This is a genomic window from Streptomyces sp. BB1-1-1 (genome assembly GCF_031597775.1).
GTDB classification, from domain to species: Bacteria; Actinomycetota; Actinomycetes; order Streptomycetales; family Streptomycetaceae; genus Streptomyces; species Streptomyces thinghirensis.
Genome location: NZ_CP134203.1, coordinates 4,956,324 through 5,876,997, shown reverse-complemented (window position 1 = coordinate 5,876,997; position 920,674 = coordinate 4,956,324). Strand labels below are relative to the sequence as shown.

Below are 920,674 nucleotides of genomic sequence, written 5' to 3'. Positions count from 1 at the left end.
CCGAAGGGGCATCGGCGCAGCCGACGCGACCGCAGGGAGCGCCCTTTACTCGGGTCGCGGAGGCACGACACTGGCCAAGAAGCGGGCGGCCCCACGGCCACCTCACCAGCACGCGGTCCCAACAACTCCCCCGTACGCAAGACTTGCCCCACAAAGTCGCAACGAACAAAGGGGGCACCCATGTCGTACCCGGAGCCGCGCTACCTCGGCGACAAGGGCGAGATCAACGCCGTGTTCAGGGGGGCCGACACCCCGCCGGACATCGTCTCCCCCGGCGGCACGACCACCCACTACCTCGCGAGCCACGCCTCCACCGGAGGTGAGTTCGGGCTGTACAAGGTCGACATGGGCCCCAAGGCGCCCGGCGCCAGGACGCACTTCCACCGGAGCATCTCCGAGTCCTTCTATGTCCTGTCGGGCGAGGTGGAGCTCTACAACGGCGAGCGCTGGGTCACCGGACGCCAGGGAGACTTCCTGTACGTCCCGGTCGGCGGACTGCACGCCTTCAAGAACGACAGCGACGACCCCGTGTCGATGCTGATGCTGTTCTCGCCGGGCGCCCCGCGCGAGGAGTACTTCGAGCGCGTCGCCGAGTTCGCGCAGCGCGGCGGCGAGGAGCTGCGGGAGTTCCAGGTGAAGCACGACAGCTTCTTCGTGTGACGGGTCAGGGAGAACCCCGAGGGCCCACCCTGGGGTAATCCCCCCTGTATTTCAGGTTGTTGCCCGGATGGGGAGGGCCCTGGACATCCGCGAGGCTCGTCGCATGACGCAGCGCACGCGAACCATCCGCAACGCCGCCATCGTCGGCGTATCCACGGCCCTCCTCGGCATCACCGCACCCGTGACCGCCTCCGCCACGGCGGACGCGGCCGAGCCCCTCGCCTGGACCGCCTGCGAGGGCACCGGCGTCGCCCCCCGTCAGCAGTGCGCCACCCTCCAGGTCCCCATGGACTACGCCGACCCCGACAGCCCGCTCATCGACATCGCCGTCTCGCGCATCCCGAGCGAGAACCTGGACGCCCGGCGCGGGGCGCTGCTGCTCATCGCCGGAGGGCCGGGCGGCTCAAGTCTCAACGACCCGTCGGGGAAGGGACAGAAGCTCCCGCAGGAGGTACGGGACACCCACGACCTGATCGGGTTCGCGCCGCGCGGCCTCGCCCCGTCCACCTCCGTCGACTGCGGGCTGGAGTACGGCGACCTCGCCACCTCCAAGCTCCGCCCCTGGCCCGCCCCCGACGGCTCGGTGGACGGGAACATGGACACCGCCCGGCGCACGGCCGACGCCTGCGCCCGCAACGGCGGTGAGCTGATGCGGCACCTCAGCACCGCCAACGAGGCTCGCGACATCGATCGCCTCCGGGCCGCGCTCGGCGAGCGGAAGATCTCCGCGTGGGGCGTCTCGTACGGGACGTACGTCGGCGCGGTGTACGCGCAGCTCTTCCCGCACCGCACCGACCGCGTCGTGCTGGACAGCCTCGACGACCCCGACCCCACCCGCGTCAACCGCGCCTGGCTGGCCGGGCATGAGCAGGGCGTGGAGGACACCTTCCCGCACTTCGCGGCCTGGGCCTCGGAGCCCGGCAACCCCGACCGCGTGGCGCGCAGGGCCTCCGACGTGCGGCCGATGTTCCTGCGGCTCGCCGCCCGGCTCGACCGCGAGCCGATCCCGTGGCCCGGTGCCAACCCGGAGGAGCTGAACGGCAACGTGCTGCGCCAGACGATGCTGGACAGTTTCGCAGCCCCCGGCCGCTATCCCACGCTCGCGAAGCTGATGGTGGCCGCGCGGCAGGGCACCGTGCCGCCCGCGCCCGCGGGGCCGCCCGAGGCCGTGCTGCAGAACGTCACCGCGGTAGGCGCCGGCGTGCTGTGCAACGACGTCGCCTGGCCGAAGTCGGCCGCCGGGTACCAGAAGGACGTCACCGAGAGCCGCGCCAAGTACCCGCTCACCGCCGGGATGCCCCGCAACGCGATGCTGTGCGCCGCCTGGCCGTACCCGCCGCGCGAGGAGCCGGTGCGGATCACCGACCGGGGGCCGTCCAACATCCTGCTCGTCCAGAACGAGCGCGATGTCAACACCCCGCTCAGCGGCGCCCTGAAGATGCGGGAGGCTCTCGGCCGGCGCGCGGTCATGGTCACCGTGGACTCCACCGGCCACGACGCATACCTCGCCGAGGGCAACGCCTGCGGCGACCGCACCGTCTCCCACTTCCTCGCGACCGGGCAGCGGCCGGCCACGGACACCTACTGCGACTAGGGCCCGGCCGGTGCCCTGACGGTGGCAGGCGGTCAGCCTTCGCCCGCCTGCCCCCGCTCCGCCAGGTCCCGTACCGCCCGCTCCAGCCGCGTCCGCCGGGTCTCCGGTGTCGCGGCCTGGAGCAGCGGGAGCATCACGAGGTAGCGGGCGGTCCGGTCGAGCGCGTCGAAGGCCGCCCGCGCCGCCGGGTCCGCGGCGAGCGCCGCGGCAAGGTCGTCCGGGACGACGGCCGACGCCTGCGACGCGTACGCCCGGTCCCAGCGGCCGTCCTCCTGGGCCCGGCGGACCTCGGCGAGGCCGGGCTCCCGCATCCGGCCCGCCCCCGCCAGCGCCGCGACCTTCTCGACGTTCACCCGCGACCACATGCTCCTCGGGCGCCGCGGCCCGTACTTCTGCAGGTAGTACCGGTCGTCCAGGCCCCGGCGCTGCCCGGAGATCCAGCCCCAGCACAGCCCCACGTCGACCAGTTCGTCATCCGTGACCGACGCGATCCCCGACGCCTTCTTCGCGACCTTGACCCACACGCCCTCACGGCGGGTGTGGTGCTCGGCCAGCCACTCCTCGAAGGCCGACGCGTCCGGGAACGCGACGACCTCCACCCCGTTGAACGTCTCCATGCGGGCCAGGCTAGCCCGGCCCTACCGGGCGCCCGGCGTCACCAGCCCCGACTCGTAGCCCACGATGACCAGCTGCGCCCGGTCCCGCGCGCCCAGCTTGCCCATGATGCGGCTGACGTGGGTCTTCGCGGTCAGTGGGCTCAGCCCCAGGGAGTCGGCGATCTCCGTGTTGTTGAGGCCGCGGGCGACCAGGGTGAGCACCTGGCGCTCTCGGTCCGAGAGGCAGCCGGGGCCGCCGCCGCCCGCCACCGGCGTCGAGGGGCTGCGCAGGAAGCGCTCGATCAGCCGCGCCGTCGGGCCGGGCGACAGGAGGGCGTCGCCCGCCGTCACCGTGCGGATGGCGTCGAGGAGTTCGGCGGGCCTGGTGTCCTTGACCAGGAATCCGGAGGCGCCCGCGCGGAGCGCTTCCACGATGTTCTCGTCGGTGTCGTAGGTGGTCAGCACCAGCACCCTCACGCCCGCGAGTTCCTCGTCGGCCGCGATGAGCCGGGTCGCCTCGATGCCGTCCAGGTCGGGCATGCGGACGTCCATGACGACGAGGTCGGCGCGTTCGGTACGGGCCAGTTCCACGGCCTGGCGGCCGGTGCCCGCCTCGCCGACCACCTCCATGTCGGGGGCCGACGCGACGAGCAGGGCGAACGCGGCACGGACGAGGTTCTGGTCGTCCGCGAGCAGCACTCGTATGGTCATCCGTCAGCCGTCTCTCTCCGGGGTCGCGGTCGTCAGGGGCACGGCCGGCACCGAAGGTGTCGACGGCGCCACGGGGGTCGGCAGCAGGGCCGTCACCTCGAAGCCGCCGGCGCCCCCGTCCCGCGGCCCGGCGTCGAGTGTGCCACCCACGCTGCGGGCCCTCTCCCGCATGCCGACGAGACCGAAGCCGGGGGTGCCGTCGGGGTCGGGCCCGGTGCCGTCGTCGGTCACGGCCAGGCGCAGGGCGCCCCGCTCGGCGTGCACCTCGACGCGCACGGACGGTTCCGGCCCCGCGTGCCGTACGGCGTTGGTCAGCGCCTCCTGCACGATGCGGTAGGCGGCGGCGCCGACCGCGGGCGGCACGTCGTCGGCGCGTACCGACAGGTCCACCCGCGCTCCGGCGAGCCGGGCGGCCTCGGCCAGGTCGGGCACGCCGTGCAGTCCGGGCAGTGGGCCGCGGGCGTCGGGCGCGTCCTGTTCCCGGAGTACCTCCAGCGTGGTCCGCAGTTCGCCGCGCGCGCTCCGGCAGGTCTCGGCGATGTCGTCGAGGGCCTTGGCGACGGCGGCCCGGTCCAGGCGCTCGGGGTCGGCGGTCAGGACGTGGGCGGCGACCGAGGTCTGCACGCCGATGAGGGTGATGCTGTGCGCGAGCAGGTCGTGCAGGTCCCGGGCGACGCGCAGGCGCTCCTCGGCGACGCGGCGCCGGGCCTCCTCCTCGCGGGTGCGTTCGGCGCGCTCGGCGCGTTCGACGATGGAGGCGACGTACTGGCGGTAGTAGCGGACGTCGACGCCGGCGAAGAGGATGGCGATCACCCAGCCGGAGATGCGGATCAGCTCGACGGCCTGGTGGGTGTTGACGGTGAGCATGATGCTCACGGACACCGTGAGGACCGCGATGCCGGTCAGGATCGTGCGCAGCGGGCGGCCGGTGACGGCGAGCGTGTAGAGCGCCACGTACGAGGCGGGACCGGCCGCGGCGTGGTTGTTGTCCATCGCGTGGTACGGCCCGACGAGGGCCACCACCGTCGCGAGCACCAGCAGCGGACGGCGGCGCCGCCACACGATCGGGACGTGCGCGGCGACCAGCAGCGCCCAGCCCAACGCGTCCGGGCGGCGGCCCTCGTCGGTGAAGAGGGCCAGGCAGGCGGCACCGGCGAGGAGGACCGCGGCGAGTACGGCGTCGTTGCGGGCGCCGTGCGGGGCGGTGAGCGGATCGCGGTTGATGGCGGCCATGATCCGCTCCCCGAGGCGGGGCCAGGACGACGCCGGAGTGGTTGCCTGCACGCGCCCATCCTGCGCGACGGACGCGCCCCTCCGGGAGGGGAGGGGCGCACTCCGGTCGTCGGGGACCTCAGACACCGACGGGCTCCCGCTCGCCGGCCGGCACCGGCTCCTCGGGTGCCCGGGACAGCCGGCCCGGCCACCACACCCGGCGGCGCAGGGCGACGCTCGCGCTGGTGACGAGGTAGGTGCGGACGAGGAAGGTGTCGAGGAGGACGCCGACGGCGATGACGAAGCCCAGCTCGACGAGTTGCACCATCGGCATGTTGGTGAGCACCGCGAAGGTGGCCGCGAGGACGAGTCCGGCGGAGGCGATGACGCCGCCGGTGGTGCGCAGCGCGGTGAGCGCGGCCTGCGTGGGCTCGGCACCGTGCAGGGACTCCTCGCGCATGCGGTGCATGAGGAAGATGCCGTAGTCGACGCCCAGTGCCACCAGGAAGACGAAGGACAGCAGGCCCAGGCCCGGGTCGGTGCCCTCGAAGCCGAAGAGGGGCCCGAAGACGAGTCCGCCGATTCCCAGGGCCGCGCCCCACACGGCGACGACGGCGGCGACCAGGATCAGCGGCGCGACCAGCGACCGCAGGAGGCCGACGAGGATCAGCAGCACCGACAGCAGCACGATCGGTACGACGATGGTGGTGTCCCGGGCACTGGTGTCCTCCAGGTCGATCTGCTGGGCGCTGGGGCCGCCGACGTAGGAGCCGTCGAGTGTGTCGCGCAGGGACTCGATGGTGGCGGTCTCGGCCGCCGACTGGGGCGGGGCGGAGGCGAGTACGGTCAGTTCGGTCCAGCCGTCACCGCTGCGGCCCTTCTCGGCGCTCGTGACGCCGCGGGTGTCGCGGGCCTCGGCGAGGGCCGCGTCGGCGCGGTCGGTGGGGGCGATGACGGTGATGGGCTGGGTGCCGCGCTCCGGGTAGGCGGCGGCGAGGGTCTCCATCGCGGCGATCGCCTCGGGCCTGGTGGTGAAGGAGTCCTCCTGCTTGAGGGAGCCGGGCAGGTTGAACGACCCGAGCGCCAGCGCGCCCAGCAGCAGGGCACCTCCGACGAGGACGGTTCGCGGGCGGCGTTCGGCGGAGCTGCCCATCGCGGTGAACAGCGACCGGCGGGTCTTGGGCGTGCTGCCGTAGCGGGGTACGAGCGGCCAGAAGACGCGGCGGCCGAGCAGGACCAGGAGTGCGGGCAGCAGGGTCAGCATGGCGGCCAGCGCGCACAGCACGCCGACGGTGCCGAGCGGGCCCATGCCCCGGCTGGAGTTGAGGTCGGCGGCGAGCAGGCACAGCAGCCCGGCGGCGACCGTGCCGGAGGAGGCCAGCACGGCGGGGCCGCAGCCGCGCAGGGCGGCGAGCATGGCGTCGTGGGGGCGCTCGATACGGCGCAGTTCCTCGCGGTAGCGGGAGATCAGCAGCAGGGCGTAGTCGGTGCCGACGCCGAAGACCAGGATGGTCATGATGCCGGAGCTCTGGCCGGAGACCGAGGTGCCGAACCCCTGGTTGAGGCCGTAGGCGACGCCCATGGAGAGGTAGTCGGCGATTCCGGCGACGGCGAGCGGCACCAGCCACAGGAACGGGCTGCGGTAGATGAGGATCAGCAGCAGCGCGACGACGGCCGCGGTGGTGTAGAGCAGGGGGCCGCCGAGCGAGTTGTACACCTCGGCGGCATCGGTGGCGAGCGCGCCCGCGCCGCCGACCTCGGCGCTCAGCCCGTCGCCGCCCCGCGCGACGTCCCGTACGGCGTTGACCAGTTCGTCGCGGGCCTCCTCGTCCTGGCCGGGCTCGGTGCTGGCGACCGGGTACATGAGGGTGGTGCCGTCCTCGGACGGGATGCCGGCCGGGCGGTCGGCCAGCCGGTGCGCGCCCGCGATCTTCGCGATCTGGTCGGTGGCGGTGGCCCTGTCGGTCGCGGTCAGTCCGGCGTCTCGGTGGTAGACGACGACCATCTCGGTGGCCTCGCCGCCCGGCAGCCGGTCCTGGATCTTCGCGACCTGGGTCGAGTCGGCGCTCGCCGGCAGGTAGTCGACGGCGCGGTCGCGCTGCACGTCCGACAGTTTCGACGCGAACGGTGAGGCGATGGCCAGTACGGCGATCCACAGCCCGAGCACCAGCCAGGGCACGGCCCGCCGTCGCCCCCCACTTGTCCTTACGGCCCCCATCTGGCGGGCCTCCCTCCGGTGGAAGTCTGGGTAGGTCTCCAGACTTCCGGCGGCGGGCCGCCGATACGTCGGACGCGAGGGCGAGTCGGCGGCTACTGCCCGGGGTGACACGGGACTGTCGTTACTCCCCGGGGAGTAATCGGGGACCGGCGGTCAGGCCCGGTCGACCATCCAGTTGCCGTCCTCCTCCGCGTCGACCCGCACCTCCAGCTCCCGCAGGCCCATGCCCGCGTCCCAGAGTTCCCGGAAGCGCTTCAGCCGGTCCCGTACGTAGTCCTGGCGCGCGGTGAGCCGGGTCCGGACGTTGACGTCGCGCAGGTCCTGCTCGATCTCGAACGACACCTCCTCGTCGTAGAGGATGAAGTCGTTGGTGGTGCCGCGCTGGAGGTGCGGGGGCAGTTCGGGCAGGACGGCCGCGCGTACGTCGATGCGCCGCAGTTCCTGCTCCTCGCACAGCCGCAGCAGCCGGTCGTCCAGCTCGCGCGCGCTCTCCAGCAGGAACAGCCGGCGCACCGACACGCCCTGCTCGTCGATCGCCTCCTGCTGGGCGTCGAGGTAGCGGCCGGCGGGCTCGCTGTTCCAGAACTCCCGGTCGACGGAGGTGCTGGTGGCGCAGATGGACTGCTCGGCGGCGCGGGTGAGGGTGAGCATCCAGTCGTGGTTCTCGCCGGGGCACTCGGCGCTCTGGTTGGTGAGGTCGGCCATGTGGCCCACCACCCGCGCCATCTCCAGGTGGACGAAGGTGTGCAGGATCGAGGGTTCCGGCAGCAGTACGTCGGCGAAGCCCTTGGCCAGGTCGGGCACGCTGTCGATGCGGGCGCGGTCCAGCTGGGGGTAGGGCTCGGAGGGCCGGTGGTCCACCTGGGTGACGTGGGTCTCGACGAGCTGCTTCACGTCCTCGGTGTGCCGGGTCAGGCCGGTCTTCAGCTCGTCGTCGTACCGGTTCAGGCCCTCTCGTACGGCGGCGGTGTTCTCGGCGAGGGCGCTCTCCACCCGGCGGGTGTGCTCCTCCAGACGGATGTGACCGGGCCGCGGGGCCAGGCCGAGGACGTACTGGACCAGCATCGCGGCGCCGGCGCAGAGGACCGCGGCCACGAACTGCCGCAGCGTGCCGTCCTCGGGGCTCAGCAGCGCGACGACGCTCCAGAAGAGGGCACCGACGACCAGGGCGACCAGCAGCATGCGCGCCCATGGGGACTCCCCCCTCATCAGGTCGGCCGGGCCCGGTGTGCGGGCCGTGTCGTCGGGCTGGGGTGACTGTGCCGTGCTCATCTCGCTTCTCCCCCCGTTGGGATACGCGTCGGATCGGGGTGCGGGGATGTGCGTGGGAGGTGCCGGCGCCCGGTCAGGGCACCGATTCCACCTCCCGGTGGGGCGCGGGAATGGCCTGGAGGGTGAGCTGGTCGCGGATGCGCTGCACCAGGGCCTGCCACTGCCTGCTGAAACCCGGCCGCTCCTCCAGCGGGTCCCACAGCGGGGCCAGTTCCCTGGCCACCCTGGCCCGGGGCATCCACAGGTGCAGCAGGTGGTCGACGGCCGGACGCAGCGCCCTGACCACGGCGGTGGCGTCCTGCGCGGCCGAGCCGCCGAGGCGGACGCCGTCGAGCATGCGGACGACGGTGGTGAGCAGCCAGTCGTGCAGGGCGAGGTCGTCGCAGAGCGCGGCGAGGTCGGCGCCGGTGGTGCCCTCGGGCACGCGCAGGCGCACGGTGCGCAGTTCGTCCTCGGCGAGGGTGAACCGTTCGATGGACGGGCCGTCGCCCGGGGCAGCGGGCAGGGCCACCCAGCGCAGCCGGGTGGGCCGGGACCTGAAGGGCGGGCACTGGTCGAGCAGGGCGTGGCGCAGCAGCCGGGTGAGCAGGCCGTCGGCGATCAGCCCGACGTCGAGGTCGCCGTGGCGCCCGCCGCCGAGGACGCCCTGCGCGACGGCCTCGTGGGGCAGCTTGCCGAGGGGTTCGACCACGCCGGGGCGTACCAGGTACTCGCCCCACGGCCGCCGCTGGTCGGGTCCGGTGGCGGGGAGCCGGAAGTGCGCTGAGGTCTGCAGGACGCGCCCCTCGGTGAGCGCGGCGTGGGCGGCGACGGTACCGACCGCGCGGATCCGGGCGCCGTTGGCGCTGGGCAGCGGGCAGTCGACGCCGGTGAGGGTGTCGGGGGAACGCGCGTAGAGGCCCGGGCGCTCGGAGAGCAGGACCCGTTCGTCGGCGCGCAGGGCGAGGAGCTGGGCGGCGGAGCGGATGTCGAGGGCCTGCCGGGCGGGCAGCAGGCAGGTGCGGACCTCGCCGCAGGCGAGTACGGCGCGCGGTGTGCTCTCCCGCGGCGGCATGTCAGGGCCCCGAGTAGTAGACGTAGGAGACACGGTCGGCGACCGAGTCGGGGACGGCCGTGCGCTCCCGTCCGGAGCGTTCGGCGACCTGCTCCAGTGCGCCGGGATCCACCTCGATCTGGTCGAGGATCACGCGGACGGCGTGCTCGACGGGGAGGAAGCGGGTGGGCAGGACCGAGCAGGTCCGGTAGGCGGCGAAGGGGTCGGCGCCGGCGTTGAGTCGCAGCAGGGAGGGCAGTTCGTCCCAGGAGTCGGGGAAGCCGGTGGCGGTGTGCGGCTGGGGGACGAGGACGGCCTCGCCCTCGTTGCGCAGCAGTCCGAGGCGGGCGAGCTGCCACACGGCGGCGAGGAAGGGGCAGGACCAGGTGCGGTGCCCGTCGGCGTCGTCGCTCCACAGCTCGACGTCGAGGAAGACGGAGTGGCGGCGGGCGGCGGTCTCCCGGGGCGGCTGCCAGGCGGCGGCGCGCTTCATGGCCTGCGGGGCGCGGGCGGCGGGGCTGCGTTCGCCGTTGGCCAGCCAGCCGGTCTGCGCGGCGGGCGGGCGCAGGCCGTAGCTGCCGGGCGGCGGCGACTCGACGATGCGGCCGGCCACCGCCTCGGCGACGGGCACCTTGCCGGTGGTGGCGCAGCCGGACTCGCGGGCCAGGTAGTCGACGCTCAGCCCGGCCCGCTCGGCCTCCGCGAGGAGCATGGGGACGACTTCGGCGGGGGTGGAGAAGCGGGTGAAGTAGTCGTCGACGAGGAAGCAGGTGCTGATCCGGGCGCGTCTGCCGCCGGCCCGGGCGGTGGCGGCGGTGCGGGCCGCGTCGACCCAGGGGCGTACTTCGGTGAAGTGCCGGCGCAGGCGCTCGGGACCGGCCTCGAAGTCCTCCATGTAGAGGTGGCCCAGCTCCAGGGAGAGGTGGGCCAGCGGCACCGACTGGGTGCGCGGCTCGGCGGCGGTCTCCCGGAACACCGCGTCCGTCATGGCCGCCCCCAGTGCGAGTCGTCCGTCAGACGCCGGGCGATCTCCTCCAGCGCTTCCAGGGTCTCCTTGTTGGCGATCTGGGTGGAGAGCACGTCCTCTTCGGTGATCAGCTGCTCGCGCCACTGGAGTATGGGTTCCAGCGGTACGACGCCGAGGACGACGCTGTCGCCGATGCGGTGCTCGGCGGCGAGCCTGCGCAGCGCCTCGTCGCAGGCCTGCATCCAGGCGGCCTGGGCGGGCGAGCCCTGGGACCACAGCGGCGACTCGGGGTCGGGCACGGCGGCCCGCACGAAGCGGACGGCGGCCTGAAGCGCCTCCTTGTCGTGGCCGCGTTCGACGCCGCCGCCGATGATGCCGTGGTCGGCGTGGACGAGTCCGGAGGCGGCGATGACGTGCTGGCGGGTCCAGCGGTGGAAGACCAGCCAGCGGAAGGGGACGTTGCGCATCCGGGGGTGGGCGGTGGCCGCGAGGACCATGTCGACGGCGTAGCTGCGGCCGGCGCTGAGGTCGACGACGGTGACGTCGAACTCGCCGTTGAGCCGCAGCAGCAGGTCGATGCACCGCTCCAGGGTCTCCTCGCCGGTGGCGAACTCGCCGCCGCCCGCGTCGCCGGGGAGCAGGACGAGGCGGCCGGACTGGTTGGGGCGGGCGCGCAGCAGGGGGTGCTCGGTCTGCCGCCAGACGTCGATCCTGGCCGGTTCGGCGACCTCGCCCTCCAGGTAGGAGTGGAGGCCGCGTTCCTCGGTGCCGCGCATCGCGCCGGGCACGTCGAAGACGGCGGCGGCGGTGGGCGAGCCGAAGTCGAAGTCCACGTAGGCCACGTGGTCGCCGGTGAGGGCGCGCTGGTACGCCAGGTTGGCGCTGGTCACCGAGCGCCCCGTGCCTCCTTTGTCGGAGGCGGCGAAGACGAGCACGCTCACACCTCCTGTGCGGCGGCGCCCCTGGCCTGGGCCAGGGTGTCGAGTTCCTGGAGCACGGGCAGGGCGAGGGCGAAGGCGGTGGCGGGCCGGTCGTCGACGAGGCCGCGGGCGTGGTCGAGGCGGCTCTCGATGCTGCGCATGGCGCGGGCTCTGCTGCCGTCGGCGGCCGCGGAGGCCTCCAGCTGCTCCTTGCCGAACAGGTGGGTGGCCTCGCTCAGCAGTTCCCGGGCCAGCTCGGCGAGTTCGGGACTGCGGATGGGCTGCTGCTCGTACAGGTTGCGGGCAGCGACGAGGCATTCGGTGACGCGCTCGGTGATGCTCCAGGACATGCGCAGTCCGACGTCGCGCGCGTCGGGGTAGACGGCCCGGACGTTGTCCCAGAGGCCCGCGCCGTCCTCGTCGTCGATCCGCCGGGCCCAAAGGTGCTCGAAGGACTGCTCGGCGAGGCGCAGCAGCCGGTCCTGCGCGCCGATGTTCCGGGAGAGTTCGGCGAGTTGGATGATCCGCTTGAGGAGCTGGGCCGAGAAGTCGGTCATCCGCCACAGGAGGAGCCCGCCGGAGCGCTCGGACCCGGCGAGCGGCATGGTGACGCCGGGGTTGTGCAGCCGGATGGTGGGGTCGTCCTTGGTCATCCGGCTGGTGACCCGGCCGCGGTCGGCGAGCCGCTCCATGATGGCGACGGTGCGGGTGAGGTCGTCGTCGGTCGCCTTCCGGCGTACCAGGTCGTGGACGAGGATGGCCGCGACGGTCAGGGAGAAGTACTCGGACTCCAGGCGCAGGCCGGTGGTCTGCCAGGGCAGGTCCTCCAGGGGCCAGCGTTCGGTGCCGAAGCGGGCGATCGCGGACCAGTACTGCTGGCTGAGTTCCCAGCGCAGGCGCAGTGCCTCGGCGAGTTTCTGCTGGTCGGCGTCGAGCAGGCCGAGGGTGAGGGTGCGGTCGGAGAAGAGGTCCTGGATGCCGTCGAGGGCGACGACGGTGAAGTACACGTAGGGCAGCCGGTCGGCGATGCCGGCGGGCTGGCCGGGGACCGGGACGCTCAGGTCGCTGATCTCCGGGGCGTCCTGGACGACGCCCCAGGCCCAGCCGCACTCGAAGAGCTGGCTCTCGTCGCGGATGCCCTCATCGACCTCGATGCCGCGGCTGAGGCTCTCGATGATGGTGGCGCGCAGGGGGCGTAACTTGCGGGAGAACTGCTGGAGGACGGCCCGGTCGGACTGTCTGCCCTGTCCGACGACCTGGATCAGCCGCTTGCCCTGCTCGGACTCGGCGTCGAAGACGTTGACGGTGAAGGAGCGCAGCAGGCTGACCATGGCGGCGGTCAGCCGGGCGTTCGTGGCCTCGCGCAGCTCGCCGATCGCCTTGCGCACCTCGGGACGGGTCGTGGTGCCCTCGTAGACCTTGAGGAATCCGAGGGTGGCGAGGCAGAGGGTGACGGACATGGAGTAGGAGTCGACCACGCCCAACTGGCCCTGCTCGTGCGTGATCCGCCCGTCGGGCTCGGCGGGGCGGAAGTAGTGGCCGCCGGAGAAGGTGGGGCTGTCGTCCGTCCCGGTGTGGGTGCGCATGAACTGGGTCAGCGCGGCGATCAGGTTGGGCGGGATCTCCAGCCGGCTGCCGATCCGGTCGAGGGCGCGCAGGACGTCACGTTCGGTGGTGTCCGGCTGGTCGAGACGGAAGGCGGGGACCTCGGTGGCCGGATAGAGCAGGCACAGCAGGCGTTCGGCGTCCGCGACGCTGCTCAGCCCGTCCGTGTCGCCCCACAGCAGTTTCCCGTCGTCGAACGAATGACGGGCCATGGCCTGCCAGATCTCCAGCATGTGCTGGCGTGGCTTGATCTGCATCCCCGCACCCCTCGTACAGATCTCGTTGCCCTGTGTTCAGCATGGTCCCCGTTCCTAGGGGGCGGCAACCTCCGAATTGCGCCGCCCCAGGGCGAGGATCATTCCCTCGTGTCCCGGCCGCACCATGTGGTGCAGATCGTGGGTCTCCAGCTCTCCGGTGAACGGTTCCAGGCTCTCCCTGACCCGGCTCTCGTTCACCCGGTAGGCCGGGTAGTCGTGTTCGCCGACGCGGTAGCCGACCGACTCCTTCATGAACGCGGCGGCGAACGGCGCGCCTTCGCTGAGCGCGTTCATGAAGCACCGCACTCCCCGCCGGAACTCCTCGGGGCACTCGGACATCGAGTCGGCGACGAAGAACATCGTCCCGATGTCCCAGCGCCGGTGTCCGTGCTCCAGGTCGAACAGGTTGCCGCGCTCCACCCGGACGATCTCGCTGACGCGGCTTCTCGGTTCGACGGCGGCGTAGGAGGGAGACTCGCGCAGCACCTCCCAGAACGCGTCCCACGCGGTGTCGTACCCGCCCGGGGAGACCTGCTTCTCCAGGTATTCGACGTTCGGGCGCGCGTATTCCAGCAGCAGCGTCTTCTCGCACCACGGCAGCATGGAGAGCGCGGGGTAGAGATTCGCACCGGCCCCGACGTCGACGCCCCGCACCGAATCCGGAACGCCTCCGGAGAAACAGCGGCTGAAATAGTCACGCATCAACCGGACGATCAGCAGATCGACTTCGAGTGGTGTCCGGTAGTTGTTGTCGACATACACCTCTGGATCGAACTTCGACCAAGGTGCGTCGGCATTGCGATCCATAGTCACCCTGCCGCGTTCCATTCGATTCCGGACAAGCCCCAGTGTCGTGCACGGTAAGCCACCAGGACATGTCGAGACAGCCGGGAACACGCCAGTCCTCTTCCGCCGGGCGCACGTCCGGCGCATCGTCGCACACCCGAACTCGCCCTTGCACGCGGGAAGTTGGAAGCTCACTCTAGCCAGAAGGGGTCACCGGCCGCCACATGGAGGCTCATTCCTTCGTGAGCGTTTCCGGTGTCGTCGAGTTGACGTCCGCACGTCCTGACTGGGGGTGGCATGACCGCCGAACCGCTGGAACGCTCCTTGGACCGCCACGAGCAGCTCACGAGGCCGGATCCGTACCAGGAGACACTGCCCCTGGTCCTGCGGACGGCGCGGGAGTCCGACCTGCCCGAACTGCGGCGGCTCGACGAGGAGGTCTTCCAGGAGGTCGCCTATCCCGGCTTCCTCCTGCGCCAGCTCTTCGACATGTACGAGGAACACTTCCTGGTACTCGACGACGGCACGGGCCGGTTGCGCGGTTACGTACTGGCCGCCACCCGGGCGCTCGGCGGGGACAGCTGGATACTCGGCCTGTGCGTCACCGAGGACCGGCGCCGGCACGGGCTGGGCCGGGAGCTGATGACGGAGGTCCTGACCCGGCTGCGCCGGGACGGCATAGGGGTGGTCCGGCTCACCGTGGAGCCGGCCAATCTCGCCGCCATCCTGCTCTACCGCTCCCTGGGCTTCCACCCGGAGGAACCCGACGCGGGCCTGCGCCGGGACTACTTCGGCCCGGGGATGGACCGCCAGATCCTGCGCCTGGACCTTCCGGGCGGCCTGGAGGCCCAGGAGGTCTAGGAAGCCTAGGAGGGCGTGCCCGCCGCCTCCAGGAGGCGGGTCACGTCGTCGGAGCAGATGGTCAGGGCCGCGCCGACCGTCGCCAGGGCGTCGCGTTCGGCGGGGGTGTAGGGGCCGTCGGCCAGGGCGATGCGGGCGCCCTGGAGGAGGATCGACTCGCGGCCGACGGCGGCGAGGTGCGGGGCAAGCGGGTCCAGCGCCTCGTGCAGCTCTATGGCCAGGCCGGGTACGCAGGGCTCCCCGTGGACCCGGCCGGTGTCCGCCTCCAGCGCTTCGACGAGCGCGTTCAGCTGGTCCTCGGTGCAGTCCTCGAAGCCGGCCGCGCGCACCGCGACGGCCGCCGTCTCCAGCGACGTACGGGAGCAGGTGCCGCCCGCGGCCAGGACCGCCAGGGCGACGGTGTGGACGGCGTCGCGGAGCATCGCGGAGAAGCGGGTGGTGGTCGGGTGGTCGAGGACGTCGGTGCCGTAGTGGCGGCGGCAGGCCGCGCACTCCACGGTCGGCGCCGACTCGCCGCGCGGCAGCACGGGCACGCCGAGCATGGTGAAGCGGCGGCGGCCGGTGAGCCGCTGGTAGTTGCGGTCGCCTCCGCAGCCGGGGCAGAAGAACTCGCCGTCGCCGACGGGTGTCCACGCGGTGCGTGTGCCCAGGATGCGCGGCAGCCGGGCAGCTCGGCCGTTTCGTCCCCGTTCAGGCAGCACGTCGCACCTCCGTAACCGCGCGACAGCATCGTCGCGCTGGCGTGATGTTAGCCACATCGCGGACGTGGAGTCAGTACCCAGGAAGAGACCTTTCCGTGACCTGCACACGGAGATGGCCGGTATACGACGGGGCCCCGCCCGCCGTTTTCCGGCGAGCGGGGCCTCAAACCGCCGATTCGGCTGGTCAGCGAGTTGCGCGGTTGACGGCGGAGACGACCGCCTTCAGCGAGGCGCGCGTGGTGTTCGCGTCGATTCCGATGCCCCACAGCACCTTGTCGCCGATGGCGCACTCGATGTAGGACGCGGCCTGCGCGGAGGCGCCCTCGCTCATCGTGTGCTCCTGGTAGTCCAGCAGGCGTACGTCGATGCCGACGCCCTGCAGCGCGTGGAAGAACGCCGAGATCGGGCCGTTGCCGGTGCCGACCAGGGTGGTCTCCGCGCCGTCGACCGTGGCGTCGACGGTGAGGGTGTCGATGCCGTCGACGTCGGTCGTGGTCTGGCCGTTGGCGACCTGGATGCGGCCCCAGGGGTTGTCCGGGTTGGGCAGGTACTCGTCCTGGAAGACGTCCCAGATGGCCGTCGGCGTGATCTCGCCGCCCTCGGCGTCCGTCTTGGCCTGGATCAGCTTGGAGAACTCGATCTGCATCCGGCGCGGCAGGTCCAGCTTGTGGTCGTTCTTCAGGACGTAGGCGATGCCGCCCTTGCCGGACTGCGAGTTGACACGGATGACCGCCTCGTAGGAGCGGCCGACGTCCTTGGGGTCGATCGGCAGGTAGGGGACGGCCCACTCGATGTCGTCGACGGTGACGCCCTTGGCCTTCGCGTCGGCCTCCATGGCGTCGAAGCCCTTCTTGATGGCGTCCTGGTGGGAGCCGGAGAAGGACGTGTAGACCAGGTCGCCCACGTACGGGTGGCGCGCGTGGACCTTCATCTGGTTGCAGTACTCCCACGTGCGACGGATCTCGTCGATGTCGGAGAAGTCGATCTGCGGGTCGACGCCCTGGGAGAACAGGTTCATGCCCAGGGTGACCAGGTCGACGTTGCCGGTGCGCTCGCCCTGGCCGAACAGGCAGCCCTCGACGCGGTCGGCACCGGCCATCACGGCCAGCTCGGCCGCGGCCACGGCCGTACCGCGGTCGTTGTGCGGGTGGACGGACAGGCAGACGTACTCGCGGCGGGAGAGCCGGCGGCCCATCCACTCGAAGCGGTCCGCGTGGGTGGAGGGGGTGGAACGCTCCACGGTGGCCGGCAGGTTGAGGATGATCTCGCGGCCGGGGCCGGGCTGGTAGGTGTCCATCACCGCCTCGCAGACCTCCAGGGCGAAGTCCAGCTCGGTGTCGGTGAAGATCTCGGGGCTGTACTGGTAGCCGAACTCCGTCTCGGGGCCCAGCAGCTTCTCGGCGTACTCCATGACCAGGCGGGTGCCGTCGACCGCGATCTGCTTGATGTCGTCCCGGGAGCCGCGGAAGACGACGCGGCGGAAGACGGGGGCGGTGGCGTTGTACAGGTGGACGGTGGCCCGCTTGGCGCCCTTCAGGGACTCCACCGTGCGCTCGATCAGGTCCTCGCGGGCCTGGGTCAGTACGGAGATCGTCACGTCGTCCGGGATGGCGTCCGGGTCCTCGATGATCGACCGTACGAAGTCGAAGTCGGTCTGGCCGGAGGCCGGGAAGCCGACCTCGATCTCCTTGTAGCCCATCTTGACCAGCAGGTCGAACATCGCGCGCTTACGGGCGGGCGACATGGGGTCGATCAGCGCCTGGTTGCCGTCGCGCAGGTCGGTGGAGAGCCAGCGGGGGGCGGTGGTGATGCGCCGGCCCGGCCAGGTGCGGTCGGGGATGTCGACCTGCTCGTACCCGCGGTACTTGGCGGTCGGCATGGAAGTGGGCTGCTGGCGGTTGGCCATGATGGCGTGGGCTCCTCGTGATGTCCGCGGTGTGCGCGACGTCCGCGACGTCCGCGTGTTCCGGAAGGACGGCCGACGGCACCACCAAGCTCCGCGGGGAGGGAGTCGGCCTCTACAGGCCCTCGCCGCGGCAGCTAAGGAGAAGCAGCCCGAAACGCATGATGCCCAGCACCATAGCCGAGTCACGCCGGTCACGCGGGTCCGTATCAGTATGCGGGACCATGGAGGGAACCGGGACAAAAAGTGCCGTATACCACTCGCGGCCCGCCGCGGGGCCGTCTTGGCGTTGCTTTTCATCAATCGTGGTTGCGGGTGGTGACAGTAACATCACGCAGTGCAAGGGTGCCGGACATGACGACATACGGGGGCTTCGAGCCCGTCTTCTGCACCATCGTGCCGCCCCACGTCCTCGACAAGCTCGCCCAGCACGAGGACCCCGTGCTCGCCGGCCCCGCCCGCCGGACCCTCCAGCGCGACGCCTTCGAGCGCACCCACCGCCAGCTGACCACGGTGATCGGCGCCCCCACCGTCGCCCCGCGCGCCGGCGCCGAGACCGGGAAGCCGCAGCGCACGATCTTCGACGCCCGGCACGGCACCGACCTGCCGGGCAAGAAGGTGCGCGGGGAGGGCGAGGAGCCCGGCAAGGACGCCACCGTGAACCGCGCCTACGCGGCCCTGGGAGCGACTTTCGAGCACTTCCTGAAAGTGTACGGGCGCGACTCCATCGACGGCGGCGGACTGCCGCTGGACGCCACCGTGCACTACGACCGCGAGTACAACAACGCCTTCTGGAACGGCGAGCAGATGGTCTTCGGCGACGGGGACGGGGAGATCTTCCTCGACTTCACCATTCCCCTCGACGTGATCGGCCACGAGCTGACCCACGGCGTCACCCAGCACACCGCCAACCTGACCTACTACGGCCAGCCGGGCGCCCTCAACGAGTCGGTCTCTGACGTGTTCGGCGCGCTCATCAAGCAGTACTCGCTCGGCCAGACCGCCGCCGAGGCCGACTGGCTGATCGGCGCCGGGCTGCTCGCCCCGCGCGTGACGGGAGTGGCGCTGCGCTCCATGAAGGCGCCGGGCACGGCGTACGACGACGACGTCCTCGGCAAGGACCCGCAGCCCGCGACGATGGACGACTTCGTGCGCACCGGCCGCGACAACGGCGGCGTGCACATCAACTCCGGCATCCCCAACCACGCCTTCTACCTGGTCGCCACCGCGCTCGGCGGGCACGCCTGGGAGCGGGCGGGACTGATCTGGTACGACGTGCTGACCGGCGGCGAGCTGGCGCAGGACGCACTGTTCGCGGACTTCGCGACACTGACGGTGAAGGCCGCCCGGGAGCGCTACGGCGACGCGGACGAGCTGGAGGCGGTGCGCAAGGCCTGGGAGCAGGTCGGGGTGCGCACGCTCTAGTTCCGTACTAGACACGGACCCATGCGGATTCAGGTGAGGCGCACAGGAGGCTTCGCGGGCATCGAACGCCACGCGGAGGTCGACACCGCGGGACGCCCCGACGCGGCCGAGTGGCACGCCCTGGCGGAGCGGGCGGCCGCCGACGGCCGGGGCACGCCGCCCGTCGGGGTGCCGGACGGGTTCAGCTACCAGATCACCGTGGACGGGAAGACGGTGTACGCCGCCGATCCCCGGCTGACGGACGAGCAGCGGAGGCTGATCTCGCGGGTGCTGAAGGAGGGCGCGTAACGCCGTTGCCGGGCAAGGGCGTTGACTTCCCGCACCGGCCCTGCGGATGATCCGCGCATGGCGACGAACCCGGTACCCCGGTTCCCGGACGGCTTCCTGTGGGGCGTGTCGACCTCGGCGCACCAGATCGAGGGCGCGGCCGAGCTGCGGGGACCGTCCGTGTGGGACGTCTTCACGTCCGAGCCGGGGCGGGTGAAGGACGGCTCGACGGCGGCGGTGGCCTGCGACCACTACCACCGCTACCGCGAGGACGTGGCGCTGCTGGCGGACCTGGGCGTGGACGCGTACCGCTTCTCGGTCTCCTGGCCTCGGGTGGACTCCCCCGGCGGCCTCGGCTTCTACGACCGGCTGGTCGACGAGCTGTGCGCGGCGGGCGTCCGGCCGGTGCCGACGCTCTTCCACTGGGACCTGCCGGCGGGCCTGGACTGGCTGGAGCGGGACACGGCGTCGCGTTTCGCCCAGTACGTGTCGGTGGTCGCGGACCGGCTCGGCGACCGCGTCGACAAGTGGATCACTCTGAACGAGCCCGCCGAGCACACCCTGCTGGGCCACGCCCTCGGCGCGCACGCCCCCGGCCGGAAGCTGCTGTTCGACGCCCTGCCGGTGGCCCACCACCAGCTGCTCGCGCACGGCCTCGCGGTACGGGCCCTGCGCGCGTCCGGCGCCGCCGACATCGGGATCGCCAACTCGCACGGTCCGACCTGGCCGGCGTCGGACGAGACGGCCGACCGGGAGGCGGCGGACTTCTACGACGTCCTCCTGAACCGGATGTTCGCCGACCCCGTGCTGACCGGGCGGTACCCGGACGGCATCGCGGAGCTGATGCCGGGCGACGTGCGGGCGGACCTGGAGATCATCGCCGAGCCGCTGGACTGGTACGGCGTGAACTACTACGCGCCGACGAGGGTGGGCGCCCCGCAGGGCGCGGAGACCGAGTCCGGGGGCCTGACGTTCCCCGCGGAACTGCCCTTCTCGGTGCGCGGGATCGAGGGGCGGCCGCTGACCGACTTCGGCTGGCCCGTCGTCCCCGAGGGGCTCACCGAGCTGCTCACCGGCTTCCGCGACCGCTACGGCGACCGGCTCCCGCCCGTCGTCATCACGGAGAACGGCTGCTCCTACGAAGGGCTCGACGACCAGGACCGCATCACCTACCTCGACGGGCACGTCCGCGCCCTGCACCGGGCACTGGAGGCGGGCGTGGACGTGCGCGGCTACTTCGTGTGGTCGCTGCTGGACAACTTCGAGTGGGCCGAGGGGTACGCGCGCCGGTTCGGGCTGGTGCACGTGGACTTCGCGACGCGGAAACGCACGCCCAAGGCGTCGTACGGCTGGTTCCGGGAGATGGTCCGCGCCCAGCGGTGAGCGCCGGTCGGATAAAAGCCTCGGTGCTGTCGGCGGGGAGTCGTACGCTGGAGGAAGCAGAGCACACCCGTCACGCGGCTCACGCCGCAGAGGAGGACGAGCAGGCCTAGAGCGCCGGCCCATGACTCAGACACCCACAGCTCACACCCCCGCGCAGGGGCAGGCGAGAGCACAGTTCACCGTCCCCGCCCAGCACCCCATGGTGACCGTGCTGGGATCCGGCGACTCCCTCCTGCGCGTGATCGAGAAGGCCTTCCCGGCGGCCGACATCCACGTCCGGGGAAACGAGATCAGCGCGGTCGGCGACACCCATGACGTCGCCCTCATCCAGCGCGTGTTCGACGAGATGATGCTGGTGCTCCGCACCGGGCAGCCGATGACGGAGGACGCAGTGGAACGCTCGATCGCCATGCTCAAGGCGAGCGAGAACGGGGAGAGCGACGGCCAGGAGACCCCGGCCGAGGTGCTCACGCAGAACATCCTGTCCTCTCGCGGCCGCACGATCCGCCCCAAGACGCTGAACCAGAAGCGGTACGTCGACGCGATCGACAAGCACACCATCGTCTTCGGCATCGGCCCCGCGGGCACCGGCAAGACCTACCTGGCGATGGCCAAGGCGGTGCAGGCCCTGCAGTCCAAGCAGGTCAACCGCATCATCCTGACCCGCCCGGCGGTCGAGGCCGGCGAGCGGCTCGGCTTCCTGCCGGGCACGCTCTACGAGAAGATCGACCCGTATCTGCGCCCGCTGTACGACGCGCTGCACGACATGCTCGACCCGGACTCGATCCCGCGGCTGATGGCGGCGGGGACGATCGAGGTCGCGCCGCTGGCGTACATGCGCGGCCGGACGCTGAACGACGCCTTCATCATCCTGGACGAGGCCCAGAACACCAGCCCCGAGCAGATGAAGATGTTCCTCACCCGCCTCGGCTTCGAGTCGAAGATCGTGATCACGGGTGACGTGACGCAGGTCGACCTGCCCGGCGGCACGAAGTCCGGTCTGCGGCAGGTGCAGGACATCCTGGAGGGCGTCGACGACGTCCACTTCTCCCGGCTGTCGTCCCAGGACGTCGTCCGGCACAAGCTGGTGGGCCGTATCGTCGACGCGTACGAGCAGTACGACAGCAGGAACGGCACCGAGAACGGCGGCCACAACGGCGGTCGCGCACCCAAGCACGGTGCCAAGGCCAAGGGGAAGTAGACCAGCACGACCATGTCGATCGACGTCAACAACGAGTCCGGAACCGAGGTCGACGAGCAGGCGATCCTCGACATCGCCCGCTACGCGCTCGCGCGGATGCGCATCCACCCGCTCTCCGAACTCTCGGTGATCGTCGTGGACACCGACGCCATGGAGCAGCTCCACATCCAGTGGATGGACCTGCCGGGTCCGACGGATGTCATGTCCTTCCCGATGGACGAGCTGCGTCCGCCGGCGAAGGACGAGGACGAGCCGCCGCAGGGGCTGCTCGGCGACATCGTGCTCTGCCCGGAGGTCGCCACCAGGCAGGGCACCGAGGCACCCACGCAGCACTCCATGGACGAGGAGCTCCAGTTGCTCACCGTCCACGGCGTGCTGCACCTGCTCGGGTACGACCACGAGGAGCCCGACGAGAAGGCCGAGATGTTCGGTCTGCAGGCCGCCATCGTGGACGGCTGGCGTGCGGAGAAGGGCCTGACCGGCCCGTCCCCGGCCCCGACCGTCTCATGAGCCTCCCGCTGATCGCGGGCGCGGTCGCCCTGGTCGTGATCGCCTGGCTCGCCGCGTGCGCGGAGGCGGGGCTCGCCCGGGTCTCCAGCTTCCGCGCCGAGGAGGCCGTACGGTCCGGGCGGCGCGGCGGCGAGAAGCTCGCCAAGGTCGCCGCCGACCCGACGCGCTACCTCAACGTGGCGCTGCTGGTCCGCGTGGCCTGCGAGATGGCGGCCGCCGCACTGGTCACGTACGCCTGTCTGAAGCAGTTCGACGGCACCGGCGAGGCGCTGGTGATCGCCATCGCGGTCATGGTGCTCGTCTCGTACGTCGCCGTCGGGGTCTCCCCGCGCACCATCGGACGCCAGCACCCGCTGAACACGGCGACCGCGGCGGCGTACGTCCTGGTGCCGCTGGCCCGGATCATGGGCCCGATCCCGTCGCTGCTCATCCTCATCGGCAACGCCCTCACCCCCGGCAAGGGCTTCCGCCGCGGTCCCTTCGCCTCCGAGGCGGAGCTGCGCGCGCTGGTCGACTACGCCGAGAAGGAGTCGCTGATCGAGGCCGAGGAGCGCCGCATGGTGCACTCGGTGTTCGAGCTGGGCGACACGCTGGTGCGGGAGGTCATGGTCCCGCGGACCGACCTCGTCGTCATCGAGCGTTACAAGACCATCCGGCAGGCGCTCACCCTCGCCCTGCGCTCCGGTTTCTCGCGGATACCGGTCACCGGTGACAGCGAGGACGACATCGTCGGCATCGTCTACCTGAAGGACCTGGTCCGCAGGACGCACATCAGCCGGGACGCGGAGAGCGACCTGGTCTCCACCGCGATGCGCCCGGCGTTCTTCGTGCCCGACACCAAGAACGCCGGTGACCTGCTGCGCGAGATGCAGAAGGAGCGCAACCACGTCGCCGTCGTCATCGACGAGTACGGCGGCACGGCGGGCATCGTCACCATCGAGGACATCCTGGAGGAGATCGTCGGCGAGATCACCGACGAGTACGACCGGGAGCTGCCTCCGATCGAGGAGCTGGGCGAGGACCGCTTCCGGGTCACCGCCCGCCTCGACATCGGCGACCTGGGCGAGCTGTACGGCCTGGAGGAGTTCGACGACGAGGACGTGGAGACGGTGGGCGGTCTGCTGGCGAAGGCGCTGGGCCGGGTGCCGATCGCCGGTGCCTCGTCGATCGTGGAGCTGCCGGACGGCCGCGAGGTGCGGCTGACGGCGGAGGCCGCGGCGGGCCGCCGGAACAAGATCGTGACGGTGCTGGTGGAGCCGGTGGGCGCGGTGAAGCGCGCCGAGGAGGCCGTGTCGGAATGATCCCCGGGGAACTGCGCGACTTCTGTCTGTCCTTCAACGCCGCGGCGGAGGACTTCCCCTTCAGCCCTGAGATCTCGGTCTTCAAGGTGCTGGGCAAGATGTTCGCGCTGTCCTTCCTGGACGCGCGCCCTCTCACCGTCAACCTGAAGTGCGACCCGGACGACGCGATCCGGCTGCGCGCCGACCACCCGGGCCTGATCGTCCCGGGCTGGCACATGAACAAGCGGCACTGGAACACGGTCACGGTGGACGGCGGGCTCCCGGACCGTGTCGTCCGGGAGCTGATCGAGGACTCGTACGACCTGGTGGTCGCCGGCCTACCGCGCGCGGACAGGCTCCGCCTCGACCGTCCCTGAGCGCCCGGCCCGCAGTCCGGCCGCGACCAGCACGGCCGCCGCCAGCACGATCACCGCGTCCAGGATCAGCACCGTGTGGACGCCGGACGTCAGGTCCGTGGACGTGGTGGCCAGGACGCCCAGCAGCGGGATGCCGACGGTGAGGCCGACCTGCTGGGTGGAGGTGACCAGGCCGGTCGCCAGGCCCTGCTCCTCGTCGGGGACGCCGGAGGTGACGGTCAGGCCGTAGGAGATGATCGCGCCCAGGTGGCACATGCTGGCCAGCGAGACCGCGGCCGTGGCGAGCGCCACCGACCAGCCGCCCTCCCCCAGTGCCAGCAGGGACAGGCCGAGCACGCCCTGCCCGGCGAGCGAGCCGACCAGGGTGCGGCGGGTGCCGAAGCGGCCGATGACCCGGGGGGCGTACGAACCGGCCACCACCGACAGCGCGCCCTGCACGCCGAAGACCAGGCCGGTCTGGAAGGCGGACAGGTGCAGGACCTCCTGGAGGTACAGGGTGAGGACGAAGACCACCGTCGACATCATCGAGAAGGTGATCAGCCCGCCCAGGTTGCCCCACGCCACCGTGCGGCGCCGCAGCATCGGCAGCGAGACGAGCGGGGCCGCGGTGCGGGACTCGACGAGGACGAAGGCGGCCAGGAGCAGCAGGCCCGCGACGAGGGCGACGAGGACGTCGGTGCGGCCGAAGCCGTGTTCGGCGGCCGTCGACAGGGCGTAGATCAGGGAGAGCAGGCCGCCGGTGACGGTGACCGCGCCGGGGACGTCGAGGCGGGGGCGCTCGGGGGTGCGGGACTCGGGCAGCAGGCGGGGGGCGAGGGGCAGCACGATCAGGGCGAACAGCGCCAGCAGGCCCATGGTGGACCGCCAGCTCAGCAGGTCGGTCAGCACCCCGCCGGCCACCATGCCGACGGTGAAGCCGAGCGAGAGCAGGGTGCCGGAGATGCCGAGGGCGCGGTCGCGGGCCGGGCCCTCCGGGAAGGTCGTCGTCAGCAGGGACATGCCGGTCGGGACGATGGCCGCCGCGCCGAGGCCCTGGAGGGCGCGTCCGGCGAGGAAGGACGCCGGGTCCCAGGCGAAGGTGGCCAGCAGCGAGGCGGCGCCGAAGACCGCGAGGCCGGTGAGGAACAGCCGGCGGCGCCCGTACAGGTCGCCCATGCGCCCGAAGAGCAGCAGGAACCCGCCGGACGGCAGCGCGAACGCGGTGACCGCCCACTGGAGGGCGGAGGTGCTCATGCCGAGGTCCGCGCCGAGGACGGGCAGGGCGACGTTCAGGACGGAGAAGTCGAGCGCGACCATGAACTGGGCCGCGCAGAGCACGAACAGGACCAGCCGGTCGCGGGGCGAGAGCCGGGGAGCCGCCTGCTCCGCGGGCGGTGGGGTGGCCTTCGCCGGGGTGGTTGAGGTGGTGTCGATCGCCATGGGGAGGAGCCTGACGGCCCCGGAATAGGCGTGGGGAGCGGCAAGTTGTCCTGGTGGTGGCACCACCAGCCACCACCAGCATGGCTACGGGGGGGGGAGTGCATACGTGCCGGACGTGATCGCGCGGACCGAGGTGGCGTCGTCGGGCAGGGACCGGCGCCGCAGTGAGCTGCGGGAGTTCCTGATGAGCCGGCGGGCCCGGGTCTCCCCTGCCGAGGTCGGCCTGCCGGACGGCGGGGCACGGCGCCGGACGCCGGGTCTGCGGCGCGAGGAGGTGGCCGTGCTCGCCGGGGTGGGCGCCTCCTGGTACCAGTGGCTGGAGCAGGGCCGCGACATCTCCGTATCCCCGCAGGTCCTGGACGCCGTGGCCCGGGTGCTGCGGCTCAGCAACGCCGAACGCCGTCATCTGTACGTGCTGGCCGGGCTGAACCCGCCCGCGCCCGAGGTGGAGCCGGCGAAGCGGGACATGTGCGAGGGGCTGCGGCGGCTGATCGACACGTGGATGCCGTATCCGGCGCACATCATGGACCGGTACTACAACTGCGTGATGTACAACGACGCGGCGGCGATGGTGCTGGGCATGCGGCCCGGGACGACGTGGAACTGCATCGTCGACTTCTTCACCGACCCCCTGTACCGCGCCCGGGCCCGCAGCTGGGGGGAGAACGCGCGCACGGTCGTCGCCCAGTTCCGTGCCACCTGCGCGGCCAACCCCGACGACGAGGGTTTCCAGCAGGTGCTGGCGGATCTGAGGGAAGCCAGCGGCGAGTTCGCGGCGCTGTGGGACGAGCGGGACATCGAGGACGCCGGGCAGATCCGCAAGGAGCTGGACCATCCGCTGGTCGGGCTGCTCAGCCTGGAGTCGACGGCGCTGAAGGTACCGGCGCGGCCCGATCTGACGATCGTGCTGCACACGCCGCTGGACGAGGCGAACAGCGCGGCGAAGCTGGAGTGGCTGGCCTCGCCGGAGGGCCGGCGCGGGGCGATGTACCCGGTGGCGGGGTGACCGGGCCGGGGGCAGGCGGTGCTACGTATGCTCGCCTCATGACCGAGACTCCCGACCTCGACCCCGAGGACCGCAAGATCGTGACCCTGGCCCGTTCCGCGCGGGCCCGCAACGGTGTGCCCGAGGGCGCGGCCGTACGCGACGAGACCGGCCGTACCTACGTCGCCGGGACCGTCGGCCTGGACTCGCTGAAGCTGAGCGCGCTGCGGACGGCGGTGGCGATGGCGGTGGCGTCCGGCGCGAAGTCGCTGGAGGCGGCGGCCGTGGTGACGGAGGCGGAGTCGGCGTCGGAGGAGGACCGGGCGGCGGTGCGGGACCTGGGGGGCCCCGGGACGCCGGTTCTCGTCGCCGGTCCGGACGGCACGGTGCGCGACACGGTGCGCGCGGGCTGACCCGGCCGTCGCGGGCCGGGTGGGCGACCGTGGTACGGCGGGGCTCCGGGGATCAGGGACAATGGGCGCCATGAGCGTTCGTACCCAGTCATCCGAAGAGCCGGCCGAAGCTGTCCACAGGGCCGGTTTCGCCTGCTTCGTGGGCCGCCCCAACGCGGGCAAGTCCACCCTCACGAACGCTCTGGTCGGGCAGAAGGTGGCGATCACCTCGAACCGTCCGCAGACGACCCGGCACACCGTGCGGGGCATCGTGCACCGCCCGGAGGCGCAGCTGATCCTGGTGGACACCCCGGGGCTGCACAAGCCGCGCACGCTGCTGGGCGAGCGGCTCAACGACGTCGTGCGGACGACGTGGGCCGAGGTGGACGTCATCGGTTTCTGCCTGCCGGCCAACGAGAAGCTGGGCCCGGGCGACCGCTTCATCGCCAAGGAACTGGCGGGGATCAAGAAGACCCCGAAGGTCGCGATCGTCACCAAGACCGACCTGGTGGACTCCAAGACCCTGGCCGAGCAGCTGATCGCGATCGATCAGCTCGGCCAGGAGCTGGGGATCACCTGGGCGGAGATCGTCCCGGTGTCGGCCACCGGGAACCAGCAGGTGGACCTGCTCGCGGACCTGCTGACCCCGCTGCTGCCCGAGGGTCCCGCGCTCTACCCCGAGGGCGACCTGACCGACGAGCCCGAGCAGGTCATGGTCGCCGAGCTGATCCGGGAGGCCGCGCTGGAGGGCGTGCGGGACGAGCTGCCGCACTCCATCGCGGTGGTCGTGGAGGAGATGCTCCCGCGCGAGGACCGCCCGGCCGACAAGCCCCTGCTGGACATCCACGCCAACGTCTTCATCGAGCGCCCCAGCCAGAAGGGCATCATCATCGGCCCCAAGGGCAAGCGCCTGAAGGATGTCGGCATCAAGTCCCGCAAGCAGATCGAGGCGCTGCTCGGCACCCCGGTCTTCCTCGATCTGCACGTGAAGGTCGCGAAGGACTGGCAGCGCGACCCGAAGCAGCTGCGGCGGCTCGGGTTCTGAGGCTCACTGGTAGCGGGGCCGGTCAGGCCGGGGGGCGGAAGCCGATGGTCGGGACGGCGCGGCGCAGGGGCCACGGTGCCACCAGGTCGGCCGGGACCAGGTCCGCGAGGAACGCGTAGCGGCGCAGGGCCGTCGGGTCCTGGCTCTCGACGGACTGGACCTTGCGCCACCAGGTGGCGATCTCGCACCAGCCGGGCGCCGACAGTGAGCCGCCGAACTCCTGGACGGAGAGGGCGGCGGTCAGACCGGCGAAGGCCAGGCGGTCGGCCAGCGGCCAGCCGGCCAGGGTGCCGGTGACGAATCCGGCGACGAAGACGTCCCCGGCGCCGGTCGGGTCCAGGGCCTCGACCTCGATGGCCGGGACCTCGGCGCTCTCCCCCGTACGCCGGTCCACCGCGTACGCGCCGTCCGCGCCGAGGGTGACCACGGCGAGCGGCACGTGCTCGGTCAGGGCGTGCGCGGCGGCGCGCGGGCAGGTGGCGCCGGTGTAGCGCATGGCCTCCTCCGCGTTCGGCAGGAAGGCCTCGCAGTGCGCGAGGTCGGGCAGCCCGGCCAGGTCCCAGGCGCCGGTGTCGTCCCAGCCGACGTCGGCGAAGACGCGGGTGCCGCGCGCGGCGGCCTGGGCGATCCAGGGGGCGCGGACGCCGGGTGTGAGGGAGGCGACGGCGGCACGCGCGCGGGGCGGGCAGTCGGGGGACGGTTCCTCCGGCGGCGGCTCGTGGCCGTGGGAGACCATCGTGCGCTCGCCCTCGTACGCCATCGAGACCGTCACCGGCGAGTGCCAGCCGGGCACGGTGCGCGAGGGGGTCAGGTCGATGCCCTCGCCCTGTGCGAGGGCGTCCCAGCAGTAGTCGCCGTAGTGGTCGTCGCCGAAGGCCGCGGCCAGCGAGGTGCGCAGCCCGAGGCGGGCCAGCGCGGTCGCCATGTTCGCCACGCCGCCCGGGCTCGACCCCATTCCGCGCGCCCAGGACTCGGTCCCGCGCACCGGTGCGGAGTCCAGCCCGGTGAAGACGACGTCGAGGAAGACGGTGCCGGTCAGATACACGTCCCAGGGCGGGTCCTGCGGTGTGCGCAGGGCGGCGAGGGGATCGACCTGGGGACGGTGGTGCGCTCCCTGGTCCGGGACGTGGCGGTGTGTTCTCTCGGCGGCCGGCATGACGGGCATGGCGGGCACGCCGGACGCGGTGGACACGGTGGACGCTGTCACGGTGCGCTCCCTGGCATGGTGCGGACCCCGCCAGTGTGCACCACGCCACTGACAACCCGGCGGCGTCGGGGCCGGTGGCACCGAAGCGCGGCCGCCGCCTCCCCCGCGGCGGTGCGGCCGGTTACCAGCGCGGGACGGGAGGCGTCACCCACTCCGGGTCGGCGACCCGCATGGCGGCCGCGTCGTCGCGGTCCCGGAGCGCGCCGTCGTCGTCGAGCCAGCGGCGGTGGAGGAACTCCAGCCGGTCACGGTCGAGTTCGACGCCGAGACCGGGCGCGTCGGGAACGGCGACCCTGCCGCCGTCGAAGGTGAGCCGCTCGGTGAGCACGTCCTCCGACTGCCAGGGGTAGTGGGAGTCGCAGGCGTGGTGGAGGTCCGGGACGGTGGCCGCCACGTGGGTCATCGCGGCGAGGCTGATGCCCAGGTGGGTGTTGGAGTGCATGGAGATCCCGACGCCGAAGGCGCGGCAGACGGCGGCGAGTTGCTGGGTGTTGCGCAGCCCGCCCCAGTAGTGGTGGTCCGAGAGCACGACCTGCACGGCGCCCGTCGTGAACGCCTCCTGGATCTCGGCGAACGTCGTCACACACATGTTGGTCGCGAGCGGCACCCCGGTCCTCGCGGCGACCTCCGCCATGGCCGGGGTGCCGAGCGCGGGGTCCTCCAGGTACTCCAGGACGTCGGCGAGTTCCGCGGCGACCTTCAGGGAGGTCTCCACGGACCAGGCGCCGTTGGGGTCCAGCCGCAGCGGGTGGCCGGGGAAGGCCTCGGCGAGCGCCCTGATCGCGGCGATCTCCTCCTCGGGCGGGAAGACGCCGCCCTTGAGCTTGAAGGAGGCGAAGCCGTACCGCTCGGCGAAGGTGCGGGCCTGTGCGACGACCCCGGCCGGGTCGACGGCGGCGCCCCAGTCGTCCCGCTCGCTCGCCACGCCCGCCGGGTGGCCGGCCCACTTGTAGAAGAGGTACGCGCTGTACTCGACGGCGTCGCGCACCTTGCCGCCCAGCAGCGCGTGCACGGGCAGCCCGAGCGCCTTGCCGAGGGCGTCGAGGCAGGCGACCTCGAAGCCGGAGACGACGGACAGGCGGAGCTTGTCGGCGGTCTGGACACCGCGCAGTCCGCCGACGTCCACCCGTCCGGAGACCCGGGTGGCGTCGACGGCCACCTCGTCCACGGTCGTGAACAGGCCATTGAGGTCGGAGACCTGCCGGCCGACCAACCTCGCGGCCAAGGGACGGGCCAGTTCCAGGTACTTGGCGTCGCCGTAGGTCTCGCCGACCCCGGTGATCCCGGCCGCGGTCTCCACCTCGATGATCAGGCGGGGGGTGTACGGCTGGTGGACGCCCTGCGTGTTGAGCAGGGGCGGGTCGGCGACCAGGATCGGCGTGAGGCGGACGTCGGCGATGGCGAGAGCGGGGGTCACAGGGCTGCTCCTACGAGGTCGGTCCGGCACCGTCTCTGTATGTAAATGGCATCCACGTATGGGGATGGAGATTAGGCAGGCGGACGGGAGCCGTCAATGGGGCGGGGAGATCCTCACGAGACGCGAGCGCTCGCTGCTACCCAGGCCTGAAACCCTGAAACACACCTGTGCTTCAGATCACACCCCCTCGCCTGTTTCTCGCCTCCCCGCGCTTGATACAAATTGCCCGCGCGTTCCTGTCCGTCGACGGTCGTCGCTCCCTCCCCCTCCCCCCTTCCTTTCGCATGCCCTGGGAACGCCCGTGTTCGCCCCCCGCACCACTGCCTGGCCCCTCGTCGCCCTCTTCACGGCCGGGTACCTGCCTCCGTATCTGCTGCCCACCACCGTCGGCAGACTCGACACCGGCCTTCCGCTGACCACCACTCAGGCCGGCGCCGTCGGCAGCGCGCTGCTGCTGAGTTCGGCGACCGCGGGCTTCCTGCTGGCCTCCCGGGTGCAGCGGATCGGCGCCCGGGCCCTGGCCCGTTTCGGGCTCGCGCTGGCCGTCCTCGGCTACGGCGCCGCCTCGCTCACCACCGCCGTCCCGGCCGTCGTCGCCGGCGCGGTCATCGGCGGCTTCGGGTCGGGTACGGCCATGACGGTCGCCGCCACCCGGATCGCCGCCGAGCGCGACCCGCACCGCGCCTCCACCCTGGGTCTGCTGAGCGTCTCCGCGCTGGCCGGCGCGGTGTATCTGACGGTGCCGCACCTCGGCCGGGCGCACGGTCTGCCGCTGGCCGCGATCGCGCTGACCGCCTTCGCCGTGTGGCCGCTGACCGGCCGGCTGCCGGGCGGGACGGCCACGTCGTCGGCCGCGCCCGACGCCGACACCACCGCCCCGCTCCCCCGCCGCCGTTCGGGTCTGGTCCTCGCCGCCACCGTGCTCTGCTGGTCCCTCGCGCAGAACTCCCTGTGGGGCGTCAGCGGGCGGATCGGGCTGACGCAGGCCGGTCTGGGCGACGCCGCCCTCGGGGTCGTCTTCGCCGTCGCGCTGGGCGCGGGCCTGGTCGGCGTACTCGTGGCCGGTGCGCTCGGGCCGCGGCTGGGGCGGGCGATGCCCGTCGGGGCCGGGACGGTCGCCATCGCCGTCTGCATCGCCCTGACCGCGTCCGCGACCACGCCCACGGCCTTCGCGGCCGGGGAGATCGCCTGGAACACGCTGTACCCGGTCGTGCTGTCGTACCTGATCGGCCTCGCCGCCTCGCTCGACCCGCGCGGCCGCTGGGCGGTGCTCGTCGGGTCGGCGTCCTCGCTGGGCACGGCGGCCGGGCCGCTGGCCGGCAGTGTGCTGTCGGCGCAGGCCGGCTATCCGGTCATGGGCCTGGTCCTCGGCGCCGGTCTGCTGCTGGTCGCCGTCCCGATGACCGCCGTCGCCCTGTACACCGGCGGGCGTCCACTGGTGCCCGGCGCGATCCGCCGCCGGGGCGGCACCCCGGCCGCCCTGGTCGCCGCCGCCACCGGCACGCCGAGCGGTGCGGTACCGGAGCTCGGTGCCACGGAGCAGCCGGTCGTGGAGATCGACATGGACGCCCCCGCCGTCCCGGTCCAGCGCGACTACGACACGGCGGGACCCCGGGCGGCCGCGGCCGCGCCGGGGTCCGGGACGGGCTGAGCCGGGCTATCCGAACTCGTACGCCTCCACCTCGGCCAGGTAGCGCGCCCGCAGTTCCTCCTCGTCCTCCAGGAAGGAAGCGAGGAAGGAGTTGCGGGCGAGCTCCCGCAGCCGCTCCTCGGTGAGGCCCAGGGCCTCGCGTACGGCGTCGAAGTTGTCGCCCGCGTAGCCGCCGAAGTAGGCGGGGTCGTCGGAGTTGACCGTGCACATGAGGCCCGCGTCGAGCATCGCGGGCAGCGGGTGGTCGGCGAGGGTGTCGACCGTGCGCAGCCGGACGTTGGACAGCGGGCACAGGGTGAGCGGGACGCGCTCGCGCACCAGCCGCTCGACCAGCGCCGGGTCCTCGACCGAGCGCAGGCCGTGGTCGATCCGCTCGACGCCGAGGACGTCCAGGGCCTCGGCGACGTACTGAGGCGGCCCCTCCTCGCCCGCGTGCGCGACCCGGCGCAGTCCGAGGGCGGCGGCGGCCTCGTACACCTCGCGGAACTTGACCGGCGGGTGGCCGACCTCGGCGGAGTCCAGGCCGACGCCCGTGATGCGGTCGAGGTACGGCTTCGCGGCGTCGAGGGTCGCCAGCGCCGACTCGGCGGACTCGTCGCGCAGGAAGCACATGATGAGGCGGGTGGAGACGCCGTGGTTGGCGCGGCTGGTGCGCAGCGCCCGCCACAGGCCCTCCACGACCGTGCCCATCTCCACGCCCCGGGCGAGGTGCGCCTGCGGGTCGAAGAAGATCTCCGCGTGCCGCACGCCCTGCGCGGCGGCGCGGGCGAGGTAGGCGTTCGCGAGGTCCTCGAAGTCCCGCTCGGTGCGCAGGACGGCCATGAGCTCGTAGTACAGGTTCAGGAAGGACTGGAGGTCCTCGAACCGGTACGCCTCTCTCAGCGCGTCCTCGTCCGCGTACGGCAGGGGCACGCCGTTGCGGGCGGCCAGCTCGAAAGCCAGCTCGGGCTCCAGGGTGCCTTCGATGTGGAGGTGCAGTTCAGCTTTGGGCAAGGGCATCAGAGCATCGTACGACCGGTTTACCGACGTTTCGGAACCGGGACTCTGAGGAGGTCGTGGGCCACGGTCAGCTCCCCCTCGTAGCCGGCCGCCCGTGCCTGCCGTTCGAACTCCTCCGGGTCCGAGTAGCGCTGGCTGAAGTGGGTGAGGACCAGGTGCCGTACGCCCGCGTCCCGGGCGACCCGCGCCGCCTGGCCGGCGGTGAGGTGGCCGTGGTCGGTGGCGAGGCGCTCGTCCTCGTCGAGGAACGTGGACTCGATGACCAGCAGGTCGCAGCCCTCGGCGAGCGCGTGCACGCCCTCGCACAGCCGGGTGTCCATGACGAATGCGAACCGCTGGCCGCGCCGGACCTCGCTGACGTCGTCGAGCGGGACGCCGTTCAGCGAGCCGTCGCGCTGGACGCGGCCCACGTCGGGGCCCTTGATGCCGTGCGCGGCGAGGCGTTCGGGCAGCATGCGGCGGCCGTCGGGCTCGGTGAGGCGGTAGCCGTAGGACTCGACGGGGTGGGAGAGCTTGCGGGCGTCGAGGGTGTAGGCGGGGGTGACCGCGAGGACGCCGTCGGTGGCGACCGGGGCCTCGGTGAGGGCGACCGTCTCGCGGTAGGCGGTGGCGTACCGCAGGCGGTCGAAGAAGCGCTGCCCGGAGCGCGGGTAGTGGGCGGTGACCTCGTGCGGGACCTGGTCGAGGTTGATCCGCTGGATGACGCCGGCGAGGCCGAGGCTGTGGTCGCCGTGGAAGTGCGTGACGCAGATCCGGTTCAGGTCGTGGGCGGCGACCCCGGCGCGCAGCATCTGGCGCTGCGTGCCCTCGCCGGGGTCGAACAGGATGCCCTCGCCGTCCCAGCGCAGCAGGTAGCCGTTGTGGTTGCGGTGCCGGGTCGGGACCTGGCTGGCGGTGCCGAGGACGACGAGTTCACGTACGGACATCGTGGGTTATCCGGGTCGTCCGGGTTATCCGGGGGGCCATTCGAGGCCGCGGCCGCCGAGGACGTGGGCGTGCGTGTGCCAGACGGTCTGGCCCGCGCCGGTCCCGGTGTTGAAGATCGTGCGGTAGCTGTCGAGCTTCTCCTGGTCCGCGATCGCCTGGGTCTCGCGCAGGACGTCCGCGGCGAGTTCCGGGGCACCGGCGGCGAGGGCCGCGGCGTCCCGGTAGTGGGCCTTGGGGATCACCAGGACGTGGGTGGGCGCCTGGGGGTTGATGTCCCGGAAGGCGACGGTCGTCTCGGTCTCACGGACGATGGTCGCCGGAATCGTCCCCGCGACGATCTTGCAGAACAGACAGTCGTCCTGCGGTTCCCCGGCCATGGGGCCTCCTCACGCTGGTGATCTTGTACAGGGGCATCGTATCGACCGGGCACTCAGTCCGAGGCCGGCAGGCTCGGCGGGGTCTTCGCCGGGGTCTCCTCCAGCGCCTCCAGCGCCAGCCGGATCGCCTCGTCCAGTTGCGGATCGCGGCCCGCCGCGTGATCCTGCGGGCGCTGCGGGACCTCCACGTCCGGATCGACGCCGTGGTTCTCCACGCCCCAGCCGTAGCCCTCCAGCCAGAACGCGTACTTCGGCTGGGTGATCAGCGTGCCGTCGACCAGGCGGTAGCGGCTGTCGATGCCGATGACGCCGCCCCAGGTGCGGACACCGACGACCGGGCCGATGCCGAGTGCCTTGATCGCGGCGTTGACGATGTCGCCGTCGGAGCCGGAGAACTCGTTGGCGACGGCGACGACCGGGCCGCGGGGCGCGTCCAGCGGATAGCTGGCCGGCCGCATGCCGCGCGGCAGGTCCCAGCCGACGATGCGCCGGGCGAGCTTCTCGACGACCAGTTGGGAGGTGTGGCCGCCGCGGTTCTCGCGGACGTCGACGACCAGGCCCTCCCGGGCCACCTCGACGCGCAGGTCGCGGTGGATCTGGGCCCAGCCGGGGGCCTGCATGTCGGGGACGTGGAGGTAGCCGAGCCGGCCGCCGGACTTCTCGTGGACGTAGGCGCGGCGGTCGGTGACCCAGGCGTGGTAGCGCAGGGGCTCCTCGTCGGCGAGGGGGACGACGACGGCGTGCCGCGGCTCGCCGCCGCCGGACGGGGAGATGGTCAGCTCGACGGGCTTGCCCGCCGTGCCGACCAGCAGCGGGCCGGGCCCGGTGACCGGGTCCACGGGCTGCCCGGCGACCGCGACGATCGCGTCCCCGGCGCGTACGGCGACGCCGGGCGCGGCGAGCGGGGAACGGGCGTCGGGGTCGGAGGTCTCCGAGGGCAGGACGCGGTCGATGCGCCAGGCGCCGTCCTCGTGCCGGGACAGGTCGGCGCCGAGCAGGCCCTGCCGGGCGCCGCCGCCGTGGCCGCCGCGCGGGGTGACGTAGGCGTGCGAGGTGCCCAGTTCGCCGTGCACCTCCCACAGGAGGTCGACCAGGTCGTCATGGGTGGCGAGGCGGTCGAGGACGGGCCGGTAGCGGTCGAGTACGCCGTCCCAGTCGACGCCGTTCATGTCGGGGCGCCAGAAGTGGTCCCGCATGATGCGGCCGGTCTCGTCGTACATCTGCCGCCACTCGGCGGCCGGGTCGACGGTCTGCCGCACGCGGCTCAGGTCGACGGTGATGTTGGTGTCGCTGTCCTCGTCGCCGGAGGCCCGCCGGTCGCTGGGGACGACCTTGAGGCGTCCGTCGGTCCACAGCAGCACCCGCTTGCCGTCGCCGCTGACCTCGAAGTGGTCGGCGTCGGCGGCGAGGTGCTCGACGCGCTGCTGGGCCAGGTCGTAGCGTTCCAGCTCGGTGTGCGGGTCGGGGGCGTCCGGGGTGGCGCGGGAGGCGCCGAGCACGCCGGTGACCGGATGACGCAGCCACAGGACGCCGTCCTTGGCGGCGCGCAGCCGGGAGTAGCGGGCGGCCTCGACGGGGAACGGCACGATGCGGTCGGCGAGGCCCTCGATGTCGATCCGGGTGGTCGGGGTGCCCTCGCTGTCGGGGGTCTCGTCCCGGTCCGGGGTCTCGAAGGGGCGGCCGTGGCGCTGCGGGCCGAAGGGCGACGGGGTGGTCGCGGCCAGCGTGATCAGGTACGGGCGGGCGCCCTCGACGAAGGCCAGGTCGAAGACGTGCTCGTCGTAGACCGGGTCGAAGGAGCGGGTGGAGAGGAAGGCGAGGTGCTTGCCGTCCAGGGTGAAGGTCGGCGAGTAGTCCTTGAAGCGCAGCGGGGTCGCCTCGCTCACCGACAGGTCGGTGGTGTTGGCGAGCTTGAGCTGGCGCAGCGGTTCGGGGCCGGGGTGGGACCAGGCGAGCCAGGCGGAGTCGGGCGAGAAGACCAGCCCGGACGCGTCGCCGTTGTCGCTGCGGTCGACCTCGCGGACCTCGCCGGTCTCGCGCTCGACGAGCAGGATCCGTCCGTCGTGCGAGGCGACGGCGGCACGGCTGCCGTCCGGTGCCATGGCGAGGGCGAGCACCCGGCCGAGCTGCCCGGCGGCGAGGCGCCGCGCGGTGGCGCCGGGGGCGAGCCCGGTGGCGGGCGCGAACTCCAGGGCGTCGTCGCCCTCGGCGTCCGTCACCCACACCACCCACTCCTCGCCGTCGGCGCGGAAGGTGCGCGGCAGCCGGGTGCGTACGCCGGGCCGCGCGGTCAGCGCGCGGGCCGGTCCGGCGCGGTGGGTGACCCAGTGCACGCCGCCGCGTACGGCGACGGCGCTGCCGCGCGCGGTGTGGTCGGGGGACGCGGAGCCGAACCAGCGGGCGGCGTTCACCGGGTACGCCTGGAGGTCGACGCGCGAGCCGCCGAGCCGGATGTCGAGCCGGCGCGGTTCGGCCGCGTCCAGGTCGTCCAGCACCCAGAGTTCACCGGCGCAGGAGTAGACGACGCGGGTGCCGTCGGTGGCGGCGTGCCGGGCGTAGAAGCCGTCGAGAGGGGTGTGCCGGCGCAGGTCGGAGCCGTCGGCGAGGGAGGAGTAGAGCGCGCCGGTGCCTTCGTGGTCGGAGAGGAACGCGATCCGGTCGCCGACCCAGAAGGGGTACTCGATGTTGCCGTCGAGGTCGCTGTGCAGCCGGGTGAACTCGCCGTCGCCTTCGGCGTCGTCGATCCACAACTTGCCCGCGGTGCCGCCCCGGTAGCGCTTCCACCAGGCGGCCTCGCGGCCCATCGGCGCGGACAGCAGCACGGTGCGCGGGCCGTACGCGACATCGCCGACGGGCCCGTACGGCAGCGTGGTGGCCGGTCCGCCGTCGAGCGGGACGGCGCGGGCCCAACTGCGCCGCAGGCTGGCCTGCCCGTAGGTGCTGAGGGCGAGGACCTCCCCTTCCGGGGTCCAGCCGCGCACCTGGGTCTTCAGGCTGCCCCAGTACGTGAGGCGCTTGGCGGGGCCGCCGTCGGCGGAGGCGATGTGCACCTCGGGTGCGCCGTCGCGGGTGGAGGTCCAGGCGACCGTGGTGCCGTCGGGCGAGACGCGCGGGTGGTTGACGGGCACGTTGTCGGCGCTGACCCGCCAGGCCCGGCCGCCGTCGAGCGGGGCGAGCCACACGTCGTCCTCGGCGGTGAAGGCGACCAACTCGCCGTGCGGGTGCGGAAAGCGGAGGTAGGCAGGCGCTGCGGGCTGTGTCACCCCCTCACCCTATGCAGGGGCGGGGCCCGCCGACAGAGGTTTGGATCACTTACCGGCCACCGGCCCGCCGGGCTATTTGCCCTCCACCGGGCGGCAGTGGGGGTCGTCCGGGCACCAGATGGTCCGGGTCACGGTCACCGTGGGCCCCGGCTGGTGCTGGGTGGGCCGATTCGCGGGCGGGGCGCTCGTGGCGTCGCAGTTCCCCAGCCCCTTGACGCGGAACCACTCCTTGCCGTCCACCTTCGCGGTCAGATCGCCGCGTACACAGGCGCCGTTGACGACCCGGGTCACCTCGCCGTCGACGGTGATGTCCTGTCCGCCGTCGGTCTTCCCCTCGCAGTCGACGGAGGCGACGGTGTCCTCGCCCGCCGACGCGGTGGCGCCGTCGTCCCCGAAGGAGGCGGTGCAGGTGAGCCACCGCACCTCCGCCTTCTGCCGCTCCAGTTCGCGCGTCACGGTCTGGTCGGTCGTGTACGCCACGGACGCCGAGCTGAGCCCGCCCGGGTCGCACGCGCCGACACCGCCGACGGCGACGACCGCGCCGACGACCACCGAAGCCGCACGCCGAATCCGCCTCAATGCCCCCATGAGGGGCAGCCTGCCACCGGTGCGGGGCGGACGGTAGGGCGCATACGGCCACTCCTCACTACCGTGAGCGGATGCACAGCGGACGCCGGCGCAGAAGGCTCGTCGTGGACGAGACGGCCACCTACATATGGTCGGTGCGTCACCGGCACAGCGTCACGGGGCCCTGCCAGGAGGTGCTCGCCCTCTCCGGGGAGGGGACGAGGACGAGGGTTCTTCTGCTCTTCCCGGGCGGGGAGGGACGGTTCGTCCCCGACGGCTGGCTGCCCTCGGGCTGCGTGGCCATGGGGGACGCGTCGCTCAACCTGCACGAACCCGGTGTCGTACGGGGCTTCGTCGACGAGGCGGCCCGGCGCGGGCTGCTCGACCGGTCGGCGGACCTGGACGGCTGGGACCTGTTCCGGGCGGTGGCGTCGGCGCTCGGCCGGCCGGCGTCCTGACGCGTCAGGACCAGCGGCCGGTGCGGGCCAGGAGTACCGCCGTCGCCGCGGTACCGGCCGTGGAGGTGCGCAGGACACTGCGCCCCAGACGGTAGGGCTTCGCGCCGGCCTCGGCGAACAGGGCCAACTCCTCCGGGGAGACCCCGCCTTCGGGGCCGACGACCAGCACGATGTCCCCGGCGGTGGGGAGTTCGGTGGCGGCCAGCGGCTCGTCACCGCTCTCGTGGAGTACGGCCGCGAAGTCGGCGTCGGCCAGAAGTGACGCGACCTGCTTGCTCGTCGCCGCGTCCGCGACGTCGGGGAAGCGGACCCGGCGGGACTGCTTGCCGGCCTCCCGGGCCGTCGCCCGCCACTTGCCGAGCGCCTTCAGGCCGCGGTCGCCCTTCCACTGCGTGATGCAGCGGGACGCCGCCCAGGGCACGATCGCGTCGACGCCGACCTCGGTCATCGTCTCGACGGCCAGCTCGCCGCGGTCACCCTTGGGCAGGGCCTGGACGACGGTGATCCGGGGCCGCTCCGGCGGTTCCTCGTGGACCGTCCCCAGTCCCGTGACGACCAGGCGGTCCTTTCCCTCGGCGGACTTCACCACGCCCTCGGCCCAGCGTCCGCGCCCGTCGGTGAGGACGACGTCCTCGCCGGCCCGCAGCCGCTTCACGGAGACGGCGTGCCGTCCCTCGGGGCCGTCCAGGACGTACTCCCCTCCGGGCAGGTCGCCCGGCTGGAGGGAGTCGACCACGAACACCGGCGCCGTCATCGGCCCGTACCTCCCGTCACGAACGCTGACAACGCTGTCCCCGCGGCGGCGAGTTCGGCCACCAGCACCTCCACCAGCTGCCCGGCGGGCAGCTCCCGGGCCATCCGGTGACCCTGCCCCGCCCAGAGCGCCATGCCCTGCGCGTCGCCCGCCTTCGCCGCCGCCTTGCGCAGCGGGGCGGTGAGGTGGTGCACCTCCGGGTAGGCGGCGGGGGCGTAGGGGCCGTGCTCGCGCAGGAAGCGGTTGACCAGGCCGCGGGCGGGGCGGCCGGAGAAGGCGCGGGTGAGTTCGGTGCGGACGAAGAGCGGGTTGGTCAGCGCCTGCTTGTGCAGGGCGTGCGCGCCGGACTCGGGGGTGGCGAGGAAGGCGGTGCCGAGCTGGGCTGCGCTCGCGCCGGCCGCGAGGACCGCGGCGATCTGGCCGCCGCGCATGATGCCGCCGGCGGCGACGATCGGCAGGCTCACCGCCTCCCGGACCTGGGCGACCAGCGACAGCAGCCCGGTGCCGGCGGTGCCGCCCGTCTCGGGGTGGTCCCGGTGGGTGCCCTGGTGTCCGCCGGCCTCGACGCCCTGCGCGATCACCGCGTCGGCGCCGGACAGCTCCACGGCCCGGGCCTCCTCCGCGGTGGTCGCGGCGACCAGGGCGAAGGTGCCCACGCGGTGCAGCGAGTCGACGACCTCACGGCTGGGGACGCCGAAGTGGAACGACACCACCGGCACCGGGTTGTCCAGCAGCACCGCGATCTTGGTGTCGTAGCCGTCGTCCCGGCCGCACTCGGGGTCGCCGAGTTCCGTCTCGTACCAGGCGGCCTCGCCGGCCAGCTGGTGGGCGTAGACGCCGACGGCGGCGGGGTCGGCCGTCTCGGGCTGCGGCATGAAGAGGTTGACGCCGAAGGGGCGGTTCGTCAGTCCCCGCAACTGCTTGATCTCCTGGTACATCCCGTCCGCGGTCTTGTACCCGGCGGCGAGGAATCCCAGCCCGCCCGCCTCGCAGACCGCGGCGGCGAGCTGCGGCACGGAGACGCCGCCCGCCATGGGCGCCTGCACGATCGGGTAGGGGAAAAGATCGGTCAGTGCGGAGGACATGACGGCATGTTGTCACGTCCTCCGAGCAAGTCCGAATCCAGGCTTCCGTTGGCATACGCCAGGAGCATCCGCATCGGAAAGCCCCTGGCGGCACGCCGTGACCGGTGCCCGTCAGCGCCCGTTGAAGGCATCCTTCAGCCGCGAGAACAGCCCCTGCTGCCCAGGCTGACAGTGCCCGCCCGGGGGACAACCCCCGGACCCCCGGCAGACCCCCGAGCGCCACGCCGACAAGCAGGCACAGCCCTCGGGACCACCACGTCAGCGCCCGTTGAAGGCATCCTTCAGCCGCGAGAAAAGCCCCTGCTGCCCAGGCTGGAACTGCCCCGTCGGGCGCTCCTCGCCACGCAGCGCGGCCAGCTCGCGCAGCAGGCGTTCCTGCTCGGGGTCGAGCTTGCTCGGGGTCATGACCTCGACGTGGACGATGAGGTCGCCCCGGCCGCCGCCGCGCAGGTGGGTGACGCCCCGACCGTGCAGCGGGATCGACTGACCGGACTGCGTGCCCGGGCGGATGTCGACCTCCTCCATGCCGTCGAGCGTCTCCAGCGGCACCTTCGTGCCGAGGGCCGCCGCCGTCATCGGGATGGTGACCGTGCAGTGCAGGTCGTCGCCGCGCCGCTGGAAGGTCGAATGGGGCAGCTCGTGGATCTCGACGTACAGGTCACCGGCGGGACCGCCGCCGGGGCCCACCTCGCCCTCGCCCGCGAGCTGGATCCGGGTGCCGTTGTCGACACCGGCCGGGATCTTCACGGTCAGCGTGCGCCGGGAGCGGACCCGGCCGTCGCCCGCGCACTCGGGGCACGGGGTCGGGACCACGGTGCCGAAGCCCTGGCACTGCGGGCAGGGGCGCGAGGTCATGACCTGGCCCAGGAAGGACCGGGTGACCTGCGAGACCTCGCCGCGGCCGCGGCACATGTCACACGTCTGGGCCGACGTGCCGGGCGCCGCGCCCTCGCCGTTGCAGGTGTTGCAGACGACCGCGGTGTCGACCTGGATGTCCTTGGTCGTGCCGAAGGCCGCCTCGTCCAGCTCGACCTCGATGCGGATCATCGCGTCCTGGCCCCGGCGGGTGCGCGAGCGCGGCCCGCGCTGCGACGCCGTACCGAAGAACGCGTCCATGATGTCCGAGAAGTTCCCGAAGCCACCCGCGCCGAAGCCGCCCGCGCCACCGCCGGCGGCCTGCGAGAGGGGGTCGCCGCCGAGGTCGTAGACCTGCTTCTTCTGCGGGTCCGACAGCACCTCGTAGGCGGCGTTGATCTCCTTGAACCGCTCCTGGGTCTTCGGATCGGGGTTGACGTCCGGGTGCAGCTCGCGGGCGAGCCTCCGGAACGCCTTCTTGATCTCGTCCTGGGAAGCGTCGCGGCGCACGCCGAGTACGGCGTAGTAGTCCGTGGCCACCTACGACTCCGCCAGGATCTGTCCGACGTACCGTGCCACTGCGCGTACCGCTCCCATCGTTCCCGGGTAGTCCATGCGGGTCGGTCCGACCACGCCGAGCTTGGCAACCGCCTCGCCGCCCGAACCGTAGCCCACCGACACGACGGACGTGGAGTTGAGTCCTTCGTGGGCGTTCTCATGACCGATACGGACGGTCACGCCCGGATCCTTCGCCTCGCCGAGCAGCTTGAGGAGCACGACCTGCTCCTCCAGCGCCTCGAGGACGGGTCGGATCACCAAGGGGAAGTCGTGCCCGAAACGGGTCAGATTGGCGGTGCCGCCGATCATCAACCGCTCCTCGTTCTCCTCGACCAGCGTCTCCAGGAGAGTGGAGAGCACGGTGGAGACCGTACCGCGATCCTCGGCCCCGAAGGCCTCCGCCAGATCTTCCACCAGGCTCGGCACGTCCGAGAAACGACGCCCGGCCACCCGGCTGTTGAGCCGCGCGCGCAGGTCCGCCAGGGACGCCTCGCCGAACGGCGCCGGGCAGTCGACCATCCGCTGCTCGACCCGGCCGGTGTCCGTGATCAGCACGAGCATCAGCCGCGCGGGCGCCAGGGAGAGCAACTCCACGTGCCGCACGGTCGAGCGGGTCAGCGACGGATACTGCACGACCGCGACCTGCCGGGTCAGCTGCGCGAGCAGCCGCACCGTGCGAGCCACCACGTCGTCGAGGTCGACGGCGCCCTCCAGGAAGTTCTGGATGGCGCGCCGCTCGGGCGGGGTCATCGGCTTGACGCCGGCCAGCTTGTCGACGAAGAGCCGGTAGCCCTTGTCGGTCGGGATGCGCCCGGCGCTGGTGTGCGGCTGGGCGATGAACCCCTCGTCCTCCAGGGCCGCCATGTCATTGCGCACGGTGGCCGGCGAGACGCCGAGGTTGTGCCGCTCGGTGAGGGCCTTGGAGCCGACCGGCTCCTCGGTGCCGACGTAGTCCTGGACGATGGCGCGCAGCACCTGGAGCCTGCGTTCACTGAGCACTCGCGCACACCTCCCGAAGTCGTCAGCCCGGCGATTTGCCTGTCTTCGCCTGTCTCACTGTCTGTCCCTGGCACTCACAGCGTGCGAGTGCCAGACTTCCCCGGCCCAGTGTACGGCCGTGGGGTACGCCCCCGGCAAGGCCGGGGCCGCGCCGCCGTGAACGGAGGCGTCGCACCGCTAGCGTCGTCGTCGTGACGGTGACTTGGGAAGACCTGGGATGGGAGCGGCTGGCGGCCGGGGTGGGGCGGCGCCGGCTGCCGGTGTGGGACTGCACCGCGGGGCTGGTCGTCGGCGCCGGCGCGGCCCTGGTGGTGGACGCGGGGTCGAGCCTCGGCGAGGGCGCCCGGTTGCGCGCGGGGGCGCAGCAGCTCGCCGGTCACCGTGTGACACATCTCGCGCTGACCCACCCGCACTTCGACCACGTCTTCGGCGCCGCCGCGTTCGCGGGCGCGGAGGTCTACGGCGCGGTGGGCACGGACGCGGTGTTCGCGCGGGGCGGACACGGACGGGAGGCGCTGCGCTCGGACGCGGTGGCCGAAGGACTGGACACGCGGCGGGCGGAGGAGGCGGCCGACGCGCTCGTCCGCGTCCGCCACGAGGTCTGCGGCGAGTGGACGCTCGACCTGGGCGGCGGCCGGCAGGTACTGCTCGCCAACGTGGGCCCGGGGCACACCGGCCACGACCTCGCGGTGCTGGTGCCGGGCGACCCGGAGGTCGTCTTCTGCGGCGACCTGGTCGAGGAGTCCGGTGAGCCGCAGGCGGGCCCCGACGCCGTACCGTCGCACTGGCCCGCCGCCCTGGACCGGTTGCTCGACCTGGGCGGCGAGGACGCGCTGTACGTCCCCGGTCACGGTGCGGTGGTGGACGCGGCGTTCGTCAGGGCCCAACGGGACGCGCTGGCCGCCCGCTTCGGCGTGTCGCGCTGATCACGGCGCGACCGCTCCTCGTATCGTCATCAGAATGCGCCAGTACTCCGCCGACCTGACCCCTTCGTGGAAGAAGCCGCAGCCGGTACCGGAGGTCCCGGCCGACCCCGGCCTGGTGGTCGAGGAGCCCGGCACCGGTTTCTGCGGCGCGGTGATCGGCTGCGAGGCGGGCACGGTGACCCTGGAGGACCGCTTCGGCAAGCACCGGGTGTTCCCGATGGAGCCGCGCGGCTTCCTGCTGGAGGGACGGGTGGTGACGCTGGTCCGGCCGTCGTCCGGCCCGGTACGCCCCACCCGTACGGCGTCGGGCTCGGTGGCGGTCCCGGGGGCACGGGCGCGCGTGGCCCGCGCCGGGCGCATCTACGTCGAGGGCCGGCACGACGCCGAGCTGGTCGAGAAGGTGTGGGGCGACGACCTGCGCGTCGAGGGCGTGGTCGTGGAGTACCTGGGAGGCGTGGACGACCTGCCGTCGATCGTCGCCGACTTCGCCCCGGGCCCGGACGCGCGGCTGGGCGTCCTGGTGGACCACCTGGTGCCGGGTTCGAAGGAGTGGCGGATCGCGGAGGCGGTGACGAGCGAGCACGCGCTGGTCGTCGGCCATCCCTACATCGACATCTGGGAGGCGGTGAAGCCGTCGGCGCTGGGGATCGACGGCTGGCCCCGGGTGCCGCGCGGGCAGGACTGGAAGACGGGGGTGTGCCGGGCGCTGGGGTGGCCGTCCGAGAACACCGGGGCGGTGTGGCAGGCGATCCTGGCGCGGGTGGGGTCCTACAGGGACCTGGAGCCGGAGCTGCTGGGGCGGGTGGAGGAGCTGATCGACTTCGTGACCGCGTAGGTCACCTTTCTCAGCCCCTCCGGCGTTTGAGGAGCGGGGGTCCGGGGGCGGAGCCCCCGGGTCGGGACGGGTAGGGGCGGCGGGGGCGAAACAGGCTGGTCAGTCCACCAGGTCCCGGACCACCGCGTCCGCCAGCAACCGCCCGCGCAGCGTGAGCACCGCGTGCCCGTCCTCGTACGGCCCCTCTTGGAGGAGTCCGTCGGACAGCGCCCGGCGCGACGCCGCGAGCCCCGCCTCCCGCAGCAGCGACAGCGGCACCCCCTCCCGCAGGCGCAGCTCCAGCAGGACGCGCTCCACCCGCCGGTCCTCGTCCGTCAGGACCTCCCGCCCGGCCCCCGGCGACTTCCCGGCCGCCAGCGCCCCCGCGTACGCCCCCGGGTGCTTCACGTTCCACCACCGCACGCCGCCCACGTGGGAGTGCGCGCCCGGCCCCGCGCCCCACCAGTCGGCGCCCCGCCAGTACAGCTCGTTGTGCAGGCAGCGCCCCGCGTCCGAGGTGGCCCAGTTCGACACCTCGTACCAGTCGAAGCCCGCCGCCGACAGCGTCTCCTCCGCGATCAGGTAGCGGTCGGCGTGGACGTCGTCGTCGGTCATGGGGACCTCGCCGCGCCGGATGCGGCGGGCCAGCTGGGTGCCCTCCTCGACGATCAGCGCGTACGCCGAGACGTGGTCCGGGCCCGCCCCGAGCGCCGCGTCCAGCGAGGCGCGCCAGTCGTCGTCGGTCTCACCGGGGGTGCCGTAGATCAGGTCCAGGTTGACGTGGTCGAAGCCGGCCGCGCGGGCCTCGGCGACGCAGGCCTCCGGGCGGCCCGGGGTGTGGGTGCGGTCCAGCACCTTCAGGACGTGCTGCTTCGCGCTCTGCATGCCGAAGGAGATCCGGTTGAAGCCGCCCTCGCGGAGCGCGGCGAGGTAGGCCGGGTCGACCGACTCGGGGTTGGCCTCCGTCGTCACCTCCGCGTCCGCCGCGAGGCCGAACTCGTCGCGGATCGCGTGCAGCATCCGCACCAGGTCGCCGGCGGCCAGCAGGGTGGGCGTACCGCCACCGACGAAGACCGTGCGGACCTCGCGGGGGTCGTCGCCGAGCACCTTGCGGGCCAGGCGGACCTCGTCGACGAGCGTCTCGGCGTAGTTGTCGCGGGAGGCGAGGACGCCGCCGGTGCCGCGCAGCTCGGTCGCGGTGTAGGTGTTGAAGTCGCAGTAGCCGCAGCGGGTCGCGCAGTACGGCACGTGCAGGTAGAAGCCGAGGGGGCGGTCGGCGGCGCCGGCGAGCGCGGACGCCGGGAGGGCGCCGTCGGCGGGGACGGGCTCGCCGTCGGGGAGTGCGGAGGGCATGCGTTCCATTGTCCCGCACCCGCGTGTGTCTCCCGCCCGCGCGCTCAATCCGCCTGGAGCACCAGCAGCGCCAGATCGTCCTCGGGGGGCCGGGGCCCGAACTCGTGCACCAGCCGCCTGATCCGCTCGGCGACCAGCCCGGCGTCCAGCCCCGCGCAACCGGCGAGCGCGACGGCGAGACCGTCCCCGTCGTCGAACTGCCGGGAGCCGCTGCGCCGCTCGGTGACCCCGTCCGTGACGCAGAGCAGGGTGTCGCCGGACCGCAGCTCGAAGGTCTCGCTGGTGTACGTGGCGTCCTCGACGACGCCGAGCAGGGTCTGCGGCTGCGCGACCGTGCGCACCGTGCCGTCGGGGTCGAGGAGCAGCGGCAGCGGGTGCCCGGCGGAGGCGAGGGTGCAGCGGACGCCGCCGTCGAACGGGACCAGTTCGCCGTAGAGCAGGGACAGGAAGCGGGTCTGCGGTCCGTCGCCCGGGGCAACCGCAGGGCCTGCGGCGACGAGGGCGCGGGCGGCGGCGTCCGCGGCCTCGGTGGCGTCGTCGAGGAGGAGCTGGTTGAGGCGGTCGAGGACGTCGGGGACGCCGTACTCCTCGCGGGCCAGCAGCCGCAGCCAGGGCCGGGCGAGGCCGATGACGACGGCGGCCTCGGGGCCCTTGCCCTGGACGTCGCCGACGGCGAAGCACCAGCGGCCGTCGCCGGCCGGGAAGAGGTCGTAGAAGTCGCCGCTGGGGCCGCCCTTGTCGCACGGTTCGTAGACGAGGGCACTGCGCACGCCGGGGATCTCGGCGACCGCGCCGGGCAGCAGGCCGCGCTGGAGGACGGCGCTGATGGTGGCCTGCCGGGCGTACTGGCGGGCGGCGCCGATGGCGAGCGCCACCCGGCGGCTGAGGTCCTCGACCAGGCCGGTGATCTCGTCGGGGAAACCGGGGGAGCCGGGGGTGCCGGTGCGCCCGATGACCAGGGTGCCCAGGGGCCGGCCGCCGGCGACCAGGCGGTAGGCGAGCGCGTCACCGTGCGTGCCGTCCGGGCCCAGCGCCTCGCCGGGCCAGGGGTGGGCGACGGGGCCGGAGCGCCACGGGTCACGCGGGCGGGGCGGGTCCTTCTCCAGGGCTCGGCGCAGCTCCTCGATGTGGCTCTCGCTGCCGTGCCAGACGCGGGCCAGCCGCGCTCCCACGGCCGCCCCGGGGTCGTCGCTCCAGGCTCCCCGGCCCAGGGACTCGTCCTCCAGCCACACGGCGCACCAGTCGGCGAGCCGCGGCACGATCAGCTGGCCGGTGAGGGAGGCGACCAGGTCCTCGTCGAGCTGCCCCGCCAGGAGGTCGGAGGCCTCGGCGAGGAAGGACAGGGCACCACGGCCCAGCCACTCCCGGTCGCGCACACCGCGCCGAACGGTCCTGGCCGTTCCGTCCCGCCAGTCACCGCCGCCGCTCTGGCTCTCCGAGCCGTACAGGACCGTCGGCCCCTCCAGAACCACTGGTCCCTCCGGGACCGGCCGGCCCTCCAGGACCGGGGGGCCGTCCAGGACCGTCTGGCCCTCCAGGACCATGCGCCCGTCCAGGGGCGTTTCACCACCCGGGCCGCCCGGGCCGCCCGAGACACCCGAAGCCCCCAGAACCCCTGGGCCGCCCAGACCCGTCGAACCCCCGGCCCCCTCCCCCAACGGCTCCGTGCCCGCCGGCGCGGGGCGCCGCGCCCCGCGCCCCCCGGCATACGCCTCGGTCTGCTCGGCGGTCTCGGCGGTCTCGGCGGTCTCGGCGCCCGCGGCCGGGAGGCGTGCCCACACCGTCTTGGTGCCCGGGCGGTAGGTGATGCCCCAGGCCTCCGAGAGCGCGGCGACGAGCCGCAGGCCGCGCCCGTACTCGGGGATCTCGTGCGGCGTCTCGTGGTCGCCGTTCCTCGGGGCGCGGGAGGGGTGGTGGTCCGTGGCCTCGACGACGAGGGTGCCCGTCTCCTCCAGGCGGCAGCCCACCTCGACGTCCGTGCCGGCGTGCACGACGGCGTTGGTGACCAGCTCGCTGACGACGACCAGGGCGTCGGCGGCGAGGTGCTCGGTCAGCTGTTCCGTGCCGGGCAGGCCGAGCTCGGCCCAGTCGGCGAGCGCGGCCCGCACCATCTCCCGGGCCGCGCCCGGCGCCAGCGAGCTTCCGAGCAGGGTCACGTGCGCCCGCGCGCACTCCTGGGCGTATGCCTCAGCAGTGTGCGCGGGCGCCCCGCTGGCGCGGGAGACGGTCTCCCGTTGCGTCGGAATGGCCCCCATGGACGGCTCCCCGGGCAGTTCGTGCGAATACTTCGCAGTCGATGCCGACAGAGTGACAGACCGACCCCGTCCATAAGCGCGGAGTTACCGAAGTGGGCCGCCACGGGTGAGAACCGTGCTAGGCGAACGTTCGAAGACAGCCGGAAGACGGACAGTTTCGGGCATCAGCCGTGCGGACCGCGACGCCCGCCCGCGCTACGCCTCGCGCGAGCCGTCGTACATCTCCTCGATCAGGTGCTTGTACTCCCGCTCCACCACCGGTCGCTTCAGCTTCAGGCTCGGCGTGATCTCGCCGTGCTCGATGTCGAGGTCGCGGGGCAGCAGGCGGAACTTCTTGATGGTCTGCCAGCGCTGGAGACCCTCGTTGAGCTGCTTGACGTAGCCGTCGACCATCTCGACGGTCACGGGCGCCGCGACGATCTCCGCGTACGGCTTGCCCTCCAGGCCGTTCTCCTTGGCCCACTCGGTGATCGCGATCTCGTCGAGGGCGATGAGCGCGGTGCAGAAGTTCCGGTCGGCGCCGTGCACCAGGATGTTGGAGACGTAGGGGCAGACCGCTTTGAACTGGCCCTCCACCTCGGCGGGCGCGATGTACTTGCCGCCCGAGGTCTTGATGAGGTCCTTCTTGCGGTCGGTGATCCGCAGGTAGCCGTCGGGCGAGAGCTCGCCGATGTCGCCGGTGTGGAACCAGCCGTCGGCCTCCAGCACCTCGGCGGTCTTCTCGGGCAGCTTGTGGTAGCCCTCCATGATGCCGGGGCCGCGCAGCAGGATCTCGCCGTCGTCCGCGATGCGCACCTCGGTGCCGGGCAGCGGCTTGCCGACCGTGCCGGTGCGGTAGGCCTCGCCGGGGTTGACGAAGGACGCGGCGGAGGACTCGGTGAGGCCGTAGCCCTCCAGGATGTGGATGCCGGCGCCGGCGAAGAAGTAGCCGATGTCGGGGGCGAGGGCGGCCGAGCCGGACACGCAGGCGCGCAGACGGCCGCCGAAGGCCTCGCGGATCTTGGCGTAGACGAGCTTGTCGGCGATGCCGTGCTTGGTGGACAGGCCGAAGGGGGCGCTCGCGGTGCCGGTGCGCTTGAAGTTGTCCTGGGTGACCTTGGCGTACTCGCGGGCGACGCCGGCGGCCCACTGGAAGATCTTGTACTTGGCTCCGCCGCCCGCCCGGGCCTTGGCGGCGACCCCGTTGTAGACCTTCTCGAAGATGCGCGGTACGGCCGCCATGTAGGTCGGCTGGACGACCGGCAGGTTCTCGATGATCTTGTCGACGCGGCCGTCGACGGCGGTGACGTGACCGACCTCGATCTGGCCGGAGGTCAGCACCTTGCCGAAGACGTGCGCGAGCGGCAGCCACAGGTACTGCACGTCGCCGCCGGTGACCAGGCCGGTCGCGGCGATCGCCTTCGCCATGTACGACCAGTTGTCGTGCGGGAGGCGGACGCCCTTGGGCCGGCCGGTGGTGCCGGAGGTGTAGATGAGGGTGGCGAGGTGGTCCTTGGTGAGGGCGCCGACCCGCTTCGTGACCAGCTCCGGGTCCTTCTCCAGGCGGGCCGCGCCGAGGGCCTCCAGCGCGCCGAGGGTGAGGATCCAGTCCTCGTCGGTGTCGGCGCCGGCCGCGTCGATCACGACGACGTGGGTGAGGTCGGGCAGCTCCGCCTTCTTCTCCCGGGCCTTGGCCAGCTGCGCGGCGTCCTCCGCGATCAGCACCCGGCTCTCGGAGTCGGAGAGGATGTACGCCGACTCGTCGGCGTTGGTCTGCGGATAGACGGTGGTCGTAGCCGCGCCCGCGCACATGATGCCGAGGTCGGCCAGGATCCACTCCAGCCGCGTGGCGGAGGCCAGTGCCACGCGCTGCTGCGGCTGGATGCCCAGCTCGATCAGGCCGGCCGCGATCGCGTAGACCCGTTCGGCCGCCTGTCCCCAGGTCAGCGACTTCCAGTCGTCCGGGCCCTCGCCCGAGGCCGACGGGACCGGGTAGCGGTAGGCCTCGGCGTCCGGCGTGGCCGCCACCCGCTCCAGGAAGAGTCCCGCCACGGAGGGCGGACGGTTCTCGATCAGTGTCTGTGTGTCGCTCACGACATCCTCCGTGGGCCCGCGACGGTGCGGCCGGGTCGGTGCGGCCGACTCAGGTGCGGCTGGTTCAGGTGCGGCTGGTTCACTCTCGGGCGGTGGTTCAGGCGTTGTTTAACTCGCGAGTAACTAGCGAGCAGGCATCAGAGTAAAGGGCGACCGGCCCGTGCGTAAGTCTCCGCGCCCTGTCACTTCGTACAGACGCACTCCCGTGACATGCGAAGGGGCCCGCCGCGCTTTCGCACGGCGGGCCCCTTCGTGTCCGTTTTGCCGGGGTGGGCGGGGCGTACCGCGAGGACGGTCGCGGTTACTTCTTGCCCTTGCCCGACCCCGCGCTGTCATCGCTGGACAGGACCGCGATGAAGGCCTCCTGCGGAACCTCCACGGAACCCACCATCTTCATCCGCTTCTTGCCTTCCTTCTGCTTCTCCAGCAGCTTCCGCTTACGGGAGATGTCACCGCCGTAGCACTTGGCGAGGACGTCCTTGCGGATGGCGCGGATGGTCTCGCGGGCGATCACCCGGGAGCCGATGGCGGCCTGGATGGGCACCTCGAAGGCCTGGCGCGGGATCAGCTCGCGCAGCTTGGCGACGAGCCGCACGCCGTACGCGTACGCCGCGTCCTTGTGGGTGATCGCCGAGAAGGCGTCGACCTTGTCGCCGTGCAGCAGGATGTCGACCTTGACCAGGCTGGAGGTCTGCTCGCCGGTGGGCTCGTAGTCGAGGGAGGCGTAGCCGCGCGTCTTGGACTTCAGCTGGTCGAAGAAGTCGAAGACGATCTCCGCGAGCGGGAGGGTGTAGCGGATCTCGACCCGGTCCTCCGAGAGGTAGTCCATGCCGAGGAGGGTGCCGCGCCGGGTCTGGCACAGCTCCATGATCGCGCCGATGAACTCGGTGGGCGCGAGGATCGTGGCGCGCACGACCGGCTCGTACACCTCGTTGATCTTGCCCTCGGGGAACTCGCTCGGGTTGGTGACGGTGTGCTCGACGCCGTCCTCCATGATCACGCGGTAGACCACGTTGGGCGCGGTGGCGATCAGGTCGAGGCCGAACTCGCGCTCCAGCCGCTCGCGGATCACGTCGAGGTGCAGCAGACCCAGGAAGCCGACGCGGAAGCCGAAGCCGAGGGCCGCGGACGTCTCCGGCTCGTAGACCAGGGCGGCGTCGTTGAGCAGGAGCTTGTCCAGGGCCTCGCGCAGCAGGGGGTAGTCCGAGCCGTCCAGCGGATACAGACCGGAGAAGACCATGGGCCTCGGGTCCTTGTAGCCGCCGAGCGCCTCCTCGGCGCCCTTGTGCATGCTGGTGACGGTGTCACCGACCTTGGACTGGCGGACGTCCTTCACGCCGGTGATCAGGTACCCCACCTCGCCGACGCCGAGGCCGTCGGCGGCGAGCATCTCGGGCGAGTTGGTGCCGATCTCCAGCAGCTCGTGCGTGGCGCCGGTGGACATCATCCGGATCCGCTCGCGCCTGTTGAGCTGGCCGTCGATGACACGGACGTACGTCACGACACCGCGGTAGGAGTCGTAGACGGAGTCGAAGATCATCGCGCGGGCGGGGGCGTCCTTGACGCCGACCGGGGGCGGGACGTCGGCGACGACCTTGTCCAGCAGCGCCTCGACCCCGAGGCCGGTCTTGGCGGAGACCTTGAGCACGTCGTCGGGGTCGCAGCCGATCAGGTTGGCGAGTTCCTCGGCGAACTTCTCGGGCTGCGCGGCCGGCAGGTCGATCTTGTTCAGCACGGGGATGATCGTGAGGTCGTTCTCCATCGCCAGGTAGAGGTTGGCGAGGGTCTGGGCCTCGATGCCCTGAGCGGCGTCGACGAGGAGGATGGTGCCCTCGCACGCGGCCAGCGACCGCGAGACCTCGTAGGTGAAGTCGACGTGCCCCGGCGTGTCGATCATGTTGAGGATGTGCGTACTGCTCTTGTCGTGGGTGGGGGCCCACGGCAATCGCACCGCCTGGGACTTGATCGTGATGCCGCGCTCGCGCTCGATGTCCATGCGGTCGAGGTACTGGGCGCGCATCTGCCGCTGCTCCACCACACCGGTCAGCTGGAGCATCCGGTCGGCGAGCGTGGACTTGCCGTGGTCGATGTGCGCGATGATGCAGAAGTTGCGGATCAGCGCCGGGTCGGTACGGCTCGGCTCGGGCACATGGCTGGGGATCGCGGGCACGCAGGGTCCTGATTCTTGAGGCGTCCGCAGTGTCTGCGGTCTCGGGTCGGATCGATACGTAGCTTCCATCGTCCCACGGGTGGGGAGCTGGGATGGGTTTGGGACGGGTCGAGGACGGGGGCGGGGCCGGATCGGGGGCGGGCCAGGGCCGGATCGGGTCCGGACCGAGGCCGGGTTTGGGTGGCTCGGCGGGCCGCTGGTAGTGTGGGGGGCTGTGTCTCTTGCCCTCTCAGCGCGAGGCACTCCTTCAAGAAATCATCGGCACGGGACCCTCGCGGCCTCGTGCCTGAACCTGCAAAGGCTCATTCGTGGCGAACATCAAGTCCCAGATCAAGCGGAACAAGACCAACGAGAAGGCCCGGCTGCGCAACAAGGCCGTCAAGTCCTCTCTGAAGACCGCGATCCGCAAGGCCCGTGAGGCTGCTGCCGCGGGTGACGTCGAGAAGGCCACCGAGTACCAGCGCGTCGCTTCGCGCCAGCTCGACAAGGCCGTCTCCAAGGGCGTCATCCACAAGAACCAGGCCGCCAACAAGAAGTCGGCGCTGTCGCAGAAGGTCGGCGCCCTCAAGGGCTGAACCCCTCATCTGGTCTGATCGCCGGAAGGACCCAGAGCGGGCCCTCTCTCATCCGCTCCCGTCCGGCACACCGGATCCGTGCGCGGCCTGCGTTCGCCACGCGGGCATGGATCCACGAGCTTGATCCGAAGGCCCCGGTGGCCGTCCTTCCCCAGGACGGACGCCGGGGCCTTCGGTCTGTGCGAGGCCCTACGCCCTTACGCCCGTCCCCGCGAACGCGCCGCGTGCGCGATCGTCACCACGGCCTTCTCCAGGGCGTACTCGGGATCGTCCCCGCCGCCCTTCACCCCCGCGTCCGCCTCGGCCACCGCGCGCAGGGCCACGGAGACTCCGTCCGGGGTCCAGCCGCGCATCTGCTGCCGGACGCGGTCGATCTTCCACGGCGGCATCCCCAGCTCACGGGCGAGGTCGGCGGGGCGCCCGCCGCGGGCGGAGGACAGCTTTCCGATCGCCCGCACGCCCTGCGCCAACGCGCTGGTGATCAGCACCGGTGCCACTCCGGTCGCCAGCGACCAGCGCAGCGCCTCCAGCGCCTCCGCCGCCCGTCCCTCGACCGCCCGGTCGGCGACCGTGAAGCTGGAGGCCTCGGCCCGTCCCGTGTAGTACCGCCCGACGATCGCCTCGTCGATCGTGCCCTCGACGTCCGCGGTCAGCTGGGACACCGCCGAGGCCAGCTCCCGCAGGTCGCTGCCGATGGCGTCGACCAGTGTCTGGCACGCCTCGGGGGTGGCCGAGCGCCCGGCGGTACGGAACTCCGTCCGTACGAAGGCCAGCCGGTCGGCGGGCTTCGTCATCTTCGGGCACGCCACCTCGCGCGCCCCCGCCTTGCGGGCGGCGTCCAGCAGGCCCTTGCCCTTCGCGCCGCCCGCGTGCAGCAGGACGAGGGTGATCTCCTCGGCGGGGGCGCCGAGGTAGGCCTTCACGTCCTTGACCGTGTCGGCGGACAGGTCCTGCGCATTGCGTACGACCACGACCTTGCGCTCGGCGAAGAGCGAGGGGCTGGTGAGCTCGGCGAGTGTGCCGGGCTGCAGCTGGTCGGGGGTCAGGTCGCGTACGTCCGTGTCGGCGTCGGCGGCCTTCGCGGCGGCCACCACCTCCCGCACGGCACGGTCGAGCAGGAGGTCCTCCTGGCCCACGGCAAGGGTCACCGGGGCGAGAGGGTCGTCATTCGCAGTCTTCCTGGCCATCGCGACAAGCATCGCACGCACCACTGACAACGGACTTCGCCGCCGACGCCCTAGGGTTCCTCGCGCCAGCCCTCCCACTCCCCCGCGAACTCGTCGAGCTCGCGGGGGTCCAGCCGCTCCCGCTCGTCGCGCAGGACGACGAGCCACTGGGCGTCCTCGGCGTCGTCCTCGCCGGCCAGGGCGTCCCGGAGCAGTCGGGGTTCCTCGTCGAGTCCGAAGCGCTCCCCGAGCGCCTGGGCCACCTCCTCCGCGGCGTCGCGGTCGGGCAGCACCAGCACATGTCTCACATCGCTCACGGGTGCCATTGTCGGACACCGCGCGGCAGGGCGGACGGTCAGGTCGGTGCCGCGTCAGCCCTTGGGCACGATCTGGATGTCGAGGCCGATCCTGATGCTGGGCCCGACCACGGCGATGCCGCGCGCCAGCATGGTCTGCCAGCTCACGGTGAAGTCGTCGCGGTGCAGCTCGGTGGTGGCGCGGCAGGCCGCCCGCGCCTCGCCCTCCATGCCGTTGCCCAGGCCGAGATACTCGGCGTCCAGGGTGACCGTGCGCGTCACGCCGTGCAGGGACAGCGCTCCCGTGACGGCCCACCGGTTGCCGCCCCGGTGCGTGAACCGGTCGCTGTAGAACTCCAGGGTCGGGAACCGCTGCACGTCCAGGAAGTCCCCCGACCGCAGATGGTCGTCGCGCATCTTCACGTTGGTGTCGATGGACGCCGCGTCGATGACCACGTGCATCGCCGACTGCTCCATGTCGTCGCCGATCCGCACCGCGCCCGCGAAGGAGTTGAACCGGCCGTGGATCCGGGCCAGCCCGATGTGCCGGGCGGTGAACGCGATCGACGAGTGCGCCGGCTCGATCTCCCAGTCGCCCGGCGCGGGCAGCTCCGGAGGCTGGGCCACTTGCAGGGTCACGTCGCCGAGCGAGGCCAGCGTGTCCTCGGTGACGGTCGCGGACGCCCGGTACGGCGTGTAGCCCTCGGCGGACACCGCGAGTCTGTACTCCCCCGTGGGCACCGTCGCCACGAACGACCCGAAGGGATCCGTCCCGCCGCTGACCACCTTGCGCCCCATGGTGTCGCTGACCGTGAACTCCGCGTGCGGAATCGGCTCGTTGACGGGGTCGAGGACCCGGCAGCTCAGCACCCCCGCGTTCGGCGGGGTCCGCACCGCCGCCAGGGGACCCGTCCGTTGCATCCGCTTCGTTCGGCTTCCCAGCCAGCGGCCGATCATCTGCGACACCCTCTGCACGACGTGAGAAAACTAGTTGACGAAGAAACATTCGATCACCGATGGGGGTTTCGAGGCAACACGGGGCCACTTCAAGGGAAACCGGCGCATGTGCTGGGAGTGCGCGTGAGTGGCACGAGTAGCCCTGTGTGGCCCGATATCGCCGCACCGGACGCCGTGAATCCTCACAGTCGGGGCGCGGGCGGCACCTCGTCGAGGTGGATGCCGAAGTGCTCCCGGTAGGCCGCGAGTACCTCCTCCTCCGTGGCCGGCTCATGCTCCTCCCGGCGGCCGTCGGCGGCCGTCGACACGAGCCTGCGGCCGCTCAGCGTGATCCTCCCTCCGTCCTCCGTGACCCGCGAGCAGACCGGTGACTGGAGGAAGTGCGACCGGGGCGAGGTGCTGTGCCACCACGCGCCGGACTCGAAGTCGCCGAGCACCCGCGGGCGCGGTTCCACCCGGTACACGGGCTTCCCGTCCCGCAGCACGTCCAGGTCGGCCGCCCGGGCCGAGTCGTGCCCGCCGCGCACCCCGGCCGCGTCCGGACCCGCCTCGACGACCTGGAACGTGCCGCCCGGATCCTTCTGCTCACCCCGCTCCGCGAACGCCAGCGGACCGTGGCTGTGCGCCCCGAACCCGACGTCCGCCAGCAGATCGCCCCCGTCCACCGTCCGCACCCGCAGCGCCAGATGGTCGAACGGGATCCCGAGCCGGTTCCCGTCCCCGTACACCCGCGCGGCGAGCAGCGTGACCTCATACCCGAGCGCCGCGAGCAACGCGCCGAAGAGACCGTTGAGTTCGTAGCAGAACCCGCCCCGTCGCGCGCCCACCACCTTGTCCAGCAGCCGCCCCTCCTCCAGCACGATCTCCTCGCCCAGATGGACGGACAGGTTCTCGAACGGCACCGTCAGCAGATGACGAAGGTGCAGCTCGCGCAGGGCGTCGGCGGTGGGCCACGCCGGGTACTCGGCTCCCAGACGGCGGAGGTAGGCGTCGACCTGTGTTGCATCCATGCCCTCAGTCTCGCGCCACCCGCAACGCCCTGCCCGTGCCGGCGACCGCCAGCGCCCCGTCCCGGTCCGTCCGCAGCACCGTCGCGCCCTGGGCGCGCAGCGCCTCGACGGTGCCGGGGGCCGGGTGCCCGTAGGTGTTGTCCTCTCCGCAGCTGATGAGCGCCAGCCGTGGAGCCACCTTCCGTATGAGGCCGGCATCCTGGTGAGCGGAGCCGTGATGGGCAACCTTCAGCACGTCGACCCCTTCCAGCGCCGCTCCCGCCGGTGATCTCGCCAGCTCCCGCTGTGCCGGGGGCTCCAGGTCCCCGAGCAGCAGCAGACGCAGTCCCGCCGTCCGCACCAGGAGGGTGACGCTGGCGTCGTTGGGTCCTTCCGTGCTCGTCGGGATGACCGGCGCCGCGGTCGTCGTCGGCGGGGTAGGTGGTGGGCCCTTCGGCTGGGGCGGTGGCGGCCACACCACCTGCCAGGACAGGGGGCCGGACCGCCGCTCTTCCCCGGCGGAGGCGTGCCGCAGGGGAATCCGCCGTGCCGCCGCCTGCCTGCGGACGGACTCGGCCTGGTCCGCGGGCTCTTCGAGGGCGGTCGTCTCGATCGCGCCCACCGAACGCCCCCGCAACACCCCGGGCAGGCCCGCCACATGGTCGGCGTGGAAGTGGGTCAGCACCACGAGCGGGACGCGGGTGATGCCGAGGGAGCGCAGACAGTGGTCGACCAGCGCCGGGTCGGGTCCGGTGTCCACCACGACGCCCGCGCCCTCACCCGCCGCGAGCACCATGGCGTCGCCCTGTCCCACGTCGCACATCACCATCCGCCAGCCCGGCGGAGGCCACCCCGTGATCACCCGGGCCAGTGGCGGTGGCCGCACCACCGCCAGCACCAGCAGCACCGCGCACACACCGCACCACCACGGATGCCTCGGCAACCTTCGGCCGACGAGCAGTACGCCCACCGTGACGAGGGCGAGCAGCGCCGCCCCGGCCCAGCTGCCCGGCCAGTCCACTCCCGCGCCGGGCAGCGCGGCCCCGGTACGGGCGATCCCCGCGATCCACTCGGCCGGCCAACCTCCGCACCAGGCCAGCCCTTCGGCCACCGGCATCGCCACCGGTGCCGTCGCCAGCGCCGCGAACCCCAGCACCGTGGCCGGCGCGACCGCGAACTCCACGAGCAGATTGCACGGCACCCCCACCAGGCTCACCCGCGCCGACAGCACGGCGACGACCGGCGCGCACAGGGCCTGGGCCGCGCCCGCGGCGGCCAGCGCCTCGGCGAGCCGAGGAGGAACCCGACGCCGGCGCAACGCCGCGCTCCAGCGCGGGGCCAGCGTGAGCAGCGCCCCGGTGGCCAGCACGGAGAGCAGGTAGCCGTAACTGCGGGCCAGCTCCGGGTCGTACAGCACCAGGAGGAGCACGGCCGTCGCCAGCGCCGGGAGCAGAGATCTGCGGCGTCCGGTGGCCAGGGCGAGCAGGGCGACGGCCCCGCAGGCGGCGGCCCGCAGCACGCTCGGGTCGGGCCGGCACACTACGACGAAGGCGAGTGCCAGCACCCCGCCGAGCAGCGCGGTCGTCCGCAGGGAGATACCGAGACGGGGCGCCAGCCCCCGGCGCTCGCTGCGCTGGGCCAGTCCCGGCGGCCCGAGCAACAGGGCCAGCACGATCGTGAAGTTGGCCCCGGACACGGCCAGCGTGTGCGCGAGGTCGGTCTCCTTGAACGCCTCCTCCAGCTCCGGCGTGATACGCGAGGTGTCACCGACGACCAGACCCGGCAGCAGCGCCCGCGCGTCCGCCGGCAGCCCCTCGGTGGCCTCCCGCAGCCCGGCCCGCAGTCGTCCCGCCAGCCGCTGCGCCCCCGACGGCCCTGCCACCACCTCCGGCGCCTCCCGACCGCCCCGTACCCGCAGCACGGCGGCGATCCGGTCCCCGCTCGCCCTCGGGGGCGCCGACCGGGCGGTGACGAGGAGCCGCGTCGTCGGCAGCAGCCCCAGCCAGCGCGAGGTGCCGGGCCCGGCACGGGTGAGCCGCGCGTCGTCCGCGGCACCCGCGGGGGCCCGGCCCGGTGCCTCCTCGCCCTTGCCCTTGCCCTCGCGGTCGCCGTCGCCGTCACTCTCGGCCACGTCCACGAGCAGCAGCACAGGCGTCCGTGTCGTCACCTCCCTCCCGCCCGCCTCCGTCACCCGTCGTACGTCGGCTTCGATCAGCACGGTGGGCGGCACGGCCCGGTTTCCCCGGACGCGGGGCCGGGTGAGGCGGGGGTCGGCGGTGATCTCCAACTCGGCGGTGACGGTGGCGTACTGCCGTGCCAGCGCCGGCACGGGTCCCCGGCGCAGGTCCGCGCCGTGCAGCGCGGCCGAGGTGGCGGACGCGGCGACGCAGAGGAGCACGGCGGCGACCGTCGCGCGGTGCCGTCCGCGCGTCGTGCGCTGCCTCCTCGCCCCCAGCAGCAGCACGCCGGACAGGGCCAGCGCGCCGATCAGGAGGCCCACGGCCCACCCGGCCGGCACGTCCGGCATCAGCGCCGCCGTCGCCCAGGCCGCGAGCGCGGGCGGCACCAGCCGCAGGTCCGTGGGCCCGTCCTGCCGGGGATGCGCCGCACCGAGCCGATGCCCGGAGGCGACGTGCACGGCTGCGCGCGGGGGCGCGGTCAGGTGGTCGGCGGGCTCCGCCGACCCGCCCGGCGGCCTCGTCCGCACACTCATGGCCGTGCTCACGTCCGTGCTCACGTCCGTGCTCGCGTCCGTGCTCATGGCCGCACGAGGTTGCGCAGGTCGGCGAAGCGGCGTTCGCCGATGCCGTTCACCTCGCGCAGTTCGTCCACCGAGCGGAAACCGCCGTGCTGGGTGCGGTAGTCGATGATGTGCTGGGCCAGCACGGGGCCGACGCCCGGCAGGGTGTCGAGCTGGTCGGCGGTCGCCGTGTTGAGGGAGACCGGTGCCGCGGGTGCGGCCCCCGCTGCCGGGGCGCCCGGCCCGCCGGGGGCGGTGCCGCCCGGGCCGGCCGGCGCGGAAGCGCCGACGATCACCTGCTCGCCGTCCACCAGGAAGCGCGCCCGGTTCAGCCCGTCGGTCTTGGTACCGGATCGCACGCCTCCCGCGGCACGCAGGGCGTCCGCGACCCGTGATCCTGCCGGAAGGCGGTGGACTCCGGGCTTGCGGACCTTGCCGCCGACGTCCACCACGATCTCGGCCCCGACCGTGGCCGTGGCCGTGCCCTCGGCCGGGCCCCTGGGCGGGCCGGCCGTGGGGCCCGCTCCCGCCGCCTCGTCCTCTCCCCCCGCGCCGAACGCCGCCGCCTCCCGCACCATCTCGGGCGCCGACACCGGCTGGGTGCGACCGGTCCAGAAGTGCTGTGCGGCGAAGACCGCCGCGACGACGAGCAGCACCGTGAGCGCGGCCACGCTGCGGCGCTCCAGTCCGCACCGCGTCTGGAGCCACACCGGCATCCGCTCCCGCAGCGCCTGCCCGGCCCGCTCCCGCCAGGTCGCCGCGGCACCGTCGAAGGCGTCCGGTGACGCTCCCCCTTCCCGCGCACTCCCCCGGTGCGCGTCTTCTCCGTGCCCGTCCGCGTCCCCTCCTTGCGCACCCCCTCCTCGCGCCCCCGCTACGTCCTTCCGTGCCCTGCCACCGTCTCCGGCTCCCTGCGGGCGCCCGGCATCGCGGCTCCAGGTCGGCGGCGGCCCTGTCCCCGGCTCGCTCCCCTGCCCGACGGACCCGGTGTATCCGTCGTATCCGTCGTATCCGTCGGGCCCGACGGACCCGACGAAGAGCGCCTCCGCACGTCGGCGGAGCTCCTCCGCCGGCGCGGGACGACGCCTGTGCCGTGCTCGGCCGGCGGAGCGGGGCGAGCGGCGGTTGCGGAGCCGGCCGTCGGAGGCCGGGCCACGACCCGGGCCGCTGGTGGCGGTAGCTGTGCGTGAGCGTGGTCGAAGAGCCATGCGACGAGGATCGGACACCTCGGCACACCCGCGATGATCATGCTCAATTCCCGGGGACTACCCCCAGGTTGTGGAAAACCCCGACCCCCGCACGGGTGACGCGAAACCTCGACGCGAAACCCTGACCCGCGACCGTGACGCCCGACCGCCCCTCACCGCGACGAGACCACGACCCCCAGCAGCCCGGGCCCCGTGTGCGCCCCGATCACCGCGCCGACCTCGCTCACATGCAGGTCGGCCAGCCCGGACACCCGGTCCCGCAGGCGGTCCGCCAGGGCCGACGCCCGGTCGGGGGCGGCGAGATGGTGGACGGCGATGTCGACGGGTGCGCTGCCCGCCCGGTCGGCGACGATCTCCTCCAGCCGGGCGATGGCCTTGGACGCCGTCCGGACCTTCTCCAGGGGCTCGATGCGGCCGCCGCCCAGCTGCAGCAGGGGCTTCACCGCGAGAGCGGAACCGAACAGTGCCTGGGCCGCCCCGATGCGGCCGCCGCGACGCAGATAGTCGAGGGTGTCGACGTAGAAGTAGGCGGAGGTCCCCGCGGCCCGCTTCTCCGCGGCCGTGACCGCTTCGTCCACCGTGCCCCCCGCCTCCGCCGCCTCCGCCGCGGCGAGCGCGCAGAATCCGAGGGCCATCGCGATCATCCCGGTGTCCACTACACGCACTGGAACGGCCGCCTCCCGCGCGGCGACGACGGCCGCGTCGTGCGTGCCGGAGAGTTCGGCGGAGAGGTGGAGGGAGACGATGCCGTCCGCGCCGGACTCGGCGATCTTGCGGTAGGTCTCGGCGAAGAGTTCGGGGCTGGGGCGGGAGGTGGTGACCGGCCGCCGTTTCTGCAGGGCCTGGGCCAGCGAGCGGGTCGAGATCTCGGTGCCCTCCTCCAGCGCCCGGTCGCCCAGGACGACGGTCAGGGGTACCGCGGTGATGCCGTGCCGCTCCATCGTCCGGGCCGGGAGGTAGGCCGTTGAATCCGTGACGATCGCGACATGGCGGGACATGAGCTGGAGGTTACCTGCCGTAGCGCCCATACGGCAGCCCGGCCCCGACGACCGGGCGTTCACGGGGCCGCGGTCAGGTCGTGTTCTCCGGACGGGCCTTCTTCTGCCAGGGGTACACGGGCCTCGGGCCGGGCGGTGTGATGGCGGGCCGCGCGGGTTCCTCCGCCGGTTCCCGCCCCGGGTGCTGCGGGGTCTGAGGCCAACTCTGCCGGGCGGCCGGAGCGTCGGTGCCCGGCGCCTCGGGCCAGGGCGGCGGCGCGGCGGCGGGCTCCGTCTCCGTCCAGTGCCGCAGGGCACCGGCCTCGACGTCGATCTGTGCGCTCAGGGAGTCCAGGTCGTCGTCGGCGAAACGGTGGGCCCGGTCGCGGGCCGCCCAGCGCAGGGACTCCGCCGAATGGATGATGCGCTCGGTGCGCTCGCGCAGCGTGGGAAGGCGCTCGGCGAGCGTGGCGCGGTCCGGTTCGGACTCCAGCCGCCTGAGCTCGCCGTCCAGTTCGAACCCGTGCGCGCTGAGCCGCTCGAAGAGGGCGAGGGACTCCTTGAGGGACTCGTCCTCGGCCACGCCCGCGTGCAGCGCGTCCTGCGTGGCCCGCATCGACGTGCGCAGGGCCAGCCGCAGCTGTGCGAGCTCGCCCGCCGGACCCAGCTGGACGAGGGACTTGGCCCGCAGTGTGTGGTCCTCGACCGTGCGGCGGGCCTGGGTGATGCCGCGGTCCACGCTGCGTTTGGCCGCGCCGACGGCCTTCACCGTGGCGTAGGCACCCAGCACGAGGGCGAGCACGAAAAGCAGACCGAAGACTGCGATCACCGCTTCCACGAAGCTCCTCCTCCGAGCGTCCGGCCCGCGGACCGGCGGGCCGCGGCACGGCACCCGCCGTGCCGCTCTTCCACGGTAAACGCAACGGGCAGGCCCAGGGTTCCAGCGGAACCCCGAACCTGCCCGTACCGAACCCCGAATCTGCCCGTACCGGGCCCGAGCCTCCCCGTAGGGGACTGCCCCGAGCCCAGCGGTACCGCGGCGCCGGCCTTACGCCGGGACGATGTTCACCAGCTTCGGCGCACGCACGATCACCTTGCGGATCCCGGCCCCGCCCAGCGCGGCCACGACCTTCTCGTCGGCCAGCGCCGCCTTCTCCAGGTCCTCCTCGGAGATGGACGGGGCGACCTCCAGCCGCGCCTTGACCTTGCCCTTGATCTGCACGACGCAGGTCACGGCCTCGTCGACGACGTAGGCCGGGTCGGCCACCGGGAAGTCCTGGTGGACGACCGAGTCCGGGTGCCCCAGCTTGCGCCACAGCTCCTCGGCGACGTGCGGGGCCAGCGGCGCGACCAGCAGCACCAGGCGCTCGGCGACCGTGCGCGGGACCACGCCGCCCACCTTCGTCAGGTGGTTGTTCAGCTCGGTGACCTTGGCGATGGCGGTGTTGAAGCGCATGCCCTCCAGGTCCTGCCGCACGCCGTCGATGGCCTTGTGCAGGGCGCGCAGGGTGTCCGCGTCGATGTCGGACTCCGCGACGTCCGCGACCGTCACCTCGCCGGTGTTCTCGTCGACGATGTTGCGCCACAGCCGCTGCAGCAGCCGGAACTGGCCCACCACCGCGCGCGTGTCCCACGGCCGGGAGACGTCCAGCGGGCCCATCGCCATCTCGTACAGGCGCAGGGTGTCGGCGCCGTACTCGGCGCAGATCTCGTCGGGAGTGACCGCGTTCTTCAGGGACTTGCCCATCTTGCCCAGCAGCCGGGAGACCTTCTCGCCCTGGTAGTAGTACGCGCCGTCGCGCTCCTCCACCTCGGCGGCCGGCACCGCGATGCCGCGGCTGTCCCGGTAGACGTAGGCCTGGATCATGCCCTGGTTGAACAGCTTGTGGAACGGCTCGGCCGAGGAGACGTGCCCCAGGTCGAACAGGACCTTGGACCAGAAGCGCGCGTACAGCAGGTGCAGCACGGCGTGCTCGGCGCCGCCGACGTACAGGTCGACGCCGCCGTGCGGCAGGCCCTCGCGCGGGCCCATCCAGTACTGCTCGATCTCGGGGTCGACCAGCTGCTCGCTGTTGTGCGGGTCCAGGTAGCGCAGCTCGTACCAGCAGGAGCCGGCCCAGTTGGGCATGGTGTTGGTCTCGCGGCGGAACCGGCGCGGGCCGCGGCCGTCGCCCAGGTCCAGGGTGACGTTCACCCAGTCCTCGTTGCGCGACAGCGGGGTCTCGGGCCGGGTGTCGGCGTCGTCCGGGTCGAAGGTGCGCGGGGAGTAGTCCTCGACCTCGGGCAGCTCCAGCGGCAGCATCGACTCGGGCAGGGAGTGGGCGATGCCGTCCTCGTCGTAGACGATCGGGAAGGGCTCGCCCCAGTAGCGCTGGCGGCTGAACAGCCAGTCGCGCAGGCGGAAGTTGACGGTGCCCTCGCCGGCACCGGTCCGCACCAGCCACTCGGTGATGCGCTCCTTGGCCTCGACGACGCCCAGGCCGTCCAGGCTGATCTCGTCGTTCGACGAGTTCATGATCTTCGCGTCGTACGACCCGAAGGCGTCCTCCCACGTGGCCGGGTCGGTGCCCCGGCCGTCGGTGGGCTCGACGATGCAGCGGATCGGCAGCTCGAAGGCGCGGGCGAACTCGAAGTCGCGCTGGTCGCCCGCCGGGACGGCCATGATCGCGCCGGTGCCGTAGCCCATCAGCACGTAGTCGGCGATGAAGACGGGGACCTGCTCGCCGTTGACCGGGTTGGTCGCGTAGGCGCCGATGAAGACGCCGGTCTTGTCCTTGGCCTCGGCCTGCCGCTCGACGTCGGACTTGGACGCGGCCTGCGCGCGGTACGCCGCGACGGCCTCGGTCGGGGTGGCGTGACCGCCGGTCCACACGTCGTGCGTGCCCTCGGGCCAGGCGGCCGGGGTGAACTTCTCGACCAGCGGGTGCTCGGGCGCCAGCACCATGTAGGTCGCGCCGAACAGGGTGTCCTGGCGGGTGGTGAAGACGGTGATGCGCTCGCCGTCGACGGGGAAGTCGACGCGGGCGCCCTCGGAGCGGCCGATCCAGTTGCGCTGCTGCAGCTTGATGGCCTCGGGCCAGTCCAGCTCGTCCAGGTCGTCCAGCAGCCGGTCGGCGTAGGCGGTGATGCGCATGTTCCACTGGCGCAGCTTGGACTTGAAGACGGGGAAGTTGCCGCGCTCGGAGCGGCCGTCGGCGGTGACCTCCTCGTTGGCCAGCACGGTGCCCAGGCCGGGGCACCAGTTGACGGGCGCGTCGGAGGCGTAGGCCAGCCGGAAGCCGCCCAGCACGTCGGCGCGCTCGGCGTCGCTCAGGGCGCTCCACGCGCGGCCGGGGTGGCCGGGGACGGCACGCTCACCGGACTCGAACCGGGCGACCAGCTCGGCGATCGGGCGGGCCTTGCGCGCCTCCTCGTCGTACCAGGAGTTGAAGATCTGCAGGAAGATCCACTGGGTCCACTTGTAGTACTCGGGGTCGATCGTGGCGAACGACCGGCGCTTGTCGTGGCCCAGGCCCAGCCGGCGCAGCTGGCTCTGCATGTTCTTCATGTTGGCCTCGGTGGACACGCGCGGGTGCGTGCCGGTCTGCACGGCGTACTGCTCCGCGGGCAGGCCGAAGGCGTCGAAGCCCAGGGTGTGCAGGACGTTGTGGCCGGTCATCCGCTGGAAGCGGGCGAAGACGTCGGTGGCGATGTAGCCCAGGGGGTGGCCGACGTGCAGGCCCGCGCCGGAGGGGTACGGGAACATGTCCATGATGAACTTCTTGGGCTTGGCGACCAGCTCCGGGTCGCCCGCCAGGTCACCCTTGGGGTTCGGCGCGGCGTACGTCCCCTCGGCGTCCCAGAAGTCCTGCCAGCGTGCCTCGATCTCGGCGGCCATGGCAGCCGTGTAGCGGTGCGGCGCGGCGTCCGCCGACACAGGGGCGGTCGCCGCGGGGTTCGTCTCGCTCATGATCCTCAAAGCTCCATCGATCGTCTCTGCCGGCGGCTGCGACATTCAAGACCAGCGGCTGCGAATGCCGGGAAATGAAAAATCCCCTCGCACAGGAGGGGACGCCGCGCTGATTCCGGCCACCGGACTACGACCGGGGTCGGACTGATCAGCGCGGCTCGCTAAGCAGAAGGCGTACGGCACGCATGGCGTCAGGGTACCGCAGTCGCCGAGCGGGCCGCGACGGGCTTCCGGCCGCCCGCACGGGCCTCCCGCACCACCCCTCACGGCCGCCAAACCTGAACCAAGGTCAAAGGTTACTTCGCGTAACGACCGCTAAGGGACATCAGTACGAACGCATTGTCGTTTGATAACAACGCAATAACTCAAACCTCGTACTCACGGGTATGGCGCCACTTAGAGTGCGGCACCGGGACCGCTACCCCGAACCGCTCCGGAGTTGCCCCATGAACCCCTCGAACCCTCCCTCGATCCACCCCCGCAGCAACAGCTCACCCTCCCCCCTCGCGTCCGCGACGTGGGGAGGTCTGCCGTGGTGACGAACGACAGCACGGCGGACGACACCTTCGCGGAGTTCCTCAACTTCGGTGCCGGCGTCCTCTCCCTCGTCCTCCTCAGCTGCTCGGTGATCTGGGGACTCGTCGCCCAGGACCGGATCGTCCTCGACACCCGCCAGCGGATCCTGGCCCAGGCGGTGCACCGGATCACCGCGGTCGCCGCGGTCGTGTTCCTGCTGGTGCACATCGGGGTCAAGCTGGCTCTGGACCACACCACCTGGGTGGCCGCGGTGGTCCCGTTCGGGCTCCTGGCCACGGACGACGAGTCGTTCGGCGGCCGGAGCGTCCTGATCGGCTTCGGCACCCTGGCCAGCATGCTCATGATCTTCGTGGGCGTCACCGGCGCCCTGCGCAACCGCTTCGCCTCCGCGTCCCCCGTGGCCGCCCGCTGGCGGGCCATGCACATGCTGGCCTACCCGGCGTGGTGCCTGGCCCTGCTGCACGGGCTCTACGCGGGTCGCGCGGCGAAACCGGTCTTCCTGATCCTGTACGGCCTGTCCGTGCTCGGCGTCATGGCCGCCCTGGCGCTGCGCGCGGCGCCCCGCCCGGTCAAGCGCAGGGTCGCCGACAAGATCGCCGGGTTCCTCGGGACCGGGGAACGGATGGCCCGCGAGGAGCTGGAGGAGCGGCGGGCCCGGACCACGGCGACGTCCGCGCTGCCGGGCTACGAGAGCGCCGGGGCGTCGCAGCCGCGCGCGGCGTCCCCGTCCGCGCCCCTGTACGAGCCCGCGGAGCGCCTCGCGCCCCCGGAGCCCGCGGGCGGCTTCGCGGCGGCCTACCGTGCCGTGTCCGGCTCCTCCGGCACGCGCCGGCGGCCGCTGACGGCCGAGAGGACCGCGTCCGCCCAGCTGCCGACGGACATGCGTCCCACCGAGGCGATGCCCCTCGTGGACGGCGGCGGCAGCACCTCGGGCAGCTGGCCCATCCCGTCGCCGCCCCCGGTCGGCGAGGCGCCCCGCTCGGCCTACGACCCGCTCAACGACACCGGACACACCATTCCGGTCTACGGCAATACGGACGCGTCGGGCTACGGCTCGAGTGACGTGTACGACACCAATGAGACGAACACCGTCTACGACACGTACTACCCCAACGACACGTACAACAGCGGTCCCGCCACTGAACAAACCCCCGGTGCGTCCCCCGGTGCGTCGCCCTACGACGCGTCCTACGACTTCGACGCACCGGGTTCGGGCGAACCTTGGAACACGCCTTCCGGAGGCTTTTAAGTGAACGAGGCCCTGCCCGACGTCCCCGAAGTCCGCGTGGTCGGTCTTCCCCAGCTCACGTCGGGCTTCGACCTTGTCGAGCGCCTGGATCTGCCGATGCACCTCAAGGTGCACGGTCCGCTCGAACCGCTGGGCGGTGAGCAGCTCGCGCAGCTCTCCGAACGCATCGGCCTGAAGGGACGCGGCGGCGCGGGCTTCCCCTTCCACAAGAAGCTGCGCTCGGTCGCCGAAGCGGCGATCAAGCGCGGCGTACGGCCCGTCGTGGTCGTCAACGGCAGCGAGGACGAGCCGGCCTGCCGCAAGGACACGGTGCTCATCAACCGCGCCCCGCACCTGATCCTGGACGGCGCGCTGCTGTGCGCCGAGGCCATGGGCGCCCGCACGCTCGTCATCGGCGTCACCCGCGAGTCCACACAGCGTTCCATGGAGGCCGCCCTCGCCGAACGCGGACTGAGCAACGGACGCCGATCCGCCCTCCGCGCGCGCGTGCAGCGCAATCCGGTCCGCATGGTCACCGGCGCGGCGGCCTCGCTGGTCCGCTCCATCGACGGCGGCCCGGCGATCCCGCCCGGCCGCAAGGTCAGCGCTTCGAAGAGCGGCGTCGGCGGCGCGCCGACCCTGCTGTCCAACGCCGAGACGTTCGCCCAGCTGGCGATCGCCGCCCGCATCGGCCCGGAGCGCTACGGCAACACCGGCCTGTACGACGAGCCGGGCACCGTCATGCTCACCGTCTCCGGCGCCGTGGCCCGCCCCATGGTCATCGAGGTGCCGACGGGCGTGCCGCTGCGCTACGTCCTCCAGCTCGCCGGCGCCCCGCCGGTGCCGCAGGGCGTGCTGACCGGCGGCTACCACGGCAAGTGGATCGACGCGGCTGCCGTCGACGAGGCGATCGTCTCCCGCAACTCCCTGCAGCAGGTGGGCGGCTCGCTGGGCGCGGGCGCGATCCTGCCGATCAGTCAGGACACCTGCCCACTGGGCGAGTCGCTGCGGGTGGCGCAGTGGCTGGCGGAGGAGAGCGCGGGCCAGTGCGGCCCCTGCTACCTGGGCCTGCCGGCCGCCGCGCGCGGCCTGGCGGACATCCTGAACGGCGGCGGCCCGGCCGCCCTGGAGGCGGTCAAGCAGGTCGCGCGGAACGTGAAGCGGCGCGGCGCCTGCTCGCACCCGGACGGCTCGGCGATGTTCCTGGAGTCGACCCTCACGGCGTTCACGGACGACCTCGCCGCCCATGTCCTCGGCAACGGCTGCGGACGGCCCGTGGAGGGCGTACTGCCGCTCCTGGAGGGCGGCGGGACCCCTACGGGCATCCCGGGCGGCGGCGGAGACGCGAACGGGCCCAGCCGCCAGAAGATCTACGTCGACTGGACGCTGTGCCGGGGCCACGGCCTGTGCGCGGACATCCTCCCGGAGGTCTTCCAGCTCGGCGCCGACGGCTTCCCGACCGTGGCGCAGGCCGACATACCGCGCTTCGCGGAGGCCAAGGCGGTCCGCGCGGTGCGCCGCTGCCCGGCGCTCGCCCTGCGCATCGAGGAGGACACCCGCGGGCAGGCGCCGTCCTCGCGCACCAACCTGCCGGTCCTGTCCCAGGGCCGCGGCCGCCGCGCGCTCGGCCGCTGAGCAGACACCCGCCGAGCACGAGGAAACCCCCGGATCGATGATCCGGGGGTTTCCCGTGTTCCTGTGGAGCTAAGGAGAATTGAACTCCTGACCTCCTGCATGCCATGCAGGCGCTCTACCAACTGAGCTATAGCCCCTTGCTGTCTGCCGCCCGGTTTCCCCGGCGGCGACGCCAACATTACACGGTCGACCGGGGACAACACCAAATCGTTTCCAGTTTGCCCGCTTTGCCCCTTGCGCAAGCTGTCAGGCCATGACGAGCAGGCCCGCTACGCCGTGACGAACGAGTAGAACCGCTTGAGCGTGCAGTGCTCCTCGAGGAGCCGGCCGTAGATCGGCTCACCCTCGAGTTCGCGGTACGTCTCGATCGGGTCGCCCTTTATGATCAGCGCCCGCGCGCACTCCTCGCACCAGTACTGGTAGTCCGGATTGACCGGCTCCATGTCCCGCACGATCGGGGTGCCGCTGCCGCACCAGTCGCACTTTCGCCTGTGTGCACCCATCGATCAGCTCCAGCTGTGGCCGCAGGCCGTGCACACGTACGAGATTCCGCCGTTGTCGCCGAGGACTTGGGCCACGTGCCCGGAACCGCAGGAAGGGCAGCTGAGGCGGGTGACCGTGTTCCGTGTCACCGCTCCGCCGAGGAGGTGACCGACCTCCTCGAGGATGCTCGCAGGCATCGCCACTCCCTCCCGTCGGGTCGCGGTCCCCTTCCGGCCGTTTGATTCTGCCACGACCGGGCCAATACGGTCAGCGACGCCTCAGTACCAGTCCGGACACGGAGCCTCACAGGGGTATACGCCTGTGGGACTCCCGTTGCTCAAGCGGGCGCAAACGAAAAATCCCGCCCCCCGAGGGGGACGGGATTCGTCCGTGGGCTGTGGAGCTAAGGAGAATTGAACTCCTGACCTCCTGCATGCCATGCAGGCGCTCTACCAACTGAGCTATAGCCCCTGGTGCCACGCGGCTGGGCCACATGGTCTTTCGCTCCGCTCGGCGGGGCGAACAAGAAGAACTTTAGCCTGCGACCTGCCGGAAAGTGAAATCCGGGTACCGGACCCGTCGGCCGCGCCTCAGTCGTCGTCGCCGAGCACCGGTTCCGGCAGCGTGCCGGCGTTGTGCTCGAGCAGACGCCAGCCGCGGGCGCCCTCGCCCAGGACGGACCAGCAGCAGTTGGTGAGGCCGCCGAGGCTCTCCCAGGTGTGCGGTTCCAGCCCGAGCAGCCGGCCGATGGTGGTGCGGATCGTGCCGCCGTGGCTGACCACGACGAGGGTGCCGTCCTCGGCGAGCTTCTCGGCGTGCCGGAGCACCACGGGGGCGGCGCGGTCGGCCACCTCGGTCTCCAGCTCGCCACCGCCGCGGCGGACCGGCTCGCCGCGCTTCCACGCCGCGTACTCCTCGCCGTGCCGGGCGATGATCTCGTCGTGGGTCAGCCCCTGCCAGACGCCCGCGTAGGTCTCCCGCAGGCCCTCCTCCAGGGTCACGTCCAGGCCGGTGAGCGCGGCCAGCTCGGCGGCCGTGTTCGCGGCGCGCGCGAGGTCGGAGGCGACGATGGCGTCGGGCTTCAGGTGCACCAGCAGCTGGGCGGCACGGCGGGCCTGGGCGACGCCGGTCCCGGTGAGCTCGACGTCCGTGGTGCCCTGGAAGCGGCGCTCCACGTTCCACGAGGTCTGGCCGTGCCGCCAGAGGATGACCCGCCGGCCGCGGCCGGGCTGCCCGGCCGTCACCTCGCCGGTGGCGCTCATCGCCAGTCCCCGTCGGTCTCCGTCGCCTCCTCGGCGGCCCGGAGCCTGGCGTGCTCCTCCGCCTTGCCGCGGGTCTCCTTGGCGTCGGCGGGCAGCTCCAGCTCGGGGCAGTCCTTCCACAGGCGCTCCAGGGCGTAGAAGACGCGCTCCTCGCTGTGCTGGACGTGGACGACGATGTCGACGTAGTCGAGCAGGACCCAGCGGGCCTCGCGGTCGCCCTCGCGGCGTACCGGCTTGGTGCCGAGTTCCTTGCTGAGCCGCTCCTCGATCTCGTCGACGATCGACTTGACCTGGCGGTCGTTGGGCGCGGAGGCCAGCAGGAAGGCGTCCGTGATCGACAGCACGTCGCTGACGTCGTAGGCGATGATGTCGTGCGCGAGCTTGTCGGCCGCCGCCTGCGCGGCGGTGTTGATGAGTTCGATGGAGCGGTCGGTCGCGGTCACTGCCTGGCTTTCGGGTCGGCGGTCGGTTGACCTCAAGGGTCTCACGACCGCCGACGGCGGCCCACGTGATAATCACCCGCCCGCCGGAGGCCGGTCTCCAGGAAGCCGCTCTCCAGGAGCCCGGCCTCTAGGAGGCCGGTTCGTAGTCCTGGCCGAGCACCACCGAGACCCTCGCGTTCGCGGAGACCTCGCCCTGGGTGACGGAGCCGGTGGGCAGGCCCAGGGTCTTGGCGACCTGGACGGCGTTCTCCTTGTCGGCGGCCTCGGCGTAGACGACCTTCGACGTCGCCTCGGTGCCGGACCCGGTGCCGCCCTCCAGGAAGGTGAAGCCGCCGTTGAGGAGGACGACGCGGGCCTTGCCGGTGCGGTCCTCGACGCCGGTGGCGTTGCGGACGGAGACGCTGACGGCCGCGTCCTTGTCGGGGCTCTTGGCGGTGCCGCCGAGGACCTCCTTGACGATGCCGTCACCGGCCTCGGCGCTGAGCCTGCCGTCGTCCTGGACGGGCAGCAGCGCGGTCTCGAAGTCGCCGCCCTTGGCGAGGTCGGAGAGCCCGGCGAGGAAGGAGCCGAGGTCCTTCTCGGTCAGCGGCGGGTCGAGGATCAGCCCGAGGGTCTGGACGGTGGTCGTCGCGGCCGCGGGGTCCGAGGACAGCTTGCGCAGCACTCCCTGCATGACCTGCCCGAAGCGCCGCAGCTGGGCGCCCGCCTCCTCGCCGGAGCCGCGGTGGGTGGCGTAGGCGACGGCCATCTTGCCGCTGAGGGTCTGGCCCTCGCCCTCGCGCACGAGGGGGTTGGCGCCCTTGTCCTTGGCCGCCGGGTCGGGGACGTCGGTGTCGGTGTCGACCTCGATGTTGCCGACCAGGTCGACGAGGATCTGGAGGTAGGGCGTGTCCAGGCGCCAGGTGCCCTCGATGTCGGTGCCGAGGGCCGAGTCGAGCGCGGTCCTGGTGGCGTCGGGACCGTCGTCGTCGACGGACTTGGCGAGCGTGGTGGTGCTGCCGTCGTCGCCGGTCAGGGAGAGGGAGTTGGGCACCAGGACGGCGGTGCCCCGCTTGGTGGTGGTGTTGTCGACGAGCAGGGCGGTGGAGGTGCCGCCGCCGGTGGTGTCGTGCAGGTGGACGGCGATCACGTCGCGCTTCTGGGCGCCCGCCGCCGTCGTACCGCCCGTCTTGTCGTCCGAGGAGGACAGCCCGGGGAGTTTTCCGGCGGACCAGAGGTAGCCGACGCCGCCGACCACGACCAGCGCCAGGACGACGACCAGGGCGACGACACGCGCGCGTGCGCGCCGCCGGGCCTCCTCCCGGCGCTCGGTGCGGTTCTCCGTGAACTTCATCCAGTCGATGACGTCCTCGGAGTCGTCGGCCGGCTCCTCGACGAAGGCGAACTGCTCGGTGCGGTACTCCCGGTCGGGTTCCGGCGTCTCTTCCGGGGCTTCCGGTTCACCGGGCGGGCCCGCCTGCTGCGGGATGTAGGCGGTCTGCTCGGCGACCCGGGGCTGCCGGCCGCTGGTGGCCGCCTGCCCGTACGGGTCGTACGAGGGCTGCGGCTGCGTGCCGGAGGCGTAGCCGTCGTAGGCGTCGTAGCCGGGGGTGGGCGGCTGCCGGCCGGTGTCGTAGCCGACCTGCGAGCCGGTCTGGGAGCCGTAGCCGTCATAGGTCTCGTACGGCTGCGGGGCGGGCTGCTGTCCGCCCGTGGTGTACGGGTCATAGCCGTAGCCCTGCTGCCCGTACTGCTGACCCTGCTGGTCGTGCTGACCCTGCTGCGCGTACGGGTCGTACGCCTGCTGCCCGCCGGGCTGGGCCGGGGCCTGGCCCTGGGCCGGGCGGTACACCGGCCGGCCGTACTCGTCGTAGCCCACGAGTTCGTACTGGTCGCCGCCGTAGCCCGTGTCGTATCCGTCGTTCACCGGTGCCCCTCTCGGCTCACTCGCCGCGGTACAGCTGGCGCTTGTCGATATAGCGCACGACCCCGTCCGGCACCAGATACCAGACGGGATCGCCCTTGGCGACTCTCGCACGGCAGTCCGTGGAGGAGATGGCGAGGGCGGGGACCTCGACGAGTGAGACGCCGCCCTTGGGGAGTCCGGCGTCCGTCAGCGTGTGGCCGGGCCGGGTGACGCCGATGAAGTGCGCCAGGGAGAACAGTTCCTCGCTGTCGCGCCAGGTGAGGATCTGGGCGAGGGCGTCGGCGCCGGTGATGAAGAACAGGTCGGCGTCCGGGTTGAGCTCGCGCAGGTCGCGAAGGGTGTCCACGGTGTAGGTGGGACCGCCGCGGTCGATGTCGATGCGGCTCACCGAGAACTGCGGGTTCTCGACGGTCGCCACGACCGTCATCAGATAGCGGTCCTCGGCCGCGGAGACCGTGCGGTGGCTCTTCTGCCACGGCTGCCCGGTGGGCACGAACACCACTTCGTCGAGGTGGAACTGCGCGGCGACCTCACTGGCCGCCACGAGGTGCCCGTGGTGGATCGGGTCGAAGGTGCCGCCCATGACGCCGAGGCGGCGCTTGCCCGACGACCGCGGGCCGTTGCCCCGGCCGGTGGCGCGGGCGGGCACCGCGCGGTTCTGCGTGCCACGCGCCGGCGCGTGCGCCGTTTCGTGCGCCGGACCGGTAGGCATGTCCTGCTCTCCCATGCGTGCAGACCCTACCGGCCCGGCCCGAGGGCTCCTGCCGGGCCCACTGCCCCCGCGCTCAGCGGTCGCGGTTGAACCGGGTGGTGATCCACAGCAGGAGCATCAGGATGACGAACGCGCCGATGCCGGTGACGTAGGGGCTGAGGCTCTCGTGGTTGCCGCTGTGCTCCTCGCCGCCCTCGGAGGCGAGAGTGACAAACTGGGCAGCGGTGCTGTGGAAGCTCATCTTCGGCAGGACCTATCCGGTGTGGGCGGGATAAAGACGTCCGCTCATCGTATGCGGGCGCCTCTCGGGCGATCACGCCGACTCCGCCGTTGGTGACCGGCCGATGACCGGTCGGAGGGGTCCGGGGAACCTTCGGATCTCCTCAGTCGTCCTTCCGCTTGTACCCCCGCAGCAGGAACCACGCGGTCAGCACACAGCCCACCACCATCACGATCAGCACGACCCGGAGCAGATTCCCCGCCCCTTGCTGCTCGGCCGCCGTCGCCGCGGTGGCGAGCCAGTCGGTGTGGGGGGTGTGCGCCATGACGTGGACTCCTTCGTTGCACTGCCCGTCCACGGTATCTCCGCCTAGGCTGGGCTCGGCTTCGGGGGCGCAAAGGGCCGCACAAGGGTTCGTAAAGGGCCGGGCACACGCACAGGCCACACACACGCACATGGGGGAAGACATGTCCGACGGCCACCAGCACAACGGGCACGAGAACGTGCCGAGCAGGCAGCGCAGGCGCTTCCCCGGGATCTCCTCGCGTGCGTACGAGCATCCGGCCGACCGTTCCGCCCTGGTGGCGCTGCGCAAGCTGAGCGGCTTCGACACGGTCTTCAAGGCGCTGAGCGGCCTGTTGCCCGAGCGGAGTCTGAGGCTGCTGTTCCTGTCCGACTCGGTGCGGGTCTCGGACCGGCAGTTCGCCCATCTGAACGTGATGCTGCGCGACGCCTGCTACATCCTGGACCTGGAGAAGGTCCCCCCGATGTACGTCAACCAGGACCCGACCCCGAACGCGATGTGCATCGGCCTGGACGAACCGATCATCGTCGTCACCACGGGCCTCGTCGAGCTGCTGGACGAGGAGGAGATGCGGGCGGTCGTCGGGCACGAGGTCGGGCACGCGCTGTCCGGGCACTCGGTCTACCGGACCGTCCTGCTGTTCCTCACGTCCCTCGCGGTCCGGGTCGCCTGGATCCCGCTGGGCAACCTGGCGATCATGGCGATCGTGACCGCGCTGCGCGAGTGGTTCCGCAAGTCGGAGCTGTCCGCCGACCGCGCGGGTCTGCTGGTCGGCCAGGACCTCCAGGCCTCCATGCGGGGCCTGATGAAGATCGCGGGCGGCAACCACCTGCACGAGATGAACGTGGACGCGTTCCTGGAGCAGGCCGACGAGTACGAGGCCGGGGGCGACCTGCGCGACTCCGTGCTGAAGATCCTGAACGTGCTGCCCCGCTCCCACCCCTTCACGACGGTGCGGGCGGCCGAGCTGAAGAAGTGGGCGGCGTCCCGGGACTACCAGCGGATCATGGACGGCCACTACCCGCGGCGCGACGAGGACAAGGACACCTCGGTCCGGGACTCCTTCCGCGAGTCGGCGTCCAGCTACGCCACGCATGTGCGCGGCTCCAAGGACCCCCTGATGAAGCTGGTCAACGACATCGCGGGCGGCGCCGGTGACCTCGGCGACCGGATGCGGCGGGGCTTCGGCGGCTTCACGGCCTCCCAGCCGCGGCCGCCCAAGGACGGGGACGGGACCGAGGGGCCCGGTGGCGGGGCCGGCGGACCGGGCGCTCCGGACGACCGCCCGCCGCGCGACGGCGCCTGAGCGGACGTACGGGCGGCGCCCCGGCCCTCACACTCTCGGCTGGGCGCCTGCCGCGAGGGTGCCGCACAGGGCCGTGGCGTTGTCCGTGGTGTACGGGTCGGTGCCGGCGGGGGCGCCGGTCCCGGCCGTCTGGCCCGCGAGCAGCGGGCGGAGGTGGCTCGCCGAGTCCTCGGCGCAGGAGAGCGGCCCGGCCTGGACGTAGGCGGCGACGAGCTGTGTCTGGTGCAGCCGCAGGTCGTCCCGGTCGAAGCGGAAGTGCAGCTCGCGCCGGACCGTGAACAGCGACGCCTCGGCCCCCTCGTCGCCGGCGGACCGCAGCGGGTACACCATGGTGTGGTCGGCGGTGACCTTCAGCGTGGACGCGTCGCTCTCCACGGCCCGCAGGCTGCCGTTCACCCTGATCTCGGCGTCGGCCAGCTCGGCGCGGGCCGGGTCGAAGCGCACCAGCCATCCGGTGGGCGCGTGCCGGCCGTCCGCGACGGGCTTCTCGAAGCTCTTGTCGAACTGGTCGAGCTGGTCCGGGTCCAGCAACACCCGCACCGAGCGGACCTCTCCGCCGCCGAGCACGTCCGGGTCGAGCGCCGAGCGGACGATGTAGTTCTTGGCGGTGGTCAGCGCGTTGAGCACCTGGTCGTCCGAGAAGTGCGCGGTGCGCCGGGCCCCCGGCAGCGGGACGCCCTCGGCCGCGGACCGGAAGTGCGCCGCGGGACTGTGTTCGTACAGCTGCGCGACGTCGTCGGCGCCGGGCACCCTGCCCTCGGGGGCGAGCGGGACGACGGTCATCCGCACCGGCTCCGCCGCCCGCTGCGCGTCGGGGCTCTGGTACGGGTGCCGTACGCCCATGTAGATGGCGGTGCCGAAGGCGACGGCGATCAGCACGACCAGGACCAGCGCCTGACGGGACAGTCCGGCCCGGCGCAACGGTGTGCGGCGGCGTACGGCGGGCGCGTGGTCGGTCAGGCGCTCCTGGGCGGAGAACTCCTGGAGGCGGGCAGCGCGGACGAACGACTCGTCGAAGACGACGGATCGGTACTCTTCGTCGCCGCCTCCGGGCGCGCCCTCGGGCGTCCCTCCGGGCGGATCGCCAAGCCCTGCCATACCTTCAGGGTAGGTCTGCGGAAGGTCGCGTAAACGCGCCGGTGCAGGTCAAGTTGGGCCAGGTTCCCGGCGGCAGGACGGCAGGTCAGGGGCTGCGCGGAATGACCGGGACGGCGGGCTGCGAGTAGTCGGCGGAGGCCGAGGGGGTCACGGTGCCGCCCTGTTCGGGGCCGGTCGAGGCGGGTGGCGGCACCGGCCGCGTGCCGCCACCCGAGGACGCGCCCCGGTAGACGGCCACGAAGGCCAGCGCGACCATGCCGACGCCCATCACCAGGGCGAGCGCCCAGGCGACGGGCCGGTGCCAGCGGACCTGCTTGCCGTACGCCGCGGGAGCGCCGTACGGGCGGTCGAGGGGGTCGCGGTCGTCGTCCGGGTCGTCGAGGTCGGGATCATGGCCGAAATCGCCGTACCCGTCGTCGAAGCGCTCGGCTCTTCCGCGGCCGCGGCGGGCCGCTTCCGCCTCGGTGGCCTCGGCTCTGGCCTGGGCGGCGGCCAGGAGGCGTTCGACGGCGGTCGGCTCGTGCACCGCGGCCGCCTGTACGAAGGCCTCGTCGAAGACCACGGAGGCGAACTCTTCGTCCGACACCCCATGGTCGTGATCGTCGTCGGGCTCCCAGCCGTCAGGGAACGGCCTACCCCCCACGTCCTCCGGCACGAGTCCAGAGTAGACCTGGTAGGTCGTTTTGGGCAGACGGCGGGGAAATTCATCCGGTGGGTGAGATGCCCCGATCGGTTCAGGGGCGCGGCCGAGGGCGCGTGCCGTCCACATATGCCCCCGGCGTGCACCGCGGCGCGCGGACCGCCCGTCGGCGAGCGACCCGCACGTCGGCGCCGTACGCGCCCGTCAGCGCCGTACGTGCCCGTCACCGGTGACGATGTACTTGGTGCTGGTCAGCTCCGGCAGCCCCATCGGGCCGCGGGCGTGCAGCTTCTGCGTGGAGATGCCGATCTCGGCGCCGAAACCGAACTGACCGCCGTCCGTGAAACGGGTGGACGTGTTCACCGCCACCGTCGTGGAGTCGACCAGCTGGGTGAAGCGACGGGCCGCCTGCTGCGAGGTCGTCACGATGGCCTCGGTATGGCCGGAGGTCCACAGCCGGATGTGCTCGACGGCCTTGTCGAGCGAGTCGACGACCGCCGCGGCGATGTCGTACGACAGGTACTCCGTCTCCCAGTCCTCCGGCGTCGCCTCGACGGCCGTCACCTTGGAGTCCTCGGCGTACGCCATCACCCGCTCGTCGGCGTGCACGGTGACCCCGGCCGCCGCGAGGGCGTCCAGCGCGCGGGGCAGGAAGTCGGCGGCGATGTCCTGGTGGACCAGGAGGGTCTCGGCGGCGTTGCAGACGCTCACGCGCTGCGCCTTGGAGTTGATCAGGATGTCGACGGCCATGTCGAGGTCGGCCTGCGCGTCGACGTAGACGTGGCAGTTGCCGGTGCCGGTCTCGATGACGGGGACGGTGGACTCCTGGACGACCGTGTTGATCAGCGAGGCGCCGCCGCGCGGGATGAGCACGTCGACCAGGCCGCGGGCGCGCATCAGCTCGCGCACGCTCTCACGGCTCTCGCCGGGCACCAGCTGCACGGCGTCGGCGGGCAGCCCGGCCCCGCCCACGGCGTCGCGGACGACCCGGACGAGGGCGGTGTTGGACTGGTAGGCCGAGGAGGAGCCGCGCAGCAGGACGGCGTTGCCGGACTTCAGGCACAGGGCCGCGGCGTCGACGGTGACGTTGGGCCGGCCCTCGTAGATGATGCCGACCACGCCGAGCGGCACGCGGACCTGGCGCAGGTCGATGCCGTTGGGGAGGGTGGAGCCGCGCACGACCTCGCCGACCGGGTCGGGCAGCGCGACGACGTCACGCACGTCGGAGGCGATGGCGCGGACCCGCTCCGGGGTCAGGGTGAGCCGGTCGATGATGGCCTCGCTGGTCCCGGCGGCGCGGGCCTTGGCCACGTCCTGGGCGTTGGCCTCGACGATCTCGCTGGTACGGACCTCCAGCGCGTCCGCGACGGCGAGCAGCGCGTCGTCCTTCGCGGCCCGCGGCAACGGCGCGAGGTCGGCCGCGGCGGACTTGGCCCGGTAGGCGGCCCGGGTGACCGGGGACATCGAGTCGTACGGCGAGAGCGTGGTCATGGGGGAAGCGTAGTAGGCGGCGCGGCGCCCTCCACCGGTCGTCCCAAACCCCGAGACACGGCCCGGACGGCAACAAAGGGGGCCAACCCCGGACCAAAAGGTGACTAGAAGGGGTGGACTCCGACCGGGGTCGCCGGGGCCGGCCCGTATCCGGCGGCGATGCGCTGGTGGTAGGTCGCGCGGTCGATGACCTCCAGGCCGACGATCTCCCAGGGCGGCAGCCCCGCGGTCTGCCGGTGCTCGCCCCACAGGCGCAGGGCGACGGCGGCGGCGTCGTGCAGGTCGCGGGCCTCCTCCCAGTACCGGATCTCCGCGTGGTCGTCGGCGTAGCGGCTGGTCAGCAGGAAGGGATGGTCGTGGGCGAGTTGCTCCAGGGCGCGCCGGACCTCGGTGATCGGGGCCCGGGCGCCGGAGACGCTGAGGGTGACGTGCCACAGGCGGGGGGTGTGCTCGGGCTCCTCGCCCCGGAACCGGTCGCCGGCCGCGACGCTGGTCAGGGCGCGCTCCTCGCCGGCCGGGCGGGACGCGTTGCGGGAGCCGCTGCCGGGGCGGCCGCGGGACGCCGCCGTTCCAGGGCGCACTCCGCTCACGACGGCCTCCTTCACGCACACGGCTCGGCCCGGTGGTCGGCCGGGCTTGTCCCTGAAGGAAAGTTGAGCAGGCCGCGCAAGATCGCGGGGCGGTTTTGCGGAACGTCCACCGCCGATTCGGGGACGTTTCGACCCATTACGGGTGCAGGATCACCAGGTCGTCCCTGTGTACGACCTCGCGTTCGTACGCCGGTCCGAGTTCACGCGCGAGTTCCCGGGTGGAGCGGCCGAGCAGCCGGGGCAGTTCCTTCGCGTCGAAGCTGACGAGCCCCCGGGCCACCGCGCGCCCCGCGCCGTCCCGCAGCTCGACCGGGTCGCCCGCGGCGAACTCGCCCTCGACGCCGGCGATCCCGGCCGGCAGCAGCGACTTGCGGCCCTCGACGACCGCGCGCACCGCCCCGTCGTCGAGGACGAGCGCCCCCTGCGGGGTGGAGGCGTGCTGGAGCCACAGCAGCCGGTCGGCGGAGCGCTTGCCGGTGGTGTGGAAGTAGGTGCCGGTGTCCTTGCCGGCCAGGGCGTCGGCCGCGTGGACCGCGCTGGTCAGCACCACGGAGATGCCGGCGGCGGCGGCGATCCGGGCCGCCTCGACCTTGGTGACCATGCCGCCGGTGCCGACGCCCGCCTTGCCCGCGCTGCCCATGTCGACGCCCGCGAGGTCGGCCGTCTCCCGCACCTCCGCCAGCCGCGAGGTGCCCGGCCTGCTCGGGTCGCCGTCGTACACGCCGTCCACGTCGGACAGCAGCACCAGCAGGTCGGCGCGGACCAGGTGGGCGACGAGGGCGGCGAGCCGGTCGTTGTCGCCGAAGCGGATCTCGTCGGTGGCGACGGTGTCGTTCTCGTTGACGATGGGGAACGCGCCCATCGCCAGCAGCTTGTCGAGGGTGCGGGAGGCGTTGCGGTGGTGGGCGCGGCGGCTCATGTCGTCGCTGGTCAGCAGCACCTGGCCGACGCGGACCCCGTAGCGGGCGAAGGACGCGGTGTAGCGGGCGACCAGCAGGCCCTGGCCGACGCTGGCGGCGGCCTGCTGGCGGGCCAGGTCCCTGGGTCGGCGGCGCAGGCCCAGCGGGGCGAGCCCGGCGGCGATGGCGCCGGAGGAGACGAGGACGACCTCCTTGTCCGCGCCCCGCACCTTGGCCAGGACGTCGACGAGCGCGTCGACCCGGTCGGCGTCCAGGCCGCCCGCCGCGGTGGTCAGCGAGGAGGAACCGACCTTGACGACGATCCTGCGGGCCTCGCCCACGGCCTGCCTTGCCCCAGCCACTGTTGCCGCCCGCCCTCTCCCGTCGACGCGCGCCGATCCGGGCGCTCGCCAGGCAATCTACGCGAACGGGGTCGCGTCCCGCGCCGCGGTCCAGGCTGCGGACAGGGGGCTGGACAGGGGCCGCGGCGCCCACCGGGTCGAGGGGGCCGTCAACACGCGCGTGTCGTCCGGAGGTCGGCCGCCGTTAACCCGGATGTCCGATGCGCGACGAGCAAGCCTGGAGCGACCGCAGTGCCCCTATCCCTGCCCCGCCGCAGTCTTCCCCGCCGCCCTGCCCCCCGCCGGGGCCCCTTCCGGTCCGCCCTCCCCCGCCTGCGTCTCCTCCGACTCGCGCTCCCCCTCCGGCGGACCGCCGTGAAGCTGCTCGTCCTCGGCGTGCTGGCGGCCGCCTTCGCCGCGCAGGCCGTGGGGGCGCTGCTGCCGCACGTGCCGCTGCTGCTGGCGGCGACCGCCGGTTCGCTGGCCGCCGAGGCGGTGCTGTACCGCTGGCAGCGGGGCATGGTGTCGCTGTTCGCCAAGTCGCACGCCGACGTCACGGTGCGGCACGTGCTGCGGGACCTGCTGCTCGTGGTGGGCCTGCTGCGGCTCGGCGAGCAGCACCGGGAGACGGTGTACGCCCCCCTCGTCGCCGGGCTGCTCGCCTTCTACGGGCTGCACTGGGCGATCCAGGCGGTGTCCGTCCTGGTCCGGCGCACCCGGACGCTGCCCGTGGTGACCCGGAACATCGACACCTCGGCGCTGCGGCTGACCCCGGCGCCTTTGCTGCTGCTGCGCCGCCCCGGGCACCGGCTGGCGGCGTTCGGGCTGCCGGCGACGGCCGGGCTGCTGGCGACGGCGGCCACCGACGCGCCGGTGTACGGCGCGGCGGGCCTCGCGCTGTCCCTGTCGGTGGCGCTGACGGGCCTCGGCGCGCTGCTCCTGCGGCTGCTGCCGGGGCGCCGGCCGGCGGGCGAGCAGGAGGTGCTCGACTGGTTCGAGGCGTGGCTGGCGGAGTACCGGCCCACCGTCGGCCTGTACTTCTCGGGCGGGGCGTCCTCGGCCTACCAGGCCAACATGTGGCTGGAGCCCCTCGCGCGGCTGGAGGGACGGCCGGTGATCGTGCTGCGGGAGCGGTTCATGGTGCAGCGGATCGCGGCGACCGACATCCCGGTCGTGTGCCTGCCGAAGGTGTCCACGCTGATGCGCCTGGAGCACTCCACGCTCCGGGTCCTCCTGCACCCCTCCAACTCCGGAAAGACCTCGCAGGTCCTGCGCATCCCCACGATCAAGCACGCCTTCGTCAACCACGGGGAGAGCGACAAGCTGTCCTCGTGCAACCCGTACGCGAAGGCGTACGACGAGGTGTGGGTGGCCGGTCCTGCGGCGCGCGAGCGGTACGCGCTGGCGGAGGTCGGCGTCGAGGACAAGGACGTGGTGGAGATCGGCCGCCCGCAGCTGGACGCCGTACGGCCGTACGCGGGGCCGCCCGCCCCGGGGGCGTTCACGACCGTCCTGTACGCGCCCACGTGGGAGGGCTGGGACGGCAACCCCGGCAACACGTCGGTGGTCGAGGCCGGCGAGAACCTCGTACGGGCGCTGCTCGCGGACCCGGGGGTACGGCTGCTGTACAAGCCGCATCCGCTGACGGGGTCGGTGGATCCGCGGGCCGGGGCCGCCGATCTGCGCATCCGGGAGCTGGTGCGGGCGGCGAACCGGGCGCGGAGCGGGCCCCGGCCGGGGGCGTCGGCGGCCGCTGAGCTGGCCCGGCGGACGGCGGAGCTGGACCGGCTCACCGCTGCCGGTTTCCGGTCGGCCGCCGACCAGGCGGAGCGGATGCTGCGCCGGTCCGCGCCGGAGCCCGGGCGGGCCGGGGCCGTGACGCGGGCGACGGCCGCCTGGGAGGAGGCGTACTGGGCCTCGCTGCCCGAGTGGGAGCACCAGGTCGTCACGGACGCCCGGCCGCCGCTGTACGCCTGCTTCAACCGGGCCGACCTGCTGATCAGTGACGTGTCGAGCGTGATCAGCGACTTCCTGGCGAGCGGCAAGCCGTACGCGGTGGCCAACACCAGCGGGCTGGCCGAGGACGGGTTCCGCAAGTCGTTCCCGACGGTGGCGGCGGCGACCGTGCTGACGCCGGACGCGGCCGGGGTGCCGGAGCTGCTGGACGCGGTCCGGCACCCGGAGCGCGACGAACTGGCCGAGGAGCGCGCCGCGTTGGCCCTGCGCCTGCTGGGCCCGGCCGAGCCGCCGTCCCAGGAGCGCTTCGCCGGGGCGGTGGGGGCGCTGTGCGCGGCGGCCGGGGAACACCGGGCGCGGATGGCGGAGCGGCTCACCACGGAACTCGCGCTCCCCGGCCCACGACAGCAGCCGGCACCGCTGCCCGCGGGCAGCGGCGGCGGGCGGCGCGCCGGGGCCTGATCCGCCGGGGGCGGCCCCCGTTCACCACCCGGCGGTCAGCCTCGTCGGCCAGCCGTGGTGGTCAGCCGTGGTGGTGGCGCCAGCCCTGCCAGGCGGAGTCGATCATGTCGTCCAGGTCGTGGCGTGCCGACCAGCCGAGTTCCTCGTGGGCGCGGTCGGCGGAGGCGACCACGCGGGCCGGGTCGCCGGGGCGGCGTTCGGTCACCTGCGGGGCGATGTCCTGCCTGCCGGTGACCTTGAGGATGCGGTCCACCATCTCCCGGACGGAACTGCCCTCACCGCGTCCGATGTTGAGGGTGAGCGACGTGCCCTCGGGGGCGTCCGTCAGGCGCCGGGCCGCCGCGAGGTGGGCGGAGGCGATGTCCTCGACGTGGATGTAGTCCCGTACGCAGGTGCCGTCCGGCGTGGCGTAGTCGTCGCCGAAGACGCGCGGGGCGTCACCCGCCTCCAGGCGCTCGAAGACCATGGGGATGAGGTTGAAGACGCCGGAGTCGGCCAGCTCGGGGGCGGCCGCGCCCGCGACGTTGAAGTAGCGCAGGGACGCCGCGCGGATGCCGTGGGCCCGGGCGGCGGCGTTGATCAGCCACTCGCCGATCAGCTTGGTCTCGCCGTAGGGGCTCATCGGCAGGCAGGGGGTGTCCTCCGTGACGAGGTCCACATCGGGCATGCCGTAGACGGCCGCGGAGGAGGAGAAGACGAGGCGGCCGACGCCGGTCGACGTCATGGCCTCCAGGAGGGTCGCCAGGCCCGTCACGTTCTGCCGGTAGTAGTGGAGCGGCCGCTCCACCGACTCCCCGACCTGTTTCTTGGCCGCGATGTGCACCACACCTGTCACAGCATGGTCACGAATCGCGTCCTCCAGCGCCGCCCGGTCCAGCACGCTGCCGACGACCAGCGGCACCCCGTCGGGCACGCGGTCGGTGCTGCCGGTGGACAGGTCGTCGTACACGACCACGCGTTCACCGCCGTCGGCCAGGGCGCGCACCACATGCGCTCCGATGTACCCGGCTCCGCCCGTGACCAGCCAGCTCATCCTCATGCCTCCCAGATCTCTGTCTCTGGGTGCAGACTCGTCCGTGCGCCCCGGAAAATCGAGTCGGGCACATGGGGCGGAAGGCGACGGAAGTCAATAAAGAGGACAGGGGGGCCGAATGTGAGGAAGTTCTCCAGCCGCTTCGAAGCGATGGATTCGGGCCTCCCGCCCCGGCCATTTCCCGCTGTGACAGGGCACAGACGGTCCGACTACCGTGCCAGCGGAAACTCCGCGTGAATCCTTTACGCTGATGCGGCGGCGCGCTCCAGGCCCCAACGGCGCCCGGAACGCGTTCCGGTCCCAGCCCGCGGTCCCGTGGTCAGTTCTCGGAACAGGTTGTAAGGATGCCCAAACTCTCTCTCGTCGTCCCCGTGTACAAGGTGCAGGGCTATCTGCCCGAGTGCCTTGACTCCGTACTCGGACAGGACTGCACGGACTTCGAGATCATCGCGGTCGACGACTGTTCGCCGGACGGGTCAGGGGCCATTCTCGACGAGTACGCGAAACGGGACTCCCGGATTCATGTGATTCACCTCACGGAAAACGTGGGCCTGGGGCGTGCGCGCAACGCGGGACTGGAAAAGGCCACGGGCGATTACGTGTTGTTCCTAGACAGTGACGACACGTTGTCCGACGGTGCCTTGTCCGCCATTCGCGACCGGCTCGACGCCACGGACAATCCCGAGATTCTGGTCTTCGACTACGCCCGCACCTACTGGGACGGCAGGGTCCGCCCGAACCTGCGGGCCGATCTCCTCAAGCAGGACGGCCCGGACGTCTTCTCCCTCGCCGAGCGCCCCAAGCTGCTCGACCTGCTGCAGATCGTCTGGAACAAGGCCTACCGGCGCGACTTCGTCACCCGGACCGGGCTCACCTTCCCGCCCGGGTACTACGAGGACGCCCCCTGGACGTTCTGCTCCCTGATCAGCGCCGAGCGGATCGCCGTACTGGACCGCGTCTGCGTGCGCTACCGGCAGCGCCGCGAGGGCGGCAACATCCTCAAGACGGTCAGCCGCAAGCACTTCGACGTCTTCGACCAGTACCAGCGGGTCTTCGACTTCCTCGACGCGCACGAGGAACTCGCCGAGTGGCGCGGCCCGTTGTTCCGCAAGATGGCCGACCACTACCTGACCGTCCTGGAGCGCCCGGGCCGCCTGCCGCAGGACGCGCGGGCGGAGTTCTTCCACCGCGCCTCGGCCGACTACCGCGCCCGCCTGCCCAAGGGCTTCACCCGGCCCGCCGGGGGCCGCGGTCACAAGTACGGGATGCTGGAGCGCGACGCGTACACGACCATGGTGAGCGCGCTCGCGGCGGTGAAGTTCCGCCAGCGGGTCAAGACCCGCACCCGTACCGCGCTCAACCGGTCCAAGCGCAGTGCCATGGGCGCGTTCTACCAGTCCCAGCTCAGGCTGCCGCTGGACGACAACCTGGTGCTGTTCTCCGCCTACTGGAGCCGCAGCGTCTCCTGCAACCCCGCCGCCATCGACGCCGAACTGGCCCGGCTGGCCCCGCACATGCGCCGCGTGTGGGCGGTCCGCGCGGAGAACGCGGCGCAGGTGCCCAAGGGCGTGCGGGCCGTGCGGGTGGGCTCGCGCGAGTACTGGGCGGCCCTGGCCCGCGCCAAGTACCTCGTGAACAACGTGAACTTCGCGGACTCCGTGGTGAAGCGGGAGGGCCAGGTCCATGTGCAGACCCACCACGGCACCCCGCTGAAGACCATGGGCCTGGACCAGCAGAAGTTCCCGGCCTCCACCGACATGGACTTCGAGAAGCTCCTGGAGCGGTGCGACCGCTGGGACTTCAGCATCAGTGCCAACCAGTTCTCGACCGTGATCTGGGAGCGGGTCTACCCCTGCTCGTACACGACGCTGGAGACCGGCTACCCGCGCAACGACGCCCTCGTCAACGCCACGTCCGAGGACGTGCGCGCGGCGCGCGCGGCGCTGGGACTGGCCGACGGCGCCAAGGCGTTCCTCTACATGCCGACGCACCGCGAGTACCAGCCGGGCTTCACCCCGCCGCTGGACCTGGCCCGGATCGCCGACGAGCTCGGGCCGGACGTGACCCTGCTGGTGCGCGGCCACTACTTCTACGGCAGCTCCCCGCACGTCGCCGAACTGCGCCGCACCGGCCGCATCGTCGACGTCTCCGGGCACGCCCGGGTGGAGGAGCTGTACCTCGCCGCGGACGCCCTGATCACGGACTACTCCTCGGCGATGTTCGACTACGCCGTACTGGACCGCCCGATCATCAGCTACGTCCCCGACTGGGACGTCTACTCCGCGGTGCGCGGCACCTACTTCGACCTGCTCCAGGAACCGCCCGGCGCGGTGGCCACGACCCAGGCGGAGCTGCTGCGGCTGCTCGCCTCGGGCGAGTACGACAGCCGGGACACGACCGAGCGCCGGGACGCCTTCCGCCGGCGTTTCTGCGAATTCGACGACGGACACGCAGCCGAACGCGTCGTGCGACGCGTCTTCCTCGGTGAAGAGAGCCTGCTGCCCGTCGTCCCGTTCGACGAACGCCCTCACGCCCCGACCCCCGCCCAGTCGCTCGAACTGGTCGAGCGGGCCTGACCCCGAAAGGAGATCACCAAGCCATGGCCCCTCGGCTCAGTGTCATCGTCCCCATCTACGACGTGGAGCGTTACCTCCCCGCCTGTCTGGACTCGCTCGCGGCACAGACCTTCCGCGACTTCGAGGTCCTGATGGTGGACGACGGTTCACCGGACGGCTCCGCCGCCATCGCCGAGGAGTACGCCTCCCGCGACGCGCGCTTCAAGCTCATACGCAAGGAGAACGGCGGCCTCGGCGCCGCCCGCAACACCGGCATGGCGCACCTGGCGCCGGACGCGGAGTTCCTGACCTTCGTCGACAGCGACGACCTGATACCGCCGGACGCCTACCGGCTCATGGTCGGCAGCCTCGACGAGAGCGGCTCGGACTTCGCCACGGGCAACGTGTTCCATCTCAGGGGCGAGAAGTCCTGGCAGGTCCCGCTGATGCGGATGCTGGCCGGCGAGGCCCGGGTGGGCACCCACATATCCCGCTACGCCAAGCTCGTCGCCGACCGCATCGCGTGCAACAAGGTCTTCCGCCGCACCTTCTGGGAGAAGAACGGCTTCGCCTTCCCCGAGGGCCGGCTGTACGAGGACACCCCGGTCACGATGCGGGCCCACTACCTGGCCGAGAGCGTCGACGTCATCTCGGAGCCCTGCTACTACTGGCGGCTGCGCGAGGGCGAGTCCGCCCCGTCGATCACGCAGCGCCGCACCGACCCGGCGGGTGTGCGCGACCGCGTCACCTCCGTGATGGAGATCAGCGCCTTCCTCGCCGAGCAGCCCGGTGAGACGTACGCCCGCCTCAAGCGCGAGTACGACACCCGTGTCCTCCGCGACGACCTGCGGCTGTTCCTCAACGTGGTGCCGGACGGCGACGAGGAGTACCGGGCCGAGTTCCTGCGCTCGGCGAACCGATTCCTCGACAGCATCGACCCCAAGGTCGTCATGGACCTCCCGGCCGAGCTGCGCGTGCAGTGGCTGCTGGTGCGCAAGCACCAGATGGAGGAGCTGATCGCCCTGCTGGCCGGCCAGCGCCGCCGCGAGACGCCCGAGGTCAGCGGCCTGGTCCGCAAGTACGCCTCGTGGCCCTCCCTGGAAGGTGCCGACCTGCACCTGCCCAAGGAGGCGCTGCGCATCGACCAGCACCTGAACATGCGCGCGCCGCTGCAGGACGTGAGCTGGTCCGGGGGCAAGCTCCTGCTGTCCGGCAACGCCTGGATCGACAAGATCGACCAGCCGTCGCGCAAGGCCTCGGTCAAGGTGCTCCAGCTCCGCAAGGACCGCTCCCGCCGCCGCATCCTGCTGCCGGCCCGCAACGTGCCGCGCCCCGAGGTCACCACCGACTCCGGCCAGGACCGCTACAACTACGACTGGGCCGGCTGGGAGGTCACCATCGACCCCGCCCGGCTCCGCAAGGGCGGCGAGTGGCAGGAGGCCGTGTGGCACGTGGGCCTCGGCATCTTCTCCTCCGGCCTGGTGCGGCGCCACGCCGTCCACTCCAGCGGCGGCGCGTCCTGCAACTTCCCGCCGTATCACTGGCTGAGCCCCGACTTCCGGCTGCTGCCGTCCGTCGAGCGCGGCGCCCTGAAGCTGCGCATCGAGAAGGTCCGCGCCCTGATCACCGGCCGCGCCCTGGAGGGCGACCGGATCAAGGTCACCGGTGAGATCCGCGAGCCGCTCGCCTCGGACGAGCAGGTGGCCCTGCGGGTCAAGAACCAGAAGGGCGCCGAGACCCTCGAGTACCCCGTCACCGTGACCCGCGAGGGCGGCGGACAGGCGTTCTCGGTCGAGGTGCCGGTGGCCGACGTGGCGCTCGTCTTCCACGAGGGCGTCGACGAGAAGGCCCAGCCGGAGAAGCGCACCTGGTCCACGGTGCTGGTCGCGACCGACCCGCAGGGCAAGGAGCGCCGGTTCGGCACCGTGATGCAGGAGGGGCTGTCCGACGCCGAGTTCCCGCTGCCCGCGTCGCTCGGCAGCCAGGCGCACTTGGTCGAGCTGGCCGTGGTGGCCGGCCACACCGGCTTCCTGAAGTTCTCCGGCCGCACCCGCCGTGCCCTGATCGACACCGCCACCGTGCGCGACGGCCGGATCGCCCTCACCGGGCACGCCGACCCGCGGCTGACCGGCTCCCGCTTCCTGCTCAAGCCGCGCAACCGCTACGAGGAGCGGTTCGTCGAGACCCGTTGGCTGGAGGACGGCCGCTTCGAGGTGGCCTTCGACCCCTCCCGGCTCGGCGGCAACGGCGACGTCCCGCTGCGCGCCGGCCGCTGGAACCTCTTCCTGCGGCCCGAGGACGAGAGCGCGCCCGACGTGCCCTTCGTGGTCGACCGCCTGGCCGCGGACTCCTTCCCGGTCCAGGCCGAACTCGGTGGCCGCCGCTACTGGCTGGAGAACCGCTGGGGCGACTTCCCGCAGCTCAACGCGCGCTCCGAGCTGAGCGACCTGGAGCGCGGCTCGTACCGCCAGCGGGAGCTGCGCAGCGAGGTGTACGAGCCGCTGTTCCAGCAGCCGCTGAAGGACCAGGTCTTCTACCTGAGCTACAACGGCAAGCAGTTCTCGGACAGCCCGCGCGCGATGTACGAGGAGCTGAAGCGCCGCGACTCGGGCCTGAAGCACCTGTGGGCGGTCCGCGACGGCCAGGTCAACCTGCCGGACGGGATCGAGAAGGTCCGCATGTGGGGCAAGGAGTGGTACGAGGCGCTGGCCTCCAGCCGCTACATCGTCACCAACGGCCACCTTCCCGACTGGATCGTGCGCCGGCCGGGCCAGTCGATCGTGCAGACCTGGCACGGCACGATGCTGAAGAAGATCGGGCACGACATCGACACGCTGCACTTCGACCGGCGCTACCAGGAGAAGCTGGCGCTGGAGGCCAAGCAGTGGAGCCTGCTCGTCTCCTCCAACCGCTTCAGCACGCCGATCCTCAAGCGGGCGTTCTCCTACGACGGTGAGATCCAGGAGGCGGGCTACCCCCGCAACGACTACCTGTACTCGCCGGACAAGGACGCGATCGCGGCGCGGGTCAGGAAGGCGCTCGGTCTGCCCGAGGGCAAGAAGGTCGTCCTGTACGCGCCGACCTGGCGCGACGACCAGTCGCACAGCGCCGGCCAGTACCTGTTCGACCTGCGCATCGACCTGGAGGACGCCCAGCGCCGCCTGGGTGACGACCACGTGCTGCTGATCCGCCGCCACTCCAACGTGGTGGACGCGGTACCGGGCGCGGGCAACGGGTTCGTGTGGGACGCCTCGGAGTACCCGGACATCGCCGACCTCTACCTCGCGGCGGACATCATGATCACGGACTACTCGTCGGTGATGTTCGACTACGCGCACCTGAAGCGGCCGATGCTGTTCTTCACGTACGACCTGGAGCACTACCGGGACACGCTGCGCGGGTTCTACTTCGACTTCGAGCAGGACTCCCCCGGCCCGCTGATCGACAACTCCAAGGAGCTGGTCGACGCGATCCGGGACATCGACCAGGTCCAGGCGGAGTACCAGGACCGGTTCGACCGCTTCCACCACCTGTTCTGCGACCTGGACGACGGCAACGCGTCCGCGCGGGTCGTCGACCGGATGCTGGAGCAGGCCCGGGAGGGCTGAGCGGCGCACAGCGCGAGAGGGCGGGGCCCGGAGGAACTTCTCCTCCGGGCCCCGCCCTCTTGTGTCGCGCGGTACGGGGTCAGAGCCGCACGGTCTTGACCGCGAACTGGCAGGCGGCGGTGAAGTAGGGCCGCAGTTCCGTACGCCGGCGGGTGGGCGGCAGCGGCGCGGGGGTCCGGCCGAGTGCCCGGCGGGACTTGCGCACCGCCCGGGTCAGTACCGTCGGTCCCGCCGCCACGGCCTCGCTGATCACCGGGCGCGGGAAGGTGAACACGTTGATCGGCGCCAGTACGTCGGTCGCGAGCTTGGCCAGCTGCACCCGGGGCGCGTCGGGCGCCGGGCGCAGCGAGAAGTCCCAGATGACTTCCTTCTCGTCGGCGTCGGTGTGTTCGCCGACCAGCGTCGCGCAGTCGATGTCCACCGCCACCCGGCCGTCGCCCTCGTCGCGCAGCGGGAAGGTCAGCACCCGCTCCTTGTCCCGGCGGTGCACGGCCTCCACGACGGCCCCCGCGGCCGGCCGGGCGCCCCACAGCTCGGCGCTCAGGGCGATGGTCCGCTCGTCGACCCTGACCGGGCCGACCTCGGCGTGGACGTCGCGCAGCGCGCTGCGCAGCCGTAGCCCGCCGTCCTCGTGCAGGTGCGGCAGCAGCACCGCCAGGGCCGGCCCCTGCGGGCGCGGCAGCTCCACGGCGAGCAGGTCCCGGGTGTCGCAGCCGTAGCCGTCGGTGCCGAGTGCCACCTCGCGGTCGCCCTCGCGGGTGGCCAGGGTCAGTTCCCAGGTGCCGTGCGGCAGCCCGGCGTCCCAGGGCACGACGGCGTCGCCCTCGGCGGAGAACGGGAAGCGGTGCTCGCCGGCCGCGGCGGCGCCCTTGCGCAGCACGAGGTCGGCCTGCCCGGCGCTCGGCGGCAGCGTGCCCACGGCGACGTGGACGGAGCCCTGCCGGTCCACGCGGGCCGTGGCGTGGCGGGGCAGCTCCTTGCGGGCGAGGGCCTCCTCGATGATGGCCTCGAAGCGTTCGCGGCTGGCCCGCTCGTGGAAGCGCTCGGCGTTGCGGACGGCGGCGGCGGCCATCTTCTGCCGCAGCCCGTCGTCCTGGACGAGGCTCCGGATCGCCTCCGCCATCGCGTCCACGTCATCGCGCGGGACGAGCAGCCCGTCCTCGCCGTCGGTGAGGATGTTGCGCGGCCCGTGGTCGGCGTCCGTGGCGACGACCGGGAGCCCGGCGGCCATCGCCTCGACGACGACGTTGCCGAACGCCTCGCGCTTGGAGGGCAGGACGAAGATCGAGCCCTTGCCGAACTCCGGGGTGACCGGCGAGGTCTGGCCCATCAGCAGGATGCTGTTGGAGAGCCCCAGTTCCTCGATACGGGCGCGCAGCTTGTTCTTCTCGGCGCCGTGGCCGTAGATGCGCAGCGTCCAGTCCGGCGCGACGGCGTGGACCTTGGCGAAGGCCTCGATCAGGAGGGCGTGGTTCTTGTTGCCGGTCAGGTGCCCGGCGGAGACCACGACCTTGTTGGTGCCGGTGGCCCTGATGGTGGAGGCGGGTACGCAGTTGGGCATCACCGCGAGGCGGTTGGCGACCGCGGGCACCTGCTTGCCGATGGCGGCGACCTCTTCCGGGGTGAGCGCCGTGAGGACGTCCAGGGACCGGTAGGCGGGGAAGAGGCGTTCCTTGATGTCCGTGGCGTAGATGGCGGGCATCGAGTGTTCCTGAGTGACCTTCAGGTAGTCACCGCGCGCCTGCGCCAGCATGATCGTGTTCCGCGGGCTGGAGCTGACGACGACGTCGGCGTCGGTGGTCTCCAGGTACTCCAGGAGCCTGAGTTCCGCGAGCCTGCTCACCACGGGTGTCTTGGCACCGGCGTTGAGCGGGTAGATCAGCGGGAACTTGTCGGACAGCGGGTCGTCCACGTCGGAGACCGGCGAGTGCGGACGCATGTCGCTGAGCACCCGGACGGACACCCGCGGGTCCAGTGGGAAGTACGACTCGTCGCGCACCTTGCGCAGGGCCACGATCTCGACGTCGTGCCGCTCGGCGAGCGCCCCCGCGAGGTTCTGCGTCGCGCTGACCACGCCCCCCATGTGGCACAGGTCCCGGACGAGAAATGCGATCTTCACTTGGCGGCTTCTCTCTGCTTTCGGGAAACGGCTGGTCAGTCCGTTCACCCACCCCTGGCCACACAGCTGTGACCACATCCTCCTCACAACGTACACATCGATGTTCGACAGCAGATCACGGCCTCGACACACCTGTGTAACCCTGCGGGCGGCGTGCTGCCGCCCGCAGGGTCGGGCCGTGTCCCAGAGAGCCGGGTACCGAGCCTAGAAGGGCTCGAAACCGTCGAACTCGCGCTCCGCCTCGTCGCGTTCGGCGTCGCGTTCCCGGCGGCGCTGGGCGGCCGGGCGGGGCGCCTCGAAGCGGTGGTCCTCGCCTCGGCGGCCGAGCATCTCGGCGCCGGCCGTCACCGACGGCTCCCAGTCGAAGACGACCGCGTTGTCCTCGGGGCCGATGGCCACGCCGTCGCCGTTGCGGGCGCCCGCCTTCATCAACTTGTCCTCGACACCGAGGCGGTTGAGCCGGTCGGCGAGGTAGCCGACGGCCTCGTCGTTGTTGAAGTCGGTCTGGCGCACCCAGCGTTCGGGCTTCTCGCCGCGCACCCGGAACAGGCCGTCCTCCTCGCGGGTGACGGAGAAGCCCGCGTCGTCCACGGCCTTGGGCCGGATGACGATCCGCGTGGCCTCGTCCTTGGGCCGGGCGGCGCGCGCGTTGCCCACCAGCTCGGCCAGCGCGAAGGACAGCTCCTTCAGGCCCATGTGGGCCACCGCGGACACCTCGAAGACGCGGTAGCCGCGCGCCTCCAGGTCCGGCCGGACCATCTCGGCGAGGTCCTTGCCGTCGGGCACGTCGATCTTGTTGAGGACGACGATCCGGGGCCGGTTGTCCAGGCCGCCGTACTCGCGCAGCTCCGCCTCGATGATGTCCAGGTCGGAGACCGGGTCGCGCTCGGACTCCAGCGTCGCCGTGTCCAGCACGTGCACGAGCACGCTGCACCGCTCCACGTGCCGCAGGAACTCCAGGCCGAGGCCCTTGCCCTGGCTGGCGCCGGGGATCAGGCCGGGGACGTCGGCGACGGTGTAGACGGTCGAGCCCGCCGTCACCACGCCCAGGTTCGGGACGAGCGTCGTGAAGGGGTAGTCGGCGATCTTCGGCTTGGCCGCGCTCAGCACCGAGATCAGCGAGGACTTGCCGGCGCTCGGGTAGCCGACCAGCGCCACGTCGGCGACGGTCTTCAGCTCCAGCTGGATGTCCTGGAGGTCGCCGGGCACGCCGAGCAGCGCGAAGCCGGGCGCCTTGCGCCGCGCGGAGGCCAGCGCCGCGTTGCCGAGGCCGCCCCGGCCGCCCTGCGCGGCGACGTAGGAGGTGCCCTGGCCCACCAGGTCGGCGAGGACGTTGCCCGCCCTGTCGAGGACCACGGTGCCGTCGGGCACGGGCAGGACCAGGTCCTGACCGTCCTTGCCGGAGCGGTTGCCGCCCTCGCCGGGCTTGCCGTTGGTGGCCTTGCGGTGCGGCGAGTGGTGGTAGTCGAGGAGCGTGGTCACCGACTGGTCGACGGTGAGGATCACGTCGCCGCCACGGCCGCCGTTGCCGCCGTCCGGGCCGCCGAGCGGCTTGAACTTCTCACGGTGGACGGAGGCACAGCCGTGGCCTCCGCTACCCGCGGCGACGTGCAGCTCGACGCGGTCCACGAAGGTGGTCATGGGATGTGCCTCCAGTTACCGGTTACTACTTGATGCGGAAATGTCTCGTGGGTGTCTCTTGGGTAACACGCGAAAGGCGGACCCGCTTCCCCGGAAGGGAAGTGAGGTCCGCCTCGCGAAAGTTTCCGATCAGGCGACCGGAACGATGTTCACGACCTTGCGGCCACGGTGGGTGCCGAACTGCACCGCACCGGCCTGCAGGGCGAACAGCGTGTCGTCGCCGCCACGGCCGACGCCGGCGCCCGGGTGGAAGTGGGTGCCGCGCTGGCGGACCAGGATCTCACCCGCGTTGACGGCCTGACCGCCGAAGCGCTTCACGCCGAGCCGCTGGGCATTGGAGTCGCGACCGTTCCGAGTGGACGATGCGCCCTTCTTGTGTGCCATCTGTTCTCAGTCCCTTACTTCGCAGCCGCGGGGATCTCAGTGACCTTGATCGCCGTGTACTGCTGGCGGTGGCCCTGACGACGGCGGTAGCCGGTCTTGTTCTTGTAGCGCAGAATGTCGATCTTCTGGCCCTTGTGGTGGTCCACGACCTCGGCCTGGACCTTGATGCCGGCCAGCACCCACGGGTCGCTGGTCACAGCGTCGCCGTCGACCACGAGCAGGGTCGAGAGCTCGACCGTGTCGCCGACCTGGGCGGTGGAAATCTTGTCAACCTCAACGATGTCGCCGACAGCAACCTTGTGCTGGCGACCACCGCTGCGCACGATGGCGTACACGCGGATCTCACTCTCTCGCTCTGGAACGGCACCCCCGCAGTCCAGCCGCCCGGTGAACACGCGGGCAGCCTCTCCCGGCCGGGGCCCGTCGGGGCCCGCACCCGGAAGGAAGAAAGGTTTACGGGGATGTGACGCGTCAGTCGACACGCCGACGGTCAAGATTACGGGGCCGCACGACAGGGGTCAAACCGGGCCCCGGAGCCTCACTCCGTGACCGCCGCGACGTACTCGGCGTACGCCTCCTCGGCCCGCGCGGGCGACAGGTCTAGGTGCTCCAGGACCGTGTACCGGCCGGGCCGGGTCCGCGGCGCGAACTCCACGGCCCGCACGAACTCCTCGTCGTCGAACCCGATCTCCTGGGCCACCACGGGCAGCCCGTGCCGGCGCAGCGTCCCGGCCATCAGCAGGGAGCCCTCGTGGTCGCCGCGCAGATACGTCGCGAAGGCCGCGCCGATGCCCACCTGCTCGCCGTGGCTCGCCGCCCGCCTCGGATACAGCAGGTCGAGCGCGTGGCTGATCTCGTGGCAGGCGCCGGACGAGGGACGGGTGTGCCCGGCGATCGACATGGCGATGCCGGACAGCACCAGGCCCTCGGTCAGCACGGTCAGGAACCCGTCGTCGCCGCAGCCGCCGGGGTGGCGCAGCACGGCCTCGCCGGCCTGCCGGGCCAGGGCGGCGGCGAGGCCGTCGACCTTCTCGCCGTTGACCCGGTGGGCCAGCTCCCAGTCGGCGACCGCGGAGATGTTGGAGACGGCGTCGCCGATCCCTGAGCGCACGAAGCGGATCGGCGCCTCGCGGATCACCGCGAGGTCGACGACGAGCGCGATGGGCGTCGGCACGCCGTACGAACCGCGGCCGGCGTCGTTGTCGAGTATCGACACCGGCGAGCAGATGCCGTCGTGGGAGAGGTTGGTGGCCACGGCGACCATGGGCAGGCCGACGCGGGCCGCGGCGAACTTGGCGCAGTCGATGACCTTGCCGCCGCCGAGCCCGACGATCGCGTCGTAGCGGCTCGCCTTCATGCCGTCGGCCAGCCGCACCGCGTCGTCGATGGTGCCGCCGCCGACCTCGAACCAGTCGGCGCCGGGCAGGGACGGCTCCAGTCTCCGGCGCAGGCGGGCTCCCGAGCCGTCGCTGATCGCCACGGCGAGCTTTCCGGACTGGGAGATCCGCTGGTCCGCGAGGACACTCGCCAGGTCGTCGAGCGCGCCCGGACGGATGTCCACTACGAGCGGCGAGGGGATGAGCCTCGTCAGTACCGGCACGTGATCTTCTCTCCTCGCGGGGGCGGTTCGGCGGGGCAGGTCGGCGGGGCGGTTCGGTGGCACGGCTGCCCGGTGATGATGCGCCCGGGAACGTCCGGGGAAACGTGTGGTCCTGCCCGAACGGAATCCGAGCGGATTCCGGGCCGGACAGGACCACACATTCTGCGACAGGCGGCCGGATCAGCCCTCGTCGGTGGCGGCCGTGACCGAGGACGGCGTCTGCTGGGCAGCCGCCGCGGTCTTCTTCGACGCCGTCTTCTTGGCCGTGGCCTTCTTGGCGGTCGTCGTCTTGGCCGCCTTCTTGGCCGTGGCCTTCTTCGCGGTCGTCGTCTTCTTGGTCGCGGTCTTCTTGGTGGCGGCCTTCTTCGCCGTCGCCTTCTTGGCCGTCTTGCGGGCCGCCGCCTTCTTGGCCGGAGCGGTCTCCTCGGCGGTGTCCGCCTCGGTTCCCGCCACGGCCGCGGTCTCGCCCGCGTCCTCCGCCGGGGCCGACGGGACGACCATGACGGCCGCCTCCTCGGACGCGGTGGACGTGGTGGGCTTGCGCACGGCCCGGCGCCGCGGACGCGCCGGGGCGGCGCCCTCGGCGGCCGTACCGGACGGCTCCGCGGGGGCCTCGGCAGCCGCCGGTGCCTCCTCCGTCGCCTGCTCGGCCTGCGGGGCCTGGGCGGCCTGCTCCGGGACCGTCAGCACGGCGGCCTCGGCACCCGCGGGCGAGCCGGCCGGTGCGGACACCTTCCGGGTGGCCCGACGGCGGGTACGGCCCTTGGGCGCGGCCTCCTCGGCAGCCGGCGTCTCGACGGCGGCCGGAGCCTCCTCGGCGGCCGGGGCCGGGGCACCGGAGACGGCGTCCTCGACGGCGGCGGGCTCGGCGAGCACCTCGGCGGCGGGCTCCTGCCGTACCGGACGCTCGACCTCTTCCTGGACGGTGACGTCCTGAGCGGTCGGGACCTCGGCGCGCCGGGCCTCGCCCTTCGCCGCCTTGGGAGCGCCCGCCGGGGCCGACGCCCGCCGGCTCGTGCGGCGCCGGCCACGACCGCGCGTGGCGGCGGCCTCGGCCTCGGCGGCGCTGCTGTACAGCTCCTCGTCCGCGCTGAAGTCGGGCGCCGGGAGGGCGACCGGCTCGGCCACCTCGGCGGCGACCTCGGACTCGGACTCGGTGTCCGCCTCCTGCTCCGCCGTCACACCGGTCTCGACGCCGGCCACGGCCTCGTGCTCGTGCGGCTGCTCTCCGCCGCCGGCCCGCGCCCGCTTGCGGCGCTTGCCACCGCCGCCACCACCGGCGGCGGCGGTCGGCTGGTCCAGGTGGACGATGACGCCGCGGCCGTTGCAGTGGACGCAGGTCTCGGAGAACGACTCCAGCAGCCCCTGCCCGACCCGCTTACGGGTCATCTGCACGAGCCCCAGCGAGGTCACCTCGGCGACCTGGTGCTTCGTACGGTCCCGGCCCAGGCACTCCAGCAGACGCCGCAGCACCAGGTCCCGGTTGGACTCCAGCACCATGTCGATGAAGTCGATGACGATGATGCCGCCGAGGTCGCGCAGCCGCAGCTGGCGCACGATCTCCTCGGCCGCCTCCAGGTTGTTCCTGGTGACCGTCTCCTCGAGGTTGCCGCCCTGACCGGTGAACTTGCCGGTGTTGACGTCGACGACGACCATCGCCTCGGTCCGGTCGATCACCAGCGAACCGCCGCTGGGCAGCCAGACCTTGCGGTCCAGCGCCTTGGCGAGCTGCTCGTCGATCCGGTACGTGGCGAAGACGTCGACCTCGCTGGTCCACCGGGACAGCCGGTCGGCGAGGTCCGGCGCCACGTGGGACACGTAGCCGTGGATGGTCTGCCAGGCGTCGTCACCGCTGACGACGACCTTGGTGAAGTCCTCGTTGAAGATGTCGCGCACGACCCGGACGGTCATGTCCGGCTCGCCGTAGAGCAGCGTGGGCGCGTTCGAGCTGCCGCCGCTCTTCGCCTTCTTCTGGATCTCCTCCCACTGCCCCTGGAGCCGCTCGACGTCGCGGCGCAGCTCGTCCTCGCTCGCGCCCTCGGCGGCGGTGCGCACGATGACGCCCGCGTCCTCGGGGACGATCTTCTTGAGGATGGTCTTCAGCCGGGACCGCTCGGTGTCGGGCAGCTTGCGGCTGATACCGGTCATCGAGCCCTCGGGCACGTAGACCAGGTAGCGGCCGGGCAGCGAGATCTGGCTGGTCAGGCGGGCACCCTTGTGGCCGATCGGGTCCTTGGTGACCTGTACCAGGACCGACTGGCCGGACTTGAGGGCGGACTCGATACGGCGCGGCCCGCCGGACATGCCGAGGGCCTCGAAGTTGACCTCACCGGCGTACAGGACGGCGTTGCGGCCCTTGCCGATGTCGATGAAGGCGGCCTCCATCGACGGGAGCACGTTCTGCACCTTGCCGAGGTAGACGTTGCCGACGTACGAGGTGGCCTGCTCCTTGTTGACGTAGTGCTCGACGAGCACGCCGTCCTCCAGGACGCCGATCTGGGTGCGCTCGCCGTGCTGGCGGACGACCATGACGCGCTCGACGGCCTCGCGGCGGGCCAGGAACTCGGCCTCGGTGATGATCGGAACGCGCCGGCGTCCCTGCTCACGGCCTTCCCGGCGGCGCTGCTTCTTGGCCTCCAGGCGGGTCGAGCCCTTGATGGACTGCACCTCGTCGGACGGCTCGCCCTTCTCCCGCGGGGGACGGGGCTCGCGGACCTTGACGACGGTGCGCTCGGGGTCGTCGGCGGACGACGGCTCGGCGTCACCGGAGCCGTCCCCGGCACGGCGACGACGGCGCCGGCGGCGACGGCTGCTGCTGGAGCCGCCGCCCTCGCCCGAGGCGTCCTCGTTCTCCTCGGCGTCCTCCTCGGCCTGCTCGGCGGTGTCCTCGGCGTCCTGATCGGCCTGCGCGGCCTGCTCGGCGGCGTACTCGTCGCCGTCGGCGGAGTCGCCCTCGGCGGCGTCGCCCCGGCGACGGCGGCGGCCACCCCTGCGACGGCGACGGCGCGAACCGGACTCCTCGGAGCCCTCGGCGTCGTCGTGGTCCTCGCCGACCTCGTCGGCGTCGGAGTCGGCGTCCGTCTCGGCCTCGGCCTTCGGCTCGTCCTGCTTCACGACGGCGGCGGCCCGCTCCTCGGTGACCTCCTCGGCGGCGGCGCCCCGGCGCTTGCGACGCCGACGCGACCCGGCGGACTGCTCCTCCGGGAGCTCCTCGGTCTCCTGCGGCGCCTTCTCCGGCTCGGCCCCGGCCGCCTCGGCGGCGGCCTCGGCGGCGGCCCGCTCGGGCGTCTGGAACTGCGGCTCGGCGAACACGGGCGCCTGGAACACCGCGACGGCGGGACGCGACGGGCGCTTGGGAGCGTCCGCCTCGTCGGAGGCGGTCTGCGCCGGCGCGGCGAAACCGGTGGCGGCCTTACGGGTGGACCGGCGGCGCGCACGACGCGGAGCGGCGTCCTCGACGGGCGCGGCGGTCTCTTCCGGCGTCTCGGGGGCCGCCTGCGCGGCCTCGGGGGCCGGGGCGGGCTCGCTCACCTCGACGCCGGCACCGGCGGGCGCGCCGGTCGGGGCGGTCACACTGCGCGTGGCGCGACGCCGGTTACGGCGCGGAGCGGCGTCCTCGGCCTCGGCGGCAGCGGGCGTCTCGGCGGGCGCGGCCTCCGACACCGAAGCGGCGGACGCCTCCTCGGCGACCGACTCGGTCGGCGCGGTCGGGGCGGTCACACTGCGCGTGGCACGACGCCGGGCGCGGCGCGGAGCGGCGTCCTCGGACTCGGCGGCAGCGGGCGTCTCGGCGGGCGCGGCCTCCGACACCGAAGCGGCGGACACCTCCTCGGCGACCGACTCGGTCGGCGCGGTCGGGGCGGTCACACTGCGCGTGGCACGACGCCGGGCGCGGCGCGGAGCGGCGTCCTCGGACTCGGCGGCAGCGGGCGTCTCGGCGGGCGCGGCGTCCGACACCGGAGCGGCGGACGCCTCCTCGGCGGCCGACTCGGTCGGCGCGGTCGGCGCGGTCACACTGCGCGTGGCGCGACGCCGGGCACGGCGCGGGGCGGCGTCCTCGGCCTCGGCGGGCGCGGGCGTCTCAGCGGCAGCGGGCGCCTCTGCGGCGGTGGACGCCGGCACGACGGTCTCGGCCGTCTCCGCCGACGTCGGGGCCCCGGCGGGCGCGGAGGCGCGGCGCACCGCACGGCGCCGCGGCCGACCCGCGGACGCGGGCTCCGGAATCGCCTCGGGCACCTCGGCGGCGGCCTCGGCCTCCGCCTCTTCCGCCTCGTCGGTCACCTCGGCCGGCGCGACGGTCTCCGCCGGCGCCTCGGGAGCACCGGACGGCGGGCCAGCCGGGCGGGACGCGGCCCTGCGCCGACGGCGCGGCGGCAGGGTGTCGCTGGGGGTGTTCGATTCGGAGCCCGTCGAGGTGGTCGAGGACTCTGTGGGTTCGGTCGGTTCGAGCATGCGGGGGTTTCTCCCGTCAGGCTCCCGGGCGCCGCGCCTGGTCCGGCATCGACCATGTCGACCGCCGGTGACGTCCGCGGCTCGCGCGATGCGCGGTCGCCGCCGTCCGGGGCGCGGGCGCCGCTCGGAAGCTCTCCGTGTCTTGTCTCGCCGGTTCCGTACCCCTTGTCGTGCACGGCCTGGCGAAAGTCTTGTGGTCGGTGCGCTGCCCGACCCAGGTGGCTCCCGAGTTCGAGGGCGGCGCTGCGACGTCCGTCCCTGAGCGGAACCTTCCTTACGCCGACGCCTTCGCGGCGGCGGAAGCGGCGGCCGGTTGCGGCTCGGGCGCTTCTGCCTCGCGGTCGGGCGCGAGCGGGTCGGTCACCGCACCGGTCTCTTCATCGAACAGCCCCTGCGCCAGCCTGGTCACCGCTGCGGGGACCGGCGGCGCCAGGTCGGCCACGGCGCGAAGACCGGACAGGACGTCGTCGGGTCGTACGGCAGGCGTCACGTGCCGAACAACCAGCCGCAGTATCGCACAGGGCTGGTCGGTCGGCCTATCAGCCGGCGAACCGTACGTGGTGACGCTCTCGAGATGCGCGACCGCGGAGCGGGCGTCGAAGGTACGGACGCCGTTCTTGGTCCTGCGCTGGACCTCCACGGCCGGGGCCGCGTTGAAGGCCGCCACGGCGTGTTCGGCCTCCGCGGGATCCACACCGGTCAGCCGCAGCTCCCACACGGAAGCCGTCAGCCGGTCGGCGAGTCCGGAGGTCCGGGCCTCGGCCGCCTCCACGATGTCGAGCCCGGTGGGCAGCGACTCGTCGAGGAGCAGCCTGAGCCGCTCCGGGTCGCGCGCTTCGGTGAGCGCGATCTCCAGGTACTCCGCCTCACTGCCCGTGCCGGTGGGTGCGGCATTGGCATACGACACCTTCGGATGCGGCGTGAACCCCGCCGAGTACGCCATGGGCACCTCGGCGCGGCGCAGGGCACGCTCGAAGGCGCGCTGGAAGTCACGGTGGCTGGTGAACCGGAGGCGGCCGCGCTTGGTGTAACGCAGTCGGATGCGCTGCACCGCGGGTACGGGCGGCGGGCCTTCGGGCTGTCGCTTGCCCAGTGTCGTTCAGTCCTTCGTGAGAGCGGTCGTACTGCTACCAAGAGTACGTGCCTCGGCCGCGGATGGTTCCCGCCGTACCGCCGTCCGCTGCTTCGCCGGCTCTCCGAAGAGCGTCCGGCGCACATCGGCGCGGGCCTGCCGCACGGACAACCGGGCGGAGCCGAGCGCCTGCCGGGCCGCCCGCCCCACGCCGCGCGCGCCCTCGGCGAGCGGCCGCAGGACGGCGTCCCGCACGGCGTGCCCCACCGGCGTCAGGACGCTCCGGTACGCCCATCGCGCCGGCTCGGCGACGGTCCACCGGAAGAGGGTGCCGAGGAACCGCCCGACGGCGCGCGAGATGTGCCCCGCGATCCGCCAGGCGTGCCCGAGGGCGTCCAGGACCTCCCTCCCGATGACGGCGAGCACCCGGCCTATCGGCGTGAGCACCCACCGCCACAGCGCCAGGGCGGGCAGCACCAGCAGCACCCGGACGATCCAGTACAGGGCCGTGCCCGCACCGGTGACGACCATGCCCAGGCACCAGAGCAGTCCCCTGCCGCACCAGGCCAGCCCTCTGCCGCACCAGGCGAGCGCGTGCCCGACCGGAGTGAGCACCCAGGCGTAGAGCCACGCCGCCGGTACGACGACGAGATACCGCGCCAGCCAGGCGAGACCGGCGTACAGCCCCCGCCCGACGGCCGCGAACGCGGCCCCCACACCCATGAAGAACCAGGCGAGCCCATGCCCGACCGGCGTCAGCAGCCACCGGTACACCCACACCGCCGGCACGACGAGCAGCACGTTCCCGAGCCAGGCGACCCCCTTGGCCAGCGGCACGAGGACATAACGCCACACCCCGACCAGCGGCCACACGAAGACGGCCCGCCCGAGCCACGCCAGCGCCCGCCCGAACGGCCGCAGCACCGTGTCCCGCAGCACCCTCCCGGCGACGACCAGGGCGTCCCACACCATCCGCACCGGCAGGACCAGCACCAGGACCACGATCCGCACCGGAATCCGGATCGCCACGACCAGACACCCCTCGGCATCCGACCGCCGCACCGCTTCCTCCCGCGGACCCACCCCGGGCGCCTTCTCCAGATCCACCATGCCCATGAAGACGCCGCGCGACCCGATTCGGATCCTGCGGCGTCGTGCCGTGCGGTCCTACTTGACCACGGACAACGGCAGCAGCTTCTTGCCGGTCGGGCCGATCTGGATCTCCGTGTCCATCGCCGGGCACACCCCGCAGTCGAAGCACGGCGTCCAGCGGCAGTCGTCGACCTCGGTCTCGTCGAGGGCGTCCTGCCAGTCCTCCCAGAGCCATTCCTTGTCGAGGCCGGAGTCGAGGTGGTCCCAGGGGAGGACCTCCTCGTAGCCGCGCTCGCGGGTGGTGTACCAGTCGACGTCGACGCCGAAGGGCTCCAGGGCCTTGTCGGCGCAGGCCATCCAGCGGTCGTACGAGAAGTGCTCGCGCCAGCCGTCGAAGCGGCCGCCGTCCTCGTAGACGGCGCGGATGACGGCGCCGATGCGGCGGTCGCCGCGGGAGAGGAGGCCCTCGACGATGCCGGGCTTGCCGTCGTGGTAGCGGAAGCCGATGGAGCGGCCGTACTTCTTGTCGCCGCGGATCTTGTCGCGGAGCTTCTGCAGGCGGGCGTCCGTCTCCTCGGCGGAGAGCTGCGGCGACCACTGGAAGGGGGTGTGGGGCTTGGGGACGAAGCCGCCGATCGAGACCGTGCAGCGGATGTCGCCGGAGCCGGAGACCTCGCGGCCCTTCTGGATGACGCGAGTGGCCATGTCGGCGATCTGGAGGACGTCGTCGTCGGTCTCGGTGGGCAGGCCGCACATGAAGTACAGCTTCACCTGGCGCCAGCCGTTGCCGTAGGCCGTGGCGACGGTCCGGATGAGGTCGTCCTCCGAGACCATCTTGTTGATGACCTTGCGGATGCGCTCGGAGCCGCCCTCGGGGGCGAAGGTGAGGCCCGAGCGGCGGCCGTTGCGGGTCAGCTCGTTGGCCAGGTCGATGTTGAAGGCGTCGACGCGGGTGGAGGGGAGGGACAGGCCGATCTTGTCCTCCTCGTACCGGTCCGCGAGGCCCTTGGCGACGTCGGCGATCTCCGAGTGGTCGGCCGAGGAGAGGGACAGGAGGCCGACCTCTTCGAAGCCGGTGGCCTTCAGGCCCTTCTCGACCATGTCGCCGATGCCGGTGATGGAGCGCTCGCGCACCGGGCGGGTGATCATGCCGGCCTGGCAGAAGCGGCAGCCGCGGGTGCAGCCGCGGAAGATCTCCACCGACATGCGCTCGTGGACGGTCTCGGCGAGGGGGACGAGGGGCTGCTTGGGGTAGGGCCACTCGTCGAGGTCCATGACCGTGTGCTTGCTCACCCGCCACGGAACACCGCTGCGGTTCGGTACGACGCGGGCGATACGGCCGTCGGGGAGGTACTCGACGTCGTAGAAGCCGGGGACGTACACGCCGCCGGTCCTCGCCAGGCGGAGGAGGAGTTCCTCGCGGCCGCCGGGGCGGCCCTCGGCCTTCCAGGCGCGGATGATCGCGGTGATCTCCAGGACGGCCTGCTCGCCGTCGCCGATGACCGCGCAGTCGATGAAGTCGGCGATCGGCTCGGGGTTGAAGGCCGCGTGTCCGCCGGCCAGGACGACCGGGTCGTCCATGCCGCGGTCCTTGGCCTCCAGCGGGATGCCGGCCAGGTCCAGGGCGGTCAGCATGTTGGTGTAGCCCAGCTCCGTGGAGAAGGAGAGGCCGAAGACGTCGAAGGCCTGCACCGGGCGGTGGCTGTCGACGGTGAACTGCGGGACGGAGTGCTCCCGCATCAGCTCCTCAAGGTCCGGCCACACGCTGTAGGTGCGCTCGGCGAGGACGCCCTGCTGCTCGTTGAGCACCTCGTAGAGGATCATGACGCCCTGGTTGGGCAGACCGACCTCGTACGCGTCGGGGTACATCAGGGCCCAGCGGACGTCGCAGGATTCCCACTCCTTGACCGTGGAGTTGAGCTCTCCGCCGACATACTGGATCGGCTTCTGCACATGCGGGAGCAGAGCTTCGAGCTGCGGAAACACAGACTTCACAGGCTCGGCGGCTTCGGCAGGCATCTCAGGGAACCTTTGTGTGCTGACAAGGGGGACCATCCAGCCTAACCCGGCGAAGGAGGTCCCCCGTACCGCCCGTGGCCCGCAGCCCGGCCGGGCCCGTGCTCAGGCGGACATCGGTCTCTGCACCGTGATCGACTGGAGCAGCCCGACCGCGAGCCACACGGCGAACATCGACGAGCCGCCGTACGACACGAAGGGCAGCGGCAGGCCGGTGACCGGCATGATGCCGAGCGTCATGCCGATGTTCTCGAAGGTCTGGAAGGCGAACCAGGCGACGATTCCGGCGGCGACGATCGTGCCGTACAGGTCGGTGGTCTCGCGGGCGATCTTGCAGGCGCGCCAGAGCACCACGCCGAGCAGGGCGATGATGAGGCCCGCGCCGAGGAAGCCGAGTTCCTCTCCGGCGACCGTGAAGACGAAGTCGGTCTGCTGTTCGGGGACGAAGCGGCCGGTGGTCTGTGAGCCGTGGAAGAGGCCGGAGCCGGTGAGGCCGCCGGAGCCGATGGCGATGCGCGCCTGGTTGGTGTTGTAGCCGACGCCCGCGGGGTCGAGTTCCGGGTTGGCGAAGGCGGCGAATCGGGCGATCTGGTAGTCGTCGAGGATGCCGAGCTGCCAGACGGCGAGCGCGCCGGCGGTTCCGGCGCCGATCAGGCCGAACACCCAGCGGTTGGTGGCGCCGGAGGCGAGCAGCACGCCCAGCACGATGATGACCATGACCATGACCGAGCCGAGGTCGGGCATGAGCATCACGATCAGCATCGGCACGGTGGCCAGGCCCAGGGCCTGGAGCACGGTCCGGTGGTCCGGGTTCGGCCGGTCCCCCGCGTCGACGCGGGCGGCCAGCAGCATCGCCATGCCCAGGATGATCGTGATCTTCACGAACTCCGAGGGCTGGAGGGAGAAGCCGCCGGGGAGTTTGATCCAGGAGTGGGCGCCGTTGATGGTCGAGCCGAGCGGGGTGAGCACCAGCAGGATCAGGAAGACGGACGCGCCGTAGAGGACCGGCACGGCGGTGCGCAGGGCGCGGTGGCCGAGCCAGACGACGCCGACCATCAGGGCGAGCCCGATGCCGGTGTTCAGGAGGTGCCGGGTCAGGAAGTAGTACGGGTCGCCCTGGTTGAGTTCGGTGCGGTTGCGGGTCGCGGAGTAGACGAGCAGCGAGCCCATCAGCGAGAGCGCTACGGCGGCCAGCAGTATCGGCCAGTCGAGCCGGCGCGCCATCGAGTCCCGGGCGAGCAGTCGGGTCCACCCGGCCTTCTCGGGCCCGTATCCGGAGACCTGGAAGCTGTTGGAACCGGTCATGCGCGCGCCCTCCGGCTTCCGCTTCTGCCCGCACTGCGCTGTCCGCCGCCGCGCCGGCCCGCGCCGCCGCGTCGTCGGTGACGGCGCGTGTCGCGGTTGTCGCCGTTCTGCGTCGGCGTCGTCGCTCCCTGTTCCTGTCCGTCGATGGGGGCGTACTCCTCCTCCGGGGAGGCCTTCTCCTTCGGCAGCAGGTCCTTGACTGCGTCCTTGGGCATCTTCGGGGCGGGGATGGTGCCGTCCGCCTTGATCGTCGGGAGCTTCGCCTGCGGCTTGGGCAGCAGTCCCTTCTTGCTGTCGACCTCGCCGTCGTCCGAGACGCCGTACAGGGCGTCGTAGATGTTGCGGACGGCGGGGCCGGAGGCGCCGGAGCCGGTACCGCCCTGGGAGATCGTCATGACGATCGAGTACTCGTCGGTGTACGTGGCGAACCAGGAGGTGGTCTGCTTGCCGTGGACCTCGGCCGTACCGGTCTTGGCGTGCATCGGGATCTTGTCCTGCGGCCAGCCGTCCTGTGCGAACCGCCAGGCGGCGGTGCCGCGGGTGGCGACGCCTTCGAGGGCGTCGTCCATCTTGGCCAGCGTGGTCTTGCTTATCGGCAGCTTGCCGTGGGCCTCGGGCTCGATCGGGCGGATCTCCTTGCCGTCGGGGCTGATGACCGCCTTGCCGATGCTCGGGTCGTACATGGTGCCGCCGTTGGAGATGGCCGCGTAGATGGTGGCCATCTGGATGGGGGTGGTGAGGGTGTCGCCCTGGCCGATGGAGTAGTTGATGGCGTCACCGGCGCGCATCTTGTTGCCTTCGAGGCAGCCCTCGTACGCGAGCTTCTCGACGTAGGTGCCGTCCTTCTTGCCGGACTTGCACCAGGCGTCCTTGTTGGCCTCCCAGTAGTCCTGCTTCCACTGGCGGTCGGGGACGCGGCCGGTGACCTCGTTGGGGAGGTCGATGCCGGTCTTCTTGCCGAGGCCGAACTCGTGGGCGGCCTTGTAGAAGTAGTCGTTGGGGTTCTTCGGGTTGTTGCCGCCGTCCTTCTTCCACTCCTGGTGGGCCAGGCGGTAGTAGACGGTGTCGCAGGAGAGTTCCAGGGCGCGGCCGAGGTCGATCGAGCCGTAGCTGGCGGACTCGTAGTTCTTGAAGACCTGGCCGCCGACGGAGTAGGAGCTGGAGCAGTCGTAGCCGCCGTCGAAGTCGTAGCCGGCCTCGACGGCGGCGGACGTGGAGATCACCTTGAAGATCGAGCCGGGGGCCGCCTGGCCCTGGGTGGCCCGGTTGAGCAGCGGGTAGTTGGAGTCCTTGCCGGTGAGCTTCTTGTAGTCGGCGGCGTCGATGCCGCCGACCCAGGCGTTCGGGTCGTACGTCGGGTTGGAGGCCATGGCGACGACGCGGCCGGTCTTGGCCTCCATCACCACGACGGCGCCGGCGTCGGCCTTGTAGTTCTCGCCGGTGTTGTCGTCGTACTGCTTGCGGGCTTCCTTCATCGCCTCGTTCAGCTCGTACTCGGCGACCCGCTGGACGCGGGCGTCGATGCTGGTGACGAGGTTGGAGCCGGGCACGCCGGGGTCGGACTCGGCCTCGCCGATGACGCGGCCGAGGTTGTCGACCTCGTAGCGGGTGACGCCGGCCTTGCCGCGCAGCGCCTTGTCGTACTGGCGTTCCAGGCCGGAGCGGCCGACCTGGTCGGAGCGCAGGAAGGGCGAGTCGGTGTCCTGGGCCTTCTGGATCTCCTCGTCGGTGACGGGCGAGAGGTAGCCGAGGACCTGCGCGGTGTTGGACTGGCCGGGGGCGGCGTAGCGGCGCATCGCCTCGGGCTCGGCGGTGATGCCGGGGAAGTCCTCGGCCCGTTCGCGGATCTGGAGGGCCTGCTTGGGGGTGGCCTCGTCGGTGACGGGGATCGGCTGGTAGGGCGAGCCGTTCCAGCAGGGCTGGGGGGTCTCGGCGTCGCACAGCCGGACCTTGTCCATGACCTCCTTGGGCGTCATGCCCAGGACCCCGGCGAGCTTGGTGAGGACGGCCTTGCCGTCGTCCTTCATCTTGAGCAGGTCGGTGCGGGAGGCGGAGACGACGAGCCGGGTCTCGTTGTCGGCGAGCGCCACGCCGCGGGCGTCCAGGATCGAGCCGCGGGGGGCGGGCTGGACGACCTGCTGGACGTGGTTGCCGGAGGCCTCCTTGGCGTACTCGTCGCCCTGGCGGATCTGGAGGTACCAGAGCCGGCCGCCGAGGGTGCCGAGAAGGGAGAGGACGAGGATCTGGATGACGACGAGCCGGGTCTGGACGCGTGTGCTGCGGCCGGTCTCGGGGATGTTGGTCACCGCGGCTGCCTCCCCCTCGTGAGGTGCGTGGTCCTTGGGTACGGCCGCGTCGCGCACGGCCGCGTCGTGTGCTGCCGCGTCGTCACAGCCGCTTGACCCCCTTGATGCGTCCGGCCCGGGCGACCCGCGCCCGCGCCGCCTTCACCCGCAGTCCGTTGCGCTGGTTGCCGATGCGCAGCCCGGTGCCGCCGGAGAGCCAGCCGGAGGCGATGTCGGTCTTCTGGCCGGCGGAGTTGGTCTCGGCCAGCGGGTCGTTCTCGGCGCGTCTGGCCAGGGCCATGATGCCGGGGACGACGAAGGGCGCGAGCAGCAGGTCGTACAGGGCGGCCGTGAACAGCAGGCTGGGCAGGCCGACATGGCGGGCGGCGGTGTCGCCGACGAGGGCGCCGACGCCGGCGTACAGCAGGGTGGTGCCGAGGGCGGCGACGACCACGACGGCCATGGGGCCGGTGGCCGTCCTGAGCCGGCCGTTCTCCGGTTTGGCGAGGCCGGCGAGGTAGCCGATGACGCAGAGCACCAGGGCGTAGCGGCCGGCGGCGTGGTCGGCGGGCGGGGCGAGGTCGGCGAGCAGTCCGGCGCCGAAGCCGACGAGGGCGCCGCCGACGTGGCCGTAGACCAGGGCGAGGCCGAGGACGGTGAGGAGCAGCAGGTCGGGGACGGCGCCGGGCAGGTGGAGGCGGGCGAGGACGCTCACCTGGAGCACCAGGGCGACGACGACGAGGGAGACGGACAGCAGGATCCGGTTGACGCGCATGGGGTGAGAACTCCTACTGCTCGTTCTGCTGGTTCTGCTCGGTCTGCTCGTTCTCTTCGCCTTGCGTCCCCCCGTCGGTGCCGGCCCCGGCGGACGGGGTCGCGGTCACCGTGACGGTCGGCGTGGGTTTCGGCTTCGGCTTGTCCGGGAGCACCGTGTCGCGCGGGTCCTTCTGCGGGGCCTGGACGACGACGCCGATGATGTCGAGCTTGGTGAAGCTGACGTACGGCGTTACGTCGAGGGTGCGGGTCAGGTCGCCGCCGGAGGGGTCGATGCGGGAGACGACGCCTACGGGCACGCCGGGCACGAACGGCTTGTCGGCCTGGGAGCCGAAGGTGACCAGGCGGTCGCCCTTCTTGACGTCGGCCTTGCCGTTGAGGAGTTCGACGCGCAGGGGCCGGCCGCCCTGGCCGGAGGCGAAGCCGAGTTCGTCACTGGCCTCCATCCGGGTGCCGACGGTGAAGTCGGGGTCGTTGGCGAGCAGCACGGTGGCGGTGCCCGGGCCGACGGTGGTCACGCGGCCCACGAGGCCGTCGCCGTTGAGGACGGTCATGTCGCGCTTGATGCCGTCGTCGGCGCCGGCGTCGATGGTGATGGTCCAGGAGAAGCCCTGCGCGGCTCCTATGGCGATGACCTGGGCGCCCTTGATGCCGTACTGGCCGGCGCCGGCCAGCCCGAGCATCTTGTCGAGCTGCTTCAGGCGGCTGCGGCCGCGCTCGTCGCTGCCGAGCTTCGCCTTCAGGGCCGCGTTCTGCGTCTCCAGCTCGGCGAGCCGGTCGTGCCGGTCGCCGGAGTCGCGGATGGCGGAGACCGCGTTGCCGACCGGGTCGACCGCGGACGACACCCCGTTCTCGATCGGACCGAAGACGCCCGCCGCGGCCTGCCGGGCACCGTCGACCGGGGAGTCCTCCCCACCGCGGATGTCCACCGTGATCAGTGCGAACGCGATGGCGATCAGCAGCACCAGGAGCAGCCGGCTCTCTTTCGTGTCCCTCACGTGCGGCGGCCGTGCCTTCCTCGTCGAATTCGGGAATCTCGGAATGTACGTGGCGGTGTTCAGGAATTCAGCTGATTCGGTACGACGGGCGCTTCACGCGCATCCGGTACCGCAACCCTCTATATCAACGATCCGCCGCACGAGAGGAGATCGTCTCGTACGGCGGAACCGAAGTGTTACGTCATCTGCGGGGCGAGGCGTCCAGCACCTGCTGGAGTGCCTCGAACTCCTCGACGCACTTGCCGCTGCCGAGCGCCACGCTGTCCAGCGGGTCCTCGGCGATGTGGATCGGCATTCCGGTCTCCCGGCGCAGCCGTTCGTCGAGCCCGCGCAGCAGCGCGCCGCCGCCGGTCAGGACGATGCCCCTGTCCATGATGTCGCCGGACAGCTCAGGCGGACACTTGTCGAGGGTGGTCTTGACGGCGTCGACGATCGCGTTGACCGGCTCCTCGATGGCCTTGCGTACTTCGGCGGCCGAGATGACGACGGTCTTGGGCAGCCCGGAGACGAGGTCCCGGCCACGGATTTCGGTGTGCTCGTCAGCGTCGAGGTCGTACGCCGAACCGATCGTGATCTTGATCTGTTCGGCCGTGCGCTCACCCAGCAGAAGGCTGTACTCCTTCTTCACGTGCTGGATGATGGCGTTGTCCAGCTCGTCACCCGCGACGCGGATGGACTGGGCGGTGACGATGCCGCCGAGCGAGATGACCGCGACCTCCGTGGTGCCGCCGCCGATGTCCACCACCATGTTGCCCGTGGCCTCGTGGACCGGCAGGCCGGAGCCGATGGCCGCGGCCATGGGCTCCTCGATGATGTGCACCTGTCGGGCGCCGGCCTGGGACGACGCCTCGATGACGGCGCGGCGCTCGACGCCCGTGATGCCCGAGGGCACACAGACGACGACCCGCGGGCGAGCCAGATAACGCCGCTTGTGGATCTTCAGGATGAAGTAGCGGAGCATCCGCTCGGTGATCTCGAAGTCGGCGATGACGCCGTCCTTCAGCGGGCGCACGGCAACGATGTTGCCGGGCGTGCGCCCGATCATCTTCTTCGCTTCGGCGCCGACCGCGAGGATGCCACCGGTGTTGGTGTTGATCGCGACGACGGACGGCTCGTTGAGTACGATCCCGCGACCCCTGACGTACACCAGCGTGTTGGCGGTCCCGAGGTCGACAGCCATGTCACGGCCGATGAACGACATTGAGTTCCCCATCAGGATTCGACTGGCCTTCCCAGGAGCTTTTGAGGGCTTTTCAGGTAGGCGAAGTGGGTGCAGTGACGCGTGGAGGCTTCCATCGTAGACGCGCTTTCGCGAACACTGCGCGAGGGTCTTCGCCATTGTCAGCAGATGGCGCGGCGCCTCGCTTGTGGAGACGGGCCAACGGGGGCATCCGTTCCCCCGATCAGGCGCGCATATGCCACGGGGCGGTCGCTTTTACGCGACCGCCCCGGCTCCGCCTCGGCCATTCGACTGACGGCCTGTCAGAAAAAAGAGCCGTCCGGCGTGTCCCGAAGAAGGTTCAGACCCGACCCGGGAAGAAGATCTTCAGCTCGCGCTCGGCGGACTCCTCGGAGTCGGAGGCGTGGATCAGGTTCTCCCGGACGATCACGCCGAAGTCCCCGCGGATGGAGCCGGGGGCGGCGGCGATCGGGTCGGTGGGGCCGGCCAGCGCGCGCACGCCCTCGATGACCCGCTCACCCTCGACGACCATGGCGACGACCGGGCCGGACGCCATGAACTCGACCAGCGGCTCGTAGAAGGGCTTGCCCTTGTGCTCGCCGTAGTGCTGCTCCAGCGTCTCGGCGTCCAGGGTGCGCAGTTCCAGCGCGGTGATCTGCCAGCCGGCCTTGCGCTCGATACGGCTGATGATCTCGCCGGTCAGGCCACGACGGACGGCGTCGGGCTTGAGGAGGACGAGGCTGCGCTGGGTCACGACGGGCTCCCTTGGGGGTGTGCGGTTGTGCGAGGTGATGACTGAGGTTACCGGGCGTGTCGCGGCGCCTGTCACGCAGCGTCAGGCGGCGTCGGGCGCGGAGACCTCGGCCTGGGCCGCGAACCTCGCCTTCGCCTCGTCGATCTTCCGCCCGTAGTGCACGGAGGCCCACCACAGGGCGGCGAAGATCGCGCCCAGGAAGAACATGGACGGCACGACGAAGCCGGAGGCGATCAGCGCGATCTGCAGGGCCCAGCCGAAGGCGACGCCGCCGGGCCGGGTGACCACGCCGCACAGCGCGACGCACAGGAACATCGCGATGCCGCTGACCGTCCACACCGTCCCGACGGACAGGTCCGGGTCCTTCATGGCGACCAGTCCGGCGAAGCCGATCACCAAGAACTCGCTGATCAGAGTCGAAGCACAGAGCGTACGCACGGTTTCTCAGCCCCTCCCGAGGAGCAGTCGGGCCTCGCCGACGGTGATGACGGAACCGGTGACGAGCACACCGCCGCCCGCGAACTCGCCCTCCTCCTCGGCCAGCGTGATCGCGGCCTCCAGGGCGTCCGGCAGCCGCGGTTCGACCTGGACGCGGTCCTCGCCGAACACCTCGACGGCGATCCCGGCCAGCTCGTCGGCGTCCATCGCGCGGTGGCTGGAGTTCTGGGTGACGACGACCTCGGCGAAGACCGGCTCGAAGGCCTCCAGCAGCCCCCGCACGTTCTTGTCGCCGCTCGCGCCGACCACACCGATGAGCCGGCTGAACTGGAACGCCTCCCCGACCGCCTCCGCGGTGACCCGGGCGCCGGCCGGATTGTGCGCGGCGTCCAGCACCACGGTCGGCGAACGCCGCACGACCTCCATCCGTCCCGGTGAGGCGACGGCGGCGAAGGCCTTGCGCACGGTGTCGATGTCCAGCGGCTCGGGACGCTGCGCGCCGACGCCGAAGAACGCCTCGACGGCGGCCAGCGCCACGGCCGCGTTGTGCGCCTGGTGGGCGCCGTGCAGCGGCAGGTAGACCTCGGTGTACTCGCCGCCGAGCCCGCGCAGGGTCATCAACTGCCCGCCGACGGCGACCTGCCGGGCCACGACGCCGAACTCCAGCCCTTCGCGCGCCACGGTGGCGTTGACGTCCACGGCCTTCTTCAGCAGCACCTGCGCCGCGTCCACCGGCTGCTGGGCCAGGATCACGGTGGCGTCCTGCTTGACGATGCCGGCCTTCTCGGTCGCGATCGCGCCGGGCGTCTCGCCGAGCCGGTCGGTGTGGTCCAGGTCGATGGGGGTGACGACGGCGACGTCCCCGTCGATGACGTTGGTGGCGTCCCAGGAGCCGCCCATCCCGACCTCGACGACGGCCACGTCCACGGGCGCGTCGGCGAAGGCGGCGTACGCCATGCCGGTCAGCACCTCGAAGAAGGACAGCCGGTGCTCCTGGCGGCCATCCACCATCTCGACGTACGGCTTGATGTCCTCGTACGTCTCGACGAACCGCTCCCCGGAGATCGGCGCCCCGTCCAGGCTGATGCGCTCGGTGACCGACTGCACGTGCGGCGAGGTGTACCGCCCGGTGCGCAGCTCGAAGGCGCCGAGCAGGGCCTCGATCATGCGGGCGGTGGTGGTCTTGCCGTTGGTCCCCGTGATGTGGATGGACGGGTACGACCGCTGCGGGTCCCCCAGTACGTCCATCAGCGCGGCGATCCGGGTGACGGACGGCTCCAGCTTGGTCTCGCCCCAGCGGGTCGCGAGCTCCGTCTCCACCTCGCGCAGGGCCTTGTCCACCTCGGGATCCTCCGGCCGCGCGGGCACGTCGGCCTGCGGGGGGCCGCCCTGGGTACGGAGGGTGCGGCTGCCGGCCTCGATGACGGCGAGGTCGGGGTCGCGGGTGGTCTCCGCGTCGATGATCTCGTCGAAGGAGTCGAGGGGGTCCTGGGGGTCGGGCTGGTCGTTCTCGCCGGGGATGTCGCTCACGGGGACCAGTCTACGTACCCGCCGCTGCGGGCAGTCGTGCCGCTGGGGCGGCACGGGTGGGCGCGGCGGCACCCCGTTCAGCGCCGGGCCGCGCGACCCACCGCAACGCGAGCAAAGGCCCCCGAGCCGATCGGGCTCCGGGGGCCTTCACCGACGCACAACCGGCGGGCTACGCCTCCGGCAGCTTCTCCAGCTGGGACTGGATGCGGGCGATGTCCTCGTCCGCCTTGGCCAGCCGGCCCCGGATCTTGTCCACGACCTGATCCGGCGCCTTGGCGAGGAACGCCTCGTTGCTGAGCTTGGCGTTCGCCTGGGCCTTCTCCTTCTCGGCGGCGGCGAGGTCCTTGGCGAGGCGCTTGCGCTCCGCCGCGAAGTCGATGACACCGGAGAGGTCGAGGGCGACCTCGACGCCCGCCACCGGCAGGGTGGCCGTCGCCGTGAAGGCATCGCCCTCCGGCTGGAGCCGCAGCAGCTGCCGGACGGCCGCCTCGTGGGCCGCGAGCGGGCTGCCCGCGAGCGTCAGCCGCGCCGGAACCCGCTGGCCGGGCTGGAGGCCCTGGTCGGCGCGGAACCGGCGGACCTCGGTGATCACCGACTGGACGGTCTCGATCTCCCGCTCGGCGTCGGCGTCCCGGAAGCCGGAGTCCGACGGCCACTCGGCGATGACGACCGACTCGCCGCCCGTGAGCGTCGTCCACAGCGTCTCGGTGACGAAGGGGACGACCGGGTGCAGCAGCCGCAGCGTGACGTCGAGGACCTCACCGAGGACGCGCTTGCTGACCTCGGCGGCCTCGCCGCCCGCCTGGAACGTCGTCTTGGACAGCTCGACGTACCAGTCGAAGACCTCGTCCCAGGCGAAGTGGAACAGCGCGTCGGACAGCTTCGCGAACTGGTAGTCCTCGTAGTACGCGTCGACCTCGGCGACCACCGAGTTGAGCCGGGAGAGGATCCAGCGGTCGGTCGACGACATCTTCGAGGCGTCCGGCAGCGGGCCGTCGACCGTCGCGCCGTTCATCAGCGCGAAGCGGGTGGCGTTCCAGATCTTGTTGGCGAAGTTCCGGGAGCCCTGGACCCAGTCCTCGCCGATCGGGACGTCGACGCCCGGGTTGGCGCCGCGCGCGAGGGTGAAGCGGAGCGCGTCGGAGCCGTACTTGTCCATCCAGTCCAGCGGGTTCACGACGTTCCCGAAGGACTTGGACATCTTCTTGCCGTTCTGGTCACGGACCATGCCGTGCAGGGCGATGGTGTGGAACGGCGGGGTGCCGTCCATCGCGTACAGGCCGAACATCATCATCCGGGCGACCCAGAAGAAGAGGATGTCGTAGCCGGTGACCAGGACGGAGTTCGGGTAGAACTTCGCGAGCGAGTCGGTCTGCTCGGGCCAGCCCAGCGTGGAGAACGGCCACAGGCCGGAGGAGAACCAGGTGTCCAGGACGTCGGAGTCCTGGTGCCAGCCCTCGCCGCTCGGCGGCTCCTCGTCGGGTCCGACGCAGACGACCTCACCCTCCGGGCCGTACCAGACCGGGATGCGGTGGCCCCACCACAGCTGGCGCGAGATGCACCAGTCGTGGAGGTTGTCGACCCAGTCGAAGTACCGCTTCTCCATCTCCTGCGGGTGGATCCTGACCTTGCCGTCGCGGACGGCGTCACCGGCGGCCTTCGCCAGCGGGCCGACCTTGACCCACCACTGCATGGACAGGCGCGGCTCGACGGTGGTCTTGCAGCGCGAGCAGTGGCCGACGCTGTGGACGTACGGCCGCTTCTCGGCGACGATCCGGCCCTCGGCGCGCAGCGCGGCGACGATGGCGGAGCGGGCCTCGAGACGGTCCAGGCCCTGGAAGGGGCCGTGGGCGGTGATGACGGCGTGCTCGTCCATGACCGCGATGGCGGGCAGGTCGTGGCGCCGGCCGATCTCGAAGTCGTTCGGGTCGTGGGCGGGCGTCACCTTGACGGCGCCGGTGCCGAACTCGGGGTCGACGTGCTCGTCGGCGACGACCGGGATGGAGCGGTCGGTGAGCGGCAGCTTGATGAGCTTGCCGATCAGGTGCTTGTACCGCTCGTCCTCGGGGTGGACGGCGACGGCCGTGTCACCGAGCATCGTCTCGGCACGGGTGGTGGCGACGACGATGGTGTCGTCCCCGTCCCCGTACTTCATCGAGACCAGCTCGCCGTCGTCGTCCTGGTACTCGACCTCGATGTCCGAGATGGCCGTCAGACACCTGGGGCACCAGTTGATGATGCGCTCGGCGCGGTAGATCAGCTCGTCGTCGTAGAGCCGCTTGAAGATGGTCTGGACGGCCTGGGACAGGCCCTCGTCCATGGTGAACCGCTCACGCGACCACGCGACGCCGTCTCCCAGGCGCCGCATCTGCCCGCTGATCTGCCCGCCGGACTCGCCCTTCCACTGCCAGACCCGCTCGACGAACGCCTCACGGCCGAGGTCGTGCCGGGACTTGCCCTCCTTGGCCAGCTCCCGCTCGACGACGTTCTGCGTGGCGATACCGGCGTGGTCCATGCCGGGCTGCCACAGCGTCTCGTACCCCTGCATCCGCTTGCGGCGGGTCAGGGCGTCGATGAGCGTGTGCTCGAAGGCGTGCCCGAGGTGCAGGCTGCCCGTGACGTTCGGCGGGGGGATGACGACGGTGTACGGAGGCTTGTCGCTGTCCGCGTCCGCCTCGAAGTAACCCCGTTCCACCCAGCGCTCGTACAGCTTCCCCTCTACCTCGGCCGGCGCGTACTGGGTCGGCAGTTCGGTGGTGGGTGCGGGCTGCGGCTGCTGAGAGTTCTCGGTCACGGGGGTCAGTTTAAGGGCGTCACGACCCTGTCCCGAAACGCGTTTCTCTGTAACGGTGTGGCCCCCAGTGACCTGCGCACGCCATGCCTGCGTCAGGATGTCAGCACCACGTAAGCATCTGGAGGGGAACCCAGAAATGAGTCACAACCAGCCGGGCCCGTACGGCGGGCAGCCCCAGCAGCCCGGACCGTACGGCCAGCCGGGGCCGTACGGCCAGCAGCCGCCGCAGGCCCCCCAGCCCGGCTACGGCTACCCCCAGCAGACGCCGCCGCCCGCGCAGCCGGGCTACGGCTACCCGCAGCAGCCCCAGCAGGGCGGCGTCCCGCCTCAGCAGCCGCCGTACGGCCAGCAGGCCCCGTACGGCCAGCAGCCTCCCTACGGCCAGCAGCCGTACGGCATGCCCCAGCCCCCGGCGCCGGGCGGCGGCAAGAAGAAGACGGGCCTGATCATCGGCGCGGTCGCCGTCGTGGCGGCGATCGGCGTGGGGGCGTACTTCGTGTTCGGCGGGGGCGGGGGTGCCGGCGGCTCGGACATCGCCGACGACGGCCCGCACAAGCTGACGACTCCGGCGACGGTGCTCGGCGATTACACGAAGGAGAAGAGCGACAGCGGCACCATGGACGCCGGCGACATGAAGGACGCCGAGCAGTGGGGGGTGAAGGACCCCAAGGACGTGAGCGCCTCGTACACGGCGAAGAACGAGGAGAACCCGCTGGCCAGCAAGCAGCTCATGTTCGGCGGCGTCTACGGCACGATCGACGACCCGGAGAAGGCCGTCGACGCGATGTTCGCCAACATGAAGAAGGAGAGCCAGGAGGGCGGCAGTGACCAGGACGTCACGCTGCAGGGCGACCCGAAGGAGTACAAGCCCGAGTCCCTCGACGGTGCCATCCTGAAGTGCCAGGAGGCCAAGGTCGACAACTCGAGCGGCGGCCCGAACGAGCCGAAGTCGATGACGATGACGTACTGCGTCTGGGGCGACCACAGCACGCTCGGCTTCGCCATGCCGATGAGCATCCTGGACATCGCGGCCGGCAAGAAGGCCGACCCCGCCGAGGCGGCCGAGATCACCGCCAAGCTCCGCAAGGAAGTCCGCGTCAAGGCCTGACGCCGGAACGGCAACGCGGAAGGGGCCCGGTCGGTCGACCGGGCCCCTTCCGCGTTCGTTCGTACGGCGACGGCTACGCCGTCTTCTGCTCCCCCGGCCCCCGCCCCCGCGAATCCCGCGGGATCAGCGTCGGGTTGACGTTGGAGAGGACCACGTCGGCGGTGATGACGACGCGGGCGACGTCCTTGCGGGAGGGGACCTCGTACATGACGCCCTGGAGGACTTCCTCCATGATGGCGCGCAGGCCTCGGGCGCCGGTCTGGCGGAGGATGGCCTGGTCGGCGATGGCCTCCAGGGCCTCGCGCTCGAAGTCCAGCTCGACGCCGTCGAGTTCGAAGAGGCGCTCGTACTGCTTGACGAGTGCGTTGCGCGGCTCGACCAGGATCTGGAGCAGGGCCTCGCGGTCGAGGTTGTGGACCGAGGTGATGACCGGGAGCCGGCCGATGAACTCGGGGATCATGCCGAACTTGACCAGGTCCTCGGGCATGACGGCCTCGAACTGGTCCTTGGACTCCAGCTCCCGCTTGGAGCGGATCGTCGCGCCGAAGCCGATGCCCTTGGCGCCGGCCCGGCCCTCGATGATCTTCTCCAGGCCCGAGAAGGCGCCGCCCACGATGAACAGGACGTTCGTCGTGTCGATCTGGATGAACTCCTGGTGCGGGTGCTTGCGTCCGCCCTGCGGCGGGACGGAGGCCGTGGTGCCCTCGAGGATCTTCAGCAGCGCCTGCTGGACGCCTTCGCCGCTGACGTCGCGCGTGATCGACGGGTTTTCACTCTTCCGCGCGACCTTGTCGATCTCGTCGATGTAGATGATCCCGGTCTCGGCCTTCTTGACGTCGTAGTCCGCCGCCTGGATCAGCTTGAGCAGGATGTTCTCGACGTCCTCGCCGACGTAACCGGCCTCGGTGAGCGCCGTGGCGTCGGCGATCGCGAAGGGGACGTTCAGCATGCGCGCCAGGGTCTGGGCGAGGAGGGTCTTGCCGGAGCCCGTGGGGCCCAGCAGCAGGATGTTGGACTTCGCCAACTCGATGGCGTCCTCGCGGCCTTGGGCGCCGCCGTTCTCGCCGGCCTGGACGCGCTTGTAGTGGTTGTACACCGCTACGGAGAGCGCCTTCTTGGCGGCCTCCTGGCCGACGACGTACCCGTCGAGGAACTCGTAGATCTCGCGGGGCTTGGGGAGCTCCTCCCAGCGCACCTCGCTGGTCTCCGCCAGCTCCTCCTCGATGATCTCGTTGCAGAGGTCGATGCACTCGTCGCAGATGTAGACACCGGGCCCTGCGATGAGCTTCTTGACCTGCTTCTGGCTCTTGCCGCAGAACGAGCACTTGAGCAGATCGCCGCCGTCACCGATGCGTGCCACGGTGTGCTTCCCCTTCGCCTGGGAGACTCCCCGCCGTCGACGTCACGTCAACGGCCGGCGGACTCCTGGTGCTGCCTTATGTCCGACGGTACCTTGCCGGGCCCCCCGTCCGGGCCCCCCTTGGCACGGTTCACTTTGACGTGGACCGTGCCAAGGAGCAGCAGACGATACCCGCTCCGTGTCAGCGAACCGACTCGTTGTTCATCTTCCGGGTGGAGATGATCTGGTCGACCAGGCCGTAGGCCAGGGCGTCCTCGGCCGTGAGGATCTTGTCGCGCTCGATGTCCTCGCGGATCTTCTCGACCGGCGTGGTGGAGTGCTTGGCCAGCATCTCCTCCAGCTGGGCGCGCATCCGGAGGATCTCGTTGGCGGCGATCTCCAGGTCGGAGACCTGGCCGCGGCCGGTCTCGCTGTAGGGCTGGTGGATCAGCACCCGGGCGTTGGGCAGCGCCATGCGCTTGCCCGGCGTGCCGGCGGCCAGCAGGATCGCGGCGGCGGAGGCCGCCTGGCCCATGCAGACCGTCTGGATGTCGGGCTTCACGAACTGCATCGTGTCGTAGATGGCCGTGAGCGCCGTGAAGGAGCCGCCGGGGCTGTTGATGTAGATCGAGATGTCCCGGTCGGGGTCCATCGACTCCAGGCACAGCAGCTGCGCCATGACGTCGTTGGCGGAGGCGTCGTCGATCTGGACGCCGAGGAAGATCACCCGCTCCTCGAAGAGCTTCGCGTACGGGTCGTACTCGCGAACGCCCTGGGAGGTGCGCTCGACGAAGCGCGGGATCACGTAGCGGGACTCGGCGGACGGGCCGGTGTACTCGGCACGCATGCGGTCGTGCAGGCCGCTGCCGGGGAAGTCGTTCACAGTTTCTCCTGGGAAGGGGCTGAGGCGGTCGGCTCGGGGCCGGCTGGACGGGCGCACTGGGCCCGCGGAGGGCTGGGCTCGGCTCCGCGGGGCCCGGGTGGACCCGGGGCCCGCGGGGAGCGGCTCAGGCCCCCGTGCCGCCGCCGCCCGGCATGCCGGCGGCCGTGGGGATGACGTCGTCGATGAGGCCGTACTCCTTGGCCTCGAAGGCGTCGAACCAGCGGTCGCGGTCCGAGTCGCGCGTGATCTGCTCGATCGTCTGACCGGTGTGCTGGGACGTCAGCTCCGCCATGCGCTTCTTGGTGTGCAGCAGCCGCTCGGCGTGGATCTTGATGTCCGAGGCGGAGCCGGCCAGACCGGCGGAGGGCTGGTGGATCAGGATCTCGGCGTTCGGGAGCGCGAAGCGCTTGCCCGGGGTGCCCGCGCTGAGCAGGAACTGCCCCATCGAGGCCGCCAGCCCCATCGCGATCGTCACCACGTCGTTCTTGATGAACTGCATGGTGTCGTAGATCGCCATGCCGGCCGTGATCGAGCCGCCGGGGCTGTTGATGTACAGGAAGATGTCCTTGTCCGGGTCGGCGGCAAGGAGCAGCAGCTGTGCGGTGATCTTGTTGGCGATGTCGTCGTCGACCGGCTGGCCGAGGAAGATGATCCGCTCGCCGAGCAGCCGGTTGTAGACCTGGTCGCCGAGGCCACCACCGATGGAGGGCTCGCCGGCGGCGGAGGGCATCAGATTCGTCACGTATCCACCTGCTCGTCTTACGACGGCGCCGGGCCGTCTCACGTGTTCTGCCGGGGCTCGGGGCCGTCCGGCCGGTTTCGGGGACTCCCCTGCCCTCGTATTCATGGACCCTAACGCGCAGGCCCCGCGGTGCCATCCCGGTTCCGCGGGTGTTCGCTGTGAGCGCATGTCGCTCCGCTGGGTGAGCAGGGGGCTCGCCCGCGCCGATACGGCCCCGCGCGCCTCGGCGCGCTGCCGCGCCGTACGCCGACGGGCTCCGGGGCGCTGTCGCCCCGGAGCCCGTCACACGTCTTTCGCGAGGAGCCGTGGGGCTCAGCCCTCGGTCTTCTCCTCGGACTTCTCCTCGGCCTTGTCGTCACCGGACTCGGCGGACTCGGCGGCGGCCTCCGCGGCCTCCGTCTCCTCCTCCTCGTCCTCCAGGTCGACGACCTCGCCGTTGGTGTCCTTGACCGTGGCCTTCTCGACCACGACGGCCAGGGCCTTGCCGCGGGCGACCTCGCCGACGAGGAGCGGGACCTGGCCCTGCTCGACGACGGCCTGGGCGAACTGGTCGGGGGACATGCCGGAGGAGGCGGCGCGGCGCATGAGGTGCTCGGTGAGCTCCTCCTGGCTGACGTTGAGCTTCTCCTGCTTGACCAGCTCGTCGAGGACGAACTGGGTCTTGATGCCCTTGACCGCGGCCTCGCGGGTCTCGGCCTCGAACTCCTCGACGGTCTTGCCCTGGAGCTCCAGGTACTTCTCGAGGTCCAGGCCCATCTGGCCCAGCTGGTGGTGCTCCAGGTTGTGCTTGCGGGTGTTGACCTCGTCCTCGAGGAGCTTCTCGGGGACGGGGACCTCGACCAGCTCGAGGAGCTTGTCGAGCACGCGCTCCTGGGCCTGCGTGGCCTGGTCGTACTGCTTGGTGTTGGCCAGGCGCTTGCGGCTGTCGGCCTTCAGCTCCTCGAGCGTGTCGAACTCCGACGCGAGCTGCGCGAAGTCGTCGTCCAGCTCGGGCAGCTCGCGCGCGGCGACCTGGGTGACCTTGACGGTGACCTCGGCCTCCTTGCCGGCCGCCGAGCCGCCCTTGAGCTCGGAGGTGAAGGTGGCCTCGCCACCGGCCTCCACGCCCTTCACGGCGTCGTCGATGCCTTCCAGCAGCTCGCCGGAGCCGATGGTGTAGGAGACGCCGTCGGCGACGCCGTCCTCCAGGACCTCGCCGTCGACCTTGGCCTGCAGGTCGAGGGTGACGACGTCGCCGTCCTCGGCGGCACGCTCGACGGGGGAGGTGGAGGCGAAGCGCTCGCGCAGCTGCTCCACCGCCTTCTCGACGTCCTCGTCGCTGACCTCGACGGCGTCGACCTCGACCTCGATACCGGAGTAGTCCGGGATCTCGATGGCCGGGCGGATGTCGACCTCGGCGGTGAAGTTCAGCGTCTCGCCGTCCTTCAGCTCCGTGATGTCGACCTCGGGCTGGCCGAGCGGGTTCAGCTCGGCCTCGTTGACCGCGTCGGTGTAGAACTTCGGAAGCGCGTCGTTGACCGCCTCCTCCAGAACCGCACCGCGGCCGAACCGCTGGTCGATGACTCGGGCCGGGATCTTGCCCTTGCGGAAGCCCTTCACCGTGACCTGCTGGTTGATCTTCTTGTACGCCGCGTCGAGGCTGTCCTTGAGCTCCTCGAAGGGCACCTCGACAGTGAGCCGAACCCGGGTCGGGTTCAGGGTCTCCACGGCGCTCTTCACGGTTCGGTCTCCTTGGTGGCTGACTTCTTGGGTTCTGCCGGAGCCAGAGCGGCATCCGGCAAATTTCGCCGCCCGGAGACTTCAGACGCTGAGACACACGGGCGTGCAGCTTGCATAGTAACGGCAGCGACTACACGGCCCAAAAGGCGATCATCATCAGCGACCGCGGTCTCGGTGGTTGGTCGGGGTGGCGGGATTTGAACCCACGGCCTTCCGCTCCCAAAGCGGACGCGCTACCAAGCTGCGCCACACCCCGTCTGGTGCGAGACGTAGGGTACATGCCGCCAGGCGTCGGGGACCGCCGAGTTTCCCGAGCGTCCGTGAAGGTCCGGCGCGGACCGGAAGGGGTGTGCGGCGAGGGGGGACGACCCGCTACGATGCCTTCAGTGCCGCGGTCAGCGATCCGCGGCGCGCGCTGTGCGGGCGTAGCTCAATGGTAGAGCCCTAGTCTTCCAAACTAGCTACGCGGGTTCGATTCCCGTCGCCCGCTCCGAGAGGCCTCCGCCCGGTTCCCCCAGGGGATCGGGCCGGAGGCCTTTGTGCGGCCCCGGGCTAGGGGGTGTCGTTTGGATCAGGCCGGCTCCAGGCAAGGGTGCCTTGCAACCGGCCGACCCCGGCAAGATCCAATCGACACTCCCTAGAACTGGATGGAGTTGAGGGTCTCCGCTATCGAGTCCAGGAAGCGCTGGATGTCGTCGGCCATGCCCGTCGAGGCCAGGAAGAAGCCGAAGAGGACCGCGACGATCGCCGGGCCCGCCTTGATGGAGCCTCCTCGCAGCAGCACCACCAGGATGATTGCCAACAGCAGCACCACTGACAGCGAAATGGCCACAACTGATCACACCCTAGGTCGGTCCGCTCTCCCGGCCCGGAGGTGCAGCCCAGCACACCCCCGCCAGAACCATCGTGCCACCAACCGGGCCCCGCTATGCGGCGGGTGACACATCGTCCGGCCGGTTCTCGGGGCGGCGCGCCTCCCCCGCGCGCGGACGTACCCAGCCATCGCACCCCGTACAGAAATTCGACAGGGCACTCGTGTGGGGAATTCCGGTCACTTCGTTTCGATGCCCACACAATGCGTTCGCAGATATTTCGAATTGTCGCGGGACGCACATCGACGAGCACTTCACAGAGAGTTCACAGAGTCGTCGACGGCCCACGTAAGCGCATTGAAGGGGACATTCCAGCGGAGTCGCCCTCCGGTCTTATGCACTGTTTAGTCACGACGAGTCATGACAAGTGGGGTGCCCAGGGCACCACTTCCGTGCCCGGCGACGCAGCGCGGTGTGGGAGCCGTCACGCGACCGTAGAGGTCGAGTTCCCCGAAATGCCGGGTACTCGCGAGGTACTCAGGAGACGAATGCAGGAATGACGTCGAGGGTTTTACGGAAACACAGGGAGAACGCTAGGGTGCCTCAGATGTTCTACGCTGCCTCGTCCCCCACCAGAGCAGCGAGGTCCTGCTACGACCCGCCGATTTTTTGGCGGGGGGTTGCATGACGAGCTCGCTGCGACCGCACGGCGACCGGAAGTCGCCGTATCGCTCGGACCAGCAGGCGCCGAACCCGCAGGCACCGAACCAGCAGGCACAGCCGAGTCGGCAGCGCGACGCGTTCTTCGACAACGCCAAGTACCTGGCGATCGTGCTGGTCGGTGTGGGTCACGCCTGGGGACAGATCCTGGACGGGAACCGGACCGTCGAGACCCTGTACCGGGTCCTGTACACGTTCCACATGCCGGCGTTCATCATCATCTCCGGCTACTTCTCGCGCAGTTTCGATCTGAGCCCCAAGCGCGTCAAACGGCTGATCACCGGTGTCGCCGTCCCGTACCTGGTCTTCGAGATCGCCTACGCGCTGCACCGCCGCGTCAGCGAGGACCCGGCCAACGACATCAGCCTGCTGGACCCCACGTACCTGCTGTGGTTCCTGTGCGCGCTGTTCGTCTGGCGGCTGACCACCCCCATCTGGCAGACGGTCCGCTGGCCGCTGCCGATCGCGTTGGGCATCGCCGCGCTGGCCTCCGTGACGCCCACGGTCGGCAACGACCTGAACATGCAGCGGGTGCTGCAGTTCCTGCCGTGCTTCGTGCTGGGCCTGGTGCTGCGCCCCGAGCACTTCCAGCTGGTACGGCGCCGCTCGGTGCGGATCGCGTCCGTGCCGGTGGTCGCGGCCGCCGTGGCCGTCGCCTGGTGGTCGGTGCCGCGCATGGAGACCGGCTGGTTCTACCGCAACGCCGCCGTGCAGGACACGGGCGCCCCCTGGTGGACCGGGCCCGTGCTGACGCTCGCCCTCTTCGGCTGCTCGCTGGTGCTGTCCGCGTGCTTCTTCGCCTGGGTGCCGGGCCGGCGCATGTGGTTCACGGCACTCGGCGCGGGCACGATCTACGGCTACCTGGTGCACGGCTTCCTGGTGAAGGAGGGCAGCTACGCCGGCTGGTTCTCCCACCCCGTGCTGGACTCGCCGCTCGGGGAGATCGGGCTCACCGTCCTCGGAGCCGCGGTCATCACCCTGCTGTGCACCAAGCCCGTCCAGCGGGTCCTGCGGTGCGTGGTGGAGCCGAGAATGGAGTGGCTCTTCAAGCGGGATCCGGGCGAGGCCGCCCGGGGCCGCGAGAAGCGGGAGAAGGCGGAGAAGACAGAGGTGCGCGAGGCTCGTGCGCCGAGCGAGGCCGGCGAGAAGGTCTCCGTCTGAAGGTCTCAGTCTGAGGTCTCCGTCTGAAGGCGGCTTTCCGCTTCAGGCGCCCTCGTCCGGATCGACCAGACCGAGAAGTGCGCGCATCCGCGCGTACTTCTCGGTCAGTCGTGTGCGGGTGGCCGTGTCCAGGACCGCGAGCCGCGCCGGGTCGGCGTTGTGCGCCAGGTCCGCCTCCTTGACCAGCGGGGCGCCGGGCGTGGCGAGGATGCGCGCGGCGTACGCCTCGGGCGGCTCCCCGGCCCGCTTGGTGAGGGCGAGGACGATGTCCTTGGTGCGGCGGCTCAGCGCGGCCTCGCGCAGCCATCGCTCGGACAGCGCGTCGTCCTCGACGGCGTCGTGCAGCCAGGCCGCCGCGATCTGCTCGTCGTCCCCGCCGCGCCGCCGCACGCCCTCGGCGACGGCCCGCAGGTGTTCGGCGTACGGTCGCTCCGCCTTGTCGGTCTGTCCGGCGTGGGCGGCGCGGGCGGTGGCCTCGACGTCGGCCAGGGAGAGCGGCTCAGCAGAGGGTGAGGGTGGTGACGGGGTGTGGGACACGCGGCCCAGTGTGTCAGTCCGCCACCGTTGAGGACTGGGCCGTCGGGGTCTGGGCCGTGGCGCCCTCCCGGCAGATCAGCAGGAGCGCCCGGTCGTCGTTGACGTCCTTGGCGACCGCCTCGATCAGGTGCCAGGCGGCGCCGTGGAAGCCGCCCGCGACATAGCGGTCGGCCTCGCCGGTGAGGCGGTCGATGCCCTCGGCGATGTCGCGGTCCGAGGTCTCCACCAGGCCGTCCGTGAACAGCATCAGCACGTCTCCAGGGCGCAGTGCCCCCTTCACCGGGTCGAACTGCGCACCGTCGTACACACCCAGCAGCGGCCCCTCGGCCGTCTTCTCCTCCCAGCGGCCGGTGCCCGCGCTGAGCTGGAGGCCCGGCGGATGTCCGGCGGAGTACAGCTCGTAGTCGCCGGAGTCGAGGTCCAGTACGAGGTGGATGGAGGTGGCGAAGCCCTCGTCCCAGTCCTGGCGGAGCAGGTAGCCGTTGGCGGCCGGCAGGAAGGCGTGCGGGGGCAGGCTGCCCAGCAGTCCGCCGAACGCGCCCGACAGGAGCAGGGCGCGCGAGCCCGCGTCCATGCCCTTGCCGGACACGTCGGTGAGGACCACCTCGAGCGTCCGGCCGCCGTTCGTGCGGGCCGCGACGACGAAGTCGCCGGAGAAGGACTGGCCGCCGGCCGGGCGCAGCGCCATCTCCCGGTGCCAGCCCGGCGGCAGCTTGGGCAGCTTGCTCTGGACCCGGATGCGTTCGCGCAGGTCGAAGAGCATGGTGCCGCCGCGCCGCCAGGGCACGCCGACCCGGCTGCGGAACTGGGCGACCAGCAGTCCGAAGAAGCCGCAGGCCGCGACGACCAGGACCACGCCGGGGGTGACCCGGGAGGGGCCCTCGGTGTACGGGCCCAGTTGCACGGACTCCACGATCAGCGCCGTGGCCGCCGCCGCGTACAGGCCGAGCAGGCTCGCCGGGCGCAGCAGCAGGCCGCCCGCGACGATCGGCAGGACCAGCGCGGCCGGTGAGCACCACACGGAGTTCGCCATCGTGGTGGCGGCGATGACGGGGATCATCAGCAGCAGTCCGGCCAGGGCGATCCAGTCCGAGCCGTCGCCGCGGAAGTAGTCGACGGCGGATCTGCGCATGCCGACGCGGGCCCGGTGCCACTGCTTCTTCCACCGGGCCGTGAACGTGTCGGCTTCCGCGCGCCGCTGTCGTCCTGCTGCCATTAGTTCGGGACCCTATCCATCGGACCGGGCGCTTGGCACGGGAGGTCCTACTTGTCCCCCGTCCGAGGCCCGACTTCACAGTGAACTTCACGAACGGCCGTCGCGCCGCAACCTGGCGGAAATTGTCTCGCCCGGCCCGCGCGGCCCTGGTACGCATGGTCCATGGAACGTTCCAGGGGAAACGGCGACGACGACCTGACGACCGAGCTGCGGGTGCTGCGGCGGGACGAGTGGGACAAGTGGTACGGGACGCTGGTCCGTGCCTTCAGCGGGGTCCCGGAGTCGGCCGAGGAGTTGGCGCTGTTCAACGCCCTGACCGAGGTCGACCGCTCGCTCGGCGTCTGGGAGGGCGACGACTGCGTCGGGACGGCGGGGGCGTTCAGCTTCCGGATGACCGTGCCGGGCGGTGCGGAGGTGGCCGCGGCGGGCGTGACGATGGTGAGCGTCGCCGCCACGCACCGGCGCCGGGGTGTGCTGACGTCGATGATGCGGCGGCAGTTGGACGACGTACGGTCCTGGGGCGAGCCGCTGGCCGTGCTGACGGCCTCCGAGCCGGCGATCTACGGCAGGTTCGGGTACGGCGCCGCGACCTTCCAGATCAACGCGGAGATCGACACGAACCGGGTCCGGCTGTCCGTGCCGGACGGCACGGACGACGTACGGCTTCGGTACGCGGCGCCCGCGGACGTACTCGACGCGTGCGAGGCGGTGTACGCGCGGCTGGTGCCCACGCGGCCCGGGATGCTGGCCCGGCGGCCCGGCTGGGAGCGGCTGGGGCTGCTGGACCCGGAGAGCGAGCGGGAGGGCGCGTCACCGCTGCAGTGCGTCATCGCCCGGCGGGACGGCGAGGTCACGGGGTACGCGCGGTTCCGGGTGCGGCCGGCCTGGGGGAACGAGGGGCCGGGCGGCACGGTGGTCGTGGAGGACCTGGCCGGGCTGGATCCGGCGACCGATGCGGCGCTGTGGCGGTTCCTGTTCGGCATCGATCTGACGTCGGTGCTGACCGCGCGCGGGCGGCCGGTCGACGAGGCGTGGCAGCACCAGGTGTCGGACATCCGGCGGTGCCGGCCGGTGCTGCGGGACGCCTTGTACGTGCGGCTGGTGGACGTGGGGGCCGCGCTGACGGCGCGGACGTATCAGACGCCGGTGGACGTGGTGTTCGAGGTCGAGGACGCCTTCTGCCCGTGGAACGCGGGGCGTTGGCGGCTGACCGGGGACGCGAAGGGGGCGTCCTGCGAGCGGACGTCCGACGCGGCGGATCTGGCGCTGACGGTACGGGAGTTGGGGGCGGCGTACCTCGGCGGCGTGAGTCTGGCCTCGCTGGGCGCGGCCGGGCGGGTGCGGGAGGTGCGGCGGGGCGCGCTGGCGGAGGCGTCGGCGGGGTTCGGGTCGGACGTCGCGCCGTGGTTGCCGCACGGGTTCTGACGGCGGTCGCGTACCAGGGGGTGTCGTTCGGATCAGGCCGGCTCCGGGCAACGGTGCGTTGCGACTGACCCGAGCGGGGTCTGGTGCGTGCAGCTGCAAGACGGAGGAGGGCGACAGGGCGGAGCCCTGGCAACCGACGACAACGCCGCAGATGGGCGTGCCAGACCCCGCGACCCCGGCAGGATCCAAACGACACCCCCTAGGGCTTCCGCTGGCAGGTGGGGCACCAGAAGAGGTTGCGGGCGGCGAGGTCCGCGGTGCGGATCGCGTCGCCGCAGAGGTGGCAGGACTGGTTGGCCCGGCGGTAGACGTAGACCTCGCCGCCGTGGTCGTCGACGCGGGGCGGGCGGCCCATGGCCTCGGGGGTGTGCTCCGGGCGGACGGTGTCGATGCGGTTGTTCCTGACGCCCTCGCGCATGAGGTCGGTGAGGTCGTGCCAGATCGCGTCCCACTCGGTGGGGGTGAGGTCCCGGCCGGGGCGGTACGGGTCGATGCCGTGGCGGAAGAGGACCTCGGCGCGGTAGACGTTGCCGACGCCGGCGATGACCTTCTGGTCCATGAGCAGCGCGGCGATGGTGGAGCGGCTGCGGGAGACCCGGCGGTAGGCCGCCCGCGGGTCGGCGTCCGGGCGCAGGGGGTCGGGGCCGAGGCGGTCGTGTATCGCCTGCTTCTCCGGGTCCGTGATCAGGGCGCAGGTGGTGGGGCCGCGGAGGTCGACGTACGCGGTGTCGTTCGCCAGGCGGAGGCGGACGGTGTCCGTGGGCGGGGGCGCGGGGGTCTTCCCGAAGGTGACCTTGCCGAAGAGGCCGAGGTGGATGTGGACCCACTCGGCGGGCTCGGCGGCGCCGAAGCCGAGGAAGAGGTGTTTGCCGTGGGCCTCGGTGCGGGTGAGGGGGGTGCCGGTGAGCAGGGCGGCGGCGTCGGCGAACTTGCCCTGGGGGCTGGTGACGTGGACTGCCGTCCGGGCGAAGGCGGCGGCGTAGTCCTGGGCCAGCCGGTGGATGGTGTGCCCCTCTGGCACGTTGTAGTCCTTTCCTTGCCCCGGCCCACCGCCCACCCGACTCGGTCGGTCGAGAGGCGGAGAGGCGGGAGGCGGGGCTCCACCCCGGCGCCGCGCGTCACCCTGGCCCCGGGCCGTGCCTTCCCCCGACGCACACGCACCGGGGAAAGGCACCGCCGGAGGCGCCCCGCGCTACTGCTGCGGGTGGTGCGGCGGGACGGGGGGCAGGTCGCCCGTCGTCTCGTAGGACGAGAGCATGTCGATGCGCCGGATGTGGCGCTCGTCGCCGGAGAACGGGGTGGCGAGGAAGGTCTCGACGAACTTCGTCGCCTCCTCCCGCGTGTGCATGCGGGCGCCGACCGCGACGACGTTGGCGTCGTTGTGCTGGCGGCCGAGGGAGGCCGTCTCCTCGCTCCAGGCCAGCGCCGCGCGCACGCCCTTCACCTTGTTCGCCGCGATCTGCTCGCCGTTGCCGGAACCGCCGATCACGATGCCGAGGGCGTCGGGGTCGGCGGCCGTCCGCTCCGCGGCGCGGAGGCAGAAGGGCGGGTAGTCGTCCTGGGCGTCGTAGATGTGCGGGCCGCAGTCGACGGGGTCGTGGCCCGCCGCCTTGAGCCACTCGACGAGGTGGTTCTTGAGTTCGTAGCCCGCATGGTCGGAGCCGAGATACACGCGCATGGGTCGAGTGTGACACGGGGGTCACGGGGCGGCAGCGTCGGGTGTCGGGTCTGAAAAGGGTGAGTGGATCTATGGAAGCTCAGGGAAAGTTCGAGTAAAGATCCGGAATCAAAGGTTCCCGATTTCGTTCACCTCCGTTTCACTGGTCCGGCTCGTACACCGCTCGTACGGGACCTGCTCGACCGGCGCAAAGGAAAACCACCCCATGACTTCGCAGCCGACCCTGACGAAGCCCGAGAACGGGCCCGAACGCCCCGGAGAACCCGGGTCCGGGCTCCAGGCCGGGCTCAAGAACCGCCACCTTTCGATGATCGCCATTGGTGGTGTCATCGGGGCCGGGCTGTTCGTGGGATCGAGTTCGGGAATCGCCACCGCCGGGCCCGGCATCCTTCTCTCGTACGCCCTCGTCGGCACCCTCGTGGTGCTGGTGATGCGGATGCTCGGGGAGATGTCCGCGGCCAACCCGACCTCGGGTTCCTTCTCCGCACACGCCGACCGGGCGCTCGGGCCCTGGGCCGGGTTCTCCATCGGCTGGCTGTACTGGTTCTTCTGGGTCGTGGTGCTGGCGGTGGAGGCGACCGCCGGGGCCAAGATCCTCGAAGGGTGGATACCGGCCGTACCGCAGTGGGGGTGGGCGCTGATCGTGATGGTCGTGCTGACCGCCACCAACCTCGCCTCGGTCGGCTCCTACGGCGAGTTCGAGTTCTGGTTCGCCGGGATCAAGGTCGTCGCGATCGCCGCGTTCATCGTCGTCGGCGGGCTGGCCGTCTTCGGGTTGCTGCCCGGCGTCGACAGCCAGCAGGCGGGGCTGGCCAATCTGACGGAGCACGACGGATTCCTGCCGAACGGGGCGGGGGCGATCCTGACCGGTGTGCTGCTCGTCGTGTTCTCGTTCATGGGCAGTGAGATCCCCACCCTGGCCGCCGGCGAGTCCGAGGACCCGCAGCGGGCCGTCACCAAGGCGACCAACAGCATCATCTGGCGTATCGCCGTCTTCTACCTCGGCTCGATCTTCGTCGTCATCGCGCTGCTGCCCTGGGACTCGCAGTCGATCATCGACCAGGGCTCCTACGTGGCCGCCCTCGACTCGCTCGGCATCGCGAACGCCGGTCAGATCATGAACTTCATCGTCCTGACGTCCGTGCTGTCCTGCCTCAACTCCGGGCTGTACACGGCCTCCCGGATGGCCTTCTCGCTCGGTGAGCGCGGTGACGCGCCGAAGGCGTTCGCCCGGACCACCCGGCGCGGTGTGCCGCGGACGGCGATCCTCGTGTCCGTGGTGTTCGGCTTCGTCGCCGTGTTCTTCAACTACGAGTTCCCCGACTCCGTCTTCCTCTTCCTCGTCAACTCCTCCGGCGCCGTGGCCCTTTTCGTGTGGCTGGTGATCTGCTTCTCGCAGCTGCGGATGCGGAAGATCATCCAGGCGGAGGCGCCGGAGAAGCTGGTGGTGCGGATGTGGCTCTTCCCGTACCTGACCTGGGCGGCGGCCGGCGTCATCGTCTTCGTGCTGGGCTACATGCTGACCGACACCGAGCACAACGGGCGGACGACCGTGCTGCTGTCGCTGCTCGTCGCGGCGCTCGTGCTCGCCGTCGCCTTCGTCAAGCAGAAGGTCGTCGCGCGGAAGGCCGCCGAGGAGAAGGCCGCCGCGCGGTAGTCCTGGCGTACCAGGCCGTCGCCGGGGAGAAAAGCTGACGGCCACTGTCAGGTAATGCGTTCACGATGCCGTTCATGGACTTCGTGAACGAGCACAAGAGCACCGACGGCCCGCTCGTCCTCCGTCCCGGTGACCCGGGACGGAGGACGAGCTCGCCGGTTTCCAGACCGGGTTCGCTCCGCGTCCCGACGCCGTGTTCGCCGCGTCCTCGGCCGCCGACGTGGTCGCCGCCGTGCGGTACGCGGCGCGGCGGGGCCTGCCGGTCCGCGTCCAGGCCACCGGGCACGGGCTGCCCGGGCCGTCCGAGGGCGGGGTCCTGGTCACCACGCGGCGCATGGACGCGGTGAGCGTCGACCCCGTCGCCCGTACCGCCCGGCTCGAGGCCGGCGTGCGCTGGGGGCAGGTGGTCACGGCCGCCGCGCCGCACGGGCTGGCGCCCGTCAACGGTTCCGCGCCGTCGGTCGGCGCCGTGGGTTACGTCCTGGGCGGCGGCCTCGGCATCCTGGCCCGGGAGTTCGGCTACGCGGCCGACCACGTCCGCTCCCTCGACGTCGTCACCGCCGACGGACGGCTCCGGCACGTCACACCGGAGTCGGAGCCCGACCTGTACTGGGCGCTGCTCGGCGGCGGGGGCGGCCTCGGGGTCGTCACCGGGCTGGAGACCGGCCTGGTGCCCGTCGCCTCGCTGTACGGCGGCTCGGTGTCCTTCGACGGGCGCCGGGTCGGCGCGGCGGCCGTACTGCGGGCCTGGGAGGAGTGGACGCGAACCGTTCCCGAGGGGCTGACCTCGTCCTTCGCGGCCGTACCGTACCCGGACCTGCCGGCGCTGCCCGAGGCGTTGCGGGGGCGGTACGTGGTCTCCGTGCGGGTCGCCCACACCGGTGCCGACGGTGACCGGGTCGCCGCCCCGCTGCGGCGGATCGGGCCGACGCTCACCGACTCGCTGCGCCGGATGCCGTACACCGAGAGCCACACCGTCCACAGCGATCCGGACGTCCCGCACGCCTACTACGGGGAGGGCGCGGTGCTGCGCGAGCTGGACCTCGCCGGGGCCGGGGAGCTGCTCGCCCGTACCGGGCCGGACGCGGGCGGCGCCATGTGCGTCGTGCAGGTCAACCAGCTGGGCGGGGCGCTCGCCGCGAGCGGCGCGCCGAACTCGGTGCCGCACCGCGACGGGCGGTTCCTGGTGCGCCTGCTGGCCGTGGGAGACCGGGCGGCGGCCCGGGAGCGGCTGGACTCCGCCTTCGCGCCGCTCGGCCCGGTGACGATCGGGCGCGCGCACAACTTCGCCTTCGGCGCGGGAGACCGCACGGACGGCCTGTGGGACGCGGAGACGCGAAAGAGGCTCGCCCTGATCAGGTCGCGGTACGACCCGGCGAGCCTCTTCGGCGGGAACTGAGGCGGTACTGCGGTACTGCGGTACTGCGGTACTACCGCTTGTCGGCCAGCTTCCAGGCGGTGGGCAGCACGCCCATCGCCAGGGCGGCCTTCAGCGCGTCCCCGATCAGGAACGGGGTGAGTCCGGCCGCGATCGCCGCGGTGAGGGACATGTCGGCGGCGAGGGCCAGGTACGGGACGCCGACGGCGTAGATGATCGCCTCGCCGAGCAGCATCGTGCCGGCCGTGCGGAGCATCGAGCGGTCGGCGCCGCGGCGGGCCAGGGCACCCACGACGGTGGCGGCGAGCAGCATGCCGAAGACGTAGCCGAGGGACGGGGCGCCGGTGCCGGAGCCGCCCTCCGCGAACCACGGCACACCCGCCATGCCGACCAGCGCGTACAGCGCGAGCGAGAGCAGGCCGCGGCGGGCGCCGAGCGAGGTGCCGACGAGCAGCGCCGCGAAGGTCTGGCCGGTCACCGGCACCGGGGAGCCCGGCACGGGCACCGCGATCTGGGCCGCGACGCCGGTGAGCACGGCACCGCCGGCGACGAGCGCGACGTCCCGGACACGGGAGGAGGGGAGGAGGTCGGCGAGGACCTGCCCGGATCGGGCGGGGACGGCAGCGGTGCTCATGGGGACTCCGCGGTGGTGTGGACATGTCGGGACACCGCGACGCTATCCCAGCGGATCGGGCCCGATCACCAGCAGCGCTCGACAAAGGCCTGATCGGCAGCTTGGTGGGCTCCCGACAAAGACGGCGGGATACACGTGATTCCGCGTGACACCGGTCACCGAGGAGGGGAGGTGAGCATCACCCGGAAGCGGAACGGCGCATTCGGACGATCACGTTCCGTATCGGCATCGTCCGCATCGTGGGCAACCGCTGTCGCCGACCGGCGCGAGACCGGAGACTGTGGGCGTTTTTGCCCTGCCCCCGCCCCCCACGCATTGGACGAGCCGCCCCCATGTCCAACAGCACCACCACCGAGGCGCCGCCCGAGTCGGACGACGCCGCCCTCTCCCACGGCCTCAAGCAGCGCCATCTGTCGATGATCGCCCTCGGCGGGGTGATCGGCGCCGGGCTGTTCGTCGGCTCCGGGGCCGGCATCGCCGCCGCCGGGCCGTCGATCGTCGTCGCCTACACCCTCTCCGGCCTCCTCGTGATGCTGGTGATGCGGATGCTGGGCGAGATGTCGGCCGCGTATCCGTCGTCGGGTTCCTTCTCCGCGCACGCCGAGCGGGCGATCGGCCCCTGGGCCGGCTTCACCGCGGGCTGGGCGTTCTGGGTGCTGCTGTGCACGGCCGTCGGCCTGGAGGGCATCGGCGCGGCGGCGATCGTGCACGGCTGGCTGCCGGGCACGCCCGAGTGGGTGTGGGTCGCGCTGTTCATGGTGGTGTTCTGCGGGACGAACCTGGCCGCCGTGAAGAACTTCGGCGAGTTCGAGTTCTGGTTCGCCGCCCTCAAGGTCGGCGCCATCTCGCTGTTCCTGGTGCTGGGCGGGCTGGCGATCGCCGGGGTCCTGCCGGGCACCGACTCCCCCGGCACCTCGCACCTGAGCGACTTCCTGCCGAACGGCGGCAACGGCCTGATCATCGGCCTGCTCGCGTCGGTGTTCGCCTACGGCGGCCTGGAGACGGTGACCATCGCGGCGGCCGAGTCGGAGAACCCGGTCAAGGGCGTGGCGAGCGCCGTGCGGACGGCGATGTGGCGGATCGCGCTGTTCTACATCGGCTCGATGGCGGTCATCGTCACCCTGGTGCCGTGGGACTCCAAGGAGGTCGTGGAGAAGGGCCCGTACGTCGCCGCCCTCGACGAACTCGGCATTCCCGGCGCCGGTCAGCTCATGAACGTCGTCGTGCTCGTCGCGCTCCTGAGCGCGATGAACGCCAACATCTACGGCGCCTCCCGCATCGGCTACTCGCTGGTCGAGCGCGGCCAGGGACCGAAGGCGCTGGGCCGGGTGTCGGGCGGGGTGCCGCGGATCGCGGTGCTCGTCTCCTCCCTCTTCGGCTTCGGCTGCGTGCTGCTCAGCTACTGGCGGCCGGACGACGTCTTCTCCTGGCTGCTGAACATGATCGGCGCCGTCATCCTGGTCGTCTGGATCTTCATCGCCGCCTCCCAGTTGCGGCTGCGCCGCCGGCTGGAGCGGGAGGCGCCCGAGAAGCTGGTCGTGCGCATGTGGGGCTTCCCGTACCTGACCTGGGTGGCGCTGGCGGGCATGGGCACGGTGTTCGTGCTGATGGCCCGGGAGCCGGACACGCGGGTGCAGCTGTACTCGACGGGCGCGATGACGCTGGTCCTGGCGGCCGTCGGCTACGCGTGGCAGCGGCGACGGGTGCGCGGCTAGCCACCGCCCCTCAGCTCTTCGAGGGCCCCCGCACGGAGACGGATCCGTGCGGGGGCCCTTTCGCGTGCCACGGCACGCCCGACCCTCCCTCGCACCCGAGAGTGCCTCTTGCTGCTAGCGTGCACTTGCAAGCCTTTTGCAATAAGAGGTCGGAGGGGATCCGCCATGTCCGTCTACACACTTCCTGAACTGCCGTACGACTACTCCGCGCTGGCCCCCGTGATCAGCCCCGAGATCATCGAGCTGCACCACGACAAGCACCACGCGGCCTATGTGAAGGGCGCCAACGACACGCTGGAGCAGCTCGCCGAGGCGCGCGACAAGGAGACGTGGGGATCGATCAACGGCCTGGAGAAGAACCTGGCCTTCCACCTCTCCGGGCACATCCTGCACTCGATCTACTGGCACAACATGACCGGTGACGGGGGCGGCGAGCCGCTGGAGGCGGACGGCGTGGGCGAGCTGGCCGACGCGATCGCCGAGTCGTTCGGCTCTTTCGCGGGCTTCAAGGCGCAGCTCACCAAGGCCGCCGCGACCACGCAGGGCTCCGGCTGGGGCGTGCTGGCGTACGAGCCGCTGAGCGGTCGCCTCATCGTCGAGCAGGTCTACGACCACCAGGGCAACGTCGGCCAGGGCGCCACGCCGATCCTGGTCTTCGACGCCTGGGAGCACGCCTTCTACCTCCAGTACAAGAACCAGAAGGTCGACTTCATCGACGCCATGTGGGCCGTCGTCAACTGGCAGGACGTGGCGAAGCGCTACGAGGCCGCGAAGTCCCGCGCGGACGTGCTGCTGCTGGCGCCCTGACGCGCCCGTGAGACGTCCTGCCTCGTGATCGTCTTCTCACCCTTCACGGCGGCAGGCGGAATGAGGGAGGCCCCCGCGAGGACGTGACTCGCGGGGGCTTTCTGTGTGCGGGCCGGTCAGGGTTTGCGGGCGAGGCCGCCGTGCTGCCCGATCGGCTGCGGCGTCCCCTCGCCGTCCGGGCGCCACAGCGGCACCGACACCACGCCCGGCTCCACCGGTTCGAGCCCCTCGAAGTACGCCTCGATCTGCTCGACCGGCCGCAGGAAGTACGGGACCGCGCCGGTCTCGTTGTAGGCGTCCTGGGCCGCCTCGTAGGCCGGGTCCGTGCCGCGCGAGCCGTCGTTGACGCACAGGTGGCTGCCCGAGGGCAGGCCCGCCATCAGTCGGCCGACCAGGTCGCGGGCCACGGCGTGGTCGGCGACGTGGCCGAGGATGCCGCTGAGGACGAGCGCCGTGGGTCGGCTCAGGTCGAGGGTCCGGCTCGCCGCCTCGAGGATCCGCTCGGGCTCGTACAGGCTCATGTCCTCGTACGCCGTCGCGCCCTCGGCGCTGGAGGTGAGCAGGGCGCGGGCGTGGGCGAGGACCAGCGGGTCGTTGTCGACGTAGACGATCCGCGCCTCGGGGGCGTGCCGCTGGGCGACCTCGTGGGTGTTGTCGACGGTCGGCAGCCCGGTGCCGACGTCCAGGAACTGGCGTACCCCCGCCTCCAGCACCAGGTACCGGATGCCGCGGCCGAGGAAGGCGCGGCTGCTGCGGGCGATGGTGACGATGCCGGGGAAGACGGCGGTGTAGGCGTCGCCGGCCGCCTCGTCCACGGGGTAGTTGTCCTTGCCGCCCAGCCAGTAGTTCCAGATCCGGGCCGAGTGCGGCACAGAGGTGTCGATCTCCGTCATGGGGTGGGACTCGCCTCCAGGGTCGGTGTTCGACACATGGTCCTATGCCGGGACGGGCGGGCGCGGCACGACGGCGACGACGGCGGCCTCCCGCCGGGAGATCCGGCAGGAGGCCGCCGCGGTGCTCCCTACAGGTTGCTGAAGTCCGGGCCCTTGGTGCGGGTGCGCTTGATCTCGTAGAAGCCGGGGACCGAGGCGACCGCGAGGGTGCCGTCCCAGAGCCTGGCGGCGTCCTCGCCCTTGGGGGCCGGGGTGACGACCGGGCCGAAGAAGGCGAGCTGCTCGCCGTCGGCGCCGGGGACGGCGATGACCGGGGTGCCGACCTCCTGGCCGACCTTGTCGATGCCCTCCTTGTGGGAGGCGCGCAGCTGGGGCTCGTACGGGGTGGAGTCCCAGTGGTCCATGAGGGACTCGGGCAGGCCCACGTCCTTCAGGGCGGCGGCGACCGTCTCCTTCTCCGGGCCCTCGCCCTGGTTGTGGAAGCGGGTGCCGAGCGCCGTGTAGAGGTCGCCGAGCACCTCGGTGCCGTGCTCCTCCTGGGCGGCGATGACGATCCGGACCGGCCCCCAGGCCTTGGTCTCCAGCAGCTCGCGGTACTCCTCGGGCAGCTCGTCCAGCTTGTCCTCGTTGAGGACGGCGAGGCTCATCAGATGCCAGCGGACCTCGATGTCCCGGACCTTCTCCACCTCCAGGACCCAGCGGGAGGTCATCCAGGCCCAGGGGCACAGCGGGTCGAACCAGAAGTCGACGGGCGTCTTCTCCGACATGTCTCTCCTCATGAGGCGCAACCGAGCGTTTCTCCAGGCAACCCGCCCACCGCTCCGGCCATTCCCGGCCCGCCCGGCCATTCCCGGCTGCCGCGCGTCAGGGCCGCATGGCAGGATCGGTGCTGTCCGCATACTGAACACCACCCGAGGGAGTGCCGCCCGTGCCCGGTGAGAATCTGTCCCGCGACGAGGCCCGGGAGCGGGCCGCCCTGCTCTCCGTAGACGGGTACGAGGTGTCCCTCGACGTGCGCTCGGCCACCGGCGCGGCGCAGGGGGACGGTCCGCGCACCTTCCGGTCCGTCACCACGGTCCGCTTCCGCTGCAACGAGCCCGGCGCGAGCAGCTTCGCCGACCTGATCGCACCGAGCGTCACCGCGGTCTCCCTCAACGGCCGCGACCTCGACCCGAGCGAGGTCTTCGACGGCTCCCGGATCGCCCTGGAGGACCTGGCCGCCGACAACGAGCTGGTCGTCGACGCCCAGTGCGCCTACTCCCGCACCGGTGAGGGCCTGCACCGCTTCGTCGACCCCGAGGACGGCGAGGTCTACCTCTACACCCAGTACGAGCCGGCCGACTCCCGCCGGGTCTTCGCCAACTTCGAGCAGCCGGACCTGAAGGCGCCCTTCCGCTTCGAGGTGCGGGCGCCCGAGGAGTGGACGGTGTGGAGCAACGGCGCCGGCGAACGCGCCGACGGCGTCTGGCGGTTCGCGGAGACGAAGCCGATCTCGACGTACATCACGTGCGTCGTCGCCGGCCCCTACCACTACGTGACGGACTCCTACGAGCGCGTCTTCGAGGACGGTACGCGGCTGGAGATCCCGCTCGGCGCCCTGTGCCGCAAGGGCCTGGCACCGCACTTCGACGCCGACGACGTCTTCCTGGTCACCAAGCAGGGCCTGGACTTCTTCCACGACCACTTCGACTACCCGTACCCCTTCGGGAAGTACGACCAGGCGTTCGTGCCCGAGTACAACCTCGGCGCGATGGAGAACCCGGGACTGGTCACCTTCCGGGAGGAGTTCATCTTCCGGGGCAAGGTGACGCGGGCGTCCTACGAGGGCCGCGCCAACGTCGTCCTGCACGAGATGGCGCACATGTGGTTCGGCGACCTGGTCACCATGGAGTGGTGGGACGACCTGTGGCTGAAGGAGTCGTTCGCCGACTTCATGGGCACGTTCGGGAACGTCGGCGCGACCCGCTTCAAGGACGCCTGGATCACGTTCGCCAACCGCCGCAAGGCCTGGGCGTACCGCGCGGACCAGCTGCCGTCCACCCACCCGATCACGGCCGACATCCGTGACCTGGAGGACGCCAAGCTCAACTTCGACGGCATCACCTATGCCAAGGGCGCCTCCGTGCTCAAGCAGCTCGTGGCGTACGTCGGCCAGGACGCGTTCCTGGAGGGCGCCCGGCGCTACTTCAAGCGGCACGCGTACGGCAACACGCGCCTCGGTGACCTGCTGTCGGTGCTGGAGGAGACCAGCGGACGGGACATGAGCGCCTGGGCGCGGTCCTGGCTCCAGACGGCCGGCGTCAACTCCCTCACCCCGCAGGTGCTGCTGAGCGCCGAGGGCCGCGTCGACGAGCTGGCCGTGCTGCAGGAGGCAGCGGAGTCGCACCCCGAGCTGCGCCCGCACCGCGTCGCGGTGGGCCTGTACCGGCGTACGGGCGAGGGCGCCCTGGAGCGGTACGCGCGCGCCGAGGTGGACGTGGAGGGGCCGCGCACGGTGGTGGCGGAGCTGGCCGGCGCGGAGGCGCCCGAGCTGGTGCTCGTCAACGACGACGACCTGACGTACTGCAAGACGCGCTTCGACGCGACCTCGCTGGCGACGCTGCGCGACCATCTGGGCGCCCTGACCGACCCGCTGGCCCGTGCCCTGTGCTGGTCGGCGCTGTGGAACATGACCCGGGACGCGCTGCTCCCGGCGCGGGACTTCGTCGGCCTGGTGCTGCGCTTCGCGGGACGCGAGTCCGACATCGGCGTCCTCCAGATGCTGCACGCCTGGGCGAACTCGGCGCTGACGCACTACGCGGCCCCCGACTGGCGTCAGACCGGCGCCCGGCTGCTCGGCGAGGGCGCGCTGCGGGAGCTGCGGGACGCGGCGCCGGGCGGCGAGCCGCAGCTGGCGTGGGCGCGTTTCCTCGCGGCGGTGGCGTCCGGCGAGAGCGAACTGCGGCTGCTGCGCGGGCTGCTGGAGGGTACGGAGAAGATCGAGGGCCTGGACGTGGACCAGGAGCTGCGCTGGGCGTTCCTGGCGCCGCTCGCCGCGCACGGCGACGCCGACGAGGGCGTGCTGGCCGCGGAACTGGCCCGCGACGACACGGCCTCCGGCAAGCGCCACCAGGTCCGCTGCCTGGCGGCCCGTCCGTCGGCGGCGGTGAAGGCGCAGGCCTGGGCGCAGGTCGTGGAGTCGGACGCGCTGTCGAACGCCCTGGTGGAGGCGACCATCGCGGGCTTCGCGCAGGCCTCGCAGCGGGAGCTGATCGCGCCGTACGCGGAGAAGTACTTCGCGGCGATCGAGCGGGTGTGGGCCGAGCGGTCCATCCAGATCGGGATGGACGTGGTCCGGGGCCTGTTCCCGTCCCTGCGGGACTCCCAGGACACCCTCGACGCGACGGACGCGTGGCTGTCCGCGCACGAGGGCGCCGCGCCCGCGCTGCGCCGGCTGGTGCTGGAGGCGCGGGACGACCTGGCGCGGGCGCTGCGGGGCCAGGCGTGCGACGCGGCGGCGGGCCGCTGATCACACTGACCTCTGGCCAATGATTGGGCGTTCCGTCATCGTTACGGAATTCAGTCAACAGCAGCCGTAACCCCTGGGCCGCACTGCGACGGACCAGGGGTTTTCGGCATCCGAACACCCGTCCTTTAGGGCGGGCTTGTCCGGATTCGGCGATGAGCGTGTAACAGCGGTTAAGGGGCGGTTCGGGCGCGGGAAACCCCCGGTCATGACGCACAACACCCCGCTCTCCCCCCGCCCGCTCCACCACCTGGCCAACGGCCGGTGCCGGCTGATGACGGCCGCCCAGCTGCGGGCGCACGGTGTCTCCGCCGCCGAGACCAACGAGCAGTGCCGGCCCGGCGGGCCCTGGCAGCAGCTTCTCCCCAACGTCGTCCTGCTCCACCCGGGCCCGCCGACCAGCGAGGAGCGCCTGCACGCGGTGCTGCTGTACGCGGCGCGGGAGCGGACCGCCGGCGCGAACGGCGGTGCGCCCGCCGGTGTCACCGCCTCCGTGCCGGTCCAGCCGGGCGGGGAGGAGACCCCCGCGCCCGCCTACGCCGAGGCGATGATCACGGGGCTGGCCGCGCTGACGCTGCACGGCTTGTCCGCCGCTCCCCCGCTGCCGTCCCTCGACGCCATCGACGTCCTGGTCCCGAGGCTGCGCCGGCTGCGTACGACGGGCTGCGCGCGGATCGTCCGCACGACCGCGCTGCCCACCCCCATGCAGGTCACCGGGGTTCCGGTGGCGCCGGTGGCGCGGGCCCTGGCCGACGCGGTGGCGGAGCTGACGGACGCGGGCGTCGTCCGCCGGCTGCTGACGGAGGCGGTGCGCGGCGGGCACTGCGAACCGGCCTCGGTGGTGCGGGAGCTGAACCGGGCCCGGCTGCTCAGCCGCCCGCACGTGGTGGACGCGGTGGACTCGCTGGTCGCGGAGGGACGGGCGCTGGCCGAGCAGCGCCTGTACCGGATGGTGCGCGAACACGGCCTGCCGGAACCGCTCTGGAACGTCGACCTGCGCCTGCCCGGCGGCCCCCACCTCGGCGGCGTCGACGCCTTCTGGCCCGAGCACTCGGTGGCGCTGGAGCTGGACACCCGCGCCCACCGGCAGCAGGAGGACGACGCGGTCTGGGCGGAATACGCCCGCAAGCGCGAGCACTTGGAACGACTGGGCATCACGGTCGTGCACCTCACGCCGCGCAAGCTGCGGGACAGCCCGGAACACCAGGCGGCCGTCGTCCGTACGGCGTTGATGGCGGCCGGGGACCGGGAACCCGCTGCCTATGTCGTGGTGCTGCCCCAGTAGTGACGGACCGGGGCGGTCACCAGGAGGGGAGAGGAGGGGCCACCGGGGCCACCGCTGCGCCGGTGGCCCCTCCTCGTGCGTGGCGTGCCTCGTGCGTGGCGCGCTACTCGGCGCAGAACTCCGCCTCGATCACCGCCTCGCTGTCGCCCGCCCAGTCGCCGTTGAAGTTGAAGGCGAGCGCGTGCCGGCCGTCCTTCGTCACCACCGCCTCCGACGAGGAGCCGTGGATGCCACCGCCGTGGCCCCAGACGGTCACCCCGCAGCCGAGTTCCCGCTTCATCAGGCCGAGGCCGTAGGCGGCGCCCTTCTCCACCGGGACCGTGGTCGTCATCTCGGCCAGCTGCTCCGCGGGCAGCAGCCTGCCGCGGAGCAGGGCGGTGTAGAAGCGGTTCAGGTCGGTGGAGCTGGAGATCATCTCGCCCGCCGAACCGGCGATGGACGGGTTGAGCCGTGTGACGTCGTAGGTCGGGCCCGTGGCCGTCGGGGCCAGCTTGGAGTACGCGCGGCTGCTGGGCCGCGGCATGCCGGCCCGGGTGCCCGGGACCGACGTGGCGCGCAGCTTCAGCGGCTCGATGACGCGACGCCGCACCTCGTCGCCGTACGGGCGGCCGGTGGCCTCCTCGATCACCATGCCGGCCAGGACGTAGTTGGTGTTGGAGTAGTTCCAGGAGGCGCCCGGCGCGAAGTCCGGCTCGTGGGCCATGGCGACCCCGACCAGTTCCCGCGGTGTCACCGTGTCGTAGCGGTGCTCGAGGAAGCCGTCCTTGGCGAAGTGGGTGCGGGCGAACTCCTCGTCGGCCGTGTAGTTGTAGACGCCGCTGGTGTGGTTGAGGAGTTGGCGCAATGTGATGCGGCCGCCGTCGTGGCCGTTGCCCTCGACCACGCCCGGCAGCCACTCGTCCACCGTGTCGTCCAGCGAGAGCCGGCCCTCGGCCTCCAACTGGAGCAGGACGGTGGCCACGAAGGTCTTGGTGATGCTGCCGACCCGGTAGCGGTCCCGCTCCGAACGCGGCTCGCCGGTCTTGAGGTCGCCCACCCCGGCGGTCTCGGACCACGTCCGGTGTCCGTTCCGGGCGGTCGCGGTCACGCCGGGCACGCCGTCCTCGACCGCGGCCTCCACGGCGCGGCGGGTCGCGTCGTGGCCGCCGGTGGCGGGCGCCGCCACGGCGGGACCCGCCACGGCCAGCGACAGTGCCACGGCGGTGGCCGCCACCAGGGTGGTTCGTACGCGTGCGGTCATGTCTTCCCCCATCGATCTGCGTCCTCTGTGTGTGCTCTGCGTTCTCTGCCCTGCTCGGTCGGGGGGAGGGACCGGACGGGCGGTACGAAGGTTGCCGCGCCCCGGGGTGGTTGAGCGCGATTCAGCCCTCCTCGGCCCGTGGGCGTTCCGCCCGTCCCGACGGCGGCCTCTCCCGCCACAGCCGCAGGCCGATGTCGACCATCGGCACCCGGGTCAGCCCCGGGACGGCGGTCAGGTCCTGCCAGGCCGCCAGGTCCGTGGAGCCACCGACCTCGAACCGCAGGTCACCGCCGGTGACCCGGACCTCGTAGACGAGCTGTACGGCGTGGTGGTCGACGGTTCGCCGCAGGAGCCCTCCGAGTCCGGCGCGGCTCGGGCGGGTGACGCGGTGGGAGCCGACGCCGAGCAGGGCGGTGGGCTCGACGCGGTAGCCGGTCTCCTCCTCGACCTCGCGCACGACGGTGTCGTGGGGGTCCTCGCCGTGTTCCGTGCCGCCGCCCGGCAGCACCCACTCGGGGATCCCGCCGGGGCCCGGTGACCGGGCGAGCAGGACCTGTCCGTCGCGAACACATATGGCGTAGGCCGCCACCCTCAGCTTTCGGCGCACTCCGAGACGTTAGCCCGCCGGGCGCGGGGTGCGGCGCGGCTCACAGGATTGTCACAGGGCGCCCCTTGTGTCCCCGATGGCGTATGGCGGAAGTACGCCATGGCTCCATCCCGTCCCGGACAACTCTCCCCAAACAGTGAACGCTTACGTAAGGCTGAGCGGTCGTCCGGGATCGGATTCCGGACTGCCGCGGCCAGGACCGATCGGCCCCGGTCGTTCACGCACGTTCCTTTACCTACAAGGGATGCCGATGACCCACACCCCCCAGCGCGAACCGATACCGGGCGCGAGACGCGCGGCCCGCATCGCCGTGGCCACGGGCCTCGTCGCCGCGCTCTGCGCCGTCGGACCGATACCCATGGCGCTGGCCGCCGACGGTCCGGGTACCACTCCCCCCGTCGACGCACCCGCCGACGCCTCCGTCAAGTCCGCCCACGACAAGCTCGGTTCGGACGACGCGGACCTGCTCGCCGAGGCGAAGGCCGACGGCACGAAGAACGTCACGATGATGGTCGCCACCGCGCCGGGCCAGACCGAGCAGGTGGCGAAGAAGCTGGACGCGGTCGGCGGCGGCTCCGTCGGCCGGACGTACGACGAGCTCGGTTACGTCCGCGCCACCGTGCCCACCGCCGAGGCGGACTCGGCCATCGCCGCCGCCACGAAGCTCTCCTCCGTGCACGGCATCGACCTGCGCGACGAGATCCCGCTGGACGACCCGACGCCGGGCGCCGACCGGGCGAAGGGCGGCGAACACCACAAGGGCCGCTCCTACCCCGCGCCGGACCGCCGGACCCCCGCCGAGAACCCGTACAACCCGTCCTTCGAGACGGGCGCCGTCGACTTCGTGAAGAAGTACCCGAAGGCGGACGGCCGCGGCGTCACCATCGGCATCCTCGACTCGGGCGTCGACCTCGCCCACCCGGCGCTGCAGAAGACCACCACCGGCGAGCGCAAGATCGTCGACTGGGTCACCGCGACCGACCCCGTCGTCGACGGCGACCGGACCTGGCGCCCGATGCTCACCTCGGTCTCCGGGCCGACCTTCACCTTCGGCGGCGAGACCTGGACGGCGCCCGCGGGCTCCTACCAGGTGAGCACCTTCCTGGAGTCGTACACCACCGGTGGTGACGCCGGCGGCGACGCCAACCGGGACGGCGACACCACCGACTCCTGGGGCGTCCTCTACGACGCGCAGGCCGGCACGGTCCGCGTCGACCTGAACGACAACCACGACTTCGCCGACGACACCCCGATGAAGCCCTACAAGGACGGCTTCCAGATCGGGTACTTCGGCACCGACGACCCGAAGACGGACGTGGCCGAGCGCCAGCCGTTCGTCGTCGAGATCCGCGAGGACGTCGTCCACAACGCGGCCGGCGCGAAGGCCGACTTCGTCAACATCGGCGTCATCGAGGGTTCGCACGGCTCGCACGTGGCCGGACTCGCCGCCGCCAACGGCCTGTTCGGCGGCCGGATGGACGGTGCCGCGCCCGGCGCGAAGATCGTCTCGTCCCGCGCCTGCACCTGGAGCGGCGGCTGCACCAACGTCGCGCTCACCGAGGGCATGATCGACCTCGTCGTCAACCGGGGCGTCGACATCGTCAACATGTCGATCGGCGGCCTCCCCGCGCTCAACGACGGCAACAACGCCCGCGCCGAGCTGTACACGCGGCTCATCGACACCTACGGCGTCCAGCTGGTGATCTCCGCGGGCAACTCCGGCCCCGGCGCCAACACCATCGGCGACCCGTCGCTCGCCGACAAGGTGATCTCGGTCGGCGCGTCCATCTCCCGCGAGACCTGGGCCGCCAACTACGGCTCCGCGGTGAGGACCAGGTACGCGATGATGCCGTTCTCCTCGCGCGGCCCGCGTGAGGACGGCGGCTTCACGCCGACGCTGACCGCGCCCGGCGCGGCGGTCAACACCATCCAGACCTGGGCGCCCGGCGCCCCGGTCCCGGAGGCGGGCTACGACCTCCCGGCCGGTTACGGCATGCTCCAGGGCACCTCGATGGCCTCCCCGCAGGCCGCCGGCGCCTCGGCGCTGCTGCTGTCGGCCGCGAAGCAGGCGGACATCGACCTGCCCCCGGCGAAGCTGCGCACGGCGCTGACCTCCACCGCCGACCACATCAAGGGCGTGCAGGCGTACGAGGAGGGCGCGGGCCTGATCAACATCCCCGACGCCTGGCGGTCGATCCGCAAGGGCGCCACCGCCCACGAGTACTCGGTCAAGGCGCCGGTCGACACCGCGATCGACCAGTTCCTGAAGACCCCGGGCCACGGCACCGGCCTCTACGACCGCGAGGGCGGACTGAAGGCCGGGGAGAAGAAGACGTACGAGATCACGCTCACCCGCACCTCCGGCGCGGACCGTGCGATCCGGCACGAGCTGCACTTCGAGAACAACGCCGGGCGCACCTTCCGCATCGTCGGCTCCGACGAGGTGCGGCTGCCGCTGAACGAGCCGGTGACCGTCAAGGTGCAGGCCAAGCCGCGCTCCGAGGGCATCAAGAGCGCGATCCTGGAGGTCGACGACCCGCGCACCGAGGGCACCGACAAGCTGGTCCTGACCACGGTCGTGGCCTCGGCCCCGCTGGAGTACGACTTCTCCGCGAAGGACTCCGTGCAGCGCAACGACACCGAGTCGTACTTCGTGACCGTCCCCGAGGGCGCGAAGGCGCTGGAGGTGGCGATGAGCGGGCTGAAGGACGGGAGCCAGACCCGGTTCATCGCCATCCACCCGTACGGCGTCCCGGTCGACAACACCTCCACGCCGTACTGCTACAACAACTACCTCGAGGGCAACGGCTGCCGGCCCGACGTGCGCGCGTACGCCGACCCGCAGCCCGGCGTCTGGGAGATCGAGGTCGAGTCGCGGCGCACGTCGCCGCTGCTGGACAACCCGTACAAGCTGGACGTCACCGTGCTCGGCGCCACCTTCGACCCGGAGGTCGTGACGGTGCCCGAGGCGAAGGTGGGCACCCCGGCCGACGCCTCCTGGAAGGTGACGAACCAGTACGGCCCGATCGAGGGCAAGCTGGTCGGCGGCCCGCTCGGCTCGGCCGAGACGTCCCGCCCGTCGATCGAGCAGGGTGAGACCAGGACCTCCACGGTGGAGGTGCCCGAGGGCGCCGAGTCGCTGGACGTGGCCATCGGGGGCGTCTCCGACGCGGCCTCCGACCTGGACCTGACGGTCTACGACAAGGACGGCAACGTCGTCGGCCAGTCCGCCGACGGCGACTCGGAGGAGTCGGTCTCCGTGCCGAAGCCGGCCGCCGGTGCCTACACCGTCGAGGTCGTGGGCTACGCGGTGCCGTCGGGCAGCACGGAGTACGACTACCGGGACGTGTACTTCGCCGCGTCCCTCGGCTCGGTCACCGTGGACGGCTCGGCGCCGGTGAAGCTCGGCACGGGCGACTCGGCGACGGTCTCCGGCAGCGTCACGGCGCTGGCCGCCGCTCCGGAGGGCCGTGAGTTCTTCGGGCAGGTCCAGCTGGTGAACGCCCACGGCACGGCCGCGGGCCTCGGCAGCGTACGGATCGGGAAGGTCGTGCCGTAGTCCGGTGCGGCACAGGGGAGGGCGGGCGCTCTGCGGGGCGCCCGCCCTTTCCGCATGTCGTAGGTCAGTCGCAGGTGAGGGTGCGGGATTCCGGCAGCGACGCGGTGATCCAGGCGCGTTCGGCGGCGACGGCCTCCGCGCCGGTGATCACGACGTCCGGGCTGTCGCCGTGCACGGGGATGCCGATCAGCGCGCGGTCGCCCACGGCGAGCCGGGCGGTGGTGTCGTCCAGGACGAACGTGATCCGCTCGCCCGCCTTCCCCGGCCGTTCCTGCGGCTTGTAGGAGCGGGTCACCTCCAGGGTGATCCGGTGCTGCCCGGTCCCCGGCACCGGTTCAGCGCCGGTCACCGTGCCCTCGGCCACCAGACGGGCGCAGGCGAGGTAGCGGGGGCTGCCGAAGGCGACGCCACCGGACTCGGCGGAGTCCGCCCGCCCGTCGCTCGCGGCGGCCTTGCCGCTCGCCGCGTCCTCGGCTCCGTTCCCGCCCTGCACCACCAGCCAGCCGAGCCCGGCCACCGCCACGCCGGCGCACGCCACCGCGAGGGCGCCGAAGGCGACGGCGAGCGGACGGCGCCGGGGGCGGCGGGACGGTGCCACCACCGGGGACGCCTCGGGGCCGGGAAGCGGCTCGCTCAGCGACCGCCCGACGATCCCCAGCTGTTCGCGCAGCAGCGCCACGTCGGCCGCCGCCGACCGGTACTCGGCGTCGGCGTCCGCGCCCGCCCCGGGCGGCAGCGGTTCGCCCGTGATCGCGGCCATCAGCGCGTCGTGCCCACCGGGATGCTGTTCGGCGGCCATCTCACACCACCTCGTCCTCGTGCAAGCGGGCCCGCATCGCCCGTACCGCCGTGTGCAGCCTGCTCTTGACCGTGCCCTCGGGGATGCCCAGCTCCTCGGCGATGCCGCGCACCGGCAGGTCGGCGTAGAAACGCAGGACGAGGACCTGGCGCTGGGCGTCGGGCAGCTCGTCCAGGCCCTGGGCGACGGCGAGGGAGAGCAGGCTGGTGTCCTCCCCGGAGGGGTGCTCCACCTGGCGGAGCGCGGCCAGGCGCTCCCCGAGCCGGTTCTGGCGGTGCCTGGCCCGGTGCCAGTCCATGGCCAGGTTGGAGGCGACGACCGCCGCCCACGCGGACACGTCGCGCGGCGCCTCGCGTCCACTCGCCGTCCGCTCCAGCAACCGCAGGCGGACCTGCTGCACCCCGTCCGGCAGATCCGCCTGCGGCACGCCGCCCAGCGCGAGCACCGCCCGCACCCGGCGTTCCTGGGCCGCGTCCAGAGGATCGTCGAGTACGCCGTCCCCCTGGCCGCGGCGGGCCTTCCTGCGCAGCACAGCCACCCCTCCCCCAGCCACGTTTCCCCTATGACGCCGGCGGGGCCCGAAACGTTCGCCCGGTCGGCGGCGACTTGCCGCGAGGCGTACGTCACATCGTCGTGTGGGGCGGGAAGGGATGGGCAGGGGCGGAACAGCACAGCTTGCGGCGCGGGGCCCGGTGGAGGTGAATTCCTGCAGCTCAGTAGGGGTTTCCAGCGAAGGACCGCGCCCGCTGTACGAGCCGCCGCGTCCCAGGGTGCGGGCATCCCGCGCAAAGAATTGGACAGGTGGGCCGGGCTTCGCCCCATGATGGAAAAGTCTCGGCCGAGCAAAGCGCGCGTGAAGACACGCGCACAAACGGAGAAGGAGTCACCGTGAGGGTCGGAATCGTCGGAGCCACCGGTCAGGTCGGCACGGTCATGCGCAGGATCCTCACCGAGCGGAACTTCCCGGTCACCGAGCTGCGTCTGTTCGCCTCGGCCCGCAGCGCCGGCAAGGAGCTGGACGGCGTGACGGTGGAGGACGCGGCCACCGCCGACTACTCCGACCTGGACATCGTGCTGTTCTCGGCGGGCGGCGCCACCTCCAAGGCGCTGGCCGAGAAGGTCGCCTCCCAGGGCCCGGTCGTGATCGACAACTCCTCCGCCTGGCGCCGTGACCCCGAGGTCCCGCTGGTGGTGTCCGAGGTGAACCCGCACGCGATCACCGACCGCCCCAAGGGCATCATCGCCAACCCGAACTGCACCACGATGGCCGCGATGCCGGTCCTGCGTCCGCTGCACACCGAGGCGGGCCTCGAAGCGCTGGTCGTCGCCACCTACCAGGCTGTGTCCGGTTCCGGCCTGGCCGGCGTGGACGAGCTGTTCGAGCAGGTCAAGAAGGTCGGCGACGACGCCCCCAAGCTCACCCACGACGGCTCGGCGGTGGAGTTCCCGAAGCCGGACAAGTACGTGGCGCCGATCGCGTACAACGTGCTGCCGCTGGCCGGCTCCATCGTGGACGACGGCCTGCACGAGACGGACGAGGAGCAGAAGCTCCGCAACGAGTCCCGCAAGATCCTGGAGATCCCGGAGCTGAAGGTCTCCGGCACCTGCGTGCGCGTGCCCGTCTTCAGCGGCCACTCCCTCCAGATCAACGCCCGCTTCGCCCGCCCGATCAGCGTGGAGCGCGCCAAGGAGCTGCTGGCCGGCGCCCCCGGCGTCGCGCTCACCGAGGTGCCGACCCCGCTGGAGGCGGCCGGTCAGGACCCCTCGTACGTCGGCCGCATCCGCCAGGACGAGACCGTGGACAACGGCCTCGCCCTGTTCGTCTCCAACGACAACCTGCGCAAGGGCGCGGCCCTGAACGCGGTGCAGATCGCGGAGCTGGTGGCGGCGGAGCTGAAGGGCTAGGCCCCTGGGGCCTGGCCCCGCCTCACCTCGTAGAGGAAGCAGCCGTACTCGACGGCCCGGACGTGGACGAACGCCACGGACGGGTCGTCGAGCGCTTCCCGGAGGGCGGGTGCGAAGGCGTCGGCGCCCTCGACCAGCCGCCCGCCCAGGATCCGCCCGTCGGCCGAGTAGCGGCGCAGGACGCGGTGCGAGTTCGTGAAGGGCAGGCCGTCCGTCTCCGGTCCCGCGCACTCCTCGGCGTGGACGAAGACCGGCCCCTGCTCGTCGTACGCGCCCGGTTCCGCGCCCGTCCCGGCCGCCCAGCGCCGCAGCGGGGCGTAGGAGACCAGGGCGATCCTCTCCCCCGGCGTGCTGCGGCGCAGGCAGCAGCGCAGGGGTGCGCCGCCCTCGTCGTCGGTGAACGGGGCGGGCGCGCGGCCCGCGTCGTCGGCGGTGCGCAGTTCCTTCAGGGCGGCCGGCGGAATGGGCCGTGCGGTGTAGTGCTGCATGGCCCCAGGCTCGCGCCCGCCCGGCCCGCGCACCGGCGGGAAATGGACATCGCGTTGGGTACGGGCCACGTGGAAGGATGGCGCAACCCACACATAACGAGGAGATGACCGCGTGCCTGGCACAAACCTGACTCGCGAAGAGGCGCGGCAGCGGGCGACGCTGCTGACCGTTGACTCGTACGAGATCGATCTCGACCTCACCGGCGCGCAGGAGGGCGGCACCTACCGGTCCGTGACCACGGTGCGCTTCGACGTCGCGGAGGGCGGCGGCGAGTCCTTCATCGACCTGGTCGCGCCGACGGTCCACGAGGTGACGCTGAACGGCGACTCCCTCGACGCCGCCGAGGTGTTCCAGGACTCCCGCATCGCCCTGCCGGGGCTGCTGCCGGGGCGCAACATCCTGCGCGTGGTCGCCGACTGCGCGTACACCAACACCGGCGAGGGCCTGCACCGGTTCGTCGACCCGGTCGACGACCAGGCCTACCTGTACACGCAGTTCGAGGTGCCGGACGCGCGCCGGGTCTTCGCGAGCTTCGAGCAGCCGGACCTGAAGGCGACCTTCCAGTTCACCGTGAAGGCGCCCGAGGGCTGGACGGTCATCTCCAACTCGCCGACGCCGGAGCCCCAGGAGAACGTCTGGGTCTTCGAGCCGACCCCGCGCATCTCGTCGTACATCACGGCGCTGATCGTCGGCCCGTACCACTCGGTGCACAGCGTGTACGAGAAGGACGGCCAGTCCGTCCCGCTCGGCATCTACTGCCGCCCCTCGCTCGCCGAGCACCTCGACGCGGACGCCATCTTCGAGGTCACCCGGCAGGGCTTCGAGTGGTTCCAGGAGAAGTTCGACTACCAGTACCCGTTCAAGAAGTACGACCAGCTGTTCGTGCCCGAGTTCAACGCGGGCGCGATGGAGAACGCGGGCGCGGTGACCATCCGCGACCAGTACGTGTTCCGCTCGAAGGTGACGGACGCCGCGTACGAGGTGCGCGCCGCGACGATCCTCCACGAGCTGGCGCACATGTGGTTCGGCGACCTGGTCACCATGGAGTGGTGGAACGACCTGTGGCTGAACGAGTCGTTCGCCACCTACGCCGAGGCCGCCTGCCAGGCGGACGCGCCCGGCTCGAAGTGGCCGCACTCGTGGACGACGTTCGCCAACCAGATGAAGACCTGGGCGTACCGGCAGGACCAGCTGCCGTCCACGCACCCGATCATGGCGGACATCAGCGACCTGGACGACGTGCTCGTCAACTTCGACGGCATCACGTACGCCAAGGGCGCGAGCGTGCTCAAGCAGCTCGTCGCGTACGTCGGTGAGGACGCGTTCTTCCAGGGCGTGCAGGCGTACTTCAAGCGGCACGCGTTCGGCAACACGCGCCTGTCCGACCTGCTGGGCGCGCTGGAGGAGACCTCCGGGCGCGACCTGAAGACCTGGTCGAAGGCGTGGCTGGAGACGGCCGGCATCAACGTGCTGCGCCCGGAGATCGAGACGGACGCCGAGGGTGTCATCACGTCCTTCGCGATCCGCCAGGAGGCTCCCGCGCTGCCCGCCGGCGCCAAGGGCGAGCCCACCCTGCGCCCGCACCGCATCGCGATCGGCGCCTACGACCTCGACGCCGGCGGCAAGCTGGTGCGCGGCGACCGCGTGGAGCTGGACGTGGACGGCGAGCTGACGCCCGTACCGCAGCTGGTGGGCAAGCCCCGTCCGGCGGTCGTCCTCCTCAACGACGACGACCTGTCGTACGCCAAGGTCCGCCTCGACGAGCAGTCCCTCGCCGTCGTCACCGAGCACCTCGGCGACTTCACCGAGTCGCTGCCGCGCGCCCTGTGCTGGGCGTCGGCCTGGGACATGACCCGGGACGCGGAGCTGGCGACCCGGGACTACCTCTCCCTGGTGCTGTCCGGCATCGGCAAGGAGTCCGACATCGGCGTGGTGCAGTCGCTGCACCGCCAGGTGAAGCTGGCCATCGACCAGTACGCCGCCCCGACCGCCCGCGAGGCGCTGCTCACCCGCTGGACCGAGGCCACGCTGGCCCACCTGCGGGCCGCCGAGGCGGGCAGCGACCACCAGCTGGCGTGGGCGCGGGCGTTCGCGGCGACGGCGAGGACGCCGGAGCAGCTGGACCTGCTCGACGCGCTGCTCGACGGCACGCAGACCATCGAGGGCCTGGCCGTCGACACCGAGCTGCGGTGGGCGTTCGTGCAGCGGCTGGCGGCCGTGGGCCGGTTCGGCGGTTCGGAGATCCAGAGCGAGTACGAGCGGGACAGGACGGCCGCCGGTGAGCGGCACGCGGCCACCGCGCGTGCCGCCCGTCCGACCGAGGCGGCCAAGGCGGAGGCCTGGGAGTCGGTCGTGGAGTCCGACAAGCTGCCGAACGCCGTGCAGGAGGCGGTCATCGCCGGCTTCGTGCAGACCGACCAGCGTGAGCTGCTGGCTCCGTACACGGAGCGGTACTTCGAGGCGCTCAAGGGTGCCTGGGAGTCCCGTTCGCACGAGATGGCCCAGCAGATCGCGGTCGGCCTGTACCCGGCGGTGCAGGTGTCCCAGGAGACCCTGGACCGCACGGACGCCTGGCTGTCCTCCGCCGAGCCGAACGCGGCCCTGCGCCGGCTGGTCTCGGAGTCCCGTTCGGGCGTCGAGCGCGCGCTGAGGGCGCAGGCGGCGGACGCGGCGGCGACCGAGTAGGCGACGCCACGCCACCAGCACGCCCTCGGGGGCGCCCGGCACTGCGCCGGGCGCCCCCGTTGCGGTTGGGGCGGGCGCGGTGGGGTGCGGGATGCGGGGTGCTTGCTCGCGTACCCGAAGGCGCGCCCCTGTGTGTGTTCAGCGGCCGGTCCCGGGGGCGTTCAGAGGCGGGTCCCGGGGGCGTGCGTACAGGGCCGTGCCCCCGTAGCGTTCAAGGCCGGGCGTCCGCCGCTGTGCGCAAGGCCGTGAGGACGGTTCCGACGGCGGCGCCCTCGCCCGCGCCCTTGCGCACCGCCGCGACGACGTGCCGGACGGGGCGGTCGGCGTGCAGTTCGCGCATCACCACGCCGTCCCGCGGCACGGCCGCCATGCGCGGCACCAGGGCGACGCCCATGCCCGCCTCGACCATCGCGAGGATCGCCGTCCAGCCGGCCGCCGCGTGGGCCTGGTCGGGCCGGAACCCGGCCGCCTCGCAGGCGCCGCGTGTGATCTCGGACCAGGGCCCGCTGCCGCCGAAGATCCACGGCTCGGCGGCGAGGTCGGCCAGCCGCAGCCCGTCCGCGCGCGCCAGCGGATGGTCGCCGGGCAGCGCGACGTCCAGCGGGTCGGCGAGGAGCGGGACGCGGGTGAAGCGCGGGTCGGCGGCGCTCGGCGCCTGGGCGGCCAGCGACAACGCGAGGTCCACCGCACCGGCGGCCAGCAGCTCGTACGCCTCCTGCGCCTCGGCCTCCCGCACCCGCACCGCGACCCCCGGGTGCGTCGCCCGCAACGCGGTGACGGCCGGTACGACGAGGGCGGGTACGGCGGTGGAGAAGGCGCCGACCCGTACCTCGCCGGCCTCCCCGTGGACGTAGGCCGCCAACTCGGCGTCGGCGCGTTCCAGTTGCTCGAACACCGCCTCGGCGTGCCGCAGCACCAGCCGGGCCGCGTCCGTCAGCCGGACCCGTCTGCCCTGGGCCTGGAGCAGCTCCACGCCGAGCTGTCTGGAGAGGTTCGTCAGCTGCTGGGAGACGGCGGACGGTGTCATGCGCAGCGCCTCGGCCGTCGCGGTCACCGTGCCCCGTTCCCGCAGCGTCCGCAGGATCTGCAGCTTGCGGATGTCCCAGTCGGCCATGGCGGCAACCTATCCGCGGGCGGCCCCGGTCACCGACGCGGCCCGGCCCCCGAGGCCGCGCCGAGGACGACGCCGCCGAGGATCAGCGCCATGCAGCCCGCCTGCGCCCAGCCGGTCGGCTCGGCGAGCAGCGCCCAGGACAGCAGGGCGACGCACACCGGCTGGAGGTAGTAGACGACGCCGGCACGGGACGGGCCGATCAGGGAGATCGCCTTGTTCCAGGCGAAGAAGGCGACCGCGGAGGAGGCGACACCGACGTAGAGGAGGGGCAGGACGGTGTCCGGGGTCGGGCTGAAGCCGCCCTGGACGGCGAGGCTGACGCCCTGGGCGGGCAGCAGCAGGACCGTGCCGAACAGGAACGTGGTGAAGAGGAACCCCGCTCCGTCCAGACCGGCGGGCCTGCGGCGCAGCAGCGCGCTGTACGACCCGAAGCAGCAGGCGGCGGCGATCATCCACAGGTCGCCGGCCGAGAAGGACGCCCCGCCCGAGACGAGCAGGAGCACGCCCGTGCAGGCGACGAGCAGCCCGGCGACCCGGCGGGCGCCGAGCCGTACGCCGCCCGCCCGCTCGAAGACCGCCATCAGAACGGGGGACGCCGCCATGATCATGCCCATGTTGGCGGCGGGGGTGGTGACGCCGGCCTGGTTGACGAGGGTGTTGTAGACGGTCACGCCGAGCAGGGAGGCGAGGAGCACGAAGCCGAGGTGACGCCGGATCAGCGCGCGCTGCCGCCAGGCCCGCCGGGCGCCGAAGGGGGCGACGACCGCGAGGGCCACCACCCAGCGCCAGAACGCGTGCTGGACGGGCGGCACGCTGTCGCCGAGGGCCCGGGAGGTGACGAAGCTCCCGGACCAGACGAGGGTGGCGAGCACGGCGAGCCCGATGCCGAGGGCGACGGGGGCGACGGGAGCGGCGGCGGGGGTGTGAGCGGGGGTGGTGCTGGTCCGGGGGTCGGCTACGGCCACGGAGGTCCTTTCGGCAGGGCGACGATTGCGGTGTACCTACCGTCGCAGCGCCGGACCTGTCAGGTCCATCGAATCTTTTCGATCGTTCTTTGAAGGAGAACTGAAAGATGCGGCGGGTGCGGCGCCCTTCGCGCGCGGCGCGAGCTGCCCCGCGGCCGTCGCCCCGAACGCCAGCGCCATGCCCGCCAGTTGCACCGTCGTCAGCGCCTGGCCGAGCGCCGCCCAGCCGACGACGGCGGCGGTCAGCGGCGAGAGCGGGCCGAGGAAGGTGGCCTGGGTGGCGGTGAGCCGGCCGATGCCGCGGAACCAGAGCCAGTACGCCACCGCCGTGTTGGCCAGCGCCAGGTAGAGGTAGCCGCCGACCGCAGGGCCGTCCAGCGCGGGCGGGGCGCCCTCGGCCAGGAACGCGAGCGGTGCGATGAGCAGGCCGCCCGCGGTCAGCTGCCAGCCGGTGAGCGCGAGCGGACCGACACCGTCCGGGCGGCCCCACCGCTTGGTGAGCACGGTGCCGGCCGACATGGAGGCGGTGGCCCCGAGGGCCGCCAGCACGCCGATCGCGTCCAGCGCCCCGGCCGCCTTCAGCACCACCAGGCTGACGCCGAACGCGGCGGCGACGCCGGTGAGCACGGACCGGGCGGTGGGCCGCTGCCCGAGCAGCAGCGCCGAGAGCCCGACCACGATCAGCGGGCCGACCGAGCCGACCGCGGCCGCCATGCCGCCCGGCAGCCGGTACGCGGAGAGGAACAGCAGCGGAAAGAAGGCCCCGATGTTCAGCGCGCCCAGCACCGCCGCCTTCCACCACCAGGCGCCGCGCGGCAGCACCCGGGCGATGGCGAGCAGCAGCAGACCGGCGGGCAGGGCCCGCATCAGCCCGGTGAACAGGGGTCGGTCGGCCGGCAGGAACTCCGTGGTCACGGCGTAGGTGGTGCCCCAGGAGACGGGGGCGAGGGCGGTGAGCGCGATGACGGTGGGGCGGCCGGCGACCATGAAGCACCCTTCGGGAGATGGGCAAGCGCGAAAAGCTCGATGGAAAGTAGCTTAGTGCTAAGCAAGATGTCGTCAAGCTACTTTCTTGCGGCCGAGCGGAGTTGTCCCGATACTCGTGGCATGACTGAACGCCCCGAGCCGCGCAAGGACCCCGTCGACGCGATCATCGACCAGTGGGCGACGGTGCGGCCCGACCTGGACACGGCCGCCATGGAGGTGTTCGGCCGCGTCTTCCGGCTCGCCCGCGCGATGGGCGACCGGATGGAGAAGGCGTACTCGCGCTTCGGCATCTCCCGCGGGGAGTTCGACGCCCTGGCCACGCTGCGCCGCTCCGGCGAGCCCTACACGCTCTCCCCCCGGCAGCTCTCGGCCACGCTGATGCTCACCACCGGCGGCATGACCGGCCGCCTCGACAAACTCGAACGGGCCGGACTGCTGCGCCGCTCCCCCGACCCGCACGACCGCCGGGGACTGCAGGTCACGCTCACCGACCGGGGGCTGGAGCTGATCGACGAGGCGGTCGGCGCGGGCCTCGCCGCCCAGACGGAGGCCCTGTCCGCCCTCGACGACGGACGGGCCGCCCAACTGGCCGACCTGCTGCGGGACCTGCTCGCCGGCACCGAGAAGTAGGCGGCCCGCGAACCGGCGCCGCCCGCTGCTCACTCCCGCCCGGCCGACGTGAGGGTCACACGCACGCCGAGGGCGCCGGTCCCGCCCGCACACTGTGTGCGGTGGGACCGGCGCCCTCGGTGAAGTCGAGGTGAGCCGTCAGACCTTGGCGTCGGCCTTGGGCCGGGTCTTGATGTTGCGGGAGGTCACGCGGTGCTCTTCCTTGGACCTGTCCAGGACCATGACCAGGACCGCGATGATCACGAACAGCGCGATCGGGGCCACGACGTAGAGACCCAGCGTCTCGACGACGCTCAGGCCCGTGCCGGGGTCGTCGCCGTCGTCGCGGGTCAGCGCGAGCGCGGGGGACGACATGAGCAGCATCATCAGCGTCGTACCGGCTGCCAGGGCGCCGGCGCGCAGGGCGTTCTTCTTGTCCACGGTGCAAAGTTAGCGAACGGCCGGAAGGGCCGCGCGCCCGGGGTGCCGTACGGGGGCCGTGAGCGGCCTGGGGGCGGACCGCTCAGTCGCCGGCGCGGTCCCGTACGACGTCGATCAGGGCGTGCAGCCGGGCCGAGGCGGCCAGGTCCTCCAGGGTCACGGGGCGGCCCTCGGCATCGGCGACCGGCAGGCGCCAGTTCGGGTACTGGTCCCAGGTGCCGGGGAGGTTCTGCGGGCGGCGGTCGCCGACGGCGTCCGGGAGCCAGATGCCGGCCATGCGGGCGGGGGTGCGCAGCAGGAAGCGGTGGACGGCCTGGATTCCGGCCTCCTCGGAAGGGGTGCCGGTGTCGCCGCCGGTACCGTGCAGCAGGCCGAGCCGGGCCAGTACGTCCAGCCACTCGGCCGTGTCCGCCGACGCCTCGGCCCGCTCCTCCTCCAGCGGGCGGGTGAGCAGGCCCAGGCGGTCGCGCAGCTCGACGTGTTCGCCGGTGAGGCGGGCGGCGGTGGACGGCAGGTCGTGGGTGGTGGCGGTGGCCAGGCAGTCGGCGCGCCACCGCTCGGGGGGCAGGGGGCGGCCGTCGCCCGCCCAGTCGCGCTCGAACCACAGCACGGAGGTGCCGAGCACCCCGCGTTCGCGCAGCGCCTCGCGCACGCCGGGTTCCACGGTGCCCAGGTCCTCGCCGATGACCACGGCGCCGGCCCGGGCCGCCTCCAGGACCAGGACGGCGAGCATCGCCTCGGCGTCGTAGCGGACGTAGGTGCCCTCGGTGGGCGGGTGGCCCTCGGGGACCCACCAGAGCCGGAACAGGCCCATGACGTGGTCGATGCGCAGGGCTCCGGCGTAGCGGAACAGGCCCCGCAGCAGGCTCCGGAACGGTGCGTAGCCGGACTCGGCGAGGCGGTCGGGGCGCCAGGGCGGCAGGCCCCAGTCCTGGCCCCGGGCGTTGAAGGCGTCCGGGGGCGCGCCCACCGACATGCCGGCGGCGAAGTACTCCTGCTGCGCCCAGGAGTCGGCGCCCCGCGGGTGCACGCCCACGGCGAGGTCGTGGACGATCCCGACCGGCATCCCGGCCTCGCGGGCGGTGCGCTGGGCGGCGGTGAGCTGGGTGTCGGTGAGCCAGGTGAGGCGAGTGTGGAAGTCGACGCGGTCCATCAGCTCGGTGCGGGCGCGGTCGGTCTCGGCCGAGCGGGGGTCGCGCAGGCCCTCGGGCCACCGGTGCCAGTCGGAGCCGTGGACCTCGGCGAGCGCGCACCAGGTCGCGTGGTCCTCCAGGGCCGTGCCCTGTTCGGCGAGGTAGTCGCAGTAGGCGGCGCGGCGGCCGGGTCCCAGGGGGACCTCGCGGAGCAGTTCGAGGGCCTCGCGCTTCAGCTCCCACACGGCGTCCCGGTCGATCAGGGCGTCCTTCTCCAGCACGGCCTCGCGCAGCCGTCCGGCCCGCTCCTGGAGGGCCCGGGCGCGCTCGCGGTCGGTGACGTACGCGAACTCGGGCACGTCCTCGATCCGCAGGTGGACCGGGTCGGGGAAGCGGCGCGAGGAGGGCCGGTACGGGGAGGGGTCGGTGGGGGCGCCGGGCACGGCCGCGTGCAGCGGGTTGACCTGGACGAACCCGGCGCCGAGGGCGCGTCCGGCCCAGGCGGCCAGTTCGCCGAGGTCGCCGAGGTCGCCCATGCCCCAGGAGCGGCGGGAGAGGAGGGAGTAGAGCTGGACGAGGAGTCCGTAGGAGCGGGTGGCGGGGGCGGGCAGCCGGGCGGGCGCGACGATCAGGTGGGCCAGGGCGGTTCGGCCGTCGGGCGCGGTGGCGGCCAGGCGGTGGACGCCGGCCGGAAGCCCCCCGGCGCCGTCGCGGGTCTCGCCCTGCTCGGTGTCGACGCGCAGCCGGGTGCCCTCGGGCAGGGCGGCCAGGGCGGCGGGGGTGCCGCCGTCGCTCCAGGCGACCACGGTGGGCGGCAGCAGGCGTTCGCCCAGCACCGACTCGCGGGCGGCGAGCGCGGCGCGTACGGCCTCCGGTGTGCTCGTGTCCACGCCGAGGGCGGCCAGCGCGAGGGTGACGGCGGTGGCCGAGGCAGCGACGGTGCGGTCCGGGGACGGGCTGTAGGAGGTGGCGACGCCGTGCAGGGCGGCGAGCCGGGTCAGATCCTCGGGAAGGTCCTCGGTGGGGGGCTCGGCCGGCCGGGCTGCTGGCATCTGTGACCTCTACGACCTCGTGGGTTCCGGGACGGCGAAGGAGGGGCCGCCCTGCTCCGGCACGTCCGCCGTGAGTTCGGGCGAGGACTCGCTGGTCAGTGGTACGGCGTCGGCGAACGGCGACTCGCTGGTGAGGGGCTCGGCGTCGGGCAGCGGCGGTTCGCTGGTGAGCGGTGCCTCGGCGCAGCTGCCGGTGGCGCCGAAGACGCAGTAGTGCGGGGTGTCGGAGGCGGCGGAGGGCTCCGCCCAGGGGGTGGACGGCTCCGCCACGGGTTTGGACGGGGCCGGGAGCAGAAGCGGTGCCAGTGCAGCCACGGGGGTCTCCTTCGTCGAGCGTTGTTTCGGGCACGCTTTTGGCGCGTTACGGCAGCCCTACCCAGTCCGCGCGAGGTCAGGCGCCCCAGCACCGACAACGTGCTCCTGGTCACACTCCATTCTCGCGAACTCTCCCCCAACCCGGACAAAACAGTCACGTAACCCGTCCGAAGATCATGCAAACCGGCCGGTTCCGGCACACCCGGCACTTCCCCGTCAGCTATTCACTCAGTACATGTACTCAGTGAATAATGCTCCTCATGAGCACCCGTCACATCCTGCTGGGGCTGCTCGCCTCGGGGCCGAGTCATGGCTACGACCTGAAGCGACGCCACGACGAACGCTTCCCCGAGGCCCGTCCGCTGGCCTACGGGCAGGTCTACACGACCCTGCAACGCCTGGTCCGGGACGGTCTCGCGGAGGTCGACGGCACCGCGTCGGACGGCGGCCCGGAGCGGACCGCGTACCGCGCGACGGACGACGGCGCCCGCGAACTGGCGCGGTGGGCGGGCGAGATCGCGCCGCCCGTCCCGTTCGTGACGAACGAGATCTTCGCCAAGGTCGTCGTATCGATCCTCACCGGCGGCGACGCGGGCGCCTATCTGCTGGCCCAGCGCGCCGCCCACATGGGCCGGATGCGGGAGCTCACGGCGGTCAAGACGGCCCCGGGCACGGACCTGACGACCGTGCTCTCGGCCGACTACGCCCTCAACCACCTGGACGCCGACCTCCGTTGGATGACCACCACGGCGGCCCGGCTCACCACTCTGACCGCGGAGGTCCGCACAGCATGACGAACGGGGACACGAACGGGACCACGGCGGGGCCGCTGCTCGCGGCCCGCGGCCTGGTGAAGTCCCACGGCAGGACGGAGGCCCTGCGCGGCGCCTCGGTCGACCTGCGGGCCGGCGAGATCCTCGCCGTCACCGGGGCCAGCGGCAGCGGGAAGTCGACGCTGCTGCACTGCCTGGCCGGGATCGTCCGCCCGGACGCGGGTTCGGTGACGTACGCCGGCCGGCGCCTGGCGGAGCTGCCGGAGAAGCGGCTGAGCGAGCTGCGCCGTACCGACTTCGGGGTGGTCTTCCAGTTCGGGCAGCTGATTCCGGAGCTGACGGCGCTGGACAACGTGGCGCTGCCGCTGATGCTGGCCGGCACCGGCCGCACTGAGGCGCGGGCGCGGGCCGGTCAGTGGCTGGAGCGGTTCGGGGTGCGCGGGCAGGAGGAGTCGCGTCCCGGCGAGATGAGCGGCGGGCAGGCGCAGCGGGCGGCGCTGGCCCGCGCGCTGGTCACCGGGCCGAAGGCGGTCTTCGCGGACGAGCCGACCGGGGCGCTGGACTCGTTGGCGAGCGAGCAGGTGATGGCGGCGCTGGCGCACACGGCCCGGGAGTCGGGCACGGCGGTGCTGCTGGTCACGCACGACGCCCAGGTGGCGGCGTACGCGGACCGCGAGGTGCGGCTGCGGGACGGTGCCGTGGCGCCGCTGGAGGTGACGGCGTGAGCACGGTGGCCTCGGACGTCCGGCTGGCCCGGCAGCTGGTACGCGGGTCGGACCGGCGGGAGTGGTGGCGGATCATGCTGACGGCGACGGGCGCGGCCCTCGCGACGGGCTTCGCACTGGCGGCCGTCACGCTCGCGTCCCTTCAGGGCGGCCTGACCGTCTCGGTCGGCCACGGCCTGCTGAACGAGCCCGGCACCCGGGCCGGAGTGATCGTCAGTCTGCTGATGCTGCTGGTTCCGGTGCTGGGCTTCCTCGGCCAGTGCGCCCGCATCGGTGCCGTCCACCGCGACCGGCGGCTGGCCGGGCTGCGGCTGGCCGGAGCGACGCCCTGGCAGGTGCGGCGGATCGCGGCGCTGGAGACCGGGCTCGCGTGTCTGGCGGGCTCGGCGGTGGTGACCGTCTTCTCCGTCCTGCTCCTGCTGCGCCTGTGGAGCCGCCCGACCGCCCTGACCTGGGCGGGTATCGCGCTGGTCGCCGTCGGGGTGCCGGTGCTGGGCGCGGTGGCGGGGGCGCTGGCGCTGCGCCGGGTGGTGGCGTCACCGCTGGGCTGGGTGCGCCGGACGGGGCCGACGACGGGCCGCGGCCCGGGGCGGCTCTTCCTGGCCGCGCTGCTGCTGGTGGCGGTGCTGGCGCCGCTCGCCGTGACCACGACCGGCTCCGGTTCGGGCGGACGGGACTACCGGCAGGGCCCACTGACCGTGTTCGCCCTGGTCATCGCGGTCGGTGCCGGCGCGGTGTGGCTGTCGGGGGCGACGGCGCGGCTCACCGGGCGGCAGCTCGCCCACCGGGCCCGGACCGCCGCCCCGCTGATCGCGGCGGAACGGCTCCGCGCCGACCCGTGGGCCCCGGCCCGCACCCACGCCGCGGTCCTGCTGGTGACGGTCGCCGGTACGGCGTTCCTGTGCGTCCGGCACGCGATGCTCACCGAGCTGCGCTCCCGGGAGTGGCACCTCGGCGCCGACCTGGACTACTACTCCACCGGCCTCGACCTGACCGGCGCCGCCGTCCTCGTCGCCCTCGCGATCACCCTCTCCGGCCTCGCCGTGGGCACCGCCGAGTCCCTGACCACCCGCCGCCGTGCCCTGGCCGCCCAGGTCGCGGCGGGAGTGCCGCGTACGGTCCTGAACCGGGCCCTGCTGCTGGAAACCGCCGTCCCGCTCGCGCCCGCCCTGCTGCTGGCCGGTGCCGGGGGCCTGGCGGTCGGCGTCTGGTACTCCACGGCGACCGGCGTCGGCTCGGTACCGTGGACCGCCCTGCTGGTCGCGCCCGCGGTGTACGCGTCCTGCCTCCTGTCGGCGGCGACGGCGCTGCCACTGCTGGGCCGCTCGGTCCGACCGGGGGAGCTGCGGTACGCGTGACGAACCCGAGACGGGCAGAGGGGCACCTCCGTCCTGGCGAGGGCGGGGGCCGTACCGAAAGACGTGAACATTCGGCGGGTAACTGTCATTTGGGCGCTCAAATGAGTGGCTTGAGGACAGTCGGGGCGTGAGTGTTCACGGGTGAGGAATGACGTGGCGTCACTGGCTCATCGGCTCCTCCAGGCGCTCGACCGCTTCAACGCCGCTCACCCCTGGGACCACAACGCCCACTACCACCGTTGGATCCTGCGGCAACTTCCCCACCGGTTCGGCAGCGCGCTGGACGTCGGTTCCGGCAGCGGTGACCTGGCCCGGCTTCTCGCCACCCGCGCCGACGAAGTCCACGGCGTCGACTCCGACCCTGTGATCACCTCGCAGGCGCGCGCGCTGACCCCGGAGGCGACGGCGGCGTCCTTCACCGTCGCGGACGCCCTGACGGGACTCCCCGCCGGACCGCACGACGTCATCACCTGCGTCGCCACCATCCACCATCTGCCGTTCACCGAGGCCCTCGACACCTTCCGCCGGCACCTGGCTCCCGGCGGCACCCTGGTGGTCGTCGGCCTCTTCCGGCCGCGGACCGCCTCGGACCACCTCCTCGGCGCGGCCGCCGTCCCGCTGAACGCGGCCACCGGGTGGCTCAAGAACAGGGGCCGGGCTGCGGCCCCGCCCACCTCGATGACCGCCCGGACCCGACCGGCCGACATGCCCTTCTCCGACATCACCGAAGCGACCCGCACGACTCTGCCCGGCGCCCGGCTGCGCCGCCGGCTCTTCTGGCGCTACACACTCACCTGGAGCCGCCCTTGAGCGGACACGACCCCAACTCCCCCGCGAACCGAACCCAGGCCTGCGGCGCGACGCGAAGTATCGGCCCGCCGGCGGGCCTCTTGGAGTCGCGGACGGCCACCACCCCGGGAACGTTGAGGGCGACCTCGACGCATTCGCCGCTTCCACTGCTGTAGCTGGACTTCCCGAAATCGAAGCTGTTCATCAATGCATGTCCTCGCTGATGCTCTCGATCAGTCTGAGCGAGTCCCTGGGAGCCAGGCTCAGTCGTGCGGTGCGGTCGAAGAACGAGCTGTACGTGGCGCTTTCGACCCCGTCCTCGACCCACACGGTAGCCGCGATGGTGTCGACGTGAACAACGTCCACAGCCTCGGGTTCGACGAACGAGACGATGCTGAAGGCTCCAGCCATACACGCGTGCCCGCCCGCACGGAACGGCAGTGCCTGAAGGCGCACGTTGGGGAGTTGGGCAAGCTCCAGGATTCGGTTGAGCTGCGCGCGCATCACGTCGGGCCCACCGACCTGCTGCCGTAGGGCCGCTTCCCAGACGACCGCGTACAGCTGGAGGGGTTCGCTCCCCTCAAGACGTTCCTGCCGCTTCATCCGGACGTCGACGACGCCTTCGATCTCGTCCGGGTCCGTCCAGACACCCTCGCTTACCACCAGCGCCCTTGTGTACTCCGGCGTCTGAAGCAGGCCGGGTACGAAGGACTGCTGCCAGATGCGGACCCGACTGGCCACGTCTTCCATGGAGATGTACTCCGCCACCGCCTCTGCCTGCGGCGACTGCCTCCACCACCCCTTCGCCTTACGGCGTTCCCGGTCCAGCCGCGCGAGGCCGAGCAGCCGGTTGACGGTGCGGTCCTCGCGCACCCCGTAGAACTCGCAGAGCGCGCGGATGTCCGGGTCCCGCATGGGAACCCAGCCCCGCTCCATCTTCACGACCTTCGTCGCGGTCGCGGAGATGGCACCGGCGGCCTGCTGCTGCGTCCTGCCCGATGCGTCACGCAGACGTAGCAGTTCGGCGCCCAGCTTGCGCCCCAGAACTGTCGAGACCCGGTTTCCTGCGCCTTGCGTTGATCGCGTCACCGCCACAGTGTGGCGCCGATCCACGACCGAGTCGAAGTCCGGGGAATTAATTCCCCGTATAAATTGCTCCCGAATGTCTCGGACCGCTACGTTGGGCACCCGGGCACTCACTCAACGGCGTCGCCCGGCGGAAGTGCACCGTCCTGCCGACACGGAGGCACGGCAGAGCCACCGCCCCCACACAAGAAGGCACCTCTCCATGACAGAACCCGTGCCCTTGCCCCTACCACTCCTCCACGAGGACCGCCTCGACTACACCCCCACCCAGCGCAGCGTCCCCCTCGCCCGGCGCCGGGCCGCGCGGCCCGTGGCCGAGTGGGGACAGCCGGACCTCGCCGGAGACGTGCCCCTCGTCGTCTCGGAGTTGATGACCAACGCCCTGCTGCACGGCAGCCTCCGGGGACGGCTCATCCGCGTGCACCTCACACGCGATCACCGGATCCTCCGGGTAGAGGTGAGCGATCCTCGGGGTGAGCGGCTGCCCCGCCCGCGCCCGGTCGGGGCAGTCGACGAGCAGTTCGGGCGAGGACTTCAGCTGGTCGGGGCGCTGGCCGACCGATGGGGATGGGAGCCGCGGACCGTCGGCAAGACGGTGTACGCCGAGTGGGATGCCCCGCCCGGCAGGCCGGATCTCCCCTACGCTGAGCGTGTGGACCCCCGCAGATCCGGAGGAGCCTTGTGACCGTGACCGCTGACAGGCCGCAGATGCTCGTCACCGAGTTCGAGGAACTCGCCCGCCACGCCGACCGGAGCATAGAAGGCGCGCGGCTCGAGTTCATCAACGGACATCTTGGGGGGAAGGCCGTGCCCGACGGCGACCACGGACGCGTCATCCAGTGGCTGACGCGCATTTGCATGCAACACCGACCCGACCTGTGGCTGGATCCGACACAGGGACTGGTGATCGAGGCATACCGTGGCGGTCGCGCCCGACCGGACGGCTCACTGGCCCCGGCGGAGGCCTTCGTCGGCCAGGGCGAATGGGCCGACGCCGCCCCCGTCCTCATGGTCGTCGAGGTCACCTCGTACGACTCGGACACCGACCGGCGCGACCGTGTCGAGAAGCCCCGGGCCTACGCCGAGACCGGTATCCCGGTCTACCTCCTGATCGATCGGGACGCCTTCGAGGTGAAGGTGCACAGCCGGCCGGACGGGGGACTGTACGAGACCGTGCAGACGCTGCCCTTCGGCAAGGAGGTCGCGCTCCCCGAGCCGGTCGGGATCGCCCTGGACACCGAGTCGCTGAAGAACTGGGTGCGCTGAGCGAACCCGGCCCGGCGTACGCGAAGGCCCGGATCGTCAGGCGGAAATGCCGTCGATCCGGGCCATGGCGTCCTCCGCGCCGTACGGCTGCAAGTACGGCAGCCAGCGCGGGTCCCTATGGCCCGTGCCGATGATGCGCCAGGCCAGGCCGGTGGGCGGGGCGGGTTTGTGGCGCAGGCGCCAGCCGATCTCGCCGAGGTGCCGGTCGGCCTTGACGTGGTTGCAGCGGCGGCAGGACGCCACGACGTTGTCCCACGCGTGCAGGCCCCCGCGACTGCGCGGGATGACGTGGTCGACGCTGGTGGCGACGGCGCCGCAGTACATGCAGCGGCCCCCGTCGCGTGCGAAGAGCGCCCGCCTGGTGAGCGGGACGGGCCCCCGGTAGGGCACCCGCACGAATCGCTTGAGCCGGACCACGCTGGGTGCGGGCACGGTGACGGTCGCGCTGTGCAGATAGGCGCCGGACTCCTCAAGGCATACGGCCTTGTTCTCGAGGACGAGGACGAGCGCGCGGCGGAGCGGTACGACGCCGAGTGGCTCGTACGACGCGTTGAGAACCAGGACATGCGGCACGGATGCCTCCTTGTACGCCGGCGGCGCGTGGCTCGCGCCGGGACGATCCGTAGTCAGTCTCCCCTCATGGCTGGTGGAAGCGCCACCATGTCCCGGTAACGGGCTGGGAGTGTTTTCGACCACACGGAATGCATCCCCACGACCGTGACCAGTTCAAGCGCGGGTGAGTACCGTCTCTCCCGACCGTTTCGGGCCGATCCGCGCCCGGTGCCCCGTTAGTGTGGTGCTTCTGCCCGTCCGGTGACCTTTCCGTGACCTTGGAGCGGACCTCGGACCCGACCTTGGCCCCGCCCGGTGAGGACGGGTCGCCGCATCTGGAGGTACCCGCCGTGTCCCTGTCCGCCGCCGTCCTGTCGGCCGCCGGTTCGTCGCCGTCCCCGTCGCCGTCCCCGACGGCCCCGGCGGTGCCCTCGCTCCAGGACGCCCAGAAGAGCGCGACGAACGCCGCCGGCTGGGTCGAGGAGAACTGGTCGACGTGGCTCGCGATCGGGCTGCGGGTGCTGCTGATCATGGTGATAGCGGCGGTGCTCAGGGTGGTGGTGCGGCGGGCGATCACCAAGCTGATAGACCGGATGAACCGCAGGGCCGGGACGGGCGCCAGCACCGCGCTGAGCGGCCTGCTGGTCAACGCCGAGCGGCGCCGCCAGCGCTCGGAGGCCATCGGCTCCGTACTGCGCTCGGTGGCCAGCTTCCTCATCCTCGGCACCGCGGCCCTGATGGTCCTCGGCACCTTCCAGATCAACCTCGCGCCGCTGCTCGCGTCCGCCGGTGTCGCCGGCGTGGCGATCGGCTTCGGCGCCCGCAACCTGGTCACCGACTTCCTCTCCGGCGTCTTCATGATCCTGGAGGACCAGTACGGGGTCGGCGACAGCATCGACGCGGGCGTGGCCTCCGGCGAGGTCATCGAGGTCGGGCTGCGGGTGACCAAGCTGCGCGGCGACAACGGCGAGATCTGGTACGTCCGCAACGGCGAGGTCAAGCGGATCGGCAACCTCTCCCAGGGCTGGTCGACGGCCGGTGTGGACGTGACCGTCCGCTCCGCCGAGGACCTGGACAAGGTGAAGGAGACCATCGCCGCCGTCGGCGAGCGGATGGGCAAGGAAGAGCCCTGGAACGAGATGCTCTGGGGCCCGATCGAGGTGCTCGGCCTGGACTCCGTACTGCTCGACTCGATGGTGGTGCGGGTCTCCGCGAAGGTCATGCCCGGCAAGTCCCTCACCGTCGAGCGCGAGCTGCGCTGGCGCATCAAGCGGGCCTTCGACGCGGCCGACATCCAGATCGTCGGCGGTCCCGAGATCCCGGGGCAGCCGGCCGCGGCCGCCGACCCGACGGCCGGCGTCGCGGCGCCGTCGGCGTACGCGAGCACGGTGTCGCCGCAGTCCGTCGCGGCGTCCCCGATCCCTCCGACGAGCACCACAAAGTAGTTCCGGCCCGCGCTCCCCTTCCGCCCCCGAGGTGACGACCGCGTCGTCTCGGGGGCGCTCTCTTGACGCCCCCTCCGCGGCGGCTCTACGTTTCTGAGTCAACAGGAAACTTTCCTAACAGACAAACTTTCCCAACAGACTCGGATCCCGCTCACCTCCGGACGGAGGGCGGCCGGTGGACTTCCTCCACCGGGCACTGAAAAGCTGAGCGGTCGAGAGGCAGGGGTGGACACGCATGGCAGAAATCGCCGGCACGCCGGGCACCCCGCGCGTCCTGCGCGCCATGAACGACCGGGCCGCCCTGGACCTCCTGCTGGAGCACGGCCCGCTGTCCCGCACCCGGATCGGCAAGCTCACCGGCCTGTCGAAGCCGACCGCCTCCCAACTGCTGGCCCGCCTGGAGGCGGCGGGGCTCGTGCTGGCCGGCGGAACGACCGAGGGACGCCCCGGACCCGGCGCCCAGCTCTACGAGGTCAACCCGGCCGCCGCGTACGCCGCCGGGCTCGACGTCACCCCGGACCGCATCCTCGCCGCGGTCGCCGACGTCACGGGGCGCACGGTCGGCCGGCACGAGCTGCCCGCCCCGGGCCGGCGTGCCGCCACTCCCGTCGTCCAGCAGGTCACCGACGCGCTCGACGGCGCGGTGAAGGCCGCCGGACTCGCCCGGGACGACGTCCGCCGCCTCGTCATCGGCACCCCGGGCGCCTTCGACCCGGGCACCGGGCGGCTGCGTTACGCCTCCCACCTGCCCGGCTGGCACTCCCCGACCCTGCTCGGCGAACTCGCCGCCGCCCTGCCGATGCCGGTCGAGTACGAGAACGACGTGAACCTCGCCGCCGTGGCCGAGCAGCGCCTCGGCGCGGCCCGGGGCCACGAGGACTTCGTCCTGCTGTGGAACCAGGAGGGCCTGGGCGCCGCCCTGGTGCTCGGCGGCCGGCTGCACCGCGGCTGGACCGGCGGCGCGGGCGAGGTCGGGTTCCTGCCGGTGCCGGGCGCCCCGCTGGCCCGCAAGGTCAGCCGTACGGGCAGCGGCGGCTTCCAGGAGCTGGCCGGTTCCCAGGCCCTGGCCGGCCTGGCCCGGGAGCTCGGCGTCACTTCCGTGCCCTCCGGGTCGTACTACGAGGTCGCCGCCGCCCTCGTCGCCCGGGCGGCGCGGGCCGCCGCCGCCACCGACGACGACAACGACCCGCACCGCCGCCTGCTCCGGACGTACGCCACCCGACTGGCCACCGGTCTCGCCTCCCTCGTCTCCGTCCTGGACCCCGAACTGGTGGTCCTGAGCGGCACCTCGCTCACCGCGGGCGGTGAGGCGCTGCGCGCCCTGGTCCAGGACGAGCTGGAGGAGCTGGCCGCGTCCAGGCCCCGGCTCGTCGTCGGTGACGTGACCGAGCATCCCGTCCTGCGCGGCGCGCTGGAGAGCGCGCTGGCCACCACCCGCGACGAGGTCTTCGACACCTCGCGCTGAAGCACCCCGCTCACGCTCACGCCCTCTCCGCCACGCCCTTCCCGCCCTGCCCCTCCCACCTCTGCCCCAGGGAGATCCGTCATGACCGGAATATCCAGAAAAGCGGTCCTCGCGGTCGCCGCCTCCGCCTCCCTCACCCTCCTCGCCACCGCCTGCACCGGTCAGTCCGGCACCGGCGCCACGGACGACCCGAACGCCGAGACCACCATCACCTTCTGGCACGGCTGGAGCGCGCCCGCCGAGGTGAAGGCCGTACAGGCGAACGTGGACCGTTTCGAGAGGGCGCACCCCAACATCAAGGTGAAGGTCGTCGGCAACATCAACGACGACAAGCTCAACCAGGCCCTGCGCGCGGGTGGTTCCAGCGGCCCGGACGTGGTGTCGTCGTTCACCACCTCCAACATCGGCAAGTTCTGCTCCTCGGGCGCGTTCCTCGACCTGAAGCCCTTCGTCGAGAAGTCGAAGCTCGACCTGGAGGCGCTCATCCCGAAGCCGATGCTGGACTACACGCAGTTCGAGGGCACGCGCTGCGCCCTGCCGCTGCTCGGCGACGCCTACGGCCTCTACTACAACAAGGACGCCTTCGAGGCGGCCGGGATCGAACAGCCGCCGAAGACCTGGTCGGAGTTCGCCGAGGTGGCGAAGAAGCTCACCAAACCCGAGGGTGACGGCTACGAGCAGCTCGGCTTCATGCCGAACTACCACGGCTACGAGACCGTGGTCGACCACTACATGTCCCAGTGGGACCACGCGTACTTCGACGAGAACGGCAAGTCCAACGTCGCCGAGGACCCGGCCTTCGCGGAGATGTTCAGGTACCAGAAGAAGCTCGTCGACGACCTCGGCGGCTTCGGGAAGCTGGAGAAGTACCGCAACACCTTCGGCGACGAGTGGGGCGCGAAGCACCCCTTCCACACCGGTCAGGTGGCCATGCAGCTCGACGGCGAGTGGCGGCTCGGCATGGCGAAGGACGCGCTGCGGGGAGCTGCGCACCCTGCTCAAGGTCGTCCTGCCGATGGCGAAGCCGGGCATCGCGGCCGTGGCCCTCTTCCAGTTCTTCTACGCCTGGAACGACTACTTCGGCCCGCAGATCTACGCCTCCGAGAACCCCGGCGCCTGGACCCTCTCCTACGGCCTGGAGTCCTTCAAGGGCGCCCACCACACCGACTGGAACCTCACCATGGCCGCGACCGTGCTGGTCATGGCCCCCGTGATCCTCGTGTTCTTCTTCGCGCAGAAGGCGTTCGTCGAGGGCATCACGCTGACCGGAGTCAAGGGATGAGCAAGGGAATGAGCAAAGGACTGATGACCGCATGAAACTCACCGTGGTCGGCGGCGGTTCGACCTACACGCCCGAACTCGTCGACGGCTTCGCCCGGTTGCGGGACACGCTGCCGGTCGAAGAACTCGTCCTCGTCGATCCGGCGGCGGACCGGCTGGAGCTGGTAGGGGGCCTCGCCCGCCGCATCTTCGCCAAGCAGGGCCATGACGGCCGCATCGTCACCACCTCCGACCTGGACGCGGCCGTGGACGGCGCCGACGCCGTACTGCTCCAGCTCCGCGTCGGCGGCCAGGCCGCCCGTGAGCGGGACGAGACCTGGCCCCTGGAGTGCGGCTGCGTCGGCCAGGAGACGACCGGCGCGGGCGGCCTGGCCAAGGCGCTGCGCACCGTGCCGGTGGTGCTGGACATCGCCGAGCGGGTCCGCCGGGCCAACCCGGACGCCTGGATCATCGACTTCACCAACCCGGTCGGCATCGTGACCCGCGCCCTGCTCCAGGCCGGGCACCGGGCGGTCGGCCTGTGCAACGTGGCGATCGGGCTGCAGCGCAAGTTCGCCGCGCTCCTCGGGGTGGCACCCGCCGACGTCCACCTGGACCACGTGGGCCTCAACCACCTCACCTGGGAGACCGGCGTCCGCCTCGGCGGCCCCGAGGGCGAGGACGTCCTGCCCCGGCTGCTGGCCGAGCACGGGGACGCGGTCGCCGCCGACCTCCGCCTGCCCCGGCCCCTCCTGGACCGCCTGGGCGTCGTCCCCTCCTACTACCTGCGCTACTACTACGCGCACGACGAGGTCGTCGACGAGCTGCGCACCAAGCCCTCCCGGGCCGCCGAGGTGGCGGAGATGGAGCGGCGGCTGCTGGAGATGTACGGCGATCCGGCCCTGGACGAGAAGCCCGCCCTGCTCGCGAAGCGGGGCGGCGCCTACTACTCGGAGGCGGCCGTGGACCTGGCCGCGGCCCTGCTCGGCGGCGCCGGCTCCCCGTACCAGGTGGTGAACACGTACAACCGGGGCACGCTGCCCTTCCTCCCCGACGACGCGGTGATCGAGGTGCCGGCCGCGGTGGGCGGCAAGGGCGCCGCTCCCCTGCCGGTACCGGCCGTGGACCCGCTGTACGCGGGCCTGATGGCGAACGTGACGGCGTACGAGGACCTGGCCCTGGACGCGGCCCTGCGCGGCGGCCGGGACCGGGTGCTGCGGGCGCTGCTCGCCCACCCCCTCGTCGGCCAGTACGCGTACGCCGAGCAGCTCACCGACCGGCTGATCGCACACAACCGGGAGCACCTGGCGTGGGCCTGACCGCAAGCCTGCTCGCCGTCGACGCGGGCAACAGCAAGACCGACGTGGCCGTGGTGACGGCCGACGGGGAGGTCCTCGCCACGGCCCGCGGCGGCGCCTTCCGGCCGCCCGCCGTGGGCGTGGAGCGGGCCGTGGACACACTGGCGGAGGCGGTGGCGCGGGCCTTCGCCGCGGCCGGCGTCACCTCCGTCGAGCACGTCTCGGCGTGCCTGGCCAACGCCGACCTGCCCGTGGAGGAGGAGCAGCTGGCCGCCGCGCTGGACGCGCGCGCGTGGGGCACGAGCGTGGACGTACGCAACGACACGTTCGCCCTCCTGCGGGCGGGCGTCGACGAGCCGCTCGGCGTCGCCGTCGTGTGCGGCGCCGGCGTCAACTGCGTGGGCATGCGCCCCGACGGCCGCACCGCCCGCTTCCCGGCCATCGGGCGGCTCTCCGGCGACTGGGGCGGCGGCTGGGGGCTGGCCGAGGAGGCGCTGTGGCACGCGGCCCGGGCGGCGGACGGGCGCGGAGAGCCCACGGAACTGGCCCGCACCCTGCCGGCCCACTTCGGGCTCGGCTCGATGTACGCCCTCATCGAGGCCCTGCACCTGCGGCACATCGAGCCGGTCCGGCGCCACGAGCTGACCCCCGTGCTCTTCGCCACGGCGGCGGACGGCGACCCGCTCGCCCGGGCGGTCGTCGACCGGCAGGCCGACGAGGTGGTGGCCATGGCCACGGTCGCGCTGACCCGGCTGGACCTGCTCGCGGAGGAGACGCCGGTCCTCCTGGGCGGCAGCGTACTGGCGGCACGGCACCCGCAACTCGACGACCGCATACGACACCTGCTGACGTCCCGCGCCCCCAAGGCCGTACCCCGAGTGGTGACGGCACGCCCCGTCCTGGGCGCGGCCCTCCTCGGACTCGACCGAGCGGGGGCACCCCCCGGGGCCCACGCACGGGTCCGGGCCCACTTCGCCACCTGAGACGTCACCACCCGACGCCCACTCCGGGGCCCGGGCCGGGGAACCGAACCGGTTCCCCTGGCGTATTCATGGGCAGGGGTGGTGCGTTGCACCTGGATCGAATCAAGATCGGGTGAAGGCCGGTGCGAATGTCGGTGCGGGCAGGGATACTTGCGGCGACGGATGACCATGGGGGAGGTCAGCAGTGACTCGACCGCCGAAGGGCAGCGCGGCGCCACCGCCGGGCACCGGCGCGCCCGCCCTGCCCGCCGTACCGCCGCAGCCCCGGCCACTGCCCCCGCAGCGCACGGGCGGCGCACCCGCCGGGCCCCCGCCCTCGGAGCCCCGCCGCACCGCGTTCGCCGAGGGCGTGGACCGGCTGCGCGCGGCGGCCGTCACCGAGCCGGGGCGGCTGCGGATCATCGGCGCGCTGCTCGCCGCGCTCGTCGTCGCCTTCGGCGCCGTCACCGCCTGGCAGATGAACGCCCGGTCCCAGGCCGCCGACGACGTGCTCACCCGCAGCCAGCCGCTCACCTCCGACGCGGCCGACATCTACCGCTCCCTCGCCGACGCCAACACCGCCGCCTCCAGTGGTTTCCTGGCCGGCGGACAGGAGACCAAGGCGTCCCGGGACCGGTACGAGAAGGGCATCCGCACGGCCGCCGAAGGGCTCGTGACGGCCGCCGCCAACTCCGACCCCGACTCCCCCTCCGCGGCGACCATCACCGAGCTCAACCGCCTCCTGCCCGAGTACAAGGGCCTCATCGAGCGCGCCCGCACCTACAACCGCCAGGGCTTCCCGGTCGGCGGCGCCTATCTGCGCTACGCCAACGAGAAGATGCAGCAGGACATGCTCCCGGCGGCGGAGGACCTCTACAAGAAGGAGAACCAGCGGCTGCGCGCCGACTACGCGGACGCCAGGCCCTACCCCTGGGCCGCGCTGACCCTCGGCGTCCTCGCGCTCGCCGCCCTGGCCTGGGCGCAGCACCGCAACTACCGGCGTACCAACCGGGTGCTGAACCACGGCATGGTCGCCGCGACGGCCACCGCCACGATCGTCATGCTCTGGCTGGTCGTCGGCCACAGCGTCGCGCGGTCGAACCTGGGCGACTCCTACGACCACGGCGTACGCTCCCTGGACGTGCTGCACGACGCCCGCATCGCCTCCCTCAAGGCCCGGGGCAACGAGAACCTCACGCTGGTGGCACGCGGCGCGGAGACGAAGAAGGTGGGCGACGAGACGTTCGACGCCTACGACTTCGACTTCGGGAAGAACATGGACACCCTCGGCAAGGGCCTGGCCGAGGCGGAGCGGCTCGCCGACGACGAAGCGGGCGAGCGGCCGGTCGCGGCGGCCAACGGCGACATGGCGGAGTGGAAGAAGCGCCACGCCTCGGCCCGTGAGCAGGACGAGAGCGGCAACTACCAGCAGGCGCTGGACCTGGTCATCGGCGGCAAGGGCGCCACGGTCGAGTGCTTCGACGGCGTCGACACCTCGCTGGCCGCCGCCATCGAGCACGAGGAGCGGGAGTTCGAGCAGGCGGCGGGGGACGGGCTGGACGCGATGGGCTATCTGCCGCAGGGCGCCGGCGTCCTGGCCGGGCTCGGCGCGGCCGGCGCGCTGCTGGGTATCGGCCGCAGGCTCTCGGAGTACCGGTGAAGCGGGGCGCGGGCCCGGCGGACGGGCGGGGAGGGACACCCGTGGAAGGAGGCACGAGGATGCGTGCACGACGACTGCGGGCCGGACTGAGGGGTTGGGGCGGTGTGGGGGCGATGGCCTTCGCCTGCGCCCTCGCCGTGCTCTTCGCCCTGCTCCTGCCGGTGGTCCGCTCGCACGGCGAGACCGGCGGCGCGGGCACCGGCACCGCCGGCCACGGGGTGGCCCACGGCAGCCAGGCGCGCGCGGCCGAGGAGTGCACGGACCCGGAGCAGCAGACGCTGTCCCCGGACGACGCCGACGGCCCCACCATCGACGAGATCCAGAGCCGCGAGGGCGAGAAGCGCAAGCTGATCGTCGGCGTCGACCAGAACAGCTACCGCTGGGGCTACCGCGACCCGAACAGCGGCGGGGACGCCGAGCTGGAGGGCTTCGACATCGACCTGGTGCACCGCATCGCGGAGGACATCCTCGGCGACCCGGACGCCGTGCAGTTCAAGGCGATCCCCACCGACCAGCGCATACCCGCGATCCAGGACGGCCGGGTCGACATGGTGGTCCGCACGATGACCATCAACTGCGACCGCATACAGGACGTCGCCTTCTCCGCGCCCTACTTCGAGACCGGCCAGCAGGTTCTCGCGCCCAAGTCCTCGGACATCACCGGGTACAACGACACGCTCGCCGGCAAGAGGATCTGCTCGGCGGCGGGTTCGACGGCGTTCAGCACGCTGGAGCAGGACCAGCAGGACGGCAAGCTGTCCGCCGACGCCGACCTGAGCACCACCGTGCCCAACCAACTCGACTGCCTGGTACGGCTCCAGCTCGGCGAGGCCGACGCGGTGGTCACCGACGGCGCGCTCGCCGCGAGCCAGGCCGCGCAGGACCCGACGGTCGAACTGCAGGGCGACGCCTTCACCACCGAGTACTACGGCGTGGCGATGAAGAAGGATGCCGACGATCTGGTACGCCGGGTCAACCAGATCCTGGTGGAGTGGCGCGCGGACAAGGCCGAGGGCTGGCAGCACTCGTACGACGAATGGCTGTCGGAGACCATGGGGGACGACTCGAGGAAGTCGGAGCCGCCGCCCCCGCAGTATCTGCGCGAGAACTGAACGACCGCCGCAGCGCAGGGAAAGAGCACGCACAAGTCCGCGACAGCGAGGGGTGATCGATGGGCGACACGGGACCCACCGGGCCGGTGATGGACCGGGACGAGGTGGACCGTGCGCTGGCGCGGCTCGGCGCGGAGCACGAGGCGGTCGAGACCTCGCTCCTCTCCCTCCAGGACCACGCGGGCCGCAGACTCCTCGAAGGCGCCGAGCTCACCGGGGTGACCGGCGAGCGCTGGGCCGCCGCGGAGGCCTCGATCACGCTGCTGTGGACCTACTTCGACGCGTACACGGGCGCGCTGCGCACGGCACGGGAGATCCGCTCCCGGCGCCGCTGGTCCAGCCGCGAGGACCTGGCCGAGCTGACCGAACTGCTGCGCGGCGAGGCCGTCACGGTGGCCGGCGGCGCCACCGCCACGGCCGCCGCGCCCACCCTGGACGGCGGTCCGGGACGGCTCAGCGAGCGCTACTCGCTGGCGACCCTGGTCGATCGGATGAACCAGCTCTACGCGACCTCCCTCGACATGGTGGTCGCCGCCGACGCGGTGTGGTCGGCGCTGCCCGCGCGGATCGATTTACTCGCCGCCGAGCTCCAGCGCACCCGCCGCCTCGCGCACTCCGTGGGCGTCCGCCCCGGCGAGCACCCGGCCGGCGACGACCTGGAGCGGATCACCCGCACCCTGACGAAGTTGCGCGAGCGGGTGGTGTCCGACCCGCTCGCCTTCTGGCTGCCCGCCGAGGGCAGTTCCGCGCCGGGCGGCGGCCGGCCCGACACCACGGTGTACGACCGGGAGGCGCGCGCCCTGGAGGACGTGCGCCGCGAGATCGACGCCGTGCTGACGGTGCGCCAGGACGCGGAGCGCCGGATCGTGTCCCTGCGGGACATACTCTCCCGCGCGGACCGCACACTCGCCGAGGCCCGCACCGCGCGCGGCGAGGTGCTGGCGAAGATCGCCGCGACGGAGGTGCCGGTCGTCAGCGGGCCGCCGACGGTGCTGCAGGAGCAGCTGGCGGCGGCCGCCGAGTACCGCAGACACGCGCAGTGGCACCGCCTGTCCCCGCTCCTGGAGTCCCTGGAGGAGAAGGCGGAGGACGAGCTGCTGCGCGCCCGCGAGTCGCTGACGGCGGTCACCGCGCCGCTGGCGGTCCGCGCGGAGCTGCGCGGCCGGCTCGACGCGTACAAGGCGAAGGTGGCCCGGCTCGGCCACGCCGAGGATCCCGAGCTGGCCGAGAAGTACGAGAAGGCGCGCCGCATGCTGTGGAGCGCGCCCTGCGACCTGCGCGTCGCCGAGCAGGCCGTGCTGCGCTACCAGCACGCGGCGGCCGACCTGCTCGGCTCCGCCCCGCGCGTGCCCGGTCAGGGCGGGCCGGTGGACCGGACGGGGCCCGGCGCGTGAGCGACAGGGCAGGCCCCGCGACCTCGGCAGGATCCGAACGACACTCCGTAGGGGGGAGGCAGTGTCATGAGTGAGGCACAGCGGACGTGTCAGCGTCCCGGCTGCGGCGGGGCCTACGAGGACATGGGCGGCGGCGAGCTGTACTGCGACACGTGCGGTCTCGCGCCGGTCGTCGCCGCCAACGGCATGGTGGGCTCGACGCCGACCGGGGTCACCGGTGGCGGCGGCCGGGGCTCACGCGGATCGCGCGGTTCGGCGGGCAGCGGCAGTTCGCGGTCCAGCGGCCGCAGTTCGCGTACGTCGTCGCAGTCGTCGCGCTCATCGAGGTCTCGGCGTTCGGTGTCGGGACGGCTGTCGCGGTCGGTGTCGGGACGCTCGACGGGCCGGTCGGTGTCGGTGCGCAGCTCGGGTTCCCCCGCCGGTTCCTCCGCGCGCGGACGCCTCGGCGCCGGCCTCGTCGAGGTCCCGGCGATCCCGCGGCCCGACCCGCGCGCGATGGTCCTGGACAACCCGGAGGTGCCCGAGCGGAAGCGATTCTGCTCGCGCTCGGACTGCGGGGCGCAGGTCGGGCGGGCGCGCGGGGAGCGGCCCGGGCGCACGGAGGGCTTCTGCACCAAGTGCGGCCACCCGTACTCGTTCGTGCCCAAGCTGAAGGCCGGGGACGTCGTGCACGGCCAGTACGAGGTGGTGGGCTGCCTCGCGCACGGCGGGCTCGGCTGGATCTACCTCGCCGTGGACAAGGCGGTCTCCGACCGCTGGGTGGTCCTCAAGGGCCTGCTGGACACCGGCGACCAGGACGCGATGGCGGCGGCCATCTCCGAGCGCCGGTTCCTCGCCGAGATCGAGCACGCCAACATCGTGCGGATCTACAACTTCGTCGAGCACCTCGACCAGCGGACGGGTTCGCTGGACGGCTACATCGTCATGGAGTACGTCGGCGGCAAGTCGCTGAAGGAGATCGCCAACGCGCGGCGCTCCCCCGAGGGCAGGCGCGACCCGCTGCCGGTCGAGCAGGCCTGCGCGTACGGCATCGAGGCGCTGGAGGCGCTGGGCCACCTGCACAGCCGCAACCTGCTCTACTGCGACTTCAAGGTCGACAACGCCATCCAGACCGAGGACCAGCTCAAGCTGATCGACATGGGCGCGGTGCGCCGGATGGACGACGAGGAGTCGGCCATCTACGGCACGGTGGGCTACCAGGCGCCGGAGGTCGCCGACGTCGGCCCGTCGGTGGCGTCCGACCTGTACACCGTCGGCCGCACCCTCGCCGTGCTGACGTTCGACTTCCAGGGCTACACCAACGTCTACGCCGACTCCCTGCCGGACCCGGACACCATCGACGTCTTCAGGCGGTACGAGTCGTTCTACCGGCTGCTGGTGCGCGCCACCGACCCCGATCCGGCCCGCCGGTTCGCCTCCGCGCAGGAGATGGCCGAGCAGCTGACGGGCGTGCTGCGCGAGGTGGTCTCGCTCCAGACGGGCCGCGCCCGGCCCGCCGTGTCCACGCTGTTCGGCCCGGAAATCAGGGTGACGGACACGGAGTTGTTCCCGCGGCTGGACGGCGACGTGTCGCGACTGGGGGCCCGGGTGCCGGGCACGAGGAGGCGCGGCTCCGCCTCGGCTCCGGCGCTGGGGCCGGGCGGCGCGGGCAACGGCCCCGCGCTGCCGGGCGGGACGAGCGCGGCGGTCGGGGCGCCGGGCGGGACGGGCACGGGCTACGGCGGGCCCGGCGGGCCCGGCACGAGTACCGGACCGGCCGGCGGAGCGGGCGCGAGCGCCGGGCTGCCGGGTGCGGTGAGCTCGGTCGGCGAGGTCGGCGGACCTGGCGAGGTCGGCGGACCTGGCGGTGTCGGCGCTGTCGGCGGACCCGGCGCCGTCGGCGGACCTGGCGCCGTCGGCGGGCCCGGCGGAGCCGGCGCTGTCGACGGGCCCGGTGGGCTCGACGTCCGTGCCTCCGGCCTGGTCAAGTCGGCCGACGCGCCCACCGCCGCCCTCGCCCTGCCGGTGCCCCGGGTCGACGCGGGCGACCCCAACGCGGGCTTCCTGGCGGGCCTCATGGCGTCCGCGCCGGCTGAGCTGCTGACCGCGCTGGCCGCCGCGCCGGCGCCGTCGACCGAGACCCGGCTGCGGCAGATCCGGGCGCGGCTGGAGAACGGCGACGCGCCCGGCGCGCTGACGGCCCTGGAGACGCTGGAGGGCGAGCGGCCGGACGACTGGCGGGTGGTCTGGTACCGGGGACTGGCCGCACTGGTGACCGGGGATCACGAGGTCGCCGCGCTGGCCTTCGACGCCATCTACGACGCCTTCCCGGGCGAGATCGCGCCCAAGCTCGCGCTCGGCCTGTGTGCGGAGGTGCTGGGGCAGCTCGACAACGCCGCCGAGTACTACCGCCTGGTGTGGTCGTCCGACCCGAGCCATGTGAGCGCGGCGTTCGGGCTGGCCCGCGTGCAGCTCGCCGGCGGCGACCGGACCGGTGCCGTACGGACGCTGGAGTCGGTACCGGAGTCGTCCATACACTGCACGGCCGCGCGCGTCGCGGCCGTACGGGCACGGCTGCGGCAGCGCACCGCGGGCGCGGGCGACGTGGCGTTCCTGGACGATCTGGTCGCCGCCGCGCGGCAGGTCGAGGCGCTGGACGTGTACGGTCTGGATCCGGCGCGGCGCGAGCAGCTGTCGGCCGAGGTCCTCGGCTGCGCGCTGGACTGGGTACTCTCCGGAGGTCAGGGTTCCGTCCCGCCCGCCGCCGGGGGACGGACGCTGCTCGGCAGCGGCCTGGACGAACGCGGCCTGCGCTTCGGCCTGGAGCGTTCGTACCGCACGCTGGCTCGGCTGGCGCGGGGCGGCGAGGAGAGGATCGACCTGGTGGAACGTGCCAATCGTTACCGCCCCCGGACGTGGGTGTAGTTGATGTCGCAGATGCCCCAGCAGGCCGCCGTGTCGAAGTGCCCGAGCTGCGAGGAACCCCTCGAGTCGGGCGACCGCTTCTGCGGTGCGTGCGGATACGACCTGTCCGCAGTGCCCGCGCGGCCCGACGACAGCCCGACGATCGCCATGAGCGGCTCGGTGCCCGCGCCGTCCTCGCCGCCGGACGGCGTGGACTGGCCCGTGGCCCGGGACTCGGACGGCTCCGGCCGGCCCGCCCCGGTGCACGCGGCGGCCGAGGTGCCGGGCACCGACTCGGGCGGCTCCCCGCTGCCGCCGACCCCACCGGCCGCACCGCCGATGCCGGCGGCGCCGCCGGAGTCACCCGCGCCCGGCGTGCGGTTCGACCGTCCCGACCGGCCGGGGGAGCCCGAGGAGTACCCGCTCCAGGCGCCCGACCCGCGACTGGCGACCGAGCCGCAGGCCCCCGCCGGACCGGCGGGACCGGCACCGGCCGCGGGCGCCAAGGTGTGCGTGGCCTGCCGCGCGGGCCGGGTCGACGACGACGGCTACTGCGAGAACTGCGGGCACGCCCAGCCCCGCGAACGCGACCACATGGAGCAGGAGTCCGGCCCCGTCGCCGCGGTCAGCGACCGCGGTCTGCGCCATCACCGCAACGAGGACGCGTTCTCCGTCGGCTGCACCGCGCTGCCCGACGGCACGCCCGCGACCGTGGCGATCGTCTGCGACGGCGTGTCCTCCGCGACCCGCCCCGACGACGCCTCGCTCGCCGCGTCCCGGGCGGCCGGCGAGTCGCTGCTCACCGCCCTGCCGCGGGGCACGCACCCGCAGCAGGCCATGCACGACGCCATCCTCGCCGCCTCGCACGCCGTCAACGCGCTGGCGGACGAACCCGCCACCGCCCGCGAGCAGGCCCCGCACCAGAACGCGCCCGCCTGCACCCTGGTCGGCGCCGTGGTGGCCTCGGGCCTGCTGGTCGTCGGCTGGGTCGGCGACAGCCGCGTCTACTGGGTGCCGGTCGACCGGAGCACCCCGCCCGCCCGGCTCACCGAGGACGACTCGTGGGCCGCGCAGATGGTCGCGGCCGGCCTGATGAGCGAGGCCGAGGCGTACGCCGACGAGCGCGCCCACGCGATCACCGGCTGGCTCGGCGCCGACGCCTACGAACTGGAGCCGCACACCGCGTCCTTCAAGCCGGACCGCCCGGGTGTGGTCGTGGTCTGCACGGACGGCCTGTGGAACTACGCCGAGTCGGCGGAGGAGATGGCCGAGGCCATGCCCCTCGACGCCGCCGCGCGCCCGCTGCACAGCGCCCGCGTCCTGGTCGGTCACGCCCTGGACGGCGGGGGCCACGACAACGTAACAGTGGCCCTCCTGCCGTTCCCGGCCCCGCCGCAGGGGGCAGGATCGGCCTGAGAGCCATCGCGCGGGTACAGGTACGGGTACGGGCGCGGGGTGGTCTCGCGGGTCGCAGGGGGCGGCCCGCGCCGGCAGCCAGACACCCCACCACCGTGGGGACGTAGAGGGGGATGCGATCCGGCATGGCCAATTTCTCGAAGTCGAACGTGCCGCAGTTCTCGGTGGACGTCTACCAGAACGAGTACCTGCCCGAGGGCGGCCGTGAGGTCAACGCCATCGTGACGGTCACCGCGACCGGCGGCGGCACGATCGGGAGCGCGGTCGCCGCGCCCCACCTGTACTCACCGGGCCAGGGTCCGTCCGCGGCCGTGGCGGTGATGGTCGACTGCTCGGGCTCGATGGACTACCCGCCGACCAAGATGCGCAACGCCCGCGACGCGACGTCCGCCGCGATCGACACCCTGCGCGACGGCGTGCACTTCGCGGTGGTCGGCGGCACGCACGTCGCCAAGGAGGTCTACCCGGGCGGCGGCCGGCTCGCGGTCGCCGACGCCACCACCCGGGAGCAGGCCAAGCAGGCACTGCGCAAGCTGAGCGCGGGCGGCGGCACCGCCATCGGCACCTGGCTCCGGCTGGCCGACCGGCTGCTGTCCACCGCGGACGTCGCCATCCGGCACGGCATCCTGCTCACCGACGGCCGCAACGAGCACGAGTCGCCGGAAGACCTCAAGGCGGCACTCGACTCCTGCGCCGGGCGGTTCACCTGCGACGCCCGGGGCGTGGGCACCGACTGGGAAGTGAAAGAAGTCACAGGCATCGCCTCCGCCATGCTCGGCACCGCCGACATCGTCGCCGACCCGGCCGGCCTCGCCGCCGACTTCACGCGGATGATGGAGACGGCCATGGGCAAGGAGGTCGCGGACGTCGCCCTGCGCCTGTGGACCCCGGTCGGCACCACGGTGAAGTTCGTCAAGCAGGTCGCCCCCACGGTCGAGGAACTGACCGGCCGCCGCACCGAGGCGGGCCCGCGTGCCGGGGACTACCCCACCGGTTCCTGGGGCGACGAGTCCCGTGACTACCACGTCTGCGTGGAAGTACCGGCCGCGAACCTCGGCCAGGAGATGCTGGCCGCCCGCGTCTCCCTGGTCATCCCGGAGCCCGACGGAAGCGTCCAGAACCTCGGCGCGCAGGGTCTCGTACGGGCCGTGTGGACGGACGACATGGCCGCCTCCACGTCGATCAACCCGCAAGTGGCCCACTACACCGGGCAGGCCGAACTGGCACAGGTCATCCAACAAGGGCTTGATCTGCGCAAAGCGGGAGACTTCGACGGAGCAACGGCCAAACTGGGCCGTGCGGTTCAGCTCGCCGGAGCCTCCGGAAACGCGGATACCGCGAAACTGCTCGCGAAGGTGGTGGACGTCGTCGACGCGGCGGAAGGTACTGTGCGACTGAAAGCGAAGGTCGAGGAGGCCGACGAGATGACTCTCGAGACTCGGTCGACAAAGACTGTTCGTGTAAAGAAGTGACGCAGGACAACACACTCCACAAGCCCGCAAGAGGGGGAAGCTCCGACATGCCGACCTGCCCGAACGGACACCAGTCGGGTTCCGACGACTGGTGCGAGGTCTGCGGTCACCGCATGGCCGGTGCCGTGCCGCCCCCTCCCCCGCCTCCGCCCCCGGGCGGCGGCTACGGCTTCCCGCCGCCCGGCGGTCCCGGTGGCCCCGGCGGTCCCGGTGGCCCCGGTGCCGAACCGCAGCTGTGCCCGCAGTGCCGCACGCCGCGTGAGGGCGCGGCGCCGTTCTGCGAGGAGTGCCGGTGGAACTTCCTCACCAACACCGCCACCTCGTACACCCCGGCCGCGCCGCGCCCGCCGGCGCCCGGTGGTCCGGCGCCGCACTTCCAGCAGCCGCCGGCGGGGCCGTCGTACGGCGGCGGTGACTCGTACGACTACCAGGGCTCCCGCCCGTCCCAGATGAACCGCCCCGCCGAGCCGATCCCGCCGGGACCGCCCTTCGGCGGCGGCCCGTCGGGGCCGGGTGGTCCGGGCGGCCCGGGCAGTGGTCCCGGTGGTCCGGGCGGCCCGGGCAGTGGTCCCGGTGGTCCGGGCGGGCCCGGCAGTGGTCCCGGTGGTCCGGGTCCCGGTGGTCCGGGCGGCCCGAATGGTCCCTCCGGACCCTTCAACCCCGGCGGCCCTGGTGGTCCTGGTGGCCCCGGTGGTCCTGGTGGCCCGCAAGGCCCCGGCGGCCCCGTTGGTCCCAGTGGCCCGCAAGGCCCCGGCGGCCCGCAGGGTCCCGGTGGCCCTGGTGGTCCCGGTGGTCCCGGTGGCCCGCACCGTCCTGGCGGTCCCGGCGGTCCTGGTGGCCCCGGCGGCCCGCCGCCCCCGCCCGGTTTCGGTGCCGACCCGTCGCGGCCGGTTCCGCCGCCGCCCGGCCCCGGTGGGCCGGGGGGTGCCCCGCAGGCGTACCAGCAGTCCGGCCCGCCGGCCCCGCCCGCCTTCCCGCAGGAGACCAACCGCCCGCAGCAGGGCGGCCCGTCCTTCGGCGGCGGTGACGACGACTGGGTGCTCTCCCCGCCGTCGTCCACCGGACAGGGCGGACCGGGCGGACCGGGCGGACCGAGCCCGGCCCAGGGCAACGGCTACGGCTATCCGCCGCCCGGCGCGACCCAGGCCCCGCCGCCCCCGCCGGGCGGCGGCTACGGGTTCCCCCAGCAGCCCCAGCAGCCGCAGCGGCCCCAGCAGCCGACGACCTGGACGGCGACGATCGGGCCGGACCGCGACTACTTCATGGCGATGATGCAGCGTTCCGGTCCCGAGGCCGCGGGCCTGAACCTGCCCGCGTACTCGCCCGAGCAGCAGCGCACGCTCACCGGCAACCAGTTCACGATCGGCCGCCGCCGGCACTCCACCGGCGACACCCCGGACATCGACCTGGCGGTGCCGCCGGAGGACCCCGGCGTCTCGCACCAGCACGCGGTGTTGGTGCAGCAGCCGGACGGCAGCTGGGCGGTCGTCGACCAGAACTCGACGAACGGCACGACGGTCAACGGCGGCGACGAGCCGATCCAGCCCTTCGTGCCGGTGCCGCTCCAGGACGGCGACCGGGTGCACGTCGGCGCCTGGACGACGATCACGATCCGCCGGGGCTGACGGGACAGGGCCCCGCCGTGCCCGTCAGGTGAAGGGCCAGGCGTACGGGCCCTCCGGGTCGTCCAGCCAGGCCCAGGCCCGTTCGCCGCTGACGGTGATCCCGTAGCGCTCGCGCTGCGGCGCGCCCTCGCGGTCCCACAGGGCGTACGCCTCCTGCGGGTCGAGGCTGCCCCGGCCGAGCGCCAGCAGGAAGCGGAACAGGTCGTCCTCCCGGGCCCGGCGCGGCACCCCGCCGAGGCCCGGCGTGTCCGGCTCGGACCGGTCCGCGCCGCGCAGCGGCACGAAGTACGCGGGCGTGTGCAGGAAGCGGCCCTCGGCGTGCCCGGCGTCGCGGACCGTGAGGACGACCAGGCCGGTGGCGAGCGGGGTCAGGATCCGGCCGCCGGGGCGGCACTGGGCGAGCCAGGCGCGCGGGATCGAGGGCAGCGCGCAGGTGGCGAGGATCCGGTCGTAGGGAGCGCGTTCGGGCACCCCGCGGGCGCCGTCGCCGGTGACGACGGCCGGGTGGTACCCGGCGGCAGCCAGGTGCCGGCGGGCCGACTCGGTGATGTCGGTGTCCAGATCGACGGTGGTGACCAGGTCGTCGTCGCCGAGCCGGTGGGCGAGCAGGGCGGCGTTGTAACCGGTGCCGGCGCCGATCTCCAGGACCCGGTCGCCGTCTCTCACGCCCAGCTCCACCAGCATCATCGCCATCAGCGACGGCTGGCTGCTGGAGGAGAGCAGTTCGCCGTCGCGCAGCCGGGTGGCCAGCGGGGTGTCGGCGTAGGCGCCGTGCACCCAGCGCTCGCGGGCGTGCCGGTCGGGGTGTTCGCCCCACCGGCGTTCGTAGCCGCCCCGGACGCCGACGTAGTAGTAGGGAACGAAGAGGTGGCGCGGAACCGTCGCAAAGGCCTCCCGCCACACCGGCTCGGCCGCCCAGGCGCCGCTCAGCTCGATCTCCCGCACCAGCTCCGCCCGCGCGGAGGCGGCGAGGCCGTCCAGATCCCGGTGCCCGCCCATGCCTCCACAGTACGGGGGTCCTAGGACTCAAGTCCTATGTCCCGGCGTCTGAGACCATGGACGACGTGAACGAGATTCGGCGCGGCACGCTTCAGGAGCAGACCTTCTACGAGCAGGTCGGCGGGGAGGAGACCTTCCGCCGGCTCGTCCACCGTTTCTACCAGGGGGTCGCCGAGGACCCGATCCTGCGGCCGATGTACCCGGAGGAGGACCTGGGCCCGGCCGAGGAGCGTTTCGCGCTCTTCCTCATGCAGTACTGGGGCGGCCCGACGACGTACAGCGACAACCGCGGCCACCCGCGGCTGCGGATGCGTCACGCCCCCTTCGCCGTCGACCGGGCGGCGCACGACGCCTGGCTGAAGCACATGCGGGTCGCCGTCGACGAGCTGGGGCTCTCCGAGGAGCACGAGCAGACGCTCTGGAAGTACCTGACGTACGCGGCGGCCTCGATGATCAACACTGCCGGCTGACCCCGTGACTTGGCGCCGGAATCCGGTCGTCCGGCGCCGGAATCCGGTCACGGCCGCCGTACGGCCGGACGTCAGCGAGCAGGACTGAGCGGGCAGGACCGATCAGGCGTGACTGATCGGGCCGGAGCGACGCAGGACGAGTGACGCCGGACGAGCGGCGTCTGGGTCAGCGCACGCTGATGCCCAGCGCCCCGGTCCCCGCCCGGCGCAGGGCGACCGACCCGAAGGGCGTGCGCAGCCGCAGCCACGCGCCCGAGGAGAACAGCTGCGGTGCGTCCTCACCGGACGCCCCAGGGGGCCGCAGGAACCCCAGTGACTGGGCCGCGTGCACGGCCCGGACCGGCAGCCCGGTGTCGCCGACCGTCCGGGACCATATCTCCCGCCCGATCCGGTCCAGCTCGGCCCGCGTACGGCCCTCGGGCGCCAGCTCCCCGGTTCGGGTGCGGAACTCCGCCACCGCGGCGGCGACCAGCGCGCGCAGGGCGTCCGGGGCGGGCAGCCCCGGCTCGGGGCGCCAGCCGCCGCGCGGGGGCAGTACGCCGGCCCACGGCGGCCCGGTCACCGCCCCCGGTACTCCGGCGGTGGCCGCAGCCTCGTCCACCGTCTCCAGCAGCTCACCGGCGGACACGGTCACGTCCAGCGTGGCGTCGAGGCCGTTCTCGTACGGCTTGGCCAGCCGCACCGCGCGCACGGCCAGCACCTCGAAGGAGGGCGGCCGGCCGAAGACGGCGAGGGCGGTGCCGGCCGCCTGGAGGCGCACCGCCGCCGAACGGTCGTAGTGGAGCAGGCGGGAGAGGAAGGCGGCGAGATCCGCGGCCTCCCCCTCGTCGGCCAGATGGAGGACCGTCATGCGGCGACGGCCTCCTCCTTGTCGTCCGTGTACTCGCGAAGGAACTCCCGTTCCTCCGCGGTGATCCGGCGCGGCATCTGCGTCTCGAAGTCGAACGGCACGATCACCGTCGAGGCGCGGACGTAGACCTGGTCGCCGTCCTTGACCTCGTAGGTGAGCGTGAAGGAGGCGGCCCTTATCTCCGTGACCCACAGCTCGATGTCGACCGGGTGGTGCCGGTGGACGAGCTGCCGCTTGTAGTCGATCTCATGGCGTGCCACCACGGACCCCTGCTTGAAGTCCTTCTCCGGGCGGAACAGGAAGTCGATACGGGCCTCCTCCAGGTAGCGGAGGAAGACCACGTTGTTGACGTGGCCGTACGCGTCCATGTCCGCCCAGCGCAGTGGGCAGCGGTAGATGTGCCGCAAGATCAGCCCCGGGTCAGCTTCTTGTAGGTGGCACGGTGCGGACGCGCGGCGTCGGCGCCGAGCCGCTCGACCTTGTTCTTCTCGTACGAGTCGAAGTTGCCCTCGAACCAGAACCACTTGGAGTCACCCTCGTAGGCGAGGATGTGGGTGGCGACGCGGTCCAGGAACCACCGGTCGTGGGAGACGACCACGGCGCACCCGGGGAACTCCAGCAGGGCGTTCTCGAGGCTGCCGAGGGTCTCGACGTCGAGGTCGTTGGTCGGCTCGTCGAGGAGGAGCAGGTTGCCGCCCTGCTTGAGGGTGAGCGCGAGGTTGAGCCGGTTGCGCTCACCGCCGGAGAGCACGCCGGCCGGCTTCTGCTGGTCCGGTCCCTTGAACCCGAAGGCGGAGACGTACGCCCGCGAGGGCATCTCGACCTGGCCGACGTTGATGTAGTCCATCTCGTCCGAGACGACCGCCCAGAGCGTCTTCTTCGGGTCGATGTTCTCGCGGCTCTGGTCGACGTAGGAGATCTTGACCGTGTCGCCGACCTTGATGCTGCCGGAGTCCGGCTCCTCGAAGCCCTGGATCATCTTGAAGAGGGTGGTCTTGCCGGCGCCGTTCGGGCCGATGACACCGACGATGCCGTTGCGCGGCAGCGTGAAGCTCAGGTCGTCGATGAGGACCTTGTCCCCGAAGCCCTTGGTGAGGTTGTTGACCTCGACGACGACGTTGCCCAGGCGCGGGCCCGGCGGGATCTGGATCTCCTCGAAGTCCAGCTTCCGCATCTTGTCGGCCTCGGCCGCCATTTCCTCGTACCGCGCGAGACGCGCCTTGGACTTGGCCTGCCGCCCCTTGGCGTTGGACCGCACCCACTCCAGCTCGTCCTTGAGCCGCTTGGCGCGCTTGGCGTCCTTCTGGCCCTCGACCTTGAGGCGGGTCTGCTTGGTCTCCAGGTACTTGGAGTAGTTGCCCTCGTAGCCGTGCAGCCGGCCGCGGTCGACCTCGCAGATCCAGCCGGCGACGTTGTCCAGGAAGTACCGGTCGTGGGTCACGGCCACGACGGTGCCCTCGTACTTGGCGAGGTGCTGCTCCAGCCAGTTGACGGACTCGGCGTCGAGGTGGTTCGTCGGCTCGTCGAGCAGCAGCAGGTCGGGCGCCTCCAGCAGCAGCTTGCACAGCGCCACACGCCGCTTCTCACCACCGGAGAGGTTCACGACGGGCCAGTCACCGGGCGGGCACCCCAGCGCGTCCATGGCCTGCTCCAGCTGGGCGTCCAGATCCCAGGCGTTGGCGTGGTCCAGCTCCTCCTGGAGCTTGCCCATCTCCTCCAGCAGGGCGTCCGAGTAGTCGGTCGCCATCTGCTCGGCGATCTCGTTGAACCGGTCGAGCTTGCCCTTGACCTCGGCGACACCCTCCTGGACGTTCTCCAGGACGGTCTTCTCCTCGTTCAGCGGGGGCTCCTGGAGCAGGATGCCGACCGTGTAGCCCGGCGACAGGAACGCGTCGCCGTTCGACGGCTGCTCCAGCCCCGCCATGATCTTCAGAACGGTCGACTTACCGGCGCCGTTCGGTCCGACCACACCGATCTTCGCGCCGGGCAGGAAGCTCAGGGTGACATCATCGAGGATCACCTTGTCGCCGTGCGCCTTGCGCGCCTTGCGCATGGTGTAAATGTACTCAGCCAAGAGAAACCGTCCGGCAGCTTGATCAGGCAGTGGGCAGATACACCCCATCTTGCCGCACCGCCACCCCTGCGAGGAAACGCGTTCCGCTCGACCCCTCTGACCTGGGCTTTCGCGAGACCTCGACGCCCGTCGATCAGGAGGACCCGTTGCCGGCCCGGCTCGATGCCGGGGTCGAGGCGCGGGGGCGGGTGGTCACCGTTCGTTCTTTCGGCGGAGGAACAGCAGGACCGCGCCGCCGATCATGACCAGGCCGATGGCCGCGCCGCCGATCAGGGGTGTCACTCCGGAGCTGCCGGTGTCGGCGAGGTTGGGGTTGGGGGTGGGGGTGACGACCTTGGTGGGGGCCGGTTCGCCGAGGGGGCGGGTGGTGTCGGCCAGTGCGGCGCTTCGGGTGCGGCAGTCGAGTACGCCCGTGAAGCGCTGCTCGAAGCCGGCCGGGCCGCGGACCGTGAAGTCGTAGGCGCGGTCCTCCGGCAGCGGGACCGTCAGCGTGCGGGTCTCGCCGGGCGCGACCGTGTAATCGGTGTCCAGGAGCTCGAAGGTGAAGGGTTCGTCGCCCTTGTTGAGCGCGGTGATGTCCAGGGCGCCCTCGGCGCAGTTCTTCGTCGCGGACAGGGCGGGTATCGCGCCCTGGTCGGCCCAGGTGGCGGTGGCCGTCGCCGCGACCGTGGACTCGCTGGAGCCGGCCAGGATCTGGGTCTGGCTGCGGCTCTCGGAGGCGAAGGCGCGGCCGACCGGCACGGTGGTCGAGGCCTGGACCGCCAGCTCGGCGGTGCCCGCCGCCGCGTCCTCGGGCACGTCGAAGAAGATCTGGGTGCCGTCGGTGACGGAGGTGACCGGCTCACCCTTCTTGTCGACGATCCGCACCCCGCCCGCGGTGGCGTCCACCGGCGGTGTCACCGTCGCCCCGCCGGCGTTGGTACGCACCGTGACCGGGCCGAGCCGCTCACCGGGGCGGCCCGAGACCGCGGGCGGGTCCAGGGTGAGCGACGCCGCGGGCTCCGCGAGGTCGCGGGCGTTCTTCTCCAGGTAGTCGGCGAGCCGCTCGGCCTGGGGGTCGACGGCGTCGACGTCGGTGTCGTCCGAGTAGCGCCAGATGGCGACCTGCGTGCCGGCCGCCGCGTCCTGCTCGGTAAGCCCGCCGCGGACGCCCGCCTTCTTCGCGAGCGCGGCGAGGTCGTTGACCTGGGGGTAGGAGTTCCGCAGGATCCAGCGGATGCGGCCGGCGTCCTTGTTGGTGCCCAGTGACGTGCCGCTCCACGGGGTCTCGTGGTACTTGGCGTCCTTCTGCGTCGGGTTCTGGATGTCGACGCAGTACGTCTGCAGCATGCCGCCGCCCTCGACGGACATCTCGAACAGGCCGGCCGGCACCTCCTGGTCGCCGCCCTCGCCGTGGATGACCGCGGTGCCGTGCGTCTTGAGGCCGCCTATGGTGGCCGTCGCCCCGCCCTGCCCCTGCGCCGCCGCGTCCTGGGCGGCGGCCGCCGGGCCGGCACCGGTCACCACGCCCGCGACGGCGAACGCGGACACCAGTGCCGCGGTGGCGCGGCGCGCCGCACCTCGGCCGGGCAGAGACAGCGCGGTGAGCGAAGAAAACACCAAACTCCCCTTCGAGCAGGACACGTTGACGTGGGGGGCACGGTCCTACCAGCAGAATCACCAGCCCCACAGGGCTCGTTCGGCATCCTAAGTACCTGACACTCCGTGCTTGCCGGTGATGTTCGTCCACGCGGTGATCCGAATCGGAATCGTTATCGCCGACAGGGCAGGTGAGCAGGGCCTATCGACAAATCCACCCGGGGCCGCGCGGGGCGGATTCGCCGATAAGCCGTACTTCGGTCAGTTCCGGCGGGCCCGTCGGTGTCAGGCCACCGCGGCGGCGGGCTCCGGCCGCTGTCCGGTGGTGTCCGCGTCGTCCGACTCCCCCGCCGGCGTCTCCCAGTTGGGCTCCGGCTGCGGTGGGGAGGCCGCCGTCTCCGCCCTCCCGGTGCGACGGAACGCCGCCGTGCCGCGCGCCAGGTCGTGACCGATCGCCACCGCGTCGATGTCCGCAGAGGTCCAGTTCTGTCCCTCGCGGACGTCCGTGCGCACCTTCAAGCGGCCCTGCACGATGACGGGTTCGCCCACCGCCAGGGACGCCGAAGCGTTGGCGGCGAGCTGCCGGTTGGCCCACACCGTGAAGAAGTTGGTGTGGCCGTCGGTCCACGCGCTCTTCTCGCGGTCCCAGTAGCGCGCGGTGACCGCCAGCCGGAACCGCGCCGACGGTCCGTTCGCCAGGTTCCGGAACACTGGCTGCGTGGCCACGTTGCCCACGGCGCAGATCATCGTCTCGTTCATCGCGAGTCCTCCCTCCCGTACGGGCGCGTCCCGTACGGCTGTGTCCGGCGCGGGCGGCGTCGCGTTCCCGTACGCCGCCGCTGCCGTGACGACCGCGTCCGTCGCGATCGCCGCGAGGTCAGACTGCCTCCGTCCGGACCGGGCCCGCTGCGGGCTGTGGACCGCCCCGGCGCCTGTGGAGAACTCCGTCACCCCAGCGAGTGGGGGTCCAGGCCGGCGATGGCAACCGGCCCTGCCTCGTCCGCCTCGCCTACCTCGCCGCGGCGCCCGCCCCCGTGACCCGCCCGTACTGCTCCCGTACCTCCCGGTACCGCAGCAGCTCCGCCGCCAGCGGATCCAGCACCCTGGCCCGGCCGCACCCCGCGGCCGCCTCCCGCAACAGGCGTTCCGCCTCGTGGCCGTAGCGCCGTGCCGGTCCGCGGGCCGCGATGCGGCAGCTCCACTCGATGAGGGGGCCGCCGATGATCCCGGCCAGCATCAGCAGCACCGGCACCCCCAGGTTGGGCGGCACGAAGCCGATGATCTGGCCCAGCAGCCACAGGCCGCCGACCACCTGCAGCAGGGTCATGGCCGCCTGGGCCAGCACGGCCACCGGCCACCAGCCCGGCCGCGGCGGACGCCCCGGCGGCAGCCCCGTGCGCACCGCCAGCTCGTCGAGGGCCTCGGGCAGCCCCTGGGCGCCGCGGACGGCCGCCTCGCGCACCGCCTGCGCCCACGGCGTCGGCAGCCCGGCCGACGCCCGTTCCGAGACCGTACGCACCGCCTGTTCGACGCGCTGACGGGCCGTGGCCTCCTCGTCGGCCTGGGCGCGCAGCGGGAGCCGACCCGTGGGGGGTTCGCGCCGGTCGTGGTACCAGCGCCACAGCCGCAGCCAGGGCGTGCCGCACGCGCGGTTGGCGTTGCGCAGCCAGGAGCGTTCGGCCGCCTCGCCCGCCGCGGTGGCGCCCACCGCGTCCGCGAGCCGGTCCGCGAACTCCTCCCGCGCCTCCTCGCTGAGCCCGGTCCGCCGCCCGGTGACGTACACGGGACGCAGGCGCCAGGCGGCGGCGTCCACGTCGGCCGCGATGCGGCGCGCCGGGGCCTGCCGCTCGGCGACGAACTGGCCGAGCACTTCGCGCAGTTCGCCGATGCCGTCCCCGGTGAGGGCGGACAGGGCGAGCACGGTGGCGCCGGGTTCGCCGTACTCCCCCAGCGCGATGCCGTCCTCGTCGAGCAGCCGCCGCAGGTCGTCGAGGACCTGTTCGGCCGCCTCCCCGGGCAGCCGGTCGACCTGGTTGAGGACGACGAGGGTGACCTCCGCGTGGCCCGCCATCGGCCGCAGATAGCGCTCGTGGAGCACGGCGTCGGCGTACTTCTCCGGGTCCACGACCCAGATGACGGCGTCGACGAGCGCCAGGATGCGGTCCACCTGCTCGCGGTGCTGCACGGCCGCCGAGTCGTGGTCGGGCAGGTCGATCAGGACCAGCCCGCGCAGCGGCGAGTCGGCGTCCGGGTGCTGGAGCGGGCGGCGCCGCAGCCGGCCGGGGATGCCGAGCCGGTCCAGGAGGCTGGCCGCGCCGTCGCTCCAACTGCACGCGATGGGTGCCGCGGTGGTCGGCCGGCGGACGCCCGTCTCGGAGATCGTGACACCGGCGAGCGTGTTGAACAGCTGCGACTTGCCGCTGCCGGTTGCGCCCGCGATGGCCACCACGGTGTGCTGCCCGGAGAGCCTGCGCCGCGCGGCGGCCTCGTCGAGGACCCGGCCCGCCTCGGCCAGCGTCCCGCTGTCGAGCCGAGTGCGGGAGAGCCCCACCAGCTCGCGCAGCGCGTCCAGCCGCGACCTGAGCTGCCCGTCGTACGCCAGCGGCATCAGGGCGGCCGAGGAATTGGCGGGCCTGCTCGGCACGAGGGTGAACTGCTCCGCGCCGCTGTTCTCGTCCACCCGCCGCGCGATCAGCCCGTCGCCCCAGGCGCCTTCCTCTCCGCTTCCGCCCCCGGACCCGGACCCCGACCCGGTTGCGGATCCGGACCCGGACCCGGACGGACCGCCGGCCGCGGCCTCCGTACGCTCGCCGCCTTCCGTACGCTCCGCGCGCCCGTCCCCGCGGTCCCGGTCCCGTTCCCGGTCCCGTTCCCGGTCTCGGTTCCGATCCCGGTCCGTACGGCGGGACGCCCCGCCGTCCCGCACGCGCGCGTGGGAGCCGTGTCCGCGTTCGCTCTCGTCCTTGTCGGTTCCCCGCTCCGGACCCCGGCCGTCCCCGGAGCCCCTCCGGCCCGACCGGCCCGTCCTGTCCGTCCTGTCCGTCCTGTCCGTCCGGTCTGCCTGGCCCTTCTGGCCTGCTTCCTCCGTCGTGTGGTCGGTGTGCTCGGTGGGGTCCTGGTCAGTGACGGCGGTCACCGGTCACCTCTCCTTCTGCAGTACGGACAGCGCGGCGATGAGTTCGGCCTGCGGCTCGGGATGCACCTCCAGCCCGTCGAGCGGCGCCAGTCGGCGTTCGCGCTCGACGTGCACGACCCGGTCCACGTGCTCGTCGAGCAGCCGCCCGCCCCGGTCGCGCAGCCGCAGCGCGCCGTGGGCGCCGATCCGCTCGGCGAGCCGCTCCCCGGCGATGCGCGCCCGCCGCCCGCCCAGCAGCACGGTGGCGACCAGGGCGGCGACCACCCCCGGGTCCGGCGCCATGCTCCGGTCCAGCTCGCGCACTTCCTCCTCGGCGTACTCCTCCAGCTCCCGCCGCCACCGCCGTACGGCCATCCCGATGCGGTGCTCGGCGCTCTCCGGCGCCGGGTCGCGGTCCGCGAGTTCCGGAGCGGCGGCCGCCGGTTCGCGCTGCCAGGCCTCGTCGACGCGTTCGTCGGCGGCGGTGACGGCGCACAGCAGCAGGGCGCTCAGGCTCTCCACCAGCGAGTCGAGGAGTTCCTCGGGGGAGCAGTCGAGGGGGAAGGCCCGCCACCGCTTCAGCGCGTCCCCGGCGAGCACGGCGCCCGCCTGCAACCGCCCCCGCACGCGCGCGTGCTCGCCGTCGTACGCGCCGTCGACGGCGGCGGTGAGCCGCAGTGCGGCGGCGTACTGGGCGGCGGCGGCGCCGGCCAGTTCGGGCATCCGGGACTTGAGGGAGTCCAGGATGCCGTGCGCCGTGCGGGCCATGGCGTGGTGCCGGGCCTCGAGATCCTGTGCCCGGTGGACGAGCCAGGCCCGCAGCGGCGCCACCGCGCTGGCCGGCAGCAGCCCACCGCCCCAGGCGGACTCGGGCAGCTCGGGCACGGTGAAGCGCGGCACCTCGCCGAGCCCGGCCTTGGTGAGCAGCGCCCCGTACTGCCGCGACACCTCGGACACCACCTGGTGGGGCACCCGGTCGAGCACGGTGACCAGGGTGGCGTCGTACTCCTTGGCGGTACGCAGCAGATGCCAGGGCACGGCGTCGGCGTACCGGGCGGCCGTGGTGACCATCACCCAGATGTCGGCGGCGCAGATCAGTTCGGCCGCCAGTACGCGGTTGTCGGCGACGAGGGAGTCGATGTCGGGCGCGTCCAGGAGGGCGATGCCGGGCGGCAGGGTGTCGGCGGTCTCGACGCGCAGTACGCGCGCGGGGTTCTCGCCCGGCAGGAGCAGGTCGTCGTCCGGTTCCCGGTGGGGCACCCACACGCGCGTGAGGTCGGGCAGCACCCGCATGCCGCTGAACCAGTGGTGATCCTCCGGATGGCACACCAGCACCGGCGTCCGGGTCGTGGGCCGCAGCACACCCGCCTCGCTGACCCGCCGCCCCACGAGGGAGTTCACCAGCGTGGACTTCCCGGCGCCGGTGGATCCGCCCACCACGGCCAGCAGGGGCGCTTCGGGCTCCTTCAACCGGGGCACCAAGTAGTCGTCGAGCTGTGCGAGCAGTTCGTCGCGGTTGGCACGCGCGCGTGGGGCCCCCGCCAGGGGCAGCGGGAAGCGTGCGGCCGCGACACGGTCGCGCAGGGCGGAGAGTGCGTCGAGCAACTGAGGCCGTACGTCCAAGGTCACCACATGTGAAGAATGCCCAATTTTAGGGGAATTCTGAAGCATATGAGTATGTCTGCGCGCCGACCAGACACTCCGGACGGAAGGGACTACTGGGACGTGAGGGCAGTCCAGGCATAACGAGTGCACAACACCCGATGCGCGAGACGCCAAAAGCGATGCACGATTCGTACCTGCCTGCGATTATCAGGACCGCTTCACCGAACCTCCACATCGAGCCACGGAGGCGAAGCATCAGGGACATGGAGCCGGGAGCCCTATCCTTGTCCCCGGCACCGTCACGGATCAGCCCACACCCGGGCACCACGACCGAGGCCACCACACCAGGCCCCCGTAGCTCAGTGGATAGAGCAGGCGCCTTCTAAGCGCTTGGCCGCAGGTTCGAGTCCTGCCGGGGGCGCCACTGCCCGTTTGGCGGGAGGGACCGGACGACGTGCGACTGCGCTGCGCGGTGCTCGACGACTTCCAGCAGGTGGCGACCGAGATCGCCGACTGGTCCCCGGTCGCGGACGACGTGGACGTCGTGACCTTCGACACTCATTTCGGCGAAGAGGACGCCCTCGCCGAGGCGCTCGCCGACGTGGACATCGTGGTCACGCTGCGGGAGCGGGTGTCCTTCCCCGAGTCACTGATCGCCCGGCTGCCCCGGCTGAAACTGATCGTCGCCTCGGGCATGCGCAACAGCGTGATCGACTACGCCGCCGCAGACGCCCACGGCGTCACCGTGTGCGGTACGGCGTCCTCCTCGACCCCGCCCGTCGAACTGACCTGGGCCCTGCTGCTGGGCCTGGCCCGCGGCATCGTCCAGGAGGGCAACGCGCTGCGCGAGGGCGGCCCCTGGCAGCAGACGGTGGGCGCCGACCTGCACGGGCGCCGCCTCGGACTGCTGGGCCTCGGCAGGATCGGCGGCCGGGTGGCGCGGGTCGGCCTCGCCTTCGGCATGCGGGTGGGCGCGTGGAGCCAGAACCTCACCGCCGAGCGCGCCGACGAGGTCGGCGTCGAACTCGCCCCCTCCAAGGAGGAGCTGCTCGCGACGGCCGACTTCGTCTCCGTCCACCTGGCCCTCGGCGACCGCACCCGCGGCCTGCTCGGCCCCGCCGAACTGGCCCTGCTCAAGCCGACGGCCTACCTGGTCAACACGTCGCGCGCGGCCATCGTCGACCAGGACGCCCTGCTCGCCGCGCTGCACGAGGGCCGGATCGCGGGTGCGGGCGTGGACGTCTTCGACACCGAGCCGCTGCCCTCCGGCCACCCGATGCGCACCGCCCCGCGCCTGCTCGCGACGCCGCACCTGGGCTACGTCTCACGCGCCAACTACGCCACGTACTACGGGCAGGCGGTCGAGGCGATCCGGGCCTACCTCGCGGGCTCCCCCGTGCGCCGCCTGCCCGTGCCCCCGGAGCCGGCTCCGACCCCGGCTCCCGCTCCGCCCCCCGCTCCCGCTCCGGCTCCGGCTCCGACCGCCGCCCCGACTCTGCCCCCGGCGTCGGACGCTCAGGCGATCCCCTCCCGGGCGGACTCCGCCGGACGCCAGTAGGTTCCGCCGCTCCGGCGCAGGTGGTCGAGGTCCACCAGATGGCGCCGGAGCGTCACATGGTCGACGTCGCCGTCCTCGCACCACGGCCGGAGCATCGCGTCGACGGTGCGCTCCGGGCACTCCACGCCGGGCTCGAAGGTGTGCTCGGCGATGTGCCGCAGCACCACCTTCTTGCGTGTCCAGCGCGCGGGGAGGCGGACCAGCCGCCCGTCCTTGACGAAGGTCCGCACGATCATGCCGGCCGCGCGGTCGTCGTCACCCGCCCCTGGATTCCCGCTAGCCGCCGTCGGCCGCCCCGCGCGGGCCAGGTCCCTGAAGCGGTCGTGGGCGACGACGAGTTCACCGCCGCCCCCGTACGTCACCACGCCCTGCTCCCGCAGCCGGCGCAACGCGGCGGCCGTGTCCTTGGAGGACAGGCCGGCCGTCTCCGCCACCTGCGCGGGGCTGCCCGCCCCCAGGGCGACGGCCGCGAAGGCCCGCACCCGGCCCTCCTCGGCGAACAGGCCGGGCAGTGCGGACAGCGCGGACTGCGTCGACGGGTCGGACGGCGCGGACGGCTCCGGCGTTTCCATGGACCGGTCGGATGGGTCGTTAGCCATGCCCGGAGGCTAGTGGACACCCCGGTGCGGATCGGAGCCATTTTCCGCCCCCGGACGGCCCTGCTCCACCCTTCTGTTCAAAAAGGGTGATCCTCACATTCCTCCCGTGACCCCTTCGCGACCTGCTGCGTTGGACCGGCAGTGCGGTGGCGCGTCCTGCTGCCGTGCTCCCCGAGTCAGAAGGAGAACGTGATGTCTCGCATCGCGAAGGCCGCCGGCGTCGTACTCGGCGCCGGCGCTGTGGTGCTCAGCGGCACCGGCCTGGCCATGGCGGACGCGGGCGCCGAGGGCGCGGCCGTCGGCTCGCCCGGTGTCCTGTCCGGCAACGTCGTCCAGGTCCCGGTGCACGTGCCGGTCAACGTCTGCGGCAACACCATCAACGTCATCGGCCTGCTCAACCCGGCCTTCGGCAACGCCTGCGAAAACGGCGACGACGACAAGAAGGACGAGAGCGACAAGCACGGCGAGGACGGCAAGAACGAGGACGGCAAGAACGGCGGCTACGGCGGCTGAGTCCCGTAGGCACCAGGAGAGCCCCGGCCGTCCCGGCCGGGGCTCTCCCCATGTCCGCGCCGACCGCTCGGGGCCGGTCGCTAGCCGTACCGGTAGATCCGGCTGTGGTCCTCCAGCTCGTCCGGAGTCACGTCCCACGGCGGCAGCCTCTCGTGCCGTGCGACGATCCGACCGCGCTGTGCGCTGCCCCGGCCCGGCGGCTCGGCGGGCTGGTAGCGGGCGCCGCGGTGCCGGGCCTGCCAGCGGGACCACTGGAGGTCGACGAAGGCGTGGTGCAGCCAGAACACCGGGTCGTTGACGGACGCGCCGCCGACCATGGCCCCGCCGACCCAGCGGTGCACACGGTTGTGGTTGCGCCAGGAGACGCTGCCCCGGCCGGTCCCCCAGCCCTCCAGCTTGTTCCGGAAACCCTTGCGGACCGTGGAGTCCCAGGGCGCGGTGTCGTACGCCGGGTCGTCGAGCGCCCATTCCAGGTCGCTCTTGGTGGGCAGCGCGATGGGGTCCTCGGCCCGGCCGAGGTCCCGGGTGAGGTACTCGGTGTCGGTGACGTTCTCCTTGAGGGTCCAGTTGCCCTCCGCGTGGGCGAACGGCCCGGTGGTGACCCGGTGGTCGGAGCGCCGCCCGGTGCCGCCGAGGAGGTCGGCGGTCCAGGGCGCGGAGGTGGTGGTGCGGTTCTTCGTCCAGTCCCAGTACGGCACGGTGACCGACGAGTCGACCCGGCGCAGCGCCTCCTCCAGGTCCAGCAGGAACCTGCGGTGCCAGGGCAGGAAGGACGGCGCCATGTGCGCCGTACGCAGTCCGTCCTCGCCGTCGGAGACGTAGTACTCGATGTGGGTGCGCACGAACTCGTCGTACTCGCCGCGCCGTTTGATCTCCAGCAGCGCCTTGACGAACCGTCGCTTCTCGGCGCGGGTCAGGGTGCTGACGTCCTTACGCGTGTACGCCATGGCTCCCCCCGGAGTGGTCCTGGCCGGCGGCGGCCGGCGTGTCGCGCAGGTGCTCGCCGGGGCCGAGTTCGTCGACGGCGCCGCGGGCGGCGGCGAGGGGGGTGGGGTACGACCGGTAGTGGTCGATCATGCTCAGCCAGCTGCCGTCGGCCCGGCGCATCAGGTGCAGCGGGCGGCCGTCCACGGTGACGTGCCAGGTGCCGGCACCGACGGCCCGGCCCGCGGCGGACCGGATGCCGCGGATGCGGCGGCCCCGGTAGGTCTCGTCGAACGAGGTGCTCTCGGCCGGCTCGACGTCGTGCGGCTCGGGACGCGCGGGCCCAGTGCCGTGCCCGGTGGTGGCCTGGGAGGGCCGGGAGGCGGCGACCAGGGGGGCGAGCGTCACGGCGAGGGCCGGGGCGAGCAGCCCTCTCATCAGCTGCCGCCGGGTGCCGAACGCCGGCCCGACTCTCGCCGGGCCCTCCCCCTGGTGATCACGCTGGTGATCCCGCTGCTGCTCCGCGTCGCTCGCTGCTCCGCCCGCGTTGACGACCATGGCTCGCTCCTCGTCCGGTTCCGGTGGTCCGCACCGCTAACCGGTCGGCGGGCTCCGCGGTCACCGCTCCCAGGGCCAGTCGGAGCACGGGCCGCACCTGTGCCGCGAGGCGCGGCGGGCCAGGGGGTGTCGTTCGGATCAGGCCGACTCCGGGCAATGGTGCCCCGCGACCCCGGCAAGATCCAAACGACACCCCCTAGAGCCCCGGCCCGACGCCCAGGTCGGCCACGGGAACCGTCTGGACGGCCGGGGCCAGCAGCCCGGCCTGCGGGAGCTTGGCCGTCGGCAGGCCGAGGGCGTCGGGGTTCGGCGCGGTGAGCGGGGCGTCCAGGGACAGGCCCGGCGCCAGCGTCCGCAACCCGGCGGCGGGGGCGTCGACGGCGGCGTGGTCGAAGTCGTCACCGAGGACGCGCGGCAGCGGCTGGCGCAGGTCGACGCCGGGCAGCCCGCCGTGCACCGGCAACTGCGGAAGCGTCCGCTCGGGCAGCAGCCGGCCCTCGACGTACCGCGGGCCCTCCGGCGCGCCGGCCGTCGGCACGGGCAGCTCGCCGGCCACCTCGGGCAGCTCCATGCCGAGGGCCGTCTCCGCGCCGTCCAGCGGCACCGGCACGGGGATCGCGCCGGCCGCGGCGGCGGGGGTCGCGGCTACGCCCACGGCGGCCGCCACACCGGTGACGACAGCGGCCAGGGTTCGTCTGGTGGTCGACTTCATTTCAGGCACGGTCCCTTTCGAGAATGCGAGAAGAACGGTGAAAAGGCGGGGCGGGGTGGTTCAGCCGCCCAGCGGGAGGCCACCGAGCAGGCCGCCCTCGGAGTTCAGGTCGGTGGTCGCGCCCTTCACGGTGTGCAGCACGGAGTCCTTGTTCTCGGTGTCGAGCGCGTCCGACTGGTGCTTGAGCGGCATCACGTCGATGGGCTCCGCGGTGAGCGCGTTCACGGCGCCGTTGAGGCTGGTGGGCGTGATGTCGGCGGCGTCGTAGGCGAACGCGGGCGCGGCGGAGCCGGCGGCGACCAGGGACCCGGCGACGACAGCGGCGGCCTTGAGGGACTTCATCGTGTTCCTTTCTTCGGCAACTCGTGTCACCAAACGAAATGCTGACGCCGTGCCTAACGACCTGCACCGGGCACGGAAACCCCGCGTCCGGAAGACATATGAGATCTCCGGAGGCCCGAATGGAAGGAAAGGAAAGGGAATGGAATATGGCGAAGGGCCGTCGCGCCACCCCGTGCGGGATGGCGCGACGGCCCGGAACGCGGACGCCGTGGGCGTCAGGAGGGGTTGGCCGGCAGCGGGCTCGCCGGTACCGCGGCTTCCGGCGCGGCGACCTCCGGCGTGGTGGCTTCCGGCGCGGCCGGCAGTGCGGGCAGACCGGCCAGGTCGGCGGCGGGCAGACCGCTGCCGACCAGGGTGGCGGCGACGACGTTGACGACGCCGGTCACCACGTCCTCGACGGCCGGGCTCACCTGTTCGGCGGTGCCGGAGGTGGTGGCCTCGACCAGGGCGTCGATCTGCTTCTGCAGGGCGGCGTACGACAGGGCGGCCAGGTCGGCCGCCGCCGCGGTCTCGTCGCTGCCCTGTGCCACGACGGGTGCCGGCAGCGTGACCGGCGTCTCGGCGTCCGGCGCGGTCACGACCGGCGGCTGGGCCGGGGTGCTCGTGCCGGGGGTGGTGGTGCCGGGCGTGGTCGTGCCCGGGGTGGTCGCCGCGTCGTCGGTGTCGGCGTCCGCCGCGTCGGCCTTGGCGAGGGCGTCCTTGACGGCGGCGGCGAGCTTGTCCGCGTCCGTGGCGGAGAGCTGGCCGTTGTCGGCCTTGAGGACGGCGTTGAGCAGGTCGGTGACCGGCGTGAGCACTCCGCCCAGACCGGCCAGGCTGCCGACCTGGCTCTGCAGTTCGGCCACGTCGGGGAGGGGTGCGTGGGACGCCGCGTGGGTGCGTTCCCGGACCGATTCGCCATCCGCCGCCATCACCACCGGTCCGGAGAGACCGATCAGAAGGCCGGCGGTGAGAGCGGTGGTGGCGATTCGCCGAGCGGGCAGACGCATGGGGGTTCCTTTCGGTGGTGCGTCGGATCTTGTGCCCACCGTGGAAGCGCCCGTGGCGCTCTGCAACCGAGCGGCGACCGTACGCACTCGGCCGCCTCTCCCCGTTCCGGCGTCCTGCCTGGTGAGACGCCCTGTCAAGGTCTTCCGGCCGTGTCGGCGCCCGCACCCCCCATTCGGGGCAGCACACCGCCGTCCGTGCGGCAACGCGAACCGGCCGCCCGCTCGCGGATGAACCGCGGTACGGACGGCCGGCGCAAGGGTTTCGAGCCGACGATCAGTCGTTCTCGCACTCGTTGCCGAACGCCGGGTTCAGCAGGCCGATGATGTCGACGGTGTTGCCGCAGACGTTGACCGGGATGTGGACCGGAACCTGCAGCACGTTGCCGGACAGGACACCCGGGGAGTGAGCGGCGGCGGCCTGCGCGCCGGCGTCGGCAGCGGCGACACCGGCGGTGCCCGCCACCGCGGCGGCGGCGACGGAGGTCAGGGCCAGGCCCTTCGCGATACGCGACATGGAGAAGTGCTCCTTGGGGTTGACACAAACATCCGGGCGGGTGCCCGGCGCAGTGTCAACGCGTGGCGCGCACGTGAGTTGTGCCGCCAAAGGAGTGATCTCGCCGGAGAGCGGCGTTCACGAATCCAACACACTTACCCGGTTTCACCGTATTAGTACGGATAGCGGCTAGAGTCGCACACCATCCGACGCATCCCGGTTGCACCACTGCGGGACATCGGCCGAGGGCACTCTCCGAGAGCTCCGAACGTGGCGGTGACCAGCCGGCCTGCCGGCTCGTTTCCCAGCAGGACGCGGCGTGCGCCGGCGTACGCCGCGTCGCGGCCGACGCCCTGCGGTGAGACGCGTTCACGCCCGTCCCGAGCATTTTCCGTGAGCGAGGAAACGCGTATGCACCTGCCACCGACCGACTCCCGGCCACGGGTTCTGCATGTCACCCAGCCGGTGGACGGCGGGGTCGCCCGTGTCGTGTCGGACCTGACGCGGGCTCAGCTCGCCGCCGGGCTGCGTGTCGCGGTCGCCTGTCCCGAGGGGGGCCTCGCGGCCGGGCTCCGCGCGCTGGGCGCCGACGTGCGGCACTGGCCGGCGACACGGTCGCCGGGTCCGGCGCTGGTGTCGGAGGTACGGCGGCTCGCCCGTGTGATCGAGGACGTGCGGCCCGACCTGGTGCACGCGCACAGCGCGAAGGCCGGTCTCGCGGCCCGGCTCGCCGTACGCGGTCGGGTCCCGACCGTTTTCCAGCCGCACGCCTGGTCGTTCGAGGCGGTCGGCGGGGCCGCGGCGGCGCTCGCGCTCGGCTGGGAGCGGTGGGGTGCGCGGTGGGCGGCGCGGACGGTGTGCGTGAGCGAGGCGGAGCGGCTGCGGGGGGTGCGGAGCCGGATCCGCGGGCGGTGGGCGGTGATCCCGAACGGCATCGACCTCGACCGCTTCGGCTCGGATGCTGTGGAGCGTTTGAGCGACGTGGGTGACATGAGTGACGCGGGTGACGTGGGGGTCGGTGGCGTGGAGGCCGTCGACGGCGTACGGCTCCCGCCCGGCGCCGGCGGGCACGGCCCGCTGGTGGTCTGTGTGGGGCGGCTGTGCCGGCAGAAGGGGCAGGACGTCCTGCTGACCGCGTGGAAGTCGGTCCTCGCGCGGGTCCCGGACGCCCGGCTGGTGCTGGTCGGCGAAGGCCCGGACCACGCGCGGCTCGCCGATCACGCCTCGGCGTACGGATTTCTCGAGGACGGCCCGTCCCGGGCCCGCCCCGGCGGCCACGCGACGCACCCGGCCCAGCCCAACGCGACGGACCAGGCCCGCCCCGGTGAACGCACCCCCGCGTCCGTGCTGTTCGCGGGCGCCGTCGCCGATGTCCGGCCCTGGTACCGGGCCGCCGACCTGGTCGTCCTGCCGTCCCGGTGGGAGGGCATGGCGCTGGCGCCGCTGGAGGCGATGGCCTGTGGGCGGGCCGTTGTGGTGACCGACGTGGACGGTGCCCGCGAGGGCCTGCCGCCCGCTCTCGTGCCGCACTGCCTGGTGCCGCCCATGGACCCGGCGGCACTGGCCGACGCGGTCAGCGGGCTGCTGCTCGACGCTCCGCTGCGCGCGTCGCTCGGCCGCCGGGGACGCGCGCACGTCCTGTCCACGCACGACGTACGGCACACCGCCGGGGCGATCACGGCGGTGTACGACGACCTCCTCGGCGACGGGCGGACGCCCGGGGCACACACGGCCCCCGGCGACAGGCCCGCGCTCGTGGGGCGGTCGGCCGTCGTGCCCATCGAGTACAGGGAGTCCACGCACCCGTGACCGCGGAAAGCACCGTCCCCACCCCCGCCGGCCAGCCGCGCGACCTCGGCTCCTCCGCACCCGTCTCGGTGCTGCCGCAGCGTGCCGGCGCCGCGGGTTTCCGGTTCCCCGACCGGCTTCCCGCACCGCGGCCGGAGTCCCCCCTGCCGCTGCTCGTCGCGGACGGCACGGCGGCGGCGGTGCCGGGCTCACTGATGCTCACCGGCACCCCTCACCAACCGCTGCTCGCGGCCCTGCTGGTCGCCGCCTCGCTGCTGCTGCGCCCGCGCGCGCCCCGGCGACTGCCGGGTGTCCTGGACGACCTGCCCGCCCTGTGCGGCCGGATCACGGTGGTCTGGCTGGCGCTGGCGGCGCTCGTCGCGGCGTACGCCCCGCCGCACGCCCTGTCCGCCCGCACACTGCTCCTCGGCTTCCTGCTGCACGCCGCGACGGGCTGCGCCGGCCGGGGCGTGGTGCACCGGTGGCGCCGCACCGCGCTGCTGAACCGCCCGCGCGCCGCCCTGGTCGTCGGCCCCGCCGCGACCGCGCAGCGCGTGGCCTCGGCGGTGCTGCGCCACCCGCGCTGCGGGGTGCGCCCGGTCGGGATCGTCGCCGACGAGCCGGGCGGCGGCACGGGCCTGCCCGTGCTGACCACGGGCGAGGAGGTGCAGCGGGCGGTCGTGCAGAACGGCGTACGGGAGGTACTGGCCGTGCACCCTTCCGTACGGACGCGGCAGGCGCCGCTGCTGCGGGCGCTGGCCGAGTCCGGCTGCGTGGTGTGGGAGGTCGACGCGGACGCCCCCGCGTACGCGGGCGGCCGGGACCGGCTCGCCGGGTTCTCCTGCCGGCGTCCGGAGGCGGGGGAACGGCGGCCGGGTGGCGCCGGCAAGCGGGTGCTGGACGTGACGGTGTCCGGGGCGCTGTTGCTGCTGCTGAGCCCGTTGCTGCTGACCTGCGCGACGCTGCTGCGGGTCATCGGCGGGCCGGGCGTGCTGTTCCGGCAGGAGCGCGTCGGCAAGGACGGCAGGCCGTTCACGCTGCTGAAGTTCCGCACCCACCGTCCGGCCGACGAGCACGAGTCGGCGACCCGGTGGAGCGTGGCGGACGAGCGCCGGATGCCCTGGTTCTGCCGCTTCCTGCGCCGTACGTCGCTCGACGAGCTGCTCCAGCTGTGGAACGTCTTCCGGGGCGACATGAGCCTGGTCGGGCCGCGTCCCGAACGGCCGTACTTCGTGGCGCAGTTCAGCCAGACCTACCCCGGTTACGCCGCCCGCCACCGGGTGCCGGCCGGCATCACGGGCCTGGCCCAGATCAACGGGCTGCGCGGCGACACCTCCATCGAGGACCGGGCCCGCTTCGACAACGCCTACATCGACGACTGGTCGCTGTGGCAGGACGTCTGCATCCTGCTGCGCACGGCCGTCGCGCTCGTACGCCCCAGCGGGAGCTGAGCGAGGTGGCCCAGACCCTGCCCCTGTGGTCCACCGCGCGTGTACGGCGCCTGCCGCCCGTGCTGGCCGTGGTCGCGGTCGTCGCGCTGCTCGCCCTGCCGGCCGCGGGGGACGGTGCGGGCGGTGCGCATCCGGCCGACGCGGCCTCCGCGCTGGTGGTGCTGTACTGCGCCCTGCGCCTGGTGCGGGACCGGCGGCGCCCCCTGACCCGTACGGCGGCCGTGGTGCTGGGCCTGCCCGTGCTCCCGCTGGCCGTCGCCGCCATGGGCGCGGTGTCGCCGGGGGCCGGGCTCGCCGGGCTCGGCCGCTACCTCCAGGTCTTCGTCCTCGTCCCCGCCGCCGTACTGCTGCTGATCCGCGGCCGGGACGACGTACGGCTGCTCACCTGGTCGATGACGGGGCTGGCGGTGTGGCAGGGGGCGGTCGGGGTGCACCAGTACGTCACCGGGACCGGTGCCTCCTACCAGGGCGAGCAGATCCGGGCCGTGGGCACCTTCGGGCCGCAGGACGTGATGGGGATGGCGACCGTCGTCTCCCTCGGGCTGGTCTGCGCGGTCGGGCTGGCGCTGGGACATGCCCCTGCCCGGCAGCGTGCTCTCGCGGCCGGCTGCGCGATCGCCCTGCTGCTGCCGCTCGCCCTGTCGTTCAGCCGTGGCGCGTGGATCGCCACGGCCGTGACGTGCGCGGCCCAACTGCTGCTCGCCGGGGCGCGCAGGGCGCTGACGGTGGGGGCGGCCGTGGTCGCGGCGGGCGTGGTGCTGGTCGGCGGTTTCGGGGCGGGTACGGCGATGCTCCAGGAGCGGGTGGGCAGCATCACGCAGGTCACCGACTCGCCCGACCAGTCGGTGACCGACCGCTACACGATGTGGGCGGCGGCGGCCGGCATGTGGCGCGAGCGGCCGCTGACCGGCGTGGGCCTGAAGGGCTTCCCCGAACACCGGGACGGGCACGCCTCGCTGGCCCTGTCCTCGGGCAGCGAGACCGACGGCGCGGGCGCGGGGTACCGCAAGCAGCCGCTGCTGTCCCCGCACAACATGTACCTGCTGATCCTGGCCGAGCAGGGACTGATCGGGCTGCTCGCGCTGGCGGGGAGCTGGCTGGCGCTGCTCGTCCTGGGGCTGCGCAGGCTCCGCGCGGTACGGCGCTCCGGTGCGGCGTCCGGGGCGGACTGCGCGCTGGTCGCCTGCGGGCTGCTGGTGTGGCAGTTGACCGACTTCGCGTACGCCGACATCGGCGGGCCCTCGACCGTACTGACGGCGGTGTGCTTCGGGCTGGCGGGCTGGTGGGCGCTCGGGGACGGGGGCAGGGACGGGGGCAGGGACGGGGGCAGGGACGGGGCCAGGTCTGAAGCCGAGGCCAGGTCTGGGGCCGGGGCCAGCTCTGGAGCCGGGACCGAGTCCGGGCCCGGTGCGGAGGAGGTGTCGGCGCGATGAAGGTGACACCCTTCCGGGCCGCACGGTCTCCGTCCGTCCCGCCGGCCCGGTCCGCCGCGCCGGACGCGGACACCCGGGCGGCGGCCGAGGGCCGGTCCTCCGGGGGCTTCCTCGCCCGGGCCGCGCTGCTCACGGCCGTGCTGTCGGTGGCCGGGTCGGTGCTCGGGCTGGCCCGGGACCAGGCGCTCGCCCGGCTGTTCGGGGCCGGCCGCGAGACGGACGCCTTCCTGGTGGCGTGGACCGTGCCGGAGTTCGCGGCGACGCTGCTGATCGAGGACGGGCTGGCCTTCGCGCTGGTCCCGATGTTCAGCCTGGCCCTGGCCCGCCGCGCGCAGGGCGCTCCCGGCGACCCGGTCCGCGCGCTGGTCGCCTCGACCCTGCCCCGGCTGGCACCGGCCTTCGTCGCGGTCGGCGCGCTGGTCGTCGTCTGCGCACCCCAGCTGGTCCGGGCCCTGGCGCCGGGACTGCCCGACCACGCCCTCGCCGTGGACTGCACCCGGCTCACCGCCACCTGCGTCGTCAGCTTCGGACTCGCCGGGTACTGCAGCGCCGCCCTGCGCGCGCACCGCCGGTTCCTGGCACCGGCGGCGATCTACGTCGCCTACAACACCGGCATCATCTCCGCGATGTTCGTGCTCGGCGGGCGCTGGGGGGTGCGCTCGGCGGCGGTCGGGGTCGCGGCGGGCGGCTTCCTGATGGTGGCGGCGCAGCTGCCGTCGCTGCTGCGGCAGTTGCGGCGCCGGGACGACGACGGCGTCGAGCGGCCGGCGGGCACCGGGGACCAGGCGCGTCCGCTGGCCCTCGCCCTGTTCGGCACCGTGCTGCTCTTCGCCCTGTGCCGTCAGTCGCAGGTCCTCATCGAACGTTTCCTCGCCTCCGGGCTCCCCTCCGGCGCCATCTCGCACCTGAACTACGCGCAGAAGGTGGCCCAGATCCCGATGACGCTGTCGCTGATGCTGTGCACGGTCACCTTCCCGGTGGTGGCCCGGGCGATGGCCGACGGCGACACCGAACGGGCCCGCGACCGGGTCGAGCGGGACGTGGCGCTGGCGGCCTGTCTGGTGCTGCTGGGCGCGGCCACGGTCGTCGCCTGCGCGCCGCAGATGATCGGACTGCTCTTCCAGCGCGGCGCCTTCACGGCGGCCGACACGGCGGCGACCGCGGACGTCATGCGCGTGTACGCCCTCGGACTGCTCGGCCAGACCGTGGTGGGCGCGCTGGCCCGCTCCTACTTCTCGGCGGGCCGCGCCAGCTGGTACCCGCTCGCCGCGATGACCGCGGGCATCGCCGCCACGGCGGGCATCGGCGCCTGGGCGGTCGCCCCCTGGGGAGTGACCGGCATCGCCGCCGCCAACGCCGCCGGCATCACCGTCACCGCCGCCCTGCTGCTCGCCGGGATGGGCCCGCGCAGCGTCCCGGTCCGCGTCCGGCGCGTCCTGGGCGACCTGGTCAGGCCGGTGCTGGCGGCGGCCGGGGCGACCGTCGTGGGCGCGCCGGTCGCGGACCTGTTCACCGTGCCGGCCGTCTCCCTCGCCGCCGGCGTGGTGACCGTCGTCGGCGTCTTCGTCCTGCTCGGCCGGGTCCTGCGCGTCCAAGGCGTCGTGCCGGCCCTCGATTTCGTCCGCTCCGTCACACGAAGGCTCCCGCATGGCCGCTTCGGCTTCCGTTCCCGCGTCCTCGTCCGCTTCCGCGACCGTTTCCCCTTCCGCAGGCCCCGTTGACGCCCGCACCCGTCCCGGCGTTCGCACGAGTCCCGACACCCGCCCCCGTCCCGACACCCGCAGCCGTCCCGACACCCGCAGCCGCACCCGCACCCGCACCGACGCCCGCACGCGCGCCGGCACCGTCCCCTGGGTGGCGATGTACCACTCCGTCGGCGACTGCTCGGACGACCCGTACCGCATCACGGTCACGCCCGACCGGCTGGACGCGCAGCTCGGCTGGCTGCGGCGGCGCGGGCTGCGCGGGGTGCCGGTCGCCGAGCTGCTGGCCGCCCGGGCCCGGGGCGGTGGCCGCGACCTGGTGGGGCTGACGTTCGACGACGGGTACGCCGACTTCGTCGAGCACGCGCTGCCGTGCCTGCGCCGCTGGGACTGCGGGGCCACCCTCTTCGTGCTGCCGGGCCGGCTCGGCGGCGACAACGCGTGGGACCCGCTCGGCCCGCGCAAGCCGCTGCTCACGGCCGACGGCATCCGGCACGCCGCCGCCGAGGGCGTCGAGATCGGCTCGCACGGCCTCACCCACGTGGACCTGACCAAGGCGGACGACGCCACGCTGAAGGCCGAGACCGCCGAAAGCAGAGCACTGCTCTCGGATTTGATCGGTGCTCCGGTCACCGGCTTCTGCTACCCGTACGGCGCCGTCGACGCCCGCGCCGCCGACGCCGTACGCGCCGCCGGTCACACCTACGCCTGCGCCATCGACCCCGGCCCGCTGACCGGCCCGCACGCGCTGCCCCGCGTTCACATCGGGCAGCGGGACACGGCCGTACGCCTGCTGCTGAAGACCCGGCTGCACCGCCTGCGCCGCCGCGCCGCGGCCGGAGTCTGACAGGGAGGGGCACGATGGACATGAAGGACATGAAGGCCCTGCACATCATCACCGGCCTCGGCGTCGGCGGCGCCGAACAGCAACTGCGGCTGCTCCTGCGCCACCTCCCCGTCGACTGCGACGTCGTGACGCTCACCAATCCGGGCGCGGTCGCCGACGGACTGCTGGCCGACGGCGTGAACGTCGTCCACCTCGGCATGACCGGCAACCGCGACCTGGCCGCGCTGCCCCGCCTGACCCGCCTCATCCGCACCGGCGGCTACGACCTCGTCCACACCCACCTCTACCGCGCCTGCCTCTACGGCCGCATCGCCGCCCGCCTGGCCGGCGTCCGCGCCGTCGTCGCCACCGAACACTCCCTCGGCGACTCCCAGATGGAGGGCCGCCCGCTCACCCCCGGCATCCGCGCCCTCTACCTGGCCGGGGAGCGGCTGGGCAGCGCCACGGTCGCCGTCTCCCCCACCGTCGCCGACCGGCTGCGGCGCTGGGGCGTGCCCGCGCCCCGCATCGAGGTCGTCCCCAACGGCGTCGACCTGGCCCGTTTCCGCTTCGACCCCGTCGCGCGACTGCGCACCCGCCGCCGTCTCGGCCTGCCCCAGGACGCGTACGTCGTCGGCGGCGTGGGCCGGCTGACCACGGCCAAGCGGTTCGACGTCCTGGTCCGCGCCCTGGCCCGGCTCCCGGAGGACTGCTGGCTGCTGCTGGTCGGCGGCGGACCCGAGGAGCACGTCCTGCGCCGCACCGCCCGCGAGGCCGGGGTCGCCGACCGCGTCCTGCTCACCGGCGAACGCCCCTACGTGACCGACGGCTCCCCCGGCCCCGACCTGCCGTCCCTGGCCTCCGCGATGGACGTGCTCGCCTCGCCGTCGCCGGAGGAGGCCTTCGGCCTGGCGGTGGTGGAGGGCCTCGCGTCCGGACTGCCGGTGCTCTACGCCTCCTGCCCGGCGATCGAGGACCTGCCCCCGGCCGCCGCGCTCACCGCCCGGCGTGTCACCGGCGGCGAGGAGGAGTTCGCCCGCGCCCTCGCCGAGGTCCGCGCGTCCGCCGGCCCGGGCCCCGGCCCGCGCACCGCCCCCGAGGCCGCCCGCCACTACTGCGTCACCCGCAGCGCCGCCCAGCTGATGGACGTGTACGCGACCACCCTCACGCACCCGTTGTCCCCGGCACCCCAGGGAGTCAGTTCCGCATGACCGAGCCCCTCACCCAGTCCCCGGCCGAGCCCGCGGAGCGGACCGAGGCCGAGCAGCCCGCCCGCCCCCGCCGCGCACGCACCGCCCTGCACGGCGTCCTGCGCCGCTTCCGGTCCCTGCCGCCCTGGTCCCCGCTCGCGGCCGGCGTCCTCGCCGGCGGACTGCTCGGCGCCGGCTACGGCCTGGTCGCCACCCCGCGGTACACGGCCACCAGTTACGTGGTCGCCGTCCCCACCGACAAGTCCGACCCGGCGTCCGCGCTGGGCTTCGCACAGGCCTACGGCCGGGTCGCCACCCAGCTCGCGGTGCTCGGGGACGCCCAGATGCTGGCGGGCGTACCGGTGGCGACGCTGGAGGAGAGTGTCCGCACGGCGACCTCGCCGGACGCGCCGATGGTCTCGGTGACGGCCACCTCCGCGCACCCGGACGAGGCCGCCGACATGGCCAACGCGGTCGCCGGCGCGCTCACGAAGCACGCGGACGCCGCCGCCGACGACACCCACGTGGAGCTGCGGCGGTTCGCGCGCGCCACCGAGCCCACCGAGGCGTCCTCGGCCTCGGCCGCCGTGACGGGGCTGGTGGGCGCGAGCGCGGGCGGTCTGCTCGGCGGTCTGGCGCTGCTGGTCCGTCCGCGCCTGGCCGCGCGGGAGCCCGGCCGCACGTCGGCGGCCGTGCCCGGGCCCGCCTCGGCGGCGGACGTCCGCGGACAGCTGTGACGTACCCGGCGACGAGTACGAGGGCGTACACGACCGAACTGGTCACCGATGAGCGCGCCTTCGCGGAGCTGTCCGCGGACTGGGGGCGGCTGTACGGCCGGTGCGCCGCCGCGACCCCGTTCCAGAGCCATGCCTGGCTGCACTCGTGGTGGCGGTCGTACGGCGGGCGCGGCCGGCTGCGGGTGCTGCTGGCCCGCGACGGCCGCGAACTGGTCGCCGCCGCGCCGCTGACGCTCGTACGGCGTCCGGTGCCGTCGCTGGTGCCGCTGGGCGGGGCGATCTCCGACTACGGGGACGTCCTGCTGGACGACGAGCGCGGGGAGGACGCGGTGGCCGCGCTCACCGAGGGGCTTTCCGCGGTGGCCCGCACCGCGCTGATCGACCTGCGCGAGGTACGGCCGGGCGCCGCCGCCGAACGGGTCTACGACCGCTGGCGCGGGCCCCGGCGCCGGGTGGCCGACTCGCTCTGCCTGGAGCTGCCCGCCCTCCCCATGGACGAACTGGCCGCCCGGCTGCCATCGGCCAAGGGCCGCCAGCGGGTGCGCGCCCAGCTGCGCAGGCTGGACGCGCTCGGCGTCAAGAGCCGGACCGTCCTTGCGGACGAGGTGGACGCCGCGCTGCGGCGGCTGCTGGAGCTGCACCGGCTGCAGTGGCAGGGGCGGAAGGTGACCGGCGAGCATCTGCGGACGCGGTTCCGCGACCACCTGGTGCGGGCGGTGGGCCCGATGGTGCGCTCCGGGGACGCGGTGGTCACCGAGTTCCGGATGGACGACGAGGTGGTGGCCGTGGACGTCACCTTGCTGTCGCGGCGGCTGGCGGGCGGCTATCTGTACGGCGCCCATCCGCGGCTGCGGGAGCGGAAGGCGGACGTGGCGGTGATGCTGCTGGACGCGTGCGCCGAGCACGCCCGCGCCCCGGGGCGCGGCACGCTGAGCCTGCTGCGGGGCGACGAGCCGTACAAACACCACTGGCGCCCGGAACCGGTGCCGAACCAGCGGCTGCTGCTGGCCCGCCGGCACACGGCCCCGCTGCTGTCGGCGGCCCTGTGCGACGTCGCCGCACGCCGGCGGGGCAAGGAACTGCTGCACCAGCGGCAGGTGCGCAAGGAGCGGAAGGAGCGCGACGGTGGCGGCAGGACCTGACCGCCCCCGCCGCCGCCTCCGTCGGCGGCTACTTGTTGCGCGAGTACCAGTCGAGGCGCATGCAGAGCTTCCCGCCGAGCCAGTACTCGACCCAGTCGCCGAGCTCAAGCGGCGAGCAGTCGGCCGACGGCCGGGGCGCGGTGGGCGGCACCGCGGGCACGGGCGGTGCGGTGGGCACGGTGGGCGTGGCCGGCTCCGGCACCGTGGTGTCCGGCTCGTCGGTGCGGCCGAAGAGCACGGACCGGTAGACCGCGGTGGACCGGGGGTTGTCGTCGCACTGCCACACACCGTGCGGGCAGTAGTCGGTGAGCGTGTTGTACACGGGTTTGTGCTCGTCCATCCACGCGAGCATGCGCCGCATGTACTCGGCGTTGTCACCGTTGCGGAAGAGCCCCCATTCGGGATAGGAGATGGGCTTCCCGTGGGCCTTGGCGAAATCGACGTGCGCCTGAAGTCCGTACGGTTCCTTCACCTGTTCGTCGAACGCCATTCCGCGTGGCTGGTCGTACGAATCCATGCCGATGATGTCGACCGTGGCGTCCCCCGGATAACACCGGGTCCAGGGAATGGCGTCCCGGCCGCGGCTCGGGGTGAAGTCGAACCGGAACTTCTGGCCCGGCACCGAACGCATGGTGGTGACGATCCTGTTCCAGTACGTCTTCCAGGCCTCCGGGTCCGGTCCGCACCGATGGGTGTACGTGGTGCCGTTCATCTCCCAGCCGAGCACGAGGACCGTGTCCGGGACGTTCAGTTCGACCAGCCGTTCGGCGAGGGCCCTGAAGTGGTGGTCGAAGCGTCCGGCGGCGCCCTGGCGCAGCAGTTCGCGGACCTCGTCGTCGTCGACGCCCTCCTCGTTGCGCTCCATCATGGGCACGTTGAGGACGAACATCCGGTCGGCCTCGCGGGTGCGCCAGTCGGCCCACACGTCGAGGAAGCCGGGGGCGCCCTCGATGTTGCTCCACAGGTCGCCGGGCAGGTAGGTGTGGCCGACGCGCAGTTCGGCGCCGCCCAGCCAGTGGCTGAGCTGCGCCATCCGGGCCACGCCGCGCGGGCCGTAGTCCAGGTACGCGCCGAACGCGGGAGCGGCACCGGGCTTCCGGTCGGGAACCGCGGGGGCCGGTGCGGGTGGGGCCGGCGCGGGCGGGACCGGTTCGCCGACGGCGACTTGGGGGATCGCGGCCAGGAGCGCCGCCGCCGCGACCACCGCCGCGGCGCGCGCCGACCGCCTGGACCGGGTCCGTGACTGCCGTACGGCCATTACCGGCTCCTTTCGTCGCCCCGAATTTCTCACTGCTTACTGACACTCAGTCATATGAAATGCCATCACGCCACCGCCGCTACGGCTTTCGAGTGCGCCGATCGCCCGCACCGGTGACCCGAATCGAATGCGAAGGAAGAATCCCGTGTCGCTGTTCGACACCCGCGTCCCCGCCGTTCTGCTGCGGACCGACCGGAATCCCTTTCACCACGGAACGCTGGGTGCCGTGCGTTCGCTCGGCCGCGCGGGGGTGGACGTGCACGTGGTCGCCGACTGCGCGCAGAGCCCGGTCCGCGCCTCCCGCTATGTGAGCGGGCTGCACACTCCCCCGCCGCCCGGCGCGTCGCCCGCCGACATCGCGGTGGTCCTGCGCCGCGTCGCCGCGCGGATCGCGCGTCCCGCCGTGCTGATCCCGATGGACGACGCGTGTGCCGTCGCGGTGGGGCGGCTGCGGGCGGAGCTGGCGCCCGCGTACCTGCTGCCCGACCTGCCGGGCGCGCTGCCCGAACGCGTGGCCGACAAGGCGGAGCTGGCCGGCGTGTGCGCGTCCCTGGACGTGCCGCACCCCGAGACCCTGGTCCCGGACGGCCCGGCCGAGGCCGCCCGTGCCGCCTGGCGGCTGGGACTGCCGGTGGTGGCGAAGTGGAGCCGGCCCTGGCTGGTGCCTCCGGGCGGCGGGCTGCGCAGCACCGTGCTGGTGCGTTCGGCGCGGGAGGCCGGGGAGCTGTACCGGCGGGCCGAGGAGGCGGGCAGCCGGCTGCTGCTCCAGGCGTTCCTGCCGCCGGGGCCGGACCGCGACTGGTTCTTCCACGGGTACGCCGACCGCACCGGCGCGGTGCGGGCGGGCGGCCCCGGCCGCAAGACGCGCGCCAGGCCGCGTGGCGCCGGACTGACGGCGGTCGGCCGCTGGACGCCGAACCCGCAGGTGCAGGCCCTGGCCGAGCGGATCACCGGCGAGCTGGGCTACCGGGGCATCCTCGACCTCGACTTCCGTCGCTGCGGTACGACGGGCCGCTATCACCTGCTCGACTTCAACCCGCGTCCCGGCGCCCAGTTCCGGCTGTTCACCGACACCGCCGGGCTGGACGTCGTACGCGCCCTGCACCTGGACCTGACCCACCGCGCGCTGCCGGACGGGGCGCCGCAGCCGGGGCGGGCTTTCGTGGTGGAGAACTACGCGCCGCTGAGCGCCCTGCGCCCGGCCCCCGGCGGACGCGAGCTGGCCTGGCACGCCCCGGACGACCGGGCGCCCGGCCGGGCCCTGTGGACCCTGTGGGGGCGCCACGTGAGCGCACGCCTGCTGGACCGCCTGCGCCGCAAGGACGGCCGCCCGCGCAGGGGGGCACCGGCCCGCGCCCGCGTGGTGCGCCAGGCGACCTCCCCCTCCCCGGACCGCTCCGACCGCTCCGACCGCCCGGACGACGACAGGGCGGGCAGCCGCTGACCGGCTGCCGCGCGGGCACCACAACGCCCCCGGCGGACCGTGCGGGGTCGGCCGGGGGCGTGGGGGCGGCGGGAGCCGGGGTCAGCGGCGGGAGGCGACGCGGGCCCGTCGGTACAGGATCGCGCCGCCGGCGATCAGCGCGGCACCGGCGGCCGCGGCGGCCGGCATCGCGGCCTCGCTGCCGGTCTCCGCGAGGACGGGCGGCTGCTCCACCTGGGGGGCCGGCGGGGTCTCCTTCTCGCCGGCGGGCGGCGGGGGCTCCTCCTCGCCGGACGGCGGGGGCTCCTCTTCCTCGGCGGGCGGCGGCTTCTCCTCGTCGGTCGGCGGCGTCGTGGGCGGCGGCGGCTCCTCCTCGCCGTAGCCCGGGGGCTCCTCCGCCTGGTTGTCGCAGGAGTTGCCGAAGACCGGGTTGAGCGCGGCGATCACGTCGACGGTGTTGCCGCAGAGGTTCACCGGCACGTCGACCGGCACCTGCGCGTCGTTGCCGGAGCCGACACCGGGCGAGCCCACGGCCGCGCCGTCCGCGGAGGCGCCGGACGGGACGCGGACGTCCTCGCCGTACTCACCGCCGTACCCGCCGTCCGGGGCCGAACCGTCGTCACCGTGGGGCGCCCCGTGCTTCACGGAGCCGCCGGTCTGCTCGTCCGAGCTGTTCTCGCACTCGTTGCCGAAGGCGGGGTTCAGCGCGGCGACCACGTCGACGGTGTTGCCGCAGGCGTTCACCGGCACGTCGACCGGCACCTGGACGGCGTTGCCGGACGCGACGCCCGGCGAGTTCTTGGCGGCCCCGTCCGCATGCGAGTCGGCAAGGGCGGGGCTGCCGCACAGGGAAAGGATGCCCGTCGCGGCGGCTGCCGCGACCATCCCCCTGCTCAGGGTCTGTCGCACTCTAGTTGTCTTCCTGCTGGTAGAGGTGGCTGGAGAACGGCTGCGGAAAGGGAAAAAGCCGGCCCTGAACCAAACGAGTTGGCCAAGGCCGGCCGTGACGCAGCCGAACGGCTGGTACGGAACGACGTCAGTCGTTCACGCACACGTTGCCGAACGCCGGGTTCAGCAGACCAACGACGTTCACGGTGTTGCCGCACACGTTGACGGGAACGTGCACGGGGACCTGGACGACGTTGCCGGACAGGACACCCGGGGAGCCTACGGCGGCACCCTCGGCGCCCGCGTCGGCGAAGGCCGGGGCGGCCATGCCGAGGGCCATGATCGCGCCCGCGACGACAGCAGCGCTCTTCTTCATGAACTTTCCCTTCTCTGCGGTCATGCCTGAATGACGGCCGAAACCGCGCGAGCACAGCATTGACGGCTCGCACCATGACCTGCAGCCTGCAAACGAGGAATTGACGGCCGGAGAAACTACCGAACGTGGGACCCCGAGAAATTCACTCGTATGCCCCACAAGCCGTTACGGCCGTACCTTCAGGAGAGCGACGACGTCGTTCCGCTCGCCCGGCGAAAACCCCGGACCGGATGTGACCGGGCGGCCCACGGGGAAGTCAGCGGGCCGCCCGGGCTGGGCGGGATGGGGCTCAGCCCTCGCCGTTCGCCGACAGCACCGCCAGGTCCTCCAGGACGTGCGAGATCGCACCGTCCCGCTTGGCCTGCGTGGAGTTGTCCGCGCACTGCTGGGCCAGGTCGTCCGACAGGATCGGCACGTCCTGGATCGGCACGATGTTGATGACGGCGACGTTGATGTCCTCGAGGCCGACGCACGGCTTGTTCAGCGTGCCCTCGACCAGCGACAGCTGCGGGCTCATGTCGCCGTCGGTCGCCGAGTTGCCGAATGACGACGAGGCGCCGTTGCCGTTGGCCACGGCCGGCCCGTTGTCGTCCCCGATGGCCAGGGCCTGGGGCGCGGCAGCAGCGGACATGCCGATCACAGAAGCGGCAGCCGCCGCGGCGACCATTGCCTTCTTGAGCACTTCGCGTTCCTTTCGTCGTAGCGACGCACTGTCCTACGGCCTCATCAACCCGGTGCGGAGTGATTGGTTGCGGGCGTTCACCCGGTTGGCCCGCACGGGATCTCAAAACTCCTGAAAAAGCCGCAGGAATCCGCAGGGAAACGCCGGCCCGCACACATTTCCCGTTGTCCGCCGTCGGAGTGAACGGGAGAAACCCGACTGCACCCATGGAGTTGACCAGAGCGCTCCGGTCGACGGGGTTTCCTCAGAAAGGACTGGCCAGTGATCAAGAAGGTAGTTGCCTACGCGGCGATCGCCGCCTCCGTCATGGGCGCCTCCGCTGCCGCGGCTCCGCAGGCGATGGCGATCGGCGACGACAGCGGGCCCGTCTCGGCCAACGGAAACGGCGCCTCGCAGTACTTCGGCAACTCGGCGACCCACGGCAACATGAGCCCGCAGATGGCGCTCATCCAGGGGTCGTTCAACAAGCCGTGCATCGCGGTCAGCGACATCCCGGTCAGCGTCATCGGCCTGGTGCCGATCCAGGACGTTCCGATCCTGTCGGACGAACTGACCCAGCAGTGCGCCGAGAACTCCACGCAGAGCAAGCGTGACGGTGCGCTGGCGCACCTCCTGGAGGACGTCTCGATCCTGTCCTCCAACGGCGAGGGCTGACATCGGCCGGGGGCGGGCCGCCGAGCGCATCGGCGGCCCGCCCCTTTCGCATGCCCTCGCCGTCCCGCTCAGCTCCCCGGCGCCGCGTAGAGCGCCTCGATCTCGTCCGCGTACGCCGCCACCGCCGCGTGCCGTTTCACCTTCAGCGACGGGGTCAGCAGCCCGTTCTCCTCGGTGAACTCGCCCTCGACGAGCCGGAAGGCGCGGATCGACTCGGCCCGGGAGACGGCCGCGTTGGCGTGGTCGACGGCCTTCTGGACGTCGGCGCGGATCCGCTCGTCCCGTACGACCTCGGACATCGGGGTGTCGGCGGGCAGCCCCCGGACCGACAGCCAGTGGGCGACGGCGTCCGGGTCGAGGGTGACCAGGGCGGCGACGAAGGGGCGGTTGTCGCCGACGACGAGGCACTGGGCGACGGGCGGGCGGCTGCGCAGGCGGTCCTCCAGGACGGCCGGGGAGACGTTCTTGCCGCCGGAGGTGACCAGGAGGTCCTTCTTGCGGCCGGTGATGGTGAGGTAGCCGTCGGCGTCGAGGGAGCCGAGGTCGCCGGTGGCGAACCAGCCGTCGGTGAGGGCGGCGGCGGTGGCCTCCGGGTTGTTCCGGTAGGCGCCGAAGACGATGCCGCCCTTGATGAGCACCTCGCCGTCGTCGGCGATGCGGACGGATGTGCCGGGGATCGGCGGGCCGACGGTCCCGGGGCGGGGGCCGAGCGGCGGGATGACGGTGGCGGCGGCGGTGGTCTCGGTCAGGCCGTAGCCCTCGTAGACCATGATTCCGGCGGCGTAGAAGAACAGGTTGAGGTCGTGGTCGAGCGGGGAGCCGCCGCTGATGGCGTAGCGCATCCGGCCGCCCAGTTCCGCCCGGACCCTGCGGTAGACCAGCAGGTCGTACAGGGCCCAGCCGGCCCACAGGGCGGGGCCGGGGCCCTTGCCGCCGCCGAGGAAACGCTCCAGGTGGGCGGCGCCGAAGCGGACGGCGAGGTGGTGGGCGCGGTCGAAGGAGGCGCCGCGGCCGATCTTCTCGGCGGTCGCGCGGCCCGTGTCGTGGATCTTCTCGAAGAGGTACGGGACGCCGACCAGGAAGGTCGGGCGGAACGTCTTCAGCGCGGGGCGCAGCTCGTCGGGCTTGATGCTCGGGAAGTGGCCGATCTCGATGCGGGCCAGCAGACAGGCGATCTGGATGGTGCGGCCGAGGATGTGGGCGAGGGGCAGGAAGAGGAGGGTCGAGGCGGTCTGGCCGGTGACCTCCTTGAAGATCGGGTGCAGCAGCTCGACCGTGTTGGCGGCCTCGGCGTGCAGGTTGGCGTGGGTGAGGACGCAGCCCTTGGGGCGTCCGGTGGTGCCGGAGGTGTAGCAGAGGGTCGCCACCGTGTCCGGGGTCAGGGCGGTGCGGCGCTTGGTGACCTCCTCGTCGCTCACGCCCCTGCCGAGGGCGGTGAGGTCGGCGAGCGCGCCGGCGTCGAGTTCCCAGGCGCGCGGGCCCTCGGGGTGGTCGGCGGTGCCGGTCAGGACGGTGGCGGTGTTGGCGGCGGTCTCGGTGACGACGTGGCGGGCGCCGGAGTCGCGGACGATCCATTCGACCTGGTCGGCGGAGGAGGTGGCGTAGACGGGGACGGTCTGGCCGCCGGCCGCCCAGATCGCGAAGTCCAGGACCGTCCACTCGTAGCGGGTGCGGGACATGACGGCGACCCGCCCGCCGGGTTCCAGGCCGGCGGCGATCAGGCCCTTGGCCACGGCGGTCACCTCGTGGGCGAACTCCGCCGCCGTGACGGGCCGCCAGACGCCGTTCACCTCGCGGCGCAGGACCACCGCGTCGGGGGCCTCGGCCGCGTTGGTGAACGGGATGTCTGCGGTGCTGCCGGTGGTGGGCCGGGGCGCGAGGGGCGCGGTGCGGGCCTCGCGGACGGTGCCGTCCGCGTCCCGGACCGTTTCGGTCCGGGTGCGGGACGCCAGGCCGCCGCGCTGTTTCGCCCGTTTCAGGTCCCTGCGTACGCCCATGTCGGCTCCCGGTCGCGGATCGGAGTGGTGTTGCGCTGCCTCTTCCCGTTACTTACTTGAGAGTAAACTTACTTGTGCGTAAGGGGTCAACGGGTGCGGCTCAGGTCAGCCGGTCGGCCTGCCGCACCGCCTCGGCGAGCTGCCCGACGTCCGGGTCCTCCGTGCGGTCGGCCAGCGCGCCGGCACGTTCGGCGAGTTCGCCGAGGCGCGGTGCGCCGGGCAGGGCGCCGCCGTCGCCGTCGTACGGGGCGCGCAGCGCGTCGGCGAAGTAGGCGGCCGTCGCCGTGACCCGCAGGCCGCGGTCCGCGCCCCAGACCGAGTCGGCGAGGGCGCCGGTCTCCACGTCGCCGGACTCCTCGTGCGGGGCGCGGGTGCGGGGGTCGAGCCAGCGGACGGTGGCCGTGGCGAGGTGGCCGTCGGCGCCGGGCCGGACGCGGACGGCGTACAGGGCGGTGACCGTGTGGCCGGGGCCGACCTCGCCGCCGTCGACGCGGTCGTCGCGGAAGTCCTCGTCGGCGACCTGTCGGTTGTCGTAGCCGACGAGACGGAACTCGGCGACCGTCTCGGGGTCGAAGGCGACCTGGGCCTTGGCGTCGCGGGCGGTCAGCTCGATGTGGCGCGGGAGTTGCTCACTGAAGACCTCGCGGGCGTCCTCGGTGTCCGACACGTACGCGGTGTGGCCGTCGCCCTTGTCGGCGAGGCGTTCCATCAGGGCGTCGCCGTAGTCGCTGCCGACGCCGACGCCGAAGAGGGTGATGCCGTGCTCGCGGCGCTCGTCCGCGATGCGTTCGAGGATGGCGTCCGCGTCGGTGTCGCCGGTGTTGGCCAGGGCGTCGGAGACGAGGACGACGCGGTTGGTGGCGCCCTCGCGGCGGCCCTCGACGGCGGTGTCGTAGCCGGTCTCGACGCCCGCGCCGAGGTTGGTGGAGTCGGTCGGCTCCAGGCTGTCGATGGCGTCGTGGACCCGGCCGCGGCGGTCGCCGAGCCGGGTCATCGGCAGCACGGTCTCGGCCTCGTCGCTGAAGGTGACGATCGCGACCGAGTCGTCGTCGCGCAGGCGGTCGGTCATCGTGCCGAGGGACTCCTTGGCGAGGTCGAGCCGGCCGGGTTCGGCCATGGAGCCGGAGATGTCGATGACGAACGTCAGGGCGGCGGGCGGGCGTTCGCCCTCCTGCTCGGCGCTCCGGGTGGCCAGGCCCACGCGGACCAGTGACCAGTCCTCCTCGTCGGTGCGGGCGCCGTCCACGGTCACCGTGAAGCCGTCGCCGTCGGGGCGGTCGTAGTCCTGGCGGAAGCTGTTGACGAACTCCTCGGGCCGGACCGTCGACGGGTCGGGCAGCCGGCCCTCGGAGAGGGTGCGGCGGGCGTAGCCGTAGGAGGCGGTGTCGACGTCCAGCGCGAAGGTGGAGAGGTGGTCGGGGTCCGGGGCGATCTCGGGGGAGCCCCCGGTGTCCCCGGCTTCCCCGGTCGCCGTGCCGCCGTCGTAGCGCTGTTCGCCCTCGCCCCTGGGGCGGTCGGGCGCGGGCATCGGGGCCGAGTCGCCCCGGGAGTCGGCCGCGGACTCCTTCGTCCCCTGATCCGCGTCGCCCCCGCCCGTGCAGCCGGTGAGCAGCAGGCCGCCCGCCGCCGTGAGCGCGAGCAGCGCGCCGATCGGCCTTCGTGTCCGGTACCGCTTCATCTTCCGTGCCCCCTGGTCCCGTTGACGCCGGTGTACGTGACTGTGACGGCGCGGCGGGGCGGAACGTGCGGCACGGGGCGTTACGGGTGCGTCTCGAAGTGGGCACGGCGGCGGGCCGTCGAGACCGGTGGGTGATCCTCCGGTGACCCGGGCGAGGTCTCGGGGCCCAAGTCCCCGCTCTCCGGGCCCGGTCGCTAGGGCCTGTCTGACAATTCCCGTCGTCGCCCGGAGGGCGGCCTCGCGGCGTCAGGTGCGTGCTCTCGGCGTGCCGGGCGTAGAGCCTCGTACTGGATGTACTCGGCTCTGCGCCCGGTGCGGCGAGAGTGCGTGCATGGCGTCGCGAGGCAGGCGGGAATTGTCAGACAGGCCCTAGGACACGATGTCCTTGCGGGCGAACCCCCGGAAGGCCAGGGCGAACAGCACGAGCGCGTACGTCACCGACAGCGACGTGCCCTGGATCAGGCGGGTCCAGTCCAGCTCGGGGCGGACCGTGTCGAGCCAGGCGTACTGCCAGTGCGCGGGCAGGAAGTCGCGCCAGTCGCCGAGGGCGGTCACCTCGTCCAGGACGTTGCCGATGATGGTCAGGCCGACCGCGCCGCCGACCGCGCCGAGCGGCGCGTCCGTCTTGGTGGAGAGCCAGAACGCCAGGGCGGCGGTGACCAGTTGCGAGACGAAGACGTACGCCACCGTGATGGCCAGGCGCTCGGCCGCGGTGCCGGTGGGCAGGCTGCCGCCGGTGGGCAGCTCCAGCGGCCCCCAGCCGTAGGCGACCGAGCCGACGGCGAGCGCGACCAGCGGCAGCAGGACGATCGCGGCCAGGCTGAGGGTGAGGGCGACGACCAGCTTGGACCACAGCAGGCGGGCGCGGGGTACCGGCGCCGCGAGCAGATAGCGCAGGGACGACCAGCCCGCCTCCGAGGCGACCGTGTCCCCGAAGAACAGGGCGACGGGCACGACGAGGAGGAAGCCCGCGGAGGCGAAGAGGTTCACCGCGGCGAAGTTGGCCCCGGACGCGGTGGCCGAGTCCATCAGGCTGATCTGGTTGTTCGCGCCGCCCGGCTCGCCGCCGATCCGGAAGGCGACGAGCAGGACGAACGGCAGGGCGAACAGGATGCCGCCCATGACGAGCGTGCGGCGCCGCTTCAGCTGCCGGACCAGCTCGACCCGCACGGGCAGCGTGCGGCCCGCGCGGTAGCCGTCGGCGACCTCCTGGGGGCCGGCGGGCGCGGCGCCTTCGGCGAGCGTGCTCATGCCGGGTCTCCGATCAGGGTGAGGAAGGCGTCCTCGAGGCGCCGGTGGGGGCCCACCGACTCCACGGGCACGTCCAGGCGTACGAGTTCGGCGATCAGGTCCCGGGCCGCTCCCCCGCTGTCGAGCCGGACCAGCAGACCGCCGTCGGTGGCGGCCGCGGAGGCCACGCCCGGCAGGGCGGCGACCTTCTCGACGAGGGGCGCGTCCACGCGCGCGGAGGTGCCCACGAGCAGCGTGTCGCCGGAGCCGACGATCTCGCCGACCGGGCCGGCCTGGACGAGCCTGCCGTGGTCCATGACGACCAGGTGGGTGCAGGTCTGCTCGACCTCGGCCAGCAGGTGGCTGGAGATGATCACCGTGCGGCCGGCCGCCGCGTAGCGGATCATCACCTCGCGCATCTCGCGGATCTGCGGCGGGTCCAGTCCGTTGGTCGGCTCGTCCAGGATCAGCAGGTCGGGCAGGCCCAGCATGGCCTGGGCGATGGCGAGGCGCTGGCGCATGCCCTGGGAGTAGGTGCGCACCGCGCGGGCGAGCGCGTCGCCGAGGCCGGCGATCTCCAGGGCCTCGTCGAGGTGGGCGTCCTCGGGCGGGCGGCCGGTGGCCCGCCAGTACAGCTCCAGGTTCTCGCGGCCGGACAGGTGCGGCAGGAAGCCCGCGCCCTCGACGAAGGCGCCGACGCGGGAGAGCACGGGGGCGCCGGGCGCGATGGCGTGGCCGAAGACGCGGATGTCGCCGCCGTCCGGCGCGATCAGGCCCATCAGCATGCGCAGGGTCGTCGTCTTGCCCGCGCCGTTCGGCCCGAGCAGGCCCAGTACCTGGCCCTTCTCCACCCGGAACGACAGGTCCCGGACGGCGTACCGGTCGGTGGACTTGGCGTACCGCTTGCTGAGGTCCGTGATCTGGAGCGGTACCTCGGCCAGCGCGGGGTCGGGCGGCGGGGCCGTGGTGCGGCGGCGGGCGGTCAGCAGCAGGGCCGCGGCGACGGCGGCTCCCGCGAGGGGCGCCCACCAGACCCAGGCGGGCAGCCCGGCCACCTGTCCGGTCCCGCCGAGTGCCGTCGGCACCTTCAGGTCGCCCTTGAGGGAGACGGTATACGTGGCGGGGGCGGCCGGTGAGGCGTAGCCGAGGTCGGTGGAGGACAGGACCAGGCGCAGCCGGTGGCCGCTCTCGATCTCGTGGTCGACGGCCGGCAGGGTGATCCTCACGTCCTTGCCCGCTCCGGCGTCCGCCACCCTGATGGGTGTGACCAGTTGGGAGGGGAGCACCTGCTGGGCGCCGCCGGGGGCGACGTCGTAGACCTTGGCGAAGAGCACGGCCTCGTCGCGGGTGGACTTCACGTGGACGGTCGCGGTCGGGGAGCCGGTGATCTGCAGGTCCTCCCGGACCGGCGCCGACTCGAAGGCGGCGAACTGGCCGGGGAAGTCCAGGGAGACGCCGAGTCCGAGCGAGGAGAGCTGGGACAGACCGCCGGAGCCTCCAATTCCGGGCAGTGCGGAGACGGCGGGCGGGCTGGCGCCGGCCGGGTTGTCGAAGCTCTGCTCGCGTCCGCGCAGTTCGATCGCGCGGGGCTCGCCGCCCAGGCCGGGGTAGGAGTCGGCGCTCACGCCCTCCAGTCGGGGTTCGCCGTCACCGCTGCCGGAGCCGAGGGTGCGGCTGACGCGGAAGCCGGGGCCGGTGCCGGCCGACTCGTCGCCCTTCAGATAGCGGTCGAACCACGCCCCGACGCGGGCCTGGACCCGGTCCGTCTCCAGGTCGCCGCCGTCGTGGCCGCCCGAGATCCAGTCGACGGCCACCGGGGCGCCGTTGGCACGGATCGCCTGCGCGGCCCGGTCGGCCTGGCCGAGCGGGAACAGGGAGTCGGTCTGGCCCTGCATCAGCAGCGTGGGCACGTCGATGCGGTCGCCGACGGCCTGCGGGCTGCGTCGGTCGAGGAGTTCCACGGCCTCCGGGTCCGGCTGCCCGGACTCGGCGACTCGCTGGTACATGCGGCAGAGCTGGTCCTCGAACCGGTCGCAGCCGCCGCCCAGGTTGACGAAGAGGCCGGCCCACAGTTTCTTGAAGACGCCGTTCGGGAAGAGGGCGTCCGAGAGGTTCCAGTACGTTATGGCGGGGGCGATGGCGTCGACCCGCTGGTCGTGTCCGGCGGCCAGCAGCGCGACCGCGCCGCCGTAGGAGCCGCCGGCGACGCCCACCCGCGGGTCGCCCTTCTCGTCCAGCCGGATCTGCGGCTGCTTCGCCAGCCAGTCGATCAGCCGGGACACGTCGGCGACCTCGCCGTCCGGCGAGTTCAGTCCGATCTTCCCCGTGGACTTCCCGAAGCCGCGCGCCGACCAGGTCAGGACCGCGTACCCGTCCCGTGCGAGGCTCTCCGCCTGCTCCCGTACGTCGGCCTTGCTGCCGCCGAAGCCGTGCGCGAGCAGGACGGCCGGGCGGTCGCCGCCGGGGCCCGCGGTGAAGTAGGAGGTGTCCAGGCGAACCCCCTCGCCCACGGCCATGACCCGGTCGGTGCGTCGCACCGAGGGCGCGTCGTCGCCGGCGACGGCCGTCCATGTCCCGGCACCGGCGAGTACGACGACGGCGGCCGCGGCGGCGAGCATCCGCCGCGGCCCCCGTAGCAGCCCTCGCACGCGGGGCAGTCGAAGATCCATGCGTCAACGGTACGGGCCGCCGCCGACAACGGGGGCAGCCCGGGGGCTGAACCGCCGCCCCTCCCACGGAAGTACGGCGCCGGTGCGGCGTACCACGGGCGCGGTAGGGCCGGTTGCGCGCCGAACGGGCTCCGGGACCGCCGGTCACGGCCGATCGCCGGTTTACGGCCCGGCGGGCTCCCGGACGTCCTCCGGGACGGTGACCAGCCAGCGTGTGTCGCGATGCGGGCGCAGGTACAGGGCCCAGTACAGGGTGGCGACGGCGGTGATGCCGCCGGTCCACAGCAGGTGGCTCGTCTCCTGCTGGGTCAGGACGTAGGCGAGGACGGCGATCAGCAGGACCGGCAGCACGGGCCACAGCGGCATCCGCCACGCGCGGGCGTGCCGGTGGGAGCCCCGGCGGGCGAGCAGCGCGGCGACCGCGACGAGCAGGTACATGCCGGTGACGGAGACGCCCGTGACGCCGTACAGGGTGTCCAGGTCGACGAAGCACAGCACGGCGCCGGGCACGCCGACGGCGAGGGTGGCGACCCACGGGGAGCCGAACCGGCCGAGCTTGGCGAAGAGGGTGTTCACCGGCGCGGGCCAGGCCTTGTCGCGGGCCGAGGCGAACAGGACGCGCGAGTTCTGGATGACCATCACGATGCCGGCGTTGACGATGGCGAGGGCCACGCAGAGGCTGACGAAGGTGCCGACGGCGGAGTTGGACCAGGCGGTGACCATGGCGCCGATGTCGCCGCCGGTCAGCTCCGCGAGGTCGGAGGCGCCGAGGGTGATGGCGACGACCGGGACCAGGATGATCACGGCGGAGATGCCGAGGGTGGCGAGCACCGTGCGGGCGACGTTGCGGCGCGGGTTCTCCAGTTCCTCGGAGAGGTAGACGGCGGTGGAGAAGCCCTGGGTGACGAACAGGGCGATGGCGAGGCCGGAGACGACCAGCACGGCGGTCACGGGGTCGGTGCCGCCGTCCGCGCCGGCCACCTCCATGGAGGCGAGGCTGCCCGGCCCGCGCTCGGCGTGGGCGAAGCCCAGCACCGCGACGACGGCCGCGGCGATGACCTCCAGGACCAGGAAGACGCCGGTGATCCAGGCGTTGGCGCGCAGGTCGAGCAGGCCGGCGAGGGTCGCGAGCACCATGACACCGGCGCCCGCCAGGGACGGGTCGAGGTGCACGACCGGTTCGAGGTAGTCGGCGGTGCCCATGGCGATCACCGGCGGCACGATCATGACAACCAGCAGGGAGAGCACGAAGACCAGCCAGCCCGCCAGTCGTCCGGCCATCGTCGAGACCATGGCGTACTCGCCGCCCGCGCTGGGGATGAGGGTGCCCAGCTCCGAGTAGCAGAACGCCACGGCGATACAGATCAGGGAGCCGATGGCGATGGTCAGGGCGGTGGCGGTGCCGAGCGAGCCGAACAGGTCGGGGACGACCACGAAGAGCGTGGAGGCGGGGGTCACGCACGAGAGCGTCAGGAGAGTGCCGCCGACGACCCCGATGGAACGTTTGAGCGTCCGGGACTCCGGCGGGGCCGGGAGGTCCGGGGGCGCCGCGGCGACGGTCTCGCCGGTCTCGACGGGGCGGAGCGTGTCGGTCATGGAGCGGTTCCGATCGACTCGTGCGACGTGATTCGGGCGGGAGCGCTATCGCCTCCGGAGGCTTGGTCGTACGTCGTTTCTCGTCCGCTCCCGACGCATGATGGAATCCCGACGAAAACCGATGCGTCAATGGCTGTTTACCTACGGAATTCGTCGATCGAAGTCGCAGGAGCACTCGAAAACGGCATCAGGCCCCTTCCCGCTAGGGCCCCTTGAGGCGTACGGGAACCGTAGGGAACGGGGCAAAAAAACGTTCCGTCGTCCGGTATCCGGACGGTGTCGGTGGGGGCCGGTAGAGTCCTCGGCACAGGTGAATCACAGGAACACAGCAACGGGTGGGGACTCATGAAGCTGACATACACCGCTGCCTGGGTGGGGCTCACGGCGGCGGCGATGGTCGCGGCGACCGCGTGCGGCTCGGAGGGCGCCAAGACGGCCGCCGAGAGCGCCGACAAGGCGGCCGACACGGCCGTGAGCAAGGCCGACACGATCATGGCCGCGCTCTCGCGGGCCACCGACCGGACCGAGGAGCTGGGCTCCGCCGAGGTCAGGACGACGACCGACCTGGGCACCGGTGAGCCGGTCTCCATGGACGGCACCTACTCCTGGGGCGACGGCTACGCGCTCGACGTCGAGATGGACACCGAGGCCGCGCAGATGCAGGAGCTCACGGACTCCCCGACGGTGCGCACCCTGTTCGTGGACGGCGCCTACTACTACGACATCGACCCCCAGCCCGCCGGCCCGCTCGCGGGCAAGGAGTGGATGAAGATCGACGGGTCGGCCGTGTTCGGCGAGTCGGGTGCCGCCGCGATGAGCGGGGGCGGCGGCGGTGCCAGCCCGGCGGACTCCATGAAGGGCCTCAAGTACGCGAGCGACGTCGACGACCTCGGCAAGGAGACCGTCAACGGCAAGTCCACGACCCACTACCGGGCCGTGCTCGACCAGGAGGACATGGGCAAGTTCAAGGAGGCCTTCAGCGGCGCCGACAGCCTGCTCAACTCCGCCACTGGCGGCAGCTCGATCACCATGGACATCTGGGTGGGCGACAAGGACCTGCCGGTGCGCCTGAAGCAGGAGTTCGGCGCCATGGAGGTCACCATGGACTTCGACAAGTTCGGCGCCACCAAGGAGATCGTGGCCCCGCCCGCCGAGCAGACCGGCGACCTCACGGAGGAAGTGAAGAACTCCGGAGTGCAGCAGGGCTGAGACACGCACGGTGCCTCCGTCCCACCGGGTGGGACGGAGGCACCGTGCGTCGCGGGCGGCCGCGTCTCAGTGGTTGCGCGGGAAGCCCAGGTCCACGCCGGCCGGGCCGTCGGCCGGGTCCGGCCAGCGGGTGGTGACGACCTTGCCGCGGGTGTAGAAGTGCGTGCCGTCGTTGCCGTAGATGTGGTGGTCGCCGAAGAGCGAGTCCTTCCAGCCGCCGAAGGAGTGGTAGCCCACGGGGACCGGGATCGGGACGTTCACTCCGACCATGCCGGCCTCGACCTCCAGCTGGAAGCGGCGGGCCGCGCCGCCGTCCCGGGTGAAGATCGCGGTGCCGTTGCCGAAGGGGGAGGCGTTGATCAGCGCGATGCCCTCCTCGTAGGTCTCGGCGCGCAGCACGCACAGGACCGGGCCGAAGATCTCGTCCTGGTAGGCCTTCGCCGTGGTCGGCACCCGGTCCAGCAGGGAGATGCCGATCCAGTGGCCGTCCTCGTGGCCGTCGACCGTGTGTCCGGTGCCGTCCAGGACGACCTCGCAGCCCTCGGCCGCCGCGCCCTCGACGTAGGACGCCACCTTGTCGCGGTGCGCCGCGGTGATGAGGGGACCCATCTCCGACGCCGGGTCGTCGCCGGGACCGATCTTGATCTTCTCGGCGCGCTCGCGGATCTTCTCCACCAGCTCGTCGCCGACGGCGCCGACGGCGACGACCGCGGAGATCGCCATGCAGCGCTCGCCGGCCGAGCCGTAGGCCGCGCTCACCGCGGCGTCGGCCGCCGCGTCGAGGTCGGCGTCCGGCAGCACCAGCATGTGGTTCTTGGCGCCGCCGAGCGCCTGCACGCGCTTGCCGTTCGCGGAGGCGGTGGTGTGGATGTAGCGGGCGATCGGCGTCGAGCCGACGAACGAGACCGCCTTGACGTCCGGGTGCTCAAGGAGGCGGTCCACGGCCACCTTGTCACCGTGCACGACGTTGAAGACGCCGTCCGGCAGACCGGCCTCGGAGAACAGCTCGGCGATCTTCATCGCGGCCGACGGGTCCTTCTCGCTCGGCTTGAGCACGAAGGTGTTGCCGCAGGCGATGGCGATGGGGAACATCCACATCGGCACCATCGCCGGGAAGTTGAACGGCGTGATGCCGGCGACCACGCCGAGCGGCTGCCGGATCGAGGACACGTCGACGCGGGTGGCGACCTGCGTCGACAGCTCGCCCTTGAGCTGCACGGTGATGCCGCAGGCCAGGTCGACGATCTCCAAGCCGCGCGCGACCTCGCCGAGCGCGTCGGAGTGCACCTTGCCGTGCTCGGCGGTGATCAGCTCGGCGATCTCGTCGCGGTGCGCGTCCAGCAGCGCCCGGAACTTGAAGAGGATCGAGGTGCGCTGCGCCAGCGAGGACTGCCCCCAGGTCAGGTACGCGTCCTTGGCGGCGGCGACGGCGGCGTCCACCTCGTCGACGGAGGCGAAGGCGACCTTCGTGGTGACCGCGCCGGTGGCCGGGTTGGTCACCGGCCCGTACGTGCCCGAGGCGCCTTCGGCGGTCTTGCCGCCGATCCAGTGGTTGACGATGTTCGTCATGACCGAGAACTCCTTCACAGATGGCGGCGACGGGTCGAGACGTGCCGTTGGTCCAGCTCACGGGCCGTGACCGGCGACGATCGGGTCGCGGTCTGCGACGTTCGGGTCGCGGTCACTGCCATGGGTCCATCCCAGCAGCCGGGCGCTCCGGGCGCGCCCGACACTCTGTATGCGGTTTGGGTGTCCGCGTAGACACGTGGGGCAGTGTCGGGCGATTCGCACGGCGACGGGACGCGGAGACCTCCGGCGCGGGGCCGGTGCGAGCGGGGAGTCGGCGCTCGGACTTCGCTCCTGCCAGGGCGAAGCGGCCTTCCCGCGCCGGAGGCGTTGGGGGGGAGAACCGGCGACGGCGGGACGGGACTTGGGCCCCGGCGATCGGGTCGTGCGCCATCGCGTTCCCCTTCGTGCCCGTCGTTGCCTGCCCGCCGTTGCGTCTCCCCCCGGTTTCTAGCCCCGCGCGTGCGGCCTGTCAATGTTTTGTCCGGACATTCGGACGACATGGCCGACGACATGGTCCGGGTGGCGGCGCGCCCGCGCGCAGGGGACTCCCCGGGCCCCCGAAGTCAACGCGCCGCGCCTGGGATCCGGCGTATCCCTTTGCGGCACTCCTGTCACAAAGACGCCCTTCGTGTCACACATGTCACGGGCGGGCGGGCCTTCCGTCACACCCGGGAACGGCCCCTGACCGTCCACCGCTCCACGTCGTTCACCCCGCACAGGCTTGGTGATCGCCAGCGCAGCGCCCGGCTCCCCCCGGCGGCCGTCCCCGGTCGCCGCCGCGGCGCGCGCAGGGAGGTGCAACTAGTGACCGACCGAAGGCTCTGGTCCTACAAGGACATCGCGGCCCACATCCGGGTCCAGCCGGACACCGTGCGGTCGTACCGCAAGCACGGGCTGCTCCCCCCGCCCGACCACGTGGAGGGCGGGAAGCCCTACTGGTACGCGGACACGGTCCGGGCCTGGGTGGCGTCCCGGCCCCGCAACCGGAAGCGATAGGCCGGAAAATCGTTCTGTGCCCCGCTGAAGGGTGGGGCACAGTGCAGTCCATGGACTTCTCCGTCAAACCCGTCCTGACCGGCGACAGGACCGTACTGCGACCGTTCACCGAGGCCGACGCCGAGCAGATGTGGGAGATCATCAACGACCCCGAGGTCGAGCGCTTCACCGGCCCGCCGGGACACGAACTCACCCCGGAGCTGCTCCGCACCTGGTACGGCTCCCGCGGCAAGCAGCCCGACCGGCTCGACCTGGCGGTCACCGATCCCGTCGACGGCGGACTCCTCGGCGAGGTCGTACTCAACGAGTGGGAGCCCGAGAGCCGCACCTGCACCTTCCGCACCCTGATCGGCCCGCGGGGCCGTGGCCGCGGGATCGGCACCGAGGCGACCCGGCTGATCGTCGGGTACGGCTTCGAGGAACTCGGGCTGCACCGGATCCAGTTGGACGCCTACGCCTACAACCACCGGGCCCTGCGGGTCTACGAGAAGGTCGGGTTCGTGACGGAGGGGGTCCGGCGCGAGGTGGAGTGGCGCGACGGCGCGTGGGTGGACGAGGTGCTGATGGCCGTCCTCGACCACCAGTGGGCCGCCCACCGCGGGCACCCCCGCACCGGCAGCTCACGCCCCGGGGCCGGCGTCACGGCTCGATGACCGTCACCCCGGCGCCGGGCGCCGTCCCCATCGCGGCCAGTGCGGCCGGGACCTCGTCCAGCCCGATGGTGGACGTCACCAGCAGGTCGGGCCGGAGCGCTCCCGTGCGGACCAGTTCCAGCATCGGCGGGTAGGTGTGCGCGGCCATCCCGTGGCTGCCGAGGAGTTCCAGCTCCAGGGCGACGGCTCGGGCCATCGGCACCGGTGTGGTGCCGTCCGGCGAGGGCAGCAGCCCGACCTGGACGTGCCGGCCGCGGCGGCGCAGGCCGTTCACGGACGCGGCGCAGGTGACGGGCGAGCCGAGGGCGTCGAGGGAGAGGTGGGCGCCGCCGCCGGTGAGGTCGCGGACCGCCGCCGCCGTGTCCGGCGTCCGGGCCGCGTCCACGCACTCCGCCGCGCCGAACGCGCGCGCCAGCTCCAGCGCCCGGGGCGACACGTCCACGGCGACGACCCGCGCGCCCGCGGCCGCCGCGATCATCACGGCCGACAGGCCGACGCCGCCGCAGCCGTGCACCGCGACCCACTCCCCCGCCGCGAGGCGCCCCTGCTGCACCACGGCCCGGAACGCCGTGGCGAACCGGCAGCCGAGGGAGGCGGCCGTCGCGTACGCCATGCCCTCGGGTACGGCGACGAGGTTGACGTCGGCGTGGTCGAGGGCCACGTACTCGGCGAACGAGCCCCAGTGGGTGAAGCCGGGCTGGCTCTGCCGTTCGCACACCTGCTGGTCGCCCGCCGCACACGCCCCGCAGCTCCCGCAGGCGCAGACGAACGGCACGGTCACGCGGTCGCCGGGCCGCCACCCGCCCACCCGGTCGCCGACCGCTTCCACGACACCGGCGAGTTCGTGACCGGGCACGTGCGGCAGCTCGATGTCCGGGTCGTGGCCCTGCCAGCCGTGCCAGTCGCTGCGGCACAGCCCGGTCGCCTCGACGCGCACCACGACGCCGTGCGGCGCGGGCTCCGGGTCGGGCGCCTCCCGTACCTCGGCGGGCTCCCCGAACCGCTCGAACACGACCGCGCGCATCCGTCACCCTCACTTCCGTACCGGCGTTCCCGCTTCCGGTCCCCCATCTCACGGCAGACGGTGCGGGGCTCATACCCCCTAGGGGTACAGTGGGAGGTGAGTGGTCCACGCTGGACCACGGGTACCCGCCCATGAACGCCCCGACGAGGAGTAACGACATGACCGCCCAGACCGACACCCAGGGCTCCGTCACCACCGTCTACAAGGTGAGCGGAATGAGCTGCGGACACTGCGAGGGCGCCGTCTCCGGCGAGATCTCCGAGATCGCCGGCGTCGGCTCGGTGCAGGCCGTCGCCTCGACCGGCGAGGTCACCGTCGTCTCCGGGGCGCCCCTGGACGACGCGGACGTGCGCGCCGCCGTGGACGAGGCGGGCTTCGAGCTCGTCGGCCGGGCCTGAGTCACGGCGCCACGAGCGCGCCCCAACTACCGCCCCAGCGCTCCCAGCGCTCTCAGCAATCCCCGCAGCATCCACAGCCCCTCCGGCCGGGCCCGCGCACGGCCCGGCCGGCCGTCTGGAGTCCGGCCCATGACCAGCACCACCGCGTCCAGCACCACGGCCTCCACCACCACCCCGGAGACCGCCCCGGCCGCCGAGCCGGACCTCGCCGAGGTCGAGCTGCTCATCGGCGGGATGACCTGCGCCTCGTGCGCGGCCCGCGTGGAGAAGAAGCTCAACCGCATGGACGGCGTCACCGCCACGGTGAACTACGCGACGGAGAAGGCCCGGATCTCCTACCCGGCGGCCACCGGGGTCGCCGACCTGATCGCCACCGTCGTCAAGACCGGGTACACCGCCGAGGAGCCCGCGCCGCCGCCGGAGCCCACCGACGAGGCGGAGCCCCCGGAGGGCACCGGCGCCGACCCCGAGCTGACCGCCCTGCGCGGGCGCCTCGTCGTCTCCGTCCTCCTCGCCGCCCCCGTCGTGCTGCTCGCGATGGTCCCGGCGCTCCAGTTCGACAACTGGCAGTGGCTCTCGCTCACCCTGGCCGCGCCCGTCGTCGTCTGGGGCGGTCTGCCCTTCCACCGCGCCGCCTGGACGAACGTCCGGCACGGCGCGGCCACCATGGACACGCTGGTCTCGCTCGGCACCCTCGCGGCGTTCGGCTGGTCGCTGTGGGCGCTGTTCTTCGGGGACGCCGGCATGCCGGGCATGCGGCACGGCTTCGACCTCACCGTATCCCGCACCGACGGGGCCTCCGCGATCTATCTGGAGGCCGCCGCCGGGGTCACCGCCTTCCTTCTCCTCGGCCGCTGGCTGGAGGCGCGCTCCAAGCGCAGCGCCGGCGCCGCGCTGCGGGCGCTGATGGAGCTGGGCGCCAAGGACGTCGCCGTGCTGCGGGACGGGCGCGAGGTGCGGATTCCGGTGGCCCGGCTGGCGGTCGGCGACCGGTTCGTCGTACGGCCCGGCGAGAAGATCGCCACCGACGGGACGGTGACCGAGGGCGCCTCCGCCGTGGACGCCTCGATGCTGACCGGCGAGTCGGTGCCGGTGGACGTGACGGCCGGGGACGCCGTCACCGGCGCCACGGTCAACGCCGGCGGCCGCCTGGTCGTCGAGGCCACCCGGGTCGGCGCGGACACCCAGCTGGCGCGGATGGCGAAGCTGGTCGAGGACGCGCAGAGCGGCAAGGCCGAGGTGCAGCGGCTCGCCGACCGGATCTCCGGCGTCTTCGTGCCGGTCGTGCTGCTGATCGCGGTCGCCACCTTCGGCGGGTGGCTGGGTGCCACCGGTGACACGGTCGCCGCGTTCACGGCCGCCGTGGCCGTACTGATCATCGCCTGCCCGTGCGCACTGGGCCTGGCCACGCCGACCGCGCTGATGGTCGGCACGGGCCGCGGCGCCCAGCTCGGCATCCTCATCAAGGGACCGGAAGTACTGGAGTCCACGCGGCGCGTCGACACGGTCGTCCTCGACAAGACCGGCACCGTCACCACCGGCCGCATGACCCTCCACGACGTGCACGCCGCCGAGGGCACCGACGAGGCGGAGGTGCTGCGGCTCGCGGGCGCCGTCGAGCACGCCTCCGAGCACCCCGTGGCCCGCGCGATCGCGGCCGGTGCCGAGATGGGGGTCCCCCCGCTCGAGCGAAGCCGAGAGTGGGGGAGGGTCGGCGCGCTGCCGGACGCCGAGAACTTCGAGAACGTCCCCGGGCGCGGCGTACGCGCACGCGTCGAGGGCCGCGAGGTGGCCGTGGGGCGCCTCTACGACGCTCTCCCGCCCGGGGTCGCCCGCGCCAGGGAAGAGGCCGAGAGGGACGGTCGTACGGCCGTCGTGGTCGGCTGGGACGGCGTGGCGCGCGGGGTCGTCTCCGTGGCGGACGCGGTGAAGGAGACCAGCGCCGAGGCGGTGGCCGAGCTGCGCCGGCTGGGCCTCACCCCCGTGTTGCTGACCGGCGACAACAGGCGCGTCGCCGAGGCGGTCGCCGGAGCGGTCGGCATCGACGAGGTGATCGCCGAGGTGCTGCCCGAGGACAAGGTCGCCGTGGTGGAACGGCTGCGGGCCGAGGGCCGTACGGTCGCCATGGTCGGGGACGGCGTCAACGACGCGGCCGCGCTCGCCGTCGCCGATCTGGGTCTGGCGATGGGCACGGGGACGGACGCGGCGATCGAGGCGGGCGACCTGACGCTGGTGCGCGGTGACCTGCGGGTGGCCGCGGACGCGATCCGGCTCTCCCGGCGCACCCTCTCCACGATCAAGGGCAACCTCGTGTGGGCCTTCGGCTACAACGTGGCCGCGCTGCCGCTGGCCGCCGCCGGGATGCTCAACCCGATGATCGCGGGGGCGGCGATGGCCTTCTCCTCGGTGTTCGTGGTCACCAACAGCCTGCGGCTCCGGGCCTTTCACTGAGCGCGCATTTCCCGCAGGTCGAGGGCCGGCGCCTCTGGAGTCCGGCACTCGCCTCACATAAGCTCTTCACAAGGCTCGCGCATCTTCCTTACGCTTGGGTCCCGTTCGACGTAACGGGGCTCTTGCGCACCTAACGGACATATGCAAGAGACGCAGATCACAGTGATGCGAACGTAACCATCGAAGGGGTTCGAAGGTCTAAGTTGGCGATGTCAGGCAGCGTCTTGGGGGGCGCCACCTGGCATCTGGGGATGTCTTGGGGGACTTTCCCAGAGCTGCGTTGCCGGGACACGTACACCGGGAAGCTTTGAGCGGCCCTCCCGGGCGTGCGCTGTCCCGGCAGACCGCACGACGAGCACGACCGCATGACGAGTACGACCGCACGACAAGCACCACAGGCGCGACGGGTTTTGCTCGTTGTGCTCAGTACAGCGATTCAGGCGCTGTCCTCACATACGCCCGGCCGGATCCCGTGGGGGGAATCCGCACCGGGGCATGGGAAGGCGCCCTGGTTCGTCGGCCCGTGGGGGGACCGGCGCCAGGGCGCCTTCTGCTGTCCGGGCCGCCGCCGCCCGGCCCGCCGGCTCCGCCCACAGAAAAATCCCGTACCGCTCGGGGCGGCACGGGACTCTCTGTACGCGCTGCGGGGGTGCCTGGCGGCTCAGCGCTCCTCGACGGGCACGAAGTCGCGCTCGACGACGCCCGTGTAGATCTGGCGCGGGCGGCCGATGCGGGAGCCCGGCTCCTTGATCATCTCGTGCCACTGGGCGATCCAGCCCGGCAGCCGGCCCAGCGCGAACAGGACCGTGAACATCTCGGTCGGGAAGCCCATGGCCCGGTAGATCAGACCGGTGTAGAAGTCGACGTTCGGGTAGAGGCTGCGCGAGACGAAGTAGTCGTCGGAGAGCGCGTGCTCCTCCAGCTTCAGGGCGATGTCCAGCAGCTCGTCGGACTTGCCGAGGGCGGAGAGCACGTCGTGCGCGGCGGCCTTGATGATCTTGGCGCGCGGGTCGAAGTTCTTGTAGACCCGGTGGCCGAAGCCCATCAGGCGGACGCCGTCCTCCTTGTTCTTCACCTTGCGGATGAAGGAGTCGACGTCGCCGCCCGCGTCGCGGATGCCCTCCAGCATTTCCAGCACCGACTGGTTGGCGCCGCCGTGCAGCGGGCCCCAGAGCGCGTTGATGCCGGCGGAGATCGAGGCGAACATGTTCGCCTGCGAGGAGCCGACCAGGCGGACCGTGGAGGTCGAGCAGTTCTGCTCGTGGTCCGCGTGCAGGATCAGCAGCTTGTCCAGGGCGGCCACGACCGTCGGGTCGAGCTCGTACTCCTGCGCCGGCACCGAGAACGTCATGCGCAGGAAGTTCTCGACGTAGCCGAGGTCGTTGCGCGGGTAGACGAACGGGTGGCCGATCGACTTCTTGTACGCGTAGGCCGCGATCGTCGGAAGCTTGGCGAGCAGCCGGATCGTGGAAAGGTTGCGCTGGCGCTCGTCGAACGGGTTGTGGCTGTCCTGGTAGAACGTCGACAGCGCCGAGACGACCGACGACAGCATGGCCATCGGGTGGGCGTCGCGCGGGAAGCCCTTGTAGAAGTTCTTGACGTCCTCGTGCAGCAGGGTGTGCTGCGTGATCTCGTTCTTGAACGCGGTGAGCTCGTCGACGGTCGGCAGCTCGCCGTTGATCAGCAGGTAGGCGACCTCCACGAAGGAGGAGCGCTCGGCCAGCTGCTCGATCGGGTAGCCGCGGTACCGGAGGATGCCCGCCTCGCCGTCCAGATACGTGATGGCGGATTTATAGGCGGCGGTGTTGCCGTAACCGCTGTCCAGCGTCACCAGACCGGTCTGGGCGCGGAGCTTCCCGATGTCGAAGCCCTTGTCACCGACGGTGCTGTCGATCACCGGGTAGGTGTACTCGCCGTCGCCGTACCGCAGTACTACTGAGTTGTCGCTCACGTCTTCCCTCACCGACGTAGTGCCTCATCTTCGAGGTGCCCTGACTGTCTCTACCATCCCCCACTTGGCTCAGGAGAGTGCACTCGGGGTCGACCATCGGGCCTATCGGCGGCACTCAGTGCCGCCAACTAGCTCATCCTGCCCCCTCTCCTCCCCATCCGGAAGTGCTCTGTGACCTTCCCGACTCATTTGATCGATCATTTTTTTCACACAGGTCGAGAGGTTTCACCGGAAGGTCTTCGGGTCAGGAGCCCGCCAGCCGGAAGTCGAGCGCCGTGCAGCGCCGGCCGGCCGACACCGTGCGGACCGCCTGTCCGATCGCCTTGCGGGAACCGACGAGGACGACCAGCTTCTTGGCCCGGGTGACCGCCGTGTACAGCAGGTTCCGCTGGAGCATCATCCAGGCGCCGGTCGTCACCGGGATCACCACCGCCGGGTACTCACTCCCCTGCGAGCGGTGGATGGTCACCGCGTAGGCGTGGGCCAGTTCGTCCAGTTCGTCGAATTCGTACGGAACCTCCTCGTCCTCGTCCGTCAGCACGGTGAGGCGCTGGTCCACCGGGTCGAGCGAGGTGACCACGCCGACGGTGCCGTTGAAGACGCCGTTCTCACCCTTCTCGTAATTGTTGCGAATCTGGGTGACCTTGTCGCCGACCCGGAAGACACGACCGCCGAACCGCTTCTCCGGCACGTCCGGGCGCCCCGGGGTGACGGCCTGCTGGAGCAGCCCGTTCAGCGCGCCGGCGCCGGCGGGTCCCCGGTGCATGGGGGCGAGCACCTGCACGTCCCGGCGCGGGTCGAGCCCGAACTTCGCCGGGATGCGGCGCGCGGCGACGTCCACCGTGAGCCGCCCGGTCTCCTCGGTGTCGTCCTCGACGAAGAGGAAGAAGTCCTTCATGCCGTCGGTGAGCGGGTGCTGCCCGGCGTTGATCCGGTGCGCGTTCGTCACCACCCCCGACTGCTGGGCCTGGCGGAAGACACGGGTGAGGCGGACGGCGGGAACGGGGCTGCCGGGGGCGAGCAGATCCCGCAGCACTTCCCCCGCGCCCACGCTGGGCAGCTGGTCGACGTCCCCGACGAAGAGCAGGTGGGCGCCCGGGGGCACCGCCTTGACCAGCTTGTTGGCGAGGAGCAGGTCCAGCATCGACGCCTCGTCCACCACGACGAGGTCGGCGTCCAGCGGCCGGTCCCGGTCGTAGGCGGCGTCACCGCCCGGCTTGAGCTCCAGCAGGCGGTGCACGGTGGACGCCTCGGCGCCGGTCAGCTCGGCGAGACGCTTGGCGGCCCGGCCGGTCGGCGCGGCGAGCACCACCTTGGCCTTCTTCGCGCGGGCCAGCTCGACGATGGAGCGGACGGTGAAGGACTTGCCGCAGCCCGGCCCGCCGGTGAGGACGGCGACCTTCTCGGTGAGCGCGAGTCTGACGGCGGCCTCCTGCTCGGGGGCGAGGTCGGCGCCGGTGCGGCTCTTGAGCCAGCTGAGCGCCTTGTCCCACGGCGCGTCCGTGAAGGCCGGCATCCGGTCCTCGTCGGCACGCAGGAGCCGCCGCAGCTGGGCGGAGAGGGCCAGCTCGGCGCGGTGGAAGGGGACGAGGTAGACGGCGGTGACGGGGTCGCCGCCCTCCGGGTCGGGGACCTTCTCGCGTACGACGCCGGGGTCCTCTCCGTCCTGGGGGTCGGCGGCCAGCTCGGCCAGGCACTCGATGACCAGGCCGGTGTCCACCTGGAGCAGCTTCACCGCGTCGGCGATCAGCTTCTCCTCGGGGAGATAGCAGTGCCCCTGGTCGGTGGCCTGCGACAGGGCGTACTGCAGGCCCGCCTTCACCCGGTCCGGGCTGTCGTGCGGGATGCCCACGGACTGGGCGATCTTGTCGGCGGTGAGGAAGCCGATGCCCCAGACGTCGGACGCCAGCCGGTAGGGCTGGTTCTTCACGACGGAGATCGACGCGTCGCCGTACTTCTTGTAGATCCGCACCGCGATCGACGTCGACACCTCGACGGTCTGGAGGAAGAGCATGACCTCCTTGATCGCCTTCTGCTCGTCCCACGCGTCGGCGATCTTCTTGGTCCGCTTGGGGCCGAGGCCGGGCACCTCGATGAGCCGCTTGGGCTCCTCCTCGATGACGGTGAGGGTGTCGATGCCGAAGTGCCGCGTGATGCGGTCGGCGAAGACCGGGCCGATGCCCTTGACCAGGCCGGAGCCGAGGTAGCGCCGGATGCCCTGGACCGTGGCCGGGAGCACGGTCGTGTAGTTCTCCACGTGGAACTGCTTGCCGTACTGGGGGTGCGACCCCCAGCGCCCCTCCATCCGCAGCGACTCCCCGGCCTGCGCGCCGAGCAGCGCGCCGACGACGGTCAGCAGGTCGCCGGCGCCTCTGCCGGTGTCGACGCGGGCGACCGTGTAGCCGTTCTCCTCATTGGCGTACGTGATGCGCTCCAGGACGCCTTCGAGGGTGGCGAGTCGCCGTTCACCGGGAGCGGCATCGGGCTGGTTCGGCATGGTCCGACGGTACCGGTGGGGTGTGACAGGGGTGGCCGGTCCGGCAAGATCATGCGGACGGGCGAATCGCCCCGGCCGACGGAGGGAAGACATGGGGCTGATCTACGGCTACGACATCTATCTGCGCCCCCGGAACGTCGCGAGGGCGCTGGCCGCCGTGGCCGAGCTGGCGCCCCCGTCCCGTGACGTGCCGCCGCTCGACGTCACACTGCCCGGCGGTGAGCGGATCGCCCTCCCGTTCACGTCCGACTTCGGCAGCGATCCGGTCGACTGCTCCGCGAGCGGTGAGTTCCGCCTGGACACGTCGCTCATGTTCGGCGTGGACGAGGCGGTGCGCGCGTACGGGGAGTCGTCCGGCCTGCCGGCCGAGGTGAACGGGCGGGTTCGGATCGGGTACGTCTACCTGGCGGTCCGGTTCGAGTCCTTCCTGCACCCCCGTTACGCGTCGCTGGAGTTCTGGGCCGCGACGTCGGGGATGAGCCGCCTGTTCGCACGTTCGGCGAGCATCAGGGAGACGTTCACCGACCTCACCGCCGCCGTCGGCGGTGTGTGCTGCCTGTTCGACACCGGTGACGGGGGCCCCGAGGAAGTGTGCTGGCTCGACGGGGAGGCGACGCGCGTGCGGATCGGCGGCGCCCGGTTCCCGGATCAGCGGGCGCTGGTGGCGACTTGGCCCGACCCCGACGTCACGGATTGCCCGTCGGCTCCTTCAACGCCTGGAGGAAGCGGGTGAAGGCGGTGCGGGGGAAGGCCAGGGTCGCCCGGGTGGGGGCCTTGGTGTCGCGGACGGCTACGTGGGTGGGTGAGTTCGCGATCTCCACGCACTCGTTGCCGTCGCCCGGGCCCGAGTAGGACGACTTCCGCCAGTTGTCCATGGGATTCCTACAGCTCCTTCGCCAGGCTGTGGATGAGATCACGTGACTGACCAGGGTCGAGTGACGCCTCCTCCACCTTACGGAAGCCCGTTCGGTACGTGTTGAGCTGAGCCTCGGAATCAATGAACACCGAGCCGTGCAGCGCGTCACGGACGACGGTGTCCAGCTTGGGCAGGGGGCCGCCAACATAGGTCATCGTGCTGGAGGCGCTGGCGAAACCGTCCAGGTCGAAGGGGACGACGCGCACGGTGATGTGATCCGCTTCGGAGAGCTCCAGGAGCCGCGCCAGCTGAGCCCTTGAAGTGGCACGGTCACTGACCCGAATCCGGAGTGCCGCCTCATGGATCACCGCTTCGTAGGCAATGGTGAAGCGCTGACGCGCCCTGCGGTGCTGAATGCGCACTTCCAGTTCCTCGGCGGTCAGTTCCGGCAGTCTGGACGAGAAGACGGCCCGCGAGTAGTCCTCGGTCTGGAGCAGGCCCGGCACATACAGGATTGCCACGTGGCGGAGGAACCGAGCATGGTGCTCCAGCTCGGACAGATCGAGGAACGACGTGGGCAGGAAGCCCCGAAACTCCTCCCACCAGCCGTTTGCCCGTTCAGTGGCCATCGCTACGAGAGCGTCGATGAAGTCCTCGTCGGTACAGGCGTAGTGGGACGCGAGGCGGCGGACCCGCTGCTCACTCACGCCCGCGAGAGCGGACTCGATGTGGGTGATCTGCGCAGGGGCGACGCCGAGCAGCGCGGCCGCCTGGCGGGAGTTGAGACCAGCAGCCTCACGGAGTCTCCGCAGTTCGGTCGCCAGTCGAACCTGACGTGCCGTTGGTTCACGCCTCTTCACCATCGACTGGCCCTCCGATCACGTCCGTTGGTGCAACTCGTTCGGCGTCAGATTACGCGATCGGCTTGCCGCGTCCCTAAATATAGATCTACCGTCGGTGACGCAACACACACCGTGCGAAACCGGGGCCCGGAAGCGCACCGCCCCGTCCTGCCATGACGGCTGCGGCATTGACACCTGGCCCGCCACGACCACCACCCCCGACTTGGAGTCCCGCATGCCCGAAAACGAGCCCTGGGAGTACTCCCTCTACATCCCCAACGACCTCCGCGCCGTCACCGTCAGCCGCCGCACTCTCCGCCTGGTCCTCACCATGCACGGACTGATCCGCCTCGTCGACGTCGCCGAACTGCTCGCCACGGAGCTGGTCTCCAACGCCGTACGGCACACCAAGGGCCCCGCCGCCCTCCGTATCCGCTGGTCGCCGCCGGGCACGCTGCGGATCGGGGCGTGGGACGCGGACCCCGAACCGCCGGAGCCCCCGGCCGCGTTCGCGAGGGTGGAGGAGTTGGAGGAAGGACGAGGACTGGCGCTGGTGCGGGCCTGCGCCGATGTGTGGGGGTGGCATCCGCTGGCCAGGCGCGGCAACCGGGGCAAGTACGTGTGGTGCGAGCTGACCGCCGCCTGACCGCACCACCAGCACCCAGCACCCCGACAACACGAGGACACTCACCAGCCGCCTGTCCCCAAAGCGCTCATCCGAGCACCCCAAGTACAACATCAGCCCAACTGCTCACGGTTGAGCGACAGAGCCGACGCCGGGCCCCTCAGAGTCCCGCGAACAGCCCCGCGAGGGGGCTCGGGGTGCGCGCGAGGTCCAGGGCCTCGACGAGGACACGGCCGTAGTGGATCTTCCGGCCCTTCTTGGTGCCGAAGAACCGGCGGAGCTGCTGCTGCGCGGTGCGGTCCTGCTGGGCGGGCTGGCGAAGGAAGGTCCGGAGGGGGCGCAGGTCGCCCTCCGCCTCGACCAGTTCCTTCACCCGCGTCACACCCAGCGCGCGGATCAGCTCGTCCTCCAGGTCGGCCGCGCAGACGAAGAGACCGTCGGGCGCCGCCTCCGCCCGCTCCAGGGCGCGGACGTAGTAGCCCTGCTCCCGCTCGTCACACAGTCCCGTGAGACGGAGGCCCAGGCCGGACGGTCCGAGGAGGGATGCGAAGCGGCCGACGCTCATCGCGCCGCCCATCGGGAGGACGCAGACCCCCTCCGCCGCGAGGTCGCGGCCGTGACGCGCGGCCAGCGCGTCGACCGCCGCCGAGTCGCTCGGCCCCTCCAGGAGGACAGCGGTACGTACCGACAGTCGCGTCGCCAACTCGTGCGCGGGGCCGCCGGGGCCGCCGGCCGCCCACGCGGTGACCGCGACCCGGAACGCCCCCATGTCCGCCATGGCACGAGTCTCCGCCCTGAGCGGCCGCGCCGGTAGTGATTTTCGGCAGAGCCCGGCCGGCTCGTCGGCGGCGCCCTCCCACGCCTCCGATTGACATGCAACCTTGCGGCTGCCTAACGTGAAAGGCAGCCAATGGGCTGCATTTAGAGGGGCGGAGATGGACGAGGTCTTCAAGGCGCTGGCCGACGGCAGCCGGCGCCGGTTGCTGGACAGCCTGAACGCCCGCAACGGGCAGAGCCTGCGCGAGCTGTGCGCCGGGCTGGACATGGCCCGGCAGTCGGTCAGCAAACACCTGGCGCTGCTGGAGGCGGCCAACCTGGTCACCACCGTCCGGCGGGGCCGCGAGAAGCTGCACTACCTCAACGCCGAACCGATCAACGCCATCACCGAACGCTGGATCAGCCGCTACGACCGCGAGCGGGTGCGCGCACTCGCCGATCTCAAGCACGCGCTGGAGGACACCACCATGGACAGCAACGCGTTCGTGTACACGACCTATGTCAGGACCACGCCCGAGCGGCTCTGGCAAGGTCTGACCGACCCGGCCTTCACCAGCCGCTACTGGGGTCTGGAGTTCGCCACCGACTGGAAGGCGGGGTCGACCATGGTCTGGCAGCAGGGCGGCGCGGACACCGCCGACCCCGGACAGGTCGTACTCGAGTCCGACCCGTTCCGGCGTCTGTCCTACACCTGGCACACCTTCACGCCCGGGTGGGCGAAGGCCAACGGGATCGACGACGAGACGCTCGCCAAGCTCGCCGCCGAACAGCGGTCGAAGGTCACCTTCGAGATCGAGGACCTCGGCGGTTCGGTGAAACTGACCGTCGTCCACGACGGGTTCGAGCCCGGCAGCACCGCCCGCGAGATGATCCAGCACGGCTGGCCGGCCCTCCTCTCCAGCCTCAAGACACTGCTGGAGACCGGCGACACCCTTCCGGACCCCGCGTAGGCGACCGTGGGGCCGCTCGCTCAGCGGCGCAGGGTGGTCTCCCTGGCCATGTGGGACAGCTTCTCGGGGTTGCGCACCGCGTAGAGCCCGGTGATGAGGCCGTCGTCGAAGCGCACCGCCAGTACGGTGTCGAGCTCGCCGTCGAGCCGGAGGATCAGCGCCGGATAGCCATTGACCTGGGCCGGTTCCAGCGAGACCCCGGCCGCCTGCTTGACCAGTCCGCCGATCATGAGGCGGGCCACCTTCCCGGCCCCCGTGACGGGCCGCAGCACGGCCCGCTTGATGCCACCGCCGTCGCCCACGAGGACCACGTCCGGGGCGAGGACGTCGAGCAGGCCCTGCAGGTCACCCGTCACGAGGGCCCGCCGGAAGGCGGTGAGCACGTCCCGTGTCTCGGTCGGGGAGACAGCCCCGCGCGGCCGCCGTGCCGCGACGTGTGCGCGTGCCCGGTGCGCGGTCTGCCGGACCGCGGCCTGACTCTTGCCGACGGCGTCGGCGATCTCGTCGTAGCCGAGGTCGAACACCTCGCGCAGCACGAACACCGCCCGCTCGGTCGGCGCGAGCGTCTCCAGGACCAGCATCATCGCCATCGAGACGCTGTGGGCCAGCTCGACGTCCTCGGCCACGTCGGGCGTGGTGAGCAGCGGCTCGGGCAGCCAGGCGCCGACGTAGGACTCCTTGCGGCGGCCGAGCGTACGCAGCCGGCTCAGGGCCTGGCGCGTGGTGATCCGCACCAGGTAGGCACGCCGGTCGCGCACCGTCGCGAGGTCCACGCCCGACCATCGCAGCCAGGTCTCCTGGAGGACGTCCTCCGCGTCGGCGGCCGAGCCGAGCATCTCGTACGCGACGGTGAAGAGCAGGTTGCGGTGCGCGACGAAGGCCTCGGTGGCGGGGTCCGTGCGCCCGCCTTCGCCGACGGTCCACCCGGTCGTGCCGTCCGGCTCGCGTCCACTGTTTTCGCTCGTCACCAGCTGCTCCCGCTTCTTCGCCTCCGAGGGTGCCATGCGCACAGGACGCCGGCCGCCGCCGCTTTGTGACACCCGCCGACGGTGGCTCACATCACACCGGAGGCCAGTCACAGGGACCGGGTCGTCGGCATCTTGTGTTCGTCAGTGAGGCACCCACAGTGAGGACGAGGTCATGGAAGCCCGATTCAATCTGTTCGAGAACGAGCTCGGCAGCAGGTTCGCCAAGCGGTTCGCCGGCGCCGGCATGCTGGTCCACGAGTCGTCGCTGCCGAAGTCGACGCAGGAGCTGATGTCACTGCGCGCCAGCCAGATCAACGGCTGCGGTCACTGCATCGACATGCACACCAAGGAGGCCGCGGCCGCCGGCGAGAGCGCGGTCCGGCTCCACCTGGTCGCCGCCTGGCGCGAGTCCACGGTGTTCACCGAGGCCGAGCAGGCCGCGCTGGCGCTCACCGAGGAGGGCACCCGGCTCGCCGACGCCCACCAGGGCGTGTCCGACGAGACATGGGCCCAGGTGCGCAAGCACTACGACGACGACCAGATCGCCGCGCTGGTCTGCCTGGTCGCCCTGATCAACGCGGCCAACCGGCTCGCCGTGATCACACATCAGCGGGGAGGCTCGTACGAGGCGGGCATGTTCGCCGCCGCGTTGGGCTGACCATCGGACGCGCCCGAACCGCACACGCCGTGCGCGGTTCGGGCGCGGGTCGGGCGCGGTTCGGTTCCGCCGCGTCACGCAGGACACCCGTCCTACCGGCCCGAACTCGTCACGGTGAACGGTCCGGCAGCGCGGGCGACACACGCGAACATGTCCGTTTCCATTCCCGCCGCCAAGCCCTCCTCACAGAGACGGCCGCCCTTCTCGCGCAGATCCAGGTAGAAGCGCGTGATCTTGCCGTCCTGCTTGAGACCGTGGATGCGTTCGTCGATGTAACCCAGGTCGTTCAGGGTCTTCCTGACCTTGGCGGGAGTGGGCTCCTCGACCCGCTGCAGCGCCTGGACGACGCGCTGTTCGTGCTGGACGCTCGCGCACCACTCACGGTCGTTCAACTCCGCTGCGGGGCCGGTGGGGACGCCGGGTTCGACCGGTTCGGCCGGAGGGGTCTCACCGGGGGCGAGGCCCTCCTTGCCGTTCCCCTTCCCCGCCGGGCCGGTCGGTCGCTCGTCGGACGGGCGGTGTCCGGTCTCGGTCTCGTTCCCGGTCCCGGCCGGCGAAGTACATGGCCGCGTGACCTTGTCGAGCATCGCCGTGAACCCCGCCTGCCCCGGATCCGAAGATGCGGAGCTCTCCGCGGCGACGCCGCTGCCCGGCTTGCCCTGAGCCCCACCCTCACTCGGGTGCTCGCTCCCGCAGCCGGCAAGTGCCAGGGCAGCGAGCACGGTTGCGGTTAGGGCACGCCGGGGGCGCGCGAACGCGCTGATGGATGCGGAGGTCCGTCTCATGAACGCAGTCTCCGGCCGATGCCGCGCGCTCCGCATGAGTAGGCGTACTCAGGTACCCGGACACTCACGGGCCGTAGCCGTGAGGTTTTCCCCGCGGCTCATCTGTCGCACCATCCCTTCAGCGGGCGGTCGCCCGACCGGCCCGTGCGGCGCCCGCCCGGCTCCGGTCACGATTGGGTTTCGGCCGACTCTCACCCCTTGATTCCGCCTCGTGTAATCGTTTCCAATCCTCCGTGTAATCGATTCCACGAGGAGGTGGAACGGCGATGGCGAGTATCGGCATCAAGGACGTCGCCGCCGAGGCGGGCGTCTCCGTCGCGACGGTCTCGCGCGTGCTCAACGGCCACCCGTCGGTCAGCCCCGCCGCACGCGAGCGTGTGCTGGCCGCCGTCGAGACGCTGAGTTACCGCCCGAACGCCGTCGCCCGGTCGCTGCGCACCGACCAGACCCGCACCCTCGGCCTGGTCATCAGCGACGTGATGAACCCGTACTTCACCGAACTGGCCCGCTCCGTCGAGGAGGAGGCCCGCGCGCTCGGCTACAGCGTCATCATCGGCAACGCCGACGAGCGGCCCGATCTCCAGGACCACCACGTCACGACGCTGCTGGACCGGCGTATCGACGGGCTGCTCGTCTCCCCCACCGACGGCGGCTCCCCGCGGATGCTGGACGCCGCGCGGGCCGGGACGCCGATGGTCTTCGTCGACCGGTGGATCCCGGGCGTGGACGTGCCCGTCGTCCGGTCGGACGGGCGGGCCGCCGTACGGGACCTCGTGGCGCATCTGTACGGCCTCGGGCACCGGCGGCTCGCCATCATCGCCGGGCCCGCCGCCACCACGACCGGACGCGAGCGCGTCGACGCCTTCCGCGAGGCGCTGGCCGACTACGGGCTTCCCCTGCCCGACGTCTATATCGGCCAGGGCGACTTCCAGGCCGACAGCGGGCGCCGGGTCACCGAGGGCTTCCTCGACCTGCCCGAGCCGCCCGAGGTCGTCTTCGCCGCCGACAACCTGATGGCGCTCGGCGCCCTGGACGCCGTACGCGCGCGCGGGCTGCGGGTCCCCGAGGACATCGCGCTCGCCGCGTTCGACGACATCCGCTGGTTCGTGCACACCGATCCGCCCGTCACCGCGATCGCCCAGCCCACGGGCGACCTCGGGCGGGCCGCCGTGCGCGCGCTGGTCGACCGCATCGGGGGCCGGCCCGGCGAGTCCGTCACCCTCCCGGCGCGGCTGGTCGTCCGCCGCTCCTGCGGGGAGACGGCCCCCCAGGAAACCCCGTCCCCGTCCCCCGTACGAAGGAGTACGCCGTGAGCAGCCGCAGTCCGGACGAGTTGCTGCGCATCGAGGGCATCCGCAAGACCTTCCCCGGCGTGGTCGCGCTCGACAGCGTCGACTTCGACCTGCGCCGGGGCGAGGTGCACGTGCTCCTCGGTGAGAACGGCGCGGGCAAGAGCACGCTCATCAAGATGCTCTCCGGCGCCTACACGCCCGACGCCGGGCGGATCCTGGCCGGTGGCGAGGAGGTGCGCATCCACGGTGCGCAGGACTCCGAGCGCCTCGGGATCGCCACCATCTACCAGGAGTTCAACCTCGTCCCCGATCTGACGGTCGCCGAGAACATCTTCCTGGGGCGCCAGCCGCGCCGCCTGGGGATGATCGACCGGAAGAAGATGGACGCCGACGCGGAAGTGCTGCTGAGGCGGGTCGGTCTGAGCGTGTCGCCTCGCGCCCGGGTGCGTGAACTCGGTATCGCCCGGCTCCAGATGGTCGAGATCGCCAAGGCGCTCAGCTTGGACGCGCGCGTGCTCATCATGGACGAGCCGACCGCCGTGCTGACCTCCGGGGAGGTCGACAAGCTGTTCGCCATCGTGCGGCGGCTGCGCGAGGACGGCGTCGGGATCGTCTTCATCACCCACCATTTGGAGGAGATCGCCGCCCTCGGCGACCGGGTCACCGTCATCCGGGACGGACGCAGTGTCGGGCAGGTGCCCGCCGCCACGCCCGAGGACGAGCTGGTACGCCTCATGGTCGGGCGGTCGATCGAGCAGCAGTATCCGCGCGAGCGCACCGACGCCGGTGACGCGCTGCTCCGGGTCGAAGGGCTCACGCGCGACGGGGTCTTCCACGACGTCGGCTTCGAGGTGCGCGCCGGTGAGGTCGTCGGCATCGCCGGACTCGTCGGCGCCGGGCGGACCGAGGTCGTGCGTGCCGTGTTCGGCGCCGATCCGTACGACGCGGGGACCGTGCACGTCGCGGGTGCGCCCCTGCGGCGGCACGACGTCAACGCCGCCATGGCCGCCGGGATCGGGCTCGTGCCCGAGGACCGCAAGGGGCAGGGGCTCGTGCTCGACGCCTCCGTCGAGGAGAACCTCGGGTTGGTGACGCTGAAGTCGTCCGCACGCGCGGGGCTCGTCGACCTCAAGGCGCAGCACGCGGCGGCCGAGCGGATCGCCGGACAGCTCGGTGTGCGGATGGCCGGACTCGGGCAGCACGTGCGGACCCTGTCCGGCGGCAACCAGCAGAAGGTCGTCATCGGCAAGTGGCTGCTGGCCAACACCAAGGTGCTCATTCTCGACGAGCCGACGCGCGGCATCGACGTCGGCGCCAAGGTCGAGATCTACCAGCTGATCAACGAACTGACGGCCGCCGGTGCCGCCGTACTCATGATCTCCAGCGACCTGCCCGAGGTGCTCGGCATGAGCGACCGGGTGGTCGTCATGGCCCAGGGACGGGTCGCCGGTGAACTCCCCGCCGAGCGGGCCACCCAGGATGCCGTCATGGCGCTGGCCGTCAGCACTCCCCACAGCAATGGAACCGGAACGGAGGCCTCCCGTGGCCACTGACACGCTCAAGAGCAAGCCGGGCGCGCAGGGCGGCGCCACGGGCGGCCTGCGCCGCCTGCTGCTCGACAACGGCGCGCTGACCGCGCTGATCGTCCTCGTCGTCGCCATGTCGGCGCTGTCCGGGGACTTCCTGACGGCCGACAACCTGCTGAACGTCGGCGTCCAGGCCGCCGTCACCGCGATCCTCGCCTTCGGCGTCACCTTCGTCATCGTCTCCGCGGGCATCGACCTGTCGGTCGGCTCGGTCGCCGCGCTGTCGGCCACCGTGCTGGCGTGGAGCGCCACCGAGGCCGGGATGCCGGTCGTGCTCGCGGTCCTGCTGTCCGTCGCGACGGGCATCGCGTGCGGCCTGGTGAACGGCTTCCTCATCTCGTACGGGAAGCTGCCGCCGTTCATCGCGACGCTCGCCATGCTGTCGGTGGGGCGCGGTCTGTCGCTCGTCATCTCGCAGGGCTCGCCGATCGCCTTCCCGGACTCCGTCTCCCACCTCGGTGACACGCTCGGCGGGTGGCTGCCGGTGCCGGTGCTCGTGATGATCGTGATGGGGCTGATCACGGCGTTCGTCCTCGGGCGTACCTACATCGGCCGCTCCATGTACGCCATCGGCGGCAACGAGGAGGCCGCGCGCCTGTCCGGCCTGCGGGTGAAGCGGCAGAAGCTCGCCATCTACGCCTTCTCCGGCCTGTTCGCCGCCGCCGCGGGCATCGTGCTCGCCTCCCGGCTCTCCTCCGCGCAGCCGCAGGCCGCGCAGGGCTACGAGCTGGACGCCATCGCGGCCGTCGTCATCGGCGGTGCCTCGCTCGCGGGCGGCACCGGCAAGGCGTCGGGCACGCTGATCGGCGCGCTGATCCTCGCGGTGCTGCGCAACGGCCTCAACCTGCTGTCCGTCTCCGCGTTCTGGCAGCAGGTCGTCATCGGTGTGGTCATCGCGCTGGCGGTGCTGCTGGACACCCTGCGGCGCAAGGCGGGGGCGACCACGCCCGCGGCCGGGGCCGGCGGGGGCGGCAAGGGCAAGCAAGCACTGACGTACGTGATCGCGGCGGTCGTGGCCGTGGCCGTCGTGGGCGCCACCTCGCTGCTGCACAACGACTCCTCGGCCGGCAAGACGCAGAAGATCGGTCTGTCGCTGTCCACGCTCAACAACCCGTTCTTCGTGCAGATCAGGGACGGTGCGGAGGAGCAGGCGAAGAAGCTGGGCGTGGACCTGACGGTCACGGACGCGCAGAACGACGCCTCCCAGCAGGCCAACCAGCTGCAGAACTTCACCAGCGAGGGCCTGTCCTCGATCATCGTCAACCCGGTGGACTCCGACGCGGCGAGCCCTTCGGTGCGCTCGGCGAACAAGGACGACATCCCCGTCATCGCCGTGGACCGCGGCGTCAACGACGCGAAGACGGCCGCGCTGGTCGCCTCCGACAACGTCGAGGGCGGTGAGCTGGGCGCCAAGGCGCTCGCCGAGAAGCTCGGCGGCAAGGGCACGATCGTCATCCTCCAAGGCCAGGCCGGCACCTCCGCCAGCCGGGAGCGCGGGGCGGGCTTCGCGGCCGGTCTGAAGGAGTACCCGGGTATCAAGGTCGTCGCCAAGCAGCCCGCGGACTTCGACCGCACCAAGGGCCTGGACGTGATGACCAACCTGCTCCAGGCGCACCCCGACATCGACGGCGTGTTCGCGGAGAACGACGAGATGGCGCTCGGCGCGATCAAGGCGCTGGGTTCCAAGGCCGGCAAGTCCGTGCAGGTCGTCGGCTTCGACGGCACCCCGGACGGGCTGAAGGCGGTGCGGGAGGGCACGTTGTTCGCCTCTGTCGCGCAGCAGCCGAGGGAACTGGGCAGGATCGCGGTCGAGAACGCGTTGCGCGCCGCCGACGGCAAGAAGGTGGAGAAGATGGTGAAGGTGCCGGTGAAGGTGGTCACCAAGGAGAACGTGGCCGGCTTCGAGGGCTGACGCGGGATCACGGGCCCACGGAGACACGGGCGGGCGGTCACGTCGACCGCCCGCCCGCCTCACTCGGATTCATTCGGATCGGGGAGCGATTCATGTACGACTACGACCTCCTGGTCGTGGGGTCGGCCAACGCCGACCTCGTGATCGGCGTCGAGCGGCGGCCGGGTGCCGGCGAGACGGTGCTCGGCACCGACCTGGCCGTCCACCCGGGCGGCAAGGGCGCGAACCAGGCGGTCGCCGCCGCCCGGCTCGGCGCCCGTACGGCGCTGCTGGCCCGGGTCGGCGACGACGACTACGGCAGGCTGCTGCTGGACTCGCAGCGGGCGGCCGGCGTCGACACGGTGGGCGTGCTGGTGGGCGGGGCGCCGACCGGCGTCGCGCTGATCACCGTCGACCCGTCCGGGGACAACAGCATCGTGGTGTCGCCGGGCGCGAACGGCCGGCTGGCACCGGGGGACGTCCGGGCCGCGGCGAGCCTCTTCCACGCGTCCCGGGTCGTCTCCGCGCAGTTGGAGATCCCGCTGGAGACGGTCGTCGAGGTGGTCCGGAGTCTGGCGCCGGACAGCCGTTTCGTGCTGAACCCGTCGCCGCCGCGCCCGCTCCCGGCGGAGGTGCTGGCGGCCTGCGATCCGCTGATCGTCAACGAGCACGAGGCGAAGGTGATCCTCGGCGACGCCTGCGTGAGCGAGCGTCCCGAGGACTGGGCCCGCATCCTGCTGGCCAAGGGGCCGCGTTCGGTGGTCGTGACCCTGGGCGCCGAGGGCGCGCTGGTGGCGTCGGGCGCGGGCGTCTCCCGTGTCCCGTCCGTGAAGGTGGACGCCGTGGACACGACGGGCGCGGGCGACGCGTTCACCGCGGCGCTGGCCTGGCGGCTCGGCACGGGTGCGTCGCTCGCCGAGGCGGCGGCGTACGCGGCCCGGGTCGGCGCGGCGGCCGTCACGAAGGCGGGCGCGCAGGCGTCGTACCCGACGGCGGCGGAGGCGGAGGCACTGTGAGCAAGGAAGCCGTGCAGAGGGACGTGTTGTGAAGAAGGCCGGGATACTCAACCGCCACCTGTCCGCCGCCCTGGCCGAACTCGGCCACGGCGACGGCGTCCTGGTGTGCGACGTCGGCATGCCGGTCCCGGCCGGTCCACGCGTCGTCGACCTGGCCTTCCGCGCCGGCGTGCCGTCCTTCGCGGAGGTGGTGGACGGCCTGCTCGACGAGCTGGTGGTCGAGGGGGCGACGGCGGCGACGGAGGTACGGGAGGCCAATGCGGAGGCCGCCGCGCTGCTCGACGGGCACTTCCCCGCCCTCGCCCTCGTCCCGCACGAGCGGTTGAAGCAACTCTCGGCGGGGGCACGGCTGGTGGTGCGGACCGGGGAGGCCCGGCCGTACGCGAACGTGCTGCTGCGGTGCGGGGTCTTCTTCTGACCGGTACCGTCCGCCGCCGAAAGCTTCGAAGGGGCCCGGTCGACGACCGGACCCCCTCGGGCTTCCCTCCCCTTTTCCTCCCCCTCAGAACCCCCGCGATCCCCCCGGATCCCCCACCGGGGTGTCCTGATGCCAAGTACGACCCGCGAAGCGACGAAACGGTTGCACGGCTCTCGCGGGAACTTTCCGGCCGTCCGCCGCCGGCACGGGACCGAGGCCGCGTCGGTGTCGTCCCGCCCGAGTCGACGGACGTGGCCGGCCGGGCCGTGTCCGGATCGCGTCACGTCCGGATCTACAGCGTTGCCGTCGCAACGCAATGTGCGACAGCATGTTCGAGTAGATTGTGATGCGCACGGGACACACGGGGGTGACACACGTGAAGTTCGACATGGGGTCCACGACCCTGTCGGATCTGGGCAAGAACACGGTCGGTTCGAGCACCGACCTGGGCACACTGATCCGCATGCTCATCCAGGCGGCCGAGCCGCTGGAGGGCAAGTTCAACGGATCCGGAAAGATCGCGTTCGACTCGTTCAAGACGCGCGCGGACGAGATCACCGCCGCGCTCAACGGGTCACTCAACGCGATCCTCGAAGGCCAGGGCGGAATGGACACCGCGTTCGCCACCGGTGACACCGAACAGCAGGACAACGCACAGCGGAACATGGGCGCGGCCAACTTCGACGCGGCCCGCTTCGGCGCGCGCTAGACCACCGGCCAGGGCAGAGATCGTGAATCACAGGGGGTTTTGACGATGGGCCAGAATCTGGACCGCCGTTCCTACGACACCGGCGCGTCGACCGAGGTGCAGGGCGGCTTGCAGGGGATCGTCGGGCAGTTGGAGCGGGTGCTGACCGACCGCGACAAGGCCGTGAAGGCCGCCATGGCCGACTTCCAGGCCGATGGCGTCTCCGATGAGTACCACGGCAAGGAAGTGCGCTGGAACCGCGCGGCCGACGAGGTGCGCAGCATCATCCAACTGGTGCGCACGACCCTCGAGGACAACGACGGGACGGCCCAGTCGACGCTGGCGAAGGCGCAGGCGGCGGTCGACAACATCGGCTGACGCGGAGCGCGTCGACGGACGACGGCGCACGGGGACACGTGGGGAACGGGGAATCCACATGACGGGGTGGGACATCTCGCCATCGGGCGTGCAAGGCGTCCTCAAGGAGACGGCGAAGGCGGCCGAAGGCCTCTCGAACACGGGGAAGGCCCTGCAGGAGACGCTGCCGAGCGCGGCCGGGTCGGCCGGCACGATCCAGCAGGGCGGCGTGGAGCGCAGCGGGGTCCAGGGCCCGGTCGCGGCGGCGCTGGGCGAGTTCTTCACCGCCTACCAGGAGAAGCTGATGTACGTCGCGATGCGCACGTCGAACTCCCTCAACGGGGCGGCCGATGCGACCAACGCGTACGTCAAGGGTGACCTGGACATGGCCGCGCGGGCGCAGGCGAACGCGCTGAAGGAACCGGAGATCGACCTGCCGGGGGCGGACGGGCAGCAGGGGGGCAAGTGAGCGCGGACCTGATCGACCCGCAGAACATCCCGCAGTTCACCGGTGACCTGGAGCAACTGGGCACGGACCACATGCTGCTGACGGGGGAGGCTCTGGTCTTCCGCCAGTCGGGCGCGGACGTCCACACCCGGTTCCAGGGCCTGTCCGCGTGCTACACGGCGCCGGAGGCGGAGCAGTTGTTCGCCACGACGGCGCCGGTGGCGGCCAAGGCGGACGAGTTCGCGGACGATCTGGAGAAGGCCGCGGCGGCCCTCAGCTCGTACGAGACGGAGATCCAGCCGCTCGTGGCCAGGCTGAAGAGCCTCAAACGGCGTGCGGAAACCTTCCGGCAGCAGATAGCGGGGGACGACGACTGGCGCGAGGACGACGACAACGTCCAGCTCAACAACGACCTGGTGCACGACGTCAACGCCACCACGGCCGCCTTCTGGCTGGCGGAGATCACCTGCCACAACACCATCACCGCGCTGGTGGGCGGCTCGACGCTGATCCTCGAGGACGGTGCGCAGAAGCGCCTCATGGAGCGCGGCACCAGCACCTACGGCTTCACTGCCGACCTGCTGAACCAGTCCGGGGAACTGCCGTGGGGCTCGACCGTGGAGAAGGAGCGGCACGGGCTCGACTGGCTGGGCCACCAGGTGTGGGAGTTCGGCAAGGGCTTCGTCGTCGACGGGGTGTGGGGCACGATCCGGGGCCTCGGCACCCTCGTCGGCGTCGACGGCTGGGACGCGGCGGGCGAGGCGTGGAAAGGGCTCGGCAAGCTCGCGACCGGTGTGCTCATCACCGCGGTCCCCGTCGTCGGCGTCGCCTACTGGGCGATGCCGGAGGACAAGCTGCCCTCCTACCTGCGCGACTCCCGCAACACGGTCAAGGAGGCGGGCAAGGCGCTGGTGGCGTGGGACCAGTGGGGCGAGAACCCCGCACGCGCGGGCGGCGCGGTCACCTTCAACGTCCTGACCACGGTGTTCACCGGAGGCGCCGGAGCCGCGGCGAAGAGCGGCACGGTGGCCCGCACGGTCGGCGCGCTCGGTAAGACCGCCCGACTGGTCGACCCCATGACGTATCTGGGCAAGGCCGCGACGTTCGGCACGGCCAAGGTCGCCGACCTCTTCGCCGGCCTGCGGGGCGTACACGCGGGCGCCTACGACGACATCCTCTCCGGCGCGGGACGCGTCCAGCCCGACGGCAGCGTGGTGCGGGTCGCCGACGACATGCCGGTCATCCGCGACAACGTGGTGGAGTGGCCGGACGGCACCCGCCTGAACCTGGACGACGGCTCGGTCGTCCGCGCGGACGGCACAACGGCCCCGGCGAAGGTGGAACTGTCAGCGGCCGACCGGGACCTGCTGGAGCGGAGCCTGCCGCACGAGGAGGGGGCGCTCGTCGGGGCGGGCGACCGGGCGGGTGCGCATGCCGCCGGGGGCACAGCGGCCCACGTCGGCGGCGACGCGACCGGGCGCGCCGGCGGGAACACTCCGGCCTCCGCCCACGTCGGCGAAAACACCGGGGCACGCGGAACGGGCACCGTGCCCGCCCGCGACACGGGCGGGCACGCGACGGGAGGCGACGGACCTTCCGGCGGCGGTGGGAACGACGGTGGCGCGATTCCCGGCCAACACTCGGGGACCGGCGGCGGTCGCACGGGTGGGGACGGCTCCGGCGGATCACCGTCCGGCAGCCGCGATTCGCTGGACGTCGAACGCGAGGTCATGCGCCGGCAGGTCGAACGGGCCAACAACGACCCCCAGTGGTTCAAGGACCACTACCGCGAGAACGGATACCGGCGCAACAGGAAGGCCGAGGGTGGTTACGGCCAGGCCGTACCGCAGCTGGCACGCAACCCGTTCGCTCCGCCCCAGTGGATCGCGGCCAGTGACATGCCCCCGGCCATCAGGGAGAGCTACGTGCGCCTGGACCCCATCGAGGGCAAGGCAGCGGACCTCCCCGACAGCACTCGGGACTACCTGGACGGACAGGCCGCCAAACGGGACGCGGCGGTCACGGCCGACAAGGCGGCGGAGGACGTCCTCAAGGACGCGGAGAAGGCCTACGCCGCCAACCCCACGGACGAACTGTCCGCCGCGAGGGATCTCGCCGACGAGACCCACTCACCGCTCCACGGCGACGCCAACCGGCAGGCCGAACTGCTCGGTGAGTACGCGGCCGAGCGCCACGCGATACCGGAGCACTACGAGGGCGCGGTACGCCTGGACGACGGAGCGTTCGGCAACAATCGGTTCGACCAGGCGTACCGGACGACTGACGGCCGGTACGTCGTGGTCGAGGCGAAGGGGTCTACGACGGCCTCCCTCGGAACGCGTAAGGGGCACAGTGGACGGTTGGTGACACAGGGAACGCGGGAGTACTTTCAAACCATTCTCGATCAAATGGAACTCCGGGCCGAAAGACATGAGAAGAGGGCAGAGAAGACCGGCGACCAGGACCTGCTCAAATCCGCCGAGGCCGAACGTAAACTGGCAGAAAACCTGAGCACGGCGCTCAAACAAGGCGAAGTGGACTATGTGCTCGTGAAAGCAAAGCCCGATGGGGCTGCGTACGCCGGCTACGAGATGCTGCAGTTCAATATCACGAAATGAGGAAACCGTTCATGTCAACGAGGGTTTCGCGGCCACCGGAAGAAGGAAGTCACCCGGATCCGGACGGACTTCGGCAGAAAACCAATGCGCGCACCCTCAAAGACATCGAAAGTCTGGAGGAGTACCCGGACAGCCTCGGCATGACGTTCAACCGCGCGCTTCACAGGGCCGCGTTCCTGTGTACCGAGGACCCCACCGCCAGCGAGCTGGAGACCTGGGAAGCCTGGGTCATGGCCATGCAGGTCGGGTCTGCCCTGTTCGCCTCGGCGACCGCTCCCGAGGGTTCCACCGTCGAGTGCATGATCGGTCATGAGGTGCGGACGATCCCCGCCGTGGGGGTCACGCACTTCGTCGACGCGGGGACCTGGCTGGAAGCGTTCTGGCTCGCGGTCGTGTGCCGGGACCAGGCACGGATGACACAGTTGTGCCAGGTACCGATCGAGACGCTGCGCGCCTCCGGCGCCGTCTTCGAGGAGTACATCTACCACTGGGTGGACGTACTCCAGACGTACTGGCTGGAGCGGCCTGGCATCGGGGACAAGCTCGTCGCCACATTCGACGCCACCGACCCGGACCGGCTGCGGTTCATGGACCGCGAGATGATGCTCAAGGTCCTTTACCCGCCGGTCAATCTGTTCTACCGCTTCGTCAGCCAGGACACCGACAAGTTCAACGAGGCCCTCGTCCAAGGGCTCGAACTCCACAAGGAGTACTGGAATGCGAGCGAGGAGCGCCAGGAGACGGGTGACGGCGATATCCCTCTCGCGATCCTCGCCCTCACCTGCCTCGCCCATGACGCCGGGCGGCCCATCGAGGTCGAATCGGAGTATCTGCCCGAGGACCTGCTTAAGCGCGCCTGGCTGGGCGAATTCCCCACGTGACACGAGGTAGATGATCAGCATGACCGCCCAGGACTACGACAGCCAGCTCCTCGAATCCGTCTCCGTACGGCGGCGGCGGTTGCGGGACGCCCTGCTGTTCGGGGCGCAGCGGCAACGGCGTGCCGTGGACGAGCGGTTGGGGAAAGTGGTCGCCGGGATGGTGATCGCGGCCGTGCTGTGCGCGGGGTGTGTGGGGTGGTCGTTCGTGTCGCACCGGCTGATCGGGCAGAGCAGCCCGTACTCTCCCGGTGTTTCCACGCCGTCCAGTAGTCCTACAAGCCGGTGATAGGTTCGCGAACGTGATGTCTACGGGGGCCCTGAGCAGGGAAACGGCGGGTGGGTCGGCGCTGTTGAGCCGGGTCACGCTCCTCGGTGAACGGCGGCGCGTCGACCTCGTGCTTCCGGCGCGCGAGCCGGTCGGGCTGCTGCTGCCCGAGATCATGCGGTTGTTGGACGACCGCGCGGAGGGACGGCCCGCCTCACGCCACCTCGTCACGGTGGACGGCTCCGCGCTCGATCACGACAGCACACTGGAGACCTCGGGCATCCGCGACGGCGCCGTCCTGCGTCTCGTCCGTGCGGAGGACGCCCCGCCCGCCCCCGTCGTGCACGACGTCGCCGACGAGGCGGCCGAGGACCTCGGTCACCGAAGAGGGCTGTGGGGACCCGCCGCCCGGCGGGTCACGGCGGGCGGCGCGAGCGTGGGCTGGGTGATCGGCGCCGCCCTGTTCGCACGTGCGCAGTACGACGACAAGGCCGCGGTCGCCGCCGCACTGCTCACCGCCGCCGGTACGGTCACGGTCGCGGGGGCGGTCCTGGGGCGGGTACGCAGGCACGGGCTCGCCGCGACCCTCCTGTGTGCCGCCGGCGCGCTCGGTGTGCTGGGCGTGTGGAGCCTCGTCGACGACCTCGGCGGCTCCTCGGCGGGCGCCCTGCGGCTCGCCGGGGTGGCCGCCGTGAGCGTGCTGGTGCTCGCCCTCCTCGGGCTGTGCACGCCGCTGGGGCGGGGCGGGATCGTGGGCGCCGGTGCCGTGGCCGTGACCGCCGTCGGCTGGGAGACCGTCGTCGCCCTGCAGGCCGGCGCCGGGACGGCGGAACAGCAGGCGCGTGCCGGGGCCGTTCTCGGCGTCGTCAGTGTGGTCGTACTCGGGGTGCTGCCGCGGCTCGCGCTGATGGCGTCCGGGCTCTCGGGGCTCGACGACCGCCGGGCCGGGGGGATCTCCGTCAGCCGCTACCAGGTGACCGCCGCGCTGGCCGCCGCCCATCGTGGCCTGGTACTCGCCACCGTCACCGTGGCCGGGTCGGCAGCCGTGGCCGCCGTACTGGCGCTGCGGGACCCCTCCGTGTGGACGGTGCCGCTGGCCGCGGTCGTCGCGGTGGTGCTGGCCCTGCGGGCCCGGGCGTTTCCGCTGGTCGCCGAGGTGGTCGTGCTGCTGACCGCCGCGGCGGCCGTCGTCGTACGGTTGCTGACGGTGTGGGGGGAACGGTCCTCGGCCGCGGCTCCGCTGGCCGTCCTCGTCGTGCTGGCGGTCCTGCCGCTCGTCGTGCTCGCCGTGCAGCCTGCCGAGCACGTACGGGTCCGGCTGCGGCGCGTCGGTGACCTGCTCGAATCGGTGGGGGTCATCACGCTGCTTCCGCTGCTCGCCGGGGCGTTCGGTGTGTACGGGCGACTGCTCGACACCTTCGCTTAGGGGGCACGGCGGCATGACACAGGGACAGGGCGATCAGTGGCGGGAGCAGCCGTCGGCACCCGGCGGGGGCGGCGACTGGCAGCGGGACGTGCTGCGGGAGCTGGGCGGGGGTTCCGGGAGCAGCCACCCGGATGCGGCTGCCCGGCCCGGCGAGCCCGCGCTGCGGCTCGTGCACCCCGCACCCGACCAGCCCGCGGCCACGGCTGCTGCGACAGAGGCGGAAGCGGGTGCGGACACCGGCGGTGACGCGTCCCCGGACCCCAGATCCCGTGCCCGGGCCGCCGACGAGCCGGGCCCGGAGCGGCCCGCGGCACCGGCCGCCCCCGTCCCCGCCCGCGACCCCGGTCCCGGCCTCCCCGTCGCCCCCGCCCCCGAGTCCTCCCCCACCCTCGATCCCCGCCTCCTCCTCGCCCTGGGACGCCCCCTGCACGGCGACTCCGTGACCCGGCGTACGGGGCGGACGCTGCGCAAGCTCACCTCGTCCGTGGCGCAGGACGTAGCCGAACAGACCCGGATCGCACGGCAGTTGCAGCAGCCCGTCACCACGGGCCGGGTGGTGGCCGTCACCTCCATCCGTGGCGGTGTCGGCAAGTCCACCGTCTCCGCGCTGCTCGGGCGCACCCTCAACCACTACCGGCACGACCCGGTGCTGACCCTGGAGGCGGACACCGCGCTGGGCACCCTGCCGGTGCGCATGGGTGCCGAGGCGGTGCGCTGGACGTGCGCCGATCTCGCACCGATCCTCCACCCCTCCATGCGGCTGACGGACGTGACCGGCTACTTGGTGCCGGTGTCCGACGGCGGCTGGCTGCTGCCCGCGAGCCGGGGCCAGGTCGGTCCGCCGCTCGACATGACGGCGTACCGCAAGGTGACACTGGCGCTGCGCCGCTACTTCGCGGTGACCGTGGCCGACTGTGAGACGCTCCCCGGCGAGGTGGCCCGTACGGCGATGGACACCGCGCACGCCCGGGTCGTGGTCGCGCCGACCACGGCGGAGGGTGTCGGCGCCACCCGCCAGGTGCTGGACTGGCTGGCACGGTTGCCGCACTCGGCCCTGGCCACGACGGTCGTGGCGCTGGTGGCGAACACCCCCGACACCGTCCTCGACGACAAGACGGCCGCGGGGCATCTCAGGGAGTCCGGCGTCACCGTAGTCACCGTGCCGTACGACCGTCATCTGGCCGGCGGCGGCCCCATCCGCACCGACCTCCTGGCACACGCCACGCAACAGGCCGTGCTGCGGCTGGCCGCCGAGGTGATGGGGCGCGCGGTGAGGGTGCGGTGAGTGTCCGGCCGGGACGCCCCGGCTCGTACCCGCCCCGACCCGGCTCGTGCCCGCCCCGCCCCTCCTCCGCCACGACCCGCTCCGGAGAAGTACGCCCGTGACCCTGCAGATCGTCCACCGGCCCGCCCGCAGCACCCGTCCCGTCGAGCCCGCCCGGCCTCGTACGGTCGAGGCGCCGCCCAACCTGCCCGAAGGGAAGATCGGCAACGCGGCCACCGCCCTGCTGCCGATGGCCGGCGTCCTGGGCTCCGTGGTGATGATGACCGTGGTCCGCAACAGCCGGTTCGCGGTGGTGGGCGCGGTCGTGCTGGTCTTCGCGCTGCTGGGGGCGGTGGCGCTGTTCCTGTCGCAGCGCGGCAAGGCGCAGCGCACCCGGCGAACCCAACGTGAGCGCTACCTGGAGTACCTGGAGGAACTCCGGGAGGAACTCGGCGCCGCGGAGCGCCGGCTGCGGGACGCGGAGCGGGAGCTGAATCCGCCGCCGGGGGCCCTGTACGACCTGGTGCGGGACCCCGCCCGGCTGTGGGAACGGCGCCGCCGGGACGCCGACTTCCTGCGGGTGCGGGTCGGCCTCGGTGACGTACCGGCCCAGGAGCCGACGATCCAGCAGAGCGGCGCCGGCGGGGTGCTGACGCCACCGGACCCGTTCATGCTCAACGAGGCGCGCGCCCTGCAGCGCCGGTTCGCGACGGCCGCCGACGTGCCCTTGACGGTGCCGTTGGACCGGGCGGGGAACGTCAGCGTCGTCGGCGACCGGGAGGACGTCCTGCGGGTCGTCCGGGCGCTGCTGGCGCAGACGGCGGTGACGCACGCTCCCGATGACGTCGCGCTCGCCCTGGCCGTACCCTGCGAGCGGATCGCCGAGTGGCAGTGGGCGAAGTGGCTGCCCCATGTGCTGGATCCGCAGGCGCACGACGGTCCGGTGGCCGCCCGCCGGATCGCGCCGGACCTCGGGCAGCTGGCCGGAGTGCTGCGGCACGAGCTGGGCCGACGGTCCGCGTACGCGGCGGAGGTGCGGCGCGGTCTGGCCGATCGGAACGCGCTGCGACTGGCGGGCCGGCTGCTGGTGGTCGTCGACGCCCACGGCGAGCCGGCCGCCGAACTGCCCCGCCCGGACTCGGCGGTCGGGCTGCCGGACATGGGGGTCACCGTGGTGCATCTCCTGCAGGAGCAGGTCCACGAGCCGGACGAGGTGAGCGTGCGCATCACCGTCCAGGGCGAGCGGGTGACCGTCGAGGACCTGGGCGGTTCCGCCGCCGAGGGCGCCGCCGCGCCGGTCACCGCCGAGGGCACCGCCGACCCGGTCACCGCGGCCGGGGCGGAGGGCATCGCCCGGCTGCTGGCCCCGCTGCGGCTGTCACCGGAGTCCGTCGCCGAAGGAAGCCCCGTCACCGGCCCGGTCGACTTCCCCGCCCTCCTCGGCATCGCCGACCCCGCCGGCCTCGACCTGCCCACCCTGTGGAAGCCCCGCAGCGAACGCGACTTCCTCCGCGTCCCCATCGGCCTCACGGACCGTCATGAACCGGTCCTGCTGGACCTGAAGGAGTCCTCCCAGCTCGGCATGGGCCCGCACGGGCTGTGCGTGGGCGCGACCGGTTCGGGCAAGAGCGAGCTGCTGCGCACCCTCGTCCTCGCCCTGGCCGCCACCCACTCCCCGGAAGACCTGGCGCTCGTCCTGGTCGACTACAAGGGCGGCGCCACGTTCGCCCCCTTCGCCGAATTGCCGCACACCGCCGGAATGATCACCAACCTGGAGAACCAGGCCGGGCTCGTCGAACGTGTCCACACCAGCCTCGCCGGTGAGGTCAAACGCCGCCAGCAGGTCCTGAAGGACGCCGGCAACGTCGCCGACATCGGCCACCACGCGGTGCTGCGCGCGACGGAGCGGCCGGACCTCGAGCCGCTCCCGCACCTGTTCGTCGTCATCGACGAGTTCGGCGAACTCCTCACCGCGAAACCGGACTTCATCGACCTGTTCCTGTCCATCGGCCGCATCGGCCGCTCCATCGGCGTCCACCTGCTGCTGTCCAGCCAGCGCATCGAGGGCGGCAAGCTCAAGGGCCTGGACACCTACCTGTCGTACCGGCTGGGCCTGCGCACCTTCTCCGCCGACGAGTCCCGCACGGTCCTCGACACCACCGACGCCTTCCATCTCCCGCCCCTGCCCGGATTCGGCTACCTCAAGGTCGACACCTCCACCTACGAACGGTTCAAGGCCGGCTACGTCTCCGGCGCCCACCGCGGCCCGGCCTCCCGCGAGCAGCGGGACGAGGAGCCGCTCGCCCTGCCCTACCCGGCGTACAACACCGCGGAGCGGGACGAGGAGCCGGCGGCGCAACCCTCCGCCACCCGGCGGGAGACCGGCCCGACCGTCCTGTCCCTCATGGTCGGCCGGCTCACCGGCGCCGCGCCCGCGGTGCGCCGTGTCTGGCTGCCCCCGCTGCCGGACGCCGTCGCCCTCGACACGGCCGCCGGACCGGTCCGGGTCTCCGAGCACGGACTGCACCTGGCACGCGCCACGGGCGGGATGCGGGTGCCGCTCGGCGTGCTCGACGACCCGGCCCGCCAGTGGCAGGGCCAGTGGGTGCTGGACCTGACCACGGCCGGCGGTCACGTGGCCGTGATCGGCGGCCCCCAGTCCGGCAAGACCACGCTCCTGCGGACCCTCGTACTGTCCCTGGCGGTCACCCACACCCCCCGCGACGTCGCCGTGTACGGCCTGGACCTGGTCGGCGGCGGCCTGTCGGCACTGGCCGCCCTGCCGCACGTCGGCGGGATCGCCGGACGGGCCGACCGGGAGCGCGCGGCCCGCACGGTCGCCGAGGTGCGCACCATGCTCGCCGAGCGCGAGGTACTGTTCCGCGAGCACGGCATCGACTCCGTCGACCAACTGCGCCGGCTCCGCTCCCAGGGCCGACTGCCGCGGCTCGGTTCCACCGACGTCGTGCTCGTGGTCGACGGTTTCGGCGCGCTGCGCGACGGCTTCGCCGACCTCGACGAGCCGGTCGCCGACCTGCTGAAGCGGGGCGGCGGCTACGGCATCCACGTGGTGGCGGGCATGCTGCGCTGGAACGACGTCCGCATCGCCACCCAGTCGCTCTTCGGTACCCGCGCCGAACTGCGCCTGAACGACCCCGCCGACTCCTCCGTCGACCGCAAGCTCTCCCAGACCCTCTCACCGGACGTGCCCGGCCGGGTGCTCACCGACGGCAAGCTGTTCGCGCAGGCCGCCCTGCCCCGCGTCGACGGCTCCGCCACGACCGGTGACCTGGGCCCCGCCCTGGACGAGGCGGCCCGGACCGTCCGCGCCACCTGGCACGGCGAACCCGCCGCCCCGGTGCGGGTGCTGCCGGCCCGGCTGCCGACGACCCGGCTGCCCTCGGCGTCCGCCGAGCCGCGGCGGATACCGGTCGGCCTCGACCAGGACGCCCTCGCCCCCGTGCTGCTCGACCTCTTCGGCGGCGACCAGCACCTGCTGGTCCTCGGCGACAACGAGTGCGGCAAGACGAACCTGCTGAAGCTGATCGTCGCAGGGCTCGTCGAGCGGTACTCCGACGACGAACTGGTCTTCGGTGTCTTCGACCCCCGCCGCGGTCTGCGCGGCGTCGTCCCAGAACCGTACCGGGGCGGCTACGCCCACAACGCCACGCTCGCCGCCGCCCTCTCCACGGGCATCGCCGCCGAACTCGACAAGCGGCTGCCGGAGACCGCCGACCCGGACGGGCCCGAGACCGGCGAACCCGCCTTCCGGGGCCCGCGCATCGTCATCCTCGTCGACGACTACGACATCCTCACCACCGCCGGACAGCAGCCCCTCGCTCCCTTCCTGCCGTACATCTCCTCCGCGCAGGACATCGGCCTGCACGTCGTCCTGGCACGCCGCGCCGCGGGAGCCTCCCGCGCGCTCTACGAGCCGCTCCTGACCACCCTGCGCGAGACGGGCACCACCGCCCTGGTGATGACCGGCGACCGCACCGAAGGGCAGCTCTTTCCCGGCCTGTACGCCTCCCAGCAGCCGCCGGGCCGGGGCACCCTGGTCCGCCGCGGCCGACGCCATCAACTCGTGCAGACCGCGCTGACCGGGGCCGGAGAAGGAGAGTCGTGACCAAGGACGTCATCGCCCTCACCCCGAAGATGCCCGACACCTGGGCCCTGCTGGCCGGCCTGTACGCGGGCGGCCCCGAGGCGGCCCTGACCGCCGGGTCCCAGGGCGCCGTGCTGCGGCTGTGCGCCCCGGACGGCAGACCCCTCGTGTCCGTGGAGGCCCCGCTGCTCGTCCAGGTCCCCGGCGAGGCCGAACGGCTGCTCGGGCGGGACATGCCCGTGCCGTTCTGGTGGACCGAGGCCCGGGCCTCCGGCGCCGTCCCCGGGGCCGAGCGACTGGCGGCATCGGTGTGCGGGCGGCTCGCCCTGCTGCTGGGCGGCGGCACCTGGCCCGAGCCGGCGGCGAGCACCGAGGTCGTGGACGTGCCCGCGGCCGTCGCGCCGGACGACGGACAGCCGGTCGTCGACGTCCTCACCGACACCACGTCCGTCGTCCTGGCCGACCGTCCCGTCCTGGCCCTGACCACCTGGCTGTCGGAGGTGCTGCGCGGCACCTCCGAGACGGACCGCGCCCTGCAGATCGTCACCCCGCCGCACGTCCGGCTCAGTGCCCCCGCCCGCGCCACCCTCCTCCAGGTGCCCAACCGCTGGGTCGTCCAGGACCCGGCACAGGGCTACTACGACGGGCTGTCCGGGACGGTGCTGCGCTGGCAGAGCGGGACGTTCACCCCCGTGCTCGGGGCGGGCGGCACCGCCTCGGTCGCCGAGGCGTTCGGCCGGACGTGCCCCACAGGGGACCGGCAGCTCGTCGTGGCGTTCCGCACGACTCTCCCCGCGCGCGAGGACGTCGTCCTGGGCGAAGCGCTCGAGGCGGCCTGGCGCGCGCTCACCGGTTCGGCCCCGGCCGGCTGGGGCACCGCGGAACCCGTCAACCTGCCCTGGTCACCGCGCCGGCTGACCGATCTGGCCCGTGACCGGGCCCCCGAGCCGACCCATCTGCTCGTGACGGGGCATCCCGGCCGACCGGCGCTGGCCTGGATCCGGGTCACGCGGACCACCGCGGGCGTCGAGCAGGACATGACGCTCACCCTCGGGTACGGGGAGGGTGAGGAACCGCCCCTGGAGGCGATCGCGCCCCTCGCCGAGACCCTCGTCGTCGAACACGGCCTGACGACGATGCTGGCCTCGGTGCGGCGGGCCTCCCGCGATCTCACCACTCCTCCCGTGCTTCAGGCACCGCCCGTCCCGGTCTCCTTCACCCTGGGCGCGCGGGACGTGCGGGGCATCGGGCTCACCCATGCCCGGCGCCCGCCCGTCGAGGTGCGGCCCGTCGCCCTGGGGCCCGCCACCGGACCCGCCCTGCACTACCCACTGGGCGACGGGTCGGACGTCGGTGCCCTCGTCGGGCTGCGCCGTCTGGCGGCGCATCTGCGGGCGGGTGTGCCGGCGGCGGAGGCGGGGCCGGAGTCGGGGTCGGAGCCCTGACGCTGTGTTCCGGGGCGACTACCGGCCCACGTGTTCCACGAACCGTGCCGCCGTCTCGGCGAGCACCTCCCGCCCGTCCCGCGCCCACAGCCCCTCGTTGAACAGCTCGACCTCGATGGCACCGGTGTACCCGGCCGCCTCCACGTACCCCTTCCACTCCCGCATGTCGATCGCGCCGTCCCCGATCTGGCCGCGGCCGTTGAGGACGCCCTCGGGCAGCGGAGTGGTCCAGTCGGCGAGCTGGAAGGTGTGGATGCGTCCGCCCGCCCCGGCCCGGGCGATCTGCTCGGGCGCCCGGTCGTCCCACCAGATGTGGTACGTGTCGACGGTGACGCCGACCTGGTGCGCCGGGAAGCGTTCGGCGAGGTCCAGGGCCTGGGTGAGGGTGGAGACCACGCAGCGGTCGGAGGCGTACATGGGGTGCAGGGGCTCGATGGCGAGCCGTACGCCGTGCCGCTCGGCGTAGGGGCCCAGTTCCGTCAGGGCGTCGGCGATGCGTTCCCGGGCGGCGCGCAGGTCCGTGTCGCCGGCCGGGAGACCGCCCGAGACCAGGACGAGGGTGTCGGTGCCGAGGGTGGCGGCCTCGTCGACGGCACGGCGGTTGTCCGCCAGGGCCTTCGCGCGTTCGTCCGCGTCGGTCGCCGTGAGGAAGCCGCCGCGGCACAGGGTGGTGACGGTCAGGCCCGCGTCGCGGACCAGCTTGGCCGCCGCCTCGACGCCGTACGCCTGGACGGGTTCACGCCACAGGCCTACGTTGCCGACGCCGAGTTCGCGGCAGGCGGCGGTCAGTTCGGGCAGCGACAGCTGCTTGACCGTCATCTGGTTGATGCTGAAACGCGTCAGGTCGTGATCGGGGCCGAGGTCGCTCACTGGTCCACTCCGTACAGGTTCAGCAGGGTGCGCATGCGTTCCTCCGCGCGCTTCGGGTCGGGGAACAGGCCGAGGCCGTCCGCCAGTTCGTAGGCGCGGGCGAGGTGCGGCAGGGAGCGGGCCGACTGGAGGCCGCCGACCATCGTGAAGTGGCTCTGGTGACCGGCCAGCCAGGCCAGGAGGACCACTCCCGTCTTGTAGTAGCGGGTGGGGGCCCGGAAGAGGTGGCGGGAGAGTTCCACGGTGGGGTCGAGGAGGGCGCGGAAGCCTTCCGTGTTCCCCGTGTCCAGGACGCGGACCGCCTCGGCCGCCAGCGGGCCCAGCGGGTCGAAGATGCCGAGCAGCGCGTGGCTGAAGCCCTGCTCGTCGCCGGCGATCAGCTCGGGGTAGTTGAAGTCGTCGCCGGTGTAGCAGCGCACGCCCTGCGGGAGGCGGCGGCGCACGTCGATCTCGCGCTGGGCGTCCAACAGGGAGACCTTGATGCCGTCGACCTTGTCGGGGTGGGCGGCGATGACGTCCAGGAAGGTGCCGGTGGCCGCGTCGAGGTCGGACGAACCCCAGTAGCCCTCCAGGGCCGGGTCGAACATCGGGCCGAGCCAGTGCAGGATCACCGGTTCGGCGGCCTGGCGGAGCAGGTGGCCGTAGACCTCCAGGTAGTCCTCGGGGCTCCGCGCCGACGCGGCCAGGGCGCGGGAGGCCATCAGGATGGCCTGGGCGCCCGACTCCTCGACGACGGCGAGCTGTTCCTCGTAGGCCGCCCGGACCTCGGCGAGGGTGCCGCCCGTGATCTGGTCGGTGCCGACGCCGCAGGCGATGCGGCCGCCGGTCGCCTTCGCCTCGGCGGCGGACCGGCGGATGAGTTCGGCCGCGCCGGCCCAGTCCAGGCCCATGCCGCGCTGGGCGGTGTCCATGGCCTCGGCGACACCGAGCCCGTGGGACCACAGGTGGCGGCGGAAGGCGAGGGTGGCGTCCCAGTCGACGGCGGCGGGGCCGTCGGGCGTGGTGTCCGCGTACGGGTCGGCGACGACGTGCGCGGCCGAGAAGACCGTACGGGAGGTGAAAGCGCTTCCTGGGGCTTCCCGGGTGACGGCGAGGGGCTCGGTGCGGGGCTCGTAGGTGCGCAGGGCGCCGCCCGCGTCCGGCAGGTGGAGGGTCACAGCGCGATCTCCGGTACGTCCAGGCGGCGGCCCTCGGCCGAGGACTTCAGGCCCAGTTCGGCGAGCTGCACGCCGCGGGCGCCGGCCAGCAGGTCCCAGTGGTAGGGGGCGTCGGCGTAGACGTGGCGCAGGAACAGTTCCCACTGGGCCTTGAAGCCGTTGTCGAAGTCCCCGTTGTCCGGGACCTCCTGCCACTGGTCGCGGAAGACCTCGGTGGCGGGGATGTCCGGGTTCCACACCGGCTTGGGGGTGGCGGAGCGGTGCTGGACGCGGCAGTCGCGCAGGCCGGCGACGGCGGAGCCCTCGGTGCCGTCGACCTGGAACTCGACGAGTTCGTCGCGGTTGACGCGCACGGTCCAGGAGGAGTTGATCTGGGCGATCGTGCCGCCGTCGAGCTCGAAGACGCCGTACGCCGCGTCGTCGGCGGTGGCGTCGTAGGGCTTGCCGTTCTCGTCCCAGCGCTGCGGGACGTGGGTGGTGGCGAGGGCCTGGACGGACTTCACGCGGCCGAACAGCTCGTGCAGGACGTACTCCCAGTGCGGGAACATGTCGACGACGATGCCGCCGCCGTCCTCGGCGCGGTAGTTCCAGGAGGGGCGCTGTGCGTCCTGCCAGTCGCCCTCGAAGACCCAGTAGCCGAACTCGCCGCGCACGGACAGGATGCGGCCGAAGAAGCCGCCGTCGATGAGGCGCTTGAGCTTGAGCAGGCCGGGGAGGAAGAGCTTGTCCTGGACGACGCCGTGCTTGATGCCGGCGGCGTTGGCCAGGCGGGCGAGTTCCAGGGCGCCGTCCAGGCCGGTGGCGGTGGGCTTCTCGGTGTAGACGTGCTTGCCCGCGGCGATCGCCTTCTTGATCGCCTCCTCGCGGGCCGAGGTCACCTGGGCGTCGAAGTAGATGTCCACGGTGGGGTCGGCGAGGACCGCGTCCACGTCCGTGGAGACGTGCTCCAGGCCGTGCCGTTCGGCCAGCGTCCGCAGCGCGTGCTCACGGCGGCCGACCAGGATCGGTTCCGGCCACAGCACGGTGCCGTCGCCGAGGTCGAGGCCGCCCTGTTCGCGGAGGGCCAGGATGGAGCGGACGAGGTGCTGGCGGTAGCCCATGCGCCCGGTCACACCGTTCATGGCGATTCGCACCGTCTTGCGTGTCACGTCGTTCCCTTCGTACGGGCGGTGAGGTGGAGGTAGTGCGGTACAGCAAGCGCTTTCTATGCAGTACGAAGCTAGCCTGTGGACGGTGGTCTGGACAAGACCGGGACCCGGGCGAGTTGTTCGAGGGGACGAACAGCGGCGGGCCGTGGCCGTAAGGTCGCCTGAGACGGCGGCGACGGCTGAGACGGCGTACGGCACACGCGCGATGCGGAGGACGAGGACATGACGGTGACACTGGCGGACGTGGCGGCCCGCGCCCAGGTCTCCCCCGCGACGGTGTCGCGCGTGCTGAACGGGAACTATCCCGTGGCCGCCTCCACCCGGGAACGGGTGCTGAAGGCGGTCGACGACCTCGACTACGTGCTCAACGGCCCCGCGAGCGCGCTGGCGGCGGCCACGTCCGACCTGGTGGGCATCCTGGTCAACGACATCGCCGATCCCTTCTTCGGCATCATGGCCGGTGCGATCCAGTCCGAGATCGGCGGGCCGGGCGGCAGAGCGGGCGGCGAGAGACTCGCCGTGGTCTGCAACACCGGCGGCTCCCCGGAGCGCGAACTGACCTACCTCACCCTGCTGCAACGGCAGCGGGCGGCGGCCGTCGTGCTGACCGGCGGGGCGATGGAGGACGCGGCGCACCAGGCGGCCGTGGCGGCGAAGCTGCGCAAGCTGGCGGAGGCCGGCACGCGGGTGGTGCTGTGCGGGCGGCCGCCGGCGCCGGGCACCGGGGCGATCGCGCTGACCTTCGACAACCGCGGGGGCGGCCGGGAGCTGACCGACCACCTGATCGGGCTCGGGCACCGGCGGCTCGGCTACATCGCGGGCCCGGAGGAGCGCACCACGACCCGGCACCGGCTGGAGGGCCACCGCGCCGCGCTCGCCGCGCACGGCATCGAGGAGGACCCCCGCTGGGCGGTCCACGGCCGCTACGACCGGCAGTCCGGCTACGAGGCCACGCTCGAACTCCTGCGCAGGGACCCCTCGCTGACCGCCGTCGTCGCCGCGAACGACTCCGTCGCGCTGGGTGCGTGCGCGGCGCTGCGCGACTCGGGGCTGCGCATCCCGGACGACGTGTCCGTGGCCGGCTTCGACGATCTGCCCTTCAGCATCGACGCGGTACCCGCGCTGACGACGGTCCGGCTGCCGCTCGCGGAAGCGGGGGCACGGGCGGGACGCATCGCGATGGGGCGGGAGGAGGCGCCGCCCGGGGGGATCGCCACGGTGCGGGGGGAGTTGATGGTGCGGGGGTCCTCCGGAGGGCCGCGGGGGTAGGTGCCGTTGGCTTCTCCGCGCCCCGCGTTGGTGTGGGCCTGGTGGGGGCTGCCGCCCCCACGCCCCCGCTTCGGCCTGGACGGCCTCGTCCTCAAACGCCGGACGGGCTGGGTCGGCCTGCTGCCGGGCATTGGAGTGTGCGGCCGGGCGGCGACACCCGGCTGACGGGGAGGAGTGCGGGAGGCGGCGGCGGGTACGCTCCGTGGTCATGAAGCTGGCGTTCTCCACCCTCGGTGTCCCCGGCCTGCCCCTGACCGACGTGCTGGGGCTCGCGACCGCGCACGGCTACCACGGTGTCGAGTTGCGCGCGCACCCGGAGGAACCGGTGCACCCCGGCCTGGCCCCCGGCGAACGGGCCGCGGTGGCGGCCGGGTTCAAGGAGGCGGGCGTGGAACTGCTGGGCCTCGCGGGGTACCCGCGGGTCGCCGCGCCGGGTGACGACGACGCCGTGATCGCCGAGATCCGCGCCCTGCTCGACCTGGCTCGCGACCTGGGCGCCCCGTACGTCCGGGTCTTCCCCGGCGGCGGCGCCGACCAGAGCCCCGAGGAGGCCGACGCGACGGCGGCCCGCCGGCTGGGCACGGCCGCCGAGTACGCCACCGAAGTGGACGTACGCATCCTGCTGGAGACCCACGACTCGCACCGCACCGGCGCCGACGCGATGCGCGTCCTCGGTCTGGTCGGGCACCGCCAGGTCGGCGCCCTGTGGGACGTGATGCACACCTGGCTGGGCGGCGAGCAGCCCTCGGAGAGCTACCTGGCCCTCGCCCCGCACCTCGGCTACGTCCAGGTCAAGGACATCGCCTCCGCCGAGGACACCGCCCCGCTGCCGCTGGGCGCCGGCGTGCTGCCGCTCACCGAGGTGGTGGACGTCCTCTCCCGCCACGGCTGGGACGGCTGGCTGTGCTGGGAGTACGAGAAGCGGTGGTACGAGTCGGCCGCACCGTTGCCGGAACTGCTGGTCGCGGGGCGCGAGCACCTCGCCCGGCTGCTCAGCGACGCGGCGTGAACGCGGGCTGCGCGGGCCGCACCCGGCGCTCCAGCCGCTCGCGGCACTCGGGCCACTCCGCCGCCGTGATCGAGTAGATCGCGGAGTCGCGCAGCCGGCCCTCCTCACCCGGCGCCCAGGAGCGGGACCAGTTGCGCAGCACGCCCTCGAAGCGGGCGCCGGCCGACTCGATCGCGGCGCGGGAGCGAGCGTTGCGGGCGTCGGTCTTCAGGTCGACCCGGGACACCCGCCAGACCTCGAAGGCGTGGCGGAACAGCAGCAGCTTGGCCTCGGCGTTGACGCCCGTTCCCTGTGCCGACCGGGCCAGCCAGGTGAAACCGACCTCGATCGCGTCGAGGGCGTCGTCCGTCAGCCAGGAGCGGGGTTCCCAGTAGGAGGTGGCGCCGACCGCCCGGCCGGTGGCGAGGGAGACCTGCGCGTAGGGCGCGAGCCGCCCCGTGGCCGCCCTGGCCAACTGGGCGTCGATGTAGGCGCCGACCTCGTCGGCCCTGGGCACCCATGTGAACGCGTAGGTGCCGCGGTCCTCCTCGGCGGCCACGGCCAGGTCCGCCGCGTGGTGCGGGCCCAGCGGTTCCAGCCGTACCAGCGTGCCTTCGAGGGGTGGGCCCTTCAGGGTGAATGTCACCGGACGGATTCTTCCGCCCGCGCCGGCGGCCGTCCAACGCTTTCCGGGCGGGCCACGACCACCTCCGGCCGCCGCCGGTCCCGGCCGCGCCGGGCGGGCGTGAGCGTCGTCAGCGCCACCCCGCCCACCAGCAGCGCCGCCGCGCACCACCGCAGCGGGGTCACCGACTCGCCGAGGAAGAGCGCCGCCGACGACATGCCGAAGACGGGCACCAGGAGGGAGAACGGCGCGACCGTGGAGGCGGGGTGACGGTGCAGGAGCCAGCCCCAGGCACCGAAGCCGAAGACGGTCGAGACCCAGGCGACGAAGAGGATCGTGCCGGCGCCCTGCCAGTCGAGCCCCCGCAGGGCCGCGAGGTCCTGGGACGGGCCCTCCGTCGCGAGGGAGAGGGCCAGCAGGGGGAGCACCGGGACGGTGGACACCCACACCATGAAGTTCAGCGCGTCGGGCGGGGAGGCCTTGCGGGTCAGGACGTTGGACAGGCCCCACGCGGCCGCCGCCCCGACGACCAGCACGAAAGCGCCCAGCGGTCCGGAGGCGCCCTCGTCGAGGGCCGCCACGCCTATGCCGGCCAGCGCCACCACCATGCCCAGCACCTTCACGCCGGTGGGGCGTTCGCCCAGTACCGCCGCCGCGATCACCGCCGTGAACACCGCCTGGATCTGCAGGACGAGGGAGGACAGGCCGGCCGGCATGCCCGTGTCCATGCCCACGAAGACCAGCCCGAACTTCGCGACGCCGAGCACCAGTCCCACGGCCACGATCCACTTCCAGGCCACCTTCGGCCGGCCCACGAGGAAGACGGCGGGCAGTGCCGCCACGAGGAAGCGCAGGGCGGAGAAGAGCAGCGGCGGGAAGTGGTCGAGGCCGATCTCGATGACCGTGAAGTTCACGCCCCAGACGGCGGCGACGAGCACGGCGAGGAGCAGGTGGGAAGGTCGCATGCGTCGAGAATCACGCCCATCCACCGTGAAGCACCAGCGATGATTTCTGCATGGTTGGATGAAGCACTGCTAACTGTTCGCATCAGGGACATCAGCGATTCGCATCAGGGGGCTGCCTCGTGCTCGATCTTCAGCGTCTGCGTGCCCTGCACGCCGTGTCCGTGCACGGCACCGTCGGCGCGGCCGCCGCCGCGCTCGGCTTCACGCCGTCCGCCGTGTCCCAGCAGATCGCCAAGCTGGAGCGGGAGACCAGGACGGTGCTTCTGGAGCGGGAGGGGCGCGGGGTGCGGCTCACCGACGAGGCGTGGCAACTGGCCGCCACCGCCGTCGAGTTGCTGGCCGTCGTGGAGCGGGCGGAGACCCGGCTGGAGGAGCGGCGCGGGGTGCCGGCGGGGCGGCTGACGGTGGCCGCGTTCGCGTCGGCGGCGCGTGGTCTGATGCCGGCCGTGCTGGCCGACCTGGCGGCACGGCATCCCGCGCTCGACGCCCGGCTCACCGAGGTGGACCCGCATCTGTCCGTGGACCTGGTGGCGAAGGGCGCCGTCGACCTGGTCGTGGCGCACGACTGGGACATCGCGCCGCTGCCCGCCCCGGCCGGGGTGGAGCAGGCGTCCGTCGGGGAGGACCTGTGCGATCTGCTCGTGCCCGAGGGGCACCGGTTCGCGGGGCGGGCGGGCGTACGGCGGGAGGAGCTGGGCGGGGAGCGGTGGATCTGCCAGCCGCCCGGGCGGGTCTGCCACGACTGGCTGCTGCGGACCCTGCGGGGCGCGGGGCACGAGCCGGACATCGTCCACCAGGCCGACGAGAACCCGACCCTCGTGGCACTGGTCGCGGCCGGGCTGGGCATCGCCCTGATCCCCCGCCTGGGGCGCGGCCCGCTGCCCGCCGGGGTGGTGGAGGTGCCGCTCGTCCCGACGCCCGTACGGCGGCTGTACGCACTGTGGCGCACGGGCGCGGCTCGCCGCCCGGCCATCGCGGAGACGGTACGCACGCTACGCGCCCACTGGCCGGAAGCCTCGGCCCGCACCGCCTCGCCCGCACGGGCGGACTGACCGGAGCGCCGGCGCCGGAGGCCGGGGGCGGAGGCGGCGCGGCGCGGCGTCGGGGCTTTCGCCCGCGTCGGTGGGCCCGCCGGGCGGCGCGGGCGTGGGCGGCCCCCGCCCGCCCGCGCTCTCCGCACCTCGGCCCGGCTCGTCCCGTCCGTTGCCGTGCGGCCCCTCGCCCCACCGGCCCCGCCTGTACCGACCTGAGAAAAGCGGCCCGGCCGGGAACCCCTGCCCGGTCCATGTCGTCCAATCCGCACGCTGCCGGACGAGTCCGCGCGGTGCGGTGTCGGCCTCGCCGCTGGCTGCGATCGCTGACCACCCTCTCCGCCGTACCGCGACCCGGCAGCGCGCCGCCGTCGGCGCGCCCCTCCCTGGCGCCGGCGGCGGCCCCCTCCGGCTCGCTCTCCGCGGCTTCGGGTGACTCCTGTGCGCTCCCTTGACTGGCAGAAACTTCCCGGATATTGGTGACTCCTTGGAAGTTTCCTTCAGCACCTCTCCAGCGATTCCCCAGCGGATCACTCCGGAAGGAGCGCACGTGCACCACAGCAGCACGGCCGGCACGGGAAGCACCGCACACCCCTCGAGACGTACCGTCCTCGCCGCCACCGCGGTCGTCACCGCGGCCCTGGCGGCCGGCGGCGGCACCGCGTACGCCGATGCCCGCAGGCCCGACGACGACAAGCTCCGGGCGCTCATCTCCCGCATGACGCTGGAGGAGAAGGTCGGCCAGCTCTTCGTCATGCGGGTCTACGGCCACTCCGCCACCGACCCCGACCAGGCCGACATCGACGCCAACCTCAAGGAGATCGGCGTCCGCACCGCGGCCGAACTGGTCGCCAAGTACCGGGTCGGCGGCGTCATCTACTTCGCCTGGGCGCACAACACCCGCGACCCGCACCAGATCGCCGACCTGTCCAACGGCATCCAGAAGGCGTCCCTGGATCTGCCGCGCGGCCTCCCGGTGCTCGTCTCCACCGACCAGGAGTACGGAATAGTGGCCCGCGTGGGCGAGCCGGCGACCCTCTTCCCGGGCGCGATGGCCATCGGCGCCGGCGGATCGCGCTCCGACGCCCGTACCCTCGGCCGGGTCGCGGGCGCCGAACTGCACGCGATGGGCATCCGCCAGGACTACTCCCCCGTCGCCGACGTGAACGTCAACCCCGCCAACCCGGTGATCGGCGTGCGGTCCTTCGGCGCCGATCCCGAGGCGGTGGCGGAACTGGTGGCCGCCGAGGTGACGGGGTATCAGCGTTCCGGCGTCGCCGCGTGCGCCAAGCACTTCCCCGGGCACGGCGACACCGCCACCGACAGCCACACCGGCCTCCCGGTGATCACGCACAGCCGCGAGCAGTGGGCGGAGCTGGACGCCCCGCCCTTCCGCGCGGCGATCGACGCCGGCATCGACGCGATCATGACCGCCCACCTCGTGGTCCCGGCGCTCGACGACTCCGGCGACCCGGCCACCCTCTCCCGCCCCATCCTCACCGGCATCCTGCGCGAGGAGCTGGGCTACGACGGGGTCGTGGTCACCGACTCCCTCGGCATGGAGGGCGTACGGACCAAGTACGGCGACGAACGGGTGCCGGTGCTGGCGCTGAAGGCCGGCGTCGACCAGCTGCTCAACCCGCCGCACCTGGACCTCGCCTGGAACGCCGTCCTGAACGCCGTACGCGACGGTGAACTCACCGAGGCGCGGCTCGACGAATCGATCCTGCGGGTGCTGCGGCTCAAGGCGAAGCTGGGACTGTTCCGGGACGCCTACACCAGCCGGCGGGACGTCGACCGCACCGTCGGCACCCGGGGGCACCTGGCCGCGGCCGACCGGATCGCCGAGCGGACCACCACACTGCTCGTCAACGAGGGGCGGCTGCTGCCCCTGTCGCGCAGGGAGCATCCGAAGGTGCTCGTCGTGGGCGCCGACCCCGCCTCCCCCTCGGGCACCACCGGGCCGCCCACCGGCGTCCTCGCGGGCGAGCTGACGGAGCTGGGCTTCACGGCCACCGCCCTGTCCACGGGCACCGCGCCCTCCGCCGCCGTCATCGACCGCGCGGTCGCGGCGGCCGGGGACGCGGACGCGGTCGTGGTCGCCACGTACAACGTCACCGCGGCCAGCAGCCAGCGCACGCTGGTCGCACGGCTGCTGGAGACGGGCAAGCCGGTCGTCGCGGTCGCCATCCGCAACCCGTACGACGTGGCCCGCCTCCCGGACGTCCGCGCCTACCTCGCCGCGTACTCCTGGACCGACGTCGAGGTACGGGCGGCGGCCCGGGTGATCGCCGGGCGGGTACGGCCGCGCGGCAAGCTGCCGGTGCCGGTGGTGCGGGCGGACGATCCGACCAAGGTGCTGTACCCCCTCGGGCACGGGCTGTCGTACCGGTCGTAGGGCGTAGCGCGGCCTACGCCACGCGCCGGGGGCGCCCCCGGCCGCCGTGCGCAAAGCACCCCGCGCGTCTGGCGTGCGCCCGCTGCGGCGGGTCACGCTGGACCGGGGATCCGGGGGGATGGCGATGCGTGAGAGATGGGCTGCGGGGGCGCTCTGCGCCCTGTCGGCGCTGTGCGCCGTGCTGCTGACGGGCTGCCAGAGCCCGTCGGGCCTGACGGGCGGGGAGGGCGGCGGCAAGGACGCGAGCGGGGACGGGCGGCTCGGCGGGGGGACCCCGTCGGGCTCGGCCCCGGCCGTCGTCCGGCCCTCCGGGTACGGGGCGGTGTTCCTCGCGATCGACGAGTGCAGCTCGTTCGGGACGGTCTCGTTCACCGAGGTGCCGTGCGACAGCGAGCGGGCGGCGGCGCGGGTCGTGGCCCGGGAGGACGGCCGTGCGGGCGACGGGCCTCCGTGCCCCGCCACCACCGACTTCGTCCTGCACATCAGCGAGCAGCGCCCCTCGGCCGACGAGGACGGCGACGGGGCCGTGTCGCGGGGCTACGCCTGTATGCGGGGGCTCCAGCCGCCGCACCCCGGCGATCCGGGCGGCGGGGGCGGCCCGCGCACCATCGTCGGCGACTGCGTCTACGACGCCGGGGACGGCAAGGTCCGCGAGACCGCGTGCGACGGCAAGGGCAAGAGGAAACCGCAGTTCAAGGTGGTCGAGGCGGTCGCCGTACGGGCCGACTGCCCCGCCTCGACCGGCCTCTACGTCCGCCTCGGCGGCGAACGGCCGGTGGGCTGCGCCCGGCCGCTGTGAGCGTCCGTACATCGGAGCGTCTCAGCGGCGGCCGGGCGCGGTCACCGTCCTAGGGGCGCAGCGCCGGTTCGCGCTGCACGTCCCGCTTGTCCAGCTTGGCGTCGAACGTCGCCAGCGGCTCGGCCGCCGACGGGTTCTCCCGGACCTCGGCGGAGGCGACGCCCGCCCAGTCGAGGATGCGGGCCGTGGCGAGGGCCTTCTCCTCGGGCACCAGGCCGGCGACGTTGGCGCCGTGGTTCATGCCGGGCGCGGTGAGGACGTAGGAGTCGTGCGCGCCGCGCCCGAGACGGAAGGGCTCGGCTCCCCACGGGTCGTTCTCGCCGTACACGAACAGCATCTGGTCGGCGTTGTGCCGCACCCAGCGGTCGACGTCCCGCATCACCCACGGCTCGAACCTCATCGGGATCGACCGGGGCACGAAGTTGCGCGGCGGCTGGTAGCCGTAGCGGATGTACTTCTTCTCGATGTGCGGGAAGTGGATCGTCGGCGCGCCCAGCTGCGTGCCCGCCTGGTAGTAGTACGGCGTGTACGGGGCGAGGCCCTGGTCCGTGTAGAAGGAGAAGCCGGAGATCGTGTCGACGGAGTTCCAGATCTCGTCGTCCGTCGCGTTCTTCGCGTCGGCCGGGATGTCGGCGCAGTCCTTCAGGGTGCTGTACTGCCAGAAGCCCCACACGTAGTCGAGGACGACCGCCTCGTACGCGCGGTCCAGGCTGCCGATGGTGTCGAAGGTGTAGCCGTTCTCGGCGGCGTACGCCTCGTACTTCTCCTTGAGCGGTGCCCGGCGCACCAGCGCCTCGCGCTGCACGCCGTTCAGCCGGTCGCGGCACTCCTCGGTGCCGACGCGGGCGAAGAAGCGGTCGTAGGCCCTGTCCTCGCGGTTCACCACGTCGTTGGGGGCGACGTAGGCGACGACACCGTCCATGTCGCGCGGGTAGAAGCGCTCGTAGTAGGTGGCGGTCATGCCGCCCTTGGAGCCGCCGGTGGAGAGCCAGTTCTCGGCGTAGAGCGGCTTGAGTGCCTTGAAGATGCGGTGCTGGTCGGTGGCCGCCTGCCAGATGTCCAGCTTGGACCAGTCGGCCGGTTCGGGCCGGGACGGCGTGAAGTAGCGGTACTCCATGGAGACCTGGTTGCCGTCCACGATCTGGGTCGGCTCGCGGCGGCTCGGGTTCGTGGAGACGCTGTAGCCGCCGGTGTAGAAGACCGTCGGGCGGTTCACGTCCTTGTGCAGCACGGTGATCCGCTGCTGGAACGTGCCCTTGGACGGGCGCCGGTGGTCGACCGGCTGGGTGTAGTTGAGGACGAAGAAGCGGTAGCCGGTGTACGGCTTCTCCTCGATCAGGCTCATGCCCGGTATGGACAGCAGCCGGTCCTTGATGTCGACGGCCTTCGGCTCGGCGGCGGTGGCCGCGCCCGCCGTGCTGACGGTGCCTATGAGCACCACGAGCGCCAGCAGCCATCTGAGCGCCTTGCGCATGCACCCTCCCTGTGAAACAGATGTGCGCCGGAAGCTATCGGAGCAAGTCACCCGCACACCAGGGGAGATCGAGGATTGGCCGCCGGGAGCCGGCTTCAGCAGAGGATCCAGCCGGAGCTGACCGAGCCCCGGGACACCTTGCCCTTCACCCACACGCAGCGCTTCCCGGCGTGCACGGTCACCGGCCCCGCCCGGTAGGCGTACCGCCCCGAGTCCACGACCGGCCGGCCGCCGCGCGCCTGCACGCTGACGGACATCTGCCGCTTGGTGCCGGGCTTCTTGGGGACGGTGACGGCGCAGACGTAACCGCCGCGCTTGTAGACCAGGACGGACCCGGTGGAGAACGGCAGCGTGCGGACCTTGCGGCCCGGGCACGCCGCGGCGGCCTGCGCGTCCTGCGGCACCGCGACGGCGAGCAGCCCGGCCGCCATCAGCACGGCCGTGCCGAGCGCCAGCCGCCGGCGTGTTCCAGCACCACCCTTGCCCACAGCGGTCCCCCTCCCTCTCCGCCCCGCCGTACGGCGGCACCGGCGTACGGCTGTACGGACGCAGGCGGTGTGTCGAATGGTTGCGCGGGTGTCACCGCAGCGCGCCGACCGGCTCCTCCGGTTCGGCCGCCCCGACGAAGCTCCGCCACAGTCGCGCGTACCGTCCGTCGAGCGCCAGCAGCTCGTCGTGCGTACCGTCCTCGGCGACCCGCCCGTCGTCCATGACGACGACGCGGTCCGCGCGGGCGGCCGTGGTCAGCCGGTGCGCGACGACCAGCGTCGTACGGCGGCCCGCGATGCGGTCGGTGGCCTGGTTGACCTGCGCCTCGGTGGCCAGGTCCAGGGCCGCCGTCGCCTCGTCGAGGAGCAGTACGTCGGGGTCGACCAGCTCGGCGCGGGCCAGCGCGATCAGCTGCCGCTGCCCGGCCGAGAGGTTGCGGCCCCGCTCGGCGACCTCGTGGAGGTAGCCGCCCTCCAGCGTGGCGATCATCTCGTGGGCGCCGACCGCCCGCGCCGCCGCCTCCACCTGGGCGTCGGTGGCGTCCGGGCGGCCGTAGGCGATGGCGTCCCGGACGGTTCCCGGGAAGAGGTACGCCTCCTGCGGGACGACGCCCAGCCGGTGCCGGTAGGCGGTGAGGTCGAGGTCGCGCAGGTCCTGCCCGTCGGCGGTCACCCGCCCGCCCGTCGGGTCGTAGAACCGGGCCACCAGCTTGACCAGCGTCGACTTGCCCGCGCCGGTCTCGCCGACGAAGGCGACGGTCTGCCCGGCCGGAATGCGCAGGTCGATGCCGGTGAGGGCTTCCTCATCGTCCCCGTACTTGAAGTGCACGTCCTCGAAGGTGATCTCGCCGCGCAGGGACGCCACGTCGAGCGGCTTTACGGGGGCCTTGGTCGAGGTCGGCTCCCGCAGCAGTTCCTGGATGCGGCCGAGGGAGACGGACGCCTGCTGGTAGCCGTCGAAGACCTGGGAGAGCTGCTGGACGGGCGCGAAGAACAGGTCGATGTAGAGCAGGTACGCCACCAGCGCGCCGGTCGTCAGCGTCGCCTCGTCGATCCGCCCGCCGCCGACGATCAGCACGGCCGCGGCCGCCCCGGAGGCCAGCAGCTGCACGAACGGGAAGTAGATCGAGATGAGCCACTGCCCCCGGATGCGGGCCTGCCGGTAGCTGTCGCTGCGCTCGGCGAACCGTCGCCCGCCGTCGTGCTCGCGCCGGAAGGCCTGCACGATCCGCAGCCCGGCCACCGACTCCTGGAGGTCGGCGTTGACCGAGGAGACCCGCTCCCGGGCCAGTTCGTACGCCTTCACGCTGGCCCTGCGGAAGAAGTAGGTGGCGATGATCAGCGGCGGCAGGGTCGCGAAGACGACGAGCGCGAGCTGCACGTCGATCACCAGCAGGGCGACCAGGATGCCGAAGAAGGTGACGACCGAGACGAAGGCGGTGACGAGCCCCGTCTGCAGGAACGTCGACAGCGCGTCCACGTCCGTCGTCATCCGCGTCATGATCCGGCCGGTCAGCTCGCGCTCGTAGTAGTCGAGGCCGAGCCGCTGGAGCTGCGCGAAGATCTTCAGCCGGAGCGAGTACAGAATCCGCTCCCCCGTCCGGCCGGTCATGCGGATCTCACCGGTCTGCGCCGTCCACTGGGCGACCACCGCGAGCAGACCCAGCAGCGAGGCCGCCCAGACCGCGCCGAGGGCGGCCTGCGTGACGCCCTCGTCGATGCCGTGCCGGATCAGCACCGGCAGCAGCAGACCCATGCCGGCGTCCACGGCGACCAGGGCGAGGCTGATCAGCAGCGGCGCGCGGAAGCCCCGCAGCAGGCGGCGCAGGCCGTACGACTCCTCCGGCTCCACGGCCCGCGCCTCGTCCACGTCCGGGGTCCCGTCGGCCGGGGGCAGCGCGTCGACCTGGGCGAGCAGCTCCGGGGTGGCCGGGGTACCGGCGAGGGCGGTGTCCTTCGGCGCGCGATCGCCGGTCCACAGCCGTGGCGTGACCCCCCGCTCGGCGTCGAACTCGGCGTCCAGCTCGTCCCGTACGGAGGTGTCCTCGGCGGGTGCGGCGGGCCGGGCGTGTCCGGGTGACACCCCGCCCAGCTCGTCGGGGTCGGTCAGCAGGCGCCGGTAGAGGGCGGAACGCTCCTGGAGCTCCTCGTGGGTGCCGAGGTCGGCGAGGCGGCCGCGGTCGAGGACGGCGATGCGGTCGGCGAGGTTCAGGGTGGAACGGCGGTGGGCGATGAGGAGCGTGGTGCGGCCCCGCATGACCTCCTTCAGCGCCTCGTGGATCTCGTGCTCGACGCGGGCGTCCACGGCGGACGTGGCGTCGTCGAGGACCAGCAGCCGGGGGTCGGTGAGGATCGCGCGGGCGAGGGCCACACGCTGGCGCTGGCCGCCGGAGAGGGTCAGACCGTGCTCGCCGACGGTGGTGTCGTAGCCGTCGGGCAGCTCGGTGATGAACCGGTGGGCCTGCGCGGCCCGGGCCGCGGTCTCGATCTCCTCGTCGGTGGCGTCGGGGCGGCCGTACGCGATGTTGGCGCGCACGGTGTCCGAGAAGAGGAAGGAGTCCTCGGGCACGAGCCCGATGGCGGCCCGCAGCGAGTCGAGGGTCAGCTCGCGCACGTCGTGGCCGCCGATGAGGACGGCGCCGCGCGTCACGTCGTAGAAGCGCGGCAGGAGCAGGGAGACCGTGGACTTCCCGGAGCCGGAGGAGCCGACGACGGCGAGGGTCTCGCCGGAGCGGATCTCGAAGGAGAGACCGTCGAGGACGGGGCGGCTCTTTCCCGAGGCCGAGTCGTAGCCGAAGGCCACGTCGTCGAACTCGACGGTCGCGGGCGCGTCGGCGGGCAGGTCCCTGGTGCCGTCCTCGATCGCGGGCTCGGTGTCGACCAGTTCCAGCACGCGTTCGGTGCCGGCGCGGGCCTGCTGGCCGACGGTGAGGACCATCGCGAGCATCCGGACCGGGCCGACGAGCTGGGCGAGGTAGGTGGAGAAGGCGACGAAGGTGCCGAGCGTGATGTTCCCGCGTACGGCCAGCCAGCCGCCGAGGGCGAGCATGGCGACCTGGCCGAGGGCGGGGACGGCCTGGAGGGCGGGGGTGTAGGTGGCGTTCAGCCGGATGGTCCGCAGCCGCCCGGCGAAGAGCCTGCGCCCGACCTCCCTGAGCTTCCCGGTCTCCTGGTCCTCCTGGCCGAACCCCTTCACCACGCGTACGCCGCTCACCGACCCGTCGACCACGCCGGCGACGGCGGCGGCCTGGGCCTGGGCGTACCAGGTGGCGGGGTGCAGGCGGGTGCGGCTGCGGCGGGCGATGAACCACAGCGCGGGGGCGACGGCGAGTGCGACCAGCGTGAGCGGCAGGGAGAGCCACGCCATGATCACCAGGGAGATCAGGAAGAGCAGGACGTTCCCGATGGTCATCGGGAGCATGAACAGCAGGCTCTGGATCAGCTGGAGGTCACTGGTGGCACGCCCTACGACCTGCCCCGTGGACAGCTCGTCCTGCCGCCGCCCGTCGAGCCGGGTGATCGTCCCGTACATGTCGGTGCGCAGGTCGTGCTGGACGTCGAGGGCGAGCCGGCCGCCGTAGTAGCGGCGGATGTAGGTCAGGACGTAGACCACGACGGCGGCGCCGATCAGCAGTCCGGCCCAGACGGCCATGTCCCTGGTCTTGTCGCCGATCACGTCGTCGATGATCACCTTGGTGATCAACGGGACCAGGGCCATGACGGCCATACCGCCCAGCGAGGCGCCGAGAGCGAGGACGACGTCCTTGGGATAGCGCCAGGCGTAGCCCGCCAGTCGTCGTGCCCATCCCCGTTGCGCGTCCACGCCGTGCCCTCCGGTCGGTCGTCCTGCTCACCTGATCTACCGGAAGGCACCAACACGGGCGAGCGGGGATTTCATCCCGCCGCGATGATTCAGGCGCGCACGCGGAGCCGGAGGAAGCGGGTCGTCTGTACGGCGTTCTGGTTGTCGTCGCTGACGAGGAGGACGTCCAGGCGGCCCTTGCTCCGGCCGGTGACGGCCATGCCCTCGAAGTTGTCGAGGAGCGGGTTGGGCTGGGGCTGCTTGGCGATGGCGCCGAGGGAGGGGCAGTCGGCGAGGTCGGCGAGGAGGGTCTTGCCGAGTGCGGTGCCGCCGCGGGGCCGGTCGGTCAGGTACAGGCGGACCGTGTTGCCGACGCCGGAGGTGAAGCCGCGTTCCAGGACGAGCAGGCGCCCGTCCGGGGTCGCGGTGGTCTCGGAGACGCCGAGGCCGGTGTCAGCGCGGTACGTGTACTGCGCGCCGGCCCGGAAGTCGCCGCGACCCGTCCGCTGCCAGCTCTGGAAGCGCACGAGGTCGGCGGGGTCGCCGGCGAGCGGGTACTCCATGGACGCGATCAGGGTCCGGCCGCCGGGCAGGAGGGTCAGCCCCTCGAAGCTGCCGTTGGCCCGGGCGCGGCCCTCCGGGGCGGTGCGCAGGGCGTCCGGCACGGGGAGGCGGCCGAGTATCTCGCCGGTACGGGAGTAGCGGCGGACGGACGGCTCGGTCTCGGAGGAGACGAGGTAGGTGCCGTCCCTGTCGGCGACCAGTCCCTCGGCGTCGAGGGCGGCGCCGTTCTCGTCGGCGAGCGGGATCACGTCCCGTGGCTGGAGGGAGCGGGCGTCCAGCCGGAAGAGGGCGGACCGGTCGGAGAGAGCGGCGACCGTGCCCCGCCCGTCGCGGGCGAGTGCGGAGAGGTTGCCGACGTAGGTGCCGTCGTGGGTGGTCTTGTCGAGGGCGTCGGAGTAGCCGGTGAGGGAGACGGCGGGCGAGCAGGCGTTCCTCTGCGGACGTTCCTGTGCGACGGCCGGTCCGGCGGCGATGAGACAGCCGGCCGCCGCGAGGCTCGCGGTGAGGGTGGCCAGGGAGGTGCGGAGCGTTCTCGGGCGCATGGCCGAAACCCTAGGTCGGAGGAATGGCCAAGAGTTGACCGCTTTCCGAAGGACAGGGTTCGGCGCGGTACCGGTGGCAAGTAATGAGCCATGCCAGACCAGAACGAGAGCGGCCACAGACTGGCCGGTCGGCTGTACGCGACGATGCGGGTACTGAAGTTCCTCACCAAGCCCTCCGGGGCCAAACCGGTCGCCGATGAGGAACTCGAAGGCCAGGACAGTCCGAGCGAACGCATCCGGGCCCTGGAGCTGGACCTCTTCAAGGACCTGGTGGCCGCCGTCCAGAAGGGCCGGCACGCGAAGGCGGCGGGCGAAGTGTTCCGCGCGATACCCGCCCTGGTGCCCAGGCAGAGCGTCGCCTTCGAGAAGAACCTCGGCGTGCACGGACTGGCCGAATTCAACGCCGGTTATCGCGCTCAGCTCGCCGACTTCAAGGAGGCCTTTCCCGAACTGGTCGAGTGACGGCTCGCCTTCAGCGCAACCGCATGCCCCGGCTCTCCGCGACGCGGTGCACCTCGGTGAGTGCCTCGCGCATGCGGTGCAGCATGAAGCGGAGCTGTTCGGGCGTCGCCCGAGCGTCCGCGAGCAGGGCGGCGGCGTGGTCCAACAGGTCCTCCGCCATGTCGAGGTGGGTGGTCTCGACGACGTCGGCGATTCGGGACAGCGGGCCGTCGCCGTCGGTCAGCAGGTAGCAGGGTTTGCCCTCGGAGCCGGCCCAGGGCAGCAGCCGGGCCGGGCGCGCGCCGGGCCTCACCGCGCCACCTCCACGTCGTGCGGTACCCGGGGCCCGAGGTCGATGCCGTGCACCGCGAACCGGAGCGCGCGGCGCCGGGCCTGGCGCCGTCGGGTCTCCTCCTGCCGTTCGTGGGCGAGCAGGTAGGGGCGTACGAGCACGTTGTCCTCTCCGCGCAGGGCCGGCATGCCGGTGCGGCGGACGGTCACGTCCGGGGTGTACGGGGATTCGGCGGGTTCCGTCGCGGGAGGACGTCGGCGGCGGCGCCCTGAGCCGGGTAGCAGGAGGGCGAGCAGCGGAAGCAGGGGCAGCCCGGCGAGGCGGGCGATACGGTGACGCATGTCGTCGGCTCCGTGGAGATCGGTGACCAAGCCCCCGGACCGGTGCGACGGTCGCGGGGGTCTCGCTTTCCGTAGCGATGCGCATACAGAGTGAAACGGGCGGAGCTAGGCTCGCCAGGGGTGCGGATGTGACGGCGCCTTTGTCACACGGGAGTCGAACGGATGAGCAACATCTACGGCGACTGGCTCAAGCAGCAGCGCGAAGCGGCCGACCTGACGCAGCAGCGGCTGGCCGACATGGCCATCATGACGCGGTCGCACATCGCGCACATCGAGGCGGGGCGCCGGGTGCCGTCGAAGGAGGACGCGCGACGGCTGGACCGCGCCCTGAACACGGGGAATGTGCTGAGCAGCTTCCTTCCGGAGGAGGACGCGGCGGTCGCGGACTACTTCGAGGCGGCGCGGCAGCTGGAGTCGCAGGCGGTGATGATTCGTGAGTTCGCGCTGTCCTTCGTGCCGGGCATCCTTCAGACGGAGGGGTACGCACGTGCGGTTCTGAGTACGACGTTCCCTCGCATCAGTGAGGAGGAATGTGACAGGCGCCTTGTCACACGCCTGGAGCGCGCGAAGGTTCTGGACGATCCCGTCACGCCCGTAGTGTGGGTGCTGCTCGACGAAGCCGTGCTCCATCGCCGGATCGGCGGGCGGCGCGTCATGGCAGAGCAGCTGAGGCATCTCGCGAGCCTCGCCCAAGGCGGCCGGATCCAAGTGCACGTGCTGCCGTTCGCGCTGGGAACCCACCCTCTTCTGAGCAACATGCTCACCCTGATGTGGTTCGAGGACCAGCCGCCCGTGGCGTACGCCGAGGGCTTGCACATGGGCATGCTCCACGACACCCCGTCCGTGGTCCAGGAACTGCAGCATCGCTACGATTTCGCCCTGGGCAACGCCCTGCCACTCGAGGAGACGCTGGCTCTGCTCGAAGCGACAGCAAGGGGCTATGAAGGCGATGACTGACCGGACCATACGCAACGCCGCGACTCTGAAGGGCTGGCGCAAGTCCTCTCACAGCAATGACCAAGGGGGGAGTTGCCTGGAAGTGGTGGACGGTCACCCTGGTGGGATACCGGTGCGGGATTCGAAGATTCCCACCGGGCCGGCGCTGCTCCTCTCAACTCCCGGCTGGACGTCGTTCATCACGTCCCTCAAGCAAGACCCCCCTCCCTCCAAAGCGTGAACACTCCGCCCCCGACTGTCCTCCAGTCGCTCATCCGAGTGCCCAGATGACATTCACCCCTCACATGCTCACGCTTTTCCCGACCATGGGGCCATGAGCCCCGCCTCTTGGCCGTACCGCAACCCCCTCGGCACCGCGAACGTGATCAGCACGGTGCGCACCCTCATGCGCACCGACGGCCTGAACGTGTCCGTGACCGCCATCGCCCGCGCCTCCGGGACCTCGCGCAACTACCTCTACGAGAACTGGAAGACCGCCTCCGGGCTTCATCTGCGCGCGCTCCAGACGGAACTCGGCCGCGCCTTCGACGAGGCGGACCGCACTCACCCGAGCGACGGCACCGTTGACGGAATCGTGCGGCACCTGACACAGGTCGTACGCATCGTCCGGCGCCATCCGACGACGGCGGCCATCGCCCGGACCTCGCACACGGCGCTCCCTCGGGCGCATGCCGCGACCGACGGCCCCTTGGTGCAGATGGTCACCGGACACGTCAGCGATCTGCTGCACCCCCTGGCCCCGCGCGGCGGCGTGTGGAGCGATGCCGCCCTGTTCTCCATGCCTTGGAAGGTCCTGTGGATCGCCCGTCCCGCCGCTCTCTGTCCCGAGGCCGTCGGTGACCAGGAGCGGGAGGACACCTTGGACGGGGCCTTCGCCGAGTTGCTGCGCGATCTGCTCGCCCCTTGGGCCCCGGCGGACTGAGCACGGCCCGGGCTTCACAGCTCGCCCCAAGTCGGAGCACGACCCCCGCCCAACGCCGAGTGACACGGTGGCGTGGTGACATCTGCCTCCGCTCCCCTGCAAGCGGCCCCCGAGCCGCCCGCGCCGACCCTCACACCCGGCACCCGGCACGCCGCGCTGGTCCCTGCCGGCTTTGCTCGCCGTCCTCGCCCCGGCGGCGGGGCACCAGGGACGGCGCCAAGTAGCTGCTGACGGTCTCCAGTTCGCAGAGCGCCGCCCAGTTCATCCTCAGCAGTGGCGAACCGGTCATCTCCAGGGGCTGGTCGGGCGGCGACAACGCGATGACCCTCGCCCGGCTCAAGGAGCTGGTGCGGGCGGCCGAGTTGCGCTACGTCCAGGTCGGCGGTGGAGGCATGGGCGGCGGCTCGGGGCTCAGCTCCGAGGTGGCCCAGTGGGTTCACGAGCACGGCACAGCCGTCGAGGAGGCGGAGAGCACGCCGGCTGTCTACCGGCTGGACCCCTCGGACGTGGACTGACCCAGCCGCATCCGGCACGACGGGCCCCCGACCATCACGGTCGGGGGCCCGTCGTCACGCAATCGCCACGCTCCATACACCCCGCCTACAACATGTCCATGCCACGCTCAGTTCACCGTTCCACTACTCGCGTAGATCGGACACCCCACATGCTCGCGATACGCATACGGCGCCGGAAAACCGCGGTCCTCGCCACAGCCGCCGCGCTCGCCGGCCTCGCCGCCCCCTCCCTGGCCGCCACCCCGGCCACCGCAACGGCAACGGCAACGGCAACGGCAACGGCAACCGACTACGACTCGACGTACTACGAGGACGCGATCGGCAAGACCGGTACAAGCCTCAAGTCGTCCCTCCACGCGATCATCAGCGACCAGACCAAGCTCTCGTATTCGGCGGTCTGGGACGCGCTGAAGAACACCGACCAGGACCCGGCCGACAGCGGCAACGTCATCCTGCTCTACTCGGGCATCTCCCGCAGCAAGTCGCTGAACGGCGGGGACACCGGCGACTGGAACCGCGAGCACGTGTGGGCCAAGTCCCACGGCGACTTCGGCACCTCGACCGGGCCCGGCACGGACATCCACCACCTGCGTCCCGAGGACGTCCGGGTCAACGGCGTCCGGGGCAACAAGGACTTCGACAACGGCGGCAGCGGCTTCACCGACAGCGGTGGCAGCCTCACCGACTCCGACTCCTTCGAGCCCCGCGACGCCGTCAAGGGCGACGTGGCCCGCATGATCTTCTACATGGCGGTCCGCTACGAGGGCGGCGACGGCTGGGCCGACCTGGAGGTCAACGGCAGCGTCGACAACGGCAGCAGTCCGTACATCGGCAGGCTCGACGTGCTGAAGCAGTGGAACGACGAGGACCCGCCGGACGCCTTCGAGGAGCGGCGCAACCAGGTCATCCACGACTCCTACCAGCACAACCGCAACCCGTTCATCGACCACCCGGAGTGGGTCGAGGCGATCTGGTAGGGCCGGCCGTCCTCAGTCCAGGTGCGTCGGCGCGAACATCCGCAGAACGGCGGGGAGGACGACCACCGAGGGCCCCGGTGCGGCGAGGGCCTTCGCGAGGTCGGCCTCCAGCGCCTCCGGCGACGTACGCACGCCCGGCACGCCGAACGACTCGGCGAGGGCCACGTAGTCGGGGCGGGTCAGTTCCGTCGCCGTCGGCTGTCCGAAGGCGTCGGTCATGTACTCGCGCAGGATGCCGTAGCCGCCGTCGTCGACGATCAGCCAGGTGACGTTCAGGTCGTACTGGCGGGCGGTGGCGAGCTCGGCGATGGAGTACAGGGCGCCGCCGTCGCCGGACACCGCCAGCACCGGGTGGGTCGGGTCGGCCGCCGCTGCTCCGAGGGCCGCCGGGAAGCCGTAGCCGAGGCCGCCCGCGCCCTGGGCGGAGTGCATGGTGTTGGGGGCCTTGGCGTCGAAGGCCGACCACGCCCAGTAGGCCAGGATGGTCATGTCCCAGAAGGACGGGGCACCGGCCGGGAGGGCCCGGCGGACGGCCGCCAGCACGTCCTGCTCCAGGGTGAGTTCCTGGGACGCGATGCGCTCGCGGACCTTGTCCAGTACCGCCCGTACGCGCTCCGGGGCCGCCGGGTCGGTGCGTTCGTCCACCGTCTCCAGCAGGGCCTGGACGGCGAGGCGGGCGTCGGCGTGGATACCGAGCGCCGGGTGGTTGGATTCGAGTTTGCCGAGGTCGGCCTCGATCTGGACGACCCGGCCGCGCGGCTTGAACGTGTGGTAGTTCGAAGAGAGTTCGCCGAGGCCCGAGCCGACGACCAGGAGTACGTCGGCGTCCTCCAGGAAGTCCGTCGTGTGACGGTCCTCCAGCCAGGACTGGAGGGACAGGGGGTGCGTCCACGGGAACGCGCCCTTGCCGCCGAAGGTCGTGACGACCGGGGCCTGGAGCCGCTCCGCCAGTTGCCGCAGCTTCTTCGAGGCGTCCGCCCGGACGACGCCCCCGCCCGCGATGATCGCGGGGCGCTTCGCGCGGGAGAGCAGGTCGGCCGCGAGCGCCGTCAGTTCGGGGCGCGGGGGCAGTTCCTCGGGGAAGGTGTCACCGCCGGTCACGACCGGGATCGGCGTCTCGGCCAGGAGGACGTCCTGGGGGATCTCCACCCAGACCGGTCCGTGCGGGGCGGTCAGCGCCGACGTCCACGCCTCCGCGATCGCGGACGGGATCTGGGACTGGGTGCGGACCGTGTGGACGGACTTCACAACGCCCCGGAACGACGCCGCCTGGTCGGGGAGTTCGTGCAGGTAGCCGTGGCGGCCGCCGCCCAGGCCCGCCGTCGGGACCTGACTGCTGATCGCCAGCACGGGGGCGGAGGCCGCCCGTGCCTCCTGGAGCGCGGCGAGGGAGGTGAGGGCTCCCGGGCCGGTGGACAGCAGCAGCGGGGCCGCCTCGCCCGTGATCCGGCCGTACGCGTCCGCCGCGAAACCGGCGTTGTTCTCCACCCGCAGGCCGATGTAGCGCAGGTCCGAGCGGCGCAGCGCGTCGAACATGCCGAGGGCGTGCTGGCCGGGCAGGCCGAAGACGGTGGTCGCGCCGAGCCCGGCCAGGGTCTCCACGACCAGGTCTCCGCCGTTGCGGCCGGGGGGAGGGTTGAGCGCGGCCTCCGTCTGTGCGGCGGTCGGACGGAGCACCAGGTCGTGGTCGTGGGTCACTTGGTCTCGGTCTCCTGGTCCGTCGCGCGCGCCTGGGCGATCTGGCGGCTCATGATCGTGGTCAGTTCGTACGCGGTGTGGGACGCCGCGACCGAGGTGATCTCCGCGTGGTCGTACGCGGGGGCCACCTCGACGACGTCGGCCGACACCAGGTTGCAGGATGCCAGGCCGCGCAGGATCTCCAGCAGTTCGCGGGAGGTCATGCCGCCGGCCTCGGGGGTGCCGGTGCCGGGGGCGTGGGCGGGGTCCAGGCAGTCGATGTCGATGGAGATGTAGAGGGGACGGTCGCCGATGCGCTGGCGGAGCTGGTCGGCGACCTCGTCGGCGCCGCGGCGGTAGACGTCGGCGGAGGTGACGATGCCGAAGCCCATCTTCTCGTCGTCGGTGAGGTCCTGCTTGCCGTACAGGGGGCCGCGGGTGCCGACGTGGGAGAGGGCGGAGGTGTCGAGGATGCCCTCCTCGACGGCGCGGCGGAACGGGGTGCCGTGCGTGTACTCGGCGCCGAAGTAGGTGTCCCAGGTGTCGAGGTGGGCGTCGAAGTGGAGCAGGGCGACCGGGCCGTGCTTCTTGGCGACCGAGCGGAGCAGCGGGAGGGCGATGGTGTGGTCGCCGCCCAGGGTCATCAGCCGGGCGCCGGTGCCGAGGAGGTCGTCGGCGGCGGCCTCGACGGTCTCGACGGCCTCGTTGATGTTGAAGGGGTTGACCGCGATGTCGCCGCCGTCCGCGACCTGGGCGAGGGCGAAGGGGGAGGCGTCCTGGGCCGGGTTGTACGGGCGCAGCAGGCGGGAGGCCTCGCGGATGGCGTTGCCGCCGAAGCGGGCTCCCGGCCGGTAGGAGACGCCCGAGTCGAACGGCACGCCGACCACGGCGACGTCGGCGGTCCCGACCTCGTCGAGGCGGGGCAGCCGGGCGAAGGTCGCGGGACCCGCGTACCGCGGGACGCGGGAGGAGTCGACGGGGCCGCGGGGCGTCTCGTTGCTGCTCATGTACTGCCTTCCTTCTTACGCTTCGTCGCGTATGTACTACTGCGGTCCGACTCTACTGGTGAGCCGGGACCGCCGGTTCGGACCGGGGTTCGGGAGCCCGTCCGGCGAGGCGTTCGCGCCAGGCGGTGAGGATCGCCTCGTCGGTGGGGCGGGTCGCCAGGGAGACGGCGACGTAGACGGTGAGGGAGGCGAGCAGGCCGTAGTAGACGGGCTCGTTGGCGAGGATGCCGTAGGTCGCCATCAGGCCGACGACCGCGAGGCCGCCGACGGCTACGGCGGCGAGGGCGCCCTGTGCGGTGCCGCGCTTCCACAGCAGCCCGCCGAGGATGGGGACGAGGAGGCCGCCGACGAGGAGGTTGTAGGCGACGGTGAGGGCCTCGACGACGTCGTTGAGGGCGATGGCGATGAGGATCACGGCCACGCCCATGGCGAGGATGAAGGCGCGGTTGCCCTTCACCTCGTCGCGCACCTCGTCGGGCTCGCCGTCCTTGCGGATCACGCCGCGCAGCCGGGACCAGATGTCGTTGTTGGCGACGGTGGCGCAGGCGATGAGGGCGCCGGAGGACGTGGACATCACCGCGGCCAGGGCGGCGGCCAGCACGAGTCCGCGGACACCCATGGGCAGTTCGTCCTTGACGATGGTGGCGAACGCGTCGTCGGGGCTGCCCAGCTTGGGGTAGAGCACCTTGGCGGCCGTGCCGATGACGGCACCGGCGACGGCGTAGACGAGGCAGTAGGTGCCGGCGATGGTGCCGCCCCACTTGGCGGTCCGGTCGCTGCCCGCGGTGAAGACGCGCTGCCAGATGTCCTGCCCGATGAGCATGCCGAAGGTGTAGATCAGCACGTAGGTGAAGATGGTCTCGCCGCCGACGCCCAGCGGGTCGAAGTACGAGGTCGGCAGCTGGGCCTTCATCTCGCTGAAGCCGCCGGCCTTGACGACCGCGATGGGCAGCAGCAGGAGCAGTACGCCGATGGTCTTCACCACGAACTGCACCATGTCGGTGAGCGTGATGGACCACATGCCGCCGAGCGTGGAGTAGGCGACGACGATCGAGCCGCCGAGGATGATCGCGAGGGTGCGGTTCACGTCGAAGAGGACGTCGAAGATCGTGGCGTAGGCGATGGTGGAGGTGACGGCCAGCATCAGGGGTGTACGCCCACATGACGACGCCGGAGATGACGCCGGCCCTGCCGCCGTAGCGGAGGTCGAGCATCTCGGAGACGGTGTAGACCTTCAGGCGGGCGATGCGCGCGGAGAAGAAGACCGACAGCGCGAGCAGGCCGAGGCCGATGGTGACGACCATCCAGGCGCCGGACAGTCCGTACTGGTAGCCGAGGCCGACACCGCCGATCGTGGACGCGCCGCCGAGGACGATCGCCGCCATGGTGCCGGAGTACATCGCGGGACCGAGACGGCGTCCGGCGACGAGGAACTCGCTCTTGGACTTGGCGCGGCGCATGCCCCACCAGCCCATGGCCAGCATCCCGGCGAGATAGACGACGATCACTACGTAGTCGACGGCCATGGGGGCCTCCTTCGCCTGTGTCGGTGGCGTGTCGTGCGGTGGGGAGTTGTCCGGTGGCTGGTCGCGGGGACATCCGCCCGTACCCGCGGCCGCCGGTCGAGGTTGACACTAGGTGGCTGAAAAGCGACTGCGAAGTGTACGTTTCATCCATTCGGGCTCGCTTCGATGGAGGAAACGTCCACCATGCAGGAATCGGCCGTTCTGCCCGCGCCTCCCACGCCTCCCACTCCCCCGGTGTCCCTCGCGGCCCTGCTGTCCCGCGAGGACCTGGCCCTGCGGCAGCTCGCGGGGCCCCCGGCCACGGAGGTGACGGTCCACTGGGCGCACACCTCGGAGATGTCCGATCCCTTCCCGTACCTGCTGGGCGGCGAGCTGCTGCTGACGGCGGGCGTGCACATCCCGGAGGGGGCGGAGTCGGGGACGTACTTCGACGACTACGTCTCGCGGATCGTGGCGGCCGGCGGCGCCGCGCTCGGCTTCGGGGTGGCGCCGGTGCACGACACCGTGCCCAGGGCGCTGGTCGCGGCCTGCGAGGCGTACGGGCTGCCGCTGGTGGAGGTGCCGCCGAGGACGACGTTCTCGGGTGTGGCCCGCGCGGTGTGGCGGCTGATGGCGCGGGCCCGGCTCGCCGAGCTGCGCCGGGTCTCCGAGGCCCAGCAGGGTCTGGCGGCCGCGGCCTCCCGTCCGGATCCGGTGCCGTCGGTACTGCGCCGGCTGGCGACCCGGCTGGACGGGCGGGCGGTGCTGTACGGGCCGGAGGGCGCGGAGATCGCGGCGGCGGGGCGGGAGCCCGGGGGTGAGGTGGGACGGGCGCTGGCGGAGCTGGCCCGGTTCGTCACCGGCCACGCCTCCAGCACCGCCACGGACACGGTCGCGGGCACCCGTCTCGCCGCGTACGCCCTCGGCACCGGGCAGGGCTTCGTCCTCGGGGTGGCGGCCCCGCACCGGGAGTCCGGGGACCACACCATCGCGTCGGTCGCCGCCGTCCTGCTCTCCCTCCTCACCGGCGAGCACCAGAGCGGCACGGGCGCGGCCCGCTCCTCGGCCCTCGTACGGCTGCTGCTGGGCGCCCGCCCCGAGGAGGTCGCGCCGCTGCTGGGCGGAGGGGGCGGCGAGGGCGTCACCCACTGGCACGTCGTGCACGCCCGCCCCGCCACCGGGGCCCCCGACCCGGTCTCCGCCTCCGCGCTGGGCACGGCCCTCGGCTCCCCACTGGTCGACACGGACGGGGACGTCGTACGGGTGCTCGTACCGGCCGCCCGGCACGCCGACGCGGAGGGAGGCACCGGTGCCGGCGCGGGCTCCGCGCCCGCGACCGACCCGGGAACCGGAACCGGCCCCGCACCCGCACCCGCACCCGACCCGGCAACCGGGTCCGGAGGGTCGGTGGCCGTCGCCGGTCCGGCCGCTCAGCCCGGATGGACCCTTGGCGTCAGCGCCCCCGTCGCCCCCGCCGAGTGGCCGGCCGCCGATGCCCAGGCGGCCCGCGCGCTGGCCCGGGCCGGGGCCACCCGGGTGCCGCTGGTCCGGCACGGCGCGCGGCCGGCGCTGGCCGACCTCGTGCCGGACGGCGAGGCCGAGGCGCACGCGCGTGCGCTGCTCGCGCCGGTCGCGTCGGTTCCGGCGCTCACCGAGACGCTGCGCGCCTGGCTCTCCCTGCACGGCAGTTGGGACCGCACCGCCGTCGCCCTGTCCGTGCACCGCAACACCGTCCGGCAGCGCATCGCCCGCTGCGCGGCCCTGCTGGACGCCGACCTCGACGACCCGGACGTACGGATGGAGTTGTGGTTCGCGCTGCGAAGGTGACCCGCGTCCCAGCGTGCGATATGGCCAAGACGCCGACTGGCGGCTGCCTCACAATGGAGCCATGCCGATACCCGGGACACCCAGCCGCGCCGAACTCGCCGAACACCTCGTCAGAACCCGTATCGCGGGCGACGTCGCCACGCCCCGCGAGAACAACCTCTCCCACTACCGGAAGCTGGCGAACGGCGACCGCAACTTCTGGCTCGGCCTGGAGCTGGGCGACCGCTGGAGTGACGAGCAGGACGTGCTGGCGGTGATGGCGGAGCGGGTCGGCGTCAACGACGACCCGGAATACCGGTACGGCCAGGACACCATCGACCCCGAGCTGACCGTGGCCGCGCTGGAGCGCATGGCGGGCCGGCTGCGCAAGGCGGCCGACGGCGGGCAGCGCGTGCTGTTCGCGACCGGCCACCCCGGCGGTCTGCTCGACGTGCACCGCGCCACGGCCGACGCGCTGCGCACCGCCGGATGCGAGATCGTCGTGATCCCGGAGGGGCTGACGACGGAGGAGGGGTACGTCCAGCAGTTCGCGGACGTGGCCGTGCTGGAGCACGGTGCCTCGCTGTGGCACACCCATTCCGGTGAACCGATGAAGGCCATCCTGACCGGCCTGGAGCGCGCGGGCCGTCCGCTGCCCGACCTGGTCGTCGCCGACCACGGCTGGGCCGGTTACGCCGCTCAGCACGGCGTCGACTCCGTCGGTTACGCCGACTGCAACGACCCGGCGCTCTTCCTCGCCGAGTCCGAGGGCACCCTCCAGGTCGCGGTGCCGCTGGACGACCACGTGGTCAGCCCGCGCTACTACGACCCGATGACGGCGTACCTGCTGACGGAGGCGGGACTCAAGGCCAGGGGTTGAGCCCCTCCGAGCGGCGCTGCGCGAATCCGGGCGTCGGGTCCAGGTAGACCCGGCGGACCATCGGGAACTCCTCGCGCAGCCGCTGCTCGGCCCGCTCGCACGCCCACTCGATCTGCGCCGCCGTCGCCATGTCCCGGAAGTCGACCTTGGCGGCGACCAGCGCCTCCCGCGGACCCTGCACGAGGGTGGTCAGCTCCAGTACGGCCTCGATGTGTTCGACGGCCACGAGTTCCGCCCGGATCCGGTCCCGCACGGTGCGGGGCAGCGGGCGGCCGATGAGGAACTCGGCGTTGGAGCGGCCCAGCACCCAGGCGACGTACAGCAGCAGGGTGCCGATGCAGAGGGAGGCGACGCCGTCCCAGACGCCGGAGCCGGTGAGCTGCCCGCCGAGCAGGCCGCCCGCGGCCAGCAGCAGGCCGGCGAGGGCGGCGGAGTCCTCCATGACGACGGCCTTCACGGCGGTGTCGGGGGTGCGGCGCAGATAGCGCCCGAAGGGCACCTTGTAGTGGCGGGCCTCGCCGTGCGCCTGTTTCAGGCCGGTGCGCAGGGAGTAGCCCTCCAGGAGGAAGGCGACGGCCAGCACGAGGTACGCCACCAGCGGGTCGCCGGGTTCCTCACCGTGGGTGAGGGAGTGGACGCCGTCGTAGAGGGCGAAGACCGCGCCGCCGACGAAGGTGGCGACGGCGGCGAGCAGGGCCCAGATGTAGCGCTCGGGGCCGTGGCCGAGGGGGTGGTCCTCGTCGGCGGGGTGGGTGCTGCGTTTGAGTGAGGTCAGCAGCAGGACCTCGGTGACGGTGTCGGCGACCGAGTGCGCGGCCTCCGACAGCATCGCGCTGGACCCGCTGAGCACGCCGGCCGCCGCCTTGGCGATGGCGATGCCCAGATTGGCGAGGGCGGCGACGATCACCGTGAAGGTGCTGTCGCCGCCGCCGTTCGCCGCATGCCGCTCGTGTGGGGGTTCGGCCATGCCCCTCAGTGTTCCCGAGGGACGCGCACCACGCCTTCCTGGATGACCGAGATGGCGAGCCGCCCGTCCTCGGTGTAGATCCGGGCCTGGCCGAGGCCGCGGCCGCCGGACGCGGACGGCGACTGCTGGTCGTACAGCAGCCACTCGTCGGCACGGAAGGGCCGGTGGAACCACATCGCGTGGTCCAGCGAGGCCCCGACGACGTCACCGACGGCCCAGCCGCCGCGGCCGTGCGCGAGCAGGACCGAGTCGAGGAGGGTCATGTCGGAGACGTAGGTGGCGAGGACGACGTGCAGGAGGGGGTCGTCCGAGAGCTTGCCGTTGGTGCGGAACCAGACCTGGGAGTGCGGCTCGCGGGGCGTGCCGAAGTCACCGAAGGGCGGGTCGTCGACGTAGCGGAGGTCGACGGCGGCGCGGGCCTCCACGAAGCGTTCGACGGTCTCGGCGGGCAGGTGCGGGTAGCTCCGCAGCCGTTCCTCGCCGGTGGGGAGGGTCGCCGGGTCCGGTGCGGACGGCATCGGGGCCTGGTGGTCGAGGCCCTCCTCGTACGTCTGGAAGGACGCCGACAGACCGAAGATCGGCTTGCCGTGCTGGACGGCGACCACGCGGCGGGTGGTGAAGGAGCGGCCGTCGCGCAGGCGGTCGACGTTGTAGACGATGGGGGCGCCCGGGTCGCCGGGGCGCAGGAAGTACGCGTGCAGGGAGTGCGCGTGCCGGTCCTCGGGGACCGTGCGGCCGGCGGCGACCAGCGCCTGGGCGGCCACCTGCCCGCCGAAGACCCGGGGGACGACGGCGGAGCGCGAGTGGCCGCGGTAGATGTCCTCCTCGATCCGCTCGAGGTCGAGCAGATCGAGGAGGGACTGGAGTGCTTCGCTCATGCCCCTGGGGTCACAGGCCCATGTTCTTCGCGATGATCATCTTCATGACCTCGCTGGTGCCGCCGTAGATGCGGTTGACGCGGTTGTCCGCGTACAGGCGGGCGATCGGGTACTCGTTCATGTAGCCGTAGCCGCCGTGCAGCTGGAGGCAGCGGTCGATGACGCGGTGCGCGACCTCGGTGCAGAACAGCTTGGCGCTGGCGGCCTCGGCGGGGGTGAGTTCACCGGCGTCCAGGGCCTCGGTCGCGCGGTCGGCGACGGCCTCGGCGGCGTCCACCTCGGCCTGGCAGGCGGCCAGCTCGAACTTGGTGTTCTGGAAGTGGGCGACCGGCTTGCCGAAGACGGTGCGGTCCTGCACGTACTGCTTGGCGAAGCGGACGGCGGCGGCGGCCTGCGCGTAGGCGCCGAAGGCGATGCCCCAGCGCTCGGAGGCCAGGTTGTGGCCGAGGTAGGAGAAGCCCTTGTTCTCCTCGCCGAGCAGGTCCTCGACGGGCACCTTGACGTCGACGAAGGCCAGCTCGGCGGTGTCGGAGGTGCGCAGGCCCAGCTTGTCCAGCTTGCGGCCGACCGAGTAGCCCTCGGACTTGGTGTCCACGGCGAACAGGGAGATGCCGTGGCGACGGTCCTCGGCCGTGGGCGCGGCGGTGCGGGCGCAGACGATCACCTTGTCGGCGTGCACGCCGCCGGTGATGAAGGTCTTGGCGCCGTTGAGGACGTAGTGGGTGCCGTCCTCGGAGAGCTTGGCGGTGGACTTCATGCCCGCGAGGTCGGAACCGGTGCCCGGCTCCGTCATCGCGATGGCCCACATCTCCTCGCCGCTGACGAACTTCGGCAGGAAGCGCTTCTTCTGCTCGTCGGTGGCCAGCATCTTGATGTACGGCAGGGCGAGCAGCACGTGCACGCCGGAGCCGCCGAACTGGACGCCCGCGCGGGCGGTCTCCTCGTAGAGGACGGCCTCGAACTTGTGGCTGTCCATGCCGGCGCCGCCGAACTCCTCGGGCACGTTGATGCCGAAGATGCCCAGCTCACCGAGCTTGTAGTAGAAGTCGCGCGGCGCCTGGCCCGCGGCGAACCACTCGTCGTAGACGGGGACGACCTCGGCCTCGATGAAGGCGCGGATGGTCTCCCGGAACGCCTCGTGGTCCTCGTTGAACACCGTACGGCGCACCGCGCCACCTCCAGGGTACGTATCTAAGCGCTTGCTCAGACTTCACCGTACCGGCGGGTAGGGAAGGCGTCCAGGGTGGGACGTGGGTAACCCTCGTCACTCCCCGGCACCTCCCAGCCCCCTTCAGTCGGCGGCCACCGCCGCGAACGCACCCCGTGCCATCCGGTGCAGCAGCGTCGCCGTCACCGCGCGGCCCGGCAGGGAGCCGGGGCGGCCCAGGTGCGGGGTGGAGTTCAGCAGGCCGAAGACCGAGTGCACGGCCGAGCGGGCGCTCGGTTCGGACACCGCCGGGTAGACCTCGCGCACCACCCCGACCCACAGCTCGACGTACTGCCGCTGGAGCTGCCGCACCATCTTGCGGTCGGCGTCCCGGAGGCGGTCCAGCTCGCGGTCGTGCAGGGTGATGAGCGGGCGGTCGTCGAGTGCGAAATCGATGTGCCCCTCGATGAACGAGTCGAGGACCGCCTCGGGACCCGCCTCGGGGCCGGTCATCCCGTCCGCCTCCGCCAGCCGCCGCTTCGCGCCGGTCAGCAGCGAGTCGCTGATCCCGACGAGCAGCTCGGCGAGCATGGCGTCCTTGCCCGCGAAGTGCCGGTAGAGGCCGGGGCCGCTGATCCCGACGGCGGCTCCTATCTCGTCGACGCCGACACCGTGGAAGCCGCGCTCGGCGAAGAGCCGGGCGGCCTCCTTGAGGATCTGCTCGCGGCGGGTGGGGGCGTCGGTTCTCGTGGCCATGGAGTCAATTCTAGACAGGGAGGTTAGCGGTCGTTAACCTGGAGGAAATGCGTTAACGCTCATTAACTGATCGACCATCGGTGAGGGGACCGCAGGATGCACGAGGCACCGGAGCTGACGACGGCGGCAGATCCCGCCTCCGAGGCCTTTCGGGCCAACGAGGAGGCGCACCGCGTCCTCGTGGAGGAGCTGCGCGCCAAGCTCGCGGCGGCCCGGCTCGGCGGCGGCGAGCGGGCGCGGGCCCGGCACACCGCGCGCGGCAAGCTGCTGCCGCGCGACCGCGTGGACACGCTGCTCGATCCGGGCTCGCCGTTCCTGGAGCTGGCGCCGCTCGCGGCCGACGGGCTCTACGACGGACAGGCCCCGGCCGCCGGCGTCATCGCCGGTATCGGGCGGGTGAGCGGCCGGGAGTGCGTGATCGTCGCCAACGACGCCACCGTCAAGGGCGGCACGTACTACCCGATGACCGTGAAGAAGCACCTGCGGGCACAGGAGGTGGCGCTGGAGAACCGGCTGCCGTGCCTGTACCTCGTCGACTCGGGCGGCGCCTTCCTGCCGATGCAGGACGAGGTGTTCCCGGACCGCGAGCACTTCGGGCGGATCTTCTACAACCAGGCCCGGATGTCCGGCGCCGGCGTCCCGCAGATCGCGGCCGTCCTCGGCTCCTGCACGGCGGGCGGCGCGTACGTCCCCGCGATGAGCGACGAGGCGGTGATCGTCCGCAATCAGGGGACGATCTTCCTGGGCGGCCCGCCGCTGGTGAAGGCGGCCACCGGTGAGGTGGTCACGGCGGAGGAGCTGGGCGGCGGCGAGGTCCACTCGCGCGTGTCCGGCGTGACCGACCACCTGGCCGAGGACGACGCGCACGCGCTGCGGATCGTGCGGCAGATCGTCGACACCCTGCCCCGGCGCGGAACACTCCCCTGGGGCGTGGAGCCGGCGGTCGAACCCAAGGTGGACCCGCACGGCATGTCCGGCGCGGTCCCGGTCGACTCCCGCACCCCCTACGACGTACGCGAGATCATCGCGCGCGTGGTGGACGGCTCCAGGTTCGCCGAGTTCAAGTCCGAGTACGGGCAGACCCTCGTCACCGGCTTCGCCCGCGTCCACGGCCACCCGGTGGGGATCGTCGCCAACAACGGCATCCTCTTCGCCGAGTCGGCCCAGAAGGGCGCCCACTTCATCGAGCTGTGCGACCAGCGCGGCATCCCGCTGGTGTTCCTGCAGAACATCTCCGGGTTCATGGTCGGCAGGGACTACGAGGCCGGTGGCATCGCCAAGCACGGCGCCAAGATGGTGACGGCGGTGGCGTGCACGCGCGTGCCGAAGCTGACGGTCGTGGTCGGCGGGTCGTACGGCGCGGGGAACTACTCGATGTGCGGGCGGGCGTACTCGCCGCGCTTCCTGTGGATGTGGCCCAACGCCAAGATCTCCGTCATGGGCGGCGAGCAGGCCGCGTCCGTGCTGGCCACGGTCAAGCGGGACCAGCTGGAGGCGCGCGGGGAGGACTGGCCGGCCGAGGAGGAGGAGACCTTCAAGGCGCCGATCCGTGCGCAGTACGAGCATCAGGGGAACGCTTACTACGCGACCGCCCGCCTGTGGGACGACGGGGTGATCGAGCCCGCCGACACCCGGCAGGTGCTGGGTCTGGCCCTGACCGCGTGTGCCAACGCGCCACTGGGCGACCCCCAGTTCGGCGTCTTCCGGATGTGAGGAGGGGCTTCGATGGGAAGCGCGATGGGGAGCTCGATGTTCGACACGGTACTGGTGGCCAACCGCGGTGAGATCGCGGTGCGTGTCATCCGGACTCTGCGCTCGATGGGCGTGCGATCGGTAGCGGTCTTCTCCGACGCCGACGCGGACGCGAGGCACGTGCGGGAGGCCGACGAGGCGGTACGGATCGGTCCGGCGCCGGCGGCGGAGAGCTATCTGTCCGTCGAGCGGCTGCTTCAGGCGGCGGCCCGGACGGGGGCGCGGGCCGTCCACCCGGGGTACGGCTTCCTCGCCGAGAACGCCGGTTTCGCGCGGGCCTGCGAGGAGGCGGGGCTGGTCTTCATCGGGCCGTCCGCCGACGCCATCGCCCTGATGGGCGACAAGATCCGCGCCAAGGAGACGGTGCAGGCCGCCGGGGTGCCGGTGGTGCCCGGCTCCAGTGGCAGCGGACTGACGGACGCGCAGCTCGCCGACGCCGCCCGCGAGATCGGCACGCCGGTGCTGCTGAAGCCGTCGGCCGGTGGTGGCGGCAAGGGCATGCGGCTGGTGCGGGACGCCGCCGTGCTCGCCGACGAGATCGCCGCCGCCCGCCGCGAGGCCCGCGCCTCCTTCGGCGACGACACGCTGCTCGTGGAGCGGTGGATCGACCGGCCCCGGCACATCGAGATCCAGGTCCTGGCCGACGGTCACGGGAACGTGGTGCACCTGGGCGAGCGCGAGTGCTCGCTGCAACGCCGGCACCAGAAGATCATCGAGGAGGCGCCGAGTGTGCTCCTCGACGAGGCGACCCGTGCCGCGATGGGCGAGGCGGCCGTGCAGGCGGCGCGCTCCTGCGGCTACCGGGGCGCGGGCACGGTGGAGTTCATCGTGCCGGGCAGCGACCCCTCCCAGTACTACTTCATGGAGATGAACACCCGCCTGCAGGTCGAGCACCCGGTGACCGAGCTGGTCACGGGAGTGGACCTGGTGGAGTGGCAGCTGCGGGTGGCGGCGGGCGAGGAGCTGGGCTTCGCGCAGGCGGACGTCCGGCTGACCGGGCACGCGGTCGAGGCCCGGCTGTGCGCCGAAACTGTGTCCATCAAAGAGGGGGCCCGCGGCTTCCTCCCCTCCGGCGGCACGGTGCTGCGCCTGCACGAGCCGGACGGCGACGGGGTGCGCACCGACTCCGGGCTCAGCGAGGGCGGCGAGGTCGGCAGTCTCTACGACCCGATGCTGTCCAAGGTGATCGCGTACGGTCCCGACCGCGCCACCGCCCTGCGCAAGCTGCGCGCGGCCCTGGCCCGGACGGTGACGCTGGGCGTGCAGACCAACGCCGGGTTCCTGCGCCGGCTCCTCGCGCACCCGGCGGTGGTGGCGGGCGAGCTGGACACCGGGCTGGTGGAGCGCGAGGTCGACGGTCTCGTCACCACCGACGTGCCGGAGGAGGTGTACGAGGCGGCGGCGGCCGTACGCCTGGACGCGCTGCGTCCGCGCGGGGACGGCTGGACGGACCCGTTCTCGGTGCCGAGCGGCTGGCGGATGGGCGGCGAGCCGAAGCCGGTCGCCTTCCACCTGCGGATCACCAACCCGGTGGAGCACACCCCGCGCGGCACCCACACCGTCACCGAGGACCGGGTGTCGGTGACGCTGGACGGCGTCCGGCACACCTTCCACCGCGCCGCCGACTGGCTCGGCCGCGACGGCGACGCCTGGCACGTGCGCGACCACGACCCGGTCGCCGCCTCCCTCACCGGCGCCGCCCACGCGGGCGCCGACTCGCTGACCGCGCCCATGCCGGGCACGGTGACGGTGGTGAAGGTCGCCGTCGGCGACGAGGTGGCCGCCGGACAGAGTCTGCTGGTGGTGGAGGCGATGAAGATGGAGCACGTCATCTCCGCCCCGCACGCGGGCACGGTCGCCGAGCTGGACGTGGCGCCGGGCACGACGGTCGCCATGGACCAGGTACTGGCGGTCATCACGCCGGCGGAGGACACGGAGGAGACGGCATGAACGCCCCCGAACCGGGCCTGCCCATGGTCGTACCGGCGGACGGCCTGCCCGCCCGCGTCCGCATCCACGAGGTCGGCGCCCGCGACGGCCTGCAGAACGAGAAGGCGACCGTCCCGGCGGCGGTGAAGGCGGAGTTCATCCGCCGCCTGGCCGCCACGGGCCTGACCACCATCGAGGCGACGAGCTTCGTGCACCCCAAGTGGGTGCCCCAACTGGCGGACGCGGAGCAGCTCTTCCCGGCGGTCGCGGACCTGCCGGTCGACCTGCCCGTCCTGGTGCCGAACGAACGCGGCCTCGACCGCGCGCTCGCGCTCGGCGCCCGCCGCGTCGCGGTCTTCGCCAGCGCCACGGAGTCCTTCGCCAAGGCCAACCTCAACCGGACGGTGGACGAGGCGCTGGCCATGTTCGAGCCGGTGGTGGCGCGGGCGAAGGACGCGGACGGCGTTCACGTACGGGGCTACCTGTCGATGTGCTTCGGCGACCCCTGGGAGGGCGCCGTGCCCGTCGAGCAGGTGGTGAAGGTGTGCCGGGCCCTGCTGGACATGGGCTGCGACGAACTGAGCCTGGGCGACACGATCGGGGTGGCGACCCCGGGGCACGTGAGCGCCCTGCTCACCGCGCTCGCGCAGGCCGGTGTGCCGGTGAGCGCCCTGGGCGTGCACTTCCACGACACCTACGGCCAGGCCCTGTCGAACACCTACGCCGCCCTGCGGCACGGCGTGACCACCGTCGACGCCTCCGCCGGCGGACTGGGCGGCTGCCCCTACGCGAAGTCCGCCACCGGCAACCTCGCCACCGAAGACCTCGTGTGGATGCTGCGCGGCCTCGGCATCGACACCGGGGTCGACCTCGGCTCTCTCGTCGCCACCAGCGTCTGGATGGCCGCCCACCTGGGCCGACCCAGCCCGTCCCGCACCGTACGAGCCCTCGCGGGCTCGGGCGCCGACTCCCACCAGGAGCAGTGACACCCATGGACCACAAGCTCTCCCCCGAACTCGAGGACCTCCGCCGCACGGTGGAGGCGTTCGCCCACGACGTCGTGGCGCCCAAGATCGGTGATTTCTACGAGCGGCACGAGTTCCCGTACGAGATCGTCCGGGAGATGGGCCGCATGGGCCTGTTCGGCCTGCCGTTCCCGGAGGAGTACGGCGGCATGGGCGGCGACTACCTCGCCCTCGGTATCGCCCTGGAGGAACTGGCCCGGGTCGACTCGTCGGTGGCCATCACACTGGAGGCGGGCGTCTCGCTGGGCGCGATGCCGATCCACCTGTTCGGCACCGAGGAGCAGAAGCAGACGTGGCTGCCCCGGCTGTGCTCGGGCGAGATCCTCGGCGCCTTCGGCCTGACCGAGCCGGACGGCGGCTCGGACGCGGGCGCGACGCGGACGACGGCCCGCCTCGACGAGGCGACGAACGAGTGGGTCATCAACGGCACCAAGTGCTTCATCACCAACTCGGGTACCGACATCACGGGCCTGGTGACGGTCACGGCGGTCACCGGCCGCAAGCCGGACGGCCGTCCGCTCATCTCGGCGATCATCGTGCCGTCCGGCACCCCGGGCTTCACGGTCGCCGCCCCGTACTCGAAGGTCGGCTGGAACGCGTCGGACACCCGTGAGCTGTCCTTCTCCGACGTCCGGGTCCCGGCGGCGAACCTGCTGGGCGAGGAGGGCCGCGGGTACGCCCAGTTCCTGCGCATCCTCGACGAGGGGCGCGTCGCCATCGCGGCGCTGGGCACGGGGCTCGCGCAGGGCTGTGTGGACGAGTCGGTCAAGTACGCGAAGGAACGTCACGCCTTCGGCAAGCCCATCGGCGCCAACCAGGCGATCCAGTTCAAGATCGCCGACATGGAGATGAAGGCCCACACGGCCCGCCTCGCGTGGCGCGACGCGGCCTCCCGGCTGGTGACCGGCGACCCCTTCAAGAAGGAGGCGGCGCTGGCGAAGCTGTACTCGTCGACGGTGGCCGTGGACAACGCCCGCGAGGCCACCCAGATCCACGGCGGCTACGGCTTCATGAACGAGTACCCGGTGGCCCGCATGTGGCGGGACGCGAAGATCCTGGAGATCGGCGAGGGCACCAGCGAGGTCCAGCGGATGCTGATCGCAAGGGAGTTGGGCCTGGTGAGCTGAGGCACGGGCCGTCCGGGCGGGGTTGGTCCGGGGCTGGTCGCAGCCCCGCCCTATGGACAAGATCTGAGGTTAGGCTAACCTACCTTGAACTTGTCCCGCGGACGCTCCGCACCGTTCGAAAGCAGCCACGCCATGTTCAACGCCAGAGCTACCCACCTGACCCGTCGCGGAATCCTCGCCGCGGGCGGCGCACTCGGCCTCGGTGCCGTGCTCACGGCCTGCGGTGACGAGGACGCGAAAAGCGGTGGCTCGGACGACGGGACGGCCGCCAAGTCCGGCCCCTGGTCCTTCAAGGACGACCGCGGCACGACCGTGAAGCTGGACAAGGTCCCGACGAACATCGTCGCCTTCACCGGTGTCGCCGCCGCTCTCCACGACTACGGCGTCCAGGTCAAGGGCGTGTTCGGGCCGACCACGACCAAGGACGGCAAGCCCGACGTCCAGGCCGGCGACCTCGACGTCAGCAAGGTCACCGTCCTCGGCAACGAGTGGGGCAAGCTCAACGTCGAGAAGTACGCCACCCTCGCCCCCGAGGTGCTCATCACCACGACGTTCGACACCGCGGGCACCCTCTGGTCCGTCCCGGAGGACTCCAAGGACAAGGTCGCCAAGCTCGCCCCGAGCGTCGCGATCTCCGTCTTCGACCGTCAGCTCACCCAGCCGCTCCAGCGCATGTGGGAGCTGGCCGAGTCGCTCGGCGCGGACATGAAGGCCAAGAAGGTCACCGACGCCAAGGCCGCCTTCGAGAAGGCCGCGGCCCGGCTGCGCGCCGCCGCCAAGGCCAAGCCCGAGATCAGGGTGCTGGCCGGCTCCGCGAGCGCCGAGCTCTTCTACGTCTCCGGCACCAACCTCTCCGTCGACCTGGAGTACTTCAAGGCCCTCGGCGTCAACTTCGTCGAGCCCTCCGAGGCGGCCAAGAAGGCGACCGGCGGCTGGTTCGAGAGCCTGAGCTGGGAGAACGTCGACAAGTACCCGGCGGACGTCATCATCATGGACGACCGCGCCTCGACCATCCAGCCCGCCGACATCACCGAGGGCACCTGGAAGCAGCTGCCCGCGGTCAAGGCCGGCCAGGTCATCTCCCGCTCCCCCGAGCCGATCCTGTCCTACGACAAGTGCACGCCGCTCCTCGACAACCTGGCCGAGGCGATCGAGAACGCCAAGAAGGTCGGCTGACCTTCCCCCCTTCTCCCCCGGAGCCCTTCATGACGACGGCCGTGGCCGCCCCGTTCCGTTTCTTCTCCCTCCAGGTCGTACGGACGAGGCGGCTCGGTCCGTCTCTGACCCGGGTCACCTTCGCCGGGCCCGACCTGGGCGCCTTCCACTCCGGCGGACAGGACCAGTCCCTGTCGCTGTTCCTGCCGCACCCGGGGCAGTCGGAGCCCGCTGTGCCCATCGAGCTGGGGGACGGCTGGTGGCAGGGGTGGCGGGAACTGCCCGACGACGTACGGGCGGTGATGCGCTCCTACACGCTGCGCGCCCTGCGCCGGGACGCCCACGGGGACACCGCGGAGATAGACATCGACTTCGTGCTGCACGGCGTCGAACCCGGGGCCGCCTTCCAGGCGGGCCCCGCCTCCCGCTGGGCCGCCGACGCCGCCCCCGGCGACCGGGTCGTGCTGCTCGGCCCGGCGGTCGCCGACAACCGGGCGATCCGTTTCCGGCCGCCCGAGGACGCCGACCTGGTGGTCGTCTGGGGCGACGAGACCGCCGTACCGGCCGCCTGCGCCATCGTCGAGTCACTCCCGCCCGGCACCCGCGCCCGGGTCTGGCTGGAGGTGCCGCACGCCGAGGACGTGCAGAAGCTGACGACGGCGGCCGACGCCGAGGTCAACTGGCTGGTCAGGGACGTCACCAGCGGCCCCGAGGCCACCCTCACCACCCTGCGCGCGGCCCAGCTGCCGCCCGCCGAGCGCCCGTACGTCTGGATCGCCGGCGAGTCCGGCCGCGTCAAGCAACTGCGCCGGCACTTCGTGGGCGAACGCGGCATCGACCGCCGCCGCGTCACCTTCGTCGGCTACTGGCGCCAGGGTCTGACGGAGGAGCAACTCCGCGAGCAGGGCTGACGACCGGCACCCCCAAGCCTCAACTCACCGTCCGTAACGCGCCGATGATGCGCAAGTGACGACAGTCACGTAGAGGCATGCGCTTGATCGAAGACACTTAGGTTAGGCTAACCTAAGTCGACCCAGGGCTCCGCCCTCTCCCCGTCCCCCTCTCGGCCCGTCCCCAACCGGAGGACCCCCACATGCGCTCGCACCTGCTCAACGACACCACCGCGGAGCAGTACCGCCGCTCCGTGACCGAAGGAGTCGAGCGGGTGGCCGCCAAAATCGCCACCACCGACCGCCCGTTCACCGGCGTCACGGTCGACGCCCTCTCCCCCCGCATCGACGAGATCGACCTCGACAAGCCGCTGCACGACACGGCCGCGGTCCTCGACGAGCTGGAGGACGTCTACCTCCGCGACGCCGTCTACTTCCACCACCCCCGCTACCTCGCCCACCTCAACTGCCCGGTCGTCATCCCGGCCGTGCTCGGCGAGGCGGTGCTGTCCGCCGTCAACTCCTCCCTGGACACCTGGGACCAGTCGGCCGGCGGCACGCTCATCGAGCGGAAACTGATCGACTGGACCACCGCCCGCATCGGCCTCGGCCCGGCGGCCGACGGCGTGTTCACCTCCGGCGGCACCCAGTCCAACCTCCAGGCGCTGCTGCTGGCCCGCGAGGAGGCGAAGACGGAGAACTTCGCCGACCTGCGGGTCTTCGCCTCCGAGGTCAGCCACTTCAGCGTCAAGAAGTCGGCGAAACTCCTCGGCCTCGGCCCCGACGCCGTCGTGTCGATCCCCGTCGACCACGACAAGCGCATGCAGACCGTCGCCCTCGCCCGCGAACTGGAGCGCTGCAAGGAGAACGGCCTCGTCCCGATGGCCGTCGTCGCCACCGGCGGCACCACCGACTTCGGCTCCATCGACCCGCTGCCCGAGATCGCCGAACTGTGCGAGCAGTACGGCGTGTGGATGCACGTGGACGCGGCCTACGGCTGCGGGCTGCTCGCCTCCCTGAAGTACCGGGACCGCATCGAGGGCATCGAGCGCGCCGACTCGGTCACCGTGGACTACCACAAGTCCTTCTTCCAGCCGGTGAGTTCGTCGGCCGTGCTGGTCCGGGACGCGGCCACGCTGCGCCACGCCACCTACCACGCGGAGTACCTCAACCCGCGCCGCATGGTGGAGGAACGTATCCCCAACCAGGTGGACAAGTCCCTCCAGACCACCCGCCGCTTCGACGCGCTCAAGCTGTGGATGACCCTGCGCGTGATGGGCGCCGACGGCATCGGCGCGCTGTTCGACGAGGTGTGCGACCTGGCCGCCGAGGGCTGGAAACTGCTCGCCGCCGACCCGCGCTTCGACGTCGTGGTCCAGCCGTCGCTCTCCACGCTGGTCTTCCGCTACATACCGGCGGCCGTCACCGACCCCGCCGAGATCGACCGCGCCAACCTGTACGCGCGCAAGGCCCTGTTCGCCTCCGGCGACGCCGTGGTCGCGGGCACCAAGGTGGCCGGGCGCCACTACCTGAAGTTCACCCTGCTCAACCCCGAGACGACCACGGCCGACATCGCCGCCGTCCTCGACCTGATCGCCGGCCACGCCGAGCAGTACCTGGGAGAGTCCCTTGACCGCGCTTCCTGAAGCCAGTGCCCCGTACGACTTCGTGGGGATCGGCCTCGGCCCCTTCAACCTCGGCCTGGCCTGCCTCACCGAGCCCATCGGCGAGCTGAACGGCGTCTTCCTGGAGTCCAAGCCGGACTTCGAGTGGCACGCCGGCATGTTCCTGGACGGCGCCCACCTCCAGACCCCGTTCATGTCGGACCTGGTCACCCTCGCCGACCCGACGTCCCCCTACTCCTTCCTGAACTACCTGAAGGAGAAGGGCCGGCTGTACTCGTTCTACATACGGGAGAACTTCTACCCGCTGCGCGTCGAGTACGACGACTACTGCCGCTGGGCCGCGAACAAACTGAGCTGCGTCCGCTTCAGCACGACGGTCACCGAGGTGACGTACGACGAGCGGGACGAGCTGTACGCCGTCGCGACCACGGGCGGCGACACGTACCGCGCCCGCCGCCTGGTCCTCGGCACCGGCACCCCGCCGCACATCCCGGACGCCTGCCGGGGCCTGGCCGGCGACTTCATCCACAACTCCCGCTACGTGCAGCACCGGACGGAGCTGGTGAAGAAGAAGTCGATCACCCTGGTCGGCAGCGGCCAGTCCGCCGCCGAGATCTACCAGGACCTGCTCGGCGAGATCGACGTCCACGGCTACCAGCTCAACTGGGTCACCCGCTCCCCGCGCTTCTTCCCCCTCGAATACACCAAACTCACCCTGGAGATGACCTCGCCGGAGTACGTGGACTACTACCACGCGCTCCCGGAGCCGACCCGCTACCGCCTCACCAGCGAGCAGAAGGGCCTGTTCAAGGGCATCGACGGCGACCTGATCAACGAGATCTTCGACCTGCTCTACCAGAAGAAGCTCGGCGGTCCCGTCCCCACCCGCCTGCTCACCAACTCGGCGCTGACCGACGCCCGGTACGCGGACGGCACGTACACGCTCGGCTTCCGCCAGGAGGAGCAGGGCAAGGACTTCGAGATCGACACCGAGGGGCTGATCCTGGCCACCGGTTACCGGTACGCCGAGCCGGAGTTCCTCAAGCCCGTCCGGGACCGGCTCCGCTACGACTCCCGGGGCAACTTCGACGTCGCCCGCAACTACGCCGTCGACGTCACGGGCGGCGGCGTGTTCCTCCAGAACGCGGGTGTCCACACGCACAGCATCACCAGCCCCGATCTGGGCATGGGTGCCTATCGCAACAGCTACATCGTCCGAGAGCTGCTCGGCACCGAGTACTACCCGGTCGAGAAGTCGATCGCGTTCCAGGAGTTCAGCGCATGAGCACCACCACCCCCACGGCCGCCGGCATCGGCGCGCTCACCCTCCGCCCCCTCGACCCGCTGAGGGACGCCGAGCTGCTGCACGGCTGGGTCACGCACCCCAAGTCCGCGTTCTGGATGATGCGGGACGCGAAACTGGTCGACGTCGAGCGCGCCTACATGGAGATAGCCGCCGACGAGCACCACCACGCCTACGTCGGCCTGCACGACGGCGCCCCCGCCTTCCTGATGGAGAAGTACGACCCGGCCCACCGCGAGCTGGTCGGCCTGTACGAGCCCGAGCCGGGCGACGTCGGCATGCACTTCCTGGTCGCCCCCACCGACCGGCCCGTGCACGGCTTCACCCGCGCCGTCATCACCGCCGTCATGGCCGAACTGTTCGCCGACCCGGCGACCGCCCGCGTCGTCGTCGAACCGGACCTCGACAACAAGGCCGTCCACGCCCTGAACGCAGCCGTCGGATTCGTGCCCGAGCGCGAGATCCAGAAGCCGGAGAAGAAGGCGTTGCTGAGCTTCTGCACCCGCGAGCAGTTCGAGAAGGCGGTGTCCGCATGAGCCTCGCCGACGCCGTCGCCCACCTCTCCCCCGAGCGCTGGGACCAGGCCAACCGCCTCCTGATCCGCAAGGCCCTCGCCGAGTTCACGCACGAGCGGCTGATCACGCCGGAGCAGTCCGCGGGGGACGCGTACGTCGTCCGCTCCGACGACGGCAAGACCGAGTACCGGTTCACCGCCACCGTCCGCGCTCTGGACCACTGGCAGGTGGACGCGGACTCGATCACCCGCCACCGTGACGGCACCGAGCTCCCGCTCGCCGCGCTGGACTTCTTCATCGAGCTGAAGGAGTCCCTGGGCCTGAGCGACGCGATCCTGCCCGTCTATCTGGAGGAGATCTCCTCCACCCTCTCCGGCACCTGCTACAAGCTGACCAAGCCGAAGCTCACCTCCGCCGAGCTGGTGAACAGCGGCTTCCAGGCCGTCGAGACCGGCATGACCGAGGGCCACCCCTGCTTCGTCGCCAACAACGGGCGGCTCGGCTTCGGCATCCACGAGTACCTGTCGTACGCCCCGGAGACCGCGAGCCCGGTCCGGCTGGTGTGGCTGGCCGCGCACCGCTCCCGAGCGGCGTTCACGGCCGGTGTCGGGATCGAGTACGAGTCCTTCGTACGGGACGAGCTGGGCGAGGCGACCGTCGACCGCTTCCACGGCGTGCTGCGCGAGCGGGGCCTGGACCCGGCCGACTACCTGTTCATCCCGGTCCACCCCTGGCAGTGGTGGAACAAGCTCACCGTCACCTTCGCCGCCGAGGTCGCCCGCGGGCACCTGGTCTGCCTGGGCGAGGGCGACGACGAGTACCTGGCGCAGCAGTCCATCCGCACCTTCTTCAACACCTCGCACCCCGAGAAGCACTACGTGAAGACGGCCCTGTCCGTCATCAACATGGGCTTCATGCGCGGCCTGTCGGCGGCGTACATGGAGGCGACGCCGGCCATCAACGACTGGCTGGCCCAGCTCATCGAGGGCGACCCGGTGCTCAAGTCGACGGGCCTGTCGATCATCCGGGAGCGGGCGGCCGTCGGCTACCGGCACCTGGAGTACGAGCAGGCCACCGACCGCTACTCGCCGTACCGCAAGATGCTGGCCGCGCTGTGGCGCGAGAGCCCCGTACCGACCCTCCAGGACGGCGAGACCCTGGCCACCATGGCCTCCCTCGTGCACGTCGACCACGAGGGCGCCTCCTTCGCGGGCGCGCTGATCGAGCGGTCGGGTCTCGCGCCCGCCGAATGGCTGCGGCACTACCTGCGGGCCTACTTCGTCCCGCTGCTGCACAGCTTCTACGCCTACGACCTGGTCTACATGCCGCACGGCGAGAACGTGATCCTGGTCCTGAAGGACGGGGTCGTGCAGCGGGCGGTCTACAAGGACATCGCCGAGGAGATCGCGGTGATGGACCCGGACGCGGTGCTGCCCCCGGAGGTCTCCCGGATCGCGGTCGAGGTCCCGGAGGACAAGAAGCTCCTGTCGATCTTCACGGACGTCTTCGACTGCTTCTTCCGCTTCCTCGCCGCGAACCTCGCCGGCGAGGGGATCGTGGAGGAGGACGACTTCTGGCGGACGGTCGCGGAGGTCACCCGCGAGTACCAGGAGTCGGTGCCGGAACTGGCCGAGAAGTTCGACCGGTACGACATGTTCGCGCCCGAGTTCGCGCTGTCCTGCCTCAACCGGCTCCAGCTGCGCAACAACGAGCAGATGGTGGACCTCGCGGACCCGTCCGGCGCGCTCCAGCTCATCGGGAACCTGAAGAACCCCCTCGCGGGCCGGTAGGCGAAGGCCCCGCGCAGACGGGCGGGCACCCCGGAGACGGTCCTCCGGGGTGCCCGTCGGGCGTTGCGTCGCGGGTCAGTCGGCCGGCCAGGGCACCTGCGGCGACCGGTAGTAGTCGATGCCCAGCGCCTCCCAGCGCGGTGCCTGCTCGGCGAGGCGCACCTTGTAGGTGTCCCAGTCGTGCGTCTTCGCCGGGGACCAGCCCAGCTCGGCGACGCCCGGCAGCCTCGGGAAGGCCATGAAGTCGAGCTGGTCCGGGGTCTCCAGGGTCTCCGTCCACATCGGCGCCTCGACCCCGCGGATCGCGGAGGCGGGGGCGCCCGGCAGATAGGCGGCCGGGTCCCAGTCGTAGGACCGCTGCACCTCCACGTAACCCGCCCAGGACAGGCCCAGCGGAGTGTCCTTGTTGTACTTCATGTCCAGGTACGTCCGGTCGGCCGGGGACAGGATCAGTCCGGTCCCGTTCTGGGCGGCCTTCGCGACCTGCGCCTTCTCCGCGTCGCTGGTGCGGTCCAGGCCCCAGTACTGGACGAGGGCGCCCTCGGCGGGGGTGGCGCCGGCCAGCTGGTGCCAGCCGATGACCGTCTTGCCGTACTTCGCGACGACCGGCTGCACCCGGTCCATGAACCGCACGAAGTCCTCGTGCGGGGTGGAGTGCGCCTCGTCGCCGCCGATGTGGAGGTAGCGGCCCGGGGTGAGCGCGGCGATCTCGCGCACGACGTCGTCCACGAAGTCGTACGTGACCTCCTTGTCCACGCACAGCGAGCTGAAGCCGACCTTGATGCCGGTGTACAGCGGGGGTGCCACGCCGTCGCAGTTCAGCTCGGCGTAGGAGGCGAGGGCCGCGTTGGTGTGGCCCGGCATGTCGATCTCGGGGATCACCTCCAGGTGGCGGGAGGCGGCGTAGCGGAGGATCTCCTTGTAGTCGGCCTTGGTGTAGTAGCCGCCGGGGCCGCCGCCGACCTCCGTGGAGCCGCCGTACGTCGCCAGGCGCGGCCAGGAGTCGATGGCGATGCGCCAGCCCTGGTCGTCGCTGAGGTGCAGGTGGAGCTTGTTGTACTTGTAGAGGGCGACCCGGTCGATGTAGCGCTTGACCTCGTCGACGGTGAAGAAGTGCCGGGAGACGTCCAGCATGGCGCCGCGCCAGCCGTAGCGCGGGGTGTCCTCGATGGTGCCGCCCGCGACCAGCCAGGGTCCGGGCTGCGCGGAGTCCTTCTCGACGGCGGCGGGCAGGAGCTGACGGAGGGTCTGGACGCCGTGGAAGAGACCGGCGGCCTTGCGGGCGGTGATGGTGACGCCGCCGCGGCCGCTGTCCAGGCGGTAACCCTCGTCGCCGTACGGGCCCTTGTCCAGGCGGAGCTGTATGCCGCCGTGGCCGTGGGAGGTGACGGGCAGTCGGTAGCCGGTGGAGGGCCGCAGAAGGTCCGCGAGGTAGTCGCCGACGCGGCGGGCCTCGCGCGAGTCGTCGACGCGGATGTGGGTGCCGCGGGTGATGCGGTACGGGGAGCCGCCCGGGTCGACCGACGCGGGAGCCGGAATCACCCGGTCCAGGGGGGTGGTCGCCGGCGTCCTCCGGTCCGGCGCCGCGCCGGTGGTCATGGCGCCGACCGCGGCGACCAGCAGCAGCGAGCCCAGGATCCGGGTCAGTCGGGGAGTCGTTCTGTGGTGCCGTCGAAGAGGTCTCACGTGCGCTCCCTTCACGATGGTGCACAGATGGGGGTGTAGACCACTCTCCCTCACAACCGCCGTACGCAGAAGCGGTGAAACAATCCGCGCATGGCGGAAATCATCCAGAAGGACGGAACGTGGGTCTTCGACGGCGACACCCTGCGGCTGACTCCCGGGCGGGACAAGAACGTCGGCCTGCTCCGCAGGGAACTGGGTGAACTACTCGTCCCGCTGGCGGCGTTGGCGGGCGTTTCGTTCGAGCAGGGCAAGAAGTCGGGGCGGTTGCGGCTGCGCCTGCGGGACGGCGCCGACCCGTTGCTGCACGCGACCGGCGGCCGGCTGGCCGAGCCGCACGACCCGTACCAGCTGATCGTGGAGTCCGACCGGTACGGCGTCGCCGAGTACTTCGTGGACGAGGTGCGCAACGCCCTGCTCCTCGACCAGGTTCCGTCCGGCCCGGTGGACGCCTACCTGCTGCCCGGCCCCTCCGTACCGCTGTCGGTGTCCGCCGGGGACGGCATCGCGAGCTTCGACGGCGAACGCGTGCGCCTGGAGTGGAAGTGGCAGGCGGAGGACGCCAAGTCGGCCGCCGGAGCGCGCACCCTGCCCCTCGCGGACATCACCGCGGTGGAGTGGCAGCCGACGGTCGGCCTGGAGAACGGCCACCTCCGCTTCACCGTGCGGGCGGCGCCGACCAAGGCGCCGCCCAAGTACGACCCCAACGCGGTGGAGCTGTGGGGCTTCAAGAGGGACCCGCTGATGGCGCTGGTGGCCGCGGCCGTGCAGGCCCGCCTCCCGCACCCGGCCACATCGGCGGCCCGTGCCGCCCTGGAGGACGCCCGGCCGGCCGAGGACACGCCCGCCCCGGCCCCCACCACCACCGAGGACGACCACGACGCGCTGCTGCGCCGACTGCGGGAACTGGGCGAACTGCACCGCTCCGGGGTGCTGACGGACGAGGAGTTCACCCTGGCGAAGCAGGCAGTGCTGAAACGGATGTAGTCACGCACATGCGGCAGGCTTGCCCGAAATCGGGCAGGATTCTTGCGAAACCCTCACTCGTACCCCAGGATCTACCGGGTGCACGACGAACTCGTTGATCATCTGACGCGGTCCACCCCCCTGAGCCGGGGCGAGGCGCTGCGCGTGATCCAGGACGTGCTCGCCTACTTCGAGGAGACGACCGAGGAGTACGTCCGTCGCCGCCACCGCGAGCTCCAGGCCCAGGGCCTGGTGAACGCGACGATCTTCGAGCGGATCGAGGCGGACCTGAAATACCGGGCGGTCGCACCGCCGGAGCTGTCGCTCCGCCAGTTGCGCCGCATCGTCTACGGCTGAGAAGCCGAAGAGGGACACGAGGTTTACGTATACATGTGCGGAATCGTCGGATACATCGGCAAGCGTGATGTCGCCCCCCTGCTGCTTGAGGGCCTCCAGCGCCTGGAGTACCGCGGCTACGACTCGGCGGGCATCGTCGTCACCTCGCCCAAGGCGGCCGGCCTGAAGATGGTCAAGGCCAAGGGCCGGGTCCGCGACCTGGAGGCCAAGGTCCCGGCGCGCTTCAAGGGCACCACCGGCATCGCCCACACCCGCTGGGCCACCCACGGCGCCCCGTCCGACCTGAACGCCCACCCGCACATGTCGGCCGACCACAAGGTCGCCGTCGTGCACAACGGCATCATCGACAACGCCGCCGACCTGCGCCGCAAACTGGAGGCGGACGGCGTCGAGTTCCTCTCCGAGACCGACACCGAGGTCCTCGTCCACCTCATCGCCCGCTCCGAGGCGGAGAAGCTGGAGGACAAGGTCCGCGAGACCCTCCGGCTGATCGAGGGCACCTACGGCATCGCCGTGATGCACGCCGACTTCCCCGAGCGCATCGTCGTCGCCCGCAACGGCTCGCCGGTCGTCCTCGGCATCGGCGAGAAGGAGATGTTCGTCGCCTCGGACATCGCCGCGCTGGTCGCCCACACCCGCCAGATAGTCACCCTCGACGACGGCGAGATGGCCACCCTCAAGGCCGACGACTTCCGCACGTACACCACCGAGGGCACCCGCACCACCGCCGAGCCGACCACCGTGGAGTGGGAGGCCGCCTCCTACGACATGGGCGGCCACGACACGTACATGCACAAGGAGATCCACGAGCAGGCCGAGGCCGTGGACCGCGTGCTGCGCGGCCGGATCGACGACCGCTTCTCCACCGTGCACCTCGGCGGCCTGAACCTGGACGCCCGCGACGCGCGCGCCGTGCGCCGCGTGAAGATCCTCGGCTGCGGCACCTCGTACCACGCGGGCCAGATCGGCGCCCAGATGATCGAGGAGCTGGCCCGCATCCCCGCCGACGCCGAGCCCGCCTCCGAGTTCCGCTACCGCAACGCGGTCGTCGACCCCGACACCCTGTACATCGCCGTCTCCCAGTCCGGTGAGACGTACGACGTGCTGGCCGCCGTGCAGGAGCTGAAGCGCAAGGGCGCCCGTGTCCTCGGCATCGTCAACGTGGTCGGCTCGGCGATCGCCCGCGAGGCCGACGGCGGCATGTACGTGCACGCCGGGCCCGAGGTCTGCGTCGTCTCCACCAAGTGCTTCACCAACACCTGCGTCGCCTTCGCGCTGCTCGCCCTGCACCTGGGCCGCACCCGCGACCTCTCGGTGCGCGACGGCAAGCGGATCATCGAGGGCCTGCGCAAGCTGCCCGCGCAGATCGCCGAGATGCTGGAGCGGGAGGAGGACATCAAGAAGCTGGCCGCGCAGTACGCCGACGCCCGCTCGATGCTCTTCATCGGCCGCGTGCGGGGCTACCCGGTCGCGCGCGAGGCCTCCCTGAAGCTCAAGGAGGTCTCCTACATCCACGCCGAGGCCTACCCGGCCTCCGAGCTGAAGCACGGCCCGCTCGCGCTGATCGAGCCGGCCCTGCCGACGGTCGCGATCGTGCCGGACGACGACCTGCTGGAGAAGAACCGCGCGGCCATGGAGGAGATCAAGGCCCGCAGCGGCCAGATCCTCGCCGTCGCCCACCAGGAGCAGGAGAAGGCCGACCACACCATCGTCGTCCCGAAGAACGAGGACGAACTGGACCCCATCCTGATGGGCATCCCGCTCCAACTCCTCGCCTACCACACGGCCCTGTCCCTGGGCCGGGACATCGACAAGCCGCGCAACCTCGCCAAGTCGGTGACGGTGGAGTAGAGGCTTTTAGGGGCGCGGGGAACTGCGCGAGCAACCCTCCACGCACCCGCGCGGGCAACACAACCGAACGGCCCCCCACGTGTGCCACCAACACGTGGGGGGCCGTTCGGTCGCCGGGGAGCCGCCCAACCCCCCGGCCCGCGGCAGCTAACCGGTGGCCGTCACACCCCGGCCCGCAGCGCGTCGCGAGACACCCGTGGGCCAGTGCGCCAGAACCGCCGTCGCCGCGTACCAGGCGACCACGCCCGCGGCGACGGCGAACCATCCGCCCGCCTTCCCCAGCGCCCCGGCGTCCGCGAAGGCGGCGATCGAGAGCAGCAGCAGGGACACGCAGAGCAGGCCGTACATCCCCTGCCCGAGCAGATCGCCGCCGGCGAACGTCAGGGAGAGGGCGACGAGGGCGAACAGGAGCAGGAAGAGTCCCGCCGCGTTGGCGGAGACCTGGCCGCCGACCGAGACGGCCCAGGTGAACCACAGCGCGCCGAGCACGGTGAAGGCCGTACCGGAGGCGGTGTCCCGGTCGCGCAGGGCGAGCAGACCGGCGACGAAGAGGGCGACGCCGCCGACGTACTGGGCGACGGTCACGGCGTCGGCGGCCGTCACGCCGTCGACCACGCCGGTGTGGCCGACGCCGAAGGCCAGCAGGGTGACGCCGAGCGCGAGTCGGCCGACGATCGTGGTGGTGCTTCCCGCAGAGACGTCGTTGTCCACGGCGGGCTCCCTTCATGCATGTGCGGTTGTACGGTGACCCGTATATGCCCTTCACAAAGGCACAAACACCTCTACGCGTCGGTAGCTTCACGCTGCATGACAGGGAGGGGCCCCGGAGCGGCCGGAACCGCCGCCCGGGCCGTTACGGAATGACCACCACGGGCCGCTTCGCCCGCTTGGCGAGCCGGCCGGCGACGGAGCCGAAGAGGCGGCCCACCAGGCCGTGGCTGGAGCCGACGACGATGGCGTCCGCCTCATACTCCCGGCCCACCTCCTCGAGTTCGTGGCAGATGTCGCCGCCGCGCTCGACCAGGATCCAGGGCACCTCGGCGAGATAGTCCGCGCACGCCAGCTCCAGCCCCAGCACCTCGGTGCGGTGGTCCGGTACGTCGACGAAGACGGGGGGCTCGCAGCCGGCCCACACCGTGGTGGGCAGCCGGTTGGCCACGTGCACGATGACCAGGCCCGAGCCGAGCCGGCGTGCCATGCCGATGGCGTACGCGAGGGCGCGCTCACTGGACGTGGAGCCGTCGAAGCCGACGACGACGCCGTGCTTGAAGGCTGGGTCGCACGACTGGCGTGGATCTTCGGCCGCCAGGGGCTCGGCCGCCGTAGGTTCGGCGACGGGCCGCTTGCGGTCCGCGGGTTCGAAGAATTCGTGACCGGCCATGGCTGTCTCGGCGTTTTTATCCTCTATGGGGGACAACAGTGTGCGGCGGAGCTGTGTGTCCGGGAATGGTCTTCCCAAGCCCATACCCCCAAGGGTACGGCGCCACGCCTCCTTCGCCCAGATCCCGCGTACGGTCCGCCGCGGGTTCCCCGGAGCATGCCCGAGGGGGCGCCCGTAACGCAATGGTTGCTGCGCTGTACAGGCGGTTTGCACAGGATTCAACTGTCGGTGATCGGTCGTGACCGGCGCTTCGCACAAACGTTGATCTCCATGCCGCCAGCCCCAGGGAGCACGCATGTCCGGACCGCACCAACCCTCCGAGCCGCCGCCCGGTGCACCCGACGCCCCCGATCCGGCCGCGCCGTCCCGGGACGGCGTCACCGATCTCGTCCGCTGGGCGGCCTTCAGCTGCTTCCTCGTCCCGGTCGTACTCCTCTGGTACGGCACCTCATTCGCCGGCACCGCAGGCACGGCCCTGGGTCTGGCCGCCGTCACCGGCGCCTGCCGCCTGCTGCTGCGCCGATCCGAGCGCGTCGCGGCGCGGCCGGCCGGCGAGGATGGCGCCGTGCGGGCCGGTCGCCGGCACCGGGCCGGGCCGCCGGCCCGCAGGGGCGGACGGCACGCCGGGGAAAACACACCGGTCGACTGACCGGTTTCCGCGCACGCGTCCGCTTCTTTTCAGCCAACTTCTGAGGGTGGCTCATCACTGCCCCCCACCACCCCCCAACCCCCGTTCCACCTGCACGGAAAGGGTCTCCGGGACCCTGCGCACCCTACGGGGATTGGCCACTGCGACAAGGCGCACTTCCCTGGGGCGCCCCGGAGTGCCACGCTTCGTGATCGACTGCTTCACGCCAAGTTGCCATGTCGACAATGTCCCAAGTGCCGAACCGGCCACCTCGGCGCGATGGGACACAGTAGATTCGATCTTGACTGTCTACGGCGGGGGACTCGTGCAGGACCGAGGGGAAACGTGTTGGAGCGACAGACCCGAAAGGATCAGGGCGCCGCGACCACCGAGGGGGGCTTAGCAATTATGAGCCACGACTCCACTGCCGCGCCGGAAACCGCGGCCCGGAAGCTCTCCGGGCGACGCCGCAAGGAGATCGTCGCGGTGCTGCTGTTCAGCGGCGGCCCCATCTTCGAGAGTTCCATACCGCTGTCGGTGTTCGGGATCGACCGCCAGGACGCAGGCGTGCCGCGCTACCGGCTGCTGGTGTGCGCCGGCGAGGAGGGCCCGCTGCGGACCACGGGGGGCCTGGAACTCACCGCGCCCCAGGGCCTGGAGGCGATCTCCCGGGCCGGCACCGTCGTGGTGCCCGCCTGGCGGTCGATCACCTCTCCGCCACCGGAGGACGCGCTCGACGCCCTGCGCCGCGCGCACGAGGAGGGCGCCCGCATAGTCGGGCTGTGCACCGGCGCCTTCGTACTCGCGGCGGCGGGCCTGCTCGACGGCCGCCCCGCGACCACCCACTGGATGTACGCGCCGACGCTGGCCAAGCGCTATCCGTCGGTGCACGTCGATCCGCGCGAGCTGTTCGTGGACGACGGCGACGTGCTGACGTCGGCGGGCACCGCGGCCGGCATCGACCTGTGCCTGCACATAGTGCGCACGGACCACGGCAACGAGGCGGCCGGCGCGCTGGCCCGCCGCCTGGTGGTCCCGCCGCGCCGCTCGGGCGGCCAGGAGCGCTACCTCGACAGGTCTTTACCGGAGGAGATCGGCGCCGACCCGCTCGCCGAGGTCGTCGCCTGGGCGCTGGAGCACCTCCACGAGCAGTTCGACGTGGAGACGCTGGCGGCCCGCGCGTACATGAGCCGCCGCACCTTCGACCGCCGTTTCCGCTCGCTCACCGGCAGCGCCCCGCTGCAGTGGCTGATCACCCAGCGGGTGCTCCAGGCGCAGCGCCTGCTGGAGACGTCCGACTACTCGGTGGACGAGGTCGCGGGCCGCTGCGGCTTCCGCTCCCCGGTGGCACTGCGCGGCCACTTCCGCCGCCAGCTCGGTTCGTCCCCGGCCGCCTACCGGGCCGCCTACCGGGCCCGCCGACCGCAGGGCGACCGGACGGTGGTCACGGAGGCCGGCACCGAGGGAGCCCCCCGGGTTCCCGTCCCGCCCGAGGCCGCCGCCCTGCCACCGGAGAGCGCCGTCCCGTACCAGACCCGCCGCAGCGCACCGCCGATGCCGACGGCGGCGAGCCTGCCGGGGCAGCGCAGCGCGCCGTGAACCTGTGAACGCCGGACGGGCGGTTCCGTCCGTCCGGCCGCACCCTCCGATGCCGGTCGGGCCGACCCACTCAGCCCGTCCGGCGTTTGAGGACGAGGCCGTCCAGGCCGATGCCGGGGCCCGGGGGCGGCAGCCCCCGGCGAGGCCCACACCGATGCCGGGGGCCCATCCCACGGAGGTCAGCCGTAGGGTGTCCGCATGAACGATCGCATGGTGTGGATCGACTGCGAGATGACCGGCCTCTCGCTGTCCGACGACGCTCTCATCGAGGTGGCCGCCCTCGTCACCGACTCCGAGCTGAACATCCTCGGCGAAGGTGTCGACATCGTCATCCGTCCGCCGGAGCGGGCCCTGGAGACGATGCCGGAGGTGGTGCGTCAGATGCACACCGCGTCCGGCCTGCTCGCCGAGCTCGACGGCGGCACGACGCTGGCGGACGCCGAGGCGCAGGTCCTGGCCTACGTCCGGGAGCACGTGAAGGAGCCCGGCAGGGCGCCGCTGTGCGGCAACTCGGTCGGCACCGACCGCGGCTTCCTGCTGAGGGACATGGCGACGCTGGAGGACTACCTCCACTACCGGATCGTCGACGTCTCCTCGATCAAGGAGCTGGCCCGCCGCTGGTACCCGAGGGCGTACTTCAACAGCCCCGAGAAGAACGGCAACCACCGGGCGCTCGCCGACATCCGCGAATCCATCGCCGAACTGCGCTACTACCGGGAAGCCGTCTTCGTCCCGCAGCCCGGTCCCGACTCCGAAACCGCCAAGGCGATCGCCGCGAAGCACGTCGTGCGGGCCCGGTAACAGCACGCCGTGCGGGCCCGGTAAAGGCGTGCGCGAGCACCCCTTCGGACCCTGTACACTTTTTCTCAGCCGGTCGGGGACACCCACCACGGGTTCCGAAGACCGGCCATGGTGGGTGTAGCTCAGTTGGTAGAGCACCTGGTTGTGGTCCAGGTGGCCGCGGGTTCAAGTCCCGTCACTCACCCTGATCCGTCAGCCGGTGACCTTCGCGAGAAGGTCACCGGCTGACTGCGTTCCCTCGCAGACCGGACCGGCGACGAGGCCGCGCAGCGGCCGATGGCCCCGGGGAGAGGTCACCGGCCGACGCCCCGCCGGGGCACGTCACGACGACGCCCGCTCCACCAGCTCCGTCGGCAGCACCACCTGGTGCCGCTCCAGCCCCCGCGAGGCCGCCGGGCGGCGGTCCGCGATCTCGGTGAGCAGCAGGTCTATCATCGCGCGGCCCATCTCCTCGATGGGCTGCCGCACACTGGTCAGCGGCGGCTCCATGTGGCGGGCGATGGCCGAGTCGTCGTAGCCGACCAGCGCCACGTCGTCCGGGATGCGCCGGCCCGCCTCGCGCAGGGCCTGGCGGGCGCCGGCCGCGGTGACGTCCGAGCCGGCGAAGACGGCGTCCAGGTCGGGGCGGCGGCGCAGCAGCTCCACCATGGCGCTGCGCCCGCCCTCCTCCGTGAAGTCCCCCGCCTCGATCAGCCGCTCGTCCGCGTCGTGGCCCGCGTCGCGCAGGGCCTCGCGGTAGCCGTCGACGCGCCGCTGGGCACCGTAGACGTCGAGGCGGCCGGTGATGTGCGCGATGTGGCGGCGGCCTCGGGACAGCAGGTGTTCGACGGCCGAGCGGGCGCCGCCGTAGTTGTCCGAGTCCACCGACGCCAGCGACTCCCGGGCCGAGCGCGGGCCGCTGATCACCGCGGGGATCTCCAGCTGGGACAGCAGGTCGGGCAGCGGGTCGTCGGCGTGCACCGAGACCAGCAGGACGCCGTCCACGCGGTGCGCGGCCAGGTACTGGGCGAGCCGCTGCCGCTCCCGGTCGCTGCCCGCGAAGATCAGCAGCAGTTGCATCTCGGTGTCGGACAGTTCGGAGCCGACACCCTTCAGCATGTCCGAGAAGTACGGTTCCGCGAAGAAACGGGTCTCCGGCTCGGGCACCACCAGCGCGATGGCGTCCGTGCGGTTGGCGGCCAGGGCGCGGGCCGCCGTGTTCGGAACGTAGCCGAGTTCCGCGACCGCCGCCTCCACCGCCGCCCGGGTCGCGTCGCTGACCCGGGGCGAGCCGTTGATCACCCGGGAGACCGTTCCTCTGCCGACGCCCGCCCGTGCCGCCACCTCTTCGAGGGTGGGCCGGCCACCGCTCCGCCCACGCGCTCCGTGGCTTGCCATCGGCTCCGCCTCCCGTCGACACCCCGCACTCTGCGGCTGGCCTGGAATTTAACAGGCCGGTCGGGTGTAATGACCGGCTCCGGGCCGCCGCCCGCCGTGGGGAGGTGCCTCGACGCCGCTCGCGACGTCCAGTTAACAGGCCGATAACTGAACGCATTTCGTCGCGTCCGCGCCCTTGACACCCCCGCCCGGACCGACGACTCTTCAACACATCACTTGTGGGAGCGCTCCCACACTACCTGGCACATACACATCCCGCACGTTCCCCGCCCGAGCCGCAGCGTCGAACGAACCACATGAAGCAGCGGGCCCAACCATGTAGTTGGCCGGGGGGTCGGCACGTCAGGGCAACAGGAGGACGCAATGCGAGCAGCACGTAATCGATCCGCCCGCAAGGCGGTGGTCGTCGCGGCCATCGCGTCGCTGGGCGCCGGGCTGCTGGCCGGCTGCGCCGACGACGGCAACGACGAGGACAGCTCGTCGTCGGGCGACAGCAGCGGCAAGACCACCATCACCCTCGGCCTGTTCGGCACCATGGGCTTCAAGGAGGCGGGCCTCTACGAGGAGTACGAGAAGCTCAACCCCGACATCAACGTCGAGGAGACCGTCACCGAGCGGAACGAGAACTACTACCCCGCTCTGGTCAACCACCTCACCACCGAGAGCGGCCTCCAGGACGTCCAGGCCATCGAGGTCGGCAACATAGCCGAGGTCGTCGCGACCCAGGCGGACAAGTTCGCCGACATGGCCAAGGTCGAGGGCGTCCAGCCGAGCAGCTGGCTGGACTGGAAGTGGAAGCAGGGCGTCACCAAGGACGGCCAGGCGGTCGGCCTCGGCACCGACATCGGCCCGATGGCCATCTGCTACCGCAAGGACCTCTTCGAGAAGGCGGGCCTGCCGACCGACCGCGACGAGGTCAGCGCGCTGTGGGCCGGGGACTGGAAGAAGTTCGTCGAGACCGGCGAGAAGTACAAGAAGGGTGCCGGCAAGGACACCTACTTCATGGACTCGCCCGGCGGTCTGATCAACGCCATCCTCAGCAGCGAGGAGGAGAAGTTCTACGACTCCTCCGGCGAGGTCATCTACAAGACCAACCCGGCCGTCAAGGACGCCTTCGACCTGACCGCGGAGGCCGCGGAGAAGGGCCTGGTCCAGGCGCAGACCCAGTTCCAGCCGGCCTGGGAACAGACCATCTCCAACAACCTGTTCGCCACCGTCGCCTGCCCGCCGTGGATGATCGGCACCATCAAGGGCAAGTCCCAGCCCGATGCGGCCGGCAAGTGGGACGTGGCCGTGGCTCCGAAGTCCGGCAACTGGGGCGGCTCCTTCCTGGGCGTGCCCAAGAGCGGCAAGAACGTGAAGGAGGCGCAGAAGCTGGTCGCCTGGCTGACCGCGCCGGAGCAGCAGGCCAAGCTGTTCGCCGTGCAGGGCAGCTTCCCGAGCGCCCCGGCCGCCTACAAGCTTCCCCAGGTGACGGACGCGAAGAACGAGATGACCGGTGCCGCGCCGATCGGTGACATCTTCGCCAAGGCCGCCGAGGCCATCCCGGCCCAGGTGATCGGCCCGAAGGACCAGATCATCCAGCAGGGTCTGACCGACAACGGCGTCATCCTCGTCACCCAGGGCAAGTCGCCCGAGGAGGCCTGGGAGAACGCCACCAAGACCATCGACAACAACCTGGAGAAGTGACCGGAATGACCACCCGGCACGACACCGCCGCGCCCCCCGCCAAGGGGGGCGCGGCCCCGGGCGGACCGCCCGGTGACGCGGTCCCCGACGAGGTGGCCAGGAAACGGGCCCGGCTCTCCCGCCGCTGGCAGCGGGACATGCGCTGGAGCCCGTACGCGTTCGTCGCACCGTTCTTCGTGTTCTTCGCCGCGTTCGGCCTGTTCCCGCTGATCTACACCGGCTGGGCCTCGCTGCACACGGTGGAGCTGACGGCGCCCACCGACATGGCGTGGACGGGCCTGGACAACTACACCAGGATCTTCGACGACGACTTCTTCTGGAACGCCGCGAAGAACACACTGACCATCGGCATCATCTCCACGGTGCCGCAGCTGATGATGGCGATGGGCCTGGCGCACATCCTCAACTACAAGCTGCGCGGCTCCACCTTCTACCGCGTCATCATGCTCGCGCCGTACGCCACGTCGATCGCCGCCGCCGCGCTGGTCTTCGTACTGCTCTTCGGCCGCGACTACGGCATGATCAACTGGGTGCTCGACTCGGTGGGCCTGGGCAAGGTCGACTGGCAGAACGACAAGTGGGCGTCCCAGTTCGCCGTCTCGTCGATCGTCATCTGGCGCTGGACCGGCTACAACGCGCTGATCTACCTGGCGGCGATGCAGGCGATCCCGCAGGACCTGTACGAGTCGGCGGCGCTGGACGGTGCCAGCCGGTGGCGGCAGTTCATCCACGTCACGCTGCCCGCGCTGCGCCCGACGATCCTGTTCACGGTCGTCGTGTCGACCATCGGCGCCTCGCAGCTGTTCGGTGAGCCGCTGCTGTTCGACGCCAACAAGGGCGCCTCGGGCGGCGGCCAGCACCAGTTCCAGACGCTCGGCCTGTACCTGTACGAGCAGGGCTGGGTCAACCAGCACCTGGGCCGCGCCTCCGCGATCGCCTGGACGATGTTCCTGATCCTCATCGTGATCGGGCTCGTCAACTACGTCATCTCGCGCCGGCTGCGCGCCAGTAGTTAAGGAGAACCGGCCGTGACGACGACCCTGACGAAACCCCCGGCCGAGCCGGTGTCCGAGCCTCCGCGGCGGCGCCGCCGGTCCAAGGCGTCCCGGGCCGGCGGGCAACTGCACGCCGGGCCGATCGCGTACATCATCCTCGCCCTGTTCACGCTCGGCTCGCTGTTCCCGCTGGTGTGGACGGCGATCGCCGCCTCCCGCGACAACCAGCGCCTGGCCCAGACCCCGCCGCCGCTCTGGTTCGGCTCCAACCTCTTCGACAAGCTGGAGATCGCCTGGACCGACGCCAATATGGGCGAGGCGATCCTCAACACCACGATCGTCGCGGGGATCTCCTCGGCCACCGTCGTCTTCATGGCGACGATCGCCGGCTTCGCCTTCGCCAAGCTGAGATTCCGGGGGCGCAACGCGCTGATGCTGGTCGTGGTCGGCACGATGATGGTGCCGCCGCAGCTCAGCGTCATCCCGCTGTACATGATGGTCGCCAAGCTGGACTGGTCCGACCAGCTCCAGGCGGTGATCTTCCCGTCCCTGGTCAGCGCGTTCGGCGTGTTCTTCATGCGGCAGTACCTGCTCCAGGCGCTGCCGGACGAGATCATCGAGGCCGCCCGGGTGGACGGTGCCAGCAGCTGGCGGGTGATCTGGCACGTGGTGTTCCCGACGGCGCGGCCCGCGATGGCCGTGCTCGGCATGCTGACGTTCGTGCAGGTGTGGAACGACTTCCTGTGGCCGTTCCTGGTGCTGACGCAGAACGGCAACCCGACCGTGCAGGTCGCGGTGGCGGGCCTCGGCCGCGGCTTCACCCCCGACCAGGCCCTGATCATGGCCGGCGCGCTGCTCGGCACGCTGCCCCTGCTGCTGGTCTTCGCGATCTTCGGCAAGCAGATCGTGGGCGGCATCATGCAGGGCGCCGTCAAGGGCTGACGCCTCACCTCGGGGGCCGGGTCACCGCCGCCCCGGCCCCGACCTCCCCCCTCGCCATCACTACACGTCGGTCTCTCACGACCCGTCACGACCTGCTATGGGAGCGCTTCCATGCTTGAGTCCGCAACGCCGGTGACCCCGGTGACCTTCCCCCCTGCCTTCCTGTGGGGCGCCGCGACCTCGGCGTACCAGATCGAGGGCGCGGTGCGGGAGGACGGCCGTACCCCCTCGATCTGGGACACCTTCAGCCATACGCCGGGGAAGACGGCCGGTGGCGAGACCGGTGACATCGCTGTCGACCACTACCACCGCTACCGCGACGACGTGGCGCTGATGTCCGAGCTGGGTCTGGGCGCCTACCGCTTCTCCATCTCCTGGCCCCGGGTGCAGCCGACCGGCCGCGGCCCCGCCGTCCAGCGCGGCCTGGACTTCTACCGACGTCTGGTGGACGAGCTGCTGGCCGCCGGGATCAAGCCGGCCGTCACCCTCTACCACTGGGACCTGCCGCAGGAGCTGGAGGACGCGGGCGGCTGGCCCGAGCGGGACACGGCGTACCGGTTCGCCGAGTACGCGCAGATCGTCGGCGAGGCGCTCGGCGACCGGGTCGAGCAGTGGATCACGCTCAACGAGCCGTGGTGCGCCGCCTTCCTGGGCTACGCCTCCGGGGTGCACGCCCCCGGCCGTACCGATCCGGCGGCCTCGCTGCGCGCCGCGCACCACCTGAACCTGGCGCACGGCCTGGGCACGGTGGCCCTGCGTTCGGTGATGCCGGCCCGCAACTCGGTGGCGATCAGCCTCAACACCTCCGTGGTCCGGCCGCTGTCGCAGCGGCCCGCGGACCTGGCGGCGGCGCGGAAGATCGACGACCTGTCCGGCGGGATCTTCCACGGCCCGATCCTGCACGGCGCCTATCCGGCCACCCTGCTGGAGGCGACGGCGTCGGTGACCGACTGGTCGCACGTCGAGGACGGCGACCTGGGCCTGATCCGCCAGCCGCTGGACGCGATCTGCCTCAACTACTACACGCCCACGGTGGTGTCGGCGGCGGACGCGGACTCGCGCGCGCCGCGCGCCGACGGTCACGGCGCGAGTGACCACTCGCCGTGGCCGGCCGCGGAGGACGTGGCGTTCCACCAGCCGCCGGGCGAGCGTACGGAGATGGGCTGGAGCGTCGACCCGACCGGCCTGCACGAGCTGATCATGCGCTACGACCGCGAGGCTCCCGGCCTGCCGCTGTACATCAGCGAGAACGGCGCCGCCTACGACGACAAGCCCGGCGCGGACGGCACGGTGCACGACCCCGAGCGGGTCGCCTACCTGGACGGCCACCTCCGGGCGGTGCGCCGGGCCATCGCCGACGGCGCCGACGTCCGCGGCTACTACCTGTGGTCCCTGATGGACAACTTCGAGTGGGCCTACGGCTACGAGAAGCGGTTCGGCGCGGTCTACGTCGACTACGTCTCCCAGCAGCGCACCCCGAAGTCGAGCGCCCTCTGGTACGGCCGCGCGGCCCGCACGGCGACGCTGCCGCCGGTGGACTCGGCCGGGTAGACCGCTGATCCCGGGGCCGGGGCCCGGGGGGGGGAGGGGCGGGGCGGGGGCGCGGCATTCCACGGGGGGTGCCGCGCCCCGGCTTGTGGGGTGCGCGCCGGGTCGGTCGTAGGTCGGGTCACTTGATGGTCGCGGTCGGCCGGGACTGCCGACGGCGTCGAACGGCTCCCCGGTGCCCGCGCTGCCGGGCCGGCGCCGTCCGCCCGTCCAGCTGGATCCAGATCCGCACCTCGGTGCCGCCGAGCACGGAGGAGCCGATCCGTACGTCCCCGCCCGTCGACTCCGCCAGCCGGCGCACGATGTCCAGGCCGAGCCCGGTCGACCCGTCGTTGCCCGAGCCCCGGCCCCGGGCCATCGCCGCGGCGGGGTCGGGTATGCCGGGACCCGCGTCCGAGACGAGCACGATCACCGCGTCCTCGCCGTTGTGCAGGTCGACGGCGAAGGCCGTGCCCTCGGCGGTGTGCCGGAAGACGTTGCCGAGCAGGGCGTCGAGGGAGGCGGCCAGGTCCGCGCGGGCCACGGGTATGCGCACCGGCCGGTCGGCGCCGGCCACCCGCCACTTGCGGCCCTCGTCCTCGGCGAGCGCGGACCAGAAACCCATCCGCTCCCGCACCACCTCGGCCGCGTCGCACCCGGCGCCGGGGCCGGCCGCGGCCGTCTGCGGTTTGGCGTCCCGGGCGGTGCGGATGATCGTGTCGACCTCGCGCTCCAACTGCTCGACGGCGGCCCGGGTCTGGTCGGCGGCCGGCCCGTCGCCGAGCGAGGCCGCGTTGAGCCGCAGCACGGTCAGCGGGGTACGCAGCCGGTGGGACAGGTCGGCGGCCAGCTCCCGTTCGTTGGCCAGCAGTTGGACGACCTGGTCGGCCATGGAGTTGAACGCGACTGCCGCGAGGCGCAGTTCGTTCGGTCCCTCCTCCGGCACCCGCGCACCGAGCTTCCCCTCCCCCAGTTCGTGCGCGCCCTCGACCAGGCGTTGCGCGGGCTGCACCATCCGGATGCCCAGCCGGTCGGCGACCGCGACCGAGCCGACGATCAGGGCGGCGCCGACCGCGGCGAGCACCGCCCAGGCCGTGCCGACGCCGTTGGTGACCTCGGACTCGGGGACGTAGACCTCGACGACGGCGATCTCGCCGGAGCTGAGCGCGACCGGCTGGAGCAGCGTGGAGCCGCCGGTCACCTCCGTGGTGGAGGCGCGGCCCATCTCGCGTACGGCGGCGATGTCCTCGTCGGTGGCGCGCTGCCGGCCGATGTCGGTGCCGCCGTTCTCCTGGCCGGACGCCGGTATGTGCACGGCCATGCCGGCGTCCGAGCCCGCGGAGGCGACGACGCGCTCGAGCTGCTCGCGTTCGGTGGTGATGGACAGTGCCGGGGCGACGGCGGCGGCCTCCCGCTCCGCGTTGGAGAAGGCGCGGTCCCGGGCCATCTCCCGGATGACCAGTCCGAGCGGTACCGCGAAGGCGACCACCACCATCGCGGTGACCGCCAGCGACACCTTGACCAGGGCCCACCTCATCGCGGCGGCTCCACTCCGGGAAGCCCCGCGGCCGGCCCGGCGGACGGCTCCGTGGGCGGCTCCAGCTTCACGCCGACACCGCGCAGGGTGTGCAGGTAGCGCGGCCGGGCCGCGGTCTCGCCGAGCTTGCGCCGCAGCCAGGACAGATGGACGTCGATGGTCTGGTCGTCGCCGTAGGACTGCTGCCAGACCTCGGCGAGCAGTTCCTTGCGGGGGACGACGACTCCCGGCCGGCCGGCCAGGAAGGCGAGCAGGTCGAACTCGCGGCGGGTCAGGTCGAGCCGGGCGCCGTCCAGTTCGGCCTGGCGGCGCAGCGGGTCGACGGTGAGGCCGCCGACCCGGATGACGGTCGACGGGGCCGCCTCCGCGGGGCCGGTCCGGGCGCGGCGCAGTACGGCCGCCATCCGGGCCGACAGGTGCTCGACGGAGAACGGCTTGGTGAGGTAGTCGTCCGCGCCCGCGTTCAACAGCCGTACGACCTCCGCCTCGTCGTCCCGGGCGGTGGCGACGATCACCGGTACGTCGGTGATGCCGCGCAGCATCTTCAGCGCCTCGGAGCCGTCCAGGTCGGGCAGGCCGAGGTCGAGGATCACCACGTCGAAACGGAAATGGGCGACCTCGCGCAGCGCCTCCAGTGCCGTACCGACGCTGCGCACGGTGTGCGAGGCGTCGGTCAGATGCCGGATGAGCGCCGAGCGTACGAACTGGTCGTCCTCGACCACGAGCACACTTGCCATGGGCGGCACCGTACGCCATGCGGACCAACCCGGCGCGGGCCTGTGGACAACTCCCGCCCGCCCCGGCTCCGCCCTCGTTCCGCCGTCGTTCCGTCTCCGTTCGGGCGACACGCGTGTGGCTCGTGAGGCAGTATGGCCGCGATGCGCAGAGGACTCGTACACGTACTCGCCTGGCTGCTCGCCACCGGCGCGGCGGTCACGCTGTCCTGGTGGGGCGTCCACACGGTGATGGCGGGCACGGCCTACGACCGCCCCCGCGCCCTGCCCATCACGGCGGCCGACGCCTCCGTGCGGGAGGCGCGGGAGTCGGAGGACGCCGGGGGTTCGGGGTCGTTGGCCTCGTCCACCAGGCGGCCGTCGCCGTCGGGCAGCCCCTCGCCGGAGCCGAGCGGGACCCCCGACGAGCCGTCCCCCACTCCGTCGCGGACCGCGCCGTCCGCCTCCGCCGAGCCTCCGGCGAGTCCCTCGCCGACCACGTCCGGCCGGGTCAGGAGTTACGACACCGACGGCGGCCGGGCGGTCTTCGACCTCGGTACGTCGTCCGCGTCCCTGGTGTCGGCGACGCCGGGCGCGGGCTGGTCGATGCAGGTGTGGAAGACGGAGTCGTGGATCCGGGTGGAGTTCACCTCGGGCGCGGACCGGGTGTCGGTGTTCTGCACCTGGCACGACGGGCCGCCGCGGGTGGAGATCGGCAGCTACTGAGTCACTTGAAGACGGACGGGGGCGGCGCCGGGGAGGCCACCGCCGCCGCGTCCGTCACGGGCACCGCGCCGCCGGTGAAGTCGGTCAGCGCGCGGCCGTGCTCCACGCGCGCGGGGTGCGGGTCGGAGGCGGCGCGGCGGGTGAGTTCGGCGACCGGCAGCGGGTGGTCGGAGGCGACGAGGACCGCGTTGCCGAAGCGTTTGCCGCGCAGTACGGCCGGGTCGGCGACGAGGGCGAGCTCCGGGAAGCGGTCGGCGGCGGTGGCGATCTGGCCGCGCAGATGGGCGAGCGGCGGACCGTCGGCGAGGTTGGCGGCGTAGACCCCGCCGGGCGCGAGCGCGCGCCGGACCTCGTCCAGGAACTCGGTGGACGTCAGATGGGCGGGGGTACGGGCCCCGCTGAAGACGTCCGCGACGACCAGCTGTGCCCAGCCGTCGGGCACCTTGGCCAGCCCGGCGCGGGCGTCTGCGGAGCGCACCCGGATCCGCGCGCCGGGGTCCAGGGGAAGCTCCCGGCGGACCAGCTGGACGAGGCCGGCGTCCTTCTCGACGACCTGCTGGGTGGAGCGGGGGCGGGTGGCGGCGACGTAGCGGGCGAGGGTGAGGGCGCCGCCGCCGAGGTGCACGGCCTGCACGGGCTTGCCCGGCGGAACGGCCAGGTCGATGACGTGCCCGAGGCGGCGCTGGTACTCGAAGGACAGGTACGCCGGGTCGTCGAGGTCGACGTGCGACTGCGGGGCACCGTCGATCAGCAGCGTCCAGGCCCGGCTCCGCTCCCGGTCCGGGATCAGCTCGGCGAGCCCGCCGTCGACGTTCTCGGCGACGGCTTCGGCGGCAGCGCGCCCGCGGCGGGCGTTCCTGGACTTTCCCATCGGGCCATTATCGGCGCACCGGGGCAACGCCGTACGGCTGGTCCGGGCACCTCGGCTGCGGCTGTCCGCGGCCTCGATCAGCCGGGCGTCTCAGCTGCAGCCGTCCGCGGCCTCGATCAGTCGGGCCGCCTCGCCCAGCGCGGCCCGCAGTACCGCGGGGTCGGTCGCCAGGTCCGCCTCGCCGGGCGGCAGCAGCCAGTCGGAGCCCTCCACGGGCGGCTCGGGGGCCAGGTCGAGGCTGAGTCCGCGGCCGTCCGTCTCCGTGCAGGTGCTTCCGGGCACGTCCCAGGCGGCGGCCGTGCCCGGGGGTACCAGGAACCCCAGGGTGTCGCAGCCGTCGTCGTGGATCACGGGGCCGACCCCGTCACCGGCGCCCCTTCTGAGGATGTCGACCGCCTCCAGACCCTGTCGGGTCGGCACGGTGACGACGTCGCAGGCGTCGCAGGGGGGATCGCTGATCCGTCTGGTATCCATCCCGGCCTCCACCACGGAACTCCTCCTTGGACGAGCGGGTCGGGAGTCGGGGGCCTCCCGGTCCACCGGGTTCAACGCGTCGGACCGTCAACGGCTACGGCACAAGTCAGCCGCAAAGGATGGCACTTCATGGCAGATCGTGGATGAGATATCCGGTTTGTAGCCAAACACCGCGTGGTCACTCCGTCACAGCGGGTACGTTCTTGCTCGCCGGAAACAGGGCTGCCAAACGCAGAAATCCCTACAACTCACTCCTGTCCCGGCATGGTTCGTCGGTTCGCACGAGAGGACCCGGCCATGGCGTCGTCAACGGTGACCTCCGCCCAGCCCGATCGGCCACCGCGGCCGAACCTCGCCTTCCGGCGGTTGCGCGGAAGGCGCTCGCCGGCCGAGTTCGCGGCGGCGGTGCGCCGGGCCGCGCGTGAGATCGGCGAGCGGGTCAGCTGTGACGCGCGCTACATCGGCCGGGTCGAGGCGGGCGAGATCCGCTGCCCCAACTACGCGTACGAGCGGGTGTTCCTGCACATGTTCCCCGGTCGCACGCTCACCGACCTGGGGTTCGCGCCCCGCTCGTCGGTACGCGGACGCCGGGCGCGCACCGGGGAGGACGCGCGGAACACGCACGACCCGCACAACACGCAGTACCCGCAGTACCCGCAGTACCCGCAGAACAAGCAGTACCTGTACGACACGCACGACAACAACGAGGAGAGCGACGTGCTGCGTCGCGCATTCATGACGAGCGGTGCCACGGTGGCCGCCGCCTCGCTGGGGCCCCTGGGGCCCGCTCTCGACGCCGCGGCGGCTCAGCGCCCCGTGCGCCGGGCAGGGGCGGGCGACGCGGGCGCCCTCGAAGAAGCCGTCCGCCGGATCCGGCTGCTCGACGACCGGCACGGCGCCGACGGTCTCTACCGGCGCGCGGCGGCCCCGCTGCGTACCGCGTACGCGCTGCTGGACGCCGGCGCGACCCGGCAGGCGACGGCGGACCGGCTCTACTCGGGCGCCGGGGAACTGGCGATCTCCGTGGGCTGGCTGGCGCACGACTCCGGGCGCTTCGACGACGCGCGCTCCCACTACGCCGAGGCACTCGCCACGTCCCGGATGACCGGCGACGCGGGTCTGGAGGCGCACGCCTTCTGCAACATGGCGTTCCTGGCCCGCGACGCCGGGCGCCCGCGCGAGGCGGTACGGGCGGCCCAGGCCGCGCAGCGTGCCGCCCGCCCGCTGGGGTCGGCCCGACTGATGTCCCTGCTGGCGCTGCGCGAGGCGGGCGGGTGGGCCGGGCTGGCCGACCGCGTCGGCTGCGAGCAGGCGCTGGCCCGCGCGCAGGCCTTCTTCGGGCGGGGCCCCTCGGACGCCGACCCCGAGTGGATGAGCTTCTACGGCGCGGCCGAGCTGGAAGGGCTGGAGGCCCAGTGCTGGTCCACCCTGGGCGACTGGCCCCGGGCGGCCCGGCACGCGCGCCGGGCGGCCGAACTGCAGGACCCGCACTTCACCCGGAACCTCGCGCTGTACTCGGCGGAACTGGCGGACGACCTGGCGCGCGGCGGCCGGCCCGACGAGGCGGCGGGGGCGGGCATGCGGGTTCTGGACCTGCTGGGCGAGGTCCAGTCGTCACGCGTCCACACGATGCTGTCCGCGACGGCGCGGGTGCTTCTTCCGCACCGGCGGGCATCGGACGTCTCGGCCTTCCTGGACCGCCACGCGGCGCTGCCGCGCACGGCGTGAACCACGGTTCACCACTCCCCCCCCCAGCTGCGGGCAGTCGTGCCGCTGGGGCGGCACGGGTGGGCGCAGCGGCACCCCGCACCGCCGGGCAGCGCACCCACCTGCACCCGCACCGGCACCGGCACCGGCGTCAGCCCGCCAGATGCCCCAGGTCGTTCCAGCTCTCCACCGCCGGCTCCCCGTACGCCCACCCCAGCACCGACAGCGACGTCGGGTTCAGCCGTATCCGTGCCGCGAAGTCCAGCGGCAGCCCCAGCCACCGCGCCCCGATCGACCGGAGAATGTGCCCGTGGGCGAAGACGAGGACGTCGCGGTCCGCCTCACGCGCCCACGCGACGACCTCGTCCGCGCGCGCGGTGACGTCCGCCAGGCTCTCCCCCTCGGGCACGCCGTCCCGCCAGATCAGCCAGCCGGGCCGGACGGCCTGGATCTCGTCCGGCGTCATGCCCTCGTACGCCCCGTAGTCCCACTCCATCAGCGTGTCCCAGGCCCGGGCCCGCTCACCGAAGCCGGCCAGCTCGCAGGTCTCGCGCGCGCGGGCCAGCGGGCTGGTGCGCACCTCGACGCCGGGCAACCCCTCCAGCGGCGCCCGGTGCAGCCGCTCGCCGAGCAGCTTGGCGCCGCGCCTGCCCTCCTCCAGGAGCGGCACGTCGGTCCTGCCGGTGTGTCTGCCGGACAGCGACCACTCCGTCTGTCCGTGCCGGGCCAGCAGGATGCGCGGTGCCATGAAGGGGCCTTTCCGGGAGAAATGTCTGAGGGGACCACCCCATCATCGCGCACGCCGCGCGCGGGCAACCCGGCGGGCGATCCCGGCGTCTATCAGGGCCGAGGGCGCCCAGTGAAGCGGGGCGCACCAAGGCCGTAGAGTGTCACGTCCGTGTCGGTCCAGGCGCGCGCGAGAACGAAGGGGGAGGGCGATCGGATTGCCGCACACCGAGACACCGGGCACCGAGGCGGCCCCCAAGACTCGACTGCGCTGGTGGACCGAACTGCCGCTCATCCTCCTCGTCTACGCCTTCTACTCCGCGGGCCGGCTCATGGTCCGGGGTGACGTCGCCGACGCCGTCGACCACGGCCTGGCCATCCTGCGCATAGAGAAGGTGCTGTTCCTCAACGCGGAGCACCCGCTCAACCGCCTCTTCACCCGCGAACCGTGGATCGGCATACCGGCCGACTTCTGGTACGCGTCGCTGCACTACCTGGTCACCCCCGCGCTCCTGATCTGGATCTTCCGCTCGCGCGCCGTGCGCTACCGGGCCGCCCGTACCTGGCTGATGACGTCCACGTTCATCGGTCTCATCGGCTTCACCCTGCTGCCGACCTGCCCGCCGCGGCTGCTGGACGCGAGCCACGGCTTCGTCGACACGATGGCGCAGTACAGCTCGTACGGCTGGTGGGGCGGCGAGGCGAGCGCGCCGCGCGGCCTGGGCGGGATGACCAACCAGTACGCGGCCATGCCGAGCCTGCACGTCGGCTGGGCGCTGTGGTGCGGGGTGATGCTGTGGCGCTACGGCGGCACGCGCACGACGAAGGTGGCCGGCGTCGTCTATCCGCTGGTGACCACGATCGTGGTGATGGGCACCGCCAACCACTACTTCCTCGACGCCGTCGCGGGTGCCGCGGTGATGGGCGCGGGACTGCTGCTGACGCCGTACGTGCTGCGGACGGCGGACCGGGTGCGAAGCCGGATCGCGGCCCGTTTCGCACCGGCCGCACCGGCCCCGGCCGACGCGGGTTCCACGATTGTCAGTGGTGGATGCCAGACTTCCGCGGGTGAGCGATTCCCACGGCAGCGCGAGCAGCGGTTCGGACCAGGAGCCGAGCCGGACCCCTCCCCAGCGGACGCGGGGGACGAGACTCCGGCACCGGCTCGCTGAGCTGCGCGGTCCCGACGTACCGGCCAAGGCGCTGGACGCGCGGGCCCTGGCCGCCCTCGCCGCCAACCCCGGCTGCCGCCGGCGCGCGATCCTCGACGGTGCCGGAGTGGACAAGGCCTCGCTCGCGAGCGCGCTGGGCTCGCCGTCGGTCTTCGGGCAGTCGCAGTTCGCGTTCATGCGGGGCAACGCCTTCGAGGCGCGGGTCAAGGCGGACGGCGGCGCCGAGCTGCTGCGGCTCGTGCACGAGAAGCTGGACCGGGGCGCCGAACCGCCCGCCGGCGCGCAGGTGCCCGACCTGTCCGCGACCGGCCCCGAGGGCCGCGCGGCGCGGACGGCGCTGGCCCTGCGGGAGGCCACCGGCACGCCCGGGACCTGGACGCTGCTCGACCACCCGATGCTCGCCCTCGACGTCGCCGGTTCCCCCGCTTTCCTGGAGCCGGACGCCGTGGTGGTGCACCCGGACGGCAGCTGGACGGTCGTCGAGATCAAGTCCTTCCCCATGCTGGACGGCTCCGCCGACCCGGCGAAGGTCGGCGCCGCCGCGCGGCAGGCCGCGGTGTACGTGCTGGCCCTGGAGCGGGTCGCCGCCCGGCTGGACCCCGCCCCGCGCGTGCGCCACCGCGTGCTCCTGGCCTGTCCCAAGGACTTCTCCAACCTGCCCACCGCCTCCGCCGTCGACGTGCGCAAGCAGCGCGCGGTCACCGACCGCCAGCTGGCCCGGCTGACCCGCGTCGAGGACATCGCCGACGCACTCCCCGACGGCGTCTGCTTCTCCCCCGAGCTGCCGGCCGAGGAGCTGACGGCCGCGGTCGAGGCGGTCCCGGCGACGTACGCGCCCGAGTGCCTGTCCGCCTGCGAGCTGGCCTTCCACTGCCGCGCCCGGTCCCGCGAGGCCGACGCGGTGACCTCGCTGGGCCGCCCGGTCCGGGCCGAGCTCGGCGGCCTGTCGACGGTGGAGGAGGTGCTGGCCGCGGCCCGCGGGGAGACCGGCGATCCCGACGACCCGGCGGTGGCCGCCCTGCGCAGGGCGGCGCGGCTGCGCGCGGAGGCACTCGCGACGGCCGGCATCGGGGCCGACGGGAGCGGACTACATGGGACCGGCGGGGTCGGCGGGAGCGGGGTGGCCGGGTGTCACTGATCACGACGCTCGCCCGCCTGGAGGCCGTGCGCACCGGACACGCCCAGCCCGCCGCCACCGTCCGGCACCGGCACCTGTCCGACCGTCCGCTCGTCTTCGTGCCGCTGATCACCGCGGGTGAGGCCGGTGCTCCGCTGGGCGCCCTGGTCGGCACCGACCGGGACGCGCCGCACCTGCTGGTCGTGCCGCAGCCCCGCGACCGCGACCTGCGCTTCGCGTTCCTGGCCGAGCTGGCCGGCATCGTGCTGCCGCACGTCGAGGCGTACGCCGACAGCGTCGAGGCCGCCGAGCGCACCGAGACCGATCCGGAGACGGGCAAGCGGGTCAAGGTCGAGGTCGACCTGTGCGCGGACGCGGCGCAGCTGATCGTGCCGAGCCGGGCCGGTATCGACTTCGTACGGCTGCTTGGCCGGTCGATGCGCTTCCGGCGCACGGCGGAGGAGGACCCGGAGACACCGCACCCCGCGCCGCCGAGGGTGCCGCTGCTCGGCCGGTGGCTGACCCACTACGGCGAGCGGGCCCGGGTCCCCGGCTCCTCCCTCCTCCTCGCCATGACCGACCTGCTGGGCCGGCACTGGGCGACCGGGCAGTCCACGCTGGAGGACCAGCACCTGGGGGCGCTGCTGGCCTGGATCGCCCCGGCGGCCGACGGCGAGGGGCTGACCGGCGCACAGGCCGCCCGGCGGGCCGAACTGGCCCGCGACGCCGATGGCCAGCTGCTGTGCCCGCCCGCGGGCCCGGCCACCGACCCGGCCTTCGACAACAAGCTGCTCGCGCCCGCGATCGAGCGCTACGACCGCGCCCGCACCGCGCTCGCCGCCGCCGAGGACGGCCTGGAGGCCGACGAACGGCTCGGCGCGCTCACCGCCGCCGAGCGGGAGATCCGCACCCTGGTCGAGAGCCGTACGCGGCCCACCTGGGACACGGTGTGGCGGGGCCTGGACCTGCTGCGGGAGCTGCCGGCCGGGGCGCATGTCGAGGACCGCTGGACCCGCGACCGCTGGTCGTTCACGTCCCACCGCGACCGCATCCTGTCCGGCGAGCCCCCGCAGCCGCGCCGGGACGACGCGGTGACCGCGGCGAACAAGCTCGCCACGCGCGAGCGGGAACAGGCCCGGCTGGAGGCCCAGGAGGCGCTGGACGATCCGCTGGTGATGGCCGGGCGGCGACTGGCCGGCGAGGCGTTCGCCGGGGAGGTCACCGACGTGGTCATGGCGTACAGCGAGAGCAAACGGCCCAGTCCGCGCCCGCTGGTCACCATCCGCACGGACGACCGCCCGCACCTGGGCGAGCGCGTGAAGGTCTACCGGTCGCTGGGCGGCAAGCCGCAGGCGGCGGAGTACGTCGGACCGGCCGGTGCGGACGGGGACGGTGCCGAGGGCGGGGGCGGACTGGTCCTGCGGATCGTCGACAAGATGGGCCGCGGCAAGGAGCCCGAGGCCGGGTCGGTGCCCGAGAAGGGCGACCTGGTCTGCTTCACCCTCTTCGAACACGAGCAGCGGGGCGGGGCGAAGCTGCCCGACCCGGACCAGACCCCGTGGACGCACGGCGGACCGCCCGGCGAGACGGCCGCCGTACCGGAGGCCGCCGACGCCCGGACGGAAGAGGACATCCTGTGACCGCCGAGGCCACCACCGCCCCCGTCGAGGCCGGCTTCGACCCGGGCGCCGAAGCCGCCCGCGCCACCGCCGCGATCCTCCACGACACCCTGCACGGCACCGAGCGCGGTGTCGTCGTCGACTCCCCGCCCGGCGCGGGCAAGTCCACGCTGGTCGTTCGGGCGGCGCTGGAGCTGGCCGAGGCGGGCCGGACCCTGATGGTCGTGGCGCAGACCAACGCCCAGGTCGACGACCTGGTCCTGCGCCTCGCCGAGAAGAACCCCGACCTGCCGGTGGGCCGCCTGCACAGCAGTGACGCCGACCCGTACGACAAGGCGCTCGACGACCTGGCGAACGTACGCAAGTCGGCGAAGGCCGCCGATCTCGCCGGGCAGGCCGTCGTCCTGTCGACCGCCGCGAAGTGGGCGCACGTCAAGGTGGACGAGCCGTGGCGGCACGCGATCGTCGACGAGGCGTACCAGATGCGCTCGGACGCGCTGCTGGCGGTCGCCGGGCTGTTCGAGCGGGCGCTGTTCGTGGGCGACCCGGGTCAGCTGGACCCGTTCGCGACGGTGGGCAGCGAGCAGTGGGCGGGTCTGTCGTACGACCCGTCGGCCTCCGCGGTGACGACACTCCTCGCCCACAATCCCGCCCTCCCCCAGCACCGGCTGCCGGTGTCGTGGCGGCTCCCGGCGTCGGCGGCACGGCTGGTCTCCGACGCGTTCTACCCGTACACGCCGTTCCGCAGCGGCACGGACCACGGCGACCGTGGTCTGTCCTTCACGGTGGCGTCGGACGGCTCGGGCCCCGACCGGGTGATCGACGAGGCCGCCCGCTCGGGCTGGGGTCTGCTGGAGCTGCCCGCCGGTCACACGCCGCGCACCGACCCGGAGGCCGTACGGGCGGTGGCGGCGGTGGTCCGGCGGCTCCTCGACCGGGAGGGCGTGGCGACGTCCGAGCGCTCCCCCGACCCCGCTCCCCTGACGTCCGCCCGCATCGCCGTCGGCACCGCGCACCGGGACCAGGCGGCGGCGGTCCGGGCCGCGCTGGCCGACCTCGGGGTGACCGAGGTGACGGTGGACACGGCGAACCGGCTCCAGGGCCGCGAGTACGACGTCACCGTCGTCCTCCACCCGCTCTCCGGCCGCCCCGACGCCACCGCCTTCCACCTGGAGACGGGCCGCCTGTGCGTCCTGGCCTCCCGGCACCGGCACGCGTGCATCGTGGTCTGCCGGGAGGGCGTGAGCGAGCTGCTGGACGACTATCCGTCCACGGAGCCGGTCCAGTTGGGAACGCCGGTCAAGTTCCCGGACGGCTGGGAGGCGAACCACGCGGTGCTCGCGCACCTAGCGAAGCACCGGGTGGCGTGGCGACCCTGAGCGTCCCTCCGGCGCCGGTCCGGCGTTTCCTTTAGCGCTAAGGTTTCTGTACCGAACACATGCCGCGAGGGGAAGACATGGCTCAGGGCAGGGCGGCGAAGCGGCCGGACGCTGTGGCGGGGATCGTCGAGGACTGGGCGCGGGAGCGGCCCGAGCTGGACACGTCGCCGCTGGAGGTGCTGGCCCGGCTGCACCGGTCGTATCTGCAGTACCAGTCGCGGATGACCTCGCGGCTCGACGAGCACGGAGTGTCCGTCGCCGGGTTCGACGTGCTCACCGCGCTGCGCCGGTCCGGGGCCCCGTACCGGCTGACCGCCGGGCAGCTCGCGGACTCCGGGCTGATCTCGTCGGCTGGGGTGACCCTGCGGCTCGACCGGCTGGAGAAGGACGGTCTGCTGGTGCGCGAACGCGACGCCGGTGACCGGCGCGTGGTGTACTCACGGCTCACCGAGGCCGGACTGGCGAAGGTGGACGAGGTGTTCGCCGAGCACCTGGAGAACGAACGCCGGATGCTCGGCGGGATCTCGCCCGCCGAGCGTCGTCAACTGGGCCGTCTGCTGTCGAAGCTGGAGCGGTCCATCGTGGATTCCGACGACATCCCCCCTCAGCGCGCCGAGACCGGCTGAGCCTTCGACTGCCGCCCGGCCTGCGCCTGGTAGAGGCGGCGCAGGCGGACCACGCCCAGGTCGTGCTGGTAGAGGTTCTCCCGCTGGTCGGCGTCCGCGGGCATGGCTTCGAGGATGATCCGGTCCTGCTCCAGAACCTCCCAGTGGCGGGCCTCGATGAGGGTCTTGTAGAGGAACCGCCAGGTGTCGCGCTGCCAGTCGCTCACCTTGCGGTAGCGCCAGAAGAAGACGCCGGTGCGTCCGGCGTCCACCGGGCAGGCCATGCCGACGATGCCGAACGGGCCGCCGGGGCCCGCCGACGGCGGGTAGGGGATGGACAGGTCCACCCAGTCGACGCCGGTGTGGCACAGCTCGACCCAGTCGAAGTTGACGCCGCGCTGGTCGGTCTTCTCGAAGAAGTAGCCGCGCTCGGTCTCCCGGATGCGGAACTTGGCGGTCGTGTCGCCGGCGAACATGGTGTGTGACTCGGAGTGCAGGAACGCGCCGTGCATCGGGTCGAGCAGGTTCTCCATGGCGAACCGCCACGGCACGTCCCACTCGGCGTAGCAGAGGAAGGCGGAGATGTCGTCGTCGGCGAGCGGTTCTGGGAGGGTGAGTCGCACCGGCTCCGGGTGCTCCTCGTCGCCGAAGTAGGCGAGGATCGCGCCGCCGACCTCGCGGACGGGCAGCGAGGTGACGAGGGTCTTGCCCTCCAGGTTGCAGCCGGGCAGGCCGGGGACGCTGGTGACTGTGCCGGTGCCGTCGATCTCGACGCCGTGGTACCAGCAGGCGACCCGGTCGCCGAGGTGCTTGCCGAGGGAGAGGGGCGCCCCGCGGTGCGGGCAGCGGTCGGCGAGCATGGAGAGGCCGCCGTCGGACTTGCGGAAGAGCAGCCAGTTCTCGCCGAGGGCGGTCACCCTGCGCATGCCGCCGGGCTCGACGAAGTGGGACGGTACGACGGGGTGCCACTGGTTGCGCAGGCCGTGAGAGTAGATGTGGTCGGCGGTGTCGTGGGTCGAGAGGGTCATGTCAGGCTCCCAGGCGGTGCATCTCGGCGCGGAAGGACTCCTCGGTCCAGGGCTCTCCCGTGGGTGTGCGCAGTTGGCGGGAGTTGAGGCCGTCGATCACGTCGGACAGCTCGTGACCGTCCTTGGTGAAGATGTCTTCCAGGGTGCGCGCGAGTTTCGTCTCGTACGGGGTGGGCTCGTGGTCTCGGGTCTGGTGGGGGTCCAGGAAGGGCCAAGTGGTCTCGGGCACAGCGTTCTCCGTAGGTGGTCAGAGGTTCAGGACGAGGCGGTCCGAGGCGCAGCGCGAGACGCAGATCATCATCGTCTCGCCGGTGGCGCGTTCGGTGTCGCTGAGCAGGAAGTCGCGGTGGTCGGGGGTGCCGGCCAGGACGCGGGTCTCGCAGGAGCCGCAGATGCCGTCGCGGCAGGAGGAGGCGACGCTCAGCCCGGCGTTCTCGGCGGCCTCCAGGATGGAGGTGCCGGGGCCGACGTGCAGGGTCACTCCCGAGGTCCGGCACTCGACCTCGAAGGCGCTGTCGTCGCCGCCGTCGCGTGCCACGGCCGGCGCGGCGAAGCGCTCGGTGCGCAGCCGCCCTTCGGGCGCCGCGTCCTCGACGGCCTTCAGCAGCGGCTCGGGGCCGCAGCAGTACACCAGCGCGTCGGCCGGGAGATCCGCGAGCGTGCCCGCCACGTCGATGTGCCCCTGCTCGTCCTGCGGCACGAGGGTCACCTCGCCGCCGAGTGCGGCGAGTTCGCTACCGAACGCCATGGAGGCGCGCGTACGGCCGCCGTGCACCAGCCGGTACGGGATGCCGTCCCGGTCGGCGCGGCGGGCCATCGCCAGGATCGGCGTGATACCGATGCCGCCGGCGATGAAGACGTAGGAGGCGGCCGGTTCGAGGGCGAAGTGGTTGCGCGGCCCGGCCACCCGGACAGTCTGGCCGGGCCGCACCTTCGTGTGCACGTGACGTGAACCGCCCCGTGACGCCGGCTCGTTGAGGATGCCGAGCCGGTACACACCCGTCTCCTCCGGGACGCCGCACAGGCTGTACTGGCGTACGTGGCCGCCCACGTGCAGGTCCAGGTGGGCGCCCGGCGTCCAGGCGGGCAGCGGCTTGCCGTCCGGGTGGACCAGTTCGACGGAGAGGACTCCGTCCGCCTCCCAGGTCGTGCGGTGGACGAGGAGGTCCAGTTCCTGCTCTTCGGTGGCGCTCATGTCGGCGGGGCCTCCCTACCGGGTGGGGATCTTGACGGGCGGGGTGAACGGGTTCTTCATCGGGCCGAGCGCGGCCAGGTCGACCTCGACGAGGGTCGGGCCGTCGGCGGCCACGGCCGCCTCGATCACCTTCGCGGCCTCGCTGGCGTCGCCGATCCGCGCGTACGGGAGTGAGCAGGCGGCGGCGAGCTGGGCGAAGTCGGGGGTGAACAGGTCGACGCCGGAGCGGCGTTCGGTGTAAGTGGCCTGCATGTTGCGCAGTACGCCGTATCCGCCGTCGTTGAAGACGACCAGGGTCAGCCGGGGCCGTTCCTGGGCGAGGGTGAGCAGTTCGCCGAGGTGGACGGCGAGTCCGCCGTCCCCGGCGATGACCACGGTGGGCTCGTCGGGGCGGGCGAGGGCGGCGCCGATGCCCATGCCGAGGCCCTGGCCGATGCCGCCGCCGCGCGGGAAGACGTTGGCCCGCGGGTCGTGGATGGGCAGCAGGCGGTTGCCCCAGGCCGACGAGGGGATGGTCACGTCCCGAGCGACGACCGCGCCGCGCGGCAGGGCGGCGGCGAGCGCGTCGCAGATCGCGGCCTGGGGACCGATGCCGTCGTGCAGGGCGGCCCGCACCTCCTCGCGCACCCGCCGCACCCGGTCCGTCCACTCCGCGTCCGCCCGTACGGCGGCCTCGGTGAGCCTCGGCAGTACCGCCGCCGCGTCACCGTGGAGAGCGTGCGACGCGGGGTACACCCGGCCGAGAGCGGCGGCGTCGACGTCGATCTGGATGTGTGCTTCGGGGAGGCGGAGTCCGTAGTCAGCGGTCTCGTTGGAGCGGAAGTGGGTGCCGACGGTGACGAGGGCGTCAGCGTCCGCGAGGAGGGCGCGGGCGGCGGGCGTGGTGGCGAAGTTGCCGATGACCTGGTCGTGGTCCTCGGGAACGGAGCCCCGGCCGGAGTTGGAGGTGAGCAGCCCGGCACCGGTCGCCTCCAGCAGGGCGAGGAGCTGGTCGCGGGCGGTGTTGGCGCCGCCACCGGCCCAGATCAGCGGGCGGCGCGCGGAGGCGAGCAGGTCGCGTGCCGCGGCCAGCCGGGACGGGTCCGGCATCGGCACGTCGGCAACGGGTGTGCTGGAGCCGTCGTCCTCCTGGACCGCGTACTGCAAGTCGATCGGCCACTCCACGCTCGCCGGTCCGCCCGGCGCGGTGAGTGCGGCGGCGGACGCCTCGCGCAGGACGCGGCCCGCGTCCCGCGCGGAGGTGACGGTCGCGGCGTACTTGGACACCGCGGCGAGCATGCCGGGCTGGTCCTTGGTCTCGTGGATGAAGCCGCGCCCGCTGCCGAGGTACGCCGACTCGACCTGACCCGTGATGTGCAGCACCGACGTCCCTGACGCGAGCGCCTCGATCAGGGACCCGGCGGCGTTGCCCGCGCCGGTGCCGGTGGAGGTGAGCGCGCAGCCGATGGAGCCGCGGGCGCGGCCGTACGCGTCGGCGGCGTTGACGGCGCTCGCCTCGTGCCGCACCGGCACGAACCGCAGCTCCGGGTCGGCCTCGACGGCCTCCACCAGCGGCAGGTTGTGCACGGACACGATGCCGAACACGGTGTCGACGCCGAGGGACTTGAGATGGGCGGCCAGGAGTCCGCCACCGTGGTCGTAACGCATGCGAGCTCCTCAGAGGATGCCGCGGCCGACTCCGCCGCAGACGTCGATGCTGGTTCCGGTGATGTAGGAGGCGCGCGGCGAGAGCAGCGAGACGATCGCGTAGGCGACCTCCTCGGCGCGGCCGAGCCGCCCCAGCGCGATGCCCCGGTCGGCGGCGATCTCCGCCTGCCACTCCTCGTAGCCGAGCCCGCTGTCCGCGGCCGCGTGGCGGCGGGTCCACTGGCCGGTGTCGACCAGGCCGAGGCAGACGGAATTGACGCGGATGCCCTCGGGGGCGAGTTCGCGGGCCAGGGAGGCGGAGAGGTTGAGGATGCCGGCGCGGGCGGCGCTCGTCGTGATCAGCCGGGTCTCGGGCTGCTTGGCGAGGACGGCGTTGACGTTGACGATCGCGGCGGCGTCGGAGGCGCGGAGGTGGTCGCGGGCGGCGGCCAGGGGATGGAGGACGCCCGCGAACTTCAGTTCCAGCTCGTCGCGCCAGTCGTCGCCGGTCGTCTCGTCGAGGGACTTCATGCGGGACTGACCGGCGTTGTTGACGAGCCCGTCGAGACGTCCGCCGAGGCGGTCGGCGGCGCGCTCGGTGAAGTCCCGTACGGCGTCGGCGTCCCGGACGTCGCAGACGCCGGTGTAGAGGCGGTCCGTACCGGCGCCGAGGCCGGCGGCGGCCTTGGCGAGCCGGTCGGCGTCGCGCCCGCAGGTCGCGACACGGGCGCCTTCCGCGAGCAGGGCGCGGACCGTGGCCAGGCCGACGCCGGAGCTGCCGCCGGTGACCAGGACGGTGCGGTCGGCGAGGCCGAGATCCATGGGTACTCCTAGGCGGTGGGGAGGATGGTTCAGTGCATGGTGAAGCCGCCGTTGACGGCGATCACCTGGCCGGTCAGGTAGCGGGACTCCTCGCCCAGCAGGTACGAGACGAGCCCCACCAGATCGTCGGGCCGCTGCGGGCGGGGGATCGCGCGGTTGGCCGCGTACAGGGCGTGCCGCTCGGCCGGGACGGTGTCGGTCGCCTCGATCTCCGTCAGGCCCGGCGCCACCGCGTTGACGGTGATGTCCCGCTCGCCCAGCTCGCGGGCCATCGCCCGGGTCAGGGCGACGACCGCGCCCTTGGAGGCGATGTAGTGGGCGAGGCGCGGGGAGCCGTAGAGGGCCGCGTCGGAGGCGATGTTGACGATGCGTCCCGGGGCGGACATCAGCGGCAGCAGGTGCTTGGCGACGAGCCAGGGGCCGCGCGCGTTGACGGTCATCAGCCGGTCCCAGGCCGCTACGTCGATGTCCTGGAACTCCAGGCCGCCGACGCCGTTGGCGAGCGCCGCGTTGTTGACCAGCCCGTACACGGGGCCGGCGGGTGCGAGGCGGGCGGCCAGTGCCTCGACCGAGGCGGGGTCGGCGACGTCCAGCGGCACGAACTCCGCCGCGCCGCCCGCCTCACGGATGGCCGCCGCCGTACGGGAGCCCCATTCCTCGTTCAGCTCGGCGACGACGACCCGGTACCCGTCGGCCGCCGCCCGGCGGGCCATGGCCTCCCCCAGGCCACGGCCCGCACCGGTCACGACGACCGTACGGCGCCCGGTGGCCGGGTCAGTCACGGGTGACGCCGTACAGCGGGGAGTACTCGGGGTAGGTCGGCACCTGCGGCTTCCGGGTGCCGATGATCACGCAGAACAGCGCGTCCGTGTCGCCCTCGTTCTTCAGCGAGCGGGTCACCCCGGCCGGCACCACGATCATGTCGCGGTAGCCGAGGGTGCGGTACTCGGTCTCGTCCGGGCCGCGGTGGATGCCGACGCGGACCTCGCCCTCCAGGACGAAGAAGGCCTCCTCGACGTCGTGGTGGGTGTGGGCGGGGCCCTCGGCGCCGGGCGGCAGCAGCATGTTGGAGAAGGTGAAGCCGCCGGAGGGCAGGATGCGGCCGTCGTTCTCGTGGTTGCCGGTCGCGCCGGAACCGACGTAGCGGATCTGCGCCCGCTTGTACTGCGGGCCCGCCTTCTCCTGGAAGGACAGGGTGCCCCAGTCCGGCTCGCGGGAGGCCCTGGAGGCGATCAGGGAGTCGGTGTACTTGGCGAGGTCCCCGTTGTTGTCGTACTCGTCGGTGGTCAGCGGCATGGTGGTCAGCCCTTCGTGGTGCGGGTGTTGGTGACGATGTGCAGGTGGGAGAGCAGCCAGGCGTTGAAGTGCTCGGGCTGTTCCTGGTTGGCCAGGTGACCGGCGTCCTTGACGATCACGTAGGCGGTCCGGTGCAGACCGCCTGCCAGGACCTGTGAGGCGTCGGGGCCGGTGATCCGGTCCTTCTCCCCGCACAGGACGAGGGTGGGCGCGGTGACCCGGTCGAGTTCGCCGCGCAGGTCGGTGCGGGCCATGGACTCGGCCGCCGACCGGTAGCCGGGGGGCCGGACCGAGTCGGCCATGGTGTCGACGACGCGCCGCACCAGCTCGGGTGGCGCGCCCTCGGACAGCAGTCGGGGGCCGCGCTTCTCCGCGAAGGCGCGCGGGCCGTGGCGCTCCAGCTCCGGGACCCGGGCGCGCATCGCGGCGGCCTTCTCCGGGCTCGTCCCGGAGCCGGGCGTGGAGTCGGCGACGGTGAGGGAGGCGACGAGGTCCGGGTGCCGGGTGGCGAGCCGCAGCGCGATCACGCCGCCCCAGGAGACGCCGACGACGTGCGCATCGGTCCCGCGCGCCCGGATGACCTCGGCGGCGGTGTCGGCGTAGTCGTCGAGGGTGAGGTCGTGGTCCGGGTCGGCGGATTTCGCGTATCCGGGGGCGTCCCAGGCCACCACCCGGTGGTCGGCGGCGAGGGCGTCGGTCTGCGGGGCGAAGGCGGCGGACGAGGAGCCGATGCCGTGCAGGCACAGCACCAGCGGCCCTTCGCGGCCGGCTTCCTCCAGGTGCAGCCCGGCGAGGTCGTGGGCGGTCACAGGATCTGCCCCCGGCGTCCGGCCAGGGCGGCGAGCGAGCGCAGCACGGCGTAGGGGACGACCCTGCTGGTGGCCGGGTTGGCGGCGTCGGGGACGTGGCGCACCTCGAAGCGGTACGAGCCCTGCGGTCCGCTCGCCTCGATCACGTGGGAGGTGTGCGAGGCCGCCGGATCGGCGACGACGCGTACCTGTACGGCGTCGAGGTCGCCGACCGCGAGCGCCACCGAGGCGGCGACGTTCGTGGACTTGGGGAACTTGACCGGTACGTCGCGCGCGCTGCCGCGCATGACCTCGACGGGGCCGGTCGTGGCCCGCAGCCGGGCGAGCGTCTCCTCGTCCATCCAGGGCTGTTCGAGCGTGGACGGCAGCTTGGTGGTGGTCAGCGTGACCTCGCCGAGCGGTCCCATGGCGCGTACGGCCTGGAGCAGGTCGAGTCCGCCGACGGCGCCGCCGGTGAAGTACACCCGGCCGGGCCCGGCCGCCAGGAGCCGCTTCGACAGGTCCTCGTCGGTCAGCGCTCCGGTGGACGCCACGAGCAGGTCGGTGCCGGAGGCGAGGACCGTCTCGCCCCATTCGCGTACGACGCCCTGTCCCGCGGCCTCGACGATCAGGTCGCAGGAGGCGAGGGCCTGTTCCACGGTGAGCTGCGGGGCGGGGACGGCGTCGCCCAGGGGCCGGTTGTCGACGATGCCGACAAGCTCGGCCCCCGGCACCTCGCCCGCGGCGAGCGCGCCGCCGACGGTCCGGCCGATGGCGCCCCAGCCGATGAGGCCGACCTTGCGCGTGTGGGCTTTCGTGGCGCTGCTCATGCCGCTGCTCCTTCCGGGCCGGTGGTGGCGTCCACGGGCGCGGCGACCGGGCTGCCGTCGGGCGTGCCCGTCATGTGGGCGCGGATCCGCGGCGACGGCGGGCCCGCGGTCCCCCACAGGTCGGACAGCTCGGGGGTGCGCCGCCACACCTTGCAGATCCAGGTGTCCTCGACGATCTGGGCGACCTCGGTGGTGTACTCGCACACCAGGCCGGTGGGGTCGGTGAAGTAGGAGAAGGTGTTGTTGCCGGGGCCGTGCCGGCCGGGGCCCCACTCGGGGGTGATCCCGTGGTGCCGGAGCCGGCCGAGGCCGCGCATGAAGTGGTCGATCGAGGTCATCTCGTAGGCCACGTGGTTGAGGGAGACCCACGGCGCCTGGTTGAAGGCGACGCAGTGGTGGTCGGAGCCGCAGCGCAGGAACGCCATCTGGTGCTCGGACCAGTCCGAGACGCGCATGCCGAGCACGTCGCGGTAGAAGGCGACGGAGGCGTCGATGTCGGGGGTGTTGAGGACGGCGTGGGTGACGCCCACCGGCAGGGACGCGTCCCGGCTGCGTTCGGTGACCGCCCAGGTGTCGGCGGACAGTTCGATCAGCCGCCCGTCGAGGTCGTGGAAGCGCAGCCCGTAGCCGCCGCCGACCTGGTCGAGGGGGCCGGGCTCGGTGACGAGGGTGATGCCGCGCGCGTGGAGGCGGCGTGCGGCCTCGTCGACCTCGGCCGGCGTGCCGAGTGCGAAGACGAGACGGCCCAGGCCGATCGTCTCGGAGCGGGTCAGGTGCAGGGCGTGGTGCTCCTCGCCGGTGCCGCGCAGCCAGCTCGCGCTGTGCTCGGCCTCGACGACCTGGAGGCCCCACACCTCCTCGTAGAAGTCGACGGCGTCGGCGAAGTTCGGGGTGAGCAGCTCGACCGAGCGCAGAGCGCGGAGCCGGCCGATCGGGGGGTGGGTCATAGCGGAATCTCCCGAGGGGTGGGTCAGTTGGCCCAGGGCAGGGGCGTGGCGTCGGTGCCCCAGTACAGGGACTTCTGCCGCTGGTAGGCGCGGATCAGGTCGCGGCCCTTCTCGATGCCGAGCCCGGAGTCCTTCATCCCGCCGAAGGGAGTGGAGATGGAGAACTGCTTGTAGGTGTTGATCCAGACGGTGCCCGCCTCGATCCGCCGGCCCAGCCGCCAGGCGGCCCGCGCGTCGCGGGTCCAGATGCCGCAGGCGAGTCCGTAGACGGAGTCGTTGGCCTGGGCGACGAGTTCGTCCTCGTCGTCGTAGGGAAGCGCGACGAGCACCGGGCCGAAGATCTCCTCCTGACAGACGCGGGCCGAGTTCGGCAGGGAGTCGATGACGGTCGGCAGGTAGTAGGCGCCCTTCGCGTATCGCTCGCCCTCGGGTGCGGCGCCGCCGCACAGCACCCGGCCGCCCTCTTCCCGGGCGAGGTCGACGGCCGCGGCGACGGCGTCGCGGTGCGCGTGGTGCACGAGCGGCGCGACCTGTGTGTCGGGGGACGTTCCCGGACCGACCCGCAGCTTGCGGACCCGCTCGACGAGTTCGCCGACGAAGGAGTCGTGGCGCGAGGCGTGGACGAACAGCCGTGAACCGGCGATGCAGGACTGGCCACTGGAGGAGAAGATCCCGTACAGCACGCCGGCGAGGGCCTGTTCGGTGTCGGCGTCCTCGCGCACGATCGTCGGTGACTTCCCGCCCAGTTCGAGCGAGGCGGGGACGAGTTTGTCGGCGGCGGCGCGGGCGATGGCGCGCCCGGTGGTGGTGCCGCCGGTGAAGCCGATCCGGCCGACGAGCGGGTGTCTGACGATCGCGTCGCCCACGACGCGGCCCTTGCCCGGAAGCACCGCGAGCAGCGCGGTGGGCAACCGCTCCTCGGTGAGGACCTGGTGGACCAGGCGCCCGAAGGCGAGGGAGACCAGCGGGGTCCACTCGGCGGGCTTGAGCAGGACCGCGTTGCCGCCGCCCAGCGCGGGGGCGACCTTCTGCGCGTCGGAGGCGATCGGCGAGTTCCAGGGGTTGATCGCGCCGACGACGCCGATCGGCTCGTACGTGCTCATCGTGACGTACGGGCCGCGCGAGGGCGTGAGCGCGTCCTCGGCCGTCTCCAGTGCGGCGGCCGTGTACCGGAAGGTGCCGGCGGCGCTCAGCGCGAGGGCGCGGGTCTCGCCGAGGGTCTTGCCGGTGTCGGCGGTCTGGAGGACGGACAGTTGGTCGGCGTGGTCCTCGATCAGGTCGCCGATCCGGTACAGGACGCGGGCCCGCCGGTGGGGCGGGAGGTCCCGCCACTCGGGTGCGGCGGCGGCCTCGGCGGCGGCGCGCGCGGCCTCGTCCACGTCGTCCGGCGAGGCGGCGTGGACGGTGGTGATGACGTTGCCGTCGGCGGGGTCCACGGTCCGGATCGGCAGCCCGCCGCCGCGTCGCCAGTGCCCGGCGATGAGGATCTCGTCGGCTGGGATGCGCGGCATGGGGGCCTCCGGGAAGGGACGGTGCGGGAACTCGCGGACACGGCGGGGGCGTTGTCCGAGCCGCTGTGCCTAAGCACTGGAAATCTAAGGGCTTAACTAATTGGCCCGCAAGAGACCGGGGCCGATGAATTTTTTACGACGTCAGGAGTAAGGCTTGCCTAACCTCGGCGGACTACCGGTAGAACTTAAGCCCTGAGACATTCAGCGCCTACATAAGTGGGCGTGCGGCACCCTCCGCACGACCCGCCCGTCTCGTCCTCGCCGCACCTCTCCAGCCCTCATCGCCGCCCGGCACGCGGTCGCTCCGCCGTGCCGTACGGCCCGAACCCTCCCGTGCGGGCTCGCGCGTTTCTCGCCCTACGGGAACCGGAGACCACACTCATGACGATCGACGCAACCCGCGCCGGCACCGGCGGAAAGGGCGACTCCGCCGAGCTCGCGGCCGCCATCGGCGCCCGCTTCGAACGCCTGCCGCTGTGCCGCTGGCAGGTGATGGTCCGGCTCGTCGTCGGCGCCGTCACCTTCTTCGAGGCGTTCGACCAGCTCCTGATCGCGTACGCGCTCCCTGACCTGCGCGACGAGTGGAGCCTCGGCACCACGCAGGTCACCGCCCTGATGACCGTCGGCTCGATCGGCATGCTGATCGGCGCGCTGGCCTCGGGCCGACTCGCGGACCGGATCGGCCGGGTGAAGGTCATCGCCGGCTGCATCGCGCTGTCCGGCGTCTGCAACCTGGCCCTGACGCTCTGCACCTCCCCCGAGCCCTTCATGGCGATCCGCTTCGTCCAGGGCATGGCCATCGGTGGCGAGGTGCCGATCGCTGCCACGTTCATCGCGGAGATCACTCGCGCCCACCAGCGCGGCCGCTTCGTCCTCCTCTACGAACTGGTCTTCCCGGCCGGCCTGACCGCGGGCGCGCTGCTCGCCGCCTGGCTGGTGCCGGTACTCGGCTGGCGCTGGGTCTTCGCCCTGGCCGCCGTCCCCGGCCTGCTCTGCTTCGCCCTCGCCCGCTGGGTGCCGGAGTCCCCGCGCTGGCTCGCCGACCACGGCAGGCACGACGAGGCCCTGGCGACGATGGCCTCGATCGAGGAGAAGGTCGAGCGGATCACCGGCGCCCCGCTGCCCGATCCCGCCCCCGCGCGCCCCATCCCACCCGCACCGAACAAGAGCGGCCTGCGCGAACTGCTGAGTGGCCGGTACGGCAAGCGCACCCTGGTCATCGGCATCCTCTGGTTCACGGGCTACTTCGCCAACTACGGCATCACGTCCTGGCTGCCGACCATCTACGAGGACCACTTCGGCCTCGACCTGTCCACGGCGCTCCTCTACTCCACCGTGACGAGCTGCGCGGGTCTGGCCGGCTGTCTGATCGTCGCCCTCACCGTCGACCGCGTCGGCCGCCGCAACACGGTGATCTGGTGCCTGTCGGCGGCGGCACTGTGCCTGCTGCTCCTCGGCCTGACGGGCGGCGACTCGGCGACGGGCATCCTCGCCTGGACGTCCCTGGCCGCGGTCTTCCTCTTCGGCTCCAACATCTGCCTCTACCTGTACACGCCGGAGCTCTTCCCCACCCGGATCAGGGCGCTGGGCTCCAGCGTGGGCGGCGCGATGAACCGCCTGGGCGTCATCCTCGGCCCGATCGTCGTGGGCGCGATCTACGCGGGAGGCGCCATCGGCACGGTGTTCGTGACCCTGGCGGCCGTCGCCCTCGTCGGCTCGCTGTCGGCGGCGGCCGGGGCGGAGGAGACGAGCGGTCGGACGCTGGAGGACGTCGCGCCGTAGGGTGCCGTCACCGACGGCCGCGGGGGGTGGGTGGGCTCCCGCCATGACGTGAACACTCGCGGTGATTCTGTCCTCGGGCTGCTCATATGAGAGGTGGGTGAACAGTTTCAGCGGAAGTGTTCACGGTTGCAGGACGGTGAGTGTGAGCGGTGCGGGCCGCGAGCCGGTGGATCAGCCGACGGGCCGGTTCCGGATCGACGACCTCGATGTGGTCGCTGAACTGGAGCAGTTGCCGCACTCCGTCCAGTCCGCCGTACGCCACGGTGATCTCGACCCGCCCGTCGCCGCCCTGCCGGTCACTCACCGTCCGGAGCCGGGCACCCAGGATGCGGCGGGCCAGGTCGATGCTCCCGACGTCGACGCGCGCCGTCACGACGACGTCCTGTCTGCCCTCCAACACCTCGCCCAGCTCCCGCGCCGTGCCCACGAGGTCGGCGCCGGGCCGGAGCCGCCGGTCGGTGTCCAGCACCTTCCAGCCCCCCAGGCGGGTGAGGGCGAACATACGCGGACGCCCGTCACGATCACCCACGAGATACCACCGCCCGGCCCGCTCCACCAGCCCGTAGGGGTCGACGACGAAGTCCTCGGCGGCCGCCGCACCGCTGCGCCGGTAGCCGATCCGCAGCCGCCGCCCCGTACGCAGGTCCCGAACCAGCGCCGCGACGTCCGGCAGGGGCGCGGCCTCCCCGAACCAGGGCCGGTTGTCGATGGCGATCACCTCAGCCAGCGACAGCGGCAGGTCGTCCCGAGCGGGCGGCGGTGGCGACCGGCGCGGCGTGAGCTTGCGCAGCGCCGACCGGGCGGCCGCCTCGCCGCCCACCCGGCGGGCCCGGTCGGGATCGAGCCCGACGGCCCGCAGCAGATCCGCCTCACCGGTCGTCAGCTTCGACAGATCGACCTGGTCACCGGGCAGCAGACTGATCCCGCCGTACTTGCCCCGCTCGGTGAAGACGGGAATGCCCGCGTCGACCAGCGCCCGCACGTCACGCAGCACCGTTCTGGTCGAGACCCCCAGCTCGCCGGCCAGCGACTCGGCGGTGGTCCGCGGACGCGCCTGCAGCGCGGCGAGGAGCTCGATCAGACGTTGCGGTCGGCTCATGCGCTGGGCTTCCTCACCTGAATACGACAGACCGTGTCATGTTCTCAGGCGAGGCTGACACCGACGGCCGGAACCGGCCCACTCGGAAGGAGCCCGACACCCATGTCCACACCCAACCTCTTCCTCGTCTACGTCAACGACGTCGAGCGCGCGACCGCGTTCTACGCCGACCTGTTCGACATGAAGCCGATCATGGTCACGCCGCGCTACGTCCCGTTCGAGGTCGCGCCCGGAGTGGTCTTCGCGCTCTGGAGCGGCAAGTCGGACCAGGTCGCCCCGAACACGCCGCGCACCTCTGAGATCGGCCTGATGCTCCCGGGCCCCTCGTCCGCCATCGACGACGTCCACGCCGCGTGGACCGCCAAGGGCGCCACCGTGGTCGAGCCGCCGCACGACGAGGTCTTCGGCCGCACCTTCGCGGTCGCGGACCCGGACGGCAACCTGATCCGGGTCGCGCCCGTCGACTAGCCGGCGCGTCTCGCGGGCCCCGCGGCCGGGGCCGTACCCAGCTCGCACCACACGTACTTGCCCCGGTTGCCCTCGCGGGCCAGCGGCTGCCACCCCCACACGTCGGCACAGGCCAGGACCATCGCCAACCCTCGCCCGTCCTCCCGGTCCACGCCCCGGTCGAACGGCTGCGGCGGCTCGGGCGGTGACGGGTCCGCGTCCCAGGCCCCGATCCGCAACACGCCCGCCGCCCAGCGCACCCGCAGGGCGGCGGGCCCCTTGGTGTGCCGCACGGCGTTGGAGACCAACTCCGCCGCCAGCAGCTCAGCGACGTCGACCAGCCGGATCAGCCCGTGCATCGTCAGGATCAGCCGGAGGGTACGTCGGCAGACGGTGACGGCGCGGGGGTCGTTCGGGATGTAGAGGGAGTACTCCCACGGATCGTTTTCGGGCACGCGGACTCCTTCGAAGACGTGGAGGGGGATTGGGGTGCGGTGGCATTGCCGCAGCCGTCATGGCAGGACAGAGCGGCGCGCTTCCGACACCCATTGGTCACGAAGAGCTTTCGTCGCATCACCGACGGTAGACCTATCTTTTTAAGTCTTGCAAGCCGGTCACGTAATCTGGCCCCGAACGAGGCGCACACAGTGGCGCGTTGATGAGGAGCTGAGATGGCACTGAGGCGTGATCCGACGGCACGTCAACTGCGCTTGGCGGTCGAGTTGCGCCGACTCCGAGACGCAGCCGGCCTCCCGGCACGTGAGGCGGCGGCGTTGCTGGGCGTGAGCCCCGCTCAGATCAGCCAGATCGAAGCGGGACTGGCCGGCGTGAGCGAGAAGCGCCTGCGCCGCCTTGCGGGCCATTACGTATGCACGGACGAGGCACTGATCGGCTCTCTGGTCGCCATGGCGACCGACCGGACGCGCGGCTGGTGGGAGCAGTACCGCGGAGTGCTGCCCACGCCCTTCCTCGACCTCGCCGAGTTGGAGCATCACGCGGTCTCACTGAGTGAGGTTCAGTTCCTGTACATCCCCGGCCCTCTCCAGACGGAGGACTACGCTCGCGCCGTCTACTCCTACAGGGTCCCCGAACTTCCCCGCGAAGAAGTCGAGTTGCGCGTCCGGCATCGCATGCAACGCAAGGTGATCCTCGAACGCCCCGACCCCACTCCCTACCGGGCCGTCATCCACGAAGCGGCCCTGCGCGTCATGGTCGGCAACCGCGCTGCCGCACGCGCCCAACTCACCCGTCTCGCCGAGCTGTCCGAAGAAGAGCACATCAGCGTGCGGGTCATCCCCTTCGAACTGGAAGGGTTCGCCGGCGCCGGGAGCGCCATGACCTACGCGGAGGGCGCCGTCCCCAAGCTGGACACCGTGGTCCGCGACGCACCCCACGGCGCCGCCTTCATCGACTCGGAAGCACAGCTCAGTGCCTTTCGAACGCTATTCCGTAAAGTGGAGGCCGCATCGATCGACCCCGAACATTCGCGCGACTTCGTTCACAAGCTGGCGAAAGGGCTGTGAGGCACCCCGTGGAGAGCACCCTCGGCAAATGGCGGAAGTCCAGCTACTCGGGCCCCGGCGACGGTGACTCCTGCGTGGAAATCGCGAGCGAGCCAGACCGGGTGGCGATACGCGACTCCAAGGACCGCACCTACGGCGCCCTCACCTTCCCCGCCCCCGCCTTCACCGCATTCCTCGACACCCTCAAGGCCGAGCGATGACGGCGCCCGCCGACTGGCACAGGTCCTCCTATTCCGGCAGCGGCGACGGCAACGCCTGCGTAGAGGTCGCCCACCGCCACCCCCACATAGCCGTCCGCGACTCCAAGGCCCCGGACCGGGCCACGCTCACCTTCGCCGCCCCCGCCTTCACGACCTTCCTCCGCACCCTGCGAACCACCACCGGGGAATAACCGGAGACACCCTCCTGTTACGCCGCGCAGCGACCCGCGCGATTGTCACGACACAGGAGGCACCCCACCATGGCCGCAGACGCCGCAGAGGAGATCCGGGGCACGGCCCACGGCACCGCACCCGTCCCCCTCTCCGTACTGGACCTGGTGACCGTCGGCGCCGGCCGGACGGCCACCGACGCCCTGCGGACCAGCGTGGACATCGCACGCCTCGCGGAGAACCGCGGCTTCCACCGGTACTGGGTCGCCGAGCACCACTCGATGCCCGGCGTCGCCTCCTCCTCCCCCGCGGTGATCCTCGCCCACCTGGCCGCCCACACCGACCGCGTGCGGCTCGGCTCGGGCGGCGTCATGCTGCCCAACCACGCGCCGCTCGTCATCGCGGAGCAGTTCGGCACCCTGGAAGCCATGGCCCCCGGCCGCGTCGACCTCGGCCTCGGCCGCGCCCCCGGCACGGACGGGGCCACCGCCGCCGCCCTGCGCCGCACCGACCGGCTCAACGAGGGCGCCGACGACTTCCCGCAGCAGCTCGCGGAGCTGATCCGGTTCCTGGACGACGACTTCCCCGACGGGCACCCGTACCGCAGGATCCACGCCGTGCCGGGCCCCGTGCAGGCGACCTCGCCCGGCGGCGTCCAGTCCCCGCACCGGCCGCCGGTCTGGCTGCTCGGCTCCTCCGGTTTCAGCGCCCGGCTGGCCGGCACTCTCGGGCTGCCCTTCGCCTTCGCGCACCACTTCTCGGCGCAGAACACCGTCCCGGCGCTGGACCTGTACCGGGAGTCCTTCCGGCCGTCCGCCGTCCTCGACGCCCCCTACGCCCTGATCGGCGTCTCCGCGCTCGCGACCGACGACGAGAAGGAGGCCCGCCGGCAGGTGCTGGCCGCCGCGCTGAACATGGTCCGGCTGCGCACCGGGCGCCCCGGGCTGGTGCCGACGCCGGAAGAGGCCGAGGCGTACGACTTCAGCCCGATGGAGGAGGAGTTCGTGGCGTCCTGGAACTCCAACGTCATCCACGGCACCGCCGACGAGGTCCGGTCCGGCCTCGACGATCTCCAGAAGCGCACCGGCGCCGACGAGCTGATGCTCACCGCCAACGCCCACGGCGGCGACGTACGGCTGCGCTCCTACGAGCTGATCGCCGACGCCTACGGGTTGCCGACGCCTGCCTGAACCCCGGCCGCTCCGGGCCCGGCGGGGCCCAGCAGCGCGGAGATACGATCCGGCGCCACCGGTCGGGAGTACAGCCAGCCCTGACCGGTGTCGCAGCCGATGCGGCGCAGCCGGGTCGCCTGGTCGGACGTCTCCACGCACTCGGCGGTGACGGTGAGGCCCAGCCGGTGGGCGAGCTGGACCATCGCCTCGACGATGACCTCGTCGGCCGGGTTCGCCCCGGACGCGTCCACCCCGGCACCCGCGTCGACCTTGTCGTACTGGAAGCCCCGTACGAAGGCGCCGTCCAGCTTCAGGACCGAGACGGGCAGCCGGCTCAGGTAGGCCAGGTTCGAGTAGCCGGTGCCGAAGTCGTCGATGGCGATGTGGACGCCCATGTCGCTGAGCGCCTTGAGGGCCTGGAGGGGGCGGCCCGCCGAGCCCATCACCGCCGACTCGGTCAGTTCCAGCTGGAGCAGGTGCGGGGCGAGGCCGGTCTCCTCCAGAGTGGCCGCGACGTCCGCGACCAGGTCGGAGTCCCAGACCTGGCGGACCGCCACGTTGACGCTGACGAAGATCGGCGGGTCGTCCGGGTGGGCCAGCTGCCAGCGGCGGGCCTGGTGGCAGGCCGTGCGCAGGATCCAGCGGCCGAGGGGAACGATCGAACCGTCCTCCTCCGCCAGTGCGATGAACCGATTCGGCGCCAGTACGCCGAACTGAGGATGATTCCAGCGGATGAGCGCCTCGACGCCCCGCACCCGGCCGTCCTCCATGCCGACCAGCGGCTGGTACTCCAGGGCGAACTCGCCGCGCTCGATGGCGGGGCGGAGCGTGGCGGCGAGGGCCTGGCGGGTCATGCGGTTGGCGTTGCGCTCGGGGTCGAAGAGCGTCCAGCGGGCCCGGCCGTCGGCCTTGGCCCAGTAGAGGGTGGTGTCGGCGGCCTGCATCAGGGCGGTGGGGGTGGTGCCGGCGGTGTGGCGTTCGACGACGCCGACCGACGCGGTGACCGAGAGGCGGCGGTCGCACAGCTCGAAGGGCGCCTGGAGCGCCGTGAGGACCGATTCGGCCAGGTCGGCGAGCTGGTCGGTGCCGGTGGAGTCCTCCACGAGCAGGGCGAACTCGTCGCCGCCGAGCCGGGCCACCAGCGGGGCGCCGGACCGCGCGTGGGCGGCCTCCTCCGCGCAGCGTGTGAGGCGTTCGGCGACGGCGGCCAGCAGCCGGTCGCCGACGCGGTGGCCGAGGGTGTCGTTGACGGCCTTGAAGCCGTCCAGGTCCAGGTAGCACACGCCGATCCGGCCGGTGCCGCCGTGCTCGTACGACTCCGCCTCCAGCGCGGCCGTCAGGCGCTCGAAGAACAGCGCGCGGTTGGGCAGCCGGGTCACCGGGTCGTGCATCTGGAGGTGGCGCAGCCGGGCCTGGAGTTCGCGCCGGGCGCTGATGTCGGCGACCGACAGCAGCAGGCCGCCCGGCACCTGGCCCGGCTCGGCCAGGGGCGCGACCGTCACCTGCACCCACAGGGAGTGCCCGTCGGCTCCCTTGAGGCGCCGGGTGCAGCGCAGCCGGGGCTGCCGGCCCCGCAGCACCTCGCGGTACGCGTGCCAGGTCCCGGCGTCGGAGACGAGGTCGACGAGGTCGGCGGCCGCGCAGCCGGCCAGCGCGGCCGGGTCGGTGCCGAGCAGGGTGCCCAGCGTGTCGTTGGCGCTGACGACCAGGCCCTCGGCGTCGACGACGGCCATGGCGAGGGGGGCGGCCGCGAACGCCGAGTGGTAGGTCGGGGGCCCCGTACACGGCGTACGAGGAGCCAGGTAGTTGTCACTCTCTGTGACGGCTGACCGGTCGAGGTCTGCCGCGGGCGCCGGCCCTTCGGAGGTTCCGTTCACCGCTCGCTCCCGCAGTGCCTCGATCTCTGTTCGTGCTCTGTTCGTGCAGGAAAGTGTGCCGATCATAGAGGCTGCCACCGAGCCCTTCCAGCCGCCGTCCCGCGGTCCGGACCGAGTGACCCCTCTGCCAGATCGTTTCTGCCCACACCTGGACGGGTTCTACATGCCCCCGACCAGTTGTGACGTTCCGTGAGTGTCCTCGGGGTGTCGACCAGAGGGCCTCCCGTGAAATCACCGGCGGCTCACCCATCCGGTGCAGGCGAACAGGGCGTAATACGACAATCATGCACAAGCTGGGTGCGGTGTCCCGTCAACCGCACCCGGAGGTCCATGTGCCGCGCCAGCTCCCTCTGAGGCGACTTCCCCGGGAGACCCTCAAGGGGCTCGGCGCGGTCCGCCGGGCGGCGGGGGCGCCCCGGTCCAGACTGCGCAGTACGGCGGCGGTGTGCACCACGATGTCGGCACTCGCCGCCACCTCCCTGATCACCGCCCCCTCGGTCGCCGAGCCCTTCTCCCCCGAGCCCTGTGCGCTCCAGCGCACCGACGTGCACCACTCCGAGGGCCTGGACACCTGGAACGCCGCCTACCCGCGGCCCGCCCGCGCCCTGGACGCGGTGATGGTGTTCCTGTCCTTCCCCGACTCCCAGCCGCTGACCGCGCCCGCCGAACTCGCCGCCGACCACTTCCCGGCCACCACGCGCTTCTTCCAGCGCGCCTCCTACGGCACGTTCACGCTCCGCCCGCACCCGCTGCCGAGCTGGATCTCCATGCCACGGCCGTCGACGGCGTACGACATACAGCGTGACTGGAGCCCCGAGCACCGGGCCGCCTACCTGCGCGACGCGATGGACGCCGCCGACCGGCACGTCGACTTCTCCCGCTACGACATCGTCTACTTCGTCGCGGACCCGGACGCGCCCGGCGTGGACTCCGACGCGACGAAGGTCGTCAACCTGGACACCCCGATGCGGGCCGACGGCACCGACATCCGGCGGGTCGTCACGGTCTTCGAGAACCATCCGCCGGACCGGCTGGTGCTGGCCCACGAGACCGGGCACGTCTTCGACCTGCCCGACCTGTATCACCGGCCCGTCGACGGCAAGGGCGACTGGGACACCCACGTCGGCGACTGGGACCTGATGGGCAGCCAGTTCGGGCTCGCTCCGGATCTCTTCGGCTGGCACAAGTGGAAGCTGGGCTGGCTGGAGCCCCGGCAGGTGGCGTGCGTGCGGGGCAGCGGGCCCACCCGGCTGACGCTGGAGCCGCTGGGGGCCGGGCCGGGAGTGGTGGTGGCCGGCGCCGCCGGGACGCCGGCCTTCGGCCTCGGGCGCGGTACGAAGCTGGCCGTGGTGCGCACGGGTGCGGACAGCGTGCTCGCCTTCGAGGCGCGGGGGCCGGTCGGCAACGACGTCGCCGCCTGCCGGGCGGGGGTGCTGGTGTACCGGGTGCGGAGCGGCGCGGAGTCCGGGGGCGGGCCGATCGAGGTGATCGACGCCCATCCGGACACCGAGGCCTGCTGGGAGGACTCGGTCTACCCACCGCTCGCCGACGCTCCGGTGAGTCTCGGCGAGAGTTTCACGGTGCCGGAGGAGGGCGTACGGGTGGAGGTGGAGGGGCGGACGGTGTCGGGGGCGTGGACGGTACAGGTCACGCCGGGGTGAGCGGTCTGCCGGGGCACGATGGCCGAGGGGGGTGCGGGTGGCGGAGCCCCCGCCACGCGCGGCGAAGCCGCGCGGGAACAACGATGGCGAGGCCGGTTCGCGCTTCCGCGAACATGCCTCGCCATCGACAACGTGCGCCGCCAGGGACTCGAACCCCGGACCCGCTGATTAAGAGTCAGCTGCTCTAACCAACTGAGCTAGCGGCGCCTGCTGACGTCGTAGACCTTAGCATCCTGGTCGGCGGGAGGAAAAATCGAAATCCGCACCGCCGCGCGGGCCGCCCGTACGGCCGCCCAGAGCAGGATCTCGGGGCCCGGCAGCCACGGCAGGCGCGTGTCCGGCGCCACCAGCCAGCGGGAACCGGAACGCGCGGGTCCGCCCACGGGGGCCGGCACCGTCACCGCGTCCCCGGCGCCGTGGCACAGCAGCGGGGGCACCTCGCCCGTACGGCCGCCCGCCCGGCCACGCGCGCCCCACTCCTCCCACTCCAGCAGCGACGGCAGCCGCTGGGCCGTGCCCGGCGCGGCGAACAGCAGCATCCGTCCCCGGAACTCGGCCACCGGGCCGGACCCCGGCCCCTCGCCCCACAGCCGGTCCAGCATCCGGCGCCCGAAGATCGCGGGGGCGGTCACCACGTCGAAGACGGAACCGCAGGGCAGGACGACGGGGGCCTGGGGCCGCTCCTCCCAGAAGGCGAGCGTGCTGCGCGGGTAGGGGCCCGCCGAGGCCAGCCAGGCGGCACCGTCGGAGGTGGCGTCCGAGACGTGGGACGTGGCGTCGAGGATGACATCGCGTGTGCTGCTCATGACGCATACATCTACCGGGCGTGAGGGGACCGCTCCGCTGGGTTGCGGGAAACCGGGACAGGAGAGAAGGGAAGGGAGTATCTTGCCCACTCGCCTGGCATATGCGGACCAGCTGGTCGGGCTGGCGCCGGTCGGGCTAGTCGGGGTGCACGCCGCCCTCGCCGCCGCGCATCAGGTCGCGCCCGAACTCCACCATCTTCTTGGCGTAGTCCTCGGTCCACTCGGCCCGCTCGGCGATGTCCGCTGTCGTCAGCCGGTCGAAGCGGCGCGGATCGGCGAGCTGCGCCGCCGCCATCGCCTGGAACTCCATCGCCCGGTCCGCCGCCGCGCGGAAGGCCTGCGTCAGCTCGGTCGCCCGGTCGAGCAGTGCCCGGGGGTCGTCGATCGACTCGAGGTCGAAGAAGTGCTCGGGGTCGGCGGACGCCTCCGCCGGCTCGAAGAGCAGGGGCGCGGGGCGTAGCCGCGGTTCGTTCCGACGCGGCGTGGGCTCCGCCATGTCTTCTCCTCCTCGTACGTACGGCGGCCCTCCCCCGCGGGCGGGGGCACTCCCGGTGGAGTGGGCCACCGTCCATTGTCCCGCGCCCACGCAAGAGGGCGAGGCCGTGCCGGTACGCGCATACCGGACACTCCCCGCCCACTCCCGCGCGACCGGGCCGCCCGCTACCCGGCGTAGGTCTCGAACTCGGCGACCTTCGGCGTGCCACTGGAGCCGGTGATCTCGAAGGTGACCTTCTTCAGCGAGGTCGCGGCGAAGTCGATGACGCCCGCTCCGCTGCCGGAGGCCAGGACGGAGCCCGTGTCGTGGTTGACCACCCGCCAGGACCCGATGGCGCCCTCGGAACCCGACGCCTCCCGGATGACGACCTTGGAGACCGTGGTGGCGGAGCCCCACTTCACGGAGACGGAACCGGTCGAGCCGGACGGGGACCAGTAGGTGCCCATGTCGCCGTCGCGGACGTTGCCGTAGCTCGTTCCGTCGGCCTTGGAGGAGCCGTCGGAGCCCGCCCCGATGCTGAGGTTGGTGCCGGTGGGCGGGTCAGTGGGGTCGGGGTCGGTCGGGTCCGGGTCCGGGTCGGTGGGGCCGGGGTCGGTCGGACCCGGGTCGGTCGGGTCCGGGTTCTGCGGCGTACAGCTGCCGTCCGAGACCTTCAGCCCCTTGCCGGCGCCCGCCGTCTGGCTCACGACGCCCGGCACGCAGTCGGCCGCGTCGAGGCTGTAGGAGTACGGGATGCTGACGCTGGTGTTGGACTGCGGGTCCGGCCCGGCGGGGTTGTTGTCGCCCTCGCGCTCGGACCAGGTGACGTTGTCGAAGATGTTGCCGCTGACCTGCCAGGAGCCGGCCTGGTCGGTGTAGAAGGTGCCGAGGACGTCCTTGGAGTCCTCGAAGTAGTTGTTGTCCACCTTGGCCTTGGCACCGGCCCGGGAGTTGATGCCGGACTCGTTGAGGCTCACGTAGTGGTTGTTGTAGATGTGCGCCGTGCCGCCGCGCAGCAGGGGCGCGCGGGAGTCGATGTTCTCGTACTTGTTGTGGTGGAAGGTGACGTAGCCGTTGGAGCGGTCGCTCTCGCTGGAGCCGATCAGGCCGCCGCGGCCGGAGTTGCGCAGGACGCTGTAGGACAGGGTCACGTACTGGGTGTTGTCCTTCATGTCGAAGAGACCGTCGTAGCCCTCCGACTCCCCGCCCGACGCCTCCAGGGTGGTGTGGTCGACCCAGACGTTGCGGACGTCGCTCTCCATCCCGATGGCGTCGCCGCCGTTGGACGTGGGCGAGCCCGACTTCTTGACGTTCCGGACCGTCACGTTCTGGATGATGATGTTGCTGGACTCCCGGATGTGGATGCCCAGTTGGTCGAAGACGGCGCCGCCGCCGACCCCGACGATCGTGACGTTGCTGATCTGCTTCAGCTCGATCTTGTCCGCGGCGGTGCTGCAGCTGTCACCCGACACCTTGGTGGTGTTGCCGTGGTTGATGGTGCCCTCGACCTCGATGGTGATCGGGGTGCTGCTGCTGGCCCGGCCGCACAGGGCCTGGTGGATCGCGGTTCCGGTGGTGGCCCGGACCGTCTGTCCGCCCGCACCACCGGTCGTGCCGCCGTTCTGGGTCGCGTAGCCGGTGGCGCCACTGGCCGCTGCCGCCGCCTCGGGCATCGACAGCACCACACCGGTCGCGGCGGCGACAGCCAATGTGGCCAGCGCCGCGTGGAGTCGCAGCGTGACTGGTCGTCTCATCCTCGGTCTCCCCATTCGCCTTCACATGACGGAACGAGCATCCTGTCGTGATCATGTCAACACGACAGTCGGGAAAGCGCTTTCCCGCCGTGAGAATAGGGGCGCCTTCAGGGGCTGGCAAGAGATTGGACACGTTCAGGAAGTGGACCAGCGTCCAGGTAGGTGAACCGGGCTTCTTCTGCGCCATGGAGCCGATGTGCACCCCGAGCAGAGCTGCGGTACGATCATCCTGCCAGCTCGCGGGGCTCAACCCCCAACGGTCGGCAGTGCGTTGGTGGTCCAAGGAAAGACGCCCCACTTCCCGTGGGGAAATGCAGGTGCAAGGCCTGCCCAGCGCTCCGGTCGAAGAACCCCGGCCCGCCTCGGCGGACCGGGGTTCTTTCTTGTCGGTTCGCGTCCGGGTCAGCCGAGCTTGGCGGCCTGCGCGTCGATCACGGCGGTCGGCTGCTCGAACGCCTCGCCCCGGCTGATCGCCGCGATGTTGAAGGACGAGAACCCGGCGAGCGTGGTGCCCTGCCGGAAGACGACCACCTTCGTCTCGACGGCTTCGCCGTCCGTCTTCGTCCCCACCGTCCAGGCCACGGCGTCGTCGCCGACGGCGGCGAGCTTCTCCTCAGTGACCTTGGTGACCTGCTGCTTCTCCCCGTCGATGGTCATGGCGAAGCCCCCGGCGCACTTCTCGCCGGACTGCCGCAGCGTGCCGAGGGTGCGCTCCGCGCCGTCGGCGTCGTAGGACCAGAGGGAGGTCATCGTCTTGGTGATGTCGAGGGAGTCGATGGTCGCCTCCTTCGCCTCCTCCTCCGTCATGTCCGCGAGCTCCTCCATCGAGGGCATGCCCTTCTTGGCCGCCGCGGACTCCTGGACGGCGAGCCGCTGGGCGCTCGCCGCCGGATCGCCCGCCGGCAGGGCGGACAGCACCCGGGCGACGGGCTCGCACTCGGCCCGCTCGACGGAGAGGGCCTCGGCCTCGAAGACGTCGTCCTTCCCCGGCTTCTGGACCTTGTGGTCCTTGAGGTCGTCCGTGGTGACGACCAGCTTCTCCAGTTCGGCGGCGGTCAGCGCCTTCGCCGCCGGCTTGTCGGACCCGCCGCCGCCCTTCGCCTTGGCGTCGCCGCCGTCTCCACCGTCCTGGTCACCACTGCCGCAGGCGGTGACCGCCAGGGCGAGGGTGACCGCGGAGGCGGTCAGGACGGTGCGGCGGACAGTGGTGCGCATGGTGCTCTCCCTGGGATCAAGCGCCCCGCGCCCAGGTACAGCGCGGGGTCGACAAGATCAAGACCCACGCGACCGGCTCGGGGTTGTACCCACCCCACCAGGCATGCTCCTGCCGGAACTCCGCTCAGTCCCCGAAGATCGCCGGAGCGCCGACCTCCGCCGACCTCCGCCGGCCTCCGGCGACCTCCGGCGGCCCCGCACGGCCCACCCGGTTCAGGCCTGCACCACCGGCTCGCGGATGAACAGCGCTCCCAGTTCGGGTGCGTTGACCCGGCGGTCCGCCAGGCGCAGGCCCTCCCAGACGGTGACCTGGTTGGCGGTGAGGACCGGCTTGCCCAGTTCCTTCTCCAGGGCCGGGATGTGCGCCGCCGTGTGCAGGGCGGTGTCCGGGAGGAGGACCGCCTCCGCGTCCGGATGGTCGGCGGCGCGGGCCAGGGCCAGTACCTCCGACTCGGTCCAGGTGCCGACCTCCGCGGCCGTGATGATGCCGGAGCTGACGACGCCGACCGTCTCGATGCCGGCGGCGCGCAGGAACTCCGCGAAGAGCCGCGCGACGTCATCCGGGTAGGTCGCCCCGATCGCGACCCGGCGCGCCCCGATCTCCTTCGCCGCGTGCACGAAGGCGAAGGAGGTGGAGGAGGCCGGGAGGCCCGCCGCCTGGGCCAGGGCGCGCACCTGTTCCTGGGCGCCCTCCCAGCCGTGCACGAAGCTTCCGCTGGTGCAGGCCCACACCACGGCGTCGGCGCCGGCGAGCCGCAGCTCCTCCACACCCGCCGCGAGCCGCTGCGCCGAGCCCATCTCCAGCAGCGCGTCGACCCGGTGCGCGTCCTCGCCGATGTCCGTGTGCACCAGGTCCACCCGGATGTCGCTGCCCAGGAGCTGCTCGATGCGTGGATAGTCGTCCTCGCCGGAGTGGCCCGGGTACAGGAATCCCAGTGCTGTCATGTCCACCCTTCCTGCTGCTGTTCCGTGTCCGGAGCGTCACCGACGCCCGGCATGTCCGCGACCGCGGGGCCGACCGGACCCGCCACCGCCGGACCCACCGGCCCCGGCACCGTGGGGCCGACGCGCGCGGACGGATCGGTCAGCGCCTGATACGGCCCCACCGCAGGGGTACCCAATCGGCGCAGTGCCGCCCACATCGTCACTTGGTTGGCCGAGATCACCGGGATCCGCAGCTCGGCCTCCAGCTGCGGGATGACGTCGTAGGTGGGGAGGTTGGTGCAGGAGATGAACAGCGCGTCCGCCGACCCCGGACTGGGTACCGCCTGGCGTGCCATGTCGGCCACGTCGCGGTACGGGACCTTCCAGATGTGCCGGGTCAGGCCCATGAAGGCGCAGCCGGTGACGGTCACGCCGGCCTCGGCGACGTACGCCTCCAGCGATCGGGTCACGGAGACGGTGTACGGGGTCACCAGCGCGACCCGGCGTACGCCCAGTTCGGCCAGCGCGTCCAGCAGCGCGCCGGAGGTGGTCACGGACGGGACGGCGCCCGCCCAGGTCATCGCCTCGCACATCGCGCGTTCCCCGGCGATGCCGCCGACGAAGCTGCCCGAGGTGCAGGCGTAGGCGATGACCTCGGGCGCGATGGCGTTCAGGGTGCGCACGGCCTCACCGAGCGTCTCGTGTTCGCTGACCATCCGGGCGAGGTCCAGACTGACCTCGACCGGTACAAAAGGGGTTCGCGTCATGTGCAGCGACACGTCGTCGGGCACCCAACGCCACAGCTCGCGATCGAGCGCGAAGTCGAACGGGGCGACCACGCCGACCCCGCGTTGCGGAGCTGGTCCGCCGAGAAAGGAGATGTCCATGGCACGCACCGGCCTCACACTGAGAAAGGGGAGGACAACGCACCGTTACGCACGGCCGTGTTGACGAAGGTAGGTTCCGGTGCGAGCGTGGTCAATCCGCCCGCGTCACTCCCAGGTCAACAGCCGGTTAACTTCCCCGTCAACTCCTGAATCGCACCCGCTTCCGCCGACCGGAGACAGACCTGCCGATGACCACGTCCACGCCCACGCCTACGCCCCCGCCCACGCTCCTCGTCCTGGACGCCGAGCCGCTCCCCCGTCTGGGCCGGCTGACCGGCCGGGCCCGGATCGAGCACGCCGACGAGAAGAGTCTCGCCGAGCGGCTGCCGCACGCGGACGTCCTGCTCGTGTGGGACTTCGCCTCGCACGCCGTACGGAAGGCGTGGCCGGGTGACGGTCCCCGGCCGCGCTGGGTGCACACGGCGAGCGCCGGCGTGGACCATCTGATGTGCCCGGAGCTGGCCGCGTCGGACACGGTGGTGACCAACGCGCGCGGTGTCTTCGACCAGCCGATCGCCGAGTACGTCGCCGCGCTCGTCCTGGCGATGGCGAAGGACCTGCCCACGACACTGCGGTTGCAGGGCGAGCGGACCTGGCGGCACCGCGAGTCGATGCGGGTGGCCGGAACTCGCGCCTGCGTGGTCGGCTCCGGGCCGATCGGGCGGGCGATCGCGCAGACCCTCAAGGCGCTGGGGATCACGACCGCGCTGGTCGGCCGGACCGCCCGCACCGGCGTCCACGGGCCCGGCGAGCTGGACCGGCTGCTGGCCCGCGCCGACTGGGTGGTGGCGGCGGCGCCGCTCACCGACGACACGCGCGGCATGTTCGACGCCCGGCGGTTCGGGGTGATGCAGCCCTCCGCCCGGTTCGTGAACGTGGGGCGGGGTCAGCTGGTCGTCGAGGACGATCTCGCCGAGGCGCTGACCAGGCGCTGGATCGCGGGCGCCGCCCTGGACGTGCTGAGCCACGAGCCCCTCGCGCCCGACAGCCCGCTGTGGCGGGTCCCGGATCTGATCATCTCGCCGCACATGAGCGGGGACACGATCGGGTGGCGGGACGAATTGGGAGCGCAGTTCGTGGAGTTGTACGAGAGCTGGGCGGCCGGCGAGCCGCTGGCGAACGTGGTCGACAAGAAGCGCGGATACGTGCCCGGACACTGACGTCCCACATACGCGGGAGGGTGCTGCATGACCGACCTCACCGAGCTGACCGCTGTACAGCTCGTCGACGGTTACCGCAAGGGCGACTTCAGCCCCGTGGAGGTGACCCGGGCCGCCCTGGAGCGGGCCGAGCGGATCCAGCCGGAGCTGAACGCGTTCGTCCGGCTGACCGGCGAGGAGGCGCTCGACCAGGCGCGGCGGTCCGAGGAGCGGTGGCGGCGCGGCGAGCCGGGCGGTCGGCTGGACGGGGTGCCGGTCACGGTCAAGGACATCCTCCTGATGCGCGGTCACCCGACCCTGCGCGGCTCCCGCGCCGTCTCGCCGGACGGGCCCTGGGACGAGGACGCGCCCTCGGTGGCCCGGCTGCGCGAGCACGGCGCCGTGTTCCTCGGCAAGACGACGACGCCCGAGTACGGCTGGAAGGGCGTCACGGACTCGCCGCTGTCCGGCGTCACCCGCAACCCGCACGATCCGACCCGCACCGCGGGCGGCTCCAGCGGGGGCGCGGCGGCGGCCGTCGCGCGCGGAGCGGGGCCGCTGGCGCTGGGCACGGACGGCGGCGGCAGCGTGCGCATCCCGGCGTCCTTCTGCGGCATCTTCGGCCTGAAACCGACGTACGGCAGGGTGCCGCTCTACCCGGCGAGCGCGTTCGGCACGCTCGCGCACGTCGGCCCGATGACCCGGGACGCGGCGGACGCGGCGCTGATGCTGGACGTCATCGGCACCCCGGACGCCCGGGACTGGTCGGCGCTGGGCCCGGCGCCCGGGTCGTACACGGAGGCGCTGTCCGGCGGGGTGCGGGGGCTGCGGGTGGCGTACTCGCCCTCGCTGGGCGGACAGGTGGCGGTGCGCCCGGCGGTGGCGACGGCGGTCCGGCGGGCGGTGGAGCGGCTGGCGGAGCTGGGCGCGTACGTGACGGAGGCCGACCCGGACTTCGCGGACCCGGTGGACGCCTTCCACGCGCTGTGGTTCAGCGGGGCGGCGCGCGTGGTGCAGCACCTCCGGGCGGGGCAGCGGGAGCTGCTCGACCCCGGGCTGCGGGAGATCGTCGGCGCGGGGGCGCGGTACTCGGCACTGGAGTACCTGGCCGCGGTGGATGTGCGGATGGAACTGGGCCGGCGGATGGGCCGCTTCCACGACGCGTACGACCTGCTCGTCACGCCGACGCTGCCGATCACGGCGTTCGAGGCGGGGGTCGAGGTGCCGAAGGGGTCGGGGCTTCGGCGGTGGACGGGGTGGACGCCGTTCACCTACCCGTTCAATTTGACCCAGCAGCCGGCGGCGACGGTGCCGGTGGGGGTCGACGGGGACGGGCTGCCCGTCGGGCTTCAGCTTGTCGCGGCGCGGCATCGGGATGATCTGGTGTTGCGGGCGGCGCATGCGCTGTACGGGGCGGGGGCGGGTAGTCCTGCGTCGGCCGAGTAGTGGCCGACGTGCGGGTGGGCGCCGGGTGGGTGGCGCTGCCCGGCGCTAACGGGGGTGCCGCTGCGCCCACCCGTGCCGCCCCTGGGGGTACCTCCCAGGCCGTTCAGGCACTGGGGGAGGCACGACTGCCCGCAGCGGCGGGCGCCGACCGCCCTACGCTCGGCGGAAGCTGAGGGTCTCTCCCTCCGCTCCCGTCCGCCACAGGTCATTGCAGGCCTCGGCCATTTCGGGCAGGCCGTCGACGATCTGGCCCCAGACGGTGCCGGGGACCCAGCCGACGTCGCCGTTGAGGAGCAGGTTGTTGCGCTCGTAGAAGAGGGCCAGGTCGACGAGGGTGGTGCCCGCGCGGACCTCGCGGTCGTAGCCGTACGCCTTGGTGCCCAACTCGGCACCCGCGAAAGCGAAATAGCACAGATCGCCCGGAATGGGCGTCACGGTCGGGTTCTCCAGTGGTGGTTCGGATGCCGCGAAGGGTGGAAAGAGGGCATAGATCTCGTTGCGGGCGTATTTGGCGTGGTATACGTCGCCGCCGAGCGGGAGCGCGTCCCAGACCGCCGCGCAGGTGATCGGGGCCCGGTCGTCCAGCAGTTGGGCCGTGCAGGTGATTCCGCGCTTGACCAGCGAGACTTCGATGAAGCGATCAGCCATGCCCTCCATGGCAGTGCCCGGCGGCCCCGTGGTCAAGGGTGCGGGGCCGAGGTATCGGACTGAAAAAGATCGGCATAACCTGCCCGGCTTCGGGTAGCTGCGCGCCCATGGCTCCACCACACAGAACCCCTCCATGGGGTATATCCGACCAAAGGTCCAGCACAGCCGGGCCCACCCGCCGGTCGCTGCTCGCGGGGGTCGCGGCGCTCGGTGCGCTGGGGGCCGCCGGCTGCTCGCGGGTGGCCACCGCGTCAGACGTGGAAGGCGGCGATCTCCTCGACCGGCTCAAGGCGCAGGGCGTGGCCCGGCTCGGCATCGCGGGCGAGATCCCCTTCGGGTACATCGACAAGAACGGTGAGCTGACCGGCGAGGCGCCGGAACTGGCGAAGGTCATCTTCAAGCGGCTCGGAGTGGACCGGGTGCAGCCGGTGCCGACGGAGTTCGGTTCCCTCATCCCGGGGCTGGCGTCGCAGCAGTTCGACGTCGTGGCGGCCGGTATGTACATCAACCCCGAACGCTGCCAGCAGGTCATCTTCTCCGACCCCGACTACCAGATGCTCGACGCGTACATCGTGCGCAAGGGCAACCCGCTCGGGCTGCACAACTACAAGGACGTCTTCAAGAAGAAGGCCAAGTTCGCGACCGGCACCGGCTACGCCGAGATCGCCTACGCGGTGGAGCACGGCATCAAGGAGGACGACATCCTGATCGTCCCCGACCAGGTGGCCGGACTCAACGCCGTCGAGTCCGGGCGCGTGGACGTCTTCGCGGGTACGGCGCTGACCGTCCGCGAAGTGGTGAAGAAGTCCAACAAGGCCGAGGCGACCGAGCCCTTCTCGCCGATCATCGACGGCAAGCCGAAGGTCGACGGCGGCGGTTTCGCCTTCCGGCCCAACGAGACGAACCTGCGGGACGCCTTCAACGTCGAGCTGCAAAAGCTCAAGAAGAGCGGCGAACTGCTGCGCATCCTCAAGCCCTTCGGTTTCACCAAGAACGAGATGACCGATCTGACCGCGAAGGAGCTCTGCGGCGGATGACCTCGGGACTGTGGGAACTCGTACTCCAGGGTGTCTGGGTCACCATCCAGCTGCTCTTCTTCAGCTCGCTGGTGGCGGCGGCCGTCTCCTTCGTGATCGGTGTCGCGCGCACCCACCGGCTGTGGGTCGTCCGCTTCCTCGCGGGCGTCTACACCGAGGTGTTCCGCGGGACCTCGGCGCTGGTGATGATCTTCTGGGTGTTCTTCGTGCTGCCGCCGGCCTTCGGCTGGCAGCTGGTGCCGATGTGGGCGGGCACGCTGGCGCTGGGCCTGACCTACGGGGCGTACGGCTCCGAGATCGTGCGCGGCGCGCTCGGCGCGGTCGACCCGGCGCAGAAGGAGGGCGGCATCGCGCTCAGCTTCACGCCCTGGCAGCGGATGAAGCTGATCCTGCTGCCGCAGGCGGTGCCGGAGATGATCCCGCCGTTCTCCAACCTGCTGATCGAGCTGCTCAAGGGCACCGCGCTGGTGTCGATCATGGGCATGGGCGATCTGGCGTTCAGCGGCAACCTGGTGCGCCTGGCGCTGCAGGAGAGCGCGGAGATCTACACGTACATCCTGCTGATCTACTTCGTGATCGCGTTCCTGCTCACCCGGGTGATGCGCGGTCTGGAGAAGAAGCTGAAGGCGGGCGTCGGGAAGGCTCCCACGCGCGATCCCGACGCGGAGCTGAAGCGTCCTGAGACGACCAACGTTGGGGGTGCCGCCTGATGAACTGGGACTGGAGCGCGGTCTCCGACTTCATGCCGCACTTCTGGGACGGTCTGCTGGTCACCCTGCAGATCCTGGTCCTGGGGTCGCTGGTCTCGTTCGTTCTCGGACTGGTGTGGGCGATGCTGATGCGGGTGCCCTCCCGCTGGGTGACCTGGCCCGTCGGCGTGGTCACCGAATTCGTCCGGAACACCCCGCTGCTGGTGCAGCTGTTCTTCCTCTTCTACGTGCTGCCCGAGTGGGGAGTGACCGCCTCGGCGCTCACCACCGGCGTGATCGCCATCGGTCTGCACTACTCGACGTACACGATGCAGGTCTACCGGGCCGGCATCGAGGCGGTGCCGGTCGGCCAGTGGGAGGCCGCGACGGCGCTGAACCTGCCGATGGGACGGACCTGGTCGGCCGTGATCCTGCCGCAGGCGATCCGCCGGGTGGTCCCCGCCCTCGGCAACTACGTGATCTCCATGCTGAAGGACACACCGCTGCTGATGGCGATCACGGTGCTGGAGATGCTCGGCGAGGCACGGCTGTACTCGCAGCAGAACTTCCAGTTCACCGAGCCCCTGACGGTGATCGGCGTGGCCTTCATCGTCATCTCCTACCTGGCCTCCCTTGCCCTGCGAGCCCTGGAGCGACGCCTTGCCCACTGACACTCTCCCCAATCCCGAGAAGAGCCCCGAGCGCAGCTCCGGCGAGCTGATACGCCTGGAGCAGGTCACCAAGCGGTTCGGTGAGAACACCGTCCTCGACCACCTCGACTTCTCCGTCGACGCCGGCAAGCACGTCACCCTGATCGGCCCGTCCGGGTCGGGCAAGACGACGATCCTGCGGCTGCTGATGACGCTCCTCAAGCCCGACGAGGGCACGATCACCGTGGACGGGCAGAAGCTCTTCCCGGCGACCGAGAAGGAGCGGCGCGAGGTCCGCAAGCAGATCGGGATGGTGTTCCAGCAGTTCAACCTGTTCCCGAACATGAGCGTCCTGCGCAACATCACCGAGGCGCCGGTCACGGTCCTCGGCATGTCCAAGGACGAGGCGGTGGAGCGCGCCAAGGGCCTGCTCGACATGGTGGGCCTGGCCGACAAGTGCGACGCCCGCCCCGCCCAGCTCTCCGGCGGGCAGCAGCAGCGCGTGGCGATCGCCCGGGCGCTGGCGATGCGGCCGAAGGTGCTCCTGCTCGACGAGGTGACCTCGGCGCTCGACCCGGAGCTGGTCGCGGGCGTCCTCGACCTGCTGCGGGACATCGCCCGCACCACGGACATCACCATGCTCTGCGTGACCCACGAGATGAACTTCGCCCGGGACATCTCGGACCAGGTCCTGATGTTCGACTCGGGCCGGGTCATCGAGACCGGTCCGCCGGAGAAGATCTTCAGCGAGCCGGAGCACGACCGGACCCGGGAATTTCTCAGCGCGGTGCTGTAAATACGCGGCGGCGTGCCCCAACGCCCGAGGTCGGGGCGTTGGGGCACGCCGCTGGCATATGCCAGCGGGCCAGCGTCGCAGTTGGGGGCACTGAAATCTCGCCGACACCCCCTCACTCCGGGCCGCTCGGCGGCTATCGTGAAGGGGATCCGCTGTCCGGATCGGGGGCACAGGCAGGGACAGGGGCAGGGGCCTACCAGCGAGCGCAGGGGGAGACCACCGTGGCGCTGCAGCACAAGCCGACCGCGCCGCACCACTCGGCCCAGGACGCCCTGCGCGTCCTGGAGACGGTGACGCGGCACAGCACCGGAGTCACGGACACCGAACTCGCCCGGCGGACCGGCCTCGACCGGGAGCGGCTGACCACGCTCCTGCGCATGCTGCGCCGCGAGGGCTACGTCGAGCAGACCACCGACGGCACGTACGTCACCGGCGAGGCCCTGGCCCGCCTGGGCTCGGCCCACGGCCGCGAGGAGGCCGTGCGCGACAAGCTCCAGCGCACCCTGGACCGGCTGCGCGACTCGGTGGGCGCCGCCGTCTACATCAGCCGGTACGTCGACGGCGAGGTCAGCGTCACCCAGTACGCCGACAGCCCGGCCACGCCCAAGGTGAACGAGTGGGTGGACTTCCGCGTCTCGGCGCACGCCACCGCGGTCGGCAAGAGCCTGCTCACCCAGCTGGACCACGCGGGCCGCCGCGACCACCTCGCCCGGCACAAGATGGCCCGCCTGACCTCGCGCACCATCACCAGCGACAAGCTGCTGCTGTCCCGGCTGGAGTCCCAGCCGCCCACCGTCCCGGTCCTCGACCTCCAGGAGTACGCGGTGGGCACGGTCTGCGCGGCCGTCCCGATCACGGCCGGTTCCGCCGTGGGCTGCCTCGCCCTGTCCCTCCCGGTCGAGCACGCCCACCGGCTCCGCCGGGCCGCCGACGAGCTGAACCGGAACGCCGCCGGGGTGCTGCTCTCACTGGCGATCTAGCCGCGGTGCCGGCCGGGCGAATGGTCGGAAGCACTCCTGGAGACCAGGTAGTATTTTCGTCGTCGCCGACCGCGGAAAGCGGACGGCGGGAGTCATGCGCCGCTAGCTCAGTTGGTTAGAGCAGCTGACTCTTAATCAGCGGGTCCGGGGTTCGAGTCCCTGGCGGCGCACAGCAAGAGGGCCCCCTCGCTCAGGCGAGGGGGCCCTCCGCTCGTTCAGAAGGTCACGTCCGAGCACGCGTAGAACGCGTTGGCCGTGTCGGCGACCGTCCACACCGCGACGATCACGTGGCGCCCGCTCAGCCCGGACGGCAGCGTGCCGCTGTGGGAGAGCGTGGCCGGCGGCTGCTTACCGCCGTAGGGCACCGTGAAGAACGGCGTCAGGTTGAGGTCGGACCGGGCCAGGTTGTGGTTCTGGTTCCAGCCCTGCTTGGTGACGTAGTACCGGAAGTCGGTCGTGGCGTGCCGGGCGGTGAACTGCCAGCGGAAGTTGTAGCTCTGTCCGCCGTTCACCTTGGTGGCCGGCCACGCCTGGCCGCCCGGAGCCTTCGGGCTGTCGAGCGGGGCGAACGGGGTGTTGTTCGCGGAACATATCCGCCCGTCGGCCGGTCCGCCCGCCGGGAAGCCCTTGGGCCCCTCGACGCTCTGCGGCTCCCACTGGATGGCGCCGCAGCCGCTGACGGTGCCGTTCTGGCACACCTTCTGACGGCTGACCGGCAGGTCGGTGTAGCCGTGGCCGCTGGCGCCGCCGGACGAGAGCACGAGGGCTCCGGTGGTCGCCATGCCCACCGCGGCGGCATACAACTTGGTCCTTGTACGCATACTGCTGCTCCTGTGACGTGGGGGAGGTTCAGTGAGCCGTGCAGGTCTAGACCAAGTCTCAGGTTATTGCGGTTAGTTGAACATGTCCATACCAATCGAGGAACCCGGGGCACCCGGGGAACGGCTCACGGGGCCGTGTCCCCCCGCCCCGCGCAGAACGCCACCGTCAGGTCCTTCACCAGCACCTTGCGCTCGTAGTCGTCGAGCTCGACCAGCCCGCGCATGGTCAGCCGGGTCACCGTGTCCTCCACCGAGTCCACCACCGAGGTGAGCACGCTGGCCCGCTGCGCCGCGTCCAGCGCGGCGATCCGCCGCCGGTGCATCGCGGCGGCGACCTCGGGGGCGTACTCCACCCGGACCGGCCGCACCGAGAACACCTCCAGGCCGACCGGCGCCGCGTCCGCCGCCACCAGCCGGGTCAGCGTCTCGCCGGCCACGTCCGCGGAGCTGCGGACCGTGCCGAGGGGCTCCACCGGGACCCGGGCCAGCGCCGCCTCCACGCACTCGCGCAGATACGTCTCGTGGTCCTCGACGCCCAGCGTGGCCTTGGCGGTGTCCCGCACCCGCCACACCACCAGCGTCACCGCCCTGAGCGCGACCCCGTTGCCGTCGGCCGCGAGCATCGGCTCGCTGCGCCAGTGCCGCAACCGGACGTCGACCCGGCGGCGCAGCAGCAGCGGGTTGACCCACATCAGGCCGGTGCGCCGCACGGTCCCCCGGTAGCGGCCGAACAGGCCGAGCACCCAGGCCCGCCCGGTCCGGCCCCGGGCCAGCCCGCCGAACCCGAACAGCCCCAGCGCCCCCGCGGCCGCGTACGCCGCCCACTGCGCGGGGCCGAGCCCGGCCCCCGCGTACGCCGGCAGCCCGAGCGCCTCGGCCGCGAGCGGCGGTACGAGCCCGGCCCACCAGGAGGTGACCGCGCAGCCCGCCGCGCCGCAGGCACCGGCGGCCACGCCCGCGGCGCCGGGCAGCACCCGGGCCGGACGCTCCGTCAGCTCCGGGTCGACGCTCGGCGCGGGGCGCGGGCGCGCGGCGACGGGGCGCCGCGTCCGGGGCTGCTCCCCCGTGCCCTGCCGACGGCCGACGACCGCGGACCGCAGCGCCACCGGCGCCGGATGGGGGTCGTCGCGGAACAGCAGGTGGACGGGGATCTCGGTGGTGGCCTCGTTGTGGATGAGCCGGGCGGGCCGGTGGCCCGCCTCCGCCGCCCCTTCGGGCGCTCCGGGCCCGGGCGGGGCCGGCGGCTTGGTGTCCGGGTTCGTGGAAGAGGTCGTACTCATGCGTGCTCCAGCCTCCGCGCCAGATGCGTCATGAACGGGTGGTCACCGCTGGGCGGACGGTCAGGAGAAGAGCCGCCGCCAGGTCTCCGGGCCCGGGTGGCCGTCCGCCGCGCCACCGCGCCAGCCCTGGGCGCGCTGGAAGGCCTCGACGCCCCGCCGGTCCGCCTCGCCCCAGCGCGGGCCCGGCCCGGTCGTGTAGTGCTTGCCGAATCCCTTCCTCACCAGCTGCCTGCCGAGCCTGGTGACGTACGGGTTGTCCGCGCCCGGCCGGAACATCGCCCGTCCGGGGTAGCCGGCCACCCCGTGCGAGGCGGGGGCCGGGGCCGATGCGGGGTCCGGGGCGGCCGGCGCCCCGGCCGCCGTGCTCGCGCCCGCCGTGACGCCCTTGTAGCGGTAGGGCAGGTACTTGGCCGAGTCGCTCCAGTAGGCGTAGGGCGTGGCCTGCGTGCGGGTGTGCGGCGGGGTCTGTTCGTAGGCCGTGTAGGCGGTGCGGGTGGCGTCCGTCCAGCCGCCGAAGATCACCACATGGGAGCCTTTCTGAGGGTCGGCCGCATTGTGGAACAGCAGGATGTCGCCGGGCTGGAGCTCCTCCTTGGTGATGCGGTCGGCGAACGTGCCGAGGCTGCCCGTCCATTCGTTCGTGGGGAGCTTCCAGGCCATCGACACATAACCCGAGCAGTCCTGCCGGTAACCGTCCGACCAGTAGGCGGTCATGCTGTAGGGCACCTTGGCGGTGACCCAGGTCCTGGCCCGGTCGATGATCTCCGTACGAGTGATCGCGGCCGGTTCCGCACCGGCGGGGGGTGCCGCCGGCGTCCCGGTCGGGCCGTGCAGCGGGGCCCTGGGGCCCTGCGGGGTGTCGGGCTCGTCAGCCGCGGGATCGCCCGGCCGGTGGGACGCGTGAACGGTGGTCGGCGCCGCTGCCGCCTGTCCCGCGCCCAGGGCACCGGTGACGGCGGCGGTGGCGGTCGCGGTGGCCACGATCAGCGCGCGGTGGGCCGCCGGATGGGCGGGGGCGCGGCCGGCCGGGGAATGCGGCAGGACGCGGCGCCAGTGACGGCAACCGGGGCAGTCGCAGTCGCTCGCGGGGTCGATTTCCTCGAATACGGGAGCCTCCATGCGATTCCCCTCACACTCCCGGTGAAAATGTCCGCAGTGGTGCACTTCGGTACATGTCGGTCAGTTTCTCAACTGTCGTCTTCGCGCGCATGCTGACGGTCCGAATGATGTACACGGCGGCGGGCGCGATCCCCCGGAGGTTCCCCGCGGCCCCCGGGCGCGGTCCGGAGCAGCGTCCGGCATCCGGTAGAGTTGTGCAGGTCAGCAGGCGCCGCTAGCTCAGTTGGTTAGAGCAGCTGACTCTTAATCAGCGGGTCCGGGGTTCGAGTCCCTGGCGGCGCACCGACGGTCGAAGGCCCCTCGTAGCACACGAGGGGCCTTCGGCGTACCCGGCCTCCGGACATCTTGCGATCATGGCGAACACCGTAGAACCCTGGTCCGGTTGGGGGGCCGGATGCCGAGGGGATGCCGAGGGGGGCATCATGCAACCGGGGGTCGCCATTCCATGTCTATATAAGGTGTGGATGCCGTGGTGACAGCAACCCACCACTGTTACGTCCGTGAAGGTCGAGGGGGACCGGAGCGGACGATGGAAGCGACGAAACACGCGTGACCCGCGTGTGGGGGGATGACTCATGACGTCGACGCCGACGGGCGCCGGGCAGGACCACGACCCGTCCCAGACCACCCAGCTCAGGGTGCCCGCGCATCGGACCTGGAACACCGGCTCGTTCCGCCGGATACAGAAGACCCTGCCGAGGTACGACTACGAGCACTACAGCCGGCTCGCGGGCCCCCTCACCCAGCCCGACCCGCACAAGCCGTACAAGGTCCAGTACCGCTCGCTGATATCGCAGGAGCCGCACCGCATCCGGGTCGCCCTGATGCTGGCCGCCGCCCCGCTGCTGTCGGTGGTGCTGCTGGTCTGGCTGCTCCAGCCCACGCACTGGACCGAGCGCGACTACGTGGCCTTCGACTGGCTGCCCGCGCTCGACATCGTGATGCTCGTCTCGATCGGCCTGATCGAGCTGTTCCGCTGCCTGAACGTGCTGTCGAACGCGCACGCCACCCTGGTCGCCCGCGACCCGATCCCGGTGGTGCCCGAGACCGGCACCCGGGTCGCCTTCCTCACCTCCTTCGTGCCCGGCAAGGAGCCGCTGGAGATGGTGACGAAGACCCTGGAGGCGGCCGTGAAGATCCGCCACCGCGGTCTGATGCACGTCTGGCTCCTCGACGAGGGCGACGACCCCGAGGTGAAGGCGGTCTGCGAGCGCCTCGGCGTGCACCACTTCTCCCGCAAGGGCGTCGCGAAGTGGAACATGCCCAAGGGCCCGCACCGCGCCAAGACCAAGCACGGCAACTACAACGCCTGGCTGGACGCGCACGGCGGCGACTACGACTTCTTCGCCTCGGTCGACACCGACCACGTGCCGCTGCCCAACTACCTGGAGCGGATGCTCGGCTTCTTCCGCGACCCGGACGTCGGCTTCGTCATCGGCCCGCAGGTCTACGGCAACTACGACAACCCGATCACCAAGGCCGCCGAGTCGCAGCAGTTCCTCTTCCACGCGCTGATCCAGCGCGCGGGCAACCGGTACGGCTCGCCGATGTTCGTGGGCACCTCCAACGCGGTGCGCATCAGCGCCCTGAAGCAGATCGGCGGTCTGTACGACTCGATCACCGAGGACATGGCGACCGGCTTCGAGATCCACCGCCACAAGAACCCGGCCACGGGCCGCAAGTGGCGCTCGGTCTACACCCCGGACGTGCTCGCGGTCGGCGAGGGCCCGAACGCCTGGACGGACTTCTTCACCCAGCAGATGCGCTGGTCGCGAGGGACGTACGAGACGATCCTCAAGCAGTACTGGAAGGGCTGGTACTCGCTCCCGCCGAGCAAGCTCTTCAACTACACGATGATGATCATCTTCTATCCGATGTCGGCCCTGAACTGGATCCTGGCGGCGCTGAGCTGCTGCCTGTTCCTGGGCCTGGGCGCCTCGGGTGTCAACATCGACCCGGCGGTCTGGCTGATGCTCTACGGCAACGCCTCCGCCCTCCAGATCGGCCTGTACGTCTGGAACCGCCGCCACAACGTCTCGCCGCACGAGCCGGAGGGCTCCGGCGGTGTGGCCGGCATGGTCATGTCCGCGCTGTCGGCGCCGCTCTACGCGAAGGCGCTCATCGACTCCGTGCTGCGCCGCAAGAGCAAGTTCGTGGTCACGCCCAAGGGCGACTCGGCCAGCCCGGACACCCTCTTCGGGACCTTCCGGTACCACTGGTACTTCATCCTGATCTTCGGCGGCTCGATCGCCGCCGGCTTCGTCTACGGTCACTCGCACCCCGCGATGATCATCTGGGCGACGTTCGCGCTGCTGATCACCGCGTCGCCGATGTTCGCCTGGCGCCACGAACTGCGGAAGGCGAAGAAGCAACCGCCGGCCGTGGCGGCGGAGCCCGATACGCGGGTCCCGTCACAGCAGCAGGCACCCGCGGACGCGGCGCCCGCGCAGGCCTACGCGCCACACGCGCCGCAGCAGAAGCCCAGCTGGGCGGCCTCCGACGGAGGCAACGACCAGACCATGCAGATCGCCCTTGGTGGACTTGGGGGACGTAAGGAATGAAGGACCGTGCCGGCCGCCGCCGCGCCCGTCGCTTCGCGATAGGTACGGCGGTGGTAGTCGCGCTGGCCGGGATGAACGGGCCGTGGCTCTACCGCTTCGGAACCGAGAAATACCACCAGTACAAGATCAACAAGCCGGAGTACAAGGCCGCCAACGGCAAATGGGAGATCATCGAGTTTCCCGAGAAGTACCGGCAGAACACCATCCACGCGGCGCTGCTGCGCACCGGCAAGGTGCTGCTCGTCGCGGGGTCGGGCAACAACCAGGACAACTTCGACGCGAAGCAGTTCGACACCCGTATCTGGGACCCGGTCAAGGGGACCATCAAGAAGGTGCCGACGCCCACCGACCTGTTCTGCACCGGCCACACCCAGCTCGCCAACGGCAACCTGCTGATCGCCGGCGGCACCAAGCGGTACGAGAAGCTCAAGGGTGACGTCACCAAGGCCGGCGGCCTGATGATCGTCCACAACGAGAACCCGGACAAGCCGATCACCCTGCCGGCGGGCACCAAGTTCACCGGCAAGGAGAACAAGAAGACCTTCGTCTCCAAGGACCCGGTGCTGGTGCCCCGCGCCGAGAAGGTCTTCGACAAGGCGACCGGCAGGTTCCTGCGCAACGACCCGGGCATCGGCCGGATCTACGTCGAGGCGCAGAAGAGCGGCCGGCAGTACGAGACGGGCACCCAGGACAACTACCGCGTCCATGGCCTGTCGGGCGCGGACGCGCAGAACACGTACGGCATCGCGCAGAAGCTCGCCCTCGACAAGAAGGACTTCCAGGGCATCCGGGACGCCTTCGAGTTCGACCCGGTCGCCGAGAAGTACATCAAGGTCGACCCGATGCACGAGGCCCGCTGGTACCCGACGCTCACCACCCTGAGCGACGGCAAGATCCTCAGCGTCTCCGGCCTCGACGACATCGGCCAGCTGGTCCCGGGCAAGAACGAGATCTACGACCCGAAGACCAAGGAGTGGACCTACACCGAGGAGACCCGCCAGTTCCCGACGTACCCGGCGCTGTTCCTGATGCAGAACGGCAAGATCTTCTACTCGGGTGCGAACGCCGGCTACGGCCCCGACGACGTGGGCCGCGACCCGGGCATCTGGGACGTGGAGACCAACAAGTTCACCAAGGTCCCCGGCCTGAGCGACGCCAACATGCTGGAGACCGCCAACTCGGTGCTGCTGCCGCCCGCGCAGGACGAGAAGTACATGGTGATCGGCGGCGGCGGGGTCGGCGAGTCCAAGCTGTCCAGCGAGAAGACCCGGATCGTCGACCTCAAGGCGGACGACCCGAAGTTCGTGGACGGGCCGTCACTGGACAAGGGCACGCGCTATCCGCAGGCCTCGATCCTGCCGGACGACAGCGTGCTGGTCTCCGGCGGTTCGGAGGACTACCGGGGCCGCAGCGACTCCAACATCCTTCAGGCCCGGCTGTACCACCCGGACACCAACGAGTTCGAGCGGGTCGCCGATCCGCTGGTCGGCAGGAACTACCACTCCGGTTCGATCCTGCTGCCCGACGGCCGCATGATGTTCTTCGGGTCGGACTCGCTCTACGCCGACAAGGCCAACACCAAGCCGGGCAAGTTCGAACAGCGCATCGAGATCTACACGCCGCCGTATCTGTACCGGGATTCCCGGCCGGATCTCTCCGGGGGGCCGCAGGCCATCGAGCGTGGTGAGTCGGGGACGTTCACGTCCCGGGCGGCGGAGTCGGTCAAGAAGGTGCGGCTGATCCGGCCGAGCGCGTCTACGCATGTCACCGACGTGGATCAGCGGTCGATCGCGTTGGACTTCGAGGCGGACGGGGACAAGTTGACGGTGACGGTGCCTGAGAACAAGAACCTCGTTCAGTCCGGCTGGTACATGATGTTCGTGACTGACGGGGAAGGGACGCCTTCCAAGGCGGAGTGGGTGCACGTTCCGTAGCGCTCCCGCAGGTTGTGACTATGGGTTGCGGGAGCGCTGTGGCTGGTCGCGCTCCCGCGGCGGAGCCGCATATGTCACAGCCCCGCGCCCCTGGGTTCTTTACCCTTGCGCCAACTTCAAGGCGTACTCGGGCCACCACTCGCCGGCCTTCGGGCCGCCCTTGCATTCGCCGTCCGACTCCCCGGGGCGCTTGACCCACAGGTAGGCGTCCACGAGGGGGTCGGCGGTTTTGGTCGTCGGGGTTTCGCCGAGGGCTCGGCCGGGGGGGTTGCACCAGCGTTCGCCCGGGTCGCCCTCGGTGTAGGGGCCGTTGCCGTTGCGGCTGGTGTCGATGACGAAGTGCTTGCCGCCCACCTTGGCGGAGAGCTGCTTGCCGTAGGCGATGGAGTCCTCGGTGGTGTAGAAGTTCGAGACGTTGACCGCGAAGCCGTCGGCCTGGTCGATGCCCGCCCACTTCAGCGGCTCGAAGATCTGGTCGGGGTGGCCCCAGCCGGCGTTGCCCGCGTCCAGGTAGACCTTGGTGTTCTCCAGCGCGGTGAGCTTGGCGATGGCGCCCTTGAGGAGGTCGTAGCGCTCCTCGTGGAACTGCTCCGGGGTGCAGCCGTCCACCAGGTGGAGCACCGCGTCCGGTTCCAGGATGACCGTGGCGGAGCGGTCGCCGATGCCCTTGGCCACGCCGTCGATGAAGTCACGGTAGGCGTTGCCGTCGGCGGCGCCGCCGCCCGAGTACTGGCCGCAGTCGCGGTGCGGGATGTTGTAGAGGACGAGCAGCGCGGTGCGGCCGGCCTCGTCGGCGGCCTCGGTGAAACCGCGGGCCTGCTCCTCCGGGTTCTCCGGGCTGATCCACTCGCCGGTCGGCTGCTGGGCGATCTTGCGGATCTGCTCGGCCTGGTCCTTCTTGTCGGACTTCTGCAAGGCCGCCAGCTGCTGGGCCGCGTTGCCGTCCGGATTGACCCAGAACGGGTCGGCCTCCTTGGGCTGCTGGGTTATCCCGGCGCCCGCGTTCTTGTCCTTGCCCTTGTCCTCGCCGCCGTCGGACGAGGAGCAGCCCGCGAGCAGCAGTGCCGCCCCCAGCGCTACCGCGGACGCTCGCCTCGTGGACAAGTTTCCGGCCCCCCTGCTGCCGTACATCCAACCCCCCTGGGTGCACTGTTCCAAGGCTCAATCCTGACATACGCCTGTGGCACCCAGGAGGTTCCCGGATACCGGCCCGAAGGTTCCTAGGAGCCGGTACCCGTGAGGTACGCCGATACGACCACGTTGGCCGTGTAGCTGTTGGTGGCGCGGTCGAAGGTGCCGCCGCAGGTGATCAGGCGGAGTTCGGCGCGGCCCGTGCTGTGCGGCCCGTAGGCCTGCTGGGCGTCGAAGCCGTCGCGGGTGAGGACCTGGACGTCGTCGACGGTGAACTCGGCGACCTCGGCGTCGTCGCGGAGCACCCGGATCGTCTCGCCGGGCTCCAGGGTGCTGATCTGGTAGAAGACGGCGGGCTCGGTCTCGGTGTCGACGTGGCCCACCATCAGCGCGGTCCCGGCCTCTCCCGGGCTCACGCCGTCCGCGTACCAGCCGACGGAGCCGGGCCGGTCGAAGGGCGGTGGTTCGATGGCGCCCTCGGTGTCGAGGCCGCGGGACACGACGGGGGCCTGGATGCCGAGTCCGGGGACGTCGAGCCGCTGGGGCAGGGCGTCGCCGAGGGGCGCGTGGGCGGGGGGCAGCGGTACGTCGGGGGGCCGGCCGGCCGCCGCCATGTCGCCGGTGGCCGGCCGGGATATGCCCTCGCGCACGTCGGTGGCCTCGCGGCCCCACAGCCACAGCCCGAGGAGCAGCACCACCCAGGCGATGCCGGTCACCAGGCGGCCAGAGCCGACGGTGCGTCGCTGGTCCTGTTCGGACATGGTCGGTCAGTCCGTCCCGCGGCTCCGGCTGCGGACGCTGCGCAGCGCGACGGCGACGGCGGCGATGCCCGCGAGGACCAGGCCGGTCACGGTGTGCGCCGTGCCGGGAGGTTCGGGGCGGGCCTCTTCCCGGGCGTCGGCGGCGGCCAGCCGCGCGGTGCCGCCGCCGCCCGCGTCGACGGGGGCGACGGGAGAGGCGGGGGCGGCCGGGCGGCGCTGCTCGGCGACGGTGACGGTGCCCTTGCGGGCGTGGTCGCCGCACTTGACCCGCACGGCGTACGCGCCGGCCTCCATGGTGGAGCGGACCGTGCCGGCCCCGACGAGGACGCCGTCCTTCGCGGCCAGGGTGAGCCGTACGTCCGAGGCGAAGGCCGCCGACACGGCGACGGCCGTCTTCTCGGTGCAGTCCGCCACGCGGAGCTCGACGTCGCTGCCGGGCGCGGGTGTGGACGGTGACACCGAGACGCCTGAGCCGTCCACCGCGTACGCGGCCGGTGCGAGTGCCGCGATCGGTGCGAGCGCCGCGGCCACCGCGACTCCGGCACAGAGAGTGACTTTCAGTGAGCCCATCGTGCACCTCCAGTTACCTGGAGACTCCCCCGCGGGACGGGCCCCCGCATCCTGCGCGGGGGCCCGGCTGCTCCGAACGGGTTACAGCGGCGGCGGGCGGGTTTACCGCCGCTCCACGGGTCTCAGACCCGTTCGACCAGGTCGGCGATCGAGTCGACCACCTTGGACGGCCGGTACGGGAAGTTCTCCACCTGCTCGGGCCGGGTCAGGCCGGTCAGGACGAGGAAGGTCTGCATCCCGGCCTCCATGCCGGCCAGCACGTCGGTGTCCATGCGGTCGCCGATCATCGCGCTGGTCTCGGAGTGGGCGCCGATCGCGTTGAGCCCGGTGCGCATCATCAGCGGGTTGGGCTTGCCCGCGAAGTACGGCTGCTTGCCGGTCGCCTTGGTGATCAGCGCGGCCACCGCGCCGGTCGCCGGGAGCGGGCCCTCGGTGGAGGGGCCGGTCTCGTCGGGGTTGGTGCAGATGAACCGGGCGCCGGCGTTGATCAGCCGTACCGCCTTCGTCATGGCCTCGAAGGAGTACGTGCGGGTCTCGCCGAGGACGACGTAGTCGGGGTCGTGGTCGGTGAGGATGTAGCCGATGTCGTGCAGGGCGGTGGTCAGGCCGGCCTCGCCGATGACGTACGCCGAGCCGCCGGGCCGCTGGTCCTGGAGGAACTGGGCGGTGGCCAGCGCCGAGGTCCAGATGGACTCGATCGGCACCTCAAGGCCCATGCGGCGCAGCCGGGCGTGCAGGTCGCGCGGGGTGTAGATCGAGTTGTTGGTGAGGACCAGGAAGGGCTTGCCGGACTCGCGGAGCCTCTTGATGAAGGCGTCGGCGCCGGGGATCGGCACGCCCTCGTGGATGAGAACGCCGTCCATGTCGGTGAGCCACGACTCGATGGGCTTGCGGTCTGCCATGTGCAACGAACTCCTGGCGTGCGGTGGGGCGGGGGCGGGGGGCGCCGGAACCACGGCGTACCGACGCCCCACAGCCTAGGGCCTGCCTTTCGGATCAGGCCGGCTCCGATCTGCGGCACCTTGTGACCGACCCGAGCGGGGTCTGGTGCGTGCAGCTGCAAGGCGGAGGAGGGCGCCAGGGCGGAGCCCTGGCAACCGACGACAACGCCGCAGATGTGCGTGCCAGACCCCGCGACCCCGGCATGATCCGAAAGGCAGGCCCTGGTCAGGAGTGCGCCACACGGAGCCCGTCGATCACCCAGTACCAGTTGTTGGCCCCGGTGTAGCGGAAGCGGAAGCTCACGCTGGAGGCTCCGGAGGGGACCCGGACGGTGAGTGACTGGGGCTGTGAGATCACGTCGGCGGTGTAGCTCTTGACGACGGTGGGGGTGCCGCCGTTGAAGGAGGCGAGGACCTGGGCGGTCTGACCGCCGTCCTGCCGGTAGAGGGTGGTGAAGTCCAGGCGGACGGCCGACTTGCCGGTGACGTCGTACACCGGGGTGACCAGGGTCGAGTCGTAGGCGCCGGAGAAGGACTTGTCCGCCCACTCGTCGGAGTCGGCGACCGCGAACACGCCGCGCGAGCGGACGTTCAGCTCGCGGGACTGGTCGCGCTGGGTGCGGGACCAGAACTCGTCGGTGGCGAAGGACCAGCCGCGCCACTCGGTCATGCCGCCGGTGCCCATGGCGTTGTTGATGACGGACCAGCCGCGGGGCGGGGTGCGGGTGAAGCCGAGGACGCCGGCGGGGATGCCGGTTTCGTCGACGCGTGGCGTCAGGGAGCCGTGGAGCGCGTCGAACGGGTCGGTGGACCGCTCCTGGATCGGCTTGCCGTCCAGGCCCCAGGCGGGATCGACGGGGATGCCGAGCTGCTTGAGGACGGTCGGGACGACGTCGACGAGCCGGGTGTCGGCCGGGCGGGCGCCGGCTGCGATGCCGGGGCCGGTGGCGAGGACGAAGGTGCGGCGCTCCTCGATCGCGGAACCGCCGTGGCCGCCCGCGTCCAGGTGGCCGTGGTCGGTGGTGACGATGACGGTCCAGCGTTCGGAGGCGTACGTGGACCGGGCCCGGATCGCGGCGCGCAGGCGGCCGACGTAGGCGTCCTGCCGGGCGATCACGTCGAGGTACGCCTGGCTTGCCGCGCCCTTGTTGTGGCCGACGATGTCGGAGTCGCCGAAATAGACGAAGAGCACGTCCGGGTTCCGGTCCCGGATGACCGCCTCGGCCTCGGCGGCGATGGTGGCGTCGTGCGCGGTGTAGCCGTCGGCGTCACCGTCGAGGACGAGTTTGGCGTCGGCGCCGGGGGTGACGGTGCCCTGGGTGTCGAGGGGCTTCCAGTCGACGGCGGCGTACGTGGACAGTCCGGGCCGGACCTGGGCCAGGCGGGCCAGCAGGCCGGGGTACTCGGCGTAGTCCTTGCCCGCGAAGGAGTTGTCCTTGACTCCGTGCTTGTCGGGCCAGACGCCGGTGGAGACGGTGGACCAGCCGGGGCCGGAGGAGGTGGCGGCCATCGGGTTCGCGTAGAGCAGGGACAGGCCGTACGTCCCTTCGCGCATCATGGCCTTCAGGTGCGGGGCGTCGGCCGCGTCGATGCGGTCGTGGCGCAGGCCGTCCATGCCGATGAGCAGGACCTTGTCCTTGCTGGTGCCGCTCGGGAGGGTGGGGGCGGCGTGTGCCTTGGGGGCGCCCAGGGCGGTGAGGGCGGCGGTGCCTGCCGTGGCGGCCAGGACGGTGCGGCGGGAGAGGGCTGACGACACGTGTTCCTCCTGGTGAGGGGTGAGTGAAGGGGTCAGCTGCCGGTGGCCGACTTCCAGGCGTCGATGTAGGACGTGAGGTTCTTCTCGATGTCGTCCCAGTCGGGCTCGAAGACCTCCACGCCGTCCATCAGCTTGGTGAGCGCGATGGCGTTGGCGTCGGTGGCCTCGACGTCCTGGCGGGCCGCGAAGCCGCCGCCGATCTCGCTGACCTGCTGCTGGGCCTTCTGGCTCAGCATGTAGTCGAGGAGCTTCTTGCCGTTCTCGCTGTGCGGGGCGTCGGTCACGAGTCCGGCGGCGTAGGGCAGGGCGAAGGTGGTGGGCTTGCCGCCCTCGCGGGCCGGGAACCAGATGCCGAGGTTCGGCATGGACTTGGACTGGGCGTAGTTCATCTGGACGTCGCCGTTGGCGACCAGGAGTTCGCCCTTGTCGACCTTGGGGGCGAGCTTGCCGGTGGAGGCGGACGGGCCGACGTTGTTGGCCTGGAGCTTCTCCAGGTACTCCATGGCGGGCTTCTCGCCGCCGAAGTCGTGCATGGCCTTGATGAGGACGGCGGTGCCGTCGCCGGCGACGCCGGGGGTGGAGTACTGGAGCTTGTTCTTGTACTTGCCGTCGAGCAGGTCCTCCCAGGTGGTGGGGGCCTGCTTCAGCTCCTTCTTGTTGTGGATGAAGCCGAAGTAGTTGTTGACGACGGCGGTCCAGGTGCCGTTCGCGGCCTTGTCGGCGCCGCTGACCTGGTCGACGCCCTTGGGGGCGTACTTCTGGAGCAGGCCCTTGGTGTCGGCCTGCTGGATGAAGGGCGGGAGGGTGACGAGCACGTCGGCCTGCGGGTTGCGCTTCTCGCGGGTGGTGCGCTGCACCATCTCGCCGGAGCCGCCCTCCACGTACTCGACCTTGATGCCGGTCTCCTTCTCGAAGTCCTCGAAGACCTGGTCGTACCAGCCGTCGCCGTTCTCGCCCTTGAGGCCGTCGGCGCTGTAGACGGTGACGACGTTCTCGTCGGAGGCGGCGGAGGTGCCGCCGCAGGCGGTCAGGGGGAGGACGAGGAGGCAGAGGGCGGCGAGCGGCTTGGCGGGGTTCCTGGGCATGGCGAGGTGGACTCCTTGCGAGGCGGTGGGGTGTTGGCTAGGGGGTGTTGTTTGGATCAGGTCGGCTCCAAGTGACGGCGCCTTGCAGCGGGGCCGAGCGGGGTCTGGTGCGTGCAGCTGCAAGGCGGAGGAGGGCGCCAGGGCGGAGCCCTGGCAACCGACGACAACGCCGCAGATGTGCGTGCCAGACCCCGCGACCCCGGCAAGATCCAAACGACACCCCCTAGCGATACGAGGCTTTGGTGCGGATCCGGGAGACCGCGAGCAGCACCAGCAGGGTCGCCGCCATCAGGACCACGGCGATGGCGGAGCCGGTGAACAGGGCACCGCGGTCGGTGGAGGCGTAGATCAGGACCGGCAGCGGGGTCCAGTCCGGCGGGTAGAGCATCATCGTGGCGCTCAGCTCGCCCATGGACAGGGCGAAGCAGAGGCCGGCGGCGGCGGTCAGGGACGGCAGCAGCAGCGGCAGCCTGACCCGCCACAGGACGCGGGCCGGGGAGGCGCCGAGGGAGGCGGCGGCCTGCTCGTACGCCGGGTCGAGGCGGGTGATCGCCGCCGACACCGACTGGTACGCGAAGGCGGTGACCAGGACGGAGTGGGCGATGATCACGATCCAGCGGGTGCCGTTGAGCAGCATCGGCGGCTGGGAGAAGGCGACGAGTGTCGCGAGGCCGACGACGACGGAGGGCACGGCGACCGGCAGTACGAACAGGGCGTCGACCACCTTGCGGTGCCGCTTCTTCAGCGCCGCCGCCGCGAGCGCGGCCCAGGTGCCGGTCGCGAGCGCGAGCAGGCTGGCGGTGACCGCGGTGACCAGGCTGGTGGTGAGCGCCTGGAGGGCCTCGCCGCGGGTGGCCGCCTCGTAGTTGGCGGTGGTGAAGCCGGAGGGCAGGACGCTGGACCAGTTGGTGGCGAAGGAGGCGCCGAGGACCACGAGCAGCGGGAGGGCGAACAGGGGCAGGAAGAGGAGGAGGAAGACCGTCCACACGGCCCACCTCGCCCCGCGGTTATGCACCAGCACGGCGGCTCACCACCCGGTAGAGGCTGTAGAGGCCCACGGAGATCAGGACGTTGACGACGGCGACCACGCAGGCGCCCGGGTAGTCGGACTCCAGCATCGCCTTGCTGTACACGAGCGTCGGCAGGGTGGTGACGCCCTTGGCGCCGGTGAAGAGCACGATGCCGAACTCGTTCAGGCACAGGACGAGGACCAGGCTGCCGCCGGCCGCGAGGGCGGGCAGCGCCTCCGGCAGGATGATCTGCCGGACGATGCGCGACGTACGGGCGCCCAGCGAACTGGCGGCCTCCAGCTGGCCGGTGTCCAGCTGCGAGAAGGCGGCGAGCAGCGGCCGCATCACGAACGGCGTGAAGTACGTGATCTCCGCGAGCAGCACGCCCCAGGGCGTGGTCAGGAACTGGAACGGCCCCTCGGCGGCCCCCGTGACGTCGGTCCACGCGCCGTTGGCCATGCCGACCGTGCCGTAGATGAAGAGCAGCGCGAGCGTGATCAGGAAGGACGGGAAGGACAGGAAGACGTCGATGAACCGGGCCACCGCCCTCGCCCCCGGGAACGGCACGAAGGCGATGACCAGCGCCAGCACGAACCCGAGCACCAGGCAGCCGACGGTGGCGGCCACCGCCAGCCACACGGTGGTCCACAGCGCCTCGCGGAACGCCCCCGAGGCGAAGACGTCGGCGTACGGCTGCAGCGAGGTGCCGCCGGTGTCGGGCTGGAAGGACTGCTGGACGACGAGGGCGAGGGGGTAGAGGAAGACGAGGGCGAGGAGGGCGACGGGAGGAAGCGCCCACAGAAGCGGCCCATAGGGGCGCGGGGCTGTGCTCGATTTCCGGCTGCCGCCGGGCGGGCGCGCCGAGCCCACGACGGGCCGCGGCTCCGCAACGGCCTCAGCCATGGTTCACCCCTGCGGGCAGCAACACCGCGTCCTCGGGCGCGAAGTGCAGGCTCACCGGCTCCCCGTGAACCGGCGGCGTCTTCAGCTCGCGCAGGTCAGCCATGACGCGGTGCCCGGCGACATCGACGTACAGCCGGTGCGTGGCACCCCGCCACTGGATCTCCCCCACCGTGCCGGTGAGCCGGTTGGGCCCGTCGCCGAGCCCGACGAGGTGCGGCCGTACGCACAAGGTCGCCGTCGCCCCTGGGGCGACACCCCCCGTGTCGACCTTGATGTCCGCGTCTCCGAAGGACACTCCCCCGGCGCCGACGGTCACCGGCAGCAGGTTCGCGCCACCCACGAAGGACGCCGTGAACTCGTCGGCCGGCGCCCGGTACAGCTCCCTCGGCGTCCCGCACGCGCGCAGCTTCGCCTTGTCCATGACCGCGATCCGGTCGGCGAGGGTCAGCGCCTCCACCTGGTCGTGGGTGACGTAGAGGATCGACACGTCGGGCAGTTCGCGGTGCAGGCGGGCCAGTTCGGCGAGCATGCCGGAGCGCAGCTGGGCGTCGAGGGCGGACAGCGGCTCGTCGAGGAGGAGGACGTCCGGGCGGATGGCGAGGGCGCGGGCGATGGCGACGCGCTGCTGCTGGCCGCCGGACAGCTCGCGGGGGTAGCGGCGGGCGTAGGCGCCCATGCCGGTCATCTCCAGGGCCTCGGCGACCCGCTCCCGTGTCTCGGCCCGGGCGGCCTTGCGGGCCCGGAGCCCGAAGGCGACGTTGTCCGCCACCCGCATGTGCGGGAACAGGGCGTACTGCTGGACGACCATGCCGATGCCGCGTCGGTGCGGAGGCAGGTCGGTGACGTCGCGGTCGCCGAGGAAGACCCGCCCCGAGGCGGGCCGTACGAACCCGGCGACCGCCCGCAGCGCGGTGGTCTTGCCGGATCCGGACGGCCCGAGGAGCGCCATGACCTCGCCGGGTTCGACGGTGAGGTCCAGGGCGTCGAGGACCACGTTGCCGTCGTAGGCGACGGTGACCTTGTCGAAGCGGATGCCGCTGGTGGTGGTGGGGGCACTGGTGGTGGTCGGGGCGCTGGTGGCCATCAGCCGGCTCCTCGCAGGAGGGCGGGCAGGTCGGCGACGGAGTCCAGCACGTGGGTCGCGCCCGCCTCGCGGAAGGCGTCGTCGCCGTGGGCCCCGGTGCGCACGCCGGCGACCAGGCCCGCGCCGGCCCGTACACCGCTCAGCACGTCGTACGAGGTGTCGCCGACGACGGCGACCTGGCGTACGGCGTCGGCGGCCTTGGTGCGCAGGAAGGCCTCCAGCACCATGTCCGGGTAGGGCCGTCCGCGCCCGCCCGCGTCGGCGGGGCACAGGGTGAGCGGCACCAGGCCGCGCCAGCCGAGGGCGCCGAGGATGGCGTCCTGGGTGACGCGGGCGAAGCCGGTGCTCAGGACGACGGTGCGGCCGTCGGCGGCCAGTTCCTCGACGGCCTCGCGGGCGCCGGGAATCGGGGCGATCAGGCCGCCGTCGACGAGTTCGCCGTACGCCTTCTCGAAGGCGGCGTTGGCGTGCTGGGCGCGGTCCTCGTCGCCGAACAGGTGCCGGAAGACGGAGATCTTGGACTCGCCCATGGTGGCGCGGACGTAGTCGAGCTTCTCGGCGTGGTCGTCCGTGCCGGGCTCGACGCCCAGTTCGCGGGCGGCGGCGTCGAAGGCGCGCTCGACGAGGCCGCCGTCGGCGACGGTGGTGCCGGCCATGTCGAGGACGACGAGGCGGATGTCTGTCGTGGTCATGGTGGTCATGGCGGTCGTGGCGGTCATAGGTGCTTTCACCAGCCCAGTTCGTTCGCGGTGGTCTCGGCTATCGCGGGTGAGCAGGTCATGCCGCGCCCGCCGGGCCCGGTGACCAGCCACACCCCGTCGCGGACCTGCTGCCGGTGCACGACCCGGCTCTTGTCGGTGCACTGCGCGTACACCCCGGCCCAGCGGCGGCGGATCCTCGGCAGCGGGCGGCCGAGGAGGGACTCGACGACGCCGGTGAGGTGCTCGTAGGGGTCCTCGACGGTGTCGAAGGCGAAGGGGTGCTCGTACTCGTGGGTGTCGCCGATGGTCAGGCCGCCGTCGGCGCGCTGCACCATCAGCAGCTGCATCTTGTGCTCCGCGGCCGTGGCCGGCTGCGGCTGCCGCGCGTTCAGCTCGTCCAGGGCGGGCGAGCCGTACGCGGGGTAGTAGCGGAAGCTGTCGGCGTCGGCGACCGAGGTGGTCAGCGTTTCGCCGAGGGGGTCGGTCTGCATCATCTGGAGGCGGACCCTGCGCACGGGCAGGTCGGGCCCGGCCAGCTCGCGGACGAGGCCGCCGAGCCAGGCGCCGGTGCACAGGACGACGACATCGCCGGTGTGTACGTCGCCGTGGTCGTCGCGGACGGCGTTCTCGCCGATGACGTCGCGGACCTCGCGGCCGGGCAGGAAGGTGTAGCCCGGGGACTTGAGCAGTTCGGCGCGCAGGGCGAGCTGGGCGGTGCGCGGTTCGACGGCGGCGTCGCGCTCGCAGTACAGCGCGGCGTCGAACTCGCCGCGCAGGGCCGGGTTCAGGGCGCGGGCCTCACCGGGAGTGAGGAGCTTGTGGCCGCGGGCGGCGGCGTCCGGACGGGCCACGGCCGCCTCGGCGACCGCGCGTTCCAGGTCGCCGCGGACCGGGGTCAGGGAGCCGTTCGGGCGGAAGCCCAGCGCCGGGATCCGGCCGCCGATCTCCTCCCACAGCTCCCGCGCCCGAAGCGCGGTCTCCAACTCCTCTCCACCCGCACGGCCACTGACCCAGATCTGGCCGAAATTGCGCAGCGAGGCGCCGCGGGCCTCGGTCTCGCGCTCGATCTGTACGACCTCGTGGCCGCGGTTCACTGCGTGCCAGGCGTGCATGGTGCCCACCACGCCGGCTCCGACGACTATCACTCTCACGACCGCCACGCTCCTTGGCATTGGGGAACCGGAGGAATCCGGCTGACAACGAGAGCGTGAACTGGTCTCCAAGTTTGGGCTAGACCCGTTATCTTTCCGTTACCAAGAGGCGGGGTTCGACGGGATGTGGGACGGCGTTTTTCAGCCGCGCAGATGGGTCGTGAAGGAGAAGCGGTCGCCCCGGTACAGCGTCCGGACGCGTTCCAGCGGGCGGCCCCCCGTGTCCCGGGAGACGCGGTGGATGAGCAGCATCGGAAGGGCCGGCGGGGTGCCGATCAGCAGGGCCTCGCGCGGGGTGGCGAGCACGGTCTCGATGCGTTCGTCGGCGTCACCGAAGGCGATGCCCTGCTCGGCCAGGTGGGCGTAGAAGGACGAGTCCGGGTCGAAGGCCGTCGCCAGGTCGGGGATGCGGGACACGGCGACGTAGGTGCTCTCCAGGCCGACCCGCTCGTCGTCCGCGAGCAGCACGCGCTCCAGGTGCCAGACGGGCTCCCCGCGCGTGAGGCCGGTCTCGGCGGCGAGCGCGTCCGGGCAGGGGAAGCGGTCGAGGGTGACGAGCGCGCGGCCGGGGGTACGGCCCTGGCGCCGGACGCCCTCGGTGTAGCTGGCCAGGGACAGCGGCTGCTCCAGCTTGGGGCCCGCGACCACCGTGCCGCGTCCCTGCCGGCGCAGCTTGCCCTCCAGCACGAGTTCGCGCAGGGCCTGCCGGACGGTCTCGCGGGCGACCTCGTACCGCTCGGAGAGGTCCCGCTCGGTGGGGATGGCGCTGCCCTCCCCCAGTTCGCCGACCAGACGGTCGATCCGCGCCTTGACGGCGTAGTACTTCGGCACGCGGCCGTGCTCCGGGATCCCGGAGCGGACGGGGGCGCCCGGGGCCTGGTCGTTCGGGTAGTCCACGGAGGGATGGTCGCAGATGGGGTGGTGGGGGTGCGGGGGTGGTGGGGGTGCGGGGGTGCGGGGGTGGGGGTGCGGGGGTGGCGGGGGTGCGGGGGTGCGGGGGTGGGGGTGCGGGGGTGGCGGGGGTGCGGGGGTGGCGGGGATGCGGGGGTGCGGGGGGGGTGGGCGCCCGCGGCCCCGGCGCCCCGGCGACCCGGCCCGGTGCGTCTCAGCGGCGTCTGCGGGCCAGCAGTACGGCCGCGGCGCCGGCGGCGACGAGCAGGGCGGTGGCGCCCAGTGCCGCGTCCACCCGGCCCAGTCCGGTGCCGGCGAGTTCGTCGGCGAACGGGATGCCGGTGCCCTGGTCGTCCGGGGTGGCGGCGACGGAGGGGGCGGCGGGGTCGGCGGAGTCGGACGGGGCCGCGGGGTCGGTGCCCTGCTCGGCGGCCGGCTCACGGGCGCCGACGCGGAAGCGGTAGTCGTTCGACTGGCCGATCCACTCCCCGTCCCCGCCGCGGCGCTGGACGACGGCCGCGTTGGCGGTGACCTCGCCCGGCGCGGTGTCCGAGGTGAACGCGAGCCGCACCTTGACGGTGAGGGTCCTGCCGGGGCCGACGGTGAAGCCGGGGAACCCGGAACCCGCGTCGGCGGCGTCCTCGCCGAACGCGCCGATCAGCTCGTCCCGGTCGGTCGCCTCGAAGGCGACGGGCTGCGGCCGGGAGCCGTCGTAGAACTCCAGGCGGGGCTGCGACGGCTCCAGGGCCCGCTCCTCGTCGACGAGGACGACGACAGGGTGGATGCCGTCGCAGCTGCGGGAGGTGGTGTTGGTGAGGTCCAGGTACCAGGTGCCGTAGCCGCCGCCCGCCTCGTAGCCGGCGGGGCCGCCGTGGATGCGGGTGGTGAGGGGGAAGGTGTGGTCGTCCGGGGCCGTACAGGCGGGCAGCGGGGCCCGGGGGTCCGCGTGCGCGGGGGTGGCGGGCGCGAGGACGGCGGACGCGGAGGCGGAGGCGGCGAGGAGGGCGGCTGCCGCCACCAGGCAGGGGGACGCGGGCGTGAACAGTCGCATAAACACATGAGCGTGCCGATGGATCGCGGATGCGGGCACCGCCATTCGGGCCATGACGCCCGGACGGAGGGCGGGGACCACTCGATCGGCGGCCCGCCGCTGCCGACATCGCACTGTTCGCGCCACACGGCGTGAAAGTGGCGCAATCACGCGTTGCCGCTCCGCTTCGGGGGCCGCAGCCTGGGTGCGGGAGCGCCACGGGAGCGCTCCCACGCCACCGACGCCCGACGCCCGACGCCTACGGAAGAAGGACGAGAAGGTCCCATGGATTGTCATATACATGCCCATCGCGTGCGGCGCCGCCTGACGCTCGTCCTGAGCACCCTCGCCACGGCGCTGCTGCCGGCCCTCCTGCTGACCACGCTGACCCCCGCGCCCGCCGCAGCCGCACCCGCAGCCGAGTCGGCACCGGCACCGGCACCGGCACCGGCACCGGCACCGGCACCGGCACCTTCCGTCCCCCTCCCCTCGCTCAGCGCCACCACCACCCAGGTCGCCTCCGGTCTGAGACGGCCCACCGCCCTCGCCGCCCCCGACGACGGCACGGACCGCATGTTCATCACCGAGAAGCGCGGCACCGTCCGCGTCTACCACCCGGACACCGGCCTGGCCGGGCCCCCGCTGCTCGACATCACCTCGGCCGTGGACGAGTCGGGCAACGAGCGCGGCCTGCTCGGCATCGCCCTCCCGCCCGACTTCGCCGACAGCCAGGACCTGTACCTGGCGTACACGGCACTCCCCGACGGCGCGGTCACCCTGGCCCGTTACCGGCTCGACGAGGCCCGCCTCGAACCCCTGCTCTCCCAGGAGCACGCCGAGTACAGCAACCACAACGGCGGCCAGCTCGCGTTCGGCCCCGACGGCAACCTGTACTGGAGCATCGGCGACGGCGGCGGCTCCGGCGACCCCTTCGACGCCGGGCAGCGGCTGGACACCCTGCTGGGCAAGATCATGCGCGTCGACGTGAGCCGCGCCTGCGCCCCGCTCGCCTACTGCGTCCCCGCCGACAACCCCTTCGTCGGCACCGAGGGCGCCCGCGCGGAGATCTGGCAGTACGGGCTGCGCAACCCCTGGCGGTTCTCCTTCGACCGCGCCGACGGCTCGCTGTGGATCGGCGACGTCGGCCAGGGCCGCTGGGAGGAGATCAACCATCTCGCCCCCGGACAGGGCGGACTCAACCTGGGCTGGTCCTGCTACGAGGGGCTGGAGAAGTTCACCGGCGGAGACTGCGCGCCGGGCGAGGAGTACACCGAGCCGGTCTTCACCTACTCCCCCTACACCGGCGGCTGTTCGGTGATCGGCGGGCACGTCTACCGGGGCGAGCAGTACGCCGACCTGGTCGGCGGCACCTACATCGCCACCGACTACTGCTCGTCCACCGTGTGGGCGCTGCGCCCCGACGGCCGAGGTGGCTACGAGCAGGCCGAGATCGGGGAGATGCCGACCCAGGTGACGTCGATCGGCACGACCGTCGACGGGGAGTTCTACGTCGTGAACGACCTGCCCGGCGGCCTCCACCGCGTGTCGTTCACGCGCGAGGAACCCACCTGCCGGGTGGACCGTACGGTCACGGCCTGGGGCACCGGTACGACGGTCGACCTCACCGTCACCAACACCGGCGACGCCCCGGTGAACGGCTGGACGCTCGAGTTCCCGCTGGCCCTCGGGCAGACGGTCGTCTCCGACTGGAACACGGAGCTGACGCAGGGCAGCAACACGATCTCGGCGGGCAGCGCCCCGCACAACGCCGCCATCGCGCCGGGCGCGAGCGTGACGCTGGGCTATCTCGCCGACCACACCGGTGACGCGTCGCCACCGCCGCGGTTCATGCTCAACGGGGACGCGTGCGCGGTGGGCCGCTGAGCGGCGGCGCAGGCCCGCACGGGGGCTCGTCCGGCACGGGGGCTCGTCCGGCACGGGGGCTCGCCCGGCACAGGGGCTCGCCCGGCACAGGGGCTCGCCCGGCACAGGGGCTCGCCCGGCAGGGGGGCTCACCCTCGGCAGGGGGCTCGCCCGGCACCGGGACGCCGGCCGGGCCCCCGTCAGGCGTCGCCGCGCCCGAACAGCGGCGCGAGCAGCAGCTGGGCGGCGCCCTCCGCGACCCCGCGCGTCCCGCCGGGCGCGATCCGCACCGGTACGGCGCCGTCGCGTCCGCCCTCGCGCCGGGCGCGGGCGTCGAGGACGGCGCCGACCCCGTGGACGAAGGCCTCGGGCGCGGCGGCGACGGTACGGCCACCCAGCAGGACCAGGTCGATGTCGAGCAGCCCGACGAGGTTCGCGGCGCCCGCGCCCAGCACCCGCGCCGCCTCCGCGAGGTCGCCGCGGGCCACGGCACCGAGGCACAGGGCCTCTATGCAGCCGCGGGCACCACAGGTGCAGGGCGGCCCGTCCAGCTGGACGACCTGGTGCCCGAACTCCCCGGCGCCGGTCCGGGCGCCCCGGTGCACGCCGCCACCGAAGACGAGGCCGGCGCCGAGTCCCGTACCGAGGTGAAGGTAGGCGAAGGAGCCGCCCGCGCCGGCGCCCTGACCGCCGCCCGCGCTGCCCCCCGCGCCACCACCCTGTTCGCCGCCCGCGCCGCCACTCTCTGCGCCGCCCACGCCGCCACCGCCTCCGCGACCGCCCGCGCCGCCACCCTCGCGACCGCCCTCGCCCTCACGACCACCTTCACCGCCGCCGTCGCGGCCACCCGCACCGCCCCGCTCACCGCCCTCACCGCCGGCCGCGAGACCGACCGCGAGGCCCAGCGCCGCCGCGTTGGTGTCCTTGTCGACGACGACCGGCACGCCGAGCCGCCGCGCCAGCGCGTCCCGCAACGGGAACCCGTCCCACTCCGGGAACCCCGTGACCCGGTGCAACACGCCCCGCACATGGTCGAGCGGGCCCGGCAGGGCGACGCCCAGGCCGAGGAGGGTGGGCGCGGCGGCGAGGGTCCCTCCCGGCGGGTTCAGCGTGTCGGCGACCAGCTCCCGGGCCACCCCCGCCACCGCCTCCACCACGTCCGCCGCGCCCGCGCCCAGGTCCAGCGGGGAGCGCCGCTCCCCCACCACGGCACCGTCGAGGTCGGCCAGCACCGCCCGCAGCTCGTCCCGGTCCAGGTGGACGCCGAGCGCGTGGCCCGCCTCCGGCACCAGGCGCAGTACCGTGCGGGGCTTGCCGCCCGTGGACGCCCGGCGTCCGGCCTCGGCGGCGAGACCGTCCTCCCGGAGCCGGGCGGTGATCTTGCTGACCGCCTGCGGGGTGAGCCCGGTCCGCTCGGCCAGCTCAAGCCGGCTGATGCCCTCGGCACCGGCGGAGCGCAGCAGGTCGAGCACCAGAGCGGTGTTGTGGCTGCGCAGGGCGAGCAGGTTGGCACCGCCCGCCGCGAGGCCCACACCCGTACCCGCACCGGTACCCGCACCCGCACTGCCGCCGTACGCGCCGCGCCCGTCGTACCCGCCGACCTCATCGTTCGCCCTGTTCACGCCTCCATTGTCCCCGGCGCTTGCACTTTGGCAACAGCGTTGCGAAAGTGGGAGGCATGACTGGTACTCCTCCCGGCAGCCCCCTGCGCGTCGGTCTCGTCGGCTACGGCCTCGCGGGCTCCGTGTTCCACGCCCCGCTGATCGCCGCCACCGAGGGCCTGGCCCTGGACACGGTGGTCACCTCGAACCCCGACCGGCAGCGGCAGGCCCGCGCCGAGTTCCCGGACGTGCGGACCGTCGCCGCTCCGGACGAGCTGTTCGAGCGGGCCGCCGAGCTGGACCTGATCGTCATCGCGTCCCCGAACAAGACGCACGTACCGCTCGCGACGACGGCCCTGAAGGCCGGCCTGCCGGTCGTGGTGGACAAGCCGGTCGCGGGCACGGCGGCCGAGGCGCGCGAGCTGGCGACGCTGGCGGAGGAGCGCGGCCTGCTGCTCTCCGTCTTCCAGAACCGCCGCTGGGACAACGACTTCCTCACCCTCCGCAAGCTGCTGGCCGAGGACGCGCTGGGCGACGTATGGCGGTTCGAGTCGCGCTTCGAGCGCTGGCGGCCGAAGCCGAAGGGCGGCTGGCGCGAGTCCGGCGACCCGGCAGAGATCGGAGGTCTCCTGTACGACCTCGGCAGCCACGTCGTCGACCAGGCACTCGTCCTCTTCGGCCCGGCCACGCAGGTGTACGCCGAGTCGCTCGTCCGGCGCGCCGGCGCGGAGGCGGACGACGACACGTTCATCGCGATCACGCACGCGAACGGCGTCCGCTCCCATCTCTACGCCTCCTCCACAGCCGCCCAACTCGGCCCCCGTTTCCGCGTCCTGGGCTCGAAGGCCGGTTACGTCAAGCACGGCCTGGACCCGCAGGAGGCGGCGCTGCGCGAGGGCAAGCGGCCGGGCCCCGGCTGGGGCGAGGAGGACGAGTCGCTGTGGGGCCGCGTGGGCTCCGGGGAGTCCCCGCTCACCGGCGGCGGACGCGTTGAGGCGACCGTGGCGGGCGACTACCCCGCCTACTACGCGGCGGTGGCGAAGGCCCTGCTGGACGGCGGCCCGAACCCGGTCGGTGCCCTGGAGGCGGCCGCCGCCCTGGACGTACTGGAGGCGGCCCGCCGGTCCGCCCGCGACGGAATGGTGGTCACCCTGTGAGCCCGTCCCCCGACACCGCTGTCCCGACCGTGGAGGAACTGGAGGCGCAGGAGCGCCGCCTGGTCTTCCGCCGGTTCACGAACGACGACGCGTGGGCGCTCGGCTCCCTCCTGGTCGAGCTGGCCCGGGAGCGCCAGGCGCCGGTGGCCGTCGACATCCACCGCGCCGGCCAGCAGCTCTTCCACGCGGCCCTGCCCGGCTCGACCCCCGACAACGACGCCTGGATCGCCCGCAAGCGCCGGGTGGTGGAGCGGTACGGCTCCGCGTCGTACCTGGTCGGCTCGCGCTTCCGCGCCAAGGGCACGACGTTCGAGGAGTCCTCGCGGCTCGACGCCGACACGTACGCGGCGCACGGCGGCTCGTTCCCGATCACCGTGGCCGACGTCGGTGTGATCGGCTCGGTGACCGTGTCCGGGCTGCCGCAGGTCGAGGACCACCGGCTCGTGGTGGAGGCGCTGGAGCGGTTCCTGGGCGAGTAGCCCGAACGGCCCCGGACGGCGCGCTCGGGGAATCACCGGTGGGTACCTGTGGTTGGCAGGCAGGTACGCAGGATGATCACGGTGCCCACCGGAGGGATCGCAACCGATGAACGACGCGACGGCTTCTCTGAAGGAATCGGTCGGACGGTACGGCGTCTGGAGCGCGCGACTGCGCGCCGAGGACCCTGACCAGGCCGGCGAACGCGCCGAGGCCGCCGCCGAGTTGGAGCAGCTCGGCTACGGCGCCCTGTGGCTGGGCGGCAACACGGCGGCCCGGGACGCCGCCCCGCTGATCGAGGCGACCTCGCGGATCGTCGTCGGCACCAGCATCCAGAGCATCTGGGAGCACGAGGCGTCCTCGGCGGCGGCGAGCTTCGCCGAGCTGGAGGTGTCCCACCCCGGCCGCTTCGTACTCGGCCTCGGCGTGAGCCACGGCCCGCGGGTCGAGGGGTACAGCCGCCCGTACTCGACGATGGTCGGCTACCTCGACGACCTGGACAAGGCGGGCATGCGGGCCGGCCACCGGCTGCTCGCGGCGCTCGGCCCCAAGATGCTGGAGCTGTCCCGGGACCGGGCGGCCGGCGCGATCCCGTACCTGGTCACCCCCGAGCACACGGCGCAGGCCCGCGAGCGCCTCGGCGAGGGCCCGCTGCTGGCGCCGGAGTTCAAGGTCGTACTCGACTCCGACCCGGCCCGCGCCCGCGCGACGGCCCGCGCCTACCTCGCCATGTACCTGCGGCTGCCGAACTACACCAAGAACTTCCTCAACCTCGGCTTCACCGAAGCCGACGTCACCGGCGGCGGCAGCGACCGCCTCATCGACGCCGTCTTCGCCTGGGGCAACGAGTCCACGATCCGCGCCCGCATCGACGCCTTCCACACCGCGGGCGCCGACCACGTGGCCCTCCAACTGGTGCAGGACGACATGACGTCCCTGCCCAGGGAGGGCTGGCGCCGACTGGCTTCACTGCTGGCGTAAGGAGAAGCGCCCCGTAGGGGCGCGGGGCTGTGACATGTGCGGCTCCGCCGCGCGGGCGCGCCCAGCCACACACAACCCGCGGCCGACAACGCACCCCATTCCCCGCGCCCCCAGCGGAGCGCTACGCGTTCTTCAGTTCCTGCCGCTGCCGCCCCAGCCCCTCGACCTCCAGCTCGACCACGTCACCGGCCCGCAGATACGGCTTCGGCTCGGGCTGCCCCATCGCCACCCCCGCCGGCGTCCCGGTGTTGATGACGTCACCGGGGCGCAGCACCATGAACTGGCTGACATACCGCACGACCTCCCCCACCGGGAAGATCTGGTCCGCCGTCGTCCCGTCCTGCTTCAGCTCCCCGTTGACCCACAGCCGCAGCGACAGCCGCTGCGGGTCGGGTACCTCGTCGGCGGTCACCAGCCACGGGCCCAGCGGGTTGAACGTCTCGCAGTTCTTGCCCTTGTCCCAGGTCCCGCCCCGCTCGATCTGGAACTCCCGCTCGGACACGTCGTGCGAGACGGTGTACCCGGCGACGCAGGCAAGCCCGTCCTCGGCCGACTCCAGGTAGCGGGCCGTACGCCCGATCACGACCGCCAGCTCCACCTCCCAGTCGGTCTTGACGGAGCCGCGCGGTACGAGCACGGTGTCGTCCGGCCCGACCACCGTGTCCGGCGCCTTGAAGAAGACGACGGGCTCGGCGGGCGGCTCGGCCCCGGTCTCGCGGGCGTGGTCGTGGTAGTTCAGCCCGATGCACACGATTTTGCCGATGTGCGCCACGGGCGGTCCGACGCGCAGCCCCGTGCCGTCCAGGGCGGGCAGCTCACCGGCCTCGGCGGCGGCCCGTATCCGGCCGAGCGCGGCGTCGTCGCCGAGCAGCGCTCCGTCGATGTCCGACACCACGCCCGACAGGTCTCGCAGGGTCCCGTCGGCGTCGAGCAGCGCGGGTCGCTCCGACCCCGCCGTACCGACTCGCAACAGCTTCATGATCCCCAACTCCTCGGTCTCGGGCAGCCCGCCCGATGAGGTGCGACCTGGGTGCGGCAGTAACGCGACAACCATCGGAGGACTGGTCGATCCTCCAAGGTCGGGGTCCACTCCGCAATACCCCGTTCACGTACTGGACCGTAGCCACGCGCCGGGCGGCCCGCTCATCGGTGTCAGCGGTAGAGGACGGCCCGCTCCACGGCACTCCACGTCGCACTGGTGACGACGTACAGCGCGGCGGCCAGCGGCACCACCGCCACCGTGACGAGCGTGAAGAAGGACATGAACGGCATGACCTTGGTGATCGCGCCGAGCCCCGGCACCTGCTCCCCGTCACCACCACCGCGGCCGCCACCGCCACCGCCACCACCACCGGCACCGCCCCCGCGGCCGACACCGGCCGGCAGCATCGGCTGCTCGGCCATCGTCCGCTTGGTGAGCCGGTAGCTGAAGACGGCGACCCCGGCGACGAACGCGAACAGCGCGACGTACACGAGCCCCGCGCCCCCGACCGGCCCGCCGTCACCGAGCGCGTCCGCCCACCGTCCGCCGAGCGGGGCGGCGAGGAGCTGGTGCGAGAGCAGCTCGTTGGCCCGCCCGCCGATCGTGGAGCTGGAGAACAGGTGGTAGAGGAGGAAGAACGCCGGGAGCTGGCACAGGCTGGGCAGGCACCCCGACAGCGGCGACACCTTCTCCTCGGCGTGCAGTTCGAGCACGGCCCGCTGGAGTTTCTCGGGGTTCTTGGCGTGCTTGCGGCGCAGTTCGGCGATCCTCGGCTGCAACCGGGTGCGCGCCTTCTGCCCGCGCGCGGCGGCCCGGGACATCGGGTGGACGAGGAGCCGCACGAGGGCGGTGAACAGGACGATGGCGGCGGCCGCGGCGGACGCGCCGAACAGCGGCTGGAGCAGGTCGGCGAGGTGCTCGACCAGGCTGGCGAAAACGGACATGGGTGGGTGAGCCCTCCGGGGGTCTCGTCGTGCGTGCCGGGTGAAGGTGATGGCGGCATGACGACACGACCGGCGCGGGGCCAGGTACGGAAGTAGTAGTACGTGCCCTACGCGGTGGTCGCCGGGAGGGCGTACCCGGGTGCTCGGGGCCGGCGGCGGCCGCGGGCGTCGGGATCGCGCTGGGGCAGGAAGGCGGTACGCAGGTCCCGGTCCCTGATGGCCGTACGCACCCGGGTGGGCGGCACGGCGGGCGCGCAGCGGGCGGCGATGACGGCGCAGAGGGCGAGCGCGGAACCGACCGCGGCGGTCGCGGCGAGCGCGACGGTGGCGGAGAGGCTGCCGACGTCGACGAGCGCGACGGGGAGGAGCACGAGCAGCAGCACGAGAAGGGGGCGCAGGACGGCCCGTCCTCGGGTCATCGGCCACTCCCCCTCTCGTACGCGCGTTTGCCCCAGTTATACAGGACTTGGCTTCTACGGGACCCGGCGCGGTTCTCGGCCCTGTGCTCGACCGGCAGCCGACGGCTGCTGCTCGGTCCCGATCGGCTGGAGCAGCCGCCGGGGCCCCAGCAGCGCCCGGCTGACCGGATCCGCCGGGTCCGGATCGAGTCCGGGGCCCGGCTTCATGTCGATGTCGCGGACGGCGACGACGGTTCCGCAGGCGGGGCAGGCACCGTACGGGCTGAGTTCGGTATCGCAGCCAGCGTGCCAGAAGGTACGCATCGGCTCCCCGCCGAGTTGCTCGCGCCCCCAGATTCCGAGCGCGCGCAGGGCGGGCCACAGGGCGATACCGCGGTCGGTGATGACGTACTCGTCCCGCGGTGGCGACTCCTGGTACCGGCGCTTGTCCAGGATCCCTTCGGCGGTGAGCGCCTGGAGCCGGTTCGCCAGGACGGCGCGCGGGATGCCGAGGTGGACGAGGAAGTCGTTGTAGCGCCGGACGCCGTAGAGCGCGTCGCGGATCACCAGCAGCGTCCACCGCTCGCCGACGACCTCCAGCGCGCGGGCGATCGAGCACTCCTGCGTCGCGTAGTCCTTGCCCAGTGCCATGTCGTCCACTGTAGCCACTTTCCGACAGCTGGGTTCATTCACCGAACTGGCAATGCTACGTTGGCCGCCAAAAGTGAGTTCATTGACCGAACCATCCCCTCCTGGACCGAGAGAGCGGACAGCCATGACCGACATCGGCACGGACCCCACCGCCACCGCCGGCACTCCGGCAGCCGAGGCCACCCCCGCCCCTGCCCCCGCCTCCGTACAACGGCGAGGCGGCAGCCCCGACCGGAACCCGGATCAGGACGCGGACGCGGACCGGACCTCGCCTCCGCACCCCGGCCGCACCCTCGCCCTGACCAGCGCCGCGACCGCCGTGGCCCTGATGACGTACACCGCGCCGATGGTCACGCTCCCCCAGACGGCCGCCGACCTGCACACTCCGCTGTCCGCCCAGGCCTGGCTGCTGAACGGCACCCCGCTGGGCCTGGCCGCCCTGCTCCTGGTGGCCGGCAGCCTGGCCGACGACTACGGGCGCCGCCGGATCTTCGTCTCCGGCACGCTGGCCCTCGGTGTCACCACCGTCCTGGGCGCCTTCGCGTCCACGACCTGGCTGTTCACGCTGGCCCGCATCGCGCAGGGCGCGGCGAGCGCGGCACTGCTGGCCAGCAGCCTCGGGCTGCTCGTCCACGCCTTCCCGACGCCCGGCGGCCGGCTGCGCGCGACCGGCGTGTGGGGTGCCTTCGTGAGCGGCGGGATAGCGGTGGGCCCGCTGCTCGTCGGGGCGATCCCGGACTGGCGGGTGTCGTACGGCGTTCTGGGCGCCGCCGCGCTGGTGGTGGCGGGGCTGGGCGCGCGGGCCCTGTCGGAGTCGCGCTCACCGCGGGCTGGCCGGCCGGATCTCGCCGGGGCGGTGACGTTCGGGCTGGCGCTGGTCGCGCTGGTGGCGGCGCTGACGCTGGGCCGGGACGGGTGGCTGCGGGCGCCGGTGGGTCTCCTGCTGGCGGCGGCCGTCCTCCTGGGCGTCCTGTTCGCGCTGCTGGAGCGCCGCGCGAGCACTCCCATGATCGACCTTTCGCTGCTGCGCAGCCCGCGCTTCCTGGCCTCCTCGGCGGGCGGCCTGTTCACGGGCCTCGCGGTGATCGGCCTCTTCAGCTACCTGCCGGCCATGCTCCAGCGGGCGCTCGGCCTGTCCCCCATGGACACGGCCTGGCTCTTCCTCCTCTGGTCCGGCCTCTCCTTCGCGGTGGCCCTCCAGGCCCGCCGGCTCGCCCACCGCGTCTCCCCGCGCCACCAACTGGCCGTCGGCTTCGCCCTGCACGCCGCCGGCGCCCTGGCCATGCTCGGCGCGGTCGGCGCGGGCTCCTGGCCCCGTCTCCTCCCCGGCCTGGTCCTGGCCGGTGTCGGCACCGGCCTGCTGAACGCCGCGCTGCCCCTGCTCGCGGTGGAGTCGGTACCGGCGGCCCGGGCGGCGATGGGCTCGGGCGCTCAGCAGACGTTCCGCTACATCGGCTCGTGCGCCGGGGTCGCCCTGACGATCGCGATCGCGACGTCGGCGGGTGGACCGGGCCGGGGCGCGGACGTGGCGCTGTGGGTGTCGGCGGGGCTGGGGACGGCGGCGGGAATCCTGGTGGCGCTGCTGAGGGAACGAAACTGACCCGCACGTCCCCCTCGCCCGCCCGTCTCCCCTCCCCCCCGGGGACGAGGTACCCGCGTGGCCTGGGCCGCCCCTGGCCTGCGGGTACCTCACCTTCGTCACCTCTCGGCAGTACGGTGTCCCCCATGCGCCCCGACACGCCCGCCGAAAACGTCGACCACACCGCCGAAGCGGCACGCCTGGAGCGGACCGCCGGCCTCTACCCCGAGGATGCCGAGGCCCTGCTCCTGCGCGCCGCGGCCCACCTGGAACTGTCCGGCGACCGCCCCGCCGCGACCAAGCTCTACGACCGCCTGCTGGCGCCCTCCGACACGGGCCCCTCCGGTCTGGAGAACCCGTCCCTGGTCCGTGCCCTCAAGGCCTCGAACCTGTGGGAGTACGACCACGAGGCGGAGGCCAGGGCGATCATCGACGGCGTCCGCGCGGCGTCACCGCGCGACCCGGCCCCCTGGGTGATCGTCGCCGAGGCCCTGGAGGCGCACGACGAGCTGGAGGCGGCGCACGAGACCTTCACGGAGGGCGCCCGCCTGCTCCTGACGGACGTGGCGGAACCCCCGTACTCGACCCACCCCCTCCTCTACGGCCGCCACCGCGTCCGCAGGATGCTGGGCCTGTCCCACGACGAGTGGGACGCCCTGGCCGACACCCTCCACACCATGCCGGTCTCCCTGGACGAGCTGCACGACCCGAAGCGCGTCTGGTCCCTCGGCTCGGACAACCCGGCGGACCTGGAGGCGGAGATCTCCCGCCTCCGCGCCGAACTGGGCGCCTACCGCGAGGCCCTGTCCCGCCCCTTCCCGGTGGCCATGCTCCACTGGCCGACCGACGAACTGACGGAACTGCTCGACGCGTACCCGCCCCTCGCCGCCGAGTACCCGTCCTACGACGACCACCTGGCGACCATAGAGTCCGCACTGCGCGAGCTGGCGTCGTCCGGCACCCCGAACCTGGGCGTGGTCCGGGGCACGGTCCCGTCGTACGAGGCCTTCGCGGCCTCGGAGGGCGCCTCCCCGGCCGACCCGTCCCTCCTCCCCCAGTACGCGACGACGCTGGCGGCAAGGGGTCGCGCGGTGGCGTGGCCGCCGCAGCGCGGAGCGGCGTGCTGGTGCGGCTCGGAACAGCCGTACGCACAGTGCCACGGCCTCGGAGGTCCCGCCGCAACGGACCGATGAGTTTCCGCCCCGCCGGGCGTCTACAGGTGCAAGAGCCTTACGAACTCACGAAGAGCGCAGGGCGTCGAGCCAAGTCACCCCAAGGAGACAGGACGACATGACCACCGAGCGGACAACCCCGGCGAACGGCTTCTCCTACACCCTGACCCGCACCCTGGACGCCCCCGCGGCGCGGATCTGGCAGGCCTGGACCACCCCCGACCAGTACGCCCAGTGGGCCCACGCCGCCCCCGGCTCCGTCGAACTGGACGTCCGCCCGGGCGGCGCCTGGAAGGCCACGATGGTCACCCCCGACGGCGCCGAGTTCCCCCTGACCGGCACCTACGTGGAGGTGGACGAGCCCACCCACCTGGTCCTCGGCATGGACATCCCCGGCCGCCCCACCCCCGAGACGATGACCATCGAACTCACCGACCAGGGCCCCCGCAACACCGTGATCACCCTCCACCAGACCTGCGACACGGCAGAGGCCCGCGACATGGCGGAACAGGGCAGCGGCATGCTGCTGGACGGCCTGGAGGGCTTCCTGGCGGACGGGGCGAAGGACTGAGCGGGGGCGGCCACCGTCCGCGCCTCCTGCCCTCCGCCGGGTACCGGCCACGCAGAGCGTGAACACTCACCGGGTGAGTGTTCACGCTCTGCTCGTTTGAGGCGATCCACACCACGGTCGCCTCGCCTTTCTACGGGCATGGCCGCCCGGTGTCAGTGGCTCCTGTTAGAACTGAGCCACAGTGCTTCAGGGATCGAGGGGGTCGTGGTGGGAGAAGCGGGGGGATCGGCGCAGCCGGTCGCGGGGGTCTACGAGCAGCTGATCACGAATCAGGTGCATGGCGAGCTGGAGCGACTCGAGGCCGCGGGGTGGAAGGCGGTCGACGCAGAGGTCAGCACAGAGTCCTCGCCCCATGTGTTGGCTCGGCACATCGGTGACATGGTGGCCCGTCGCCTCAACCAGCTACCGGCCGACCAGCAGGTCCCGTTCGCCAACCGCATCCTGGAGTCCCTGGCCGCCGATGTTGGCGGGCAGAGCGATACCGAACCTGTCGGCACCATCGTCGAGGGGCCTCGACAGCTGTTGGCCCTGGCAGAGCAAGAAGCTCCCGGGGCTTACGCGATTCGCCCGCTCACCCCGCTCTCCGAGACGTCGCTGCTCACCAACTCGCCGGAGGACCTCAGCCTGGGCTCTGAGTTGAGGGCCGAGTTGGCCACCGCGGACCGTATCGACCTGCTCTGCGCGTTCGTGAAGTGGTACGGAATCCGCGTACTGGAGGACTCCCTGCGCGCCGCAAAGGAGCGCGGGGTACCGATCCGGGTCATCACCACCACCTACATGGGTGCCACGGACCGTCACGCGCTCGACAGGCTCGTGCGCGACTTTGGCGCCACCGTGAAGGTCAACTACGAGATCCGCTCGACGCGGTTGCACGCCAAGGCGTGGCTCTTCCGTCGCCGTACCGGGTTCGACACGGCGTACGTCGGCAGCTCGAACCTGTCTCGTGCCGCGCTGCTCGACGGCTTGGAGTGGAACGTACGCCTGTCGTCGGTGGCCACGCCCGCGGTGCTGGACAAGTTCGAGGCGACCTTCGACGCGTACTGGAACGACACTGCCTTCGAGACGTACGACCCCGATCTCGACGGCGAGCGCCTCGACGGAGCCCTCGCACAGGCAGGTGGGACCACGTCACCCACCGATCTGAAGATCAACCTCTCCGGCCTGGAGGTACGTCCCTTTCCACACCAGCGGGACATGCTGGAACGGTTGAGCGTCGAGCGCGACATACGCGGACGGCATCGCAACCTGCTGGTCGCGGCTACTGGCACCGGGAAGACCGTCATGGCCGCCCTCGACTACCGCAACCTGTGCAAGGAGTCGACCCGCGGGCGGCCGAGGCTGCTGTTCGTGGCCCATCGCAAGGAGATCCTCAAGCAGTCATTGCGCACCTACCGGGAGGTGCTGGACGACGCCTCGTTCGGTGAGCTGCTGTATGGCGGCGCGGATCCGCGCGAGTGGAACCACGTCTTCGCCAGCGTCCAGTCGCTCAACGTGCAAAGGCTGGAGCAATTGGCTCCGGACCACTTCGACGTCATCGTCATCGACGAGTTCCACCACGCCACGGCATCCACCTACCGGCGGGTGATCGACCACTTCGCGCCCAAGGAGTTGCTGGGCCTCACCGCCACTCCAGAGCGGATGGACGGGCTCAATGTCCAGGATGAGTTCTTCGAGGGCCGCATCGCCGCCGAGATGAGGCTTTGGGAGGCCCTGGAAAACGACCTGCTGTGCCCCTTCCACTACTTCGGCATCCCAGACGGCACGGACCTGACGAACCTCAACTGGCAGAAGGGCTCCTACGCCGATCAAGAGCTCGGCAATCTCTTCACGGGCAATGACGCCCGGGCCCGCATCGTCCTCAAGCAAATCCGGGACAAGGTCTCCGATCCGGGCGCGATGCGTGCGCTCGGTTTCTGCGTCACGAAGGCGCACGCTCACTTCATGGCGGACTACTTCCGCAACGCCAACATCCGGGCCGTGGCACTCGACAGCGACTCGCCTGCGGACGTACGCGCCCGCGCCTTGTCCGACCTGCGGGAAGGCGAACTCCAGGTCATCTTCTCGGTGGACCTGTTCAACGAAGGGCTCGACATCCCGGACGTCGACACCCTCCTCCTTCTGCGGCCCACCAACAGTGCCACCGTCTTCCTCCAGCAGCTTGGGCGGGGGCTGCGGCGTACCGAGACGAAGCCGGTGCTCACGGTCCTCGACTTCATCGGCCAGCACCGGGCGGAGTTCCGCTTCGAAGAGCAGTTCCGGGCCCTCACCAACCTGTCTCGGAATCGGCTGGTCGAGCACATCGAGCGCGACTTCCCGCAGTTGCCGTCCGGCTGCCAGATCATTCTGGAGGGCAAGGCGAAGGACCTCGTCCTCGACAACATCCGGACCCAACTGGGCGCCACCGTCAAGACGCTGGTGAAGGAGGTCAAGGAGTACAGCACCCCGCGCCTCGCCGACTACCTCTGGGAAAGCCGCCGGGAGATCAAGGAGCTGTACAAGAGTGACAACTCATGGACGACCGTCCTCCGTCGAGCCGGCCTGATCACCGACACCGCCCCGCTGGGAGAGACGGCACTGCTCAAGCGGGTGCACGCCTTCCTGCACGTGGACGACCCCGAGCGCACGCAGGCATACCTACGTCTCCTGGAGGACGACGCCCCGCCGTACGAGGCTCTCGGAACGACCGACCAGGCATACGCCCGCATGCTGTTCTTCAACCTGTGGGACAACGCGGGCGGGTTCGCAAGCTTCCAGGAGGGCCTGGCGTCCCTGCGCCCGCAGCGCGCGCTGCGGGATGAACTCCGCCAGGTACTGACGTACGTCATCGACCAGGCCGATCACTTCCCGATCGCGCTGACCGGCCGCCTCAGCCAGGTCCCGCTAAAGGTCCACAGCGCGTACAACCGGTCGGAGATCCTGGCCGCGCTCGGCGTCGCACGCCTCGGCGGGCAGATGCCGCGGTCCTTCGCGCAAGGCGTGCAGTGGGTGGAGGATCTCCAGACGGATGCGCTCCTCATCACGCTCGAGAAGAACGAGAAGGACTTCTCTCCGACGGTCCGCTACAAGGACTACGCGCTGAACCCGACACTCTTCCACTGGGAGTCCCAGAACTCGACGGCGGCCAGTTCCCGCACTGGCCTGCGCTACCAGCAGCATGCGCGTCAGGGCAGCCACGTCCTGCTGTTCATGCGCCGCTACAAGAACACGGACATAGGCAAGTCCCAGCCGTGGATGCTCCTCGGCCCGGCGACCTACGTGGAGCACTCGGGCAGCAAGCCGATGGCAATCACCTGGCGCCTGAAGCACGACCTCCCGGCCGACGTGTGGACGTACTCGGCCATCCAGGCGAGCTGATCCCTGCACGTCGGCCGCGGCGCGTAGATCGTCAGGAGAGTCGGACTCTGCTCTCCGCCTCGAAGTGCGCTTGGGCCTGGTCCAGAACATCGTCTGCGTCCCGCCCCTGCACGCGGAACCAGTAGAGGAGGTCGGTGATGATGTTGATCGCCGCCTCCTCTGCCACGGCCGCACCCAACCGGCCATGACCGACCGGCTGCGGCGCCGAGCCCGAACCGCCGTACAGACTCAGCACATCTGCAGCTCGGGCCAACCGAGGAACCGGAGCGTGACGATCGGCCTTGGTGGCGCTCATCCGGAACTCACACCAGGTCACCTTGCGGTCACCGGTCAACGCGACGCCCCAGCGGTCGCTGATGGCGTCGACCAGCACCATTCCCCGTCCGTCCTCCGCACCAGGTCCCGTGCAGGCGAGGGTCGGCAGCGCGCGAGCATCGGGGTCGTGGATCTCGATGCGCAGATGAGGGCCGTTCAGCGAGGCGACGAGCGTGGACGGCGTGCCAGCCCCGACATGCCGGATGACATTGGCGACGAGTTCGCTCGCACATAGCTCGGCGGCGTCTCTCAGTTCGTGCAGCCCCCAGTACTCCAGTTGCATCCGCAGAGCCCGCCGCAAGGACGACACCTGCTCGGCGTCCGCCAGAAACGGCAGGCTCCATGGCCGCGTTGGCATCCATAGAGAGCTGTCCATGTGTTGCCCACTCCCCTTTTCCCCGGCACCTTTCGTGGCGCCCCGTAGCTTGGTCACAACTCAGAGTTGCATTGGAACTCTCAAAATGGAACTCTCACCCTGAGCGGCTGGAGGCACGACTCTCCATCGCGCGCCCCCAGCGCACGCCGTCTTGCCGTCGCCGATGACCGAGCACGACGATCTACTGGACCGACACGAAGGGCCGTGCACATGGCAGCTGGACCCACCACTCGCAGGCGCCAACTCGGCGCCGACCTGCGACGACTCAGGGAGCTCAAAGGGCTGACACTTGAGGAGGCGGGCTCACGCGTCGGCATCTCGAAGGCGACGCTCAGTCGCTACGAAACTAAGGAGGGCACGGTCAAGTGGCCGGCTGTAGACGCCCTCTGCCGCGAATACGGGGCGACGGACGAGGAGCGCCAAGCACTGGTCGAACTCGCGAAGGGCGCCAAGATTCAGGGCTGGTGGCGCTCCCTGGCAGACTCCATCCCCGAGTCCATGAACCTCATGCTCACCCTGGAAGACGAGGTCGTACGCGAGGACCACTACGCCTGCATGTACGTACCCGGGCTCCTCCAGACGCGCGCCTACGCCGAAGCCGTGCACCGGGCTTCCGAAGTGGAATGCGAGGAGCGCGAGGTGCAGCACATGGTGGACATCCGCATGAAACGCCAAGAACTGCTGGAGCGAGACGAACCACCGCACATCTGGTGCGTGATCGACGAAGCTGCAATCCGACGACAGGTCGGCGGTCGCGAGATCATGCGTGGACAACTCGCACACCTGCTGACGATGGCTCAACGCCCCCATATCACCGTCCAAGTGCTGCCGTTCGCGCGCGGCGCCCATGCAGCCGCCGTCGGGAGCTTCGCCACACTTCGCGGCCAGACTCCTGAACTGGACGTGGTGTACGTCGATCTCCTCGGCGGCGGGTTGTTCATGGAGAAGCCGGAGGAACTGGCGCGCTATAGGTTGGCGTTCCAGTACCTCAGCGCCCAGGCACTCGACTTCGAGTCCTCCGCCGAACTCATCGACAGGGTCAGCAAGGAGTGAGTCTTGATGACGGCAACTTCAGAGCACCACTGGTTCAAGTCCTCGCACAGCGGAGGCAGCGGGACCGAGTGCGTCGAATGCGCCTACGCCCCGCACCGAACACTGATACGTGACTCGAAGCGCAGCAGCGGCCCCGTTCTCTCCGTGGGAACCGAGGCCTGGCAGCATTTCGTCGACGCGGCGCGCCAGAACTCGGCGGCAGGCGACAGAGGCGGAGAGGCATGACCGTTCGACGCCATCACGCGGCTGTGCCAGAGACCGAGGAGCAGGTGATTGTGAGCGCACAGCATGCGGCGATCGACGTTCCCGCGCCGCTGCCTTTGAAGACCATCGGCGACATAAGAGGCGCTCTGCTCTCTGGGCAAGGGTTTCCCGGCGCCCAGGAGGCCTTCGAAGCCGATCTCCAGCGCGCGCTGGAGGCGTCGTCGGAGAGTGACCTCAAGGCCGTAGCCGCGGTGATCGTGGACTACCGGGGGAGGCTCCGCCTGTACCAGGATCCCGACTTCGGCGTCGCGGTCCAGGAAGGCATCGACCTCACGACACGGCTGAAGCAGGAGGCGCGAGGCGAGTGGGCGGCGGCATCTCTGCCGTAACAGCCCGCGCGACCCAACGGGCGAAGCAGCTCGGCGCTGAGCAGATCTTGGAAGGTCCATGCACGGCGGAGACGAGGCGGGCATGTGCAGAGCGGCGGCCATGTGCGCTGCCACTACCTCCAGGATGACCGGGGAGCGTACCGGACATCGACGATGACGGCTCGGCCAACAGGGGTGACATCGACGGACCGCCCGGTCGCATGCCGGGTGTCGGGACCGTCAGTCGCTCCGGGGCTTGCCGAACTCCTCAGACGTACCCACTGCGGGTGGACGGCGACGGACAGCGGTTGCCGCACTCACGGGTCCCTCAGCTCCGACCGCCCCTGGGTACTGATCAACCGGCACACTGAGCCTCTGTGGGCCCGCCCGCGCTCCCCCAAAACCGGTGACGTCCGGAAGGACTGGGCATACACAGTGACGTGAGGTGCCGCAGGCGGCGGGGGGATTGAGATGTTCGGTCGGCGGATCGGTCCGTTGGCCCTGTGGCCGTGGATCAGGCCGGGCGCGGGGCTGGTCTCCGCGGACCTGCGTGGCGCCTGGCTGTACTGGGCGCGGTTGCGCGGGGCCAACCTGCGGCTGGCCCGCATGCGAAGGGTCCACCTGTCCCGGGCGGACCTGTCGGGTGCGAAGCTGGACGGCGCCCACATGTACGAGGCAAGGCTCCGGCGCGCGAAGTTGCGGGGCGCGTCCCTCACCGGCGCGTTCCTGAAAAGCGCGGATCTCACGAACGCGCGGTTGTCGGGCGCCGACCTGACGGGCGCCGATCTCTCGGGTGCGAGGCTGGTGGGTGCGGACCTGCGGGGTGCGAACCTCTCGCGGGCGAACCTGTTCCAGGCGGACCTGACCGGAGCCGACCTCTCCCGTGCCGGCCTGCGCGGCGCGACCCTGTTCAGCACGCACATCCAGGTCGCGGACATGAGGGGCGCGGACCTGAGCGGCGCCTCCCTGGACTACCTGGGGTCGCGCATCGTGGCTCTCTTCGAGACACACGCCCGCACGGGCATCCTCATGTCGCTGCGCTGGTCGTCCAGCACACGCTGGCCGGGACGGTGGAGCGCCGAGAGGATTCGCGAGTACTCGGAAGAGACCGCGCCGGGCGAGTGGCAGGTGACGCGCAGGAGCGGCGAGCCGCCCGGTCCCCGCGGCTGACGGGGCCGGTGCGTGGGTCGGCCGCACATCGAGTACGGCGACTCGGTCATCGGCCATCGGAAGCATTGGCCCATTGACCCATCGGGCCATCGGGCCATCGGGCCATCGGGCCAACGGGCCATCGGGCCAACGGGCCATCGGGCCAGGGCACGGCGACTGACCGGCCTATCAGCGTGGCATCCGTTCCGCCAACGCCCTTTCCAGCCAAAGGGCTTCGGCTGCCATCCGGGCATTTTTCGCGTCAAACCTCCGGTGGTTCCGGCTCGTAGTCACGGGGCTGACACGACGTGTGAGCGCAAGCGGTATGGTCCCTTCCCGTACGTCGAACGCCGGTCGTGGGTGCAGGAGTTCGAGGCGGTACGGGTGCGCGGTCCTGTGCCGTTCCGAGTCCGCGTCGTCGTCGGCCCCCCTGCTCGTACCGGCCCTTGCATGTCCTTGGAGGTCCATGTCGTGCGCCTCGCCGCCCGCCGGGCCGTTCCGGCCTGCCGCGGTCCGCACGCGTCGCCGCACACATCGCCGCCCGCGGCCCCACCGCCTCCCCGGCCCCTCTGCGCCCTCGGCCCACTTCCCCACACCGACGGCTTCCGATCCGTGAGGACCTGATGACTGAACTGATAGTGACCGCCACCGCCGTGCTGGCGGTGGCCGGAGTCGGGGCCGCGTGGTACTTCCGGCGCAAAAGCGTCCAGGCCCGGCACCGGGCCGAGCTGCTGCGCGAGCACGCCGACCGGCTGACCCTGCAACTCGTCGCGGCCGAGCAGTGCGTGGGGCACCTCGCGGCCACCGTGATTCCGGCGGCGGCGAGGGAGGGGCACGGCGGTGAGGGGCCCGAGGGCGGGCGGCTGCTCGTACCGGCGCCGCTCGACGGGACGCCGCTCGCCGAGCGGCTGCGTGCCGTACCGGGCGCGGTGACCTCGGTGGTGGGGGACGTACGGACGCGGGAGCGGGCGGCCGCCGAACGGGCCGCGGCCCACGCCGCCGACCAGGTACGGCAGGACGCCGAGCGGCAGATCGCACAGGTGCGGCGCGAGTCCGTCGGCGTGGCCCGGGCCGCCGTGCGCGGCTTCGCCAACAACGTCGTGGCCCGGTCGGCGAGGCTGGGCCGGGCCGTCAGCCAGGGCGTACGGCGGCACATCTCGGACGAGGCGTACGCGACGCTGGTAGAGATCGACCACCTCGCGCAGCAGATGCTGCTCACGGCCTCGGGGTACTCCGTACTCGCCGGGGACAAGCTGTCCCGGCGCTGGCCCGCCACCCCGCTGACCGACATCGTGCGCGCGGCCATGGGCCGGATCGAGGGGTACGAGCGGATCAAGCACCCCGAGATGGGGTCCGTGGTGGTCGAGGGCCGCGCCGTGGAGGCGGTCGTGCACGCGCTCGCCGTACTGCTGGACAACGCGCTGCGTTACTCGCCGCCCGCCGCCAGTGTCCACGTCTCGCTGGAACAGGGGCACCACGCCTGCTTCCTGATCGTGGACGACGCCGGACTGCGCATGGACGACGAACGGCTGCTGTGGGCCAGCGACGTGATGTCCGGGGAGCAGCGCGACGACATCACCCGCCTGGGCGCCCACCCCCAGACCGGGCTGCGCGTGGCGTCCCTGCTGGCGGAGAACTACGGCTTCCGCGTCGAGCTGACCGCGCCGAACATCTACCAGGGAACCCGGGCCATGGTCGTCCTGCCGAAGAACCTGCTCGTCGACCCGGCGGCGGCCCAGCCGACGCCCCGGCCGGCCACCACGCCCTCCGCCGCGCCCCTCGCTCCACCGGTGACCACACCGTCCGCCACGCCCCTCGCTCCGCCGGTGGCCGCGCCATCCGCTACGCCCGACCTCGCGGCCGGCGCCGCCTCCGCGCCGACGGCCCCCGTCGCCGACCGCGTGACGACGACCCCGGCGACCACCCCGGCGACCGCTCCCGCCGCGGCTCTCGCCGCGGAGCCCCCCGTACCCGAGCCCGAGCCGGCCGCTCCTCCCTCGGCCGCCGCGACCACAGGCGCGTCCACAGCCGCCGCGGCCACACCCTCCACCACCACCGCCAGCGGTCTGACCGTCCGCCGACGCACCACCACCGCGCCCGCCGCCGCGCGGCGCCCCGCCGCCCCCGACGACACCGGGCCCGGCCGCCCCGCCGTCGCCGCGGCCTGGGCGGCCGGCACCCGCCGCGGCCGGGAGGGGGAGCCCGCACCGGCCTCCACCGGCCCCGGCCCGGGACGGACGACCGGGCCCACCGCCGACGCCACCCACGACGCCGCCGACGACGAAGGACACTGATCGTGCAAGACACACACACCAACAGCCTGGGCTGGCTGCTGGACCAGGAACTCGGCAGCGTCGAAGGCGTCCGGTACGCCGTGCTGATGAGCAGTGACGGGCTGCTCAAGGCCCGCACCGCGACGATCGGCCAGGACGACGGGGAGAAGTTCGCCGCGCTGACGGCGGCACTGCGCGCGGCGGGCAAGGCCTGGGACGAGTTCACCGGCGGTGCGGGGATGCGCCAGCTGCTGATCGAGTCGGTCGGCTGCATCGGCCTGACGACCACCGCCGCGAAGAACACCATGCTGTCGGTGTGCACGACCGGTCCTGACGCGGACGTCGGGCTGATCTCCCACCACATGGTGCGGCTCGCCACCCGGGTGGGGCACGAACTGGTCACCGAGGAGCGCGTGCCGGTCGCGGAAGGCGGCTCGCCGGCATGACGGGGCCGCGGCGTGACCCCGACATGGTCAGGCCCTACGTCCGCACCGGGGGCCAGGTCCACGCGCGCGAGGACGTGCGCCTGGAGAGCGTGGTCATCGCCGCGACCGGTCCCACGGACACCCTCCCCCCGGACGCCCGCCGGGTGATGCGGCTGTTCGCCGGTGCCCAGGGCGGCCTGGCCGTCGCCGACATCGCCGCCGCGCTGGAGCTGCCGCCCTCCACGGTGCGCATCCTCGTCTCCTCGCTGATGGACTCCGGCCACCTGTCCAGCCCGGTCGCCGCCGCCGACGACCAGCCCGACTTCGATCTGCTGCAGGAGGTGCTCCGTGGACTTCGCTCCATGGTCTGACCGGTCCGACCCGTCCGTCACCTACGTCCCGGCCACGGTGACGCGGTCGGCCAAGATCGTGGTCGCGGGGGGCTTCGGCGTCGGCAAGACGACGTACATCGGCAGCGTCTCGGAAGTACGGCCGCTGCGGATGGAGGAGCCGATCACCCAGGCCAGCGACGGTGTGGACGACCTGCGCGGCACTCCGCACAAGACGACGACCACGGTGGCGATGGACTTCGGCCGCATCCACATGGCCGACGGCCGGATCGCGCTGTATCTGTTCGGGCTGCCGGGGCAGTCCCGTTTCCAGCCGCTGTGGGAGGACCTGGCCCAGGGCGCCCTCGGCTGTCTCGTCCTGGCCGACACCCGCGATCTCGACGCCTCCCACGACGCCCTCGGTCTGCTGGACGGCGCGGGCATTCCGTACGCCGTCGCCATCAACACCTTCCCCGGCGCCCCCGGTTACCCCGAGGCCGAGCTGCGCGAGGCGCTGGCCCTCGAACCCGCCACGCCTCTGACGTACTGCGACGCCCGCGACCGCACGTCCTCCCTGCACGCCCTGATCACGCTCACGGAGTACCTCTCCGCGCACCGCTCAGCCGCCCTCCTGGAGTCCCGCCGATGACGTTGCCTTCCGCCGAGCCCGCGCCGGCCGGCCCGCCGGGCCGTGTCGCCCTGTACGCACCGGAGTTCGCCGCCGACCCGCACGCCGCCTACCGGCGCATGCGGCGCGTCCACGGTCCGCTCGTCCCGGTCGAGCTGGCGCCCGGGGTGCCCGCGACCCTGGTGATCGGCTACTACCAGGCCCGCCGCATCCTCAACGACCCGCTGCACTTCCCGGCCGACCCCCGAGCCTGGGAGAAGCTGATCCCGGCGACCTGCCCGGTGCGGCCGATGATGGAGTGGCGGCCCAACGCGCTGCGCTCGGGCGGTGCCGAGCACGCCCGCTACCGTTCCGCGAACACGCACGCCATCGACAAGGTCGACCAGCACGGGCTGCGGGCCCTGGTCGAGCAGGTCGCCTCCGGCGCCATCGACGAGTTCCGCACCGCGGGCTCGGCGGACCTGCTCACCCAGTACTCGTTCCCCATCGCCTTCCGCGTGCTGAGCGCGCTGCTCGGCTGCCCCGACGAGATCGGGCAGCGCATCGCCGACGGCATGGCGAAGATCTTCGACACCACCCACGCCGAGCAGGGCAACCTGATCCTCGCCCAGGCCGTGTCCGACCTCGTGACCCTGCGCCGGCTCCACCCCGGCGACGACATCACGTCCCGCCTGACCCTCCACCCCGCCGAACTGAGCGACGAGGAGATGGGCCACCAGCTCGTCACGCTCTACGGCGCCGGGATCGAGCCGCTGACCAACCTGATCAGCAACACGATCCTGAAGATCCTCACCGACGAGGAGTTCTCCGCGGACCTGCACGCCGGGCTGTCCACGGTGCGCGACGCGCTCGACGCCGTCCTCTACACCGACCCGCCGATGGCGAACTACTGCATCTCGTACCCCCCTTACCCCATCGACGTGGAAGGGGTGCTGCTCCCGGCCGACCAGCCTGTCGTGATCTCGATGGCGGCGGCGAACAACGACCCGGCCCTCACGGACGGTGTGCCCGAGGGCCGCCACACCGGCAACCGCGCCCACCTGGCCTGGAGCATCGGCCCGCACGCCTGCCCCGCCCGCTCGCACGCCTACCTCATCGCCGAGACCGCGGTCACCCACCTCCTGGACGCGCTGCCGGAGACCGACCTCGCCCGCCCCCTCGCCGAGCTGACGTGGCGCCCCGGCCCGTTCCACCGCGCCCTGGAATCCCTGCCCGTCACCTTCCCCGCCGCACAGCAAGCCGCTCACCACGCCGCTCAGCAATCCGCACACTAAGGAGCCAGGCCATGGCGACCCAGCAGCCCGCCCTCGTCCTCGACCCCACCGGCGCCGATCACCACGCCGAGCACCGCGCCCTACGGGAGGGCGGCCCGGCCACGCGGGTGGACGTCCTCGGCGTCCAGGCCTGGTCGGTCAGCGACCCGGCCCTCCTCAAACAGCTGCTCACCAGCCCCGACGTCTCCAAGGACGCCCGGGCGCACTGGCCGGCCTTCGGCGAGGTGGTCGGCACCTGGCCGCTCGCCCTGTGGGTGGCGGTGGAGAACATGTTCACCGCGTACGGGCCCGACCACCGCAAGCTGCGCCGGCTGGTGGCGCCCGCCTTCAGCGCCCGGCGCATCGCCGAGATGCGGCCGGCCGTCGAGGAGATGGTGACCCGGCTCGTCGACCGGCTCGCGGGCCTCCCCGCCGGCGAACCGGTCGATCTGCGGCAGGAGTTGGCCTACCCGCTGCCCATCGCGGTGATCGGTCACCTCATGGGCGTGCCCGAGGACCGGCGAGAGGGCTTCCGGGCCCTCGTGGACGGCGTCTTCGACACCACCCTGGACCAGGCCGAGGCACAGGCCAACACCATGCGCCTGTACGAGGTCCTGGACCAGCTCATCGCCACCAAGCGCGCCACCCCGGGCGACGACATGACGTCCCTGCTCATCACCGCGCGGGACGACGAGGAGGACGGCGCCCGCCTCTCCCCGGAGGAACTGCGCGACACCCTGCTGCTGATGATCAGCGCCGGGTACGAGACCACCGTCAACGTCATCGACCAGGCCACGCACACCCTGCTGACCCGTCCCGACCAGCTCGAACTGGTCCGCAAGGGCGAGGTCACCTGGGCGGACGTCGTCGAGGAGACGCTGCGCCACGAACCGGCGGTCAAGCATCTGCCGCTCCGGTTCGCGGTCACGGACATCCCCCTGCCGGACGGGCGGACCATCGCCCGCGGGGAGGCCATCCTCGCCTCGTACGCCGCCGCCAACCGCCACCCGGACTGGCACGAGGACGCCGACACCTTCGACGCGACACGCACGGTCAAGGAGCACCTCGCCTTCGGCCACGGCGTCCACTTCTGCCTGGGCGCGCCGCTGGCCCGCATGGAGGTGACCCTCGCGCTGGAGAGCCTGTTCGACCGCTTCCCCGACATCCGCCTCGCCGACCCGGCGGAGCAACTGCCGCCCGTGCCCTCCCTGATCAGCAACGGTCACCAGCGACTCCCGGTCCTGCTGCACGCCGACTGAACGGCGGACCGGCTCGCCCGCCGCCCGGGCGAGCCGTCAGGGCGGCGTGGGTTATGGCTTGCGTGCCACCCCGCAGTAGGCGTCGACGGAGGCGGCGGACGGGTCGGCCGGGGCGTCCGGGCGCCAGGCGGGGACCTGGGTGATGCCGGGGGCGACCAGTTCCAGCCCTTCGAAGAACCCGGCGATCTCCTCGACGCTGCGCACGTAGTACGGCGTCGCGCCACTGGCGTTGTACGCGTTCGAGGCGGCGATCATGCCCTCGCTCGTGGCGGTGCTGTCGCTGATCACCAGGAAGCTGCCCGCCGGGAGGCCTGCCATCAGGCGGCGCACCAGGTCGCGTGCCTGGTCGTGGTCGGCGACGTGGCCGAGGGTGTTGAGGATGATCAGGGCGATCGGCCGGGAGAAGTCGAGGGTGCCGGCGGCGGCTTCCAGGACCGTGTCGGGGTCGTAGAGGTCGGCGTCCAGGTAGGCGGTGCTGCCCTCGGGGGTGCTGGTGAGCAGCGCGTTGGCGTGCGCGAGCACGATCGGGTCGTTGTCGACGTACACGATGCGGGCGTCGGGAGCCACGCGCTGGGCCACTTCGTGGGTGTTGTCGGCGGTGGGGAGGCCGGTGCCGATGTCCAGGAACTGCTGGATCCCCTCCTCCCGGATCAGGTGGCGTACGGCGCGGCCCAGGAAGAGCCGGCTGGTGAGGGCCACGTCGACGAGGCCGGGGAAGATCTCCTTGATCTGGTCCCCGATCTCCCGGTCGACCTCGTAGTTGTCCTTGCCGCCGACGAAGTAGTTCCAGAAGCGGGCCGAGTGCGGTGTGGCGGTGTCGATCCGGGCCCGTATCTCCGCGCTGGCGGCGAGCTGGGAGTTGGTGTCCGACACGGCGGAGTCTCCTAGGGGTTGGCGTGGGTGATCAGGAGACCAACCTAGCGCCGACTCCGCCGGTGGGGCGTGAAAAGGGCTTCGCGGGTGAGGAGTTGGGGGCGGTGATTGAGCGGTACGGGTGGGCGGCTCACCCCATCTCGGGAGCGGGCCGCCCGACCGTATTCCGTGCGGGGTCAGCCGAACATGCCCGGCACGTAGTCGCCCGCCGGCTGGCGGGTGATGACGTTCATGCGGTTGTACATGTTGATCACGGCGATCAGGCCGATCAGCGCGGTGAGCTGGTCCTCGTCGTAGTGCTGCGCCGCGTTCGCCCAGGCCTCGTCGGAGACGCCGCCGCCGTCGGCGATGCGGGTGCCCTGCTCGGTCAGTTCCAGGGCGGCGCGCTCGGCGTCGGTGAAGACGTTGGCCTCCCGCCAGGCCGCGAGCAGGTTCAGGCGCAGCGCGGTCTCGCCCGCCTTCTCGGCGTCCTTGGTGTGCATGTCGAGGCAGAAGCCGCAGCCGTTGATCTGGCTGGCGCGGATCTTCACCAGCTCCTGGGTCGCGTGCGGCAGCCCCGCGTCCGCCAGGAGCTTGCCCGCCGAGTTGATGTGCCGCAGGAACTTACCGGCGAGCGGGCTGCCGAACATGTCGAGTCGGGCTTCCATGATGGGTTCCTCCATCGTCGTTCATCGGGCTGGGCCGTCTGTCGTGCGCCCTTGGGCGTACACAGCTACGACGGAGCGCGGCGACCGGATGTGACAGACCCGGGGCGGCGGCGGATGTGACCTGCGTCTCAGCCGACAAGGAACTTCCGGGCAGACCTGGAGTGCCGGGAAGCACCGGAAGGTGCCCCCGGGTGATGTGCGGCTATGACGTGGCGTCCGGGGCGGGGCGTGCCAGCAGTCGGCTCAGTGCCGCCGTCACCTCGGCCGGGCTCTCGTCCATCACCCAGTGGCCGGTGCCGTCCAGCATCGTCAGTTCGGCGTCGGGGATGGACCCGGCCAGGTGGGTCGCGATCGACGGGCTCAGGTACGGGTCCGCGCGGCCCCAGATGACCGCCGTGGGGCAGGCGATGTCGCGGAGGTGCCGGCGCAGTTCGGGGCGGGGCGGGGTGCGGTAGTCACCGAAGTAGTGGAGGAGCCAGCGGCGGCCCTCCGGCGTGTCCATCCAGTCGACGTAGTCGGCCAGTACGCCCGTGTCCAGGTGGCCCGCGCGGACCAGCGGTGCGAAGGACCGGCGGTGGATGGCGGCGTAGGGCAGGCGCATCGCCGCCGGTCGGAGGGCGGGGGTGCGGCCGACGAGGCTGATCAGGCTGAAGACGGCGTACCAGGGGCGGGTGAAGGTGGCGTGGGCGCGGCTGTTGAGGACGGCCAGCCGGCGGACGCGGCCGGGGTGGGTCTCGGTGAGGCCGAGGGCGAGGAAGCCGCCGTAGTCGTGGCCGACCAGGTTCACCGAGTCCAGGCCCAGCGCGTCCAGCAGCCGGGCGAGGCGGGTGACCTCGGTGTCGTAGTCGAAGGACAGGTGCAGGGGGCGGTCGGACTCGCCCCAGCCGAGGAGGTCCGGGGTGATGACCCGGTACCGGTCCGCCAGGGGTGGGATCTGGTGGCGCCAGCAGTGGTGGTTGGCGGGGTAGCCGTGCAGGAGGAGGACCGGTTCGGCGTCGGGGGGCCCGGACTCCCAGCAGGCCACGCTGGCGCCGCCGTCCGCCATGACCGACCGGGCGCGGGGCCGGTCGGCGCCTGTGCCTGCTCCGACGCCGGTGCCTGTGCCCGTGCTCCTGCTCTGCGTACTCATCGGCTTCCTGTTCCTCGTCTCGACCGCTTCGGCCCCCGCACCCCCGCTCCCCTCGCTCTAACTCAGCGGGTACCCGGAAGTGTCGCGGGCCGCGCCCGCTGTTCGGCCGGTGGAGGGACACGCCGTCCTTCGCGGGGAGCGGAGCGGCGCTCACCCCGGCGCGTGCGCCGTGCACGCCGCGGATTAGCCTCGGCTGCGGTAGCCGGCACGGCAGGAGACAGAGGAGACGGACATGGCGAAGGTTCCCAGCGCGGTGGTCGCCGCAGGTGGTCTCGTCGGCGGGTACGGCGTGGCCCGCTGGACGAAGAAGCGGCAGCTCGGCGGTGCCGTGCTCGCCGTCGCCGGGGCCGCTGCCGCGCAGCAGTGGCGGGAGCGGGCCGGCGGGAAGGCGGCGGGGGCGCTGACGGCCGCGTACGTCGCGGGCTTCGCCGGGTCCCACCCGCTGGCCAAGAAGGTGGGCGCCTGGCCGGCCGTCCTCGGTGTCGCCGGTGCGGTGGCGCTGGCCTCGTGGGCGGTCGCCGACCGGCGGGGATGAGCCGCCGGCCTACGTCAGGTGGGTGAGTACGTTCACCACCCGCCCGTTCGGGTCCCGTACGAAGAAGCGCCGTACGCCCCACTCCTCGTCCCGCAACTCCCGTACGATCTCCGCGCCCGACGCGGACAGCTGTGCGTACACCGCGTCCACGTCCTCGACCTCCACGCTCAGGTCGGGTACGAGGGGCGCGGTGCGTTCCTCGGTGAAGAGGCTGATCTGGGCGGTGGGGTTGGACGGGGAGGCCAGGGTCGTCACCCAGCCCATGTCCATGACCTCCTCGAAGCCCAGCAGGCCGTAGAAGTCACGGCTCGTGCGCATCCGCTCCTCGCGCTCGACCTGGATGTTGGGGACGATCCGGCGGACGGTCATCGGGCGGCTCCTCGCGGTCGGCCGGTCGAATGGTCGGGTGGCGGGACGGGACGGGACGGGAGTACTGAACCACGCTAGGCGCTCGCCGAGTCCGCCGAGTCCGCCCGCACCGTCGACAGCGGCTCCGCGATGTCCTCCAGCGAGCGGCGCTCCGCCTTCACCGCCAGGAACACCGCCACCAGGCCGGCCGCGCACATCAGCCCGGCGCCGATCTGGAAGGCCAGGACCGTGTCGCCGACCACGCCGGACTCGGTGAGGTTGGCGAAGAGCAGCGGGCCGCTGATACCGCCGGCGGCGGTGCCGAGGGCGTAGAAGAAGGCGATGGCCATGGCGCGGGTCTCCATCGGGAAGACCTCGGAGACGGTCAGGTACGCGCTGGAGGCGCCCGCCGACGCGAAGAACAGCACCACGCACCAGCACGCCGTCATCGTCGAGGCCGTGAGCGATCCCCGGTCGAAGAGGTACGCCGTGCCGAAGAGCAGGATGCCGGACAGCAGGTACGTGCTGGAGATCATGATGCGGCGGCCGACCGTGTCGAAGAGCGGGCCGAGGAGCAGCGGCCCCATGAAGTTGCCCGCGGCGATGACGGCGAAGTAGTAGCCGGTGGAGCCGGTCGGCACGTCGAAGAAGGTGATGAGGATGGTGCCGAAGCCGAAGGTGATGGCGTTGTAGAGGAAGGCCTGGCCGATGAAGAGGGAGAGGCCGAGGACCGCGCGGCGCGGGTAGCGGCGGAAGACGGTCTTGGCGATCAGGCCGAAGCCGATGCTCTTGCGCTGGTGGATGGTGATCTCACGGGCCGGCGGCGGCAGCTTCTCGCCCTTCTCCGCCTCGATCTCCCGTTCGACGGACGACACGAGGGTGTCGGCCTTCTCGCCGTGGCCGTGGATGAACTGCCAGCGTGGGCTCTCCGGGACGTGCCGGCGTACGAGCAGGATGACCAGGCCGAGGACCACGCCCATGGCGAAGCTGAGCCGCCAGCCGAGGTCCTTGGGGAAGATGTCGGTGTCCAGCATCACGATGGACAGCAGGGCGCCGCCGATCGCGCCGAGCCAGTAGCTGCCGTTGATGATGAGGTCGACCCGGCCCCGGTACCGGGACGGGATCAGCTCGTCGATCGCGGAGTTGATGGCCGCGTACTCGCCGCCGATGCCGAAGCCGGTGAGGAAGCGGAAGAGGAAGAACCACCAGGACTCGAAGGAGAGCGCGGTCAGCGCGGTCGCCGCCAGATAGACCATCAGGGTCACCATGAACAGCTTCTTGCGGCCGTAACGGTCGGTCAGCCAGCCGAAGAACAGGGCCCCTGAGCAGGCACCCGCGACATACAGGGCGGCGGCGAGGCCGGTGATCTGGGCGGCGCTGATGTCCAGGCCGCTGCCTTCCTCGGCGATGCGGCCGGCCACGTTGCCGACGATCGTGACTTCCAGGCCGTCCAGGATCCAGACGGTGCCCAGGCCGATCACGATCATCCAGTGCCATCGTGACCAGGGCAGCCGGTCCAGGCGGGCGGGGACGGCCGTGGTGACGGCGCCGGTGGAGGCGGGCGTCGAGCCCGGCGACGACGATTCTGCTGTCATGGCTCCCTCTCCGTCGAGCGAACGCCTCCCGTGTGCCCGGAGCCGGGAGGGACACGCCCGCCGCCCCGGGAGGGACACGCCCACCACTACGGAGGGCCACGCCCGCCGAACCCGCCGCGCCGGGAGGGCAGGCCTGCCCTACGCCCCCAGCACGCGGGAGACCGTGTAGATCAGCAGCCCGGCCAGCGAGCCGACCACCGTGCCGTTGATACGGATGAACTGCAGGTCGCGGCCGATGTTCGCCTCGATCTTCTTCGTGGTGTGCTCGGCGTCCCAGCTCGCCACCGTGTCGGTGATCAGGGAGGTGATCTCCTTGCGGTAGGTGGTGACGACGTACACCGCGGCGCCCTCGACCCACCCGTCGACCTTGCCCTGCACCTTGGGGTCGGAGGCCATCCGCGCCCCCAGCGACAGCAGCGAGGCCCGTACCCGCATACGCAGTTCGCTGCGCTCGTCCTCCGCCGCCGAGACGATCATGGATCGCACGGCCGTCCAGGCGGAGGCGATGAGGTCCTGGACCTCGCCGCGGCCCAGCACCTCGGTCTTCAGCCGCTCCACGCGCGCGCGGGTGTCCGTGTCGGACTGGAGGTCGGAGGCGAAGTCGGTGAGAAAGCGGTCCAGGGCGCCTCGTGCGGGGTGTGCGGGCATGTCGCGCATCTCGGTGACGAAGCGCAGCAGTTCCTTGTAGACGCGCTCGCCGACCCGCTTGTCCACGAACCGGGGCGTCCATCCGGGTGCCCCGCCCTGTACGGCGTCCATGACGGAGTCGCCGTGCAGGATCAGCCAGTCGTGGGCACGGGAGACGATCAGGTCGACGGCGCGCTTGTGGCCGCCGTCGGCGACGATCCGGTCCAGCAGTTTGCCGATGCCGGGGGCGATCTCCTGCGCGTCGGCGCGGCGCGTGATCGCCTCCCCCACCACCGCCTGCACGTCGGAGTCCCGCAGCACGGTGAGGGCACCGCGCAGGGCGGCGGACAGCTCCGCCGTCACCCGGTCGGCGTGTTCGGGCACGGCGAGCCAGGCGCCGAGCCGGCTGCCGATGCCGACGGCGCGCAGCCGCTGCCGTACGACGTCCTCGGAGAGGAAGTTCTCCCCGACGAACTCGCCCAGCGAGACGCCCAGCTGGTCCTTCTTCTTGGGAATGATCGCGGTGTGCGGGATGGGGATGCCGAGCGGGTGGCGGAAGAGGGCGGTGACCGCGAACCAGTCGGCGAGCGCGCCGACCATGCCCGCCTCGGCGGCTGCGGCCACGTAGCCCGCCCAGGCGCCCGCGCCCCGGTGGGAGGCCCATTCGGCAAGGACGTAGACCACGGCGACGAACAGCAGCAGGCCCGTGGCGGTGAGCTTCATGCGGCGCACGCCGCGGCGCTTCTCCTCGTCGGCCGGGCTGAAGGACGTCATCGCGCGGTCGCGGACGGTGCGCCCGGTCCCCGCGGCGGGCCGCCCTTCGCCCGCCGCTCCACCCGCCCCGGCGTCCTCCCCGATATCTCCCGGACCATCAGGAAGTTCCGACTTCGTGCGTTCCATCCACTCCACCGTTCGCTGATCCGTCCCGCACACATTGTCCCTTCCTGACCGACTCCTGGAACGGAACACAAGTTCCCGGCGTCTGTCCGGGAGGGGGAACGCCCGGGGGTCGTACGGCCTTTCCTCCGCCCATGACGCATCATGGGTTCATCCCACCGGAGCCTCGGGCTCCCTCGCCCGAGGAGAACAGCACAGCATGACCCGGGGTCGTGACGGGGGCGCGGGGGCGCCTCCCACCAAGCACCGTGCCCTGCTCGCGGCGATCGTCACCCTGATAGTGGCGATTTCCGCGGCCATATACGCCGGAGTGTCCGCCGACGGCGGCGCGAAGGACCGCACCCCGCTCGCCGGCGGCCGTTTCCCGCGCGGCGACGCCGCTCCCGCCTCGACCGGCACGTGGGTCGGCGCCTGGTCCACTTCACCGGCCGCCGCCGAACCGGGCACCGAGACGACGGGCATGGCGGGCCGTTCGGTGCGCAACGTCGTGCACACGAGCATCGGCGGCACCAGCGCGCGGATCACCCTGTCGAACCTCTACGGGCAGTCCCCGCTGACCATCACGCACGCCTCCATCGCCCTGGCCGCCGGCCCCGACACCGCCGCCGCGCTCGCCGACACCATGCGCCGGCTCACCTTCCGGGGCAGCCCCCGGGTCGTGATCCCGGCGGGCGGACAGGTGATGAGCGACATCGCGCGCATCGCCGTCCCCTACGGCGCGGACGTCCTGGTCACCACGTACTCCCCCGTGCCGTCCGGCCCGGTCACCTACCACCCGCGCGCGCAGCAGATCAGTTACCTCGCCGACGGCGACCGCGCCGCGGACGTCACCGGCGTCGCCTACACCACTCAGACGCGGTACTGGCGCTACCTGACCGCGCTGGACGTGCTGAGCCACGAGGCCGACGGCACCGTCGTCGCCATCGGCGACTCGATCACCGACGGCTTCGGCTCCGAGACGGGCGCCAACAACCGCTGGACCGACGTCCTCGCCGAGCGGCTGCACGAGGCGGCCGAGGCCGGGCGGGACGCGCCCCGCTACAGCGTCGTCAACCAGGGCATCAGCGGCAACCGGATCCTGACCGGCCGGGCGGGCCGGCCCGCCGACAACCCCAGCGCGCTGAGCCGGTTCGAGCGGGACGTACTGGGCCGTACCAACGTCAAGGTCGTCGTCATCGTCCTCGGCGTCAACGACATCCTGCACAGCCCGGAACTCGCCGACCGGGACGCCATCCTCGACGGCCTGCGCACACTGACCGACCAGGCGCACGCCCGGGGGCTGAAGGTCGTCGGCGCGACGATCACGCCGTTCGGCGGCTACGGCGGGTACACGCAGGCCCGCGAGACGATGCGGCAGCAGATCAACGAGGAGATCCGCTCGGGCCGGGTGTTCGACGAGGTCGTCGACTTCGACAAGGCCCTGCGCGACCCCTACGACCCGCGCCGGATGCGCTCCGACTACGACAGCGGCGACCACCTGCACCCCAGCGACAAGGGGTACGCCCGCATGGGCGGCGTCCTCGACCTGGACGACCTGAAGGGCGCGGCACCGATCCAGCTCTGAGAGCCGGACACCGGCCCGGACGGTGCACCGCTGGGCCGGTCAGCGGTCCCGGCGGCGGTCGCGCTCCTCCTCGCGGTGCAGGTCGTGGAGGCCGTGACGCGAGCCGTCCAGTTCCTTGCGGCCCTTGCGCTCCAGCTTCTCCTGCCGGCGCTCTTCCTTGATCCGCAGCTTCTCCGCCCGCGTCAGCTTGCGCTCGATACCGACCCCGCCCCAGAAGGCGAAGCCCGTCACGACGACGCGCGGGGCGCCCGGGTCGCCGGGAACGCCCTCCTCGCGGTGGTCGAAGCCGCCCATGATCCCGATGCCGCGCACGATCACCTCGACACCGGGCGGCACGACCACGTTCATCCCGCCCATGATCGCGACGCAGTTGATCACGACCTCGTCGTGCGCGAAGTCCGCCTCGCGCAGGTCGATGTCCCCGCCGCCCCAGAACGCGAAGGAGTTGAACCGCCTCGGCACCGTCCAGCGCCCCTTGCGCTGGAACCCGGACATCACGGCGACCGCCCACGTCGACGACGGCTCACCCCCGGTGATCCGGCCCGCCCAGCCCCCGGAACGCTCGGGCTCCTTGGTCATCGACACCCGGGGCGGCCCGTCCACGGGGCCGACCGGCAGGTCCCGGGTGATCGGCGTCAGGTCCCCGTACGTCCGCGCGCTGTACGTGGCGTCCAGCCGCTCCTCGAACTCGGTCATGTCCAGGCGCCCCTCCGCGAGGGCGTCCCGCAGGACCTCGGCGACTCGTTCACGGTCGGCGTCGGATGCGCGGAGTTCCGGGGCGTCGTCGGTCATGTACAGCAGCCTACGAGGTCGCCGGGCCGGACACTACGCGCCCGCGCGTTCCGCGTACATCTTGGCGATCACCGACTCGATGTCCGGCTCCCGCACCGACAGGTCCACCAGCGGATACTCCGCCGCGATCCGCGCCACCAGCCCCGCCGCCGACGCCGAGGACGGGAACGCCAGCCACTGCCGGGGCCCCTCCACCCGCACCACCCGCGCGGGCGCCGGCGCCTCGATCGGCGGCAACTCCCGCTCCAGGTCCACCACCAGCGTCCGCTCGCTCTCCCCCGCCTCGTGCAGCCCGTCCAGCGGACCGTCGTACATCAGCCGCCCGTGGTCGATGACCATCACGCGCGAGCAGAGCTGCTCGATGTCCTGGAGGTCGTGCGTGGTCAGCAGCACCGTCGTGCCGCGCTCCGCGTTCAAGTCCCGCAGGAAACCCCGCACCTTGGCCTTCGACACCACGTCCAGGCCGATCGTCGGCTCGTCCAGGTACAGCACCTCCGGGTCGTGCAGCAGCGCCGCCGCGATGTCGCCCCGCATCCGCTGGCCCAGCGACAACTGCCGCACCGGCACGTCCAGCAGCTCCTGGAGCTGGAGGAGTTCCACGCAGCGGTCCAGGTTCTCCCGGTAACGGACGTCCGGGATGCGGTACATGCGGTGCATCAGCCGGTAGGAGTCGATCAGCGGCAGGTCCCACCACAGCGTCGTCCGCTGCCCGAACACCACCCCGATGCGGTGCGCCAGCCGGATCCGCTCCCGCGACGGATCGATGCCCGCCACCCGCAGCCGTCCGCCGCTCGGCGTCAGGATGCCGGTGAGCATCTTGATCGTCGTCGACTTGCCGGCGCCGTTCGGACCGATGTAGCCGACCATCTCGCCGCGCGCCACGGTGAACGACAGCCCGTCCACCGCCCGCACCTCCCGCCGCTCCCGCTTGAGGAAGCCCGTCTTCCTGCGCACGTCGAAGACCTTCTCGACGCCGTCGAGCTCGATGAAGACCTCCGCACCCGGCCCCACGGTGTCCGCCTCGGCCAACGCCCTCAACTCCCTCAACTCCCCGTACTCCGATACGTGCGCAGCCCCGCCCGCCAGGCCAGCCCCGCCAGCGCGCAGCAGGCCACCGCCACCAGCGGCGGCGCGAACGCCACCCACTGGGGCAGGTCCAGCGGATAGGGCCGGTCCAGCACATAGCTCGCCGGCAGCCAGTTGACGAAGGCCAGTGGCATCACGAACGTCACCCCGCGCACCAGGTCCAGCGCGAACACCGTCGGCGGGTACTGCAGCATCGTCGTACCGCCGTAGGTGAAGGCGTTCGACACCTCCGAGGCGTCCTGCGCCACGAACTGGAACGCCGCCGCGGCCACGAACACCGCACAGAAGATCCCCGCCCCGCTGAGCAGCATCACCGGCATCAGCAGCAGCTTCGCCACCGTCCAGTCGACGTCCACGACCGTCAGCGCGTACCCCAGCACCAGCACCCCCTGCGCCACCCGGCCCAGCCGGCGCAGCGCGAACCGGTCCGCCGCCACCTGCGCCAGCACCGGCGCCGGACGCACCAGCAGCGTGTCCAGCGTGCCGTCGCGCACCCGCCGGCCCAGCCGCTCCATCGAGCCGATCGCCAGGTCGGCCAGCCCGAAGCAGACACCGGACACCCCGTACAGGAACGCCACCTCGGCCAGCGACCAGCCGCCCAGCGCGTCGACGCGGGAGAACATCAGCAGGATCGCCACGAAGTCCAGTGCCGTCGCCGCGAAGTTCCCGAACGTCGTCAGCGCGAAGGACGTCCGGTACGCCATCGTCGACCGGATCCACATCGCCGCGATCAGCCGGTACGTGCGCAGCCCCTCGGCGACCCGGCCGGGTGGCTCCGTCCTCCCGTCCGCGTGAGCCGTCTCAGCCACCCTGGACCACCACCCGTCGCGTAGCCGCCGACTGCACCAGCCGCCCCACCGCCAGCAGCGCCACCGCCCACCCCGCCTGGAAGACGAAGGCCCCCAGCGGATCGGCCTCGCCCAGCAGCACGTCCGCCGGTGCCTGGAGCAGCGACGACCACGGCAGCATCCGTACGACTTCGCCGAGCGCACCGGGGAACACGTTCAGCGGCAGCAGCATCCCCGAGCAGAAGAACCCCGCGAGCCACGCCATCTGCGTCACCCCCATGCCGTCCATCAACCAGAACGCGGAGAGGGCCACCAGGTACCGCAGTGCGAAACTCACCACCGCCGCCAGCACCACCGCCACCAGGAACGCGCCCCACACGGACACCTCCCGCGGCAGCGCCACCGGAAAGAACAGCGATCCGAAAGCGAACGGCACCACCCCGCGCCCCAGCAACTGGAACAGCGCCCGCCCCACATCCGCCGCCAGCCACCACAGCTGAAGATCCACCGGCCGGTACAGATCGACGGCGATGTCACCCGTACGGATGCGCTCCATCAGCTCGTCCTCGAACCCGCCGCCCCCGATCGCCAGCGCCGCCAGCAACGCCTGCCCCAGCCACACAAAAGTGACGGCCTGCGCCTGGTCGTAGCCCCCGAGCTGCGGTTTCTCGTCCCACAGGGCCAGATAGGTGTATACCAGGATCAATCCGAAGACCGTGTTGGTGAACACCCCGGCGGCGGTGGCCGCCCGATACGTCGCGTACCGTCGGAATCCCCCCGCCGCGACGGCCGCGTACAACCGCCCCGAGCCCACTCCCACGACTCCCACCCTCCGACCGGCACCGAAGCGCAGGAGCCTAGTGCGAACGCGACCCCACGTGCCACGGAATTTCACGGGTGTGCCGACGAGTGGGAACGGAACGCCCGGTGCGAGAGTCTTCTTCGGAGGGCGCCAGAAGGCATGAGAGGCGCCGGAGGACGCAGAGGCGTACAAGGCCGTACGAGACCAGACCGTACGACGCGAAACAGGAGTCCGTGCACGAGATGAGCGACGAGCCGCAGCCGCAGCAGCCGAACCAGGGCTGGGCGCCGAGAGAGCCCCAGGCGGCCGGCGAGGGGGCGGCCGGCGACGGGAAGGCCAAGAAGCCCAAGCGGCCGGCGCGCACCGGGTGGCGCCGGTTCGTCCCGACCTGGCGCATCGTACTGAGCACCTGCCTCATCGGCGTCCTGCTGCTGATCGGCGGCTTCTTCCTCGGCTACCACCTGGTGCAGATCCCGGCCGCCAACGCGCTCGCCACCAAGCAGTCCAACGTCTACCTGTACGCCGACGGCAGCGTCCTGGCCCGCGACGGCGAGGTCAACCGGGAGAGCGTCGGCCTCGCCCGCATCTCCAAGGACGCCCAGCACGCCGTCCTGGCCGCCGAGGACCGCGACTTCTACACCGAGTCCGCCATCGACCCGGGGGCCATGGTCCGCGCCGGCTGGAACACCGCCACCGGCAAGGGCAAGCAGTCCGGCTCCACCATCACCCAGCAGTACGTCAAGAACTACTACCTGGCGCAGGAACAGACCATCACCCGCAAGGTGAAGGAGTTCTTCATCTCGATCAAGCTCGACCGCGAGAAGAGCAAGAGCGAGATCCTCGAGGGCTACCTCAACACCAGCTTCTTCGGCCGCGGCGCCTACGGCATCCAGGCCGCCGCCCAGGCCTACTACGGCATCGATGCCAAGGACCTCACCGCGGCCCAGGGCGCCTACCTCGCCTCGCTGCTCAACGCGCCCAGCCAGTACGACGTCGTCGCCCACCCGGAGAACAAGCCCGCGGCCGAGGCCCGCTGGAACTACGTCCTGGACGGCATGGTCGAGAAGGGCTGGCTGAGCCCGTCCGAACGCGCGAGCCAGAAGTTCCCCGCGCCCAAGGAGAGCACCATCTCCACCAACATGTCCGGGCAGCGCGGCTACGTCGTCAACATCGTCAGGGACTACCTGATCCAGAACGAGATCGTCGACGAGGAGGAGCTCGACCGCGGCGGCTACCGCATCACCACGACCCTGCAGAAGGACAAGCAGAACGCCTTCGTCAAGGCCGTCGACGACAAGCTCATGTCCAAACTGGACAAGAAGGAACGCAAGGTCGACACCTACGTCCGCGCGGGCGGCGCCTCCGTCGACCCGGAGACCGGCAAGGTCGTCGCGATGTACAACGGCATCGACTACGTCAAGCAGTACACACCCAACGCCACCCGCCGCGACTTCCAGGTCGGCTCCACCTTCAAGCCCTTCGTGTTCACGTCCGCCGTCGAGAACCACTCCGAGACGCAGGACGGCCGCACGATCAACCCGAACACGATCTACGACGGCACCAGCGAACGCCCCGTCCAGGGCTGGAGCGGCGGCCGCTACGCCCCGGAGAACGAGGACCACCGCGACTACGGGGACGTCACCGTCCGCGAGGCCACCGACAAGTCCGTCAACGCGGTGTACGCCCAGATGGCCGTGGACGTCGGCTCCGACAAGGTCCAGCAGACCGCGATCGACCTCGGCCTCTCCAAGAACACCCCCGAGCTGACGCCCTCCCCCTCCATCGCCCTCGGCGTGGCCACCGCCAGCCCCCTCGACATGGCCGAGGCGTACGCCACCCTCGCCAACCACGGCAGGCACGGCACGTACACGCTGGTCGAGAAGGTCATGAAGGACGGCAAGCAGGAGGTCGAGCTGCCCGAGCGGCGCGAGCGCCAGGCCGTCAGCCGCGAGGCCGCCGACACCACCACCTCCGTCCTGCGCAGCGTCGTCCAGAACGGCACCGCCACCGCCGCCCAGGCCGCAGGCCGCCCCGCCGCCGGCAAGACCGGCACCGCCGAGGAGGACACCGCCGCCTGGTTCGCCGGCTACACCCCCGAGCTGGCCACCGTCATCGCCGTCATGGGCCAGGACCCGGAAACCGCCGCCCACAAGTCGCTCTACGGCGCGATGGGCCTGCCCCGCGTCAACGGCGGCGGCGCGCCCGCCGAGATCTGGGGCCAGTACACCCGCAACGCCCTCAAGGGCGAACCGGTCACCGACTTCGACCTCCGGCTCCAGGCCGGCGCCGACGTCACCGCGTCCCCGTCCGACGACTCCTCGGACGAACCGGGCACCGGCGACGAGAGCGGCAGCGGCGACCCCGACGACGAGTCGACCGGCGACGAGGACGAGTCCGGCACCGAGACCCCCGGCGGGACCGGCGGCGGCAGCACCCCGCCGGGCGGCGAGACCGGCACCGGCGACCCGACGACCGGCGGCCCCACCACGGGCGGCGCCACCACCGAACCGGGCCCCACGGGCGGCGGTGACGGAGGCGGCGACGACTCGACGAACGGCGGCGGCAGCACAGAAGGAGGCGGCGGCGACACGACCGGCGCGGGCGGCGGAGGCGACTCGGACACCGGAACGGTCGCCGGCATCCCCGTCACACCCCGCCGCCAGTGACGGCGGACCGGCCCTGCCGGGTCAGTGCCCGGAGGTCGCCTTCAGACCCACCACGGCGACCAGCAGCAGACAGATGAAGAAGATCCGGGCGGCGGTCACCGGCTCACCCAGCACCACCATGCCGAGCACCGCCGCACCGGCCGCGCCGATCCCCACCCACACGCCGTAGGCGGTACCGATGGGCAGCGTCCGGGCCGCGTACGACAGCAGCACCATGCTGGCGACGATCCCCGCACCGGTGAACAGACTCGGGACGAGACGGGTGAACCCGTCCGTGTACTTCATCCCGATCGACCAGCCGACCTCGAGCAGACCGGCGACGAGCAACAGAACCCAGGCCATGACGGCACCTCCGTGAACGAACTGAACGGTGGTGCGTCGTCTTTTCCTTGGCCCGGTACGGCGCGTCTCGTCGGGGTACTTTCCAAGCTAGCAAACTCAGCGGAAAGGGGCTGGTGACCTTGATCACCAGCCCCTGAGATCCGATATGAACCCCTGTTCAGAGGTACAGCCCGGTCGAATCCTCCGACCCCTCGAACCGGTCCGCGGCCACCGCGTGCAGATCACGCTCGCGCATGAGCACGTACGCCGTGCCCCGCACCTCGACCTCCGCGCGGTCCTCCGGGTCGTACAGCACCCGGTCGCCCGGCTCCACGGTCCGTACGTTCTGACCCACCGCGACGACCTCGGCCCAGGCCAGCCGCCGGCCGACCGCCGCCGTGGCGGGAATCAGGATCCCGCCCCCGGAACGCCGCTCGCCCTCACCGGTGTCCTGCCGCACGAGTACGCGGTCGTGCAGCATCCGGATGGGCAGCTTGTCGTCCGGGGAACTGTGCTCGTTTCTCTTGGCGCTCACGCCCTGAACCTACCTGCCCCGGCTCAGCGCCGGCGCCGCCGGGTACCGCCCAGGGCGAGCAGCCCGACGACCCCGACGACGACGAGCGCGACGGGCACGACGCGCTCCATCCGGGGCGCGCCCTCCTCGTCCACGAACTGCGACTTCACATCGCTGACCACCCGATTGACCTCGACGTACGCACGTCCGAGGGTGTGATCGACGCTGGAAGCGACCTTGGCCTTCGCATCGCCCACGATCGTCTTCGGGTGCACCCGCATCCCGATCTCGTCGAGCGTCTCGGCCAGCACCTCGCGGCGGCGCTTGATGTCCGCCTCGATCTGCGCCGGGGTTCTGATGTCCGACGTGTCCGCCACCGTACGGCCTCCGAAGTCTGCTGACGCTGTTCCGGACAGTCTGTCAGCTACTCGCCCCGCTGCACTGTCAGGACCCCCGGTTACGCTGGTTCGATGAGCGAGCGACTCCAGCCCGGGGACGTGGCCCCCGCCTTCACCCTCCCGGACGCCGACGGCAACGAGGTGTCCCTGTCCGACCACAAGGGCCGCAAGGTCATCGTGTACTTCTACCCTGCTGCCCTTACCCCCGGCTGCACGAAGCAGGCGTGCGACTTCACGGACAACCTGGAGCTGCTGACCGGCGCCGGCTACGACGTGATCGGCATCTCCCCGGACAAGCCGGAGAAGCTGGCCAAGTTCCGCGACACCGAGTCCCTGAAGGTCACCCTCCTCGCCGACCCGGACAAGAAGGTCCTGGACGCGTACGCGGCCTTCGGCGAGAAGAAGAACTACGGCAAGACCTACATGGGCGTCATCCGCTCCACGATCGTCGTCGACGAGGACGGCACGGTGGAACGCGCCCTGTACAACGTCCGCGCGACGGGCCACGTGGCCAAGATCATCAAGGATCTGGGGATCTGACGGCGCTGCCCGACCAGTAGCATGGCCGGGCAGCAGCGCCGGGCGGCCGTGGTGGAATTGGCAGTCACGCTGGGTTTAGGTCCCAGTGGGGTAACTCCCGTGAGGGTTCGAGTCCCTCCGGCCGCACCAGTACGTTCTTCGGCTGCTCAGCCGAGCAGCTCCCGCACCACCGGCACCAGTGCCCGGAAGGCCTTCCCCCGGTGGCTGATCGCGTTCTTCTCGTCCGCCGTCAGTTCCGCGCAGGTGCGGGTCTCGCCCTCCGGCTGGAGGATCGGGTCGTAGCCGAAGCCGCCCGTGCCGGCGGGGGCGTGGCGCAGCGTGCCCCGGAGTTGGCCCTCGACGACGCGTTCCGTGCCGTCGGGCAGGGCCAGGGCCGCCGCGCACGCGAAGTACGCGCCCCGGTGTTCGTCGGCGATGTCGCCGATCTGGGCGAGGAGGAGGTCGAGGTTGGCCTTGTCGTCGCCGTGGGTGCCGGACCAGCGGGCGGAGAAGATGCCGGGCGCGCCGTTCAGGACGTCGACGCAGAGGCCGGAGTCGTCGGCGACGGCGGGGAGGCCGGTGGCCCGGGCCAGGGCGTGGGCCTTGAGGAGGGCGTTCTCGGCGAAGGTGACGCCGGTTTCCCTGACGTCGGGGATCTCCGGGTAGGCGTCCGCGCCGACGAGGTCGTGGGGCAGGCCTGCGTCGGCGAGGATGGCCCTCAGTTCGGTGATCTTTCCGGCGTTGCGGGTGGCGAGGATCAGGCGGGTCATGGGGTCCAGTATCCCGGCCCTCGCCGTCCCGCTCGCACCGCCCTTACGGCGTGCAGACCTTCGTCAGTTCGCCGGCCGCGTCGGTGACGGGGCTCAGGTCCGGGGTGTTGTCACCGTTCTCGACGGAGGTGCGGACGTTGTCGACGGCCTTGCCGAGGTCGTCGACCGCCTTGTCGACGTCGGCGTTGTCGGTCTTGTCGCCGATCTTGTCGAGGTTCTTGTCTATGGAGTTGAGGGATTCCTCGAGCTGCGTCGGGTCGTTGGACGCGTTCTCCACGGCCTGCTGGAGTGCGGTGACGCTGTCGGCGATGGCGTCGGCGGTCTGGACGCAGTCGAGGGCCTTGTCGACGGCGTCGCATCCGGTGGTGAGTCCGGCCGTCAGGGCGATGGCCGCCACGGTGGCGGCGGTGACGGTGGTACGGCGAAGGCGGCGGTGGCGGCTCGCGGCCATGGGTCTCGGTCCTCCCCTTGGGACAGGGCCGGGCGGCCCGTCTGCGGTGCGGCGTCGGACGTACGGCGGTGAACCGTACGTCCGTACTGCTAGTGACGCGGCGGTGGGCGGCGGAGTTGCGTGTCCGGGCCGCCTTTTCTTGATGTGCCCTTGGTCTTCTCTTTACCTTTCGAGGACCGTGTCAAGGGCCTTGCGCTGGAGTTCGGCCAGTTCGGCGCAGCCGCCGGCGGCGAGGTCGAGGAGGGCGTTGAGTTCGTCGCGGTCGAAGGGCTCGGCCTCGGCGGTGCCCTGGACCTCGACGAAGCGGCCGTCGCCGGTGCAGACGACGTTCATGTCGGTGTCGGCGCGGACGTCTTCCTCGTAGCGGAGGTCGAGGAGGGGGGTGCCGTCGACGATGCCGACGGAGACGGCGGAGACGGTGCCGGTGAGGGGCTTGCGGCTGGGCCTGATGAGCTTCTTGGTGGTCTGGGCCCAGGTGATGGCGTCGGCGAGGGCGACGTAGGCGCCGGTGACGGCGGCGGTGCGGGTGCCTCCGTCGGCCTGGAGGACGTCGCAGTCGAGGACGATGGTGTTCTCGCCGAGTGCCTTGTAGTCGATGACCGCGCGCAGGGAGCGGCCGATGAGGCGGCTGATCTCGTGGGTGCGGCCGCCGATGCGGCCCTTGACGGACTCGCGGTCGCCGCGGGTGTTGGTGGCGCGGGGAAGCATGGCGTATTCGGCGGTGACCCAGCCTTCGCCGCTGCCCTTGCGCCAGCGGGGGACGCCTTCGGTGACGGAGGCGTTGCAGAGGACTTTGGTGTCGCCGAAGGAGACGAGGACGGAGCCTTCGGCGTGCTTGCTCCAGCCGCGTTCGATGGTGACGGGGCGGAGCTGCTGGGGGGTGCGGCCGTCGATTCGTGACATGCGGGTGAGCCTAGCGGGCGCACGGACAGGGGCCCGTCCCGTGGTGGGAGGGGCCCCTGGGTGCGCTCGGCGTCTTTACATCATGTCTTCGATCTCGGCGGCGATCGGGTCGGCGTCGGTGCCGATGACGACCTGGATGGCGGTGCCCATCTTGACGACGCCGTGGGCGCCGGCGGCCTTGAGGGCGGCTTCGTTGACCAGCGCGGGGTCGTTGACCTCGGTGCGGAGGCGGGTGATGCAGCCTTCGATCTCGTCGATGTTGTCGATGCCGCCGAGGCCGGCGACGATCTTCTCAGCCTTGCTGGCCATGTTCTGTCTCCCTGATCCGAACCGCTTTGTGGCAGTAACCCACAGTTGGCCCATCTTCGCGAGCCATCGTGGGGCCTGTATCGAATGATGGCGTCACGGCGGCGGAGCCGTCTGTCAACTGGTCTACACCAGTGTACCGGCGACCGGATGGAGACCGGATGAGTGCCGAGAGCGGGGTCAGCCCTGCCCGCGCCCGCTGGAACAAGGCGTTCCAGGGGCTGCAGAAGATGGGTCGCAGTCTTCAGTTGCCCATCGCGGTCCTGCCCGCCGCGGGCATTCTCAACCGGCTGGGGCAGCCGGATGTCTTCGGGGACGACGGTCTTGGCTGGTCGAACGTCTCGAAGGTGATGATCGGCGCGGGCGGTGCGCTGCTGGACGGTTCGCTGGGGCTGCCGCTGCTGTTCTGTGTGGGCGTGGCCATCGGGATGGCGAAGAAGGCGGACGGTTCGACGGCGCTGGCGGCGGTGGCGGGGTTCCTCGTCTACTTCAATGTGCTGCGGCAGTTTCCGGAGGACTGTCCGGAGGGTTCGGAGGCGATCCCACAGATCGGGTGCCGGCTGACCGACGGGTCGGAGACGGTGACGGCGTTCACCTTCCAGAATCCGGGGGTCTTCGGCGGCATCGTGATGGGGTTGCTGACGGCCTATTTCTGGCAGCGGTTCCATCGGACGAAGCTGGTCGACTGGCTCGGGTTCTTCAACGGGCGCCGGCTGGTGCCGATCATCATGGCGTTCGTGGCGATCGCCTTCGCGGCGCTGTGCCTGTGGGTGTGGCCGCCGATCGGTGACGCGCTGGAGAGTTTCAGCGACTGGCTGACGGGGCTGGGCGCCTGGGGCGCGGGTGTGTTCGGGCTGGCGAACCGGGCGTTGCTGGTGATCGGTCTGCATCAGTTCCTGAACGTGCCGATGTGGTTCCAGTTCGGCTCGTACACGAAGCCGGACGGCACGGTGGTGCACGGCGACATCAACATGTTCCTGGCGGGCGATCCGAACGCGGGCCAGTTCACCTCGGGCTTCTTCCCGATCATGATGTTCGCGCTGCCCGCGGCGGCGCTGGCGATCACCCACTGCGCGAAGCCGCACCGGCGCAAGGAGGTCGGCGGTCTGATGCTGTCGGTGGCGCTGACGTCGTTCGTGACGGGGATCACGGAGCCGCTGGAGTACTCGTTCCTGTTCATCGCCCCGGTGCTGTACGCGGTGCACGCGGTGCTGACGGGTGTGTCGATGGCCGTGACGTGGGCCCTGGGTGTGAAGGACGGGTTCAGTTTCTCGGCGGGACTGATCGACTACGTCATCAACTGGAACCTGGCGACCAGACCGTGGCTGATCATTCCGATCGGTCTGTGTTTCGCGGTGGTGTATTACGTGGTCTTCCGGTTCGCGATCACGAAGTTCGACCTGAAGACGCCGGGCCGGGAGCCGGAGGACGAGGTGGAGGACGTCACGAAGGTGTAGACCTCACGCAGTAGACCTCACGCACCCTCACGTACCCTTTGACCGTGGTCTCACGAAGGCCCTCGGACCGACCGTCCGGGGGCCTTCGGCACGCCCTCGGGGGCTCTGACCTGGCGGCTTGATCGGACACTGCGCGTAGTTCCGCCGTCGCGGAATCACGGGTTCCTTACGCGGCCTTCATCGTGCTACAACAGGTCTACACCACTGAGTGGTGTAGACCACCACCCGATGGAGGAAGTATGAGCACCGCCACCGACAAGGCGGCCCCCGCAAAGAAGCGGGGATCTGGTCTTTTCCAGGGTTTGCAGAAGGTCGGCCGCAGCCTGCAGCTCCCGATCGCCGTGCTTCCGGCGGCCGGCATCATGGTCCGGCTCGGCCAGGACGACATCTTCGGCAAGGACGGCCTGGGCTGGGACCGCGTCGCCGCCGTCTTCAACAACGCGGGCGGTGCTCTGACCGGCTCGCTGCCGATCCTGTTCTGCATAGGCGTGGCCATCGGCTTCGCCAAGAAGGCGGACGGCTCGACCGCTCTGGCCGCGGTGGTCGGCTTCCTCGTGTACAGCAAGGTCCTGGAGGCCTTCCCGGTCACCGAGGCGGTGGTCAAGAAGGGCGAGGACGTCGCCGCGACGTACAACGACCCGGGTGTCCTCGGCGGCATCATCATGGGTCTGCTCGCCGCGGTGCTGTGGCAGCGGTTCCACCGCACCAGGCTGGTGGACTGGCTCGGCTTCTTCAACGGCCGTCGGCTGGTGCCGATCATCATGGCTTTCGTCGGCATCGTGGTCGGTGTCTTCTTCGGTCTGGTCTGGGAGCCCATCGGTACCGGCATCTCCAACTTCGGCGAGTGGATGACCGGCCTCGGCGCCGGTGGCGCGGCCCTGTTCGGCGGCGTGAACCGCGCGCTGATCCCGGTCGGCATGCACCAGTTCGTCAACACCGTGGCCTGGTTCCAGCTGGGCGACTTCACGAACGCCGCCGGTGAGGTCGTGCACGGCGACATCACCCGCTTCCTGGCCGGTGACCCGTCCGCCGGTATCTTCCAGTCCGGCTTCTTCCCGATCATGATGTTCGGTCTGCCGGCCGCCGCGATCGCCATCGCGCACTGCGCCCGCCCGGAGCGCCGCAAGGCCGTGATGGGCATGATGGTCTCGCTCGCGCTGACCTCGTTCGTCACCGGTGTGACCGAGCCGATCGAGTTCTCGTTCATGTTCATCGCGCCGGTCCTGTACGTGCTGCACGCGGTGCTCACCGCCGCCTCGATGGCGATCACCTGGGGCCTGGGTGTGCACGCCGGCTTCAACTTCTCGGCCGGTGCCATCGACTACGCCCTGAACTGGCATCTCGCCACCAAGCCATGGCTGATCATTCCGATCGGTCTGGTGTTCGCGGTGATTTACTACGTGACGTTCCGCTTCGCGATCATCAAGTTCAACCTGAAGACCCCGGGCCGCGAGCCCGAGGAGGAGGTCGAGGACCTCACGAAGGCGTGAGTCCCCGCCGCGGACAGGCATGACGAGGGCCCCGGAACCGGGAAGGTTCCGGGGCCCTTCGTCGTGTCTGTGCGGGGGCTAGACCTCGTACACCGCGCCCGCCGCGGCGACGTCCACCGGTCCGTCGTAGACCTCGCGCGCGTCGGCGAGGTTGACCTGGGGGTCGGTCCACGGGGGGATGTGGGTGAGGACCAGGCGGCGGGCGCCGGCGCGGGTGGCGCTCTCGCCCGCCTCGCGGCCGTTGAGGTGGAGGTCGGGGATGTTCTCCTTGCCGTGCGTGAAGGCGGCCTCGCACAGGAACAGGTCGGTGTCGCGGGCGAGTTCGTCCAGCGTGGCGGTGACGCCCGTGTCGCCGGAGTAGGTCAGCGACCTGCCGCCGTGCTCGACGCGGATGGCGTAGGCCTCCACGGGGTGGGCGACGCGTTCGGTGTGCACGGTGAAGGGTCCGACCTCGAAGGTGGACGGCTTGACCGTGTGGAAGTCGAAGACCTCACTCATGGACGAGGCGGAGGGGGTGTCGGCGTAGGCGGTGGTGAGCCGGTGCTCGGTGCCCTCGGGTCCGTAGACCGGGAGGGGGTCGCAGCGGCCGCCCTCGTGCCGGTAGTAGCGCGCCACGAAGTAGGCGCACATGTCGATGCAGTGGTCGGCGTGCAGGTGGCTGAGGAAGATCGCGTCGAGGTCGTAGAGACCGCAGTGGCGCTGCAACTCGCCGAGGGCGCCGTTGCCCATGTCGAGGAGCAGCCGGAAGCCGTCGGCCTCGACGAGGTAGCTCGAGCAGGCCGATTCCGCGGACGGGAACGACCCCGAGCAGCCGACGACGGTGAGCTTCATGAAGCAGAAACCTCCGCTGGCGCGTGTGGAGAGACGGGGGTCGTGCGGTTTGTCGAGCGTAAGGCGCAAAACCTCGGGTCGCTCCTCCGCCAGGGGCCGTTGTGGGCGAACTCACCTGCGGTGTCACCGGTTCGGCTGGAAGTAGAGCGCGCGGGGCCATGGAGGGGGCGCGCGGGGGCAGTGCGCGCCGGTACGGTCGTCGGCATGAACACGTCCTGGTGGCTCGCCCTCGCGGCGGTGGTACTGCTCGCGCTCGTCGCCACGGTCGTCGACGGCTGGGGGCGGGGGCGGCGGCCTCCGCGGCCGGGCGGCAGCCGGCGTCCGCCGGGTCGGCCCACGGGGCCGAGAGGGCGGGCGGACCGGCCGCGGCCCGCGGAGATCTGGTGGGCGAACGTGCCGTACGAGGACTCCGGCGGTGCGAAGGACCGGCCGTGTCTCGTGGTCCAGGTGCGCGGGCGGCGGGTGCTGGTGGCGAAGATCACCAGCCGGCACCGGGCCGGGCGGGCCGGGGTGATCACCTTGCCGCCGGGCTCGGTCGGGGACGCGCGGGGGCGGACGAGCTTCCTGGAGACCGACGAGTTGCGGGAGGTGCCCGTGCGGGACTTCCGGCGGCGGGTGGGTGTGGTGGACCCGGTCCTGTGGGACCAGGTCCGTCACCTCGCCGAGTGAGCGGTCAGGCCCAGAGCTGGCCCTGGAGGGTGTCGATGGCCTCCTCGGTGGTGGCCGCCGTGTAGACGCCGGTGGAGAGGTACTTCCAGCCGCCGTCGGCGACGACGAACACGATGTCCGCGCTCTCGCCGGCCTTCACCGCCTTGTTCCCGACGCCGATCGCGGCGTGCAGGGCGGCGCCGGTGGAGACGCCCGCGAAGATGCCCTCCTGTTGGAGGAGCTCACGGGTGCGGGTCACGGCGTCCGCCGAACCCACCGAGAAGCGGGTGGTGAGGACGGAGGCGTCGTACAGCTCGGGTACGAAGCCCTCGTCGAGGTTGCGCAGGCCGTACACCAGGTCGTCGTAGCGCGGTTCGGCGGCGACGATCTTCACGTCGGGCTTGTTCTCGCGCAGGAAGCGGCCGACGCCCATCAGGGTGCCCGTGGTGCCGAGGCCGGCCACGAAGTGGGTGATGGACGGCAGGTCGGCGAGGATCTCCGGGCCGGTGCCGGCGTAGTGGGCGCCGGCGTTGTCCGGGTTGCCGTACTGGTAGAGCATCACCCAGTCCGGGTGCTCGGCGGAGAGCTCCTTGGCGACCCGTACGGCGGTGTTGGAGCCGCCCGCGGCCGGGGAGGAGATGATCTCCGCGCCCCACATGGCGAGCAGGTCCCGGCGCTCCTGGGAGGTGTTCTCGGGCATCACGCAGACGATGCGGTAGCCCTTGAGCTTGGCGGCCATGGCGAGCGAGATGCCGGTGTTGCCGCTGGTCGGCTCCAGGATCGTGCAGCCCGGGGTGAGGCGGCCGTCCTTCTCCGCCTGCTCGATCATGTGGAGCGCGGGGCGGTCCTTGATCGAGCCGGTCGGGTTGCGGTCCTCCAGCTTGGCCCAGATACGGACGTCGTCGGACGGCGAGAGCCGCGGCAGGCGCACCAGAGGGGTGTTGCCCACCGCGGCCAGCGGGGAGTCGTAACGCATCGCCGATCAGGCCATACCGCCGGCGACGGCCGGCAGGATCGTGATGCTGTCGCCGTCCGCGAGCTTGGTGTTGATGCCGTCCAGGAAGCGGACGTCCTCGTCGTTCAGGTAGACGTTGACGAAGCGGCGCAGCTGGTCGCCGTTCGCCTCGTCGACGAGTCGGGCCCGGACGCCCGCGTGCCTGGTCTCGAGGTCGGTGAAGAGCTCGGCGAGGGTGTCCCCGGTGCCCTCCACCGCCTTCTGGCCGTCGGTGTACTGGCGGAGGATGGTCGGGATGCGGACCTCGATGGCCATGGCTGAGGGCTCCTGTCGGAAGGTGTCGTGGGTTCGGTGAGGCGCGCGGCGGCACGCGGCAGCCCGCCGCGGCGCACGGCCGTACGGCGGCAGCGGAAGATCAACAGATGGCGCTGTTCAGCCTGCACAGGTCGACGTGCAGCCGCGCCACGAGCAGCGTGCCCGGCGCCTTTTCGCTCACGTCGAGAAGAACCATGGGCTCATCGTATCGATTCCCGGTCCGGCATCCGGAGTGTGATCTCATCTACTGGACGTTTCCCGTCCGTCCTGTGATATCAGTACGCCTCCACGACCTTGACCTCCTCCTCGGTCACCTCTCCATCCACGATCCGGAACGATCGGAACTGGAAGTCGCCGGCGCCGTCGGTGTCCGCCGTGGAGACCAGGACGTAGTGGGCGCCGGGCTCGTTGGCGTAGGTGAGGTCGGTGCGGGAGGGGTACGCCTCGGTGGCCGTGTGGGAGTGGTAGATGACCGCCGGCTCCTCGTCGCGGTCGTCCATCTCCCGGTAGAGCTTGAGCAGGTCCTGCGAGTCGAACTCGTAGAAGGTCGGCGAGCGGGCGGCGTTCAGCATCGGGATGAACCGCTCGGGGCGGCCCTCGCCCACGGGGCCGGCCACCACGCCGCACGCCTCGTCGGGGTGGTCCTCGCGCGCGTGGGCGACGATCTGGTCGTACAGGGCCTGGGTGATGGTCAGCATGCGGCCAGGATAAGCAGAGGGGCCGCCCCGTACCGGTGGGTGGTACGAGGCGGCCCGCATGCTGGACGCCCTGAGCGGTGGCCGGTGGGGACGCCACGAGCATCCCCGGTGACCGGACGTCCCGAACGCGCGAGAACGCGCAGGTCAGACGATCTTCTCCAGCTCCGGTTCGCCGTGCCGCTCGGTGATGTCCGGGTTGCGGCTCTTGAGCACGGCCCAGCCGATGCCGAGGGCGGCGGCCCAGCCGGCCATCACGTACAGGCAGACGCGGGCGTCGGCGTCGTAGGCGATCAGGCAGGTGACGAAGAGCAGGAAGGCGATGGCGATGTAGGAGCACACCGAGCCGCCCGGCGCCGGGAAGGAGGAGGCGGGCAGCCGGCCCGCGACGACCTTGCGGCGGTAGCGGACGTGACTGATCAGGATCATCAGCCAGGTCCAGATGCCGGCGGCAGTGGCGATGGAGGTGACGTAGCCGAAGGCCTTCTCCGGGACGACGTAGTTCAGGACCACGCCGATGCCCATGAAGATCACCGAGATGCCGATGCCGATGGCCGGGGTCTTGGTCGACGACAGCCGGCTGAAGACCCTGGGGGCCTCGCCGTTGTCCGCGAGGGTGCGCAGCATCCGGCCCGTGGAGTACATGCCGGAGTTGCAGGACGACAGGGCGGCGGTGAGCACGACGAAGTTGACGATGCCGGCGCCGGCCGGGATGCCGATGACGGTGAAGGCCTCCACGAAGGGGCTGACGCCCTCGGCGAATTCCGTCCACTTCACCACGGCCAGGATGACGGTGAGGGCGCCGACGTAGAAGAGGGCGATGCGCCAGGGCAGGGTGTTGATCGCCTTGGGGAGGGTCTTCTCCGGATTCTCCGACTCGCCGGCCGTGACGCCGACCAGCTCGACGGCGAGGTAGGCGAACATGACGCCCTGGAGGGTCATCAGGGACGAGCCGATGCCCTTGGGGAAGAAGCCGTCGAAGGCCCACAGGTTGGAGACGGCGGCGGTGTCGCCGGCCTGGCTGAAGCCGAGGGTGAGCACGCCGATGCCGATCACGATCATGCCGATGATGGCGGTGACCTTGACCATCGAGAACCAGAACTCGATCTCGCCGAACAGCTTCACCGAGATCAGGTTGGCCACGAACAGCAGGACCAGGAAGACCAGGGCCGACACCCACTGCGGGATGTCCGGGAACCAGTAGTGGATGTAGATGGCGGCGGCGGTGAGTTCCGCCATGCCGGTGACCACCCACATCAGCCAGTACGTCCAGCCGGTGAAGTAGCCGAAGAAGGGGCCGAGGAACTCGCGCGAGTACTCGGCGAAGGAGCCGGAGACCGGTCGGTAGAGCAGGAGTTCGCCGAGCGCCCGCATGATGAAGAAGATGATCACGCCCGCGAGGGCGTACATGAGGATGATGCTGGGGCCGGCCTTGGCGATGTTGGCCCCGGCGCCCAGGAAGAGACCGACGCCGATGGCGCCGCCGATCGCGATCATCTGGACCTGGCGGCTGTTGAGCCCGCGCTCGTAGCCCTCTTCGGGGGCCTTGTCCGTGTCGACCTGCGCAGAGGTCATGTGTGGTGCGCCTTTCTCCATGCCGACCCGGGCCTCGACTCGGCCTCGGATCGGGTCTCGATCCCCCCGGATGATGGAGTTGAGCGGGCCTCACGTCCCGCTCGGTGCCTGGCCGGCGGTCCGCCGGCTCGGTGGCGCACCCGGCCGAACATTCGGGTGGTGTTCGCCGGGCGGTCGTGAAGATTTACCACGACCGGGATGTCGATCACAGGAGAGCCATGTGACGCACAGCACATACATATAGGGACAGAAGGCGCCCGAGATGGGCGAAGAGGGGTAATTCTTTGACGAGATCATTACCCGGATTTGAGGAACCGCTGAGCGGACAGCCTTCCCGGCAATCAGGGCATAAGGGTCGCGACGAGCGACTCCTGGAGTCCGCCGAGCCACAGGTACGCCATCACCATCGGCTTGCGCGGGTCCTCGTCCGGGAGCCGGTAGAGCAGGTCGGTGTCGTCCTCGTCGGCGATCTCCAGCCGGGAACCGATCGCCAGGCGCAGGTCGTTCAGGGCGCGCAGCCACTCCTGGGACTCCTGGGGCGACAGCTTCAGCACCGCCCCCTCCTCACCCGCGGACGCCGAGGCGAGGGTGTCCAGGGTGCGGATGACCGCGAGCGCGTTGTCGCGCTTGCCGGCCCGCAGGTCGTTCTCGGTGTAGCGGCGGAACTCGGCGGAGTACGCCCGCTGCTCCTCGGCCTCCTTGGCCTGCGGGGCGCCCTCGGGGTCGCCGTAGGCGTCCGGGAACAGGCGCCGCAGCACGGGATCGGAGGGCGGTTCGCTCGGGCCGTCGGCGAAGAGCTCGGCGAGCGGGTCGTCGGAGGCGTCCTCGGCGGGGCCGGGGCCGATCAGCTCCAGGAGCTGCACGGCCAGGGACCGGATGATGGAGATCTCGACGTCGTCGAGGGCGACGGCCGCGCCGCCGCCGGGAAGCGGTTCGAACTGTCCTGGCATGGAGGCGATTCAGCTACTTCCGTCCTGCGGGCGGGCGTGGGTCATTTCCGGTCCTGCTGGAGGGTGGCCCACAGACCGTAGCCGTGCATGGCCTGGACGTCCCGTTCCATCTCCTCGCGCGAGCCGGTGGAGACGACCGCGCGGCCCTTGTGATGGACGTCCATCATGAGCTTGGTGGCCTTTTCCTTGGAGTAGCCGAAGTACGACTGGAAGACGTACGTCACGTAGCTCATGAGGTTGACGGGGTCGTTGTGGACGATCGTCAGCCAGGGCACGTCGGGCTCGGGTACGGCGAAGACCTCCTCCGCCGATTCGGTCTTCTCGATCTCCATGGGTGCGGCTGCCGTCACATGGCCCATGCTGCCACCACAGGGGGGCACTCGCACAAACGGGCCTGTGGCCGGCGCCACGCCACCACAAATCGTCAGACTGACGAAATGGGGGTAGCATCCTCGTCATGAACACAGCGGACCTTGGGCTGCCGGTGGACGTTCCCTCGACGGCGCTCTTCACGGACCAGTACGAGCTGACCATGCTCCGAGCCGCCCTGAAGGCGGGCACGGCCGGGCGGCGGAGCGTGTTCGAGGTCTTCACGCGCCGACTGCCGGACGGGCGCCGCTACGGCGTCGTCGCGGGCACCGGACGGGTACTGGACGCGGTGGAGAACTTCCGCTTCGACGCGGACGTCCTGCGCTTCCTGCGCGAGAAGGGCATCGTCGACGAGGAGACCCTGGACTGGCTCGCCGAGTACCGCTTCGGCGGCGACATCTGGGGCTACGCCGAGGGCGAGGTGTACTTCCCGGGCTCGCCGATCATGCGGGTCGAGGGGACCTTCGGCGAGTGCGTGCTGCTGGAGACGGTGATCCTCTCCATCCTCAACCACGACTCGGCGATCGCCGCCGCCGCCTCCCGGATGGCCTCCGCCGCCGGGGAGCGTCCGCTGATCGAGATGGGCGCCCGCCGCACCCACGAGCTGGCCGCCGTCGCCGCCGCCCGCTCCGCCTACGTCGGCGGCTTCACGACCACCTCCGACCTGGCCGCCGGCTTCCGCTACAACATCCCCACCGTGGGCACCTCCGCCCACGCCTTCACCCTGCTCCACGACAACGAGCGGGACGCCTTCCGGGCCCAGGTGGACGCGCTCGGCCGGGACACCACGCTCCTCGTGGACACCTACGACGTCGCCGAGGCCGTCCGTACGGCCGTGGAGATCGCCGGTCCCGAGCTGGGCGCCGTGCGCATCGACTCCGGCGACCTGCTGCTGGTCGCCCACCGGGTGCGGCAGCAGCTGGACGAGCTGGGCGCCACGGAGACGAAGATCGTCGTGACCTCGGACCTGGACGAGTACGCCATCGCCTCGCTGGCGGCGGCGCCCGTGGACGCGTACGGCGTCGGCACCCAGCTGGTGACCGGGTCCGGGCACCCGACGGCCTCGATGGTCTACAAGCTGGTCGCCCGCGCGGAGTCCGGTGCGGACGGGGCACCGCTGGTGCCGGTGGCGAAGAAGTCCAGCGGCGGCAAGACCTCGATCGGCGGCCGCAAGTGGGCGGCCCGGCGGCTGGACGACTACGGCTACGCCGAGGCCGAGGTGGTCGGCACCGGGCCGGTGCCCGAGGACCTCGCCGACCGGCAGCTCCTGGTCGAGCTGGTCAAGGGCGGCACGGTCGTCGCCCGCGAGCCGCTGGACGCCGCCCGGGACCGCCACGCGGCCGCCCGCGCCAACCTCCCGCTGTCCGCCACCCAGCTCTCCCGAGGGGAACCCGTCATTCCGACGGAGTACGTGCACGGGGGCTCGGGTAGCTAAAGCTGGTGCCCCTCAACCTCACATCCGATCCAGTCGAAGGACACCGACCATGCGCCGCGCCCTGATCGTCGTAGACGTGCAGAACGACTTCTGCGAGGGGGGCAGCCTCGCGGTGTCCGGCGGTGCGGACGTGGCCGCCGCCATCACCGAGCTGATCGGGCAGGCGCCCGCCGGCTACCGCCACGTCGTGGCCACCCGCGACCACCATGTCGCACCGGGCGGCCACTTCGCCGACAACCCCGACTACGTCCACTCCTGGCCCGCGCACTGCGTCGCCGGCACGGAGGGCGTCGGCTTCCACCCGAACTTCGCCCCCGTCGTCGCGTCCGGCGCGATAGACGCCGTCTTCGACAAGGGTGCCTACGCGGCGGCCTACAGCGGCTTCGAGGGCGCCGACGAGAACGGCACGGCCCTCGCCGACTGGCTGCGGGCCCGGGAGATCGACGAGGTCGACGTCGTGGGCATCGCGACCGACCACTGCGTACGGGCCACCGCCCTGGACGCCGCGCGCGAGGGCTTCCGTACGCAGGTGCTGCTCGACCTGACCGCCGGGGTGGCCGCGGCGACCACCGAGCGGGCGCTGGAGGAGCTGCGGGAGGCGGGCGTGGAGCTGTCCGGGAAGCCGGTCGTCCAGTAGCGCCCGGAGCCGGTCACGTCTGTGCCGTCGGGCGTCTGAGCAGCGCCCGGATCGGATGCCACAGCTCCTGGACGAGGTCCGGGCCGCCCACGGCTCCGGCCACCGGCGCCGTGCGCCATATGAGGCCGTCCGGGTGGTGCAGGACCGCCGTGATCTCGTCCGGGGTCGGCGGGGCGGCGTTGCCCCGCAGGTAGACCGCGCGCAGTCCCAGGTTGCGCAGCCTGGTCAGGGCGCGCGCCCGGTTCTGGGCGTGGACGAGAAAGCGCACGCTGCCCTCCGGAGCGGCGGGGCTGGGCAGGTTCAGTGCCACCACCACCGTGCCGTTCGGCAGCTTGCAGAAGCCTCCTGCGGCCATGCGGTCATACCCCCGAGTCAGCCTGGGTCGGTCCGGGCCTCGGACCCGGTGTCAATAAGAGAACCACAGGACGCACCTAAACACGGATCGGCGGCGACCCGCCAGGGGGTCACCGCCGATCATGCTCTGACCTGGGCAGATGCTAATTACCTGCCCGCGGGGCCGACCTCGAGCTCGATCGTCGAGCCGTTCTTGGCCTCCTTGAGAATCTTGATCTTCGTGTTGGTGTCAGTGATCTTGACGCCGCCGGTCGGGTTCGACTCGTCGTAGTAGTCGCTCTTGCGGTCGTTGAAGACCGAGACACCCTTCGAGCCCGGGAAGTACTTCGCCACGTCCGCCTTGTGCAGCGTGACGGCGTCCGTGCGGTAGAGGCTGAACGGCGAGTCGTACGACTGGACGCGGTTGCGCAGCAGGGTGCCGTCCTTCCACTTCATCGCGGTCGGGTGCGAGTCGATCGGCAGGACGAGACCGGTGCCCGGGTGCTGGCTGGTGTTGTTGTCCGCCTGGGAGGTGTCCCACTTCCAGATCAGCAGGCCGTTCTGGTACGCGTAGTGCTCCACCCAGTTCGGGCGCTCCGTGAAGCCGAAGTTGTACGGGCCGGTCTTCAGCGTCTTGTCGTACGACACGTACTGCCGGTTCTCGGCGATGTAGTACTGCGCGTAGTCCTTGGTGAAGGACGCGCCGACGCGGGAGAAGCCGGTGGCCGTCCAAGCGGCGTCCGCGGTCTCGGCGTTGTCGGTGAAGAGCGCCTCGCCGTCCGCGGTGACCTTGATGGCGTCGGCCGTGAAGCCCTTCTGGGCCACGCCGCCGTCGGTCTGGTAGCGGAAGCGGAGGTCGATCTTCTTGCCCGTGTAGGCGTCGAGGGAGTACGCGAACTTCGTGTACGCGTCGAGCGTGCCGTGCAGGGCCGGCTTGTCGGCGGCGTCGCGCGGGATCGGCTGACCGTCCACCGTGCCGTCGACGGCGGTCCAGTTGGCGCCGCCGTCGGTCGAGACCTCGGTGTAGAGGTAGTCGTAGTTGGCCTCGATGTCGTACCAGCCGTCGAAGGTCAGCTCGGCCTTCGACTTGCCGGTGAGGTCGACCGAACGGCTCAGCGTGTTCTTGAGGTTGTCACCGCTGCCGCTCCACCACTGGGTCTTGCCCTCGGCCGGGGTGGTGATCTCGGTGGTGACCGCCTTCTTCGGCAGCTCGACGACCAGGCCCTGCTTGTGCTTGGTGTTGTACTCCGCCACCCCCAGCTTGTGCCAGGAGTTGACCCCGGCCTTGGCGGTGTCGTAGTTCAGCCAGCCGAGCTGGAGCTTGTCCCAGGCGGTCATGTCGCCGGGCAGGTCGCCGATCTCGTTGCGACCGGTGCCGAGCCAGGAGCCGGACGACATCAGCGTCCAGAAGCCGGTGGAGTTGTCGCCGCCGGCGGTGTCGTAGTGGTCCGGCAGACCGAGGTCGTGGCCGTACTCGTGGGCGTAGACGCCGAGGCCGCCGTTCTCCGGCTGGATGGTGTAGTCGCCGACCCAGACACCGGTGGAGCCGATCTGCGAGCCGCCGAGCTTGTTCTGCTCGGGGCCGGTGGCGCCGGCGTCGGTGCCGAAGGCGTACCAGCGGTGGGCCCAGATCGCGTCGGTGCCCTGGGCGCCGCCGCCCGCGGACTCGTCCTCGCCGGCGTGCACGATCTGGAAGTGGTCGATGTAGCCGTCGGGCTCGTTGAAGTCGCCGTCGCCGTCGAAGTCGTAGCGGTCCCACTCGTCGAAGCGGGCGGCGTCGGCCTTGATCTGGGCGTCGGTGCGGCCGGCCGCCTTCTGCTGCTCGACCCAGGCGTTCAGGCCGTCGCTGACGACGTTCCACACGCTCGGGCAGTTGGTGTCGCCGCAGTCGTTGTTGCCGTAGCGGGCCTCGTTGTAGGGCACCTTGACCCAGTCGGAGACCTCGCCCTCGACCGAGTAGCGGCCGGAGGACTGCTTCTCGTAGTAGGTCTTGACCGAGTTGACGCCCTTGCCGGAACCGAAGTACAGGTCCTGGAAGTGCTGCTGGTCGTAGTCGGCCTTCCAGGCCGTGGAGTTGTCCGTCCTGCGGTCGGGCTTGGCTATCTGGTTGTGCAGCGGCCCGGGGTCGCCGCCGTAGCGGCTGTCGACCTCGTCCCCGAACTCGACCAGGATGGTGAAGATCTTGTCGGTCTTCTCCCGGCCCAGCTCGACGTACTTGGCGTCGCCCTTCTTGCTCTTGAGCTGGACGACGTTGGAGCCGTCCTTCTTCTTCACCGAGGCCTTGCCGGATATGACCTGCTTCAGGGCCTCCTCGCGCTGAGCCTCCTGAGTTTCGCTCATCGGGCCCTTGAGGTCATGGGAGTCCATGCCCTTCGCGGGGTGCGGGTCGTGGCGGTCCACGGCTTCCGGCCGGGCCGGCGAGTCCGCCTGTGCCACGCCGGCCGCGGAGAGCGTGGCGGTGGCTGCGGCGAGTGCGACGGTGGTCGCCGCCGTTCTGAACTTCCAGGATCTGCTGGTCACTTGAGTTCCTCCCCCGCGTCCACGCGCGCGGATGGGGGGACAAGGACATGGCAGAGTCCGCGCACACGTGTTCAACGCGTGTAGTCAAGTGACGACATTTGACTAGAGGTTCACCGGAAAAGACAGACCTTGACTTGAGCAGAACAAGTGCACTATGCGGAGCCGAGGTTCGCTTTGCGGACACCGAATCGTGACCGTTGTGGCCGCCGGGGCCGCCGTGGCGCCCCCCGACGGGCGCGCGGGACCGTCCACTTCCCGGACGTCATGAATCCGTGCGCCCCCCGTGCATCGGTCCTGTCGGTTAGGTCATGCTTACTGCTGGTTCCACTCGGGCACACAGCGGGTTAGAGTCGCTTGGCGGAACGCCCGGAAGCCGGCGGAAAGCCAGGTCGACAGCACGTCTCACCCCCAGATTGTCTTCACGAGGACACGATGGCCATGCCCCGTCCGACTGCCGCACAGTTCGCCTACGGTTCGTGCACCGTGATCTTCTCGACGCTCGCCATGCTGCTGCTGTCACAGACGAGTTCGGGCTCCGGAATCACCGTCATCGTCGTCGCGGCGCTCGCTCTCGGGCTGCTGGTCGCCATGACGGTCCCCCTGCCCAGGACGCGCACGGTGACCGCCGTGCCGGCCCGCAGGCCGGCCGCGGCCCAGGAGCCGGTGCCGGCGGCCCGGGTCTCCGCGGGGGCGCGCGAACCGGCCCGCGGCCGCGCCGCCTGACACTCGCCTTCCAGGGTCTCAGCGGTCTCAGCGGGCGCTGACCACCACCGTCTTGGCCGCCTTGTCGTGCAGGCCCTGCTTGTAGGGCCGGTCGAAGAAGCTCCAGCCGCCCGCGATGATCGTCCAGACACACGCGCAGCAGAAGGCGAACGGGATCCACAGCACCAGGGCGCGGATCAGCGACGTCTGCACGGACGGCGTGGCGCCGTTGTCCAGGTTGGCCACGCGCAGGCCGAGCCACTTCTTGCCCAGGGTCTGGCCCGTCTTGCTGGTCATGTAGGTGTCGTAGGCGATGTAGAGCACGGCGGCGATCAGCGACTGCCCGAACGACTTGCCGATCTCGACCTCGTCGCCGTCCACTTGGTACTCCTGGACGTTGAAGGCCCAGCTGAGCAGCCAGACCACGATGCCCACGAGGATCATGTCGATGATCCTCGCGAGCGTGCGCCGTCCGCTGTCGGCGAGCGGCGGCATGCCGGCGAGCGGATCGGATCCGCCACCGTACGGATCACCGCCGTAGGGTCCGCCGCCACCGGGGGGTGGGGCGCCGTACGGTCCGCCGCCACCGGGGGGCGGAGCCCCGTAGGGCCCGCCGCCACCAGGGGGCGGAGCGCCGTAGGGCCCGCCGCCACCGGGAGGCGGCGCGCCGTGGGAGCCTCCGCCGCTGGGAGGCGGGGGCGGGTTGTTGTACGGCGAGCCCGCGTCGCCCTCGCCGGGGCCGGGTTCCGGACCCGGCCCGGGGGACGAGGGGCGCTTCCTGAACGGGTCGTCTTCCGGCGGCTGCCCGCCGGAGCCGGGGGGCGGTTCACTGCTCATGGCCCGAGTCGACCGCGAACCCCCCGACGGCGCATCCGGCGAGCCGCCGTCCGGAGTACGGGTGCCTCCGGCGGCGGGGCCGAGGGCTCATCGCGGTCGGCTGCGGGTGGGTGGGGGCTGGTCGCGCAGTTCCCCGCGCCCCTTATGGGGCGCGTCCACTGCACGTGCCTCAAGGGGCGCGGGGAACTGCGCGAGCAACCACAACCCACCCGCAGCCGACCGCGAGACAGACGCCCCCCGCCTCTCGCCCAGCTAGCCCGCGACAAACGTGCGGGATGCCTTGTCGTGCCAGCACTGGTGCCACGGGCGGTCGAACAGGCACCACGCGACGCCGACCACGCCCACGACCAACAGGCCGGGGACGCTGTACACCAGCCAGCGGCGCAGGGCCGCGCCGAAGGACGGGGGCTCGTGGGCCTCGATGTCCCGTACCTCCAGGCCGAGCAGCTTCTTGCCCAGGGTGCGGCCCCACTTGGCGGTGGGCAGCGCCTCGTAGACGACGCCGAAGAGCAGCAGGACGGCCAGGACGATGCCCAGGTACATGGACGTCGTGCCGTCGAGCAGCCATACCGTGACCGTCTCGCCGGAGAGCTTGGCCTCGTCGATCTTGCCGTTGACGTGGTCGACCGCCTTCATGCCGAGGGGCACGGCGGCCACGCCCGTGACGCCCGCCAGGACCACGGTGTCGATCAGCCGGGCGGCCAGCCGCTTGCCGAGCCCGGCGGGGCGGGCCTCCGCCTGGCGCCGGGCGGCGGCCTGGAACACGTCCTCGACCGGCGGCTTCCAGGGCGTGACGGGCTGCTCGTCCCCGCCGGCGCCGGCGAGCCGGTGCACCTGCTGTGCCCACGAGGACTGGCCGCCGCCGGGGCCGGCCGCGAGCGGCGCCGAGGCGGCGGGCTGCTGCGGCGAGGCGCCAGGCTGCGGGGCGGCAGGCTGTGACGGGGCGGGCTGTGCGGCGGCAGGCTGCGGGGCGGCGGCTTGGTGGGGGACGGACGGGCCGGTGGGGCCGCCTGTCTGCTGAGGGCCGGAAGGGGCTGTGGGAGCGGGGGCCTGTGCTGCCGCCGCTCGGGCGGCCGCGGCCTTCCCGGCGTTGAAGCCGGGGCCGCCCGAGGCCGCGTGCGGGGAGATCGCGCGGAAGGTCATGGTGCCCTCGTCGGTGGCGGCACCCCCGTCCGAGGCGCCCGGGGCCTGGGCGCCCTGGGACCCGGCCGTCGGCCGCCGGAAGACGAAGGTGTTGCCCGACCCGGCCTCCGCCTCGCCGGAGGACGCGGTCCCCGCCGAGGCGTCCGACCGCCTGGAACGGGCGTCGTCGCCCTGCGCGGACCGGGCGTCGGCGGACCGCCCGCCGCCCGCGGGCCCTCCGGGTACGGCGCCGCCACCGGCGGCCCCGGCCGGGGCTCCACTCGCCGCCCCCGCACCGGCACCGGCACCGGCGGGTCCGCCAGAAGCATGCCCGGCCTGGGCACCGCCCACCGCGCCCGCACCGGGACCAGCACCGGCTCCAGCGGGACCGCCAGAGGCATGCCCGGCGTGAGCACCACCCACCGCGTCCGCGCCGGCACCGGCACCGGCGGGACCGCCAGACGCATGCCCGGCGTGAGCACCACCCACCGCGCCCGCACCAGCACCAGCACCAGCACCAGCACCAGCACCAGCGTGACCGCCAGACGCATGCCCGGCCTGGGCACCGCCGCCCGCCGCGCCCGCGCCGGAGCCCGGACGGGCCGAGCCGCTGCCCGCGTCGGCGGGGCCGGGCTCGGCCGTCGCTCCGCCGGCCGGTCCCGCGCCCCGGGCGTGCGGGACCCTCGGGTCCGCGCCCTGGGCGGTGCCCGGCCAGGCGACGCGGTGGTTCGGATCGTCGGCGAAGCCGGACTGGCGGGAGCGGTCGGCGCCCCAGGCCGTCGCGGGTTCCGGGCGGCTGCCGTGCTGGGACGCGGCGCCGGGCGGCTCGTCGACCGGGTCCTCGTCGAAGAAGTGCGGGCCGGTCTCCTCGACGGAGGGCCGCGCGCCGGGCGGCGGCGCGAGCGACTCGCCGTCCTTGGGGGCGGGGCGGCTGGTGCCCGGCACCCAGGAGGCGCCGTTCCAGTACCGGACGTATCCAGGAATGGACGGGTCCGGGTAATACCCTTCGCGGGGCCTGTCGTCGCCGGGGGCCGGGGTTGGGGCGCTCATGTCCGTCGTCCCGTATCTGCTCGGGGGTTGATATGGGGGCTCAACATCTATCAGACGGGCGCAATCCGCACCGCCGGTCCCGCCGGACCCACCCCTTTCCGGGCAACCTCTGCATGGACCTTCACACCGGGGACAGAGGTTGGAAAAAAAGTTCCGCGAACCCGCGTAACGCTCGCGGCCCCGGCCGCTCTCACTCGTGCGGGCCCGTTCCAGGCGGCCCGTGCGGACCCGTACGAGAGAGGACAACCCCGCCATGCACCCCAACCCCACCGTCGTGGAACGCGAACTGGAGCTGCGGCTCATCCTGTCGCCCGAGCGCGGCATCCCGGTACCGGCCCTGCTCGGCTACCACACCGACGACCCGTACGCCGTCCACATCACCTTCCACATCGACTCCGGCCACCCGGTGCACTGGACGTTCGCCCGCGATCTGCTGGTGGAGGGGGTGTTCCGGCCGTGCGGGCACGGGGACGTGCGGGTGTGGCCGTCGAAGGCGGACGGCCGCAGCGTGGTGCTGATGGGGCTGAGCAGCCCGGACGGCGACGCCCTTCTGGAGGCGCCGACGGCGCAGGTGTCGGCCTGGCTGGAGCGGACCCTGCGAGCGGTGCCGCCCGGCACGGAGGGCGGACAGCTCGGTATCGACGACGGGCTGGCCGAGCTGCTCGCCCGGTGACGGGGAGGAACGGTCAGAAGAGCTTGCCCGGGTTGAGGATGTCCAGCGGGTCGAAGGCCTGCTTGACCGCCCGCTGCATCTCCAGGCCCACCGGGCCGATCTCCCGCGCCAGCCACTCCTTCTTCAGGACGCCCACGCCGTGCTCGCCGGTGATGGTGCCGCCCAGTTCCAGGCCGAGGGCCATGATCTCGTCGAAGGACTCGCGGGCGCGCCGGGACTCGTCGGGGTCCTGGGCGTCGAAGCAGACGGTGGGGTGGGTGTTGCCGTCGCCCGCGTGGGCGCAGACGCCGATGGTGAGGTCGTACTTGGCGGCGACGCGCTCGATGCCCTCCAGCATGTCGCCGAGCCGGGACCGGGGCACGCACACGTCGTCGATCATCGTCGTGCCCTTGACGGCCTCGAGGGCGGTGAGGGACAGGCGGCGGGCCTGGAGGAGGAGTTCGGACTCGGCCGCGTCGTCGGCGGGGACCACCTGCGTGGCGCCCGCGGCCTCGCACAGCGCGCCGACGGCGGCGAGGTCGGCGGCCGGGTCGGCGGTGTCGAAGGCGGCGAGCAGCAGGGCCTCGGTGGTCTCCGGCAGCCCCATGTGGGCGAGGTCGTTGACCGCCTTGACGGTCGTACGGTCCATCAGTTCGAGGAGGGACGGCACGTGCCCGCCCTCCATGATCCGGCAGATCGCGTCGCAGGCGGCGGTCGCGGAGGCGAACTCGGCGGCCAGCACGAGCTGCTCGGGCGGCTTGGGGCGCAGGGCGAGGACGGCCCGTACGACGATGCCGAGGGAGCCCTCGGAGCCGACGAACAGGCGGGTGAGGTCGTACCCGGCGACGCCCTTCGCGGTGCGGCGGCCGGTGGACATCAGGCGGCCGTCGGCGAGGACGACGTCCAGGCCGAGGACGTACTCGGCGGTCACCCCGTACTTGACGCAGCACAGGCCGCCGGAGGCGGTGCCGATGTTGCCGCCGATGGTGCACATCTCCCAGCTGGAGGGGTCGGGCGGGTAGTACAGGCCGTGTTCGTTCACCGCGCGGGAGAGCGTGGCGTTGACGACGCCCGGTTCGACGACGGCGACGCGGTCGACCGGGTTGATCTCCAGGATGCGGTCCATCCTGGTCAGCGAGAGCACGATGCAGCCGTCGCTGGCGTTGGCCGCGCCGGACAGGCCGGTGCGGGCGCCCTGCGGGACGACGGGGACGCGCAGCGCGGTGGCGGTGCGCATCACGTGCTGGACCTCCTCCACGGTGCGCGGCAGGACCACCGCCGCGGGGGCGCCGGCCGGGCAGAAGCTCGCCATGTCGTTGGCGTAGGAGGCGGTGACGTCGGGGTCGGTGAGGACGGACTCGGCCGGCAGGCCGGCGAGCAGCCGGTCGACGAGGGTGCCGGAGGCCGCCGTGACCGCTCCGGCTTCGTGGGCTGCGTCGTCTTTGTCGCGAGGCGCTTCGATACGGCTCATGATCGGAGGTTCGCACCCGGGGGCCATCGGTGTGAACCCCGTCGACGGCACCCGGCGCAAGTCCCGGTGTGATCGTCGCATTGGCGCACAGTAAGCGCCATGGAGGTCATGAAGAGGGAGACCGAACACGGGTGGCGCGCACGCCGCCGGAGCCGGGTGCTGATCGCCTCCGTCGCCGGGGCGGTCGTACTCGGCGGGGTGCTGGTGCTGCTCCCCTGGGGCGGCGGCGACGCTCCCCCGCCCGCGCCGGGGCCGGCCGCGCTGGCGCGCGGGGCGGTCACCACGGGCGTGCCGGCCGCGCTGCCCGACCTGGCCGTGCTGATCGGCGACCGGGAGACCCATCTGCGGGCGCATCCGCTGGACGGCGTGTCGTGGGCGGTGCTGGGGGCGGCGTACGTCGAGCAGGGCCGGCGTACGGCGGACACCGCGAACTGGCCGAAGGCCGAGAAGGCGCTGCGCACCTCGCTGAAGGTCGGGGCGGAGCGCAATCCGCAGGCCCTGGAGGGGCTGGCGGCGCTGGCGGTGGCGCGGCGGGACTTCCCCGCGGCGAAGAAGTGGGGCGAGAGCGCGGTCGAGGCGGCGCCGAAGCGGTGGACGGCGCACGCGGTGCTGATCGACGCCTACACCGGTCTCGGCGATCACAAGGGCGTGGGGCGGGCCCTGGACAAGGTGATGGAGCTGCGCCCGGGGACCCCGGCGGTCAGGGCGCGGGCCGCGGCCGTCTACCGGGACCGGGGCTGGCGGGAGGACGCGGCGGCGCAGATCTCCGACGCGGCGGCGGCCGCCGAGGCGCCGGCCGAGCGGGCGGCGTATCTGGAGCAGGCCGGGCGGCTGGCGTTCGAGCGGGGGGACCGTCAGGAGGCGCTGCGGTTCTTCCAGGAGGCGCTGCGCACGGACCCCGACCAGCGGGCCGCGCAGGCCGGGCAGGCGCGGGCGCTGGCGGCGCTGGGCCGGACGACGGACGCGCTGTCGGCGTACCAGGCGGCGCTGGCCAAGCTGCCGAGCCCGGAGTACGCGCTGGAGCTGGGCGAGTTGTACGAGTCGCTGGGGCTGGACCAGGCCGCGCGGGTGCAGTACGACCTGCTGCGGGCGCGGGTGCGGGGCGCCGAGGCGGCCGGGGTCGACGAGGAGCTGGTGCTGGGGCGGTTCGAGGCGGACCACGGGGACCCGGCGGCGGCGGTGCGGCGGCTGCGGACCGAGTGGGGGCGGCAGCCGGGGATCGCGGTGGCCGACGCGCTGGGCTGGGCGCTGCACCGGGCCGGTGCGGACGAGGAGGCGCTGGAGTTCGCGACGATCGCGACGGACGGCGACCAGGGCGGCGGGGTGCGCAGCGCGCTGCACGTGTTCCACCGGGGTGTGATCGAGAAGGAACTGGGGCGGTACGGGCCCGCGCGGCGGCATCTGCGGGAGGCGCTGATGATCAACCCGTACTTCTCGCCGCTGCGGGCGCCGGATGCGGAGCGGGAGCTGGCGGAGCTGGGCGAGCCCTCCGTGGAAGACCCGCCCACCTGATGATCTGCCTTTGCGGACCTGATGTCAGAGGTTGCCGCGCCTCTCCTGCTCGCGCTCGATCGCCTCGAACAGGGCCTTGAAGTTGCCCTTGCCGAAGCCCATCGAGCCGTGCCGTTCGATCATCTCGAAGAAGACGGTCGGGCGGTCCTGGACCGGCTTGGTGAAGATCTGCAGCAGGTAGCCGTCCTCGTCGCGGTCGACGAGGATCTTCAGTTCGCGCAGCGTCTCCACGGGCACCCGGGTCTCGCCCGCCCACTCGCCGAGCGTGTCGTAGTACGAGTCGGGCGTGTCCAGGAACTGGACGCCGGCCGCCTTCATCGTGCGTACGGTGGCCACGATGTCGTTGGTGTTCAGCGCGATGTGCTGGACGCCGGCGCCGCCGTAGAACTCCAGGTACTCGTCGATCTGCGACTTCTTCTTGGCGACCGCGGGCTCGTTGATCGGGAACTTGACCTTGAGGGTGCCGTCGGCGACCACCTTGGACATCAGCGCGGAGTACTCGGTGGCGATGTCGTCGCCCACGAACTCCTTCATGTTCGTGAAGCCCATGACCTTGTTGTAGAAGCCGACCCACTCGTTCATGCGGCCGAGTTCGACGTTGCCGACGCAGTGGTCGACGGCCTGGAAGGTGCGCTTGGCGGGCGGCTCGACCATAGGCTGGGCGGCGGTGTAGCCGGGCAGGTAGGGGCCGTCGTAGCCGGTGCGCTCGACGAGGGTGTGCCGGGTCTCGCCGTAGGTGGCGATGGCGGCGAGGACGACGGTGCCGTGCTCGTCCTTGACCTCGTACGGCTCGGCGATCGAGCGGGCGCCGTGCTCGACGGCGTAGGCGTGGGCGGCGCGCGCGTCCGGGACCTCGATGGCGAGGTCGACGACGCCGTCGCCGTGCTCGGCCACGTGCCGGGTGAGGAAGTTCCCCCACTCGGTGGCGGGCTTGATCACCGAGGTGAACACGAAGCGGGCGGAGCCGTTCTCCAGGACGTAGCTCGCGGTCTCCCGGCTGCCGTTCTCCGGTCCGGAGTAGGCGACCAGCTGCATGCCGAAGGCGGTGGAGTAGTAGTGCGCCGCCTGCTTGGCGTTGCCCACGGCGAAGACGACCGCGTCCATTCCCTTGACCGGGAAGGGGTCGGCCTGCCGGGCGGTGTCGGGAGTGTGGTGTGTGGTCTGCGTCATAGCCGCAGGGTCTCCCGCGTCTGCAAGGTGCGCAATAGTTTGCGTCTTCACTGGGCAACCTGACCAGTGATACAGCGATCGGGCCGGGCGATCTGTACAGGATGACCAGGGTTACCGGCCGGGAGGGCGCGGGCATGGCGATCGATCGACTGGACGGGCGGATCATCGGGCTGCTGGCCCGGGAGCCGCGGATCGGGGTGCTGGAGATGTCCCGGCGCCTGGGCGTGGCGCGCGGCACCGTGCAGGCGCGGCTGGACCGGCTTCAGTCGAACGGAGTCATCCGCGGCTTCGGCCCCGAGGTGGATCCGGCGGCGCTCGGCTACCCGGTCACCGCGTTCGCCACGCTCCAGATCCGGCAGGGCCAAGGCGCCGACGTACGGGCCCACTTGGCCACCGTGCCGGAGGTGCTGGAGCTGCACACCACGACCGGCACCGGGGACATGCTGTGCCGGCTGGTGGCCCGCTCGAACGCCGATCTCCAGCGTGTGATCGACCTGGTTGTCGGTTTTGATGGCATCGTCCGGGCCTCCACGGCGATCGTCATGGAGAACCCCGTTCCGCTGCGGATCATCCCGCTGGTGGAGCAGGCGGCCGAGGACAGCGGCAGACGCGACTGAGACCGGCTCCCCGGCCGGCCCGAATCCCGGAGGTGAGCGGCGGTGAACTTCTGGGAGTTCCTGGGCAGCCGCCACCAGCAGCTGCTCACCGACGCCTACCAGCACGCCAGCGCCGTCTTCCAGTGCATGGTCGTGGCGACGCTGCTCGGGGTCCTGATCGGCGTAGCGACCTACCGCAGCGACTGGGCGGGGAACCTGGCGACCCTGACCACGTCGACGATCCTGACCATCCCGTCGCTGGCCATGATCGGTCTGCTCATCCCGATCGTGGGGCTCGGCGTGCCGCCGACGGTGACCGCGCTGGTCCTGTACGGGCTGCTGCCGATCGTGCGCAACGCGATCGTCGGCCTGCGCGGGGTGGACCCGGCGCTGGTGGACGCCGCTACGGGCATCGGGATGTCGCGCGTGGCCCGGCTGCTGCGGGTGGAGCTGCCGCTGGCCTGGCCGCCGATCCTCACCGGCATCCGGGTCTCGACGCAGATGCTGATGGGCATCGCCGCGATCGCCGCCTACGCCTCCGGTCCGGGGCTCGGGAACGAGATCTTCCGCGGGATCGCCTCGCTGGGCAGCAAGAACGCGCTGAACCAGGTCCTCGCGGGCACGCTCGGCATCATCATCCTGGCACTGCTGTTCGACGCCGCGTACGTCCTGCTCGGACGGCTGACCATTCCCAGGGGGATCCGTGTCTGAGACCACCGGGACGACCGGTCACAGTGCCGCCACCGGGGCGACCATCGAACTGGACTGCCTCACCAAGCGCTACCCCGGCAACCCGCAGCCGGCCGTCGAGAACGTGTCGATGGAGATCAAGGCCGGCGAGACGGTCATCTTCGTCGGCCCCTCGGGCTGCGGGAAGTCGACCACCCTGAAGATGATCAACCGGCTGATCGAGCCCACCGGCGGACGCATCCGCATCGACGGCGAGGACGTCACCGACATCGACCCGGTGAAGCTGCGCCGCAAGGTCGGCTACGCCATCCAGGCCTCCGGTCTCTTCCCGCACATGACCGTCGCCCAGAACATCGCGCTGGTACCGAAGATGATCGGCTGGTCGAAGGCGCGGATCCGGTCGCGGGTGGAGGAGATGCTCGACCTGGTCGGTCTTGACGCCGGGGAGTTCCACGGCCGGTATCCGCGCCAGCTGTCCGGCGGCCAGCAGCAGCGGGTGGGCGTGGCGCGGGCGCTGGCCGCCGACCCTCCCGTACTCCTGATGGACGAGCCGTTCGGCGCGGTCGACCCGATCACCCGGGACCACCTCCAGGACGAGCTGATCCGGCTCCAGCACGAGCTGCACAAGACGATCGTCTTCGTCACCCACGACTTCGACGAGGCGATCAAGCTGGGCGACCGCATCGCCGTGCTGCGCGAGCGCTCCCACATCGCGCAGTTCGACACCCCGGAGGCCATCCTCACCAACCCGGCGGACGACTTCGTCTCCGGTTTCGTGGGCGCCGGGGCGGCACTGAAACGACTGAACCTGACCCGCGTACGGGACGTGGGGATCACCGACTACCCGACGGTGACCGTGGAGGACCCGCTCCAGCACATCTTCAACGCGCTGCGGGCGGCCGGCACCAACGAGATCCTGCTCCTCGACCGGCGCCGCCGCCCCTACAAGTGGCTCAGGCGCGGCGACCTGATGCGGGCCAAGGGCTCGCTGGCCCGGGCCGGGACGCTGGTCCACGACACGGTGACCCGGGACGCGACCCTGCGGGACGCGCTGGAGGCGGTGCTCACCGACAACACGGGCCGGGTCGCGGTCACCGGGCGGCGCGGCGAGTACGAGGGCGTCGTCGACATGGAGACGCTGCTGAACTCCGTGCACGAGCTGCTGGAGGCCGACCGGCTGGACGCGCTGGAGCACCAGCACGACCTGGAGGAGGCCCGGGCGGAGCAGACCCATGCCGAGCAGGAGGGCTTCGGAGGGGAGGCGAAGGCGTGAGCAGCACTTCCGGCCCTTCGTCCGGCTCCTCGTCCGGTCGGCAGCCCGAGAGCGAGCGCGAGACCGGGGGGATCGCCTACGACGACGAGGACGAGGTGGAGCAGGAGCCGCGCCCGCCGTCCCCGGCGGCGACGGAGCGGCGGGTCGGCTGGCGGAAGCTGACCTTCCTGCCCGCGGTCCTGATCGCCGTACTGCTGGCGACCTGGCTGTGGTTCCGGCAGGCCGACCTGGACGCGCTGAGCCGGAACGCCCTGTCGGACGGGCAGGTCACCAAGGCGCTGTGGCAGCACGTGCAGCTGACCGTGATCTCCACCTTCTTCGTGCTGATCATCGCGATCCCGCTGGGCATCCTGCTCACCCGCGGGTTGTTCCGGAAGGCCACGCCGGTGGCGATGGCGTTCGCCAACATGGGCCAGGCGACCCCGGCGATCGGCCTGCTGGCGCTGCTGGTGATCTGGCTGGGCATCGGCCGCCGGGCCGCCCTGATCGGCATCATCATCTACGCCGTCCTGCCGGTGCTCTCCAACACCATCGCCGGCCTGAAGGCGAACGACCCGACCCTGCTGGAGGCGGCCCGCGGCATCGGCATGTCCCCGCTGGGCGTGCTCACGCGCGTGGAGCTGCCGCTGGCCGTCCCGCTGATCCTGGCCGGCGTGCGCACGGCCCTCGTGCTGAACGTCGGTACGGCGACGCTGGCCGTCTTCGGCGGGGGCGGCGGGCTGGGCGTGCTGATCACCACCGGGATCACCAGCCAGCGGATGCCGGTGCTGGTGCTCGGCTCGATCCTCACCGTGGCCCTCGCGCTGCTGGTGGACTGGCTGGCCTCGCTCGCGGAACTGCTGCTGCGGCCTCGTGGCCTGGAGGTGCGGACATGAGCAGGCGGTTCACGGCACGGCCCCGGGGCCTGCGACGCCGTACGTGGCTGGTGACGGCGGCGCTGCTGGTGGCGGCCTCCGGCTGCGGGCTGACCAGCGGCTCCCCGATGGTCGACGACGTCGGGCCCGGCACGATCGGGAAGGGCCGGCCGCTGGAGGGCGCCGACCTCACCGTCGTGTCCAAGCAGTTCACGGAGCAGCTGATCCTCGGCGCGATCATGGGCATCGCCTTCCAGGCGGCCGGCGCGGAGGTGCTCGACCGCACCGGCATCCAGGGCTCCGTCGGCACCCGGGCGGCGGTGGAGAACGGCGACGCGGACGCCACGTACGAGTACACGGGCACCGCCTGGATCACGTACCTGGGGCACGCCGAGCCGATCGCGGACCCGCGCGAGCAGTGGGAGGCCGTGCGCGAGGAGGACCTGAAGAAGGGGCTGACCTGGCTGCCGCCGGCCGAGCTGAACAACACGTACGCGCTCGCGATGAACCAGGCGAACTACAAGAGGTACCGCACGAAGACCCTGTCGGAGGTGGCCGAGCTGTCCAAGTCCGACCCGGCCGCGGTGACGCTGTGCGTGGAGGTCGAGTTCGCCAACCGGGCGGACGGGCTGCCGGGCATGGAGAAGGCGTACGGGATGGACATCCCGGCCGGGAACGTCACGGACATGGACACCGGGATCATCTACACGCAGACGGCCGACGGCGCCTGCACCTACGGCGAGGTGTACACCACCGACGGGCGGATCAAGTCGATGAACCTGGTGGTGATGGAGGACGACAGGAACTTCTTCCCGAACTACAACGCGGCGCCGATGGTCCGCACGGACGTCCTGAAGAAGTGGCCGGCGATCGCCGACGTCCTCGCTCCGGTCACCGAGGCGCTCGACAACGACGTGGCGCGGACGCTGAACGCGAAGGTCGACGTCGACGGCGAGGACCCGCACCAGGTGGCGCTGGACTGGATGGTCGAGAAGGGTTTCGTGACGGAGGGCTGAGCGAGGGTGAGCGGGGAGCCCCGCCCCCCTCAGCAGGTGGGGACCTCGCCCTTGCCGGTCGCCAGGGCCTCGAGCGAGTCGACGGCCCCGTCGAGGGTGGTGACCGGGATCAGCCTGAGCCCCTTCGGCAGCTCCGCCCGCGCGTCCGAACACTCCGCCTTCGGCACCAGGAAGACCGTGGCCCCGTCCCGTCGCGCGGCCTGCGTCTTCAACGGCACACCGCCCACGGCGCCGACCTTGCCGCCGGTGCTGATGGTGCCGGTACCGGCGATGACCCGGCCGCCGGTGAGGTCGCCGGCGCCCAGCTTGTCGACGATGCCGAGGGAGAAGAGCAGTCCGGCGCTGGGGCCGCCGACGTCCTCCAGGCGCAGCTCGACGTCGACGTCCGCCTCGTCGAGGTCCAGGTGGGCCAGCGCGGCGGTGGTCGCCGCGTCCTGGGACTCCCGCATCTGCTCCTCGTTGTACTCCTCGATCTCCTTGACGTCGTCGCCGCTCGGGTAGACGGCGTCGCGCGGCATGACCGCCCGGTCGGTGTCGAACCAGCTGCCGAGCACGTCGCCGAGCTGCACGCTCGCGTCGGGGCCGGTCGCCTCGATGGTCGTCATCCGCAGCTGACCGCTCGTCTCGTGCGTGGGCGCGCCCTTGATCGTGATCACCGGGGCGCCCTGGTTCCGCCCCAGCACGTCGGCCGTCAGGCCCGGCCGCGCCACGGAGAACGGCAGCGGCGCGAACACGGCGGTGGCGAGCAGCGCCACGACGGGGAGACCGCAAACGGCGAGGGCCTGGGGGCGCGTGAGACGAGAGAGCACGGGGTCAATCTAACGCGCCGCCCCCACCGCTCCGGTTGCGGGCAGACATGCGACTCCCTGAGAGCACGCTGCTCAATGCCATTCCGCAGGATCGAGGGAGGCAGCGACGAAGCCGTCCCCCTGGGAAACGATCAGGTCCGGCTGCTCCACGAGCCGCACCACCCTGCCGGGATCGAATTCACGGAATTCGAACACGAAATGTTCCGAAACGGCGGGCCGATCCAGCGGGAAGCCGTCGAGGTCGACCGACGAGTTCGCCCGGTCGGCACCCTGACAAAGAACCGACACAAAGAGGGGAAAATAATCCACCTCCAGGAGCCGATCCGCCTCCTGGATCACGCCCGCGATTCCAATGCCGCCCGTGACCTCTTCACACAGGTCGTCCAGACAGTCGACCAAGGCATCCCAGTTGTTCCCGTAGTAACCGGGGAAGCGGAGAGTCTTCGCAAAGGAGTGATGGATCCCTCGCTCATCCAGAAGCTGATGGGAGTCGAAGTAGTAGCAGCGCCCCCCTTTACTCTCCAACCGGGCAAGTTGCTCTCGAACCACAGCGGACCCGTGGGGAGCAAAGACAACCCAGGGTTCCGAGGTGCTCGTAATGTCAAAATCGGTCATGTGCCGCATCACCCTGTGAACTCACCGACGTAGTAGAAGGTCCCGTAGTGGTCTGGCGTGTAATAGGCGGGCCCGGGGCCGTCCTTTGGGGTCAGTAGACGTTCAGGACCTCTGATTTCCTTTCCACAGCCCGGCGCACTGCACTGCGGAAGGTCAACCTTGGCGTTGACGTCCCATTCCTTGTACTTTCCGCCTGGCAGGGCGGACTTGTTGTTACCCCAGTTCGCGTTGCCATGATAGCCGTCGACCTTTCCGATGCCACCGGGCCTGGCATTGACCTTGTTCAACATGTCCAGGGCGTGTTGAGGTGCCGGGCCGGGCAGAAGGCCGAGCCCGTCAGGACTGCCCGTGTCTCCGCCATGCTGATGACACAAAGGCGCGAGCCCCAGTGGGTCGGACCAACTGTGCGGGTTGTGCACGTAGGTCATCGGGTTGGGTGCCGGTAGGAGACCGAGGGGGTCAGGACTGGTGTAGCGAGCGGTCTCAGGGTCGTAGTGACGGTGATGGTTGTAATGGAGACCGGTCTCCGGGTCGTGATACTGGCCGGGAAACCGCAAGGGGGTGTACGCGGTCGCGTCCCGGTTCCACGCCGTCGTTCCCCAGAGAGTGGACCGTTTGTGCCACGCGATCTCTCCGTCCGGTGAGACCAGCTCTGTCGGCGTGCCGACCAGGTCGGTGACAATGGCGAAAAAGCGCTCGTCGACGCTTTCCTGGGGTGCGTCGACAGCCCAGAGTCGCTCGGCCTGGCTCACAGGAGAGAGCCCGTCGTGGTTCCAGGTGAGCGTGGTCTTCCTGCCGGTATCACCTTGCTCGGTGGTCTGTTCGCAGAGAGAGTTGCCGTCCCAGGTGAAAACCGTCCGTTCCTCGACGGTTTCACCATCGGCACCGAGACGGAGTTTGGCGGTCCGTCTGCCCAGAGGGTCGTAGGTGTACCGCCAACGACTGCCATCCGGCGTGACAACCGCTGTGAGACGGTCCTCGGCATCCCATTCGTACCGCCAGACATCGGGCTTACGCGAGAGACGCGTCTTGCGGCGCACGATGACGCGCCCCAGGGCGTCATGCTCGTAATGGACCCCTCCGGCCCGCGTCAACCTCGTACCTGTGTACGCGCGCGGTCCGACGGCCTCATGATCAGGGTCCCGCACCGGCCATTCTGCCTCGCTCTGGTTCCCCGCGGAGTCATAGGCGTAGCGCTCACTCCGACCGGCCGCGTGCACGGCCGTGACGCGGCCATGGAGGTCCAGGTCGAACTGTCGACTGCCTCCGCGGGAGTCCTGCACGGCCGTGAGGTAACCGTCGGATCGGTAGGTATAGGAACGCTCTGCCACGAGGCGGTCGCCCGGAGCCGTGCAGCCCAGCGCGGTCAGCCGGTCAAGACTGTCGTAGCTGCGGGTAAGGGCGAGCGCGCCGTTCACTCGGCGGACGACTTCGCGGTTCGCGGCATCGTGTGAGAAGTCGACGGTGTGCCCGGCCGTCGTCAATTGGGTGACGCGCCCTGCGGCGTCGTACTCCCATCCGCTGCGGGCGCCCGAGGGGGTGATGCGCAGTGTTCGATTGCCGGCGGCGTCATAGGCGAAGCTGGTGGTCCGGCCGTCGACGGTTTCGCTGATCCGCCGACCCATGGCGTCGAGCTCGACGTGCAGGCTGCTGTCCGCGCCGACGGCCCTGGTCAGGGAGCCGTTCGACGTGTACGTGTATGCGGTGGTCACTCCCTCCACGTGCTTGGCACTGATCTGCCCCAGGCTGTCCCGCTCGTAGCGCGTGCTCTGCCCGAGAGCGTTGGTTCGGCCGGCGAGGCGGCCCGCCGCATCGTAGGCGTAGCGAGTGGTGCGGCCGTCGAAGTCGGTTTCCGCGAGAAGTCGGCCGGCGGCGTCGTACGTGTAGTCCCAGGTCAGTTCCTGCGGATTGGTAACTCGTGTCAAACGGAGCTCGGCGTCGTGCGTGAAGGCGTAACGCTCGCCTCCTGGAGCGGTGCGGGCGCTGAGCCGGTCGAAGTGGGTGTACTCGAACATGCTCACCCGACCGGTGGCGTCGATGTGACGGACACAGTTGCCTTCGCCGTCGTACTCCCAGTGTTCCTGCGTCCCGTCCGGGTAGGTCCGCCGGGCGAGTTGGCCCTCGACGGTCCACTCGAGGCGGGTCACATGTCCCAGCGGGTCGGTCACCGCGCTGATCCGGCCGAAGGGAGTGTACGCGTAGTGAGTCGGGTGGCCGAGGTCGTCGGTCACCGACAACGGAAGCCCGGCGGCGTTGTTCTCGCAGCGGGACCCTCGGCCCGATGAGTCCCGGGCCTCGACAATGGCTCCATCCCGCCCGCGTACGAAGTGGGCGGTCGTGCCGAGCGGGTCGGTGACGGCTGTGACGTTGCCGCGTTCGTCATGGGTGTACTGCCAGAACGTACCGTCCGGCAGGGTGATCGCGGTTGGGGGTCCATCGTCTTCGTAGGCAACGTGGACGACTGAACCGTCCGGTCGCGTCACAGCGATCGGCTGCCCCAACTCGTTGTTCACGAAGGTCGTGGTGAAGCCGAGTTGATCCGTGGTCGATGTGACGTGCTGGTGCGGGTCATAACTGGTGGCGACCATGCCACCCATCGGGTCGATCTCAGCCACCACCAGGCATCTGTCATCCACGATGAACCGAGAGACAGCTCCGCCGGCGGTGTTGAGAGTGGTGACTCGGCAGTCGGGCCAGGCAGGGTCAAAACCGTCGTAGTCAAGGCTGATCGTGACATGTCCGGCCTCGCCACCCTCCATGACACAGCGATCACGGTCGTCGTAGCTGTACAGGTAGCTGCGGTCGTTGGTGTCGGTCCAAGAAGTGACGCGCGCTCGTTCGTCGTAGGCAAACCGGAGCGGCCTGCCGGAGGAGTTGCTGACGGCGGCGAGGTTGCCGTCGGCGTAGTCATAGCGCTTGATGACGATGTCCGTGCCATCCTCCGCTGCCCCCGCAAGGCTGAGGGCGGTGACACGCCCTTCCTCGGTGGTGAGCTTCAGGTGATAGCCGCCGGAATGCCGGATCGCGAGGGGCGTGCCGTAGTCGTCATAGGCGAAGGTGATCGTGTGCTGGTTGCGGTCGGTGATCCGAGCCACCAGTGCGATGCCGTCGGAGGTGGGACGGGCGAAATGACGGGTGTGCCCGGTGAGCGGGTCGTCGATGCGGTAGCCACCGTCGTCCGTGCGGGTCAGTGACAGACGAGGCCCGGCGTCGGGCGCCACGGCTACGCCCGGGCCTGCGGAGTGGGGGTAGGTGAGGAGCAGACCGTCCTCAGTGACGAAGACGACGCCTTCCTCATCGACTTCCAGGCGCTGGTCGACGGTGGACGCCCAGGTCGATCCGAACCACCAGCCACACCGGTAGTCGGAAGCGACCCGGCGGCTGAACGCCAGGGGCAGTAGCCCTGGCAGGTCCACGTCGGTCTGCGGCAGGTACATGGCGCCCGTGGCCATGTCGATGGGGTCGCTGCCCTTCGAACGCACCAGGTTCCTGGCCCGGTCGTAAGCCCCCTTGGCGCCGTCGGCAACCATCCCGCGGGCGTTCTTGCCCAGTCCGCGCAGGGCCAGGCCCGTGCCCTTCAGCCCGCCCTTGATCCCCTTCATCGCCGCCATGCCACCCTTGAGCCCCTTGGCGAGGCCACCGAGGGTCGTCAAGCCCTTCATGCCGGGTATGCACTCCAGCGCGGCCAGCCCCACGTCCCATAGGGACGCCTGGCCCTTGCTGTATTTGTAGAGTGTGTCCGCCAGCACCACGAGCGCGGCAACGAGCACGATCGCACCGAGGATCGGTCCGCCGATGATCATCGCGACGATGCCGACGACGGCGACGACGACCTTGCAGACCGCGACGATGGTGTCCCAGTTGTCGGTGAACCAGTCGCCGACGTCCTCCCACCACGAACGGTTCTGGATACCCGCGTCCGACGCCTCGTCGATCCTGTTCTTCGCGTCGCGAGCGGCGTCGTCGCGCATCTTGCGCGCGTCCGCGGCCATCTTCTTCGCGGCGTCCAGCGCGCTCTGCGCGGAGTCCACGGCCGACTGCGCGTTGGTCTGCGCCGTCTTGGCATGCTGGACGTCCCGCGTGGCGGCACGGACCTTGCCCTCGTCCGGCTTGTCCGCGTCCGACTTGCTGCCCGTCGGATCGTCCTTGTACTTGTCGGCCTCCTTCGACGCCCGCGTCACCCACGAGTCCGCCGAGGACAGCTTCGACTGGGCGGAAGTGAGGTCGTCGCGGGCTTCCCGCGCCTTGCGCAACGCCTTGTCCGCCAGTGCCTGCGCCCGCTCCAGCTTCGGCCAGAAGTCGGCGAGGGCGTCGCCGCACATCCCGTACGACTTCTCGAGCTTGGTGAGGTTCTTCGGTACGCCCGAGAACTCCTCCTTGAAGACCGTCGCGGACTTGCCCGCCCACTCCGCGAGGGTGCCCTCCCCCGCCATGCCCTTGACCAGACGCAGCGCGTCGGACACGTCGTCGGCGAAGTCGTGCAGCGTCTTGGCGAGCGTGCGCACCCGCTGCGGATCACCCGGGGTCGGGTCCTTGTCCAGGTCCAGGACATGCCAGTCACTCGGCCTGTGGCCCACCATTCCGCTACCCCCGTCGACGCACGCGCCTCATCAACAACCGTAGGCACACGTGAACTTACAAGGCACGGGCATTCGAGAAGAAGCTGGGCCGCATCAGTGGACCGGCGGGATGCCCAGTTCGGCTCCGACTGTCTTGCCGGCACGGCGATGCCCTGCGAGACGCGGTCCGGGGATTCCAAGGACGCGCGCGGCCCGCAGGTCGCCCTTCCCCCCCGCCTTGAGCGTCTTCGTCGCCTACGCGGCACACGGCTGGAGCAGGGGACGTCACCGCAACGCCTCCGCCACCTCCCGGGCCGCCTCCATCACCCGCGTCCCCACCCGTTCCGGGACCACGTCGGCCAGCATCACCACGCCGACGCTGCCCTCCACCCCCGTCACTCCGAGCAGCGGCGCGGCCGCCCCGCAGGCTCCGGCCTCCAGCTCGCCGTGGGTCAGGGTGTACCCGGGCCCTTCCACCGCGTCACCGACAGGCTGCGGCTGTGCCTGCTGTCGCGCGGAGAGGATCGCCTTGCCCGCGGCCCCCCGCTCCAGCGGATGCCGGAACCCCGCCCGGTAGGCCACGTGGTAGTCCGTCCAGGTCGGCTCGACGACGGCCACGGCGAGCGCCTCCGCCCCGTCCACCAGGGTCAGGTGTGCCGTCGCCCCGATGTCCTCGGCCAGCGAGCGCAGGGCCGGCATGGCCGCCTCGCGGACGAGTGGGTGCACCTGACGGCCCAGGCCCAGTACCCCGAGTCCGACCCGGGCGCGGCCGCCCAGGTCACGGCGTACGAGTGCGTGCTGTTCCAGCGTGGCGAGCAACCGGTAGACGACGGTCCGGTTGACGCCCAGTTTGTGGGATAGCTCGGTGACGGTCAGCCCGTGGTCCGTATCGGCCAGCAGTTTGAGGACGCGCAGTCCCCGGTCGAGCGTCTGAGAGGTCTCCGCGGTCACGACGCCCACTCCTTAGTGGTGAGGTCGGCGGCCCTCCAAGCGGGATTGCGTCACCGAGTCCCGTCAGTGACGCGCTTCAGAGGCCGCCGATCGGCTGACGGCCCGGCCTTGTGCCCGGGCCCAGTCGCTTCACGGCTGCGCTCCGCGGCGGCGCTGCCACGGGGCGTGTGCGTAGCGGGACAGTAGCGAGCCGGTTCGCTCAGCGGAAGGCTCCGTCCAGAATCCGGGCGATGGCCGGTGTGGACTACCTGTGTTTGTCCTGATACGTACAGCGCACGCGGGCGGCACCCACGCCCCGCATGTCACTTCATGCGGGTGGCCCACTCCTGCACCTTGGCGATGCGCTGGCGCAGTTGTCCGCCGGTGGCCTCGGCGCTGGGCGGGCCGCCGCACACGCGGCGCAGTTCGGTGTGGATCACGCCGTGCGGTTTGCCGCTCTGGTGGACGTAGGCGCCGACCATCGTGTTGAGCTGCTTGCGCAGCTCCATCAGCTCCTTGTGCGAGACCACCGGGCGCCGTTCGGCGGGCAGTTCGAGCAGATCGGCCTCGTCGTCGGGCTTCTTGCGGCTGTGCGCGATCTGCCGGGCCTGCCGCTTCTGGAGCAGGAGCTGGACCTGGTCGGGCTCCAGCAGTCCCGGGATGCCGAGGTAGTCCTGCTCCTCCTCGCTCCCCGGGTGGGCCTGCATGCCGAACTCGGCGCCGTTGTACATGACCCGGTCGAAGGTGGCCTCGGACTCCAGGGCCTCGAAGGAGAACTGCTCCTGCTCACCGGTGTCCTCGTCCTGCTCCCGGTTCGCCTCGTCCATCTCCTTCTCGGACTCGGCGTAGGGGTCCTCCTCGCCCTCCTTCTTGGGCTTGTCGAGGACGTGGTCGCGCTCGCGCTCCATCTCGTTGGCGAAGGTGAGCAGGTCGGGCACGGTGGGGAGGAAGACGGAGGCGGTCTCGCCGCGGCGCCGCGATCGCACGAAGCGGCCTACGGCCTGGGCGAAGAAGAGGGGGGTGGAGATGGTGGTGGCGTAGACCCCGACCGCGAGGCGGGGGACGTCGACGCCCTCGGACACCATGCGGACGGCGACCATCCACCGGTCGGTGCTGCCGCTGAAGTCGTCGATGTTCTTCGAGGCGCCGGTGTCGTCGGACAGGACGACGGTGGCCCTGCTGCCGGTGATCTCGCGGATCAGCTTGGCGTAGGCGCGGGCGGAGTCCTGGTCGGCGGCGATCACGAGAGCGCCCGCGTCCGGGATGGCCTTCCTGACCTCGGTCAGCCGCTGGTCGGCGGCGCGCAGCACGGCGGGCATCCACTCGCCGCGCGGATCGAGCGCGGTGCGCCAGGCCTGGCTGACCGCGTCCTTGGTCATCGGCTCGCCCAGCCGCGCGGCGATCTCGTCGCCCGCCTTCGTCCGCCAGCGCATGTTGCCGCTGTAGCTCATGAAGATGACCGGGCGGACGACGCCGTCGGCGAGCGCGGAGCCGTATCCGTAGGTGTAGTCGGCGGCGGAGCGCCGGATGCCGTCGTTGCCCTCCTCGTACGTGACGAAGGGGATCGGGTTGGTGTCGGAGCGGAACGGCGTACCGGTCAGCGCGAGGCGGCGGGTGGCCGGCTCGAACGCCTCCAGGCAGGCCTCGCCCCAGGACTTGGAGTCACCGGCGTGGTGGATCTCGTCGAGGATGACGAGGGTCTTGCGCTGCTCGACGCGGTTGCGGTGCAGCATGGGGCGGACGCCGACGCCCGCGTAGGTGATGGCGATGCCGTGGTACTCGCGGCTGAGCGGCCCCGCGCTGTACTCGGGGTCGAGCCTGATCCCTATCCGGGCCGCGGCCTCCGCCCACTGCTTCTTCAGGTGCTCGGTCGGCGCGACGACGGTCACCTGCTGCACGACGTGGTGGTGCAGCAGCCAGGACGCGAGCGTCAGGGCGAAGGTGGTCTTGCCGGCGCCGGGGGTGGCGACCGCCAGGAAGTCCCGGGGCTGCTCCTGGAGGTACTTCTCCATCGCCCCTTCCTGCCAGGCCCGCAGCTTGCTGGCGGTGCCCCACGGGGCGCGGCCGGGGAAGGCCGGGGACAGGTGGTGCGAGGTGCTGGAGCTGGCGGTGGTAGTCACGGTCTCCGAAGGGGGTAGATCGGCTCGGCCACGTATGACAACCGGGCCACCCTACCGGCGCCCCGACGCGATCAACGCGCGCACCGGGGCGGGTCACCCCCGGGTGGGACGGAGGTCACAGCCGTCGCGGCCGCCCCGCCGACCGCATGGCCGGGTTCACCCGCTCACCGCTCCCGCACCCGCGTGGCCACCCACGCCCCCACCAGCGCCACCCCCGCCATCGGCAGGAACACCGCCGCGAAGGCCGCCGGGTGGGAGCCGGTCGCCTCCGTAGCCGCGTGGCTGACCGTGCCGCCGCCGAGAGCGGTGAAGGCGGCGCCGCCGACCGACAGCAGGATGACGTTGGAGAGGCCGTCGGAGATCTGGAGGGCGGCGGAGTTGGTACCGGCCTCCTCTGGGGCGGAGAGCTTGAGCAGGAGCACGCTGGTGGAGGAGATCACCAGGCCCATGCCGAAGCAGCCGAAGCCCCAGGCGACGGCCACCGTCCAGGCGGGCACGGCGTCGATCAGCACGCTCGGCGCCGTGGCGATGGCCGCCGCCACCAGGACCATGCCGAGGGCCATCAGGCGCTCGCGGTGGGGTTCGAGGCGCGGCCGGGACTGGAACCAGGAGCCCAGGGCCCAGGTGGCCCCGCCCGCGGCCAGCGAGAACCCGGCCATCGTGGGGCTGAGCCCGCGCTGCGTGACCAGCATCAGCGGGACGAAGGACTCCGCGGCGATGAAGGCGCCCGCGGCGAGGCCGCGCAGCAGCACGACGGAGGGCAGCCCGCGCATCGCCCGGTAGGTGCCGCGCGGCAGCAGCCCGAGGACGGCCGGGACGAGCAGCGCCACGCCCACCGCGCCGGGCAGCAGCGAGGCCGGGCGCAGGTCCTGGGCGGCGTACTGGAGCAGGCCGGCGCCGAGCGAGATGGCGAGGGCGAGGCGGATGCGGCGGCGGTCGAAGGAGGCCGGTGCCTCCGCCCCGCCCACCGGCCCGGCCGCCCGGCTGCGTATCTGCGGCAGCGCGAGCGCCAGCGGGAGCACGACCAGCACCGGGATGCCGACGAACACCCAGCGCCAGCCGAGGTGCTCGGTCACCGCGCCGGAGGCGAGCGGGCCGACGATCGACGGGACTACCCAGCCGGCCGCGAACGCCGCCATGATCGCGGGCCGCAGCCGCTCGGGGTAGGCCCGCCCGACGACGACGTACAGCGCGACGATCACCAGCCCGCCGCCGAGCCCCTGCACGGCCCGCCCGAGGATGAACAGCCACATCGCGCCGGCCGTCCCGGACAGCACCAGCCCGGCCGCGAAGGCGGTGATGCCGGCGGTCAGCGGCGCCAGCGGCCCCCGCCGGTCCGACCACTGACCCGAGAGCACCATCCCGAACAGGCTCGTCGTGAAGTACCCCGAGAACGCGAACGCGTACAGCGACACCCCGTCCAGCTCCCGCGCCGCCACCGGCATCGCCGTCCCCACCGCCGTCGCCTCGAAGGCGATCAGGACGATGACGGAGACGATGCCGACGCTCAGCGCCCGGTAGGCGCGGCTCAGCACGGTCTCGGCGGCGGGCGCGGTGCGGCCGGTCTTCGGGCCGGGGACGGGGGTGTCGGCGACCTCGGTGTCGCGCGGTTCAGGGGCGGTCATGGTCGCCAGAGTAAGGTCCGCAGACCGCTTTGACCCCTGTCGGGAGGCGGTACGGGACCGGGACCTTGGTCGTACGACCGGCCTCGTGTCAGCCAGCTCCGCCGCGGGGTTGCGCGGGTGCGGATCCCGCCCCGGCCTCCGGTGCTGCCGCGCGGCGCAGCAGACACAGCGTGAGGACGAGGGTCGAGACGTCCGGGGTGAGGGGGCGCAGGCCGGCGTCGGCCGGGTGCCACGTCAGGACCGTACCCGTCGGGCCGTCCACGACCACGTCGCTGCCGTCGGGCAGTCGGCCGAGCCGGACCAGCCGGCCCGCCGCCTCGGCCGGGACCGCGTGCCCGTAGTGCTCCGCCAGGGTCGGCAGCGGTATCCCGTCGTCGTCCGTCCCGAGCGGGAACGCGTTCTCCGGCAGGCCCGTCTCGCGCAGGAAGCGGCGGGTGGGCTCGTGGGTGAGGGCCGGCGGGAAGTCGATGTCCTCGAAGCGGGCCACGCGGCCCCGGCCGAACTCACGGGCCAGCAGACGGTAGGACAGGTCCAGGGCGAGACCGGAGACCGTGCGGCGGCCCGCGGACAGGAGCAGGCAGCCGATCACCGCCGCCGACGTCCACAACAGCGGCGTCTCGCGCCCCGACGGCACCCGGGCCGGCGCCCGCTTCGTCATGTCCGTGGTGACCCCGTGCATCGTCTCCCCCGAGTGTGTGCGCGACCGAGCCGTAGCCGGTGGGAGCGGCAGTCGTCCCCACCGCTTCGCAGCCTACGTGCCACCACTGACAACGCCCCCGCCCGCGAGGGCCACCACCGGGTCAGGCGGTGACCACCGCGGCCTGCGGGCGGATCGGGAGGCGGTTCACCGGGCGTCCCGTGGCCGCGCGCACGGCGGAGGCGACGGCCGCCGGGGACGCCACCACCGGTGCCGCGCTGACCGCCTTGGCGCCGAAGGGGGCGACCACGTCGCGTTCCTCGACGAGCTTCACGATCCGGATGTCCGGGGTGTCGAGCGCGGTGGGGAGGGCGTAGCCGGTGAGGTCCGGGTGGCGGATCAGGCCGCGCGGGGTGCGGAGGTTCTCCGTCAGCGCGATGCCCACGCCCTGGGTCACGCCCGCCTCGATCCGGGCGGTCAGCTGGGCCGGGTTCAGCACGCGGCCCACGTCCTGGGCGACGGCCAGTTCCACGACCCGTACCGAGCCGATCTCGATGTCGACGTCCACCACCGCGCGGATCGCGCAGAAGGCCATGCCGACGAAGGCGTCGCCCTGGCCCGCCTCGTCCAGCGGCTCGGTCGGGTGCGGGCGGCACTGGGCGGTGGCCCACAGTTCCTTGCCCTCCAGCGCCTCGGCGACCGTCGTCGACAGCACGCCGTCGTAGGAGGTGATCTTGCCGTCGGCGATCTGGAGCAGCTCGGTCGACATCCCGAACTGGTGCGCGAGGGGCTGGAGGAGCTGGGTGCGGACCATCTTGGCCGCCCGTTCCACCGCGCCGCCCGACACCCAGGTGTGGCGGCCCCGGCAGCCCGCGCCGGCCGGGGGCTGGTCGGTGTCGACGGGCGCCACCTGCACCTCGTCGACGCCGAGGGTGTCCTGGACGATCTGCCGGGCCAGGGTGGTGAAGCCCTGGCCGGTCTCGACCGCCGCGCACAGCACCGTCGCCACGCCGTCCTGGACCTTCACGGTGGCCGTGGAGACCTCGTCGGCGCCCTCGGCGCCCAGCATGTGCACCATGCCGATGCCGTAGCCCACGCCCCGGCGCACCGCGGCCGGCTCACCCGCGCCCTCGGGGCCGCCGGGCAGCAGCCACTCGTCCTCGGGCGTGTCCTTGGGCAGCGCGGGGAGCGGGAAGTCGCGGACCGCCTGGAGGAGTTCGGCGACGGGGGCGGGACACGTGACCGTCTGGCCGGTGGGGAGCACGTCGCCCGTGGCCAGGACGTTGCGCAGCCGCACCTCGGCCGGGTCCAGGCCGAGCTTCTTGGCGACCTTGTCCATCTGCGCCTCGTACGCGGCGCACACCTGCATGGCGCCCTCGCCGCGCACATGGCCGGAGGGCGGGTTGTTGGTGCGTACGGCCCAGCCCTCGATGAAGGCGTTGGGGACGACATAGGGGCCGCAGGCGAAGGCCACCGCGGCGGCCAGGGCGTCCGAGGAGGTGTCGGCGTAGGCGCCCGCGTCGAGCAGGATCTGCGCCTCGACCTTCACCACCCGGCCCTCGGCGTCCGCGTGGTGGCGGTAGCGCAGGAGGGTGGGGTGCCGGTGGACATGGCCGAGGAAGGACTCCTCGCGCGTGGCGGTCAGTTTCACCGGGCAGCCGGTCTTCAGCGCCAGCAGGCCGAGCGGCAGCTGGAAGCCCTGGTCCTCGCGGTCGGCGGTGGCACCGGGCACCCCGGTGACGACGATCTTCACCTGGTCGGGTGACAGGCCGTAGCAGGACGCGGCCGTGTCGCGGTCGGCGTGCGGATCGGTGGAGGCCAGGTACAGCTCCACGCCGCCGTCCGGGCGCGGCACCGCGAGGCCCGCCTCGGCGCCGATGGGCGCCGGGTCCTGGCGGCCGATGCGGTACAGGCCCTCGACGACGACCTCGCCGGTCGCGTCCGGGTCGCCGTGGCGCAGCGGGATGTGCCGGATCAGGTTGCCGTCGGGATGCAGCGGTTCGGCCTCGAAGGCCTGCTCCGGGTCGGTCACCGGGTCGAGCACCTCGTACTCGACGATGACGGCGGCGGCGGCCATCCGCGCGGTGTCCGGGTGGTCGGCGGCGACGGCGGCGATGGGCTCGCCGTGGTGGCGTACGGCCTCGGAGGCGAACACGGGGCGGTCGGCCCGGCCGCCGCGTCCGTGCAGCGGGGCGCCGGGTACGTCCTCGTGCGTGACGACCGCCCGCACGCCGGGCATCTCGCGCGCGTGGGTGGTGTCGATGGACACGATGCGCGCGTGCGGGTGCGGCGAGCGCAGGACGGCCGCCCACAGCAGGCCCTCGGCCCACAGGTCGGCGGCGTACGGGAACGTGCCCTCCGTCTTGGCGCGGGCGTCGGAAGGCGGCAGGGACGCGCCGAGGCCGTGCGGGATCGGCTCGGGGACGGGGGTCGCCTCATCGGTTCCCGCGGCCTCCGCAGTCGCGGCGTCGTTGCTCACGCGTGGCCTCCGTCCTGGCCGTTCTCACCGTAGGGCTGGTCGTGCGGTCCCGGTGCGTCCGGTGTCCCCGGTGGTCCCTGGGACTCGAACGCCGACGGGTTGACGCCGCCCGCGCCCGGACCCGCCTGGTGCGGGATGCGGGGCTCGTCGGCGTCCGTCCCGGCCGCGTCGGCGGTGGCGTGCGCCTCGCGCTCGGCGACGACCTCCTTGACCGCCTCCAGGACGCCTCGGTAGCCGGAGCAGCGGCAGAGGTTGCCGCACAGGGCCTGCCGGGCCTCCAGTTCGGTCGGCGCCGGGTTGCCCTCGAGGAGGTTGTGCAGGGTCATCGCCATGCCGGGCACGCAGAACCCGCACTGCACCGCGCCGCGCCGCGCGAGCGCCCGCTGCACGTCCGACGGCCGTCCGTCGGCGGCGAGGCCCTCGACCGTACGCACCTCGCTGCCGGCACTGGTGACGGCCGGGACCAGGCAGGAGGCGACCAGCCGGCCGTCGACCTGCACGTTGCAGGCGCCGCACTCGCCCTGCGAGCAGCCGTCCTTGGCGCCCGCGAGGCCGAGCCGCTCACGCAGCACGTACAGCAGCGACTCGCCGATCCAGGCGTCGGTGACGGGCCGGTCGGCGCCGTTGACGCGCAGCACGTACGAGGCGAGGGGGTGTTCCTCGTGCGGACCGGCGGGGGCCCGCTCCTGAGAGGCGGCCGGGTCGGCCGCGGAGGCGGGGACGGCCGGGACGGTCTCGGAGGCGGCCGGGTCGGTCTCGGTCCGGGGGGCGATGCGGGGCTCCGCCTCCGGGTCCCGCTCACGCTCCTGCCCGGGCACATGCTCCTGCCCGGACTCATGCTCCTGCCCGGGCTCATGCTCCCGCCCGGACTCATGCTCCCGCCCCGGCTCGCGCTCCTGCCCGGGCTCCGGCTCGCGTTCCTGCGCGGCGGCCGGCGCCGGGCCCGTCACGGGCTCCTCGGCGGCCTCCGGGCCGGATTCCGCCGCCACGTCCTCGCCGGTGTCCGCGGATGGCTCCGCGGGCCCCTCGAAGGCCTCCTCGGCCCCCTGCAACTCGTCGGTCACCGGCTCGCCGGTCAGCGTCCCGTCGGCCGCCGATGCCGAGGGCCCGGTCTCCGCGGCGCGTTCCGCGGGCGCTTCGACGTACGGACCGGCCGCAGGCTCGGGCGCCGGGGGTGCGGACGTGGCCGCTTCGGACGGCCGTTCCGGGCCGCCCGGTGCGGCCTCGGCCGCGCGGTCGCCCCAGGGCTGTCCGGCCGGCTGGGTCGCCCAGGGCGCGGGGGCGCCGCCGGGCAGGGTGGCCGGTGCGGTGCCACCCCACTGCTCGGCCAGGGACGACTGGGTGAACTCGCCCGACTCGTCCGGCAGGTCGCCGTCGGCCACGGGAATGGACCACTGCCCGGTCACGTCCTGCCCGGTCACGTCCTGGCCGGACGCGGCATCGGGCTCGGGCGCGGTGCCGTCGGAGGCCGCGGCCTCGGAGAAGTCCCACTGGCCGGTGGCCCCGGGCCGGTACGTGAACCGGTCGCCCTGCCCGGCGTGCACGTCGTACGGCGCGTTCGTGTCGTACGGCGCGCTCCCGCCGTACGGGTCCTGCCGCGGGTACTCGGCGTACCCCTGGTGAGCGGCGGGCTCCTGCCCCGCGTCCGGGACGTGCCACTGCGTGCCGTCCACGGGTGCGGTCGGCATCGCCCAGGTGCCGGTGGCCGCCGGGTCGGTGCCGGCGGTGGTGGCGGGCGCGACCGTGATCTGCGGCGGCACATAGCCGTGCCCGGGTGCGGCGAGCGGGCTGTCGGCGGAGGCGAGGAGCGCGTCCACGCCGCCCTCGGGGAGCTTCACGAAGGCGGTGGCGCCGTCGTCGTAGTCGCCCTGGGGCAGCGGGTCCCAGCGTCCGCCGCTCGGGGGCGTGCCCCCTCCGTGCTGATCGCCGTGCCGTTCGTCGTGCTGGTCGTCGGTCACGACAGCGCCCTCCCCAGTGCTCGTCGGGCCAGCGCGGCGACGGTGCGCCGCAGGTGCAGTACGGCCGGCGGGAGCTGCGGTACGGAGCCGTCCTCGGCCGGGGCCGCGTCGGGGATGCAGGCGGCGGCGACGTACTCGCCGAAGGCGCTCAGCGCCTCCGGGACGATCGCGCGGCCGTTGTCCCAGTCGATGAGGGAGGCCACCCACTGCTCGGCCTCCAGGGGGCGCAGCGGCATCGGCGCGATGGCGCCGACGGCGCACCGCACCCCGCGCCGGGCGGGGTCGAGGACCAGCGCCACGGAGGCCATCGCGCGGCCCGGGCCGGTCCGGCCGGTCGCCTTCAGGAAGACCTGCGGCGCGTGCAGCAGCGGCATGCGCACGTAGCCGATGAGTTCGCCCGCGCGGAGCATCTCCATGCCGGCCAGCAGGTGCGACACCGGCATTTCCCGGCGGGCCCCGTCCGGGCCCGCGATGATCAGCGTCGCCTCCAGCGCGGCCAGCACCGGCAGCGCGTCGCCGGTGGGGGCGGCCGAGGCGATGTTGCCGCCCAGGGTGCCCGCGTTGCGGATCTGCGGGGGCCCGGCGGCGCGCGCGGCGGCGGCGAGCGCCGGGATGAGCGCGGCGAAGTCGGGGCGTCCCATGCGGGCGTGGGTGAGTCCCGCGCCCAGCAGCGCGTGACCGTCCTGGTACTGCCAGCCGCGGATCTCGCTGATCCGGCCGAGGCCGACCAGCGCGGCGGGCCTGAGCTGGCCGGAGTTGACGGCGGTCATCAGGTCGGTACCGCCCGCGACCGGAACGGCGGCGGGCATGGCGGCCAGTGCCGCCACGGCCTCGTCCAGTGTCGTGGGCAGCGTGACGGCCTGCGCCGCCTGCGGTGCGTGCGTGGTCAAACCGACTGCCCCTTCCCGCTGTCCCACCTGGTCCCGCCCATGTGGCCGTACGGTACGACCTCACAGGGCGGACGTGGCAACTCTGGCACATCTTTGCAGGGCCCGAACGCGGGGGTCCGCTAGGAGGCATTCGCCCACCCCGTCGGGGAGATGGTCCGATTTCACACGGGATCTCCGGCCATCAACCGACAATCAGAGGTGAGCACGATGAGCGCGAGTTGCCACTCCTCTGTGGCGTTTCGGGGCTTTCTCCTTACTTGTGCGCCTTACTTGTGCGCCTTACTTGTTCGGCGGCGGTCCGTCGATCGGCCGGCCGAGCACACCGGGCCGCCGCTGCCAGGGCAGCGGACCGCCGGGCGGCCGGTAGCCGACGCCCAGGGCGTCAAGTCGCCGGTAGTGGGCGGCCATCCGGCGCTCGAAGCCGGCGAAGTCCCGGTCGGCCGGGGCGGGCAGGGCGCTCCAGGCGACCTCGGCGAACGCGGCGAGCCTCGGGAACGTCTGGTAGTCAACGCGCGCCTGGTTCTCCATCACCTCGGTCCACACGTTCGCCTGGGTGCCGAGCACGTGTCCGCCCTCGTCCGGCGTCAGCTCCGCCGGAACCGGCTCGAACCGGTAGACGTCCTCCAGGGTGCGCACGAAGCCGATCGGCACGGGTTCGTCCTCGCCCGCGTGCTGCCGGTGGTCCAGGTACACCTGCTGCTCGGGGCACATGACGACGTCGTGTCCCGCGCGCGCGGCGGCGACCCCGCCGGCGTACCCGCGCCAGGAGGACACGGCCGCGCCCTTGGCCAGTCCGCCCTCCAGGATCTCGTCCCAGCCGATGAGCCGCCGTCCGCGTTCGGCGAGCCAGGTGTCGAAGTGCTGGATGAACCAGGCCTGGAGTTCGTCCTCGTCGGCGAGGGCGAGTTCCTCGATGCGTGCCTGCGCGGTGGCCGAGCGCCGCCACTGGTCCTTGGGGCATTCGTCGCCGCCGATGTGGATGAACTCCGAGGGGAAAAGCTCCAGGAGTTCCTCGAACACGCCCTCGTAGAAGCGCAGTGTGTTCTCGGTGGGGGCGAGTACGTTCGGGGAGACCCCCCAGGTGTCCCACACGGAGAGGGCGGTGGTGTCGATCACATCGGTGTTGCCGAGTTCCGGATACGCGGCGATGGCGGCCTGCGAATGTCCGGGTACGTCGATTTCGGGGACGACGGTGATGTGCCGTTCGGCGGCGTAGGCGACGATCTCCCGGATGTCGTCCTGGGTGTAGAAACCGCCGTGGGGTTTGTCCTCCCAGAGCGGCGAGGCACGGTGGCCGTATTTGGTGCGCGCCCGCCAGGAGCCGGTCTCGGTGAGCTTCGGGTGGCGTTTGATCTCCACGCGCCAGCCCTGGTCGTCCGTCAGGTGGAAGTGCAGGACGTTGAGTTTGTGGGCGGCCATCAGGTCCAGGTAGCGCAGGACGCCTTCCTTGGGCATGAAGTGCCGGGCGACGTCCAGCATCAGGCCGCGCCAGCGGAAGCGGGGCGCGTCCTCGATGCGGACCAGCGGCAGCCGCCACCGGCGGTCGGGCAGCGGGGCGCGCCGGAAGGCGTCCGGGCCGAGCAGTTGCCGGAGCGTCTGAGCGCCCCAGAAGAGGCCGTCCGGGCCACCGCCCGTCAGGTGCACGCCCGTCGGTTCGACGACGAGGCGGTATCCCTCGGCGCCCAGCTCACCGTCGAGGGACAGGCGGACGACGTCGTCGCCCCCCGACCCGGGCGCGAGCGGCAGGCCGGTCGCGGCGCCCAGCGTGGCGCGCAGCCAGCGCTCGGTGTGCTCCGTACCGTCGTCCGCCACCACCTCGGTGTCCGGGCCGAGCCAGAAGAAGTCACGCTCGTGGCACGTCACTTGCTGCGGCTGGGGAATTACGTCTGTCACGTCAGTCACCTGTTCCTTGCGAGGAGACCCCAGCGCCCGCGCCGGGGGAGGGAATCGCATCCGGGTGTCGCGGCGCGGAGCGTCGCCGTATCCGGTTCGGGCGCGGAGCGCCCGTACCGCTGCGCTTTTGCTGAGGTGATGCGAACGCGTGTGCCTGTGGTCGCTGGTCGAAGTGGCGGCTGGGCATTCGGGGGGTGTTTGTACGGCTGTCGTACGTATGGTCCTTCGGGTCCGGGACAGCACAGTGTCCTGGTCGGGGCCGAGAGGGGCGAGATGGCACTGGTGGGGGCGGGTGTGGGGACCGGACGTGCCCGGTACACGTGCCGGTCGCGTGTGTCGTCCGCCGCCCGCACCACTCTGACGGCGGAGTGGGACCGGTGCCGCTGGGTGTGGAACGAGTGCGTCGCCAAGTCCAGGGCCGCGCACCTGCACAACACGTCCACCGGCGAGAAGACCACGTGCGGCCCGGCGCAGCTCGACAGGATGCTCACCGAGGCCCGCGCCCGCACGCCATGGCTGCGTGAGGGCTTGTCGGTTCCCCAGCAGCAGGTCATCCGCGACTTCGGCCGCTCCCGCGCCAAGGCGCACAAGGACATCACAGAGCGCCTGCCGATGGCGCGCCGGGCCGGGAAGCCGAAGTGGAAGACCAAGCGTGAAGCACTGCCGACTCCCAACTACACCCGGCGCGGTTTCCGGCTGAAGGACGGCCGGCTGCACCTGACGGGGCCGCGACCACGACACGATCGCGGTCGAGGACTTCCGTCCGAAGTTCCTGGCCAAGTCCACCATGGCCCGCAAGGCCGCTGACGCCGCCATCGGCGCCACCAAGGCCGCCCTGACCGAGATGGGCCGCAAACACGGGCGGGACATCCGCCTCGTACACCCCGCGCACACCACCAAGGACTGCGCCCAGTGCGGAGCGAGAACCAAGCACGCACTCCCCCTCTCGGAACGTACCTACACCTGCACCGCCTGCGGGACCGTCTCCCCCAGAGACAAGAACTCCGCACGCGTCATGCTCCTCCGGGCTGGTCTCAACCCGGCTGGTGCCGACGGCGGAAGACCTCCTGGAGCGCTGCTCCAGGAGACGGCCTGAGCCGGAAATCCCCTCCCCCTTCAGGGAGGGGAGGATTCAAGTCAGTCCTTTACCGCTCCGCCGAGGCCGGAGACGAGTCGTCGTTGCACGAGTACGAAGAAGACCAGCACCGGAATCGTCATCACCGTGGACGCGGCCATCACACCGCCCCAGTCCGGATCGTCCGGCTTGTAGAAGACCAGCAGCGCCATCGGCAGCGTCGACTGGGAGGTGTCGCTGATGATGAACGACTTGGCGAACAGGAAGTCGTTCCAGGTCGAGATGAAGGAGAAGACGCTGGTGGCCACCAGCCCCGGGAAGACCAGCGGGAAAAGGATCTGCCACAGGAATCGCGCCCGGCTCGCCCCGTCGATGTAGGCGGCCTCCTCCAGGGCCTCCGGCACGGCTTTCACAAACCCTCGCAGCATCCAGATCGCGAACGGCAGCGAGAAGGCGATGTGGGGCAGGATCAGCGACCCCAGCGTGTTCAGCTGGCCGAAGTCCCGCATGAGGAAGAACAGCGGGATGGTGAGCGCCTCCACGGGCACCATCTGGGCCACCAGGAACATGATCAGCAGGGTGGTCCGGAAACGGAACCGGAAACGCGTCACCGCGGTCGCCGCGAGGAACGCGATCAGCGCCGAGGCGATCACGACGGTGCCCGCCACGAGCAGACTGTTGAGAAAGTAACGACCGAATTCCTGCTGTCCGAAGACCCGCCGGAAGGAATCGAGCGAAGGCGCCAGGGTCCACGGACGCGGCTCGGTCGACTCGATCTCCCCGGCCGGTTTGAAGGCGCTCAGCACCATCCAGTACAGCGGGAAGGCCACCACGACCGAGATCAGCAGCGCCGAGGCCTCGGCCGCCAGCCGCCACGGACGGCGCACACGCGCGCGCGGAAGATTCACAGCTCCTCCCCCTGGCGGCGCAGCAGCCGCAGGTAGACCAGCGTCACGGCGAGCAGGATCAGCAGCATCACGACGCCGATCGCCGAGCCGAGGCTGTACTGCGAGGACGCGAACGCCTTCTGGTAGGCGTAGACGTTGAGGACGAGGTTCTGGCCGGCGATGCCGCCTCCGTTGGTCATGACGTAGATCTGGGTGAAGACCTTGAAGTCCCAGATGACCGACTGGATGGTGACGACGACCAGGATCGGCCGGAGCATCGGGGCGAGCACCGACCGCCAGATGCGCCACTGCGAGGCGCCGTCCAGGGCGGCGGCCTCCAGCACCTCGGCCGGCACGGCGCGGATCCCGGCGTAGACGGTGACCATGACGAACGGGAAGGAGCACCAGACCACTTCGAGCAGGACGAGCGCGAAGGCGCTGAAGCGCCCGTACGTCCAGGAGTGGTCGCCGAGGCCCAGCATCCGGTTGACCGGCCCGAAGTCCGGGTCGAACAGCAGCAGCCACACCGTCGACCCGGTGACCGCCGGGGTCGCCCATGCTCCGAGGGCCGCCATCATCAGCGCGAGCCGGGGCAGGGCACGCACCCGAGTGAGCAGCACGGCGAGCGCACACCCGACGGCCAGCGTCGACACCACACAGGCCGCCGCGAACACGACGGTGGCGAGCAGCACCCGCCAGAACTCACCGTCCCCGAACAACTCGGCGTAGTTCCCGAACCCCTGGAAGGTGGTCGGTTCACCACCGGACACCTGGGCCTGCGTGTACTCCAGAAAGGAAATCAGCCCGAGCTGATAGACGGGGTAGACGAGCAGCCCACCGAGGACGACAAGAGCAGGGGCGAGATACAACCAGGGGGTACGGGCTGCGCCCCGAAAGGGGCGCGGGGCTGTGTTGGATTTGCGGCTACCGCCGCGTGGGCGCGACAAGCCACGACGAACCCGCGGCCGCGAACGCACCGCACCCCCCGAGCCACTAGGCACCCCCCTCACCCGGCGGAGCCAAACGCGTCGTCCATCTTCCGAGCCGCGTCCCCCGCCGCAGCGCCCACGTCCTTCTTGCCGCTGACCACCTCCTGGAACATCGTCGACAGCACCTGCGACGAGTCGATCGTCGCCCACGCGGGCGAGGCCGGCACGAACTTCGTGCCCGCGGCGAGGGTGTCGACGAACGGCTTCACGAACGGCTCCTCGGCCGCGACCCGCTGCCGTACGTCCGTGAAGGTCGGCAGGAAGCTCATCGCGTCGAACATCTCGCCCTGCGCCTGCTTCGACGCGAGCCGCTTCATCAGGTCGACGGCGAGGGTGCGGTGCGAGGTGCTCTTCAGGACGCCGATGTTGTTGCCGCCCGCGAAGGCCGGGGCGATCGAGCCCGGCTTCACGCCCGGCAGCGGCACGACCGCGTACTTGCCCTTCACCTTCCCGGCTTCCACGGCCTGGCGGCTGAAGTCGCCGCCGATCGCCATGGCGGCCTTGCCGGAGGCGAACGCGGTGACGGTGTCGTTGCCGCCCATGCCGGCGCACTTCGCGGCGGGGCAGTTGTCGTCGCCGAAGAGGGACGTGTACGCCTCGATGCCCTTCCGGGCGGCGGCGCTGTCGATCGCCGAGGCGTACGAGCCGCCCTTGCCGGTGGCGAGTTCGCCGCCGTTCGCCCAGATGAAGGGCATCGCGCCGTAGGTGTAGGCGCCGCCGACCGCGATGCCGTAGAGGTCGGGCTTCGCGGCGCGGACCTTCCTCGCGGTGGACGCCAGCTCGTCCAGCGACTTGGGGGCTTCGAGGCCGAGTTCGTCGAAGACGTCGGTCCGGTAGTACAGGGCGCGGACGCCGACGAAGTAGGGGGCGCCGTAGATCTTGCCGTCCACGGTGACGGACTGCCGGGCGGTGGGGTCGGCGTCCTTGGCCTCGTCCCAGGCCCCGAAGTCCTCGGTGACGTCCATCAGCCCGCCGTCCTTGACGTAGCCGGCGGTGTCGGTGTTGCCGTACTCGATGACGTCGGGGGCGCTGTCGGGGTCGTTGAAGGCGGCCTTGATGCGCTGGGCGCGGGTCTCGACGGGGATGTACTCGACGTCGACCTTCGTGCCCTCGTGCGCCTTCTCGAAGTCGGCGAGGACCGCGTCGACGACCTTTTCCTTCGGCTTGGTGTTGACCTCCTGGAAGAGCCAGACCCGTAGCGTGCCGCTCTTCTCGTCCTTGCCGGAGGAGGAGTTGTCGGACGTCTGGGGGGCGCAGGCGGTCGCGGTGACGACGGCGGCGGCCAGCGATACGGCCAGGCGGGGGGCGAGCTTCATGGAGTGTTCCTCCGGGCGTGCGTTGCAACATATGCAATGACGGTTTCGCTCTGCACAACACCCAGGAGGTTATGGAGTACATGAACATGTCCACAAGAGGTCTCAACCACTTCGTGACAACGCGAAGGCCCCCGGAGTGCGCGCGGGCACACTCCGGGGGCCTTCGAAGAACTCGGTCGGGAAGGCGGCTACTTCTTGTCGCCGCCCTTGCCCTCGTCTCCGCCGCCGCTCATGGACTCGTAGATCTCCTTGCACATGGGGCAGACCGGGTACTTCTTCGGGTCGCGGCCCGGTACCCAGACCTTGCCGCACAGCGCCACGACGGGGGTGCCGTCGAGGGCGCTCGCCATGATCTTGTCCTTCTGGACGTAATGGGCGAAGCGCTCGTGGTCACCGTCACCGTGGGAGGTCTGCGGTGTCGGCTCTACGAGGGTCCCCGTACCAGTCCCGCGCTCGGGCTCGAGAGTGCTCATGCATGCCAGGGTACTTAAAGCCCGGGTATCGAAGCTCACACGCTCCGGCCGGGAGATCAGTTGAGCGAGGGGTCGTCCGGATACGTCGCCACCATCGCCAGGTCGCCCCGCTGGCGGCGCAGCACCTCGCGCCAGAGCCTCTCGGGCACCGGGCAGGACACGTCGCCGGGCTCGGACTCCACCACGTACCAGGCGCCCTCCGTCAGCTCGTCCTCCAGCTGACCGGGGCCCCAGCCCGCGTACCCGGCGAAGATCCGCAGGGCGCCCACGGCGGGGGCCAGCAGCTCCGGCGGCGCCTCCAGGTCCACCAGTCCGATCGCGCCGTGCACCCGGCGCCAGCCCAGCGGCGCCCGCTCGCCGGACGCCCCGCCGGGGACGACGGCCACGCCGAGGGCCGAGTCGAGCGACACCGGGCCGCCCTGGAAGACGACGCCGGGTTCGCCGGTCAGGTCCGCCCAGCCCTCCAGGATGTCGCCCACGTCGACCGGCGTGGGACGGTTGAGGACGACGCCGAGGGAACCCTCCTCGTCGTGGTCGAGGAGGAGCACCACCGCACGCTCGAAGTTCGGGTCCGCCAGGGCGGGCGTTGCCACGAGCAGCCGCCCCGTGAGCGAGGACACCTCGGTCATGCCTGACATGATCCCGCATGTTCCCCTCCCGTGGGGAGGCAATCGGGGGCACGGGGGTGAACACGTGCGCCGTGCGCGCGCCGCAGCCGTGACCGCCCGTGCCCGGCGGTGAACGGTTCGTGTTGTGACAAACCCATGACATCGCCGGACCGTGCACAGGCTTACTGAAGGGGGGTACAAGGCGATTACCCTTTCCCTTCTGGCCCCTGCCCAACCCCCACGGAACGCGAGATTCATGACCGTCAACGGCGCTGATGACGTACTGCTTGTCCACGGCGGAACCCCGCTGGAGGGCGAGCTCCGGGTCCGCGGTGCGAAGAACCTCGTGCCGAAGGCCATGGTGGCCGCCCTGCTGGGCAGTGCGCCGAGCCGGCTGCGCAACGTGCCGGACATCCGCGACGTGCGGGTCGTACGCGGACTGCTGCAACTGCACGGGGTGACCGTCCGCCCGGGCGAGGAGCCCGGCGAGCTGGTGCTCGACCCCTCCCACGTGGAGAGCGCGAACGTCGCCGACATCGACGCCCACGCGGGCTCGTCGCGCATCCCGATCCTGTTCTGCGGCCCCCTGCTGCACCGCCTCGGCCACGCGTTCATCCCGGGCCTGGGCGGCTGCGACATCGGCGGCCGGCCCATCGACTTCCACTTCGAGGTGCTGCGGCAGTTCGGCGCGAAGATCGAGAAGCGTGCGGACGGCCAGTACCTGGAGGCCCCGCAGCGGCTGCGCGGTACGAAGATCAACCTGCCGTACCCGTCCGTCGGCGCGACCGAGCAGGTGCTGCTGACGGCCGTGCTGGCCGAGGGCGTCACAGAGCTGTCCAACGCCGCCGTGGAGCCGGAGATCGAGGACCTGATCTGCGTACTGCAGAAAATGGGCGCGATCATCGCGATGGACACCGACCGCACGATCCGCATCACCGGTGTGGACGAGCTGGGCGGCTACACCCACCGTGCCCTCTCGGACCGCCTGGAAGCCGCCTCCTGGGCCTCGGCGGCGCTGGCGACCGAGGGGAACGTCTACGTCCGCGGCGCCCAGCAGCGGTCGATGATGACGTTCCTGAACACCTACCGGAAGGTGGGCGGCGCCTTCGAGATCGACGACGAGGGCATCCGCTTCTGGCACCCGGGCGGTCAGCTGAAGTCCATCGCCCTGGAAACGGACGTCCACCCCGGCTTCCAGACGGACTGGCAGCAGCCCCTGGTGGTCGCCCTGACGCAGGCCACGGGCCTGTCCATCGTCCACGAGACGGTCTACGAGTCGCGGCTCGGCTTCACCTCCGCGCTCAACCAGATGGGCGCCCACATCCAGCTCTACCGCGAGTGCCTGGGCGGCTCCCACTGCCGTTTCGGCCAGCGCAACTTCCTGCACTCGGCCGTGGTGTCGGGACCGACCAAGCTGGAGGGCGCCGACCTGGTCATCCCCGACCTGCGCGGCGGCTTCTCCTACCTCATCGCCGCCCTCGCGGCCCAGGGCACCTCCCGGGTCCACGGCATCGACCTGATCAACCGGGGCTACGAGAACTTCATGGAGAAGCTCGTGGAACTGGGCGCGAAGGTGGAACTGCCGGGCAAGGCACTCGGCTAGACACCCCCGAACACGCCGGTGGGGCGGTCACCCGATCCCGGGTGACCGCCCCACCGGCGTTGAGACGAGCGCCCCTGCAAGGGGCGCGGGGAACTGCGCGACCAGCCACACACGGCCCGCAGCCGCGAAACGACCGCATCCCGAACGAACGATCCGCACAGTCCCCGGCGCTCCAAGCGGAGCGGTTACTTGCCCTTGGCGGCTTCCTTGAGCTTCGAGCCCGCCGAGACCTTGACGCTGTAGCCGGCCGGGATCTGGATCGGCTCGCCGGTCTGCGGGTTGCGGGCGGTGCGAGCGGCACGGTGGGTGCGCTCGAAGGTCAGGAAGCCGGGGATGGTGACCTTCTCGTCGCCCTTGGAGACGATGTCGCCGACAACCTCGGCGAACGCGGCCAGCACGGCGTCGGCGTCCTTGCGGGTCACCTCGGCGCGGTCGGCCAGCGCGGCCACCAGCTCACTGCGGTTCATGTTGTTACTCCCGTGTTCTTCTTGCCGTTGAGGCGTGCCACGCGGCGGAGCCGCATGTTGGGCACAGCGATGCCGATGCTGCCAGGGTCCTCGGACACTCCCCGGACCCGGGTCGGTCGTCAGACCCTCGCGCCCAGGGAGGCATCCTGCCTCCACCTGCGGCGGTAAAGCCAATCCGGCACCCCCAGGAGTCGTGAGAACACCCTTGGGAGTCACACGCCGAGAGGGCCTGAGCCTTGCGCAACCCTAGAGGGCGATCCGAGGCCCGACATCCCGCGACGCGCCGGAGGGGCGGCCCGCCGTGGTGATCCTCACCACCACGCCACCGGCCGCCTTCCCCCGCCGGGGGAACCTACGCCACCACTCCGGCGGCCTTCGCCGCGTCCCGCACGGCGCCCGCTACGGCACCGGCGACCTTGTCGTTGAAGACGCTGGGGATGATGTAGTTCGGGTTGATCTCGTCCTCGGTCACCACGTCCGCGAGGGCGTGCGCGGCGGCCAGCATCATCTCGGTGTTGACCGTGCGGGACTGCGCGTCCAGCAGGCCCCGGAACACGCCCGGGAAGACCAGCACGTTGTTGATCTGGTTCGGGAAGTCGGAGCGGCCGGTGGCGACGACCGCCGCGGTCTGGCGGGCGATCGCCGGGTCGACCTCGGGGTCGGGGTTCGCGAGCGCGAACACGATCGCGCCGTCGGCCATGGCGGCCACGTCGTCGCCGTCCAGGACGTTCGGGGCCGAGACGCCGATGAAGACGTCGGCGCCGTGCACGGCCTCCTTCAGGGTGCCGGTGAGGCCCTCGGGGTTGGTGTTGTCGGCGATCCAGCGCAGCGCCGACTCCGGGGCGGCGTCGACCAGGTCCGCGCGGCCCGCGTGCACCACGCCGTGGATGTCGGCGACGACGGCGTTCTTCACACCCGCGGCGATCAGCAGCTTGAGGATGGCCGTACCCGCCGCGCCGGCGCCGGACATGACGACCCGTACGTTCTCGATGGGCTTGTCGACGACGCGCAGGGCGTTGGTCAGGGCGGCGAGGACGACGATGGCGGTGCCGTGCTGGTCGTCGTGGAAGACGGGGATGTCGAGGGCCTCGCGCAGCCGGGCCTCGATCTCGAAGCAGCGGGGGGCGGAGATGTCCTCCAGGTTGATGCCGGCGAAGCCCGGGGCGATGGCCTTGACGATCTCGACGATCGCGTCGGTGTCCTGGGTGTCGAGGCAGAGCGGCCAGGCGTCGATACCGGCGAAGCGCTTGAACAGGGCCGCCTTGCCCTCCATCACCGGCAGCGCGGCCTTGGGGCCGATGTTGCCGAGGCCCAGCACCGCCGAACCGTCCGTCACGACCGCAACGGAGTTGCGCTTGATGGTCAGGCGGCGGGCGTCCTCGGGGTTCTCGGCGATCGCCATGCAGACGCGGGCCACACCCGGCGTGTAGATCATGGACAGGTCGTCGCGGTTGCGGATGGGGTGCTTCGACGCCATCTCGATCTTGCCGCCGAGGTGCATGAGGAAGGTACGGTCGGAGACCTTGCCCAGGCTGACGCCCTCGATGCCGCGCAGCTGCTCCACGATCTCGTCGGCGTGGGAGGTCGAGCCGGCGGCGATGGTGACGTCGATACGGAGCTTGTCGTGGCCGGAGGCCGTGACGTCGAGACCGGTGACGGAGCCACCGGCGGACTCCACCGCGGTGGTGAGCTGCGAGACCGCTGTCCCGCCCGCGGGCACCTCCAGTCGGACCGTCATCGAGTAGGAGACGCTGGGCGCCGTTGCCATGGCCGACTTCCTCTGCTTTCACCGTGTAACTGCGTTTGTGCCGTCCGATCGTCGCACCTACCACTGAGTACGTGGTAGCCACCCCGGGTTGCGAACTTTGTGTTCGCGCACCGTCCCACCGGGCCCCGAGCACTTTCGGAAAACGACTTCCACCATACGAGAAGTTGCGGGTCGACGGAAGAGGGGGACCGGCCCGGGAAAGAACCCGCGGGACGGGAATTGTCTTGCGGGGATCGTTTGTTACCTTGGACGTGGCACCGGCTCGATCCAAGCCCCCGGGCCCAACCTTCGTCGCTACGAGCGACCACTTGCCGCGAGGCGAGCATGGCGGGTCGGTGCCACCTAATCGAAGAAAGTGAAGACGAGAGGCCCGCGCCGTCCCACGGCGCGGGCCTCTCGCATGTCCCGGTGTCTCTCCTGAGCCGCTCAGTCGCGCAGCAGGTCCGGCACCCCCGCGGCGTCCGGTTCGTCCCGCTGGCAGGAGACGACCGTCAGCTGCTGGGTGGCCCGGGTCAGGGCGACGTACAGCACGCGCAGCCCGGCGGGCGACTCGTCGGCGATCTCGGCGGGCGAGACGACGACCGTGGCGTCGTACTCCAGACCCTTGGCCTCCAGGCTGCCGAGCGCCACCACGCGGTCGCCGAGCCCGGCCAGCCAGCGCCGGGCCTCCTCGCGGCGGTTCATGGCGACCACGACGCCGACGGTGCCGTCGACGAGGTCCAGCAGCCGGGCCGCCTCCGCCCGGACCGCCCCCGCGAGGGTGTCTTCCACCACCGCGAAGCGCGGTTCCACGCCCGTCGAGCGCACCGCCGTCGGGGACTCGGAGCCCGGCATGGCGAGGGCGAGCACCTTGGCCGCCAGCTCGGCGATCTCCGCCGGGTTGCGGTAGTTGACGGTCAGCTCGAAGCGGCGGCGCGGGCGGGTGCCCAGGGCCTCGTCGCGGGCCGCGGCCGCCTCCTCGGGGTCGGACCAGGAGGACTGGGCCGGGTCGCCGACGACCGTCCACGTGGCGTGCCGGCCGCGGCGGCCCACCATCCGCCACTGCATGGGGGTGAGGTCCTGGGCCTCGTCGACGATGACGTGCGCGTACTCGGTGCGCTCCTGCGCCAGCCGCTCGGCGCGCTCCCACTGGGTCTCCTCGCGCTGCGGCATCAACTCGTCCAGGCCGGTGAGCTGGTCCAGCGGGTCCAGCTCGCGCCGCTTGCGGGGGCGGGCCGGGGTGCCGACGATCGCCTGGAGTTCGTCGAGCAGGGCGATGTCGTGCACGGAGTGGCCCTCGCGGCGCAGCGAACGGGCCACCTTGCGGACCTCGCCCGGGTTGAGGACGCGCCGGGCCCAGCGGCCGAGGCGCCGTTCGTCCGCCATGGCCGCCAGCACGGCGCCCGGGGTCAGCTCCGGCCACCAGGCGTCGAGGAAGGCGGTGAAGGAGTCCTCGGAGCTGACGTCCTCGTCGAAGGAGGAGCGCAGCTCGGCGGCCAGCTCGGGGTCGCTGTGCCGGGTCCCGGCGCCCGACTTGGCCCACAGGGCGTCCAGGAGCAGCCGGCGGGCGCGGGGGCGCAGCAGGTTGACGGGCGCGGTGCCACCGAGGACGGTGCGGCGGATGCCGGCCAGCTCCTCCGCCTCCAGTTCGAGGCGGCGGCCGAAGGCGACGACCCGCAGCAGGGTCGGCGAGTCGCTCGGCTCCAGCGCTCCGCGCGCGGCCCGGCGCAGCACCCTGAGCATGCGGGAGGAGCCCTTGGCGCGGGCGGTCGCCGGGGAGTCGTACAGCGTGGCCTCGGCGCCTTCGGTCAGCGAGCCGATCGCGCGGATGGCGACCTGGCCCTCCTCGCCGAGGGAGGGCAGCACGCCCTCGGTGTACGCCACCAGGAGCGGGGTCGGCGAGACGATGAGGATGCCGCCCGCGTACCGGCGCCGGTCCTGGTAGAGCAGGTACGCCGCCCGGTGCAGGGCGACGGCGGTCTTGCCGGTGCCGGGGCCGCCCTCGACGTACGTCACGGAGGCGGCGGGGGCGCGGATCACCAGGTCCTGCTCGGCCTGGATGGAGGCCACGATGTCCCGCATGGAGTGCGTGCGGGCCTGTCCCAGGGCGGCCATCAGGGCGCCGTCGCCGACCACGGCCAGCTCCTCGCCGTCCAGGCGGGCCCTGATCTCGGGCCGCATGAGGTCGTCCTCGACACCGAGGACGCGCCGCCCCTTGGAGCGGATCACCCGGCGGCGCACGACCCGGCCCGGATCGACCGGCGTGGACCGGTAGAAGGGGGCCGCGGCGGGCGCCCGCCAGTCGATGACCAGCGGGGCGTAGTCCTCGTCCAGGACGCCGATGCGGCCGATGTGCAGGGTCTCGGCGATGTCGGCGGTGTTGTCGGGCCGCAGAGCGCCCTCGGCGGGCTCGACGGCCGTGTACGCGCCGTCCGGGCCCTTCTTGCCGTCCTTGCCGAGGAGCAGGTCGATACGGCCGAAGAGGAAGTCCTCGAACTCGTTGTTCAGGCGGCTGAGGTGGATGCCGGCCCGGAAGACCTGCGCGTCGCGCTCGGCGAGCGCGCCGGGCGTGCCGACGTGGCCGCGCTGCGCGGCGTCCTGCATGAGGAACTCGGCCTCGTGGATCTTCTCCTCGAGGCGGCGGTACACCCGGTCCAGGTGTGCCTGTTCCACGCTGATCTCTCGGTCTCGTACGGAGTCCTCTCGTACGGAGTCCTCCCGTACGGAGTCGTGAACCGAGTCGACCGCTGAGTCCTGTTGCGCCTGTGCGGCCACCGGGCCCCCTTCTGACGTGCTGGGCAGCCGTCAAAGGTACGCGAAGGGGGCCCCGGAAGCCACGGCCCGTCCGGTGACGGGCCTACGCGTCCACCTCCACCAGCCGCTCGCCGTCGAAGGTCATGACCTCGAAGCGGTCGATCTGGTTGGGTTCGAAGGCGGCGCCGCCCTGCACGTAGAGAGGCTTCTTGCCCTTGTCGGTGGTGGCGTCCGGGATGCCGTATCCCCAGTCCGGGACCGACCAGGAGGTGACCGTCTCGCGTTCGCCGTTCTTGCCGACGGCGATCAGGGAGCACTTCTCGGGGCCCTTGAGGTTCTTCAGTTCCAGGACCGCGTCGGTGCCCCAGGCCTTCTTCTGCAGGGCCACGGTCGCGCTGACCTCGGTGGTCGGGTCGGTCGCCGTGACCCGGTCGGGCATGGCGGCGAAGGCGGACTCGGCGGGGCTCGCGGCCTGCCGGGTGGCCTCGGTCTTCTTCCCGCCGCCGTCGTCACCGCCGCCGTCCGTCGTCGCCACGGCGGCGAACGGGCCGCCGATGATCAGCGCGGCGGCGGTGCCCACCAGGTAGAAGTTGCGGCGGCGTTTGCTCGCGCGGCGCTCGGCGACCTCGTCGACGAGCTTCTCCGCCAGCCGCGGGCTCGGCTTCACCGTCAGCGACTCGGCGATCGCGGGCGTGCCGGTACCCGGCAGGTCCGCGAGCGCGGCCATCATGGGCTCCATCCCGGCCAGCTCGTCGAGTTGCTGGGCGCACCATTCGCAGCCGGCGAGGTGCGCCTCGAAGGCGGTCGCCTCCGCGTCGTCGAGAATGCCGAGGGCGTAGGCGCCGACGGTCTCGTGCTCGTTCGGCGCCGGTGATCCCTGCATGGGGACAGAATTACCCGTATCACCCGGGCCGAATCCCCCGCCGAATCCCTGAACTCCCCCGTACCCGCTCATCACGCCGTCACCCCCCGCTCCTCCAGAGCCAGCTTCATCGAACGCAGGGCGTAGAACACCCGGGAGCGAACGGTGCCGCTGGGTATGCCCAGTGTCTGCGCCGCCTCATTGACGGTACGCCCCTTGAAGTACGTCTCGACGAGGACCTCCCGGTGAGCCGGGGTCAGGTCGTCGAGCGCGTCCGACAGCGTCATCAGCCACAGCGCCTTGTCGATCTCGTCCTCCGCGGGGATGACCTCCAGCGGCGACGGATCGACCTCCTGCGGCCGGGCCTGCCGGCTGCGGTGGCCGTCGATGACGATGCGCCGGGCGACCGTCACCAGCCAGGGGCGTACCGATCCGGTCGCACGGTTGAGCTGACCGGCGTTCTTCCAGGCACGGATGAGCGTCTCCTGGACGACGTCCTCGGCGCGCTGCCGGTCCCCCGCCACCAGCCGCAGCACGTAGGCCAGCAAGGGGCCGGCGTGCTCCCGGTACAGCGCGCGCATCAGCTCCTCGTCGGGTTCCGAGGGTGCCTGGGACATGCGATGTCGGGCCCTCGCACCACGTTCATTGGCCACGACGGAATCCTTGCGCACGCCCACCTCCGATGTCCGGGGGTTCCCCCAGTCGGTCGCTCGCCCATTCGGTACGGACGCGAAGTGCGGGGTGTTCAAAGCGAGATGACAGTTTCTCGAAGCCGGCGCGACGAAGGGGACACAGTCGTACTTACCGGCGTACTCACCGCCGCGCTTATCGGGCGAGGGCGGCGCGGCGGCGGTGCCGGGCGACGCGCTCGCGGTTGCCGCAGATCTCACTGGAGCACCAGCGCCGGCGGCGTCCGCGGGAGGTGTCCACGTACACGATCGGGCAGTTGTCGCCCTCGCACTGCCTCAGACTCGCCCGCGCGACGGGGTCGGTGAGCAGTTCCACGGCGTCCCGCGCGAGGGCGCCGAGCAGCGCCGCGCACTCGGGGGGCCCGGTCAGCTCCCGGACCAGCGCGCCGTCCTCGCCGTGGACCGCGCGCGGGGCCGGGGGCGCGGTGACGGCGAGGTCGTTGACGCGGGCCAGCGCGAGGTCGTACGGGTGGGTGCCGGGCGCGGACCTGGAGCGGACCAGGCGGGTGGTCTGGCCGCGCAGTTCGCGGAAACCGGTCAGCCAGAGCGCGTCGGCGTGGGCCAGTGGGGTGCCGGGCGGGACGAGTCCGGAGCCGGTGATCCAGGCGCGCAGCGCCTCGACGCGGTCGAGCCGTTCCATGGGATGGGTGGTGGCGATGAGATCCAGGCAGATCCGCCCGGTGTCGAAGCGCAGCTCGTACGGGTCGGTGGCCGTACCCAGTGCCATGTTCCTGTCACCGCCTAGGGGTTGCCCGGTGGGGCGGGCCGAGAAGGGGAGCAGGTGGAACGCTCCCTCTACAGTGCCTGCCCGCTCCCGCCCCCGGAACCCCTCGTACCGCCTCACCCGTCCGTGTACTTGGCGTCCGTCGCCGGGTCCAGGGCCAGGCGGTAGCCGCGTTTCACCACCGTCTGGATCAGCTTGGGGGTGCCGAGGGACGTACGCAGGCGGGCCATCGCCGTCTCGACGGCGTGTTCGTCGCGGCCGGTGCCCGGCAGCGCCCGCAGCAGCTCGGCCCGGGGCACCACCCAGCCCGGCTGCCGGGACAGTGCCCGCAGCAGGGACATGCCGGCGGGCGGCACGGTCCTGAGCGCCCCGTCGATCAGCACCGCGTGCCCGCGGATCTCCAGCCGGTGCCCGGCGACGGGCAGGGCACGGGCGCGGGCCGGCAGCTCCTGGCAGAGCAGCTGTACGAGGGGGCCCAGCCGGAAGCGTTCGGGCTGGACCGTGTCGACGCCGTGCGCCTGGAGCGGCACCGCGGTGACCGGTCCGACGCAGGCGGGCAGCACCTCGTGTCCGAGGGCGGCGAGCAGCTCGGGCAGCATGCCGCGCTCCTCGGCGCGGGCGAGGAGGGACACGGCGGCCGGCGCGCTGGTGAACGTCACGGCGTCCAGGCCACGGGAGACGGCGGCGTCCAGCAGCCGGTCCACGGGCCCGAGGTCCTCCGGCGGCAGCCACCGGTAGACGGGTACCCCGACGACCTCCGCCCCGCCCGCCCGCAGCGCCTCCACGAACCCGGGCAGCGGCTCACCGTGCAGCTGTACGGCGATCCGGCGGCCGTCGACGCCCTCCTCCAGCAGCCGGTCCAGTACCTCGGCCATGGACTCGGAGGCCGGCGACCACTCCTCCGTCAGCCCGGCGGCCCGGACCGCGCCCTTGACCTTGGGTCCGCGCGCGAGCAGTTCCACCGCCCGCAGCCGCTCCAGCAGGGCTTCGCCCAGCCCCCAGCCGTCGGCGGCCTCGACCCACCCCCGGAAGCCGATGGCGGTGGTGGCCACGACGACGTCCGGTGCCTGGTCGATGAGCTGCTTGGTCGCGGCCAGCAACTCGCTGTCGTCGGCGAGCGGCACGATCCTGAGCGCCGGGGCGTGCAGGACGGCGGCACCGCGCCGCTGGAGCAGCGCGCCCAGTTCGTCGGCCCGGCGGGCGGCGGTCACGCCCACGGTGAATCCGGCCAGGGGACCGTGGTCAGGCCGCTGCTGTTCGTCGTCCATGGCTCGCCGCGCTCCGATCGTTCACACCCACGTGCATACTCACGTGCCGACCGAGCCTGTCAACGGTGCGTGACGGGCTCGGTTCGGCTTCATGTCACCAGTGTTACGTCATACCTGGGCGTAGCTGAGCCGGTCCTTCGTCTCCGCCGGGCCCGCCGGTCCGTCCGGCGGCCGTACGGCCGGGCGGCGAAGGTATACCGCCCACGTGACGGCGAAGCAGACGGCGTAGTAGGCGAGGAAGGCCACGAAGGCGCCGGTGCCCGAGCCGAGGGAGAGGAAGGACTGCCGGAAGGCGAGGTTGATGGCGACGCCGCCGAGCGCGCCCACCGCGCCGATCAGCCCCATGGAGGCACCGGAGAGCCGCCGCCCGTACGCCACGGCATCCTCCCCCCTCAGTCCCTTGGCGAGCGCCTTGTTCTGGAAGATGCCGGGGATCATCTTGAACGTCGAACCGTTGCCGAGCCCGCTGAGCACGAACAGCACCACGAACACGGCGACGAACAGCCCGAGCGACTTCGCCATGCTGGCCGCGACGAGTACGGCGGTGGCGGCGGCCATGGCGACGAAGTTCCACAGCGTGATCCGCGCGCCGCCGTACCGGTCGGCGAGCCTGCCCCCCAGCGGCCGGATCAGGGAGCCGAGCAGCGGGCCGATGAAGGTGAGGTACGCCGCCTGGAGCGGGGTCCGCCCGAACTGGGTCTGGAGCACCTGCCCGAAGGCGAAGCTGTACCCGATGAACGACCCGAACGTGCCGATGTACAGCACGGCCATGATCCAGGTGTGGGCGTCCCGGGCGGCGTCCTTGGCGGCCCCGGTGTCGTTCTTCACGGAGGCGAGGTTGTCCATGAAGCAGGCGGCGAGGACGGCGGCCACCAGGATCAGCGGGATGTAGATGCCGAGCAGCACCCGCGGCCCGCCGCTCGCCCCGATGATCGCGAGCGCGGCCAGCTGGATGACCGGCACGCCGATGTTCCCGCCCCCGGCGTTGAGGCCGAGCGCCCAGCCCTTCCTCCTGAGCGGGAAGAAGGCGTTGATGTTGGTCATGGAGGAGGCGAAGTTGCCGCCGCCGATGCCGGCCAGCAGCCCGACGAGGAGGAAGGTCGAGAAGGACGTGCCGGGCTCCATGACCGTGAACGCGGCCACGGTCGGCACGAGCAGCAACCCGGCGGAGACGATCGTCCAGTTCCGCCCGCCGAAGATCGCGACCGCGAAGGTGTAGGGCACCCGCACGACGGCCCCGACGAGCGTGACCACGGACGTCAGCAGGAATTTGTCGGCCGGCGTCAGCCCGTACTCCGGCCCCATGAAGAGCACCAGCACGGACCACAGGGTCCAGACCGAGAACCCGATGTGTTCGGAGAGGACGGAGAAGAACAGGTTCCGCCGTGCGACCCGCTCCCCCGTCTCCTTCCAGAAGGTCTCGTCCTCCGGATCCCAGTGCTGGATCCAGCGGCCGCCAGGGACTCTCATGACGCCTCCACGGTGCTCCACATCTCGGTCGCTCGGTTGCACCGAAGCTAGTAAGGACGCGTTTCGGGCCGGTGGGGCTGTGGATGACCGGAAGGGAACGTTGCTCTCACCCGGCGCCGGGGCGGGATGAGAGGTCGCCGAGGATCCGCCGTCAGCCCTGCGGGGGCTGGGGCTGCCAGTGAGGAGGCTGCTGCTGGGGGTAGGGCTGGGGCGGGTAGGGCTGCTGCGCCTGCGGCGGCGCGTACGGCTGGGGCTGCGGCTGCCCGTACGAGGGCTGAGCGGCCTGGGCCGGGTACGGCGGCTGCTGCGGGGCGTACGGGCCGGGCGCGGGCTGTCCGTAGCCACCGGGTGCGGCGGGCGCGGCGGGCGCCTGCGGATAGCCGTACGGGGCGCCGCCGGCCACGGGCCCGCCGACACCGCCGAACGGATTCCCGTGCCCCGGCGGCTGCGCCCCCGGCGCCAGGTACCGCACCCGCCCCGTCTCGTCGGCCACCGGCACGAACCCGGCGGCCCGCAGCCGCGCCGCGAACTTGGCGTTGCGCTTGCGGTTGACGAGGAAGCCGACGCCCAGGAGCGCCAGGACGCACAGCCAGATGATCGCGGCCACGACGAAGTCGCCGGACGCACCGCCGAAGCGGTAGGCGAGGACCACGCAGCCGACGGTGACGCCGAGTGCGCCGTAGCCCATCCGCTTCTCGGCGCTCTTGCCGGTGAGGTCGAAGTTGATCCGCGCCTTGAGGAGTTCGAAGGCGTCCGGCACGAGCGGCGGCACCGACACCCCGTCGCCGGCGTTCGGGTACTGCGCCCAGTTCTGTGCGGCCCGGCTCCGGGCCTGCGGGCTGGGGTCGGGGACCAGCAGCATCCGGAGCGAGCTGTTGCTCCCGCCGCCCTGCCGCACGTCGGCGTACTCGTACCCGAACTGCTGGGCGATGAAGGCGAGCTTGGCGAGCTTCTTCACGGACGCCATCGGACTGGTGAGCTCGACCGGCTCCCCGCTCGCCATCAGCTGCAGCATCTTCTGCGTCTGGCGCTTACTCATCCCGCCTGTCCCCCTGACCGGCTCACGCCGCCCTGTTCACTTCCGCAACCGGGGCAGTCTCGCACGGGACGCGGCGGCACGGTACCCGGGGCCGACCGGCGTCAACCCCGGTGGGCCGCCCGCGCCCTGGGCCGGCTCCCGGCGGAGCGCTTGGTGCCGTTCGGCCACAGCCGCGGCTTGCGCTTCGCCGCCAGGTCCTCGACCCAGCCCACGGCGAGGACCATCAGGCCGATGAGCGGCCAGACGAGGGCGAACATCCAGATCGTGTACGCGCCGTCGAGGGCGGCCACCGCGCGCTCGCTCTGCATGAAGGGAAGTTGGTAGGCCAGGTCGATGATCGGGACCGTCGCCATGATCAGCAGGTTGTGCCACAGGTAGATGGTGACCGCGCGGTTGTTGGAGAGGGTCACCAGCTTGTCCCACTTGGCCAGCCGGCCCGGCAGTTCCCGCCACGACGGGGAGTACTGGAGCAGGATCACGACGAACCCGAACGACCAGGTGGCCTGGGCCAGCGGGATGTCGTTGAGGTCCCACCCGTCGGGGCCCAGATGGTTCGAGGCCCACCACAGGCCGAAGGCCATGATCAGGGACGCGCAGGAGACGGAGACGTACCGCGGGATCTGCTTCAGCAGGCCCTCGTGGTGGGCGAAGCCCAGGACCCAGCAGCCGCCGTAGACGGCGAAGTCGGTGACGGCGTTGCCCGTCTCGCCGGGAATGGTCACCACGCCCGTGCCGACGATCGCCGTGAGGCCGAGCGGCGCGAGCAGCGTCGGCCAGGGGGCCTTGCGGAACAGCCACAGCAGCAGCGGGGAGGCGATGACGAACCACAGGTAGGCGCGCAGGTACCACAGCGGCCCCGCGGCCTGCACCGCCCAGGTGTCCTCCAGCAGGCCGGACTGGGAGCCGATGTGCCAAGGGTAGGGCGGCGCGCCGATCGGCACGATGTAGTTGAACAGCTCGATCAGACCCCAGGTGCCCCCGCGGTCCGGGTCGTCCGTAGGGTTCCAGCCGTTCATGAACATCATCGCGAGCACGACCGCGGCGAACGCCCACATCGGCGGCAGGAGGCGGCGCACGCGCCCGCGGATCACGCCCATCGCCGGACGCTTCAGCGAACGCGCCATCAGCGAACCCGCCAGCGCGAACATGACGCCCATCGACGGGAACACCACCGTCAGCCAGGCCCAGCCGAACAGGTGGTACACCACGACGCGGACCAGCGCGATGGAGCGCAGCAGGTCCAGGTACCGGTCACGGCCCGGTTTCTTGGCGGCCGGGGCGGGATCGGGCGCGGTGCCGGGCTCGGGTGCGGGCTCCGTCGTGCGCTGCTGCGGGACGGCGTACGGCATCCCCGCGGCACCGTACGGGCCTCCCCCGTCCGGGGCCCCCGCGTACGGGGTTCCGTACGGGCCGGCCGGCTCCGGGTTCGTACCCGTACCGGTCGTGTATCCGTGGGTCATGCCACGGGCCTCCGATCATCGCTGCCCCGCGAGCCCTGGCGCGGCACCGAGCCGCCGGGCGCCCCGACCACGCCGGTGCGCCGGAGCTTCTGCCAGCGCAGGCGGCCGCCGGTGAGCGCGGTGATCCAGGACTGGAGCAGCACTACGTACATGAGCTGGCGGTAGAGGATCTGCTGCAGCGGCAGCGAGATCAGGTGGGTCATGCGTTCGCGGTCGAGGCGGAAGGCGTACGCCGCGCAGACCGCCTGGATGGCCAGGACGCCCAGCCACGCCGTGATCGTCTTCTGGGTCGGGCCGAAGACGATGCCGTAGAGCAGGAAGACGTCGATCAGCGGGGCCAGGAGCGGGGCCAGGACCATGAACAGGGAGACGAAGGGCAGGCCCACGCGGCCGAAGCGGCCCGAGGGGCCCTTCTCGATCACCGCGCGGCGGTGCTTCCAGATGGCCTGCATGGTGCCGTACGACCAGCGGTAGCGCTGGGACCACAGCTGCTGGACGGTCTCGGGGGCCTCGGTCCAGGCGCGGGCGTTCTCGGCGTAGACCACGCGCCAGCCGGCGCGGTGCAGCGCCATGGTGACGTCGGTGTCCTCGGCGAGCGTGTCGTCGCTCATGCCGCCGATCGGTGCCAGCGCCGAGCGCCGGAAGGCGCCCACCGCGCCGGGGATGGTCGGCATGCAGCCGAGGATGTCGTACATCCGGCGGTCCAGGTTGAAGCCCATCACGTACTCGATGTGCTGCCAGGCGCCGATGAGGCTGTCCTTGTTGCCGACCTTCGCGTTGCCGGCCACGGCGCCCACCTTCGGGTCGCCGAAGGGCTGGACGAGTTCACGGACGGTGGACGGTTCGAAGACGGTGTCGCCGTCCATCATCACGACGATGTCGTGACTGGCGTTCGCCAGACCGCGGTTCAGCGCCGCCGGCTTGCCCGCGTTGAGCTGGCGGATCACCCGGACGTTCGGCAGGCCCATCGCCTCGACGATCCGGGCCGTGCCGTCGCTGGAGCCGTCGTCGACGACGATGACCTCGACGGGATGGTCACTGGCCATCAGGGAGAGGACGGTGTTCTCGATGCACTTGGCCTCGTTGTACGCCGGCACCAGCACCGTCACCGGTTCGGTCACCGGCGGGCCCCAGCGGAAGCCCTTGCGGCGGACCCGGCGGGCGTGGACGCCGGAGAGGAGCAGCATCAGCACGAAGCGGCTGATGACCAGGGTCCCGATGATCGCCAGGCCCACCACCAGGCCGTCGGTGATCTTCTCCGAGGCCTGGACGAGGAAGACCCAGGCCTTGCCCTTCCACAGTTCGGCGCCGGTCACCGGGCTCATCGCGCTGGGCGCGTCGAGGGCCTCGGTGAGGTTGTCGAACTCGTAGCCCTTCCTCTGCAGGTCGGGCAGGAACCTGTCCAGCGCCGCGACGGTCTGGCTCCGGTCGCCGCCCGAGTCGTGCATCAGGACGATGGCGCCCTCGCCGTTCTTCGGCGTGGCGCGGCGGATGATCTCGTCGACGCCGGGCCGCTGCCAGTCCTCGCTGTCGGTGTTGTTGACGACGGTGATGTAGCCGCGGCTGCCGATGTACTCGGTGACCGGCCAGGACTTGTTGTCCATGGCGTCGGAGAAGGAGGAGTACGGCGGGCGGAAGAGCGAGGTGCGGATGCCCGCGGCGCCGGTGATCGCCAGCTGGTTCTGCGACAGCTCCCAGTCGATGCGCTTCTTGGACTGGAAGGAGAGGTCGGGGTGGTTGAAGGTGTGCAGGCCCACCTCGTGGCCCTCGTCGACCATGCGCTCGACGAGGTCGGGGTAGCGGGAGGCCATGGTGCCGGTGACGAAGAAGACCGCGTGCGCGTCGTGCTTCTTCAGCACGTCCAGCACCTTCGGCGTCCAGGTCGGGTCCGGGCCGTCGTCGAAGGTGAGGACCAGGCGGTGGTCGGGCACGCTCAGGCTCTCGGTGCGGCCGCCGCGGGCGTCGATGACCGGGCCGCCCTCCAGGATCTTCTCCGGCACCTGGTCGGTGGCGGCGGGCGGCTGGACGCGGTGGTCGGCCAGGATCTCGCTGTGCACGTACCCGCGCAGCATGAGCATCGCCGACAGGGCGACCAGGACGAGCAGCGGAAGCAGCAGACGCAGGGGCAGGCGGCGGCGCCGGACGCCCGCACGGGCGCTGCGCGCGGCCCCGTGACGGCGGGTGCGTGATGCCATCAGAGGGTGTTCTCCGGGGACAGGGAAGGGGACGTGAGGGTGGTGTCCGGGCCGGCGACGACGGGCTCGTCGGCGGGCCCGGCGGCGGAGAGGGGATCGCTCGCGCCGTTGGCGGCCGTGTCGCCGCCCGGGTCGGTGCCCGTGGTGGGGTCGACGGTGGGCGCGGTCGGGTCGACCGTGGGATCGCCGCCGCCCCCGGCCGGGGTCGACGGGTCCGTGGTCGCGGGCGGCGGAACCTGCGTCGACTGCGTCGGGTCCGGGTCGGTCGCGCCGCCGCCGCCCGGCTGCGTGCCGGCGCCGGTCTCCGAGGGCTCGGGGTCGGCACCGGTGCCGGGCTGCCGCGCGGTACCCGACGTACCGGGCGCGGGGGCGTCGGCGCCCGGCGCCGTGGTCACGCCGGTGCCGGCGGAGGGGCTGACCTGCGGAGCGGCGCTGCCGGTGTTCGAGGGCCGCGCGGACTGCGAGGGCAGCGGGGTGGTGTCGACCTGACCGGCCGGCTTGCCCTCCTGCTGGCCCTCCACGGGCAGCCAGGGCGCGTTGGAGTTGCCGGACAGCAGCGTGGAGACGATGACGACGGCGTAGACCGCGCAGGCGACGCCGACGGCGATGCCGAGACGGCGGTACAGGCGGCTGCGGCGTCCGGACGCGTCGACGAACACCGGTCCGTCGGACTCGCGTTCCGGGCGGCTCTTGCGGTGCCCGCTGTCGGCCCGGCGGATCACGCCGTCACCGAGCTGGACGGCGTCGAGCTGGACCGTGACCTCGTGCGGGTCGTGGGTGTGATCACCGGCGTCCGGGGCGGCGTCGGCGTCCGGGGTGTCCTGCCAGGGGTCACGGAGGGCGGCGGTGGCGGGGCCGGGCGCGGTCGTGGGGAAGGCGCGGGTCGGGGTGGGCGCGGGGGCCACAGGGGCCGCGGGGAGGATGTCCGTCCTGTCGGCGTCCGGGCCGGTGCCGTTCCGGCCGGTGCCGTTCTGGCCGATTCCGGTCGGGGCGGTGCCTTCGGTGCCCTTGCCGGACGGGGGCGTCGTGGTCGGGTTCGCCCTGTTCGGGGCTGGGGTCCCCTCGTTCGGGTTCGCCCCGGCCTGGTTGGTTCCGCCCCAAGTTATCCGCCCCTGGCCGAACGGATCACCGACCCGGCCCCGGTCCGTACGGCCCGCGCCCACCGGACTTCCGCCTATTCGGTCCCTTCGGTCCCTCCCTATTCGGGAACCGAGGATCTCCGTCTCGTCGGTACCGGCGCCCGCAGGACCGGAGGCCCCGAACCATCCCGTGCCGGACCCGCCGGACGCGCTGGGCTCAGTGGACCCGCCGGACGGCGTTCCGGCCGTCGGGAACTCCCCGGTCACCGGGAAGGCCCGGGTCGCCGGGAACACCTCGGTGGCGTCGGCATCCTGTCTCGCCTCCGGGAGATCACGCATCCCGGACGCGGCCTGGGGCCACTCCGGTTGGGCGTCTTTTTGCCATTTCTTCACGCGCACGCACTTCCCCCCGAGGGACAGTTCCGGGTGCGCGTACGACTCTGAGCACCCGTCGGCCGAACCGGCCCCCACCAGGTTCGAGCGCCCCCTGTACCACACCGTGCTCAGGCCAAGAATGTAGCGCACGCGGAGGATGTGTGGTTCCCACGTGTCAGTTGTGGACGGACATCACAGCGGCGTCGACGGCGGGAATCCACCCTCCGGCGGGCCTGCGGAGCCAGCCCTCCTCGGCCGCGACCTGGGCGGCGGCCCGGCGCAGCGCGTCGAACGCGGGGTGTGCCAGTCCCTTTCGCCAGACAAGTGACACCGGCGACAGCGGCACGGGATCGACGAGCGGGCGCACCACGGTCGACGCCATGGCCGGAAAGCTCACCACGGCGAGGATCGGATTGCGCGTCTTGTCCATGATCCGCTGAAACTCCTCCTCCCCGACGGCCAGCGGAGCGGGTGCCGCCACTTCGATGCCGCGCCCCTCGAACAGGCGGTGCGCGAGGTCGGTCCACTCCACCGTCCGCGGGTTTCCGGCCCCGGCGTACACGGTTTCGCCGGCGAGGGCGTCGAGCGGCACCTGGGGCAGCCCGGCCAGCGGGTGGTCCTCGGGCAGGACGACCGCCATGGGCTCGTAGCGGACGGGCTGGTGGCCGAGCCCGGACCGCAGTGCCGGGGCGAGGCCCGCGTACCGGCCGAAGGAGACGTCGAGGCGGCCCGCGAGCAGTTCGGCGGCGGCGTGGGTCAGCCCGCTCTCGTAACGCGCCATCAACTCCTCCCCGGGCGCGAGCCCGCGGGCCCGTTCCAGGACCAGGCGGCCGGTGACCAGCCCCGGGGAGTTGAGGTCGACCAGCAGCGGGCGGGCCTGTCCGAAGGCGGCCAGGAGGTCGTCCTGCGCCTGGAGGGCGCGGCGGGCGTACGGCAGCAGCCGCTCGCCGTCGGCCGTCAGGGTCACCTGCCGGGTGGTCCGGACGAACAGTTCGGTGCCCAACTCCCGCTCCAGGCGCCGTACGTCCCTGCTGAGCGCCTGCTGGGCGACGTACAGGCGGGCGGCGGCCCGGGTGAAGTGCAGGTCCTCGGCGACGGTGACGAAAGCGCGCAGGAGGCGGGGGTCGACGTGTGCGGGTGCGGGCATCCGGCGAATTTACAACGCGCGTGCGTGAATGGGTGCGGAGAAGGTGTTGGACCCCTTGGTCATCCCCGGGCGACGGTAAGCCCATGCCGCAACCGACCTACGAACGCCCGTCCTCCCGGACCACCTTCCTCGCCGTCACCGCCGACACTCTGGTCGCCGCCGACTTCGGCCCGCGGACCCGGCGCCGGCCGCCCGGCCCCTACCGGCGCCTCCTCGCCATACCCGGCGCCCGAGCGTTCACGATCGGAAATCTCATGGCGCGGCTACCCATGGGCATGTTCAGCGTGAGCGCGGTCGTGATGATCGCCGGCACCCGCGGTTCGTACGCCCTCGCCGGCGCCGTGACCGCGACGGGACTCGCGGCGACGGCGCTGGTCGCCCCGTGGACGGCGCGGCTGGTGGACCGGCACGGCCAGGCCCGGGTGGCACTGCCCGCCACCCTGATCGCCGCCCTGGGCTCGCTCGCCCTGCTGCTGTGCGTCCGGTACGGCGCGCCCGCCTGGACGCTGTTCGCCGGGTACGCCGCCACCGCCACGACGCCCAACACCGGCGGCATGGCCCGCGCCCGCTGGGCCCATCTGCTGAAGGGCAGGAAGGACGCCGCCGACGCCCTGCACACCGCGAACTCCTTCGAGCAGGCCGCGGACGAGCTGTGCTTCATGCTCGGGCCGGTCCTCGCCGCGTTCCTGTGCACGGCGCTGTTCCCGGAGGCGGGCACGCTGGTCGGCGTGGTGCTGCTGGTCAGCGGCATGCTGCTGTTCACCGCCCAGCGCTCGACCGAACCGCTGGCCCGGCCGCGCCCGACGGCGAAGGCCCCCTTCCGCGTCCCGGGAATCCCGCCGCTGCTAGTGGTGTGCCTGGCGATGGGCGGGGTCTTCGGGGCCATGGAGGTCGTCACGATCGCGTTCGCGGACGCACAGGGACACCGTGCGGCGGCCGGGGTGGTCCTCGCGCTTCAGGCGGCCGGTTCCTGCGCGGCGGGCCTGCTGTACGGCGCGATGAAGCCGGCCGGCCCCGCCGAGCACCGCCTGCCGTGGTGTGTCGCGGCGATGACGGCCCTGCTGACGCTGCCGCTGCTCGCGGCGTCCCTCACCGGCTCGCTGCCGCTGCTGGCGCTCACGCTGCTGATCGCCGGGATGGCCACCGCCCCGACGATGGTCACCACCATGACGCTGGTCCAGCACCGCACCCCGGAGGGCCGCCTGAACGAGGGCATGACCCTCGCGGTGACCGGCCTGCTCGGCGGCATCGCCTGCGGCAGCGCGGCGGGCGGCTGGACGGTGGAGCACCTCTCCCCCACGGCCGCCTACGGCGTGCCGGTCACGGCGGCCGCGGTGGCCCTGCTGCTGGCCCTGGCCCTGGCACCGGCTCGGGGCTCGGCGGGGCGGCCGCGGGCATGACGGGGCATGACGAAGGCCCCGCCGCGCTGGAGCGGCGGGGCCTAGGCCCACATGGGAACTGTGGAGATGGCGGGAATCGAACCCGCGTCCAACGGTGCGGAACCAGGGCTTCTCCGTGTGCAGTCCGCTTCGATTTTCTCAGCCCCGGAGATCACGCGGACAAGTCTCCGACGGGCTCAGTCACTGTTTGGTTTCCCTCTTCACCCCGTGACCGGGATCAAGGTTTAGTCCCCTAGCTGATGCCAGGATCCGGGTCGGGAACAGCCCCGGGCTGACACTCCCTTAGTAGGAGGCTCGCTTCGCTACCTGAGATCAGGCAGCGAGGGCGAAGGCCTGCTGGGAGGAATCGCGCTTGGTGTTGGCGATTATTTTTTTCGGCCTGTGGTTTACGAGATCATGGCCGCTTCCTCGACACGCTTCCCCTGCTTCGACATCCGCTGTCGAAACCGATCATCCCCATGTTGATTTTTCAAGCCCTCCGAGGAGGGGGGCACGCACCCTCTGTGGGGTGCAGATGCCATCGTACGTGACCAACGCACGCACGTGCCAGCCTATTCCCCGGGGGGTCAGGCCCGCTGCTTGCGCCGGATCGCCGAGATCGTCCGCTCCGCCTCGCGGCGGTCCTGCTTCTCCCGGAGGGTCTGGCGCTTGTCGTACTCCTTCTTGCCGCGCGCCAGCGCGATCTCGACCTTGGCCCGGCCGTCCTTGAAGTACAGCGCCAGGGGAACGATCGTGTGACCGGTCTCCTGGGACTTCGCCTCCAGCTTGTCGATCTCCACGCGGTGCAGCAGCAGCTTCCGCTTGCGGCGGGCGCTGTGGTTGGTCCAGGTGCCCTGGCTGTACTCGGGCACGTGCACGTTGTGCAGCCACGCCTCGTGTCCGTCCAGCTGCACGAAGCCGTCGGCCAGCGAGGCCCGTCCCTGGCGCAGCGACTTCACCTCGGTCCCGGACAGGACCAGGCCGGCCTCGTAGGTGTCGAGGATCTGGTAGTCGTGCCGCGCCTTCTTGTTCTGCGCGATCAGCTTGCGCCCTTTTTCCTTAGCCATAGTGCCGCCCATTTTCGCACTACGGAGGGGGTCCGCGGAAAGCCGATTACGCGGCCGGTCCCAGCCCGCTCAGCACCGTCCGGGCCCGTTCCAGGGCGGCCGGGCCGGTCGGGTCGGTCTCCAGGTCGGGCGTGATGCCCGTGCCGTCGACGCCGCGGCCCGAGGGAGTGCGGTAGTGCCCGACGGTCAGCTCGGCCACCGAGCCGCCGGGCAGTCGGCTCGGCATCTGCACCGAGCCCTTGCCGAAGGTGCGCGAGCCCAGGACGACCGCCCGTCCGCGGTCCTGGAGGGCTCCGGTGAGGAGCTCGGCAGCGCTCATGGTGCCGCCGTCGACGAGCGCCACCAGGGGTCTGGTGGTGTCCCCGCCGGGTTCGGCGTGCAGGGCCCGCTGATCGCCGTCGACGTCGTACGTGGCGACCAGGCCGCCGTCGAGGAAGGCGGAGGCGGCGGTGACGGCCTCGGCGACCAGGCCGCCGGAGTTGCCGCGCAGGTCGAGGACGACCCCGGCGCCGGACGGCAGCCGCTCCACGGCGCCGCGCACCTGTTCGCCGACGCCCTTGGTGAAGGAGAGGACCTTGACGACCGTGACGCCCCCGGCGAGTGTGCCCACGGTCACGGGGTCCGTGGAGAGCCTGGCCCGGCGTACGGTCTCGGTCCACGCGCGCGTGCCGCGTTCCAGGCCGAGCCGGACGGCGGTGCCGGCGGGCTCCTGCTCGGCGTCGCCGCGCAGTATGGAGACGACCTCCGTGACGGGGCGCCCGTCGACCCGCTCACCGTCGACGCTGCGCAGCCGGTCGCCCTCGCGGATCCCGGCGCCGGCGGCGGGCGAGCCGGAGCGCACCTCGGTGACCTCGATGCGGCCGTCGCGCTCGCGGCGGGCGGAGAGTCCGACGCCGGTGTACCGGCCGTCGAGGGCGTCCTCCAACTCCTCGTACTCGCCCCGGGAGTAGACGGCGCCCCAGCGGTCCCCGCTGCGGCTGACGGCGCGCTCGGCGGCCTCCTCGGGGGACTTGCCGTCGGCCATCGCCTCGGCGGCCGCCCGCGCGACGTCGGCGTGTTGAGGGGGCCGACCCTGCTGGCCGGCCACCGGCGTCGTGTCGGGCGCCGGCTTCCGGTCGGCCTCGGGGAACGAGCCGGTGGCCGCGCCGGCGACGAGCACGCTCGCGAACACCAAGGTCAGGGCGGCCCCGTGGCGTGCGCGACGGGGCTGACAGAACAGGTCACGACCTGACATGCCGGTGAGTCTAGGACAACGCAAGAGGGCCGCACGGTCGCTTGACCGTTCGGCCCTCTTGGTATGTGTCACACCTTCAGGTACTTGCGCAGCGCGAAGAACGCGGCCAACGCGGGCATCAGCAGGCTGGTGGCCAGGATGAGCGGAAGCTTCGTCAGCAGGGCGTCCCAGCCGATGAAGTCGATCAGGGCCAGCTTGTCGGCCAGGGCGAGTCCGTGGTCGATGATGAAGTACCGCGCGGTCACCAGGAAGCCGCAGGCGACCGCGCCGCCGATGAGACCGGCGACCGCCGCCTCCATGATGAACGGCGCCTGGATGTAGAAGCCCGAGGCGCCGACCAGCCGCATGATGCCGGTCTCGCGCCGCCGGCTGAACGCCGAGACGCGCACCGTGTTGACGATCAGCATGAGCGCGACGACCAGCATGAGCGCCATCACCGCGCGTGCCGCCCAGTTCATGCCGTTGAGGAGCTCGAAGAGGTTGTCCAGGGTCGCGCGCTGGTCCGCGACGGACTGCACGCCGTCCCGGCCGTCGAAGGCGGTCGCGATGACCTGGTACTTCTCCGGGTCCTTCAGCTTGATCCGGTACGACTCCTGCATCTGGTCCGGCGTGAGCGAACTGGCCAGCGGCGAGTCGCCGAACTGGTCCTTGTAGTGCTTGTACGCCTCGTCCTGCGACTCGTACGTCACCTTCTCCACGACCGACAGCTCTTCGAGGTCGGCGAGGATCTGCTTCTTCTGGTCCTCGGTCACCGCGCCCTTGGCACAGGCGGGATCGGACTTCGCGTCGCTCTTGTTGCAGAGGTAGACGGTGACGTTGACCTTGTCGTACCAGTAGCCCTTCATGGTGTTGACCTGGTCGCTCATCAGCAGCGAACCGCCGAACAGGGCCAGGGACAGGGCGACGGAGACGATGACTGCGAAGGTCATCGTCAGATTGCGGCGAAGACCGACACCGATCTCCGAGAGCACGAACTGGGCGCGCATGGCGTCTCGTTAAGCCTTTCCGTTCCTCGTCGTCAGTGCTGGTAGCCGTAGACGCCGCGCGCCTGGTCGCGGACGAGGCGGCCCTTCTCCAGCTCGATGACGCGCTTGCGCATCTGGTCCACGATGTTCTGGTCGTGGGTGGCCATGATCACGGTGGTGCCCGTCCGGTTGATGCGGTCGAGCAGCTTCATGATGCCGACGGAGGTCTGCGGGTCGAGGTTGCCGGTGGGCTCGTCCGCGATCAGCAGCTTGGGCCGGTTGACGAACGCGCGCGCGATGGCGACGCGCTGCTGCTCACCGCCGGACAGCTCACCGGGCCTGCGGTCCTCCTTGCCGCCGAGCCCGACGAGGTCGAGCACCTGCGGCACGGACTTGCGGATCTCGCCGCGGGACTTGCCGATGACCTCCTGGGCGAAGGCGACGTTCTCGCCGACCGTCTTGTTCGGCAGCAGGCGGAAGTCCTGGAACACCGTCCCCAGCTGGCGCCGCATCTGCGGCACCTTCCAGTTGGACAGGCGGGCGAGGTCCTTGCCCAGAACGTGCACCTGTCCGTGGCTGCACCGCTCCTCGCGGAGGACCAGCCGCAGGAAGGTGGACTTTCCGGAGCCGGAGGACCCCACGAGGAAGACGAACTCACCCTTCTCGACCTCCAGGGAGACATCCCTGAGAGCTGGGTGGTTCTGTTTGGGGTAGACCTTGGAGACGTTGTCGAATCGGATCACGGATGCACCACGGGTCGCCGGGGGTAGATGTGCGTGACCATACGCGAACCGGGGAGCCGACCGCAGTCACCGGTCGGGGTTGTATCAGTTGCGCGTTTTGTCCCTGGAGCGAGGGCGCGCGGGGTCCCGAGGAACCTGGCACAGTGGAAGGGGGAACGTTCGCGTCGGTGCGGGCGTTGTCCTGACGGAGCCGGCGGCAAGGAGGGTGAGCGCATGACGTACGACCGGTTGGTGTGCGCTAACTGCGCGGCGCCCGTGAGCGAGGGCAGGTGCCCGGTGTGCCGGGCGAACCGCGAGCGGCTGCAGCAGGGGAACTTCTTCGCGGGGCTGAATCCGATGACGCTGATCGCCCTGCTGGCGGTGCTGGTCGCGGCGGTGGCCCTGCTGGCCCACCAGACCGCCTGACACCCGCGGAGGGCCCTGCGGGCTCCCGGGACACGGCCACGGAAGGGGCCCGGAGCGCACATCGCGCTCCGGGCCCCTTCGTGTGCGTGCGGGCCGCGTACGCGGGGCGTACGCGTACGGCTACCGTCAGGCAGCCGCGCCGCGGTTGTTCATCAGTCGCGGCAGGAAGCGGAAGCCGATACCGCCGGCGATCATCGTAGCGGCGCCGACCAGCAGGAACGTGGTCTCCGCGGCGCCGGTCTCGGCCAGCTCGTCACCGCTGCCCTGGGCGGCGGTGTCGGAGGCCTGGGCCTCTTCGCCGGTGTCGGTCAGGGCCGAGGAACCCTCTTCCTGGGCGACGTTGTCGTTGCTGCCGCCGTCGGGGTCGGTGTTGTTGCCACCGTTGCCGCCGTTGTCCCCGCCGTTACCGCCGTTGTCCCCGCCGTTACCGGGGTCCGTGGGGTCGGTCGGGTCCGTCGGGTCGGTCGGGTCCGTCGGGTCCGTGGGGTCCGTCGGGTCGGTCGGGTCCGTGGGATCCGTCGGGTCCGTGGGATCCGTCGGGTCCGTGGGGTCCGTGGGGTCCGTCGGGTCGGTCGGGTCCGTGGGATCCGTCGGGTCCGTGGGATCCGTCGGATCGGTCGGGTCCGTGGGATCCGTCGGGTCCGTGGGATCCGTCGGGTCCGTGGGGTCGGTCGGGTTCGGGTCCGTCGGGATGTCGGTGGGCGGGTCCGTCGGCTCCTCGTCGTCGCCGCCGACGCTCACGCCGAGGTCGACGTTGGTGTCGCCGACACCCGCGCTCACGCCGATGTCGAGCGCCGAAGCGGCGCCCGCGGCGGTCAGGGAGGCGCCGGCCGCGATCACTGCGCCGGCCGCTATGCGCGCGACACGGATGCGCGTCTTCTTCGTCATGTAGTTGCTACCCCCAGTAGCCGATTAGTCAGTGAGGCCGCACTCGGGGGCCGTGATCAACGGGAGGTAGCTGTGTACTGAAGTCCCCCGGTTCACATGCGCCCCAGAAATACGCATGCCGCGCCTCACCCTTGCGAATGTTCAAAGCAACGTCAAGGCCGTTGCGTACGCGATGTCCAGGTAAGGGACGTATGCCGGACACAAAGGGTGTGAGTGTGATGTAAAACCCAGACATCACCGGCGAACAAGGGGCCAGACAAAAGGCAACCGCCGCCCGAAGGACGGCAGTTGCCTTGTCGACAAAGCGGCGTTCCCGCTTTCGCGCTACTTCTCCTGCTGCTTGCGCCAGCGAATGCCGGCCTCCAGGAAACCGTCGATCTCGCCGTTGAACACGGCCTCGGGGTTGCCCACTTCGTGCTCGGTGCGCAGGTCCTTGACCATCTGGTACGGGTGCAGCACGTACGAACGCATCTGGTTGCCCCAGGAATTGCCACCGTCGCCCTTGAGGGCGTCCATCTTGGCCTGCTCCTCCTGGCGGCGCCGCTCCAGGAGCTTGGCCTGGAGGACGTTCATGGCGGTGGCCTTGTTCTGGATCTGGGAGCGCTCGTTCTGGCAGGAGACCACGATGCCGGTGGGGAGGTGGGTGAGCCGCACCGCGGAGTCGGTGGTGTTCACGCCCTGGCCGCCGGGACCGGACGAGCGGTACACGTCCACCCGCAGCTCGGACTCGTCGATCTCGATGTGGTCGGTCTGCTCGACCACGGGGAGGATCTCGACGCCCGCGAAGGAGGTCTGGCGGCGCCCCTGGTTGTCGAACGGCGAGATGCGCACCAGACGGTGCGTGCCCTGCTCGACGGAGAGGGTGCCGTAGGCGTACGGCGACTGCACGGCGAAGGTGGTCGACTTGATGCCGGCCTCCTCCGCGTACGACGTCTCGTAGATCTCGGTCTTGTAGCCGCGCTGCTCGGCCCAGCGCAGGTACATGCGCTGAAGCTTCTCGGCGAAGTCGGCGGCGTCCACGCCACCGGCCTCGGCGCGGATGTTGACGAGCGCCTCACGGGCGTCGTACTCACCCGAGAGCAGCGTGCGGACCTCCATCTCGTCCAGCGCCTTCTTGACGGCCGTGAGCTCGGACTCGGCCTCGGCGCGGGTGTCCGGGTCGTCCTCCTCCTCGGCCATCTCGAAGAGCACGGCGAGATCGTCGATCCGGCCGCGCAGCGCCTCGGCCTTCCGCACCTCGGCCTGGAGGTGGGAGAGCTTGCTGGTGATCTTCTGCGCCGCTTCCGGGTCGTCCCAGAGGGACGGCGCGGCCGCCTGCTCCTCGAGCACGGCGATGTCTGCCCTCAGCCTGTCGAGGTCCAGGACGGCCTCGATCGACTCCATGGTCGAGGAGAGGGACTTCAGCTCTTCGGATACATCGACGACTGCCACGCGTCCAGCGTAACGGCTCCGTCCACCGGTATTCGCCGGGCCGTAACGGGCGACGGCGGCCACGGCGCTCCCGGCCCGGCGGAGAGCCTCACGGAGAGGCCGGCGCCGAGTTCCGCGTGTCCTGCGGGCCCGCGCCGCCCTCGTCACCGCCCGTGGCCAGCCATGTACCGACGCCGATCGCCGCCACCAGGGCGACCGCGCCCGCGCCCAGCGCCAGCCGGCGGCGCCGCGCGGCGGCGCGGTTGCGGGCCGAGCCGGGGCGCGGGGCCCCGGACGCGCGCGGGGCCCGGGCGGTGCCGCGGGCGCCGCCCGCCAGCTCGTCGGGGGCCGGTACGCGCATGGAGGTGTGCGTGTCGCGGTTGGAGTCGGCCGGCTTCGCCCCCGGCACCAGGGGCACCGCTCCCCGGCGTCGTACCGGCTCCCCCGCGGGCGCGGCCGACGCCGGCGGCTCCTCGGGCGCGTCGTCCTCCTGCTCCGCGTCGGGCTCGTCCACGTCCAGCGGGCCCATCCCGGCCAGCATCGGCAGCAGCTCGCGCAGCCGGGCGCCCAGCTCGGAGGCGCGCAGCCGGGAGGCCGGCGCCTTGGCCAGGCACTGCACGAGCAGCTGCCACAGCTCGTCCGGGATGCCGGGGAGGGGGACGACGCGCTCGGTCACATGGCGGCGCAGCACCGCGCCGGGATGGCCGCCGCCGAACGGCGTGAAGCCCGCCAGCAGCTCGTACAGGACCGTGGCCAGCGCGTAGATGTCCACCGCCGCGCGCGGGGGCAGGCCCTCGACGATCTCCGGCGCCAGGTAGTCCGGCGTGCCGATGATCTTCGTGGCGCGGGTGCGCCGCGGGGTGTCGATGAGCTTGGCCACCCCGAAGTCCGTCAGGAGGGCCGGGTGCGAGCCGCCGGGGCCGAGCGGGCCCTGCATGTCGAGCAGCACGTTCTCGGGCTTGACGTCGCGGTGCACGACCCCGGCGGCGTGCGCGGCGGCCAGGCCGTCGGCGACGTCGGCGACGACCGCCACCGCGGCCTCGGGCGCCAGCCGCCGCTCCCGGTCGAGGCGGGTGCGCAGATCCGTACCGCGGACCAGGTCCATGACCAGGGCGAGGTCGTTGCCGTCGACCACCAGGTCGCGCACGGAGACGACGTGGGGGTGCTCCAGGCCGAGCAGGGCGGTGCGCTCCTGCACGAAGCGCGAGACGAGCTCCTGGTCGGACGCCAGGTCCTCCCGCAGCAGCTTGATCGCGACGGGTCCCTCGGGACCCTCGCCCAGCCACACCGTGCCGGCACTGCCCCGACCGAGGATCTGGTGGGCGGTGTACCGGCTGCCGATCTTCCGTGCCAAGGCTGCTCCTACCGACGCGTGTTGCGCTAAAAGTACGCGTCCGGGGAGCCAACCTTCACAGCGGAGGCGGAAATCACCCGCCGGATGTCGACAAATCTCCAGACTCGTCGTCGGATTCGGCGAGAACGCGCTCCGCCGGCGGCTAGTCGCCGGTCGAGGTCCCGCCGCCCGAGCCGCTGCCGCCGCCCAGGTCGCCGATCCAGTCCGTCACGGTGGTGAACCAGTCGCTGAGCTGCTCCCAGTAGCCCTTGCCCGTGCCGATCCAGTCCTGCAGGGGGCTCAGCTCCCAGATGAGCCAGCCCGCCACGAACATGATGACGAGCGTGAACAGGCATCCCTTGAGGCAGCCGAGCCCGGGGATCCGCATCGGGTTGGCGCTGCGCTGCCGCGGCGGCCTGGGCTCGCGCCGGGGCGGCTGGGGCTCGGGCGTGGGCGGCGGGGCGTACCGCTGCGGCTGGGGCCGGGGCGGCTGCTGGGGCTGCGGGGTGGCGTACCGCTGCGGCTGTTGCTGCTGCTGCGGATAGCCGTAGCCGGGCTGCTGGGGCGGCGGGCCCTGGGGAGCCTGGCGGGGCTGCTGCTGCGGGTGGGAGACCTGCCGCTGGGGGCGGCGGCGCAGCGGGTCCTGGTTCGGGTCGAGGTACTGGACCTGCGTCTGCTCGTTGCGGTCGCGGGCGGCGCGCAGCTGGTTCTGCCAGGGGTGCGGGTCGTCGGGCCCGCCGGGCTGCCCGCCCTGGCCCTGCCCCGGTCCGCCCGGCTGTCCCGGCGGCACCGGCGGCATCACGGCGGTCGGGTCGGCCGCGCCGCGGTTCGGGAGTACGGCGGTGGGGTCGGCGGCGCCCGAGGCGTTGCCGGTGTGCGGCAGGACGCTGGTCGCGCCGTTCGGGTCGTAGGCGCCGTTCGGGTTCTGCGGGAGGACCTGCGTCGGGTCCGCGCCGCCGGGGGCGCCCGGTACCTGCGCGGGCGCGGGGTCGGGCGCGAGGAGCACGCCGACGTTCTCGGCGGCGCCGATCTGCGCGCTGCTGGAATGCACGCCGACGCCCTCGGCGACGACGCGCAGGCCGCGGGCGAGGTTCTCGGCACTGGGGCGCTCGTCGGGGTTCTTGCGCAGGCAGCGCTCGATGACCGTCCACAGCGGGTCGGGGACGGTGGAGGGGCGGCGCGGTTCGGCGCTCAGGTGCTGGTGCAGGACCTCCAGCGCGGAACCCCCGCCGAACGGGGGCCGGCCGGTGACCAGCTCGTACAGCAGAATGCCGGCGCCGTACACGTCGACGGCGGAGGTCTGCGGGCGGCCCTCGGCGGACTCGGGCGCCACGTACGCGGGCGTGCCGACGAACTCGTGGGTGCGGGTGAGGCCGGGCGAGTCGGCGAGGCGGGCGATGCCGAAGTCGGTGAGCATCGGGTGCATCTCGCCGCCGGTCTGCTTCAGCAGGACGTTGGCCGGCTTCAGGTCGCGGTGGACGACGCCGTCGGCGTGGCTGGCGGCGAGCGCGTCGGCGACCTGAGCGGTGAGCAGGGCGGCGGCAACCGGGGTGAGCGGCCCGTTCTCGCGCAGGTAGCGGTGCAGGTCCGGACCGTCGATGAGATCCATGACGAGCGCCAGCAGCTCGCCCTCGACGACCAGGTCGCGGACCCGGACGATGTTGGGGTGGGTCAGCCGGAGCAGGACGGAGCGCTCCCGCAGGAAGCGCATCACGATGTCGGGATCGCTCGCGAGCTCCTCCTTGAGGACCTTGATCGCGACGGTCTCGCCGGGCTGTCCGGCCACGGCCGCCTCGGCGCCCGCGGTCTCCCGCTGACGGGCCCGCCAGACGGTGCCCGTGGCGCCGCGGCCGAGGGGCTCCTCGAGGAGGTACTTGCTGCCTACCGGCCGCACGTCATGCGCTCCCTGTTGCTTGCTGGCTGTTCCGACCCACTGTAGTGCCGTGGTCCCGGCACCGGGCCGCCGTCGTTCTGTGGGTTCCCATTGGTCCGCAGGTACGTCTTACGTTCCGTGTCCGGTACCCGTTCAGGTGCATGTTCGAGGGAAAGACGCTCGACCCGGTCCCTTGGTTGCCGGGCCCGGACGTGACCGATCTCAAGCGGACGCCATTCGATCATCGGGACGCCACCTGTCAGGCACTTTTGCGGGCAGAGGCGACCAATCAAGATCATTTGATGGCGGGCGGCGGGCGTGTTGTCAGTGGCAGGTGCGAGGATGCGTGCAGTACTGGCCGACGTGCTCGTGTGGCGGTGGGGGAAGTCCGCGGTGGGGGACCGTGGTAGACGGCTTCTGTCCCCGGCGCGCGGGCGCCCGCGCGAAGGGACCGCTGACGGCGATGCAGATCCGGCTGACCGTCGTAGACCCGCTGGGCCCGCATGCTTCGGTGGGGGGCCGCGCCGCGAGCTGCGACGTGCTGGTCACCGCACCGGCCGGCACGGCACTGGCCGCGGTCGCCTCCGCGCTGGCCGCGGCGCTCCCCGGTGGTGAGGGCACGGGCTCCGGCCAGGTGGTGCTCTACGCCGGCGCGCAGCGGCTCGACGCCCAGCGCAGCACCCTGGGCGAGCCCCCGCTGACCGACGGCGCCGTGCTCTGCCTGGGCGCCCCCGGCGAGCCCGACCCGCACACCGAGCCGGCCGACGTCCCGGCCCAGCTCCACGTGGTCGCCGGCCCCGACGCCGGCGGCGTCCACCTGCTGCACGGCGGCCAGATCCAGCTCGGCCGCTCCGCCGACGCCGACGTCGCGCTCGACGACCCGGACGTCTCCCGGATGCACTGCGCCGTGACCGTCGCCTCCGACGGCCACGTCTCGGTCGCCGACCTCGGCTCCACCAACGGCACCACTCTGGACGGCGCCCGCGTGGGCACCCGCCCGGTCCGCCTCGTGCCGGGCGCGCTGCTGCGGATCGGCGAGTCGGCCCTGCGGCTCGTGCCGGCCCCCGAGGGGGCGCAGGCGCGGGTGGCGACGACCCCGGACGGCGAGGGGCACGTACGGCTGTCCGGTGCACGGGCACTCCCGTCCGCCACCGGGACGGGTGCCGGCGACGAGATGGCCCACGCGCGCGTGGCGGACGGGGAGCAGGGACACGCGCCCTTGGGGGGCGCGGGCAAGGCGGCCGGTTCCCCGCGCACGGCGGGCGGCACGGACGATCCCCCGCACCCGACCGGTGCGACGGACGCCCCCGCACGCACGACCGGGAGGGCGGGCACGCACCCACGCACGATGGGCGGGACGGACGGGGCCCCGCACCCCACCCCCACGACGGACGCCCCCGCACACACGACCGGGAGGGCGGGCACGCACCCACGCACGGCGGGCGGGACGGACGGGCCTCCGCACACGGCGGGCGCGCCGGACGGCTTCGCGAGCGGGTCCGGCAGGCCGGACGGCCCGGCACGCGGAGCCGGGACCGACGGGTGGGACGGCCCCGCCGCGCGGACGCACCATGCCTACGGCACGGCGGACCAGGGCACCGGCGCGGCGCCGGCCGAGCCGCGCCAGGTGCCCGGCCAGGGCGGCGCGCCCCGCATCGAGAGCCACGGCACCGGCCCCACGGCGGGCCCGCCCCGACCGGCCCCCGCCGGAGGCGACACGCACGGCGGCGCGTACGGAGCGGGCACGCACGGCGGGGCGTATGGAACGGGCATTCACGGCGGCGCTGACGGAAGCGACGACGCCCCCGGCCCGCACACCGGTGCCGGCACCGGCACCGGCACCGGCACCGTCACCGGGCGCAAGGGAACGCCCCTGCGGGGCACCGACGTACCCCAGGGCGTGCGTAGGCGCGGCGGGCTCGGCGCGTGGGCGCGACGGCTGGCCGGCGGGCGCGGCTCCACCCAGGACACCACCGGTTCCGGCACGTACGCGTACGACGAGCAGCCCGCCGGACCGGCACCGACGGTCCCCGCGGGCACCTCCCGCGCGCCGGAGACCTGGCCGGACCCCGCCTCCTTGCTGCTGACGGCGCTCGGACCGGGGCCGCGGCTGTGGGAGCGCGGCCCGGGCCACCCGGAGGCGCTCACCGTGCGGCTCGGCACGGCCGACCGGGTGGCGCCCGGCGGCGACGCGCCGCTGCCCGCGGTCCCGGTGACCGCCGGGCTGCGCGAGGTCGGGGCGCTCGGGCTGGCGGGCCCGCGCGCGCGGCTCTCCGGGCTGGCCCGCGCGGTGCTGGCCCAGCTCGCCGCGCTGCACTCCCCCGACGTCCTGGAGATCGTCCTGATCAGCGCGGACCGCTCCCGTCCGCTCGACGAACGAGCCGCCGAGTGGTCCTGGCTGGGCTGGTTGCCGCAGCTGCGCCCGGGGCACGGCCAGGACTGCCGCCTGCTGCTCGCCTACGACCGCGAACAGGCCACGGCCCGCGCCCACGAACTCCTCCGCCGCCTGGAGGACCACCTGACGGACACCCGGACCGGAACCCGGCCGACGGCCCCCACCGGCACGATCCCGGCCCAGCCGGCCGCTCCCTCGCAGGGCGCCCACGGGGCCGGTCCCGCAGCCGGGCCCGCTGCGGGGCGGACAGCCGCCACGGGCACCACCCCGACGGCGGCTCCTACCCAGGCCGCACACCGGGCCGATCCCGCGGCCGACCCCGCAACCGGGCCCACTGCCGGGCGGACAGCAGCCACAGGCGCCCCGACGGCGGAACCCACGCAAGCCGCCCACCCGGCCGATCCCGCAACCGGCCCCGCCGCCGGACGGGCAGCCGGGCGGCCAGCAGCCGCGGGCACCACCCCGACGGCAGCTCCCACACAAGCCGCCCACCGGGCCGACCGCCCCGCAGCCGACCCCGCAACCGGGCGGACAGCAGCCACAGGCGCCCCAACGGCGGATCCCACGCAAGCCGCCCACCGGGCCGGCCCTGCAGTCGGTCCCGCAGCCGCCCCGGCAGCAGCGGCAGCAGCAGTCGGCGCCGCCGCCCGGCAGCCCTCCTGGGCGCGGCCCGACGACGGGACCGGCCCGGCCGGCGGCTTCGCCGGGCCGTACACCGTGGTCGTCGTGGACGGGGACCCCGGCGGTGCCGACGTGCGCGAGGCGATGGCTCGGCTGGCCCTGGAGGGTCCGCGGGCCGGCATCCACGTCGTGTGCCTCGCCGAGACCGCCGCGGCCTCGCCGACCTCCCCGGTGACGGAGACCTACGAGGCGGCCTGCGCGGTGTCGCCGGTGTTCCGGCAGTGCGGTGCCGTGGCGCTGCTCAGCGGCGACGTGGCGACGGCACTGCGGCTGCTGCGCATCGCGCGCACGGGCGCCTCCCCGGGCGGCCTGGGTACCCAGGGCGCTCAGGGCACCCAGGCCGCTCCAACCGCCCCCGCCGGCCCGGTCGGGCACGGCACCCTCGGCACGGTCGACGCCGTCTCCCTCGCCTGGGCCGAGCGGTTCGCGCGCGCACTGGCGCCGCTGCGCACCGACGGCGCGACCGGCGAGCGCCACGCGCGCGTGTCCGCGCCGCTGCCCCAGGCGGCCCGGCTCCTCGACGAGCTGGGCCTCGCCCGGGCCACCCCCGCCTCCCTGATGGCCAGGTGGGCGGCCGCGGCCGACGACACGGAGGCCCTCGGCGGACGAGCGCAGGCCGTGCTGGGCGCCGGGCCGCGCGGCCCGGTCACCGTCGACCTCGCGGCCGAGGGACCGCACCTGCTGATCGAGGGCCCGCCCGGCAGCGGACGCACCGAGCTGCTGCGGGCACTGGTCGCCTCGCTCGCCTCCGCCGAACGCCCCGACCGCCTCGGGATCGTCCTGATCGACGGCCGGGACAGCGTCAGCTCGGGCGGCGGGCACGGCGAAGGGCTCCGTGTCTGCACGGACGTACCGCACGTCACCACCCACCTCACCGCCAACGACCCCGTCCGCATGCGGGAGTTCGCCCAGTCCCTGAGCGCCGAGCTGAAGCGGCGCGCCGAGCTGCTCGGACGGTCGGACTTCGCCGAGTGGCACACCGGGCGGGAGGTGTCGGGCCGGATGGTCACCCAGCGCACGGCGGCGGGCGCGGCCGGCCCCGGGGTGATATCGGACGCCGGGGACGTCGACTCCCCGCCCAGCTCCACCCTGCGGCTGCGTCCCGGTGGCGCCCGGCGCCGGGCGGAGGCCGTGCCGCCACTGCCGCGCCTTGTCGTGGTCGTGGACGATCTCGACGCGCTCGTCACTCCCCCGCTCGGCTCGCCCGGGCGGCCCGCGGCGGGGTCGGTGATGCGGGCGCTGGAGGCCGTCGCGCGGGAGGGCGAGCGGCTCGGCGTGCACCTGGTGGCCGCCACCGGTCCCGGGGGCCGTACGGAACAGACGGAACCGGCCCGCCGGGCGGCGCTGCGGGTCACCCTGGAGGCGCCGGTACCGGGACCGGACGAACCGGCGCCGGGGCGCGGGCGGTTGGCCTCCGCCGAGGGGCGGTCCCTGGTGTTCCAGGGCGGCCGGGTCACCGGGCGCATCCCGCGGACGGCGACCCTGCGGCCCACCGTCGTCCCCCTGGAGTGGCACCGCATGGGCGACCCGCCCACCCGGCGCCCGGTACGCGAGCTGGGCAACGGTCCGACGGATCTGGCGCTGCTCGCCAGCGCGTTGGAGCGGACCGCGCGCGAGGTGTCGGCGGCGGAGGTGCCGTCGCTGCTGTGACGCCCGGCGCGACACCGCCCCTTCGACGCGCGCTCCCGCCGCGCCCCTTCGACGCGCCCTCCCGCCGCGCCCCCTTCGACGCGCCATCCCGCCGCGCCCCGCCCGGCATGCCCACCTGGTCACGACGCGGTCACGATCCCCCGCTTGACAGCGGACGCGCTCTTGCCGCCCTCACCCCCCTGGCGTACACCAGAGCGCACGGGACAGCGCCGAACGTTCGACGAGGAACGAAGAACGGGGCAGTGATGCGCACGAGCAGCACCATCCGATCAGGCAGGACCGTCAAGAGGACCACTCGGGCCGCCGCCGCCTTCGCCGCGGGAGCGCTCGCGCTCTCGCTCACCGCGTGCGGTGGCGACGACGACAACGGCGGCGGCGACAACGGCGGTCAGGGGGGCGGCGACAAGGAGCCGGCCGCCACCGTCACCCTCCCCAGGCTGGACGGCGAGAGCCTGGAGGTCGCCGCCGTCTGGACCGGCGCCGAGCAGGAGAACTTCAAGAAGGTCCTCGCCGAGTTCGAGAAGCGCACCGGCGCCAAGGTGACCTTCGTGCCCGCCCAGGATCCGATCATCAACTTCCTCGGCTCGAAGATCGCGGGCGGCGCCCCGCCGGACGTGGCGATGCTCCCGCAGCCCGGCGCCATCAAGCAGGCCGTCGAGAAGAGCTGGGCCAAGCCCCTGGGCGCCGAGGCCACCAAGGAGCTGGCGGAGAACTACTCGCAGGGCTGGCAGGACATCGGCAAGGTCGCCGGCAAGCAGTTCGGCGTCTACTACAAGGCCGCCAACAAGTCCCTGATCTGGTACAACGCCCAGGTCTTCGAGAACGCGGGCGCGGCCGAGCCGAAGACCTGGGACGAACTCCTCACCACCGCACAGACGATCTACGACTCGGGCGTCACGCCGTTCTCCGTCGGCGGCGCGGACGGCTGGACCCTCACCGACTGGTTCGAGAACGTCTACCTCTCGCAGGCGGGCCCGGAGAAGTACGACCAGCTGGCCGCGCACGAGATCAAGTGGACGGACCCGTCCGTCAAGGAGGCGCTGACCACCCTCGCCGAGATCTGGGGCAAGAAGGACTACGTCGCGGGCGGCGCGTCCGGCGCGCTGCAGACCGAGTTCCCGGCCTCGGTGACGCAGACCTTCACCGGCGGCGACCAGCCCAAGGCGGGCATGGTCTACGAGGGCGACTTCGTGCAGGTCAACATCGCCGAGACGGACGCGAAGGTCGGCACGGACGCGAAGGTGTTCCCGTTCCCGGCCGTCGGTGACACCGCGCCGGTGGTCTCCGGCGGCGACGCGGCCGTGATCCTGGAGGACTCGAAGGCGGCGCAGGCACTGGCCACCTGGCTGGCGTCCCCGGACGCGGCGACGATCCAGGCGAAGCTCGGCGGCTACCTCTCGCCGAACAAGAACGTGGACGCGTCGGCGTACCCGAACGACGTGCAGCGGAAGATCGCCGAGGCGCTGGTCGCGGCCGGCGACGACTTCCGCTTCGACATGTCGGACCAGGCCCCGCAGGCCTTCGGCGGCACGCCCGGCAAGGGCGAGTGGAAGGCGCTCCAGGACTTCCTGAAGAACCCGAAGGACGTCGCCGGCGCCCAGGCGAAGCTGGAGGCGGACGCGGCCGCCGCCTACGGAGGCTGACGCGATGACGTCGGCCACGGCGGCAGGAGCCTCACGGGGCCCTGCCGCCCCCAAGTCGCGCAAGAGCGTGACCGGCACCCGCAGAACCGTGGCGGCCCTGTTCCTGCTGCCCGCCCTGGTGCTGCTCGGCGCGCTCGTGGTCTACCCGATCGGGTACTCGCTGATCCGCAGCTTCTACGACCAGTCCGGCGACGGCTTCGCCGGATTCGACAACTACCAGGCGCTGTTCACCGACGACGGCATCCGCACCGCGCTGAAGAACAACATCATCTGGGTGGTGTTCGCGCCCACGGTCGCCACCGCGCTCGGACTGATCTTCGCGGTGCTGACCGAACGGGTGCGCTGGGGAACGGCGTTCAAGCTGGTCGTCTTCATGCCGATGGCGATCTCGATGCTGGCGGCCGGCATCATCTTCCGCCTGGTGTACGACCAGGACCCGGACAAGGGCGTCGCGAACGCGGTGTGGGTCGGGGTGCACGACACGTTCGCCGAGTCGTCGGCGTTCCCGAAGGCGCACCCGGGCCGCGAGTCGCCGCTGGAGCCGGCCGGCGGCGGCGCGTTCATCACCAAGGAGCCGGTGAGCGCGGGTCAGACCGTCGTCCTTCCCCTCGTCGGCGTCGCCCCCGACCTGATGCCGGACGGCGCGGAGAAGGCCGTACCCGCGGAGCCCGAGGACGGGAAGATCACCGGCACCACCTGGCAGGACTTCACCCGCGGCAAGGGCGTCGGGAAACTCAACGGCGTCGACGCGGCCGAGCTGGGCTACGCCGGAATGAAGATCGAGGCCGTCAAGGACGGCGAGGTCGTCGCGGAGACCACGGCGTCCGGCGACGGCACCTTCACCCTGCCCGCCGCGGCCGACGGGGCGCTGCTCAGACTCCCCGCCGACAACTTCAAGGAGCCGTACAACGGCCTGAACTGGCTCGGCCCCTCCCTCGTCACCCCGGCCATCATCGGGTCGTACGTGTGGATGTGGGCGGGCTTCGCGATGGTGCTGATCGCGGCGGGGCTGGCCGGGGTCCCGCGCGAGCTGCTCGAAGCGGCCCGGGTCGACGGTGCCAACGAGTGGCAGGTCTTCAGACGGGTCACGGTGCCCCTCCTGGCGCCGGTCCTGGCGGTCGTGGCCGTCACCCTCATGATCAACGTCCTGAAGGTCTTCGACCTGGTGTTCATCATCGCCCCCGGCTCCTCCCAGGACGACGCGAACGTGCTCGCCCTGGAGCTGTACCGCAAGGGCTTCGCCTCGGACCAGCCGGGCATCGCCAGCGCCATCGCGGTGTTCCTGCTGCTCCTGGTCATCCCGGTGATGTGGTTCAACGTACGGCGGCTGCGGCGGGAGGTGCGGCGATGACCACGGACGCGGGCTCCCTCACGAAGACGGCGCCGACGCCGCCCGGGACGGCCCGCAAGGCGAAGCAGTCGCTGGGGTCGCGGCTCGCCGAGGGCGTCAGCGGCGGGCTGGTCCGGGTGTTCCTGATCGTCGTGGGCCTGTTCTGGCTGGTCCCGACGATCGGCCTGCTGCTGTCCTCGCTGCGCACGCCCCGGGACATGGCGGCGAGCGGCTGGTGGGAGGTCTTCACCAAACCGTCCCAGCTCACCTTCCAGAGCTACGAGGAGCTGCTGAAGAACGGCGACATCACCTCCTCCCTCCTCAACACCGTGATGATCACGGTCCCGGCGACGGTCCTGGTCGTGGTCATCGGGTCGCTGGCGGGCTACGCCTTCGCGTGGATGGACTTCCCGGGCCGCGACTGGTGGTTCCTGGCCGTGGTCGGGCTGCTCGTCGTCCCCGTCCAGGTCGCCCTGATCCCGATCGCCGAACTCTTCGGCAAGGTCGGCCTGTTCGGGTCGGTGGTCGGCGTGATCCTGTTCCACGTCGGCTTCGGCCTGCCCTTCGCCGTCTTCCTGTTGCGGAACTTCTTCGCGGAGATCCCGAGGGAGCTGCTGGAGGCGGCCCGGCTGGACGGCGCGGGTGAACTGCGCTTGTTCCTCCGGGTCGTGATGCCACTGGGCGGGCCCGCGATCGCGAGCCTCGGCATCTTCCAGTTCCTGTGGGTGTGGAACGACATGCTGGTCGCGCTGATCTTCTCGGACTCCGGGAGCCAGCCGATCACGGTCGCCCTGCAGACGCAGGTACGGCAGTTCGGCAACAACATCGACGTACTGGCGCCGGGAGCGTTCATCTCCATGGTGATCCCGCTGGCCGTGTTCTTCGCGTTCCAGCGGCAGTTCGTCTCCGGCGTGATGGCGGGCGCCGTCAAGTAAGCGCCGCAGCAGCACCCTTGAGGGGGCGGGCCGAACACCGGCCCGCCCCCTCCTTCGTACGGGGGCTTCCCATGGGCACGGGGTCCCCCGAATGCCGCAGGGGCCGTAACCAAGTCACTCCATTGGCCGTTCCCGGGCCGAACGCCCGCGCCGACCCCGCCGACCCATGGATGTTCCCGTGCCCAGGTTCAGTGTCATCGTCCCCGCGTACCAGGTTCAGGCGTATCTGCACGAGTGCCTGGAGTCGGTGCTGTCCCAGTCGTATCCGGACCTCGAACTGATCGCGGTCGACGACTGCTCGCCGGACGCCTGCGGCGCGATCGTCGACGAGTTCGCGGCCCGCGACCCGCGCGTACGCGCCGTGCACCTGCCCGAGAACCAGGGCCTCGGCCCGGCCCGCAACGCCGGGATGGAGCGGGCGAGCGGCGACTACCTGGTCTTCCTCGACGGCGACGACACCCTCGCCCCAAACGCGCTGCGGGCCATCGCCGACCGGGTGAAGGAGACCGGGGAGCCGGACGTCCTGGTCTACGACTACGCGCGCACGTTCTGGTCGGGCGACGCGGTCCGCAACCAGGCGGCCCGGCACCTCACCGAACAGGGCCCGGCGCCGTTCCGGCTCACCGACCGGCCGGGGCTGCTGAAGCTGCTGATGGTGGCCTGGAACAAGACGGTGCGGCGGGAGTTCGCCGAGCGCGAGGGCTTCACCTTCCCGCCCGGCTACTACGAGGACACGCCGTGGACCTACCCGGTCCTGCTGACGGCGGACTCCATCGCCACCCTGGACCGGGTCTGCGTCCGCTACCGGCAGCGTCGGCGGGGCAGCATCCTGGGCACGCCGAGCGAGCGCCACCTGGACGTCTTCGAGCAGTACGACCGCGTCTTCGCGTTCCTGGAGACGCACCCGGAGCCGGCCCGCTGGCGGCCGGTGCTCTACCGCCGCATGGCCGACCACCTGACGACGGTGTTCACCCGTCCCGACCGCCTCCCGCGCTCCCTGCGCGGCGAGTTCCTGCGCCGGGCCCGCGTCCACTGCCGCCGCTACCGGGTCCCCGGCGCCCCCGCCCCGCTGCCGGTGCGCCTGCGCCACGCCCTGCTCCGGCTGGGCCTGCGCCGCACCTACGAGGCCCTGCGGCTGGCGTCGGCCCTGCGCCGCCGGACGGTGAAGGGCGCCGCCAGGCTGCTGCGCACCGCGCGGACCGCCGCCCTGCGCCTGCACTACCGCGTCCAGCGCCGCCTCCCGCTGCGCGCCGACCGTGCCGTCTTCGCCGCCGACGGGGACCGGGGGCACGGCTGCAACCCGGGGGCGCTGGAGGAGGCGTTCCGCGACCTCGCGCCGCACATCCGCACGGCGTGGGCCGCCGACCCCGCGCACCACCACACCGTCCCGACCGGCACCCGGCGCCTGACGCCCGGCACGGCCGCCTACTGGACGGCGCTGGCCCGCTCCCGCTACCTGGTGCACAACGCCTCCTTCGACGCCGGCCTGGTCAAGCGGAAGGGCCAGGTGCTGATCCAGACACAGGCCGGGACGCCCCTCAAGCACATGGGCCTGGACCTCCAGGAACGCCCGGCCGCCGCCGGCGGCACCGACTTCGCCCGGCTGCTGCGCGACGTCGACTCCTGGGACTACGTCGTCTCCGCCAACCGCCACTCCACCCTGACCTGGGAACGCGTCCACCCCGGCGGCTACACCACGCTGGAGTACGGCCAGCCCCGCACCGACGTCCTCCAGCGGGCGACGCCCGCGGACGTGGCCCGGCTGCGCGAGACGCTGGGCATCCCCGAGGGCACGGTCGCGATCCTCTACGCGCCCACCCACCGCGACTACCGGCGCACCCAGCGCGCCGCCCTGGACCTGGAGCGCGTCCTCACCCGCCTCGGCCCCCGCTTCATGGTGCTGGCCCGCGCCCACCCCCGGCACGGCGGTCCGCTCGCCGAGCCCCGGGGCCGGGTCCTCGACGTCAGCGGCCACCCGAGCGTGGAGTCGCTCTGCCTGGCCTCGGACGCCCTCGTCACCGACTACTCGGCACTGATGTTCGACTACGCGGGCCTGGACCGGCCGATCGTGATCCACGCCGACGAGCCGGAGGCCTACGAGGCGGCCCGCGGCACCTACTTCGACCTGCGCGCCTTCCCGCCGGGCGCGATCGCGCGGGACGAGGACGAGCTGATCGACATCTTCGCCGGCGGCCACTGGCGCGGCTCCCGGCCCGACCGGCTCAGGGCCGCTTTCCGGGAGCGGTTCTGCCCGCACGACGACGGCCGCGCCGCGGAACGCGTCGTACGCCGCGTGGTGCTGGGCGAGACGGACCTCCCGCGGGTCGTGCCGCTCGCCGAACGGCACCCCGCGCCCTCGGCCGCCGCGGCCCTGGCCCGCACCCCGCTGGCCACGGTGCCGCAACCCGCCGGCCCCCGCACCGTCACCGACAGCCTCTGATCGCCGTTTGCCCACTGGGAGTTCGCATGCCCCGCAGTTCGTCGCGGCCCACTCCGACCCGGCCGCCCACCTGGCGGCCGACGGGACGACCGGGCCGCCGGACGGCACGAGCGGCGGGGGTGGCCTCCGTCGGGCGGGGGCTCCCGTCCGGCGGGTGACTTCCGTAGGACCAGTGGAACGAGAGAAAGAGCAGTATGCCCCGCTTCAGCATCATCGTCCCGTCCCATGGGGTCGCGGGGCGGCTGTCCCAGTCGCTGGACTCGGTCCTCGCCCAGTCCTTCGGCGACTTCGAGCTGATCCCGGTCCACGACGCCCCGGACCGCGTCGCGGCGGACGTCGCCGTGGAGCGCGCCGAGCGGGACTGCCGGGTGGCGCCCGTGCACTCGCCGCCGTCGGCCGGGCTGGCCGGGGCGCGCAACGCCGGGATGCGGGCGGCGACCGGCGCGTACCTGCTGTTCCTCGACGGCGACGACGTCCTCGCGCCGGGCGCGCTGGCCGCGTTGGACGCGCGGCTGGCGGACACCGGCGGCGTGGACGTGCTGCACTTCGAGCACGAGCGGGTGCCCTGGTGGGAGGGCGAGCCGACCAACCCGGCCGCCCCGCTGCTGGCGAAGGCCCCGGACGGCGCCTTCACCCCCGACCGCGCCCCGCACCTCACCGGCGTGCGGCTGCCCGCCTGGAGCGCGGTGTACCGCCGTACCTTCCTCACCGAGCGGCGGCTGGACTTCCCCGACGGGCACTTCACCGACGTCGGCTTCGGCGCACTGGCCGCGGCGCGCGCCGAGCGCGTGGCCGTGCTGCGCTCCGTCGTCGTGCGGCATCTGGTGCGGCGGCAGGGCAACCGGCTGAACCTGCCCGGTGAGCACCACGCGGACCTCCTCGACCAGGCCGAACTGGCGCTCGCGCACGCCGCCGAGCGGGGGCTGCCGGACGAGCGGCGCGGACCGCTGTTCGAGCAGCTCTTCGCCGCGATCCTGAAGACGGCCACCCATCCGCGGCGCCTGACCCGCCGGGAGCGCCGCACCTTCTTCCGCCGGGCGAGCCGCCTCTACCGGCGCCACCGCCCCGCCGGTTTCCGGCCCCCGGGCGGCCGGCTCGGCGTGCAGCACCGCCTGCTGGCGTCCGGCTCGTACGCGGGCTTCCGCGCCCTGCGCGCCGCCAACCGGGCGGCGACCGGCGTCCTGCGGCGCCTGCCGCGCCCGCACGGACTGCGCACCCGCCTGCGCTACCGGCGCGCGCTGCGCCGCCCGCTGGACGCGGGCCTCGTCGTGTACTGCGCGTACTGGGGCCGCGGCTACGCCTGCAACCCGGCCGCGATCCACGCCAAGGCCCGGGAACTCGCCCCGCACCTGCGCTCGGTGTTCCTGGTCGAGGCCGACCAGGCGCACACGGTCCCCGACGACGTCGACCACGCCGTCATCGGCAGCCGGCGCTACTGGGAGGTGCTGGCCCGCGCCAAGTACCTGGTCAACAACGCCAACTTCGCCGAGGACGTCGTCAAGCGCCCCGGCAGCGTGCACGTGCAGACGCAGCACGGCACCCCGCTGAAGACCATGGGCGTCGACCAGTCGACGTACCCGGTGGTGGCCGCGGCGAGCGGCAGCTTCGCCAAGCTGCTGGGCCGCGTGGACCGCTGGGACCACAACATCTCGTCCAACCGCCACTCCACCCAGATGTGGGAGCGCGCCTTCCCGGGTTCCTACGAACACCTGGAGTACGGCTATCCGCGCAACGACGTCTACTGCACGGCGACCGCCGACGACGTCGCCCGCGTCCGGCGCGAACTCGGCGTCCCGGAGGGGAAGACGGCCGTCCTGTACGCGCCCACGCACCGGGACTACGAGAGCGGCTTCGGCGCGGGCGGCCTGGACCTGGAGGCCTTCTGCGAGGCGGCGGGCAAGGACGTGGTGGTGCTGCTGCGCGCCCACTACTTCTACGACCGGGGCGGCAGGCGGGGCAGCGGCCGGATCATCGACGTGACCTCGCACCGCTCCTCCGAGGACGTGTGCCTGGCCGCCGACGCGCTGGTCACCGACTACTCGTCGATCATGTTCGACTACGCCAACCTGGACCGGCCGATCGTCGTGTACGCCGACGACTGGGACGTCTACCGGGAGACCCGCGGCGTCTACTTCGACCTGATGGCGGCGCCGCCCGGACCGGTGGCGCGGACGCCGGAGGAGCTGGCCCGCGTCTTTCGCGACGGCTCGTACGCGGGTCCGGAGTCGGCGGCGCTGCGGGCGGCCTTCCGGGAGCGGTTCTGCGAGTTCGACGACGGCCGGGCCGCCGAGCGCGTCGTGCGCCGGGTGCTGCTCGGCGAGCCGCCCGAGGCGCTGCCGCCGGTGATCCCGCTCGCGGAGCGCGTCCCGGCCCCCGCCGCCGCCACCCTCGTAAGGAGCTGACCCCGCCGTGCCCCGCTTCAGCGTCATCATCCCCTGCTTCAAGGTGCAGGGCTTCCTGCGCGAGTGCCTCGACTCCGTTCTGGACCAGTCCTACCGGGACATCGAGGTCATCGCCGTGAACGACTGCTCGCCGGACGGCTGCGGCGCGATCCTCGACGAGTACGCCGTCCGCGACGAGCGGGTGCGGGTGCTGCACCTGGAGGAGAACGTGGGCCTCGGCCGGGCCCGCAACGCCGGGCTGCCGCACGCCACCGGCGACTACCTCTTCTTCCTCGACAGCGACGACACCCTCACCCCGGGCGCCCTGCGCGCGATGGCCGACCGGCTCGCGGAGACGGACGACCCGGACGTGCTGGTATTCGACTACGCGCGCACCTACTGGTGGGGCGGCACGCGGCGCAACGTCCTGGCCGAGGTGCTGGCGGAGGCGGGCGACGGTACCTTCACGGCCGCCGAGCACCCCGGCATCCTCGACCTGCTGATGGTGGTCTGGAACAAGGTCTACCGGCGCGACTTCGTGGAACGGGAGGGGTTCACCTTCCCGCCGGGCTACTACGAGGACACGCCCTGGACCTTCCCGGTCATGTTCGGCGCCGGGCGGATCGCCACGCTGGACCGCATCTGCCTGAACTACCGGCAGCGCCGCCAGGGCAACATCCTGTCCACCACCAGCCGCAAGCACTTCGACGTCCACGCGCAGTACGAGCGGGTCTTCGCCTTCCTCGACGCCCGCCCGGAGCTGGCCCGCTGGCGGCCGTTCCTGCACGCCAAGATGGGTGAGCACTGCCTGGACATCCTGTCCAAGCCGGACCGGCTGCCGCCCGCCGACAAGGCCGAGTTCTTCCGCCGCACCGCCGAGATGTTCCGCGCGTACCGGCCGGAGGGCGCCGAGATCCCGGCCGAGCTGCGGGTGCTGAACGGCGGATACGCCACCTACCTGGTGCGGCGCCAGTCCGGGCGGGCCGGCCGGGAGCTGGAGCGGCGGGCACGGCAGGCGCGCGGGGTGGTCGCCGGACGTGCGGGGCGGGTGCGGACCGCGGTGAACCGCCGCCGCCCGCTGGACGCCGGCCTCGCCGTGTACTCGGCGTTCTCCCACCGGGGCGTGCTGGGCGACCCCGCGGCGGTCTACCGCAAGGCCCGCGAGATCGCCCCGGACCTGCGCGGGGTGTGGGTGGTGCGCGACGAGGAGTGCGCGGCGGACACGGCCGCGCTGCCGCCGGACACGGAGCACGTGGTCCTGGGCAGCGCCGCCTACCGCCGGGTGACCGAGCGGGCCACGTTCTTCGTCAACAACGTCAACTGGCCCGGTGGCGTGGCCAAGCGCCCGGGCAGCGTCCACATCCACACCCACCAGGGCACCCCGCTCAAGTACATGGGCGCCGACCTGCTGGGGCGGCCCGGCGCCCGGCACGGCGTCGACGTGCCGCAGATGCTGCGCCGGGCCGACCGCTGGGACTACAGCCTGGTCGCGGGCCGGTACGCGGAGCGGGTGTGGGAGCGGGCGTACCCGTGCCACTTCACGTCCGTGCACACCGGCAGCCCGCGCAACGACGTGCTGGTGGGCGCCGCCCCGGAGGACGGCCGCCGGATCCGCGAGCGGCTCGGCGTCCCCGACGGGCACACCGTCGTGCTGTACGCGCCGACCCGCCGCGAGTACCGGCGGGGCGGGTACGTGGAGCGGATCGACCTGGCCCGGCTCGCCGCCGACCTCGGCGACGGCCACACCCTGGTGGTCCGCCTGCACCCGTCCCTCGCCACCGGCCCGGCGCGCGGCATGGGCCTCACCGAACTGCACCGGCGGGGCGTGCTGATCGACGCGACGGACGAGCCGCACGTGGAGGACCTGATGGTCGCCTCCGACCTGCTGATCACCGACTACTCCGCCCTGATGTTCGACTACGCCGTCCTGGACCGGCCGATCGTGATCCACGCCGACGACTGGGGCGCCTACACGGCGAGCCGCGGCGCCTACTTCGACATCACCGCCGAGGCACCGGGCCATGTGTCGCGCTCCTACCGGGAGCTGGCGTGGCTGCTGGCGTCGGGCGCGTGGCGGGACGAGGAGGCGGCGCGGCTGCGGTCCGCCTTCCGAGCCCGGTTCTGCGAGTACGACGACGGGCTGGCCGCCGAGCGGGTCGTCCGGACCCTGATGCTGGGCGAGCCGATGCCGGAGCCCGTCGGCGTCCCCGGTGCCCGGGCCGTCCCGTCCGCCGGCCGCGACCTGCTGACCTCGTCGTGAGGCCGCGCACCTGGGTGCTGCTCCTCGCCGCGGTCTTCGCCCTGCTCCAGCTCGCGAACGTCACCGGCCGGGACACCCCCGACACCAAGAACTACCTGTCGTACGCCCTGAGCCTCGGCGGCGGGAGCAAGCGCGGGGTGGCGGCGGCCACCATCGACTACGTGTGCACGAGCCAGGCGTCGACGGCCCGGCGCAACCAGAGCGTGCACGTGGTCCACTTCCACCGCCCCGACCCCACCGACCGGGTCATGGACGAGTGCCGGGAGCGGGAGTGGCGGCACGTGGAGCCGCGGCTGGAGGCGGGGCAGACCGGTGGGCACACCGTGCCGTACATGGAGGAACGCTTCATGCGGATCTTCGAGGCGCGGCCCGGCTACCCGGTGTTCCTGGTGCCGTTCGTCCTGGCCTTCGGGGCGACGTGGGGGTTGTGGGCGGCGAGCGTCGTCATCGCGTGCGCGGGCGGCGTCCTCGCCTTCCTGATCCTGCGCACCCTGTCCGTGTCGGTGCCGCTCGCCCTGGCCGGGCAGGGGCTGTACTACGTGCTGCCGTGCGGGACGACCGCCATGCGCCCGATGACCGAGGGGCTGCTGATGGCGCTGACCCTCGCGGCGGTGTGGGGCTGTGCGCTGGTGCTGCGGGCGGGGCGCGCGCGGGCCGGGTACGCGCTGGTCGCCGGGTCGTTGCTCGCGCTCTTCACGGTCAAGCACTCCCAGGCGCTGTTCCTCGGGGCATGCCTGGCGGCGGCGGGCGCGCTGATCGCCCTGCGGCGGCACCGGCGGGGCCGGCCGCCCGGCCGGGACGTGCCGGCGCTCGCGGCGGTGGGTCTGGCAGGCGCCGTCGTCACGATGGCCCTGGCCCGGCTGCTGCACTACCCGTCGGTGTCCGACAGCCTCCAGGACCTGCTGACCGGCCACTTCGCCCGGCCCGACCGGGCGGATCCGTGGCCGGAGTTCTGGCAGTTGCAGGGCAACTTCTGGGTGGAGTGGCTGCGCCGGCAGGCGTGGGAGCCGCTGTTCGTCGCGGCCCTGGCCGCCGGAGCGTGGGGCGCGCTGCGGCGCGGCGGCGCGGTCGGCGGTTTCGTGGTCGCGGCGGCGTTCACCGGGATCCTCACCCAGGCCGGGCATCCGGACATCGACATCTGGGGCGGGCGGCTGATCGTGCTGGCGTGGCTGCTGCCGGTGGTGGGGGTGCCGCTGCTGCTGGAGCCGGTGGTGCGGGGGCGGGTGGCGCTGCCGTCGCAGGGGCAGGCGGACCGGGCGCGCGCGACCAGCTGACCCACACTCGATGGGGTGACGTGAGGTCATCTCGTTGACCCCGGCGGGATCATCGGGAACATACGCCAAATGTCCCGAATGCCCCACCCTTCGACCGTCCCGTGAGCGCCGGCGTCCTCATCCGGCGTTCCGTGCGCGGAGCGACGGCGCTGCGCGGCGGCCGCGTCTGGCGTCCCACCCCGTACCAGAGTGCGGGTTTCCTCTTCTTCCTCCTGATGACGCTGGCGTACTGGGCGGTGCCGCTGTGCTGTGACGCCGGCCAGCACGCGGCCGTCGTCGAGCGCCTGAAGGCCGACCTCCTCCACCCCCGCCACCCGATGGCCGACCTGCCGGGTGCGGGAAGCGCGTACTACTCGCCGTACGCGCTGGCGCAGGGCCTGCTCGCCCGGCTGACCGGGCTGGGCGGCTGGGAGGTGGTGCGGCTCGCCGGGCCGGTGAACCTGCTGGTGCTGCTGACGGGCCTCGGCCGCTTCGTGCGGGTGCTGTCCCCGCGCCCGTGGGCACCGGTGCTGGCGCTGGGCGCGATGACGCTGCTGTGGGGGACCGAGCGCGCCTGGTGGAGCGGCTATCTCGGGCTGATGTCGATGACGGGCAACCTGGGCTACCCGTCGGCTTTCGCGATCGGGCTCACCTTCTGGGCCTGGTCGCTGACCGGGGCGCGGGCACGGGATCCGCGCCGGGTGCGGTACGTGGGCCCGAGCGGCCTGCGCGGCCTGCCCGGATACGCGGGACTCGGCCTCCTCTACGGCCTGATCCTCCTCGTCCACCCGATCACGGCGGTGGCGGCGGCGCTCGGCGCGGTGGCGCTGGTGGCCGGATGGCAGCGCGGGTGGCGCGGAGCGGTCGCCGGACGGTGGGCGCTGACGGGCGGCGTCGCGGGGGCGTCGGCGGCGGTGTGGCCGTACTTCGACGTGTTCGCGCTGGCCGGCGACGACAGCGTGGACGGGATGCACCGGATCCTGTACCTGGACCTGCCCGGGGAGTTCTGGCTGGCGCTGCTCGGACTCCCGGCGCTCTGGCTGCGCGGACGCCGGTCGGCGCGGGATCCGCTGGTGCTGATGTTCGCGCTGGACTGCGCGGTGGTGGCGTACGGCTGGTTCAGCGGCCACTACACCTACGGCCGGATCCTCGGCCTCACGCTGGTGCCGTTGCAGTTCGCCCTGGCGGTGGAGCTGGCGGCGCCCCGGCCGTGGGGGCGGTGGCGCAGGGCGCTGGGGTGGGCCGCCACGACGGGGGCCCTGCTGGGGTTCCTCACGGTCCACGCCGGGGCCGTGGTGCCGCGCCCGCTCGACCCGGTCGGCTTCGAGCAGCCGCCGAACTGGCCGACGTACGAGTGGGCGGCCCGGCACATCGCCCCCGGCGAGGTCGTGATCACCGACGGCTACTACGCCGGGCACGCCATCGCCGGGTACGGGCCGAACCTCGCGGCGCCCGCCTGGCCGGACCCGTCGCTGGACGAGCGGGAGCGCGGGCGGCGGGTGGCCGACGTCGAGGCGTATCTCGCGCCCGGCTCGACCCGCGCCGAGCGCGCCACCGTCGTCCGCCGCTACCACGTCCGCTGGCTGCTGCTGACCCGCTGGCGGCCGGTGCCCGAGGAGGCGGTGGTGGTGGCGTGGAGCGAGCGGACCGGGGAGGTGCTGGCGCGGGTCGGGTGAGCGCCGGCTCGGCCGCGACTACTCGATGACGAGGTCGACCGGGATGTTGCCGCGGGTCGCGTTGGAGTAGGGGCAGACCTGGTGGGCCTGCTCGACCAGCTTGCGGCCGGTCTCCGCGTCCACGCCCTCGGGCAGTTCGACCCGGAGCGTGACGGCGAGCGCGAAGCCCTCGCCCTGCTTGCCTATGCCGACCTCGGCGGTCACCGCGGCGTCGCTGACGTCGACCTTCGCCTGCCGGCCGACGAGGCCGAGGGCGCTGCCGAAGCAGGCGGCGTACCCGGCGGCGAACAGCTGCTCGGGGTTGGTGCCCTGGCCGTTCCCGCCCATCTCGACGGGGACGCCGAGCGCGAGGTCGAGCGTGCCGTCGGAGCTGACGGTGCGGCCGTCGCGGCCGTGGGTGGCGGTGGCGGCGGCGGTGTAGAGCGCGTCCATGGGAAACCGTCCCTCTCTGGGTTCTGCGGAGGAGTGTCGTGGTGACTTCCGACGCCACCCAGTAGAGCACGCAATTCAATTGCGCACAACTAAATTGCCCGCAAAGGCCGTCGGCTACCCTGGGAACCATGACCACGCCCGCAACGGACTGGCTCCGCCTGGACCAGCAGATCTGCTTCTCCCTGAACGCCGCCTCGCGCGCCTTCAACGGCGTCTACCGCGTGGTCCTCAAGGACCTCGGCCTCACCTACCCGCAGTACCTGGTGATGCTGGTGCTGTGGGAGCACGGCGAGCTGCCGGTCAAGAGGCTCGGCGAGCACCTGCGCCTCGACTCCGGCACGCTCTCGCCCCTGCTCAAGCGGCTGGAGGCGGCCGGTCTGGTCCACCGGGAGCGCAGCGCGCGCGACGAGCGGTCGGTGGAGGTGCGGCTGACCGGGGAGGGCGTGGCGCTGCGCGAGCGGGCCGTGGAGGTGCCGCGCCGGATCGCCGCGGCGACCGGCCTGGACCTGGCGGAGGTCCAGGACCTGCGGGCCCGTCTCGACCGGCTCACGGCGGCCGTCGACGCGTACGGCACCGAACCGGCCTCCGCCTCGTCCTGAAGGGTGCGGTGCCCGCCCGGCACCGGAATGACGGATCATGACTACCCAGCACCGAGGACCACTGACGAGGGGACGGCCGCACATGACCTGGCTGATCACCGGCGGCGCCGGATACATCGGGGCGCACGTCGTACGGGCGATGACCGAGGCGGGCGAGAAGGCGGTCGTGTACGACGACCTGTCCACCGGAATCGCCGAGCGCGTGCCCGACGGCGTTCCCCTGGTCGTGGGCTCGGTCCTGGACGGCGAACGCGTCGCGCGCGCCCTGGCCGACCACTCGGTCACCGGTGTCGTGCACCTGGCCGCCAAGAAGCAGGTCGGCGAGTCGGTGGACCTGCCGCTGCACTACTACCGGGAGAACGTCGAGGGCCTGCGCGTCCTGCTGGAGGCGGTCACGGCGGCCGGCGTCCCGTCCTTCGTCTTCTCCTCCTCCGCGGCCGTGTACGGCATGCCCGACGTCGACCTGGTGACGGAGGAGACGCCGTGCCTGCCCATGTCGCCGTACGGCGAGACCAAGCTGGCCGGCGAGTGGCTGGTCCGCGCCGCCGGCCGGGCGTCCGGCCTGTCCACCGCCTCCCTCCGCTACTTCAACGTGGCGGGCGCGGCGAGCCCGGAGCTCGCCGACACGGGCGTGTACAACCTCGTCCCGATGGTCTTCGAGAAGCTGACGGAGGGCGCCGCCCCGCGCGTCTTCGGCGACGACTACGCGACGCCGGACGGCACCTGCGTCCGCGACTACATCCACGTCGTCGACCTGGCCGAGGCCCACGTCGCCGCGGCCCGCGCCCTCCAGGCCTCCCCAGGGAGCACCCTCACCCTCAACATCGGCCGGGGCGAGGGCGTCTCCGTCCGCGAGATGATCGACCGCATCAACTCCCTCACCGGCCACGACCACCCCCCGACGGTCACCCCCCGCCGCCCCGGCGACCCGGCCCGCGTGGTCGCCTCGGCCGACCGCGCCGCCGTGGAACTGGACTGGAAGGCCAAGTACGACGTCGAGGACATGATCACCTCGGCCTGGGCGGGATGGGTACGACTGCATCCGGGAGCGGCACGCGACTAGGTCCTGTCGTCGAACTCCCGTCGTCCGCCCGGAGGGCGGGCAGTGCGTGCATGGCGTCGCGAGGCAGACGGGAGTTTGACGACAGGGCCTAGGGCGGGCCCTCCGTTGAACGATCGCCGAAGGTGTCAGCCGCGTCCTGGCAGGAGCCGCTGACGAGAACCGGCCAGTATCAGAGGGCCTTGAGCCCCGCCGCCGTCGCCCGGGCCAGCGCCGCCAGGTAGCCCTTCGGCAGCTTCGGGCTGCGGATGACCACCGAGCGCCAGTACAGCGGGCCCGAGATCAGGTCGAGGGCCAGGTCGGTGTCGACGGCGGGGCCCAGCTCGCCGCGTTCCGTCGCCGCCGCGAGGATCCTGCTGGCGACGCCGTCCTGGCCCTCCCGCAGGGTCTTCCGCATGGCCTCGGCGATGTCGGGATTGCGGGCCGCCTCCGCCTGGAGGTCGGGGATGATCTGCGAGGCCACCGGGTGCCGCAGGGCACGGGACGTCACCTCGTACAACAGCCGCAGGTCGCCCTCCAGGGAGCCGGTGTCGGGCGCGGGCAGGCCCTGCACGGCGAGCGCGGAGACGATGTCGAGCACCAGGTGCAGCTTGGAGCGCCAGCGCCGGTAGACGGCCGTCTTGCCGACCCCCGCGCGGCGCGCGATCCCCTCGATGGACATCCGCGCGTAGCCGACCGCCGCGAGCTCCTCGAAGACCGCCGCCCGGATGGCTTCCGTCACGTCCTCGCGGAGCACGGCCGCCCCGGCGGGGGCCCGGCGGCGCGGGCGCGGCTGCGGCTCGTCGGCGTTGGTCGTCATGCGAGCCAAGCATAGGGGCGTTACGACGAAACGGTTGCGTTCCGACGCGGCCAAGCCCTACGCTCGCGTTACGACGATACGGTCCCGTCCCGACGTAGGTGAACGCTCCGGGTCACCTCGGTGAACGACGGGCGTCGCCCCCACCCCCGAGCGAAAGCAGCGGATGTGAGCCAGGTCCTCCACACACCGCCCCCGACACCGGACGCGGTCGCCCCCGCCCCCGCCGACCACGACCTGGCGGCCCTCGCCGCCCGGCACGGTCTGTCGGTCAGCGGCGCCCGCCCCTCCCTGCCCGAGTACGTCCGTCAGCTGTGGGCGCGCCGGCACTTCATCACCGCCTTCGCCACCGCCAAGCTCACCGCCCAGTACAGCCAGGCCAAGCTGGGCCAGGTCTGGCAGGTGATGACGCCCCTGCTCAACGCGGCGGTGTACTACTTCATCTTCGGCATGCTGATGAACACCAGCCGGGGCGTGGAGGACTTCGTCCCGTTCCTGGTCACCGGCGTGTTCGTGTGGACCTTCACGCAGAGCTCGATCATGGCGGGCACCAAGGCCGTCTCCGGCAACCTCGGCCTCGTGCGCGCCCTGCACTTCCCGCGGGCCGCGCTGCCGGTGTCGTTCTGCCTCCAGCAGTTGCAGCAGCTGATGTTCTCGATGGGCGCCCTGGTCGTCATCCTGCTCGCCTTCGGCGTGCCGCCCGCCGCGTCCTGGGTGCTGGCGGTCCCGGCACTGGTGCTGCAGTTCGTGTTCAACGCGGGCCTGGCGCTGATCATGGCCCGGGTGGGCTCCAAGATCCCCGACATGGCCCAGCTGATGCCGTTCCTGCTGCGGACCTGGATGTACGGCTCGGGCGTCATGTTCAGCATCCATCACATGACCGGCCCGGACAGCGGCCTGCCCTCGTGGGTCGGCCCTCTCCTCCAGGTCAACCCGGCCGTCGTCTACATCGACCTGATGCGCTTCGCGCTGATCGACAGCTTCGGGGGCGGCATGCTGCCGGACCACGTGTGGGCGATGGCCGTGGGCTGGGCCCTGGTCGCCGGGATCGGCGGCTTCATCTACTTCTGGAAGGCCGAGGAGACGTACGGACGTGGCTGACAACAACGGCAACGACATGGGCAAGCAGGCGGACGAGCGCGTCCCCACCGTCGTCGCCGACGGCGTCGACATCGTCTACCGGGTCAACGGCACCGGCGCGGGCCGGGGCTCGGCGACCGCCGCCCTCAACCGCATCCTGCGCGGCAGGAAGGCCGAGAAGGCGGCGGGCGTGCGCCGGGTGCACGCCGTCAGGAACGTGTCCTTCGTGGCGTACCGGGGCGAGGCGATCGGGCTGATCGGCACCAACGGCTCCGGCAAGTCGACGCTGCTCAAAGCGGTCGCCGGCCTGCTCCCGGTGGAGAACGGACGCATCTACACGGACGGCCAGCCCTCCCTCCTCGGCGTCAACGCGGCCCTGATGAACGACCTCACCGGCGAGCGCAACGTCCACCTCGGCGGCCTGGCGATGGGCATGTCCCGCGCGCAGATCAAGGAGCGCTACCAGGAGATCGTCGACTTCTCCGGCATCAACGACAAGGGCGACTTCATCACCCTGCCGATGCGCACCTACTCCTCCGGCATGGCGGCCCGGCTGCGCTTCTCCATCGCCGCCGCCAAGGACCACGACGTCCTCCTCGTCGACGAGGCCCTGGCCACCGGCGACCGCTCCTTCCAGAAGCGCTCCGAGGAACGTATCCGGGAGCTGCGCCGGCACGCCGGCACGGTGTTCCTGGTCAGCCACAGCAACAAGTCCATCCGCGACACCTGCGACCGGGTGCTGTGGCTGGAACGCGGCGAGCTGCGCATGGACGGGCCGACGGACGAGGTCCTGAAGGAGTACGAGAAGTTCACCGGCGGCCCGGACAGGGCGGCGAAGCCCAAGCCGGCGGCCAAGCCCGCCCCGAAGACGAAGACGGCCGCCTGACCTCGTCCCGAGCGCGCCCCCTCCCCCGGGAGGCGTACGCACGGTTAACCCTTTTGCCCGATTAGTGCCACTATGGCCGAACGACCGAACAGGAGAGCGCCGGGAGCGACGACGACGGCGAAGGAGTCCCCGCGATGCCCGAGACCCCCGACCTCAGCGTCATCGTCCACGGCCCCAACGTCCAGGACCACCTGCCCGCCCTCCTCGACACCCTCGACGCCCACCCCCTCACCGGCGTCGAGGTGATCGTCGCCGCCGTCGGGGACTGGGCACGGGAGGCGGCCGAGCGGCACACCCCCGCGTTCACCGTCCTGCCGCTGCCGGGCGGGGCGGGCGACGCCGCGGCCCGCGCGGCGGGGGCGGCGCGGGCGTCGGGCCGGTGGCTGCACTTCGTCCACGCCAAGGACGGGCTTCCCCCCGGCGCCCCGCGCACCATCGCCGAGCACGCCGCGACCCTCCCCGGCACCGGCGACGGCACCGTGGACGTCCTGCTCTTCGACCACGTCCGCAGCACCTGGCGAGCCTGCGGCCGGCCCTCCCCGGACGGCCCCCGCCTCGCCCGCGCGGGCAGCGCCGACCTCGCCCTCGACGACCGCGCGGCGCTGCTCGGACTGACCCCGCTGCTCGGCAACCGCGCCGTGCGCGCCGGCTTCTGGCGGGCCCACGAGCGCCTCCTCACCACCGACGACGAGCCCTTCGCCGCGTACGCCGCCCTGCTGCTCGCCGACCGCGTCGCCTGTCTGCCCCACCCCGCGTACGAGGAGCGCCGGCTGCGCCCCGAGAGCCTGCCGCCGGTCACGCCGAAGCAGCGCTACGCCCTGGTCGAGCGCTACGAGACGCTCCTCGACCTGGCCGCCGGCCGCCCGGCCGTCCACACCGTCCTGTACGACCTGATGGTCCGCGACTGCCTGCGCACCTTCACCCGCGCCGGGATGCCGGACGACGTGGCGCGGGAGTTCTTCCACCGGGCGTCCCTGGCCGCCCGGCGCCACCGCCCCGAAGGTCACCGGCGCCCGGCCGGCCTCGAAGGCGTACGCCGGTCGCTGCTGGAGCAGGATGCCCGCGCCGAGTACCGCGTCCTCCAGGCCGCCAACCGCACGCGGCGCGGGGTGCGGTCGGCGGCGCGCGCCGGCAGGCACCGGGCCGGGACGCGGCTGCGCGCCCTCCAGTACCGTCGGGCGCTCGCCGAGCCGGTCGATCCGCACCTCGCCGTCTTCTCGGCGTACTGGGCCCGCGGCGTGGCCTGCAACCCGGCCGCCATCGCCGCCAAGCTCGCGGAACTCGCGCCGAGCGTCCACCCGGTGTGGGTGGTCACCGCCCCGGGCGCCGCCCTGCTGCCACCCGGCACCGACCACGTCGTGCCCGGCACCCGCCGCTACTGGGAGGTGCTGGCGCGCGCCAAGTACCTCGTCAACAACGTCAACTTCCCGGACGCGGTCGTCAAACGCCCCGGCACCGTGCACGTCCAGACCCACCACGGCACTCCGCTCAAGCGCATGGGCCTGGACCAGATGCCGTACCCCGCCGCCGCCCGGGGCCTGGACTTCCAGGCGCTGCTGGAGCGCGTCGACAAGTGGGACTACAGCGTCTCGGCCAACAGCCACTCCACCCGCATGTGGCAACGGGCGTACCCGTCCCGGCACGCCTCCCTCGACCACGGCTATCCGCGCAACGACGTCTACTACACCGCCGGCGCCGCCGAGGTCCGCGCGGTCCGCGAACGCCTGGGCATCGCGCCCGGCCACCGGGCGGTCCTCTACGCGCCCACCCACCGCGACTACGAGGCCGGCTGGACCCCGCGCCTGGACCTCGCCGCCCTCGCCGACCGACTCGGTGAGGAAACGGTCCTGCTGGTGCGCGCCCACTACTTCTACGAGACCGCCACCTCTCCACTGGCGGGCCTGCGCCGCACCGGCCGGATCATCGACGTCTCCTCCTACGACCCCGTCGAGGAGCTGTGCCTGGCCGCCGACGCGCTGGTCACGGACTACTCGTCGATCATGTTCGACTACGCCAACCTCGACCGCCCGATCGTGATCCACGCCGACGACTGGGAGACGTACCGCACCACCCGGGGCGTCTACTTCGACCTGATGGCCGAGGCCCCGGGCCCGGTCGCCCGCGACCAGGCGGAGCTGACGGACATCCTCACCACGGACGCCTGGCGCGACGAACGCGCGGCGAAGGCGCGGGCCGCCTTCCGGCGCCGGTTCTGCGAGTACGACGACGGCCGCGCCGCCGAACGCGTCGTACGCCGGGTCTTCCTCGGCGAGGACGAACGGACCCTGCCCCCCGTACTGCCGGTCGAGGAGCGCACCCCGGCCCCGAGCCCCGAGGAGGCGACCGCGTCATGAGCACGTCCACGGCCCCATCCACTTCGGTGGACACCCCCGACGTCACCGTCACGGTCATCGTCTACAACGACGCCGAACGCCTCCCCCGCGCGGTCGCGTCCGCCCTGCGCCAGACCCACGCCAACATCGAGGTCGTCATCAGCGACGACCACTCGACGGACGCGACCGAGGAGGTGGCCCGGGGGCTGGCGGCGCGCGACGCCCGGGTCGGGTACCTGCGCCTGCCGGAGAACAGCGGCGGGTGCAGCGCCCCGCGCAACCGCGCCCTGGAGATCGCGCGGGCGCCGTACCTGATGTTCCTGGACAGCGACGACGAACTCCCCGAGCGCGCCGTCGAGGTCCTGCTCGCCGCCCACCGCGAACGCGACATCGACTTCGCGATGGGCGCGGTGCACCGCATACGCGTGGACGGCGGACGCCGTACGACGTGGATGCCGCACCTGGTGGCCGAGCGCCGCACCCTCGACGGCATCGAGGCCGACCCGCGCCTGTTCTTCGAGCACCTGTCGACCAGCAAGATGTACGCCCGCGCCTTCCTGGACCGGCACGACCTGCGCTTCCCCGAGGGCATCCACTACGAGGACCAGCTCTTCTCGGCGCAGGCGTACTGCCTGGCCAAGACGTTCACCGTCGTCCCCGAGCCGGTCTACCGCTGGTACGTCGCCCCCTACGCCGCCTCCGAGACGGCCTCCATATCCAACCAGCGGCACAAGCTGACCAACGTCCGCGACCGCGTCCACGTGCAGCGTCTGATCGACGCGTTCCTGGCCGAGAGCGGGCACGTGTCGTTGCGGGAGGACAAGGACTTCAAGTTCCTCAAGCACGACTTCCGCATGTACGCCGGTGACCTGCCGTACCGGGACGACGCGTGGCTCGCGTCCTTCGCGGACATCGTGACCCCGTACCTCGACACGCTGACCCCGGGCGCCTACGCCCGACTCCCCCGCGCCGAACGGATCGTCGTCCAACTGGTCCGCGACCGCCGCCTGTCCGACGTACGCCTCGCCGCCCGGGGCCTCGGCCACGACGTCGCCCCGCGCCGCACCACACCGGACCCGGCGGACGGCCGCACCTACTGGGGCGAGGAGATCCCGCACTCCGCACAGGCCCGCCACGAACTCGACCTGACCGACCTGGACCTGGACACCCGCCCGTTCTTCACCGCCCAACTCCGCCACGAGGTGACGGAGATCGAGCAGGGGCCCGGCGCCTCGGTAGACCTGACCGTCCGCACCTACGACCCGGCCCTGCGCCTACCGGTCGGCCCCCAGCGCGCCACCCTCCACCTCTCACCCGGCCGTCGCCGCCTCACGGTCCCCTTCCGCCTCTGCCCCGTCCGCCCCGGCGTCTTCGAGGGCCACGTGCGCCTGGACCTGGCCTCGGCCCGCCTCCCCCTCCAGGGCTTCGAGGGCATCCGCCACCCCGTACTCCGCCTCCGCCACCAGGGCCAGACCCACACCGGCATCCTCCTGGCCCCGCTCACCTTCACCCCCTTCACCGCCCGGGTCCCCTACCACTCGGGTGCCCTGCCCCACCGGGTCACGGTGGAACCGGAGGGCCACAACCCGGGCCGGCTTCAGATCCGCTGGCAGCCGGTGGGCCCGGCGGCGGCGCTCATCCACCCGGCGGTACGCCGCCTGGCCACGCCACGTGTGAAGCGGGCGGTCCGCCTGGCGGCGAGCGTCCTGCGCTGAGCCCGCCCGCGGCGCCCCGGCCCCGCCCGGCGCTCACCCCACCACCTCGTACAGGATCTGCCCGTCCGGCCCCCGCGTCACCGCCCGCAACCCCTCGGCCCCCCGGAGCCCGTCCCCCCGGTCCACCACCCACCGCACCCCGTACTCCCGCACGATCGCGCGCCGCACACCGCCGGCCGCCCCCTTGGAGAAGTAGGTCCGCGCCGCCGCCACCCGCTCACCCTCGTCCCGCAGGAAGAAGTCGGGGTACCCGGGAGCCACGGTGTACGACCCGTAGGCCGGAATCTGCCGCGACGGGAACTTCCTCGCCATGACCACGTCCCCGTACCCCACCCACGGCGTGATCCAGTGGTATCCCGTCCAGGGCTCCCGGTACTTCGCCTCGACCACCCCCGGCAGCAGCCCCCGGTCCACCACGTACCCGAGCGTCCCCGCCTGCGCCCACACCCCCACGACCAGCGCCGCGCCCAGCACGCACGCCCACCCGGCCCGCACCGCCCGCCGCCCGGCCTCCACCACCTCCAGCGCCACCGCGAGCTGCGCCGGAATCAGCGCGGCGGGCAGCACGCGCCCCCACGACCAGTGACCGCTCACCCCGCCCGCCGCGAACACCACCGCCCCCAGGACGAAGAACAGCACCAGCACGTCCCGCCGGTCCCGCCACCACCGCACGCCCAGCGCCGCCACCCCCACCAGCACCAGCCAGTACCGCCCGGGCAGGTCCCGGTACAGCGACCGGTGCACCGCGTTCATCCCGTCGCCGGCGCCGAGCAGCGCGAAGAAGTCGTAGTACGGCCAGACCCACAGCACCACCGTCCCCAGCGCCAGGCCCACGGCGAGTCGCCCGGGCGCCCGCCACCCGGTCCGCGCCGAGCACGCGACGGCGAGCGCGCCCAGCGACGCCACGACGCCGGAGAACTGGTGGACGAGGAGGATCACCGCCCACAGCACTCCGCACCCGAGCCGGGCGCCCCACCCCTGGGCCCACGACAGCCACGCCCACAGGTGGAAGGCGAGACCGAGCGCGAGCACGCTGGGATAGGCCACCGTCAGCGCGAGGGAGTGGAGCCCGAGGAAGCCGCTCCAGCTGAACTGCGCCGTGCCCCACAGCAGGACCAGGCTGAGGAGCGCGAGCGGGGGCGCCGCCGGGCGCGCGCTCAGCACCCGCACGTACCGCCACACCCCCGTCACCAGCACCCCGAGCCCCACCAGCGCCCCGAGCCGCAGCACGACGAAGACGGAGAACCCGGTCGCCTTGGCCACGTAGCCGAGCAGCACCGTCCACGGCGAGTAGTACGGGCTGGGCGTGTCCGCGTCGACCAGCGGATTGCCGGGGTCGAGCAGGCTGTGCCGCAGACGTTCGACGGTGGCCGCGTGGATGCCGAGGTCACCGGCCCAGGGCAGCCGGACGACGGCCAGGAGCAGGAGGAGCAGGAGGACGAGCGCGGCGACGCGTGCGGTCCAGAGACGCCCAGTCACCCCGTCACCTTATGCGGAGTTTCCAGACTTTCCGGACTTTCCAGACAGAGCGGGCATGAAGGCGCCCCGGGTCGAGTGACCCGGGGCACCTCACACGGCTGTGCGGCTACGGCATCACGCCGTCACGCATGCGTACGCAGCAGCGTCCGCATCGTCCGCATCGCCACCGACAGGTTCGACAGGTCGAAGTCCTCCGAGTTGTGGATCTCCTCCAGCGTGGTGCGGGCCCGGCCGAGGATCGCCGCGTTCTTCTGCTCCCACGCCTTGAACCGCTGCTCCGGCGTCGACGTGCCGTTGCCCACCGCCAGGATGTCGGCGGTGAGCGACGCGTGCGCCGCGTACAGGTCCTCGCGAATCGCCGCGCGGGCCATGGACTGCCAGCGGTCGTTGCGGGGCAGATCGCTGATCCGGTCCATCAGCTGGGTGACACTCAGCCGGTCGGCGAGGTCGTAGTACACCTCGGCGACGTCCAGCGGCTCCTTGCCCATGCGGTCGGCCACCGACACGATGTCCAGCGTCGGGAAGGCCGAGGAGAACCCGGCCACCCGCGTGGCCGGCTCGTCCGGGACACCGGCGGCGGTCAGCTCGTCGTAGATGTGCTGGTACCACTCCGCGTCCGCGCCGCGCAGCAGCTTCGGCAGCTGCGACCAGACCTGCTCGACGCGCTCGGCGAAGAACTCCACCGTCTCGGCGAGCTCCAGCGGCTGCGGCCGGTTGTTGAGCAGCCAGCGCGTGCCGCGCTCGACCAGGCGGCGCGAGTGCAGCCGGATGCGGGTCTGCACATCGGCCTCGACCTTGGTGTCCAGCGCCTCCACCGCGTCCCACACCGGGGAGGAGCGGAAGATCGCCCGGGCCGCGGTCTGCGCCCGCACGATCTCCTCGAGCGAGGCGCCGGTCTCCTCGCGCATCCGGTGCAGGTACGTCGTACCGCCCGTGTTGACCGTGTCGTTGACCAGGACGGTCGTCGTGATCTCCCGGCGCAGCGGGTGGCCGTCGATCCGGTCGAGGAACTGCTCGCGCAGCGCCGTCGGGAAGTACGCGTGCAGCAGGCCCTTGAGGTACGGGTCGTCGGGCAGCGAGGTGTGCAGCAGCTCCTCGGCGACCGTGATCTTCGTGTACGCCAGCAGCACGGCGGTCTCCGGGCCGGTCAGGCCCTGCCCGGTGCCGAGGCGTTCGCGGATCTGGCGGTCGGTGGGCAGGAACTCCAGGGCCCGGTTGAGGTGGCCCTCCCTGACCAGGTGGCGCATGAAGCGCTGCTGGGCGTGGAGCATGTCCTTGGACTGGGCCAGCGCGTTGGCGATCGCCGTGTTCTGCGCGTAGTTGTTGCGCAGGACCAGCGCGCCGACCTCGTCGGTCATCTGGGCGAGCAGCTTGTTGCGCTGCTTGACGGTCATGTCGCCGTCCTTGACGAGACCGTTGAGCAGGATCTTGATGTTCACCTCGTGGTCGGAGGTGTCCACGCCCGCGCTGTTGTCGATGGCGTCGGTGTTGATCCGGCCGCCGTGCAGCGCGAACTCGATCCGGCCCAGCTGGGTCAGGCCGAGGTTGCCGCCCTCGCCGACGACCTGGACCCGCAGGTCCTTGCCGTCGACGCGGATGGCGTCGTTGCCCTTGTCGCCGACGTCGCCGTTGGACTCGGTGGACGCCTTGACGTACGTACCGATGCCGCCGTTCCACAGCAGGTCCACCGGCGCCGACAGGATCGCCTTCATCAGGTCGGCCGGGGTCATCTTGGTGACGCCGGCCTCGATGCCGAGGGCCTCGCGGATGTGCGCGTTGACCGGGATCGACTTGGCCGTGCGCGGGAAGACCCCGCCGCCCGCCGAGAGCAGCTCGGTGTTGTAGTCCTCCCAGGAGGAGCGCGGCAGCTCGAACAGGCGGCGCCGCTCGGCGTACGAGGTGGCCGCGTCCGGGTTCGGGTCGATGACGATGTGCCGGTGGTCGAAGGCGGCGACCAGGCGGATGTGCTCGCTGAGGAGCATGCCGTTGCCGAACACGTCGCCGGACATGTCACCGATGCCGACGACCGTGAAGTCCTGGGTCTGGGTGTCGACACCCAGCTCCCGGAAGTGCCGCTTGACGGACTCCCAGGCGCCGCGGGCGGTGATGCCCATGCCCTTGTGGTCGTAGCCCGCGCTTCCGCCGGAGGCGAAGGCGTCGCCGAGCCAGAAGTTGTAGGACTCGGCGACCTCGTTGGCGATGTCCGAGAACTTCGCGGTGCCCTTGTCGGCGGCGACGACGAGGTAGGTGTCGTCCTCGTCGTGGCGGACGACGTCGGCGGGGTGCACGACCTCGCCGGCCACCATGTTGTCGGTGATGTCGAGCAGCGCCGAGATGAACGTCTTGTAGCTGGCGATGCCCTCGGCCATCCAGGCGTCGCGGTCGACGTTCGGGTCGGGCAGCTGCTTGGCGACGAAGCCGCCCTTGGCGCCGACCGGCACGATGACGGTGTTCTTCACCATCTGCGCCTTGACCAGGCCGAGGATCTCGGTACGGAAGTCCTCCCTCCGGTCCGACCAGCGCAGACCACCGCGCGCGACCTTGCCGAAGCGCAGGTGCACGCCCTCGACGCGCGGCGAGTACACCCAGATCTCGAACGCCGGGCGCGGCGCGGGCAGGTCGGGGATGGCCTGCGGGTCGAACTTCATGGAGACGTAGTCGTGCGGCTTGCCGCCCGCCGCCTCCTGGAAGAAGTTCGTCCGCAGCGTCGCCTTGATGACGGTGAGGAAGGACCGCAGGATCCGGTCCTCGTCGAGGCTCGCGACCTGGTCGAGGGCCGCGTCGACCTCTTCGAGCAGGGCGTCGACGATCTCGCGCCCGGCCCGCTGGCGCTCGGGGGCCATCCGCGCCTCGAACAGCGAGATGAGCAGCCGCGTGGTGTGGACGTTGTTGCGGAGGGTGTCCTCCATGTAGTCCTGGCTGAACGTCGACCCGGCCTGCCGCAGGTACTTGGCGTACGCGCGCAGCACCATGGCCTGCCGCCAGGTCAGCCCGGCGCTGAGCACGAGGGAGTTGAAGCCGTCGTTCTCCGCCTGGCCGTTCCAGGTGGCGGCGAAGGCCTCCTGGAAGCGCTCGCGGGCGTCGTCACCGAGGTAGTCGGCGCCGCCGGCCACCGACTTCGGCATGCGCAGGCCGAAGTCGTAGATCCAGGCCGTGGTGCGGTCCGCGCAGCGCAGGTCGTACGGCCGCTCGTCGGTGACCTCCACGCCGAGCCGGCTGAGCACCGGCAGCACGGCGGACAGGGAGACCGTGCCGCCCTTCTGGTAGATCTTGAAACGCCGCTCCTCGGGCGCGGCGCCGACCGGCTCGTACAGGCTCAGCGCGAAGGTCCTGTCCTGGTCGAGCCGCTCCAGGTGACCGAGGTCGGCGACCGCGGAGCGCGGGCCGTGGTCGGCCTTGTAGCCCTCAGGGAAGGCGCTCCCGTAGCGGCGCATCAGCTCCGCGGAGCGCTCCTCGCCGACCTCGGCGGTCAGCGCCTCGGCGAACCCGTCGGCCCAGGAACGGGCGGCCTCGACGAGACGGGCCTCGATGCGCTCCTTGTCCGCGTCGGACAGCTGCGGCAGCTCGGTGCCCTGCGGCACGCGGACCACGAAGTGCAGCCGGGACAGGATCGACTCGGTGTTCCAGGCCGTGAAGTCGACGCTGGTGCCGCCGAGCTCCTCCTTGAGGATGTCGATGATCCGCAGCCGGACCCCGGTGGTGTAGCGGTCGCGGGGGAGGTAGACCAGGGCCGAGTAGTAGCGCCCGTACTCGTCCTGCCGCAGGTAGAGCCGGAGACGGCGCCGCTCCTGGAGGTAGAGCACGGAGGTGACGATCGGCTCCAGCTCCTCGACCGGCATCTGGAACATCTCGTCGCGCGGGTACGTCTCCAGGATCTGCAGCAGATCCCGCCCGTCGTGGCTGTTGGGCGAGAAGCCGGCCCGCTCCAGCACCTCCTCCACCTTGCGCCGGACGACCGGCACCCGGCGGACGGACTCGGTGTAGGCGGCGGAGGAGAACAGGCCGAGGAAGCGGCGCTCCCCGACGACGTTGCCCTGCTCGTCGAACTTCTTGACGCCGACGTAGTCCAGGTACGACGGCCGGTGCACGGTGGCCCGGCTGTTGGCCTTGGTCAGCACCAGCAGCCGGTGCTCGCGGGCCTTGGCCCGGGCGTCGGCGGGCAGCCGCTCGAAGGACGGGCTGACGGGGTGGCTCTCGTCGGCCGCGTGGTGCGGGTCGGAGCGCAGGATGCCGAGGCCGGTGCCGGCGACGGCGGCGAGCGAGTCGTCGCCGCGCAGCTGGTACTCGCGGTAGCCGAGGAAGGTGAAGTGGTCGTCGGCCAGCCAGCGCAGCAGCTCGCGGGCCTCCTCCAGCTCCCGCGGGGGGAGGTCGTCGGGGGCGGGCTCGGTCGGCAGCTGTTCCGCGATGCGGACGGCCGCGTCCCGCATCTTGCCCCAGTCCTCGACCGTCTCGCGGACGTCGTTCAGGACGCGCAGCAGGTCGGCGGTGATCTGCTTCAGGTCGCCGCGGTCGGTCTCGCGGTCGAACTCGACGTGGATCCAGGACTCGACGTGCGCGTCGTGCGGGAGGTCGTCGGAGGGCCCGCGGGTGAGCACCTCGACGAGCTTGCCGGTCACGTCGCGCCGCACCACGATCAGCGGGTGGACGACGACGTGGATGCCGCGCCCCTGCCGGGTCAGCTCGTTGGTGACGGAGTCGACGAGGAAGGGCATGTCGTCCGTGACCACCTCGACGACGGAGTGGCTGCACGTCCAGCCGTTCTCCTCGACCGTCGGGGTGTGCACCCGCACATTCGCCGTGCCCTGCGGGCGGTTCTCGGCCAGCCGGTAGTGCGAGACGGCGGCTCCGAAGACGTCGACCGGGTCGCGGTCGGCCAGGTCCTCCGGGGCGGTGTGCCGGTAGTAGCGCCGGAGGAACGCGAACACGGATGCGTGGTCCGGGGTGCCCGGGGTGTCCGACGTGCCCTCGTCCGTCGTCCCAGTCGGTAGGTGCCCCCCGACCGGGCTGTTCTCAGCTACCCGCGCAGCCCTTTCGAGCAGCTCGGCCTTGGCTTCGTCCAGCTTGGTCTGCATTGTCCTCTGGCTCCTGTCGCGCGCCGTTGCGTGACGTAGAAGGAAGTACGGTCTCCTGCCTTCCGGCATGACGTCGAGACGCGGGGTGTCCGGTCTGTTCCGACGCTATGCCGCAAGGTGAGAGGAGCGGGGGCATATCAGCCAATGTCGCCGCGCTCGCCGGGTGTGACGTCGCTCTCGCCGCCATCGTCCGGGGGGTGCGCGGCGCCGTACCGGGGGCCTTCGATGCCCCGTCCCGCCCGCGAAGACCAGCGACCGCCGCCCGGACACGGATGTCGTCCGTGCGTACCGGGCGCAGAGCGGGGGCGCCGGTGCCCCCGCGAGCTATCGCGCTGATCACGCCACAAGGCTATCGCTCCTTGCGGGGCCCCCGTCACGAGCCGTATGTGTACAAAACCGGGACCGAAACTTTGACGTTTTGCACAGATCCCCCGCCACCCCACCGCCCCCGCCCGCCCAGCTGCGGGCACTCGCCACCGCCCCACCCCCGCCCAGCTGCGGGCACTCGCCACCGCCCCCTCCCCGCCCAGCTGCGGGCAGTCGTGCCGCTGGGGCGGCACGGGTGGGCGCAGCGGCACCCCGCAACGCCGGGCCGCGACACCCACCCCCGGCCCCCACCAGCACGGGCCACCGTCCCACCACAGGTCGCCGCCCCCGCACAGGGCACCGTCCCCGCACAGCCGCCCTCACGCCGCCAACCGCGCCGCCTCCGCCACGGCCTCCCCCAACGTGTCCACCACCGGCACCCCGACCCCCTCCAGACTGGCCCGACTGTGCGACCCCCCGGTGTACAGCACCGCCCCCGCCCCCACATGCCGCGCGGCCACCGCGTCATCCGCGGCGTCCCCGATCACCACCGTACGAGCGGGGTCCACCCCGGCCAGCGCCAGCTCCGCGAGATGCCGCACCATGTGCTCGGCCTTGCTGCCCCCGGACGGCCCGATCCGCCCGTCGACGCGTATGAAGTGCGCCTCGATCCCGAACCCCTTGACCAGCGGAACCAGCTCGTCATGGCCGTACATGCTGAGGATCGACTGACTGCGCCCCGCCGAACCCCAGCCGGCGAGCAGCTCCGCCACGCCCTCGGCGAGCCCGCACCGCACCCGGTGCTCGGTGTAGTGGCGGTGGAAGGTCGCGTCCATGACCTCCCACTCGGCGTCGGTGGGCAGCCGCCCCATCAGCCGCTCGTAGAACTTCGGCACCGGCACGCAGTACAGCGACCGGTACTGCTCCAGCGTGATCGACGCCAGTCCCAGCTCGGCGAAGGCCGCGTTCGTCGCCCCGATGATCGCGTCATTGTCGTGGAACAGCGTCCCGTTCCAGTCCCAGACGATGTGCGCCCCTGTCTGCATCCCCATGCCCGAAAACGTACCCGCCGCCACTGACAATCAAGACGAGGGCCGCGACGATCGACCGGGGACGGCCGGCCGGCGGGACGTCAGTGACCGGGCTCCACCAGGTTCGGGATCTCCTGCGTCGCGTACCACAGCAGCTCGTGGTCCTCGGCCCCGTCCACGACGGACCGGGCGTCGTCGTCCCCGCCGTTCGCCGCCACGAGGGCCTCGGCCGCGGCGGTCACGTCCGCCTCCGCGTCGGCGGAGTCGACGTGCACCGAGGCCGCCTTGGCCAGCCGCAGCGGCCCGGTGAGCCGCACCTCGCCCAGCTCCGCCGGTTCGGGCCCCCGGTCCGGGGCGGCCGAGGCCGCGCCGTCGGACACGTCGGCGGCGACCACGACCCGGCGCCGCGGCGCGCCGGCGTCGGCCGCCAGCAGCCGCAGCGAGGCCAGCGCGGCCCGGTTCAGGGCGGCGTACTCCAGCTCCTCGATGTCGTCCGAGAGGTACCACTCGCGCAGCGCCGGTGTGACGGCGTAGGCGACGAGTGGTCCCGTCCCCAGCTCTCCCGTCCTGTGCGCCTCGGCGAGGCCGGAGAGGGTCACGGGGACGTAGACGCGCATGAGACTTCCGCTTTCCTGGTCGGGAGCGCCACCGAAGGCCCGGGACGGCCGGGATGGCCTGGGAGAGCCTTCAGGATACGTGCGGGTGTCCCCTTTCGGGTTGCCACCCGTGACGCCCGACGCGTCCACATACGGCCCCGGAACTCACCCGGTACAACCGCTCCACCCCGGGCTTTCCGACCGTCCCGACCACTCTGATAGGTGAACCCTCCGACCCCCTCGGCCCGGCCACCGCCCTCCTTGCCGTCCCGCCCGCCGGCCCGTACAAGATCCTCAACCGCTAAGTTACTGCCCGGTATCACCCGGGCCGCCGAACGGGGAGCCCCCATGCGCAAGGTCATGACCAGGTCTCAGCTCAGCCCGACCAGCACACCGCTCCACACACCGGACCGCCCCCTCACACCCACCCCGCCCCGCGGCCCCAACAGCGACCCCACACCCCAGCCGCCCGGCACCGCAGCCCTGTACACCCCGACCGCCGCCGCCCCATCCCGCGTCCCCGGCGGCGTACCGCCCCGCGGACCCAACAGCGACCCCACACCCCAGCCGCCCGGCACCGCACCGCTGTACACCCCGACCGCCGCCCCTGCCCCCGTAACCGAGAGCGCCCCTGCCCGCGTACCCGGGACCTCCCCGTCCCGTGTACCCGGCGGCGTGCCGCCCCGCAGGCCCGGCGGACGTGTCGTGCGGGCCGGGGCGCCCGGTGGCCGCCCGCCGGGCTCCCCGGGCAGGTCTCCGCGGGCCCGTACGAGGCCGGCTGACACCCGGCCGCCCACGGCCGGCCCGGGCGGGGCCACCGGGACGGTCCCGCGCGCGGCGGCGGGTGCCCTCGTGACGGCCGCCGCCGTCCCGGCCGTACGCCCGGCCGCCCCGGCCCCGGCAGCGCCTCTCGTCCCCGCCCAGACCCCTCGCCGTCCCGTCCCGCAGCTCCGCCCCACCGACCGCTTCGCCGAGCTCCTCCTCAACGTGCTCAGCGGCCGGCGCCCCGTCCATTCGATGCTCCGCCACACCGCCGGCCGCGCCTACGACGATCTGGCCCACCTCGCCGAACGCGGCCCCCTGCGCACGCGCGGCACCTCGCCCGTCGTCCGCGACATCGGCTACTTCGAGCCCCGGCCGGGAGCACTGGAGGTCTTCGCCAGGATCGGCGCGGGCGACCAGCTGCGCGCCATGGCCTTCCGGCTGGAGCAGGGCCGCGACCTGCGCTGGCGCTGCACGGCGGTGGAACTGGGCGGCCCCCGCCGACCGCACACCGACGACGACTGAGACCGACGGCGGCCGGCGCCGCACGCCGGGACAGGCCGAAGGGCCGGGCACCCAGAGGTGCCCGGCCCTTCCACCACTACGGCGCCGGTGCCTGAAGGCACCGCGCCGTCACTTCTTGCGGCGACGTCCGCCCTTGGCCTGCTTGCGGCGCTCCGCGCGCGTGAGTCCGTCGGACTGGGGCTGCGCGGGCTCGCCGTCGGTGGTGAAGTCGCCCTCGACGACACCGCCCTCGCCGTCCACGGTCGGGGCGGAGAAGTGCAGTCCCCGGCGCTGCGGGGCGTCGAGCCCCTTGGCGCGGATCTCCGGACGGGCGCCCGCCTGGGCCGGGACGGCGTCCTGCTTGCCCTTGGCCAGGGACGGCCCCGCGTCCTCGACCGGGACCTCCTCGACCTGCTGCTCGACCTGGACCTCCAGGTTGAACAGGTAGCCGACGGACTCCTCCTTGATGCCGTCCATCATGGCCTGGAACATGTCGAAGCCCTCGCGCTGGTACTCGACCAGCGGGTCCTTCTGCGCCATGGCGCGCAGGCCGATGCCCTCCTGGAGGTAGTCCATCTCGTAGAGGTGCTCGCGCCACTTGCGGTCCAGGACCGAGAGCACGACCCGGCGCTCCAGCTCGCGCATGATCTCGGAGCCGAGCTGCGTCTCACGCGCCTCGTACTGCTCCTGGACGTCGTCCTTGATGGACTCACTGATGTAGTCGGCGGTCAGCCCGGCCCGGTCGCCGGCCGCGTCCTCCAGCTCCTCCACGGTGACCTTCACCGGGTAGAGCTGCTTGAAGGCGCCCCACAGACGGTCGAGGTCCCAGTCCTCCGGGAAGCCCTCGGCGGTCTCGGCCTGCACGTACGCGTCGATCGTGTCGTTCATGAAGTGCTGGATCTGCTCCTGCAGGTCCTCGCCCTCCAGAACGCGGCGCCGCTCGCCGTAGATGACCTCGCGCTGCCGGTTGAGGACCTCGTCGTACTTCAGGACGTTCTTACGGGTCTCGAAGTTCTGCGTCTCCACCTGCGACTGGGCGGACGCGATCGCGCGCGTGACCATCTTGTTCTCGATCGGCACGTCGTCCGGGACGTTCGCCATCGACATCACGCGCTCGACCATCTGGGCCTTGAACAGCCGCATCAGGTCGTCGCCCAGCGAGAGGTAGAAACGGGACTCGCCGGGGTCGCCCTGACGGCCGGAACGGCCGCGCAGCTGGTTGTCGATACGCCGCGACTCGTGCCGCTCGGTACCCAGCACGTAGAGGCCGCCGAGGTCCTTGACCTCTTCGAACTCCGCCTTGACCGCCTGCTCGGCCCGCTCCAGCGCCGCGGGCAGGGCCGCGGCCCACTCCTCGATGTGCTCCTCGGGGTCGAGGCCGCGCTGGCGCAGCTCCGCCTCGGCGAGGTCCTCGGGGTTGCCGCCGAGCTTGATGTCCGTACCACGGCCGGCCATGTTCGTGGCCACGGTCACGGAACCCTTGCGGCCCGCCTGGGCGACGATCGTCGCCTCCCGGTCGTGCTGCTTGGCGTTCAGCACCTCGTGCTGGACACCGCGCTTGCTGAGCTGCTGCGAGAGGTACTCGGACTTCTCGACCGAGGTGGTGCCGACGAGGATCGGCTGGCCCTTGCGGTGCTTCTCCTCGATGTCGTCGACGACCGCCTCGAACTTCGCGACCTCGGTGCGGTAGATCAGGTCCGACTGGTCCTTGCGGACCATCGGCCGGTTGGTCGGGATGGGCACCACGCCGAGCTTGTAGATCTGGTGGAACTCGGCGGCCTCGGTCATCGCCGTACCGGTCATGCCGGACAGGCCGGGCAGTTCCTTGCCGTTGTGGTCGTGGCGCTTGTAGAGGCGGAAGAAGTTCTGGAGGGTGATCGTGGCGAGCGTCTGGTTCTCGTCCTTGATGTCCACCCCTTCCTTCGCCTCGATCGCCTGGTGCATGCCCTCGTTGTAGCGGCGGCCGGCGAGGATACGGCCGGTGTGCTCGTCGACGATCATGACTTCGCCGTCGATGACGACGTAGTCCTTGTCGTTCTTGAAGAGTTCCTTGGCCTTGATGGCGTTGTTCAGGTAACCGACGAGCGGGGTGTTCACCGACTCGTAGAGGTTGTCGATGCCCAGCCAGTCCTCGACCTTGGCGACGCCGGACTCGTGGATGGCGACCGTGCGCTTCTTCTCGTCGACCTCGTAGTCGCCGGTCTCCTCGATGCCCTTGAGGGTGTTGCCCGCCTCACCCTTCTTCAGGCGGGTGACCAGCTTGGCGAAGTCGCCGTACCACTTGGTGGCCTGGTCGGCCGGACCGGAGATGATCAGCGGCGTACGGGCCTCGTCGACGAGGATGGAGTCGACCTCGTCGACGATGGCGAAGTTGTGACCGCGCTGGACGAGTTCGTCCTTGGACCACGCCATGTTGTCGCGCAGGTAGTCGAAGCCGAACTCGTTGTTCGTGCCGTAGGTGATGTCGCAGCCGTACATCTCGCGGCGCTGGGCCGGCGTCTGGTTGGCGAGGATGCAGCCGACGTTCAGCCCGAGGAACTTGTGGACGCGGCCCATCATCTCGGAGTCGCGCTCGGCGAGGTAGTCGTTGACCGTGACGATGTGCACGCCTTCGCCGGACAGGGCGTTGAGATAGGCGGGCAGCGTGCCGACGAGGGTCTTGCCCTCACCGGTCTTCATCTCGGCCACGTACCCCATGTGCAGGGCCGCGCCGCCCATCATCTGCACGTCGTAGTGCCGCTGTCCCAGGACGCGCTTGGCGGCCTCACGGACGGTGGCGAAGGCTTCCGGAAGCAGGTCGTCCAGGCTCTCACCATCGGCGTAGCGCTGCTTGTACTCATCGGTGAGGGCCCGCAGCTCGGCGTCGGAGAGGTCGACGAAGTCCTCTTCGATGGAGTTGACCTGGTCCGCGATGCGGTGCAGCTTGCGCAGGATCTTGCCTTCGCCTGCACGCATGATCTTCGAGAGGACGGACACGGGGGTTGGTCTCCTTGCCGGTCGGGCCTGGGACGGTCGTTTTCCTGTGACGGACTGAGCAACGGCCATCGTATGCGAGGACCCCGCCGCCCCGGGAGCCTGCTGTAACGGGGACCGTGTGCTCCTTCATCCAGCTTCCGGTCTGCTGTCATCGAGTTCAACGTCCGGGCCCCGCGGATGGTGCCGTGCCCGCCGACGAATCACGCGAAAAGTGACCGTCTGTTCACGCACGGCAAAAAGATGGCGTCCGCCGCGGACCGCCGCGCAGAATCGGCCGATGGAACCCCTCACGCTCACCACCGACCGCCTCGTCCTGCGCGCGGCCGGCCCCCGGGACACCGATTCCGTGTACGCCGCCTGCCAGGATCCCGACATCCAGCGCTGGACCACGATCCCCTCGCCCTACCTCCAGGAGCACGCGCGGGGCTTCACTGAGCAGATGGTCCCCGACGGCTGGGCGAACGCCTCGATGTTCACCTTCGGCCTCTTCCTCCCCACCGGGGACCTGGTGGGGATGCTCGGCATCACGATGATCTCCCTGGGCGTCGGCGAGATCGGTTTCTGGGGCGCCAAGGAACACCGCGGCCAGGGCTACGTCACCGAGGCCGCCGTCGCCGTCTCCCGCTGGGCCTTCACCGACCGGGCGATCGACCGCCTGGAGTGGCGCGCCGAGGTCGGCAACACGGCCTCCCGCGCGGTGGCCCGGCGCGCGGGCTTCACCATGGAGGGCACGTTGCGCTCCGCGATCAACAACAAGGGCGTCCGCCGCGACTCCTGGATCGGCTCCCTCCTCCCCTCAGACCTCTCCCTCCCCTCAACGTCCCCGTACTTGCCGGCCCCATAGCTCTCCCAGCTGCGGGCAGTCGTGCCGCTGGGGCGGCACGGGTGGGCGCAGCGGCACCCCGCAACGCCGGGCCGCGACACCCACCCCCGGCCGGCACCGACGCAGAGCGCCCTGCAAACCGGCCCACGCGACCACGCCCACACCCACACCCCCGCCCACACCCCCCGCAAGCCACCCCCACTGTCAGACCCACCCCTTATCGTGCGGACGTATGACGACCCTCCCGCCCCCCACCACGGAACTGTCCGCGCAAGAGGCCCGCCGCCTCACCCTCCGCGCACAGGGCTTCCTCGGCGCCCCCGACCGCCGCGCAGGCGTCCGCGGCGTCCTCCGTCACCTGGGCGCGGTGCAGCTCGACACCATCTCGGTCCTCGCCCGCTCCCACGAACTCATCCCGTACGCCCGCCTCGGCGCACTGGGCCGCAAAGCGGTCGAAGACGCCTACTGGCAGGAGACGCACGCCTTCGAGTACTGGTCCCACGCCGCCTGCATCCTCCCCATCGAGGAGTGGCCGCACTTCGCCTTCCGCCGCCGCGCCTACCGCAACCGCCCGCACTGGAACCACTCCCTCCCCGACGGCACCTACGACCAGGTCGTCAAGCAGCTCCGCACCGAGGGCCCGCTCACCGCGACGGACCTGGGCGGCGCGAAGAGGACCAGCGAGTGGTGGGACTGGTCGGGCACGAAGGTCGCCGTCGAGCGCGCGCTCATGTACGGCGAGGTGGTGTGCGTCGAGCGCCGCGGTTGGAAGCGGGTGTACGACCTGGCCGAGCGCGCGGTCCCGGCCGCGCTGCTGCACGACGAGCTGGACGACGCCGAGTGCCTGCGCCGCCTGGTCCGCCTGGCCGGCCAGTCCCTGGGCGTCGGCACGCGCGCGGACATCGCGGACTACCACCGTCTCAAGGGTGAGCAGGTCGACGCCGTGATCGCCGACTCGGGCCTGGTCCCGGTCACCGTGGAGGGCTGGTCCAAGCCGGCCTGGGCGGACCCCGCGGCCCTGGAGACGCCCCCGCGCGGCCGGCACCGCACGACGCTGCTCTCGCCCTTCGACTCCCTGATCTGGGACCGTGCGCGCACGGAACGGATCTTCGGCTTCACCCACCGCCTGGAGGCCTACGTGCCCAAGCAGAAGCGGGTGCACGGCTACTTCGCGATGCCCGTCCTGGCAGGCGGCCGGCTCGTCGGCCGGGTGGACCCGGCGCGCGAGGGGCGCACCCTGGTCGCCAAGCAGGTCACGCTGGACGGCCCCAAGGCGGCCCCGGCGGTCGCTCAGGCCCTGGTCGAGGCGGCGGGCTGGGTGGGCTGCACGGACGTACGCGTGGAACGGGTCGACGCACCGGACCTGCGCGAGCCCCTCACGAGGGAACTGACCCGCCTGCTCGCCTGACCCGCGCAAGGCCGTCGGCGTCGGCCGTCAGCGGATCTCGAGGATCTTCTCCCGCATCGCGTACACCACGGCCTCCATCCTGGAGTGCAGCTGCAGTTTCTCCAGGATGTTGCGCACGTGGTTCTTCACGGTGTTCTCGGAAATGAACAGTTCCTTGGCGATGTCCCGGTTGTTCATTCCCGTGGCGACCAGCTTGAGGACTTCCAGTTCACGGTCCGTGAGCCGCGGCGCGGGAACGAGCCGGCGTTCGTCGGTCCGCTGGATCATCGACTTGAACTCGGTGAGCAGTTTCGACGCCATGGACGGACTGATCTGCGACTGTCCGTCGGCCACGGCGCGAATCGCGGTGGCCACCTCGTCCGTCGAGATCTCCTTGAGGAGATAACCGGTCGCGCCCGCCTTGATCGCGTCGTAGAGGTCGGCCTCCTCGTCGCTGATCGTCAGCATGATGATCTTCGCGCTGGGGGCCACCTCCTTGATGGAGGTGCAGGCCTCGATCCCGCCCCGCTTGGGCATCCGCACGTCCATCAGGACGATGTCCGGCAGCAGGTCGGCGGCCTTCTCCACGGCCTCGGCGCCGTCACCGGCCTCCCCGACGACCTGGATGTCCTCCTCGGCCGCGAGCACGATCTCCAGTCCGCGGCGGAACAGGGCGTGGTCGTCCACGACCAGGACCCTGATCGGCTCCTTGCGCGCGGAGCCCGCGTCCGAGCCCATGCCGGCGACTCCGTCGTCGATCCCCCCGTCGACGCCCGCGCCCCGCATCGGTCCGAAACTGTCCGCCATCGTTCCTCCCCCTGAAGGCTGTGGCCCGTCGTCCTGAGCCATCGCCAACCCAGAGCAACGACCCACCGGTTGGGCCGTTGCCGCCATGATTCCATGCCCGGCCGACGCGGGGGTGGCCGAGCGGGCCACGAAGGGGTCGCACACCCTCGCGCACCGTCGCACGACGGTGCCCCTGGGGGCGCACTCGCGCTCCAGGGGCACCGGTTCCGCTGTCACCCGGCATGGTCAGCCGCCGAGCGCGTCACCCGCCTCGTTGGCGTGCACCTGGGTGACCATCGTGTCCGTCGTGAGGTGGATCACGCCGTAGTCGTAGGCGTGCCGCCGGTAGACGACGCTGGGCTCCTTGGTCTCGGAGTCGACGAACAGGTAGAAGTCGTGCCCGACCAGTTCCATCTCGTAGAGCGCCTGGTCGAGGGTCATCGGCGCGGCCACGTGGGTCTTCTCGCGGACGACGAGCGGACCGTCGCCCTGGACCTCCAGCGAGCCGATCTTCTTGGTGGGTACGCCGTCCTGCTTCTCCTGCGGGACGACGTCGCCGTTCCCGTTGAGCGTCGCCGCGCCGGGGACGTGGTCGGCGACCTCGGCCGCCGAGATCCGGCGCGCACCGCGGCGCGAGAAGCGCTTGTCGTGCTGCTTGCGCAGCCGGGCACCGAGCTTCTCCGCCGCCAGGTCGAGCGCCGCGTACGGGTCGCTCGCCGCTGCCTCCGCCCGGATCACCGGACCGCGGGAGCGGAGCGTGATCTCCACTCGGTCACAGCGGTCGGCCTGCCGGGGGTTCGGCTCCTTGGACACCTCGACGTCGAGGCTGATCACCTTGCCATCGAGCTTCTGGATCTTCTCCAGCTTCAGCTTCTCGGCCACGTGCTTCCGGAACCGCTCGGGCACCTCGGTCTTGCGGCCCTTGACGACGATGTCCACGCAGAACTCCGTTCCCGGATCGCTCCGCTTCGATGGCGGAGCATCTCCCTTTTGCACCAGGTTCCGGTCTATCCCGGAACCTCGGACTCGGTGACTTCCACCTCCTCCCCCGCGGGCGAGATCTCCACTCCACCGGTGCGGGTGATGACGGTGAAACCCGCAGTACGGCATTCGGATCTGGGAGGTGTGGCCTGCGGCTTTGCCTCACAACCGAACATATCTCGCCCGGACGGATGTCGTCACCCTCTACCGCGACGTACCTCCGTTCCGGTGAATTGAGCCTCTCATTACCTGCAACGAAGCAAGTTCCTAGTCAGTTCCGGTTTATTTCGAAAGAATCTGGTGAAGCCGCGACCACTGCCGCGCAGATCGCTTCACGGATCACGCCACCGCCTTCGTTCGGACCCGCCATTCGGGGCCCGGCCTTCCGTTCCTCTCTGCCTTCCCCTGCCGACGACGGATACACAGCGGATTTCGCCCCGGCCCGCGCCGCGCGCAGGGCACGCGCCGCCTCCGTGAGGGATGCCCCCGTCGTCATGAGGTCGTCGACGAGGACGAGCGGCCCGCCCCCGCACAGCAGCCGGCCACCGCCGGGAACCACCGCCAGCGCGCCGGCGAGATTGCGCAGCCGCTGCCGGGCGCCGAGCTCGGACTGGTCGGCCACGGCGTGCCGTTGCCGCAGCACGGCCAGCACCCGGGCGGACGTCCCGGTCCGCCGCAGCTCCCCCGCGGCCGCGAGGGCGATCCGCCGCGCCGGGTCGTGCCCGCGTGTGCGCACCGCCCGGGGCGCGGACGGCACGGGCACGAGCAGCACCGGCCCCCGCGCGCGTACGGCCCCCGCGTCACCGGGCCCCCTCCGTGCCTCCCGGAGCCCGGCCCGTACCGCCCCTGCCAGCGCCACGCCGAGCGGTGCCGTGAGGGCCAGCACGCCGCGCTCCTTGTGTGCCAGCAGGACGGCCCGTACCTCGTCCGCGTACCGGGCGGCCGCGTGCACCACCGGCAGCCCCGGCGGTTCCGGCACCGGCCGCACCCGGCACGGTGCGGCGCCGCTCAGCGCCGTACGGCACCGGGGGCACAACACCGTGCGGCCCCTGCCGCAGCCTCCGCACTCGGCCGGCAGCACCAGGTCGGTCAGGTCCCGCCACCATTCCCGCAATCCCCGCATGGCCACCACTGTGCCAAGGCCCGCGGGGCCCGAACAGGCCTGTGGAAAACGCTGGAGAGCTCCTTGTGGAAAACTCCGAGCCCTGCTCGCCACCCGTCCCCCACACGAGTGAACGCCCACGGCGGCGATGTCGGAAGCCTCACCCCGGATAGACCGGCGCCGTCCCCTCCGTCACCTTCTGCCACTGCAGCCCCGACGGCAGCCGCACGATCACGTCCTCCGAATACGCCACCAGCGGCAACCGCTCGTCCTCGGTCGCGGCGATCTCCTTCACGCCGGTCAGCGCGGCGGGCACCGAGGCCTCCGGCGTGGAGCCGTCGACCTGGACGTATCCGATCTGCTGGACGCCCCCGCGCTCGCGCCCGACCACCACGAGCCGGCTGTCCCCGGCCCACGACATGGCCGTGACCTCCTCCAGCTCCGGCGTCGCGGAGCGCAGTTCGAGGACGGTGACCGAGGACGGTTCGCCGGCCTTCACGTCCCGTTCGATCCGTCCGATGAGCAGGGACCGCTCGCCGTCCTTCTCCACGATGAGCGCGATCCGCACGCCGTCGGCCGCCACCCGCACGGCCTGGATCCGCCCGTCCAGCCCCGGCGTCCGCACCTCCAGCGGCTCGCCCTTGCCATCCTCGAGCAGCAGCAGGCGGGGATCGGCCGGGTCACGGTCGGCGATCCACAGGTCGCCCTGCGCGTCCCAGCTGGGCGGCGTCAGCCGGTTCTCCTCCGTCTTGCCCTTGCTGACCAGCACGGGGTCACCGAGCGAACCGCCCGACACCAGCGAGCCGACGTACAGCGACTTGTTGTCGAGACGGATGCCGGCCGCGCTGCGCTCGTCCCGCGACACCGCCACCGACCGCAGGGCCGCCACGCCCTCGCCCAGCGCACCGGGGACCGGTTCCGGCCGGGTCCCGCTGCTGCCGGCGGCGATACGCACCAGGCGTTCCTCGTCGTCGATGAAGTACAGGTAGTCGGGCCGCTGGGCCGAACCGCGCGTCGCGACCGTCTCGGCCCGGTCCTCGGTGAGGGAGCACAGTCGCTCATCGCCCGACCGCAGCTCGACCTCGTCCACCACCGGAGTGAGGTTCTGCAGCGTGAAGAGGAGCTGGGCCGCCATCTCGTCGCACTTGTCGTCGCCGACGCCGGCCGCCCGCTCGTTCAGCCGCACCGTCAGCTTGTTGCGGTCGTCGGGCGTCAGCGAGTCGACGGTCTTCGCCAGCGCCGTACCGGTCGGGAAGCTCGACCTGACCACGGGCCCGAGCAGGCTCGTCGGCCCGCTGATCAGGGAACGCACCACCTGGGTCATGGGGTCCACGAGCCGGCGCACGTACACCGGATCGGCGACGGCCGCCGGCTGCGAGCTCGTGCCGGCCTGCGTGGCGGGAGCGGTGTTCGAGGCGAAGTAGTACTTGTTGACGGACATATAGGTGCGCTGGAAGTCCGACTTGCCCATGATGACGCCCTGCGGCAGCGCGTCGATGCGCCACTGCCCGCTCTTGCCGTCCCGGCTGAGGTGGACCGGTTCGCGGTACTGGCCTTCCGACGGCGAGTACGACTGCTGCCCGTCCACCGTGGCGACCCTGGTGCCGGTCAGCGTGACCGAGTAGTCGTCGGCGTCCTCGCGGCTGCCCGAGTGGTCGGACTCGGTTCCCGGCCCGCCCGTGAGCACCGTGGTGGACCGCTCCGGCCGCCAGGTCTTCGCGGCCTCGCCCGTCAGGTACTTGCGCGCGGTCTCGTACTCCGGCTCGTTGCTGGTCAGCGCCTCCAGGAAGCCCTGCACGATCTCCGTGGGCGAGTCGTCCTCGCGCGGCGGCATCGCGAACACCCGCACCTGCGGGTCCTGCCGCGGCGTGGACTCCACGCCCCGCAGGTCCCCGCTGTCGGGCATCGACGCACACCCCGCCAGCAGTACGACGCCACAGACGGCGTACGCCACCACGCGTGCCGGCCCCCGCCGACCGCTCCCCTCGCGGTCAGCGCCCACGAGATGCCTCCCCTTGCCTGCTCGAGTCCTCCGGCTGCCCCGGTCCGGCGTCCGGGCGGCTCGCCGCCTCCGGCGCGGGCCCGCCGTCCTGTCTCCGGGCGCCCGACACGGGCCGCGGCACCACGCGCGCGCCGTTGCCGGGCAGTGCCGTCGGATCGGCCGTGGGGGCCACCGTGGCCGACCGCGACGGGATCGGGCCCCGGGCGGGCCCTGGGGGCACCTGCCCGAGCGGCGCCTGCGCCGGAACGGTGGCCGTCCTTCCGTTGCCGTGCGGCGCACCGGCGTCATTGAGGCCGGCCTCGCCCAGCCCGCGGTTGCGCCGCGAGTCCGTCGGCTCCAGCGGTATCGGTGAGCCCCGCAGCGGCTCGTCCGCCGTCCTGGGCAGCGTCAGCCGGAACTGCGATCCGCCGCCCGGCTCGCCCCAGGCCTGCAGCCAGCCTCCGTGCAGCCGCGCGTCCTCCAGGGCGATGGACAGCCCCAGTCCCGTACCGCCGGTGGTACGCGCGCGTGCCGGGTCGGCCCGCCAGAAGCGGCTGAAGACCCGGGTCGCCTCGCCCGGCTTGAGGCCCACGCCGTAGTCGCGCACCGCGACGGCGACCGCGCCGCCGGCCGCGGCGAGCTTGACGACGACGTCATTGCCCTCGCCGTGCTCGACGGCGTTGACGACGAGGTTGCGCAGCACCCGCTCCACGCGCCGCGCGTCCGCCTCGGCGACGACGGGCTGCTGATCGCCGGCGACGCGTATCCGCGTGCCCTTGCGCTCGGCGAGCGGTTCGGCCCCGCCCACGACCCGCCGTACGACCTCCCTGAGATCTATCGGCTCCGCCTCCAGCGCCGCCGCGCCGGCGTCGAATCGGCTGATCTCCAGCAGGTCCGCGAGCAGCGTCTCGAACCGATCCAGCTGATCGGCGAGCAACTCGGCCGACCGCGCGGTCACCGGATCGAAGTCCACGCGCGCGTCGTGGATGACGTCGGCGGCCATGCGCACGGTCGTCAGCGGCGTCCGCAGCTCGTGCGACACGTCGGAGACGAACCGCCGCTGCATCCGCGACAGGTCCTCCAGCTGGCTGATCTTCAACTGCAGGTTCTGCGCCATCTTGTTGAAGGCCTCGCCGAGCCGCGCGATGTCGTCCTCGCCGGTGACCTTCATCCGTTCCTGCAACCGCCCGGCGGACAGCCGCTCGGCGATGCTCGCCGCCATCCGTACCGGCGTGACGACCTGGCGCACCACGAGCCAGGCGATGGCCCCGAGGAGTACGACGACGAACAGTCCGGCCGTCGCCAGCGTGCCTCTGACCAGGCCGAGCGACTCCTCCTCCTGCGTGAGCGGGAAGAGGTAGTACAGCTGGTACGGCTCACCGTTCGGGTCGTTGACCTGCTTGCCGATGACCAGACCGGGCTGCGAGGCCTGGCCGGAGTCGTAGACGACCCGGGTGTAGCTCTGCGCCGCCGCCGTACTGCCGTCGATCCGCTCCCGCAGGTCCTCGGGCACGCTGGCCGACCAGTTGACGAAGCCCGAGGCGCGCGGGCCGCGCCCGCTGCCGCTGTCCCCGCCCATGGGGAGCGTGACCACGTCGAAAGCGCCCTGGCCGCCGCTGGAGAGCGACTTGACCAGTTCACTCATCCACTGGATGACGTTCTGCGGAGGACGGCCGTCGACGGGCACGCCCTCGTCACCGGTCACGCTGGCCGACTCCTCGGCCTTCTGCTTGGCCACCGCGAACCCACCGGTGGCCTGGCTCTGGGAGGCCTTCACCTTGGCGTCCAGCAGCCCGTTGCGGACCTGCCCGATCACCACGAAGCCGAGCAGCAGCACCACGCCCAGCGACATCAGCAGCGTGGTGACGACGACCTTGAGCTGGATGTTGCGCCGCCACAGCCGCATGACGGGCAGCAGCGGACGGCGCACCCAGCGCATGAACAGACGGAGCACCGGGCTGCCCTGCACCCCGCCGCGCAGCAGCCCGCCCTCCAGCAGACGGCTCCAGCGGGAGCCGGCGGGCGGGGGGCCGACAGGCCGTCCGGCGCGGGCCCCGGACCGGCCGGGCGCCGAAGCGGCACTGTCCCTGCTCATGTCAGCTCGGTCCCGCCTTGTAACCGACGCCACGGACGGTCACCACGATCTCCGGCTTCTCCGGGTCCTTCTCGACCTTGGAGCGCAGCCGCTGTACATGCACGTTGACCAACCGGGTGTCGGCCGCGTGCCGGTAACCCCAGACCTGCTCGAGGAGCACCTCACGCGTGAACACCTGCCACGGCTTGCGGGCCAGCGCCACCAGCAGGTCGAACTCCAGCGGCGTCAGCGCGATCGACTGACCCTCCCGCTTCACGGAGTGACCGGCCACGTCGATGACCAGGTCGCCTATGGCGAGCTGCTCCGGCGCCGGTTCCTCGGACCTCCTCAGACGCGCCCTGATACGGGCCACCAGCTCCTTCGGCTTGAACGGCTTCACGATGTAGTCGTCGGCGCCCGACTCCAGACCCACCACGACGTCGACGGTGTCACTCTTCGCCGTCAGCATCACGATCGGCACACCCGACTCCGCCCTGATCAGGCGGCACACCTCGATGCCGTCCCGACCGGGCAGCATGAGGTCGAGCAGCACCAGGTCCGGCTTGGTCTCCCGGAAGGCGGCCAGCGCCTTGTCGCCGTCGGCTACGAAAGATGGCTCAAAACCCTCACCACGCAGCACAATGCCGAGCATCTCGGCCAGTGCGGTGTCGTCGTCGACGACAAGGACTCGTCCCTTCATAAACGACATCATCCCATTAGCTAATCGTTACCTGGCGTGACCTGGCACACAGCTCAGCGAGAGCCTCCGCCGTCACGGGCGAAACCACGCCCTCCTCGGTGACGATCGCCGTCACCAGCTCGGGCGGAGTCACGTCGAACGCCGGGTTGTACGCCTGAGTCCCCAGGGGTGCCACCGGAATCCCGCCTCCCGCTCCGGTCACCGGCACCTGTGGTGCTGTGACCTCGGTCACTTCGTATCCGGGACGCTGTTCCACCTCGATGGACGCCCCGTCCGGCGTGTCCGGATCCACCGTCGTGACCGGTGCCACCACGATGAACGGCACATGGTGGTACCTCGCGAGCACGGCGAGCGGATAGCTCCCCACCTTGTTCGCCACCGAACCGTCGGCCGCGATGCGGTCCGCGCCGACGAGTACCGCGTCCACCTCACCCGCCGCGAACAGCGAACCGGCCGCGTTGTCGGTGAGCAAGGTGTACGCCATGTCGTTGCGGGCCGCCTCGTATGCCGTCAGGCGAGCACCTTGCAGCAACGGACGCGTTTCGTCCACCCAGAGGCGCCGCAGCCGACCCGACCGGTGCGCCGCGAGCGCCACCGCGAAGGCCGTCCCCTCACCGCCCGACACCAGCGCCCCGCTGTTGCAGTGCGTCAGGACCCGGTGCCCGCCGGCGGGCAGCAGCTCGTCCAGCAGCGCCAGCCCGTGCGCGGCCATCCGGGCGCTGGCCTCGGCGTCCTGCCGGTGCAGCGTCCGCGCCGCGGCCAGCGCGGCCGCGGCGGCCTGGCGGGTGTCGCCGGTCCTGGCGAGCGCCTCCTGGTGAGCCGCCTGGGCCCGGCGCACACCGACGGCGAGGTTCACCGCGGTGGGGCGGGCCCCCGCCAGCGCGGCCGCGGCCTCCTCCACCTCGAAGCCGCGGACGGCGGCGAGCGCGACGCCGTAGGCGCCCGCGATGCCGAGCAGCGGCGCCCCGCGCACGGCGAGCGAGCGGATCGCCTCCACGAGCGCGGACGCGTCCGTGCAGACCAGTTCGACCTCCTCGGCCGGCAGCCTGGTCTGGTCCAGCAGGACCAGCACCGGGCCCTCGGGTGGTTCCTCCCAGCGCAGTGCCGGGATCTCGGTCGGCCGCTTGTCCTCGCCGCTTCGCGCGTCCTGATCAGCCATGCGGTCAGTCTGCCCCCTACCGGGCGGACAATTGAAGGTGCGCAGGCCATACCGCGCCCGGTCCGCACCCGACCACGCCATGGCACGATGGCTGCCAACCTGCCGCCGCGACCGCGGACGGGCACCGTGAAGGAGCGACGATGAACGACACTCCGGGCTGGGCCTCGCCCGGATCCGCCCCGTCCGACGGGCGGGAGCCCGGCGCGTCCGGCCCCGCCGAGCCCGCCGACCGCCCCAACGGCCCCGACCAGCCCGCGCCCCCCGCGGACCAGCCGGGCGCGGACCAGCCGGGCGCGGACCAGCCGGGCGCGGAACCGACGAGCCCCGGCACGAAGTGGTCCAAGGAGCAGCCGCCACCCGGCCAGTGGCCCGCGCCCACCGGCCCCGGCCAGGCACCGCCTCCCCCGCCGCCGCAGCAGGGCTGGGGTGCCCCGCCGCCCCCCGGCCACCCCGGCGGCGGCTACGGCGGCCCGGGCCCCTACGGAGGCCCCGGCGGCCAGGGCGGAGGCTACGGCGGCTACGGCCCGCCTGGCGGGCACGGCGGCTGGGGAGGCGGCTGGGGCGGCCCCCCGCCCGCGGCCAAGCCCGGCGTGATCCCGCTCCGCCCGCTCGGCGTCGGCGAGATCCTCGACGGCGCGGTCTCCACCATGCGCACCTACTGGCGCACGGTCCTCGGCATCTCGCTGACCGTCGCGGTCTTCACGGAGATCATCGTCGTACTGCTCCAGGGCCTCGTCCTGGACAACACCAGCACCGAGGCCCTCAACGACCCCGACGCCACCCTGAGCGAACTCGGCGACGCCCTGACCGACACCACGATCAACTCGGGTGTCATCTTCCTGATCTCCCTGATCGGCACCGTCCTGGCCACCGCCCTGCTGACCACCGTCACCAGCCGCGCGGTACTCGGCAGGCCGGTGACCACCGGTGAGGCCTGGCGGGATGCCCGCCCCCAGGTGTTGAAGCTGTTCGGCCTGATCGTGCTGCTGCTGCTCATCGTCTTCGGCATCGTCATGGTCGGCATGGCACCCGGTCTCCTCGTCACAGCCGCGGGAGGCGGCGACGCGGGCGTGGCCCTTACCGTCCTGGGCTTCCTGGCGGCCGGTGTCGTCGCGGTGTGGCTCATGGTCCGCTTCTCGCTGGCGTCCCCCGCGCTGATGCTGGAGAAGCAGGGCATCAAGAAGGCGATGGGCCGCTCCGTGAAGCTGGTGCGCGGCTCCTGGTGGCGGGTCTTCGGCATCCAGCTGCTCGCCACGATCATCGCGAACGTCGTCGCGTCGATCATCGTCATCCCCTTCGCCTTTCTCGCCGCGACCCTCGGCGGCGACGGCGTCGGCGGCTTCCTGGAGGGCACCGGGGACCTCGGCTGGACGTTCCTCGTCGTCAGCGGGATCGGCTCGGTGATCGGCTCGATGATCACCTTCCCGATCACGGCCGGCGTCGCCGTCCTGCTCTACATCGATCAGCGCATCCGCCGCGAGGCCCTCGACCTCGAACTGGCCCGTGCCGCCGGCCTTCCGGGCACCGGCGCTCCCGGCACCACCCCGGGGAGCTGATGCGGCGGTGAGCCCGGCGGGGGGAGTTCTCACGGACGCGCTGTCACGCACCGCCGTACGGACGTTGTCGCGCACCGGCGACACCTCGGTGCTGTCGCTGCCGCGCTCCGGCGACGAACCGCCGGTGACGATCCCGCGCGACCCCGCGCGGGAGGCCGCCCGGCGCGAGCTGTCCAAGCGGATGTACCACGAGAACGACCCCGGCTGGTTCCAGCGGGCCCTGAACGCCTTCTGGGACTGGATCGACGAACTGTTCAGCAGCGCGTCCACCGCGACTCCCGGAGGGACGTTCGGCCTGATCGTCATCATCGTGACCGTAGTGGCCGCGCTGGGCGCCCTCTGGTGGCGCCTGGGCACCCCGCGCCGCCAACCGGCTTCGGCCCCCGCCCTGTTCGACGACCGCCCCCGCAGCGCCGCCGACCACCGCGCCGCCGCCGAGGCACACGCCGCCCAGGGCCACTGGAACCAGGCCGTCCAGGAACGCATGCGGGCCGTCGTCCGCGCCCTGGAGGAACGCGCCCTCCTCGACATCCGCCCCGGCCGCACCGCCGACGAGGCGGCGACCGAAGCGGGCCGCGCCATGCCCGCCCACGGTGCCCCGCTGCGCGCCGCGGCCCGCGACTTCGACGACGTCACATACGGCGGCCGCCCCGGCACCGAGCAGTCGTACCGGCGCCTCACCGAACTCGACCACGACCTGGAACGCAGCAAACCGCGACTGGCAAACAGCACGACCGCCGGTACCACCGACAGCGCGGACCCGAACGCCCGCCCGGGAGCCGCCGAATGACCACCGAGGCCACGCTCCCCACCACCTCGGCCTCGCCCACCGCACGCCAGGTGTGGACACGCGCGCGGGGCATCACGCTCGCGCTCGTCGCGCTGCTCGTCGCCGCCGTCGCGATCGCCGCCATCCGCTCCGACGCCCGGCACGGCGAACTCGACCCGCGCTCCGCCGACCCCTACGGCAGCCGGGCCGTCGCCGAACTCCTCGCCGACCGGGGCGTGTCCACGCGCGTGGTCGACACCCTGGACGACGCACGCGCCGCGGCCGGCCCGGACACCACCCTGCTGGTCGCCGTCCCCGACCTCCTGACCGAACGCCAGCAGACGCAGCTGCGCTCCGCGACCGAGGGCTCCGGCGGCCGTACCGTCCTCGTGGCCCCGGGCGGCCCCGCCGTCGAACGGCTCGCCCCCAGCGTCACCGCCGACCCCGCGCTCAGCATCGACTCGACGCTGGCCCCCGACTGCGACCTGCCCGCCGCCCGCCGCGCGGGCAGCGCCGACACCGGCGGCATCCGCTACAGCAGCGCCCACGTCGAAGCCGACGCCTGCTACCCCAGCCGTCGCCTGGCCACTCTGCTCCGCATCCCCGAAACACCCGGAGAGGCGGCCCAGGAAGGAACCACCCCGGGCGACACAGTGGTCCTCGGCGCCCCCGACATCTTCTACAACAACCACCTCGACGAGCACGGCAACGCCTCGCTCGCCCTCCAACTCCTCGGCTCCCGCGACCACCTGGTCTGGTACCTCCCCTCGCTCACCGACGCCACCACCCCGGACGACGAGCGCAGCTTCTTCGACCTGCTCCCCTCCGGCTGGCTCTGGGGCACGCTGCAGCTCTTCGTCGCCGCCGCCCTCGCGGCCCTGTGGCGGGCACGCCGACTCGGCCCCCTGGTGCCCGAGAAACTCCCCGTCGCGATCCGCGCCTCCGAAACCGCCGAGGGCCGCGCCCGCCTCTACCGCAAGGTCAACGCCCGCGACCGCGCGGCCGCCGCTCTTCGCTCCGCCACCCGCACCCGTCTCGCCCCCCTCGTAGGCGTCCCCGTCACCCAGGCGCACACGCCCGAGGCCCTGCTTCCCGCCCTGTCCGCCCACCTCCACGGCGAACACGGCGACGCACAATCCCTGCACACCCTCCTCTTCGGCCCGCCGCCCGGCGACGACGCGGCCCTCATCGCCCTCGCCGACCAACTCGACGCCCTCGAAAGAGAGGTACGCCGTCCATGATGGACCCGACCACTGACAACGCCGGGCAGACCGGGGACCCGGGCAACGCCCGCGCCGCCCTGGAGGCCCTGCGCGCCGAGATCGCCAAGGCCGTGGTCGGCCAGGACGCCGCCGTCACCGGTCTCGTCGTGGCGCTCCTGTGCCGCGGCCACGTCCTCCTCGAAGGGGTCCCCGGCGTCGCCAAGACGCTCCTGGTCCGCGCCCTGGCCGCAGCCACCGAACTCGACACCAAGCGCGTCCAGTTCACCCCGGACCTGATGCCGAGCGACGTCACCGGCTCCCTGGTCTACGACGCCCGCACCGCCGAGTTCTCCTTCCAGCCCGGCCCGGCCTTCACCAACCTGCTCCTCGCCGACGAGATCAACCGCACGCCCCCGAAGACCCAGTCGTCCCTCCTCGAAGCCATGGAGGAACGCCAGGTCACGGTCGACGGCACGCCCCGCCCCCTCCCCGAGCCCTTCCTGGTCGCGGCGACCCAGAACCCGGTCGAGTACGAGGGCACCTACCCCCTTCCGGAAGCCCAGCTGGACCGCTTCCTCCTCAAGCTCACCGTCCCCCTCCCCTCCCGGCAGGACGAGATCGACGTCCTCACCCGCCACGCCTCGGGCTTCAACCCGCGCGACCTGCACGCCGCCGGCGTACGCCCCGTGGCGAACGCCGCCGACCTGGAGGCGGCCCGCGCGGAGGTGGCCAAGACGACGATCACCCCCGAGATCACGGCCTACGTCGTCGACATCTGCCGGGCCACCCGCGAGTCGCCCTCCCTCACTCTCGGCGTCTCCCCACGCGGAGCCACGGCACTGCTCTCGACGGCCCGCGCGTGGGCCTGGCTGACGGGCCGCGACTACGTCACCCCCGACGACGTGAAGGCCCTCGCCCTCCCCACCCTGCGGCACCGCGTCCAGCTCCGTCCGGAGGCGGAGATGGAGGGCGTGACCACGGACTCCGTCATCAACGCGATCCTCGCCCACGTCCCCGTGCCCCGCTGATGGCTCTCACCGGACGCACCGCACTCCTCGCGGCCCTGGGCTCCGTGCCCATCGGCATCTGGGACCCCAGCTGGACGGGCATCCTCGCGGTCAACGCGCCGCTGGCCGTGGCCTGCGCCTGCGACTTCGCCCTGGCCGCCCCGGTACGGCGCCTGCGCCTGACCCGCTCCGGCGACACCTCCACGCGCCTGGGCGACACCGCCGACGTCACCCTGACGGTCACCAACCCGTCCAACCGCCCGCTCCGCGCCCACGTCCGCGACGCCTGGCCGCCCAGCAGCTGGCAACCCGGTACGGAGACGACGGCCTCCCGCCACCGCGTGACGGTCCCCGCCGGTGAACGCCGCAGAGTGATCACCCGTCTACGGCCGACCCGCCGCGGCGACCGCCAGTCGGACCGCGTCACGATCCGCTCGTACGGCCCCCTGGGCCTCTTCACCCGGCAGGGCACCCACCGGGCCCCCTGGACGGTACGCGTCCTGCCCCCGTTCGCAAGCCGCAAGCACCTGCCGTCCAAGCTGTCCCGCCTGCGCGAACTCGACGGCCGCACCAGCGTGCTCACCCGCGGAGAGGGCACGGAATTCGACAGCCTCCGCGAATACGTCCCCGGCGACGACACCCGTTCCATCGACTGGCGCGCGACAGCCCGCCAGTCCGCCGTCGCCGTACGCACCTGGCGTCCGGAGCGCGACCGGCACATCCTGCTCGTCCTCGACACCGGCCGCACCTCGGCCGGCCGAGTGGGCGACGCGCCCCGCCTCGACGCCTCCATGGACGCCGCCCTGCTCCTGGCCGCGCTGGCCTCACGCGCGGGCGACCGCGTCGATCTCCTCGCGTACGACCGCCGAGTACGCGCCCTCGTCCAGGGCCGCACGGCGGGCGACGTACTCCCTTCCCTGGTCAACACGATGGCGACCCTGGAACCGGAGCTCGTGGAAACAGACGCCCGCGGCCTCACCGCCACAGCCCTCCGGTCGGCCCCTCGCCGCTCCCTGATCGTGCTCCTGACGACACTCGACTCGGCCCCGATCGAAGAGGGACTGCTCCCCGTCCTGCCACGACTGACACAGCGCCACACGGTCGTCCTGGCATCGGTGGCGGACCCGCACATCTCCCGGATGGCCAAGGCCCGCGGAAACACGGACGCCGTCTACGAAGCCGCGGCGGCGGCACAAGCCCAGGCGGAACGGGACCGCACCGCGGACCAGCTCCGCCGGCACGGCGTCACAATCGTCGACGCGATCCCTGACGAACTCGCCCCGGCGCTGGCAGACGCCTATTTGGAACTGAAGGCGGCAGGCCGCCTGTAAGAGGAAAGGCGGCGGGGCCGAAGGCGCCCCGCCGTCATATCGACTGCCCCAGAAACGCAGAAAACCCCGCACCGTTCCCGGTACGGGGTTTCCTCGCAATGATTGTTCGGCGGCGTCCTACTCTCCCACAGGGTCCCCCCTGCAGTACCATCGGCGCTGTAAGGCTTAGCTTCCGGGTTCGAAATGTAACCGGGCGTTTCCCCTACGCTATGACCACCGAAACACTATGAAACAGACAACCAGCACACCCCTGTGGCATAGGGGCGGGTTGTTCGTGGTTTCAGAACCAACACAGTGGACGCGAGCAACTGAGGACAAGCCCTCGGCCTATTAGTACCGGTCACCTCCACACCTTGCGGTGCTTCCAGATCCGGCCTATCAACCCAGTCGTCTACTGGGAGCCTTAACCCCTCAAGGGGGTGGGAGTCCTCATCTCGAAGCAGGCTTCCCGCTTAGATGCTTTCAGCGGTTATCCCTCCCGAACGTAGCCAACCAGCCATGCCCTTGGCAGGACAACTGGCACACCAGAGGTTCGTCCGTCCCGGTCCTCTCGTACTAGGGACAGCCCTTCTCAAGACTCCTACGCGCACAGCGGATAGGGACCGAACTGTCTCACGACGTTCTAAACCCAGCTCGCGTACCGCTTTAATGGGCGAACAGCCCAACCCTTGGGACCGACTCCAGCCCCAGGATGCGACGAGCCGACATCGAGGTGCCAAACCATCCCGTCGATATGGACTCTTGGGGAAGATCAGCCTGTTATCCCCGGGGTACCTTTTATCCGTTGAGCGACGGCGCTTCCACAAGCCACCGCCGGATCACTAGTCCCGACTTTCGTCCCTGCTCGACCCGTCGGTCTCACAGTCAAGCTCCCTTGTGCACTTACACTCAACACCTGATTGCCAACCAGGCTGAGGGAACCTTTGGGCGCCTCCGTTACTCTTTAGGAGGCAACCGCCCCAGTTAAACTACCCATCAGACACTGTCCCTGATCCGGATCACGGACCCAGGTTAGACATCCAGCACGACCAGACTGGTATTTCAACGACGACTCCCCCTGAACTGGCGTCCAGAGTTCACAGTCTCCCAGCTATCCTACACAAGCCGAACCGAACACCAATATCAAACTGTAGTAAAGGTCCCGGGGTCTTTCCGTCCTGCTGCGCGAAACGAGCATCTTTACTCGTAGTGCAATTTCACCGGGCCTATGGTTGAGACAGTCGAGAAGTCGTTACGCCATTCGTGCAGGTCGGAACTTACCCGACAAGGAATTTCGCTACCTTAGGATGGTTATAGTTACCACCGCCGTTTACTGGCGCTTAAGTTCTCAGCTTCGCCCCACCGAAATGGAGCTAACCGGTCCCCTTAACGTTCCAGCACCGGGCAGGCGTCAGTCCGTATACATCGCCTTACGGCTTCGCACGGACCTGTGTTTTTAGTAAACAGTCGCTTCTCGCTGGTCTCTGCGGCCACCCCCAGCTCAGGAAGTAAATCCCATCACCAGGAATGGCCCCCCTTCTCCCGAAGTTACGGGGGCATTTTGCCGAGTTCCTTAACCATAGTTCACCCGAACGCCTCGGTATTCTCTACCTGACCACCTGAGTCGGTTTAGGGTACGGGCCGCCATGAAACTCGCTAGAGGCTTTTCTCGACAGCATAGGATCATCCACTTCACCACAATCGGCTCGGCATCAGGTCTCAGCCACAAGTGCGACGGATTTACCTATCGCACGGCCTACACCCTTACCCCGGGACAACCACCGCCCGGGATGGACTACCTTCCTGCGTCACCCCATCACTCACCTACTAACCGCTTGGTCCGGCGGCTCCACCACTTTCCTTTCCCCGAAGGGTCCGGAACGGCTTCACGGCCTTAGCATCACGATGCTCGATGTTTGACGCTTCACAGCGGGTACCGGAATATCAACCGGTTATCCATCGACTACGCCTGTCGGCCTCGCCTTAGGTCCCGACTTACCCTGGGCAGATCAGCTTGACCCAGGAACCCTTAGTCAATCGGCGCAAACGTTTCTCACGTTTGTATCGCTACTCATGCCTGCATTCTCACTCGTGAACCGTCCACAACTCGCTTCCGCGGCTGCTTCACCCGGCACACGACGCTCCCCTACCCATCACAGCCGGCGTTGGCCGTATTGCTGCAATGACACGACTTCGGCGGTACGCTTGAGCCCCGCTACATTGTCGGCGCGGAATCACTAGACCAGTGAGCTATTACGCACTCTTTCAAGGGTGGCTGCTTCTAAGCCAACCTCCTGGTTGTCTGTGCGACTCCACATCCTTTCCCACTTAGCGTACGCTTAGGGGCCTTAGTCGATGCTCTGGGCTGTTTCCCTCTCGACCATGGAGCTTATCCCCCACAGTCTCACTGCCGCGCTCTCACTTACCGGCATTCGGAGTTTGGCTAAGGTCAGTAACCCGGTAGGGCCCATCGCCTATCCAGTGCTCTACCTCCGGCAAGAAACACACGACGCTGCACCTAAATGCATTTCGGGGAGAACCAGCTATCACGGAGTTTGATTGGCCTTTCACCCCTAACCACAGGTCATCCCCCAGGTTTTCAACCCTGGTGGGTTCGGTCCTCCACGAAGTCTTACCTCCGCTTCAACCTGCCCATGGCTAGATCACTCCGCTTCGGGTCTTGAGCGTGCTACTGAATCGCCCTGTTCGGACTCGCTTTCGCTACGGCTTCCCCACCCGGGTTAACCTCGCAACACACCGCAAACTCGCAGGCTCATTCTTCAAAAGGCACGCAGTCACGAGACACCAAGCAAGCTTGATGTCCGACGCTCCCACGGCTTGTAGGCACACGGTTTCAGGTACTATTTCACTCCGCTCCCGCGGTACTTTTCACCATTCCCTCACGGTACTATCCGCTATCGGTCACCAGGGAATATTTAGGCTTAGCGGGTGGTCCCGCCAGATTCACACGGGATTTCTCGGGCCCCGTGCTACTTGGGTGTCTCTCAAACGAGCCGCTGATGTTTCGACTACGGGGGTCTTACCCTCTACGCCGGACCTTTCGCATGTCCTTCGCCTACATCAACGGTTTCTGACTCGTCCTACGGCCGGCAGACCGTAGAAGAGAGATCCCACAACCCCGCACACGCAACCCCTGCCGGGTCTCACACGTATACGGTTTGGCCTCATCCGGTTTCGCTCGCCACTACTCCCGGAATCACGGTTGTTTTCTCTTCCTGCGGGTACTGAGATGTTTCACTTCCCCGCGTTCCCTCCACACTGCCTATGTGTTCAGCAGCGGGTGACAGCCCATGACGACTGCCGGGTTTCCCCATTCGGAAACCCCCGGATCAAAGCCTGGTTGACGGCTCCCCGGGGACTATCGTGGCCTCCCACGTCCTTCATCGGTTCCTGGTGCCAAGGCATCCACCGTGCGCCCTTAAAAACTTGGCCACAGATGCTCGCGTCCACTGTGCAGTTCTCAAACAACGACCAACCACCCGTCACAACCCGCTCACGCGGATCTTTACCGGGGCCGGCAACTGAAGGCGACCTCACGGCCGTACCCTCAGATACCCAACAGCGTGCCCGACACGAATCTCTCTCCAGAGTCACGTTCCACGCCGAAGCAGTACTAGTGATCCATCAAGTCGATCGTGCCGAGTAGTCAACGTTCCACCCATGAGCAACCAGCATCAGACATTCGCTGATGTACTGGCCTCTGACCGACCGAAGTCGGTAAGAAGTGCTCCTTAGAAAGGAGGTGATCCAGCCGCACCTTCCGGTACGGCTACCTTGTTACGACTTCGTCCCAATCGCCAGTCCCACCTTCGACAGCTCCCTCCCACAAGGGGTTGGGCCACCGGCTTCGGGTGTTACCGACTTTCGTGACGTGACGGGCGGTGTGTACAAGGCCCGGGAACGTATTCACCGCAGCAATGCTGATCTGCGATTACTAGCGACTCCGACTTCATGGGGTCGAGTTGCAGACCCCAATCCGAACTGAGACCGGCTTTTTGAGATTCGCTCCACCTCGCGGTATCGCAGCTCATTGTACCGGCCATTGTAGCACGTGTGCAGCCCAAGACATAAGGGGCATGATGACTTGACGTCGTCCCCACCTTCCTCCGAGTTGACCCCGGCGGTCTCCCGTGAGTCCCCAACACCCCGAAGGGCTTGCTGGCAACACGGGACAAGGGTTGCGCTCGTTGCGGGACTTAACCCAACATCTCACGACACGAGCTGACGACAGCCATGCACCACCTGTACACCGACCACAAGGGGGGCACCATCTCTGATGCTTTCCGGTGTATGTCAAGCCTTGGTAAGGTTCTTCGCGTTGCGTCGAATTAAGCCACATGCTCCGCCGCTTGTGCGGGCCCCCGTCAATTCCTTTGAGTTTTAGCCTTGCGGCCGTACTCCCCAGGCGGGGCACTTAATGCGTTAGCTGCGGCACGGACAACGTGGAATGTTGCCCACACCTAGTGCCCACCGTTTACGGCGTGGACTACCAGGGTATCTAATCCTGTTCGCTCCCCACGCTTTCGCTCCTCAGCGTCAGTATCGGCCCAGAGATCCGCCTTCGCCACCGGTGTTCCTCCTGATATCTGCGCATTTCACCGCTACACCAGGAATTCCGATCTCCCCTACCGAACTCTAGCCTGCCCGTATCGACTGCAGACCCGGGGTTAAGCCCCGGGCTTTCACAACCGACGTGACAAGCCGCCTACGAGCTCTTTACGCCCAATAATTCCGGACAACGCTTGCGCCCTACGTATTACCGCGGCTGCTGGCACGTAGTTAGCCGGCGCTTCTTCTGCAGGTACCGTCACTTTCGCTTCTTCCCTGCTGAAAGAGGTTTACAACCCGAAGGCCGTCATCCCTCACGCGGCGTCGCTGCATCAGGCTTTCGCCCATTGTGCAATATTCCCCACTGCTGCCTCCCGTAGGAGTCTGGGCCGTGTCTCAGTCCCAGTGTGGCCGGTCGCCCTCTCAGGCCGGCTACCCGTCGTCGCCTTGGTGAGCCATTACCTCACCAACTAGCTGATAGGCCGCGGGCTCATCCTGCACCGCCGGAGCTTTCGACCATCAAAGATGCCCAAGATGGTCAGTATCCGGTATTAGACCCCGTTTCCAGGGCTTGTCCCAGAGTGCAGGGCAGATTGCCCACGTGTTACTCACCCGTTCGCCACTAATCCCCACCGAAGTGGTTCATCGTTCGACTTGCATGTGTTAAGCACGCCGCCAGCGTTCGTCCTGAGCCAGGATCAAACTCTCCGTGAATGCTTTACATCACGGGAGCGGAACAGTCGGAGGAATAATCCGACCGTTCACAGCGTCCTCGCTGTATTTTTCTTCAAAGGAACCTCAACCCGATCGAAGAACCGATCAGGTCGGGGTATCAACATATCTGGCGTTGACTTTTGGCACGCTGTTGAGTTCTCAAGGAACGGACGCTTCCTTTGTACTCACCCGAGAGACTCTCTCAGGCTTTCCTCCGGGCGCTTCCCTTCGGTCTTGCGTTTCCGACTCTATCAGATCTTTCCGATCCGATTTCCTCGGTGCTTTCCAGGTTCCCGCTTTCGCGTTTCCCTTTCCGGCGGTTCCGACTTTATCAGAAGTTCCGAGCCGGTCTGACCGGCCGTTCATTTCCGATTCATCGGGAGAGTGCTTCGCCGAATTCAATGATCCGGGAGGAAGCAAATAGACTCTATCGGTTGCCCTCTGGGGTGAACCCATCTCCAGGCAACTGTTCGAATCTACCTCCCCGCTCGCTCCGTGTCAACGGCTCTTGCGGGAACGAAGAGGACACTAGCAGCTCACCGGGGGCGGACGCACATCAGGCGGCGGTCGGCACGGTGGCGCTGCGCTCGGTCGCTTCGACGTCGCCCGTGTCGCCGGCGCGCACGGCACGTCCGCCCAGGACATAGACGTAGGCGAGGAAGGCCAGCTCGGCGACGACTCCGATGGTGATGCGGGCCCAGGTGGGCAGGCCGGACGGGGTGACGAAGCCTTCGATGGCACCGGAGACAAACAGGACCAGGGCGAGGCCGATCGCCATGCCGATGGCGGCTCGGCCCTCTTCGGCGAGGGCGACGCGCCGGGTGCGCGGGCCCGGGTCGATGAGGGTCCAGCCGAGACGCAGGCCGGTGCCCGCGGCCACGAAGACCGCGGTCAGTTCGAGCAGACCGTGGGGCAGGACGAGGCCGAGGAAGGTGTCGAGGCGGCCGGCCGACGACATCAGGCCGAAGCCGACGCCCAGGTTGAGCATGTTCTGGAACAGGATCCAGATGACCGGCAGCCCAAGGAAGACGCCCAGGATGAGACAGAGCGCGGCGGCCCAGGCGTTGTTCGTCCAGACCTGTGCGGCGAAGGAGGCCGCGGGGTGGCTCGAGTAGTACGTCTCGTACTGGCCGCCGGGGCGGGTGAGCTCCCGTAGTTCGCTGGGTGCCGCGATGGTGGACTGGACTTCCGGATGGGTGCCGATCCACCAGCCGAGGAGCGCCGCGACGGCCGTCGACAGGAGCGCGGTGGGGACCCACCAGTGGCGTGCCCGGTAGACGGCCGCCGGGAACTGTTGGGTCAGGAAGCGGGTGACGTCGCGCCAGGAGGCTCGGCGCGTTCCTGTCACGGCACTGCGCGCGCGTGCCACCAGTTGGCTGAGCCGTCCGGTCAGCTGGGGGTCGGGGGCGCTGGACTGGACCAGGGAGAGGTGCGTGGCCGTGCGCTGGTAGAGGGTGACGAGTTCGTCGGTCTCGGCGCCGGTCAGTCGGCGCTGGCGCCGGAGCAGGTCGTCGAGGCGGTCCCACTCCGCGCGGTGGGCGGAGACGAAGACGTCGAGGTCCATCGGTGTGCCTGCTCCTCGGCTATCGTCGGCGGCTCGTCGTGGATCAGCTTGTCGTACTGCGGCGCGGTGTGTCCTCAGCTTGGCAGACTGGCGGGGACGGGGGCAGTCAGGGGAAGGGCGGCAGGCGTGAGTGAGCTGGTGACGGGCGAGGCGGTGGCGTTGGAGCTGCGCCCCGCGAGGCTGCCCAGCAGGGCGCTGGCCGTCCTGCTCGACCTGGCGGTGGCCGTGGCGGTCTATGTGGCGGTGACCGTCGCGCTGGTGGCTTCCACGGCCTCCCTGGACATGGCGGCGCAGACCGCGCTGTCGATCGCGGCCTTCGTCCTCGTGCTGGTGGGCGGTCCCATCGCGGTGGAGACGCTCAGCCATGGGCGGTCGCTCGGGAAGATGGCGTGCGGTCTGCGGGTGGTGCGGGACGACGGTGGGCCGATCCGGTTCCGGCACTCGCTGGTGCGGGGCTTGATCGGAGTGATCGAGATCCTCATGACGTTCGGCGTCGTCGCCTGTATCGCCTCGCTCGTGTCGGCGCGGGGGCGGCGGCTCGGTGACGTGTTCGCGGGGACCCTGGTCGTGCGGGAACGGGTGCCGGTCTCGCCGGCGGGCTTCGTGCCGCCGCCTCCGCCGTGGCTGGCGGGGCGGTTCTCGGGGCTCGATCTGTCCGCGGTGCCCGACGATCTGTGGCTTGCCGTCCGTCAGTACCTGACGCGGATGGGACAGCTGGATCCCCGGGTCGGCTGGGCCATGGCCGAACGGCTCGCCGCCGATGTGGCGGCTCGTACGGGTGCTCCGGCGCCGCAGGAGGTTCCGCCGGCCGCGTATCTGGCGGCGGTCATGCAGGAGCGGCAGGCCCGGGAGGCCCGGCGGGCGTTCGGGGGAACGTACGCGGCTGGGGGGCCTGCGGTGGAAGCGCCGCCCATGGCTCCTCCCGCGCCGGCTTCCTCGGTGACACCGCCGGTGCAGCCGACGGTACGAACGCCGGAGGTGCGTCCCGTGGTGCCGCCGGCCGCGCCTTCGCGGGAAGCCCGGCCCGAGGCGTCGCGGGAGGCGCCGCCGGACGGCCGCGCCGGCACCGGTTTCGTACCGCCGGCGTAGGCCGGACGGGCTGCGCCCGGGCGGTCCCGCGGCGTTTGTCGCCCGATGCCGCTCACGGGAACACGGACGGCGGTGACTCCAGGTCCTCCAGCTCGATGCCGGGGGCCGCGAGCACGACGTCGCCGGCGATGTGCACGGTGTGCTGCTCGCCCGTGTCCAGGGCTGTGACCTGGTATTCGTCCACGGTGAGCGGGCCGTTGTCAGTGGCGTGTGCTTCTCTTCCCAGCAAGGCCCAGGACTGGTCCACGGTGCGCGGGGCGAGGACCGGGTCCGTGAGGGCGACGAGGCGTACGCGGGTGGCCGATCCGGAGGGGGTGAGGCGCAGGAGACGGGTGGTGGCGACGAGGAAGGCCGGGGACGTGCCGGTGAAGGCGTGGGCGCGCGCATTGCCTTCGGTGGCGTGGACTCCGGTGGGGTCGGTACGGACCCAGGTGACGCCGTCGACGGCCGCACCTCGCACTTGCCAGCTCGCGGCATGGAGTTCGAGGCGGATGGGGCGGCCGAGTTCGTCGAGGGCGAGGTCGACGGAGCCGTGGTGGTCTCCGGCGGGCGTGGTCAGCCGGGAGACGTAGCGCCAGCCGGAGGGTCCGGGGGCGCACTGGAAGTGTTCTTCTGCGAGGGGGGTGTGGTCGTGCGGATCGTGGAGCGAATAACGGCCGCGGGGCATGGTGGTCCTGGGTGGTGACGGGCTGCTGGTTCGCCGCTGAGGCGCCGGTTCGCCGCTGAGGCACCAACGGGGCAGGCCCCCGGCACGGGGGTGCGGGGGCCTGTCTCGGAGGAGCCGGCAGCCGGCCGAGGGGCGCGTCTGTGCATGGACGCGCCCCCCGCCGGCTGCGACGCGGGCTTGCTCAGTAGCGGTAGTGGTCCGCCTTGTACGGGCCCTCGACCTTGACGCCGATGTAGTCGGCCTGCTCCTGGCGGAGCGTGGTCAGTTTGACGCCGAGGGAGTCGAGGTGGAGCCGGGCGACCTTCTCGTCCAGGTGCTTGGGCAGCACGTAGACGTCGGTCGGGTACTCGTCGGGCTTGGTGAACAGCTCGATCTGGGCCAGGGTCTGGTCCGCGAAGGAGTTGGACATCACGAACGACGGGTGTCCGGTGGCGTTGCCCAGGTTCAGCAGGCGGCCCTCGGACAGGACGATGAGGACCTTGCCGTCGGGGTAGGTCCAGGTGTGGACCTGCGGCTTGACCTCGTCCTTGACGATGCCGGGGGTCTTGGCGAGGCCGGCCATGTCGATCTCGTTGTCGAAGTGGCCGATGTTGCCGACGATGGCCTGGTGCTTCATCCTGGCCATGTCCGCGGCCATGATGATGTCCTTGTTGCCGGTCGTGGTGACGAAGATGTCGGCCTTGTCGACGACCTCGTCCAGCGTGGTGACCTGGTAGCCGTCCATCGCCGCCTGGAGCGCGCAGATCGGGTCGATCTCGGTGATGATCACTCGGGCGCCCTGACCGCGCAGGGACTCCGCGCAGCCCTTGCCCACATCGCCGTAGCCGCACACGACGGCGGTCTTGCCACCGATCAGGACGTCCGTGGCGCGGTTGATGCCGTCGATCAGGGAGTGGCGGCAGCCGTACTTGTTGTCGAACTTCGACTTGGTGACCGCGTCGTTGACGTTGATCGCCGGGAACAGCAGGGTGCCGTCGCGGTGCATCTCGTACAGACGGTGGACGCCGGTCGTCGTCTCCTCGGTCACGCCGCGGATCTCGGACGCCAGCTGGGTCCACTTCTGCGGGCTCTCGCTCACCGTGCGGGTGAGGAGTTCGAGGATGACGCGGTGCTCGTCGGACTCGGCGGTGTCGACCGAGGGGACCTTGCCGTCCTTCTCGTACTCGACGCCCTTGTGGACGAGGAGGGTGGCGTCACCGCCGTCGTCCAGGATCATGTTCGGGCCGCCGGTGGGGGTGTTCGGCCAGGTCAGGGCCTGCTCCGTGCACCACCAGTACTCCTCCAGGGTCTCGCCCTTCCAGGCGAAGACGGGGACGCCCTGCGGGTTGTCGGGCGTGCCGTTCGGGCCGACGGCGATGGCGGCCGCCGCGTGGTCCTGGGTGGAGAAGATGTTGCAGGACGCCCAGCGGACCTCGGCGCCCAGGGCGACCAGGGTCTCGATGAGGACGGCGGTCTGCACGGTCATGTGCAGGGAACCGGTGACGCGGGCGCCGGCGAGCGGCTGGGCCTCGGCGTACTCCTTGCGGATCGCCATGAGGCCGGGCATCTCGTGCTCGGCGAGGGTGATCTCCTTGCGGCCGAAGGCGGCCAGGGAGAGGTCGGCGACCTTGAAGTCCTGTCGGTTGTCGACAGTCGTCATTGCGAGCTGCTCCTCGGGTTGGGTCGAGGGTGGGTACGGCTGACACCTGCGCGGCGGCGGACACAGGGGTGCCCCGAAGAGGACACAGGCATGCCCGCGTGCGCGCAGCGCAGTCCGTCGGAGGCCCTCTCTCCCTCGGCCGGTCCGTACTGGACCGCCCGACCGCCATCAGCAGCGACGTCTGGCTCCGTCCCAAGCTACACCGGTGGCGCCCGCCGTCCCCAGTCCGCCTCCGAACACTTCCGGACGTTCACGAAGCGTTACGGGATTGGCCGTGGGTGCGGCGGGCGCGGGTGTCAGTGGGCGGCGGGCGGCGTGCTCGGGCCGCCGGGGCTCGCCTCGCGGTCGGGGCCCTTGGTCGCCTCGGACTCGCTGTAGATGTCCGGTTCCAGGTAGATGACGCGGGCGATCGGGACGGCCTCGCGGATACGGGCCTCGGCGGCGTCGATGGCGGAGGCGACCTCGGTGGCCGTGCCGTCGTGGCGGACGGCGATCTTGGCGGCGACGAGGAGTTCCTCCGGGCCGAGGTGGAGGGTACGCATGTGGATGACGCCGGTGACCGTGTCGCCGGCGACGATCGCGGCCTCGATCTGCTGGACCGCCTCGGTGCCCGCGGCCTCGCCGAGCAGCAGGGACTTGGTCTCGACGGCCAGGACCAGCGCGATCACGATGAGCAGTACGCCGATGCACAGGGTGCCGATGCCGTCCCAGACGCCGTCACCGGTGAGCAGGGCCATGCCGACGCCGCCGAGGGCGAGGATCAGGCCGACCAGGGCACCGAGGTCCTCCAGGAGGACGACCGGCAGTTCGGGGGCCTTGGCGTGGCGGACGAACTCCTTCCAGGACTTCTTCCCGCGCAGGACGTTGGACTCCTGGATGGCGGTCCGGAAGGAGAACGTCTCGGCGATGATCGCGAAGACCAGGACGCCCACCGGCCAGTACCAGTGCTCGATCTCGTGCGGGTGCTTGATCTTCTCGTAGCCCTCGTAGAGCGCGAACATGCCGCCGACCGAGAAGAGCACGATGGAGACGAGGAAGGCGTAGATGTAGCGCTCGCGGCCGTAGCCGAACGGGTGTTGGGGGGTGGCCGCACGCTGGGCGCGCTTGCCGCCGAGGAGCAGGAGTCCCTGGTTGCCGGAGTCGGCGAGGGAGTGCACGGACTCCGCGAGCATCGATGACGATCCACTGAAGAGGAACGCCACGAATTTCGCTACCGCGATCGAGAGGTTGGCGAGCAGTGCCGCCACGATCGCCTTGGTTCCGCCTGACGCGCTCATGTGTCGCGTTGTCCCTTCGCCTGCATCTGCTTCGTCTGCGTCCGTACGCCGGTGGGGGCTCGGCCGGTCGCCCGGCTTCGCCCCTTCTTGGCGGTGCGTCATTGTTGCAGCCCGCGCGGGCCTCGAAGTGCCGGATGCCCCGTCGTACGTCTCTCAGACCCGCGTCACACGCGGACGGTGGCCCGGAAGACCGTGCCGCTCCCGGAGACTTCGGTCGTTTCGTCCGCCGGGACGAAGACGGACCGGCCGGGGGCCAGTTCGTGCTCGCCCGCCCGTACGGTGCCGGCCGTGCAGAGCAGGATCTGCGGGGTGGGCAGGGTGAGGTCGTGGACGCCGGAGCCCTCGGGGAGGACGTACCGGGACAGCCGGAACTCGTCGATCGGGGTGTCGTAGACCTCTTCGCCGTCGGGGGACGCCTCCGGGCGGAGGATGCCGGGGTCGCCGGCCTCGAAGCGGACGATGCGCAGGAGTTCGGGGACGTCGACGTGCTTGGGGGTCAGGCCGCAGCGCAGGACGTTGTCGGAGTTGGCCATGATCTCGACGCCGAGGCCGTCGAGGTAGGCGTGCGGGATGCCGGCGCCGAGGAACAGGGCCTCGCCGGGCTGGAGCCGGACGTGGTTGAGGAGCATGGCGGCGAGGACGCCGGGGTCGCCGGGGTAGTGGTGGGCGATGTCGGCGTAGGGCGCGTAGGCGCCGCCGAGGCGGTCGCAGGCGGCCGCGGTCTCGGTGACCGTGCGGGACATCTCCTCGGGGTCGGCGGTGAGGATCGCGGTGAGGACCTCGCGCAGGGCGGCGTCCTCGGGGTGCGCGCGCAGCAGGTCGACGTAGGGCTTGAGGGAGGCGACGCCGAGGCCGTCGAGGAGGTCGGCCGTCTCGGCGGGGGCCCGGAAGCCGCACAGGCCGTCGAACTCGGTGAGGGCGCAGATCAGTTCGGGCTTGTGGTTGGCGTCCTTGTAGTTGCGGTGCGGGGCGTCCAGGGGGACGCTCCGGCGCTCCTCGTCCTCGTAGCCCTGCCTGGCCTGGGACAGGTCGGGGTGGACCTGGAGGGAGAGCGGGGCGCCGGCGGCGAGGAGTTTGAGGAGGAAGGGCAGCCGGGGGCCGAACTTGGCCGCGGAGGCCGCGCCCAGTTCCTTCTCGGGGTCGGCGTCGACGACTTCGGCGAGGGTGCCCCGCCCGGTGCGGGAGGGGGCGCCGGGGTGGGCACCCATCCACATCTCCGCCTGCGGTTCGCCGGTCGGCTCGGTCCCGAGCAGGGCCGGGATCGCGGTGGTGGAACCCCAGGCGTAGGGGCGGACGGTGTTGTCGAGGCGGTCCATGGGCTCTCTCTGCCGGGTGCGTGCGCGGTGCGTTTCCTGGTACGTGGCGCCGGTGCGTGGCGCTGGTACGTACGAGATGGTGCGTACGAGATCAGGCGCCCGAGGCGAGCGCCAGGTAAACGGCGGCGAAATCCGTGATGGCGATCAGTTCCGCGAGGGTCTCCAGTTCGCCGCCCGCTTCGGGCTCCAGCTCGCTGATCGGCGTGTCGTGGCCGAGGGCCAGGTCACGGGCGCCCGGGGCAGCGGTGAGGCCGCCGCTGGGGCGGTCGCGGAGGAGCACCACGCGCGCGTGCAGGGCGGGTGCCTCCTCTACGCGGTCGCGGAAGAAGTCGTCGGGGTCGGCTCCGGCGGCGAGTCGACCGGCGAGCAGGGCGCTGTGCGCGGCGAGCGCCTCGGGCAGTTCGGCGACGACGGCCGGGGTGCCGGACAGTTCGGCGAGCGCGGCGGCGAAGCGGCGGCCCGCCGGTCCGGCCGAGGTGCCCTCGGTCCAGACGACCGGCAGGGAGTCGGCCAGCTCGGAAGCCAGGGTCTTGGCCGGGTTGCTGTAGGTCACGATGGCCGGCCCGCAGCGTTCGGCGATGCGGTCGAGGCGGTCGGCGACCTTCTCGATGGCCTCGGGCGGCGCGTCGAGCAGGGCGGTGCGGTCGAGCAGCGCGAGGAGCGGGGTGAGCAGCGCCCACAGGACGCCGGGGGCGGCACCGGCGAGGGGCTCGTCGTGGTCGTAGGGGGCGGTCGCCATCGGGATGAACAGGCCGTGAGAGGCGTTCACGGACTCGCTGAGCGGGGAACGGGCGGGCGCTACGGCGACGACTGTGCAGCCCCGGCGGTAGGCCTGTTCGGCGAGCAGGGCGAGGCCCGGTTCGGTGCCGTCGGGGGTGGCGATCAGCAGGAGGTCCACCGAGCCGGCCCAGCCGGGCAGTTCCCAGCGCAGGGCGCCCGCGGCGGGGGCGACGCCGGTGGGGGCGAGGCGGGTGACGGGGCTGCCGGCGCCCGCGAGGGTGCCGAGGAGGTCGGCGGCTTGGGTCGCGGCGGCGCCGGGGCCGGCGATCAGGACGGCGCGGGGGCGCCCGTCCGGCTTGAGGTTGCCGACTCCGGCCTCGGCCGCGTGCCGGGCGGCGGTGCGCACACGGGCGCCGGCCTCGGCGGCACCGCGGAGCAGGCCGCGGCGGTCGGCCGCGGTGAGACGCTCCGGGGCGTCCAGCAGCGATTCGTCGAGCATGGCGGCAGTCTCCGATCGCCGGATGCGTTCGTTCGGGTGCGTGCGCGGGGTCGCCCGGTTACTCGGGGCGGCGGGCCTCGTCCACGAGGAGGACGGGGATGTCGTCGCGGATCGGGTACACCAGGCCGCAGTCCTGGCCGGTGCAGATCAGCTCGGTGTCCTGCTCCTTGAGGGGGGAGTGGCAGGCCGGGCAGGCGAGGATCTCCAGGAGGCCGGCTTCGAGCGGCATGGGGGTTCCCTTCGGGGGTGGGGCGGCTTGTGCGGATGTGCTGGTCAGGGTACCGCCGGACAAGGACGGGTGTCGGGCTGTACGGCGGGCGGGCGCCCGGCGTCGGTGCTGGGGGGTGAGTCGCGCAGCCCGGCGCTTGCGGGGTGCCGCCGCGCCCACCCGTGCCGCCCTGCGGCACGCCTGCCCGCGGCTAGGCCCGGATGATCGCCAGCGCCTCGTCCCGCACCTTCGTCATCGTTGCCTCGTCACGGGCCTCCGCGTTCAGGCGCAGCAGGGGTTCCGTGTTGGAGGGGCGGACGTTGAACCACCAGTCGGTGGCCGTGACGGTGAGGCCGTCCAGGTCGTCCAGGGTGATGTCGTCGCGGTCCTCGTACGCGGCCCTGATCGCGGCGAGGCGGGCCGTCTGGTCGGTGACGGTGGAGTTGATCTCGCCGGAGCCGGCGTAGCGGTCGTACTGGGCGACCAGGCCGGACAGCGGGCCCTGCTGACCGCCGAGGGCGGCGAGGACGTGGAGGGCGGCCAGCATGCCGGTGTCGGCGTTCCAGAAGTCGCGGAAGTAGTAGTGCGCGGAGTGCTCGCCGCCGAAGATCGCGCCGGTCCTGGCCATCTCGGCCTTGATGAAGGAGTGGCCCACGCGCGTGCGTTCCGGTGTGCCGCCGTTCTCCTTCACGACCTCCGGCACGGACCAGGAGGTGATCAGGTTGTGGATGACCGTGCCCTTGCCGCCGTTGCGGGCGAGTTCGCGGGCGGCGACGAGGGCGGTGACGGCGGACGGGGAGACCGGGTCGCCGTTCTGGTCGACGACGAAGCAGCGGTCGGCGTCGCCGTCGAAGGCGAGGCCGAGGTCGGCGCCCTCCTCGCGGACCCGCTTCTGGAGGTCGACGAGGTTGGCCGGGTCGAGGGGGTTGGCCTCGTGGTTGGGGAAGGTGCCGTCGAGTTCGAAGTACATCGGCACGAGGTCGAGGGGCAGGCCGGTGAAGACCGAGGGGACGGTGTGGCCGCCCATGCCGTTGCCCGCGTCGACGACGACCTTGAGGGGGCGGATGGTGGTGAGGTCGACGAGGGAGCGCAGGTGGGCCGCGTAGTCGGCGAGTGTGTCGCGCCGGGTGACGGTGCCGGGGCGGGACGCCGGTTCCGGGGCGCCGGAGGTGCTCCACCGCTCCACGGAGGCGCGGATCTCGGCGAGGCCGGTGTCCTGGCCGACGGGGGCGGCGCCCGCGCGGCACAGCTTGATGCCGTTGTACTGGGCCGGGTTGTGCGAGGCCGTGAACATGGCGCCCGGCAGGTTCAGCGCGCCGGAGGCGTAGTACAGCTGGTCGGTGGAGCACAGGCCGATCTCGGTGACGTCGGCGCCGCGGGCCGCCGCCCCGCGCGCGAAGGCGCCGGACAGCCCGGGGGACGAGGGCCGCATGTCGTGGCCGACCACGATGGAGCTCGCGCCGGTCAGCTCGACGAACGCAGCGCCGAACAGCTCGGCCAGCGACTCGTCCCACTGGTCCGGCACCACACCGCGTACGTCGTACGCCTTCACGATCTGCGACAGATCAGCAGCCACGGCCAACCTTCCTGAAAGTCCTGTCGGAGCCCACAAACTACCCGTAACCGCCGTCGGGGCGCCGTGGGGTTCCGGAAGGTCAGGGCAGCATCCAGCCCAGGACCGGGGTGGACTGCCCGACCACGATCAGGCACATCACCAGCAGCAGGCCCAGGCTCCAGGGCAGCACCTTGCGCAGCAGGTCGCCCTCGCGGCCCGCGAGGCCGACGGCCGCGCAGGCGATGGTGAGGTTCTGCGGGGAGATCATCTTGCCGAGGACACCGCCCGAGCTGTTGGCGGCGGCGAGCAGTTCGGGCGACAGGCCGGACTCCCGCGCGGCGGTCACCTGGAGGGCGCCGAAGAGCGCGTTGGCCGAGGTGTCGGAGCCGGAGACGGCGACGCCGAACCAGCCGAGTACGGGTGACAGGAAGGCGAGTCCGGCGCCGGCCGCCGCGACGAAGTGGCCGATGGTGGCGGCCTGGCCGGAGAGGTTCATGACGTAGGCGAGGGCGAGGACGGAGGTCACGGTGAGGATCGCGAACCGCAGTTCGTGCACGGTCGCGAGCCACTCCTTGACCGCCACGCGCGCGTGCACGCCGAGGACGACGGCCGTGGCCAGGCCGGCGAGGAGTACGAGCGTGCCGCCGGTGGAGACGATCGGCAGGGAGAAGACGTTGCCGCCGACCGGGTTTCCCTCGGGGTCGGCGACGTCCAGGAACGGCCAGTCGTACGTCTGGGTCGCCTTCGCCAGCCAGTCCTTGACCGCCGGGATCTGCGCGACGGAGAAGATCGCGACGATCAGCGCGTACGGCGCGTACGCCCGCACGACCTCCCGGCGGGGGTCGCGCTCGTCCAGTTCCTCGCTGCGTACGCCGGTCAGGACGGACGCGCGTACGGGTTCGGCGGCGGGCCTGCGGGCCTGGGGCACGGCGACCAGGGCGGCCGCGCCCAGCAGGGCGGCGCCGATGTCGGCGAGCTGGGCGGAGACGTAGTTGGAGGCGACGAACTGGGCGACGGCGAAGGCGACGCCGCAGGCCATCGCGGGCACCCAGGTCTCGCGCAGCCCGCGCCGTCCGTCGACCAGCCAGACCAGCAGCAGCGGGACGACGAGGGCCAGCAGGGGCGTCTGGCGGCCCACCACGGAGGCGACGTCGTCCAGCGGCAGCCCGGTGACCTGGGCCAGCGTCACCACGGGGGTGCCCATCGCGCCGAAGGCGACCGGCGCGGTGTTGGCGACCAGCGCCACGACCGCCGCGCGCACGGGGTCGAAGCCGAGGGCCACGAGCATGACCGAGCAGATCGCGACGGGCGCCCCGAACCCGGCGAGGGCCTCCAGCAGGGCGCCGAAGCAGAAGGCGACGACCAGGGCCTGGACGCGCGGGTCGTCGGAGAGCCGGCCGAAGGAGCGGCGCAGGATGTCGAAGTGCCGGGTGCGGACGGTCATCCGGTAGACCCACAGGGCGTTCACGACGATCCACAGGATGGGAAAGATCCCGAACAGGGCGCCCTGGACGGCGCTGGAGGCCGTCTGGTCCAGCGGCATGCCGTAGGCGAGCCAGGCGACGAGTACGGCCGCCAGGAGGCCCGTGAGACCCGCCAGGTGCGCCTTCATGCGGACGCCGCCCAGCAGGACGAGGACGATCACCAGGGGCAGGGCCGCCACCAGGGCGGACAGGCCGAGCGAACCGGCGACTGGTTCCAGTTCCTGGACATGCACGGGCGCCTCCCCGGATTCCGCCATGCGAAAGCGGTTTCTCGCTGCTTCCGGAATGGTCGTGTCCGCGACAAGGGGGCGTCAATGGGTGTGCGGCAACGGATGACGACGGAAGTGGCTGAGGTGGCTGAGGTGGCTGAGGTGACTCAGTTGTCCGGCGAGCGCAGGACGCGCAGGTGGCCGCGGCGCGCGACCTCCATCGGATCCGCCGACCGCCGACCGCCACCCGCCTCCGCCGCCCGCTCCTGGGGGCGGGCCGCCTCGCGCACCGCGTTGGCGAGCGCTTCCAGGTCGTCGCCGCTGGGACGGGCCGGGGCCGAGCCGTCGAGAAGGCGGACGACCTCCCAGCCGCGCGGGGCGGTGAGGCGCTCGGAGTGCTCGGCGCACAGGTCGTAGCAGTGGGGTTCGGCGTAGGTGGCGAGCGGGCCGAGGACCGCGGTCGAGTCGGCGTAGACGTACGTCAGCGTCGCGACGGCGGGACGGCCGCAGGCGGTGCGCGAACAGCGACGTACAGGGCTCACGATGTTGGACGGTACCGCACTCTTGAGCGGGCCGCGAAGACTCTCCACCAGGTCACACCACCGTGTCGTGGTGTGAAACGCCCCACAGGGCCCTCTGTTCACACCTCGTTGACCTGCACGGACGCCGGTTTCCGGGATGCCGGGCGGCTCCCGAAGCGGTCGCGAACTGATACGAACAGCGACATTTGCCTTGAGTTCGGCGGTCGCGGAGAGATACGGAATCGAGCCCAACCTTGGCTGGAATGGTCATCCGGCGACATGCCGTACGAGGTGGCCCGGCGCTGTCCGGTGTGCGTGTGCGGTCCGGCGCGGGGCACCGGCGGGGACTACCCTTCACCAGTGATGGACAACCCCCTGACACCCCGTGAGGCAGGCCGCCCGGGGCCCCGCCGTCGTGATCGCCACGGTCGGGGCATGCGCGGCCCGATCGCGCCCCCGCAGGTACCGCTCGCCGCGAGCCGCGGCGAGGTGTTCGCGGATCTGGTGCAGGACTCCGTGGAGCGCCTGGAGCGGCGGTGGCCGCAGCTCGCCGACGTCGATTTCCTCGTCCTCGACGTGCCGCGGCCGGCCGCGGACGCCGGGGATGCCTGGCACGACGAGGCGGTTCCGCTCGGGGGGACGGTGCCCTCGCGGGACGGGCGACGGGGGCGCGTGGTCGTGTACCGGCGGCCGGTCGAGATCCGGACCAAGGGCCGGGACGAGCGGGCGGCACTCGTGCACGAGGTCGTCGTCGAGCAGGTCGCGGAGTTGCTGGGGCTGACGCCGGAGACGGTGGATCCCCGGTACGGGGAGGACTGAGCGGGCCCCGCGGGTGCGTGGCGCAGTGGTGCGGTGCTGGCCCTGTGCCCGGCGCCGGTGCGGGGTGGGGTGCACCACCCCGGGCGGCGCGTATGCCCGCGGCCGCGGAGGGGAGCGACGGCCGGGTGCCCGTAGGGCCTACTTCTGCAGTACCGACAGGTCCTCGTCCGCGTTCGGCACCGAGACCGTTCCCCGGTCGTCGGGGAGGGTCTGGACGGTGAAGGACGCCACGTCGTCGTCCTCTCCGGTCAGGGTGCGGGACGCGTACACCGGGCCGCCCGAGACGGTCTCGACCGTCAGTGCGTAGGCGCCCTCGAGGCCGGCGGGGACCGGTGCCTCGACGTTCTGGGTCGTGCCGCCCTTGATCGTGTACGTCTTGGTCGCCGTCGTACCGCCCTCGGTGCCCGCCGAGGCCGTGACCTTGACCTTCGCGGCCTCTCCGATGGCGGCCAGGGACAGTGTCGTGCGCTTGGCGCGGTTGTCCGCGGACGTCGCGCGCGCACCGACCGGGTCGGCGGCCGGGATGAACGCCGACTCCTGCTCGCCGCCCTCGCCCCGCACGACCCGGACCGCCGCCACGACCGGCACGGACCCGCCGGTCGGCGTCAGCACCAGCGATCCCGCCTCGCCGCGCGTGACCTCGCCGAGGTCGACGCCCGTCGTCATGCCCGCCTTCACGTGCACCGTCTCGTGCCCGGCGGGCGTGATCGACCCGGACGGCGAGGCGAGGCGCACCTTCAGGTCGGCGTCGGTGCCACCGGGTGTGAACAGCACCAGGCGTACGGCTGTGGCGTCCTTGGGGATGCCCGGCAGTACGAGTTCGCCCGCCGGGTCCGCGGCCGCGGTCAGCCAGTCGCCGCCGGTCTTGTCGTCCAGGGCCTGCACCGCGGCGCCGACCCGTCCGCTGCGCACGCCGACGTGCACGGTGACGTCGGTCTGCTCCACGTCGCTGAGCGTGGAGAGCAGGAGGGACTCACTGGCGTGCGGCGGCACGGTGATCCCCTCCCCCACCGTGGACTTCAGGGCTCCGTCCTTGCCGTAGAGCTCGATGTCGACGACGGCCGCCGAGTCGTCGGGGTTCGTCAGGTGCACGTAGTCGGTGCGGTCGGTCGCCGTGCTGGCGCCCGGGAACCAGAACTCCGTGTCCGGAGCGGTGCAGTTGACGCCCTGCAGTCCCCGGCCCGTCCCGGCGGCGACCTCGGTGGTCTGCTGGACCGTCCAGCCGGGCGCGTGACCGCCCTCGGCGGTGCCGACCAGCGCGGGGGCGTCGGCACCGGAGGTGCTGCCGGTGACCGGCGTGCCGGGCGCCTTGGGCTGCACGACGGGCTTCTCGGTCTTCTTCCCGTCCTCGGGGGCACCGGCCGCGAGTGCGGCCCTGCCCTTCTCGTCGGCGCCCTTGGTGACGGGCGTGAAGGACGTGTACGTCGTCTCGGCGAGGTCGGAGGTGCTGGGCGCCGGGCACAGCAGGCTGGTGCGCTCCACGGGCAGCCGGGCGGCCGGCCGGGCGGTGTCCACGCCGGTGGCGTCCGGTGTGGACACCGCCGCGAAGCCGGTGATCGCGGCGAGCGCGGTCGCGCCGGCGAACAGGGACAGGGTGGTGCGCTTCACTGCTGGCTCCCGTCGGGACGCTCACTGCCCGTGCCGTGGGGGTGGTGGGGCTGGGAAGGGTCGTACGGCGTGTCGTAGCCGGTCTGACCGTACGCCTGGTCGTAGGCGGGGTCGTACGTGCCCGCCTGGGACGGGTCGCCGTAGGCGTAGGGGTCGTACTGGCCGTGTTGGCCGGCTTCGTGCCGGCCGGCCTCGTACTGATCCGCCTCGTACTGACCGGCCTGGCCGCCCTGATAGGCGTCCGCCGGGTACTGCTGCTGTCCGTACGCGCCCGGGTCGTACTGCTGGGCGCCCTGGTACTGCTCGCCGCCGTACGTGCCGTAGGAGTTGTACTGGGCACCGGCGTACCCCGCCGAGTCCCACTCGCCGTACGCCGGCTGCTGCGGAACCGCCACGGGTGCCTCCGCGGGCGGGCCGGCCTGCGCGGAGGCGTCCGCGGCCTCGGTCACCGGCTCGCCTCCCGCCCCGGCCTCGGCCTCCGCCTCGGCCTGGGCGCGCAGTCGCCTGGCCCGGCGGCCTTCGCCCTCGACGGCCTCGGCGGCGACGAGCGGCTCTTCGGGCAGGTCGTCGTCGACGTCGCGGCGCCTGCCGGGCAGGGCGAGGACGACCAGGACGACGGCGAGGAGACCCTGGGCCCACAGCCAGGCGGTGTGGGTGAACGGGGAGTCGTAGGTGACGTCCAGCCTTCCGCCGGAGGCGGGGAGTTCGAAGCCCTGGGCCCAGCCGTCGACCGTGGTGCGGGTGAGCGGCTTGCCGTCCAGGGTGGCCGTCCAGCCCTCGGCGGCGGTGTCGGCGAGGCGCAGCACGCGGCCGTCGGAGCCGGACGGGATGTCCGTGTGGATCTCCACGGGCCCGGCCGCGACGGGCTGCGGGTCACTGGCACCGGAGCCGGAGTCCGCGCCCGAGTCCTCGCCGGACACGATGGTCGCGCGCGCGACCTCCTGGTCCACCCGCCACAGTCCGCTGCCGTCCTGCTGGCTCAGCCGGCTCAGACCGGGCGTGGCGTCCAGGACGCGGGTGACCTCGCGGGGCGCGCCCTTGTGCACGAGGACGTAGCGCACGGCGAAGCCGCCGAGCTGGTCGGCCTGGTCGGCGCCGGAACCGGCCACGAGGTTGGCGACGATCTTGTCGAGTCCGCTGTTCCCGCCGTCTCCGGCGGCCAGTTCGCCGTCGCCGAGGCGGGCTCCGGAGCCGCGGACCAGCATGTAGCTGACGTGGGCCGGGGAGTCGCTGTCGAGGACGAGGGTGCGGGCCTGGTCGCGGGTGTGGCTCTCCTCGGCGACGAACGCGGGCACCTGGACGGGATCGCGTCGCTCCACGGGGCCGTCGGCGCCCCCGATCATCCAGCCGGTGGCGGCGATCAGCGGGCCGACGGCCGAGGCGAGGGCGATCAGGGCGGCGACGGGCTGGCGCCAGCCGAAGCTCTGCTCGGCCACCCGCGAGCGCGCCCCGTCGGCGCCGAGGGTGGCGGCGGACAGCAGGGCGATGCCGTAGACGAGGGTGGCGGGCCCGGCCCAGGCGGAGCGGTTGGAGAGGACCGCGAAGACCAGGGCGACCAGGGCGACGGCCCAGGCCGTACGGATGCCCAACTGCCGTTCCGAGCGCAGCAGGGCGGCCAGCGCGGCCAGCACGATGCCGATGAGGATCAGCCCGCCGACCGTGCCGGGGCCGCCGGGGCTCGCCCCGAGCAGGTCGAGGGCGGAGGCGGCCGAGGAGCCGTACTCCAGTCCGGCCTCGTCGAGGAAGCCGAACGGGAGCAGCGTCAGCGACCAGGGGGCGAGAAGCAGCAGAGGGGTGCCCAGTTGGGCGAGGAAGCGCGGTCCGTACGCCGTGATGTCGCCCCGGCGCAGGGCCAGGACGCCGACGCCGAGGAGCAGCGCGATGGGCCACACGACGGGCGTGAAGGCGGTGGTGATCGTCAGCAGCAGCGCGTACGCCCAGGTGGCGCGCCAGCTGCCGCGGGTGCCGGACGAACTCGTCAGGCCGGCCGCGGCGGCGCCCGCGCGCGCGATGAGCGGCAGCAGTACGGCGAGGACGGCGGTGCCGATGCGGCCGCCGGCGAGCGCGCCGGTGGCGGCGGGCAGGAAGGCGTAGGCGACGGCCGCCCACGCGCGCAGCAGCCGGGAGGTGACGAGCGGGCGGGAGGCGAAGTACGCGGTGACGCCGGCCAGGGGCACCGAGCAGACCAGCAGCAGGGTGACGGCCAGGCCGGTGGAGCCGAGCAGCACGGAGGCCAGCGTGGCGACGATCGCGAGGTAGGGCGGTGCGGAGGCGGTGCCGCCGGTGCCGACGGTGTGCCAGGCGTCCGTGTAACGCGCCCACAGCTCTCCGGCGCCGGCCGGGGCGGGCAGCAGCGCGCCGCCCGCCAGGGCGCCGCCGCCGAGCAGCGCGCGGCAGGCGGCCAGGGAGACGAACAGCAGCACCAGGAAGAGCACCGGGCCGGGCTTGCGGGCGATGCGCTTGAGGCGGGCGAACTGCTCGATCTCCAGGAAGTCGGCGTCGTCGCCGCCGGGTCCGGACTCGATGCCGCCGCCGTGCCGCCCGGCGCCGGTGGTCGTCTCGGCGTCGGAGCTGCCGACCAGGCTGCCCGCGACCTGTTCGACGGTGACGCGGATGGTCGCGCCGGGGGGCGGGAACAGGGGGCGCAGTTCGTCCTTCTCGACCTGCGGGCGGCCGCGTTCGCGCCGCCCGGCGAGGATGCGTTCGGGGCGCAGCAGGACGCCGAGCAGGCCGCGGATCTCGTCGACGGCCTGTCCGGGGACCTTGCCGACGAGGTAGGCGAGGGTGCGCAGCAGGGTGCCCACGACGATGCGCAGCAGCACCCAGGGCAGGGCGGCCGTACGGGCGTTGACGAGGAGGGTGTGGACGGCGCCTGCCTTGTCCACCTTGTGGGGGGAGGCGGTGGTGCGGCCCGCGCAGTCGACGGCGCGGCGTTCGCGGGAGGCGGCCTCCGCGTGGCGTACGACCGCCTCGGGGGCGACGAGGACGCGGAGTCCGGCGGCGTGCGCGCGCCAGCACAGGTCGACGTCGTCGCGCATCAGGGGCAGTCGGCGGTCGAAGCCGCCGAGCCGCTCGAAGACGTCACGCCGGATCAGCATGCCCGCGGTGGACACCGACAGGACGGACCGGACGTGGTCGTGCTGGCCCTGGTCCTGTTCGCGGCGGTCCAGGCCGGTCCAGCGGCGGCCGGAGTTGGCGATGGAGACGCCGACCTCCAGCAGTTGCCGGCGGTCGTACCAGCCGCGGAGCTTGGGGCCCACCACGGCGACGTCGTCGCGGCCGAGTTCGTACTCGTTGTCCACGACGCGCAGCAGCTGGGCCAGGGCGTCGGGTTCGGGGGCGCAGTCGTCGTGCAGCAGCCACAGCCACTGCACCGGCTCTCCGTGGGGAAGCTCCGGCAGGTCGTAGGTGTCGTCGCGCCAGGTGCGCGTGACGGGGTCCCAGCCGCTGGGCCGCCTCAGATACGGCAGGTCGTCCGGGGTGAGGACCGGGGCGGTGCGGGCGGCCTCCTCGACGGCCTGGCCGAAGCCGGTGCGCCGGGCGAGGTGGAGCACGCGGTCGTCGCCGAGGGCGTCGGTGACCAGCCGGGCGGAGTCGTCGGCGCTGCCGGTGTCGGCGGCCACGGCGTACTGGACGGGGCGCTCCTGGCCGAGCAGCCCGGCGAGCGCGTCGGGCAGCCAGCGGGCTCCGTCGTGGGCGACGAGGACCGCCGTCACCACGTGACGCGGGAACTCAGGTGTGGCAGCGAGGTCTTGCTGGGCTGCCGTGTGGCTGTGCACGGACATCGAGGTACGGGCCCCGGTTCGGTGGACTGCGGTGGACGCCCGTGCCTGTTGGGGGTGGCGGGGCGTCTCGGACGAGCGCCCACACTATCGGCTGGGCAGGGCGACGGCCCGCCGCCTGTGGACAACCCACCTGCGAGGGGCCGTTCCTGCCGTTATGTACGCGGGGTGGTGCGGTTGGTGCGGTACGCGCGGAGAGTGCGCCGCCCGTCGGACCTCGGGTCGACGGCGGGTCAGACGGCGGCCTTCTTCAGGCGGCGGCGCTCCCGCTCGGACAGGCCGCCCCAGATGCCGAAACGCTCGTCGTTGGCAAGGGCGTACTCGAGGCACTCGGAGCGGACCTCACAGGCGAGGCAGACCTTCTTGGCCTCCCTGGTGGAGCCGCCCTTCTCGGGGAAGAAGGACTCGGGGTCGGTCTGGGCGCACAGTGCGCGCTCCTGCCAGCCGAGTTCCTCGTCCGCGTCGTCGACCAGCAGTTGCTGCACCAGCTCGGTCATGTGCGCCCCTCGTCTGTCTTTCGCGTCCCCGTGATCTAGCCGTTACCGATTCCGGCTGAACGACACGAGTGAAATTACAAGTGTGCTGCTCCGGGCGAGTCAAGCCGAGATCTGCTATTGGGCCCCTTATTCACTCTGCGGAACCAAGGCCAAGCGGAAAGTGTTCAAATCGGCATAAACCTCGACATACCAATGAGGGACCCGAGGGCAGCCGACCCGCGTGGAGCCCGCACCAGGAAGGACGCCCGAGCGTTCGATCCCGTTCCGATACACACGCCGAAGCGAACCTGATCACATTCGGATCACGGGATCGCAACGGGGGTTGTGCGCCCGGCTTGTGCGCCATGTGTCCCGGAAGCCGCCTGAGCAAACCTTTCACCTGTGAGATGAACCGGATGAGGTGAAACATGTCCCACATAACGGGCACCGAGTTGACAGTGCTGGTGTGAGCCGCTGTCCTTGTGGGCATGCTCGCGAACTTGGCGCTCACCTCGACCCGCACCGCCGGGTCCCACGGTGCTGCCCGCGCTCGCTGTAGCTGTTGTTGCTGTTCCAGCTGTTGAGCCAACCGCGCTCCGGCTGTCCCGAGTCCACGCGACTCGTGTCTTCGCTGCCCGCCCCACCAGGGCGTTCTCCGTCTTCCTGCTTCGCCTCCCGCACTCTTCCGCCGAGGACCCACCGCACCCATGAACAGCGACAGCGACCTCCAGATCGCCGGCGACATCCTCGAAGTCCCCCACCTCCTGCAGGCACCGCGCGAGCACCCGGCCACCGTCGCCGAGTTCGCCGGACTTGCCCGGTCCGTCGCCGCCGACCGGTCCGAGTGGGAGCACCTCGTCCGGTACGACGCGACGACGCGCTGGTACCACCGGCTGCGCACCGGCCCCGGCTACGAGGTCTGGCTGCTGTCCTGGCTGCCCGGCCAGGGCAGCGGACGCCATGACCACGGGCCCTCCTCCGGAGTGCTGACCGTCCTGGACGGCACCCTGACCGAGCGCACCGAGCGCGGCACGCGTGCGCTGCGGCCGGGGGCGCAGCGCGTTTTCGCGCCGGGGTACGTGCACGAGGTGGTCAACGACGCGCTGGAGCCGGCGGTCAGCCTGCACATCTACTACCCGGGGCTGACGGACATGCCGATGCACTCCGCGCGGTGCTCGGGTGCCGACGCGGGAGCCGGTGCCGGTGCCGGTGCGGTGACGACTGCCTGACGCGGTGTCGTACCCGCCTGCAAGACTGGGGCCATGCGCATTGTGGTTCTGGCAGGCGGCATCGGCGGTGCCCGGTTCCTGCGTGGTCTGAAGCAGGCCGCGCCGGACGCGGACATCACGGTCATCGGCAACACCGGGGACGACATCCACCTCTTCGGGCTGAAGGTCTGCCCGGACCTCGACACGGTGATGTACACGCTCGGCGGCGGCATCAACGAGGAGCAGGGCTGGGGACGGGCCGACGAGACCTTCCATCTCAAGGAGGAACTCGCGGCGTACGGCGTCGGACCCGAGTGGTTCGGGCTCGGCGACCGCGACTTCGCCACGCACATCGTGCGGACGCAGATGATCGCCGCCGGCTTTCCGCTCAGCGCGGTGACGCAGGCCCTGTGCGACCGCTGGAAGCCCGGCGTGCACCTCGTTCCGATGACCGACGACCGCGTGGAGACCCACGTCGCCGTCGAGCTGGACGGGGAGCGCAAGGCGGTCCACTTCCAGGAGTACTGGGTACGGCTGCGGGCCTCGGTCCCCGCCGAGGCGGTCGTACCGGTCGGCGCCGAGCAGGCCAAGCCGGCACCCGGTGTCCTGGAGGCCATCGCGGAGGCGGACGTGATCCTGTTCCCGCCGTCCAACCCGGTCGTCTCGGTCGGCACGATCCTCGCCGTGCCCGGCATCAGGGAGGCGATCGCCGACGCCGGGGTGCCGGTGGTGGGCCTGTCCCCGATCGTCGGGGACGCGCCCGTACGCGGGATGGCCGACAAGGTGCTCGCGGCGGTGGGCGTGGAGTCCACGGCGGCCGCGGTCGCCGAGCACTACGGCTCGGGACTGCTCGACGGCTGGCTGGTCGACACGGTCGACGCGGAGTCCGTCACGCGCGTGAAGGCGGCCGGCATCCTCTGCCGCGCCGTTCCGCTGATGATGACCGACCTCGACGCAACGGCGCAGATGGCCCGGGAGGCGCTGACGCTGGCCGAGGAGGTGCGGGAGGCGTGAGCGACGGGGTGAGCGATGGCGTGCGTGACGGCGCGTCCGGTCTCGGGGAGGGCTACCGGGTGTGGGCCGTCCCCGGTCTGCCGGAGGTGCAGCCGGGCGACGACCTGGCCAAGCTGATCGCGGCGGCCGAGCCCGCCCTCGCCGACGGGGACGTGCTGCTCGTCACGTCCAAGATCGTGTCCAAGGCCGAGGGCCGGGTCGTGGAGGCCGCCGACCGGGAGGCCGCGATCGACGCGGAGACCGTGCGGGTGGTGGCCCGGCGCGGCGCTCTGCGCATCGTCGAGAACCGCCAGGGCCTGGTCATGGCGGCGGCCGGGGTCGACGCCTCGAACACGCCTTCCGGGACGGTGCTGCTGCTCCCCGAGGACCCGGACGCCTCCGCGCGCGGCATCCGCGACGGACTGCGCGACGCGCTGGGCGTCGACGTCGGCGTGGTCGTCACCGACACGTTCGGGCGGCCCTGGCGGGCCGGGCTCACGGACGTGGCCATCGGCGCCGCCGGTGTGCGGGTCCTCGACGACCTGCGCGGGGGCACGGACGCGCACGGCAATCCGCTGGGCGCCACCGTCGTCGCCACCGCCGACGAGCTGGCCGCCGCGGGCGACCTGGTCAAGGGGAAGGCAGCCGGGCTGCCCGTCGCCGTCGTGCGCGGGCTCCCGCAGGTGGTGGCGGAGGACGACGGCGAGGGCGCGCGGGCGATGGTGCGCGGCGCGCGCGACGACATGTTCCGGCTGGGCACGTCGGAGGCGGTACGGCAGGCGGTCACCCAGCGCCGTACGGTACGGGCCTTCACGGACGAGCCGGTCGACCCCGGCGCCGTACGCCGCGCGGTGGCGGCGGCGGTGACCGCACCGGCGCCGCACCACACGACGCCGTGGCGGTTCGTGCTGCTGGAGTCGGCCGAATCCCGCACCCGGCTGCTGGACGCGATGCGGGACGCCTGGATCGCGGACCTGCGGCGGGACGGCAAGAGCGAGGAGTCGATCGCCAAGCGGGTCCGGCGCGGGGACGTCCTGCGGAACGCGCCGTATCTGGTCGTCCCCTGCCTCGTGATGGACGGCTCGCACACGTACGGGGACGCGCGGCGCGACGGGGCCGAGCGGGAGATGTTCGTGGTCGCCACCGGCGCCGGCGTGCAGAACCTGCTCGTCGCGCTCGCCGGGGAGCGGCTGGGTTCGGCGTGGGTGTCCTCGACGATGTTCTGCCGGGATGTCGTACGGGAGGTGCTGGGGCTGCCGGGCGACTGGGACCCGATGGGGGCCGTCGCGGTCGGTCATGCGGCGGAGGAACCGCGGGCGCGGGCGGAGCGGGACGCGGGGGCGTTCATCGAGGTGCGGTGAGCCTGTCCGGGCGAGCCTTTACTCTCGTAGGGGCTTCCGCTTTCCCGGCATCCCCTCCCATCCCTTTCCCCGCATCCCCTCACATCCCTTTCCCCGCATTCCCTCGCGCCAAGGACCTCTCTCGTGGCAGGACGTTTCGCTCCCCGGCCCACGCGTGCTTCGGTGCGCGGCGGGGAGGGCGTCGTGCCCGCGGGCGGTGCGCCCGCGGCCGGTTTGCCCCGGCAGGCCGTCGCGCCGGGGAAGGTACGGGTGTGGGTGCCGGACGGGCCGCTGGAGCTGGGGCTGGTGCTCGGTCCGCTGCGGCGCGGGCCGGGCGATCCGACGTTCCGCACGATGCCGGACGGGTCGGTGTGGCGGGCCAGCCGGACGCCCGCCGGGCCGGGCACGCTGCGGGTCACCGCGCGCGGCGGTGAGCTGCGGGGCGAGGCCTGGGGGCCGGGAGCGGACTGGCTGCTGGAGCAGTTGCCTCGGATGCTGGGCGCCGACGACGACCCGGCCGCGTTCGTGCCGCGGCACCGGCTGCTGGCGTTCACGGCACACCGGCGGCCGGGGTTGCGGCTGGCCCGGACCGGGCTGGTGATGGAGTCGCTGATCCCGTCGATCCTGGAGCAGAAGGTCACGACGCTGGAGGCGTACCAGGCGTGGCGGCTGCTCGTGCGGAAGCACGGGGAACCGGCGCCGGGGCCCGCGCCCGGCCGGATGTGTGTCATGCCGTCGGCGCGGACGTGGGCGATGATCCCGTCCTGGGAGTGGCACCTGGCCGGGGTGGACAACAAGCGGGCGTCGACGATCCTGCGGGCCGTGCGGGTCGCCGCGCGGCTGGAGGAGGCGGCCGGGATGGAACCGGCGGCGGCGCAGGAGCGGCTGGAGGTCGTGTCCGGCATCGGGCCGTGGACGTCCGCGGAGACCGTGCAGCGCAGTCATGGGGCGCCGGACGCGGTGACGGTGGGGGATCTGCATCTGCCGGGGATCGTGGGGTTCGCGCTGGGCGGGGACCGGGACGCGGACGACTCCGTGATGCTGCGGCTGCTGGAGCCGTATGCCGGGCAGCGGCATCGGGCGGCTCGGTTGGTGTTGTTGAGTGGGCGGGTGCCGGGGCGGCGGGCGCCGCGGATGGCTCCGCGGGGGATTGAGCGGCTCTGACGCTGCTCCGCCGGTTTGCTGGTCCGGTGTTCCCGGTTGCCCGGCGTGGGTGTGGGGCGGGGGTGGGTGGCGCGACCCGGCGTTGCGGGGTGCCGCTGCGCCCACCCGTGCCGCCCCAGCGGCACGACTGCCCGCAGTTGCGCGGCGCGGCTGTCTGTAGGTGCGCGGCACGACTGCCCGTAGGCACGCGGCACGACTGCCCGTAGGTACGCGGCGCGGCTGTCCGCAGCTGCGCGGCACGACTGCCGCAGCTGCGCGGTGCGGCTGACCGTAGGTACGCGGCGCGACTGCCGTAGCTGCGCGGCGCGGTTGTCCGCGGTTTCGGGTGGTTGCGGCAGTTGCCGCCGCAGGCACCCGCACCCCGTGCAACCGCCGGAGGCCTACGCGTCGGACGAGAAGCGGAGTGCTGCCGGGGGGATGTGGGCGTCGCACCAGATTCGGGCGCCGGAGCGGAGTTCGTTGTCGGCGCCGATGACGGCGCCGTCGCCGATGACCGTGTCGGTGAGGATCGAGCGGGTGCCGACGCGGGCGCGGGTGCCGATGAGGGAGTCGGTGATGACGGCGCCCGGTTCGATGACGGCGCCGGGCAGGATCGTGCTGCCGAAGACGCGCGCGCCCTCCGCCACGAAGGCGCCCTCGCCGACCACCGTGCCGCCGGCCAGCTTGGCGTCGGGCGCGACCCGTGCCGTGGGAAGGACGAGGCGGTCGCCGCAGCGGCCCGGTATCGCGGGGGACGGGGCACGGCCGAGGACCAGGTCGGCGGAGCCGCGTACGAAGGCCGCCGGGGTGCCCAGGTCCAGCCAGTACGTGGAGTCGACCATGCCCTGGAGGTGGGCTCCGGTGGCGAGGAGTTCCGGGAAGGTCTCGCGTTCGACCGAGACGGGGCGGCCGTGCGGGATCGTGTCGATGACCGAGCGGCGGAAGACGTACGCCCCCGCGTTGATCTGGTCGGTGACGATCTCCTCGGGGGTCTGGGGCTTCTCCAGGAAGGCCAGCACCCGGCCCGTTTCGTCCGTCGGGACCAGGCCGTACGCCCTCGGGTCGGTCACCTTCGTCAGGTGCAGGGAGACGTCCGCGCCCGTCGTCCCGTGGGTGCGGACCAGTGCGCCGATGTCCAGGCCCGTCAGGATGTCCCCGTTGAAGATGAGGACCGGGTCGTCGGGGCCCGAGTGCAGCCGGGACGCCACGTTGCGGATCGCGCCGCCGGTGCCGAGCGGCTCCTCCTCGGTGACGTACTCGAGGTGGAGGCCCAGGGACGAGCCGTCGCCGAAGTGCGGTTCGAAGACCTCCGCCAGGTAGCTCGTCGCGAGCACGATGTGGTCGACGCCCGCCGCCTTCGCCCGCGCCAGCTGGTGCGTGAGGAACGGCACCCCCGCCGCCCTGACCATGGGCTTGGGCGTGTGCACCGTGAGCGGCCGCAGCCGCGTGCCCTTGCCGCCGACCAGGAGGATCGCTTCTGTCACCGTCGTCTCTGCTTCCTGCCGGGACCGGCCGAACTGTCTTTCGGCCGGCCAGTGTATGCAGACCGTTCCATGGCGCCTTCGGTGGTCGTGCGGTGCGCCGCCCTCAGCGGCCCTGGTACTTGGCCGCCGTCGAGCGGGTGGTGCCGAGCTTGCCGTAGAGCTTCTTGCCGGGGCAGCTCGTGGCGAAGCCGTCGCGGTGACCGGAGATGACGTTCAGTCGTACGTTCTTACCTTTTCGGTAGAGATTGCCACCACCGGACTTCAGGTATGTCTTTCCGCGCGGATTCATGCCGTACAGGCCGACCTTCCATGCGGTGAGCCGGGCGACCGCCTTGACGGCGGCGGACGACGGCTTCTTGGAGCTGTATGTGCCGAGTACGGCGATGCCCATGCTGTTGGAGTTGAACCCCAGGGTGTGGGCGCCCAGTACCGCCTTGGACACGCCCCCGGCGCGTCCCTCGTAGATCTTTCCGCACTTGTCGACGAGGAAGTTGTAGCCGAGGTCACGCCAGCCCATGCTGTTGACGTGGTAGCGGTAGATACTGCGAATGACTGACGGCGCCTGCTTGCAGCTGTAGTTGTTGCCGGTGGCCGAGTGGTGCACGAAGGCCGCCTTGACCTTCTTCGTGTACACGAACTTCTTGTCGCGCAGCTTCTCGTTGGCGCCCCAGCCGCGGCGCGTGGTGATCTTCGGGCGGGGGCCGACGTACGGCTTGGCCTGCTGCTGGGTGGCGAGTTGGGCCTGGGTCTGCGCCCGGCTCAGGGCCGGGATCTCGGTGGCGCCGAGCGGGGCGAGGCCGGCGTTGGCGGCGGAGGCGGCGACGGCTTCCGCGGACTCGGCGGTCATGCCGGTGGTACGGGGGGCCTCGTCCGGGCCGGGAGCTGGCTCGGGCAGGGCTCCCTCGCCCGGGTTGACGAGTTCGAGGCGCATGCCGGTGGGGAGGGGGGAGGCGGCGGCCGGAGCGGCTGTGGTCGCCCTGGCGGCCTCCGGGATGCTCTCCGCTCGTACCCGTACCTCCACGCCGTCGGACTCGCCCACCCACAGCGGGGCGGTGGCGCCGCGGACGCGGCCCGAAGTGCTCTCGGGGGTGCCGGGGTCGGCCGCGTGGTCGGCGTTGTGGGCCTCCAACTCCTGCCAGCCGGACCAGTTGCCGGTGGCGGTGGCGCGGGTGCGGACCTGGACGTGGCCGTGCAGTTCGGTGTCCGGGTCGTCCCAGACGAGACCGACCAGTGAGAAGTGCCGTACGTCCCGGCGGGGTACGCCCTGTTCGGCGGCGCCGGGGGCTCGGTCGCGGGTGAGGGGGGCGAGGGGCAGCGACTGGGTGCCGCCGGGGACGTACGCCTCGGAGTGCGCCGTTCCTCCGCTCGTGGGCGGAGCGGCGGAGGGGGCTGCCGCCGCCGCGGGCGGGGCGAGCGGAAGGGCCAGGGCGGCCGCGCACGTGACACCGATCGAGGAAGCAAGGAATCCACGCATGCCCCCGATCGTGGACATCGTCGTACAAATCTGTCCATCCGTGACCTGACGGGCTGTAGGGCGTTTTCGTCCGAACCGGTGGCGGTGCGGTACGCCGTACGCTCGGTGTCCGCCCGTGGGCCCGCGTACGCTTGCGCGGGTGAACGCGACCGATCGCACCCCTGCCGACCTGCTGAGTTCCGCGCTCGCCGCGGACCCGGGACGCCCCCTGGTGACCTTCTACGACGACGCCACCGGCGAACGCGTCGAACTGTCCGTGGCCACCTTCGCCAATTGGGTGGCCAAGACCGCGAATCTGCTCCAGGACGAACTGTCCGTCGAACCCGGCGACCGGGTCGCGCTGCTGCTGCCCGCGCACTGGCAGACGGCCGTGTGGCTACTGGCGTGCGCGTCGGTGGGTGTCATCGCCGACGTGGCGGGTGATCCGGCGGCGGCCGACGTGGTCGTGAGCGGGCCGGAACCGGAGTCGCTGGACGCGGCGCGGGCGTGCTCCGGGGCGCGGATGGCACTGGCCCTGCGGCCGCTCGGGGGGCGCTTCGTGCCGCGCCCACCGGAGGGCTTCGCCGATTACGCGGTGGAGGTGCCGGGGCAGGGCGACCGGTTCGTGCCGTACGCGCCGGTGGATCCGGAGGAGCCCGCGCTGATCGTCGCCGGGCGGGAGTTCAGCGGGGCGGAGGTCGTGGAACGGGCCCGGGCGGAGGCGTCGGGCCTCGGGCTCACGGGGCCGGGGGCGCGGATTCTGTCGGGGTTGCCGTACGACACCTGGGCGGGGCTGAGCGCGGGGTTGTACGGGCCGCTGGCCAGCGGGGGGTCGGTGGTGCTGTGCCGGCACCTGGAGCTGGCGGAGCCGGGGGTCGTGGACCAGCGCATCGAGTCGGAGAAGGTCTCGGCGACGGCGCGGTGAGGTGTCTGCCGGGGGTTGTGACTCGGCGTTGGGTGAGGTGGCGGGGCGGGTGTTGACCCGGGGGTGACGGGTTGTCCGGCGTGGGTGTCGGGCGGGGGCGGGCGCGCGCCCGCGAGGGGCGGGGCGGGCCCGCCCGCGTGGGCGTCGGAGCGGGCCCGCGCCCATCGGCGTGGAGCCGCACCGCCCATCGGCGTGGAGCCGCACCGTCCGTAGGCGTCGAAGCCGCACCGTCCGTAGGCGTCGAAGCCGCAACGCCCGGGGACGCCGGGACGGCCGCGCCCCTGGGGAGCCAGGGCGGGGCCGCCGCGCGCCCGTGAGGGCATCGGAGGGGCCTCGCCCGTGAGGGCAACAGCGCGGGCCCCCGCCCGTGAGGGCATCGGAGCAGTCCCGTGCCCGCGAGGGCATCGGAGCAGTCCCGTGCCCGTGAGGACAACAGCGCGAGCCCCCGCCCGCGAGGGCAACGGCGCGGGCCCCCGCCCGCGAGGGCAACGGCGCGGGCCCCCGCCCGCGAGGGCATCGGAGCAGTCCCATGCCCGCGAGGAAAACAGCGCGAGCCCCCGCCCGCGAGGGCATCGGAGCAGTCCCATGCCCGCGAGGAAAACAGCGCGAGCCCCCGCCCGCGAGGGCATCGGAGCAGTCCCATGCCCGCGAGGAAAACAGCGCGAGCCCCCGCCCGTGAGGGCATCGGCGCGACCCCACACCCCGTTCGGCTCAGCCCCGTTCCCCTTCCAGCGCTCGCTCGGGTCATGGTCGTAGGAGCGCACGTGTGCGGGACGGAGGGAGACGTGAGCGATGACGACGCAGGCGCGCCCTTCGGCGGGGGCGGTGGCAAGGGGGGTCCGACGTCCGGGGCGGGGGCGTCCGCGAGCGGGGACGGGCTGAGGCGGCGGCGTCGCAGGCGGCGGCTGGGGCGTTCCGGGATCGTGGTCGCCGTGCTGGCCGTCGGTGCCGTGGGGGCCGGATGGGCGGTGTACGCCAAGCTGGACGGCAACATCACGTCGGACGAGGCGGCGGCGGCCGAACTGGCCCGGTACGAGAAGGAGCGGCCCACCTCGCTGGTTCGCGGCGCCCAGAACGTGTTGCTGATCGGGTCGGACTCGCGCTCCGGTGACGGCAACGCGCGCTACGGCCGGGACTCCGGTACCGAGCGGTCGGACACCACGATCCTGCTGCACCTGGCCGCGGGCCGGGACAGCGCCACCGCCGTCTCCCTCCCCCGCGACCTGATGGTGGACGTGCCCGACTGCCGCCGCCCCGACGGGACACGCACCGAGCCCGTCCTCGCGCAGTTCAACCACGCCTACGAGGTGGGCGGTTCGGCGTGCTCGATCCGTACGGTCGAGAAGCTGACCGGCGTCCGGATCGACCACCACGTGGTCGTCGACTTCCAGGGCTTCAAGGAGCTGGTCGACGCGCTCGACGGCGTCGAGGTGTGCCTGCGGAAACCGGTCGACGACAAGGACGCCGAGCTGAAACTGCCCGCGGGCCGGGTCACCCTCGACGGGGAGCAGGCGCTCGGCTACGTCCGCGCCCGCAAGTCGCTCGGTGACGGCAGCGACACCGACCGGATGGACCGGCAGCAGCGTTTCCTGGGGGCGCTCGTCAACAAGGTGCAGAGCAATGACGTACTGCTGAATCCGGTGAAGTTGTATCCCGTTCTGGACGCGGCCACGTCGTCCCTCACGACGGATCCGGATCTGGCGAGTCTGCGTGGTCTGTACGACCTCGTACGGGGGCTGCGCGGCATTCCCACCGAACGCGTGCAATTCCTGACCGTTCCCCGGGAGTCGTACGCGGGCGACGCCAATCGCGACCAACTCGTGGAGCCCGACGCCGAGAAGCTGTTCACCCGCCTGCGGACGGACGAACCCGTGGCGATCGCGGCGGCGGCCGAGCCGGACGCGCCGGCCGGTTCCGGGGACCGCCGGGAACCCGGCGACGGTGATTCCCCGGCACCGACGTTCAGCGGGAACACCGCCGCGGAGGACGTCTGCGAGTAAAGCGCATTCCAAGACGACGCATGGCGGGCGTGAGGCGGGCGCGGAAGGGCGGACAATTGTCCAAGGAATGCGCCGTATTGCCCAGTTGTAAGGTTCGTGGAATGTGTCACTGCCGTCGCCCCGTACCGAACAGGGCGGTTAATGTGAGCGCTCCGGTGTGCCCGGTCACGGGGTTCTGCCCGAGGCCGCGCACCGAGTGAGCGAGACCGGGCGCCTTGAGGGGAAGGCGCCGCGTGGCCCCGACGGAGGATTCGGACAACCGTGGACGCGCAAAGCCGTGGGCGGGCGGAGAACATCGACCCCGCAGACCAGTGGGTACTCAATCCGGACACCGGCGAATACGAACTGCGACTGACCCCTTCCGCACCGCAGTCGACCGTCCCGGGCCCCCGCGGTGCACGCCGCCGCGGCGCACAGGCGTCGGCCCCCTCGACCGCCCCGGAACGTGAGGTCCCCCCTCCCCGCCGACGCCGTACCGCACCCGAGGAGCCGCCGCCCGGACGGCGCGGTCGCCGGCGGCCGGCGAAGAAGAAGTCGAAGGGCAAGAAGGTCCTGCTGTGGACCGGCGGCACCATGGCGTTCGTCGTCCTCGCCGTCGGCACGGCCGGATACCTCTATCTGGAGCACCTCAACGACAACATCAAGTCCGTCGCCGACGACGGCGCGAGCACCGGTGGCTTCCAGAAGGACAAGGCGATCAACATCCTGCTGATCGGCACCGACAAGCGCACCGGAGCCGGCAACGAGGGCTACGGCGACACGGGCAGCGCGGGCCACGCCGACACCACGATCCTGCTGCACGTCTCCAAGGACCGCTCCAACGCGACCGCGCTCAGCATCCCCCGCGACCTGATCGTCGACATCCCCGACTGCCCGACCACGCAGGAGGACGGGTCCAAGAAGGTCATCCCCGGCTCCACCGGCGTCCGCTTCAACACCAGCCTCGGCCAGAGCGGCCGTACGCCCAGCTGCACCATGCGGACCGTGACCGAGCTGACCGGGGTCACGCCCGACAACTTCATGGTGGCCGACTTCAACGCGGTCAAGACGCTCACCACGGCGGTCGACGGAGTCGAGGTGTGCCTGGCGAAGGCCATCGACGACCCGGACTCGCACCTGGACCTGCCGAAGGGCAAGCACACGATCGAGGGCGAGGACGCCCTCGCCTTCGTGCGCACCCGGCACTCCGTGGGCTTCGGCGGCGACCTGAGCCGCATCGAGATCCAGCAGCAGTTCCTCAGCGCGCTGATGCGCAAGCTCAAGTCCAACGACACGCTCACCAGCCCGTCGAAGATGGTGAAACTGGCCGAGGCGGCGACCGAGGCGCTGACCGTCGACTCCAAGCTGGACAGCATCGGCAAGCTGAAGGACCTCGGGCTGGAGCTGGGCAAGCTCAACACCAAGAACCTGACCTTCGCCACGGTGCCGGTGCGCGACAACCCGGCCGAGAAGGTCAAGGCGACCGTCGTGCTCCAGGAGGAGCCGGCCCAGCAGGTCTTCGACATGATCAGGAACGACGTCTCCTTCACCGAGGTCAAGAAGAAGGAGTCGGAGAAGGAGAAGAAGGAGAAGGCCGCCGTCGCCGCCCGGCTGGAGGGCGAGAAGTCCGAACCCTCCGAGATCCGCGTCCGCGTCCTCAACGGCGGCGCCTCCGGCGGCAGCGCCCAGCGGGAGCTGGCCTACCTCCAGACGGAGGCGGGCGTCACCAAGTCGGAGAACGCGGGCAACGCCGACGCGGAGGTCGCCAAGACCACCCTCGAGTACGCCCCCGACCAGGCCGCCCAGGCCCGCGCCCTCGCCGAGATCCTCGGTCTGTCCGGCGCGGCGATGAAGCCCGGCGAGAGCGTCACCAACGCCCAGGGCCTGCCCACCATGACCCTCACCCTCGGCAAGGACTTCAAGGGCGCCGGCGTCAAACTCGACGCCGCCTCCGCCAAGGCTCCCGAAGAGGTCCAAAAGTCCACGGCGGACAAGGTCGAGTGCGCGAAGTGACCTGACGGGCTCCACGTGCGTCTGACAGTACGACAGTCCATCGGCGCGCCCGGGAGACGGCTGGGACGGGAGTAGCCCTCCGGGACGCGAGCAATTCGTCGGGACCGCCGTACAGCCAACGAGGGAGCCCGTACGTCCAACTGTGCGAACGGGCAGTGCGCAGAGGGGCGTTCGCGGGTCCGCGGGTGGGGAGAGGCATGACGCAGAGCAGTGTGCACGGGGAGGGAACACGACCCGGCACCGTCCGGCGCGCCCGGGATGCCCGGGGCGGGGATGACGCGGGTGGCGCGGGTGGCGCGAGCACGGGCGGCCAAGGGGTCCCGGGCGGCGGGAACGGCAGGCGGCCCGGGCGGCGGCGGGCCGGGCGCCGGCATCGCGCGCTCCGATGGTCCGCGACGACCCTCGCGGTGCTGATACTCGGCACGGCCGGCGCCGGATACCTCTATTACGAGCACCTGAACGGCAACATCGAGAAGGGCGAGCGCAGCAGCGGCGACTCCAAGGCGCACAAGGCCGAGCCGAACGCGGCCGGACAGACGCCCCTGAACATCCTGCTGGTCGGCTCCGACAGCCGCGCCTCCGACGCCAACGTGTCGCTGGGCGGCGGCAGGAACCACCGCGACAACCCGCCGCTGGGCGACGTGCAGATGCTCATCCACCTGGCCGCGGACCGCAAGAGCGCCGCGGTCGTGAGCATCCCCCGCGACACCCGGGTCGACATCCCCGAGTGCACCGACCCGGACAGCGGCGAGAAGTACCCGGCGACCAACACGATCATCAACGAGTCGCTGGGCCGCGGCGGCGCCGGCTGCACCCTGGCCACCTGGGAGAACCTCACCGGCGTCTACATCGACCACTGGATGACGATCGACTTCGCGGGCGTGGTGTCGATGGCGGACGCCGTCGGCGGGGTCGAGGTCTGTGTGAACCAGAACGTGTGGGACCGCCCGCTGCCCGGCGTGCCCGGCGGCTCGGGACTGAAGATGGAGACCGGCCGCAAGAAGGTGCAGGGCGAGCAGGCGCTGCAATGGCTGCGTACCCGGCACGCCTGGGGCAGCGACCTGCTGCGGGCCCGGGCCCAGCACATGTACATGAACTCGATGATCCGCACCCTGAAGGGGCAGAACGTCTTCACCGACACGGGCAGGCTGATGGACCTGGCCGAGGCGGCCACGAAGTCCCTGACGGTCTCCGAGGAGATCGGCACGGTCAAGAAGCTCTACGACCTGGGCATGCAGCTCAAGACGGTGCCGACGGACCGCATCACCATGACGACGATGCCCACCGTCCAGGACTCGCAGAACGCGAACCACCTGCTCCCGGCCGGCGACGACGCGGAGCGGATGTGGGCGATGCTCCGCGACGACGTGTCCTTCGACGACAAGGGCGCCAAGGGCGGCGGCAAGGACACCGGCACCGGCACCAGCACCGGGGAGGACGCCGGAAAGGACGGCGGGCAGGGCTCCGGCGAGAAGCCCTCCGAGGACGCCGCCGCCCCCGACTCCGAGATCGGCGTCACCGTCCAGAACGCCACCCGCTCCGCCACCCTCGGCCCGGTCACCGGCCGTGCGGGCGCGGTCGCCCAGGCCCTCGTGCAGAAGGGCTTCGGCGAGGCGACCAAGGACACCTCGGCCGCGCTGTCCGAGGAAAGGACCGTGGTCCGTTATCCGAGCGCCGAGTTGGCGGGCGACGCCCGGCGCGTCGCCGAGGCACTGGGAATTCCGGCGAGCGCGGTGCGGAAGTCGGCCGACGTGTCCGGGATCACGCTGGTCGTGGGAGCGGACTGGCGCTCCGGCACGTCATACCCGGAACAGAAGACGCCCGAGGCCGGAGACCTGCCGGACAACAGCGACGCCATCAACGGCTCGGACACCGGCAAGTGCATGGACGTGTACAAGCCGTACCGATGGTAGGAGTTCCGGAAAATAGGAGGGATTGCCCTGTTGTAGGGGCGTCGAATGTGGCGCCGGTGTCGTTCGACGCTGAACTGGACGGATAGTGTGAGCGCTCCGGTGCCCCCGCCGCGAGGTCCGCCCTGGCGTCGTGCACATGTTGAACCTTTATCGTGCGCCTTCCGGCAGAAGGTGCCGCGTGGCCCCGACGGAGGATTGGGAGACCGTGGACGCGCAAGGACGTGGGCGGGCAGATGACGTCGATCCCGCAGATCAGTGGGTACTGAATCCGCGCACCGGTGAATACGAACTGCGACTGCCCCCTTCCGCACCGCAGTCACCCGTGCCGGGCCCCCGCAGGCCCGCCCCCCGTGGCGCCGGTGCCCCCTCCCCCGCCGACGGCGGCACCACCGGTTCGGCACGGCGTACGACCGCGCCCGGCCGGGAGGTCCCGCCCCAGCGGCGGCGCCGTCCGGCGCCCGAGGAGCAGGCGCCGGGGCGGCGCGGACGCCGGCCGGCGAAGAAGAAGTCGAAGGGCAAGAAGGCCCTGCTGTGGGTCGGCGGCTCCACCGCGTTCGTCGTCCTCGTGGCCGGCCTCGGCGGCTACGTCTACCTCAAGCACCTCGAGGGCAACGTCGCGACGACGGACGTCGGCAGCGCCGGAAGCAGCAGCTTCAGCAAGGACGAGGCCTTCAACATCCTCATCATCGGCACCGACAAGCGCACCGGAGCCGGCAACGAGGGCTACGGCGACGCCGGCAGCGTCGGCCACGCGGACACCACGATCCTGCTGCACGTGGCCAAGGACCGCTCGAACGCGACCGCGCTCAGCATCCCCCGCGACCTGATCGTCGACATCCCCGACTGCGAGACCAAGCAGGAGGACGGCTCGACGGAGATCGTCCCCGGGGAGCAGGACGTCCGCTTCAACCGGAGCCTCGGCGAGGGCGGCCGGAACGCGGGCTGCACCATGCTCGCCGTGAAGGAGGCGACCGGCATCCAGCCGAACCACTTCATGATGGCCGACTTCAACGCGGTCAAGACGCTGACCACCGCCGTCGACGGCGTCGACGTCTGTGTGGAGAACGCCGTCGACGACCCGAAGTCCCACCTCAAGCTGCCCGCGGGCGAGTCGACGGTCGAGGGCGAGCAGGCCCTCGCCTTCGTCCGTACCCGGCACGCCTTCGGCAACGAGGGCGACCTGGACCGCATCAAGGTGCAGCAGCAGTTCCTGGGATCGCTCATGCGGAAGATGTCCTCCAGCGACACCCTCACCAGCCCCACCAAGCTGGTGAAGCTGGCCGAGGCCGCCACCAAGGCGCTGACCGTGGACAAGCCCATCGGCAACGTGGGCACGCTGAAGGACATCGCCCTGGAGCTGAAGAAGGTGCCGACGAAGAACATCACGTTCCTGACGGTGCCGGTGATCGACAATCCCGCCGAGAAGGTCAAGGCGACGGTCGTACCCAATCCGTCGGAGGCACCCCAGATCTTCGACATGATCAAGAACGACATCTCCTTCACCGAGGTCAAGAAGAAGGAGAAGAAGGAGAAGGCCGCCGTCGCCGCCCGCCTCAAGGGCGAGAAGTCCGACCCCGCCGAGGTGCGCGTCCGCGTCATGAACGGCGGCGCCCCGGCCGGCAGCGCCCAGCAGGAGCTCCAGTACCTCCAGACGGAGGCGGGCGTCACCAAGTCGGAGAACGCGGGCAACGCCGACGCGGAGGTCGCCAAGACCACCCTGGAGTACGCCCCCGACCAGGCCGCCCAGGCCCGTGCCCTCGCCGAGATCCTCGGCCTGTCCGGCGCCGCGATGAAGCCCGGCGAGAGCGTCACCAACGCCCAGGGCCTGCCCACCATGACCCTCACCCTCGGCAAGGACTTCAAGGGCGCCGGCGTCAAACTCGACGCCGCCTCCGTCAAGACGCCGGACGTGGAGAAGTCCACGGCCGACCAGAAGCTGTGCGCCAGTTGACCTGACGGGCCTGTCGTACGTCTCACAGGACGGCGACGGGCCCGCGCGGTGGCGCGGGGGTGGGAAGGACGCGGACATGACGCGGAGCAGTGTGCAGGGGGAGGACACGCGACAGGGCGCACCGGACGCCCCCGAGCGTGCCGAGGCGGACGGGAAGACGGAGAGCGAGGAGGGCGACGGCGGCGCCGAGGCGGGCAGACGCCGGCCGCGCAGGGGTCGCCGTGCGCTCCGCTGGACGGCGGTGACGCTCGCCGTGCTCATAGCCGGTACGGCCGGCGCCGGTTACCTCTACTACGAGCACCTCAACGACAACATCAAGAAGGACGCCCTGAACCTGGGCGACAACAAGGTCGCGGCGCCGACGCCGAACGCGGCCGGGCAGACCCCGCTGAACATCCTCGTCATCGGCTCGGACGCGCGGGACAGCGAGGCCAACCAGCAACTCGGCGGCGCCCGCGAGACGTTCGGCTCCACGCCGCTGGCGGACGTGCAGATGCTGGTGCACCTGTCCGCCGACCGCAGCAACATGTCGGTCGTGAGCATGCCGCGCGACACCCTCGTGAAGATCCCCAAGTGCACCGACCCGGACGACGGGAAGGTCTACCCGGCGAGCGAGGGCCGGGTGATGACGAACCGGAGCCTCGGCCATGGCGGCCCCGGCTGCACGGTGGCCACCTGGCAGGAGCTGACCGGCATCCACATCGACCACTTCGTGATGGTCGACTTCGCGGGCGTGGTGTCGATGGCGGACGCCGTCGGCGGCGTCCCGGTCTGCGTGGACGCCAACATCCACTCGCGCGACAGCGAGGGCCACGGCTCCGGCCTGAAGCTGGAGAAGGGCACGCACCCGGTCAAGGGCGAGCAGGCATTGCAGTGGCTGCGCACCCGCTACGGCTTCGAGGACGGCAGCGACCTCGCGCGGGCCAAGGCCCAGCACATGTACCTGAACTCGATGGTCCGGACGCTGCGCGAGAACGCGACCCTGAACAGCCCGAACAAGCTGCGCAGGCTCGCCGAGGAGGCCACCCGGGCGCTCACGGTCGACCCGGGCCTGGACACCGTCAAGAAGCTGTACGACCTCAGCGACGAGCTGCGCAAGGTGAAGCCGGAGCGCATCACCATGACCACCATGCCCAACCGGTACGTGGGCGCCCGCGTGGAGCCGACCGAGGACGCGGAGCAGCTGTTCCGGCTGGTGCGCGAGGACATCGCGCTGGACGGCGAGGACGCGAAGAAGAAGGCGGCCGACGAGGAGGCGGCGGACGTCTCGGACGACCCGGCCGCCGCCGACGACGAGATCGCGGTCCAGGTGCGCAACGGCACCCAAACGGACCGACTCGGCGCGGCCCGCGGACGCGCGAACACGGTCACGGGGCTGCTGGTGGAGCAGGGCTTCGCCAAGGCCGTCGCCGACCCGTCGGTGCTGCCGAGCGAGGACCGTACGGTCGTCCGCTACCCGAGCGCCGACCTGGAGGGCGACGCGCAGCGGGTCGCCAAGTCCCTGGGCATTCCCGCGAGTTCGGTGCAGCGGTCGACCGACGTCTCGGGTGTCACGCTCACCGTGGGCGCCGACTGGCGCGAGGGGACGACGTACGAGGCGCCCGCGTCCGACGACCGGACCCCGGAGTCGGCCGAGGCCCTCAACGGCGCGGACGAGAGCGCCTGCATGCACGTGAACCCGGCGTTCACCTGGTCCTGAGCCCGATCCGGCCCGGCGTCACCTGGTCCCGGCGGCGTCGGTGTCGGCGGCCGGCCGCACCGCCGGGCGCCGCGAGGCGATGACCTTCCTGGCCAGCGACTTCGGGCTGGTCAGGAAGCCCCAGCCCCAGGACATGTGCATGGTCGCCAGCGCCACCGGGATCTGCGCCCGCGCCTTCAGCCCCAGCCCCTTGCCCGCCGGGACCGAGCCGGCGGCGATCGCGGCCAGGTAGCCGCCGGGCACGACGAAGCCCCACGGGGTCAGCGCGACGCCCACCACGACGCCGGCCGCGATGGCGCACACGGCCGTCGGCGGGGCGAGGTAGCGCAGGTTGATGGAGCCGGAGTGGTAGCGGGCGACGACGTGCCGCCAGCGGCCGTAGTCCTTGTACTGCTTGGCCAGCGCCCGCACGGACGGCCGCGGGCGGTACGACACCTTCAGCTCCGGCGAGAACCAGATCAGGCCGCCGGCCTCGCGGATGCGGAAGTTCAGCTCCCAGTCCTGGGCGCGGATGAACTCCTCGTTGTAGCCGCCCTGCCGCTCCAGCGCCTCGCGGCGGAAGACCCCCAGGAACACGGTCTCGGCGGGACCCGCCTGCCCACCCGTGTGGAAGGCGGCGTTGCCCACGCCGATCTTCGACGTCATCGCGGCGGCGACGGCGTCCTCCCAGGCGTTCTCCCCCTCGGCGTGCATGATGCCGCCGACGTTCTGCGCGCCGGTCTCCTCGAGGAGCCGTACGGCCGTGGCGATGTAGTTCGGCGAGAGCATGCCGTGGCCGTCGACGCGGACGACGACCGGGTGGCGGGAGGCCTTGATGGCGGCGTTCAGCGCGGCGGGCGTACGGCCGGTGGGATTCGGCACGGTGTGTACGCGCGGATCCTCGGCGACGAGTTCTGCGGCGATCTCGTCCGTGCGGTCCGCGGAGGGACCGAGGGCGATCACGACCTCCATCTCGCCGGCGTACTCCTGGGCGAGGATGGCGCGGACTGAGCCGCGCAGGTGCCGCTCCTCGTTGAGGACGGGCATGATCACGGAAACGGCGGGCGGCCGCACGTCGGACTTGGCGTTCATCGGTGCTCACGTTACCGCGAACGGGGGACACGGGTGCGCGCCGCGGGGGTCACAGCGCCGGGCAGCAGATCGTATGGGCCTACGGTGCTCACGGATCCCACGTCCGGCCGCACGGCCCGTCCCCGCGGAGGTGTCACCTTGCCCACGCCGCCCCGCTCCCCCCGGGTCCCGGCCGCGTCCCCCCGTGGCGGCCCGCCACCGCAGCGCGGTGGCCCGCGTCCCTCCCGCCGCCCGCCGAGGCCCCCCGTACGGCGGAAGAAGCCGCGCTGGGCCATGCGGGCGGTGACCGCCCTGTCGGTGGTGGTGCTCGCCTCCGCCGGGATCGGGCACGCGGTGCTCTCCAGCCTGGACTCGGACATCTCGCGGGTCGACGCCTTCAAGGACATGAAGAACCGGCCGCGGGCCGGCGACGGCATGAACGTCCTGCTGGTCGGCACCGACGGCCGCGACCGGATCAGCGAGGAGGAACGGCGGAAGTACCGCCTCGGCGGCGCGCCCTGCCACTGCACCGACACGATCATGATCGTGCACATCTCGGAGGACCGGGAGCGCGCGAGCGTGGTCAGCCTGCCGCGCGACTCCTACGCCGAGACGCCCGACCACACCGACCGCACCACCGGAGAGCACCACAAGGGGCACCCCCTCAAGCTGAACGCGGCCTACGCGGAGGGCGGCCCGCAGCTGACCATCCGCACCGTGGAGAAGATGACCCGCGTGAAGATCGACCACTACCTGGAGGTCGATTTCACCAGCTTCATGAAGACGGTGGACGTCCTCGGCGGTGTGCAGATCTGCACCGTCCAGCCGCTCAAGGACAGCTACACCGGGCTCGACCTGCCGGCCGGCACCCACGAGCTGACGGGCGGGCAGGCGCTGCAGTACGTCCGCGCCCGCCACCTCGACGGGGCCTCGGACCTGAGCCGGATGAAGCGCCAGCAGCGCTTCCTGGCCGCCCTGATCGACCGGGCGACCTCCTCGGGGCTCCTGCTGAACCCGCTGAAGTTCCGCGACGTCACCCAGGCGGTGCTGGGCTCGGTGCGGGCCGACGAGGGCTTCGGCACCGACGAGCTGCTGGCGCTCGGGCGGGCGATGCGGAACTTCTCGCCGTCCTCGTCCGAGTTCACCACCGTGCCGATCGGGCAGATGGGCTACGCCGTCAAGGGCGTCGGTTCGACCCTGAAGTGGGACCCGGCCAAGTCCGAGCGGATCTTCGACGCCCTGCGCGAGGACGAGCCGCTGGCCGCCCCCAAGCCGAAGCCGAAGGGTCCGGCGCCGGTCCGGGTCCCGGTGGACCCGAAGCAGATCCGGGTCCAGGTGGAGAACGGCACGCACACGCGGGGGCTCGGCAAGCGGGTCGACGACGCGCTGGCCGCGACCGGGTTCCGCACCACCCGCGTCCCCAGGAACGCCACCGACCGCGCGGTCCAGCGGACCGTCGTCGCCTTCGACCCCCGCTGGGACCGTTCGGCGAAGTCGCTGGCCGCCGCCCTGCCCGGCAGCGAGCTGCGGCCGGTCAAGGGCCAGGGCCCGACGCTGAAGGTGGTGGCGGGCGCCGACTTCAAGCAGGTCGTGAAGGTGAAGCCGGCGGACCCGCCGCAGGAGTCGGGCACGGTGGTGCGCGGCGACGAGGTGGTGTGCGGGAAGAAGTGACCCGCCGGGGCCCCGCCGGGGCCCCGCGGCCTCAGTTGCCGGAGACGGTGACCTTCTCGTCGTTCTTCAGCTGCTCGACCAGCTTCTTCACCTTGGCGTCGTCCCACTTGAGGTTTCCGCCGACGCTGCCCGAGACCGGCATGTTCATCGACGTGCCCTCGCCGCCGCTGACGCTCTTCATCGCCCAGAACATGCTCGCCAGGTCGAACAGGCCCATGTCCTTGTCGACGATGAGGGAGTCCAGGCCGGCGCCCATGGTCGGGTACAGCTTGAACGGGTTGAGGACGGTGGACGGGGTGGCCACCTGGCTCGCCAGCGCCGACAGGAACTTCTGCTGGTTCTTGGTGCGGTCCAGGTCGGATCCGGCCAGCGCGTACCGGGTGCGGACGAAGGCGAGGGCGTCCTGGCCGTCCAGGGTCTGCTTGCCCTTCTTGAAGTCGGCGCCGGACTTCGGGTCCTTGATGTCCTGCGGGATGTCCATCTCGACGCCGCCGACCGAGTCCACGATGTTCGCGAAGCCGGCGAAGCCGATCTCCACGTAGTGGTCCAGGCGCAGCCCGGTGTTGTGCTCGATGGTGCGCACCAGCAGCTCGGGGCCGTCCTCCGCGTACGCGGCGTTCAGCTTCACGTGCCGGCCCGTGCCCTCGTACTTCTTCCCGGACTCGGAGCCGACGAAGCTCGGGATCTCCACGTCCGAGTCACGGGGCAGCGAGATCAGCGTCGAGCCGTTGTCTCCGGTGTGCAGGATCATCATCGAGTCGGTGCGCTTGCCCTCGGCGGAGCCGGTGTGCAGGTCCTTCTTCTGCTCGTCGGTCATGCCCTCGCGGCTGTCGGAGCCGACGATCAGGTAGTTCGTGCCCTCGCCGGCGCCGGGCCGCTCGATGACCTTGGAGAGGTCGACCTCGCGGTTGAGCTTGGAGTCGGCCCAGAAGTACGTGCCGACGGTGGTGACGACCAGCGCGGTCACCAGCGTGATCGCCGTCCACTTGATCCGGCGGCGCCAGTCCGGCGCGGGCCGGCCCGGGCCGGGACCACCGGGCCCACCGGGACCGTGGCCCCGGCCGCCCGGGCTGCCGTAGACCTGGCCGGTGTTGTAGCCGCTGTCGTAGCCGTCGCCGCCGTGGCCCCGGCCGTCGACGTACGACGGCTGCTGCGGCACCCCGGCACCGTACGGCGGGGCCGACTGACCCGGGCCGGGCGGCGGCGCCTGGCCGCGGCGGACCTGCCGCATCACGCGCGCGCTCTCGGGCCGTGCGCTCGCGCTGCCGCGTCCGTACCGGCCGGCGCGGTTGTCACCGGACCATCCCTCGGGCCAATCATTCATGCGCACCAGTGTGCAGGTCCGCGGCACGGGCCATACAAGGGTCGTCGGAAAATCAGGTCAGTGCTGTTGCGAAGCTGACACAAATTACTCGGATGTCGTCCCGGCATAAGGTGGAGGCCATGACAGACCAGGCAGAACAGGCCTCGGCCGCGCAGTCGGCGACTCCGGAGATCCCGGGCAAGCCGACCTCGGCGTCCCGCACCACCCTCAGCCACATCATGACCCACAGCGACACCAACCTGCTGGGCACGGTGCACGGCGGAGTGATCATGAAGCTCGTCGACGACGCGGCGGGCGCCGTGGCCGGCCGGCACTCCGGCGGCCCCGCCGTCACCGCGTCGATGGACGAGATGGCGTTCCTCGAACCGGTCCGCGTCGGCGACCTCGTCCATGTGAAGGCCCAGGTCAACTGGACCGGCCGCTCGTCCATGGAGGTCGGCGTCCGGGTCCTGGCCGAACGCTGGAACGAGTCCACCCCCGCCAGCCAGGTCGGCTCGGCGTACCTGGTCTTCGCCGCGGTCGACGCGGACGGCAAGCCGCGCACGGTCCCGCCGGTCCTCCCGGAGACCGAGAAGGACAAGCGCCGCTACCAGGAGGCCCAGATCCGCCGCACCCACCGCCTGGCCCGCCGCCGCGCGATCATGGAGCTGCGCGAGCGGCGGGTGGCGGAGGGCTTCGACGACTGAGGCCGGGGCCGGCCGCGTGAGCCGTACGACGCCGGTTACGGCAGGTTGCGCGCCATCACGATGCGCTGGACCTGGTTCGTGCCCTCGTAGATCTGCGTGATCTTGGCGTCGCGCATCATGCGCTCCACCGGGTAGTCGCGGGTGTAGCCGTAGCCGCCGAGGAGCTGGACCGCGTCCGTGGTGACCTCCATCGCCACGTCGGAGGCGAAGCACTTGGCGGCGGCGCCCTGGAAGGTGAGGTCGCCATCGCCGCGCTGGGACTTGGCGGCCGCGGCGTACGTCAGCTGGCGGGCGGCCTCGATCTTCATGGCCATGTCGGCGAGCATGAACTGGATGCCCTGGAAGTCGGCGATCGGCTTGCCGAACTGCTTGCGCTCCTTGACGTAGCCATTGGCGTAGTCGAGGGCGCCCTGGGCGATGCCGAGGGCCTGGGCGGCGATGGTGATGCGGGTGTGGTCCAGCGTCTTCATCGCGGTGGCGAAGCCGGTGCCCTCCTCGCCGATCATGCGGTCGGCGGGGATGCGGACGTTGTCCAGGTAGACCTCGCGGGTCGGCGAGCCCTTGATGCCGAGCTTCTTCTCCGGGGCGCCGAAGGAGACGCCCTCGTCGGACTTCTCGACGACGAAGGCGGAGATGCCCTTGGAGCGCTTGGCGGGGTCGGTGACGGCCATCACCGTGTAGTACTCGGACTCGCCCGCGTTGGTGATCCAGCGCTTGACGCCGTTGAGCACCCAGAAGTCGCCGTCGCGGACGGCCTTGGTCTTCATGCCGGCCGCGTCGGAGCCCGCGTCGGGCTCGGAGAGGCAGTAGGAGAACATGCCGTCGCCCTTGGCGAGCGGGGTCATGTACTTCTTCTTCAGCTCCTCCGAGCCGGAGAGGATCACCGGGAGGGAGCCGAGCTTGTTCACGGCCGGGATGAGGGAGGACGACGCGCAGACGCGGGCGACCTCCTCGATGACGATCACCGTGGCGAGGGCGTCGGCGCCCGCGCCGCCGTACTCCTCGGGGACGTGCACCGCGTGCAGGTCGTTCGCGGTCAGGGCGTCGAGGGCCTCCCGCGGGAAGCGGGCCTCCTCGTCCACCGCCGCGGCGTGCGGCGCGATCTTCGCCTCGGCCAGCGCGCGGACGGCGTCCCGGAGCATGTCGTGCTCCTCGGACGGGCGGTACAGGTCGAAGTCAGCCGATCCGGCCAAGGTCTCTCACGCTCCAAAACGCTGTGATGCTGGGCACGCTAACTACCGTTAAGTAACCCAAATTTTAGAGCCCCCTCCGCGTCCGTGGATAGGTGAGCTTGACGACAGCCGACCGGGAGGCCTGCCCGGTGTCCCGGATATGCTCGGGCGCGCACCTCCGCCGTACACCTCTGGAGCACCCATGGCCCTCAAGATCACCGTGATCGGCACCGGCTATCTCGGCGCGACCCATGCGGCGGCCATGGCCGAGCTCGGTTTCGAGGTGCTGGGCCTGGACGTGGTTCCCGAGAAGATCGAGATGCTCCAGCGGGGCCAAGTCCCGATGTACGAGCCGGGGCTTGAGGAACTGCTCCGCGAGCATGTCGCCGGGATCGAGGGGTCCAGCGGGCGGCTGCGCTTCACCACCGACTTCGCCGAGGTCGCCGCCTTCGGCGACGTGCACTTCCTGTGCGTGAACACGCCGCAGAAGCATGGCGAGTACGCCTGTGACATGTCGTACGTCGAGTCGGCGCTGGCCTCGCTCGCGCCGCATCTGACCGGTCCCGCGCTCGTCGTCGGCAAGTCGACGGTGCCCGTGGGCTCCGCCGACCGGCTGGCCGCCTACCTCGCCGCGCACGCGCCGGCCGGTGACGGCGCCGAGCTGGCCTGGAACCCGGAGTTCCTGCGCGAGGGCTTCGCCGTGCAGGACACGCTGCACCCCGACCGGATCGTGGTGGGCGTGCGCAGCGAGCGGGCGGAGAAGCTGCTGCGCGAGGTGTACGCGACGCCGGTGTCGGAGGGCTCGCCCTTCGTCGTCACCGACTTCCCGACGGCCGAACTGGTGAAGACCTCCGCGAACTCCTTCCTCGCCACCAAGATCTCCTTCATCAACGCGATGGCGGAGGTGTGCGAGGCGGCGGACGGCGACGTGGCCAAGCTGGCCGAGGCGATCGGGTACGACGACCGGATCGGGAAGAAGTTCCTGCGGGCCGGGATCGGGTTCGGCGGCGGCTGTCTGCCGAAGGACATCCGGGCGTTCATGGCGCGCGCCGGTGAGCTGGGCGCCGACCAGGCGCTCACCTTCCTGCGCGAGATCGACTCGATCAACATGCGCCAGCGCGGCCAGATGGTGGAGCTGACCCGGCAGGCGCTGGGCGGCGGCCCCTTCCTCGGCAAGCGGGTCGCGGTGCTGGGCGCCACCTTCAAGCCCGACTCGGACGACGTGCGGGACTCGCCCGCGTTGAACGTCGCCGGCCAGGTGCACCTCCAGGGCGCGCAGGTGACGGTGTACGACCCCAAGGGCATGGAGAACGCCCGGCGGCTGTTCCCGACGCTCGGGTACGCCGACTCCGCGCTGGAGGCGGTGCGAGGCGCCGACGTCGTCCTGCACCTGACGGAGTGGCGGGAGTTCCGCGAGCTGGACCCGGGCGCGCTGGGCGAGGCCGTGACGGCCCGGGTGATCCTGGACGGGCGCAACGCCCTGGACCCGCAGGCCTGGCGGAAGGCCGGCTGGACGTACCGGGCGATGGGCCGTCCGACGGCGTAGCCCGTACCCGGTGAACGGGTGACGCCGGTTCGGCCGAGGCTCAGTCGGCCGAACCGGCGCCATCCGCATTCTGCCCCACGGGGCGGCCCGGCGGCCGGTGAACTCCCTGTGGATCACGCCTCCTTGGCCCGGTACCGGCGCATCTTGGCGCGTGCCCCGCACACCTGCATGGAGCACCAGCGGCCGCGCCCGGCCGGGCTGCGGTCGTAGTACGCCCAGTGGCAGTCGGCGGCCTCGCACGCCTTGAGCCGGATCCAGGTGCCCGCGACCAGTGCCTCGGCGACGGCGGCGGCGACACGGGCGGTCAGCGAGCCGTCCCGGGCCGGAGCCAGGGCGGCGGAGCCGTCGGCCACGTCGACCGTCACCACCAGCGGGGCTCCGGCGAGCAGCTCGCCGAGCGGGGTCACCGTGCGGTGCGGCGGGTGGCCGGCGTGGGCGAGCAGGGTCGCGCGCAGGGACTCGCGCAGTTCGCGGGCCCCGGGGACGTCGTCCTCCGTCAGGCCGAACCGCACCCGGCCCTCCGGTGTGTCCAGGGAGTCGGCGCCCGTCTCGACGTCCAGCGTGTTCACCAGGGTCTCGACCAGGTCCAGGCCTCCCGGTGCGGGCGATCTCTCACTCATGCTTGCGACGTTACCGCCAATAGGGCAGCATGCAGTAACCGTTACTGGTTACCCGCGCCTTGCCGGTAACCGCAGTACGCGGACTTCAAGGAGGAAGTCATGGCTGTCGCCGAACTGGGCGTCGTCGTTCTGGACTGCCCCGACCCCCACTCACTGGCCCGCTTCTACGCCGACGTCCTCGGCGGCACCGTCGAGGACAAGAGCGACGACCAGTACGAGTGGGTCGACCTGAACCTGCCCGGCGGGCAGACGCTGGCCTTCCAGGGCTCCCCCGGCTACGTACCGCCGAAGTGGCCCGGGCCCGACGGCGCGCAGCAGTTCCACCTCGACCTCGACGTGAAGGACCTGGACGCGGCGGAGAAGGCCGTGCTGGAGCTGGGCGCGAGGCCGCTGGACGCCGAGGACCGGGCCCGGACCTTCCGGGTTTACGCGGACCCGGCCGGGCACCCGTTCTGCCTCTGCGCCTGCTGAGCGACGCCCGCAGACCGCCAACTCCGGAAGGTATCCCCATGGCACCCGTGGCACGTTTCCGTTCCGTCGTCGTCGACTGTCCCGAGCCCCGTGAACTGGCCCGCTTCTACGCGCAGGTGGGCGGCGGCAACCCCGAGGAGCAGGACCCCGACTGGGTGGTCCTCCAGGTGCCCGGCGGGCCGCGGCTGTCCTTCCAGCGGGCGCCTGGGCTGACCCCGCCGGAGTGGCCGCGCGCCGACCGCAACGCCCAGCAGTTCCACCTCGACTTCGACGGCGGGGCGACCTGGGAGGAGATGGACGCGGCGCACGAGAAGGTGCTCGCGCTGGGCGCCCGGCCGATGGACCTGGAGGACCGGGAGAAGAAGGACTTCATGGTGTACGCCGATCCGGCGGGGCATCCGTTCTGCCTGTGCCGGATCGAGCACGCGTGACGGTCGCACGTGACGGTTATCCGTCGAGTTCGGCGATCGTCGCCGTCGAAGGCTCCCGGCGTAGCTGTGCCGCGCGGGCGGTGAAGGCCGCTCCCCGCAGTACGCGCTGAACGTTGCCCCAGGTCAGCAGGGCCACGTCCGCCTCCGCCCAGCCGCGTCGCAGCAGCTCGGCGATGAGCCGGGGGTAGCAGGAGGCGTCACCGAGCTCCAGCGGATGGGCCGTGCCGGCGTCGTAGGTGCCGGACAGGCCGACGCTCTCCGGGCCGGCCACCGTGCGGACGTGGTCGAGGTGGTCGGCGACGTCCCGGACGGTCGGGCCGGTCTGCTCGGCGGTCAGCGGCACCATGCACAGGCCCCCGGCCGCGCCCAGCTCGACGAGCAGGTCGTCGGGGAGGTTGGCGGGGTGCGGGCGCAGGGCGCGGGCGGCGGAGCGGGTGCACAGCGCCGGCGCCTTGGAGACGGCGAAGGTACGGCGGATGGTCTCGGCGGAGGCGCCCGAGAGGTCGGCGACGACGCCGAGGCGGTTCATCTCGCGGACGACCTCCTCACCGAACCGGGTCAGCCCCGTCTCGCTCGCCCAGGTCGCCCCGGTCAGCGTGATCACGCGCAGGCCGAGGGCGTACAGGGAACGCAGGATGCCGAGACAGTCCCCGAGGGCGGCGGCGCCGGCCGGGCCGGGCAGCACGGCGACCCGGCCGCAGTTGCGGGCGTCGATGGCCTGCCCGGCGTCGTACGCCAGGCGCAGCCCCTCCGGATGGGCCCGGACGACCATCTTGACCAGGTCCAGCTGCTCCATGGTGGCGCCGACGGCCCGGTCCCCGTCGATGGCGTCGGGCAGGTGCAGCGACCAGAACAACGCCCCCACATGGCCCTCGCGAAGCCGGGGCACGTCGGTGTCGACGGCGCTCTCGCCCAGCTCCAGGTCGTACCAGGGCAGGTGCTTGAGCGCCCAGGGCAGGCCGCTGTAGCCGTCGGCGACGGGGTGCGCGGCCAGTACCGCGTGCGCCCGGGTGAGCGGCTCGTCATCGGGGTCGGACACGGGCGCGTAGGGCTCCGGCGGGAAGGCCTCCGCGGCAGGCGGCACGGGCAGGTCGACGAGCCCGCCGACCTCGGTGCTGGTGTGCAGGTCGTCCTGGAGGTCTGCCATGGCGGGCTCCGTACGGTCGTCGTGCGTTACCGTCACCGTCGCACGGAGCGGAAAGGGCTTCCTGGTGGGTGGGGCGTTCGGGGGTACACCGCTCAGCCCCGGGCCGCCGCCTCGATCACCTCGTCCAGGGTGTCCCGGGAGCGGAGCAGGTCGGCGATCATCCGGTCGATGCGGGCGCGCTCGGCGGTGAGGTCGGCGACCAGCTTCGGCGACGCGGCTGCCGAGGGGCCGCCGTCCCCGTCCCGCATGCAGGGCAGAAGCTGCGCGATCTTCGCGCTGCACAGGCCGGCCGCGTACAGCTCCTGGATCCGGATGACCCGGTCGACGGCCGTCTCGGCGTACTCGCGGTGGCCGCCGGGCGTGCGCTCGGCCGCGAGCAGCGCCTGCTTCTCGTAGTAGCGCAGCGAGCGTTCGCTGACGCCCGTGCGCCGGGCGAGTTCACCGATCCGCATCCGTACGTCTCCTCGGCTGGTCTACGGAGCTTGATTCTGACATCAGTGTCAGGTTCTAGCGTACGGGCATGTCGAATACAACAGCGCTCTTCGCGTCCGCCCCGCTCGGCCCGCTCACCCTTCCCAACCGTCTGGTGATGGCCCCCCTGACCCGCAACCGTGCCGAGGCCGACGGCACCCCGACCCCGCTCATGGCCACCTACTACGCCCAGCGCGCCGCCGCCGGGCTGATCGTCGCCGAGGCCGCGACACCGAACGCGGTCGGGCAGACGTACCCGAACATCACCGCCGTCCACAGCGCGCGGCACGTGGCGGGCTGGCGGCAGGTCACCGACGCGGTACGGGAGGCGGGCGGGCGGATGTTCCTCCAGCTCCAGCACGGCGGCCGGGTCGGCCATCCCGCGACCAGCGGGCTGACGCCGGTCGCACCCTCGCCGGTGCCGCTGCCCGAGACGATCTTCACGCCACAGGGGCACCGTCCGGCCGTCGTCCCGAGGGAGATGAGCGAGGAGGACCTCCGCACCACCGTCGCCGACTTCGCGCGTGCCGCCCGCAACGCGCTCGACGCCGGGTTCGAGGGCGTGGAGGTGCACTCCGCCAACGGCCACCTCCTGCACCAGTTCCTGGCCGCCAACACCAACCGCCGCACCGACGGCTACGGCGGCTCCGTCGCCGCGCGGATCCGGTTCACGGCCGAGGTGGTCGAGGCCGTGGCCGCCGAGATCGGCGCCGAGCGGGTGGGCCTGCGGGTCTCCCCCGGCAACACCGTCAACGGCATCGCGGAGGGCGAGACCGAGGAGATCTACCCGGCGCTCACCGAGCGGCTCGGCGGACTCGGGCTCGCGTATCTGCACCTGGTGTACGCCGACCCGGACGCGCCGGTGTTCCGGAAGATCCGCGCCGGCTGGCCCGGGGTGCTGATCGCCAACCCGGTGCTGGGCGAGGACCTCTCCACAGGCGCCGTGCGCCGCGCCTCCGAGCGGCTGCTGGCCGCCGGAGCCGATCTGATCGCCCTGGGCCGGCCCTTCCTCGCCAATCCCGACCTGGTGGAGCGGCTGCGGCTCGGCGCGCCGCTGAATCCGGTGCGGGACCGGTACTTCATGTACGTGGGCGGGGCGGCCGGCTACACCGACTACCCCACCCTCGGAGAGGAGTCCGCTCAGCCGTCCAGTGCTTCGAGCGTGGCGTGGGACGGTCCCCGCGTCGCCTGAAGCCCTCGGGCGACGTCCTCCGCGGCGCCCAGTACCCGGACGGCGTTCTTCCAGGTCAGCTTGGCCAGGTCGGCCTGGGACCAGCCGCGGTCGAGCAGTTCGGCGATCAGGTTCGGGTAGCCGGACACGTCGCTGAGGCCGTCGGGTGTGAAGGCCGTGCCGTCGTAGTCGCCGCCGATGCCGAGGTGGTCGACGCCGGCGACCTCGCGCATGTGGTCGAGGTGGTCGGCGACCGTGGACACCGTGGCGACGGGGCGCGGGGTGCGCTCCTCGAAGGCGCGGTGGATCTTCATCGCCTCGGGGCCGGAGTCGAGGTGGTGGAAGCCGTGCGCGCGCATGTTGTCGTCGGCGGCGGCCGTCCAGTCCACGGCCGCCTGGAGCACGAACTTCGGCACGAAGGTCACCATCGCCATGCCGCCGCCCGCCGCCATCCGCTCCAGCACGTCGTCCGGGATGTTGCGCGGGTGGTCGCAGACGGCACGCGCGGAGGAGTGGGAGAAGATCACCGGCGCGGTGGAGGTGTCCAGCGCGTCGCGCATCGTCGTCGCCGCCACGTGCGAGAGGTCGACCAGCATGCCCTCGCGGTTCATCTCCCGCACGACCTCGCGGCCGAAGGCCGTCAGGCCGCCGGCGGCGGGCTCGTCGGTCGCCGAGTCCGCCCACGCCACGTTGTCGTTGTGGGTGAGGGTCAGGTAGCGCACGCCGAGCGCGTACAGCGCGCGGAGCGTGGCGAGGGAGTCGTCGATGGAGTGGCCGCCCTCGGCGCCCATGAGGGAGGCGATACGGCCTTCCGCGCGGGCGGCCTCCATGTCGGCGGCGGTCAGCGCGGCGCGCAGCTCCTCGGGGTGCCGGTCGATCAGCCGCCGTACGCAGTCGATCTGCTCCAGCGTCGCGGTCACCGCGCCCGGCAGGTCCGAGCGGACGTACACCGACCAGTACTGCGCGCCGACGCCGCCGGCGCGCAGCCGGGCGAGGTCGGTGTGCAGGTGGGCGGACTGGTCGGCGGCGATGTCGCGGGCGTCGAGGTCATAGCGGACCTGCTCGCGCAGCGCCCAGGGCAGGTCGTTGTGGCCGTCGACGACGGGGAACTCCCGCAGCAGCTCCCGGGCCTGGTCGAGGGAGGTCACCGGCCTCACTTCCCGAAGCCGAAGGCCGCGGAGCCCTCGACCTTGGTGCGCAGCCGCTTGCCCTTCTCGGTGGCCTGGTCGTTGAGGTCCTGCTGGAACTCGCGCATGCGGCCCAGCAGCTCCTCGTCGTGGGCGGCGAGCATCCGCGCGGCCAGGAGACCCGCGTTGCGGGCGCCGCCGACCGAGACGGTGGCGACGGGGACGCCCGCCGGCATCTGCACGATGGACAGGAGGCTGTCCATGCCGTCCAGGTACTTCAGCGGCACCGGCACGCCGATGACGGGCAGCGGGGTGACCGAGGCGAGCATGCCGGGCAGGTGGGCGGCGCCGCCGGCCCCGGCGATGATCGCCTTCAGCCCGCGTCCGGCTGCCTGCTCGCCGTAGGCGATCATCTCGTGCGGCATGCGGTGCGCGGAGACGACGTCGACCTCGTAGGGGATCTCGAACTCGTCGAGTGCCTTGGCGGCGGCCTCCATCACGGGCCAGTCGGAGTCCGACCCCATGACGATGCCCACGACCGGACTGACCGGGCTGGCCTGGCTCATTCGGTGATCGTCCCTCTCAGGTAGCCGGCAGCGTGACGGGCGCGCTCCAGCACGTCGTCCAGGTCGTCGCCGTAGGTGTTGACGTGCCCCACCTTGCGGCCGGGCTTCACGTCCTTGCCGTACATGTGGATCTTGAGCTGCGGGTCGCGGGCCATGCAGTGCAGGTACGCGGAGTACATGTCCGGGTAGTCGCCGCCGAGGACGTTGACCATGACCGTCCACTTGGCGCGCGGGCGCGGGTCGCCGAGGGGGAGGTCGAGGACCGCGCGGACGTGGTTGGCGAACTGCGACGTGATCGCGCCGTCCATCGTCCAGTGGCCGGAGTTGTGCGGGCGCATCGCCAGTTCGTTGACGAGGACGCGGCCGTCGCGGGTCTGGAACAGCTCGACGGCGAGGTGGCCGACGACGTCCAGTTCCTTGGCGATGCTGAGCGCCATCTCCTCGGCCCTGAGCGCCAGCGCCCCGTCGAGGTCGGGGGCGGGCGCGATCACCGTGTCGCAGACGCCCTTCACCTGCTGGGACTCGACGACGGGGTACGCCACCGCCTGGCCGTGCGGGGAGCGGACCACGTTGGCGGCCAGCTCGCGGACGAAGTCGACCTTCTCCTCCGCCAGCACGGGCACACCGGCGCGGAAGGGCTCGGCGGCCTCCTCGACGGAGTCCACCACCCACACGCCCTTGCCGTCGTAACCGCCGCGCACGGTCTTGAGGACGACGGGGAATCCGTCTCCCTCGTCCGCGAAGGCGGCCACGTCGGCCGGATCGCGCACGATCCGGTGCCGCGGGCAGGGCACGCCGATCGCGTCGAGTTTCGCGCGCATCACGCCCTTGTCCTGGGCGTGCACGAGCGCGTCAGGGCCGGGGCGCACGGGGATGCCGTCCGCCTCCAGGGCCCTGAGATGCTCGGTCGGCACGTGCTCGTGATCGAAGGTGATCACGTCACAGCCGCGCGCGAACTCGCGCAGCGTGTCCAGATCGCGATAGTCGCCGATGACGACTTCGTTCACGACCTGCGCCGCGGAGTCCTGGGGAGTGTCACTGAGGAGCTTGAACCTGATGCCCAACGGGATGCCAGACTCGTGTGTCATACGAGCGAGCTGGCCACCGCCGACCATGCCGACTACGGGGAACGTCACACCCCTAGCGTATCGGCCGCGCGAGGCCCACCTGTTTACCGGCCGTTTCCACGGCGGTACGGCCCCCCTTTCCCGTCGCCCGGCGTCCGTCCGCAGGAAGATCGCACGTCCGGGTGGTTAGCATGAACGGATTGACGCCAACCGATGGACGGGGGCCTGCACGACCATGGGACATGGTTCCTCGGGTGCTCATACGGCTCCCCCCACATCCCCGGTACCCCCCGCGCCGCGCGGGGCGGTGCGGGAGCGGATCGAGCGGCTGGCCCGTGAGGTCGTGAAGTTCGGCGCGGTGGGCGGCGCGGGGGTCCTGGTCAACCTTCTCGTCTTCAACCTGGTGCGGCACGCGACCGACCTCGCGGTGGTGCGGGCGAGCATCATCGCGACCGTCGTCGCGATCGTCTTCAACTACCTGGGCTTCCGCTACTTCACCTACCGGGACCGCGACAAGGGCCGCCGGACCCGCGAGATGTCGCTGTTCCTGCTGTTCAGCGCGGTCGGGCTGGTGATCGAGAACGGCGTGCTCTACACCGCGACGTACGGCTTCGGCTGGGACAGCCCGCTGCAGAGCAACATCTTCAAGTTCCTCGGCATCGGCATCGGCACGCTGTTCCGCTTCTGGTCGTACCGCACCTGGGTCTTCCGGACGCTGCCGGCCCGCGAGCCGGTGACGCGGGCGGAGACCTTCCTGGAGCACGAGCAGCCAACGGCGGTGCGCACCACGGACGGCACCCCCGCGGCCCACCGCTGACGGCGGCCGGGGCCTGCCCGCGCGGTACGCCTAGCGCACCGTCTCGCCCGAGGCCCCGGACGACTTCTTCGACGGCGGTGTGCGCGACAGGAACAGGCCGAACACCGGAGGACGGCCCTGGAGGAGCTCCAGCCGGCCGCCGTCCGCCTCGGCCAGGTCGCGGGCGACGGCCAGGCCGATACCCGTCGAGTTCCGCCCGCTGATCGCGCGCTCGAAGATCCGCGCCCCCAGGTCGCCCGGGACGCCGGCCCCCTCGTCGGTGACCTCGACCACCGCCTGGTTGCCGGTCACCCGGGTCCGCAGGGCCACCGTGCCGCCGCCGTGCATCAGTGAGTTCTCGATCAGCGCGGCCAGCACCTGCGCCACCGCGCCCGGGGTGCCCACGGCCGTCAGATGCCGTTTGCCGGAACTGACGATCGCCCGCCCCTCGCTGCGGTAGGCGGGGCGCCACTCCGCGATCTGCTGCTGGATGATGTCGTCCAGCTCGAAGGTGACGGCGGAGCCGCTGCGCGGGTCGCGGGAGTTCGTCAGCAGCCGGTCCACCACGTCCGTCAGCCGTTCCACCTGCGACAGCGCGATCGCCGCCTCGTCCTTCACCGTCTCCAGTTCGTCGGTGAGGGTGATCTCCTCCAGCCGCATGGACAGCGCGGTCAGCGGTGTGCGCAGTTGGTGGGAGGCGTCGGCGGCCAGGCGGCGCTCGGCGGTGAGCATCCGGGCGATGCGCTCGGCGGAGGAGTCCAGCACGTCCGCGACCCGGTCCAGCTCGGGGACGCCGTAGCGCTTGTGCCGCGGGCGCGGGTCGCCGGAGCCGAGGCGTTCGGCGGTCTCGGCGAGGTCGGTGAGCGGGGAGGCGAGGCGGTTGGCCTGCCTGATCGCCAGCAGCACCGCGGCGATCACCGCGAGCAGCGCCACCAGACCGATGATCAGCAGGGTCCGGCCGACCTCGCGGGTCACCGAGGAACTCGGCTCCTCGACGAGGACCGTCTCGCCCTCCTCGCCGGTGGCCCTGCCCCGGATGACCTCACCGGTCGGCCGGCTGCCGACCTCGATGACCGGCTTGCCGGGGATGCGGATCTCGGCGTACCGGGCGTCCCGCACCTGCTCCCGGAGGAACTTGGCGTCGACGGACCCGGCGCCGAGCAGCCGGCTGTCCACGATGCTGGCCAGCCGCACCGCCTCCAGGTCGACCCGCTCCTGGGCGGAGCTGCTGATCGTCCGGGTCTCGACGATCACGAGCGAGACGCCGAACACGGCGATCACGACGAGCACCACGGCGAGCGTGGACTGGATCAGTCGACGGCGCATGTCCTCTTACCCGGGCAGGCCCTGAGAGCTTCTCGGTGGCTCAGTTCTTCTCGAAACGGAATCCGACGCCGCGCACGGTGGCGATGTAGCGGGGGTTCGCCGCGTCGTCCCCCAGCTTCTTGCGGAGCCAGGAGATGTGCATGTCGAGGGTCTTGGTCGACGACCACCAGGTGGTGTCCCAGACCTCGCGCATCAGCTGGTCCCGGGTGACGACCCGGCCGGCGTCGCGCACCAGCACCCGCAGCAGGTCGAACTCCTTGGCGGTGAGCTGGAGCTCCTCCTCGCCCATCCAGGCCCGGTGCGACTCGACGTCGATGCGCACACCGTGCGTGGCGGCCGGCTGCGGGGGCTCGACGGCACCGCGCCGCAGCAGGGCGCGTACCCGGGCGAGCAGCTCGGCGAGGCGGAAGGGCTTGGTGACGTAGTCGTCGGCACCCGCGTCCAGACCGACGACGGTGTCCACCTCGTCGGCGCGCGCGGTCAGGATCAGGATCGGCACGGCGTGGCCCTCGGACCGCAGCCGGCGGGCGACCTCCAGCCCGTCCATGCCCGGCAGGCCCAGGTCCAGCACGACCAGATCGATGGCGCCCTGCAGCCCGGCGTCGAGTGCGGTGGGTCCGTCCTCACGCACCTCGACCTCGTACCCTTCCCGGCGCAGTGCGCGGGCCAGCGGCTCCGAGATGGACGCGTCGTCCTCGGCGAGCAGTACACGGGTCATGAGCTGATGGTAGTCCGCTCGGAGCAGCGCCCGGGGCGTGATCGCCCCGAGGGTCTCTTACCTACGGACAAGCCGGGCACCCGCCGCGCGACCTGCCCGTCCGACCCCCCGCCGACCCGCCACCGGCCCACTGTGCGAACCTGCGCCTGTGGGGTGTCATCCTGAGATGGACCTTCGAAAGATCGTTCGCGGTTCCTTTATTACCTGTGATCCGCGTCTCAAGTCCTTCCATACCGGGCGGTGTCCTGCCGTATGGTGAATCAGCGCCTGTAGCACCCAGAGGACCTTTGGCGACAGTTCGATGCTGAGGGTCTCTTTTGTGTGCGGGCCGGCCCCCACGGCCGGCCTCGAAAGGAATGACCTGTGGCCGGGCCTCACCGCGCGCACTGACGTGCGCAGAGGCGTGGATCCCGGTGGCCGCCGTCCACCGCTTCGCAATCCGGAGCGGAATCCCCCTCAAGGCGTGGGGCGGGCGGGTGACGGCCGCCGGTGCCGGCCGCCCCCCCACCGGGCGCGCATCGCCTCATGAGCGCGTCCCGACCAGCAAGGATCGACCATGGCGTCCAGCCTGACGAAGGACTCGGTCTCCCCGGGCACCCCCGGATCCGAGAAGACCTTCTTCGGCCACCCCCGCGGACTGGCCACTCTCTTCATGACCGAGATGTGGGAGCGTTTCTCCTACTACGGCATGAGGGCTCTGCTCCCGCTGTACCTGGTGGCCCCCGGCGGTCTCGGCATGAACGCCGGCACCGCGACCGCGATCTACTCGGTGTACCTCTCGCTGGTGTACCTGCTCACGATGCCGGGCGGCTGGTTCGGCGACCGGGTCTGGGGTCCCCGCAAGACCGTCGCCGTCGCCGGCGGTGTGATCATGCTCGGCCACCTCACGCTGGCGCTGCCGTCCTCCGGCACGTTCTTCGCGGGCCTCGGTCTGGTCGCCATCGGCTCGGGTCTGCTGAAGGCCAACATCTCCACGATGGTCGGCCAGCTCTACAGCGGCCCCGACGACCCGCGCCGCGACGGTGGCTTCACCGTCTTCTACATGGGCATCAACCTGGGTGCCTTCGCGGCGCCGCTGATCATCGGCACCATCGGTGAGAACGTCAACTGGCACCTCGGCTTCGCGCTCGCCGCGGTCGGCATGGGCCTGGGCGTGATCCAGTTCCTGCTCGGCAGCCGCCACCTGGCCCCGCACTCCAGCGTGGTGCCGAAGCCGCTGTCGGTGGAGGAGAAGACCTCCACGCTGCGCAAGGCCGCGTTCTGGGCCGCGCTCGCCCTCGTCTTCTACGCGATCGTCGGCTTCTCCGGCAACTACACGCTGAACTGGATCCTGGTCCCGCTGACCCTGCTCGGCGTGATCATCCCGGTGCTGGTGCTGACGCGCATCAAGCGCGACAAGGAGCTGGACCGCGCCGAGCAGTCGAAGATGTCGGCGTACATCTGGTTCTTCGTCGCCGCGGCCGTCTTCTGGATGATCTACGACCAGGGCGGTTCGACCCTGGCGATCTTCGCCGACTCCTCGACGGACACCAGTGTCTTGGGCTGGGAGTTCCCGGTCTCCTGGTTCCAGTCGGTCAACCCGGTCATCATCATGGCCCTCGCCCCGGTCTTCGCCACGGTGTGGCTGGCGCTCGCCCGGCGCGGCAAGGAACCGAGCACGATCGTCAAGTTCTCGTTCGGCCTGGTCCTGGTCGGCGCGTCCTTCTTCCTCTTCCTGGCCCCGCTGGCCATCGCGGACGGCGGTCACAAGGCGGCCGCGCTGTGGCTGGTGGCGATCTACTTCGTCCAGACCTGCGGTGAGCTGATGCTCTCCCCGGTCGGCCTCTCGGTCACGACGAAGATGGCGCCCGTGAAGTACGCCTCGCAGATGATGGGCGTCTGGTTCCTGGCCGTCACCGCCGGTGACGCCACGACCGGCCTGCTCTCCATCGCCGGCGTCGACCTCAACAAGACGGGCATCGTCGCCGCGGAGGCCGCCCTGGCCGTCCTCGCCGGTGTCGCGATCTGGATGTACCGCAAGCGCGTGAAGGAACTCATGGGCGACGTCCGCTGAGACCTGCCGACCTGGCGGTTCTTGCTTACGGAGGGTCATCGCATCCCGGTGGATGCGGTGGCCCTCCGGGCGTTTTTTGGGGGGTGGGTGCGGGGCGTGGGGTGGGGCGGGCGGGGTGCGCGCGTGTGCGGGGCGTGAGGGCGTGCGGGACGCGGGGGTGGTGCGGGGGTGCGGATGAGGCGCGGGGCCTCTGAGGGGCGCACGTGGAGGTGTTCTGGGACGGGCCTGGGCACGGGGCGGGGGCGGGAGCCGACTCCTCGCCCGGCGGATGCTGGGTGCGCACCGGCGACCGCCCGCGAAGCTCGGGGCTGCGCGGGGCGCGGGACAGAGGGCGACGGGCGCCTGATGCAGCGCGGGGCGGCAGCGGCGGGCGCTTGCGGCTGTACGGGGTGCGGGCCGCAGGGCGACGGGCGCGCTAGAGAGAAAGCGCGGGCACAGGGCGGCGAGCGGCGAGCGCAGAAACTTGCGGCTGTACGAGGCGCGAGCCACAGGGCGACGACGGGCGCTAGAGAGACAGCGCGGGCACAGGGCGGCGAGCGCAGAAGCTTGCGGCTGTACGGGGCGGGCCGCAGGGCGACGGGCCCTTGAGGCTGCGCGGGGCACAGGGCGGCGGCAGGGGCCGCTTGAGGCAGCGCGAGGCGCGAGCCGCAGAACGGCGGGCGGCGGGCGCTTGGGTGCAGGGCGACGCAGGAACTCAGGGCTGCGCGGTGCACAGGGCGACGCAGGAACTCAAGGCTGCGCTGGGCGCAGGGCCACAGGGCGCCGAGCCCGGCACGCGCAGGGGTGCAGCAGGGGTGCAGGGGACGCAGTCCCCGCCGGGGTCTGGGGCGGAGCCCCAGGGGCGTCGGTCTCCTGGCCAACCGAGTCGGGCGGGCGGGTGGGAAAAGGCCGGCAAGAGCGCCGCAGGCCTACGCCGGCGCCCCCAGCTCGGCCCACACCCGCTTGCCCGCGACCCCCGGCGTACGCACCACGCCCCAGTCCAGGCACAGCCGCTGCACGATGAACATGCCGTGGCCGCCAGGACGCCCCGCCCGGTGCGGGGTCCGCGGCGCCGGCTGACCCGTACCCCGGTCGGAGACCTCCAGCCGGATCACCTTCTTCTCACAGGTGATCCACAGCTCGTCCGGCCCCTCGGCATGCAGACACGCGTTGGTGACCAGCTCGGACACCACGAGGAGCACGTCCTCGGCGGCGGCCCGCTGGTCCGCGGTGGCGGAGGGCAGCCAGCCCCAGGCGTACAGCGCCTGGCGGGTGAAGTCACGAGCGAGCGGGACCACCCCGCTCTGGTCGTCGAAGATCAGCCTGCGTCCCTGCCGCCCACCGCCCCCCGCAGGCGCGGCCCCTTCCCCGACCGGAGACGGAGACGAGGAGGAAGAGGACGGGGCCGAGGCCGCGGACGGGGACGACGGCGCGGACGTCCCGATCACGGCGGCCTGCCCCGCGGACACGCCCCCCTCGGACTCCCCGGTCCCGGGCACGCCCCCCTCGGACGCCCCGGAAGCGCCGCTGGGCTCCGGACCGCGGTCGCCCGGCGAGTAGGGCCGGGTGGTGCTCATCAGCGCTTCACCTCACCGATTCACCAGTTCACGTTTCAAAGTCGTACGTCGTACACAGTCAGCTCAGGGTGTCTCCTGCCCGACCGGCCCGTCCGAACACCCCTGTATTCGGCACGAAACACAGGACGGGGCGAAAACGCCTGCCCCAGACAGCGCACGAGACCCGCCGCCGGCCGGACAAGGGCCGGTTCAGTCGGATTCGTCGGCCAGGGCGGCCTCAAGGGTGTCATGGAGGGTGAAGACCGCTTCGGCCCCCGTGATCTCGAACACGCGAGCCACCACGGGCTGCATGGCCACCAGATGTACACCGCCCCCCGCGGCCTCCGCCTTCAACCGCGCGCCGAGCAGGACGTTGAGTCCCGTGGAGTCGCAGAACTCCAGGCGCGAGCAGTCGACGACGAGCCGGTTGAATCCCTTGGCGAGACAGTCCTCCAGTGGCTCGCGCAACAGTTCGGCGGTGTGGTGATCCAACTCACCCGCCGGTGTCACGACGGCACTGGGGCCCTCTTCCCGTACTTCGACCAGAAGCCGGCCCGACTGGGCACTGCCGACCGTCCCGCGGTCCATGCCGTTTCTCTCTCCCGAGGTCGTGACTGCTTGCTGACGCCCTCGAACACTACGCCTTCCCACCGCACTCCGACACCCGAACAACCGCACACAAACGGACATACCCACACAGAACACACTTGCGGTGGGCTCGGTAAACCCGGTAGGGCTAGTAAGGACACGTAAACCGACACGGCCGGCTTTGGAGGCGCCGCACACCGCAGTGCACGTAATTGGCTTCGGCAGCCGTATGCCGAGAACGATGGAGGACATCATGTCACCCCGGCTCGACGGATCGCGTACCCAAGAAGCGACGTCGACACTCCCTCCGGAACATCTGGATCCCATCGAGCACCATGACGCGGTCGTCGACCACGACGGCGCACTCGCCGGGCTTCCGGACATCCCCGCTTACGACGAGGTTGCTCCGGCGGACGCCCGGGCCCTGTCCAAGACCCTCTTCGAGCGGCTCGAGTCGCTGGAGGAAGGCACCCACGAGCACGCGTACGTACGCAACACGCTCGTCGAGCTCAACCTCGCGCTGGTCAAGTTCGCGGCCTCCCGCTTCCGCTCCCGCAGCGAGCCGATGGAGGACATCATCCAGGTCGGCACGATCGGCCTGATCAAGGCGATCGACCGCTTCGAGATGTCCCGCGGTGTGGAGTTCCCCACGTTCGCGATGCCGACCATCATCGGCGAGATCAAGCGCTTCTTCCGCGACACCTCGTGGTCCGTGCGCGTCCCGCGCCGCCTCCAGGAGCTGCGGCTCGACCTGGCCAAGGCCGGCGACGAGCTGGCCCAGCGCCTCGACCGCGCCCCCACGGTGAGCGAGCTGGCCGAGCACCTCGGCCTGTCCAAGGACGAGGTCGTCGAGGGCATGGCGGCCTCCAACGCCTACACCGCCTCCTCGCTGGACGCCCAGCCGGAGGAGGACGACGCGGAGGGCGCGCTGGCCGACCGCATCGGCTACGAGGACCACGGACTCGAAGGCATCGAGTACGTCGAGTCACTGAAGCCGCTGATCGCCGAACTCCCGCCCCGGGACCGCAAGATCCTCTCGCTCCGCTTCGTCGCGGGCATGACCCAGTCGGAGATCGGCGAGGAGCTCGGCATCTCCCAGATGCACGTCTCGCGCCTGCTCTCGCGCACACTCGTACGGCTGCGCAAGGGGCTCACGGTCGAGGAGTAGTCCTCACCGGGTGACGCTTGCCCTCCAGGGGGGTGGTCCGAAATCGGGCCGCCCCCCTTCGGGTTGGGTGCGCCGCCTGCGGTACGGACCATCGCGCGCGTCCGGAGCCGCCGCCGAAACAGCCGCCGGTTACCCACGGAAACCTCTTTCCTCACGGGCCCCGTTCCACCACTATGAGGCACCCCACAAACTGGCCGGTACGTCAGGACCGGCACCGTGGAGTCGCGGGGTACGAGGAGGCGGACGGATGGCTCGGGGCGACGGGACCGACGGTGGTGCCCAGGCCGGGGACGAGACGTACGCCGGCGCGTCCGACGCGCGGCTGACCGAACTGCTGCGCGCCGACACCCCCACCGCCTATCCGGCGCTCCAGGAACTCCGCGCACGGCACCAGCCTGCGGTACTCGCCTACGCCCGTCTGTGCACGGCCGGCGAGTCCACGGCACGGCAACTGGCCGCGCGCACCTTCGCGCTGGCGGCCCGTCGGGCTGCCCGCGGCACCGACGCCGGCGGGCCGTGGCGGCACCAACTGCTGCTCCTGGCCGGTGAGACCGCTGCCGAGTGGGCGGCCGACGAACGCTCCGCCGGGCTCGACGCCGGTCTGCTCCTCGTGGTGAACACGGCGGGCACGGGCTGCCCGGTCCCGCCCATGCTCGCGGCCTTCCGCTCCCTGCCGCCCCGTGCCCAGGGCATGATCTGGTACGGGGTGGTGGACCGGGAGCCCGCCGACCGGACGGCCGAGCTGCTCGGCCTCGGCCGCCAGGACGTCACGTACGGCACACAGCCCGCGCTCCAGGCACTGGCGCAGGCCTGTCTGCGGTCCCGGCTGGCCGCCTCCGAGGACCCGCGCTGTGTGGACTTCCGGCGCCTCATCGAGGAGTCGGTACGGCCCGACACCCCGCGGGACAGCGCCGACCTGCACGCCCACATGGCGCACTGCCCGCACTGCACGGCGGCGCACGAGGAGCTGTGCACCCTGCGGGACACCCCGCGCACGGCCCTGGCCGAGGGACTGCTGCCGTGGGCGGGCACGGCGTACGCGGCGCGGGAGACGGACGAGCCGGACGGCGTCACCTCGCTCGCGATGCCCGGGACCTGGCCGCCGTCGCGCCGTTTCGCGCTGGCCTCGGCGGCCCTGGGCGTGGCCCTGGTGCCGCTGCTCTTCCTGGTGCTGTCGCCGGACGACACGCCGTCCCGGCCGGCGGCGAACGCGTCGACACGTCCCCCCGCCGGACCACCCCCGGTGACGGTGACGGCGACCGTCCCGGCGACGCCGTCCTCCCCCACGCCGTCGCCGTCGCCCTCCGCGTCGTCGAAGTCCCCCTCGCCGAGGCCGAGTCCGACGCCCTCGCGCACCGTCCGGCCGTCGCCGACGCCGTCCACGCCGTCGTACCGGGCGCCGGGCGGCACGTACTCCCAGGTGGTGAACGTCGCCTCGGACCGGTGCCTGGACATCGACGGCGGCCTGGAGAAGGGCACGGACGTCGTCACGGCGCCCTGCACCTCGTCCCACACCCAGCTGTGGCGGGTCGACGCCGGGCGCGGGGTGGTCCAGTCGTACGCCGACGAGGACTACTGCCTGGACAGCCGCGGCTCCATGGACGAGGGCGTCGGCATCTGGGAGTGCGACTCGGTCGACGGACGCAACGGCCAGAACCTCCGCTTCTCGGTGAACACGCGCGGTGTGATCCGCCCCGGCATCGCCCCGGACCGCGCGGTGACCCCGGGCGGGGGCGACGCGGTGGTCCTCGTCGGGACGGCGTCGGGGCGGACGGACCAGCGGTGGCGCGCCGGGGCGGCCTCCTGAGCGATCCGGGCGGGAAACCGGGCGCGGACCCGGGCGGGAAACCGGACGCGAGCCCGGGCGGGAAACCGGACGCGAGCCGGGGCGGGAAACCGGACGCGAGCCGGGCGGATTTCCGGGCGGGAATCAGACCACGCGTGCGCCGCGCCGCCACACCCCGCTGACCAGTGGGACGCCGGGCCGGTAGGCCAGGTGCACGTGGCTCGGGGCGTCGAGGAGGGTCAGGTCGGCGTACGCGCCCGGGGTGAGGCGGCCGATGTCGTCGCGGCGCAGGGCGGCCGCGCCGCCCGCGGTGGCCGACCAGACCGCCTCGTCGGGGGTCATCCCCATGTCCCGTACGGCGAGGGCTACGCAGAAGGGCACGGAGGACGTGAAGGACGAGCCGGGGTTGCAGTCGGTGGACAGCGCGACCGTCACACCGGCGTCGATGAGGCGCCGGGCGTCCGGCCATTCGGCGCGGGTGGAGAACTCGGCGCCGGGGAGCAGGGTGGCGACCGTGCGGCTGTTCGCGAGGGCGTCCACGTCGGCGTCGGTGAGGTGGGTGCAGTGGTCGGCGCTGGCGGCGTCGAGTTCGACCGCGAGCTGGACGCCGGGGCCGTAGGAGAGCTGGTTGGCGTGGACGCGCGGGTGCAGGCCCTTGGCCTTGCCGGCGGTGAGGACGGCGCGGGCCTGGTCGCCGTCGAAGGCGCCCTTCTCGCAGAACACGTCGATCCACCGGGCGTGCGGGGCGCAGGCGTCGAGCATCTCGCCGGTGACGAGGGCGACGTAGGCGGCCGGGTCGTCGGCGAGTTCGGGGGCGACGATGTGGGCGCCGAGGAAGGTGACCTCGTCGGTGTGGCGGGCGGCGATGCGCAGGGCGCGGGACTCGTCGACGGTGGTCAGGCCGTACCCGGACTTGGTCTCGAAGGTGGTGGTGCCCTGGCGCAGGGCCTCTTCGAGGTAGCGGGTGAGGCCCGCCTCCAGTTCCGCGTCGCTCGCGGCGCGGGTCGCGGCGACGGTGGTGCGGATGCCGCCGGCGCTGTAGGGGCGGCCGGACATGCGGGCGTTGAACTCCTCGGTGCGGTCGCCGCCGAAGAGGAGGTGGGAGTGGGAGTCGACGAAGCCGGGGAGGACCGCCCGGCCGCCGGCGTCGACCCGATTGTCAGTGGCGGGTGCTTTGCTTGATTCACCGGTCCACGCGACGCGGTCGCCGTCGATGACGACGGCCGCGTCCCGGACCAGTCCGAGGGGGGAGTTGTCACCGAGGGAGGGGTCGTTGGTGACCAGTGCGGCGATGTTGGTGATGACGGTGCTGCTGCTCATGATGTCCGTGACGTCCTCGTGGGGGCGGGAGCGGGCGTTCGTTACTGGGCGCGCAGGGCTGCCACGGCCCGCGCGAGGGCCTCGGGCACATCGGGTACGAGGGTGTGCGCCCCGTCGCGTACGACGTGCCGTCCGCCCACGATCGTGTGCCGTACGTCCGCTGCCGTCGCGGCGAATACGGCCGTCTCGGCGCCGAGCCTGGGCAGCGGCCCCGCCGTTCTGACCGAGTCGAGGGCGAGAGTGGTGAGGTCGGCGCGGGCGCCGGCCTCGATGGTCCCGGTGTCGTCCCAGCCGAGGGCGGCGTGGCCGTCGGCGGTGGCGGCGCGCAGCAGGGCGGCGGCGGTCCAGTGGCCGCGGGTGCGGGTGCGCAGGCGCTCGTTCAGCTCCATGGCGCGCGCCTCTTCGAGCAGGTCGACGACGGCGTGGCTGTCGGAGCCGAGGGAGAGCGGGGAGCCCGCCCGCTGGAGGGCGGCGGCGGGACCGATGCCATCGGCGAGGTCGCGTTCCGTGGTGGGGCACACGCAGGTGCCGGTGCGGCTGCCGCCGAGCAGGGCGATGTCCTCGTCGGTGAGGTGGGTGTTGTGGACGCCGGTGGTGCGGGGTCCGAGCACGCCGTGGTCGGCGAGGAGCCGGGTGGGGGTGCGGCCGTGGGCGTCGCGGCAGGCGTCGTTCTCGGCGGTCTGCTCGGACAGGTGCACATGCAGCGGGGCCCGCCGTTCCTCGGCCCAGCGCGCCACGGTCGCCAACTGGTCGGCGGGCACGGCCCGTACGGAGTGGATCGCCGCCCCGATCCGTGCGTGATCCCGTTCCTTGAGAACTGAACAGCGTTCCGCCCAGGCGTCCGCCGTCCCGTCGGAGAAGCGGCGCTGGTGGTTGTTCGGGGGCTGCCCGAAGCCGGCGGACAGGTAGCAGGTGTCGAGGAGGGTGATGCGGATGCCGGCTTCGGCGGCGGCCTCGATCAGGGCCTCGCCCATCGCGTTGGGGTCGGCGTAGGGGGTGCCGCCGGGGGCGTGGTGGACGTAGTGGAACTCGCCGACGGTGGTGATGCCGGCGAGCGCCATCTCGGCGTACACCGCGCGGGCGAGGTCGTGGTAGGTCTCCGGGGTCAGCCGGTCGGCGACGGAGTACATGACCTCGCGCCAGGTCCAGAAGGTGCCGGAGCCGACCTGGACGGTGCCGCGCAGGGCGCGGTGGAAGGCGTGCGAGTGGGCGTTCGCCAGGCCCGGGAGGGTCAGTCCGCGCAGCGGCTCCGCGCCCGGGGGCGGGGCGGGGACGTCCGTGCGGACGGCGGTGACGCGGCCGTCGCGCACGTCCACGGCGACGCCCGGCTCGACGTGGGTGCCGAGCCAGGCGTGCTCCAGCCAGTACGTCCGCTTGGTGGGGGTCACGTGCGGGCCAGCCCTTCCAGTACGTCGGCGAGTGCGCTCACCCCGGCCACGCAGTCGTCCTCGGCGGCGTACTCGGCCGGGGAGTGCGAGACGCCGGTGGGGTTGCGCACGAACAGCATGGCGGTCGGGACGCGTCCGGAGAGGATTCCGGCGTCGTGTCCGGCGCCGGTGCCGAGGACGGGCACCTTGAGATCCGTTTCCGTGTCGCCGCCGAGGATGCGGGCCAGTTCGTCGCGCAGGGCGTGGTCGAACTCGACGACGGGGGTGAAGGACTCGCGTACGACGTCGAGATCGGCGCCGTGGGCGGCGGCGTACTCACGAGCGGCCTTCTCCACCCCGCCGACCACGGCGTCCAGGCTTTCCTGGTCGGCGGCGCGGGAGTCGAGCCAGCCGCGTACGAGGGACGGGATGGCGTTGACGCCGTTGGGCTCGACGGCGATCTTGCCGAAGGTGGCGACGGCACCGGCGAGTTCCGCCTCGCGGCGGGCGGCGAGCACGGTCTCGGCGTAGGACAGCATGGGGTCGCGCCGGTCGGCGAGGCGGGTGGTGCCGGCGTGGTTGGCCTCGCCCCGGAAGTCGAACCGCCAGCGTCCGTGCGGCCAGATGGCGGACGCGATGCCGATCCGGTCGCCGGACAGGTCGAGGGCGCGGCCCTGTTCGACGTGGAGTTCGACGAAGGCGCCGATGCGGGCCAGCCGCTCGGGATCGGGGCCGATGGTGTCCGGGTCGTGTCCGGCGGCCTCCATGGCCTGCGGGAGCGTGATGCCGTCGCCGTCGGTGAGGCGGTGGGCCTGCTCGGCGGTCAGGGCGCCCGCGGTGAGCCGGGAGCCGACGCAGGCGAGGCCGAAGCGGGCGCCCTCCTCGTCGCCGAAGTTGACGATGCCCAGCGGCCTGGTGAGCCGCGCTCCCCTGTCGCGCAGTTCGTCCAGGGCGGCGAAGGCGGAGACGACGCCGAGGGGCCCGTCGAAGGCGCCGCCGTCGGGCACGGAGTCGAGGTGGGAGCCGGTGACGACGGCGTTCCCGGCGGCGGGGTCACCGAGCCAGGCCCACTGGTTGCCGTTGCGGTCGGTCTCGTAGGTCAGCCCGCGTGCCTCGGCCTGCTCCCGGAACCAGGCCCGGCAGTCGGTGTCGGCACCGGTCCAGGCGTAGCGGCGGTAGCCGCCGGAGGCGGAGCTGCGGCCGACCGGCAGCAGCTCCGCCCACATGCTGTGGAAGCTCACGCGTCGTCACCCTCGCGGGTCTCGGCACCCTCGCGCATCGGCACCCGCACGTCCCGCTCCCCGGCGACCGACTCGGCGATGTCGTACCCGGCGTCGACGTGCCGGATGACACCCATGCCGGGGTCGTTGGTGAGGACCCGACGGATCTTCTCGCCGGCCAGCGCGGTGCCGTCGGCGACCGTGACCTGCCCGGCGTGGATGGAGCGGCCCATGCCGACGCCGCCGCCGTGGTGGAGGGAGACCCAGGAGGCGCCGGAGGCCACGTTGACCATGGCGTTGAGCAGCGGCCAGTCGGCGATGGCGTCGGAGCCGTCGAGCATGGCCTCGGTCTCGCGGTACGGGGAGGCGACGGAGCCGCAGTCGAGGTGGTCGCGGCCGATGACGATCGGGGCGGACAGTTCACCGCTCGCGACCATGTCGTTGAACCGCTCACCGGCCTTGTCGCGCTCGCCGTAGCCGAGCCAGCAGATCCGGGCGGGCAGGCCCTGGAAGTGGACCCGCTCCCCCGCCATCTTGATCCAGCGGGCGAGGGACTCGTTCTCGGGGAAGAGGTCGAGGATCGCCTTGTCGGTCCTGGCGATGTCGGCGGGGTCGCCGGACAGGGCGGCCCAGCGGAAGGGGCCCTTGCCCTCGCAGAAGAGGGGGCGGATGTAGGCGGGGACGAAGCCGGGGAAGGCGAAGGCCCGGTCGTATCCGGCGAGCTGGGCCTCGCCGCGGATGGAGTTGCCGTAGTCGAAGACCTCGGCGCCGGCGTCCTGGAAGCCGACCATGGCCTCGACGTGCCGGGCCATGGACTCGCGGGCGCGGGTGGTGAAGCCGGCCGGGTCCTTGGCGGCGGCGTCGGCCATGTCCTCGAAGGCGATCCCGGTGGGCAGGTAGGCCAGGGGGTCGTGGGCCGAGGTCTGGTCGGTGACGATGTCGATCGGGGCGCCCATGGCGAGCAGCTGCGGGACCAGCTCGGCGGCGTTGCCGAGGACGCCGATGGACAGCGGCTTGCGCCGGTCCCGGGCCTCGGTGGCGAGCTGGAGGGCGTGGTCGAGGGAGTCGGCCTTCACGTCGAGGTAGCGGTGCTCGATGCGGCGGTCGATGGCGCGCGGGTCGCAGTCGACGCAGATCACCACGCCGTCGTTCATGGTGACGGCGAGCGGCTGGGCGCCGCCCATGCCGCCGAGGCCGGCGGTGAGGGTGATGGTCCCGGCGAGGGTGCCGCCGAACTTCTTGGCGGCGACGGCGGCGAAGGTCTCGTAGGTGCCCTGGAGGATGCCCTGGGTGCCGATGTAGATCCAGGAACCGGCCGTCATCTGCCCGTACATGGTGAGGCCGAGGGCCTCCAGGCGGCGGAACTCCTCCCAGTTCGCCCAGTCGCCGACCAGGTTGGAGTTGGCGATGAGGACGCGCGGAGCCCACTCGTGGGTCTGCATGACACCGACCGGACGGCCCGACTGGACGAGCATCGTCTCGTCCTGCTTGAGGGTCCGCAGCGTACGGACCATGGCGTCGAAGGACCGCCAGTCGCGTGCCGCCTTGCCCGTCCCGCCGTAGACGACGAGCTTGTCGGGATGCTCGGCGACCTCGGGGTCGAGGTTGTTCTGCAGCATCCGCAGGGCGGCCTCCTGCTGCCAGCCCAGGGCACTCGGCGTCGTACCGCGTGGCGCTCGGACAGGGCGGGGTCCGGACATGGTCTGCCTCCTGGTGGCTTGCTCCCGGCGGATTGTTACTGCGGATATTCATATCCTCGCTTCGTGAATAGAACTAGTCAATACGTCCGTGTCCCGGCACGAACGCGTCGCGGGTGTTTGGCTGGATACGTGGGGCAGGCGGCGGGACGGGTCGGCGGGCAACGAGCGGACGGAGGATCGCGTGAGTGACGGCACGGGCATGAGCGGTGGTCTCGGCGGCAGCGACGCGGAGCGGGCGGCGCGGCGGGACGAGGCGGTGCGGGCGGCCGTGGAGCAGGGGCTGCTCGGAGCGGACGCCCCGATCATCGGGCTGCTGGACGTCGCCGGGATACGGGGGTCGGCGGCGGCGCTGCGGGCCGCGTTCGAGGCGGTGACGGCGCCCGGGACGCCCGTGCTGCACGCCTTCGCGGTGAAGGCGACCCCGCTGGTCCCGGTGGTGCGGCTGCTGCACGAGGAGGGCATCGGCGCGGAGGTCGCGAGCCCGGGTGAACTGGCGCTGGCACGGGCGGCGGGTGTGCCGCCGGAGCGGACCGTGCTGGACTCGCCCGCCAAGACGCCGAGCGAGCTGCGCGAGGCGCTCGCGCTGGGCATCGCGGTCAACGCGGACAATCCGCAGGAGCTGGAGCGCCTGGACGGCCTGATGGCCGAGGGGGCGAGCCGCTCCACGAGCCGCTCCCCGCTCGGCATCCGGGTCAACCCGCAGGTCGGCGGGGGTTCCATCGAGGCGCTGTCGACGGCGACGGCGACCTCGAAGTTCGGGGTGGCGCTGCGCGACGAGGGGGCGCGCGAGTGGGTGGTGCGGGCGTATCTGGACCGGCCGTGGCTGACCCGGCTGCACGCCCACACCGGGTCACAGGGCATCCCGTTGGCGCTGATGACCGAGGGCGCGGCCGAGACGTACGCGCTCGCCGAGGAGATCAACGAGCGGGCCGGGCGCCGCCAGGTCGACACGCTCGACATCGGCGGCGGGCTGCCGGTGAACTTCGCGTCGGACGAGACGACACCGACGTACGCCGAGTACGCGCGCGTGCTGCGCGAGGCCGTACCTGGGCTGTTCGACGGACGGTACGGGCTGGTCACCGAGTTCGGGCGGTCGCTGCTGGCCAAGCACGGCACGGTGGTGGCGCGCGTGGAGTACGCCAAGAGCGCCGGGGGACGGCCGGTCGCGGTGACACACGCAGGCGTGCAGGTCGCGACCCGGACGGTGTACTCGCCGGGGGCGTGGCCGCTGCGGATCGCCGCGTACGACGGCAAGGGGCTGCCGAAGGAGGGGCCCGCCGTGGTGCAGGACGTGGCCGGGCCGGCGTGCTTCGCGGGGGACCTGCTGGCGACGGGGCGTGCGCTGCCGCTGCTGGAGCAGGGGGACTACGCGGCCGCGCTGGACACGGGGGCGTATTACTTCGCGCATCACTACGCGTACAACTCGCTCGCGCGTCCGGGGGTGTACGGGTTCGGGCCGGACGGTTCCGGGGGTGTCGCCTTCGCGACCGTGCGAGAGGCCCAGTCGGTGGCGGAGATCGTGGTGGAGGCGGGCGGGGCGCACGCGGACGCGCTGACGTACCCGTCCGGGTCATGACACGGCCGAGGTGACGCCCTGGGGGCGCGGGGAACTGCGCGACCAGCCACGACGCACCGGCACCGGCACCGGCACCGGCACCGATGACCTCCGCATCACACCAGCTCCGCCGTCTTGCGGCGTGCACCGCCCGGGGCCGCGTCGCCCGCCGCGATGCCTGTGCTGCGGTACCCACGAACGGCCTTGCCCGCCGGGCGGCCACCGCCGCGGGCGAGCCAGTCCACGCGGACCCACAGCAGGGCCTCGCCGGCCTGTTCGCGGCGGCCGATCCAGCCGGACTTCAGCCACAGTCCGACGCCGCAGCCGGCCATCAGCAGTCCGGCGGCGGCGGGGACGGCGAAGGCGCTGCCCAGGGCGGCGAGGAAGGCGAGGAGCAGCCACCAGCGGTGGCCCCGGCGCCAGTTGCGCAGTGTCACCGCGCGGTCCTGGAGCACGTCGTGCTTGCCCGCGCGGTCGGCCGAGCGGGCCAGGGCGGTGTACCGCCTTCGGCGCACGGACGCGACGACCGCCGCCGCGACGATGAACAGCGCGGCGCCCGCCAGGACGCCGATCCGGCGTCCGGTCAGCCCGGGCACCAGCACCCCGATGCCCGCCGCGAGTACGCCCAGCCACCACAGCGGTGCCGCTCCCGCCCGTACGACGACGGCGACCCGAGCCAGCCCCTGTCCTCCGCGCGCCACGTCCGGCCTCCTCTTCCGTTCTGCTTCCTGCGATGCGTCTGAAGGGTGTGAGGCGAGGCAGGTTAACGGGAGAAGGTGAGACGAGTCTGAGAAACGGGCCGCCGGTGCCGGCGCCCCGTGTCAGTCCACGAAGAGGCCCCGCACCGCCGCCTTCGTGTCGAACTCCTCCAGCCGGGCCTGGGCGTCCGGCAGGTCGTCGCACATCGCCTCCAGCAGCACCCGGCCGAGCAGCATCGGCGCGCAGGCGGTGTCGAAGGCGAGGCCGGTACCGACGGCGGCGGGCAGCAGCAGGTCGGAGACCTTGGCGACCGGTGCGAAGGCGGAGTCGGCGACGGTCACCACCGTGAGCCCCGCCTCCTTGGCGTGGGCGAGCGTGTCGACGACCTCGCGCGGATGGCGGGGCAGGGCGAAGCAGAGCAGGGCCGTCGCGCCGGCCCGGACGGCGGCGTCGATGCGGTCGTGCAGCATCGTGCCCCCCTCGTTCAGCAGCCGCACGTCCGGATGGACCTTGGCGGCGAAGTAGGCGAAGCCGTGCGCCTGGGCCGCCGCCGCCCGCAGTCCGAGGACGGGCAGGGGCCGGCTCCCGGCGAGCAGGCGGCCCGCCTCCCGCACCGGCCCCGGGTCGGCGAGCGCCTCCGCCAGATGGCGCAGGTTCTCGATCTCGGCCTCCACGGCCTGCTGGTACTCGTTGCAGGAGCCGGTGTCCGCCACCGGCTCCGCGGGCGCGACCTCGCGCAGATGGCGGCGCAGCGCCGGGTAGCCGTCGAAGCCGAGGGCGACGGCGAAGCGGGTCACGGACGGCTGACTGACCCCGGCCAGTTCGGCGAGCTCCACACTGGACAGGAAGGGCACCTCGGAGGCGCGCCGCACCATGCTGTGCGCGATGCGCCGCTGGGTCGGCGTCAGCCGGTGCCCCTCGAAGAGCGCCTGCAGCCGCACGGCCGGGCTGTCGGTCCCGTTGTTCCCGCTCATGACGTGCTCCCCCTCGCCGCTATTCACTGTCCCCGATTCCTGCATACCGTTATACAGCGAGGCGGCGGCCCGCACGACGCCGAGCGTCCCCCTCCCGGCCGCCCCAGTCACAAGACGGGGGCTAACCCCAGTGCCGCCGGCGCTCCGGCTGCCTACCGTGGGAGCCATGACGGGAATGGACGGGCGGGACACCGACCTCAAGAAGGAACTCGACGCCACCCTGCAGACCCGCAGGGAACTCGGCGAGGAGTACGAGTCCGCGCTGGTCGACTCGTTCCTGGAGAAGGTCGACCAGCGCATCGACGGAACGGTCGAGCGCCGGGTGCGCCGGCAGCTCGCCGAGCAGCAGATGGCGACGGCCCGGGACAGCCGGTCGCCGAGGCCCACGGACTCCTTCGGCGAGCGCTTCGGCTTCGGCATCGTCTCGCTGGTCCTCGCGGTCCCGCTGTCCGCGATCGGCGGCGGCGTCGCCGACCTCCCCGGGCTGCTGGTCGCCTGGGCCGGCATCGTCGGGGTGAACGTCGTCCAGGCCGCCCGGACCACTCCCGGTCTCTTCGGACGGCGCCGGCGCGCCGACAAGGACGACGCCTGGCAGGACTGAGAAAGGACTGCGCGGGGACCGCCGCACCCCCATCACTGGGGGGCGGGACGACGGCGGTCCCCGCGGGGACGCGCGATGCCCGGGCCTCACGGCCGGGGCGGCGCGTCCGTGGCGTCCATGGAGGTCCGGGAGCCGCTCCGGAAGGTCCTTGACGCCGTTCGGTGCCGGCCGGGGCGGGGAGCCGCTCCCGCCCTGCCGACAACCACCACTGTGCCGGGCGCGTGTTAAGCGTGTGCTGCGCGAACGTGACGTGCGCGTACCACTTCCGCTAAGTCCGCGGAGATCATCGGGCGCTCCAAATCCGGCCGCACGGCCGCTGGTTCACCCGGCGTTCACCGCGACCTCCCACACCCCTCCGCGACGTCCCGCTACGTCCCGCTACTTCCCGCTCTTCGCGAGGAAGGACAGCAGGTCCTGACGGCTCACCACACCGGTCGGCTTGCCCTCGACGAGGACGATCGCCGCGTCCGCGACGCCGAGCACCGACATCAGGTCCGCGACCGGCTCGCCGGAGCCGACCTGCGGCAGCGGGGCCGACACATGCTTCTCCAGCGGGTCCTCCAGCGAGGCGCGCTTGGCGAACAGGGCGTCCAGCAGCTCGCGTTCCACGACCGAGCCGACGACCTCGGCGGCCATCACGTCCGGGTGACCGGCGCCGGGCTTGACGATCGGCATCTGCGAGACGCCGTACTCGCGCAGTACGTCGATGGCCTGACCGACCGTCTCGTCCGGGTGCATGTGAACGAGGGAGGGGATGTGGCCGCCCTCCTTGTGGTTCAGGACGTCGGCGACGCGCGCGCTGGGACCGGCGTCCTCCAGGAAGCCGTAGTCGGCCATCCACTCGTCGTTGAAGATCTTGCTGAGGTATCCGCGCCCGCTGTCCGGGAGGAGTACGACGACCACGTCGTCCTCACCGAGCCGCTCGGCCACCTCCAGCGCCGCGACGACCGCCATGCCGCAGGAGCCGCCCACCAGCAGGCCCTCCTCCTTGGCGAGGCGGCGGGTCATCTGGAAGGAGTCCTTGTCGGAGACGGCGACGATCTCGTCGGCGACGTTCCGGTCGTACGCCGTCGGCCAGAAGTCCTCGCCGACGCCCTCGACGAGGTAGGGGCGCCCCGAGCCGCCGGAGTACACCGAGCCCTCGGGGTCGGCGCCGATCACCTTGACCGCGCCGTCGCTGACCTCCTTCAGGTACCGGCCGGTGCCGGAGATGGTGCCTCCGGTGCCGACGCCGGTGACGAAGTGGGTGATCTTCCCCTCCGTCTGCTCCCACAGCTCGGGGCCGGTCGAGTGGTAGTGGGAGAGCGGGTTGTGCGGGTTGGAGTACTGGTCCGGCTTCCAGGCGCCCGGCGTCTCGCGGACCAGCCGGTCGGAGACGTTGTAGTAGGAGTCCGGGTGCTCGGGGTCGACCGCCGTGGGGCAGACGACCACCTCGGCGCCGTACGCGCGCAGCACGTTGATCTTGTCGGTGGACACCTTGTCAGGGCAGACGAAGATGCACTTGTAGCCCTTCTGCTGGGCCACGATGGCGAGTCCCACGCCCGTGTTGCCGCTGGTCGGCTCGACGATCGTGCCGCCCGGCTGGAGGGCTCCGCTCTGCTCTGCGGCCTCGATCATGCGCAGGGCGATGCGGTCCTTCACCGAGCCGCCCGGGTTGAAGTACTCCACCTTGGCCAGGACGGTCGCCCTGATGCCCTTGGTCACGCTGTTGAGCCGCACCAGCGGGGTGTTGCCGACGAGGCTGATCATCGAGTCGTGGAAATGCACCGTGGTCTCCGGATGCCGCAAAGGATGTGGTCGTTATCGGTCCGGCCAGCCTATGGCCTGCCGATGCCCCGTGACGGTCGTTCACTCCCCGTTGAGATTGGGCGACCGTCCGTACGGGGCAAGCACTGGGTGTACGGGTTGGAGGAGGTGGCGGCGACGTATGACGAGCATGTCGAGGGCGAGGGTGGCCCGGCGGATCGCGGCCGGCGCGGCGTACGGCGGCGGCGGCATCGGGCTGGCCGGTGCTGCCACGGTCGGACTGCTGCTGGCGGAGGTGCAGCTGGCCAGGCGCCGGGTGGGCATCGGCACACCGGACCGGGTGCCGAACGCACAGGGGCTGTACGGCGGCATCTCACCGATGGCGGGTGAGCCGCCTCTGCGGCTGATGATGCTGGGCGACTCCACGGCCGCCGGGCAGGGCGTGCACCGGGCCGGGCAGACGCCGGGCGCGCTGCTGGCGTCGGGGCTGGCGGCGGTGGCGGAGCGGCCGGTGGAACTGGGGTCGGTCGCGGCACCCGGGGCCTGCTCGGACGACCTGGACCGGCAGGTGGCGCTGGTGCTCGCGGATCCGGGCCGGGTGCCCGACATCTGCGTGATCATGATCGGCGCGAACGACGTCACGCACCGCATGCCCGCGACCCGCTCGGTCCGGCACCTGTCGGGGGCGGTACGGCGGCTGCGTACGGCCGGTGCGGAGGTGGTGGTCGGCACCTGCCCGGATCTGGGCACGATCGAGCGGGTGCGGCAGCCGCTGCGCTGGCTGGCCCGGCGGACCTCGCGGCAGTTGGCGGCGGCGCAGACGATCGGTGTGGTGGAGCAGGGCGGGCGCACGGTTTCACTGGGTGATCTGCTGGGCCCGGAGTTCGCGCAGAACCCGCGGGAGCTGTTCGGCCCCGACAACTACCACCCCTCCGCCGAGGGGTACGCCACGGCCGCGATGGCGGTACTGCCGTCGGTGTGCGCCGCGCTCGGCCTGTGGCCGGCCGAGGAGGAGCGTCCCGACGCGCTGCGCCGCGAGGGCTTCCTGCCGGTGGCGCGTGCGGCGGCGGAGGCCGCGTCGGAGGCGGGTACGGAGGTCGCCGCGGCGATGCCCACGGGGCCGCGGGGGCCCTGGGCGCTGCTCAAGCGCCGGCGGCGGCGCCGGGTGGCGGAGGCGGAGCCCACCAGCCCGTCCGGCGTTTGAGGACGAGGCCGTTCAGGCCGAAGCGGGGTCTGGGGGCGCAGCCCCCAGGGGCGCCCGCCCTGGGTTGCAGCACGCGGGGCCGCTCAACCGCCGGAGGCAAAAGCAAGCGCTTAGAAAGTTGCGGTCCATGTCACACGCCCAGACCCGTGACCCAGGCCATACGTCCGGGTAACTTCCCAACCAGCCGCCTCATCCCCGCGACGCCACTGGAGCCGTGATGCCCGAAGCCGTGATCGTCTCAGCCACCCGCTCCCCCATCGGCCGCGCCTTCAAGGGCTCCCTCAAGGACCTGCGCCCCGACGACCTCGCCGCCACGATCATCCAGGCCGCGCTCGCCAAGGTCCCCGAGCTGGACCCCAGGGACATCGACGACCTGATGCTCGGCTGCGGCCTGCCCGGCGGCGAGCAGGGCAACAACCTCGGCCGGATCGTCGCCGTCGAGATGGGCATGGACCACCTGCCCGGCTGCACCGTCACCCGGTACTGCTCCTCGTCCCTGCAGACCTCCCGCATGGCCCTGCACGCCATCAAGGCCGGCGAGGGCGACGTCTTCATCTCGGCCGGTGTCGAGATGGTCTCCCGGTTCGCCAAGGGCAACTCCGACAGCCTGCCGGACACCCGGAACCCGCTGTTCGCCGAGGCCGAGGCCCGTACCGCGGAGGTCGCCCAGCAGGAGGGCACCACCTGGCACGACCCGCGCGAGGACGGCCTCGTCCCCGACCCGTACATCGCGATGGGGCAGACCGCCGAGAACCTGGCGCGCGCCAAGGGGATCACGCGGCAGGACATGGACGAGTTCGGCGTCCGCTCGCAGAACCTCGCCGAGGAAGCCATCAAGAACGGCTTCTGGGAGCGCGAGATCACCCCGGTGACCCTCCCCGACGGCACGGTCGTCTCCAAGGACGACGGCCCCCGCGCCGGCGTCACCCTGGAGGGCGTCCAGGGCCTCAAGCCCGTCTTCCGCCCCGACGGCCTGGTCACCGCCGGCAACTGCTGCCCGCTCAACGACGGCGCCGCCGCCCTCGTGATCATGAGCGACACCAAGGCCCGCGAGCTGGGCCTGACCCCGCTCGCCCGCATCGTCTCCACCGGTGTCTCCGGCCTCTCCCCCGAGATCATGGGCCTGGGTCCGGTCGAGGCGAGCAAGCAGGCGCTGTCCCGCGCCGGGCTGACCATCGACGACATCGACCTGGTCGAGATCAACGAGGCGTTCGCCGCGCAGGTCATCCCCTCCTACCGCGACCTCGGCATCCCGCTGGAGAAGCTGAACGTCAACGGCGGCGCCATCGCCGTCGGCCACCCCTTCGGCATGACCGGCGCCCGCATCACCGGCACCCTGATCAACTCCCTCCAGACGCACGACAAGCAGTTCGGCCTGGAGACCATGTGCGTCGGCGGCGGCCAGGGCATGGCCATGGTCATCGAGCGCCTGAGCTGACCGACACGCCGCTGCTGAAAGACGGTCAGTGGCGCCTGGGAGACCCAGCGTGACACCGCGGCCCGGAACCCCGCTCACCCCAGGGTTCTGGGCCGTTTTGTGACTCAATCTCCCCCAGGATGTGACCTACCTCTCCCTGCACCTAGATTTACGCAGGTCAGACCAGCCCCACCCCTACCTTCCGGGCCCAAAGTCCTGTCCGTTTCGTGACGTTACGCACTGACAGGCGGTTAGTCCTCCCTTCAAGCTGATGTAGGAAGTCGGGGGTCGACTTTGAACCGGGAGTACGTCAGTGAGCGCCATGCCGATCGCCCTGCTGCTCACCACGGCCGCCACCGGCGCCGTGGGCGTCGCCGTCCTGCGCAGCATTCTGGTGCTGCGCCGGCAGGTGGCGGCGCTGCGCACCGAGCTGGCCGAGAGCCGGGCCGCCGCCACGCGTGGCCGCGTGCCCGCGGCACGCACCACCGCCGACGCCGAGGAGATACGCGCCGCCGTCGCGGAGGCACTCGCCGAGGAGCGTGAGCGCGAGCTCGCCGAGGCGCGGGCCTTCTGGGCCGCCCAGGAGTCCCGGGACGCCTCCGACGCGCCCCTGCTGCTCGGCCTGTCCGACAGTGAGCTGTTCCTGCCCCGCCAGGCCGATTTCGTGGGCTTGGAGGCCGTGGTCGAGCCGGGCGCGGACGCCGACGAACCGACCGCGAAGGACGCGGGCCCCAGGGAGTCCGCCGAGCTGGCCGCCGCCCGCCGCCGGCACCCCTCGCACCCGGACTTCGTGCCGAACCCGTCGCCCGCCGTGGGCGATCACGAGCGCACCGTCGCCACTCTCGAGGAGCTGGCCGAGTCGAGCGTGGCGCTGGCGGACGTCCGCCCGGGCCCGCTGGGCACGCTCGACGTGTACGTCTTCGCGGACGGCACCACGCTGTGCATGACCCCGGGCCACCGCGAGACCGCGGAGCGCCTGGCCGCCGCGCTGGGCGCGGGCAAGACGCCCTACCTCCTCGGCGGCTCGGGGATCTCCGGCGCCTACACGCTGACCTTCGCCTGCGGCGAGGAGAACGTGTACATCCTGGCGGACCGCGTCATCGCGTCCCTCTAATACCCCGCGCCCCCACGTGGCCCGCCCGGGGCGTCAGACCCCGGCCCGCTTGCGGGCCTCCTCCACCAGCCCCACCGCCTCCTCCACCTGGCCCTCGTCGCTCAGCACGAGGGCCAAGTCGTGGGCGGCGACGGCGATCTGGTCGGCGGCGGCGAACATCCCCGCGTCCGGCATCACCCGCGGCTCCGTCCCCGGTTCCTCCACGAGCTGGGCGCGCCGGGCCAGCTCCCTGGCCAGCTCCAGCGCCTCGGCGGCGGCCCCGCGTTGCAGTCTGCTCTGCGGGGCGGCCCGCAACCGGTCGGCGAAGTCGTCCACGGCACGGGTCAAAGGCGTCGTATCAACCACGGCGCGAGCGTACGCGCCCCTCCGGGACTGTTGCCAACGGGCGAACGCTCAGGCACGGTGACCTGAAGGACCGGCTTACAACCCCTTTCGTCCGGAGGCGCCGATGTCCCAAGTCTTCTCCGAGGAGACCCATCGCAACATGCTCGCCCGCATCCCCCACTGCACCGGTCGTGAGATCTCCGACTGGCTGCGCACCGTCGAGGACGGCCCCTCCCTCTTCCGCTTCGAGGAGAAGGTCAGCTGGCTCCGTCACGAACACGACCTCGCGTACGGCCACGCGAAGGCGATCATCCACGAGTACGACCTGAGAAGGGCCGCGCGCAAGCTGCGCTGAGCGCGCGCCGCCGTCACGACGACGAAGGGCCCCGGGCACAAGCCCGGGGCCCTTCCTCACCAGCGGCTACGCGTTCTCGCCGCTAATCGCTGCTGTTCAGGATCGCGATCAGCCGCAGGAACTCCAGGTACAGCCACACCAGCGTCAGCGTGAGGCCGAAGGCGGCGAGCCAGGCCTCCTCGCGCGGGGCGCCGTAGGCCAGGCCGTCCTCGACCTGCTTGAAGTCCATGGCCAGGAAGCACGCGCCGAGGATGATGCCGACGATGCCGAAGACGACACCGAGCGTGCCGCTGCGGAAGCCGAGGCCGTCACCGCCACCGAAGACGGCGAACATCAGGTTCACCATCATCAGGAAGACGAAGCCGAGCGCGGCCGCCATCACGAAGCCGTAGAAGCGGCGGTTGACGCGGATCCAGCCGGCCTTGTACGCGATCAGCACACCGGCGAAGACCGCCATCGTGCCGATCACGGCCTGCATGGCCGCGCCGTCCGCGATGCGGTTGTCGACGACGCTGGAGATGACGCCGAGGAAGACACCCTCGAACGCCGCGTAGGTCAGGATCAGCGCCGGCGAGGCCTTGCGCTTGAAGGACTGCACGAGCGCCAGGACCATGCCGATCACCGCGGCACCGATACCGAAGCCGATGGAACGGCCGATGTTGGCGTCGTCCACGGGCAGCAGCGCCCACGCGAGCGCGGCCGTCACCACGAGCACACCGAGCGTGCTCGCCGTCCGGATGACGACGTCGTCCATCGTCATCCGGCCGGCGGTGACCGGCGCCTGCGGCGGCGCGCCGTACTGCTGGTCCTGCTGGGCGTACGGGTTCTGCGCGTAGGGGTTGCCGGCGGGCTGGGCGTACGGGGTGCCCTGCGTGCCCTGCGCGTACGGGTTGCCCTGGGTGGCGACGGCGGGGCCCCCGGCCTGCGGCGCGGCGTTGAAGCCCGCGTAGCCGTTGTCGCGGCTGAACCCCCGTCGCGAGAAGACCGGGTTTCTGCTCCTCATTTCACTCCTCCATGGCCACACGACGCAGCCTTGGCTCAAGAGTAATGGAACGGCAAAGGAATGACCCTACTGCTTGGGGAGGATCTTTCCCTGCTCCTGGCGGACAACACGCTACGCGGATCGGTGATTCCCCTCACCAGCGGGGGCGTGGCGCGCGGCCGGGTGCCCGTTCACCCGATCGGGAAACCGGTGTACGCCTCGGCGAGGTCGGTCTCGGCGGCGCGGGAGGAGGCGATCCGGTCGAGGCGGGCCAGCTGGAGCCGGTTCTCGAAGGGGGTCGCGTCGGGGGCGGGGTGCAGGAGGGTCGTCATGTCGTACGAGAACCGCTCGGCCTGCCAGACGCGGCGCAGGCAGGTCGCGGAGTAGGCGTCGAGGAGTTCGTCGGAGCCGGTCCCGGTCCGGTGGGCCAGCGCCCGCGCGAAGGTGACGACGTCCCCGACGGCGAGGTTGAGGCCCTTGGCGCCGGTGGGCGGCACGATGTGCGCGGCGTCACCGGCCAGGAAGAGGCGGCCGTGCCGCATGGGCTCGTGGACGTAGGAGCGCATGGGGGTGACCGACTTCTGGGTGATCGGGCCCCGGTTCAGGACCCAGTCGTCGTCGGTCTCGAAGCGGCGTTCCAGCTCGGCCCAGATATCCTCGTCGCTCCAGCTCTCGGCGTCCGTGTCCGCGGGCACCTGGAGGTAGAGCCGGGAGACGGACGGGGAGCGCATGGAGAGCAGGGCGAAGCCGCGGTCGTGGCGGGCGTAGACCAGCTCGTCGTGCGAGGGGGCGACGTCGGCGAGGATGCCGAGCCAGCCGAAGGGGTACGTCCGTTCGAAGGTGCGGCCCAGGCCGGCCGGGACCGCCGCCCGGGCCACGCCCCAGAAGCCGTCGCAGCCGACGACGTAGTCGCACTCCAGGACGTCCTCGGCGCCCCCCTGGCGGAAGCGGATGCGCGGACGGTCGGTCTCGGCGCCCTCCACGGCCAGCGCCTCGGCCTCGAACAGCAGTGGGCCGCCCTCCTTGAGCTGGAGGGCGATGAGGTCCTTGCAGACCTCGGTCTGCGCGTAGACCATGACGGACCTGCCGCCGGTGAGCGCGGGGAAGTCCACGCGGTGGCGCCGTTTCGCGAACCGCAGCTCGATGCCGTCGTGGGGCAGCCCCTCGCGGTCCATCCGCTCCCCCGCCCCGGCCGCGCGCAGGACGTCCACGGTGCCCTGCTCCAGGATTCCGGCGCGCTGCCGCCGCTCGACGTAGGCGCGGTCGCGGCTCTCCAGGACGACCGAGTCGATACCGGCGTTGTGGAGCAGCCGGGCGAGGAGGAGTCCGGCGGGGCCGGCCCCGATGATGCCGACGGTCGTGCGCATCGGTCGTTCCCTTCGATTGGCGTCGTTGCCGCGAGGATGTTCGCTGGTGTTCACACAGGGCGAGTGTTCGCGTAGTGAAAAATCCTTCACCGATTGCTGGGAGGAGTTTCCGGCCGTGCGCACGCCGCTGTCAACGGTTCGAGGGGAAGTTCCGGAGGATCGACGGCGTCGGAAGTGCCCGGAGCCGGACTTGAACCGGCACGCCCCCGAGGGGGCAGCGAGGTTTAAGCTCGCCGTGTCTGCATTCCACCATCCGGGCAGGCCATGGGCTCCGCGTCGAGTGCCCCGAGCCTATCGGGACGCGCCCCTCGAACAGCGGGCGGGCGGACCGATGTTGTCTTATTTTATTGACGCCTGATAGGGCATCAGCTCCGGGGGCAGGCCGTCCACACCCGCCAACACCCTTGCGTGCGTCGGTCGGCCACGCATGCGGAATGACGGAATTTCACCGTCTCTACAAGGACGCCCGCCCCGTTCTCGCGCCGACGGCGCCGCGGCGGGCCCGTCGGGGTCGCCCGTCATCCGCAGGTATGACACCGGCCCGCGCCGTCCGACCGAAGTCGCCCCTCGAAACCGGAACAGCGGCTGACTACACGGCGCCGCGCGGCCGGAAGGATGGAGAACGTCCCCGAGCACACGCCGTACCGACAGGAGCGCCCTTCCCGTGACCACCGCACCCATCGCCGACCGGTCCACCGCCGTGGCCGCACGCGCCACGGAGCTTTCCAAGATCTACGGCCAGGGCGAGACCCAGGTGGTCGCCCTGGACCGGGTCTCCGTCGACTTCCGGCAGGCCGAGTTCACCGCGATCATGGGCCCCTCCGGCTCCGGCAAGTCCACGCTGATGCACTGCGTCGCCGGCCTGGACACCTTCTCCTCCGGCTCGGTGCGCATCGGCGACACGGAACTGGGCTCCCTGAAGGACAAGCAGCTGACCAAGCTGCGCCGGGACAAGATCGGCTTCATCTTCCAGGCGTTCAACCTGCTGCCGACGCTGACCGCGCTGGAGAACATCACCCTCCCGATGGACATCGCGGGCCGCAAGCCGGACAAGCAGTGGCTGGACTCCGTGATCCGGATGATCGGGCTGTCCGACCGGCTCGGCCACCGTCCCTCCCAGCTCTCCGGCGGCCAGCAGCAGCGGGTTGCCGTGGCCCGGGCGCTGGCCTCGCGGCCGGAGATCATCTTCGGTGACGAGCCGACCGGAAACCTCGACTCCCGCTCGGGCGCCGAGGTGCTGGGCTTCCTGCGCAACTCGGTGCGGGAGCTGGGGCAGACCGTGGTGATGGTGACCCACGACCCGGTGGCCGCCGCCTACGCGGACCGGGTGGTCTTCCTCGCGGACGGACGCATCGTCGACGAGGTGTACGGGCCTACGGCCGACTCGGTGCTGGACCGCATGAAGCAGTTCGACGCCAAGGGCCGCACCAGCTGACCCGACCCCAGGCCGCCCGGCCCCCGGCCCGCCCTCGCCCCTGACTCGCCCGTAACCTCCGACAGAGAAGACCCATGTTCCGTACCGCCTTGCGCAACGTATTCGCGCACAAGGCCAGGCTGTTGATGACCGTGCTCGCCGTGATGCTCGGCGTGGCGTTCGTGTCGGGCACCCTGGTCTTCACCAACACCATCTCCGACGCCCTGCAGAACAGCTCCGCCAAGGGCTTCGACCAGGTCGACGTCGCCGTGACCACCGAGTACCAGGAGGCGAGGGGCGACAAGGTCGGCGAGGCCCCCGAGCTGACCGACGCCCTCCTCGACGACAGCGCGAAGGTGCCCGGCGCGGCCTCCGCCATCGGCGTGGTGACCGGGTTCACCGCCGTCGCCGACAAGGACGGCGACCTGATCGGCGACGGCTGGAGCACGCAGGGCGGCAACTACTGGGGCGCGAAGGACCCCCGGTACCCGCTGACCGACGGACACGCCCCGAAGGGCGCGGGCGAGATCCTCATCGACTCCAAGACCGCCGAGCGCACCGGCTACGGCGTCGGTGACACCGTGCGGATGTCCGTGGACGGCCCGGTCATCACCCCGAAGGTCGTCGGCGTCTTCACCACCGACGACGGCAACGTCGCGGCCGGCGGCAGCCTCACCCTGTTCGACACGGCGACCGCGCAGCAGCTGTTCGGCAAGGCGGGCACGTACGACGAGATCGACGTCAAGGCGAAGGCCGGCGTCACCCAGGCCGCGCTGAAGGCGGAGCTGGACAAGGCGCTGCCGAAGGACCTCGTCGAGACCACCACCGGCAAGGAACTGGCCGACGACCAGGCGGAGATGATCGCCTCGTCGATGAGCGGCATGAAGCAGGGTCTGCTGGTCTTCGCCGGCATCGCGCTGTTCGTCGGTACGTTCATCATCGCCAACACCTTCACGATGCTGGTCGCCCAGCGCACCAAGGAGCTGGCCCTGATGCGGGCGGTCGGCGCCTCCCGCCGGCAGGTCACGCGGTCGGTGCTGATCGAGGCGTTCGTGGTCGGCGTCGTCGCCGCGGTGACCGGCCTGCTCGCGGGCATCGGCATCGGGGCCGGGATGCGCTCCCTGATGGGCTCGATGGGCGCGGTCGTGCCCGACGGCCCGCTGGTGGTCTCGCCCGGCACGATCGTCGCGGCCCTCGCGGTCGGCGTCCTGGTCACCATGCTGGCGGCGTGGCTGCCCGGCCGCCGGGCGGCGAAGATCCCGCCGGTCGCGGCGATGAGCAGCGTGCACGCCAAGGCCACGACGAAGTCGCTGGTGCTGCGCAACACGCTGGGCGCGCTGGTCTCGGCCGCCGGTGTCGCGGTCGTCCTCGCGGCGACGACGATGAGCGGCTCCGACGGGCAGGCCCCGATGGGCCTGGGCGCGGTGCTGCTGATCATCGGCGTGTTCATCCTGACGCCGCTGCTCTCCCGCCCGCTGATCGCCGCCGCGGCTCCGGTGCTGCGCGTGTTCGGCGTCTCGGGCAAGCTCGCCCGGCAGAACTCGGTGCGCAACCCGCGCCGCACCGCCGCCACCGCCTCCGCGCTGATGATCGGCCTCACCCTGATCACCGGCATGACGGTGATGGCCGGCAGCCTGCAGAAGTCGATCGACAAGATGGCGTCGGCGTCCATCGAGGCCGACTACGTGGTCTCCATGGCCAACGGCAACCACCTCGACCCGGACGTCGCCGAGAAGCTCGGCAGGGCCGACGGGATCACCGCCATCAGCCCGCTGCGCAACGCGGAGTCCCGCATCGACGGGGAGACCGAGTACCTCACCGGCGTCAACGGCTCCACGATCGGCGAGCTGACCGACCTGAAGGTCGAGCAGGGCGCCTTCGAGGTCGGCGGCACCAAGGTCGTCGTGGACGCCGACACCGCCGAGGACCACGGCTGGAAGGCCGGCTCCGCCTTCACCGCCGCCTACGAGGACGGCGAGAAGCAGCGGCTGGAGGTCGCCGGGGTCTACGAGGGCAACGAGATGATCCGCGGCATCATGGTCGACCTGCCCACCGTCGCCCCGCACCAGTCCGACCCGGTCGACATGCAGGTGATGGTGAAGATGTCCGACGGGGCCTCGTCGGCCGCGAAGGACAGTCTGACGCAGGCGTTGGACACCAACCCGGCGATCAAGATCCAGGACAAGAAGGACATCTCCAACGAGATCGCGAAGATGTTCACGCTGATGCTGAACATGCTCTACGGCCTGCTGGCCATGGCGGTGATCGTGGCCGTCCTCGGTGTCATCAACACCCTGGCCATGTCGGTCTTCGAGCGCTCCCAGGAGATCGGGATGCTGCGGGCGATCGGCCTGGACCGCAAGGGCATCAAGCGGATGGTCCGCCTGGAGTCCCTGGTGATCTCCCTGTTCGGCGGGGTGCTCGGCATCGGCCTGGGCGTGTTCTTCGGCTGGGCCGCCGGTGAGCTGATGGGCACGACGATGGCGACGTACGAACTGGTCCTGCCGTGGGGCCGGATGGGCGTCTTCCTGCTGCTGGCCGCCGTGGTGGGCGTTCTGGCCGCGCTGTGGCCGGCCCGCAGGGCGGCCCGCCTGAACATGCTCGACGCCATCAAGGCCGAGTAGCCGGTACGTGTGGACAGGGCCCCGTTCCGTAAGGAGCGGGGCCCTTCGCCGTGTGCTCGGAGGTCAGTTCCAGGTGCGGGCGCGCAGCGGCATCCCGGAGCCGCCCGGCTCGGGGGTCTTCACGGCGAGGACCTGGTTGACGCCGATGCGGTTGCGCTCGAAGGCGAGCGCCGAGGCGGCCATGTACAGCTGCCAGACCCGGGCGCGGCCGGGACTGACCAGCCGTGTGGCCGCCGCCCAGTCGGACTCCAGGTTGGCGACCCAGCGGCGCAGGGTGAGGGCGTAGTGCTCCCGGATCGACTCCACGTCGCGCACCTCGAACCCGGCGCGCTCCAGCTGGGTGACGGTGGTGCCGACCGGGGCCAGTTCGCCGTCGGGGAAGACGTAGGCGTCGATGAACTCGTCCACGTTGTAGGCGGACTCGTCGCGCCGGGGGCGGCGGGCGATCTGGTGGTTCAGCAGCCGTCCGCCCGGCTTGAGGAGCCTGAACAGGTCGGCGGCGTACTCCAGATACCGCTCGGCGCCGACGTGCTCGGCCATACCGATGGACGAGATGGCGTCGTACGGCCCGTCCGCGACGTCCCGGTAGTCCTGGACGCGGATCTCCACCCGGTCGGTGAGCCCCTCGTCGGCGACGCGCTTGCGGGCGAACGCGGCCTGCTCCTGGGAGAGCGTGACGCCGACGACGCTCACGCCGTGCTCGCGGGCCGCGTGGATCGCCATGGAACCCCAGCCGCAGCCGACGTCGAGAAGGCGCTGACCGGGGGTCAGCCCGAGCTTGCGGCTGACCAGTTCGAGCTTGTCGCGCTGGGCGTCCTCCAGGGTGCCGCCCTCGGCGGGAGGGGCCGGCCAGTAGGCGCAGGAGTAGACCATGGACGGGCCGAGGACCAGCTCGTAGAAGTCGTTGCCGACGTCGTAGTGGTGGCTGATGGCGCGTCTGTCGCTGCGCTTGGTGTGCAGGTGGCCGCGGGCCCGGCGGACCTCCTCCGGCGGCGGGGCGGGCGGCAGCGGCGGCCCGGCGAGCCTGACCAGGCCGCGTACGGCGACCCGGACCTCGGGGTCGCGGAGCGCCTCGGCGAGGCCGCGGGCGTCCTCGTCGCGCTCCCAGAGCAGACCGGCGAGGAGTCCGAGGGCGGTGTAGAGGTCGCCGTCCACGTCGAGGTCCCCGGCCACCCAGGCCCGGGCCAGGCCCAGTTCGCCCGGCTTGAACAGCAGGCGGCGCAGGGCCCTGCGGTTGCGGACGACGAGGGTCGGCGCGCCCGGCGGACCCGCCTGCGAACCGTCCCAGGCGCGGATGCGCACCGGGAGTGGTGCTCCCAGCAACTGTTCGAAGAGGTTCTGCAGCCGCAGCGCGGCGTCAGCCATGGCGTACCTCCGTGACGAGCGATCCCGGAATGTCCAACACCACGTAAACACCTGGGAGCCCGCCGTACAGTCCCCGGCGCGCGTTACGACTGAGCAAAATGCCTGTACACACCACGAGGTTTTTTCGCCCTGTCGGCGCAGCGCGAAGGGGCCGCCCGCACCACGGATGGCGGACGGCCCACTTCGACGAGCTACTGCGCTACTGCGGGAGGCGGCCGGAGGTCAGGAGGCCTTGGCCTTCTCCTCGGTCTTCTCCGACTTCGCGTTCCGCCCGCCCTTGTCGGCGGACTTCGGCGCGGCGGCCGGCGCCGGCTTGGCGGCCTCGTAGAACTCCTCGCGCGGGGTCTCCATCGCGCCGAGGGAGACGACCTCGCGCTTGAGGAACATGCCGAGCGTCCAGTCCGCGAAGACGCGGATCTTCCGGTTGAAGGTCGGCATCGCCATGCCGTGGTAGCCCCGGTGCATGTACCAGGCGAGGCGACCCTTGAGCTTGATCTTCATCTTGCCCATGACGATCATCGCCACGCCCTTGTGCAGGCCGAGGCCCGCCACCGCGCCCTTGTTGGCGTGGCTGTAGTCCTTCTGCGGGAAACCCCGCATACCGGAGATCACGTTGTCGCCGAGGACCTTGGCCTGGCGCAGCGCGTGCTGGGCGTTCGGCGGGCACCAGGCGTTCTCGTTGCCCGCCTTGCGGCCGACGAGGTCCGGCACCTGGGCGTTGTCGCCCGCGGCCCAGATGTAGTCGGTGCCCTTGACCTGGAGGGTCGGCTCGCAGTCGACGTGACCGCGGGGACCCAGCGGCAGGCCGAAGCGGGACAGCGCCGGGTTCGGCTTGACGCCGGCCGTCCAGACGATCGTGCTGGAGTCGACCTCGAGGCCGTTCTTCAGCACCACGTGGCCGTCGACGCAGGAGTCCATGGAGGTGGACAGGTAGACCTCGACGCCGCGGCCCTCGAGGTGCTCCTTGCCGTACTGGCCGAGCTTCGGACCGACCTCGGGGAGGATCTTGTCGGCGGCGTCCACGAGGACGAAACGCATGTCCTCGCGGGAGACGTTCTTGTAGTACTTGGCCGCGTCGCGCGCCATGTCCTCGACCTCACCGATGGTCTCCGCGCCGGCGAAACCGCCGCCGATGAAGACGAAGGTGAGCGCCTTGCGGCGGATCTCCTCGTCGGTGGTGGAGTCGGCCTTGTCGAGCTGCTCCAGGACGTGGTTGCGCAGGCCGATGGACTCCTCGATGCCCTTCATGCCGATGCCCTGCTCGGCGAGGCCGGGGATCGGGAAGGTGCGGGAGACCGCGCCCATGGCGATGACCAGGTAGTCGAAGGGCAGCTCGTACGCCTCGCCCACGAGGGGGGCGATCGTGGCGACCTTGCGGTCCTGGTCGATGGTGGTGACCCGGCCGGTGAGGACCTCCGCCTTCGGAAGCACGCGCCGCAGGGGGACGACGACGTGCCGCGGGGAGATGTTGCCGGCGGCGGCTTCGGGGAGGAAGGGCTGGTAGGTCATGTACGACCGCGGGTCGACGACGGTGACGGTCGCCTCGCCGTAACGCATCTTCTTCTGGATGCGTCGAGCTGCGTACAGGCCTACGTACCCACCGCCTACTACGAGGATCCTGGGACGCTCCGTGGTGCTCATGCCATCGAGTATCCACCCGCCCGAGGGGGGTGGTTCGTGCGCCCCTTCACAAGCTTCGGTGGAGGCTGTGCTACCATCCGCGACCCACGTGACGGAGATCATGGCGGAGAGTGGAACCAGCGTGTAGTGCACCCCGTTGTCAATGCCGCGTGAGCTGCTCCTCCGTACCTCCGGGGACGGTGGACCACCCTCCTGGAGCGCCTCCCCGGGACCCCTTCGAAGCACCGTCCTGAACACGTTCAAAGGGCAGTTGAACCCCCAAAAGGGTCAACCGACGCGCTTTCGTCGTCCGACAGGGCCCAATTCCTTGTGAAGAACTTCACGAAGTTTCCCGACGGGATGTCACCGAGGGGCCCCGAAGGACCCCTCGACGCGCGCTCAACCGTCGTCCGTCCTGCTCAGACCGCGACCGCGGACGCCTCCGCCCGCCCGCTACGCCACCGACCACGCGATGCCGTCGAGGATGTCGTGCTCGCTCACGACGACCTCCTCCGCGCCCGTCCGCTCCATGATCGAGAGCAGGACCAGCGCTCCCGCTCCGATCACGTCGACGCGGCCCGGATGCATGGAGGGAACGGCCGCGCGCTCGGCGTGGGTGGAGCGCAGCAGCCAGTCGGTGATCTCCCGGACCCGGTCGCGCGAGACCCGGGAGTGGTGGATGGCGGCCGAGTCGTACTCCGGCAGCTCCTGCGCGATCGCCGACACCGTGGTCACCGAGCCGGCCAGCCCGACCAGCGTCCGCGCCTCGCGCAGCGGCACCGTCTCCTCGGCGAGGTCCAGCGCCGCCTCGATGTCCGCCCGCATCGCCGCGACCTGCGCCTCGGTGGGCGGGTCGGTCACGGCGCCGTCGCGCACCAGGTGCCGCTCGGTCAGCCGCACACAGCCGACGTCCACCGAGCGGGCCGCGCGCACGTGGTCGTCCCCGACGACGAACTCGGTCGAGCCGCCGCCGATGTCGACGACCAGGTAGGGCTTGTCGAGGTGGTCGCGGCCCGCCAGCTCCTTGGTGGCGCCGGTGAAGGAGAACTCCGCCTCCTGGTCGCCCGAGATGACCTCCGGCTCCACGCCGAGGATGTCCAGCACCCCGCGCACGAAGACGTCCCGGTTCTCCGCGTCCCGGGAGGCGGAGGTCGCCACGAAGCGCAGCCGCTCGGCGCCGTGCTCCTTGATCACCTCGGCGTACTCGCGGCAGGCGGCGAAGGTCCGCTCCAGCGCCTCGGGCGCCAGCCGCCCGGTGCGGTCGACGCCCTGGCCGAGCCGCACGATGGTCATGCGGCGGTCGAGGTCGGTCAGCTCGCCGGTCGAGCCCGCGCCGGAGGCGCTGTCGGACACAGTGGCGTCGGCGACGAGCAGCCGGATGGAGTTCGTACCGCAGTCGACGGCGGCGACACGGGTCACTTGGCGTCCTCCCCACAGGTCCCGCCGAGCGTCACGCACGGCCCCTTGCGCCACCACTCGGGCAGCATCGCGATCGCCTCGTCGCCCAGCGGGTTGACGCCGGGACCGGCCGCCAGCGAGTGGGCGACCAGGACGTGCAGGCACTTCACGCGGTCCGGCATGCCGCCCGCGCTCGGGAAGCCGGCCAGCTCCTCGATCTCGTCCCGCCGCCGGATGTAGTCCTCGTGCGCGGCGCGGTAGGCGGCGGCCAGCTCCGGGTCGGTGGCCAGGCGCTCGGTCATCTCCTTCATCACGCCGTTCGCCTCCAGCGTGCCGATCGCGGAGGCCGCCTTCGGGCACGTCAGGTAGTACAGCGTGGGGAAGGGCGTGCCGTCGGGCAGCCGGGGCGCCGTCTCCACGACGTCCGGGTGTCCGCACGGACAGCGGTGCGCGATGGCGCGCAGGCCGCGCGGAGGGCGGCCGAGCTGCTGCTTGAAGGCCTCGACGTCCGCGTCGGTGGGCTCGGTGCGCGGGGTGGTCGGCGGGGGAGTCTGCATGACTGTCTTCTGCTGGTCTTCCTGTTGAGTCACTGCCGGCACTGGTGGCTCACTGCCGGGGTGGCCGGTTCACGGCCGGCGGGCGGCGGCGTCGGCCTTGTCGACCCCGTCCCAGACGTTCCGGTACCAGGGGCGGTCGGCGGCGCCGCCCTCGGCGCGGGCCTGCTCGGCCGCGTCCGGGTCGACGACGACGAACCCCGTCTCCCCCGGCATCACGTAGTGCAGCCGCAGCCGGATCTGCTGCTCGGCGTAGGCGTCGTCCTGCCAGCGTGCCTTCAGGTCGCGCAGGTCCTCGACCCGGTCGCGGGTCTCCTGCCGCTCCCGCTGGAGATCGGCGATCTCGGCGCGCTGGGCGACGTACTGCCGTATCGGGTAGGCGAGCGCCACGACGAGCGAGCAGAGCACCATCGCCAGCAGCGCGGCCCGGCCGGTCAGCCGGGAGCGACGGGCCTGGCGCTTGGTCTGCGAGCGGTAGACCCGGGCCGCGGTCTGCTCCCCGATGATCCGGATCCTGGTCGCGGTGGAGAAACGGTCCCGGTCCTTCACCGCCATGTCTGTCCCCGCCTTCAGTCCACACGTGCGTACGTCCCCGCACACGGTACGGGACCGAGTACGGGGACGTACGTACGACGCTGCCTACCGAGGGGTGGCGCTCAGCCCTTGAAGCGCGGGAAAGCGCTGCGGCCGGCGTACACCGCGGCGTCGTCGAGGATCTCCTCGATGCGCAGCAGCTGGTTGTACTTGGCGACGCGCTCGGAGCGGGCCGGGGCGCCGGTCTTGATCTGGCCGCAGTTGGTGGCGACGGCCAGGTCGGCGATGGTGACGTCCTCGGTCTCGCCGGAGCGGTGGGACATCATGCACTTGAAGCCGTTGCGCTGGGCCAGCTCCACGGCGTCCAGGGTCTCGGTCAGCGAGCCGATCTGGTTGACCTTGACCAGCAGGGCGTTGGCGGCGTTCTCGTCGATACCGCGGGCCAGGCGCTCCGGGTTGGTGACGAACAGGTCGTCGCCGACGATCTGGACCTTGTCGCCGAGCTTGTCGGTGAGGACCTTCCAGCCGTCCCAGTCGTCCTCGAACAGCGGGTCCTCGATGGAGACCAGCGGGTACGCCTCGACCAGCTCGGCGTAGTACTCGGTCATCTCGGCGGCGGAGCGGGTCTTGCCCTCGAAGGTGTAGGAGCCGTCCTTGTAGAACTCGGACGCGGCCACGTCGAGCGCGAGGGCGATCTGCTCGCCGGGGGTGTAGCCGGCTTCCTTGATGGCCTCGAGGATGAGGTCGAGGGCCTCCCGGTTGGAGCCGAGGTTCGGGGCGAAGCCGCCCTCGTCGCCGAGGCCGGTGGCCAGGCCCTTGCTCTTCAGGACCTTCTTCAGCGTGTGGTAGACCTCGGCGCCCCAGCGCAGGGCCTCGGAGAAGGACTCCGCGCCGATCGGGGCGATCATGAACTCCTGGATGTCCACGTTCGAGTCGGCGTGCGACCCGCCGTTCAGGATGTTCATCATCGGCACCGGCAGCAGGTGCGCGTTCGGGCCGCCCAGGTAGCGGAAGAGCGGCAGGTCGCTGGCCTCGGAGGCGGCGTGCGCGACGGCCAGCGAGACACCGAGGATGGCGTTGGCGCCCAGCGAGCCCTTGTTGTCGGTGGCGTCCAGGTCGAACATGGCCTGGTCGATCAGGCGCTGCTCGGTGGCGTCGTAGCCGACCAGCTCCGGGCCGATCTGCTCGATGACGGCGAGGACGGCCTTCTCGACGCCCTTGCCCAGGTAACGGCCCGCATCGCCGTCACGGAGTTCGATGGCCTCGAAGGCACCGGTGGAGGCGCCGGACGGGACGGCGGCACGACCCGTGCTGCCGTCGTCGAGGCCGACCTCGACCTCGACCGTGGGGTTGCCTCGGGAGTCCAGGATTTCCCGGGCTACGACGACGTCGATGGACGGCACGAGCATCTCCTTCTTCAATGTGACGCTTCGGTGTGACGCGCGGGTCCACAGGACCGCAGCGGCTCTGCGGGACCGAGCCTAACCGGCTCCGGGCGATCGGCCAGCCGATCGCCCACCCGCTGGACAGAACCGAGAGTAAATTGTTTCCGAACGGAACAAAGACGTTCCCGGAAACCGGGGCGGGATCGGGGCGTGAAAAACCCGTCCCGGTGCGTACGGGGGAACACGCACCGGGACGGGAGCAGGGGGCCGCTGCTTACTTCAGGTGCAGCTGCTGGCCCGGGTAGATCAGGTCGGCGTCGTCGACGATGTCGTCGTTCAGCTTGAACACCTTGGCCCAGCCGCCCTTGACGTCGTGCTCCTCGGCGATCGAGCTGAGGGTGTCGCCCTTGACGACCTTGTACTCGCCGTCGCCCTTCTCGACCTTCTTGCCGGTCGGGGTGGTGACGGTCTTCTTCTCGGCCGGCTTCTCGGCCTTCGGCTCGGCGGCCGGGCGCTCGTCGGAGCGGGAGGCCTTCTGCTCGGCGGAACGGTCGGCGGTGGAGCCGCCGCTCTCGCTCTGCGAGGAGCCGCTGTCCTGGCTCTCGGCGCCGCCACCGGTGTACGCGGCGCTCGACAGGCCGGTGCCGCAGACCGGCCAGGCACCCTTGCCCTGGCCCGCGAGCACCTTCTCGGCGATCTCGATCTGCTGCGCCTTGCTGGCCTGGTCGGCGGTGGCGGCGTACTGCGTGCCGCCGTAGCCGGCCCAGGTGGAGGCGGAGAACTGCAGACCGCCGTAGTAACCGTTGCCGGTGTTGATGGACCAGTTGCCGCCGGACTCGCACTGGGCGACGGTGTCCCACTCGGACGCGGTGGCGGCGGAGGCGTTGCCGGCCGCCATCAGCGGGGCGGCGACGGCGGCACCGGTGACGCCGGCGACGGCGATGACACGGGTGGCCTTGGACGGACGGCGGTGCTTGCCCTTGCCGGAAAACAGCATGGTTGATCCCCTCACCGACGCCTGCGAGGTGAGCTGTCGGGTTCGGGCCGGTTGAGTTGCCCGGCCGGGTTCCTCGCGGAACTCGGCTCCACCCCTAGCCGCTCCGGCTCAACTGCCCGGTGCGGCACTTACCTTGGGTCCCCCGCTCCTGCCTTCGGCGCTTGCGCGACGACTGTTCCCGGACGGCCGCTGGCAGGATTCGGCGTTGCGGCAGCCGGGGCCCGCGATGGCGAGCGGTCATGACCGTAGACACGCGCTCCGCGGATTTTCAAAGACGATCACGGCTTCTGAGACCTATCTCTCACGTGATCCAAAACGGACATACAGTCTCGAACCATGACGCGAACTGCCCCTACTTTTCGCCCGATTCGCCCGTGACCGTGAGCGTCTGACCGGGCAGGATGTGGTCCGGGTCGGTGCCGACGACCTGCTTGTTGCCGACGTAGAGCGAGCGCCACCCGCCGTCGAGCCCAAGGGAGTCGGCGATGCCCCAGAGGCTGTCGCCGGAACGGACGGTGTACGAGCCGTCCGCGACCTCTCGCACCTCGTCCTCACCGCGCGAGGCGTGCCGCCCCGACGACTCGCCCGCACGACCGTCCGCCGCGCCCTCGTCGGCGCTGTCGCCGCGATGCTTGCCCGCGCCGGAGTCCCCGGTGTCGGTGAGCGCCGAATCCCCGCCAGTCTGCCCCGCCTTGTCCCTTTCGCCGGTCTCCGGAGAGGCCGTGGGCGAAGCGTCGGCACCCTGGGAGCCGGCGCTGCCCGTGGGCTCGGCTTCAGGGGAAGTGTCGGACTTGGTCGAATCGTCCCCACTGTCCGACGTGGCGTCAGGGGTGGAGGGCGAAGACGGCGAAGGGGACGAAGAGGACGTCTCGGAGGTGGGCTCCGGCGACTCGGTCGTGCCGGACGGCTCGGGAGTGTCCGACGTCTCCGGCGCCGTCGGCTCCTCCGACGTGCCGTCACCCGTCGAACCGGTTCCGCTGTCCGTGGGCGCCGGGCCGTTGCCCATGCCCGCGAGCAGGGCGCAGGTCGGCCAGGCGGCGATCCCCTGGTCCGCGTGCAGCTTCTCGGCGACTCTTATCTGCTGGGAGCGACTGGCCTGGTCGGCGCTCGGCGCGTACTCGGTGCCGCCGTACCGCTCCCAGACGTCCTGGGAGAGCTGCAGGCCGCCGTAGTACCCGTTGCCGCTGTTCTGGCTCCAGGCGCCGCCTGTCTCGCACTCGGCGACGCGGTCCCAGTTCGCCCCGTCGGCCGCGTGGGCGCCGGTGGCGCCGAGAAGCGGGATCGCGATGGCGGAGCCGGTCACTCCGGCTGCGACGACCAGGGCGGGAGCCTGGCGGGGGCGGCGGTGACGACCGTTCCCGGAGAGCATGCGACGACCTTTCACGAGACAGCGGGGACCGCGCGGCGGGTGATGCTCGGCGCCACGCTGATTCGTGAACGTATAGGCAGATGATCGCTTGTCACAAGTTCATGCCGCGCAGATCACGTGAAGATCACAGAGTTGAGCGCGTGTCACTTTTGCGTCGGCGACGAACCGTTGCCCGCCGACGACGGGACGGGTGTGAACGACACGGGCAAGGTGCGCAGACCTCGCATGATGAGCCCGCCGCGCCAGCGCAGTTCGGCCGGGTCCGCGGCCAGGCGCAGGTCCGGGAAGCGGGTGAGCAGTGTGGCGAGGGCGGTCTGCCCCTCCAGGCGGGCGAGCGGGGCGCCGAGGCAGTAGTGGATGCCGTGGCCGTACCCGAGGTGCTGGCTGTCGCGGCGGGAGAGATCCAGGGTGTCCGGGTCCGCGAACCGCTCCGGGTCCCGGTCGGCGGCGGCGAGGACGACGAGGACGGGGTCGCCGGCCGCGATGTCCTGCCCGCCGATGGCGAGCGGCCGGGTGGCGAAGCGCCAGGTGGCCATCTCCACCGGGCCGTCGTAGCGCAGGAGTTCCTCGACGCCGGTCTCCAGCAGGGCGCGCTCGCCGGCGGCGAGGGACGTCTGCAGGCGGTCCCGTTGTCCGGGGTGGGTGAGCAGGGCGTACGCACCGTTGCCGATGAGGTTCACCGTGGTCTCGAAACCCGCGAAGAGCAGGATGAAGGCCATCGCCGCCGCCTCGTTCTCGGTGAGGTGCTCGCCGTGGTCGGAGGCGCGGATGAGCCCGGAGATGAGGTCCTCGCCGGGGCCGGGTTCGGGCGGCAGTGCCGCGCGCTTGCGGTGGATGAGGTCGGCGAGATAGCCCCGCATCTTCTTCACCGACCGCGCGACCCCGCCCCGGGGCCCGCCACCGTGACGGATCATCATGCCCGCCCAGTCCCGGAAGTCGTCCTGGTCCTCCCGGGGTACGCCGAGCAGGTCGCAGATGGCGTAGATGGGCAGCGGGAACGCGAACTCGTGGATCAGGTCGGCGCTGCCGGTGCCGGCGAAGCGGCCGATGAGGTCGTCGGCCAGCTCCTGCACCCGGGGCGCGAACTCGGCGACCCGGCGGGGTGTGAACGCCTTGCTGACCAGCCGCCGCAGCCTCGTGTGGTCCGGCGGGTCGATGTTCAGCAGGTGGGTCATCAGCTCGGCCTTCCGCTCCCCCGGAATGCCGGTCTTGCCCTTGGCGTGCGCGGGCTCGTCGTGGTGCGCCGGGTTCTTGGACAGCCGGGGGTCGGCGAGGGCCTGCTTGGCGTCGGCGTACCGGGTGACCAGCCAGGCCTCCACACCGCTGGGCAACCGCGTGCGGTGCACCGGGGCGTGCTCGCGCAGCCAGGCGTAGGCGGGGTAGGGGTCGCTCGCGAACTCCCAGGTGAAGAGCTCGGGGGCGGGACGGTCGGGCGTGGAGTGGTCGGTCACCCCTTGACCGTATCCGGGGAGCCGGCGGTGACCGGGACGGTGGCGGCCCTCCCCCCCCGGCGGTGATCAGGGCGGTGGTGGCCCTCCCCCTCGGCGGTGACCAGGACAGTGGCGGCCTTCCCCCGGCGGCGCCGGACGGCACCGGTCTCAGCCCCGGGCGGCCTCGACCTCCCTGATCGCGTCCCGGTACGCCCGGGCCGCCGCTCTCAGCGCGGCCTCCGGGTCCGTGCCCTCGGCCTCGGCGCGGGCCGCCAGGGACAGCAGTTCGTAGCCGATGCCCTCGCCGGCGGGCAGCGGGACGGACAGGTCCGCCGTGCGCACCCGGGAGGCGAGCTTGGCGGCGAGGGCGAGTCCCGGCTGGCCGAGGGGGACGCCTTCGGTGACCGAGGTGCGCTGCTTCTCGTCCGCCTTGGTGCGCAGCCAGTGCTCCCTGACCTCTTCGGGGGTGGACGCGGTCTCGTCGCCGAAGACGTGCGGGTGGCGGTGGATCAGTTTGGCGACGATGGTGCCGGCCACGTCGTCGACGGAGAACGGCGCGTCGGGGTCCTCCTCCGCGATGCGGGCGTGGAAGACGACCTGGAGGAGTACGTCGCCCAGTTCCTCGCGGAGTTCGTCGCGGTCGCCGTCCTCGATCGCCTCGACGAGTTCGTACGCCTCCTCGATGGCGTACTTGGCCAGGCCCTCGTGGGTGCGCTGCGAGGACCAGGGGCATTCGACGCGGATGCGGTCCATGACCTGGACGAGGTCGAGCAGGCGGGCGCCCGGCAGGTCGTAGGAGGCGGGGAGCAGCTCCAGGTCCGGCATGTGGACGCGGCCGGACCCGGCGAGGCGGGCCAGTCCGTCGGTGAGGGCGGGGTCGCCCTCACCGGTCGCCACGACCACCACGGTGCGGCCGCCGGCGCAGGCGGCGACCAGTTCCTCGGCGGTCGGGGCCGTCTCGTCGACCCGTATGCCCGCCTCGCGCAGGTACGGCAGCTGCGGGTGGGCGCCGTCGGCGCACAGGACGCGGTCGGCGGTGCGCAGGGCCTGCCAGGCGGGCCAGGACAGCAGGCCGGGGGCGACGCGGTGGCTGGTGGTGAGCAGGACGACGCGGCCGGGGTCGGGGGCGGTGCCGGGGGTGGTGTCGGCGGTGGTTGCGTTCACGATCAGAACGTAACGCACGCGGCCGACAGCCCCGTGAGTTGTCCACAGGGGCGGCGGAGCGCCCCCGCAGGACCGTTACGCCGTCTGTTGTGTCCGCGCCGCGGTGATCTCCCGCACCCACGGCACCTTGGTGTCGACGCGGCTGCTCTTCTGTACGTCCCAGGCGCCGTAGCGCGGGTTGAGGTCGACGTCGAGCTTCTCGGAGGCCTTGGCGAGGGCCTGCCAGAACTCGGGGCGGCTGGTGTCGGTGCCGAGGCTCTCGGCGAGCTTCTGGGCCTCCAGCTGGAGGCGGAGGTTGTCGTCGAGGCGCTCGGGCGGGACGCCGTACTGCTGCAGCCAGACGCTCTCCAGCTCCTTGGCGCCGCCCGCCTGCTCCTCCAGGCCGCCGCGCATCTCCTGCACTTCTCGGCGGCTGACGGTCACGTCCGCGTCCTGGGCGGCGCGGTGCAGGACCCGGTCGAGGACCATGCCGTGCAGGGTGTCGCGGGTGAGGGTGCCGGTGCGGGCGACGACCTGCTCGTACTGGGCGTCGTCGGGGACGGCGGCCCGCTGGGCGTCGCGCACCTCGTCGACGCGGTTCTCCAGCTGGGAGACGGTGATCCGCTGGTCGCCGACGACGGCCGCCGCTCCCGGATGCGCGTCGTTGCCGCAGGCGGTGAGCAGGGGCGCCGCCGCGGCGATCGCGGCGGTGAACAGGAGCGCGGTGCGACGGCGGCGGTGCAAGTGAACCTCCCGTTGGAGATTGTGCGACGGTGCACAAAGTCTTGCGATGATCGATGGTAGGCAGTGGCCCGGCTCTGGCCAACCCATTCGACCAACGATTCACCAGGACTTCGGGCACCGCCGCGCCCCGGCCGGGGTGGTGGCCGTCAGCCGCGTACCTGGCCGAGCCACTGGAGGGTGCGCCGGATCTCGGCCGCGAGCGGGTGGCCGGGGCCGTGCAGGCGTTCCACGTCGTGCAGCAGCCGGGCCAGCGTCTCGTGGGCGGCGGCGCGGTCGCCGAGGGCGAGGAGCAGGTGGCCGATGCGGCGGCGGACGTCGTGGGCGAGGTCGGGGTCGCCGGCGACGTACTGGTTCTCGTAGTACGGCAGCAGCGCGCGGTACTCAGTGAGGGCGGCCGCCGGTTCGCCGAGCTGTTCCAGGCACTGGGCGGCGTCGTAGCGGTGGCGCAGGGACTGCGGGTCGGCCTGGCCCGCCTCGGCGGCGCGTTCGTCGGCGAGGCGGCGCAGCTCGGGCAGGGCGCGCCGGTACTGGCCGTCGTCCATGAGGGTGGCGGCGTACTGCTTGCGCAGGGTGCGGACGACCGGGGAGCGTTCGCCGTGCTGTTCGGCGGCGGCGGGCAGGATCGCGCCGAGGATGTCGACGGCCTGGGTGATGCGGCCCTCGCCGAGGAGGCGCTTGACGTCGTCGACGGCGCGGGCGACGTCCGGCTTCTCGGCCTCGGCGGCGGGCGCCACGGGGGCCGGCTGGGGCGCGGGGGTGCGTGCGCGGTCGGGCCAGGGGGCGTGCGGGCGTACGAAGGGGCGGGTGGGGTCGAGGGGCCCGCCGGTGGGCATGCCGCGCGCGGGCAGCAGCAGCGCCAGGTGTTCGTAGACCTCCTGGGCGGAGGCGGGCCGGTGCTGCGGGTCCTTGGCGAGCAGGCGCAGGACCAGGGCTTCGAGCGCCTCGGGGACCTCGGGACGGATGCGGCGCACGGGCAGCGGCGGTTCGTACAGGTGCCGGTGGAGGACGCCGAGGGCGGTGGAGCCGGCGAACGGGACGTCGCCGCTGAGCAGTTCGTGCAGGAGTACGCCGAGTGCGTAGAGGTCGGTGTACGGGCCGACCGCGCCGCCCATCGCCTGCTCCGGCGCCATGTAGGCGGGCGAGCCTATGGGGGTGCCGGTGTGGGTGAGGCGGGTGGTGTCGGCGTCCATGACGGAGGCGACGCCGAGGTCGAGGACGGTGACGGTGCCGTCCTGCTTGACCATCACGTTGCGCGGCTTGAGGTCGCGGTGGACGATCGGCACGGCGTGCACGGCGCTCAGTACGGCGCACAGCTGTGCGGCGACGGCGACCGCCCACTGCCAGGGGTACGGGTCGTGTTCGGCGAGGTGGTCGGAGAGGTCGGCGCCGTCGACGTACTGCATGACGAGGAACAGCTCCTCGCCCTCGCTGCCCGCGTCGTGCACGGTGACGAGGCCTGGGTGGTCGACCTGTGCGGTCACCCGGCACTCGCGCACGAACCGGCGGCGCAGTTCGTCGGCCTCCTGGCCGGCCACCTTGTCGGGGCGCAGCAGCTTCACGGCCACGCGCCGGTCGAGCCGCCGGTCGTACGCCGTCCAGACCTGGCCCATGCCGCCCTGGCCGATGAGGGTGGACAGCTCGTACCGGTCGGCGACGACACGTCCTGTCGCCACGGTCACCGTCCGCCCTCGTGGTTGCCGTTGCCGGTGCCGTTGCCGTCGTGCTTGCGCAGGTAGTCGCTGAGTTCGTCGAGCTCGGCGCGGACCTGGTCGATGCGGGCGGGGGCGGGGTGCTGGGGCGGCGGGGTGGGCGCGGGGCCCTGGGGCACGGGCGTCCGGGTCACCGGGGCCGGGGAGGCCGGGGCTTGCGGTATCGGCGTCCGGGGCGCCTGGAAGCCGGGGTGCGCGGGCCGCGGGGCCGGGGCGTGCGGGGGCTGCGGCGCCGGGGTGTGCGGGGGCTGCGGTACGAGCGTGGGCGCGTACGGTCCCGCGGGGTGCGTCTGACCGTAGTGCGCGGCGGGGGCCCCCGGCGGCGGCGCGTAGCCGGTGAACTGCCGCGGTGCGGCGTGCAGGCGTATGTCGACCACCAGGAAGTAGGCGCTGGCCGCCGCCCCGATCAGTATGAGCGCGGCCATGGCGACGTCCGTCCGGCGGTCGCCCTCCGGCAGCGAACCGACCACGGCGAGGCAGCCGATGGACGCCGGCAGGCTCAGCCAGGCCACGGCCCAGTCGAGCCCTCGGCCGCGCAGCACGGCGATCCGGAACAGCGGGACGCAGGCGAGCAGACCGCACGTCAGAAAGCCCGCGGCGGCGAACAGCACGCGCAGGGTGATGACGGTGGCCGCCCCGCGGGAGGGCGGCGGCCCGGCGGCGCTGTTGCCGTACATGACTGCTCCTGGACGATGATGCCGACGTGCCGGACGGGCGAACGGGCCGTTCGGCGTGAAAGTCCGAGCGTATAGGCCGGGGCCGACAGTGGTCCCCGGTTGTACCGAACCGTTGCCGTACCGATCACCACCTGGTCGTCGACCGGGTCATCGACCTGGTGCCACCGTGCCGTGAGCGAGAACGGCCTCGTCACCATCTACGACGCCGAGGGAGAGCTGCTCGGCAACGGCGAGTTCTGACCACCCGAGCCCCCACCACAGGCGCCCGCCACCGGCGCCCGTGCCCGGGTGACTCACACCGGGTGCCGCATCCACACGTTCGGCTCGACGTACACCGCGTATCCGCGCTCCGGCTCGCAGCGCACGGGCACCAGGGCGCCGGGGACCTCGACGTCCCCGGCGGTGTCGAAGGGCAGTCCCGTCCAGCGCCGCCACTCGTCCAGCGAGCCGGAGACGGTCATGGAGGCCGGAGCCACGGAGTCGAGGGTGGCGCCGGCCCGGGCGTGGACGCGCAGCCAGGGGTCGTGGGGCAGACCGTCGGGACGCAGCCGCCGGGCGTACTCCTCGATGGGGGCGTGCGGTTCGAGGTGCTTGGCGCTGGGGCGCACGGGGGCGACGACCTCGCGGAAGCCGCGGGCGCGGGCGTTGTCGCGCATGGCGGCGAGCATCCGGCCGGACAGGCCGAGCCCCTGGGCGTGCGGGGCGACGGTGACGGAGATGGCGCTGACGGTGTCGGCGCGGACACCGCGGCGCAGGTCGCCGAAGGCCCAGACGAGCACCTCGCCCCAGCCCCGCGCGGGCAGCGTGCCGCGTCCCTCGGTGTGCAGGGCGAACGGCACGCTGTGGGCGTGGGCGACGACCTCGCCGTGCTCGTCCTCGGCGAACTGCACGTACTCGGGCAGTTCGACGGCGATGCGCGGGTAGTGGGCGTTGCCCGACAGATCCTCGACGGCGAACGCGGGCCAGCTGTCCGCCATTTCGCGGACCCGGTCCAGCATCTCCGGGCGCTCGGCGAGGCTCGATACCGTCAGCTTCATGGGGTCACCGTAGTCAGGAGGCCCGAGGGGCCGAAAGCGGATTTCGCCGGCGCTCCCCGGGCCCGTTTCAGCCGCCGCACTGCCGCAGCATCGCCTGCCGGTCCGGTGCGGTCACCGCCAGTTCGTACTTGACGGCGACCTGCGCGAAGCGGACGGCGTACGCGCACCGGATCGACTTGGCGGGCGGAAGCCAGGAGGCCGGACCCGAATCTCGCTTGGCGGAGTTGGCGCGGCCCTGGACGGGGAGCAGGTTGAGCGGGTCGTTCGCCAGCTGTTCGCGTTTGCTCTCCGCCCACCGCGAGGAGCCCATCTGCCAGCTGTACGACAGCGGGACGACATGGTCGATCTGGACCTCGCTCGCCTCTTGCTTGCGCCACTCGATGGTCGTGCCGGTGTACGGGTCGTCCAGCGTCATGGCGACGACCACGCAGTCGGAGCCGGAGCGGAAGCGCAGGTCCTGGCCGTCGCGTCGCAGGAGGTCGTTGCGCGTGTCGCAGCCGTTCCGGGCGAGCGGCACGCCGTCGGCCGAGTCCATCCAGGCGTAGCCGAACTCGTCGCGGTCGTACCCCGTCCGGGGGCCGCGTCCCTTGGTCTTCAGGCCCTCGATGAGCCGCCGGGCCGTCGCCTCGTGGATGTCGCCCGTGACCGGGGCGAGGCCGGGGTCGGTCCCGTCCGGGTTGCGCAGAGGGCTGACGGCCTGTCCCGCGGCCGGCGCCTCGGCGCCGCCGCCCGAGGACGAGGTGCCGTCGCCCTCGCCCCCGAGGCCCTCGCATCCGGTGACCAGGGCCAGGGCAAGGACCGCGACCGCGGCCCAACCGGTACGGATCCTGCTGTGCCGCCTCATGCGTGCCCTCCCCTTGCCGTTCGCCGGTATCACCGTAGCGACGCAGAGGTCCAGACCATAGTGGGCTTTATTGGGCATGTGGGGCATATCTGTCGTACGGTCGACAGTGAGTCACGCCTCGGAAGGAGCTCCTGCATGGGCATCCTCGACAAGATGAAGAGCATGGCCGGCAAGGACAAGGACAGGTCAAGGAAGATGTCCGACGCCGCCGAGCAACAGGTCAACAAGAGGACCGGTGGCAAGCACGAGAAGCAGGTCGACGCCGCGCAGCAGCAGGCCGAGGGCAAACTCGGCTTCGGGCGCGAGCGGGGCGGCCCCGACCAGCAGTAGCGCGTTCCCGCACCTCGAACACATCGAAGCCGTCCACGGGCCTGTCCCCGTGGACGGCTTCTTCAGCGGGCGAGCGCCTAGGCGCCCGGGATCGAGGTCAGAAACTCCCCGACCCAGCCGAGCAGCTCGCGCCCGACCAGCGGCTTGCCGCCCACCTTCGCGGTCTTCGGACGGGGTACGAGGACCTGGTGGGCGCCCGCCTTGATGACGCTTCCGGGGTAGAGCCGCTTGAGCCTCAGCTCCTGGGACTCGCGCAACTCCACGGGCGCGAAGCGGATGTTGTTGCCCTGGAGCACGATGTCGCCGACGGCGCACGCCCGCGCGAGCATGCGCAGGCCCGCGACCAGCAGCAGGTTCTCCACCGGTTCCGGCAACTTGCCGTAGCGGTCGACGAGTTCCTCGCGTACGGCCTTGATGTCCTCCTCGCTGTTGGCGGAGGCGATGGACCGGTACGCCTGGAGCCGCAGCCGCTCGCCGGGGGCGTAGTCGTGCGGGACGTGCGCGTCGACGGGCAGCTCGATCTTGACCTCGAGCGGCGGCTCCTCCTCCACGCCGCCCTCCAGGGAGGCCCGGTAGTCGGCGACGGCCTCGCCGACCATCCGCACGTACAGGTCGAAGCCGACGCCCGCGATGTGGCCGGACTGCTCGCCGCCGAGCAGGTTGCCGGCGCCGCGGATCTCCAGGTCCTTCATCGCCACGTACATGCCCGCGCCCATCTCGGTGTGCTGGGCGATGGTGGCGAGCCGCTCGTGCGCGGTCTCGGTCAGCGGCTTCTCCGGCGGGTAGAGGAAGTACGCGTAGCCGCGTTCCCGGCCTCGGCCGACCCGGCCGCGCAGCTGGTGGAGCTGGCTGAGGCCGAAGTTGTCGCCGCGCTCGACGATGAGGGTGTTGGCGTTGGAGATGTCGATGCCGGACTCGACGATGGTCGTGGAGACCAGCACGTCGAACTTCTTCTCCCAGAAGTCGACGACGACCTGCTCCAGCGCCTGTTCCGACATCTGGCCGTGGGCGGTGGCGATGCGCGCCTCGGGGACGATCTCGCGGAGACGAGCGGCCGCGCGGTCGATGGACTCGACACGGTTGTGGATGTAGAAGACCTGGCCCTCGCGCAGCAGCTCGCGGCGGATCGCGGCGCCGATCTGCTTCTGCTCGTAGGGGCCGACGAAGGTCAGCACCGGGTGGCGCTCCTCCGGCGGGGTGGTGATCGTCGACATCTCGCGGATGCCGGTGACCGCCATCTCCAGGGTGCGCGGGATGGGGGTGGCGGACATGGTCAGGACGTCGACGTTGGCGCGGAGCTTCTTCAGCTGCTCCTTGTGCTCGACGCCGAAACGCTGCTCCTCGTCGACGATGACCAGGCCGAGGTCCTTGAACTTGGTCTCGGAGGAGAACAGGCGGTGGGTGCCGATGACGATGTCCACCGAGCCCTCGCGCAGGCCCTCCAGGGTCGCCTTCGACTCGGTGTCGGTCTGGAAGCGGGACAGCGCCCGCACGTTCACCGGGAACTGGGCGTACCGCTCGCCGAACGTCCCGAAGTGCTGCTGCACCAGCAGGGTCGTCGGCACGAGTACGGCCACCTGCTTGCCGTCCTGGACCGCCTTGAAGGCGGCGCGGACCGCGATCTCCGTCTTGCCGTAGCCGACGTCGCCGCAGATCAGGCGGTCCATGGGGACCGTCTTCTCCATGTCCTCCTTGACCTCGGCGATGGTGGTGAGCTGGTCCGGGGTCTCCGCGTACGGGAAGGCGTCCTCCAGCTCGCGCTGCCAGGGGGTGTCCGCGCCGAACGCGTGCCCGGGCGCCGCCATCCGCGCGCTGTAGAGCTTGATCAGGTCGGCGGCGATCTCCTTGACCGCCTTCTTCGCGCGGGCCTTGGTCTTGGTCCAGTCGGCGCCGCCCAGGCGGTGCAGGGTGGGGGCCTCGCCGCCGACGTACTTGGTGATCTGCTCCAGCTGGTCGGTGGGGATGTAGAGGCGGTCGCCGGGCTGGCCGCGCTTGGCGGGGGCGTACTCCACGACCAGGTACTCGCGGGTGGCGCCCTGCACGGTGCGCTGGACCATCTCGATGTAGCGGCCCACGCCGTGCTGCTCGTGGACGATGTAGTCGCCCGTCTCCAGGGTGAGCGGGTCGATGGTCTTGCGGCGCCGGGCGGGCATCCGGGCGCCCTCGCGGCCGGCGGCCTTCTGCCCGGTCAGGTCCGTCTCGGTGAGCACGGCGAGCTTGAGGGCCTGGTCGACGAAGCCGTAGTCGATCGAGCCGCAGGAGACGTGTACGACGGAAGGGCTGAGGGTGCCGAGGTCATTGTCGAGGCGGGCCGCGATGCCCTCGCCGCCGAGGACCTCGACGGTGCGGGCGGCCGGGCCGTGGCCCTCGGTGACGTAGACCGCGCGCCAGCCGTCGGCGAGCCAGCCCTTGGTGTCGGCCAGCGCCTTGGCGGTGTCGCCGCGGTAGGTCTCGGGAGCGTGCATGCCGAGCTTGAGGGTGTCGGCGTCCTCCAGCGCGTCGTCGGCGGCGAAGGGCGAGACCGACCACCACATCATGTCCAGCTCGCGGGCGTGCTCCCGGACGTCCGCGATGGACCACAGGGAGGCCGCGTCGACGTCGATCGGCGCCTCGCCGCCGCCCGCGGTGGCCGCCCAGGACGCCTGGAGGAACTCCTGGCTCGTCGCCACGAGGTCGGCGGCGCGGGTCCGCACCCGCTCCGGGTCGCAGACGAGCGCCATCGAGCCCTTGGGCAGCACGTCCAGGAGCAGTTCCATGTCGTCGACGAGGACCGGGGCCAGGGACTCCATGCCCTCGACGGCGATGCCCTCGGCGATCTTGCCGAGCAGTTCGCCCAGCTCGGGGTGGTCCTCGGCGAGGACGCGGGCACGCTCCCGTACGTCGTCCGTGAGCAGCAGCTCGCGGCAGGGCGGGGCCCACAGGCCGTGTTCGGCGACCTCCAGGGAGCGCTGGTCGGCGACCTTGAAGTAGCGGATCTCCTCGACGTCGTCGCCCCAGAACTCGACGCGGAGGGGGTGCTCCTCGGTCGGCGGGAAGACGTCCAGGATGCCGCCGCGCACGGCGAACTCGCCGCGCTTCTCGACCAGCTCCACGCGCGCGTACGCTGCCGCCGCGAGGGCTTCGACGATCTCTTCCAGGTCGGCGCTCTGCCCGCTGCGCAGCGCGACCGGCTCCAGGTCGCCGAGGCCCTTGACCTGCGGCTGGAGCACGGAGCGTACGGGCGCGACGACGACGGAGACCGGGCCGGTCTCGGGGTCGTCGGGGCGGGGATGGGCCAGGCGGCGCAGGACGGCCAGGCGGCGGCCGACGGTGTCGCTGCGGGGGCTGAGGCGCTCGTGCGGGAGGGTCTCCCAGGAGGGGTACTCGACGACGCCCTCCTCGGGCAGCAGCGAGCGCAGGGCCGCCGCCAGGTCCTCCGCCTCGCGCCCCGTCGCGGTCACCGCCAGCACCGGGCGGCCCGTCTCGCGGGCCAGCGCGGCGACCGAGAAGGCGCGGGCCGCGGGAGGGCCGACCAGGTCGACGTGCATGCGGTTGCCGTCTGCGGCCGCGGAGATCGCTTCCGCGAGGGCGGTGTCCTTGACGACGGCGTCGAGCAGACCGTGCAGGCTCATGGAGGGGGCGCTTCCGTCCTGGGGTGCTGGGTGCCGGTGCTGGGGTGGACAACACGAGTAACCCGGCGGTGTGAGGGCCGGGGGTGTCCAGCGTACGACGCCGCGCTCGCCTGCGCCGGTGGCTGTGGATGACGCCGGGTGTGTGGCGGCCGGCGCCAGGGTGGCCGTACCAGGGGGCTCCGCCCCCTGGACCTCCGGCCTGCGCCCACCCACCACCCGACTCGGTGGGCTGAAAGGTGGGCCACCATAAGGAGCCCGGCACCGGGAGTCCCCCTTGGGACTTCCGGTGCCGGGCGTTCCCCCGCAACCCCCGTGTGCGGTGGCTTTGGGTGGCTATTCCGTCGCGATGGCGTTCAGGACGTTCATCCGGCCCGCCCGGAACGCCGGGACCAGGGCGGCGAACAGGCCCACGAAGGCCGAGCCGATGAAGACGCCGATGATCGTCGGCCAGGGGATGTCGAGGACGTTCAGTCCCTCCAGGGCGAGCAGCCTCTGCGCCGTGGCGCCCCAGCCCATGCCCAGCCCCAGGCCGAGCAGGGCACCGAAGAGGGCGATGACGACGGACTCCATGCGGATCATGCGGCGCAGCTGGCGGCGGGAGAGACCGATCGCCCGCATCAGGCCGATCTCGCGGGTCCGCTCGACCACCGACAGCGCCAGCGTGTTCACCACACCGAGGACCGCGACGATGATCGCCAGGGCGAGCAGGCCGTAGACCATGTTCAGCAGCTGGCCGACCTGGTCCTTCAGCTCCTGCTTGTAGTCGGTCTGGTCGGCCACCTGGTACTGCGGGTAGGCGTCCAGCGACTTCTTCAGCGCGGCGTACGCCTGCTCCGCCCGGCCGTCCTCCGCCTTGGCGAACATGATCGTGTTCGGCGGGACGCTGTCGGCCGGCAGGTACTTCCGCATCGTCTCGATGCTGATGTACCGCGCGCCCTGGTCGATGGCCACGTCGTCGTCCGTGATCGCGGCGACCTTGAGCTTGGCGGTCTCACCGCCCTTGAAGGCGACGGAGACCGTGTCGCCGACGTGCACGCCGTGCTTCTTCGCGTAGTCCGCGCCGACCGACATGGCGTCGATGCCGTAGGCGGCGGAGAGCTTGCCCTCGGTCGTCGCGCGGTTCACGTCCTGGGCGTACGTCGGGTCGGCGGCCGTGACACCGTCGTCGTCCGTCTTGCCGTCGGGCGAGGTCAGCGTGGCGTCCAGCATCTTGTAGCGGGTGACGTGCTCCAGGCCGGGCGTGTCCTGCATCGCCTTCTCGGCCTGCGGCACGATCCGCTGGTTGCCCTGGACGATGAAGTCCGCGCCGACGGTCTTGTCCAGCTCGCTGGTGGCCGAGGCGACCATGGAGGAGCCGACCACCGAGAGGCAGGCGACCAGCGCGAGGCCGATCATCAGGGCGGCGCCCGTGGCGCCGGTGCGGCGCGGGTTGCGCAGAGCGTTGCGCTCGGCCAGGCGGCCGACCGGGCCGAAGGCCCGCAGCAGCACCGCGCTGATCACCCGGACCACGAAGCCCGCGAGCAGTGGGCCGATGACGACGAAGCCGATGAGGGACAGCACGATGCCCGCGCCGAGCATCATCGAACCCTCGCTCGCCTTGTCGGCGGCGGCGGCCGTGAGCAGGGCCGCGGCACCGGCGCCGGTGAGGACCAGGCCGATCAGGCCGCGTATCCAGCCGGCCTTGCCGTCGGCCGGCGTACCGGCGTCGCGCAGGGCGGCCATCGGGGAGATCTTGCCGGCGCGGCGGGCCGGCAGGTAGGCGGCCAGGACGGTGACCACGATGCCGAGGACCAGGCCGACCACGGGTGTCGCCGTCTTGATGGTCAGGTCGTCGGTGGAGAGGTTCATCCCCGCCGCCGACATCAGCTTCATCAGGCCGACCGCGATTCCGACACCGGCCGCGACGCCGAGGATCGAGCCGACGATGCCGAGGAGCAGCGCCTCGACCAGCACCGAGCGGTTGACCTGCCGACGGGAGGAGCCGATGGCCCGCATGAGGCCGATCTCGCGGGTGCGCTGGGCGACCAGCATGGAGAAGGTGTTGATGATCAGGAAGATGCCGACCAGGAACGCGATCCCGGCGAAGCCGAGCATGGCGTACTTGATGACGTTCATGAACTCGCCGAGTTCCTTGCGGTTCTCGTCGGAGTTCTCCTTGGCCGTCTGCACCTTGTAGGTGCCGTCCATGACCTGGGTGACGCTCTGCTTGAGCTGGGCGTCGGAGACACCGGCCGCGGCGGCGACGTTGAGCTGCGTGAACCTGCCGGTGGCGCCGAGCAGTTCGCGCTGGGCGGTGGGCGTGTCGAAGTAGACGACGGCGGCACCGGGGTTGGTCACCGTGAAGGACGCGATGCCGACGATCTCGGCCTTGAAGTCGCCGGTCTGCGAGATGGTGCGCAGTTCGTCACCGAGCTTCAGGTCGTGCTTGTCGGCGGTGTCGGCGTCGACCATGAGCTCGGTGGGCCCGCGCGGGGCGTGCCCGGAGGTGATCTCCATCGACCGGAGGTCGTTCTTAGTCCAGTTGCCGGCGATCGTCGGGGCGCCGCTGGTGGCGCCCACGTTGTCGTTGTCACTGTCGACGACGGTCACGTTCATCGAGCTGACCATGCCTTCGGCCGACTTGACCCCGTCGGCCGCGCGGACCTGCTCCAGCGCGGAAGCCGGCAGCGACTCGGGCACGCCGTTCTGCGGGGCGTCGTCGCTCTTGGCCTCCTTCGGCATGACCGTCACGTCCGAGGACGTGACCGCGAAGAGCTTGTCGAAGGTGGTGTTCATCGTGTCCGTGAACACCAGGGTGCCGCACACGAACGCCACCGACAGCAGCACCGCCACCGCCGAGAGCGCCATACGGCCCTTGTGCGCGAGGAAGTTGCGCATCGAGGTCTTGACGACGGTCATGACGTGCGCCCCCGGGCGTCGAAGTCCTTCATGCGGTCGAGGACGGCGTCCGCGGTCGGCTTGTACATCTCGTCCACGATCCGGCCGTCGGCGAGGTACAGCACCCGGTCCGCGTAACTGGCGGCCACCGGGTCGTGGGTGACCATCACGATGGTCTGGCCCAGTTCGGTGACCGACCGGCGCAGGAAGCCGAGGACCTCGGCGCCGGCGCGCGAGTCGAGGTTTCCGGTCGGCTCGTCACCGAAGATGATCTCGGGCCGCGCGGCCAGTGCCCGCGCCACCGCGACCCGCTGCTGCTGGCCGCCGGAGAGCTGGGTCGGCCGGTGCTTCAGCCGCCCGGCGAGCCCCACGGTCTCCACGACGCGGTCCAGCCACGCGCGGTCGTACTTGCGCCCGGCGATGTCCATGGGCAGCGTGATGTTCTCCAGCGCGTTCAGCGTCGGGAGCAGGTTGAACGCCTGGAAGATGAAGCCGATCCGGTCCCGGCGCAGCTGGGTGAGCTTCTTGTCCTTCAGGCCGGTGATCTCGGTCTCGTCGAGGTATATCTGCCCGCCGGAGACGGTGTCCAGGCCGGCCAGGCAGTGCATCAGCGTGGACTTGCCGGACCCCGACGGTCCCATGATCGCGGTGAACTGGCCGCGGGCGATGTCCACGTCCACGTGGTCGAGGGCGACCACCCGGGTCTCGCCCGATCCGTACGCCTTCACGACCTGACGCGCTCGCGCCGCAACGGCCGTACGCCCTCCGGTGCTCCCATGCGTGGGAATACTTACGGCCGATGTCATGTCAAGTCTCCTATGTCGGTCATCAGGTGAGCCACCGGTGCCGTCGGCGGGCGCTGAGCGGTACCGGTGGACTGGGTGAACGAGGTGCTGCCGTGCTGCGACCCGCCGCGGTGTGCGCGTCGCCGTGCGTGTGCCGTCGTGTGCCGTCGTGCGTAAGCCGTCGTGCGTAGGCCGTCGTGCGTGTGCCGTCGTGCGTGTGCCGTCGTGCGTGTCGTCGTGCGTGCGTCGTCCTGCTACGTCGAAGAGTCTGGCCGGAACCGGGGGCCGAGCGCGCTGGTGTTCAGCGCACTCTTCTACTGGGGAAAACCCCACCCCCGCGGGTCCGGTTCACCGCCCCCCAGCGGCGTAAAGCCAGATTAAGGACGCGACCGGGCCCGTCTCGTCCTCCGTCGGTACGAACCCTCCCCGGGCCGTAGTACGGAGGTACCCCTAGGGGCTGTCCACCCTTCGGTGGAGCGGACCTCGGGGTTGTCCTCCTCCCCGGGACGCATCGAGCCTCCACCCTCCCGCGGCGTCAGGGTCAAGTGCGAAGCTGACCCCGGCAGATGGATGCAAGGGGAACGCAAGGACGGAGGCACCGGGTGGACGGCGTGGACAGCACCCGACCCGCGGTGGGCGAGGCCGGAGCGGGCACGGGGCCGGACCGGCGCGGCGCCGTCGTGGCCGCCCTGATGCTCGCGATGGCGCTGTCGGCGCTCGACGCCACGATCGTCTCCACCGCCGTCCCGCAGATCGTCGGCGACCTCGGTGGCTTCTCCCTCTTCTCCTGGCTCTTCTCCGGCTATCTGCTGGCCGTCACCGTCACGCTCCCCGTCTACGGCAAGCTCTCCGACACCTACGGCCGCAAACCGGTCCTGGTGGCGGGGGCGGCGCTGTTCCTCCTCGGCTCCCTGCTGTGCGCGCTCGCCTGGAACATGGGCGCCCTGATCGCCTTCCGCGTCCTGCAGGGCCTGGGCGGCGGCGCCCTCCAGGGCACCGTGCAGACGCTCGCCGCCGACCTGTACCCGCTCAAGGACCGGCCCAGGATCCAGGCCAGGCTGTCCACGGTGTGGGCGGTGTCCGCGATCGCGGGCCCCGGACTGGGCGGTGTGCTGGCCGCGTACGCCGACTGGCGCTGGATCTTCCTCATCAACCTGCCGATCGGTGCCCTCGCCCTGTGGCTGATCGTCCGTCACCTGCACGAGCCCGCACGCGAGGCGTCCGGCACGCGCGCGCGTGTCGACTGGGCGGGCGCGCTGGCCGTGTTCGCCTGCGGCGGCGCCCTGCTCACCGCACTGGTGCAGGGCGGGGTGGCGTGGCCGTGGCTGTCGGCGCCCTCGCTCGCCCTGTTCGGGGCGGGCCTCGCCCTGCTGGTGGCCGTGGTGGTGATCGAACGCCGGGCGGCGGAGCCGATCATCCCCGGCTGGGTGTGGCGCCGCCGCACGATCGCGGCGGTGAACCTCGCGCTCGGCGCGCTGGGGCTGCTGATGGTGGCGCCGACCGTGTTCCTGCCCACCTACGCCCAGTCGGTGCTGGGCCTGGCACCGGTGGCCGCCGGTTTCGTGCTGTCCGTGTGGACGCTGAGCTGGCCGGTGTCCGCGGCCCTGAGCCAGCATGTGTACCGCAGGATCGGTTTCCGGAACACGGCCATGCTCGGTATCGGCACCGCGTCCCTGATCCTGTTCGCCTTCCCGTTCCTGCCCTATCCCGGCGAGGCCTGGCAGCCGACGCTGCTGATGCTGCTGCTCGGCGCCGCGCTGGGCCTGTTCCAGCTTCCGCTCATCGTCGGCGTCCAGTCCACGGTCGGCTGGTCGGAGCGGGGCACGGCGACCGCGTCCGTCCTCTTCTGCCGCCAGACCGGGCAGACGATCGGCGCGGCGGTCTTCGGCGCGATCGCCAACGGGGTGCTGGCCGCGCGTCTCGGCGGGACGGGCGAACTCGGCGCCGGAGGCCTCGACTCCGTGACGGGGGCACTGGATTCGGGCACCGCGGACGAGTCCGTGCGGCGGGCGATCGCCGACGCCGTGCACGCCGTCTACCTGGGCGCGGCGGGTGCGGCGGCGCTGGCGTTCCTGGTGCTGCTGGTGGTGGCGCCGCGCCGGTTTCCGGTTCTCCCGGACTGAACACGCGGGCGGGCGCGCCCCCGAAGCGCCTGGTTAACGCGGGTAACACCCGTGGCCGGAGCCGCGCGAGCATACCGACCGATCAGTTTGGCCAAAACGCAGCGCATGGCCGAACCGGCGAGTAGCGTGCGTGGCCCGCCGCCCCCACCTCCCTGCGGTCCGCCCCATCGGACCCGAGCCGCGCAAGGAGCACCGGGATGTCCTACGACCCGTCCCCGTCGTACCCGCACCGGCGGCCACCACCCCCGCCCCCACGCCGACCCGGTCCCCGAGCCCGCCGCCCACCGGGCACCGCGCCGGGACGCGCTCGGGCACCACAGCGACCTGCGGGTCCTGCGCAGCGCCTACCGCTGGCAGCGACGCACCGCCACGCTCACCGCGCTCGGCTACTTCACCCTGTTCCTGATCCTGTCCGCGTACGCGCCCGGGGTTCATGACCGGCACCCTCGCCGACGGCCTGCCCACCGGACTGGCGCTCGCCCTGCTCCAACTCCCCGTCACCTGGCTGGCGATCGCGCTGTACGAGCACACCGCGCGCCGCCACGTCGACCCGCTCGCGGACCGCATCCGCAAGGAGTCCGAACTGGACGCCCGGCGGGAGGCGGGACGGTGACGGAGTTCGCGACGACCGAGTTCGCGACGAACGAGTTCAGCGGCAACGCCCAGACGATGTCCCTGGTCGGCTTCACCGCCGTCGCCACCGTCACGCTGCTGCTGTGCGTGATGACCGGCCCCGACCGCGACGACCTCGACGAGTTCTACACCGGGTACAGCTCCCTGTCCCCCATGCGCAACGGCCTCGCGATCGCCGGCGACTACATCTCGGCGGCGACCGTGCTCGGCACGTGCGGCGTGGTCGCCCTCTTCGGCTACGACGGCATCGTGCTGGCGCTCAGCACCGCCCTGTCACTGATGCTGCTGATGTTCCTGCTGGCCGAACCGTTCCTCATCAGTGAGCAGGAGTGAGTTTTGGACCCATACCTGCTTACTGCGGACACCCCGAACGGTTTTGGATGTCCTGGTCGCCCGCGTACTCGCCGCGTCCGGCGACACGGATCGTGTCCGTGGTCCGGGAATGCGGGGGCGGGTTCCCTCACACTCCGGGGCCCCCGGTCGGGCCTGGACGGTCCGATGCCCCTGCTCATCACTCCGGTGAGCAGGGGGCGGTGTCGTCCGTCGCCGGACCGGGTGCCCCAGGGCGCGCCTTCCGATCGCCACGGCAGCTGCGTCGTGGCGCGTGGTCTTGCGGGTCTTGCTCGTCAGTGGCTTCCGCCAGTGCTGGGCGCCCCACCGGCTGGTGTAGGCGGGGTCGACCGCGATGACCGGGATGCCGAGTTCGGCCGCCATCGACACCAGGCGGGCCCGCAGCCTGGAGGTCGGCAACCCGGAGATCAGCTTGCGGAACCGCTTCTTGCGGCCGTGCTTCTCCCGGGTCTTCTCCGCGGCGAAGTCAAGGCCCTCGACTGCGATCGCCAAGCCGTGACGCTTGGCCCAGCGTAGGAGACGGATCAGGGCGTGGCGGATCTGAGCGTCCCGGTGCTGGGTGGTGCCGGTGAGGTCGTAGCCGAATCGGAGGGGTGCGCCGACGGGGTTGCCGTGGACGTCGAGGCGCCAGGCGGCCAGGTGATCGGCATTGGTGTCCACCCCGACCAGACCACCTGCGCGGGCCGCCTCCAGCGGCACGGTCTGGACTGGGGGGATGGTCCAGGAGGCGGTCCTTCTGCCTGGGCGCCTCGGCCATCGCACCCGCCCTGGTCTACGGCCTCTTCTGGCGCCGCTACACCCGCGCCGGACTGCTCAGCACCCTCATCGGCGGCTCGCTGGGCGTGCTGCTGCTGATGCCGGGCACCAACCTGGTATCCGGCTCGCCCGTCTCCGCCTTCCCCGAGGCCGACTTCAACTGGTTCCCGTTCACCACGACGGGCCTGGTCTCCATTCCCCTGGGCTTCGCCTGCGGCTGGCTGGGCACGATGCTCTCCGGCCGGCACAAGGCGGAGGAGCAACGCCGCCAGTACGAGGCCGTGGAGGGCTCGATCCTGGCGGGGGCGGTGCGCAGGGGCGGCTGACGGCGACCGGACCCGCGGCCACCGGACCCGCGGGCGCGGGGTGCGGGGTGCGGGGTGCGGGCCGGTGCCCCGGTGTCACTCCACGGCGCGCCCCGTCAGCGAACTGAGGTTGCTGCGTACGGAGGCCATGTGGGCCTGGAGTTCGTCCCACCGCTCCCCGTGCTCGCGCAGCACGCGCTCCGTGTCGCGGGCGATCCGCTCCTGGCGCACCCGGGCCTCGGCGACCACCTCGGCCGCCCGGGCCCGGGCCTCCTCCTGCCACCGCCCGGCCGCCTCTTCGGCGTCGGCCAGCGCCTCCGCCGCCGCACCCGCCTCCTGCTCGGCGCGGGCCACCAACTCCGCGTGATGCGCCTCCAGGGCGCGCGCCCGCTCGTCCTCCGCCCGCTCCTCCGCGGCGCGCCGTTCGGCCAGCTCCCTGCCCTGCTCGGCGAGCATCCCGGTGGTCCGCTTGCGCATCTCGCGCAGCGCGGCCAGCGCCTCTCCGCGCCCGGCCTTCACCTCGCGCCGGGCCTCGATCCGCGTCTCGTCGGCCTCCGCGCGCGCCGCCAGCAGCCGGTGCCGGGCCCGTTCGTCGGCCTCGGCGCGTACGGCGTCGGCGTGCGCCTGTGCCGCCTCACGCACGCCGGCCGCGTGCGCCCGCGCGTCCTCCGTCAGACCCTCCGCCGCCCTGCGCGCCCTCTCCCGTACGGCCTCGGCCTCCTCCTGGGCGAGCTGGAACAGGCGCCGGGCGCTCTCCCCGAGCGCCTCGTAGTCCTGCGAGGTGAGCTGTGCGACCACATCCCGCAGGTCCTCCAGCTCCTCCTCCATCTCCCGGGCGAGCACGGTGAGCCGGGCGGCCCGTTCCCAGGCCGCGTCACGCTCCCGAGAGATCGCCTCGGCACACGCCTCCACCTGTTCGGGACGGTAACCGCGCTCGCGCCCGCGTACGGTCACGAAGCCGTGGGGAGGCGCCGATGCGCTGCTCATGCTCATCACCCCTGTGGTGAACCTGCCGCACTAAATGGACTTAACCGACTTTATGGATCGTTCGTAAGCCCTCATAATGCGACACACCGCACGCGAACGGGCGGGGCCCGGTCGCCTCACAGGTCGACCGGGCCCCGCCCGTCGGGTACGTCAGGGAGACGTCAGGGATACGTCAGCGGCGCGGGCGCCTCACAGCAGTCCGTCCCACATCTGCTCCAGCAGCACCGACCACCAGCTCTCCGGCGAGCCGAGCGCCGCCGGGTCCAGCGCGGCCAGCTGTGCCTGGAAGTCCACCGTCCAGCGGCCCGCCTGCTCCTGGTTCAGACCGAACCTGAGCCGCCACATCCGGCCCAGCAGCGCCAGGCAGCGCGCGAACTCCGGCAGCCCCGAGTTCACGAACTGGGGCGGCACGGGCGCACCGCCCGGCCCCGCCTCCACCGGCACCGCCACGATGGCCGCCGTGCCGTACTGCACACAGATCGCCCGGCCGAAGTCACTGCCCACGACGAGGTACGAACCCGCGTCCGAGGCCGGCTGCACCCCGCGCTCGGCCGCCAGCTCCGCCAGCGTCGGCACCGGGCGCCCCGGCTGGGCCTGCGCCCAGAAGAACGGGCCCATGTCCATCGGCAGCCCCGCCGCCACCAGCGTGTGCGCCACGACCGGCGGCACGCCCTGCCGGGACACCGCGGCCTGCTCGAACCGGAAGACACCCGGGCCGAACGCGCCGCCCAGCTCCTGCCCGATGGCCTCCGGCGGAACCGGCGGCACCGGCTGCACGTGCGGCAGCGGCGCGCGCACCGGCGCCGGACGGGCCGGCCCGTCGGCCACCTGGTGCAGCTCGCCCTGGTGCTCCAGCAGCTGCTGCATGCCCTGCTGCCGGCTCGCGTGGTCCGTGCCGTACGGCGCGATGGAGGTGATCCGCGCCTGCGGCCACTGCTCCCGGATCATCCGCGCGCAGTACGCGCCCGGCAGCACGCACGACTCCAGCTCCGTGTGCAGCTCCAGCACCTGGTCCGGCGGCACGTTCATGGCCCGCAGCTCGTGGAAGATCTGCCACTCCGGGTGCGGCGTACCCGGCGCCGAACGCCGGATCAGCTGCTGCTCGGAGCCGTCCTGCGCGCGGTAGCGCAGCACGGCCTGGTAGCCGGGACCGACGGTCGGCAGACCGGCGGGCTGCTGCGGATAGCCGTACGCCGGCGGCTGACCGGGTACGGGCCCGCCGGGCGGCGGCATGGCACCGGGCGCACCGGGCGGACCGGGCGGCATGGACTGTGCGGCACCCGGGCCACCGGGGACGCCAGGACCACCAGGACCAGGACCAGCAGCACCCGGGACGCCCGGGGCGCCCGGAGGCGGCGGAGGCGTGCCGGGGCCGCCCACCGGGGGCGCAGCCAGCACGGTCTGCGCGTGGTGCACGGCACCACCCGCGCCACCCGAGGAACCCTGCGGGCCGGGCGCACCGGCACCCGGAACACCGGGAGCGGCAGGGGGCGGCGGCGTACCCGGACCGCCGGGCGCACCCGGGACGCCGGGCGCACCCGGGACGCCGGGCGCACCGGGAGGGGCCGGAGGACCGGGCGGACCGGGCGGCTGGGGCGCGCCGCCGCCCGTCCGGCCCGGGTCGGCCAGCATCGTGGCGGCATGGTGCATCCCGCCCGGGGGCGTCCCGCCGGGGGCGCTCGGCGGAGGCGGCGTACCCGGACCACCGGGAGCACCCTGCCCGGCCGGAGGCTGCGGCGCGCTCGGCGGAGGCGGCGTACCCGGACCACCCGGGCCACCCGGGCCCTCGGGACCGAGCGACGAAACCAGCTGCGTCGGCACGTAACCGCCCGCCGGCGCACCCGGCGCACCCGGCGCGGACGGCGGAGGCGGCGTGGGCGAACCACCGCCACGGCGCGGCGGCGCCGCCTTGCTGGTCGCGGCGTCGGCGATCTCCCCGGCGTTCGGCGCGAGCGGCCGGGCCGGTGTGGCGTGCGCACCGGGACCGGTGGGCGGCTGCGGCGCGGCCGGTGTCGGCGGCGCGGTCGGCGGTGTGCCGGCCCCCGCGGACGCGGCCGGCCCGCTCGGGTCGTCGATCGCCGGCGCGAGCGCGGTCGGCGGAAGCCCGCTGCCGCCCGACATCAGCGCCGTCTTGGCGTCCGGCGTCGCCGCGGGCGGCGGCGTGTCGTCGTCGGCACCGCTCAGCGGCGGCGCGAACACGGTCTCGGGCAGCGGTACGGAACGGTCGTCACCGGCGTCCGCGTTGGTGTCCGTCCCCGCCCAGGGCGTCGCCCCGGCAGGCGCACCCGGCACACCGGACGCGCCCGCGCCGGAGCCACCGGCACCGCTCGCCCCGGCGGCCGGCCACGCCGTACCGCTCCCCCGCGCGTCCGCGGCAGCCGCCGGTGCCGACGGGGTCCCGGCCTGCGTCTCGGGAAGCGCCCCGGCCGGAGCCCCGGCCCCGATACCGGCGCCGGCGCCACCGGTGTCACGGCCGCCGTCGTGGTCCCCCCGCCGGCGGTCCGGGATACCCAGCTTGTCCGCCGCCTCCTGCAACCACTCCGGTGGGCTCAGCAGGAACGACGTCTGATTCAGGTCCACCCGCGCCGCGGGCGCCGGCGCCGGCGCCGCGGCCTCGTCGGGACGGCCGTACTCCTCCTCGTACCGGCGGATCACCTCACCCACCGGCAGCGAGGGCCACAACGTCGCCTCACCGCTGTCCCGGGCGATCACCAGCCGCTGCGCGCCCCCGTCCGAGCGCGGCCCGTCCGCACGGTCCTCGGCCCACACCACGAACCCGAGGTCGAACTCCCGCACCCGCACCTCACGGTGCTGGTACGCCGGCAGCTCGCCGTTGACCCATTCCTCCGCGCGCTCCTGCGCCTGCGCGAACGTCACCATCGTCAGCTCACTCCCCTACAGACGCCGACGTCACGGGCACCGCACGCGCGAAACCGCCGTCCACCATCAGGTTCGCCACCGTCTCCAGCTCCGGCGGGGACCCCGCCAGCCGCGACAGGAACACGTCGAAGTCCTCACCGCACGGCAGCAGCAACCGCTCCACACGATCCGCCGGCGGCGTCGAGGGGTCCACGTCCCGCACATCGTCGTAGGCGCAGAACCACACCGAACCGATCCGGTCGCCCTTCACCTTCACGGCGAGCAGACCGCCCTGCACGAACGCGACGCCCAGGTAGTCCTTGGTCAGGTGGTCCCGCAGACACTTGTTGACGTAGACGAGGTCGTTGACCGCCGCCTCCTCACGCACCGTGAAGAACGGCTGGTCGACCAGCAGCCCCAACTCGGCGTCGAGCGCCGTGCCCACCGGCGCGCAGCCGCCCGCCGCCTTCAGGAACGAGCGGTAGGCACCCGGGAGCCGGTACCCGAGGTCCTCCTCGACGCCCAGCACCTGCTGCTCCGACACGGCGACACCCGACTTCGGCAGACCGAAGTGCGCCGGACGCGTCTCCTGCAACGGCCGCGTCCCGCGCTTGCCCTGGTCCACCGCCGCCGTGGCGATCCCGCCGTGGTGGCGCAGCAGCGCCTTCACCTCGACCGGGACCAGCTCCATCCGCCGCGACCCGGCCACGTGGTGCCACGTCCAGCCGTGCGGCGTCGCCACCGCCGGCACCGTGTCCCACAGCTCGTGTCCCGACGCCGACAGCGCGGCGTTCGCCGACACGTAGTCCGTCAGCCGCAGCTCGTCGACCCCGAAACCCTCCGGCGGGTCCGCGATCTCCGCGATCGCGCGGGCGTACGGCGAGAAGACGGGGTAACCGCCCTCGTCGACCCGTACCCCTCTCGGGTGACGTGCCGCCCGCACCGGATCCGGGAAATGTACGACCTGCCCGGCATAGGCCGCGTTCGGCGGCGCGGCGTGTCCCCCGTCCTGGCGGCCGGGAGGTGCCCCCAGCCCGAGCCGACCTGTCGTCATGGCGGTTGCCCCCTGCGGCGTCTGTCTGATCTGTGTCTGTCTGATCTGTCTGCACTGTCCGGTCACCGCACGCGATCGCGGTGCCGACAGCCTATGCGGTACGACGAGACCGGTCACCGGCGCCGGACCCCGCACCCGACACCCGCCCCTCCGCTTCCGTGACCTGCCGTCACCCTCCCGTGACGGAACGCCCATACCCGGGCGTGTCACCACGCCCCAGCTTCCGCAGCAGCCACGGGATTTGGCAGTCTGTGACCTTCGGGGGGATGCTCAGGAGGGGAAGATGATCATGAGTGCGACACAGACGGGACCTCACACCGGGCGGTCCGACGACCCCCGGGGCGGCGACCCCCGCATCGGCTGGAGCGCCACCGAAGCCCGCCACGCCCCCGCCCTCCAGCACCGCCGCGACGGCATACTCCCCACCGTCGCCGCCGCACTCTCGGTGCGCGGCACCACGCTCACGGGCACCGCCACCCGCGCCGACACGCCGCCCGCCCTGCACCACCTCGTACAGGACTTCCTCGACACCCTCACCAGTGGCCAACGCGACCGTTACACCGGCCGCTGCGCCGAGACCATCCTCATCTCGCGGCACCTGGCCACCGCGGACGCCACCCGCAGCAAACGCGCGGCACGAAAACCCATGACCAACGGCGAAGCCCGCAAGGCGCTCAAGCACGCCAAGCTCACCACCCGCCGCATCCGCGAGGACGGCGACCCCCTGCACGGCAGCTTCGCCGCACCGTGCCGCGCCTGCACGGCCCTCAGCGCGCACTTCGGCGTCCGCATCGTCGACCCCACCGCGAGCGACGACTGACCCACCGGCGACCGACGCCGACGCCCCACCAGACGACGTAGACCTAGAGCCGGACCCAAACGAACCAAGGGCAGATGCAAGCCGACCGCACCTCCACCACCCGCTTCCCCGTCCCCGTCGACGCCGCCCTGCGCGACGCCGGCTGGCAGCCCGGACGCTGGGACATCAAGCAGGCCGAAATCTGGGCCGACGCCCTGCGCGAGCACACCTCACCCGCCGGACACCGGCACACCGTCTTCCCCGCCGCGGTCGAGGCCTGGGCCGAATTCGGCGGCCTGCACATCGCCCCCACCGGCCCCGGCCGCCAGATCGCCCCCGCCACCCTGCACCTGGACCCCCTGCACGGCCTCCACATGGCCCGCACCCTCGGTGACCTCGGCCGCGCCCTCGACACCCGGACCTGCCCCCTCGGCACCGAGACCGACAGCCAGGCCCTCATCGCCATCGACACCGAAGGCCGCGTCTACGCCCTCGACCACACCGGCGACTGGTACCTCGGCCCCGACATCGACCAGGCCCTCGCCACCCTCGTCTCCGGCGCCCAGCCGACCCGCCTCACCACGGGCTGACAGGCCACCGCGAGCCGACAGGTCACCACGGGCCGGCAGGCCACCACGGGCCGACAGGCGTCGCGGCCGGTCTCGCGGCTACGACGCCGGAATCACCGCCGACACCCGGAAACCCCCCGCGTCGGTCGGCCCCGACACGAACACGCCGCCCAGGGCGGTCACCCGCTCCTTCATCCCGACCAGCCCGTTGCCCCCCGACGGCAACCGCGCCGAGGACGACTCCTCCGGCGGCGGCTCGTTCTCCACCTGCATCGCGATCTCCGACGCCCGGTGCGCCAGCCGCACATACGTCTTCGCGCCCGCCGCGTGCTTGTGGACGTTGGTCAACGCCTCCTGCACCACCCGGAACGCCGTCGACTCCACCTCCGCCGCGTACGAACGCCCCTCCCCCTCCACGGACAGGTTCACGACCATCCCGGCCGCCTCCGACTGCCCGATCAACTCGTCCAGCTCGGACAGAGCCGGCCCGTCGACGGACCCCTCACCGCCGTCCGCGGCCCGCGAGGCCGCCGCCGCCGCGGCCACCCCCACCGCCGCCAACGGCACCGAAGCCCGCTCCGCACGCCCACCGTCCCCACCGCTGCGCAGCACCCCGAGCATCTCCCGCAGCTCCGTCAGCGCCTGCCGCCCCATGTCCCCCACCAGCGCGGCGTTCTTCACCGTCTTCTCGGGGTCCTTCCGGGCCACGGCCTGAAGCGCGGCGGCATGCACCACCATCAGACTCACCCGGTGCGCGACCACGTCGTGCATCTCCCGCGCGATCCGCGTGCGCTCCTCGTTGCGCGCCCACTGCGCGCGCTCCTCCGCACGCTCGGCGAGCAGCTGAAGCTCCCGCTCCAGGCTGTCCGCCCGCTCCCGCAGGCTCTCCATCAACCGCCGCCGCGCCCCCACGTACATGCCCAGCAGCAGCGGCGGCGCGGTCATCCCCAGGGACGTTCCGATCGACGCGAACGGGAGGAACCAGTCCCCGAAGTCGATGCCGTCCCGCGCCATGTCCTGCCGCAGGCGCACGAACGTCACGATCAGCGTGCCCAGGAACGACATTCCGGCCAGCGACGCGATGATCCGCCGCGGCAACTCCGACGCCGCCAGCGTGTACAGGCCGACGACGCCCAGCAGGAAGCCCATCTCGGCCGGCGTGATGGCGATCCCCACCAGCACGACCGCGAGCGGCCACTTCCTCCGCACCACCAGCACCGAACCGGCCAGCAACCCGAAGACGACCCCCGCCGCCATCGGAATCCCGGCTTCCCGCGCGAACGGAATCCCCTCCACCGCGCACTCCAGCGCGGACACGGCACCGAGGCTCACATCGAGCACCGCACCGCGCCGCCTGTCCCACCACCAAGGCCCACCCCGGGCCGGTACGTGGTCTTCCCCCGTCGTGGTCATGCCCTCCAGCCTACGGGCGGGGGGCGCCCCATTTCCGGTGACTTTCGACAAACGATAGGACGCGATATCCCTCGAATACCTGAACGGCCCACCCGGCACCCTCGGAAGCGGGGATCAGGTGCCGAGTTGTACCGTCGCACGGAAGGCACCTGGTACGGCATAGTGTTGGGTGCCGACTCGGCGACCTGACGGAATGTCCGGATCGGTCGAGTTCCATCCCCCATGGTGTAATCAGGCAGCACTGAGGGTTTTGGTCCCTTAAGTTCAGGTTCAAATCCTGATGGGGGAGCTGCCTCTTCCGGGCCCTGGCGCGTCTGCCAGGGCCCGCACTCATGTCCCCCACAAACCACCCCGGTATCCTGCGGACGTCCACCCCCACCCCCAAAAGCCGAAGGGCATCCCGTGAGCGCCATTCGCCCGGCAGCCGTCGTCGTTCTCGCAGCGGGTGAGGGCACCCGTATGAAGTCGGCCACCCCCAAGGTCCTGCACGAGCTGTGCGGCCGGTCCCTCGTCGGACACGTGCTCGCCGCCGCCGGTGAGCTGGACCCCGAGAACCTGGTCGCCGTCGTCGGGCACGCCCGCGAGAAGGTCACCGCGCACCTCGCCGAGGTCGCCCCCGACGTACGCACCGCCGTGCAGGAGCAGCAGAACGGCACCGGGCACGCGGTGCGGATGGGCCTGGAGGCGCTGGGCGGTGCCGTCGACGGGACCGTGGTCGTGGTCTGCGGCGACACCCCCCTCCTCACCGGCGAGACGCTCCGGGACCTCGCCGCCACCCACACCGCCGACGGGAACGCCGTCACCGTGCTGACGGCCGAGGTGCCGGACGCGACGGGGTACGGCCGGATCGTGCGGGACGGGGCCTCCGGTGCCGTCACGGCGATCGTGGAGCACAAGGACGCGTCGGAGTCGCAGCGGGCGATCCGCGAGATCAACTCGGGCGTCTTCGCCTTCGACGGGCAGCTGCTCGCCGACGCGCTCGGCAAGGTGCGGACGGACAACAGCCAGGGCGAGGAGTACCTCACCGACGTCCTCGGCATCCTGCGTGAGGCCGGTCACCGGGTCGGCGCGTCCGTGGCCGGTGACCACCGGGAGATCGCGGGGATCAACAACCGCGTGCAGCTCGCCGAGGCCCGCCGGGCCCTGAACGACCGGCTGCTGACGCGGGCCATGCTGGCCGGCGTGACCGTCGTCGACCCGGCGACGACGTGGGTCGACGTGACGGTGACGTTCGAGCAGGACGTCGTCGTCCACCCGGGTACGCAGCTGGAGGGCTCCACGCACCTCGCCGAGGGCTGCGAGGTCGGGCCGAACTCCCGCCTCACGGACACCCGTGTCGGTGCGGGCGCCCGCGTGGACAACACGGTCTCCCTGGGCGCCGTGGTCGGCCCGGAGGCGACGGTGGGTCCGTACGCGTATCTGCGGCCCGGCACCCGGCTCGGCCTGAAGGCCAAGATCGGTACGTACGTGGAGACGAAGAACTCCTCGATCGGCGAGGGCACCAAGGTCCCGCACCTCTCCTACGTGGGTGACGCGACGATCGGCGAGTACACGAACATCGGCGCGGCGAGCGTCTTCGTGAACTACGACGGGGAGAGCAAGCACCACACGACCGTCGGCTCGCACTGCAAGACGGGCTCGGACAACATGTTTGTGGCTCCTGTCACGGTCGGGGACGGTGCCTACACCGCCGCCGGCTCGGTGATCACGAAGGACGTGCCGCCCGGTTCGCTGGCCGTGGCCCGCGGCCAGCAGCGGAATATCGAGGGTTGGGTGGCTCGTAAGCGTCCGGGGAGCGCGGCGGCGAAGGCGGCCGAGGCGGTGTCCCGGGAGGCCGGCGGCGAAGGCTGACCGGAAACCGGCGCGCCGAACACGGCGTACCGTGATAAGTGCATACCCGCACCCCACCAGCTGAGACGCCCCCCGCGGCCAGTCGGGAGAGCGCCCGTGACGCTCAGCTGCGAAACCTCTGAGGAGACAGTGCTGTGACCGGGATCAAGACGACCGGCGAGAAGAAGCTGATGTTCTTCTCCGGCCGCGCCCACCCCGAGCTTGCCGAGGAGATCGCCCACCAGCTGGGTATCGGGGTCGTCCCGACGAAGGCCTTCGACTTCGCCAACGGCGAGATCTACGTGCGTTATCAGGAGTCGGCGCGTGGTGCGGACTGTTTCCTGATCCAGAGCCACACGGCCCCGATCAACAAGTGGGTCATGGAGCAGCTGATCATGATCGACGCGTTGAAGCGCGCGTCGGCCCGCTCCATCACCGTCATCGTGCCGTTCTACGGTTACGCGCGGCAGGACAAGAAGCACCGGGGACGTGAACCGATCTCGGCGCGTCTGATCGCGGATCTGATGAAGACCGCGGGTGCGGACCGGATCCTGGCCGTGGATCTGCACACGGACCAGATCCAGGGCTTCTTCGACGGCCCGGTGGACCACCTGTTCGCGCTGCCGCTGCTGGCGGACTACGTGGGCGCGAAGGTGGACCGCTCGAAGCTGACGGTGGTCTCCCCGGACGCCGGCCGGGTGCGGGTGGCGGACCGCTGGTGCGACCGTCTGGGCGCGCCGCTGGCGATCGTGCACAAGCGGCGGGACAAGGACGTGGCGAACCAGGTCACGGTGCACGAGGTCGTCGGTGACGTGAAGGGCCGGATCTGTGTCCTGGTCGACGACATGATCGACACCGGTGGCACGATCTGCGCCGCGGCGGACGCCCTGTTCGCACACGGTGCGGAGGACGTCATCGTGACGGCGACGCACGGTGTGCTGTCGGGTCCGGCGGCGGACCGGCTGAAGAACTCGAAGGTGAGCGAGTTCGTGTTCACGGACACGCTGCCGACGCCGCACGAGCTGGAGCTGGACAAGATCACGGTGCTGTCGATCGCGCCGACGATCGCGCGTGCGGTGCGTGAGGTGTTCGAGGACGGTTCGGTGACGAGCCTGTTCGACGAGCAGTGAGCGTCGTGCAGTAACCGTTCTGCAGGGCGTCACCCCTGATCGTTTTGGGTACGGCCTTCCTCTCCGAGTAGACTGCACAAGTTGCTCGGCGAGGGAGGCCGTACTCGTCTTTTCGAAGGCGTGGGTACGGCGGTCCGTAATCGACGCGCTCTTCGTAGCAGGCCGTTCGTGGCCGGGTGACCACGTCCGTTCTGATTTCTACGAGGAGTGATCATGTCTGAGGTAAAGCTCACCGCCACGACGCGCAGCGAGTTCGGCAAGGGTGCCGCGCGCCGCATCCGCCGTGACGACAAGGTTCCGGGTGTTCTGTACGGTCACGGTTCGGACCCGCTGCACCTGACGCTTCCGGGTCACGACCTGCTGATGGCGCTGCGCACGCCGAACGTCCTGATCGCGCTGGACATCGACGGCAAGACCAACGAGCTGGCGATCCCGAAGTCCGTGCAGCGTGACCCGATCAAGGGCTTCCTGGAGCACGTCGACCTGCAGCTGGTGAAGCGCGGCGAGACGGTCAGCGTCGAGATCTACGTGCAGACCGAGGGCGAGCTGGCCCCGGGCGGCAACCTGCTGGAGCACGTCCTGAACGCGCTGCCGGTCGAGGCCGAGGCCACGCACATTCCGGAGTCGGTCACCGTCTCCGTCGAGGGTCTGGAGGCCGGCGCCTCCATCCTGGCCAAGGACATCCCGCTCCCGGCCGGCACCAAGCTGGCCGTCGAGGAGGACACGGTCGTCCTCCAGGTCCTGGCCGCGCAGGCCGAGGAGGCCCCCGCCGAGGGTGAGGGCGACGAGGCCGCCGAGGCCTGATCCTCGCTACGGTCTTCTGTCGTCGGCCGCTGTTCCCGTGCGGGGCAGCGGCCGACGCGCATGTGTGGACGGGGTGGACTGGTATGAGGGATACGAAGGAGACAGGGACGTGACGACGGACGCGAGTGCGCCCTGGCTGGTGGCCGGTCTCGGCAATCCGGGCCCCGAGTACGCCTCGAACCGGCACAACGTCGGTTTCATGGTGGCGGATCTGCTGGCGGAGCGGATCGGGGCACGGTTCAAGCGGCACGGCAAGGCGCAGGCGCAGGTGGTCGAGGGGCGGATCGGGCCGCCCGGGCCGGCGGGCCGGCGGGTGATCCTGGCGAAGCCGATGTCGTTCATGAACGTGTCGGGCGGGCCGGTGACGACGCTGCGGGACTTCTACAAGGTGCCGGTCGGCAACATCGTGGCGATCCACGACGAGTTGGACATCGACTACGGCGTACTGCGGCTGAAGCTGGGCGGCGGCGACAACGGCCACAACGGGCTGAAGTCGATCACCAAGGCGCTCGGGTCCGACTACCACCGGGTGCGGTTCGGGATCGGACGGCCGCCGGGGCGGATGCCGGTGGCGGACTTCGTGCTGCGGGACTTCTCGTCGACGGAGCGCAAGGAGCTGGACTACTTCGTGGACCGGGCGACGGACGCGGTCGAGGCTCTGGTGATCGAGGGGCTGGAGCGGGCGCAGAGCGCGTACAACTCCTAGGACTTTCTGCCTGGCAGGCCCGTGAATCAGAGGAGCAGGGTCAGCCTGGTGGGCTCCTCGAGGACCGATGCGGCCCTGTCCGGATCCGCCAGACGAGCGGCCAGCGTGGCCGTCGCGAGACGCTCCGGCAGGGCGGCGCTGAACTTCAGTCCCCGCGACGCTCGCGGGTCCACAGAAGGCAGACTGAGCTGTTCTGCCGCTCGGGTCCTGGCCTGCTGCCATTCGGCGGCTGTCAGGTCCTCTCGGAGGCGGATGCAGGCGTCCGTGGGGTACTGAAGGGGGTCGGCGATCTCACTGAGGGTGGCCGCGAGTGTGGCGTTCGCTCTCTGCCCGGCCCACGTCCACCAGCGCACGCCGGTATCGCGACCTCCACGGACGACGACGGTTCCGCCCGGGTGCACGCGTTCGACGGCGTTCTCGCGGGCGGCGGCCAGGGCGTCCTGGGCGCGCCGTGTCAGCGACACGGACGGATCGGTACCCATCAGGACTTCGCGTACGCCGCGCGTGATTTCGTACGAGGCTCCCCGGGCCAAGCCCGCTCCGGCCCACCGTGCCTTCCCGCCGCTCTCCACAGGCTCGACGAAGCACCGGCGCCTGGACCAGTCGACGTAGGTGACCTGCCAGCTGCGTCCCGCCAGCAGGAGGCGTCGTGGGCCGGCCACTTTCTCGGTCAACAGGGCGGGATCGGTCGATCCGATCTCCTTGCGGCCGAAGAGCACGGTGAACTCCGGCGCGGCGGTGAACACCGCCGTCAGGTCCATGAAGTGGCGGTAGCCGAAGCGCTGCTCCGCTTCGGGGCCGATGAACAGCATGCCGCCGTCGCGTTCGAGGTAGCCCTCGTCGACCAGGTGTTTCACGATCGGTTCGGCCGGGGGTCCGAAGGGGCCCAGCCCGCCCCACCATTCCTGCCAGAGGTGTTCCCCGACGGTGTTCTCCTGCAGGCAGAGGGCGAGTACCTGCTGCGCGGCGATGTGGCGGGGCTCGGGTGGGGCCACCACTGGCTCGACCCAGCCTCGTGACCACTGCAGGAGCAGGGCCGCGGCGGCGAGCAGGCCGTCTTCGTCGAGGGTGAGGAAGAGGCAGTTGCGGGTGGTTCCCGGCCGTCTGCCGGTTCGGCCCAGACGCTGGAGGAAGGACGCCACGGTGGGCGGTGCGTCGATCTGAACGACTCGATCGAGGTCACCCACGTCGATGCCGAGTTCGAGGGTGCTGGTGGAGACGATGACGCAGTCGCGCGCCTCACTGAACGCTTCCTCGGCGCGTCGGCGCTCGTCGACCGCGAGGGAGGCGTGCGAGAGAAACGTGGTCACGCCTTTGGCGCGCAGGCACTCGCCGAGCTTCTCGACGTGCCGCCGGGTCTCACAGAAGACCAGGCGCTTCTCTCCTCGGTGGAGTGAGGCGATAACGGTGGCGGCGTTCTCCAGGGAACCCACGTAGTCGAGCTGGATGTCTCCGGACGGCGGAAGGCCGGCCGTCGGTGCGGGGCTGCTGACATCGACCACCTGTGAGGGTCGTTTCCCGGCACCGGAGCCCTGCAGCCAGGACAGGAGCTGCGGAGGATTACCCACGGTCGCGGAGAGGCCGATCCGCTGCACCGGACGGCCGGCGACCCGTTCCAGGCGTTCCAGCACGGCAAGGAGGTGCCAACCCCGGTCATCGCCTGCGAAGGCGTGGACCTCGTCCACGACGACCGCCCGAAGCCCCGAGAAGAAGGCGCGGTGATCGACGTTTGCGCTGACCAGCATTGCTTCCAGCGACTCCGGCGTGGTCAGCAGGATGTCGGGCCGCTCCCACAGAATGCGTTTGCGCCGGGTCTGTGAGACGTCGCCGTGCCAGAGGGCCGTAGAACGTCCGAGCCATGAGGTGTAGCTCTCCAGGCGCGGCAGCAGGTTGTTGAGCAGTGCTTTGAGCGGACACACGTAGAGGATCGAGGTCCCCGTCCACCGTGCCTGGGCCATTTTCGACAGCAGCGGGAAGGCCGCGGCTTCGGTTTTGCCGCCGGCGGTGGGCGCGAGGAGCAGCGCGTCCGTGCCGTCCATGAGCGGATGGATCGCGGCTTTCTGAAGAGGGCGCAGATCGGGCCAGCCGAGGGTGTTGGCGATGTGGTGCAGGACGACGGAATGGAGCCGGTCGACCGCGTCCGGGGTGTAGCCGGAGTTCACGGGCGCCTCACAGAGGGAGTTCGATGTCGTCGGCCGAGCCTGCCGCGGCGTTCCTCTCGGTCCCGGTGAGCTCGGAATCAGTGACTGTGAGCGCGTAGTGCTTGCGCGGATCGAAGTCCTCGAACTGCTCCACACGGTCCAGTACGTCACCCACGAGCTTCTTGAGGAAGAGCCTCGGTGCGACGCCGACTCTGCCACCGAGATTTCCCGCCACGGCGCGCGCGAGGTCGGCCACGTAGGAGTCGTCGACGACGCCCAGTACTCGTTCTGCGGCTTCGCGTTCGGCGCCCGAGGCATAGATGTCCCGGACCCTGCCACCGAGGTCGGTCAGGGATTCCACGGTGAAACCGGGGAGCCTGAGCTGCACGGCGCGCGGGTTGTCGAACCGTGCGTCGGTGGTGAAGTCGGTGGCCAGGCGCTGGGCGAGCGGTGCCAGCCGCTGGACGCCCTGCGGCCCTTCGAAGAAGGCGGGCGTGCCGGTGATGAGGAGGTAGAGGCCCGGGAACCGCCCGGAGTGCACCTCGTCGATGAGTTGACGCAGTGCGTTGAGTGCCTTGTCCCGGGCGTCCGAGCGGACTCGCTGCAGCGTCTCCACCTCGTCGAGGACGAGAAGCAGCCCGGGGTGGCCGGAGTCCTTGAGGACGGTCAGCAGGCCCTGGAGGAAGCCGAGGGCCCCGAAGTGGTCCAGGTCGCCGCGGACGCCTGCGCTTCGGCGGGCCGCCGCGGCGACGTGGGGCTGCCCGCCGAGCCAGGCCAGGACGGATTCGGCGGTGGCGTCGTCGCCCGCGTCCTGGGCGCGCCGGTAGCCGCGCAGGGCGGTGGCGAACGCCGGTGCGACGCGGGAGACCTCGGCAAGGCGTGCGGTGAGGAGGCCGTCCACGGCTTGCGGCAGTTCGTCGTCGGTGGCGTCGGCGGCGAGTGCGTCCTCCTCCAGGGCGTAGAACCAGGCGTCTACGACGGGCCGGAAGGCGCTGGGCGGGAAGGTGTTGGTGGCGAGGCGCTCGGTGAGTCGCCGGTAGACCGTCTCCAGTTTGTGGAGTGGGGTTTCGTTCTCGGAGACCTGTACTTCGGCGACGGCGAAGTTGCGGTGCTTGGCGCGTTCGGCGAGCCAGCGGGTGAAGAAGGTCTTGCCCGAGCCGTATTCGCCCCGTACGGCTTTGAAGACGGCTGATCCGGTGGCGACCGCGTCGAGTTCCGCGTCGACGGCTGCCTCGAACCGGCCGAGGCCGACCGCGAGGACCCCAAGTCCGGTCTCGGGTACGGCGCCCCGCCGCAGTGCGTCGATCAGTCGCATGCGGCGTTCGGGGCTGATGCCCTGGGCTGTCACGTCCGTGCTCCGTCTGTCGTGCCGATGCGGAACTGCCGTCTTAGCAGCGGTACGTCGAGCCGGAGGGAGCGTCCGTTGTCGGTGAGGGTGAGGACCTCCGCCTGGTCGTAGTTGAGTACGCGTTGCAGTGTGGCGGCGAAGCCCGCGGCGCGCGTGGCGCGTTTCCCGGCCCGTTCCGCGACCGCGGTGACCGGGAGGATTCCGTGGGCGTCGACGAGTGCCTGGACGGCCTTTGCGACGGTGTCGAATTCCTCGGGGCGTGGCAGTGAGCCGAGCTGCGCGCTCATGATGTCGGACGTGCGCAGCTCCTCGATGAGCTGTTCGGCGGCCGAGGCCGGGGCGGGCTGGGGGGAAGTGCGGCCGGCCCGGTCGGCTCGGTCGTGCTGATGTCGTCGAAGGACAGCAGCGCTCCCTGGCCGGTCTCATGCTCGGCGGCCTGCTGCTCTTCCGCCCTCTTCCGCAGATCGGCGGCCGAGGGCGTGCGCCTGGCCGGCGGTGTGATGGCCGGTGCCGGTGCGGACGGGACCGGTACGCCGGGAACGGTGTCCTCTGTCAGGGACCACCAGAAGGGCCGCTGGGGGCCGAGCTCCCGCCAGCCCTTGGGTACGAGGGCGCCGTGGGGGGCGAAGGCCAGCACGGGGATGGCAGCTTCGGCGAGGGCGACACCGCCGTGGTATCCGGCCTGCCGGTTTCCGTAACGCAGCCCGGTGTCCCACAGGGCGGTGATGCGCTGCCCTTCGGCGACGACGCGCCGTCCGGCGAGGACGGTCTCGCCACGGCCCGCTGGTGTGGTGCCTCGGCGGTGCCGTGCGGAGAGCGCGTCGGGGACGTTCTCCTTGTCGGTGCCGTGGTCGATGACGTGTCCGTGGTCGGCGGTGATGACCAGGGCGCGGCCGGTGGTGCGGGCCTGGGTCAGCAGTGGTTCCATGCCGAGGAGTTCGTTCAGCTGCCAGTGGGACATGGCCCGGTCCTCGCCGAGGCGGTCATCGATGGTGTTGACGACGACGGCCACGTGGGTGTCAGGGTCGGCGAGTGCCTCGGCGAGTTCGCCGCCGAGGGCGTGTCCCGCGCCTCCCCGCAGGTCGGCCTTGTGGAAGAGCTGGACTTTTGCTCCGCCCCAAAAGCGGTGTGCCGCGAAACGCCTGCGTTCTTCCTGCTGGTCGATCTCGGTGAGCTCGCCGGCGAAGAGCGAGCCGCGGGAGGCCCGGGTGATCGTGGGCAGCGCGGCAAGCATTCCGCGCCGCTGACGGTCTCCCGCGGTGTCGGCCACCGGGTCATATTCGGCCCAGGACCGAGCGCGCAGTTGCTCGGCGAGGGCCGCGGCCACGGCGGCGCTCGCTCCGTCGAGTACGACGAGGAGGAGCGGCGGGCTTCCGGCGCTCGACGGGCGGGCGGGTTTGACCACCGGTGCCAGGACGCGGCGGGCGAAGTCCTCGACGACAAGGGCGTCGCGCGGTGCGGCACCGCTGCGGGTCTCCTCGGCGAGGCAGTGGGCGAAAGCCTCGTCGAGAGCCTGCCGCCGGGCCCGTACGGCGGTGCTCAGTGTGGCGAGCGCGCCGGGCAGTTCCGGGTGGGCGTGGTCGCCGTCGGTGATCCAGCCGTGGGCGAGGTCGACCCACCCGTAGGTGGCGATGTGCTGCTGCACCGCCTCGGCCGCGGTGATGAATCCGGTGGCCGGGGGCTGGGCGAGCCAGTGCACGAGCCGCTGCGCCATACGGATCCGGGTCATGGTCGCGCGGTGGCTCGCGAGCCGGGACAGCTCGTGCCCGGTCAGGCGTTCGACGGCGTGTTTCAGGTCGCGGATGCGTCGCTCGGCCGGGGACTTGCCCGGGTCGGTGGGAACACAGGCGGCCAGTGCGCGGGCGACGGCTCCGTAGCGTGCCCGTTGTCCGGTTTCGAGCAGGTCGCTGGCGGCGGCGGCGTCCTCTGCTCCCATGTCGCGGATGAGGACGTCCGCGCGGGCCATGAGAGCGCGGGGGTCGGGTCCCGGCAGCACCGGCTCGTCCTCGGTCACGTCCGCGGAGCGGGCGGTCAGCAGAACCCGGACGTAGTCCTCGGTCTCGGCACCGAAGGCGGCGAAGCTGTCGTCGTCGAGTCGCCGGCCGCCGAACTTCAGCTCCGCGCGGCCACGGGCACGGTCCACTCCCGCGGGTACTTTCCCGCCCCACAGGGCGGCGCACACCAGCCCCATGGGCACAGCGTCGGCGCCGTTGCCCGCCTCGAAGAGCGCGAACAGCGCGGTGAGCGCCTGGTGCGCCCGGAGGCCCACCCGGTCGGAGTCGGCGAGCCAGGCCGCGAGTCCGCGCCGTTCCTGGTCGCGCAGCGAGGCGACGCGTTCGACCGCGCCGGGAGCGAGGGACCAGGCCATCAGGGCGTGCAGGTCGAGCCGGCCGGGGTCGAGGCGGTGAGCGGCGGTGGACAACCGCCCGGCGGCGAGCCGGGACAGGGCGGTGTCGCGGGAGAGGACCGTGCCGGGGGTCTTGGGCCAGCTCTCTTGGCCAGCCGCGTCGATGAGGGCTTCCGCCGCCCAGCCCTCGGCGGTCAGGCGGGGATCGAGGCCCACGGCGCCGAAGAGGCGACGGACGACGGCCCAGGGCTCTATGGGGTAGACGCGGTTGCGGTAGACCCGGGCGAGCAGGCCGGGGCCGAGGTCGGCGTCCTCGACATCGGTGATGACGGCGAGCACGTCCTGTTCGCCGGCGTCGGTCCGTTCCCATGCGACGAGTGTGTCCAGCACGGCGAGCGGTGAGACGGCGGTGGTGATGTGCGCGCTTCGGCCGCCGCCGAGTGGCAGCCGACGGGGCCCGTTCCAGTGCGGCTCCGCACGGATGAGGACGATGCGGGGCTCGCCCTCGGTGAAGGAACGGGCTTCCAGTACCTGGACGACCGCGGCGGGGTGGGCGGGCCTGGGGCGGGACTGCCCGGCGCCGTGTCCGGGCGGCGGAGCGGTGGTGCTGTTCGCGCTCACGGCTGGTCGATCACCTGCCAGGTGATCTGGACGCGGACGTGCGGGTGAGCCTCGGTCACTTCGGCGAGTTCTGCCCGCAGCCGGTCGATGGCGTCGGCGGCCTCCGTCTCGTACTGCCCGTGCGACTGTTCCGGTACGGCGACGGACGTGCCGTTGCCGTTCGGAGCCGGAGCGCCGTTGCTGGGCAGGGGGAACCGGGCGGGCGCGGGAACCGGCGCGGGGCCGGGCTGCGGGCCGGCGGGGGGCGCGGGCGGCGGGGTCTGTGCGGCGTTGGCGCGGCGCAGGATCGCGGTGAGTTCCCGGGTCGCTTTCTCCAGCGCGGTGTCGAGGACGGCGGTGTTCTCGTCCGCCCGTGCCGTGCCGTGCAGGGAGTCGAGGACGACGCGGGCCTCGGTGGCGTACGGTTCGCGCACGTCGCGGGCCATGTCGTAAACGCTGGACCAGGGCACGCCCGTCAGAGCGCCGAGGACGGCGGGCGCACTGATCAGGGACGTCCCGATTCGCTCCTGGCCGGCCCGGTCACCGGTGTCGGCACTGGCGAGCAGGGTGACGACGGCAAGCGGGTCGTGCCGGTCGGCGTCGGTCAGGTCGTCCGCGAGGACGGCTGCGCGGCGGGCGGTGCCGAGGCGCCCCTCGTCGTTCTCGGTGTCCAGACCGAGGTAGCCGGCGTGCTCCTCCAGCTCGTCGACGAGTTTCCTCGCCGCGGGGCGCAGCTGCGCGGCCCGGGCCCTGATCCGGTCGCTGAACTCGGCGATGATGCGGGCCCGGCGCATCGGCGACAGCGGGGCTTCGCCGAATATGCGTGCCGCGCGCTCGACGGCCTCGTTCCACACATCCTCGGTGGGGCGTTCCTGCGCCCGCAGGCTGTAGACCGTCTTGAGGGCGGCCGGGTCGGCGACCTCGACAGGTCCGTTGTGGTAGGTCCACACCCGGTCGGTGCGCTCGGCGTAGGCGCAGAGCACCAGGTTGGCGAGGACCGGGTCGAGGCCGTGCGGCAGGGGCTCGTCGATCCAGTCGAGGAGGGTGCGGACGGGGATGTCCTGGTCGTCGTAGACGGTGCCGGCCTTCTGCCCGAAGTGCTCCTCCCAGTGCCGGCCGAGCTGGAAGCGGGCCTCGAACATGGTGCCCAGTTTCAGGCCCTTCTGACCGGCGATGCGGGCCATCAGCGGGCGGTCCTTCGGGCGGATCTCGACGACGTCGGTGCCTTCGTCGGAGGCGGTGCGCAGGTACCCGAAGACGGTCTTGACGTCGGCCGTCCGCACCGACAGCTGCTCGTTCTGCGGGTCGAAGTCGGGATGGGCCGGGTACTGGTGGGCGAGGGCGTTGGAGATGATGCGCCGCGCCGCGTCGTACAGCGACTGGTTGTACTCCAGCACGATCCCCTGCATGTCGGGGACGGGCAGGATGTGCTCGTCGTAGGCGCCGACGACCGCCGGGTCCTTCGGCAGGAGGCCGTAGGCCTGCTTGAGTGCGGTCCGTACGGTGCTGGACAGGCGGCGGTGCTGGTTGCGCAGGGCGTCCTTGGCGCGTTCCCGGTCGTTGGGGCTGAGGTGTCCGGCGTAGGACTCGAAGCGCTGCCCGTTGAGGACGTAGTCGATGATGACCAGCCGCTGGAACTTCGTGTACATGGCGTGCGTGAAGTGCGCGGGGATCCAGCCGATGGTGCGGATCTCGTCGTGGTCGGGGAGGTTCTTGAGCCGCATGATGCGGTCGCGGTCCTCGGCCTCGCCGTAGACGTCGTCGAAGGGCATGTCGACGATGAGCCGCCAGTTGCCGGGCTGGCGCGGCTTGACCTTGTCGTCGTCCAGGGTGTTGGCGTCGGCGAGGTTGCCGAAGAGGACCTCGGCGGTCCGCCGGGAGCCGCGCCACGACAGGTTGAGCTGGTCGTCGAGCTGGCCCTCGGTCACCCCCAGCTCCTCCCACAGCATGCGCTTGAGGAGGCCGCGGCGGTTGGACGGGTTGTTGTTGGTCTGGGCGCGGGTGACGACGGACTCGTAGTCGACCCCTACGAGCTCCAGCGAGATCCCCGCGTCGGGTCCTTCGGTGTACTTGATCTCACCGAACTCGTCGGCCCATTCCTTGGCCTTCTTCGCGACTTCCTTGGCCTCGAAGCCGCGCACCCGAGAGGTGACGATGCCGTGGTTGAGGGCGGTGAGCCGCTTGACGGTCAGGTTCTGGAAGGCGGGCACGGACGGCACGAGGGCGGACAGCAGCAGGGTGCCGATGAGCCGGTTGTCGACGATGAAAGACTCCACCCGGGCGCGTACGGCGGGGTCCAGTGCGTCGGGGTCGCGGCGGTACACCTCGGTGTCGTCGTGGGTGAGCTCGTACCGGCCGAACAGGTAGGGCTGGAGCTTGTTCTTGTACAGCTCCTGCGCGGAATGGAACTGCTCCCGCAGGGTCTGGGTGAACGGGTCGCTGCCGCCCCGGTACAGCACCTCGTACAGGTCACCGAGGGGCACGAGCTGGCCCAGGCGGAGGGTGTCGCGCTGGTCGAACAGCATCTGGCCCATGAGCTTCAGGCCGGTGCGGGAGCGGGACAGCGCCTCGGCGACCCGCACCAGGGTGTCCATGAAGGCCGGCGAGAACGGGAAGGCCCGGCGGAAGGCCTCCTCGTCCGCGGTCGTGATGTCCTTGCTGTCGCCCAGCAGCGCGTCCCACACGTCGGGCTTGACGCGCTTGATGTTGGTGAAGGCCTGGTCGATGCGGGCCTTCGCGTCAGGCACGTCCTCGCGGGGCTGCAGCAGCCGCGCGTGTGCGATCGCCGGCAGGTCGCTGTCGGGCAGCGGGATCGTACGGAACCGGTCGTCGGCCAGGGAGAGGGTGTCCTGGATGGACACCTCGGCCGAGCCGAGCACGGCCTCGTCGCCGACCAGTTCCCGCAGGTCGCGCTGGCGGGCGATGAAGGAGACCACCGGGATGGCCCGGCGGGCGTCGCTGCCCTCCACGAAGTTGGTGATCTTGGCGGCCTGCTCGGAGACGAACTCCTCGTCCCGGATGCGGTTGGCGAGCCACAGGATCAGCTCGTCGAGGAAGAGGACGAGCGCGTCGTAGTTGAGGGACTTCGCGTGCGCCGCGATGATGCCGAGCCCCCGGTCGAGGGAGACGAACGCCTGCCGGTCCTCGGCGGCGTCCCGGAAGAGCCCCTTGAACCAGGTGGTGAGCGCGTCGGAGACCAGTTTGGCGCGCAGCCCGCCGGGGGTGACGGGCTCACGGTGCCACTGCGGGTCCACCTCGTTGAGAGTGTCCTCGTCCACCTGCTCTGCGGCGAGCGCGGTGTCCAGCTTCTCGGAGGTCCAGAAGACCGAGTCACCCCACTTGTCCTCGGCGTCCCCGCCCGGAAGTCCGTCGATGAACGCCTCGTCGCCCATCCGCTCCCGGTGGCTGCGGACGTTCTCGAACAGCGCGTCCGTGCGGTAGACCTGCGGGATCGGAGCCTCGGGGTGGAGGCGACGGATGTGCTCCACGTAGCCGCCGAGCACCTTCTGTTCGAGGGACTTGCCGTCGAGCATGTGGAAGGGCAGGAGCAGGAACTTCGTGTGGTGCAGCCAGGGGTGCATACGCATGGCCCCGGCGAAGCTCTCGTGACCGCGCATCCTGAGCGACGCCCGCTCCTGGATGCCCAGCAGCGCGGCCAGCACCGCCATGAAGTGCGACTTGCCGGAACCGAAGGAGCCGTGGAGGTAGGCGGCCTTGGAGCTGCCGCTGGTCAGGGCGGCCTCGATGAGGGACAGGGCGTCCCCGAACCGCTCCACGAGGTTGTCGGTGAGGACGTAGGCGTCCAGCGCCTTCGCAAGCTCCTCGTCGCTGCCCAGCGCCTCGGTGAGCTTCAGAACGAAACTCTCGTGACTGACGGTGGGGATGTCGATGACCTCACGCAGCAGGGGCTGGGTGGGGTGTGCCATCGCGTACTCCTCGTGTGTCCCGTTTGTGGCCCGCTCGGCCGCCCGGTCCGGCCTGAACGGCAGCCGCCGCTCGCCGGGCCGTCCGCCCCTGTCTCCGGGTGCCGCCGCGCAGGTCCGCCGGACCGGTGCCCCGCCCGCCGCACGACTCGCGTACGGCAGGCCCGACCGCCTGACCCGGACGGCCCACGTCACCCGAATACCTCAGCGTAACGTGCGGGGAGCACGGATCTGCCGGGTTTGCACGGGTGAGCGGGGCGCGGGCGGGGTGGTGGGTCGGGCGGGGCCCCTCGCAGGGGTCCCTGCGAGGGGCCGACTACACCTGCCGTCTCTGTCCCGGACTCCGCCGGGGCGGCGAGAGTCTCCTCTGTCAGTCCTTCGCCTTCCGGCTCTTCCCGCCGGCGGGCTTGGCCGCGGCCTTCTTCGCCGTCTTGCGGGCGGGGCGCCAGGCGCGCAGCTCCTCGTCGGTGACCGCGAACTCCTCCTCCCGCTGCCAGTCCAGCAGCGCCTCCTCGAACATGCCGGCGTCTTCCGGGTGCCACTGCCTCAGCCACGGCAGCAGCTCCAGCAGACCGGCGAGGTAGGGGATGAAGTCCTCCCGCTCCCAGTTTCCAGAGGTCGTACGGGCCTCGATGGTCTCGGTGAGGGCCGCGGCCTGCTCCAGGTGATCCCATCCGCCCCAGCCCAGGACCTCGATCGCCGGGTTGAGGGTGCGGCTGTAGGAAATGAACCGCTCCTTGGGGACGTCGAGGCCGCCGCGCTGGGCGGCGTAGGAGGCCTTGCGGTAGTCCGCCGTCGTGTACTTCGGCGGCACAGGCGTGCCGTCACGGATTTCCATCGCCTTCAGATGGTCACCGTCGGCAGTGGCCGCATCTTCCTGCCGTTGCCGCTCCCAGACCTGCTCCCAGACCTCGCGCTTCTTCTTGTGGGCCGTCTCCGTGTAGCGCAGGGCCGCCAGGAACGGCACGTGCTGATCCTCGACCAGCTTGGGGATGATCACGGACAGCTCCTCGCCGGGCGCGTAGAGCTCCGCGACAGCCACGAAGTCGTGGTCACGGGTGAGGTCGTCGACCAGCTCGGGGAGGGAGCGGGTGCGAGGGCGCTCCGTCCCGTCGTAGTCCGTCTCGTACCAGAGCTCCCGGCTCTCCATGCGCGCGAGCAGCCACTCCTTGAGCGCCGCCTGCTGCTGGACGTCCCACTCGTCGGTGAGCCAGCGCCGCTTGTACTCGGGGCGCTCGATGAGCCCGATCACGGACGAGTTCTTCATGGCTTCGAGCCGGCGGCGGACGGTCTCCTTGTACGCCTCGGGCCAATCGGCCGGGATCTCGGTGATCATCTGCGACTTGTGACGCCGGAACCATTCCGTCTTGACACTCTGATCCTTTACGCGCCTACCAAGATCGATCTCGAAAGCACGCTGCCCGAGGACCAGACCCTCAACGGGCAGTGAGCCTTCAGGCGCCGTGAGGTCGGCATGCAACCCATAGATGCCGTACACCTCCCAGTCCAGCTCCTCCTGGACGGCAATCATCCGGGCACGGATGCGGTTCCATTCCACCTTCGCCCCAGCAAGGACGTCGGCCGTGGGCAGCTTTTCCGGGTCTGCAGCGACACTCAATGGGGTTACGGCAGCCAACTGCTGGGCTAGATTGTCAAGTTCCGTTGCCCGAGCTAGAGGGAACACCTCAGGAAGCGGGAACTCTCGAACATTAGTCGAGTTGAACTGTGACCACACTGTCCATTTTTCTGATTCAAGACCACGTCCGACCCCATTACTAGGCTTAATGTGGCACATCTGCTTAAGCCAGAAGCAGGCGGCAGAGGAATTGAGGACGCCAAGCAGCTGAACGTAATCTCGTTCGACCAAATTCTCCGCAAGCTTGATAACGGGGGCAGTCTGCTTAAAAACCTTATCGCCACGATCGAGGGCGAAGTGATTATGAGTGGCCACTTCTGCGTAGACGATCGACAACGGGTTCTCAAGCTTTGACGAGTAGAGTTCCTGCCACTCATACCATGCTAGGCCACGCTGCACCATTGGCGTGCCAAAACGTCGCCTGTGCCGGATTACACTCTTGCCAGCCGAGAGGATTTTTTCGGAGTCATCAAGCCCGGAGAATGGAATGGTCTTGAAATTTTCATCATAGGTCCAGATTGCGTCGAACTCCGAACGGGCCTGGAAATCCCGCACGGCATCACCGGAAACCAGAGATCGATAGCTCTCGATCCCCAACCTTCGTACAGCACCGTTCCTCGGCAAAAGATAAAGGTCATCTTCTCCGGTAACCGATGTGATGCCAACCGTAGCACGCCACGATTTTTTGAGAGTTCCGACGGAATTTCTATCGATCTCATCAATCGTTTCCACCCCGCCATCAGCCAGAATCCAGGGATGCCTGCCGAAATACTTTTCACGATCAAGGTTGTCAACGGAGACCCAGTCACCGACACTCTTCCCAGGATCATCAATTCGCTCAACGATGTCCCGCCAGACGTGCCCCTGAGCGGCCTCATCCGGAATTCCCGGCTCACCCTGCACTCCACGTACCGTACGCACGGTCTTTGCTCCGCTGGCAGCAGGGCGATTCCTCCCTACAACGATTACCGTCGGAGTGCCATGGTGAGGAATATAGGCTCCAGAAGAGTCGATTACCTCAGTCAGGTCTACGGCACTATTCAGATACCCTTCGACCAACTTCTCGCCGAACTCGCGCTTCATGAAAGCACTGGAAGTGATCTGTCCGACATAACCAGCCTCAGCGCCGCTTTCATCACGCTTTGCAAGCTCAAAGAATCTTTGCATGAACGGAACTGAGAGCGTATACCGCCCGTGGCAAACATGCCTATATAGACTGCGGTAAGTGTCCCTCAACTTCGAATCTTTGACCGCGATGTACGGTGGATTCCCTACTACTACATGATAACGCCCCGGTGTGAGAATTTCCAAATGTTCGGCAAGATCTTCTACGCCGAACCAAAAATCATAATCCTCGCTATCCCTAACCTCTCCCCCACTCGCATCAAATAGTTTGCCTTGCTGAGACTTGAAGAGAGCATCGCCCGTCGCGACATGAAGCGGCCATTTATAGCGGGCCGTCTCCCGCAAATTTGTTACGCCCGCCGCTTTCAGCGCAGCGATTATTAGACGAAATCTAGCAATAGCTACCGCAAACGGATTCAGGTCAACTCCGTGAATGGCGTCAAGGGCACCCGCCACGCGTGTATGTACGTCATCGTTAGGGGCTCTGCGCTCCCATTCGCCTAGAATCTGATGGAAAGCTCCCAGAAGGAAGTGCCCCGAACCGCAGGTCGGGTCGATCATTTTGACGACGTCATACCCAATCTGAGCAAGCGCCTTCTTCAGGGTGCGATCAAGAATAAATTGCTCAACGAACTCCGGTGTCTGAAATAGAGCATACTTTTCTTGCGCGTCCTGCGATAGATCTTGGTAGATGTCACCGAGGAAACGCGTATCCCACTCATCGCTGCCGAAATCGTGCACGAGACCTGTGCCGCCCTCTTCAGTCTCTTCGTGAAGGCGCCAGAAATCAAGCAACTTTTTGGCGCCCTCATTCGAAAGAGGGATTTGATAGAGGGGGTTATGGCGTTTATCGAAGAGAAGTCGTCCAGCTGGCGAATCTCCGATCTCCTCAAAGGCCGAATATAGCCAGTCACGGTGAGTGTGTGCCGGATTTTCTGCCATGAAATGGCCGTGGCGCTCCTGCGCCTGTGTCTCACGCGTGGTTGTTGTTCCAGCAAGGAAGGGGAGGTGAAGGAGATGGTTATCTTCGCAGAAACGCACGAAAACCGTTCCAAGTACCCATGCCACGGCGGACTGGGTCACCCGTTCCTCGATCCAGCGAGGAAGCGCTGCCGACGTCTTGCCCACTTTGAAAGCTTTGTCGTACTCGGCGCGCAGACGCTTCGCGACCTCAGGTAGCCTCCCAAGTTGAGCCTGGAGGTCCGTCTCGGCTTCGGCCACCTGCTTCTGCAGATCCTCGAGTAGACGCACGCTGTCAATCACTGAGCCCACCAACAGTTGAGGTGTTTGGTCACGGATGGCGCCTTGCGGCGCACAAGCATCCATTGGACCACGACTCAGCCCCGTCTCTCAGGTGAGTGACGGGGCTGACACAGATCGTGAGGGTGTGCTCAGTGCGTACCAACCACACCCTCCTTGACCGCTGACACAAAGGACGCCCATCCCTCAGTCCCGACGACGATGACTGGGCCCTCGGGGCGCTTGCTGTCGCGGACAGGCATCACTGCGGGGAAGCCCTCTGCGATCTCGACGCAGTTCCCCCCTTCACCATTGGTGTATGACGACTTGCGCCATACCGCGTTACTCAGGTCGCGCGGGGTGATCATTATTTCAGCAAGTCCTCCGCCACCGATTCGATCAGGGTGAGGGACGCCTCCGGCGGCAGTGCGGCGGCCCTGGCCAGATCGTATGACGTTTGGTACCGCTCAACCAGTGCCGGATCCTCGATGAGTTGGCCACTGTGTGGGCCTTCGACGTAGGCAACGGGCGGTGCGTCTCTGAACGTCATGAGGGAGACCACCCCCATCATGAAGGTGTGAGGCCCAGCCCCGTATGGATGGACCTGGATCAACACTCCGCGGGTACGCGCCAGCTCCCCGAGCCACGCCAGTTGCTCAGCCATGACGTCCGCCCCTCCAACTGGCACACGCAAGGCTGCCTCGTGAACGATCTGCCACAACAGCGGCCCTGTCGGATCGCTGAGGATCCTTTGACGTTCAACTCGGGCGCGAACGTACCTCTCCACCTCATCTGCTGCCCCATAGGGCAACGTGGCCTTCGTCAACGCCCGCGCATACGCCTCCGTCTGCAGCAACCCCGGCACCAGCATCGGCGCGTACTCGCTGATCGTCTTGGCGCGGGTCTCCAGCTCCGCCGCGTCCGCGAAGTAGTCGGCGTGCTTGGACTTGCGGGCCAGTTCGCACAGGCGCTGGAAGTGCTCGCCGGTGTCGAGGACGTCGTCGAGGAGCTTGGACAGGTCCGGCTGTGGTCGCCTCGTCGCAGACTCGAACTGGCCGATGTACGTGCCGGAGCAGAAGACCCGCTCGCCGAGCTGGTCCTGGGAAAGGCCGGCGGCCTCGCGGGCCCGGCGGAGCTCGCTGCCGAAGAAGGTCCTCGGCGAGGTGAACGGGTCCAGGTCCTGGTTACGGTTCTGTCGGCCGGCCATCGGCTGTGCCCCCTTGCGGTGTCCATGTGCGCACCCGCCGATTCCGCGGGGCCAAGTGCCGCATGCTGCCCGCAACTCCGTTGCTGGCACGCGGCCTCTACTGAGCGTAGCTTTACGCAGGCACGCTGTGAGCATGAACAGTGACAATCACTCCACCGGCACCCGAACCGCAGCTGCCCTCCCGACCGCCTCGTTCGCCTACCCCTTCCCGGACAACCCCCTCGCCTCCGCGCTCGCCGTATCCGACGAGCTCAGCGCCGCCCTCGCACGGCACGGCGTCACCCTGCCCTCCCTCAGGCCTGACCTGGCGTCCTGCACGACGACCACCCTCCACCGCCCGCTCCTGGAGCTGGGACGGGTGAACCTGTCCACGGCCCACCATCTGACCGCCGTGCTCACCGACGCGGCGGACGCACGTGAAGCAGCCGCCCACCCGAGCACCAGCAACGGAACCGGCACCGGCGGGAACACGTGACCGCACCACCACCCAGCCCCCCACCTCCGCGCCCGCTCGCAGCGTCCCCGTGCCTACTGGCCACCGGAACGGTCGTCGTCGACGAGCGCACGAGCCGGACCGGGGTCGTCATGGATCAGGTCGGCCCGTACCTCCAGTTGCGGCCGGTCGGCGGCGGCCGGGAGTGGGACGCGGACCCGGCGCACGTCCGCGTCGCCTCCTCCAGCGAACGGTTGCGCGCCTCCGTAGCTGCCGTGAACGCCCGGAGCCGGGCCCTTCCGCCGGACCCGGCGGGGCGGAACTGAACCGAGGCGAGCCGGCCGAGTCGGGCAAGAGAAGCGGAAGCGGGCGTTACGCCGCCCGCTCCTCCCCCGGGTCGTTGACCACCCAGGCGTGGTTGAGGCTGATCCACTCCTCGCGGTCCTCGATCGGCACGGTCACGGAGTCCAGCCGAGGTCCTGCCGTCTGGTCCGTGAGCGGGCTGAGCAACCAGAGGCCGCGCCCGTCCGAGCCGCCGCGGCGGGCCAGGTCGGCGAGCCGCTGAAGGACGCCCATGCCTCCGTAACGGGCCATGACGGAGGCGTCGTGCAGGAGCACCGGGCGGCGGCCGACACCTGCGTCGGCCTCCCCCGCCGTCGCGTCGGAGCCGGTTCCGGAATCCGCCGGGGCCTCCAGGACGGCCAGGATGTCCTTCTCCACGTCACGCCACGCGGCGGCCGTGTACTCGCCGAATTTCAGCGCGTCCCGCGATCCCGGTTCCGCGTTGTCCGCCTCCAGGATGGTCTCCCAGGTGGGCCGGGGCCGGGCCTCGACCATGCGGCGCAGGGACGCGAGGAAGAGGCCGCTGACGTCGACGGGTTCGGCCCGCCACTCGCGTCCCTGCTCGGTGAGGGTCCGCAGGGCGAGGCGCTGGTCGTCGAAGCGGACCGTGAGGAGCCGGAAGCCGGGACGGCCGCCGGACTCCTGCAGCTGGGCCCTGGCCTTCAAACGGGCCCGCTGTTCCGGGTCGCGCGCCGTCCAGTGGTCGGTGCGGGTGATCCGGCTGGGGCGGCGCTGCGTGACGACAGAGGTGACGTCACCACCGGCGGACTCCCGCTTCGGTACGAACCAGCCGCGCGGACGCCTCCGGCTCGTACGCCACTCCAGCTCGAAACCAGCCTGCCGCAACAGGCGGCCGAGCAGGACCCGGTCGTCCGGAAGGCTGGACAGGTCGGGGAAGCGGGCGTGGACCCGGTCGCGGATCTGCTCGACAGTCAGCCCGTCCTGCTCGTCGTCGGACCTGCCCGCCAATGGCAGCAGCAGACCGGCCTGGGCCAGACGGAGGGCACGTACAGGCTCCAGGGAACGGGCGTAGATCTCCAGCCGGGCGTTGGCGGCCGCGTCCTGGGAGGCCGCCGCCGCCAGGGTGACCATGCGGGCCTCGTCCATGGTGATCTGTGCCTCGGGCCAGCGGGCCCGGAACGCCGCGTCCGCGGCGACGACCTGTTCCAGTACGGTGCCGGGGCCTGCGAGGGTGTCGCGGGCGGCCAGGGCGTCGGCCGCCTTGCCGAGCCGGTCGGCGTAGTTGAGGAGGGCGGGGGCCGAGGGGGTGTCCGGGGCGTCCTTGTCCTCGTCGACCTCCAGGGCCAGCAGTAGCCGGTTGTCGCCGGTCTCGCCGTGGCGGCGGCTGCGCAGGCGGCGCGGGGTCATCCCCCAGTCGACCTCGCACGCGGCCCGTACGGCGGCCATGCCGAGGGCGCGCCGCACCCCGGGGTCGGACTGGGAGGTGCCGCGGCGCCCGATGAGGGCTTCGGCGAGTTCGGTCGCCGAGGCGACCCGGCCCATGGTGGCGAGTATGTCGAGAAGCTCGTCGCGCAGGGCTACGAGTGCCGGGTCCCGGCCCCAGCGTTTGCGCTGGGCGCCGACGATCTGGGCGATGCGGCCCTCGGTGACCTGGTCGCTGGTCAGCGGGGCGACGGACTTGTTCAGGGGCCAGCTGGGCAGCTCGTCGGGCAGGTTCCCCTCTTCGCTGGGGAGTCGCAGCAGCAGCCGCACCGCCTCCACTTCGGTGGCGTTGCGTCCCCGGGGGGCAGGCTTGGGCACCAGGAGGGTGACCAGGGCGTCCAGGGAGATGCGGCGCAGTGGCAGGTCGCTGCCCTCCTCGCGCTGCTCCGAGCGTGCCTCCGCGATCTCCTCCGCGGAGTCGCCGCGCTCGGCCGGGGAGAGCGGGGAGGGCTGACGGACGTCGAGGGCGAGGCGCCACTGCTTGATGCGGCGGTTGATCTCCTCGCGGGTGCGAGCACCGAGGCCGGGGCGGTTGACGAGTCGGCGGGTCGAGTAGTCGAGGAGGTCGCCGACGGTGTGGACGTCCAGGCCGTTGAGGAAGGAGACCGCTCTGAGGGACAGGCCCGCCACGAGGAGTGCGGTGTCGCGGCCGGCCTTGGCCGCAGCTTCCTCCCGGGCGTTCTCGTCCGCCGCGGGGTCGACGGGCGGAAGCTCACCGACGGGCAGCGCGCCGGCCGACGCGGCGGTGTCCTCGGGGTGGCCGCCTGTGCGGCCCTGGACGGGGAGGTCGGCGAGGGCGAAGACGCGCTGCCAGGCGCGCTGCATCTCCTTCAGGTCGGGGAACCGCTTGCGGTGGTCGCGATGCAGGGCGCGTGCGAAGAACTCGGTGAGCCCGTCGCGGAGGGCCGAGTCGAAGGCCTCGGAGGCGATCTTGGGGTGGGGCCACTTCTTGGGGTCGGTCTGGCGTGCGAGGACGGAGCCGTCGCCCCACTGGGGCAGCTCTCCGGAGGCCATCTCGTGAAGGGTTACAGCCAGGGCGTACCACTCGGCGTGGGCGTCGTAGCGGCCCCGGGTGATGTTTTCGACGAACGGGTCGAGATAGCCCTCGGTGCCGGCCCTGACGGTGTCCACGTCGAGGCCGGCGAGGGAGAAGTCGAAGAGCACCAGTTGCCGGGTGCCGTTGGGGCGTACCCGGATGGCGATGTTGTCGGGCTTGAGGTCGCGGTGCCACACCCCTTCGCCGTCGAGGAAGTCGACGGCGGCGAAGAGGTAGGTGGAGTAGGTCTCCAGCTGGTCGGTGAGGAGCGGGCCGCGCTCGCGCAGCTGGCGGGCAACGGTCCGGTCGCCCGCGTGGTCGAGTACGAGGACGGTGCGCGGGCCGATCCGGATCGGCTCGGGCAGGGCCGGGTGGATGACCTTGGAGTCGTTGCGCAGCCTGGACAGGACCTCGGCTTCGCGACGCAGTGCCTCGGCGTACTTGTCCTTGCGGGCGATCTTGAGGACGACGGGTGCGTTCTCGCGTTCGAGATCCTCAGCGAGAAGGGCTCGGGAGGTGGAGCCCTGGCCCAGGCTCCGCCTGATGCGGAAGCGGCCGCCGACGACGTCGTCCGGGGCGGCTTCCAGCGGGTCGCCCTCTTCGACATGGGCTTCGGGGACCGGCTGGGTCCCGGGCTTCGTGGGTTTGAGCCCGTGTTCGACGACGTCGAGCCACTCGAGGAATTCCGCGGCGGTGCGGATGCGGGCGTACGGGTCGAAGGCCGTGGCGTCCTGGACGATCTGGTCGACGTCCTTGGTGAGTCCGTCGGCCACGGCGGATGGCACCAGTCCGCGGCCCTGTTCGAGTCTGGCGCCCAGTTCGGCCTGGCTGCTCGCGGGCGGCCTGCCGGTGAAGATCAGGTAGCCGAGCACGCCGAGGCCGAAGACGTCTAGGGCGGTGGGGTCCGGGGACTTCGCGGTCACCTCGGGGGCGAGGTAGGGATCGGCGGCCTCGGAGACGTACGCGGCGAGGTTGTTCGACGGGATTATCTCGTGGCCGCTGCTCAGCGTCCCGCCGGAGCCGCCCGGGGCGCCCTGGGGGCGGGGGTGGCGGACCGCCGTCTGCCATTCGGCGATCTGGACGACCGGATTGAGCCAGCGGTCCTCCTCGCTGCCGGTCCCGGTACGCGGACCGGGCAGGACGTGGACGGCCCGGGCGTGCAGGGCGCGGTGGAAGAGGAGGTGCCGGTGCGCGTAGTGGACCGTTTCGGCCAGGCGGCGCAGGAGGGCGGCACGTGCCTGGGCGTCGAGCTTCGCGCCGTACTGGAGGAGGTAGTCGTCCAGGCGGAGCGTGCGCGGGTGGTAGGCGTAAAGGAGGGCGGGGCCGGCGCTGTGGCCGTTCTCGTCGAAGTTCTCCAGGGCGACCAGGCCCGGGTGCCTGAGGCCCTCCAGCGCGCGCGCCTCGCGCTCGGCGGTGTGGCTGATGGACTCGCGGGCCTGTCGATCCGCTCCTCGTTCGCGCAGGTAGATGCGTACGCGGCGGGTCTTGCTCAGGGAGTCGTGGCGGCCGAGGTAGTCGGCCCAGTTCGGTCCGGTGTCGAAGGGGGTGCGGTCCAGTCGGTAGGTGCCGACGTGGTACTCGGCGTCGGAACGGCCGATGCCCACCTCGGCCAGAAGCTTGCCGAGCCCGCGGGAGAACTGGCGGTCGATGCCCGACTTGATGTCGCGAGCGGGGCGCTGGAGCTCGGTGAGGACGTCGTCCAGCCCGCTGTGCCCGGCCTTGCCGAAGACGCCCGCCAGGTCGTTCGGCGCGAGGCGGATGCGCAGTCCGGGGTCGGTGAAAAAGATCAGTTCCTGAATGTACGGGACATGGCGTCGGGGATCGGTCTTCTGCAGGGCATCCCTGAGCAGGCCCTTGAGTTCCTTCGCCTTCTGGTTGGCGAGGTGGCGGGGGTTGCGATGAATGCGGGTACGGCCGTCGGAAAGTGTCTGTACCCAGCTCGCCCCCGAGGAGCTGACGGTGCCCTGCCAGTTCTTCAGCTCGACCAGAAAAAGACCGGCCGGGGCGGCGACCAGCAGGTCGACCTCGCGGACATGGCCGCTGTGCGCGGTGAAGGTGAAGTTCGACCAGGCACGGTAGGGCTCGTTGTCCGGGAGCCGCTCCTTGAGATACAGCAGTCCGTTGCGCTCGTGCTGGAACTGCGACTCGGTGACAGTGGTCCACCTGCCGTCTCGCATGACCGCGACGCCCCTTTCCGTATCTCGTCCGTATCTCGCCGGTTTCCTGCCGGTGGCCGGATCACAGCAGGTGGTCCAGCCTATCGAGCAGGTCCGGCGTACCTGAACCGCGCACCGGCATCCTGTGGACAAGCGATCACAACAGATGATCTGTTGTGGCTCTGCTCCCCCACGGCCCGAAGCCCTGACCTAGGGTTGGGGCATGCCGTCGTACAAGCTCTCAGAGGTGACCGTCGAGGGGTACACCTCCCTTCGATCCAGCACGCTGGAGCTGGGTGACGGCGTGACCGTCCTGGTGGGTGCCAACGGAGCAGGCAAGAGCAACGTCGTCGGCGCGCTCGAGCTGCTCGGGTGGATGGCTGACGGTGATCTGGCGCTCCAGGTGGGTATCCATGGTGGGGCCCAAGCCCTTCAGTTCGCAGGGCGCGGCACCGAGAAAGGTATCCGGCTCAAGGTCGGCGCTCCCCCTTACCGCTATGAGGCGCATCTCGTTCCCGCGGCGAACGACAGCTTCGTCTTCGCCGAGGAGAAGGGGCATTTCCACGAGCCGGGTCCCGGTCTCCCGATGGAGGAGAGTTTCGGTCGCGGACATCGTGAATCGCTGCTGCGGCAGAAGGAGGAGGAGCAGCTCTCGCGTCTGGCGGGTCCTGTGCGGAACATCCTCGCCGGCTGCCGGGTCTTCCACTTCCAGGACACCAGCCGTGAGGCGCCGGTCAAACAGTTCGGATACGCGGCGGACAACGAGGCGCTGCGGCCGGATGCGGCGAACCTCGCGGCGTTCCTGTTGCGGCTGCGTGAGGGTGAACCGAAGTCGTACCGGCGCATCGTGCGGGCCATCAAATCAGTGGCGCCGTTCTTCCGGGACTTCCTGCTGAACGAGGAGCCGGGCGGGAGGATCCGCCTGCGCTGGATGCAGGAGGGCGTCGACGCGGTGTTTCCTGCGGAAGCGCTTTCGGACGGCACTCTGCGGTACGTCTGCCTGTGCGTTCTGCTGCTCCAGCCCGATCCGCCGGCTCTCTTCACACTTGACGAGCCGGAGCTCGGGCTGCACCCGTACGCAATCGTCCAGCTGTCGGACATGCTCCGATCGGCCGCCGTGCGCAGCCAGATCGTGCTCGCCACGCAGTCCGTGACGCTGCTGAACCAGTTCTCGCTCGACGACATCGTGGTGGTGGAACGCGAGGAAGGAGCGACGGAGCTGAGACGCCCGGCTCCAGAGGAGCTCCAGGGGTGGCTGGAGGACTACTCCCTCGGGGAGCTGTGGGAGAAGAACGTGCTGGGGGGCAGGCCCTCACCGGAGCTGCCGGTGCGGAGCCGCTCGGAATGATCATGGTGGGGGTGCTGTGCGAGGGGCAGACCGAGGAGAACATGGTCAACGACTTCCTTGCACCCGAGCTGTCGGAGCACGGCATCTGCCTGGTGCCGACCATCCTGATGACCCGGATGCCGGCGGGTGGTCCCGCGAGCAAGGGCGGGGTCAGCAAGTGGGCGAAGATCGAGAAGGACCTGCACAAGTTGTTGGCCTCCACCCACTGGGCGGCGGTCACCACTCTTCTCGATTACTACGGCCTTCCTCAGGACAGCCCGGGGATGGCGGACCGGCCGTCCGGCTCGGCCGTGGACAAGGTGACGCATGTCGAGCGGCGCCTCGCTGAACACATGGGCCATCCGCGCTTTCTTCCTCATGTCGTCCTGCACGAGACGGAGAGTTGGGTCTTCGCTGCCGCGGAGCAGCTCGGAGACTGGGCCGACGACCCGGCGCTGGCCCACGAACTCAAGCGGCAGGCCGACCAAGCCGGGGGGCCCGAGAGCGTCAACGACGGGCCCGAGACGGCTCCCTCCAAGCGGATTCTCAAGCTGCACCCGCGGTATGTGAAAACACAGGACGGCCCGGTGGCGGTGATGGACCTGGGTCTGGCCGCTCTGCGAGCCGCCTGTCCCCACTTCGACGAGTGGATCGCGAAGCTGCTGGCCCTCACGCCGCGCTGATTCTCGACCGCCCGCCTTCATGGTCGGCGATGTTTACCGGCTTGGGCCGACTCGTCCTCCACTACGGTTGACCGCGTGTGCAGGTATGGCCAATGATCCCGGCCATGCCTGCCTCAGCCGCCGCCGCTGCCCGTCCCCGTCAGGCCTCACGCGCCGTGCTGCGGTTCGGCCGGGTCGCGGCCATGGGCACGGTGACGGCGCTGATCCTGATCGCGGGGGTGTGGGCGTCCTGGGGTACGGCGCAGCACGTGCTGCTGACCAAGGGGCGGGAGCAGGGCACGGTCGAGGTGACGCGGTGCGGCGGGGGGACGTGCAGTGGGCCGTACGCTCCGGTGTCGGCGGGGTCGCAGGCGCGGGAGCGGGTCGTCATCGAGGATTCGGTCGCCGTGGCGAAGGGGCGGACGTACTCCGTGGTGATGAAGCCCGGCAGTGACGACGTGGTGCGTTCGGGCCCGGCGGGGGTGCTGTACGCGTGGGTGCCGCTGGGCGGGGCGCTGCTGCTGGCGTCGGTGGTGGTGGCGGGCGGTCTGCGGCGGACCCGGGCGGGGTGGGTGATGGCCGGCGCGGGTGTGGCCCTGCTGACGGCGGCGTTCGTGGCGGTCTGAAGCGTCTGTACGTACGTGACGGTGCCCCCGTGCTCTGGGTGGGCGCGGGGGCACCGTCGTGCGTGCGGGGTGCGGGTCAGCCGGTGTTGCGCAGGCCCGCGGCGACGCCGTTGACCGTGAGGAGCAGGGCCCGGGCGAGCAGCGGGTCGGCTTCCTCGCCCGCGGCGGCGGCTTCGCGCTGGCGGCCGAGGAGGGCGACCTGGAGGTAGGAGATCGGGTCCAGGTAGGCGTCGCGGATGGTGAACGTCTGCTTGAGGACCGGGTCGGCGTCCAGCAGTTCGTCCTCGCCGGTGACGCGCAGGACCTCGGCGACGGTGAGCTCGTGCTCGGCCTTGATCCGGTCGAAGACGTGCTTGAGGTCGTCCGGGACCAGGGTGTCGACGTAGTGCTGGGCGATGCGCAGGTCGGTCTTGGCGAGGGTCATCTCGACGTTGGAGATGAAGTTGCGGAAGAAGTGCCACTGCTGGTGCATCTCGTCCAGGACGGTGTCCAGGCCGGCCTCGCGCAGCGCCTTCAGGCCCGAGCCGACGCCGTACCAGCCGGGGACGATCTGCCGGGACTGGGTCCAGCCGAAGACCCACGGGATGGCGCGCAGTCCGTCGAGCGAGACACCCGAGCCGGGGCGGCGGGAGGGCCGTGATCCCAGGTGCAGGTCGGCGAGCTGGTCGACCGGCGTGGAGGCCAGGAAGTACGTGGGCAGGTCGGGGTCCTCGACCAGCTTGCGGTAGGCCGTGTGGGCCGCGTCGGAGGCGACGTCCATGGCGGCGTCCCAGCGGGCGAGGGCCTCGTCGGACTGGCGCGGGGCGGTGTGCAGGGCGGAGGCCTGGAGGGTGGCCGCGACGGTCAGCTCCAGGTTCTCCCTGGCCAGGGCCGGGATGAGGTACTTGTCGGAGATGACCTCGCCCTGCTCGGTCACCTTGATCTCGCCCTCCAGGGTGCCCCAGGGCTGGGCGAGGATCGCGTCGTGGGTGGGGCCGCCGCCGCGGCCGACGGTGCCGCCGCGGCCGTGGAAGAGGCGCAGGCGGACGCCGTAGCGGTGGGCGACGTCGCGCAGGCGGCGCTGGGCGCGGTGGATCTCCCACTGCGAGGTGGTGATGCCGCCGAACTTGGAGGAGTCCGAGTAGCCGAGCATGACCTCCTGGACGTCGCCGCGCAGGGCGACCAGGCGCCGGTAGGAGGGGTCGGCGAGCAGGTCCTCCAGGATGGTGTCCGCGGCCTTCAGCTCGTCCGTGGTTTCCAGGAGCGGCACGATGCCGATCTTGGCCCAGCCGGCGTGCAGGTCGATGAGACCGGCCTCCCGCGCCAGCACCGCCGCCGCGAAGACGTCGTCGGCGCCCTGGCACATGGAGATGATGTAGGACTCGATGACCTCGGGGCCGAACACCTCCAGGGCGCGCTTGACGGTCTGGAAGACGCCGAGGGTCTTCTCGCCTGCCGCGTCGACGGGCGCCGGGCTGGGCGCCAGCGGACGCCGGGACCGCAGCTCCTTGGCGAGGAGCTTGGCGCGGTACTCGCGGGGCATGTCGGCGTAGCGCCAGGACTCCTCGCCGAGCCGGTCGAAGAGCTGGCCGAGGGCGTGGTGGTGGGCGTCGGCGTGTTCGCGGACGTCCATGGTGGCGAGCTGGAGGCCGAAGGCGGCCAGCGTGCGGATGGTGCGGGCGAGGCGGCCGTCGGCGAAGAGGCTGCCGCGGTGCTCGCGCAGGGAGGTCTGGACGAGCCGCAGGTCGTCCAGGAGCTGCGCGGTGCCGAGGTAGTCGCGGCCCTCCTCGTGGGGGGTGCCCTTGGCGAGGCGCAGCTTGGTGTTCTCCAGCTTCTGCCGGATGCAGGTCGCCTTGAGCCGGTAGGGCTCCTCGGCGTTGAGCCGCTTGTAGCGGGGGCTGATCTCGGGCAGCCGCTCCAGGTCGGCCTGGAGGGACTCCAGGAGCTCCTCGGTGGCGCCGGCGTAGCGGATGGAGTTGGAGAGGAAGCCGCGCAGCTCGTCGATCATCTCCAGGGCGTCGTTGATGCCGTGCTCGTGCTGGAGGATGAGGACGTCCCAGGTCACCTGGGGGGTGACGTTGGGGTTGCCGTCGCGGTCGCCGCCGATCCAGGTGCCGAAGGTGAGCGGGCGGGTGTCGTCGGGGAGCTTGACGCCGGCCCGCTCCAGCTCCGCCGTCAGGTCCTCCAGGACGTCGCCGACGGCGCCCGCGTGCAGCTCGTCCAGGTAGTAGATGGCGTTGCGGGCCTCGTCGGCGGGCTCCGGGCGGACCACGCGCAGCTCGTCGGTCTGCCACACCAGGTCGATGTTCTCGGCGAGGCGGATGTCGAGGCGGCGCCGGTCGGACTCGATGACCGGGGTGTCCAGGAGAGCGGCGATGCGGCGCAGCTTGTTGAGGACGGAGCGGCGGGCGGCCTCGGTGGGGTGCGCGGTGAAGACGGGCCGGACGTTGAGGTTGCGGACGGTGTCGCGCAGGTGCTCGGGGTCGGCGTCCTTCAGCCGGTCGGCCGTACGGGCGAGCAGTCCGCCCTCGGCGGCGCGCTTGGCACCCAGCTCGCGGCCTCGGTGCACCTGCTCGGTGACGTTGGCGAGATGGAAGTAGGTGGAGAAGGCGCGGACCAGCTTGGCCGCGGTCTCCAGTTCGGTGCCGCGCAGCAGCTCGGCGGCGGCCTCGCCGTCCTCTCGGGTGAGTCGGCGAACCTTCTCGACGAGTTCCAGCAGCTCGGGGCCTTCCTGCCGGACGAGGGTCTCTCCGAGGAGATCACCCAGCCGGCGGATGTCGGCGCGCAACTCGCTGCTGGTCGTCGTGGTGGTCTGGTCGTCGGCACTGCTCACAGGTGCGGCTCCTTGCAGTGTTGAAGCTCGTCTGGGAGGGAACCCGAACGGCGTCTCGCGCGGCGGGCGCCGCTTACGGGCCGGACGTCCGGGAAGAATTCAGAGCGGACCGCGCTGTCCGACCGACTCCAGGATAGGTGTCGACCAGGACGCGCAGGCCCTCGGGCTCTTGCCGCGGGACGACGCGCTGCCATACTTACGTCGCCGTAGGTTACGGAACCGTAGGAAACCGTGCATGGTTCCCGAGACCCGGCACCGGACACAACCCTCGACCCCACAGGGGACGCGCATGACCACGAGTTCCGATGTGATCCCAGACGCTCCGAAGCCCTCCGACGGCACCGCCGCGCCCTCCGCCACGCTGGGCGGTGAGCAGAAGCGGTCCCTCGAGCAGATCACGCTGCTGCTGTTCATCACCGTCCCGTTCCTCGCGCTGGTGGCGGCGGTGCCGCTGGCGTGGGGCTGGGGCGTGAGCTGGCTGGACCTGGGCCTGCTGGTCTTCTTCTACTTCCTGGGCTGCCACGGCATCACCATCGGCTTCCACCGTCACTTCACCCACGGCTCCTTCAAGGCCAAGCGGCCGCTGAAGATCGCGCTGGCGATCGCCGGCTCGATGGCCGTGGAGGGGCCGCTGGTCCGCTGGGTGGCCGACCACCGCAAGCACCACAAGTTCTCCGACGACGAGGGCGACCCGCACTCGCCGTGGCGCTACGGCGAGACGGTGCCGGCCCTGATGAAGGGCCTGTGGTGGGCCCACATCGCATGGATGTTCGACGAGGAGCAGACCTCGCAGGAGAAGTACGCCCCGGACCTGATCAAGGACCCGGCGCTGCGCGCGATCTCCCGCCAGTTCGTCCTGTGGACGCTGGTGTCGCTCGCCCTCCCGGCGCTGATCGGCGGGCTGGTCACGATGTCCTGGTGGGGCGCGTTCACCGGGTTCTTCTGGGGTTCACTCGTCCGGGTGGCGTTGCTGCACCACGTGACGTGGTCGATCAACTCGATCTGCCACGCGGTCGGCAAGCGCCCGTTCAAGTCGCGGGACCGTTCGGGCAACGTGTGGTGGCTGGCGATCCTGTCCTGCGGTGAGTCCTGGCACAACCTGCACCACGCCGACCCGACCTCGGCGCGGCACGGGGTGATGCGCGGGCAGCTGGACTCCTCGGCCCGGCTGATCCGCTGGTTCGAGCGGTTCGGGTGGGCGTACGACGTGCGGTGGCCGTCACGCTCGCGTATCGATTCCCGCCGCAACACGGACCAAGACGGCTCCCGCCGCCGGAAGGAAACCGTCGAAGCGGCATGATGGTCGGCGTGGCGACCGACTCCAGCAGCACCCCGAGCAATGAGAAGCCGCGGCGCGCGCGTCGTACCCGGATGACCGGTGCCGAGCGCCGCCAGCAGTTGCTGGAGATCGGTCGCACCCTCTTCGCGGCGAAGGGTTTCGAGGGCACGTCGGTGGAGGAGATCGCGGCGAAGGCCGGGGTGTCCAAACCCGTGGTGTACGAGCACTTCGGCGGCAAGGAGGGGCTGTACGCGGTGGTGGTGGACCGTGAGATGCGGCGGCTGCTGGACATGGTGACCAGCTCCCTGACCGCCGGCCACCCCCGCGAGCTGTGCGAGCAGGCGGCCTTCGCGCTCCTCGACTACATCGAGGAGTACACGGACGGCTTCCGCATCCTGGTCCGGGACTCCCCCATCCCGCAGTCCACGGGTTCCTTCGCCTCCCTCATCTCGGACATCGCCACCCAGGTGGAGGACATCCTGGGCCGCGAGTTCAAGAACCGCGGCTTCGACGCCAAGCTGGCCCCGCTGTACGCGCAGGCGCTGGTCGGCATGGTCGCGCTGACCGGGCAGTGGTGGCTGGACGTGCGCAAGCCGAAGAAGGCGGAGGTGGCGGCGCACCTGGTGAACCTGGCGTGGCACGGGCTGGACGGCCTGGAGCCGAAGCCGCGGCTGATAGGGCACCGCAAGAGCTGAGCGCCGGCCGGCGGGGCGGCACGTCTCGTCGTCCGACGTCCGTCACCGCTCACCGCTCACCGCTCACCGCACCGGGGAGAACACTGATGCAGCCGCTGCGCGGAGTCACCGTCGTCTCGCTCGAACAGGCGGTCGCCGCGCCGTACGCCAGCCGCCAGCTCGCCGACCTCGGCGCCCGGGTGATCAAGGTGGAACGCCCAGGGACGGGGGACTTCGCCCGCGCCTACGACACCCGTGTACGCGGCCTGAGCTCGCACTTCGTCTGGGTGAACCGCAACAAGGAGTCCCTCACCCTGGACTTCAAGGACCCGCGCGGCATGGACGTACTGCACCGCCTGATCGCGAAGGCCGACGTCTTCCTGCAGAACCTGGCGCCGGGGGCGGCGGCCCGGGCCGGGCTCGGCGCCGAGGAACTGCGCGCGCTCCACCCGCGCCTCATCGTGTGCGACATCTCCGGCTACGGCGGCCCCGGCCCGTACGAGGGCCGCAAGGCGTACGACCTGATGGTGCAGTCCGAGGCGGGGCTGCTGTCCGTCACGGGCACGCCGGACGACATGGCCAAGGTGGGCGTCTCGGTGTCGGACATCGCAGCCGGGATGTACGCGTACAGCTCGATCCTCGGCGCGCTGCTGGAGCGCGGGCGGACGGGCCGGGGCACGCATCTGGACGTGTCGATGCTGGAGGCCACCGTGGAGTGGATGGGCTTCCCCCTCTACTACGCCTTCGACGGGGCCGAGCCGCCCCCGCGGGCGGGCGCCGCGCACGCGACGATCCACCCGTACGGGCCCTTCACGGCGGGCGACGGCAAGGTCGTCATGATGGCGATCCAGAACGACCGCGAGTGGCGCGGTTTCTGCACGGGCTTCCTGGACCGCCCGGAGCTGGCCGAGCACCCGGACTACGCCACCAACGCGGACCGCAACGCCCACCGGGAGGCGCTGGGCGCGCTGATCGCGGCCCGTTTCGCGGAGCTGACCAGCGCCGAGGCGATGGAACGGCTCAGTGCGGTGCCGGTCGCGAGCGCCCGGGTGAACACGCTCGCCGAGGTGTGGGGCCACCCCCAGCTGGCGGCGCGCGGCCGCTGGCACCAGGTGCCCACGCCGGCCGGTCCGGTACCGGCGCTCGCCCCGCCGGGCCCGACCGGGGACGCGCCCCGCATGGACGCGGTACCGGCACCGGGCGAGCACACCCGCGCCGTACTCGGCGAGCTGGGGCTGTCCGAGGAGGCCGTGGACGCGCTCGTCGCGGACGGGGTGGCGTGAGCGGGGACCCGACCGACCGCGCCGGTCAGCGGGTGCCCTCCTTCCGGGCGACGGCGAAGACGCGGCGGAAGGGGAACGGGGTGCCGTGCGCCCCGGCGGGGTAGGCGGCGCGCAGGACGTTCCGGTACTCCTCGACGAACGCGTCGCGCGCCTCCGGGTCGTCGTCGAGCGCGGTGAGTACGGGCCGCAGCCCCGTCCCCTTCACCCAGTCCAGTACGGCGTCCTCGCCGGGCAGCAGATGGACGTACGTCGTCTCCCAGACGTCGGCGGTGCAGCCGGCGGCGGTCAGGTGGGCGAGGTAGGCCTCGGGCGTGAGGACGGCACCGTCGTGGCGCAGGGTGCCGGCGAGGCGGCCCCGCCAGCGCCGGGAGTGGGCGAGTTCGCGCATCAGGCGGTGGCTGGGGGCGTCGAAGTTGCCGGGCACCTGGAAGGCGAGGACGCCGCCGGGGGCGAGAGCGCCGATCCAGTCGGCGAAGCGCTCGACGTGACCGGGGACCCACTGGAGGGTGGCGTTGCTGATGAGGAGGTCGTACGGCTCGGCGGGGGTCCAGGTGCGGGCGTCGGCGGGGGCGAAGTCGATGCGGCCGCCCCGCGGTGTGGGCCCGGCGTGTTCCCGGGCCCGTTCGAGCATCCGGGGTGAGTTGTCGTAGCCGGTGACGCGGGCGGTGGGCCAGCGGTCGGCGAGCAGGACGGTGACGTTGCCGGGGCCGCAGCCGAGGTCGGCGATGCGGGGCGGTTCGCCGGGCAGATCCGGGACGCGGGCGAGGAGGTCGGTGAAAGGGCGGGCGCGGGGCCCGGCGTGGCGCAGATACTGGGCGGGATCCCACGTGGGCGCGGTGGCGGGCATGGAGCCTCCAGGAGCTGGACCGGGCCGGCTGTCCGGGCCGGGTACCCAGCGTGGCGCCCAAACTATCTCGACGTCAAGACAGTCAACATCAAGAGACTTCACGTCGACACAACCACTACACTGATCGTCATGGAGGACGAGGTCGATCGGCTGGTCGCAGCGTGGCGCCGGGAGCGCCCGGACCTCGACGTGGAACCGCTCGAGGTACTGAGCCGGGTCAGCAGGCTCGCCCGGCACCTGGACCGCGCACGCCGCCTGGCCTTCTCCGAACACGAACTGGAGCCCTGGGAGTTCGACGTCCTGACGGCCCTGCGCCGCGCGGGCACCCCCTACCAGCTCTCGCCGGGACAGCTCCTCACCCAGACCCTGGTCACCTCGGGCACGATGACCAACCGTATCGACCGCCTGGCCAAGAAGGGCCTGGTGGAGCGCCTGCCCGACCCCAGCGACCGGCGCGGCGTACTGGTCCGGCTCACGGACGAGGGCCGCGACCGCGCCGACCAGTCGCTCGCCGGCCTCCTGGCGCAGGAGCGCGCCATCCTGGCCGAACTCTCCCGGGCTCAGCGCAGCGAACTGGCGGCGCTGCTACGCCAGCTGACCGCCCCGTTCGACAACATCCCCGGTTAGGTCGGCGGGCCCGACCCCTGCTCTGCGCGCCAGTGCCACGGCGGCGAGGGTGGAGTGGACGCCCAGCTTGCCCAGCACGTTCTGCATGTGCGTCCGCACGGTGTGCGGGGACAGGTACAGCCGCTCGGCGACCGCCTTGCGCCCCAGCCCGGCCACCATGCAGCGCAGCACCTCCCGCTCCCGCGGGGTCAGCGACTCCACCAGCCGTTCGCTCTCGGTGCGGTGCTTGCGGGCGGCGGTCAGTTCGCGCAGGACGCCGGTGAGCAGCGCGGGCGGCAGATGCGTCTCGTCGCGCAGGACGCCCCGGATGACGCTGAGCAGCCGCGACAGCGAGCAGTCCTTCGCCACCCAGCCGGAGGCACCGGCCCCCAGGGCGAGGGCGGCCCGCCGGGGGTCGTCCTTCTCGGCGAGGACGACGATCCGTACGCCCGGCTGCCCCGACCGCACCCCGGCGACCAGCGAGATCCCGTCCACCAGCCCGTCCTCGTTGCCGTCCCGCACGGGCACGGCCGGGCGCGCGCCGGGCACGTGACCCCCCAGATCGGCGTCGACGAGCAGCACGTCGAACCGCCGCCCCTCGGACGCGGCCCGCTCCAGGCAGCGCAGCGCGGCCGGGCCGCTGCCGGCCGCGGAGACGTCGACGTCCGGCTCGGCGGCCAGGGCGGCGGCGAGCGACTCGGCGAAGATGCGATGGTCGTCGACGACCAGGACTCGGATACGAACCACGAAACCCCCTCCCCCAAGCTCCTGGAGGAGCAGGGGATACCCATCGTCTGTCCATCCACGGAACACGGGACCCGGAACCCGGAACCCGGAACCCGGAAGACGACACCGGCACGGGTACGACGCCCGAAGCCCCGTATCCAACTGCGCACTCGGTACTCCGGGACGGGTCGCCGCAGCCGCACGGCCGCCGCCGTGCAGTAACCGCTACCCCCGCCCCGGGCGCCGTACCCGGCTGTCTCGCCCCCTGAACGGCACCGGCCCCCACCGGTGCTGCTCATCAGAGTACGGGCGGGCGCCGGGAGCGGAAGGTTATTTGCAGAACTGACAGCCCGGCACGTTTATGGTGAGCCGCATGTTTCGTCTAGTGACAGAAGTGGACAGGGAACGACGCGATCTGCTGCGCACCCGCCTGCGGGAGACGAACACGGCGGCCTCCTCGATCCTCCGCTCCCTGCGCGGAACCCCTCACGAACGCGAATTCCCGCTGCACGTCTGGGTGCTGGACGAGACCGGCGGCCTGGCGGGCGGCCTCGTGGGCCACACCTGGGCGAGCTGGCTCCACGTGACATACCTGTGGGTGGACGACCGGCACCGCGGCGCGGGACTGGGCTCGGCCCTGCTGACGGAGGCGGAACGAACGTCCCGCGAGGAACGCGGCTGCACGGCGTCCCGCGTGGAGACCTGGGACTTCCAGGCACCGGACTTCTACACACGGCACGGCTACGACGTGATGTGCGTGATCCCCGACTATCCACCGGGGATCACGGAGTACACGCTGGTGAAGCGGCTGAGCTAGCAGCTGGGCCGAGGTGATGTCGATGTCGTGCGGCACACCGAGCGTGACGAGCTTCCCGGTGCTGGTCTCCAAGTCACCGCTCCCGCCTTTCACCCGGCAATTGTGGGCTCGGCGTCGGCGTCGGTCTGCCCGTCCTCAGAGAAGCGGAGGCTCCGCAGGACGCTCACCATGATCGGGGCGTAGCACTTCTCCCAGTGATCGATGTTCGGGGTGGAGAACGAAAGCAGGCACATGCGTTGACCATCCACACCTGCCTGGGCGGGAACAGGGACAATGGCCTGGAATTGAGCGGTAAGCACGTCGATTGGCTCACCGTGGGGCGTGAACGCCAACGGTACGCTGTAAGCCTGGCCGCCCGTGAATACGGCTGATGGGCCGCATGGTGCCTCAATTACGGAGCCTGTCCACTCCGGCCCCCGCGCCTCCAGGATGCCGCGCACGGCTCCCCGGACGGCGGTACCTGGATTTCTTCCGTACGGAAAGTCCACTACCGCGACTGCGAGTGACCCTGTGGAAGGGACTCCCTGAAAGGAGTGGGTGCAGTCGGCCGCATAGACCACACCGACTTCATCGAGGAGACACGACACTTGATGTAGCGTCCGGGCCAGCTCGGCGAGCTTCTCCTGTCCGACGTCGAACGACGTGGACGCTCTCAGCAGGCGTCTGTTCATCTCCGCCCACGCAGCATCGAAGTCCGCACCCAGTGGTATTTCTTCGAACTCGACTGGCACAGAGAAACTGACCTGTGTCATTGACCGCTTCCCTCGCCAGGACGCCGATCGGCAGCATTGCGGGGGTACGGAGGCGGGGGTGGAGGCGGGCCCACATGCCCGTGCCGCTCTCGATCATGGAGCCGTATCAGTTGCCGGTTCTTCTCATACCAACGCGCCAGCCACCTTGGAACCAGGGCTGCCGCCACTGCCAAGCCGACAGCCACCACCAACAGGGCGATCACTCCACCCAGTGAGCCACGCGCCGCCCAGGCGAGAGCGAGGAATCCGAGGCTGAGCAAAGCCGCCAGGACGACAAGGCCCTTGGCCCCACTGGCCTCGTAAGCGACGAGCCGTCGACGTATCGCCGCTATCTCGATACCCGACATGACCCTGGTCGTACCCGGCTGGGACCCTGGAGCCACCCATGGCGGCAGAAGCGGACCACCCCCGCGCAGCCGGTCCGCGGTCTGCTGTGCACGCAGGCGGGCCGTCGCCGAATCATTGCGCATATAAACCATACGCATCGTGCTCTTGCTAGGCATCTCGGACACATGGAGGTCATAACCGAACTCGAAAGCAAAGGCCGTGATCTTGTTTGAAGCCATGGCCTCGAAACCGCCGAGCAAAAACTCAACGCGGCCACGACCGTCGAAGCGCGCCAAAATCGCTGCATCATTCACGTGAACTTCACCCTTCCTTTCGAGCGGCCTGATCCTTCTCGCTCCCGGCCTTCCAGGCATTCTCGAACGCGACAAGCATAGGACCCGCTCCGCCCGGAAGTGCGAGTTCCCATTTCTGCCGAGTGTCCTTCGGAGCGAAGTAGCCAAGCGCTGTCGGATCGGCGATGAATGCGGCGACAGTGTCCACCAGGCCGAAGTTGGCTGCAGAATCCGCCGCACGGCTCCCCGCGGCCACCCTGGTGACTCCCTTGAAAGCGGCGCCGAACGGAAGGGCACCGAGCACGTCTTGGGCCAGGGTCCGATTGGAGACAACGGACTCACCACCGACAGCCCGGGCTGTGCCATGAAGCATCAAGCCACCAAATGCCAACCCTCCGGAGGTAGTTCCGGCAGCGACGGCAAGGGCTCCGAACACCGGGGCGAACGGGCCGGACAACGGAGCAGCCAGAAGAAGTGCCAGTGACACCGCGCCAAGTGCCGCGCTCGCGGCCGCGAGCACGTCCCCGAGTGCAGCGATCGCGTAGGCGTGTTCCGCAAGCCACTTGACCGCATCGGCCACGGCCGCACTGACGACCTCGGCGACGAGGTCGTCGAGTTTTCCGAGGGCCTTCCCGATGTCGACGATGGTGTCGCCCAGTTTGTCCAGTACGCCCGGCTCGTTCGGCGCGATGTTCATCGCCTTGTCGAGGCGCCGCGCGACGGATCGGCCTTCCAGGTCGTAGTCGGTGGCCAGCTTGCGGGCCTGTGCGCGGATCCGGTCGAGGTCGGACTCAGCCGTACTGGCTGCCAGTCGCGCCGCGGAGCGGTCCTTCTCGGCCTTCTCCTGCTTGCTTGCCTCGGCGTCGTCCTTCGGCGGCAGGTCGAGCAGCGGTTTGGACGGAAGGCCGGACAGCTTGTCCTTCGCCGCGCGAAGCGCGTCCTTCGCGTCCTGTGCCTGGCTTTCCAGGGCCTCGGCCTTGCGCTGCCAGGCCGGCATCTCGTCGGCCCAGCCCGTCAGTGCCGTCGCGGCTTTACCGAAGGATCGTTTCGCCTTGTCGACCTTGGGCCGGAAGTCGTCGTCGAACTGCTCCCGGAACGCGTCGGCGTGACGCCCTTTCCAGTCGGCGTCGTCCGTGCCGTGCAGGGCGTCGGCTATCTCGTCCAGCGCTTTGGCGGTGCGCTGGACGATGCTCGCGACGTGCCTCGCGGTCTGCGGATCCCCGGGGCAGGGGACGAACTCAAGGGCCGGGAACCGGTCCCTCAAGGGAGAAGTCTGCGTGGGTGACAACCAGGAGAACGGATCGCTCACGCCCGCTGCTCCCGTGCTTTCCGCAGTTCTTTGGCCAGCGTGTCGTCGATGTCCTCGAACGCCTTCTTCATCTTGTCGAGCGTTTTGACCGCGGCACCCGAGTACTTCCTGATCTGCTCGATGCCGTAGGACCACTCGTCACCGAAGTCGTTCATGCGCGAGGCGAGCGTGCTCACGCCCATGGACGCGCGCGACCTCGTCCATCTCCTTGCCGGGTCGCTCCATGATCTCGCCGATGTGCTCGATGTTGCTGCGCACACGGTTCAGCACACCGAAGTCGATGTGTATGTCGCTCATCGTTCCCCCGTTTTCCTGGTCTAGCGGTTCACGGCCTGGATCTCCTGGACCACGACATCCTGGTCAGCTCCGAACTCCCCGTTGGGAAGGTCGCCACCCGCACCAGTCGTGCTCGTCCAGCTGATCTTCCAGGTGACGGTGGCTTGGAGCTTGTACGAGCCGTCGCCGGAGGAGCGCAGGTACTTCACCCCGCACGGCGGGGTCTCGTCGGCCTTGCCATCGGCATAGGGATCACCGATCTGCCCGTCATGGATCTCGCACTGGCCGGCGGCGGGGTACGTGACCGCGTCTTCCGTCCCCGGGGTGATCTTCAGGGAGACGGGCTCGGCCGTGGTCGTGGCGCTGAGACCGAGCAGCGGAACGGACGCGGTGACGGAGATCGGCTTGAACTCGGCGGTGTCCAGCCAGGCCCACGTCGGAAGGTTCACCTTCGTGGCGTTCGCCGGGGCGAGTTCGACCTCAGTGGAGGGCACGCGGATCTCGGCGTACGCGAGCTGGGCGAGCATGTCGGGTGTGATGGCCTGCGGAACATCGGCCGGCGGAGCGTCGCCCTCGTCAACCCAGAAGGGCAGCTCGTCACAGTCCTGGGCCGCCGGATCCGACTCCCGCCCCTCAGTGACGTACGAGTCCCACCAGTACCCCTCGCCCTCCTTGTCCTTGTTGAAGTCCTTGTAGGGCTTGCCGTTGACGAAGTGGTTCTGCGTCTTCAGGGACCACTCGGGGCTGGGGGCGCTACTCATCCACACCTGACGCATCTGCGAATCAAGCTGCTTGGGCGTGTACTTCGGCGCGTAATAGCAGGCCGGAGGCGTCCAGGACGTGGTCGACGTGACGGCACCGGCTGACTCTCCGCTGCCGTTCTTCGAGCGTTCGAAGACGATCACGCCTGCCGCGGACGCCGAGACGGTGTCGCCGTCGACCTTGGCCGACGTGCCGGAGTCGACTTCGGTCACGGAAGGAGCGGGCCCTGGTGTCGCCCATGCGGCATTCGGCATGAGAACCGGCAAAAAAGCCAGGAGGGCAACCGTGCCGGTCCGCGTTGGCGTAATCAGCCTCCGCACCGCTCGTGCCCCCTCTTGGTGAGCAGGCCGGTGGTCACCCACACACCTTCGCCGTTTCTCTCCAAGCGAGTGTTGTAAAGGACGTAAGGACTGTCGCTGGCCGGCGCCTTGTCCACCTTGCCGGTCTTTCGGTTCTTGTTGTACGCCTTGCTGTCGTCCGCGCAGTAAACGACAACAGCCGTCTTCTTGTCGCGAAGCGTCACTTGCGGATCGAAATAGCGGATGGTTCCCGTCCAGGAGATGTTGGCGTCGAGCCACGCCTGGACCCACTTGACTTCACTGACGAGCGCGTCCTCCTGGTAGTAGAAGGCCAGCGCGTCCGACTTCGTGTCGCCCCGGGCGATCGCATCGTCGACAGACCCGAGCGCCCGCTCCGCATCGGCCAGAGCAGCATCCTTCGCGGCGTCCCCGGTCTTCCAGCCTTCAAAAACACTCTTCATGTCCTTGGGTAGCGTGATGTCTGGCCGGTCGGCGGCGTCCGACGCACTCGCACTCGCACTCGGCGAAGCCGAGGTCGACGAGTCGGCTTCCGTGTCGGCGCCCGCGATCTTGTCGTTGTCCTTGGAGCTGTCCTCACCGCTCCCGCAGGCGGACAGTGACAGAGCCGCAACAGCAGCCAGCGCGATGGCTGCGAGCGGGGTGGGGCGGCGGTTCACGGATGGCTCCCGGTGGGGCGAGGGTTCTCACGAGTGTGCCAACGCTATCGGTTGGGACTTGGGTGACAACAGCCGCCTTTACGTCAACCCCGACTGCCTGAGCAGGTAGGCCCTGGCAGAAGCCGCCGTGACGGCAGGGCTGCAGATGCGCTGTTCCGTAACGCAAGCTGTGAACAGCGTGAGTGCCTCCACGCCTCGCAGGGTGAAATCCAACCACGGGGCCCCCGCCTCACCCCACCCGTCGAGCCCCCGCCGCAGGTACCGCCTCGAACACGCGTGGGGCCGTGAAGCCCGACGCCGCGAAGGCCTCTTCCACCGCCTTGGTGATGGCGTCGACGTCGGACTCCTCCGCCAGGACGATCGCCGAGCCGCCGAAGCCGCCGCCGGTCATGCGGGCGCCGAGGGCGCCGGAGGTGAGGGCCGTGTCGACGACCAGGTCGAGTTCCGGGCAGGAGATGCGGAAGTCGTCGCGCAGGGAGGCGTGGCCCTCGATCAGAACGGGGCCGATGGCGCGGGTGTCGCCGGATTCCAGGAGGGACACGACGCGTTCGACGCGCTCGTCCTCCGTGACGACGTGCCGGACCAGGCGGCGCACCTCCTCGTCGTCGGCCAGGCGCTCCAGGGCCGAGTCGAGCTCCGCGTACGGCACGTCCCGCAGCGCGTCCACGCCCAGCAGTGCGGCGCCCTTCTCGCAGCCCGCGCGGCGCTTGCCGTACTCGCCCTCGCTGTGGGAGTGCTTGACCTGCGTGTCGACGACGAGCAGGCGCATGCCCTCGGCCGCGAGGTCGAAGGGGATCTGGCGCTGGGAGAGGTCGCGGGTGTCGAGGAAGAGGGCGTGGCCCGCTTCGCAGCAGGCCGACGCGGTCTGGTCCATGATGCCGACCGGGGCGCCCACGTAGACGTTCTCCGCACGCTGGCACAGGCGGGCCAGTTGCCAGCCGCGCAGGCCGAGGGAGTAGAGGTCGTTCAGGGCGAGGGCGACCACCACCTCGAGGGCCGCCGAGGAGGAGAGGCCCGCGCCCGACGGGACCGTCGAGGCCAGGTGGATGTCGGCACCGGTCAGCTCGTGGCCGGCCTCGCGCAGCGCCCAGACGACGCCCGAGGGGTACGCGGTCCAGGACTTGTCCGACTCGGGGGTGAGGTCCGCGACGCGCAGCTCGACCGGGTCGGCCGCGATGTCCGCCGAGTGCAGGCGCAGGACGCCGTCGTCGCGCCGGGAGACCGCCGCGACCGCGGTGTGCGGCAGGGCGAACGGCATGACGAAGCCGTCGTTGTAGTCGGTGTGCTCGCCGATGAGGTTCACCCGGCCCGGCGCCGCCCACACCCCCTCGGGGTCCGCCCCGTACAGCTCCCGGAACCGCTCGCCGACAGCCCCTGCGACAGCCTCGCTCATGCCCTGACCCCTCGCCCTTCCTACGGTCTACTTCGCGCGCCGCTGCGCGAACTGCCACGCGTCCGCCACGATCCCCGCGAGGTCCGCGCGCGACGGGTTCCAGCCCAGTTTCTCGCGGGCCGTGCCGGCCGACGCCACCAGGACCGCCGGGTCGCCGCCCCGCCGGGGGGCCAGGACCTCGGGGATCGGGTGGCCCGTCACCCGCCGGACGGTCTCGACGACCTCGCGGACGGAGAAGCCGTTGCCGTTGCCCAGGTTGCAGATGAGGTGCTCGCCGGGGGCGGCCGCGTCCAGGGCCAGCAGGTGGGCCTCGGCCAGGTCGGCGACGTGGATGTAGTCGCGGACGCAGGTGCCGTCCGGCGTCGGGTAGTCGTCGCCGAAGACGGAGATCGCGTCGCGCCTGCCCTGCGCCACCTGGAGGACCAGGGGGATCAGGTGGGACTCGGGGTCGTGGCGCTCGCCGTACTCCCCGTACGCGCCCGCGACGTTGAAGTAGCGCAGCGAGACCGCGCCCAGGCCGTGGGCCGCCGCCTCGCCGGTGATCATGTGGTCCACGGCCAGCTTCGAGGCGCCGTAGGGGTTCGTGGGCTTGGTCGGCGCGGACTCGACGATCGGGACCTGGTCCGGTTCGCCGTACGTGGCCGCCGTGGAGGAGAAGACGAGACGGCGGACGCCCGCCGTGCGCATCGCCTCCAGCAGGGCCATGGTGCCGCCGACGTTGTTGTCCCAGTACTTCTCGGGCTTCACGACCGACTCGCCGACCTGGGAGAAGGCGGCGAAGTGGAGTACACCGTCGAACGACGCGTCCAGCCACTTGGCGGCGTCGCGGATGTCGCCCTCGATGAACGAGGCGCCCGCGGGCACGCCCTCCCGGAAGCCCGTCGAGAGGTTGTCGAGGACGACGACCTCGTGGCCGGCCTCCAGCAGGTGCTGGGCGACCACGCTGCCGACGTAGCCCGCCCCGCCCGTCACCAGGTACTTCCCGCTCATCAACTCGCTACCTCTCGCAGTCGCTGGGCCGCGCGCTCCGGGGGCACGTCGTTGATGAACACGTTCATGCCGGACTCGGAGCCCGCGAGGAACTTCAGCTTGCCGGACGTACGGCGGATGGTGAAAAGCTCGAGGTGCAGCGCGAAGTCGTCCCGCACCACGCCCTCGAAGTCCTCCAGCTGCCCGAAGGGGGCCTGGTGCCAGGCCGCGATGTACGGCGTCGGAGGCTCACCGATCCCGAAGATCCGGTCGAAGCGCCTCAAGAGTTCCAGATACACCTGGGGGAATTCTGTGCGCGCCGCCTCGTCGAGTCCGAGCAGGTCGGGCACCCGCCGCTTGGGGTAGAGGTGCACCTCGTACGGCCAGTGCGCGGCGTACGGCACGAAGGCCGCCCAGTGTTCACCCTCCAGGACGACCCGCTCACCGGCCAATTCCTCCGCCAGGACGGCGTCGAACAGGTTCTCCCCGCCCGTCGCCTCCTTGTGCGCGGCCACCTGGCGCAGCATCAGGGCGGTGCGGGGCGTGGTGAAGGGGTAGGCGTAGATCTGCCCGTGCGGGTGACCCAGCGTCACTCCGATCTCGGCGCCCCGGTTCTCGAAGCAGAAGACCTGTTCGACGGAGGGCAGATGGGACAGCTCCGAGGTGCGGTCGGTCCAGGCGTCGAGCACGAGCCCGGCCTGCTCCTCGCTCAGGTCGGCGAAGGAGGCGTTGTGGTCGGAGGTGAAGCAGACGACCTCGCAGCGGCCGGAATCGCCGGCCAGCGAGGGGAAGCGGTTCTCGAAGACCACCACGTCGTACGACGAGTCCGGGATCTCGCTCAGCCGCTCGCCCGCGGACGGGCACAGGGGGCACTCGTCGGCCGGCGGGTGGTAGGTCCGGCCCTGGCGGTGCGAGGCCACGGCGACCGAGTCGCCGAGCAGCGGGTCGCGGCGGACCTCGGAGGTGGTGACGGTCCGCTCCAGCGGACGGCGGTCGACGGCGTCCCGCACGGTGTCGTCGCGCAGGTCGTAGTGGACGAGCTCGCGACCGTCGGCCAGCCGGGTCGAGGTCTTCTTCACTGCCGGACTCCTCTACACCTGCATCCGCACCCAATCACTCAACAGAAACAAACATAACACATCACAACCAACCAGCAACCAAACAGCGATCCCGTCGGCCCATCGATCATCACAATCAAACAAAGAACGTCACCAGAAGTGTTCAATAACTGAACGCGGAGGCGTAAGTTCCGCTCGGATCAGTTCGCGCAACGAAGCGAGTTCGTATGCATACCCCCACACATCTAGCCGCGGAGCTTCGACTCCCCACCAACTGGCTCGACTACTCGATCCTCGGGATCTACTTCGTCGTCGTGCTCGGCATCGGCTTCGCCGCCCGCCGTTCGGTCAAGACCAGCCTGGACTTCTTCCTGTCCGGCCGCTCACTGCCCGCCTGGGTGACCGGTCTCGCCTTCGTCGCGGCCAACCTGGGCGCCACCGAGATCCTCGGCATGGCCGCCAACAGCGCCCAGTACGGCGTCTACACGACCCACTGGTACTGGATCGGCGCCATCCCGGCGATGGTCTTCCTCGGCCTGGTGATGATGCCGTTCTACTACGGCTCCAAGGTCCGCTCGGTGCCGGAGTTCCTGCTCCTGCGCTTCGACAAGGCCTCGCACCTGCTGAGTTCGATCCTGTTCGCCGTCGCCGCCATCCTGATCGCCGGGGTCAACCTCTACGCCCTCGCGATCGTCGTCGAGGCACTGCTCGGCTGGCCGCAGTGGGTGGCCATCGTGGTCGCCGGCTTCTTCGTCCTGGCCTACATCACGCTCGGCGGCCTGTCCTCGGCGATCTACAACGAGGTCCTCCAGTTCTTCGTGATCCTGGCCGGCCTCATCCCGATCACCGTCCTGGGCCTGAAGAAGGTCGGCGGCTGGGACGGCCTGTCCGACTCCCTCACCCAGTCCCGCGGCGCCGACTTCATGACGTCATGGGGCGGCACGGGCATCGGCAGCGACAACCCGCTCGGCGCCAACTGGCTGACCATCGTCCTCGGCCTCGGTTTCGTGCTCTCCTTCGGCTACTGGACGACGAACTTCGCCGAGGTGCAGCGCGCCCTGTCCGCGAAGAACCTCTCGGCGGCCCAGCGCACCCCCCTCATCGCCGCCTTCCCGAAGATCTTCATCGTCTTCGTGGTGATGATCCCGGGCCTGGTCGCCGCCGTCCTCGTCCCGAAGATCGGCACGCCCGGCTCGGACCTCCAGTACAACGACGCGATCCCCTACCTGATGCAGCAGTTGCTGCCCAACGGCGTCCTCGGCATCGCGGTCACCGGCCTGCTGGCCGCCTTCATGGCCGGCATGGCGGCGAACATCTCGTCCTTCAACACCGTCTTCACCAACGACGTCTGGGCGAGGTACGTCGTGCGGGGCCGCGAGGACGGCTACTACGTGCGGTTCGGCCGCCTGATCACCGTGATCGGCGTCCTCGCCTCCATCGGCACGGCCTTCCTGGCGTCGTCGTTCTCGAACATCATGAGCTACCTCCAGACGCTCTTCTCCTTCTTCAACGTGCCGATGTTCGTGGTCTTCATCATCGGCATGTTCTGGAAGCGCGCGTCCATGAAGTCCGGCTTCTGGGGTCTGATCGCGGGCACCACCGCGGCGATGGTGAACTACTTCGTCATCTACAAGCAGGGCATCATCGACATCCCCTCCGACCAGGGCGCCAACTTCGTCTCCGCGATCGCGGGCTTCGTGGCCGGTGCGGTCGTCATGGTCGCCGTGTCCCTGTTCACCGCGCCGAAGCCCGCCGCCGAGCTCCAGGGCCTGGTCTACGGCACCACCTCCCCCGGCATGTCCGAGGCACCCGCCAAGGGCGACGACGCGTGGTACCGCAAGCCGGCTCTCCTGGGCTGGGGCGCGGTCGTACTGGCCGCCGCCTGCTACATCCCGTTCTCGTTCTGATCGCGGGAGGATAGAGAGAGCATGTCTGATTCCAACTCCTACTCCGACAAGAACGTGCAGGACGAGGTCTCCGAGCTGGAGACCAAGTCCGTCACGGCCGCGCGGCTGTTCGACATCCGGCGGATCATCGGCGGGCTGTTCGTGGTCTACGGCGTGATCGTGACGATCGCGGGCCTCGTGGCGTCCGACGACGAGATCGACAAGGCGCAGGGGGTGAACATCAACCTGTGGACCGGGCTGGGGATGCTGGTGCTGGGGTTGTTCTTCCTGGCTTGGCTGAAGGTGAGGCCTACGGCGCCGCCTACGCCGCCGATCTCTGCCGAGGAGGCGCCGGAGAAGTAGCGCGGGTACTGGTGCCGGGTGCCCTGCGTTTGGGGCACCCGGTGTTGGTGCGGGACGGGGGTGGGTGTCGCGGGCCGGCGCTGGCCGGGTGCCGCTGCGCCCACCCGTGCCGCCCCAGCGGCACGACTGCCCGCAGCTATGCGGCAGGTCCGCAGCTACGCGGGCGGGGAAAACCGGTAGCCGCGTACGGCGCGAAGGGGACGTGTCGGGGGGTGTTCGCCCGCAGCGGTTGGCGCGTCAACGGACGGCACTTCTGCGGCCGACCGATTCCGCGCCGTTCCGAGGACGGACACCCCCCGGCGCGGCCCCGACCCACAACGAAACAAACCGCGCTACGCGCACCCCACCAAAGCCGCACAGGCCGCCGCAGGCATCGCGCGCCGCTCAACCGCCGGCGGTGCCGGCGCCCGCCCGGTCCAGTAGGCCCGTGCGTGCGGCCAGGGCCGCCGCCTCCAGTCGTGATCCGACGCCCAGTTTCATCAGCACCCGCTGGACGTGCGTACGCGCCGTGGACGGGGCGATGCCCATGCCCGCCGCGATCAGCCTGGTGTCCTCGCCGTCGGCGACCCGGACCAGGACCTCCACCTCCCTCGGCGTGAGCATCTGCAACAGCCGCTGCCCCTCGTCGTCGGGTTGGGCCGCCGGATTCAGCAGCTCACCGAACGCCCCCTGCAACAGCGACGGCGCCACCGCCGCCTCCCCGGCCCGCGCCTTCATGATCGCCCGCTCGACGCCCTCTATCCGCTCGTCGTGCCGGACGTACCCCGACGCCCCGGCCGCGAACGCCGCCGCGATCCCGCGTGGGCTCGGCACTGGCCCCAGCACCAGCACCGCCACCTGCGGACGCTCCCGCTTGATCCGCAGCACCGGATCGAAGATGCCCGGCTCGGCCGGGGTCGCCGTCCCCAGCAGGCACACCTCCGGCGCCCGGCTGATCACCAGCTCCGCCGCACCCGCGGCCGGCGCCGCCGCCGCGAGCACCCGGTGCCCGCGCAGCTTCAGCGCCGAAGCCAGCGCCTCGGCGAGCAATCGGTGGTCGTCGACCACCATGAGCCGTACTCCCATAGAGCAACCCCCCAGTCACCCAGCCCCCGGCACGGACGGAAACGACCCCGGGCTCCCCCGCCCGCGCGCTCCCGGCCCCACCCCGCCCTTCATGCCCCGGAAGCTACACGCTGGCTCGACGTCGCGCTGCCCCTACCGGCGAGAACCGCCCCGGATCGCCGAAATCCCCCGCAATACGGCCCCGCCCCTGAACAGGGACGGGGCCACAAGAAGGACCGTGGAGTCGGCCGGCGGTGCGCCGAGCGGCGTCAGCCGCTGGTGCCGAACCCGATCGCCAGGTACTCCTTCTCGTCCGCGCTGGACGGCTCGCTGGCGTACACCTGCGACATGTACAGGTGCCCCTGCGAGTAGAGGATCTCGGAGTACTCCGGCAGCATGCTCGACTCGACGTCCCGCACCGCCTCCGTCGCCGGGTTCTCCAGCAGCGTGGTCTGCTTGAACGACCCGCCGTCGATGCTCACGATCTGGCCGCCCTTGTCGTACGGCGGACGCTTGTAGGCGATCACGTTGCCGCCGTCCATGCGCAGCGGGGTGATCGTGTAGCCGTCGCCGGCGTCGGCGCGCTGACCGGTCTGCTTGCCGGTGGCCAGGTCGAAGGCGACGACCTCGTTGGTCCGGCTGTACGACTCGCCGCTGCCCTCGTGCTCCTCGGTCGGGATGTAGAGCCGGTCGTTGCCGACCGCGAGCCCCGAGCAGTGCTCGATCTTGGTGATGGTGTCGCAGCGGGCCGCGAACTGCTCGCCCGGCGCGGAGATGCGGGTGAGCAGCTTGCCGGTCTTGTTGTCGATCGAGAAGAAGTCCGAGATACCGCTGCCGTCACCGGCGGAGTCGCCGACGTCGGCGGCCACGACCAGCGGGTTCGTCGACACGATGCCCGCGTACTCGATGCCCTTGGCCATCTTGTACTCGGAGATCACCTTCCCGCTCTTCGGGTCGATGGTCTGGATGTTCAGCTGCCGTGCGTCGTACGAACCGCACTTGCGCACCGCGACCAGCTTCTCGCCGCCGCCGTAGCCGGCGTCGTAGCAGGTGTCGGTGGTCTTCGGGGACCACAGGAGGTCGCCCTTGGCGATGTTCCAGGCGACGCCGCCGTCGGTGCTGCCGGCCGCGACGGTGTCGCCGCTGATCGTGACGTTGTCGAAGGACATCGGCTGGTCACCGGCGGTCTTCGTCCACAGCTTCTTGCCCGCGTCCAGGTCGATGACCGCGACCTGGGTGCAGCCGTGCGAGGGCTCCGCCTTGGTGGGCATGGCGGGCTGGTGGACGACGACCGTCTTGTTGTCGTCGGTGACGTGCCGGCTGGCCGTGCAGACCGGGCCGGCCAGCTTGATCGTCCACTTCTCGCTGCCCTTGGCGGGGTCGTAGCCGACGATCTCGGCGATGCCGCTCTTGGCGTACACCTTGTCGGTGAGCCACGAGCCGGAGACGACGACGCTGTTGTCCTCCTTGCTCACCGCGGGCGCGGGAACCTGGAAGAGCACCTTGGAGGCGGGGTCGGAAGGCACCTTCTCCTCGCCGCCGGAGGACTTGCCGCCCTCGCCGCCCTTCTCGTCCGTGCCGCCCTTGCCACCGGTGCCCCCGCTGGAGCTCGCGGTGTCGTCCTTGCCGCCGTCGTCGGAGCCGGCGTACCAGACACCGCCGCCGATGATCAGGGCGATGGCGACGACGGCCACCACGATGATCGCCATCTGCGCGTTGATCTTGCGTCCGCCGCCCGGCCCGCCGGCCTGGGCCTGCATCGGCACGGTCGCCTGCGGATAGCCGTAGCCGGGCTGACCGGGGTAACCGGGCTGGCCGGGCTGACCGGGCTGGCCGTAGGGCGGCGTCGGCTGCCCGTACGGACCGGGCTGCTGGCCCGGCTGCTGACCGGGGTAGCCGTACCCGGGCTGGGGCTGCGGCGGAGTCTGCGGATACCCGTACCCCGGCTGCGGCGAACCCGTCGGCGGGGTGGGCGGAGCCGCGGGCGCCTGCGGCGGCGTCTGCGGGTAGCCGTAGCCAGGCTCCGGGGTCTTGCCGAGGTTCGGCCCTCCGCCCGACGGCGGGGTGGGCGGCTGCGGCGGCGGGCCGAAGCCTCCCCCCTGCGGGGGCTGGTTGGGCGGTGGGGGCGGCGGCTGGGTCATGACGTGAGTACCTCGGGGAGCGGAGACGACGGGGACGGCCGGGATGGCCGGGCGAACCGGCCTGGGCGGCCGGATCGCCCGGGCCGGGCTGATCGCACGGGTCGGGCGGAGAAGGTCACTTGCCGAAGGCGAGCATCAACTTCTCCTTCGACTCGTCGTTGCCGGTCAGGCGGGTGGTGGAGATGTAGAAGCGCCCGTCGACCCAGTCGATGTCCTTGGAGTAGAAGCTGTTCTCGATGTCCGCGACACCCTGCGGGTTCTGCAGCAGCTTGACCGGCTTGTGGCTGCTGCCGCCGGTCGCGATCGACACGACCTGGCCGCCGGCGTCATAGGACGGCTGCACGTAGGCGATGAGCTGGTCGCCCTCGACCCGCAGCGGCATCATCGACTCGTCCGCGGGGGACTTCGCGCGCCACTTCTCCTTGCCGGTGGTGAGGTTGATCGCGACGATCTCGTTGGCGCCGCTGGTCGCCTCGGTCGGCAGGTAGAGCGTGCCCGCGGCGACGGCGACGCCCGCGCAGCCCTGGAGGTCGCGGTCGAGGATGGCCCAGCCGCACTCGGGGGCGAAGTCCTCGTCGACGCCGACCTGTTCGAGGACCTTGCCCTTGGAGGTGAAGGTGGAGATGTTCCAGACCTTCTTGTCCTCGTCGGTGGCGTAGACGACGAGCGGGTCGACGGAGTAGGCGCGCTCGACCCGCCAGCCCTTCTCGTACTTGTAGGTCCACAGGACCTTGCCGGTCTTCGGGTCGAGGCCCTGGACCTCGTCGTGCTCGTTGTTGCCGCCGGCGCCGCAGGAGGCGACCTGGATGATCGTCTTCGGGCCGCTCGCGAAGCCGGCGGGGAAGCAGGCGTCGCCGTACCGCTTCTTGTCGTACAGCTTCTTGCCGCTGCGGACGTCGTAGGCGGTGCCGGACTGGGAGCGGCCGACCATCAGGATGTCGCCGCTGACGTTCAGTTCGACGGAGAGGGTGGTGTCGAAGAGTTCACCGTCCTCGACCTCCTCCTTCCAGCCCTTCTCGCCGGTGGCGAGGTCGATCTCCTGCATCTGGTTGCACTTGGCGCGGTCGCTGGAGCCGCTCATGTAGGCGACGACGATCTTGTCGGCGGCCGTCTTCTCCGGGGTGACCGCGCAGATCTTCTCCGGGAAGGCGATCGGGTCCCAGCTGGGCTTGCCGTCGCCGACGTCGTAGGCGAAGACCTGCTTGTACGCCGCCTTCACCGCGGTCTCGCCGGTGATCCACATGCCGGGGGCGTCGGCGCCGGAACCGGGGGCGTCGGGCGCCTCCTTGTACCAGAGCACCTTGGACTCACCGGCCTGGCGGCCCTCGTTGAGGTCCTCGGGGTCCTCGCCGCCGTCGCCGCTGCCGTCACCGGGGTTGACCGGGGCGCCGCCGGAGCCGGAGGGCTTGGGGTCGTCGCTCTTGCCGGCGACGGGCTTCTTGTCCTTGTCGTCGCCGCTGTTCGCGGTGACCGCCCACACGCTGCCGCCGATGACGAGCAGGGCCGCGACGGCCGCGACGACGGCCAGGGCGGGCTTGCCCTTGAAGGGGTTGCGGGACCCGGAGCCGCCGGGCGGCGGGGTGCCGGGCGCGCCCGGGAACTGCGGCTGCGGATAGCCGTAGCCGGGCTGCTGGCCGTACGGACCCGGCTGCTGGGGCTGGGCGTACGGGCCGGAGTTGTACGGGCCCGGCTGTCCGTAGGGACCGGGCTGACCCGGTTGTCCCGGCTGCTGCTGCGGGTAGCCGTACCCCGGCTGCGGCTGCTGCGGCGGACCGGGCGGCGGGCCCTGCGGGGGCGGCGGGGTCGGTGCCCCGAAGCCTCCCGGCGGTGGATCCTGCGGTGCTCCGAAGCCACCCTGCGGCGGCTGGTTGGGCGGCTGGCTCATCAGCGCGTTCCCCCTTATTACTCACTGATTTCTAGCCACGCCCCCGAGGTACGCGCTGGCCTCGGAGTCGTTTGACGGCAGTCACTCAGACAGTTCTCGGACGGCCTTTCTATCACCCGGGCAGGACGGCACACCGGGCCGCGTCCGCCCCTGTTCCCAAGGGAGGACCGGCCCGTGATGCCTCTGTTACGGGCCTTCACGCCCTCTTCACGCCCTGCGCGCCCGCCGCGCGCAGGGGTCAGGCGTCCTCCGCCAGTTCCAGCCAGCGCATTTCCAGCTCCTCGCGCTGACCGGCCAGTTCGCGCAGCTCGGCGTCCAGTTCGGCCACCTTCGCGAAGTCGGTGGCGTTCTCGGCGATCCGCGCGTGCAGCTTGGTCTCCTTCTCGGAGACCTTGTCCAGCTGCCGTTCGATCTTCTGGAGTTCCTTCTTGGCGGCCCGCACGTCGGCGGCGCTCTTCTCGGGCGCCTCCGCGGCCGGCTTCGCGGCCGCCGCGAGTACGGTGGCCGCGGCCGCCTCCTCCATGCGCCGGCGCCGCTCCAGGTACTCGTCGATACCGCGCGGCAGCATCCGGAGCGCGCCGTCGCCTAGCAGGGCGAAGACCCGGTCGGTGGTGCGCTCCACGAAGAACCGGTCGTGGGAGATGACGATCATCGAGCCGGGCCAGCCGTCGAGGACGTCCTCCAGCTGGGTCAGGGTCTCGATGTCGAGGTCGTTGGTGGGCTCGTCGAGGAAGAGGACGTTGGGCTCGTCCATGAGGAGTCGGAGCAGCTGGAGGCGGCGCCGCTCACCGCCGGACAGGTCGCCGACCGGCGTCCACTGCTTCTCCTTGCCGAAGCCGAACGTCTCGCACAGCTGCCCGGCGGTCATCTCCCGGCCCTTGCCGAGGTCGACGCGCTCGCGGACGCGCTGCACGGCTTCCAACACCCGCCAGGTCGGGTCGAGTTCGGCGACCTCCTGGGACAGGTACGCCAGCTTGACGGTCCTGCCGACCTTGACCTGCCCGCCCGCGGGCTGCTGCTCCCCGTCGCTGTACGCCGCGTTCGCGAGGTCCCGCAGCAGGGAGGTCTTGCCGGCGCCGTTGACGCCGACGAGGCCGATGCGGTCGCCGGGGCCGAGCTGCCAGGTGACGTGCTTGAGCAGCACCTTGGGGCCGGCCTGGACGGTGACGTCCTCCAGGTCGAACACGGTCTTCCCGAGCCGCGACGACGCGAACTTCATCAGCTCGCTGCTGTCCCGGGGCGGCGGCACGTCGGCGATCAGCTCGTTGGCGGCCTCGACGCGGAAGCGGGGCTTGGAGGTGCGGGCGGGGGCGCCGCGCCGGAGCCAGGCCAGCTCCTTGCGGACGAGGTTCTGCCGCTTGGTCTCCTCGGTGGCGGCGATGCGCTCGCGCTCGGCGCGGGCGAAGACGTAGTCGGAGTAGCCGCCCTCGTACTCGAAGACGTCGCCGCGCTGCACGTCCCACATGCGGGTGCAGACCTGGTCGAGGAACCACCGGTCGTGGGTGACGCAGACGAGGGCGGAGCGGCGCTCGCGCAGGTGCTTGGCGAGCCAGGCGATGCCCTCGACGTCGAGGTGGTTGGTGGGCTCGTCGAGGACGACGAGGTCCTGTTCGTCGATGAGCAGCTTGGCGAGCGCGATCCGGCGCCGCTCACCGCCGGAGAGCGGCCCGATGACGGTGTCCAGACCTTGCGGGAAGCCGGGCATGTCCAGCCCGCCGAACAGCCCGGTCAGCACGTCCCTGATCTTGGCGTTGCCGGCCCACTCGTGGTCGGCCAGGTCCCCGATGACCTCGTGCCGGACGGTGGCCTCGGGGTCGAGGGAGTCGTGCTGGGTGAGCACGCCGAGCCGCAGCCCGCCGGAGTGGGTGACGCGGCCGGTGTCGGGCTCCTCCAGCTTGGCGAGCATCCGGATCATGGTCGTCTTGCCGTCGCCGTTGCGGCCGACGACACCGATGCGGTCCCCTTCGGAGACGCCGAGGGACACGCCGTCGAGGAGGGCACGGGTGCCGTACACCTTGGTGGCGTTCTCGACATTGACCAGGTTGACGGCCATTTCTCTCCTGACTGGGGGACGATCAGCCTTCAAGCGTAGGCCCTCCGGGGGGTGGGGTGGGGCGGACGGGGGTCGTCACTCTTTGTGGTGACGTATGTCGGACCACCCGGCTACGGTGGGGAGCAGGCAGCAGCATCCCGTCCATGGGAGGAATCATGACCGCCGAGTCCGTAGAGCACCGCCACCAGCGTTGGCCGGTGCCGCCCGTGGACGGTTACACCGTGGACGACCTGTTCACACTGCCTGATCTCCCGCCGCACACCGAGTTGATCGACGGGAGCCTGGTTTTCGTGAGTCCGCAGCGCCGCTTCCACGCGAATGTGATCGACCTTCTGGTCTGGGGGCTGCGCGCAGGGTTGCCCGCCGAGTTCAGGGTCAGTCGGGAGATGACCACCATCCTCGACCGGCGCAACGGGCCGGAGCCCGACGTGAGCGTCATCCGTGCCGAGGCGGTCACCGGGCCGGCGCAGACGAGCTACAAGGCCAAGGACGTCCTCCTCGCCGTCGAGGTCGTCTCCCCGGACTCCGAGTCGCGCGATCGCACGACCAAACCCCAGAAGTACGCCGCCGCCGGTATCCCGAACTTCTGGCGCGTCGAGCAAGGCGGTACGGACGGCAGGCCGGTCGTCCACGTCTACGAACTCGAACCGGTGACAAAGGCATACGTACACACGGGAATCCACCGTGACCGCATCAAGGTCGACAAGCCCTACGTCATCGACATCGACCTGACGGCCGTCGACGAACTCTGAGCCGGTCCTCCCTCACACCACCGAAGCCCCCGCCACCGCCCCCACCGCCGTACGCACGTCACGGCAGGTGCCCGACGCCCGCAGCACCCCGGCGATGTCGGAAGCCGACCGCGCGTCGGTCGCGAGGAAGGCCGTCGTCGGGCCCGACCCCGAGACCAGGGCCGCCAGCGCACCCGCCGCCCGCCCCGCCGCGAGGGTGTCGGACAGCTCGGGGAAGAGGGAGAGCGCGGCCGGCTGGAGGTCGTTGGTGACGGCGACGGCGAGTGCGGCGGTGTCGCCCTTGGCGAGGGCGTCGAGCACGGGCTGCGCGGCGACCGGCTCCGGAATGTCCAGGCCCTCCCCGAGCCGGTCGAACTCGCGGAAGACGGCCGGCGTGGACAGGCCGCGCGCGGCCATCGCGAAGACCCAGTGGAAGTCGCCGCCGACCTCCAGCTCCGTCAGCTTCTCGCCCCGCCCGGTGCCGAGCGCCGCCCCGCCGACCAGGCTGAACGGCACGTCGCTGCCCAGCTCGGCGCAGATCGCGAGCAGCTCGGCACGGGAGGCGCCGGTGCCCCACAGGGCGTCGCAGGCGACCAGCGCGCCCGCGCCGTCGGCGCTGCCGCCCGCCATACCGCCGGCGACGGGGATGTCCTTGGCGATGTGCAGGTGGACGTCGGGTTCGCGGCCGTATCGCGCGGCCAGCGCCTCGGCAGCCCGTGCCGCGAGGTTGGTGCGGTCGAGGGGGACCTGGTCGGCGTCCGGGCCCTCGCACGTGACGCGGAGTCCGTCGGCGGCCGGGGTCGCGGTGATCTCGTCGCACAGGGAGACGGCGAGGAAGACGTTGGCCAGGTCGTGGAAGCCGTCGGGGCGGGCGGCGCCGACCGCGAGCTGGACATTGACCTTGGCGGGGACGCGGACCGTCACGCTCACTTGCTCGTCACTCCTCGTGTTAGGCGGTACGACGCTCGGCGATACGCGCGAACTCTTCCACGGTCAGCGCCTCCCCGCGCGCCTGCGGCGACACGCCCGCGGCGACGAGGGCGGCCTCGGCGGCCGCCGCCGAACCGGCCCACCCCGCGAGGGCGGCCCGCAGGGTCTTGCGGCGCTGGGCGAAGGCGGCGTCGACGACGGCGAAGACCTCGCGCCTGGAGGCGGTGGTCTTCAGCGGCTCGGTCCGCCGGACGAGTGACACGAGCCCGCTGTCGACGTTCGGCGCGGGCCAGAAGACGTTGCGGCCGATGGAACCCGCCCGGCGGACCTCGGCGTACCAGTTGGCCTTCACGGAGGGCACGCCGTACACCTTGTTGCCGGGTCCGGCGGCGAGCCGGTCGGCGACCTCGGCCTGGACCATGACGAGGGTGCGCTCGATGGTCGGGAAGGTGTCGAGCATGTGCAGGAGGACGGGCACGGCCACGTTGTACGGCAGGTTGGCGACCAGCGCGGTCGGGGCGGGGCCCGGCAGCTCGGTCACGTGCATCGCGTCGGAGTGGACCAGGGCGAAACGGTCGGCACGCTCGGGCATGCGGGCGGCGACGGTGGCGGGGAGGGCGCCGGCGAGTACGTCGTCGATCTCGACGGCGGTGACCCGGTCGGCGGCCTCCAGCAGGGCCAGGGTGAGCGAGCCGAGACCCGGACCCACCTCGACCACCACGTCGTCGGGGCGTACCTCGGCGGTGCGGACGATACGGCGGACCGTGTTCGCGTCGATCACGAAGTTCTGGCCGCGCTGCTTGGTGGGGCGTACGCCGAGCGCTGCCGCGAGTTCGCGGACGTCGGCGGGACCCAGGAGGGCGTCGGGGGTGGGGCTGCTCACCCCGCAAGGGTAGCCGGGGGCGGCAGCGGGGCCGTCCGGACCGGGAAGGGCGGGCGCGCGGTGGTCCGGGACCGTCGCCGGTCAGCCCTGCAGTCGTGCCCCGCAGTGCGGCCACGAGTCGGCGCCGCTGCGTACGTACAGCTTCTTCGCGCGGTACGTCTGTTCCGATGCCGGCGCGTCCTGGGGGCGGCCCTCGCCGCCGAGGCTCTGCCAGGTGTGGGTGTCGAACTGGTAGAGGCCCCCGTACGTCCCCGAGGGGTCGACGGCGTCCGGGCGGCCGCCCGACTCGCACGCGGCCAGGCCCTGCCAGTTCAGGTGGTCGGCGCCCCGCACGGACGTCGGCCGGGCGCGGGTGCCGACCCGCACGATCTGCGGGCTGGGTTCGCGCACCACCTCGGTGTGCAGCCGGCGCGGCTTCTCGCGGACGCCGTTGACGGTGCGCAGCGCGTAGGTGGTGCGGCGCAGACCGGGCCGGCCCGCCTGCTCGACGACCTCGGTGCCCCGGTAGAGGGTGGCGTCCTCGGCGCGCCGCACGTCGAACGGGATCGGGTCCTCGTGGACCTCCTGGGAGCCGGTGATCCGCAGCACCGTGACGGTCTGCCCGTCGCGGGGGAAGCCGGTCGCCGGGACGGAGGTGGTGTCCTGGCCGCGCAGGGTGACCCCGGCCTCCTCGACGGCCTCGCTCACGGTCGCGGCGTTGGTGCGCACGGTGCGGGCCCGGCCGTCCGCCATGACCGTCACCACCCGCTCGGTCCGTACGTTCAGGGCGAGGCCCTCGCGTCCGATGCGCCGGGAGCCCTCGGTGGACAGGTACGCGCCCTCCGTCCGCACGCCGAGTTGCCGCAGCGCCCCCGCCACCGTCTCCGCGGTCGTCCACACCTGGCGCCGGTGGCCGTCGAGGGTGAGCAGGACGGGCCGTCCGTAGCGGACGGAGACCTCCTCGCCGCTGGTGAGCGGGGTGCCGGGCGCGGGCACGATCACGTCGTGGGCGCCCACCTCGACGCCCTCCCGCGCGAGCAGTTCGGTCACGTCGTCGGCGAAGGTGTGCAGTGTGCGCGGGGTGCCGTCGACGGTCAGCTCCACCGCCTTGTCCTTGGCGACGAAGGCGGTGGTGCCGCCCGCGAGGAACGCCACGACCAGCGCACGCGGCAGCAGCCGGCGCAGCGAGCCGTCCGCGCGCCCGGCGCACCGCTCCCGGCGCCGGCGCGCGGCCCGGCCGTCGCCCGGCACGGGAGCGGGGGTCCGGGGAGCACCCTGTCGGGGCAGCGCGGGCCCGGTCGGCTCGTGGGCGGGGCGGTAGGTGTCGCCGTACGCCAGGGTCGGTGCGCTGTGCACGTCGTACGGTGCGTGCGTCTCGTGGGTCGCGAAGGTTTCGGACTGCGTTGTGCTCACGCCGACACGCTCCAGGGGTCCGGATCGGGCCCCCAGAACCTAGCGGAGCGTTCGTCGCTCTCCAAAGCGACGCGACTACGCAGCGTGGCGCGACTCCCGCTCAGTACCCGAAGGCGCGGGCCGTGTTCGCGGCCAGGGCCGTCGCCAGCGTGTCCTCGTCGACCGCCCGCACGTCGGCCATGGCACGCACCGTGACCGGCACCAGGTAGGGCGCGTTGGGCCTGCCCCGGTAGGGCACCGGCGTCAGGAACGGCGCGTCGGTCTCCACCAGGACCAGCTCGGGCGGGGCGACCGCGAGCGCGTCGCGCAGGTTCTGGGCGTTCTTGAAGGTGACGTTGCCGGCGAAGGACATGTAGTACCCGGCGCTCGCGCAGATCTCGGCCATCTCCGCGTCGCCGGAGTAGCAGTGGAAGACGGTGCGCTCGGGGGCGCCCTCCTCCTTGAGGACGCGCAGGACGTCGGCGTGGGCGTCGCGGTCGTGGATGACCAGGGCCTTGCCGTGCCGTTTGGCGATCTCGATGTGGGCGCGGAAGGACCGCTCCTGGGCCGCCTTGCCCTCGGGGCCGGTGCGGAAGTAGTCGAGGCCCGTCTCGCCGACGCCCTTGACCTGCGGGAGCGCGGCCAGCCGGTCGATCTCGGCGAGGGCGTCGTCGAGCGCCGCGTCCCCGCCGGGCTCGCGCGCCCCCTGCCGCGACCAGCCGTCGGGGTCCCCGTGCACGATCCGCGGCGCCTCGTTGGGGTGCAGGGCGACGGTGGCGTGGACGGCGTCGTGCGCCGCCGCCGTCTCGGCCGCCCAGCGGGAGCCGGCGAGGTCGCAGCCGACCTGGACGACCGCGGTGACCCCGACCGACGCGGCCTTGGCGAGAGCCTCCTCCACCGTGCCCGACTGCATGTCGAGGTGGGTGTGCGAGTCGGCGACCGGCACCCGGAGGGGCTCGGAGAGCGGGGGCGCGTCGTTCTTGTCGGACCGGCCGGCGGCGTTCGAAGGCATGCCTCCGATCCTACGAAAGGTGCCCCGGGTCCGGAACGGCCGTCAGCTCGCCCTGCGGTGCAGGTGCAGGGCGTTCAGGAGGTCGGCCAGGTGCCAGTGCCGGCGCTCGGGGGTGAGCCCCGGCGCCCCGGGTCCCGGCGCCTGGGGCACCTGCGGCACCTCCAGGGGGCCGGCCGGCGGCACCCGGTGGAGGCCGTGCGAGGCGCCGCGCACCGAGGCGACCCGCCCCGGCCGCATGATCCGTACGAGGTGGTTGCCGCAGTTGTCGCAGGTCGGCCGGGTCAGCGGGGAGGGCACGACCCGGCCGTCCGTGACGTAGAGCACGAACTCGTTGCCGCCGGCGTCCTTGTGGTGCTCGATCTCGAACGACTGCTCCCAGCCGTGCCCGCAGCGCATGCAGGCGAAGGAGTACGACTCGTGGACGACGGCGGTGGCTCCGGCGCGCAGTCCGGTCCGCGCCGCACTCTCACTCGTGCTCATCCCGGCTCCTTCGGTTCGCTGGGCGATCCTTGTTCGCTCCTTCCTTCAGTGGACTCCTCCACCAGCGGGAAAGCACCGGATCTGCCGAGTGTTTGAGTCGATTTGGGTCGCCCTTGGCGCAAGGGACCGAATGGTCAGGAGCGGGTCAAGCGCGGCCGGATCGCGACCGTAAGGAAGAGCAGGACCGTAAGGAAGATCAGGCCCGTCAGGCCCCCGCGTTCTTCGCCGCCACCACCGCGTCGAACACCTCTCGCTTGGGCAGGCCCACCTGTGCGGCCACCGCGGCGATCGCCTCCTTGCGCCGCTCCCCCGCCTCCTCGCGCACCCGCACCCGGCGCACCAGTTCCTCCGCGCCGACCTCCTCGGCCCCCTGTTCCGGCGCGCCCTCGACGACGACGGTGATCTCACCGCGCACCCCCTCGGCGGCCCACGCGGCCAGCTCGCCGAGGCCGCCGCGCCTGACCTCCTCGTAGGTCTTGGTCAGCTCCCGGCAGACAGCGGCCCGCCGGTCGGCGCCGAAGACCTCGGCCATGGCGGCGAGGGTGTCGTCGACGCGGTGGGTGGACTCGAAGTAGACGAGGGTGCGGCGCTCCCCGGCCACCTCGCGCAGCCGGGTCAGCCGCTCGCCGGCCTTGCGCGGCAGAAAGCCCTCGAAGCAGAACCGGTCGACCGGCAGTCCGGACAGGGCGAGCGCGGTGAGCACGGCGGACGGGCCGGGCACGGCGGTGACCCGCACGTCCCGCTCGACGGCGGCGGCGACCAGCCGGTAGCCCGGGTCGGACACGGACGGCATCCCGGCGTCGGTCACGAGCAGCACGCGCGCGCCGCCCGCCAGCTCCTCGACCAGCTCGGGCGTACGGGCGGACTCGTTGCCCTCGAAGTACGACACGACACGCCCTCGGGGCGTGACGCCGAGCGCCTGGGTGAGCCGGCGCAGCCGCCGGGTGTCCTCGGCGGCGACGACGTCCGCGCCGGCCAGTTCCTCGGCGAGCCGCGGCGGGGCGTCCCGGACGTCGCCGATGGGGGTGCCCGCGAGTACAAGGGTTCCAGTCACTCCCCCATCCTCCCAGGGACGGGCGGACGTCCTGCCGGGAGGACGCATCCGGACCACCGGTGAGGGCCATGCGCGGGACGCGCACAGTACGGTTCCCTACGATGGCGCGGTGACCAGTACCGCGTCCTCCACGGACACCCGGCAGGACCAGGCCCCGCACGACCGGCGGCCCCCCTGGCAGCAGCGGCTGCGCCGCTTCGGCTACACGGCGGGGCCCGCGGCCGGCGACGTCCGCGACCGGCTGGTGCCGCCGTACACGAGCCCCGGTCCTCGCCTGTGGGCCTTCCTGGGCCTGGCCAAGGCGCCGGCCGACCGGATCGTGCGCTGGTCGGCGTGGGGCGGGCCGTTGCTGGTGGCGCTCTTCGCGGGCGTGCTGCGGTTCTGGAACCTGGGCAGCCCGAAGGCGGTGATATTCGACGAGACGTACTACGCCAAGGACGCCTGGTCGCTGATCCACCGCGGTTTCGAGGTCAACTGGGACAAGAACGCCAACGACCTGATCCTGAACTCGGGCGGTGACGTCCCGATCCCGACGGACGCGGCGTACGTCGTGCATCCGCCGGTCGGCAAGTACGTCATCGGCCTGGGCGAACTTCTGTTCGGGTTCGACCCGTTCGGCTGGCGGTTCATGACGGCCCTGCTCGGCACGCTGTCGGTGCTGCTGCTGTGCCGGATCGGCAGGCGGCTGTTCCGCTCGACCTTCCTCGGGTGCCTGGCGGGCGCGCTGATGGCGGTGGACGGGCTGCACTTCGTGATGAGCCGCACCGCGCTGCTGGACAGCGTGCTGATGTTCTTCGTGCTGGCGGCCTTCGGCTGCCTGGTCGCCGACCGCGACCGGTCCCGCGGGAAACTCGCCGCCGCGCTGCCGGTGGACGACGACGGCCTGGTCCGCCCGGACGCGCACATCGCCGAGACGTTCCGGCTCGGGTGGCGTCCCTGGCGGCTGGCGGCGGGGCTGATGCTGGGCCTGGCCGCGGCCACCAAGTGGAACGGCCTGTACATCATGGCGGCCTTCTGTGTGATGGCCGTGCTCTGGGACGTCGGCACCCGCCGGGTCGCGGGCGCCCACCGGCCGCATCTGGCGGTGCTGAAGTACGACCTGGGCTGGGCGTTCCTGTCGACGGTGCCGGTCGCGCTCGGCACGTACGTCCTGTCCTGGCTGGGCTGGATCCTCTCCCCCGCCGACGGCAGCGGCGGCTACTACCGCGACTGGGCGGCGACCGACGGCAGGAACAGCTCCTGGTCCTGGCTCTTCCCGGACTGGTGGCGCAGCCTGTGGCACTACGAGACGCAGGTGCTCGAGTTCCACACCAACCTCACCTCGCCGCACACCTACCAGTCGAACCCCTGGAGCTGGATCGTCCTGGGCCGTCCGGTCTCGTACTTCTACGAGTCGCCGGCGCCCGGTTCGGACGGCTGCCCGGCCGACGCGGGCGAGAAGTGCGCCCGCGAGGTCCTGGCGCTCGGCACCCCGCTGCTGTGGTGGGTGGGCTGCTTCGCGCTGCTGTACGTCCTGTGGCGCTGGGCCTTCCGCCGCGACTGGCGCGCGGGCGCCATCGCCTGCGGCATCGCGGCCGGCTATCTGCCCTGGTTCCTGTACCAGGAGCGGACGATCTTCCTCTTCTACGCCGTCGTCTTCCTGCCGTTCCTGTGCCTGGCGGTGGCGATGCTGCTGGGGGCGATCGTGGGCCGGCCGGGCTGCGGCGACGCCCGGCGGGTCGCCGGGGCGACGGGCGCGGGCGTACTGGTGCTGCTGATCGCGTGGAACTTCATCTACTTCTGGCCCATCTACACGGGTACGGCGATCCCGATGGAGGACTGGCGGTCGCGTATGTGGCTCGATACCTGGGTCTGAGTCCGGGCCCGAAGACGCCGTATCTCCATTCGGCCAACAAACGGAAACATCCGTCCCGCCGGTCACGCGCTGCACATAGAGTGCAACCCACAACTGCTTCTGAACGTGTTCAAGAGGGCGGACGGAAGTTCTGAACGGGGATCCGGGAACGGGGAGGGGACTGCCGATGGGCAGGGGGGTGAAGGTCGCCGTCATAGGCGGCGTGTTCGCCGTGATGGTGGGCGGGGCCGGGTACGGCGCCTACAACGTCGTGTCGGCGCTGGACGGCGGCGGGGGTTCGGGAGCCGCGGGGACGGCGAAGAAGAGCGGCCCGCCGAGCGTTGACGAGGTCGGGGAGACGACGGAGAAGTTCTTCACGGCCTGGGAGAAGGGTGACGCGACCACGGCGGCGTCGTACACGAACAACGCCACGGTCGCCGGGACGCTGCTCACCGCCTACGGCGAGGCGGCGCACATCACCGACGTCGAGATCACGCCCGGCACGGCGACCGGCACCGCCGTGCCGTTCACCGTGAAGGCGAAGGTGTCGTACGAGGGCGCGACCAAGCCGCTGACGTACAAGAGCAAGCTGACGGTGGTGCGCGGGGAGACCAGCGGACGCGCGTTGGTCGACTGGGAGCCGTCCGTCGTCCATCCGCGGCTGAAGGACGGCGACACCCTGGTCACCGAGGAGTCGGCGACGCCTCAGATCCAGGCGGTCGGCCGTGACGGCACCGTGCTCACGAAGGAGAAGTACCCCTCCCTCGGCCCGGTCCTGGACACGCTGCGCCAGAAGTACGGCGACAAGGCGGGCGGCACCCCCGGTGTCGAGCTGATGGTCCGGCACACGGCCGCCGAGGCCGCCGACACGTCGCTCCTGACGCTGACCGAGGGCGAGCCCGGCAAGCTGGAGACCACGCTCAGCGCGAGCGTGCAGGCGGCGGCCGAGAAGGCGGTGAAGCGGTACGGCGAGTCCTCGGTGGTCGCCGTCAAGCCGAGCACCGGTGAGGTGCTGGCCGTGGCGAACAACCGCGCGGACGGCTTCAACGCGGCCTTCCAGGGGCGCGTCGCCCCCGGCTCCACCATGAAGATCATCACCGCGGCGATGCTCATCGACAACGGTGTGACCTCGATGAACGACCCGGCGCCCTGCCCCGACACGGCGACCTGGCAGAGCCAGACCTTCAAGAACCTCACCGACATGAAGGCCGACATGAGCGCCACCCTCGCCAACACCTTCATGCGGTCCTGCAACACGGGCTTCATCAAGCTCATCGACGAGGACCCACTCACGGACGGCTCGCTGACGGCGGAGGCCGAGGAGCGGTTCGGGCTGAAGGGCGACAACTGGCAGACCGGCATCGTCTCCTTCGACGGCAGCGTGCCCGCGTCCGGCGGCCCGGACCGCGCCGCCAACGCCATCGGCCAGGGCCAGGTCCAGATGAACCCGCTGAACATGGCGTCCGTGACGGCGACCGCCATCACCGGCGAGTTCCGCCAGCCCTACCTGGTCTCGCCCGACCTGGACGACCGGCAGCTCGCCACCGCCAAGGGCCTGCCGCAGAGCACGGCCGCCCAGCTCAAGCAGATGATGCGGCTCACCGCCACGCAGGGCACCGGCGCCGCGGCCATGTCCGGGCTCGGCGGCGACATCGGCGCCAAGACCGGGTCGGCCGAGGTCGACGGTGAGTCCACGTCCGACAGCTGGTTCACCGGCTTCCGGAACGACGTCGCGGCGGCGGCCATGGTCGAGCAGGGCGGCCACGGCGGCGACGCGGCCGGCCCGATCGTGGCGGACGTGCTGCGGGCGGGGGGCTGAGAGGGGCCGGACGCGACGGGTGCCCCTACTGTGGTCGCCGTCGTTGGAAGCATGAGGCAACGAGGGCACCGAGGGACCCCGGGAATCCGGGCGCCGCGGAGGAACGGGACACAGTGGGCAGCAGAAAGGCCGCGGGCGAGCGGCGGAGGACGAAACCCGCCGTGATCGGCAGCGTGGCCGCGGTGGTCGTGGCCGGCGCCGGATTCGGCGCCTACGCGATGTACGGCGGCGGGGCCGGCACCGAGGACGGCGCCCGGACGACGTCCGCGGCCGGGGAGGAGGTGAAGTCGGGCCCCCTCACGGCGGCCGAGGTCACCTCGACGGCCCAGCGGTTCCTGACCGCCTGGCAGCAGGGCGACGTCGCCGGGGCGGCCGCCGCGACCGACGACGCCGAGGCCGCGAAGGCCCTGCTCACCGGCTACGACAAGGACGCCCGGGTCAAGGACGTCAGACTCACCGCGGGCACCCCGGCCGGGGCGGAGGTCCCGTTCGCCGTGAAGGCCACCGTCGCGTACGAGAAGACGACGAAGCCACTGGCGTACGACAGCGCGCTGACCGTCGTCCGCCGGGCCGGCGACGGCGAGCCGCGCGTCGACTGGCACCCCGCCGTCGTCCATCCGGAGCTGAAGGACGGCGACAAACTGGTCACCGGCGAGGCCGGGGCCCCGCCGGTCGAGGCGCTGGACCGGGACGGAGCGGAGCTCACCGCCGCGAAGTACCCGTCGCTCGGCACCGTCCTGGACGGCCTGCGCGAGAAGTACGGCGAGCAGGCCGGCGGCACCCCGGGCATCGAGCTGCGCGTGGTCCGCGGCAAGGAGTCGAAGGCGGCGAAGGCCTCCGACAAGACGCTGCTGGAGCTGAGCGAGGGCACGCCCGGCACCGTGCAGACGACCCTGGACCCCGCCCTCCAGGCCGCCGCCGAGAAGCAGGTGGCCGGCAAGGCGCGGGCGTCGGTGGTCCTGCTGCGCGCCTCCACGGGCGAGGTCCTCGCGGTCGCCAACGGCGGACACGGCTTCAACACCGCCTTCCAGGGCTCGCTGGCTCCCGGCTCCACGATGAAGGTCATCACCGCCTCGATGCTGATCGAGAAGAACCTGGCGTCGATGGACAAGAAGCACCCGTGCCCGAAGTACTTCAGCTACGGCGGCTGGAAGTTCCAGAACGACGACAAGTTCGAGATCAAGGACGGCACCTTCAAGGCGAGCTTCGCCCGTTCCTGCAACACCGCCTTCATCAGTCAGGCCCCCGAGCTGGCCAACGACGACCTGACCAAGCAGGCGAAGGAGGTGTTCGGCCTGTCGATGAACAACTGGTCGGTCGGCGTGCCCACCTTCGACGGCTCGGTGCCGGTGCAGAGCGCGGCCCCGATGGCCGCCTCGCTCATCGGCCAGGGCGGGGTGCGGATGAACCCGCTGAACATGGCGTCCGTGTCGGCGACCGTGAAGTCGGGCAGCTTCCACCAGCCGTACCTGGTCGCCCCGTCGGTCGACGGGCGCAAGCTCGCCACGGCCTCCCGCACGATGTCGTCGTCGACGCTGGCGCAGCTGCGCGAGCTGATGTCCTACACGGCGGTGGCGGGCACCGCCGCGGAGGCGATGGCCGGGGTCGGCGGTGACGCGGGCGCGAAGACCGGCTCGGCGGAGGTCGACGGCCAGGAGAAGCCCAACGGCTGGTTCACCGCGTACAAGGGAGACGTGGCCGCGGCGGGCGTGGTCCAGCAGGGCGGCCACGGCAGCGAGTCGGCGGGCCCGATCGTCGCGGCGCTGCTGAAGAGCGCGGGCTGAGACGGCGGCCGGGCTTCGGCGCGAGCACGCGCGGCCGGTGGCTCAGTGGGCCACCGGCTGGGCCACCGCCGTGTAGGTCCGGCGCAGGAACCGGATGAGCGCCTTGGTCTCGAACTGGACCACGGAGCAGCCCTGCGGGGTGTGGAACTCGACGACCGCCTGCACCCGCCCGCACGGCCACACCCGGACCTCGCCGCTTCCGGCGGGGGCCCGCAGGCCCTGTTCCAGCAGCGCCCGGTCGAAGGTCCACTCACGGAAGCCGGTGCCCGGACCGCGGCCCCGCGCGGGCAGTCCGACGCACACCGACCGCGGGTCGTGCTCGGGGTCGTAGCGCAGCACGACGGGTATCGCTCCGCCGTCGTCCTCGTCGGGAAGGTCCGCGTCCGTCAGAACGTGGGCTCGTGCGTACTGTTCGACAACGGACATCGGATCGCCCCTTGCGCTGTGCCACCTGTGCGAAAGCTCTGCGTCCACCCCTTCTCCAATGTCCCATAATTCCCGGGCCACGCCCTTCGAGGCGTATATCACATGTGAGATCAGCCTTTACCTCGCTCTTGCAAAGGGGTTGCAACTGGTCCCTATCATCGAGTCGTGCATGTACCTGACGGATTCATCAACGCCCCGACCTCCGCCGTGACCGGAGTCGTCGCCGCGGGCGCCATCGCGGTCAGCCTGCGCGGCGCGCGCCGCGAGCTGGACGAGCGGACGGCGCCCCTCGCGGGGCTGGTCGCGGCGTTCATCTTCGCGGTGCAGATGCTGAACTTCCCCGTCGCCGCGGGCACCAGCGGACATCTGCTCGGCGGTGCCCTCGCGGCGATCCTCGTGGGCCCCTACACAGGGGTGCTGTGCGTCTCCGTCGTCCTGCTCATGCAGGGCATCCTCTTCGCCGACGGCGGCCTGACCGCGCTCGGCGTGAACATCACCGACATGGCGATCGTCACCACGGTCGTCGCCTACGCCCTCTTCCGGGGCCTGGTGAAGGTCCTGCCGCGCACCCGCCGCTCGGTCACCGTCGCCTCCTTCGTCGCCGCCCTCGTCTCCGTTCCGGCCGCCGCCCTCGCCTTCACCTTCCTGTACTGGATCGGCGGCACCACCGACGTCGCCATCGGCAAGGTCGCCACCGCGATGGTCGGCGTGCACGTGCTGATCGGCATCGGCGAGGCCGCGATCACCGCACTGACCGTCGGCGCCGTCATCGCCGTACGCCCGGACCTCGTGTACGGGGCGCGCGGGCTCACGCGGAAGCTCAAGCTGCGGGTGAACGGCGAACTCGTCGACGTCCCCGACGCGGAGCCGGCCGCCGCGCCCGCCGCCGCCCGCTCCCACCGCAAGCTGTGGATCACGGGCCTGGTCACCTCGCTGGTCCTCGCCGGCTTCGTCAGCTTCTACGCCTCCGCCGACCCCGACGGCCTGGAGAAGGTCGCCGCCGACAAGGGCATCGACGAGAAGACCGAGGAACACGCGAACGCCGACTCCCCGCTCGCCGACTACGGCGTCGAGGACATCACCGACGCCCGCGTCTCCGGCGGCCTCGCGGGTGTGATCGGCGTCGGCGTCACGGTCGTCGCGGGCAGCGCGGTGTTCTGGTCGGTGCGCAGGCGACGCGGCGACGACACCTCGCCGACCAGCGTCCCGGACCGCACGGACACGAGCGCCTGACGTGGGCGCCGGCCACGCGCACCGGCTCTACCGGCACGGCCACTCCCCCGTGCACGGTCTGCCGCCGCACACCAAGCTCGCCGCGACCTTCGCCTTCGTGATCGTCGTGGTGTCGACGCCCCGCGAGGCGATGTGGGCCTTCGGCGCCTACGCGCTGCTGCTCGCGACGGTGGCCTACGCCGCCCGGGTCCCGGCCGGCTTCCTGCTGGGGCGGCTGCTGATCGAGGTGCCGTTCGTCGCGTTCGCGGTGCTGATGCCGTTCGTGGCCGAGGGCGAGCGGGTCGAGGTGCTCGGCATGTCGCTGAGCGTGAACGGCCTGTGGGGCGCCTGGAACGTACTGGCCAAGGGCACCCTGGGCGTCGCCGCCTCCGTGCTCCTCGCCTCCACCACCGAGCTGCGTGAACTCCTGCTCGGCCTCCAGCGCCTGAAGCTGCCGCCGCTGCTGGTGCAGATCGCGTCCTTCATGATCCGGTACGGGGACGTGATCGCGGACGAGATGCGCCGGATGCGGATCGCCCGGGAGTCGCGCGGCTTCGAGGCGCGGGGCGTCCGGCACTGGGGCGTGCTCGCCAAGTCGGCCGGGGCGCTGTTCATCCGCTCCTACGAACGCGGCGAGCGCGTCCACCTGGCCATGGTCAGCCGCGGGTACGCCGGTTCGATGCCGGTGATCGACGAGGTGACCGCCTCCCGGGCGCAGTGGTCGTACGCGCTGGCCCTCCCGTGTGCGGCGCTCGTCGTCTGTCTGCTGGGATGGGTGCTGTGATGGGTGCTGTGATGGGTGCTGTGACCGCTTCTCTGGACGTCTCCGGCCTCGCCTACGCCTACCCCGACGGGCACCAGGCCCTCTTCGGCGTGGACTTCTCCGTCGCCCGCGGCGAGCGGGTCGCGCTGCTCGGCCCGAACGGCGCGGGCAAGACGACGCTCGTCCTCCACCTCAACGGCATCCTGACCGGCGGCACCGGCACGGTCACGGTCGCCGGGCTGCCCGTGGACAAGCGGAACATGGCGGAGGTCCGGCGCCGGGTCGGCATCGTCTTCCAGGACCCCGACGACCAGCTCTTCATGCCGACCGTGCGCGAGGACGTGGCGTTCGGACCGGCGGCGGCCGGGCTGAAGGGGGCGGAGCTGGAGCGCTGCGTGGACCGGGCGCTCGCCCTGGTCGGCATGGCGGAGTTCAAGGACCGGCCCCCGCACCACCTCTCCTTCGGCCAGCGACGCCGGGTGGCGGTGGCGACCGTGCTCGCCATGGAGCCGGAGATCCTGGTCCTGGACGAGCCCTCGTCCAACCTCGACCCGGCCTCCCGCCGCGAACTCGCCGACATCCTGCGCTCCCTGGACGTCACGGTCCTGATGGTCACCCACGACCTGCCCTACGCCCTGGAGCTGTGCCCCCGCGCCCTGATCCTCAGCGACGGCGTGATCGCGGCGGACGGCCCCACCGCCGGCCTGCTCTCCGACGACGAGCTGATGCGCGCCCACCGCCTGGAACTGCCCTTCGGCTTCGACCCGCGGTCGGTGTCGGCGAGCGGGTGAGGAATCGCAGGGGGCCGGCGGCGGTTGCACCCACTGTCGCAGGCGATCCGAAGGGACGGGTGGAGAAGTGAGCGCGGACGTGGACGTGCACGGCACGGTGGCCGAGGGCTTCGAGCCGGTCAGGGACGCGTTCGCACGGAACTTCGCGGCGCTCGGTGACCGGGGCGCGGCGGTCGCCGTCTACCGGGACGGGCGCAAGGTCGTCGACCTGTGGGGCGGCACCAGGGACGTCGATGACACAGCCGGCACCGAACCGTGGCGCCGGGGCACCGCCCAGGTCGTGCGCTCCGCCACGAAGGGCGTCGCCGCCGCCGTACCGCTGCTGCTGCACCAGCGCGGGGAGCTGGACCTGGACGCGCCGGTGGGCGAGTACTGGCCGCAGTTCAAGGCGCACGGCAAGGAGCGGGTGCTGGTCCGGCACGTGCTCAACCACCGAGCCGGGCTGCCGGTCCTCGACCGCCCGCTCACCCCGGAGGAAGCGCTCGACCCGCTGCGCGGGCCGCAGGCCGTCGCCGCCCAGTCACCCGTCTGGGAACCCGGCACCGACCACGGCTACCACGCGCTGACGTACGGCTGGCTGCTCGACGAACTGGTCCGCCGGGCGACGGGCGGGCGGAGCACCGGCGAGTGGATCGCGGACGAGATCGCCGGGCCGCTGGGCCTGGACCTGTGGCTGGGGCTGCCCGCCGCGGAGGAGGCGGCGGGCCGGGTCGGGCGGGCCGGGCGCGTCGAGGACCCCGAACCGTCGGGGAGCGGCCCGCGGCTGCGCCCCAAGCGCGCGGTCACCGAGGCCTACCAGGACCCGGACTCGCTCACCCGCCGCGCCTTCGCCGCGATCACGCCGTTCCCCGACCAGAACGACCCGGCGTACCGGGCGGCGGCCCTCCCCGCGACCAACGGCATCGCGACGGCCGACGGACTGGCCCGCTTCTACGCCGCGCTGATCGGCGAGGTCGACGGCGTGACGCCGCACGCCCGGCTCTTCGACCCGGCGACGCTGGAGCGGGCCCGCGCCGAGGAGTCGGCCGGGCCGGACCGGGTCCTCGTCGTGGGCACCCGCTTCGGCCTCGGCTACATGCTGCACGGCAGCGCGTCCCCGTTCCTGTCCCCCGACTCCTTCGGCCACCCGGGCCGCGGCGGCGCGCTCGGCTTCGCCGACCCGGAGGCGGGCATCGCCTTCGGGTATGTCACCAACGGCTTCCGCAAGACCGTGACGGCGGACCCGCGGGCGCAGGCACTGGTGCGTGCGGTGCGGGCGTCGCTCGGGCGGACCGGTTCAGACGTGAATGGGGTGTGAGGTCCTCCCCGACGCCGCGTCGATCTCGTCGTGCGCCTTGGTGAGCAGTTGCATCGCCAGCTCGTTCAGGGCGCGCGCCCCCGCGACCTCCTCGCCGACCCTCGGCTGGTGGGAGTCGACGCGGTGGCGGCTGGCGTGGCCATGGCCGCGGACCTCGCTGCCGTCGGGGAGCCGCACCATCGCGACCGCGCGCGTGTGCTGGTCGTCCTCCATGAACTCCAGCTCGACATGCCATCCCACTGCGGTGTGCATCATGACGATCACCTCCGGAACACTTGCTTCCAGGGTGCTCCTCGCAGCCGCCGTGCGCACTATCCCGTGTGCAGCATCAGTCCGATCCCGACGACGAGGAGGCCCGCCGCCGCGATCCGGGGCGCGCCGAACCGCTCCTTGAAGAAGAGGGCGCCGATCGCCGCGCCGACCAGGATCGAGGACTCGCGCAGGGCGGCGATCGGCGCGAGTTCGGCGCGGGTCTGCGCCCACAGGACCAGCGCGTACGCGGCGACGGACAGGACCGCGCCGAGCAGCCCCAGACCGGCGTGCGGCCGCAGCAGCGCCCGGGCGCCGGCGCGGTGGCGGTAGAGGAAGTACGCCGGGAGGACCGTCCCCTGCACCGCCATCAGCCAGGCGATGTACCCGAGGGAGGACCCGGAGGCGCGTACGCCCAGTCCGTCGACGACCGTGTACGCCGCGATGGTCGCCCCGGTCGCCAGGGCCGCGCCGATCGCCGCCCAGTCGGGCCGGCGCCCGCGCAGCCCCCACAGGGCGACGCCGGTCAGCCCCGCGCAGGACACCAGGATGCCGCCGGTCGCCCAGCCGTCCGGCACCTCGTGCGCGAAGACGGCGGCGAGGACGGTGACCAGCAGCGGCGCGCTGCCGCGGGCGATCGGGTAGGCCTGGCCGAAGTCGCCCAGCCGGAAGGACCGCATCAGCAGGGCGTAGTACGCGATGTGGATCGCGGCGGAGACGAGGAGGTAGGGCCACGCGTCGGCCGCCGGGAACGCCGTGAACGGCAGCAGCGCGAGCCCGATGAGCATCCCGCCGCCGGATATCAGCGCGAAGCCGGTCAGCTTGTCCGTGATCCGGTGGGCGATGGCGTTCCAGCTGGCGTGGGTGACCGCGGCGAGCAGGACGGCGCCGGTGACCAGGGGTGTCACTCGGAGCGCTCGCGCACGTCCACGAGGGTGGCGCCGGCGGTGGCGACGAGCTCCTTGGGTTCCATCGGGAAGACGGCGTACGGGGTGCCGGCGGCGGCCCAGACGACCTCGTGCGCGAGGAGGGAACGGTCGGCGAGTACCCGGGTCCTGCTCCGGTGCCCGAAGGGCGGCACGCCGCCGATGGCGTATCCGGTGGTCTCCCGTACGACGTCGGCCTTGGCCCGCGTGACCTTCTCCGCGCCGAGTTCCTCCCGGACCCGCTCCAGGTCGACGCGTGAGGCGCCGTCCATGAGGACCAGCACGGGCACGCCGTCGGCGGCGAAGATGAGCGACTTGCAGATCTGGCTCAGCTCGCACCCGATCGCGGCGGCGGCCTCGGCGGCGGTGCGGGTGGCCTCGGGGAAGCGCCGGGCCCGTCCGGCCAGGTCACCGAGGCCGAGTCCGCGCAGGGCTTCGGCGAATCGGGGGTGGGCGGCGGGGGTCGCGGAGGCGTCGTCGGTCGTCGTCATGGACGGCACCGTAGCGGTACGTGTAGCCGGCAGGCGACCGGGTTGCGGCGTCCTCGCGCGACAGGAAGCCGGTGAGGGCAGCCCCGTCCCCACGGAGCCCTCACCGGCTGGTCTGTCGTCCTGTCAGAGGTGGCGCGTCAGGTGCGTGCCGGCTCCCGGTCCGCGTCGGGGCCCGAGCCCCGCTCCTCGGCCGTGCGCAGGCCCTCGCCCTCGACGTCCACGTTGGGCAGCGCGCGGTCCAGCCACTTCGGCAGCCACCAGGCCTTCTTGCCGAGCAGCGCGAGGACCGCCGGGACGATGGCCATGCGGACGACGAACGCGTCGAAGAAGACGGCGATCGCCAGGCCGAAGCCGATCATCTTGACCATCGACTCGCTGGAGCCGATGAAGCCCGCGAAGACCGCCATCATGATGACCGCCGCGGCCGTGACGACCCTCGCTCCGTGCCGGAAGCCGGTGACGACCGCCTGGTGGGGCTTCTCGCCGTGGACGTAGGCCTCCCGCATGCGGGTGACCAGGAAGACCTCGTAGTCCATCGCCAGGCCGAAGACCACGCCGACCATGAAGATCGGCATCATCGACATGACCGGGCCGGTCTCCTCCACGCCCATCAGGCCGGACAGCCAGCCCCACTGGAAGACCGCGACGACCGCGCCCAGCGCCGCCATGACGGAGAGCAGGAAGCCGAGGGCCGCCTTCAGCGGGACCAGGATCGAGCGGAAGACCACGATCAGGAGGAGGAAGGCCAGGCCGACGACCAGGACCAGGTACGGCAGCAGCGCGTCGTTCAGCTTTTCGCTGACGTCGATGTTCATCGCCGTCGAGCCGGTGACCAGGGTCTCCGCGCCGGTGTCGGCCTTGATGTCGCCGCCCGCGTCGCGGATGGCGTGCACCAGGTCCTCGGTCTGGACGGAGGACGGCTTGGAGTCCGGGATCACGGTGATGGTCGCGGTGTCGCCGCCCTTGTTGGGCGCGGGCGGGGTGACCGCCACGACGTCCTCCAGGCCCTTGATCTCGTCGGAGACGTCGGTGAAGACCTGCTTCGGGGCGTCGCTGCCCTTCGCGTCGACGACGACCATCAGCGGGCCGTTGAAGCCCGGCCCGAAGCCCTCCGACAGGAGGTCGTACGCGCGGCGCTGGGTCGTGGACGTCGGCTGGGAGCCGTCGTCGGGCAGGCCCAGTTCCAGGGAGGCCGCGGGGATCGCGGCGGCTCCGAGGCCGATGACGCCGAGGAGCAGGACGGCCAGCGGGCGGCGGACGACGAAGCTCGCCCAGCGGGTGCCGAGGTTGGCCTTGGCGGGCTTGGCGGGCTTGGCGTCGGCCGCCGCGTCGTTCTTCTTGCCGGCGCCGCCCAGGAGCCTGCTCTTCGCGCCGGTCGGCTTCACCCTGCGGCCGGCGTAGCCGAGCAGCGCGGGGACCATCGTGAGGGCGATCAGGACCGCGATGGCGACGGTGCCGGCCGCCGCGATGCCCATCTTGGTCAGCATCGGGATGTTGACGACCGCGAGGCCGACCAGGGCGATGACGACCGTGAGGCCGGCGAAGACGACCGCCGAGCCGGCGGTGCCGACCGCCCGGCCCGCGGCCTCCTCGCGCTCACGTCCCTCGGCGAGTTCGGCGCGGTAGCGGGAGACGATGAACAGGGCGTAGTCGATGCCGACCGCGAGGCCGATCATCATCGCCAGGATGGAGGTGGTGGAGCCCAGTTCGAGTGCGCCGGCGAGGGCGGTGATCGAGGAGACGCCGATGCCGACGCCGATCAGGGCCGTGAGCAGGGGCAGTCCGGCCGCGACCAGCGAGCCGAAGGTGATGACGAGGACGACGGCGGCGACCGCGATGCCGATGATCTCCGTGGCGCCGGTGTGCGGGACGGCCTGGAGCGCGTCACCGCCGACCTCGACGGTCAGCCCGGCGTCGCGCGCCTGCTGGGCGGCGTCCTCCAGGGCGTCCTTGGTGGTGTCCGCCAGCTCCATGCCGGAGACGTCGTACCTCACGGACGCGTAGGCGATCGTGCCGTCCTTGCTGACGGCGTTGCCCGTGTACGGGTCGGCGACCGAGGCGACCTCGGAGCCGTCGGCGAGGTCGGCGACCGTCTTCTCGACGGTCGCCTTGTTGTCGGCGTCCGTCATCGTCTCGCCGGACGGTGCCTTGAAGACGACGCGTGCGGTCGCCCCGTCGGCGCTGGTGCCGGGGAAGCGCTCTTCGAGCAGGTCGAAGGCCTTCTGGGCCTCGGTGCCCGGGATGGAGAAGGAGGTGGTGCCGGCGGGCGGGGCACTGGCCGCGCCGACGCCCGCGAGGGTCAGCAGCGCCACCCATATCAGGGCGACGAAGTGCCGTCGGCGGAAGGCGAGCCGGCCGAGTTTGTAGAGGAACGTGGCCACGAGGGCGTACTCCCGGTCAGGTCGTGGGAACTTCAGGGCAGGGGGGATCGGCCCGACGACGTGAGCGGTTACGTCAGGTGGGGCTCAGGCGGGGTTGCTCAGGTGGTGGGGACGCCGAGGGCGGGGAGGATCACGGCGTCGATGTAGGAGGTGAGGAAGGCCCGGGTCGGTGGCTGGTCCTCGAGCAGCGTGCGGGTGGCGAAAGCACCGACCAGCATGGGCACGAGGAAGTCCAGTGCCGGGCAGTCCGCTCTGATCTCGCCCCGGTCGACGGCGCGTTGCAGCAGGTGCCGGAACTCCGCCATCTCCGGTTCGACGAGTTGGTCCCGGAAAGCTTGGCGCAGGTCCGGGTTCTGGTGGAGCGCCATGGCGACGCCGCGCATCAGCGCGGAGTTCTGGGCCATGGTGCAGTCGTCCTCGCGGGCCATCAGGGCGTGCAGGTCGCCGCGCAGCGAGCCGGTGTCGACGTCGCCGATCTCACCGGGCTTGTTGTGCCGCATGGCCTTGACGACCAGCTCGGGCTTGCCGCCCCACTGGCGGTAGAGCGTCGCCTTGCTGGACCGGGTGCGGGCCGCCACGGCGTCCATGGTGAGGGCGTCGTAGCCGACTTCCCGGAGCAGGTCGAGGACGGCCTCGTACAGCTCGGCCTCGCGCTCGGGAGTGATCCGACTGCGGCGCGCGGTGGCTGCCTCGGTCATCTCGCTCACCCCTCTCCGTCCACTCCGTCTGAACGACACCGTTTCGTACATGACCAAGGTACCCCACCCCCTAGCGAAACGAAACGGTTTCGTTCGTGGTCTGGGTCACGGTTGTCGGATACCTGTAAGTGCCGGCGGGAGCGCGGGCCGAGTTGCCGGGGCCCGGCCCCCGGCAAAGCATGGGGTGGGTGAGCTATCTGCGCCTTCCGCACCTCAGTGGCGACCAGCTGTGCTTCGTGGCCGAGGACGACCTCTGGCTCGCGAACCTCGACGGTCCGGGCCGTGCCTGGCGGCTCACCGTCGACCGCACCAAGGCCGGCCACCCGCGCTTCTCGCCCGACGGCCGCCACATCGCCTACACCAGCTGGCGCAGTCTGTCGCCGGAGGTCCACCTCGTGCCGGTGGACGGCGGTCCCGGACGGCGGCTCACCCACTGGGGCGGCCTCGACACCCGGGTCTGCGGCTGGTCCCCGCCCGAGCCCGACGGCCACGCCGCCATCCTCGCCGTCGCCTCGCACGGCGAGCCCTTCTCCCATCTGACCTGGGCCTACAAGGTCACCCCCGACGGCGACCCCGGCCGCAAACTGCCCTGGGGACCGGTCACCGACATCCAGGCCGCCGACCTCGACGGGGAGCGCAGGACCCTGCTCCTGACCGGCACCCCGCCGCACGAACCCGCCGCCTGGAAGCGCTACCGGGGCGGCGCCACGGGCAGGCTCTGGCTGCACGGGCAACGGCTGCTGCCCGACCTCCAGGGGCACCTGCACTCCCCCATGTTCGTCGGCGGCCGGATCGCCTTCCTCTCCGACCACGAAGGCGTCGGCAACCTCTACTCCTGCGCCCAGGACGGCTCCGACCTGCGCCGCCACACCGACCACGACGCCTGCTACGCCCGGCACGCCGCGAGCGACGGCGACCGCGTGGTGTACCAGTGCGCGGGCGACCTGTGGATCGTCGACGACCTGGCGCCCGGCTCGGTGCCGCGCCGGCTCGACGTCCGGCTGAGCGGGCCGCGCGCGGGACGGCGTACGTACCAGGTGCCCGCCGCGCAGCACGTGGGCGGCGTCTCCGTCGACGAGACGGGCCGCGCGAGCGCCGTCGTCGTACGCGGCAGCCTGTACTGGCTCACCCACCGCGACGGCCCGGCCCGCACCCTCGCCGACACCCCGGGGGTACGGGTGCGGCTGCCGGAGATGCTCGGGGCGAGCGGGCGGATCGCGTACGTGACGGACGCGGAGGGCGAGGACGCCGTCGAGATCGCCCACCTGCCGCGCGCGACCGGGGGCCGCGCGCCCAGGCGGCTCGCCTCGGGGAAGCTGGGCCGGGTCCTGGAGCTGGTCTCGGACCCGGCGGGCGAGCGACTCGCCATCGCCTCGCACGACGGCCGGCTCCTGCTGCTCGACGTCTCGGAGGAGGGCGCGGAGGTGGCCCGGGCGCTGGACGCGGTGGATACGAGGGGCCCGGCGGAGGCAGGGGACACGGAGAGCCCGGCGGAGGCAGGGAATTCGGGGAGCCCGGCGGAGGCAGGGGACACGGTGGCCGCCGACACCGATACCGGCGCCGGCGCCTCCGGCCTCACCGGTGCCGCCGTGGGCCGCGTCACCGAGCTGATCCGGTCCGTCAACGGCCCCGTGAGCGACCTCGCCTTCTCCCCGGACGGGACCTGGCTCACCTGGTCGCACCCGGGCATCGGACGCTCGCTGCGCCAGATCAAGATGGCCCGGATCAACGGGCAGAACGGCCATAGCGCGCAGGAGGGCCCGCTCGTCGTCGACGTCACCGACGGCCGCTTCGAGGACGAGAACCCGGTGTTCACCCGGGACGGCCGCTACCTCGCCTTCCTGTCCTGGCGCGGCTTCGACCCGGTGTACGACGTGCACACCGGCGACCTGTCCTTCCCGCTGGGCTGCCGCCCCTACCTGGTACCGCTGTCCTCCGCGACCCCCTCCCCCTTCGCGCTGAACCCGGAGGGCCGTCCCGCCGCCGGGGGCCTGGACCCGCTGGAGGACGAGCCCGGCGAGGGCGGCGCGGTGACCGTCGAGGTGGAGGGGCTGGAGAGCCGGGTCACCCCGTTCCCGGTCACCGCGTCCAAGTACTCGGCGCTGCACCCGGTCGCGGGCGGCGGCCTGGTCTGGCTGCGCTGGCCCATCTCCGGCGCGCTCGGCGAGACCTTCGCCAACCCGGCCGACCCGAGCGAGCGGCCCACCCTGGAGCACTTCAACCTCGCCAAGGCGAAGAAGTCCGAACTGGTCGACCACCTCGACTGGTTCCGGGTCAGCGGCGACGGCACCCGCCTGGTCGTGCTCGACGAGGGCGACCTGCGCGCCGTACCGGCGACCGAGATGGGCGACGGCGACTCGACCACCTGGATCGACCTGCGCCGCATCCTGCACGAGGTCGACCCGGCCGCCGAGTGGCGCCAGGCGTACGACGAGGCGGGCCGCCTGATCCGCGCCTACTTCTGGGACCCCGGCATGTGCGGCATCGACTGGGACGCGGTGCTGGACCAGTACCGGCCGCTGCTCGAACGGGTCGCCTCCCCCGACGAGTTCGCCGACCTGCTCCGCGAGGTGCTCGGCGAACTCGGCACCTCGCACGCGTACGTCGCCGCCGCCCGGCGCAACGAGGGTCCGGCCCACTACCAGCGCTGGCAGGGCCTGCTCGGCGCCAACTTCGTGTGCCGGGACGGCCACTGGGTGGTCAAGCGCATCCTGCCCGGCGACTCCTCCGACTCCAAGGCCCGCTCCCCGCTGGCCGGCACCGGCATCCGCGAGGGGGCGGCGCTGACCCACGTGGACGGCCGCCCGGTGGATCCGGTGGCGGGCCCGTACCCGCTGCTGGCGGGAGCGGGCGGTACGACGGTGGAGCTGACCTTCACGCCGGGCGAGGGCGGCCCGGGACCGGCCCGCCGGGTCGCCGTCGTACCGCTCGTCGACGAACGGCCGCTGCGCTACCAGGACTGGGTGGCCAAACGCCGCGAGGTGGTACGGGAGTTGAGCGGCGGACGGTGCGGCTACCTGCACATCCCCGACATGGGCGGCTCCGGCTGGGCGCAGTTCAACCGCGACCTGCGCATGGAGGTGTCCCGGCCCGCGCTGATCGTGGACGTGCGCGGCAACGCGGGCGGGCACATCAGCGAACTCGTCATCGAGAAGCTGACCCGCACCATCCTCGGCTGGGACCTGACGCGGGACGCGCAGCCGGTGTCGTACACCTCCAACGCCCCGCGCGGGCCCGTCGTGGCGGTCGCGGACGAGGCGACGTCCTCCGACGGCGACATGATCACGGCCGCGTTCAAACTGCTGCGCCTCGGCCCGGTGGTGGGGCAACGCACCTGGGGAGGCGTGGTCGGCATGACCGGCCGGCACCGCCTCGGCGACGGCACGGTGATCACGGTGCCGATGAACGCGGCCTGGTTCGACGCGTACGGCTGGTCCGTGGAGAACTACGGCGTCGCCCCCGACGTCGAGGCGCTGCGCACACCACTGGACTGGGCCGAGGGCCGCTACCGGGTCCTGGATGAGGCGGTCCGGCTGGCACTGGAGCTGCTGGAGACCAACCCGCCCGCCACGCCGCCCGGTTACGACGACGTACCCGACCGGTCGCGGCCGCCGCTGCCGCCCCGGGCGTGACCCGGGGCAGGCGAAAGGGCGCCCTCCGCGTGTGCGGTGGGCGCCCCTTCAACTCAGCGGCGGCGCGTCAGGCGTCGTAGCTCTCCTCGAACCGCTCGTCCGCGTCACGGCGGCGCGTGGCGGGCTCGCGCTCCTCCGCGTCCCGGCGGCGCGACGGGTCCATCTCGTCCTCGTCACGACGGCGGTCGCGGTTCTGGAACTGCTCCCTGGCCTGGTCGGCCCGCTGCTTGCCCTGCTGCTGCATGCGCTCGGCCTTGTCCTGGAACTGGTCCTTCATACCCATGTGGGTTCACTCCTGTGATGTTCGGGCCCGGCCGGATCGGCCTGGCTCGATCAGATTCACATGGGCCGTGACCGTGCGCATGTCGATCACTTACGGACCGTAGTCCTGCTGGTCGGACGCTGTTCGTCGGCCGCTCCGCCCGCACCGACCAGGCCCGTGCGCACACCGTCGAGCCGGTCCCCGAAGCGCCGCATCTCGCGCTGACCGACGGTGCCGATGACGGCCGGCAGGTAGCCGCGCATCCCCTGCATACCGCGCAGCCACCACTGTCCGTAGACGTGCGCCGAGCGGCGCTCGATGCCCTCCACGAGCCGGTCGACCGCCGGGCCCAGCGGATAGGTCTTGTTCGACGGCCAGGGCAGCCGCTGGCGCAGTTCGCGCATGACGTCGTCCTGGTCCGCGCCGCGCACCATGTCGGTGTCGGTCCAGGACAGATAGCCGACGCCGACCTTGACGCCCCGGTGCCCGACCTCGCCGCGCAGACAGTGCGCGTACGCCTCGACACCGGACTTGGAGGCGCAGTAGGCGCTCATCATCGGCGCGGGGGTGATGGCGGCGAGGGACGCGATCTGGAGCAGGTAGCCGCGGCTCTCCAGCAGCGCCGGCAGGAAGGCGCGGGCCGTGACCGCCGAGCCGATCAGGTTGACCTCGACGACCCGCCGCCAGGACTCCGGGTCGGAGTCGACGAAGGGCCCGCCGGTGGCGACGCCCGCGTTGGCGACGACGATGTCGATCCTGCCGAACCGTTCCTTGACCTCGCCCGCGACCCGGGCCATCGCCTCGTGGTCGGTGACGTCGGCGTGCCAGTGCTCGCTCTCGCTGTGCAGCCGGGCCGAGACCTGCTTGAGCTCGTCCGGCTCCAGGCCGACCAGGGCCACCTTCACCCCGCGCGCGGACAGCTTGCGGGCCAGCAACTCCCCGACGCCCCGCGCGGCTCCGGTGACGACGGCGACCCGCCCTTCCAGGCTCACCCTGCTCATGCGCTCTCCTCGGCGTGTACGGCACGCTCACCGCGTGCGGTGGGTATGTGGTTGGCGGCGAGGGCGCGTATCTTCCCGGTGACCAGCTCCGGCGCCTCCACCGGCGTCATGTGGCCGAGCCCCGGAAGCTCCGTCAGGCCCACGCAACGGGGCAGCGCGGCGGCCAGCGAGCGGGCGTGCACGGGCGGGGTCAGCCGGTCGGCCGTGCCGACGACCACCTCCACCGGCATCGTCAACTCCCGCACCCCGTGGTCGAGGTCGAGCAGGTCCAGCACCTGCGACCAGGCGTGCCGGACCTTGCGCGGACAGGCGTGCACGATGCGGGCACAGGCGTCGACCATGTGCGGGGCCGAACCGGGGCCCATCGTCCCGTACTTGAGGATCCTGCGCGCGAGGGGCGTGACCGGCCCCAGCGGCGCCCGGGAGCCGAGGATGCGCCGGGTCAGCCAGGTGCGCACCCGGCCCTCCCCGAGCGGCACCACGGTCGAGGCGGCCACCAGCCGCGAACTGCCCGTGCTGCACAGCAGGACGGCCGCCGCGTGCGCGCGCACCGCCGGCCGGGTCGCGGCCGCCATCACCGTCATCCCGCCCATGGAGTGCCCGGCGATCACGGCCTGTTCGTCCGGCGCGAGCGTGGCCGTGAGGACGGCTTCGAGGTCGTCGGCGAGGGCCTCGGTGCCGCACGCCGGGTTCGCCGGACTGCGGCCGTGGCCGCGCTGGTCGTACACGACGACCCGGTGGTCGGCGGCCAGCGCACGGACCTGCTCCGCCCAGAAGGCGGTCGAGCAGGCCCACCCGTGCGCGAGGACGACCGCGGGGGCGTCCTCGGGGCCGTGCACCTCGACGTGTATCCGGGCGCCGTCGGCGGCGGTGACGGTCAGCTCGCGGGCGGGGGCGGGCGGCGTGTACGGCCCGGCGGCGACGTGCAGCAGGCGGCTCACGCGCCCACCTCCGCGGTCGCGTCCGCGCCGGGGGCCGCCTCGGCGTCCGCGGCCGCGCTCGGTGCCGCCTCGGCGACGGCCGGGCGCAGCACCTCGTACTCCGCGAGGTCCACGCGCCGCGTCGCGCGCCGGAACTCGGCGGTCGTGCCGGGCCAGACGGTGGTGTTGCGGCCGCTCGCGTCCAGGTACCAGCTGGTGCAGCCGCCGGTGTTCCACACCGTGCGCTTCATGCGCTCCTGCACCCGGTGGTTCCAGTTCCGCACGGCGGCGGGCCGGGCGTCGAGGGCGGCCCGGCCGCCGAGCACGTTGATCTGCCGCAGGTAGTCGGCCATGTAGTTCAACTGCGACTCGATCATCAGGATCATGGACGAGTTCCCGAGGCCGGTGTTGGGCCCGATGACCGTCATGAAGTTGGGGAAGCCGGCCGCCGAGGCGCCGCGCAGCGCCTCCATGCCGCCCTTCCAGGTCTCGGCGAGGGTCCGCCCGTCCGCGCCCACGACCCGCTCGGCGATGGGCATGTCGGTGACGTGGAAACCGGTGCCGAAGATGATCGCGTCCACCTCGGCCTCGGTGCCGTCGGCGCCGACGAGGATCGAGCCGCGCACCTCGCTGAGCCCGCTCGCGACGACGTCGACGTTCGGCTTGGCGAGCGCCGGATAGTACGTACTCGACAGCAGGATCCGCTTGCAGCCGATGCGGTAGTCGGGGGTGAGTTTGGCACGCAGGGCCGGGTCCTTGATGGCGGCGCCCATGTTGCGCTTGGCGATCTGCTCGACGAAGCCCAGCTCGTTCGGGTGCTTGGTGAAGGCCTGCACCTGGAGTTCCCGGATGCCCCACAGCAGCCCGCGGCGCAGCTTGGTGGTGGCGGGCAGCGCCCGGTGCAGGGCGCGCTCGGCGCCGCTGATCGGCCGGTCCATGCGGGGCATCACCCAGGCCGGGGTGCGCTGGAAGAGGGTGAGGCGGCCGGCCTTCGGCTGGATGGACGGCACGATCTGGATGGCGGACGCACCGGTGCCGATCATGGCGACCCGCTTGCCGGTGAGGTCGTAGTCGTGGTCCCAGCGGGCCGAGTGGAAGACCTTGCCGGGGAAGGAGTCGAGACCCGGGATGTCCGGCACCTTGGGGTCGGACAGCGGCCCGGTCGCGGACACGACGACATCGGCGGTGAGACTCCCGCTCGCGGTCTCGATCTCCCACCGCAGTTGTTCGCCGTTCCACGCCATCCGCTTCACCTCCGAGTCGAAGCGGAGGTGGGGGCGCAGCCCGAAGGTGTCCGTCACGTGCTCCAGGTAGGCGCGGATGTGCTCCTGCCCGGAGAAGGTGCGCGGCCACTCGGGGTTGGGCGCGAAGGAGAAGGAGTACAGGTGGGACGGCACGTCACAGGCGCACCCGGGGTAGCTGTTGTCCCGCCACGTGCCGCCGACGCTCGAAGCCCGCTCCAGCACCACGAAGTCCGTGATCCCCTCGCGCCGCAGCCGCACGGCGGCCCCCAGCCCGCCGAAGCCGGACCCGATCACCGCCACCCGCACGTGTTCTTGAACCTGCTCGTGCTCGGCCATCCCGAAGCCTCCACGCGTCGCCTAGAACTCTGCCAGTGAACACTGGCGCAATGGGGAGAGTAGAGCAGCACCGTACTGATGGGTAGGGGTTGGGCGGAGGAAAGTTACCGCCGGTACGACTTAAGGTCGGGGGCGTGACCGAGAAGCGCGAATACCGCATGGAGGAACTGGCCCGGCTGGCCGGCATCACGGTGCGCACCCTGCGCTTCTACCGCGAACGCAAACTGATCCCCCCGCCCCGCCGCGAGGGCCGCATCGCCTGGTACGACGACCACCACCTGGCCCGCCTGCGCACCATCGCGGCCCTCCTGGAGCGCGGCCACACCCTGAACGGCATCGCGGAACTCGCCGACGCCTTCGACCACGGCCGCGACGTCGGCGACCTCCTCGGCCTCGGCGAACCCACCGAGGAGACCCCGGTCCGCCTCACCCCCGAGGAACTCGCCGCCCGCTTCGAGGGCGAGGTCACTCCCGAGAACCTCGCCGCCGCGATGGACCTCGGCTACCTCGGCACCGACGGCGACGAACTCGTCCACATCAGCCACCGCCTGCTGGAGGTCTCCTCCGCCCTGGTCCGCGAGGGCATCCCCCTGGGCGAAGTCCTCCAGGCAGGCGCCCGAGTCCGCGAACACGCCGACGCCCTGGCCGACCTCTTCGCCAACCTGATACTGCGCCACGCCCCCGAGGAGGAACTCCACCGCCTGCGCCCCCTCGCCCGCAGCGTCATCGAGGCGGAACTCTCCCTGGCGCTGGACCGGCGGATACGGAAGCAGGACAGAGAAGGCGGAGAGGACTGACGGGGGTCTAGCGGTCGTAGACGACCGTCACCGGCGCGTGGTCGGACCAGCGCTCGGCGTGCGTGGCGGCCCGCTCGACGTGGCCCTTGACCGCCTTCGCGGCCAGCCCCGGGGTGGCGACGTGGTAGTCGATGCGCCATCCGGAATCATTGTCGAAGGCCCGCCCCCGGTAGGACCACCACGAGTACGGCCCCTCGACATCCGGGTGCAGGGCGCGTACGACGTCGACGTAGCCGCCCTCCGCCGGATCCAGGACGCGTCCCAGCCACTCGCGCTCCTCCGGCAGGAAGCCGGAGTTCTTCTTGTTGGCGCGCCAGTTCTTGAGGTCGGCCTCGCGGTGGGCGATGTTCCAGTCGCCGCAGACGACGACCTCGCGGCCGTCGGCGGCGGCGCGTTCGCGCAGTTCCTTGAGGTAGGCGAGGAACTCGCCCATGAAGCGGACCTTCTCGTCCTGGCGCTCGGTGCCGACCTCGCCGGAGGGGAGGTAGAGGGAGGCGACCGTCACACCGGGCAGGTCGGCCTCGACGTAGCGGCCGCCGGCGTCGAACTCCGTCGAGCCGAAACCGACCTGGACGCGGTCGGGCTCGCGGCGGGTGTAGAGGGAGACGCCGGCGCGACCCTTGGCGGCGGCGGGGGCGTGCGTGACGTGCCAGCCGTCGGGGGTGCGGACGTGTTCGGGCAGCTGCTGGGGCTCGGCCCGCACCTCCTGGAGGCACAGCACGTCGGCGGAGGTGTCGGCGAGCCACTCCACGAAGCCCTTCTTCGCGGCGGCGCGCAGACCATTCACGTTTACGGAGGTCACGGTGAGCACCAGGGCACGATACCGGCACACTGGACGATGTCCCGCTCCGGATAGCGCATCCATATACGGTAGGTAGCATGAACATACGCCGGGTTCCCTTCGACCACCCCGACGCCGTGAAGCTCAACGACGAGGTACAGGCCGAGTACGACGTCCGCTACGGCGACGGCGGCGACGCCACGCACCTGGACCCGTCGGACTTCGCGCCGCCGAACGGCCTGTACCTGGTCGCGTACGACGAGAACGACGTCCCGGTCGCCTCCGGTGGCTGGCGCAGCCAGGAGACCAACGACGAGGGTTACCGCGACGGGGACGCCGAGCTGAAGCGGATGTTCGTGATCGAGCAAGTGCGCGGGCGCGGGCTGGCCCGCCGCATCCTGGCCGCCCTGGAGGAGGACGCCCGTGCGGCGGGCCGGACCCGCATGGTGCTGGAGACCGGCACCAAGCAGCCGGAGGCGGTGGCCCTGTACACGTCCAGCGGCTACGAGCCCTGCGGGAAGTTCGGCTTCTACCGCTTCCACGAGGAGAGCCTCTGCTACGCGAAGGCTCTGCGGGTCCCATAGCGCTGGACCATCAGGCCCTCGTCAGGCCGTGTCGGCTGCCTTGCGGCGGCGTGAGACGGCGAAGAGTACGCCGCCCGCGGCGAGGGCCAGCACCGCGCCGGCCGAGGCGAGCAGTGCCGTGGAGCCGGTGGAGGCCAGCAGGCCGTCCTGGCCGCCCTGCGGCGACTGGCCGCCGGTCGTGCCTCCGGTGGAGCCGGTGCCGCCCGTGCCGGTGCCGCCGGTGGCGCCCCCGGTGGAGGCGGAGCCGCCGGTCGTGCCGGTGCCGCCCGTGGTCTCCGAGCCGCCGGTGGTGCCGGAACCGCCCGTGGAGCCGCCGTCGGTGCCGCCCGTGGTGCCGCCGGTGTCGCCCGGCGTCTCCTCGTCGCCGGTGCCGTTGAGCACGATCCAGCCGGTGTCGTTGGACGGGTCGCCCTCCCACGGGTTGTCCCACTCGGGAAGGGCGATCTTGCCCTTGGCGCCCTCGACGACCTTGTCGATGCGGAGCTGGAAGGGGAAGGTGCGCCGGTCGTCCTCGAGGAACGGGGTGTCGGCGAAGCAGAGGTACTCGGACGTGGCCTCGTCGTTCATGGGACGGCAGGGGCTGTCCACGACGCTGGCGCCCTCGGGGATCCGCACGCTGAAGCCCAACGGCTCACCGCCCGAGCGCAGTGCCCCGATCCAGGCGGGTCCGTGGTTGCTCAGGCCGATGTCGACCGTGACGGTCTCGCCCTGCTCGCCGTCGACGCGCGCACCGGTGAGGTCGAGGTCGTAGCTGTTCTGCGTGGGCAGGTCGATCTCGGCGTACTTCGTGTAGTCGCCGTTCTGGCCGCCCTTGACCGGCTTCAGGGTGAGCGTCCCGCCGGACCCCTGCCGGTAGTCGGCGCCCGACCGCAGCGCGTCGGCCTCCTCGGCGCCGACCGCGTCGAAGCCGTAGTGGAAGATGTCGCCGAGCGCGAAGTCCGCGGTCTTCACCCGGACCGGCTCGCTCAGTTCGTAGGCCGTGCCGGGCAGGAACTCGCCCTCGAAGGTGCACAGGGCGACCTTCTGATAGCGGATCAGGTCGTCCTTGTTCTCCTCCGCGTACGAGCAGTTGTCGTACGAGTCGGGGAAGGACAGGCCGCGCGTGCCGCCGAAGCGCAGGACCACGCCGTCGGCCGCCGTGCTGCCGACGTTGCGGAAGCCGAGCGGGGCGCTGTAGGTGTCGCCGGCCTCGAAGTCCTCGGGTTCGGCCGGGAGCTTCTTCTTCAGCAGCTCGGGCCCGCCGACCAGCACGTCGACGGCGTGCTCGTTGAACTCCAGGCCCTCGCCGGCGCCCGTCACCCGTATCTTGCCGAAGTCTCCGGCCTCGGCGGTGTCCTTGAGGCCGAGGCGGATGTTCCAGCTCGGGTTGTAGGAGTCGCCGGGGTACAGGCTGCTCGTGTCGCAGACGGCGGTCAGTCCGTCCACGTCACACGACTGCGGCAGGTCGACCTCGGCGAAGCCCTTGAGCGCGGTGGCGTCGATGGTGACGCTGTAGCCGTTGTTCGGGACCGGCTCCGGGTCCGTGCCGCTGTCCGGGTCGTACTCCCCCGGCCCGGTGATGCCCAGCCGGATCTGCGGCTCCCCCGGCTCGCCCTCGGCCCCGTCCAGCGCCAGGTCCACCTTGTCCGGACCGGTGATGGTGACGGGAAGCGGCGCCTGGCCGCCGTCCGCCTGTGCGACTCCGGCCAGCCCCAGCGTGGCGAGTCCCGCGACGGCCACTTGGGCCACTGCCGCGCGAGTCCACGGCGCGCGCAGGGAGCTACGTCTCATGCTTCTCTTCCGTTCCCCAGACGACAGGACGGCGCCACTGCGGTGACGCCGCGCACAGGTGACCCGCCGGTAACGGTGAAGGTTGCACCATGCCCGGTCACGGATTTATCTCGGCCCTACATGCCTACCGGTGCGCCGCCTACCGGTGCGCCGCCTGCAGGTGCGCCCCGGAAACGACGAAGGTCCCGTCCGATCGTGATGATCGGACGGGACCTTCGTCAATGTGCGTGGACCTGTGGGGATTTGAACCCCAGACCCCCTCGATGCGAACGAGGTGCGCTACCAGACTGCGCCACAGGCCCTTGCGACGTGTGAAACTTTAGCACCCCGACCGGCCTGCTCAAAAATCGCTTACGACCGGCGAGCAGGCGGCCCGGCGGGAAGCTACTCGTTGGCCGCGCGGGGGCGGTCTCCGTCCTCGTACTGGTCGAAGAGCGGGGTCCGGCCCCGTTCCCGGGACCGGCGGGCGGAGGCGGCGCGGCGGGCGTCGCTGCGGCCCGGGGTCTCCGCCCGGTCCTCGGTGTGGGTCGCCGGGTGGTCCGGCTGGGGGGCGGCCGCCGCGTCCTCCTGGTCGGCGACGGCGCTGGAGCGTGCCGAGCTCCAGGCGTCCGGCGCCGCGAGGTCCACGTCGGGCGTGGCGCGGGGGGCGACCGGCGCGGTGACGTAGGTGGGCAGGGGGACGGGCACCGGGTCCCAGCTGTCGCCCTGCGGACGCCGCTGCCGTTCGCGCTGCTGGTCGACCCACTCGGCGTGGTCGGTCTGCTCCACCAGCGCGCGCCGGTCGGCGGCGAGCGCCGACAGGCCGGAGTCGGGCTCCTCCTCGGGTCCGTCGTCCGGCTCCTCGGCGTCGGGGTCGCCGACGGGGCCGGCGGGGTCGGCGGGCATGCGCCGGCGCGGGCGGCGGTCGCCGTCGCGCAGCCGCTGCGCGGCGACCTCTGCCTGGCGGCGGTCCATGTGGAAGGCGAACCGGTGGCGTTCCTGCGAGCGCAGATAGGCGATGTAGGCGCTGAGCAGCACGGCGGGCACTCCGGGTGCCCACAGGAAGGCGAGTCCGCCGACCGCCGCGACGACCGAGCCGAGGGTGAAGGCCAGGAACAGCATCACCGTCGTGCGCCGACGGCGCGCGAGGGCCTTGGTGCGCCGGGCGCGGGCCGCGGCCGCCGGTGAGACGGGTGCGCGCCGGGCCTGCGGCACGCGCTTGCGCGCCGCCGCCGCACCGGGTCCGGAGGGCTGTTCGGGTCTGGGGCCGTGCGGACGTCCACCGGTCTCCTGGCGCGCCGGTTCGGGCCGGCGCGCCGTCCCGGGCTGCTCCGCGGGCTGGGCCGCGGGCTGCTGCCGTGCGTCGGGGCGGGGGTGCCGGCGCGTTCTGGACACGGCGAAGGCCCGGACGTCCACCGAGTCGGTGGCGGCGTCCGGGGCGTCGGAGTCGGGCTCCGCCTCGTCGGCGGAGCGCGACCGCAGGTCCTTGGCGTACCGGCGCTCCATGCCCGCCCGTCCGGACAGCAGCCGGATGGCGGTGCTGAAGCGTTCCGTCGGACGGGCCTCGTTCAGCTCGTCCTGCCTACGGAGCCACATCGGCACCAAGTAGGCGGCCCAGGCCCCGACGATGACTGCGTAGATGAGGCCGCTGCTGCTCACGCCTCACACGGTAGAGGGGTTTGCTTGAGGCCATCCGCCAATTGAGCCGGTGTGTCGCACGATCTGGCTGATATTTCGAACTTTTTTTGTGATCGATGCGATCAGCCGACTACCAGAGTCGCGAAATTATCCGTTCCGGACGGTCGCACCCAGGTGCCGCACGCGTCAATTTCGAACGTTTATTCAATTACCGGTCTTCCGCGTACTCCGGTCCCGTGACCGGTGCCAGCGCCGCAGCAGCCCTTCCGGGACCTCTTCCGCGGTGAGCGCGAAGACGAGATGGTCGCGCCAGGCTCCGTCGATGTGGAGATAACGCGGCCTGAGACCCTCCTCGCGGAATCCGAGTTTCTCCACCACCCGGCGACTGGGCGCGTTCTCGGGGCGAATACAGATCTCGACACGATGCAGTCCGACGGTGCGGAAACAGTGGTCCACCACCATCGCCACGGCGGTCGGCATCACCCCGCGGCCGGCCACCGCCTCGTCCACCCAGTAGCCGACGTGCCCGGAGCACATCGAGCCCCAGGTGATGCCGGCCACCGTCAACTGCCCGACCAGTCGCCCCTGGTACTCGATCACGAACGGCAGCATCCGGCCCGCGTGGGCCTCGGACCGCAGGTGCCGCACCATCTGGCGGTAGGTGGGCCGGTGCGTGAGCGGACCGCCGGGCGTCGGCGGCGGAATCGTCGCCTCCCACGGTCGCAGCCAGTCGCGGTTGCGCCGGTTGACCTCCCGCCAGGCCCGCTGGTCGCGCAGCCTTATCGGCCTGATGACGATGTCGCCGTCCACCAGCTCCGCGGGCCAGGATGGGCTGTTCAGCTCGCACCCCCACCACTGGCGGGTCTGGCGTGGTCGCCGCCGCGGAGCTGGTCCACGGCGTGCGTGAGCAGCGGCTCCAGCACGGCGAGGCCGTCCTTCACCCCGCCGGAGGAACCCGGCAGGTTGACGATCAGCGTGCCGCCCGCCACTCCGGCCAGGCCCCGGGAGAGCACCGCGGTCGGCACCTTGTCCCGGCCGTACGCCCGGACGGCCTCCGCGATGCCGGGGACCTCGTAGTCGATCACCGCCCGGGTCGCCTCGGGGGTGCGGTCGGTGGGCGAGATGCCGGTGCCGCCGGTGGTGACGATCACGTCGTAGCCCGCCTCGGCGCCCGCTCGCAGGGCGGCCTCGACGGGGTCGCCGTCGGGGACGACCTGCGGGCCGTCGACGGCGAAGCCGAAGCGGCGCAGGCCCTCGGCGATCAGCGGCCCGCCCTTGTCCTCGTAGACCCCGGCGGCGGCCCGGTTGGAGGCGGTGACCACGAGGGCGCTGTACGGCGCGAGGGGGGCGCCTCCGGCCGACCCGTCCAGCTTCATGACCGGCTCCAGTCGCCCGACTTTCCGCCCGTCTTCTCCTCCACGCGCACGTCCGTGATGACCGCTCCCTTGTCGACCGCCTTGACCATGTCGATCACGGTGAGCGCGGCGACGGAGACCGCGGTGAGCGCCTCCATCTCGACACCCGTGCGGTCCGTCGTGCGCACCGTGGCGGTGATCTCCACGGCGTCGTCCGCGACCGACAGGTCCAGTTTCACACCGGAGACCGACAACGGGTGGCACAAGGGGATCAGGTCCGGGGTGCGTTTGGCACCCATGATGCCCGCGATGCGCGCGGTGGCGAGGGCGTCGCCCTTGGGGACCCCCTCGCCGCGCAGCAGCTCGACCACACGGGGCGCGACCAGGACGCGTCCGCTCGCGCGCGCGGTGCGTGCGGTCACTTCCTTGGCGGACACGTCGACCATCCGGGCCGCGCCCGCCTCGTCGATGTGCGTCAGCCGGTCCTGCGGGTCGTGCGCGTCCTGGCCGTGGTGCGGGGGTCGGTCCTGCGTACTCATGCTTGTGTGGCGCTCCCGGTCCGGGCCCGGCGCGGTGCGGCGCGTGGGCCTGCTGTGCGCGACACGGTACCGCCAAGCGGGCCGGGTCAGCCGAGCAGGACCACCTCGACGTCGGCGCCGGGCTCGACGGACTCGGTGTCCTCGGGGACGACGATCAGCGCGTCGGCGTGCGCGAGGGCGGCCACGAGGTGGGAGCCCGAGCCGCCGACCGGGGTGACCGAGCCGTCGGCGTAGCTGCCGCGCAGGAACTGCCGGCGTCCCTTCGGCGAGGTCAGCGCCTTCTCCGCGGCCAGGGACGCGGTGGTCGTCGGGCGGTGGACGTCGGTGAGGCCCATGAGGGTGCGGATCGCGGGGCGGACGAACAACTCGAAGGAGACGTACGACGACACCGGGTTGCCGGGCAGGGCGAGCAGCGGGGTGTGGTCGGGGCCGATGGAGCCGAAGCCCTGGGGCTTGCCGGGCTGCATGGCGAGCTTGCGGAAGTCCACGCCGCTGCCGGGCTCGTCCTCGTCGGCGACGTGCGCCAGCGCCTCCTTGACCACGTCGTACGCCCCGACGCTCACGCCGCCGGTGGTGACCATCAGGTCGGCGCGGACCAGCTGGTCCTCGATGGTGGACCGCAGGGTCTCGGCGTCGTCGGCGACGGCGCCCACGCGGTAGGCGATGGCGCCGGCGTCGCGGGCGGCCGCGGTGAGGGCGAAGCTGTTGGAGTCGTAGATCTGGCCGTGGGCCAGTTCCTCGTCGGGCTGGACGAGTTCGCTGCCGGTGGAGAGCACCACCACGCGGGGGCGCGGGCGGACGCGGACCCTGCCCCGGCCGATCGCGGCGAGCAGCGCGATCTGCGGCGGTCCGAGGACCGTGCCGGCCTCCAGGGCGCGGTCGCCCGACTTGACGTCGCTGCCCTTCGCGCGGACGTGCGCGCGGGCCTCGGCCGGGCGGTACACGTGGACCTGGCCCTCGGCGCCCTCGGGGGCCAGGCTGCGGGCGCGCATGCCGGCCACCGGGCCCTCGCCGAGCCCGCCGTCGGTCCACTCGACGGGGACGACGGTCTCGGCGCCGGGCGGCAGCGGGGCGCCCGTCATGATGCGGGCGGCCTGGCCGGGGCCCACGGACGGCGGGTCGGCCTGGCCGGCGGCGACGTCCCCGACGACGACCAGGGCGGCGGGGAACTCCTCGCTCGCGCCCGCGACATCGGCGACCCGCACCGCGTACCCGTCCATGGAGCTGTTGTCGAACGGCGGCAGGGAGAGCGGCACCGTGATGTCGTCGACCAGGACGCAGCCCTGGGCGTCGAGCAGGTTCAGCTCGATGGGTTCCAGGGGGCGGACGGTGGTGAGGATGTCGTCCAGGTGGTCCTGCACCGACCACAGCCGGTCCGGACCGAAGTCCGCGGGGGCGTGGTCGTGGCCGGTGTCACGGTGCGCTGTGCTGCTCAACGTCCCTACATCTCCTCGGCTACGTAACTGCGAAGCCAGGTCCGGAAGTCCGGGCCCAGGTCTTCACGTTCGCACGCGAGTCTGACAATGGCACGCAGATAGTCGCCGCGGTCGCCGGTGTCATAGCGGCGGCCCTTGAAGACGACGCCGTGCACCGGGCCACCGACCCTTTCGTCCTCGGCGAGCTGCTGGAGGGCGTCGGTCAGCTGGATCTCGCCGCCGCGGCCGGGCTCGGTCTTGCGGAGTATGTCGAAGATGTGGGGGTCGAGCACATAGCGGCCGATGATGGCGTAGTTGGAGGGCGCGTCGGCCGCGTCGGGCTTCTCGACCAGTCCGCCGACCTTGACGACGTCGCCGTCCTCGGTGCTCTCCACGGCCGCGCAGCCGTAGAGGTGGATCTGCTCGGGCGCGACCTCCATGAGGGCGATGACGCTGCCGCCGTACTGCTCCTGGACCTCGATCATGCGCTGCAGCAGCGGGTCGCGCGGGTCGATCAGGTCGTCGCCGAGCAGGACCGCGAAGGGCTCGTTGCCGACGTGCGGGGCGGCGCACAGCACGGCGTGGCCGAGTCCCTTGGGGTCGCCCTGGCGGACGTAGTGGATCATGGCGAGGTCGCTGGACTCCTGGACCTTGGCCAGCCGGTTCGCGTCGCCCTTCTTCTGGAGGGCGGACTCCAGTTCGTAGTTGCGGTCGAAGTGGTCCTCCAGGGGGCGCTTGTTGCGGCCCGTGACCATGAGGACGTCGCCGAGGCCCGCGGTCACGGCCTCTTCGACCACGTACTGGATCGCCGGCTTGTCGACGACCGGCAGCATCTCCTTGGGAGTGGCTTTGGTGGCCGGCAGGAACCGGGTACCGAGCCCGGCTGCGGGGATGACAGCCTTGCTGATCCTGGGGTGGGACTGAGTCATGCGCGCCACCATATCCGGTGCCAATAGGGAGAATCTGTGACTCCGGATCATTGGCGCTCATATGAGCGCATTAGCGAGGTACGGGAGCGACCTTTGAGTCACATCGGACCTATTGGCCAGCCTGACAAGCGGACGTTGCGGCGGGAGTTCCTCGCGGTGAGGAACAGGTTGACGGCCGATGACGTGCGAGAAGCTGCGGACTCGCTGGCCGCGCGGGCGCTCGCGATGCCGGAGGTGGCGCAGGCGCGCGCCGTGGCGGCATACGTCTCCGTGGGCGCCGAACCGGGCACCCTCACGCTCCTGGACGCGCTGCGCGCGCGGGGGGTGCGCGTCCTGCTGCCGGCGCTGCTGCCGGACAACGACCTGGACTGGGGCGAGTACACGGGGGAGGACTCCCTCGCGGTCGTGCGGCACGGCGGGCGGATGGCCCTGTCCGAGCCCGCCGGCCGGCGCCTGGGGCCGGAGGCGGTGACGGAGGCCGACGTCGTGCTGCTGCCGGGCCTGGCGGTCGACGGGCGCGGCCTGCGGCTGGGGCGCGGCGGCGGGTCGTACGACCGGGTCCTCGCGCGGCTGGACCGGGCGGGCGCGCGTCCCGCGCTGCTGGTCCTGCTGTACGACTCGGAGGTCGTCGCGCACGTCCCCGCCGAGCCCCACGACCGGCCGGTGGACGCGGTGGTGACGCCGTCGGGGGTGCGCAGGTTCACGCGCGCGTGAGTCCGGGGTGCGCGGGTGCACGCGCGCGTGAACTGAAGCGGCCCTCCACGCGCGCGTGGAGGGCCGCTTCGGGTCAGTCGTCGGCTACGGCTTCAGCACCAGCGTGTCGCTCGTGCTGTCGTCGACCGCCTTCTTGGAGAAGGCCCACGGCAGCAGCTCTCCCTTGGCCCACTTGTCCGTCTGATCCGTGTAGTGGGCGCTGTAGGCGTGTCCGGAGGCGCCGGTGAGGTTGATCCACCGCGACTTGTCGAGGTCGCCGAGGTTGACCACCATCCGCATGGACGGCACCCACACCACCCCGTAGCCGCCGGCCGCGTTCCAGCCGGAGGCGTTGACCGCCGCCTCGCCGCCGCTGAGCTTCCACGGGCCGCGGTTGAGGGCGTACTTCAGGAAGCCGGGGCCCTCGGTGCCCAGGGTCTGGTTCTTCAGGAACAGGCGGTGCAGCCGGCCCCAGTTCCAGGTGTCGATGTCCTTGCCGAGCTTGGCGGTCAGCTCCCAGCGGGCGTCGATCATGGCCCGCTTGAAGAGGTCGTCGCGGTTGTGGTCGGCGCCCTTGCGGGTGCCGGAGGCGGGCGTCGTCCACCAGTCGCTCTTGGGCTTGTCCATCAGGGTGCGGACGACCTCGAACCAGCGGTCGCCGCCGTCCGGCTGCGCCTGGTCGGCATCCCGCTGGCCGCACTCGCGGACCTTGTTCGTCTCGTCCGCGGGTCCGGTGGTGTTGACCGGGTCGACCCACAGGCACTGGCCCTCGACCCGCAGTTCCTTGGGCAGCTTGTTGCCGAAGGCGAGCTTGAGGACGTTGCGCCACACGGCGTTGAAGTAGGCGGCGGCCGCCGAGTCGGCGTCCTGGGTGTAGTCCCAGCCCTCCAGCAGCTTCTGCGCCTCGCGGACGTCCTTGTCCCCGACGTCGATCTTCAGCAGCTGGGGGACGAGCAGCTTGGCCATCTCGCTGCTGTTGTCCAACTGCATCTGGCGCATGTCGTCGGTGGAGATCTTGCCGCCGTCCTTGATCTTCTGCTCGATCAGGGAGGTGATCCGCTGGCTGCGGGTGCCGTAGCCCCAGTCCGTGGTCAGCGTGTACGGGTACTCGTCCGCGTCGACGACGGCCTGGTTGGCGGTCACGATGTAGCCGCGTTCCGGGTCGTACTCGTACGGCAGCTCGTCCGGGTCGATGTACTCGCCGGTCCAGCGGTACTTGGAGGTCCAGCCCGGTGCCGGGACCGAACCGTCGTGGTCCTCGGCGCGCACCGGGATCTTGCCGGGCAGCGTGTAGCCGATGTGCTCCGCGTCGGCGTAGACGAGGTTCTGCGAGGGCACGTCGAACAGGGCGGCGGCCTCGCGGAAGGCGTCCCAGTCCTTAGCCCGGTCCATCGCGAAGACGGCGTCCATGGTGGTGCCGGCGTCCAGCGCGGTCCAGCGCAGCGCGACGCCGTAGCCGTCGCCACGGTCGGGGGCGGCGGTGTCGACGGTGGCCTTCTTGCCGACCTTCACGAGTTCGTCGTCGCGGTCGGAGAGCAGGGGGCCGTTGTTGGTCTCGCGGACGACGATCTTCTTGGACTCGCCGCCGGCGACCTTGATGGTCTCCTCGCGCGTCTCGAAGGGGACCACCTTGCCGTCGTACTGGTAGCCGTTGCCGGTGATCTTCTCGAGGTAGAGGTCGGTGACGTCGACGCCGGAGTTGGTCAGGCCCCAGGCGATGTCCTGGTTGTGGCCGACGACCACGCCGGGCATGCCCGCGAAGGTGTAGCCGGCGACGTCGTACTGGCACTTCGCGGAGACGCTGCGGCAGTGCAGGCCCATCTGGTACCAGACGGACGGCAGCGACGGCGACAGGTGCGGGTCGTTGGCCAGCAGCGGCTTGCCGGTGATGGTGTGCTCGCCGGAGACGACCCAGGAGTTGGAGCCGATGCCGTTGCCGTTCACGCCGACGGCGGTGGGCAGGTCGTCCAGGACGTCCTGGAGACCGGCCAGTTGGCCTTGCAGGGCGTTGCCCGTACCCGCGCCCGTGCCGGTACCGGCCCCGATGCCATTGCCGGTGCCCGTGCCCGTCCCGGTGCCCGTGTCCGTGCCGGACGAGGAGTCGTCGCCGCCGCCGGACGTGCCGCCGCCGTCGAACGTCTCGGTCAGCTCGTCGTACTGGCCCTCCTGGACGATCGCCTTGTTCCGGTCGTACGGGTACGCCGGATACAGGTCGGCGATCTGCTTGGGACCGAGGCGGCTGGTCATCAGGGCCCGGTCGACCTCGTCCTGCATGTTGCCGCGCAGGTCCCAGGCCATCGCCTTCAGCCAGGCCACCGAGTCGACCGGCGTCCACTCCTGCGGCTTGTAGTCGTTGGTGAAGCCGAGGGCGGCGTACTCCAGGGAGATGTCCTCGCCGTCCTTGCCCTCCAGGTAGGAGTTGACGCCCTTGGCGTACGCCTGGAGGTACTTCTTGGTGGAGTCCGACAGCTTCTCGTCGTACTCCTTCTTCGCCACCCGGTGCCAGCCCAGTGTGCGCAGGAACTCGTCGTTGTCGACCTGGCCCTTGCCGAACATCTCCGACAGGCGCCCGGAGGTCATGTGGCGGCGCACGTCCATCTCGTAGAACCGGTCCTGCGCCTGGACGTAGCCCTGCGCCATGAACAGGTCCTCGTCGGAGGAGGCGTAGATCTGCGGGATGCCGTAGTCGTCGCGCTTGACGTCGACCGGCCCCGACAGGCCCTCCAGCGTGATCGAGCCCTTGGTCTGCGGAAAGGACGCGCGGACGGTGCTGATGGACCAGTACGCCCCGTAGACGAGGCCGCCGATGATGGCCAGAACCAGCACGAGGACGAACAGGCGCGCCTTGCGCCCCTTCTTCCTGCCGGACTTGCCGGGCTGCTGACCCGTAGAGGCGGTGTTGGTGGGGGGCATCGCTGTCCTTGCTGTCCTAACACGAGCGGCAGGGGCGGGCTGTGCTTTGTACTGAACGCTGGAGCAACTGTAGGCGCAGGGCCCACGCCCCCTTGACGCGGAGTCGGGTACCGGCGGGCACGGGCGTTCGATCTTGCCAAGCCGAGCGTCAAGAAATCGTCAAGAGTTAGGTAAGGTAACGAAGTAGTTGTCCGCAGAGCACTGGGTCTCGTGTGCCATGGGGGTGTGCTTTCGCGCACCGCGCGGGAGGCACTCGTCCGTGCCGCGATCCGCACCGTGGTCCGTGCCGCGATCCGTGCTGTGCGCCAGGGAAGGGAACGGCCGCTGACTGTCCACCACCTCAACCAGCTCCTGCTCGTCTGCTCGCTCGTCCTGCTCATCGCCGTGGCGGCGGTCCGGATCTCCTCGCGCAGCGGGCTCCCCAGCCTGCTCGCCTATCTGGCGATCGGCGTCGCCATGGGCCAGGACGGCATCGGCGACATCCGGTTCGACGACGCCGAACTGGTCCAGGTCATCGGGTACGCCGCCCTGGTCGTGATCCTGGCCGAGGGCGGTCTCGGCACGAAGTGGAAGGAGGCGAAACCGGCCCTGCCGGCCGCCTCCGCACTGGCGCTGGCCGGGGTCGCGGTCAGTGTCGGCGTGACGGCCGCGGGCGCGCACTACCTGACCGGGCTGGAGTGGCGGCAGGCGCTGATCGTCGGTGCGGTGGTGTCCTCCACGGACGCGGCGGCCGTCTTCTCGGTGCTGCGCCGGATCCCGCTGCCCTCGCGGATAGTGGGCACCCTGGAGGCCGAGTCGGGCTTCAACGACGCCCCGGTGGTCATCCTGGTGGTCGCCTTCTCCACGGCCGGACCGATCGAGCACTGGTACGCGCTGCTGGGCGAGATCGCCCTGGAGCTGGTCATCGGCGCGGCCATCGGACTCGCGGTCGGCTGGCTGGGGTCGCTGGGACTGAAGCACGTGGCGCTGCCCGCCTCCGGCCTCTACCCCATCGCCGTCATGTCGATCGCCGTCGCGGCCTACGCGGCCGGCGCCATGGCCCACGGCAGTGGCTTCCTCGCCGTCTACCTCGCCTCGATGGTCATGGGCAACGCCCGGCTGCCGCACTGGCCCGCCACCCGAGGGTTCGCCGACGGGCTCGGCTGGCTCGCCCAGATCGGCATGTTCGTACTGCTCGGTCTGCTGGTCACCCCGCACGAGCTGGGCGACGACATCCTGCCCGCCCTGGTCATCGGGCTGGTGCTCACCATGGTGGCGCGCCCGCTGAGCGTCGTGCTGTGCCTGGTGCCGTTCCGGGTGCCGTGGCAGGAGCAGGCCCTGATGTCCTGGGCCGGACTGCGCGGCGCGGTGCCCATCGTCCTGGCGACGATCCCCATGGTGGAGGGCGTCGACGGCAGCCGCCGGATCTTCAACATCGTCTTCGTCCTGGTCGTCGTCTACACCCTGGTCCAGGGGCCGACCCTGCCGTGGCTGGCCCGCAAGCTGCGCCTGGGCAAGGGGGACGAGGCCGCCGACCTCGGCATCGAGTCGGCGCCCCTGGAACGGCTGCGCGGGCATCTGCTGTCCGTCACGATCCCCGAGGGTTCGAGGATGCACGGCGTCGAGGTCAGCGAACTGCGGCTGCCGACCGGGGCCGCCGTCACGCTGGTCGTCCGCGACGGGAAGTCGTTCGTGCCACTGCCCACGACGGGGCTGCGGCGCGGGGACGAACTCCTCGTGGTCGCCACCGACCCCGTCCGGGACGCCGCCGAGGCGCGGCTGCGCGCGGTCGGCCACGGCGGCAAGCTGGCCGGCTGGCTGGGCACCGGAGACACCAGCGGCAATCACAGGCGCGCGTGAGAGGCGAGCGCGGGTGTGGGGCAGGGGTAGGTATGGGGCAGGGGCCAGGTGTGCGGCGAGCGCGGGCGGGCGGCAAGCGCAGGTGTGCGGCAATCGCAGGCGTGAAAGAGAGGAGTGCGCGCTTTCACAGGTTGCGCCCCTCTTGATCCCTGTACGATGAAGGCGGCACCTGATCGAACCAACTCTGCCTGAAGCAGAGCTGGCGCGACCGTATGGCGGCCGGCACGCCCCCTCCCCAACCGGGCTCCGGCATCTACCGCAGTCCGCGCAAGAGGACAGCTCTCGGCGCTCCCGCACGGCGACAGCCGCGAGGCGGACCGCGCTACCAGGCGGCAGAAAGGCACGGGCCGTGGCATCCACGGTCACCCCGTCGAAGAAGTCGCCGGAGGGGGAGCGGCACACCGCGCCCGGCTCCGCCCGCCCCGGATACGGACAGCTGCTGCGCACCCGCGGCGCCTGGACGTTCCTGCTCCCCGGCTTCGCGGCACGCCAGCCCTTCGCCATGCTGACGCTCTCCATCGTGCTGCTCGTGCAGCACACCACCGGTTCCTACGGCGTCGCGGGCGCCGTCGCGGCCGTCACCGGCGTCGCCATGGCCGTGTTCGCCCCCTACACCGGCCGGCTCGCCGACCGCTACGGACAGCGCGCCGTCCTGCTCCCCGGCGTGCTCGTGCACGCCGCGTCCGGTCTGATCCTGACCGCCCTCGCGCTCGCGGACGCACCCCTGTGGGCGCTGTTCGTGGCGGCCGTGCCCACCGGTGCCTCGGTGCCGCAGGTCGGGCCCATGGTGCGCGCCCGCTGGGGCGTGAAGCTCAAGGGCTCCCCCCTGATGGGCACGGCGGCCGCCTTCGAGTCCGTCACGGACGAGCTGACCTTCGTCCTCGGCCCGCTGATCGCGACCGCTCTGTGCACGACCGTCGACCCGGCCGCGGGCCTGGTCACGGAGGCGGCACTCACCCTGGTGGGCGGTCTGCTGTTCGCCGCGCAGAAGAGCACCCAGCCGACGGTCGGCCGAGCCGACGGCGACCACGCGCGCGTGGAGCACGTTCCGGCGCTGCGCATCCCCGGGGTGCGCGTCCTGATCGTGGTCTTCCTGGGCATCGGTTCCGTCTTCGGCGGCATGCAGGTCTCGCTGGCCGCGTTCACCGAGTCGATCGGCGAGCCCGGGCTGAACGGCGTCCTGTACGGGATCTTCGCCGCGGGCAACATGCTCTCCGGCCTGGCCTGCGGCGCCATCGCCTGGAAGATCGCCCCGCAGCGGCGCCTCCTGGTCGGCTACACCGCCCTCGCGCTGACCGCGTCCGGGCTGTGGGCCGCGCACTCGGTGCTCGTCCTGGCCGGCCTCGGCCTGCTCGTCGGCATGTGCATCGCGCCCGCCCTCATCACCGGCTACACGCTGGTCGAGGGGCTGGTCCCGGCCGGCGCCCGCACGGAGGCCTTCACCTGGCTGACCGGCGCCGTGGCACTCGGCCAGGCGGCGGCCGTGACCGTCTCCGGGCAACTGGAGGACCGGTTCTGGGACGGCGCCGGGTTCCTGGTGCCGATGGGCGGCACCGTGCTCGCGCTGGCGACGCTGGTGGCGCTGCGATCGCGGCTGGAGACCCGGGCCCGGGGGCGTACGGTCGCACGTGGCGTCGGTCACCGCGAGCACGCCACAGTGGACTGATCCCGCGGAATACGTCACTATGGACCGTCGTTAGCACTCATCGAGTGAGAGTGCCAGGAGGAAGACAAGTGCCGACGTACCAGTACCAGTGCACCGAGTGCGGCGAGGGCCTCGAGGCGGTGCAGAAGTTCACCGACGACGCCCTCACCGAGTGCCCGAACTGCCAGGGCCGCCTGAAGAAGGTGTTCTCGGCGGTCGGCATCGTCTTCAAGGGCTCCGGCTTCTACCGCAACGACAGCCGCGGCAGCTCGTCCAGCAGCTCGACCGCGTCGAAGTCCTCGACGTCCTCTTCTTCGTCGAAGTCCTCGGACTCCGGTTCGTCGTCGGGCTCCGGTTCGTCGTCGAGCTCGGGATCGTCGAGTTCCGGCAGCTCCTCCTCCAGCACCACCGCCGCGTAAGGCCCATCAGGACTTCTTACGGGACCCTGTCGTCGTCCGACGACGGGGTCCTCGGCGTTTTCCGGGGCGGCTAGGGTGCGGGCATGGCGAACATGGCGAACAAGGTGGATGCCGAGATCGGCGTGATCGGCGGCTCCGGTTTCTACTCGTTCCTCGACGACGTGACCGAGGTCGAGGTGGAGACCCCGTACGGGCCGCCCAGCGACTCACTCTTCCTCGGCGAGGTCGCCGGCCGGCGGGTCGCCTTCCTCCCCCGGCACGGGCGCGGCCACCATCTGCCGCCGCACCGCATCAACTACCGGGCCAACCTGTGGGCGCTGCGGTCGGTCGGCGCGCGCCAGGTCCTCGGCCCGTGCGCGGTCGGCGGCCTGCGCCCCGAGTACGGGCCGGGCACCCTGCTGGTGCCGGACCAGTTCGTCGACCGTACGAAGTCCCGGCCGTCGACGTACTTCGACGGGCTGCCGATGCCCGACGGCACGGTGCCCAACGTGGTGCACGTTTCGCTGGCCGACCCCTACTGCCCCACCGGACGGGCCGCCGCGCTGAAGGCGGCCCGGGGGCGGGACTGGGAGCCCGTGGACGGCGGCACCCTGGTCGTGGTCGAGGGGCCGCGCTTCGGGACCCGCGCGGAGTCCTTGTGGCACCGGGCACAGGGCTGGTCGGTGGTGGGCATGACCGGCCACCCCGAGGCGGCGCTCGCCCGTGAACTGGAGCTCTGCTACACCTCGCTGACCCTCGTCACCGACCTCGACGCCGGTGCGGAGAGCGGCGAGGGCGTTTCGCACGAGGAGGTTCTGCGGGTGTTCGCGGCGAACGTGGACCGGCTGCGGGGCGTCCTGTTCGACGCGGTGGCAGCGCTGCCGGCGACCGGGGCTCGGGACTGCCCGTGCGGGGCGGCGCTGGGCGGGATGGATCCGGGGATCACGCTGCCGTAGTCGCGGGGCGGTGCCGATCGGGGGGGGCGGTGCCGGGGCGACTGGGGCGCTGGTGTCGGTGGCGGTGGCGGTGGCGGTATCGGTGGCGGTGGCGACTCGGGCGCTGGTGCCGGTGCCGACCGGGAGCTGGTGTCCGTGCCGACCGGCGCGCTGGTGTCGGTGCCGACCGGGACTGGTGTCGTGGGGCGGAACGTCCCGTTCGGGTGAGGGAGTTGTCCACAACCGGTGGGTGGCCCACGGGCTCCGGCGGGCCACGGCGAGAAGCCTCATCGTGGGAGCGCAAGCCGATCCCTCGCCGTCTCCTCGTCACAGGTGGTGGTCACCGTGTCCCGTTCCACCGTTCCCAGCCCGCTTCCTCTCCCGCCCCCGCTCCCGCTCGGCACCGAGGCGCCGCCCACGTGCGAGGTGCCGCACTTCGCCCCGGTCCGGGTGCGCGGCGGACTTCGTCTGCTGCACCGGCTCGTACGCCACCGGCGGCGCGCCGTGGCCGCCGGGCTCGCCGTCACCGCCGCGGCGCTGGTCGCGGCGGGCCCGCACCCGGGCGCCGGCGCACCGGACACCCAGCGGGCACGGGGGCATCCGGCGACGGACTCGGAAACGGCAACGGAGACGGCGGGCAGGCGGCACGGCGCGCGACTCGTGACGGCGCCGGTGCGGATCGCCGACGCGGCCACGGTGCGGCTGCTCGGGCCGGGCGACCGGGTCGACGTCGTCGCGGCCGGGGACGGCGGCGCGGGCGACGCCTCCGTGATCGCGCGCGGAGCGCTGGTGGCGGAGGTGCCGGAGCCCATCGACGGGACCGCGGCCGGCGGCGCACTGGTGGTGGTCTCGGTGCCGCGTGCCACCGCGCACCGGCTGGTCGGCGCGAGCGCCCTGTCGCGGCTGGCGGTGACGCTGTGCTGAGCCAGTCAAGCCGCTCGTCAAGTCGCTCGTTCGAAGGACCTGATTGGACAGGACGGCCCAGCACTGACGTAGGTTGCGGAGCGTTTTGTTCCACACCCTGTCCGTGCGAGACCCGTTCGCGCGAGACCTGTGCATACAAGGAGAGCCCCCGAGGTGAGCGAGAAGAACGAGCCGAGCGTCTGGCAGGGCTTCAAGGCCTTCCTGATGCGCGGAAACGTGATCGACCTGGCGGTGGCGGTGGTCATCGGTGCCGCCTTCACCAACATCGTCAACTCGGTGGTGAAGGGGGTCATCAACCCCCTGGTCGGAGCGTTCGGCACCAAGAGCCTGGACAGCTACAGCTCCTGTCTCAAGGGCCCGTGCACCGGTACCGGGGACGCCGCCACGGGCGTGCGCATCCTGTGGGGCTCGGTGCTGGGTGCCACCCTCACGTTCGTGATCACCGCGGCGGTCGTCTACTTCATGATGGTCCTGCCCATGGCGAAGTACCTCGCGCGGCAGGAGGCCCGCCGCAAGGCGAAGGAGAGCTCGCGGGAGATCGTCGAGGTCTCCGAGCTGGAGGTGCTCAAGGAGATCCGGGACGCGCTGGTCGCGCAGCGCGGTTCGGGCCACGACCGCCCGTAGGACCGCCCGAGGCGGGAGCGGCTCGGCGGGTAGCCGCACGGTTCAGAGGTGGTGGGGCGGCTTCTCGTCGAGGAAGCGCTTCAGGTCGGCCGCGCTGTCGCCCTCGGGCCGCTCGCCCCATCCCCGGTCGGTGTCGTCCGAGGTCTGCTGGTCCAGCGGGTCGTCGAAGACCAGCGCCGGCCTGGGCGCGCGGGGCTCGGGTTCGGGGGTGGTGCTCATGGCTCCAGGGTACGGCCCCTCCGCTGCGGGGCGCCCCGACTTCCCGGGCGCCCCTGATGCCGCCGTCAGGCGCCGGTGCCTGGACGAGACTGGCGGCATGACAGTTGACGCATTGACGGACGTGGCCGGCCTGCTGGTGGGGCACGCGACGCGCACCGGCGACGGGTGGCTCACGGGCACGACGGTGGTACTCGCGCCGGAGGGCGGGGCGGTCGCCGCCGTGGACGTGCGCGGAGGAGGTCCCGGCACCAAGGAGACGGACGCGCTCGATCCGCGCAACCTGGTGCAGAAGGTCCAGGCGGTGGTGCTGACCGGCGGCAGCGCGTACGGGCTCGACGCGGCGTCCGGGGTGATGGCCTGGCTGGAGGAGCGGGGACGCGGGGTGCGTGTCGGCCCGGACCCCGCGCACGTGGTGCCGGTGGTGCCCGCGGCGTGCGTCTTCGACCTGGGGCGTGGGGGCGACTTCCGGGCCAGGCCGGACGCGGCCACCGGACGCGCGGCGGCCGAGGCGGCCCACGCGAGCACGCCGGGCGCGGGGGTGGCCGAGGGGTCCGTCGGGGCGGGCACGGGAGCCGTGGTCGGCACGCTGAAGGGCGGTATCGGCACCGCGAGCACCGTGCTGGGCTCGGGGATCACGGTGGCGGCGCTGGTGGTGGCCAACGCGGCGGGATCGGTGACGGATCCGGAGACGGGGGTGCTGTACGGGGAGTTGTTCCGGGGCGGACGGGTGGAGTACCCGGCGCCGGGTGTCCACGAGGCGGCGGGGCGGCGTCTCGCCGAGGTCGCGGCGAGGAACGCGCCGCCCCCGCTGAACACCACGCTCGCCGTGGTCGCCACCGACGCGGACCTGTCCAAGGCGCAGGCGCAGAAGCTGGCCGGCACGGCGCACGACGGCATCGCGCGTGCCGTGCGGCCGGTGCACCTGCTCAGCGACGGGGACACGGTGTTCACCCTGGCGACCGGGCGGCGCCCCCTCGACGCGGCCCAGCCGCTCGCGCTGAACGAGGTGCTGGCGGCGGGCGCGGACGTGGTGACCCGCGCGATCGTGCGCGCCGTCCGGGCCGCCGAGCCGGTGGACGGGCCGGGCGGGGCGTGGCCGTCGTACGAGGAGCTCTACGGACGTCCGTCCAGGGCCGGCTGACCGGATCCGAGGAGCAACTCTCCCAAGTAGTGCGGTCCGTGCCGAGCGGGTGATTGTCCCGGTTCTGTCACGCGTCGGCGTTCCGGGCGGCCGGTGGGAACCCCGTCGGCCGCCGGGCACCTCTACAGGTCTGAAGCGAACACCGCACAACACCCGAACCTGGAGCAGCCCGTGACAACGCCGGACATATCTGCGCGGCGCGTACTGGGCGCCTGTGCCGCCCTGGTGGTCGGCGCCCTCACCCTCACCGCCTGCGGCGGAAGCGCCAGTGCCGAGGACAAGAAGGACGGCAAGGGCGGGGCGGGCTCCGCCAGGACCTCGGTCGCGAAGGTCGTGATCTCGGCGGAGAACGGTTCGACCGGCGCCTCGATCAACGCGACCGGCGTGCAGGTCAGCGACGGCAGGCTGACGGACGTGAAGATGACGGTGCCGGAGACGGGCGCCGTCGTGCCGGGCGAGGTCTCCGCCGACGGCGGGAGCTGGAAGCCGAAGGAGCAGCTGGAGCGCGGCACGAAGTACCGGATCACGGCGACCGCGAAGGACACCGCCGGCCGCACGGCCGCCGCCGACTCGGTCTTCACCACCGTCTCCTCGGCCAACAGCTTCATCGGCACGTACACCCCGGACGGTGGCACGACGGTGGGGGTCGGGATGCCGGTGTCGTTCACGTTCGACAAGGCGATCAGCGACCGCAAGAGCGTGCAGTCGCACATCACGGTCACCTCCAGCAGCGGGCAGGAGGTGGTCGGGCACTGGTTCGGGTCGCAGCGGCTCGACTTCCGGCCCGAGGAGTACTGGAAGGCCGGCTCCAAGGTCACGATGAAGATCGACCTGGACGGGGTGGAGGGTGCGAACGACGTCTACGGCGTGCAGAAGAAGACCGTCACCTTCACCGTGGGCCGCGCACAGGTCTCCACGGTGGACGCCAACACCCAGACCATGACGGTCGTGCGCGACGGCAAGACCATGAAGAGCGTCCCGATCTCGGCGGGCGACGCCCAGCACACCACGTACAACGGGCAGATGGTCATCTCCGAGAAGATCCTGCAGACGCGCATGGACAGCAGGACGGTCGGGCTCGGCGGCGCGTACGACATCCGGGACGTGCCGCACGCCATGCGGCTGACGACCTCCGGTACCTTCCTGCACGGCAACTACTGGTACAAGCCGAGCAATCCGCCCTTCGGCCGCCAGGGCACCAGCCACGGCTGTGTCGGACTGCGGGACGTCCAGGGCGGGCAGGGCGACACCCCCGCCAAGTGGTTCTACGACAATTCGCTCATCGGGGACGTCGTGGTCGTCAAGAACTCCCCGGACGACACGGTCGCGCCGGACAACGGACTCAACGGCTGGAACATGCCCTGGAGCGAGTGGGTCGCCGGAAGCTCCGCCTGACCGGCCTCTGAGCAGCGTATTTTGACGATTCGTCGGGTCGCGCGGGAACTTTTCGCGCGGCCCGCGCGTTTTTCGGACGTACGTTTTCTCGGTTCCCGGACATGATGTCCGACCGAGGGGCTACGGTATGCACCCACAAGGTGACATGCAGCAACGCCGGGAGAAACCTTGAGCGTTCCGTACGAGACGGCAGCGTACGAACCACCCGAGTCGCCCGAGTCTCCGGAGGAGCACCTCATGCGACTGCTCGGTCGCGCCCTGAACTCGTTCGAGCTGCCCGACGAGACGATACGGCAACTGGACTGCGCGCTGGCGCACGACGGTTCCCTGCACTCCGCGCACCACAGCGCGGGGCTGCACCGCGAGACGTACCGGCACACCTGGCTGCTCGCCGACGGCTCGGCGGTCACGCTCTGGGAGCTGGTCCACAACACCGCCCCGGGCAGCGAACCGCAGCACGAGGTGTACGTCGACGAGGAGGAGCTGCGCACCGCCACCGCCCGGCTGGCACTGCCGCCGGACACACCGGACTTCGAGCTGCCGGTGCAGGTGCAGCTGTCCCCGGTGCCCGCCCCGCGGCACGCCTACGTCCCCGACGCCTCGGCGGACCACGCCCGCCGGCTGCTGCGCCGCGCGGAGAACGCGGACCGGCCCGGCGCCGACCTCGCCGCGCTGCTGGCGACGGCGTCCGCGCACCAGATCACCCAGGCGTTCGGCGGCCCCGGCCGCACGGGCCGCGCCCGGATCGGTTTCTCGCTCTACGAGCACGCGTTCCTGCTGCGGGACGGCGCGGAGGTCTCCCTCTGGGAGGTCGAGCACACGGCCACGCCCGACGGGCGGCACATGTGCGAGGTGTACGACAGCGAGGACTCCGCCCGCCGCGCGATGGAACGGCGCGCGGCTCAGGTCTCCTAGACCGCGGCAGGTCTCCTGGGCCGGGGACGCCGCCGGGTCGAGGAGGCAGCCGGGCCGAGGAGGCCCTCGGGCCGGGTCCCCTGCGGAACCCGGCCCGTGCATCGGCACCGTTGACGAAGACCGCCCCTACGCGGCCACCGGCTGCTTGGCCCCCGGCGCCGAGGCCGACGGGTCCGCGCCGCCGGGGCCCGGTGCCGGCACTCCCGGCGCCGGCTTGCGCAGGCCCTTGAGGACGATCACCAGGGCCGTGGTGACGCAGACGCCCGCCGCGATGGCGACCAGGTAGAGCAGCGGGTTGCCGATCAGCGGGACCACGAAGATGCCGCCGTGCGGGGCGCGCAGCGTGGCGCCGAAGGCCATCGAGAGGGCGCCGGTGACCGCGCCGCCCACCATCGAGGACGGGATGACCCGCAGCGGGTCGGCCGCGGCGAACGGGATCGCGCCCTCGGAGATGAAGGAGGCGCCCAGCACCCAGGCGGCCTTGCCGTTCTCGCGCTCGGCGGCGTTGAAGAGCTTGCTCCGCACGGTCGTGGCCAGGGCCATCGCGAGCGGCGGGACCATACCGGCCGCCATGACCGCCGCCATGATCTTCATCGCCGAGTCGCTCGGGTCGGAGACCGCGATGCCGGCGGTGGCGAAGGCGTAGGCAACCTTGTTGACCGGGCCGCCGAGGTCGAAGCACATCATCAGGCCGAGCAGGGCGCCGAGCAGGATCGCGTTGGCACCGGACAGGTCGCTCAGCCAGTCGGTCATCGCCTTCTGCGCGGACGCGATGGGCTTGCCGATCACCACGAACATCAGGAACCCGACCACCGCCGAGGAGATCAGCGGGATCACCACCACCGGCATGATGCCGCGCAACGCCGCCGGGATGCGTACCCGTTGGATCGCCATCACCACGGCACCGGAGATCAGACCGGCCGCCAGACCGCCGAGGAACCCGGCGTTGATGGTCAGCGCGATCGAGCCGCCGACGAAGCCGGGGACCAGGCCCGGCCGGTCGGCCATGCCGTAGGCGATGTAACCGGCCAGCACCGGGACGAGGAAGGCGAAGGCCACGCCGCCGATCTGGAACAGCAGCGCCGCCCAGCTGTCCGCCTGGGACCACACGAAGTGGTCCATCACCGACGGCGCCTTGTTGATCTCGTAGCCGCCGATCGCGAAGCCCAGGGCGATCAGCAGACCGCCCGCGGCGACGAACGGGACCATGTAACTGACACCCGACATCAGCCAGATGCGCAGCTTCGTCCCGTATCCCTCACCGGCCCCGCCACCGCGCTCGACGGGCGTCGCACCGGCGGAACCGGCCGAACCGCCCGCACCGGCCGCCGCGACCTCGCCGCGGGCCGCCTTGCCGCGGACCTCGCCGATCAGTTCGGCGGGCCGGTTGATGGCCGCCTTGACGCCGGTGTCGACGGTGGGCTTCCCGGCGAAGCGGTCCTTCTCGCGCACGGGCACGTCGTGGGCGAAGATCACGCCGTCCGCCGCTTCGATCACCGCCGGGTCGAGCCGGGTGAAGCCGGCCGAGCCCTGGGTCTCGACGGCGACCTCGACGCCCGCCTCGCGGCCCGCGTTCTCCAGCGACTCGGCCGCCATGTAGGTGTGCGCGATGCCGGTGGGGCAGGAGGTGACGGCGACGATACGGAAGGGGCGCCCGGGTTCGTCGCTCCCCTCGTCGGGGCTGCCCGTGGCGGTCTCGGCGGAGGCCGCCGCCGAGACCGCCACGGAGTCCTCGGCGCCCTCGGAGGCGTTTTCAGGGACACCTTCGGAGTCGCCTTCGAAGTCGCCTTCGGAGACGTCTCCGGCACCGGTCGGCTCCTCCCCGCGGATCAGCGCCGCGGCGGCACTCGCGTCGCCCACCGACCGCAGCGCGCCGGTGAACTCGGCGTTCATCAGCTGCCGGGCGAGGGAGGAGAGGATCGTCAGGTGGGCGTCGTCGGCGCCCGCCGGGGCGGCGATCAGGAAGATCAGGTCGGCCGGGCCGTCCGCCGCCCCGAAGTCGACGCCGGCCGCGCTGCGCCCGAAGGCCAGCGTCGGCTCGGTGACATGCTCGCTGCGGCAGTGCGGGATGCCGATGCCGCCGTCGAGGCCGGTCGGCATCTGCGCCTCACGCGCGGCCACGTCGGCGAGGAAGCCGTCCAGGTCGGTCACCCGGCCCTGGGCCACCATCCGCTCGGCGAGGGCGCGCGCCGCCGCTTCCTTGGTGTCGGCGGACAGGTCGAGGTCGACCAGATCCGCGGTGATCATGTCGCTCATCGCGGGCTCCTTAGCTCGCGTATCGCCCGGAACGTGGGGTGGTGGGCGGGGGCGGGGAGGGGGACGGGGGCACTGCGGTGGGGGCGTGAGCCCGGGCCGCGGGGGTCCGGGACGGGATGGGGGTCAAGGAGCAAGCCGGGAAGGCAGTCGGGATAGGAGCCGGGGAGGGAGTTCATGACGCCGGCTCCTTCAGTGCGCGGTCCACCGGCACCTCCGCCGTGACCGTCACCGCCCCCGGGTCCAGGTCGCCCGGCGTCGGCATCACGCTGCCGGGCAGCTGCACGGCGGCGGCGCCGTGCGCGACGGCGGAGGCGAGCGCGCCCGGACCGGCACCGCCGGCGACGAGGAAACCGGCGAGGGAGGCGTCACCGGCGCCGACGTTGCTGCGTACGGCGTCCACGCGGGCGCTGCCGAACCAGGTGCCCGCGTCGTCCACGAGGAGCTGGCCGTCGGCGCCGAGGCTGGCGAGCACGGACCGGGCGCCCAACTCCCGCAGTTCCTCGGCGGCCTTCACGGCGTCGCCGACGGTGGCCAGGGGGCGCCCCACGGCCTCCGCGAGCTCCTCGGCGTTCGGCTTGACCACGTCGGGCCGCTCGCGCAACGCCTGGAGCAGGGCGGGCCCGGAGGTGTCCAGGGCGATGCGGACGCCGGCGGCGTGCGCTCGGGCGACCAGGTCGGCGTACCAGGAAGGGGCGAGTCCGCGGGGCAGGCTGCCGCAGCAGGCGATCCAGTCCGCGCCGCGCGACTGGCGCCGTACGGTCTCCAGGAGCAGTTCCCGTTCGGCCGCCGACAGCTCGGGGCCCGGCGCGTTGATCTTCGTCAGGACGCCGTCGGCCTCGGCGAGCGCGATGTTGGCCCGGGTGACCCCGGCGATCGGCACCGGTGCGACCTCGATGCCCTGGGCGTCGAGCAGTTCGGTGACGAGGGCGCCGGACGGGCCGCCGAGCGGCAGCACCGCGACGGTGCGCCGACCGGCCGCCGTCACCGCGCGCGAGACGTTCACGCCCTTGCCGCCCGGGTCCACGCGCTCGCCCGTGGCGCGGACGACCTCGCCGCGGTCGAGGGAGGGGACCTCGTAGGTGCGGTCCAGGGACGGGTTGGGGGTGACGGTGAGGATCATGCGCGTACTACTTCCGTGCCGGCGCGCTCGATGGCGGTGGCGTCTTCGGGGCTCATCCCGCTGTCGGTGATCAGCAGGTCCACATCGCTCAGGGCGCCGAAGCGGGCGAAGTGCTCCTGGCCGTGCTTGGAGGAGTCGGCGAGCAGCACCACGCGACGGGCGGCGGCGACCGCGGCCCGCTTGACGGCGGCCTCGGCGAGGTCCGGGGTGGTCAGACCGTGCTCCGCGGAGAAGCCGTTGGCCGCCACCACCAGCACGTCCGCGCGGATCTCGCCGTACGCGCGCAGCGCCCAGGCGTCCACGGCGGCGCGCGTACGGTGCCGCACGCGCCCTCCGACCAGGTGGAGCTGGATGCCGGGGTGGTCGGCGAGCCGGGCCGCGATGGGCAGGCTGTGGGTGACGACGGTCAGCGAGGTCTCCGGCGGGATCGCGGCGGCCATGCGGGCCACCGTCGAACCGGCGTCGAGGATCATCGTGCCCTCGGTCGGCAGTTCCGCCAGGGCCGCCTTCGCGATCCGGTCCTTCTCGTCGGCGGCCGTCGACTCGCGCTCGGCGAGGTCCGGCTCGAAGTCCAGCCGCCCGGCGGGGATCGCGCCGCCGTGCACCCGGCGGAGCAGACCGGCGCGGTCGAGCGCCTTGAGGTCGCGGCGGATGGTCTCCGCCGTCACCTGGAACTCCTCGGCCAGCGACACCACGTCCACCCGGCCGCCGTCCCGGGCGAGCCGGAGGATCTCCTGCTGCCGCTCCGGTGCGTACATCACCGATCGCCTCCGACCTATGCCCGAACCTGTGGTTTCACTCGGAGATTACGCCCGGTATTCCAGAATGTAAACAGGAAATCGGAAGCGCTCGGACTCAAACAGACATGAACGGGCATCAGGAAAGAAGGGGGCGGGCCCGGCACCGAAGTACCGGACCCGCCCCTCCGTCCCAGCGTGGGCTCAGACCAGCGTGGGCTCCTTCTCCTCCGCCCGCGCCTCCTCCTGGGCGCCCTCCACGTGCTGGGCCGGCCGCCTGGGCAGCGCGAACATCAGCAGGAAGATCACGCCCATCACCCCGGCCACCCAGCCCAGCGCGTTCTGGAAGCCGTCCGCGTAGGCCGCACCGATCCGCGCCGGTGTCAGGTGGTCGCTCATCGTGCCGAAGAAGACCACCGAGACCAGCCCCAGTCCCAGCGCGTTGCCCATCTGCTGGACCGTGTTGATGAGCCCCGACGCCGCCCCGGCGTGCTCACGCGGCACCTGGGACAGCACCGCGTCGGTCAGCGGGGCGACGATCAGCCCCATGCCGAGGCCCATGACGACGAGCGGCAGCGCCATCTGCCAGGACGTGATGCCGAGCCCGTACCGCTCCGACTCCCAGATGTAGAGCAGCACTCCGGCCGCCATCACCAGCGCGCCCGCCTGGAGCACCTTGCGCCCGAAGCGCGGGACCAGCTTCTGCACCGACACCCCGGCCGCCACGGAGACGGCTATGGAGAACGGCACGCCGGTCAGCCCGGCCCGCAGCGGGCTCCAGCCGAGCCCCTCCTGCATGTACAGCGTCCAGACCAGGAAGAAGATGCCGAGCGCGACCCCGAAGACGGTCTGCACGGCGATGCCCGCCGCGAAGCTCTTCACCTTGAACAGCGACAGCTCCACCAGCGGCGAACCGTCCCGGGCGGTCTTCCGCCGCTCGTACGCCACCAGCACCCCGAGGACGACGACCGAGCCGGCCATCGACAGGTACCCCCACAGCGGCCAGTCCAGCTCGCGGCCCCGGGTGAGCGGGTAGACCAGCATCAGCAGACCGAGGGTGACCAGGGCGACCCCGACCAGGTCCAGCTTGAGGGCGCGCGGCGCCTTGGACTCCGTGATGAAGCGGCTGCCGAGGACGAGGCCCGCGATGCCGACCGGCAGGTTGATGAGGAAGATGGGCCGCCACTCCAGCCCGAAGAGGTTCCACTCGGTGAGCAGGGCGCCCAGCAGCGGGCCGGAGACGGCCCCCAGTCCGACGATCGCGCCGAACAGCCCGAACACCTTGCCGCGTTCGTGCGCCGGGAACGTCGCGTGCACGATCGACAGCACCTGCGGCACCATCAGCGCCGCCATCGCGCCCTGGAGGATGCGGGAGGCGACCAGCATCTCCGGGTTCACGGCGAGGCCGCACAGCGCGGACGCGACGGTGAAGCCGCCGATGCCGATGAGGAACACCCGCTTGCGGCCGTGGATGTCACCGAGCCGCCCGCCGGTGATCAGACCGGCGGCGAAGGCGAGGGCGTAACCGGCGGTGATCCACTGGATCTGGCTGAAGGTGGCGCCCTCGTCCTGCCGGATCGACGGGATCGCGATGTTGACGATGGTGACGTCGACCAGGTCCATGAACGCCGCGGTCATCACGATCGCGAGGGCGAACCAGCGACGTCGGTCGCCCGCGGCGGGCTGGGCGGGTGCGGGCCCTGGGGTGTGCGTTGAGGTCATGGAAGAAAGCTATGGGCCCAGTAGGACAGGTCGCGTCCTAGATGTACGGCATCCTCGAACGCATGACGACGGACACACCGGCCCGGCTCCTGACGCTGCTCTCCCTCCTCCAGACGCCCCGCGAATGGCCCGGCGGCGAGCTCGCCGACCGGCTCGGGGTCTCCCGCCGCACGGTCCGGCGGGACATCGACCGGCTGCGCGAGCTGGGCTACCCCGTGCAGGCGACCATGGGCTCCGACGGCGGCTACCGGCTGGTGGCCGGCAAGGCGATGCCGCCACTCGTCCTCGACGACGAGGAGGCGGTGGCCATCGCGGTCGGGCTGCGCGCCGGCGCCGGTCACGCGGTCGAGGGCGTGGACGAGGCGTCGGTACGGGCGCTGGCCAAGCTGGAGCAGGTGCTGCCGGGCCGGCTCCGTCACCGCGTCGCCAACCTCCAGGCCGCGACGACGCCGCTGACCAGCGGGGACGGTCCGAGCATCGCGCCCGAGACGCTGACCGTCATGGCGTCGACGGTGGCCGGGCGGGAGCGACTGCGGTTCGCCTACCGCGCGGGAGACGGTGTCGAGTCGCGCCGCGTGACGGAGCCGTACCGGCTGGTGTCGACGGGCCGCCGCTGGTACCTGGTCGCCTACGACCTCGACCGGGACGACTGGCGGACCTTCCGGGTCGACCGGGTGAGCGAGCCGTTCGCGACGGGTGCGCGGTTCGCCCCGCGGGAGCTGCCGACGGGGAGCGCGGCGGAGTACCTGCGGCGCTCGATGCAGCGGCGCGGCGACTCGTACGAGATCGTGGTCGCCTTCGACGCACCGGTCGAGGTCGTCGCGGCACGGCTGCCGCAGTGGCTCGGCACACCGGAGCCGGCGGACGACGGCGCGTCGTGCGTCCTGCGGGCGACCGTGTCCGACGCGGTGGAGTGGATGGCGGTACGTCTCGCGATGCTGGGGGTGGACTTCCGGGTGCGGGAGCCGACGGAACTGGTGGAGTGCGTACGGGGGTTGGGGGCGAGGCTGGTGAGGGCGGCAGCGGACCGGTGACCGGCCCCGCCACCGGCGACACCGAAGCGCGCCCGACCCCTACCCCGTAGAACCGCCCGGACCACCCGGACCACCCGGACCACCCGGACCGCTCGGACCACCCGGACCACCCGGACCACCCGGACCACCCGGACCACCCGGGCCGCCCTCCCAAGGGACCTCCCGCAACACCTGCAGATTCCGCAACGCCAGTTCCAGCGGGCTCCGCGCCCCCTCGGCCGAGGGGGCCTCCGCGGAGACCGCCCAGTACTCCACCGCCACGCGCACCGCCGCACCCGCCACGGCTGCCGCGAAGTGCAGTTCGGGAGAGGCCCGCAGCCGCGCGGCAACGTTGTCGTCCCCCTGCGCCGTCCGCACGGCCAGCACCTCCACGAGGCGTCGATCCGCCGTCTGGCAGACCTCCGCCCACACCTTCCGCAGCGCCGGACTGGTCTCGGCCAGGCGGATGAGCGCGCGGGCCCATTCCCAGGAGGGCGCCGACACCCCGGCACCCGGCGTCAGCGTGTGCCGTACGGCGTACTCCAGGGCCTCGGGCTGGGACAACTCGGCCGGGGCCTCGCGCACCGCCTGCGCCCAGCGCTCGGCGCCCAGGGCGTAGAGCGGGGCGACGGCCTCCTCCTTCGTCGCGAAGTAGCGGTAGAAGGTGCGCGGCGCGATACCGGCGGCCCGGGCGATGTCCTCGGCGCGGGTGGCCCGCAGGCCCTGGCCGACGAAGAGCCGGGCCGCCGCGCGGGCGATCTCCATCCGGGTCTCGGCCTTGCGCCGCTCGGTCAGGGAGACGGGGGCCGGACCGGGCGCGGGGGCCGCCGACGATGCTGGGGTGGTGCTGCTCACTTCGGCAGGCTATGCCGCTGTGGCAGAATCTGCCATTCGGCGGGCCACCCCGGGGTTCAGGTTCGGGGTGCCCCGCCTCCCACGCCCCGCTCCGGCCGGGGGAAGTCCCGCCTCGCCGAGCCGCTCGGGCGCGCGGCCGGCTCGTGCTTGCGATGCGGAAGGAGCCGGGCTGCGGCGCCCCGGGGGGAGAGGCGCCGAGCCCGGCTCGGGAGAGTCCCGGCGCCGGGGGGAGTGCGTCGGGACGTGGTCCAAAGGGGCGGAGGGAACGGTTCGGGGCCCGTGTCCCGGACCCGAACTGCTGTCCCGGAGTTCTTGTTCCCGGGCCCCCGCCGGTTGAAGCAGCGTTGTACAGCCATGTTTGCGCGGGGTTCGGCCACCGGCGTACGCCCCACGCGTCACGTCACGCCCCCGCATCACGACCTCCGGCGGCGACCCGCCCCTGCCGTGCCGCCGGCTGTCCCGCCACTCGCTTACGCCGCCGCCTCGAACCCGGTGTCGCGGGCCAGCTTCTTCAGCTCCAGCAGCGCGTGCTTCTCGATCTGCCGGATCCGCTCGCGGGTGAGCCCGTGCTCCTTGCCGACCTCGGTCAGCGTACGCTCGCGGCCGTCGTCGATGCCGTACCGCATCTTGATGATGGAGGCCGTGCGCGGGTCGAGGCGGCCGATGAGGTCGTCGAGCTCCTCGCTGCGCAGCAGCGTCATCACCGACTGCTCGGGCGACACTGCGGAGGTGTCCTCCAGCAGGTCGCCGAACTGGGTCTCGCCCTCGTCGTCCACCGACATGTTCAGCGAGACGGGGTCGCGGGCCCAGTCGAGTACGTCGGTGACGCGCTCGGGCGTCGAACCGAGCTCGGCGGCGATCTCGGCGGGCTCCGGCTCACGGCCGTGCTCGCGGTTGAACTCGCGCTGCACGCGCCGGATCCGGCCCAGCTCCTCCACCAGGTGGACGGGCAGCCGGATGGTGCGCGACTGGTCCGCGATCGACCGGGTGATGGCCTGGCGGATCCACCAGGTCGCGTACGTCGAGAACTTGAAGCCCTTGCGGTAGTCGAACTTCTCGACCGCGCGGACCAGGCCGGCGTTGCCCTCCTGAATGAGGTCGAGGAGGGGCAGACCACTGCGGGGGTAGCGGCGGGCGACCGCGACGACGAGGCGGAGGTTGGAACGGATGAAGACGTCCTTCGCCCGCTCGCTCTCCTCGATCAGGGCCTCCAGCTCCTCCCGGGTGGCGTCCGCCCCGGTCTCCTCGTAGCCTTCGAGGACCTGCCGCGCGAACACACCCGCCTCGATGGTCTGGGACAGCTCGACCTCCTTGGCGGCGTCGAGCAGGGGGGTCCGTGCGATCTCGTCGAGGTACATGCCGACCAGATCGCGGTCGGCGAGCTCGCCGCCGGCTGCGCGGACGCTGGTTGCCGCGTCGGAGGTCCCGCCGGTGGCGGACTTACGACGGGCGACGGCACGGGTTGCCATGCGTGCTCCCTTGCGATGGTGGTTCAGCGGGTGGTCCGGTGGACGCCGGGCACCGTGTGGGGTTGTCGTCTACGGTGTGCTCGGTCCCGGATCCGGTCTCCGGTCCCTCTCGGGACTCTCCTCGGGTGCCCTGCATCCGATGGAAACAACGACTGGAATCCGGACAGAATTCCCAACCCGCCCCCCGATTTTTCTGATCATGCAGTACCCTGTGCCGCCACATAAGGAGGCACGATGGCGCCGGGACGTACAGAGGTCCAGGTCAGGCCGGGAGTCGAGGACGATCTCAAGGCCCTCACCGACCTCTACAACCACTACGTACGTGAGACGCCCATCACGTTCGACACCGACACCTTCACCCCGGAAGAGCGCCGCCCTTGGCTGCTCTCCCACCCTGAAGACGGCCCGCACCGGCTGAGGGTTGCCACGGACGCCGACTCACAGGAGATTCTGGGCTACGCCACATCCAGCCCTTATCGCGCCAAGCCCGCGTACGGGACCTCGGTGGAGACGACCGTCTACGTCGCCCCGCGGGCCGGCGGCCGGGGCATCGGCACGCTTCTCTACGCGTCCCTCTTCGAGGCCCTGGCCGGCGAGGACCTGCACCGCGCCTACGCGGGCGTCGCGCAGCCCAACGCCGCCTCCGCCCGGCTGCACGAGCGCTTCGGCTTCCGGTACGTCGGTACGTACCGCGAGGTGGGCCGGAAGTTCGGCCGGTACTGGGACGTGGCCTGGTACGAGAAGCCGCTGTAGCCCACCGCAAGGCGCGAGCCCTCCCCGTGGGGCGCGCGCTCAGCCGAACTGCACCGACCGCTTGGCCAGCCCCATCCAGAACCCGTCGATCACGGATTCACGCAGGTCCGGCTCACCGGCCGCGTCCGCCGCCCCCATCGTCACGAACAGCGGGGCGAAGTGCTCGGTGCGCGGGTGGGCGAGCAGGCCCGCCGGGGACTTGCGGGCGAAGTCGAGCAGCCCGTCCACGTCACCGGCCTCCAGCGCGCGCCGCCCCCAGTCGTCGAACTCGGCGGACCAGGCGGGGACGCCGCCCTGGCGCAGCGCGGCCAGGTTGTGGGTGAAGAAGCCGGAGCCGATGATCAGCACGCCCTCGTCGCGCAGCGGCGCGAGCCTGCGGCCGATCTCCATGAGCCGCGCGGGGTCGAGGGTCGGCATGGAGACCTGGAGGACCGGGATGTCGGCGCCGGGGTACATCTCGACGAGCGGCACGTACGCGCCGTGGTCGAGGCCGCGGTCGGGGACGTCCTGCACGGGCGTGCCGGGGGCGCGCAGCAGCTTGCGGACGGACTCGGCGAGCGCGGGTGCGCCGGGAGCCTCGTAGCGCACCTGGTAGTAGTGCTCCGGGAAGCCCCAGAAGTCGTAGACCAGGGGGACGGTCCGGGTGGCGCCGAGGGCGAGCGGGGCCTCCTCCCAGTGGGCGGAGACGACGAGGATCGCCTTGGGGCGCGGCAGGGCGGCGGCCCACGCGGCGAGTTCGCCGGGCCAGACGGGGTCGTCGGCGAGCGGCGGGGCGCCGTGACTGAGGTAGAGGGCGGGCATGCGCTCCCGGGTGGCGGCGGACATGAGGGCGGCTCCCAGTACTTGAACTCTCAATCTCTCTCTGTGCTCGAATCTACGCCCACTTTGTTTAAACTTCAAGAAGTGATTGCGTACGATGGGTTACATGAACACGGCACCCATTCCGGCCGCCCCCGCCGAAGAGCCCCGCTGGCTCACCGCCGATGAACAGCGCGTCTGGCGCTCCTACATCGAGGCCGCGACCCTCCTGGAGGACCACCTCGACCGTCAGCTCCAGCGCGACGCGGGCATGCCGCACGTCTACTACGGCCTGCTGGTCAAGCTCGCCGAGTCACCGCGACGGCGGCTGCGGATGACGGAGCTGGCCCGGTACGCGAAGATCACCCGCTCCCGCCTCTCGCACGCGATCGCCCGCCTGGAGAAAAACGGCTGGGTGCGCCGCGAGGACTGCCCCTCCGACAAGCGGGGCCAGTTCGCCATCCTCACGGACGAGGGGTACGAGGTGCTGAGCGGGACCGCGCCGGGCCATGTGGAGGCCGTACGCCAGGCCGTGTTCGACCGGCTCACGCCCGAACAGCAGAAGTCCCTCGGCGAGATCATGCGGATCGTCGCCGAGGGACTTCAGCCGAGCGAAGCGGGTGCGGACCTGCCCTGGCTGCGCTGAGCGCGCGGCCGGGGCAGGTCCTGGGAACCGTGCGCGAGGGGGCGTCCCCTCCCCCTGCGCACGGGTGGAACAGGTGGCCCGAAGAACCGAAGGGGTACCGCGTCCGGCGTCGTCAGTGGGCGACGACCGGCACCGGCAGCTCATCCTCCGCCGCGTCACCCGAACCGGACCCCGTGACGGCGGTGCCGCCCGGGCGGCCGGCGTTGACGAAGGTCAGGGCGATCACGGCCGCCGCGACCAGGATGCCGACGGCGAACCAGATGGCGCTGGTGTAGCCCTGCACCTGACCCTCCAGCTGGACCAGCTGCTGCTGGGACCGGGAGGCCGCGCCGCCGATGTGGTCGGCGATGTAGGACGTGGTCGCGGAGGCGGCGATCGTGTTCAGCAGCGCCGTACCGATCGCGCCGCCCACCTGCTGCGAGGTGTTGACCATCGCGGAGGCGACACCGGAGTCCCGCGGCTCCACGCCCATGGTGGCCAGGGACATGGCCGGCATGAACGCCGTACCCATGCCGAGACCGAGCAGGAGCATGCCGGGCAGCAGCACGGCGGTGTAGGAGGTGTCGATCTCCAGCTGGGTCAGCAGCAGCATGCCGACGGCGGCGACGAGGAAGCCGGGGCCCATCAGCAGCCGGGGCGCGACCCGGGTCATCAGACGGGTGCCGATCTGCGTGGAGCCCGTGATCATGCCCGCGATCATCGGCAGGAAGGCGAAGCCGGTCTTCACCGGCGAGTAGCCCTTCACGATCTGCAGGTAGTAGGTCAGGAAGAGGAACAGACCGAACATCGCGATGATCGCGAGGCCCAGCGAGAGGTAGATCCCGCCCCGGTTGCGCTCGGTGATCACGCGCAGCGGCAGCAGCGGGGCCTTGACCCTCGACTCGACCAGCACGAAGGCGAGGAGCAGCACGGCGGAACCGACGAACATGCCGACCGTCACCGCGTCGCTCCAGCCGTTGGACTCGGCGCGGGTGAAGCCGTAGACGAGCGCGACCAGACCGAGGGTGGACAGGATCACGCCGGGGATGTCGAGCGGCGAGCGGTTGCGGCTGCCCTGCGGCTCACGGATGACGAGGTACGCACCGGCCGCGGCGACGATCGCGAACGGGATGTTGACGAAGAACGTCCAGCGCCAGTTCAGGTACTCGGTGAGGAATCCGCCGAGGATCAGACCCACGGCGCCGCCACCACCGGCGATCGCACCGTAGATGCCGAAGGCCTTGGCGCGCTCCTTGGCGTCCGTGAACATCACGGCGAGCAGCGAGAGCGCGGCGGGCGCGAGCAGCGCTCCGAAGACGCCCTGGAGGGCGCGGGAGCCGAACATCATCGCCTCGTTGGTGGCCGCACCGCCGAGCGCGGAGGCGACGGCGAAGCCGCCCAGCCCGAGGACGAAGGTGCGCTTGCGGCCCCACAGGTCGGCTATCCGGCCGCCGAACAGCAGCAGACCGCCGAAGGCGAGGGCGTAGGCCGTGACGACCCACTGCCGGTTGCCGTCGGAGATGCCGAGGTCCTGCTGGGCCGAGGGCAGGGCGATGTTCACGATGGTGGCGTCGAGGACGACCATCAGCTGGGCGAGCGCGATGAAGACGAGCGCTTTCCAGCGTCCGGCGTCCGGGGCGTCGGTGACGCCGGAGGCCTTGACGGCTGTTTCAGACATGGGGATACCCACTTCGGGACTTCGTGACGGAAAAAGGTGAGTAAAGGGACGACTGGGCCGGGGTCGACGGCTACGGGAGCCGTCGTCCTCCGGTCAGACGGTGAGTCTTCGCGTGACTACTGGTCGCAGGGCCGGCGCAGGTCCTCCATGGTCACGGCCGCGCCCGGCAGGGCGGAGCGGGCGGGAGCCCGCAGCCCGTCCAGGAACAGTTGCAGGTGGCGGTGGACGAACCGGTCGGCGCTCAGACACCCCGTACCGGCCGGGGGCCGGCTGAGCTGGGCCGCGGCGATCATCAGGTCGCCCACGTCCACGTCGGTACGGAGCTGACCGGCCGCCTTCGCCCGGTCCATGACCTCGGCGACGAGTCGCTCGACCCGTTCGCGCGCCGCTTCCAGGTCGGGGTGGTGCTGGTCGAACGTGCTGGACACCATGGGGCACAGGGCACTGATCCGCTCGTCGACGGAGGCGTGCACGAAGCGCTCCAGCGCCTCGAAGGCGTCGCCGGTCTCCGCGAGAGCGAGCTCGGCCGCCCGTGCCGTACGGTCCATGACCGAGCAGACGACCTCGCGGACGAGGGCGTCGCGGTCGGGGAAGTTGCGGTACACCGTGGCGTTGCCGACGCCGGCCCGGCGGGCGACGTCGTCGAGCGGCACGTCGGGCCCGTGCTCGACGAACATCTCCCGGGCGGCGGCGACGATCCGCTCCCGATTGCGCAGGGCGTCGGCTCGGGGCCGGGTCGCCTTGTGCTGCTCGGGGGTTGCGGTCTGCACGGCGTACTCCTCGGACGGCTTGGCTGGCGATCCGGGGAGGGAATCCCCGTTTCGCTCGGACACAGGGCTAAACGGGGAAACGATCCCCGGTTATTTCCCGGACTCGATGAGATTCACTGTGACCTGCGTCACGACCTGACCGCCGCCCCCGAATACGCCCTCCGGGCACGCCCCCCGATCGGCGGCTACCGGCGAGAAACCCACGATCGGCTCCTCCAGCGCGCGCCCTCCCACCCCTCGGCACAGGGTGATCGCAAGGGTGCAGCCGGTGTCCGGCGGCTGCCGTGGTCCGGGAGGTCCGCATGCAGCCGCAGCCGCAGGCGCCGAGCCGTCGGATACGCCCGCGCCGGCTGGCCGCGATCGCGACCGTCACCGTCGTGACCTTCGCGGTCAGCACCTCGGCCGGCACCGGCCGGCTCGCGCCGAGCACCACGGCGTCCGGCCCCGGCCCGGCCGCCCTCTCCCGCTCCTCCGCGCACGGCCCCTGCATGATCAGCGGCGGCTCCGAGATCCAGATGTCCGAGGGCGTCCCGACCTCCGCCGGCTACGCCCGCCCGACCGGCACCGTACGCGCCCTCACCCTGATGATCGACTTCTCGGACGCGCCCGGCGAGGGCAAGGCGCTCGACCGCTACGCGGAGTTCTTCCCGCAGACCGAGGAATGGTTCCGCACCAGCTCCTACGGCCGCCTCGACTACCAGCCCGAGACCCCGATCCGGGACTGGCTGCGCATGCCGAAGTCGTTCGCCGAGTACGGCATAGAACGCGGCGCCCCCTTCGACCCCGGCTACCGGAGCCTGGTCCAGGACCTGGTGGCGGCGGCCGACGCGAAGGTGGACTTCCGGTCGTACGACCTCCTGAACGTGCTGGTCACCCCGAACGCGGGCCCCTCCGCCCTGGACACGGTCCTGTCCGTCACCTTCGCCGGCAACACCGAGGCCCCGGTCGCCGACGGCGTCCCGGTGGCCAACGCGTCCTTCGTCTACTCCCGCCAGGACGACGGCTCCGGCTCCTACGACGAGACCGGCTACCGGGTCCTGCCCCACGAGAACGGCCACGTCTTCGGCCTCCCCGACCTCTACACCCAGGAGGGCGGAGGGGCCGTCGGCCACTGGGACATCATGAGCGAGGACTGGGGCGCCAACAACGACCTCCTCGGCTGGCACAAGTGGAAACTGGGCTGGCTGGACCCCTCCCAGGTGCACTGCGCCGCGGCGCCCGGAACGACGGAGTACACACTGACCCCGCTGGCCGACAAGGGCGGCGACAAGCTGGTGGTCGTCCCACTGGACGGCAAGTCCGGCTACGCCGTAGAACTGCGCACCCGCGCGGGCAACGACGAGACGGTGTGCCGCCCGGGAGTACTGATCTACAAGGTCGACGCCGACGTGGACACGGGCATGGGCCCGGTGACGGTCTACGACTCCCGCCGGGACAGCGGCGGCTGCACCCGCAGCCCGAACGTCCACGCCGAACTCTCGGACGCCGCCTTCACCCCCGGCGAGACCTTCAAGGACCCACGCCGGAACATCACGATCGCGGTGTCCGGAGCGGACCTGAAGGGCGACCACCAGGTGCGGGTCACCCGCAAATGACGCCCAGGTGACGACCGGCCCGTCCGGTGGCGGCATTACGGTAGCCATCGCCCAGCCGCACCGCCGCACCGGAGAGCCGGAGAGCCGGAGAGCCGATGCCCACCCACACGGCGACGGCCGACCCCGCCCGGCGACGGCATTACCGTGGGCCTGCCGCGACCGCCGTACCCGCCGTACCGGAGAACCCGAGAACCGATACCCGCCCACACGGCGACGGCCGACCCCGTCCCCCGGCGGCATTACGGTAACCCTGCCGCGACCGCCGTACCGGAGAGCCGATGCCCGCCCACACCACGAACGACGCCGCCCGCGGGGAGGCCGCCGCCGCACCCGGCACCGGGAACGCCGAAACACGACCCGCGCACGCGCCCCCTCCGTCCGCTCCATCCGCCCCGCCGGCCGAGGCGGTCGCGCCGCTGCTGCGCGGTATCGCCGTACTGCGGCGGCTGACCGAGGCGGACGACGGCGGCACCCTCAGCCTCAGCGGCCTGGAGAAGGCCACCGGCCTGGCCCGCTCCACCGTCGACCGCGTCACGGCGACCCTCGCCCGTGTGGGATACGTCCGCCTGGACGGCCGCGACGTCACCCTCGCCCCCCGCCTGACGGAACTGGGCAACGCCTACCTGGCCGCACTCCGCCTCCCCGCCCTGCTCTCCTCCCGTGCCGACGCCCTGGCCGGCGAACTGGACGAGTCGGTCTCCCTCGCGGTCGGCGACCGGGACGGCATCCGCTTCATCCACCAGGCCACCCGACGCCGCGCGATGTCCCTGAGCTTCCGCATCGGCGACCTCCTCCCCGCCGAACGCACCGCGCCGGGACCGCTGTTCGCCACGGAGTGGACGGAGGCGGACTGGCGCCACTGGCACGAGCGCCGGGCCGCGGACCCGGAGGACCGCACCTTCCCCGCCGTACCCCCACGCGAGCACACCGCCCAGGACGACGACTTCGAGCACCGCACGGCCGCCGCGGCGGCCACCGACTGCGCCCTGGACGACCAGCTGATCGAACCCGGCCTGGTCGCGATCTCGGCCCCGGTACGGGACCCCGGCACCGGCCGGGTGGCGTGCGTGGCGAGCGTGGTGAGCCACACCAGCCGCCACACGGCCGAGAATCTGCGCACGACCCTGCTCCCCCGCCTCCGCTCGACGGTCACCGCGATGGAGAACGACCTGCGCACCGCCCCACCACCCGAACCGGGCACCCCCCGCTCCGGCCTGGCCACCTGGACGACCGCGTCGAAACACGAACTGGGCCGGGAGTTCATCGAATCCCTGGCCCGCGGCCTGACGGTACTGACGGCGTTCGGCGAAGGCCGCAGCGCGCTGACCCTCACGGAGGTCGCGAAGGCGACGGGCCTGGCCCGCGCGACAGCCCGCCGGGCCCTGATCACCCACGAACACGCGGGCCTGGTACGGCAGACCCCCGACCACCGCTTCACCCTCACCCCCCGAGTCCTCTCCCTCGGCTTCCCGCCCCTCTCCCGCACCTCCCTCCCCCAGATCGCCCAGCCCCACCTGACCGCCCTCGCCGACCGCGTCCACGAGTCGGCCTCGCTGGCCGTCCTGTCGGACTCGGGCGAGGAGATCCAGTACACGGCCCGCGCATCGACGAGCCGCGTCATGAGCGCCCACATCACCCTCGGCACCCGCCTCCCGGCCCGGTCGACGGCCCTGGGCCACGTCCTCCTCTCCCTCCCGGAGGCCCGCTCCCTGGGCTACGCCCTGGTCGACGAGGAACTGGAGGCCGGCCTGCGCTCCCTCGCGGTCCCGGTACGCGACCGCGAGGGCCGCACGGTGGCCGCGGTGAATGTCGCCATGCACGCCGCACGCCGCACGGCAGCGGACTGCGCGACGGACATCCTGCCGCCCCTGAAGCAAACGGCCGCACACATCGAGGCCGACCTACGTGAGGCGGGCCGCTTCCGCCGGGTCCCCCTCACCTGACCAGCCCGCCACCCTCCGACCCACCCGCTACACTGTCGGCGGTGGCACATCCGCACCTCACCGTGCCGCCACCGGCCTTCGTAGCTCAGGGGATAGAGCACCGCTCTCCTAAAGCGGGTGTCGCAGGTTCGAATCCTGCCGGGGGCACAGAGAAAAGGGCCAGCTCAGGAGGGGTTCCCCTCCTGAGCTGGCCCTTCGTCGTGTCCGGGACGTGCGCTTCGGTCAGTCCCTCCGCCTGCTGCGTTTCCGTGATGGGAAACCAGCTGTGAAGGAAGGGGAATTCGGAAGAGGACGTCCGTATGCGGGTAGGAGTGGTAGGGCTCAGGATGGGGTTTCATCTGGCAGGCTGGTGCCGCAAGGTGGGCATGGAGGTCGTGGCGGCATGTGACCGCGACCCCGAACGCCGTGCCGTGGCGCGGGCGCGGTTTCCCGGTGCGGTGCTGGTGGAGCGGTGGCAGGAGCTGCTGGAGCACCGTCTTGACGGGGTCGTGCTGGCCAACGACTTCGACGAGCACGCGCCGTTGGCCATCGCGTTCCTGGACCGTGGGGTGCATGTGCTGTCCGAGTCGGCGGCATGCGTGGACGCCGCGGAAGGGGAGCGGCTCATCGCGGCGGCGGACAGGTCGTCCGCGACCTACTCCTTCGCCGAGCACTACGTGGTCCATCCGCACGTCCGTCTCAGGCGATCGAGGCCGGGGGGCTGGGCCGGATCAGCCTGATCGAAGCGGACTATCTACACGGCACGTCCCCAGCCGAGGCCGCTGGCCTGATCGGTGATCCGGCGCACTGGCGCGGGCGTATCGCTCCCACGGCGTACTGCACGCACCCCCTCTCCCCGGTGCTAGCTCTCACGGACGCCTGGCCGGTGGGGGTGTCGGCGGTCAGTCCGTGTCAGAACGGAGGGCTGGGCAACCCCGGAGGGCCACGCACGCGAGGAGGAACGCACCCCTCCGACCTTCACCCTCGCCGGGGAACCTGTGGCACGCGGGGCCGAGGGCACCGTACGAGTACTGCGCGCCTTCCGGGCCACGATGGCGCACGGAGAGCCGCCGCTGGTACCGGTACGGCCTGCCGTGGCCGCGTCACTGGTCGGTGTGGCCGGCGCGGAGTCACTGGCCGACGGTTCCCGCCCGGTCCCGGTACCCGTGATGACGGCCGGCCCACAAAGACCCACGGGCCAGGCAGACCCTGGCATCCGTAGCTGACATCAACGACACCGGACGGGGAGGTACGCCAGCGTCTCCGTCCGGCCGTCGCACCGGTCACCGACAGCACCCCTCAGCGCCCCCGCATCGAACTCCCAAAACGGGTGTCGCAGGTTCGAGTCCTGCCGGGTGCACAGAGGTAGGGCACCTGTGGACTCGTATGTGCCCTTCGGAGTACGTAGTCGGCGGTTCGGCTGCCGCGGGCTCAGGCGGCGTGTGGGGTGAAGGTGACATGCGAGTCGCCTTCGTCGATGGTCAGGTTCAGCGTGCCTTCCAGTGCCTTGGCCAGGCGCCGCAGCAACGGGAGAGTCGGCACGGTGTCGCCGCCCTCCATCCGGGAGACTTGGGGCTGGGTCATTCCAGCCCGCTCTGCCAGGTCTGTCTGAGACAGGCCGAGCTCGATCCGACGGTCGTACACCGCCTGCCCCAGGTCGCCGGCCAGCCGCGCGTCAACATACTCCTGGTCGTACTCCACCGCCTCACCTGCGAGCTGCTGAGCCCGGCGTGTCCTCCACGTGCTGTGATTCATCAACTCTCCTTGCGCCGCTCGTACGTGTGCTGGGCATGTCCATGCTCGGCCTCGCAGACTTTCTGGGCCTGATGCGCACGCTCGACTTCCGCCGCCTCACGCATCCTCGTCTTACGGAACACCGTCAGCAGAACGATCCGTTGCGCCGGCGCGAGCCAGTACGGAATGCGTACGGCTTCGCCGTCCAACTCGAAGCGAAGCTCACGTAGCTTGCCACCCAGGTGCCGCGAGTACGGCTCTCCGAGGGTCGTCGGCTTGTCCAGCAGTCGGTCCGTCTTGTCCTCGACCCGCCGGTACAGGCGGAACGGAAGCAGCTCCAGCCAGTCCCGTACCTCGGGTTCGATCTCGATCTCCCACCGCCCCGTCATGCAATCAACGGTATATACCTCGGAATGCATAGCGCAAGCCATCACGAGCCCCTGGAGCCGCCCGCTGCAACCTCAACCCCGTCTGAAAAGGTCGCTGCCTCCGCCCGGCCGACCTAGAACAGGCTCGGCACACATGAGGATGGGGCCCCGGCTCCGCTGCCCGGGCTCGTGTCGTCAGCGGTGGATCGACCAGCCGCGTTCGCTGAGGGCTGTGCTCAGGGCGGGGGCCGCTGTGGGGCTCACCAGCAGTTGGACCAGGCCTGCTTGGCGGCCGGTCGCGTGGTCGATGTGTATGTCCTCGATGTTGACGCCCGCGCGGCCGGCGTCCGCGAAGATGCGGGCCAGTTCGCCCGGCTGGTCGCTGATGAGGACGGCCACCGTCTCGTAGGAGGCGGGTGCCTCGCCGTGCTTGCCGGGTACTCTGGCGCGGCCCGCGTTGCCCCGGCGCAGGATGTCCTCGATGACCGCCGCGCCGCCGCGCCGCTTGGCCTCGTCGGCGGACTGCAGGGCGCGCAGCGACTCGACGGTGTCCTCCAGGTCGGCCGCCACTTCCGCGAGCACCTCCGCGACGGGGCCCGGGTTGGCCGCGAGGATCTCGGTCCACATCCGCGGGTCGGACGCGGCGATCCGGGTGACGTCGCGGATGCCCTGGCCGCACAGTCGCACCGCTGTCTCGTCGGCGGCCCGGAGTCGTGCGGCGACCATCGACGAGACGAGCTGCGGGGTGTGTGAGACGAGGGCGACGGCCCGGTCGTGGGCGGTGGCGTCCATGATCACGGGCACGGCGCGGCAGAGCGCGACCAGTTCCAGGGCGAGGTTCAGCACCTCCGTGTCGGTGTCCGGCATCGGGGTGAGCACCCAAGGGCGGCCCTCGAACAGGTCGGCGCTCGCCGCGAGCGGGCCGGAGCTCTCCTTGCCCGCCATGGGGTGGGTGCCGATGTACGAGCCGAGAGGGAGGCCCAGGTCCTCCAGCTCGCGCCGGGGGCCGCCCTTGACTCCGGCGACGTCGGCGTAGCCGCGCGCCACTCCCGCGCGCATCGCCCCGGCCAGCACGGCGGCGGTGTGCGCGGGCGGCACGGCGACGAGTGCCAGGTCCACTGGGCCGGGGGGCGGCTCGTCGCTGCCGGCGCCGAGGGCCGCCGCCGTCCGGGCCCGGTCCGGGTCGTTGTCGGCCAGATGCACCGTGACGCCGCGTCCGGCGAGCGTCAGGGCCGCGGACGTGCCGATCAGGCCGGCTCCTATGACCAGGACGGTCCTCATCGGACGCCGTCCCCGTGCCAGGCGGTCGCCACGTGGCGGAGTGGGGCTGCGAGCCCTTCGTGCTGCTGGTCAGTGTTCACTTGCTCCGTCCAGGTTCGGGTGGGGGCCCTTCGCCAGGACCGCGCCGGTCCCATTCATCAGGGACGCGCCGGTCCGGTCGGGGGCGGTGTCAGTCGTGCCAGTGTTCGAGGACCCTGCGGCGGATCCGCTCCGGGTATGCCTGGGCGAAGGAACTGTGCGGGAGCCGGCCCTCGCCGGGGGCGGGCAGCAGCCCGTCGTGGAAGACGATCGGGCCGGACTGGGCGGCGCGCTCCTCGTGGGTGTAGCAGTTCAGCAGCGGGTGGACGAAGCCGTACCACGCCTCCGCCCGGTCCAGGGGGTGGATCCGGGTGGCCAGCGCCCACAGCAGGTCGGTGTCGTCGGCCGGGTCGATGTCGTCGTCCAGGACGAAGGTGGCAGCCGTGGCGCGGCCCGAGTGGGACTCGGAGAGCACCTTGCCGATCCGGTGCGTGAGTTCGGCGGAGTCGACGCCGGGCAGCCGCTCCCGCCAGTCCCGCGGGACGGTGACCACCATCCAGTGCGACGCGGCGCGCAGCGGTGACCAGGCCGTGGTGACCGGCAGGCCGGCGGCGCGCAGCTCCGCCAGGACCTCGGCCGCCTGACCGACGCCCGTCACGGTGTGGAACTCGTCCACCGGCCGGCCCTCGGCCACCAACGGCCAGATCGGGTCGTCGCGGTGGGTGATGGCCTCGACCGTGTACACCGGCTGCATCGACGTCTCTGTGGAGCCGTATCCGGCGAACTCGCCGAATGGTCCCTCCCGCGCGTCGCGGCCGACGGACAGGTGCCCTTCGATGACGATCTCCGCGCCCGCGGGCACTTCCAGGTCCACCGTCTCGCACCGTACGACGTCGACCGGCTCGCCGTGCAGCGCCCCGATGTAGCCGGCCTCGTCGACGCCCGGCGGCAGCGGAACGCCCCCTACGAACGGGACGGCCGGGTCACCGCCCTGCACCAGCGCGTACGGCATCGGCTCGCCGATCTTCACCCACTCCGACCAGATCATGCCGATGTGCTGCGCCGGGATCACCAGGCCGGTCATGTGCTTGCCGTCGATCAGCATGATCCGGGCGATCGACCAGTTGGTCCACCGGCCGTCCGGCGTCCTGGCGACGATGATGCCCCAGGTGTTGGCGTAGGGGCCGCCGTCGAACTCGTGGACCCGGGGTACCGGGAAGCGGTCGAGGGTGGCGTCGTCGCCCAGCAGCACGTTCTGCTTGCAGGGCGCGTCCTCCCGCGCGACCGGCCGAGGGGGGACGGGCTTCGCGTCGCGGGTACGGGCCAGGTGGTCGACCAGTTCGGCGGCGGTGGTCCCGGCGGGCAGGCCGACGGACAGGGCGACCCGGGCCAGCGGCTTGCCGGGGGCGGAACTGAGCGCGGCGGGCGCCCCGAGCAGCCGGAAGCCCGGCGCGACGCCCTCCACGTTCTCGAACAGCGGGGCCGGGGCCTGTCGTTCGCAGGACAGGCGGCTGATCGCGGCGGCCTCCAGATCGGCGCTCACCGGCCGCGTGACGCGACGCAGGTCGCCGAGCGCCTCCAACGCGTCGAGGTAACCGCGCAGCTCACCGAACCGGATCAGCGGCCTGGGGCCGGCCGTGGGGTCGGTCGTCGCCGGGCTGGTCGCAGGGCTGGCTGTGGGGGCGGTCGTCGAGCCGGTCGCGGGCCCGGTCGCCGTCCTGGTCGTGGGGCCGGTCGCCGTGCTGGTCGCGGGCCCGGTCGCCGTCCCGGCCGTGGGGCCGGTCATCGAGCTGGTCGTGGGGTCGGCCGCCAGCCCGGTCGCCGGGCCGGCCGTGGAATCGGTCGCCGACCCGGCTCCAGAGTCGGTCACCGACCCGGCCGCAGAATCGGCCGCAAGGTCGGGCACCGCCCCGGCCGCGGGCTCGGTCGTCGCCCCGCCCGTAGGCTCCGTCATAGGCCTGCTCATGAACGCGCGCTCCTCTGCTGCGTGCCGTTGTGGCGTATCGCGGGGACGTCGGCCGCCAGGCCCGCCCGGGCGGCCGACGGCCGCTGCGGGAAGCCCTCCCAGCGGCGGGCGCCGGTGGCCTCGAGGCCGAACTGGTCGAGAACCCGCATGACGATGTGGTCGACGATGTCGTCGACCGACTCCGGTCGGTTGTAGAAGGCGGGCATGGGCGGCACGATCGAGACGCCCATGCGGGCGAGTTCCAGCATGTTCGCCAGATGGATCTCGTTGAGCGGCGTCTCGCGCGGCACCAGAACCATCCGGCGCCGCTCCTTGAGCGTCACGTCGGCGGCGCGGCCCATCAGCCCTTCGGCGTACCCGGCCCGGATGCCGGCCAGCGTCTTCATGCTGCACGGGATGATCACCATGCCGTCGGTGGGGAACGAGCCGGAGGAGATCGCCGCCCCTTGGTCGTCGGGCGAGTAGGTGACGTCGGCCAGCGCGGCCACCTCGCGGGTGCTCAACCCGGTCTCCAGTTCCACCGTCGCGCGCGCCCAGCGGCTGAGCACCAGGTGTGTCTCCACCTGCGGGTTCCGCTGCAACTCGGTGAGCAGTCGAACGCCCAGCACCGCGCCGGTGGCGCCGGTCATTCCCACGATCAGCCGCATCCTGGCCCCCACCGCAATCTTCCGTGTACGGAATATCCTTGTACTGAATATACTGGCCGACATGACGAACACAAGCCCTCGGCCACGGCCACAACTGGAAGAGGCGCTGCCGCATCAGCTGCGCCGGGCCGGGCAGGCGTGGGCGGCGCTGTGGCAGCAGCGCCTGCCCGACCTGACCAGTCCCCAGTTCGCGGTGCTGCTCGCCCTGGACGACCACGGCAGCCTGGACCAGTCCGCACTGGGGGCCCTGACCGCCGTAGACCGCTCCACGCTCACCGTTCTGCTGGACCGCCTGGAGGCGCGCGGCCTGGTGACCAAGGAGATGGACCCGGCGAACCGCAGGCGCCGCATCGTCGCCCTCACCGACACCGGCCGCCGGCGTCTGGCCGAGGGGGTCGAGGAGGCCGCGCAACTGCACGCACGGGTGGAGGAGTTGCTGGGCGAGGAGCGGACAAGGCAGCTGGTCGAGATGCTCCGTGTCATGGGCGACATGCCGCAGCCCACTTCTCCTCAATAGGCCGCCCCCCACTTCCCCTCAATAGAGGGATGGGCCCTCCGAGTCGGCGCTGGAAGTGTGATCAGCGAACCGACTGGCTCCGTCTGGGAGGGCTGACGCATGTACAGACCGGCAACCGCGCAACGGCTTGCCGGGCGCCTTTCCGGTCCGGTGCTGGGGCCCGGCGACGAGGGGTACGCGGCCGAGGTCGCCGGGTTCAACCGGGTCCTGCGGCACCGGCCCGCGATGGTCCTCGGCGCACGGGACGCCACGGAGGTGCGCAAGGCCGTCGCCTTCGCGGCCGAGACCGGACTGCCGACGGCGGTCCAGGCGACCGGCCACGGTCCCTCGCGTGTCACCGAGGGAACCGGGCTGCTCGTCAACACCCGCCGGATGACCGGCGTGACCGTCGACCCCGCCGCCCGGGTCGCCCGGGCCGAGGCCGGCGCGCGCTGGCGGCAGGTCGTCGACGCGGCCGCCGTCCACGGACTCGCTCCGCTCAACGGCTCCTCACCACTGGTGGGAGTGGTCGGCTACACCCTGGGCGGCGGACTGGCGCTGCTGTCCCGCGCGTACGGTTTCGCCGCCGACCACGTCACCGCGGTGGACATCGTGACCCCCGACGGACTCCCCCGCACCGCCACCGCGCGGCGGCACCCGGACCTCTTCTGGGCGCTGCGCGGCGGCAAGGGCAACTTCGGCGTGGTGACGGCCCTGGAGTTCGGGCTGGTGCCGGTCACCCGGCTCTACGGCGGCGGTCTCTTCTTCCCCGGCGACGCCGCCGCCGAGGTCCTGCACGCCTGGCGGTCGTGGACGGAGTCCGTGCCGGAGGAGACCGCCTCCTCGCTCGCGCTGCTGCGGATGCCCGACCAGAGGCCGATCCCGCCCTTCCCGCGGGGCGGGCTCCTGGTGCACGTCCGCGTCGCCCACCTCGGCCCGGGCGACGAGGGGGAGCGACTGGTCAGGCCCCTGCGCGCCGTCGCCCCGACGCTCGCGGACACGCTGGGGGAGATGCCGTACACCCGCTTCGCGGACATCCACAACGACCCGGCCTTCCCCATCGCCTACGACGAACGCTCCGCCATGCTGCGCGAGCTGGGCCCGGACGCGGTCGACGACCTGCTCCGCCTCGCCGGTCCGGGCAGCGGCTGCACGGACGCCGTGGTCGAGCTGCGGCACATGGGCGGCGCGCTCGGCCGGCCGGCCGCGGTGCCGGGCGCGGTCGACCACCGCGACGCCCGGTACTGCCTGACCACGCTCGGACCGCCCGGCGGACGCCCGGAACACGTCGTGGACGGCATGGCGCATCGCGGGACGGGCCGCGCCCATCTCAATTTCCTCGCCGGGCCGGGCACCGCCCGGCTGGCCCACCGGGGCTACGCGCCCGCCGACTACGCGCGGCTGCGCGAGATCAAGGCGCGGTACGACCCGGAGAACCTCTTCCGGTTCAACCACAACATCTCTCCGCGCGTGCGGGCCTCCGAACGCCCCGCACAGAACCCCCGACCACACGAAAACGCCGACTCGGCACACCTCACGAACCCTGGAAGGGACGACTCTCGATGACCACCAACAGCGCGGTGCAGGCTCCGCCGCGAACCGCACCCGGTGCGGGCTTGACCGGGCTCAGGCTCGGAGCCCTCTTCGGCCCCGTGATCTTCGGAGTGACCGCCGCGGGCGTGGCGCTGCCCGACGTCGCCATGGAGATGGAGGTCCGCCCGGCGGTCGCCGGCTGGGTGCTGACGGCGCACGCCCTCGCGCTCGGCGTGGGCACCGCGTTCTTCGGGCGGCTCTCCGAGAAGTGGGGCGTGCGCAACACCCTCCTCACCGGGGCCCTGTTCCTCGCCGTGGGCGCGGTGCTGTGCCTGGTCGCACAGGACTTCGGCACCTTGATCGCCGGCCGTTTCGTGCAGGCGGCGGGCTCCGGCGCCATGACCTCCAGCGCCCTCACGCTCGCCTCGGGAGCGGCGGCCGAACACCGGACGAAGATCCTGGCCATCTTCGGCGCGTCCATGGCGTTGTTCTCCTCCACCGCCACCCTCATGGGCGGCATGGTGACGGACTGGCTGGACTGGCGGCTGACCCTGGTGCTGCCGGCCCTCTCGCTGCTGCTGGTGCCCTTCTGCCTGGAGCTCGCGGCCTCCCGCCCCGGCTACGGCAAGGCCGTCGACGTGACCGGCGGCGTCCTGCTGGGCGCCGGTGCGACCTCCCTGCTGCTCCTCATCCAGGCGTCCTCCCTCGACCTCGACACCCCGCTGGTGATGGGGCTGGCGGTGCTCCTCGTGGTGTCGGTGGCCGGCCTGCTGACGCGGATCGGCAAGCGGCCCGACGGGTTCCTCCCGCGTGAACTGGCCACCGACCGGACCTTCCTGACCTCGGCGATGATCGGCGTGGGCGGTTACGCCGGCCTGTTCGCCGCGATGTACGCGGTGCCGCAGATCCTCACCGTGCAGTACGGCTGGGGCGTGTTCAAGATCGGCGCCTGGCTGCTCCCGGGCGCGGTCGTCGGCGCCGTGGCCGCCCGTGTGGCCAGCAAGCTCACCGTCGGCAAGGGCGGCAGCCTGCTGCTCGCCGGGACCGCCGTCAGCTGTGCGGTGTTCCTCGGCATCGTCGGCCTCGTCGACGGCGGCATCGTCGTGATGCTCATCGGCACCTCCATGGGCATGGCGACGTTCGCCGCCACCCAGGTGCTCACCACCGCCGTGCTCTCCAGCCGCCTCGCGCCCGCCCAGCGCGGTGGTGCCATGGGCGTGCTCAACCTGCTGTTCTTCGTCGGCGGCGGCATCGGCTCGGCCGCGGCCGGCACCCTCTCCGAACACATGGACCTCACCAGCGCGCTCGCCGTCGTCGCGGCGCTCCCGCTGCTGGCCGGTCTGATCGCCCTGACGCTCCCGCCCGCCCGGGCGCAGCAGGAGGCCTGACGCGTACGGGGCGGAGGCCCGAAAGCCGAAGCCCAAAAGCAGCGGCCCAAGAGCAGAGGCCCGAAGCAGCCGCCCTGAAGGTGAAAACGCGGCACGCCCCTCCCCCTGGTCCTGTCCATCGAGGAGCAGAGGGAGGGGCGTTGCCGTGAGCCGGTTCAGTAGGCCGCGACGCCCAGGTCGACGTCGCTCAGGTCCAGCCAGAGGGACAGGATCCGGCGGAGCCCGTCGCGTTCCGTGCGGAGCAGGTCGTTCTCCAGCCGCAGTTGCTCCAACGGGTCGGCCGTGACGGTGTTCGGCGAGGTCCGGGAGAGCAGCGCGACGCCGGCCGGGCGGCGGCCCTGGTGACCGTCCGGGCGAGGGGTGGCGTAGGCGGGCGGGTCCGCGGGAGGTGCGCCCGCCGAGGAGAGCCGCCCCACCAGGATCGACTGGTGCAGGACGTGCAGGTCCCGGGCCGGCTCGATGCCGAGGTCCTCGGAGAACCGCGCCCTGACGGCGCGGAAGGTCTTCAGGGCGTCCGCCTGGCGGCCCGAGTGGTAGAGCGCCAGCATCAGTTGGGCGCAGGCGCGCTCCCGGAAGGGGTTCTCGGAGACGAAACCGGTCAGATCGCCGATGATCCGCTGGTGGTGCCCGAGCTTCAGCGCCACGTCGAAGTACTCCTCCTGCACGGTCAGCCGGTCCTCGTGCAGCCTGACGACGAGCGCGCCCAGCGCCGGACTGTCGAGGCCGGCCGCGACCGGTCCGCGCCACAGCGCGAGCGCCGACTTCAGCAGCCTCTCGGCGCGCTCCAACTTGTCGTCGCGGACCATGGCCCGCCCCTGGGAGACCAGCCGCTCGAAAGTGAACAGGTCCACGGCGTCCTCGCCGTGGACGTTGATCCGGTAGCAGGAGGGGTGGGTCTCGATCACGCTGTCGCGCTCGCCGCCCCTGAGCAGGCGGCGGAGGCCGGAGACGCAGATGCGGATCTGTCCGTGGGCGGACGCGGGCGGCTTGTCGTCCCACATGACGTCGACGAGCCGGTCGAGGCTGACCATCTGATTCGGCTGCAGAAGCAGTGCGGCGAGTAACTTCTGCCTGCGGATACCGCTTATTTCTATCGGCTCCCCGCCGTTCGTCACTAGTAGCGGGCCAAGTATGTGGAACACGTGGTCGGCGCACATATCTATACCCCCGGTAATGATGTGCGAGAAAATGACGCACGGGCGCGTGAAGACCCGTAATTACGCCAATGCAGTTGCCATCGGCATCACGTGAATGTCGATGGCAACTGTCGTCGGCGGCACAGGACTACGGTCGTGCGAGATGTTTCCTGGACCTCTGAAGAACCCTATTCGTAACGGTAGAACTTCGTGTGATCGAGCAGATCGGCCGGTGTCATCGTGTACCAGGGCGCGAGCTTGGTGTGCAGCGAGGGCACATCCGGGTGCTCTTCCACCGGAAGGTACTGAGGAACGTCCGGGTGCTGCTTCTGCCAGATCGACCAGGCCTTGTCGAGGAAGGAGTGGTGCATGAAGAAGATGGGGTCGTTCGGCGACCCGATGTACAGCATGTGGCCGCCCACCCAGGTGTGGCCGGCGCCGTGCAGTTTGCCCAGGTTGGCCTCGTGGGGGAACTTCGCGTACCCCTCCAGGTGGTTGCGCAGGGACTGCGTCTCGGTGCCGTACCCCGAGGTGTAGTTGTAGGGCGGCGTGTCGTACGTCGGCAGGGCGAGGGTGTCCTCCAGCTCCTTCGTCGTCGGCAGGACGGGGTTGGTGGTGCCGAAGTCGCGGACCAGGTAGTCCCGGTCGTCCGCGGTGTAGTTGCCGTTGAACGCCGGGTGCTCGTCGCCGACCGGGACGACGCTGACGTTCAGCTTCCAGCCGTTGCAGCGGGCGAACGGGCCGGTCATGACCATGCCGTCGCCGGGCCGGCCGTTGCCGCCCATGAAGTCGTCGGCCCACAGGGGCGAGTCGGGACTCTGGTCCTTGGTCCAGTCCCAGTACGGGATGGTGACGGTGGGGTCGAACCGCTGCATGGCCCGCTCCAGGACCAGCAGGTACTGGCGGTGCCACGGGAACAGGCCCGGGCCCATGTGACCCCAGCGCTTGCCGACGCCGCCGTCCTTGTCCAGGTAGTCGCCCGAGTTGATCTTTATGTGTATTCGGACCAGCTCGTCGTAGACGCCTGTCTCCTTGACCCGGAGCAGGGCGCGGATGAAGCGTCTCTTCTCCGCGCGGGTCATGTCGAGGTGGTTCTTGCGAACGGGAACCATGGGCTTCTTCCTTCTCGGTTCTCTCGCGTCCGGTTCAGGCATGGTGGTGGCCGCCGGAGGGCAGCAGGTTCGCCCCCCGCAGCTCGTCGACGGCCTGGCGGCCGGCGGCCAGCGGGGTGGCCTCGAACCGGTAGTGGCACATCGAGCTGAGGTACGCACCCTCGCCCAGCTTCATCAGGTGCAGTTCCCGGCCGTCTATCCGCACCTTCTCGGTGCTCTTCGTCACGGTGATCGTGCGGCCCTTGTACTGCTCGGTGTAGAGGTCCCCCGACTCTTCCCCGGCCGCCCCGGGGGCGGCCGCGTCTTCGTTCGAGGCGGCCCAGGTGTTGCCCGCGTGGATGACGGCGGCGGGCGCCGCCGCGACCGCGACGGCGCCCGCCATGCCCTTCATCACGTCACGTCGTTTCACTGCTGTCCTCCTGATTGAACAATCCATCAAACAGTGGTAAGCGTCCCGGCCAGCCTTGCAATGGGATGTATCGGCGGGATATCGCGCCGGTGCTACCGCGCCCGCGGGTGCGCCGCGCCGCTCTTTCGCGAGCTCAGGCCTGCCGGGGACGCGGCGCGATGTTGTGGTTGAAGCGGAAGAGATTGTCCGGATCGACCCGGGCCTTGATCTCTGCCAGCCGGGCGAAGGTGGCCGGTTCGTAGCCGCTCTCGGTGAGGTCCGCCGCGTCGGGGCTGGCGAGGAAGTTGAGGTAGCGGCGCCCGGTGCCCCACGCCGCCATGCCGTCCACCACCAGCGGGGGCCGGTTGTCGGGCAGCGAGAGGGTCGACAGCGCGAAGGCGGCGTCCCGGTGGTCGACGGCGTTGGGCGTCTTCGGCGGCCGGCCGACCGCGCCGCCCAGCTGCCGCAGCTCCACGGCCAGGTCGATGCAGTCGGCGCCCGGGCCGGCCAGCTCCAGCAGCGCGCCCACGGCCGCCTCGTCCAGCTCGCGGAGCATCATCGACCGCTCGCTGAAGGGGATCGGCTCGGTGGGGTCGTTGTGGATCTCTCCGCACCTCGTGTACGGCATGTCGGCCAGCGTGTCGACGACCAGCGGACCGGCGGCACGCAGCGGCCCGACCAGCTTGTCGCCGTCCTCGGCCGAGCCCAGGTAGGCGATCCGGACGTGCACGGTCAGCCGGCCGCGCAGGAAGGGCGGGATCGACTCGACGTCCGGCAGCCGCAGCAGCGCCAGCGAGGAGGTGAGGTCCTCCGGCACGGTCGCGGTCCACTCGCGCCAGGCGTGCAGCACCTCCGCGGCGGCCTCGCCGGCGAAGAACAGCCCGCCGCCGTACAGCCGCTCCACCGGGACGAGGCCGAACTCCAGGGCGGTGACGACACCGAAGTTGCCCTTGCCGCCGCGCACGGCCCAGAAGAGGTCGGTGTCCTGGTCGGCGGTGGCCCGGTGCGACTGGCCGTCGGGCGTGACGATCTCCAGGGCGGTGACGTGGTCGGCGGCGTAGCCGTACTTGCGGGCCATCAGCCCGAGGCCGCCGCCGAGCGTGTAGCCGATCACGCCGGTCAGCGGCGACGAGCCGTTGAGCGGGGCGAGGCCGTGCTCGGCGGCCGCCTCGACCACCTCGAACCACTGCGTGCCGCCCTCGACCCGGGCCGTGCGCGCGGCCGGGTCGACGCGCACGCCGCGCATCCCGCGGGTGCTGATCAGCAGCCCGCCGTCCGCCGCGGTGGACGGGCCGTGGCCGGTGGCCTGGACGGCGACCGGCATCCCGCGGGCGGCGGCGAAGGACACGGCCTCGCGCACGTCCTCGGCTCCCGCCACGACCGCCAGCAGGTCCGGAGCGTGCTCGGTGATCTGGTTGAACCCGTCCAGCTCCGGGGCGAAGTCGTCGTCCCCCGGCAGCAGGACCCGGCCCCGGAGCCGTTCGGAGAGCTCCGCCGTGGCCGGCTTCTCGATGCTCTTGCCTGTCGTCATCCTCAGTCCTCCCGGACCCGGTTGTGTGGCGGGACGGAAAGGACTCTGCCAACGGCGGGAGCCGTGTCCCACCCCCCGTTTGAGGAGGATGCGGCGACCGGCCGCCGGACCGGGCCCGGCGGCCGTCGCCGTTACGGGAGGGAGGCGGCCCCGTCGAGGATCCGGTGCCCCGCGGGCAGCTCGCCGCGCATCGCCGCGCCGAGTTCCTCCAGGTCCTCGTGGACGAGCGCCTGGGGCCCGTCGCACAGCGCGGTCGCCGGGTCGGGGTGCACGTCGACGATGACCCCGTCGGCGCCGACGGCCAGCGCCGCCCGGGTCAGCGGAAGCACCAGGTCGCGCCGCCCGCCCGAGTGCGAGGGGTCGACGATGACGGGAAGGTGCGACAGCCGCTGGACGATGGGCACGGCGGAGATGTCCAGGGTGTTGCGGGTGGCCGTCTCGAACGTCCGGATGCCGCGTTCGCACAGCACGATGTCGAGGTTGCCGCGCTGCGCGACGTACTCGGCGGCCATCAGCCACTCCTCGATGGTCCCGGACATCCCCCGCTTGAGCATGACCGGCTTGTCCACGTCGCCGACGGCCTGCAGCAGCGCGAAGTTCTGCGCGTTGCGGGTGCCGATCTGCAGCATGTCGGCGTACGAGGCGACCAGTTCGACGTCGTGGGCGTCGACCACCTCGGTGACGACGGGCAGGCCGGTCTCGGCGCGCACGTCGGCGAGGATCTTCAGCCCGGCCTCGCCCAGGCCCTGGAAGGCGTAGGGAGAGGTCCTGGGCTTGAAGGCACCGCCCCGCAGGACGGTCGCGCCGGCCGCCCGGGCCATCAGCGCCGCCCGCAGCGTCTGCTCCGGCGTCTCCACCGCGCAGGGCCCGGCGATCAGCGTCGGCGCGCCGGGGCCGATCGGCGCCCCGCCCACCCGGACCACCGAGCGGTCCGGGTGGCTCTCCCTGCTGATCAGCTTGTACGGCACCGAGATGCGCACCACCTCGGCGACCCCGCGCAGGGCGCCGAGGCTGAGCGTGCCGAACTGCTCGATGTCACCGACCAGTCCGACGACGGTGCGGCTCGTCCCGCGGCTGACGAAGGCCTCGCCGCCCGCCGACTCGACCCGCGCGACGACCGCGGCGACGTCCGACGCCGTGGCCTGCGCGGCCATCACGATCACCATGTCTCAACCCCGGACAACGGCCTGCCCCCAGTCCTCGTCGGGCCCGAACAGTTTGCGCGGCTTCATGGCGTCCAGTTGCTCCGCCAGCAGCGCGGTCGGCACCAGCGTGCCCTCGGGCACCGCGCCGGCCACACAGGGCACCCCGAGTTCCGCCTCGACGGACGCGGCGAGCGACGCGGCGGCCTCCGCTCCGTCCGGGCCGGGCGCCTCGAACTCGACGACCAGGCGGTCCCGTTCGGCCCTGGCCCGCCAGAACAGCACGCCGTGGGAGGCGGGCAGCCGGTAGACCATCTCCTCCACCTGGATCTGCCCGAGGCGCCGCCCGGCGACCGTGTAGCCCTGGCCGAGCCGGCCCATGACCCGCACGGTGGGGAGCTGCCACCCGCAGGGGCAGTCCTCGTACCGCAGTTCCACCAGGTCCTCGAGGTTGTAGCGCACCAGCGGCATCGCCTCGCGGTACAGCGGGGTGATGACCAGCTGCCCGGCGCCCTCGGCGGTGATCCGCCCGGTCTGCGGGTCGTAGATCTCCGGCAGCACCCGGTCGGCCCAGAAGTGCATCCGGCCGTACGGGCAGTCGCTGCCCAGCGGGCCGACCTCGGTGCAGCCGTACTCCTCGATGACCGGGGCGCCCCAGATCTCCTCGATCCGGCGGCGGCGCGCGTTGCTCATCGGCTCGCCCGCCACGTACAGCGCCCGCAGCGACTTGAAGGAGTCGGCGGGGTGGCCGGCGGCCTTGGCCGCGGCGACCCACAGCAGGCACTCGCTCGGCGTCGACCAGGTCAGCGTCACCTCCAGGTCGCGCAGCACGCGCACCACCCGCGAGTAGGGCACCGCGAGCGAGCGGCAGTCGCCGGGGACGACGGTCGCGCCGCCGCGCATGGCGGCCCAGTGGGCCATGTGCCCGGCGAGCACCAGCCCGTAGGGGATGCGCACCAGCATGGTGTCCTCGGGACCGAGCGGGACGGTCTTGCGGACGAACCGGTCGGCCAGGTCGGTCCACTCCGCCTCGGTGAAGTAGGCGGGGGTCGGGTTGCCGGTGCTGCCGCTGGACTCGTGGTAGGAGGCCAGGCGCTCCCTGGGCACGGCGAGCATGCCGAAGGGGTAGCTGTCGCGCAGGTCCGACTTCCCGGTGAGGCCCACCGTGGACAGCTCCTGCCCGGCCCCCAGCCGCTCGGCGTAGAACGGCGAGTCGAGAGCGTGCCGCAGCGTCGGCCCGATCCGCTCCCGCTGGAGCGCCCGCAGTTCGTCGAACGTCTTCCAGTCGCCGATGGCCGGCAGCGCGCCGGACGCCGGACCGGAGGCGGCCGCTTCGGTGTTCAGGGCGACGGTCACGGATTGCCTCCCGCCCGAGCGGCCTCGGTGATGGCGCCGGAGGCGATCATCTCCACGACCGCGGTGATGTCGCCGTCCATCTGCCGGTCCTTGGCGGCGAAGGGAACCTCCTTGCGGATGCGCGCGTGCACGGCCCTGGTGCGCGGGCTCATCTCGTCGACGCCGCGCAGCTCGACGGCCTGGCAGGCGGCGAGGAGATGGATGGCGGCGACCTCACGGGTCAGTTCGATCACGTTGCGCGCGTCGCGCGCCGCGATCGGGGCCATGCTGACCTTGTCCTGGTTGTGGGCCTCGGTGGAGCGGGAGAACGTGGAGGCCGGACCCGCGTGCTTGAGCGCCTCGGCGGTGAGCGCCGAGCACGCGATCTGCATGCCCTTGAAGCCGTGCTGGAGCCCGGCCTCGGTGTCGTCGTCGTCCACCCGGGCGATCAGGTTCGGGGTGAGGCCGTTGTTGAACTTCTCGTCGACCAGGAGCGCGAGCTGCCGGTCGAGCAGGTCGGCGACGCCGGCGACGGCCGTCTTCAGCGAGTCCATCGCGGTGACGACGTGCCCGCCGTAGAAGTTGCCGCCGCTGTACACGGCGCCCGTGGAGGGGTCGAACAGCGGGTTGTCGCTGGAGGAGTTGATCTCCACGGTCATCCAGGTGCGGACCCAGTCGAGCATGTCCCGCAGCACGCCGTTGACGTGCGGGGCGCAGCGCAGCGAGTAGCGGTCCTGGATGCTGCGCGCGAGCTTCTGGTAGTGCCGGCCCTCCAGCGGGACGTTCAGGTCGACGACCTGGTCGTACGTCATCGCCAGCGAGGAGCCTTCGAGCATCTCGTGGATGAACGCGGCGCTGGCGCCCTGGCCGCTGTGCGGCTTCTCGTTGTGGATGAACGGCGCGTAGTGGCCCCGGTTGCCGAGCATCCCCTCGCCGGCCAGCGCGGTGCAGATGTCGGCGACGTCGGCGAGTTCGGCCGCCGCCTCGGTGTTCAGGACGGCGAACGCCGAGCTGAAGGAGGTGCCGTTGATCAGCGCCAGCCCGTCCTTGGCCTCCAGCGTCACCGGTTCGAGGCCCAGCTCGGCCAGCACCTCCGCGGTCTGGCGGGTCTCGCCGCGGTGGCGCACCTTGCCCTGGCCCGTCAGGGCGTTGGCGAGGTAGCAGAGCGGGACCAGGTCGCCGCTGGCGCCGACCGAGCCGCGCTCGGGGACGGCCGGCAGGATGTCGTACCGGAGGAAGTCAAGGAGCAGGTCCACGACGGGGAGGCTGACGCCGGAGTTGCCCCGGGCCAGGCAGTTGGCGCGGATCAGCACGGTGGCGCGCACGACCTCGTCGGAGGCCAGCGGGCCGGTTCCGTTCAGGTGGTAGCGGATCAGCTCGTTCTGCAGTCGTGCGGTCTTCTCCGGTGATATCTGCCGGTTGACGCTGTCACCGAAACCCGTCGTCACCCCGTAAATGGGCTTGCCGGTCGCGAGGATCTCCAGCTTCAGGTTCCGGGAGGCGTTCATCGCCCGCAACGCGTCCTCGGAGACCGCGAATTCCGAACCTTCGCGGGATGCGGCGGCCACGGTCTGGGCGATGCTCAGGCCGTGCCCGTCAATCTTCATGGTCGTCACTTTGTGGACACCTTTCTCGCCGGTTGCCCACGAGTCTTGACCGCTGATGTTTCCCGTCGATATCGGAAAGGCGCCGCACGCGATATGCGGATGAGACGCCGAAGATACCCGCCCTCTTCAGGGTTGATCCAAGACCGGCACGGAGAAATGAGGAACCCCCATGATCTCCAATGGCGCGTTCGGCAGGCGGCTACGCCTGCGGCGCCTCTACCGAAACGATTCCGAACGGCTGCTGATCGTGCCGATGGACCATTCGGTGAGCCAGGGACCGATCACCGGCGGCGAAGGGCTCGACGCACTCGTGGGCCGGCTGGCCACCAACCGGGTGGACGCCATCGTCCTGCACAAGGGCAGTCTCCGGCACGTCGATCCCGCCTGGTTCGGCAGCACCTCGCTCATCGTCCATCTGAGCGCCAGCACCGTGCACGCTTCCGACCCGGACGCCAAGTACCTGGTGGCCGGCGTCGAGGAGAGCCTGCGGCTGGGCGCGGACGCGGTGAGCGTGCACGTCAACCTGGGTTCGGACGGCGAGCAGCGGCAGGTGTCCGACCTGGCGGTGGTCGCCGAGGCCTGCGACCGCTGGAACGTACCGCTGCTGGCGATGATGTACCCCCGCGGCCCCAGGATCAGCGATCCGCGCGACCCCGCGCTGGTGGCGCACGCGGTGACCCTGGCCGCCGATCTCGGCGCGGACCTGGTGAAGGCCCCGTACGTCGGCTCGGTGACGGAGATGAAGGAGATCGTCGCCCGCTCTCCCGTCCCGGTCATCACCGTCGGCGGTCCGCGCAACGACGACGAGGGCCAGGTCCTTGCCCACGTCGGCGAGGCGCTGAGCGCCGGCGTCGCGGGCGTGGCCATGGGCCGCAACGTTTTCGAGGCGCCCGATCCCGGCGTCATGGCCGGGAAGCTGGCCGACCTCATCCACAGTGAGTGACCACTAGGAGCCCTGCACATGAAGCTCAGTTGGCTGGACATCCGAGGCGTCGACGAGGCGCGGGACGCCATCGTCCAGGAGGCGCTGCACCAGCGGGTCGACGGCATCGTCGCGGCGGACCCGGCATCCCTGGAGGGCCTGCCCCCGACCGTCACCAAGGTGCTGTTCCCCCGCGGCAAGACCCTCCCGGAGGACTTCGGCGAGGCCACCGTGGTCATCGTGGACCCCGACTTCCACAAGATCACCCCCGCCGAGCTGCGGCTCGCGCATCCGGGGCTGGAATTCGGCCGGTTCGTGGAGATCGTCGACGCGAAGACGCTGGAGGACGCCTGTCAGTCGGCGCGCACCGAGCAGTGGAGCCTGCTGCTGTTCCGCGACCCGACCAAGATCCCGCTGGAGATCGTCATCGCGGCGTCCGCCGCCGCCCGGGGCAGCCTGATCACGGTGGCGGCCGACGTCGAGGAGGCCGAGATCATCTTCGGCGTCCTTGAGCACGGCTCCGACGGCGTCATGATGGCGCCGCGCAAGGTCGGCGACGCCACCGCTCTGAAGGCCGTGGTCAACGCCGAGACCCCCGACCTGGTCCTGACCGAGCTGGAGGTCGTCGGCACGGAGCACGTCGGCATGGGCGAGCGTGCCTGCGTCGACACCTGCACGTACTTCCGCGAGGACGAGGGCATCCTGGTCGGGTCGCATTCCAAGGGCATGATCCTCTGCGTCAGCGAGACGCACCCGCTGCCGTACATGCCGACCCGCCCGTTCCGGGTGAACGCCGGCGCCATCCACTCGTACACGCTGTCCAAGGACGGCCGGACCAACTACCTCAGCGAGCTGAAGGCCGGCAGCAAGGTCGTGGCGTCCGACGTCGAGGGCCGCACCCGGCTCGTCACCGTCGGCCGGGTCAAGATCGAGACCAGGCCGCTGATCTCGGTGAACGCGGTCTCCACCGACGGCCGCGAGGTCAATCTGATCCTCCAGGACGACTGGCACGTGCGGGTGCTCGGCCCGGGCGGCAAGGTCCTCAACAGCACCGAGCTGAAGCCCGGCGACAAGGTGCTCGGCTTCCTGCCGACGGAGGACCGGCACGTCGGCTACCCGCTCGACGAGTTCTGCCTCGAGACGTGACGTAGTGGACGCGCTCCTGTATGTCCCGGTCCGGGTCGGCGACCTCGACGGCGCGGCGGCCGTCGTGCGTACGGCCCGGCCGGGCGCCGGTACGGAACGGGTCGGCCTCGCCTTCACCCGCGAGGAACGGCTCCGCGCCGCGCTGGGCCCCACCCAGCGGTGGATCCGGTTGTCCCGGCCCGCACTCCTGGCGCTGCTCGGGCCACTGGGCATCGAGCACATCCGGATCGACCCGCTCTACGTCGGGCCGGAGATGCCGAGGATGCCGGAGGCGGCCGGCCTGCCGACCGTGGACATCCGCGGGAACGGGCCCGTCCTGACCGGCCCGCGGCGGTACGCGCAGTGGCTCCCGGACGACGTGTGGTGACGGTCGGCCCCGGCCGGCGTCACCGCCCCGGAACCGCCAAGTGGCGTACGGTGGTGCCAGGTTGTGACAGGCAAGGCTGACTCTTCATCCGTCGACCACCCCGGAACGGAGTGCCGGAGATGCCCACTGCTCTCGGTCGCGACGAACTCCTCCTGCGCGCCGGACGCGCGGACAGCCCGCACACGCTGTTCAGCACGCTCGCGACACAACTGCGCAGGGCGGTCCCGTACGACGCCGCCGTCTGGCGGGCCACCGACCCGGAGACCGGCATGATCACGTCGCCGATCTTCGCGGAGAACATCGAGGATCACAGCTGTGCCGTCTACTGGCAGTACGAGCTGTTCACGGAGAAGATCAACCTGTTCCGGGACCTCGCGCTGGCGCCGGTACCGGTGGCCAGCCTGTGGGAGAGCACGGGGGGCGAGCCCGAGCGCAGCTCCCTGTACCGGGGTTTTCTGGCGCCGCGCGGGGTGCACGACGAGTTGCGGGCCGTGCTGCGGGTGGACGGCCGGCCCCACGGGTACATCAGCCTGTTCCGGGAGAAGGGGCGGGCCGAGTTCTCCACCGGGGAGCGCAGGTTCATGGAGGACCTGGGCACGCCCGTCGCCCGCCTGCTCAGGGCGTACGCCAAACAGCGCCCCGAGCCCTCCGGCGACGCTCTGACCGGCACCGGGCTGCTGCTGTTCGACGCCGAGGGCGCCCTCGTCTCGGTCAACGACGAGGCACGGCGCTATCTGGAGGAGATGCCGCAGGGTCCCGCCTCGCTCACCGCGCTCGGTCTGCGCGTACCCCTGTGGGTGCACGGCACCGCGATGCGGGCCAGGGCGATCGCCGAGGAGCGCGGCGGGGACACCGCGCGGATCAGGATGCGCACCCGCACCGGCCGCTGGCTGGTGTGCCACGCGTCCTGCCTGCGCGGGGCCGACGGGCGCCCGGGAGCCTCCGCGGTGATCATCGAACGCGCCCCGGTCTCCGACGTCACGCCGCTCGTCGTGCAGGCCTACGAGCTGTCGGAACGGGAGCTGGAGGTCACCCGGCGGGTGGCGCGCGGCCTGTCCACCAGCGGGATCTCCGAGGAGCTGCACCTGTCGCCGCACACGGTGCGCGACCACATCAAGGCGATCTTCGAGAAGCTCGGCGTGTCCAGCCGCGGCGAGTTGGTGGGCCGGCTGTTCACCGAGTACTACGAGCCCGTGGGTTCGTCCCCCACCGGCCGGCGGAGCTAGGCCCCGGCCCGCCGCCGCCGATCAGGCGCCGGGCCCCGGGCCCGGCACGCGCGCCGAAGGAACCGGCACCACCCGAAGAACCGACCGCACCGCGGCCCCGCGCGGGCCGCCGCCCGAGCGGCCGTGCCCGCGCGCGCCCGCGGCCGTGCGCGGGGCCGGCATGTGCTCGAACCGGCTGCGGATGAGCTACCAGGAAGTGAAGATGCCGACCTTATCCATGCCGTACGGCGCCCCGCCGTACGCGCCGCCCCGGGCCGACGGCCCGGAATTCACCGTCCTGCTCGGCCCGGACTACTCGGGCAAGTCGTCGGTGCTGCGGCGTCTCGCCGACAGCGGTCGCTGGACGGTGGTCACCTGCGACCAGACGCCGCTCGACACCGATTACGCGCTGATCGGCCGAGCCCGCCGGGAACTGCTGTCCGAGGCGCTGAAAGCACCGGCCGGACGCTACTCGCCGGACATCCTCCTCACCCTGATGCAGCTGGCCGTGGTGCACATGCGCGACCGCGTGACCGGCGCCCCGCCCGGCCGCCCGGTGATCGTGGACTCCTACTACCTGAAGATCATGGCCAAGTGCACGCTGCTCGGGTACGCCAATCCGTCGCTGTTCTCCTGGTGGCGGTCGTTCCCGCGGCCCGCCCGGGTCGTCTACCTCGACGTTCCGCCCGCCGTCGCCTGGGAGCGCAGCGGGCGGGGAGCGGCGTTGAACCCGATGGAGCACTACGGCGACACACCCACCGAGGAAGCGTTCACCCGGTTCCAGGACGACCTGCGCGACATGCTGCACGCGGAGGTGGCGGGCATGGAAGTGACCACCCTCGAACCGGGCTCCGGCATCGACCGTGCCGTCGAAGCCGTCGTGCACGCGACGGGACATCGGGCCGGTGTCTGACATGGAAGCGGAACTGTTCCCCGCGTACCGGGAAAGGGTGCTGGCCGAGCGGGACGGGCTGCGAGAGGCGCTCGGCGACGTGCGGGCGGCACAGGACGGCGCCCTGCGGCACCTGCTGAGCGCGAACGCCGACACCGAATTCGGGCGGCGGCACGGCTTCGCCCGCTGCCGGAATGTCGACGACTTCCGCGCGGCCGTCCCCATCGCCGACTACGAGGCCCTCGGCCCCTGGATGGAGGCCGCCGCGGCCGGCCGGCCCAACGTGCTGAGCGCCGATCCCCCCGTGGTCTTCTTCAAGAGCAGCGGCAGCACCGGCGACAGCAAACGGATACCGGTCACCCGGGAGTTCATGCGGACCTCCTTCTTCCCGCCCTACTACGCGGCCTGGGCGAACATCGTCGAGCACCATCCGGAAGCCGTCCGCAGGCCCGACGCCACGCTCAACCTCAAGCACGACCCCGCGCCCGCCGCGGACGCGACCCGCTCCGGACGCCCCCATCTCGGCGCCAGCCAGGTCGACTTCGGCCGGGCCTTCGGTGAGCGGCTGGCGGCGGAGCCGGGCAGCCGCGCCCCCTGGACCACCCTGCCGTCGTTCGTGGACCCGGCCGACCACCCGCGGCGCGACTACGTACGGCTGCGCGCCGCCATGGCGCACGACGTGCGCTGCGTCATCGGCATCAACCCCGCCGTGGTGGCCGCGCTGCCCCACCAACTGGTGCAGTGGTGGCCGCGCCTGGTCAAGGACGTGTACGACGGCACGGTCGACGGCCGTCCGGGGCCCGCCCCCGACCCGGAGCGCGCCCGGCTGCTGGACCGGCTCGCCGAACGCGCGGGCGCCCCGCTGCCCGCCCATGTCTGGCCGCGCATGGAAGTGCTGTTCTGCTGGACCACCGGACTGGCCTCCCTCTACCTCCCCCGGCTGCGCGAGTCGTTCGGGCCCGGGGTGAGCGCGCTGCCCGCTCCCGCGGCGGCGTCGGAGGGCTTCGTCGCCGTGGCGCTGGACCGGCATCCCACGGCCGGCTCGCCCGCGGTCACCGGCGGGCTGCTGGAGTTCGTCGACGCCGACGAGGAACTGTCGCCCGGCAGCGACACGCTGCTCTGCGACGAACTGGCGACGGGCGGCGAGTACCACGTCGTCCTCAGCCATGTCGGCGGCCTCTACCGGTACGCCCTCGGCGACGTGGTGCGCGTCGTGGACCGGGCCGGGGGCGTGCCCCGGCTCGAGTACGCCGGCCGGCGCACCCTGTCCGACGCCGCCGGTGAGCGGCTGCGCGAGGGGCACGTGGTGAGCGCCCTGCACGGTGCGACGCGTGCCACCGGCCTGGAGATCCGCAACGCCACCTGCCGGGTGGCCGGGCGCCCCGCGCGGCCGGGCGCGCCGGAGCCCGGTGCGGACGGCCCGCGGCGGTACGCCTTCGCCGTGGAGCCGTTCGGCCGCTGGTCGCAGCAGGAGAGCGAGGCGTTCGCCCGGGCCCTGGACAGCGCGCTCGGCGGGCGGTCCGACGGCTACCGGGCGGCTCGCGCGAGCGCCCGCCTCGGCGCCGTCGACCTGCACCGCGTGGCGCCCGGCGGCTTCGCCGCCGACTGGCAGGCCAGGGTCGCCGGGGGCACGCGGCCGGCGCAGGTGAAGGACCGGGTCTTCCAGAACGACGACGCGGCGTGGCACCGGCTGCTGGGCACCTGAAGGGGCGCCCGCACCCGCCGGGCGCCGGCCACCACAGGCGGGCGGACCCTTCCCGACCCCAGAACGAGCACCCGCACCCGCCAGGCACCGGCAGAACAGGCGGGCGCGCCCTTCCCGACGCCTGAACGGGCCTCCGCGCCCGCCGGCAAAGGCGGCGGCCGACGCCGACCGGCACCTTCCCCCCTCCCACCCCCTCCCCTTCTTCAAGGAGCAAGCGTGGAAACCCTCGACGCGGTCGCCAGGACCTCCCTCCTCACGGCGGCTCTGCGGGCCCAGGAGAGCCGGCGCCCGGACCGGTTGTTCCGGGACCCGTTCGCCGCCCGGCTGGCCGGCGTCCTCGGCACCGACCTGTTCGGCCGGATCGGCGACGCCACCCGGCCGAACCGCGCCGGCCCCGCGGCGCCCGTACCGAGCACGTTCGCCTACAACGCGATCAGGACCCGGTACTTCGACGACCTCCTGCTCGCCCGCGCCGCGGAGGCCGACCGCCCCCAGGTCGTGATCGCCGCGGCCGGCATGGACACCCGGGCCCACCGGCTGCCCTGGCCGTGCCCGGTCGACGTCTTCGAACTCGATCGCGCGGACGTCCTCGCGGCCAAGGAGTCGGTGCTGCGCGCCGAGCCGCCGCCCCCGCGGGCGACCCGGCACCGGGTCGGCGCCGACCTGCTCGGCCCGGACTGGACCGCCGCGCTCACCGAGGCCGGCTACGACCCCGGCCGGCCCTCCGTCTGGCTGCTCGAAGGATTCCTCTACTACCTCACGCGGGAGCAGGTCCGCCAGGTGCTGGACCGGGTGCGGGACGCCACCGCGCCCGGCAGCACGGTCGCCGCGGACCTGGTCAGCGCCACGGCCCTCACCGCACCCGCCGTCGCGCCGCTGCTCGCGGTGTTCGAGAGCTGGGGCTGCCCGTGGCTGTCCGGGCACGACGAGCCGGAGGCGCTCTTCGCCGAGCACGGCGTCGAGGCGACGGTCCTGCAGGCCGGGGAGCCCGGCGCCGACTTCGGCCGCTGGCCCGACCCGGTCCCCCCGCGGGACGTTCCCGGGGTCGGGCGCGTCTTCCTCGTCCACGGCCGGCGCCTGTGACCGCGCCCCGCCCCAGATTGCTGATCGCGCCGGTCACCGTCACCCCCACCAAGGCGCTCGGCCTCAGCCACCTCAAGGGGCTGCTGTGGGTGGACGTCATGTACCGCGCCACGCGGATGCTGGACGACCACGACGTCGACTACCTCTACAGCAACACGACCTTCAACGGCACCCGGCAGACCGCCGGCTTCTGGGAGTACCTCGACCGCGTCCACGGCGACGCCGACCTGAGCGCCGCCACCGAGGACGAAGTGGGCCTGCTCTACACGGAGTTCCAGACCCGCGGCGACCCGCCCGGCGACGCTGCCCTGCTGCCGTACGTCCGCGCCGTCGAGCAGACCGGCTGGACCCACCCGGTGAGCCGGCGGCTGCTGGAGCTGTGGCGCGGCCACTTCGCCTGGCTGGGCATGCACGACCCGGGTCTCACCGCCACGCGGCGGCCGGGGCTCGAGTTCGAGGAGACGGTCGAACGGCTCGCCAAGCACGGACTCTGCCTGGACACGCGCGACGACGGCGGCCCCGTCTACCTGGACGCCACCGCCCAGGGACTGCCGCTGCGCCCCGCCACGTCCGCCACGGGCCGCCCCAACTACCTGGGCTACGCCCTGCGGGACCTGCTGCCGGCGGTGGAGGAGTACGACGAGATCGTCCTGCTCCACGACCGCGAGCTGACGGAGGACTACGTCCTGCTGCAGAAACTCCTCGGTGCGCTCGGCGGCGCCCGTGCGCACCGGGTCTGTCTGGACCGGGTTCCGCTGGACGGCGCGGTGCGCTCCAGCCGGCACGGCGTCGCCCACGCGCACACCGTCGCCGGGCTGGCCGGCGCGCTGCGGGACCACGCGTCACCGGAGGCCGTCCGGCTCGGCACGAGGCTGTACTTCGTCGCCGGGCTCGGCAAGGGCGTGAACGGGCAGTCCTACCGCGAGGACCTCCTGCGCCAGACCGTCGAGCGCGCCGCCGGACTGCTGGCCCGCGAGGACCCGCCGTCCGCCCCGGACGCCCCGGACGCCCCGGAGTTCGTGCGCCGGCAGACCGGCGGGCGGGCCCACGTGGATGCCTACCGGCTCACCTCCGCGCTGCTGCGCAGGCACCAGCGGGTGCCGCTGCGCGCCGTGGCCTCCGCCGTCTACCTCTGACCGCCCGGCAGAAGGGGCACCACCCGTGTTCACCCAGCAGTACCTCCGGGAGCACGCCGAACGCCGCGTCCGGGCCGCGCACGCCGGTCGGGCGGCCGAGCCGGGCCGGACGGCCGTGACGGTCGTGCTGCGGCGCTTCGAGCCCACGACGTTCGCGCGGTCCGCGGTGGCCTACGCCCTGAACCTGCCGGACACGCTGAGCGAGCCGTGGCTGCGCTCCTACACCCGTACGGTCTTCCTCTCCGGCAACCCCGACAACCTCCGCACGCGATTCGCCTTCCACCACGTCAGCGCGGACGGCGCCATGGCGTGGACGCTGCCCGAGGACTCCGGCGAGACCCCGCCGCTGCGGCGTCTGCTGCGGCTCTTCCCCGCGGCCGCCCTGCCCCCGCTGCCCGCCCGGATCGAGATTCCGCCCCGGGCCCGCGCCGGTGCGGACCTCCGCACGGCACGGCTCGACGTCGTCACCACCCGGGTGTCCCTGGCCGACTACCTCGTGCACGTCCATCACGCCCTGACCGAGGCGGTCCTGTCCGGGGTGATCGGCGCGGGCACCGGAGTCGTGCTCCGGCACCTGCCCCGACTCGACCCGGCCGAGGGGCCCTACGCGATGCTGCGCGCCGTCCCCGACCGGGACGCGGCCGACGGCCGGCTGCGCGCCTGCGCGGGCGTCGCCCGGTGCGACGTTGAAGGCGAGGAAAGCGAAGGGACTTGGGTTCATTTAGAGTGAAATGAGAAGGAAGCCCCTTCATGGCCTCGCCGCGGGCAACGCTAGCACTCAGCCCGGTATCAGGTCGCGCAGATTTTCGAGGGTGACGACCCGGGAGTCCGGGTGCAGCCCCTCGGGGCGTTCGAGACCGATGTACGTCACGGGCTCGTCCGGGACCGGCTCGCCGTCCCACAGGTCCATGGCCGTGGTGTCGCGGGACATCAGGTCGATCAGGTACCCGACCGTGAGCTGTTCGCGCTCCACGAGGGCACGCACCACCTTGGACACCGACACCTGGTTCTCCTCGACCCGGTTCGCGTACGAGAGCCCCTTCAGGTGCAGGTGCAGCCACTTGGCACGCCACCTGCCGTCGTCCCCACGCCGGAAGACGAGCGGCAGCGCCACCCGGCCCGTCCCGCGCAGCTCCGACTTCATCCGCACCGTGCGCGGTTCGAACGGACGGCCCTTCTGCTCACCGTCGCGCAGCATGAACCCGAAGAACGACTCCTCGACCTCCTCGAAGCTCTCGCCCGCGTAGATGTTGACCTGCGGAACGACGAACGTGCCGCGCACCCGGTCCAGGGACAGCTCGATGAACTCCGAGGCCCCGTCGGGCGCCTCGGTGACATCGCCCGAGTGCTCGCCCCCGACGGCTGTGAGGGCCGTGTAGGAGAGCCAGGAGTCGGTGCTGTAGTCGCTGTGCAGGAGCAGGGCCGACAGGTCGTAGTCGGTCCGCTCCCCGGTCTCCTTCCAGTACACGAAGAAGCGCAGCCGTTCGCCGTCGATCTCCGAGACCGAGCCCCGCGGCAGTACGCCGAACCCGGCCGCGGTCGCCCTGCCGCTGAGCGGGAGCGACACGTCGAGGACGTCGGGGTCGACCAGCAGCCGGCCCGGCGCCGGGAGCCGACGGCGCGTCTCGGCGTCGAGGGCGGCGATCAGGCGGTCGCGGTCGCCGGCCGGTATCGCGGGCCGGACGTCGCGGGCGGCCCAGGCGCGGCCCCGGCGGTTGACGAAGATGCGGGGTTCGTCGGTCTCCCGCTCCCGGTTGTGGAAGTGTTCACGGACCGAGAGGACGACCCGGCCGGAGACCTCGGGAGCGACCTCCACCGCGGCGGCCACCACCGCGTCCCGCTCCTCCTGGTCGGCGGCGATGCGCAGCAGGAGGTCCAGGGCGCGGAACAGCCTGCCGGGAGCGGACTTCAGCAGCTTCACCGCACCGGGGACGTCGAAGTCGTCGAGCAGCTGCTCGAGGCGGCTGCCGAAGGACCGCGCCTCCTTCTCGCCCCGCGCGACGGCGAACACGTCGGCGGCGTGCGGCCAGCGCGGGTACTCGTGCGGATGGAGACGCTCACCGAGCCGCTTGAAGGGCTCCCGGTGCGCGTGCACGTCGGCGAGCTTCGCGGGGTTCGCCGCGACCACCGCGTCGAGGCCCGCGAGCAGCCCCCGGCGCACCGGCCGCGACAGCTTCCGGAACCGGGTCGGCTCCTGGAGCGTCACGTCGCCGCCCGACAGCGCGCAGGCCAGCCGGAGCACATCGGTGACGGTGTCCAGCAGCAGGCCGGCGCCGACGCCGAGGCGGGCCTCGTTGACGACCGCCCGGTTCTCCCGGACGGGGATGGACTCCGGCTGGGGGCCGAGCGCGCATCGCTCGGCGAGAACCTTGAGGTCGCGCAGGTGGTCCTCGCCCAGTGGCGTCGTGCTGCCCGCCAGGGCCAGGTACAGGTCGGTGAGTTCGCCGTCCAGGTCCCGTCCGAGATGCAGGACGGTCACCCGGTCGCCCGCCGCGGCGATCAGCTCGTCCTGTGCCGCGAGCATCTCCTCGTAGGTGTGCTGGTAGCGGCCGTACGTGGGGAGGCTGAGCAGGTCCAGCACCCCGTGCGCCAGCTGCGTCAGCACGCTCTCGCGCGACGTGTCGTCGCCGAGCGCCTCCGCCACGCACCGCGCCCAGAACTCCTCGGTGTCCGGCACGTTCGCCGGGAAGTCGATGAAGTACGCGTTGTGCCGGACGTGGTCGCCCACCATCTCGCTCACGGTGGGCAGCGTCCGCTCGGCCAGGTGCACGACCGCGGCCCCGGACAGCCCGGACAGCCGCTCCAGCAGCTCGGCCGAGAGCTTGAAGCCCACGGAGGTCAGCGCCGCGTCGAACTGCCGTGCGGCGGCGGCCCCTTCACCGGCGGGGCCCTCGGGGACGGGGAGGCGGCGGGTGTGCCGGATGACCAGCGATTCGGGACTGTGCGCCATTCGGGGATGATCGCAGAGGTGTACGAGCCGACGCACAGGAGTTTTGGCGGCGGCGACGGCCTTGGTCTCGGCGGGGCGGCTCAGGAGCGGCCGTACTCCGCCAGGGCCGGTGTCAGCAGGTCGAAGGCGCGCGGCGCCTCCCGCGTCAGCACCTGAGCGATCTCCGGGTTGGCCGAGCCGGCCAGCGTCAGTTCCTGGATGCGGGAGAACAGGACCCGGTGGACTCCGCCCAGCAGTGCCGCGGCCGTGCGGGGCGTGATGTCGTCGGGCGAGGTGTCCGTCGCCGCGGCCAGGGCCGCGGTCAGTGCCTCCTCCCGCCGGTCGTGGAGGCCGCGCAGGCAGGAGGTGAGGGTGGGGCTGTCGGCGATCATGCGGGTGAAGGCCGGGCCGGCGAAGCCCGCGACCGGGTCCTGGGCCGCCACCGACGCCATGAAGGCACGGCGCAGGGCCGCGAGCGGGGTCTCGCCCGGTGCGCGCGCGGTCACGGTGCCGGCCAGGGCGGCGACGAATTCGTCCTGGTGGTCGAGGGCCAGGTCCTCCTTGCGCGGGAAGTAGTTCGTCACCGTCTTCTTGGCGACGCGGGCGGCGTCGGCGATCTCCGCGATCGTCGTGCGCTCGAAGCCCTGCTCGATGAAGAGCCTGGTCGCGTGGCCGGAGATCAGTTGCCGCGTCTCGCGCTTCTTGGTCTCACGGAGGCCAGGCGCCGGTGTGTTCAGGTCCATGGGTGAATCTTACCCCGGTAGCATATTTATATTGACAGCTAATATGCTCTCTACGTAAGCTTACTCTCGATGAACGAATTAACCGTACGGGAGTTCACCGTCAGCAGCCCGGACGCCGGCCCCTACGCCCTCGCCGAAGGGCCGGACGGCGCCCTCTGGTTCACCCTCGTCCACCAGGACGCCGTAGCCCGCCGGGACCCGGGCGACGGGAGTGTCACCGTCCACCCGGTCGGAGCCGGGCCGACCGTGATCGCGCCGGGCCCGGACGGAGCGATGTGGTTCACCGAGTACCGGGCGCACCGCGTCGGCCGTATCGCCCCCGACGGCGGCTACTCCTCCTTCGCGCCCCTGACCCCCGAGGGCGGGCCGTTCGGGATCGTCGCCGGGCCGGACGGAGCCATGTGGTTCACGCTGTCCGGCGTCGACCGCGTCGGCCGCGTCACCATGGCCGGCGAGGTCACCGAGTACCCGGCGCCCGGCGCCTTCCCGTCGGCCGTCACGGTCGGCCCGGACGGGGCCCTGTGGTGCACCCTCAACCAGCAGAACGCCGTCGGACGGCTGACCACCGACGGCCGCGGCACCGCCCACCCCCTGCCGACCGAGGGCGCCGCGCCGGTGGGCATCACCGCGGGGCCCGACGGCGCGCTGTGGTTCACCGAGATCGGGGCCGGGCGGATCGGCCGGATCACCGTGGACGGCGAGATCACCGAGTACCCGCTGCCCGACCCCGCGGCCCGGCCGCACGCGGTCACGGCCGGGCCCGACGGCGCGCTGTGGTTCACCGAGTGGGGCAGTGGCCGGGTCGGCCGGATCACCGTCGACGGCCGCGTCACCTCGTACCCGCTGTCCCGCCCCGACAGCGAACCGCACGGCATCGCCCGGCACGACGGCACCGTGTGGTGCGCCCTGGAAACCGGCTCCCTGGCCAGGATCGAGGTCACCGCATGACCGACCCCGCAACCGCTCCCGACCCCGGCGTCCTGCACCCGCTCGCGCAGCACCCCCGGGTCGTCCTCCTCAAGCCGCTCGTCACCGACGAACGCATCCAGGTCGGCGACTTCACCTACTACGACGATCCCGACGACGCCACCGCCTTCGAGACGCGCAACGTGCTCTACGCCTACGGGCCGGAGAAGCTGATCATCGGCAGGTACTGCGCGATCGCCTCCGGCACCCGGTTCCTGATGGCCGGGGCGGAGCACCCCACCATGGGCGTGTCGACGTTCCCGTTCACCATGTTCGGCGGCGCCTGGGCCGAGGCCACGCTCGACCTCGTCACCGGCATGCCCAGCCGCGGTGACACGGTCGTCGGCAACGACGTGTGGTTCGGCCACGGCGTCACCGTCATGCCCGGCGTGCGCGTCGGGGACGGGGCGATCGTCGCCGCGGGGGCGGTGGTCACCGCCGACGTCGCGCCGTACACCGTCGTCGGCGGCAATCCCGCCCGGCCCATCCGCAGCCGGTACGACGCCGACGACGTCGCGCGGCTTCAGCGGGCCGCGTGGTGGGACTGGCCTCTCGAGCTGGTCACCCGCCATGTCCGGACGATCATGTCGGGCAGCCCGGCCGACATCGAGGCCATCGCGACGAAGGAGCTCTCCTGACCGGCACCAGCCACATTCCCGGCCGCCCCGCGACAGGCTCGACGGAAGGAACCCGCTTGACCGACCGAACGCACCACACCAACGACTCCCCCGTCCTCGACGCCGCCGCCGAGTTCGACCGGCAGGTGCGTACGCTCGTCGCGCTCGGCTACCCGGCGCTCTCCGGGCGCACGGAGGAGGAGTTCGCCGAGCTGGTGGCGCCCCTGCGCGCCGAGGCCGTGGCCCACGCGGGCGACCCGGGCCAGGAGCACGACGCCGCCGCGTCCGGCCGGGTGCCCTTCGTCCTGGTCGTCGCCCGCGAACTCGCCCCGATCGAGCGGACCGTGCCGCTGACCACGCTGCACGGCGGTCGGCTGCCCGGGTTCGTCGACCGCAGCTTCGAGCCCGGCTCGCTGGAGCGGTTCGTCGCCACCGAGGAGGCCGCGCCGCCCTCCCCGGACGGCGTCCACCTGCTGTTCGACGTCGAGCGCGGGGAGGAGTTCTGCGGGGTCGTGCCGGGCGACGCGATGGCCACCGTCGCCGAGCGGGGCCGCACTCCGCTCACCATCGAGGAGGGCGTCGCGCTGCTGACGCACGTGCCGCGGATCCTGGTCAAGAACAAGTGCTTCTCGCTGGGCGGCTCACGGTCCGGCGACCGCCGGGTCCCGGCGATCTGGATCAGCCAGAAGGCCCCGAAGCTCGGCTGGTGCTGGGAGGGCAACCCGCACACCTGGCTCGGCATGGCGTCGGCCGGCGGCCGGCGGGCCTGACCGGACGCTCACGCCGGTCCGGCCGCTGCCCCGCCGTCATCGCCCTGGTACCGCAGCAGCAGCATCGCGGCGTCGTCGTGATGCGGTCCGGCCGCGTGCCGCACCAGGTCCTCGCGGAGGGCGTCCAGGGCCCGGTGGACGTCGGGGTCCTTCAGGAGGTGGGCGCGTTCGGCGAGCGGGTAGAAGCCGCCCTCCTCGTCCCGGGCCTCCGTCACGCCGTCGGTGTAGAGGAGCAGCTGGTCGCCGGGGGTGAAGGGCACCGAGAACAGCTCCGGGCCGGGGCCGCCGTGTGCGGCCAGGCCCAGCGGGAGGGCGTAGGAGGGCGGCTCCGGGAAGTCGGCGGTGCCGTCGCGGTGGACGACCATCGGGGCCGGGTGGCCGTAGTTGAGGAGGACGACCTGGTGGTCGTAGCCGATCTCGGCGACGATCGCGGTCACGAACTTCTCGTCCTCCAGCTCGCGGGCGACGCTGCGTTCCAGCCGCTCGCCGAGCTTGACCAGGTCCTTCTCGTCGTACGCCGCCTCCCGGAAGGCGCCGAGGACCCTGGCCGCGGTCTCCACCGCCGCCAGGCCCTTGCCCTGCACGTCGCCCACGATCACCCGGACGCCGTGCGGGGAGGCCATCACCTCGTACAGGTCGCCGCCGATCCGGGCCTCGGCGAGCGCCGAGGTGTACGAGACGGCCGCGTGCAGCGGGCCGGCGGTCAGCGGTACCGGGCGCAGCAGGACCCGCTGGGCCGCCTCCGCGATCGACCGCACGTTGGCCAGCTCCGTCTCGCGGCGCGAGCGCATCACGGCCGCCGCGATCCCGACGCCGGTCACCCCGGCCACCGACGCCATGGCGGTGAAACCGCGCGGACGGTCGAAGAGTCCGTTGTACAGGCCGAGGCTCACGCAGAGCGCCAGCGCGACCAGTCCGATCACCGCCGTACGCCGCCAGCCGCCGACCAGACTGGCGAACGCCGGTCCCAGCGAAACCAGCGGCAGGAGCCCCACCCCCGGCCCGGCCGTGACGTCCACGACGGCGACCACGGCCATGGCCGCCACGGGCATCCAGGACAGCATCACGGAACTGGACGGCGACTTCTTCACGGTCATGACTACTCCGGTGTCGCAGCGCTCAAGAGTCGCCTCTTCCCTGTTCTCAGGCGTCCCTCCCCAGTCTCTTAGACTATGCAACGGTTTGTTGGCGCAGGAGTTCCCGAGCGGTCCTTAACCCAATCGAGGCCGAGTGACGCGCCCGCCGGCACGACATGTCGCGGGGCTAGCATCCGGACATGACGACCTCAGAGAACACGCAGCGCGATGACAGCCTCCCCCTCGACGTCGGGATCGGCGCCCTCCAGGGCGGATCCGCCGACCTCTCCCAGTACGCGGGCCGGGTCGTACTGGTGGTCAACGTGGCCTCCAAGTGCGGGCTCACCCCGCAGTACGCCGGCCTGGAGCGGCTGCACGAGCGGTACGCGGAACAGGGCTTCACCGTGCTCGGCGTGCCCTGCAACCAGTTCATGGGCCAGGAGCCGGGCAGCGCCGACGAGATCGCCGAGTTCTGCTCGGCGACGTACGGCGTGACCTTCCCGATGACCGAGAAGGTGGACGTCAACGGGGAGGGCCGGCATCCGCTGTACGACCGGCTGACGGGCTTCGCCGACGCCGAGGGGCACAGCGGGGACATCCGCTGGAACTTCGAGAAGTTCCTGATCGGGCGGGACGGCAAGGTCGCCGCGCGGTTCTCGCCGCAGGCCAAGCCGGAGTCGGCCGAGGTCGTGGCGGCCGTGGAGGAGCGGCTGGCGGGTTGACCTTGCCCCTGGGGCAGGCCCGAGCGTCGTCGTCGCCGGGCGGAACAGGCCGCCCGGTGACGGAGGATGACGACGTGGACGATGCACGCGACGACGAGTTGCTGACCATCGGGGCGTTCGCCGCGCGGGCCCGGCTGTCGGCCAAGGCTCTCAGGCTGTACGACCGTATGGGCCTGCTGGTGCCCGACCATGTGGACGAGGCCACCGGCTACCGCTATTACCGCACCCGGCAGACCGAACGCGCCCGGCTCGTGGCCCTGCTGCGCCAGCTGGACATGCCGCTCGCGAAGGTCGCGGAGGTGGTCCACGCGGACGGGCCCGGGGCCGCCGTGCTGCTCGACGCCTACTGGGCGGGAGTGGAGGCCCGGGTGGCCGGGCAGCGGACGCTCGCCGACTACCTCCGTGGACGTCTTTCGGGGAGGAGCTCCGAGGTGTACGGAAAGTTCGTGGTCGAGACGGTGGACGTGCCCGCGCAGGTGGTGATCAGCGAGACCCGGCACACGCTGGCGGGCGAGCTGCCGGCGTGGATCGGTGCCTCGCTGACCCGGCTGGAGGAGGCGGCGCGGGGCTGCGGGGGTGTGACGGCGGCGCCGTTCGTCGTCTACCACGCCGAGGTGTCGATGGAGAGTGACGGCCCGGCGGAGTCGTGCGTGCCGGTCGCCGACGAGGCGGCGGCCCGGGCGTGGAGCGAGGAGCGGGGGCGGGCCTGGCAGTCGCAGGTGCGGGTGGAGCCGGCCCGGCGGCTGGCCTACACCCGGATCACGAAGGCGCAGGTGGCCCATCCGCAGATCCTGGCCGCCTTCGAGGCGGTGGAGGAGTGGGTCGCCGCTCAGGGTCTGACGGTGGCGGGTCCTTGCCGTGAGGTGTACTTCGCCGACTGGGAGGCGTCGGGCCCCGAGGACCCGGTGTGCGACATCGCGTTCCCCGTGAGCTGAGCGCGACGGAGCTGAGTTGGGCCGACGCGGGGTCGGGACTGAACAGAGCCCTCTCGGCAAGGTCGGCGAACTGGTCGAGAGGGCTCCGTCGGCGGTGCTGGTGGGCGGAGCGTGGAGCCGTTACTCCTTGACCGAGGTCACGAAGGCGTTCCACGCGTCGGCGGGGAAGGCCAGGACCGGGCCCTCGGTGACCTTGGAGTCGCGGACGGCGAGTGCCGCCACGACCGGTGACTTGACCTCGACGCACGCGCCGTTTCCTCCGGAGTAGGAGGACTTGGTCCACGATTCCTGGGCGCCCTGAAGAATTGCCATGTCTGCTCCGATGGCGAGTGCTGAGTGCGGTTTACGCCAATGACGCTTGATCTTTGGCGTGATCGACGCTACTCGCTGCCCTCGCCGATCGGAGCAGCCATTCACCCGACCGGATGGCATATTCCAGGTGACTCTTCCAGTACCACCCACCAGGGGTGTAACATCCGCCGCCACATCAGCGGGCGTACTCCTTCGCCACATCCTCGATGCGCCGCCGCGACTCCTCCACGTTCAGCGCCTGCGCCCGCAGGTGCTCGTACATCACCGTGTACTTCTGCACGTCCTGCGCCTTCTCCAGGTACAGGTCGCTGGTCACACCCTCGATGTACACGACGCTCGAGTCGGCGGCGTCGGCGAACTCCAGGATCGAGTACTGGCCGTTGATGCCGGGGTGCGCCCCGACGTCGAACGGCAGCACCTGCACGGTGATGTGCGGCAGCTGCGACATCTCGGCGACGTGCTCCAGCTGCTCGCGCATCACCTGCTTGCCGCCCACCACCCTGCGCAGACAGGCCTCGTCCAGGACCACCCACAGCCGCAGCGGGTTGCTGTCGGCGGAGATGCGTTCCTGGCGCCGTATGCGGACCTGGACCCGTTTCTCGATGTCGGCGACCGAGGTCTCGGGCAGGGCGCCCTGGATGAGCGCCTCGGCGTACGGCCGGGTCTGCAACAGGCCGGTGATGATCTGGGGTTCGTAGGTCCGCAGCGACTCCGCGTCGGTCTCCAGGCCGATGTAGACGCTGTACGGGATGTCCCCGAAGGCGTGCCACCAGCCCTGCTGGCGCGAGTCCTTCGCCATCTGCATCAGCGAGTCGACGATCCGCTGGTCCTCGACCTCGTAGACCCCGCACAGGTCGCGGACGTCACGCTGGCTGATGCTGCGCCGGCCGTTCTCCAGGCGGCTGATCTTCGACTGCGAGACCAGCAGCCGCTCCGCCACCTCCTCGGCCGTCATGCCCTTGAGCTCACGGAGCCGGCGCAGCTCCTGGCCCAGCCGGCGTCGCCTGACGGTGGGATTGACATTGGACGCCACGGGACGTGCACCTCCGGCTGCGTGACTCATACCTGCCACTTTGCGTATCTGCTGCTGAGCAGACTGCCACCAAGGTGCTTTCTACCGCTGGGAAACGGTCGATATGCGCCGCGTACACGCCAGTTCGGGGCGCCACCCGCACACATGGCCGCGCGGGGCGGCGGGACCGCGCCGCCGTCCGGGCGTGCCGGACGTACGGTCGGTCCCGCCGCCCCGCGCGGACCTGCGGCTCCCGTGACCGGGCCTGGGGGACTGGCGGTGCGGCGGTGCGGTACTGCTCGCGTTGCTGCGGTGCGTTGCTGCGGTGGGTGCGGCTCAGTGGGCCACCGCACGCGCCATGGATCCGTGGCGCGGTTGCGCCGGAACACCGCGGGCGGGTTCCGGGGCGGGCCTGGCTCCCGGTCCCGCGGCCTGGCGGCCGGCCGGGGCCGGGGCACGGCGTGGCTGGGCCGCCGCGCCGTTCTGGACGTCCATCACCGCGTGCGCCACCAGTCCGCCCATGGGGTCGTGCCTGATGAGGTCCCGCAGGCGGGACCGTGACGAGCGTCCTTCGTTGCCCGGATAGAGGTGCTTGCCGAGACCGACCGCGTGGGCCAGCGCGGCGAGCGCCGCGGTCCGCGGGTCCGGCGGTACGCCGGTGCGGATCGCCGAGTCCAGCCGGGCCTTGATCTCCCTGCTGATCGCCGTGTCCGTCGCCTGATAGCGAGTCGTCGGCAGCACCCCGCACATCTGGCCCTCCACGGCATGCACCATGCCGCATCGCTCCAGATGCGAGAGGTAGGTCTGGCGCAGCCCCAGGCGGGGCCCGCCAATCCAGTTGACCGCCCGTACGGGAGCGCCACGCCTTCGCAGCAACTCCAACGCGCAGTCCAGTGTTGGATCTCCTGTCGGCCGTGGTGCCACCACGGCGATACGATCCCCGTCTGGGGCTATCCGTCCGGCCAGCGCCAGCTCCACCAGCTGTGCTCCGGCCAGACCGAGGTCGAGCGACTGCGGCTGTGCGGTGGTACCCGTGGTCGGGTCCAACGCCAGCAGCAGAAGCTCCTCCGGAAGTGTTCTGCGGCTCCTGCCCATCCATGCCTCCCCGCGTGGATGAAAGACAGGGTGACCCCTCTCACATTGGTCTGTCGAGGGTGCGTGACCGGTTCGCAATGGAACCAGTAGGTATGTCGTTCTCGTCTACCGCGTGGGTTCCCCCCGTACACAGGACACTGGTACATGGTTTCGGTACGGGTTCGGCAGCGCACACACGACGTGCGGCGCATGGAGGAGGCATCGGTGGCGGGCGAGTCCCCCGACAGTTCGAAGCAGCGCGAGTCGTCGGAAGAACCGACGTCGGGGAGCGCGGGTCCGGTTCCCGAAGCCAGGACCGAGGCGAGCGAGACGCGTGATCCGCGGCTGGCGGTGGCACGGGAGGACGCGAAGCCGTCGGCGTCCGCCGGGTCCGCCGGGTCCCGTGGGGGCGTCGATACGGCGACCCGGGTGCTGTCGGTCCGCGAGACGGAGGCGGAGTCCGACACGGAGGCGGAGTCGGAGGTGGAGGCGGAAACCGAGGGCGAGTCCGAGGGCGCCGGCTCGGAGAACCCCGTCGAGGACGGCCCCTCCGAGACGCCCGAAGAGTCCGGTACCTCCGAGATGTCCGATACGTCCGGCACCTCCGAGGACGATCGCGCCGAGCCCGCCGCCACCACCGACGGCCGGCTGCGGGACGCCGTCGCGGCCTGGGTGGCGACCGCGGACGAGCGGGCCGCCGCGGAGGCCGACGCCGGGGACACGCCGCGCCCGGGGGCCGCGGAGGAGACCCGGCGGGACGCCACCGCGGACTCCGACGCCCCCGAGGACGAGCGCGACGCGCAGGCCACGGACGCCGACACGGAAGCCGAGACCGGCTCCGACGCGGCCGAGGACGCCGACGAGCACCCGGACGGCCGGTCCGACGACGAACCCGACGCACGCGAGGCCACGGAGGAGCGCGCGAACGCCGCCGCCACCGCGGACTCCGACGCCTCCGAGGACGCCGAAGAGCACGTGGGCGGGCGTCCCGTCGATCAGCCCACCGCCGTCTTCAAGGCCCCGCGGCCCTCCGCGCCCGCCGTCGACCAGCCGACGACCATGCTGAAGCTGGGCGACACCGCCAACCCGCCCAAGACCGGCAAGGAAGACAAGGAAGGCAAGGAGGGCAAGGAGGGCAGGGAAGACAAGGGCGGCAAGGGCGACAAGGGCGGTGACGCCCCCGCGCGGGTCTCCGAGACCGACGCCGAGCGGACCAGCAAGTTCGTCGCGCTCCGGCACCCGGACGACCCCGCGACGCGCAAGCCCCCGCCCGAGGCCCCCAGGGCGCCGCAGGCACCCCGTACCGGGGCCACCACCGCCGTACCGCAGGTCGGGCCCGAGCGGACGACGCAGCAGCCGCTGCCGCCGAAGCCACCGCTGGACCTGCTGGCGGAGCTGACGAACACCCCGCCGCCCCCGGAGACCCCGCTGCGGACGACGGTGCGCCGGGTCAAGATCTGGACGCCGCTGGTCATCCTGCTGGTGATCGTCTTCGGCGTCGTGCAGTCGATGCGCGAACTGCCCGCGCCGGAACTCGACCTCACGGCGCAGGACAGTTTCACCTTCGAGGGCGGCAAGCCCGAGATCCCGTGGCCGTCCAGCGGGCAGGCCGCGCTGGACGTGCAGGGCATCGGCACGTTCGGCTCGTCCGGCGACCAGAAGCCCGTGCCGATCGCGAGTGTCGCCAAGGTCATGACCGCGTACGTCGTCCTGCGCGACCACCCGCTCAAGAGCGGCGCCGAGGGCCCGAAGATCGAGATCGACCAGGCGGCGGAGGACCAGTCGCAGGCCGGCCAGGAGTCGACCGTCAACGTGTTCCAGGGCGATTCGATCTCGCAGCGCGAGGCCCTGGAAAGCATCCTGATCGCGTCCGCGAACAATGTGGCGCGGCTGCTCGCCCGCTGGGACGCGGGGTCCGAGAAGGCGTTCGTGGAGAAGATGAACGCCGCCGCGAAGGACCTCGGCATGACCAACACGACGTACACCGACCCGTCGGGCCTGAACAACACGACGGTGAGCACGGCCGTGGACCAGGTGAAGCTGGCCAAGGAGGCGATGAAGTCGCCCGCGTTCCGCGAGGTCGCCGCGATGATGTCGTACGACGACTACAAGGGCGTCAACCACTCCAACTGGAACCAGCTGGTCGGCCACAACGACGTCGTCGGCATCAAGACCGGCACCACCACCTCCGCGCTCGGCAACCTGGTCTTCGCGGCGAAGAAGGAGGTCGGCGGTGAGACCCGGACCATCGTCGGTGCCGTGGTCCGCCAGCCGGCGGGCGGCAAGGACAACACCATCCTCGGTGCCGCGCTGGACTCCAGCGACAAGCTGATCCGGGCCGCGCAGGACACCCTGGAGTCGTCGACGATCCTGAAGAAGGGGAGCGTCGTCGGGTACGTCGACGACGGCCTCGGCGGCCGGACGCCGGTCGTCGCCACACAGGACGTCAAGGCCGTCGGCTGGCCGGGCCTGACCGTCAAACTGACGTTCAAGGCGGACGAGGTGCCGCACACGGCCGCGGCCGGCACGAAGGTCGGCACGCTCACGGTCGGCGACGGCGAGGCGGCCGGCGCGGTGAAGGTACCGGTCGCCCTCCAGAAGGATCTCGTGGAGCCCGCCTTCACGGACAAGCTGACCCGCCTGGGCTGACGGCCGGCCCGCACGGGCCGCACCGACGCGGACGCCCCCGCGGCCACCCGGCCGCGGGGGCGTTTGCGTCCCGGAAGCTCCTGGAAGGTCCCGGAGGGTGGCCGCGGGGTCCCGGAGGGGAGGAAGCCACGGTGCGGGAGTGCGTGCTAGCGTCACGAAACGGGCAGGTCGCCGGTCACGGGAACGGGACACGGCCGTAAGCAGAAGACGGGACACGGGGAGTGCCTTCAGGTGGCCACTGCGGAGCCGACACGCGCCGACGACGCCGATGCGGGCCCGGGAGCCGGCCCGCGACCACACGTACCCGCGCCCCGCGAGGACACCGGGGAGAGCGGGCGGAGCGGGAGGGTCGGCAGTGGCCCGGCGGACGGCGGCCGTGAGCCGGACCGTGCCGAGCCGGAAGCGCCGTCCGCTGTGAAGGCCGCCTTCCTGGCCCTGCGCGAGCGCATGCTGCGCCACCCCGTGCTGTCCGTGACCGCCCTGGCCGGAATCCTCCACATCGCCTGGTTCTTCACGTTCGCGAACAGTGGCGGCGACCTCGCGGCGCAGGACGCGTGGTCGGAGTTCGTCGGCCGCCATCCGGACTCGGCGTACAACCTCGCCTGGTACGGCGGCATGCACCCGGTGTCGTACAGCGTGGTCTCGCCGTATCTGATGTCGGTGCTCGGCGTGCGTACGACGATGATGATCGCGGGGACGCTGTCGGCCGGGCTGCTGACGATGATCCTGATCCGCAGCCGGGTGGTCCGCAATCCGCTGTGGGCGTCGCTGGCGGGCCTGTTCGGGCTGCTGGGCAACGCGGCGTCGGGGCGGGTGACGTTCGGGCTGGGCATGATGTTCGGCCTTGGCGCGGTCGCGGTGGTGTTCTGCTGGCCCTACCGCTGGCGGTACGAACGCTGGGCCAAGGGGCTGTGCGCGGCGCCGCTGGCCGCGCTGTCCACGATGGCCTCGCCGGTCTCGGGGCTGTTCGTCGGCCTGGTGGCGGTCGCGCTGTTCCTCCAGAAGCGCCGCCCGGGCGCCTGGTCGCTGGGCCTGGCCCCCGCGGCGGTCGTCGCCCTGTCGGCCGTACTGTTCCCCTTCTCCGGTACGCAGCCGATGGCCTTCGGCTCGGCGGTCCTGCCGATCCTGTACGCGGGCCTGGTGTACGTGTTCGTGCCGCGCACCTGGACGACCGTACGGATCACGTCGGCGGTCTACGGCCTGTCCGTGCTGCTGGTCTGGCTGATCAGCTCCCAGATCGGCTCCAACATCACCCGCCTCGCGATGCTCTTCGCCGGGGCGGCCCTGGTGGCCGCGCTGCCGTTCACGGTGGCGCGGACGCGCAAGTGGTACGCGCTCGTGGTCACGATCGTCGGCTTCGTCGGCTGGATCGGCTTCAAGTCGGCCGACGACGTCATCCACACCCAGCCGACCGCTTCCTGGGCGCGCGAGCTGGCGCCGCTCCTCAACGAGCTGCAGGAGGTCGGCGCGGAGAAGGGCCGGGTGGAGGCCGTACCCGCCCGCTCCCACCGGGAGGCCTCGGCGCTCGCGCCGTACGTGAACCTGGCCCGCGGCTGGACCCGCCAGGCCGACATGGAGCGCAACCCGCTCTTCTACGACGACACGCTCAACTCGGCGAACTACCACGAGTGGCTGAAGCGCTGGGCCGTGCACTACGTGGTGCTGCCCAAGGGCGAGCCGGACGGCGACGGCGGCAAACGCGAGCGGGAGCTGCTCCAGCGGGGCCTGCCGTACCTGAAGCAGGTCTGGGGGGACGCCAACTGGCAGCTGTTCGAGGTGCTCGACCCGACGCCGCTGGCGGAGCCCGACGCGGTCGTCCAGCGTGCCGAGCAGGACGAGTGGACGATCGACGTGAGGCAGCCGGGCCGCGTTCTGGTCCGGATGCCGTACTCGCCGTGGCTGAGCCTCGTCGACGCCGAGGGTAAGAAGCTGGAGCCGCCCCAGGAGACGGAGGCCTCCAAGAACGGCCCGGAGGGCGCGCCGAAGACGTTCGACAACGTCAACGGCTGCCTGACGGAGACGGAGGAGACCGCCGAGGGCGACAAGTGGACGGTGCTGATCGCCCCCGAGGCGGGCACGTACCGGCTGGCGTCGCCGTACGGGCTGAAGCGGGGCACGCCGTGCCCGGACGAGCTGAAGTAGGCGGCCTCGGCAGGGCCGTCGCGATGTTCATGTAGGTGAACCGAGGTCAGCAAGCCGAACATTTTTACTTGCTCTTGACCCTCCCCTTCCTTGTCGTGCCCGCGTCGGCGCAACCACGATGAGCGGGCACTTCGCGGCCTGCCTCGCCCCTACCCCGCTCGTGCGAAGTGCCAGCCAGCTGAGCGGAGTTCACAAGGCGGACCCCGGAAGGGGGCACATGAACGGTCTCGACTGGTCCGTGCTCATCGGCTACTTCGCCGTCATGGTGGCGATCGGCCTCTGGTCGCACAAACGCGTGGACAACGTCAGCGACTTCTTCACGGCCGGCGGCAAGATGCCCTGGTGGCTCTCCGGCATCTCGCACCACATGTCGGGCTACAGCGCGGTGATGTTCACCGGGTACGCGGGCATCGCCTACACCTACGGCGTCACGTCCTTCGTCACCTGGTCCTTCCCCATCGCGCTCGGTATCGCCATCGGGTCCAAGCTGTTCGCGCCGCGCATCAACCGGCTGCGCTCACGGCTGCACGTGGCCTCTCCCCTGGAGTACCTCAAGAACCGGTACAACCTGCCGACCCAGCAGGCCCTCGCCTGGTCCGGCATGCTGCTGAAGATCGTGGACGTGGCCGCGAAGTGGGCGGCCATCGCCACGCTGCTGTCGGTCTTCACCGGCATCTCCCTCAACCAGGGCATCCTGATCACCGGCGTCGTCACGGGCATCTACTGCACGATCGGCGGCCTGTGGGCGGACGCGCTGACCGAGCTGGGCCAGTTCGTCATCCAGTTGCTGGCGGGTGTGGCGATGTTCGTGGCCGTGGTCATGAAACTCGGCGACCACGGCGGCTTCTTCGGCGTCTGGGACGAGCCCGAACTCCAGGGCCACGGCGAACCGCTGGTCGGCCCGTACGGCACGGTGTTCCTGCTCGCCTTCCTCTTCATCAAGCTCTTCGAGTACAACGGCGGCATGCTCAACCAGGCCCAGCGCTACATGGCCACGAGCAACGCCCGCGAGGCCGAGCGGTCGGCGCGGCTGTCTGCGGTGCTGTGGCTGGTCTGGCCGCTGGTGCTGTTCTTCCCGATGTGGATGTCGCCGCTGCTGGTGGAGTCGCAGAAGGCGGACGGCTCCGACTCCTACGCCCTGATGACCGAGCAGCTGCTGCCGCACGGTCTGCTGGGCCTGGTCATCGTCGGCTTCTTCTCGCACACGATGGCCATGTGCTCCTCGGACGCCAACGCCATCGCGGCCGTCTTCACCCGTGACGTGGCGCCGGTGCTGTCGGTGCGGGCCAGGGGCTGGAGCGACCGCGCCGGGCTGCTGGCGGCGCGGCTGGCGACGGTCGTCTTCCTCGGCCTGTCGATGGCGGTGGCGACGCAGGTCGACTCGCCGACGTTCAAGGACATCATCACCGTCGTGATCAAGTGGGTCGCCGGACTGATGGGTCCGATCGCGATCCCGATGATGCTCGGTCTGCTGCGGCCCTTCCGTCGCTCGGGTCCGACGGCCGCGCTCACCAGTTGGGCGCTGGGCCTGCTCGCCTTCTGGCTGGTCAACTACCCGATCAACTGGAACGTGGAGGGCGGGGTGCCGCTGGAGTACCAGGTGTCGATCCCGCTGGCCGTGTCGCTGGTCCTGTACGTCCTGATCGGTTTCCTGAAGCCGGAGGACACCCCGGAACGGCTCGCGATCATCGAGCGGGTCAACACGGACGGCGACGACGACGCCTCCGGCGCGGCGGCGGCCGTCCCGGCGCCGGCGGGCGGCGTGGAGGACGCGGTGGGACGCACCCGGGTGGGCGACCAGGGCTGACCGCTCGGTCGGCTCCCGGACGACCCCGGCGTTCGCTAACCCCGCGGGTACCGTGCCAGCCACCCCGGAGACGATCCCGCCGGGCCGTGCAGCGCGGGGCCCTGGGTCATCTCCATGGCGAAGTCGTCGGCCAGTTCCAGGATCGTCGGACGGCCCTCCAGCTCGGCCAGCCAGGCCGGTGGGAGGGCCGTTTCCCCGTGCAGCGCGCCGAGCAGCCCGCCGGTCAGGGCACCGGTCGCGGCGGAGGGCCCGCCGTGGTTGACGGCGAGCCGCAGCCCGTGCCGTACGTCCTCGCCGACGAGGGCGCAGTAGACGGCGGCGGCCACCAGCCCCTCCGCCGTCCCCTCGCCGATCAGCTCGGTCACGCGCGCCGGGCCCGGCATCCCCTGGCGTACCGCGCCGAGCGCGTGCTGCAAGGCGTCCGACACGGGCTGGTGCCCCGGCCTGGCGGCGAACAGGGCGAGTCCCCGCTGCACGGCACCGTCCAGGCTCTCGCCGCGCGCCAGCCCGTGCACGATCACGGCGTACGCGCCCGCCGCCAGGTAGCCGGTGGGGTGGCCGTGGGTCTGGGCCGCGCACTCCACGGCGAGCTGGGCGACCAGTTGCGGCTCCCAGCCGACCAGGAGCCCGAACGGCGCCGACCGGGCGGCGGCCTCGGATCCGCGATCACCGGGGTTCTTGGGTGCCTCCGGGGTGCCCATGGTCTCGTCGCCGAGGCCGAGCAGCAGGGCGCGGGGGGCGTCCCGGCGGGCGTACAGCCACTCCTCGTGGGCCAGCCAGCCGTCGTCCTTGCGCCGCAGGTCGGGTCCCCAGTCGCGCTGCGTGGCGGCCCAGCGCCGGTACGCCCGGTGCAGGTCGGTCGGCGGGTGCCAGGCGCCGGTGTCCCGCCGGACCTGCGCGCGGATCAGCCCGTCCACGGAGAACAGGGTGAGCTGCGTGAGGTGGGTGACGGCACCGCGCCGGCCGTAGGCGGGGGCCAGGTCGGTGAGCCCTTCCGCGCCGTGGGCCTCGCGGATGCCGTCGAGGTCCAGCCCGTCGACGGGCGCGCCGAGGGCGTCCCCGACGGCCACCCCGAGCAGCGTTCCGCGCACCCGGCTGCGGAAGTCCTGCTGCTCGGCACGGCCCCAGACGGCACCGGTCGTCGCGCCCACCTGGACCTCCCCTCGGCACTGTCCCCATCACTGTCCACACCACTGGCCGTACGTACGACGTCCAGCACTGTATTCGAACCAGGGTGGCCGGTCAGGGCCGGAACGGTGTGGAAACGTTCACGTGGCGACGCGCCTCTCACGGCAGCAGCGGACGAAGTCCTGGACCACGGGATTGTCGTCGTCGGCGGGGGCCCAGGCGACACCGACGCTGCTGGGGCTCACTCCGGTGACGGGACGGTGGACGACGCCGGGGCGGGTGTAGAAGCGGGCCGCGGATTCGGGGGCGAGGGCGATGCCGTATCCGTTGGCGATCGCGCTGAGCCAGTCGTCCGGCTGCTCGGTGACCGCGCCGACGCGCACCGGGTGGCCGTCGCGCTCGTCGGCGGCCAGCCAGTACTCCCGCCACCGGCCCGTTTCCGGTGGGGCCGCCACGAACGGCTCGTCCCACAGATCCCGGAAGGCGATCACCTCACGAGCGGCGAAGGGGTGCGCCTCGGGCAGCACGACGCAGCGGGGTTCGCTGAACAGGACCGTCACCCGCAGCGCGTCCTGACCGGGGAACGGCAGTCGCACCAGGGCGACGTCGACGTCCGCGTCCGCGAGTCCGGCGGAGGGGTTCGACCAGGCGGCCTGCCGCATCTCGGCCCGCCAGCCCGGCCGGCGCCGGGCGAACTCGGCGATGATCGGCTGCGTCGCCTCGTTGGCGGCGCTGGCGATGAATCCGACCCGCAGGACGCGGGCCGCACGGCTCGCCGCGGACCTCGTCCCCCGCAGCGCCCCCTCCCACCCGGCCAGCACCGCAGGGGCCCGTTCCGCCAGCGCCCGCCCCGGCTCGGTGAGGGTCATGCCGGTCCTCGACCGCGTGAACAGGTCCACCCCGAGGCCGGCCTCCAACTGCCGGATCTGCTTGGTCAGCGCGGGCTGGGAGACGTACAGCCGCTCGGCGGCCCGGGTGAGGCTACCCTCCTCCGCCACAGCCACGAAGTACCGCAGCAACCGGGTGTCGACGTCCATGCCGCCAGGTTATAGGCGCAGGTATTGGACGTCGCGGCACGCCGAGATGAAGGCTTGGTCCCGTGGTTCCTTGGCCCCTGGGCCCAGGAAAACGGGTGGAAGGAGAGGCGTGTGTTCACGGCCTACGTGATCGTCACCGTCGTCGCCGTCGTGGCGAACGCCGGGATCGCCGTCGCGGACCTGATGGGGGCCCGGTTCGTCCTCGCCAACTCGGCCGAGGTGGAGGTCCCCGCGTCGTGGCTTCCGGGGCTGGCCGTACTCAAGGCCGCCGGAGCCGCCGGGCTCCTCATCGGCCTGCTGGGCGTCCGGCCCCTCGGGACCGCCGCCGCGGTCGGTCTCGTCCTGTTCTTCGTCGGTGCCGTCGTCGCCCACGTCCGCACGCGGGTCTTCCACAACATCGCCTTCCCCGCCGGGTACCTGGCTCTGAACGCGGCCGCGCTCGCCCTGGTGGCCATGTGAGTCGGAAAGCGTGAACACTTCGGGCGGTTCTGTCATCCGGCTACTCGAATGAGCCGGCGGAGGACAGATTGCCGTCGGGTGTTCGCGGTTTACGCGGCTACATGGTCCGTGGGGCTGCTCGCGCGGCAGTCACGGCAGCGGCCCGGTCGCGGGGCGCGGAAGGCGCGTTCGCAGCCGTCACAGGTCTGGAGGGGGTCGGGCCGACGCGGGCCGGCGACCGACGGGCGTGGCGCGGGGAGCGCCGGAGGCAGATCCGCGGTGAGGCGGCGTTCCAGAAAGGCCGCCGGGTGACGGATCGGCTCTTGGGGCAGACCGGCCGTCAGGGTCCGTTCCACGGCCGTCGCGGGTACGCCGCGCTCCAGCCAGGCTGTGACGGCCGGGGCGAGACGCCGGACGTCACGCTCGGTCAGCAGCAGACGGGAGTCGTGAACGCGGAGACGAGCGAGCAACCCCGCCGCCGGGTCCGCCCCTTGGTTCACTGCCGGGACCGCCGCCCGGTTCACTGTCGAGTCCGCCGCCCGGTTCACCGTCGGGTTCGCCGCCCGGTTCACCGTCGGGTGCGCGGCCCGGTTCACCGTCGGGTGCGTCACCGGGGCGGCGTCGGCACGGAGCGCCAGGGCCGGGGATGCTGACTCGTCCGCGACCGGCCGGGCGGGGCCCGCCACGGCCGCGAAGGCGGCGCGCGGCCGGTTGCGGGAGACCGTCCGGGTCACGACTCGGCCCGATTGAAGACGCTCCTTGGTGCGTGCGAGGTAGCCGTGCTCCTCCAACTCCCGCAGCGCGGCGGCGATGCGGATCTCGCCCTCGGGGAACTTGCCCGCCAGCGACTTGATCCCGACCGGGGCTCCGACGGGCAGTGACTGGATGTGGACGGCCAGGCCGATCGCCGTCAGGGACAGCTCCGGGTGCTGGAGGAGGTGGTTCCCGACCACGGTGAAGTTGTCGTGGTGGGGGTGGTTCTCGTGCTCGACGCCACCGGTGAAACGGCCGGACGCGGCGCGCGAGCGCGCGCTAGGGTGCTGCTCAGTCATCGGGAAGCCCTTACTTCCTCGGTGATCAGGCCCTCGCAGTGGGATGGCAGTCCCGGCGGGGGCCGAATCATGTCTGGGGTTGCCGTCGCGGCTGACGCTGCACCACGAACGCCTTCCCACGCCAGCCGAGTTGGTGATATTCACTCCGGAGAGTGAGCGCCGGGGACGGCAGGGGTGGGTTCGGTTCTTTCCCCGGTTCTTTGGTCTTTGGTGTCGCGTCCGGCCGGGTCACGTCCGGCCACGACCCGGTGACATTTCCACCCAGACGGTCTTGGCGGGGGCCGGCCCCTCGTCCACGCCCCAACGGTCCGCGTACGCCGCCACGATGCGCAGCCCGCGCCCCGACTCCGCGTCGTCCGCCACCGGGTCGGCGGCGCGCGGGACCCGGTCGCCCCGCGCGTCGGTCACCTCGACACGGAGAGTGCCGTCGGCGCGCGGCCAGAGCGCCAGCCGGAAGTCCCGGCCGGACACGCGCCCGTGCAGGACGGCGTTCGACGCCAGCTCCGCCACCACCTGCGTCACCTCCTCGGACGGCAGCCCCCAGTCGTCGAGTTGGCGCTCGGCGAGCAGCCGGGCGAGCCGGGCGCCCCTTCGCGTCGCGGACAGCTGGATCGCGAACCGCTGTCCGACAGAGGCGGCCTGTAGGTCCAATTTCGCATTCACGTCACCCAGCGTGGCCGCCTGTCCCTACTCTGAACAGCGACGACCTCGGTACCCAGCGTGACTGTCCGGGTGCCCGCCGTGGTCGTACGGGTCGTACGCCGGGAGGGGAAGACGTGGAGGACGAGGAAGCCGCGGCCGTACTCAAGACGGTCGGGCGGCAGATCAAGATGTGGCGGGAAGCCGCCGGCATGCGGCAGGCGGAACTCGGAGCCGCCATCGGTTACGGCGAGGACATGGTCTCGTCCGTCGAACGCGGACGCCGGGTGCCGAAGCCGGACTTCCTGGACAAGGCCGACGAGGTTCTGGGCGCGGGCGGGAAGCTCGCGACCATGAAGGAGGACGTGGAGAAGGCTCGGTATCCGAAACTGGTCCGGGACCTGGCCAAGCTGGAGGCCGAGTCCGTCGAGATGGGCGCCTACGCCAGCCATCACATTCACGGCCTGCTTCAGACGCCGGAATATGCGGAGGCGCTGTACGCCATGCGGCGGCCCGCGTACACCGATGACGAGATCGAGCGCCACGTCGCCGGACGCATGGCACGGAAGGGCGTCTTCGAGCCCCAGCCCCGGAGAACGATCACCTTCGTTTTGGAGGAGGTGACATTGCGACGGCCCTACGGGGGCAGAATGGTGCTGCGCCGCCAGCTCGAACACCTGCTGGAAATGGGGGCGTTGCGGCACGTCGAGCTACAGGTGATGCCCACCGACAGGGAGGAACACGCGGGCGTGATGGGTTCCTTCCGACTGCTGAAGCTCCGGGACGGCAAGACACTCGGGCATTCGGAAGGACAGCTGTACAGCCGGGTGATCCACGATCCTCGGGAGGTCCAGATCCTCGAGATGCGCTATGGCATGATCCGGGCGCAGGCTCTCACCCCCCGGGAGTCGCTGGCCTTCGTCGAGAAAGTGCTGGGAGAAGAGGCATGACCGCACTTCAGTGGTTCAAGAGCAGCTACAGCGGCAACGACGGCCCCGACTGCGTCGAGGTCGCCATAGCCCCCGCCGACACCACCGTCCACGTCCGCGACTCCAAGGACAGGCAAAGCGGCGCCCGACTGGCGTTCTCCGACGCCTCGTGGACAGAGTTCGTCGAGTTCGCGGCCGGGCGTTGACGGATCGGGCCCTGGGAGGAAGATCGTCGTCATGACGACCACCCCACGCGCCCTCAATCTCGCTGCCACCGTCCTCACGGGCATCCTCGCCCTCTACATCGCCCTCGTCGCCTTCGGGAACATCACCGACTTCGGCACCAACCAGCAGTTCGTGCGCCACGTCCTCGCGATGGACACGACGTTCAAGGACGACGACCTGATGTGGCGGGCGATCACGAGCGAGGGCGTTCAGGACACCGCGTACGTGGCGATCATCGTCTGGGAGACGGTCGCCGCGTTCGTGCTGATCTACGCGACCTGGCTGTGGATACGCCGGGACCACGCCCCCGCGCGGCGCATGACCACGTACGGCACGCTGATGCTGATGCTGCTCTTCGGGGCCGGGTTCATCGGGATCGGCGGCGAGTGGTTCTCGATGTGGCAGTCGGAGGACTGGAACGGGCTGGACGCCGCCACCCGGATGTTCCTGATCAGCGGTGTCGTGCTGATCGTCGCCCAGCTCACGCCCGGTGACCCGGAAGCTACCCGACGACCGTGACCTTCGTGCCGGACGTCGCGAACTCCCAGAGCGCGTCGCCGTCCGCCTTGGGCAGCCGTATGCCGCCCGTCTTCGCGTCGGCGGCGGGAGGCGGCGAGGAGCCGTCCACGGCGTTGGAGAAGGCGACCCAGACGCCGTCCTCCTGGGCGAAGTACATGATCTGCTCGACCTGAATGCCGTCGGAGCCCGTCGTCGGGTCCTCGCGCCGGGTGCCGACGCTGTACTCGCCGGAGTCGGGGTCGACCGTGCCGGGCCACACCGTGAAGGACCGCCGGGCGGCGTCGCTGGCGTCGACCAGCCACACCCGGTCCTGGCCGACCGAGTAGACGACGCGCCGCCCGGTGCCGGAGCCGTCCGGTACCGGGGCCGGGGCGGTCTCCTTCGGCGTCGGGTGCGCGTCGGCCGACGCGGAGGGGCTCGGCTTGGCGTCCGCGGCGGTGGGACGGGGTCCCTGGTCCGCCTGTACGGCCAGGACGCTCACCGCCGCGATCGCCCCCACGGTCAGTCCGGAGACCCAGGCCCATGAGGGAAGTCGGGCAGGCACGGGCACGCATCTCCTCAGCTACGAGAACCCCGACACACCGGGGGCCCGATCATCGTACTGCGGGCGGCCCGTGCCGCTGCTCCTCCCCGGATGTCAGTCCAGTACCGGCAGCAGCTCCGGCAGATGGCCGTCGGAGGCCGTCGCCGCCCGCTGCCGCTCCTCCGGTACCGGGCCGTACAGCGTCGTGCGGGGTTTGGCCGGGCGGCCCGCGGCGTCGGCGACCGCGATCAGGTCCTTGACCGACTTGTACGAGCCGTAGGACGAGCCCGCCATGCGGGAGATCGTCTCCTCCATCAGGGTGCCGCCGAGGTCGTTCGCGCCGGAACGGAGCATCTCCGCCGCACCCTCGGTGCCCAGTTTGACCCAGCTTGTCTGGATGTTGGGGATGTGCGGGTGCAGGAGGAGACGGGCCATCGCCGTCACCGCGCGGTTGTCGCGCATGGAGGGGCCCGGCCGCGCGATGCCCGCCAGGTACACCGGCGCGTTGGTGTGGATGAAGGGAAGCGTCACGAACTCCGTGAAGCCGCCGGTGCGCTGCTGGATGCCGGCGAGGGTGCGCAGGTGGCCCAGCCAGTGGCGGGGCTGGTCGACGTGGCCGTACATCATGGTCGAGGAGGAGCGGATGCCCAGTTCGTGGGCCCTCTCGACGACCTCGATCCAGGTCGCCGTGGGCAGCTTGCCCTTGGTGAGGATCCAGCGGACCTCGTCGTCGAGGATCTCCGCCGCCGTGCCGGGGATCGAGTCCAGGCCCGCTTCCCTGGCCGCGCTCAGCCACTCGCGGATGGACATGCCGGTGCGGGTGGCGCCGTTGACGACCTCCATCGGGGAGAAGGCGTGCACGTGCATGCCGGGGACGCGTTCCTTGACCGCCCTCGCGATGTCGAAGTACGCCGTGCCGGGCAGGTCCGGGTGGATGCCGCCCTGCATGCAGACCTCGACCGCGCCCACCTCCCAGGCCTGCTGCGCGCGGTCGGCGACCTGCTCCAGGGAGAGCGTGTAGGCGTCGGCGTCCGTGCGGCGCTGGGCGAAGGCGCAGAAGCGGCAGCCGGTGTAGCAGACGTTCGTGAAGTTGATGTTCCGCGTGACGATGTACGTGACGTCGTCGCCCGAGACGGACTTGCGCACGTCGTCGGCCACCTTGCACAGGGCGTCCAGCGCCGGGCCGTCGGCGTGCAGCAGGGCGAGGGCCTCGTCGTCCGTGAGCTTCGTGGGGTCGTCGGCCGCCGTGGCCAGCGCGGCGCGTACGTCGGTGTCGATGCGCTCCGGTGCCATGCCGGGGGCGGCGGCCTCGCGCAGGGCGCCCCAGTCGCCGTACACCTCGTCGAAGTCGTCGCGGCGGTCCGACGTACGGCCCTCGGTGTCGATGGTGGTGTGCAGGTCGGTGCGGCCGGTCGCGGTGAACGCCTCGTCCGGTTCCTGCCACGGGTGGCCCTCGACCGTCGCGTCCTCGCGGGCCAGGCCGGTGGCCGGGTCGGCGAGGGCCGCGACGTGCGGGCGCAGCCGCGGGTCCAGCCAGGGCTCGCCGCGCTGGACGAACTCCGGGTACACGCAGAGCCGTTCGCGCAGCTCGAAGCCGGCCGTGCGGGACTTCTCGGCGAGTTCGTCGATCTGCGGCCAGGGACGCTCGGGGTTGACGTGGTCGATGGTGAGCGGGGAGACCCCGCCCCAGTCGTCGATGCCCGCGCCGATCAGGCGCTCGTACTCCGAGTCCACCAGGTTGGGCGGGGCCTGGAGGCAGCCGGACGGGCCCATGATGTGGCGGGCGACGGCCACCGTGGCGACCAGTTCGTCCAGTTCCGCGTCGGGCATGCCGCGCATCGCCGTGTCCGGCTTGGCGCGGAAGTTCTGGATGATCAGTTCCTGGATGCCGTGGTAGGCGCGGGAGACCTTGCGGAGGGCGAACAGCGACTCGGCGCGCTCCTCGTAGGTCTCGCCGATGCCGATGAGGACACCGGAGGTGAAGGGGACCGAGGAACGGCCGGCGTCCTCCAGGACGCGCAGGCGGACGGCCGGTTCCTTGTCCGGGGAGCCGTGGTGGGGGCCGCCGGGCTCGGACCACAGGCGGGTCGCGGTGGTCTCCAGCATCATGCCCATCGACGGGGCGACCGGCTTGAGCCGCTGGAAGTCCGTCCAGGTCATGACGCCGGGGTTGAGGTGCGGGAGGAGGCCCGTCTCCTCCAGGATGCGGATCGAGATGGCGCGGACGTAGGCGATGGTGTCGTCGTAGCCGTGCGCGTCGAGCCACTCGCGCGCCTCGGGCCAGCGGTCCTCGGGCTTGTCGCCGAGGGTGATGAGGGCTTCCTTGCAGCCGAGGGCGGCGCCGCGCCGGGCGATGTCGAGGACCTCGTCCGGGGACATGAACATCCCGTGGCCCTCGCGGCGCAGCTTGCCGGGGACGGTGACGAAGGTGCAGTAGTGGCACTTGTCCCGGCACAGCCGGGTCAGCGGGATGAAGACGCTCTTCGAGTACGTGATGACGCCGGGGCGCCCGGCGGCCTCCAGGCCCGCGTCCCGGACCCGGGCGGCGGACGCGGTGAGCGCTTCGAGGTGCTCGCCGCGGGCCTGGAGCAGCACCGCCGCCTCGGACACGTCGAGGGCGACGCCGTCCCGAGCGCGTTTGAGAGCGCGACGCAGGGAGTTCTCGGTGGGACCCGCAGGACCCGTGGGGTCGGCGGGTCCGGTTCCGGAGGTCGCGGAAGTCGTCATCCTTCGAGCATACGAGCGGGGTGATCAGGACGCCGGGCCCGTCCCGCCGGCCCACCGCGGCGGGCCCGTGTCCGCACCGCGCGGTTCCCCGCTCTCAATCCGTCGAACCCCTTTCCTTGCACGGGAGTTCACGGCTCAATACGAGGGTTGCACGCACCACCCCTGCACCACCGATGTCATGGCACTGACGACACTGGGAGCAGCAGCATGTGCGAGGACGACCACGCCGGCACCGGCCCGGGCAGACGCGCCCTGTTCGTGACGGGAGCCGCCGCCGCGCTTACGTTGGGAAGCGTGAGCTTCGCTTCGGCGTCGGACCGGAACAGCCCGGGCCCGCAGACCAGGACCGTGCGCGGCACCCTGCCGCCCGGTTCCCCCGATTTCGTGTACGTCCCGGTCGAAGTCCCCTCGGGGGTCCGGGAGATCCGGGTCGCCTACACCTACGACCGCCCCACCGTCCCGGCCGGCACCCAGGGCAACGCCCTCGACATCGGTCTCTTCGACGAGCGCGGCACCGATCTGGGGGGCCGGGGCTTCCGCGGCTGGTCGGGCGGCGCGCGCACGGAGTTCTTCGTCCGGGCCGACGAGGCGACACCGGGGTACATTCCGGGACCCGTGCGACCGGGTGTGTGGCACATCGCGCTCGGCCCGTACACGGTGGCCCCGCAGGGCCTGTCGTACGAGATCACGATCACGCTGACGTACGGGGAGCAGGCCAGGGCCGTACGGCCGGTGTATCCGTCCGAGCGCGCCAAGGGGCGGGGACGCGCCTGGTACCGGGGCGACTGCCACCTGCACTCCGTGTACTCCGACGGCCGCTACACCCTCGCCGAGATCGCGGCGCTGGCACGGGCGGCGGGCCTGGACTTCATCAACTCCTCCGAGCACAACACGCACTCGGCGCACGCGCACTGGGCCGAGGAGGCCGGGGACGACCTGCTGATCCTGCTCGGCGAGGAGGTGACGACCCGCAACGGCCACGTCGTCGCGCTGGGCACCGATCCCGGCACCTTCGTCGACTGGCGCTACCGGGCCCGCGACAACCGCTTCGGCCGTTTCGCCCGGCAGATCCGCCGCGCCGGCGGCCTGGTCGTCCCGGCCCACCCGCACGCCACCTGCATCGGCTGCAACTGGAAGTTCGGGTTCGGCGAGGCGGACGCGGTCGAGGTGTGGAACGGGGCCTACACGCCCGACGACGAGGTGGCGCTGGCCGACTGGGACGGCATGCTGGTCGCCGCCGTGCGCGACGGGCGGGACGGACGTGGCTGGCTCCCGGCGATGGGCAGCAGCGACTCGCACCGCGCCCCGGACGTCATCGGCCGCCCGCAGACCGTCGTCCTCGCCGACGACCTGACCCGGGAGGCGATCCAGGAGGGCATCCGGGCCGGGCGCTCGTACGTCGCCGAGTCGGCGAAGGTGTCGCTGGCCCTCACCGCGTCCGGCGGCCGGGGCGAGCACGCCGGCATCGGCGAGCGGCTGCGCGTGGACGGTGACACCCCGGTCACCGTCCGCCTGGAGGTGACGGGCGCCCCGCGCTGCACGGTGCGCTTCGTCACGGACCAGGGCGTGCTGTTCACCGGCCCACCCCTGCCGGTGTCCGGCTCGGGCGTCGCGGAGTGGCGAACGACCGCCTCGTACGCGGCATACGTACGGGCGGAACTGCGACACGAGGCGGCGGCGGGGCCCCTGCCGGGAGCACTGGCCGCGTTCACGAACCCGATTTTCCTGGGGCGCGGGTAGGCCGAAGGCAGGTCGACGGCAGGCATATTCGAGTAATCGGGAAACCGGCCGAATTACCGTTCGCCGCCTCGAGCCGTGTAGCGCTCATGTAGACTCGTCGTGCGTTATCGCAAGGGGAAGGAAGCCTCAAGGTGATCTGACAGGCGTGGAAACCGAAGGTCCCTCGGACTTCCTTCCCCGATTACCGCTCTTGCTCCTCGGCGAAGAATGCGCAGTCGTGCAATTCCCCGCGCTACTGGCGGACGAGGACGATCACATTCCAGACGAACGCCCCGTGGACGAGAAGACACGTGGCCCATGCCCCGCCCGTGCGGGTCCCGTGGCGCAGCACCGTGCTCCACCCGACCGCCATCAGGACGGCGGACAGGGCCAGAAGCCCCCAGGAAGCGGCGAGCCACGGCGTGGAGGGCTCCGTGAGGAGCCTGACCAGCGCCAGGGGAGCGAGCACGAGCAGAGGCAGGGCCCACGTGCCTTCCGTGGCGGCGCGGGGGGACATGGTGTCGGTCATACCGAGTACTCCGTGTCTTCGTGTTCGGCCGAGTGGGGCCCGCGTCAGCGAAGGGCGTTGTAGATCTCGAGGAGCGTCAGGCCCGGGGTGATGGCCTTGAGCGGCGCCTTCACCCACCAGGACAGCCCGTCGTACCACTTCTTGAAGTCGCTGTACTTGCCCTTGATGGCCTTCGCGAAGCCGCCGATCTTGCTGAACGCGGCCTTGATGGCGCCCCACTTGCCGGCCGCCGCGTACTGGCCGTCGGCGACGGCGCGCATCTCCGAGCGCTCGGCCGCGGAGAGTTCGGCTGCCAGCGGGCTCGCCAGCAGGGTGCGCGCCGCCTGCTGGGCCTCGGCCTGCTGCGTGGCCGTGACGGCGGTCCGCGTCGTACTCGCCGGGGCGGGCTGTGCCGCCTGGGCCAGCCCCGCGGTCCCACCGAGAGCGATGGCCGTGACGGCCGAGACGGCGGCCATGCGCAACGTATTGCTGTTCATTCGTATCTTCCTTGCGTCGTCGCAAGGGGAAAGAAGCCCGTACATGGGCGATCTGAACAGGCGTGGAAACCGACGGTCCCCCCGGTACTTCTTCCCCCGATTCGGTCTGCCGCCGACTCTCTGGTCAGGAGAGAAAGCAGCATGTACCGGAACTCCATTGGTCGGTGGAGCGCCAGGCACACGTGCATGCTACCCACGAATCGATCACTTGACCACCGGCACATACACGCACGGTAATTGAGCATTCATCGAATTCGTGCCGGGCGGACATGCCCGCTCTCCGGCGTCAATTGCCGGCCAGGTCCACGACGACCGCCGCGTGGTCGGAGGGCCATACGCCGTCCACGGGGCCGTCGCCGGCCCGTCGTACGGCGCGTACGCGGGCGAGTCCCTCCGGGCCGGGCGGGCCGACGAGGACGTAGTCGATCCGCGCGCCCGGCACCGGGCCGCCGGGGATGTACGGGTTGGCGCCGTCCCAGGTGGCGGACGGGGCCGACGGGTCGGCGCAGTCCCAGGCGTCGAGCAGGGCGGCCCGCCCGGGGACCGGGCGGGTGAGGAGCCGGACCTCGGCGGAGTCGGGGGTGGCGTTGAAGTCCCCGGTGACTACGGGCGGGAAGGCGGTGCCGTGGCGGTTGGCGGCGACGAACTCCGCGAGGGCTGCCGCCTGTTCGCGGCGCACCGCCGAGGCGTTGCCGCCCGAGTTCAGGTGGGCGGTGAAGAACGGCACCGGGTGGCCGGGCGCGTCCAGGCGGGCGTACAGCGCGAGGCGTCCGTCGTCGAGTTCCTCGGGGGCCGGCAGGCGCAGCGCGGCCCGCTCCACCACGGGCCAGCGGCTGAGCACCGCGGTGCCGATGGCGACCGTGTCGTCCCCGATCCGGCGCTGCCACCGCTCGGGGGCCTCGGAGGCGGCCCAGGCGCAGTGCAGGCCGAGTTCGCCGGCCAGCCACTCGGCGAGGTTCCCGCCGTCGTCGGCGGCCCACACCTCCTGGAGCCCCACCACATCGGGCCGCGACTCCGCCAGCACGGCGAGGATCGCCTTCTGCCGGTCGGCCCACGGCCCGAACCGCCACCACAGATTCCAGGTCACGACCCGCACGACCGCACCACCCGTCTCTTGGCCCTGCCCAAATCTTCCCTCTGAGGTTTTCCGGGGAACATGGAGGCACACGAGACGGGAGCGTGAACGAACGATGTCGAAGTCGTCCAACGCCGGGAAGCCGCCCCACGCCCAGAAGCCGCCCTACGCCGAGAAGAAGTACCGGGCCGTCACGGCCGTCCAGCGCCGACTCAACGCCGTCCTGCGCCGCCTGCCGAGCCAGACCCTGCTGGAGACCACCGGCCGCGCCTCCGGCCTCCCCCGCCGCACGCCGGTCGGCGGGCGCCGCGTGGGCGACTCCTTCTGGCTGGTGTCGGAGTTCGGCGAGCGGTCCCAGTACGTCCGCAACATCCGGGCCGACCCGCGGGTACGGGTACGGATCCGGGGTAGCTGGCACCCGGGGACGGCCCACCTCCTCCCCGACGACGACCCGATCGCGCGCCTGCGGCGCCTCCCCCGCTTCAACAGCCTCGCGGTGCGGGCCATGGGGGTCGGGACGGGGCTGCTGACGGTGCGGGTGGACCTGGAGAGGTGAGGGAGCAGGTGAGGGACCTGTGATCGGCGTCTCCCACGGCTGACGAGGTCGGCATGAACAAGGCAAACTGACGTAGTTGCTCAGGATGTCTAGGGGGACTGCATGGACGGTGTACCGCGGGTACCGGAGCAGCGGCGTCCCGGGTCCCCGGCGGAACCGGACGAGTCGACGGCGCTGCGTTTCGGGGTGCTCGGACCCGTACGCGCCTGGCGCGGCGAGGAACCGCTGGCCACCGGCTCCCCGCAGCAGCGCGCCCTGCTGGCCGCACTGCTGCTCCGCGAGGGCCGTACGGCCACGGCCGCCGAACTGATCGACGCCCTGTGGGGCGAGGAACCTCCGTCGCAGGCGCTGGCGGCGCTGCGCACGTACGCGTCCCGGCTGCGGAAGGTGCTGGACCCCGGGGTCCTGGTGAGCGAGTCGGGCGGGTACGCCGTGCGGGGCCTGGGCGAGGGGGCGCTGGACCTGGCCGCCGTCCAGGACCTGGCCGCCGAGGCGGAGAAGGCGCGGGCCGCCGGGAACCTGTGCCACGCCCGTGACCTGCTGCGCCGCGCGCTGGCGCGGTGGGACGGCGAGGTGCTGGCGGGCGTCCCGGGCCCCTACGCGGAGGCGCAACGCGTCCGCCTGGAAGAGTGGCGGCTCCAACTCCTCGAAACCTGCCTCGACATGGACCTGGAGCAGGGCTGCCACGCCGAGGCGGTCTCGGAGCTCACGGCCCTCACGGCGGCGCACCCCCTGCGCGAACGCCTGCGCGAACTGCTGATGCTGGCCCTCTACCGCAGCGGACGCCAGGCCGAGGCCCTCGCCGTCTACGCCGACACGCGGCGCCTGCTCGCCGACGAACTGGGCGTCGACCCGCGCCCCGGCCTCCGGGAACTCCAGCAGCGCATCCTCCGGGCCGACCCGGGTCTGGCCGAGCCGTCGGCACCGGCCGCGGAGACGGTGGTGGCCCCGGTCCGCCCGGCCCAGCTGCCCGCCTCGGTCTCGGACTTCACCGGCCGGGCGTCCTTCGTGCGCGAGCTGAGCGACGTACTGGCCTCCGCCTCCGGCGAGAAGCACGCGGGCCGCGTGATGGCGGTCTCCGCGCTGGCCGGCATCGGCGGCGTCGGCAAGACGACCCTGGCGGTGCACGTCGCCCACCAGGCGCGGGCCGCCTTTCCCGACGGGCAGTTGTACGTCGACCTCCAGGGCGCGGGCGCGCGGGCGGCGGAACCGGAGACGGTACTGGGCTCCTTCCTGCGTGCCCTGGGCACGGCCGACGCGGCCGTACCGGACTCCCTGGAGGAGCGGGCCGCCCTGTACCGCTCCGTCCTGGACGGCCGCCGCGTCCTCGTCCTCCTCGACAACGCCCGGGACGCCGCACAGGTACGCCCGCTGCTGCCCGGTACGGACGGCTGCGCGGCGCTGGTGACGTCGCGGGTGCGGATGGTGGACCTCGCGGGGGCGCATCTGATCGACCTGGACGTGATGTCCCCGGAGGAGGCGCTGGCCCTCTTCACGAAGATCGTCGGCGAGGAGCGGGTGGCCTCGGAGCGGGAGGCGGCGCTGGACGTGGTGGGGGCGTGCGGCTTCCTGCCGCTGGCGATCCGCATCGCGGCGTCGCGGCTGGCCGCCCGGCGCACATGGACGGTGTCGGTGCTGGCGGCCAAGCTGGCGGACGAGCGACGCCGCCTGGACGAACTCCAGGCCGGCGACCTGGCCGTCAAGGCCACCTTCGAACTGGGCTACGGCCAACTGGAACCGGCCCAGGCCCGCGCCTTCCGGCTGCTGGGGCTCGCGGACGGCCCGGACATCTCCCTCGCGGCGGCGGCGGCCGTACTGGACCTCCCGGCGGAGGACACCGAGGACCTCCTGGAGTCCCTGGTGGACACGTCGCTGCTCGAATCGGCGGCACCGGGCCGGTACCGGCTCCACGACCTGGTCCGCCTCTACGCGCGTGCGTGCGCGGAGCGCGACGAGCATCCGCCGAGCGAGCGGGGGGCGGCGCTGTCGCGGCTGCTGGACTTCTATCTGGCCACGGCGGCGGCGGTCTACGCGATCGAGCGGCCCGGGGACCGGCTGGTGGACGGCCTGGAGCCGACGGAGTACCCCGGGCTCACGTTCGACGACGGTTCGGCGGCGCTGGACTGGCTGTACAGCGAGGCGGCGCCGCTGCTCGCGTGCGTGCGGCAGTGCGCCGGAACGGCCAGGCTGCGGCGGGCGGTGGACCTGCTGTGGGCGGCCAAGGACCTGACGGAGTCCGGTGCCAACTCCCACCAGTACGAGACGACGGCACGCGCGATGTGCGACGCCACCGAGGACGCCGGGGACGCGCGCGCGCAGGGCCGGGCCCGGACCACCCTCACCAACGTCCTGCTGGTCTCCGGCCGCATCCAGCAGGCCGCCGAACAGGCGGAGTCGGCCATGACGCTGGCGGAGTCCGCGCGGGACACGACCGCCGTGAGCTGGGTCGCCAACGACCGGGGGCTCATCTCGCTGCACCAGGGCCGGTACGCGGACGGACGGGCCTTCCTGGAGCAGGCCATCGACGGGTACCGGGCAGCCGACAACCGGGCCGGCGAAGCGCTCAGCCTGTGCAACCTCTCCCGCGCACACCTGGGTATGGGCAACACCGAGAAGGCGGTGGCCATCGCGCACCGCGGACTGACCGCACAGCTCGACATCGGCCGGACCATGCGCCTCGCCAACGGACACTTCACGCTGGGCATCGCGCTGACCGCGGCCGGCCGCCACAGCGAGGCGCTCCAGCAGTTCTCCGACGCCCTGTGCATCTTCGAGACCCACCGGCAGCGCCTGTGGCAGGGAACGACCAACTTCCGCATCGCCGAGGTGCACCTGGCCGCCCGCCGGCCCGCGCAGGCGGCCCGGCACTCGGAGCAGGCGCTGGCGCTGGGATGCATCGGTGGCGACCGGATGCGGGGCAACGTCCTGACGCTGCTGGGACGTTCCCTGTCCGCACTCGGACAGGTGGACAGGGCGAAGGCGTGCTGGCAGGAGGCCCTCAACCTGCTCCAGCAGTGCGGCGCGCCGCAGGCGGACGAGGTGCGGGCACTCCTCTCGCCGCTGACGGCCGCCTGAACCGGCCCTGTGGGGCGTGCGGGTGGGGCCTGCGGCTGGGACGTTCAGCATTCGTTTATCGCCCTCGGGCACTGTCGTTCCTGTCACACCGTCGCGTCGGGGGGCAGGCGGGGTGGCCGGGAGCCCGGGAAGTATCGTGCGGCTCCGAACGCCCGTCCGGCGGCCCACGGGGGAGCTACCGGACGGGCGTTGCTCACTCGCCGACACCGCAGCAAAGGACTGATGACATGAGCGACAAGAAGACGGACGCGGAGATCACCCCGCAGGACAACGCCATGCCCACGCCGCCGGCGAACGACGAGACCGTCACCACGCTCGACAACGCCATGCCCAGCGGGCCCGCCCATGACGCCATCAGGACGATGGACAACGCCATGCCGGCCCCGCCCGCCCTGGACCTGGACGGCGACGGCAAGTAGACCTTTCTTCCCACACGGGGATCGGCCGCGGCGGCGCGGAGGGGAGCCGCCGCGGCCGACGTGTGTCCGGGCCGCGGCCGGTGTGCGCGCGGTCCGGACTCAGGTGGTGCGGGCCGTCCCGGTGCCCTTCTCCGCGTCCAGCGCGTACACGCAGCGGTCCTTGCTGCACGCGTACACGATGCCGTCGCGGACGACCGGGGAGCCGGTGATCTCGCCGCCGGTCGCCAGCTTCCAGCGGAGGCGGCCGTCGTCGGCCTTGAGCGTGTAGAGCAGGTGGTCGGTCGAGCCGAAGTGGATGCGGCCCTCGGCCACCGCGGGGGCGCCCACGATGTCGCCGCCCGCCTGGAAGCGCCACTTGGGAGTGCCGGTGACCGCGTCCAGGGTGTAGAGCCCCTTGCCGCTGCCCACGTGGACGTGGCCGGCGGCCACCAGGACCGGGTCGGTCGAGGAGCGGGCCTCGGTGGCGATGCGCCAGCGGTCGCGGCCGTCGGTGGCGTCGAGGGCGTAGACCGTGCCGAGGTAGTCGGCCAGGTAGACGCCGCCGCCGGTCACCGCGGGGCCCGGCACGAAGGTGGGCGGGGCGAGGAAGACCGCCGGGGCCTCGAAGTGCCAGCGGACGTGGCCGGTGGTGACCTCCAGGGCGAGGGCCCGGGTGCCGGCACAGACGTAGACGTATCCGTCGGGTGCCTGGGCGACGCGGACCGGCACCCCGCCGCAGGAGGCGGCGTCGCCGATCGGGTACGACCAGCGCTCGTCGCCGGTCCGGGCGTCCAGGGCGCGCAGCCGGGCGTCCTGCCAGACGTACACCGTGCCTTCGTGCAGGGCCGCGCCCGCCTCCGGGGACTCGAAGTCGGTCTGGGCGCCGGTGATCTCCCACAGCTTCTGGCCGCCCGAGGCCTCCCAGCCCTGCACGCCGCCGCCGCGGGTGGCGGTGACCACGGTGCCGCGGGACGCCTGCAGCGAGTACACCCAGGCGTCCGTCTGCAGGCGCCACAGGTCGGCGCCCTCGCGGGCGTCCAGGGCGAAGAGGGTCGGGCCGTCGGAGGCGTGGATACGGCCGTCCGCGACCGCCATCGACCAGGCGACGTCCCGGGTCTTGAAGCGGCGGCGCCCGGTGGCCACGTCCAGGGCGTGCACCTCGAAGGAGGTGACGTAGACGAGGTCCCCGGCGACGGACGGCGTGCCCCAGACGTCGTTGGACATGCGGAAGCGCCAGGGGCGCCAGCCCGCCGGTGACGCCTCGGGAGGCGCGGTGGGGGCGGGCGGGGCCGCCGCCGGTACGGCGGGGTCGGCGCCGTTGACGCCGGGGCGCGGGCGGGACCAGGACGCGGCGAGGGCGGACTCCGGCGGGGGTGCGGCGACCGCCGCGGAGCGCATGTCGGCGACGCGCGGGCCGGGGCCGATGGGCACCGAGCCGCCGGCCAGCCGGACCGGGCCGGAGTCGGGGGCGCCGACGGGCGCGGGCACCGGCGGTCCGTGCACGGGCGGCGCCGGTACGACGGGGTCGTGCGAGGGCGGGGGCGGCAACACGGGCGCGGGCACGGCGGGGCGGGCGCCGGCCGGGCCACCGCCGCGTCCGCCGCCCGTCGCGGCGGGCTTGACCGGGGGGCGCCCGTTGCGGCGGCCCTCGATCAGGCCCACCGCCCGCTCGGGCAGCCACGCCGACGCCGTACCGCTGTCGTCGGAGCCGGAGCCGAACAGGTGCGGGGCGAGCTGCGCCTGGAGGTCGGCGGGGTTGGGGCGGCCGGTCGCCTCCATCTGCATGCAGGACTCGATGAGCGGGCGCAGCTCGTCCGGGAGCCCTTCCAGGTCCGGGCCCTCGCGCAGCAGCATGAAGACCGTCTCGACCGGGTTGGCACCGTGGAACGGCGGGTGCCCGGTGGCGGCGAAGACCAGCATGGAGCCGAGCGAGAACACGTCGCTCGCGCCGGTGACGCTGCGGGAGTCCTTCGCCTGCTCCGGGGACATGTAGGCGGGGGTGCCGACGGCGACGTTCGTCATCGTCAGACGGGTGTTCGAGACGCCGGACGCGATGCCGAAGTCGATCACCCGGGGGCCGTCCTCGACGACGAGGACGTTGGAGGGCTTGAGGTCGCGGTGGACGAGTCCGGCGCCGTGGATCGACTGGAGCGCCTCCGCCACGCCCGCCGCCAGCCAGCGCACCGCCTGGGCCGGCAGCGGCCCGCACTCGTTCACTATCTCCTCGAGGGAGGGTGCGGGAACGTAGGCCGTGGCCAGCCACGGGACCGCCGCGCGGGGGTCGGCGTCGACCACCGCCGCCGTGTAGAAGCCGGAGACCGCGCGGGCCGCCTCCACCTCGCGCGTGAAGCGGACGCGGAACAGCTGGTCCTCCGCCAGCTCCGTGCGGACCGTCTTGATCGCCACGCGCCGGCCGGACGCCGAGCGCGCGAGATAGACCAGCCCCATGCCGCCGGCGCCGAGCCGGCCCAGCACCTCGAACGGCCCGATCCGCCGCGGATCGTGCTGCGTCAGCTGATCCACCACTTGCCTGCCACCTCCCCGTACGGGCCGCGCCACCCACATATGTACGCGACCGAAGTGCAGCGTCTCACCACCGCACCTCCGTGGCGCCACGCACCCCGATTCTTCCTGTCCGAGGCGCTGGTGGCGAACCTGGGGACAATCGGGGTGTCTCACCCGATCCCGGACATAGGGTCACGGTCCCGCGGACCCGTTCAGCGTTGCAGCAGCGCGAACGACGCCCCCTGGTCGTCCGAGACCACGGCCACCCCGCCGTACGACGTCTCGAACGGCGGAACCCGTACCCGCCCGCCGAGCCGGGCCACCGCACCGAGCGCGGCCTCGACGTCCCCGACCAGGAAGTGGACGAGGAAGTGCGGCGGCATCTGGGCGGGGAAGACGGAGGAGACCGGGGCGCGGCCGAAGTCGGGGGCGGCCTCCGGGCCGAAGAGGGCGTCGTGGAAGAGGTCGCCGTAGAAGGTGTTGGCGGCCTCGGTGTCCCGGGTGTACAGCTCGGCCCAGGTGAAGGTGCCCGGCTCGTGCCGGCGCCCGAAGCCGGGGTGGCCGGCCGGCTGCCACAGGGCGAAGACCGCTCCGTCGGGATCGGCGGCGAGCGCGGTGGTGCCCAGGCCGCCGACCGGGTGGGGCGGGGTGACGACCTGCCCGCCGCCCGCCCGGATCCGCTCGGCCAGTGCCGCCGCGTCCGGGGTGTGGAAGTACACGGACCACACGGTGGGCATCCGGCCGTCCGTCTTGCGGACCAGGGCCGCGACGGGCTCGCCGTCCAGCCGCGCCCACACCCACTCGCCCGCCGCCGCATCGGCCTGCTCCTCGAAGGTCCAGCCGAAGAGCTCGCCGTAGAACCGCTTGCCCGCCGCCACGTCGGAGAGGTGTGCGTCCACCCAGCAGGGAACGCCTTCCGGGTGTGCGGACACCTCGCCCGGGTCGCCGGACGTCCGCTTCGCTGATGCCCCGTTTTCGGCCATGCCGTCAAAGTAACCGCGCCGCCCGCACCGCGCAGACCAGGCACACCAGCCTCTCGACGCTCGCGCACCCCATTTGCAGTCGGCCGAATCGCGCTCGGATCACCCGTCGGTAAGCTGACGGCATGACAGGACAAGTGCGTACCGTCGACGGCCGCGTGGCCGGTCGACGTGGGCAGGCGACCAGGCAGAAACTGCTCGACTGCCTCAGCGAAATGCTCAGCTCCTCCCCCTATCGCGATGTCAAAGTCATCGATGTCGCCCGCAAGGCCGGCACGTCGCCCGCGACCTTCTACCAGTACTTCCCGGACGTCGAGGGCGCCGTCCTGGAGATCGCCGAGCAAATGGCCGCCGAGAGCACCGGGTTGGCCGAGCTGACGGCGGGCCGCTCCTGGGTCGGCAAGGCCGGCTGGCAGACGGCGCAGGAACTCGTCGACGGTTTCCTGGAGTTCTGGCGGAAGAACGACGCGATTCTCCGGGTGATCGACCTGGGCGCGGCGGAGGGCGACAAGCGGTTCTCCAAGATCCGGATGAAGATCCTGAACTCGGTGAACTCCTCCCTCGCGGACTCCGTCGCCGAACTGCAGGCCAAGGGCAAGGTCGACAAGGACGTGAACCCGGCGGCGATCTCCGGTTCGCTGGTCGTCATGCTCGCGGCCGCCGCGTCGCACCAGAAAGGATTCTCCTCCTGGGGCGTCAAGCAGGCCGAACTCAAGCCAAACCTGGCCCTGTTGATGTATCTGGGCGTCACCGGCAAGAAGCCCACCAAGTAGCGGTACGCCCGGCAGCCTGTCATCCGGGCCGCGCGCGCCGCGCGCCGCGCTACGCCGGCAGCGGCCGGTCCTGCACCACGTGCTTCATCACCAGCGTCGACGTCAGCCGCTGCACCCCGGGCAGGGTGGCGAGCCGCTCGTCGTAGAGCCGCTGGTAGGCCGCCAGGTCGGCGGCGACCACGCGCAGCAGGTAGTCCGGCTCCCCGAACAGCCGCTGCGCCTCCACCACCTCCGCCACCTCGCTGACCGCCCGCTCGAACTCGGCGACCGTGTCCCGGTCCTCCTGCCGCATCGACACGAAGACCAGCGCCTCGAAGTTCAGCCCCACGGCGGCCGGGTCCACCACCGCCCGGTAGCCGCCGATGGCCCCCGACCGCTCCAGCTCACGCAGCCGCCGGTGACACGGTGAGACGCTCAGCCGCACCCGCGCGGCCAGCTCGGTCACGGTCAGCCGCCCGTCCTGCTGCAGCTCGGCAAGAATCTTCCGGTCCATGTCGTCCACGGGGCAGATTCTTCCACTGCACGCGCTCACCGGGGAAAACTTCGGGAACACCTTCGGGACGTATGCGCCTAATCTTCCCGGCATGGACTCGGGACTCCTCATCTCCTTCCTCGCCCTGGACCTCCTGCTGGTGTGCGTGCCGGGCGCGGACTGGGCGTACGCCATCACGGCCGGGCTGCGCGACCGGTCGGTGACGTGGGCGGTGGGCGGCCTGGTCGCCGGGTACGCGCTGCACACCCTGCTGGCGGCGGCCGGGCTGGCGGTGCTGGTGGCCGGGTCGCCGGGTCTGCTCACGGTGCTGACGGTGGCGGGGGCGGCGTACCTGGTGTGGCTGGGGTGGTCGGTGCTGCGCCGGCCCGGCACTCCGGGGGCGGCCGCGCAGGACGGCCCGGCCGCCGCGGAGGGCGGCTCCCGGGCCCGGGTGTTCCTGCGCGGTGCCACGATCAGCGGGCTCAACCCGAAGGGCCTGCTGCTCTACCTGTCCGTGCTGCCGCAGTTCCTGGTCACCCGGGGTGCGCACCTGCCGGTGCCCGTGCAGACTGTCGTCCTGGGACTGCTGCACATGGCGTGCTGTGCCGCCGTCTACCTCACGGTCGGTGTCGCCGCCCGTGCCGTCCTGGGCGCGCGCCCGGCCGCGGCCCGCGCGGTCACCCGTACGTCGGGCGCCGCGATGCTGGGCATCGGGGCGTTCCTGTTGGTGCAGCGGCTGGCGTTGTCCTGACGGACGTCCGGCGGGAGAGCGATGTCCTGACGGACGCCTGACGGGGAACAGCCGTGTGCCCGGCCGGTGTTGAGCCAAGACAACGACGTCCGTACCCGCTGGAGGAGACCGGAATGGCCCTGACCCGCGAAGAGCGTGAGAAGTTCCTGGCCGAGCCCCACATCGCGGCGCTCGCGGTCGACGCGGGAGCGGGCCGCGCCCCGCTGACCGTGCCGATCTGGTACCAGTACGAGCCCGGCGGCGACGTATGGATCATGACCGGTCTCGACAGCCGCAAGAACGAGCTGATCAAGGCGGCGGGCCGGTTCTCCCTGATGGTCGACCGGCTGGAGCCCACCATCCGGTACGTGTCGGTGGAGGGGCCGGTCGTCGAGACGGTCACCGCCACCGAGGACGACCTGCGGGAGATCACCGCCCGCTACCTCCCCGCCGAGAAGGTCGACGGCTACGTCGCCTTCGCCTCCGCGAACCACGGCGAGCAGGTCATCGTCCGCATGCGGCCCGAGCGCTGGGTCTCCTCCGACCTCGGCTCGGTGTGAACCGGGGCCCGGCGCCCGTGACAATCGGGGCATGGGAACCGATCTTCACGAGTCGCTGAGGTCGCTGCGGGTGTGGGATCCCGCGGTCACCGAACTGCCGCCCTTCGACCCGGCCACCGCGCCCGGCGATCCCCTGGCCCTGTTCACGGCGTGGTTCGCCGAGGCGGTGGCCGCCGGTCAGAGCGAGCCGCACACCGTGTCGCTGGCGACGGCGGACGCGGAGGGCCTGCCGGACGTACGCGTCGTGATGCTGCACGGTGCGGACGCGGACGGCTGGTCCTTCGCCACGCACGCCGACAGCCGCAAGGGCCGCCACCTCGCCGCCCGCCCGTACGCCGCGCTCGTCTTCTACTGGCCGGTGCTGGGCCGCCAGGTGCGCCTGCGCGGCCCGGTCGCCGTCGCCCCGGCCGACGTGGCGCACGCCGACCTGCACGCGCGGTCGACGGGCGCCCTGGCCGCCGCCCTCACCGGTCGGCAGAGCGCCGACCTGGACTCGCCGGACGAGCTGGCCCGTGCCTCCGAGGCGGCCTGGGAGCGGGCCGGCCGGGAGCCGGACGCGCCCGTCCCGTCCTGGACGCTGTACCGGCTGCTCCCCGACGAGGTGGAGTTCTTCCAGGGCGACGCCCGCCGCCGCCACGTACGGCTGGCCTACCGGCGGACGGAGGAAGGCGGCTGGGGCACGCGGCTGCTGTGGCCGTGAGCGACGGTCACCGAGCGGCGGGCGCCGAGGGCTCCGGGTCCGTCGCCAGCCGCGCGTGCAGATGCGCGTCGCGGAACGTGTCGTGCCGGCCGGCCTCGAACATCGCCCCGCGCATCGTGCCCTCGTAGGCGTAGCCGCAGCGTTCGGCGATCCGGCAGGAGGCGTCGTGGCCGACCGCGTGACCCAGTTCCAGGCGGTACAGGCCGAGTTCCGCGAAGGCCCAGCGCGACGCGAGGAGCAGGGCGCGGGAGGCGACCCCCCGGCCGCGGGCCTCGGGGAGCACCCAGTAGCCGACCCGTGCCAGCTTCAGCGGCAGGTTGATCTCGTTGACGCCGATGTGGCCCAGCACCGTGCCGCTCGCCTCGTCCGTGATCCGGAACGACGCGGACCTGCCCTGCCCGGCGTCCCGGGCGCGGGCGCGCAGCGACTCACGGGCGCCGGCGAGGTCCGTCCACAGCCTGAGCGGTGTGTTCCAGCGCTGGAACTCGGGGTCCAGGCAGCCGCGCAGCCACGTCTCGGCGTCGGCGTCGGAGCCGGCGTCCCAGGACCGGAGGTGGAGGCCGTGTCCGCGCGGTTCGGTGAGGGAGGGCGCGAGGGTCTGCATGCGTGTGTGGGCCATCGAGCCATTCAATCCGACCGCCGGCGGTGGTCGTGACCGATCCGCAACCGATTCCGCTCTTGACCGAGACCCATCAACCACAAGCATGATTACGCTCGCCGCATGGCCGACTCCACAGCGTCCGCTGAACCGCAGCCCGCACACCCCGCGGACCGTCCCGTGTACGTCATAGGCGCCGGTCCCGGCGGCCTCGCCGTCGCCCACGCGCTGCGCGCGCGGGGTCTGCGGGCCGTCGTCCTGGAGCGGGCCGACCACGTCGGCGCCTCCTGGCGGCGCCACTACGACCGGCTGCGCCTGCACACCACCCGCCGCCTCTCGGCGCTGCCCGGTCTGCCGATGCCGCGCCGCTTCGGTCGGTGGGCGGCCCGGGACGACGTGGTGCGGTACCTGGAGAGGTACGCCGAACACCACAAGCTGGAGATCGTCACCGGTGTCGAGGTCTTCCGCGTCGAGCGCGCGCCCGACGGCGCCGGCTGGCTGCTGCACGCCTCGGGCGGCCGCGAGCTGACCGGCGCCGCGGTCGTGGTCGCCACCGGCTACAACCACACCCCGCGCCTGCCGGACTGGCCCGGCCGGGACACCTACACCGGCGAGGTCCGGCACGCCGCCGAGTACCGGAACGCGGCCCCGTACGCCGGCCGTGACGTCCTGGTCGTCGGCGTCGGCAACACCGGCGCCGAGATCGCCGTGGACCTGGTGGAGGGCGGGGCCGCCCGGGTCCGGCTGTCCGTGCGCACCGCGCCCCACATCGTCCGCCGCTCCACCGCCGGCTGGCCCGCCCAGTACAGCGGCGTCCTCGTACGGCGGCTGCCGACCCGCCTCGTGGACCGGCTCGCCCGGCCGCTGGCCAGGATCAGCACGCCCGACCTGTCGGCGCACGGGCTGCCCCGCCCGGACACCGGCCTCCTCACCCGGGTCGCCGAGGGCGCCGTCCCGGTGCAGGACGTCGGCCTGATCGACGCGGTGCGCGGCGGCCGGGTGGAGATCGTGGCCGCCGTCGACGGCTTCGAGGACGGCAAGGTGGTCCTCGCCGACGGCACCCGCGTCGCCCCGGACGCCGTGCTCGCCGCCACCGGCTATCTCCGGGGCCTGGAGGGACTGGTCGGCCACCTCGGCGTGCTCGACGCCCGCGGCGGACCGGCCGTGCGGGGCGCCCACTGTCCCGACGACGCCCCCGGCCTGTACTTCACCGGCTTCACCAACCCGATCAGCGGCATGCTCCGCGAACTGGCGCTGGACGCGGCGCGGATCGCGAGGGCGGTGGCGAAGAGGGACGGAGGGAGGGACGCGGGCCGGATCTCGCGGCTGCCGGGCTGAGGGGCGCGGCGGGGCGGCGGGGGCGTCGTCTTCCGTCCCGTGCCGGGGCAGCCACGCCCCGGTCACGACAGGGCGGTCACCGGTGCCGGGCGGCGCCGGATCACCAGTGCCATCAGTGCCGCCGCCGCGCACAGGGCGCCGGAGGCGATCCAGACCACGTCGTAGGAGCCGAAGGCGTCGCGGGCGACGCCGCCGAGGAAGGCGACGAGGGCGGCGCCGACCTGGTGGGAGGCGAGGACCCAGCCGAAGACGATCGCGCTGTCGTCGCCGTAGTGCTCGCGGCACAGGGCGAGGGTGGGCGGGACGGTGGCGACCCAGTCGAGGCCGTAGAAGACGATGAAGAAGATCATCGGGGGATGGACGCTGGGCGCGAGGAGGAGGGGGAGGAAGAGGAGGGAGACGCCGCGCAGGGCGTAGTAGACGGCGAGCAGGCGGCGCGGTTCGAAGCGGTCGGTGAACCAGCCGGAGGCGATGGTGCCGACCACGTCGAACACGCCGATCACGGCGAGCAGCGACGCGGCGGTCGTCAGCGGCATGTGGTGGTCGTGGGCGGCGGGGATGAAGTGGGTCTGGATCAGGCCGTTGGTCGAGGCGCCGCAGATCGCGAAGGTGCCGGCCAGCAGCCAGAACGGGCCGGTGCGGGCGGCGGAGAAGAGGACCTTGAGTGCGCGGCGGGCGGCGCCGGGCACGGGGGCGGGCTTGGGCACGAACTCCTGGGCGCCATAGGGCTTCTGGCCCACGTCCGCCGGGTGGTCGCGCAGGAGGAGCCAGACGAAGGGGACGACGGCGAGGGCGGCCAGGGCGACGGTGACGGCCGCGGGGCGCCAGTCGTACGTCTCGACGATCCAGGACAGCAGCGGCAGGAAGATCAGCTGCCCGGAGGCCGAGGCGGCGGTGAGGACGCCGGTGACCAGGCCGCGCCGCTCGGTGAACCAGCGGTTGGTGACGGTGGCCGCGAAGGCCAGCGCCATCGAGCCGGAGCCGAGGCCGACCAGCAGGCCCCAGCAGAGGATCAGTTGCCAGGCGGAGTCCATCCACACCGTCGCGCCCGAGCCGAGCGCGATGACGATCAGGGCGACGGCGACCACGCGCCGGATGCCGAAGCGGTCCATCAGCGCCGCGGCGAAGGGGGCGGTCAGCCCGTAGAGCGCGAGGTTGACGGAGACGGCGGCGCCGATCGTGCCGCGCGACCAGCCGAACTCCTGGTGGAGCGGGTCGATGAGGATGCCGGGCAGGGAGCGGAAGGCGGCGGCGCCGATGATCGTCACGAACGTGACGGCGGCGACCCACCAGGCACGGTGCACCCGGGCACGGCGGCGCGGGCGGGCGGGCTCCGGCCGGTGTACGGATGCTGCGGCGTCGGTTGTCTGGGGCACGTCATTGAGCTTCCGATGCGCGATCCGTCCGATCCAGTGGCCCGAAAGACAGTGTTCGCTAGGATCGGGCCATGACGTCCGATCGTACGTACCGCGCACACCGCGTCGTCGTTCTCGCCCTCGACGGCCTGCTCCCCTTCGAACTGGGCATCCCGCAGCGGATCTTCGGGCGCGCCAAGGACGAGCGGAGGCGCCCGCTGTACGAGGTCGTCACCTGTTCGGTGCGCCCGCCGGGGCCGGTGTGCACCGACGCCGACTTCGCGATCCTGGTCGAGCACGGCCCCGAGGCCCTGGCCACCGCCGACACGGTCGTCGTCCCGGCCTCCTACGAGCTGGGCCCCGTGCACGAGGAGGGCGTACTGACCGAGGAACTGGCCGCCGCGCTCGCGCTCGTCCGGCCCGGCACCCGGCTCGTCGCGATCTGCACGGGCGGCTACGTCCTGGCCGCCGCCGGGTACCTCGACGGCCGGCCGGCGACCACGCACTGGGCGTCCGCCGAGCACTTCCAGCGGCTGTTCCCGAAGGTGCGGGTGGACCCGGACGTGCTGTTCGTCGACGACGGCGACGTGCTCACCTCGGCCGGGGTCGCGGCCGGGATCGACCTGTGCGTGCACATCGTGCGCCGGGACCACGGCACCGCCGTCGCCAACGAAGTGGCCCGCCGCACCGTCGTGCCGCCGCACCGCGACGGCGGGCAGGCGCAGTACATCGAGCGGCCGGTGCCCGATCCCCAGCAGTCCTCGACCACCAGCGCGCGCGCCTGGGCGCTCGGCCGCCTCCACGAGCCGATCCAGCTGCGGGACATGGCCGCCCAGGAGTCGATGTCCGTACGCACCTTCACCCGCCGTTTCCGCGAGGAGGTCGGCGTCAGCCCGGGCCAGTGGCTCACCGGTCAGCGCGTCGAACGGGCCCGGCACCTGCTGGAGTCCACCACCCTGTCCGTCGACCAGGTGGCCCGCGACGCCGGCTTCGGCACGGCCCAGTCGATGCGGCAGCACTTGCAGGCGGCGCTCGGGGTCACCCCGAGCGCGTACCGGCGGACTTTCCGTACGGAGTTGTCCACAGCCTGTGGACAGTGAGCGGGAACTTCACCGCGCTCCTTCGGGCCCCCCGGTTCGGCTTTCCCGCACCCCCGGTTCCCCGCACGTGTCGGAACGGCGGCGCGACGCTGTCCGCCCCGAGCATGGCACCGCGCGCCGCCACCCGACTCCGGCGCTCCCGCCCGGCTCCCGTCGCCCCCGAGGGAACCGCCGCCGAATCACGACCCACGCTCGTCGAGGGCTCCGTCACCGAGGCCTCGTCGTCCCCTCGCGGCGAATCGTTGCCTACAAGCGTGAGGAAACGGTCACGATCCGTCAACCGGCAAAGGGGGATTCATCACTTACGCCCCGTATGCGCAGGACGCGCACGGAAGCATGCCCGGCGCACTGCCGCATCACCGCCGCCAGGAGCGGGGGCTCGTGCACCCGGCGCATCCCGCGCCGCCGGCCGCTACACCACTTCGTAGGCGAACCCCTCGAACGCCACCGCGCCGCCACCGCTTCCGCAGACCGGCGCGGCGTCCTCGCGCCCGGCGCAACGGTCCAGTTCGCACCAGATGCGCTTGCCGGCGCCCTCCCGGCTCCAGCCCCAGCGGTCGGCGAGGCCGTCGACGAGAGCGAGACCCCGGCCGCCCGTCGCCTCGCCGTCCACACAGCGAGGCACCGGGGCCCGGCCGCTGGCGTCGTCCACTTCGAGGCGGACGGTCGCCTCCTCGGACTCCTCGGCCACCGCTCCCGGCAGCACCAGCCGCAGCACGGCGGAACTGCCGGTGTGCACCACGGCGTTGGTGACCAGTTCGGAGACGAGCAGGACCAGCGTCTCGGCGAGTGGTTCGTCGGCCTGTATCCCGGCCCCGGCGAGCCGTGAGCGCGCCCACCGCCGCGCACGCCCCACTTCCGAGGGGTCGGGCCGGACCTCCAGCTGCACTTGAAGCACCTGCACCGCTCACACCATCCGAACCGGCGGACACAAAGGCTCGCGCCTCATGAGGGCCACGATCGTAGCCATTCTCTGCATGGCCAGAACAAAGGCCGGGTCAGGGATCACGGAACGTGAATCCCCTGTGGGACAGCATGGTTGACGTACAGTCACGCCAACAAGCGCTTCGGGCATATTCCAGCGCGAAGGAGTACCCGTGCGGCATACTGTGCGACGCTCGTTCCGGGGAGTCGAACAGGCGGCGGCCGACGGCCGTTCCACCCTGCGAGGCAAGGCGCACACCGCCGGTTCCGGAGCCGCCCCAAGGGCAACTCCGGCACGGCTGGCGCTCGGGACCACTCGCATCCCACACAAGGTACCGGAGTGTGGCGCCGACTCCGGGCCGTGACGGGTCACACGGCGGACACAACCCGGTATCAACGCTCTGTGATGCCGTCCTGCCACGATCCGCGACATCTGTTCGGGAAGGCGATGACGGCCGCCGGCGCGGGACGCGCTACTCGGGCACGGTGAAGTAGCGGGCGAAGGCCGGGACGATCTCCGCCTCCCCCACCTTGCCGTCGCCGTCCGCGTCGAGCGCCTCGGCGACCGGCCGGGCGGCGTCCCCGGGCACGCCGAGCGCGGTGAGCACCCGCGCGGCGGCCTCGACCGTGGCGGCTCCGTCACCCTCGGTGTCGGCGACGTCCAGCGCCGCGTGCAGGAAGGGCCGGGCGATCTCGGCGAACCGGTCCGGGTTGTCCCGCAGCCGCTTGACCGCTCCGGACACGAACTCCTCGCGGGTGATGCGCTGGTCGCCGTCCCGGTCGGCGATGCCGGCCATGCCCTGCCAGAACGCCTCCGCGCCGCCGTACAGGGCCTGGCCCTTCTCGGAACGGGCCGCGGTGCCGAACTCGGCGAGCACCGCCTTGGCCGCTCCGCTGAAGTCCGAACGGTCGATGTAACCGTTGCCGTCCTGGTCGAAGGTGGCGAACCGCGCGGCGATCCTGCGCTCGTACTCGCTGTTGACCATTGTCTTCTCCGGCCGCCTCACGTCGTCGGTTTCGGTGGGTGCGTATCGCTCGTGCGCAGCCCCGTGCGCAACGCTGGGAGCGTACGACGCCGGGCGCGACCGCGGGCGGGATCTACGCGGAGAGCGGGCGCGGTTCGTCGCCGGTCGCCGAGGCGAGGTCGGGGTGGACGTCGAAGAGCCGGCGCACCCCGAGCGCGCCCAGGACGCGGTTGACGTGGGAGCCGTCGACGGCTCCCTGGGCGGGCAGTATCAGGCGGAGCCGGCCCTGACAGGAGCGGATGAGCCGCCGGGAGGCGATGAGCACGCCGACGCCGCTGGAGTCGCAGAACAGGACCTCGGAGAGATCCAGGACAAGGCTGTGCCGCCCCTCGGCCACCTCGTCGTGCACGCGCTGCCGCAGCACCGGTGACGTCACCAGGTCCAGTTCGCCCGACACCTGGAGCACGGCCCACTGGCCCTGCTCGCCGCCGATCACGTTGAACGTCACCACCATGCCCTTCATTCGTCGGAACGTCCGGAATCACCCGAAACGGAAGCCATGCTTACGCTTCTTGGCGGCGCGCCTGCCCACCGGCCGTTCCCGCAAACGCCCGCCCGGAAACGGGGTCCGGTCAGAAGAGGCTTGTTTCAGACGGTTTCGATCCTGTTCGATCGAATCCGGTCGCACGTTAGAGGGTAGGTGAGGCGCATCGGGGGCGTTTACCATCTGCGGGCCGTCGGGGGCGCGCATTGGCACAAAGGGGCGTGCGGTGTCGGACGTGCCGACTACATTCGGGGAGACGGTGGCCGCAGGCTGGAGACCGGCACGGGCAGGGAACGAGCCGCACGAGCACGCACGAGTACGGAACGAGCAGAGGACCGCACAGGGGGTGAAGGGGCCGTATGGCGAAGAGGGACGTACCACTGCGCTGGGACCGCAAGATGCAGCAGCGGCTCGCGCGTGGGGAGGCCGCCGCCCTGGGCGAGCTCTACGACCGGTTCGCCTCGCTCGTGCACGGCCTGGCGCACCGCGTGCTCGGTGACGAGCGGGCCGCCGACCGCATCACGCGCGACGTCTTCGCGCACGTCTGGGAGCACCCGGACGCCTACGACCCCCGGCAGGGCCCGCTGCGCACGTGGGTCGCCACGCTGACCCACCGCCTGGCCGTGCAGCGGCTGCGCGCCACCGAGACGGCCGCCCTCGCCCGCGGCGGACCAGGCACCACCGAGGAGCTGGAGAGCAAGGTGCGCCACGCCTCGGTCGCCGCCCGCGCCGACTACATCGTCCAGTCCATGCCGGCCCCGCTGCGGGCCGCCCTGGAACTGGCCTACTTCCAGCGCCGCGACTACCGCCAGACCGCCGCCGACCTCGGCGTCACGGAGGACGAGGCCCGCCGCCGCCTCCGCCTCGGCCTCCAGCTCCTCTCCACCGCCCGCGACGCCGGCGCCCCGGAGACCCCCGGGGCGCCGCCGGGATACGGGGGTGCGGCATGAAGGGGGCGTACGACGACAACGGGGGCTTCGAGGCTCCCGACGGCCCGGGCGCCGAGGGGGCCGGGGAGGGGTCCGGGGGGCCGACGGGGCTCGGGGGGCCTGATGGGCGAGCTGGTGGATCTGATGGCCCTGATGGGCCTGATGGTCAGCCTGGTGGGGTTGATGCACCTACGCCCAACCGTGGGGTCGATGGGCCCGACGAGCCGGCGTCCCACGGCGGAGGCGGCGGGTCCGGTCCCGGTCCGCGCATACCGCTGCCCCGCGCGTCCGTCGAGGACGGCGGGCAGACGCTGCCCGACGCGGTGCCGGGCGGGGCGGTCGCGCTGGGACACCACGTGCTGACGTCGCTCCTAGGGGCGTGGGCGCTGGCCGCCTGCTCGGCCGAGGAGACCGCGGCCGTCGAGGAGCATCTCGGCGAGTGCGACGCCTGCGCCGAGGAGGCGCTGCGGCTGCGTGAGGCCGTCGCGCTGCTCCAGCGACCGGAGAGCCTCGACCTGGACCCGGCCCTGCGCACCCGCGTCCTGGACGGGTGCCTGGAGCGGCGCCCGCCGCGCATCCCGGTACCGGAGTGGGCCACGCCGTACGACGCCGAGACCGCGCGGCTGGACGCGCTGCTCCAGGACATCGGCGACGCCGAGTGGCACGCGCCGGTGCGGCTGCGCTGGTTCCAGGCCGACGAGGCCGCGAGCCGCCGTACCACCGTCGCCGGGGTCATCGCCCACCTGCTGACGGTGGACGGGATGGTCGCGGTCACCCTGGGCCTCGACGACCCGCTGGGCGACATCACGGCGCCCACCCCCGCGCCGGCCGGCCGCACCGAGGCGTACTGGCGGGCCTCGCACTACCCGCCCACCCGCGCGGTGCGCGCTCCCTGGCGCGAGCAGAGCCACGGCATCGTGCGCACCGTGTCGTTCACCGGCGACGCGGGCCGGATGCCGGTGTCGTACGGCGACTTCGAGCTGCCGCTGCACGACGCGATGCTGGACCGGGCGTTCGAGTGCTGGGTGCACGCGGAGGACATCGCCGACGCGGTGGACTACCCGTACGAGCCGCCCTCCGCGCGCCATCTGAACCGCATGATCGACCTCGCGGCCCGGATGCTGCCGGGCGCCCTGGCGGCGCGCCGCCGGGCCGGGCTGGCCGCTCCGGGCATCCGCCCGCACCTGGTCACGGCGGGTGAGCCGGGGCGCAGCCTGCGGCTGGAGATCGAGGGCTCGGGCGGCGGCGAGTGGCTCATCCCGCTCGACTCCCCGGGCGCGGTGGGCTCCGCCGAGCACGAGGTGGCCCACGTCGCCCTGGACGGCGTGGAGTTCTGCCGGCTGGCCGCGGGCCATGTGCCTCCGGCGGAGGCGGCGGCGGGTCAGCTGGGCGACCGGGAGGCGATCAGGGACGTGCTGTTCGCGGCGGCGAGCTTGAGCCGGATGTAGGGGGCGGTGACTGTTTCGCCGGGTGCTGCGGGGGCGTCGTGGCGGGTCGCGCCGTTCCCCGCGCCCCTTGAGTGCGTGCAGTGGGCGCCCCTTCAGGGGCGCGGGGAACGGCGCGAGCAACCACCGACCACCCGCAGCCGCCGCTGAACCAGAACCCCCACCCCGCTAGGCGAACACCACCGTCCGCCGCCCGTTCAGCAGAATCCGACGCTCGGCGTGCCACTTCACGGCCCGCGCCAGCGCCTGGCACTCCACGTCCCGCCCCACCGCGACCAGCTGGTCCGGCGTGACGTCGTGGCCGACCCGCTCGACCTCCTGCTCGATGATCGGCCCCTCGTCGAGGTCGGCCGTCACGTAGTGCGCGGTCGCGCCGATCAGCTTCACGCCCCGCGCGTGCGCCTGGTGGTACGGCTTCGCGCCCTTGAAGCTCGGCAGGAAGGAGTGGTGGATGTTGATGATCCTGCCGCTGAGCTGCTTGCACAGGTCGTCCGAGAGGACCTGCATGTAGCGGGCCAGCACGACGAGTTCGACGTTCTCCTCGCGCACGATCTCCAGGACGCGCGCCTCGGCCTCCGCCTTGGTGTCCTTCGTCACGGGGATGTGGTGGAAGGGAATGTCGTAGGACCCCACCAGCTCGGCGAAGTCGGTGTGGTTGGACACCACCGCCGCGATCTCCACCGGCAGCGCGCCGATCCGGGCCCGGAAGAGCAGGTCGTTCAGGCAGTGCCCGAACCTGCTGACCATGAGCACGATGCGCATCTTCTCGTCGGCCCGGTTGATCTGCCAGTCCATGTGGAAGGCGTCACCGATGGCCGTGAAGCTGGCGCGCAGCTTGTCCACGGTCACCGGCTCGTCGGCCGAGAAGTGGACGCGCATGAAGAACAGTCCCGTGTCGTGGTCGCCGAACTGCTGGCTGTCCTCGATGTTGCAGCCGGTCATGAACAGGTAGCTCGAAACGGCGTGCACGATGCCCTGCTTGTCGGGGCAGGACAGGGTGAGGACGTACTGGTCGGCCGGGGCGGCGGCCCGGGAGGCGGCCGCGGAGGACTGCTCGTTCATGCAGGACAGGTTCCCATATCCGGACCCGCTCCCGGTGGGCGTCCCGTCAGGCGGACCGGGTCAGGATCTGCAGCACCTCCAGCGTGCGCGGCTCCGTCTCCGGGTCCTCGCCGTCACCGGCGGCCAGCCGCACGTGCGCGTCGCGCGCCGCCCGCACCGCCTCCGGCCAGTCCGGGTGGTCGAGGTAGGCGTGCACGGGCGCGTCCGGCCCCACCTGGTGCATGATCCGCAGTACGCGCAGCACGGCGGTGTCGACGAGCGCCGCCTCCTGCGAGTCGCGGAAGACCGTGCCCACGTACTTCTCGGCGGACCAGTGATCCAGCCAGGTGTCCTCCACCAGCCGGTACACCGCGTCGGTGACGTCGCCGTAGCCGTCCACACCGGCCAGCCAGACGTCCCGCTGGAAGGCGGGGGCGGAGAGCATGTGCAGCGCTGAACGCACCTGGCTGCGCCAGCGCCACCACGGCATGTCGTTGAGTGGCATGCCGCCCATGGTGGAGGAGCGACGGCCGCGACGGGAAGAGTTCTCCGAACCTTGCACGGTCATCGATCGTACGTTCCCCTCCACCCGTGCCTCACCGCCCCCCGTAATTCACCTCCGCGTCACCACGCGTTGACCGCAGATCACTTACAGGTTAGCCGTGTGACGGAATCGTGCGGGTACATGACCGGCAGGCGACCCACCCGCAGCACCTTCCTCCGCGGCCTGATCGGCCGCTCCCGGGCCACCCGCACCGGCGCTCTGTCCGCGGGCGCCCTGGTGGCGTGTGCGTCGCTCGCCGTCGGCTGCGGGATCGTCCCCGGTGCCACGGGGGGCTCCGGGGACGATCCGATCACCGTCATGACCTGGGCCCCGCAGGACACGGGCGCGACCAACAAACCGGGCATGCCCGCCTTCGCGCAGGCCTACGCCCGCTGGATCAACGACCGGGGCGGCCTCGCCGGCCGCGAACTCAACGTCCTGACCTGCAACGACCACAACGACGGCATCGCCGCCGCGAAGTGCGCCCGGCGCGCCGTCAAGGAGAACGCGGTCGCCGTCGTCGGCTCCTACAGCCAGCACGCCGACTCCTTCTTCCCCGTGCTGGAGGGCGCCGGCATCCCGTACATCGGCGGCTACGGCATCACCAACACGGAGTTCACCAGCCCGCTGTCCTACCCGGTCAACGGCGGCCAGCCGGCGCTGCTGGCCGGGCTCGGCAGCACGCTCGCCGACTCGTGCGGGCCCGTCACGCTCGTCCGGCCCGACACCATCGCGGGCGACCAGCTGCCCGTGCTGCTCGACTCGGGACTGACCGCGGGCGGGCACGAGCGGGCCCACGACCAGCGGGCGGCGGAGGACGCCACCGCGTACGACGGGCAGTCCGGGCAGGCGCTGGAGCGCACGACCACCGACCCGGCCGAACCGGGGTGCGTGGTGCCCGTCCTCGGGGACCGCACCGGCACCTTCATGGACTCCTTCCGGCGGGCCCGCGAGGATTACCCCGAGGTGGGTACCGCGAGCGTGCTCGGCAGCGTCGACCAGACCACGATCAACGCGAGCGGCGGGGCGTCCGGGCCCTACGAGGGGGCGTACGTCACCGGCTGGTACCCGGCGGTGAACGACCCGGCCTGGGATGCGATGAAGAAGGTGATCAAGGAGCAGTCGTTCGGGGACAACGACGTCGACGCGGCGGACGCCGGGGTGCAGACCACCTGGATCGCGTACACCGTCCTCAAGGCGGCCGTCGAGTCGCTCGGCGACGGCGAGGTCAGCGCCGACACCCTGACCCGCGCCCTCGACGACGGGCTGAAGATCGACACGGGCGGGCTCACCCCGCCCCTCCAGTGGGAGTTCGCGGACAAGCTGGCGTCGGTCGGCTTCCCGCGCCTGGTCAACGCCGAGGTCACCCTCCAGGTCGTACGGCAGGGCCGCCTGGTGTCGGCCCGCGAGGGCGCCGTGGACACCACCCGCACCCTGCGGAACGCCGACGTGGCCTGAACGAGCCGGCGGCACGGGCGGCCCGGCGGGGGCCGCCCGCCCGGCGGGTCACAGCTGGGTCGGCCGGCGTTCCGTCAGGCCGTACTTCTTGGCGATGGTGTTCCAGAGCTTGGCGGCCTCGGTCTTCTCCTTGCTCGCCGTGACGCTGTCCCGGTTGCCGGCCTGGGTGTGGCTGGTGGTGCGGGCCTTGCCCTTCTTGCAGCCCTTCTTGCCGGCCGTCTGGTCGGCCCAGGCCGCGTAGTGGTTGTCGGCCGACGCGGAGGCCTGCCACGCCTTGGTGAGGGCGGTGGTCAGCTCGGTGTGCTGCGGCAGCTTGTCCACGGACAGCTGGGAGAGGCTGGTGACCAGCCCGGTGCGCTGCTTGGCGGCCTCGCGCAGGTCCTTGGCCGCCTTGGGCAGGTTGTCGCAGGACTTCACGTCGCCGACGGCGTTGATCACCGTGGTCCGGCCGGTGCCGCTCTCGGCCAGCAGCTTGTCCAGCTCGACGGCCTGCTGCCGGACCGGGTCCACGGACGGCGAGGCGGGGGCCGACGTGGACTCGGAGACCGGGGCCGTGGCGGACACGGTCTGGTTGCCGCCCTCGTCCTCCTCGCCACCGCCGCCGGCCATCATGGCGCCGGCGCCGACACCGACGACGGCTATGCCGACGCCCACGGCCGCGAGGAGCGGCAGGCGCGAACCGGTCCGCCCGCCGCGGCCACCCCGGCCGCCCCCGCCGTCGTGCCCGCGTCGCCTGCCACCGCCACCACCGCCGCCGCCCGGGCCCTGCGAGGCGTACGTGGGCTGGTCGCCGGGGCGCGGATGCTGCGGCTCGTCGAAGGCGGGCAGCTGCTGGGTGGCGGAGGCGGGGCCGTCGGCGCCCGGCGCGCTGCGGAAGAGGTTGTCGAACTCGGCCGGCGGCTGCCGGCCCTCGTCACCGCCGGGCACGGCACCGTACGGGGCCGGGGCGGGGCCGCCGGGCACGGGCGCGATGAACTGGGTGGCCTCGGCGTCGGGGTGGGGCGCGGGCGCGGCGGGGGCGGGCTGGTAGCCGGCCGTGGGCTGCGCGGGGTACTGCGGTGCCCGGCCGAGGAACTGCGTCGACTCGGCGTGCGGCTGGGCGGGTCTCTCCGGAGGCAGCGCTCCCGGGGCCACGGGGGGTATGTACTGCGTGGCGCCCTCGTCCGCGGGTATCCCGACCGGCGGCAGGTACTGGGTGGCACCCTCGTCGGCGGGCGCCGGGAGCGCGGAGGGGTGCGGCGCGTGCGGCTGGGGCGCCTGCGACGCGTGTGGCTGATACGCCTGGGGCTGGGGCGCGGACGGCTGGGGCGCAGGCGCCTGGGGCGCGGGCGCCTGGCCGTGTTGGCCGTGCTGGCCGTGCTGGCCGTGCTGACCGTGCTGGCCGTGCTGGCCGTGCTGGCCGTGCTGGCCGTGCTGGCCGTACGTCGGCTGCGATCCGTACGCCTGGCCGTCGGCCGGTCCGCCGTACGCCGGGGCCTGCGCGCCCTCCGGGGGCAGCGGACCCGGGCCCGCCTGGGGCGGCAGGGCGCCGGGTGCCTGTGCCGGGCCGCTCCGCGCGGGCCAGCCATGCGAGGCGGACTGCTGGGCGGGCGGCTGGGCGGCCGACGGGTCGGTCTCCGGGGTCCCCCAGGGCTGGGCGCCGGGCGGCGTGGGCCAGCCCTGGCCGCCCTGGTCCTGGGCCGGGCTCTGCTGCTGCTCGGGGCCCCACGGCCGGTCCCAGGCCTGGCCGCCGGGCGGCGCCGAGGCGGACACGGGCCGACCCGCCTGGGGGCCGGCGGGTCCGCCGGCCGAGCCCGGCAGCAAGGGCTCGCCGCCGTCCGAGGGCAGCACGATGCCTTCGTGCGCTTGCCGCGCCGAGGGCTCCTCGCCCTGTCCACTCTGCGTCACCGGGACTCCTACGAATGGGGGACCTTCGGAATCGTCGGCTCACGCTACCGGGTCCCCGGAGCCCACTGCCACGCCGCATGGGGCGTGGACTCCTTCCCTGTGACGGCAGTAACAAAACCAGGCCGCGGCACGCTGTTCATGGCGCCTGCCGCTCACCGCGCCGTCGTTTCCGGCGCGTTCACGCGTCCGCGGCCCGTTCGTTCACGCGGCGGCCTGCAGGTCGAGCCGCGCCCCGAACTCCCTTACCACCGCCTCCTCCCGGTACGGTTCCAGCCGGGCCTGGAAGTCCTCCAGGTACTCGGCGCCCCGGTTCGAGCGCAGCGTCTCGAGGAGTTCCACGGCCTTCGTCGCGGTGTTGCAGGCCTGTTCGACCTCGCGCTGCTGCACCTGCGCGGTGGCGAGCAGCACATGGCCGATGGCCCGCCTGCGTGCCCGCGACTCCGGATGCCCGTCCAGGGACTGCCGCGCGTACCGTGCCGCCGCGTCGGCCTGTCCGAGGTCCCGGTGGCAGTGCGCCAACTCGTCGGCCAGATAGGCCTCGTCGAAGTGCGCGATCCACACCGGGTCGTCCCCGGAGGCCGGATCGGCCGTCTCCATCGCGCCGACCGCCCGCCCGGCCGCCGTGTGGGCCGCCCGTACGTCGCCCAGCAGCGCGTGGCCGCGGGCCTCGGCCGCGTGGAACATCGCCTCCGCGCGCGGCGTCACCCGCCCGCGCGCCCCCTCCTGCGCCGCGCGCGCCAACTGAGCGATCTCACGCGGGTTTCCGAGCTGTGCGGCCAGGTGGCTCATGGACGCGGCGAGGACGTACCCGCCGTAGCCGCGGTCCCCGGCCGCCTGCGCCAGCCGCAGCGACTGGATGTAGTACCGCTGGGCGAGGCCCGGTTGCCCGGTGTCGACGGCCATGTATCCGGCCAGTTCCGTCAGTCGGGCGACCGTGGCGAACAACTCCCGCCCGACCGCCTCCCGGTAGGAGCCGGCCAGCAGGCCGGAGACGACGCTGTTCAGGTAGTGCACGACGACCGGGCGCACGTGCCCGCTGCCGTACTGGTGGTCCAGGTCCACCAGCGCCTGCGTCATCGCCCGCACGGCCGCCACGTCGGACTGGCCCACCCGCGGCCCGGCCGAGCGCGACACCTGTGAGTCGGGAGCGGAAATCAGCCAGTCCCGGCTGGGCTCGACGAGCGCGGACGCGGCGACGGAGGAGCCGGACAGGAAGTCCCGGCGTCCCACGTCGCTGCGCCACAACTCGCAGACCTGCTCGATGGCTCCCAGTACCGTCGGCGAGAACTGGAGGCCGACGCCCGACGCGAGGTTCTTGCCGTTGGCCATGCCGATCTCGTCGATCGTGACCGTGCGGCCCAGCTTGCGTCCGAGCGCCTCGGCGATGATCGCCGGTGCCCGGCCGCGCGGTTGCTGCCCGCGCAGCCAGCGGGCCACGGACGTCTTGTCGTACCGCAGGTCGAGGCCGTGCTCGACCCCGCACATGTTGACCCGGCGGGCGAGGCCCGCGTTCGAGCAGCCCGCTTCCTGAATGAGCGCCTGCAGTCGTTCGTTCGGCTGCCGCGCGACGAGCGGCCTTGCGGCCATGGCGTAACCCCCATGCGGTCTCATGCGGTCTCGGTGCTGTCCCGGCGGACGAAAAGTTCCGGCCGTGAAGATCAATGCCCCGTCGATGTGCCGACAATGCGAGACTTGCGAAGCTTGCGAGGATTGCCGGAGCAACGGCTGACGTCGGCCCCACACGTGGCTACCCAGCTCCCGCGGCGAATCCTCCCGCGCGCCCCCATGCATGCACCCATGCGCCCCGGATGCGGAATCGATGCTCCTCCCCCGCGCGCACAGCCCCCGTAACCCCCGGTGAGCACGGGAGTTGAGTTCCACGTGGAAGAGACCATCCCCGGCACCGAAGCCGCTCAGATCCCCCAGCAGCGCGGCACATCGCTGCTGGAGACCGCCGTACGCTATGCCGAGGAGCGCCACTGGGACGTGTTTCCCGGTACCTGGTTGGTAGCCGCCGACGGCGCGCAGCACTGCTCCTGCGCGGACCCCGCGTGCGCCGCCCCGGGCGCGCACCCGGCGCGCGAGGACTGGGCGACGCAGGCGACGGGCAGCGCGACCGTGGCCCGCCGGATGTGGCAGAAGCAGCCGACGGCGTCGATCCTGCTGCCCACGGGGCGGACCTTCGACGCGATCGATGTGCCCGAGACCGCGGGGTTCCTGGCCCTGGCCCGGATGGAGCGGATGGAGCTGACGCTGGGGCCGGTGACGCTGACGCCGGACCGGCGCATGCGGTTCTTCGTCCTCCCGGGGGCCGCGGTGAAGGTGCCGGACCTCGTGCGGCGGTTGGGGTGGTCGCCGTTGTCCCTCGACCTGACGGCGCTGGGGGAAGGGACGTACGTGGCCGCGCCGCCCACCCGGTACGGGACGCGGGGGGCCGTGCAGTGGGCCTGCCGGCCGACGCCGGCGAACCGGTGGCTGCCGGACGTGGAGGAGCTGATCTCGCCGTTGGCGTACGCGTGCGGCCGGGATCGTTAGGGATCGTCAGGCCCGTTCCCCCGTAGGGTTTCGACTCGACGGAGGGAGACGTGGTGGCTGGTAGCGCCGTACGTGTGCAGGGGCTCTGGAAGCGGTTCGGGCAGCAGGCCGCCGTGGGCGGGATCGATCTGGAGCTGCCCGCGGGCAAGTTCATCGGGCTCGTCGGGCCGAACGGGGCGGGGAAGACCACCACCCTGTCCATGGTGACGGGGCTGCTCAGGCCGGATCAGGGGTCGGTCGAGGTCGTCGGGCACGACGTGTGGCGTGATCCGGTGGAGGTGAAGGCCCGCATCGGGGTGCTGCCCGAGGGACTGCGACTGTTCGAGCGGCTGTCCGGGCGCGAACTGCTCGCCTACACGGGACGGTTGCGCGGACTGCCCGGGTCCGAGGTGGACAAGCGGGCCACGCAGCTGCTCGACGTGCTCGACCTGTCCGGAGCCCAGCACAAGCTGGTCGTCGACTACTCGACCGGCATGCGGAAGAAGACCGGGCTCGCGGCCGCGCTGCTGCACAACCCCGAAGTGCTGTTCCTGGACGAGCCGTTCGAGGGCGTCGACCCGGTATCCGCCCAGACCATCCGGGGCGTCCTCGAGCGCTACACCGCCTCCGGGGCCACCGTCGTCTTCTCCTCCCACGTCATGGAGCTGGTGGAGTCGCTGTGCGACTGGGTGGCCGTCATGGCCGCCGGCCGCATCCGCGCCACCGGCACACTCGCCGAGGTGCGCGGCGAGGCGGCCTCGTTGCAGCAGGCGTTCCTCGAACTCGTCGGCGCCGGGGCCCGCGACGCCGGTTCCGACCTGGACTGGCTGGGCGGCGGTTCCCGGTGAGCGCCGAGGCCGCGTCCGCCCCGGCCGCCCCGGCCCCTGCCTCCGTCACGTCCGTCTTCGTACGGCTGAAACTGTCCCTGCTGCGCAACGGGCTGCGGCAGTCCGGTGGCCGGCGGGCCGCCTACATCGCCTCGGCCGTCGTCGTGCTGCTCTTCGCCGCGCTCCAGCTGATCGGTCTGATCGCGCTGCGCGGATACGCGCACGTGGACTCGCTGGTCGTCCTGCTGGCGGCGGTGCTGGGCCTCGGCTGGGCGGTGATGCCGCTGTTCTTCCCCGGCGGCGACGAGACGCTCGACCCGACCCGGCTGGTGATGCTGCCGCTGCGGCCCCGCCCGCTGGTCCGGGCGCTGCTCACGGCGTCGCTCGTGGGCATCGGGCCGCTGTTCACGCTGTGCATGTTCGCCGGTTCCGTGGTCGCGGTCGCGCACGGCGGGGCGGCGTACGCCGTCGGAGTCGTCGGCGCCGTCCTCGCGCTGCTGGTGTGCGTGACCCTCGCCCGGGCCGTCGCCGCCGCCAACGTGCGGCTGCTGACCAGCCGCAAGGGACGCGACCTCGCGGTGCTGAGCGGGCTGGTCGTCGCGATCGGGGCGCAGCTCGTCAACTTCGGGGCGCAGCGGCTCGGCTCGTCGGGACTGGAGCAGCTCGACCCGGCGGCGGCCGTGCTGCGCTGGGTGCCGCCCGCGTCGGCGATCGGCGCGATGGACGCGGCGAGCGACGGGTCGTACGGCATCGCGCTCGCCCAGCTGGCGCTGACCGCGGTGGCCCTGGTGCTGCTGCTGTGGGTGTGGGAGCGCCACCTGACGCGGCTGATGACCACGCCCGACGGCTCCACCCTGCAGAGCGACACCCGGCCGGTCCGCGAGCGCGGCTCGGCCGGACTCGCCCGGCTGCTTCCCGCGGGCCGCACCGGCACCACCATGGAGCGCGCCCTGCGGTACGTGTGGCGCGACCCCAAGACCAAGGCGGCCTGGGTGACCTCGCTGGCCATCGGTCTGATCGTGCCGGTGTTCAACGCCTGGCAGGGCACCGGCTCGGTCTACTTCGCCTGCTTCGCCGCCGGGATGCTCGGCATCCAGATGTACAACCAGTTCGGGCAGGACACGTCCGCGTTCTGGATGGTCGCGATGACGATCTCCTCCACTCGGGACGCGTACGTCGAGCTGCGCGCCCGCGCGCTGGCCCTGCTGCTGATCACCCTGCCGTACGCCACCCTCGTCACCGTCCTGACCACGGCGATACTCGACGACTGGCGGACACTGCCCGAGGCGCTCGGCCTGTCCTTCGCGCTGCTCGGCGCGATGCTGGCGACCGGCGCGTGGACCTCGGCGCGCTTCCCGTACTCCATCCCGCAGGAGGGGTACAAGAACGTCGCCCCCGGCCAGGTCGGGCTGGCCTGGATCTCGATCTTCGGCGGCATGGTCGGCGCGGCCCTGCTGTGCGCTCCGGTGATCGCGCTGACGATCTGGCTGAACGTGCGCGAGGGCGGCGACGGCGGCTGGCCGCTGCTCCCGGTGGGCGCGGTGTACGGCGCCGCGCTGACGCTGCTCGGTCTGCGGCTGGCCGCGCCGCGCACGGCGGGGCGGCTGCCGGAGATCCTGACGGCGGTCAGCAAGGGGTGACGGGGCGTCCCGGGGTCGGTCAGCTTTCCCGGAGGGAGTCCAGGAAGGGTTCGATGGCCGCCCGCCACGCCTCCGGCTGGTCGTAGTGGACGAGGTGGCCGGCGTCGGCGACCTCCGCGTACTGGCCGCGGGGCAGCACGCGGACCATCTCCTGCGCCTCGGCCCGGCCCAGCTCGCCGTCGAGGCCGCGGACGACCAGGGTCGGGCAGCGCACCTGGGCCAGCTCCTCCCAGTGGGCGTCGTAGACCCAGGTCTCGCGGGACCTGAGCATCTGCTCCGGCTCGAAGACGGGGCGCCAGCCGTCCGGGGACTCGGCCATCACCTCGGCGTAGAACGCGCCCCGGGCCGGGTTCGGCCGCTCCACCCACGGGTCGTCCTCGCCGAACCACTTGCGTACGTCGGCGAGCGTGGCGAAGGGGACCGGCCAGGCGCGGAACCACTCGGTCCAGGTGTGCTGCGAGGCGGCGCCGAGCGCGGAGGCCCGCATGTCGCAGATGATCAGGCCGCGGACCAGGTCGGGGCGTTTGGCGGCCAGCTGCCAGGCGGTCAGCGCGCCCATGGCGTGGCCGATCAGGACGGCCGGGCCGAGGCGGAGCTGCTCCAGGGTGGCCTCCAGGTCCTCGACGTAGGCCTCGCGGGTGTAGGACGCCCGCGGGGGCTTGTCGCTGCGGCCGTGGCCGCGCTGGTCGAGGGCGACGGCCCGGTGTCGCTCGGAGAGCCAGCGGGCGGTGGGGGCCCAGTGCGAGGCGCGCCCCATCAGGCCGTGCAGTAAGAGCACGCCCGGCAGGTCACCGGCCCCGTACGCGGCACTCCCCCGGACCGGGTCCGTCGGGGCCGCGTCCCCCGACGCCGTGTCATGCGTCCGGTGGTCGGTCTTGGGAGGGTCGCCGAACTCCCAGGCCGCGAGGCGTACGCCGCCCGCGCCGGTCACGTCGATGCGCCGCGCCATAGGTCCTGGCACCCCCAAGCTCCGCTCGGACCGCCCGCCCCTGCCGGGCCGGCCGGTCCTGTGAACCGTGTTCTGCCTGCCGTGCCTTGCCGTACCTGCCGTGTGTCCGCGACACCCGCCGTGGTGTCCGCGACCGATCGATATCCGCAGAGTATCGAATGCCTATTCGAGAATGCCGTTCCGGCGGGCAACACCCCTCATTCGAGTGACACCTCTCAGGGATTGATCGCCGCCGCCGGGGGGAGATCTTCAACGGGAGGCGGACCGCTCGGGGAAAACGGTCCGAGGGGATTGACCCTGAGAGCTCGGGGCTCCGGGTCAGCACAGGGGAGGACAGGCCCCGGCGCCGCAAGGCGCCGGGGCCCTCTCCATCTCTCCGGCACGCCCCACCCCTCTCCGTCCGGCCTCTCCGACCTGGCGACATCGCTGTCAGGCCACGGCCAAGAGCCCCCGCACGTCATATGCCTCGCGCGACAGCCTTGCACGCGAAGCGTTCGGGCGCTGCGATTCGGCGCACTGAATCTCGGAAACGACGGGATCGGCTCGGTGGCGCAAATCCCCCTCGCGTGGCGGGAAGTTGACGACCCGACGACCAACGGCCCGACGACCGCTCAGCGCTTGGCGACGAACACGTGGGAGGCGACGTCCGCCTCCAGCTCGGCCGCCTCGCCGCCGCTGCCCACCAGCACGCCGCCCGCCGACTCCGTCACGCTCACCACCGAACCGGGCTGCACGCCCGCCCGGCGCAGTGTGTACATCAGCTGCGCGTCCGTCTGGATCGGTTCGCCGATACGGCGCACGACGACCGTCTTGCCCTCCGGCCCCGGGTCCAGGTCGGCGAGGGACACCATGCCCTCGTCCAGGAACGGGTCGGCGATGTCCGTCTCGCCCAGCTCCTCCAGGCCCGGGATCGGGTTCCCGTACGGCGACTCGGTCGGGTGCCGCAGCAGCTCCAGCACGCGGCGCTCGACGGCCTCGCTCATCACGTGCTCCCAGCGGCAGGCCTCGGCGTGCACCTGCTCCCACTCCAGGCCGATCACGTCGACGAGCAGGCACTCCGCGAGCCGGTGCTTGCGCATCACGCGGGTGGCCAGCCGACGGCCCTCGTCGGTCAGCTCCAGATGCCGGTCGGCCGCCACGGACACCAGACCGTCGCGCTCCATCCGCGCCACCGTCTGGCTGACCGTCGGGCCGCTCTGGTCGAGCCGCTCGGCGATCCGGGCGCGCATGGGGACCACACCTTCCTCCTCCAGCTCGAGGATGGTGCGGAGATACATCTCCGTGGTGTCGATCAGTCCGGACATTCGTGCCCCTTGATGAGATTGCCGGAGGCTACGGCCCACCGGCGCGTGCGCTGGCCCTGCATTCAATTCTGACGCATACCACCGACAACCGTGCCTCGCCGTGGAAACCCGGGCCCGCACGGCCCGCTGTGCCGCGTTGACGCCGTATTGACACCGCACTGGTCCAGACCGCACGGTGATCCGCGACGCAGCCACACCGAAGGGGTCCCGCATGAGCGACCGCAAGCCGGCCGGCCAGTTCATCGACGCCGCGATCGACCTCCTGCGACGCGTCCGCGACGAGGAGGCCGACACCGTCGAGGCGGCCGGCACGCTGCTCGCCGACACGGTGCAGAACGGCGGCCGGCTCTTCGCCTTCGGCGCCGGTCACTCCTCCCTCGCGGCCCAGGACGTCGTCTACCGCGCCGGCGGACTCGCCCTGATGAACCTGCTCGCCGTGCCCGGCGTCGTCGGCGTGGACGTGATGCCGGCGACGCTCGGCTCCGCGCTGGAACGCGTCGACGGCCTCGCGAGCGCCGTACTGGACTCCTCGCCGCTGCGCGAGGGCGACGCCCTGGTGATCATCTCCCTCTCCGGGCGCAACGCCCTGCCCGTGGAGATGGCCCTGAACGCCCGCGCGCTCGGCGTACGGGTCATCGGCGTGACCTCGGTGGCGTACGCCTCGCAGACCAAGTCGCGGCACACCTCCGGGACCTTCCTCAAGGACCACTGCGACATCGTGCTGGACTCCAAGATCGCCGTCGGCGACGCGGAACTCACCCTCGACACCGTCCCGGCGCCCTTCGCACCCGCTTCCACGGTCGTCACCAGCGCCCTCCTCCAGGCCGTGATGGCCACGACGGCCGCCACCCTCGCCGACCGGGGCATCGAGCCCCCGCTGCTGCGCTCGGGCAACGTGGACGGCGGCCACGAGTGGAACGGACGCGTACTGGAGCAGTACCGGGACCGGATCTTCTACCGCCGCTGAACGACTACCGCGAGGCGGGGGCGACGGCGCGGGGCAGCCCAACGCGGGGCGTACGGCGCGGGGCGTACGGCGCGGAGCAGCCCGGCGCGGGGCGTGCGGCGCGCCGCACGGCCCTCACCCGAACCCGCAGAGCACCACCGCGCGGTGCCTGGCGGGACCCGCCGTCACAGACCTGGCCGGGCGGCGAGCCCCCCGCGGCCGCGCCGGGCTCGCCGCCCGGGCGCCGCAAGGGCGCCGTCCGGGACCGGTGCCAACGTCCGCCCCGCCTGTCCCGCGCCCTCCGCTACCGCCGCCGCGCCGGGCCTGCCGCCCGGGCCCCCGGCAAGGGCGCCGTCCAGGGCCAGTGCCCAGGTCGGCCCTGGCCGTCCCGCGCCCTCCGTTACCGCTTCTCCACCACGCCGCCCAGGCCCGCAGCCCAGGCCCCGCAAGGGCCCCGTCCGGGACCGGGCCCAGGTCGGCCCCGGTCGTCCCGCGCCCTCCGCTACCGCTTCTCCACCGCCCCGGCCAGGTCCAGTGCCGTCGCGATGCGGACCGCCACGTCCTCGGCGTACATCGCGTCGGGGCGTTCGAACGCGCTTCGTCCGGCGCCCCGCAGGAACGTGACAACGCCCAGCGTCCGGCCCCGGCTGCGCAGCACCGCGCACAGGCCGTGCACCGTGTCCGCCGGCCACTGCCGGGCCGCGGCCCACTCGCGCACCTGCTCGGCCTGCACCGCCCGGACGCCGGCGCTGGCCCGCACCGAACCCGCCCGCTCCACGCACTGCACCGCCGGATGCATCTCGCCGTAGCGCACCGGCATCCCGGCCGTCCCGGTCGGCACGCTCGGCCCGGGCGCGCCGGACGGCGTGGCCGCGACCCGGACCAGCCGGACCGGCTCCGACGCGTCGGTGTCGGCCACCGCCCCGCCCACGACCCGGTCGATCAGGGCGTGGTCGGCGAACCCGGCGAGCGCGAAGTCGAGGTGGACGACCGCCGCCTCCGCCGGGTCCTCGCACTCGGCCGCCGCACGCGCCGCGCGGTGCAGCTGGTTGCCGCGGAAGCGCAGCAGGGCCGCCTCCTGCTCGGCCTGCTTGCCCTCGGTGATGTCCTCGAACAGCCAGCCGACGCCCAGCGGCACCGGCTCCTCCGCCAGCGGAGACGCCAGCCGCACGAACCCGCTGCGCCAGCACCGGCGCCGCTCGCCCTCCGGGGTGCGCACGCTCACCCAGACCTCGGCGGGCGCGGGCGGCGCGCCCTCCGCCAGCACGTGCGTCAGCGCGTTCTCCAGCTCCTCCACGCCCTGGGCGAGCAGATCCCCGAGCGGCCGGCCCAGTACGGATGTGCGCCCGGCGCCCAGCGCACGCGCCGCGTGGGCGTTCACGACGGCGGGGCGCAGGTCCACGTCCACCAGCACGACACCCCAGCTGGCATCCTCCAGCAGGGCCTCGCTCAGCGCGATGGACCGCTCCAGGTCGATCTGCGCGTGCACCTCGCTGAACGCGCAGTACACCCCCGCGGGCCTGCCGTCGGGACCGCGTACGGCCGCGGACTGGGTGCGCACCAGCACCCGCCCACCGTCCTTGGTCAGCAGCGCGAACTCGTGCACCTGCCGCCCCGGGGCCCGCATCGCGGACAGCAGCCGCTCCTCGACCTCCCCGGCGTCCGCCCGGCGCACGGCCCACCCGGCGAAGCCCTGCCGCCCCACGGCCTCGGCCGCGGTCCAGCCCAGGATCCGCTCCGCCTCGCGGTTCCAATGGGTGACGATGCCCTGCGCGTCGAAGGCGCACAGGGCGGCGTCCATCCCGTCGAGGAGCGCGGCCAACAGGTCCGCGCCGTCCCGCTCGGGCTGTTCCGGTTCGTCCGGTCCCAGCTCGTCGGTGGTCCCACTACGCCGGGAAGCACTCACCTGGACCCCCTGCAGGCTGCGTCCGCCGTACGGTACGTCGGTTCGCTCACTGGCCTTCATTCAACTCGAACGTGATGCAGCACACATCGAGTTCCCGCAAGATTGCAGAAATCGTTGTACTGCGGAAACTCCGCATACGCCCCCGTCATGAGGGGGAAAAAACCGATTGCTCGGCGGCCGACCGGTTCCTAGGGTGTGGAGTACACAAGAAGGGAGGTGGTTCGGCAGATGTATGAGAACCGGACGCGTGAGGTGGCTGCGGGCTAGCGGCCCGTCACCACACCGAGTGCGGTGCCGGACCAGCGCGTGAAAGACGCGTGCAGCCGGCCCAATCCCAAGCAGTCACCCGACCCGCGAGTCGCCGGTAAGTCCGGCCGGCTCCTCCACTGGAGGAACCAGACTCGCGGGTCGTCTGCGTTCTACGGGACTCGTCAGTCCGCGATGTCGGCGTAGCCCTCGATGTCGCGCGGGTCGCGGGAGCCCGGGCCCACGTAGCGGGCGGAGGGGCGGACCAGGCGGCCGGTGCGCTTCTGTTCCAGGATGTGGGCCGACCAGCCGGCCGTGCGGGCGCAGGTGAACATCGAGGTGAACATGTGGGCCGGGACCTCGGCGAAGTCCAGCATGATGGCGGCCCAGAACTCGACGTTGGTGGCCAGGACCCGGTCGGGGCGGCGGGCGTGGAGCTCCGCCAGGGCGGCCTTCTCCAGGGCCTCGGCGACCTCGAAGCGCGGGGCGCCCAGTTCGCGGGCGGTGCGGCGCAGGACGCGGGCGCGGGGGTCCTCGGCGCGGTAGACGCGGTGGCCGAAGCCCATGAGGCGTTCACCGGCGTCGAGGGTCTTATTGACGTAGGCCTCGGCGTCGCCGGTGCGCTCGATCTCCTCGATCATGTGCAGGACGCGGGAGGGGGCGCCGCCGTGCAGCGGGCCGGACATGGCTCCCACGGCGCCGGAGAGGGCCGCCGCCACGTCCGCGCCGGTGGAGGCGATGACGCGGGCGGTGAAGGTGGACGCGTTCATGCCGTGCTCGGCGGCGGAGGTCCAGTAGGCGTCGACCGCGGCGACGTGCTTGGGGTCGGGCTCGCCGCGCCAGCGGATCATGAAGCGTTCGACGACGGACCGCGCCTTGTCGATCTCCCGTTGCGGGACCATGGGCAGGCCCTGGCCGCGGGCCGACTGGGCGACGTAGGACAGGGCCATGACGGCGGCGCGGGCGAGGTCGGCGCGGGCCTGCTCGGCATCGATGTCCAGGAGGGGTTTCAGGCCCCAGACGGGTGCGAGCATGGCGAGCGCGGACTGCACGTCGACGCGGATGTCCCCGGAGTGGACCGGGATCGGGAAGGGCTCCGCCGGCGGCAGGCCGGGGTTGAAGGCCCCGTCGACGAGCAGGCCCCAGACGTTGCCGAAGGAGACGTGCCCGACCAGGTCCTCGATGTCGACGCCGCGGTAGCGGAGGGCGCCGCCCTCCTTGTCGGGTTCGGCGATCTCCGTCTCGAACGCGACGACTCCCTCTAGCCCGGGTACGAAGTCGGACATCAGGCGGCTCCTCGTGATCGTGATGTGTGGCGACCGGTGCGGGGGCGGTGCGGTCGTCCCCATGGGCCCGCCGGTCCATGGGATCCGGCAGGACCGTCGGATCGGGCGGGTCCGTCGGATCCACGGTCGTGTCGACGACTCGCGGTCCTGGCGGTCACCCCTGTGATGCCCCGTACGGTCGGCGGTCATCCAACCGGATCGGGAGCAAGCACGATATCCCCGAGTGCCGCGCTTGGGGAGGGGCTGCGGCACTCAGTGCCACTGGGTGACATAAGACACGGGCGCATCGGCCCGGATACGGCAGGATGGCCGATGTGACCGATCGCGAAGCCGACCCCGCCGTTCCCTTCGATCTCGCCTCGATGCGCAAGCAGTACCGGGCCGAGGGGCTCGCGGAAACCGAACTGGCCGCGACTCCCGTCGAGCAGTTCGCGCGCTGGTTCAAGCAGGCCGCGACGGAGGGCGGGCTCTTCGAGCCGAACGCCATGGTCGTCTCCACGGCGGACGCGGAGGGCCGGCCCGGCTCCCGCACGGTGCTGCTGAAGCACTTCGACGAGCAGGGATTCGTCTTCTACACCAACTACGACTCCCGCAAGGCGCGTGAACTGGCCGAGAACCCGCACGTCTCGCTGCTGTTCCCCTGGCACCCGATGGCCCGCCAGGTGATCGTGACGGGGGTCGCGCGGCGGACCGGGCGGGACGAGACCGCCGCGTACTTCCGCACCCGGCCGCACGGCTCCCAGCTCGGTGCCTGGGCCAGCGTCCAGTCCGCGGTGGTGGCGGGCCGGGACGCCCTGGACTCCGCGTACGCCGAGCTGGCGGCGCGTTACCCGGAGGGTGAGCAGGTGCCGGTGCCGCCGCACTGGGGCGGGTTCCGGGTGGTGCCGCGGGCGGTGGAGTTCTGGCAGGGTCGGGAGAACCGGCTGCACGACCGGCTGCGGTACGTGGCGGAGGACGGCGGAGGCTGGCGGGTGGAGCGGCTCAGTCCGTGAGCGGCCCGACCGGCGACTCCGAACGGCGTCGCTCAGTCCAGCGCCCCGTCCAGCAGCCGGGCCCACTGCTCGATCACGCCTTCCCGGCGGGCGGCGTCGTCGGTGAGGAGATTCGCGAGGCCCAGACCCCGGGCCATGTCGAGGAGGCCCTGGACGGTTTCCCGGGCGCCGGGGCGGGCCTCGTCGGCGCCGAGGAGGTCGACCGCTATGCGGTGCGTCTCGCGGCCGACGCGGGCCTCCAGCTCGGTCACCCGGCCGCGCAGCTGCTCCTCGTTGGAGGCGGCCACCCACAGGTGGAGGGCGGCGCGGAACAGGGGGCCCGTGTAGAGGTCGACCAGGGCGGCCACCACCGCGCGGCGGTCCGCCGCCGTCGCGCCCTCCGGGAACAGGGCGCGCAGCGCGACGGAGCGTTCCTCGGCCACGTACTCCACGGCCGCCGTGAAGAGGTCCTCGCGGGTCGGGAAGTGGTGCTGGGCGGCGCCGCGGGAGACGCCGGCGTGTTCGGCGACGACGGAGACCGTGGACCCCGTCCAGCCGTGTTCGGCGAGGCAGGCCACGGCGGCTTCGAGGAGCCGTTGCCGGGTGGCCCGGCTGCGGTCCTGCTTGGGAACGCGCTCCGCGCGGTCGGCCGTGTTCACGGCACCGCTCACACCACCCATTCCGGATCCCGTCGTTCGAGGAAGGCCGTCATCCCCTCGCGGGCCTGCGGGGAGGCGAACAGCCGGGCCGAGAGCGCGGTCAGGTCGGCCGCGTCCCGGTCGAAGGCCTCCAGCACCCTAGCCGTGAGCAGCCGTTTCGTCTCGGCCAGCGCCTGTGGTGAGGCGCGACGCACA

Annotated in this window: 772 protein-coding genes, 13 tRNA genes, 3 rRNA genes, 1 other RNA gene, 10 pseudogenes and 2 riboswitches (1 of these 801 running past the window's edge); of the genes and pseudogenes, 341 read left to right on the top strand and 458 right to left on the bottom strand. The window is 71.9% G+C overall.

Annotated elements, in window-relative coordinates; all coding sequences use genetic code 11:
- Positions 1–180 precede the first annotated feature (180 nt).
- Positions 181–660 (top strand): cupin domain-containing protein, encoded by a 480-nt coding sequence (locus tag RI578_RS26915; RefSeq protein ID WP_310873475.1) that lies wholly within the window; start codon positions 181–183, stop codon positions 658–660.
- A 103-nt stretch (positions 661–763) separates the two neighbouring features.
- Positions 764–2,254 (top strand): alpha/beta hydrolase, encoded by a 1,491-nt coding sequence (locus RI578_RS26910; protein ID WP_310873474.1) that lies wholly within the window; start codon positions 764–766, stop codon positions 2,252–2,254.
- A gap of 32 nt (positions 2,255–2,286) precedes the next feature.
- Here RI578_RS26910 and RI578_RS26905 read toward each other — a convergent pair whose 3' ends face one another.
- The 10 genes from RI578_RS26905 to RI578_RS26860 all read right to left on the bottom strand — a co-directional run bounded on the left by RI578_RS26905 (position 2,287) and on the right by RI578_RS26860 (position 13,873).
- Positions 2,287–2,871, bottom strand: a complete 585-nt coding sequence (locus tag RI578_RS26905; protein ID WP_310873473.1) for a YdeI/OmpD-associated family protein — start codon at positions 2,869–2,871, stop codon at positions 2,287–2,289.
- Positions 2,872–2,892: 21 nt separating this feature from the next.
- Positions 2,893–3,561: a response regulator transcription factor gene (locus tag RI578_RS26900; protein ID WP_310873472.1), complete on the bottom strand. Its 669-nt coding sequence runs from the start codon at positions 3,559–3,561 to the stop codon at positions 2,893–2,895.
- 3 nt (positions 3,562–3,564) lie between these two features.
- Positions 3,565–4,845 carry a histidine kinase gene (locus RI578_RS26895; RefSeq protein ID WP_310873471.1) on the bottom strand — a complete coding sequence of 427 codons (1,281 nt, stop codon included), beginning with the start codon at positions 4,843–4,845 and terminating at the stop codon, positions 3,565–3,567.
- A 67-nt stretch (positions 4,846–4,912) separates the two neighbouring features.
- The gene (locus tag RI578_RS26890; protein WP_310873470.1) at positions 4,913–6,991 is read right to left on the bottom strand and encodes an MMPL family transporter; all 2,079 of its coding nucleotides are present in this window, start codon (positions 6,989–6,991) and stop codon (positions 4,913–4,915) included.
- 153 nt (positions 6,992–7,144) lie between these two features.
- Positions 7,145–8,263, bottom strand: coding sequence for a hypothetical protein (locus RI578_RS26885; RefSeq protein ID WP_310873469.1), 1,119 nt, complete (start codon positions 8,261–8,263; stop codon positions 7,145–7,147).
- Positions 8,264–8,336: 73 nt separating this feature from the next.
- Positions 8,337–9,317 (bottom strand): SCO2521 family protein, encoded by a 981-nt coding sequence (locus RI578_RS26880; protein ID WP_310873468.1) that lies wholly within the window; start codon positions 9,315–9,317, stop codon positions 8,337–8,339.
- A 1-nt stretch (position 9,318) separates the two neighbouring features.
- Positions 9,319–10,284, bottom strand: coding sequence for an SCO2522 family protein (locus RI578_RS26875; protein ID WP_310873467.1), 966 nt, complete (start codon positions 10,282–10,284; stop codon positions 9,319–9,321).
- A complete protein-coding gene (locus RI578_RS26870) occupies positions 10,281–11,198 on the bottom strand; it encodes an SCO2523 family variant P-loop protein (RefSeq protein WP_121746941.1) in 918 nt (305 codons plus the stop codon). The genes RI578_RS26875 and RI578_RS26870 overlap by 4 nt, the downstream gene beginning before the upstream one ends.
- A gap of 2 nt (positions 11,199–11,200) precedes the next feature.
- The gene (locus RI578_RS26865; RefSeq protein WP_310873466.1) at positions 11,201–13,045 is read right to left on the bottom strand and encodes an SCO2524 family protein; all 1,845 of its coding nucleotides are present in this window, start codon (positions 13,043–13,045) and stop codon (positions 11,201–11,203) included.
- Between the two features lie 54 nt (positions 13,046–13,099).
- Positions 13,100–13,873, bottom strand: coding sequence for an SCO2525 family SAM-dependent methyltransferase (locus RI578_RS26860; RefSeq protein ID WP_310875870.1), 774 nt, complete (start codon positions 13,871–13,873; stop codon positions 13,100–13,102).
- A gap of 255 nt (positions 13,874–14,128) precedes the next feature.
- Here RI578_RS26860 and RI578_RS26855 point away from each other — a divergent pair, with 255 nt between their 5' ends.
- A complete protein-coding gene (locus RI578_RS26855; RefSeq protein ID WP_310873465.1) occupies positions 14,129–14,692 on the top strand; it encodes an N-acetyltransferase in 564 nt (187 codons plus the stop codon).
- A gap of 5 nt (positions 14,693–14,697) precedes the next feature.
- Here RI578_RS26855 and RI578_RS26850 read toward each other — a convergent pair whose 3' ends face one another.
- Together RI578_RS26850 and leuA are read right to left on the bottom strand one after the other, a co-directional pair.
- Positions 14,698–15,393 carry a TerB family tellurite resistance protein gene (locus RI578_RS26850; protein WP_310873464.1) on the bottom strand — a complete coding sequence of 232 codons (696 nt, stop codon included), beginning with the start codon at positions 15,391–15,393 and terminating at the stop codon, positions 14,698–14,700.
- 184 nt (positions 15,394–15,577) lie between these two features.
- Positions 15,578–17,299, bottom strand: a complete 1,722-nt coding sequence (gene leuA / locus RI578_RS26845) for a 2-isopropylmalate synthase (protein ID WP_310873463.1) — start codon at positions 17,297–17,299, stop codon at positions 15,578–15,580.
- 351 nt (positions 17,300–17,650) lie between these two features.
- Between leuA and RI578_RS26840 the strand changes: the two genes are divergently transcribed.
- The 7 genes from RI578_RS26840 to RI578_RS26810 all read left to right on the top strand — a co-directional run bounded on the left by RI578_RS26840 (position 17,651) and on the right by RI578_RS26810 (position 23,739).
- Entirely contained in the window at positions 17,651–18,721 is a 1,071-nt protein-coding gene (locus RI578_RS26840; RefSeq protein WP_310873462.1) for a M4 family metallopeptidase, read from the top strand.
- A gap of 21 nt (positions 18,722–18,742) precedes the next feature.
- Positions 18,743–19,009 carry a protealysin inhibitor emfourin gene (locus tag RI578_RS26835; RefSeq protein WP_310873461.1) on the top strand — a complete coding sequence of 89 codons (267 nt, stop codon included), beginning with the start codon at positions 18,743–18,745 and terminating at the stop codon, positions 19,007–19,009.
- A gap of 57 nt (positions 19,010–19,066) precedes the next feature.
- Positions 19,067–20,371: a GH1 family beta-glucosidase gene (locus RI578_RS26830; protein WP_310873460.1), complete on the top strand. Its 1,305-nt coding sequence runs from the start codon at positions 19,067–19,069 to the stop codon at positions 20,369–20,371.
- A gap of 121 nt (positions 20,372–20,492) precedes the next feature.
- Entirely contained in the window at positions 20,493–21,572 is a 1,080-nt protein-coding gene (locus tag RI578_RS26825) for a PhoH family protein (RefSeq protein ID WP_310873459.1), read from the top strand.
- A gap of 12 nt (positions 21,573–21,584) precedes the next feature.
- Positions 21,585–22,082, top strand: a complete 498-nt coding sequence (gene ybeY, locus RI578_RS26820) for an rRNA maturation RNase YbeY (protein ID WP_121746951.1) — start codon at positions 21,585–21,587, stop codon at positions 22,080–22,082.
- Entirely contained in the window at positions 22,079–23,383 is a 1,305-nt protein-coding gene (locus RI578_RS26815) for a hemolysin family protein (protein WP_310873458.1), read from the top strand. Before ybeY ends, RI578_RS26815 begins: the two co-directional genes overlap by 4 nt.
- Complete coding sequence (locus tag RI578_RS26810; protein ID WP_310873457.1) at positions 23,380–23,739, top strand: MmcQ/YjbR family DNA-binding protein; 360 nt, start codon at positions 23,380–23,382, stop codon at positions 23,737–23,739. The genes RI578_RS26815 and RI578_RS26810 overlap by 4 nt, the downstream gene beginning before the upstream one ends.
- On the opposite strand, the gene RI578_RS26805 is transcribed toward RI578_RS26810, so the two are convergent.
- On the bottom strand, positions 23,701–25,158 hold the full coding sequence (locus tag RI578_RS26805; RefSeq protein WP_310873456.1) for an MFS transporter: 1,458 nt from the start codon (positions 25,156–25,158) through the stop codon (positions 23,701–23,703). The genes RI578_RS26810 and RI578_RS26805 overlap by 39 nt on opposite strands.
- Before the next feature lie 106 nt (positions 25,159–25,264).
- On the opposite strand from RI578_RS26805, the gene RI578_RS26800 reads away from it, so the two are divergent.
- The 3 genes from RI578_RS26800 to era all read left to right on the top strand — a co-directional run bounded on the left by RI578_RS26800 (position 25,265) and on the right by era (position 27,580).
- Positions 25,265–26,164 carry a helix-turn-helix transcriptional regulator gene (locus RI578_RS26800; protein ID WP_310873455.1) on the top strand — a complete coding sequence of 300 codons (900 nt, stop codon included), beginning with the start codon at positions 25,265–25,267 and terminating at the stop codon, positions 26,162–26,164.
- 38 nt (positions 26,165–26,202) lie between these two features.
- Positions 26,203–26,556: a cytidine deaminase gene (locus RI578_RS26795; RefSeq protein WP_210962515.1), complete on the top strand. Its 354-nt coding sequence runs from the start codon at positions 26,203–26,205 to the stop codon at positions 26,554–26,556.
- Between the two features lie 70 nt (positions 26,557–26,626).
- Complete coding sequence (era, locus tag RI578_RS26790) at positions 26,627–27,580, top strand: GTPase Era (protein ID WP_310873454.1); 954 nt, start codon at positions 26,627–26,629, stop codon at positions 27,578–27,580.
- A 22-nt stretch (positions 27,581–27,602) separates the two neighbouring features.
- On the opposite strand, the gene RI578_RS26785 is transcribed toward era, so the two are convergent.
- Both RI578_RS26785 and RI578_RS26780 read right to left on the bottom strand, forming a co-directional pair.
- Positions 27,603–28,736 (bottom strand): PfkB family carbohydrate kinase, encoded by a 1,134-nt coding sequence (locus tag RI578_RS26785; protein WP_310875869.1) that lies wholly within the window; start codon positions 28,734–28,736, stop codon positions 27,603–27,605.
- A 172-nt stretch (positions 28,737–28,908) separates the two neighbouring features.
- Positions 28,909–30,204 carry a glucarate dehydratase family protein gene (locus tag RI578_RS26780; protein ID WP_310873453.1) on the bottom strand — a complete coding sequence of 432 codons (1,296 nt, stop codon included), beginning with the start codon at positions 30,202–30,204 and terminating at the stop codon, positions 28,909–28,911.
- A gap of 301 nt (positions 30,205–30,505) precedes the next feature.
- Between RI578_RS26780 and RI578_RS26775 the strand changes: the two genes are divergently transcribed.
- Positions 30,506–31,855: an MFS transporter gene (locus RI578_RS26775; RefSeq protein WP_310873452.1), complete on the top strand. Its 1,350-nt coding sequence runs from the start codon at positions 30,506–30,508 to the stop codon at positions 31,853–31,855.
- A gap of 6 nt (positions 31,856–31,861) precedes the next feature.
- Here RI578_RS26775 and RI578_RS26770 read toward each other — a convergent pair whose 3' ends face one another.
- The 5 genes from RI578_RS26770 to RI578_RS26750 form a co-directional block, all read right to left on the bottom strand.
- The gene (locus RI578_RS26770; protein WP_310873451.1) at positions 31,862–32,854 is read right to left on the bottom strand and encodes an adenosine deaminase; all 993 of its coding nucleotides are present in this window, start codon (positions 32,852–32,854) and stop codon (positions 31,862–31,864) included.
- A gap of 20 nt (positions 32,855–32,874) precedes the next feature.
- The gene (locus RI578_RS26765) at positions 32,875–33,780 is read right to left on the bottom strand and encodes a ribonuclease Z (RefSeq protein WP_310873450.1); all 906 of its coding nucleotides are present in this window, start codon (positions 33,778–33,780) and stop codon (positions 32,875–32,877) included.
- 24 nt (positions 33,781–33,804) lie between these two features.
- Positions 33,805–34,158 (bottom strand): histidine triad nucleotide-binding protein, encoded by a 354-nt coding sequence (locus RI578_RS26760; protein ID WP_310873449.1) that lies wholly within the window; start codon positions 34,156–34,158, stop codon positions 33,805–33,807.
- Between the two features lie 53 nt (positions 34,159–34,211).
- Complete coding sequence (locus tag RI578_RS26755) at positions 34,212–37,421, bottom strand: S41 family peptidase (RefSeq protein ID WP_310873448.1); 3,210 nt, start codon at positions 37,419–37,421, stop codon at positions 34,212–34,214.
- A 72-nt stretch (positions 37,422–37,493) separates the two neighbouring features.
- Positions 37,494–38,009 carry a hypothetical protein gene (locus RI578_RS26750; RefSeq protein WP_310873447.1) on the bottom strand — a complete coding sequence of 172 codons (516 nt, stop codon included), beginning with the start codon at positions 38,007–38,009 and terminating at the stop codon, positions 37,494–37,496.
- A 71-nt stretch (positions 38,010–38,080) separates the two neighbouring features.
- On the opposite strand from RI578_RS26750, the gene RI578_RS26745 reads away from it, so the two are divergent.
- Complete coding sequence (locus RI578_RS26745) at positions 38,081–38,446, top strand: hypothetical protein (RefSeq protein WP_310873446.1); 366 nt, start codon at positions 38,081–38,083, stop codon at positions 38,444–38,446.
- A gap of 4 nt (positions 38,447–38,450) precedes the next feature.
- Here RI578_RS26745 and RI578_RS26740 read toward each other — a convergent pair whose 3' ends face one another.
- The 4 genes from RI578_RS26740 to hrcA form a co-directional block, all read right to left on the bottom strand.
- The gene (locus RI578_RS26740) at positions 38,451–39,200 is read right to left on the bottom strand and encodes a 16S rRNA (uracil(1498)-N(3))-methyltransferase (protein ID WP_310873445.1); all 750 of its coding nucleotides are present in this window, start codon (positions 39,198–39,200) and stop codon (positions 38,451–38,453) included.
- Positions 39,197–40,285, bottom strand: a complete 1,089-nt coding sequence (locus RI578_RS26735; protein ID WP_310873444.1) for a nitronate monooxygenase — start codon at positions 40,283–40,285, stop codon at positions 39,197–39,199. Before RI578_RS26735 ends, RI578_RS26740 begins: the two co-directional genes overlap by 4 nt.
- 258 nt (positions 40,286–40,543) lie before the next feature.
- Positions 40,544–41,680: a molecular chaperone DnaJ gene (gene dnaJ, locus RI578_RS26730; protein WP_121746964.1), complete on the bottom strand. Its 1,137-nt coding sequence runs from the start codon at positions 41,678–41,680 to the stop codon at positions 40,544–40,546.
- Positions 41,681–42,697 carry a heat-inducible transcriptional repressor HrcA gene (hrcA, locus tag RI578_RS26725; RefSeq protein ID WP_121746965.1) on the bottom strand — a complete coding sequence of 339 codons (1,017 nt, stop codon included), beginning with the start codon at positions 42,695–42,697 and terminating at the stop codon, positions 41,681–41,683.
- A 191-nt stretch (positions 42,698–42,888) separates the two neighbouring features.
- Here hrcA and RI578_RS26720 point away from each other — a divergent pair, with 191 nt between their 5' ends.
- Both RI578_RS26720 and RI578_RS26715 read left to right on the top strand, forming a co-directional pair.
- Positions 42,889–43,623, top strand: a complete 735-nt coding sequence (locus RI578_RS26720; protein WP_310873443.1) for an MBL fold metallo-hydrolase — start codon at positions 42,889–42,891, stop codon at positions 43,621–43,623.
- A gap of 34 nt (positions 43,624–43,657) precedes the next feature.
- Positions 43,658–44,458, top strand: coding sequence for a DUF3097 domain-containing protein (locus RI578_RS26715; RefSeq protein ID WP_310873442.1), 801 nt, complete (start codon positions 43,658–43,660; stop codon positions 44,456–44,458).
- A 99-nt stretch (positions 44,459–44,557) separates the two neighbouring features.
- Here the strand turns inward: RI578_RS26715 and hemW are convergent, their stop codons facing one another.
- From hemW to lepA, 4 genes are all read right to left on the bottom strand, one after another.
- Entirely contained in the window at positions 44,558–45,790 is a 1,233-nt protein-coding gene (hemW, locus tag RI578_RS26710) for a radical SAM family heme chaperone HemW (protein WP_310873441.1), read from the bottom strand.
- A gap of 44 nt (positions 45,791–45,834) precedes the next feature.
- Positions 45,835–48,045, bottom strand: coding sequence for a SpoIIE family protein phosphatase (locus RI578_RS26705; RefSeq protein ID WP_310873440.1), 2,211 nt, complete (start codon positions 48,043–48,045; stop codon positions 45,835–45,837).
- 195 nt (positions 48,046–48,240) lie between these two features.
- Positions 48,241–50,118 carry an AMP-dependent synthetase/ligase gene (locus RI578_RS26700; protein ID WP_310873439.1) on the bottom strand — a complete coding sequence of 626 codons (1,878 nt, stop codon included), beginning with the start codon at positions 50,116–50,118 and terminating at the stop codon, positions 48,241–48,243.
- 301 nt (positions 50,119–50,419) lie between these two features.
- On the bottom strand, positions 50,420–52,288 hold the full coding sequence (lepA, locus tag RI578_RS26695; RefSeq protein ID WP_121746970.1) for a translation elongation factor 4: 1,869 nt from the start codon (positions 52,286–52,288) through the stop codon (positions 50,420–50,422).
- A 308-nt stretch (positions 52,289–52,596) separates the two neighbouring features.
- Here lepA and rpsT point away from each other — a divergent pair, with 308 nt between their 5' ends.
- On the top strand, positions 52,597–52,863 hold the full coding sequence (rpsT, locus tag RI578_RS26690) for a 30S ribosomal protein S20 (RefSeq protein WP_121746971.1): 267 nt from the start codon (positions 52,597–52,599) through the stop codon (positions 52,861–52,863).
- Positions 52,864–53,060: 197 nt separating this feature from the next.
- On the opposite strand, the gene holA is transcribed toward rpsT, so the two are convergent.
- The 9 genes from holA to leuS all read right to left on the bottom strand — a co-directional run bounded on the left by holA (position 53,061) and on the right by leuS (position 65,145).
- A complete protein-coding gene (gene holA, locus RI578_RS26685) occupies positions 53,061–54,050 on the bottom strand; it encodes a DNA polymerase III subunit delta (RefSeq protein WP_310873438.1) in 990 nt (329 codons plus the stop codon).
- A 50-nt stretch (positions 54,051–54,100) separates the two neighbouring features.
- Positions 54,101–54,346 carry a hypothetical protein gene (locus tag RI578_RS26680; protein ID WP_310873437.1) on the bottom strand — a complete coding sequence of 82 codons (246 nt, stop codon included), beginning with the start codon at positions 54,344–54,346 and terminating at the stop codon, positions 54,101–54,103.
- A gap of 54 nt (positions 54,347–54,400) precedes the next feature.
- Positions 54,401–55,282 carry a YceI family protein gene (locus RI578_RS26675; protein WP_310875868.1) on the bottom strand — a complete coding sequence of 294 codons (882 nt, stop codon included), beginning with the start codon at positions 55,280–55,282 and terminating at the stop codon, positions 54,401–54,403.
- A 182-nt stretch (positions 55,283–55,464) separates the two neighbouring features.
- Entirely contained in the window at positions 55,465–56,292 is an 828-nt protein-coding gene (locus tag RI578_RS26670) for an arylamine N-acetyltransferase (protein ID WP_310873436.1), read from the bottom strand.
- 4 nt (positions 56,293–56,296) lie between these two features.
- The gene (locus RI578_RS26665; RefSeq protein ID WP_310875867.1) at positions 56,297–58,984 is read right to left on the bottom strand and encodes a ComEC/Rec2 family competence protein; all 2,688 of its coding nucleotides are present in this window, start codon (positions 58,982–58,984) and stop codon (positions 56,297–56,299) included.
- A gap of 44 nt (positions 58,985–59,028) precedes the next feature.
- Complete coding sequence (locus tag RI578_RS26660; protein ID WP_310873435.1) at positions 59,029–60,219, bottom strand: ComEA family DNA-binding protein; 1,191 nt, start codon at positions 60,217–60,219, stop codon at positions 59,029–59,031.
- Between the two features lie 152 nt (positions 60,220–60,371).
- Positions 60,372–61,217 carry a DegV family protein gene (locus tag RI578_RS26655; protein WP_310873434.1) on the bottom strand — a complete coding sequence of 282 codons (846 nt, stop codon included), beginning with the start codon at positions 61,215–61,217 and terminating at the stop codon, positions 60,372–60,374.
- A gap of 73 nt (positions 61,218–61,290) precedes the next feature.
- Positions 61,291–62,034, bottom strand: coding sequence for a hypothetical protein (locus RI578_RS26650; RefSeq protein WP_310873433.1), 744 nt, complete (start codon positions 62,032–62,034; stop codon positions 61,291–61,293).
- 210 nt (positions 62,035–62,244) lie between these two features.
- Positions 62,245–65,145, bottom strand: coding sequence for a leucine--tRNA ligase (gene leuS, locus RI578_RS26645; RefSeq protein ID WP_310873432.1), 2,901 nt, complete (start codon positions 65,143–65,145; stop codon positions 62,245–62,247).
- Positions 65,146–65,677: 532 nt separating this feature from the next.
- Between leuS and RI578_RS26640 the strand changes: the two genes are divergently transcribed.
- Both RI578_RS26640 and RI578_RS26635 read left to right on the top strand, forming a co-directional pair.
- Positions 65,678–66,931, top strand: a complete 1,254-nt coding sequence (locus tag RI578_RS26640) for a ferric reductase-like transmembrane domain-containing protein (protein ID WP_310873431.1) — start codon at positions 65,678–65,680, stop codon at positions 66,929–66,931.
- On the top strand, positions 66,932–68,545 hold the full coding sequence (locus RI578_RS26635) for an NADH-ubiquinone oxidoreductase-F iron-sulfur binding region domain-containing protein (protein ID WP_310873430.1): 1,614 nt from the start codon (positions 66,932–66,934) through the stop codon (positions 68,543–68,545).
- Positions 68,546–68,609: 64 nt separating this feature from the next.
- On the opposite strand, the gene RI578_RS26630 is transcribed toward RI578_RS26635, so the two are convergent.
- The 10 genes from RI578_RS26630 to RI578_RS26585 form a co-directional block, all read right to left on the bottom strand.
- Positions 68,610–68,682 (bottom strand) — tRNA-Ala (locus RI578_RS26630).
- 132 nt (positions 68,683–68,814) lie between these two features.
- Positions 68,815–69,048: a hypothetical protein gene (locus tag RI578_RS26625; RefSeq protein ID WP_003976229.1), complete on the bottom strand. Its 234-nt coding sequence runs from the start codon at positions 69,046–69,048 to the stop codon at positions 68,815–68,817.
- A 3-nt stretch (positions 69,049–69,051) separates the two neighbouring features.
- Positions 69,052–69,225 (bottom strand): hypothetical protein, encoded by a 174-nt coding sequence (locus RI578_RS26620; protein ID WP_107095222.1) that lies wholly within the window; start codon positions 69,223–69,225, stop codon positions 69,052–69,054.
- 201 nt (positions 69,226–69,426) lie between these two features.
- A tRNA-Ala gene (locus RI578_RS26615) sits at positions 69,427–69,499 on the bottom strand.
- Between the two features lie 119 nt (positions 69,500–69,618).
- On the bottom strand, positions 69,619–70,290 hold the full coding sequence (locus RI578_RS26610; RefSeq protein ID WP_310873429.1) for a histidine phosphatase family protein: 672 nt from the start codon (positions 70,288–70,290) through the stop codon (positions 69,619–69,621).
- Positions 70,287–70,733 (bottom strand): ribosome silencing factor, encoded by a 447-nt coding sequence (gene rsfS, locus RI578_RS26605; RefSeq protein ID WP_310873428.1) that lies wholly within the window; start codon positions 70,731–70,733, stop codon positions 70,287–70,289. Before rsfS ends, RI578_RS26610 begins: the two co-directional genes overlap by 4 nt.
- 127 nt (positions 70,734–70,860) lie before the next feature.
- On the bottom strand, positions 70,861–72,639 hold the full coding sequence (locus RI578_RS26600; protein ID WP_310873427.1) for an LCP family protein: 1,779 nt from the start codon (positions 72,637–72,639) through the stop codon (positions 70,861–70,863).
- A 16-nt stretch (positions 72,640–72,655) separates the two neighbouring features.
- Positions 72,656–73,366 (bottom strand): nicotinate-nucleotide adenylyltransferase, encoded by a 711-nt coding sequence (gene nadD / locus RI578_RS26595; RefSeq protein WP_310873426.1) that lies wholly within the window; start codon positions 73,364–73,366, stop codon positions 72,656–72,658.
- A gap of 58 nt (positions 73,367–73,424) precedes the next feature.
- Entirely contained in the window at positions 73,425–73,592 is a 168-nt protein-coding gene (locus tag RI578_RS26590; RefSeq protein ID WP_121746983.1) for a hypothetical protein, read from the bottom strand.
- Between the two features lie 142 nt (positions 73,593–73,734).
- A complete protein-coding gene (locus tag RI578_RS26585; RefSeq protein WP_167355229.1) occupies positions 73,735–73,896 on the bottom strand; it encodes a hypothetical protein in 162 nt (53 codons plus the stop codon).
- A gap of 142 nt (positions 73,897–74,038) precedes the next feature.
- Here RI578_RS26585 and RI578_RS26580 point away from each other — a divergent pair, with 142 nt between their 5' ends.
- Entirely contained in the window at positions 74,039–75,181 is a 1,143-nt protein-coding gene (locus tag RI578_RS26580; protein WP_310875866.1) for a M48 family metallopeptidase, read from the top strand.
- Between the two features lie 27 nt (positions 75,182–75,208).
- Here RI578_RS26580 and RI578_RS26575 read toward each other — a convergent pair whose 3' ends face one another.
- The 5 genes from RI578_RS26575 to proB all read right to left on the bottom strand — a co-directional run bounded on the left by RI578_RS26575 (position 75,209) and on the right by proB (position 80,261).
- Positions 75,209–76,279 (bottom strand): hypothetical protein, encoded by a 1,071-nt coding sequence (locus RI578_RS26575; protein ID WP_310873425.1) that lies wholly within the window; start codon positions 76,277–76,279, stop codon positions 75,209–75,211.
- Between the two features lie 85 nt (positions 76,280–76,364).
- Positions 76,365–76,934 carry a hypothetical protein gene (locus RI578_RS26570; RefSeq protein ID WP_310873424.1) on the bottom strand — a complete coding sequence of 190 codons (570 nt, stop codon included), beginning with the start codon at positions 76,932–76,934 and terminating at the stop codon, positions 76,365–76,367.
- A 189-nt stretch (positions 76,935–77,123) separates the two neighbouring features.
- The gene (locus RI578_RS26565) at positions 77,124–78,410 is read right to left on the bottom strand and encodes a glutamate-5-semialdehyde dehydrogenase (RefSeq protein ID WP_310873423.1); all 1,287 of its coding nucleotides are present in this window, start codon (positions 78,408–78,410) and stop codon (positions 77,124–77,126) included.
- 104 nt (positions 78,411–78,514) lie between these two features.
- Positions 78,515–78,991, bottom strand: a complete 477-nt coding sequence (locus tag RI578_RS26560) for a hypothetical protein (RefSeq protein ID WP_307852189.1) — start codon at positions 78,989–78,991, stop codon at positions 78,515–78,517.
- Positions 78,992–79,136: 145 nt separating this feature from the next.
- Positions 79,137–80,261 (bottom strand): glutamate 5-kinase, encoded by a 1,125-nt coding sequence (proB, locus tag RI578_RS26555; protein ID WP_310873422.1) that lies wholly within the window; start codon positions 80,259–80,261, stop codon positions 79,137–79,139.
- A 354-nt stretch (positions 80,262–80,615) separates the two neighbouring features.
- On the opposite strand from proB, the gene RI578_RS26550 reads away from it, so the two are divergent.
- Positions 80,616–82,658 carry a hypothetical protein gene (locus tag RI578_RS26550; RefSeq protein WP_310873421.1) on the top strand — a complete coding sequence of 681 codons (2,043 nt, stop codon included), beginning with the start codon at positions 80,616–80,618 and terminating at the stop codon, positions 82,656–82,658.
- Between the two features lie 61 nt (positions 82,659–82,719).
- On the opposite strand, the gene galE (RI578_RS26545) is transcribed toward RI578_RS26550, so the two are convergent.
- Positions 82,720–83,691, bottom strand: coding sequence for a UDP-glucose 4-epimerase GalE (galE, locus tag RI578_RS26545; RefSeq protein ID WP_310873420.1), 972 nt, complete (start codon positions 83,689–83,691; stop codon positions 82,720–82,722).
- Positions 83,692–84,035: 344 nt separating this feature from the next.
- Here galE (RI578_RS26545) and RI578_RS26540 point away from each other — a divergent pair, with 344 nt between their 5' ends.
- Positions 84,036–86,267 carry a CDP-glycerol glycerophosphotransferase family protein gene (locus RI578_RS26540; RefSeq protein WP_310873419.1) on the top strand — a complete coding sequence of 744 codons (2,232 nt, stop codon included), beginning with the start codon at positions 84,036–84,038 and terminating at the stop codon, positions 86,265–86,267.
- 23 nt (positions 86,268–86,290) lie between these two features.
- Positions 86,291–89,854 (top strand): CDP-glycerol glycerophosphotransferase family protein, encoded by a 3,564-nt coding sequence (locus tag RI578_RS26535; protein ID WP_310873418.1) that lies wholly within the window; start codon positions 86,291–86,293, stop codon positions 89,852–89,854.
- Positions 89,855–89,933: 79 nt separating this feature from the next.
- Here the strand turns inward: RI578_RS26535 and RI578_RS26530 are convergent, their stop codons facing one another.
- The 18 genes from RI578_RS26530 to RI578_RS26445 all read right to left on the bottom strand — a co-directional run bounded on the left by RI578_RS26530 (position 89,934) and on the right by RI578_RS26445 (position 116,288).
- Positions 89,934–91,973, bottom strand: coding sequence for a glycosyltransferase family 4 protein (locus RI578_RS26530; protein WP_310873417.1), 2,040 nt, complete (start codon positions 91,971–91,973; stop codon positions 89,934–89,936).
- Positions 91,974–92,177: 204 nt separating this feature from the next.
- Complete coding sequence (obgE, locus tag RI578_RS26525; RefSeq protein ID WP_310873416.1) at positions 92,178–93,614, bottom strand: GTPase ObgE; 1,437 nt, start codon at positions 93,612–93,614, stop codon at positions 92,178–92,180.
- A gap of 129 nt (positions 93,615–93,743) precedes the next feature.
- Positions 93,744–93,998: a 50S ribosomal protein L27 gene (rpmA, locus tag RI578_RS26520; RefSeq protein ID WP_003976205.1), complete on the bottom strand. Its 255-nt coding sequence runs from the start codon at positions 93,996–93,998 to the stop codon at positions 93,744–93,746.
- A 14-nt stretch (positions 93,999–94,012) separates the two neighbouring features.
- Positions 94,013–94,333 carry a 50S ribosomal protein L21 gene (gene rplU, locus RI578_RS26515; protein WP_007449531.1) on the bottom strand — a complete coding sequence of 107 codons (321 nt, stop codon included), beginning with the start codon at positions 94,331–94,333 and terminating at the stop codon, positions 94,013–94,015.
- Positions 94,334–94,536: 203 nt separating this feature from the next.
- Positions 94,537–95,598, bottom strand: coding sequence for an iron-containing alcohol dehydrogenase family protein (locus RI578_RS26510; RefSeq protein WP_310873415.1), 1,062 nt, complete (start codon positions 95,596–95,598; stop codon positions 94,537–94,539).
- A 180-nt stretch (positions 95,599–95,778) separates the two neighbouring features.
- The gene (locus RI578_RS26505) at positions 95,779–100,050 is read right to left on the bottom strand and encodes an Rne/Rng family ribonuclease (protein WP_310873414.1); all 4,272 of its coding nucleotides are present in this window, start codon (positions 100,048–100,050) and stop codon (positions 95,779–95,781) included.
- Between the two features lie 274 nt (positions 100,051–100,324).
- Positions 100,325–101,101 carry a TIGR03936 family radical SAM-associated protein gene (locus RI578_RS26500; RefSeq protein ID WP_310873413.1) on the bottom strand — a complete coding sequence of 259 codons (777 nt, stop codon included), beginning with the start codon at positions 101,099–101,101 and terminating at the stop codon, positions 100,325–100,327.
- 48 nt (positions 101,102–101,149) lie between these two features.
- A complete protein-coding gene (locus RI578_RS26495; protein WP_310873412.1) occupies positions 101,150–102,238 on the bottom strand; it encodes a hypothetical protein in 1,089 nt (362 codons plus the stop codon).
- 51 nt (positions 102,239–102,289) lie between these two features.
- Complete coding sequence (locus RI578_RS26490) at positions 102,290–104,233, bottom strand: TIGR03960 family B12-binding radical SAM protein (protein WP_310873411.1); 1,944 nt, start codon at positions 104,231–104,233, stop codon at positions 102,290–102,292.
- Positions 104,234–104,335: 102 nt separating this feature from the next.
- A complete protein-coding gene (gene rodA / locus RI578_RS26485) occupies positions 104,336–105,535 on the bottom strand; it encodes a rod shape-determining protein RodA (protein ID WP_310873410.1) in 1,200 nt (399 codons plus the stop codon).
- Entirely contained in the window at positions 105,532–107,841 is a 2,310-nt protein-coding gene (gene mrdA, locus RI578_RS26480; RefSeq protein ID WP_310873409.1) for a penicillin-binding protein 2, read from the bottom strand. Before mrdA ends, rodA begins: the two co-directional genes overlap by 4 nt.
- Positions 107,842–107,923: 82 nt before the next feature.
- A complete protein-coding gene (gene mreD, locus RI578_RS26475) occupies positions 107,924–108,595 on the bottom strand; it encodes a rod shape-determining protein MreD (RefSeq protein ID WP_310873408.1) in 672 nt (223 codons plus the stop codon).
- 13 nt (positions 108,596–108,608) lie between these two features.
- Positions 108,609–109,592: a rod shape-determining protein MreC gene (gene mreC / locus RI578_RS26470; RefSeq protein WP_310873407.1), complete on the bottom strand. Its 984-nt coding sequence runs from the start codon at positions 109,590–109,592 to the stop codon at positions 108,609–108,611.
- A gap of 181 nt (positions 109,593–109,773) precedes the next feature.
- On the bottom strand, positions 109,774–110,793 hold the full coding sequence (locus tag RI578_RS26465; protein WP_052838153.1) for a rod shape-determining protein: 1,020 nt from the start codon (positions 110,791–110,793) through the stop codon (positions 109,774–109,776).
- 319 nt (positions 110,794–111,112) lie between these two features.
- Positions 111,113–111,526 carry a nucleoside-diphosphate kinase gene (gene ndk / locus RI578_RS26460; RefSeq protein WP_007449819.1) on the bottom strand — a complete coding sequence of 138 codons (414 nt, stop codon included), beginning with the start codon at positions 111,524–111,526 and terminating at the stop codon, positions 111,113–111,115.
- An 81-nt stretch (positions 111,527–111,607) separates the two neighbouring features.
- The gene (locus tag RI578_RS26455) at positions 111,608–111,964 is read right to left on the bottom strand and encodes a DUF4233 domain-containing protein (RefSeq protein WP_310873406.1); all 357 of its coding nucleotides are present in this window, start codon (positions 111,962–111,964) and stop codon (positions 111,608–111,610) included.
- A 6-nt stretch (positions 111,965–111,970) separates the two neighbouring features.
- On the bottom strand, positions 111,971–113,494 hold the full coding sequence (locus RI578_RS26450; RefSeq protein ID WP_310873405.1) for a folylpolyglutamate synthase/dihydrofolate synthase family protein: 1,524 nt from the start codon (positions 113,492–113,494) through the stop codon (positions 111,971–111,973).
- Positions 113,495–113,663: 169 nt separating this feature from the next.
- Complete coding sequence (locus RI578_RS26445) at positions 113,664–116,288, bottom strand: valine--tRNA ligase (RefSeq protein ID WP_310873404.1); 2,625 nt, start codon at positions 116,286–116,288, stop codon at positions 113,664–113,666.
- A 136-nt stretch (positions 116,289–116,424) separates the two neighbouring features.
- On the opposite strand from RI578_RS26445, the gene RI578_RS26440 reads away from it, so the two are divergent.
- On the top strand, positions 116,425–117,396 hold the full coding sequence (locus RI578_RS26440) for a hypothetical protein (RefSeq protein WP_310873403.1): 972 nt from the start codon (positions 116,425–116,427) through the stop codon (positions 117,394–117,396).
- A gap of 73 nt (positions 117,397–117,469) precedes the next feature.
- Here the strand turns inward: RI578_RS26440 and clpX are convergent, their stop codons facing one another.
- From clpX to RI578_RS26415, 5 genes are all read right to left on the bottom strand, one after another.
- On the bottom strand, positions 117,470–118,756 hold the full coding sequence (clpX, locus tag RI578_RS26435; protein WP_121747006.1) for an ATP-dependent Clp protease ATP-binding subunit ClpX: 1,287 nt from the start codon (positions 118,754–118,756) through the stop codon (positions 117,470–117,472).
- A 181-nt stretch (positions 118,757–118,937) separates the two neighbouring features.
- Positions 118,938–119,618: an ATP-dependent Clp protease proteolytic subunit gene (locus RI578_RS26430; protein WP_310873402.1), complete on the bottom strand. Its 681-nt coding sequence runs from the start codon at positions 119,616–119,618 to the stop codon at positions 118,938–118,940.
- 124 nt (positions 119,619–119,742) lie between these two features.
- Entirely contained in the window at positions 119,743–120,348 is a 606-nt protein-coding gene (locus RI578_RS26425; RefSeq protein ID WP_193776311.1) for an ATP-dependent Clp protease proteolytic subunit, read from the bottom strand.
- A gap of 324 nt (positions 120,349–120,672) precedes the next feature.
- Entirely contained in the window at positions 120,673–122,079 is a 1,407-nt protein-coding gene (gene tig / locus RI578_RS26420; protein WP_310873401.1) for a trigger factor, read from the bottom strand.
- A 179-nt stretch (positions 122,080–122,258) separates the two neighbouring features.
- Positions 122,259–122,335: transfer RNA gene (locus tag RI578_RS26415), tRNA-Pro, on the bottom strand.
- A 163-nt stretch (positions 122,336–122,498) separates the two neighbouring features.
- Between RI578_RS26415 and RI578_RS26410 the strand changes: the two genes are divergently transcribed.
- A tRNA-Gly gene (locus tag RI578_RS26410) sits at positions 122,499–122,569 on the top strand.
- Positions 122,570–122,716: 147 nt separating this feature from the next.
- Here RI578_RS26410 and RI578_RS26405 read toward each other — a convergent pair.
- Complete coding sequence (locus tag RI578_RS26405; protein ID WP_055416925.1) at positions 122,717–122,911, bottom strand: hypothetical protein; 195 nt, start codon at positions 122,909–122,911, stop codon at positions 122,717–122,719.
- A gap of 664 nt (positions 122,912–123,575) precedes the next feature.
- Between RI578_RS26405 and RI578_RS26400 the strand changes: the two genes are divergently transcribed.
- Positions 123,576–124,772, top strand: coding sequence for an acyltransferase family protein (locus RI578_RS26400; protein ID WP_310873400.1), 1,197 nt, complete (start codon positions 123,576–123,578; stop codon positions 124,770–124,772).
- A 42-nt stretch (positions 124,773–124,814) separates the two neighbouring features.
- Here RI578_RS26400 and RI578_RS26395 read toward each other — a convergent pair whose 3' ends face one another.
- Positions 124,815–125,309, bottom strand: coding sequence for an HD domain-containing protein (locus RI578_RS26395; RefSeq protein WP_310873399.1), 495 nt, complete (start codon positions 125,307–125,309; stop codon positions 124,815–124,817).
- Positions 125,310–125,322: 13 nt separating this feature from the next.
- Positions 125,323–126,525, bottom strand: a complete 1,203-nt coding sequence (locus tag RI578_RS26390) for a PP2C family protein-serine/threonine phosphatase (RefSeq protein WP_310873398.1) — start codon at positions 126,523–126,525, stop codon at positions 125,323–125,325.
- Between the two features lie 162 nt (positions 126,526–126,687).
- Between RI578_RS26390 and RI578_RS26385 the strand changes: the two genes are divergently transcribed.
- Positions 126,688–127,950 (top strand): GNAT family N-acetyltransferase, encoded by a 1,263-nt coding sequence (locus RI578_RS26385; RefSeq protein ID WP_310873397.1) that lies wholly within the window; start codon positions 126,688–126,690, stop codon positions 127,948–127,950.
- A 199-nt stretch (positions 127,951–128,149) separates the two neighbouring features.
- On the opposite strand, the gene RI578_RS26380 is transcribed toward RI578_RS26385, so the two are convergent.
- Together RI578_RS26380 and RI578_RS26375 are read right to left on the bottom strand one after the other, a co-directional pair.
- A complete protein-coding gene (locus tag RI578_RS26380) occupies positions 128,150–128,971 on the bottom strand; it encodes a DNA-formamidopyrimidine glycosylase family protein (protein ID WP_310873396.1) in 822 nt (273 codons plus the stop codon).
- A gap of 171 nt (positions 128,972–129,142) precedes the next feature.
- Positions 129,143–129,628 carry a ribose-5-phosphate isomerase gene (locus tag RI578_RS26375; RefSeq protein WP_210962079.1) on the bottom strand — a complete coding sequence of 162 codons (486 nt, stop codon included), beginning with the start codon at positions 129,626–129,628 and terminating at the stop codon, positions 129,143–129,145.
- Between the two features lie 205 nt (positions 129,629–129,833).
- On the opposite strand from RI578_RS26375, the gene RI578_RS26370 reads away from it, so the two are divergent.
- A complete protein-coding gene (locus tag RI578_RS26370) occupies positions 129,834–131,285 on the top strand; it encodes an amino acid permease (protein ID WP_310873395.1) in 1,452 nt (483 codons plus the stop codon).
- 74 nt (positions 131,286–131,359) lie between these two features.
- Positions 131,360–132,684: pseudogene (locus RI578_RS26365) on the top strand (FAD-binding oxidoreductase).
- A 31-nt stretch (positions 132,685–132,715) separates the two neighbouring features.
- Here RI578_RS26365 and RI578_RS26360 read toward each other — a convergent pair.
- A complete protein-coding gene (locus tag RI578_RS26360) occupies positions 132,716–133,297 on the bottom strand; it encodes a biotin transporter BioY (protein ID WP_310873393.1) in 582 nt (193 codons plus the stop codon).
- 332 nt (positions 133,298–133,629) lie between these two features.
- On the opposite strand from RI578_RS26360, the gene RI578_RS26355 reads away from it, so the two are divergent.
- Both RI578_RS26355 and RI578_RS26350 read left to right on the top strand, forming a co-directional pair.
- Positions 133,630–135,012, top strand: a complete 1,383-nt coding sequence (locus RI578_RS26355; RefSeq protein WP_310873392.1) for an amino acid permease — start codon at positions 133,630–133,632, stop codon at positions 135,010–135,012.
- Between the two features lie 165 nt (positions 135,013–135,177).
- On the top strand, positions 135,178–135,819 hold the full coding sequence (locus RI578_RS26350) for a superoxide dismutase (protein ID WP_310873391.1): 642 nt from the start codon (positions 135,178–135,180) through the stop codon (positions 135,817–135,819).
- A gap of 116 nt (positions 135,820–135,935) precedes the next feature.
- Here RI578_RS26350 and RI578_RS26345 read toward each other — a convergent pair whose 3' ends face one another.
- Positions 135,936–136,712, bottom strand: coding sequence for an SAM-dependent methyltransferase (locus RI578_RS26345; protein WP_310873390.1), 777 nt, complete (start codon positions 136,710–136,712; stop codon positions 135,936–135,938).
- A 128-nt stretch (positions 136,713–136,840) separates the two neighbouring features.
- On the bottom strand, positions 136,841–137,479 hold the full coding sequence (locus RI578_RS26340; RefSeq protein WP_310873389.1) for a DsbA family protein: 639 nt from the start codon (positions 137,477–137,479) through the stop codon (positions 136,841–136,843).
- A 161-nt stretch (positions 137,480–137,640) separates the two neighbouring features.
- Here RI578_RS26340 and pepN (RI578_RS26335) point away from each other — a divergent pair, with 161 nt between their 5' ends.
- Complete coding sequence (gene pepN / locus RI578_RS26335; RefSeq protein WP_310873388.1) at positions 137,641–140,220, top strand: aminopeptidase N; 2,580 nt, start codon at positions 137,641–137,643, stop codon at positions 140,218–140,220.
- 205 nt (positions 140,221–140,425) lie between these two features.
- Positions 140,426–141,502, top strand: a complete 1,077-nt coding sequence (locus tag RI578_RS26330; RefSeq protein ID WP_310873387.1) for a hypothetical protein — start codon at positions 140,426–140,428, stop codon at positions 141,500–141,502.
- Positions 141,503–141,605: 103 nt separating this feature from the next.
- On the opposite strand, the gene RI578_RS26325 is transcribed toward RI578_RS26330, so the two are convergent.
- Positions 141,606–142,742 (bottom strand): serine hydrolase domain-containing protein, encoded by a 1,137-nt coding sequence (locus RI578_RS26325; RefSeq protein ID WP_310873386.1) that lies wholly within the window; start codon positions 142,740–142,742, stop codon positions 141,606–141,608.
- A 121-nt stretch (positions 142,743–142,863) separates the two neighbouring features.
- The gene (locus tag RI578_RS26320; protein ID WP_310873385.1) at positions 142,864–143,349 is read right to left on the bottom strand and encodes an NUDIX hydrolase; all 486 of its coding nucleotides are present in this window, start codon (positions 143,347–143,349) and stop codon (positions 142,864–142,866) included.
- 250 nt (positions 143,350–143,599) lie between these two features.
- Between RI578_RS26320 and RI578_RS26315 the strand changes: the two genes are divergently transcribed.
- The gene (locus tag RI578_RS26315) at positions 143,600–146,908 is read left to right on the top strand and encodes a S8 family serine peptidase (protein WP_310873384.1); all 3,309 of its coding nucleotides are present in this window, start codon (positions 143,600–143,602) and stop codon (positions 146,906–146,908) included.
- Between the two features lie 64 nt (positions 146,909–146,972).
- Here the strand turns inward: RI578_RS26315 and RI578_RS26310 are convergent, their stop codons facing one another.
- Together RI578_RS26310 and RI578_RS26305 are read right to left on the bottom strand one after the other, a co-directional pair.
- On the bottom strand, positions 146,973–147,707 hold the full coding sequence (locus RI578_RS26310) for a hypothetical protein (RefSeq protein ID WP_310873383.1): 735 nt from the start codon (positions 147,705–147,707) through the stop codon (positions 146,973–146,975).
- Between the two features lies 1 nt (position 147,708).
- On the bottom strand, positions 147,709–148,245 hold the full coding sequence (locus tag RI578_RS26305; RefSeq protein WP_310873382.1) for a sigma-70 family RNA polymerase sigma factor: 537 nt from the start codon (positions 148,243–148,245) through the stop codon (positions 147,709–147,711).
- Positions 148,246–148,595: 350 nt separating this feature from the next.
- Between RI578_RS26305 and RI578_RS26300 the strand changes: the two genes are divergently transcribed.
- Entirely contained in the window at positions 148,596–149,612 is a 1,017-nt protein-coding gene (locus tag RI578_RS26300) for an aspartate-semialdehyde dehydrogenase (protein WP_310873381.1), read from the top strand.
- Here the strand turns inward: RI578_RS26300 and RI578_RS26295 are convergent.
- The gene (locus tag RI578_RS26295) at positions 149,609–150,100 is read right to left on the bottom strand and encodes a DUF1203 domain-containing protein (protein WP_310873380.1); all 492 of its coding nucleotides are present in this window, start codon (positions 150,098–150,100) and stop codon (positions 149,609–149,611) included. The genes RI578_RS26300 and RI578_RS26295 overlap by 4 nt on opposite strands.
- Before the next feature lie 112 nt (positions 150,101–150,212).
- On the opposite strand from RI578_RS26295, the gene pepN (RI578_RS26290) reads away from it, so the two are divergent.
- Positions 150,213–152,786: an aminopeptidase N gene (pepN, locus tag RI578_RS26290; RefSeq protein ID WP_310873379.1), complete on the top strand. Its 2,574-nt coding sequence runs from the start codon at positions 150,213–150,215 to the stop codon at positions 152,784–152,786.
- 211 nt (positions 152,787–152,997) lie between these two features.
- On the opposite strand, the gene RI578_RS26285 is transcribed toward pepN (RI578_RS26290), so the two are convergent.
- Genes RI578_RS26285 through RI578_RS26275 form a run of 3 tightly spaced genes read right to left on the bottom strand, consistent with a single transcriptional unit; the run spans position 152,998 to position 155,852 of the window.
- On the bottom strand, positions 152,998–153,900 hold the full coding sequence (locus tag RI578_RS26285; protein ID WP_310873378.1) for a LysR family transcriptional regulator: 903 nt from the start codon (positions 153,898–153,900) through the stop codon (positions 152,998–153,000).
- 29 nt (positions 153,901–153,929) lie between these two features.
- Positions 153,930–154,865, bottom strand: a complete 936-nt coding sequence (locus tag RI578_RS26280) for a DMT family transporter (RefSeq protein WP_399061449.1) — start codon at positions 154,863–154,865, stop codon at positions 153,930–153,932.
- A 36-nt stretch (positions 154,866–154,901) separates the two neighbouring features.
- A complete protein-coding gene (locus RI578_RS26275; RefSeq protein WP_310873377.1) occupies positions 154,902–155,852 on the bottom strand; it encodes an EamA family transporter in 951 nt (316 codons plus the stop codon).
- A 120-nt stretch (positions 155,853–155,972) separates the two neighbouring features.
- On the opposite strand from RI578_RS26275, the gene RI578_RS26270 reads away from it, so the two are divergent.
- Positions 155,973–156,482 (top strand): MarR family transcriptional regulator, encoded by a 510-nt coding sequence (locus RI578_RS26270; RefSeq protein WP_310873376.1) that lies wholly within the window; start codon positions 155,973–155,975, stop codon positions 156,480–156,482.
- Positions 156,483–156,620: 138 nt separating this feature from the next.
- On the opposite strand, the gene RI578_RS26265 is transcribed toward RI578_RS26270, so the two are convergent.
- From RI578_RS26265 to RI578_RS26255, 3 genes are all read right to left on the bottom strand, one after another.
- A complete protein-coding gene (locus RI578_RS26265) occupies positions 156,621–156,902 on the bottom strand; it encodes a hypothetical protein (RefSeq protein WP_310873375.1) in 282 nt (93 codons plus the stop codon).
- A gap of 82 nt (positions 156,903–156,984) precedes the next feature.
- Positions 156,985–159,087, bottom strand: coding sequence for a 4-alpha-glucanotransferase (gene malQ / locus RI578_RS26260; protein WP_310873374.1), 2,103 nt, complete (start codon positions 159,085–159,087; stop codon positions 156,985–156,987).
- A gap of 9 nt (positions 159,088–159,096) precedes the next feature.
- On the bottom strand, positions 159,097–159,402 hold the full coding sequence (locus RI578_RS26255) for a hypothetical protein (RefSeq protein WP_055416953.1): 306 nt from the start codon (positions 159,400–159,402) through the stop codon (positions 159,097–159,099).
- Positions 159,403–159,662: 260 nt separating this feature from the next.
- Here RI578_RS26255 and RI578_RS26250 point away from each other — a divergent pair, with 260 nt between their 5' ends.
- The 4 genes from RI578_RS26250 to RI578_RS26235 all read left to right on the top strand — a co-directional run bounded on the left by RI578_RS26250 (position 159,663) and on the right by RI578_RS26235 (position 163,068).
- Positions 159,663–160,196, top strand: coding sequence for a PadR family transcriptional regulator (locus RI578_RS26250; protein WP_310873373.1), 534 nt, complete (start codon positions 159,663–159,665; stop codon positions 160,194–160,196).
- The gene (locus tag RI578_RS26245; protein ID WP_310873372.1) at positions 160,193–160,900 is read left to right on the top strand and encodes an ABC transporter ATP-binding protein; all 708 of its coding nucleotides are present in this window, start codon (positions 160,193–160,195) and stop codon (positions 160,898–160,900) included. Before RI578_RS26250 ends, RI578_RS26245 begins: the two co-directional genes overlap by 4 nt.
- Entirely contained in the window at positions 160,897–162,258 is a 1,362-nt protein-coding gene (locus RI578_RS26240) for an FtsX-like permease family protein (protein WP_310873371.1), read from the top strand. Before RI578_RS26245 ends, RI578_RS26240 begins: the two co-directional genes overlap by 4 nt.
- Positions 162,259–162,411: 153 nt before the next feature.
- Positions 162,412–163,068: a class I SAM-dependent methyltransferase gene (locus RI578_RS26235; protein ID WP_310873370.1), complete on the top strand. Its 657-nt coding sequence runs from the start codon at positions 162,412–162,414 to the stop codon at positions 163,066–163,068.
- On the opposite strand, the gene RI578_RS26230 is transcribed toward RI578_RS26235, so the two are convergent.
- Together RI578_RS26230 and RI578_RS26225 are read right to left on the bottom strand one after the other, a co-directional pair.
- Positions 163,049–163,252 (bottom strand): DUF397 domain-containing protein, encoded by a 204-nt coding sequence (locus tag RI578_RS26230; RefSeq protein WP_310873369.1) that lies wholly within the window; start codon positions 163,250–163,252, stop codon positions 163,049–163,051. The genes RI578_RS26235 and RI578_RS26230 overlap by 20 nt on opposite strands.
- On the bottom strand, positions 163,252–164,136 hold the full coding sequence (locus RI578_RS26225) for a helix-turn-helix domain-containing protein (protein WP_399063188.1): 885 nt from the start codon (positions 164,134–164,136) through the stop codon (positions 163,252–163,254). Before RI578_RS26225 ends, RI578_RS26230 begins: the two co-directional genes overlap by 1 nt.
- Positions 164,137–164,335: 199 nt before the next feature.
- Between RI578_RS26225 and RI578_RS26220 the strand changes: the two genes are divergently transcribed.
- Positions 164,336–164,818: an ATP-binding protein gene (locus RI578_RS26220; protein WP_310873367.1), complete on the top strand. Its 483-nt coding sequence runs from the start codon at positions 164,336–164,338 to the stop codon at positions 164,816–164,818.
- Positions 164,815–165,399 carry a Uma2 family endonuclease gene (locus tag RI578_RS26215; RefSeq protein ID WP_310873366.1) on the top strand — a complete coding sequence of 195 codons (585 nt, stop codon included), beginning with the start codon at positions 164,815–164,817 and terminating at the stop codon, positions 165,397–165,399. The genes RI578_RS26220 and RI578_RS26215 overlap by 4 nt, the downstream gene beginning before the upstream one ends.
- Positions 165,400–165,435: 36 nt before the next feature.
- On the opposite strand, the gene RI578_RS26210 is transcribed toward RI578_RS26215, so the two are convergent.
- Positions 165,436–165,972, bottom strand: a complete 537-nt coding sequence (locus RI578_RS26210; RefSeq protein WP_019325428.1) for an HNH endonuclease — start codon at positions 165,970–165,972, stop codon at positions 165,436–165,438.
- Positions 165,973–166,301: 329 nt separating this feature from the next.
- Here RI578_RS26210 and RI578_RS26205 point away from each other — a divergent pair, with 329 nt between their 5' ends.
- The 13 genes and pseudogenes from RI578_RS26205 (at position 166,302) to RI578_RS26145 (ending at position 183,943) form a co-directional block, all read left to right on the top strand.
- The gene (locus RI578_RS26205) at positions 166,302–167,396 is read left to right on the top strand and encodes a mechanosensitive ion channel family protein (RefSeq protein ID WP_310873365.1); all 1,095 of its coding nucleotides are present in this window, start codon (positions 166,302–166,304) and stop codon (positions 167,394–167,396) included.
- A gap of 235 nt (positions 167,397–167,631) precedes the next feature.
- Positions 167,632–168,861 (top strand): ROK family transcriptional regulator, encoded by a 1,230-nt coding sequence (locus RI578_RS26200; RefSeq protein ID WP_310873364.1) that lies wholly within the window; start codon positions 167,632–167,634, stop codon positions 168,859–168,861.
- 81 nt (positions 168,862–168,942) lie between these two features.
- Positions 168,943–169,911 (top strand): annotated as a pseudogene (locus tag RI578_RS26195) (extracellular solute-binding protein); the annotation flags it as partial.
- Positions 169,838–170,143, top strand: a pseudogene (locus RI578_RS26190) (carbohydrate ABC transporter permease); the annotation flags it as partial. The pseudogenes RI578_RS26195 and RI578_RS26190, both read left to right, overlap by 74 nt.
- Before the next feature lie 31 nt (positions 170,144–170,174).
- Positions 170,175–171,440 carry a 6-phospho-beta-glucosidase gene (locus RI578_RS26185; protein WP_310873363.1) on the top strand — a complete coding sequence of 422 codons (1,266 nt, stop codon included), beginning with the start codon at positions 170,175–170,177 and terminating at the stop codon, positions 171,438–171,440.
- Complete coding sequence (locus RI578_RS26180; RefSeq protein WP_310873362.1) at positions 171,431–172,402, top strand: BadF/BadG/BcrA/BcrD ATPase family protein; 972 nt, start codon at positions 171,431–171,433, stop codon at positions 172,400–172,402. Before RI578_RS26185 ends, RI578_RS26180 begins: the two co-directional genes overlap by 10 nt.
- A 184-nt stretch (positions 172,403–172,586) precedes the next feature.
- Complete coding sequence (locus RI578_RS26175; RefSeq protein ID WP_310873361.1) at positions 172,587–174,041, top strand: hypothetical protein; 1,455 nt, start codon at positions 172,587–172,589, stop codon at positions 174,039–174,041.
- Between the two features lie 59 nt (positions 174,042–174,100).
- Positions 174,101–175,153 carry a glutamate ABC transporter substrate-binding protein gene (locus RI578_RS26170; protein WP_310873360.1) on the top strand — a complete coding sequence of 351 codons (1,053 nt, stop codon included), beginning with the start codon at positions 174,101–174,103 and terminating at the stop codon, positions 175,151–175,153.
- Between the two features lie 59 nt (positions 175,154–175,212).
- Positions 175,213–176,547, top strand: coding sequence for a hypothetical protein (locus RI578_RS26165; protein WP_310873359.1), 1,335 nt, complete (start codon positions 175,213–175,215; stop codon positions 176,545–176,547).
- 66 nt (positions 176,548–176,613) lie between these two features.
- Positions 176,614–179,451, top strand: coding sequence for a tetratricopeptide repeat protein (locus RI578_RS26160; protein WP_310873358.1), 2,838 nt, complete (start codon positions 176,614–176,616; stop codon positions 179,449–179,451).
- A gap of 3 nt (positions 179,452–179,454) precedes the next feature.
- Entirely contained in the window at positions 179,455–180,846 is a 1,392-nt protein-coding gene (locus RI578_RS26155) for a protein phosphatase 2C domain-containing protein (RefSeq protein ID WP_310873357.1), read from the top strand.
- Positions 180,847–180,971: 125 nt separating this feature from the next.
- Positions 180,972–182,318 carry a VWA domain-containing protein gene (locus tag RI578_RS26150; protein WP_310873356.1) on the top strand — a complete coding sequence of 449 codons (1,347 nt, stop codon included), beginning with the start codon at positions 180,972–180,974 and terminating at the stop codon, positions 182,316–182,318.
- Between the two features lie 47 nt (positions 182,319–182,365).
- Positions 182,366–183,943 (top strand): FHA domain-containing protein, encoded by a 1,578-nt coding sequence (locus tag RI578_RS26145; RefSeq protein ID WP_310873355.1) that lies wholly within the window; start codon positions 182,366–182,368, stop codon positions 183,941–183,943.
- A gap of 24 nt (positions 183,944–183,967) precedes the next feature.
- Here the strand turns inward: RI578_RS26145 and RI578_RS26140 are convergent, their stop codons facing one another.
- Positions 183,968–184,942 carry a methyltransferase domain-containing protein gene (locus RI578_RS26140; RefSeq protein WP_310873354.1) on the bottom strand — a complete coding sequence of 325 codons (975 nt, stop codon included), beginning with the start codon at positions 184,940–184,942 and terminating at the stop codon, positions 183,968–183,970.
- Between the two features lie 56 nt (positions 184,943–184,998).
- Here RI578_RS26140 and RI578_RS26135 point away from each other — a divergent pair, with 56 nt between their 5' ends.
- Positions 184,999–185,412: a globin gene (locus RI578_RS26135; protein ID WP_310873353.1), complete on the top strand. Its 414-nt coding sequence runs from the start codon at positions 184,999–185,001 to the stop codon at positions 185,410–185,412.
- A gap of 166 nt (positions 185,413–185,578) precedes the next feature.
- On the opposite strand, the gene RI578_RS26130 is transcribed toward RI578_RS26135, so the two are convergent.
- From RI578_RS26130 to RI578_RS26100, 7 genes are all read right to left on the bottom strand, one after another.
- The gene (locus tag RI578_RS26130) at positions 185,579–186,262 is read right to left on the bottom strand and encodes a hypothetical protein (RefSeq protein ID WP_310873352.1); all 684 of its coding nucleotides are present in this window, start codon (positions 186,260–186,262) and stop codon (positions 185,579–185,581) included.
- A complete protein-coding gene (locus RI578_RS26125) occupies positions 186,259–186,669 on the bottom strand; it encodes a thioesterase family protein (RefSeq protein WP_121747045.1) in 411 nt (136 codons plus the stop codon). Before RI578_RS26125 ends, RI578_RS26130 begins: the two co-directional genes overlap by 4 nt.
- 2 nt (positions 186,670–186,671) lie before the next feature.
- A complete protein-coding gene (gene ettA, locus RI578_RS26120; protein ID WP_121747046.1) occupies positions 186,672–188,336 on the bottom strand; it encodes an energy-dependent translational throttle protein EttA in 1,665 nt (554 codons plus the stop codon).
- Positions 188,337–188,528: 192 nt separating this feature from the next.
- Positions 188,529–189,935 (bottom strand): Cys-Gln thioester bond-forming surface protein, encoded by a 1,407-nt coding sequence (locus RI578_RS26115; RefSeq protein WP_310873351.1) that lies wholly within the window; start codon positions 189,933–189,935, stop codon positions 188,529–188,531.
- 264 nt (positions 189,936–190,199) lie between these two features.
- Positions 190,200–190,673: a single-stranded DNA-binding protein gene (locus tag RI578_RS26110; RefSeq protein WP_121747368.1), complete on the bottom strand. Its 474-nt coding sequence runs from the start codon at positions 190,671–190,673 to the stop codon at positions 190,200–190,202.
- A 250-nt stretch (positions 190,674–190,923) separates the two neighbouring features.
- Positions 190,924–193,050 carry a YfjP family GTPase gene (locus RI578_RS26105; RefSeq protein WP_310873350.1) on the bottom strand — a complete coding sequence of 709 codons (2,127 nt, stop codon included), beginning with the start codon at positions 193,048–193,050 and terminating at the stop codon, positions 190,924–190,926.
- A 3-nt stretch (positions 193,051–193,053) separates the two neighbouring features.
- On the bottom strand, positions 193,054–194,661 hold the full coding sequence (locus tag RI578_RS26100; RefSeq protein ID WP_310873349.1) for a dynamin family protein: 1,608 nt from the start codon (positions 194,659–194,661) through the stop codon (positions 193,054–193,056).
- A 321-nt stretch (positions 194,662–194,982) separates the two neighbouring features.
- Between RI578_RS26100 and RI578_RS26095 the strand changes: the two genes are divergently transcribed.
- Positions 194,983–195,058: transfer RNA gene (locus RI578_RS26095), tRNA-Arg, on the top strand.
- Between the two features lie 30 nt (positions 195,059–195,088).
- Positions 195,089–196,045: pseudogene (locus RI578_RS26090) on the top strand (D-2-hydroxyacid dehydrogenase family protein); the annotation flags it as partial.
- A 104-nt stretch (positions 196,046–196,149) separates the two neighbouring features.
- Here the strand turns inward: RI578_RS26090 and RI578_RS26085 are convergent.
- Complete coding sequence (locus tag RI578_RS26085; protein ID WP_310873348.1) at positions 196,150–196,791, bottom strand: DUF2087 domain-containing protein; 642 nt, start codon at positions 196,789–196,791, stop codon at positions 196,150–196,152.
- A gap of 192 nt (positions 196,792–196,983) precedes the next feature.
- Between RI578_RS26085 and RI578_RS26080 the strand changes: the two genes are divergently transcribed.
- Positions 196,984–197,304 (top strand): chaplin, encoded by a 321-nt coding sequence (locus tag RI578_RS26080; RefSeq protein WP_310873347.1) that lies wholly within the window; start codon positions 196,984–196,986, stop codon positions 197,302–197,304.
- 80 nt (positions 197,305–197,384) lie between these two features.
- Here RI578_RS26080 and RI578_RS26075 read toward each other — a convergent pair whose 3' ends face one another.
- The 6 genes from RI578_RS26075 to chpG form a co-directional block, all read right to left on the bottom strand.
- The gene (locus tag RI578_RS26075) at positions 197,385–198,251 is read right to left on the bottom strand and encodes a tyrosinase family protein (RefSeq protein ID WP_310873346.1); all 867 of its coding nucleotides are present in this window, start codon (positions 198,249–198,251) and stop codon (positions 197,385–197,387) included.
- Positions 198,235–198,786, bottom strand: a complete 552-nt coding sequence (locus tag RI578_RS26070) for a tyrosinase family oxidase copper chaperone (RefSeq protein ID WP_310873345.1) — start codon at positions 198,784–198,786, stop codon at positions 198,235–198,237. Before RI578_RS26070 ends, RI578_RS26075 begins: the two co-directional genes overlap by 17 nt.
- Before the next feature lie 196 nt (positions 198,787–198,982).
- Positions 198,983–199,498 carry a hypothetical protein gene (locus RI578_RS26065; RefSeq protein WP_310873344.1) on the bottom strand — a complete coding sequence of 172 codons (516 nt, stop codon included), beginning with the start codon at positions 199,496–199,498 and terminating at the stop codon, positions 198,983–198,985.
- Positions 199,499–199,558: 60 nt separating this feature from the next.
- Complete coding sequence (locus tag RI578_RS26060) at positions 199,559–199,840, bottom strand: hypothetical protein (RefSeq protein ID WP_210964579.1); 282 nt, start codon at positions 199,838–199,840, stop codon at positions 199,559–199,561.
- Positions 199,841–200,055: 215 nt separating this feature from the next.
- A complete protein-coding gene (locus tag RI578_RS26055; protein ID WP_310873343.1) occupies positions 200,056–200,829 on the bottom strand; it encodes a hypothetical protein in 774 nt (257 codons plus the stop codon).
- 274 nt (positions 200,830–201,103) lie between these two features.
- Entirely contained in the window at positions 201,104–201,343 is a 240-nt protein-coding gene (gene chpG / locus RI578_RS26050) for a chaplin ChpG (RefSeq protein ID WP_121747058.1), read from the bottom strand.
- Positions 201,344–201,733: 390 nt separating this feature from the next.
- Here chpG and RI578_RS26045 point away from each other — a divergent pair, with 390 nt between their 5' ends.
- The 8 genes from RI578_RS26045 (at position 201,734) to RI578_RS26010 (ending at position 211,592) form a co-directional block, all read left to right on the top strand.
- The gene (locus tag RI578_RS26045) at positions 201,734–203,131 is read left to right on the top strand and encodes a glycosyltransferase (protein ID WP_310873342.1); all 1,398 of its coding nucleotides are present in this window, start codon (positions 201,734–201,736) and stop codon (positions 203,129–203,131) included.
- A complete protein-coding gene (locus RI578_RS26040) occupies positions 203,128–204,561 on the top strand; it encodes a sugar transferase (protein WP_310873341.1) in 1,434 nt (477 codons plus the stop codon). The genes RI578_RS26045 and RI578_RS26040 overlap by 4 nt, the downstream gene beginning before the upstream one ends.
- Positions 204,562–204,566: 5 nt before the next feature.
- Complete coding sequence (locus RI578_RS26035; protein WP_310873340.1) at positions 204,567–205,994, top strand: O-antigen ligase family protein; 1,428 nt, start codon at positions 204,567–204,569, stop codon at positions 205,992–205,994.
- Positions 205,991–207,715 carry a lipid II flippase MurJ gene (gene murJ, locus RI578_RS26030; protein ID WP_310873339.1) on the top strand — a complete coding sequence of 575 codons (1,725 nt, stop codon included), beginning with the start codon at positions 205,991–205,993 and terminating at the stop codon, positions 207,713–207,715. The genes RI578_RS26035 and murJ overlap by 4 nt, the downstream gene beginning before the upstream one ends.
- Before the next feature lie 139 nt (positions 207,716–207,854).
- Positions 207,855–208,544 (top strand): polysaccharide deacetylase family protein, encoded by a 690-nt coding sequence (locus RI578_RS26025; RefSeq protein WP_310875864.1) that lies wholly within the window; start codon positions 207,855–207,857, stop codon positions 208,542–208,544.
- Between the two features lie 29 nt (positions 208,545–208,573).
- Positions 208,574–209,734: a glycosyltransferase gene (locus RI578_RS26020; RefSeq protein ID WP_310875863.1), complete on the top strand. Its 1,161-nt coding sequence runs from the start codon at positions 208,574–208,576 to the stop codon at positions 209,732–209,734.
- Entirely contained in the window at positions 209,731–210,450 is a 720-nt protein-coding gene (locus RI578_RS26015) for a lipopolysaccharide biosynthesis protein (protein ID WP_310873338.1), read from the top strand. The genes RI578_RS26020 and RI578_RS26015 overlap by 4 nt, the downstream gene beginning before the upstream one ends.
- Positions 210,447–211,592, top strand: a complete 1,146-nt coding sequence (locus RI578_RS26010) for a GNAT family N-acetyltransferase (protein WP_310873337.1) — start codon at positions 210,447–210,449, stop codon at positions 211,590–211,592. The genes RI578_RS26015 and RI578_RS26010 overlap by 4 nt, the downstream gene beginning before the upstream one ends.
- A gap of 28 nt (positions 211,593–211,620) precedes the next feature.
- Here the strand turns inward: RI578_RS26010 and RI578_RS26005 are convergent, their stop codons facing one another.
- Positions 211,621–212,850: a glycosyl hydrolase gene (locus RI578_RS26005; protein ID WP_310873336.1), complete on the bottom strand. Its 1,230-nt coding sequence runs from the start codon at positions 212,848–212,850 to the stop codon at positions 211,621–211,623.
- A gap of 145 nt (positions 212,851–212,995) precedes the next feature.
- Here RI578_RS26005 and RI578_RS26000 point away from each other — a divergent pair, with 145 nt between their 5' ends.
- On the top strand, positions 212,996–214,294 hold the full coding sequence (locus tag RI578_RS26000; RefSeq protein ID WP_310873335.1) for an ATP-grasp domain-containing protein: 1,299 nt from the start codon (positions 212,996–212,998) through the stop codon (positions 214,292–214,294).
- A gap of 81 nt (positions 214,295–214,375) precedes the next feature.
- Here the strand turns inward: RI578_RS26000 and RI578_RS25995 are convergent, their stop codons facing one another.
- The 3 genes from RI578_RS25995 to rdlA all read right to left on the bottom strand — a co-directional run bounded on the left by RI578_RS25995 (position 214,376) and on the right by rdlA (position 216,219).
- On the bottom strand, positions 214,376–215,182 hold the full coding sequence (locus RI578_RS25995) for a chaplin (protein ID WP_310873334.1): 807 nt from the start codon (positions 215,180–215,182) through the stop codon (positions 214,376–214,378).
- 127 nt (positions 215,183–215,309) lie between these two features.
- Positions 215,310–215,537, bottom strand: coding sequence for a chaplin ChpD (gene chpD, locus RI578_RS25990; RefSeq protein ID WP_272591258.1), 228 nt, complete (start codon positions 215,535–215,537; stop codon positions 215,310–215,312).
- A 289-nt stretch (positions 215,538–215,826) separates the two neighbouring features.
- The gene (gene rdlA, locus RI578_RS25985) at positions 215,827–216,219 is read right to left on the bottom strand and encodes a rodlin RdlA (protein WP_310873333.1); all 393 of its coding nucleotides are present in this window, start codon (positions 216,217–216,219) and stop codon (positions 215,827–215,829) included.
- Between the two features lie 261 nt (positions 216,220–216,480).
- On the opposite strand from rdlA, the gene rdlB reads away from it, so the two are divergent.
- Complete coding sequence (gene rdlB / locus RI578_RS25980) at positions 216,481–216,873, top strand: rodlin RdlB (protein WP_210964599.1); 393 nt, start codon at positions 216,481–216,483, stop codon at positions 216,871–216,873.
- A gap of 68 nt (positions 216,874–216,941) precedes the next feature.
- Here rdlB and RI578_RS25975 read toward each other — a convergent pair whose 3' ends face one another.
- The 5 genes from RI578_RS25975 to RI578_RS25955 all read right to left on the bottom strand — a co-directional run bounded on the left by RI578_RS25975 (position 216,942) and on the right by RI578_RS25955 (position 226,043).
- On the bottom strand, positions 216,942–218,870 hold the full coding sequence (locus tag RI578_RS25975; protein WP_310873332.1) for an AMP-binding protein: 1,929 nt from the start codon (positions 218,868–218,870) through the stop codon (positions 216,942–216,944).
- A gap of 100 nt (positions 218,871–218,970) precedes the next feature.
- A complete protein-coding gene (locus RI578_RS25970; RefSeq protein WP_310873331.1) occupies positions 218,971–220,548 on the bottom strand; it encodes a von Willebrand factor type A domain-containing protein in 1,578 nt (525 codons plus the stop codon).
- A gap of 369 nt (positions 220,549–220,917) precedes the next feature.
- On the bottom strand, positions 220,918–221,799 hold the full coding sequence (locus tag RI578_RS25965; protein WP_310873330.1) for an ABC transporter permease: 882 nt from the start codon (positions 221,797–221,799) through the stop codon (positions 220,918–220,920).
- Entirely contained in the window at positions 221,796–224,447 is a 2,652-nt protein-coding gene (locus RI578_RS25960; RefSeq protein WP_310873329.1) for an alpha/beta fold hydrolase, read from the bottom strand. Before RI578_RS25960 ends, RI578_RS25965 begins: the two co-directional genes overlap by 4 nt.
- Positions 224,448–224,609: 162 nt before the next feature.
- Positions 224,610–226,043 carry an APC family permease gene (locus RI578_RS25955; RefSeq protein WP_310873328.1) on the bottom strand — a complete coding sequence of 478 codons (1,434 nt, stop codon included), beginning with the start codon at positions 226,041–226,043 and terminating at the stop codon, positions 224,610–224,612.
- 345 nt (positions 226,044–226,388) lie between these two features.
- Between RI578_RS25955 and RI578_RS25950 the strand changes: the two genes are divergently transcribed.
- Positions 226,389–227,252 carry a hypothetical protein gene (locus RI578_RS25950; RefSeq protein ID WP_310873327.1) on the top strand — a complete coding sequence of 288 codons (864 nt, stop codon included), beginning with the start codon at positions 226,389–226,391 and terminating at the stop codon, positions 227,250–227,252.
- A gap of 66 nt (positions 227,253–227,318) precedes the next feature.
- Here the strand turns inward: RI578_RS25950 and mmsA are convergent, their stop codons facing one another.
- The gene (gene mmsA, locus RI578_RS25945; protein ID WP_310873326.1) at positions 227,319–228,821 is read right to left on the bottom strand and encodes a CoA-acylating methylmalonate-semialdehyde dehydrogenase; all 1,503 of its coding nucleotides are present in this window, start codon (positions 228,819–228,821) and stop codon (positions 227,319–227,321) included.
- Between the two features lie 223 nt (positions 228,822–229,044).
- Positions 229,045–229,147, bottom strand: a pseudogene (locus tag RI578_RS42730) (5-deoxy-glucuronate isomerase); the annotation flags it as partial.
- A 478-nt stretch (positions 229,148–229,625) separates the two neighbouring features.
- Here RI578_RS42730 and RI578_RS25935 point away from each other — a divergent pair.
- Complete coding sequence (locus tag RI578_RS25935) at positions 229,626–229,817, top strand: AlpA family transcriptional regulator (RefSeq protein WP_073723204.1); 192 nt, start codon at positions 229,626–229,628, stop codon at positions 229,815–229,817.
- Between the two features lie 50 nt (positions 229,818–229,867).
- Positions 229,868–230,470: a GNAT family protein gene (locus tag RI578_RS25930; protein WP_310873325.1), complete on the top strand. Its 603-nt coding sequence runs from the start codon at positions 229,868–229,870 to the stop codon at positions 230,468–230,470.
- On the opposite strand, the gene RI578_RS25925 is transcribed toward RI578_RS25930, so the two are convergent.
- A complete protein-coding gene (locus tag RI578_RS25925) occupies positions 230,457–231,494 on the bottom strand; it encodes a zinc-dependent alcohol dehydrogenase family protein (protein ID WP_310873324.1) in 1,038 nt (345 codons plus the stop codon). The genes RI578_RS25930 and RI578_RS25925 overlap by 14 nt on opposite strands.
- A gap of 158 nt (positions 231,495–231,652) precedes the next feature.
- Here RI578_RS25925 and RI578_RS25920 point away from each other — a divergent pair, with 158 nt between their 5' ends.
- Together RI578_RS25920 and RI578_RS25915 are read left to right on the top strand one after the other, a co-directional pair.
- Positions 231,653–231,892 (top strand): heavy-metal-associated domain-containing protein, encoded by a 240-nt coding sequence (locus RI578_RS25920; RefSeq protein ID WP_310873323.1) that lies wholly within the window; start codon positions 231,653–231,655, stop codon positions 231,890–231,892.
- 129 nt (positions 231,893–232,021) lie between these two features.
- On the top strand, positions 232,022–234,343 hold the full coding sequence (locus tag RI578_RS25915; protein WP_310873322.1) for a heavy metal translocating P-type ATPase: 2,322 nt from the start codon (positions 232,022–232,024) through the stop codon (positions 234,341–234,343).
- Between the two features lie 661 nt (positions 234,344–235,004).
- Here RI578_RS25915 and RI578_RS25910 read toward each other — a convergent pair.
- On the bottom strand, positions 235,005–236,294 hold the full coding sequence (locus RI578_RS25910; protein WP_310873321.1) for a citrate synthase: 1,290 nt from the start codon (positions 236,292–236,294) through the stop codon (positions 235,005–235,007).
- 244 nt (positions 236,295–236,538) lie between these two features.
- Positions 236,539–238,791: an ATP-dependent RecD-like DNA helicase gene (locus RI578_RS25905; protein ID WP_310873320.1), complete on the bottom strand. Its 2,253-nt coding sequence runs from the start codon at positions 238,789–238,791 to the stop codon at positions 236,539–236,541.
- A gap of 91 nt (positions 238,792–238,882) precedes the next feature.
- Between RI578_RS25905 and RI578_RS25900 the strand changes: the two genes are divergently transcribed.
- Positions 238,883–239,524: a hypothetical protein gene (locus RI578_RS25900; RefSeq protein WP_310873319.1), complete on the top strand. Its 642-nt coding sequence runs from the start codon at positions 238,883–238,885 to the stop codon at positions 239,522–239,524.
- On the opposite strand, the gene RI578_RS25895 is transcribed toward RI578_RS25900, so the two are convergent.
- A complete protein-coding gene (locus tag RI578_RS25895; protein WP_310873318.1) occupies positions 239,478–239,666 on the bottom strand; it encodes a DUF397 domain-containing protein in 189 nt (62 codons plus the stop codon). The genes RI578_RS25900 and RI578_RS25895 overlap by 47 nt on opposite strands.
- A gap of 7 nt (positions 239,667–239,673) precedes the next feature.
- Positions 239,674–240,510, bottom strand: a complete 837-nt coding sequence (locus RI578_RS25890; RefSeq protein WP_121747080.1) for a helix-turn-helix transcriptional regulator — start codon at positions 240,508–240,510, stop codon at positions 239,674–239,676.
- Between the two features lie 214 nt (positions 240,511–240,724).
- On the opposite strand from RI578_RS25890, the gene RI578_RS25885 reads away from it, so the two are divergent.
- Positions 240,725–241,135: an ATP-binding protein gene (locus RI578_RS25885; protein WP_310873317.1), complete on the top strand. Its 411-nt coding sequence runs from the start codon at positions 240,725–240,727 to the stop codon at positions 241,133–241,135.
- A 139-nt stretch (positions 241,136–241,274) separates the two neighbouring features.
- Here RI578_RS25885 and RI578_RS25880 read toward each other — a convergent pair whose 3' ends face one another.
- On the bottom strand, positions 241,275–241,892 hold the full coding sequence (locus RI578_RS25880) for a TOPRIM nucleotidyl transferase/hydrolase domain-containing protein (protein WP_310873316.1): 618 nt from the start codon (positions 241,890–241,892) through the stop codon (positions 241,275–241,277).
- Between the two features lie 157 nt (positions 241,893–242,049).
- Between RI578_RS25880 and RI578_RS25875 the strand changes: the two genes are divergently transcribed.
- On the top strand, positions 242,050–242,841 hold the full coding sequence (locus RI578_RS25875) for a metalloregulator ArsR/SmtB family transcription factor (RefSeq protein WP_310873315.1): 792 nt from the start codon (positions 242,050–242,052) through the stop codon (positions 242,839–242,841).
- 20 nt (positions 242,842–242,861) lie between these two features.
- Here RI578_RS25875 and RI578_RS25870 read toward each other — a convergent pair whose 3' ends face one another.
- Entirely contained in the window at positions 242,862–243,851 is a 990-nt protein-coding gene (locus RI578_RS25870; RefSeq protein ID WP_399063182.1) for an RNA polymerase sigma-70 factor, read from the bottom strand.
- Positions 243,852–243,981: 130 nt separating this feature from the next.
- On the opposite strand from RI578_RS25870, the gene RI578_RS25865 reads away from it, so the two are divergent.
- Positions 243,982–244,467 (top strand): carboxymuconolactone decarboxylase family protein, encoded by a 486-nt coding sequence (locus tag RI578_RS25865; protein ID WP_310873313.1) that lies wholly within the window; start codon positions 243,982–243,984, stop codon positions 244,465–244,467.
- A gap of 92 nt (positions 244,468–244,559) precedes the next feature.
- On the opposite strand, the gene RI578_RS25860 is transcribed toward RI578_RS25865, so the two are convergent.
- Positions 244,560–245,054: a hypothetical protein gene (locus RI578_RS25860; RefSeq protein WP_310873312.1), complete on the bottom strand. Its 495-nt coding sequence runs from the start codon at positions 245,052–245,054 to the stop codon at positions 244,560–244,562.
- A gap of 464 nt (positions 245,055–245,518) precedes the next feature.
- On the opposite strand from RI578_RS25860, the gene RI578_RS25855 reads away from it, so the two are divergent.
- The 15 genes from RI578_RS25855 to RI578_RS25785 all read left to right on the top strand — a co-directional run bounded on the left by RI578_RS25855 (position 245,519) and on the right by RI578_RS25785 (position 264,952).
- Complete coding sequence (locus tag RI578_RS25855) at positions 245,519–246,565, top strand: LacI family DNA-binding transcriptional regulator (RefSeq protein ID WP_310873311.1); 1,047 nt, start codon at positions 245,519–245,521, stop codon at positions 246,563–246,565.
- Positions 246,562–248,097, top strand: coding sequence for a sugar ABC transporter ATP-binding protein (locus RI578_RS25850; RefSeq protein ID WP_310873310.1), 1,536 nt, complete (start codon positions 246,562–246,564; stop codon positions 248,095–248,097). Before RI578_RS25855 ends, RI578_RS25850 begins: the two co-directional genes overlap by 4 nt.
- Positions 248,087–250,042 (top strand): substrate-binding domain-containing protein, encoded by a 1,956-nt coding sequence (locus tag RI578_RS25845; protein ID WP_310873309.1) that lies wholly within the window; start codon positions 248,087–248,089, stop codon positions 250,040–250,042. The genes RI578_RS25850 and RI578_RS25845 overlap by 11 nt, the downstream gene beginning before the upstream one ends.
- Positions 250,043–250,134: 92 nt before the next feature.
- Positions 250,135–251,037, top strand: coding sequence for a ribokinase (locus RI578_RS25840; RefSeq protein WP_310873308.1), 903 nt, complete (start codon positions 250,135–250,137; stop codon positions 251,035–251,037).
- Between the two features lie 28 nt (positions 251,038–251,065).
- Complete coding sequence (rbsD, locus tag RI578_RS25835) at positions 251,066–251,455, top strand: D-ribose pyranase (RefSeq protein ID WP_310873307.1); 390 nt, start codon at positions 251,066–251,068, stop codon at positions 251,453–251,455.
- A gap of 376 nt (positions 251,456–251,831) precedes the next feature.
- On the top strand, positions 251,832–252,164 hold the full coding sequence (locus RI578_RS25830; RefSeq protein ID WP_310873306.1) for a hypothetical protein: 333 nt from the start codon (positions 251,832–251,834) through the stop codon (positions 252,162–252,164).
- 45 nt (positions 252,165–252,209) lie between these two features.
- Positions 252,210–252,521 (top strand): pore-forming ESAT-6 family protein, encoded by a 312-nt coding sequence (locus RI578_RS25825; protein WP_310873305.1) that lies wholly within the window; start codon positions 252,210–252,212, stop codon positions 252,519–252,521.
- Positions 252,522–252,579: 58 nt separating this feature from the next.
- Positions 252,580–252,969, top strand: a complete 390-nt coding sequence (locus tag RI578_RS25820; RefSeq protein WP_310873304.1) for a DUF6507 family protein — start codon at positions 252,580–252,582, stop codon at positions 252,967–252,969.
- The gene (locus RI578_RS25815) at positions 252,966–255,566 is read left to right on the top strand and encodes a hypothetical protein (RefSeq protein ID WP_310873303.1); all 2,601 of its coding nucleotides are present in this window, start codon (positions 252,966–252,968) and stop codon (positions 255,564–255,566) included. The genes RI578_RS25820 and RI578_RS25815 overlap by 4 nt, the downstream gene beginning before the upstream one ends.
- Before the next feature lie 140 nt (positions 255,567–255,706).
- Positions 255,707–256,447: an immunity 49 family protein gene (locus RI578_RS25810; protein WP_310873302.1), complete on the top strand. Its 741-nt coding sequence runs from the start codon at positions 255,707–255,709 to the stop codon at positions 256,445–256,447.
- A 19-nt stretch (positions 256,448–256,466) separates the two neighbouring features.
- Positions 256,467–256,733, top strand: a complete 267-nt coding sequence (locus RI578_RS25805) for a hypothetical protein (protein WP_310875862.1) — start codon at positions 256,467–256,469, stop codon at positions 256,731–256,733.
- A 16-nt stretch (positions 256,734–256,749) separates the two neighbouring features.
- Complete coding sequence (gene eccD / locus RI578_RS25800) at positions 256,750–258,138, top strand: type VII secretion integral membrane protein EccD (protein ID WP_310875861.1); 1,389 nt, start codon at positions 256,750–256,752, stop codon at positions 258,136–258,138.
- 13 nt (positions 258,139–258,151) lie between these two features.
- Positions 258,152–259,423: a hypothetical protein gene (locus RI578_RS25795; RefSeq protein ID WP_310873301.1), complete on the top strand. Its 1,272-nt coding sequence runs from the start codon at positions 258,152–258,154 to the stop codon at positions 259,421–259,423.
- 97 nt (positions 259,424–259,520) lie between these two features.
- Positions 259,521–263,528, top strand: coding sequence for a type VII secretion protein EccCa (gene eccCa, locus RI578_RS25790; RefSeq protein WP_310873300.1), 4,008 nt, complete (start codon positions 259,521–259,523; stop codon positions 263,526–263,528).
- Positions 263,525–264,952: a DUF6177 family protein gene (locus RI578_RS25785; protein WP_310873299.1), complete on the top strand. Its 1,428-nt coding sequence runs from the start codon at positions 263,525–263,527 to the stop codon at positions 264,950–264,952. The genes eccCa and RI578_RS25785 overlap by 4 nt, the downstream gene beginning before the upstream one ends.
- Positions 264,953–264,970: 18 nt before the next feature.
- On the opposite strand, the gene RI578_RS25780 is transcribed toward RI578_RS25785, so the two are convergent.
- Genes RI578_RS25780 through RI578_RS25770 form a run of 3 tightly spaced genes read right to left on the bottom strand, consistent with a single transcriptional unit; the run spans position 264,971 to position 268,127 of the window.
- The gene (locus tag RI578_RS25780; RefSeq protein WP_310875860.1) at positions 264,971–265,771 is read right to left on the bottom strand and encodes a sugar phosphate isomerase/epimerase family protein; all 801 of its coding nucleotides are present in this window, start codon (positions 265,769–265,771) and stop codon (positions 264,971–264,973) included.
- A 47-nt stretch (positions 265,772–265,818) separates the two neighbouring features.
- Positions 265,819–266,979 carry a dihydrodipicolinate synthase family protein gene (locus RI578_RS25775; protein ID WP_310873298.1) on the bottom strand — a complete coding sequence of 387 codons (1,161 nt, stop codon included), beginning with the start codon at positions 266,977–266,979 and terminating at the stop codon, positions 265,819–265,821.
- Positions 266,976–268,127, bottom strand: coding sequence for a Gfo/Idh/MocA family oxidoreductase (locus tag RI578_RS25770; protein ID WP_310873297.1), 1,152 nt, complete (start codon positions 268,125–268,127; stop codon positions 266,976–266,978). Before RI578_RS25770 ends, RI578_RS25775 begins: the two co-directional genes overlap by 4 nt.
- A gap of 222 nt (positions 268,128–268,349) precedes the next feature.
- Here RI578_RS25770 and RI578_RS25765 point away from each other — a divergent pair, with 222 nt between their 5' ends.
- Genes RI578_RS25765 through RI578_RS25755 form a run of 3 tightly spaced genes read left to right on the top strand, consistent with a single transcriptional unit; the run spans position 268,350 to position 270,405 of the window.
- Positions 268,350–269,396: a LacI family DNA-binding transcriptional regulator gene (locus RI578_RS25765; protein ID WP_310873296.1), complete on the top strand. Its 1,047-nt coding sequence runs from the start codon at positions 268,350–268,352 to the stop codon at positions 269,394–269,396.
- Positions 269,397–269,402: 6 nt separating this feature from the next.
- Positions 269,403–269,561, top strand: a complete 159-nt coding sequence (locus tag RI578_RS25760; protein WP_310873295.1) for a hypothetical protein — start codon at positions 269,403–269,405, stop codon at positions 269,559–269,561.
- A 43-nt stretch (positions 269,562–269,604) separates the two neighbouring features.
- Positions 269,605–270,405: a sugar phosphate isomerase/epimerase family protein gene (locus RI578_RS25755; protein WP_310873294.1), complete on the top strand. Its 801-nt coding sequence runs from the start codon at positions 269,605–269,607 to the stop codon at positions 270,403–270,405.
- Here RI578_RS25755 and RI578_RS25750 read toward each other — a convergent pair.
- Entirely contained in the window at positions 270,389–271,030 is a 642-nt protein-coding gene (locus RI578_RS25750) for a GNAT family protein (protein WP_310873293.1), read from the bottom strand. The genes RI578_RS25755 and RI578_RS25750 overlap by 17 nt on opposite strands.
- Complete coding sequence (locus RI578_RS25745) at positions 271,027–271,974, bottom strand: EamA family transporter (protein WP_310873292.1); 948 nt, start codon at positions 271,972–271,974, stop codon at positions 271,027–271,029. The genes RI578_RS25750 and RI578_RS25745 overlap by 4 nt, the downstream gene beginning before the upstream one ends.
- A 119-nt stretch (positions 271,975–272,093) precedes the next feature.
- Here RI578_RS25745 and RI578_RS25740 point away from each other — a divergent pair, with 119 nt between their 5' ends.
- The 3 genes from RI578_RS25740 (at position 272,094) to RI578_RS25730 (ending at position 276,202) form a co-directional block, all read left to right on the top strand.
- Positions 272,094–273,026: a LysR family transcriptional regulator gene (locus RI578_RS25740; protein WP_310873291.1), complete on the top strand. Its 933-nt coding sequence runs from the start codon at positions 272,094–272,096 to the stop codon at positions 273,024–273,026.
- 529 nt (positions 273,027–273,555) lie between these two features.
- The gene (locus RI578_RS25735) at positions 273,556–275,403 is read left to right on the top strand and encodes a glycoside hydrolase family 3 protein (protein WP_310873290.1); all 1,848 of its coding nucleotides are present in this window, start codon (positions 273,556–273,558) and stop codon (positions 275,401–275,403) included.
- A gap of 124 nt (positions 275,404–275,527) precedes the next feature.
- Positions 275,528–276,202, top strand: coding sequence for a hypothetical protein (locus RI578_RS25730; RefSeq protein ID WP_310873289.1), 675 nt, complete (start codon positions 275,528–275,530; stop codon positions 276,200–276,202).
- Positions 276,203–276,251: 49 nt separating this feature from the next.
- Here the strand turns inward: RI578_RS25730 and RI578_RS25725 are convergent, their stop codons facing one another.
- From RI578_RS25725 to RI578_RS25710, 4 genes are all read right to left on the bottom strand, one after another.
- On the bottom strand, positions 276,252–277,676 hold the full coding sequence (locus RI578_RS25725; RefSeq protein ID WP_310873288.1) for a S28 family serine protease: 1,425 nt from the start codon (positions 277,674–277,676) through the stop codon (positions 276,252–276,254).
- A gap of 95 nt (positions 277,677–277,771) precedes the next feature.
- Positions 277,772–278,107 (bottom strand): hypothetical protein, encoded by a 336-nt coding sequence (locus RI578_RS25720; RefSeq protein ID WP_310875859.1) that lies wholly within the window; start codon positions 278,105–278,107, stop codon positions 277,772–277,774.
- Between the two features lie 148 nt (positions 278,108–278,255).
- Positions 278,256–281,987 (bottom strand): ABC transporter ATP-binding protein, encoded by a 3,732-nt coding sequence (locus tag RI578_RS25715; RefSeq protein ID WP_310873287.1) that lies wholly within the window; start codon positions 281,985–281,987, stop codon positions 278,256–278,258.
- Between the two features lie 89 nt (positions 281,988–282,076).
- The gene (locus tag RI578_RS25710; protein ID WP_310873286.1) at positions 282,077–283,072 is read right to left on the bottom strand and encodes an esterase-like activity of phytase family protein; all 996 of its coding nucleotides are present in this window, start codon (positions 283,070–283,072) and stop codon (positions 282,077–282,079) included.
- 90 nt (positions 283,073–283,162) lie between these two features.
- On the opposite strand from RI578_RS25710, the gene RI578_RS25705 reads away from it, so the two are divergent.
- Complete coding sequence (locus tag RI578_RS25705) at positions 283,163–283,534, top strand: hypothetical protein (RefSeq protein ID WP_310873285.1); 372 nt, start codon at positions 283,163–283,165, stop codon at positions 283,532–283,534.
- Positions 283,535–283,544: 10 nt separating this feature from the next.
- On the opposite strand, the gene RI578_RS25700 is transcribed toward RI578_RS25705, so the two are convergent.
- Positions 283,545–283,826, bottom strand: a complete 282-nt coding sequence (locus RI578_RS25700) for a hypothetical protein (protein ID WP_310873284.1) — start codon at positions 283,824–283,826, stop codon at positions 283,545–283,547.
- A complete protein-coding gene (locus RI578_RS25695) occupies positions 283,823–284,146 on the bottom strand; it encodes a hypothetical protein (protein ID WP_310873283.1) in 324 nt (107 codons plus the stop codon). Before RI578_RS25695 ends, RI578_RS25700 begins: the two co-directional genes overlap by 4 nt.
- Before the next feature lie 162 nt (positions 284,147–284,308).
- Here RI578_RS25695 and RI578_RS25690 point away from each other — a divergent pair, with 162 nt between their 5' ends.
- The 3 genes from RI578_RS25690 (at position 284,309) to RI578_RS25680 (ending at position 286,025) form a co-directional block, all read left to right on the top strand.
- On the top strand, positions 284,309–285,103 hold the full coding sequence (locus RI578_RS25690; protein WP_310873282.1) for a helix-turn-helix transcriptional regulator: 795 nt from the start codon (positions 284,309–284,311) through the stop codon (positions 285,101–285,103).
- On the top strand, positions 285,087–285,323 hold the full coding sequence (locus tag RI578_RS25685) for a DUF397 domain-containing protein (protein WP_310873281.1): 237 nt from the start codon (positions 285,087–285,089) through the stop codon (positions 285,321–285,323). Before RI578_RS25690 ends, RI578_RS25685 begins: the two co-directional genes overlap by 17 nt.
- Positions 285,324–285,416: 93 nt before the next feature.
- Positions 285,417–286,025 (top strand): hypothetical protein, encoded by a 609-nt coding sequence (locus RI578_RS25680; RefSeq protein WP_310873280.1) that lies wholly within the window; start codon positions 285,417–285,419, stop codon positions 286,023–286,025.
- 130 nt (positions 286,026–286,155) lie between these two features.
- On the opposite strand, the gene RI578_RS25675 is transcribed toward RI578_RS25680, so the two are convergent.
- Positions 286,156–286,341 carry a hypothetical protein gene (locus tag RI578_RS25675; RefSeq protein WP_310873279.1) on the bottom strand — a complete coding sequence of 62 codons (186 nt, stop codon included), beginning with the start codon at positions 286,339–286,341 and terminating at the stop codon, positions 286,156–286,158.
- Between RI578_RS25675 and RI578_RS25670 the strand changes: the two are divergent.
- Together RI578_RS25670 and RI578_RS25665 are read left to right on the top strand one after the other, a co-directional pair.
- Positions 286,250–286,540 (top strand): annotated as a pseudogene (locus RI578_RS25670) (hypothetical protein); the annotation flags it as partial. The gene RI578_RS25675 and the pseudogene RI578_RS25670 overlap by 92 nt on opposite strands.
- A gap of 149 nt (positions 286,541–286,689) precedes the next feature.
- Positions 286,690–287,517, top strand: a complete 828-nt coding sequence (locus RI578_RS25665) for an endonuclease (RefSeq protein WP_310873277.1) — start codon at positions 286,690–286,692, stop codon at positions 287,515–287,517.
- 12 nt (positions 287,518–287,529) lie between these two features.
- Here RI578_RS25665 and RI578_RS25660 read toward each other — a convergent pair whose 3' ends face one another.
- The 3 genes and pseudogenes from RI578_RS25660 to RI578_RS25650 form a co-directional block, all read right to left on the bottom strand.
- A complete protein-coding gene (locus RI578_RS25660; protein ID WP_310873276.1) occupies positions 287,530–289,215 on the bottom strand; it encodes a thiamine pyrophosphate-binding protein in 1,686 nt (561 codons plus the stop codon).
- Positions 289,212–290,201 (bottom strand): agmatinase, encoded by a 990-nt coding sequence (gene speB, locus RI578_RS25655; protein ID WP_310873275.1) that lies wholly within the window; start codon positions 290,199–290,201, stop codon positions 289,212–289,214. Before speB ends, RI578_RS25660 begins: the two co-directional genes overlap by 4 nt.
- Before the next feature lie 52 nt (positions 290,202–290,253).
- A pseudogene (locus RI578_RS25650) lies at positions 290,254–291,727 on the bottom strand (sodium:solute symporter).
- A 183-nt stretch (positions 291,728–291,910) separates the two neighbouring features.
- Between RI578_RS25650 and RI578_RS25645 the strand changes: the two are divergent.
- Positions 291,911–293,533 (top strand): PucR family transcriptional regulator ligand-binding domain-containing protein, encoded by a 1,623-nt coding sequence (locus tag RI578_RS25645; protein WP_310873274.1) that lies wholly within the window; start codon positions 291,911–291,913, stop codon positions 293,531–293,533.
- 61 nt (positions 293,534–293,594) lie between these two features.
- A complete protein-coding gene (locus tag RI578_RS25640; protein ID WP_310873273.1) occupies positions 293,595–294,392 on the top strand; it encodes a phosphatase in 798 nt (265 codons plus the stop codon).
- On the opposite strand, the gene RI578_RS25635 is transcribed toward RI578_RS25640, so the two are convergent.
- The 4 genes from RI578_RS25635 to RI578_RS25620 all read right to left on the bottom strand — a co-directional run bounded on the left by RI578_RS25635 (position 294,376) and on the right by RI578_RS25620 (position 298,140).
- Positions 294,376–295,359, bottom strand: a complete 984-nt coding sequence (locus tag RI578_RS25635) for a cation diffusion facilitator family transporter (RefSeq protein WP_310873272.1) — start codon at positions 295,357–295,359, stop codon at positions 294,376–294,378. The two genes, RI578_RS25640 and RI578_RS25635, sit on opposite strands and share 17 nt — an antisense overlap.
- Positions 295,360–295,364: 5 nt before the next feature.
- The gene (locus RI578_RS25630) at positions 295,365–296,237 is read right to left on the bottom strand and encodes an acyl-CoA thioesterase II (protein ID WP_310873271.1); all 873 of its coding nucleotides are present in this window, start codon (positions 296,235–296,237) and stop codon (positions 295,365–295,367) included.
- Positions 296,238–296,247: 10 nt separating this feature from the next.
- Entirely contained in the window at positions 296,248–297,405 is a 1,158-nt protein-coding gene (locus tag RI578_RS25625) for an acyl-CoA dehydrogenase family protein (RefSeq protein WP_310873270.1), read from the bottom strand.
- Positions 297,406–297,528: 123 nt separating this feature from the next.
- A complete protein-coding gene (locus tag RI578_RS25620; protein WP_310873269.1) occupies positions 297,529–298,140 on the bottom strand; it encodes a TetR/AcrR family transcriptional regulator in 612 nt (203 codons plus the stop codon).
- A gap of 96 nt (positions 298,141–298,236) precedes the next feature.
- Between RI578_RS25620 and RI578_RS25615 the strand changes: the two genes are divergently transcribed.
- The 10 genes from RI578_RS25615 (at position 298,237) to RI578_RS25570 (ending at position 311,251) form a co-directional block, all read left to right on the top strand.
- A complete protein-coding gene (locus tag RI578_RS25615) occupies positions 298,237–299,853 on the top strand; it encodes a carboxyl transferase domain-containing protein (protein WP_310873268.1) in 1,617 nt (538 codons plus the stop codon).
- 36 nt (positions 299,854–299,889) lie between these two features.
- The gene (locus RI578_RS25610; RefSeq protein WP_310875858.1) at positions 299,890–301,842 is read left to right on the top strand and encodes an acetyl/propionyl/methylcrotonyl-CoA carboxylase subunit alpha; all 1,953 of its coding nucleotides are present in this window, start codon (positions 299,890–299,892) and stop codon (positions 301,840–301,842) included.
- Positions 301,839–302,807, top strand: coding sequence for a hydroxymethylglutaryl-CoA lyase (locus RI578_RS25605; protein ID WP_310873267.1), 969 nt, complete (start codon positions 301,839–301,841; stop codon positions 302,805–302,807). The genes RI578_RS25610 and RI578_RS25605 overlap by 4 nt, the downstream gene beginning before the upstream one ends.
- A gap of 5 nt (positions 302,808–302,812) precedes the next feature.
- Complete coding sequence (locus RI578_RS25600) at positions 302,813–303,973, top strand: acyl-CoA dehydrogenase family protein (protein ID WP_310873266.1); 1,161 nt, start codon at positions 302,813–302,815, stop codon at positions 303,971–303,973.
- A 132-nt stretch (positions 303,974–304,105) separates the two neighbouring features.
- Positions 304,106–305,149: an ABC transporter substrate-binding protein gene (locus tag RI578_RS25595; RefSeq protein WP_310873265.1), complete on the top strand. Its 1,044-nt coding sequence runs from the start codon at positions 304,106–304,108 to the stop codon at positions 305,147–305,149.
- Between the two features lie 29 nt (positions 305,150–305,178).
- A complete protein-coding gene (locus RI578_RS25590; RefSeq protein ID WP_310873264.1) occupies positions 305,179–306,039 on the top strand; it encodes a siderophore-interacting protein in 861 nt (286 codons plus the stop codon).
- Between the two features lie 182 nt (positions 306,040–306,221).
- The gene (gene desA, locus RI578_RS25585) at positions 306,222–307,664 is read left to right on the top strand and encodes a lysine decarboxylase DesA (protein WP_310873263.1); all 1,443 of its coding nucleotides are present in this window, start codon (positions 306,222–306,224) and stop codon (positions 307,662–307,664) included.
- Positions 307,648–308,928, top strand: a complete 1,281-nt coding sequence (locus tag RI578_RS25580) for a lysine N(6)-hydroxylase/L-ornithine N(5)-oxygenase family protein (protein WP_310873262.1) — start codon at positions 307,648–307,650, stop codon at positions 308,926–308,928. The genes desA and RI578_RS25580 overlap by 17 nt, the downstream gene beginning before the upstream one ends.
- Positions 308,925–309,482, top strand: a complete 558-nt coding sequence (locus tag RI578_RS25575) for a GNAT family N-acetyltransferase (RefSeq protein WP_310873261.1) — start codon at positions 308,925–308,927, stop codon at positions 309,480–309,482. Before RI578_RS25580 ends, RI578_RS25575 begins: the two co-directional genes overlap by 4 nt.
- Positions 309,479–311,251 (top strand): IucA/IucC family siderophore biosynthesis protein, encoded by a 1,773-nt coding sequence (locus RI578_RS25570; protein ID WP_310873260.1) that lies wholly within the window; start codon positions 309,479–309,481, stop codon positions 311,249–311,251. Before RI578_RS25575 ends, RI578_RS25570 begins: the two co-directional genes overlap by 4 nt.
- A gap of 75 nt (positions 311,252–311,326) precedes the next feature.
- Here RI578_RS25570 and RI578_RS25565 read toward each other — a convergent pair whose 3' ends face one another.
- On the bottom strand, positions 311,327–312,937 hold the full coding sequence (locus RI578_RS25565) for a beta-N-acetylhexosaminidase (protein ID WP_310873259.1): 1,611 nt from the start codon (positions 312,935–312,937) through the stop codon (positions 311,327–311,329).
- 90 nt (positions 312,938–313,027) lie between these two features.
- Between RI578_RS25565 and RI578_RS25560 the strand changes: the two genes are divergently transcribed.
- From RI578_RS25560 to glmS, 3 genes are all read left to right on the top strand, one after another.
- Positions 313,028–313,921, top strand: coding sequence for a DUF4429 domain-containing protein (locus tag RI578_RS25560; protein ID WP_310873258.1), 894 nt, complete (start codon positions 313,028–313,030; stop codon positions 313,919–313,921).
- A 78-nt stretch (positions 313,922–313,999) separates the two neighbouring features.
- On the top strand, positions 314,000–314,257 hold the full coding sequence (locus RI578_RS25555; protein ID WP_310873257.1) for a hypothetical protein: 258 nt from the start codon (positions 314,000–314,002) through the stop codon (positions 314,255–314,257).
- Between the two features lie 33 nt (positions 314,258–314,290).
- Complete coding sequence (glmS, locus tag RI578_RS25550; RefSeq protein ID WP_310873256.1) at positions 314,291–316,108, top strand: glutamine--fructose-6-phosphate transaminase (isomerizing); 1,818 nt, start codon at positions 314,291–314,293, stop codon at positions 316,106–316,108.
- Between the two features lie 147 nt (positions 316,109–316,255).
- Here the strand turns inward: glmS and RI578_RS25545 are convergent, their stop codons facing one another.
- On the bottom strand, positions 316,256–316,819 hold the full coding sequence (locus RI578_RS25545) for a GPR1/FUN34/YaaH family transporter (protein WP_310873255.1): 564 nt from the start codon (positions 316,817–316,819) through the stop codon (positions 316,256–316,258).
- Positions 316,820–316,961: 142 nt separating this feature from the next.
- On the bottom strand, positions 316,962–317,489 hold the full coding sequence (locus RI578_RS25540; RefSeq protein ID WP_310873254.1) for a universal stress protein: 528 nt from the start codon (positions 317,487–317,489) through the stop codon (positions 316,962–316,964).
- A 295-nt stretch (positions 317,490–317,784) separates the two neighbouring features.
- Between RI578_RS25540 and RI578_RS25535 the strand changes: the two genes are divergently transcribed.
- From RI578_RS25535 to RI578_RS25520, 4 genes are all read left to right on the top strand, one after another.
- The gene (locus RI578_RS25535; protein ID WP_310873253.1) at positions 317,785–318,138 is read left to right on the top strand and encodes a hypothetical protein; all 354 of its coding nucleotides are present in this window, start codon (positions 317,785–317,787) and stop codon (positions 318,136–318,138) included.
- Between the two features lie 387 nt (positions 318,139–318,525).
- Positions 318,526–319,716, top strand: coding sequence for a helix-turn-helix domain-containing protein (locus RI578_RS25530; RefSeq protein WP_310873252.1), 1,191 nt, complete (start codon positions 318,526–318,528; stop codon positions 319,714–319,716).
- Between the two features lie 198 nt (positions 319,717–319,914).
- A complete protein-coding gene (gene orn / locus RI578_RS25525) occupies positions 319,915–320,517 on the top strand; it encodes an oligoribonuclease (RefSeq protein ID WP_310873251.1) in 603 nt (200 codons plus the stop codon).
- A gap of 111 nt (positions 320,518–320,628) precedes the next feature.
- A tRNA-His gene (locus tag RI578_RS25520) sits at positions 320,629–320,701 on the top strand.
- Between the two features lie 137 nt (positions 320,702–320,838).
- Here RI578_RS25520 and RI578_RS25515 read toward each other — a convergent pair.
- Positions 320,839–321,894 carry a LacI family DNA-binding transcriptional regulator gene (locus RI578_RS25515; protein ID WP_310873250.1) on the bottom strand — a complete coding sequence of 352 codons (1,056 nt, stop codon included), beginning with the start codon at positions 321,892–321,894 and terminating at the stop codon, positions 320,839–320,841.
- A 363-nt stretch (positions 321,895–322,257) separates the two neighbouring features.
- Between RI578_RS25515 and RI578_RS25510 the strand changes: the two genes are divergently transcribed.
- The 4 genes from RI578_RS25510 (at position 322,258) to RI578_RS25495 (ending at position 327,071) form a co-directional block, all read left to right on the top strand.
- On the top strand, positions 322,258–323,583 hold the full coding sequence (locus tag RI578_RS25510) for an extracellular solute-binding protein (RefSeq protein WP_310873249.1): 1,326 nt from the start codon (positions 322,258–322,260) through the stop codon (positions 323,581–323,583).
- 5 nt (positions 323,584–323,588) lie between these two features.
- Positions 323,589–324,599, top strand: coding sequence for a sugar ABC transporter permease (locus tag RI578_RS25505; protein ID WP_310875857.1), 1,011 nt, complete (start codon positions 323,589–323,591; stop codon positions 324,597–324,599).
- 12 nt (positions 324,600–324,611) lie between these two features.
- A complete protein-coding gene (locus RI578_RS25500; RefSeq protein WP_310873248.1) occupies positions 324,612–325,520 on the top strand; it encodes a carbohydrate ABC transporter permease in 909 nt (302 codons plus the stop codon).
- Positions 325,521–325,631: 111 nt separating this feature from the next.
- Positions 325,632–327,071: a GH1 family beta-glucosidase gene (locus tag RI578_RS25495; RefSeq protein WP_310873247.1), complete on the top strand. Its 1,440-nt coding sequence runs from the start codon at positions 325,632–325,634 to the stop codon at positions 327,069–327,071.
- A gap of 118 nt (positions 327,072–327,189) precedes the next feature.
- On the opposite strand, the gene RI578_RS25490 is transcribed toward RI578_RS25495, so the two are convergent.
- Together RI578_RS25490 and RI578_RS25485 are read right to left on the bottom strand one after the other, a co-directional pair.
- The gene (locus tag RI578_RS25490; protein WP_310873246.1) at positions 327,190–328,584 is read right to left on the bottom strand and encodes a HAMP domain-containing sensor histidine kinase; all 1,395 of its coding nucleotides are present in this window, start codon (positions 328,582–328,584) and stop codon (positions 327,190–327,192) included.
- On the bottom strand, positions 328,581–329,321 hold the full coding sequence (locus RI578_RS25485) for a response regulator transcription factor (protein ID WP_310873245.1): 741 nt from the start codon (positions 329,319–329,321) through the stop codon (positions 328,581–328,583). The genes RI578_RS25490 and RI578_RS25485 overlap by 4 nt, the downstream gene beginning before the upstream one ends.
- 141 nt (positions 329,322–329,462) lie before the next feature.
- Between RI578_RS25485 and RI578_RS25480 the strand changes: the two genes are divergently transcribed.
- Positions 329,463–330,023 (top strand): hypothetical protein, encoded by a 561-nt coding sequence (locus RI578_RS25480; protein WP_310873244.1) that lies wholly within the window; start codon positions 329,463–329,465, stop codon positions 330,021–330,023.
- 1 nt (position 330,024) lies between these two features.
- Here RI578_RS25480 and RI578_RS25475 read toward each other — a convergent pair whose 3' ends face one another.
- Together RI578_RS25475 and RI578_RS25470 are read right to left on the bottom strand one after the other, a co-directional pair.
- The gene (locus RI578_RS25475; protein ID WP_310873243.1) at positions 330,025–330,894 is read right to left on the bottom strand and encodes a fused MFS/spermidine synthase; all 870 of its coding nucleotides are present in this window, start codon (positions 330,892–330,894) and stop codon (positions 330,025–330,027) included.
- A 90-nt stretch (positions 330,895–330,984) separates the two neighbouring features.
- The gene (locus RI578_RS25470) at positions 330,985–331,368 is read right to left on the bottom strand and encodes a hypothetical protein (protein ID WP_310873242.1); all 384 of its coding nucleotides are present in this window, start codon (positions 331,366–331,368) and stop codon (positions 330,985–330,987) included.
- Positions 331,369–331,665: 297 nt separating this feature from the next.
- On the opposite strand from RI578_RS25470, the gene RI578_RS25465 reads away from it, so the two are divergent.
- Entirely contained in the window at positions 331,666–333,096 is a 1,431-nt protein-coding gene (locus tag RI578_RS25465; RefSeq protein ID WP_310873241.1) for a hypothetical protein, read from the top strand.
- 130 nt (positions 333,097–333,226) lie between these two features.
- On the opposite strand, the gene RI578_RS25460 is transcribed toward RI578_RS25465, so the two are convergent.
- Positions 333,227–333,823, bottom strand: coding sequence for a histidine phosphatase family protein (locus tag RI578_RS25460; RefSeq protein ID WP_310873240.1), 597 nt, complete (start codon positions 333,821–333,823; stop codon positions 333,227–333,229).
- Between the two features lie 196 nt (positions 333,824–334,019).
- On the opposite strand from RI578_RS25460, the gene RI578_RS25455 reads away from it, so the two are divergent.
- The 5 genes from RI578_RS25455 (at position 334,020) to RI578_RS25435 (ending at position 339,714) form a co-directional block, all read left to right on the top strand.
- Positions 334,020–334,973: a phosphatase PAP2 family protein gene (locus tag RI578_RS25455; RefSeq protein WP_310873239.1), complete on the top strand. Its 954-nt coding sequence runs from the start codon at positions 334,020–334,022 to the stop codon at positions 334,971–334,973.
- Positions 334,870–336,111 carry a hypothetical protein gene (locus RI578_RS25450; RefSeq protein ID WP_399061375.1) on the top strand — a complete coding sequence of 414 codons (1,242 nt, stop codon included), beginning with the start codon at positions 334,870–334,872 and terminating at the stop codon, positions 336,109–336,111. The genes RI578_RS25455 and RI578_RS25450 overlap by 104 nt, the downstream gene beginning before the upstream one ends.
- Entirely contained in the window at positions 336,102–337,730 is a 1,629-nt protein-coding gene (locus RI578_RS25445) for a hypothetical protein (protein WP_310873238.1), read from the top strand. The genes RI578_RS25450 and RI578_RS25445 overlap by 10 nt, the downstream gene beginning before the upstream one ends.
- A complete protein-coding gene (locus RI578_RS25440) occupies positions 337,727–339,088 on the top strand; it encodes an AAA domain-containing protein (protein ID WP_310873237.1) in 1,362 nt (453 codons plus the stop codon). Before RI578_RS25445 ends, RI578_RS25440 begins: the two co-directional genes overlap by 4 nt.
- 77 nt (positions 339,089–339,165) lie before the next feature.
- Positions 339,166–339,714: a MarR family transcriptional regulator gene (locus RI578_RS25435; RefSeq protein ID WP_310873236.1), complete on the top strand. Its 549-nt coding sequence runs from the start codon at positions 339,166–339,168 to the stop codon at positions 339,712–339,714.
- Here the strand turns inward: RI578_RS25435 and RI578_RS25430 are convergent.
- The 11 genes from RI578_RS25430 to RI578_RS25380 are packed head-to-tail and all read right to left on the bottom strand — an operon-like array spanning position 339,693 to position 349,736.
- Positions 339,693–340,721 (bottom strand): aromatic ring-hydroxylating dioxygenase subunit alpha, encoded by a 1,029-nt coding sequence (locus RI578_RS25430; RefSeq protein ID WP_310873235.1) that lies wholly within the window; start codon positions 340,719–340,721, stop codon positions 339,693–339,695. The genes RI578_RS25435 and RI578_RS25430 overlap by 22 nt on opposite strands.
- Before the next feature lies 1 nt (position 340,722).
- Positions 340,723–340,950 carry a recombinase-like helix-turn-helix domain-containing protein gene (locus RI578_RS25425; protein WP_100048119.1) on the bottom strand — a complete coding sequence of 76 codons (228 nt, stop codon included), beginning with the start codon at positions 340,948–340,950 and terminating at the stop codon, positions 340,723–340,725.
- Between the two features lie 18 nt (positions 340,951–340,968).
- Complete coding sequence (locus RI578_RS25420; protein WP_310873234.1) at positions 340,969–341,916, bottom strand: PDR/VanB family oxidoreductase; 948 nt, start codon at positions 341,914–341,916, stop codon at positions 340,969–340,971.
- 15 nt (positions 341,917–341,931) lie between these two features.
- On the bottom strand, positions 341,932–343,563 hold the full coding sequence (locus tag RI578_RS25415; RefSeq protein WP_310873233.1) for a thiamine pyrophosphate-binding protein: 1,632 nt from the start codon (positions 343,561–343,563) through the stop codon (positions 341,932–341,934).
- 9 nt (positions 343,564–343,572) lie between these two features.
- Positions 343,573–344,364 (bottom strand): SDR family oxidoreductase, encoded by a 792-nt coding sequence (locus RI578_RS25410; RefSeq protein WP_310873232.1) that lies wholly within the window; start codon positions 344,362–344,364, stop codon positions 343,573–343,575.
- Positions 344,365–344,393: 29 nt separating this feature from the next.
- Positions 344,394–345,146, bottom strand: a complete 753-nt coding sequence (locus tag RI578_RS25405; protein WP_310873231.1) for an SDR family oxidoreductase — start codon at positions 345,144–345,146, stop codon at positions 344,394–344,396.
- Complete coding sequence (locus RI578_RS25400) at positions 345,139–345,660, bottom strand: cupin domain-containing protein (protein WP_310873230.1); 522 nt, start codon at positions 345,658–345,660, stop codon at positions 345,139–345,141. The genes RI578_RS25405 and RI578_RS25400 overlap by 8 nt, the downstream gene beginning before the upstream one ends.
- Before the next feature lie 5 nt (positions 345,661–345,665).
- Positions 345,666–346,469, bottom strand: a complete 804-nt coding sequence (locus RI578_RS25395) for an alpha/beta fold hydrolase (protein ID WP_310873229.1) — start codon at positions 346,467–346,469, stop codon at positions 345,666–345,668.
- Positions 346,466–347,278: an aspartate dehydrogenase domain-containing protein gene (locus RI578_RS25390; RefSeq protein ID WP_310873228.1), complete on the bottom strand. Its 813-nt coding sequence runs from the start codon at positions 347,276–347,278 to the stop codon at positions 346,466–346,468. The genes RI578_RS25395 and RI578_RS25390 overlap by 4 nt, the downstream gene beginning before the upstream one ends.
- Positions 347,275–348,225, bottom strand: a complete 951-nt coding sequence (locus RI578_RS25385) for a VOC family protein (RefSeq protein ID WP_310873227.1) — start codon at positions 348,223–348,225, stop codon at positions 347,275–347,277. The genes RI578_RS25390 and RI578_RS25385 overlap by 4 nt, the downstream gene beginning before the upstream one ends.
- Before the next feature lie 23 nt (positions 348,226–348,248).
- Positions 348,249–349,736, bottom strand: a complete 1,488-nt coding sequence (locus tag RI578_RS25380; RefSeq protein ID WP_310873226.1) for an aldehyde dehydrogenase family protein — start codon at positions 349,734–349,736, stop codon at positions 348,249–348,251.
- A 381-nt stretch (positions 349,737–350,117) separates the two neighbouring features.
- On the opposite strand from RI578_RS25380, the gene RI578_RS25375 reads away from it, so the two are divergent.
- The gene (locus RI578_RS25375) at positions 350,118–351,518 is read left to right on the top strand and encodes an MFS transporter (protein ID WP_310873225.1); all 1,401 of its coding nucleotides are present in this window, start codon (positions 350,118–350,120) and stop codon (positions 351,516–351,518) included.
- 82 nt (positions 351,519–351,600) lie between these two features.
- Here RI578_RS25375 and RI578_RS25370 read toward each other — a convergent pair whose 3' ends face one another.
- Positions 351,601–352,617, bottom strand: coding sequence for a WYL domain-containing protein (locus RI578_RS25370; protein ID WP_310873224.1), 1,017 nt, complete (start codon positions 352,615–352,617; stop codon positions 351,601–351,603).
- 102 nt (positions 352,618–352,719) lie between these two features.
- Between RI578_RS25370 and RI578_RS25365 the strand changes: the two genes are divergently transcribed.
- Complete coding sequence (locus RI578_RS25365; protein WP_310873223.1) at positions 352,720–353,085, top strand: VOC family protein; 366 nt, start codon at positions 352,720–352,722, stop codon at positions 353,083–353,085.
- On the opposite strand, the gene RI578_RS25360 is transcribed toward RI578_RS25365, so the two are convergent.
- A complete protein-coding gene (locus RI578_RS25360; protein WP_310873222.1) occupies positions 353,082–353,519 on the bottom strand; it encodes an ATP-binding protein in 438 nt (145 codons plus the stop codon). The genes RI578_RS25365 and RI578_RS25360 overlap by 4 nt on opposite strands.
- 216 nt (positions 353,520–353,735) lie before the next feature.
- On the opposite strand from RI578_RS25360, the gene RI578_RS25355 reads away from it, so the two are divergent.
- The 4 genes from RI578_RS25355 to RI578_RS25340 all read left to right on the top strand — a co-directional run bounded on the left by RI578_RS25355 (position 353,736) and on the right by RI578_RS25340 (position 356,148).
- Positions 353,736–354,587 (top strand): helix-turn-helix transcriptional regulator, encoded by an 852-nt coding sequence (locus tag RI578_RS25355; RefSeq protein ID WP_310873221.1) that lies wholly within the window; start codon positions 353,736–353,738, stop codon positions 354,585–354,587.
- 8 nt (positions 354,588–354,595) lie between these two features.
- A complete protein-coding gene (locus tag RI578_RS25350) occupies positions 354,596–354,787 on the top strand; it encodes a DUF397 domain-containing protein (RefSeq protein WP_310873220.1) in 192 nt (63 codons plus the stop codon).
- Positions 354,784–354,978 carry a DUF397 domain-containing protein gene (locus RI578_RS25345; RefSeq protein ID WP_310873219.1) on the top strand — a complete coding sequence of 65 codons (195 nt, stop codon included), beginning with the start codon at positions 354,784–354,786 and terminating at the stop codon, positions 354,976–354,978. Before RI578_RS25350 ends, RI578_RS25345 begins: the two co-directional genes overlap by 4 nt.
- 69 nt (positions 354,979–355,047) lie before the next feature.
- On the top strand, positions 355,048–356,148 hold the full coding sequence (locus RI578_RS25340; RefSeq protein ID WP_310873218.1) for an LLM class flavin-dependent oxidoreductase: 1,101 nt from the start codon (positions 355,048–355,050) through the stop codon (positions 356,146–356,148).
- On the opposite strand, the gene RI578_RS25335 is transcribed toward RI578_RS25340, so the two are convergent.
- Positions 356,124–358,007, bottom strand: coding sequence for an EAL domain-containing protein (locus tag RI578_RS25335; RefSeq protein ID WP_310873217.1), 1,884 nt, complete (start codon positions 358,005–358,007; stop codon positions 356,124–356,126). The genes RI578_RS25340 and RI578_RS25335 overlap by 25 nt on opposite strands.
- Before the next feature lie 284 nt (positions 358,008–358,291).
- Between RI578_RS25335 and RI578_RS25330 the strand changes: the two genes are divergently transcribed.
- Positions 358,292–359,668: a M6 family metalloprotease domain-containing protein gene (locus RI578_RS25330; RefSeq protein WP_310873216.1), complete on the top strand. Its 1,377-nt coding sequence runs from the start codon at positions 358,292–358,294 to the stop codon at positions 359,666–359,668.
- Between the two features lie 133 nt (positions 359,669–359,801).
- Here the strand turns inward: RI578_RS25330 and RI578_RS25325 are convergent.
- The 7 genes from RI578_RS25325 to RI578_RS25295 all read right to left on the bottom strand — a co-directional run bounded on the left by RI578_RS25325 (position 359,802) and on the right by RI578_RS25295 (position 365,729).
- Positions 359,802–359,875 (bottom strand) — tRNA-Lys (locus RI578_RS25325).
- A complete protein-coding gene (locus RI578_RS25320) occupies positions 359,866–360,474 on the bottom strand; it encodes a bifunctional DNA primase/polymerase (protein ID WP_310873215.1) in 609 nt (202 codons plus the stop codon). The genes RI578_RS25325 and RI578_RS25320 overlap by 10 nt, the downstream gene beginning before the upstream one ends.
- A gap of 136 nt (positions 360,475–360,610) precedes the next feature.
- On the bottom strand, positions 360,611–360,970 hold the full coding sequence (locus RI578_RS25315; protein WP_310873214.1) for a hypothetical protein: 360 nt from the start codon (positions 360,968–360,970) through the stop codon (positions 360,611–360,613).
- A gap of 164 nt (positions 360,971–361,134) precedes the next feature.
- The gene (locus RI578_RS25310; protein WP_310873213.1) at positions 361,135–362,703 is read right to left on the bottom strand and encodes a polysaccharide lyase family 1 protein; all 1,569 of its coding nucleotides are present in this window, start codon (positions 362,701–362,703) and stop codon (positions 361,135–361,137) included.
- 402 nt (positions 362,704–363,105) lie between these two features.
- A complete protein-coding gene (locus RI578_RS25305; RefSeq protein WP_310873212.1) occupies positions 363,106–363,918 on the bottom strand; it encodes a hypothetical protein in 813 nt (270 codons plus the stop codon).
- A 213-nt stretch (positions 363,919–364,131) separates the two neighbouring features.
- Complete coding sequence (locus RI578_RS25300) at positions 364,132–364,863, bottom strand: aspartate/glutamate racemase family protein (protein ID WP_310873211.1); 732 nt, start codon at positions 364,861–364,863, stop codon at positions 364,132–364,134.
- Positions 364,860–365,729 (bottom strand): aspartate/glutamate racemase family protein, encoded by an 870-nt coding sequence (locus tag RI578_RS25295; protein ID WP_310873210.1) that lies wholly within the window; start codon positions 365,727–365,729, stop codon positions 364,860–364,862. Before RI578_RS25295 ends, RI578_RS25300 begins: the two co-directional genes overlap by 4 nt.
- Positions 365,730–365,917: 188 nt before the next feature.
- Between RI578_RS25295 and RI578_RS25290 the strand changes: the two genes are divergently transcribed.
- Together RI578_RS25290 and RI578_RS25285 are read left to right on the top strand one after the other, a co-directional pair.
- The gene (locus RI578_RS25290; RefSeq protein WP_310873209.1) at positions 365,918–366,889 is read left to right on the top strand and encodes a D-2-hydroxyacid dehydrogenase; all 972 of its coding nucleotides are present in this window, start codon (positions 365,918–365,920) and stop codon (positions 366,887–366,889) included.
- 27 nt (positions 366,890–366,916) lie between these two features.
- A complete protein-coding gene (locus RI578_RS25285; protein WP_310873208.1) occupies positions 366,917–368,314 on the top strand; it encodes an amidase in 1,398 nt (465 codons plus the stop codon).
- Positions 368,315–368,467: 153 nt separating this feature from the next.
- On the opposite strand, the gene RI578_RS25280 is transcribed toward RI578_RS25285, so the two are convergent.
- Positions 368,468–368,962, bottom strand: a complete 495-nt coding sequence (locus RI578_RS25280; protein ID WP_310873207.1) for a DUF3830 family protein — start codon at positions 368,960–368,962, stop codon at positions 368,468–368,470.
- A 107-nt stretch (positions 368,963–369,069) separates the two neighbouring features.
- Between RI578_RS25280 and ehuB the strand changes: the two genes are divergently transcribed.
- The 6 genes from ehuB (at position 369,070) to RI578_RS25250 (ending at position 373,284) form a co-directional block, all read left to right on the top strand.
- Entirely contained in the window at positions 369,070–369,999 is a 930-nt protein-coding gene (ehuB, locus tag RI578_RS25275; RefSeq protein WP_310873206.1) for an ectoine/hydroxyectoine ABC transporter substrate-binding protein EhuB, read from the top strand.
- Complete coding sequence (gene ehuC / locus RI578_RS25270) at positions 369,996–370,709, top strand: ectoine/hydroxyectoine ABC transporter permease subunit EhuC (RefSeq protein ID WP_310873205.1); 714 nt, start codon at positions 369,996–369,998, stop codon at positions 370,707–370,709. Before ehuB ends, ehuC begins: the two co-directional genes overlap by 4 nt.
- Positions 370,709–371,359 carry an ectoine/hydroxyectoine ABC transporter permease subunit EhuD gene (gene ehuD / locus RI578_RS25265; RefSeq protein WP_310873204.1) on the top strand — a complete coding sequence of 217 codons (651 nt, stop codon included), beginning with the start codon at positions 370,709–370,711 and terminating at the stop codon, positions 371,357–371,359. The genes ehuC and ehuD overlap by 1 nt, the downstream gene beginning before the upstream one ends.
- On the top strand, positions 371,349–372,134 hold the full coding sequence (ehuA, locus tag RI578_RS25260; RefSeq protein WP_210960644.1) for an ectoine/hydroxyectoine ABC transporter ATP-binding protein EhuA: 786 nt from the start codon (positions 371,349–371,351) through the stop codon (positions 372,132–372,134). Before ehuD ends, ehuA begins: the two co-directional genes overlap by 11 nt.
- 221 nt (positions 372,135–372,355) lie before the next feature.
- Entirely contained in the window at positions 372,356–373,114 is a 759-nt protein-coding gene (locus RI578_RS25255; protein ID WP_310873203.1) for an IclR family transcriptional regulator C-terminal domain-containing protein, read from the top strand.
- Between the two features lie 96 nt (positions 373,115–373,210).
- A tRNA-Lys gene (locus RI578_RS25250) sits at positions 373,211–373,284 on the top strand.
- A gap of 45 nt (positions 373,285–373,329) precedes the next feature.
- On the opposite strand, the gene RI578_RS25245 is transcribed toward RI578_RS25250, so the two are convergent.
- From RI578_RS25245 to RI578_RS25235, 3 genes are all read right to left on the bottom strand, one after another.
- Entirely contained in the window at positions 373,330–373,935 is a 606-nt protein-coding gene (locus tag RI578_RS25245; protein WP_121747162.1) for a lytic polysaccharide monooxygenase, read from the bottom strand.
- Between the two features lie 125 nt (positions 373,936–374,060).
- The gene (locus RI578_RS25240; RefSeq protein ID WP_310873202.1) at positions 374,061–375,215 is read right to left on the bottom strand and encodes an SPFH domain-containing protein; all 1,155 of its coding nucleotides are present in this window, start codon (positions 375,213–375,215) and stop codon (positions 374,061–374,063) included.
- Positions 375,216–375,275: 60 nt separating this feature from the next.
- Entirely contained in the window at positions 375,276–376,334 is a 1,059-nt protein-coding gene (locus RI578_RS25235) for a peptidoglycan-binding protein (RefSeq protein ID WP_310873201.1), read from the bottom strand.
- A gap of 208 nt (positions 376,335–376,542) precedes the next feature.
- On the opposite strand from RI578_RS25235, the gene RI578_RS25230 reads away from it, so the two are divergent.
- The 3 genes from RI578_RS25230 to RI578_RS25220 all read left to right on the top strand — a co-directional run bounded on the left by RI578_RS25230 (position 376,543) and on the right by RI578_RS25220 (position 380,829).
- Positions 376,543–376,616, top strand: a tRNA-Lys gene (locus RI578_RS25230).
- Positions 376,617–376,909: 293 nt separating this feature from the next.
- Positions 376,910–378,895 carry a glycosyltransferase family 2 protein gene (locus RI578_RS25225; protein ID WP_310873200.1) on the top strand — a complete coding sequence of 662 codons (1,986 nt, stop codon included), beginning with the start codon at positions 376,910–376,912 and terminating at the stop codon, positions 378,893–378,895.
- Positions 378,892–380,829 (top strand): kelch motif-containing protein, encoded by a 1,938-nt coding sequence (locus RI578_RS25220; RefSeq protein WP_310873199.1) that lies wholly within the window; start codon positions 378,892–378,894, stop codon positions 380,827–380,829. Before RI578_RS25225 ends, RI578_RS25220 begins: the two co-directional genes overlap by 4 nt.
- Before the next feature lie 99 nt (positions 380,830–380,928).
- On the opposite strand, the gene RI578_RS25215 is transcribed toward RI578_RS25220, so the two are convergent.
- The 13 genes from RI578_RS25215 to RI578_RS25155 form a co-directional block, all read right to left on the bottom strand.
- Positions 380,929–381,960 (bottom strand): glycoside hydrolase family 6 protein, encoded by a 1,032-nt coding sequence (locus RI578_RS25215; protein ID WP_310873198.1) that lies wholly within the window; start codon positions 381,958–381,960, stop codon positions 380,929–380,931.
- 89 nt (positions 381,961–382,049) lie between these two features.
- Entirely contained in the window at positions 382,050–382,721 is a 672-nt protein-coding gene (locus RI578_RS25210; RefSeq protein ID WP_310873197.1) for a class F sortase, read from the bottom strand.
- A 6-nt stretch (positions 382,722–382,727) separates the two neighbouring features.
- Positions 382,728–383,291, bottom strand: coding sequence for a hypothetical protein (locus tag RI578_RS25205; RefSeq protein ID WP_310873196.1), 564 nt, complete (start codon positions 383,289–383,291; stop codon positions 382,728–382,730).
- Between the two features lie 122 nt (positions 383,292–383,413).
- A complete protein-coding gene (locus RI578_RS25200) occupies positions 383,414–384,193 on the bottom strand; it encodes an HAD-IIA family hydrolase (protein WP_310873195.1) in 780 nt (259 codons plus the stop codon).
- Positions 384,194–384,458: 265 nt separating this feature from the next.
- Positions 384,459–385,988: an alkaline phosphatase family protein gene (locus RI578_RS25195; RefSeq protein WP_310873194.1), complete on the bottom strand. Its 1,530-nt coding sequence runs from the start codon at positions 385,986–385,988 to the stop codon at positions 384,459–384,461.
- Between the two features lie 32 nt (positions 385,989–386,020).
- Complete coding sequence (locus RI578_RS25190) at positions 386,021–387,073, bottom strand: 2-aminoethylphosphonate ABC transporter substrate-binding protein (protein ID WP_310873193.1); 1,053 nt, start codon at positions 387,071–387,073, stop codon at positions 386,021–386,023.
- 223 nt (positions 387,074–387,296) lie between these two features.
- Positions 387,297–388,094 carry an ABC transporter permease subunit gene (locus RI578_RS25185; protein WP_310873192.1) on the bottom strand — a complete coding sequence of 266 codons (798 nt, stop codon included), beginning with the start codon at positions 388,092–388,094 and terminating at the stop codon, positions 387,297–387,299.
- The gene (locus tag RI578_RS25180; RefSeq protein WP_310873191.1) at positions 388,081–388,986 is read right to left on the bottom strand and encodes a 2-aminoethylphosphonate ABC transporter permease subunit; all 906 of its coding nucleotides are present in this window, start codon (positions 388,984–388,986) and stop codon (positions 388,081–388,083) included. The genes RI578_RS25185 and RI578_RS25180 overlap by 14 nt, the downstream gene beginning before the upstream one ends.
- Positions 388,979–390,070, bottom strand: coding sequence for an ABC transporter ATP-binding protein (locus RI578_RS25175; protein WP_310873190.1), 1,092 nt, complete (start codon positions 390,068–390,070; stop codon positions 388,979–388,981). The genes RI578_RS25180 and RI578_RS25175 overlap by 8 nt, the downstream gene beginning before the upstream one ends.
- Positions 390,070–390,789, bottom strand: coding sequence for a phosphonatase-like hydrolase (locus RI578_RS25170; RefSeq protein WP_310873189.1), 720 nt, complete (start codon positions 390,787–390,789; stop codon positions 390,070–390,072). Before RI578_RS25170 ends, RI578_RS25175 begins: the two co-directional genes overlap by 1 nt.
- Before the next feature lie 8 nt (positions 390,790–390,797).
- Positions 390,798–391,943 carry a TIGR03364 family FAD-dependent oxidoreductase gene (locus RI578_RS25165; RefSeq protein ID WP_310873188.1) on the bottom strand — a complete coding sequence of 382 codons (1,146 nt, stop codon included), beginning with the start codon at positions 391,941–391,943 and terminating at the stop codon, positions 390,798–390,800.
- Between the two features lie 120 nt (positions 391,944–392,063).
- Positions 392,064–392,819, bottom strand: coding sequence for a GntR family transcriptional regulator (locus RI578_RS25160; protein ID WP_310873187.1), 756 nt, complete (start codon positions 392,817–392,819; stop codon positions 392,064–392,066).
- A gap of 208 nt (positions 392,820–393,027) precedes the next feature.
- Positions 393,028–393,864 (bottom strand): hypothetical protein, encoded by an 837-nt coding sequence (locus RI578_RS25155; RefSeq protein ID WP_310873186.1) that lies wholly within the window; start codon positions 393,862–393,864, stop codon positions 393,028–393,030.
- Between the two features lie 291 nt (positions 393,865–394,155).
- Between RI578_RS25155 and RI578_RS25150 the strand changes: the two genes are divergently transcribed.
- Complete coding sequence (locus RI578_RS25150) at positions 394,156–395,727, top strand: PQQ-dependent sugar dehydrogenase (protein ID WP_310873185.1); 1,572 nt, start codon at positions 394,156–394,158, stop codon at positions 395,725–395,727.
- A 179-nt stretch (positions 395,728–395,906) separates the two neighbouring features.
- Here the strand turns inward: RI578_RS25150 and RI578_RS25145 are convergent, their stop codons facing one another.
- Positions 395,907–397,328 (bottom strand): ROK family protein, encoded by a 1,422-nt coding sequence (locus RI578_RS25145; protein ID WP_399061341.1) that lies wholly within the window; start codon positions 397,326–397,328, stop codon positions 395,907–395,909.
- Positions 397,329–397,384: 56 nt separating this feature from the next.
- On the opposite strand from RI578_RS25145, the gene RI578_RS25140 reads away from it, so the two are divergent.
- From RI578_RS25140 to RI578_RS25130, 3 genes are all read left to right on the top strand, one after another.
- Positions 397,385–398,464 (top strand): Gfo/Idh/MocA family oxidoreductase, encoded by a 1,080-nt coding sequence (locus RI578_RS25140; protein ID WP_310873184.1) that lies wholly within the window; start codon positions 397,385–397,387, stop codon positions 398,462–398,464.
- Positions 398,461–398,943, top strand: a complete 483-nt coding sequence (locus tag RI578_RS25135; protein WP_310873183.1) for a heme-degrading domain-containing protein — start codon at positions 398,461–398,463, stop codon at positions 398,941–398,943. The genes RI578_RS25140 and RI578_RS25135 overlap by 4 nt, the downstream gene beginning before the upstream one ends.
- Before the next feature lie 106 nt (positions 398,944–399,049).
- Positions 399,050–399,922 carry an LLM class F420-dependent oxidoreductase gene (locus tag RI578_RS25130; protein ID WP_310873182.1) on the top strand — a complete coding sequence of 291 codons (873 nt, stop codon included), beginning with the start codon at positions 399,050–399,052 and terminating at the stop codon, positions 399,920–399,922.
- Positions 399,923–400,043: 121 nt separating this feature from the next.
- Here the strand turns inward: RI578_RS25130 and RI578_RS25125 are convergent, their stop codons facing one another.
- The 4 genes from RI578_RS25125 to RI578_RS25110 form a co-directional block, all read right to left on the bottom strand.
- Positions 400,044–400,901: a fumarylacetoacetate hydrolase family protein gene (locus RI578_RS25125; protein ID WP_310873181.1), complete on the bottom strand. Its 858-nt coding sequence runs from the start codon at positions 400,899–400,901 to the stop codon at positions 400,044–400,046.
- Positions 400,902–401,074: 173 nt separating this feature from the next.
- Entirely contained in the window at positions 401,075–401,848 is a 774-nt protein-coding gene (locus RI578_RS25120) for a membrane protein insertase YidC (protein WP_310873180.1), read from the bottom strand.
- Positions 401,849–401,955: 107 nt separating this feature from the next.
- A complete protein-coding gene (locus tag RI578_RS25115) occupies positions 401,956–402,267 on the bottom strand; it encodes a DUF6412 domain-containing protein (RefSeq protein ID WP_310873179.1) in 312 nt (103 codons plus the stop codon).
- A 54-nt stretch (positions 402,268–402,321) separates the two neighbouring features.
- On the bottom strand, positions 402,322–402,897 hold the full coding sequence (locus tag RI578_RS25110) for a helix-turn-helix domain-containing protein (protein WP_310873178.1): 576 nt from the start codon (positions 402,895–402,897) through the stop codon (positions 402,322–402,324).
- Positions 402,898–403,021: 124 nt separating this feature from the next.
- Between RI578_RS25110 and RI578_RS25105 the strand changes: the two genes are divergently transcribed.
- The 4 genes from RI578_RS25105 (at position 403,022) to RI578_RS25090 (ending at position 409,573) form a co-directional block, all read left to right on the top strand.
- Complete coding sequence (locus RI578_RS25105) at positions 403,022–404,497, top strand: MFS transporter (RefSeq protein ID WP_310873177.1); 1,476 nt, start codon at positions 403,022–403,024, stop codon at positions 404,495–404,497.
- A 125-nt stretch (positions 404,498–404,622) separates the two neighbouring features.
- Entirely contained in the window at positions 404,623–405,669 is a 1,047-nt protein-coding gene (locus RI578_RS25100; protein ID WP_310873176.1) for an SEC-C domain-containing protein, read from the top strand.
- A gap of 97 nt (positions 405,670–405,766) precedes the next feature.
- Complete coding sequence (locus RI578_RS25095) at positions 405,767–406,219, top strand: SRPBCC domain-containing protein (RefSeq protein WP_310873175.1); 453 nt, start codon at positions 405,767–405,769, stop codon at positions 406,217–406,219.
- 207 nt (positions 406,220–406,426) lie between these two features.
- Positions 406,427–409,573: a DUF3427 domain-containing protein gene (locus tag RI578_RS25090; RefSeq protein WP_310873174.1), complete on the top strand. Its 3,147-nt coding sequence runs from the start codon at positions 406,427–406,429 to the stop codon at positions 409,571–409,573.
- A gap of 31 nt (positions 409,574–409,604) precedes the next feature.
- Here RI578_RS25090 and RI578_RS25085 read toward each other — a convergent pair whose 3' ends face one another.
- Positions 409,605–410,264 (bottom strand): ATP-binding protein, encoded by a 660-nt coding sequence (locus RI578_RS25085; RefSeq protein ID WP_310873173.1) that lies wholly within the window; start codon positions 410,262–410,264, stop codon positions 409,605–409,607.
- 210 nt (positions 410,265–410,474) lie between these two features.
- Here RI578_RS25085 and RI578_RS25080 point away from each other — a divergent pair, with 210 nt between their 5' ends.
- The 10 genes from RI578_RS25080 to RI578_RS25035 all read left to right on the top strand — a co-directional run bounded on the left by RI578_RS25080 (position 410,475) and on the right by RI578_RS25035 (position 419,205).
- Positions 410,475–411,317, top strand: a complete 843-nt coding sequence (locus RI578_RS25080; RefSeq protein WP_310873172.1) for a helix-turn-helix transcriptional regulator — start codon at positions 410,475–410,477, stop codon at positions 411,315–411,317.
- 6 nt (positions 411,318–411,323) lie between these two features.
- Positions 411,324–411,542, top strand: a complete 219-nt coding sequence (locus RI578_RS25075; RefSeq protein ID WP_310873171.1) for a DUF397 domain-containing protein — start codon at positions 411,324–411,326, stop codon at positions 411,540–411,542.
- Entirely contained in the window at positions 411,539–411,910 is a 372-nt protein-coding gene (locus RI578_RS25070) for a hypothetical protein (protein WP_310873170.1), read from the top strand. The genes RI578_RS25075 and RI578_RS25070 overlap by 4 nt, the downstream gene beginning before the upstream one ends.
- A gap of 450 nt (positions 411,911–412,360) precedes the next feature.
- The gene (locus RI578_RS25065; protein ID WP_310873169.1) at positions 412,361–413,059 is read left to right on the top strand and encodes a pentapeptide repeat-containing protein; all 699 of its coding nucleotides are present in this window, start codon (positions 412,361–412,363) and stop codon (positions 413,057–413,059) included.
- Between the two features lie 602 nt (positions 413,060–413,661).
- Complete coding sequence (locus RI578_RS25060; protein ID WP_310873168.1) at positions 413,662–415,332, top strand: ATP-binding protein; 1,671 nt, start codon at positions 413,662–413,664, stop codon at positions 415,330–415,332.
- 2 nt (positions 415,333–415,334) lie between these two features.
- On the top strand, positions 415,335–415,757 hold the full coding sequence (locus RI578_RS25055; RefSeq protein ID WP_055417129.1) for a roadblock/LC7 domain-containing protein: 423 nt from the start codon (positions 415,335–415,337) through the stop codon (positions 415,755–415,757).
- Positions 415,754–416,107, top strand: a complete 354-nt coding sequence (locus RI578_RS25050; protein ID WP_121747190.1) for a DUF742 domain-containing protein — start codon at positions 415,754–415,756, stop codon at positions 416,105–416,107. The genes RI578_RS25055 and RI578_RS25050 overlap by 4 nt, the downstream gene beginning before the upstream one ends.
- Entirely contained in the window at positions 416,085–416,714 is a 630-nt protein-coding gene (locus tag RI578_RS25045; RefSeq protein ID WP_399061328.1) for a GTP-binding protein, read from the top strand. Before RI578_RS25050 ends, RI578_RS25045 begins: the two co-directional genes overlap by 23 nt.
- Positions 416,711–417,967: a cytochrome P450 gene (locus RI578_RS25040; RefSeq protein ID WP_310873167.1), complete on the top strand. Its 1,257-nt coding sequence runs from the start codon at positions 416,711–416,713 to the stop codon at positions 417,965–417,967. Before RI578_RS25045 ends, RI578_RS25040 begins: the two co-directional genes overlap by 4 nt.
- 11 nt (positions 417,968–417,978) lie before the next feature.
- Positions 417,979–419,205, top strand: a complete 1,227-nt coding sequence (locus RI578_RS25035; RefSeq protein ID WP_310873166.1) for a cytochrome P450 — start codon at positions 417,979–417,981, stop codon at positions 419,203–419,205.
- Positions 419,206–419,256: 51 nt separating this feature from the next.
- On the opposite strand, the gene RI578_RS25030 is transcribed toward RI578_RS25035, so the two are convergent.
- The 3 genes from RI578_RS25030 to RI578_RS25020 all read right to left on the bottom strand — a co-directional run bounded on the left by RI578_RS25030 (position 419,257) and on the right by RI578_RS25020 (position 421,854).
- Positions 419,257–420,078 carry an SAM-dependent methyltransferase gene (locus tag RI578_RS25030; RefSeq protein ID WP_310873165.1) on the bottom strand — a complete coding sequence of 274 codons (822 nt, stop codon included), beginning with the start codon at positions 420,076–420,078 and terminating at the stop codon, positions 419,257–419,259.
- 176 nt (positions 420,079–420,254) lie between these two features.
- Positions 420,255–420,725, bottom strand: coding sequence for a carboxymuconolactone decarboxylase family protein (locus RI578_RS25025; RefSeq protein WP_310873164.1), 471 nt, complete (start codon positions 420,723–420,725; stop codon positions 420,255–420,257).
- 202 nt (positions 420,726–420,927) lie between these two features.
- On the bottom strand, positions 420,928–421,854 hold the full coding sequence (locus RI578_RS25020) for an alpha/beta hydrolase (RefSeq protein WP_310873163.1): 927 nt from the start codon (positions 421,852–421,854) through the stop codon (positions 420,928–420,930).
- 232 nt (positions 421,855–422,086) lie between these two features.
- On the opposite strand from RI578_RS25020, the gene RI578_RS25015 reads away from it, so the two are divergent.
- Entirely contained in the window at positions 422,087–422,389 is a 303-nt protein-coding gene (locus RI578_RS25015; RefSeq protein WP_310873162.1) for a hypothetical protein, read from the top strand.
- Positions 422,390–422,398: 9 nt separating this feature from the next.
- Here the strand turns inward: RI578_RS25015 and RI578_RS25010 are convergent, their stop codons facing one another.
- The 3 genes from RI578_RS25010 to RI578_RS25000 form a co-directional block, all read right to left on the bottom strand.
- A complete protein-coding gene (locus tag RI578_RS25010) occupies positions 422,399–422,758 on the bottom strand; it encodes a VOC family protein (protein ID WP_310873161.1) in 360 nt (119 codons plus the stop codon).
- Positions 422,759–422,832: 74 nt separating this feature from the next.
- Positions 422,833–424,332, bottom strand: coding sequence for an MFS transporter (locus tag RI578_RS25005; protein ID WP_310873160.1), 1,500 nt, complete (start codon positions 424,330–424,332; stop codon positions 422,833–422,835).
- 138 nt (positions 424,333–424,470) lie between these two features.
- The gene (locus RI578_RS25000; protein WP_310873159.1) at positions 424,471–425,859 is read right to left on the bottom strand and encodes a DUF445 domain-containing protein; all 1,389 of its coding nucleotides are present in this window, start codon (positions 425,857–425,859) and stop codon (positions 424,471–424,473) included.
- A 196-nt stretch (positions 425,860–426,055) separates the two neighbouring features.
- Between RI578_RS25000 and RI578_RS24995 the strand changes: the two genes are divergently transcribed.
- Positions 426,056–427,420 carry an SGNH/GDSL hydrolase family protein gene (locus RI578_RS24995; RefSeq protein WP_310873158.1) on the top strand — a complete coding sequence of 455 codons (1,365 nt, stop codon included), beginning with the start codon at positions 426,056–426,058 and terminating at the stop codon, positions 427,418–427,420.
- A gap of 39 nt (positions 427,421–427,459) precedes the next feature.
- Here RI578_RS24995 and RI578_RS24990 read toward each other — a convergent pair whose 3' ends face one another.
- Genes RI578_RS24990 through RI578_RS24975 form a run of 4 tightly spaced genes read right to left on the bottom strand, consistent with a single transcriptional unit; the run spans position 427,460 to position 430,906 of the window.
- Positions 427,460–428,212: a DUF1707 domain-containing protein gene (locus tag RI578_RS24990; RefSeq protein WP_310873157.1), complete on the bottom strand. Its 753-nt coding sequence runs from the start codon at positions 428,210–428,212 to the stop codon at positions 427,460–427,462.
- A 33-nt stretch (positions 428,213–428,245) separates the two neighbouring features.
- Positions 428,246–429,250: an ATP-binding cassette domain-containing protein gene (locus RI578_RS24985; protein WP_383555486.1), complete on the bottom strand. Its 1,005-nt coding sequence runs from the start codon at positions 429,248–429,250 to the stop codon at positions 428,246–428,248.
- A 5-nt stretch (positions 429,251–429,255) separates the two neighbouring features.
- The gene (locus RI578_RS24980) at positions 429,256–430,107 is read right to left on the bottom strand and encodes an ABC transporter permease (protein ID WP_310873155.1); all 852 of its coding nucleotides are present in this window, start codon (positions 430,105–430,107) and stop codon (positions 429,256–429,258) included.
- Entirely contained in the window at positions 430,100–430,906 is an 807-nt protein-coding gene (locus RI578_RS24975) for an ABC-2 family transporter protein (protein ID WP_310873154.1), read from the bottom strand. Before RI578_RS24975 ends, RI578_RS24980 begins: the two co-directional genes overlap by 8 nt.
- Positions 430,907–431,130: 224 nt before the next feature.
- Between RI578_RS24975 and RI578_RS24970 the strand changes: the two genes are divergently transcribed.
- Positions 431,131–433,554, top strand: coding sequence for a transglycosylase domain-containing protein (locus RI578_RS24970; protein WP_310873153.1), 2,424 nt, complete (start codon positions 431,131–431,133; stop codon positions 433,552–433,554).
- Positions 433,555–433,575: 21 nt separating this feature from the next.
- Here the strand turns inward: RI578_RS24970 and RI578_RS24965 are convergent, their stop codons facing one another.
- The 3 genes from RI578_RS24965 to RI578_RS24955 all read right to left on the bottom strand — a co-directional run bounded on the left by RI578_RS24965 (position 433,576) and on the right by RI578_RS24955 (position 434,766).
- The gene (locus RI578_RS24965; RefSeq protein ID WP_055417143.1) at positions 433,576–433,896 is read right to left on the bottom strand and encodes a multidrug efflux SMR transporter; all 321 of its coding nucleotides are present in this window, start codon (positions 433,894–433,896) and stop codon (positions 433,576–433,578) included.
- A 30-nt stretch (positions 433,897–433,926) separates the two neighbouring features.
- A riboswitch (guanidine-III (ykkC-III) riboswitch) is annotated at positions 433,927–433,989 on the bottom strand.
- Positions 433,990–434,053: 64 nt separating this feature from the next.
- The gene (locus tag RI578_RS24960) at positions 434,054–434,410 is read right to left on the bottom strand and encodes a co-chaperone GroES (RefSeq protein WP_121747202.1); all 357 of its coding nucleotides are present in this window, start codon (positions 434,408–434,410) and stop codon (positions 434,054–434,056) included.
- Positions 434,411–434,433: 23 nt separating this feature from the next.
- Positions 434,434–434,766 (bottom strand): DUF3618 domain-containing protein, encoded by a 333-nt coding sequence (locus RI578_RS24955; protein WP_310873152.1) that lies wholly within the window; start codon positions 434,764–434,766, stop codon positions 434,434–434,436.
- Positions 434,767–434,859: 93 nt separating this feature from the next.
- Between RI578_RS24955 and bcp the strand changes: the two genes are divergently transcribed.
- Both bcp and RI578_RS24945 read left to right on the top strand, forming a co-directional pair.
- Positions 434,860–435,327, top strand: coding sequence for a thioredoxin-dependent thiol peroxidase (gene bcp, locus RI578_RS24950; protein ID WP_310873151.1), 468 nt, complete (start codon positions 434,860–434,862; stop codon positions 435,325–435,327).
- 42 nt (positions 435,328–435,369) lie between these two features.
- Positions 435,370–435,456: transfer RNA gene (locus RI578_RS24945), tRNA-Leu, on the top strand.
- 17 nt (positions 435,457–435,473) lie between these two features.
- On the opposite strand, the gene rdgB is transcribed toward RI578_RS24945, so the two are convergent.
- The 4 genes from rdgB to RI578_RS24925 all read right to left on the bottom strand — a co-directional run bounded on the left by rdgB (position 435,474) and on the right by RI578_RS24925 (position 437,739).
- The gene (rdgB, locus tag RI578_RS24940) at positions 435,474–436,076 is read right to left on the bottom strand and encodes an RdgB/HAM1 family non-canonical purine NTP pyrophosphatase (protein ID WP_310873150.1); all 603 of its coding nucleotides are present in this window, start codon (positions 436,074–436,076) and stop codon (positions 435,474–435,476) included.
- 43 nt (positions 436,077–436,119) lie between these two features.
- A complete protein-coding gene (locus RI578_RS24935) occupies positions 436,120–436,527 on the bottom strand; it encodes a hypothetical protein (RefSeq protein ID WP_310873149.1) in 408 nt (135 codons plus the stop codon).
- A 162-nt stretch (positions 436,528–436,689) separates the two neighbouring features.
- The gene (rph, locus tag RI578_RS24930) at positions 436,690–437,430 is read right to left on the bottom strand and encodes a ribonuclease PH (protein ID WP_310873148.1); all 741 of its coding nucleotides are present in this window, start codon (positions 437,428–437,430) and stop codon (positions 436,690–436,692) included.
- Positions 437,431–437,505: 75 nt separating this feature from the next.
- On the bottom strand, positions 437,506–437,739 hold the full coding sequence (locus RI578_RS24925) for a glucose PTS transporter subunit EIIB (protein WP_003975905.1): 234 nt from the start codon (positions 437,737–437,739) through the stop codon (positions 437,506–437,508).
- 158 nt (positions 437,740–437,897) lie between these two features.
- Between RI578_RS24925 and RI578_RS24920 the strand changes: the two genes are divergently transcribed.
- Together RI578_RS24920 and RI578_RS24915 are read left to right on the top strand one after the other, a co-directional pair.
- A complete protein-coding gene (locus tag RI578_RS24920) occupies positions 437,898–439,193 on the top strand; it encodes a PTS transporter subunit EIIC (protein ID WP_310875853.1) in 1,296 nt (431 codons plus the stop codon).
- Between the two features lie 239 nt (positions 439,194–439,432).
- Positions 439,433–440,683 (top strand): PTS transporter subunit EIIC, encoded by a 1,251-nt coding sequence (locus RI578_RS24915; protein WP_310873147.1) that lies wholly within the window; start codon positions 439,433–439,435, stop codon positions 440,681–440,683.
- Positions 440,684–440,761: 78 nt separating this feature from the next.
- Here RI578_RS24915 and RI578_RS24910 read toward each other — a convergent pair whose 3' ends face one another.
- Positions 440,762–441,514 (bottom strand): MBL fold metallo-hydrolase, encoded by a 753-nt coding sequence (locus RI578_RS24910; protein WP_310873146.1) that lies wholly within the window; start codon positions 441,512–441,514, stop codon positions 440,762–440,764.
- Between the two features lie 204 nt (positions 441,515–441,718).
- On the opposite strand from RI578_RS24910, the gene RI578_RS24905 reads away from it, so the two are divergent.
- Positions 441,719–442,183, top strand: coding sequence for a type II toxin-antitoxin system PemK/MazF family toxin (locus RI578_RS24905; RefSeq protein ID WP_310873145.1), 465 nt, complete (start codon positions 441,719–441,721; stop codon positions 442,181–442,183).
- A gap of 4 nt (positions 442,184–442,187) precedes the next feature.
- On the opposite strand, the gene RI578_RS24900 is transcribed toward RI578_RS24905, so the two are convergent.
- From RI578_RS24900 to clpS, 7 genes are all read right to left on the bottom strand, one after another.
- Entirely contained in the window at positions 442,188–443,138 is a 951-nt protein-coding gene (locus RI578_RS24900) for a cysteine synthase (RefSeq protein WP_310873144.1), read from the bottom strand.
- Between the two features lie 6 nt (positions 443,139–443,144).
- Positions 443,145–443,432 carry a MoaD/ThiS family protein gene (locus tag RI578_RS24895; RefSeq protein ID WP_310873143.1) on the bottom strand — a complete coding sequence of 96 codons (288 nt, stop codon included), beginning with the start codon at positions 443,430–443,432 and terminating at the stop codon, positions 443,145–443,147.
- A gap of 100 nt (positions 443,433–443,532) precedes the next feature.
- Positions 443,533–443,628, bottom strand: a complete 96-nt coding sequence (locus RI578_RS24890; RefSeq protein WP_310873142.1) for a putative leader peptide — start codon at positions 443,626–443,628, stop codon at positions 443,533–443,535.
- Positions 443,629–443,707: 79 nt separating this feature from the next.
- Positions 443,708–444,130, bottom strand: coding sequence for a M67 family metallopeptidase (locus RI578_RS24885; protein WP_310873141.1), 423 nt, complete (start codon positions 444,128–444,130; stop codon positions 443,708–443,710).
- Positions 444,131–444,274: 144 nt separating this feature from the next.
- A complete protein-coding gene (locus tag RI578_RS24880; protein ID WP_310873140.1) occupies positions 444,275–445,702 on the bottom strand; it encodes an amino acid permease in 1,428 nt (475 codons plus the stop codon).
- A gap of 341 nt (positions 445,703–446,043) precedes the next feature.
- Entirely contained in the window at positions 446,044–446,652 is a 609-nt protein-coding gene (locus tag RI578_RS24875; protein ID WP_310873139.1) for a DUF2017 domain-containing protein, read from the bottom strand.
- Positions 446,653–446,693: 41 nt separating this feature from the next.
- A complete protein-coding gene (clpS, locus tag RI578_RS24870; protein ID WP_210960714.1) occupies positions 446,694–447,011 on the bottom strand; it encodes an ATP-dependent Clp protease adapter ClpS in 318 nt (105 codons plus the stop codon).
- Positions 447,012–447,109: 98 nt separating this feature from the next.
- Between clpS and RI578_RS24865 the strand changes: the two genes are divergently transcribed.
- Both RI578_RS24865 and RI578_RS24860 read left to right on the top strand, forming a co-directional pair.
- On the top strand, positions 447,110–448,456 hold the full coding sequence (locus tag RI578_RS24865; RefSeq protein WP_310873138.1) for a nicotinate phosphoribosyltransferase: 1,347 nt from the start codon (positions 447,110–447,112) through the stop codon (positions 448,454–448,456).
- Between the two features lie 49 nt (positions 448,457–448,505).
- Positions 448,506–449,093, top strand: a complete 588-nt coding sequence (locus RI578_RS24860) for a nicotinamidase (protein WP_310873137.1) — start codon at positions 448,506–448,508, stop codon at positions 449,091–449,093.
- A 13-nt stretch (positions 449,094–449,106) separates the two neighbouring features.
- Here the strand turns inward: RI578_RS24860 and RI578_RS24855 are convergent, their stop codons facing one another.
- Both RI578_RS24855 and RI578_RS24850 read right to left on the bottom strand, forming a co-directional pair.
- Complete coding sequence (locus RI578_RS24855; protein ID WP_121747220.1) at positions 449,107–449,448, bottom strand: hypothetical protein; 342 nt, start codon at positions 449,446–449,448, stop codon at positions 449,107–449,109.
- A 146-nt stretch (positions 449,449–449,594) separates the two neighbouring features.
- On the bottom strand, positions 449,595–451,946 hold the full coding sequence (locus RI578_RS24850) for an immune inhibitor A domain-containing protein (RefSeq protein WP_310873136.1): 2,352 nt from the start codon (positions 451,944–451,946) through the stop codon (positions 449,595–449,597).
- A 432-nt stretch (positions 451,947–452,378) separates the two neighbouring features.
- On the opposite strand from RI578_RS24850, the gene RI578_RS24845 reads away from it, so the two are divergent.
- Entirely contained in the window at positions 452,379–452,669 is a 291-nt protein-coding gene (locus tag RI578_RS24845) for a hypothetical protein (RefSeq protein WP_310873135.1), read from the top strand.
- Between the two features lie 27 nt (positions 452,670–452,696).
- Here RI578_RS24845 and RI578_RS24840 read toward each other — a convergent pair whose 3' ends face one another.
- Positions 452,697–453,485, bottom strand: a complete 789-nt coding sequence (locus tag RI578_RS24840; RefSeq protein WP_310873134.1) for an RDD family protein — start codon at positions 453,483–453,485, stop codon at positions 452,697–452,699.
- A 252-nt stretch (positions 453,486–453,737) separates the two neighbouring features.
- Complete coding sequence (locus tag RI578_RS24835) at positions 453,738–455,657, bottom strand: RDD family protein (RefSeq protein WP_310873133.1); 1,920 nt, start codon at positions 455,655–455,657, stop codon at positions 453,738–453,740.
- A 253-nt stretch (positions 455,658–455,910) separates the two neighbouring features.
- On the opposite strand from RI578_RS24835, the gene RI578_RS24830 reads away from it, so the two are divergent.
- Complete coding sequence (locus tag RI578_RS24830) at positions 455,911–456,330, top strand: SsgA family sporulation/cell division regulator (protein ID WP_310873132.1); 420 nt, start codon at positions 455,911–455,913, stop codon at positions 456,328–456,330.
- Between the two features lie 13 nt (positions 456,331–456,343).
- Here the strand turns inward: RI578_RS24830 and RI578_RS24825 are convergent, their stop codons facing one another.
- A complete protein-coding gene (locus RI578_RS24825) occupies positions 456,344–457,780 on the bottom strand; it encodes an FAD-linked oxidase C-terminal domain-containing protein (RefSeq protein WP_310873131.1) in 1,437 nt (478 codons plus the stop codon).
- A 99-nt stretch (positions 457,781–457,879) separates the two neighbouring features.
- Between RI578_RS24825 and RI578_RS24820 the strand changes: the two genes are divergently transcribed.
- The gene (locus RI578_RS24820) at positions 457,880–459,292 is read left to right on the top strand and encodes a tetratricopeptide repeat protein (protein WP_310873130.1); all 1,413 of its coding nucleotides are present in this window, start codon (positions 457,880–457,882) and stop codon (positions 459,290–459,292) included.
- A gap of 24 nt (positions 459,293–459,316) precedes the next feature.
- Here RI578_RS24820 and hppD read toward each other — a convergent pair whose 3' ends face one another.
- Positions 459,317–460,462: a 4-hydroxyphenylpyruvate dioxygenase gene (gene hppD, locus RI578_RS24815; protein WP_310873129.1), complete on the bottom strand. Its 1,146-nt coding sequence runs from the start codon at positions 460,460–460,462 to the stop codon at positions 459,317–459,319.
- A gap of 134 nt (positions 460,463–460,596) precedes the next feature.
- Between hppD and RI578_RS24810 the strand changes: the two genes are divergently transcribed.
- From RI578_RS24810 to RI578_RS24790, 5 genes are read left to right on the top strand one after another with little or no spacing between them, the layout of a single operon-like run.
- Entirely contained in the window at positions 460,597–461,079 is a 483-nt protein-coding gene (locus tag RI578_RS24810; RefSeq protein ID WP_121747227.1) for an Lrp/AsnC family transcriptional regulator, read from the top strand.
- Positions 461,080–461,121: 42 nt separating this feature from the next.
- Positions 461,122–461,769, top strand: a complete 648-nt coding sequence (locus RI578_RS24805) for an ABC transporter permease (protein WP_310873128.1) — start codon at positions 461,122–461,124, stop codon at positions 461,767–461,769.
- Positions 461,762–463,021 carry a betaine/proline/choline family ABC transporter ATP-binding protein gene (locus RI578_RS24800; RefSeq protein ID WP_310873127.1) on the top strand — a complete coding sequence of 420 codons (1,260 nt, stop codon included), beginning with the start codon at positions 461,762–461,764 and terminating at the stop codon, positions 463,019–463,021. Before RI578_RS24805 ends, RI578_RS24800 begins: the two co-directional genes overlap by 8 nt.
- Entirely contained in the window at positions 463,018–463,896 is an 879-nt protein-coding gene (locus RI578_RS24795) for an ABC transporter permease (protein WP_310873126.1), read from the top strand. Before RI578_RS24800 ends, RI578_RS24795 begins: the two co-directional genes overlap by 4 nt.
- Before the next feature lie 29 nt (positions 463,897–463,925).
- The gene (locus RI578_RS24790) at positions 463,926–464,891 is read left to right on the top strand and encodes a glycine betaine ABC transporter substrate-binding protein (RefSeq protein WP_310875852.1); all 966 of its coding nucleotides are present in this window, start codon (positions 463,926–463,928) and stop codon (positions 464,889–464,891) included.
- Between the two features lie 29 nt (positions 464,892–464,920).
- Here the strand turns inward: RI578_RS24790 and RI578_RS24785 are convergent, their stop codons facing one another.
- From RI578_RS24785 to RI578_RS24735, 11 genes are all read right to left on the bottom strand, one after another.
- Positions 464,921–465,700 carry a S16 family serine protease gene (locus RI578_RS24785; RefSeq protein WP_310873125.1) on the bottom strand — a complete coding sequence of 260 codons (780 nt, stop codon included), beginning with the start codon at positions 465,698–465,700 and terminating at the stop codon, positions 464,921–464,923.
- A gap of 72 nt (positions 465,701–465,772) precedes the next feature.
- Entirely contained in the window at positions 465,773–466,315 is a 543-nt protein-coding gene (locus tag RI578_RS24780; protein WP_310873124.1) for a barstar family protein, read from the bottom strand.
- A gap of 8 nt (positions 466,316–466,323) precedes the next feature.
- A complete protein-coding gene (locus RI578_RS24775; protein WP_399061298.1) occupies positions 466,324–470,895 on the bottom strand; it encodes an RHS repeat-associated core domain-containing protein in 4,572 nt (1,523 codons plus the stop codon).
- Between the two features lie 264 nt (positions 470,896–471,159).
- Positions 471,160–471,825, bottom strand: coding sequence for an IclR family transcriptional regulator (locus tag RI578_RS24770; RefSeq protein WP_121747391.1), 666 nt, complete (start codon positions 471,823–471,825; stop codon positions 471,160–471,162).
- A 302-nt stretch (positions 471,826–472,127) separates the two neighbouring features.
- The gene (locus RI578_RS24765; RefSeq protein ID WP_310873122.1) at positions 472,128–473,924 is read right to left on the bottom strand and encodes a DEAD/DEAH box helicase; all 1,797 of its coding nucleotides are present in this window, start codon (positions 473,922–473,924) and stop codon (positions 472,128–472,130) included.
- A gap of 164 nt (positions 473,925–474,088) precedes the next feature.
- A complete protein-coding gene (locus RI578_RS24760; RefSeq protein ID WP_310873121.1) occupies positions 474,089–475,549 on the bottom strand; it encodes an MFS transporter in 1,461 nt (486 codons plus the stop codon).
- A gap of 88 nt (positions 475,550–475,637) precedes the next feature.
- On the bottom strand, positions 475,638–476,228 hold the full coding sequence (locus tag RI578_RS24755; RefSeq protein ID WP_310873120.1) for an SUKH-4 family immunity protein: 591 nt from the start codon (positions 476,226–476,228) through the stop codon (positions 475,638–475,640).
- Positions 476,229–476,349: 121 nt separating this feature from the next.
- Positions 476,350–478,665 (bottom strand): molybdopterin cofactor-binding domain-containing protein, encoded by a 2,316-nt coding sequence (locus RI578_RS24750; RefSeq protein WP_310873119.1) that lies wholly within the window; start codon positions 478,663–478,665, stop codon positions 476,350–476,352.
- Complete coding sequence (locus tag RI578_RS24745; RefSeq protein WP_310873118.1) at positions 478,662–480,623, bottom strand: 2Fe-2S iron-sulfur cluster-binding protein; 1,962 nt, start codon at positions 480,621–480,623, stop codon at positions 478,662–478,664. Before RI578_RS24745 ends, RI578_RS24750 begins: the two co-directional genes overlap by 4 nt.
- Complete coding sequence (locus tag RI578_RS24740) at positions 480,620–481,513, bottom strand: FAD binding domain-containing protein (RefSeq protein ID WP_310873117.1); 894 nt, start codon at positions 481,511–481,513, stop codon at positions 480,620–480,622. Before RI578_RS24740 ends, RI578_RS24745 begins: the two co-directional genes overlap by 4 nt.
- A gap of 279 nt (positions 481,514–481,792) precedes the next feature.
- Positions 481,793–483,466 (bottom strand): beta-N-acetylhexosaminidase, encoded by a 1,674-nt coding sequence (locus tag RI578_RS24735; protein WP_399061290.1) that lies wholly within the window; start codon positions 483,464–483,466, stop codon positions 481,793–481,795.
- A gap of 213 nt (positions 483,467–483,679) precedes the next feature.
- Here RI578_RS24735 and RI578_RS24730 point away from each other — a divergent pair.
- Positions 483,680–484,502 (top strand): annotated as a pseudogene (locus tag RI578_RS24730) (zinc ribbon domain-containing protein).
- 41 nt (positions 484,503–484,543) lie between these two features.
- Here the strand turns inward: RI578_RS24730 and RI578_RS24725 are convergent.
- The 5 genes from RI578_RS24725 to RI578_RS24705 form a co-directional block, all read right to left on the bottom strand.
- A complete protein-coding gene (locus RI578_RS24725; protein ID WP_310873115.1) occupies positions 484,544–485,389 on the bottom strand; it encodes a carbohydrate ABC transporter permease in 846 nt (281 codons plus the stop codon).
- Positions 485,386–486,315, bottom strand: coding sequence for a sugar ABC transporter permease (locus tag RI578_RS24720; RefSeq protein WP_310873114.1), 930 nt, complete (start codon positions 486,313–486,315; stop codon positions 485,386–485,388). The genes RI578_RS24725 and RI578_RS24720 overlap by 4 nt, the downstream gene beginning before the upstream one ends.
- A gap of 59 nt (positions 486,316–486,374) precedes the next feature.
- Positions 486,375–487,673, bottom strand: coding sequence for an extracellular solute-binding protein (locus RI578_RS24715; RefSeq protein ID WP_310873113.1), 1,299 nt, complete (start codon positions 487,671–487,673; stop codon positions 486,375–486,377).
- 188 nt (positions 487,674–487,861) lie between these two features.
- The gene (locus RI578_RS24710; protein ID WP_030402030.1) at positions 487,862–488,146 is read right to left on the bottom strand and encodes a DUF3039 domain-containing protein; all 285 of its coding nucleotides are present in this window, start codon (positions 488,144–488,146) and stop codon (positions 487,862–487,864) included.
- 56 nt (positions 488,147–488,202) lie between these two features.
- On the bottom strand, positions 488,203–488,775 hold the full coding sequence (locus RI578_RS24705) for a YqgE/AlgH family protein (RefSeq protein ID WP_193776282.1): 573 nt from the start codon (positions 488,773–488,775) through the stop codon (positions 488,203–488,205).
- A 235-nt stretch (positions 488,776–489,010) separates the two neighbouring features.
- Here RI578_RS24705 and murA point away from each other — a divergent pair, with 235 nt between their 5' ends.
- The gene (gene murA, locus RI578_RS24700) at positions 489,011–490,357 is read left to right on the top strand and encodes a UDP-N-acetylglucosamine 1-carboxyvinyltransferase (protein ID WP_121747244.1); all 1,347 of its coding nucleotides are present in this window, start codon (positions 489,011–489,013) and stop codon (positions 490,355–490,357) included.
- Between the two features lie 185 nt (positions 490,358–490,542).
- Here murA and RI578_RS24695 read toward each other — a convergent pair whose 3' ends face one another.
- The 13 genes from RI578_RS24695 to RI578_RS24635 all read right to left on the bottom strand — a co-directional run bounded on the left by RI578_RS24695 (position 490,543) and on the right by RI578_RS24635 (position 507,633).
- Positions 490,543–490,824 (bottom strand): HU family DNA-binding protein, encoded by a 282-nt coding sequence (locus RI578_RS24695; protein WP_003950507.1) that lies wholly within the window; start codon positions 490,822–490,824, stop codon positions 490,543–490,545.
- 352 nt (positions 490,825–491,176) lie between these two features.
- On the bottom strand, positions 491,177–492,592 hold the full coding sequence (locus RI578_RS24690; protein ID WP_310873112.1) for an NAD-dependent malic enzyme: 1,416 nt from the start codon (positions 492,590–492,592) through the stop codon (positions 491,177–491,179).
- A gap of 426 nt (positions 492,593–493,018) precedes the next feature.
- Positions 493,019–495,346: a UvrD-helicase domain-containing protein gene (locus RI578_RS24685; protein ID WP_310873111.1), complete on the bottom strand. Its 2,328-nt coding sequence runs from the start codon at positions 495,344–495,346 to the stop codon at positions 493,019–493,021.
- Between the two features lie 82 nt (positions 495,347–495,428).
- Entirely contained in the window at positions 495,429–496,208 is a 780-nt protein-coding gene (locus tag RI578_RS24680; RefSeq protein ID WP_310873110.1) for a zf-HC2 domain-containing protein, read from the bottom strand.
- A 71-nt stretch (positions 496,209–496,279) separates the two neighbouring features.
- Complete coding sequence (locus RI578_RS24675; protein WP_247696390.1) at positions 496,280–496,804, bottom strand: sigma-70 family RNA polymerase sigma factor; 525 nt, start codon at positions 496,802–496,804, stop codon at positions 496,280–496,282.
- Positions 496,805–497,012: 208 nt separating this feature from the next.
- Positions 497,013–497,603: a CGNR zinc finger domain-containing protein gene (locus RI578_RS24670; protein WP_310873109.1), complete on the bottom strand. Its 591-nt coding sequence runs from the start codon at positions 497,601–497,603 to the stop codon at positions 497,013–497,015.
- 113 nt (positions 497,604–497,716) lie between these two features.
- Entirely contained in the window at positions 497,717–498,868 is a 1,152-nt protein-coding gene (locus RI578_RS24665; protein WP_310873108.1) for a uroporphyrinogen-III synthase, read from the bottom strand.
- A gap of 108 nt (positions 498,869–498,976) precedes the next feature.
- Positions 498,977–500,338 (bottom strand): nitrate/nitrite transporter, encoded by a 1,362-nt coding sequence (locus RI578_RS24660; protein WP_310873107.1) that lies wholly within the window; start codon positions 500,336–500,338, stop codon positions 498,977–498,979.
- 151 nt (positions 500,339–500,489) lie between these two features.
- On the bottom strand, positions 500,490–501,377 hold the full coding sequence (locus RI578_RS24655) for a hypothetical protein (protein WP_310873106.1): 888 nt from the start codon (positions 501,375–501,377) through the stop codon (positions 500,490–500,492).
- Between the two features lie 101 nt (positions 501,378–501,478).
- Positions 501,479–502,837 carry an acyltransferase gene (locus RI578_RS24650; protein ID WP_310873105.1) on the bottom strand — a complete coding sequence of 453 codons (1,359 nt, stop codon included), beginning with the start codon at positions 502,835–502,837 and terminating at the stop codon, positions 501,479–501,481.
- Positions 502,834–505,032 carry a polysaccharide deacetylase family protein gene (locus RI578_RS24645; protein WP_310873104.1) on the bottom strand — a complete coding sequence of 733 codons (2,199 nt, stop codon included), beginning with the start codon at positions 505,030–505,032 and terminating at the stop codon, positions 502,834–502,836. Before RI578_RS24645 ends, RI578_RS24650 begins: the two co-directional genes overlap by 4 nt.
- Positions 505,032–506,195 (bottom strand): hypothetical protein, encoded by a 1,164-nt coding sequence (locus RI578_RS24640; RefSeq protein WP_310873103.1) that lies wholly within the window; start codon positions 506,193–506,195, stop codon positions 505,032–505,034. The genes RI578_RS24645 and RI578_RS24640 overlap by 1 nt, the downstream gene beginning before the upstream one ends.
- A gap of 466 nt (positions 506,196–506,661) precedes the next feature.
- Positions 506,662–507,633, bottom strand: a complete 972-nt coding sequence (locus tag RI578_RS24635; RefSeq protein WP_310873102.1) for a LysR family transcriptional regulator — start codon at positions 507,631–507,633, stop codon at positions 506,662–506,664.
- Positions 507,634–507,716: 83 nt separating this feature from the next.
- On the opposite strand from RI578_RS24635, the gene RI578_RS24630 reads away from it, so the two are divergent.
- A complete protein-coding gene (locus RI578_RS24630; RefSeq protein WP_310873101.1) occupies positions 507,717–509,033 on the top strand; it encodes an MFS transporter in 1,317 nt (438 codons plus the stop codon).
- Positions 509,034–509,091: 58 nt separating this feature from the next.
- Here the strand turns inward: RI578_RS24630 and ssrA are convergent.
- From ssrA to ftsE, 5 genes are all read right to left on the bottom strand, one after another.
- Positions 509,092–509,491, bottom strand: a transfer-messenger RNA (tmRNA) gene (ssrA, locus tag RI578_RS24625).
- A 108-nt stretch (positions 509,492–509,599) separates the two neighbouring features.
- Entirely contained in the window at positions 509,600–510,079 is a 480-nt protein-coding gene (smpB, locus tag RI578_RS24620) for an SsrA-binding protein SmpB (protein ID WP_073723717.1), read from the bottom strand.
- 46 nt (positions 510,080–510,125) lie between these two features.
- Positions 510,126–511,313, bottom strand: coding sequence for a S41 family peptidase (locus RI578_RS24615; RefSeq protein ID WP_310873100.1), 1,188 nt, complete (start codon positions 511,311–511,313; stop codon positions 510,126–510,128).
- Positions 511,314–511,381: 68 nt separating this feature from the next.
- The gene (gene ftsX / locus RI578_RS24610; protein ID WP_310873099.1) at positions 511,382–512,299 is read right to left on the bottom strand and encodes a permease-like cell division protein FtsX; all 918 of its coding nucleotides are present in this window, start codon (positions 512,297–512,299) and stop codon (positions 511,382–511,384) included.
- A gap of 32 nt (positions 512,300–512,331) precedes the next feature.
- Positions 512,332–513,021 carry a cell division ATP-binding protein FtsE gene (ftsE, locus tag RI578_RS24605; RefSeq protein ID WP_053131878.1) on the bottom strand — a complete coding sequence of 230 codons (690 nt, stop codon included), beginning with the start codon at positions 513,019–513,021 and terminating at the stop codon, positions 512,332–512,334.
- Between the two features lie 213 nt (positions 513,022–513,234).
- Here ftsE and RI578_RS24600 point away from each other — a divergent pair, with 213 nt between their 5' ends.
- On the top strand, positions 513,235–513,426 hold the full coding sequence (locus RI578_RS24600) for a hypothetical protein (protein WP_210960753.1): 192 nt from the start codon (positions 513,235–513,237) through the stop codon (positions 513,424–513,426).
- Between the two features lie 126 nt (positions 513,427–513,552).
- On the opposite strand, the gene RI578_RS24595 is transcribed toward RI578_RS24600, so the two are convergent.
- From RI578_RS24595 to RI578_RS24580, 4 genes are all read right to left on the bottom strand, one after another.
- Entirely contained in the window at positions 513,553–514,314 is a 762-nt protein-coding gene (locus RI578_RS24595; protein WP_310873098.1) for a hypothetical protein, read from the bottom strand.
- 324 nt (positions 514,315–514,638) lie between these two features.
- Entirely contained in the window at positions 514,639–515,745 is a 1,107-nt protein-coding gene (gene prfB / locus RI578_RS24590; RefSeq protein ID WP_310873097.1) for a peptide chain release factor 2, read from the bottom strand.
- Positions 515,746–515,833: 88 nt separating this feature from the next.
- A complete protein-coding gene (locus RI578_RS24585) occupies positions 515,834–517,078 on the bottom strand; it encodes a serine/threonine-protein kinase (protein ID WP_310873096.1) in 1,245 nt (414 codons plus the stop codon).
- A gap of 142 nt (positions 517,079–517,220) precedes the next feature.
- Positions 517,221–518,951, bottom strand: a complete 1,731-nt coding sequence (locus RI578_RS24580; protein WP_310873095.1) for a serine/threonine-protein kinase — start codon at positions 518,949–518,951, stop codon at positions 517,221–517,223.
- A 442-nt stretch (positions 518,952–519,393) separates the two neighbouring features.
- Here RI578_RS24580 and RI578_RS24575 point away from each other — a divergent pair, with 442 nt between their 5' ends.
- The 9 genes from RI578_RS24575 (at position 519,394) to RI578_RS24535 (ending at position 537,574) form a co-directional block, all read left to right on the top strand.
- Positions 519,394–523,656: an FHA domain-containing protein gene (locus tag RI578_RS24575; RefSeq protein WP_310873094.1), complete on the top strand. Its 4,263-nt coding sequence runs from the start codon at positions 519,394–519,396 to the stop codon at positions 523,654–523,656.
- A 245-nt stretch (positions 523,657–523,901) separates the two neighbouring features.
- Positions 523,902–525,299, top strand: coding sequence for an ABC transporter substrate-binding protein (locus tag RI578_RS24570; protein WP_310873093.1), 1,398 nt, complete (start codon positions 523,902–523,904; stop codon positions 525,297–525,299).
- A 4-nt stretch (positions 525,300–525,303) separates the two neighbouring features.
- A complete protein-coding gene (locus RI578_RS24565; RefSeq protein ID WP_310873092.1) occupies positions 525,304–526,650 on the top strand; it encodes a sugar ABC transporter permease in 1,347 nt (448 codons plus the stop codon).
- Complete coding sequence (locus RI578_RS24560) at positions 526,647–527,564, top strand: carbohydrate ABC transporter permease (protein ID WP_310873091.1); 918 nt, start codon at positions 526,647–526,649, stop codon at positions 527,562–527,564. The genes RI578_RS24565 and RI578_RS24560 overlap by 4 nt, the downstream gene beginning before the upstream one ends.
- 178 nt (positions 527,565–527,742) lie before the next feature.
- Complete coding sequence (locus tag RI578_RS24555; RefSeq protein ID WP_310873090.1) at positions 527,743–530,004, top strand: CDP-glycerol glycerophosphotransferase family protein; 2,262 nt, start codon at positions 527,743–527,745, stop codon at positions 530,002–530,004.
- Between the two features lie 194 nt (positions 530,005–530,198).
- A complete protein-coding gene (locus RI578_RS24550) occupies positions 530,199–532,406 on the top strand; it encodes a bifunctional glycosyltransferase family 2 protein/CDP-glycerol:glycerophosphate glycerophosphotransferase (RefSeq protein ID WP_310873089.1) in 2,208 nt (735 codons plus the stop codon).
- Positions 532,407–532,413: 7 nt separating this feature from the next.
- Positions 532,414–534,645, top strand: coding sequence for a CDP-glycerol glycerophosphotransferase family protein (locus RI578_RS24545; RefSeq protein WP_310873088.1), 2,232 nt, complete (start codon positions 532,414–532,416; stop codon positions 534,643–534,645).
- On the top strand, positions 534,642–535,919 hold the full coding sequence (locus RI578_RS24540; protein ID WP_310873087.1) for a hypothetical protein: 1,278 nt from the start codon (positions 534,642–534,644) through the stop codon (positions 535,917–535,919). Before RI578_RS24545 ends, RI578_RS24540 begins: the two co-directional genes overlap by 4 nt.
- A 101-nt stretch (positions 535,920–536,020) precedes the next feature.
- Positions 536,021–537,574, top strand: coding sequence for a hypothetical protein (locus tag RI578_RS24535; RefSeq protein WP_310873086.1), 1,554 nt, complete (start codon positions 536,021–536,023; stop codon positions 537,572–537,574).
- A gap of 18 nt (positions 537,575–537,592) precedes the next feature.
- Here the strand turns inward: RI578_RS24535 and RI578_RS24530 are convergent, their stop codons facing one another.
- On the bottom strand, positions 537,593–538,006 hold the full coding sequence (locus RI578_RS24530) for an organic hydroperoxide resistance protein (RefSeq protein WP_121747267.1): 414 nt from the start codon (positions 538,004–538,006) through the stop codon (positions 537,593–537,595).
- A 128-nt stretch (positions 538,007–538,134) separates the two neighbouring features.
- Between RI578_RS24530 and RI578_RS24525 the strand changes: the two genes are divergently transcribed.
- Positions 538,135–538,605, top strand: coding sequence for a MarR family transcriptional regulator (locus RI578_RS24525; RefSeq protein WP_310873085.1), 471 nt, complete (start codon positions 538,135–538,137; stop codon positions 538,603–538,605).
- A gap of 82 nt (positions 538,606–538,687) precedes the next feature.
- Entirely contained in the window at positions 538,688–539,668 is a 981-nt protein-coding gene (gene galE / locus RI578_RS24520) for a UDP-glucose 4-epimerase GalE (protein WP_310873084.1), read from the top strand.
- Between the two features lie 169 nt (positions 539,669–539,837).
- On the opposite strand, the gene RI578_RS24515 is transcribed toward galE (RI578_RS24520), so the two are convergent.
- The gene (locus tag RI578_RS24515) at positions 539,838–540,464 is read right to left on the bottom strand and encodes a TetR/AcrR family transcriptional regulator (protein WP_210960770.1); all 627 of its coding nucleotides are present in this window, start codon (positions 540,462–540,464) and stop codon (positions 539,838–539,840) included.
- A gap of 165 nt (positions 540,465–540,629) precedes the next feature.
- Between RI578_RS24515 and RI578_RS24510 the strand changes: the two genes are divergently transcribed.
- From RI578_RS24510 to RI578_RS24495, 4 genes are all read left to right on the top strand, one after another.
- Positions 540,630–541,562 (top strand): ABC transporter permease, encoded by a 933-nt coding sequence (locus RI578_RS24510; RefSeq protein WP_310873083.1) that lies wholly within the window; start codon positions 540,630–540,632, stop codon positions 541,560–541,562.
- A gap of 16 nt (positions 541,563–541,578) precedes the next feature.
- The gene (locus RI578_RS24505; RefSeq protein ID WP_310875851.1) at positions 541,579–542,427 is read left to right on the top strand and encodes an ABC transporter ATP-binding protein; all 849 of its coding nucleotides are present in this window, start codon (positions 541,579–541,581) and stop codon (positions 542,425–542,427) included.
- A gap of 134 nt (positions 542,428–542,561) precedes the next feature.
- Complete coding sequence (locus RI578_RS24500) at positions 542,562–544,781, top strand: CDP-glycerol glycerophosphotransferase family protein (RefSeq protein WP_310873082.1); 2,220 nt, start codon at positions 542,562–542,564, stop codon at positions 544,779–544,781.
- The gene (locus RI578_RS24495; protein ID WP_310873081.1) at positions 544,778–546,475 is read left to right on the top strand and encodes a glycosyltransferase family 2 protein; all 1,698 of its coding nucleotides are present in this window, start codon (positions 544,778–544,780) and stop codon (positions 546,473–546,475) included. The genes RI578_RS24500 and RI578_RS24495 overlap by 4 nt, the downstream gene beginning before the upstream one ends.
- Positions 546,476–546,508: 33 nt before the next feature.
- Here RI578_RS24495 and RI578_RS24490 read toward each other — a convergent pair whose 3' ends face one another.
- From RI578_RS24490 to RI578_RS24475, 4 genes are all read right to left on the bottom strand, one after another.
- Complete coding sequence (locus RI578_RS24490) at positions 546,509–547,954, bottom strand: hypothetical protein (protein ID WP_310873080.1); 1,446 nt, start codon at positions 547,952–547,954, stop codon at positions 546,509–546,511.
- 122 nt (positions 547,955–548,076) lie between these two features.
- Entirely contained in the window at positions 548,077–553,026 is a 4,950-nt protein-coding gene (locus RI578_RS24485; RefSeq protein ID WP_310873079.1) for an NAD-glutamate dehydrogenase, read from the bottom strand.
- A 686-nt stretch (positions 553,027–553,712) separates the two neighbouring features.
- Entirely contained in the window at positions 553,713–554,384 is a 672-nt protein-coding gene (locus RI578_RS24480) for an HAD hydrolase-like protein (protein WP_310873078.1), read from the bottom strand.
- Between the two features lie 80 nt (positions 554,385–554,464).
- Positions 554,465–554,980, bottom strand: coding sequence for a DUF6912 family protein (locus tag RI578_RS24475; RefSeq protein WP_310873077.1), 516 nt, complete (start codon positions 554,978–554,980; stop codon positions 554,465–554,467).
- A gap of 654 nt (positions 554,981–555,634) precedes the next feature.
- Here RI578_RS24475 and RI578_RS24470 point away from each other — a divergent pair.
- Positions 555,635–556,246 carry an Rv3235 family protein gene (locus RI578_RS24470; protein WP_310875850.1) on the top strand — a complete coding sequence of 204 codons (612 nt, stop codon included), beginning with the start codon at positions 555,635–555,637 and terminating at the stop codon, positions 556,244–556,246.
- A 108-nt stretch (positions 556,247–556,354) separates the two neighbouring features.
- Here the strand turns inward: RI578_RS24470 and secA are convergent, their stop codons facing one another.
- Positions 556,355–559,201: a preprotein translocase subunit SecA gene (gene secA, locus RI578_RS24465; protein ID WP_310873076.1), complete on the bottom strand. Its 2,847-nt coding sequence runs from the start codon at positions 559,199–559,201 to the stop codon at positions 556,355–556,357.
- A 277-nt stretch (positions 559,202–559,478) separates the two neighbouring features.
- On the opposite strand from secA, the gene RI578_RS24460 reads away from it, so the two are divergent.
- Positions 559,479–560,045 carry a GNAT family N-acetyltransferase gene (locus RI578_RS24460; RefSeq protein WP_310873075.1) on the top strand — a complete coding sequence of 189 codons (567 nt, stop codon included), beginning with the start codon at positions 559,479–559,481 and terminating at the stop codon, positions 560,043–560,045.
- Between the two features lie 211 nt (positions 560,046–560,256).
- Entirely contained in the window at positions 560,257–561,432 is a 1,176-nt protein-coding gene (locus tag RI578_RS24455; RefSeq protein ID WP_310873074.1) for a DNA glycosylase AlkZ-like family protein, read from the top strand.
- A 27-nt stretch (positions 561,433–561,459) separates the two neighbouring features.
- On the opposite strand, the gene RI578_RS24450 is transcribed toward RI578_RS24455, so the two are convergent.
- The 7 genes from RI578_RS24450 to mtnA form a co-directional block, all read right to left on the bottom strand.
- Positions 561,460–562,218 (bottom strand): response regulator transcription factor, encoded by a 759-nt coding sequence (locus tag RI578_RS24450; RefSeq protein WP_210960781.1) that lies wholly within the window; start codon positions 562,216–562,218, stop codon positions 561,460–561,462.
- A gap of 225 nt (positions 562,219–562,443) precedes the next feature.
- The gene (hpf, locus tag RI578_RS24445) at positions 562,444–563,136 is read right to left on the bottom strand and encodes a ribosome hibernation-promoting factor, HPF/YfiA family (RefSeq protein WP_310873073.1); all 693 of its coding nucleotides are present in this window, start codon (positions 563,134–563,136) and stop codon (positions 562,444–562,446) included.
- A 313-nt stretch (positions 563,137–563,449) separates the two neighbouring features.
- A complete protein-coding gene (locus RI578_RS24440; RefSeq protein ID WP_310873072.1) occupies positions 563,450–564,301 on the bottom strand; it encodes a ComF family protein in 852 nt (283 codons plus the stop codon).
- Between the two features lie 139 nt (positions 564,302–564,440).
- Positions 564,441–566,282, bottom strand: a complete 1,842-nt coding sequence (locus RI578_RS24435) for an LpqB family beta-propeller domain-containing protein (protein WP_310873071.1) — start codon at positions 566,280–566,282, stop codon at positions 564,441–564,443.
- Positions 566,272–568,356: an MtrAB system histidine kinase MtrB gene (gene mtrB / locus RI578_RS24430; protein ID WP_310873070.1), complete on the bottom strand. Its 2,085-nt coding sequence runs from the start codon at positions 568,354–568,356 to the stop codon at positions 566,272–566,274. The genes RI578_RS24435 and mtrB overlap by 11 nt, the downstream gene beginning before the upstream one ends.
- A gap of 1 nt (position 568,357) precedes the next feature.
- A complete protein-coding gene (gene mtrA / locus RI578_RS24425) occupies positions 568,358–569,047 on the bottom strand; it encodes a two-component system response regulator MtrA (RefSeq protein WP_193776289.1) in 690 nt (229 codons plus the stop codon).
- A 4-nt stretch (positions 569,048–569,051) separates the two neighbouring features.
- Positions 569,052–570,194, bottom strand: a complete 1,143-nt coding sequence (mtnA, locus tag RI578_RS24420; RefSeq protein ID WP_310873069.1) for an S-methyl-5-thioribose-1-phosphate isomerase — start codon at positions 570,192–570,194, stop codon at positions 569,052–569,054.
- A 140-nt stretch (positions 570,195–570,334) separates the two neighbouring features.
- On the opposite strand from mtnA, the gene RI578_RS24415 reads away from it, so the two are divergent.
- Genes RI578_RS24415 through RI578_RS24395 form a run of 5 tightly spaced genes read left to right on the top strand, consistent with a single transcriptional unit; the run spans position 570,335 to position 576,059 of the window.
- Positions 570,335–571,750 carry a glycerophosphoryl diester phosphodiesterase membrane domain-containing protein gene (locus RI578_RS24415; RefSeq protein WP_310873068.1) on the top strand — a complete coding sequence of 472 codons (1,416 nt, stop codon included), beginning with the start codon at positions 570,335–570,337 and terminating at the stop codon, positions 571,748–571,750.
- 7 nt (positions 571,751–571,757) lie between these two features.
- Positions 571,758–572,540: a DUF4129 domain-containing protein gene (locus RI578_RS24410; RefSeq protein ID WP_310873067.1), complete on the top strand. Its 783-nt coding sequence runs from the start codon at positions 571,758–571,760 to the stop codon at positions 572,538–572,540.
- Positions 572,537–573,760, top strand: a complete 1,224-nt coding sequence (locus RI578_RS24405; protein WP_310873066.1) for a DUF4350 domain-containing protein — start codon at positions 572,537–572,539, stop codon at positions 573,758–573,760. The genes RI578_RS24410 and RI578_RS24405 overlap by 4 nt, the downstream gene beginning before the upstream one ends.
- Entirely contained in the window at positions 573,760–574,749 is a 990-nt protein-coding gene (locus RI578_RS24400; protein ID WP_210960804.1) for a MoxR family ATPase, read from the top strand. The genes RI578_RS24405 and RI578_RS24400 overlap by 1 nt, the downstream gene beginning before the upstream one ends.
- Positions 574,749–576,059, top strand: coding sequence for a DUF58 domain-containing protein (locus RI578_RS24395; RefSeq protein WP_310873065.1), 1,311 nt, complete (start codon positions 574,749–574,751; stop codon positions 576,057–576,059). The genes RI578_RS24400 and RI578_RS24395 overlap by 1 nt, the downstream gene beginning before the upstream one ends.
- 104 nt (positions 576,060–576,163) lie before the next feature.
- On the opposite strand, the gene rrf is transcribed toward RI578_RS24395, so the two are convergent.
- The 4 genes from rrf to RI578_RS24375 all read right to left on the bottom strand — a co-directional run bounded on the left by rrf (position 576,164) and on the right by RI578_RS24375 (position 582,885).
- A 5S ribosomal RNA gene (gene rrf, locus RI578_RS24390) occupies positions 576,164–576,280 on the bottom strand.
- 89 nt (positions 576,281–576,369) lie between these two features.
- Positions 576,370–579,491, bottom strand: a 23S ribosomal RNA gene (locus RI578_RS24385).
- 303 nt (positions 579,492–579,794) lie between these two features.
- Positions 579,795–581,321 (bottom strand): 16S ribosomal RNA (locus tag RI578_RS24380).
- The 16S, 23S and 5S rRNA genes sit together here, the layout of an rRNA operon.
- 556 nt (positions 581,322–581,877) lie before the next feature.
- Entirely contained in the window at positions 581,878–582,885 is a 1,008-nt protein-coding gene (locus tag RI578_RS24375) for a stage II sporulation protein M (protein ID WP_310873064.1), read from the bottom strand.
- A 126-nt stretch (positions 582,886–583,011) separates the two neighbouring features.
- Between RI578_RS24375 and RI578_RS24370 the strand changes: the two genes are divergently transcribed.
- On the top strand, positions 583,012–583,974 hold the full coding sequence (locus RI578_RS24370) for an RDD family protein (protein ID WP_310873063.1): 963 nt from the start codon (positions 583,012–583,014) through the stop codon (positions 583,972–583,974).
- A gap of 52 nt (positions 583,975–584,026) precedes the next feature.
- Here the strand turns inward: RI578_RS24370 and RI578_RS24365 are convergent, their stop codons facing one another.
- From RI578_RS24365 to RI578_RS24325, 9 genes are all read right to left on the bottom strand, one after another.
- Complete coding sequence (locus tag RI578_RS24365) at positions 584,027–584,641, bottom strand: hypothetical protein (protein WP_310873062.1); 615 nt, start codon at positions 584,639–584,641, stop codon at positions 584,027–584,029.
- Positions 584,642–584,822: 181 nt separating this feature from the next.
- Positions 584,823–586,280, bottom strand: a complete 1,458-nt coding sequence (gene ahcY, locus RI578_RS24360) for an adenosylhomocysteinase (protein ID WP_310873061.1) — start codon at positions 586,278–586,280, stop codon at positions 584,823–584,825.
- A gap of 296 nt (positions 586,281–586,576) precedes the next feature.
- Entirely contained in the window at positions 586,577–587,557 is a 981-nt protein-coding gene (locus tag RI578_RS24355; protein WP_310873060.1) for a cation diffusion facilitator family transporter, read from the bottom strand.
- A gap of 164 nt (positions 587,558–587,721) precedes the next feature.
- Entirely contained in the window at positions 587,722–588,873 is a 1,152-nt protein-coding gene (manA, locus tag RI578_RS24350) for a mannose-6-phosphate isomerase, class I (RefSeq protein ID WP_310873059.1), read from the bottom strand.
- A gap of 91 nt (positions 588,874–588,964) precedes the next feature.
- Positions 588,965–590,092 carry an SIS domain-containing protein gene (locus tag RI578_RS24345; protein WP_310873058.1) on the bottom strand — a complete coding sequence of 376 codons (1,128 nt, stop codon included), beginning with the start codon at positions 590,090–590,092 and terminating at the stop codon, positions 588,965–588,967.
- 58 nt (positions 590,093–590,150) lie between these two features.
- On the bottom strand, positions 590,151–590,321 hold the full coding sequence (locus RI578_RS24340) for a Trm112 family protein (RefSeq protein ID WP_310873057.1): 171 nt from the start codon (positions 590,319–590,321) through the stop codon (positions 590,151–590,153).
- Positions 590,322–590,511: 190 nt separating this feature from the next.
- Positions 590,512–591,876 carry a phosphomannomutase/phosphoglucomutase gene (locus RI578_RS24335; protein ID WP_310873056.1) on the bottom strand — a complete coding sequence of 455 codons (1,365 nt, stop codon included), beginning with the start codon at positions 591,874–591,876 and terminating at the stop codon, positions 590,512–590,514.
- Between the two features lie 79 nt (positions 591,877–591,955).
- Complete coding sequence (locus RI578_RS24330; protein WP_310875849.1) at positions 591,956–593,572, bottom strand: L-lactate permease; 1,617 nt, start codon at positions 593,570–593,572, stop codon at positions 591,956–591,958.
- A 143-nt stretch (positions 593,573–593,715) separates the two neighbouring features.
- Positions 593,716–594,138 carry a DUF3499 domain-containing protein gene (locus tag RI578_RS24325; RefSeq protein WP_310873055.1) on the bottom strand — a complete coding sequence of 141 codons (423 nt, stop codon included), beginning with the start codon at positions 594,136–594,138 and terminating at the stop codon, positions 593,716–593,718.
- Between the two features lie 294 nt (positions 594,139–594,432).
- Here RI578_RS24325 and RI578_RS24320 point away from each other — a divergent pair, with 294 nt between their 5' ends.
- Entirely contained in the window at positions 594,433–594,888 is a 456-nt protein-coding gene (locus RI578_RS24320) for a metallopeptidase family protein (RefSeq protein WP_310873054.1), read from the top strand.
- 138 nt (positions 594,889–595,026) lie between these two features.
- On the opposite strand, the gene RI578_RS24315 is transcribed toward RI578_RS24320, so the two are convergent.
- The 3 genes from RI578_RS24315 to RI578_RS24305 form a co-directional block, all read right to left on the bottom strand.
- Positions 595,027–596,496 carry a DUF5719 family protein gene (locus tag RI578_RS24315; protein WP_310873053.1) on the bottom strand — a complete coding sequence of 490 codons (1,470 nt, stop codon included), beginning with the start codon at positions 596,494–596,496 and terminating at the stop codon, positions 595,027–595,029.
- Complete coding sequence (locus tag RI578_RS24310) at positions 596,493–600,281, bottom strand: glycosyltransferase (RefSeq protein ID WP_310873052.1); 3,789 nt, start codon at positions 600,279–600,281, stop codon at positions 596,493–596,495. The genes RI578_RS24315 and RI578_RS24310 overlap by 4 nt, the downstream gene beginning before the upstream one ends.
- Positions 600,282–600,511: 230 nt before the next feature.
- A complete protein-coding gene (locus RI578_RS24305) occupies positions 600,512–600,775 on the bottom strand; it encodes a WhiB family transcriptional regulator (RefSeq protein WP_003975777.1) in 264 nt (87 codons plus the stop codon).
- A gap of 686 nt (positions 600,776–601,461) precedes the next feature.
- Between RI578_RS24305 and RI578_RS24300 the strand changes: the two genes are divergently transcribed.
- From RI578_RS24300 to RI578_RS24285, 4 genes are all read left to right on the top strand, one after another.
- Positions 601,462–601,983, top strand: coding sequence for a cysteine dioxygenase family protein (locus tag RI578_RS24300; protein WP_310873051.1), 522 nt, complete (start codon positions 601,462–601,464; stop codon positions 601,981–601,983).
- Positions 601,984–602,016: 33 nt separating this feature from the next.
- The gene (gene cofD / locus RI578_RS24295) at positions 602,017–602,976 is read left to right on the top strand and encodes a 2-phospho-L-lactate transferase (protein WP_310873050.1); all 960 of its coding nucleotides are present in this window, start codon (positions 602,017–602,019) and stop codon (positions 602,974–602,976) included.
- Positions 602,977–602,984: 8 nt separating this feature from the next.
- Positions 602,985–604,316, top strand: a complete 1,332-nt coding sequence (locus RI578_RS24290) for a coenzyme F420-0:L-glutamate ligase (RefSeq protein WP_399063172.1) — start codon at positions 602,985–602,987, stop codon at positions 604,314–604,316.
- 123 nt (positions 604,317–604,439) lie between these two features.
- Positions 604,440–605,459, top strand: coding sequence for a DNA-3-methyladenine glycosylase 2 family protein (locus RI578_RS24285; RefSeq protein WP_310873048.1), 1,020 nt, complete (start codon positions 604,440–604,442; stop codon positions 605,457–605,459).
- Positions 605,460–605,839: 380 nt separating this feature from the next.
- On the opposite strand, the gene RI578_RS24280 is transcribed toward RI578_RS24285, so the two are convergent.
- Together RI578_RS24280 and RI578_RS24275 are read right to left on the bottom strand one after the other, a co-directional pair.
- Positions 605,840–606,922, bottom strand: a complete 1,083-nt coding sequence (locus RI578_RS24280; RefSeq protein ID WP_310873047.1) for an NDP-sugar synthase — start codon at positions 606,920–606,922, stop codon at positions 605,840–605,842.
- 103 nt (positions 606,923–607,025) lie between these two features.
- Positions 607,026–608,396 carry a peptidoglycan recognition protein gene (locus RI578_RS24275; protein ID WP_310873046.1) on the bottom strand — a complete coding sequence of 457 codons (1,371 nt, stop codon included), beginning with the start codon at positions 608,394–608,396 and terminating at the stop codon, positions 607,026–607,028.
- Between the two features lie 139 nt (positions 608,397–608,535).
- Here RI578_RS24275 and RI578_RS24270 point away from each other — a divergent pair, with 139 nt between their 5' ends.
- The 6 genes from RI578_RS24270 (at position 608,536) to RI578_RS24245 (ending at position 618,855) form a co-directional block, all read left to right on the top strand.
- Positions 608,536–609,300 (top strand): TIGR03089 family protein, encoded by a 765-nt coding sequence (locus RI578_RS24270; RefSeq protein ID WP_310873045.1) that lies wholly within the window; start codon positions 608,536–608,538, stop codon positions 609,298–609,300.
- A gap of 746 nt (positions 609,301–610,046) precedes the next feature.
- Positions 610,047–611,300 carry an LCP family protein gene (locus tag RI578_RS24265; protein ID WP_399061243.1) on the top strand — a complete coding sequence of 418 codons (1,254 nt, stop codon included), beginning with the start codon at positions 610,047–610,049 and terminating at the stop codon, positions 611,298–611,300.
- Positions 611,301–611,561: 261 nt separating this feature from the next.
- Positions 611,562–613,292, top strand: a complete 1,731-nt coding sequence (locus RI578_RS24260; protein ID WP_310873044.1) for an LCP family protein — start codon at positions 611,562–611,564, stop codon at positions 613,290–613,292.
- Positions 613,293–613,489: 197 nt separating this feature from the next.
- Complete coding sequence (locus RI578_RS24255) at positions 613,490–615,205, top strand: LCP family protein (protein ID WP_310873043.1); 1,716 nt, start codon at positions 613,490–613,492, stop codon at positions 615,203–615,205.
- A 205-nt stretch (positions 615,206–615,410) separates the two neighbouring features.
- The gene (locus tag RI578_RS24250) at positions 615,411–617,156 is read left to right on the top strand and encodes an LCP family protein (RefSeq protein WP_310875847.1); all 1,746 of its coding nucleotides are present in this window, start codon (positions 615,411–615,413) and stop codon (positions 617,154–617,156) included.
- A 76-nt stretch (positions 617,157–617,232) separates the two neighbouring features.
- The gene (locus tag RI578_RS24245; RefSeq protein WP_310873042.1) at positions 617,233–618,855 is read left to right on the top strand and encodes an LCP family protein; all 1,623 of its coding nucleotides are present in this window, start codon (positions 617,233–617,235) and stop codon (positions 618,853–618,855) included.
- Positions 618,856–618,873: 18 nt separating this feature from the next.
- Here RI578_RS24245 and RI578_RS24240 read toward each other — a convergent pair whose 3' ends face one another.
- Entirely contained in the window at positions 618,874–619,926 is a 1,053-nt protein-coding gene (locus RI578_RS24240) for a glycosyltransferase family 2 protein (RefSeq protein WP_310873041.1), read from the bottom strand.
- A gap of 273 nt (positions 619,927–620,199) precedes the next feature.
- Between RI578_RS24240 and RI578_RS24235 the strand changes: the two genes are divergently transcribed.
- Positions 620,200–621,576, top strand: coding sequence for an LCP family protein (locus tag RI578_RS24235; protein ID WP_310873040.1), 1,377 nt, complete (start codon positions 620,200–620,202; stop codon positions 621,574–621,576).
- Between the two features lie 31 nt (positions 621,577–621,607).
- On the opposite strand, the gene RI578_RS24230 is transcribed toward RI578_RS24235, so the two are convergent.
- Entirely contained in the window at positions 621,608–622,900 is a 1,293-nt protein-coding gene (locus tag RI578_RS24230) for an LCP family protein (RefSeq protein WP_310873039.1), read from the bottom strand.
- A 119-nt stretch (positions 622,901–623,019) separates the two neighbouring features.
- On the opposite strand from RI578_RS24230, the gene RI578_RS24225 reads away from it, so the two are divergent.
- The gene (locus tag RI578_RS24225) at positions 623,020–623,586 is read left to right on the top strand and encodes an acyl-CoA thioesterase (protein ID WP_310873038.1); all 567 of its coding nucleotides are present in this window, start codon (positions 623,020–623,022) and stop codon (positions 623,584–623,586) included.
- 35 nt (positions 623,587–623,621) lie between these two features.
- Here RI578_RS24225 and RI578_RS24220 read toward each other — a convergent pair whose 3' ends face one another.
- On the bottom strand, positions 623,622–624,779 hold the full coding sequence (locus tag RI578_RS24220; RefSeq protein ID WP_310873037.1) for an acyl-CoA dehydrogenase: 1,158 nt from the start codon (positions 624,777–624,779) through the stop codon (positions 623,622–623,624).
- Positions 624,780–624,960: 181 nt separating this feature from the next.
- Between RI578_RS24220 and RI578_RS24215 the strand changes: the two genes are divergently transcribed.
- A complete protein-coding gene (locus RI578_RS24215; RefSeq protein WP_310873036.1) occupies positions 624,961–626,304 on the top strand; it encodes a UDP-glucose/GDP-mannose dehydrogenase family protein in 1,344 nt (447 codons plus the stop codon).
- A 113-nt stretch (positions 626,305–626,417) separates the two neighbouring features.
- On the opposite strand, the gene RI578_RS24210 is transcribed toward RI578_RS24215, so the two are convergent.
- Positions 626,418–626,924 (bottom strand): CGNR zinc finger domain-containing protein, encoded by a 507-nt coding sequence (locus RI578_RS24210; protein ID WP_310873035.1) that lies wholly within the window; start codon positions 626,922–626,924, stop codon positions 626,418–626,420.
- Positions 626,925–627,023: 99 nt separating this feature from the next.
- Between RI578_RS24210 and RI578_RS24205 the strand changes: the two genes are divergently transcribed.
- Entirely contained in the window at positions 627,024–627,395 is a 372-nt protein-coding gene (locus RI578_RS24205; RefSeq protein ID WP_121747427.1) for a VOC family protein, read from the top strand.
- 38 nt (positions 627,396–627,433) lie between these two features.
- Positions 627,434–627,826, top strand: coding sequence for a VOC family protein (locus RI578_RS24200; protein ID WP_310873034.1), 393 nt, complete (start codon positions 627,434–627,436; stop codon positions 627,824–627,826).
- Between the two features lie 16 nt (positions 627,827–627,842).
- Here RI578_RS24200 and RI578_RS24195 read toward each other — a convergent pair whose 3' ends face one another.
- Together RI578_RS24195 and RI578_RS24190 are read right to left on the bottom strand one after the other, a co-directional pair.
- Positions 627,843–628,973, bottom strand: coding sequence for a dipeptidase (locus RI578_RS24195; protein WP_310873033.1), 1,131 nt, complete (start codon positions 628,971–628,973; stop codon positions 627,843–627,845).
- A 92-nt stretch (positions 628,974–629,065) separates the two neighbouring features.
- Positions 629,066–629,425 carry a MerR family transcriptional regulator gene (locus RI578_RS24190; protein WP_310873032.1) on the bottom strand — a complete coding sequence of 120 codons (360 nt, stop codon included), beginning with the start codon at positions 629,423–629,425 and terminating at the stop codon, positions 629,066–629,068.
- 68 nt (positions 629,426–629,493) lie between these two features.
- Between RI578_RS24190 and RI578_RS24185 the strand changes: the two genes are divergently transcribed.
- Positions 629,494–630,636 (top strand): alkene reductase, encoded by a 1,143-nt coding sequence (locus tag RI578_RS24185; RefSeq protein ID WP_310873031.1) that lies wholly within the window; start codon positions 629,494–629,496, stop codon positions 630,634–630,636.
- Here RI578_RS24185 and RI578_RS24180 read toward each other — a convergent pair.
- Genes RI578_RS24180 through RI578_RS24170 form a run of 3 tightly spaced genes read right to left on the bottom strand, consistent with a single transcriptional unit; the run spans position 630,585 to position 633,444 of the window.
- A complete protein-coding gene (locus RI578_RS24180) occupies positions 630,585–631,763 on the bottom strand; it encodes a dipeptidase (protein WP_310873030.1) in 1,179 nt (392 codons plus the stop codon). The genes RI578_RS24185 and RI578_RS24180 overlap by 52 nt on opposite strands.
- A 5-nt stretch (positions 631,764–631,768) precedes the next feature.
- A complete protein-coding gene (purE, locus tag RI578_RS24175) occupies positions 631,769–632,308 on the bottom strand; it encodes a 5-(carboxyamino)imidazole ribonucleotide mutase (RefSeq protein ID WP_310873029.1) in 540 nt (179 codons plus the stop codon).
- Positions 632,305–633,444 carry a 5-(carboxyamino)imidazole ribonucleotide synthase gene (locus RI578_RS24170; RefSeq protein WP_310873028.1) on the bottom strand — a complete coding sequence of 380 codons (1,140 nt, stop codon included), beginning with the start codon at positions 633,442–633,444 and terminating at the stop codon, positions 632,305–632,307. Before RI578_RS24170 ends, purE begins: the two co-directional genes overlap by 4 nt.
- Positions 633,445–633,610: 166 nt before the next feature.
- Here RI578_RS24170 and RI578_RS24165 point away from each other — a divergent pair, with 166 nt between their 5' ends.
- Positions 633,611–634,192 carry a GtrA family protein gene (locus RI578_RS24165; RefSeq protein ID WP_310873027.1) on the top strand — a complete coding sequence of 194 codons (582 nt, stop codon included), beginning with the start codon at positions 633,611–633,613 and terminating at the stop codon, positions 634,190–634,192.
- A 30-nt stretch (positions 634,193–634,222) separates the two neighbouring features.
- Here RI578_RS24165 and RI578_RS24160 read toward each other — a convergent pair whose 3' ends face one another.
- Together RI578_RS24160 and RI578_RS24155 are read right to left on the bottom strand one after the other, a co-directional pair.
- Positions 634,223–635,497, bottom strand: a complete 1,275-nt coding sequence (locus RI578_RS24160; protein WP_310873026.1) for an ATP-binding protein — start codon at positions 635,495–635,497, stop codon at positions 634,223–634,225.
- Between the two features lie 40 nt (positions 635,498–635,537).
- Complete coding sequence (locus tag RI578_RS24155; RefSeq protein WP_121747436.1) at positions 635,538–636,215, bottom strand: response regulator transcription factor; 678 nt, start codon at positions 636,213–636,215, stop codon at positions 635,538–635,540.
- A 556-nt stretch (positions 636,216–636,771) separates the two neighbouring features.
- Between RI578_RS24155 and RI578_RS24150 the strand changes: the two genes are divergently transcribed.
- Positions 636,772–638,268: an MFS transporter gene (locus tag RI578_RS24150; RefSeq protein WP_310873025.1), complete on the top strand. Its 1,497-nt coding sequence runs from the start codon at positions 636,772–636,774 to the stop codon at positions 638,266–638,268.
- 908 nt (positions 638,269–639,176) lie between these two features.
- Here the strand turns inward: RI578_RS24150 and RI578_RS24145 are convergent.
- Both RI578_RS24145 and RI578_RS24140 read right to left on the bottom strand, forming a co-directional pair.
- Positions 639,177–639,824: an ATP-binding protein gene (locus RI578_RS24145; RefSeq protein WP_310873024.1), complete on the bottom strand. Its 648-nt coding sequence runs from the start codon at positions 639,822–639,824 to the stop codon at positions 639,177–639,179.
- A 189-nt stretch (positions 639,825–640,013) separates the two neighbouring features.
- The gene (locus RI578_RS24140) at positions 640,014–640,391 is read right to left on the bottom strand and encodes an STAS domain-containing protein (protein WP_121747439.1); all 378 of its coding nucleotides are present in this window, start codon (positions 640,389–640,391) and stop codon (positions 640,014–640,016) included.
- Between the two features lie 253 nt (positions 640,392–640,644).
- Between RI578_RS24140 and RI578_RS24135 the strand changes: the two genes are divergently transcribed.
- Both RI578_RS24135 and RI578_RS24130 read left to right on the top strand, forming a co-directional pair.
- The gene (locus RI578_RS24135; RefSeq protein WP_310873023.1) at positions 640,645–641,559 is read left to right on the top strand and encodes an RNA polymerase sigma factor SigF; all 915 of its coding nucleotides are present in this window, start codon (positions 640,645–640,647) and stop codon (positions 641,557–641,559) included.
- A gap of 247 nt (positions 641,560–641,806) precedes the next feature.
- On the top strand, positions 641,807–643,366 hold the full coding sequence (locus RI578_RS24130) for an RICIN domain-containing protein (RefSeq protein ID WP_310873022.1): 1,560 nt from the start codon (positions 641,807–641,809) through the stop codon (positions 643,364–643,366).
- A 123-nt stretch (positions 643,367–643,489) separates the two neighbouring features.
- On the opposite strand, the gene hutI is transcribed toward RI578_RS24130, so the two are convergent.
- Genes hutI through hutU form a run of 4 tightly spaced genes read right to left on the bottom strand, consistent with a single transcriptional unit; the run spans position 643,490 to position 648,952 of the window.
- Positions 643,490–644,665 (bottom strand): imidazolonepropionase, encoded by a 1,176-nt coding sequence (gene hutI / locus RI578_RS24125; protein WP_310873021.1) that lies wholly within the window; start codon positions 644,663–644,665, stop codon positions 643,490–643,492.
- Between the two features lie 41 nt (positions 644,666–644,706).
- Complete coding sequence (locus tag RI578_RS24120; protein WP_310873020.1) at positions 644,707–646,053, bottom strand: formimidoylglutamate deiminase; 1,347 nt, start codon at positions 646,051–646,053, stop codon at positions 644,707–644,709.
- The gene (locus tag RI578_RS24115) at positions 646,050–647,273 is read right to left on the bottom strand and encodes an allantoate amidohydrolase (protein WP_310873019.1); all 1,224 of its coding nucleotides are present in this window, start codon (positions 647,271–647,273) and stop codon (positions 646,050–646,052) included. Before RI578_RS24115 ends, RI578_RS24120 begins: the two co-directional genes overlap by 4 nt.
- Positions 647,270–648,952 (bottom strand): urocanate hydratase, encoded by a 1,683-nt coding sequence (gene hutU, locus RI578_RS24110; RefSeq protein ID WP_310873018.1) that lies wholly within the window; start codon positions 648,950–648,952, stop codon positions 647,270–647,272. Before hutU ends, RI578_RS24115 begins: the two co-directional genes overlap by 4 nt.
- 199 nt (positions 648,953–649,151) lie before the next feature.
- On the opposite strand from hutU, the gene RI578_RS24105 reads away from it, so the two are divergent.
- Entirely contained in the window at positions 649,152–650,528 is a 1,377-nt protein-coding gene (locus RI578_RS24105) for a diaminopimelate decarboxylase (RefSeq protein ID WP_310875846.1), read from the top strand.
- 95 nt (positions 650,529–650,623) lie between these two features.
- Here RI578_RS24105 and RI578_RS24100 read toward each other — a convergent pair whose 3' ends face one another.
- Positions 650,624–651,208: a hypothetical protein gene (locus RI578_RS24100; protein ID WP_310873017.1), complete on the bottom strand. Its 585-nt coding sequence runs from the start codon at positions 651,206–651,208 to the stop codon at positions 650,624–650,626.
- Between the two features lie 120 nt (positions 651,209–651,328).
- Complete coding sequence (locus RI578_RS24095; protein WP_310873016.1) at positions 651,329–652,180, bottom strand: MurR/RpiR family transcriptional regulator; 852 nt, start codon at positions 652,178–652,180, stop codon at positions 651,329–651,331.
- Positions 652,181–652,346: 166 nt separating this feature from the next.
- Between RI578_RS24095 and RI578_RS24090 the strand changes: the two genes are divergently transcribed.
- Positions 652,347–652,781 (top strand): hypothetical protein, encoded by a 435-nt coding sequence (locus RI578_RS24090; protein ID WP_310873015.1) that lies wholly within the window; start codon positions 652,347–652,349, stop codon positions 652,779–652,781.
- A gap of 378 nt (positions 652,782–653,159) precedes the next feature.
- On the opposite strand, the gene RI578_RS24085 is transcribed toward RI578_RS24090, so the two are convergent.
- Positions 653,160–654,548, bottom strand: a complete 1,389-nt coding sequence (locus RI578_RS24085) for a cystathionine beta-synthase (protein WP_310873014.1) — start codon at positions 654,546–654,548, stop codon at positions 653,160–653,162.
- 160 nt (positions 654,549–654,708) lie between these two features.
- Here RI578_RS24085 and RI578_RS24080 point away from each other — a divergent pair, with 160 nt between their 5' ends.
- The 3 genes from RI578_RS24080 to RI578_RS24070 all read left to right on the top strand — a co-directional run bounded on the left by RI578_RS24080 (position 654,709) and on the right by RI578_RS24070 (position 658,262).
- The gene (locus RI578_RS24080) at positions 654,709–655,731 is read left to right on the top strand and encodes an SGNH/GDSL hydrolase family protein (protein ID WP_310873013.1); all 1,023 of its coding nucleotides are present in this window, start codon (positions 654,709–654,711) and stop codon (positions 655,729–655,731) included.
- Positions 655,732–655,948: 217 nt separating this feature from the next.
- Complete coding sequence (locus RI578_RS24075; protein ID WP_310873012.1) at positions 655,949–657,169, top strand: acetyl-CoA C-acetyltransferase; 1,221 nt, start codon at positions 655,949–655,951, stop codon at positions 657,167–657,169.
- A 292-nt stretch (positions 657,170–657,461) separates the two neighbouring features.
- Entirely contained in the window at positions 657,462–658,262 is an 801-nt protein-coding gene (locus RI578_RS24070) for a hypothetical protein (RefSeq protein WP_310873011.1), read from the top strand.
- 33 nt (positions 658,263–658,295) lie between these two features.
- Here the strand turns inward: RI578_RS24070 and RI578_RS24065 are convergent, their stop codons facing one another.
- A complete protein-coding gene (locus RI578_RS24065; RefSeq protein ID WP_310873010.1) occupies positions 658,296–658,607 on the bottom strand; it encodes a hypothetical protein in 312 nt (103 codons plus the stop codon).
- Between the two features lie 103 nt (positions 658,608–658,710).
- Between RI578_RS24065 and RI578_RS24060 the strand changes: the two genes are divergently transcribed.
- On the top strand, positions 658,711–658,941 hold the full coding sequence (locus tag RI578_RS24060) for a DUF4287 domain-containing protein (RefSeq protein WP_055417294.1): 231 nt from the start codon (positions 658,711–658,713) through the stop codon (positions 658,939–658,941).
- A gap of 82 nt (positions 658,942–659,023) precedes the next feature.
- Here RI578_RS24060 and RI578_RS24055 read toward each other — a convergent pair whose 3' ends face one another.
- From RI578_RS24055 to RI578_RS24045, 3 genes are all read right to left on the bottom strand, one after another.
- Entirely contained in the window at positions 659,024–659,944 is a 921-nt protein-coding gene (locus RI578_RS24055; protein WP_310873009.1) for a Bax inhibitor-1/YccA family protein, read from the bottom strand.
- 170 nt (positions 659,945–660,114) lie between these two features.
- Positions 660,115–661,290 (bottom strand): 4-hydroxybenzoate 3-monooxygenase, encoded by a 1,176-nt coding sequence (locus tag RI578_RS24050; RefSeq protein WP_310873008.1) that lies wholly within the window; start codon positions 661,288–661,290, stop codon positions 660,115–660,117.
- A gap of 175 nt (positions 661,291–661,465) precedes the next feature.
- A tRNA-Leu gene (locus tag RI578_RS24045) sits at positions 661,466–661,549 on the bottom strand.
- 405 nt (positions 661,550–661,954) lie between these two features.
- Between RI578_RS24045 and RI578_RS24040 the strand changes: the two genes are divergently transcribed.
- Positions 661,955–662,725 carry an ABC transporter ATP-binding protein gene (locus RI578_RS24040; protein WP_121747456.1) on the top strand — a complete coding sequence of 257 codons (771 nt, stop codon included), beginning with the start codon at positions 661,955–661,957 and terminating at the stop codon, positions 662,723–662,725.
- Between the two features lie 74 nt (positions 662,726–662,799).
- A complete protein-coding gene (locus RI578_RS24035; protein ID WP_310873007.1) occupies positions 662,800–665,328 on the top strand; it encodes an ABC transporter permease in 2,529 nt (842 codons plus the stop codon).
- A gap of 63 nt (positions 665,329–665,391) precedes the next feature.
- Here RI578_RS24035 and RI578_RS24030 read toward each other — a convergent pair whose 3' ends face one another.
- The 13 genes from RI578_RS24030 to RI578_RS23970 all read right to left on the bottom strand — a co-directional run bounded on the left by RI578_RS24030 (position 665,392) and on the right by RI578_RS23970 (position 680,253).
- Positions 665,392–666,693 carry a cyclopropane-fatty-acyl-phospholipid synthase family protein gene (locus RI578_RS24030; RefSeq protein WP_310873006.1) on the bottom strand — a complete coding sequence of 434 codons (1,302 nt, stop codon included), beginning with the start codon at positions 666,691–666,693 and terminating at the stop codon, positions 665,392–665,394.
- A 222-nt stretch (positions 666,694–666,915) separates the two neighbouring features.
- Complete coding sequence (locus RI578_RS24025) at positions 666,916–668,334, bottom strand: NAD(P)/FAD-dependent oxidoreductase (RefSeq protein ID WP_310873005.1); 1,419 nt, start codon at positions 668,332–668,334, stop codon at positions 666,916–666,918.
- A 432-nt stretch (positions 668,335–668,766) separates the two neighbouring features.
- A complete protein-coding gene (locus tag RI578_RS24020) occupies positions 668,767–669,732 on the bottom strand; it encodes a Ppx/GppA phosphatase family protein (RefSeq protein ID WP_310873004.1) in 966 nt (321 codons plus the stop codon).
- Entirely contained in the window at positions 669,729–670,268 is a 540-nt protein-coding gene (locus RI578_RS24015) for a DUF501 domain-containing protein (protein ID WP_310873003.1), read from the bottom strand. The genes RI578_RS24020 and RI578_RS24015 overlap by 4 nt, the downstream gene beginning before the upstream one ends.
- A gap of 69 nt (positions 670,269–670,337) precedes the next feature.
- Positions 670,338–670,820, bottom strand: a complete 483-nt coding sequence (locus RI578_RS24010; protein WP_310873002.1) for a septum formation initiator family protein — start codon at positions 670,818–670,820, stop codon at positions 670,338–670,340.
- Positions 670,821–670,921: 101 nt separating this feature from the next.
- Complete coding sequence (gene eno / locus RI578_RS24005) at positions 670,922–672,202, bottom strand: phosphopyruvate hydratase (protein WP_121747804.1); 1,281 nt, start codon at positions 672,200–672,202, stop codon at positions 670,922–670,924.
- A gap of 256 nt (positions 672,203–672,458) precedes the next feature.
- A complete protein-coding gene (locus tag RI578_RS24000; RefSeq protein ID WP_310873001.1) occupies positions 672,459–673,181 on the bottom strand; it encodes a transglycosylase family protein in 723 nt (240 codons plus the stop codon).
- Positions 673,182–673,184: 3 nt separating this feature from the next.
- Positions 673,185–673,351: riboswitch (cyclic di-AMP (ydaO/yuaA leader) on the bottom strand.
- Positions 673,352–673,533: 182 nt separating this feature from the next.
- A complete protein-coding gene (locus tag RI578_RS23995) occupies positions 673,534–674,550 on the bottom strand; it encodes a transglycosylase family protein (protein ID WP_310873000.1) in 1,017 nt (338 codons plus the stop codon).
- Positions 674,551–674,693: 143 nt separating this feature from the next.
- Positions 674,694–676,001: a cytochrome P450 gene (locus RI578_RS23990; protein WP_310872999.1), complete on the bottom strand. Its 1,308-nt coding sequence runs from the start codon at positions 675,999–676,001 to the stop codon at positions 674,694–674,696.
- Positions 676,002–676,148: 147 nt separating this feature from the next.
- A complete protein-coding gene (locus RI578_RS23985; RefSeq protein WP_310872998.1) occupies positions 676,149–677,144 on the bottom strand; it encodes a nucleoside triphosphate pyrophosphohydrolase in 996 nt (331 codons plus the stop codon).
- A gap of 75 nt (positions 677,145–677,219) precedes the next feature.
- The gene (locus tag RI578_RS23980) at positions 677,220–677,867 is read right to left on the bottom strand and encodes a SurA N-terminal domain-containing protein (protein ID WP_310872997.1); all 648 of its coding nucleotides are present in this window, start codon (positions 677,865–677,867) and stop codon (positions 677,220–677,222) included.
- 146 nt (positions 677,868–678,013) lie between these two features.
- The gene (gene pkaE, locus RI578_RS23975) at positions 678,014–679,504 is read right to left on the bottom strand and encodes a serine/threonine protein kinase PkaE (protein ID WP_310875845.1); all 1,491 of its coding nucleotides are present in this window, start codon (positions 679,502–679,504) and stop codon (positions 678,014–678,016) included.
- Positions 679,505–679,542: 38 nt separating this feature from the next.
- Positions 679,543–680,253, bottom strand: a complete 711-nt coding sequence (locus RI578_RS23970) for a hypothetical protein (protein WP_310872996.1) — start codon at positions 680,251–680,253, stop codon at positions 679,543–679,545.
- A gap of 99 nt (positions 680,254–680,352) precedes the next feature.
- Between RI578_RS23970 and RI578_RS23965 the strand changes: the two genes are divergently transcribed.
- Entirely contained in the window at positions 680,353–680,493 is a 141-nt protein-coding gene (locus RI578_RS23965; protein ID WP_310872995.1) for a hypothetical protein, read from the top strand.
- A gap of 53 nt (positions 680,494–680,546) precedes the next feature.
- Here the strand turns inward: RI578_RS23965 and RI578_RS23960 are convergent, their stop codons facing one another.
- A complete protein-coding gene (locus tag RI578_RS23960; protein ID WP_310872994.1) occupies positions 680,547–681,290 on the bottom strand; it encodes an N-acetyltransferase in 744 nt (247 codons plus the stop codon).
- 67 nt (positions 681,291–681,357) lie between these two features.
- Complete coding sequence (locus tag RI578_RS23955; protein WP_310872993.1) at positions 681,358–682,134, bottom strand: HNH endonuclease family protein; 777 nt, start codon at positions 682,132–682,134, stop codon at positions 681,358–681,360.
- A 135-nt stretch (positions 682,135–682,269) separates the two neighbouring features.
- Between RI578_RS23955 and RI578_RS23950 the strand changes: the two genes are divergently transcribed.
- Positions 682,270–682,464: an antitoxin gene (locus RI578_RS23950; protein ID WP_121747470.1), complete on the top strand. Its 195-nt coding sequence runs from the start codon at positions 682,270–682,272 to the stop codon at positions 682,462–682,464.
- Positions 682,465–682,541: 77 nt separating this feature from the next.
- On the opposite strand, the gene mfd is transcribed toward RI578_RS23950, so the two are convergent.
- The 3 genes from mfd to RI578_RS23935 form a co-directional block, all read right to left on the bottom strand.
- A complete protein-coding gene (gene mfd / locus RI578_RS23945) occupies positions 682,542–686,075 on the bottom strand; it encodes a transcription-repair coupling factor (protein WP_310872992.1) in 3,534 nt (1,177 codons plus the stop codon).
- A 333-nt stretch (positions 686,076–686,408) separates the two neighbouring features.
- Positions 686,409–688,973, bottom strand: a complete 2,565-nt coding sequence (locus RI578_RS23940) for an FtsX-like permease family protein (protein ID WP_310872991.1) — start codon at positions 688,971–688,973, stop codon at positions 686,409–686,411.
- Positions 688,970–689,758: an ABC transporter ATP-binding protein gene (locus RI578_RS23935; RefSeq protein WP_121747473.1), complete on the bottom strand. Its 789-nt coding sequence runs from the start codon at positions 689,756–689,758 to the stop codon at positions 688,970–688,972. The genes RI578_RS23940 and RI578_RS23935 overlap by 4 nt, the downstream gene beginning before the upstream one ends.
- A gap of 590 nt (positions 689,759–690,348) precedes the next feature.
- On the opposite strand from RI578_RS23935, the gene RI578_RS23930 reads away from it, so the two are divergent.
- The 3 genes and pseudogenes from RI578_RS23930 (at position 690,349) to RI578_RS42725 (ending at position 693,926) form a co-directional block, all read left to right on the top strand.
- Positions 690,349–691,860 (top strand): MFS transporter, encoded by a 1,512-nt coding sequence (locus RI578_RS23930; protein ID WP_310872990.1) that lies wholly within the window; start codon positions 690,349–690,351, stop codon positions 691,858–691,860.
- A 197-nt stretch (positions 691,861–692,057) separates the two neighbouring features.
- Positions 692,058–692,473 (top strand): annotated as a pseudogene (locus RI578_RS23925) (DUF485 domain-containing protein).
- A gap of 56 nt (positions 692,474–692,529) precedes the next feature.
- Positions 692,530–693,926: pseudogene (locus RI578_RS42725) on the top strand (hypothetical protein).
- 75 nt (positions 693,927–694,001) lie between these two features.
- Here the strand turns inward: RI578_RS42725 and RI578_RS23905 are convergent.
- From RI578_RS23905 to RI578_RS23895, 3 genes are all read right to left on the bottom strand, one after another.
- Positions 694,002–694,892, bottom strand: coding sequence for a cellulose-binding protein (locus RI578_RS23905; RefSeq protein WP_310872989.1), 891 nt, complete (start codon positions 694,890–694,892; stop codon positions 694,002–694,004).
- A gap of 189 nt (positions 694,893–695,081) precedes the next feature.
- On the bottom strand, positions 695,082–697,772 hold the full coding sequence (locus tag RI578_RS23900) for an SUKH-4 family immunity protein (protein WP_310872988.1): 2,691 nt from the start codon (positions 697,770–697,772) through the stop codon (positions 695,082–695,084).
- 7 nt (positions 697,773–697,779) lie between these two features.
- On the bottom strand, positions 697,780–698,805 hold the full coding sequence (locus tag RI578_RS23895) for an SMI1/KNR4 family protein (RefSeq protein WP_310872987.1): 1,026 nt from the start codon (positions 698,803–698,805) through the stop codon (positions 697,780–697,782).
- 289 nt (positions 698,806–699,094) lie between these two features.
- On the opposite strand from RI578_RS23895, the gene RI578_RS23890 reads away from it, so the two are divergent.
- Together RI578_RS23890 and RI578_RS23885 are read left to right on the top strand one after the other, a co-directional pair.
- On the top strand, positions 699,095–699,625 hold the full coding sequence (locus tag RI578_RS23890; RefSeq protein ID WP_310872986.1) for a YwqJ-related putative deaminase: 531 nt from the start codon (positions 699,095–699,097) through the stop codon (positions 699,623–699,625).
- A 74-nt stretch (positions 699,626–699,699) separates the two neighbouring features.
- On the top strand, positions 699,700–700,194 hold the full coding sequence (locus RI578_RS23885; protein ID WP_310872985.1) for an SUKH-3 domain-containing protein: 495 nt from the start codon (positions 699,700–699,702) through the stop codon (positions 700,192–700,194).
- A 78-nt stretch (positions 700,195–700,272) separates the two neighbouring features.
- Here the strand turns inward: RI578_RS23885 and RI578_RS23880 are convergent, their stop codons facing one another.
- Entirely contained in the window at positions 700,273–701,586 is a 1,314-nt protein-coding gene (locus tag RI578_RS23880; RefSeq protein WP_310872984.1) for a histidine kinase, read from the bottom strand.
- A gap of 402 nt (positions 701,587–701,988) precedes the next feature.
- Here RI578_RS23880 and glmU point away from each other — a divergent pair, with 402 nt between their 5' ends.
- From glmU to pth, 4 genes are all read left to right on the top strand, one after another.
- Positions 701,989–703,437 (top strand): bifunctional UDP-N-acetylglucosamine diphosphorylase/glucosamine-1-phosphate N-acetyltransferase GlmU, encoded by a 1,449-nt coding sequence (gene glmU / locus RI578_RS23875; protein WP_310872983.1) that lies wholly within the window; start codon positions 701,989–701,991, stop codon positions 703,435–703,437.
- A 134-nt stretch (positions 703,438–703,571) separates the two neighbouring features.
- Entirely contained in the window at positions 703,572–704,546 is a 975-nt protein-coding gene (locus RI578_RS23870; protein WP_121747477.1) for a ribose-phosphate diphosphokinase, read from the top strand.
- Between the two features lie 213 nt (positions 704,547–704,759).
- On the top strand, positions 704,760–705,350 hold the full coding sequence (locus tag RI578_RS23865) for a 50S ribosomal protein L25/general stress protein Ctc (RefSeq protein WP_310872982.1): 591 nt from the start codon (positions 704,760–704,762) through the stop codon (positions 705,348–705,350).
- Positions 705,351–705,459: 109 nt separating this feature from the next.
- Positions 705,460–706,056, top strand: a complete 597-nt coding sequence (gene pth, locus RI578_RS23860; protein ID WP_310872981.1) for an aminoacyl-tRNA hydrolase — start codon at positions 705,460–705,462, stop codon at positions 706,054–706,056.
- Positions 706,057–706,082: 26 nt separating this feature from the next.
- Here the strand turns inward: pth and RI578_RS23855 are convergent, their stop codons facing one another.
- From RI578_RS23855 to RI578_RS23820, 8 genes are all read right to left on the bottom strand, one after another.
- Positions 706,083–708,218 (bottom strand): DEAD/DEAH box helicase, encoded by a 2,136-nt coding sequence (locus tag RI578_RS23855; protein WP_310872980.1) that lies wholly within the window; start codon positions 708,216–708,218, stop codon positions 706,083–706,085.
- Positions 708,219–708,225: 7 nt separating this feature from the next.
- Positions 708,226–709,545 (bottom strand): BREX system ATP-binding protein BrxD, encoded by a 1,320-nt coding sequence (gene brxD, locus RI578_RS23850; RefSeq protein ID WP_310872979.1) that lies wholly within the window; start codon positions 709,543–709,545, stop codon positions 708,226–708,228.
- Positions 709,542–709,832, bottom strand: coding sequence for a hypothetical protein (locus tag RI578_RS23845; RefSeq protein ID WP_310872978.1), 291 nt, complete (start codon positions 709,830–709,832; stop codon positions 709,542–709,544). Before RI578_RS23845 ends, brxD begins: the two co-directional genes overlap by 4 nt.
- The gene (gene pglZ / locus RI578_RS23840; protein ID WP_310872977.1) at positions 709,829–712,513 is read right to left on the bottom strand and encodes a BREX-2 system phosphatase PglZ; all 2,685 of its coding nucleotides are present in this window, start codon (positions 712,511–712,513) and stop codon (positions 709,829–709,831) included. Before pglZ ends, RI578_RS23845 begins: the two co-directional genes overlap by 4 nt.
- Complete coding sequence (locus RI578_RS23835) at positions 712,510–716,418, bottom strand: DUF6079 family protein (protein ID WP_310872976.1); 3,909 nt, start codon at positions 716,416–716,418, stop codon at positions 712,510–712,512. Before RI578_RS23835 ends, pglZ begins: the two co-directional genes overlap by 4 nt.
- Before the next feature lie 367 nt (positions 716,419–716,785).
- Positions 716,786–720,439 carry a BREX-2 system adenine-specific DNA-methyltransferase PglX gene (gene pglX / locus RI578_RS23830; protein WP_310872975.1) on the bottom strand — a complete coding sequence of 1,218 codons (3,654 nt, stop codon included), beginning with the start codon at positions 720,437–720,439 and terminating at the stop codon, positions 716,786–716,788.
- Positions 720,440–720,567: 128 nt separating this feature from the next.
- Positions 720,568–720,783 carry a DUF397 domain-containing protein gene (locus tag RI578_RS23825; protein WP_310872974.1) on the bottom strand — a complete coding sequence of 72 codons (216 nt, stop codon included), beginning with the start codon at positions 720,781–720,783 and terminating at the stop codon, positions 720,568–720,570.
- Positions 720,783–721,622: a helix-turn-helix transcriptional regulator gene (locus RI578_RS23820; RefSeq protein WP_310872973.1), complete on the bottom strand. Its 840-nt coding sequence runs from the start codon at positions 721,620–721,622 to the stop codon at positions 720,783–720,785. Before RI578_RS23820 ends, RI578_RS23825 begins: the two co-directional genes overlap by 1 nt.
- Positions 721,623–721,755: 133 nt before the next feature.
- Between RI578_RS23820 and RI578_RS23815 the strand changes: the two genes are divergently transcribed.
- Together RI578_RS23815 and RI578_RS23810 are read left to right on the top strand one after the other, a co-directional pair.
- The gene (locus RI578_RS23815; protein WP_310872972.1) at positions 721,756–722,097 is read left to right on the top strand and encodes a hypothetical protein; all 342 of its coding nucleotides are present in this window, start codon (positions 721,756–721,758) and stop codon (positions 722,095–722,097) included.
- 110 nt (positions 722,098–722,207) lie between these two features.
- Positions 722,208–722,381 carry a hypothetical protein gene (locus tag RI578_RS23810; RefSeq protein WP_310872971.1) on the top strand — a complete coding sequence of 58 codons (174 nt, stop codon included), beginning with the start codon at positions 722,208–722,210 and terminating at the stop codon, positions 722,379–722,381.
- A gap of 46 nt (positions 722,382–722,427) precedes the next feature.
- Here the strand turns inward: RI578_RS23810 and pglW are convergent, their stop codons facing one another.
- The gene (gene pglW, locus RI578_RS23805; protein ID WP_310872970.1) at positions 722,428–727,053 is read right to left on the bottom strand and encodes a BREX system serine/threonine kinase PglW; all 4,626 of its coding nucleotides are present in this window, start codon (positions 727,051–727,053) and stop codon (positions 722,428–722,430) included.
- Between the two features lie 202 nt (positions 727,054–727,255).
- Here pglW and RI578_RS23800 point away from each other — a divergent pair, with 202 nt between their 5' ends.
- The 3 genes from RI578_RS23800 to RI578_RS23790 all read left to right on the top strand — a co-directional run bounded on the left by RI578_RS23800 (position 727,256) and on the right by RI578_RS23790 (position 729,647).
- Positions 727,256–728,380, top strand: coding sequence for an AAA family ATPase (locus RI578_RS23800; protein WP_310872969.1), 1,125 nt, complete (start codon positions 727,256–727,258; stop codon positions 728,378–728,380).
- The gene (locus RI578_RS23795) at positions 728,377–729,042 is read left to right on the top strand and encodes a DUF4276 family protein (protein ID WP_310872968.1); all 666 of its coding nucleotides are present in this window, start codon (positions 728,377–728,379) and stop codon (positions 729,040–729,042) included. The genes RI578_RS23800 and RI578_RS23795 overlap by 4 nt, the downstream gene beginning before the upstream one ends.
- A gap of 92 nt (positions 729,043–729,134) precedes the next feature.
- The gene (locus RI578_RS23790) at positions 729,135–729,647 is read left to right on the top strand and encodes a hypothetical protein (RefSeq protein ID WP_310875844.1); all 513 of its coding nucleotides are present in this window, start codon (positions 729,135–729,137) and stop codon (positions 729,645–729,647) included.
- Between the two features lie 76 nt (positions 729,648–729,723).
- On the opposite strand, the gene ppc is transcribed toward RI578_RS23790, so the two are convergent.
- Complete coding sequence (gene ppc / locus RI578_RS23785) at positions 729,724–732,459, bottom strand: phosphoenolpyruvate carboxylase (protein ID WP_310872967.1); 2,736 nt, start codon at positions 732,457–732,459, stop codon at positions 729,724–729,726.
- 289 nt (positions 732,460–732,748) lie between these two features.
- Here ppc and RI578_RS23780 point away from each other — a divergent pair, with 289 nt between their 5' ends.
- The 3 genes from RI578_RS23780 (at position 732,749) to RI578_RS23770 (ending at position 735,695) form a co-directional block, all read left to right on the top strand.
- Positions 732,749–733,759: a fatty acid desaturase gene (locus RI578_RS23780; protein WP_310872966.1), complete on the top strand. Its 1,011-nt coding sequence runs from the start codon at positions 732,749–732,751 to the stop codon at positions 733,757–733,759.
- The gene (locus RI578_RS23775) at positions 733,756–734,433 is read left to right on the top strand and encodes a TetR/AcrR family transcriptional regulator (protein WP_310872965.1); all 678 of its coding nucleotides are present in this window, start codon (positions 733,756–733,758) and stop codon (positions 734,431–734,433) included. Before RI578_RS23780 ends, RI578_RS23775 begins: the two co-directional genes overlap by 4 nt.
- 86 nt (positions 734,434–734,519) lie before the next feature.
- Positions 734,520–735,695 carry a CaiB/BaiF CoA-transferase family protein gene (locus tag RI578_RS23770; protein ID WP_310872964.1) on the top strand — a complete coding sequence of 392 codons (1,176 nt, stop codon included), beginning with the start codon at positions 734,520–734,522 and terminating at the stop codon, positions 735,693–735,695.
- Positions 735,696–735,720: 25 nt separating this feature from the next.
- Here RI578_RS23770 and RI578_RS23765 read toward each other — a convergent pair whose 3' ends face one another.
- On the bottom strand, positions 735,721–736,542 hold the full coding sequence (locus tag RI578_RS23765; RefSeq protein ID WP_310872963.1) for a trans-aconitate 2-methyltransferase: 822 nt from the start codon (positions 736,540–736,542) through the stop codon (positions 735,721–735,723).
- Between the two features lie 129 nt (positions 736,543–736,671).
- Here RI578_RS23765 and tamR point away from each other — a divergent pair, with 129 nt between their 5' ends.
- Positions 736,672–737,169 (top strand): MarR family transcriptional regulator TamR, encoded by a 498-nt coding sequence (gene tamR / locus RI578_RS23760; RefSeq protein WP_210963411.1) that lies wholly within the window; start codon positions 736,672–736,674, stop codon positions 737,167–737,169.
- On the opposite strand, the gene RI578_RS23755 is transcribed toward tamR, so the two are convergent.
- On the bottom strand, positions 737,128–737,895 hold the full coding sequence (locus tag RI578_RS23755) for a response regulator transcription factor (protein ID WP_310872962.1): 768 nt from the start codon (positions 737,893–737,895) through the stop codon (positions 737,128–737,130). The two genes, tamR and RI578_RS23755, sit on opposite strands and share 42 nt — an antisense overlap.
- A 340-nt stretch (positions 737,896–738,235) precedes the next feature.
- On the opposite strand from RI578_RS23755, the gene RI578_RS23750 reads away from it, so the two are divergent.
- Positions 738,236–738,691 (top strand): GNAT family N-acetyltransferase, encoded by a 456-nt coding sequence (locus RI578_RS23750; RefSeq protein WP_310872961.1) that lies wholly within the window; start codon positions 738,236–738,238, stop codon positions 738,689–738,691.
- Positions 738,692–738,780: 89 nt separating this feature from the next.
- Here the strand turns inward: RI578_RS23750 and RI578_RS23745 are convergent, their stop codons facing one another.
- The 10 genes from RI578_RS23745 to galT all read right to left on the bottom strand — a co-directional run bounded on the left by RI578_RS23745 (position 738,781) and on the right by galT (position 746,827).
- Complete coding sequence (locus tag RI578_RS23745) at positions 738,781–739,443, bottom strand: hypothetical protein (RefSeq protein WP_310872960.1); 663 nt, start codon at positions 739,441–739,443, stop codon at positions 738,781–738,783.
- Positions 739,440–740,084, bottom strand: coding sequence for a hypothetical protein (locus RI578_RS23740; RefSeq protein WP_310872959.1), 645 nt, complete (start codon positions 740,082–740,084; stop codon positions 739,440–739,442). The genes RI578_RS23745 and RI578_RS23740 overlap by 4 nt, the downstream gene beginning before the upstream one ends.
- 7 nt (positions 740,085–740,091) lie before the next feature.
- Positions 740,092–741,372: a putative T7SS-secreted protein gene (locus tag RI578_RS23735; protein WP_310872958.1), complete on the bottom strand. Its 1,281-nt coding sequence runs from the start codon at positions 741,370–741,372 to the stop codon at positions 740,092–740,094.
- Positions 741,369–741,527 carry a hypothetical protein gene (locus RI578_RS23730; protein WP_310872957.1) on the bottom strand — a complete coding sequence of 53 codons (159 nt, stop codon included), beginning with the start codon at positions 741,525–741,527 and terminating at the stop codon, positions 741,369–741,371. The genes RI578_RS23735 and RI578_RS23730 overlap by 4 nt, the downstream gene beginning before the upstream one ends.
- Positions 741,511–741,669, bottom strand: coding sequence for a hypothetical protein (locus RI578_RS23725; RefSeq protein ID WP_310872956.1), 159 nt, complete (start codon positions 741,667–741,669; stop codon positions 741,511–741,513). The genes RI578_RS23730 and RI578_RS23725 overlap by 17 nt, the downstream gene beginning before the upstream one ends.
- A gap of 20 nt (positions 741,670–741,689) precedes the next feature.
- Positions 741,690–742,664 (bottom strand): hypothetical protein, encoded by a 975-nt coding sequence (locus RI578_RS23720; protein WP_310872955.1) that lies wholly within the window; start codon positions 742,662–742,664, stop codon positions 741,690–741,692.
- Between the two features lie 53 nt (positions 742,665–742,717).
- Complete coding sequence (locus RI578_RS23715) at positions 742,718–743,386, bottom strand: hypothetical protein (protein ID WP_310872954.1); 669 nt, start codon at positions 743,384–743,386, stop codon at positions 742,718–742,720.
- A 229-nt stretch (positions 743,387–743,615) separates the two neighbouring features.
- On the bottom strand, positions 743,616–744,779 hold the full coding sequence (gene galK / locus RI578_RS23710; RefSeq protein ID WP_310872953.1) for a galactokinase: 1,164 nt from the start codon (positions 744,777–744,779) through the stop codon (positions 743,616–743,618).
- A 27-nt stretch (positions 744,780–744,806) separates the two neighbouring features.
- Positions 744,807–745,769, bottom strand: coding sequence for a UDP-glucose 4-epimerase GalE (galE, locus tag RI578_RS23705; protein ID WP_310872952.1), 963 nt, complete (start codon positions 745,767–745,769; stop codon positions 744,807–744,809).
- A complete protein-coding gene (galT, locus tag RI578_RS23700; RefSeq protein WP_310872951.1) occupies positions 745,769–746,827 on the bottom strand; it encodes a galactose-1-phosphate uridylyltransferase in 1,059 nt (352 codons plus the stop codon). The genes galE (RI578_RS23705) and galT overlap by 1 nt, the downstream gene beginning before the upstream one ends.
- Positions 746,828–747,033: 206 nt before the next feature.
- On the opposite strand from galT, the gene RI578_RS23695 reads away from it, so the two are divergent.
- Complete coding sequence (locus RI578_RS23695) at positions 747,034–748,713, top strand: sodium:solute symporter family protein (protein WP_310872950.1); 1,680 nt, start codon at positions 747,034–747,036, stop codon at positions 748,711–748,713.
- A gap of 21 nt (positions 748,714–748,734) precedes the next feature.
- Positions 748,735–749,055, top strand: coding sequence for a hypothetical protein (locus RI578_RS23690; RefSeq protein ID WP_210963402.1), 321 nt, complete (start codon positions 748,735–748,737; stop codon positions 749,053–749,055).
- A 384-nt stretch (positions 749,056–749,439) separates the two neighbouring features.
- Here RI578_RS23690 and RI578_RS23685 read toward each other — a convergent pair whose 3' ends face one another.
- The 4 genes from RI578_RS23685 to RI578_RS23670 form a co-directional block, all read right to left on the bottom strand.
- Entirely contained in the window at positions 749,440–750,120 is a 681-nt protein-coding gene (locus RI578_RS23685; protein ID WP_310872949.1) for a response regulator transcription factor, read from the bottom strand.
- A 248-nt stretch (positions 750,121–750,368) separates the two neighbouring features.
- Positions 750,369–752,240, bottom strand: a complete 1,872-nt coding sequence (locus tag RI578_RS23680) for a PQQ-binding-like beta-propeller repeat protein (RefSeq protein ID WP_310872948.1) — start codon at positions 752,238–752,240, stop codon at positions 750,369–750,371.
- A gap of 115 nt (positions 752,241–752,355) precedes the next feature.
- Positions 752,356–754,125 (bottom strand): PQQ-binding-like beta-propeller repeat protein, encoded by a 1,770-nt coding sequence (locus tag RI578_RS23675; RefSeq protein WP_310872947.1) that lies wholly within the window; start codon positions 754,123–754,125, stop codon positions 752,356–752,358.
- A 238-nt stretch (positions 754,126–754,363) separates the two neighbouring features.
- A complete protein-coding gene (locus RI578_RS23670) occupies positions 754,364–756,178 on the bottom strand; it encodes an ABC-F family ATP-binding cassette domain-containing protein (protein ID WP_310872946.1) in 1,815 nt (604 codons plus the stop codon).
- Positions 756,179–756,333: 155 nt separating this feature from the next.
- Here RI578_RS23670 and RI578_RS23665 point away from each other — a divergent pair, with 155 nt between their 5' ends.
- The gene (locus RI578_RS23665; RefSeq protein WP_399063167.1) at positions 756,334–756,930 is read left to right on the top strand and encodes a Uma2 family endonuclease; all 597 of its coding nucleotides are present in this window, start codon (positions 756,334–756,336) and stop codon (positions 756,928–756,930) included.
- Between the two features lie 12 nt (positions 756,931–756,942).
- Here RI578_RS23665 and RI578_RS23660 read toward each other — a convergent pair whose 3' ends face one another.
- From RI578_RS23660 to rsmI, 6 genes are all read right to left on the bottom strand, one after another.
- On the bottom strand, positions 756,943–757,839 hold the full coding sequence (locus RI578_RS23660) for a 4-(cytidine 5'-diphospho)-2-C-methyl-D-erythritol kinase (protein ID WP_310872944.1): 897 nt from the start codon (positions 757,837–757,839) through the stop codon (positions 756,943–756,945).
- Positions 757,840–757,858: 19 nt separating this feature from the next.
- Positions 757,859–758,722, bottom strand: coding sequence for a 16S rRNA (adenine(1518)-N(6)/adenine(1519)-N(6))-dimethyltransferase RsmA (rsmA, locus tag RI578_RS23655; protein WP_310872943.1), 864 nt, complete (start codon positions 758,720–758,722; stop codon positions 757,859–757,861).
- Positions 758,723–758,803: 81 nt separating this feature from the next.
- Positions 758,804–760,150 carry a ubiquitin-like domain-containing protein gene (locus RI578_RS23650; protein ID WP_399063164.1) on the bottom strand — a complete coding sequence of 449 codons (1,347 nt, stop codon included), beginning with the start codon at positions 760,148–760,150 and terminating at the stop codon, positions 758,804–758,806.
- Between the two features lie 64 nt (positions 760,151–760,214).
- Positions 760,215–761,105 carry a TatD family hydrolase gene (locus tag RI578_RS23645; RefSeq protein WP_310872941.1) on the bottom strand — a complete coding sequence of 297 codons (891 nt, stop codon included), beginning with the start codon at positions 761,103–761,105 and terminating at the stop codon, positions 760,215–760,217.
- A 42-nt stretch (positions 761,106–761,147) separates the two neighbouring features.
- Positions 761,148–761,585 (bottom strand): hypothetical protein, encoded by a 438-nt coding sequence (locus tag RI578_RS23640; RefSeq protein ID WP_310872940.1) that lies wholly within the window; start codon positions 761,583–761,585, stop codon positions 761,148–761,150.
- A gap of 205 nt (positions 761,586–761,790) precedes the next feature.
- A complete protein-coding gene (gene rsmI, locus RI578_RS23635) occupies positions 761,791–762,639 on the bottom strand; it encodes a 16S rRNA (cytidine(1402)-2'-O)-methyltransferase (RefSeq protein WP_310872939.1) in 849 nt (282 codons plus the stop codon).
- Between the two features lie 109 nt (positions 762,640–762,748).
- Here rsmI and RI578_RS23630 point away from each other — a divergent pair, with 109 nt between their 5' ends.
- The 3 genes from RI578_RS23630 (at position 762,749) to RI578_RS23620 (ending at position 768,076) form a co-directional block, all read left to right on the top strand.
- Entirely contained in the window at positions 762,749–764,494 is a 1,746-nt protein-coding gene (locus tag RI578_RS23630; RefSeq protein WP_310872938.1) for a phospholipid carrier-dependent glycosyltransferase, read from the top strand.
- A 166-nt stretch (positions 764,495–764,660) separates the two neighbouring features.
- Positions 764,661–766,292 (top strand): penicillin-binding transpeptidase domain-containing protein, encoded by a 1,632-nt coding sequence (locus RI578_RS23625; RefSeq protein ID WP_310872937.1) that lies wholly within the window; start codon positions 764,661–764,663, stop codon positions 766,290–766,292.
- Between the two features lie 113 nt (positions 766,293–766,405).
- Positions 766,406–768,076 carry a penicillin-binding transpeptidase domain-containing protein gene (locus RI578_RS23620; RefSeq protein WP_310872936.1) on the top strand — a complete coding sequence of 557 codons (1,671 nt, stop codon included), beginning with the start codon at positions 766,406–766,408 and terminating at the stop codon, positions 768,074–768,076.
- A gap of 42 nt (positions 768,077–768,118) precedes the next feature.
- On the opposite strand, the gene RI578_RS23615 is transcribed toward RI578_RS23620, so the two are convergent.
- Positions 768,119–768,502: an SsgA family sporulation/cell division regulator gene (locus RI578_RS23615; protein ID WP_310872935.1), complete on the bottom strand. Its 384-nt coding sequence runs from the start codon at positions 768,500–768,502 to the stop codon at positions 768,119–768,121.
- 165 nt (positions 768,503–768,667) lie between these two features.
- Here RI578_RS23615 and RI578_RS23610 point away from each other — a divergent pair, with 165 nt between their 5' ends.
- The 4 genes from RI578_RS23610 to RI578_RS23595 all read left to right on the top strand — a co-directional run bounded on the left by RI578_RS23610 (position 768,668) and on the right by RI578_RS23595 (position 772,565).
- Positions 768,668–769,735 carry an energy-coupling factor ABC transporter permease gene (locus RI578_RS23610; protein WP_310872934.1) on the top strand — a complete coding sequence of 356 codons (1,068 nt, stop codon included), beginning with the start codon at positions 768,668–768,670 and terminating at the stop codon, positions 769,733–769,735.
- 1 nt (position 769,736) lies between these two features.
- Positions 769,737–770,498 carry a cobalt ECF transporter T component CbiQ gene (cbiQ, locus tag RI578_RS23605; protein WP_310872933.1) on the top strand — a complete coding sequence of 254 codons (762 nt, stop codon included), beginning with the start codon at positions 769,737–769,739 and terminating at the stop codon, positions 770,496–770,498.
- 11 nt (positions 770,499–770,509) lie between these two features.
- The gene (locus RI578_RS23600; RefSeq protein WP_310872932.1) at positions 770,510–771,268 is read left to right on the top strand and encodes an ABC transporter ATP-binding protein; all 759 of its coding nucleotides are present in this window, start codon (positions 770,510–770,512) and stop codon (positions 771,266–771,268) included.
- A gap of 79 nt (positions 771,269–771,347) precedes the next feature.
- Positions 771,348–772,565, top strand: coding sequence for a serine hydrolase domain-containing protein (locus tag RI578_RS23595; protein ID WP_310875843.1), 1,218 nt, complete (start codon positions 771,348–771,350; stop codon positions 772,563–772,565).
- Here the strand turns inward: RI578_RS23595 and RI578_RS23590 are convergent.
- From RI578_RS23590 to RI578_RS23570, 5 genes are all read right to left on the bottom strand, one after another.
- Complete coding sequence (locus RI578_RS23590; RefSeq protein WP_121747813.1) at positions 772,545–772,820, bottom strand: DUF1876 domain-containing protein; 276 nt, start codon at positions 772,818–772,820, stop codon at positions 772,545–772,547. The two genes, RI578_RS23595 and RI578_RS23590, sit on opposite strands and share 21 nt — an antisense overlap.
- 56 nt (positions 772,821–772,876) lie before the next feature.
- Positions 772,877–773,722, bottom strand: a complete 846-nt coding sequence (locus tag RI578_RS23585) for a DMT family transporter (RefSeq protein WP_310872931.1) — start codon at positions 773,720–773,722, stop codon at positions 772,877–772,879.
- Entirely contained in the window at positions 773,719–774,231 is a 513-nt protein-coding gene (locus tag RI578_RS23580) for a YbaK/EbsC family protein (protein ID WP_310872930.1), read from the bottom strand. The genes RI578_RS23585 and RI578_RS23580 overlap by 4 nt, the downstream gene beginning before the upstream one ends.
- Before the next feature lie 137 nt (positions 774,232–774,368).
- Positions 774,369–776,612 (bottom strand): MMPL family transporter, encoded by a 2,244-nt coding sequence (locus tag RI578_RS23575; RefSeq protein WP_310872929.1) that lies wholly within the window; start codon positions 776,610–776,612, stop codon positions 774,369–774,371.
- A gap of 98 nt (positions 776,613–776,710) precedes the next feature.
- Positions 776,711–777,310, bottom strand: coding sequence for a TetR/AcrR family transcriptional regulator (locus tag RI578_RS23570; RefSeq protein ID WP_310872928.1), 600 nt, complete (start codon positions 777,308–777,310; stop codon positions 776,711–776,713).
- 179 nt (positions 777,311–777,489) lie between these two features.
- Here RI578_RS23570 and RI578_RS23565 point away from each other — a divergent pair, with 179 nt between their 5' ends.
- Positions 777,490–780,942, top strand: a complete 3,453-nt coding sequence (locus RI578_RS23565) for a S41 family peptidase (RefSeq protein ID WP_310872927.1) — start codon at positions 777,490–777,492, stop codon at positions 780,940–780,942.
- Positions 780,943–781,009: 67 nt separating this feature from the next.
- Here RI578_RS23565 and RI578_RS23560 read toward each other — a convergent pair whose 3' ends face one another.
- The 4 genes from RI578_RS23560 to RI578_RS23545 form a co-directional block, all read right to left on the bottom strand.
- On the bottom strand, positions 781,010–781,225 hold the full coding sequence (locus RI578_RS23560; protein WP_121747520.1) for a hypothetical protein: 216 nt from the start codon (positions 781,223–781,225) through the stop codon (positions 781,010–781,012).
- A gap of 86 nt (positions 781,226–781,311) precedes the next feature.
- Positions 781,312–782,205 (bottom strand): SDR family oxidoreductase, encoded by an 894-nt coding sequence (locus tag RI578_RS23555; protein ID WP_310872926.1) that lies wholly within the window; start codon positions 782,203–782,205, stop codon positions 781,312–781,314.
- On the bottom strand, positions 782,202–783,146 hold the full coding sequence (locus RI578_RS23550; protein WP_310872925.1) for an alpha/beta hydrolase: 945 nt from the start codon (positions 783,144–783,146) through the stop codon (positions 782,202–782,204). Before RI578_RS23550 ends, RI578_RS23555 begins: the two co-directional genes overlap by 4 nt.
- Positions 783,143–784,705, bottom strand: a complete 1,563-nt coding sequence (locus RI578_RS23545) for an NAD(P)/FAD-dependent oxidoreductase (protein ID WP_310872924.1) — start codon at positions 784,703–784,705, stop codon at positions 783,143–783,145. Before RI578_RS23545 ends, RI578_RS23550 begins: the two co-directional genes overlap by 4 nt.
- Positions 784,706–784,839: 134 nt before the next feature.
- Between RI578_RS23545 and RI578_RS23540 the strand changes: the two genes are divergently transcribed.
- Positions 784,840–785,502, top strand: a complete 663-nt coding sequence (locus RI578_RS23540; RefSeq protein WP_310872923.1) for a MerR family transcriptional regulator — start codon at positions 784,840–784,842, stop codon at positions 785,500–785,502.
- 7 nt (positions 785,503–785,509) lie between these two features.
- Here RI578_RS23540 and RI578_RS23535 read toward each other — a convergent pair whose 3' ends face one another.
- A complete protein-coding gene (locus tag RI578_RS23535) occupies positions 785,510–786,313 on the bottom strand; it encodes an exodeoxyribonuclease III (RefSeq protein ID WP_310872922.1) in 804 nt (267 codons plus the stop codon).
- Positions 786,314–786,381: 68 nt separating this feature from the next.
- Here RI578_RS23535 and RI578_RS23530 point away from each other — a divergent pair, with 68 nt between their 5' ends.
- Positions 786,382–786,867 carry a GNAT family N-acetyltransferase gene (locus RI578_RS23530; protein WP_310872921.1) on the top strand — a complete coding sequence of 162 codons (486 nt, stop codon included), beginning with the start codon at positions 786,382–786,384 and terminating at the stop codon, positions 786,865–786,867.
- 21 nt (positions 786,868–786,888) lie between these two features.
- Here RI578_RS23530 and RI578_RS23525 read toward each other — a convergent pair whose 3' ends face one another.
- The 8 genes from RI578_RS23525 to galU all read right to left on the bottom strand — a co-directional run bounded on the left by RI578_RS23525 (position 786,889) and on the right by galU (position 794,492).
- The gene (locus RI578_RS23525; RefSeq protein WP_310872920.1) at positions 786,889–788,637 is read right to left on the bottom strand and encodes a hypothetical protein; all 1,749 of its coding nucleotides are present in this window, start codon (positions 788,635–788,637) and stop codon (positions 786,889–786,891) included.
- A 228-nt stretch (positions 788,638–788,865) separates the two neighbouring features.
- Positions 788,866–788,939 (bottom strand) — tRNA-Ala (locus RI578_RS23520).
- A gap of 82 nt (positions 788,940–789,021) precedes the next feature.
- Positions 789,022–790,275, bottom strand: a complete 1,254-nt coding sequence (gene glpR / locus RI578_RS23515) for a gephyrin-like molybdotransferase receptor GlpR (protein WP_310872919.1) — start codon at positions 790,273–790,275, stop codon at positions 789,022–789,024.
- Between the two features lie 183 nt (positions 790,276–790,458).
- The gene (locus tag RI578_RS23510; RefSeq protein ID WP_310875842.1) at positions 790,459–791,067 is read right to left on the bottom strand and encodes a GNAT family protein; all 609 of its coding nucleotides are present in this window, start codon (positions 791,065–791,067) and stop codon (positions 790,459–790,461) included.
- Between the two features lie 23 nt (positions 791,068–791,090).
- Positions 791,091–791,630: a MogA/MoaB family molybdenum cofactor biosynthesis protein gene (locus RI578_RS23505; RefSeq protein WP_310872918.1), complete on the bottom strand. Its 540-nt coding sequence runs from the start codon at positions 791,628–791,630 to the stop codon at positions 791,091–791,093.
- The gene (moaC, locus tag RI578_RS23500) at positions 791,627–792,148 is read right to left on the bottom strand and encodes a cyclic pyranopterin monophosphate synthase MoaC (protein ID WP_121747531.1); all 522 of its coding nucleotides are present in this window, start codon (positions 792,146–792,148) and stop codon (positions 791,627–791,629) included. The genes RI578_RS23505 and moaC overlap by 4 nt, the downstream gene beginning before the upstream one ends.
- Positions 792,149–792,234: 86 nt before the next feature.
- The gene (gene glp, locus RI578_RS23495; RefSeq protein ID WP_383559693.1) at positions 792,235–793,584 is read right to left on the bottom strand and encodes a gephyrin-like molybdotransferase Glp; all 1,350 of its coding nucleotides are present in this window, start codon (positions 793,582–793,584) and stop codon (positions 792,235–792,237) included.
- A gap of 5 nt (positions 793,585–793,589) precedes the next feature.
- Positions 793,590–794,492, bottom strand: a complete 903-nt coding sequence (gene galU, locus RI578_RS23490; protein WP_310872917.1) for a UTP--glucose-1-phosphate uridylyltransferase GalU — start codon at positions 794,490–794,492, stop codon at positions 793,590–793,592.
- Positions 794,493–794,585: 93 nt separating this feature from the next.
- Here galU and RI578_RS23485 point away from each other — a divergent pair, with 93 nt between their 5' ends.
- Positions 794,586–795,206, top strand: a complete 621-nt coding sequence (locus RI578_RS23485; protein ID WP_310872916.1) for a 5-formyltetrahydrofolate cyclo-ligase — start codon at positions 794,586–794,588, stop codon at positions 795,204–795,206.
- Positions 795,207–795,290: 84 nt separating this feature from the next.
- Here RI578_RS23485 and RI578_RS23480 read toward each other — a convergent pair whose 3' ends face one another.
- Entirely contained in the window at positions 795,291–798,098 is a 2,808-nt protein-coding gene (locus RI578_RS23480; RefSeq protein ID WP_310872915.1) for a penicillin acylase family protein, read from the bottom strand.
- 276 nt (positions 798,099–798,374) lie between these two features.
- On the opposite strand from RI578_RS23480, the gene RI578_RS23475 reads away from it, so the two are divergent.
- The 6 genes from RI578_RS23475 (at position 798,375) to mscL (ending at position 804,463) form a co-directional block, all read left to right on the top strand.
- Complete coding sequence (locus RI578_RS23475) at positions 798,375–799,937, top strand: potassium/proton antiporter (protein ID WP_383559713.1); 1,563 nt, start codon at positions 798,375–798,377, stop codon at positions 799,935–799,937.
- Between the two features lie 349 nt (positions 799,938–800,286).
- Positions 800,287–801,603, top strand: a complete 1,317-nt coding sequence (locus RI578_RS23470; RefSeq protein ID WP_310872914.1) for an MFS transporter — start codon at positions 800,287–800,289, stop codon at positions 801,601–801,603.
- 68 nt (positions 801,604–801,671) lie between these two features.
- Entirely contained in the window at positions 801,672–802,001 is a 330-nt protein-coding gene (locus tag RI578_RS23465; RefSeq protein WP_310872913.1) for an FmdB family zinc ribbon protein, read from the top strand.
- Positions 802,002–802,093: 92 nt separating this feature from the next.
- On the top strand, positions 802,094–802,936 hold the full coding sequence (locus tag RI578_RS23460) for an S-methyl-5'-thioadenosine phosphorylase (RefSeq protein ID WP_310875839.1): 843 nt from the start codon (positions 802,094–802,096) through the stop codon (positions 802,934–802,936).
- A gap of 324 nt (positions 802,937–803,260) precedes the next feature.
- Positions 803,261–803,839, top strand: a complete 579-nt coding sequence (locus RI578_RS23455; protein WP_310872912.1) for a hypothetical protein — start codon at positions 803,261–803,263, stop codon at positions 803,837–803,839.
- 153 nt (positions 803,840–803,992) lie between these two features.
- Complete coding sequence (gene mscL, locus RI578_RS23450) at positions 803,993–804,463, top strand: large conductance mechanosensitive channel protein MscL (RefSeq protein WP_310872911.1); 471 nt, start codon at positions 803,993–803,995, stop codon at positions 804,461–804,463.
- 42 nt (positions 804,464–804,505) lie between these two features.
- On the opposite strand, the gene RI578_RS23445 is transcribed toward mscL, so the two are convergent.
- A complete protein-coding gene (locus tag RI578_RS23445) occupies positions 804,506–804,682 on the bottom strand; it encodes a hypothetical protein (RefSeq protein ID WP_121747538.1) in 177 nt (58 codons plus the stop codon).
- Between the two features lie 97 nt (positions 804,683–804,779).
- Between RI578_RS23445 and RI578_RS23440 the strand changes: the two genes are divergently transcribed.
- The 3 genes from RI578_RS23440 (at position 804,780) to RI578_RS23430 (ending at position 808,133) form a co-directional block, all read left to right on the top strand.
- The gene (locus tag RI578_RS23440) at positions 804,780–805,823 is read left to right on the top strand and encodes a P1 family peptidase (RefSeq protein WP_310872910.1); all 1,044 of its coding nucleotides are present in this window, start codon (positions 804,780–804,782) and stop codon (positions 805,821–805,823) included.
- Between the two features lie 171 nt (positions 805,824–805,994).
- Positions 805,995–807,218: an Ig-like domain-containing protein gene (locus tag RI578_RS23435; protein ID WP_310872909.1), complete on the top strand. Its 1,224-nt coding sequence runs from the start codon at positions 805,995–805,997 to the stop codon at positions 807,216–807,218.
- Between the two features lie 168 nt (positions 807,219–807,386).
- Positions 807,387–808,133 (top strand): DUF6227 family protein, encoded by a 747-nt coding sequence (locus tag RI578_RS23430; RefSeq protein ID WP_310872908.1) that lies wholly within the window; start codon positions 807,387–807,389, stop codon positions 808,131–808,133.
- A 126-nt stretch (positions 808,134–808,259) separates the two neighbouring features.
- Here the strand turns inward: RI578_RS23430 and RI578_RS23425 are convergent, their stop codons facing one another.
- From RI578_RS23425 to RI578_RS23410, 4 genes are all read right to left on the bottom strand, one after another.
- Positions 808,260–810,389 carry a fructose-specific PTS transporter subunit EIIC gene (locus tag RI578_RS23425; RefSeq protein ID WP_310872907.1) on the bottom strand — a complete coding sequence of 710 codons (2,130 nt, stop codon included), beginning with the start codon at positions 810,387–810,389 and terminating at the stop codon, positions 808,260–808,262.
- A gap of 172 nt (positions 810,390–810,561) precedes the next feature.
- On the bottom strand, positions 810,562–811,509 hold the full coding sequence (pfkB, locus tag RI578_RS23420; protein WP_310872906.1) for a 1-phosphofructokinase: 948 nt from the start codon (positions 811,507–811,509) through the stop codon (positions 810,562–810,564).
- Complete coding sequence (locus tag RI578_RS23415; RefSeq protein ID WP_310875838.1) at positions 811,506–812,267, bottom strand: DeoR/GlpR family DNA-binding transcription regulator; 762 nt, start codon at positions 812,265–812,267, stop codon at positions 811,506–811,508. Before RI578_RS23415 ends, pfkB begins: the two co-directional genes overlap by 4 nt.
- 183 nt (positions 812,268–812,450) lie before the next feature.
- On the bottom strand, positions 812,451–813,968 hold the full coding sequence (locus RI578_RS23410) for an MFS transporter (RefSeq protein ID WP_310872905.1): 1,518 nt from the start codon (positions 813,966–813,968) through the stop codon (positions 812,451–812,453).
- A 62-nt stretch (positions 813,969–814,030) separates the two neighbouring features.
- Between RI578_RS23410 and RI578_RS23405 the strand changes: the two genes are divergently transcribed.
- Positions 814,031–815,002, top strand: coding sequence for a YafY family protein (locus tag RI578_RS23405; RefSeq protein WP_310872904.1), 972 nt, complete (start codon positions 814,031–814,033; stop codon positions 815,000–815,002).
- A gap of 39 nt (positions 815,003–815,041) precedes the next feature.
- On the opposite strand, the gene RI578_RS23400 is transcribed toward RI578_RS23405, so the two are convergent.
- Positions 815,042–815,836, bottom strand: a complete 795-nt coding sequence (locus RI578_RS23400) for a TetR/AcrR family transcriptional regulator (RefSeq protein WP_399061147.1) — start codon at positions 815,834–815,836, stop codon at positions 815,042–815,044.
- Positions 815,837–816,306: 470 nt separating this feature from the next.
- Positions 816,307–817,305, bottom strand: coding sequence for a sigma-70 family RNA polymerase sigma factor (locus RI578_RS23395; protein WP_310872903.1), 999 nt, complete (start codon positions 817,303–817,305; stop codon positions 816,307–816,309).
- Positions 817,306–817,539: 234 nt separating this feature from the next.
- Here RI578_RS23395 and RI578_RS23390 point away from each other — a divergent pair, with 234 nt between their 5' ends.
- Positions 817,540–818,058 carry a GNAT family N-acetyltransferase gene (locus tag RI578_RS23390; protein ID WP_310872902.1) on the top strand — a complete coding sequence of 173 codons (519 nt, stop codon included), beginning with the start codon at positions 817,540–817,542 and terminating at the stop codon, positions 818,056–818,058.
- 39 nt (positions 818,059–818,097) lie between these two features.
- Here the strand turns inward: RI578_RS23390 and RI578_RS23385 are convergent, their stop codons facing one another.
- Complete coding sequence (locus tag RI578_RS23385; RefSeq protein WP_310872901.1) at positions 818,098–818,883, bottom strand: class III extradiol ring-cleavage dioxygenase; 786 nt, start codon at positions 818,881–818,883, stop codon at positions 818,098–818,100.
- A 100-nt stretch (positions 818,884–818,983) separates the two neighbouring features.
- Between RI578_RS23385 and RI578_RS23380 the strand changes: the two genes are divergently transcribed.
- Entirely contained in the window at positions 818,984–819,502 is a 519-nt protein-coding gene (locus RI578_RS23380; protein ID WP_210963823.1) for a MarR family winged helix-turn-helix transcriptional regulator, read from the top strand.
- A gap of 112 nt (positions 819,503–819,614) precedes the next feature.
- Here the strand turns inward: RI578_RS23380 and RI578_RS23375 are convergent, their stop codons facing one another.
- Both RI578_RS23375 and RI578_RS23370 read right to left on the bottom strand, forming a co-directional pair.
- The gene (locus RI578_RS23375) at positions 819,615–821,159 is read right to left on the bottom strand and encodes an MFS transporter (protein WP_310872900.1); all 1,545 of its coding nucleotides are present in this window, start codon (positions 821,157–821,159) and stop codon (positions 819,615–819,617) included.
- A gap of 116 nt (positions 821,160–821,275) precedes the next feature.
- On the bottom strand, positions 821,276–821,929 hold the full coding sequence (locus RI578_RS23370; protein WP_310872899.1) for a helix-turn-helix domain-containing protein: 654 nt from the start codon (positions 821,927–821,929) through the stop codon (positions 821,276–821,278).
- Between the two features lie 302 nt (positions 821,930–822,231).
- On the opposite strand from RI578_RS23370, the gene RI578_RS23365 reads away from it, so the two are divergent.
- The 4 genes from RI578_RS23365 to RI578_RS23350 all read left to right on the top strand — a co-directional run bounded on the left by RI578_RS23365 (position 822,232) and on the right by RI578_RS23350 (position 826,186).
- Positions 822,232–823,524 (top strand): M6 family metalloprotease domain-containing protein, encoded by a 1,293-nt coding sequence (locus RI578_RS23365; protein ID WP_310872898.1) that lies wholly within the window; start codon positions 822,232–822,234, stop codon positions 823,522–823,524.
- A gap of 278 nt (positions 823,525–823,802) precedes the next feature.
- A complete protein-coding gene (locus RI578_RS23360) occupies positions 823,803–825,467 on the top strand; it encodes an IclR family transcriptional regulator C-terminal domain-containing protein (protein ID WP_310872897.1) in 1,665 nt (554 codons plus the stop codon).
- Positions 825,468–825,541: 74 nt separating this feature from the next.
- Positions 825,542–825,614 (top strand) — tRNA-Arg (locus tag RI578_RS23355).
- Positions 825,615–825,766: 152 nt separating this feature from the next.
- Positions 825,767–826,186 (top strand): Gfo/Idh/MocA family oxidoreductase, encoded by a 420-nt coding sequence (locus RI578_RS23350; protein WP_310872896.1) that lies wholly within the window; start codon positions 825,767–825,769, stop codon positions 826,184–826,186.
- A gap of 691 nt (positions 826,187–826,877) precedes the next feature.
- On the opposite strand, the gene RI578_RS23345 is transcribed toward RI578_RS23350, so the two are convergent.
- The 5 genes from RI578_RS23345 to bagM all read right to left on the bottom strand — a co-directional run bounded on the left by RI578_RS23345 (position 826,878) and on the right by bagM (position 831,460).
- Positions 826,878–827,201 carry a helix-turn-helix transcriptional regulator gene (locus RI578_RS23345; RefSeq protein WP_310872895.1) on the bottom strand — a complete coding sequence of 108 codons (324 nt, stop codon included), beginning with the start codon at positions 827,199–827,201 and terminating at the stop codon, positions 826,878–826,880.
- Positions 827,201–827,569 carry a type II toxin-antitoxin system RelE/ParE family toxin gene (locus tag RI578_RS23340; RefSeq protein ID WP_310872894.1) on the bottom strand — a complete coding sequence of 123 codons (369 nt, stop codon included), beginning with the start codon at positions 827,567–827,569 and terminating at the stop codon, positions 827,201–827,203. The genes RI578_RS23345 and RI578_RS23340 overlap by 1 nt, the downstream gene beginning before the upstream one ends.
- A gap of 174 nt (positions 827,570–827,743) precedes the next feature.
- A complete protein-coding gene (locus tag RI578_RS23335; RefSeq protein ID WP_310872893.1) occupies positions 827,744–828,829 on the bottom strand; it encodes a prephenate dehydrogenase in 1,086 nt (361 codons plus the stop codon).
- 169 nt (positions 828,830–828,998) lie between these two features.
- A complete protein-coding gene (bagN, locus tag RI578_RS23330; RefSeq protein WP_310872892.1) occupies positions 828,999–830,813 on the bottom strand; it encodes a bagremycin/ferroverdin biosynthesis UbiD family decarboxylase BagN/FevL in 1,815 nt (604 codons plus the stop codon).
- A complete protein-coding gene (gene bagM / locus RI578_RS23325; protein WP_310875836.1) occupies positions 830,810–831,460 on the bottom strand; it encodes a bagremycin/ferroverdin biosynthesis UbiX family decarboxylase BagM/FevK in 651 nt (216 codons plus the stop codon). The genes bagN and bagM overlap by 4 nt, the downstream gene beginning before the upstream one ends.
- Positions 831,461–831,521: 61 nt before the next feature.
- Between bagM and bagL the strand changes: the two genes are divergently transcribed.
- The 3 genes from bagL to bagJ all read left to right on the top strand — a co-directional run bounded on the left by bagL (position 831,522) and on the right by bagJ (position 834,877).
- Entirely contained in the window at positions 831,522–831,977 is a 456-nt protein-coding gene (gene bagL, locus RI578_RS23320; RefSeq protein WP_210963806.1) for a MarR family transcriptional regulator BagL/FevM, read from the top strand.
- Between the two features lie 99 nt (positions 831,978–832,076).
- On the top strand, positions 832,077–833,522 hold the full coding sequence (gene bagK, locus RI578_RS23315; protein ID WP_310872891.1) for a bagremycin/ferroverdin biosynthesis FAD-dependent oxygenase BagK/FevA1: 1,446 nt from the start codon (positions 832,077–832,079) through the stop codon (positions 833,520–833,522).
- Positions 833,519–834,877: a bagremycin/ferroverdin transporter BagJ/FevB gene (bagJ, locus tag RI578_RS23310; RefSeq protein WP_310872890.1), complete on the top strand. Its 1,359-nt coding sequence runs from the start codon at positions 833,519–833,521 to the stop codon at positions 834,875–834,877. Before bagK ends, bagJ begins: the two co-directional genes overlap by 4 nt.
- Before the next feature lie 155 nt (positions 834,878–835,032).
- On the opposite strand, the gene bagI is transcribed toward bagJ, so the two are convergent.
- The 7 genes from bagI to bagA form a co-directional block, all read right to left on the bottom strand.
- Entirely contained in the window at positions 835,033–836,034 is a 1,002-nt protein-coding gene (gene bagI, locus RI578_RS23305) for an AfsR/SARP family transcriptional regulator BagI/FevR (protein WP_310872889.1), read from the bottom strand.
- 167 nt (positions 836,035–836,201) lie between these two features.
- The gene (gene bagH / locus RI578_RS23300; RefSeq protein ID WP_310872888.1) at positions 836,202–837,125 is read right to left on the bottom strand and encodes a bagremycin/ferroverdin biosynthesis o-aminophenol oxidase BagH/FevF; all 924 of its coding nucleotides are present in this window, start codon (positions 837,123–837,125) and stop codon (positions 836,202–836,204) included.
- 34 nt (positions 837,126–837,159) lie between these two features.
- The gene (gene bagZ / locus RI578_RS23295) at positions 837,160–837,534 is read right to left on the bottom strand and encodes a bagremycin/ferroverdin biosynthesis copper chaperon BagZ/FevE (protein ID WP_310872887.1); all 375 of its coding nucleotides are present in this window, start codon (positions 837,532–837,534) and stop codon (positions 837,160–837,162) included.
- 133 nt (positions 837,535–837,667) lie between these two features.
- Positions 837,668–839,044 (bottom strand): bagremycin/ferroverdin biosynthesis FAD-dependent oxygenase BagG/FevA2, encoded by a 1,377-nt coding sequence (gene bagG, locus RI578_RS23290; RefSeq protein ID WP_310872886.1) that lies wholly within the window; start codon positions 839,042–839,044, stop codon positions 837,668–837,670.
- A 131-nt stretch (positions 839,045–839,175) separates the two neighbouring features.
- On the bottom strand, positions 839,176–840,210 hold the full coding sequence (gene bagF, locus RI578_RS23285) for a phospho-2-dehydro-3-deoxyheptonate aldolase BagF/FevY (protein WP_310872885.1): 1,035 nt from the start codon (positions 840,208–840,210) through the stop codon (positions 839,176–839,178).
- A 3-nt stretch (positions 840,211–840,213) separates the two neighbouring features.
- Positions 840,214–841,542 carry a bagremycin/ferroverdin synthetase BagE/FevW gene (bagE, locus tag RI578_RS23280; protein WP_310872884.1) on the bottom strand — a complete coding sequence of 443 codons (1,329 nt, stop codon included), beginning with the start codon at positions 841,540–841,542 and terminating at the stop codon, positions 840,214–840,216.
- Positions 841,539–843,128, bottom strand: a complete 1,590-nt coding sequence (gene bagA / locus RI578_RS23275) for a bagremycin/ferroverdin biosynthesis tyrosine ammonia-lyase BagA/FevW (RefSeq protein WP_310872883.1) — start codon at positions 843,126–843,128, stop codon at positions 841,539–841,541. The genes bagE and bagA overlap by 4 nt, the downstream gene beginning before the upstream one ends.
- Before the next feature lie 169 nt (positions 843,129–843,297).
- Here bagA and bagB point away from each other — a divergent pair, with 169 nt between their 5' ends.
- From bagB to RI578_RS23230, 9 genes are all read left to right on the top strand, one after another.
- Positions 843,298–844,071: a bagremycin/ferroverdin biosynthesis DhnA-type aldolase BagB/FevI gene (gene bagB / locus RI578_RS23270; RefSeq protein ID WP_310872882.1), complete on the top strand. Its 774-nt coding sequence runs from the start codon at positions 843,298–843,300 to the stop codon at positions 844,069–844,071.
- 18 nt (positions 844,072–844,089) lie between these two features.
- Entirely contained in the window at positions 844,090–845,196 is a 1,107-nt protein-coding gene (bagC, locus tag RI578_RS23265) for a bagremycin/ferroverdin biosynthesis 3,4-AHBA synthase BagC/FevH (RefSeq protein WP_121747566.1), read from the top strand.
- Positions 845,197–845,200: 4 nt separating this feature from the next.
- Entirely contained in the window at positions 845,201–845,563 is a 363-nt protein-coding gene (locus RI578_RS23260) for an SAV_915 family protein (protein WP_310872881.1), read from the top strand.
- Positions 845,564–845,682: 119 nt separating this feature from the next.
- Entirely contained in the window at positions 845,683–846,789 is a 1,107-nt protein-coding gene (bagY, locus tag RI578_RS23255) for a LuxR family transcriptional regulator BagY/FevT (protein ID WP_310872880.1), read from the top strand.
- A gap of 202 nt (positions 846,790–846,991) precedes the next feature.
- Positions 846,992–847,681 carry a hypothetical protein gene (locus tag RI578_RS23250; protein ID WP_310872879.1) on the top strand — a complete coding sequence of 230 codons (690 nt, stop codon included), beginning with the start codon at positions 846,992–846,994 and terminating at the stop codon, positions 847,679–847,681.
- 1 nt (position 847,682) lies between these two features.
- Positions 847,683–849,365 carry a GH3 auxin-responsive promoter family protein gene (locus RI578_RS23245; RefSeq protein ID WP_310872878.1) on the top strand — a complete coding sequence of 561 codons (1,683 nt, stop codon included), beginning with the start codon at positions 847,683–847,685 and terminating at the stop codon, positions 849,363–849,365.
- A gap of 216 nt (positions 849,366–849,581) precedes the next feature.
- Positions 849,582–850,448 carry an SAM-dependent methyltransferase gene (locus tag RI578_RS23240; RefSeq protein ID WP_310872877.1) on the top strand — a complete coding sequence of 289 codons (867 nt, stop codon included), beginning with the start codon at positions 849,582–849,584 and terminating at the stop codon, positions 850,446–850,448.
- Complete coding sequence (locus RI578_RS23235; protein WP_310872876.1) at positions 850,445–851,584, top strand: hypothetical protein; 1,140 nt, start codon at positions 850,445–850,447, stop codon at positions 851,582–851,584. Before RI578_RS23240 ends, RI578_RS23235 begins: the two co-directional genes overlap by 4 nt.
- A gap of 25 nt (positions 851,585–851,609) precedes the next feature.
- Positions 851,610–852,314, top strand: a complete 705-nt coding sequence (locus RI578_RS23230; RefSeq protein ID WP_310872875.1) for a DUF6182 family protein — start codon at positions 851,610–851,612, stop codon at positions 852,312–852,314.
- A 48-nt stretch (positions 852,315–852,362) separates the two neighbouring features.
- Here RI578_RS23230 and RI578_RS23225 read toward each other — a convergent pair whose 3' ends face one another.
- Entirely contained in the window at positions 852,363–854,534 is a 2,172-nt protein-coding gene (locus RI578_RS23225; RefSeq protein WP_310872874.1) for a hypothetical protein, read from the bottom strand.
- Positions 854,535–854,614: 80 nt separating this feature from the next.
- Complete coding sequence (locus RI578_RS23220) at positions 854,615–855,256, bottom strand: helix-turn-helix domain-containing protein (protein ID WP_310872873.1); 642 nt, start codon at positions 855,254–855,256, stop codon at positions 854,615–854,617.
- A gap of 69 nt (positions 855,257–855,325) precedes the next feature.
- Between RI578_RS23220 and RI578_RS23215 the strand changes: the two genes are divergently transcribed.
- The 3 genes from RI578_RS23215 to RI578_RS23205 are packed head-to-tail and all read left to right on the top strand — an operon-like array spanning position 855,326 to position 857,609.
- On the top strand, positions 855,326–856,204 hold the full coding sequence (locus RI578_RS23215) for a virginiamycin B lyase (RefSeq protein ID WP_310872872.1): 879 nt from the start codon (positions 855,326–855,328) through the stop codon (positions 856,202–856,204).
- Positions 856,201–856,860 carry a CatB-related O-acetyltransferase gene (locus RI578_RS23210; protein WP_310872871.1) on the top strand — a complete coding sequence of 220 codons (660 nt, stop codon included), beginning with the start codon at positions 856,201–856,203 and terminating at the stop codon, positions 856,858–856,860. The genes RI578_RS23215 and RI578_RS23210 overlap by 4 nt, the downstream gene beginning before the upstream one ends.
- Before the next feature lie 56 nt (positions 856,861–856,916).
- Positions 856,917–857,609 (top strand): DUF5701 family protein, encoded by a 693-nt coding sequence (locus RI578_RS23205; RefSeq protein ID WP_310872870.1) that lies wholly within the window; start codon positions 856,917–856,919, stop codon positions 857,607–857,609.
- An 8-nt stretch (positions 857,610–857,617) separates the two neighbouring features.
- Here RI578_RS23205 and RI578_RS23200 read toward each other — a convergent pair whose 3' ends face one another.
- A complete protein-coding gene (locus RI578_RS23200) occupies positions 857,618–858,706 on the bottom strand; it encodes a PP2C family protein-serine/threonine phosphatase (RefSeq protein ID WP_310872869.1) in 1,089 nt (362 codons plus the stop codon).
- Positions 858,707–858,885: 179 nt separating this feature from the next.
- Between RI578_RS23200 and RI578_RS23195 the strand changes: the two genes are divergently transcribed.
- Together RI578_RS23195 and RI578_RS23190 are read left to right on the top strand one after the other, a co-directional pair.
- Entirely contained in the window at positions 858,886–859,407 is a 522-nt protein-coding gene (locus tag RI578_RS23195) for a glutathione peroxidase (protein WP_310872868.1), read from the top strand.
- A gap of 74 nt (positions 859,408–859,481) precedes the next feature.
- Complete coding sequence (locus RI578_RS23190) at positions 859,482–860,342, top strand: MerR family transcriptional regulator (protein ID WP_310872867.1); 861 nt, start codon at positions 859,482–859,484, stop codon at positions 860,340–860,342.
- A 120-nt stretch (positions 860,343–860,462) separates the two neighbouring features.
- Here RI578_RS23190 and RI578_RS23185 read toward each other — a convergent pair whose 3' ends face one another.
- The 3 genes from RI578_RS23185 to RI578_RS23175 all read right to left on the bottom strand — a co-directional run bounded on the left by RI578_RS23185 (position 860,463) and on the right by RI578_RS23175 (position 862,761).
- Complete coding sequence (locus RI578_RS23185) at positions 860,463–860,654, bottom strand: DUF397 domain-containing protein (protein ID WP_210963792.1); 192 nt, start codon at positions 860,652–860,654, stop codon at positions 860,463–860,465.
- 175 nt (positions 860,655–860,829) lie between these two features.
- Positions 860,830–861,687 (bottom strand): helix-turn-helix transcriptional regulator, encoded by an 858-nt coding sequence (locus RI578_RS23180; RefSeq protein WP_193776327.1) that lies wholly within the window; start codon positions 861,685–861,687, stop codon positions 860,830–860,832.
- Positions 861,688–862,002: 315 nt separating this feature from the next.
- Positions 862,003–862,761, bottom strand: coding sequence for a GPP34 family phosphoprotein (locus RI578_RS23175; protein ID WP_279565536.1), 759 nt, complete (start codon positions 862,759–862,761; stop codon positions 862,003–862,005).
- Between the two features lie 144 nt (positions 862,762–862,905).
- On the opposite strand from RI578_RS23175, the gene RI578_RS23170 reads away from it, so the two are divergent.
- The 3 genes from RI578_RS23170 (at position 862,906) to RI578_RS23160 (ending at position 869,338) form a co-directional block, all read left to right on the top strand.
- Complete coding sequence (locus RI578_RS23170) at positions 862,906–865,389, top strand: D-alanyl-D-alanine carboxypeptidase (RefSeq protein WP_310872866.1); 2,484 nt, start codon at positions 862,906–862,908, stop codon at positions 865,387–865,389.
- Between the two features lie 231 nt (positions 865,390–865,620).
- The gene (locus RI578_RS23165; protein WP_310872865.1) at positions 865,621–867,531 is read left to right on the top strand and encodes a glycosyltransferase family 87 protein; all 1,911 of its coding nucleotides are present in this window, start codon (positions 865,621–865,623) and stop codon (positions 867,529–867,531) included.
- Between the two features lie 217 nt (positions 867,532–867,748).
- Positions 867,749–869,338, top strand: coding sequence for a sodium:solute symporter family protein (locus tag RI578_RS23160; RefSeq protein ID WP_310872864.1), 1,590 nt, complete (start codon positions 867,749–867,751; stop codon positions 869,336–869,338).
- 35 nt (positions 869,339–869,373) lie between these two features.
- Here RI578_RS23160 and RI578_RS23155 read toward each other — a convergent pair whose 3' ends face one another.
- Together RI578_RS23155 and RI578_RS23150 are read right to left on the bottom strand one after the other, a co-directional pair.
- Complete coding sequence (locus tag RI578_RS23155; protein ID WP_310872863.1) at positions 869,374–870,489, bottom strand: ADP-ribosylglycohydrolase family protein; 1,116 nt, start codon at positions 870,487–870,489, stop codon at positions 869,374–869,376.
- Between the two features lie 117 nt (positions 870,490–870,606).
- A complete protein-coding gene (locus RI578_RS23150) occupies positions 870,607–871,503 on the bottom strand; it encodes a LysR family transcriptional regulator (protein WP_310872862.1) in 897 nt (298 codons plus the stop codon).
- A 111-nt stretch (positions 871,504–871,614) separates the two neighbouring features.
- On the opposite strand from RI578_RS23150, the gene RI578_RS23145 reads away from it, so the two are divergent.
- On the top strand, positions 871,615–871,962 hold the full coding sequence (locus RI578_RS23145; protein ID WP_310872861.1) for a DoxX family protein: 348 nt from the start codon (positions 871,615–871,617) through the stop codon (positions 871,960–871,962).
- An 89-nt stretch (positions 871,963–872,051) separates the two neighbouring features.
- Here the strand turns inward: RI578_RS23145 and RI578_RS23140 are convergent, their stop codons facing one another.
- Both RI578_RS23140 and RI578_RS23135 read right to left on the bottom strand, forming a co-directional pair.
- Complete coding sequence (locus RI578_RS23140; RefSeq protein ID WP_310872860.1) at positions 872,052–872,993, bottom strand: helix-turn-helix domain-containing protein; 942 nt, start codon at positions 872,991–872,993, stop codon at positions 872,052–872,054.
- Between the two features lie 228 nt (positions 872,994–873,221).
- Positions 873,222–873,665, bottom strand: a complete 444-nt coding sequence (locus tag RI578_RS23135) for an ATP-binding protein (RefSeq protein WP_399063157.1) — start codon at positions 873,663–873,665, stop codon at positions 873,222–873,224.
- A gap of 104 nt (positions 873,666–873,769) precedes the next feature.
- On the opposite strand from RI578_RS23135, the gene RI578_RS23130 reads away from it, so the two are divergent.
- The 3 genes from RI578_RS23130 to RI578_RS23120 are packed head-to-tail and all read left to right on the top strand — an operon-like array spanning position 873,770 to position 875,305.
- The gene (locus tag RI578_RS23130) at positions 873,770–874,582 is read left to right on the top strand and encodes a helix-turn-helix transcriptional regulator (protein ID WP_310872858.1); all 813 of its coding nucleotides are present in this window, start codon (positions 873,770–873,772) and stop codon (positions 874,580–874,582) included.
- Positions 874,579–874,767 (top strand): DUF397 domain-containing protein, encoded by a 189-nt coding sequence (locus tag RI578_RS23125; protein WP_310872857.1) that lies wholly within the window; start codon positions 874,579–874,581, stop codon positions 874,765–874,767. Before RI578_RS23130 ends, RI578_RS23125 begins: the two co-directional genes overlap by 4 nt.
- Positions 874,768–874,798: 31 nt before the next feature.
- Positions 874,799–875,305, top strand: a complete 507-nt coding sequence (locus RI578_RS23120) for a DUF2165 domain-containing protein (protein ID WP_310872856.1) — start codon at positions 874,799–874,801, stop codon at positions 875,303–875,305.
- On the opposite strand, the gene RI578_RS23115 is transcribed toward RI578_RS23120, so the two are convergent.
- Together RI578_RS23115 and RI578_RS23110 are read right to left on the bottom strand one after the other, a co-directional pair.
- On the bottom strand, positions 875,289–875,849 hold the full coding sequence (locus RI578_RS23115; RefSeq protein ID WP_310872855.1) for a hypothetical protein: 561 nt from the start codon (positions 875,847–875,849) through the stop codon (positions 875,289–875,291). The genes RI578_RS23120 and RI578_RS23115 overlap by 17 nt on opposite strands.
- Positions 875,850–875,942: 93 nt before the next feature.
- Positions 875,943–878,555 carry a bifunctional FO biosynthesis protein CofGH gene (locus RI578_RS23110; protein WP_310872854.1) on the bottom strand — a complete coding sequence of 871 codons (2,613 nt, stop codon included), beginning with the start codon at positions 878,553–878,555 and terminating at the stop codon, positions 875,943–875,945.
- Between the two features lie 207 nt (positions 878,556–878,762).
- Here RI578_RS23110 and RI578_RS23105 point away from each other — a divergent pair, with 207 nt between their 5' ends.
- Positions 878,763–880,295: a CehA/McbA family metallohydrolase gene (locus RI578_RS23105; RefSeq protein WP_310872853.1), complete on the top strand. Its 1,533-nt coding sequence runs from the start codon at positions 878,763–878,765 to the stop codon at positions 880,293–880,295.
- 232 nt (positions 880,296–880,527) lie between these two features.
- Here the strand turns inward: RI578_RS23105 and RI578_RS23100 are convergent, their stop codons facing one another.
- The 3 genes from RI578_RS23100 to RI578_RS23090 form a co-directional block, all read right to left on the bottom strand.
- Positions 880,528–880,803 carry a hypothetical protein gene (locus RI578_RS23100; protein ID WP_310872852.1) on the bottom strand — a complete coding sequence of 92 codons (276 nt, stop codon included), beginning with the start codon at positions 880,801–880,803 and terminating at the stop codon, positions 880,528–880,530.
- A gap of 44 nt (positions 880,804–880,847) precedes the next feature.
- Positions 880,848–881,279, bottom strand: a complete 432-nt coding sequence (locus tag RI578_RS23095; protein ID WP_310872851.1) for a hypothetical protein — start codon at positions 881,277–881,279, stop codon at positions 880,848–880,850.
- A gap of 286 nt (positions 881,280–881,565) precedes the next feature.
- The gene (locus tag RI578_RS23090; RefSeq protein WP_310872850.1) at positions 881,566–882,375 is read right to left on the bottom strand and encodes an endonuclease/exonuclease/phosphatase family protein; all 810 of its coding nucleotides are present in this window, start codon (positions 882,373–882,375) and stop codon (positions 881,566–881,568) included.
- 94 nt (positions 882,376–882,469) lie between these two features.
- Here RI578_RS23090 and RI578_RS23085 point away from each other — a divergent pair, with 94 nt between their 5' ends.
- The 3 genes from RI578_RS23085 to RI578_RS23075 all read left to right on the top strand — a co-directional run bounded on the left by RI578_RS23085 (position 882,470) and on the right by RI578_RS23075 (position 886,404).
- The gene (locus RI578_RS23085) at positions 882,470–882,910 is read left to right on the top strand and encodes a nitroreductase family deazaflavin-dependent oxidoreductase (RefSeq protein WP_310872849.1); all 441 of its coding nucleotides are present in this window, start codon (positions 882,470–882,472) and stop codon (positions 882,908–882,910) included.
- Positions 882,911–883,012: 102 nt separating this feature from the next.
- Positions 883,013–885,985, top strand: coding sequence for a BTAD domain-containing putative transcriptional regulator (locus tag RI578_RS23080; protein WP_310872848.1), 2,973 nt, complete (start codon positions 883,013–883,015; stop codon positions 885,983–885,985).
- A gap of 227 nt (positions 885,986–886,212) precedes the next feature.
- Positions 886,213–886,404 (top strand): hypothetical protein, encoded by a 192-nt coding sequence (locus RI578_RS23075; protein WP_310872847.1) that lies wholly within the window; start codon positions 886,213–886,215, stop codon positions 886,402–886,404.
- A 99-nt stretch (positions 886,405–886,503) separates the two neighbouring features.
- Here the strand turns inward: RI578_RS23075 and RI578_RS23070 are convergent, their stop codons facing one another.
- Together RI578_RS23070 and RI578_RS23065 are read right to left on the bottom strand one after the other, a co-directional pair.
- On the bottom strand, positions 886,504–888,909 hold the full coding sequence (locus RI578_RS23070; RefSeq protein ID WP_310872846.1) for a serine/threonine-protein kinase: 2,406 nt from the start codon (positions 888,907–888,909) through the stop codon (positions 886,504–886,506).
- A 191-nt stretch (positions 888,910–889,100) separates the two neighbouring features.
- Entirely contained in the window at positions 889,101–889,871 is a 771-nt protein-coding gene (locus RI578_RS23065; RefSeq protein WP_310872845.1) for a VOC family protein, read from the bottom strand.
- Positions 889,872–890,005: 134 nt separating this feature from the next.
- Here RI578_RS23065 and RI578_RS23060 point away from each other — a divergent pair, with 134 nt between their 5' ends.
- Entirely contained in the window at positions 890,006–890,641 is a 636-nt protein-coding gene (locus tag RI578_RS23060) for a TetR family transcriptional regulator (RefSeq protein ID WP_310875835.1), read from the top strand.
- A gap of 49 nt (positions 890,642–890,690) precedes the next feature.
- On the opposite strand, the gene RI578_RS23055 is transcribed toward RI578_RS23060, so the two are convergent.
- A complete protein-coding gene (locus RI578_RS23055; protein ID WP_310872844.1) occupies positions 890,691–891,143 on the bottom strand; it encodes an Lrp/AsnC family transcriptional regulator in 453 nt (150 codons plus the stop codon).
- 82 nt (positions 891,144–891,225) lie between these two features.
- Here RI578_RS23055 and RI578_RS23050 point away from each other — a divergent pair, with 82 nt between their 5' ends.
- The 3 genes from RI578_RS23050 (at position 891,226) to RI578_RS23040 (ending at position 893,103) form a co-directional block, all read left to right on the top strand.
- Positions 891,226–891,864 carry a LysE family translocator gene (locus RI578_RS23050; RefSeq protein ID WP_310872843.1) on the top strand — a complete coding sequence of 213 codons (639 nt, stop codon included), beginning with the start codon at positions 891,226–891,228 and terminating at the stop codon, positions 891,862–891,864.
- 113 nt (positions 891,865–891,977) lie between these two features.
- Positions 891,978–892,403 carry a pyridoxamine 5'-phosphate oxidase family protein gene (locus RI578_RS23045; RefSeq protein WP_310872842.1) on the top strand — a complete coding sequence of 142 codons (426 nt, stop codon included), beginning with the start codon at positions 891,978–891,980 and terminating at the stop codon, positions 892,401–892,403.
- Between the two features lie 31 nt (positions 892,404–892,434).
- Positions 892,435–893,103, top strand: coding sequence for a pyridoxal 5'-phosphate synthase (locus RI578_RS23040; RefSeq protein ID WP_310872841.1), 669 nt, complete (start codon positions 892,435–892,437; stop codon positions 893,101–893,103).
- 7 nt (positions 893,104–893,110) lie between these two features.
- On the opposite strand, the gene RI578_RS23035 is transcribed toward RI578_RS23040, so the two are convergent.
- Positions 893,111–893,722 carry a GNAT family N-acetyltransferase gene (locus tag RI578_RS23035; protein WP_310872840.1) on the bottom strand — a complete coding sequence of 204 codons (612 nt, stop codon included), beginning with the start codon at positions 893,720–893,722 and terminating at the stop codon, positions 893,111–893,113.
- 102 nt (positions 893,723–893,824) lie between these two features.
- On the opposite strand from RI578_RS23035, the gene RI578_RS23030 reads away from it, so the two are divergent.
- Positions 893,825–895,039 (top strand): NAD(P)/FAD-dependent oxidoreductase, encoded by a 1,215-nt coding sequence (locus RI578_RS23030; RefSeq protein WP_310872839.1) that lies wholly within the window; start codon positions 893,825–893,827, stop codon positions 895,037–895,039.
- 62 nt (positions 895,040–895,101) lie between these two features.
- On the opposite strand, the gene RI578_RS23025 is transcribed toward RI578_RS23030, so the two are convergent.
- Positions 895,102–896,415 (bottom strand): MFS transporter, encoded by a 1,314-nt coding sequence (locus RI578_RS23025; protein WP_310872838.1) that lies wholly within the window; start codon positions 896,413–896,415, stop codon positions 895,102–895,104.
- 71 nt (positions 896,416–896,486) lie between these two features.
- Here RI578_RS23025 and RI578_RS23020 point away from each other — a divergent pair, with 71 nt between their 5' ends.
- A complete protein-coding gene (locus tag RI578_RS23020; protein ID WP_310872837.1) occupies positions 896,487–897,494 on the top strand; it encodes a helix-turn-helix domain-containing protein in 1,008 nt (335 codons plus the stop codon).
- 412 nt (positions 897,495–897,906) lie between these two features.
- Here the strand turns inward: RI578_RS23020 and RI578_RS23015 are convergent, their stop codons facing one another.
- The 3 genes from RI578_RS23015 to RI578_RS23005 all read right to left on the bottom strand — a co-directional run bounded on the left by RI578_RS23015 (position 897,907) and on the right by RI578_RS23005 (position 899,897).
- A complete protein-coding gene (locus tag RI578_RS23015; protein WP_310875834.1) occupies positions 897,907–898,383 on the bottom strand; it encodes an ATP-binding protein in 477 nt (158 codons plus the stop codon).
- 508 nt (positions 898,384–898,891) lie between these two features.
- The gene (locus RI578_RS23010; protein ID WP_310872836.1) at positions 898,892–899,404 is read right to left on the bottom strand and encodes an EF-hand domain-containing protein; all 513 of its coding nucleotides are present in this window, start codon (positions 899,402–899,404) and stop codon (positions 898,892–898,894) included.
- Between the two features lie 112 nt (positions 899,405–899,516).
- The gene (locus RI578_RS23005; RefSeq protein ID WP_310875833.1) at positions 899,517–899,897 is read right to left on the bottom strand and encodes an STAS domain-containing protein; all 381 of its coding nucleotides are present in this window, start codon (positions 899,895–899,897) and stop codon (positions 899,517–899,519) included.
- Positions 899,898–900,286: 389 nt separating this feature from the next.
- Between RI578_RS23005 and RI578_RS23000 the strand changes: the two genes are divergently transcribed.
- Both RI578_RS23000 and RI578_RS22995 read left to right on the top strand, forming a co-directional pair.
- Positions 900,287–900,877: a sigma-70 family RNA polymerase sigma factor gene (locus RI578_RS23000; protein ID WP_310872835.1), complete on the top strand. Its 591-nt coding sequence runs from the start codon at positions 900,287–900,289 to the stop codon at positions 900,875–900,877.
- The gene (locus tag RI578_RS22995; protein ID WP_310872834.1) at positions 900,874–902,304 is read left to right on the top strand and encodes a zf-HC2 domain-containing protein; all 1,431 of its coding nucleotides are present in this window, start codon (positions 900,874–900,876) and stop codon (positions 902,302–902,304) included. Before RI578_RS23000 ends, RI578_RS22995 begins: the two co-directional genes overlap by 4 nt.
- Before the next feature lie 165 nt (positions 902,305–902,469).
- Here RI578_RS22995 and purU read toward each other — a convergent pair whose 3' ends face one another.
- Together purU and RI578_RS22985 are read right to left on the bottom strand one after the other, a co-directional pair.
- A complete protein-coding gene (gene purU / locus RI578_RS22990; RefSeq protein WP_310872833.1) occupies positions 902,470–903,363 on the bottom strand; it encodes a formyltetrahydrofolate deformylase in 894 nt (297 codons plus the stop codon).
- Positions 903,364–903,409: 46 nt separating this feature from the next.
- Positions 903,410–903,910 (bottom strand): SCO4402 family protein, encoded by a 501-nt coding sequence (locus RI578_RS22985; RefSeq protein WP_310872832.1) that lies wholly within the window; start codon positions 903,908–903,910, stop codon positions 903,410–903,412.
- 117 nt (positions 903,911–904,027) lie between these two features.
- On the opposite strand from RI578_RS22985, the gene RI578_RS22980 reads away from it, so the two are divergent.
- A complete protein-coding gene (locus RI578_RS22980) occupies positions 904,028–905,344 on the top strand; it encodes an ABC transporter substrate-binding protein (protein ID WP_310872831.1) in 1,317 nt (438 codons plus the stop codon).
- A gap of 48 nt (positions 905,345–905,392) precedes the next feature.
- Here RI578_RS22980 and RI578_RS22975 read toward each other — a convergent pair whose 3' ends face one another.
- Together RI578_RS22975 and RI578_RS22970 are read right to left on the bottom strand one after the other, a co-directional pair.
- Positions 905,393–907,231 (bottom strand): hypothetical protein, encoded by a 1,839-nt coding sequence (locus RI578_RS22975; protein ID WP_310872830.1) that lies wholly within the window; start codon positions 907,229–907,231, stop codon positions 905,393–905,395.
- Positions 907,232–907,432: 201 nt separating this feature from the next.
- Positions 907,433–908,818, bottom strand: coding sequence for a transcriptional regulator (locus RI578_RS22970; RefSeq protein ID WP_310872829.1), 1,386 nt, complete (start codon positions 908,816–908,818; stop codon positions 907,433–907,435).
- Between the two features lie 294 nt (positions 908,819–909,112).
- Between RI578_RS22970 and RI578_RS22965 the strand changes: the two genes are divergently transcribed.
- From RI578_RS22965 to RI578_RS22955, 3 genes are read left to right on the top strand one after another with little or no spacing between them, the layout of a single operon-like run.
- Complete coding sequence (locus RI578_RS22965) at positions 909,113–909,766, top strand: bifunctional DNA primase/polymerase (RefSeq protein WP_310872828.1); 654 nt, start codon at positions 909,113–909,115, stop codon at positions 909,764–909,766.
- A 50-nt stretch (positions 909,767–909,816) separates the two neighbouring features.
- Positions 909,817–910,593: an ABC transporter ATP-binding protein gene (locus RI578_RS22960; protein ID WP_310872827.1), complete on the top strand. Its 777-nt coding sequence runs from the start codon at positions 909,817–909,819 to the stop codon at positions 910,591–910,593.
- On the top strand, positions 910,590–912,212 hold the full coding sequence (locus RI578_RS22955) for a transporter (protein ID WP_310872826.1): 1,623 nt from the start codon (positions 910,590–910,592) through the stop codon (positions 912,210–912,212). The genes RI578_RS22960 and RI578_RS22955 overlap by 4 nt, the downstream gene beginning before the upstream one ends.
- Positions 912,213–912,231: 19 nt before the next feature.
- Here the strand turns inward: RI578_RS22955 and RI578_RS22950 are convergent, their stop codons facing one another.
- Positions 912,232–913,161 (bottom strand): alpha/beta hydrolase, encoded by a 930-nt coding sequence (locus RI578_RS22950; RefSeq protein ID WP_310872825.1) that lies wholly within the window; start codon positions 913,159–913,161, stop codon positions 912,232–912,234.
- 611 nt (positions 913,162–913,772) lie between these two features.
- Positions 913,773–914,465, bottom strand: coding sequence for a metal-dependent transcriptional regulator (locus tag RI578_RS22945; protein WP_121747618.1), 693 nt, complete (start codon positions 914,463–914,465; stop codon positions 913,773–913,775).
- 211 nt (positions 914,466–914,676) lie between these two features.
- Here RI578_RS22945 and RI578_RS22940 point away from each other — a divergent pair, with 211 nt between their 5' ends.
- Positions 914,677–915,432, top strand: a complete 756-nt coding sequence (locus tag RI578_RS22940; RefSeq protein WP_310872824.1) for an SIS domain-containing protein — start codon at positions 914,677–914,679, stop codon at positions 915,430–915,432.
- 481 nt (positions 915,433–915,913) lie between these two features.
- On the opposite strand, the gene RI578_RS22935 is transcribed toward RI578_RS22940, so the two are convergent.
- Together RI578_RS22935 and RI578_RS22930 are read right to left on the bottom strand one after the other, a co-directional pair.
- Complete coding sequence (locus tag RI578_RS22935; RefSeq protein WP_310872823.1) at positions 915,914–917,317, bottom strand: PAS domain-containing protein; 1,404 nt, start codon at positions 917,315–917,317, stop codon at positions 915,914–915,916.
- 431 nt (positions 917,318–917,748) lie between these two features.
- On the bottom strand, positions 917,749–918,849 hold the full coding sequence (locus RI578_RS22930; RefSeq protein ID WP_310872822.1) for a citrate synthase 2: 1,101 nt from the start codon (positions 918,847–918,849) through the stop codon (positions 917,749–917,751).
- Positions 918,850–919,154: 305 nt separating this feature from the next.
- Between RI578_RS22930 and pdxH the strand changes: the two genes are divergently transcribed.
- Positions 919,155–919,841 (top strand): pyridoxamine 5'-phosphate oxidase, encoded by a 687-nt coding sequence (gene pdxH / locus RI578_RS22925; protein ID WP_310872821.1) that lies wholly within the window; start codon positions 919,155–919,157, stop codon positions 919,839–919,841.
- A 32-nt stretch (positions 919,842–919,873) separates the two neighbouring features.
- Here pdxH and RI578_RS22920 read toward each other — a convergent pair whose 3' ends face one another.
- The gene (locus tag RI578_RS22920; RefSeq protein WP_310872820.1) at positions 919,874–920,500 is read right to left on the bottom strand and encodes a TetR/AcrR family transcriptional regulator; all 627 of its coding nucleotides are present in this window, start codon (positions 920,498–920,500) and stop codon (positions 919,874–919,876) included.
- Positions 920,488–920,674 carry the final stretch of an enoyl-CoA hydratase family protein gene (locus tag RI578_RS22915; protein WP_310872819.1) on the bottom strand. Its footprint extends 548 nt past the window's final position, so the window shows 187 of its 735 coding nt (coding positions 549–735); its start codon lies beyond the right edge, outside the window; it ends in the stop codon at positions 920,488–920,490. The genes RI578_RS22920 and RI578_RS22915 overlap by 13 nt, the downstream gene beginning before the upstream one ends.

Coding starts and splice junctions, on each gene's coding strand:
- RI578_RS26915 (WP_310873475.1), top strand. CDS start 181: ATGTCGTACCCGGAGCCGCGCTACCTCGGCGACAAGGGCGAGATCAAC.
- RI578_RS26910 (WP_310873474.1), top strand. CDS start 764: ATGACGCAGCGCACGCGAACCATCCGCAACGCCGCCATCGTCGGCGTA.
- RI578_RS26905 (WP_310873473.1), bottom strand. CDS start 2,871: ATGGAGACGTTCAACGGGGTGGAGGTCGTCGCGTTCCCGGACGCGTCG.
- RI578_RS26900 (WP_310873472.1), bottom strand. CDS start 3,561: ATGACCATACGAGTGCTGCTCGCGGACGACCAGAACCTCGTCCGTGCC.
- RI578_RS26890 (WP_310873470.1), bottom strand. CDS start 6,991: ATGGGGGCCGTAAGGACAAGTGGGGGGCGACGGCGGGCCGTGCCCTGG.
- RI578_RS26885 (WP_310873469.1), bottom strand. CDS start 8,263: ATGAGCACGGCACAGTCACCCCAGCCCGACGACACGGCCCGCACACCG.
- RI578_RS26880 (WP_310873468.1), bottom strand. CDS start 9,317: ATGCCGCCGCGGGAGAGCACACCGCGCGCCGTACTCGCCTGCGGCGAG.
- RI578_RS26875 (WP_310873467.1), bottom strand. CDS start 10,284: ATGACGGACGCGGTGTTCCGGGAGACCGCCGCCGAGCCGCGCACCCAG.
- RI578_RS26865 (WP_310873466.1), bottom strand. CDS start 13,045: ATGCAGATCAAGCCACGCCAGCACATGCTGGAGATCTGGCAGGCCATG.
- RI578_RS26860 (WP_310875870.1), bottom strand. CDS start 13,873: ATGGAACGCGGCAGGGTGACTATGGATCGCAATGCCGACGCACCTTGG.
- RI578_RS26855 (WP_310873465.1), top strand. CDS start 14,129: ATGACCGCCGAACCGCTGGAACGCTCCTTGGACCGCCACGAGCAGCTC.
- leuA (WP_310873463.1), bottom strand. CDS start 17,299: ATGGCCAACCGCCAGCAGCCCACTTCCATGCCGACCGCCAAGTACCGC.
- RI578_RS26840 (WP_310873462.1), top strand. CDS start 17,651: ATGACGACATACGGGGGCTTCGAGCCCGTCTTCTGCACCATCGTGCCG.
- RI578_RS26835 (WP_310873461.1), top strand. CDS start 18,743: ATGCGGATTCAGGTGAGGCGCACAGGAGGCTTCGCGGGCATCGAACGC.
- RI578_RS26830 (WP_310873460.1), top strand. CDS start 19,067: ATGGCGACGAACCCGGTACCCCGGTTCCCGGACGGCTTCCTGTGGGGC.
- RI578_RS26825 (WP_310873459.1), top strand. CDS start 20,493: ATGACTCAGACACCCACAGCTCACACCCCCGCGCAGGGGCAGGCGAGA.
- ybeY (WP_121746951.1), top strand. CDS start 21,585: ATGTCGATCGACGTCAACAACGAGTCCGGAACCGAGGTCGACGAGCAG.
- RI578_RS26815 (WP_310873458.1), top strand. CDS start 22,079: ATGAGCCTCCCGCTGATCGCGGGCGCGGTCGCCCTGGTCGTGATCGCC.
- RI578_RS26810 (WP_310873457.1), top strand. CDS start 23,380: ATGATCCCCGGGGAACTGCGCGACTTCTGTCTGTCCTTCAACGCCGCG.
- RI578_RS26805 (WP_310873456.1), bottom strand. CDS start 25,158: ATGGCGATCGACACCACCTCAACCACCCCGGCGAAGGCCACCCCACCG.
- RI578_RS26795 (WP_210962515.1), top strand. CDS start 26,203: ATGACCGAGACTCCCGACCTCGACCCCGAGGACCGCAAGATCGTGACC.
- era (WP_310873454.1), top strand. CDS start 26,627: ATGAGCGTTCGTACCCAGTCATCCGAAGAGCCGGCCGAAGCTGTCCAC.
- RI578_RS26785 (WP_310875869.1), bottom strand. CDS start 28,736: ATGCCGGCCGCCGAGAGAACACACCGCCACGTCCCGGACCAGGGAGCG.
- RI578_RS26770 (WP_310873451.1), bottom strand. CDS start 32,854: ATGCCCTTGCCCAAAGCTGAACTGCACCTCCACATCGAAGGCACCCTG.
- RI578_RS26765 (WP_310873450.1), bottom strand. CDS start 33,780: ATGTCCGTACGTGAACTCGTCGTCCTCGGCACCGCCAGCCAGGTCCCG.
- RI578_RS26760 (WP_310873449.1), bottom strand. CDS start 34,158: ATGGCCGGGGAACCGCAGGACGACTGTCTGTTCTGCAAGATCGTCGCG.
- RI578_RS26750 (WP_310873447.1), bottom strand. CDS start 38,009: ATGGGGGCATTGAGGCGGATTCGGCGTGCGGCTTCGGTGGTCGTCGGC.
- RI578_RS26745 (WP_310873446.1), top strand. CDS start 38,081: ATGCACAGCGGACGCCGGCGCAGAAGGCTCGTCGTGGACGAGACGGCC.
- RI578_RS26740 (WP_310873445.1), bottom strand. CDS start 39,200: ATGACGGCGCCGGTGTTCGTGGTCGACTCCCTCCAGCCGGGCGACCTG.
- RI578_RS26735 (WP_310873444.1), bottom strand. CDS start 40,285: ATGTCCTCCGCACTGACCGATCTTTTCCCCTACCCGATCGTGCAGGCG.
- RI578_RS26715 (WP_310873442.1), top strand. CDS start 43,658: ATGCGCCAGTACTCCGCCGACCTGACCCCTTCGTGGAAGAAGCCGCAG.
- hemW (WP_310873441.1), bottom strand. CDS start 45,790: ATGCCCTCCGCACTCCCCGACGGCGAGCCCGTCCCCGCCGACGGCGCC.
- RI578_RS26705 (WP_310873440.1), bottom strand. CDS start 48,045: ATGGGGGCCATTCCGACGCAACGGGAGACCGTCTCCCGCGCCAGCGGG.
- holA (WP_310873438.1), bottom strand. CDS start 54,050: ATGGCCAGGAAGACTGCGAATGACGACCCTCTCGCCCCGGTGACCCTT.
- RI578_RS26675 (WP_310875868.1), bottom strand. CDS start 55,282: ATGATCGGCCGCTGGCTGGGAAGCCGAACGAAGCGGATGCAACGGACG.
- RI578_RS26670 (WP_310873436.1), bottom strand. CDS start 56,292: ATGGATGCAACACAGGTCGACGCCTACCTCCGCCGTCTGGGAGCCGAG.
- RI578_RS26665 (WP_310875867.1), bottom strand. CDS start 58,984: ATGAGTGTGCGGACGAGGCCGCCGGGCGGGTCGGCGGAGCCCGCCGAC.
- RI578_RS26660 (WP_310873435.1), bottom strand. CDS start 60,219: ATGGCTCTTCGACCACGCTCACGCACAGCTACCGCCACCAGCGGCCCG.
- RI578_RS26655 (WP_310873434.1), bottom strand. CDS start 61,217: ATGTCCCGCCATGTCGCGATCGTCACGGATTCAACGGCCTACCTCCCG.
- leuS (WP_310873432.1), bottom strand. CDS start 65,145: ATGAGCGAGACGAACCCCGCGGCGACCGCCCCTGTGTCGGCGGACGCC.
- RI578_RS26625 (WP_003976229.1), bottom strand. CDS start 69,048: ATGGGTGCACACAGGCGAAAGTGCGACTGGTGCGGCAGCGGCACCCCG.
- RI578_RS26620 (WP_107095222.1), bottom strand. CDS start 69,225: ATGCCTGCGAGCATCCTCGAGGAGGTCGGTCACCTCCTCGGCGGAGCG.
- RI578_RS26610 (WP_310873429.1), bottom strand. CDS start 70,290: ATGAGCGCCACCGGCGAGGTGACGGCCGGGCAGCCCGGCCGCGGCCGG.
- nadD (WP_310873426.1), bottom strand. CDS start 73,366: ATGGGAGAGCAGGACATGCCTACCGGTCCGGCGCACGAAACGGCGCAC.
- RI578_RS26590 (WP_121746983.1), bottom strand. CDS start 73,592: ATGAGCTTCCACAGCACCGCTGCCCAGTTTGTCACTCTCGCCTCCGAG.
- RI578_RS26585 (WP_167355229.1), bottom strand. CDS start 73,896: ATGGCGCACACCCCCCACACCGACTGGCTCGCCACCGCGGCGACGGCG.
- RI578_RS26580 (WP_310875866.1), top strand. CDS start 74,039: ATGTCCGACGGCCACCAGCACAACGGGCACGAGAACGTGCCGAGCAGG.
- RI578_RS26575 (WP_310873425.1), bottom strand. CDS start 76,279: ATGGCAGGGCTTGGCGATCCGCCCGGAGGGACGCCCGAGGGCGCGCCC.
- RI578_RS26565 (WP_310873423.1), bottom strand. CDS start 78,410: ATGACCACGCTCTCGCCGTACGACTCGATGTCCCCGGTCACCCGGGCC.
- galE (WP_310873420.1), bottom strand. CDS start 83,691: ATGAGCTGGCTGGTCACGGGCGGAGCCGGGTACATCGGAGCGCATGTG.
- RI578_RS26540 (WP_310873419.1), top strand. CDS start 84,036: ATGCCCAAACTCTCTCTCGTCGTCCCCGTGTACAAGGTGCAGGGCTAT.
- RI578_RS26535 (WP_310873418.1), top strand. CDS start 86,291: ATGGCCCCTCGGCTCAGTGTCATCGTCCCCATCTACGACGTGGAGCGT.
- obgE (WP_310873416.1), bottom strand. CDS start 93,614: ATGACCACCTTCGTGGACCGCGTCGAGCTGCACGTCGCCGCGGGTAGC.
- rpmA (WP_003976205.1), bottom strand. CDS start 93,998: ATGGCACACAAGAAGGGCGCATCGTCCACTCGGAACGGTCGCGACTCC.
- RI578_RS26505 (WP_310873414.1), bottom strand. CDS start 100,050: ATGCTCGAACCGACCGAACCCACAGAGTCCTCGACCACCTCGACGGGC.
- RI578_RS26495 (WP_310873412.1), bottom strand. CDS start 102,238: ATGGGCATGGTGGATCTGGAGAAGGCGCCCGGGGTGGGTCCGCGGGAG.
- RI578_RS26490 (WP_310873411.1), bottom strand. CDS start 104,233: ATGCCTGCCGAAGCCGCCGAGCCTGTGAAGTCTGTGTTTCCGCAGCTC.
- rodA (WP_310873410.1), bottom strand. CDS start 105,535: ATGACCGGTTCCAACAGCTTCCAGGTCTCCGGATACGGGCCCGAGAAG.
- mreD (WP_310873408.1), bottom strand. CDS start 108,595: ATGCGCGTCAACCGGATCCTGCTGTCCGTCTCCCTCGTCGTCGTCGCC.
- RI578_RS26465 (WP_052838153.1), bottom strand. CDS start 110,793: ATGTCGTTCATCGGCCGTGACATGGCTGTCGACCTCGGGACCGCCAAC.
- RI578_RS26440 (WP_310873403.1), top strand. CDS start 116,425: ATGAGTCACAACCAGCCGGGCCCGTACGGCGGGCAGCCCCAGCAGCCC.
- RI578_RS26425 (WP_193776311.1), bottom strand. CDS start 120,348: ATGCCCTCCGCCGCCGGCGAGCCCTCCATCGGTGGTGGCCTCGGCGAC.
- RI578_RS26400 (WP_310873400.1), top strand. CDS start 123,576: ATGACGAGCTCGCTGCGACCGCACGGCGACCGGAAGTCGCCGTATCGC.
- RI578_RS26390 (WP_310873398.1), bottom strand. CDS start 126,525: ATGGCAGCAGGACGACAGCGGCGCGCGGAAGCCGACACGTTCACGGCC.
- RI578_RS26385 (WP_310873397.1), top strand. CDS start 126,688: ATGGAACGTTCCAGGGGAAACGGCGACGACGACCTGACGACCGAGCTG.
- RI578_RS26375 (WP_210962079.1), bottom strand. CDS start 129,628: ATGCGCGTGTATCTCGGCTCCGACCATGCGGGCTACGAACTCAAGAAC.
- RI578_RS26370 (WP_310873395.1), top strand. CDS start 129,834: ATGACTTCGCAGCCGACCCTGACGAAGCCCGAGAACGGGCCCGAACGC.
- RI578_RS26360 (WP_310873393.1), bottom strand. CDS start 133,297: ATGAGCACCGCTGCCGTCCCCGCCCGATCCGGGCAGGTCCTCGCCGAC.
- RI578_RS26355 (WP_310873392.1), top strand. CDS start 133,630: ATGTCCAACAGCACCACCACCGAGGCGCCGCCCGAGTCGGACGACGCC.
- RI578_RS26350 (WP_310873391.1), top strand. CDS start 135,178: ATGTCCGTCTACACACTTCCTGAACTGCCGTACGACTACTCCGCGCTG.
- RI578_RS26345 (WP_310873390.1), bottom strand. CDS start 136,712: ATGACGGAGATCGACACCTCTGTGCCGCACTCGGCCCGGATCTGGAAC.
- RI578_RS26340 (WP_310873389.1), bottom strand. CDS start 137,479: ATGTCGGAGAAGACGCCCGTCGACTTCTGGTTCGACCCGCTGTGCCCC.
- RI578_RS26330 (WP_310873387.1), top strand. CDS start 140,426: ATGACGCACAACACCCCGCTCTCCCCCCGCCCGCTCCACCACCTGGCC.
- RI578_RS26325 (WP_310873386.1), bottom strand. CDS start 142,742: ATGACCGCACGCGTACGAACCACCCTGGTGGCGGCCACCGCCGTGGCA.
- RI578_RS26315 (WP_310873384.1), top strand. CDS start 143,600: ATGACCCACACCCCCCAGCGCGAACCGATACCGGGCGCGAGACGCGCG.
- RI578_RS26310 (WP_310873383.1), bottom strand. CDS start 147,707: ATGGCCGCCGAACAGCATCCCGGTGGGCACGACGCGCTGATGGCCGCG.
- RI578_RS26295 (WP_310873380.1), bottom strand. CDS start 150,100: ATGCAGCACTACACCGCACGGCCCATTCCGCCGGCCGCCCTGAAGGAA.
- RI578_RS26285 (WP_310873378.1), bottom strand. CDS start 153,900: ATGGCCGACTGGGACATCCGCAAGCTGCAGATCCTGCGGACGCTGCGG.
- RI578_RS26275 (WP_310873377.1), bottom strand. CDS start 155,852: ATGGTCGCCGGCCGCCCCACCGTCATCGCGCTCACCGCCCTCGCCCCC.
- RI578_RS26270 (WP_310873376.1), top strand. CDS start 155,973: ATGACTGAACGCCCCGAGCCGCGCAAGGACCCCGTCGACGCGATCATC.
- malQ (WP_310873374.1), bottom strand. CDS start 159,087: ATGCCAGCAGCCCGGCCGGCCGAGCCCCCCACCGAGGACCTTCCCGAG.
- RI578_RS26250 (WP_310873373.1), top strand. CDS start 159,663: ATGAGCACCCGTCACATCCTGCTGGGGCTGCTCGCCTCGGGGCCGAGT.
- RI578_RS26245 (WP_310873372.1), top strand. CDS start 160,193: ATGACGAACGGGGACACGAACGGGACCACGGCGGGGCCGCTGCTCGCG.
- RI578_RS26230 (WP_310873369.1), bottom strand. CDS start 163,252: ATGAACAGCTTCGATTTCGGGAAGTCCAGCTACAGCAGTGGAAGCGGC.
- RI578_RS26220 (WP_310873367.1), top strand. CDS start 164,336: ATGACAGAACCCGTGCCCTTGCCCCTACCACTCCTCCACGAGGACCGC.
- RI578_RS26200 (WP_310873364.1), top strand. CDS start 167,632: ATGGCAGAAATCGCCGGCACGCCGGGCACCCCGCGCGTCCTGCGCGCC.
- RI578_RS26185 (WP_310873363.1), top strand. CDS start 170,175: ATGAAACTCACCGTGGTCGGCGGCGGTTCGACCTACACGCCCGAACTC.
- RI578_RS26170 (WP_310873360.1), top strand. CDS start 174,101: ATGCGTGCACGACGACTGCGGGCCGGACTGAGGGGTTGGGGCGGTGTG.
- RI578_RS26165 (WP_310873359.1), top strand. CDS start 175,213: ATGGGCGACACGGGACCCACCGGGCCGGTGATGGACCGGGACGAGGTG.
- RI578_RS26160 (WP_310873358.1), top strand. CDS start 176,614: ATGAGTGAGGCACAGCGGACGTGTCAGCGTCCCGGCTGCGGCGGGGCC.
- RI578_RS26155 (WP_310873357.1), top strand. CDS start 179,455: ATGTCGCAGATGCCCCAGCAGGCCGCCGTGTCGAAGTGCCCGAGCTGC.
- RI578_RS26150 (WP_310873356.1), top strand. CDS start 180,972: ATGGCCAATTTCTCGAAGTCGAACGTGCCGCAGTTCTCGGTGGACGTC.
- RI578_RS26145 (WP_310873355.1), top strand. CDS start 182,366: ATGCCGACCTGCCCGAACGGACACCAGTCGGGTTCCGACGACTGGTGC.
- RI578_RS26140 (WP_310873354.1), bottom strand. CDS start 184,942: ATGGGCGGGCACCGGGATCTGGACGGCCTCGCCGCCTCCGCGCGGGCG.
- RI578_RS26135 (WP_310873353.1), top strand. CDS start 184,999: ATGGACGACGTGAACGAGATTCGGCGCGGCACGCTTCAGGAGCAGACC.
- RI578_RS26130 (WP_310873352.1), bottom strand. CDS start 186,262: ATGACGGTCCTCCATCTGGCCGACGAGGGGGAGGCCGCGGATCTCGCC.
- RI578_RS26110 (WP_121747368.1), bottom strand. CDS start 190,673: ATGAACGAGACGATGATCTGCGCCGTGGGCAACGTGGCCACGCAGCCA.
- RI578_RS26085 (WP_310873348.1), bottom strand. CDS start 196,791: ATGGCTAACGACCCATCCGACCGGTCCATGGAAACGCCGGAGCCGTCC.
- RI578_RS26080 (WP_310873347.1), top strand. CDS start 196,984: ATGTCTCGCATCGCGAAGGCCGCCGGCGTCGTACTCGGCGCCGGCGCT.
- RI578_RS26075 (WP_310873346.1), bottom strand. CDS start 198,251: ATGGCGTACACGCGTAAGGACGTCAGCACCCTGACCCGCGCCGAGAAG.
- RI578_RS26070 (WP_310873345.1), bottom strand. CDS start 198,786: ATGGTCGTCAACGCGGGCGGAGCAGCGAGCGACGCGGAGCAGCAGCGG.
- RI578_RS26065 (WP_310873344.1), bottom strand. CDS start 199,498: ATGAAGTCGACCACCAGACGAACCCTGGCCGCTGTCGTCACCGGTGTG.
- RI578_RS26060 (WP_210964579.1), bottom strand. CDS start 199,840: ATGAAGTCCCTCAAGGCCGCCGCTGTCGTCGCCGGGTCCCTGGTCGCC.
- RI578_RS26055 (WP_310873343.1), bottom strand. CDS start 200,829: ATGCGTCTGCCCGCTCGGCGAATCGCCACCACCGCTCTCACCGCCGGC.
- chpG (WP_121747058.1), bottom strand. CDS start 201,343: ATGTCGCGTATCGCGAAGGGCCTGGCCCTGACCTCCGTCGCCGCCGCC.
- RI578_RS26045 (WP_310873342.1), top strand. CDS start 201,734: ATGCACCTGCCACCGACCGACTCCCGGCCACGGGTTCTGCATGTCACC.
- murJ (WP_310873339.1), top strand. CDS start 205,991: ATGAAGGTGACACCCTTCCGGGCCGCACGGTCTCCGTCCGTCCCGCCG.
- RI578_RS26025 (WP_310875864.1), top strand. CDS start 207,855: ATGTACCACTCCGTCGGCGACTGCTCGGACGACCCGTACCGCATCACG.
- RI578_RS26020 (WP_310875863.1), top strand. CDS start 208,574: ATGAAGGCCCTGCACATCATCACCGGCCTCGGCGTCGGCGGCGCCGAA.
- RI578_RS26015 (WP_310873338.1), top strand. CDS start 209,731: ATGACCGAGCCCCTCACCCAGTCCCCGGCCGAGCCCGCGGAGCGGACC.
- RI578_RS26005 (WP_310873336.1), bottom strand. CDS start 212,850: ATGGCCGTACGGCAGTCACGGACCCGGTCCAGGCGGTCGGCGCGCGCC.
- chpD (WP_272591258.1), bottom strand. CDS start 215,537: ATGAAGAAGAGCGCTGCTGTCGTCGCGGGCGCGATCATGGCCCTCGGC.
- RI578_RS25975 (WP_310873332.1), bottom strand. CDS start 218,870: ATGGGCGTACGCAGGGACCTGAAACGGGCGAAACAGCGCGGCGGCCTG.
- RI578_RS25970 (WP_310873331.1), bottom strand. CDS start 220,548: ATGAAGCGGTACCGGACACGAAGGCCGATCGGCGCGCTGCTCGCGCTC.
- RI578_RS25965 (WP_310873330.1), bottom strand. CDS start 221,799: ATGAGCACGCTCGCCGAAGGCGCCGCGCCCGCCGGCCCCCAGGAGGTC.
- RI578_RS25960 (WP_310873329.1), bottom strand. CDS start 224,447: ATGGATCTTCGACTGCCCCGCGTGCGAGGGCTGCTACGGGGGCCGCGG.
- RI578_RS25955 (WP_310873328.1), bottom strand. CDS start 226,043: ATGACCGACACGCTCCGCCCCGTCGAGACCGGCGAGACCGTCGCCGCG.
- RI578_RS25950 (WP_310873327.1), top strand. CDS start 226,389: ATGAAGCTGACATACACCGCTGCCTGGGTGGGGCTCACGGCGGCGGCG.
- mmsA (WP_310873326.1), bottom strand. CDS start 228,821: ATGACGAACATCGTCAACCACTGGATCGGCGGCAAGACCGCCGAAGGC.
- RI578_RS25930 (WP_310873325.1), top strand. CDS start 229,868: ATGGACTTCTCCGTCAAACCCGTCCTGACCGGCGACAGGACCGTACTG.
- RI578_RS25925 (WP_310873324.1), bottom strand. CDS start 231,494: ATGCGCGCGGTCGTGTTCGAGCGGTTCGGGGAGCCCGCCGAGGTACGG.
- RI578_RS25920 (WP_310873323.1), top strand. CDS start 231,653: ATGACCGCCCAGACCGACACCCAGGGCTCCGTCACCACCGTCTACAAG.
- RI578_RS25915 (WP_310873322.1), top strand. CDS start 232,022: ATGACCAGCACCACCGCGTCCAGCACCACGGCCTCCACCACCACCCCG.
- RI578_RS25905 (WP_310873320.1), bottom strand. CDS start 238,791: ATGCCGAACCAGCCCGATGCCGCTCCCGGTGAACGGCGACTCGCCACC.
- RI578_RS25900 (WP_310873319.1), top strand. CDS start 238,883: ATGGGGCTGATCTACGGCTACGACATCTATCTGCGCCCCCGGAACGTC.
- RI578_RS25895 (WP_310873318.1), bottom strand. CDS start 239,666: ATGGACAACTGGCGGAAGTCGTCCTACTCGGGCCCGGGCGACGGCAAC.
- RI578_RS25890 (WP_121747080.1), bottom strand. CDS start 240,510: ATGGTGAAGAGGCGTGAACCAACGGCACGTCAGGTTCGACTGGCGACC.
- RI578_RS25885 (WP_310873317.1), top strand. CDS start 240,725: ATGCCCGAAAACGAGCCCTGGGAGTACTCCCTCTACATCCCCAACGAC.
- RI578_RS25880 (WP_310873316.1), bottom strand. CDS start 241,892: ATGGCGGACATGGGGGCGTTCCGGGTCGCGGTCACCGCGTGGGCGGCC.
- RI578_RS25875 (WP_310873315.1), top strand. CDS start 242,050: ATGGACGAGGTCTTCAAGGCGCTGGCCGACGGCAGCCGGCGCCGGTTG.
- RI578_RS25865 (WP_310873313.1), top strand. CDS start 243,982: ATGGAAGCCCGATTCAATCTGTTCGAGAACGAGCTCGGCAGCAGGTTC.
- RI578_RS25860 (WP_310873312.1), bottom strand. CDS start 245,054: ATGCTCGACAAGGTCACGCGGCCATGTACTTCGCCGGCCGGGACCGGG.
- RI578_RS25855 (WP_310873311.1), top strand. CDS start 245,519: ATGGCGAGTATCGGCATCAAGGACGTCGCCGCCGAGGCGGGCGTCTCC.
- RI578_RS25840 (WP_310873308.1), top strand. CDS start 250,135: ATGTACGACTACGACCTCCTGGTCGTGGGGTCGGCCAACGCCGACCTC.
- RI578_RS25825 (WP_310873305.1), top strand. CDS start 252,210: ATGGGCCAGAATCTGGACCGCCGTTCCTACGACACCGGCGCGTCGACC.
- RI578_RS25820 (WP_310873304.1), top strand. CDS start 252,580: ATGACGGGGTGGGACATCTCGCCATCGGGCGTGCAAGGCGTCCTCAAG.
- RI578_RS25810 (WP_310873302.1), top strand. CDS start 255,707: ATGACGTTCAACCGCGCGCTTCACAGGGCCGCGTTCCTGTGTACCGAG.
- RI578_RS25805 (WP_310875862.1), top strand. CDS start 256,467: ATGACCGCCCAGGACTACGACAGCCAGCTCCTCGAATCCGTCTCCGTA.
- eccD (WP_310875861.1), top strand. CDS start 256,750: ATGTCTACGGGGGCCCTGAGCAGGGAAACGGCGGGTGGGTCGGCGCTG.
- RI578_RS25795 (WP_310873301.1), top strand. CDS start 258,152: ATGACACAGGGACAGGGCGATCAGTGGCGGGAGCAGCCGTCGGCACCC.
- RI578_RS25780 (WP_310875860.1), bottom strand. CDS start 265,771: ATGACGGTCAAGCAGCTGTCGCTGCCCGAACTGACCGCCGCCTGCCGC.
- RI578_RS25765 (WP_310873296.1), top strand. CDS start 268,350: ATGACGGTGACACTGGCGGACGTGGCGGCCCGCGCCCAGGTCTCCCCC.
- RI578_RS25755 (WP_310873294.1), top strand. CDS start 269,605: ATGAAGCTGGCGTTCTCCACCCTCGGTGTCCCCGGCCTGCCCCTGACC.
- RI578_RS25745 (WP_310873292.1), bottom strand. CDS start 271,974: ATGCGACCTTCCCACCTGCTCCTCGCCGTGCTCGTCGCCGCCGTCTGG.
- RI578_RS25730 (WP_310873289.1), top strand. CDS start 275,528: ATGCGTGAGAGATGGGCTGCGGGGGCGCTCTGCGCCCTGTCGGCGCTG.
- RI578_RS25725 (WP_310873288.1), bottom strand. CDS start 277,676: ATGCGCAAGGCGCTCAGATGGCTGCTGGCGCTCGTGGTGCTCATAGGC.
- RI578_RS25720 (WP_310875859.1), bottom strand. CDS start 278,107: ATGGCGGCCGGGCTGCTCGCCGTCGCGGTGCCGCAGGACGCGCAGGCC.
- RI578_RS25710 (WP_310873286.1), bottom strand. CDS start 283,072: ATGCGCCCGAGAACGCTCCGCACCTCCCTGGCCACCCTCACCGCGAGC.
- RI578_RS25705 (WP_310873285.1), top strand. CDS start 283,163: ATGCCAGACCAGAACGAGAGCGGCCACAGACTGGCCGGTCGGCTGTAC.
- RI578_RS25695 (WP_310873283.1), bottom strand. CDS start 284,146: ATGCGTCACCGTATCGCCCGCCTCGCCGGGCTGCCCCTGCTTCCGCTG.
- RI578_RS25690 (WP_310873282.1), top strand. CDS start 284,309: ATGAGCAACATCTACGGCGACTGGCTCAAGCAGCAGCGCGAAGCGGCC.
- RI578_RS25685 (WP_310873281.1), top strand. CDS start 285,087: ATGAAGGCGATGACTGACCGGACCATACGCAACGCCGCGACTCTGAAG.
- RI578_RS25680 (WP_310873280.1), top strand. CDS start 285,417: ATGAGCCCCGCCTCTTGGCCGTACCGCAACCCCCTCGGCACCGCGAAC.
- RI578_RS25665 (WP_310873277.1), top strand. CDS start 286,690: ATGCTCGCGATACGCATACGGCGCCGGAAAACCGCGGTCCTCGCCACA.
- speB (WP_310873275.1), bottom strand. CDS start 290,201: ATGAGCAGCAACGAGACGCCCCGCGGCCCCGTCGACTCCTCCCGCGTC.
- RI578_RS25645 (WP_310873274.1), top strand. CDS start 291,911: ATGCAGGAATCGGCCGTTCTGCCCGCGCCTCCCACGCCTCCCACTCCC.
- RI578_RS25640 (WP_310873273.1), top strand. CDS start 293,595: ATGCCGATACCCGGGACACCCAGCCGCGCCGAACTCGCCGAACACCTC.
- RI578_RS25635 (WP_310873272.1), bottom strand. CDS start 295,359: ATGGCCGAACCCCCACACGAGCGGCATGCGGCGAACGGCGGCGGCGAC.
- RI578_RS25630 (WP_310873271.1), bottom strand. CDS start 296,237: ATGAGCGAAGCACTCCAGTCCCTCCTCGATCTGCTCGACCTCGAGCGG.
- RI578_RS25620 (WP_310873269.1), bottom strand. CDS start 298,140: ATGGCCACGAGAACCGACGCCCCCACCCGCCGCGAGCAGATCCTCAAG.
- RI578_RS25615 (WP_310873268.1), top strand. CDS start 298,237: ATGCACGAGGCACCGGAGCTGACGACGGCGGCAGATCCCGCCTCCGAG.
- RI578_RS25610 (WP_310875858.1), top strand. CDS start 299,890: ATGTTCGACACGGTACTGGTGGCCAACCGCGGTGAGATCGCGGTGCGT.
- RI578_RS25605 (WP_310873267.1), top strand. CDS start 301,839: ATGAACGCCCCCGAACCGGGCCTGCCCATGGTCGTACCGGCGGACGGC.
- RI578_RS25600 (WP_310873266.1), top strand. CDS start 302,813: ATGGACCACAAGCTCTCCCCCGAACTCGAGGACCTCCGCCGCACGGTG.
- RI578_RS25595 (WP_310873265.1), top strand. CDS start 304,106: ATGTTCAACGCCAGAGCTACCCACCTGACCCGTCGCGGAATCCTCGCC.
- RI578_RS25590 (WP_310873264.1), top strand. CDS start 305,179: ATGACGACGGCCGTGGCCGCCCCGTTCCGTTTCTTCTCCCTCCAGGTC.
- desA (WP_310873263.1), top strand. CDS start 306,222: ATGCGCTCGCACCTGCTCAACGACACCACCGCGGAGCAGTACCGCCGC.
- RI578_RS25575 (WP_310873261.1), top strand. CDS start 308,925: ATGAGCACCACCACCCCCACGGCCGCCGGCATCGGCGCGCTCACCCTC.
- RI578_RS25570 (WP_310873260.1), top strand. CDS start 309,479: ATGAGCCTCGCCGACGCCGTCGCCCACCTCTCCCCCGAGCGCTGGGAC.
- RI578_RS25560 (WP_310873258.1), top strand. CDS start 313,028: ATGGCGGAAATCATCCAGAAGGACGGAACGTGGGTCTTCGACGGCGAC.
- glmS (WP_310873256.1), top strand. CDS start 314,291: ATGTGCGGAATCGTCGGATACATCGGCAAGCGTGATGTCGCCCCCCTG.
- RI578_RS25540 (WP_310873254.1), bottom strand. CDS start 317,489: ATGGCCGGTCACGAATTCTTCGAACCCGCGGACCGCAAGCGGCCCGTC.
- RI578_RS25535 (WP_310873253.1), top strand. CDS start 317,785: ATGTCCGGACCGCACCAACCCTCCGAGCCGCCGCCCGGTGCACCCGAC.
- RI578_RS25530 (WP_310873252.1), top strand. CDS start 318,526: ATGAGCCACGACTCCACTGCCGCGCCGGAAACCGCGGCCCGGAAGCTC.
- orn (WP_310873251.1), top strand. CDS start 319,915: ATGAACGATCGCATGGTGTGGATCGACTGCGAGATGACCGGCCTCTCG.
- RI578_RS25515 (WP_310873250.1), bottom strand. CDS start 321,894: ATGGCAAGCCACGGAGCGCGTGGGCGGAGCGGTGGCCGGCCCACCCTC.
- RI578_RS25510 (WP_310873249.1), top strand. CDS start 322,258: ATGCGAGCAGCACGTAATCGATCCGCCCGCAAGGCGGTGGTCGTCGCG.
- RI578_RS25505 (WP_310875857.1), top strand. CDS start 323,589: ATGACCACCCGGCACGACACCGCCGCGCCCCCCGCCAAGGGGGGCGCG.
- RI578_RS25495 (WP_310873247.1), top strand. CDS start 325,632: ATGCTTGAGTCCGCAACGCCGGTGACCCCGGTGACCTTCCCCCCTGCC.
- RI578_RS25490 (WP_310873246.1), bottom strand. CDS start 328,584: ATGAGGTGGGCCCTGGTCAAGGTGTCGCTGGCGGTCACCGCGATGGTG.
- RI578_RS25485 (WP_310873245.1), bottom strand. CDS start 329,321: ATGGCAAGTGTGCTCGTGGTCGAGGACGACCAGTTCGTACGCTCGGCG.
- RI578_RS25480 (WP_310873244.1), top strand. CDS start 329,463: ATGCGCAGAGGACTCGTACACGTACTCGCCTGGCTGCTCGCCACCGGC.
- RI578_RS25475 (WP_310873243.1), bottom strand. CDS start 330,894: ATGGGAAAGTCCAGGAACGCCCGCCGCGGGCGCGCTGCCGCCGAAGCC.
- RI578_RS25470 (WP_310873242.1), bottom strand. CDS start 331,368: ATGGATACCAGACGGATCAGCGATCCCCCCTGCGACGCCTGCGACGTC.
- RI578_RS25465 (WP_310873241.1), top strand. CDS start 331,666: ATGGCGTCGTCAACGGTGACCTCCGCCCAGCCCGATCGGCCACCGCGG.
- RI578_RS25460 (WP_310873240.1), bottom strand. CDS start 333,823: ATGGCACCGCGCATCCTGCTGGCCCGGCACGGACAGACGGAGTGGTCG.
- RI578_RS25435 (WP_310873236.1), top strand. CDS start 339,166: ATGGCTCAGGGCAGGGCGGCGAAGCGGCCGGACGCTGTGGCGGGGATC.
- RI578_RS25430 (WP_310873235.1), bottom strand. CDS start 340,721: ATGACCCTCTCGACCCACGACACCGCCGACCACATCTACTCTCACGGC.
- RI578_RS25420 (WP_310873234.1), bottom strand. CDS start 341,916: ATGAGCGCCACCGAAGAGCAGGAACTGGACCTCCTCGTCCACCGCACG.
- RI578_RS25415 (WP_310873233.1), bottom strand. CDS start 343,563: ATGCGTTACGACCACGGTGGCGGACTCCTGGCCGCCCATCTCAAGTCC.
- RI578_RS25410 (WP_310873232.1), bottom strand. CDS start 344,364: ATGGATCTCGGCCTCGCCGACCGCACCGTCCTGGTCACCGGCGGCAGC.
- RI578_RS25400 (WP_310873230.1), bottom strand. CDS start 345,660: ATGCCGCTGACCACCGACGAGTACGACAACAACGGGGACCTCGCCAAG.
- RI578_RS25390 (WP_310873228.1), bottom strand. CDS start 347,278: ATGAGCAGCGCCACGAAAGCCCACACGCGCAAGGTCGGCCTCATCGGC.
- RI578_RS25385 (WP_310873227.1), bottom strand. CDS start 348,225: ATGACCCACCCCCCGATCGGCCGGCTCCGCGCTCTGCGCTCGGTCGAG.
- RI578_RS25380 (WP_310873226.1), bottom strand. CDS start 349,736: ATGCCGCGCATCCCAGCCGACGAGATCCTCATCGCCGGGCACTGGCGA.
- RI578_RS25375 (WP_310873225.1), top strand. CDS start 350,118: ATGACGATCGACGCAACCCGCGCCGGCACCGGCGGAAAGGGCGACTCC.
- RI578_RS25370 (WP_310873224.1), bottom strand. CDS start 352,617: ATGAGCCGACCGCAACGTCTGATCGAGCTCCTCGCCGCGCTGCAGGCG.
- RI578_RS25365 (WP_310873223.1), top strand. CDS start 352,720: ATGTCCACACCCAACCTCTTCCTCGTCTACGTCAACGACGTCGAGCGC.
- RI578_RS25355 (WP_310873221.1), top strand. CDS start 353,736: ATGGCACTGAGGCGTGATCCGACGGCACGTCAACTGCGCTTGGCGGTC.
- RI578_RS25345 (WP_310873219.1), top strand. CDS start 354,784: ATGACGGCGCCCGCCGACTGGCACAGGTCCTCCTATTCCGGCAGCGGC.
- RI578_RS25340 (WP_310873218.1), top strand. CDS start 355,048: ATGGCCGCAGACGCCGCAGAGGAGATCCGGGGCACGGCCCACGGCACC.
- RI578_RS25330 (WP_310873216.1), top strand. CDS start 358,292: ATGCACAAGCTGGGTGCGGTGTCCCGTCAACCGCACCCGGAGGTCCAT.
- RI578_RS25320 (WP_310873215.1), bottom strand. CDS start 360,474: ATGAGCAGCACACGCGATGTCATCCTCGACGCCACGTCCCACGTCTCG.
- RI578_RS25315 (WP_310873214.1), bottom strand. CDS start 360,970: ATGGCGGAGCCCACGCCGCGTCGGAACGAACCGCGGCTACGCCCCGCG.
- RI578_RS25310 (WP_310873213.1), bottom strand. CDS start 362,703: ATGAGACGACCAGTCACGCTGCGACTCCACGCGGCGCTGGCCACATTG.
- RI578_RS25305 (WP_310873212.1), bottom strand. CDS start 363,918: ATGCGCACCACTGTCCGCCGCACCGTCCTGACCGCCTCCGCGGTCACC.
- RI578_RS25300 (WP_310873211.1), bottom strand. CDS start 364,863: ATGACAGCACTGGGATTCCTGTACCCGGGCCACTCCGGCGAGGACGAC.
- RI578_RS25295 (WP_310873210.1), bottom strand. CDS start 365,729: ATGGACATCTCCTTTCTCGGCGGACCAGCTCCGCAACGCGGGGTCGGC.
- RI578_RS25290 (WP_310873209.1), top strand. CDS start 365,918: ATGACCACGTCCACGCCCACGCCTACGCCCCCGCCCACGCTCCTCGTC.
- RI578_RS25285 (WP_310873208.1), top strand. CDS start 366,917: ATGACCGACCTCACCGAGCTGACCGCTGTACAGCTCGTCGACGGTTAC.
- RI578_RS25280 (WP_310873207.1), bottom strand. CDS start 368,962: ATGGCTGATCGCTTCATCGAAGTCTCGCTGGTCAAGCGCGGAATCACC.
- ehuB (WP_310873206.1), top strand. CDS start 369,070: ATGGCTCCACCACACAGAACCCCTCCATGGGGTATATCCGACCAAAGG.
- ehuC (WP_310873205.1), top strand. CDS start 369,996: ATGACCTCGGGACTGTGGGAACTCGTACTCCAGGGTGTCTGGGTCACC.
- ehuD (WP_310873204.1), top strand. CDS start 370,709: ATGAACTGGGACTGGAGCGCGGTCTCCGACTTCATGCCGCACTTCTGG.
- RI578_RS25245 (WP_121747162.1), bottom strand. CDS start 373,935: ATGCGTACAAGGACCAAGTTGTATGCCGCCGCGGTGGGCATGGCGACC.
- RI578_RS25240 (WP_310873202.1), bottom strand. CDS start 375,215: ATGAGTACGACCTCTTCCACGAACCCGGACACCAAGCCGCCGGCCCCG.
- RI578_RS25235 (WP_310873201.1), bottom strand. CDS start 376,334: ATGGAGGCTCCCGTATTCGAGGAAATCGACCCCGCGAGCGACTGCGAC.
- RI578_RS25225 (WP_310873200.1), top strand. CDS start 376,910: ATGACGTCGACGCCGACGGGCGCCGGGCAGGACCACGACCCGTCCCAG.
- RI578_RS25220 (WP_310873199.1), top strand. CDS start 378,892: ATGAAGGACCGTGCCGGCCGCCGCCGCGCCCGTCGCTTCGCGATAGGT.
- RI578_RS25215 (WP_310873198.1), bottom strand. CDS start 381,960: ATGTACGGCAGCAGGGGGGCCGGAAACTTGTCCACGAGGCGAGCGTCC.
- RI578_RS25210 (WP_310873197.1), bottom strand. CDS start 382,721: ATGTCCGAACAGGACCAGCGACGCACCGTCGGCTCTGGCCGCCTGGTG.
- RI578_RS25205 (WP_310873196.1), bottom strand. CDS start 383,291: ATGGGCTCACTGAAAGTCACTCTCTGTGCCGGAGTCGCGGTGGCCGCG.
- RI578_RS25200 (WP_310873195.1), bottom strand. CDS start 384,193: ATGGCAGACCGCAAGCCCATCGAGTCGTGGCTCACCGACATGGACGGC.
- RI578_RS25190 (WP_310873193.1), bottom strand. CDS start 387,073: ATGCCCAGGAACCCCGCCAAGCCGCTCGCCGCCCTCTGCCTCCTCGTC.
- RI578_RS25180 (WP_310873191.1), bottom strand. CDS start 388,986: ATGGCTGAGGCCGTTGCGGAGCCGCGGCCCGTCGTGGGCTCGGCGCGC.
- RI578_RS25175 (WP_310873190.1), bottom strand. CDS start 390,070: ATGGCCACCAGCGCCCCGACCACCACCAGTGCCCCCACCACCACCAGC.
- RI578_RS25170 (WP_310873189.1), bottom strand. CDS start 390,789: ATGACCGCCACGACCGCCATGACCACCATGACCACGACAGACATCCGC.
- RI578_RS25165 (WP_310873188.1), bottom strand. CDS start 391,943: ATGCCAAGGAGCGTGGCGGTCGTGAGAGTGATAGTCGTCGGAGCCGGC.
- RI578_RS25155 (WP_310873186.1), bottom strand. CDS start 393,864: ATGCGACTGTTCACGCCCGCGTCCCCCTGCCTGGTGGCGGCAGCCGCC.
- RI578_RS25140 (WP_310873184.1), top strand. CDS start 397,385: ATGACTGGTACTCCTCCCGGCAGCCCCCTGCGCGTCGGTCTCGTCGGC.
- RI578_RS25130 (WP_310873182.1), top strand. CDS start 399,050: ATGAACGACGCGACGGCTTCTCTGAAGGAATCGGTCGGACGGTACGGC.
- RI578_RS25125 (WP_310873181.1), bottom strand. CDS start 400,901: ATGAAGCTGTTGCGAGTCGGTACGGCGGGGTCGGAGCGACCCGCGCTG.
- RI578_RS25120 (WP_310873180.1), bottom strand. CDS start 401,848: ATGTCCGTTTTCGCCAGCCTGGTCGAGCACCTCGCCGACCTGCTCCAG.
- RI578_RS25115 (WP_310873179.1), bottom strand. CDS start 402,267: ATGACCCGAGGACGGGCCGTCCTGCGCCCCCTTCTCGTGCTGCTGCTC.
- RI578_RS25110 (WP_310873178.1), bottom strand. CDS start 402,897: ATGGCACTGGGCAAGGACTACGCGACGCAGGAGTGCTCGATCGCCCGC.
- RI578_RS25105 (WP_310873177.1), top strand. CDS start 403,022: ATGACCGACATCGGCACGGACCCCACCGCCACCGCCGGCACTCCGGCA.
- RI578_RS25100 (WP_310873176.1), top strand. CDS start 404,623: ATGCGCCCCGACACGCCCGCCGAAAACGTCGACCACACCGCCGAAGCG.
- RI578_RS25095 (WP_310873175.1), top strand. CDS start 405,767: ATGACCACCGAGCGGACAACCCCGGCGAACGGCTTCTCCTACACCCTG.
- RI578_RS25085 (WP_310873173.1), bottom strand. CDS start 410,264: ATGGACAGCTCTCTATGGATGCCAACGCGGCCATGGAGCCTGCCGTTT.
- RI578_RS25080 (WP_310873172.1), top strand. CDS start 410,475: ATGGCAGCTGGACCCACCACTCGCAGGCGCCAACTCGGCGCCGACCTG.
- RI578_RS25075 (WP_310873171.1), top strand. CDS start 411,324: ATGACGGCAACTTCAGAGCACCACTGGTTCAAGTCCTCGCACAGCGGA.
- RI578_RS25070 (WP_310873170.1), top strand. CDS start 411,539: ATGACCGTTCGACGCCATCACGCGGCTGTGCCAGAGACCGAGGAGCAG.
- RI578_RS25065 (WP_310873169.1), top strand. CDS start 412,361: ATGTTCGGTCGGCGGATCGGTCCGTTGGCCCTGTGGCCGTGGATCAGG.
- RI578_RS25060 (WP_310873168.1), top strand. CDS start 413,662: ATGACTGAACTGATAGTGACCGCCACCGCCGTGCTGGCGGTGGCCGGA.
- RI578_RS25050 (WP_121747190.1), top strand. CDS start 415,754: ATGACGGGGCCGCGGCGTGACCCCGACATGGTCAGGCCCTACGTCCGC.
- RI578_RS25040 (WP_310873167.1), top strand. CDS start 416,711: ATGACGTTGCCTTCCGCCGAGCCCGCGCCGGCCGGCCCGCCGGGCCGT.
- RI578_RS25035 (WP_310873166.1), top strand. CDS start 417,979: ATGGCGACCCAGCAGCCCGCCCTCGTCCTCGACCCCACCGGCGCCGAT.
- RI578_RS25025 (WP_310873164.1), bottom strand. CDS start 420,725: ATGGAAGCCCGACTCGACATGTTCGGCAGCCCGCTCGCCGGTAAGTTC.
- RI578_RS25020 (WP_310873163.1), bottom strand. CDS start 421,854: ATGAGTACGCAGAGCAGGAGCACGGGCACAGGCACCGGCGTCGGAGCA.
- RI578_RS25015 (WP_310873162.1), top strand. CDS start 422,087: ATGGCGAAGGTTCCCAGCGCGGTGGTCGCCGCAGGTGGTCTCGTCGGC.
- RI578_RS25010 (WP_310873161.1), bottom strand. CDS start 422,758: ATGACCGTCCGCCGGATCGTCCCCAACATCCAGGTCGAGCGCGAGGAG.
- RI578_RS25005 (WP_310873160.1), bottom strand. CDS start 424,332: ATGACAGCAGAATCGTCGTCGCCGGGCTCGACGCCCGCCTCCACCGGC.
- RI578_RS25000 (WP_310873159.1), bottom strand. CDS start 425,859: ATGGAACGCACGAAGTCGGAACTTCCTGATGGTCCGGGAGATATCGGG.
- RI578_RS24995 (WP_310873158.1), top strand. CDS start 426,056: ATGACCCGGGGTCGTGACGGGGGCGCGGGGGCGCCTCCCACCAAGCAC.
- RI578_RS24990 (WP_310873157.1), bottom strand. CDS start 428,212: ATGACCGACGACGCCCCGGAACTCCGCGCATCCGACGCCGACCGTGAA.
- RI578_RS24970 (WP_310873153.1), top strand. CDS start 431,131: ATGAGCGACGAGCCGCAGCCGCAGCAGCCGAACCAGGGCTGGGCGCCG.
- RI578_RS24965 (WP_055417143.1), bottom strand. CDS start 433,896: ATGGCCTGGGTTCTGTTGCTCGTCGCCGGTCTGCTCGAGGTCGGCTGG.
- bcp (WP_310873151.1), top strand. CDS start 434,860: ATGAGCGAGCGACTCCAGCCCGGGGACGTGGCCCCCGCCTTCACCCTC.
- rdgB (WP_310873150.1), bottom strand. CDS start 436,076: ATGACCCGCCTGATCCTCGCCACCCGCAACGCCGGAAAGATCACCGAA.
- RI578_RS24935 (WP_310873149.1), bottom strand. CDS start 436,527: ATGGCCGCGAGCCGCCACCGCCGCCTTCGCCGTACCACCGTCACCGCC.
- rph (WP_310873148.1), bottom strand. CDS start 437,430: ATGTCACGAATCGACGGCCGCACCCCCCAGCAGCTCCGCCCCGTCACC.
- RI578_RS24925 (WP_003975905.1), bottom strand. CDS start 437,739: ATGGCCAGCAAGGCTGAGAAGATCGTCGCCGGCCTCGGCGGCATCGAC.
- RI578_RS24920 (WP_310875853.1), top strand. CDS start 437,898: ATGAGTGCCGAGAGCGGGGTCAGCCCTGCCCGCGCCCGCTGGAACAAG.
- RI578_RS24915 (WP_310873147.1), top strand. CDS start 439,433: ATGAGCACCGCCACCGACAAGGCGGCCCCCGCAAAGAAGCGGGGATCT.
- RI578_RS24910 (WP_310873146.1), bottom strand. CDS start 441,514: ATGAAGCTCACCGTCGTCGGCTGCTCGGGGTCGTTCCCGTCCGCGGAA.
- RI578_RS24905 (WP_310873145.1), top strand. CDS start 441,719: ATGAACACGTCCTGGTGGCTCGCCCTCGCGGCGGTGGTACTGCTCGCG.
- RI578_RS24900 (WP_310873144.1), bottom strand. CDS start 443,138: ATGCGTTACGACTCCCCGCTGGCCGCGGTGGGCAACACCCCTCTGGTG.
- RI578_RS24895 (WP_310873143.1), bottom strand. CDS start 443,432: ATGGCCATCGAGGTCCGCATCCCGACCATCCTCCGCCAGTACACCGAC.
- RI578_RS24890 (WP_310873142.1), bottom strand. CDS start 443,628: ATGGTTCTTCTCGACGTGAGCGAAAAGGCGCCGGGCACGCTGCTCGTG.
- RI578_RS24885 (WP_310873141.1), bottom strand. CDS start 444,130: ATGCTGACCATCACCCAGGCCCTGTACGACCAGATCGTCGCCCACGCG.
- RI578_RS24880 (WP_310873140.1), bottom strand. CDS start 445,702: ATGACCTCTGCGCAGGTCGACACGGACAAGGCCCCCGAAGAGGGCTAC.
- RI578_RS24875 (WP_310873139.1), bottom strand. CDS start 446,652: ATGCCAGGACAGTTCGAACCGCTTCCCGGCGGCGGCGCGGCCGTCGCC.
- clpS (WP_210960714.1), bottom strand. CDS start 447,011: ATGGGCCATGTGACGGCAGCCGCACCCATGGAGATCGAGAAGACCGAA.
- RI578_RS24865 (WP_310873138.1), top strand. CDS start 447,110: ATGAACACAGCGGACCTTGGGCTGCCGGTGGACGTTCCCTCGACGGCG.
- RI578_RS24860 (WP_310873137.1), top strand. CDS start 448,506: ATGCGCCGCGCCCTGATCGTCGTAGACGTGCAGAACGACTTCTGCGAG.
- RI578_RS24855 (WP_121747220.1), bottom strand. CDS start 449,448: ATGGCCGCAGGAGGCTTCTGCAAGCTGCCGAACGGCACGGTGGTGGTG.
- RI578_RS24845 (WP_310873135.1), top strand. CDS start 452,379: ATGGCCATGCCCCGTCCGACTGCCGCACAGTTCGCCTACGGTTCGTGC.
- RI578_RS24840 (WP_310873134.1), bottom strand. CDS start 453,485: ATGAGCAGTGAACCGCCCCCCGGCTCCGGCGGGCAGCCGCCGGAAGAC.
- RI578_RS24835 (WP_310873133.1), bottom strand. CDS start 455,657: ATGAGCGCCCCAACCCCGGCCCCCGGCGACGACAGGCCCCGCGAAGGG.
- RI578_RS24830 (WP_310873132.1), top strand. CDS start 455,911: ATGCACCCCAACCCCACCGTCGTGGAACGCGAACTGGAGCTGCGGCTC.
- RI578_RS24825 (WP_310873131.1), bottom strand. CDS start 457,780: ATGAGCCGTATCGAAGCGCCTCGCGACAAAGACGACGCAGCCCACGAA.
- RI578_RS24820 (WP_310873130.1), top strand. CDS start 457,880: ATGGAGGTCATGAAGAGGGAGACCGAACACGGGTGGCGCGCACGCCGC.
- hppD (WP_310873129.1), bottom strand. CDS start 460,462: ATGACGCAGACCACACACCACACTCCCGACACCGCCCGGCAGGCCGAC.
- RI578_RS24810 (WP_121747227.1), top strand. CDS start 460,597: ATGGCGATCGATCGACTGGACGGGCGGATCATCGGGCTGCTGGCCCGG.
- RI578_RS24780 (WP_310873124.1), bottom strand. CDS start 466,315: ATGACCGATTTTGACATTACGAGCACCTCGGAACCCTGGGTTGTCTTT.
- RI578_RS24775 (WP_399061298.1), bottom strand. CDS start 470,895: ATGGTGGGCCACAGGCCGAGTGACTGGCATGTCCTGGACCTGGACAAG.
- RI578_RS24760 (WP_310873121.1), bottom strand. CDS start 475,549: ATGACCGCCCCTGAACCGCGCGACACCGAGGTCGCCGACACCCCCGTC.
- RI578_RS24755 (WP_310873120.1), bottom strand. CDS start 476,228: ATGCACGGGGTCACCACGGACATGACGAAGCGGGCGCCGGCCCGGGTG.
- RI578_RS24735 (WP_399061290.1), bottom strand. CDS start 483,466: ATGCGATTCCCTCCCCCGGCGCGGGCGCTGGGGTCTCCTCGCAAGGAA.
- RI578_RS24715 (WP_310873113.1), bottom strand. CDS start 487,673: ATGAAGCTCGCCCCCCGCCTGGCCGTATCGCTGGCCGCCGCCGTCGTC.
- RI578_RS24710 (WP_030402030.1), bottom strand. CDS start 488,146: ATGAGCACTCTCGAGCCCGAGCGCGGGACTGGTACGGGGACCCTCGTA.
- RI578_RS24705 (WP_193776282.1), bottom strand. CDS start 488,775: ATGACCGAGGTGTCCTCGCTCACGGGGCGGCTGCTCGTGGCAACGCCC.
- murA (WP_121747244.1), top strand. CDS start 489,011: ATGACCGTCAACGGCGCTGATGACGTACTGCTTGTCCACGGCGGAACC.
- RI578_RS24695 (WP_003950507.1), bottom strand. CDS start 490,824: ATGAACCGCAGTGAGCTGGTGGCCGCGCTGGCCGACCGCGCCGAGGTG.
- RI578_RS24690 (WP_310873112.1), bottom strand. CDS start 492,592: ATGGCAACGGCGCCCAGCGTCTCCTACTCGATGACGGTCCGACTGGAG.
- RI578_RS24680 (WP_310873110.1), bottom strand. CDS start 496,208: ATGCAGGGATCACCGGCGCCGAACGAGCACGAGACCGTCGGCGCCTAC.
- RI578_RS24675 (WP_247696390.1), bottom strand. CDS start 496,804: ATGTCCCAGGCACCCTCGGAACCCGACGAGGAGCTGATGCGCGCGCTG.
- RI578_RS24670 (WP_310873109.1), bottom strand. CDS start 497,603: ATGGCACTGGGTACGGCCACCGACCCGTACGAGCTGCGCTTCGACACC.
- RI578_RS24665 (WP_310873108.1), bottom strand. CDS start 498,868: ATGGACGACGAACAGCAGCGGCCTGACCACGGTCCCCTGGCCGGATTC.
- RI578_RS24660 (WP_310873107.1), bottom strand. CDS start 500,338: ATGAGAGTCCCTGGCGGCCGCTGGATCCAGCACTGGGATCCGGAGGAC.
- RI578_RS24655 (WP_310873106.1), bottom strand. CDS start 501,377: ATGAGTAAGCGCCAGACGCAGAAGATGCTGCAGCTGATGGCGAGCGGG.
- RI578_RS24650 (WP_310873105.1), bottom strand. CDS start 502,837: ATGACCCACGGATACACGACCGGTACGGGTACGAACCCGGAGCCGGCC.
- RI578_RS24645 (WP_310873104.1), bottom strand. CDS start 505,032: ATGGCATCACGCACCCGCCGTCACGGGGCCGCGCGCAGCGCCCGTGCG.
- RI578_RS24635 (WP_310873102.1), bottom strand. CDS start 507,633: ATGCCCGCACCCGCACACGTCGACCCCCGCCTCCTGCGCGCTTTCGTC.
- RI578_RS24630 (WP_310873101.1), top strand. CDS start 507,717: ATGCCGCAACCGACCTACGAACGCCCGTCCTCCCGGACCACCTTCCTC.
- smpB (WP_073723717.1), bottom strand. CDS start 510,079: ATGGCTAAGGAAAAAGGGCGCAAGCTGATCGCGCAGAACAAGAAGGCG.
- RI578_RS24615 (WP_310873100.1), bottom strand. CDS start 511,313: ATGTCAGGTCGTGACCTGTTCTGTCAGCCCCGTCGCGCACGCCACGGG.
- ftsX (WP_310873099.1), bottom strand. CDS start 512,299: ATGCGCGCCCAGTTCGTGCTCTCGGAGATCGGTGTCGGTCTTCGCCGC.
- RI578_RS24600 (WP_210960753.1), top strand. CDS start 513,235: ATGACGTACGACCGGTTGGTGTGCGCTAACTGCGCGGCGCCCGTGAGC.
- RI578_RS24595 (WP_310873098.1), bottom strand. CDS start 514,314: ATGACGAAGAAGACGCGCATCCGTGTCGCGCGCATAGCGGCCGGCGCA.
- RI578_RS24575 (WP_310873094.1), top strand. CDS start 519,394: ATGCAGATCCGGCTGACCGTCGTAGACCCGCTGGGCCCGCATGCTTCG.
- RI578_RS24570 (WP_310873093.1), top strand. CDS start 523,902: ATGCGCACGAGCAGCACCATCCGATCAGGCAGGACCGTCAAGAGGACC.
- RI578_RS24565 (WP_310873092.1), top strand. CDS start 525,304: ATGACGTCGGCCACGGCGGCAGGAGCCTCACGGGGCCCTGCCGCCCCC.
- RI578_RS24560 (WP_310873091.1), top strand. CDS start 526,647: ATGACCACGGACGCGGGCTCCCTCACGAAGACGGCGCCGACGCCGCCC.
- RI578_RS24550 (WP_310873089.1), top strand. CDS start 530,199: ATGCCCCGCTTCAGCATCATCGTCCCGTCCCATGGGGTCGCGGGGCGG.
- RI578_RS24530 (WP_121747267.1), bottom strand. CDS start 538,006: ATGGACGCGCTCTACACCGCCGCCGCCACCGCCACCCACGGCCGCGAC.
- RI578_RS24525 (WP_310873085.1), top strand. CDS start 538,135: ATGACCACGCCCGCAACGGACTGGCTCCGCCTGGACCAGCAGATCTGC.
- galE (WP_310873084.1), top strand. CDS start 538,688: ATGACCTGGCTGATCACCGGCGGCGCCGGATACATCGGGGCGCACGTC.
- RI578_RS24515 (WP_210960770.1), bottom strand. CDS start 540,464: ATGACGACCAACGCCGACGAGCCGCAGCCGCGCCCGCGCCGCCGGGCC.
- RI578_RS24505 (WP_310875851.1), top strand. CDS start 541,579: ATGGGCAAGCAGGCGGACGAGCGCGTCCCCACCGTCGTCGCCGACGGC.
- RI578_RS24500 (WP_310873082.1), top strand. CDS start 542,562: ATGCCCGAGACCCCCGACCTCAGCGTCATCGTCCACGGCCCCAACGTC.
- RI578_RS24495 (WP_310873081.1), top strand. CDS start 544,778: ATGAGCACGTCCACGGCCCCATCCACTTCGGTGGACACCCCCGACGTC.
- RI578_RS24485 (WP_310873079.1), bottom strand. CDS start 553,026: ATGCAGACCAAGCTGGACGAAGCCAAGGCCGAGCTGCTCGAAAGGGCT.
- RI578_RS24480 (WP_310873078.1), bottom strand. CDS start 554,384: ATGGGGATGCAGACAGGGGCGCACATCGTCTGGGACTGGAACGGGACG.
- RI578_RS24475 (WP_310873077.1), bottom strand. CDS start 554,980: ATGCGCGTCTACGTCCCCGTGACCCTCTCCGGCCTCGCCGAGGCGCAC.
- RI578_RS24460 (WP_310873075.1), top strand. CDS start 559,479: ATGGAACCCCTCACGCTCACCACCGACCGCCTCGTCCTGCGCGCGGCC.
- RI578_RS24455 (WP_310873074.1), top strand. CDS start 560,257: ATGACGACCCTCCCGCCCCCCACCACGGAACTGTCCGCGCAAGAGGCC.
- RI578_RS24450 (WP_210960781.1), bottom strand. CDS start 562,218: ATGGCGGACAGTTTCGGACCGATGCGGGGCGCGGGCGTCGACGGGGGG.
- RI578_RS24440 (WP_310873072.1), bottom strand. CDS start 564,301: ATGCGGGGATTGCGGGAATGGTGGCGGGACCTGACCGACCTGGTGCTG.
- mtrB (WP_310873070.1), bottom strand. CDS start 568,356: ATGAGCAGGGACAGTGCCGCTTCGGCGCCCGGCCGGTCCGGGGCCCGC.
- mtrA (WP_193776289.1), bottom strand. CDS start 569,047: ATGATGTCGTTTATGAAGGGACGAGTCCTTGTCGTCGACGACGACACC.
- mtnA (WP_310873069.1), bottom strand. CDS start 570,194: ATGGCTGATCAGGACGCGCGAAGCGGCGAGGACAAGCGGCCGACCGAG.
- RI578_RS24415 (WP_310873068.1), top strand. CDS start 570,335: ATGAACGACACTCCGGGCTGGGCCTCGCCCGGATCCGCCCCGTCCGAC.
- RI578_RS24405 (WP_310873066.1), top strand. CDS start 572,537: ATGACCACCGAGGCCACGCTCCCCACCACCTCGGCCTCGCCCACCGCA.
- RI578_RS24400 (WP_210960804.1), top strand. CDS start 573,760: ATGGACCCGACCACTGACAACGCCGGGCAGACCGGGGACCCGGGCAAC.
- RI578_RS24395 (WP_310873065.1), top strand. CDS start 574,749: ATGGCTCTCACCGGACGCACCGCACTCCTCGCGGCCCTGGGCTCCGTG.
- RI578_RS24375 (WP_310873064.1), bottom strand. CDS start 582,885: ATGGACCTCGACGTCTTCGTCTCCGCCCACCGCGCGGAGTGGGACCGC.
- RI578_RS24365 (WP_310873062.1), bottom strand. CDS start 584,641: ATGCCCCGCGGCCGTTATTCGCTCCACGATCCGCACGACCACACCCCC.
- ahcY (WP_310873061.1), bottom strand. CDS start 586,280: ATGACGACTGTCGACAACCGACAGGACTTCAAGGTCGCCGACCTCTCC.
- RI578_RS24355 (WP_310873060.1), bottom strand. CDS start 587,557: ATGAGCGCGTCAGGCGGAACCAAGGCGATCGTGGCGGCACTGCTCGCC.
- manA (WP_310873059.1), bottom strand. CDS start 588,873: ATGGACCGCCTCGACAACACCGTCCGCCCCTACGCCTGGGGTTCCACC.
- RI578_RS24345 (WP_310873058.1), bottom strand. CDS start 590,092: ATGCTCGACGAATCGCTGCTGGACGCCCCGGAGCGTCTCACCGCGGCC.
- RI578_RS24340 (WP_310873057.1), bottom strand. CDS start 590,321: ATGCCGCTCGAAGCCGGCCTCCTGGAGATCCTCGCCTGCCCGGCCTGC.
- RI578_RS24320 (WP_310873054.1), top strand. CDS start 594,433: ATGGACAACCCCCTGACACCCCGTGAGGCAGGCCGCCCGGGGCCCCGC.
- RI578_RS24310 (WP_310873052.1), bottom strand. CDS start 600,281: ATGTCCGTGCACAGCCACACGGCAGCCCAGCAAGACCTCGCTGCCACA.
- RI578_RS24305 (WP_003975777.1), bottom strand. CDS start 600,775: ATGACCGAGCTGGTGCAGCAACTGCTGGTCGACGACGCGGACGAGGAA.
- RI578_RS24300 (WP_310873051.1), top strand. CDS start 601,462: ATGAACAGCGACAGCGACCTCCAGATCGCCGGCGACATCCTCGAAGTC.
- cofD (WP_310873050.1), top strand. CDS start 602,017: ATGCGCATTGTGGTTCTGGCAGGCGGCATCGGCGGTGCCCGGTTCCTG.
- RI578_RS24275 (WP_310873046.1), bottom strand. CDS start 608,396: ATGCGTGGATTCCTTGCTTCCTCGATCGGTGTCACGTGCGCGGCCGCC.
- RI578_RS24265 (WP_399061243.1), top strand. CDS start 610,047: ATGGTCGTAGGAGCGCACGTGTGCGGGACGGAGGGAGACGTGAGCGAT.
- RI578_RS24255 (WP_310873043.1), top strand. CDS start 613,490: ATGACGCAGAGCAGTGTGCACGGGGAGGGAACACGACCCGGCACCGTC.
- RI578_RS24245 (WP_310873042.1), top strand. CDS start 617,233: ATGACGCGGAGCAGTGTGCAGGGGGAGGACACGCGACAGGGCGCACCG.
- RI578_RS24240 (WP_310873041.1), bottom strand. CDS start 619,926: ATGAACGCCAAGTCCGACGTGCGGCCGCCCGCCGTTTCCGTGATCATG.
- RI578_RS24235 (WP_310873040.1), top strand. CDS start 620,200: ATGCGGGCGGTGACCGCCCTGTCGGTGGTGGTGCTCGCCTCCGCCGGG.
- RI578_RS24230 (WP_310873039.1), bottom strand. CDS start 622,900: ATGAATGATTGGCCCGAGGGATGGTCCGGTGACAACCGCGCCGGCCGG.
- RI578_RS24225 (WP_310873038.1), top strand. CDS start 623,020: ATGACAGACCAGGCAGAACAGGCCTCGGCCGCGCAGTCGGCGACTCCG.
- RI578_RS24215 (WP_310873036.1), top strand. CDS start 624,961: ATGGCCCTCAAGATCACCGTGATCGGCACCGGCTATCTCGGCGCGACC.
- RI578_RS24210 (WP_310873035.1), bottom strand. CDS start 626,924: ATGAGTGAGAGATCGCCCGCACCGGGAGGCCTGGACCTGGTCGAGACC.
- RI578_RS24205 (WP_121747427.1), top strand. CDS start 627,024: ATGGCTGTCGCCGAACTGGGCGTCGTCGTTCTGGACTGCCCCGACCCC.
- RI578_RS24200 (WP_310873034.1), top strand. CDS start 627,434: ATGGCACCCGTGGCACGTTTCCGTTCCGTCGTCGTCGACTGTCCCGAG.
- RI578_RS24195 (WP_310873033.1), bottom strand. CDS start 628,973: ATGGCAGACCTCCAGGACGACCTGCACACCAGCACCGAGGTCGGCGGG.
- RI578_RS24190 (WP_310873032.1), bottom strand. CDS start 629,425: ATGCGGATCGGTGAACTCGCCCGGCGCACGGGCGTCAGCGAACGCTCG.
- RI578_RS24185 (WP_310873031.1), top strand. CDS start 629,494: ATGTCGAATACAACAGCGCTCTTCGCGTCCGCCCCGCTCGGCCCGCTC.
- purE (WP_310873029.1), bottom strand. CDS start 632,308: ATGAGCCAGGCCAGCCCGGTCAGTCCGGTCGTGGGCATCGTCATGGGG.
- RI578_RS24165 (WP_310873027.1), top strand. CDS start 633,611: ATGGGACATGGTTCCTCGGGTGCTCATACGGCTCCCCCCACATCCCCG.
- RI578_RS24160 (WP_310873026.1), bottom strand. CDS start 635,497: ATGCGCCGTCGACTGATCCAGTCCACGCTCGCCGTGGTGCTCGTCGTG.
- RI578_RS24155 (WP_121747436.1), bottom strand. CDS start 636,215: ATGACCCGTGTACTGCTCGCCGAGGACGACGCGTCCATCTCGGAGCCG.
- RI578_RS24150 (WP_310873025.1), top strand. CDS start 636,772: ATGGCGTCCAGCCTGACGAAGGACTCGGTCTCCCCGGGCACCCCCGGA.
- RI578_RS24145 (WP_310873024.1), bottom strand. CDS start 639,824: ATGAGCACCACCCGGCCCTACTCGCCGGGCGACCGCGGTCCGGAGCCC.
- RI578_RS24140 (WP_121747439.1), bottom strand. CDS start 640,391: ATGGACCGCGGGACGGTCGGCAGTGCCCAGTCGGGCCGGCTTCTGGTC.
- RI578_RS24135 (WP_310873023.1), top strand. CDS start 640,645: ATGTCACCCCGGCTCGACGGATCGCGTACCCAAGAAGCGACGTCGACA.
- RI578_RS24130 (WP_310873022.1), top strand. CDS start 641,807: ATGGCTCGGGGCGACGGGACCGACGGTGGTGCCCAGGCCGGGGACGAG.
- hutI (WP_310873021.1), bottom strand. CDS start 644,665: ATGAGCAGCAGCACCGTCATCACCAACATCGCCGCACTGGTCACCAAC.
- hutU (WP_310873018.1), bottom strand. CDS start 648,952: ATGTCCGGACCCCGCCCTGTCCGAGCGCCACGCGGTACGACGCCGAGT.
- RI578_RS24105 (WP_310875846.1), top strand. CDS start 649,152: ATGAGCGGTGGTCTCGGCGGCAGCGACGCGGAGCGGGCGGCGCGGCGG.
- RI578_RS24095 (WP_310873016.1), bottom strand. CDS start 652,180: ATGAGCGGGAACAACGGGACCGACAGCCCGGCCGTGCGGCTGCAGGCG.
- RI578_RS24090 (WP_310873015.1), top strand. CDS start 652,347: ATGACGGGAATGGACGGGCGGGACACCGACCTCAAGAAGGAACTCGAC.
- RI578_RS24080 (WP_310873013.1), top strand. CDS start 654,709: ATGACGAGCATGTCGAGGGCGAGGGTGGCCCGGCGGATCGCGGCCGGC.
- RI578_RS24075 (WP_310873012.1), top strand. CDS start 655,949: ATGCCCGAAGCCGTGATCGTCTCAGCCACCCGCTCCCCCATCGGCCGC.
- RI578_RS24060 (WP_055417294.1), top strand. CDS start 658,711: ATGTCCCAAGTCTTCTCCGAGGAGACCCATCGCAACATGCTCGCCCGC.
- RI578_RS24055 (WP_310873009.1), bottom strand. CDS start 659,944: ATGAGGAGCAGAAACCCGGTCTTCTCGCGACGGGGGTTCAGCCGCGAC.
- RI578_RS24050 (WP_310873008.1), bottom strand. CDS start 661,290: ATGCGCACGACCGTCGGCATCATCGGGGCCGGCCCCGCCGGACTCCTC.
- RI578_RS24035 (WP_310873007.1), top strand. CDS start 662,800: ATGTTCCGTACCGCCTTGCGCAACGTATTCGCGCACAAGGCCAGGCTG.
- RI578_RS24030 (WP_310873006.1), bottom strand. CDS start 666,693: ATGGCTGACGCCGCGCTGCGGCTGCAGAACCTCTTCGAACAGTTGCTG.
- RI578_RS24025 (WP_310873005.1), bottom strand. CDS start 668,334: ATGAGCACCACGGAGCGTCCCAGGATCCTCGTAGTAGGCGGTGGGTAC.
- RI578_RS24015 (WP_310873003.1), bottom strand. CDS start 670,268: ATGCAGACTCCCCCGCCGACCACCCCGCGCACCGAGCCCACCGACGCG.
- RI578_RS24010 (WP_310873002.1), bottom strand. CDS start 670,820: ATGGCGGTGAAGGACCGGGACCGTTTCTCCACCGCGACCAGGATCCGG.
- RI578_RS24000 (WP_310873001.1), bottom strand. CDS start 673,181: ATGCTGTTTTCCGGCAAGGGCAAGCACCGCCGTCCGTCCAAGGCCACC.
- RI578_RS23995 (WP_310873000.1), bottom strand. CDS start 674,550: ATGCTCTCCGGGAACGGTCGTCACCGCCGCCCCCGCCAGGCTCCCGCC.
- RI578_RS23970 (WP_310872996.1), bottom strand. CDS start 680,253: ATGTACGGCAACAGCGCCGCCGGGCCGCCGCCCTCCCGCGGGGCGGCC.
- RI578_RS23960 (WP_310872994.1), bottom strand. CDS start 681,290: ATGAAGCTGACGGTATCGAGCCTCGCCGAGCGCCCGGAGATGCTGGAC.
- RI578_RS23955 (WP_310872993.1), bottom strand. CDS start 682,134: ATGAGGCGGCACAGCAGGATCCGTACCGGTTGGGCCGCGGTCGCGGTC.
- RI578_RS23950 (WP_121747470.1), top strand. CDS start 682,270: ATGGGCATCCTCGACAAGATGAAGAGCATGGCCGGCAAGGACAAGGAC.
- mfd (WP_310872992.1), bottom strand. CDS start 686,075: ATGAGCCTGCACGGTCTGCTCGACGCCGTCGTCAAGGACACCGCCCTC.
- RI578_RS23940 (WP_310872991.1), bottom strand. CDS start 688,973: ATGACCGTCGTCAAGACCTCGATGCGCAACTTCCTCGCGCACAAGGGC.
- RI578_RS23935 (WP_121747473.1), bottom strand. CDS start 689,758: ATGACATCGGCCGTAAGTATTCCCACGCATGGGAGCACCGGAGGGCGT.
- RI578_RS23905 (WP_310872989.1), bottom strand. CDS start 694,892: ATGAGCAGCGCATCGGCGCCTCCCCACGGCTTCGTGACCGTACGCGGG.
- RI578_RS23900 (WP_310872988.1), bottom strand. CDS start 697,772: ATGGTGACGTTCGCGCAGGCGCAGGAGCGCGCGGAGGAATGGGTCAAC.
- RI578_RS23895 (WP_310872987.1), bottom strand. CDS start 698,805: ATGACGACAGGTCGGCTCGGGCTGGGGGCACCTCCCGGCCGCCAGGAC.
- RI578_RS23890 (WP_310872986.1), top strand. CDS start 699,095: ATGAGTGCGACACAGACGGGACCTCACACCGGGCGGTCCGACGACCCC.
- RI578_RS23885 (WP_310872985.1), top strand. CDS start 699,700: ATGCAAGCCGACCGCACCTCCACCACCCGCTTCCCCGTCCCCGTCGAC.
- RI578_RS23880 (WP_310872984.1), bottom strand. CDS start 701,586: ATGACCACGACGGGGGAAGACCACGTACCGGCCCGGGGTGGGCCTTGG.
- RI578_RS23865 (WP_310872982.1), top strand. CDS start 704,760: ATGTCTGAGGTAAAGCTCACCGCCACGACGCGCAGCGAGTTCGGCAAG.
- RI578_RS23845 (WP_310872978.1), bottom strand. CDS start 709,832: ATGAGCGCGCAGCTCGGCTCACTGCCACGCCCCGAGGAATTCGACACC.
- RI578_RS23835 (WP_310872976.1), bottom strand. CDS start 716,418: ATGGCACACCCCACCCAGCCCCTGCTGCGTGAGGTCATCGACATCCCC.
- RI578_RS23825 (WP_310872974.1), bottom strand. CDS start 720,783: ATGATCACCCCGCGCGACCTGAGTAACGCGGTATGGCGCAAGTCGTCA.
- RI578_RS23820 (WP_310872973.1), bottom strand. CDS start 721,622: ATGGCCGGCCGACAGAACCGTAACCAGGACCTGGACCCGTTCACCTCG.
- RI578_RS23815 (WP_310872972.1), top strand. CDS start 721,756: ATGAACAGTGACAATCACTCCACCGGCACCCGAACCGCAGCTGCCCTC.
- RI578_RS23810 (WP_310872971.1), top strand. CDS start 722,208: ATGGATCAGGTCGGCCCGTACCTCCAGTTGCGGCCGGTCGGCGGCGGC.
- pglW (WP_310872970.1), bottom strand. CDS start 727,053: ATGCGAGACGGCAGGTGGACCACTGTCACCGAGTCGCAGTTCCAGCAC.
- RI578_RS23800 (WP_310872969.1), top strand. CDS start 727,256: ATGCCGTCGTACAAGCTCTCAGAGGTGACCGTCGAGGGGTACACCTCC.
- RI578_RS23795 (WP_310872968.1), top strand. CDS start 728,377: ATGATCATGGTGGGGGTGCTGTGCGAGGGGCAGACCGAGGAGAACATG.
- RI578_RS23790 (WP_310875844.1), top strand. CDS start 729,135: ATGATCCCGGCCATGCCTGCCTCAGCCGCCGCCGCTGCCCGTCCCCGT.
- RI578_RS23780 (WP_310872966.1), top strand. CDS start 732,749: ATGACCACGAGTTCCGATGTGATCCCAGACGCTCCGAAGCCCTCCGAC.
- RI578_RS23775 (WP_310872965.1), top strand. CDS start 733,756: ATGATGGTCGGCGTGGCGACCGACTCCAGCAGCACCCCGAGCAATGAG.
- RI578_RS23770 (WP_310872964.1), top strand. CDS start 734,520: ATGCAGCCGCTGCGCGGAGTCACCGTCGTCTCGCTCGAACAGGCGGTC.
- RI578_RS23765 (WP_310872963.1), bottom strand. CDS start 736,542: ATGCCCGCCACCGCGCCCACGTGGGATCCCGCCCAGTATCTGCGCCAC.
- tamR (WP_210963411.1), top strand. CDS start 736,672: ATGGAGGACGAGGTCGATCGGCTGGTCGCAGCGTGGCGCCGGGAGCGC.
- RI578_RS23750 (WP_310872961.1), top strand. CDS start 738,236: ATGGTGAGCCGCATGTTTCGTCTAGTGACAGAAGTGGACAGGGAACGA.
- RI578_RS23745 (WP_310872960.1), bottom strand. CDS start 739,443: ATGACACAGGTCAGTTTCTCTGTGCCAGTCGAGTTCGAAGAAATACCA.
- RI578_RS23730 (WP_310872957.1), bottom strand. CDS start 741,527: ATGAACGACTTCGGTGACGAGTGGTCCTACGGCATCGAGCAGATCAGG.
- RI578_RS23725 (WP_310872956.1), bottom strand. CDS start 741,669: ATGAGCGACATACACATCGACTTCGGTGTGCTGAACCGTGTGCGCAGC.
- RI578_RS23720 (WP_310872955.1), bottom strand. CDS start 742,664: ATGCCGAATGCCGCATGGGCGACACCAGGGCCCGCTCCTTCCGTGACC.
- galK (WP_310872953.1), bottom strand. CDS start 744,779: ATGAGCGAGGCTGTCGCAGGGGCTGTCGGCGAGCGGTTCCGGGAGCTG.
- galE (WP_310872952.1), bottom strand. CDS start 745,769: ATGAGCGGGAAGTACCTGGTGACGGGCGGGGCGGGCTACGTCGGCAGC.
- RI578_RS23695 (WP_310872950.1), top strand. CDS start 747,034: ATGCATACCCCCACACATCTAGCCGCGGAGCTTCGACTCCCCACCAAC.
- RI578_RS23690 (WP_210963402.1), top strand. CDS start 748,735: ATGTCTGATTCCAACTCCTACTCCGACAAGAACGTGCAGGACGAGGTC.
- RI578_RS23685 (WP_310872949.1), bottom strand. CDS start 750,120: ATGGGAGTACGGCTCATGGTGGTCGACGACCACCGATTGCTCGCCGAG.
- RI578_RS23680 (WP_310872948.1), bottom strand. CDS start 752,240: ATGACCCAGCCGCCGCCCCCACCGCCCAACCAGCCCCCGCAGGGGGGA.
- RI578_RS23675 (WP_310872947.1), bottom strand. CDS start 754,125: ATGAGCCAGCCGCCCAACCAGCCGCCGCAGGGTGGCTTCGGAGCACCG.
- RI578_RS23670 (WP_310872946.1), bottom strand. CDS start 756,178: ATGGCCGTCAACCTGGTCAATGTCGAGAACGCCACCAAGGTGTACGGC.
- RI578_RS23665 (WP_399063167.1), top strand. CDS start 756,334: ATGACCGCCGAGTCCGTAGAGCACCGCCACCAGCGTTGGCCGGTGCCG.
- RI578_RS23645 (WP_310872941.1), bottom strand. CDS start 761,105: ATGCCTTCGAACGCCGCCGGCCGGTCCGACAAGAACGACGCGCCCCCG.
- RI578_RS23640 (WP_310872940.1), bottom strand. CDS start 761,585: ATGAGCACGAGTGAGAGTGCGGCGCGGACCGGACTGCGCGCCGGAGCC.
- RI578_RS23625 (WP_310872937.1), top strand. CDS start 764,661: ATGGGCAGGGGGGTGAAGGTCGCCGTCATAGGCGGCGTGTTCGCCGTG.
- RI578_RS23615 (WP_310872935.1), bottom strand. CDS start 768,502: ATGTCCGTTGTCGAACAGTACGCACGAGCCCACGTTCTGACGGACGCG.
- RI578_RS23600 (WP_310872932.1), top strand. CDS start 770,510: ATGGGTGCTGTGACCGCTTCTCTGGACGTCTCCGGCCTCGCCTACGCC.
- RI578_RS23590 (WP_121747813.1), bottom strand. CDS start 772,820: ATGATGCACACCGCAGTGGGATGGCATGTCGAGCTGGAGTTCATGGAG.
- RI578_RS23580 (WP_310872930.1), bottom strand. CDS start 774,231: ATGACGACGACCGACGACGCCTCCGCGACCCCCGCCGCCCACCCCCGA.
- RI578_RS23570 (WP_310872928.1), bottom strand. CDS start 777,310: ATGACCGAGGCAGCCACCGCGCGCCGCAGTCGGATCACTCCCGAGCGC.
- RI578_RS23565 (WP_310872927.1), top strand. CDS start 777,490: ATGGGGTGGGTGAGCTATCTGCGCCTTCCGCACCTCAGTGGCGACCAG.
- RI578_RS23560 (WP_121747520.1), bottom strand. CDS start 781,225: ATGGGTATGAAGGACCAGTTCCAGGACAAGGCCGAGCGCATGCAGCAG.
- RI578_RS23555 (WP_310872926.1), bottom strand. CDS start 782,205: ATGAGCAGGGTGAGCCTGGAAGGGCGGGTCGCCGTCGTCACCGGAGCC.
- RI578_RS23545 (WP_310872924.1), bottom strand. CDS start 784,705: ATGGCCGAGCACGAGCAGGTTCAAGAACACGTGCGGGTGGCGGTGATC.
- RI578_RS23530 (WP_310872921.1), top strand. CDS start 786,382: ATGAACATACGCCGGGTTCCCTTCGACCACCCCGACGCCGTGAAGCTC.
- RI578_RS23525 (WP_310872920.1), bottom strand. CDS start 788,637: ATGAGACGTAGCTCCCTGCGCGCGCCGTGGACTCGCGCGGCAGTGGCC.
- RI578_RS23505 (WP_310872918.1), bottom strand. CDS start 791,630: ATGAAGCTGGACGGGTCGGCCGGAGGCGCCCCCCTCGCGCCGTACAGC.
- moaC (WP_121747531.1), bottom strand. CDS start 792,148: ATGAGTACGCAGGACCGACCCCCGCACCACGGCCAGGACGCGCACGAC.
- galU (WP_310872917.1), bottom strand. CDS start 794,492: ATGACTCAGTCCCACCCCAGGATCAGCAAGGCTGTCATCCCCGCAGCC.
- RI578_RS23480 (WP_310872915.1), bottom strand. CDS start 798,098: ATGCCCCCCACCAACACCGCCTCTACGGGTCAGCAGCCCGGCAAGTCC.
- RI578_RS23460 (WP_310875839.1), top strand. CDS start 802,094: ATGGCGAACAAGGTGGATGCCGAGATCGGCGTGATCGGCGGCTCCGGT.
- RI578_RS23445 (WP_121747538.1), bottom strand. CDS start 804,682: ATGAGCACCACCCCCGAACCCGAGCCCCGCGCGCCCAGGCCGGCGCTG.
- RI578_RS23440 (WP_310872910.1), top strand. CDS start 804,780: ATGACAGTTGACGCATTGACGGACGTGGCCGGCCTGCTGGTGGGGCAC.
- RI578_RS23425 (WP_310872907.1), bottom strand. CDS start 810,389: ATGAGCGACATGATCACCGCGGATCTGGTCGACCTCGACCTGTCCGCC.
- pfkB (WP_310872906.1), bottom strand. CDS start 811,509: ATGATCCTCACCGTCACCCCCAACCCGTCCCTGGACCGCACCTACGAG.
- RI578_RS23415 (WP_310875838.1), bottom strand. CDS start 812,267: ATGTACGCACCGGAGCGGCAGCAGGAGATCCTCCGGCTCGCCCGGGAC.
- RI578_RS23410 (WP_310872905.1), bottom strand. CDS start 813,968: ATGACCTCAACGCACACCCCAGGGCCCGCACCCGCCCAGCCCGCCGCG.
- RI578_RS23405 (WP_310872904.1), top strand. CDS start 814,031: ATGACGACGGACACACCGGCCCGGCTCCTGACGCTGCTCTCCCTCCTC.
- RI578_RS23395 (WP_310872903.1), bottom strand. CDS start 817,305: ATGGCAACCCGTGCCGTCGCCCGTCGTAAGTCCGCCACCGGCGGGACC.
- RI578_RS23390 (WP_310872902.1), top strand. CDS start 817,540: ATGGCGCCGGGACGTACAGAGGTCCAGGTCAGGCCGGGAGTCGAGGAC.
- RI578_RS23385 (WP_310872901.1), bottom strand. CDS start 818,883: ATGTCCGCCGCCACCCGGGAGCGCATGCCCGCCCTCTACCTCAGTCAC.
- RI578_RS23380 (WP_210963823.1), top strand. CDS start 818,984: ATGAACACGGCACCCATTCCGGCCGCCCCCGCCGAAGAGCCCCGCTGG.
- RI578_RS23375 (WP_310872900.1), bottom strand. CDS start 821,159: ATGTCTGAAACAGCCGTCAAGGCCTCCGGCGTCACCGACGCCCCGGAC.
- RI578_RS23365 (WP_310872898.1), top strand. CDS start 822,232: ATGCAGCCGCAGCCGCAGGCGCCGAGCCGTCGGATACGCCCGCGCCGG.
- RI578_RS23360 (WP_310872897.1), top strand. CDS start 823,803: ATGCCCGCCCACACCACGAACGACGCCGCCCGCGGGGAGGCCGCCGCC.
- RI578_RS23350 (WP_310872896.1), top strand. CDS start 825,767: ATGCGGGTAGGAGTGGTAGGGCTCAGGATGGGGTTTCATCTGGCAGGC.
- RI578_RS23345 (WP_310872895.1), bottom strand. CDS start 827,201: ATGAATCACAGCACGTGGAGGACACGCCGGGCTCAGCAGCTCGCAGGT.
- RI578_RS23340 (WP_310872894.1), bottom strand. CDS start 827,569: ATGACGGGGCGGTGGGAGATCGAGATCGAACCCGAGGTACGGGACTGG.
- RI578_RS23335 (WP_310872893.1), bottom strand. CDS start 828,829: ATGAGGACCGTCCTGGTCATAGGAGCCGGCCTGATCGGCACGTCCGCG.
- bagN (WP_310872892.1), bottom strand. CDS start 830,813: ATGAGCAGGCCTATGACGGAGCCTACGGGCGGGGCGACGACCGAGCCC.
- bagM (WP_310875836.1), bottom strand. CDS start 831,460: ATGCGGCTGATCGTGGGAATGACCGGCGCCACCGGCGCGGTGCTGGGC.
- bagL (WP_210963806.1), top strand. CDS start 831,522: ATGACGAACACAAGCCCTCGGCCACGGCCACAACTGGAAGAGGCGCTG.
- bagK (WP_310872891.1), top strand. CDS start 832,077: ATGTACAGACCGGCAACCGCGCAACGGCTTGCCGGGCGCCTTTCCGGT.
- bagJ (WP_310872890.1), top strand. CDS start 833,519: ATGACCACCAACAGCGCGGTGCAGGCTCCGCCGCGAACCGCACCCGGT.
- bagI (WP_310872889.1), bottom strand. CDS start 836,034: ATGTGCGCCGACCACGTGTTCCACATACTTGGCCCGCTACTAGTGACG.
- bagH (WP_310872888.1), bottom strand. CDS start 837,125: ATGGTTCCCGTTCGCAAGAACCACCTCGACATGACCCGCGCGGAGAAG.
- bagG (WP_310872886.1), bottom strand. CDS start 839,044: ATGACGACAGGCAAGAGCATCGAGAAGCCGGCCACGGCGGAGCTCTCC.
- bagF (WP_310872885.1), bottom strand. CDS start 840,210: ATGGTGATCGTGATGGCCGCGCAGGCCACGGCGTCGGACGTCGCCGCG.
- bagA (WP_310872883.1), bottom strand. CDS start 843,128: ATGAAGATTGACGGGCACGGCCTGAGCATCGCCCAGACCGTGGCCGCC.
- bagB (WP_310872882.1), top strand. CDS start 843,298: ATGATCTCCAATGGCGCGTTCGGCAGGCGGCTACGCCTGCGGCGCCTC.
- bagC (WP_121747566.1), top strand. CDS start 844,090: ATGAAGCTCAGTTGGCTGGACATCCGAGGCGTCGACGAGGCGCGGGAC.
- bagY (WP_310872880.1), top strand. CDS start 845,683: ATGCCCACTGCTCTCGGTCGCGACGAACTCCTCCTGCGCGCCGGACGC.
- RI578_RS23250 (WP_310872879.1), top strand. CDS start 846,992: ATGCCGACCTTATCCATGCCGTACGGCGCCCCGCCGTACGCGCCGCCC.
- RI578_RS23245 (WP_310872878.1), top strand. CDS start 847,683: ATGGAAGCGGAACTGTTCCCCGCGTACCGGGAAAGGGTGCTGGCCGAG.
- RI578_RS23225 (WP_310872874.1), bottom strand. CDS start 854,534: ATGGCGCACAGTCCCGAATCGCTGGTCATCCGGCACACCCGCCGCCTC.
- RI578_RS23220 (WP_310872873.1), bottom strand. CDS start 855,256: ATGGACCTGAACACACCGGCGCCTGGCCTCCGTGAGACCAAGAAGCGC.
- RI578_RS23215 (WP_310872872.1), top strand. CDS start 855,326: ATGAACGAATTAACCGTACGGGAGTTCACCGTCAGCAGCCCGGACGCC.
- RI578_RS23210 (WP_310872871.1), top strand. CDS start 856,201: ATGACCGACCCCGCAACCGCTCCCGACCCCGGCGTCCTGCACCCGCTC.
- RI578_RS23200 (WP_310872869.1), bottom strand. CDS start 858,706: ATGACCGTGAAGAAGTCGCCGTCCAGTTCCGTGATGCTGTCCTGGATG.
- RI578_RS23195 (WP_310872868.1), top strand. CDS start 858,886: ATGACGACCTCAGAGAACACGCAGCGCGATGACAGCCTCCCCCTCGAC.
- RI578_RS23185 (WP_210963792.1), bottom strand. CDS start 860,654: ATGGCAATTCTTCAGGGCGCCCAGGAATCGTGGACCAAGTCCTCCTAC.
- RI578_RS23175 (WP_279565536.1), bottom strand. CDS start 862,761: ATGGGCAGGAGCCGCAGAACACTTCCGGAGGAGCTTCTGCTGCTGGCG.
- RI578_RS23170 (WP_310872866.1), top strand. CDS start 862,906: ATGGTTTCGGTACGGGTTCGGCAGCGCACACACGACGTGCGGCGCATG.
- RI578_RS23160 (WP_310872864.1), top strand. CDS start 867,749: ATGAACGGTCTCGACTGGTCCGTGCTCATCGGCTACTTCGCCGTCATG.
- RI578_RS23150 (WP_310872862.1), bottom strand. CDS start 871,503: ATGGACGTCGACACCCGGTTGCTGCGGTACTTCGTGGCTGTGGCGGAG.
- RI578_RS23140 (WP_310872860.1), bottom strand. CDS start 872,993: ATGACTGAGCAGCACCCTAGCGCGCGCTCGCGCGCCGCGTCCGGCCGT.
- RI578_RS23125 (WP_310872857.1), top strand. CDS start 874,579: ATGACCGCACTTCAGTGGTTCAAGAGCAGCTACAGCGGCAACGACGGC.
- RI578_RS23120 (WP_310872856.1), top strand. CDS start 874,799: ATGACGACCACCCCACGCGCCCTCAATCTCGCTGCCACCGTCCTCACG.
- RI578_RS23110 (WP_310872854.1), bottom strand. CDS start 878,555: ATGACGACTTCCGCGACCTCCGGAACCGGACCCGCCGACCCCACGGGT.
- RI578_RS23105 (WP_310872853.1), top strand. CDS start 878,763: ATGTGCGAGGACGACCACGCCGGCACCGGCCCGGGCAGACGCGCCCTG.
- RI578_RS23100 (WP_310872852.1), bottom strand. CDS start 880,803: ATGACCGACACCATGTCCCCCCGCGCCGCCACGGAAGGCACGTGGGCC.
- RI578_RS23095 (WP_310872851.1), bottom strand. CDS start 881,279: ATGAACAGCAATACGTTGCGCATGGCCGCCGTCTCGGCCGTCACGGCC.
- RI578_RS23085 (WP_310872849.1), top strand. CDS start 882,470: ATGTCGAAGTCGTCCAACGCCGGGAAGCCGCCCCACGCCCAGAAGCCG.
- RI578_RS23080 (WP_310872848.1), top strand. CDS start 883,013: ATGGACGGTGTACCGCGGGTACCGGAGCAGCGGCGTCCCGGGTCCCCG.
- RI578_RS23075 (WP_310872847.1), top strand. CDS start 886,213: ATGAGCGACAAGAAGACGGACGCGGAGATCACCCCGCAGGACAACGCC.
- RI578_RS23065 (WP_310872845.1), bottom strand. CDS start 889,871: ATGGCCGAAAACGGGGCATCAGCGAAGCGGACGTCCGGCGACCCGGGC.
- RI578_RS23050 (WP_310872843.1), top strand. CDS start 891,226: ATGGACTCGGGACTCCTCATCTCCTTCCTCGCCCTGGACCTCCTGCTG.
- RI578_RS23045 (WP_310872842.1), top strand. CDS start 891,978: ATGGCCCTGACCCGCGAAGAGCGTGAGAAGTTCCTGGCCGAGCCCCAC.
- RI578_RS23040 (WP_310872841.1), top strand. CDS start 892,435: ATGGGAACCGATCTTCACGAGTCGCTGAGGTCGCTGCGGGTGTGGGAT.
- RI578_RS23035 (WP_310872840.1), bottom strand. CDS start 893,722: ATGGCCCACACACGCATGCAGACCCTCGCGCCCTCCCTCACCGAACCG.
- RI578_RS23030 (WP_310872839.1), top strand. CDS start 893,825: ATGGCCGACTCCACAGCGTCCGCTGAACCGCAGCCCGCACACCCCGCG.
- RI578_RS23020 (WP_310872837.1), top strand. CDS start 896,487: ATGACGTCCGATCGTACGTACCGCGCACACCGCGTCGTCGTTCTCGCC.
- RI578_RS23010 (WP_310872836.1), bottom strand. CDS start 899,404: ATGGTCAACAGCGAGTACGAGCGCAGGATCGCCGCGCGGTTCGCCACC.
- RI578_RS23005 (WP_310875833.1), bottom strand. CDS start 899,897: ATGGTGGTGACGTTCAACGTGATCGGCGGCGAGCAGGGCCAGTGGGCC.
- RI578_RS23000 (WP_310872835.1), top strand. CDS start 900,287: ATGGCGAAGAGGGACGTACCACTGCGCTGGGACCGCAAGATGCAGCAG.
- RI578_RS22995 (WP_310872834.1), top strand. CDS start 900,874: ATGAAGGGGGCGTACGACGACAACGGGGGCTTCGAGGCTCCCGACGGC.
- purU (WP_310872833.1), bottom strand. CDS start 903,363: ATGAACGAGCAGTCCTCCGCGGCCGCCTCCCGGGCCGCCGCCCCGGCC.
- RI578_RS22985 (WP_310872832.1), bottom strand. CDS start 903,910: ATGACCGTGCAAGGTTCGGAGAACTCTTCCCGTCGCGGCCGTCGCTCC.
- RI578_RS22980 (WP_310872831.1), top strand. CDS start 904,028: ATGACCGGCAGGCGACCCACCCGCAGCACCTTCCTCCGCGGCCTGATC.
- RI578_RS22970 (WP_310872829.1), bottom strand. CDS start 908,818: ATGGCCGCAAGGCCGCTCGTCGCGCGGCAGCCGAACGAACGACTGCAG.
- RI578_RS22950 (WP_310872825.1), bottom strand. CDS start 913,161: ATGGCGCGGCGCATCGACGTGACCGGCGCGGGCGGCGTACGCCTCGCG.
- RI578_RS22945 (WP_121747618.1), bottom strand. CDS start 914,465: ATGTCCGGACTGATCGACACCACGGAGATGTATCTCCGCACCATCCTC.
- RI578_RS22940 (WP_310872824.1), top strand. CDS start 914,677: ATGAGCGACCGCAAGCCGGCCGGCCAGTTCATCGACGCCGCGATCGAC.
- RI578_RS22930 (WP_310872822.1), bottom strand. CDS start 918,849: ATGTCCGACTTCGTACCCGGGCTAGAGGGAGTCGTCGCGTTCGAGACG.
- pdxH (WP_310872821.1), top strand. CDS start 919,155: ATGGCCGATGTGACCGATCGCGAAGCCGACCCCGCCGTTCCCTTCGAT.
- RI578_RS22920 (WP_310872820.1), bottom strand. CDS start 920,500: ATGGGTGGTGTGAGCGGTGCCGTGAACACGGCCGACCGCGCGGAGCGC.